The sequence below is a fragment of the Paenibacillus sp. FSL R7-0128 genome, from assembly GCF_038002245.1.
Lineage (GTDB): Bacteria > Bacillota > Bacilli > Paenibacillales > Paenibacillaceae > Paenibacillus_AQ > Paenibacillus_AQ silagei.
On the sequence record NZ_JBBOCD010000001.1, the window covers coordinates 1,153,429 to 2,076,174 of the forward strand.

Below are 922,746 nucleotides of genomic sequence, written 5' to 3' on the forward strand. Positions count from 1 at the left end.
ACAAGAACCCGGCAACAAACCAGAATGTGAATGTCACGGTAATCACGGATAAAGATGCTAAACTCGTGGGCGGAAACGATCCTTGGGAACAAGAGAAGTCAATGAACTATAGAGAAAATGGACTTTACAATTTTAACCTTGAAGGAAGAACAGGGACCTATACCTCGTATGGTGTCGACATTGGTCTAATCGATAAAACATCCCCAGAGCTAAAACTTAAAAATGGGGAAGAGCTAATCTTCATCGAAGGCATGACGCCTAAAAAAGATGCCTCCATTGCCTATGACAAGTCCAAGCTTCTAGACTTCGAAGCATGGGATATGGTTGCGGGTAAAAAGGTCGACCTGACGAACCGGGTCACCATAAGCTATGGATCAGGCGGACGGGTGTTTAACCCTGACAACATCTCGGCAAACGAATTTGTCCGCTCGAACCCGTACTATATCGACTATACGGTAAGAGATGATGCAGGGAATCAAACCACCATTCGCCGGACCGTTCGCCTTGTGGGTCTGTATGACACCATAGCTCTTGTGAACGGCGTTATGCCAGACAGCTCAAATGCTGCGTCCGTTCTTGGAAACAAGGTTGAAATTTCATTGAAGAACTTTTCCGGGATCTCGTATGCACGTTATGAAAAAGGTGTCTTAACACAAGGTCAGATGAAAACAAAAGGTACTGTCCTGCAGGAGAAAAGCGGAGTGTATACCCTCGATAATGTTACGAGCGGCTGGTACACCGTATATATCCAAACGGATAAACGCGACTATTTCAACATTCATGTATATGTCTCAAATCAAGGAGGGAAATAGGCAATGACGTTCTATAGAACAATGAAACGCAGCATCGCTGCAGCTATTATTCTATCCATGCTTTTCACTTTTGCCAGTTTCCCTGTTCATGCTGACGCTAGCAATGCGGATTATTCCATTGCGAACGAATTTATGAAATATTCAATCAATTCAAAAACGGGTGGTTTCTCCATTGAAACCATTGACGGTCATCCGCAAAAAGCGTTTGACAACAACCTTCCGCTTCTTTATAAGGAAGATGCGTCAAGGAGCAATGGAACATCCTTCACAACCGTTCGTATCGACGGAAAGGATTTTATTTTCGGTCAGGAGTATGGCTGGTTTGGCATCGATACCAAGCTTCATGAACCTGTCGTTTCAGAGCAAAACAGGCTTTTAACCATTGCCTGGGACATTAAGGGCTATACCATCACACAAAAGGTGTCCATTTCGATTGACCCTAACAACTCCAGAGCTGGAAACATTGGTATTTCATATGATGTGAAAAATAACAATGCCACAGCCGGAACGGTGGGGATCCGGCTTCTTCTAGACAACGCGCTTGGTTCAGAAATTGATGCACCTTATGTGTTGGTTGACCCGTCGCAGCCGACAATCGTTGAAACCGAATATAGCGGTGACAACCTTCCGCAGCAAATCAGATATGTTGATTCGCTTTCAGCTTCGAACAAGACGGCTTATGCCCTCTTGTCCGGCTGGAGCGGCAACAAGGATGTGAACGTTGATAAAGTGATTGTGGGACACTGGATTAATCTTGCAAACACAAGATACGATTATACACCAAACCCTAGTGTCGACTTTACGAATTACTCCAACAAATATTTAGTTCCTGACACTGCAACGGCTTATTATTGGAATGAAAAAACCATTGAGCCGGGTCAAGTCAGAATTTCTGAAATGCTCTATGGTATCGGCAACTTTGCTGATCAAACCAAAAAAGAGCATGTTTCAATAGGTATCCACACCGGAAATGTATACTTGGCTAACGACAAAAAAGGATATGAAAACAACGGTGTTTTTAAAGCGAAGGTAACCATTGACAACAGTGTCTCAGGAGCAAAAGAACTTATAGAACCCATTGTGAAGCTTAGCCTCGAAGAGGGACTTGTGTTTGCAGCCACGAATACACGGGAATACACGGTGAAGATTTCGGGCGGTCTTAACATTGGAACGGTGTTTGATATTCCGGATGTTGACATTATTGCAGAGACACAGTCTATGATCACATCAAAACGTCTGGTCGTTTCATTAAACGCAACAGAAATTATTGATGCTAGCACCAATAAAGTGGTTGACTATAGTGCAAACACGAACATTTTGATTCCAGCAGTGGAAGGAAAGCTCCCGGAAGTTTCAATGAAGCATGTTTTCCCGGCGGCAGTTTATTATGAAGGCGACAAAAATATCACCGTTTCCGGCGATATGAAGGTTCTGATGGAGGCCCTTTCGGGAAGTGACGGATGGAGTCTGTACCTTGTTCCAGCATCCGGCGCTGAGGCTGTTCTGATTGACAAAAGAAAAATAAGTTTTATTGATGAAGGTCAAACGCTTGCCTTCTCAACGAATCAGACGTTGGCGGTTGGAAAGTATGACATTGAATTTAGATTTACGAATCAACAGCTGATCGATGCCTTCGGTACCAAAATTAAAGCAACAACTACAGTGGATGTCACCAATAATTTAGCGGATAAAAGTGCAAGCTACGGTATTGTTTCGCTAGTCCGGTTCACAGACGCTGCAAACAACAGACAGTTATATGATTATATTAGCTTTACAAACGAAGATGTAATGAAGAAATTTATATCCGGCGGCGTGAAAAAAGATGGCATTCTTCACAAAGAAATAGCATTTGAAGAAAATAAAACAGAAATTCTGTTGACCCTTCGCGGAAAAATCAGGCTTATGGATACGGGTAAAGAAAAATATTACTCTGCCAGCAGAGCCGATGGCGATATTACCATCAACAGCATCCTGACCTATGACAGCAACGAAGCTCTTAAGATGACCGTTGATAACAATGGTGCAAAGCTGGAAGGCGATGGTACCGTCAAAGTGATCAACTCGATTAATATTTGGCATAATAAGTGGCATTTTGAAGCCAATAATGGAACCAAATATACTCTGAATCGGGAGGCTGTTGCCGAGAAGACTGCTCAAGCATTTGAACTTCAGCTCGGAGATGCCGGTTCTATGATGCAAAATATTGCAGGTTTTTTGATCAATATTAAATATGGTGTGATGACCCGGGACGATGATGATTTCGGAATCAGCTTTGGCGGTAGAATTTCAATGCCTTTAAAAGCTGCTGATCCATCGAAGGGTGAGGAGCATTATGATTATAAAGGCTCGCTAACAGCGAACGTTCAAGATGTTCTCTATGGAAGTAAAGACAGCAAAATTGGTTTTGTTGGCATTAACACAACACTGTCTGTAGCCCTGCCCAAAGATATATTAGGCCCGTTAGTAGGAAACGAAGCCGGTGTTAAAGCGGATATAACCATTAATACCATTGATGATATTTATAGCATTGATGCCGGTGTTTCCGTTACCATGCTGGAAGTAGAAGGGTCACTGGCACTGAAGAAGGTTCCTATTAACGAAGTTCCCAAGATGATGCTGGACAAGCTCACCTTCTTTTTAGCGCCAACTACAATGAAGGTTCCTGTGGTTGCACCTTATGTATTTATCACAGGCCTTGGCGGAGGAATTTCGAACCTTGCAGACACCGTTGCCGGAGACCCGGCAGGCGAGCTTCCACCCCTCACCATCCATCTTCAAACAAGGCTTTTAATTAATGCCATTATTGTAGGTGACTTTAAGCTGGATGCGAAACTATCCGGTCTTGCCATAGAAGGCAGCGGCCACTTGGAGAAGGACGAAGAGGCAAGGCTGCTTAATATTCAAGCGGGAATGAATGTTCAATGGATCTCGCCGTTTCAGCTTAATGCCTTCGGCAGCATCAGTATTCATGCCGGAGCCATTCGTGGCGGTATAACGATTAAAATTACGGAAGATTATTTTTATGGTTATGTTTATGCAGGGCTGTTCATTCCAGACTCCATCCCGCTGCTTGGGGGCAAGGAGATCGCAGGAGTTGAGGCAGCCGTCTCATCTGACTTTGTGGGTGCAAACTTTAAGGTCATTGGGGTGAAGCTTGGCTTTATCTATTATTGGAACGGTGACCTAAGCTTTGGCGGGTCCATCGACCTCTCTTCAAGAGGAGATGCCGTTCACTATGTCCACTCGGAAGCGCTGGACGAGAGCGGCAACCTTGTGCCAACCACCATGATCTATGGAACGAATATGAGAAGACTGAGTACGGAGGCCATCGCTAAGACAAGGGCCGGGAATGGTGTTACAAAAGAGATTAACCCGACAACAAAGGATGCACTTCTCTTTGAAATTCCACTTCGTGGTTTAATCAAGCCTTCTGCATCAGAAATTAATATTACCAATCCAAATGGAAAAAGATTGACCATGGTTGAAGACGATAATAAGGGCAACGGAAACTATCTTGTTCAATCTTTAGATGGCACTAATTATTTGTACATTTCAGTCACTGATCCCTTTCTGATTGTTGGGGGGAACTGGTCCATTTCAGTTTCAACACCTGACGTTTATATAGACAACTTTGCAGTAAACAGTGTTGACTATATGCCAGAGCTTACAGGAGTTAGTGCTTCTACTAGCACAAATACAAGCCGTGAACTTAACGTTTCTTGGACAACGGACAAGCAAGGCCAATATTCGGGTGCACTTAATGTCTATGTCACGAAAGACCCGTCAATCATGAAAACCATCGAATCCTCTAACATTCAAGATACTTCATCCTTAATTAGTATCGGCAACCTGGAGTTAGATGAAATTGAATCAGGTTCTCACGTATTCACGCTTCCTGAGTCCTTCCCTGAAGGGAAATATCATGTGGTTGCAATGCTTGTTAACCATCAAGGCGGAATGAGCAAGAAAATCACTTCTTCAACATTCACTTTCACCAATCCATTGCTCCCTCGAAACCCGAAATCCGTTTCTGCGGTCTACAGCGGTGACGGCTATGTGAAGGTTGGCATAACGGGAAGCGACGACACTGCAACCCATTATCTTGTGGCGATCCAAGACGAAGATGGGGATGAGGTCGAGAATTCCTTTGGTCAATTTAAAGTGGGCAGTGACATCATTCTGAAACCATTAGAAAGCCAAACCAACCGGCCTCTATTAGAGGAAGGCAAGACTTATTTTGTTAAAGTGCAGGCGGTTAGAATTGTGGAGTCTGCCCTGAAACAGGCGGAATATTATCGTTCAACCGAAGTTGCATCATCGCCAGGCTTTGTTATGCCTTCAACGGATAAACCTCAGCTTGTAAGCGTTGAGACAAACATTGACAGATCCAAAGACCGGTATTACTTAAACACTGACCAAGTAAAGGCAACGTACACCTTCGACAGACCTGTTAAAATGACCTTCAACCTTAATACCGAAGATAAAAACACGCCTCAAGAGTATAAGAAGGTCTGGTCATTTGAAGAAAGTGTTGAAGACGGCCAGCAGTTGATTGACTTTGTAGCGGTGGCTGAAAACCGTGACACCATCCAAGGCAGCAGGTCATCAGGGGCTATTGGATTTACTGTTGATACTCAAGCACCTGCGTTACTCCTTGATGAAGATGTTCAAACCAGCCTTGACGGGGAAAACGTTGATAACACCGTCAGCAATCAAGTTGTTTTTGTTGGCGCAGACTCAAGCTACAGCTTCCGTGGTCTAACAGATCCATCCGCAACATTAACGTTAGACGGCACTTCAGACGGAATTGTTATCAGTCCGGACGGAACCTTCGTTGTCAATCGTAAGGCCTCGAGTGAGGACCCGAACCAAACCCTGATGCTTAAAGCGGTTGATGATGCCGGTAACGAAACGGCTGTTCCAGTGTATCTTGTGAATCGTGTTTTGTCAGAGTATGAAAGCATTAAACTAATCTCTGACCTGGAAGGCTCCGAGGATCAGCCTGATTCGATCGAGCTTGGCATAGGCGGGACAACGGCGCTGTCTGTGAAAGCTCTCCGCACAGTTAACGGCACCGTTCTAAAAGCAGAAGACGTTGTGTGGGACGTTCTGTATAATCAGAACATCATCAGACTTTCGCAAGATGGGACCATTGAAGCATTAGCTCCAGGCGAAACGGCCATCAAGGTTAGTTATAGACTGTCTGCCTTTGAAGGCCAGGACGGGAAGACGGTCTATAAAGAACTGTCAGACGTTATCAAAATCAAAGTAAAAGATTATGGTTACCGTTATGAAGTTCGTCAGACACAAGGGTTCTCGTTGTACACCATATACACTGAAATGAACATGGGCAAGGCAACGGTTGTGATTGGAGGCAACAAACAAACTCTGTTATATGACAATCTTAAGAAAGCATATATTGGTGCTTCAAAGGAGCTTGTCACAGGCGAGCAATTAACAGCCAAGCTTGGTTTTGAACCAACGGTGAAATCTCCTGTTCTTCTGCGTGGAGACACCGATGGCAGTGGTGCTATTGATAAAGTCGACGTTTTGGCAACATTGAATGCTATTTTAGACAATGTTTACAACGGTTTTAGTTCTGTAGAAAATTGGATGAGAGCTGATACAAACGGTGACAGCATTGTTGATATTGTAGATGCGCAGCTCACACTAATGGAGGCACTTAAAAGATGATCAAATACTTAAAAATCATTTTGTGCATCATGCTTCTAGGGGCTGCCCTACCATCATATGCCTATGGCGCAAATGATGCTGCAGACCTTAGTTATCGTGTGGACATCACAGTAACGGACAGCTCAGGTTCCTTGAAATCATCTTTTGAAGTTGGAGAAAAAATATTTGTTAAACTAAGTCTTTCCTATACGGGTGCCGGAAGGGCGCCTGTATATGGCTTTCAAGGAAAGCTGCAGTTTGATTCTTATGTACTGGAAAATACCGGTGTGAATGTGGAAAAGGACATTTCAATGAAATATTCCGATGGTGCCATCAACTATGTCTATCTGGATATGACCGCCAAGGGAAGAGAGGATTCCATACTGAAAAATATTGGAACGGCTGTATTTCAAGCTAAGAACAGCGGCACGTTCAGCATCTCTTCAAGCGGCTTCATTCTAACGAACAAAGATGCGACACACCGGTACATTGAACCGGTTGAAGATGTGCAAATTATTGTGGGCGATGGAGTAAAGGACCCCTCAAAATCTCTATTATATGAAAACATTGTTGCTGCAAAAGCTTTACTTGCTTCAGTTACTATTGCGGATAATCCCAAAAACATCTACTATCCGGATCATTGGTATCCGACAAAATCCGCTCAAAAACTGAGAGAGGTGATTGCCGGGGCTGAGGCTGTTTTTAATAACAAGGATGCGCTGGCGTCGGAAATCACTGAAGCTATTGAAAAGCTTAGCATTGGTGTTTCCGATTTCGAGAACTCCAAAAATGTCGGCCCGAAACGTTGGGCTGCTCCGGCCGACAATACCACAGTCAATAACACCGCAGTTGATCTGTACTATTCCGTTAAAGCTTCTGTTAAAGGCGGAAATGGCAAAATTGCCGAGGGCTTTGAAGCTCAGACCATTCGTGCAACAACCTCTGCCACCATCAGAATGATTCCGGATGAAGGGTTTGAGACCGAATATATCTTTGTCAACGGTGACAAATTTATAGGCCATGACATTTACACCATTCCAGAGGTTAGCCGTGACACCATTGTGGTTGTAACCTTTGCTAAGAAGACTCCTTTTACAGATATAGCACATGACGATTGGTTCTATCCTTCTGTAAGGTATGTGTCCAACAAGGGACTATTCACGGGAACCTCTGAGACGGAATTCTCACCCTCCGGGAAAATGAGCCGTGCCATGCTGGCCACTGTAATCTATCGTATGGAAAATAAACCGAATGTTACATTTGCCAATGTATTCTCTGATGTTCAAAGTGGCCGTTGGTATTCAGATCCGGTGATTTGGGCAAATCAAAGCAAAATCGTTAATGGGTATGATAAGGGTAAATTCGCTCCCAATGCTGCCATCACCCGTGAGCAAATTGCTGTTATGCTGCATAGATACGCAAAGGTTAAAGGTTATGACCTTCAAGCTAAAACTTCCAGCCTGAGCTTCAAAGATGCAAATCAAATTTCAGGCTATGCCAAAGAGTCCATTACTTGGGCTGTGTCTAAGGGCATTATGAAGGGCAACACGGATTTGACTATAAATCCTTCGGGTCTTGCAACCAGAGCAGAGGTTGCCACTATGCTCGAAAGGTTTAGTGAGCTGAACTGAATTTAAAATAAATACAAACCGCCCCGAAATATTTATCTCATTAAATAAAAAACCGGGAAATAAAAAACCGGGAAATAAAAAACCGCGAAGCCTTGCTGCTTCGCGGTTTTTCTGTGTTTGCTCTCCAAAGCTTTCATTATTCTTTTATTCCCTTCCTGTAGACTCAAATATACAAGATATGATTCTGTCTATGAGAAAAATCTCATAGATTGTCGAAAAACAAGGGTGCTGTGATGAAGGGGGAATTGGCGTGAAGAACCACCGGGCAAAACAGAGAATAAGGCTCTTGCTCCATTGGCTGTTGATTGTCAGTCTAATTGCGGGGCTGTGGAGTCCCGGACTTTGGCAGACAGGCCAGGCAGAGGCTGCGGCTGTGAACGGGACAGCCTCTGCTGCGAGCGATATTAACGGTCATTGGGCGGAGCCGCAACTAAGCGATTGGATAGGAGGCGGGTATATCAAAGGCTTCCAGGATGGAAGCTTCCGGCCTGATCAGACTATCTCACGTATAGAGTTTGTGGCGTTAGTGAACCGCTTGTTTGCTTACCAGGGAACGGGAAAGATCAGTTTCAAGGATGTTCCCTCTGCGGCCTGGTTCGTCTCACAGGTGCAGGCAGCGGTCCAGGCCGGATATGTGAAGGGATTTCCTGACGGGACCTTCCAGCCGGACAAGCCGTTGTCACGGGTGGAGGCGGCCGTAATGCTCGCCAAGCTTACGCCTGTGCTGATGAAGGACGGCGAAGATCCGCTGAAGGTATTCAAGGATGCCGGCAGTATTCCGGGCTATGGCCGTGATGCGCTGGGTGCTGTGCTAAGTGCCGGTTACATGAAGGGTTTCCCGGATGGAACGATTGCAGCTTCACGGCAGCTTACACGGGCCGAAGCCGTTGTGCTGCTGGATCGTCTGAAGCAGCAGTCCGGCAGCCATGCAGAGGGAGGGATCATTCCTCCAGCGAAGACTCTGGAGACGGGCGGCACTTATGGTCCTGTTACAGGCTCGTTCACCGTTGCCGGTGATCTTACCCTGAATGCGCCGGGCATAACGCTGCGCAACGTTCAGGTTCAAGGAAATCTGCTCATCGGCTCCAAGGTTGGAGACGGAGAGATCTACCTTGAACAGGTGACGGTACAGGGCAGCACAGATATTCAAGGCGGCGGTGCCCATAGTGTACATATCAATCATTCGCAGCTCGGTGTTGTAACCGTGGATCGGGCGGACGGTCTGGTACGGGTTGTGGTCGGCGGGACATCGATCATCAGGCAGTTGAATGTCCAGTCCGATGCCAAGCTTGAGTCAGAGCAGAGCGGGACAGCTTCCGGCGGTATTGAGGGAGTTGTCATTTCAGGGTCGGGTGAAGTCACCCTGAGCGGGGAGTTCAGCTCGGTGGAGATTAAGAGCAACGTCAAGGTTGTGGTCACCTCGGGGACCATAGGCCGCTTAAGCGTTGCAGGGGGAGTCAGCGCTTCGTCCATTACGCTGAACGAAGGCGTGAAGGTAAGTGATCTGGAGCTGCATGGCACAGCAAGTGTATCAGGCGCGGGAGAAATCGTGAAGGCACTGGTAGATGCTCCAAAAGTAGTGTTTGAACGTTCCCCCGGCAGCGTGGAAACTACGACACGCGGAGAGTATACGGTTACTGCTCCGGCTGCAAGCACGGCTCCTGCCGGAGCAGGTGGAGCGGGTGGAACTGGCGGAGGAAGTGGTGGTGGCGGTGGTGGCGGTGGCGGAAGCAACCCGACGACCCCGCCATCTCCAACATCTACTCCATCCCCAACACCTCAGCCAACCCTGCCGCCTGCAGAGCAGCCGCTTGAGGTGGCAGTTACTGCTGCGCTCGGTACTCTGAGCGGCTTCATGCTCAGCTTCAGCAAGCCTGTTGCGAATCTGACAGCAGCAGAGCTCTCGCTGAAGGATACAGCTGGGCAGGCTGTGGGGATATCCTTCATCGGCTCTCTGAACGGGGGAAGCTCTTACCGGGTTGCCGCAGTCTTAAAAGAGGGGGAGACCTACTCCATTACACTCTCTAAGGCAGGGTATGCCTTCGGCGCCCCGGTAACCTTAGTTATTCCGGTGACTACACCGGAGGATATTCGGGTGGTCACGGCGGTGCAGAATATCAGCGTAGCGGGCTTGGAGGTCCAGTTCGATCAGCCGGTAGCGGATTTGCCGCTGTCTGGCTTCACCCTGAAGCGCAGCGGGACGGGCGAAGCTGTCGCTATTCAAGAGGCTGCTGCCCATAACGGCGGAAGCTCTTACCAGCTGACAGCTGCCTTGCAGGAAGGGGCTACCTACTTGTTAAGCGTGACGAAGGCGGGCTACCACTTCGGCGGGGTTGTGTCCGTATTCGTTCCGGTCACGGACCCGGTAGTGATCTCGGTATCTGCTGAGGTCTACGGCATCACGGAGACGGGCTTCCAGGTATCCTTGAATCCACCGGTTGCGGGATTAACCCCAGCTCATTTCGCTTTGACAGCGGGGGATGGCAGTAGCATTCCGGTGGACGGAGCGGCCTCCGCAGAGGATGGCGGTGTATACACGATTACTGCAGGACTTGTCCCGGGCAGCACCTACACGCTTAGTATGGAACGGAGCGGCTATAGCTTCGGGACAGCGCTTGAAGTGACTGTACCAGCCGTAGGCAAGGTGAAGGTTGAACCTTCGATTGGCACCGTGCGTACTTACGGCTTTATCCTGTCTATGGATAAGACAGTGCCGGAGATAGATTCTCTGAGCCTGGTGCTGGAGAACGCGGCGGGCGGGCAGGTCAGTATCGATATGCTCAGCACAGTGGTTCCCGGCCGGCAATATGAAGTGTGGGCCAGCCTGGCCCCGAAGGATTCGTATACCCTTTCGCTTGATATGGACGGGTATGAGTTCACGGAACCGGCGGCTCTGGCGGTCCGGGCAGAGGAAGTTCCCTCTTCGGCAGGCTGGGTGACGCATAGCGGATTTGAGCTGCAGTTTGCGCAAGGTACGCCAGACTTCTCGGCAGGCGATATGACTCTGCAGGCTCCTGGCGGCGGGGCCGTAGCCGTGGATGAAGTCCAGCTTGGTCTGGACAGGAAATCTGCAGTGATAGCTGCGGATTTGCCCGCAGCAGGAAGTTATGCTTACCATGTCAATCTCTATGACGGACGGTTCATACAAGGGACCGTTGTTGTTCCTGAGACCGTGGAAATCAGTAAGTATACGACCTTCGACGGGTATCCCGGTGCTTATAGCGGCCTTACGGTTCACTTTGGGCGGGCGGTACCGGGGTTGACAGTCTCAGCCTTTGAGCTTAAGAATAGCAGCGGCGGGGCGGTTGTATTGGACTCGGCGGGCTCCATTGACGGAGGCCGTACCTACAAGCTGCTCACCACGCAGATTAATGCCGGAGGCCCATTTGTACTTGGCATTACGGCTCCGGGCTACAGCTTCGGGAAGCCGGCCACACTGGTGAACGCGACTCTGAATGTGTGGGGCGCGGGGCGGAAGCCGACACAATTCATGGCCGGACTGAATCCGCGCGTGCCGGATTTGACCGCTGAACATTTCAGGGCCACGGATCTGGCAGGCCATGAGGTTGCGATTACAGGTGTGACATGGGATAACCAGCAGCGGATCTATGTAGTGGCTTTTGACGGAGAGGGCGGTCAGAGTTATTACGTATCGGTTCAGGCGGACGGGTATGACTTCGGCGCGCCGAAGAAGATATATGTGTATGCCCAGAACACGGTGGTAGATCCGACTTACAGCGGCTTCACGCTGGTGATGTCACCTGCGATGAAGATTAATACGCAATACGGCTTTAAGCTAACCAAGGCTTTTGGAGGCCCGGAGGTTCCCATCAAGAAGGTCGTCATGAATGACCCGGAAGGCGGAAGCTATCAGTTCTCAGCCGCCTTGACCCCGGGCTACTATAGTCTCGCGCTGGATGCAGATGTGGACCCGAATGTGGTCTCCTTTGCGGTTCCCCTAATTGCTACAGTCTCTGTCGATGAGATTGAGAACAGTGGGCTGCTTGCGAAGCTCGATTATGCCGTGGATGGGCTGGATGCAGGGAATTTCGTATTGTTGAACAACGATACAGGGGATCCCGTAGTGATATCCTCAGCAACAACGGCGGACCAGGGCGCAAGCTACCGGCTGTCGGCCCACCTGGCGGGAGGCAGCTATACTCTGAAGCTGACCGGGTATCTACCGGAAGCAGGGGTGAATTTCAAGGTTGCAGCGACCACAGACGCAGGGACAACCAGTGTATCGAAGATCACGAGTGCGGGCTTCGAGCTTTCTTTTGCCAACCCGGTGCCGGGCCTGCTGCCTGGTGACCTTACGATCACGGATGCGCAGAATAACAAGCTGAACGGAGTTACGTTAACCACGAGTGATAATGGCGGGACCTATCAAGTGCGGGTAACGCTTGCGGAGAATGCGGACTACACGATTGTGCTGAAGAAAGGGTATATCCTCTTCGGCTCGCCGGTCACGTTCCATGTGAATAAGTGGATTGCCGCCAGCATAGCGGATGTAACGAAGGACGGGCAGTTCACCTTGAAGTTCGCTCCCGCGTTCCCGGAGATTGAGAATTATCTGGGGCTGTCGTTAACGGATGAAGCCGGCACGCTCTATTATCCGAATCTGTTCGAGTCGGCAGACGGCGGGGCGAGCTACCAGCTTCGAGTGCCGGGCAATCAGTTGAAGCCGGGTATGGCCTACATGGTCAAGCTGGACAAGGATGAATTCTCAATGAATCCAGTCTCCTTCCGGCTGCCGCCAACGCTGACAGTTATGGAGGCGACAACAGCAGGTGTGAAGGTGCAGCTGGATGCGCCGGTTCCGGGGCTGGCCCAGCGGCATTTTGTAATCCGAAATGCCGCTGGTGACAGCATTGCACTGACTTCAGCGGCAACAGCGGATGCAGGCGCTCACTACACCCTTGCCGGTACCTTTGCCGGAGGGCAAACGTATACGGTACAGTACAAGCCGGATGTAACTTATCAGGTGAATGAACCCGTAGCTTTTCCAATATCGAAAATCATTACGGCTGCACTCAGCAATATAACGGTACTGGGGTTCAAGCTTCAATTCAGCTCCAAGGTTGCCGAATTGACCCCGCAGCAAGTGATCCTCCGTGATCCGAGCGGGAATCCAATCCCTGTGAATGAGTATTCACTCAAGACAACGGATCAGGGCCTAAGCTACCAGGTGACGATGAATGCGGTGGCAGCGGGCAAGGGGTACACCCTGGATCTGGCGCGAGAGGACTTCCGGCTGGCTTCTCCGGTCTCCTTCGATATCTCGGCGTCGGCTGCCCTCCGGCTGGTGGGCACGGTGCTGAACAAGATTGTGGTGTCTGTCTCTCCGAATCTGCCGGATATGACCGAAGAGCATTTCGCGTTGTATGACAGCAAAGGCCGCAAGATCGCGATTACGGTGACTTCTCAGGGTCCGGCAAGCGCAATGTACAATATTGAAGGGAAATTCGACGCCTTCGAGACGTATACCCTGCAAGCCAAGTATCCCGGCTATCTGTTCGGGGCTCCGCTTACGGTGGGCTTCCAAGTAGGGGTGTATGCAATCATTCACAGCCAGTCGCGGAGCGGCTTCAAGCTCGTATTGAGCACGGAGGTGCCCGGTCTAAGTGCTGCGGATATTACCGTCACTGATAAAGAGGGAAATATCTCTGCAGTACAATCCCTCCAGGCTTCCTCTGCTCCAGGCAGCTATAACGTGCTTGTTCCGCTGGCCGGAGGCAAGACGTACACGGTGAAGATTGCTGCGAAGACGCCGTATGTTTTTGACAGCATTGACCCGTTCACCCTGAATGCGGCTTCGGCCACGGTGGATCAGTTGTCTGTGACCGGCTTCAAGCTGAGCCTGTCCTCACCGCTCAGTCTGGACCCCGGAAATGTCAGCCTGACGGATGACCAAGGCCAAACCGTCAACTTAAGATCGGTCATTACCCGGGATGCGGGCCGGTCTTATGAGATTAGTGTCTATCTGAAGGCGGGTGTGCAGTATCAGTTGGGCCTGCATGTGGCGGGATACGACCTGGGTACGGAGCTGCCATTGTCCATCCAGGCTGTAGCGGCTGCGTTCGAGGGGATGGAGACCGGGAACAATCAGGCGTTCACTGTACGCTTCGATCAGGCGATGCCAAGCCTGCTGCCGGGTGATTTCAACATCAAGCAAGGAGACAACGCTACAGTCTACCATCCTATGAAAATATCGACAGCGGATGGGGGATTCACTTATAAGGTAGAAGCGAGCTTCTGGGGAACAGAGCGTTACTCGCTGCGTATTGTCAAGCACGGGTATGACTTCGGCACCCCGATCTTCATTGACGTTCCGGCTAGGATAAGCGCGGCAGTGTTGAGAATAGGAGCGGACTACGTGGAGGTTGGACTGAATCCCGGTGTCTTTGGAATGAGTGCCGCTGATTTCACGGTGAAGGATAGCACAGGGCAAGTGTTGCCTGTGTCCTCTGCGGTGACGGACGACCATGGCTTGACTTACCGCCTGAAGGCAGCATTTGCCGGAGGCCAGACCTATACGATTGCGCTGCAACAGACGGGTCATGACTTCGGGGAGGTCTTGTCTGCTACGCTGCCGAGTGTGATTGCAGGTGAGGTTGGTCCTGTTAACGGGCAAGGCGTGAGTGTTCTCCTGAACCCGGCTGTTGGCGGGCTTAAGGCTGGCAGCTTCAAGCTGGTGGATGCTGCCGGGCAGGCGATTCCGGTTACAGCTGTCAAGGAGCTGAATACGGGAGCCGCTTATTCGTTATCCGCTAATCTTGCAGCTGGAGCGGTCTATACGCTGACTGTGACCGCAGCAGGCTACGACTTCGGAGCCGCGCTTGCGGTGAAGGTGCCGGTTCCAATCGCACTGAGCTATGACTCCATACAGAAGGACGGGCTGACGGTGAAGCTGGACCCGGCTATTCCGGGACTTAGCGCAGCCAGCTTCATCTTGAAGGATGCGGAGGGCAATCAGAGCGTTGTATCTGCGGTAAACACCTCAGATGGAGGTGCGACCTATGCCGTACAAGCGGCACTGCAATATGGAGACGCCTATAGTCTGAATGTAGCGGCAGCCGGTTATGAATTCGGCACGGTGCTGCCGTTCACGGTGCTGCAGCCTGTCGCCAAGTCTATCGAGGCGCTATCCAAGAACGGGTTCACCCTGCGGCTGCAAGCCGCAGTCCCGGATTTGAAGGTCAGCCACATTCTGCTGAAGGACAGCAGCGGCGAGGCTGTTGCGCTAGATTCCCTGGTGACGGCGGACGGCGGGCTGACGTATCAAGCGGCGGCGAAGCTGACGGAAGGGGCGGCGTACCGGCTGGCGCTGACAGCTCAGGGGTATGATTTTGGCCCGTCGGTTCATGTGGATGTTCTTCCAATGCTGCAATTGACAGCGAGCAGCATTAATACCTCCGGCTTCAGTCTGCATCTGAGCACGGCCGTGCCTAACCTGAATCTGTCCTCCGTGCACCTCAGTGGACCCGGCGGGCAGAGTGTAACCCTCACCGCAAGCTCATTCTATGATGCTAATCCGGGTACAGCCGAAGCGGGCAAAATCTATCTGGTGCGTGTGCCTATAGCCGCCGGTCAAACGTATACGCTGATGGTGCAAGATCCATCCCACCCGGTAGAAGGGCCGCTCGAAGTGGTGCTGCCAGTTGAGGTTACGAGCCAGGTCACCCGTGCGGATGCCGGCGGAATAAGTGTGCTGCTGGGCCGCAAGGGAATTGATGTGCAGCCTGAGGATGTGGAGCTTCTTACGGCGGCAGGCGATAGGATCAAGGTGACGGGGATCGCTGCGGGAACAGACGCAGGTACCTACATCATTCAAACCCAGCTTGCCGAAGGCAGTACGTATTCGCTGACTCTGAAGAAGGCGGGGTATGACTTTGGGGCAGCGGTTAAGGTGTATGTGGCTTACCGTGTCACTTCAAGTATCACAGGTGTGAATGAGAATGGCTTCACTGTAAGCTTCAGTACACCGGTTCAAGGTGTACAGTTCAGCTTGCAGGATGCCGGCAACAACCCGGCAACACTGGGTCCGGTATCCACTGCAGACTTCGGACAGACGTACAAGGTGGCAGCGAACCTGGCTTACAATAAGGAATTCAAGCTGCGGCTGGATGCAGCGGGGTATGATCTCGGTGCGGAGCTGACGGTGAATAATGTAAGCACGCCGCCGCTCCTGATGGATGCGACCTCTTCGGAGAATGGGACCCAGGTTATCCTTACGTTTGACAAACCGCTGGCCAGCGTGATTTCAAGCGGGTCCTTCTCCGTCAAGATCGATGGTCAATGGCAAAGCTCCGTGACTGCGGCACTCGGGGCAGATCCGGCGCAGATCTTCTTGAGCTGGAACAGCAGCGGCCGGGTAATTGGTTCAGCCTCCACGGTATCGGTAGTTTACACCGGTGTGAACCGGGTGAAAGCGGTCAATCAGACGTTCCTGGCTGTCTTTGACGAATTGCCGGTGGCTAATGTGGCGACCCTGCTCGGGTTCGTCTCCAGCTATGCCTATAAGAACGATGCAGCCTACCCGGCTCAAATACTTCACAAGCAATACGGCAAGACGGCGCTGGAGACGGCGGAGCTTCTGCGGGACGGCGGCTTCAAGGCAGCGAATCTGTACCGTGCGGTTCTGATCGAGTATGGGATGATCCGCTCAGAACTGACGCCGATCCTGTATGCAATGAACGCGGATGCGTCTTCGGTCTATGATGCCTACAATTCCCTTAAGCCGGCTACGGCTGCGTATGATGGATTGATTACAGGAGAGCTTCTCTCGGCAGGGTATTCGGCCAGTGAGATCGGTCCGGTCCTTCAGAGATTCGGTCTGTCCAGCAAAGGCATCCTGGGATATCTGAAGCGCTACAATGTATCCGTTACAGAAGCGGCGAAGGTCCTAAAGGGTAACTGGAATGAAACAAGCGGCAATACCGTACAGTTACTCCGGTTGACAGGTTATGACAGCCTCGGGATTGCCGGAGCTGTCCAGAGTGCATACGGTCTGAGCCATGCACAGGCCGTGTCCGCCATGGCCGAAGGCAAGCAACCGGCAACGGAATCGGCAGCGGTCATCAAGGAGCTGTACTCGGGCGATGCCGTTACCAGTGCGACTTGGCTGTCCCAAGCGGGATATTCGGCGGCGGATGTGAGCAAGGCGATTGCAGAGCAATACAGCTTTGCTGGCGCGGCAGAAATGCTGCGGGCCTTCATGGGCGCTGGCTTCCCGGCGGCGTATACGTATTCTCTGCTGCGCCGGGAATATTCGCAGCAGGATGCGGCGACAGAGCTGCTGAACGCGAAGGTGTCTGCACGGGAAGTGGCCGAAGCGGTTAAATCGGCCGGAGATGGTGCCTCCGTGATCATTAGCGCCTTAATGGCCAAGCACTATGAGGTGCAGGAAATTGCCATCATCGTGAATGATTTATGGGTGTCGGCAGGTGTCACGTTAAGCGAGGTACTCGCTCAATTCGCCGCCAGCGGGTATCAGGCTTCAGCACAGGCCGCGCTGTTACGTGAACAGTTCGGTGCAGAACTCCCGGCAGCGATTGCGGCTCTCTCTCCAGGGCTTACCCAAACCCAGCGGGAGCATGTACTGAAATACCTTTTGGATGGGGGATATGATCCGGTTCAGCTGGCGGACTATTATCTGAAGCAGGGCAGCAATTCCTATGAACTGTTCAGACAGTTCAGGCTGGCAGGCAAAACGCCGGTACAATCGCTGCAGACAATGTATGATGCTTACAGACAAGCAGGAACAGCACTCACGCTGAGCGGTGCAATGGATCTGTTCTACCATGATTACAATAACCGTTACGAAGCAGACCAGGTCCTGACGGCGCTGCGTACCGTGTTCGCCCAGGATGCAGATGAGAAGGCGGATGCTACCGCGATAGCGGCTGTTATGAGTAACTCCAGGCTGTGGGATAAGCTTGAGATTGCCAAGCCGCTTATCCGGCAGATGGGCCTCACGATGCAGGATTGGGTGGAGCTGGAGCGCACCGAGGCCTTTTCCCGATTTGGCTGCGCCTGTGATGTGCGGACGGTGGTGAAGGATACCCAGTATTTATTCGCTGGTGCGACGCTGCCGGATATCACTGTTGCCATGAGCTTATCCAGCCGGTATACCTTGAATAGGATCGTGGAAGGGACGATTAATCTCTACCCTACAGGGGGTGTCAGAGCGAAAGGAATGCCTTACCTGATCTCTGCGCTGAAAAATGCGGGGTATTCCTTCGAAGAGGTCGCTGCTGAATTCGACAGTCAGGGGTGGAGTGAATGGGTGGCCGCTTTCAGCACATACGGAATTGCAGCAAATGATGTGACTGCTTATCTGGTTACAAAAGGTCTTACCATGAGCCAGGTCATTGACCGGCTGGCTCCGTATCCGCTGAAGGACCGGGCGCTGGTCCTGCGTGAAGCCTACGGGCTGGATAGCGCTGCTGCGATGGCACTGCTGCTCCAGCAGACTGACGAGGATCAGGAGGATATCGGCCGGGCGGCGGCCTGGGCCTACGGCAGCGATCCAATCTCGCTGTGGATTCAGACGCTGCGGGCACAAGGGGCTACGGCTGCCTCCGTGATTAACACGCTTGCTGCGCGTTACCCTGCCTACTGGCAATCGGACAAGGTGGGTCCGGCCCTGATTCAGGGCGGATTCAGCCAGGACGAGGTCATGCGGGGGCTGCTGATCCATGCCGGAGTGCGGGGCAACCTGCAGGCAACGCTTGCGCTGCTGCAGTCGCTCTATAGCCAGCAGCAAATTACCATTGCCCAGCTCCTGAGCGCTGCCAAGCTCGTATCGCCGGAGGACGGGCTGGAATTTCTGCAGAAGGGCGGCTACAAGCTGCCGGATATGGCCCGCGCACTCAAGGATTATTACGGGCTTACGGCCGGAGAAGCTGCCAAGCTGCTTACCGCCGCATATCCGAATGATCAGAGTCTTATTCTATCCGGGCTTGCTTCCGTATACGGACAGACGCTCGGAAGTACGATAGCAGAAGCACTGCAGGAGAAGGGAATTACTGAAGTAAGCGCAGCTGTTGAATATCTGTGGAATGCGGGATTTGCGCCTAGAGATATTGCCAGCTCAGCCAAAGACGCCTTCCACCAGGACGCAGGTCAGACGGCGCTGCTCTTCGTGCAGAAGAATATTCTGGCTGACAGGAATGTGCTGGTAACGACCCTTGCCGCAGTCTATGGACAATCTGTTGAACAAGTGATTCATGCACTGCTTGTCCGGCAGGGAGCTCCCTCCTTCGAGGAAGCCATTGCCTTTGTGTTCCAGGCCCGGTTCAGTCTGGCGAACAGCATCAGGCTGGCCAAGACAGAATACGGATTATCTGCGGGAACAGCCTTGCAGCTGCTCACAGATTCCCGGCTATACCGCCAGGAGGATATCCTTGCGGGTGTGACGGATATCTACCGGACCTCGCAGCGTGAGAGTATCGTGGATTCACTGGCAGCCAGCGGGCTGGTCACCCTGGAATCTGCTGTATCCTTCCTGCGCAACATGAAGTTCGATCTGAACGGGATCGTCAGGGTGGGCAAGGAGCATTACCGGTTAAAGGCCGGAGAGACTGCCGCCGCTCTGACAGTCGAGGGATCTTATGGTGATGAGGACATACAGAATTCGGTGTCCTATGTATACGGGCAGAATCTGACGCAGACCCGGCTGGATACGCTGAATGCGCTGGGGATCACCGTGTTCGCCGATGCTGTGCCGGAGCTGAGAAGCGCCGGATTTGCAATCACCGACCTGGTGCTTGCAGGCAAGACGCACTACAATCTTAGCGCCGGAGAGACGACTTACAGCCTGCTGCAATCCGGGCGCTATCCGGTGGCTGACATTCTGGCTGCTGTGGCGGAATACTACGGCAAACCGGTGAATGAGAGCGTGGAGGAGCTGCTGAACCGCAGCGGCATTGCCTCCATCCAGGATGCAGCGCCATATCTTCGTTCGCTGGGCTACACGCTGCAGGATGTGACCGAAGTATCCAAGAGCTATTATGGAAATTCGCTACAGGCTACTCGGGATGCTTTGCTGTCGCTCCAATTGGAAGACGCCAGCATTATAGAATGGACGGTGCGGCAGGTCTACGGCACAGCTGTGGAGGAAGGCAATACGGCTGCAACGCCTCAATCTATCCTGCAGGAAGCCGGAATTATAGGAGAGCAAGCGGCCATTGCCTATCTATGGACTGCGGGCTACCCGCTCCAGGATATTGTCAAAATGCTCAAAGAGTATAACGGCCAATCAGCGGCGGCTGCCGCAGCACTGCTGATTGCAGACGGATCGTTCAGTGCTTCAGCAGTTCTGAGCAGCATCAGCGCCATTTATGGGACCACGTATGATGCCGCCACAATGGAGTTCTTCAGAGCGCAGGGTATTTTCACAGATGCCCCGCAAGCGGCGCAGGTCTTGAGCACAAGCGGCTACCGGATGGCGTATATCGCAGAACTATTGAAGAAGAGCTACGGCAAGACGGAGGCGGAGGCGAAGGAGATCCTGAACGGACTGGGTATTTACACAGCGGATGCGGTACAGAAGACAGTGGCTGAGGTGTATTTTGCAGTGGGCACATCCTCTGGAACTCTTCAGCAATTGCTTGATCTGTATGGAATCACGGGTGCAGAAGCTGCTGTAAGCCTGCTCTATAAGCAAGGTACAGCGATACAGGACATCCTCCAGTATTTGAAGGATGCTTATAACTTGGGTGCCGATGAAGCAACCGCCCTGCTGGCAGTGCATGTCAAAGGTCCGGAGCTTGGTCTGGCCGTCACTACGGTGTATTACAGCAGCACGAATATCGGCTACCTCGCGAAGTTGATTCCGGCAACCTCTATGGGCAGCCCGGGAACGGTTGCGAGTTATATGAAGGCGAAATTCAGGGATACCGATATCGTGCTTGCGCTGAGGGTGATTTTCAATCTGGATGCGTTGGGTGTGCAGGATGCGATCTCCACTACGATCATGTCTGCGGAGCGTGTACGTGCAGCGGTGACTGAAGTGTTCGGCGCTGATCCGCTCTACGCCTATCTGAAGCGTATGAAGGACCGGGGAGCGAATGCCAATGATGTGGCTGCCGAGCTGGAGCTCCGGGGGCTGCTGGAGCTGGCACCGTCCAGCTACCTGGTGGATACGCTGCGGAGCCTGGGTTATGACAATACCAGCATTCTGAAGATGCGCTACAATTACTTCAACGAAACGCGCCAGAATGCAGGTACGGAAGAGGAGCAGGGAACACAGCTGGTACAATTGGGTGTTAATACGCCAGCCGCTATCGTTCAATATTTGCGGAAGTGGAATCTGCTCCCGTACAAGGTCATTAAGATTGTCAAGGCAGGACTGCCGAATGCTCCAATAGCAGAGATTGCTCTTGCCATGCGTGAATACGGATATACGGGTACGGCGATTATGGGAGGGCTTGATGCAGTAGGCGAAGGCGGGGATGCTATTGCCGCGATTCTCAAAAAGCTTGGACTCTCAGTACCGCAGGCGCTGGTCTTCCTGAGAGACTGGCCCGTGGACGAGCAGCTGCAATGGCTGATCCGCAATGACTACACACCAAGCGAATACATTGCTTATCGGAATGTGCAGACCGACAACACTATTGCAGTTCTGAGGCAGCAGCTCGGCCTGTCCGCAATTGATGTTGCTAAGCTGCTGAACAAGTATAAGGGCAGTATGAGCCACTACTCCTTAGCCAAAGCGCTGTATGACGGAGGATTTACACAGGTCAGTGAGGTTGCGGGTGCTCTGATCTCGATCAATTATCAGCCGGTCTGGCTGCTGGGATTGCTGGTGGGAATTGGCGGCTGGACAATGGATGACATCGCCCAGGGAATGCTGGATTCCGGTCTGATCTCACTCGTGGATCTGGGCACTGCAATTCAGATGGCCACGGGCGGCGTGCTCAAGGAGACCTACCGTATTCTCAAAAAGGTATCCACCGCCAAACAGCGGGAATTCTATGACAGTCTCGATTCCCTGGAACGCAAATTGCTGGACAACAATGAAATCGCCATGATTGTTGTCGTATCCGCCATGCGCAACGGAAGGATTAGTATCTCCGATGCCACCAATCAGCTGAAGGTGACGGAAGGGATTGAACCGGAGGATGCACTGAAGGTGCTGATTGTATCCGGAGCCAACGTGCTGGATTCGGCAGGAGCCGTATGGGATGTCTACCGCGATTATATCGGGGCGAAGATTGTCCTGAAGATGTTCGAAAAGGCGGCAGGTCAGTATATTAGTGACTTCAAAAATTACTACAAGCTGGTCATGACATTATCCAAGATTATTTATAAATTATCCAAATAAGAAATGAGGCTGCAGCAAAGGCCGGTCCGCATAAGGACCGGCCTTTGCCGGTAACCTGTAATGGAAAATCAAGGCGTGGACACCCCGACCCGGAAGGTGCTATCCTAACTTAATAGAATTTGTTATTAAGGGAGACGCAGCCGTGGAAAGTAGGCACTGGATGTCGATTATGCTTTTTATTGCAGCAGCACTGATGCTGTTTGTGTCGTTCCTGTCGTACCAGAAAAGACATCTTCCTGTTGCCAGAACGATGATTCTGATTATGCTGACAGCAGCCTTCTACGCTTTCGGCTATGGTCTTGAGCTGCTCAGCGGGAACTTAAGCCAGGTGAAGCTGGCGCTGCACATTCAATATCTGGGTATTCCTTTTGTCTCCACCTTATGGCTGGTACAAGCGATTCAATTCACCGGAGCCGCTGCGCGCTTCCGCAAGCGACTGATCGCCCTGCTGTTCCTGATCCCCGCCGTCATCTTCATCCTGCAGCTCACCAATGACTGGCATCATCTAATCTACCGGGATTTTCTGCTGAATACGGACCCTTCGGTCTCCTTGTATTACACCGTCAAGGGGCTGTGGTATAACATCCATGCTGCGTATAATTATCTGGTGCTGCTTGGCGGGATTGCGCTGTTCATATCCATGTTTGTGCGGGCGCTGCCGATTGTACGCAAACAGATTGCTGTTCTGCTTCTGGGTGCGGTTGCGCCTATGCTGCTCAATCTGTTCCTGTGGACCGGAACCCGAATTGATCTCACACCGTTCGGATTTGCAGTGTCGGGCATCGCCTACGCCTGGGGTATCCTCAGATTCAACCTGCTCCGCCTGACTCCGCTGGCGATGGCGCAGGTGTTCGAGACGATCCGGGACGGTGTCCTTCTGTTCGATTATGAGAACCAGATCGTCAGCTACAACCGTGCCGCAGAGAAGATGTTTCCCGAACTTGGGAGCAGGAGGCGCTACCCGGCGGATATGACGGAGGTGCTTGCCGGCAGCGGGGAGCTGCTTGAACGTCTCAGGGGCTTAAGCGATGAGGACGAGCGGTTTGCCTACGAGCGGCTTCAGGCCGGAAGACGCCTGTACTATAATTGCAGTCTGTCCTTCATTCATGATACAGGCAGCACCCCTATTGGCAAAATCCTCTTATTCAGCGACATTACGGAGCTGAAGGAGAGCGAGGTCCGGCTGCGCGAGAATGCCCGGCAGCTATCCGAGCTGAATGCCTTCAAGGACAAGCTGTTCACCATTGTGGCCCATGATATCCGCGATCCGGTAGCACTGCTGGTCAGCCTGACAGAGCTGCTGGGCGACGGGCTGACGGCTGCGGATGCTGAGCACGCGGAGGTGGTGCGGGAGATCAAAGGGCAGGTCCGTAATACATTCCAGCTCGTTGATAATCTGCTGGACTGGTACCGCAGCCAGAAGGGAAAGGTCTCCTTCCATCCGCAGGCCTGGAGTGTACAGCAGGTGGTCCGGCAGGCCCTGATGCTGGCGGGTACCAAGGCCGGGATGAAGCAGATCCGCCTGACGGAGCGCATCGGCAGCGAATTAACCGTCCGGGCGGATAAAGAAATGCTGGACCTGATCCTGCGTAATCTGCTCTCTAACGCAATCAAATTCACGGGAATAGGCGGCTCTATTGAGGTTGAAGCCGTGCTTGAAGACGACCGGGTTATCTTGTCTGTACGCGATGACGGGATTGGTATTGATGAAGCGACCGCAGACATGCTGCGCCTGGAGGAGCCGATTCTGAAGGCGCCACTGGGGGAGGAGGCAGGAGATGCCCGCTTCGGCCTGGCGCTCGCGCGTGAATTCGTGCGCATCCATGGCGGGAGCCTGTGGTTTGAGAGCAAGCCGGGAAGTGGAACGATCTTCTACTTCACGTTGCCGGGATCGGCAGGAGGAGAACGGATGGAGTAACGGGCAGCGGGAGGGAGGATATATAAATGAAGGTTATACTGGTCGATGATGAACGGATGATGCATCTGATTCTTAGCACCATGCTGCTTAAGCTGCCTGAAGTCGAGCTTGCGGGTTCGTTCACAGATACGAAGCCGGCTGCTGCCTTTCTGGAGGAGCACCCGGATGTGGAGCTTGCCTTCGTGGACCTCTCTATGCCGGGAGAGGGCGGCATGGCCTTTGCAGCCAGGCTGGCGGCTGCCGGTTCTCCAGTGCAAATTGTGTTCGTGACCTCACATAAGGAATTTGCCCTGGAGGCTTACGACTTGTCCGTGCTGGACTATCTGGTCAAGCCGGTCTCCCAGGAGCGGCTTGCGCGTACGGTGAACCGGGTGCTTACCCAGCGGCGGGCTGCTCCGGCACGGCTCTCCCCTCTGCCGGAGGTGCAGGCTCCGGCCGGTTCCGGCCGGGTAAGGCTCACGATGCTCGGGGATGTTGCCGTGAGCAGCGGGGCAGGCCGGGTCAAATGGACCTCCCGTAAATGTGCTGAGCTGTTTGCCTATCTGCTGTTGCTCCGGGGAAAGCGCGTCCCCCGTTCCAGGCTGGTTGCGGATATCTTCGGCGGCATGCATAAGGCCAATGCGGAGAGCTATCTTAACACTACCGTCTATCAACTGCGCAAATCTTTGGAGCCGCTGGGCCTGCGTGAAGCGATCCGCTCGGAGAACGACGGGTATGCGCTTGAGCTTCAGGCGCCGGTTATCGACTATCTGGAATTTGAACAGGAGGCAGCCGCCTTGCACACCATAGAACCCCCGGATATAGAGCGGGCTATGCGTATCGAGCAGCTCTATACAGGAGAGCTGTTCGGCGACAAGGCTTATGTGTGGGCCATCCATGAGACGGAGCGTTATGCGGAATTGTATGCCTCCTTCGTCAAACGGCTGGCCGCAGCGTTCATTGCCAGCCGGGATTCCACTGCGGCCTCCAAGCTGCTGCTGAAGCTGAACAAGCGAAATCCGCTCGATGAATCGGTGATCCGCCAGCTGATGGCCGTGCACGAGCTGGCCGGAGACAAAAAAGGTCTCAATGCCGTCTACACAGACTACGTGCGGCTGTTAAGCCGCGAACTTGGCATCAAGCCCTCCGGCGATCTGATCTATCTGTATGATTCCCTGGTCCGGCGGATCTCGGAACTCAAATAATCTTTGTTTCAGCCTTCTCCGGAGGGCCCGGATTACGGGTCCTCCGGTTTTTTTGCTGATCAACCCAATCAGAATGGCTATTGCTAGAGTAGATTACCTTGAGGGTGATTCTGTTAGAGTGGCGGCAAGGAATTTCGCCAAAAATGTGGACAGGGGTAAAGGCGCGAATCCGTTCCGATTACATTAGGAAATGGGGGGATACAGATGGATTTCAGTGCATTGACTGGCCTTTTCGTAGATAACAACGGTTCAGTCGTGCTGAATGTTCTGTTATCTACTGCCTTGATCTGGAGTGTTAAGCAAATTGCGAATAAAGAGAAAGTGATTCAGAATTATCAGAAACGCGATGAGGAGAATGAGAAGCAGCTTAGCGAATATAACCGTACGCTCGTGAAGCTGCTGATTGAGAGAGGAACCGCAGAGAGAAAACCTAATGATGAGGAGGTCGTCAACAAGTGAAGCTCCTCGATATCTTTCGCAAGCACGAGCTGAAGCCCAGCCGGGTCAAACGGGAAATTGAGACCCTAGGCCAAATTCAGGAGGCGTATGAATCCAATGATCTAGAGAGGCTTATTGATCTGCACCGCACTGGCTTAGGTAGAAGGGGAGATGATCTGCATGGACATTATTGACTTGGTACTGATTACACTGGAACTGATCGCCTTGATCGCTTTTACCGCATATGTTATCCGTTACAGCAAATATTTCATCGGACGGGGGCCTATGCGCACCTATAATTTGTACCTCCGCAGTGTATGGGTAACTTATGGGGCAGTAGCGCTTCTGTGTCTCAATCTGCTGTGGGGAAGGCTGAACATTATTCTCGGGCTGAACCTGTCCGGCAGCTTATCCGATATCCTGCGGGAGTATGTGCTGGTGCTGACCCTTGTCATGCTTGTATTCGCAGGCTTGATGCACAAGGAGTTATGGGACAGCAACCATAGGCACAAGACCCGCCGTGAGCGCAAGAAACTGAAATAGCAGGCCCCATTCCCCATCATTCCCCCTCGGACACCCGTCCTCCGCCACGTTCATCTCTCTCAATATGAAAAAGCACCAGCTCCAGCTGAAACAGCTGGCCGCTGTAAGCAAGCTGAAACAGCCCGCCAGCCCGCTCCATCGTCTGGCGGATATTCCGCAGTCCGATCCCGTGGGAGCGCTTATCGCTTTTGGTGGTCAGCAGCTCGCCGCCTAGGCCTTGGAGGACAGAACCGGAGTAGGGATTCTGAATCCGTATAAATAAGCTGGCATTCAGGTAATGCATATGTACCGCGATGTATCGTTCTGTTCCCTGTTCCTTGGGGATCAGGCTGACTGCTTCCAGGGCGTTATCAAGGGCATTGCCCAGAATAACGCTGATGACAGCGGTATCCAGCATCATCCGGGGTGGAAGGCTCAGCTCCAGACGGAGATCAATCTCTGCTGCGGATGCCTCCTGCCGTTTGTAATCCAGGATGGAGTCAATAACCGGGTTACCGGTGTTGCAGTATGTTTGGGCTTGTCCAGTCGAGCCAAGCAGAGCGTCCAGCTCGGCTGTAGAGGCGGCTTCTTCTCCGCTGAGAATTCTGGAGCGCAGGCCCAGCAGAATATGGTTGAAGTCATGACGGAACCGGAGGGCTTCCTCCTGAAATTCCCGGTTCCGGTGGTACTGGTTCACATAATAGCTGTTTTGCTGCTCCAGCAGCAGGCGCTGGCTGCGTTCAGACTGTGCGCTCAGCACACGGTCAATCAGCAGGAATACCAGAAGATTAATAGCGAGCAGCAAGGCGGGAACGACAGGGAATAACTGCGGATATAGCTGGAAGAAGGGACTGCCGGATAACTGCAGTAATACCGCAATGCTAAGACAAGGAAAGAGCAAGACAAAAGACCCTAACCACCTGGTTGGCTGGCCCCGGCCCTCGTCTTTCACCAGCCTGCGCAGCAGCAGAACGAGCAATAGCATCAGCAGCTTCGAGAGCAGCAGGCCGAGCCTGTAACCGAAGTCAGTATGTGGCAGTGGAACCGCCGCATCGCTGAGGATAATCACAGCAGAGATAAACACCGCAGCGTATAACCGCCAAGCAAGACTGCCCCGGTAGAGCAGGGACACACCCAGGATCAGTCCGATATTACCAGCCATCAGCGGGAGAGCGGACAGTGAGCTGTGATGGAGCAGAGCATGAACACCTATGTACAGAATGTAAAATGCGGTCAGCCGCAGCCGTGATTCCACACGACAGGGGAAGAAGCGGCTGAAGAAGAGATGCAGTATGACTGACAGGAGCGGTAGTACAGCGAGATAAATGATTTCATCGAGGAGTACGGAATTCATACCAGCTCCCCCCTGAAATGAAGATAGGCCCTGCGCACAGCGGGGCTATATTTGCTGCTGACCGGCAGTTCACAGCCGGTGGTAAGAATGATTTTTTTGGCGCTAATGGCCTGGATTGAATAGAAGTTCACAATATAGGACTGGTGAATCCGTACGAAATGGCTGGCCGTCAGCTTCTGCTCCTCCTCTACCAGCTTCCCGTAGTATTGTAGTGTCCTATCCTGAGTAACCAGTGTAATCTGCCTGATGCTGCTCTCCAGATAATGAATGTCCCTGTGAGGAATCCTTAGTTCCTGGTTCTTCAGCTGTACCGCAAGGAAGTTGATCCGGCCCTGCTGCCGGAGACGGAGGGTCTTATGTATGGCCCGGGCCAGCTTCTTCCTGAAGCCCTCCGGCTCAATCGGCTTCTTCAGGAATCCTGAAGGACGCAGGTCAAACAGCTGCATATGGTATTCTTCATGACTGGAAATATAGATAAGCTGCACCGGATCATTGCCGTCATCCTCCCTCAGGAGCTGTCCCGCCGCAATGCCGTCAAGACCGCCCAGCTCAATGTCCATCAAGATAATATCAAACTGGCTTCCGTCCCGGAGGGCCCGGGCGAAGCTTTCACCGGAATAATATAGGGAAATCTCAATAGGTTCGTTCAAGTCTTCTCCGGTTTCCAGAATCAGGCGCTCGGCCTCTCCGGCTGCGCGGGGCTCATCGTCACACACAGCAATATGAATCATCGGCTTCTCCACCTTTGCATTAATCCCTACATTATACATTTTCATCCTCAAAAACGACATGATCTCGCGTGAATATGACACCTGCGTTAGCGGAGGGGACAACGGATGGTATCGTTATGCCATCAACAGATTTGAGAGGAAAAGGGAGTGTTTGCTTTGACGGCAACAGTATTTGAGGCTGAGGGCTTATCCAAGGAGTACCCTTCAGGGATTGCGCTGGATCAGCTCTGCATGAGCATTGAGGCTGGGGATGTGTACGGATTCGTAGGGGAGAACGGGGCGGGCAAAACAACGCTGATGAGAATCATCGGCGGTCTGGTGCATCCGACAGCCGGAAGGATGGCCTTATTCGGAGAGCAGAGCAAGGAGAGACAGATTGCGGCCAGACGCCGTGTCGGCTTCCTGATTGAACGGCCTTCGCTCTATCCGCATATGAATGCGATGGAGAATCTGTGCTTTTACTGCCGGATCTTCGGAATCAGGGATAAGGGCAGGGGCGCTGAAGTGCTGAAGCTTGTAGGTCTGGATGAGGCGGGACCGAAGAAGGCGGGCGAGTATTCGCTTGGCATGCGCCAGCGGCTGGGAATTGCCGTCGCCCTGCTGAACCGGCCGGAGTTCCTGGTGCTGGATGAGCCGGTGAATGGACTGGACCCTGCGGGAATTGTGGAGATCAGGCATATCCTGGAGCAACTATCCCGGGAACAAGGCGTGACTCTTCTGATCTCCAGCCATATTCTGAGTGAACTGCAGCTGCTGGCTGGTAAATACGGCTTCATTCATCAAGGCCGGTTGATTCAGGAGATTTCGGCTGCTGAATTGCAGCAGACTGCACAGGTGATGATCTGTATTACCACATCTTCTCCGGCAGCAGCCGTAGCTGAGTTGCTGAGGCAGGAGCTTAGGCAAGGGGATATCCGGGTCAAGCAGACCGGAGAGATCGAGCTTCCCCGAAGCGGGGTGGATCTGGAGCGCCTGATGTCTCTTCTCGTGCAGCGCGGGGTTCCAGTTGACGGCTTTAATCTGACAGCGCCCAATCTGGAGCAGTATTATATGGACTTGATCGGGGGCAGCGGAAGATGAGAAACTTCTGGCAGGCTGAAATCTATTATTTGCGTAAGGATCCGGCCTTCAAAAGCATCACCGCAATCTTCGCCCTCGCCAGCCTCGCACTTGTTCTAATTCTGGGCAGCAAAGGCGGTTATTCTTTAAGCAGTTATGCAGAGCCGCTCCAGACGGCTGCTTCGTTCTCCATTCTGTTCTATCTGGTTATTCCGCTGCATGCCTGCTTTTTCGCAACGGAGGGCTTCGAGCATGGCTCGGTGCAGAATATTATTGCTGCCGGGCATAGCAAGGCGAAATACTTCACCGGTAAGTATGTGCTGGAGCTGCTTGCCGTTCTGGGATGGCTGCTGGAGTTCTACGGTTTATTCTATCTGTTCTCTCTTGCGGCAGCGCTGATCACAGGAGCGCCGGTAGGACATGCCGGATATACAGAGGATCTGGCGGCTGGTCTGACAGCCTTGGGACTGAATCTGCTCTATCTGGCAGCTTATTGTGCAGCAATCATGATGCTGGGGATGCTGATCCGCAAACCGGCTTCGGCGGTGGTGGCCGCATTCTTCTTCATCTTCGGTAACCTGCTGCTCAGCGGGTATCTCAAGGACGCCTCCTCTGCGGTTCTTCGCGCAATTTCTGAGCATTCCCTGATGACGCAGATTTTCAAATTCTCGGGGATATACGTGGAGAACTCACAGCTGATTCTGCTCTCGGGGACGGGGGATTATATACGCGCGTTGTGGATTCCTGCAGCTTGGATCTTGCTGTCTCTAACCATCACCCTGACCGTTTTGGAGAAGCGGGATATTCAGATATAATAGGGGAAAAGCATGCAGGGAGGCGGTCTGTTTGACTTCGAATGATACGCTGCAGCTGGCGACCTTCGCCGGCGGCTGCTTCTGGTGTATGGTCAAGCCGTTCGACGAGCTGCCGGGCATCGTCTCGGTGGTGTCGGGTTATACAGGCGGGCATACGGAGAATCCGACCTATGAAGAGGTAGGATCGGAAACTACCGGACACCGGGAGGCGGTGCAGATTGTCTATGATCCGGAGCTGTTCCCGTATGAACGGCTGCTGGACATCTATTGGCAGCTGATCGATCCGACGGATGACGGCGGGCAGTTCATGGACCGGGGGCATTCTTACTCTCCGGCAATCTTCATTCATAATGAGGAGCAGCGGAAGCAGGCGGAGCTGTCGAAGGAGAGGCTGAAGGCCAGCAAGCGCTTCAAGGCGCCGATTGTGACGCCCATCCTGCCGGCTGCGCCGTTCTATCCGGCGGAAGCGGAGCATCAGCACTATTACCGGACCCATCCGCTGGATTATAAGCTATATCAGAAGGGCTCGGGCCGTGACGACTTCACAGCGCTGCACTGGAACAGCCGCGAGGACAAGAAGCGGCTGCGGGGGCAGCTCACGGAGCTGCAATATGAGGTCACCCAGAACAAAGGCGCGGAGCCTGCCTACCAGAATGCGTATTGGGACCACTTCGAGGAGGGCCTCTACACGGATGTGATCAGCGGTGATCCGCTGTTCAGCTCGGCAGCCAAATTCGATTCCGGCACAGGCTGGCCCAGCTTCACGGGTCCGGTGGAAGAGGGGATAATCCGGCGGGAAGCCGATTATAGCGGCGGACAGGTGCGGACTGTGCTGCGCAGCAGGTTAAGCGGAGCTTATCTGGGGTATCTAACCTTTGACGGACCGGAGCCGGCGAAGCAGCATTATCATATCTATTCTGCCGCCCTTCTGTTCGTCCCGAAGGCAGAGCTTGAAGGCCGGGGGCTGGGACGGTATGTGAGACTTTGAAGCTTGGGTCTATTTATAGCTGCCTTGAGCATATGCTTGATCTATAGTCCTGTCCACAAAAGGGGTTGAAGATTTGGCGGGTGCACTTTTAGGCAGCTTTTTGTCTGCAATGGCAACGGTGCTGGGCGTTATTCCTATTCTGTTCGTAAGGCGGCTGTCCGAGCTGTGGAAGGATGTGCTGGTGGCCTTCACCGCCGGGATTATGGTCTCTGCAAGCACCTTCGGGCTGATGCCGCAAGCCATTAAGGAATCGGGTATTACCGCGCTGACTCTGGGGCTGATTACCGGCGTATTGCTGCTCGATCTGATCGAGAGTCATATTCCGCATATCGATGTGGAGAATAAGCCCGGCCTCAGCAATCTGGATTCCAAAGCGCTGCTCGTCATGATTGCGCTGTTCATTCATAATATCCCCGAAGGGCTCAGCACAGGCTTCAGCTATGCCAGCGAGCAGACAAGCCTCGGCCCAATGGTGGCGATTGCGATCGGCGCTCAGAATATGCCGGAAGGGCTGATTCTGGCGATTTTCCTCATGAATGCCCGCGCCAGCCGGCGCAAGGCCCTAATCATAGCCGCGTTGACCGGACTGATGGAGATGGTGTCGGCTGTGATCGGGTATTTTACAGCCAGCTATGTACAGAATGTGGTTGGATACGGGCTGGCATTTGCTGCCGGGGCAATGCTTTTCATCGTGTATAAGGAGCTGATCCCGGAGAGCCACGGCCACGGATTTGAACGGCCCTCGACGTATTCGTTTATCTTCGGGCTGCTGGCGATGGTCTATATTACGCAGTTTTTTGGCTAGGGTGCTTCAGCGGCAGTGTCATTTGCATCTGCCTGCCGCAGCCGCTATACTATAACGCAATCCCCGGTTCCTATGGAGAAGGAGTGATGACAGGATGGTTAGACTGGAATGGGAAGCTGTATTATCCTTCGTATTATTGATTGCTTCATACCTGTGCTTATACGCGGCTATTCAGAAGCGGACGAATTTCGCCCGCTACAGCATGACGGTTCTCCTGATAGCCAGCGGAGCGCCTCTGGCCGTGATGCTGATTCTTGAGAGCAGAAGGGAAGCGCTGGATGCCAATATCGGGCTGGGCATGGCGTTTCTGCTGACCTGGCTTATTACTGCAGTGGTATTTGTGGCTGCATTAATTACGTGGATAGTTAAGGCAAGGAATCGCGTGCGTAGGTAGAAAATAAGAAGCTAAGCAAAAAATAAGAAGCTGTCCAGAGACTGTAATGCCTACAGTTTCCGGACAGCTTCTTCTGTTAAAATATAAGAATTTATATATTTTACGCTATAAATTATCCTTCTATTTCTCGCTGAAACGGTACCGTCCTTTAAAAGGACGGCGAAGCCGTTTCCACTTGGCCGTAAGCACGCTCTAGACGTGCAGGGTATACCGTCCTGTCTTGCTGAAATCCCGTACAGCTTCAAGCTCCAGTGCAGAGAGCGGCTGCGAGCGGGCAGCCGCAATATTCTGCCGCAGCTGCTCCAGGCTGCTGGCCCCCGGGATCACGGCGGCAACCGCCGGATCGGCCAGCGGATATTGCAGCGCGGTCTGCGTCAGCGTCCGGGTAAGGGTAGTCTGGCTCATCAGTTGATCATGCAGCTCCGTAAGCTCTGCCTCCGTATAGTCGAGATACGCCCGCTGTGCCTTGCTGCGGCCATGATCGGTCAGAATGCCGCTAGCCAGCGGCCCCCGTGCAATCAGGCTGATGCCCGCGCGGCCCAGCAGCGGAAGAATGCTCTCCTCCGGGCGTCTGTCGAGAATGCTATACTGGCTCATCACGCTGACGATACCGGAGCGCTGCACATATTCCCGGATCACATTCGGCCGGATGGAGGAGATGCCGTAATGCCGTATTACCCCTTCCCGCTTCAGCTCCTCGAAGGCTTCAATCGTGTCATCGATATCATCTTCCAGCGTTCCTCCGTGCAGCTGATACAGGTCAATATAATCGGTCTGCAGCCTGCGCAGGCTCTCCTTCACAGCGGAGCGGATATAGGTCTTGGAGGCATCCCAGCTCCAGCCTTCCTTGCCGGGAATTCTGCGGTTGCCCACCTTGGTCGCCAGGATCACATCGGCGCGGCGGTGCCGGATGGCCTGACCGACAATCTCCTCATTGCGGCCCTCATCGTAGAGGTCGGCGGTATCCAGGAAGTTAATTCCGCGTTCAAGCGCTTCGTGGATAATGGCGGTGGCCTGCGCTTCCTCTGTCCCCAGCGACATGCAGCCAAGCCCCATGGCACTTACATGTAAATCGGATTGCCCCAATAGGTTAGTCTTCATCGGATATCCTTTCGTTACGCAGTGATGGTTATGAATGAGTTCATTATAGCATTCACGCACACCGTAAGCACTCGGGAGGGACTGCTTCAAGGTTCAATGGGTTAGGGAGATCTGCACAAAAAAAGAATCCTGCACCACCGCGAGCGGTGGGCAGGATTGCCGTCATAATCTATGATCTATGATCTGTAGGTTCGGCAGGTGTAGTATCCGCCCCGGCTTATCCGCGCAGAATCGTCTCAATCTGCTCCAGCTCTTCCGCGCTTAGCTCAGGCGCATTAAGTGAAGCTACGGCATCCTCGATCTGGCTGATCTTGCTTGCCCCGATCAGTGCAGAGGTCACCTTGCCGCCGCGCAGTACCCACGATAAGGCGAGCTGGGACATCTTCTGTCCGCGTGCAGCCGCAATCTCGTTCAGCTTGCCAACCTTGGCCAGCACCTCAGGCGTGAGCTCCTTCTCGGAGAGGAAGACACTCGGTCCGGCTGCGCGGGAATCGGCTGCGATGCCGTTCAGGTAGCGGTCCGTCAGAATCCCTTTTTGCAGCGGGGAGAAGGCGATGGTGCCGATGCCCTCTTCCTCCAGCACATCCTGCAGGCCGTCCTCGATCCAGCGCGACATCATCGAATAGTTCGGCTGATGGATCAGGCAAGGCGTGCCCAGGCGGCGGAGAATCTGCGCGGCTTCACGCGCTTCCTCCGGTCTATAGTTCGAGAGGCCCACATACAGCGCCTTGCCCTGGCGTACCAGCAGGTCGAGGGCGGACATGGTTTCTTCCAGCGGCGTATTCGGGTCTGGACGGTGGTGGTAGTAGATGTCTACATAATCCAGCCCCATCCGCTTCAGGCTCTGATCCAGACTGGAGACGAGATACTTCTTGGAGCCCCATTCACCGTAAGGGCCGGGCCACATATAGTATCCTGCTTTGCTGGAGATGATCAGCTCATCGCGGTAAGGGGCAAGATCCTTCTTCAGCATCTGCCCGAAGCTCTCTTCGGCAGAGCCGGCGGGCGGACCGTAGTTATTAGCGAGGTCGAAGTGGGTGATTCCTAAGTCAAATGCCCGGCGGACCATAGCGCGGCCGTTCTCAAAGACATCATTGCCGCCGAAATTATGCCACAGCCCGAGGGAGATGGCCGGGAGCAGCAGGCCGCTGCGTCCGGTGCGGTTATATTTCATCGTGTCATAACGTTCAGGATTGGCGATATACATATTGGATTCCTCCTAAATTTAAGTTGTGCGGGACTTCATACCTCCCTAATTGTAGCGGATAAACGCTTTCAATCGTATGTCAGCAAGGATGATTTTTATAGCACAATGTCCGTATCTGCATGGCGGAGCCGGTATTCTTTGGGCGAGCAGCCCTTCACCTTCTTGAACATCCGGGAAAAGAGCAAAGCATCCTGATACCCCACGGATTGCGAGATCTCCCCGATGGTGCAGCCTGTCTCTGTCAGCAGCTCGCAGGCTCTGGACATACGGAATTGGAGCAGATATTGCTGCGGCGGCAAGCCGACCGTCCGCTTGAACAGCGCCGACATATATTTGCGGTCCAGCTTCAGGGAAGCGGACAGACTCTCCATCGTCACATTCTCGGCGTAGTGGGCTTGGAGGTAATGCAGGCACTGCTCCACATAGACACTTCTGCTGCGCGGAGCCGGGCTGTCGGCAGCCGGGACCGTGCGCAGCAGCAGGGCGAAGAACTCATAGAGCATCACCTTCAGCGGCAGGTCCAGCAGCTCCCCGCTGCTTCCCGTCTCCGATAACCTGGCAGACAGCGAGGGCATCAGCACCTGGTCCATCGGGAACACCGGCTGCTCCGGGGTAAGGGAAGTCCGTCCCAGCAGATAACTTGCCTCCTCCCCGGTAAAAGCAATCCAGGAATACAGCCAAGGATCATCCTGATCTGCGGCATAATGCGTGACCACATGCGGATAAGTGAGGAAGGCCTGCCCTGCGTTCAATGTATGGGTGGCTTCACCGACGGTTACCTTGCCGGTTCCGGCGTGAATGAAGTGGACTTTGTACAGGTTGCGTACTCCGGGTCCGAATGAATGACCGGGTGCGCACTGCTCCTGGCCCCAGTAATGCAGATATAAGTCAGGATTGGCCCGGTGAGGGCGATGGGCGTTATATTTGAATACAGTCATGCGTGCAGCCTCATTTCCTAAAAGGATGATGACACTCCTAATGAACATATACCTCTAGTATACCTCAGAAGGAGGAGGACCGGACAACCGCAAATAGTCCCAGCCCCGGGAGGGGAGGGACTAGGAGTATGAGGCTGAAGGCAGGCTGGCTGGGGCTGCTGGGAATCAGGCTTCCATTTTGAGCATAACCAGCTCTTCTACCGGCTGTCCGTTCACCAGATGCTCCTCCACGATACGGGCCACATCCTCCGTTGTTACATTGTAATACCAGACCCCGTCAGGATACACGATGACAAAAGGGCCGTTGCCGCATAGGCCGAGACAGCTGGTTTTGTTGATTTTGACCGTCTTGTTGATCCCTTGCTCCACTAGTTGCTCTTTGAATTCCTGCATGACATCCAGGACATCTTGGTTATTGCAGTGCTCACTGCAGCAGAAGAGCAGATGTTTCTTGAGTACCTTCAGACGCATATTCATCGCGGTTTCCCCCTGGATTCTATAAGAGTAGCTTACCTGTTATACGAGGAGTATAGTCTCTTTTGGCCGCGCTGTAAGGAGATTGGAGCATTGTTCCCAAAGGCTTAATAACTGTCATCAATTGGAGAATTCAGTGTGATCTAAGCTGACTTCAAATCACTGAATTTGTGGAAAATGTGTCCGGCGGGCAATTTCCTGTTTCATAAATTTTTTTGCGGAACCCGGCTCAAGATCGAAAGTTACCAGTTTCGCGGAGAAGGGTTTGGTTAAGTAAGGGATGTGAAAGTAAAGCGAGAGTCAAACCATTAACAATCTAAATCAGCTACCAGGAGGGAATCGTTATGAATAAGAAAATTGTAGGTGTGTTCCATACAGAGCATGAAGCTTCACGGGCTATTGAAGACTTGAAGGCGCACGGCTTTCTGACAGAGGATATCTCAGTGATAGCGAGAAATAAACGCGATGTGGAAGCGATCAATGATGAGACCGGGACGAAGGTGCCGGAGGGTATGGCATCCGGGGCGGCGACCGGCGGTATCCTTGGTGGTGTGACCGGACTGCTGGCAGGCATCGGCGCTCTGGCGATTCCGGGAATCGGGCCGATTATCGCAGCGGGGCCGATTGCAGCCACCTTAACAGGCGTTGCGGTAGGGGCTGGAACGGGTGGTCTGGTCGGCGGGCTGATCGGACTGGGCATTCCGGAGGATGAAGCTGCGAGCTATGACAACGATGTGGACGAAGGCCGCATTTTGGTCATGGTGGATGCAGATATCTCCCGCGAAAAGGACGTATACACTGTATTCCGCAACCATAATTCGGCGAATGCTGACCGCTATATGAGGGATGCGGGGACTGCCGGAACAGCTGCAGAAATGAATGCTCCTCGGGACTCCGTAACAGATGCGGTGGATGCGGCGTTCAATGGCTCAGGTCTGGAAGGCAGACATGATACCGGGCTGGACACGATGAATTCAGCCACGGAGCATGATCTCCCGGAGCGAAGCGCAGTGGAGGATATGAAACGGCCGGGAATGACAGGAGATCTGTATTCCGGCACGCGTAACGGCATCGATAAGATCCCGGATCATACCGCGGAACGCAGGCTCGCCGATCGGGAGGAACAGCAGGCCCGGGAAGCCGCCAGACAGGAAGAAGCCCGGCCCGGCAGCTTTGTTGATGAGAAGGCGAAGGATAACAGCGAGCTGCTCAGAAACCACGGGCGCACCCGTTAAGCGGCGAATGAACAGCGGGTGACGCATGGGCATAGAATGATGAAAGACAAGGGTTTCCCGAAGTCCTGCCGGACTTTAGGGAAGCCCTTGTTTTGTGATGTGGATCGTAACTGAACCGGGGAATTCGCTATTGTCTGATATAACATGAAATGATGTTTTTGCCCATGATTAGACACCAAAGTATTGAATAACAAAATTTGGTGTGTTAAGCTTGTTGAAAGGAAAAAATGGAATGATATAACATATCATTTCTTTTATTTATAATTTAGTTTTATTGATAATGAAAGGAGGTGAGAAGAACCATGGAAAATATTAGACCGCCGAATATGGAAAAAAGGCTCCTATATACCCCCATATCTTGACCCTGAGAAAGTTTTGGATTGGGTGGGTATCTAAGAACCTATGTAGCATTTTACATTTTAACTTTATCTGTGTAAACTCAAAAATTTATAAGGAGAGGTTCATAAATGATCAAAAAACATACATTAAGTTCAATAGTAATAGCAGGAGTACTTACCTTATCATCACTAACACCAGCCATGGCTGCCAGTGCAAATGGAGCAACAAGCGGTTCTGTAAAATTAACCAATGCAATGATTACTCCGTTTGCAAGTACAAGTGTGGGTGGCGGAACCTGGAACTACGGAACTGAAAAAGTTGGAAATCAAAAGCATGTATGGTCACAATATGACCATTCTGAGTTGTCGCATAAAGCTTCGACCAAATTAGGAAGTGAATCTCATACAAGTGGTTGGAAATATGCAAAAACCACAGCTAAATCCGAGATCTATGGTAACAAAAGCAGCACAGGATATGCATACTGGGATGTTTATAAAAAATAATTGGGATTTAGATAAAAGTCATCATTAAAATGATGTGATATTCCACTTTTGAAGTGGAGTATCACACTTTTTTCTTATAAGGAGATTGTTGAACTTGAAAAAAATATCCTTACTATTTCTAGTAGCGGCATTTTTGTTTTCTTATTATACTGCATATCTTCGAACGGATTATGAAGAATTTGAGAAGGTTAAGAATATAGAACAAACCGTGGGCAAGGAATTTGTAATTCCGAATTTACCCGGACTTGCAAGCCCTGAGGAGGTTTACCCGATATTAGCTTCAGCAGCAGAAGCTTCCAAAGTGAATATTTTACGGGCCGGTATTAATTATAAAGAGAACGATGAAGTAGAGATTTTTAAATATATATTGCTGACAGCCAGCACAGATCTTTTTAATCATTTTAAGCTTACCCAGGGAAGATATCTAACACAAGCAGACACCAAACAAACTAATTTCTATTTATCCACAGTTCATTTAGAAGGTAGTCATCAGATTGGTGAAATTAGAGATTTCGGAGATAACAACAGAATCAGCATAAAGCCGTTAAAATCATCTTATGAGATTTTTCCTGTTCAAGGAACATACTATGCAGAAGCAGCTGACGACAAAGCTTTTAATGATTTTATAAACCTATTTGTGGATAAGGCGAATAAGTATTATAACAAAAATGATAGTATTTTTACTGCTGAGGATTTTGTAAAAGATTCAAATGGTGATGAAATGCACATGGTTACCTTTCCCTGGATCACCATTTTAACCTATTTAAGCTATGCCATTTATGGATGTGCAGTAGTTTTACTTATCTATTACTTATTCAATGAGTCCAGAAGAATAGGAATATTGAAAATGCATGGCGTATCAAATATTCGTGTATGGTTTGTGCTGGTAGGAAAACTTATAACCTCTGTGTTTATATTTTCTGTAACCGTTTCATTTCTTCTTGCCCTTTTAGTAAAAAATACATCTTACATATTTATATACACAGTGATTTCAAACCAGCTTAAAGTTTTTCTTCTGCTGATCATCCTTTCCCTAGTTTCACATTTGTATATTATGAGGATTAAGATCATTAGTATTATCAAACATTACAAATACACCAATCCTATCTTTGTGTTAAATATGCTTATCAAGATTGGTTGTTCCATCCTTTTGGTCTTAGTAGGACTTTCAACATGGTCGGAATATACATCTATTAATGATAAGCAGCATGAGTTGAAAAATTGGGAGCATAGTAAGGACTACGGAGTACTTTATCCGGTAAACAATGGCTACGACGGAGATAGAATATTTGGAAGGGATTCCTTATTTGAATTAACTTCGCATGATGAGCTTTATTTCTTGCTGAATAAGATGGGGGCTATATTAATAGAAACCCAAAGTTATGAGGAGGATCAGCTTCTTTTAGACAGGAATTGGAAAGGAATACGTTCTATAAAGGCAAACAATAACTACCTGCAAGAGTTTCCGGTTTTTGATATCAATAATGAGGCTGTGCAAATCTCTGAGGATATTAGCGACTGGGTGTTGTTGGTGCCTGAAAAATATCGGGACAAGGAAGAAGAGATTGTAAGTTTCTTTCTACAAATGAGAAAAAATAATATGGGAAATGATCAGGAGTTTTACAAAAAGGTGATTCCTGATCGGATCCAAAATCAAAAAATTTACATCAAGTGGATTAGTAATAATCAAAGGATATTTAGTTTTAATCCGAAAGTATTTCCTTCTGAGAACAATGTGATAGTTGATCCCATTATTGAGGTTGTAACCGAGTCCAACAGTGTGCTCACAGACAGAGATTCCATATTAGGGCGGGGACCGGGAGATCCGTTAAAAATAAAGCTGATGAACAGAGATCCGCTGTTAACGTATAAAACGCTGGAGCCAAAGTTTAAAGAATTGAAAGTGGATGATAATTTAAAACACTTGGTTACGATTGATCAATATATTTTAGAGGAAATTTATCAAAAGCAAAATGCGATGAAGGAAAGCCTCCTTACTATGTTGGGACTAGCGTCAGGCTTCATATTGCTTACAACTCAGAATATTATCATCTATTTTAACAAAAACCAGCATAAGCTTATCGTTCGAAGATTATTTGGTACAGGTTTTTTCAGAACTTATAAGGAATACGCAATTTTATTTTCACTCGTATGGTTAGTTCAAATAGTGATCTGTGGTGTTATGAACAGAGAAATTGAACCTAGATTAATTATAGTAGCAGCCATTTTACTATTGATCGATTTTGCAGCTTCTTCTATAGCTATTTCGCTCATAGAAAAGAAAAACAAAGTGAAGATTTTAAAGGGGGGGGGATAAATATATGAACACCATATGTGAACTTGTTGATATATGTAAAACGTATAACAATCATACAGTCATAGATAATATAAATATGACCGTCTCAAAGGGAGAGATGGTTGCTATTACGGGGAGAAGCGGTTCGGGTAAAACGACCCTATTGAATATCCTCGGATTACTTGAAAAGCCTGATAGCGGTAGGGTTAAATTGTTTGACGAGAAAGATCAGAGAATCGGTCCCCTCCGTAGAAACAGGCTTCTCCGGACAAAGATTTCGTATCTGTTTCAAAATTATGCATTAATTGATAATGAAACCGTTGAGTATAATTTGGAAATACCACTTATGTATTCTAAAGTAGGCAAGAAGGAAAAGCGGAAAATGAAAATGGCTGTCCTTAAGCGGATGGGTCTAGAGATTGCACTTAAACAAAAGATACATGAACTTTCGGGTGGAGAGCAGCAAAGGGTTGCTATCGCAAGAATTCTATTAAAACCTTCCGAGATAATATTAGCTGATGAACCTACAGGTTCGTTGGATGCGGAGAATAGAAATGAAATCATGAGGATTCTAAAGGAGCTCAATGACGAAGGGAAAACGATTATAATCGTTACTCATGATCAATATGTTACTGAAAAATGCAGTAGAGTTATAAAGCTTGAGTGATGAGGTGAAGCCCGTGAAAATAACAGAACAGCCTGCATCCCTTTAAGTCAGGGTGCAGGCTGTTTGTGTTCGGGGAGAAGCGCAGCAGTTACTCCTGAACCAGGGGTTCAACGCTTGCTTTTGGCAGAACGGGTATTACCGGTTTAGGCTTGGAGAACAGCTGCTTCAGTGCGCCGGCATTCACAAGGATGGTTCCCAATATAATCGTGAACACGCCAAGCAGCGTTACCCAGGTCACGGTCTCGTTATAGAACAGGAAGCCTACCCCGACGGCAATCGGCGGAGAGATATACAGCCAGGTGGATGGAAAAACCGGATTCGTCTTGGAGACAAGCCAGTAGAACAGGGTATGTCCGACCATGGAGCCGACAACGGTCAGGTAGAGCAGGGAACCTGCGGTCTTGAATGACAACAGGAAGGACGGGTGCAGCGGCTCTGTGAACAGGGAGATGATGAACAGCAGCGCCCCGCCGTACATCATCTGGGCTGCGTTCAGAGCCACGGGGGACTCGGCGGAGAAGGTGGTGATTACTTTTTTGGAATAGATCGCCCCCGCGGCGTAGCAGAGTTCCCCAATCAGCACCACCACACAGCCGATCAGCCAGAGCGGAGTAACGTCAGCCGCCAGGCTGGGCAGCACCAGCAGCAGGACTCCGGTGAACCCGATGATACAGCCGATGAGCGAATAGGCAGGCGCTTTTTGCCGCAGAACAGCCGTCTGCATCAGCAGAATCATCATCGGTCCGGTGGCTGACAATACGGCAGCAAGCCCGGAAGATACATATTGTTCCGCCCAGTAGAGCGCGGCGAAGGTGCCGAAGGTCAGGGCTGCTCCTGTGAGCAGCATTTCCTTGCGCAGCAGCAGGGAGAAGCGGGCTTTGCCCCGCAGAACCATGAACAGGAACAGCACCGCACCCGCCACGAAAAAACGCAGACCCGCAGAGAAGAATGGCGGCGCTCCGGCATCTACGCCGATTTTGATGGCCAGGAAGGTAGTGCCGAAGATCAGACAGACAAGTGAATAAGCTAACAGAATCATGGTTCAGTTCCCCTTTGCGGTGGTAATATGCCACCCTCTTACAAGATTTCAGTTAATCATAGCCTCATAGCCACAGAACAGATTGGAGATAGTAGAACAGTTGCGGGAGGGAATGCTGTACAATAGGGCAAAGAGAAGTTAGCTGCTGGGTGTGCGCGGATGTGTAGAAGTCAGCAAGCGTCAGAGGGAGCTGTGTCGAGTGAAGATTGAGCGATGGAGCGGGGGCGACCCCGGTATATGTTGCAGAAAGGCGGCAGGTTGATGAAAAAAATAGCGGGTGCCGAGCAGAATAATCCCTTATTCCGCCAAGTCTATGAGTTCATGCTGAACCGGATGGAGCGCGGGGAGTGGAAGGCCGGTGATAAGCTGCCGTCGATCCGGCTGCTGGCGGAGGAGCTGGGAGTTCACCGGCTGACAGTGTTCAAGGCCTACCGTGCGCTGACCGAGAGCGGCAAGCTGTATGTCAAAGACAAATCCGGTTATTATGTGGCCCTGGGCAGCAGGCTGGACCCTACGGTGGACGAAGGGGCGGCAGTACCGGGGTATATGGTCAGGAGCCCGATGTCGGACATTCAGCGGATGCCGGTCACGTACCAGTTCTCTCAGGCCTTGATTGATCCGGGGCTGCTGCCGAACCTGTTCCTGTCCGATTATGTCAAAAAAGTATTCGATCTCTACCCGAAGGTCATGGGCACCTACTCCTCCGTGGAAGGGGATGAAGAGCTGCGTGTTACGCTGAGCAGCCATTTTGAGGAGCGGTATAAGCTCCAGTTGTCGGCCCGTGAGCTGCTGATTACTTCAGGGGCACAACAGGCCATCAATCTGATTGCCGGGATCATGCTCGGTCCGATGGATGCGGTGCTGGTGGAGCGGCCTACGTATAGTGTGGCGCTGGATATTTTTCGGCGGGCAGGGGCGCGGCTGGTAGCTGTGGATATCTCGCCGCAGGGCTATGATCTGGCGGCGGTGGAGGAGCTGATGCGTAAGAATAAGCCGCGGATGTTCTACATCAATCCAACCCATCATAACCCGACGGGGTATACGATTCCGGCGAAGCAGCGCAAGCTGCTGGTGGAGCTTGCAGAGCGCTACCGCTGTCTGCTCGTGGAGGATGATCCGTTCCGTGACATGTACTTCCTAGAGGAGCCGCCCCCGCCGTTCTTCGCTTATGATACAGAGGGATGGGTCATGTATATCAGCAGCTTCAGCAAGTATGTGGCCCCCGGCCTACGGATCTGTGCGGTGGCCTGCCGTTATCCGTTCATGGAGCGGCTGATCGCCGCCAAGTCCTTGGCGGATAACGGGACGCCCCTGCTGAATCAGAAGATTTTCCTGCATTATTACACCTCGCCGCGCTTACAGCAGCATCTCGGCAAGCTGCGGATTGCCCTTCAGGTGCACAAGGAGATTATGGAGGAGGAGCTTGCGGCCACCGGCTGGGAATGGACCACCCCGCAGGGCGGGCTTAATCTGTGGGTCAAGCTACCGGACAGTATTCCGGTAGCTAAGCTGCTGGCCCGTTGCCTGGAGCAATCCATCTCCTTCGTTCCCGGTGAGCTCTGCGATCCGCTGGGGGAGATGAAGTCCTGGCTGCGTCTCAGCTACTCGTTCGCCAGTGAAGCCTTGCTGCGCGAGGGAATGCAGCGGCTCACCGCCATTGCGCGGGAGATTGAGGCGGGGGAATAGATGGCGGGCGTGTGTAACCTTTCTCTGGAAATTTCCGTCTGAGGGTTATGAGGAGCGTGATATTGATGGTAACGAGAAGGAAAATACGGAGCGCCTGTCTGATGACTCTCTGTACGCTGATTGTCTTCATGACACTGCTGACTGTACGCCCGCAGGTAACCTATGCCTGTTCTTGCGTAGTGTCTCCTTCACCGCTGGAAGCAATGGAGAAGAGTGCAGCTGTTTTTGAGGGAACAGTAGTTTCGATAAAAGAGGAAGTTAAGCCGATGCAGTCCAGTATGGACCCGGTGTCAGTAACCTTTCAAGTAGGTTCCCGCTGGAAGGGTGAAGTGGGGGAGAAGGTTACTGTCACTACGGCATTGTCGGGGGCGAGCTGCGGCTTCGAGTTCACCAAGGGCGAGCGCTACATCGTATATGCAGGCGGAGAGGAAGGAGAAGGTAAGGGAGGGACAACTAAACTTACAGTCAGCTTGTGCAGCCGGACCGCATTATTCTCTGGTGCCCAAGAGGATCTGAATGAGCTTGGCGCAGGGATGTCAGGGGGATCGCCCACGGAGCCGCCCGGGATCGCTGATGATCCAGGGGCGGTCTCTGGTAACAACCCAACCTCAGCAAACCCTCCAGTTTCTGAAAATAATCCAACGGCCGTGCCTGAAACAAACTCTGCAGCTTGGCTGATTTACGCTGGAGCAGGTGCCGGAATCGTAGTCCTTGGAGCCGCCGCAGTGATTCTCCTGCGCCGCCAATCTAACTCGCGCAAATAATCTGGAGTGGATTTATAAGACGGAACTACCTACACTATTGTATTGGGTTTTTCACATACAATTTGTCCCAATGTGCCCCTGAATGCAGCGGATGCTGGCTAAACGAGCGAATGAGGTGCATTAGTGCCCCTGAATGCAGCGGATGCTGGCTAAACGAGCGAATGAGGTGCATTAGTGCCCCTGAATGCAGCAGATGCGCGCTAAATGAGTGAATGAGGTGCACAAGTGCCCCTGAATTCACCCGGATGCGGACTAAATGAGCGAATGAGGTGCACTAGTGCACTTGAATTCCCCGGATACACGCTAAATAAACAAAGGAGGGGCATTAATGCCCCTCCTTATTCCGCATGCTCTATTCCATCACAGCCGATAAAGCCGATGCTGTGTGAGCCAGCTGATCAGCTCTTCCATGCACTGTTCCGGTGTACGCTCCGCTGTGTACAGCGTCAGCTCCGGGTCAGCCGGAGCTTCATAAGGATCGGAGATCCCGGTGAAGGCCGGAAGCTCACCGGAGCGGGCCTTGGCGTACAGCCCTTTGACATCCCTTGCTTCACAGACGGGAAGCGGGCAGTCCACATAGACCTCGACGAAGCCCGGCAATTCCTGCCGGGCATAGCTGCGCATCTCAGCATAAGGACTGATTACCGAGACCACGGTAATCACGCCATGCCGGTTCAGCATCCCGGCGAGGTAGACGGCCCGGCGGATGTTCTCGAACCGGTCCTCGCGGCTGAAGCCGAGTCCACGGCCCAAGCTGCGCCGCAGTTCATCGCCGTCCAGCCATTCCACCGCCTGCCCCTGCTCCCGGAGCCGGTCTGTCAGCAGCGCGGCAAGCGTAGACTTGCCCGCTCCCGACAGACCGGTAAGCCAAATTGTTAACCCGGCAGAGGTCTTGTGTGCTTGTAGCTTACCAGTAGTCATTACTCTGTCCTCCCTGCGCCGTAAGGAATCCGCTCCAGCAGGCTGGAGCCGTAGATCTGCTCCAGGCCAAGCTCCGGCATATGAATATAGCCGATATAGCAGTCACAGACCTTCATGCGGCAGCTACGCTGGGCCGCCAGCCCTTCCAGTCCGTCACGGTAGAGGTTGCCGATGACCGCGCGGTCCTTATAGCAGCGCTTCACCAGGCCGGGTCCTTGCACGTAGAATACGCTGCTGCCGGCATTACAGCTGGCGCCGAGGCTGTCGTAGTCCATGGCATTAATCTGGAAATGCGGGTCTATCCCGCTCAGGAAGCTTATATCCTCCGCCGTATAATAATCCCGCTTGTCCTTGTAGGCGTTAACCCACAGATACACGTCCTCCGGCAAGGCCGCACGCAGCGAGGAGATAGCCGGGAAGGCGCTATGCACCCCCACACTGCCTACGCTAAAAGGAATCCCCCGGCGGTATACGCTCATACACTGCGCCAGGAACCGCTCCTCACTGACCTGACCCGGATGATAGGTTGCCCAGAAGGCGGCCTTGGCCGGGTTCAGTTCAGCGGTGAAATCAAGCCGGGCAGACAGATTGGTCTGGATGGCGACCTTGTCCACATGCTCCATATGGGACAGCGTGATCAGCGCATCCCGGTACCAGCGGTGCGTCAAGCCCTCGCCATACGGATTGAAAAAAATAGACAGGCGGTGGCCTGCAGCCCCCTGCTCCGCCACCCAGCGGACGAAGGTCTCAAGACCTGCGCGGTCTTTGGCGAGGGTGGCGGCGCTGTCTTTGGTTTTGCCGAAGGGGCAGTATGGGCAGTCATAATTACAGGAGGAGAGGGAACCCCTGTAGTAGAGGACTGCCTTCATGGCAGGACGAACTCCTTCATCTGCTCGCGGATCTCACCGGAGATGAACCAGTCACCGATGGAATCGGAGTAGCCCAGCCCATCAGGAGTCAGCCGCAGAATGCCCTCATCATCCGTGGCGAACCCGCTCTGTACCAAGAGGCCAAGCTCGGGGTGATCCTCCCATAGGGTAGTCCCGAACCGCTGGTTATAGTCCGCAATTGTCAGTCCTTCGCTGTGCAGGATTGCTTTTAGAATGAACCGCCGTTTCTGCTCGTCCAGGCTCAGCACGATGCCATAATCGGCTGTATCATAACGCTCGGCTGCAACATAATCCGCGATAATGCTCTCCGTGGCCTTGCGGCTGACGCCGTAGCGGGAGGCATAATGAACATTCCGGGTATAGGAACGCGCGCCGCAGCCGAGGCCGACCATCCCTTCCTCCTGGCAGCTGTAGTCGAGAATATTCTTGCCGGTCCCGGCATCCTCCTTGGCGAACCGGCGCATCGAGTATTGGCGGTAGCCACGCTCTGCCAGCACTGCACGTGCCGCTTCATAGCATTCGTGACGGATATCCAGCTGGTTCACCAGGTCGCCCGGCTTCACAATCGTATGTTCACGGGTGTAGAGCGGATAGAGGAAGATTTCCTCCGGTTCATGCAATAGCGCCTGGTTCAGCGAATAGAGCCAGGAGTCCACCGTCTGCCCCGGGAGTCCGTAGATCAGATCCAGATTGAGAATGGGAAAATCAAACTGCCCCAGCAGCTCCAGCGCACGGTAGACCACCTCGGGGTCCTGCGGGCGGTAGATCGCAGCCGACTCGGCGGCTACGAAGCTCTGGATGCCCATACTGACGCGGTCCACGGTATGATCCTTCAGAATCGTTAGCTTCTCCTCCGTCAGCGTTTCGGGTGAGGTCTCCACGGAGATAGAGGTGGTTCTAAGATCAACTCCCATGATATCCGTTGCAATCCTGAACAGCCGGTTCAGCTGTGCGGGAGCGAGAAGGCTGGGCGTCCCGCCGCCGATGGCGAAGCGCGCGTAAGGCTTATGTCCCGTGAAGACCGCCCACTCCCTCGCCTGCCGCTCCAGTGCGTCCACGTATTCGGCGTGTACATTCGCTCTTTTATCAGGCAGCGTGAACAGATTGCAGAAGCCGCAGCGCGCGCCGCAGAACGGAATATGCATATATAAGAACAAACTCTCCGCAGGCTCGTCCCGCCACAGCTGCTCTAAAGGAAGGGGGGACGCGAACTCGCGGTAAGCGGTTTTGTGCGGATAGGAATAGAGATAATTGCGGTAAGGATGGGCCGTGATCTGCTCCGTCCATTGCTGAAGCTCCCCAGCGGAGAAGGGAGGGTGTCCGTCTTGGTTCATGTGATGCAGAGATTGCCGGATGGACGTCATACGTTCTCCTTCCTTGTGCGGGATCGAATTTCAGTTCCATGCTTATAAAATAAATTCCCGGTACGGAACATTCCATACCGTGTCATGCGCCAGCCGGTGGCCCTGATAGCCGTCTTCGCCATAAGCTGTGCCGTGATCGGAAAAAGCCAGACAGAACACCGGATTACCCCGCTTCCGGAACGCATCGAACAGACGCCCAAGCTCTCCGTCGGCATAACGCAGCGCAGCCCGCTGGCTGTCCACCGAATCCTTGCGGGCACCCGGCAGGAACATATGGTTCGGGCCATGGATCGCCGAGACATTCATGAACAGGAACAGCCGCTGGTCCAGCGGGGTGTTGCCGAGCAGCTTGAGCGCGTGATTCACCTGATGCTCCGTTGAGCGCGGGTTCGTGACCCCGAAGGTCATCCGCCAATAGCTCTGCTGGAAATAACCGGGGAGGACGCGGGCGAGGGGCACTTTTTTACTGAAAAAGATTACGCCTCCTATACACACCGTCTGATAACCTGCCGCTGCCAGCCCCGACACCATATCCGGTGTATCGAACAGCCAGGTATGGGGATGGGTCTTCAGCCCGGTGTTCCTGGAGTGGAACAGCCGCACATGCTCAGCCTTATTCGTGTTAGCCGGAGTGGGCAGGAAGCCGCCGAAGAAGGCATGATGGGCCGCATAGGTGAAGCTGCCGGGGGTATGCCGCTGCTCCCAGGAGCCGCTGCCGCACAGGTTGGGGCAATTCGCCTCCTCCAGCACAGCCGCATCGTAGCGCAAAGTATCGAGCGTAATCATTAAGATATCGTGGGTGCCGACAATGGCGTTCATATCGGTCATGGGGCCGGATTCCTCCTAAGACAGCTGCTTCATTTCCCATTCGTAGGTGCTGCAGCCTTGGTATTCAACATCGTACAACAAGTCTCCAAAAGGATTCACATCCGCCGTATACATCCGCCCGGAGCTTCCCGCCAGCACATCGATGCCCGCAACCGAGCAATTTGGAAAAGCGGCCAGCGAAGCCTCCGCTGTCCGGCGTACTTCCGCCTGCTGCACCTCGCTCAGCCCGGCCTCCGCCGGAGTCATCCGCTGGCTGCGCAGATGCAGATTCGTAATCGGGGTGGTGCTGACCCTGGCGACTGCATGGCAGGCTTCACCAGCGACAACCAGCTGACGGACGTCGAAGGAATGCCCGTCCCTGCCGGGCTTCGGAATCCACTGCTCGGCATAGGCGGCGTGGCGGTAGAGCCAGTTAATGATGCCGGCAAGGTGGGCAGAATCGGTATAACGCTGCAGCTTGCCGGAATTATAATACACCGGGGGCCGGGTGATATAGCTCTCGACCCCGATGGTGGTAACTGCTGACTCGGCTCCCGTGGCCGGATTCAGCTGATAAGCGATCACGCCGGAGGCGGCGGAGCCGCTGGCCAGCTTGATGAACACGCGGTGCATCCGCTGCGACAGCATCAGCTCGCGCAGGGAGGCGTAGTCCACGGGGGCTTGTCCGCCGCTGCCGCGAAGCGGCCGGGGAACAGACACGCCGGACTCGGCGAGAATCTGCTGGGTCCGGCGCTTGTCCGTCATGGCTGCGATCTCCGCCGGATCGTTGGTCCAGCGGGAGGCGGGCAGGAGCTGCCCGGCCTCACGCCGGAGCCGCGCCAGCAGGCGGCAGTAGCCGCGGAACCACTGGGACGGGTGATGCAGCACGCCAGGCAGGTCCTTCAGGGCTGAGGCCGCTTTGAAGCTGAGCGGCCTCAGGTCCGGCTGCTGCCCGAACGGGTGCAGCGAGTCGTCCGGGTCCGGCGCATCCGGTGCGCCCAGCGCGATAAGCGCCCGCTCCAGCGCGAAGCTGCCGCCGGGGGACTCCAGCCGCAGCAGTGGCGGGCACGCTGCAGATTCCGGCGCAGCGTGCCTGCTGAAGCTGCCGCCAGCGGACTCTTGCGTGGGATGCCCGCTGGAGCTGCCGCCAGCGGACTCTTGTGTGGGTTGTGTGGGATGCCCGCTGGAGCTGCCGCTAGCGGACTCCCGCTCGGAGGGCCCGCTGCTGTAGTCGCGCAAGGATTCCCACTGTTCAAGCAGCGGTTGCCCCGGGCCTCCGTCCCGAATCTGCCGCTGCACAGCCAGCGTAAGCAGATCAGCCAGCGGCTGGCCCTCCAGCAGCCCGGCGTAGGGAATCAGCAGCGCCGGTGGCATCCCGAGACGCGAGCGCGCCTGCTGGATACCGGCTGAGCGCCGGTCGCCGGGCTGGCAGAAGACAATCAGCGGTGCAGCGGGCTGCATTATTCTGTGATCGACGGATAGCGCCAGTCATCATCGTCATCGGCCTGCTGCTGGTCGCTGACATCCACCGGCAATCCGCTGTTCTTCAGGCGCAGCATCATCTCGTCAGACATGTAGTGATGGCTCAGGTTGAGCAGCTTCAGTCCCTTCACCCGCTCGCTGGCGAGCAGCGCCTCTGCGCCAGTATCGCTAAGCGTTCCCAGTGACATGTCCAGGGTATGGAGCTGGTCCAGAATCGGCGCATCCGCCAGGGCTGCGGCAATTTCGTCCTGGATCTCACTGTTTTTGAGTCCAAGATAAGTTAGATTAGGGTATTTCCCGGGCTCGATCAGCGGCAGAAGGTCCTCCAGCCCGCCGTCGAAGCCGTAATTGTCCACCCCAAGGTATAATTCCAGCTTGCGCAGATTCGGCAGGCGAGAAGCGGCAATGTCCGCCAGCACGGCCTTACTGAGTCCGCCGGTAATAATAATGAGTTCTTCGAGCTTGTCATGCTGCAGTTGGCTCAGACGCAGATCGGTACCGCCTTGTGCAGTCAGGGATTGCAGCTCAGGATAAGCGGGCAGCAGCGGCGAGAGATCGGTCTGGTTAATCCACGAGATTTCACATTCCTCATAGCTCATGTCCCCGATGAACAGCTTGCGCAGCGCCGGGAAGCTGGCGCTGTGCTTCACCAGGGCCTGGACGGCTTCCTCCGAGGTGTTCTCGTAAGCTTGTCCCCAGTCGCCAATCGTAAGGCTGGTCAGCCCGGCGGCTTCAGGACTTTCGCTTAAGCGTTCAATCTCCGTCTCCATCCGTTTGCCTTCCTCAAATCCATCGTAATCAATACTGAGCTTCACTGCTGTCATGAACAATCCCTCCCGGAAAATAATAGCTTCCAAATCACCCTAACATGTAGGGAGAGGGAGAGTCAAATAGCAGAGGAGCAGGTGTCCCTATTTGCCCGTTAACTCCTGTAACCACGGGGGTGTGCGGACCAAATATAGTCGAAAAACCGATCACATTGGGCATGGCAGAGGCATGTGAGCGGAATGTAATCGAAAAACCGATCACATTGGGCATGGCAGAGGCACGTGGGCGGAATGTAATCGAAAAACCGATCACATTGGGCGTAGCGGAGGCGCGTGGGCGGAATGTAATCGAAAAACCGATCACATTGGGCGTGGCGGAGGCGAATGAGCGGAATATAATCGAAAAACCGATCACAATCGGGGGCTGCAGAGAATGTGGCAGGCGTGCCAGGGCTTACCGCGAAGAATGCGCCCCAGGCCCGCGCTCACACCCCAGCCGATATGAACCGCCGCGCGCACAAAAGCGCAAAAGAGCACTATCCGCCCGGACGGGAGAATAGTGCTCTGATTGAAGGAGCCGGTACTTGACGTAAGCTTCTGCCCTACCGCCGCCCGCAGCAGCTCTCCTGCGCTCAAACCCAGCCGAACAGCCGGGCTGCCGAAGCCACCGCGAAGGTTACGCCGATAGCGATAGCGAGCGGGATTACAGCGGAGAGCACGGCCCACTTCAGGCTTTTGGTCTCCTTGTAGATGTTCACGAGTGTGGTGCCGCAAGGATAGTGGAGCAGGGAGAAGAGCATCATATTCAGCGCCGTCAGCCAGGTCCAGCCGTGGCTCAGGAAGATGTCCTTAATGCTGCCGAGACCTTCGATATCGACCATGGCCCCCGAGGACATGTAGCCCATCAGCAGGATAGGCAGCACAATTTCATTGGCGGGCAGGCCGAGGATGAAGGCCATAATAATGAAGCCGTCCATGCCGAGCAGCTGCGCGAACGGATCGAACCAGGCCGCCATATGATTCAGCACACTCTCACCGCCGACAAACACATTGCCGAGAATCCAGGTGATGATCCCTGCCGGAGCGGCCACGATGATGGCGCGGGTCAGCACATTGAGCGACTTTTCCTTGGAGGAGCGGACAATGGTCTTCCAGATCTGCGGGCGGCGGTAAGGCGGCAGCTCCAATGTATAGTGGGTAGGCACACCGCGCAGCGCGGTTTTGGACATGATCCACGATACGCTCAGGGTGACGATAATTCCTACCAGTACGATGCCCATTAACACCAGCGCAGTCGCGAAGGTGCGCAGTGCCCCGGTGGTTGCCGCCCCGACCATGAACATGGAGGAGAGCAGAATAAGCGTAGGCCAGCGGCCGTTGCAAGGGACGAAGTTGTTGGTCAGAATGGCCAGCATCCGTTCACGGGGCGATTCAATAATGCGGGTGGACAGAATAGCGGCAGCATTGCAGCCGAAGCCCATCGACATCGTCAAGGCCTGCTTGCCATGCCCCCCGGATTTCTTGAACAAGCGGTCCATATTAAAAGCCACCCGGGGCAGATAGCCGAAATTCTCCAGCAGCGCGAACACCGGGAAGAAAATCATCATAGGCGGCAGCATAACGCTGATGACCCATGAGGTTCCGCGGTACAGTCCCAGCACAAGGACGCCGTGCAGCCAGACCGGGGCATGAACAGCCTCGAAGCCGGCGGTCAGATAGCCTTCGATCCAGCTGAAGAGGGAGGCAATCCAGCCGGAAGGATAGTTGGCTCCGGCAATGGTAATCCAGAATACCAGACCAAGACCGGCGAGCATAATAGGGAAGCCCCAGATCTTCGAGGTGACGATATTATCCAGCTTGTAGGTGCTGCCCAGCTTCTTCTTGTCGTGATAAGTAACGGCGTCGCTGCAGATTCCGGCCGATACGCCGTAGATTCCGCTGACGATCTCGTCGCGGACCGCCCCTTTGTCTGCCAGCTTCTTCGCAGTAGCGAGCAGGGAATCAAGCGGGTCTTGGCCGTTAATGGCATGCGGTGACTCCATGGCGGGCCACCTCCTTCGCTACAGATATACCCTTGCGTCCCATATGGGCTTTGAGGGAAGCCAGCAGACTGTGGTCACCGTCCAGCAGGCGCAGGGCAATCCAGCGTGCCGGATATCTGGCACCGACTGTCTGCTCTACCATCGGGATCAGCTCGGCAATGCCTTGCTCAATCTCCTCGTTGTAGGTGATCTTCAGCGGCTCTGCCTTGAATTCACCGGTCGCTACGCGTGCGATCTGATCCAGCAGCGCTTCAATACCGATCCCGTTGCGGGCCGAAATGGCCGTGACAGGCACCCCGAGCCGCTCCGCAATCCGCTTCAGATTAATATCAATGCCCAGCCGCTTGGCTTCATCGATCAGATTGATGCAGACTACGGCGCGTCCCGTTATCTCCAGCACCTGCAGGGCCAGATTGAGGTTGCGCTCAAGCGACGTTGCATCCAGAACCACCAGCGTGACATCCGGCTCCTCGAAAATAATATAGTCTCGGGCCGCCTCTTCATCGGCGGAATTGGAGTAGAGCGAATAGGTGCCGGGAAGGTCAACGGCCCGGTAAGTATGCTCCTTGTGGGTGAACCGCCCTTCGGCGGTGACTACAGTTTTACCGGCCCAGTTGCCGGTATGCTGGCGCATCCCGGTCAGCAGGTTGAACAGCGTGCTCTTGCCTGTATTGGGGTTGCCGGCAAAAGCTACGGTATACTCACTCATCCTTCTCCGCCTCCAATCAGTTCGCCATAAATGAGGGAACTCTCTTCCCGCCGCAGGGCAATGGTCGTATTGCTGATCCGGTAAGCCGTAGGGTCTCCAAGCGGGCTGCGCCGCAGCACTTCTACGCGGTTCCCGGCGACAAATCCGAGATCAAGCAGTCTTCTCCGCAGCACACCCTGGACCTCGATGCCGCTGATCCGCAGCGTGCTGCCGTTCGTAGCTTCAGACAATGGAATTACGGCTCCGGCCATAAGCTCTCCCACTTTCGTATGAATAATGAATGAATAGTTATAGTTATCCTTAAGTATGAAATATGCACTTGTATAGTATATTGTGCACGGCACAGAATATTGCATCCTGCCACAAGATTAGTATACGTAAATAAATTTGTCCTTGCAACAATAATGTTTCCCTAGGGAAAGATAAATACAGCAAGATTTATCAAAAGTATTTCCGGTGTCTGCTATATACTTTGAGTTGTGGAGGGGGTGAGAGTCATGCACTATCAGTTGATTCACAAGAGCATCGAATTTATTGAGCAGCATTTGGAAGAGGATTTGGATTTGGAGAAGGTGGCTAAGGCAGCGGGGTTATCCAAATATCATTTTCACCGGATTTTTCGTAAATATGTGAATAAAAATGTCCATGAATATATCCGGGCCCGCCGTCTCAGCCAAGCAGCCAATCTCCTGCTGTACTCCGAGACACGTATTCTTGAGATTGCGCTGCAGTGCGGCTTTGAGAGCCAGGAGGCTTTTACAAGAGCTTTCAAGGAAATTTATGATTTGCCGCCTGCTCAGTACAGATCGCAGGTGAGACTATTGATTCAAGAAAGAGAGGTATTTACAATGTCAGAGATTACAGGCTGGTATATTACAGGTACCCACCAGGAGAAATATAAGGTCGAGATTGATCCCCGCGTCTGCTATAAGACAAGTCCCTCGATGCATCTTCACTCCAAAGAAGAGGCTGCGCAGGACGACAATGGTTTTGGAACCTTGATGCAGCAGTTTCAGGCAAGAGAGTATCGGGGGAGACGGATGCGCTTCTCCGGGTTCGTTAGAACGGAGGATGTCACCGGCTGGAGCGGTCTGTGGATGAGGGTGGATGATCATCAGCAGAATATGCTGGCATTTGACAACATGCAGAACCGGAGCATACAAGGAACAACGGAATGGAACCACTATGCTTGCGTCATGGATATTCCGTCCGAAGCCGATGTGATCAATATCGGAATTCTGCTGAGCGGAAGCGGACAGGTATGGCTGGGGGAATGTGAATTCGAGGAAGTAGGCAAGGATGTTCCCGTAACGGATGGCTCTACAGGTGCGGAGAACCTTCCGTCCGGGCCGCAGAATCTGAAGTTCGACCAGCAGCCGGAGCACTCTGCTTCAAGCTGAACGCTATAACCGGCCCCGCACCCAGATCGACAGAGCCAGCAGCAGCGGAATGGCGACCTGGAAGAGCGGGTCAAGCTTCAGGCTCGGCCCCAGGCCGACGGCGATATGCTGGGTGTAATCCCGTTCCAGGAATGAGGAGCCGTAGATAACTGCCCCCACAGGGAAGACCCACCATTTGGCCGGTTTGCCGGTCAGCTCTGCAAGAGCTTTTACGGAACAGAAGTAGAAGAGCATCATCTTGATCAGCAGCCCCAGGAAGAGCTGGATCGTGACCAGAATATCAAGCCGCTCGACAAATTTGAGATTGGACAGCACCCGGACGGTTTTGAGAAAAGGCAGCTGGCTCACTCCCGCTATCGCCGGGCCGAGGACGGCCACATTCAGCGCGTTCATGAAGATCAGGAATGCGCTGATGAGCAGATAGGCGTTCACTGTGTATTTTACAGGCACACCGGGCTTCTCCCATAGCGTCCACAGCATCAGAAAAACAATCATCTGCCCGAAGGGAAATGAGACGATCTCCGGCAGTGCCGCTTGCAGGACCGGCATCAGCCCGCCCTCCATAACCGGCGCCAGACGGCCCCAATCAATCGCCCCCATGATGCTCAGCATCACAACAAGCAGGAAATAGAAGAACAGCATGACCGGCAGCAGCACCTCAGGCAGCCTGAAGACAACCTCCGCCCCCTTCCAGATCGCATATAGGGCCAGCAGCACGAACACCAGCATCGTAATGGCCATTGGGGTTCTCGGCAGCATGGTCATCGCCGTCAGCTCGCCGAGGTCGCGGACATTGCGCATGGACTGATAGGCGAAATACAGGCTGTAGACCGCGCCGATGAACGCCCCTGGAGCTGTGCCAAAATGAGCTTTAAGCATTCCGATCAGGTCCGTGCCCGGAGACCGGTGCTGAATCCACATCAGCACAAGGAGAAGGGCGAAGCCCGCCGCTGAACCTGCACACATCGCCAGCCAGGAATCCTGCTTAGCGGTGCCCCCAAGCAGGAACAGCGGCGTGCTGCCGATTTCAAACAGCATAATCATGAACGCAATCTGCAGGGAAGAGACCTGTTCTTTGTTCACCATGATTGCATCTTTAGCCTCCTAACCAATAGATAATGGCTCTGCCGACAGGCTGGAAGAACGCCGTATACAGGCTGCCCAGCGATACATGAGGGGTATTGGTAATTCCGCATAGATTAAGATACGCCCCGTACCCCATAATGCAGCCAAGTAAGAGCCGTCGCCGGCGGCGCTCTTCTCCGCGTAGCTTCGTCCACCCCCAACCATAGGCAAGCGCATAGAGTATAAGAGTAATAGCTATTTTCATAGATATGCCCCTTTACTTCTGCTGGACAGACTTGAACGATTTATTGCTGAGTCCGGTCCGTTCCATCTCGATGGAGACCTGCGGGCGGAGCTCGATCTCCTGAAAGACGCTATCCCAGCTCTTCGCCTTCTCAATCTGCTTCCAGCGCTTCGGATCGCTCCGGTGTACTCTCACAGCAAATCCGGTGACGTCTGCCCCCAGCCGTTTGACCTCCGCCCAGGCGTTATTCATTAGCTCCAGCACCCGCTGCTCCAGCGAGGCCTCCATTTCACTGATCGCCTTGCGGTCGTTCAGATCCATGACACTGCCAAGCTCCGTCAGCACACCGCTGCCCTTGACGTTAACCTCCATCACATAATGATCCTTGTCCCAGACAGGGTGGACGGTGGTGGCCGAATTCTGCAGGATGAATGAAGCATCCAGCTTGTCGCTTGTTGCCGGCCGGGAGGGGAAGGCGATGGTGGCAGAATCAATGTTATCGGTCAGAAAAGAAAGCCCGAACGCCTGCTTCTGGCTGAGCCAGCCCGCGAACGTGTCCCCCTTAATGACGCCCAGCCTTCCCAGTGCCAACCGCGAGGGCAGATCGGTAACCGCTGTCTCACTGGTCTCATCCATCGTCAGGGGGCCGGTCAGCAGAATCTCCGGCAATACCGCGCATTTGGACTCGGAGGACAGCGCCATTGCCAGCTCATACAGGCGGATTCCCGGATAGTAGGACAAGAGCCGTGATTCTTGTTCAATCATAAGCTGGATGCCGGCCCCTTGATTCTTAGTCATTTGCATCAGCTGATCCAGAATGACACCGGCCTCCCCCTCAGATATGAATACATACACTGTTTCTCTGGCATCCTGCTTGCGCAGGAAGATATCAATTAGCTGATTGATTCCGTGCCTGGCCAGGCTCTCGCCGATTACGGCAATCCGGGAGTGGGAGAAGAACATCTCCCGCGTACTGGTCAGATTGGTTCGTTCAATGGCCTCCATAATCGTCCGGCCCTTGACGGTGAACGTGAGGAAGGGCGGCGAGCTGGTGCTGCCTCCTCCGCTGCTGCCCATCCCGCTGGCGCCTGAGGAGGGGTTAATGACCTGATAGGTCGCCTTCCATTGATTATCCTCCCAGTCGTAGGCGGAGCCGGAGGTAATGCCCAGCTCGTTAAGCTCCCGGTCATCCCAGCAGCCGGAGAGCAGGAGGGTGAGAAGCGGGAAGGTGAGCAGGAGGCGCAACAGATTGCCCGGTTTGTTCATCATGTCTCCAGCCCCTTCCGCTTAGATCGGGCCTTGTGTACCCTGCTCAGCAAGACGGCGCCCAGCGGCACCAGCACGTTGAACAGGAAGAAGACCACGAACCGCCCTTCCTCGTTATAGACATTCAGCTTGGCAGAGCTTTGCCAGGAGAATAGGCACTCCAGGGCAATGATCAGACCCAGAGCGCCAATGAAGGGCCTGCTGCTGCTGACCCGGAAGGTCTGCTTGAAGCACTCCACCGTGACGAACAGGAAGATCGCAAATTTAAGGTAGATCGACAGCACCCAATAAGAGATGAAGAGAATGTCCAGCTTCTCTATGAACCGGCCGATCCGGAGGATACTGACGGTAGCGAAGCCAGGGTAGCTGCTGAGCTTAATGAATTCCGGGCCGAAGACCATCAGGGCTGTGATCAGGGAGAACATCATCAGTGCAGCAACGAACAGTAGGCCTGTCCAGCCGATAATCTTGGCCCGCTGCGGATATTGCAGGTAAGGGGCCAGGAACAGCAGCACCGCCACCTCAGACATCCATGCTGTCGGTGTCAGGCTCGCCAGGGTGATTTCAGCCAGATTATGATCGAACATGGGCAGCAGATGATGCACATTCAGATCATTGTAGAGCCCGAACAGGTACAGCGGTACGAAGAACAGATAGAGCAGAATCACCAGACTGTTCACTCTGGCGATCGCTTCAATGCCCTGCCTAACCATATAGATAGTGATGAAGAGAATGAGTATGACCAGCACCGTGATGGGGGTGTTGATCAGAACGTTTTCTTTCAGGAAATTGACGAATTCCCGCAGGATGGTTGCAGTGGTGTCCAGGTAGAACTGGAGCATCAGCAGACCGAGGATCACGGACACTACCGGAGAGCTTTTCTCCCCGACCCAGTCCAGAAAAGGAGCGCCGTTGCTGCTCTGAATCACCGCCCCGACGATCCACGCAATAAGCAGCCCCGCCACAGTAGACATGATGATCGCCAGCGGAGCGTCTTGTTCTGCATAGGTGCTGATAATGATAGGCAGTACGACAGTGGCCGTCGGCAGGATGGTATTGACGACAAGCATGGCGGCTTGGGTGGTGCCGATTTTTCCATTCATGCTGGACCCTCTCCCTGTGGCTTAGGCTGTGGCGGTGATGGATTAGCTGCGTTGTCAACGGGCTGCGGCTTCTGGTGCGGTGATTGTCTGCGGGTCTCCTTGCCCAGATTGGTCTTGGGACGCATATTCATGCCCCATAGCGGAACGCGGATGAAGATATCCTTCAGATAACGCGGAATCATCGGCGCCACCGGAGACAGATAAGGCACACCAAAGGAGCGCAGGCCCGCCATGTGAATCAGCAGCACCATCAGGAAGGACATAATGCCGAACAGGCCGAGCGAGGCAGCGATGAACATCATCACGAAGCGGATCAGCCGGATGGAGTTGGCGATGGCCAGTGACGGAATCACGAAGTTCGAGATGGCGGTAAAAGAAACCACAATGACCATCGCCGCCGAGACCAGCCCGGCCTGAACAGCAGCCTGCCCCAGCACCAGCGCACCGACGATAGAGATAGCCGGTCCGATGGTCCGCGGCATACGTACCCCCGCTTCACGCAGGACGTCGAAGGTCAGCTCCATCAGCAGTGCCTCTGCGAAGGCGGGGAGCGGAACGCCTTCCCGCTGGGCAGCCAGACTGATCAGCAGCGTGGTCGGCAGCATCTCCTGGTGAAAGGTAGTAACGGCAATATAGAGTGCAGGCAGCAGCATAGAGACGAAGAACGCACCGTAGCGGATCAGCCGCAGAAAGGAGGAAATATCATACCGCTGGTAGTAATCCTCGCTGGATTGAAAAAAGTTGAAGAAGGTGGACGGGGCCAGCAGGGCAAAGGGGGTGCCGTCAATGACAATCCCCACCTGGCCTTCCAGAATGCCCCCGGCCATGGCGTCGGGACGTTCGGTATTCTGAATGGTGGGAAAAGGCGTCAGTCCGCCGTCCTGTATGAATTCTTCAATATAATTGCTCTCCAGAATGGCGTCGGTATTGATGGCGTTCAGCCGGCGGCGGATTTCGGTCAGCACCTGTTCACTGGCGAGGCCCTTCAGATAGACGAGGGCAATTCCGGTTCCGGTACGCTGTCCGATGGTATATTCCTCAATCCGCAGATCAGCAGTTTTCAGGCGGCGGCGCAGCATGGCGGTCCCGGTGCGCAGGCTCTCGGTGAAGCCTTCCTTGGGCCCGCGGATAACCCCCTGGGAGGTCGGCTCATTAATGCTTCTTTTCTCCCAGCCGGAGGTGTCGGCGGCCAGTGCGACCTGAAGCCCCTCGAACAGAATCAGGGTATAGCCGTCAAAAAGCAGGGGCAGCAGCACCTCCAGGGTCCGGGCCTCCTTCACTCCCCCAACCGGCAGAATGTGCTCCTTGATTAGGTTGAAGGCAGCTTCTGTGGTAATGCTATCTCCGTTCAGCGTGCTGTTCTCCATCAAAGACTGGAGCACCGCCTGGTTGACCGTATCTGCGTTGACCAGACCGTCAATATAAATGAAGGCAAGGGTAAGTGGAGGCTTGGCTTCACTCTTATAATGGCGGATAACAATATCCGAGCTGCTGCCGATCCGGCGGCTGAACTCCTGTAAATTATCCTCAAGGGAGAGCTTCAGCGGAAGCGGTGCAGGCACGGAGGTTTCTACAGGATCTTTGGTAGTCTGGCGGCTCTTCTTCGGCTCTTGAGGCATCTCGGGGGCTCCCTTCTGCTGAAATCTGGATGTGTTGGTGTATTATCCCCCATAGGCGTATTCCTTATTCTGCCTGATTACAGACTGAACTGAGCCCGCTTGAGGAGCCGCTGGAATCAAAAAAAGAAACTGCCCATAGGAATGGCCGCTTCGCAGCATTCCATAAAGGCAGTTTCATCAACACACTTAAGATTTACATTCTAAGCTTGGTGCATTATTTAGTCTGGACAACCAGCGCGTTGCTGATCAGGCGTCCCGGAGTCGTTAGATACTTGCCATTGTAGTACAGGCCGCTGGAGGCGCCGCCATCCAGGTTCATCGCCTGGTAGGCTCCGGCCTGCTTCATAATTTCCGCCAGCTGGGGAATAGTTGCCCCTCCGGAGGTGAGCAGAATCAGCTTATGATCGCGGGTGATGCCCAATGCGCTGCGGGCGCCACCGCCAGTCAGGATTTTGGGGTCCCGGAAGCCTTCGGCCGCCACATTCAGCGCGACTTTCCCGTTGACCAACAGCCGTGGTCCCGCCTGGAGTGCGCCGAGAACGGAACCGGAATCGAAGCGTGCCTTGAATTCACTGCCCGGAATCAGCTCAGCCAGCATATTACTGTCGTAAGCGAAGACAGCCCGTTTATCTCCGGAGCTGTTCTTCAGCATCTTCCCGCCGCTGATGATGTAGCCGTAAGGAACCTTGAAGGCGCCGTCAGTATAGGCGGCGAAGAATGTGCCGTTGATCGCGGCGGCGGCATTGCTGCGCTTGGCGATGCTGGCAAGAGCTTCTGTCTTGCCGACGGTATTCCCGGCCAGAACGGCATCCAGCTTCACCGAAGGATGCAGCAGGGAGACCGTGACCGTCTGGACGCTGAAGGAGCGGCCGCCGACCTTGTAGGTATGATGTCCGCTGACTACAGCGGGCGATCCGCTTTTGATCAGGCTGCCGTTCTGTACAGGCAGGGTGGCTGTCTCAGCGGTGCCTGTTTCAGCCCCGCTTGTCAGCGTAAGTGAACCGGCCTCCTTGTTCCACTGGAGCTGTATGCCAAGTGTCTGGCTTACAAGAGATAAGGGAACGTAGGTAGTCCCGTTCTCACTGAAGGGCCGTACACTTGCGGTAACGGGCTTGCCGTTGACGGAAGCCCCGGGCTTGCCTGGAGTGAAGCTAATGGAATTCTCGCCGCGTGATATCTCAATCTGGCCGCCGGAAGCGGTAAGCACAGACTGGATACCGGCGAAGCCGTTCAGGAAGCGGGCCGGGATGAAGGAGTGATTCTCCTTGTCCACATATACGGCAAGCTTGGCCTGCGGCGCCGCAGCGGCACCGGATTGCAGTGCTGGAAGAAGGACAGCCAGCAGACAGAAGGCGGTAAAGAGGGTGAGCAGTTTTTTCATGATACACAAAATCTCCTTTGCTTATAGCAGGTTGATCTGCAGGTTAGGATGATTCTGGAACAGGCCCCAGAATGCAGCACTTGAGCTACCATCATATAATCGTCTTCCGTTACCGTCAATGGAGCATGCATCCAGCAGCGGGTTAGTTTATAATGGGAACACATTAGAATATCTGCATATAAGGGTGGTAGCGATCATGACAAGAATAGGCTTAATCCGGCACGGCAGCACTCGCTGGAATCAGGAGGGCCGGGTCCAGGGCCACACGGATAATCCTCTGGACGAGGAAGGCTTCCGGCAGGCCGGCGTGCTTGCGGAGCGGCTTAGCGGCGAAGCGTGGGATTATATCTATTCAAGCGACCTGCTGCGGGCCAGACAGACGGCGGAGACTATCGCCGGGAGGCTGGGCATCCCGCTGGCCGGTCTCCTTCCGGACATCCGGGAGATGAACGGCGGATTGATTGAAGGAACCACAGAGAGCGAGCGGATCGAGCGCTTCGGCAGCCAGTGGAAGACGATGGATCTGAAGCTGGAGAGCCAGGAACTGGCCCGCGAACGGGGAGTCCGGGCGATTGAAGAGCTTGCTGCCCGCCATCCCGGCAGCAATGTGCTGGTAGTCAGCCACGGGGCTATTCTGCGGAGTACGCTGGCCGGACTTGTGCCTTCCCTGGATGTGAGCGTGCTGCTGAAGAACACCTCTATCACCTGCCTGGTCAATGAGAATGACAGCTGGAGCTGTGAATTGTACAACAGCGCGGAGCATATGGACCGATAGGACGGGATATTTCCGAGCATTTCATTACAATAAAGCGCCGGTCCTGCCGATAATATGCTTAGTGCTGATCCGGTGGGGGTATTAATGTCCAGCATCCCCTGCCGGAGTTGTTCAGAATATGTTCAGTCGGATCCTGTACAGTAGCGCTTGAAAGCGATAAAACCATAAATTCATTGATAGGCTGAAGGAGGGCGTAAGACTAGTGGAAGAGGCCCGCAATTATATGCTGACGATTCTATCCATACTTATAGGGGTCCTGACCGTATATAGCACGCTCAGATTGACAAAGGATTTCTCCAGACAAACGCAAAGAACCCGGGCGGTCCGCTCGAGTCTTGTGGTGCTGGTAATCAGTGCCGGACTTGGCGGCATGCATCTGCTGGGCAGAAGAGCCATAACCGGCTTCACTACAGAAGGCAGAAGCCTGCTGATCTCTTTGTTCCTGTACATGCTGACACTTGCCGGTATTCTGTATCTGTTCCTGCGGATCCGCATGATCCTTGGAGAGCGTGACCAGCTCAAGGAGTTGGCATACCGGGATACGCTTACCGGCCTGCTGAACAAGAACGGAATGGATCATTTCTGGGATCACTGCAAATTGAGCGAGCAGCTGTCGGTATTATATCTGGACCTGAACCGGTTCAAATCGATTAACGATACCCTCGGCCATCATACAGGGGATCTTTTACTGGAGGCCGTAGGAACCAGCCTGCAGCAATTTACCTGCAAAGGCAAGCGGCATATTTTCCGGGTGGGCGGAGATGAATTCGTCATTATCGCCAAACGCTGCAGCCGTAAGGAGTCAGAGCAGCTTGCCCTTAAGGTTCTGGAGCGCATCACCCGGACCTATAAGCTGGAGAGCCATGAATTATTCGTGTCCGCCAGTGTAGGCGTGACGATTAGCCAGGGCCGGATTGACCCGAAGCAGCTGCTTCAGGAGGCGGATTCGGCTATGTACAGTGCCAAGCAGCTGGGAAGCGGGCGTTATGCCGTATACAAGCAGGAGAGCCGTATTCCTTCCGTGAAGCTGGTCAGCAGCTCAAGGGCACAATAAATATTTCGTCTAAAGCCCCACTTGGTGGGGCTTTTTTGACAATAGCGGCTGCGCCATCCTATGGACAGCGCAGCCGTGTTACATATGTCAGACGCTTCTGGCAGCCAGCAGCCCGGCCAGAACATCCGGATGATCGGTAATGATTCCCGCCACCTCAGCATCGATTAGAGCCTGCATCCGCTCGGGATCATTAACCGTCCACGGATGATAGACAATGCCTTTCTCCGCAGCAGCATTCACGAACTCCGGCAGAACCGAGGAATGATGGGCGTGCAGCGCATCTGCCTGCAATGTAGCTGCGTAATTCCAAGGACGGTACAGCCCCTCGCCGTAGAGAATACCCGTACGGATCTCCGGTGCCAGTGACTTGCAGTAGGCCAGGGAATAATGATTGAAGCTGGAGATTACCACCCGCTCACTCATACCCTGCTCCCGGACAGCGGCGATGACCTTCTCTTCCATGCCGGGATAGAGGAAGGTCCCGTTCTTCAGCTCTATATTCAGAATCGTCTCCCGGCCCTGCAGCAGATCCAGCAGCTCGTCCAGTGTCGGAATCCGTTCTCCTGCGAACTCAGGGCTGAACCAGGAGCCTGCGTCCACCTCCAGCACCTCACGAAGCGTCTTATCCTTCACATAACCGCTGCCTGAAGTGGTGCGGTTAAGACTCTCATCATGGATCACTACTACTGCTCCGTCACTGGTCATTTGTACGTCGGTCTCAATGCCGGTTGCACCAAGCTCCAGACCCTTGCGGAAGGCCGCCATTGTGTTCTCCGGGGCGGCTGCGGATGCGCCGCGATGCGCGAAATTAATGATGTTCATGTCGAGTAGTTCCCTCCATCTCTAAGATGTAATGCAGCCCGTAGTGTCCGGGCCCCTTATAGTATATTCCACATCACGTCAAGAAACCCTGTCCCCTGTTCTATAAAGGACGGGTTTCTTGAATTTTACCGTGGTACGTTCGGAAGCAATCGCTTAGAATAGACAACAACTATACTACCTACAGAAAGAAGCGATAAAGCTTGAAGTTTTGTCTGGAATGCGGAAGCCGCTTGGTAATGAAGGAATGCAATGGAGAAGGTGAGGTACCCTACTGTGATTCATGCGCCGTCTTCAGATTCCCTGTGTTCAGCACAGCGATGAGTACAGCCGTACTGAACCGGGGACTCGATAGAATCCTGCTTATCCAGCAGTATAAGCGCAAGGATTACATTCTGCTCGCCGGGTACGTGAATAAGGGAGAGAACGCCGAAGCGGCCCTGACCCGTGAAGTGAAGGAAGAAGCGGGGCTTGAGGTGATTGCTTATGAATATATGCGCAGCCAGTATTTCGCCCCGTCTAATACATTAATGCTCAATTACATTAGTGTGGCTGACACGGAGGACCTGAGTGCCATGAGCGACGAGCTGGACCACGCAGCCTGGTTCACACTGGATGAAGCTGCGGACGCCATATTACCAGGCAGCCTCGCGGAGAGCTTCCTGCTTACAATTATTGATAAGCTGAGACAGGGGAGGGCTCTGGAGGATTTTACAGCGGTTGTCCGGTAATTGTGAATTCTGAAGGCTAAGGCTTCCCTTATGCAGAGACGATGTCGCGAATTCTCTCATGTACCTGCTGCGCCTCCAGGAAGGCTGCGGAATATTGAAGATCTGTTTTGCGGGCCGGCAGGCGCGCCGGGAGAAAAGGAATGGATACCACAGGCGTATCTGTGCTGCTAAAATAGATTCTGAGCGTCAGCTCGCGGATCTCTTCGGCAGGACTGCCGCCCTGGACAGGCTCTGTGAATTCATAGCTTGCGGCGGCACCTGCTCGTATTCTCGGTGCACTGGTGGTTATCCGGCTGGTCTTGCTTACCTTGCTGAGAGTCAGAGCATTCTCGACAATCTCTGCTCCAAGGATGGCATCGAACGTATACAGGGTGGCTGTCGCCGGCTCCGGCTTTCCCGGATGCAGCAGCCCGATGGCGAGCGCCTGGCCTTCTTCGTCCAGGGCAATCAGATGGGATTCGTCTGGAGTTATGAACCGCTGGGGGAATTTCAGGCTGAAGGCGGACAGGGCATGGGTAGCCCCGCTATGGCCCGCAGCCCTGGGACGGGAGAGTCTGTACTGAAGAACCGCAGCCAACAGCAGGAGAGACACGCCAAGCACAGCAAACAGATACACCAGGATCATGAGCACTGAACCGCCTCCTCACAAGGTTGTGCGGGCTGCCCTTCTTGCAATCATTTCGGGCACAACCCGCTTCGTAAGCTTTGGCAAGTGAACTATTAATAGATATGCGGGAAGAGATCAGGTATGTATGACTTCAAGCGGGGTACTGGCGGAATTCACAGGTGTTCCTGAAACTGCGTTGATCCAGGCCGCGTACAGACGTCCAAGACCCACAAGCAGCAGCGGCAGAATCAGCAGCAGTACAAATCCGGTTCCGCATAGAATCCACGAGCGTTCATCTGAGGTTGTGCCGGACAGGAAGAAGAAGAACTCCGGGTCCAGCATATTCAAATCATAGGAGAATACCGATGAACTGATTCGCTGGGCCACAGGTGACACAAGAGCACTGAAGGCCACCGCAGGCAGGACCAGTGCCAGTGTGAACCCCAGAATACCTGCGGGCAGCTGGAGGAGACTGTACAGGATTCCCCGGTACGACTCTCTTTCGCGGAGCTGGTGTCCTAATGTCCGCAGCCCCTCCCAGCGGAAGGCGGGGGCATGATCTGCGGCAGCAGGCAGCCCTGTTCCACGTCGGCTGTTGCCGCTGGACCAGGCTTCAACTGTTTTGTGTTCACTGGACATCATGCTGCGGCACCAGGCCAAGGTCAGGGCCAGCAGCGGCAGCCCCACCCATACAATAATCAAGGGCAGGCTTGCACATAGACCTGTAACAGCAATTACGAAGGCGATGATTCCTTTGGGCAGAGAGAGGATCAGCATTTTCCACGCGTGTATACTTTGTCTTATCATTCAGGGCGCTCCATTCCGGATTTCCAAATTTCAACTTCTTCAGTATAGAGGCTTCATCCAGAGAACACACTCTCCAAAAGGCGGGAAAAATCCTGGTCGCAGGTCTAGTACTGACTTAGTCAGGAATCTTCCTGCTATTTACAATGTTTATCTTTATACTAAGGGTAGAGCGGTTTATAAGGATTACGACTAAGAAGGGGAGTGTAGCAATTTATGCTGTTAGAGGTTATAGCAACTACAGTAAATGATGCGGTCATAGCGGAGCGTTATGGTGCTGACCGGATTGAACTGGTCACGGGTATCCGGGAGGGCGGATTAACGCCTAGTCTGGGACTGATCGAAGCGGTCCGGGAAAAGGTCAGTATTCCTGTGAGAGTGATGGTCAGACCGCACGCCCGCTCCTTCGTGTATGACGCATCCGATGTGGAGACTATGCTGCGCGATATCCGGCATGTAGCCGGGGTAGGCGGGCTGTCTTTGGTTATGGGCATGCTCCGCCAGGACCGGACAATAGATGAAGAACTGCTGAATCGGCTGCTGGAGCGGGCAGGGGGGATGGAGGTTACCTTCCACCGTGCGTTCGACGAGGTGCAGGACCAGCTTGAAGCCCTTGAGGTCTTGAAGCGGTATCCGCAGATTACCGATATCCTGACCTCCGGCGGGACTGCTGCGGCCAATACACCCGGCGGTATGGTAAGGCTCGCCGTATTGGAACGGCTGTCTGCCGGTTCTTCGCTCTCCATCCTGGCAGGCAGCGGTCTGAATGCCGCAGATCTGAAGGATTTCGTTACAAGGACCGGAGTCCGCCGGGTACACTTCGGATCGGCGGTCCGGGAGGAGGGCGATCCGCTGAAGCCTATTGACCCGGAGCGGCTTGAAGCCATCCGTGCGCTTCTCAAGCCCTGTTAGAGGCCCAGCAGTCTGGGCAGCAGCGTCAGCAGCCGCTCCCGGGTCAGCGCATCGCCGGAATTCCATTTGGCTCCATCCAGCATATAGGCATGGCCCTGCTCCACGGCAGGCAGACTGCTCCAGAGCTCCGTCTGGAGCAGCTGCTCCATGGCCTCCCGGGAGTCCTCCCGTTCTGGAATCAGCATGAAGACACGGTCCCCTGCGTAGCTGTGCAGCATCGCCGGGTCCACTTCGCGGAACCCCAGATCCTTGTCCAGAATGTCCTTGATCTCCGCTGTCGGCTGCAGGCCGCCAGGGGCATACAAGGCCGTGGACAAGCCGGTCATTCCCATGGCGTATAGATGGTTGCCATGGTCATAGAACAGCGCCGAAGCTGTTTCACCCTTCAAGAGTCCCCCGGCGTACAGATGCTGCCACATGGCTGCGTTCTTGGCATGATAGGCTTGCAGCCAGACCTCAGCTTCGCGCTGCTTCCCGAGCCACTCTCCAAGAATCCGCAGCCGCTGCTCCAGCGGTGCGAAGGAGTCGAAGGTGAGTGTTGGGGCAATGCCGGATACACCCCGGTAGATCTGTTCATCCGGGCTTGCGAGGATAATCAGGTCAGGCCGGATGGACCGGGTCAGCTGCGGGTCCAGCGGAAATCCGACATTGGCTAAGCGCTTGACCCGGTGGCTATAGACACTGCCCCGGGCGAACGCTTCGTCACCGCCGACAGGCTTCACCCCCAGCGCCAGCACATCGCCTAGTGTCTCCCCGTGGTAGACAACACGCTTCGGACGCTCAGGGATGTCCACCGAATGTCCGGTCCAGTCCGTGACCGTAATCCGGCGTTGCTGCGACCGGGCATATTGCCCGGGAGTCATTCCCGTCTTCTGCCGGAAGCGGCGGCTGAAGTAGTATTCGTCGGAGAAGCCTACCCGCAGGGCAATCTCGCGCAGCGGCTCGGCGGCTTCAAGCAGATAAGTCTTCGAGTGCCCAATGCGCACATCGGTCAGATAATCGAGCGGGCGCTGGCCGGTCAGTTTCTGGAAGATCGGAGTGTATTGCCAGGGGGAGACACCGGCCAGCTCCGCGAGCTGCTTCACCGTGATACTCTCCCTATAATGCTGCTGCATGAAGTGTATCGTACTCTCCACCGATTGCGCCGGACTTGGCAGCTGGCGGGTGGAGTAGTTCTGTTCAAGCAGCAGGAGCAGCAGCTCTTGGAATTGGAGCTGTTGTCTGACATGCTGGAGCTCATCCCTGCCATTATGATGCGCAAGCAGCTCTTCCGCCAGCCGGATCACTCTGGTGAAGGGGTGGACAATCAGCTCTTTTTGCCCCGGGAGCAGTTCATCTACGTAGAACGCAGGGGAATCCCCTGTAGTCAAAGCGGCAAAAGTCAACACATAAAAATAAAGCGTCAGCTCCCGGTTATCCAGACTGTATGAGGTTCCGGGAGGCAGCAGACAGCACTTGTCCGCATGTACAGAGAGTGAGGTCTGCTCAGTGATTCCGAGTTCACCGCGCCCGCCCGTAAACAGCAGGAGCGTATGCTGCTCCGCTGTCTGCACAGCCGATATAGTGTCAGCGCTCTGCATCACCAGTTCAATGCTTCTGAATTGAAACAGCAGGGAACGGAGAGGGGCGGACGGGAGTGCAGACAGGTGGTCGTGGTCAGGCTCGCGCAAGGCAGGCACTCCTTTCAGCAGCTTAGAATTGAATTATATTGAGAACGATTATCAATAAACAATATTGTATATAAAATAAAGCAGCTTATCAACAGGCGTTGATAAGCTGCTTTTCAGTCTGTCTGCCCCGGAATTATTGCTTGCCCAGCATGGTAGGCATCTCGCCGAGCAGCCACTCTCTGGTGGTAGCATCACTGGAGGTCTTCGTGATGTCCTGTGTGTAGACGTAGCCGTTCTTAACGGCAGGCAGGCTGTTCCACACCGCGCTCTTCAGCAGATTGCCGGTCGATTGCTTGGCTTCGTCTGCTACCGGAGTCAGCAGGAAGATACGATCTCCGGCGTATTCCCGGAGCACTTCCAGTGAGATTTCCTGGAAGCCCATATCGGCATCCAGCACCTTTTGAATAGCTGGGGTAGGCTTGAAGCCTTGCTCTCCGTACAGTACCTGCGAGAGGCCCGTCGTTGCCATTACGAACAGCCGGTCCCCCGGATAATAAGTGAAGACCGAAGCGGTCTCACCGTCCTTCATGCCCGCAGCCTTAAGCTGGGCCCACATCGCATCCTCCTTCGCCTGATACTGGGCCAGCCAAGCCTCCGCTTCCTGCTTCTTGCCTAAAATATCTCCAATATCCAGCATCCGCTCCTTCAGGGGGGCGAAGGTATCGAAGATAATCGTTGGAGCGATTTTGGAGAGAGCGTCGTAATCAGCTTCATCAATACCGGCGTAGATAATCAGATCGGGCTGAAGCTCCAGCGTCTTCTCCAGATTGATCGGGAACCCGACATCTGCAATTCCGGTCAGCTTGTCCTCGAAGACCTGGCCCTCCCCCATGGAGAGCGGATAGCCGATGGCTTGTACACCAAGTGCCAGCAGATCGCCATACGTTTCTCCGGAATAGATAATCCGCTGCGGATTCACTGGAATCTCTGCCGTATGGCCTTTGTAATCCGTGTGTGAACGGGTAGTAGCTGCAGCTTCAGCAGTGGCTTGCGCGTCAGGTGCGGTGGTTGCTGCACTACTCCCCTGGTTATTCTTATTGCTGCTGCAGGCGAGCAGTAAAGTGCCCATCAGGAAGAGCATGCCCAGGATAGCGAAGGGTTGTCGAGTCTTGTTCATTGTATGTATGCCTCCCAAAGGTATTGTGATTACCAATAATGATAATCATTATCGTTTAGATCATCATAAATTATAGCCAGTTGTTACTCAATGGACAAAACACGAGGCAGCATTTGAATTTGTACAATATTTTCTTGCTCGTTTTGTTAATAACATATTGATAATATCAAAAAGGTCTGCTATGATGTTGTTAATAACAATTTAATAATAACAATTAATTAATAACTGAGTTTACCTTTGCTCAACAGATGACTCAGAATACACCCCCTAGGAGGTAATGATCATGTTTGGATTCCGGTTCGTGAAATTTCAGCCCAGTGATTATGTGCTCAAGGTGAAGAATGGCAAGGTAGTGCGTGAAGGGGTCGGGCTTTCTTTTCATTATTATGCGCCGACAACTTCGGTGGTTGTCGTGCCTGTCTCTTCGATCGATGTTCCATTCATGTTCGAGGAAATTACGGCGGACTATCAGACGGTAACCGTCCAGGGGCAGCTGACCTACCGGATTGTCGATTACCGCAAGACCACCCAGATCCTCAACTACACCTATAATCTCAAAAAGAACACCTATCTCTCCGACGATCCGCACAAGCTGGCCCAGCGGGTGATTAATATCGCCAAGGTCCTGACCAAGAAGCAGCTCGGGCAGCTCCCGCTGAAGGAGGCTATCCAGTCGAGTGAACGTCTTGCCAAGATGATTACCCATGAAATCGGCCAGAGTGCGGAGATAGAGAAGCTGGGCATTGAGCTGATGGGCCTGTCCATTCTGGCGATTGTACCGAATAAGGAGACGCTGCGGGCCTTGGAAGCGCAGGCCAGAGAGGAGATGCTCCGCAGCGCGGATAACGCGCTATATGAGCGGCGCAATGCTTCGATTGAGCAGGAGCGGCGGGTGAAGGAGAATGAGCTGAATACGGAGATCGCCGTTCAGACGAAGAAGAGACAGATGCGTGAGGCGCTGCTTGATTCTGACCGGTCAGCGAAGCAGAAGCAGAATGAGATGAAGGAAGAGCAGCTGATTTTTGATACGGAGCTGGAGGAGAAGAAGCAGGCGCTGATTGAGCTGGCCATAGCGAATAAGAGAGCCGAAGCGGATGCCAAGGCTTACGAGCTGACGGCGGTAATGAATTCGCTGCAAAATGTATCGCCTAACGTCCTGCAGGCGCTGACAAATGTCGGCATGAACCCGGATAAGCTGATCGCCATCGCCTTCCAGGAGCTAGCGGTGAATGCCGGGAAGATCGGCCAGCTTAACATTACACCGGATCTGCTGCAAGGAATCATGGCCGGCTCGGCAGGAGGTGGAGCCGGAGCAGAAAGAGGAGGTAACGGACGATGAGCAGCCGGGGTTCGGAGAACAAAATCATACTGATCAAGCGCAAGACACGCCTGGAGGAGCTGGTGGTCCGCTACAACACAATCCAGCAGGCCCAGTTCTATATTGAACGGCTGGGAGCCGATTTCAGCGACTACTTAAGTGAGGATTTCCAATACCGCAAGGCGGTGGAGACCGCAGTGACCGAGCTCAGCGCCATCGGCCGGCTCCAGGTGCTGGAGCGGCAGCATGTGCCGAATTTCATCTTCGGGGCCGAGGATACCGTAGTGGTCCTGGGGCAGGACGGTCTGGTCGCCAATACACTGAAATACCTTCAAGAGCAGCCGCTGATCGGAGTGAATCCTGACCCGCTGCGCTGGGATGGCGTGCTGCTGCCCTTCAGAGTCAAGGAGGTGCGGCAAGTGGTGAGTGAGGTGCTGCGTGCCCAGCGCCAGGTCCGCGAGGTTACCCTTGCCAAGGTGGAGCTGAATGACGGGCAGAGCCTGTACGGGGTGAACGATCTGTTCATCGGCCGCCGGACCCATGTCTCGGCCCGGTATCAGCTGGAGCTGAACGGGCAGCTGGAGCAGCAGTCCTCCAGCGGCATCATTGTCTCGACCGGCCTGGGCTCCACGGGCTGGCTCAAGAGTGTGCTCGCCGGAGCTGCGGGTATCGTCAGCCGTGCCGCACAAATGCAGGATGCAGCTGCTGAACAGACAGCCCAGGTGTCTGCGGAGATTGCCGCAGTCAGCGCGGGCAGCGGTCTGGCCTGGAATCATCCCGAGCTGTATTTCACCGTGCGGGAGCCTTTTCCAAGCCGGACGACTTCAGCGGAGCTGGTATTCGGGAGAATCAGCAGCAGTCTGCCGCTGCGCATTACGTCGCAGATGCCCGAGGACGGCGTGATCTTCAGCGATGGAGTAGAGAGCGATTATCTGGAGTTCAACTCCGGGGTGGAAGCGACGGTTGGGCTCGCGGAGAAGACCGGCAGGCTGGTAGTCTAGACGAGGCGCGGACCGTTCATGGCGTGGCGGGTACGCCAAAAGGGTTCTCTCAGCTTCCGCTGCTGCGGTCTGAGAGAACCCTTTTTCGAAATATAAGAATGATATGCTCCCCGCTCTTCCTACTGGAAGCTTCGTCCCTGGTTCATTGGAGCGTTATAGGAGGAGCCTGCGGACATCGGTGTCTGCATTGGCGTATGCATCGGCTGGTGGTTAATCCCCGCGTTGATCGGGCTATGCAGTGAGTTCACCGGCTGGCTGTTTGAAGTGAAGGACGGGCTGAAGGAGGAGTTATACCCTCCCATTCCTGTATTGTGGCTCTGGCCCATTGGCTGGTTCTGTCCCATAGAATGCATTAGTCCCATCTGGTTCCCGGAATTGAAGCTTGGAATGCTTGTATGGGTATTGAAGCCGGAAGTCTGCGTGAACTGCTCCATCGATCTGACCGACTGCGAGATCTGCTGCAGCTGCTGCATCGCGGTCTGATGGCCCTGCAGCGCCTGCTGGATCATCTGAATGGCCTTGCTGTTATGCTGGCTAAGCTCCTGGAGCTTGGCGGCATCCTGCTGCTCCTGCTGAAGAAGCTGCTGGTAATTCTGCGTTCCCTGCTGGGTCTGTGCTATCAGCTGCTGAACGATTTGCTCGCATTCCCGGATCTGTGCAGATGAGTTGGTATTCAAAATAGTTGGCCTCCTTGAGATGGGTGTTTTGGTCATGCGGGCTTATTATCTCTGATGGCGCTGGCGAATATTCATGCTTCGGCGTGCAAGGGAGGCGGTTCCGCCCAGAACGGTTACAATATTGCAAACGTTGCGTCACTCCGGGCGGGACGAGTTGATAAGAATAGGTACAGGCTGCTCTGCAACTATTGCGGCAAATGAACGTCTATGTAGAAAAGACAATCCAGAATCATCCATAACCTGGAGGTGGGGCAACTATGAGTCAGCGTGAACAGGTAAGCCGGATTCAAACGTATTTTCCCAAAAGCATCGCACTAATACTGGTATTTGTAATGCTTTTGACCGCATGCTTCACAGGATCGGCTGCGGCGGCATCGTCTTCCTCAGATCTGATCATTGTGAACAAAAAAACGAACAAACTGGCGTATTACAGCGATGGCAAGCTGGTGAAGATTTTTCCGGTCGCTACCGGCAAAACGAAAAGCCTGACGCCTGAAGGCAGCTTCAAGATGGTGGTCAAAATCAAAAACAGACCCTACTACAAGGAGAAGATTCCCGGAGGCGATCCGGCCAATCCGCTGGGGGACCGCTGGCTGGGGCTGGAGGTCAATGACACTTACGGCACCACCTACGCCATTCACGGTAACAACAATGAATCTTCTATCGGTAAATATGTCAGCGCCGGATGCATCCGCATGCACAATGACGATATTCACTGGCTGTATCCGAAGATTGCGAAGAACACCCGGGTCATCATTACAACCTCCGGGCTAGAGATGGCGGCCATTGCCGAGAAGAACGGCTACCGTCTGGGATCTACGATGATTGCGGGAGCTTTTGTCAAGGGCGGGGAGAAGCTGCCGGTGAAGAATTCCTTCCTGCTGGAGGATTCGCGGGTATACATTCCACTGAGTGAATCCGTGAAGCTGCTGGGCGGAAGCCTGATGCAGGAGGCGGGAACCGGAGCGCTTATCATCACAATCGGCAAGAAGACAGCAGTTCACAAGCCGCTTAGCACGAAGGCCAAAGTGAACGGCAAAACAGTAGAGATGCTAGCCTCCAAAAGTGTAGACGGCCGCCTGTACATTCCGCTGGGCAGCTTAACGCCGTTGTTCGGCCTGCCGTTCACCTGGAATGCTAAAGAGGGAGCAGTGAAGCTGTAAAGTAGTAGTGGCTGCACAAGGCCAGATTATCCAACCAAGATGCCGCCGTATACTGCGGCTCCAGAAGCCAGCCGATCGATTATTGATGGGCTGGCTTCAGTGTTTAACCGGGTGGAGTAGAGTGACAGGATACATAGAGAATAGTAATATGAGAGAGATTTGTTATATTCTTGATCTTCCAGGGGAGGGACTGAAGATTAGAGTACGTATTATAGGCGGCTGCGGGAGCGGGAAGACGTATATCGCCCGGAAATTAGCTCAAAGTTACGGAATTCCGTGCTATGAAACGGATAATTTTGTCTGGGATCGCAGGGACAACACCAAGAACTCCCCGGAGGTACGGGATGGCAAGCTCGCGGAAGCTATGGATGCGGAGTCATGGATCATAGAGGGCGTACATTACCAGTGGGGAACCGAAAGCTTCCGGCAAGCGGATCTGATTTTTCTGATTCGGCCTAAGCCTTATGTACAGGATGCCCGGGTCATCAGCAGGTTCATGAAGACCAGGCTGGGGCTGGAGCAAGGGAATTATAAGCAGTCGTTCAAGTATCTCCGGGTGATGCTGCTGGAATGGAACCGCAGCTTCAGGAGAGAGGGGATTCCTGCGATCATGGCATTAACCGAACAGTATCAGGCTAAGCGGATCATCGTGCAGCAGAATCATGAGATTTTGCAGCATGTGGGCAGGTATGTGCAGGGGAAGAGTGTGCGGGAAACGAGTGATTAACATGAATGATGAGACTACTTTTGCGTAAGGGGTGAAAGTATGGAGCCGTGGATTGAGGAAGAACTTAATTTATACGAATTTGTAGGCTTTTGGAAAAGAGTGCTGATTAATATCATTGACTCACTTATTCTTATTCTTCCTACCTATTTACTGACCAGGATTTCAGTGCCGGCGGCAGAGTCGGCAGGGTCAGCGTTCCCGCTTTTTATACAGTTTGCACTGCTTATGGTGTTCAATATATTTATGGTTGTCCGATACGGCGGGACGCCGGGCAGGCTGCTTCTGGGGGCAAGAATCGTTGATGAGAATGGAAGATACCCGGTGCTCCGGCAGGCTTTGATCAGGGATAGTTTTATTATTGTTAACAGCTTCCTGGCAGTGGTTGTGAGTCTGAATACGGAGGCGTTATCTGCCATACCAAGCAGTCTCGTGAACTGGAGTCCGCTTGCGGCCGATATAAATGTGTTTTTTGGCTGGGTAGTGATTGTGGATTGCCTGTTCGTCGCATTCACCCAGCGCAAGCGGGCGCTGCATGATCTGATGGCCCGAACTTATGTGGTGAACAAAACGGCGCTGGACCGTTATCAGACAGGGAAATTCATAGCATAAGGCAATGCGTATAATACCTGAAACAGGAGGTCTGCACCTGCAACCTTTGTTACAGCCCCTGCGTCATAGGGTACAGTTTAGACAAAAGAGGATGGTTCCCATAACGAAGGAGATGGCAGCATGACTACATTAATTAGAACAATCACAGGTATTCTTATCGTTGGGGCGATGCTCAGCCTTACAGCCTGTAATTCCGGCAAAACGGAACCATCGCTTAACAATACGGCTGCGGCTACAGCAACTGTACAGCCAGGGGATAGCGCTTCATCGGCAGCAGAAGGTGCGCAGGTAAGCGAATCCGGTACAGATGACGGCGCTGCTGCGGGCGCAGAGCCTGTAACTGCTGACTCTGAAGCCGCAGCGGGAGCCTCAACAGAGTCTACGGTTACTGAGGTTGCAGGGGCTGAAGCAGATACCGTAGCTCGAGCCACCCCGCAGGAACGGAGCAAGCAGCTGAAGGAGCTGCTGGAGCTTGCTAAGCAGGGCAAGGTGCCCGGCGTCGAATATGCTGCACACACCGGACTTATTGATGAGGTGGAAGCCGCGTGGGGAGAGCCGGACCTCAAGGAATCGGCAGGCAAGGGAGTCTATTCCACCTACTCCAAGAAGAGTGTGGTGTTTGGTTTTAACAAGGGTATGAAGATTTTTGATGTGCGCTCCAGCGCCCCGGACCTGCGTAACCTGACACTGAAGCAGATTGAAGAAGTCCTCGGCAAGCCGGATGCTACTACCGTGAATGGCGAGCATAATATCTATATTTATCAGGCCAACAAGCAGTATCAGCTCAAATTCATCATCCCGGAATCAACTGGAACGGTAGATCATATCTCGGTGTTCTCGGAGCAGGACTCCATTAATAATATGGCAGGCTAGCCTCGCGTCAACAGGTGGGCCGATTAGAGCGACTGTAGTCACATCAATATTGTAATGAGAAATCCCCTTACAGCGGCAACTGTAGGGGGATTTTTTGGTTCAAGCTGATATAATCGACTTGTGGATTCATTAGCAGAAGAAGAAAAGAGGCACCGCCATGCATCTGGAGTTGAACGGAAGTGAATATAAGGTATCCGCCGGAGGATTAACGGTAGAGCTGCTGCCCAAGGAGTTCGCGCTGCTGCAGTTTCTGTACCGCAACCGCGGGCGGACCTTCAGCCGGGAGCAGCTGCTGGATAAAGTGTGGCCGATGGAATATCCGGTGGAACGGACCGTTGACGATCATATCTACCGGCTGCGCAAAAAGCTGCGGTTACTGGGCGGGATTGACATTAAGACTATTCGCGGGTTCGGGTACAGTCTGGCAATTCCGGGCGGCCTTGCGGGCGTAGCGGTAAATCCGGCAACGAATGACCCGGAGCTGCGGGACACGATGCGTGAGGTGTTCATGAAGTTCCATGTCTACGGTCAGGGGAACTCCATGCTCACTCTTGCCCGCCAGCAGGACATCCTCGGCTACGAGCTGGACCCGCATTATTCTATGGTTGTTCATTTTGTGCAAGGAGATTTGGATTGGTTGGTCCACACGGACGAGATTCCGCTGAAGGACCGGCTCTTTTACCTCAATCTGTTCTACTTCTTCATTGGTGATCCCAGGGAGAAGGTGGCGTACGCCGAGCGACTGATTGCGCGGAATCTGCTGAACCCGCCAGAACAAACCGAGCTTGAGATTCTGACGATGCTGGACATGTACACCCTTGCAGGTCAGCCGGAAAAAGCACTGGAACGTCTGAAGCGTTCCTACCAGGTGATCGCCGGACCCGGCTTCGAGAATTTCATCCCGGTCACGGTAATTACAGAGCTGTTCATCCATCTCTCAGCGGGAGCTTGCGATGAAGAGCTGGAACGGATGGATGAAGCAGTCAGCCGGATTTTGCAGGACAAGCCCTTTTTGCGGGAGATTGGCAACTACAAGGTAGTGAAGGGACTCTGGAAGCTGCGCCGTGAACAGTGGGCAGAGGGGGAGCGGCTCATCAATGAGGGATTGCAGGTGCTGGATATGTCGGGATTCGTGCCGCTGCGCTTCTATGCACTGTACAAGATTCATCATTTTTGCCGGATGTTCCTGACCGGAAGTGCCTTGGACCGAAAGTATAATAGCCTGTTTGCGGCCGAGCTTGAAGCTTGTGGCCTGGACAGACTGGAACACACTCTGGAGCGCATTCTGCTGCCGCTGCTGGAGACCCCATGATAATTCTCTGACAATTCTCCGTTACTTTAGAATCATAGATGGAGCTTCATCTACGATCTTATGTAACCTGGAGGAGTGTCAGATGGAACGATCAACCAAGCAGGGAAACAGTCTGCTTCATAACAAAACGTATATGCGGGTGTACAGCGCTTTTGCCACAGCGAGCTTCGGCGACTGGTTCGATGCACTGGCGATTCAGGTGCTGGTCGGTTACCGCTGGCAGGCCGGGCCGCTGATGCTGGCCCTCATTCCGGTAGCGCTGGCGCTGCCGAGTATTCTGCTCGGCTCGATTGCCGGGGTAGCCGCCGACCGGCTGAACAAGCTGAAGCTGATGCGCATCTGCGATCTGCTGACAGCGCTGCTGACCCTGCTGGTGCTGTTCGCCCCGAGTATGGTCTGGCTGCTGCCGCTGCTGGCGCTGCGCTCAGCGCTGTCTACACTGAATATGCCGGCCCAGCAGTCCTTGACCCGCAGTCTTGTGAGAGAGGACCAGCTGCTGCAAGCCTCATCACTCAACGGACTGGTCAACCAAGGCTCCAAAATCGCCGGGCCGCTGCTCGGAGGTCTGGCGCTCGCCTTCCTTACGCCGCAGTGGTGCATCCTGCTCAATGCCTTGCTGCGCGGCTGTTCTTATCTGCTGCTGCTATCCGTAAAAAACATCCATACGGAGGAAGAAGACAGCAAGCAGCCGGAAGCGCCGGACAACAAGATACCACTCCGCACCATGTGGCGGGAAGGCTGGAGCTTCATGCTCCGCAGCCGGCTGCTGCTGAATACGATGCTGTTCGGACTTGCCGGGTCGTTAGTGATTCAGGTCGTCGACTTTCAATTCACCAGCCTGTTCCGGGTATTCGCACCAGACCGGGAATCCCTGCTCGGCTGGATGGTAGCTGCTACCGGAGCTGGAGCTGTGCTCATCATCCTAATCCTGAACAAGCTGAAATTGGAAGAAGGTTATGGCTGGAAGCTGGGATCTGGGTATGTCCTGATCGGCGGATCAATTGCGGCGCTGGGTCTGCTTCAGCCGGGGGCATCTATGATTTGGGTGCTGCTGATCGGGTTTGTGCTGGGGATCGGCAACGGGGTATTCATGATTACTTTCAATTACTGTCTGCAAAAAGAAACCCCGCCGCACATGACCGGCCGCATCTTCGGCATTCAGAACACCGTCCTCAGCACGGTACTCATTGTGGCACCTTTGCTGGGCGGCGTGCTTGTGCAATATGCAGGTCCGGCCCGCATTTTTGTTAACATTGGCTTACTGCAGCTGCTCTTGGGTCTGATGGGTGTGGCGTTCAGACGGCAGCTCTGGCCGGTGGCGAGGTCTACAGCGGAAGCCGCTCAGCCAGCGGTAGAGAGTAGCTAAGAAGGTTAACGGATCACTAATTTCTGTATGTACGATTAGGAGGAGCTTATGACAACTTATATCTACATGGTAAGGCACGGAGACTCGCTCCGTACCGGGGTGGATGAATGGACACGCGGCCTTTCGCCCAAGGGGGAGGAGGATGCCCTGCAGGTCACGGAATGCCTGAAGGATGAAGGGATAGATGTATTGTACAGCAGCCCGTATATCCGGGCTGTCAATACGATAGCCGATCTGGCTGATAAGCTGGGGCAGGAAATCATTCTGATCGATGATCTTAGAGAAAAGGTCTGGATGGAGGGCAACCAGCAGCTATCCGACGAAGGCTTATACGATGAACTCCAGAAGATGTACACCGATCCCGATTATGCCCTGCCGGGCGGGGAATCGAACCGGGAGTGCCAGGCACGGGCAGTGAAGGCGCTGCAGAATATTCTGCGGACCCATGAAGGGAAAAGAGTGGCCATCGGAACCCATGGTATGGTGATGTCCTTGATGATGGGCCATTATTCCCCGGGATACGGTCTGGACTTCTTACTACAGACGACCAAGCCGGATATTTATGTCATGGAGTTCGGAGAAGATGAAGTGTCGGTCCGGCGGATGTCGCTTTAAGCTGAGTAGAGTCCGAGGTGATTCCACAATGTTATAAAGGGTTTGAAACAGCCGAAGCTGAATGATACTCAATAATAATCTCAAGAAGGCAGCCGACCAATGTGGTGGCTGCCTCTTTAGCTTTTCGTGATCAACTGGCCGCAAACGGATAATCAATAACGATGATTCCATCAACAAATGGGCCTATGGATTGCAATAAATTTTGATGTAGCGGGTGTTGAATATATTCACGGCAAGCTTGCTGATTCTCAAAAGTAACTCTGATCCCCAGCGTGAACCCCTGGGTGTGCTCGATTTCCTCAGTCACGTTAATCCCCGCGCTAAGATCTACGATACCTGGAATTTCCCCCTTAAAGTTCTGCGCGCGCCTAACAGCGTCCTTTTGCTCTGCAATAGAAACATCAGGCTTGAATTTCAATAGCACCATATGCTCAAACATCTTAATCCCCCCAAAACTAATATCAACTTGTCCTAACCATTCTTGCTCTTCTCCTATGGAGGACATAGACTAGTGTACATGAGCCTAACGAGGTTAGGGAGATATCTGGTTATCGTAGGATTGGAAATCCTACGTTCAAGAATAGATAGGAGGCATGAGGAGATTATGGCGGACAGACTGGACCGTTACGGGGAATTGTCTCGTTTTTTGCGCTTACGCCGTGAACGAATGACTCCTAAGCAAGCGGGTTTGCCGGAAACCGGACGCAGACGTACACCTGGACTTCGCCGAAGCGAGGTAGCCCAGCTGGCAGATGTAGGATTGGACTGGTACACCTATTTGGAACAAGGGCGTCCTATTAACGTATCCGCTGAGGTACTTGACCAAATATCAGAAGTGCTTCGGTTCGATGAAGCAGAACGCAGGCATCTGTACCATCTGGCTCGAAAGCAATTTCCCTTGATCAATACTCATCAACCCTCCAAGGTAACAGCGGAACTTCAACGTTTTTTGGATAGCCAAACCCTGTCACCTTCGAATGTCATGGATGCGCATATGAATATCATTGCCTGGAATGAAGCCTACTGTGCAATGAATGGGGATCTCGCGGCTATGTCGGAGAGTGAACGGAATTTTGTCTGGATGACGTTTACTTCTGCCCGTTTCCGCTACGTTAAGGGAGAGCAATGGGAAATGCATGCCAGGCGAATCGTTGCTACTTTCCATGCCGGGTACGCCCGTCACGGCGAAGACCCTTGGTGGTCTGAGCAGTTCGAGGCACTGTCCAAGGTTAGCAGTGAGTTTCGTGAATTTTGGGACTCTCATGAGATTCTCGATGCCATAGATGCTCCGAAGACGCTGCATTGTCCGAATCTCGGGAAATTGAATTTCGATCTTGTATCGTTTCAGTATTTGAACGACTCAAATTTGACCGTATCCATCCATGTTCCTCATCAAGACGGCACGGTGGAAAAAATGCAGCAGCTGTTAATTGATTATCGGGACCAGCGTTACGGGCCCTAAGGGCAATTGGATTAGTTTGGTCGAAGCTAACATTCAGGGCTAGTTGTATTATGTGCATTTAAAAACAGTCAAAAGGAAGGAGTAGCTCTTCTAACTGTAGTTTGTACAACTAAATTTGCCTGAGTGGGCGAGATCCCCGATAATGAGCTATTTTAAATGTATGAAATACAACTAAACGTATATTTGGCAGTGAATCAAACGTTTTAATTGTACGGAATGCACTTAAGTATATAGCTTAGTTTGTACCTTAACAGATTTAAGTCTGGTGCTGTATTTAAGTGGAACTGCTAACCCTATAGCCCATAGAATCGTTTTGTGTTGGCCGTCAGCAGGGCCTGGGCCTCTGGAACGGAATATCCATGCAGCGCCCCCCAGGCGGCAGCAACGTCATGGACCATAGCCGGATGGGTGGTGCGCCCGGCGTACGGTCCTTCAAACGGCCACGGGCCGTCCGTCTCTGCCATGACCAGCTCCGGCGGATAGCGGCGTGCCAGCTCCTGAATCTCCGGTTCGTAGAGGATGTCGGGAGTGAAGGAAATGTAGTAACCGCGGCTAATCATCCGGTCAACGGTAGCAGCGGGGCCCTTGAACCAGTGGAAATGGGCCTGCGTAAGGCCATGCTGCTCCAGCAGATCGCATACGGTCCACGCATCCTCATAGACGGCATGTAGTACTACAGGCTTGCCCAAACGTGCAGCCAGTCCAAGAAGTCTGTCCAGAAGCTGAATATAGGGTGCCATATCCCAAGCTTCGCCACGCTCCACAGCCTCGGTCCGGGAGTAGTAGGGAAGGCCGATTTCACCAATAGCGGCCATACTTCCAGCATGGTCTGTAATCCATTTCAGTAGCACGTTCAGTTCTTTCTCCGCAGGCAGCGCCTGCTCTGGATGGAAGCCATACGCAGGCTTCACGAGGCCCGGATAGCTGGCTGCTAACTCCAGAGTTCGCTTGCTCGAAGCGAGATTCATCGAGACGGCTATCAGCGACTCTATGCCCTGCTCTGGCAGTCCCTCCAGCAGCGAGGACACTACGTGATCCTCATATTGGTCTAGATGAATATGGGCATCAATCATGGCTAAGCTCCTTCCCCGGCAACCTTCTTATTTCTCCAAAATGGCTTCACCGCGTTCATCCGGCTCAAAAGCAATAGACCCCAGCTCCATCCCCGTCTTGCCTGCCTTATATTCCAGCTTCAGGGTACCGACACTCTCGGTCATGCCGACCATTAAGCTGGTGTCCGCAAGCAGTTTGTTATTCTCTACTGAATAGTAGGTTACTGCGCCAATGGCCGCTTTGCTGCCGAAATACTTCAGGCCGTCCTCAGCACGGTCCTGTAGTCTGAGCGTCATCTTGGACGGCTTGAGTCCTGTAAGCTCAAGCTTCAGCAGGACGTCCTTTTGATCCAGCACAATACTGGATGAGACTGCTGCGCGGGCGGCCTCGTCCGCAGCAGGCACGGAGAGCTCCTTCCCCTGCTCCGGCTTCACGACATGAACCTCCTGTGCAACCAGCGAGGTTCCGGTTCCCAGGGTGAACACAACCGTAGCCTCCGGTTTGCCGTCAGAATCTACATCAGCATAGAAGAGCTGAGGCGGATGCGAGTAGTCTCTGGATACCGTCCAGTTGAAGTGTTGCTTTTTCCCGTTCACTTCAAGGATGAATCCTTTGTAGGTATCGCCGTCCTTAAGCGCGGCGTACAGCTTCACCTTGGAATTATTCTCTGCAACGGCAAGGGGGGCAGCGGGTACTCTGACGGTTGTGCTAAGACTGCCTGGGGTAATATTAACCCGGCTTCCTCCCGGATTCAGCTCTGTAACAGCTCCCGTAAGGGAATCCAGAGCAGCTGCCGCGATGTATACACGGCCTGCCTTCAGCAGCACAGGGGCGTCCAGATCCTCTTGGTATCCTCCGTCCGTTTGCGTATAAGTCACTTGCATGGAAGCGCTGCCGGGCGTAAGAATAGTCTTGTCCCAGCTTGTGGACAGGGTTAGTTGCTTGAGGGTGTTATTCCATTGCAGCTCTATCGGGAAGTATTCCAGCAGCGCGCGGGCAGGTACGTATAATGTGCCGCCGGAGTGGAAGGGGGGAGCCCCGGGGAGAACGGCTTGTCCGTCCACAACAAGGGATAGAGGAGCAGCAGCAGAATGGGCAATATCTATGGATGAACCCGCCGCATGGCCTGCGAGGAGCAGGGCAATAGCGGCAGCGGTAATTAATTTTTTCATAAGATAACCTCCGGAGTCTGGAAATTCCAATCTCTTGTATTATAAATGAAAAACTCCGCCTGCGGGTCACGTTCTGTTAACAAAGATAAGACAAGCCTGTTACAGCCCTAGCATATACTGCCCATACTGCATTGTGCCTGGACAAATGCAATTTGCCATATCCTAATAGAAGACTTGCAGAAACCTCAAGCTTCAAGCGCCTGAAGGGCAAGTAACACAAGGGCTCTGACAGAGTCTTCGCTCAGCTCTCCCCCGGTCAGCAGCAGACGGTAGAAGATGGGGCCATAGACGAGATCAATACAACTCCCGATATCGAGTCCCTGCTTCAGTTCGCCCTGGGCAATCCCCCGTTCAAACAGCTTCCGGGCTTCCTCGCGGCGCGGGCCGAAATATCTGCTCCGGTACGCCTCCGCCAGTCCGGCATCGGATTGCCCTTCACCGATCAGCTCCGTAATGACTTTACCTTCCCGGCTGGTGAGGAACTGCGCGAGCGTCCCCGCATGAATTAGAATGTCCTCCTTGGCGGAACCTGTATCCGGGATTGGCAGTCTGGCGTTAGCAGCGTACAGATATCCGTCCATCACCACCGCCGCTTTATTCGGCCACCATTTATAGATCGTTGCCTTACTGACCTGGGCCTGCTCCGCGATCTTCTCTACGGTAACTGCGCCGAAGCCCGTCTCCAGCAATAATTGATATGAAGCGTTCAGAATAGCGTTCTTGGCCTCGGTATTGCGCGGGCGGCCTCTTTTTTTCTCCATGGTGATTCCTCCTGACAGTGCTAGTTCAACTATAATTGGAGTATACCATAAAACTGCCTATTTACAATACTGAACGTTTAGTATATTATTTGGTCATGGTTAATTAATGTACTTGACGTTCACTATTTAAAAATTGGAAGGTGGCGCTTCAAATGAAAGATGGAATTCCTGCGCAACAACAAACAGTATCCCTTGTTACTCAAAAGGCTGTCCCCGGCTGGATCACTTTTCTGCTCGCTGTATCCTGCGGATTAATCGTGGCGAATCTCTATTATACCCAGACACTGGTTGGGCCCATCGGGCAGGCCATTCATCTGTCCGCCGGAGCGACAGGGCTAATCGTTACCCTGACGCAGATCGGTTACGTAGCCGGACTGCTGTTCATTGTCCCGCTCAGTGATATTATCGAGAACCGCCGGCTGACTGTAATGTCACTGATTCTGGTGGTGGCCGCCCTGGTGCTGTCCGTTCTGGCACCAAATGCACCGCTGTTCCTGGCCGCCTCCTTGCTGATCGGGCTGGGCTCGGTAGCCGCACAGGTCCTGGTGCCGTATGCCTCCTATCTGGCCACAGAGGAAGATCGCGGCCGCGTCGTTGGCAATGTGATGAGCGGCCTCTTGCTGGGCATTATGTTCGCCCGCCCGGTGGCCAGCTTCATGGCCGGACTCTGGGGCTGGCAGTCCATCTTCATCGTCTCGGCTGTCGTAACTGCGCTGCTGACACTGCTACTAGCCCGTGTCCTGCCCGCCCGGAAGCCCGCTCCCGGCTTGAGATACGGACAATTGCTCCGCTCTCTGGGCACATTGCTCATGCATACGCCGGTGCTGCGGCGCCGCGCCTTATACCAGGCCAGCCTGTTCGGTGCCTTCAGTCTGTTCTGGACGACTGTTCCGCTACATTTGTCCAGTGAGTATCACCTGTCCCAGCAAGGAATCGCCCTGTTTGCCCTGGCTGGTGTGGGCGGAGCCGTAGCAGCGCCGATTGCGGGCAGATTGGCTGACAAGGGCTGGACCCGGTTATTGACTGGTCTTGGCATTTCACTGGCCGTTCTCTCCTTTATCCTGGCTTACCTGCTGCGGGATACCTCCAATCTTACTCTAGGCCTGCTGGTGCTGACGGCCATTCTGCTCGATATGAGCGTGTCCGGTAATCTGGTGCTGGGGCAGCGGGCGATCTATTCACTGGGCAATGAGACCCGGGGGCGGCTGAACGGCTTGTTCATGGCGATTTTCTTCATTGGAGGAGCCGTGGGATCATCACTCGGGGGCTGGGCGTATGCTTACGGCGGCTGGAGTCTGACTACTCTAATCGGGCTGGCACTGCCAGTGCTGGCGCTGATCTACTTTTTGACCGAGAAGAAGGAGCACGCTTGAGAAAAGGAGCCTTGGCGTTCAGCAATAATCCGCATAGCCAGTCATTCCTAAAAAAACTACAGTAGGCAGAGGAGCTTCGATCCTCTGTCTTTTTTCGTCTGCATATGTAATGGATTCGATAGATAGAGCGTATTAGCTCATGTAAATTACTTGGCCAAGTAAATTCAGCCTGGAAGGGAGGGCTTAAGGAATGCAAGAGCGCGCATTGCTGCCTTTGATACATGACAGGGTTTCATCCCATATAGAGACAGAGCTGGAGTTTTCAGCCGTTTTCGAAGTCTATTATAAACGGATATTCAACTATATCGCCTACCGGGTGAGCTGCCGTTACACCGCCGAGGATCTGGCCAGCCAGGTGTTCGAGAAGACGCTATCCAAGCTGCCCGCCTACTCCCCGGAGAAAGCGCCGCTGGAAGTGTGGCTGTTCGCCATTGCCCGCAACGTAGTGAATGATTATTACCGGAGCCGCGCGCGGCAGCGCTTCTTCTCACTGGACAGTGTCAGGGAGCTGGTGTCGGGCAAAAAAGAGCCGGAGACGCTCATCCTCGGCAGAGAGCGCAGCGATAGGCTACAGGATGCGCTGGACACGCTCAGCCCGAAGGAACGTAACCTCATCGCTCTGAAATTCGGGGCGGATCTGAAGAATACGGAGATTGCCCGGATTACCGGAATCTCGGAGAGCAATGTCGGAGTCATTCTCTATCGCAGCATGCGAAAACTGAAATCTGAAATAGGGAGTGTGGAAGAGCTATGAATAACAAGAAGAGCGCCGTACAGGCAGATGAGCTTGAGCTTCAGGAGCTGGGGGACTATCTGGCCCGCCAGGACTTCTCACGGGAATCCGATCCGGCGGAGGTTCTCCGCCAGGTGAGGAACCGCTCCATTCAGAAACAACAGGAGGATGATAGAATGAAGAACAAACAACGAATCAGACGTCCGGTGATGATTGCAGCTTCTCTGCTGATGGCAGCCGTGGTGAGCGTGTCTTTCGTCAGACCCTCGTTCGCACAGGAAATGCTGGAGCGTGTGCTGAATTCAGTCCATCTGGGACATATTGAGGTCGCTCAGATGGACGGGAGTCACCCTAAGGAGTTCCCGGATGCCTGGAAGGGCAAGATATTTGACCAGGAGGGGAATCCCGTCACTTCGTTTAACCCCATGCCGGAAGCCATCTTCAATGCTGCCGGGGAGGCCATCGTCAATTTCGACGGGGATAAGCTGATTACCCTAAGCGAGCAGGAGCAGCTTGACAAGGAAGCTTCAGAGCAGAAGTTTACCGTCAAGGAGGCAGTTAAGCTGGATCAATACGCTCTCTTCAAGGTGAAGCTGCCGGAATACCTGCCAGAGGGCTTTGCCTTTGACCACGGGGAGTTCTATAAGGACGAGGCGGGTGTAAGCGGGCAGATTGTTGAACTGTTCTTCGCTAGCAAAGATAAGGATAAGCGAATCTGGATGCAGCTGCGCTTGGCCAATGAGGAGAATGCCTTTTCAATGGCAACGGATGATAAGGTGGAGCAGGTGAAGATTAAGGGGACGGATGCGGCTCTGGTCAGTGACAGAAGCCTGGACTGGGAAGCAAATGGCGTGTTGTACGTTCTCAGCACCCGCGGCCTTGACCGTGCAGAGGTCCTGAAGATTGCAGAATCCATTAACTGGTAAGCTGCTGAGCAGCGGATAAGGGAACAGGTACGAGGCATAGGAAGAATCAGAGCACCAGACTGCAACCCCGGAGCGTGGCGGGGATCGCGGGCTGGTGCTTTTTGCAATAGTGTTTCTACTATATAGAAGGAAATAAGAGGAACCATACATAGATTGTTAGATGCCCGGGTGGCGGGAGCGGATTCGCGGCTGGAATAACACTTCTCTTCATGCTTGTCATGCCCGTCTGCATATTGAGGCCAAGTCCTTCATAGACATGTACTAATCAATGCATTCAAAACAGGTTAAGGGGATGATGTCATGCGCCGGATAACATGGGTACTCGCGATCATTATGAGCGTGGCCTTAGTATTGGCGGGGTGCGGGAAGAAGGATGCCGCCTCTGTGGTCAAGGATCTGAATCAAGTGTCTGACAAGCTGGAGAGTAAGCAGGGAGCTTATCAGGGCTCAGGCACGATGACCTTGTACACTGGGGAGCAGCCGCAGGATTACAAGGTGGAGGTATGGTATAAGAATCCTTCGTATTACCGGATCAGCCTGTCGAACGTCCAGAAGGATGTGAAGCAGATTGTGCTGCGCAATGATGAGGGCGTATTCGTCCTGACCCCAAGCCTTGGCAAAAGCTTCCGCTTCCAGAGCGACTGGCCGGACAGCCAGGGTCAGGTGTATCTGTACCAGACGCTGCTGAAGGGAATTGTCTCCGACAACAACCGGCAGTTCGTGGAGGACGGGGATAATTATGTGTTCGAGGTCGCTGCGAACTATCAGAGCAGTGCGCTGGTCCGCCAGAAGATCTGGCTGAATAAAAAGACCTATGAGCCGAAGCAGGTGCAGGTATCGGATTCCGAAGCCAAGGTTGTGGTGAATGTGACCTTCGACAGCTTTAAGTTCGATCCGGAATTCACAGCAGATTCCTTCGATATGCAGAAGAATATGGCGGCCGGCAGCCCTTCCGAGAACACGATGGCGGAAGTGGACCAAGAAGGTAATCCGGTGGTCTCTGAAGATGGTGAACAGGCCGGTGAGCCGGTTACGGCCGAGCTGGGCGACTTCGGGATCATTGAGCCGGCTTACATTCCGGCCGGTGTGAAGCTGAAGGACACGAACAAAATTGAAGGCAGCAAGGACCATGCGGTGCTGATCCGCTATGACGGCGTCTACCAGTATACTATTATGGAAGCCCGTCCGCTGGACCGTGCGGTGTCGCTGGCTCCCGGAACATTGGTCGATCTGGGCTTCACGGCAGGCCTGCTTAGCGGGGATGAGCAGCAGACGCTGACCTGGATGAGCGAGGGTGTAGAGTACCGGATAACAAGCGCAAATCTGCCAGTTACGGAAATGATGCAAATAGCCGCTTCTATGGAGGAACAATCGGGTAAATAAAAAACAGTGGGCGGATACTGCGCAAGGTGGGAATCATTCCTCTACCCGCGGTATCCGTTTTTTGTCTACATCTGCTCACATTGACAGCGGCCTTCACGAGCATTACCATTGGCAGTAAGACTTCTGATCTGTGCGAATAAGGCAGAGATGTTTTACTACAATGTAAGAAGGTGACCTGAAGTGAAGGCAAGCTATCGGCCGACAGCAGCCGAGATTAACCTGGATGATTTGCGTGCCAACTACGAAGCTTTTCGCGGCGTATTGCCGCAGGAGACCAAGTTCATGGGATGCGTCAAAGGAAATGCGTATGGACATGGAGCAGTGGAAGTGACGCGGGAGCTGGAGCGGCTTGGAGCGGACTACGTCAGTGTTGCTTTTCTCGATGAGGCATTGGAGCTGCGTCAGGCGGGAATACTACTTCCTATCCTGGTGCTGGGCTATACTTCACCGGAAGGCATTGCCGTAGCCTGGGAGAACAATATTACCGTTACACTGTTCACACCGGAGGTACTGGAAGCGGTTAGCGCCCTTCCTGTAGAGAAGGAGCACCGGCTGAAGGTACACATCAAGATTGACAGCGGAATGGGCAGACTGGGATTATTGCCGGAGGATGCACCTGCATTCATCGCTGAGGTCCATGCGATTGCACAGGTGGAGCTTGAAGGCATGTTCACCCATTTTGCCAGAGCAGACGAACACAATAAAAGCTATACACTAATGCAGCACCGACGTTTCATGAGCGTGGCGGAAGCGCTTCGGGACATGAACATTACCATCCCGATCATACATACGGGCAATAGCGCTACGGCCATTGATACACCTCTACTATCCATTAACATGGTGCGTGTAGGCATAAGCTTGTACGGATTCTACCCCTCGGCTGAGGTGAACCGTGAGCTGGTGGCCTTGCACCCGGTAATGACGCTGAAGACGCAGGCTGTATTTGTCAAAAACCTGCCGCCTGACTCAGGCATCAGCTACGGCACCCGGTACTTCACGGCAGGCGATGAGGTTATCGCTACGCTCCCCGTGGGGTACGCTGACGGATATTCCCGCATGCTAACAGGCAAAGCGGAGGTGCTAATACGCGGACGCCGCGTTCCTGTCGTCGGAACGATCTGCATGGACCAGTGTATGGTATCACTGAAATCTTTCGCTCTAGAAGCGGAACAAATCAAAGCAGGCGAAGAGGTTGTACTCATCGGCCGCCAGGGCACCGAGTCGATCACGGCAGATGAACTGGCGCTCCATTTAGGGACGATCCACTACGAAGTAATCTGTATGCTGGCTCACCGGGTACCGCGCGTGTATGTACGCCAAGGTATGCTACCCAACCTCGTCAATCCCTTGCTGCAAGCCTAATACCCTGACCAGATACCTAGTACAGGAACTGAATATAAGGAACGTACCGTATAGAGCTTGTGACTTATAGTCTATACGAACCGCCATTTCTAGTTTATAATGGGATGCAGCATACTTGATATACTGGCGGCATATATTCCTTGTATAAAATTCCTTGTATATTGTAACACTGGAACACAAGGGCAGAAGGTTTGTGGGGGTGGAAGAGAAGGTGGCCAATTTGCAGAACACCAAAAGAATCATGATCAGCTTGCCCGATCATCTCTTGCAGGAAGTAGATGGGATCGTTCAACTGGAGAACTCTAACCGTAGTGAATTGATCAGGCAGGCCATGAAGCTGTACTTGAGCGATCGGAGGAAACGCACCATCCGCGAGTCCATGCAGCGGGGCTATATGGAAATGGCTAAGATTAATTTGACCATGGCATGCGAGGCCTTTCTCGCTGAGGAAGATGCAGACAGTACTCTTGGCCGCTTAGTAAGCGGGGTGTAACTATTGATTGTTAAACGCGGCGACGTTTTTTTTGCCGACCTTTCACCGGTTGTGGGTTCTGAGCAAGGTGGAGTAAGGCCGGTACTGATTATTCAGAACGATATTGGCAATCGTTTCAGCCCGACTGTGATTGTGGCAGCTATCACTGCCCAGATCCAGAAGGCCAAGCTGCCGACTCATGTGGAGATTGATGCGGCTGCACATGGCTTTGACCGGGATTCCGTGATTCTGCTGGAGCAGGTTCGTACCATTGACAAGCAACGCTTAACGGATAAAATCACCCACCTGGACGATGAGACCATGAAGCTGGTGGATGATTCGCTGCAAATCAGCCTGGGGCTGATTGATTTCTGAACCCTACGGGGATATAACATCAATCATCGTAACAAAAGGCAGGCCGGATCAACTCCGGTGCTGCCTTTTTTGATATACCCGAGGATAGATGAGTGTTGATGATGGGGGTTGTGCGAGGGCATAACTGCGTGCTATAATTGGACCGATCGGTCGGTCTAGAGGAGGGTTAACCATTAAGGGACGTTCAGATGGAGAAGAAACGAAGAGCCGGATTCTGGAGCATGCCACCAGTTTATTTGCGCAAAAGGGCTACGGCGCTGTAAGCATGAACGAGGTCTGCACAGCCGCGAAGGTCAGCAAGGGCAGTCTGTATCACCATTTTCCGGGCAAGGATGAATTGTTCCTGTACGTGGTGGAGGTGGATACCCAGAATTGGCTGAATGAGTGGGAGGAGCTGCGGAGCGGGATTAGCGGAACGGAGGCCCGTCTATACGCGCTGGGGGATCACTATGCAAAGGATATCCAGAATCCGCTGATTCATGCCCTGGAGGAATACGGCAGATCCCATACACTGTCGAAGGAGATCAGCGAGCGCCTTTCACATATTTTCGAATCGGTAACAGAGGCCTGCCGTGTGCTGCTGCAGGAGGGGATGGATTCCGGTTACTTGATCCGTGGTGACCTGGATAACTATGTGATCACGCTTAGCGCTATGCTGGAGGGAATCAGCCGGGTCCATGAGATCACAGGTAAGACCGATACCCCGGAGACGATCAGGGCATACTACCGTGCGGGAATTCAGATCCTGCTTCAGGGGATTGGGTCCGGGAAGATTGAGCAATGAATAGAGATAACTGATGAATTGCAACTAGAGCATATAGCAAGGCTCTGGGATATACGGAGGGAAACACCATGTCATTACTGTTAAAAAACCGGGGAGCGATGCTGCTCCTGATGTTAAATATCTTTTTGGCGTTCACGGGGATTGGTCTGGTTGTCCCTATTATGCCTACCTATATGAACGAGCTGGGCATTGGCGGGAGTGTGGTCGGACTGCTGGTGGCAGCCTTCTCGCTGACGCAGCTGCTGGTCTCGCCCTTCGCCGGAAGACTGTCGGATAAGATGGGCCGCAAAAAAATCATTGTCGGCGGGCTGGCCGTATTCGCCTTCTCGGAGCTTCTGTTCGGTCTGGCCAATGCCTCCTGGGTGCTGTTCGTATCCAGAATGCTTGGCGGTATCGGTGCCGCGATGATTATGCCTGCGGTTATGGCTTATGTGGCAGATACCACCTCCTCAGAGGAGCGGGCCCAAGGCATGGGCTTCATCAACGCAGCCATTACCACCGGCTTCATCATCGGTCCGGGAATCGGCGGCTATCTTGCGGAGCTTGGCATCCGCGTCCCCTTCTTCGTCGCTGCGGGTGCAGCCGCCATTGTTGCGGTTATCACCCTGTTAGTCCTGCCGGAATCGCGTTCAGCGGAGCTGCGCGAAGAATCAAGAACGATGGAAGGCAATAAGGATAGTCTAATCATGCAGCTCATGCGCTCGTATCGTGAGCCTTATTTTTTCGGATTAATTATTGTATTCGTGCTGTCCTTCGGACTGGCCAATTATGAGACGGTATTCGGACTGTTCGTAGATCATAAATTCGCGTTCACCCCTAAGGATATTGCGTTTGTTCTGACCTTCGGCTCCATTGCCGGGGCGGTGGTGCAGATTACCGCTTTCAGCTGGATTCTGAACAAATTCGGCGAGAGCCGGGTCATTTCCGCCTGTCTGCTGATCGCGGGCCTGTCGATTCTCCTGACCCTGTTCGTGCATGGCTTCGTGGCGATTGTTTCTGTGACCTTTGTTGTTTTTCTGGCTATGGATATTCTTCGCCCGGCGGTCGGCACCCAGCTCTCCAAGATGGCAGATGATTCGCAGCAAGGCCTGGTGATGGGAATGAATTCCGCGTATACGAGCCTTGGCAACATTGCCGGCCCGATTGTGGCGGGGGTTCTGTTCGATCTGGATATCAATTTCCCTTATGCGGTGGCTGCGCTGGTCTTGTTCATCAGCTTCATGTTGTCGGTTGGCTATGCCCGGCGGAGAAGAAGCAAGCAGGTTACTGCGGTGCGCTAGTATCCGGAGCGTGAATAGAATAACGGACTTATGATTATGATTGCGGCTGCGCTATCCCGGTGGGGACGGTGCAGCCGCTTCTTCTTGTGTACGGGACAAACTTTGGTCCTGCGGCAAACTGTGATAGTATTTCAGTAGAGAGTTATGAACTCAGACTGTGTATAGAAAGAGGGATCTACTTGAGCGTTGATACGAATCAGGCGGCGAAGGCGGCGGAAGATGCCGCTGCCCGTCAGGAGCAGGAACTGATACTTGCAGCTATTGCGAAGGAGCTGGGCATCAGTCTGAAGCAGGTAAGAACTACGGTGGGGCTGCTCGATGAGGGCAACACCATTCCGTTCATCGCCAGATACCGCAAGGAAATGACCGGGGAGCTGGACGAGAATGTCCTCCGCGATGTCGAAGAACGGCTCGGATATCTGCGTAACCTCGGTGACCGCAAGAAGGATGTGATCCGCAGCATCGAGGAGCAGGGCAAGCTTACTCCTGAGCTGCAGGCGAGTATCATGAAGGCGGTTAAGCTGCAGGAAGTGGAGGATCTGTACCGTCCGTTCAAGCAGAAGCGCAAGACACGGGCCAGTGTCGCCAAGGAACGGGGACTTGAACCGCTGGCGGATTGGGTGATGGAGCAGAGACGCCAAGGGGTTCCGCTGGAAGAGGCTGCGAAGTATGTCGATGCGGACCGGGGTGTGGAGAGTGCCGAGCTGGCGCTGCAAGGGGCGATGGACATCATTGCCGAGAATATTGCCGATGACCCGGCCATCCGTTCCTGGGTACGCCAGTATACAGCGAGTCAGGGGATTCTGGTCTCCGAAGCCAAGGATGCCCAGCAGGAAAGTGTGTACGAGAATTATTATGCGTACCGGGAGCCTGTGCACCGGATCCCGCCGCACCGTATTCTCGCGATCAACCGCGGGGAGCGGGAGAATATCCTCAAGGTCGGCATCGAGGTGGTGCCGGACAAGATTCATGCTTTCATCATCCGCAAGCTGGTGAAGGGTCCTTCCCCGGTCAAGGAGCTGCTGGAAGCGGTGACCGAGGATGCCTACAAGCGGCTGATTGCCCCTTCCGTTGAGCGCGAGGTGCGCGGGGAGATGACAGAGAAGGGGGAGACGCAGGCGATCTCCATCTTCTCGGGTAATCTGCGCAGCCTGCTGCTGCAGCCGCCGGTGAAGGGACGCCATGTTCTGGGCGTTGACCCGGCCTACCGCACCGGCTGCAAGCTGGCCGTAGTGGACGATACCGGCAAGCTGCTGGAGGTAGCGGTCACGTATCCGACGCCGCCGAACAACAAAAAGCGTGAGGCGGCGGCCAAGTTCAAGGAGCTGATCGCCAAATATGGCATCCAGCTCATCGTGATCGGCAATGGCACCGGCTCGCGGGAGACGGAGCAGTTCACGGCCGAGGTGATTGCCGAGGTCGGTGACCCTGACCTGGCCTACCTGATCGTTAACGAGGCAGGGGCCAGTGTGTATTCGGCCTCCAAGCTGGCGCAGGAGGAGTTCCCCGATCTGGATGTGGCGGAGCGCAGCGCCGCCTCCATCGCCCGCCGCGTGCAGGACCCGCTCGCGGAGCTGGTCAAGATCGACCCGAAGGCCATCGGTGTCGGGCAGTACCAGCACGATGTGTCGCAGAAGCATCTGGAAGAGAGCCTAAGGGGCGTCGTGGAGTCGGCGGTTAACCATGTCGGCGTCGATGTGAATACCGCTTCGGCCTCGCTGCTCTCCTATGTGGCAGGAGTGAATACGACGATTGCCAAGAATATTGTGAAGTTCCGCGAGGAGAACGGCAAGTTCACTACGCGCAAGGCACTGCAGAAGGTACCGCGCCTGGGCGCGAAATCCTACGAGCAGTGCATCGGGTTCCTGCGTATCCCCGGAGGCGACAATACGCTGGACCGCACGCCGATCCACCCGGAATCCTACGCGGTGGTCGACAAGTTGTTCCGCGAGCTGGGGCTGGATGTGAAGCAGCTCGGCAGCAAGGAGGTTGCAGAGCAGCTAAGCGCTCAGGATGCGGAGGAGCTGGCGGTGAAGCTTGCGGTGGGCGTGCCTACGCTGCGCGACATCTTGGAGAGTCTTCAGCGTCCGGGCCGCGACCCGCGCGAGGAGCTGCCGCTGCCCATCTTCCGCAAGGATGTGCTGAAGATGGAAGACCTGCTGCCCGGCATGGAGATGCAGGGCACGGTGCGCAACGTAATCGACTTCGGTGCCTTCGTCGACATCGGGATCAAGAACGACGGGCTGGTCCATATCTCCCAGCTTAGCGGCAGCTATGTGAAGCATCCGATGGACGTGGTCTCCGTCGGCGACAATGTCACCGTATGGGTACTCGGCGTGGATGTGAAGAAAGGCCGCGTCAGCCTGACGATGCGCCAGCCGCGCGAGGCGGCGGGCAGCGGGGAGTAGAAGTAGAGGACGTTACGGACTCAGAGCACCTTATTTCGCTGAAATCGGCGTTGTGCTGATCGTTTGCGGACTCAGGAGCCGTTAAGTCAGGCTTCGGAGCCTGTAAATAGGCCTGACAGCCTCCTTAGCGTCTTTTGAGTCCGTTTAGGCTGACAAAAGAGGCATTTCAAAGTGAATAACGGCATCCTGGTCCGCAAAGGACCGGAGAATCAAAAATGAGCTGTGCTTTCCTTCATCAGGATTGCACAGTTTTTTTGAAATATAGAATTCATATGTTTCACACGATAACTTATCCTTCTATTTCTCGCTGAAACGGTACCGTCCTTTAAAAGGACGGCAAAGCCGTTTCCACTTGTAGGCTGGGCTTATGAATTTGAGTTGGAGATTCATGTGGAGAATATCATTTGTTTTAAGCATGACATATGCTTTGATAAAACTATGGCACAAGGAGGCATTCAAAACGAAAGAGGTTAATTTATGAGTGATCCACAGACGGCTTCACCCTTGCGAACGGATCAGGACGAGCAGGCAGTGCCGGTGCGCAAGCTGCTGGAGCTGCCACTGGCGTATATCCGGTTTCTGGCAGGGATGTTTATTTCCAGGTTGGGGGATTCTTTGTTCACCTTTGCGATTCCATGGATCTCCTACGAATTAACGAAATCGAGTATTGTAATGGGCTCTATGTATGCGGTAAGTGTCTTGCCCATCGTTCTGTTTGGTCCGGTTGTAGGGAGTCTGGTTGACCGATGGGACCGAAAAAGGCTGATGATTGTAACGGATATTTTAAGGGCGCTACTGGTCGCATTGATTCCCTTGCTGCATTTTTCCGGCCTGCTTCAGCTTTGGCACCTGTATGCAATCTCTTTCGTGCTTACTATACTGTCTTTGATGTTCGATGTGTCGATAGTCGCGATCATCCCGCAACTTGTGCCTGCACAATTGACAAGAGCCAATGCTTCGTACCAATTGACCAACCAAATTGCTGAGATGGCTGGACCTTTACTTGCCGGAGTGATTATTGCTGGGATCGGCGGCTTCAATACGCTTTGGCTAGATGCGTTGTCCTTTGGAGGTACGCTTATTGTTCTTATGTTAATGGCAGACTTGGGGCACTCTCGCTCAGCGGCGAGTATAGGGAGGATTTTTAGCGATATCGGAGAAGGGTTCAAGTGGCTGGTACGCTCGAAGATCAATTTGTCTTTTTCGTTTCAGGCTATGATCGGTAACTTCGGGTATAGTGCTGTTTTTGGTGTCTTAATGTTCTATTTGTTAAACACCTTGCATTTGAATACCCAGCAGAGCAGCATTAATTATACCTTGTTAGGCTTTGGCGGAATGATCGGCAGTCTGCTTGCTGTTCCGCTGGAGAGACGTTTCCGCCGGGGACTGTTAATTCCTGTATTACTCGGAGTGGGGACTCTGGGATTCAGTTTTGCTGCAATCAGCGACTTTTGGCTGGCTCCCGGCATTGCCTTTCTAGGGGTTACTACTTGTAATGTGGCTTGGAATACCATTGTAACCTCAGTCCGGCAAGAGACGATTCCACAGGATATGATTGGACGTGTTCTGGGCTTCTCTAGAGTGCTTACCCGGCTGGCAATGCCTCTGGGAGCAATGACGGGAGCGGCCTTGTCAGAATGGACGGATCCCCGTGCAGTGTTCGCTGTGGCCGCAGCTGCCAAACTGCTTGAGGTAATTATTGCCTTGGTGACACCGATCCGCAAACTTTAAGCTGTCTAACGATATTTCACTAAAAGGGAGTAGATATTCATGAATCTGAATCTTAAAGGTAAAAACGTACTAGTGGCTGCCTCCAGCAAAGGCATCGGGAGAGCGGTGGCCGAGGAATTTGCCAGGGAGGGCGCGAATGTGGCCCTCTGCTCCCGGAATGAGGAGCAGCTCCGCAAGACGGCGGAGGAGATCAGGGAGCGTTACGGGGTGAAGGTGTACAGCCGCCAGGCCGATCTAACGGTTAAGGCGGACATTGAAGCGTTCGTACAGGGAAGCGTTGAATCCTTTGGCGGGCTTGATGTGCTGGTAACCAATGCAGGAGGCCCGCCCGGAGGAACCTTCGAGGAAATGGAGGATGAGCAGTGGGAGCTGGCGTTCCAGCATAACCTGATGAGCGTGATCCGGCTGATCCGCTGCGCCTTGCCGTATTTGAAGAAATCCGGTGCCGGCAGAATCGCCAATGTCGCTTCCATCTCCGTGAAGCAGCCCATCGATGGACTGATTCTGTCCAATACGTTCCGCACCGGGATCGCCGGTCTGGCCAAGACGCTGGCTGGTGAGTTCGCTCCATACGGTATTCTGATTAACACGGTGGGACCGGGACGCATTGCCACGGACCGGACGCTGTATCTGGATGGTCTCAAGGCAGAGGCCCGGAAGGTCAGTATAGAAGAGGTCCAAGCGGAGTCCGAGCGGAGCGTTCCCCTTGGGCGTTACGGCCAGCCTGAGGAGATTGCGCGAATGATCGTCTTCCTCTGCTCCGAAGCCAATTCCTACAGTACAGGCCAGACCGTATTGGTGGATGGCGGCTTGGTCAAAGGGCTTTAGAATTCTCAATTCCAACTCTAATCAGTAAAAGTTGAGAGAATAAAAGAATGGGTCAGCCAGTTATTCGGTTGGCCTATTTTGGCGTTTTGATTAGAGATGATTGAAGGGACTTTAACTATTTAAGTTTGCCCGCGTTGAAATCTGGTAATTATTAAACTTTTTAATACAAAATCAAATGAGCTTAAAAAAATTACGTATTTACCAGGAAGTATTTTCTTATTTAATACATATTGTATAATTTACTTAAAATGGAGGGGATGCAAATGGATGATATTGACCTGCAAATCCTGGGGTTACTGAAGAGGAATAGCCGGATGACCAGCTCCGATATCTCGAAAATGATTCATCTGTCGGTTCCATCCATTGCGGAGCGAATCCGGAAGCTGGAACGAAACGGGGTCATAGCGCAGTTCACCGTCAAGCTGGACCGTAAGGCTATGGGCAAGAACTGTGTAGTCTATATTTTCCTCCAGCTCAGCAGCTCGGTGGATACTCAAGGCTTCCGTGAGAGTATCATCCAATCCCAGGAAGTACTGGAGTGCCATCATATTTCCGGTGAATATGATTATCTTCTGAAAGTGGCATTAGCAGATCTATCCGGTGTTGAGACCTTCATTACACAAACGCTTAAAGCCCGTTACAGCATTGTCCGATCGAACACCATTTTCAGTCTATCTGCCCTGAAAGAGGAATAGAAGCGAAGGAGCGGTTATCTATGTCATGGGAATGGATATCGAAAGGTATATTGCTGGGCCTGTCCATCGCGGCTCCCGTTGGGCCTATCAGTATTTTGTGCATCAGAACGACAATTACCAGAGGATTCAGAACAGGGCTGTACAGCGGGCTGGGTGCGGCAACCGCAGATGCTGTGTTCGGCATACTGGCAGGATTAGGATTGACAGCTTTGACTGCTGCTCTAGTGAATTACAACATTATACTGCAGGTGGTTGGCGGATTGTTTATTTGCTGCTTAGGGATAAGATCGTTACTACGGGTTCCGGCCATAGAAGCAGCTCATTCTACTGCCAGCCCAGGTGTGCTGGGTTCTTATGCTATGACGTTTCTGCTCACGCTGTCTAACCCGATGACGATTATATTTTTTCTGGGCGTATTCGGAGCTACTGGTGTTCTACTGTCGCATAAGCTCACAGATATGGTGTTTCTGGTTACAGGCGTGTTCCTGGGCTCAGCACTATGGTGGGTCCTCCTCTCAGGAGCGGCTGCGCTGCTTCGGAATAAGGTACTGGAGGGACCCTTCAAGCTCTCCCTATTTAACAAAATGTCCGGGGGAGTACTGTTTGTATTCGGTGTAGTTACCCTTGTGAAATCCGCAGCTGTGTTTTTGTAACGAGGACGCAAGCGCCACCACCCCAGCAGTATAAAACAACTATAGTTATTCAAGAACGGAAGCCCTTTGCCAGGTGGTGTTATGATGGACAGAAACAGAAGGTGGCGGTTGGGAATTGAGCAAAAGAGTGATCCGGCAGTTTGAAGAGAGGGATATGGCGGCGCTTGGCGCGATGTACGAGCAGGTGTCGGCGCAGGAGGATGTGCTGTTCTGGTGGGTCGGGGATGCGGACAACTGGGAGAATGTCTTCTGCGCTTTTGAAGGGGAGCAGATGGTGGCCAAGGGCCAGCTGCAGCTCTTTAATGTGGTGCCTCCGGGACGCGCGGCGGAGAGTAAACACAAGATTTTCGTGAATCTGAAGACGTTGCCCGGACGGGAAAAGGATCTGGAGCTGCGTGACAGCGTCTACGCGCTTCTGCTGGAACGGGCACAGGTGCTGAAGCGTACGCTGCCCCCGGAATATGGGACCCTCCTGTGCACAGGCAATTATGCGCCGGAGGAGAGCTGCCATGCTTATTTCGCAAAGCATCTTGGTTACCTGCCGGATAGCTGCTTGTATACGCTCCAGCGCGACCTTCGTGAACCCGTCCATGCGGTGGAGCTGGAGGAAGGCCTTGAATTGACCAATGCGCCTATGGATTCGCCGGAGCAGCGGGCGGCTTATCTGGAACTGGAGGCGGAGATCTGGCCGGAGACCCCGCTCGGAATGGAGCGTCTGCTGGAATATCAGGAGCATCCGCTCTGGACATGGATGGTTGTGCGGGATGCAGGCCGGGTGGCGGGCAGTCTGATGGTCTGGCAGGAAGAGGAGCTTGGCATCATTGAAGATGTATTTGTCTGCAAGCCCTGGAGAAGAAGGGGCATTGCCAAGGCGCTGCTGAATCATGCGTTAATGTATCTTCAGGAGAAAGGGCTGGAGCAGGCGCAGCTGGTCGCACTGACCACGAATGATTCCGCGCTGTCTCTGTACCGGTCAGCCGGGTTCCAGACCGGGCGTCAGGAGATCCGGTACTATAAGGAGTTGGACTAAGCGCTAACCAGCCAGCCGCAGGCCGCGCTAACCAGCCGATCCAGAGTGTGAGATCTTCAGTCCGCAACGGGTGGACTTACTGGTTCATGGATATTGTAAAATCAAGCATCACAAAGAGCGCACCGGCCGGGTATCCGGCGGTGCGCTCTTTGTGATGCATCTAGTAGATCGTCAGATTTAAAAAGGTGGAACAGATGCAATTCCCCTTCAAAATATCATCTTTTCCAAGCGGGGGTTGTTCTTCAGGGACGTTTGGCTTAGCGTAACGGACTGAGGCGCTCTTATTAAGTAAGAAAGTCGTCACTTGGGCGGGTAACGGACCCCATGGAGCTTATCCCCTGCAATTCAGCTCCGAAACGTCTCGTAGAGAGGCGATAAGGTCGCCTGAGTCCGTTACGCTGCAAAAGGTGGCGTTCTCGTGGGGATAAGGCCTCTCCGGTCCGTTAGATTTTGGGATGGAGTTTCGCAAGCTTATCCACCCTATTAAATCTGATGCTGCGATTGTGTTCCGTTTTTCGTATACATTTGGGCGGATTACCTTGGCACCAGCACAATGTGTTCTCTTTTTCGCATACATCTGGTCCAATGACTTCGCTCTTTAAGTTCTTCATACCTTATCGCTCCTACTCACCCTTTTAAATCTGACACTGTACTAGTTAGGTGGAGGCTGTTACTTTGTCACTCTGGAAGCAGCCGAGGTTGCCGAGCCTGGTGTAGCTTGGGCTACTGCGGTATAGCCTTCCGGCAGATAGGTGACGGCGGTGCCTGCCGAGATGACCTGCGGGTTCATGGAACCGGGCTTCGGTGAGGTTACCTTGAAGTAGATCACTGCAGTTTTGTCAGCGCCGAACTCAATCCGTTCAATGACCAGGCCATATCCCGGGTTCGGCAGATTGGATACGGTCACCGTAGCTTTGTTCACACCAGCGGCGGCTTTGTCCAGCGTAACGGCGGCATCGTATGTGGTGGACGGGGCCGAAATGTTCTCATCCATCATAATCACTTCCTTCACGAATTTGGCGGCATCGTAGACCAGGACGGCAGCTTCTGCACGGGTAACCGCTTCATTCGGACGGAAGGTGTTATTCTTCTCCAGCGTGACCAGTCCGGTGTTAATCAGAATCTGCAGGCTATTCATCTCAGCGGCAGACAGCTTGCCGCCATCCGTAATGTTGGCATACATCTCCGTATACGCGAATTCCCCTTTGTTCTGTAGCGCCTGAAGCAGCAATTGTGCGAACTGGACACGTGTCATCACAGCATTAGGGTCAATAGACCGCTCCAGCATTAAGCCGCTTTCTTTGGCCTTCAGGAATGCGGAGGCATACCAGGCGGTATTTTTTACGTTGTCAAAATAATCGCTGGCCTTCTTGCCAGAGGATTGCTGCGGAGCAAGCTTCAGGCCGCTCACCATGAACTGCACGCCTTGCGCATACGTAAGGCTGGACTTCGGCGCGAACTTGTCGCTGGTCACTCCGTTAAGGATGCCCTCCTGATGAAGGGCATTGATTTTGGCTTCGGCCGCATGGCCCTTCAGATCTGAGAAAGCGGAAGCCGGTGCCCCGATAGCTAAGGTTGCCGCCAGAATGCTACAGGCCAGCGAGATTTTGGCCGTGCGCATCCGGGTTAATGTATTCTTCATTGTACATCACCTCGTATCCTCTTAGATGGGATTTAGGAGCAAAAGGTTGCAGCCCGTCACTCCATAGATGGAATTATTATTCTCTAACCCCGCAGCACTGATTCTCCACGCTCGAAAAAAGTTCATCATGTGTCAATTTTCACCTACCGAAAGTCGAATCTTCGCCTGAATTCAGCTACTTTTGCAGCCAAAAAGGTCAATATACGATGATTAAAAGGTAATATACGGTGAGACAGGGTGCGGAAGAAAAATTATAATTATGATAACGCTTTCGTGAATAATGCGAAGCAGGAATAGCTTGTATTACCTGAGTGTTTTGTGACCTAATAGTTCCGAGTCTCCCGGCTAACAGAGCTTCGCTCTTAAGCATAGATCATTTATGAATTCCTACTAAGGGGGTAAGTCAAATGAGAAAAAAGAGTATTCTTGCCTTGATGCTGGCAGGCGCTTTGGCAGGACTATCACTCACAGGCTGCAGCAGTAAGGGGAACAGCCCGGATGCGGGGAACGACGGCAGCAACACGCCAGAGGGGAAGACGAAGCTGAAGGCGATTATCGTGAAGCATTCACTAACCAAAGATGTCACGCAAATGAAATGGCTCGCTGAAATAGAAGAGAAGGCGAATGTCGAAATTGAATGGCAGCAAATCTCTGCGGACTGGGATCAGAAGAAAAGTGCCCTGTTTGCCAGCGGTGAAATTCCGGATTTGCTGTTCAATGCGACCTCTAACTCCGATTTTGTACAATTCAACGGGTTGTTCGAGGATCTGGGCCCGCTGATTGAGAAGGACGCTCCTAATATTCAAAAGATGTTCAGCGAGCACCCGGAATTGAAAACGCTTGCTACTCAAATTGACGGGAAGCTCTACGGCACTCCGCGTTATAAGGGGATCTGGCCCGGCTCCACCGCCTCAATGTTCATTAACAAAACCTGGCTCGACAATCTCGGCCTTCAGGTGCCTACGACTTGGGATGAGCTAGAGACTGTGCTGCTTGCCTTCCGCGAGGGAGACCCGAATCAGAACGGGGATAAGACGGATGAGATTCCGATGGACTTCAACCCGATCGGCTGGGATTTCACACCGAAGCTGCTGCTGGGCAGCCTTGGGCTGCCTCTGTCCAACGGGGCGAGCGACGGCTATTTTACAGAAGGGGCGCAGGTTAAGAATTTCTATGTAGATGAGCGGTTCAAGACACTCATGCAATTCCTGCAGAAGCTGTACAGCCAGAACCTGATCAGCAAGGAAGTGGTCACGCAGGATTACTCCAAATACCAGTCCGTTGCCCGCGGGAATGGAACTACAGCCAAGGTCGGATTCACCTGGGGCTGGGAGACGGGAGACCGCTTCGGCAATGAGCTGAAAGACCAATATGTTACCCTGCCGCAGCTGAAGCAGCATGCAGACTCTACGAATGAGCTGTATTGGAGCAATGACTACTACTACCAGAATTACGGCTCCAATGCGGTGTCGGTCAGTGCCCGCTCCAAGAACAAGGAAGCCGCGATGCGGTTCATTGATGCTTTTTATGAGCCGGAGGTTAGTCTGCAGGTCCTGTTCGGCGGAATGAATGACACAGATAAGGGAATCAAGGATAACGGGGACGGCACGTATGCGATTCTTCCTCCGGCGGATGCATCCCTCGACCCGGGCTCGTGGAAATGGACGAATTCGTTCGCGGATAATGGTCCGATGTACATTGCCGATGCGCTGAAGGACAAGGTGACGCTTGGCTCGGATATGCAGAATGTGCTGAAGGAGAAAGCTGTCTATGATGAGCTGCTGAATAAGGCGGACGAGAAGAGCAATGTCTACCCGCAGAACTTCATGAAGTACAGCACGGAGGACACCAACACCCTGGCAATGAATCAGGCGAACGTCAATAATATCACGGATCAAAAGTGGGCCAACTGGCTGACCACCAAGGTTGACATTGAGAAGGAGTGGGCTGCGTATGTCGCCTCCGTCAATAGCTCCGGCCTGGAGCAGAATCTGCAAATCCGCCAAAAGGCTTATGACGAATACCTCTCGACCTTGAAATAGTGGACTTGAATGGAAGGGGCGCTCCCAAATGAAACCAGCACAGACCACGGTGCCGCATCAGACGCTGCGCGGGAACGGATGGCTTCGTAAGCAGGCCGGGCATTACCAGCTATGGCTGATGGTGCTTCCTGCGGTCATTTACATCGCCATTTTCTGTTATGGTCCGATGTATGGCATCCAGCTTGCTTTTCGTGAATTTGATTTCAGCAAAGGACTGACGGGCGGGGAATGGGCCGGGTTCAAATATTTCGAGCAGTATTTCAACAGCCCGATGTTCTGGCCTACGCTGCGAAATACGTTTATCATTGCCTTTTTCTCCATCCTGCTGGGCTTCCCGATGCCGATTCTGCTGGCGCTGGTGGTTAACTCGATCCGCAGCAACAGACGCAAGCGTATCCTGCAGACTACGGTGTATATGCCTTACTTCATTTCCACTGTTGTACTGGTCGCACTGCTGCAAATTATGCTATCGCCTACCACTGGACTGATCGACGGCTTCCTGAAGGCCCTGCACCTGATCCCTGCGGATACGAATCTCATTGGTGATCCCGGCGCCTTCGTTCCGGTGTATGTCATCTCTGCCATCTGGCAAGCCTGCGGCTGGAACAGCATTATCTTCATCGCCGCCCTGTCCTCGGTGGATGCGCAGCAGTATGACGCCGCCCGGATTGACGGGGCTAACCGCTGGCAGACCGTCTGGCACGTGGAGCTTCCGGCCATCCTGCCGACAATTATTATTTTATTGATTATGAATATGGGCAGCATACTCAGTGTAGGCTTCGAGAAGACTTTTCTTATGCAAAATAGTCTTAACAAGCCCGTATCGGAAGTCATCTCCACGTATGTCTTCAATGTGGGCGTGAAATCCAACCAGTTCAGCTTCGGTTCAGCGGTCGGACTATTTAATACCCTGATCAACTTCACGTTCCTGATGCTGGCGAATGCCCTGGCCAAAAAAACTTCAAAAATCAGTCTGATGTAGGGAGGAAATGGGATGTCAAACAGTCAAGCCGCTCATTCGCAAAAGATACAGCATTCGGGCGGTATCGCAGACAGGCTGTATACGCTGGTGGTTGCGGTTATAAGCATCGCAGCGTTCATCATGGTCGCGTACCCGCTGTATTTCATCATCATAGCTTCCGTCAGCAACTCCACCATGGTGAACCAGGGACAGGTTATTCTATGGCCTAAGGACATTAACCTGTACGGCTATGAGCAGATATTCAAGGACACCCGGATCTGGCAGGGATATAAAAATACGATTATCTACACGGTGCTGGGCACGCTGCTCAATCTGCTGGTCACGCTACCTGCGGCGTATGCCTTGTCCCAGCGGAAATTCCGGGCACGCAGGTTCATTATGCCGCTGTTTGTGATCACGATGTATTTTGGCGGGGGCATGATTCCTACCTATCTGCTTATCCGTGACCTGAATCTGCTGAATACACCTTGGGTAATGATTGTGAACGGCGCCATTAGTGTATACAATCTGATTATTACAAGAACCTTCTTCGAGACTTCTATACCGGAGGAGCTGCACGAAGCGGCTACCCTGGATGGCTGCTCGCACTTCCGCTACTTCATCTCGGTGGTGGTTCCGCTGTCCAAGGCGGTGATCTCCGTCATCACGCTCTATTATATGGTGGGTCACTGGAACGACTTCTTCAACGCTTTGCTCTACATCAATACGGATAGCTTACAGCCGCTGCAGATCGTCCTGCGCAATATTCTATTATCCAATCAGGCGTTCGCGGGCGGAGCCGGATCAGGTGCCGGGGCCGGTGCGGGCAGCTATGCCCAGCAGTTCGCGGATCAGATCAAATATGCGGTCATTATCGTATCGACGGTGCCGGTGCTGATTATCTATCCATTTATCCAGAAGTACTTCGAGAAGGGCGTAATGATCGGTGCGGTGAAGGGCTGAGCGTATAGCTGACGCTGCGTGCAGCATCCAGTGGGCCGGGAGGAGGGAACCTCAGTGAAAAAAAGTCTTGAACTGCTCGATTCCATCGGCGAACCCGTATCTCAGGATATGAAGGAAAAGCTTATGCATGGCAGCAGACAATTCCGCATGAGTGTGCATGTAACCAAGCTATCCTCGCTCAATAATCTGGTGCTGTATTCCCACTGGCATGAAGAGCTGGAGCTGCTGTTCATGATCAAGGGCACGGCCAAGTTCCATGTGGGACAGGAGAAATTGGTCGTCCAGAGCGGAGAGGCGGTTTTCATTCAGCCCAATATGCTGCATTCGGCGATCCGGGTGGATCAGGAGGAGATTATTTTCTGCGCGGTGCTGGTGCATTTCAATTTCCTCTCCAGCCTGGAGAGAGACCAGATTCAGCAGCAGTTTGTTTCCCCGCTTTTCCTCGACAACCGGCGTTATCCGCTGCTGATCGGGCGGGAGCTGGAGGAGAAGCTGCGGCTGATTCCACTGCTGGAGGAGGTGCGGGATCTCTACCAGCAGGAGGCGCACGGCTATGAGATGCTGATTAAGGCCAGGCTGTTCGAGGTGCTGTACCGGCTGGAAAAGTGTGCGGCTGAGCATCCGCGGGCAGGACTGCCCGGGCAGTCCCGGGGCGGCAACAGCTCCATGCTGGCCAAAAAAACGCTGGCCTACGTCCAGCAGAACTACAGTAAGCGGATCACGCTCTCCGATATGGCGCAGCAGGTCAACATGAGCCCGTCTTACTTTTGCCGGTTCATGAAGAAGCAGTTCGACCTGTCCCCGATGGACTTCCTGAACGAATACCGGATCTCGGAGGCGGTCAGCCTGCTGGAGACCACGGATAAGAAGATCATGGAGATCTCCGGCATGACCGGCTTCAGCAATGTGAACCGGTTCACGGAGATGTTCAAGAAGACCTACGGCTGCCGCCCGATGGATTACCGGAACCGGCTGCGGTTGAGTAAGTAGGCGTAAAACAAGAAAAAGCAGTTCCCTATACGGGAACTGCTTTTATCTATCTATAGATAGAGAAGCTTACTTCGCTGGAGCCGATGGATCAAGCCAGCGCGAACCCATTACAGGCTCAGCCGTTGCAGTGTAGCCTGCGGGCAGGTATGTGGATACCGAGCCTTTGGTGATCACTTGCGGATACATTTTATCCGGGTCAGGGAGGGTTACCTTGAAGTAGATTACGGCTTTGGTGGCGCTGGTGAACTCTATGCGCTCTACCGCCAGACCGTAGCCGGGGTTTGGCAGGTTATCCACGGTGATGGTGGCTTTGTTAACGCCTTCAGCGACTTTGTCCAGGACTACATCAGAGACGTAATTGTTAGCCGGAACCGGCTCCGGCTCAGAAGGCTCATTGCCCGGATTGTTCGGCGTAATCACCCGGTCGGCGAATTCAGCGGCATCATGGATCATAACAGCGGCTTCAGCGCGGGTAATCGCATCGGACGGGCGGAATTTCCCGTTATCCAGTGTGAGCACCTTCGTGTTCAGCAGCACCTGCAGGCTGTAATTAACCTCTGGAGTAAGTTTATCGCCATCCTCAATCATGAAGAACATCTTGGTTACCGGGAAATTGCCCTTGCTCTGCAAGGCTTGGGTCAATAGATGGGCGAATTCCGCGCGGGTCATCGGTGCATTCGGGTTGATATCCTTTGCCAGTGTCAGGCCGCTCTGCTTCGCAAGGGCGAAGGAGGAGGCGTACCAGGCATTATCTTTTACATTGTCAAAGAGCTGGCTGGCCTTAGTATTGCTGTCGGAACCGGCTTTCGGTGCAAGCGCCAATCCTTTTACAAGAAACTGTACGGCTTGCGCATTCGTCACTTTGGCATTGGGAGCAAACAGGTCGTTCGTAATTCCGTTAATTACACCGGCGCTATGCAGTGTATTGATCTTGGTTTCGGCTGAATTTCCCTTGAGGTCCGAAAAGGCAAATGCGGACGCTCCGAAGGATAAGCTGGCAGCCAGGATTCCGCACGCGATGCTCATTTTTTTTGCGTGCTTCGTTAGATTAGTTGGTTTCATTGTGCATCACCTCTATATACTCAGATGGTTCTTTACGGCGAAAGGTTGCAGTTGTCCGGAAAATAATACGAAAAAACTTAGGACAACGGGGTAAACCGGGTGGTCCACAGGTAAAATTTATTTTGCGGATCGGTAAATCCTCTTTTATTCTGATCCAGGGCTGCGATTCTCTTCATCTCTTCGTCCGACAAGGAGAAATCAAACAGCTCCAGATTCTGTTTCAGCCTTGCAGGAGTAACGGACTTCGGAATCACAGCGATATCCCGCTCAAGGTTCCATCTCAGGATGACTTGCGCCGCTGTTTTATCATACCTCTCTGCCATTTCGGTGAGTACAGGGTGCGCAAGCATCTCCAGGTTACCGTGTCCAAAAGGGCTCCACGCAACATGCTGGATACCGTGCCCCCTCATATAATCATGAAGCGACCCTTGCTGGAGCAGCGGGTTCGTCTGAATTTGATTCACTGCGGGGACAATCGTCCCCTGCTTCATGACCTTGTCCAGATGCTCCGGCTCAAAATTGGACACCCCGATCGCCCGGATATTCCCCTCCTTGTATAAAGACTCCAGGACATGCCAGCTTTCCAGATAGTGCTTGGCGGGCCAGTGGATCAGGTAGAGATCGACATAATCCGTTTGGAGTTTTTGAAGACTGGCTTCAAAGGCTTTACGGGTCTTTCGCCCCAGGTCCGTGCTCCATACTTTGGTCGTAATAAAGAGCTCGCTTCGAGGTACACCCGATTTCTGAATAGCCCTGGCTATCAGCTCCTCGTTGCGGTAAGCTGCTGCCGTATCCAGATGCCGGTACCCGTTCTGAAGCGCCCATACTAGAGCGTCTTCATTATTGTCTTTGATGTTATACACACCCAGACCCACCTTCGGCATCTGGACTCCGTTATTCAAAACGAAATGTTCCATTTCGCATCTTCCTTTCCGTTTGAGTTCGTATAACCAGCCCTCTTGGTCAACGATTATAGCATAAGAAGGCAACGAATCATCATTGGGAAAGAAAATCGAGACGGATGCACTTCGTAGGATTTTTATGAGAAAAGCAAAAAAATAATCCGGAGATAGCATGGATTATGCTCTTTTCTCCGCTGTCGCACTCCGTATAATAATCAGGCTTGCATTCCCAAATATGAACCCATATAATTAAACCGAACAGTCGGTTTTTTAGGAGGAATGAAATGAGTACACCAAAAGGTTCGGTAAAGCGGAGTATGATCCTAGACCAGGCGTTGGAGCTTTTTGTGCAGAAGGGATATGCCGCCACCTCGATGGAGGATATCGTCAAGCACACCGGGGTCAGCAAGGGCAGCATTTATTACCACTTTTCCAGCAAAGATGATTTGTTTGTGAGTATGGTCGAAAAAATCAACCGCGAATGGGTGGAGGAGTGGTCGGAGATTCGCCGCCAATTTCCGGAGGTCGGAAGCAGACTGATGGGAGCAAGCTTGCATTTTGTGAACAGCTTCCAGAGTCCTCTGACGAAGGTGGCTGAAGAGTTCTCCATGAATATGCAGGATGGTTACCAGGAGATACATCAGCGGCTGATTGAGATCTCAATGGTGCAGATTGAAGTATTTACCGAGATCTTCCGGGAGGGAATGGAGCAGCAGGTTTTTACTAAGGCGGACTCGAGCCGACTGGCTGTGTTATTCACCAGTATGTTAAGCGGCTTGACGCTGTACCCCCAAGTGTTCCCCAAAGACGGGATGCACCAGCATACGCAAGAAGCGGTGGCTGTGTTATTGGAGGGAATTAAGAAGAAATGAATGAAGCGCAGCCTGTTCGAGTCGTTGAACCGCACTACTCGGGCAGGCACGCTTTATTTGAGAATTATTAAACCGAACGGTCAGTTTTATTGAAAAAGGAGGTAATACGATGAAAGAATTGTTGCGAAATCGGGTATTTCTGCTGGTGATGGCCTCGGATGTGCTGCAGCAGGTGGGGATTTGGGTGCGAAATATGGCTTTGCTCTATTATGTGGTGCAGCAGACGCAGGGTGACCCGGTGGCTGTGTCCTTGCTTACGGTGGTGGAATACGCGCCGATTTTCTTATTTTCCCTGGTGGGCGGTGTGCTGGCTGACCGTTGGCGCCCCAAACGCACCATGATCTGGGGCGATGTTCTAAGCTTTCTCTCCATTGTGCCAATTTTATTTGTGGTGGCATGGGGATACTGGCAGGCGGTTTTTATTGTGACGATGATCTCCGCGATTGTGTCGCAGTTCTCCCAGCCATCCTCGGCCAAATTGCTTAAAACCCATGTTCCTGAACAAGAGTTGACGGCTGCCATGGCGATGACCCAGATGGTCGGCTCGCTGTTTATCATTCTGGGCCCCATCCTCGGCACCTTTGTTTACTACACCTTCGGAGTTATGGTTTCCTTGAGCAGCCTGCTGGTAATCTTTGCGCTTTCCGCTTGTTTTTTGCTCTTCCTGCCGGATTCGCCGCGCTCCATGGAAAGGTTGTCAGTGCAGGCTGTGGTCAGGGATTTACGCGGCGGACTGCTCTACCTGCGGGAACATGCCAACTTGAAAGTGTTGATGGTGATGTTTGGCGTCCTTGCTCTGGGAGCTGGTCTGACCGCTCCGCTTGACATCTTTCTGGTTACGGAGCGGCTGGGATTGGCAGAAGCAGACTTGCAGTGGTTTACCGCCTTGTCCGGCTTGGGCCTCCTGATCGGGGCAATAATCGCCGCCAGCCTGTCCGGTCGCCTGAAGGGCAAAGGGGTGGTTTTCGCCGGTTTGATTTTGCTCGGGGCGGGGACGATGATTGAAGTATGGTCGGTCTGGCCCATTCTAACAGGCGGGATGCGGCTGATTACCGGTCTGTTCCTGGCTTTAACGCAGACTGTAATTGGCACGTATATGCTGACTTTGGTTCGAGCTGAATATATCGGACGGATTAATGGCCTCATCACTCCAATTTTTATCGGGTGTACGCTGATCGGGACAGGACTTTCTGGTATGCTGGTGGCGCAAAGCTCGCTTATCTTTGTCTATATGCTATCCGGTTTGATTTTGATGCTGGCGGCCTTGGTAGCGCTTCGTCTACGCTTCGACTACCCTGTAGCTAAGCAGGCAGAGGGGGGAGAAACAGCGGGTAAGTAATGCAGATAGAGGGTTGTCCGTAAAACAGAGGACCGTAGCGAAAATGCGCGGCCCTTTTTTGTTCATTTTTCAAGTAAGAAGCTATGATATTTTTCCTTTTATATCCCAAAAAATACTATATTATAGAAAATGTAATCTTTGTGAAACCGGTAGTATTTGAGAAGAATGGGATTGGAGAGAAGTTCATGCGTGTTGCGCTGGTGTGTTGTGCAGATTCCACAGAGCCTTGTGAGGATTGCAGGTTTAAGAATGTTCATTCTTTTTTTTCACAGGTGTACGGTTGTAAGGTATTGCATTTCAAGGAGCTTGAGGCGCTCGTCGATATTGTGAAGGAAGGCCTACAGCTGGATGGTGTAGTGATCAGCACCCCTGATTTCAACCCGGGCTTCATTCACACGATGCAGTATCTGCAACAGATGCTTACGCTGAGAATATTCTTCATTGTAGAAGAGATCAGCGCGCAGGGTACCCCTGTCCCTTTTCCTTCCAATCATATGTACATCAGCAGCTTCGAGCGCAACGGCTTCCAGGAGGAATTGTTCAGCCGGTTGCGCTGCTGGTTCGACGAAGGACTGGCCCCTCACACACACCACACCAGACAAATCAAGGATATCGCCCTTCATCTGCACTCCAAATCCCTGAAGGTCGGAGAATTCGTCATTGAGCTTACCTGTAAAGAGTTCGAACTCCTGGAGCTGCTGCTGGAATGCCAGGGCCAGTACATCCCCACCGAGCAGATTCTGCACCAGCTATGGGACAGGTATACATCCCCTGAGATTGTGAGGCAGTACGTATACAAGCTGAGGCACAAAATCGAGATCATCTCCGGACGAAGCGACATCATCCTGTTTCGCCGGGGGATCGGATATTCGGTGAACCCATTGATCTGACAGAGTTCTGTCAGGTCTTTTTTTGTGCCCGGGAAACACATAGATTGTAATCTTCCGTCTCCTCCCATAAATCAACAATAACTGTAAATTAACGCAAGCTTAACAGCCGGGTTATGTCCCCTTCCGGGCTTAGGCGTTACGATGTCATTAATACGAATGGGGAGGCATATGGAGTGGCAACGATTCAGAACAGTATCTGGATTCACGCAGACCGGATCACCGTATTTGAGCGTACGAATGATATTGCGCACTGGACAGATTTATTCACGGAATATAAGGAAACGCGGGTGCTGGAGCAAGGGGAGGCCTACATCCGGTTTGAGCTGACGACACATCCCGAGGGGAATCGGCCTTCACGCACATGGGAATCGGAACGCTGGCTGGACCGGCCGAACTTCCGGATTACGGCCAGACGCCTGGCGCCGCTGCTGCCGTTCAAGCATATGAATCTCGAATGGCTCTATGAGGAGCAGGACGAAGGGACGTATATGACCTGGATTCAGGAATTCGAGGTAGATCCGGCAAGCGGGCTGACCGGAGAGCAGGTGGAAGCGCATCTGAACCGCACGACCAAGGAGCAGATGACGGCGATCAAGCACAATATCGAGAAGCAAACGGTTCGGAGCTGAGGGCTTATATGGAGAATGTGACAAGAAAAAGAGTCGTGATCACCGGCATGGGGCTGCTTACCCCGCTGGGGAATACGCTGGAGCAGTTCTGGAGGAACAGCCTGCAGGGCAAGGTGGGATATGACCGCTTGCAGGGCTATGAGCATATGGCGTTGAAAAGCCGCGTTACCGGCACAATACCGCAGTTCGAGCATTTGGGCCGGACGGCTGATGAAGCGCAGCGGGCAGGCATGGGGCGGCCGGGTATTCTGGCGGTCAACGCCGCGATAAGGGCGGTTGCCGATGCGGGGCTTGCGTTCACGAAGGAGCTGCGGGAGCGTTCCGGGGTTTGCATCGCCAATGCGATTGCCGACACCCCGTTCTCGGAGCAGACCTTCCTGCGGATGACGGAGGGCGGGCAGGGGCCGATTGATCATGGACTCTGTCAGGAGGATTTGTACCGCAAAGGCATGTTCTCTTATATTGCCTTCGAAGTGGCGCATGAGTTCGGGCTTCAGGGAGAGGCACTGGTCATGTCCACAGGCTGCACGGGCGGCATTGATGCTGTCGGATATGGCTATGAGTCGATTACAGCCGGGGAACATGACGTCATGATCTGCGGCGCAGCGGAAGCACCGGTCAGCTCTATGACCATATCCTCCTTCGATGCCATCGGTGCGTTGACCTCCAGGTTCAACGATGACCCGCAGCGGGCTTCGAGACCTTTTGAGAAGAACCGCAGCGGCTTCGTTCTCAGCGAAGGCTGTGCTGTAGTGGTGCTGGAGGAGCTGGAGCATGCGCTCCGGCGGCTGGCGCCGATCTATGGCGAGGTGACCGGATTCGCCAGTACGAATAACGCTTTTCATATGACCGATCTGCCACAGGACGGGGATGCGCTCAGTCTGACGATGAACGAGGCGCTGGGCAACGCGGGCCTGACAGCGGAGGACATTCAATATATCAACGCACATGGAAGCTCGACTCCGCAGAATGATGCTTTTGAGACCGCGGCTTATAAAAGAACGTTCGGAGAGCTCGCCTACTCCATCCCGATCAGCTCCACGAAATCGATGGTAGGTCATCCGCTCTCGGCAGCGAGTGCCATTGAAATTGTGCATTGCCTGCTGGCCTTGAACGAGGGCTATATCCCGCCAACCGCCAATCTGGACGAGCCGGACCCGGCCTGTGATCTGAATTATGTGCCGAAGCAAGCGATCCAGCGCGACCTGTACCATATTTTGACCAATGCCAGCGGATTCTCCGGGATTCACTCCGCGATGATTCTGGCAGCGAACGAATACAGCAATCGGGCAGGCAAGCTTCAGACTGAACAATGGATGTGCAGCCTATGAAGAATACAGTATTCGTAACCGGAGTAGGGATGGTGGGGCCGTGCGGGAATAGTGCCGGGGCCTTCTGGGAGGGACTCCTGAGTGGCCGGAACTATATGACTCCGCTTCAGCTTGAGGGTACAGCCGGAGCCGCGCCTCCCTTCGCCGGACAAGTCAGCGGGATGGAGCCGGAGCGGGTCATCTCGAAGCGTCTGCTCAAGAAATGCTCCCGCTTCTCTGTCATGTCGATCCTGGCTGCGAAGGATGCCATGGATGATGCGCACTGGGAGCTTGACCAGATGAGCCGCGAGCGGATCGGCATCTTCGTCGGCAACAACTCGGGGGGCTGGGAGAGTGCGCGGAATGGCCTGCGTGTCCTGCACACCGAAGGGGCACCCTTCATTGACCCAAATCTGGCGAGCAACTGGTTCCCTGCGGCGGCACAAGGGCATATGTCCCTGGCCTTCGACATCAAGGGCTACAGCAAGACGGTGATCGCCGACCGGAGCAGCGGGCTGCTCGCCATTGCGTATGCGGCCAGAGCCATCCGCAGCGGGATCATCGATGCGGCGATCGTTGGCGGAGCCGAGACGCCGCTCGATCCGTGGGCGCTCTCCTTCTATAACACGGAGGGACTGCTGAATCTGAGTGCGGACCGCCCGCAGACGGCATACCGGCCGTTCGTGGAGGGGCGCAGCGGGCTGGCTCTGGCTGAAGGAGCCGCGTTCCTCTGCCTGGAATCAGAGCGCAGCCTCCAGAAGCGCGAGGCGTCCCGCCGGGTGCGGGCGAGCATCCAGGGCTTCGGCTTCACGAATGACGGCCAAGCCGCCGCCCCGCCTGAGGAGAGTATAGCGCAGTGTGCCAGGGCGATCCAGCTGGCAATCGGGCATTCGGAGACGCAGCCGGAGCGGATCGGCTATCTGTCACTGGATGGGGCCGCCTCCGCCCGCGAAGACGGAATTGAATGCTCGGCCATTCAGGAGGTGTTCGGCAGTAGTACAGAAGCCAAGTGGGCGGGCTGCCCCAAGACCGTCTTCGGCAACACGATTGGAGCGGCAGGGGCGTTCGATGTGGCACTGAGCGTGCTGGCTATGAATCACGGGGAGCTGCCCGGCCTTCCGTATCTGGCAGAATCTGTTCAGGACAATGGCTTGAACTTCGTGCCGGGGATCAGCCGCCGGACCGCTGTGGAGTCTTCGCTGATTCTGTCCAGAGGGAGGGGGGGTGTCTCTTCGGCACTGGTTGTGAACGCTGAAGGCTTGTGAAGGATGAACATTAAGGCACATTAACTTAACCGGGAGGGTGTATCTAATGGTATTCGAGAAGGTAAAAGCAATCATTGAGGATATTGGCATTGAGGATGAGATTATCGAATCATCGCGGCTCTATGACGATTTGGCCCTGGATTCAACAGAGCTGGCGCTGGTCTCTACAGCACTTGCGAAGGCGTTTGGCATCTTCATTGAGAGTAGGGTGCTTAAGACGTATTCTGTAGCCCAAGTGATCGAAGCCGTTGCCTTGAAGGCATGATTAGAGGGATCGGCATGGATCTGGTCAGTATCAGCTTTGTCGAGCAGATGCTGGAGAAATGCGGTGAACTGTTCGTACAGCAGTATTATTCCATGGAAGAGAGGGAGCTGTTCGCCTGTAAAAAAAGACATGCCGAACACTTCCTGGCCGGCAGATTCGCCGCCAAAGAAGCGCTGCTGAAGGCCATCGGCACCGGAATGAACTGTGAGCTGGACTGGAATGAGCTGGAGTTCCTTAACCATCCCGGCGGCCAGCCCTATCTGGTCCGCAGCCCCAGCCTGGAGCCTTATGTACAGCAGCAGGATTCCATCCATGTAAGCATCAGTCATCACGGTGATTATGCTGCTGCATTCATCATTATTGAGAGCAGTCAATGACTGTGAGGAGGACGAGTCACATGAGCAACAACAAAATATTCACACTTTTGGCCATCAACATTCTACTCGTATTTTCAATTATGGTCAGCATCTTCCCCATCGCACCCCTGATCAGCAGTGATCTCGGCATGACCTCCGGTGAGATTGGAACGATAGCGGGGATTGCCTCGCTGGTGATGACCTTTCTGTCGATTCCCTCCGGCGTGTTCGCAGACCGGTATGGGCGGAAGAAGATTATTATCGCCTCCATGGCATTATCGGCAGTGGCTGTATTTATGGTGGCTGCATCCCACGGAGTCCTGCTGTTCACGGCGGGGTGGCTGCTGTTCGGCTTCGCCAGAGGCTTCGTGTCCACACCGATCTTCGCGGTGGTGATGGATGTGTGCAAGCCCGAGGAACGGGGCAGAGCAATGGGTATTGTGTCCGGGGCGATTGGCGCCGGGTCGGTGCTGGGGTATGTGGTGAGCGGGCTGCTGAGCAATTATTTCGGCTGGCATACCTCCTTCGCGGTGCTGGCTTCACTGCTGCTGCTGTCCACGCTGGTTACCACGGTGCTGCTGAGGGAGACCGGGGTCAAGAATACAAGCAGAAGCATCGGGCAAGCCTTCAAAAGCTCCTTCAAATGGCTGGGCGTCCGCGAAATTCTGCTGGCGGGTATTGTCGGAACCCTGTGCTTCATGGTGGGGGTCTTCACCACCTTCCTGGTGCCGTTCGCGGCTAAGGAACAGGATATCTCCCTGGTGCTGCTCAGTCTGCTCTTCATTCCGTATGAAGCAGTAGCCTCGTTCGGAGCAGTCTTCGTTGGCTGGATCTCAGACAAGGTAGGCAGACATGCACCGCTGATCTGGGCCCAGTCGATCTGTGTAGGAGCGCTTGTGCTGCTGTATGCACTTGACTTCAATCCTTGGCTGCTAACCTTCGGATATGCCCTGATCGGACTTACGGAAGGGCCAATTATTACCCTGGTCAATACGATTATTACGGATAAGGTCATTAAGATTAATCCGATGGAGATGGGCGCGGCCTTGGGAACCTTCCGGACCCTACAGGGGGTCGGGATTGCGCTGGGGTCCACGCTTGGCGGATTCTTCTACAGCAGAATCGGAACGCATCCCAGCTATCTGGTGGCCGCCGGGCTGATGGTGCTGACGCTGCTGATCTCACTGAGCCTTGGTAAGAAGGAAAAAGCTGGCGTCACCGAATATAAATCTGCGGGATAAGGGGTGCAGTATGAACCAGGTCTACACGAAAACAGTGGTCCATATGGATGAAGTGCCGGTGGTTCATTCCAGAGGAGGACAGATGCGCGTACTGGCGAGTCCGGCGACAGTCGGGTCCACCCAGCTGATCATGGGCCATGTCCTGCTCCAGCCGGGAGAAGAGATCAAGGAGCATCTTCATGATTACGGCGAAGAGAATGTCTACGTCGTCCGGGGCCGGGGAACGGCGTTCATTGAGGATATTCCGCATGCCATCCGGGAGAATAGCCTGTTCATTGCGCGGAGAGGTGAGCGGCACCGGGTAGTCAATGAGGGTCCGGGCGAGCTGGAGCTGGTCTTCGCTACAGCGCCGCTGGCCCCCAGGCCGGAGATCGGGCACAGAGAGGTCTGACCTCCCTTCTAGGCAATACCAATTCTAAGCAAAGTGGTGAGAAGACAAACGTGAAGAGTGATCTTGTGATTGTAGATACCCATGCCCATTTCGCCGTCAAGGAGAATAAGAGCCTGGAGCTTAGCCTGGCCGCGGCCGGGACCGTCCCGGATTACAAGAAGCAGAAGGGCTTCGATGACCTGCAATATCTGAAAAAGATGGTGGGCGCTGGCGGAGACGGCTTCGTGGATGAGAACAATATGCTGGAGGATTACCTTGCTTGTATGGACGAGAATCAGATCGCCATGAGCTGGGTTCATCAGCTGAGCTTCGAGGATGTCTACGGCTATGAGGTGCTGTCCAATGAGAAAATCGCCGAGGCGGTCCGCGCCCACCCCGACAAGCTGCGCGGCTTCGCCAGCGTCAATCCCTATAAGGGGAAGGAGGCGCTGGCGGAGCTGGATTATGCCATTAAGACGCTGGGCATGCAGGGCTTCAAGCTGAACCCCAATGATTACGGGGGCTTCGTCCTGAATGACCGGGATTTGCTGTATCCGCTGTATGAGCGGTGCAGCGAGCTGGGCGTTCCGGTCAGCGTGCATACCGGGATTACGCCGGGCAGTATTTTTCGGATGAAGCATAACTACCCGATACTGCTTGATGATGTTGCTGTGGATTTTCCCGACCTGACCCTGATTGTGGAGCATATGGGCCATCCCTGGAATGACCTGTGCTATTACATGGTCGGCAGACACGACAATATGTATGTGACGATCACGGCGGTTGCCAATATCCTGATTCACAATAATCCGAAGGTATTCCGGATGGAGCTGGCCAAGATGATCTCGGTCTGCGGCAGCCACAAGATCCTCTGGGGCTCGGACTGGACGGTTACCCCGAACATCGCCGAGGTGCTGAATTACATGCAAAAGGTAGTGATCCCGCTGCCCATGAAGCTGATGATGGGGGTGAAGGAGATCAAACGGGAGGATGTTCAGAACATCCTGGGACGCAACGCACTCAGAATTATGAAGTAGGTGAGGACATGGCAGTTCAGTTCATAGATTTAAGTGTGCCTATGGAGCAGAATCCGGGCGAGCTGGCCCCATACGGGTTCGAGCAGACCGGCCATCAGGAGGGGGCGGACCGCTTCGCCCGCCAATTCGACGGGAGCCGGAAGGACTTCCCGGGCGAAGAGTTCCTGAATATGGAGATGATCACCGCGTCCACTCATACCGGAACCCACTTCGATGCCCCCCTGCACTTCGGCTCCAGGAGTGAGGGAGCGCTGGCAGCCTCCATTGACGAGGTGCCGCTGGAGTGGTGCTTCGGCGACGGAGTGGTGCTGGATTTCACCCATATCCAGGCGGGCGGGGCGATTGAGAAGCAGGATGTGGAGCAGGCGCTTGAGCGGATCGGTTACCAGCTGAAGCCGCTGGATATTGTGCTGATCCGTACAGGTGCGGACCGGCACTGGGGGACCTCCAAGTATCTCACGGATTATCCGGGGATGAGCAGGGAGGCTACGGCATTCCTGACCGGCCAAGGCATCAGGCTGATGGGCATCGACAGCTACGGGTTCGACCGTCCGTTTAAGCATATGATCAGCGATTATAAGCGGACCGGGGATAACGCCTATCTGTTCCCTGCTCACTTCTGGGGCAGAGAACAGACGTATTGCCACATGGAGCGCCTGGCGAATCTGGAGCAGATTCCGGTACCGTACGGGTTCAAGGTGGCTTGCTTTCCGATCAAGATCAGGCAGGCCGGTGCGGCCTGGGTACGGGCAGTAGCGATTATCGAGTAGCGCATTTCATTGCAAGTGAAACGAATCACATATTATATGAGGAGGAATTAGGGATGAATTATGAATTTGAGCTTAAGGTTACGGGTGTTAAGGGGCATTGCCGAGCAGGACATAAGGAAGGGGATATCATGAAGGTCTCCCCGCTGAACGCAGGCAATCTCTGCGGAACGGCCTTTCATGCGGTCTTCCCGATGCTGCTGGCGCTGAACATGGATGCGAAGCTGCCGTGGGACCCGGAGGGCAATATTGTACACTCGGCTTGCCCGGATATGCGCAACCAGATGACTATGGAAATCCGCCGCATCCCGGTGGAGCCGTCCGAAGATTCTCCATATGCAGGCCGGATGCTGCAATCCAAATGAAGGGAGACCGCTCCATATGAATAATGCGAAGCCATACGTTGAAATGTTCAAGGAGAGAGATTCGATCTGCGTCTCGCATTATCCGGTGCCTGTCTCACAGCACACAGAGCCTGAGGTCCGGTCGCTGATGGAGCTGGATCAGGTGAATACCAAGGATACGCCGGTGGCGCTGTATCTGCATATTCCCTTTTGCGATGCGACCTGCTCGTTCTGCCCGTTCAACCGTTATCTGAAGCGGCAGGATCAGGTGGACCGCTACCTGGCCGCTGTCCGGCAGGAGATGGACAGCTATGCAGCTACGCCGTTCGGCAGCAGCATTACCGTCTCGTCTATTAATCTCGGCGGCGGGACACCCTCCTGCCTGTCCTCGGAAGAGCTGACCGGACTCCTGCAATATATGAAGCAGTCCTTCCGTGTGGACGACGATGCCATGATCTTCATCGAAGGCAACCCCCGGAATTTCACGGCGGACAAGCTGGAGACCTTGGCTTTGCAGGGATTGAACCGGATCAGCGTGGGCGTGCAGACCTTCCAGGAGGAGCTGGCCGAGGTGCTGGGACTGTACCACAGTGTGGAGGACTCGTTCGCGTTAGTGAAGAATGCGCGTAACAGCGGTATTGAGAATGTTGGGATTGATCTGATGTACAATCTGCCGGGTCAGACGCTGGATCAATGGCGGGCGGATATTCTCACCTCCATCGAGCAGGAGATTGACCATATCTGTGTGATTTCCTTCTGTGTGGTGCCGCATACGCAGATTGCTTCGCGTATAGCGGAAGGGAAGATTCCGGGCATCGGGGATGTCTACCGGGAGATCGAGCTGTACACCATCGCCAAGGAGATGCTGCTGGAAGCCGGGTATGAGCAGTACAGCGTCATTGATTTCGCCAAGCCGGGCAAGACGGACCGGCACGCCACCCTATACTTCTCGGAGCAGGCGCATATGATCGGGATCGGCGCGGCTGCTTTTGGCATTATCAACGGCTATATGTATATCAACAGCGGCAATCTGAATGAATATATGACCCGCGTGCAGGACGGGCTGCTGCCGGTCAATTGCGGAGAGAAGGCGGATGAGCGGGAGCTGGCGCATGGGGCCATGGCCAAGGGTCTGCGGATGCTGTCCGTTAACCGTGCGGAGTTCGTGAAGATGTTCGGGCAGGAGCCGGAGCAGCTGTTCCCGGAGACGATAGAGCGTCTGGTGCAGGACGGGCTGCTGATTCAGGATGCCGAAGGGATTCGCCTGACCGAGGATGGCATTATATGGGGCAACAATGTGAGCAAGCAATTTTTCTCCGCGAAATATGCGGATTACGGGCTGCAGCACCGGATGAAGCTGGCTAAGGGACGCCCGGTACAATCGGTTCAATCATAAGGAGGGTATAGCTGATGAGCGATATGTTGATGAGAGTTAATCCGCAGGTAGGGGCCGCTTTTGATAGCATGTGCAAGTCGATTGAGGATACGGGGACGCTTGAGCCTAAGGTGCGGGAATTGATCCGGCTGGCTTGCGTAGTTACAGACCGTTCTACCTACGGCATCCGGCTGCATGCGCTGAAGGCTTATGAGCTGGGTGCGAGCGCGGAGGAAGTGACAGAGACCGTGATGAATTGTCTGCCGGTGGCAGGGATTGAGGCGGTCTCCTCGGGCCTTGCTGCGGCATTGTCGGCTGTGGAAGCCAAGCGGGGTGTTCATCATGGCCGTTAAGACCACAACCCGTGAATCCTTCTACAATGTCTATCCCCATAGAGATCCTATCTGTGTGTCCCACTATCCCAATCCTGTGACCGAGGTTACCCCGGCTGATATTTACGGAACAATGGGCCTTGGTGACCAGCCGCCGGCGCATAATGTTGGCGCAGTCTATGTCCATGTTCCCTTCTGCGCCTCGGTCTGCATCTTCTGCCCCTTCAACAAGATGGCCTATCAGGAAAAGCAGGTGGAGCAGTACATGGAGGCCGTCAAGGCCGAAATCGGCATCTATGCCTCTTCCCCGTATGGTTCGCAGTCCACGATCAGTGCAGTGACGTTCGGGGGCGGAACGCCTTCGGCTCTGTCGGCTGAACGGATGGTGGAGATGCTAAAGAGTGTCCAGGCGAATTACCGGGTGACGCCGGATGCGCAGATCTCTTTCGAGGGCAGTCCGGCAACCTTGACGCTGGAGAAAATGCAGGCCATCCGCGCCCAGGGGGCGAACCGGATCAGCATCGGCATCCAGACCTTCAATGACAAGATGGGGCATCATCTGCGGATGAGCCATGATTCCCGGCGGGCTTTCGAGGTGCTGGAGGAAGCGAAGGAGGCGGGCTTCGAGAACATCGGGATTGATCTGATGTACAACCTGCCTGAGCAGACCATGGAGGAATGGCTAGAGGATGTCCGTACGGCGGTACGTCTGGGCATTGACCATATCACGGTATTCTCTCTGTGTGTAGTACCCTTTACTGCCCTGTTCAAAATGATCAAGGAAGGCAAGATTCCCCCTACCGGCAGTGTCGAGCTGGAAGTGGATATGTACCTGGAAGCCAAGCGGCTGCTGCAGGAAGAGGGTTATGTCCAGTACAGCGTGTGGGATTTCGCCAAGCCGGGCTTCGAGGACCGGCATGTCCTCTTGTACTATACCCAGCAGAAGGATCTGTTCGCGCACGGCCCGGCCGCCTTCGGTTATGTCAATAAGCTGATGTATATCAACCAGGGAGATATCCAGGAGTACAGTGACCGGCTCCAGCAGCAGCTCCTGTCCGTCTTCATCGCCAGCCAGGCGGATGATCTGGAAGCGATGCACGGGATGATGGCCAAGGGCCTGCGGATGCTGTCCGTGAAGCGGAAGGATTTCACCGGCATGTTCGGATTCCAGCCGGAGGAGGTCTTCGGTACGACGATCGATGAGCTGGTAGCCAAAGGCCTGCTGGAAACGGATGAGCATGAGATCCGCCTGTCCGCGAGAGGTATTGTCTGGGGCAACAACGTCTGCAAGGAATTCTTCTCGGAAGCGAACCAGCAGACCTTCGAGAGCCGTGTGAAGCTGGCACGCGGACAAAAGCCGGCTGAGGCTGCCGGAGAGGAGCTGAAGGGATGAAGCTGTCTGTCGGCACGAACTTTGATGACCGGTTGCCTATCCTGCTGAAGGATTCGCATGTGGATGTTTTCTATGGCAAGCTGTCCTCAGATCTGGTGGGCGGCGGAAGACCAACCTTTGCACTGCCAACCATAGACCGGGCGAGGGTGGAGGAGCATGTGAAGCTGCTGCATGCCTACGGGTTCAAGTTCAATTATCTGCTGAACGCTACCTGTCTGGATAACCTGGAGACCACGAAGGATTTCCATTACCGCCTGCGCGAGCTGCTGGAATGGATCGGCACGCTGCAGCCGGAATATGTGACGGTATCGCTCCCGATGCTGATTGATATGGTGCGCACCGCGCTGCCGGATGTGAAGATCAGCCTGTCTACCTTTGCTAATGTGAATACGCTGAGACAAGCCCGGTATTTCGAGGAAAAGGGTGTCAGCGAGATTACCCTGCCCGAGAGCCGGAACCGTGACTTCGCCTTCCTGGAGAGCCTGAGCAAGAATACCCGCCTCGACTATCAGCTCATTGCGACCAATGACTGTATGCTGGATTGCCCGATGCGCCAGAATCATGCGAACTTTCAGAGCCATGCCTCGCAGTGTAACCATGTGACGGACGGCTTCGCGCTGGATTACTATATGCTGCGCTGTACGGAGCGTAAGCTCCAGCACCCGGAGGAGCTGCTGAAGTCGCAGTGGATTCGCCCGGAGGACATGTATATCTATGAAGAGCTGGGCTACCACAAGTTCAAGCTGACCGAGCGGATGAAGACCACGGAGAAGATTGCCGCGACTGCGCAGTCCTACTCCGAGCGGAAGTATGAGGGGAACCTGCTTAGCCTGCTTAATTCGCGGATGGCCGAGGCTGACTTCGAAATGCCGAACTTCTCGAAGAACATCAAGGAGGATTTCGCACCGTCTGACAAAATGAGACAGGTCTACCGCCTGTTGTTCAGCTTCCAGGCCAGCATCGACAACAAGAGTATGGAAGGCTTCCTGGAGGGCTTCCGCTCGAAGCGCTGCGACCGGATGGACTGTGACAAGTGCGGCTACTGTGCTGAATGGGCCAGCCGGACCGTGTCCATGGCGAAGCCTGGAGATGAAGCGCTGAAGGAATTCGAGCAGCTGTTCGCGGCGCTCGCTTCGGGAAGCTTCTTCGGGTCAGCGGCCGGGGCGAAGGCAGTCTGGAGCGCGGAGGGCGAGAGTCTTCTGGGCGCGGTCATTGGGCGCAAGCCTGAGTTCATCCGCGATATGGCCGGGCCTGAGATCCGGAAGAAGGCCGAGGAGCTGGCGGCTGCCCGGGGAAGTGCCCAGGTCTTACGGCAGGATGTCGCCAAGGCCAATGTACTGTGCACCCCGGCAGACTTCCGGATGTTCGCGCTTAGCGATCTGCGGGCACTGGGCTTCGATACGGCTGAGCTGGACTTAGAGGAGGCAGCCGGATGAAGAAGATCATCGGGCTTGCCGGGTCCATGAAGAAGCATCACAGCTCCAGCGAATATCTGCTCTCCGTTGCGCTTGAAGCCGCAGCGGAGCAGGGGGTGCAGACGGAGCTGCTGCGGCTGAATGATTACAACATTCTGCCCTGTGACGGCTGCGGCAACTGCATGAACGGCAAGCACTGCCACCTGCTGAAGGACCCGGAGGACCAGTTGACGGAGCTGTACGACAAGCTGAAGGAGGCGGACGGGTTCGTCTTCGCCTCCCCGGTCTATGCGCTCTCGCTTCCGGCCGTCTGGAAGAACTGGATCGACCGCTGCGAGCCGTGCAGCGACGAGGATCTGGACTTCGAGTACTACAATTACGACCGGGTGGCCGGAGTGAAGGGCAAAGCGTTCAAGGGCAAGGTCGCCGGACAGATTGTTGTCGCAGCGGGACCGGGGCATGAATGGGCGCTGGCCTCGCTGATGCCCTGCTTCACGGCGATCAAGCTGTCGATGATTGCCAGCGCGGGCATCAGCCTGATTGAATATGACGGCCAGCCGGGTATCCGCAAGCGCTCCTGGAGCAAGCCGATTGAAGAAGCGGAAGAGGCGAAGATGATGGCCCGGGCGGTTGGGATGCGGGTAGCCTCCTCCTTGGGCTTCTCATACTTCGACCTTCCCGGGCAGTCGGGGGCAGGGCGAGAGCAGGGAAGCGGGGGGCAGGATGCTATGGAGCCGAGCCAGGACCCTATGGAGCCGAGCCAGGAACGCGGGGTGCAGGCTGAAGTCTGGTCTGCCTTCACTGTGCAGGACGTCCGGGATGAGGAGGTTACGCTCGGTGATCTGGCTTCGATTCACCCGCGCATCTTCGTTATCGGCGATCAGCAGGCCAGCCTCCGCTGCGGGCCGCTGCTGGAACAGCTGGAGCAGCAGTTCGGCGGGAGCGCAGACTGTGCGCTGATTGCAAGAGTCGGGCAGCTGCCCCACTTCATCACGCATGAATTCGTGAAGGAGAAGACGAGCCAGACCGTTCCCGGCTTCATGCTCTACTATGACTGGGAGGATAAGCTGGCCTCACGCTGCACCCTGGCGCCTGGACAGCCGGCTATTCTGGTAGGCAGAAGCCCCGGGGAGTGGAGGTTGTTTGCAGTCGATGAAGCAGACGGCCGGGATATAGACCGGGTCGTGGACTATCTGGAGGAAGCTGTCGTATGAGCGGCCCGGCCGGGAAGTTCAAGGGAGGATACACACTACATGCTGAAGACTAAGGGGATACCTTTATTTTATAGCCGGCAGGGCGCCGGGGAGGCCGTGCTGTGTCTGCACGGCAACCGGGACTCTTCGCTCGTCTTCGGGGACCTGGCCCGGGCACTGGAGCCTCATTACCAGGTGATCCGCGCGGACCTGCGCGGACACGGCCAATCGGAATACGCCGGTCCGGCCTTCACCCTGGAGGACATGGTTGATGATATTCTCAGGCTGCTGGATGAGCAGGGGCTGAAGCAGGTCTCGATCATCGGGCATTCCCTGGGCAGCACGCTTGCGCTCCTGCTATCCGCCCGTGAGCCGGACCGGGTGAAGAAGCTGGTGCTGATGGGGGCCGCCGCCACCTTCGCGGTTCCGTTCAAGCGGCCGGAGCACGGGGAAGAGATCACGCCGGATGCTGTGCGGCAGACGAATGCGGCGGCGGTTCCGTATTTTTTCACCGAGGGCCATGAGGAGGTTCAGCATCAGATTCTGGAGGGCTGGTCCCGGCTGCCTGCCGCGACCCACCGTCTGATGATTCAGATCAAGCATCCCGATCTCCGGCCGATTCTTCAGGGCATCCGGCAGAGATCGCTGATTATTACCGGGGAGGCGGACCGGATTACGCCGCTGCACAAGGCCCTGGAGCTGAACCGGTATTTGCCGGACTCCCGGATGCATTCGGTTCCAGGAGCTGGACACTTTATGTTTCTTGAGGCGGGCGAAGACGTAGCTGCTGCCGCGCTCACTTTTCTTAAGGGGGAGTGAGCATGGGCAGAGTGCTGCTGATCTCGGCGAATACGGAGAAGCGGCCCCCTGTATTCCCGCTGGGTCTTAGCTATATTCACGCCAGTCTTGTCGCTTCCGGCTGGGAGGCAGGCATGCTGGACATGACTCAGCTGGAGTACACCCGGGAGGCCGTTACGAATTACCTTAACGCCTATGCGCCCGATTACATCGGCTTGTCGATCCGTAACCTGGATAATTGCTGCATGCAGTATCCCCGGAGCTTCGTGGATCAGGTCTGCTTGATGGTGGATTGGGTGCGGGAATGGAATAGCAGGACCGGAATCATTCTGGGCGGGGCGGGCTTCTCGCTCCTGCCCCGGCAGTGGCTGCAGGAGACGGGAGCCGATTACGGCATTGTCGGTGACGGCTGTGACAGTATCGTGGAGCTGCTTAGCCAGCTGGAAGCGGGGCAGGTGCCATCCGCAGTAAGCGGGCTCATGTTCAGGACAAGGGCCGGGGAATGGAATTACTGGTCGCCGTATGCGCCTGAACAGCTGGATCAGGAGTATTTTCCCAGCCGCAGCGGGTTTCTGCACAGCTATGATGTGGACCGTAGGGTCCGTCATAATGTATTGACCAAAAGGGGCTGTGCGCTAAGCTGTACCTATTGTGCTTACCCGTCACTGGAGGGCCGGGCCGTCCGCCTGCGGTCGCCTAAGGGGGTGGCTGATGAGATTGAGCAGATGGTGGTGCAGTATGACATCGGCTCATTTGATTTCGTGGACAGTGTGTTCAACTATCCCCTGGAGCATGCCGAAGAAATCTGCCGGGAGCTGATCGGGCGGACACTTCCGTTATCCTGGGGCTGCTTCCTGAATCCGCGGTTCTTCACGGCAGAATTCGCCGGGCTGCTTAAGCAGGCCGGGTGTACGGAGGTGGAGTTCGGCATCGATTCAGGCAGCGATATCTGTCTCAGGTCGTTCAAGAAGAACTTCCGGCAGGCCGAGATCCGGTCGGTGGTCCAGCTCTGCCGCGATCAGGCGCTGGACTTCAGCTTCTGCCTGCTGATCGGGGGGCCGGAGGAGACGCCGGAGACCCTGCACGAGACGCTGGAGCTGATGGAGGAGCTTGCGGTGCAGCGCATCTTCGGCCTGTTCGGCATCCGTATTCTGCCGTCCACCGATATGTACAGCTATGCAGGTTCGCCGGAGCCGGATGATCTGCTCCATCCGAAGTTCTTCATGTCTCCGCAGCTGAGTCTGGAGCAGGCGAACAGCATCTGTGCGCCGTACCGGGAGCGTAACCCGGACTGGATGTTCATATGAAAGAGGAAGAGCGGGTGGAGTGAAGCATGAGAATACTGGTGGTGTCTACGAATACACTGCTGAAGCCGCTGCCAGTCCTTCCCGTCGGGGCGGGGATGGTCTACTCGGCTCTGACCGCTGCCGGATTCAGGACACGCTTTCTGGATCTGGCCTTTATGGCTGAGCCACTGGAGGCGCTGCGCGAGGAGCTGCGGGTTAACGGAGCAGATCTGATCTGCCTCTCGGTGCGCAACATCGATAATCAGGTGATCCAGCAGCCGGAGAGCTATCACGCTTTTATACAGCAAGTCATGCAGGTATGCCGTACTTGCAGTTCAGCCAAGGTACTGCTTGGCGGGGCTGCAATGCTGGTGATGCCGGGCGAGCTGGTGAAGGAGCTGGGGGCAGATTACGGCATCAAGGGGAGCGGGGGCGAAGCGGAAGCGGTACGGCTGGCCCGAGAGATCGAGCGGGGTCAGGCCCCGGAGACAGGCACGGTACGTAATGCAGATCCCGCCTATCATCCGGTGTACAGCCGTATTCCGCCGAAGCCGCTGTTCGCTCCGCAGTATTTTATCCCGAACCCCCGCATCAAAAAAGCCTCGATGGGCTACCAGGCCTCCAGAGGCTGCAGCCGGCACTGCATCTATTGCTCGGAGGGCTACATGAATGCCGGTGCCTGCCGGATTCCTGCGGAGCAGTTCAGTGAAGATATGAAGATCCTGGAGAATGACTATCAGGTGCATAACATCACTTTTGTAGACGGGGTATTCAATCATGAGGTGGAGGAGACGGTGGAGTTCTGTAAGCTGATCGGCTGCACAAGCCCCTCGCTGGAATGGAGCTGCGCCTTGACCCCGGCTCAAGTTACGGAGGAATTGATCCGCTCGCTGAAGGAGAACGGCTGCCGCTTCGTGGACATCGGGGCCGACTCGGGTTCACGGCAGATGCTCCGGCGGATGGGCAAGCAATTCACCCCGGAGCAGCTGGTTGAGCTGGGACACCTGCTGGAACACTATCAGCTTCCCTATTCGGTATCGCTGCTGTTCGGCGGGCCGGGAGAGGATGCGGAGACGGTGCAAGAGACGGTCCAGGTGGTCAATCAGATGAACCCTGTGTATATTCTGGCCAGCCAAGGCATTCGTGTCTACCCTCACACCGCACTCTACCATATCGCTCTACAGGAGCAGGTGATCCGGGCTGAGGATAACTTGCTTTTTCCAGCCTACTATCAGTCCAAGGACTACAGCGCTGACCTGCTCACCGATGCTCTGTCCGCATCACGCCACATCTATAAAGATATGCTTATGAATTCAATTGGAGGAAGGACTTGATAGAATGAACAAGCCTGTGTACCCGTTCCGGGAGATCGGGATAGGGCACTATCCCATGGGGAACACACCGGTGTCGCCAGAGGACAGCAAACGGCTGCCGTCACTCATGAACTTGAATCAAGCTGCGGCAAGCTCCAAGCTGGTCTATGTACATATTCCCTTCTGTGACTCGATCTGCCCGTTCTGCCCGTACCCCAAGGCGTTCAACGAGCAGGGAGCCCGCAAGGATTATCTGGCTGCACTGTTCCGCGAGCTGGAGATGTACGGGATGACGCCGCAGATCCGCAATTGCTCAGTGGAGGCGCTATATATCGGCGGCGGGACGCCAAGCGTGCTGGACGAGGAAGAGATTACCGCATTATTCGAGCAGCTACAGGCTACACTTCCTATGCATAATATCGAAGAGATCACATTCGAGGGCAATCCCGCCTCGTTCACCGCTGCTAAGCTGAAGCTGCTTCAGGCGCTTGGGGTGAACCGGATCAGTCTCGGGGTGCAGACGTTCAACGATGAGCTGGGCAGACGTCTCGGGCTGCTTCAGACCGGGGAGGATTCCCTGCGGGCGATTCAGGATTCCAGAGAGGCGGGCATCGCGAACGTCAGCCTGGATCTGATGTACAATCTGCCGGGCCAGACGATGCAGGAATGGCTTGAGGATCTGGCGAAGGTAGTGGAGCTGGATATCGGTCATGTCACGCTGTTTCCGCTGAAGATTATTCCCGGCTTCGGTCTGGCGAAGCGCATTGCCAGCGGCGAGCTTCCGGCCTGCGGCGGACTTGAGCTGGAGCAGCAGATGTATATAGAGGCTTGCCGTTATCTGGAGTCGCAGGGATATTCGGTGGAATCGACTTATGATTTCGTCCGGCCGGGAGGCCATCATGTGTATAGCCGCAAGCATTTTGACGATTACCTGGACCTGCTCTCTGTGGGACTGGGGGCGTTCGGTGATGTGGGCGGGTATGCCTACCAGAATGTGAAATTACTCCCTGAATATGTGAAAAAGATTACATCCGGCGACCTGCCCATTGCTTTAGGCTACGAAGTGAAGGCAGAGGATCTGCCCAATCAGTTCCTGGCGATGGGCTTGCGCCGTACAGCGATTGACCGCCAGCAGTTCCGCCGCAAATTCGGCGTTTTCCCGGAGGAGCATTTCCCCGAGCTGTTTGACAAGTTCGTGAAGGAAGGGCTGATCGAGATCCGCGAGGACACCATCGCGCTAACGCGTTTCCACGGGTTGTTCTGGGGCAACAATGTATGTAAGGAGTTCTGCGAGGAGCAGATCAAGATGGCTTTTCCAAAATGATGGAGGGGTACTGAGATGAATAGTAAAGTAACCAAAAACGTCTTCTATGAGGATCTTCAGGAGGCCGGGAGGTTCGGGGAACTGGAGCAGCGTCTCATGGGCGAGTCGAACCTGCCGGGACCCCGGGCGAATCTGGGCGCGGCTTCCACCTTCGCGGATGCTTTCGCATCGGACTGGGTGGCCAGCGAAGCCTGGGAGCTGCTTGTGGAGTGGACCGGCAAGACGGAGGCGGAGGCGCCGACGGATGATCCCCGCGAGTTCCTGCCGTTCTGCGCGCTCCAGGCGATGGGCAGCTATTACCGTTATGCGGAGCCTGCCCGCCAGGAGACCATTCTGGAGCGCTGCCGGGCGGCGATGAATGATGCCCGCTGGCGGATGCGCGAGGCGGCAGCGATGGCGCTGCAGCGCATCGGGGAGCAGGACTTTGGCGCGCTCCGCGCCTTGTTCGATGGCATGAAAGGCACGGCTAACGCGCTGGAGCAGCGGGCCTTCGTTGCCGCCCTGGCCCATCCGCCGATGCTGAAGGAGCAGGCCAATGTCCTGTATGCGCTGGAGCTGTCTGAGGAGATCCTGGACCAGATTGCCGCCGGACAGACCCGCTACGGCGCGGAAGAATTCCGCGTTCTCTCCAAGGGTCTGGAATATGCGCTCAGCGTCTTTGTGGAACGCGCCCCCGAGCAAGGCTTCCGCATGCTCGCCAAGTTCGCAGTAACGGATGACAAGCGGATGCAGAAGATCGTGAAGTCCAACCTCGGCAAAGCCCGCCTGGCGAAGAAATTCAGCCAGGATGTGGAGCGCATTCAGGTGTTGATGAATGCTTGATGGGGGCGAGTGATGCGACCTCGTCGTGGATTGTAGGTGCAGCGTATTGCTCCTGAGAAATACGCTTGTTGAGGGAGCGAACCCGTCTGGTTACCCAACTCTGCTGCTCCATGCTCCTTCGCGGACCTGAGGGCCGTTATTTTTAAACAAACCTTGTTTTTTGCGGCTAGGCGGACTGTAGTGCGCTTATTGTCTCTCAGCGAGGCGTTTTTAGGTGGCATATCCATCAATAAGCGCCCTGTAGTCCGCGAATGCTGGAAAAGTTGGATTTTTCGCGAAATAAGGGCCTCTGAGTCCACTTGGGAGAGCGAGAGAGAGCACCATGCTGTGAGGGTCTAGTCAAGTAAAGCGAACAGAGATAGCCGGCCTGCATACTGAAGTATGCGGTCCGGCTTATTTTGTAGTGTGTTGTGTTTATGTATTTGTTAATTTGGATGCAGTCGCACTCTACGTGTGTAGAGTGCGTGGATTGAACTCAGAATTACTCTGTTTCGAAAAATAGCTTAAACCCTTCCTATCCGGATACTTCTGCTATGTTTTGCCTAGCATTTTCCAAAGCCGCAGCAAGCCGAGGCAAAGCTATACCTAACTTTTTCGCTTCCCGCACAACTTCATGTATCGCAAAGCCTGCTTTGCTATTGTTGTATTCCATGAAAAGCCGTGCTAAGCTGCCCTTCGCAAAAATCACCTTGTTAAACAGCGTGCCGAGCAGTGCCGGCGGGATCTTAGTCAGCAGCAGAGAAGTCGCATCAGCTTTTCCGCCTCTGGCTTTTATTACCGGAATCATCTCCCTCATACTCCTGCCAACATTTGCGAAGGAGTCGCTATGATCCAAGACTGCCGCAAAACTTCCCAGTCTCAACACCTCGGCTTCCATTGCCGCATTCATGGCGAAGTGATTCCAGAGCCAGTTTTGCATATCCTTGATCCAACGAATTTTAAAATGGGCACTTTCCAATAGCACTTTGACCTTGTTGTTAATAGCTTCAGTGCCTGCCCGTGGCTGCTCCAGAAACAGCATTTTTAAAAAGCCGCCTCTAAGCCTGTTGTCCTCAATGCCACCGCCGCCTCCCGGGAATCCAAAGACCACATTGTTCATAGACAGGGGCGAGATCGATGATTTCAAATCCTGCCAAAGGTTATTGAAGATGAGGATAGGCGTGCTCCCGGCAACTGCCGATAATAATTGTGCTGCTGCCGGAAGCTGTTCCGTGTTGACACTCACAATAATGAGGTCATAACCGGGACTGATTTTCTCATGCAATGTAACGTTCCAGCTTTCTTTTATGAGCTGCTTCCCCTTTCGTGCGTCCCACATTTCAAGCTTAATGCTGCTTCCAAAAGTTTCTTTCCTCCCTTCTCTAACGTAAAATTCCACGGTATGCCCTGCCTGTTCCATCGCCCAAGCATACTGGACCGATATGACACCTCTGCCGAAAAATAAAATTCTCATATTAGCCTCCTGAGCCTATATATTAATCCTTGTTGATTATCCAACAACGTGTTGTATAATTTATTGTATAGAAGCGCTATAGGACCATCAACCATCAGATTTTTAAAATCTGTTGTGTAATCCGTGTACAGAAACTGGAGGCCAATAATGAATAAGCAACCTGAAATTACGGATAAAACAAGACAAACCTTCATCAATGTATTCTGCGATTTATATAGCCAGAAACCCATTGAAAAAATAACCATCCAAGAGATCGCAAAGCGATCAGGATATAACCGCAGCACCTTTTATCAATACTTTACGGATATCTATGAGTTGTTGGATTACGTGGAAGAGCGTGTTTTTAGATCCATTAAAGAGGAAATGGCAAGCAGAGAGTTCTCCACACATACCTTCCAAGATGCTCTTCAATGCCTGGAGAATGCAGAGGAAATTTCAATCCTGAAAGCCCTCTTGGGCGACTATGGTTCTGTTCGTTTTATTGAACGTCTGAAAAGAGAAATTCCTTTTGAACGATTAATTGTCGACCTTCCGGCAAATGAAGCTTTAGCACCCTATATCATTGAGTTTTACATATCCACACTAATGTCGATGTTTCGCCTGTGGATACGGAATGACAAAGATCTGTCGTCGGAAGAATTGGTCAAGCTGATAGATACCCTATTTACTAATGGGATTGGGACGACGGTGATTCCTTAATATGTTAAAATACAACAATGATATGATGAGGGGGATTGTCCTACGGTAAAAACTCAGATCAGACAGCTAACCGTCCAAGACCGGCCTTTTGTATACTGGCATGTGGGTGGTTCCCGCCTCACGTTAAATATTTCGCCCAAGGAAGATAAAACCACCAAAATCACGCTCATTTTCGCAGCCGCTCCACCCGAAGAGGATCGTCACACCTCATGGGAGTTTTATGATATTTCAGCATACAAAAACAACTCCCATACCACCATTCATCTAGGCAAACCGGGGCATATTTCCGAGATAATACATTACATAGAACGGGAACAGCCTGAATTGTGGCGCAAAGGAAAGCAGCATACGATAGAGAACGCTTGGCAGCTGCTGCAAGCCTTGGGTTACTCTAACCTGGAGCCAATTTGGGTTAAGCGGTGGTAGATCCTCATTCCCGGTGCTCTCTGTGATATGGCACTTATCCGATTCTCACAACTAGACTAAGAGTACTAATTTTATTATCTGGAGAAGATTACATTGTCATTACGCAGATCAAAAAGGATCAAAATAATCGGCTTTTCTACCATTCTGGGATTCGCTCTCATCTTACTGCTCTTATATTTAATGTATGATAAGCAAACCCATGCGGTATTAGTCAAGTTCTCCAATATGAAGCAAATTGCTCATAACGTATATGTTGAACCTGATATCAATGAGAGTGAGCAAGCAGAAGTAATTCATTTTGTTAAGACCTCTGCTGAGAAAATCAAATCACTTTTTGGCCAGAAAGAGTCGATTCCTGTTCTAATCTATGCAAAATCCAATGAGACTCTGGAAAATTACGCAGACTCAGATATTGGGCAAACTTATTATTATCCATGGAATAGCTATATTGTGATCGGCCCCCGTGGTTATAGCGTAAACGTCATTGCTCATGAATTTACCCATGCAGAATTAAGGAAAAGACTTAAAAACAGCAGCAAGGTGCCAGTATGGTTCGACGAGGGTTTAGCCGCTATGGTGGATGGCCGGTTTACCGATATGGAAAAGACTTGGAGCACTCAGACGAATGATGGCAAAGAACCCGTCGATTTTATTCTTTTGGACTCCCATTCTGCATTTCAGGCTAATACTACAAGTACTATGAATTATGAACTGGCATGTTATGAGGTTTCGAGGTGGTATGGGATTGTTGGTACACCTGGTTTATTGCAGCTTATTGATTCTCTAAATGAAGGTGAAGATTTCAGTGCTCTTTATAAAGGGATTGAAAGTAATGGGGCTGAAAACACTAAATGATTTGGGTGAGGACTTGACATTAATGGATAATAATATCCTTAAATTGGTGCAGAGAACTGTAAGCGAATTTATAGACCCTAAGGCAGAAGTTCTAAGTATTGAGAGCAAGCCTATGGGCTTGGGTTCTCAAGCTGTGGAGTTAAATCGCCATTCGGTTATAATCCAGGCGGATGACAAAACATCGAGGGTGTCCCTAGTTTCAAAGCAGGCAACCAGGCTGGAGCGGCAAGTATTGCGCACGCTTTATGCCCAAAGAGCCAATGTACCGTTTTCTTGTTCAGATGGTGCTGAGTCAGAGGAGAGATTCCTGGTTTGTTTACAGGACGTTGACGCTCAGACAGACTATGGGAGTCTGGATATTCATTCACTTCAGCTCAGTGAGACGAGGGCGTTATCACATATCCACCTCTCTAACTTTGGCCAAAAGAAAGAACTTTCATGGTTACCTGAAGCAGACAGCTTACATATCGAAAAGATGATCTATGAACGTTGGAAGCCCCAATGGCAGACGGCCAAGGAAAACGAGCAGTTTATAGATGTCTTCGGGGATTACATTCTCTCTGTTGAAGCAGCAGCTAATACGTTTCTGGAGGATATTCAACAGGTGATTCATGATGAAACCAGCCAGACGTTAATCCACAACGACCTTAACCCGGGAAATGTGCTGGTGCATAACAATACGGATGTATCCTTTATTGATTGGGAAGAGGCACGGTACGGATCTATATTTTTAGATATCCCATTACGGTTACGTACTGCAGAACAACTAGAGGAATATAAGCGGCTACTGGCTGCCTCAAACATCGAATTTTCTATCAGTCAGTTCAATCAACTGTATGCAATCGCCTCACGATATTTAGGACTTAGATATATCAGCTGGAATTTAGGAGCTTGGACCAGTGATTCGCGAGCTAAAGAAGACTTAAGGAAATACTTAGACATGGTGACGGGAGCTTGAAGCTTCGAGCAAGCGTTTGGACCAGCCTTATGTATATTGGCATGTGGACGGCTCCCGCCTAACGTTTTGCTATAATTCTTCCAAATCTAATGAGTGAGGAGATTGAAAAATGACTGATCAAACAGTGGCTAGTAGATTAGCAACATTAGGAATCGTTCTCCCCCATGCAAGCGAACCGGCAGCTAAGTATGCAAACTTCGTAAAAGTAAACGGGTTATTGTTCGTTTCAGGCAAAGGTCCTGCTGGTACACCCAAAGGTAAGTTAGGTCAGGACTATACCACCGCAGAAGGTTATCAGTTTGCACGACAAACGGGGATTGAAATTTTGGCCGTATTACAAACAGCTTTAGATACACTGGATAAAGTGAAACGGGTCGTTAAAATTCAGGGCTTTGTTAATGCGGTCGCCAGTTTTGAAGAGCATCATAAAGTGCTGAATGGCTGTTCTGATCTGATGCTGGATGTTTTCGGAGAAAAAGGTATCCATGCCCGTTCAGTCTTTGGAGCTGTTTCGGTTAGAGATAATCTTCCTATCATTATTGATTCTATATTTGAGGTTGAGGAGTAAAGTTCATTGTAGATATTGCTCTGGTGTGGATAACTTCACTGAGCTTACGGGCAGGTTTGCGTAGTAGGTATTGAAAAACGCGGGAACACTTATGATGCCTGGTACCAGCAGCATACAAAAGCAGGTATAACTACATTAAATGAGAGTAGATTTCAAGAACACATAGATACTGACCATAGAGAAACTGAAGAAATCATATACAGGAAGCCCGCTCCCTGCAACCGTCATACCTAAGGTGAGCATCAATGTTACAACAATACCTAGAAGCCATTTCGTGACATAAATTCACAACTCTTGTCTTAATGGGGGGCCGCATTATGAATTTTTGGCCGATGAAATTCATTTCAGTTGTAATTTGTTTGGCATTGGCGGTATGCGGATGTGCTGGCTTGAACAGCAAGAGCAAGGAGCATGTTACGGCAAGTGACTTTATTATTCCCCTGAACGTTAGCGAAGTGCTGAAGCGTCCAGAGACTGGGGTTATTATATATTTTCAGAACCGTCGTGAGGACTTTGATATTCTAGGCCGTTATCTGTTAGAAAATGAAAAAGTGTTCCAGACTCGGCCTGTCATACTTCAACAAGATTATTCCATCGAGAACATCCAGGACCCTGAAATTCAACAAATCGCTCAAAATTTGTTTCGAGAAGGTATTGTAAAGAGGATATCCTCCTTAAATGATGCCCCTAGTAAAAGTATTGACTTTTTGTTTGATGCCGAAGACAACTTGTATCAACAAGGCATAACCTACCTCAGCCTACCAGAGATGGCCAAAGGCGATCCTTCGAAATTCAACTATGTGAATGACTATAAGAATCTGGGCGGCGGCTGGTACTATTATGTCTTCCACTATGACAAACTTAAAAATGAAGATGAATTTCGGAATCTAGCTTGGGCCCAAATCTCAGAAAAGGAAAGAAGCACTTTAACCACGCAGAAAGAGAAAGCCATAGTGATCCTAGAGTCTGGAAAAAACGTTGGCTATTGGATTGATGACAGAAAGTTAGATGTTGTTGTATCCGTTCAATTTGATACGGAAATGAACGGCCAACTGGGACCGATTACAATGTTTTTTGATCCAATGACCAAAGATTTGATCGGGGGCAATCTGCGTTTCTAATAGGCTGGAGTAAAATGCGAACTCCGTTTTTATTTAAATCCCTTCCCCAACTCGGTGAACCCGCAGAAGGTTAGTGGTTCCGGCGCAGCCTACAGGGACTCCGGCGGTGATGAGCACCAAGTCGCCATTTTGCACGTATCCGGCAGACCTCGCCAGTTCAACAGCGGCTTCTACGGCTGCATCTGTGCTAGAAGTAGACTCGTCGCGGAGCAGCGGAATTACACCCCAAGTCAAGGAGAGGGCATGCAACACGCTCTCCTTAGTGGATACGGCGATTACCGGTGCAGCGGGCTTGTGCTTGGCGATCATCCGGGCGGTAAAGCCGCTTTCGGTCAGGGCGAGAATAGCCTTGGCGGATAGCGCGAGGGCAGTGCGGACAACGGATTCGCCAATGGCGCGGGTCACGTTGGTGCCAGTCTCGTTACTCTTGCAGTTGGAGCGGCCGTAGCTCCCCAGGACGGACTCAGCGCTTGCGGCGATGCGGGCCATAGTCTCGACGGACTCCAGCGGGTACTTACCTGCGGCAGATTCACCAGACAGCATGACGGAATCGGTGCCATCGAAGATAGCGTTGGCGACGTCACTTGCTTCTGCACGGGTCGGACGCGGGTACATCTGCATGGACTCCAGCAAGTGAGTGGCGGTGATAACCGGTTTTCCGGCCAGATTACACTTCTTGATCATGTCTTTTTGAACCAGCGGCACATCTTCCACCGGCAAGTCCACGCCCAGATCGCCGCGGGCAACCATTAGTCCGTCGGCTACGTTCAGGATGGCGTCCAGGTTCTCCAAGCCCTCGTCATTTTCAATTTTGGCGATAATTTGGATATGGTCGGCCTTGTGTTTACTCAGAATATGTTTAATCTCGAGAATATCTGCAGCTTTGCGGACGAAGGATTGAGCGATGATGTCGATGTTCTGCTCAACGCCGAACTTGATGTGCAGGATGTCCTTCTCAGTTACGCCTGGAAGACTGGTTTTGATGCCGGGAACGTTGACGCCCTTGCGCGGCTTCAGCTTGCCGCCGTTCTTAACGAGGCAGGTGATCTCGGTACCTTCGGACTTTACGACCTCCAAACGGACTAGACCGTCATCGATCAGGATACTGCTACCGGGCTGCACATCTTGGGGCAACTGCTTATAGGTGACTTGGATGCGGTCCTTCGTGCCGAGCACTTCCTCTGTGGTCAGAATCACAGTTTCACTTGGTACCAATTCCACGAAGTCCGAGGCCATTTTGCCGATACGAATTTCCGGACCTTTGATGTCGAGCAGGACGGCCACATATTGGTTTAGTTCCTTGGCTGCTTCCCGGATGTGGCGGATGCGTTCTGTGTGCTCCTCCAGATCACCGTGAGCTAAGTTCAGGCGGGCGACATTCATACCGGCTTGGATCAGCTTACGGAGCATTTCGGGGCTTTCGCTGGAGGGGCCGATGGTACAGACGATTTTTGTTTTGCTCATGAAATTCTCTCCTTCATCGATAAATTATTTAATCTTGTGAAAATTTTCCCTTATCCTTACAATAAAGCATAATGATTCATCAGAAAAATATATATAATTTCGTTCTTCATCAATTTTGATGTAGGAGGCAGGTCATCTTATGAATCTTCATGCCCTTAAAATATTTCATACCATCTCTGAAAAAGGCGGAGTCACCCGTGCTGCGGAGGAACTACGGATCAGCCAGCCTGCAGTTACAGCCCAGGTACGCAATCTGGAGAAGGAATTAGGCATACAGCTGTTAGCCCCTAAGGGGCGTGGCATTCTAGTGACCGATGCGGGACAGATGCTGGCCAGTCATGCCAAACGGTTGTTTGCATTGGAGCGTGAGCTGGATGAGGCAGTCCGTGAATACAAGGCCGGGTTCAGCGGAATCCTGCGGATTGTCGCCACCTATCTGCCCGCCAATCTGCTGCTGCCGGAATGGCTGGCACTCTACAAGCAGGAGCATCCTTCCGTGGAGGTGGTCTTGAATACTGCGAATTCTCGGGAAGCGGTGGAGGGTCTGCTACAGTACGATGCCGAGGTAGCCGTATACGGAGGCGGCTGGGAGGAGCAACCGGGTATTGAATGGGAGCAGCTTCTGGAGGATGAGCTCTGGTTCATCGTCCCGAGAAACCATCCATACGGCGGAAAGGAAATTACTTTAGCGGAAATGATGAAGGTTCCCTTCATTCTGCGTGAAGAGGGAAGTTCTACCCGGGAGCGTCTCTTCTCTTTATGTAGGGCTTTGAACGTGAGTCCTCCCAAGGTAGGTCTACAATTTAATGGGGTGAACGAGATGGTTCGGGCCGTCATCGCGGGCTACGGAGCCATCTTCATCTCCTCCCTGGCGGTTAGGGATAATGTGGAACGCGGGGAAGTGGAGCGTGTGATGGTTAACGGCACTTCGCTGCTGAATCCGATTGCCGTCTGTACCCGGAAGCAGGAGGCATTGTCGCCAGCGGCGGCAGCATTTCTCTCACTGGTCCGGGAGCAGTCGAAAGGATGGGCAAGAAATTAACTGTTCTGCTTGCAAAAGAAGAATGGCACTATTAGGACGTTATAGAGAGAAGATTGCGGTTACGCACATCAGTTTTTCGAAGATAAAGAGAGGACGATCAGAACATGAATGTGCCTCATTCAAGAGCTTCCAGCTGCGGATCGGGATCATAATGTGTCAGGTTCGGGTTGGCGGTGCAGTGGCTGGCATTGAACGAAGACATGTCATGATATAAGCGGAATCAAAAAGCCTGTTTGCAGCTACCCGGTCGTATAATTTTTCCATTTCAGGGCAAGATAAAACCGCAGGATTTTGATTTCTTAAATGAAGGAGAAGACTATGGTTGAAACATGGCTTGATGAATTAAAACAGAAATTAAACCATATGGATGATGCCGAAATTGTTGAGCTCACAATGGGTTCCAGTGCCTCAGTCCATCTTTTATACATAAAAACGTTAATCGATCCAGAGCGTTTAAACGAGACGATTATTCAGCCACTTCATCGTTCTGCTTGCAATTCGCTTTCTTCATGCATAACCAATGCCAAAGTTTCGGAAGTTCTATCAATCGAAGATGCTGAGCAAAAAATAATGCAAGGATTTATTCTTCTAAACGATTCAGTCAACGATCAGTGGTTAGGCGTCCAACTGGAAAGCCCTCTTGGCCGGGCAGTTGAACCTTCCCAAACGGAAACGGTTATATATGGAGCGAAAGACAGCTTCAGTGAACAAATCGATAAAAACATTACAATGTTGCGCAGACGTTTGCCTATAACGACATTAAAAACGGAAAGCTTTACTATCGGTTCACTGAGTAAAACGAAAGTTGTGTTACTGTACATAGACGGATTAACTAATCCAGAATTTGTTTCCCTTGCAAGAAAGAAAATTGAAAGTGTGGATTTCGATCAATTTTTAGACTCCTCTCAGCTTGCAGCTTTTATTGAAGATCATAATCATACGGTCTTTCCGCAGTTTCTACAAACGGATCGGCCGGATGCCTGCGCCTACGCCTTAGGTGAGGGAAAGCTGACGCTATTGGTTTCCAATTCACCGTTTGCTTTAATTGCTCCCATTACTTTTTTTCATCTACTCCAATCTCCGGAAGACTACTTCCTTCGTTGGCCGGTCGCCAGTTTTTTACGTTTAATCCGGTACGGAAGTTTTATTGTTTCTTTGACGATGATTCCTTTTTATGTTGCGTTAACGACATTTCATTACCAAATGGTTCCGCTGCCGCTTCTTTACGTATTATTGGAATCGAGAGGCAAATTGCCCTTTACTCCGTTTGCGGAAGGATTTTTCATGATCGTAACGCTGGAAATCATCAAAGAAGCAAGTTTGCGAATGCCGACCAAAACCAGTCAAACTTTAGGGGTTATCGGTGGTATCGTCATTGGACAAGCTGCTGTAGAAGCAGGCTTTGCAAGTAAAGTATTGATAGTGCTGATGGGTATATCCGCCATTGCTTTCTTTTTAGTTCCCAATTATCAAGTGACAAAATCCATGGTGCTGATACAAATTCTTCTTCTTGTCCTTGCATCGTTTCTTGGGTTGCCGGGAATCGTGATCGGGCTGATCGGGATTCTTGCACATCTCCATGCATTAACGTCATTAGGTCAACCTTATTTAGCACCGATTGCTCCTTTTTATGGAAAGGATTGGAATGACCTCTTTATCCGCGGCCCTTTAATTTGGATGAAAACACGTCCGAAATATCTAAAACCACTACGGAAATGGCGACAGGAGATGAAGAAGTGAAGAGTTTATCCTTATATAATCGAACTTCCACCCTTGGCGGTATCTATTTCCTTCTCTTAGTGAATCGCATGCAAATGCATTATTTTATTTTGATCATGCCGGTTTATTTGGTTCATCCGTATATGGTTTGGGGAATTGTCGCGATGGGGCTACTGTCCCAACTTAATTTGATGATGATGTCCAAATGGTTTACTTCCAGTTATGCAGCGAAAGGCTATCAAGGATTTTTACAGCTTTTCGGGAAACGGACGGTTCAAGTTTTCGCAATACTTGGATTTTTGATAATATTGTTAAAAATTTCAATCATCACACTGGGATACATTGAAATGCTTCATAATTTTATTTTTCCATCTATGGATACAAGGTGGCTGATCCTATTTATTCTTTTGATCAGCTTATATGTGGCTTCACATGGAATGGAGAATACATTGCGTTTTGTCGTCATCGCCTTTCTTTGCGGGGCTTGGATCTCAGTCCTGTTTATTCCTTTTTTCTTCCAACCGGATGCCAATTACCGCGATTTGTATCCTCTCATACCCACCGAATGGTCAGGACAATCATGGCAAGGTTTGTTGTTTATTTGGTCGGCATTTTCCGGTCCGGTATATTTGGTTTTTATGGTTCCATGGTTAAGCTCCAATAAAAAAATATCGAAATACCTGGTTATTGGAAATATGATGTCGATCATGGAATATGTATTATTGTTCGTTGCTTCGGTATTGTTTTACGGATCACACTACTTACGCAAGATCGATTTTCCGATAGGATATATGGGAAGCTACATTCAAACGAGCGGTTTAGAACGAATCGATTACATCCTTATCTCTTTCCATATGTTTAATTATGTGTTTGACATTTCAATTCTTCTGTTGTGTTTTTATGGAGCCGGAAGAATCTTTATGAGAAAAATGAAAGAACGCACAACTCGGATTGGTTTATTGTCGAGCTGGTTCGTCATTTTGATAAGCATCATCTTAATGGATCAATGGTTATGGCAAACGGTTCCGGGTCAAAAGATGTTACTGAACCTTCAAATCTGGACCGGCTCATGCATTTATTTACTTATTCCTGCGATCCTTTTCATTGCAGTTAAACGAAAGGAGAGTATGTAGGGATGGTACCATACAAGCACTATGGTTTATTGGCGGTTGTAAGCCTTATGTGGATGGCCGGCTGTTCTTCCCCATATGTCGAGAACAATAAGATCGAAGAGATTGCTCCGGTAGTTTTCTGGTCGGTTGACAAGGGGACGGAAGGAAAGTTGAGAATCAGCACTTTAGTCCCCCCGCTCATCCAAGAAAAAAAACGTCTTCTCTCCAAGGAAGTCGATCTGTTAAAGCAGGGAGACCAGAAGTTTAATTTAATTTATTATCGGGAATTAAAGCAGGGGCAGCTGCGAATGTTATTAATGAATGAGGAGCTGGCAAAAAAAGGAGGCATTGAAAAGCTGATCAATACCATACTGGTTGATCCTGATATTTCAATGCGTGTCTATTTGTTGATTGTCAGAGGCGATTTTGATGAATACATAAAAAATCAATTGACGGTGCAAGACAACCAGGATTATTTCCTTTATCGGATGTTAAAGCATTACGAGGAGCATAATCAAGGTGAAATGAGCATCGTCAATATTCATAAATTCATGAAGAAGGTATATTCTCCTTTTAAAGATCCGGTCCTGCCGGTTTTTCATTCGGATAAGGACAATTTCAATTACGTAGGAACAGGCATCTTCCAAAACGATAAAGAAGTAATGGTCATTCAAGACGTGGACGATAATATTTTTCAACTTCTGGATAACAATCATTTCCTAAAAGTCTTGGCCATTCCAAAGCTATCTATCAGTTTAGGACGTATTCGATCCAATGTTCGCATGAAACTATCGGGCGACTATTCATCCTTGTCCTTACATGTGGGATTGAAAGGAAGAATTGAGGAATACCAGGGAGAATTGAATATTCAAAGTGAGGAACAATTGGAACATTTAGTTCATGAAATTGAGGTCTACCTTGAGGAACAAACTTCAGATTTATTAAAACGAATGCAACGTTGGAAAGTCGATCCCTTAGAGATCGGCACCCATTCACTTAAGCCATTTTCCAAGGAAATAACGGATGAACAATGGTTAAAACATTGGGAAAACATGAGAATTAATGTTGACTACGACATCAAAGTGCATCCTTTGATTAATGGAGCAGTTGATGTGTTTCAAAACAAGTAAATCGTTCCGAGCCGCTTAAGAGCGTATGATACCTTTGCTTTGCACAAATTCAGCGGGTTAATTGAACAGATTGTTATGCTATCGGGGCGAATCCGCTTTTCGCCTTAACATTGCCGGTTCCTGCTCAGCCAGTTCACCTACTCGTTCCATCGTATTTCTCTGTTTTTTATTTATGAAAAAGTCGGATGAGTGCGGATATTTCTTCTAGGGTTTCTTGTTGACCATTCTTTATCCGCATCATCCAAATTTCAAAAACACCGGCACTTATAAAATGAATCCAATAATTTCGTTTCGCACCTGTCCAGTCTGGAAAGGGAGTAAGCTCATCATAAAATTGGGTAATATGAGTTTTGAAGATTTGATAATGTAGCCCTGTGTAATCACTCTCAATGGCCAATCGAAAATCATCAGAGAATGTTAGAAAAAAGTTGGTCAAATCTGTTATTTTTTGCTCGTGATTCTTTCGCCAAGATATGTCAACGAGTAACCAAAAAGCCAAACGTTTACTGGGATGGGCACCACGCCCAGCGGAAGAAGCAATTGTAGCCACAGGCAAAAGTATGATGAAGGTTATCAAGGGACAGATGAAGGTATAAGTTATTGCAGGGACAATTTGCGTTTAACAACTGTCCCCTTCTATGTTAGATCCCCTGCACAGCTCCGACGTTTTGGCAATCCTGCATTCCTCTCACAAATGTCATTCTGGACATCACTCCGTAGGTCTGACAAGATAATGAATAGGGTGTTTCCCAAAGACGTAATATGAAAAAAATTCTACCCAGAGGAGGAGACGTTACTTAGCGTCACACACCAATCATGCGAGTCAATCGATTACTCTCCATGCTGCTGATCATCTCCGGTCAAGGTACGGTAACGGGCAAGGCGCTTGCCGAGCATTTCGAGGTATCCTTGCGGACGATCTACCGGGATATTGAGAAAATAAGCGAAGCCGGCATACCAGTTGCATCAACCAGCGGTAAGGGCGGAGGATACTATATTATGGACAGCTATAATGTAAGCAACCTCTTTCTTAATGGGGACGAAGCTCATACGTTGGTAGCTGTAATGAAGAATTTACACGGATTGTTTGGCCGGAACGAAGCTTTCAATGACATCCTGCTCAAGGTTGAACATACCTATAAGCGGGAGCCGGGTAAGGATAAACTGACTCTGGAGTTGTCCCATTTCAGTATGAAACAGGAGATTAAAGAGTACCTTGGGATCATCAGCAAGGCCATCACGGATAACAGGGTGCTGGTGTTCGATTATATCAACAGGGATATGGAATACCTGGAGCGAACGGTCGAGCCGGGCTGGATTGACTTTCGTCACGGCCATTGGTATGTGATCGGCTTCTGCCGGGTCAGAAACGACTACCGCAGATTCAAGCTTGTGCGGATCAGGCAATTGGAGCTGGGGCTGTCTTTTGCAAAAAGAGATGTGCCGGATGCGCGGATTGCCGAGGTCATTGATCACAATTATTCGCAGGCGGGCATACAGGTTGTGCTCAGATTCACTTCGCGAATTGGCGCACAGCTTACCGAGTATTTTGAGAAAGAGAAGATTAGCCGGGGTGAAGATGGCTTCTATCTCGTTACGGATATTTTTCCTCATGAGGAGGGCCTGCTGAAATTCATTCTAAGCTTCGGCAAGGAGTGCGAGCTGCTGGAGCCTCGTGAATTACGGGCGGAGCTGCAGCAATATATGCAAAATATGCTTCTATCCTACAATGACTGACGCCCTGGTGTCAGTCATTGTGTTTTATAGTAGGGATATCGGCGGGAGAAATACATAATGCCGTTATAACTGGGTTAGGAGTGAACCGACTAGATGAAAGCCTGCATTTTGGACGAAGATGTCAATGAACGGGGTACGAAGGACACGCGGACAGAACTGATACACAAGCTGCACAGATTGGAGGAAGAACAGTATATCCTGCGAGAGGGAGAAAGCATCCAAGACTTTACCGATCTGATGCTGCGGCATATTGGTGACCCGGAGCCTGAGCTTCGTGAGCATATTTATTCTACCTTTTACATATGGCTGAAGCGCGATAATAAGTTCACAGATGAGGAAATGCGGCATCTATTGACTGTCCTGATGGACGACCGGTATTTGTTCTACCGTATTGGAAGCGTGGATGACCACAGCGTACTCACCAGGGCATTCGCGGTTCTGCCGATCGCTCTTATTATGCAACGGGACAGGATTCAACCATTCTTGACGCCAAAAGACTTCCAGCATCTAAAGCGCTCGCTGCTTCGCTACTATCAGGAGGAGAAGGACCTGCGCGGTTATCTGGCAGCCGAAGGCTGGGCTCATGCCGCAGCTCACGGGGCAGATGCCCTGGAGGAGCTGATCCGCTATAAGGAAAGTGACATTGAGGTGCAGCACGAGGTGCTTATGGCGATTACAGGAATGCTGCATAACAGTGTCCGGATTTTTGACGAGGAGGAAGACGAACGTATGGCTAACGTTGTGGACACGATGATCAGTGAATCGCTGTTACCACAGCAGGAGATTGCCGGCTGGATTCATAGCTTGGCGCAGTGTACGGAATGGCCGGATACACGCGCACAGAGAGTTGCCAGAGTGAACGGGAAAAATATGGTGCGCAGCCTGTATTTCAGAACACTTGCCCGGCATGACGGGAATCATCGGAGACTTACCAGCGCCATGCTGGCGGCTGAAGCTAAATTAAACCGCTTTAACGGGGCAAACCCTGCATATGGAGGTGATGAAGCTTGAGTACTCACTATTATTTCAGTTGGTTTAATGATTTTTTACCAGAGGGGCTGGTTGAGTGGTTGCAGGAGGATCTACAAGACAGACAATCGCTTGTTATGATTAGCGCTCAACCCTCTGATTATGAAGACGGGCAGATTCACTTTGAGGATATAACGGAATGGACATGGCTCCATCAGGCTAATCTTATGTTTAAGGAGAACCATTTCATCGATTACCGCATGCCGAAGGATGAGGCCCGGCAATGGATTCAGAACGCGTCGGTCATTTTTCTATGCGGCGGAGATCCTGTTCAACAGAACAACTTTTTGGCGGAATATGAATTAACCGATGTGATTAAGAACAGCAATGCCGTTATCTTGGGGGCCAGCGCCGGTTCGTTGAACATGGCTGCCAAATGGGTAACCTCGCAGAGCGCCGATCATACCGTTGAAATAGATACGATTCATGATGGGTTGGACTTTAATCCTTTTGCCTATGAATCTCATTCGAAACGCGATTACGCCTCTTTCGTTCAAGGCTACCTGTTCCCCTTATCGGAGGAGATCGATGTATATGCGGCAGAGCAGGAGAGTGCGATTCGTGTAAAAGACGGCGCAATCGAAATAATGGGCCCGGTATATTTAATATCCCGCTCGAAGATTCAGAAAATAAGTGTATGATTACGAAACAACCACAGAACCATTTGAAATACAGTCAGCGATTGGATCAATGCTAAAGGTATCCATGCATGTTCAGTCTTTGGAGCTGTTTCGGTTAGAGACAATCTTCCAATCATCATCGATTCAATATTTGAGGTTGAAAAATAAAGGAGAACCCAGGAGGATACCTTGGAAAGCCGCTCATCCAGGCACATACTACGTTTGGTGGGAGTGTTAATCTAGGAACTGTGCATTAAACCTTTCTTCAAATAATCACATACTGGGCTTATGTGCATATAATTGATGATATGATTATTTGCATTTCTGGAGGTTTAGCTCATGCATAGGATTTATCCGTATTGGTTTAGATCACAATTCGTCCCCGTTTGGGCCACTACAACACAAGAATCACTTGAATTAATGAGGAATGCCGTACAAGGTGAACGAAATGATGAACTTTTTTATGATCAACTCATCAGACTTGCCCCGAACCAAGAACAAGTTGAAGTGATTACCTCTATTCGGAATGATGAAAGAGGACATAATCAAATGTTCCGACAAATGTATAAGGAATTAACAGGGCATGAAGTAACAGGAGTTGGCAACGAACCTCCGGATAATGTTAATTCTTATATTGCCGGGTTGCAACAAGCCTTCCAAGGTGAATTATCTGCTGTTGAGAAATATCGAAAGATATGGTTCGGTCTTCCGTACGGCATTTACAAGGATACTCTGTATGGCATTATTCTGGATGAGCAAAAACATGCGGCTAAATATAACAATCTCCTGCTACAAAACTTAGCTGCAAATCAGTTCTGATCCTACGCACGAAGAGGCCTCTTTACTCACAGGGAGTGGAGGGGCCTCTTTACTGATTAATACGCGTCTAGTGTTCACTGGCCGTATCTGGTGTAGAGTACAAAGTCCTGAAGGGATATCTTATACAAACATTGGAGATTGTTCCTAAGTATATAGCGGAGGATCCAATGGTAGATGTGTGGAGTAGAATCAGCTCACCTTAATATTCAATTCTAGATTTTAGCTTTGCTCAGGAATAATAACATCTTCAGTGGGTACCATATGGAAAAACCAAGTTTATGCTATCCTCGAGTGTCCTTTCATATCTAATTAAGAAATTCAAACCTGAACAGTAACATCATTAGAAAAACACGAGGAAGTGGCATACACGCCTCGTGTTTTTTCTGTGTCACCCTAAATCACGAATGTTTATTGCAAAAATGGTCGATATAATCAGAACATTGTCCAGGTTCATCTTCCATTACGAAATGACCAGCTTTTGGAATGACACGTAGACAGGCATGGGGGATATCCTGGACAAGCCTCTTTGCATAAGCGAGGGGCTGCCATTCATCTTCCTCCCCCCATAGAATTTGAACGGGGACCTTCAGTTTGGGTAAATCTGTTTTATAGGATTCAGTATATTTTGCATTATAGTGAGCTACCTGATGGGAGAAAAAAGATGCTTTACCTAATAGACCGGCATGGGGTGCAAGATATGCGTCTAGTGTATCCCCTGTCATGAGGTCTTTATTATAAACTGCCATGGGTAACTGTTTTTTTAGCATGGTATCAAAATCAGTACGGGACATTTGTTCAACCCGTTCGAACTGTTCTTCAATAATTTTCTTCCAGGTTGGTGAGGGCCACGAATCATAGCTGGGGATGTTGAGTAACGTGAGCGATTGTACACGCTCAGGTTGTTCCTGAGCCAATTGGAGGCCAACAATTCCACCTAGATCGTGGGCTGCGACATGTAAACGATCCATTCCGAGTTCGTCTAAAAGCTGACTGAACAGAGTATATTGTGCTGCCACAGAAGTATCTGTTTCGAGTGGTCTTTCGGATGCTCCATATCCAAGAAGGTCATGAACGTAGATTTTATACCCTTTTTGAACCAGAGAGGGTATTACTTTTCTCCATTCATAGCTATAAGACGGTGTTCCATGAAGGAGCCATATGGGAGAGCCTTCTCCGTATTGCTCATAAGCAATTCGATATCCATTGATCAACATGGATGACGTTGCTGCTGTTTGCATGGTGATTACTCCCTTCTATAAACGATTGAGATTAATTTAGCTCTTATTGAGTTACATTGAATATAAACGATTGCATTCTATTAGTAAAATTGATAGTTTATATGTAAACAATCAGTTTTGATGATGGTAAAAAGAAGGGAGCCAATGATGGAAATACGTCATTTGGTAACATTTATTGCGATTGTAGAACACGAGGGATTTACCAAAGCTGCTGAGCATCTTGGATACGCGCAATCTACAATCACATTGCATATCAAGGCATTGGAAGAGGAGATTAACTACCCTTTATTTGATCGAATCGGTAAGCGGGTTATTTTAACGGAGACTGGGAGAAAATTGTTGCCACATGCCAAAAAAATGCTTGACCTGTATCATATGATTAAGGAAGTGACTGCTGCGCAAGGGGAATTAACGGGTAATATCGTTATCAGTATTGGGGAAACTTTGTTGATCTATCGTTTTCCGCCTATTATTGAAGAGTTCAAAAAATTACATCCCCATGTCAATATAGAATGGCACCAATTAGATTCCGTACATTATAAAGAGAATTTGATGCAAGGTAAAAGTGATATTTCCTTTATGCTGGGGACAGAGGTACATGACCCCAATTTGTACAGTGAGAAATTGGCTGAGGAGCCCATGATGTTGTTGTATCCAAATTCATTTGAGCTACAACTGGACATTGTGCAAAGCAATTTACTTTTTACCGAAAGAGGTTGCGATTATCGCACATTGTTTGAACAATGCATTGAGGAGTATCAGTTAGGGATTACTTCCAATATTGAATTCTGGAGTATTGAAGCCGTGAAACAATCTATATTGAGTGGTATGGGCATATCCTTGTTACCTCGAATTACGGTAGAGAGGGAGCTGAAGGAAGAAAAACTTTCAGGTCAGCAGTACAAACAGAATCTAGCTACGCAGTTGTTATATCCCAAAAACAAGTGGATCTCTCCTCAAGTAGAAGCTTTTATTGAGATCGTTAGAAAGCATGCCTCCCTCTGGTAAGAAATGAGAAGAGTGTTGATAATTATTCGGATTCAATTCAAGTATTGAACTAACGAAGAACGTTAGTCCAACAACACAGCTGCAGTCTATGACTTTATTTTCTCGTTCAGATCTGCCGCCATTTAAAAAGCTGACTCTCCCATCTACTGCGCAGTATACGTCTACTATTCACTGGTCCGTATCTAGAATTTAAGAACACAGGAGGAAACCTTGGAATGGACTTTAGGTTAAGACTGGATGGTGCTTTAGATGAAATCTATGAACCTCTATGGAAGCTCAGGATTCAGCTCACTGATGAAGAAAAAGCACTGCTCCGAAGCAAAAAGGTGCGGCGGCTTCATTACATTCGGCATGGAGGAGCTTCTTTTATCAATACCCACCATACCTACAGCCGCTTACAGCATACGTTAGGTGTATTTGCGCTTACAGCGCATTTTGAGCCGGATAATCGTACGTTGCGGGCAGCTGCATTGCTGCATGATATCGGACATGCGCCTTTCAGTCATACACTAGAATCCCTTCCAGGCGTGGATCATCATGAATGGACGCGGGAGGCCGTGTTTTCACAGGAGATCGTTGACATCCTAGCCCGTGCGAATATTCGTACAACTGATGTTATGGACTATATTGATGGTTCGAAGCGTAGCCTATTGAGGAACAAGGACGGAATTCTTCATGCAGATCATCTGGACTCCTGGGTCAGAAGTGCATTTGTCGGCGGTTATCTGACTATTACAACTGGGGAACTTTTAGAAGCGATGAGCTATAGAAATGGAAGTCTCCAGTTCACACTGGAGGCTGGCAAGCAGGTCACCGAGCTCATATGGGAAGAAGCCCGTATGCAAGCTTCCCCGGCTAACATCGGCGTAAACGCGATCATGAGGAAACTGGCTGGCCGCGTAATACATAAGGATGAAATTGAAGCAGCAAAGTTGCCGGCCATGACGGATACACATATTGAGCAGTTGCTTTGTAGTGATCCAGACACACGGGAAGAGTATGAGCAGTTGCTCATGGAATCATGGCGAATTCGCGTGTCGCGGGAAAAGCCATCTTTTCCAGTGGAAACAGCAGTTTTGAGTAAGCTCTATCTTGCAATGCCGCTCATCCAGGGTGTTGTGATCACTGAATATTCAGATGAATATTCGCAAGATTGTCTCGCTACGATTAACCAGCTTACAGAGCTGCTAGGCACATACTACGTTTGGTGGGAGTGTTAAGATATGACGAATCCAGAGAATTTAACTTGCAAAGCATGTGGAAGTAATACCTTTGTAAAAGGTGAAGTGAATGCAGTGGATGCTAGAGTGATGCCGATCGGTAAAACTTTTTCTTTTGGCTCCCCGGTTATCTATACATTTTGTAAAAAGTGCGGAGAAGCAGCCTCCATTAGAATTAAAAATCCGGATAAATTTTGAATATAACATTTCGTAATCAAATTTAATGAGGAGTGAATTTATATTGATATTCTTTAAATTAAAGACCCTATTTAAATTAACTGCTCTGGTTCTTACTGTCTTTGGCTGCTACACGCTTATTATGAGATTATTTTTCTAATGATGGCCTTATCTTCAAAAAAGTCCAAAAAATTGTGGCCGAGTGCCTTATCGATAACATTCCATCTATCAGAGTTTTGGAGAAATTGAATTTTACACGAACCGAGTAAAGAACGGAATGATTATGTGGGAATTACTAAATATACACTAATTTATCGTCATGCAGAATGACTTACGATAGATTAAAATAGAAAAGAGATCCGGTGCGAATGCCAAGCTCCCATGAAATTCCCGGGAGTTTCGCACCTCAGAATTTGTCGAAAGTCTATAAATATGAGGGTAGTCTTGATAAGTCAAGGGTGGTCTTATATCTTTTCAAGAATAGACTTAGGAGCCAGATAGTGAATTAATACGGGAAAAGCATGGTTTATGCTTTTTTTCGCTGTCGCACTCTACGTGAGTGCGTGGATTGAAATCTTTCTCCACGTGGTAAATGACATCTCCTGGACTACGTCGCACTCTACGTGAGTGCGTGGATTGAAATACGCTTACCGCCGCGGCGTTCAGCCTGTTTGTTTTGTCGCACTCTACGTGAGTGCGTGGATTGAAATTATTGGTAGGCGGGGTTTTATTTGTCGGAGCCAGTCGCACTCTACGTGAGTGCGTGGATTGAAATATTACAGCATTAACTTCACGGTGGATCTTGGTCTGTCGCACTCTACGTGAGTGCGTGGATTGAAATTTTAGAGGGGAGGGTGATTTTAACGGTACGTGCTGTCGCACTCTACGTGAGTGCGTGGATTGAAATAAAATCGAAAGGTCCGGGAATGCTTGCTGGGATGCGTCGCACTCTACGTGAGTGCGTGGATTGAAATTTTAAACATGCGCAAATTGAAGCAGTCGGCAACTGTCGCACTCTACGTGAGTGCGTGGATTGAAATCATGTACTGCTTGCATGATCAAAAATCTTGTCTGTCGCACTCTACGTGAGTGCGTGGATTGAAATTTTAGCTGGTGATATTGTTTTTAAATTAATTGAGTCGCACTCTACGTGAGTGCGTGGATTGAAATGGTATAAAGGGAGTACATAGGCACTATGGGCCACAGGTCGCACTCTACGTGAGTGCGTGGATTGAAATTTTCAAACTCTTGCCAAGCATTGGTGTAGTGTCACGTCGCACTCTACGTGAGTGCGTGGATTGAAATAGCGCGGCATATACCGCGTCCCCGCCGGTTACGTTGTCGCACTCTACGTGAGTGCGTGGATTGAAATTCCAGGATCGCAATTGATCTCCCAAACGTCCGAAGCGTCGCACTCTACGTGAGTGCGTGGATTGAAATCTTTACGCCAGAACCGCTATCCGTTCCCGCAGCAATTGTCGCACTCTACGTGAGTGCGTGGATTGAAATAAGTTTGAAAATCAATTCATATACAGATATTACTTGGTCACACTCTACGTGAGTGCGTGGATTGAAATCTACCCGAGCAGATTATAAAGCTCAGGCGCTACGTGTCATACTCTACGTGAGTGCGTGGATTGAAATCACTTAAAGCGGAACAAACACATTATTAAATAAGTCGCACTCTACGTGAGTGCGCGAATTGAAGTATCTAACGAGGTGATGTCCATGAGAGGTTTTGTAATAGTTGTTTTGATTTTAGTTGTGGCTTTGGATTCTTCAGGAAGAAGAGGTGAATCCGCTTGACCCTTCAAGCTGTATTTGTGGATCGCGATGGGACCTTGGGCGGGAACGGTCATTTCATCCACCCCCGGGATTTTGAATTATTTCCATACTCACTAGAAGCATTGCAATTATTCAAAAAACATGAAATCCCAATCATCGCCCTAACGAACCAACACAATATATCTAAAGGACTTGCTACAGAATTAGACTTTAGGAATGAATTTGACAGTTACGGATTTGACGCCGCATACATATGTCCCCATGAGCCTGAAGACGGCTGTGTATGCCACAAACCGCAACCTGGGATGCTTCTGCAAGCGGCAACCGATCATGGATTAGATTTAACCCGGTGTGCTGTGATTGGCGATGTGGGTTCGACTGATATGCTTGCAGCGGCAGCAGTGGGAGCCAGAAGAATTCTGGTAGAGACAGGCTGGGGGATGCAGTCTTTGGATAAATACCGTCACCTGTGGTATGAACAGGCAGAACCAGATTACATCGCGAAGGACCTTCTGGATGCGGCAAAATGGTTGGTTAGCACAATAAAGCGGACCACGCCTGAGTAAAGCTGCGTTGTCCGCTTTGTTTTGCTAGGGTCCCTCGGTTATTGCACGTTTTCCGGGTTAAACTCCGTTAGGCGGATCAAAGGCTTTTTCTTCCGAGTTCCTTTTTTCGTTGTGGTATTTCCTTGTTCGTCCGTTCTCTGCTCTATAAATTGTCCGGTCAAAAAATTGATATCATCCTCGTCCGCTTGATCCATAGTGGTTGCTCCAGTGAAGTAGCTTCCGCTTGTCGCTCCGATTAAAAACCAATCCTGATTCTGGTACCTGAATCTATACTTGTTGTACCATCTCCAGTTGCTCCCTCCGTAATCGCTAACCAGGACAGACCCCCGATTAATGGTAAGGCTATCAAAAGGATCGCCCCAGATGCCGCCCTCATCCGATCGCAAAATGACATTTTTGGCAATGATGGATAGGGTATACGTATTGTTTTTGCTGCCAAAAGCGATTAAGAGTGACCGTGGAGACGCCTCGTCCATAACCATATCCTTCTCAATGACCGCTGCGAGATCTGAGATCCCGTCTTTATTCAAATCACCTTTGGCGATGGCCTTCTCTCCCAGGACAGGCTCTAAAATGTGCCACCCGGCCGGAATTAGTGCGTTGATGTTATCTGCTTTGGCTACTGGCTTTGGGGTCTGGGTTGAAGCTGCTTTTGCCTCAGCAGTTTGAATATGAGAAGGATCAGTACACCCCACTATGTAGCTTAAAAGGGCAACAATACCTACGGACCTTACTATTAGTTTTTTCATCGAGTCTACTTCCTTCCCATGTTCTACGAGGATTCTTCCCTCATGATGCTTACATTCCTACCCAGTATATCGAATAGTCTCTTAATTTAAAACGCAGTGGATAAGACAAAAAAACTACAAAATTGAAAGAAGTTATAGTTATACAGAACCTATCAAATGGGTTAAAATAGAAGGAGAGGGCTCGGTGCGAATGCCAAGCTCCCATGAAATCTCCGGGGGTTTCGCACCTCAGAATTTGTCGAAAGTTTATAAATAAGAGGATAGTCTTTAAAAGCCAAGGGTGGTTGTATATCTTTTCAAGATTAGAATAAGGGGACAGATGGTGAATTAATGCGGGAAAAGCATGGGTTACACTTTTTTCGCTGTCGCACTCTACACGAGTGCGTGGATTGAAATATGCCAGTAGATAAAGTATTGATACAACCTCGGCGTCGCACTCTACACGAGTGCGTGGATTGAAATAAGGATTACCTGATAACATTCACTACTATCACCTGTCGTACTCTACTTGATTGCGTGGATTGAAATGATTGAATTCGTGGTCTATGGAAAATGCGCATTGTCGCACTCTGTATGATTGCGTGGATTGAAATATCTTTGGGATATCCTCTATAGGAGGGATCTCCTCTTATACAACATCACAAACACACTTCATTTATCATTTTTATGTGCGAATACCAACCTGGGACTTTAAAAAATACGAAAGGAGACTCAATTTCCTAATTGGATTTTTTGTAAATCAGTGTCCACTAGCAAAGAGGGGTGCCGAAGCAGATTTTAACTTCTCCAGATAGCCATGATATTGCAAAAGTGACTGAAGATTATTCTGCGCATGAACTAACAGTTACTCAAGGGGAAATATTGTGGGGGTTAAAGCACTTAAACGAATGGACTTACTGTAAGGCGGATAATAACGTATACGGTTGGGTCCCAACTTTTTGTTTAGCTGATTTACAAGAATCTGGTTAGCCCCTACTCATAAGTAAAAGCACTGAATATCTGCGCAGCCGCAGGACTCAGTGCTTTTTTAATCCTATTCTATTTCTTCAGGCGTATCTCAAATAAATCGTTAGGACTAACTTCAAAATAGAGACACAACTTCATGATCAACTCTGCGGATATTTTCTTTTTATCCATGTTGGTGTTGTGCACCAATTCCATAATGGTAGTTCTTCGATGCCCTATCTCATTAGACAGTTTAAGTACTGAGATATTGTGAACTTTTAAAATTTGGTCGAGTTTAAAGTGCAATGTATATTTATCAAATTCCACAGGGGTCCTCCTACATGAAAAAATACACTTCTAAAGTGCACATTAGAATAATGTTGATACCCATTCCCTTAATGTAAATGGTACAAAGAATAGATATCTAAAATGTTATCCAAGCCATCCAACAGCTCCCTAACCACTGGGTTTTTCGCCGAATCACCAATACTGGAGTAAGCATAGGTTGGTTGAACTGAAGGGAGAGAAGTGATGAAATAGTCTTCGGGTAACTCATAGGTATGGTTAATATTTGTGAGTTGTAAGTTGTACTGCTTGGGGCTTGGAGTTTCGCCGCTGATGATTTGGTCGATGGTAAGGCGGGGTATCCCTGTCTGTTTTGATAAAGACAGTTTAGAAATCCCTCTCAACCGCAAGAAGATCACCATGTTATTAGAAATTATCTCCCTGTGCTCAAAAAAATTGATACTCACTTTTTACACCCCATTGTACTTAATATACTTTATATTATAAAGGAACATTGAGAATATACGGGAGTACATACACAAAAAAGAAGTTAGTTTCAGACTATTTTGAATCCACGCATCCATTGGAGCGGCTAAGCGCTATTTATAAATTATCCCATATTTCCTGAGCTGAAAATAGAAGTGTGGGAATCACTCCCCCCACCCCCGTACATATCCCACAAGTGAGTATCCGACCCGGACCCTGGCATGTTAAAATAGGAGAAATGTGTACATCTAATGTGTGAATTTAATCGGGGGGCAACAGGTGAGAGCGTTGAGATTGAGAGATTACATGGGCCCTTCGGAGACTTCTGCGCACCGGCAGGCGAAGTGGGTCAAGCGGTTTCTGTATACGTATTGGCTGGTGATTGCTCTGCATTTCCTGGCCCAGCTGGGGTCTTTTGTATGTTTGCCGTATCCCATGGGAGCGCATGAATTCTACTATGATGTGCTGCTTTATCCGACGCTGCTGATGAGTGCGGTGGTCGGGTTGACGCAGCTGGTGGATGTTGCGGCACCGAGGTATTCCTTCGTGCTGCTGTTTGTGGCGGGGACGATTATTGCCATGATGATTATCCATCTGAATATGGATATCCGGATTATCGGGGCGTTGATGCTGCTGCCGATTATTGCGTCGGCGATTTTTTTTCGGCTGGATCTGACCTTGTTCACGTCTGCCCTCCAAGCGGCTGCGTTCTTCATTCTGTACCGCTGGGATTACTGGTTCAAGTATTACCTTACAGACTTCGACCTGGTTGCCATTCCGCTCTTCCTGCTAGTCGGGACCCTGGTGGCGGGGATTGTCATTATTAACGGGCGTGAATTGGCGAGCGATCTGGAAGCTACCTTAACGGCCAAGCAGGATCTGATGATCGAGAACGCGGTGATCCGCAAGCTGTCTACCACCGATGCACTGACAGGACTGTATAACCATATTTCTTTTCACGAATTCTATGAAAAAGCGCTGGAATACGGAAGCCAGGGTGCCCCGTTCCATCTTGCGCTGGTGGATATCGATAATTTCAAGCAAATTAACGATAAATATGGACACCGTACGGGGGATCTGGTGCTGGCCCGGGTCGCACAGATCATCAAGGACCATCTCTCTGCGGCAGACATTGCTGCCCGCTACGGCGGCGAGGAGTTTGCGGTGTTGCTGTTCGAGAAGAGCTTCGAGGAGGCCTATACGCTCATGGATTGGATACGCCACCAGCTCTCGGAGACGCTACATGAAGAGATGGAGAACGGGGCGGTGACCGTCAGCATTGGCCTCAAGAGCTATGCCGAAGGCACCACCAAAGAAACGCTCTTCGAAGAAGTCGATAATCTCCTCTATACGGCCAAGCACTCCGGCAAAAATACTACGCTGACCCCGCTGACTCAGCGGATTGTGGTATAGATTACTCTGCCGGAGCTTCACCCTCCGCTGCTTTTTTGCGTGCCCGGAACCGCCGCACCTTCATCAGATTCCCGCACAGCTTGTCATCGCAGTACCGCTTCGAGCGGTTGCGGGTATCGTCGTAATAGACCCAGAGACAGTCAGGATTCCCGCAAATACGGAAGCGAGAGGGCTCCTTCTCCAGCAGCGCAGCCGCAAAAGAGGCGGCAATCTCCGCCATAATCTGCCCCCAGTCCGCACGCTGCGGTTGGAGGGAGATCTCAGCGTCACCTGCGGGCGTCCAGACCACACGGCGAACAACCGGCCCGTTGCCCATGTAAGTATTTAACTGCGCAAGCAGTTCTGTAGACGGAGACTCTCCCGCGACCAGCCGCTGCAGCTCGTCCCACAACAAGCCGCGTAGTTCTTTCAGTTGCTCCAGCTCCTCCGGGAGGAGAGGGCCTGCCGCCGGCAGTTTCTGCTCCACCAGCCATTGCTCCAGCCACTCCGGTTCTTCGAGCCGGTCCTCGTCCTTGCTCCGGTCACTAGTCCGCCAATTCCGCCAATAGCTGTTCATGAAATCTACCCACAGCAAGCTTCATCTGTCCCTTCGCATGATCTTTCCCTTGATTGTAACAGTTAAAAATGAGTTATGCTAGTTACTTGATACACTCCGGCAAATATGTTAAAGTGCTCGTGTAACTGTTATTATGGTTGTTTAGTCGTTACCAAATCATTAACACCCACAAATTACAGGAGGAATTCAAATGGAAAACAAAATCAGCGATGTTCTATTGGAGAATTGGGATTATGTAATGGATGTAGAGGATTGGCAACCGCCGCTGAGTGCTGCGCTTGAAGGTGTGAACAGTGAGCAGGCCCTCTGGAAGCCGGAGGGAGCGGCGGGCAATTCGATCTGGGAGAACGTTAACCATCTGACGTATTATAAGGAGCGTCTGCTGCGTAAGCTTAAGGGGATGGAGAAATTGCCTGATCTGGAGAGCAATGACGCCACGTTCACTGTAACAGGAAGCGGGGAAGAGGACTGGAAGCAGGCGGTAGACAAGCTGAAGTCCATTCATGCCTCACTACGCGAGATTATTGTAGCTCTGGAGGAAGGCGCTTATGAATGGGGCGGCTCCGGGCATGCACCGGGCGAAGAGGTAATGAGCCTGATTCTGCATGATGCCTATCATACGGGACAGATTGTACTGGTCCGCAAGCTGCAGGGCTCCTGGCCAAGCACCCGCCGTTTCGATTAAGACGACAGTCATATTTTACAAGCAGTCTGCGTCTCTATACTACTGTTTCAGCTCCAAATCCCCGGGTTAATGGTTGACATGCAGCTAACCCCCGAGAGGAGAGATTGAAGATGGAGCCGAATTACAAGGACAGAAGTGTTGAGGTTGAACGGACAGAGGTGCACCGCAAATCGGATTCCAGTCTGGTCGCATCCACGTTCATTAAATATGCAGCCTACATTATAATCACCTTCGGAGTTCTGTTTTTCCTGGTGAAATACGTATTCCCGATGTTTAAATAAGCCGGCTGCCAAGCGCAGACTTGGCCGGATTCACGCCAAAAAGCCACGATGCCCCTCAGGGGATCGCGGCTTTTTGTTACATAACCGTTATACGTTCTTCTGGATCATCTCGTGGGAATCGGCGGTATTCCGGTAAAAGAACCAGCATTCATTCAGCAGTCTAATCTGACGGCAGTCCTTCTTGAAATAGGCCTTCATGAGCTGTTGGCGAAGCCATTGTGGCAAGGGTACCCCTCCTCTGCATGCTTCCTGTGTATAGATAGCATATGGGGGAATACGCCCAAAGGTGCACGGTTAGTTTCAGGTAGCCAAGCCGAATTTCACAAGGCCGCCCGGAACCAGCGTTACAGCACCCGTTCTTCTTCCTCTTCATACCATTGTTCGAGCTGGGCCTGGAGCGCCCGGATTTCGGTCAATAGTGAGATCAGCGGGTAATGCTCCTCCTTAATGGAGGCAAAAGCCTGCTCCAGCCGGTTAATATACGCCAGCCCCGACTCCAAGTGATGCTCTTCGCGCAGCAGCTCCAGCGCCTCGCATTCGGCCACCGCCCGCGGCAGTCCGGGTACATTCTCGGCTGTCAGCTTGTCGATTTCTTTGTTCAGGCGAAGATTGAGGGCGCTTAGCTGGTAAGCATATTCCTCCGGCATCTCCACGAATAGCAATTCCTGATCCTGCTGCATAATTACGTAACGCATTCTAGGCATCTTTCATTCTCCCTCCGGACTTGTCTTCCTTCTTGACAGTGTAGCGTATGGGCAAGTTACAATTCAAGTAGTGATCTAATTTCAGGTGGAGAGGACCGTGAAGGAGCGCTATGACCAGTATGAGCAACGAAGAGCTGCAGCAATGGATTGAGCAGGTGTCACTGAAGAGCTTTGGCGTGCCTTTCCGGCATACGGCGAGCTTTAACAGCAGACTTACGACAACCGGCGGACGATATTTTACCAAGAGCCATAATATAGAGATCAACCCCCAGCAGCTGGCGATGTACGGACGGGAGGAGACGGAGAAGATCATCAAGCATGAACTCTGCCACTACCACCTGCATCTTGCGAAGCGGGGATATATGCACCGGGATGCTGATTTCAAAACACTGCTGGCCCGCGTAGGCGGCAGCCGGTATTGTCAGACCCTGCCGGGCGCCAAGGCCCGTAAGCCGCAGCCTTACCGGTATAAGCTGGTATGCATCGTCTGTGCCACTGAATATCTGCGTAAGCGCCGGGCCGATCCCGGGCGGTACCGCTGCGGTAAATGCTCCGGCAAGCTGAAGCTGATTGCGTTAGAGGCGGGCGCGGGTCCGGCTACTTAATTTTTGATAACCAGACCTAGTAGTCCGGCAAAAGAAGCCGCCTGCTCCGCAGAGATGATGCAGCCCTCCAGATCCTGGAGATCCACCAGCAGGCCGGTGAACTCGCAGTCGCTCAGGTCAACGCCCTTCAGCTTGCATCCTGCCAGCGTGGCCTGCTCCAGATTACATTCCGAGAAATACAGGTCTTTCAGGGTGGATTGGTAATAATCCGCGCTGACCAGCGAGCTGCGCTCGAAGGAAGCCCCTTTGAAGTTGGCAAAACGGAAGACCGCGAATTCCCCAATACATGCTGTAATGGATACATTTTGAAACCGTGCTCTGGTGAAGTCTGTGCCGATCAAGCGGCAATCCCTGAACTCGGTCCGGTGTATGAAGGCATCACTGAAATCCACATTGGACAGGTCGCAATGATCGAAGACCACATCGGTAAGCTCAATGCGCTGCAGCGAGGATTCCGTGATGGTGACGTTTTTGAAAATGGTCTTGTCGAAAGCTACCCGGGTAGCCTCCTGATATTCAATGAGCGCTCCTTCGATGAGGCAGCGGCTGAATTCGTCTTTGGAAGCAAGGGTGTGAATATCCTGCGGCATAAGTAGCCCGAGATCTGTGATTCTGGGTGGTTCTATTTTGTTACTCATGTCGGCCTCCTTGGCAGTTCCTATCCTTATTTGTCCTTATTTGATCTGGCCCATGTCCAGGTTGACCCGGTAATTGCCATACTTCAGCAGTTCATCCAACAAAGCGGTCAGCGCCTCCTGATCCACCGTACGCACCCGCATCCAGTAACAGCCCTCCCCGCTGATGCGGTACAGCTCGGTGACACTCTCATGGGTCTTCGCAAAAGCCTGAAAAGGCGGATGATCCTTGTTGCTGCTGAGAAAAACCGTTATAAAGGCGTGAATATTCTGACCGATCCGCAGCGGGTTCCACCGGATGGTGTAGCCTTCAATGATGCCAAGCTCCCGCAATCTGCGGACACGTGCGCCTACAGCCTGGCCGGTCAGATGGACCATCGCCCCGATATCCTTATGGCTTAAGGTGGAATCATCGATAAGGAGCTGGAGGATGCGGTAATCGGTATTGTCGATGAGGTAAGAGGTCATTTCCTTGAATTCCTTTCCGGCTGAAAGCAGAACGTAAGAATCTCTTTCGCGGCGCAATGTCTTCTATTCTTGCCCTGATTTATACTTATTGTATCAGAAATTGATCTTAAGTAAGACATCCGGGAAGAGGTGCATATGATGAAAATTAAGCTGATCCGCCACGCCACTCTATGGCTGGAATACGGCGGTGCGACGTTTCTGATCGATCCCATGCTGAGTGCGCAGGGTGTGAATCCGCCGATTATGAATTCAGGCGATGACCGCCGGAATCCACTGGTGCCTCTGCCGGGGCCTGTCCAGCAGTGGCTGGAGCCGGATGCTGTACTGGTCACGCATCTGCATCAGGATCACTGGGATGCTGCAGCAGTAGAGCAGTTGTCCAAGGAGTTGCCGGTGTATTGCCAGGAAGGTGATGGGGAGCGAATTGCTGCCCAGGGCTTTGGGCGTGTTACAGAAATTATGGATACCGGCTCTGTGTCCGTCGGCGGTGTGACCCTGACACGTACAGGCGGGCATCACGGGACAGGGGAGATCGGGGAATTAATGGGCAAGGTCTCCGGCTTCGTCTTCCGGGCGGAGGGCGAACCTGTGCTGTACCTGGCGGGAGATACCATCTGGTGCGAAGAGGTTCAGCAGGTGATAGCGGCGCAGACACCGGAGGTCATTATAGTCAATGCCGGAGGTGCCAGCTTCCTGAGCGGAGGCCCCATTACCATGAACGAACAGGATGTGGTGGAGGTATGCCATGCCGCTCCGGCTGCTTCGGTAATTGCTGTGCATATGGATACGATTAACCACTGCCATGTGACGAGGGAACTATTGAAGCAACGCCTTGAACAGGAGGGCTTACTGAGCCGCGTGGCTGTTCCGCTGGATGGAGAGTGGGTCTGACATAAGCGACACCTATAGGGATACCCTACAGATAGGTAGAGTTTGTAAACGATCTCATAATCTCTCGCTACGCGCTTGACTAACCTGTAGAATCATGATAAATTAAACCTTGTTCATGTTAATGTTCCCTGATAGCTCAGTTGGTAGAGCACTCGACTGTTAATCGAGTTGTCACAGGTTCGAGTCCTGTTCGGGGAGCCATTACTTGGAGAGATACCCAAGTGGCTATAAGGGGACCCTCTGCTAAGGGGTTAGACTGCGTAAGCGGTGCGAGGGTTCGAATCCCTCTCTCTCCGTTCTGATTAAACTTCCCTGCCAGCCAGGGATGAGAACCCTCAGTGGTTCGTTGGAGGAGCTCATAACGAGCTCCTTTTTTGCGTCCACCCAGCGGGAGTGGCTGAATCTCTGGATGATACGATCTCCCTGTCTGATGTCGTAATTCCATATAGTCGATGTCGCATTTATCTACTAAAAATCCTGCTTATTATATGATACTTTATAGGTGATGTCAGAATAATGTATATGGAGGTGCAGGCGGGTGAGCATTAGGATTGGCAAGATCAGCTTTTGGCATGTACATGCCTGGGATTATACGAAGCAGGCTCAGGAGCATGGCGATACGGAAATTGCTGCGGTATGGGATGAGGATGCGGAGCGGGGCAGGAAGGCGGCAGAGAGCTTGAATGTTCCGTTTTATGATTCTTTGGAGGACATGCTTGCGCGGAAGGATATCGATGCCGTGATTGTCGACGCGCCAACCCATATGCACCGGGAGGTCATGATTGCGGCGGCCAGAGCAGGCAAGCACATCTTCACCGAAAAGGTTGTAGCTGCAACGCTGAGTGAGGTGAATGAAATCCTCTCCGAGGTCGTGGATCATGGAGTGAAGCTAACCGTGTCTCTGCCGCGGCTAAATGACGGTTACACGTTATCGGTTACAGACATTCTAAGCCAGGGACTGCTTGGGGAGATCACTTATGTCAGAGTCCGTTTATCCCATAACGGCGCAACGGCCAATTGGCTTCCCGAGCATTTCTATAGCCTGGAGCAATGCCAGGGCGGGGCTTTGATTGATCTGGGATGTCATCCCATGTACCTGACCAGGCTGTTTCTGGGTCAAGAGGTGACCGGGGTCAGCGCGAGCTTCGGATATGTGACGGGCAAGGAAGTGGAAGACAACGCAGTTGCGACGCTCTATACGGATTCGGGAGCAATCGGTGTGGTGGAAGCCGGCTTCGTGAACAGCTATTCCCCTTTTACCATAGAAGTGCATGGAACGGAAGGAACTCTGCTCTATGGAACGCCTGAAGCGAAGCTGCTGGTTAGAAGTAATAAAGCAGCAGATCAAGGGGCTGCCTGGAACGATACGCCTGTGCGGGCCAACCGTGACAGCGCTTTTGAGCAGTGGGTGGCCCACATCCAGAACAACACGCTTGCTTCTGACAATATTCAAGCGGCAACGGAGCTTACCCGGTTAATGGAGGCGGCGAATCTCTCGGCGAAGGCAGGACGGGTGGTCCGGTTAGCCGAACTGAAATCTTAATCACTTATCCGGGTACAGAGCGTAGCTCAAGCAGGAGGTTAACATGAGCCCTTTTCCCTTCGAGATTATGTTTGAGAAGATGGATCTGCTGGAAAGACTGGATATTTCCATCCTGTGGGGACATTATGAAATTTCTGTTCTCCGGTTTCATTTGACCTCTTTTCCGCCGGGGAAGGTCATTGATTTCCATAACCATGCTGAATTTGAATTTCATTTCATCCCGCGGGGCAAGGGAACGGTCATTCTTGGGGATCAGCAGTATCCTTTATCGGAGGGAATGCTCTATTTGACCGGACCGGGAGTGATGCATCGTCAGGAAGCAGATGTGGAAGAGTCGATGGAGGAGTTATGTCTGCATGTCAACATTACGGAGAAGCAGAGAGACGATGCAGACCCATGGGAGGTTGCGGAAGCGGAAGAATGCGTGGAGAAGCTGAGGAGGCTGCCGCTGATCCCTGCGCAGGATTATCACAGGGCGATGAAGTGTTTTCTGGAAGCCTATGAGGCCTGTGACGGCAAGCTTGCGGGATATTACACCTCCATCAAGCATCTCGTGATCAGTATCCTGCTTAAGGTGACCAGAGCGTATGATACAGGCGGGATGGGAGTTGCGGCACCCGTACGGGATATGGTGACCTACCGCTATCAATATGCTGTTCAGTACATGGAAGCGAATTATTCAGCAGCCGTGACGCTGGAGAATGTTGCGGAGAAGCTGAATATTAGTCCGAGGCAGCTACAGCGGATATTTAAGCAGGTTGATTCGGATCACACCTTCAGCCGGATTCTTGAAGATATCCGGTTGCAGGCGGTGTGCAGCAAGCTTGAAGCCAGCAACCTGTCGATCGAACACATCGCGGAGTCCGAGGGGTTCACCAATGCAACCTATCTGCATTCGGTATTCCGCAAGCGGCTGGGCATGACCCCGGCTGCTTACCGCAAGTCCCGTAAAATACATGAACAGTGAGGATGAGATGACGATGAGCAAAGTGTATCGTGTTGGCGTGATCGGCTGTGGAGGAATTGCGAACGGGAAGCATCTGCCTGCCTTAAGCAGACAGGATAAGGTTGAAGTGGTGGCCTTTTGCGATATTATCAAGGAACGGGCTGAAGCGGCTGCTGAACAATACGGCAATGCGGATGCGGCTGTCTATACGGATTACCAGGAATTATTGAAGGATGCTTCCATTGATATTGTTCATGTGCTTACTCCCAATGATGCGCATGCGGAAATATCCATTGCGGGCTTGGAAGCGGGCAAGCATGTGATGTGTGAGAAGCCCATGGCCAAGACAGCGGCAGATGCCAAACGTATGGCTGAAGCAGCGAAACGTACAGGGAAGAAGCTGACTATAGGGTATGACAACCGGTTCCGGCAAGACAGCTTGTATCTGAAAAAAGTCTGTGAAGCAGGCGAGCTCGGTCATATCTATTATGCGAAAGCACATGCTATCCGGCGCAGAGCAGTCCCTACCTGGGGGGTGTTCCTGGATGAGGAGAAGCAGGGGGGCGGCCCGCTGATTGATATTGGAACCCATGCGCTGGATCTGACGCTCTGGATGATGGACAACTACAAACCGAAGGTTGTGCTGGGGACCAAATACCACGAGCTCTCTCAAAAAGAAGACGCTGCCAACGCCTGGGGGCCCTGGGACCCGAAGAAATTCACCGTGGAAGACTCTGCGTTCGGGATGATTGTAATGGAGAACGGCGCAACGATTACGCTGGAAGCAAGCTGGGCGCTGAATTCGCTTGACGTGGATGAAGCCAAGTGCAGCTTGAGCGGAACCGAGGCGGGTGCGGACATGAAAGATGGTCTCCGGATTAACGGGGAGAAGCACAGCAAGCTATACACGAATAAAATTGAGCTAGGTGCCGGGGGAGTAGCCTTCTATGACGGCAAAGAGGAGAAATCTACGGATATCGAATTAAGAAAGTGGATCGAAGCGATCGAACAGGATAAAGATCCGGTCGTGACTCCTGAACAGGCTTATGTGGTCTCCCGGATTCTGGAGGCCATCTATGAATCGGCCCAGACGGGTAAGGCGGTATATTTAGACTAGGCGATCATTGTTAGGTCAGATCTCAAATTTCGTAAAAGCTTCAAATGTTAAAAAAGCAGCGATTCTCTTATAGGAGAATTGCTGCTTTCTGTTTTTGGTCCCTTGATGTTTGGAGGGTTTCTTTTTTGTGTTAAAAAATCTGTTTTCGCATCCCGCTTAAACAGCGGAGCGTCCACCCAAGTGCTAACGTTGATCCTGCTCAAAAAAGCCAGCTGTATCGTATTTGCCGAATTTCCATTTACAATCTGACATCTAGCGTAGATCTTCTGTAGAAGAACCACGCTGCAATCACAAGCGTAACAGCCACCAGTATCCCAGACTCACCCGTCCAGAGATAGGCATTCTTCCCGCTGGTGAACCGGTCGAAAGCGTCCTGAATGATAGCATTCCATGAGGCGTGGAGCAGAACTGCCGGCCATAGGCTCCCCGTGCTTAAGCGCAATAGACTAATAATGATGTTGAATGAGCTGATGGTTATCATGAACAATACGACCGATAAGGCCAGAGAAGGGCCAGAATAGTAGCTGCCGATTAGAATCGCCGGGATATGCCAGATGCCCCAGATCAGTCCGCTCATGAGAATAGGCTTCGGGACGCGGGCCTCTATGAGCCGGGTCAGCATGTAGCCTCTCCACCCTAATTCCTCGCCTGCACTGCTGATGATTCCCATCGCGGTCCCGATGGACATTTGAATAAGGATTGCCCCGGCCAGCGAACCTGCAACATTGCCATTGTGTCCGGTATACTCTGCCAGTCCTGTGATCCAGGCGGTCCCGTAGGCCACCAGGCCAACTGCAACCGGCAACAACAAGATGAACGGAATCGCCCTGAGCGTGCGCCGTCCCCCGAATCTCAGGGAGATATCCGCGAAGCCCTCACGCAGCAGGATACGGGTGAGTATAGAGGAGATCCCGGGCGCCCACATCAGCAGCAAGCCATACACAGGCGTTACAGTAAGAGCCAGTATGTAACTAATAGCCGTAAGAGGAATGAGTAACAGGAAGAATACTAACAAGCCTCTCCTGGCAGATTGGACGGTCTCCTTTTTTTCAATGGTGCTCATTTCAATTTCACTCCTTTGAATGTGTGTAATGCTTGGTAGAGTATAGCAACGAACGGGAATGCGAGGAACAACCTGGAGCCTGGCAGCCCCTTGGGACCTTGGCCCAGTCATCAATGAGACTGTAGATGTAGGGAGACTATTCTACCCTTCAGCCTGACCTCCACCTCCATACACTGCTGGTTCAACCCGTTACCCCTTTAATTAATTGAAGGAATGATGCTGTAAAGAGACAAATGTTATATTAATTCCGCAGAAAAAAAGTATTGTATAAGAAAAGGAAACAACTTCTAAAACGTTCCTGCTTGAAAATCCTCTGTTTTTCTCCTGTTTTCTGCGCATTTTTCGCAAACCTACAATAACCTACTGAATCCTACATATATCATGTTATGTAATATAACACCAACTATTGAATTTTGTATTAATTCCCACAATTATTAGTGACGATTCTCTGACCATGTGTTAATATAAATGACATCATAATCCAAGAAAAGAGAAGCAGCACAGAGAAAGGGGTATACAAGATGAACATGGGGAGAAGTGGATGGCGATGGAGTACTTCATTCAGCAACTAATAAACGGAATATCCGTAGGCAGCATTTACGCTCTGATCGCCCTTGGTTACACAATGGTGTACGGTATCATCAAGCTGATTAATTTTGCGCATGGCGATGTATTCATGGTAGGGTCGTTCATCGGTCTGTACAGTGCCAAATACCTGGCGAATGCCGGATTGCCGCCTATCGTTGTACTGCTCTTGTCGCTGATGATCTCGATGACGATCAGTGCGCTGCTAGGTATCAGCATTGAACGTCTGGCGTATAAGCCGCTTCGTAAATCCACACGGATCGCAGCGCTGATCACAGCCATTGGTGTATCCTTCCTGCTTGAATATACGGGGGTGCTGATCCTTGGGCCGCAGGCCAAGGGCTTCCCGGATATTATGGATAAGAAGCAGTATCACCTGTTTGGTTCCTCCATTCAGGTCGAGTCCAATCAGATCATGATTCTGCTAACAACGATAATTCTTATGCTGGTGCTGCAATATATCGTCAGGTACACCCGAACGGGCAAAGCCATGCGGGCCGTATCCTTCGATGTTGAAGCGGCGCGGCTGATGGGCATCAACGTAGACCGCACCATTTCCGCCACCTTCGCCATCGGTTCGGCGCTTGCCGCTGCAGCGGGCGTGATTTTCGGCATGACGTACAATTCGGTTGATCCTCTCATGGGCGTAATGCCCGGGCTGAAGGCTTTTGTCGCGGCAGTGCTTGGAGGGATTGGCAGTATACCGGGTGCGCTTGTTGGCGGATTGCTGCTGGGAACCGTGGAGACAGAGATTTCTTCCCTCGGGTTCTCGTCCTGGCGTGACGGCGTAGCCTTTGCGGTACTGATTCTAATCCTTATCTTCAAACCATCCGGGCTGTTCGGCAAGAATGTCCGGGAGAAAGTGTAGGGGGAAGCTGCCGTGAAAAAAATAAATAAAAAATTCTGGCTGGGCATTCTTATTGCCCTTGCGTTCTATGGAATCGTAAAAGTTCTTCTAACAACAGAAATCCTTAGTGATGTGAATCAGTCTATGCTGCTGCTCATCGGGGTTAATATCATGCTGGCCGTGTCGCTGAACCTGATTACCGGGATTACCGGGCAGTTCTCGATTGGTCATGCCGGATTCATGTCGGTGGGCGCGTATACCTCGGCGATTCTTACCCTTGACTACAATGTGCCGTTCATTCCGGCGATTCTTGCGGGCGGACTGCTGGCAGCGGTATTCGGTGTATTAATCGGGATGCCTACGCTCCGGCTTAACGGGGACTATCTGGCTATTGCGACGCTGGGCTTCGGTGAGATCATCCGCATCATTATGCTGAATACGGAATATGTCGGCGGAGCTTCAGGGCTCAGCGGCATTCCGGCCAAGACCACCTGGACCATGCTCTTCTTCTTCACTCTGCTCTCAGTCGTCCTGATTAATAACTTCATTAGATCTACTCACGGCCGGGCCTGTATTGCGATCCGCGAGAATGAGATTGCCGCTGAGGCGATGGGGATTAATACAACACGCTACAAAATCATCGCCTTCACCATCGGTGCGCTGTTTGCCGGTATGGCGGGCGGCCTGTCGGCCCATACGTTCTATGTTATTACGCCGGGGAGCTTCAACTTCCTGAAGTCTTTTGAAATCATCGTTATGGTGGTGCTCGGGGGGCTGGGCAGTACGGCAGGCTCTATCGTGGGTGCGGTGTTCGTTACCCTGCTGTACACCTACTTACGTGAATTCCCGGAATGGCGCATGATTATCTACTCCATCGTGCTCATTCTGATGATGATCTTCCGTCCGAGCGGCCTGCTTGGCGTAAGCAAATTCTCATTCTTCAAGTTCAGCAAAAAGGAGGCAAAGGCAAATGACGCAATCGAGAGCAGCGGTACTCCTTGATGTGAAAGCGGCCAGCCGGGCCTTCGGCGGACTGAAGGCGGTCAGCGAGGTCTCCCTTCATATTGATAAAGGCGAGCTGATCGGCCTGATCGGACCCAACGGTGCCGGTAAAACGACACTGTTCAACCTGTTGACCGGAGTGTACCCGCCATCGTCGGGCAGCATTCTTTTGAATAATGAGTCTATCGGCGGGATGAAGCCCTACAAGATCAATCATAAAGGCGCTGCGCGTACGTTCCAGAACATCCGCCTGTTTACGGCTATGACCGTGCTGGAGAACGTTAAGATTGCCTTCCATCAGCATGCGAAGCACTCGTTGTTCTCTTCGATGCTACGTCTGCCGAAGCATTTCCAGGGCGAAGAGGAGATTACCCGGAAGGCGATGGATATTCTCAAAATCTTCAATTTGGCTGACCAGAGTGACGAGGTGGCGAGCAACCTGAGCTATGGGAATCAGCGGCGTCTGGAGATTGCCCGGGCGCTTGCGGCCGGACCCAAGCTGCTGCTGCTTGATGAGCCGGCCGCCGGGATGAACCCGAATGAGACGCGTGATCTGATGAATCTGATTGCCTGGATCCGGGAGGAATTCGACCTGACGATTCTGCTGATCGAGCATGATATGTCACTGGTAATGGGGGTCTGCAGCCGTATCTATGTGCTGGACCGCGGAATCCTTATTGCTGACGGAACACCGGCGGAGATCCGCAACAATCCGAAGGTCATCGAAGCGTATTTGGGACAGGAGGCGTAACGCTATGCTTACAGTACAAGGGATTAATGTCTATTACGGAGCGATTCATGCCTTGAAGGAGCTAAGCATCACCGTGAAGCAGGGAGAGATCGTGACCTTGATCGGTGCCAATGGCGCCGGCAAGTCTACGCTGCTTAAGACGCTCTCGGGGCTGCTGAAGCCCAAGACAGGAAGTATCGAATTCCTGAATAAATCCATAGCGAATCAAAGTGTTCAGGCGATTGTCAAAGAAGGGCTGATCCATTGTCCCGAAGGACGGCGCGTATTCGCCAATATGTCTGTCGAGGAGAATCTCGAATTAGGCGCTTACCTGCAGGATGGAAGCAGCCTGGCTGCTGACTTCGAGAAGGTGTACAACACCTTCCCGCGATTGCTTGAACGCAAGAAGCAGCAGGCCGGGACCTTATCCGGCGGGGAGCAGCAGATGCTGGCAATGGGCCGGGCTATTATGGGCCACCCGAAGCTGCTGCTGCTGGATGAACCGTCGATGGGGCTGGCGCCGCTGCTGGTCCAGGATATTTTCCGGATTATCAAGGAAGTCAACGATGCCGGAACCACTGTCCTGCTGGTTGAGCAGAATGCCCACCAGGCGCTCAAAATCGCCGACCGTGCCTATGTCCTGGAGACAGGCCGGGTAGTGCTTGAAGGGGATGCCAAGGAAATGGCCGATTCCGATGAGATCAAAATGGCTTATCTCGGGCACTAGCAGGCTATCCGTACTACAGCAGCATCACAGAAACAACATATATAAACTAAATAATCAGGAGGCTGGGAGAAACTATGAAGAAAATTGGGGCCATTATCTTGTCGACAGTATTGACTGCGGTATTAGCATCCGGCTGCGGCAACAACACAGAGAACAGCGGTAACTCTGCAAGCGGCGGGAACAGTGCCGGAGGCACGATCAAAATCGGGGCTGACCTGGAGCTTACCGGCGGCCAGGCTTCTTTCGGCGACTCGGCCTCCAAGGGCGCGAAGCTGGCGGTGGACCAGATCAACGCCGCAGGCGGTGTACTCGGCAAGCAGCTGGAGCTGGTAGTTGCAGACAATGCATCGAAGTCGGAGGAAGCTACACAAGCGGCGCAGAAGCTGATCACCAATGACAAGGTCGTGACCATTATCGGCGCATCCACATCGACCAACACACTGGGGATCGTTCCGGTAGCTACGGAGAAGAAGATCCCGCTGGTCTCGGTAGGCGCTACGAATCCGAAGGTAACCGTGGATGAGCGCAGCGGCAATGTGAATGAATATGTGTTCCGCGCCGCATTCATCGATCCGTTCCAGGGTGAGGTTATGGCTAACTTTGCGCTCGATTCCCTGAAGGCCAAGACAGCAGTTATCTATACTGATACGTCCTCCGACTATTCCAAGGGTCTGCAGAAGTTCTTCGAAGAGACCTTCAAGGCCAAAGGCGGCGAAGTGCTGAGCCAGGAGTCTTACCAGCAGAAGGATTCTGACTTCAAAGCAGTTCTGACCCGCATCAAAGCAGCGAACCCGGATGTCATCTACCTGCCTGGTTATTATGAAGAAGTAGGTAAAATTGTGAAGCAGGCCCGTGAGATGGGCATTATCGTTCCGTTCCTCGGCGGCGACGGCTGGGATTCCCCGCAGCTGGCGGAAATCGCCGGTGCCAAAGCGCTGGAGAACACGTTCATGTCCAATCACTACTCGCCTGAAGATACAGCTCCTGAAGTAACCAGCTTCGTAGACGCCTACAAAGCGGCTAACGGCGGAGCGGTTCCCGATGGTATGGCGGCCCTGGGCTATGATGCCCTGAAGCTGGTGGCTGATGCGATTACCCGTGCGGGTGAAGCTGATCCGGCCAAGATTACAGAAGCACTGGCAGCGACTAAGGATCTGCAGCTCGCTACAGGTAAAATCACCCTGAACGACAAGCATGACCCGGTCAAAGCCGCAGTTGTGCTGAAATTCGTGGACGGGAAGCAAACCTTTGAAACCAAGGTTAATCCTTAAGCTGCGAAATTGCATATACTAAGGTGAAGGAACGGGGAGCCGGTCCGCAGGAGGCCAGGGTGTCTCTTGCCTCACCTTAACCGTGAAGAGGAAGGCCCCGAATGGGAGCCTTTCTTTTCGCATCTCACAGGGATAGAATGTTGACTATACTTACACAACTAAGCAGATGCTTCCGAAGCGAGTTGTGGCGGTGAGATATCAAGGAAGACTATGCTAACACAACTTTGAGGGGGAATCGGCATGATTATTGGCGTACCCGCAGAAATCAAGAATAACGAGAACCGCGTCGCCATCACCCCGGCCGGGGTGGAAGCGCTCCGGAAGGCAGGGCATGAAGTGTATATTCAAGCTTCTGCCGGCATAGGCAGCGGTTTCAGCGACATGGAATATTCGGATAAAGGCGCTGTGATTCTGGATACGGCCGCCGAGGTCTGGAGCAAGGCGGAGATGATTATCAAAGTGAAGGAGCCACTACCGGAGGAGTACGGTTATTTCCGCAAAGGGCTGATCCTCTTCACCTATCTGCACTTGGCACCTGAAGCAGAGCTGACCAAAGCACTGGTGGATAGCGGTGTGACTGCTGTGGGCTATGAGACGATTCAGCTTGAAGACGGCTCGTTGCCGCTGCTGATTCCGATGAGTGAGGTCGCCGGGCGGATGGCGGTGCAAATCGGCGCCGGTCTGCTGGAGAAGCCGCATGGCGGCAAGGGCGTTCTGCTTGGCGGTGTGCCTGGCGTGCAGCCGGGAGAGGTCGTCATTGTCGGTGGAGGAATTGTCGGCACCAATGCGGCGAAGATCGCGCTGGGCATGGGGGCGCACGTCACGGTGCTGGATCTGAATGCGGGTCGTCTGCGCGCGCTGGATGATATTTTTGGCGGGCGGCTGGTGACCGTGATGTCGGATTCCTATCATCTGGAGCAGGCTGTGCGCCGGGCGGATCTGCTGATCGGAGCGGTGCTGATTCCCGGTGCCCGTGCCCCTAAGCTGGTTACAGAGGACATGGTGAAGCAGATGGAGGAAGGCTCTGTCATTGTAGATGTTGCGATTGACCAGGGCGGCTCGATCGAGACCATTGACCGGATCACCACCCATGAGAACCCGACCTATGTGAAGCACGGCGTGGTCCATTACGCCGTAGCCAATATGCCTGGAGCGGTCGCCCGGACCTCGACCCTGGCGCTAACCAACGTGACGATTCCTTACGCGCTGCAGATTGCCAATCTGGGCATCCACGCGGCTGTGGTGAAGAATGCGGCGCTTGCGCGCGGCCTGAATGTGGTAGCTGGACAGGTGACCAATGCTGCGGTGGCCGGGAGTCTGGGGTATGAATATACGGATGGAATCCAGGTGCTGGCTGCGGGCGGGGATAGCTGATCTTAAGAGGGGAGAAGCAGAGGCTGCACACTGCGGTTCTCCCCGTATTTTCCGGGAAATGCGACCTTCAAAAAAAGGCTTGTCAAATCCGCCGACGTTTGATATACTCATTTTTGTTGTCACAAAGAAAAACTTTAAATTTGGCTCGTTGGTCAAGGGGTTAAGACACCTCCCTTTCACGGAGGTAACATGGGTTCGAATCCCATACGAGTCACCAATATGCGGTAGTGGTGGAATGGCAGACACGCTATCTTGAGGGGGTAGTGGGTGTATACCCGTGGAGGTTCGAGTCCTCTCTACCGCATACTAGGAATGAGCAGAGACCTTTGGTTATCCAAGGGTCTTTGCTTTTTTGTGTTAGCTGCTGCGCCGGGGGAAGGGGGCATGCCCCACAGCCAGTAACATTGATTGAGGAATGATGCAAGAAATGCAACAATACTGCTCCATAGAGGGCGGTCTATGCTGAAATCCTGCACAAAATACAACAAATCCAGCGCTAACTTGATCTAACCACCGAAATTTGTGCAAATCATGCAACATTGTACTTCATTGAGTAATCGGTATAGATGAATCTTGCAAGAAGTGCAACAATTCTCTATACAAGCGGCCGGTGAGGGAAGGCATCAGCATCATTCACCCGTTAGGGTTAATTTGTATTTAGTTTTTTTGAAACTAAACAGTAGCGATACGCACATGACAATGTGTTTTGTATCCCTACTGTTTTTCTTTTATGATCACAAAACTAGTCGAGGTGGAGATCTTTATGATAAGCAAATTAGGCTTTTCTTCAGATGACCGTTTATTAATTATTAATGCTGATGATTTCGGAATAACTAAGGGAACTAATGAAGCGATTGTTAGTCTATTTGAACAACAAGCTATAACCTCAACATCTATAATGTTTCCCTGTCCAGCAGCGCGGGAAGCCCTTAAGTTTAGTAATCAAAACATTCTAGAAAATATCGGGATTCATCTTACCTTAACAAGCGGTGAGCATCATTCATATAGTCCAGTATTTCAAGAAAGGCCATTGAAAAGTCTAATCAATAAGAATGGTAAATTCCATAATGACATTTCGTATATAGAGGAAAATGCTGATGATGAAGAAGTTAGAATTGAATTAGAGGCTCAAATACAAAGTGCAACTATGTTAGGAATTGACCCAACTCATCTTGACAGTCATGGTGGTAGCATTATGGGTTTATATGCGGGCAATGATTTTTTAGAAATAACCTTTGATCTTTGCGAGAAATATCGTCTCCCCTTTAACTTACCAACAAGAATAATTGAACAACCATTTTTTAATAACAAGCAAAAAGAAACTTTTCGCATTAGAATTAATTCAGGAAGAAAACGTGGGATTTTGTTTATTGATGATATAATTTCTTTGCCGTACTGCTGTAAGCCCGTGGAATATGAGGAAATGAAGAGACAGTTGCTCACGCTATTAAAAAATATTAAGCCCGGTATAACACAATTAACTATACATCCATCGAAAATAACTGAAGAATTGAAGTCTGTAACGAATTGTTATTTTGAGCGTGGGATTGAGTATCTATTACTAATAGACCCAGATATTAAGAAAGTGCTTAATAAAGAGAATATTAATTTAATCTCATGGAAAGAAATACGTGATTTCCAAAGAATTCTAACTTGATCACGCTCTAGCTGGTGACAATTACCTGAAACCTTTAGAATGGAGAAACGAAGATGAATGAAAGGGAGATCCTATGTTACTGGAAACGGAAAGGCTAATTGTTCGTGGATTTTCAGAAAACGACTGGAGCGATTTACACGAGTATTTGTCATTGGAGCAGGTGCTGAAATACGAGCCGGGCGGTGTAAGCGGTGAAGAGGAATGCAAGAATATGGCCAGGGAACGTGCGGAAGGAGATTGTTTCTGGGCAGTTAGCTTGAAGGAGACCAATAAAATGATCGGTCATGTTTATTTTGGGCAACAAGAGCCTGCTGAATTTAAAACATGGATGATAGGTTACATCTTCAACCCTGATTTTTATGGAAAAGGCTATGCCACTGAGGCTTGCCAAAGAGTTTTAGAATACGGGTTTGAAGAATTAGGAATTCATCGGGTGGTGGCTATGTGTAATCCTGAGAACGCGTCTTCCTGGAGATTGCTGGAGCGATTGAATATGCGCCGTGAAGGGCATTTCAAGAAAAAAGCCTTTTTCAAAAGAACAGATGACGGGCAGCCTGTATGGCATGATGCGTACCAGTATGCAATTCTAAATGAAGAGTGGAGTTCTATCGTATAATCCTATCAATCTTGGAGACAATACTAGTAAACGCCTTATTGGGAGGTAGTCTACGGTAATGAATTACTCTGAGATCTATGATCTTCACCTTCAATTGTTAAAAGCTTATTCTGCTCATAACAACGGAGAGTACTCGGCCTATCAAAGGGAAATCGATTACTACACGAATCAACTGCGTTTTGCTGAGGATATGGTGCAGAGGATCTTCGTTCTGAATCAATTGGTCAAGCTGCATGAGAAAGAGCGGGAGGACTTGATCCGGTGGTGTTCAGAAGCATATTTTCATAAAAATTACGATGTTAACGACTCACCGGACGGCAGTCTTGGATAATGCCGGCCGGTGAGTTTTTTGTGTGGAAGACTAGGGCTATCTGCAATTTATTTAGGAATCCATTTCCATTGACAGCCCTTCCATGTTCCGTTATACCTGCATATATATCAGGATTCGACAGGGACGGGAGGATTTCTACAGTGAATTCATTAATTTCAGTCATGCTCGTAGATGATGAGCCGCTTGCACTAGATCATGTGTACCACTCGGTTCCGTGGGAGGAGAATGGCTTCCAGGTGGTCGCCCAGGCGACCAGCGGGCGCATGGCGCTGCGGATGTTCGAGGAATTACAGCCGCAGATTGTCATCACCGACATCTCCATGTCGCCGATGGACGGCTTGGAGCTGGGGCGGCATGTCGTCCAGCTTGCCCCAAGAACGCGGCTGATCTTTCTGACTGCTTACCGGGATTTCGACTATGCCCGCCAGGCGCTGGAGCTGCGCGCGGCCCATTATCTGCTTAAGCATGAGATTAGTCGTAACCGCCTGCTGGAACAGCTGAAGCTGCTGAAGGAAGGTCTGGCAGTGGAGGCCGCCGAGGAAGAAGGGCACGGACATGCGCTCCATATCCTGCTTAAGGATATGCTGGCAGGCAAGTATCAGGCTCCTGCAGGAAATCAGGAATCCCGTCTGCACCGCCTCGTCGCAGATTATCAGCAGGGTCAGCCCGGACTGCTGTATTTCGAGCTGGAGGCTGCAATGAAGCTGGACGGCAGCCGGAGTAATACGCGCAGTGGCACGGCCCTCGTATGGAAGAATATCGAAGAAGAGATCCGCCGTCAGACAACGGACTTGGAGGAGCTTCAACTTCTAGAGATGGATGAAGGCGGATACATCGTGCTGCTGAAGATAACCTCTTCCAGCAGTCTGCTGCTCCAGCACTATAGCTTGCGGCAACTCGCTGCCCAAGTTCTGCTCTGTCTGGAGTCTTACTATCGGGGGAACCTTCCCAGAGTGATCCTCTCCGCAGGCAATGGCGCAGAATTGCCGGACCGCCGATATGCGGCGATGAGGCAGGCTTATGATTATTCTGTGTTTTTGCCGCCAGGTGCTGTATTTCTGCTGGAGCAAGCTGCTTCTACTCGGGAAGCTACCTGTATTGCTCAAGAGGTCAGACAATACCTGTTATCTCCCGAACGCAGCCTGCTGGAACGGCTGAAGACCGGTCTGGACCACATCGCTACCCAGGCCTACTTGGTAGATTTGCGCGCCGTCATGGGTGAGATCAGAGGCGCATGCCGCAAGGACGGAAGCTTCGCCATAGACCAGGAGCTGGGCACAGACGCGCGGCAAGTAGTTAACAGCTTGTACCGGATTCTCGAAGACTGCTTGCAGCAGCCGCAGAGTCCGAAGCAGTATTCCCGCTGGGTGAACAAAGCGATGGAGTATGTTGCCGGGAATTACGCCGATCCCGATCTGTCCCTGGAGACGGTCGCAGGCCATCTGCAGATCAGCAGCATCCATCTGCGGACAACCTTCAAGCGGGAGACGGGCCAGTCCCTGCTCGACTATACGACGGAATATCGGATCGGGCTGGCGAAGCAGCTCCTGCAGACTGGTGAGTACAAGATCTACGAGGTATCGGAGAAGGTAGGGTACAAAACCAGCCAATACTTCAGCCAGGTTTTCAAAAAAACAACGGGCATACAACCCAAGGACTTCCTGCAGCAGAGGGGCAGCGAATAGCTATGCGAAAAATTAAGAATAAAATTCTCGGCAGCGTGATTCTGATCGTTACGCTGTCGGTAACGGCCATCAGTGCCCTGGCGTATGAGCAGTTCTCTTCGATTCTCGAAGCGCAGGCCCTGCGTGAGGATACCATCCATCTGGAGCAGACCACGAATCAGATGAACCATATGATTGACGATGTGCAGAAATATGCCGCCAATATGGTCAACGATGAGCTGCTTCAGCAGTTCGCTGCAAGGTTGAAGTATTCCTCTACGTATGACGAGCTTAGTGCATACCGCGATGTGGTCACTCAGCTGACCAAATTTAATGTGCTGCGGGACTACCTTGAGAGCTCGGCCATCGTCCGCTCTGATGGGAAGATTTTCTGGTCCTCGCTGTATATTGATCCGTATTTTGAACGGCTGCTGCAAGAGGACTGGTATCAGGATGCCTTGAAGAACAATGCCAAAAGCGGGTTCACAGCCCCCCATCTGATCCAGGACCCCGAGAGCAAAAAAATTGTCAGCTTCTTTATCCGTTTTGATCCCCAGTATGGCGGAGTGCTGCTTTTGAATATTGATTACGCAGCTTTTGAGAGTCTGTTCCAGTACTTGGGCCAGTCCTTCGACCAGGTAGCCTGGATCGGCCCGGGTCAATCATTGCTCTATCAGCAAGGCACCGCCACTGAGATGCCTGCCCACACGCTGAGCGCAGACAGCCCGGACATTCAAGTCGTTAAGCATGACAAGGGTTATTATCTGGCCAGCGCTTTTGAAAAATCGGACTGGTCCGTCTCCACGTTTACCTCCAATGAACGTTTCTATGAATGGGTGGGTTATATTGTCCGCTACTGGGCCGTCTTCCTCGCCTTGTGTCTGGTGCTGTGCTTTCTGCTGTTTCTTCCGATTATCTCCAATATTATCCGTCCGATTCTGCAGATGACCAAAGCGATGAAGCAGGTGTCTATGGGCAACTATAATGTTCAGCTCTCGTTCCGCAGCAATGATGAGCTGTCTGTGCTGAAGAATGGTTTTGAGACGATGCTTGGCGATATTGAGCGGCAGATGAGTGAGAAGGTGGAGCAGGAGCGCTGGAAGCGTAAAATGACGGCCGAGCTGCTGTTCGCCCAGATCAACCCCCACTTCATCTACAATACCCTGAACACCGTGGTATATCTGGCCCGCAAAAAGAATTACGCCGCGATTGAAGAGATGGTTGAATCCTTCATTGGCATTCTGCATGATGCTGTCAATATCGGCGATGCCGGTCTGTATATCACGGTGGAGCAGGAGATGAACATTATCAATCACTTCGTTACCATTCAGAAGTACCGGTATGCCGACCGGTTCGAGGTAGTCTGGAGCGTGGAAGAACAGGCGAAAGGGGACTATATTCCAAAGAGCCTGATCCAGCCGCTGGTGGAAAATGCTATTTTCCATGGATTTGCGGAGAAGGAGTCTGTAGGCCGTATTGAGATCATTATCCGTAAGCGCAGCGGAAGGCTGCTGATCTCGGTCAGAGATGACGGCTGCGGGATGAGCCAGGAGAAGGCGCAGGCCATTACGAATGGAACCCTGCCGCCGGCGCGACTTCGTTCAGGGGCGATGAAACAGATTGGACTGTGGAATATCCGGGAACGAATCGAGTATTTGTACGGGCAGGAAGGCCGCCTGGTCATCCGTTCAAGTGAGCAGGGAGGCACCAGGGTATCGGTTCTTCTGCCCTCACGGCCGCCATCGGCGGAGTGAGAATACTATCATTATTTATACAAAATCATCGGATCGTCTAATTGTTGGGCGATGCCTTCAAGCTTATAGTACTACTATACAGACGGACGGAAGACATTACAGGAACCGCCCGCTGTCACAACAGATGCAAGGGGGATCTTAATTTGCACAATCTATTCAGTAAAAAAGCATCGGTTATAGCGCTTGTCTTAACGTTATGCTTCACCTTGGTGCTGGCCGGCTGCGGCAATGGAAACAACAACGCTTCCGGGGACTCCAGCGGCGCAAGCCCTGCGAACACCTCAAGCGATCCTGCAAACGCTTCCGGTAAATTAACCGTGTGGGGCTGGGACAAAGCCTGGTTCGAGGGCACCGGAGCCAAGTTCAACGAGAAGTTCCCGAATGTCAAGCTGGAGTTCGTTGAAGTCTCGGCGGGGGATTATCTGAAAAAAATTCAGACCTCTATCGCTGCAGGCTCCGGTCTGCCGGATATTATCTGGGGAGAAGCGGCCTTCCGCGGCGCTCTCTATGAGCTTAACGTACTGCAAAGCTTGTCCGAAGAGCCCTACAATTTCGATACCTCCAATCTGCTCGACTTCGAGCTTCCGCTGCTGACGAACAGCAAGGGAGAGCTTGTTGGTCTGGAGCAATCCGGCTCGCCTGGAGCACTGGCTTACAAGCGTGATCTGGCTAAAGAATACTTCGGGACAGATGATCCTGATGCATTGACTGCCATGTTCCCTGATTGGGATACCTTCATTGCCAAGGGCAAAGAAGTCTATGAGAAGAGCGGCGGTAAGACATTCATGCTGGGAAGCCTGATGGATGCGTATACCATCCTCTCCAACCAGGGGACAACCGCAGTTGTAGACGGAACCAAGGTGAATACTCAAGAGCTGCTTAGGATCTTCACTCAGCTGCAGTCCATCCGCGACAATAACGCAGAGGGCAAGCTGGCAATGTGGTCACCCACCTGGAATGCTTCGTATTCGCAGGACAACGTAATCTTTTATCCGTCGGCGAACTGGTCGCCAGAATTCGTAATCAAGCCTAACGACAAGGCCAGTAATGGCCGCTGGGGTCTGATGGTGCCTCCGGAAGGCGGATATCCATACGGCGGTACTACTATCGGTATTTGGAAGGACAGCAAAAATAAAGATGCGGCCTGGGCGTATCTCAACTGGCTGTTAGGCACGGACGAAGGCGCTGAAGCCAACTTCGCCGTCTCCGATTATATTTTGCCGCTGAAATCCTTCTTCAAGGATACCTCCAAGCTATCTTCCGGGGCGGATGAATATTTCGGCGGACAGGATCTTGGAAAGTTCTGGGTAGAGAAGGTGTTCCCGAACATGAAGTCCAAAGCAGTGACCAAATACGATCAGGATATCTACAGCTCCTCTGAGCTGGTGCTTCAGGTCATGGCGCAGGATAACAGCTTCGATGCGAAGCAGGCCCTGGACAAGTGGGAAGAACAGCTGAAGAAAAATCATCCTGAGCTGACTTTTGAATAACGATGCAGAAATCTAAAGGAATCAGCAGCAAAAATAAATGGCCGTACCTGTTCATCACGCCTTATTTCTTATCCTACGCCGTACTGAGCTTGTTCCCAATTCTCTTCACTCTATATATCAGTCTTACCGACTGGGATTTGTACGGCAACCGGAATTTCATCGGATTCTGCAATTACACGCAGTTATTTTTCCATGATTCCTTCTTCTGGAAATCCCTGCTCAATGTCATTATCTTCATGGCGGTATACCTTCCGGCCCTTGTCCTTATGGGAATGCTGGTAGCCAGCCTTATCGAAAGCAAGCTGATCCGCCGCAAAACCTTTTTCCGCCTCAGCGTATTCAGTGCCTATATGACAACTCCGGTCGCAGTCGGAATTATCTTCTCCCTGTTGTTCGACTGGCAGGGCGGGTTCTTCAATAATATGCTGATGGAGCTGGGCATTATTCAGGAGAAGATTAATTGGCTGGGCTCCGCCAGTTCCTCCCGCTGGGTAGTCATCCTGATGGTCTTCTGGAAAAATCTTGGGTATTTCGTCATGTTCTACACGGCGGGGATGGCCAGTATTGATACTTCTATCTACGAGGCAGCAGTCATTGATGGAGCCTCCTCCAAAGATGTGTTCACGCGCATTACGATTCCGCTGCTGAAGCCGATCAACCTGTTCCTGATTATTACCTCTATTATCAGCGGCCTCCAGCTGGTGGAAGAACCGATGCTGCTGTTCAGCGGCTGGGCTTCCGGCTCCAGCATGGTAGGGGGGCCAGACGGGTCCACCTTCACACCGATCTGGTACATGTTCGATGCTTCCTTCAACGGCAGTGCATTCAAGTACGGCAAAGGGGCAGCGATCGCTTACGGCACCTTCCTGTTCATCGCCTTGTTCTCAGTAGTTGGCATGAAATGGATCAACAGGGGCGGTGACGACAAATGAGAGCGAAGAAATTCTTTACCGTATTGCTGCTTAGCCTGATCGCTATCGCGTTCCTGTTCCCGTTCTATATGATGATTGTGATGGGAACCTACTATTCCGAGGACCTGTTTAAGCAGCTTCCGATTCTGCCCAGCGGCTATCTGCTGGAGAATCTGCAGACGATCATGTCCGCCAGCTTCCTGCGGAATTATTGGAACAGCTTCTATGTTGCCGTGTTGTTCACCCTGGTGACGGTTGGGGTGGCCTCGATTACCGGGTTTGCTTTTGCCAAATATGAATTCAAGGGTAAAAATGCGCTGTACGGCTTCATTCTGCTGACGATGATGATTCCCGGACACCTTGGTCTGATTGCATATGTGATGGAAATGAAGTGGTTCCACCTGAACAACACTCATGCGCCGCTGATTCTGGCCGGACTGAATAATGCCTTCGGCGTATTCTTCATGACCCAGTTCATCCGCTCCTCCGTCCCGACAGAGGTTATTGAGAGCGCGCGGATCGACGGCTGCTCGGAACCGGCTATTCTCACAAGAATTGTTGTTCCGTTCCTCATGCCGGCCATCAGCACCCTGGGGCTGATCTCCTTCCTCGGGTCCTGGAACGGCTATCTGCTGCCGCTGGTCACGATCAACAAGCCGGAGTTGTACACGCTGCCGCTGGGCATTGCCAATCTGTCCACCGTCTTCCGCACGGATTATTCAGCTAGTATCTTGGGTCTGACCCTCGGTACGCTGCCGCTGATTATTCTCTTCCTGTTCGGCTCCAAGACCCTGGTCAGAGGACTTACCGGCGGAGCGGTCAAAGGTTGAACATAATGAATAGGTAATCAACCGGAAATAACAGGAAAGAAACCTCTATTGTGGTGAAATGGAGTACGCTCAGCCATTTCACCGGAGAGGTTTTTTTGTGTATTAACAGAGTGCGCGGGAAAAGAAGGATTTTGCCAGGATAAGGTAGAATAACAGTAGCTACAAGAAGAATAATGCCGGTCGGCCCACACATGGAGAACTGCTGCTCCAACTGGAACTAAGATGGCGGCAGATTCAATAATTCAGCTACTTGACGGCGGTATCTGTCTGCCTTGCGCGTACCGTGAATCAGGTTGGACAGCCGATAGGGTGGGATGTCATGTAATTCACAGAATTTCTTCTGATCCAAGTGCAGTTCTGCCAGACGTTGCTTAATGGCCCAGCCGTAGGCAGTAATAGGGCGTTTGCTGTTCAGATTGCTCACCTCGTATCGACTATCCAGCCGGTATGATATAAAATAGGTAAAGATATAATAATAGTTAATTATATACTTTTTTACGTCATTTTTCAATAAAAAATAACGTTTTTACGTATTATATTTTTTGGGGGAGGCAGTTGACTGATGCAATCCATCTATGAACGTATTGAATTATTGATTAAACGGCAAGGAATTACGAAGAAATCCTTCTGTGCGCAGCTCGGAATCAGCACCGGCAATATGGGAGACTGGAAGCGTGGCAAATCTACGCCTGGCACACATAAGCTGATTGAGATTGCTGCATTTTTTCATGTAAGCTTAGATTGGCTGATCCTGGGCAAACAGCCCCAGACGATTCAGGAAAGCGGCGAGGATTATTTTTTTGGCCAAATGCGGCAATTGAATTGCCAAACGGAGGAGCTGCTGCCGGAGGAAAAGAACTTTATTAAGGAATATCTGGCCTTTACCAAGTATCGTAAGGATAAGGACAAGGATCAGGATACGAAAGGCGAAAATTCTTAAGCTGGTACCTTTACTTTTGAGCGCAACCGATTTATAATATTGAATGTTGGCCTCAAACAATGCTTCAACGTTAGACACACCGCGCGGTAGTGGTGGAATGGCAGACACGCTATCTTGAGGGGGTAGTGGGTGTATACCCGTGGAGGTTCGAGTCCTCTCTACCGCATTCAATGTACAGCAGAAACCTGGAATTCCTTGATTTAAGGGACTTCAGGTTTTTTGCTGTTTGTTTTTTGAGCTGTAAGTAAGTGCAGAAGTACACGTAAAGGGGTTGAGGATGTGTGTGTAGAACAGAATGGAGAATTTAGGGGGAATGGCCTCTGAACGAGCGCTGCCTGATTATTACTGCGGATGATTTCGGTATGTGTCATTCTATGAATGCGGCGATTATGGAGTTATGGAGGGATCAGGTGATTACTTCATCCATGATTATGATTCCAGGTCCCTGGTTGAAGCAAGCCGCTGATTATGCGGTACATAATCATGAAGCCAATATCGGTGTGCATCTTACGCTTACTTCCAGTTTCCTGCAGTATAAATGGAAGCCGGTAACGGGAGGGACGGGTGTTGAGTCACTGATTACGGCGGAAGGATATTTCTGGGGAACACCGGCAGAAGTGGAATTGTATGCTTCTGAAGAAGCGGTCAGGACAGAATGTCGTAGTCAGATTGAAGCTGCTATAAGGTTAGGAATTGATCCGACCCATCTGGATAGTCATGAGGGCAGTCTATTGGGACTTGCGGGCGGAAGGGACTTTTTGGAGCTGGCCTTTGATCTCTGTGAGGAATACCAGCTCCCGTTCAAATTACCCCGGAAGATTGTGGACCAGCCTTTTTTATCCCCGTATATGCGTGAGTTGTTCCGGTCGAGGATTGCCTCGGCGGACCGGCGGGGAATTCCTTTAATAGATGATTTATTAATTCTGCCTTATGAACAAAACGATGGTGAAGAGTACGCAGATGTAAAGCGTGAAATAGTAAAGGCCATTCAAGAAATGAGTGGTGGAATAACGGAGCTGGTCATCCACCCTTCCCGGGACAGTGCCGAAATGCGCTGCCTAACGCCTTCCTCTGCCAAAAGAGAAATGGAATATCACATGTGTATGGACCCGGAATTCTGGAAACTGCTGGAGGATGAAGATATCCGGCTGATTTCGTGGAAGACTATACGTGACGGGATGCGCTTGGCAAAATAAATATATGGCCCATTGGCAATAGACGGCTCACCGTTATGCGGGCAACAGGAAAAACACCCGTACCCGATCAATGCGGTTAAGGGCGTCTTTGTTTTGCAGCTTTTTGTATGGCACAGCTTCTCGATACTTAGTCCGCTCTAGCGCAACAGCTTCTCGATATCCTCTTCGATCTGATCCGGTGTTGTCTGCGGGGCGAACCGCTTCAGCACACGGCCTTCCTGGTCCACCAGGAACTTGGTGAAGTTCCATTTGATGCTCTTCGAGCCGAGTACTCCCGGTGCCTCTTTGGACAGATACTTGAACAGGGGATGGGCGTCGGCGCCTTTGACATTGATTTTCTCGTACATAGGGAAGGATACACCGTAATTGATCTCGCAGAACTCGGCAATATCCTCGCTCTCACCCGGCTCCTGTCCGGCAAACTGGTTGCTGGGGAAGCCCAAAATCTCAAAACCGCGGTCTTTGAATTTATCGTACACTTCCTGGAGACCCTTATATTGCGGGGTGAGTCCGCACTTGCTGGCTGTATTCACGACGAGCAGAACCTTGCCTTTGTACTTGGAGAGTGATTCTTCCTGGCCCCGCAGGGTGTTGGCTTCAAAATCATGGACATTCATGAATGATTCCTCCCGAACATTGATTTATCACAATTTAATTGTACACTATTCACCGCCGGAAGCAAGTTTTAAAAGGTAACAATCTGCCGGGTCGTTTCAAAAATGTGAGGTTGTTTAAGTTAAGTGTAAGTGTTCTTACAAAATTTGTGTTAAAAAGGAGAGATTTTAAAGATGAGTACATTGAAACTAAAACCCCTATATACTGCTACAGCCAAGGTTCGCGGAGGCCGTGAAGGTTCGGTGGAATCGTCCGACGGAGCGCTGAAGCATGATCTCAAAATTCCGAAGGAGCTTGGAGGTCCTGGTGGTGCAGGGACAAATCCGGAGCAGCTGTTCGCGGCAGGTTATGGTGCGTGCTATGAGAGTGCCCTTGCTAATATTGCCCGTAAAGAAGGCGTAAAGCTGCAGGATGTCGAGATTACCTCGAATGTGCTGATCGGCAAGGACGAGAGCGACGGAGGCTTCAAGCTGGCCGTGAAACTGGATGTGAAGCTGCCGGGCATTGAACGCACTGTGGCAGAGGATCTGGCTAAGAAAGCCCATGATTTCTGCCCGTACTCCAAGGCGACCCGCGGAAATATCGAGGTTGAACTGAACGTTCTGTAGAGATAGATAGCAATGTTCAATTGAATAGCATGCTTATTCGTAAGACCAGACAGTTAATGTCTGGTCTTACGTTATGTAGAGCCGCAGAACCACGGGTAGGAATGGACAAAGCTGGGAATAATGGCTAAATAGAGTCTGAGAAGGCCGGAAGTGTGGTAAATAGCGTGCAGGAGCCTGTACTTTGGTTGACATCACCCCGGAAATTCTTTAATATGTCTAAGTATCTGTTAATGTCGCGCGTGCTATTAACTACCAAAAATTTAAATAATGGGTGATGAAGATGTCTTACAAACCGAGTATTACGAATGTGACCAAAGCCAGCAGCAATGATAAGGAAGGATTGTACGAGTTCATTATCAAGCTTGCTGACGGAACGGAGTGCCGCGCGTTCTACAACCGGTTTCCGGAATGGAAAATGACGAACATCAGCCGCCTGCTCAAGACTCCTTGTCCGGTATGCCGCAAAGATTTCATCTGCAAATGCATGGAATCCTTCACTGCTGATTTCGAAGAGCAAATGACCGGGGACGAATGGATTAACAAGGCTATTGCAGAATAATTAGACGAACGGACATTGTAGGCGCGGGAGCTATCCCGCGTTTTTTGCTTTTTTTTCAAAAGGAGATAGGAATGTTACACTATGCTTAAGAGGAAGGGGCGGCGATGTGACTGAAGAGCGGAAGGAAGTGCAGGGCGAATCTATTGTGCTGATCGATGGGGTCTGTCATCTGTGCCAGGGAATTGTCCGGTTCATTATTCCGCGTGATCCCAAGGCGCACTTCAAATTCGCTTCCTTGCAGAGTGATGCTGCCCGGGAACTGCTTAAGGCAGGCAGTCTGCCCGAGCAGCAATTAGACACTGTGGTGCTGATAGAGAACGGCAAGTATTATACGAAATCGGCAGCAGTGCTGCGGATTGCCCGCAGACTCCGGTTCCCGTGGCCTGCCGCATATGTGTTCATCCTAATTCCGGGACCGCTGCGTAACGCTATGTACAGGATTGTGGCCAGGAACCGCTACCGCTGGTTCGGCAGGGATGAGCAGTGTCTGCTGCCGACACCGGATATGAAGCGCAGATTTCTGTAGCCGGTAAGGGGGATTCTGAGGGATTCTCTCAAATAGTGGTGAAAAAGTTATTGCTGACTTCTTATATCTATGCTACTATAGCAGTAAATTACAGGAACAGTAACGGAAGCACCGTTCAATGACCGTATTCACGGTTATTGGCGGTGCTTTTTTGCTGTTCTTTTTCTTATGTATTCAAGAGAGGAGGAGGAGTTCATGACGGCAAGAATCGTGCTTGCAGTCCGGGAGAGCCAATATATTGAACCGCTACTGCATTATCTGCACCATAGCGAATACGCGGAGATGCTGCGGATTACGGCTTTCAGCAGACTGGACGCTTTTATGGAATTTATGACAGGCGATGAGCTGCCGGATGCGGTAGCCGGGGACCCGTCCTTCATTGAAGCCTGGCTGGTGGAAGGGAGAAGTACAGTTCCATGGGCAGTCTTAAGCGAAGGCGGAGAATTGCCGAATGGCCGGGATCTGGCGGGGGGAAGGCACATTGCCAAGTATCAGGCACTGCCGTCGCTGCTGGAAGCGATTCTCCAGTTGAGTGATCTGAAGCGGGTCCGAACGGCTGCTCTGCCTAAGGAAGCAACGCTGCTGCTCGGGATCGTCTCGGCCAGCGGCGGCAGCGGAAAAACTACGGTAGCGTTGAACATGGCGAAGCAGCTTGGAGCGGTTGGACTGTCCGTATTCTATCTGAATCTGGAGAGTGTGGACAGCAGTGGATTCATTCTGCGGATGCCGGGCAGCCATGTTCCCGGTCTGGAGCGGCTCTTATATGAGCTAAAGGCCGGAGGACCAGAGAATAAGGGAGGAAGAGGGGAGCCGAAATGGACCGATTATGCGTTCAGACATGACAGTCTGCGGTGTGATGCCTTCAGGCCTGTAGAGAATTTCAAGGAGATGCTCCAAATGTCCCGGCAGGACACGCTGGATCTACTGGAGGGGCTGGCCGGAGTCGGAAGCTATGATGTGGTTGTTGTAGACACCGGCGCTATCGAAGAGGAACGGGCCCAAGCTGTTCTGATCCGGTGCGGCATTCTGCTGTGGGTGCTGAAGAATGACCAGGCCAGTATCCGCAAGACGGAACGCTGGCTCGATTATATTGCCAGTCCTCATTCCAACATGCAGCCGGAGCTGGTGAACAGGAGCCGATTCGTCATGAACGGCTGCACCGGAGTGGAGAATGAAGGGCCGCTATCCGCTGCACTCCGGCTGGATGCTGTACTTCCGTATATTCCATCCTGGGGGTTACAGCATTATGGAGAACTCTGCCTAAGCTCTCCCCTATTCATTGACGGCATTCAGCAGCTCTCCAGAGCTATAGTAGAGCCTGAATTGCCTGGGGTGTTCACAGGGATTTCTGTATGAATGAAGAGATGTTCCGCGCCCTGCGCAGCGACATCCGTGCAGGGCTGGATGTGACCTCGGTCATCGGGAATGATGAGCTGGCTGCTTATATTGAACGGATCATTCTGGAGAGGGAACAACTACGCCTCCTGACTGCCCAGGAGAAGCACGAGCTGGTGAAGAAGCTGTTCGATTCCTTCCGGGGGCTGGATATTCTTCAGCCGCTGGTGGATAATCCGGCGATCACTGAGATTATGATCAACAGCCACGAGGAGATCTTTATCGAGGAAGAGGGGATGATCCGCAGGCTGCCGCTGGCTTTTGAATCGGGGAGCAGGCTGGAGGATATCATTCAGATTATCGTCTCCGGCGTCAACCGTGTGGTCAATGAATCCTCGCCGATTGTGGATGCGCGGCTGCAGGACGGCTCGCGTGTCAATATCGTTCTGCCGCCTGCCGCGCTGAAGGGTCCGGCTATGACCATCCGCAAATTTCCGGAGACACCGATGACGATGAAGGAGCTGGTGAGGCGTGAAGCGCTCTCGGAGGAAGCGGCTGAGCTGCTGCGGATTCTGGTTGCTGCCAAATACAATATTTTCATCAGCGGAGGTACTGGCTCGGGCAAAACAACCTTTCTAAATGCCCTGTCGCAGTTCATCCCGCCGCAGGAGCGTGTCATTACGGTGGAGGATTCGGCAGAGCTGCAGATCGTTACGGTTCCGAATCTGGTCTCCCTGGAGACCCGGAATGCTAACACAGAGGGGCGGGGCGAGATCACGATCCGTGATCTGATCCGCACTTCGCTGCGGATGCGGCCTAACCGTATTGTCGTCGGCGAGGTGCGGGGGGCTGAATGTCTGGATATGCTGCAGGCGATGAACACCGGCCATGACGGTTCGTTGTCAACGGGGCATTCGAACAGTGCACTGGACATGCTCAGCCGCCTGGAGACCATGGTGCTCAGCGCTGCTGATCTGCCGGTAACCGTCGTACGTCAGCAGATCAGCTCAGCGATCGATATATTCGTGCATCTGTCGCGGCTGCGTGACCGCTCACGCCGGGTGATGGAGATCAGTGAGGTTGCGGGTATCCGCAGCGGCGAAGTCATACTGAATCCACTATATGAATTTCGGGAGTCGGGCGAACAAGATGGCCGGGTGCAGGGGAGGCTTGAGGTCTGCGGCAACCCGCTTCTGCATGCGGACAAGCTGCGGATGGCCGGAATCCATGATTATCCGCTCAAGCAGTATGAGAGCAGAAGCTCTGCGAAGGAGGCGAGTATACCTTGAACGTCATGAAGAAGAGCGACCGGCATCTCCCTGTAAGGCGAAGCAAAGGGTTCATGAAGGGGACACCGCCCGTACTGCCGGTTGGCGCATCTCAAGGGGGAGAGCAGATGCTGTTGCCGGATTATACCGTATATGAGCTGACCTCCCTGCAAAGATTGCTGGTCATTCTGGGTGCCGGAGCCCTGTTGTTCGGTATTGGTTACTTGTTCTATCACCGGCTGCTCCTGGCTGTACTGCTTGTCCCCGGAAGCGCCTACGGGCCGCGGCTGCTGCGCGAATATCTGCTGCAGCGCCGCCGGGCTGCGCTGAATCTGCAATTCAAGCAGATGCTGTTCTCGCTCTCTTCGTCGCTCTCGGCCGGACGTTCGGTGGAGAATGCCTTCCGCGAGGCGGTGCAGGATCTGCGGATGCTTGACCCGGAAGGCGCAAGCGACATGATCTCCGAGCTGAATATTATCTGTGCCCGGATGGAGAACGGGGAGCCGATTGAAGATGCGCTGTATGAATTCAGCAAAAGAGCAGGAATGGAGGATGTGGAGCGCTTCGCAGATGTGTTCATGGTCTGCAAGCGTACGGGCGGGGATCTGGTTGAGATTGTACGCCGCACATCCTCCATCATCGGCGAAAAGCTGGATATCCAGCAGGACATCGCAGTAAGTATAGCCCAGAAGAAATTCGAGGCGAAGGCGCTGCTGGTCTCTCCGCTGATGATGGTGATGTTCATGAGTCTGAGCGCCGGAGATTATATGCAGCCTATGTATACTGGTGCAGGAATAGCAGTGTCTACACTGGCGCTGATTGCATTGTTCCTCTGTTACCTCTGGACCCATAAGATCATGGATATTCCGCTGTGAAGGAGGGTGAGTGAAGGGATGTCATTGATCTGTGGTGTGATTCTGCTTCTGCTCGCAGCAGGCTGGCTCATTCTGAGGATGAGATGCGGCAGCCGTTATGCTGCTCTGCGGGAGCTGCCTATGGAAGGCCTGCGGCTGCGGCGGCTGGGTGAGCCTCTATTGTTACTAGTAGAACAGGGCAGAATCGCCAGTTATCTCCCCTCTGTGATGTTTCGGATACAACGTTCGCTACAGCGGATCTATGGTATGCGTTACAGTGCAGAACGGACCTTACTGTTTATGGGGGAGATGCTTAGCTACAGCTGGCTGCTTGCCGCAGGAGGAAGTGCGCTGACAAGCTTTACGGGAGAGCAGGCGGGAATAATCCTCGGTGGGCTCTTGGCAGTTGCACTCCCGGTGGCGATGGTTAGCGATCTGCACAAAAAGGTACGTGTACGGGAGCAGAATATTATGCTGGAGCTTCCTGAGCTGCTGAACAGTATTGTTCTGCTGGTCGGCGCAGGTGAGACGGTTCAGCGGGCGATTGTCCGCTGTGTGAACAGCCGTCATGGGGATAGCGCCCATCCGCTCTACGCTGAATTAATGAAGATGACAGCTGAATGGGACGGCGGTTACTCCTTCCAGCAGGCGTTCGAGAACTTCAGTAAGCGCTGTGCTGTACAGGAGGTCTCCATCTTCACCACTACAGTGCTGCTTAATTACCGCAGAGGCGGGGCCGACTTTGTTCTATCGCTGCGGGATCTGTCACGGATGCTCTGGGAGAAGCGGAAGGCGATCAGCCGCACACGCGGTGAACAGGCATCGTCGAAGCTGGTTTTTCCGATGGTGGTTATCTTCTTGATTGTGATTGTGCTGGTGGGAACACCGGCGATTATGATGTTAAAAATGTAGGAGGTAGAGGCGTATGTTAACGCAGATGGCAGAAGGAGTAAGAAGTTTTTGGAGAGATGAAGAGGGGCTGGGAACACTGGAGATGATTCTGATCATTGCTGTCCTGATTGCAGTCGTTCTGGTATTCCGTGAGGAGATTGTGAAGGTGGTTAAGGATCTGATCGGCACGGCCGGAGATAAGAGTCAGGAAGTCTTTGAGTGATTCCGCTGCGGGAAGATGAGGGGAGCTTCACTATCGAGGCTTCACTTCTGCTGCCGATGCTTATGGGGATTACGATGGTGCTGCTGTTCTTCTCCTTATACAGCTATCAGAAGTCGATGCTGCTGCAGATTGCCTCAGCTACTGCGGAGCGGGCTGCTTATAACTGGGAGAATAGTAACCGGGCGGTAAGCGGAAAATTCCAGACCGGAAATGTTGATCCGCTGTACTGGAGAATCGGTGAGGATGGACTATTGGCTTCGCTATTCGGTTCAGGAGCAGAGAATGGCAGTACGGCCATTACACTGCCTGGTAATGCTGAAGAAGGAGGGCCTCTGCCGGTAGTGAAGCTGCGCCGGGCATCACAGATGGTGCCTGCCGGATTACAGGGAGAAATGAGCTATGTCTACGGATTGACTGGCCGCAGAATCAGTACGGAGCTGAAGAAAGTGCTACATCTGCCTGTTCTGGACAATCTGCTAGCCGATAGAGCCGCACCTGAGGTGTATGCCCGCTCCTACGTTACGGAGCCTGTTGAATTCATAAGAACAGTGGATCTCATGCGTTACTACGGGTCGAAGTTCAAACAGGATTCCTCCGCCGGTAAGGAGGGCACCGGCACGGAGAAAAAGCATGCAGCCCAGATGCTTGATAAGCTGCATTAAGGATGACTGGTGATGGAGCAGCTTGGACCGGGGTGTTCAAGAATAAGGTTAAGGGGAAGTTCGGATGCGTATTTTCAGTCACAGCAGGTGCTTAAGCAAATCGCCTGGCCGGAGCCGCTGCTTGAATTACGGCGGTGATCCTATTAGCAGTAGTACATCCCAAGGCACAGGCAAATGGTCACCAGGATATATTGTCAGATGTCTTCGCTCAGCGGAAGGTTCGGTATCTATCTTTCTTATTATGGTGCTTGCCTTTGTATTTCTTTTTAATGCTGTGCTGATCGATTACGCACGGATTGCGGCGGTGAATGTGCAGGAGGAACGTCTGGCGAGAGCTGCTATACGCTCTGTAATGTCCGCTTATGACATTGAGCTGCGCGAGAACTATGGCTTATTCGCCTTCGGCGGCGGGGACGGCAATCAACTGCTATCGAAGGTGCTTAATGACAATCTGTACGAGAGCGGACGGGGGGATGCGTTTAACCTGCTGCCCGTGATGGTCGATTCCTCTTCACTGGACTGGAGCCGTCCGCTGGGTACCTATGAGGTCTTCCGGCGGCAGATTATAGAAGAGATGAAGTACAAAGCGCCGGTTGATTTCGCCCTGGAGCTGGCAGGCAAGCTTAAGCCGTTATCGGCGGCGATGACGGAGGCTTCACGGACAACAGAGATACTGGGTGACTTGCAGCCCTTATATGATCAGCGTGAGGAAGCGCTGGATCTTATGCTGAAGAAGCGCAAGGAAGCTGCTGACAGTGCGCAGAACCTGCAGAAGCTGCTGATGAATCCTCCGGGTGACAGTATTCCGGCGCGTTCGCTTGCATCCTTGGCCGCAAGCTCCGATATCCCGGCGATGTACGGGGATTATGTTAACAAATATTATGACGATTATTACCGTCCCCCCAAGACATGGCCGAAGTACACGGCAGTGCTATCGCAGTATCAGGTTCAGATTGGTGAAGTAACAGGCAAGATACCGGCAGTGCTGGCGGACTTCCAGGAGAAAAATAGCCGTCTGCTGGATGAAGCAGAGGCTGCACTTGAGCAGGTGAACGCGCTGAACCTTCAGATGCAGAGTGTAATTGATCAGGCGGATGCGGATGCCAGTACTGCGGGGGATGATCCTGCCCATAACTGGGACATTCCGGACACGGCCGGAGAGCTTAGCTCAGAGCCTCTTAAGAAGCTGAGAGCACAGGTGGAGGGACTTATCCTTCCCCCGGCTGAGCTTAGCGAGCTGGGGAATAACATTGGGGTACAGCGAAGTGCCGCGCTTCCCTTGGAGCCGCTGGTCTCCGGCTTGCCGTCTATATTAAGTACAGCATCCGGGCTGTATGCCGACTATTCTCTTATGAGTGCAGGGGTTCTTAATGCTTCCCGGGCAGTTCACGGCTATTTAAGCAGCTACGGGCAACACGGTACTGTTATAACACAGGAAGCGGAACAGATTGAGAGCCGCCGCACTGCTGACAGCCAGCGCAAGCAGATAGAAGGTCAGGCGAAGAAGAAGCTTGGCGATGCGATGAAGCTGCTGGATCAGATCCGCGCGCTGGGAAGCAGCGCACAGGAAGCGATGGAGCAGTATGGTAGTCTGCGTCAATACTACCAGCAGAATGTCGCCTTTAACGAAGGGCTGGAGCAGGAGCCTGGGGCTGCTGTGAATACTGGCGATCAATATGCTGCGGGCAAGTCATCCATGAAAGATATGGATGGGATATATGCTGCTATGGGCAGTGTGTTGGCAGGAGCCAGAGACCGGCTGTACCAGACGGAGTACTCTGCGATGTATTTTCGGCATTTCGATCTGTCTGCGCTAACCTCACTGGCCTCCGGGTCTGCTGAAGGATTCGGTGAGCAGCTGGGAGAACAGCTGAAGCCGCAGGCGCAAGAGCTGGAATATATTTTGTACGGATTCTATAATCCTGCAGGCAATGTGGCAGCCGCTTATGGCGAGATCTTTGCTCTGCGGCTGGCTGTGCGGACGATGGAAGGCCTGATTGAGAAATCTGGTATGGGAAATCCGCTTGTCGTCCTGGCTGCTGCACTGCTCTACGGTATTGAGCAGGCTATCCAGGATATGATACAGCTCTGCACCAAGGGGGAGATTCCCTTATCCAAATATATGACTGCACAGCTCAGCTATCGTGACTATCTTCGGCTGTTTCTCCTATTGCATGGGGGAGGGGAAGAACAGTTGTCCCGGATGCTTGCGCTTATCCGCCTGAATACCGGTATCAATCCGGTAGAGAAATATACATATGCCTCCGCCGGAATCACGATGGGGATGCAGCTTTGGTTTCTGCCGGGTGTAGTGAAGCTGGTGAATTACAGTGCCGGACTGCCAGGTGATGTACGGGGGAAAGTTTATTACAGACAAGCAGCGGCTGACTTTTCTTACTAAGGGGGAGGGTAGAATGAAGCGGTGGCTGAGGAAATCGCCGGACCCTAAGGATGAAGGCAGCATGGTTGTGGAGGCGGCACTGATTCTGCCTGTGTTCCTGCTATTTGTCCTGTTCCTCATCTTCATTATCCAAATGACCTTGTATTCAACAGCGCTGCAGAGTACGGCTTCTGACACTGTCAAAATAATCTCAACCCATATGTACCCCGCAGCTCTGGCAATGCAGCAGCAGGAGGGGGAAGGTGGTGGCGGGGGAGATGAAGCCGGAGAAGCAGGTGAGGGTGAGCACTCAGATGATCCGGACTCCTCCACCATCTGGAGCATACCGCGCCTGTCGATAACGGAATGGAGTGAGGATTACGTGGAGAAGCTTCCGCAGCCGATGGAATCCTGGGTCAAGGCTGTGGTCCGGGAGGGAGAAGGGCCGCTGCAGAAGGTGCAGGCGGGAGCATCCGAGGCTGCACTGGATTTGGTGCTTAAGCCGATGCTCCGGCCATATCTATCATCGGACTGGCTTGAATATAGCAGAATTCATGTATCCAATGTCACTGTACCCGATCTGAGGCAAGGGACGCATCCATATTTCGGCATGGTAGTCAGCTATGAGCTGCCAATGCGAGTCCCGTTCCTGAATGAAAAAATCGTGCTGGAGGCCAGCGCAGTTGAACGCTTATGGGTCGGCAACACCGATTCAACCGGGGAAGGAAATCCGGCTGAACCTGCTGAGGAGACCGGAACCATTATGATCCTGGAGAAGCCGAATCCGGGAGTGGCGAATCACCAGGGCATTATCAAGGTGAAGGTGCCTCCCGGGGCATCGGCCAATCTGTCGATCTTCTATAAGAGCGGCCAGAGTACTGCCAAGTATCTGGGCTGGAAGCAGGCAGATGAACACGGGTACATCGAATGGGAATGGAAGATCGGCGTGAATACTACGCCGGGCACCTGGCCCTTCGTGGTTAGTCTGGCTGATGGAGCTACGCTTCAGGCGACTTTTACAGTGGTCAAAAAATAAAAGAGTAGAGAAAAGAGGAGCACGGATGACGGAATGGGCGTTATGGGGCTGCCTGCCGTTCCTGACAGCAGCATTATTCACAGATATACGCTGGATGAGAATTCCTAACTGGATTACACTGCCTGCGCTGATTGGCGGACTGCTACTGCAGTTGATTATCAATGGCTGGCAGGGGCTGCTGTTTTCACTTTGCGGCAGCGTAGCAGGCTTCCTGCTCCTGCTGATTATGTATTTTACCGGGGCGGTGGGGGCTGGCGATGTGAAGCTCTTTGCGGCTATCGGCGCTTGGACAGGAGTGCTTTTCTCGCTTCAGGTTATTGTCTATTCGGTGCTCTTGGGGGCAGTCGTAGGCTGGATCATCATTCTCTACAGGAGGGAGACAGGACGCAGGCTGCGCAGCATGATAAGCAGAACAGCGGGTTTCCTGCTGCTTCGTAATATGAGTCTCGTCAAGGGCCGGGAGGGAGAGTTGCTTCGGTTTCCTTTTATGCTGGCCGTGTTCCCTGGCTTTATCTGTGCTTATATTTATTTTTGACTTGGAGCTTATTGTTGACAGCTTAGGAGGTGAAGAGACTTGTTTGGACTAGAACGTGATTTCATCCAGCAGGATGGAATAACGATGCTGTTGGGCAGATCCGGGGGTCTGAGCGCAGGAGAGCTGAATATGGTGCAGGCCCGGATGCTGATGACCAGCGGGATACCGCATCATTTACGCTTGCTGCTTAGAGAAATAGATCTGCAGGTTACCCTGGAATACACGGTTGCAAGACGTAAAATGCTGGGTGCGCTGCTTAAGAGCGGGAAGCTGAGTATGACGGAATTCTTCGGGCTGATGCTGCAGATCGCTGCCGGGATGGAGGAGGGTCAGCTCTATATGCTGCGTACAGAGCAGTATGCGCTTCATGAGGATTTTATCTTTATCGAAGGTCCGCTCAGCAGTGGTAAGGTCTTCCTTACATATATTCCGCTTGAACTCACTGAGCCCGCATTGAAGCCGGGCGAAGCCTTGAAATCGCTGATCATGGTCTTCATGGGAGCCATTCAGGAGTTATCGGGTGACGGAATTCAGCGGCTGCTGCAATACTGCGGGGAAGAAGCCTTTAGTCCAGCGGGGCTGAAGGAACTGCTCGCAGAAATGCTGACGGAGGTTACACCCCATAAGGACCATGTTGAACGAAATGAGCCTGCACATCTAAGTCCTATGGCTGGCGCAGGCACCTCTGCCGCCGTACCAGGAACGAGGGTAGACTGGGCGCAGCCTCAGGCTCGCAGACTGGAAGAACCGGGAAGGGAGAGGTCCGCGGCCGCAGCGTTCTCCCGAATACATGGAGATAAGGAAGCGCAGCCTTCCGGTTCGATGCTTAATCCCACGCCTTGGATGGGTGCTTCACCACCGTTGAAGCGAAAGGATGGATTATCAGGGGTTCAGACAACAATGGATGCAACACTTGGACCTGTTCAGGCTGAGGACAAGCAGAGTCCTCACAGGACGTATATATTGCTGGGGGCATTATTAGTTGATGCGTTACTATGGAAGTTTCTGTATCTGAATGACCCCCGCACATTGTGGCTGGCAGTTTGTGCTGCGGTGACTCTGATACTTGCGGCTGTATGCTGGCTGGTATGGAGTGGAAGGCTGGCTTGGGGCGAAGCAGAGGAAGAGTTGGATGATCTGGGGGAGGGGCCAGAGGATTATAACAGTACAGCCCGGAACCGTAAGCTGAGGAGCGACATGGAATGGGATTTCAGCAGGAATCCGGTAAATCAGCATCGTTCTCCTGCACCGGTCTACACTCCTCAGCAACAAGAAGCAACTGTGAGGGGGCACGGATTCACAGCTACACCGGCTGGCAGACAACAGGCTCCGCCGGGGATGGCCGCCAGTAGTCCGCAGAAGAAGGAAGCGGCGATGGCTACAGCGCTGCTGACCCGGGAACCCGTTCAGGCTACAGGCAGCAGTCTTCCCCAGGCCGGAAGGACAGTGCCTTATCTGGAAAGAAGTGACCCGGATGACGGGGGAGCTCCCGAACGAATTGAGCTGAACCGGCCAAGCTTCATTATTGGACGCTCCTCTGAAGTGGCTCAGTACATTGAGAAATCGGAGGGGGCTTCACGGGTCCATGCTGAAATCTTCAGAGTCTCAGGAGGATACATTCTGAAGGATCTGGATTCCAGGAACGGGACGCTGCTTGCAGGTGAAGCTATGGTTCCCTACAAAGAATACCCGCTGACCGAAGGCAGCGTGTTCACCATTGTTAAGGGTACCTATACCTTTCGCACAGCTTAGCAGAGGTAGATGTGATGAATGGAATGGTGCGTTTGCAGCAGCCTACTGATTTTTCAGTTGCTCCAGTGCAGGCTGTAGCGTGGGATAGTTGAAGGTGAAGCCGTGGTTAATTGCTTTGGAAGGAAGCACACGCTGGCCTTCCAGCAGAATCTCGGACAGCTCGCCTACAGCAGTTTTTAGCAGAAACGCCGGAAGGGGGAACCAATGCGGGCGATGGTAGACCTTGCCGATCATCCGTCCGAACTGTTCATTAGTGACCGGCTGTGGAGCTGTGGCATTAACGGGACCCTCGATCTCAGGCTGAAGAATGCAGAATTCGATCAGGCGCACAATGTCTGTAAGGTGAATCCAGGACATCCACTGCTTGCCGGTGCCGATTTTGCCGCCGAAGCCAAGCGAGTAAGGCAGCTTCATTTTGGGAAAAGCACCGCTCTCATTGCCAAGCACAACCCCGGTGCGCAGCTTGACCAGACGGATACCGGCATAGGCTTCATCCGCAGCCTCCTCCCAGGTCTTGACCACCTCGGAAGGGAAATCGACAACCCGGGTCTCGGAAGCTTCGGTATAGGTATCCTGCACCGACGTACCATAAATGGCGACTGCTGAGGACTGGACGATCACGCTTGGCTTATGCTGGAGTGAATTCAGCAGCTTACCGGCAGCGGCAACGGTTTCAAGACGCGATTCCATAATCGCCTGCTTCCCCTTAGGGGTCCATCGCTGGCTAAGCGAAGCTCCGGCAAGATTAATCAGCGCATCTGCGCCTTCTGCCGTTTCAGGATTGGCGGCCAGGCTGTCCCAGGTGAGATAGCTAAGCCCCGGATGATCCAGCTTGTTCTCGGGGTTCTTGCGCCCGACACTGATGATCTGATGTCCGCTCTGCAGCCAATATCCGGTAAGCTCGCTGCCGATGAATCCGCTGCCTCCGCAAATGATATATTTCATAGGGGTTGCTCCTTAGTATGCTTTATTTGACCAGATGCTTGTAAGGTGCGTAGTCAATGCCGTTCTTCTCCAGGAAGGTGATCAGGAACCTGTTGTCACGCCGGGGCGTAGCAATAATGTACCCTTGGATACAGTGCTCACGGGTAACCTCAGTTGCATGGCTCTCTACAGCCAGCTTGCCAATCTCAGCGGCGATAGAGTGCTTGGCAATATCGCGGAACGGGCTAGGCACCGGCTGTACAAGCTGGTCCAGAAAAGCCTTCATCTCGTCGCTCCACAGCGGACGGCTGCGTTCCACCCAGTAGTTCTGCCAGTCCAGCTTGGATTTGCCGTCAGCCTTGGGCAGCACCTTCAGAAATTTGCGGAACATAAAATAGCCGCCGATGCACATGCTGCCCAGCAGTAAAAAGGTCCAAAATGCGATGGAGTTCATAAACCAGTTGCTTGGAGATGTGGATAATAAGCTTGAGGGTAAATGGAAATGCATGAATACACCGCCTTTGACAATGATGATTGTCACTTTCCTTTTGCTCCTCTTGAGTATAGCGTATTTCCTTAGGTTTGCGAAGCGGAAGCGGCCTTTCGGGGCTTGCCTAGATTTATTCTCCCGATCACGGTAGAATAAGGGTTAATTCGTGAAGGAAAGAGGGAAATTAAGCATGCTGAAAATAGGTTCACATGTGTCCTGCGCGGACAAGGGTCTCCTGAGCGCGGCCAATGAAGCAAATGAGTACGGATCTACCTCGTTTATGATATATACGGGAGCGCCGCAAAATACGCGCCGGAAGCCGATTGAATCGATGTTCCCCGAGGAAGGCAAACAGAAGATGCGGGAGAATGGCGTCGGCGAGATTGTGGTTCACGCCCCTTACATTATTAACCTGGGCTCCTACAAGGAAAATACCTATCAGCTGGCAGTAGATTTCCTGCAGGAGGAGATCCGCCGGACCCATGCGCTTGAGGTCAAGCATATTGTCCTGCATCCGGGTGCATTCACTGATAAGGATGCTGATTACGGCATCCAGCGCATTGCAGACGGCCTGAATGAGGTGCTGGGCGGTACGAATGAGACCGATGTGCATATCGCACTGGAGACGATGGCTGGTAAAGGCACAGAGATTGGCCGCACCTTCGAGGAGCTTGCCTCCATTATAGATAAGGTTGAATTTAATCAGCGGCTATCGATCTGTCTGGATACCTGCCACATTCATGATGCCGGATACGATATCGTGAACGATCTGGACGGGGTGCTGAAGAAGTTCGATGATACGATCGGCCTGGAGCGGCTCGGCGTGATCCATCTTAATGACAGCAAGAACCCGCGCGGAGCGGGCAAAGACCGTCATACACCGATTGGCTCTGGCTACCTAGGATTCGAGACGATCAACAATGTAGTCCAGCATGAAGCCCTCGCAGGTCTGCCGTTTATTCTGGAGACGCCTTGGATTGGCAAGGACGCCAAGAAGCTCCGTCCCATGTATGAAGTAGAAATCGCCCTGCTGCGCGGCAATGTCGCTGAACGCTTCGGTGCGGAATTCCTGCAGGAGCTGGAAGAGCTGCATGCCTTTTTTGCCAAGGAGGAGCTGGATTCACGCCGTTATGTGCTGGATGTGTGGGAGCTGCTGAAGAATGACGCCAAGGCTAAGAAGGCGGATCCCCGGGAACCGCTGGAACGTCTCTATGATCAAGTCATAGCTGCCGGATTATTCCCTCAGCTTAGTGAGGAAGCCGTTAATCACCGGCTGATCGCCTGGCTTGCAGGCAAACAGCTGCTCGTGAAGGCATAGACCCGCATAGATAACGCAAGCAGATGAGAGGATGAACGGAGAACTATGGAATTACATGTGAAGAGAGAGCATTCAACAGGCAGACCTTATCCGGACCGGGCGCGTATGCTCATATCTTGTCCTGACGGACCGGGGATTGTAGCAGCGGTATCGCATTTTTTGTATCAGCATGGCGCGAACATCGTGCAGTCGGACCAATATACGATGGACCCGGACGGCGGAATGTTCTTCATGAGAGTAGAGTTTGACCTGCCTAAGCTGGATGAGCGGCTGGAAGAGGTACGTAACATCTTCGGCGGTGTTGCCGAACGCTTCAAGATGAACTGGCAGATCTTCAAGGTAAGCCATAAGAAGCGGCTGGCGATCTTCGTCTCCAAGGAGGACCATTGTCTGGTGGAGCTGCTCTGGCAGTGGCAGGCGGGCGACCTGGATGCAGATATCGCGCTTGTGGTCAGTAACCACACCGATATGCAGGCTTATGTGGAATCCTTTGGTATTCCGTTCCATCATATTCCGGTCACCGCAGAGACGAAGGCTGAAGCTGAAGCGCGTCAACTGGAGGTTATCGGTGAAGATATCGATGTGATCATACTGGCCCGCTACATGCAGATTATCTCCCCTTCATTCATCGAGCATTACCGGCACCGGATCATCAATATCCATCATTCGTTCCTGCCAGCCTTCGTCGGTGGTAAGCCGTATGCCCAGGCCTATCAGCGCGGAGTCAAGATCATCGGGGCGACTGCCCATTACGTGACCGAGGAGCTTGATGGCGGACCGATTATCGAGCAGGATGTTCAGCGGGTCAGCCACAGCGATGATGTTAATGAGCTGAAGCGCATTGGACGTACGATTGAGCGGGTGGTTCTGGCCCGTGCCGTCAAATGGCATATTGAGGACAGAATCCTCGTGCATCACAACAAAACAGTAGTATTTAATTAATAAGCTAATCTTGCCGTAACCATTACAACCACTCCGGTAAAAGTCAGCAACCCTGCGTAACGCAGGGGATATAGAACATCGTTCTGGCCTGGCTTTTACCGGCATTTATCTTCAGCGGGAGCTTCCCGCAGCCTCAGGCTTCACACCCTCACAAGGATAATCTAATACACTTCTCAACTACTAAGGTAAAAAAGCATTTTACCGGCATTTTGGACATAAGCGCCAAGATGTATTTTGCTATGTGCAGAAATCACATTCAAAGGGGGTAAAGGGCTTGTCAACAAAGCACGGACGTCTATTAAAACGCAATTATTTCTTCGCCGGACTCATCCTGCTTATCGGCTTCGGCGGACTGCTCGGCTATGATCTGTATTTCAAGCCTTATGTACTGTCACAGACCGTTGTCAAAATCAAGGTGGACGGCGGGGGCTTCCTGCCGAAAAATCATGAGCTGACAGCGGAGAATCTCTATCTGGATTCCGTACAGACCAAAGACATCCCGGCAGGAGTCGTCCGTAGTCTGGAGCAGGTGGAACAGAAGATTACGAATGTTAATCTAACGGATGGCAGCATTCTGACCGAGTCGCTGGTGGATGTAAGCGAGCTGGAGCCACAGCAGGATGAAGGTATTTTTCCGATTCCCAAAGACGCCATCTATGCCATCAACGGTTCTCTCCGCAGTAGGGATAAGGTGGATATCTATCTGGTCGAAGGAGACTCACCCGCAAAAGAACGCCGAGGATACAGTCCGGCTGCTGCTGCATCTGTAACTACTCCCGGAGGGGAAAAGGCCTCAGACGCTTCCTCCCTGTTGGAAGCAGAGGTTCCGCCTGAGGTACCTGCGCGCAAAGTATTCTTAAGCGGAGTGACTGTAAACTACGTGCGTACGGAAGATAACAACGACGTACTCGACTCGGAGAAAGGCAACAACAATAACCGTTTTACTTCGACCGGGAAGGTGGCAGCCCCGGAGCTGAAGCTGAAGAAGAGCGACGGTGAGCTCCTGGGAGCTTATCTCGAGCAGGGCAAGAAGCTATGGATTGTCCGGGTAGAGTAGGCGTGGACAGAAGGGAAGGGGGAATGAGACTTGAGAATATTCAGTCTGGGCATAGATCAGCTGACGATCAACGAGATTAAGCTGGCAGGCTTCACCGTTATTGCGCAAAGTGTGCTGCCGGAGCCTGAGCATGCCGGAGGGCATCTGTTAATGGTGACGAGCGAGCAGGTGCCAGTAGCGGAATTAAGAGAGCTAAGAGGGAGGTATCCGGACTCTTCAATTTTGTACATCTATCTGCAAAAAGGGGTTCGGGGTTACCAGGCCATACATATGCAGTGTGAGAGTCTGGGCATATTTTTCATGCCTCCGCGCTGCACCTCAGCGGCTATCATCGATAAGCTGCGCTATATGCTCGAAGATGAGCATAAGGAGAGCGGTAATGTGGTAGGCTTTTTCGGCTCGGGGCCAGGTATTGGCTGCACGAGTATTGCCAAGCTGTTCGCCAGGAGGATTGCCGCTTCAGGGCTGCGGGTGATTATGCTGGGTCTCGACCTGTACGATCCGGGCTATGACCGGAAGACGGCGGTTAGTCTGGACAGGCTGCGGCCGCGGATTACCGGTAAAATGCTGCATGATGAGGATTTCAGCGCGCTGGTGAAGCAGGAAGGCTATGCCTATCTGCCCGGGAACTTCGATTATCTAAGCGCCCAGGATTATCAGGAGGAGGAGATCGAATATCTGCTGGCCAGAGCAAGTGAAAGTGCTGATGTGGTGATTGCGGATTTCGGGTCGATTCCTGAGAGCGCCGCGTGGTATGTGGGGATGCAGAAGTCGGTGCTGCGCATGATCGTTACACACCCGCGGCATGAACACAGGCTGCATCCCCTGATGGAGCTAGCCGGACATATGGACCTGCATCCGCAGGACTTCCAGTGGATAATTAACCGCAGCAATGTGGAGGAGCTAACATCACCGAAGAGCCTGGCCCTGCGTTTTGGCAGCGAGCTTCTGCTGGAGCTTCCGTATTATCCATCTTTTCCAGAGAGCCTGCCGCTGGGCAAAAAAGAGCTTCAGCAAGTGGACGATAAGGTCCACGCATTGCTTGTATCACTGGGCCTCGCCCAGGAAACCCGCAAGAAGGGGATATTTCAATGATGAACAACAAGGATGACAGCTTGACGTTGCAGCAGAAGCGGGTGCTGTCCGGATGGGCTCCGCTGGACCCTGAGCAGGGCAGGCGGCAGGGACAACGGGACGAGAGCTTACAGGCGGTGCCTGGACGCGTGGACGGAACGCAGAGCAGACGGCTATTCTCACTGAAGCAGAGCGTACTGCGTACCAGTAAGCCCGGCAAAGAGGACTTCTACAGCTTCCTGCACACCATGAAAAGTGAAATGAACGCCGGGCTGGAGCGTGAGGATGACGGGTATTTCGAACTGAATGCGAAGGCGCTGGTTGGTGATCCGCAGGCGGTCAGCTTTTTCATGAACGAGATTGAGAAATATCTGCGCCGGACGCCGTTTACCGGAAAAGTGCCGGAGGCTTACCGCACAGCCGCTGAAGCGCTGTTTCATGAATGGAAGGGCTTCGGCCCCGCCTACCGCTGGTTCACAGACCGGGCCTATAGCGAATCCACCGGACTGCAGATGATCGGGCGGCAAATTTTTTATAACCATCAAGGGAGGTTTGTGGCGTATCCCTATGAGATGCCTTCGCTGGACCGGGTGGAGCAGCTTAAGCGTTCTCTCCTCAAGAGTGATCCCGGCAAGAAGCTGAACAAGGATAATCCTTCCGTTGAATTCAAAATGGATGATCCTCTCTGGCCCGGCCGATTCATTCGTCTAGCTATCTGGGTCTCCCCGCGGGTCTGGGAGGGCTTCACTACCATCTCGCTGCGGCGGCAGGTCGTTGAATTTCTGGATCTGGATGATCAGGCCGGCACGGAATGTATTCCTGCGGAAGCGATTGATCTGATTCGTGCGCTTACCGGGACGTTTCGCAACACGATTATCGCGGGCGCGGTAGGGTCGGGTAAAACCACTTTTGCCAACACAATTGTCGGCGAGCAGCTGCTCGGCTCCTCTTCCTGCATGGGCGTCGTGATGATCGAGAAGCATCCGGAGTCGATTTTACCGTATCAGATCAAAGGCCACCGGATCATTCCCATTCAGGCTTCCAATGAGGAATTGATGGAGGTCGGTGTGGAATCGCTGCGGCATGACCCGAACATTTTGTACATGACAGAAATGAGATATAACGAGTGGGAATTCTATCTGTGGAGCGGCGAGAAGGGCTATGACGGCATTACGGGCACCTTCCATACCGTAGATTCGGAGGACATTCCTTATCAGGGGGCGTTTGCTGTATCTACACGGATTGGCGGCAGCCTGAAGGGACATTTAATCTCGGCACTTAAATCCTGTGAGCTGGTGTTCATACTGGAGAGTGTCCCGGATGGGAAGAAACGGCTGGCACGGATCTCCGAGGTCTTTTATGAAGAGGCTAGTAATTCAGTCTTCGCCAATGATCTGATGCGCTGGGAACCGGAGCAGACGGGCTGGACCTATAATGACAAGCTAACCCAAGCGCTGATCTTAAAGATGAAGAAGAAGAATGCCAGAGCGGCACGGATGCTGCTGCAGGAGCTTGGACATCTCGCTGCGCAGAAGCCGATGACTGACCCGCTGAAGGAAAGTCTGAAGTCCAAAATCGTTTTGAATGAATGAGAGGAGAGAGTGCTTGTGGAGCTGCTGTTCTATATCATTCAGTTTGTGCTTCACCTGCTCGTTGCAGCCGGACTCTGGCTGCTGGTCAAGCCGCTGATTGAGCGGCATCTATGGCAGTGGGGGCAAAAGCTGGATCTGCGGATGAGCTTGTTCGGCCACAAGGTCAGCAGCGCGAAGAGGGAAATGTGGCTGTACCGCCATCTGGATGATCTGCTGTATTTTGCCCATAAGCGATACGAGCCGGGCATCAGTGTGCTGCGCTTCGTCACCCGTTCGGGGATGCTGTTCCTCGGTGTATTCCTATCGAGTCTGCTGACTCTTAAAGAGCTGCCGGGGCAGATGAGCTTCAGCAATCCTTTTCTGGAAGGCATGGTGTTGAATGACGGCGCACCTGTGGCGAATGCCTGGCGGCTTCCGCTGTTTCTGGCGGTGCTCTCGGCCTGTATTCCTTATCTGCGGATGAGATATACCTATGCCCAGCGCAAGGTGCGGGGGAGCTACGATCTGCTCGATGTGATCAAAATTGCCACCAAATTTACGCATTTGTCTGCGGATTCCATTTTGTCCAAGACCAGTGACTTGCTGCCGGTGGAGAATGTGTTGAAGACGCCCTTGAGACTGCTGGGGGCAGCGTTCGCTGGCTATAGCAATGAACGGGAGCTGAACGAGGAAGCCGGGCGTTTTGCCGGAGCGATTGGCACGACGTTTGCCGTAGAATTCTTATCGGATCTGCTCTATTGCGAGAAGGAAGGCACCCGTTATCTCAAAAGCTCGCTCATGACGCTTAACCGCTCCATGGAGCTGCAACGGGAGACTATTCTGACGGTGAAGGCCAGCAGCAGAGATGCAATCAGCCTGGGACTGTACGGTAATCTGATAGTGCTGGTATCTTCTGTTGGAACGTTCATGTACATGCTGAAGCCGGATGTGTATTTCAAATTGCAGTTCGAGACAACGATTGGACTTACATTTATGATGGTGATCCTGACGGGCCTATTCATCTCGTTCATGATCAGTACCATCCTCGCCAGACCCAAACTGGACTACCATTAAGGTGATGAATGATGGATAGATTACTACTTTTGATAGCTGTAACAGGTATTGTGTATCTTGCCTTACTGGTCTTTGTCAGCAGCAGCAGCCGTCAGCAGCGGTATGTGCTCCGTCTGGGCCAGCAGTGGAAGGCTTTCGGGGAACGTGTGCACAATGAGCGGCTGCAGCAATTGCTCAATCAGAGCGGACTCTCTATATCAGCAGCCAAAATCACCCTGTTCCGATATGCGGCGGCTTTCCTCTATTTGCTGGCCCAGGTAACGGGAGACTTCGTACGATTAGAGCCACTGTCCATATACGATCCTCTGATTGCTCTGCTGATTCTCGTAATTACCAGCCCGCAGCGGGTGCTGCCGTTCGGTTGGGTGCTGAGCTGGCTGCATCAGAAGACACTGATTCAAAAAGACGGGGAGCTGATCTCCTTCATCCGTCTCTATGAGAACAACCGTCTGCGCAAACGGGGATATGTGGAATTTGGCGCCTTCTGCGCCGGGACGGCCAACCATTTCAGTTACATCCGCCAGGATCTGTATGAGCTGTCGGAGCGGGCGGTGGATGAGGGGACGGAGCGGGCCATTGAATGGTTTTGCAGCAAATTCCCGGAGAACCACATGTTTATCAACGATATCCGTTCGATTCTGCTTGCGACAGAAGGGATGGATGATGACCATGAAGCAGCGAAGTATCTGCAGGAGCAGGGCAAAATTATTACCAAAATCTCAAGTGACCAATATTTGAAGAAGTGGTCCTTTATCGGGGACATGTCCACGATCATCAATGTCATTCCGTCGATCGCCACCTTTCTGATGATTGTGTCGCTGGCGATGCAGTACATTATGCTGATCAAAGGGAATTTTAACGGCGTAGGGATGTTCCAATGACGAGTTCAGGCAGGCTGACAGCAAGAAAAAGAACCAAATGAAATTTTTGTTATATTCAAGAATCATTTTAAAATATACAATCAAAAGGGAGATATTAACAATGAAAAAAGATGCTATTTCTACTGGTTTATTTATCGCAATCGGGTTCCTGTGTGTGGCTATCGTAATTGCTGTATTGATTCCTGTAGTACGGGACGTAATCGATAAAGCGGATGACAACAGACCTGAAATCCCGAAGGTTAGTCTGGTTCAGCCCGCAGATTCCGTGGAAGCAGCAGTAACGTACACAATCGCTGGCCCTTTGGTTTAACGGAGATGAAGAAGGACTCAATTTCCGTCGCGCTGTTTCTGGCTATTGGCTTTGTGATTGCCGGAATTTTTATCGCTGGGGCTACAAGCATTATCGGCGGCAGCCAGGATGATATTATCACCCATGTCAAAGCTGTTGAGAAGTATTAAAAGGAGGCGCTGTGCTTGAAGGCAACCGTCCTCCGGGCCTTGTTCATGTGGCTGGTGCTGTTCATTATCCTGCAGCCGATTTTTACGTACATCGATTATCTGCTCGATCTGCAGGTCAAAGCCAACACCTCGTATATCACGCAAAAGGCGGCGACAGAAGGGATGGTCACTCCCTCCATGAAGGCTGAGGTCATCTCTAACCTGAAGGCTGTAGGATTTCCCGAAGGCTCGATTAAGATCACGAGCGGAACAGAAGTGATCCTTGAACGCAAACAGCGGATTGATGTGTACGTGACCGCGCCGCGGGTGAACCTGTTCCCTTACAATTTCTCCGCTGTATCCCAGCCGGCACAGTACTATGGACATGGCTCGATCATGAGTGAATATCTCGATTAATTAAGGGATGAAGCTAACCTATGGATTATATTATTAAGCTGGCCTTTGTCCTGTTGATCTTTATTTATTCCTGGTTTTTTCAGATTCAGAATCAGGAATGGGACCAGGTGCGCAGCATGCTTAAGGATGCCAATAATATGGCCGTCCATGACGCATCACAGGAGTTGAACGAAGCAGCGAGGGCCCAAGGCCGTCTGGTCATTGACCCCGCTGAGGCTTATGTCACCTTCCGCCACACCCTGCAGAGTAATCTGGGACTGGATGACGGCTTATCCCCCTTGGCGGGGAGCCGGCTTCAGGCTCAAGTGAAGATCGTCAAGTTCGACATCCTGGATGAATCTACGGGCGATACTTTTCCGCTGCTCTATGAGGACAGTACTTACGGTATCACCAAATACATACAAGGTCCTTCGGTCATCGCCGTTATTCAAACGCAGCATCCGGTGCTGATCTCCAGAAGCAAGGTTCAGGAGGCCATCACAGTGCCGGCGGTTCAGGAGTATAAGCTGAATCGATGAACTATCCGGCAGGGTAATCCTGCACCGAGGCGAGCCTTAGCAGGTCGTACAAACTACTAAAGGAGAGATTCAGATGAAAAAGATAATGATGAAAGCAATGTTAGCAACTGCACTGTTAGCAGGTTCGATTTCAGGCCAAGTCGGATCTGCACATGCGACAGCTGCAAAACCGACGGCAGCACCTATTATGAGGGACAACCTGTCTAAGTATGGATTGGTGAAGGATGTGGAGCTGCCGGTGACAGTTACGTCTGGGGGGCTTAGTTATACGTTGGAGAAGATTATGATCTTTGATTCCAAGTCAAAGGATGCTCAGGCGCTGGCTAAACAATACGGCTATGACCTGGATGGTGCTCAGTATTTTGTATGGACTAAAATCACTGTAGAAAATAAAGGTGGGAATGTAGTACAAAGAAATATTAAAGATTTGAGTAACAAATGGCGTCTGAATTTTGGAGATCTAAACATGGGGGAAGCTTCCGCAGCAATGCCTGGTAAGTTAGATGACTCTGTAAATAATAAAAATGCGTTGTGGACATGGGTTTTGAACCCTGGAGAAAAACTCAGCACATACCAAGGGTTTCGTTACACCGGGAAATTTAATTATTTTGTAATCTGGCTAGATAACAAAAGCAACTCTACCACAAAATACATTGTGAATGAGAAGAGGTAGGGAGTGTAAGCAATGAAAAAACAGAAATTTTGGATTGCTGTGCTAATTGTAGCTTGCCTAATCATGAGGCCGAACTATATTTATTCGGCACAAGCAGAAAGTCCTAAGCAAGGCAGCGTCAGCGTGCCGGTGACTACCGGGTTAAGCGGATCAGGAAATAGTGCCAAGACGTTTTATCTGGATTTGCCTAGCGGGGCCACCGGCCCCGCGATTAAGGCAGGGACACTCAAGTATTCAGGAAAAAACACTGTTGTAGGAGGCCTCACTGTTGAGAATGGGAAAATCAAAGTAACGCTGAAGGGGAATGTGAAAGATGAGATCTTTCCTGTTGTAGGAATGGATGCAGAGTTTGGCAAACCATTTATAAGCGTACCCGGGAACTCGATTTGGCGGTATTCTGATGGACGGCGCTGGCAAATTAATAATTACAATGAATACAAGGGTTATAACGAAAGCTCAAACAAAAACGCAGAAGATTACGGAACGCCATCTGAAGTACCACCTACAACTACGGTTTCTACTAAGTCTGATCCCAAAAATCCTAATGTTGCAGCCTGGTTTAAGCTAGATAAAACTCCCGTTCCATATAGTAGCGTGGTTCAATCGAGCATTCGGCTTAACGCCCATAATTTACAAGATGCTAAAGGAACTGTTGGTGTAAAAAATGGGGGATTTATAATAACGTATTCTATGCCGTCGAAGCTTAGAGTGCCAGAAGAAGTATCGGAAGGTTTTGGAAGAGGTGGTCATGCAAAGGGGTGGCTTTATTACGTTACCCTTCCATATCACTACGATGCCGAAGCCAAAGTCACATCCTACAGCTACGCCGGTTCGGTCACCTTTGATTATTCCCCACCCGACCAAGTTACACTAAACGGAACGGCCACGCTAGAGAAGCCGAGTCCAAACCCAATCAAGCTGGAAGGCAGCAAGGTCGATGTGAAGATCAACGTTAAAGGCGAGCTGCTGGGTTACACAAATTCCTCTAACATCGAAGAATGGGTGTTCTATGCCAAGGAAAAAGACAGTTCAGCGAAGGCTGACATGAAGAAAGAATACGGAAAAATGCTCACCGCATCGAAAAGCTTTGACTTCCAGATCCCAGCCAGCCGGGTGACCAGTGACAGCTTCAAACAGGATTACGCGCTGACGGTAATCATTCGGTTCAAGAATCCGGTCATTACGAAGACCGGGACGATAACGTCCCTGGAGCAGAAAATGGAAGTCTCGGCCGGGGTGTACAAGAAGGACAATCCGGTCAGCTATCCATCCGTACCGAACAAGCCGACCAAGCCCGAGGGCAAGCCACCGATTGCCCGGATCAGCGCACCTAAGTATGTCAAAGCCGGGTCTGACATGATGGTATATGGAGGAAATTCCTCCGACCCGGACGGTTATATCACCGATTATGCCTGGGGAACTCCTGGAGCAGAAGGCGGGATTGAAAATACGGCCAGAGGTTATGTCTGGTACACACGGGATAAGGTAGGACAGACATTCCCCATCAGTCTTACCGTCGTTGATAATGACGGGCTGATCGGGAGCACCAGTACCGAGGTGACGGTCATTGAACCTATCCCATCCGCAACCTTGGAGATCACAGGATCGCTGAAGCAGAACCGGAAAACCACGCTCACCAACAGTAGTACAAGCCCAACACGGTTCCCGATCATTAAATCCAAAACTCAGGTCACGATCAGCGCAGTCAGCGGCGGGACCCATGCAGATATCAAGTATAGCGGCAGTCTGGCCGAGCTGGAGAGCAAGGACGTACTATTCCGGAAGCCAGGCAAATACAAAGCGAATATTCATGTTGAGAATACAGCCGGCTATGGTGCAGATGGGGAGATCACGTTCGATATTGCACCGGACGAAGTCCCAAGTGTTTATTTTGACGTTGCCCAAAAAATGTATCGGGACCCGGAGAAGGGGAATAGAGCGATCATCCAAATTACGGACAGGTCCTTTTCCACAGACAAGGACGTCCTGAACCGTCGAATCTGGGAGTATCGGTACGACTCCAATAATGACGGGCGGTTTACCGATGAGAATTGGGAGATTTTCAATAATGGAAATGAGATTAATCCTAAGCTGGAATTGACTCAGGTGGGGAGATATGAGATCCGGTTGACGGTCTTTGAAGAGTTTGGCCAGCCGACCATCGAGGATTACGTGACGGAGGCGGACCGGCGTTCTGCAGATTCGTATACCGACCCCATCAAACAAGCGCTAGTGGAGCGGACGGTAGAAATAGATAACCGCGCGCCAGAAGTCGATTGGGACTTGTAAGGGGGGAAGGCAGATCATGAAGAGATTCAAGAGAAGTATCATTTTGCTTATGGCCTATTTGCTGCTGATTCCCGTACTGCCGCAACCAGTTGTCGAAGTGACGAGACTGGCCAGTACAGTGCAGGCTGCAGAGGATAATTTCATTTATTATCGGGATATTATTTTTGAAGCTGGGCGAGGGGGACATGCCAATCAGGATGATAAGGTTGTCATTGATTTCCCTGCTCTGAAGGTAACCAATCTTAAATTTAATAAAACGACCAAAAGAATGACCTATGATATTATTCCAGGATCTAATTTGCATGTTACTTATACAACGGGAAGACCTGATTGGGGCGGATATACTGAGCCAATGAAAATCGAAATGTGTAGTACCGTGTATACCAAAGCTGCATATCAATATGAATTAAACAGAAATGCTTATGGTGATGATAATTTATGGACCTGTAACGATCCTAGAACACCTGATTATTATGGTCAATATTACAACTGGTCAGCAGATTGGGGGATGTTACACGCCAATGCAGTAGCATCACAAGGATATTATATGCCTGCTGTTCTTGATGTAGATATGTCCAAAATACGGGAGTTAATGGCGAACACCTATCCTAATGAATATGCACAAGGATATAACTATTATCAGCCAAGTGATTATACGCCAGGACTAGATAAAGATCCAGAAATGTTCCGCATTCGAGTGTTGGCTTGGACGAAAACCTATTGGTGGTCGCCGTACATGACTAGAGTAGCTCAATTGATACCCAATTATGCCCCTAGCCTGTCCGTAGGAACAGCGAATGGAATTACGCTGGTTAATGCTCCGGGCCTCAGCGGAATCAACATAGAGGGGTATGTCAGCGATCCAGATAACGAGGACGTTACCGTCACCGCCGAGATCCCTGGTGTCTTCTACAAGAAGACGGTGGTGCCTCAAGCCAAGCTGTCCAAACCATTCAATATCCCACTGGACGTGCTGCAAGACTCGATCCCGCCGGGAACCTACACCGTGAACATCACGGCATCCGACCCTTCGGGAATGACGGCGAAGGCGGCGCTTACGATTAATGTCAAACAGCAGATGAGGAACAAGTCGTTTGTCCTGGTCAATACACCAGTGGAAACAAGGACGAAATTCTTTGACTCGGAGTGGGACCCTAAGCGGGAAGAACGGTATCGGTTCGATCATGACCCGTACTTTTTTGATAATTCGATGGGGATCATTTGGGATTCTGGATTATGGCGAAGTTCACCCTATACGACCTTCCCGTATAGCGGTTCCTACGTGGCCACGTTCCAGGGTCGCGACAATCCCAAGGATGACGACCGGTTCGATGTGTACCGGAAATGGAGCCGGAATAACCTGTCTTCGATGACCTTCCATGTGCACCGCAAGCCAATTGCGCTATTCAGTGCCAGGCTGTCAGGCGGTTGGCTGCAGATCACGGACAGCTCCTACGATTTGGATCATGTCACCGCCTCCAATAAAGGGATCATGGACTGGCAATGGCAATACAAGAAGACAGAAGGGCAGGTCTGGACGGATGGATATCCGCCGGCACAGCTACCGACTAATGACCAGTATGATATCCGGCTAAGAGTGCGGGACATCGATGGCGAGAATGGGATTGGCGTCTGGAGTGACTGGTCGCAGCAAACGGTAGGGGCAGCCGGCAACCTGCCGCCGGTAGCGCTGTTCACCGTCGAGCCCAACATCGTATCGTACCGTAAGGCTACCACAATCACGGACAAGTCCTTCGACCCGGACAATGATCCACTGGATGTATACAGCTGGACAGTGATTAAGGATGGCTGGCAGCAGGTATGGAGCCATTGGGGCAATCCAACGGTGCCGCCGAATATCGCTGCCTACGGCGTGGGGACGTATCTGTTGACGCTTCAGGTCCATGATAACCGCGGCCTATGGTCACAGCCCTACAGCCAAACGGTACAAGTTATAAACCATCCCCCAGCAGCAGCCTTCAATATGCCGGTGGAAGTGTACCGGGACACTGTCATAACCATGGAGAATATGACACCGGATCCGGACGAGGACGGGGATTGGCTGAGCTATGCTTGGAACGCCAGAATAAATAACAGCCCATATTATTACGCCGGGGGTAACCGAAACCAGGTGATGACCATCCGGGACCTGATCGCACGTAGCGGCATATCACAGCAACAAGCCATTTCAGATGGCTGGGAAATGCGCCTGACCGCCTCTGACGGATCGCTTTCCTCGAATGCGACACGGATGTTCAAGGTCCTCAACCATGTGCCTACGGCCGCCATTAATGGTCCTGCAACGGCGTATCAGTTCGATACGAAGCTGTATACATCGTCAGATCATGATGATGATCCATCGGATATCGCCAGTCTTCAATATTTTTGGAAGGTGACAGATAGCGACAGCACCACCAAATTATATAAGACGCCGAGCATCGAAATCAGCTTCCCGGAACCGGGGATATACACCCTGGAACATTGGGCAGTGGACCAGATTGGGGCGAAGTCAAATATTGAGTCACTCAAAGTGAATGTAATCAAAAACGAAGCCCCGTCCATGACGATCACTTCTCCTCCGGGTACAACCGCGAGCCCAACGGTCCTGGATGCAGAGAAGCAGGGGGACCCGTTGATTCAGTGGACCTACTCCGATCCGGAGAATGATCCTCAGGAAAAGTACAGGCTTGAATTTTTCACCAAAGAAGGGCTATTGGAGAAAACGGTAGAGAATACAGATGGCAGCGGATCGATCCGTCAGTATCAAGTTCCAAACCCAACATTCAATCGCTTCGAGTACTTCACGGTATTGGGGCGGGCGTATTCCAAGGGCTCCTGGTCGGAGATTTCCAATGAAAAAATGTTCATCATCGACAACCCGCCGAAGCCAGGATTCACCTTAACCACGGATACAGGAAAAGATGCCACGAAGGTACCGATCTACCGGACGGATGTGCTTAATATCAAGAGCACGGCAACAGATGAGGATATTCCGAAAGGAGACACCATAAGTCATCAGTATTTCTTGAAACCGGCGGCTGGTGTAGAGGGGCTTGTGAGCACAGAAGGCGATTTTAACAAAAAGTTTACTTCAAACGGTGTTTTTACGTATCGGCAGCTCGTTACGGACTCCCTGGGACTGTTCAGAGAGCTGTCCCATAGCATTACCGTGTTGAACCGGTTACCTAAGGTCACGATTACCTATCCGACAAGTGATAGTCCCAACAAGCCAACGATTGCCAGCACGCTGACACCGATCATCAAGTGGGATTACCAGGATGAGGACGGCGATCTGCAGCAGCGCTTCAGAGTGAAAATTATTAATATGGCAACCGGTGCAATCAAAGTTCAATCCGGTGACCAGGTATCCAGTTCAAAACAATGGAAGGTACCGGATGGAGCCTTAGCAGAGTACGAAAAATATGCTGTAGAAGTTGAGGTCTTCGATGGATTTGAGTGGAGTGTTGTGTCCGCAAGAAAGTACTTTATGGTTAACCTGCTTAGCATCAAGGGGGCTGTCCGTCATACAGAGGAGTGGAATGGCAACCGTCAGGCGTACAATCTGAAACAGAGCGGCTCGCCTGAAAGCCCGCGGGGGTATAGTGTCTATTGGGCTGGCGAGAAATTTGTGCTGCAGGGGACAGCTACCGGACTACCGGATACCGTGCAAGTCACAATGACTGGAGGATACACGGCGGCGCTGAGTCCGACCGGGAGTGAAAAGACCTTATGGACGGGTGAGCTGGCCGACCCATCGTTCGAACAGCTGCCGGATGGTCCTGTTACTTTTACCTTTACCGCAACTAATGAGTACCAGACCAAGGTGGATACAGTGGCAGTAACGATTCTCGGAGATTGGACAGAATATTATCAGAGCCATCGTGTAAAATAACGCGGGACGCAATCCTTATGCCTTATGTACTACTGTGATTTTGTTTTACTTGGCATCAAGCGGGCGGAGGGTGATCGTTCAGACGATTCCCTCGGTCCGTTCTTCATGCAGCCGCAGCCTTGGGGCCGCAAAATCTGCCGGATTAGTAGTTTGGGGGTTATGTAGACTGGAACTTCTGAGGTCCGCAGAATGACTCCGGTCCATATAGTAAGAGAGTTTGCCGCTGAATATTTTGTGGGCGCACAGGGATGAAGCGAAATCCTCCGGAGTGACGAAGCAGGAGGGCTTGGCTACCGGATGAACAGTAGTTTCCTCCAATACAGAGGCGACGAACTGGGAGCAGAAAAAAGCATTCTCCCGGTCAATCCGGATGTTCAACAGTACGCCGACCAGACCGAGCAGATGATATTTATAACGCTCCTGATTCTGCATCATGCCCTGGACATGATTGTACATGGTATCATATTCGTCCTCACTGACTCTGAGCTGGTAGATGGCACAGTCTGCACTGTTGTAGAACGGATGGATAAAGTTCTCATGGATCAGTCCGGCGATAAAAGGGTTGTACACTTTTTTCCGGCCGAAGCTGTAGACCTCACGCAGCTCACTGTCAAAAGCAATCGAGGCATGATTCAGCTCCGCTTTGGTGAACCATTTAATAATTCCGCTGAAGGCTGTGCCTGTTCCGGTCAGCACAATATAAATATCTCTGTTTGCAGTCATCTTCTGAATTCCTTTCTGCTGGAAATTATGGATAATCCGGCTAAAATTCCGCTGAGGTACTTCCATCTTACTGTATAAATCCGCTTTGTAAAACAAACTTTAGTCTTAATTAGAAACTAGACTTAAGGCTAAGTTTCTGGATTCCTATCCGTATCTCCAAAAAAGAACCTCCTGTAGCACCGTTAATCTGGCACAGGCGTGCATAGACCCGGCAGAAGCCGCTAAATATAAGCTGCAGCAAAAACAATTGGAAATGCTTCCACTTCCGTGATACAATAATAGTCAAAATGACATTCTTGATTCGAGGAGGATTATTGTAATGACTGAACAAGCAAAAGATCAAGCCATTCATAAAGAAGAAAACTCAACGGTGGACAACCTGGCCATCACTACAATCCGTACACTTGCCATTGATGCCATTGAAAAGGCAAACTCCGGACATCCGGGTATGCCGATGGGCTCCGCACCTATGGGATACCAATTGTTCGCCAAGACGATGAATCATAACCCGGATCACCCGACTTGGGTCAACCGTGACCGCTTCGTGTTGTCTGCCGGACATGGCTCCATGCTCCTTTACAGCCTGCTGCACCTCAGCGGCTATGATCTGCCTATGGAAGAATTGAAGCAGTTCCGCCAATGGGGCAGCTTAACTCCGGGACATCCGGAAGTCGGCCACACTGCCGGTGTAGATGCGACAACCGGTCCGCTTGGACAAGGTATCGGTATGGCTGTAGGTATGGCAATGGCTGAAGCGCAGCTGGGTGCGACTTACAATAAAGATGAACATAACGTGATTGACCATTATACGTACGCCATCTGCGGCGACGGTGATTTGATGGAAGGGATCTCTTCCGAGTCTGCTTCACTTGCCGGACACCTGAAGCTGGGCAAGCTGATTGTAATGTACGATTCGAATGATATCTCCCTAGACGGCAAGCTCAACCTTGCATTCTCCGAGAATGTTGCTAAGCGTTTTGAAGCTTACGGCTGGCAGGTTCTGCGCGTAGAAGACGGTAACGATCTTCCTGCACTGGCTAAGGCTCTTGAAGAGGCTCAAGCAGACAGCAGCAAACCTACGCTGATCGAAGTGAAGACTGTCATCGGCTACGGCAGCCCGAACAAGCAAGGTAAAGGCGGCCACGGCGGTACCCACGGCTCCCCGCTGGGTGCTGATGAAACGAAGCTGACGAAGGAATACTACAAATGGGTATATGAAGAAGATTTCTATGTACCGGATGAAGTCCGTGCCAGCTTCGCTGAAGTGAAGGCCAAAGGAATCGCCGCTAACAAAGCATGGGATGAGAAATTTGCAGCCTACAAAAAAGCATACCCTGAGCTTGCTGCACAGCTCGAAACTGCACTAAGCGGTGAGCTTCCTGCGGGTTGGGATGCCAATCTGCCATTCTACAAAGCAGAAGACAAAGCTGTATCTACCCGTGTGGCTTCCGGTAATGCGCTTAACGGATTGACTGGCGGTATCCCGCAGCTGGTTGGGGGTTCTGCCGATCTGGAGAGCTCGACCATGACGCACTTGAACGGTCTGTCCCAGTTCACCTCAGAATCCTATGACGGCCGTAACATCTACTTCGGCGTACGTGAATTCGGAATGGCTGCAGCCATGAACGGGATTGCACTGCACACCGGTCTTAAGGTGTTCGGCGGTACGTTCTTCGTCTTCACAGATTACCTGCGTCCGGCTGTCCGTCTGGCTTCCATCATGAAGCTGCCGGTAACCTATGTGCTTACCCATGACAGTATCGCTGTCGGTGAAGACGGTCCTACCCATGAGCCGATTGAACAGCTTGCTTCCCTGCGTATCATTCCGGGTCTTACGGTCATTCGTCCGGCTGATGCCAACGAAACCTCTGCAGCTTGGGCATACGCTATGGAGAATACCGCCAATCCGGTAGCACTGGTCCTGACCCGTCAGAACCTGCCGATCCTGGCTGGAACCGTAGACGGTGTACGCGATAACATCAAACGCGGCGGGTATGTGGTCTCTGATTCTAAGAACGGCACTCCACAGGCACAGATCATTGCTACAGGCTCTGAAGTACAGCTGGCGGTTAAGGCTCAGGCTGCGCTTGCCGAAGAAGGCATTGATGTTCGTGTCATCAGCTTGCCGAGCTGGGATCTGTTCGAGAAGCAGGATAAAGCATACCGCGATTCCGTTATCCTGCCTGAAGTGAAAGCCCGTCTGGCTATCGAAATGGCGCAAACCTTCGGCTGGGAACGTTATACAGGCGACCAGGGCGACATTCTGGGAATCACTACCTTTGGCGCTTCCGCCCCTGGCGACACCGTAATCAGAGAATATGGCTTCACTGTAGAAAATGTAGTCAGCCGCGTAAAAGCGCTGCTATAATAGACGGATCTAACGACAAAGGGGAGAATAAGCACATGAGTCAGTTTACAGGCGCGACAATTCAAAAAGCAGCCAATATTTATTACGACGGAAAAGTGACCAGCCGTACAGTTACACTGGAAGACGGCACTAAGGTGACACTCGGCATTATGCTGCCTGGCGTATACGAATTCGGCACCGATGGCCCCGAGACGATGGAGATTCTCTCCGGCAAGCTTAAGGTGCTGCTTCCCGGTACTGAAGTGTGGAAGGACATTGACGGAGCGGAAACCTTCCATGTTCCCGGCAACTCCAAGTTTGCCCTGGAAGTATTCGCATTAACTGATTATTGCTGTTCTTACCCGATTGTGTAAAAGAAACTGGTAGAAAAAAGCACCCCTGGAAGATTCATGGTCCCGGGGTGCTTTTTTTTGTGTTGTCAGCTTCAGCGGAGCTCAGCTCCCCGTGCTTTTGTAATGCCTCACGCCTATGCGCCATACCAGCAGAGACACTCCGAGGAAGGCAGCTCCAGAGGGAAGCGAGAGGAAGCCCAGCCAGCGGGGATAATCCCAGCCGCAGACGGTGGCCGCCGGATAGAAGCTGATGAACAGCATTGGGAGCACAAAGCTGAACACGGATTTTAGCATTCGCGGCAAATAGGGCTCTGGGCAGCGGGTAATCTGGTAGCTGGCGTTGGTCAGCAGAAAGATCCAGTCCAGCCCTTTGATCGTGAAAAAAGCAAGACCTGAGGTTAGCACGAACACTCCGCAGTACATCAGACAGCCTCCGGCCAGCGCCATCGCCAGAATGCCGAGTCTGCCGGGCGTCAAGGGAACGCCGAGCTGTCCCAGCGCCCAGCCCGCAGCACAGATCCCTGTAAACGGCCGGACCAGCCGGTGCAGATGGAATCTGGAAGCGGCGACCTGCACGAACAGGGACCGCGGGCGGAGCAGCAGCCGGTCGAAATCGCCGGAGCGCAGCAGATGCCACGGGAAATAATCAAAGCCGCGGCATACGCTCTCGGCAAGTCCGAAGGAAGCCACCGCCAGCGAGTACACCAGAATGATATGGGCGACGGTCCATTCGCCGATATTACCAAAGCGGGAGAACAGCAGGACGGTAGCTATGGGATCGGAGATCACCACAGTAAGCACCTGAATCAGCATCAGCCACCAGCCCTTATATTCCATGCCGGACAGCAGATGCATCCGCAAGTATTTGCAATAAATTTTACCTTCAGCAAGCATACGTTACTCTCACCCTCCCTGGACGATAATGCTGTGTAATCTGCGTTTCATGATCATCCGGCCCGCCGCGATAAAGATAAGGCTCCAGAGGAGCTGTAAGCCGATGCCGGGCAATGCGGCGGCAGGAGCGACGCTGCCTATATATAGCTGCAGAGGGATGTCGGCGAATCCGCCAAACGGCTGCAGGTATAGGAAGGTCTGCATGAAATCAGGCCACAGCCGCAGGGGGAGGTAGGTGCCGGACAATATGCCGCTTAGCAGTAGAAGCATATAGGTCGGTCCGTCCCCCCAAGTGATATTCAGCCGGATCGCAGTCACAAGCATAGCGAAGGCTGAGCACAGCACAAACGCCATAACCGCCGACAGAAGGAAATAGAATAGTGCAGGCAATGAGGCAGGGCCCCCTAGGGCATACCCGGCAGGCATCAGGAGCCCGGCGAGTACGGTGGCCAGCCCCCTGATCCAACTGGTGCCGAGCTTGCCGGCCGAGCTTTTAACAAACCAGTGGGTGTACAGGTTCATGGGCCGGCACAGCTCGATACCGACGTCGCCGTTGTTGATTTTGCCCATAATTTCGCTGTCGATGTTCATACTCTGGAGTACAAACAGCCCCTGAGCCAGCCAAACATAGGATATGGCCTGAGGGAGGCTGAGTCCGTTATTGTTCCAGGAGCCATTCTCGCTGTATGTATAGAACACGGTAAACAGCACACATTCTATAAGCGCCCAGAACGCACCGACCATCGTGCCAGATATAGCGGACACCCGGTACTGGAGCCCTTCTGCCATGCGGATTCGGAAGAGGGAGCTGCAGGCCCGCCATGTATATCTAAAGTTCATTGTGCACCTCCTGATGGGTGGATGGGCTTAACCCAAAGCCAAGTCATTGTACATAGCAGCAATCATCGCATCCGTGTTCACTTTCATGACGACCTCCGGCGCATATTTCTGCTGCAGACCTGAGAGCTGCCCGTCATAGAGCAGTTGGCCGTGCCCGATCACCATGACCCGCTCGCATAATGCCTCAATATCGTCCATATCGTGTGTAGTCAGCAGCATCGTAATCCCGTACTTACGGTTCTCTTCCTTCAAAAAATTGCGCAGCGCGAGCTTGGATACCGCATCAAGTCCGATGGTTGGCTCATCCAGAAAGAGAAGCTTCGGCCGGTGCAGCAGTGCTGCCACCAGCTCACATCGCATCCGCTGCCCGAGCGAAAGCTGTCTCACCGGAGTCCTTAAGAGCGCTTCCACACCAAGTGTTGCCGATAACTCGGATAATCTTAAGCGGTAGTCGCCTGGAGGAATGGCATAAATATCCTTCAGCACGTCAAAAGAGTCTGCCACCGGAACATCCCACCATAACTGTGAGCGCTGGCCAAACACAACGCCGATCCGGGATACATGCTCTACGCGGTGCTTCCATGGAATCTTGCCCAAGATAGTGCATTCTCCGCTGTCGGGTGTCAGGATGCCGCTCATTACCTTGACGGAGGTGGATTTGCCGGCGCCGTTCGGGCCAATGTAACCTACCAGTTCACCCTCCTCAATATCAAAGCTGATGCCGCCGAGCGCGTCCACCTGGGTAACATTCCGCATAAACGCTCCTCTCAGCAGTCCCCATTTTCCTTCGGGCCGTTTGTACACCTTGAAGCTTTTACGGATATCTCTCAGTCTAATTTGCATATCAGTCGCCTCCTTCGTGCAGAAGATCATATCATCAGGGGAGGAGAGGGGGACAGCCGCGTCGGGCGCCTTCTGGATCCTTGCCGACAGGCTGACAGGGGGAGAATCATTTATTTTCTTCATTTTCCATAAAAATGCTTGTTATGTTGACATTTCTGTGCTATATTAATTTTATAGTTAACGCAAGGAAAACGTATGTTTTTTTGTACATATACTGTAAAATAAACTTCCCGTACCGGTGATTAAATCACCGGTACTTTTGCGTTCTCACTCCTGACAAGAAGGCCATGCTCGCATAGTAAAAGGGCGCAGCCGATACTGCCTGGCTGCGCCCTGATTACGAGTTACATATACAGAATGTATGCGGAAAACCGAACACGATTGGCTGCGCACCGGCACATGGTCCATTATCATGGTTCGCTCGGTAAAGTGATTCTGCTCTTAGCGGCCTGCCTCTGCCAGCGGACCTGTCCGCTCATATTCCCAGATGCTCTGGCTGCTCTCCGCATCATAGATCTCTCCGGTACGGATGAAGCCGTGCTTCTCATAGAAGTGATGGTTCCGGACGGCCCACGAGGGAGTATCCAGCGTCCAGCGCTTGGCAGCAGGATACTGTACAAATAAGAAATGCAAAGCTTCATGCCCGAACCCTTGGTTCTGATATAAGGGATCGATAAAAATCCGGCCCAGATGACATTCCTCTTCTGTGGGCGACGGGAAGATTATCATCCCGCCGACAATTCCACCGTCTTTCAGAAGCTTGTAGTAATGGCCCTGCTGCATTTGTTCCGCCTGCCAGGGCACTGAATTATAACCGGGAGGGCCATCCTCCTCTTTATCCTGATATTGGCGGGCATCATCATCGAAGGTTCTTTTTTGAACATCCGCCAACATGGCCGCATCTTGAGGCCGGGCGAGTTCAAAGGTCAGCATTGAAACTTCCTCCCCTGTTTACAATAGTGTGTGAAACACCATCATAAACAGATTCTGGAAAAGCCGCCGTTACATTAGTTACCTTCGCCGATCTTCCGGCCGATCCAGTCTTCGTAGGATTTGACCACAGCGGACAGGTCCTCGTCGCCGTAGCCGTGATTGAAGCCTGCCTGGAACATGCTCTTGGCTACGCCGAGCATAGGGGAAGGGACGCCGGTGGAATCGCTGAGCGAGGATGCCAGCTTGAGATCCTTGAGCATCAGGGCAAGGGAGAACTGGTTGCTGAAGTCGTTATCAATGATCTTCTGGCCCTTCAGCTCGGCCTGCTTGCTGCCTGCTGATCCGTTCTTCACCAGCTCCAGGAACTTATCTGCGGGTACCCCGGACTTCACCGCAATGGAGAAGCCCTCGGCGAGCGCGACATTGTGAATGCCGACCATGGCATTGTGAGCCAGCTTGGCTACAGCGCCGCTGCCGTTAGCGCCCATATGCAGCAGCAGACGGCCCATGGAGTCGAAGAGATCCCGGTGCTTCTCAATCACTTCGGCATGTCCGCCGACCATGAAGACCAGTGTGCCGTCGATAGCTGCCGGCTTGCTGCCGGTTACAGGGGCATCAAGGAAGCTGCCGCCCCGTGCTTCAACTTCAGCAGCGATCTCCTTTGCAAGGCCGGGGGAGATGGTGCTGGAATCGATTACGGTTGTTCCCGGCTGAAGGGTAGCGAGAATGCCATGGTCACCGTGGAAGACTTCACGGATCGAATCATCGTTGCTGATCATGGTAATAATAACATCCTTGCCTTCCGCTGCTGCCTGCGGTGTGGCGGCTGTCTTCGCACCTTCCTGTTCCAAAGGTTTGCATTTCTCTGCTGTACGGTTATACACTGTAACCTCAAAGCCGCTTCGCAGCAGGTTCGACGCCATAGGTGCTCCCATTGTTCCGAGTCCGATAAAGCCGATGTGCTTCATTTCAATTCCACCTTTGCTTTCCTGAGATCATATTATAGAAACTAAGTTTGCCTTCATTCTATCAGAAGGTTACGGCCTGTTCCACAGAACAGGTCTGCTTATCTGCTTAGTAACCGCTTTCAGCTATTTTTTCATAAACAGGGTTCGGAAAGCCGGGGATATGCCTTAAGACCTTGCCAGTCAAGGCAAATTAAAGTATTCTAGATTATAATGTTGCAACACACGGTGTCAAATCTAAAGAGATAAACAGGAGGCTACCATTACCGATGTCCAAGAAGATTAATTTTGACTACACCAAAGCCCTTTCCTTCTTCAGCCAGACCGAGATCGACTACTTCGCCGCTCCGGTGAAGCTGGCCCACGAACAATTGCATAACAAGAGCGGAGCAGGCTCCGATTACCTGGGCTGGATTGATCTTCCTACAGCTTATGACAAGGAAGAGTTCGCCCGTATTCAGCAGGCCGCCAAGAAGATTCAGAGTGATTCCGAAGTGCTGATCGTGATTGGTATCGGCGGCTCTTATCTGGGGGCACGCGCAGCTATCGAGGCGCTTTCGCATTCCTTCTACAATAACCTGTCCAAGGACAAGCGCAAGACACCGGAGGTTTATTTTGCCGGTAATAACATCAGCTCTACCTACATCACGCATCTGCTTGACCTGGTAGAAGGCAAAGACTTCTCCGTGAACGTAATCTCCAAATCCGGTACAACTACCGAGCCTGCTATTGCTTTCCGTATCTTCCGTGCAGCACTGGAGAAGAAATACGGTAAGGAAGAAGCACGCAAACGGATCTACGCTACAACAGACAAGGAGAAGGGCGCACTTAAGAAGCTGGCTAACGAAGAAGGCTATGAGTCGTTCATCATCCCTGATGATGTAGGCGGACGTTATTCCGTACTGACACCGGTAGGCCTTCTGCCTATCGCCGTAGCGGGAATTAACATTGAAGAAATGATGCAAGGGGCCGCAGCCGCAGCCGATGAGTTCAACAATCCCGATGTGGCTACGAACCAGAGCTATCAATATGCTGCAGTACGTAACGCGCTCTACCGCAAAGGCAAGACGACAGAAATCCTCGTGAACTACGAGCCGTCCCTGCACTTTGTCTCTGAATGGTGGAAGCAGCTGTACGGCGAAAGCGAAGGCAAGGACTTCAAGGGAATCTATCCGTCCTCGGTGGACTTCTCGACAGATCTGCACTCCATGGGCCAATTCATTCAGGAGGGTAACCGCAACATTTTCGAGACGGTTATTCAAGTGGAGAAGGTACAGCACCATGTAACGATCGAGAATGATCCGGATGATCTGGACGGCCTCAACTTCCTGACCGGCCAGACGATGGACTTCGTTAATAAGAAGGCATTCCAGGGAACTATGCTGGCGCATACCGATGGACAGGTGCCGAACCTGATCGTTACCATTCCTGACCAAACGCCGTATACTTTCGGCTATCTGGTGTACTTCTTCGAGAAGGCTTGCGGGATCAGCGGATACCTGCTGGGTGTGAATCCGTTCGACCAGCCGGGTGTTGAAGCCTATAAGAAGAACATGTTCGCACTGCTGGGCAAACCAGGCTACGAGAAAGAAAAGGCAGAACTGGAAGCAAGACTTACCGAATAGTCCCACTCTAACCGCAGATCATTCATAGTAAAGTAAGTCATCAGGGAGCAGTCCATAGGTAACCACTACCAGGGCTGCTCCTAATATATATCAAGTCATCACATGCAAAGTAAGGAATGGACAACAATGCTGGAACAATACAGGACGGTACGTACCCCCGGCTCGCGGGAGGTCGTAATCCGTAAATCACGCTTCATCGGGCATGTTATGCCGGTGGAGAACGAGGAAGAAGCTGTGCAATTTATCGATTCGATCAAGAAGCAGCACTGGAATGCTACGCATAACTGCTCTGCTTATATGATCGGGGAGAGGGATGAGATCCAGAGACAGTCGGATGACGGGGAACCGAGTGGAACGGCCGGGAAACCGATTTTGGAAGTAATCCGCAGCCAACAGGTGAAGAATGTCGCTATTGTAGTTACCCGTTATTTCGGAGGCATTATGCTGGGTGCAGGCGGGCTGATTCGGGCCTATACCGATGGCGCTGTACTGGCGCTGGAAGCCGGAGAGGTCATTACACGTGTGCTGAGACGGGAGGTATTCGTGGAAATCGAGTACACCTGGCTGGGCAAGGTGGAGAATGCACTGCGGGGCCGGAATATCCAGACCGGAGAGACTTTGTTTACGGATAAAGTTACACTGCTGTGTCTTCCGCGCAATGATGAAGGTGACGCATTTATCGCATGGATAACCGATCTTACGGAGGGGCAATCCCTCGTTACGGAAGGGCGGCGGCTTTACTACAGCGAAGGGGAATAGATTATGGCAAGAAGAGCAGTGGAACAGGAGTTGTCGAGAGAAAGAATTCTGGAGGCGGCGAGGCATCTTTTCATCACCAAAGGGTACCGTGCCATTTCGATGCGCAGCATTGGTCAGCACCTGGGTTATAGCCACGGCTCCCTATATTACCATTTCAAAGAGAAGGCCGAACTTTTCTACGCCATTGTAGTTGAGGATTTCAATCATGTGGCTTCGCTGCTGAATCAAGCAATGACCTCTCCGCCTGAAGAGGGAATGACCCGGGTGGAGCAGCTGATTATGGAATTCATCCGGTTCGGGCTGGACCATCCGTATCAGTATGAGATCATGTTCATGATCCGCGACGAAGAGCTGCTGGCGTATTGCCGGGCAGAACAGGGCCGATGTTTCGAGTTATTTGCAAGCATTGTCCGCCGTCATATGAAGGAAGAGGGATATGTATCGGAGGACTGGCAGAACGTGCCGTTGACCTTATTCTTATCGGCTCACGGATTCATATCGTATTATATTCAGGACAAAGTGTTGTTTGAAGATGTGAAGCAAGCCGCCCTGACACATGTCAAGGTATTAAGCCGCAGTTTATAAAAAGCTGTTTTTTTTAACAGCTCGTACTTTAGAGCGTTGCATTGGTATAACTTTGCATGGTGAAAGTGTTACAGGAACTATAAATTGTATAGAGAGCAGCTTCGCGGTTCATGCGTAGCTGCTCTTCTACAAGGGCAGGCAGTGTTAGCCTTCCATAATTCTGAGGTGGCACTGGCGTTGCCTTGGACCATCGAACTCGCAAAAATAGATGCCCTGCCAGCGGCCCAGCAGCACAGCCCCTTCATGAATAATCAGGGTCTGCGAAGGACCGGCCGTAATGGATTTCAAGTGGGAAGCCGTATTGCCCTCGGCATGGCGGTATTTGGGATGCTCCCAGGGATAGACCTCATCCAGACGCATCAACACATCGCGCTTCACATCAGGATCGGCGTTCTCGTTAATCGCAATCCCTGCGGTGGTGTGCGGACAATAGACAATCAGCAGTCCGTTAAGAACTCCGCTATTCTTCACATAAGCCTGAACCTCGCGGGTAATATCCCGCATTTCATCCCGTTTGCTGGTGGTGATCTCCATAGTATGAAGCATCATGAACAGCCCCTCTCTGGTTTGGATATAACAAGTGCTACGTATACTTTTACCCAAAAACTAACAAAGTAATTGACGGCAGCAAGCGGTATTTGGTAAAGTAGGAATAACTTTAAACCAAGTATATTAATAGGAATAATCAAACCTTAAAGTCGAGTATACCGACCGGTTATCCGGAGGTGGGAGGTTGACCATTGAATTCGCTGATCAGGCACAAGGGCTGGACCTGGGGATTTAGATCAACGGTTGTACTGTATTTCGTCATTCTGATTGTGCTGCCGATCCTTGGGGTCTATTACAATTCATTCTCATCCGGGCTCGGAAGCTTCACTGAAAGTGTGAGCGATCCGATTGCCTGGAAGTCGGTCCTGTTAACACTCAAGCTGGCGGTCATTGCGGCTCTTACGAATGTGCTGCTGGGTACGATGATCGCCTGGGTCCTTATCCGTTATAAGTTCCGGGGCAGGGCGCTGCTGAACAGCCTTGTTGATCTCCCGTTTGCCCTGCCAACTGCGGTTGGCGGACTGATGATTCTCCTGCTGCTGGGCCCTGGAAGCCTGATTGGGGGCCTTGCGGAATCGCTGGGCTTCACGATTGTTTTTCACCAGCCTGCCATCGTGATTGCCATGGTCTTCGTCACATTCCCCTTCGTCATCCGGGCGGTGCAGCCGCTGCTGGAAGAGCTGGACGCTTCGGAAGAAGAGGCAGCCTACACGATGGGAGCGAAGCCAAGCAGGGTCTTCCTACAGGTGATCTTGCCGTCTATGGCACCTGGCATGATCGGCGGCGGGATGCTGGCCTTCTCGCGGGCGCTCGCTGAATTCGGTGCGGTAGTTCTCGTGGCAGGCAATATTCCGGGGCGAACGCTGGTATCTTCTGTTTATATTTTCGGAGAGGTCGAAAGTGATAATCCGGCGGGAGCTGCCGCGGTGTCGATCATTCTGTTGACCTTATCCTTCCTGATTCTCTGGCTGATCAGCCTCATGCAGATGCGGGGGAGAAGATCATGAGAAGATTGTGGATTGGACTGACCTACCTCGTGTTCTTCGTCCTGATTGCAGCTCCGCTTGGCAGGATGACAATGGGGGCCTTCAGCGAAGGCTGGAGCGGCTTCTGGAACGCCCTGACCCGGCCCGAGGCGCTGCATGCGCTGCTGATGACCGGATATGTTGTAGTGGTTGTGACGCTGCTGAATACGCTGTTTGGGATCATGACGGCCCTGTATCTGGTACGGGCGAACTGGCTGGGCCGGCGCCTCAAAAGCCTGCTGAACAGCATCGTGGATCTGCCTTATGCGGTATCGCCGGTTATCGGCGGGCTGATGATCGTTCTGCTGCTCGGGCCGGACAGTGCGCTGGGTGCGTTGTTTGAGCAAATTGGAGTGAAGATTGTGTATGCTTTTCCGGGAATGGTGATTGCTACGCTGTTCGTCACGTTCCCGCTAATGGTGCGTGAGGTGATGCCGGTACTGCAAGAGATCGGGTCCCAGCAGGAAGAGGCCGCGTCCACACTTGGCGCATATGGCTGGACGACCTTCTGGAAGGTGACCTGGCCTTCAATCCGCTGGGCGGTCATCTATGGAGTGATTCTGACGGTGGCCCGCTCACTGGGTGAGTTCGGTGCAGTGCTCGTCGTCTCAGGCAATATTATGAACCGGACCCAGACGGCTACCACACTGGTCTATCAGGATGTCGAGAATTTCAATGTTACGGCTGCGGGCGGGATAGCACTGGTGCTGGCCGCATTCTCCGCAGGACTGCTGCTGCTTATGGAATGGAGCAAGAGAAGAAAGGGAGGGCACTAATTATGCATGTAGAGGTCCGGGGACTCGATAAGCATTTTGGCGATTTTCATGCGGTGAAGGATGTCCATTTCGGCATTACCAAAGGCCATCTGATTGGGCTGCTTGGCCCAAGCGGCGGCGGCAAAACCTCCATCCTGCGGATGCTGGCGGGCCTTGAGACGCCGGACAGCGGCGAGATTATTTTCCACGGCCGGGCGGTGAACCATCTTCCGCCGCAGGAGCGTGAGATCGGCTTTGTCTTCCAGAACTATGCGCTGTTCAAGCATATGACGGTGTTCGAGAATATCGCCTTCGGCCTGAAAGTCAAGAAAGCCAGTAAGTCAGTCATCCGTGACCGCGTCACCGAGCTGGTGGAGCTGACCGGACTGAAGGGCTTCGAGAGCCGGTATCCGCATCAGCTGTCCGGGGGGCAGCGCCAGCGGGTGGCTTTTGCCCGGGCGCTGGCCCCTGAGCCGCAGCTGCTGCTGCTGGATGAGCCGTTCGCGGCGATTGATGCGAAGATCCGCCAGGAGCTGCGTTCCTGGCTGCGGGAGCTGATCGAACGTGTCGGGATCACCTCTATCTTCGTCACCCACGACCAGGATGAGGCGATTGAAGTAGCGGATGAGATTATGATCATTAACCAGGGGCGGCTGGAGCAGAAGGGTACGCCTTGGGATATCTATAAAGAGCCGAAGACACCATTCGTGGCAACCTTCATTGGGGAATCGACGCTGATCGGGAGTGCTTCCGAGCTGAAGGGCTTCGAAGGCGCAGGCGGCGGTAAGCCGACCAAGGCGCTGATCCGTCCGGAATATATTGAGGTGGGCCATCTGCATGAATTCAAAATAGCTTCGGCCACGGAGCAAGGCGTTGTGAAGCATCTGCATTTCCGCGGCAGTGAATGGCTGGTGGAAGTTGAGATCAATGGACATAAGCTGGTCACCTACCGCTCTCTGGAGAAAGAAACGCTGACTCCGGGCCAGGAAATATCTGTGCTGGTACACCGCGCCTACCTGTTCAATGAGGAGCGGAGCTGGATTCAGGAGAATGGCCTTAAGAAAGATCCGATGCCTGTATTTATCTAAAAAATAAATGATGTGGGATGTGTCGCCGGTATGAGGCTTATCAGAAGGAGCAGACAACTGCACGGATGGCTGACGGTCTTACTGCTGGCGGTGTTCACCCTGACCGCTGCCGGCTGCGGGAATGAGCAGCAGGCTGCAGGAGAGGCAGGTGCACCGCCGCAGGGAGATCTAACGCTTGTGGTGGGTACCTACAGCGTGGTGAAGGATGCCATGGGCGAGATTCTCCCCGGGTTCGCGGAGAAGTGGAAGGCGGATACCGGTCAGACTATCGTATTCCAGCAGTCCTATGAGGCTTCCGGAACCCAGGCGAGGGCGATTGCCGGCGGCTTCGAGGCGGATGTTACGCTGCTTGCCATGGAAGGCGATGTCGGGAAGCTGGTCAAGGCCGGTCTGGTGGAGAAGGACTGGAAGCAGCGAGGCGGCGAGGCGGGCATGGTGACGCGGTCGGTTGTGGCCCTGGGAACGCGGGAGGGCAATCCGAAGGGAATTCATGATTTTGCCGATCTGGCGAAGCCGGGGGTGAAGGTGCTCTACCCTAATCCGAAGACCTCCGGCGGTGCCCAGTGGGACATCAACGCGATCTACGGGGCGGGTCTGAAGCGTTCTGAGGAGCAGGAGGGGGCGAAGGACCCTGCGGCTGCCAAGGCCTTCCTGGAGAGCATACACAGGAACGTCGAATCTCTGGATAAAAGCGGGCGGGCCTCCATGGCTGCCTTCGAGTACGGGGTGGGCGATGTGATCGTCACTTATGAGAATGAGCTGCTGGCGCGGATTGCAGAGGGTGTGAAGTATGAGGTGATCATCCCCCGCAATACGATTCTGATTGAGAATCCTGCGGCCGTGGTGGATAAATACGCGGATAAGCACGGTACCCGTGCGGCCGCAGAAGCGCTGGTCGATTATCTGACGACGCCTGAGGCGCAGGAGATATTCGCCAAGTTCGGCTTCCGTCCCGTGAACCAGCAGGTCTATGCGGCACATGAGAGCCAGTATCCGGTTCCTGCCGGGCTGTTCGATATCAGCTATCTTGGCGGCTGGGAGGAAGTCCGCACCACGCTGTACTCCAAGCGGGGCATATGGTATCAGGTGCTGGCCGGGATCTAGGCGGGTAGTTGAGACGGAAGAGGATTAGGAGACACCTGCTTATTGTGGAGTGCGAAGGATTAAGGGAGCTGTTCTCCGGCCGGATCAGGCTGAAGGACGGCTCTTTACTGTCTTACAGGCCGGGGTGCAAAGGACCGGCTGCTGTTCTATAATGAACTGACGGATATTCGAGAAAAAAGACGATGAGGTGGGCAGGCATATGGATACATTAGTGTTCCTTGGAACAGGGGATGCCATGGGTGTACCCCGGGTCTACTGTGATTGTGAGACCTGTACGGAAGCAAGAACTACTGGGCGCAATAACCGCCTGCGTTCTTCTGTGCTTATAGATAACGGCAGCGGCTTCCTGGCGATTGACTGCGGACCGGACTGGCGGAGACAGATGGAACTGCAGGGGAACCGCACCATGAAGCGTCTGCTCGTGACACATGCGCATTTCGATCATATCGGCGGGCTGCCGGAATGGGCGGACAGCTGCCGCTGGATGGGCTTCCGGGGAGAGCTGTACGCTCCGGCGGAGGTCATTCCCGTCATCCAGCGCCAATACCCGTGGCTCAGCGGGCATATCGACATGATCCCTTGCGATGACGGCATTACGCTGGATGGCTGGCAGATTAGCACATGGCGGGTGAACCATGGCAAGAATGGTTACTCCTATGCCTACAGGCTGGAGAAGGAGGGATATATCTGGGTGTACTGCCCGGACTCGATCTCTCTGACCACGGAGGAAACCAGGCGTATGCATGGAGCGGACCTGCTGGTGCTGGGAACCAGCTTTTATTACGAGGCAGCTGAATTATCTACCCGCTCTGTATATGATATGACCGAAGCCGCTGACCTGCTGGAGACGGTTCAGCCGCGCCGTGCGGTCTACACGCATATGTCGCATGATATTAATCTGGAGAAGGATTATATTCTGCCGGAGAAGGTTACGCTGGCCGTTACGGGGATGAGGCTTCCGCTGTGCCGGGAGCAGATCTGAGTATTGAAGGGAAGCAACAGGTTCACGGATAACCCAAAAAGGAGCTTTCCAGAAAGTTAGTTTGTACTGACTTTTTGGAAGGCCCTTGCTCGTTGTTTAAGAATTATAATTTTCTTTTGTTGGGATGGGCTCCATGCTCCATAGCCAGTAACTTTGTTCTTTGTACGATTATTTATGGGGTTTGCTTAACGCAGCGACTGGCCTGTAAAATAATCACCCTGTGCGATTTCGGCCAGCAGGCCGCGCTCCTGCGGGTTCCAGCCGAAACGCTCGCGGGTCAATGCTGAAGACACGGGATTATCCGTTGCCGCAAACGGCCCCAGCCAGCCGAAATAGGAGCCGGCTTCTTCCTGATGAATCTGCTTGGACGGCAAGTTCGCCTGCCGGGCAATCGCCTCGGCAATCTGCCTGAAGGGCAAGCCTTCTTCCCCGGCAGCATGGAGCCGCGTGCCCGCCGGAGCCTGCTCTACGGCCAGCCTAAATAGACGCGCCGCATCAAGCCGGTGTACGGCGGGCCAATGATTGGTTCCTTGCCCGATATAGGCGGCAGCGCCCTTGGATCTTGCGGCCCGGATCAGGGAGGGCAGCAGGCCGCCTTGGTCGCCGTTGCCGTATACGATCGGCGGCAGACGTACCAGCGATGCCCTGACGCCGGATCCGGCAAGTGCGAGCACAGCCTTCTCCGACGCCACCCGTCCTCCTCCGATAGATGAGGCATCTCCTGCATCCTCCTCGGTCGCCAGCCTTCCGGGAGTGAGCGTCATAGTGGGGATCGCAATTACAAGCGCTCCAGACCGCCCGGACTGCCCGGCTCCCAATGCCTGAATGGCGCGGCAATCCGTGCCGACTGCTGCTGCCATGAAACGGGCCGCCGCCCGCCCCGGACTTCCGCCCAGCATAATCCGCAGTTTTGCCGGCAGGCCGGCATGGGAGAACTTATGATAGAATGCCGTATGCACAACAGCATCGGCCTGAGCTGCTTCCCGGCGCAAAAGCTCCGTATTCTCAATAGAGCCGCGAACAGCTCTTGTTCCAGCCGCCTCCAGCCGCTCGGCCGCTTCCTTGGAGCGTACCAGCCCGGCCACTTCATGTCCGCCCTCAAGCAGTTCCCGGACCACTGCCGACCCGATAAAGCCGCTTGCTCCCGTTACAAAAATCCGCATTCCGGTATCCTCCTTATAGAATCAAGCCTCTAAATCCCTGTACAAAGCAGCTTGTTCCAACGATGATTTCCGCCTCGCCGCTTGGCTTATCCGGATAAGATCAGTATAGACGGCCCGATACCCTTTCATTTGACTGTTCTGCTTGATTTCTTGCCCGATTCAACGGAAAAGCCCCCCGTTGACAAGATCGGAGGGCTTGCTGGGTAGCATTCAGGAGATGAGGCCCGATTTCCACTTGGCGATATCCCGGCTCGGCGGATTGCCGAAGAAGCGGCTGTAATCCCGGCTGAACTGGGAATCGCTGATATACCCGACCAGCCGGCAAGCTGTTGTGATATCCCGCCCGCCGGAAAGCATCAGCCGCCGCGCCTCCTGAAGCCGGAGCGCCTTCTGATACTGCAGCGGACTCATTGAGGTCACCGACTTGAAATATTCGCGGAACGAGGATTCGCTGAGATGAACCATGGCGGCCAGCTCGGCAATAGTCAGTGATTCCGCGAAGTGGCTCCGCAGCCAATCGATCGCTTTGGCGACGCGCTGGACATTCGATCCGGCCAGCACAGTCTCGGCCACATACACGCCGATTGGACTACGCAGCAGCCGGACGAAAATCTCATCCGCTGCAAGCGAGGCCAGCAGGCCGTTATCGCCGGGCTCGTCCAGACACGCGACCAGCCGGGCTACCGCGCCGATCAAGGCCGGTTCACCTTCCAGCACATAGCTTGCGCTGCGCTTGCCGGTTTTTGGCAGACCGTTCGGGTAGATCTTCGGTATGAGCGCAGCGATTTTGTGCGGATCGAGATAGACGCCTACTCCAAGGAAAGGCTCCGAAGAGCTTGCCTGAATCGTTTGCATGCTGATGGGCACCGCTACGGGCGCAACAAGGATACGTGAGCCGCTGTATTCGGAGGTCTGTTTGCCGATCTTGATGATTTTGGTCCCCTGCGCTGCAATCCCCACGGTTGGCCACTGCATCGTGTACATGTAATCGGACGGCTCTGTTCTGGAGTAGCGGTTGAAGTACAATCCTTGTATCGCTGTCTCGGCAGTCCCGTCACGTGTAACATGAGCCTCGATCAGCCGGGCCAGCCGGAGCGTTTCCTGCCGTGTTTGCTCTTCTGCTACTACCTCCATATGTGTTTTGGCCATGACCATTCATTCATCCTCTCTCCATCAACCATCCATGCTTGGTGCAAGTATACAATATTCAGATTGACGAAGCATAAGAATTCATGTATTGTAACACTACCGACTATTTAGTCGGTAGTGTTACAATACATTTTCCAGGAGGGTCACCATGAAGCAATCTGTACGCAAGCTAAAATTCATCCGCAAGCCCATCGAGATTATTAAGGAGAACAAGAAGGCCTTCATTCTGATGAATGCTATATTCTACGGGCTGCTGCTGCTCACCATGATTGTTACGGCTATATTCCCCGACTTGCAGGCGAAGACGATTGATAATGCCAATCAGCAGCTCTCGGCCCCTTGGCTGGAATCGACGGTGGTGGCTGCCTATACGAACGGAAATGTAGGACTGGCGGGCATATATACGTTCCTGGTGAATCTGATTCTCGGCACGTTCCTGAGCATGACCTTGCCTTCGCTGGTGATCCCTTTTGCGGGGCTTATCATGGGGGGATACCGCGCTATTTTCTGGGGGATGACCTTTGCTCCGCTTAATGGTGTTACAGGACTGCTCCCGCATTATCTGACACTGCTGATAGAAGAGCAGGCCTACGTTATTGCTATGTTCGCCATCGTTATCCAGGGAAGATCTTTTCTGTTTCCGCGCCGTATCGGACTCGCTTCCCGCTGGAACGGATACAAACAAGGCCTGATCCAGAGCGCCTGGCTCTATCTGCCGGTTATTCTCCTTTTGGTCGTCGGGGGCGTGTATGAAGCCATTGAATTGATTGTGCTTGCGCCGCCGGGGAATTAGTTTGAGTTCAGGGGGAATTCAGATATGATAGGGTACAACGAAACTTAAGAACAACCCCAGGAGGCTATGATGGCTAGACAAAGATTACAGGCTGATGAATCGAAATCATTCATTCTATCCCAGGCCCGCACACTATTCATTAAGAACGGCTACAAAGGAACGACCATGGACGGTCTGTGTGAAATTACGAACCTCAGCAAAGGCAACCTCTATCATCACTTTAAAAATAAGGAGGACATCTTCCTTCAGTTGCTCGAAGATTATGTGGAGCAGTTGTCACTCAAGTGGGATAGTGCTGAGTATCAGTCTCTCTCGCCTGCCCATCAGCTGTTAACGCTGGCGGATCTGTTTGGCAGAGAATGTGAGAATCCCTTGCTGACCGTAGCTGAAGAGTACTTCAAGACACTCCCGGAGGACTCGCCCAAGACATTGAAAGTAGCAGAAAGTCTGGAGCTGATCCCTAACTCTATCAATGAAGCTGTACAAAAAGGCGTGGATCAGCAACTCTTCACAGGAACGGATGCGGAGTCCTTGAGCTTCGCCATATTGTCCATGCTTGTAGGTGCAACCCAGCTATGTTTAGCCATGCCCAACTTAAGCAGCGATCAATATGCGTCTATGCATGTCAATGCGATTGAACTTCTGTTATCCGGCATAGCCGCAGGCAAATAGGGGAGAGGTTCTCCCCTGTATTTCTTCAAGTGATTATCTTCCAATGTATTTCAGCCCTAAGACCGATACGGGAATCCGCCCCCCGCCGCTGGGGCCCTTGCCAGGGGTCTAGTACACTAGTGGCATCGGAGCCGCAGAGAGTGAGCCCACGACGGGGTCGACTTCCAGTTTTATGAATATGATGCGTATATTTCTTTATTTTCAAAAAGAGAAGGAGGTACTATACTAAAACGATGTGTCAGTGGGGATGGCATTCTCCGCAAAAGCACCCGTGAGCCGGACGGGGAACTCCATGACAGCAAGGTATATGCCAAGGTGCGGGGTGCAGAATTCTAAAGAGGAGCTGATGTTGTGAAGAAGAAAGGTGCTTTTGCCAGATTAAGTACATACATGCTTAGACATAAGCTGATTTATGCCGTGTTGCTGTTGGTGACGTTATTCAGTATTGTGCTCGATCTTACGATGGCCTGGTTCCTGGCCCGGATTACGGATGCTGCGGTCCGGCTGGATGTGGAGGCGTTCAAGGGGCTTACCTGGTTCGGGATTCTATTCTTGCTGGTTACGGGATTGAATACCTTCGTCAGTGCGTATCTCAAGACCAATGTATCGGCCAAAATCAGAAATGAGCTGCGTCAGGACATGATGGGGCATACGCTGGCCTTGCCGCAGTCTTATTTCGACCGCAATCATTCCGGTGATTTGTTGTCCCGGTTCACGAATGACAATCAGTCGGTGGGGGAAGCCTGCGGGCAGGTGATGCTGGATCTGCTGCGCAACCCGCTGCTGGCGGTAGCCTCCTTCGGCTATCTGCTCTATATTAACTGGCTGCTGGCGCTGATCTGCCTGTCCATTGGACCGCTGCTGTTCCTGACCGGTAAAATCTTCGGCAATGCGATGCGTATCAACAGTGTGCGGGTGCAGGAAAGTATGAGCCGGACTACGGCTTTTCTGAATGATATTCTGGGCAGCAGCATGGTGTTCAAGGCATTCTCCATGGAGCGTAGGCTGCAGAAGCAATATGTTGGCTACAGTGAGGATATTGCCTCAGGAGAGAAAAAGAAAGCGAGAATCGAAGGAGCCACCGGAGCGATCTCCTCCTTGCTGGGGAATCTGACCTTCCTGCTGGCGCTGGTGATTGCCGGGTGGTTCGTGGCGAATGGAAGACTTGAGGTCGGGGCGATGATTGCCTTCATTCAGCTGATGAATTATCTGGTTGGGCCGTTCTCGTCCCTGCCGGGCCTGGTTGCTTCCATGCAGCAGTCGCTGGGTGCGGCGGAGCGGATCTTCGAGGTGATGGATGCGCCTGCTGAGGTTGAGGTGCTGCCTGAGGTCCAGGCGGAGCTGCCGGGGTTCGGGGAGCTTCAGCTCGCAGAGGTGTCATTTAGCTATCCGGGCAGTGAGAAGCAGAGCCTTAACAAGGTTAGTCTGGAGCTGGCACGCGGCCAGCAAATGGCCGTAGTAGGTCCGAGCGGCGGCGGGAAATCCACCCTGTTCAAGCTGCTGCTGGGCTTCTACCAGACGGATGCAGGTGAGGTTGCGATCAACGGCCGTCCGATCAGCGGAATACCGCTGGCAGAGCTGCGCAGCTACTTCGCCTATGTGCCTCAGGAGTCGGGCCTGTATTCCGGGAGCATCCGGGACAATATCGAGAGCGGCAAGCCCGGTGCGTCAGACGAAGAGATTATCGAGGCGCTGCGGCAGGCGAATGCGTATGAGTTCGTGACGGAGCTGCCGGAAGGCATACACACGGATATTGGCGAGCATGGCTCCCGGTTGTCCGGCGGTCAGAGGCAGCGGCTGTCCATTGCCAGAGCGATGCTCAAAAATGCGCCGATTCTGCTGCTGGATGAAGCTACGGCTGCCCTCGACAATGAGTCGGAGCGAATGGTCCAGCAGGCGATCCGTAAGCTGATGAAGGATAAGACAACGCTTGTGATCGCCCACCGGCTCTCAACGATCCAGAATGCCGATGTCATCCTGGTGATGGAGAACGGGGAGATTGTGGAGCGGGGCGGACATGAGGAGCTGCTTGCGGCGGAGGGACGGTACTCGGATCTGTATCATTCCCAGCTTGAGCAGGAGGCGGCGGAGGAACTCTTAGCCCCTATAGCCTAGCTTCTTAGAGAGTACCCATGGCCTGGATGACCTGTCCGAGCGCCTTCAATCTTCTGTCCAAAAGCGTCCGCTGCGGGCTCCCGGCCTTAGACTTAGCATAACTGGATTCTACGGATGGGGTTAACCCGAGAAGAACATGACGGGCTTCTGCCAGCTCGGCAGGGGGATAAGAGAGCGGCTTCTGATTCCAGACATGGTCCAGAACAGCTAACCCGATGTGCATAGCATTTAGGCGTTTCTGAACCAGAGTTGTGCTGGTGCCCCTGTGTGTCATCTGGGTTAAGGCGCTCTCAAGCTTACGGATTGTCGATTGTATAGAGGCTATGGATTGCAGTTGTTCCTCATTCGAAATCTCTTCCATGAAGGCACTTCCTTTCTACTTAGTATAAAAGGGTGGCGCACCGCAGTTCGTACCATGAACCTGCGGGGGGCCACCCTTTTTGGAAAGATAATTTAGATGTTCTGGGGTCCCCGCAAAGTACCTGAATATACATCGAAGCTAAAGCCCCACTTTGTGGGGGTATTTAGCATAAGATGTTCTGCTGTTGTTGCAGGAGCTTATGCTTCTTGACCTGCGTTAAGAATGAACTTATCAATGGCGTATTTCACGCCGTCCTCATTGTTGCTGAGGGTAACGAAATCGGCAATTTCCTTCAAGGCTGGAATGGCGTTCGCCATTGCGACACCGAGGCCGGCAGCTTCAAGCATCTCATGATCGTTCCAGGAATCGCCTACAGCGATGGTCTCGGACAGGTCGCAGCCGAAATGCTTAGCCAGGAATTCAAGCGCCAGGCCCTTGGTGCCTTCATGGTGCATGATCTCCAGGAAATGCGGCTTGGACTTCGTAATATGAACCGAATCGCCGAGCAGGCTGCGCAAAATCGGGGACAGCTCATCCAGGAAATCCGGATCGTCGATGATGAGCATTTTTGGTGTCTTTTGCGGAACGAGCTTCGCTTCCCAATCCGGTTCAATGTAGTACTGTGTCCCGTTCAGGGTGGAATAATCGATCAGCTTCTGGTTCTCTTCGCGGGCATACAGCTTGTCGTCGATATAAGTCTGCAGGTGCAGATCATGCTCCACACAATACTGGAACAGCTTGCGCACCGCATCCTGCGGCACATAACGCTCATAGAGCACTGCTTCATCGAGCAGATTCTTCACCAGCGCCCCCTGATAGGTGATGATGGGCACGTTCAGACCGGTCTGGCGGGCAATCGCCTGGGCGGAAGCATAAGCGCGTCCGGTAGCCAGAGTAACTACTACGCCAGCGGCTACAGCCTGCTCCAGCGCGGTTTGGGTGGCCGGGGTCACTTCCTTGTCGTCATTAATCAGGGTATCGTCAATATCAATGGCAATCAATTTGTACATTTGGGTTCTCTCCTAAGTATGGTTTGTAGTCCGGCTATCCGCTATAACTTCTATAGGAAGGGGGACGGAAGCACGGCTCTTTTGTCTGTAGCAATGGAACTTATTAATGTTAATCTGGTAAAAGGGTTCGCGGATTCGGGCTCAGCCCTCCGCCTGCGTTCCTGACGGAGCGGGGCTGAGCTCCGCCAGCAGCATTGCGGCCAGAATGCAGCCGCAGCCGAGCAGCGCGGATACGCCCAGCGTCTCTCCGCCGAAGAGCAGGCCGGTGACGGCAGCGAACACCGGCTCCATGGCATAGATGATCGCCACCCGGGACGGGGTGGTGTACTTCTGGCAGGCCGTCTGAATCCAGAAGGCGAAGGCGCTGGTCGGGCCGATGGAGATCAGCATAGCAGAGAGCACCTCCGGCTGGCGGAGCAGCTCTCCGCTATGCAGCAGCGGGCCGCTTCCATCCACGAGCAGGGAGGCGGCGATGCTGAGCAGGCCTACGAAGCCAAGCTGAAGCGCCGCCAGCGGGAGGGCCGGATAACGCGGTGCGTATCTGCCGGTATACGCGATCTGCAGCGCAAAAGCCACGGCGCAGAGCAGAATCAGGCCATCGCCCTTATTCAGGGAGAAGGCAGAGCCGGTAAAGGTCAGCAGATATAAGCCCCCCGCTGCAAGCCCGGCGCTCAGCCAGGTATATCTGGAGATGGCCGTCTTCAGCAGTGCCAGAGACAGGAACGGCACCAGCACCACCGACAGCCCGGTGATAAATCCCGTGTTGGAGGTGGTGGTGTACAGCAGCCCGACGGTCTGGAAGCCGTAGCCGAGGAACAGGAAGAGGCCCAGCAGCAGGGCATGCATCACCATGCGTAAGCTCAGCTTACGCCATTCCTGGCGGTAGAAGACAGCGGTAATCAAGGCCAGCAGCACGGCGGCACCTGTAAACCGGATGCTGTTAAAAGCAAGTGGTGGAAGCACCCGCACGGCAGACTGCACGATCAGAAACGTGCATCCCCACATCATCGCCACCAGTAGCAGACTTAGATCGGCGATTCGGGAGCGATTCACAGGGTTCATCCTTTCAGGGCCAGTTGAGTTGTCCAAATTGTATCCTAAAACAGGGGGCAGGACAAGCCGAAACTGTGCGGCATCCTTGGCCCTGCGGGCGTGAAGAGCCTGGAAACTACATATAAGCTGGACAAAAAAGGAAAGCCTTGGTATACTTCGGTAACCGCACACCTGTTCTTATTTCAAGACATCCAGAAGCATTTATACTTTCATCTAAGGAGCGGATTCACCATGATGGGCAAATCCCATTTAGTTATCAGCACCGGGGTTACCCTGTCCGCCATGAGCCTGCTAGGGCATGCTATTACCCTTCCTGCTGTTGCTGTCGCCGTCGTCAGCTCGCTGCTGCCCGATATCGACGAGCCGAATTCCATGCTGGTACGCAAGGCCGTGCCGGAGTTTTTGCTGCGTATTCTGCAGGTGTCGCTGATCGGAGCGGGCATTTATCTTTATTTTGCCGGGATAGCGGAGCCGCCCTGGAATATCGCACTGGCGCTGCTGGTGGGCAGCGTATCCTTCCTGCCCAGCCGCAGGCTGCGGCATCTGGTGATGCTGCTGATTGCGCTGGCTTTGTTTGCTTTTGCCGATGCCTATGATCCATGGAACTATATCGCCGCCTGTGTGCTGGTCGTAGCTTCCATAGTTCCTCACCGGGGAATCACGCATACGCTGTATGCCGTTGCCGGATGGGGCGCGCTGCTGTACTTCGTCTCCCTTGACATGAATGACGGCGGCAGCCTGTGGATTGCCGGGAGCCTGTCCTACGGACTGCATCTCCTCGCCGACTCCCTGACCCAGCGCGGGATCACCCCGCTGCCTCCGATTCCATTTAAGCTGCGGCTGAAGCTGATGAGCACTGGCACGAAGAAGGGCAACGCGGTGGAGAAAGTATGCGTGATGCTTACGCTGGCGCTGGTGTTGTATGTGTTCGTGCTTGTATAGCAGCGAACCCGGCAAGCATACGAAGGCAAAGAACCCCACTAGCTCTGCGCAGGATGCGGCAGGTTAGCGGGGTTCTTTTAAAAGCTATTCCTCAAGAAACACAAGTCCGATGAAGTCCTCCGGCTCAATACGGCCGAAGTAATGCTTCAGATCGAGATCAGCCAACGCCTGGCGGACCTCTGCTTCCTCATAACGCTTGCCGCGCAGCGCGTTCTCCACATCTGCCACATCGCCGACGCCGAAGAAGTCGCCGTAGATTTTAATCTCCCGGATGACCGAATCTTCAATATCCATGCGGATATCCACGAGCCCTGCCGGGAATTTGCGGGTGTGCTTCACGTTGCTTTTCGGCGAAAGACCGTAGTTCCAGTCCCAATTCTGGTAATGCTCCTTGGAGATTTCATTGATCCGCACCCAGTCGTCCATCGTCAGCTTGTACTGCGGCACATCAGCGGCCTCCATGCCAAAGATCGAGCGCAGCAGCCCCTCGCGGAATTGTTCAATCGTCATGTCAGGATTGCCCAGCAGCTCCTTGATATTGGCGACCCGGCTGCGCACGGACTTGGTGCTCTTCGACTTGAACTTCTCGGGATTCACGTTCAGGGAAGCCTGCACATCGTCCAGATTCAGGTCAAACATCAGGGTGCCGTGGCTGAACATGCGTCCGCGTGTGGAGAACTGGGCGTTGCCGGAGATTTTCTGCTCCCCGACCTGAAGATCATTGCGTCCGCTTAGCTCGGCATTCACGCCCATAGACTTCAGATAGTCGATGACCGGCTGGGTGAATTTCAGGAAGTTGTGGAAGGACTGGCCGTCATCCTTGGTAATGAAGCTGAAGTTGAGGTTGCCGAGATCATGATACACCGCGCCGCCGCCGGACAACCGCCGTACGACCTGAATGTTGTTGTCCTTTACATACTCCTGGTTGATCTCCTCGATCGTATTCTGATGCTTGCCGATGATGATCGACGGGCTGTTAATATAGAAGAGCAGGTAGCTCTCGTCCATCGGCAGGTTTTTGAGCGCAAACTCCTCAATGGCCAGATTGATCGATGCGTCTGTAATTCCAGTATTATCGATAAAAAGCATTCGTGATTCCTCCGCGTGACCATAGTAAACTGCTGTACTTATTCTAAACTAAAAGAGAGATTTCTTCAAAAAGGAACGGGAATGGCGGGTGGAGGGGCGGGGGCTATTGGCGGGTAGGATAGGGGAATAAGATGAATTGGCGTGGGTGGCGGATTGAAACGGTTGACGGATGAGTGTCTGAGCAGCATGAACAGGTGCGGCATGTATATAGCAGTTAAATGTATTTCGTGCAACTAAAGGATGGGAAATCAGCGGGTTTATCCGTTTAAATGCACTTTGTACAATTAAAAATAGGAGATGCGGCTATTATTTGAGATAGGGTTAGTTTTAGATGTACAAACTGCAATTAAAACGCACTCCGCGTGAATATCGGTCCCTTTAGTTGTAGAAAGTGCAGTTAGAGTATTCGCAGTTCGCAGCGGCCGTCACAAATAGCATCAGCCTTGAGATCAAGTCGGGGTTACGGGGCTATGCAGAAAGTTTACGGGTTCAAGGCAGGGTGCATAGGCGATATAGCATTGACGAATTTCCGGGAATTGGCCAATAATTGGGAGAACGGCGTTGGAGCTATGGATTAGTATAGCGGGCCTTACATAGAATTGAATGAACTGATAGAGCTTGAATGGACTATGAATAGTGTGGACAGGGAGGATGTATGATGGGAAAATATGGACACGGAAGATATATAGGACTGGAAAGATGGACGCGGCGGATATATACAATGGGGAAATATGGACATGGAGGCTATACATATGCTTGAAAAATACGGCCACGGCGGTGATCTGCTGACCGCAGCCGAGTTATACGGGGACAGCGGCAGCGGCTTCCTGGATTTCAGCGCCAATATTAACCCGCTGGGTCCGCCGCCGGGTGTGCTGGAACTGCTGCGGGATGCGGGCTCAGCGGTCACCGCGTACCCCGATCCGGGCCACCGCAGGCTGAAGGCGCTGCTGGCGGAGGACCTGGGTCTTGGCACGGATTGGATTACCGTGGCGAACGGGGCGGCAGAGTCGATGGCGCTGCTGCTGCTGGCGGTGGCTCCGCGCCGGGTGGGCATCGTGGAGCCGTGCTTCTCCGAGTACCGCCAGCTCGCGGAGCAGTTCGGTGCGGAGGTCTTGTCCGTTCAGGGGACCAGCCGGACGGATTACCGGGCTGCCGTGGACAGCATCTCCGGCCTGCTGGAGCAGGTCGATCTGCTGTTCCTCGGCCAGCCGAATAATCCGAACGGCGTCCAGTATCCGCTGGACGCGCTGCGGCAGCTCGCGCAGCAGGCGGAGACCTGCGGGACGGTGCTGGCGGTGGATGAAGCGTTCATCGACTTCATCCCGGAGGCGGACCGGCAATCTCTGCTGCCGGAGCTGGGGGCTTACCGTCATACGGTGCTGGTGCGCTCGATGACGAAGTTTTTTGCTATTCCGGGGCTGCGGCTGGGCTTCACTGCCGCGCATCCGGCTCTTGCCGCGGCCATGAGCGGCAAGCAGGTGACCTGGAGCGTGAACGGCCTGGCGCTGCTGGCCGGGGAAGCTTGCCTCCGCTGCGGCGACGGCTACGGGCAGGAGACGCGCGCGCTGATCGCAGCCGAGCGGCAGCGGTTGCGGGAGGGCTTGCTTGAGCTCGGCTGCGGCGTGCCGCCGGGCGAAGCGAACTTCCTGCTGCTGCGGCTGCCCGCTCCGTGGAGCGCGCAGGAGATGCAGCAGCGCCTGGGTGCGCGCGGCATCCTCGTCCGCAGCTGCGCGATGTACCCCGGCCTTGAAGCCGGGCATATCCGCGTCGCGGTCAAGGGCCGCGTAGACAACGACCGCCTGCTGCGGCAGATGGGGGAGCTGCTGCGGGCGGGATTGTGAGCAAGAACGGCGGCAGTGCAGGCTGCGAGCGCGCGAAGAGGGCTAATCGGAGCGAACGGAGAGGAGCGAAGGATATGAAGGAAGTAAAGGAAGTGCAGGAAGCGAAGGTAAAGCTGCCCTTTAAGGCCGAAGACGGGGAGCAGACGTACCGTAGTAAGGTGTGGCCCGGGCTGACGCTGGAATGGCGGGAGGGCCATCTGCTGATGGAGTTTCCGGCTGAAGCGGATAGTATATCGAGTGCAGTATATGGCGGAGGCGCGGGGCGTCTGAAACGTGCGGTGAACCAATACGTCAGCCGGGACTACGAATGCAGCAATCCGGTGCAGGATCTGGAAAACAAGCTTCAGGAATGGGGCTACCCGCTGGAAGGCTGCGCGGGTCTGATGACAGCAGTTCCGCTGGAGCACGCCGCTGTTGCCGAGGAGGATACGGGATCAGCGGGGATTTTCTGCTGCGTAACAGCGGCTGCGGGCAATGCTGCCCGGGCCGGGTCGCAGCGCAGCGTGCTGGCAGCCTACCGCGCGGGCACAATCAATATTATGCTCGGCATCGACGGCTGGCTGTCCCAGTCGGCCATGGTCAATGCTATCATGACGGCCACGGAAGCGAAGGCTGCGGCGCTGACAGACCTCGGAATCACGGATTCCGAGAATGGGCTTGGCGCAACGGGAACCACTACGGATGCCATTGTGATCGCAGTGAGCGGAAGCCGCCGCTATGCTGCGGAGCATGTGTATGCCGGAACGGCGACTGACCTCGGCGGAGCCATTGGCAGACTGGTGTACAGCGCGGTGACGGAGAGCCTGCGTTCGGTGAAGGCAGCGCAATCCGAGAGCAGGGCAGAGGCGGAAGCATTGCAGGCTGTACACGGAGTAAACTCGGAAGCATCGCAGGCAAAGCAAGGAGTACACGCGGGAGCGTTACAGGCTGCACATGGGGGGCACGCTGAGGTATCGCAGGTTGGGCACGGAGTACAAGCGGATGTGTTACAGAAAGCATACGGAGTACACGCGGAAGCTTCACAGGATGCACGGTCTGCTCAGCCTCATGCCGCTCAGAGCGGCGGCCGGGAATGACGAACACGGACTGCTATACAGAGCGGCGGGGTGAGCCAAGGTGAAGCTTGCTATCATCCTGCTCTCTGCTTATATTGTGGACCGGGTGGTTGGTGATCCGCGCAGCCTGCCCCATCCGGTTATTTACATAGGGAAGGTCATTAGTGCTCTGGAGCGGGGGATTCGCCGCTTCGCCGCAGCTCCAAGTGCTCTGAAGCGTGCCGGTATTCTTCTTCCGCTGCTGGTGGCGGGCGGCGCTTGGGCGCTGACCGCGCTGCTTGTTATGCTGCTCGCCCGCCTGTCTCCCTGGCTTGCCGGGCTTGCCGAAGTCTGGCTGATCTCGACCACCATCGCCTCCAAGGGATTGAAGGATGCAGGCATGGCAGTATACACCGAGCTGCGTTCAGGAGATATTCACACCGCGCGCCGGGCGCTGGGGATGATCGTGGGCCGGGATACGGCTCATCTGGACAGCCCGGAGATTGTGCGCGGTACGGTGGAGACGGTCGCAGAGAATATCGTCGATGCAATCATCTCGCCGTTGTTCTTCGCCCTGCTGGGCGGGGCGCCGCTGGCTATGGCTTACCGTGCGGTGAACACGCTGGATTCCATGGTCGGCTACAAGAACGATAAATACCGCGACCTCGGCTGGGCATCGGCCCGCTTGGACGATGTCGCCAACTACATACCGGCGCGGTTGACCGCACTGCTCTTAACCTTATGTGCTGCGCTCCTGCGGCTGGACTGGCGGAGATGCTGGCGCACCGTGCGCCGGGATGCCCGCCTTCATCCCAGTCCGAACAGCGGCTATCCGGAATCGGCAGTTGCCGGGGCCCTCGGCATCCGGCTGGGCGGCGAGAATGTATACCATGGCATCGTCTCCTTCCGCGCTTACATGGGTGATCCGCTGCGGACGATGGAGCCGGAGGATATTATTGTGACTTCGCGGATGATGATGTGGTCATCCGCAATATTTGTCTGCATCTGTGCAGCCGTTGCTCTGCTATGGCACGGGATCGGGGGCTGAGCGGGGTGAAAGCTGACCATTGCCAAGCAGAATGGAGTGGAGGTTCTCCTCGGGGAAATTCCAGCGCGCCAAGAAACCTGTTACAGCCAGTGCAAATGGAACTGGTGCTGCTGCGTCACGGCTATACGCAGTGGAACAAGGAGCGGCGCTATTTAGGCAGGACAGATCTCCCACTGCTACCGGGGGAAGCGCATCGGCTTGCTGATCTTCGGTTGCAGTCTGCACTTAGCGGGGAATTTCAGCAAGTCTATTGCAGCGACCTGCGCCGGTGCCGAGAGACTCTAACAATCCTGACTCCGCACCTGGAGCAGAAGGCGGTCTATGATTCCCGGATGCGGGAGATGGATTTCGGTGCCTGGGAAGGCTGCACCTATGAGCAGCTACAGGATAATGGACATTACCGCAACTGGATCGATCATCCCGAATCGGTAACGCCGCCGGAAGGGGAGTCATGGGAGGACTTCACGGGCCGGGTGGAGGCTGTCTGGGGTCAACTCCAGCGGGAAGCAGAGCTAGGAATTGAAGCAAGAGCAGAGACAGACGCAACAGGGTCTGTTGCTGCGCTGCCAGGTGCGGATTCGGCAAGTCGAGAAGAGTGCGTCCAAGGAAGAGATATGCCAAAGACCACAGCACGGGAGCTAGAGTCAAAGCAGGCACCCGTGGTTTATCGTGTGCTATTGGTGACCCACGGCGGTGTCATCCGGCAGCTGCTGGCGCGGATCATCGAAGGCGTGACATTCTATACCGCAGCAGCACCGGCTCCAGGTGAGGTTACGGTCCTGCATCTGCGGAAGGTTGGAGGAAGCTGGCGGATGGCAGCGGAGAATGCTAACGGGTGAATGAGGCGTAACTACTAACGCTGACGATTCCGCTATCGCAGATACTGAAGATTCCGCTAACGAATACGCTATCGCTAACGAGATACTGACGATTTCCCTGACGATAACGCAACCGCTGATGATTCCGTGCAACTGCTAACGGGTGATTGCACTATGTACATCAGATTGGTCTAATAACCGTGCCAAAACACGTTCTACTGTATTTCCTGCAACAGAATATCAGCAATTGCATCCATAACGGGCAAAATCCAAATTTCTAATGTACATAATGCAGCAGAACACGAAAAAGTGTCAATATACGCTAATCTGACTGTACGAAATACAATAGAACCCTCAAGAGAGCGCCCGAATGGTGTCTAGAGCCAACTGGTATAATCACATCATGTCCGTGTCCCGCCGCACCCGTCGTTTAGGTCCCATGTGGGTACTCGTAGCAGCACATCAGCATTCGGGTCCCATGCGGGCACTCGCAGTATTATATCTGGAACGTCTGGTCCGGGAGCATTGGCAGCCTCTCATCAGACATTCCGTTCTCAACAGGCGGGGACGCCTACCAGCACCGCAGGCGGCACATTCCCGCCCCTCATCTCCCACAGAACCACGCCCGGAAGAAAATCCCGGGGCGGTGGTTCTTTTTTTACGGCAAAGTCTGTGCCATGATAGCTATGGAGGCGATCACAGGATGTTTAAGGATTTCAAGCTCATTGCCGGGCGTCCGGTATCGATCCAGGTGAAGGATTACATGAAGCATCTCATCATCAAAAGTGCGCTCCAAGGCGGGCAGAAGCTGCCCTCCACACGTGAGCTGAGCACCTTGCTGAAGGTCAGCCGGAACTCGGTGATCTCGGCTTACGAGGGGCTGGAAGACGATGGCTTCGCCTACACCGTGCAGGGCCAGGGCAGTTATGTCGCACAAGGCGCGGCAGCGCAGAACGGTGCGGAAGCTTCCCCATGGACGCTGGACTGGACAGAGCGGCTCAGCAGCCAGGCGCTGCTCGCGGAGGAGCTGGACATTATGAAGCGGGGGATACGCGCGGAGAAGGGCACGATTTCTTTTACCAGCATCGCCCCGGATGAGCGTCTCTTCGATCTGGACCATGTGCGCAGAGCGTTTCTGGAGCGTATGTCCGTAGAGGGCAACGTTCTGCTGAATTATGGATATGCCAAAGGCTATAAGCCATTAATAGACTATCTCAAACAATATATGGAGCATAAAGGCGTGGATCTGCGCGGGAAGGATCTGCTGATTACGAACGGGTTCACGGAGGGCTTCGACCTGGTGCTGTCGGCTCTCGGCAAGCGTCATGGCACAGTGGTCTGCGAGAATCCGACGCATCATACGGCGATCAAGAATCTGAAGCTGCACGGCTTCGGAATTCACGGAGTCACGATGGAGCGGGACGGCATCCACCTCGGGGAGCTGAAGCAGGCGCTGGAGGCGCGGCCATACGACTGTGCTTATCTGGTTCCCTCCTACCATAATCCCACCGGCATCGTCATGTCTCCCGAGAAAAGACAAAGGCTAATGAAGCTGATGCAGGACTATAACGTGCCGGTGATTGAGGACGGGTTCAACGAGGAGCTGCGTTATTCCGGCGCCCATGTGGCTCCTTTAATTGCGGCGGCGGGCGGCGGGAACGGCGTGGTGTATCTGGGGAGTTTTTCCAAAGTCCTGTTCCCCGGGCTGCGGGTGGGCTGGGTGCTGGCGGATGAGGAGCTGATCTATTATCTGGAGAGCGTCAAGCGGGCGCGGACCATTCATACCTCGACGCTGGACCAGTCCATACTGTATCAATATCTGCTGGGCGGCAATCTGGAGAAGTATCTCAAAAAAGCCCGGCTGGAGTATAAACGCAAATACGAGCTGACCCTGGCCTGCTGTAAGGAGCATATTCCATATGCCTCCTTGTCGGGTGATGGGGGGCTGCATCTGTTCGTAACGTTCGCGGAAGGCTTCAACACAAGGGAATTGCTGGCGGCTTGCCATGCGCAGGGGGTTATTTTTACGGCGGGAGACATCTTCTTCACCGACGGTGCAGGTCAGAACACGCTGCGGCTGGGCTTCTCCAGGGTGGCGGATGAGGATATCGTGAGGGGCATTGCAATCATCGGGAAGACAGCACGGCAAATCATGGGAGAATGAGGTGCGGATATGCTAAGAGTAGGTGTGATTATGGGCGGGGTGTCGTCCGAATATGAGGTGTCGCTGAAGACCGGCAGGGAGATGCTGAAGGCGCTTGATCCGGCAAAATACACAGCGGTTCCGGTACACATTACCTCGCGCAAAGAGCTGTTGGAAGGGGCAGCGGGACTGGACTTCGCTCTGCTCGCCCTGCATGGGGCCTACGGGGAAGATGGTACGGTGCAGGGAGCCCTGGAGACGCTCGGAATCCCGTATTCCGGTAGCGGGGTGCTCGCAAGCAGCTTATGTATGGATAAAGGGCTGGCCAAGACGGTCATCCGCAGCAAAAGCATCCCCACACCCGATTGGCTGTGCTGGGACAGCATGGACGAATATGCCCCGGAAACCGTGCAGCGGCTCGGTTATCCGGTGATGGTGAAGCCGAATTCCGGCGGGTCCAGCATCGGCATGACCAAGGTGAATCATCCACAGGAGCTGGCGGGCGCGGTAGAGAAGGCTTTTGCTTGCGCGGCAGAAGGCGCGGTGCTGATTGAACACTACATCCCGGGACAGGAGATTACCTGCTCCATTCTGGGGGGAGAAATGCTGCCGGTCATCGGGATTCAATCGCTGGGTGCGGACTGGTTCGATTATGAGGCCAAATACGAGCAAGGCGGAGCGGAGGAACGGATTTTTCGTCTGCCGGATGCGTTGCAGGAACAGGTGCGGACGGCGGCGTTAACCTGCTATCAGGCGCTCAAATGTGCAGTGTATGCACGGGTGGATATGCTGCTGCAGGATGGCATCCCTTATGTGCTGGAGGTAAATACATTGCCAGGAATGACGGCAACCAGCCTGTTGCCCCAGAGTGCAGAGGCAGCCGGGATGGACTTCAGCAGCCTGCTGGATGAGATTATTACCGGATCACTGCGGGAGCGCGGGGGGCTGCAAGGTGCATCTGGAGAGGGAGCGCGGACTGTAGAATATGGAGGTGTCAGGCTATGAACACGATGAGAAGGGACAATGCCTTCATCATTAATCCGCGGTTACAAGAGATTCCGCCTTCGGGCATCCGGGCTTTTTTTGATCTGGCTGCGGGTAACAACGATATTATTTCACTCGGTGTAGGTGAGCCGGACTTCGCTACACCCGAGCAGGTAAGAGCAGCCTGTATCCGTGCGCTGGATCGGGGGGAGACGGGGTACACCTCTAACAGCGGACTGCCGGAGCTGCGGGAGGAGATTGCGGGTTATATGCAGACCAGCTTCGGATTGCGTTACGATCCTGCGGATGAAATCTTGGTTACGGTGGGCAGCAGTGAAGCGGTGGATCTGGCGCTGCGGGCCTTCATGGCTCCCGGGGATGAGATTCTGATTCCTTCTCCGGGATATGTTGCTTACGCGCCTATCGCCTACCTGAACGGCGGGACGCTGGCACCGGTGGAGACGAAGGTGGAGGAAGGCTTCAAGCTTACGGCAGAAGCCTTGCGCAGAGCGATTACCCCACTCTCCAAGCTGCTGATTGTGAATTTTCCGAGTAATCCTACGGGGGCGGTTATGACTTACGAGGACTGGCTGCCGGTGGCTGAAGTGGTGAGAGAGCATGACCTGATCGTCATTTCCGATGAGATCTATGCCGAGCTGACCTACGACAGCAAGCATGTAAGCATCGCTTCCCTGCCCGGGATGCAGGAGCGGACGGTGGTGATCAGCGGGTTTTCGAAGGCTTTTGCCATGACGGGCTGGCGGGTGGGTTATGCCTGCGGGAACCGTGAGCTGCTCTCGGCCATGCTGAAGATTCATCAATACACCGCCATGTGCGCCCCTGTACCGGGACAGATTGCTGCTGCTGAAGCCCTGCGCAGTGCGTTGCCGGATATGGAACGGATGAAGGCGTGTTTCAAAGAACGACGCTCGCTGCTGGTGGAGGGCCTGCGGTCTGCCGGATTGTCCTGCCATATGCCGCAGGGGGCCTTCTATGCCTTCGCTTCGATCGGCCGCACCGGGCTCGGGTCAGAAGAGTTCGCCTTGCGCCTGCTGCAGGAGGCAGGAGTTGCCGTGGTGCCGGGCCATGTGTTCGGAACTGGAGGGGAAGGCTATATCCGCTGCTCCTACGCCGCTTCTACGGCGAAGCTGACCGAAGCGCTGGAGCGGCTGGACGACTTCATGAAGATGTCAATGCTGCATAGTGTTGCAGGTAAAAATGTAATTGTAAGATGATTTCATATCACCTATAATCCTTAAAGGAAGAAATAGGGATATTGTAACAGCATTCCGGCTCTGTGCTGGATCAGGAGGCCCCCTTCTTCATTTGGAGGGGGGCTTTTGGGCTTGTCTTTGGGGGAAGGCTGGGGAGCCAGTGGGAGCTTGATGGTGCTGAAAGTTGGCGGGCGGGTAGGCGGTTGGCAGGTAACTAGGTAATTGTGGCGGGATGTAGGCTGGCGTAAGAGAGCAAAGTAGGCGGGGGAGGAAAGAGAGGGAGAAATCCTTTTGATCCTATTGTGCTGAGGTGCACAAGTGCACCTGATTTCGGCGAAATGGGGCCAGGCGGTCGAATAAGGGGTATTAGTGCACCTGATTTCAGCGAAATGGGGCCAGGCGATCGAATGAGGGGTATTAGTGCACCTGATTTCAGCGAAATGGAGCCAGGCGGTCAAATGAGGGGTATTAGTGCACCTGATTTCAGCGAAATGGGGCCAGGCGATCGAATGAGGGGTATAAGTGCACCTGATTTCGGCGAAATGGGGCCAGTCGATCGAATGAGGGGTATAAGTGCACCTGATTTCGACGAAATGGGGCCAGGCGGTCGAATGAGGGGTATAAGTGCACCTGATTTCAGCGAAATGGGGCTAGGCGATCGAATGAGGGGTATTAGTGCACCTGATTTCAGCTAACTTGACCTACCACACGCTACACCATTCCGCCACCCCCGCACACCTGCACCCGCATCCTGCAACTTTTACACTGTATGCTCATACAGTTGCATCACCTCCAAAGAAGCATTTTGACTAAATTTCTCCTTCTCATACAGGCTTAGCCCCTTCTGTTCGCTAATGAGCGGCATGGCCTGCAATACTTGCGAATTTAAACTTCAATGACTGTTACACAACTTCAACGTAACCTGATCAGCAGACACAGATGTATTCTTGCAGCGGGAGCCCGCTTCCGCACTATCTAATAGGAGGCATTATTAATGATCTCAGCCATTCAAGAAGTAACCGGACGGATCGCCCCGCCTGACGAAAAAGCTACCCTGCGCGCGGTGCTCCGCCTGAACAGTCTGACCAAGCCGCCCGGAAGCCTCGGGCGGCTGGAGGCGCTGGCTGTCCGGTTGGCCGGAATCTCCAAAGTAGAGCAGCCCTGCTACAGCAAACGAACGGTAGTGGTTATGGCCGCAGACCATGGGGTCTGCTGTGAAGGCGTCAGTGCTTTTCCGCAGGAGGTCACCATGCAGATGGCCTATAACTTCCTCAGCGGCGGGGCGGCTGTGAATGTGCTGGCCCGTCAGGGCGGTGCTGAGGTACAGTTCGTGGACATCGGGATCAACGGCGATATCGAGCACCCGCAGCTGATTAACCGTAAGGTCCGCCGGGGCACAGACAATATGGCAGCAGGCCCGGCGATGAGCCGGGAGGATGCACTGCGCGCGATTCTGGCCGGAGTTCATGTGGCGCAGGAGGCGGTGAAGAACGGAACGGAGATTTTCATTACCGGGGAGATGGGCATCGGGAATACGACAGCCAGTGCGGCGGTCTTGTGCGCACTCGAAGGCATTCCGGCAGAGACGGCGGCTGGGCGGGGGACAGGCATTAACGATGAGCGGCTCCAGCACAAAATCTCGGTAATCGAACGTGCCCTCCAGGTAAATAACCCCGATCCCGCTGATCCGGTTGATGTGCTCGCCAAGGTCGGGGGGCTTGAGATTGCCGGTCTGGCCGGGCTGATTCTCGGAGCGGCGGCCCTGCGGATTCCGATCATTCTGGACGGCTTCATCTCCGGGGCGGCAGCCCTGATCGCCCGGGCACTGGCACCGGAATCTACAGCGTATATGATCGCTTCCCATGTATCTGGTGAACAGGGGCATAAGCTGATGCTGGACCGCCTCGGTCTGGAAGCGCTGATCGATATGGGCCTGCGGCTGGGAGAAGGCACTGGGGGCGCGCTGTGTTTGCATTTCATCGAAGCGGTCTGCCGGATTATGCGTGAGATGGCAACCTTCGAGAGTGCGGGCGTCTCCGGATCGGAGAGCGTATGAGCATTCTGGTCACAGGCGGGGCACGCAGCGGCAAAAGCGGCTTCGCCGAGCGTCTGACCCGCAAGCTGGCTGACTCGCGGCAGGCGGTCTATGTGGCAACCGGACAGGCTTTTGATGCGGAGATGGAAGCGCGGATTGCGTTGCACCGGCAGCAGCGGCAGGCGGACGCGGACGGCTTCCAGTGGGAGACACTGGAGGAGCCGCTTAAGCTCGCAGCACTGCTGGAGCAGCTCTCCGGCAGCGGCCAGACTGTGCTGGTGGACTGCCTGACGCTCTGGCTGTCGAATCAGCTGCTGGCTGTGGAGGAGAGGAGCGACAGGCAAAAATTCGTGGAGGATGAAATTGCCGGTCTGGAGCAGGCGGTCTCCGGCTTCGAGGGAACGGTGATCCTCGTTACCAATGAGGTTGGTGGCGGCATTGTGCCGGAGTATCCGCTGGGCCGGCTGTACCGTGATTTGGCCGGAAGGATGAACGCCCGGCTTGCTGCCCGGTGCGGGCAGGTATTTCTTGTTACCGCCGGAATCCCGGTTGAGCTGAGAAGCCGGGAGTATCTTCTGTGAGTGCGCGGGGGAGCGCCGCAGCCGCGTTTCAGTTCCTGACGCGGTTTCCGGTCAGAAGCAGCGGGGAGTTCTCGCCGGAGCTGCTGCGCGCGAGTGTGGTCTATTATCCGCTCGTGGGGGCAGCCATCGGCCTTAGCACGGCGCTCGGTGCCGCAGCGGCAGGCTGGCTGCTGCCGGCTTGGCCTGCCGCTGTCGTCACCCTCATCCTGTGGGTGGGGCTGACCGGCGGGCTGCATTTGGACGGCTGGATGGACACTGCCGATGCCCTGCTCAGCTACCGCTCCAGGGAGCGGATGCTGGAGATCATGAAGGACAGCCGTGTCGGCGCTATGGGCGTGCTGGCCTGCGTGCTGCTCCTGCTGCTGAAGGCCTCGCTGCTGGCGGCATGGCTCGAAGGCGGCAGCTTCAGCCTGCTGCCGCTGCTCCTGCTGCCGCCGGTCTGGGGCCGCTGGTACATGGTGCGGGCGATGGCCCGCTATCCCCTGGCCCGCGGCAATGAAGGGCTGGCCGCCACCTTCGGCGGGCTGCCTGCCCGGCAGGAGCGGCGCGCGGGCCTGAGCGCCGCACTGCTGACGCTGGCCGCTGCCGCTGCGCCTCTGGCGCTGGGCGCGGGCGGCGGGGCCTGGCCGCTGCTGGCGGCTGTGGCCATCCTGGCGCCGCTGGCTGCGGCGGCCTGCGGCCGGCTCGCTGCGCGGCGGATTGGCAGCCGGCTCGGCGGGCTCACCGGCGACGTCTACGGCGCGCTGGGCGAGCTGCTGGAGACGGTGGTCCTGCTTGTGCTGGTACTGGCCCAGCACAACCTGCCTTAGCGGGCTGCGCGGCAACCGCCCGCGTCCGTCTGAATTATGCGCCGTGCCTACGCAGCATTTAAGCGCCGCTTCGCGCCGCGCACGTAGCGAACAATTAGTGATACATGTATTCTGTGCAACTAAAAACAGTGAAACGGCAGGCTTTCTTCTTGTAACTGTAGTCTGTACAACTAAATTTACCTGAATGGGCGAAAATCCAGATATAGAGGCGGTATAAATGTACGAAATACAGCTAAAAGGAAATTCGGCGTCAGACCAAGCGATTTAGTTGTACAAACTGCAATTAGGCCACCCCTTGCACCCTAACCGGGGCACGGCGAACCCTGAAGGACTGAAAAAGTAAATTCGATGGGCCAAATGTATGCGGAAAACCGAACACAATCGGTAGCGCGAAGGTAATCCGGCCAAATGTATGCGGAAAACCGAACACAATCGGTAGCGCGAAGGTATTCCGGCCAAATGTATGCGGAAAACCGAACACAATCGGTAGCGCGGAGGTATTCCAGCCAAATGTATGCGGAAAACCGAACACAATCGGTAGTGCGGAGGTAATCCGGCCAAATGTATGCGAAAAACCGAACACAATCGGTAGCGCGAAGGTAATCCGGCCAAAGTATGCGGAAAACCGAAGACATACTATGTGATTTCGTGTAACTAATCGCTGCTTCGCCCTGTCCTTGTGCGCCGCGCCGGCCCTACACCTATACGCCGCATCGCCGGCGACCAACACCTGCGCAGCCGCTAAGCGCCGGCAGCAGCAAGAAAGCGAGGAAGATGAACATGGAAGATACAGCCTCATATATAGGCGCAATAGGCGCAATAGGCGCACTAGGCGCAGCCCGGTCAGCGGAATCCGGGTCTCGGCGGCCCGGCGCGGTGCTGATGATCCAGGGGACGGCCTCCGATGTCGGCAAAAGCCTGGTCACCGCCGCCATCGGGCGGATTATGACCCGGGACGGCTACCGGACCGCCCCGTTCAAGTCGCAGAATATGGCGCTGAATTCCTATGTCACAGCGGACGGCAAGGAAATCGGCCGCGCCCAGGGGATGCAGGCGGAAGCCTTCGGTATTACGGCTACCAGCGATATGAATCCGATTCTGCTGAAGCCCTCTGGGGAGATGAGTGCGCAGATTGTCGTGCATGGGGTGCCGCATGCCGCCCTCAGCGCGAGGGAATACCGCGAGAAGTTCCTTCCCGAAGCTAAGGACACCGTAATGGATGCGCTCGGGAGGCTGCGGGAGGCTTATGATATTGTGCTGATGGAAGGTGCGGGCAGTCCGGCGGAGATCAATCTTAAGAGCCGGGATATCGTCAATATGAATCTGGCCGGCTGGGCAGATGCGCCGGTGCTGCTGGTCGCCGACATTGACCGGGGCGGCGTCTTCGCCTTCATCGTCGGCACCCTGGAACTTCTGGAACCGCATGAACGCGCCCGGGTCAAGGGCTTCATCATCAATAAATTCCGCGGGGATGTCTCCCTGTTACAGCCCGGACTGGACTGGCTGGAGGAACGGACAGGCATTCCGGTGCTGGGAGTGCTGCCGTTCCTGCCGCAGCTGCGGATTGAGGCAGAGGATTCCGTAGTACTGGAAGGAACGTCCCGCCGCCAGCGGGAGGAGTCCGCGAAGGAGCTTGATATCGCGGTCATCCGTTATCCGCGGATCTCCAACTTCACCGACTTCGATCCGCTGGAGGAGGAGCCGGATACCGTCTTACGCTACGTGCAGTCGGCAGATGAGCTGGGAACGCCCGATGTAATTATCCTGCCGGGCACGAAGAATACCGCTGCTGACCTGCACTATCTGCGCGAGCAGGGTTTCCCTGCTGCAATCGAGCGTGCGCTGGAGCGGGGAACGCAACAGCTTGCCGGAATCTGCGGCGGATATCAGATGCTGGGCTTGAAGCTGCTAGATCCCCATGCCGTAGAGAGTGCGGAGCCGGGAGAGAGCGAGGGGCTGGGCTATCTGCCGCTCTCGACAGCTTTTCTCCAGTACAAGACCACGGTGCGGGTGAGCGGCGGGCTGGCTGCGGATCATCCCCTGCGGTTAAGCACCACAGCCAATGGTGTAACACCGGAAGTTTTGTCTATCGCTGGTTATGAGATACATATGGGAACAACCACGAACCACGATCCGTCTTCTGTACTCAGTCTCTTTACGCTGGCCGGACCGGAAGGACAGGCTGTGCCGGAGGGTTGGGGAACCCGGGACGGTAGAGTCTGGGGCAGCTATCTGCACGGGCTGTTCCATAACGATGCCCTGCGCCGGAGCTGGCTGAACGGACTGCGCAGCTCCAAGGGGCTGACACCGCTAACGGCGACCTTCTCGGCTGCCGAACTCCGTGAACAGGAATTTGACCGGCTGGCAGATGCTGTGGAGTCCCATTTGAATATGGCTGCGGTATATGCAATCATGGGCCTGCCGGGAGGGGGAGAATAGCGATGCTGCTTGCCGTGCTGCTGTTTGTCGTAGCTGGTCTCGCCGAGATCGGCGGCGGATACCTCGTCTGGCTCTGGCTGCGGGAATCGCGTCCGCTATGGTACGGGTTGGCAGGTTCTGTTATCCTGATCGCCTATGGCATCATCCCGACCCTGCAGAAGTTCCCTTCGTTTGGCCGGGTATACGCCGCTTATGGCGGAGTATTCATCGTGCTGGCTGTACTGTGGGGCTGGCTGGTGGACCGCAAGACGCCGGATCTCTACGACTGGATCGGAGCGGGCATCTGTGTCATCGGGGTATCCGTCATTTTATGGGCGCCAAGGCACTGAGCAACAACCTTCACTTTTCCAAAAAAAAGCAGTTCCAAAGGCCACATCGCCTCGGGAACTGCTTTTCTATTGTATTAGCTGGTCCGGCGGATTTCAAGCTCTGTATCAGCATCAGTATCAGCGTCAAAAATAGTTGGATTTTCGGCACTTGTTCATGCACCACTGGCACCTTACCAAGCAATAGTTGGAAAAAAGGCACTTAAAAAAGCTGGAATTACCGAAAAAAGAGAATTCATCCGAATATAAGTTACACTTTTCCAACTAAAACCCTCTAACGTTCCAAAATTGCCGAATTAAGATACATTTATCCAACTAAATCCTGCATCACGCTAACGGCAACAGCATTCACAGAGGTCCCAGCACTCCCTTCCACTAAACAAGATACCGTTTGAAAATCAATTCACACTATAAGCGCTCCCGCTATCTCCACATAACCGCTCTTAGCACCCTCAAATCTTAAACTGCTGAGCGGCCTTCTGCAGCTTCACGGCCTGCTGGTAGAGGTGCTCGACAGTTAGGGCGTGGCCCTCCAGCTCTTCATGCTGGCGTGCCGAGTTGTCGGCAAGCGTGTCTGCGTTCTGCTGAGACTTGGCGGTAATCTGCGCCGTTTCTTCTACAGAGGCACTGACTTCCTCGGTACCTGCTGAGATCTGCTGGGTTGCGGCAGAGACGGACTGGATGCTGTGATTGATGCTCTGAATGAGGATCAGCAGGTGGTTGAAGGCGTTGCCGGCTTCGACCACCTTATTCACTCCGGAAGCCACTTCAGCGTTGACATGGTTCATTTCGGATACGGACTGGTTCATATCCTCCTGCAGACTCAGCAGGAATTCACGGATCTGCTCATTGGATTCCTTGGACTGCTCGGACAGCTTACGCACTTCCCCGGCCACCACAGCGAATCCGCGGCCATGCTCCCCGGCACGGGCAGCCTCAATGGAAGCATTCAGCGACAGCATCTGAATCTGCTTGGTAATCTCGGTAATCCCCTGCACGACTTCACCGATCATCAGCGAGCGTTCGTTCATCAAGCGGAACTGCTCCAGCGACTGTTCGGAGGCCTGCTCTACCTGGCGCATCTGCTCCACTGCACTCTGGGCAATATCATTGCCGCTCTGGGCTTCGGTGGACGCCTCGCTGATCTGCTCGGTGACCTCACCGGCGGCGGAGGCAATATGCTGGATGCCCATATTGATCTCATCCATCGCGCGGGAGTTATCCATGGCACTGCTGGCGATCATGGTGCTGCCCTTGCCGATCTCCTCCACAGAGGCCGCTGAATGTTCAGCCATCTCATTAAGGATCTGGACACGCGTCTTCAGATCATTGGAATCGGCCACTACGGTCCCGGAGGTATCCAGCACATGTCCGATCATCTCCTTCAGGCGCTCACTCATGATGCGGAAGCTCTCGGAGAGCTGTCCAACTTCATCTGTGCCCTTGAGGGTGAGCGCTTCGGTGAAGTCGCCGCTTGCCAGCTTGTTGCTGTAGGCCGCAAGCTTAGTGATCGGGCGGGTAATTCTGCGGCTCATGAAGCCAGCGGCAGTGACGCCTACCACCAGCGCCAGCAGGGTAATTCCTGCGCTTGTCCACAGGATGCTGCTCATTTTGTCTTGGACGAAGTCCATATCTGCGCTTGCGGCTACAATCATGGTCGTTCCGGGAACGCCGACATAGGCACTTTTATGTATACCGTGGCTATCACTATAGATTTCACTAAGCCCTGTCTTTCCTTTGGAGGCTTGCTCCATGGCAGGTGATACTTCTATCGCTTCATCCGGTTTGAGCTTGGCGCCGTGATCTGCAGTCAGGACAGTGGCCTGGCCATCCTTCAGATTGATGAGGAAAAGGGTATCCACATCCAGCTTTTTACGCTTGTCCTCCAGATAGAATTCGACATTGGTCCTGGCCTGCTCGTTCTTGTTCAGGGTCTGCTGCGCACTGGTAGCATTCAGGTTCTTATAGGTATCCTGGGCGGCGGCAGTCAGAGACTTGTTGATCTGCGGAATGACATAGCTGTTAATGGTGCCGATAGATATAATGTAGAAGCTGATACTCAACGTAAGAGAAGTGAGTAGCAGAACGACGAACAGCAACAGCGTAAACTTGCGACTAATTGATTTTTTGAAGCCAAACATGGCATTCGCTCCTTTTTACGTGAAATGCATCTTAATCTCATTATTCTATAGAATTAACCTCCGGTTGAATAGTGAAAATTTGCAATAAACTGCATTATTTTCAGAAATAACTGAATATTTAATGACTCTATCACCAATTCGCCAAAAAGATGCAACGAAATGCCGTTTTTCTGAAAATTTAAAATTTCATAGCATGTTAGCTTTGTATGTGATAGAGTAGTAATGTTTTGTTTTCATGACTACTGCGATCCGCGGTTCGTAACCATCCCGCGTAACCAAAACTAGGAGGAATACCAGGCATTATGTTTAATTTGTTGTGGGGCGTTTGTTTTGTTGTCGTTAATTTTGGTTTTTTTCTGCTGTGCTACCGCTTATTCGGTAAAAAGGGGCTCTACGCCTGGGTCGGCATGGCGACCGTAGTCGCTAATATCCAGGTTGCCAAGACCATTGCGATGCCGTTCGATATTGTGATGACGCTGGGCAATACGATGTATGTCACGCTCTATATGACCAGTGACCTGCTCAATGAGCGGTACGGCCGGGCTGAAGCGCGGAGCGCTGTGTGGTTCGGCTTCTTCACGCTGCTGATGACGACCGTCATTATGCAGATGGTGCTGGTGTTCAAGCCGCAGGAGACGGACATTGCCCAATCTGCGCTGCAGACGATATTCGGCCTGATGCCGAGACTGGCGCTGGGCAGTCTGACCGCTTATTTTATCAGCCAGTTCCTGGATGTACGGCTCTACGCCTGGATACGAAAATATTACGGCAGCTCTAAGCAGCTATGGATCCGCTCGAACGGCAGCACGATGATCAGCTCCTTTGTCGATACGCTGATCTTCTGCACGATTGCTTTTGCCGGAACCTATGACATGAAGGTATGGACCGAGATTCTGCTGACCACCTACCTGTCCAAGTTCATCCTCACGGCCGCCGGTACGCCGGTGCTGTATCTGGGCCGTTCCTTCAAGTTTGCGGAAGAAGAGCAGAAGCCTGTTAGCCGGGACTAAGCCTCCCGATGATTAAAGCCCCAGCCCCCGAAGATCCGGAGCTGGGGCTTTTGTGTGCCGTGATGTATAGTGGGCTCGCGCGCTAAGTTTGAGGCTTCCTGAACGCTCAGCAGAATTACAGGTTAAGTACTGTCCATTCTTTGGGGAAGCGGGTCAGCGTCTGCGGACCTTCGGCGGTGACCAGCACATCGTCCTCAATGCGGACACCGCCGAGACCCGGCACATAAATTCCCGGCTCTACGGTGAAGACGTTGCCGTTCTGGATGATATCCGTATTCAGCCCGTGCAGCGAAGGATATTCATGGGTGTCCATGCCCAGCCCGTGTCCGACACGGTGCATGAAGTACTCCCCGTAACCTGCGGCTTCAATCACATCACGTGCCGCCTTGTCGACAGAACCGAAGGACGCTCCGGCCACGGAGGCGGCAATGCCCGCTTCATTGGCAGCCAGCACAGCATTGTATATATCACGCAGTCTGCTGTCCACTTCGCCTACCGCGAAGGTGCGGGTAATATCGGAAGCGTAGCCTCCGGCATACACACCGAGGTCGAACATAAGCAGATCGCCCGGCTGAATAAGGCGTTCGCCCGGTACGCCGTGTGGGAGGGCCGTTTTCGGACCGGACAGCACCATCGTGTCGAAGGAGGGGCCGGAGGCACCGGTTTTTTTCATCAGATACTCCAGCTCCGCTACCAGTTCAATCTCGCTGACTCCGGCTTTGACATGCGCCAGACCCTGACGGAGAACTTCCTCCACCAGCTCGGCGGCATGCTGCATGATGCGCACTTCCTCCGGGGTCTTGACCGCGCGCATCGCCCGTAGCAGATGGCCGATATCCTGGTAGGAACCGGCGGCGACCGCTTCTGCGAGAAGTTCATACCGGCTGACGGAGAAGTGTTCCTTCTCGATGCCGATGCTGCCCGGACTAACACTGCCGAAGCGTGACTTCAGCAGAGCGTACGGGTTGTCCGTGTCGCTGTGTGTCAGAATCGTCTTCACCGAGGAGGCGGCATGCGCGGCTTCGGCGTCCAGCGCCGGCACGATCAGCACCGGGTTCTCGCCCCGGATCAGCAGCAGGCCCAGAAAACGTTCATGCGGGTTGCTGGCAAAGCCCGTCAAATAGTACACATGCTTGGGATCGGTTACGAGCAGGGCATCCAGCTTACCGGCTGCCATGTCCTGCTCCAGTTGTTGCAGAGCTGCATTCATTTCATTAGTTCCCCTTTCGTCTACACGCTTGAACAGCAATGTTCCCATTATAATTCATACAAATGGATGCTGCACCTCCTGTTATCGCTGCAGCCTCAGTCGTTTGAGGAAGAGAAGCACAGGGTAATAGTTGCCACAATCAGGATCTGATAATACCTGAAGGAGGTTAAGGAATATGACTAGAGCCAAAATAAGGCTGCTCTCCCGTACCTGTCTGCTGCGTGTAACACTGGTCTTGCTGATGACGTTGCTGTCAGCCTGCACTTCCGCTGCAAAGGAGGATAAGCTAGAGGAGAATGGAGCAGAAGGCAGTCCGCAGGTTAATGCGCAGCCTGACGAAGCTCCGGGTGCATCCCCGGACTTTCCCTATACTGCCCAGACGCTGGCCAGCGGGCTGGAGGTTCCCTGGGAGATGGCATTTGCACCGGACGGACGGATTTTTATTACGGAGCGTACCGGCAGCCTGCGTGTCATGGAGAACGGCAAGCTGCGCGATGCTCCGCTGCTGAAGCTCTCTGATTCTTTTGTCGGCAAGGGAGAAGGCGGGCTCTTGGGCCTCGCGCTTGATGCTGATTTTGAGCAGAACGGACGGGCTTATGTCTATCACACATACCGTACAGAAGAGGGCGGGACGGCGAACCGGGTGCTGCAGCTTCAGATTGGAAGCAGCTCAGCAGAGATCAGCCGGGTTCTGCTGGATCACATCCCGGGCGACACCAACCACAACGGCGGGCGGATCAAGATTGGCCCGGACGGGTACTTGTACATCACCACAGGTGACCGCTATGATCCGGAGCTGGCGCAGGACAAGAATAGTCTGGGCGGCAAAATCCTGCGGATTATGCCTAGCGGCTCTATCCCCGAAGACAACCCGTGGCCCGGATCGCCGGTCTACAGCATGGGCCACCGCAATGCCCAGGGGCTGGCCTGGCAGCCGGAGAGCGGGGCACTCTACAGCTCCGAGCATGGCCAGTCCAGTCACGATGAGCTGAACCTCATCAAGGCCGGAGCCAATTATGGCTGGCCGCTGATCGAAGGCGATGAGACCGAAGACGGCCAGCCCAAGCTTGTGACTCCGCTGGTTCACAGCGGGAAGGAGACCTGGGCTCCGTCAGGAATGACCTTCATTACGCAAGGACCCTGGGCCGGTGAGCTGCTGGTTGCCAATCTGGCGGGACAGCAGCTCCTAAGGATATCGCTGCCGCCTGCGGGCGGAACGCCTTCAATGACCAGCCTGTTCAAGGACAAGTACGGGCGAATCCGTAATGTGGCGGAAGGGCCGGATGGTACCCTGTACCTTATGACCAACAACCGCGACGGCAGAGGAGATCCGCAGGCGCAGGATGACCGGCTGATTGCGCTGCGTCCGGACTGGAAGTGAAGAATGGCCGTTTTTTGACTATGTTAACCCTCTGAAATGATGTAACATAACCTTAACTAGCATATACTTACTCGGATTAGGCCAGGCCGCTACAATTGCCTATAGGACCTATATGCAGGAGAGGGGAAGATGTCCATGCAAGGAAAAACGGTGCTGGTCACTGGTGCAAACTCCGGGATGGGGCTGGCTACAACCGTGGAAATGGCCCGCAGGGGAGCAACTGTCATTATGGCCTGCCGCAGCCTTAAGCGGGGGGAAGAGGCTCTTGCCGAAGCGGTGCGGCAGAGCGGCTCCAGCCAGATCCGGCTGATGCTGTGCGATCTCGCTTCCTTCGATAGCATTCGCGCTTTTGCCGGGGAGTTCACTGCCGAATATCCTGTGCTGGATGTTCTGATCAATAATGCAGGGGTAGTCGCGCTGAAGCGTGAGCTGACAGCAGACGGCTACGAGCTGGATCTGGGCGTGAATCATCTGGGGCACTTTCTGCTGACCCACCTGCTGCTGGATAACCTCAAGGCTGCTGAACAGGGGCGGATTGTTGTCGTGGCATCGGGAGCGTATAAGATCGGCAAGCTCTATCTGGAGGATCATACGCTGTCGCGCGGCTTCAATCCGGCCAAAGCGTACGGCCGCTCCAAGCTGGCGAATATTCTGTTCACCCGTGAGCTGGCTTCGCGCCTGAAGGACACCCGGGTTACTGTGAATTGTCTGCATCCGGGCGCGGTGGGAACGAGTATCGGGGTGAACCGGGAGACCGGCTTCGGGCGCGGAGTGCTGAAGCTGCTGTCCCGCTTCTTCCTGACGCCTGAGCAGGGGGCGGATACGGCCATCCTGCTGGCGACTGCGCCGGAGCTGGACGGGGTAAGCGGGCAATATTATTACCGCCGCAAGATCAAGGAACTGACGCCACGGGCGGAGGATGCTGAAGCGGCCGCACGATTATGGAAATGGAGTCTGGAGCAGACCGGGCTTGAATAATGCTGTTTCAGTGAGGTTGCTTCAGCTTTACTGAAACTGTAGAACTGCTGCGTAATAAGACCGGCTTGGAGTATAATCACTGTAACGGATGTTTAAACCACAACTAGGGGGATACTTTGGATGGATTGGCAGGCTTACAGTATAGAGGATGCAGTAATTGAGGATTTGGAAGCGATTGTGGAGATTTATAATTCGACGGTTGCTGGAAGAGTGGTGACTGCGGATCTTGAACCGGTAAGCGTAGAGGAGCGGGTAGGGTGGTTCCATGAGCATAACAGCCATCACCGGCCGCTGTGGGTACTGAGACAGGGGGGCGAGATCGCCGCCTGGTTCAGCTTCCAGTCGTTCTACGGACGCCCGGCTTACAATGGAACAGCAGAGATTAGTGTCTATGTAAATGAGAAATTCCGTGGCAGCGGTGCGGGAAGCATTATGCTGGCCAAGGCGGTGGAGGAATGTCCGCGCCTTGGGCTGCAGAATCTGGTCGGGTTCGTCTTCGGCCATAATGAGCCCAGCCTCGCCCTGCTGCGGAAGTTCGAATTCAAAGAATGGGGTCTTTTGCCGGGAGTCGCGGTGCTTGACGGCATCCCGCGCGATCTGGTCATCATCGGCCGCAAGCTGTAAATATATAAATCGACAGGCGTTATTGAGGTTGCGGAGGAGCGCTGAAGGCGGAACGGCATTCCTCTTCCGTAATCCATGATTCCGACCAGACCTGGAGATCGCGGATGACGGATTCCAGCGCCCGGCCTTTGCCTGTAAGCGAATACTGGATGCGGACGGGGGTCTCAGGGAATACCTCGCGCAGCACGATGCCTTCCTGCTCCAGCTCCTTCAGCCGTTCCGACAGCAGCCGGCCGCTGACAGGCAGCGAGGACTCGATTTCCCCGAAGCGCTGGGGGCCCTGCAAAAGCTGATAGATGATTAAGCCCGTCCAGCGTCTGCCGATAATATCCATGCTTTTTTGTAATCTTGGACATAACTCTGTGGATTTCATTAGGCTCACCTCTTATTGTACATTATAAACGAAAAGCCCTGTGCCTAAAACAAATTTGAACGAAAAGCACGGCTTGAAAGGATGATTTCTCTTGGCTAAAAAGAAGAAAAATACCCCGGCTCCGCGTCCTGCGCAGGCGGATGCTCCGGCAACCCTGAAGGATATGCTGAGCGGCGAGGTTCTGGAGAAGCTAAAGGCGCAGTCCGATGCGCTCAAGGCAGAAGAACGTGACAAGAAGGAGGCTGTCCTAAAGGCAGCCGAGGATAAGCGCAAGGCGGAGCAGAAGCGGCTGGAGAATGATTTCGGCCATCTGCTGGAGAACAGCAATCAGGACTGGTCCAAATTTAAGTAAAATAGTTTTTTACCAGAATAAGGGTTGACAATCTGCTGCAAGGCCATATATTATTGGGTTTATCATTTAGAGAAGGGAGGCTGACGGATCATGATTGGAACAAATGAACGGAACAGACAGCAGGATCACCTGACAACCGCATATGTACGATCTGATCTCATCGCCTTCGTCCGGAAGACATAATGCGCAGGGTATTGCTGCTGCTGATGTCTGAACTGAATACGGGTGTGCTTTGAACGGGTGCAAGCTTCAACGGGAAGCTGCACTTAGCACGCCGGGAGCCGCATGATCAGAACTGGTCTGCGGCTCTTTTTTGTGTACCTGGAAACCCAACCTGAGAGGAAATGAAAATAGATATGAATAGCATGAAGCAACAAGCGGAGGAGATGTCCCGCTATAAACATGAGGTGGCCCTTCCGGGCGGCGACCTCAAAATCTACGCCAGTGAGCAATTATTCGGCACGCTGGATTACAAGGTCTTGGAGATGGCTAATAACAATCTTCAGATACCGAATATCGAATATATGAGCTATACCCCGGATGTACATGTAGGTGTCGGAACCTGTATCGGCACTACGGCTGTCTGGGATGCCGAATCAGGCTATGTGTCGCCGTCCATTGTAGGCAGCGACATCGGCTGCGGGATGCGCGTGCATCTGACCAACCTGCACGTGGATGATCTGCGAGAAGTGAAGCTGCGCCGCAAGCTGGTCCGCGCCATTGAGCGGTATCTGCCGATGGAAGCCCAGCAGCGCGGCCACTACAGCGATATCCGGCTGGAGAATATCGTACGCAAGGGACTGCACGGCCTGCCTAACAAGTATATCCCGGACAGCTACACGCCGAAGAAATCAAGTGCGCTATCCCATGTGGAGATCAGCAAGCTGGGCTTCGACGAAGAGATTCTGAATGAGCTGCCGGACATGGCCTGGCACCGGGGCCACCGCCAGCTCGGAACTCTTGGCGGCGGCAACCATTTCGTCGAGATTCAGGCGATTGAGATCGCAGAGGAGCAACGGGAGGTGGCGGAAGCCTGGGGGCTTCAGGACGGGCAGATTGTCGTCATGATCCACTCCGGCTCACGGGCCTGGGGCGGCATGGTCAATCAATTCTGTACCCCGGCCTTCGCCAAGGTCATGGGCCAGCTGGGGCTGGGCAGCGCCGACCCGCGCTTGATCTATGCGCCTCTGGCGCATCCGCAGGCGCAGCGCTATGTTAATCTGATGTACTCGGCACTGAACTATGCGGTAGTGAACCGTCACCTGATTGCTTATGGAGTCCGTGAAGGCTTCCGAGACGTCTTCGGCCCGAAGTGCGAGCTGCGAACCCTTTACGATCTGATGCACAATTATGCCTGGGAAGAGAAGACTTCCGCAGGCAGCAAGTTCGTCCACCGCAAAGGGGCCACCCGCGCTCTGCCTGCGGAGCATGCGGATAATCCGCGCCCTTATGCGGGGACCGGACATCCGGCGCTGATTCCCGGCTCGATGGGTACGGCCTCTTATATCATGGTCGGCCAGCCCGGAGGGGAAGAGAATTATTATTCCATCTGCCATGGTGCAGGACGTATCCGCTCCCGCTCGGCCACGAAGCGGCTGGTGAGTGTCCAGGAATTCTCCCGGTCGATGAAGGTGGGAACGGAAGACGAGATTGTCGTGAACCAGCATTCCCTGGAATCTATCATTGACGAATCCCCCCAAGCCTATAAGAATGTAGATGAGATCATAGAAAGCGTTACGGGGGCCGGCCTGGCTGCCGTTGTGGCCAAATGCAAGCCGCTCGCAGCGATAAAGGGGACGAAATAAGGATGGAGCAGGAGAACAAGAAACCGGCTGTAATCTATGAATATGATGAAGAGAGAGCCGGCATTATCAAAGGCTACGATGTGTATGCCCGCCTGGTGGACGGTATCCTTGAAGCTCTCTACACCCGGTACGGTGTCCGTTACGAGCTGTATGCCAGCGATGATCCCAACAGCGAATACTGGAAGCTGCTGGAGAACGATGTGCAGAGCGGGAATGCCGGGGTGGAGCATGTGGCGCGGATTTTTGACCGTCTGGAGGACCGGACCTTCGTGTTCGATGATGAGAAGGAGCAGCCGGAGTACCATATCCATCTGTCGGTCCGCAATAATGTGCTCGCTTATCCGGCGATGGGCATTGCGCTGGCGCGGGTTCCGGTGTTTCAGGAGAACGGCATTAACTTTCAGGATTATGTATTTGCCGCATCGGATCAGCAGCTGCAGTTCTTCCTTGGTAATGTGCGCAAGCGTCAGCGGGAGCAGAATATCAACAAGGTGACGGTGTTCACCGACCGGCGGAACGGGATTTCCCGTGAGGATGAGCCGATTACGCGTGCGGTTAGGCGTGAAGAGGTGATTTTGGACGCCGGTATCAAAAAAGAGATCTACCGCTCGCTCGATCAGTTCTTCGACAGCGACCGCAGCTTCTATGTGACCTATGATATCCCATACAAGCGGGGGATTCTGCTCTACGGGCATCCGGGCAACGGCAAGACCACCCTGGTCAAATCCATTGCCGGAAGCGTGCCGGGACCGGTGCTCTATTGGCAGATTACGGAGTATACGAGCAGCGAATCGGTGAATGAGGTGTTCGAGGCTGCGGCCCGGCTGGCGCCGATGGTGCTCGTGATTGAGGACATCGACTCCATGCCGCAGGAGGTGCGCTCCTTCTTCCTCAACACGCTGGACGGGGCCACCTCCAAGGAGGGGATCTTCCTGATCGGCACGACCAATTACCCTGACAAAATCGACCCGGGTCTCATGAACCGCGCCGGGCGCTTCGACCGGGCCTATGAGATCAAGATGCCAAGCGAGGCGTTGCGCCTTGAATATCTGCAGCTGCGCGGCTTCTCCGCCTTCGCAGGTGAGGAAGGCACGGCCACTGCTGCGCGTCTGACCGGGGATTTCTCCCTGACCCAGCTCGGCGAGCTGTATGTCAGTGCCGCACTGGAATGGCATGAGAACGGCACGGCAGATGTGGAGCTTCTTGTGCGCGGCATGCGCGGCGAGCTGGACAAGGGCCGCAAACGGGAATGGATGAAGGATGCATCGTCCAGCATCGGCTTTTATTGAGTAAAATACGTGGAGAGCAGGCTGCCAGCGCGAATGAGGCTGGGGAATGAATCGCCAGAGTTAGCATACAGGGGGCCGGGAGGCTCCCTTTGTGCTGAATTTGAGCTCCTCCGCCGTTGCTGGCTGCTAGCCTTCGGTGTTTACAAATTAGAGTTTTTGGGGTCATCTGGGGAGTTATGCGGACACAGAGGACGTTATTTGGCGAAAAAGACGGCTTTTCTGCTCGTATCGGACTCAGGAGCCCCTATATTGTATTGTGGAGCGTAAACGGAGGCCGGAGAGGGGGCTTAACGGCATCTGAGTCCGCCAGGCATGCGAAATGCTGTGTTCCGGCCAAATAAGGGATCTCCAGTCCGCAACGGGAGTGGCGGGGTTCGCACCCCCGCACATGGCCCCCTGCACATCGCGCCCCCTGCACGTCGCCCCCTGCACCATCGCATCTCGGCCCATTGCACCCTAGCGGATCCCGCACCACCGCCTCCGGGGAAGATGGACTTTGCTTGCGAACAAAATGGATGATTTCAGGAAATTTCGTACAGAGGTGTAACTTTTCGCATTCTCATACGTGGATGGAGTAAGGGGGGAGGAGATGGAGCCAAATTCGCTGGATGAACTATATGAACAATATGTTGACGACATCTACCGCTATCTGCGCTCCCTCTGCCAGGACCATCATGCGGCTGAAGATTTGATGCAGGATACCTTTTACCGGGCGTATCTGTATCTGGAGGATTGCCGGGAGGAACGGGTTAAGCCGTGGCTGTTCCGGGTCGCATATAATGCATTCGTGGATTATAAGCGCAAAGAGAAGCGGAGCGTGGCGAAGGAAGGCGCATATTTCAGCAGCCTGCCCCACCCGGAGACTACGGAGGGCACCTTGCTCAGGCAGGAACGGTGGGAGGAAGCGGCGCGGGCGCTTAGCCTGTTGCCGGAGGGGCAGCGCCATGCCCTGCTGCTGCACGATGTGCACGGGCTGAGCTATAAGGAAGCTGCTGGCATTATGGAGGTGGGCTTGTCCCAATACAAGATACTCATATTCCGCGCCAGGCAGAAGCTGCGTGAGGCGGATCGGAGGAGGAACGAGCATGAGTGAGGAATTCAAAGAGAAGTTGCGCCAATACAGCGAGGGTACCCTCCCGGAGGAAGAGCGTGAGGAGCTGGAGAGTGAGCTGGCGAAGCTTGAAGCGTATCAGTTGTATCTGGAGGAGCAGATGGAACGGGAGGAGCAGGACGGGCAGGTCACCGGGAGTTGGACCAAGACGGACCCGCAAGGAAGCGCAGCACCAGGGTTCAAGAAGGCGAAAAAGAAGCGAAGAGAGAAGTCCATTATTCGCCGGGGCAAATGGAAGGCGCGGATTAACAATACACTTACTGTATTTTCGGCGTTCCTGATCTTTACGGTCATTAGCAGTATTATCACAGTAGTCTTCTACAACACCGGAGACCGGGGTGACACTTACCGTGATGTGGTAGAATCAGCGATTGCCGTTACCCGCCCCAACACCACGGTGCGGCTGTCATCGGATGCACATTATTTTTTCCGGATGGAGTTATCCGGGAATATGCTGAAGCAGGTGGGCAGCGAGAGCATTCAGGTCGGTAATTATTCACAGAATTTCCTTCTGGGACTGGCCAATAATGGTATATATAATTGGATGGATGAGCGGAACGGGTCTGGAAAAGTGTTCTATTATCCGTCTGCGAAGGGCGGCGCCGTTGGAGGGGATGATAATGACCAGTGGAAGAGGCTTGCGAAGCTTCCTGAAGGTACGGTTGCTGAGGCGTATCTGTCACTCGGCCATTTATATACCACAGATGAACTCCTGAAGCAGCTGGAGCCGCTGAACCTTCAGCCTGTCTGGTTCGGTGCCGATACCGGACCTTCAACGAGGAATGACGATGTGGTTGTATATCCGCTTGGCTTCCCCTATTATCCTATCTGGCATAAGGATGATATGAAGAGATCAGAGGTCACCAAGGAAAAAACAGGCTGGTTCAGCTCCGTATCCTCCTACAGCAGTGTGTCGCCTTCCGTTGAGGCATACGGGAGCGGAGAACTACGAGATGCCAATTTCATCAAGACCCTTAAGCTGCTGCAGCAGCATCAGACACTCGCGGGCAAAGCGGTGTATATCGAACAGTTAGACACCTCCGTGGCCTATCTGGAGCAGAACGGGGTCAAGCTCTACGGAGCCGTTGTCACTGGACCGGTCAAGGAGTTGCTGAAGCTGCGCGAGGCTTCGTGGGTAAGCCACCTCCAGGTAGGGGAAGTACGGCTCTGGAACTGGACGGAGTGAGGATCGCTATATATGAAAATGGCTAAAGGATCAGATCGCGGTGCCCTGAAGCTTCAATTTGCATTCCCTCTTCAGGGCATCGTACAATGATAGAACGTAAACTTGGATTTGAACATAAAAATGGCTGGGGATCGCATTTTACCGCGCTTCTTAGCCATTTTGAATAAGGAGGAGAATGCAGATGAAGATTGGAGTGGTATCGGATACACATCTCTCAAGCCGGGCCAAGGGGCTGCCGTCCGTGCTTATGAAGGAATTTCGCCAGGTGGATATCATTCTGCATTTGGGCGACTGGGTGTCGCCGGAGATTTACGATATGCTCGCCGAGCTTGCTCCGGTAGAGGGGATTGCCGGGAACAACGATGGCTATGAGATTATTGAGCGCTTCGGCGAGAGCAAGATCCTTACGCTTGAAGGCATGCGCATCGGAATGATTCACGGACACGCTCCGTATTCCCGCAAAGGGACGGACGGTAATGCGCTGCTCGCTTTTGAAGGCCAGGACGTAGATTGCATTCTCTTCGGGCATTCCCATCAGCCGCTGATGCGCCGGGAGAACGGGATTCTGCTGTTTAACCCCGGATCGCCCACGGACAAACGCAGGGAGAAGCAATATTCCTTCGGCCTGATGGACATTGAGGATGGTAAGATTACCGCCCGTCATGTCTTTTATGATTCCAGGGAATAAGGGGGATTACCTTTGTTGAATTATCGTTTTGAACGGGCAGGTCTTGAGGATGTGGAGGAGCTTGTACCGCTGTTCGATGAATACCGCAGCTTCTACGGCCAGCAGCCGGACAGGGAAGCCGCCAGGGAATTCCTGCAGGCAAGACTGGAGAACGGAGAGTCTGTTGTTTTCATGGCTGTTGCCGGTGAGGGTGAAGACAGGAGGATGTATGGTCTGGCACAGCTCTATCCCTCGTTCTCTTCCATCACGGTCCAGCCGGTATGGATTCTGAACGATTTGTTCGTAACGAAGGAGCAGCGGGGCCAGGGACTGGGCTCACTGCTGCTTGAAGGCGTGAAGGGCTTCGCCCAGGGGACAGGAGCCAAAGGTCTGACACTGTCCACCATGATGGACAACACCGGTGCCCAGCGTTTGTATGAAGCCCATGGATATGAGCGGGACGAGAGCTTTTTCACTTATCATTTATATTTCTGAAGATATAGTTAGGAGAGTTATAGTGGTGGAGACAAGCAGTAAGCTGGCTGTATTTTTTGATCTGGATGATACACTATATGACCACCTGATCCCTTTCAGGGAAGCCGTACGTGAGGTGCTGGCTCCTGAGGAGGACAAGCTGGATTATGCGGAGCTGTTCTACACGGTAAGGCATCACAGCGACTTGCTGTGGCCGAAGTATCTGCGCGGGGAGATGGAGCTGGAGGAGACGCGGGTGCTGCGGCTGGAGCTGGCTTTTGCCGAATATGGGTTGCCGCTCAACCAGGAGCAGGCGGTGCAGATACAGGCCTCCTATATTGCCCGCCAGTACACGATTGAGATGATTGACGGCGTAGCAGAGCAGCTTCAGCGGTTCATTAGCCTGGGCCATCCGGTAGGCATTATCACCAACGGCCCGCAGGAGCACCAGATGGGCAAGCTGCGCGGGCTGGGCATCGACCGGATCATTCCCCCGGAGATGATCTTCATCTCGGATGCTGTCGGTCTGGCGAAGCCGGACCCGGCCATCTTCGCTCATGTCAACAGGGTGACGGGAACTACACCGGAGAACAGCCTTTATGTGGGCGATACCTGGGCCAACGATGTAGTAGGCGCGCTGGCGGCAGGCTGGAAGGTATGCTGGTACAATCCGCGCGAGCGGCAGCCGGGCACGGACCATACGCCGAGCTATATTTTCAAGAATTATAAGGAGTTCGGTGCGTTACCGCTGGTGTGAAGCCTTGCTTCCGGCCGGTGCTTCAGCGGCCCATTCTCTTTGGAGCGCTGAAAGGGAAAAATCCCATTAAATCGCACTGAAGTAGGTGAAACGGACAATTTAAAGGGAAAAATCCCATTAAATCGCACAAAAGTAGGTGAAACGGACAATTTAAAGGGAAAAATCCCATTGAATCGCCCGGAAGTTGGCGAAACGGATAATTGAAAGTAAAATCTGCTTGAATCACACCGACCGGGCCAAATGTATGCGATAACCCGAACGCAATGGAATGAGGGGCCGCTGGTGAATGCGGCCTTCAGTAGATGGTAGTCAGTAACACAAACAAAGGTGCCCTCCGCCAAAGGAAGGCACCTTTTACTGTTGTTGTTCATCGGATCAGCTATAATAGTTAAGCTACCAGATCCGTGGCTAAGTTGAGCCGGGTTATCTTCAGCTCCTCATCCGCTACGTTTCCGCATCTCCCGCACCACAGACTATTAATTAGCGAAGCTATAAGTCGAATCGGTCAGATTCAGCCGTTTCTTCAGCTCAGAGGTGGCATAGATCTTGTTGTCATCTGTAATGAAGAAGGCCTCCACCTTCTCCGGCAGCGCTTCGAGATATTTCATGCCTTCTTCCAGGCCCATGAGGAACACACCGGTGGAAAGAGCGTCCGCGTCTGTCGCGTTGGGGCTCATGATGGTGATACTCTTCAGCCCGTTCTGGGAAGGGAAGCCTGTACGCGGATCGAGGATATGGTGGTAACGCACTCCGTCCTGCATGAAGAAGCGCTCATATACCCCGGACGCGTCAACCACCTCATCGGCAACCTTAATGGTTCCGAGCTGGCTGCCGCGGCTCTGATCGGGGTCCTGCAGGCCGATATTCCACGGAGAACCATTCGGCTTGTTGCCAAGGGCGATAATGCTGCTGCCGCCGAGATTGATCATCGCGCTGTTCAGGCCCTGAGCCTTGAGATAGTCGGCGATCCGGTCAGCCGCATAGCCTTTGCCGATTCCGCCCATGTCCAGTACCATGCCTTCTTTGGCCAGCTTGACCGTCTTCGCAGCCTCATCGACAATCACATCCTTGTAATTGACCAGACTCCGGGCCTTGTCGATCGCCGCCTGCTCAGGCACATGCTCCCCGCCTTCGCCGATCGCCCATAGATCCACAAGCGGGCCAACCGTCGGATCATACAGCCCGTCCATTTCCTCAGCATATTTGAGGGAGAGCTTCACGATATCCAGCGTTTCATCAGACACAGCAACGGCTTCTTTGCCGGCGGCTTGATTCACCGCGTACAATTCCCCGTTCGTCTTGGTGCGGCTGAACTCGATATCCATCCGTTCCAGCATAGCCTGAATGTCGTCCATATTCTTCTGTTCCACCGTATCGCCGAACACCTTGATATTCACAACCGTATCATAAATATAAAACGTCTGCTCCAGGGACTTCGTATCGCCGTCTTTGGAGGCAGTAGCGCCAGGGGTTCCGGTAGCAGCAGGGCTGTCTTCACTCTTGTTGCCCATTGTAAGCCAGATTACCACAGCCGCAGCGATAATAACGACTAGAGCGGCCAGAATTACAACGGTTTTTTTGTTCTTAGATGTTTTTTTGATTTCAGACATATTCCACCATCCATACAATTAGTTTCGTGGTTGCATCTTTACTATCATACCCCAGAAAGAACGGCAATGGATACTCATTTGGTGACATTTTGTGCAGAAGAGCGGCTTGCGGAGTGCCGAATCCGGTGATATTTTGATGAAAATATTGTCTTCTTCCCGGTGGCGTGGTAAATTGGGTGGTAATTAATGACCGGAAATAAATTCTAGTCAATTTGTATTCTAGAGAATGGAGTGTTACCCATGTCCATTGACCGTAAAGCATTAATCCTGCAGGCAGCAACCCTGTCCTTTGTTCAATTTGGTTATAAAGCTACTACTATGGATCAGGTATCCAGAATTGCCAATGTGGGCAAAGGCACGATCTATACCTTTTTCAAAACCAAGGAAGAACTGTTCGAGGAAATTCTGGACAAGGCCACCTCTGAATTAACATCGGTGATGAGCCGTGTGGCTGCGCAGCAAACTTCCTTCGTACATAAGCTGCTTAATCTGCTGGATTCCATTCTGGAATTCCGCCTGGACCATGAGCTGTTCGTGAAGCTGGCCCAGGAGGTCCGGGACATCGGTACGGCCCAGGCGCTCGAAGGCGTGAAGCGGATGGAGGGCTATGCGCTGGACTTCCTGCAGCAGCAGATTGAGGAGGCCATCGGGAGCGGAGAAGTGAAGCCTTGCGATGCCAGTGTGGCGGCGTTTATGATTCTGCGGATGTATCTGGCTCTAACCACGGAATGGAACAAATCCCATGAGCCGCTGGATCAGGACAAAATCAAAGAGCATATGATTCTGTTTATCTCCACCGGAATACTGCAATAGAGGCAAACTAGCTAATTGTTGTAATAACTAAACAGAGCTTCTGATTGTACGTTGAGCTGTTCCGGCACCCCGGGCTATAATGAAAGCGTTAATGAAGACGATTATGGCGCAGCTGAAGTCTAGAGCTGGCATGGCGGCGGGGTACTGCTGTCCTGTTCCAGATGGATGAGAGCGCCTTCAGACAAAGTGAGGCTGATGGTTATGGAAGAGTATAACAGCGGTATCGGGCTTGGCGGGCAGGAGGGTCCGGCGGCACCCCAAGATCCAGTGGAGCGCCGTAACGGCTTCTTCGTCATGTTCGAGACGGCGATTGAGGCAACCGCCCGGGCGGAGGGCAAGCCCTCACAGGAGGTCTATCTGGAAGGCAATTATCTGATTGATAAGGCCAAATACATAGGCGGGGTTACGGATGAGCAGATGCTGGCGATGCTTAGAGACTGGACTGGCTTCCGCAAGCTGGTGCACAGCATTGGAGTGTCTGTGAAGACGGCGGAGGAAGGGGCTGCGGTCACTTTTCTTATGCAGAATTGGGGCAGAACCAGCAAGTATGAGACCGGCACGCAGCTGCGGGCCCCCTGCCCGGGCGATGGAACGGAAATCCTAGTGAAGCTGGAAGAGCACGAGTGGTCTGAGGAGGATGTGGCTCCCGGCAAATACGCCTTTGAATTCAGTAAGGAGGGGGAACTGGCGACAGCGAGCATCGTTCTCTACCTGAATGACGGGTACACGGCGCCTGAGCTGACAGCGGAACCTTCCGTAGACTTCGAGTCGTCTGCTTACCGCGCGATGATTGCGAAGTCTCTGCTGTATGCGGGCAATAACCGGCGGCTGAAGCGGGCTATGGACAAGGCTGCAAGCGGAGAGGATGTGACGATTGCTTATATTGGCGGGTCCATCACACAGGGGGCCGGAGCTAAGCCCATTCATACAGAATGCTATGCCTATCAGTCGTACTTAAGATTTAAGGAGCTATTCGGCAAGGAGGGTGGAGAGAATATTCATTTCATCAAGGCTGGGGTTGGCGGGACGCCCTCTGAGCTTGGGATGATCCGCTATGAGCGGGATGTGCTGAGAGATGGTGCAGCCGCTCCCGACATCGTAGTGGTGGAGTTTGCCGTGAATGATGAAGGGGACGAGACGAAGGGCAACTGCTTCGAGAGTCTTTGTCTCAAAATCCTGTCTGCGCCGAACCAGCCTGCCGTCATTCTGCTGTTCAGTGTCTTCGTGAATGACTGGAACCTGCAGGACCGCCTCTCCCCGGTAGGCAGACGCTATAATCTTCCTATGGTTAGTGTCAAGGATGCAGTAACAGAGCAGTTCCGGCTGAGCAAGTCCGAAGGGAATATCATCTCCAAACGGCAATTCTTCTACGATATCTATCACCCCACGAATGACGGGCACCGCGTAATGGCGGACTCCCTGGGCTACCTTTTCGCCGAGACCGCCCGGATGGGATTGGATGAAAAGGAGCAGGATATGCTGGCGGGACCGCCTGAGCTCGGCAATGATTTTGCCCATGTCCGGCTGCTGGACCGTATAAGTGATCTGGGCAGCGCAGGTACTGCGATTGCTATTGAAGCAGGCGGCTTCCAGGGTACGGATGAGGAGCTGCAGCAGGTGGAGATGGATGCCAATCCGTTCGGCACTCCGCAATTTCCGCATAACTGGATGCACACGGCTGCGTCCGGTGAGGATCGCTTCGGGCTGACAATCACCAGCAAGAATCTGATCCTGGTCTTCAAGGATTCGGGCAACCCGGATGTAGGCAAGGCGGAGGTCTATGTGGACGGCAAGCTGGTTCTGACGGCAGATCCGCATGTGAATAGCTGGACGCACTGCAACGCTGTGATTCTATACAACAATGAGCAGAGCGGGGAGCATGTGGTGGAGATCCGGATGGCGCCGGAGGATCAGGACAAGAGCTTCACGATCCTGGGCTTTGGCTACACGGCTTAAGAATAATATAAGGGTGCCACTGAGGCCGCATTGAAGCAGCTGCCTGTGGCACCTTTTTTAATGTACTGACCAGAGGGTGTATGAACCGGATGTATGGGGCACAGGGCCCCCAGCATCCTTAAACTGTTTGGTTCTGTGCACACTAGCGGTTCTTCGCGGAATGCTGTACCTAATCCAGCATGAATTCCCTGTACTTGTTCTTGCGGGGGTTGAGGACGAAGAGGATGCCACTGGCGTAGCCGGAGACGGCATTGAAGTTCCGCTTGAGCGTAGACTTGACGGCGAGGTAAGACAAGGTCCAGAGCAGAGCTGCATAATTCTTCACGGGTGCTTTGCGCAGATTCAGCAGATAATAATGGTTGACTGCGGTCGCCCGGGCGACCCGGCCTGCCTTGTCGCGAGAGCTGGGCGATTCATGATGCATGATTTTCAGCTCCGGGTTAATCACCAGCTTGCCGTATCTGCTCGCCAGATGGCACATATAGATATCGTCCGCTACTGCATAGCTGGTCATCCAGGGGTACGGCTTCATATCCCGCAGCGCCGAGCTGCGGAAGGACATATTGCAGCCGTGGAAGAAATCCGTCTCAAAAATATTCTCGGTCTCCCCCCATAAGAGAAGAGACCCGGCCAGTGTACTGGCTGACAGTCTGCCTGGCGAAGCCGACATTTGACAGGTGAGCCTGCCGAGCAGCTTGCCCGATTTGCTGCTGGAGAGACCCTTGGCGATTCCGCCGACTCCGGCAATGGACGGATCTGAGGCGTAGGTGTCGAGCAACCGGCGGATATAGAGCGGATCGTCCAGCTCCGCATCGTCATCGAAGCTGAGCAGAATCTCCCCGTCGATGAGCCCGAGGGCCTCATAGCGGGAGAGCCAGACGCCGGGCTTGGTTTTGCGGTAATAACGCAGGCTGGCATCCGGAAGACGCCCGAGCACCTCACGGAAATATTCCAGCACCTGCTCTTCGATCTCACCGTCGTCCACGATCAGCAGTTCGATGGAGACATTCTCCAGCCCGCTTTGCGCGCCGATGGACTCAATGCAGAGGGTCAGATCGCTGATCCGGTTACGCGTGGGAATGACTATAGACAGGTCATGCATGCCGCTGACTCCTTTCGGGACGCCATAGACCGTCCGCTTTGAATTAGAGATGTTGCTTTAATTTTACCTGCCCGGCCGGGCGTACGTATATACCTCTTTCGTTTACTTTTCTCCCGGAAGCCAGCAGGGAAGAGAATGTATGGGACATTCAATGGGAAGGGGCCGTTCAGAAAGTTTGTTTGTAATTTTCGGTTTTTAACTATATAATAGTAAGTGAATTGCAATATCAATATCAATACCATTCAGGAGGAATTCCCATGAGAATAGATATATGGTCTGATTATGCCTGCCCGTTCTGCTATATCGGCAAAAGACGGCTGGAGCACGCGCTGAGCCAATTCCCGGGCCGTGACCAGGTGGAGGTCGTGTTCCGCAGCTTCCAGCTGGACCCGAATGCACGCACCGATGAGACGAGAGATATCCATGAGCTGCTGGCCGGTAAATACGGCATGACCCGTGACAAGGCCAAGGAGATGAACGCACAGCTGGCCGAGCAGGCGCAGGGTGTGGGTCTGGAGTTCAATTTCGATACGATTCAGTCCACGAATACCTTTGACGCTCACCGCTTGAGCCACTATGCCGCTACTCAGGGCAAGGCTCCGCAGATGACCGAACGGCTGCTGCGTGCTTATTTCACCGATACACTGAATGTAGGTGACCGTAAAGTGCTGGCTGAGCTGGCTGCGGAGGCCGGACTGGATCAGGCTGAAGTGGCTGCGGTGCTCGACAGTGAGGCTTACGGCGACCGCGTTGAGGCTGACATTGAAGCTGCCCGGCAGCTGAACATCACTGGCGTTCCCTTCTTCGTCTTCAATAATAAGTACGCCGTATCTGGCGCACAGCCGGGTCCGGTCTTTACTGAAGTGCTGGACACGGTATGGGCGGAGGAACAGAAGGGTCCAGAGCTTCAGGTGGTCGGCCAGCCGAAGTCCGGGGCTGCACCGTCTGCTGACGGCTGCGATGACGGTTCCTGCAGCATCTGATTAGGATCAGTGGCAGGTATGAGATAAGCGTTGCAGCAAGCTGTGCCTGGACGGGACGTACGATTCATTCTGGTTATGGACTATAGTTCCGCTTTTTGCGCCAAAAGGCCATTTGGAGCGGCGTGCCGGACTGGCAAGTTTGCATCAATGGACGCACCAAACCCCCGCTGCATGAATTTCATGCAGCGGGGGTTTTTTGTTCAAATATAAGAATTTATATGTTGCACACGATAAATTATCCTTCTATTTCTCGCTGAAACGGTACCGTCCTTTAAAAGGACGGCAAAGCCGTTTCCACTTGCTTACAGAGACCACTGGCCTGGAGCGGGAAACCGAATCATTCCGTTACCGGAACGAGGTCACCAGACTGGAGAACAGTGTGCGGACATCGTTCTGGTACGCATTGATCGGCTCTACCGGACGGTTCAGGCCGAACAGGGTGTAGACGGCGATGCGGGCGGCACGGACTGAATATTCTTCCGTGAAAACGATATCGTCCGGGATCTCGCAGTATTGCCCGATAAAGGCCAGGTTGGTTGAGCCTTCAGGCACCACCTGCGGCCGGTCGCTGTTCAGGCGCGGCATGAACTGGGAGGTGATATACGGCATCATGCAAGGAATACAGTTGGCGGTAGCCATGATCTCTTCCTTATGCGCCTCGAAGTGCAGATGTCCGATCAGCTCCTCCATAATCTCCTCGCCGGTACAGTCGCACATTTTTTTATGCACATAATCGCCGACCTTGTCCGGGTACAGGCCATATCCCCAGAAGACCCTGACATGCTCCGGCTGGTTGCGGAAATGCGGCTGGAACGCCAGCACGACCGACATGAACCAACTGGAATCCTTGAACGTTACAAGTGCGCCGGTTCCGGCCCGGTTGCGGGTGAACTTCTCCATAAGGTCGAAGAACTTCGAGTCCTGGAAGGTCACCGTGAAGGATTCCCATTTGGATTCGTCCACATGATCATCGAAGGAGGAGGGATTGCCGAGACCCGGCTTCTTCGCGGCGATCGTCTCCCACAGCTTCCATGAGCTGCCCTTACCGTTCAGCCCGGGAGCGGAGGTCATTGATCCAAGGCTTGCGCCTTCGGTCATCGAGCCGTTCGTCACAATGACGCGGTCGCCTTCATGAACCTGGATCGTGTCCTCCACGCCATCGCGGACGACCTTCATCGCTGTCACAGTGATGCCGTCGCCTTCTTTGAATTCCAAATCAGTTACCGTACATTTCAAGTTGAAATCTACGCCCAGCGGCTCCAGATATTGATGCAGCGGCAGAATAATGGAATCATATTGGTTATATGGGGTCCGGGTTACGCCTTCAAGGGTTTGAATTCTAGGGAACTCGTGCATGAAGCGGAGCATATACCGCTTGAACTCAACTGCACTATGCCAAGGCTGGAAGGCAAAAGTGGTCGCCCACATGTACCAGAAGTTCGTTGTGAAGAAATGTGGTCCGAACCAGTCGTTAATCCGCAAGGTGCCCATGGCTGGCTCCGGCGTCATGATCAGCTTGCCCATGGCCAGGCGGTCTGCCATATCGAAGCCCATGGAGGTGACGTCCAGAACCTCACCCTTGCTGTTGATCAGCCGTGCCTGGCCGCGGGTTGGATTGGACTCATCGAATTGAATGATTTCTTGCCGTAGCGTCAGCCCTGGTTGATCAATGGACGGAATGGTACTTAATAGCTCCCACAGGTTCTCATAGGTCTCATCGTTCAGCATCCGGCCGCCGCGAATGACATATCCATGCTCTGCATCGCCGGCACCGTCATTGCTGCCGCCAAGGATCTTCATTTCTTCAATAATGTGAATGTTCTGTCCGGGAAAACCGCAGTCTCTGACCAGATAGGCCGCACCCGCAAGGGATGCAATGCCACCGCCTACGAAATATACCTGCTCGTTACCGTACTCTTTTTTCACTGATTACCGCCTCCATAGATTTGCTTGAATACTAGACCTGAACCGAGTGTAATCCAGTCCCGCCCTGGAGGGTATCATCAAAGCGCTTGATCTGTATAAAATTTGGACATATGGAACAAAGTGTAACGTTTTTGAGCGGAAAAAAAGCCGCAGCCTCTAAGGTTACGACACAATGTTCTCATATTTATGCAGCGCCTTCAGAAAGTTCCCTTCTATCAGGACGCTCAGCTTCCCGATCATCTGCTCCGGCGGCTCCTTCATCCCGTCCTGCATCCACTGAATGACCAGTCCGGTGAAGGCCAGCGTGTAAAAGTTGGCGATGAACTGCTTATCCGGCGTCCCGACATCCAGCCCCGCGGCCAGTTCGTTGATGACGCCCATAACGAGATCATTCGTCACCTCATACAGATACGCGTCCAGATGCCTCCGTCCGAGGGAGTCCAAGGTATTGCTGCAGAACGCCTTATTGTTCCCGATATAGCAGAATATCCGGTAGAAACCGTCTGTCCAGGTGCTGTAGCTGCGGTACTGGGCAATGCTCTCGACAGCCTCCGTCCTGTAGATCCAGCCCAGCAGATCATAGATATCCTGAAAATGATAATAAAAGGTCTGCCGGTTCACGCCGCAATCCTCGACCAGATGACGGACGGAGATTTTGTTCAGCGGAAGCTCCTCCATCAGGTCTTTGAGCGAGCGGGCGAGCGCATTTTTGGTCAGCAGGGAATTGGACATAAGGGTCATCAGCTCCTAACAGGAATCAGCGTGTGCGCCAATAGTGTATCAGCAGCCGGCCGCCCTCGGCGATCAGACCCAGAGCGAAGCCGCCTGCTGTAAACAGGCCGAAGGAAAGAAAGCCCGCAAGATCCTCGAAGCCCGACATCTCACGGTAAGTGTACAGGTACATCAGGAAGAGCCCCGCCACAGTTCCAGCGGTTGAGAAAATCCACACAAGCTGTGCACCCAACCAGCCGAACCCGTTGACTATACCGGAGATGACAAGGGCAAGGATGGCCCAGCGTAGGGCAAGAATAAGGTTGAAAGGCTCACCTAACCACATATACCGGTGCAGAATCAGCGATAGCCACAGCAGCAGCGCGTAACCGGCAGACCATGCCAGCCAGCGGCCCGTCCGGGCAGGAGGCAGGAAATTCATTATCAGCTCACCCCATGTATAGCGTTATACCTCTTCCAGTTCCTCTGCGCTCTGCAGCATGAACTTCAGGAGGTTCGGAAGGTCTTCCATTTGCTCTTCGGTAATTTGCCGTTTGAATTGCAGTTCAACACAGTTATTGTACGTATCGTCTGTCTGTCCATAGCGGAAGCTGAGCGATTGCACAGGCTGGAATTCGGGTCCCCAGATTCGGGTCAGAATCTCTTCAATGGCCGGGCACTGCACATTCACATCTTCTATCTCCATATAAAAGCGTAAGAAAAGACTGCATCCCGGATCGCTGCCCGGCGTCTCCAGAATCTCATCGCTGAGGTCCTTCACTGTGGACTGGAGCAGAATCTCGGACGTCACATTCAGGCCTCCGGTCAGCTTGAACGCGAGGCTGAATTCACGCGACATCAGCGCGAGATTGAGCAGATCGGACCGGTCAGTTACAACTAGAACCCCATCCAGATTATCGTAGTCGTAGATCTGGTTCTCCAGGGCGATTTTGATATTGTCAAAAACAGTAGGGTGGAACAAGAGCGGCACCTTCTATCGTTTCTCTATAATATATTATGATTTGCTGTTGGCACTCACAGCTTAGGAATTAGTTCGTAGGTGCCGGTGCCGTGTATTTCAGAAAACTCTTCGGAATCGCGCTCTCAAACGTTAGAATTTCACCTGTGGTCGGATGGACGAACGAGAGCACGCGGGCATGCAGGCCGAGGCGGCCGACCGCCTTGGTCTCAGCGCCGTACTTCTTGTCCCCGGCAATCGGATGTCCGATGTCGGACATGTGGACACGGATCTGATTCTTCCGTCCGGTCTCTAAGTGCACCTCCAGCAGGGAGAAGTGGCGGTTCGCCTGGATCAGCTTATAGCGGGTTACGGCGTGCAGCCCGTCTCCCTCATGCGGACTGGAGTACATCTTCAGTGTGGAGGTCTCCTTCAGCCAGGAGCTGATCGTGCCTTCGGATCTCTTAACGGCGCCTTCCACCAGAGCCACGTAGGAGCGTTCCTTGACGGTCTCCTTCCAGCTGTTCTGGAGCTGCTGCTGAATCGCCTCGCTGCGGGCAAACATCATGACACCCGAGGTATCACGGTCCAGCCGGTGCACCACATAGACGCGGTTCTTCGGGTTGCTCAGGCGGACATGCTCCATCAGCTGGCGGTAAGCCGTCAATTCATTATCTTCACCGGTAGCGATGGACAAGAGCCCCGCATCCTTCTGGATCACGATAATATCGTCATCCTCATGGACAATGGTCAGTCCGAGCATCTCCTTGGTTTCGGCAGGCTTCTCATGGTCAATCGTCACGGTCTGGCCGGGATGGAGCGGATGGTTATGCTTCGTCACCGGCTTGCCGTTCACCGCAACCTGTCCGCGGGAGAGCATGGATTTGATCGAGTTGCGCCCCTTGTTCGTAATCGTCTTCAGCAGAAAAGCAAGCAGCTCCGCAGGCTCGGCTACCGTATAGGATTTGGGTGCAGCTGCCGGCTTGGCCGGGGCTCCGGATCTAGCGCCCTGTTTATGGTTAGAGGTTCTGTTCCCCTGATTTCTGGTTCTTCTTGTATTCATGACCGCATTCTCCGTCCTTTAATAGGTTACTCCTCAATATACCATGGGCCGTGAAGAAATACTACGAAGGGACGTGGGGCACTAGATATAGAGGAGCAGGCCGATACAGATTATCAGGGAGAGCAGGATATAGCTCCAGGCTATGATCTTTGCGTACTTTTTCTCCCGGAGCCAGCCCCGGTTACTGTAAATTCGGATATCTACAACCAGCAGAAGCATGGCCGAGAAGAACAGCATCCCGGCAAGGCTTCCCAGCAATCGGATCATACGCTTCCTCCTCCATAGGCGGTTACCTGCACGGGCTGGCGCTTAATCATGCTTGAGGCCCACTCTGCGGATATGCAGGGTCAGTCTGATATCTACACCAACACTGCTGTACAGGCTCTCCCAGTCGTTTTTGCCGTGGATATGCTTCCTCCAGTAGGCGGGATGATGGCTTCGGATCTGTTCGCCCATGCCAAAAATATCGGAGTGGTCCTGCTGGGTCTGCTTCACCAGTCCGGTCAGCACCGTCTGGATCTGCTGCTCGAAATCCCGCTCGATCTCATGCAGCTTCTGTGGGGAATTGACAGGAATGTCACTGCTGTAATGCTCGTCCAAATCCCCCTCCAGGAAGATCTCATAGGACAAATAGGGCTTGCCGTCCTTGATATAGCTCCGGGTGCGGGTGAAGCGTTCATTGATCTTGGTCATGACAATCCCTAGCTCCTGCGTACGGAGCAGAGTGGAATAGCCGCCGGGGTCCATCCCCTGCATCGCCATGAACCCGCCGATCTCTATAGGGGCAGTCTTGCTGACCATCTTGCCGCGGCTGAAATAAGCCAGCCCTTTGATCAGAATATTATCCTTGTTGCGAAGTGCCACATAAGGCAGATAAGCGCTTTGTCCCCACCTGGAGTCGGCTGACCAGAAGGTGCCGATATAATCCCGGGGGAATTTGCCGGAGGAGACGGACTTCTCCATCATGGACAAAATATAAAGAGTAGGCACACGCTGCAGCGGCGGGTTCACATCCATGAAGGCGGACGCGCGGCCCTCGGAGACGAGCAGCCAGGTTCTGCGCCGGATTTCTGGGTTGCGCCGCAGATAATCATTCAGCTCGGCGAGACTGCCCCGGGCAATCTCCTCGCTGATGATGATGATCCGCAGGTGAACCAGATAACGCGGGTCGGCTATCTGCTGCTGCAGATTATTCATGGCATCGTCGAGGGAGATGCCGCGCACGCTGACTACCCAGACGGGACTGGTCTTGCCTTCCCCTGCGCTGCCGCCGGTGCCGGGGCCCAGCGGGACTCTGCCCGGGACGGCAATCTGAGCGGTGACACTGATCATCTCCGTAGGCAGAGAGTTATCATGGATGTGAGTGACCCGGTCTTCTTTTTGCGTATCGTCTGCAGGGATCTTGTCAATGGATAGGCCGAGAACCAGCGCGCGGTCCTCAATCTCCACCTGATCCCAGCATCCGCTGAGCAGCGGGGCGGCTATAGTGAGCAGGAGGAGCAGGGCGAGCGTGCGCGGAAGCTGTATTTTCATGAGGTCACCTTCTCCTTGTGGCGTCTGAGCAGATAGACTGTCCATAACAGCAGCGGATAGCCGAACATCAGCATCATGCCGGCATTGCCCAGATGAAGGGCCCACTGGTAAGATTCGAACACATTTGAGGGCAGCATGGCCAGGATGAACATCACCGGCAGCAGGACCGTGGAGGCCATCCGCTGGTCGCGGAATCGCAGCAGCTTGTGCAGCAGATAGGCAGATATGTAATAAGTAGTGTAGATCGTCGTGTAGACAGAGATGACCCAGATAATAATGAAGATAGCATCCAGCCGCTCCAGGAATCCCTCGCCAAAAGCCGCCGAACGGGCCATCTCCAGAGTAGGGTAGATCAGCAGCTTGGTCTCCTCGGCACCGAATATCCCTACAGAAGCAATGACGATCAGCACGTAGATTGCACCCGACAGGAAGATGGCCCAGGCCCCCGCGCGGACGGCATGCCCAGGCTTCTCCATGAATGGAATCAGCAGCACGATGACGAAGGAGCTTTGGAACAGATAGGTGGCCTCCCGCGCCCCTTTCCAGAACTGGAGGCCGGGAGCCATCAGGACAGGCTGCAGATTGAGCATATCCACATTTTTGAGCGAGAGCAGAATGGTGGCCAGAATAGAGCCGACAATCAGCGGCAGATAGAAGAAGTGGATATAGGAGAACTTCACAACGTTGCGCCTGGAGGACAGCAGACTGATAAGCAGCATCAGGAAGATGGTTGCTTCGATCGGTGTTTTTTTGTACAGCACGGTTGTGGCAACATCCCCGAACTGGCGTACAGTGAGGCCGGTGAGTACAATGAACAGCAGCATAATCACCACAGTGAAAATAGCAGCAAGCGGGCGTCCGATCAGGCGGCGGCTGAACACGAACAGGGTCTCCTGCGGAAACCGCTGGCAGAGAGAGGCCAGCAGCCAGTAGCTGATGAAGGAGAAAAGTACGCCGCAGAATGCAACAAGGGGAGCGCTGCTGTTACCTGCTTCGGTCATATAGCGCGGGAAGCTGAGGATGCCCACTCCGATAATGGTGCTGCTGATCACGGCTGCTGCGCGCAGACTCGTAATCTGGCGCGGATTATTCATCGGTCTCATCTCCCTGCCTGAGAATCTGGTCAATCTCTGCGGTGGGTACACTGCGGGGCAGTCTGTCGGTATCCCGGACATGCAGGAAGCTGGGGCGGCGGCGCATCCACCAGAGCGGCACCCGCACCAGCGTATCCTTCAGATCACGCCACTTACCGGGAATGTAGGGGGACATATAGGGAACTCCGAAGGACTCCAGGTAGAGCAGATGATTCAGAATCAGAATCGTACCAATCATAACCCCGTAGAGGCCGAACATACCGGCCAGAAGGATCAGCGGAAACCGCAGCATACGCAGGGCGATCGCTGCATTGTAGGCGGGGGTGGCGAACGAGCCGATGGTCGTCAGAGCCACAATGACAACCGTGATCGGGCTGGCGAGTCCTGCGCCCACTGCAGCCTGTCCGATGACGAGGACGCCTACAATAGATAATGCCCCGCCGATCATCTGCGGCAGCCGGATCGTCGCTTCCCGCAGCACCTCCATGGATACCTCCATAATCAGCACCTCCAGCACAGCCGGAAACGGCACGCCCGCCCGGCCGCCCGAGATCGCCACAGCGAAATCTGTAGGCAGCAGTTCGGGGTTGTACGAGATGACAGACACATACAACGCCGGGAAAAACAGCGAGCAGGCCAAAGCAATCAGCCGGATGATCCGGATCAGGCTGCCCATAATGAAGCGTTCCGTATAGTCATCCACCGTCTGGAAGAACTGGTTGAAGAGGGCGGGAACAATCAGGGCAAACGGGGAGCCATCCACAAGAATGGCGACCCGTCCTTCCAGAAGGGCGGCCACAGTTTTGTCCGGCCGCTCGGTGCTCTGAACCTGAGGGAAGGGGGACAGCGGCTGGTCTTCGATGAACTGCTCGATGTATCCGGCATCGAGGATGCCGTCCGTATGAATCAGCGAGACTCGGCGCATGACTTCAGCGACCAGACTGCTGTCAGTGACACTGTCAATGTAACATAGAGCCACCCTTGACTGGGTGCGCTCTCCGAGCGGGCTGATCTCAATGCGGAAGTCCGTGCTCTGCAGCCGGTAACGCAGCAGGGAGAGGTTGTTCTCCAGCTTCTCCACATAGCCTTCACGCGGCCCGCGGATGACCTGCTCCGTCTGCGGCTGCTCGACCCCGCGCATCTCAATCTGGCGCATTTCCATGCGAAGCGCCTCTGGAATCCCGTCGATCAGCAGAATCAGGTCGCCCTTCACGGCGGCTTGGGGGAGTGCGGACAGATCGGCAGTCGTGGTGCCTTGAGTGACCTGGACAGCTGTACTCCAGATATAATGAATCATTCCGCCCGTATCCTCCGGGACCTCAGACTGCCCTGGAGGCGGTGCCATTAACGGTTTCAGCACATGCTCGCGCACCTGCTCCATATTCACGAGTGAGGAGAAGAAGAGCATTGCAGCAGGATAAGCCCCGAAGAGCAGGAAGTCGCGTACGACCAGGTCGCCGTTCTCTCCGAGCCTCGCCTGAAGCTCCGGCAGATCGGTCTTCAGCTCTCCTGTCAGCCTGCTGCCGCTCAGCCTGCTGCCGCTCAGCCTGCTGCCGCTAGCAGGCTTCTGCTCTGAAGAAGAAGACTGTTGCTTATCTATGTAGGAGGCATATTTATCTTTCCAGTCTTGCAAACGGGCGACCTCCTTCATAGGGCAGATGGATGAATCTATATAAAGTGTTGCTTGATCGTACGGTTTTTATGTAATTTCTATGTGTAAGGCCCGGAAGGAGTGCTATGATATCTGCTTCAGGCGGTTGCTTGGCAGCCGGTTGCCCGGTAAACTAAAAGGTAGAAAGCCTTAAGGAGTTTGAAGAGATATGGAGATGCAAGGATCATTAATGGAGCAGGCCCAGGCCGAGCTGCAAAAATATTACGGTTATCCCGATTTCCGGGACGGCCAGAAAAAAATTGTGAACAATCTGCTGGAAGGCCGCGATACGCTGGGCATTCTGCCTACCGGAGGCGGTAAGTCCATCTGCTATCAGGTTCCGGCGCTGCTGCAGCCGGGGCTTACCCTGGTCGTCTCACCGCTGATCTCCCTGATGAAGGATCAGGTGGATGCTCTTACGACGGCAGGGATTCCGGCTGCTTATATCAACAGCACCCTGAGCGGCAAGGAAGTGAATGAGCGCATCCGTGCGGCCCGCCGCGGCGACTTGAAGCTGCTCTATGTAGCTCCCGAGCGTCTGGAGCTGGACTGGTTCCGCCTGGAGATGGCGGGACTGAACATCTCCTGCGTAGCTGTGGATGAGGCGCACTGCGTCTCGCAGTGGGGCCATGACTTCCGCACCAGTTATCTGGCAGTGTCCCCGTTCGTGGAGCAGCTGCCGCAGCGTCCGATTCTGGCGGCCTTCACCGCTACAGCTACCCCGGAGGTCATGGAGGATATGGTCCGGCTGCTGCGCCTGCGCGAGCCGGGCGTCTTCATGACCGGACTTGGCCGCGACAATCTGGCGATGTCCGTGCTGCGCGGAGAGAACAAGCGCGAGTTCGTGCTGGATTACGCGGCTCAGCATGCCCATCAGCCGGGCATCGTGTATGCCGCCACCCGCAAGGAGGTGGATGATCTCTATCAGCGCCTCCAGGCCGCAGGAATCACCGCCGGGCGCTATCATGCCGGAATGAACGACCAGGAGCGGGCGGACAGCCAGGAAGGCTTCCTCTATGACGATATCCGCGTCATGGTCGCCACGAATGCCTTCGGGATGGGGATCGACAAGTCTAACGTGCGTTATGTCATCCATTACAATATGCCGAAGAACATGGAAGCTTATGTTCAAGAGGCGGGACGTGCCGGGCGTGACGGGGAGCCGAGCGATTGTATCCTCCTGTTCAGTGCGCAGGATATCATGACCCAGAAATTCCTGATTGAGCAGAACCCGCAGGACCCGGAACGTAAAGCCAACGAATACCGCAAGCTCCAGCAGATGATTGAATACTGCTATACCACCCGCTGCCTGCGCAGTGCGCAGCTCGACTATTTCGGCGAGAGTCATGACGATGATCACTGCGGGATTTGCAGCTCCTGTACCGACGAGCGTGAGCTGGTCGATATCACCGTTGAAGCGCAGAAGATCTTCTCCTGCATCCACCGGATGCGGGAGCGTTACGGCGTGGCGCTGGTCTCATCCGTGCTGAAGGGCTCACGTAACCAGAAGGTGCTGCAATACGGCTTCGAGAAGCTGCCGACTCACGGCGCTATGTCCAGCCGCAGCGAGAAGGAGATTACCGAGATCATCAATATGCTGATCTCGGAAGGATATCTGGCCTTGTCCGAAGGCCAGTATCCGGTGGTCCGGCTGCAGCCGCTGGCAGCCGAGGTGCTGCGCGGCCAGCGCCAGGTGCATCAGCGCGTGGCCCGCACACTGGTCACCTCCGGCACGCGGGACCGCAGCCGCTCGCGCGATACTTCACCGTCTGCGGTCAACGAGACGGTGTTCGAGCAGCTGCGTCTGATCCGCCGCGAGCTGGCGGGGCGCGAGCATGTGCCGTCGTACATCATTTTCAATGATGCGACGCTGCGTGAGATGAGCGTGGTTTGTCCGCAGACAGAAGCGGAGATGCTGAGGGTGAAGGGTGTCGGTGAAGTGAAGTACCGGAAGTACGGCAAGGCCTTCCTGGAGTTTTTTCAAAATGACATGTAAAGAAGGTTATAAGGCATGAGAATCATCCTGGCCACATTAAATGCCAAATATATTCATACCTCGCTTGCGATCCGGCTGCTGAAGGCGTATAGCGAGCATGAGTTCGAGGATATCCTTTTGGCGGAATATACCATCAAAGATCCCGCGATGAACATCGTGTCTGACCTTTTTCAGAAGCAGCCGGATGTGATTGGCTTCTCCTGTTACATTTGGAACATCGAGGAGACCATCAAGCTGGTCGGTATTCTCAAGCAGGTCATGCCGGAGGTCAAGATTGTGCTGGGCGGGCCGGAGGTATCCTATGAGCCGCTCTACTGGATGAAGCGGGAGGCCGGAGTGGACTTTGTCGTGAACGGTGACGGGGAAGAGACCTTCCACCATCTGCTGCAGGAGATCCGGGATGAGCACAAGTACCATTTCGTATACGGTGCGGCTTACCGCAAGGGGGAAGAGCTTATCGTTAATCCTCCCCGTCCCAAAAGTGATCTTAACACCCTGCCGACCCCGCACCGCTTCGCGGAGGATCTGCCGGAGCTTAGCAAGCGTATCGTGTATTTTGAGACGAGCCGGGGCTGTCCCTTCAACTGCCAATTCTGCCTGTCCAGCATTGAGGTGGGCGTGCGTTATTATGATATCGAACGGGTGAAGTCCGATCTGCTCTATCTGATTGAGGGCGGGGCCAAGGTGATCAAGTTCCTGGACCGCACGTTCAATATCAACCGCAATTATGCGATGGAGATGTTCCAGTTCCTGATCGATAATCATCAGGGCTGCGTGTTCCAGTTCGAGATTACCGCTGATATTATGCGTCCCGAGGTGCTGGATTTCCTGGCGCAGAACGCCCCTCCGGGCGTTTTCCGCTTCGAGATCGGCGTCCAGTCGACGAATGACGAGACCAATGAGCTGGTCAAGCGCCGCCAGAACTTCACCAAGCTGTCGCGCACTGTGATGAAGATCAAGGCCAGCGGCAACATCGACCAGCATCTCGATCTGATCGCCGGATTGCCAATGGAGGATTACGACACCTTCCGCAAGACGTTTAATGACGTCTTCGCCATGGAGCCGGAGGAGCTGCAATTAGGGTTCCTCAAAATGCTGCGCGGCACCGGGCTGCGCGCCCAGGCCGCCAAATATGACTATACGTATATGGAGCATGCGCCATACGAAATTCTCAGCAGCCATGTGATGCCGTTCGCCGATATTATCCGGCTCAAGCGGCTGGAGGATGTGCTGGAGAAGTACTGGAACAGCCAGCGGCTGGCTCATTCGGTCAAGTACCTGATCCGCCATGTCTTCCCGTCTCCGTTCGACTTCTTCCAGGAGTTCGGTGACTACTGGGAAGAGCGGGGCTGGCAGAAGATCGGGCATCAGCTGGAGGATCTGTTCACCCGGCTGCATGACTTCCTGACGGACCGGGGCACGGCCTCTATGGACATAGTCACCGGCCTGATGAAGCTGGACTACTTCCTCGCCCACAAGTACAAGCCCCGCAAGATCTGGTGGGACGATGTGCTTGATAAAGCGGAGTGGGCGAAGCACCTGAAGCAGATCGCCAGTCAGCCGGAGCTAATCTCGGCCAAGCTGGCGGAGGCCGGACTTAGCGAGCGGGAGCTCCAGAAGTTCATCGTGCTCGACGAGCTGCCGTTCCGGCTCGATCCGGTGCTGGAATCGATCAGCGGGCTGCGCTATGACGGGGAGCTTGGCGCTGAGGCGGAGGTTGGAGCTTCTGGCGAAGGTGAAGCAGTTGCCGCAATCAAGGCAGAAGTATCGCCTCCGGCGGTTGCCGGGGGAGGCGGGAGTGAAGGCCGGGCGGCTGCAACGGCGGTCGCCGCCGGGAGCGGGACGGCCCTGCCGGGTCCGCACCCCGGGGCAAGCGATGGCCGCACGCTGCTGGTCGTCCTGTATCAGCAGGACGAGAGCCAGCGGGCGCAGTATTATACGCTGCCTTTGTAGGGGAATGCCCCTGACTACACTGGACACCTGCCTGCCGATGCGGATGTATGCGAAAAACCGGACACATCCGGCGTTCCGTGGGCGCGTGAACCAAGTGTAATCGAAAAACCGACCACATTCGGCGTTGCGTGCCCACGTGGTCCAAGTGTAATCGAAAAACCGACCATATTTGGCGCTGAGTGCCCACGTGGGCCAAATGTAATCGAAAAACCGACCACATTCGGCGTTGCGTGTGCGAGTGAGCCAAATGTAATCGAAAAACCGACCACATTCGGCGTTGCGTGCCCACGTGGGCCAAATGTAATCGAAAAACCGACCATATTTGGCGCTGAGTGGGCCCGTGGTCGAAATGTAATCGAAAAACCGACCACATTCGGCGAAGCGGCCGCAAGGGAGCATGAGCGGGAGTCGGTTACCTATGGGGGGCATACAGTTGAGTCAGGAGCAGCACATATCATTGTTTAGATACGGTGACGAGCACGGGGAGCAATTCAAGGACCAGTTACTTGGCTTTAAGCTTCCGGCGGAGCAGTTGCAGTTCACCGGACTGCCGGAGGAGACGCTTCAGGATATCAAGGAGGATGCCGGTAAGGAGGGAGTGGTCATTACCTGTGGAGAACGGGCGGTGGGCTTCTTCATCCTTCATACTGGTGAAGGTATCTCGAATTTCTACCAGGACTACGAAGGAGCAGTTCTTCTCCGGGCCTTCCTGATGGACTGCGCCAGCCAGGGCCGCGGGTTCGCCAAAGCAGCGATGGCACTGCTGCCGGATTTTGTGCGCTGTCACTACCCTGAAGCCCGGCAGATTGTGCTGGCTGTGAATGAACGCAATACCGCCGCCAGTCAGCTATATCTCCGTGCCGGATTTCAGGATCACGGCCTGCGGCGCAGTGGTAGCAAGGGAACACAGCTGATTTTGCAATATGCGCTGTCTGGCGGGAGTGTGGGGGATTTGGGCGATGGATAGTTGCGATGAAATGTATAACCGTCTTACGGAGCTATTCACCCGCAATACACTGCTAATGGATATTTTTAAGCGTGCCCAAGGCTTGGCCCCGTTCCCTTACTACATAGGTGCAGGATGCTTGGTGCAAACGGTGTGGAATGAGCTTACCGGGCGTGCGCCGGGGTACGGAATTAGTGACATCGATATTATTTACTATGATGCAGCTGATCTGAGTTATGCTGCTGAGGATAAGGTGGTTGCGAAGGGCAAGAAGCTTTTTGCGGGAATTGCTATCCCGGTCGATCTCAAGAATCAGGCCCGAGTTCATCTGTGGTACCCCCAGAAGTTCGGTGTGGAGATCCAGCCCTACACATCGCTGGAAGCTGCAATTAATAGCTGGCCAACCACGGTGACTTCTCTGGGAGCACGGCTTGAGCTGAACGGTGACTGGAAGGTTTATGCCCCATTTGGTCTGGAGGATTTATTTCAATTAATTCTACGCCCCAACAAAGCACTGATCAGCGAGAAGATCTACGAAGCGAAGACGCAGAAATGGAAGTCGAAGTGGCCGGAGCTTACGGCGGTTCCTTGGTAGAATATATGTAAAGTTGGGGGAATATCAGTGACGCAATTCTATCTTATCCGCCATGGTGAACCGCAGTGGGATGTTAACGAGCAGTACAAGTTGAAGGGGCATGGCCGGGACCTGGTTCCGCTTACCGATGCAGGAGCTGAACAGGTGTCTCTGGCAGCACGGGATGAGCGTCTACGGGATGCTGAACTGATCGTCTCTTCTCCGTACACACGTGCTCTTCAGACCGCTGCAATTTTATCCAAGGAATTGGGTTTGGACATAAGGATTGAATTCGGTCTCAGAGAATGGCAGCCCGACTTAACTTTTGAATATGATTCATTGGAGCGGCTGGCAGAACTGGGGAGTGATTACGATGCTCATCATGGAGTGTACCCTCCCGGGGCAACTAAGCTGTGGGAATCCAAGGAACTGATGAGGAAGCGTGTGGAGAAGGTGATTAACCAATATTTGGGCTTCCAAAAGGTGATATTGCCGGACACGGTATGGCTTTTCGTACCTTGTTAGGAGAATTAGCTGAAATTCCACATGCCTCAATCAGCGAGTATACTAAAGTGAACACCTAGTTGTATTGGCTCTTTCCCTGCCTATCCTTCTAAATCGTGAATGGGGGAACGATGCATGCAACCGAAATTAATCTTAATCGAGGGTCTACCCGGCTTCGGGAAGTCCACAGCGGCACAGCTGGTTTACGAAATTCTTACGGAGGCGGGCAATAATGCTCAGCTATTCCTTGAGGGGAATTTGGATCATCCGGCGGATTATGACGGCGCCGCTTGTCTTACAAAGGCAGAGTACGATGAGCTGCTGGGGATGTGGGCCGATTCAAGGCATATATTAAGTCCGCGGACAACTTTTCATGACGGCTATTACCTTGTCGAATACCGGAAAATAGTAAATGAACACGAGCCTCTCCTTCCAAAGGAATGGATGGACACATTAGCCCGGAAGGATATCTATGAATTGCCGCTGGCTCAGCACAGAGAACTGATCACAGCAAAATGGCGGCAGTTTACAGAGAAGGCGCTACAGGGAACGGACACGTATGTGTTTGATTGCTGTTTTATCCAGAATCCTGTGACCATGGGGATGATCAAGCACGATGTTGCCGAGGAGTACATGATAGGCTACATTCAGGAGCTGGAGGCCATCATTAAGCCATTGAATCCGCTGCTGATTGTTATTGAACAGGACGATCTGGAGCATTCTTTCCGCAAAGCTGTCCGCGAGAGACCCCAAGAGTGGTCGGAAGGGTTCATCAAATATTACATCACCCAGGGGTATGGCTTAGGACAGGGCCACCAGGGCTTAGAAGGAACGCTTCAGGTTCTTGAGGCAAGACGGGAACTGGAAGAGAAGATATATGACGGCCTAACTATCGCCAAGAAAAAAGCAAATAACTCTTCGTATGATTTAAATGCCTACAAACAGGCTTTAGCGGAGGTTTTAGCAGAATATTTTTAGCGCGGCAACCGGCCGCAGTTAGGCCAACAAGATGCTGAAATCCTGGTTCAGGCTCTGGACGGAATGAAGCTCTTCGGATATGTCGGGCCGCTGGCAAATCTCGGGTATAGTACAGCCGCTATGGCAGTTTGGAGCTGCCCGTGAAAGCTATGAACAGCGGTTTACTCCTGAAGCCAGCGATGCGCTAGCGGTGCTGCTGCTGGAACTGCCACCAGCCTTGCGCTGGCACCGGAAGCAGGAGGTCCACCGTCATCTCGCCGGTCATCAGGGCGAGATTCGGGCAGCCGATATTCATACAGCATGGCTGCAACTTGCAAATAGGGAGTGAGAAAATTTGAAGCTGCAGGAATGTTACGGCTTATGGATGTCCGGCCAGTGGCACAAGGCCGGGAAATACAAGGACTTATATAATCCATACAGCGGGGAAGTATTGGCACGGATTGCCCAGGCAGATGCCTCTGAGGGAGTGCGGGCAATCGAGGCGGCTCACGAAGCCTTTGCTGTCTTCGGGCGGATGACGGCCTATCAGCGCAGCGAGATTCTATACCGGGTGGCCGGGCTGATTGACGAGCGCAGGGAAGAACTGGCCCGGGTGATAGCAATGGAAGCGGCCAAGCCCCTCAAGGCAGCCAGAGGCGAAATTGCCCGGACCGTGGAGACCTACCGTTTTGCAGCCGAAGCTGCAAAACAGGTGACCGGTGAGCAGGTTGCGATGGATGCGGCTGAAGGCGGACACCAGCATTTCGGCTTTACAATCCGGGTCCCCATCGGGGTTGTAACAGCTATTACTCCGTTTAATTTTCCGTTTAATCTGGTAGCCCATAAGGTGGGACCGGCCCTTGCGGCCGGCAACACCATTGTGTTGAAACCGGCGGAGCAGACACCGCTAAGCGGGTTGCTGCTTGCCGGGCTGTTTCAAGAGGCGGGGCTGCCGGCCGGAGTGCTGAATATTGTGACCGGTGAGGGAGCGGAGCTGGGGGAAGTACTGACGACCCATCCGCTGGTCCGCAAGATCAGCTTTACCGGGAGCTATGCCGTGGGCCAGCTGATTCAGCGGCAGGCGGGTTTGCGCCGCACCACTCTGGAGCTTGGGTCCAACGCTGCTTTGATTATTGATGAGAACACAGACATTGCGGCGGTTGCCGCCCGGTGTGTCAGTGGTGCTTTTGCCTATAACGGGCAAGTCTGTATTTCCTTGCAGCGGATTCTAGTCCATCAATCGCTCTATGAAGAATTCAAACAACATTTTGTCACAGCAGCAGCAAAGCTTATAACCGGGTCCCCGCTGGAAGAAGCTACGGATGTGACCTCACTGATTTCGGAGAAGGCGGCAGACCGTATTATGAATTGGATCGGGGAAGCCGTGGCAGGCGGCGCTGTGATCGAAACAGGCGGCCTGCGCTCAGCCAGAAATATTATTGCCCCTACCCTGTTGACTCAGGTGCCCCGCAGCGCCAAGGTATGGACAGAGGAGATATTCGGACCCGTTGCGGTGCTTCTGCCCTTTGACCACTGGGAGGAGGCAATCCGCGAGGTGAATTCTTCACGCTACGGTTTGATGGCGGGGGTGTATACCTCTGACATCAAGCGCGCTTTTCAGGCTGCCCGTGAACTTGAGGCCGGCGGTGTAGTCGTTAATGATATTCCGACGTTCAGAGTGGATCATATGCCGTATGGCGGTGTGAAAGACAGCGGTAAGGGAACCGAAGGCGTTGCTTACGCCGTACAGGAGATGACACAGCTGAAGCTGATATCTTTTAATGTGTAGAGACCGGTTACGCAATTCCAATAAACACAAGGCAGCGATCCTCCCAATAAGAGGGGAATCGCTGCCTTGTTGTTTTTGTTAATAACTAATCATGGACCCGGCAGGGAGATGGCGGGCGAGCCAGTCCAGCACATCGGCCGTGACCTCGTCCCGGTTGACCTCATTCAGCATCTCATGCCTTCCTCCCGGATACAGCTTGCATTCTACATCCTGAAGCCCCTGCTTCCGGTATAGCTCAGCCAGACGCATCACCCCTTGACCGTTCATCCCCACAGGGTCCTTCTCGCCCGCAAACAGGTAGACCGGCTTGTCGCTGCATAGGTGCTGAAGAGTGGACCTGGTATGAAGCTCACGCAGCAAATGGAAGAAGTCCCGGAAGAAGCGGGTGGTGCAGATCGCCCCGCAGTACGGGTCTGCAATGAACTTATCTACCTCCTCCGGATCACTGCTGAGCCAGTCAAAAGCTGTGCGGACCGGAGAGAAGGACCGGTTATAAGCGCCGAAAACAATGCCATTCAGCAGTACACTGCGGTGATGGTCGCCCTGCAGCCTTAACTGCATAGCCGACAAGGATTCTGCCAGCCGCAGCATGCTCCGGGGACCATTGGTGCCGCTGAGGATGAAGCCGCTGTAAATCTCATGCCCCTCTTCGCACATGAGCTTCTGAGCCAGAAACGAACCCATGCTGTGCGCGAACAGGTAGATCGGGGCATGCTCATGCCGGGAGCAGGCAACTCCCGCAAGCTGCAGCAGGTTGCGCCGCATCCAGTAGAAGCCGTTCTCCCCGCTGTCACCGAGCAGGTTGACTCTGCCGGCGGTAAGTCCATGCCCCCGGTGGTCATTGGCATACACGGCATAACCGGCTGCGGTAAGCGCCGAAGCGAACCGGGCATACCGCGCAGCCGTCTCACACATCCCGTGTGCAATCTGCACAATCCCCCGGATCTCCGTTCCCGTGTCCGGCAGCCATTCATAGACATGGATTTTGACATCTAAGGGATCAGTCATGGTAAAAGTGTTCTCAGTCATCGCCTGTCCTCCTGAAAGTGAAATTCAGCATTCCTAGCGTAAAGAGTACCTGGTGCTACACTGATCCAAGTGAAATGCAGTCTGGCTTCTTACGGCAGATAGGAGCGCAGCACCGTAGATTGTCCTTCAATGCTGTAAGCGCCAAGGCTGGACGGAAGCAGATAGCATTCGCCCGCTGCGTATGGCTGGGAGCCGCCGTCCCAGATCAGGTGGCCGCTGCCTTCGCAGATCACCAGGATGGTGAAGCTGTCATCGGTGGTGGCGAGCTGCCATTCGCCGGACACCAGACCTTTTTCCACGATAAAATAAGGGGAGGAGGCAATCTGCAGCCATTCACCGGCCACTGCACCATCGGTCTTCATCGAAGTCGCTCCTGCGCCTTCATAAGCGGTAACATTCAGGGAATCCTCGATATGCAGCTCACGCGGCTTCCCGTCCAGACCCGGACGGTCATAATCGTAAATCCGGTATGTAGTGTCAGAGTTCTGCTGGATCTCCGCTACAACGACACCAGCGCACAAGGCATGTACTGTCCCTGCGGGGATATAGAAAGAGTCACCGGCAGCTACAGTCACTTCCTGCAGGCTGTCCATAACCGTTCCGTTCTCCAGCGCGTCCTTCAGCATCTCGCGGGTGACGCCTTCCTTCAGGCCGTAGATGATTTTGGCGCCTGGCTTGGCGTCCAGCACGTACCACATTTCGGTTTTGCCCAGCTCGCCCTTGGGGAGTCCGGCATAATCATCCGTAGGATGCACCTGCACGGAGAGGTTGTCATTGCAATCCAGCAGCTTGATCAGCAGCGGGAATCTTCCGCCTTCTTCCGTGATGCCCTTGCTGCCGAACCACTCGTGCCCGAACTGCTCACGGATGGCATCCAGGCCTTGTCCGGCCAGCTCGCCGTTGACTACTGAGGAGGTGCCGTTCGGATGATCGGCAATCATCCAGCCTTCGCCGATATGGCCTTCCGGCAGATCCAGGCCGAATTTCTCCAGCGCTCGGCCTCCCCAGACACGTTCTTTGAATTCCGGCTGAAATTTCAGAGGATATGGTTTCGTCATTACAACATCTTCCTTCCTGATAATAGAATTGGCGATTTGTCTTGTCCCGGTCTGTCAACCCGATGATGGTGTCCCGGGAAAATACAATCGCTGCGAAAACTGGGCGATTGCAATCTCTGATCAGCTTCTTTTCTTCTCTACAGCTACTACGTACGGTGCAGACTCGCGCTGAAGCTGGCGGTACACGATGGTCTGCGCGTCCTGTTGGGCCAGTCCGGCGGCCCAGGCTTCGACAGCGGCGGCTTCGCGGCCGCCGCCTTCGTGGCCGGGATACAGCACGGCCGTGATGATCCCGCCCGGGCGGAGCAGCGCAAGCGACGCCTCCAGCGCGGCCAGCGTGCTTCCCGGCTCGGTGATGATAGTCTTATCGGCATCGCCTGCAGGCAGATAGCCGAGGTTGAACATCACCGCCGAGACCGTTCCGCGCCAAGCGGGCGGAACGGCTGCAGCCATGGCTGCATGGCTCTGCAGCAGCAGCGTCACGGGAGCCAGCGCAGCAGGCGCTTCCTCCCGGGCCAGCCGCAGGCGCTCGCCGGCAAGAGCCAGCGCCTGCGGCTGGATGTCGAACCCGTACACCCCGCCGCGCGGCCCGGCCGCTTTGGCGAGGAACAGGGTGTCGGCGCCGGTTCCCACGGTGGCGTCGATAGCCCGTCCGCCGGGCGGGAGCCGCTCAGCGGTCAGCTTATGGGCGAAGCTAAGGACAGACAGGAAGCCCATCAGCCCTTCCTCCAGTACTTACCCTGCCAGGTGTCCCTGGCAACCAGCTCCTGGTCAATGGCATTCAGCACTTCCCACTTCTTGAGGCTCCACATCGGGCCGATCAGAGCATCGCGCGGGGCATCGCCGGTCAAGCGGTGGACGATCATGTCCGGCGACAGAATTTCCAGCGAGTCGGCAATGAGCTTCACATATTCATCCTGCTCCAGGAACCGCAGCAGTCCGGCTTCATACTGCTTCACCATCGGCGTTTTGCGCATGAGGTGAAGCAGGTGGATTTTGATCCCCTGAACCCCCATATTCGCTACAGCAGCTACAGTCTCCAGCATCATCTCATGCGTTTCCTGCGGAAGACCGTGAATGATATGGGTACACACCCGGATGCCGTGACGGCGGAGCTTCGCAACAGCTTCAGTATAGCAGGCGGTATCATGCGCGCGGTTAATCAGATCCGAAGTGGACTGATGAATGGTCTGAAGCCCCATTTCCACCCATAGATAGGTGCGCTGGTTCAGCTCCGCGAGATACTCCACTACATCATCCGGCAGGCAGTCGGGGCGGGTGGCAATGGCGAGGCCGACAACCCCGGGCTGCTGCAAAATGACTTCATAATATTCCCTTAGCTCCTCGACGGGAGCATACGTATTGGTATAGGCCTGGAAATAGCCGATATATTTGGCATTCGGCCATTTCTGATGCTGGCGGTCGCGGATATGGTTGAACTGGGTGACCAGATCATCCCGGCGGCTTCCGGCGAAATCGCCTGACCCTCTGGCACTGCAGAATGTACAGCCTCCTTTGGCGATGGAACCGTCACGGTTCGGACAGGTGAAGCCCGCATCGAGCATGACCTTGAACACCTTGGTATCCATCTGCCCGCGCATTTCGTAGTTCCAGGTATGGAACCGTTTATCCCCCCACAGAAGCGGAGAGGAGGCCTGTAAAAGATTAGACATGTGCAGCTCCTTTCATTAACCTTCCCATTGTATCAAAAATCCGTGATGAACGTAACAATCCCTCCCGGAATTCCGCCGAAAAAAAACTAAAAATAGGCTGTGAATTACCGCTATTCGGCTTGAAAATGCTTACACATTATGTTATATTTAAAGTGTTAAAAAGCCGCTGCAGCAACCACAATCTTATGCTTGAATTCATAATTTCGTGTCGTCCGGTCCATACTAAACCTTAGAGGTGATAACGATGAATTCTCCAACGGTATTTGCTGATAACAAAGGTTCGATTGATGTGCAGCTGACTCCCGATGAAGCTCTCGCCCTGACAGGCGTAGAATTCAACGGCAACCACAAGATCAAGACAGAAGCGCAGCGGAAGATCCGCAATGCGTTCGAGAAGACCTTCGAGTTCGATAAATAAATGGCAGTCCGCTGAACGGCGGGCCGGTATTACAGATACAACACGCACGGAACTTTCGACCAGTCCAACAGGGGCGGGATGGAGGTTCCTTTTCTTTTGCTGAAATCCCTTTACTTTTGCCGGTAAGTTCGGCACAATATTGCAAGTGGCATTTATCCTATTCACAGATAAGGCAATAAAGAGATAAGCGGAGGAGTACCTATGCGTTTACGCGGAAGAAAAGGAATACGTGAAAGTCTTGAGGAGCAGACCGATCTGGTCATCCTGGAACCACGCAGCCTGAAGGGGCGCTGGTCCGAATTGTTCGGCAATGATCATCCGATTCATGTGGAGTTCGGAATGGGCAAGGGACAGTTTATCAGTCAAATGAGCTTCAAATACCCGGAGATTAATTTCATCGGCGTGGATATGTATGACGAGCTGGTGCGGCGCGCAGCCGAGAAGGCCCGGAATGTATGGGAGCCGGCAGGAGAAGAGACACCGCCCAACGTGAGAGTGGCCTTGGCCAATATCGATTACGCGGAGGAAGTGTTCGCTCCAGGGGAGCTGGAACGGATCTATCTCAACTTCAGTGATCCCTGGCCGAAAAGCAAGCATGCCCGCCGCCGTCTGACGCATCCGCGTTTTCTGGATAAATACCGCGGACTGCTCAGTCCGCTCGGCGAGATCCATTTGAAGACGGATTCCCGCAGCCTGTTTGAATTCTCGCTTAATGCCTTTGCGGACTATGGCCTGCAGATGAAGAATATTTCGCTTGACCTGCATGAGGGCGGCGTGATCAACGAAGAGCATGTAATGACCGAATACGAGACCAAGTTCTATGGACGGGGCGTGAACATTCACCGCTGCGAGGCAATTGTCGGAGACGAGGCGCTGAAGCAATATCAGGCCACCCGTCTGGACAAGTACCGCCTCTAGGCTGCATTACCTGCAATTACAGCAAAAGGCAGTCCGGTTCATTCATACCGGACTGCCTTTTGCGTTCTTACCTGCTTCTCTACTCCCCATGTTCTGCGCGCGGTTTATCCAGCATATCAATAATGCTTTGGGCGCTTTGCAGCGGGTTGTACCTGGAGATGGCCTCCAGATGGGCCTTGCGCGCCGCACGGACATTCCCGTAATCATTCAGCAGCCGCTCCATCCACCGGTCAACTACATCGAGGGAGCTGATCGGCTCTCCCAGTCCGGCGGCAGTGAAGTACCGGCAGTTCTCTTCTTCCTGGCCCGGCAGCGGAGAGTGGAAGAGCATCGGAATGCCCTTGGCCAAGCCTTCGCTGCAGGTCATGCCGCCCGGCTTGGTGACCAGCAGGTCGGACACCTCCATCAGCTTGTCAATCTCCCGGGTGAAGCCCAGCAGCCGGATGTTGGGATGCCTGAACCGCGGGTCTTGCATCATCTCCTGCAGCAGCTTGTCATTCTGGCCGAGGCAGAACACAATCTGCACCTTGTCCCGCCATCCGGCCAGAGCCGCATTGACTACTTCGTCATTCATCATGCCCCATCCACCGCCCATGACCATGACCGTCGGAACACCAAGCAGCTTGAACTGCTCTTGAATGTCTTCCCGGCCGTGCTGCTCCCAGAAGCTCGGGTGGACAGGAATGCCGGTTACCCGGATCTTGAAGGCGGCAACGCCTCGGCGGCGCAGCTTCGCCTTGACCTCAGGGGTGGATACCAGATAGCGGTCCACCTGCGGGCTGATCCAGCTGGCATGGGCGTCATAATCTGTAATGACTGTAATCAGCGGAGCCTTCAGCGACGGGTGAAGCCGCTTCAGGCGTGAGATAACAGCACCGGGAATGAAGTGGGTACAGACGATAATGTTCGGATTCAGCTGCTTCACAATATTTTGGGCATGCGTATAAAACAAGCGGTGCAGGGCAAGTGTGGTAAGACGATTGAATGATTTCTGGTGACGGTACACATAGCCCATCAGCCGGGGCTGGGAGGTAACCGTCTTGCGGTATGCCGAGACAATGAGCGGGGCCACCTTGGGATTCAGGAAGCTCCCCAGCTCCAGCACCTTGGTCTGCACCTCTGGAGACAGCTTCCGCAGGCTGCTCGACAGCGCATATGCAGCCTGGGTATGCCCGGCACCGAAGCCCTCTGACAGCAATAATATTCTTTTTTTGCGCAATGTATAGTTCACCTGTTCCCTAGAGGTATTGACCGGCCGGCGCCCCTTAGGCATCATATCCAGAGGGCAAGCGTACCGGCTGCGACTCCAGACCCAATGACCGCTCCTGCGAGGACATCAGATGGATAATGCAGCCCGAGGTAGATCCGGGAGAAGCCGACTGTGCAGGCCAGAGGAAGCAGGACCGCAGTCAGGACAGGAAAGGCTATCATATAAGGAACCGTTGAGGCGAAGATAGCGGTCGTATGGCCTGAAGGAAAAGAATGATCCTTAAGCGGATTGCGGAACGTATTGGTGTCCGGCAGGGCCAGATAGGGCCGCAGGCGCGGGTAGAGCTTTTTGGCGATAGCGACGGGCACATGGCTTATCGCCAGCGCGGCCAGTGCCTGAAGTCCTGTAGTTCTCCATGGCTGCGGGCACACTGCCCAGACCAGGAGATTGATGCCGATCGCGCTTGTTGCACCTCCGAGATGAGTGAGGTAGAAGAGCCAGAAGTTCAGAAACGGATTGTGCATCCGTCCGTTAATCCATTGAAACACCCGCTGCTCCAGGAGATGCAGTTTCTTGAATAAAGGTCTCATATCATGTCCCTCCGATAGTCCGGCTAAAAGAGTTCTGGCGCAGCTTAAGCAGCAGATTTCACGGCCTGAAGCTGTCTTTATCATACTTTTTTAAGGTAGCCCGTTCAAGAAAAAGCTCGGGTCCGCTCGAAAAATGTCTCTTTTGACTTGTGAGCCCCAAAGCGACTACAATGATTCAAGCAGGAAGATCGCGTTTATAAGGTAACAGAGAAATAAGGAGCCAGCCAGTACACTGGAATCCATATTCATATCTTGTGAAACGGGACATAACACAATTCGGAATCCTGCCCGGAACTAAGGGGAAATTCTTGTCTACAGTAAGGGATGCAACAAAAGGGTCAGATAGAACGTTAGCAAGTTAGAGAGAGAAAAAGAGAAAAAACATCAAGATTTGGAAAAAGGGGGCATCTAAAGATCATGACAGACGCATTGTTTGTTACGCTCCAAGTGATCTTGGCGGCAATCGCAGTTTATCAGTTTGCATTTTCGCTGTTTGGACTGCGCAAGAAGAAGAACAAGGTTAGGCATGCGCCGCAAAAGTCATTTGCCGTACTGGTCGCCGCACACAACGAGGAAGAAGTGGTTGGCGCTCTGATGGAGAACCTGAAGCAGCTTAATTATCCCCAGGAACTTTACGATGTATTTGTCATCTGTGACAACTGTACGGATAATACCGCTGCGATCGTGCGGGAGCACGGCATGAATGCCTGTGTACGTACCAACAGCAACCTGCGCGGTAAAGGCTATGCCATCGAGTGGATGCTGAAGGAGCTGTGGGCGCTGCCCCGCCAGTACGACGCTGTAGTCATGTTCGATGCCGACAACCTCGCACATACAGAGTTCCTGACAGAGATGAACAACGATCTGTGTTCAGGCGGACGGGTCATTCAAGGCTACATTGATACGAAGAACCCGGAGGATTCCTGGATCACGGCTGCTTACGGCGTATCCTACTGGTACATCAACCGGCTGTGGCAGCTGTCGCGCCATAATCTGAAGATGGCCAACTTCCTCGGCGGTACAGGCATGTGCTTCGAGACGAATCTGCTGAAGGAAATGGGCTGGGGGGCAACCAGTCTGGTTGAGGATTTGGAATTCACCATGCGCAGCGCCTCCAAGGGCGTATATCCAAAGTTTAATTATGATGCCAAAGTATTCGATGAGAAGCCGCTTACTTTCAAGGCTTCCTCCAGACAGCGTCTGCGCTGGATGCAGGGTCATTTCACCGTAGCCCGCCGTTACTTCTTCCCGCTGCTGTGGCAGGGGATCAAGGAACGCAGCCTGACGAAGTTCGACCTGGCACTGTATGGAGCTAACGTATACATTGTGTTGCTTACGTTCCTGATGACTGCCGTAATGTTTGTGGATAATGCTGTGTTTGGCGGTCCGCATATTGCGAATATTTACGGACATCTGCCGCTGTGGCTCGGGTACTTTGCCGTAGGGGCGAACATTCTGACCTTCCTGCTGGCCATGGCGCTGGAGCGGGTGAAGTTCAAGAAGGTCTATCTGTACCTGCTGGTGTTCCCGGTCTATCTGCTCTCGTGGTATCCCATCACGTTCTATGCGTTCTTCACGCAGAACAACAAGCAGTGGAGTCATACCAAGCATACGCGCGTAGTCCGGCTGGAGGAAGTGCAGAGCAAGCAGGTTTCATAATTCGCACTGTAAATTAATAATTTCTGAGGATGTTGACATCTTCAGTCTGATGATGTATAGTATTCAAGTGTGCAAAACATAGGGATTGCAAGCAGAAGCACCGGCTTCTCACCTGACAGGCTAACAGCCTGCTGGTTTTGATCTCAATGCTTTATGAATGGTTACAATTCATGAACGTTGATCAAACGGGGTGTCGGGGAATTACCGGCATCCCTTTTTTATGGAGAACCGTAATATATTATCTGAAAATTATTCGGAGGTGGAGGATTATCAGTAAGGAACATATGATCAATGATGAAATTCGTGCCAAAGAGGTTCGGCTGGTCGGAGCAGAGGGTGAACAAATCGGGATCAAGCCGATCCGCGAGGCGTTACAAATGGCGATCGATCTTAATCTGGATTTAGTCAACGTAGCACCGCAGGCGAAGCCGCCGGTATGCCGCATCATGGATTACGGCAAGTTCCGTTATGAAACGCAGAAGAAAGAGAAGGAAGCCCGCAAGAACCAGAAGATCGTGGATCTCAAGGAAGTCTGGTTCCGTGCAAACATTGAGGAACATGATTATCAGACCAAGTTCCGCAATGTAATCAAGTTCCTGGGCGAAGGCGATAAAGTGAAGTGCTCCGTCCGTTTCCGCGGCCGTGAGATTACCCACGCTAGTATCGGCCAGAAGATCCTGGAGCGCGTGAAGAGCGAAGTAGAAGAAATTGCTGTTGTAGAGCGCCAGCCTAAGCTGGAAGGCCGCAGCATGATTATGATTCTGGCTCCGAAGCCCCAATAATCCTGGAGTCACTTGCATAGCAATTTGGCGCCGCATAATATTCAAGGAGGAAACACCATGCCTAAAATGAAAACACATAGCAGCCTGAAAGGCCGCTTCAAGATCACTGGAACTGGTAAAGTATTGCGTTACAAAGCTCACAAGAACCACTTGCTGTCCCACAAATCGAAACGTGCAAAACGCGTATTGAACGGCAATCCGGTAATGGCCCCTGGGGATGTAAGACGTTTGAAACAAGGACTCGCTAACTTGAAATAGTTAATCACACATTTTTGGGAGGTTTATTAATATGGCAAGAGTTAAAGGCGGATTTGTAGTTCGTCGTAGACATAAAAAAGTATTGAAGCTGGCAAAGGGTTACTTCGGTTCCAAGCACCGCATTTTCAAAACAGCTAAAGAGCAAGTAATGAAATCGATGGTTTACGCATACCGTGACCGTCGTCAGACGAAACGTAACTTCCGCAGACTGTGGATCGTTCGTATCAATGCTGCAGCCCGTTTGAACGGTCTGTCTTACAGCAAGCTTGTATACGGCCTGAAATTGGCTGGTGTAGAAGTGAACCGTAAGATGCTGGCTGATCTGGCAGTGAATGATCTGAACGCCTTCAACTCCCTGGCTGTTGTTGCCAAAGAGAAGATCAACGCGTAAGACGCTATAAACCGAAAAGCACCGCCTGCGGGTTCTCCCGTGTGACGGTGCTTTTTTTGCGCGGTGGGAACCGCCGGATGGACGGCTATTCCCAGTATTTCGTTGTGCTAAGCAGCGAAGCAAGTTTCTTGCTGCTGGAGCGTCTCAGCTTGCGCAGCGCAGACCGCTCGTCAGCAGACTGGCAGATCAGCTTCTCTTCGTCGGTCTGGGCCACGATGGCCGGAACAGGGGCTGTAGTGCCGTCTTCATTCATAGCTACGAAGGTCAGGAAGGAAGTTGCAGCAACAGCGCGTTCGCCAGTGTAGAGATTCTCGGAGATAATCTTGACGAATACCTCAATGCTGGTGCGGCCCGTCCAGGAGACAAAGGATTCGAAGCAGACGGAATCCGTCGGCCGGATCGGCAGGAGGAAGTCGACAGAGTCAGCGGATGCCGTTACTACGTTGACCCGGCAGTGGCGCATGGCCGAGATGGAGGCTACTTCATCGATGGTGCTCATGAGCTTGCCACCGAACAGTGTCTTGTGATTGTTCACATCATTCGGGAAGACGCGGCCGGTTTTGAATACGCGGGATTCATGACAGTATTTGAAGTCGGGTGCAGCTTGTGGTGTGTGTTCTTGTTCCATTTTCAGTAACTCCCTTTGCGTACAAGATGTAATCATACATGATAATAGAAAAGCCTTCCCTGTGCAATAATAATGTTAATGCACTTGGAACCATAAGCTACATTTTGAGGTTTTCTAACATATAACGGACACAGAAATAACAGCCCGTGTCAAGGTAAGCGATTTCTTGTTGAAAAATGCAAATTATTATTGACCTGAGGTCATTAATAGACTGGATTTTAGCTTTTTTTGCAGGTATAATTTGTACTAATGGTATGTCCAAAGCAGAACACAGAAGACATCCAATTTACTAAGGGGGATCACTTTCGATGAAGAAGTTTTACCAACTATCTTTGGTTATGGTTATGGCCTTCACTGTCATTCTGGCAGGTTGCGGTAACAATAACAGCGCTAATTCCGGCTCCAATGCTGGAACAGCAACTACTGCACCAACAGACGCAGCTGCAACAGAAGCACCAGCAGCAACTGACGCTCCTAAGGCTGTCAAACTGGGTCTAGTAACTGACGTAGGCGGAGTAAACGATAAGTCCTTTAACCAGTCTTCCTGGGAAGCACTGGAGGCTATGGAGAAGGAATTCGGCGCTGAGATCAAATACCTGCAGAGTAAATCCAATGCAGACTATGAGCCTAACCTTAACCAGTTCGTTAAAGGCGGCTATGACCTCACTTGGGGAATCGGCTTCGACCTTGGCGATGCTGTACTGAAGGTTGCCAAAGAGAACCCGAATGCTAACCTTGCGATCATCGACAGTGTAGTGGACGCTCCTAACGTTGAATCTGTAACCTTTGCCGAGAATGAAGGCTCCTTCCTGGTGGGTGTTGTTGCTGGTCTGACAACCAAAACCAACAAAGTAGGTTTCATCGGCGGTATGGAAAGCCCGGTTATCAAACGTTTCGAAGTGGGCTTCAAAGCCGGCGTAGAAGCGGTTAACCCTAATGCTACAGTAAAAATCACTTATGCAGGTGCTTATGATAAGCCGGATACCGGTAAATCTTTGGCGGCAACATTGTATAATGATGGCAACGACATTATTTTCCCTGCTGCAGGCGCAACAGGCAACGGCGTATTCAACGAAGCGAAATCCCGCAACAAAGCCGGCGGCAGCAAAGTATGGGTTATCGGCGTTGACAAAGACCAGTCCCTGGAATTTGGCGATGATGTAACGCTGACTTCCATGATCAAACGTGTTGACGAAGCGGTTAAGAAGGTTTCCCAGCAGGTTGTTGACGGTACCTTCAAAGGCGGAACTACAACTGTTCTTAGTCTGAAAGACAACGGTGTAGGCCTTCCTGAAACATCCAAAGCTAACGTTACTGCAGATATTCTGGCTAAGGTTGACGAATATAGCAAACAAATCATTGATGGAACAATCGTTGTTCCTTCCGAGTAATTCATTGCTTCAGCTTAACCCGATTTAACATAACGTCGAAGAGCAGGGCCGGTTCAAACACTGGCCTTGTTCTCTGTCAGCATCTGTTATAGACAATCACAACTGTACCGTCCTTGTGTGGGGCGGTACAGCCGTGTCTAAAAGGCAATATTATATATATTCTGTGATGAGGGTGATTCCATGAGTGCTGCGGCTCCTGTCGTAGAGTTGAAGCAAATCACAAAACGCTTTCCCGGTATCGTTGCGAACGACTCCATTAGTCTGACGCTGGAAAAAGGGGAGATCCATGCGCTGCTTGGTGAGAACGGGGCAGGCAAATCAACCTTGATGAATATCGTATTCGGACTGTACCAGCCCGATGAAGGCAGCATCGAAATCGACGGGAAACCGGTTATTATTGATAACCCCAATAAAGCTATTGAGCTTGGCATTGGTATGGTTCACCAGCATTTCAAGCTTGTTGATCCTTTTACGGTCACCGAGAACATTGTTCTGGGCATGGAGCCGAAGAAAGGTCTTAAAATTGACTATAAATCCGCTGCGGAGCAGGTTCGTAAGCTATCTGAGCAGTACGGGCTCCAAGTCAATCCAAATGCCAAAATTCATGACATTTCGGTAGGCATGCAGCAACGGGTAGAAATTATGAAAACCCTGTACCGCGGAGCGGATATACTTATATTCGATGAGCCTACCGCTGTACTAACGCCGCAGGAAATTACGGAACTGATGGCGATTATGAAGCGGCTCGTTGCAGAAGGTAAATCCATTATTCTGATCACACATAAGCTGAAAGAAATCATGCAGATTTCCGACCGTGTCACCATTATCCGGCGCGGTAAGGTGATTGATACGGTGAAGACCACCGAGACCAATCCTAACGAGCTTGCTGAGAAGATGGTCGGACGCGGAGTAACCTTCAAAGTGGACAAGCAGCCGCCGCATATTGGCGAGAGCATCCTGAAGCTGTCTAATGTCAGCAGCAAAAGCAAGGATGGCGTGCCTGTGCTGAATGGCCTGAGCTTTGAAGTTAAGGCGGGGGAGATTCTCGGAATCGCCGGAGTGGACGGTAACGGCCAGAGTGAGCTGATTCAGGCCATTACCGGGCTGCGCAAGATTGACTCAGGTTCGATCCAGGTCTCCGGTAAGGAGATTGGCAATCTGTCACCGCGCAAGGTATCTGAAATGAATGTCTCCCATATTCCGGAGGACCGTCACAAGCATGGTCTGGTGCTGGACTTCACCGTGAGCGAGAACATGGTTCTGGAGACGTATTATAAGAGTCCATATAACCAGAAAGGGTTCTTGAACACAGATGTGATTAACAAGCATGCCGAAGATCTGGTAAGACAATTCGATGTGCGCACACCTTCTATAGAGAATAAAGCCCGCTCCTTATCCGGCGGTAATCAACAAAAAGCGATTATTGCGCGGGAAATAGACAAGAATCCGACTCTTCTGATTGCCGCTCAGCCAACGCGCGGTTTGGATGTCGGAGCCATTGAATTTGTGCAGAAGCAGCTGATTGCGCAGCGTGACCAAGGCAAGGCTGTACTGCTGATTTCATTTGAGCTGGATGAAATTATGAATGTGTCCGACCGGATTGCCGTTATTTATGAAGGGCAGATTGTCGGAGAGGTATTCCCGCAGGATACGAATGACCAGGAGCTGGGTCTGATGATGGCGGGCAGTTTGAAGCGGGGAGGTCATGCGGATGTCTAGACTCCGGAAAATATTCGCAACAGACAGCTACATAATTCCTCTTGTAGCAATTCTGATGGGTTTCCTTGTAGGTGCTATCGTCATGCTGATTGGCGGTTATGATCCTATTGCGGCTTATTCTGCGCTGTTCAAGCGCGTGTTCGGCAGCCCGTATGATTTCGGTGAGGCGATCCGCGAGATGACTCCGCTTATGCTGACGGGTCTGGCTGTAGCCTTTGCCTTCCGCTCAGGGATGTTCAACATTGGTGCGGACGGGCAGGTCATGATCGGGATGACGGCTGCATCTGTTGTCGGCATTAAGCTTGGCGGGGTATTGCCGGCTTTCCTGTTAGTTCCGCTTGCGGTCATTGCAGCTGCTGTATGCGGCGGACTATGGGCCGGTATTGCCGGATATCTGAAGGCCAAGCGCGGAATTAATGAAGTTATCACAACGATCATGTTGAACTGGATTGCGCTCTTCCTGTCGAATTATATTGTCCGGACGTTCCTGCTTCTGCAAGGGCAGAACCGGTCGGAGGATAATCCGGCTTCTCTATCCATGACCTTCCTCTTCTCCACCTTTGATAATGCCCGCTTGCACTGGGGAACCGTGATTGCCCTGGCGGCAGCAACTTTCTTCTATGTCTATCTCTGGAAGACCAAGCAGGGCTACGAAATGCGTGCAGTAGGCTTGAACCCGCATGCTGCCGAATATGCAGGAATGAATGTCGGACGCAATGTGGTGAAGGCAATGTTCATCAGCGGCGTGTTCGCAGGTCTCGCAGGCGCTGGTGAAGTACTGGGTGTATTCCATTATCAATCCGTATTTGCAGCTTCACCTGGTTATGGATTTGACGGTATCGCTGTTGCCCTGCTTGGACTGACCCATCCGCTGGGTGTCATTCTCGCTGCTATTCTATATGGCACGCTGACGTACGGTTCGGCAGGCATGAGCTTCGGTGCGGATGTGCCTCCGGAGCTGATCCGTATTGTAATCGGTTCGATCATATTCTTCATTGCTGCGCAAGGCATTGTACGCTGGGTGCTCAAACCGTTTTACTTCAAGCGCAAGAAAGAGAAGGTGTTATAGATGGACTTCGTAGTCTTAGGCCAACTGCTCAATACGACGCTTGTTTTTTCCACAGCGCTAATATTTGCCTCCCTCGGCGGCATCTTCTCTGAACGATCCGGTGTCGTGAACATCGGACTTGAAGGCTTAATGATGTTTGGCGCCTTTGCAGCTGCAGTAGGTGGCTACTATGCTCAAGATGCAGGTATGGGCGAATGGGCCCCTTGGGTCGGGGTGCTTTGTGCCATGGCTGTAGGAGTAATCGGTTCACTGATCCATGCTGTGGCTGCGATTACCTTCAAGGCTGACCAGACGATAAGCGGTACGGTTATTAACTTCCTGGCCGCGGGCAGCACATTGTACATGGTTAAGCTGTTCTTCGAAGGATCAGGCGAAACTCCGCTGATCGACGGATTCAGCAAAGTGGCGATTCCCGGGCTCTCCAAGATTCCGGTTATCGGCGAGGGGATATTTAACTCCTATCCAACCACTTATCTGGCGATTATCTTAGTCATTGTCATTTATTTCATCCTGTTCAAAACTCCGTTTGGACTCCGTCTGCGCGCAGTCGGTGAACATCCGAGTGCGGCTGATACCCTGGGTGTCAATGTCAACAAGATGAGATACATCGGCGTCATGCTGAGCGGACTGCTGGCGGGTATCGGCGGAGCCACCATTACATTGACTACTACAGGTACGTTTGCGCACAATACGATCTCGGGACAAGGCTTTATTGCCATTGCTGCGATGATCTTCGGGAAGTGGAATCCGCTTGGTGCCTTCGGTGCTGCGGTATTCTTCGGCTTCTCCCAGGCGATCCGCAACTATGTCCAGCTGTTTGAATGGTCCAAGAGCATTCCGCAGGAATTCATCTTCATGATTCCTTATGTGTTAACCATTATCGTTCTGGTGAGTGCTGTGGGCCGTTCCTCGGCACCTAAGGCGCTTGGTGAACCTTACGATCCGAGCAAACGCTAAGGCTATCGGTATACCAATTCCAGAGCTTAACAGAACAGAGCGCATTTCCGGATTTCCGGGGATGCGCTTTTTTAATAGATAAGAATTTATATGTTTTGGGGTCCCCGCAAAGTACCTGAGTCATCGTCGAAGCTAAAGTCCCACTTTGTGGGGGGATTTTGTAATCATTGCAGGTAGCAGCTGCGAATACTTTCAGCCCGGAGGCGGGCAGATGTACAGGCAAATACCGGGTGAGGCGAATAGAGTGTTAAGAAACAACTACAGGAGGGATATTATGGCACACCCGGTTACGAAGCAACAAGTGATCAAGCTGATAGGCAAACATATCGTGGCGGTAAAAAAAGACGGGTCCAAAGTGACGGGCAAACTGATCCGCATCTCAGGCAACCGGTTGATTCTGCAGCGTATCAGTGGTAAAAAAGTACAAACCAAGGCACTGATTCCGCTCGTATTGTTTGATTTGCTGGCCATTGGTACGGCTCCTTACGGTTATGGCGGAGGCTACGGGTATGGCGGTGCTCCTTACGGGGGCGGTTATGGTTATGGCCATGGTCCAGTTCCCGGCCCTTATGGCGGCTACGGCCCAGGTCCTGGTTATGGAATTCCGCCGATCGGATTCTTTTAAGCCATATAACTTGCTGCTTTATCAGCGGAACTGTTTCTCAAGCTCATAGCAGTAGTTTTGCGGTTGATAACGGGCTACGCTGTAGCCCAGTTTTTCATAAAAGTTCAGACCGGCGGTATTTCCGGTATCTACAGAGACCTTTGCTCTGTGGCATGCACGGGATAGTGCAAACCGCTCCGCCCTGTCCATAAGCATATTTCCGTATCGCTTACGCCTTGCATCCGGGGCAATGGCGAGCATATCAATGTATAATAAATCGCCATGCAGCAGAAAATGCACGAACCCCAGCGGATCACTGTCGTAGTCGGGACAAGCAACAAGTGTGACTCCCTGTCCCAGGCGGCGGGGCAGATCCTTCCTGACCTGATTAATGATTGTCTGCGGAAGATGGGATAACGGGACAAGCTGCTTTTCAATTAAGTCATAAATAATCGTGTCATCCTGCCTGGGTCTGCGGTAACGAATCATAAATATTGCCCCCTTTCCACGCATTGTCGTACATCATATGCCCCGGGCGGTGTGGGCGTTCCGGCAAGAATAGAACAAGATTTTATGAACAATTTAATGTATAACCCGCAGATGGGTATTGACTAACCGTGTGAGGAATCATATAATGTGTCTAAACATTTAACGAGCATACATGTATCGGCAATGATGAGGACGAAGTTTTAAGGGCTCTTTTGTTCAGAGAGTGAGAGGAATTGCTGCAACCTCCACCAGAATCCCTTATATACGAGCTCACCTCGGAGCTGTTTCCCTGAAAGGCCCACCAGCAGGAGCGGTGGAATTATTAGGGGGAATCGTTTGGTCCGCGTTAGGGACTTCAGGTTACGAAGATTTGGGCCCTGCCTACATCGATGGATTTTTGTATACCTGATAAGGCATATCATCGTGAGATGTTATGCAAACATGGGTGGTACCACGGAAGCTAAACCTTTCGTCCCTCACGCGCTTCTTCTGCGCGTGGGAGGCGAAAGGTTTTTTTGTTGAAACAGGAAAGATTTAAGCCTGTTCGCTAATATTAAAGGTTGGATACTGACGTCCTGTCATTTGAATAATGCATGTGAACGATCGAAGGGAGGAATACTGATGAGCGCGCAATTACCGGAAGAAGTGCGGTCGATAGAGCAGTTACGTGAGAAATGGAAAAATCCAGAGGTGGTTTCGGGTTCCGAAGTCCTCCTGCGCAGTCTTGTACTGGAAGGTGTAGATACTGTATTTGGATATCCCGGCGGGGCTGTACTCTATATCTATGATGCTCTTTATGGATTCGACGATTTCAATCATATTCTGACACGCCATGAGCAGGGAGCGATCCATGCGGCTGACGGGTACGCAAGAGCGAGCGGTAAAGTTGGCGTATGTATTGCTACTTCAGGCCCCGGGGCAACCAATCTGGTAACCGGAATCGCTACAGCTTTTATGGATTCGGTTCCGCTGGTAGTCATTACCGGTAACGTATTCTCCAGCCTGATTGGCACAGATGCTTTTCAGGAAGCGGATATTACCGGGATAACGATGCCGATTACGAAGCACAGCTATCTGGTGCGGGATGTTGAGGATCTGCCGCGCATTATTCATGAAGCCTTCCATATTGCGAATACGGGACGTAAAGGTCCGGTACTGATCGATATTCCGAAGGATGTATCGGCGGCGATGACATTGTTCACTCCGGCAGAACACCAGGGAGTTAACCTTCGCGGCTACAATCCGCGCACGGTTCCCAATAAGCTGCAGCTCGATAAGCTGGTGAAGGCTATTGAGGCGGCGGAGCGTCCGATTATTATTGCAGGCGGCGGAGTCATCTACTCTGGAGCGCATGAGTCCATGTATGAATTCGTGAAGCGCACGGAGATTCCAATCACTACTACATTGCTGGGACTGGGGTGTTACCCGAGCGGCGAAGAGTTGTGGATGGGAATGCCGGGAATGCATGGCACATACACGGCCAATAACGCCATTCAGCAATGCGATCTGCTGATTAACATCGGTGCCCGGTTCGATGACCGCGTAACCGGCAAGCTGGACGGCTTCGCTCCTAAAGCGAAGATCGTGCATATCGATATTGATCCGGCCGAGATCGGCAAGAATGTAGCAACTGATATTCCTATTGTGGGCGATGTTAAGACGGTTCTGGAAATGCTGATCCCGGATGTGAAGCGTGCCTCGAAGGCTGATGCCTGGAGAACACAGATTGCCCAGTGGAAGCTGGACCAGCCGTACCGGTACAAGGATTCGGAGACGGAGCTGAAGCCGCAGTGGGTCATCCAGATGATCAATGACACCACCAAAGGTGAAGCTATTGTGACGACTGACGTAGGCCAGCATCAGATGTGGGCTGCTCAATATTACAAGTTTAACCATCCGCGTTCATGGATTACTTCGGGGGGCCTTGGAACAATGGGCTTCGGATTCCCGTCAGCGATCGGGGCGCAAATGGCCCATCCGCAGCGGCTCGTAGTCTCCATTAATGGTGATGGCGGCATGCAGATGTGTTCCCAGGAGCTTGCGATCTGTGCGATCAATAAGATTCCGGTCAAGATCGTTGTGATTAACAATCAGGTACTCGGAATGGTCCGTCAGTGGCAGAACCTGATCTATGAGAAGCGTTACAGCTATACCGATCTGGCCGGCAGCCCGGACTTTGTGAAGCTGGCTGAGGCTTACGGTGTGAAGGGCCTGCGGGCAACGAACAAGGAAGAAGCCAGCGCCGCCTGGAAAGAAGCCATGGAAACACCTGGACCTGTCCTGGTAGAATTCGTTGTCCCCAAAGACGAGAATGTCTACCCGATGGTAACCCAAGGGTCTACCATTGATCAAATGCTGATGGGGGATGAATAACAGTGATGAGACATACGATTGCTGTGCTTGTGAATGACCAGCCTGGCGTGCTGCAGCGGGTATCCGGATTATTCGGCCGCCGGGGGTTCAATATTGAGAGTATTACTGTTGGGCAATCCGAAGAGGTCGGATTGTCCCGGATGGTCATTGTAACGTTAGGTGATCAGCATACTCTGGAGCAGATTGAGAAGCAGCTCTACAAGCTGATTGATGTAATTAAGGTAGTTGATCTGGGTTCAAAGCCTATGGTTGCCCGTGAGCTGGCGCTCATTAAGGTCAAGGCTGAGCCCTCTGAGCGGCCTGAGATTATGGGCGTAGTCGAGACCTTCCGTGCCTCGGTAGTAGATATCGGTACGGCAAGCCTGCTGGTGCAGGTAGTCGGAGAAACCACCAAAATTGATGCAATGATTGAGCTGCTTAAGCCTTATGGTATTAAGGAGCTGTCCCGGACAGGAGTAACGGCGATGATCCGCGGGAATGCCTAATCGTCACATTTTACAGCTTTAACGAATTGCTGCTTGCGTGCATTAATTTAATTAAGACATTCATTTAATTAAGATTAGGACAGACTTTGCCCGCTAAAGAGCGGGGGCTTGAGGAGCACGCTATAATAGAGTAAGCCTAACAGGAGTGTGCTCTTGAAGCACCCGCTCTTTACGATGGGTCCCAAATTAAAGGAGGATTTTGACAATGGCAGTTACAACGTACTATGAACAGGATGCAGAGCTTAGCGTATTGAAGGGAAAGACAATTGCAGTAATCGGGTACGGTAGCCAAGGACATGCCCAGGCACAGAACCTGCGTGACAGTGGTCTTCAGGTGGTTATCGGTCTGCGTGAAGGTAAATCTTTTGAAACTGCCAAGAATGACGGCTTTGAAGTATTGTCTGTAGCAGAAGCAGTATCCCGTGCAGATGTGGTGCAAATCCTCATGCCGGACGAAACTCAGGCATCTGTATATAAGAATGATATCGAACCGAACCTCAAGAATGGCGCGGCTCTGATGTTCTCCCACGGTTTCAACGTGCATTTTGGACAAATCGTAGCTCCTAAGGATGCGGATGTGCTGTTGGTAGCTCCTAAATCTCCTGGACACATGGTTCGCCGCACTTATGTTGAAGGCTTCGGCGTTCCCGGCCTGATCGCTATTGAACAGGATGCAACCGGCAATGCCAAGGCTATTGGTCTGGCGTATGCCAAAGGCATCGGCTGTACCCGTGCCGGAGTCATCGAAACCTCCTTCCGTGAAGAGACAGAAACGGATCTGTTCGGTGAACAGGCTGTTCTCTGCGGCGGTGTGTCCGAACTGATAAAGGCTGGTTTCGAGACATTGACTGAAGCCGGATATGCGCCTGAGATGGCTTACTTCGAGTGCTTGCATGAGCTGAAGCTGATTGTTGACATGGTATATGAAGGCGGATTGTCCAGCATGCGCGATTCCATCAGTAACACAGCGGAATACGGTGACTATGTAACTGGACCACGCATCATCACTGCTGAGACTAAGAAAGCTATGAAAGAAGTACTGTCTGATATTCAACAGGGTAAATTCGCCCGCGACTTTATCCTTGAGAACCAATCCGGCCGTGCCTTCCTGACCGCTACCCGCCGCAATGAAGCCGCTCATCCGGTAGAAGTGGTTGGCAGCCAGCTGCGTGAAATGATGCACTGGATTAAGAAATAAAATCATATAATTCAGAATACAAGTAACCATAGTGTGATTCTCAGATGCGGCCGTAATTTTGCGGGCCGCATTTGAGGGTTTATGGACAATCTTCAGGAGGTGCTCAGCATGCGGAAAATTCATGTGTTCGACACGACGCTGCGTGACGGGGAGCAGTCGCCGGGTGTGAACCTCAATACACGTGAGAAGGTAGAAATCGCTTACCAGCTGGAGAAGCTGGGAATTGACCGGATGGAGGCAGGCTTTCCAGCCGCTTCGCCAGGAGATCTGGCTGCGGTGAATGCAGTGGCCAGAGCGGTCAAGAACGTCACCGTAATCGGTCTGTCCCGTTCCAGAGAGAGCGATATTGATGCGGTCAAGGAAGCGCTGCAGGGGGCACAGGACCCATGCATTCATATTTTCCTGGCTACATCGCCGATACACCGGCAGCATAAGCTGCGCATGGAGAAGTCACAAGTGCTGGAAACGGCACAATCGGCGATCCGCTATGCCAAGAAGTATTTTCCCAAGCTGGAATTCTCCCTGGAGGACGCCGGCCGTACCGAGCGTGATTTCATGGCTGAAATGGTATCCATGGCGATCCGCGAGGGTGCGAATGTGGTGAATATTCCGGATACGGTCGGTTACCTGAATCCGGCGGAATACGGTGCCATCTTCAAATTCCTGAAGGATACGGTGCCGGATATCGAGCGGGTACAGCTTAGCGCCCATTGTCATAATGATCTGGGGATGGCTACTGCCAATACGCTGGCTGCCATTCAGAATGGCGCAGACCAGATTGAGGGTACGATCAACGGGATCGGGGAACGTGCCGGCAATACAGCGATTGAAGAGGTGGCTCTGGCGCTTGAGACCCGCAGTGAGTATTTCGGCGCGAAGACCTCTCTGGTCCTATCCGAAATCTCCCGTACCAGCCGCCTCGTCAGTAAGCTGACAGGGATGGTTGTGCCGGGGAACAAGGCGATTGTCGGCGCGAATGCCTTCGCCCATGAATCCGGGATTCATCAGGATGGCATGCTGAAGGAGAAGACGACCTACGAGATTATGACACCGGAAACCATCGGCCTCAAAGAAAGCAAGCTGGTGCTGGGCAAGCATTCGGGCCGTCACGCTTTCCGCGATAAGCTGAGTGATCTGGGTTATGACATCTCTGAGGAAGAGGTCAATGCCGCTTTTGCCAAGTTCAAGGATCTCGCAGATAAGAAAAAAGAAGTCTCAGACGAGGATATCCTTGCGCTTCTGGAAGAGAAGCTGATCGATACACCGGAGACCTTCAGCCTGCAGACGATCTATGTTACGTATGGCAATGAGGCTACTCCAACCGCCAAGGTGATTATTCACGGCCAGGACCCGCAGCCGATTGTGGCGGTTGCCGAAGGCAACGGATCGGTAGATGCGATCTACAATGCCATTGACCAGGCTACAGGGGAAGAAGTCACACTGGGTGATTATTCGATCAAAGCCGTCAGCAGAGGGAAGGATGCTCAGGGTGAGGTGCATGTCGTGCTCTCGCAAGGCGAGGTGGCTGCGCAGGGCCGCGGACTTAGCACCGATATTCTGGAAGCGAGTGCCAGAGCCTACCTGGATGCATTGAACAAGTTGATTGAGAAGCGCAAGACCTACACCAAGCGGGAGCATGCCAATCTATAATTCAACTATTTAAAAGAAGCTTCACCGGACCAGTTCATTTTGTCCGGGGAGGCTTCTTTTTTTTGTTCAATAATCTGCTGAAATTTTTTTGACGCTGAGCATTCCGGGGTAGAATCCAGCTGAAGGGGATTTGAAACAAGTTTTAAATGAAAAGAATGAACAAGATGAGTCGGAAAAATGAAAAATAGTTCATAATCCAGAGTGGATTCCACATTATCAGCGTTTGAAACCACTTTTTTGTCGATAAAAATATTTTATTTTTAAGTTATCTATGATTTATCTCATAATCTGTTCAGAAATTGTTCAGAGGCGGCAAGTAAAGTTACGAAAGTACAGTAAAAGCGAAATCGAAGGCCCACATACATATTAGTGACAGGGGGACGATCGGGAAGAAGCAGGCCGGAACGGGGAATTGCGACGCTGGAACAATCATTTTGCAGAAAGAGAGAGAGGTTATAATTACATGAAGAAAAAGACGATAGGCGCCTGGTTGGTTGTTGTAATGCTGATTACACAGTTTGCCAACGGTTTCGGGTTCATGACGAAGGTTAAGGCGGATGGGACGGAGATAACAGATCCACTAATTACGAGTGTGACTATGTCGGTCTACGATAATGGTGTTCCTGTAACGGATGTTGTCTACAAGCAGGGAGCTGAAGTCAAGCTAACTTATAATTGGGAGCTTCCAGATAACCATAATTATAAAGGGGGAGATACTTACTCCTTTGATTTGCCTGACAAATTTGTGCTCGCTTCAGATATTAAAAATGTGGCACTTGTGGCGGATGGAATGAATTTGGGGTACTTTGATGTACTTAAAGGCAGCCCGAATAAGGTTGTAATGACCTTAGGCAATGATGTTGATAAATTCTTCGGAGTGCATGGTTCCTTTACAATTAAAACCTCCTTCGATATGAGCAAATTCACAGAAACAACAGTGCAGACGATTGTCTTCCCTATAGACGGCGGCAATCAGACAGTTACAATTACTTTCGAGCCTAAGGTAGACTCGACAATCTCCAAAAGCGGTGTTCCTAAAGGAACTAACTCAGGTAACGTAAATGCTAAACAAATTGTTTGGAGTGTCGATGTTAATAAAGTATTGGACAGTGTCTATGGAGCTAATGTCCTTGATACGATTCCTGCAGGTCTGACTTTGACCAATCCGCTGGATGTTAAGGTATATGATCTGAATGTGAAGTTAAATGGATCAGTTACACAAGGGTCTGAAATTTCAAACTCCAGATATTCGGTTACAACTCCTTCGGGTAATCTGAATGTCGCATTTAATGAATCGCCAATTACTGGCGCTTACCGTGTTCAATTCACTACCGATATCACGGATGCAACCAAAACAAGCTTCACGAATAATGCTTCATTCAGTGGAACAAACTTACAGGCTGTTCCTGCATCAGCAACAGTGAATGTTTCTAGAGGAGCTTATCTGAGCAAAAAATCATCTTCTTATAATTCCGCAACTCAGGTAACTTACTGGGAGATCAATTATAACTATAACGAGTCATCGGTTCTTAAAGATGATGCCGTGTTAAAGGATTATTTTAATGACTCGCAGGAACTGGTAGTGGGTTCTGTAAAAGTATTCCCTGTGAATTTCCTGACGAATGCAGCTGGAACTGTTGGAAGCACTGAGGTTAGTAATTATACGGTTACTCCTGCAACCCAGCCTGGGAAGAACGGATTTGAACTGAAATTCAATGAAAACATCAACAGTGCATACCAAATCCGATATCAAACGAAGGCGATTAATCGAGTAGAGGGACCTGAGACTATTAACAACACAGTTACATCCGGATCTACAACTGTACCTGGAGTAAGAACTATTGATCAGGTGATCATTAATAAGTCTGCAAGTGTAAACTACAACAGTAAAAAGGTTACTTGGACAGTGGCTATTAATGGTGATAGTTATCCTATGGAGAATGTAGTAGTTAAGGATATTTTCACCAATAAAGGTCTGGAGATTATTCCCGGAACTATTGTTGTCAAGCAAGGCACATCTACGATTACTACAGGCTATACTATCAAGAATTTAAATAATACTACAGGTTTTGATATTGTGTTCACTTCACCAATCAGTGGACCCTATACGATAACTTACGATACTTATTTTGATAATAAGTGGCTGAATTATGATTGGCTTACAAAGGATGCTTATTTTGTAAATCAAGCGACGGTGGAGTGGAATGATCCCGGCTCCACAGTTATTAAAACAAAAACTGTAACGGCAAACTTTGATCCTGTCTCTGCAGAGAAAGCTAATGGTTATAAGAGTGGAGACTACAATGCACAAGAAAAGGAAATTACTTGGACGGTTGGGGTGAACTATAACCGGCATTCACTTGCAAATGCTAAAGTAACAGATACATTGCAGGATAATCAAAAATTCGTTCCTTCTTCTGTAGAAATTTACTCTATGAATGTCAATGGAGATGGTGGTTACTCCAAAGGATCAATTAAGCTTGTTCTGGGTACAGATTATAATGTTACCTATAACGAAACGAGCAAAGAGCTACAAATAGATTTTACAAAAACGATCACAACGGGTTATGTTATTACTTTTAAAACAAGCCTTAAAGGCCAATTGACTAACACATCAACGTTGAACAACACTGCTAACCTGTATAGTGGTACAAAACCGGAGTCCAAAGACCTCAAGGCTTCAGTGACGATTCCCAAAGCTGGCGAATATGTTACAAAGTCGGGTACACAGAACAATTTGAACATTAAATGGACTGTGAATATTAACTACAATCAGTCTTACATTGAGTCAGCCAAAATAGTTGATGATCCAAGTGATAATCAAATCCTTATTCCGGATTCGATCAAACTGTATGGTACTACAGTTAATTCAGGAGGTTCTGTTACTAAGGTCTCTACACCGCTAATTAAGGGAACAGATTATGATCTGGTCATCACTACGGACCCTGATCTTGGTAAACAACAGTTTGTACTCACTTTCAAGGCTCCTATAGAGAAACCTTATATTTTGGAATATGAGTCTCTGATTGTAGCCAATAATGGGCAAAAAGTGTCCAATCATGTCTCAATCAGTGGTGAAAACTCCACTACTATTACCAAACAAACCAGCAAGGAAGTTACGGTTGCACTGTCAGACGCAGACGGTGTAGGAACAGGCACTAGAAAAAATCTAAAGGTTGTTAAAGAGGATTCGGCTAATCCTTCACTTAAGCTAAGCGGTGCTACATTTGCACTTTATCGTAAGGCTGGAGGAACAGAGACTGTCTTTAACACTCTTACCACAGATTCTAAGGGTGAAATTAACTTTAACAATCTATGGCCGGGGACCTATACATTGCAGGAAATTACTGCACCAACTGGTTATGTTCTTAATCCTACTCGTTACCCGGTAACGTTTGATTCTACACTGGAAATGGTTATGACTGTGAAAAACCAGAAGGTAGCAACGCCAACACCATCGCCGACAGCAACACCGTCGCCGACAGCAACACCAACAACAGCACCGACAGCAACACCAACAACAGCACCGACAGCAACACCAACAACAGCACCGACAGCAACACCAACAACAGCACCGACAGCAACACCAACAACAGCACCGACAGCAACACCAACAACAGCACCGACAGCAACACCAACTACGGCGCCAACAGCAACACCAACTACGGCGCCAACAACAGCACCAACTACAGCGCCAACGACAGCACCGACTACGGCACCAACAACAGCACCAACTACGGCGCCAACAACAGCACCAACTACAGCACCAACTACGGCGCCAACAACAGAACCAACTACAACACCAACAACAGAACCAACTACGGCACCAACAACAGAACCAACTACGGCGCCAACAACAGAACCAACACCAGCACCAACATCACCGCCGGTGTACTATACACCGACACCTGAACCATCAAGCATTCCTGGAGTTATCGGTACACCAACACCGACACCATCGGTAACGCCAGCACCAACGGGGACTCCGGCTGCTTCCAGTACGCCAGGAGTAACGGCAACACCACAGGTGACGCCAGCAGCAACACCGGCCCAGCCTGGAACGGTCAGCACTCCAACGCCGCAAGCCACACAGGTCACTACGATTGAGGAAGTGCCTATCGACGGCGAGATCCCGCTGGGAGGTATTCCTAGCATCGGCGAAGAGCCGGCGCATGGTACGGTAACTATTACACCGGATGGCAAATGGACGTATACTCCTGATCCAGGCTACACCGGCAAGGATAAATTCACGATTGTCGTAACAGATGAAGACGGCAATGAGGAAGAGATTACAATTGAAGTTGGAGTCGATGAAGTGCCTAAGGGCACGGTTACAGAACCAACTGACAAAGGCAACAACAGCGGACTTCCCGGCAAGCTTCCGCAGACCGGAGAAGAAAGTCCTCTCCCGCTGTATCTGACTGGCGGCGGATTGATTATTCTGGGAGCTGTACTGGCCAGAAGATTTAATGCCCGCAAGAAAATGTAGGAGAATGCACCTTAGCAGGTATTAACCAGCTAATATGGCAGCATACACAAAGACACCCGCAGCAGGCTGCGGGTGTCTTTGCTCTTATAAATATAAAGTCGCTGAAATCATACCGTCCCCAGAAAGGTCAGTATTGCCGTTTCTATTTACGGAGAATCACATGCTTCTGAGGTTAAGATGCTTCCATTCCTCATACCAGCGCTTAATACTCGCGGGCGGCTTCACGCCGAGCTCCCGCTTCAGTAAATCCGTCAGAATATGATATTGTTCCTCTACCGCTGAACGCTCTCCAATGCTGTCGTAGACCTTCATCAGCCCGAGATGCCCCTGTTCAAAATAAGGCTGGAGCTGCACCACTCTCTGGTACACGGTCACCGCTTCCGGTATCCGGCCGCTGCCGACATAGAATTCGGCGATATTCATTGCGTGATGCAGCCAGATGGTCCGCAGACGCTGCCGTTCCCCTTCCGCCCAGAGGTAATCGTAATCGTTCAGATAATCGCCGGAATAGAATTCGAACAACCGCTGATGTTCCTCATAGTTGTCTTTATTGATGGCATCCAGGGTAAGAATGCCCTTCTCCCATTCGTAGCTGTCTATCAGCAGGCTGCCGGTCTCCAGGGTGTAGCCTTCTCCTCCGCTGGCATTGCTGATCTGCAGATCGATCTCCGCCTGCTTCAGGCATTGCCGAACCTGATAAATCGTTGTATAAAGATGAGTGGAGGCCTTCTTGAGATTGAAATCGGGCCACAGCAGATCGGTTAGGGTATCTTTGCTTACGAACCGGTTGCGGTTATGAAATAAATAAGCGAATAATTCCTGTGCCTTGGAGGTGCGCCAGCGGATATTGGGCAGCGGCTGGCCGCCCCGTTCGAATCTTAAGGACTGGAAGCTGCGGATCATTACCGTCTGTGCAGGCTTGCTCGAATCCTCCTGTGCCTGGCTGAGACGCTCCTCCAGCCGCTCGATGGTCTTCAGCAGACGGCCCCGCTGTACAGGCTTAAGAACATAATCAAGCGCATAAAGCTCGAACGCCTCGATGGCGTAGCTGTTATGTGCAGTTACAAATACGATGCTTGCCTGCGGGCACAGCCTTTGCATGGCTTCCGCAGCCTGGACGCCATTCATCTCAGGCATATCAATGTCGAGGAAAATCACATCAGGGCGTAGCAGCGGCACTGCTTTGACCGCCTCGGAAGGATCAGTATAAGCAGCGATTATATTTATAGTTGTCAGTTCCTCCAGCATCATTTTCAGCTTCATAAGAGCAAGCCGTTCATCATCTACCAGCAAGGCCTGAATCATGTCTATCCCACCACTTCATTAAGGAATGTTGTCTTGTCATAGGCTGTTTAAGGATAATTCGACAAGGATGCGGGTTATCCTCCCTCTGAGCTTGCACTTGAGGCTGATTTTGAATAGAAATGCTGCTATTCTAAAATAATCAAGTGGAAACGGCTTTGCCGTCCTTTGAGGGGACGGTACCGTTTCAGCGAGAAAGATAAGGATAATTATAGCGCGAAGCATATAAATTCTTATCTTTTTAAAAAACTATGCAGGGGAACCTTAAAGTCAGACGTCTAACGTTATGTAGCTGAAGGAGGGAAGAAAGACTTGGAAGAGACGGAGTGGATCAGTGCTGTGCTAAGCGGAGAGCATCAGGCCTTCGGGAATCTGGTGACCCGTTATCAAGGCATGGTATATAGCGTATGCATCAAAATTACAGGAGAAGCCGAGTCTGCCAAGGATATGGCTCAGGAAGTCTTCATCAAAGCCTATAAAGCCCTTCCCACCTTCAGAGGACAATCTTCCTTCTCCACCTGGCTGTACCGGATTGCTTACCGCACCTGTCTGGACTGGAAACGGGCCAATGACCGGGAATGGCGGCACCGGAGTGCAGCAGATTACACTGAGAATGACTGGGTGACTTCACAGACACCTGAACAGGCAGTGCTTCGCAAGGAGGCTTCCCGGGAGTTGGGTGAGAACCTGAATAGTCTGGCGGAACCGTACCGGTCGGTTGTGCAGCTGTACTATTTTCAGCGCCACTCCTATCAGGAGATCGCGGAGCAAAAAGGAATTTCGGTTAAAACGGTTGAATCGCAGCTCTATCGGGCCAGACAGATGATGCGCAAAAGCGGGGAGGAATGGCGATGAATTGTTCAACAGTAAAAGAGTGGATGCCGCATTATATAGATGGACAGTTGTCACCTGAGGCCCAGCAGGCGATCTATCTGCATACCCAGACCTGTCCCGGCTGCGCGGAATGGCTGGAGGAGGCGCGGGAGCTTGCGGCGATGTGGAGTGAGATGGAAGCCGGGCTGGATCTTAGCGGGCAGGAGCCCGTGTTGACGCATGACTTCCCTGATTTGACCGGGGATGTTATGGCAAGGATCGGCCAGCTGGAGAACGGACGCAGAGAACGGATCGTGAAATCCACCATGACCAGACGGCGTACGACCCGGGGAACCTCCTGGATGCATTACGGCGTGGCGGTCGGTCTGACGTTTCTCCTGCTGCAGCTTGGCGTATTTGAGAATTTGGCCTATGGCATCACTGAAATCAATGGGCATATGTCCACATCGGTCAGCTCCTGGTTCGGCCCGCAAGGTAACAATAAATAAATCCATAGCGGCTTCGCCGGTTATCTATTTTATTTCAACAAAACTTTTGGGAGGGTAACATATGATTAAAAAAAGACGCTGGCTCACGTTTCTCCTGGCTATGGTTCCAGGACTGGGCCACATGTATCTGGGCTTTAAAAAAATGGGTCTGGAGTATATGATTGGAGCATCGCTCTGTATTATATTCATTCCGTCTATGCCCGCCGTGTTTCCGTTCGCACTTGCTGCGCTCTGGTTCTATCAATTATTCGATGCGCTGCAAAAGGCGGCTTGGATGAAGGTGTCGGCTGCCGAGCATGAGCGGATGATGTTCCATCCGGATAGCTTTGGAGCACCCTGGTCGATGGGAATGTCTGCGCCCCCGATGTACCCGCATGATGACGTGAATCCAGTGTGGGTCGGTATAGGGTGTGTTATCGCGGGCATCCTGCTGCTGCTCATCACTGCATTTCCCGCTCTGTGGGAAATACTGAGCGATATGAATATCGGAGCGATTCTGTTGTCGCTTGCCTTGATCGGGTATGGATTCAGAATGCTGAAGAATAATTCAAAAGTATAGTGAAATGGGGAATTAAACGATGGGGAGATGGAAAATCGGCAGCTTTACCGCCGCAATAGGGTGCATAATAGTAGGCGTTATTGTAGTCATGGCTCAATATGGTGTAATCACGTACGATGTGCTGGGTTATATCTGGCCGGCCCTGCTTATCCTGTTCGGCCTGGAGATGCTGCTTAGGCTCTTCATTAAATCAGATGTCAAAAGCCGCGTAAGCGGCTGGGCCATTCTGCTGATCATTGTGCTTATCGCGGCAAGCGGGGCACAGACGGTGCTGGCCGGAGGCTCGCTGAGTAGTATCTTCGGCAATACCAAGCTGGTGCCGGTGAACGGGAAGGTAGAAGTGCAACAGGATATTAAGAATGTGCGGATTGATCTGCCTCAAGGCAAGGTTAAGCTCCAGGGTGTGGATGGGAGCACGCTGACGTATGAAGGAAAGCTGGAGCTGCCGGGCAATACAGACAATGAAGCAGCAAGTGCTCTGGAGCGTAAATGGAAAGTGACGACCGAGGGCGACACGCTTGTGATGGAGCTGGAAGGAGATTCAGGCTGGCTCTCCAATATCCAGATCGGCTTTAATAACAATGCGCCATATCTGAATGTCGGCATTCCGCAGAATCTGGCCGCTCAGGTAGAGACCAGTGACGGTTCCATCGAAGCCGGGGGGCTGGCCGCAGGCATTAATGTGGATACGAGCAACGGAACGATGGATATCCATGATGTCTCCGGAGGGGTGAAGGCTCATAGCAGCAACGGCACGCTGACGGTAAAGAATGTACAGGGCGGAGCAGACCTGGTTAGCTCGAACGGTGCGATTACGCTGGGGAATATTGACGGCGCTGTGTCGGCCAGAAGCAGCAACGGCAAGATTACGGTCAATTCGGCAATCACAGGTGCATGGGAACTGAAATCCAGCAACGGCAAGATTGTCTTGGGTCTTCCGGCGGTAACGGATGCCAAGATTACGGCAGATACCAGTAACGGATCACTTAAAGGCAACGTGGACTGGGGCGGCGACGATGAGGACCATGGAACGGCTGTACTTGGAAAAGGCACCCATGAGGTCACCTTGTCCACCAGCAATGGTTCTATAACAGTGGATACGGCGCAATAAAAGACATAGAAGCATAAAGAGCTGTTCACCGGATACGTTATGCCGGTGAACAGCTCTTTATTGTAAGAGAAGAAATGATATCGGGAGGTTATGCGGGCTGCAGCCAGTTAGTCCTGATTACCATGCATAAGCCTTCGGAGCCGCACCGCCGGGTCCGGGGAAAATCTCGTCCAGACGCTTCAGCACGGACTCGTCCAGAACGACCTCCAGGCTGCGCAGCGCGCTCTCGAACTGCTCCAGCGTACGCGGTCCGATGATTGGCGCTGTTACGGCAGGGTTGGCCAGCAGCCAGGCCAGAGCGATATTATCCTGCGGCTCGCCCAGCTCCAGACTCAGCTCCGCAAAGGCCTCAAGCTGCTTCTTGTGCTGCTCCACACGCTCCGCGTTGCCGCCGCTGCGGCTGCCCTCGATCTTCTTCAGCGCATTGCGTCCCAGCAGTCCTCCGTCAAGCGGACTCCACGGAATAATGCCGAGGCCCAGATGCTGCGCCGCAGGCAGAACCTCAAGCTCCGGCAGACGGCAGGTCAGGCTGTATTTATGCTGCTCGGATACCAGTCCAAGGAACCCGCGGGCCTTCGCTTCCTGCTGGGCAACGGCAATATCCCAGCCGGCGAAGTTGCTGGAGCCGGTGTAGCCGATCTTGCCTTGGCTGACCGCAAGCTCAAAGGCGCCCCACAGCTCGTCCCAGGACACGTTACGGTCGATATGGTGCATCTGGTAGAGTTCGATGTGATCGGTCTGCAGACGCTGCAGGGAGCCCTCCAGATGGCGGCGGATAATGTAGGAGGAGAGGCCGCCTTCATCATTGGGTCCATCCAACTTGTCACTCATCGCCCCGTAGACCTTGGTCGCCAGGACAACCTTCTCACGGCGTCCGCCGCCCTGCTTGAACCAGCGGCCGATAATAGTCTCGGTCAGACCCGAGTTCTCACCCCATCCATACACATTGGCGGTATCAAAAAACTGGACTCCCGCGTCCAGCGCCGCATCCATAATCCGGAAGGCTTCCTTCTCGTCGGTGATGGGACCGAAGTTCATCGTTCCCAGACAGAGGCGGCTTACCTTCATACCAGACTTGCCAAGCTTCGCGTATTGCATCTTGAATCACTCCTCTTCCATATGATTAGAGATCCGATAATTTCACCTACCCATTAATTGTAATCAATTGGCGGGACAAGGGCAAATTAGGGATTTGTCTCACTTATAGGCTATATCTATGAACGTGATAGAATCTATATCTTTGTCCTTTGTCCTTCGTTATGATACAACAATATACAGAAGAACTATGTCTGCGACCAGCAGGACTACCTAAGGAGTGACAGGAATGAGCGAGGTCAAAAAAATCGCCGTAATTGCCGGGGACGGTATCGGACCTGAAGTTGTGGCGGAAGCGGAAAAGGTATTAAAAAGAACGGAAGAGCTGTTTGGGTATACATTTGAAACAGAGCACGCCCTGTTCGGCGGAATCGCCATTGATGAACGCGGAACTCCGCTGCCTGAGGATACGCTTGCGATCTGCCGCAGCGCCGATGCTGTATTGCTTGGAGCCGTAGGCGGACCGAAATGGGATAACAATCCTAAGGAGCTGCGTCCGGAGACCGGACTGCTCGGTATCCGCAAGGCGCTTGGCCTATTCTCCAATCTGCGTCCGGCGGTGGTCTTCGATTGTCTGAAGGATGCTTCGACGCTGAAGCCGGAGGTCCTGGAAGGCACAGACCTGATGGTCGTGCGTGAATTGACAGGCGGGATCTACTTCGGGGACAAGCTGCGCCGTCAAGGTGAGCATGGGGAAGAAGCGGTAGATACTTGTGTCTACAACGTCACTGAAGTGGAACGGATCGTACGCCAGGCGTTCGAGATTGCCGGGAAGCGCCGGGGCAAGCTGGCGAGTGTCGACAAAGCCAACGTTCTGGAGACCTCCCGTCTGTGGCGTGAAGTGGTGAACAGACTGGCGCCGGAATATCCGCAGGTTGAAGTTGAGCATGTGCTGGTGGATAACTGTGCGATGCAGCTGCTGCGCCGTCCTTCGAGCTTCGATGTCATCGTGACCGAGAATATGTTCGGTGATATCCTGAGCGATGAAGCAGCGATGCTGACAGGCTCCATTGGTATGCTGGCCTCCGCTTCACTGGGAGAAGGCAGCTACGGACTCTATGAGCCGGTTCACGGCTCCGCGCCTGACATTGCCGGACAGGGGCTGGCGAACCCGATCGCTACGATCCTGTCGCTTGCACTGATGTTCCGTATGACCTTCGGCTACGAGAATGCAGCCGCAGCCATTGAAGCCGCAGTTGCGGAGGTACTGGATGCCGGTCACCGGACGAGCGATATCGCAGTTGATAAGAGCAAGGCGATCAGCACCACAGAGATGGGCGACCTGATTGTAGCCGCTATCCGCAAAGCCTAGTTCTACCACATGTATCCCTTTTGACGCAGAATGAAGAAAAACTTCACAAAATGTTGCTTATTTATAATTATTATAAAAAAGTAATCAATGTAATATTGACTTTGATTTTGTACGATGATAACATTTGGTCTGTACCCGTAAGAATGTAACCATCCAATAAAATCAAGAAAAGCATATTGCATCCGGCAACGGTCCGGTAGCTGTTTTTCTTACATAATCAAAAGGAGGATTTAAGCAATGGCAGAACGTTTGGTAGGTAAACCCGCTCCTGACTTCTTCATGGAGACAGTAACAGGCGACGGTAAGGATTTCGGTAAGGTAAGCTTGTCTGACTATCGCGGCAAATGGCTTGTATTCTTCTTCTATCCGCTTGATTTCACCTTCGTATGTCCAACTGAAATCACAGCCCTGAGTGATGCTGCTGCTGATTTCGCAGAGCTTGATACAGAAATTCTAGGTGTGAGCATCGACTCCATCCATAGCCACAAGGCTTGGTTGTCTACACCTAAGGATATGAACGGTCTTGGCCAGATCAACTTCCCGCTGGCTTCTGATATCACGAAGAAGGTTGCCAGCGATTATGGCGTCCTGATTGAAGAAGAAGGCATTGCGCTGCGCGGACTGTTCATCATCGATCCTGAAGGTGAACTGAAGTATCAGGTTGTTAACCATAACGATGTGGGCCGCAGCGTTGAAGAGACATTGCGTGTGCTGCAGGCTCTCCAATCCGGCGGGCTGTGCGCTATGAACTGGAAGCCAGGCGACAAGAACCTGTAAGCTTCCGGGCCTCATGAACCGCGATCTTTGATATACTAAGAGGACCTCCTTGCGGGAAGCATTATTCCCTTCAAGGAGGTTTTTTGCAAAGATATGGACAGACGTTTGAAAATAGGCATAAAGGTTAATATATAGCTTGTAAGGAGAGGAATCTCTCCCGCTGTTTTGTAATATACTAATAGGAAATCAAATCAACGACAACACTCAAGGAGGGTGAACAAAAATGAGCTTTTGCTGTGGAGCGAGTATGGTTGGAACGAAGGGGACCCTAAAGCATTATCGCACGCAAGTCCATAATGTTCCCCTGCTTTTTTGTCCGGTATGCCACCGGGTAGAGGTACATTACAAAGTCGAGAATGAATATGAAATTCTGGCGGAATATGCCCATGGCGACGGCGTCACGGATGTGGATTTCCAGGATTATGTGATGGAGGAAGAGGAAGCGATCTTCGAGAACGTCATCAATATGGAGAGCGAGGACCCGCTCGCGATCATACGCAGCCAGATCGATATGTCGCTGGACCTGCTGGCGGTTGCCAAACAGATCGGCGACTCCAAATGGGAACGTGAGCTGAAGAAGCGTCTGGCTGTCATGAGCCAGCGGCGTCACCGGCTCCAGCAGAAGGCTTGAATGTCTGTCTTGATCCTGCCACCATCATGTTATAAATCAGTGAGCTCCCGCCGCCTGGCGGGGGCTCTTTTCAATGTATTTGCAGGAAACAAATCATTCCCCTCCCACTTAAATGTGTCTTAAGAATCATTTTAGGAATATTTTTGCCATTCGACAGATTCTCTGATTGCGTTGTCTTCTTCTCTTGGATATGATTGGAATATAGTTGAAACGGTTGGATAATACAATACGATTTTCGAATGTTCTGGCGGCTTCGTCATATACTCAGATACATAGTAATTTGATGTCGCTTAAGCGTCTTCGTCAATTGCAGTAAAAGGGGGAACTTCGTATCGTGATAAGCCAATATCAGGAAAGCTTGCTATTATCGGCAAGAACGTTTCAATCTGGTCCGATGGATACCACATTTGAGGATGTGCTGGAGCACATCGACAGCGGGATTCTGCTTTTTGATGATGAGGGTGTGCTGACTTTCGTCAACAAGCAGATGTACGGCATTCTGGAGCTTAACCGTCACTCTCTTCTGGGCTGCACCTTGCATCATCTGTTATCCCATATTCAGCTCAGCCGCTTCAAGAAGAAACAGGTGCTCAGGAGTTATCGTGAAATGGTGCTCAAAGGTAAGCCAAGCTATGAATTTGTGGATGAATATGGACGGTACTGGCGCGCAACCCTGTCCAGCGGAGAGGAAATGAAGGGCAGCTACCTGTTCACATTCAAAGAGATCTCCGACTACAAGCTGATTGAACAGACGGCCTACCAGAACGACAGCCTGGCCATGCTGGGCCGGTTATCGGCCTCCATCGCCCACGAGATCCGCAATCCTCTGACGGCTATCCGGGGGTTCATACAATTGCTTCATCCCCATCTGCATCTGCTCGGCAAAGAAGAATATGCGAAGATTATATTAGCGGAGATTGACCGTGCCAATGACATTATTCATGAATTTCTGACTTCCTCCAAGCCTTCTGTGCCGCAGATCAGCATGATTCCTGTCTCTGCCCTGCTGAAGGAAGTGGTCCTGCTGACAGAGAGCGAGGCGCTGATGAAGGGCTGCCAGATCAACTTGCAGGTGCTCCAGGAGGACCTGGTCATCTCAGGGGATATTAAGCAAATGAAGCAGGTTGTGCTGAATATGATCAGAAATGCGATGGAAGCGATCTCGGAGCGGGTGGATGATTCTGTAGGCCGGATTGAGGTAGGTGCACGTAAAGAAGGAACAGAGGTGCGCATCTTCATCTCTGACAACGGTAAGGGAATGGATATCTGCACGCTTGACAGATTGTTCAATCCGTTCTTCACCACGAAGGAGAATGGGACGGGACTCGGGCTCTCCGTCAGTGACCGGATCATCAAGAATCATGGCGGCTGCATCTCGGTCAGCAGCCGGCTGAATGAAGGAACCCGGTTCGTCATTTCGCTTCCGCTTACTCACTAATGCTATCTTAAGCCCTTTGTTCTCGGTGGAGTGCATACGGGTTATAATTAATATGTAAGGGCTGATTCCTGCGATGCACGAACAAGTGCGGGAGATCAGCCTTATCTGCGTTAGTCGGAGGGATGAAGTTTGATCTTTGAATGGAGCAGTGATGCCGGTAAAGCTTCGCCGCAAGGAGATGCTGTATGTCTAATCATCTCAGAGGCACAGGCACAGGGAGAAGGACTTCCGGCAGATTGGGCCGCGAGAGTCCGCCTATTGTCCGCTGCGGGCCTGTTCAGTGGCAAACAAGGGCAAGTGTATATACTGCCCGTAATGGAGCAGCCTGAGCAGCCTGTGGTCATTCTGGCCGGAAGCGGAAAGGGCCAGATGGGTATGCACGAGCTGCGGCAGCTGATGGCGCAGACCGCCAGGGCAGCTTATAGGCTGAAGGCCGCTACGCTGGTTGTGCAGATATTGGCGGTACCGGGCGGGCTGACTGGGGCGCTGAAGGCGGAGCAGGCCGGCCAGGCCATCGCGGAAGGGCTGGTCCTGGGGTCTTACCGCAGAAGACACTATAAGCTGGACCAGGCAGCCTATACGGGTATAGATACGGTACATCTGCGTACGGAAGGCAAGAGCGAAGCAGCAGACGAGGAAGCCTGGAGACAAGGCATGAAGCGGGGGAAGGCTTTCGGGGAGGCTGCTAACCTTGCCCGTGATCTGACCAACCGTCCGGGGAATCTGCTGACTCCTTCGGGTCTTGCAGTGGCTGCCATCGAAATTGCACAGCGGCACGGGCTTCCGGCTGAAGTACTGGATGAACGGGAGCTTGCGCTTAAGGGAATGGGCGGCTTGCTTGCGGTCGGCAGCGGCAGTGTGAATCCTCCCCGCATGATTGTTATCCGCTATCAGGGGACGAATCAATGGGAGAACGCAGTGGGCTTGGTCGGCAAAGGAATCACTTTCGATACCGGGGGCATCTCCCTGAAGCGGGCACCGGGCATGGAGAGCATGTTCAGTGACATGGCCGGGGCCGCAGCCGTTCTTGCGGTTATGGATGCGTTGGGGCATTTGCGTCCCAAGGTCAATGTGGTCATGCTGATTCCGGCGGCAGAGAATATGCCGGCAGCGAATGCTTATAAACCGGGCGATATCATTACTACCCTCAGTGGAAGAACGGTCGAAATCATCAATACTGATGCGGAGGGACGGATCATTCTGGGAGATGCGCTCACCTATGCCCGGGAATGGGGAGCACAGCGGATCATTGACGTAGCCACGCTGACAGGAGCTGTGGTGTCGATTCTGGGAGATGTGGCTACAGGGGCAGTAACGAATGATCAAGCATTCCTGGAAGAGCTTCTGGCAGCCTCAAGGCTGTCAGGGGAGCACATCTGGCCGTTGCCTGCCTATCCTGAATTCCGGGAGATGCTGACAAGCGAGGTTGCGGATCTCCGCAATGCTGCCGGACGATATGGAGCTGTCAGCACGGCGGGGCTGTTCATCGGAGAATTCGCCGAGGGATTGCCGTGGGTGCATCTGGATATTGCAGGGACTGCCTTTCTGTCTGCGGAACGGGGTGTGAATCCTAAGGGTGCCACAGGTATCATGGTCCGCACCTTGCTGGAATATCTGCTGAGCGCTGCGGCTGAACCAGATCACCGCTCCCCTGAGGCCTAGACCGAATCGTCCAAACAGACACAAAGAGCCGCAGATTCTCAGTTTCCTGAGACCTGCGGCTCTTTGTTCATTTGGAATCCTGCTTCTCATAACTGCGGGAATAGCAGCCTATTTACGGGCCTTCATCTGGGCAGTCAGGGATTGGACGCCATTCATAATCTTATCCCGTGTATTCTTATTCTTCAGCAAGTAGGCGGCTCCCAAGGCTACCGTTGTAAACAAAGTCTTCTTGGTGTTCATGGTTATTCCTCCTTGGCAATAGTCTGGTTGTTAAAAGCTTATAACTAACATACCCGCATGCCAAGGTTTCTAAACGAAAGAATACTAAGTCTGTATCCGCTAGAACTGCATCCTAGCGCTTGTTGCCCAGTGAAGCACTGCCGCAGGACAGAGGTGAATCCATCGCTGCTGCGGGACAGGTCTTGCCCTTGTCACAGCCCGCACAGGCCCCCTGCTTGCCTTTCTGCACATGGCGGTAGATTATCCAGCCGGAATACCCGAATATTAGCGCCACAATCACAATATTAACGATCATTGCCGTCATCGCTTCCTCTCTTAATAACTTGGACTTGCTGCGGGGCTACGACCATCCGAGCAAACGTCCTCCTTGATAGATCACCAGTGACACCGCATAGGCCAATACCAGAGAGTAACCCATGGAGAAGAATGTCCATTTCCAGGACGCAGTCTCTTTCTTGATAACGCCGACAGTGGCCAGGCAAGGAATGTAGAGCAGGATAAAGGCCATGAAGCTGATCGAGCTAAGCGGTGTAAAGACTGAAGCAATCTGGCCTTCCAGTCCCGCTGTATCCGGAGCATGGTAGATGATGTTCATGGTAGAGACCACAACCTCTTTCGCGAGGAAGCCGGGCACCAGAGTTGATCCCGCCTGCCATGTTCCGAAGCCGAGCGGCTGCAGCAGCGGGGCAATGAAGCCGCCGAATTTGGCCAGGAAGGAGTGATCCATGTCCACATTGAGGCCGCCAGGACCAGCATAGGACATCAGCCAGATCAGGACCGAGCCGGCCAGGATAATGGTCCCTGCTTTGCGCAGGAAGCCCTTGCCCTTCTCCCAGGTGCTGCGGCTCAGTGTCTTGAGCTGCGGCATCCGGTAAGGAGGCAGCTCGATAATGAAGATAGACGCCTCATTCTTGAACAGGTACTTGGAGAAGAACTTACACAGAACCAGGGCAAATACAACACCCATGACATACATAGAGAGTACAGCTGTAGCTTGCTGGGCAGGAAAGAAGACCGCTGCGAACAGCAGATAGACCGGAAGCCGGGCAGAACAGGACATCAGCGGCATAAGCAGTGTCGTCAGCATCCGGTCCTTGGGCTGTTCAATACTTCGGGCCGCCATAATCGCCGGTACGTTGCAGCCGAAGCCGATAATGAACGGAATGAAGGCCTTGCCATTCAGTCCCATCCGTTCCATCGTGCTGTCCATCAGCAGGCAGACACGGGCCATATACCCGGAATCCTCCAGGAAGGAGATCATCAGGAACAGGATGAATATCTGTGGAACAAATACGAGTACGCCGCCCACACCGCCGATGAGACCATCAACGATCAGTGCGTGCGTGAATTCCGAAGCTCCGATGGCCCCCAGCAGCGAATTCGTCCAATCGCTGAGCTGACCGCCGATGAAGCCATCCAAGAGATCTGACAACGGCCCGCCAATCCAGTCAAAGGTAGTTTTGAACATGGCATACATAAACAGGATGAACAGGGGCAGTCCGAGAAAACGGTGGGTAAGGATGGAATCCAGACGTTCGGTCAAATTATGCGGTTTTTGCAGGGTGGAGTCTATCGCTTCAGCGCACACCTTGCGGATGTAGTCCATGCGGACCGAGCGAATCAACTGGGGAAGAGTGAGTGCAAGCTTATCCCGCTGCAGCCGGGTCTGAGCGGTATCTGCAATCAGCAGCAAGCCGGAAATATCCGTCCGCTTCTTAAGCAGCTCCAGGATTACCGGGTTCTGCTCCAGCAGCTGGAGAGCAACCCAGCGGAGATTAGGCAGACCAGAGATCTTTTGCAAATGTGTAACAATGGAGGCTATGGCTTCTTCAGCGAGTTCCCCATAATTCAACTGGAAGGTAACAGGCGGGATATGGGAAGGCTGCTCCAGCACGCTAAGCACCTGACTGGTTCCTTTGCCTGTCCGGGCAATCAGCGGCAGCACGGGAATACCAAGCTGTTCCGAAAGAATGTCGGGGTTCACCTGAATGCCGCGCGCCTTGGCGACATCGGTCATATTCAGTCCGAGGATCGTCGGCTTGCCATACTCCAGCAGTTGCAGGGTAAGCAGCAGGTTCCGTTCCAACTGCGAGGCATCGACAATATTGATAAGTGCTTCAGGGGTTTCTTCGATTAAGTATTGTGCGGCTACGCCCTCATCACGGGAGAGGGGGTGAAGGGAGTAGATTCCAGGCAGATCGATGAGCTTCCCGGCTCCGTTCTTTAGACTGCCGATTTTTTTCTCAACCGTAACGCCTGCCCAGTTCCCTACGTATTCGTAGGAGGAAGTCAGGGTATTGAACAGCGAGGTTTTCCCGGTGTTGGGGTTCCCCACAAGTGCGATGGAGCTCATGATACTTTCACCTCTATCATAGATGCTTCCTTCCGCCGGATAGCAAATAGCTGACCGTTACATTCAAGCGTAATCGGACCCATGAACGGCCCTTTGCCCTTGAGACGGATCATTACACCCTCAGATACTCCCAGATCGGCCAGACGGCGGCGCAAAATTGGATTCATGCCTTCAATTCTTTGAATGGAGCCGGTAGTGCCTGGTTGCAAACGCAGCAAGGAGCAGGATGTTAGAGCCATTGTTATCCCTCCGAAAGAGACTGATAATCAATCTCAATGATTTCTTGTAATGTAGCATTTTACTGCCATTTATTCTGTGATTAATGTCATTGTTTCTGTTAGCGAAAATCGATATGAAAATTACTGAAATTTTCTTTACAATATCTTCTTCGTTAAAGTATGATTGAACGATAATATAAGCATAGTACTAAAGAGATACCCCGAAGGGAGAACAGATTGTGAAGACTAATCATAGTAAAATTGTCGATTGTACCATCCGTGATGGGGGATTGGTAAATAACTGGGATTTCAGTATTGAATTTGTTCAGAAATTATATGCCGGACTGAATGAAGCCGGTGTTGATTATATGGAAATCGGATATAAGAACTCGCCGAAGCTGCTCAAAGGGGCAGAGGGTGCAGGCCCTTGGCGCTTTTTAAATGATGACTTCCTGCGCAAGGTCATTCCGCAAAAGGGGCATACGAAGCTGTCGGCTCTGGTCGATATCGGCCGGGTGGACGAGAATGATATTCTGCCACGCAGCGAGAGCATGCTCGATCTGATCCGTGTGGCTTGTTACAGCAAGGATGTGGACAAGGCCCTTCAGCTGGTGCAGACCTTCCATGACCTGGGCTATGAGACGACCATTAATATTATGGCCCTGTCCAATGTGATGGAGAATGAGCTGTTGGAAGCCTTCGAGCAGATCCGTGAGAGCGTAGTTGATGTAGTCTATATCGTGGATTCTTACGGCAGCCTGGATCATAATGACTTTCATTACCTGGTAGAGAAGTTCAAGACACATCTTCCGGAGAAGCGGCTCGGTGTGCATACCCACAACAATCTTCAGCTGGCCTTCTCCAATACGCTGATTGCAGCCGAGAAGGGGGTAGAGCTGCTGGATGCTTCCTGTTATGGAATGGGCCGCGCCGCAGGTAACTGTCCTACAGAGCTGCTGGTTACCCATCTGAAGAATACGAATTATACGCTCCGGCCTGTTCTGGATATCATTGAGAACCTGATGATCCCTCTGCGGGAGAAGGAAGAGTGGGGCTATATCATTCCGTATATGATTACAGGAACGCTGGACGAGCATCCCCGCTCGGCAATGGCGCTGCGATCTTCGGCCGATAAAGATAAGGCGGTTGACTTCTATGACACACTGACAACACCCGAGGTCAATTTCGGGGACAAATAACCGTCTGGAAGGAGAAAGCACTGGCCTCTGTTTGTAGGCAGGTGCTTTTTTTCTGCCGAATCTGCTTCCTTACAATATTAGTAGGTGATCAATGTAACTTTACAGAGCTATCTAGCCGATATTTATACATAGGACATCATACACATCCATCTGACTTTATAGATATTATTTTTAGACGCGAGGGACTTATGAGACAAGAAGAGAGAAAGACGATTCATGCGGCTATTCTGGGGGCTGTGCTATTCCTTCTGATCCAGATTTTTCGTACACCGCTGGGCCGAATCGAGGACAAGGATTTACTGATAGCCTTTTACCTTATTTTGGGCTGCTGTACTGTCGCGTTCGGTTTTGCGATTTTTGCCCAGGGCTGGCTGCTGTTCGCCAATAGTCTATCTAAGGCTAGGCTGTACACCTCTGCATTGTTCCTGGGGGTGAGCATTTTTGATTTCCTGCATGTACTCGGGTTTGTAGGTATTCCTGGAATCACCTCGTATATCAGCCCGGAGCAGTCCTTATGGCTCCTGACGTTCTCCCGGCTGGCTAGTGCACTGGGGATTATGCTTATTTTCAGCAGAGAAGACCAGCTTGTAGGAAACGGCGTCAAGGGGAAGGTGTTTCGGAATGCTTTTGTGGTGATTCTGCTGTCTTTGGCTGTGTTTGGTCTCGGCAACCTGATTGTCTCCGGGCTGGCGGACGAACCATGGGCAGAAACGGCAAGAGACCTGATGAACATGGCGATACTGTTCGTCTATTTACTTGGTGCTGCGATTATTATCTATCCTGGCAAAAGCGAAAAGTCAGCCTCTCTGCTGATTATTATCCGTTCCCTTGTATTCTTCTCACTGGCTCAGGTCTTCTTCATGAATCTGTTCAGTGTCGGAGAATTGGATTATCTCTTCGGGATGCTCAGCAGCGCAGCGGCCTATTATCTTCTGCTGACCGGGGTCTACAGATTGACGATTGAGGAGCCATTTCAGGAGAATCAGCAGGCGGAAGCGCGGATTAATTATCTGGCGTATCACGATGAGCTGACAGGTCTTCCGAACAGACGCCGCCTGATGCAGCGCATGGAAGAGGTGGTGCTCCAGAGTGAGCAGGACAAAAGCCGCGGCTTCGCCGGGCTGGTCATTATGAACATCAACCATTTCAAGAATATCAATGACTCTCTTGGCCATTATGCAGGAGATCTGCTGTTGCAGCTGGTCGCCCGGCGGATCGGGGATGAGGTTAGAGTCAATGAAGAGCTCTTTAGTATGGGAGCGGACGAGTTTGCTTTTCTGATGACGGAGCGGACGGGTCTGGAGAATTGTCTGGTCCGGGCGGGTGAGCTGCTGCGCCTGTTCGAGACACCGGTAGGCCTGGAGTCGGGCGAATACCATATCTCGCTGAGTCTGGGGGTAAGCATCTACCCCGGGGATGGAGATACGGCAGAGCAGTTGATACAGAATGCAGACACAGCGGTGCACAATGCCAAGGATCAGGGGGTGGAGATCCGCCGCTATATTCCGGCTATGCAGATGAAGGCGAAGGAACGGCTCAAGCTGGAGAACGATCTGCGCCGGGCGCTGGAACGGGGGGAGTTCTATCTGGTCTATCAGCCCCAGGTACTGCTTGAGACAGAAGAGATTGTCGGCATGGAGGCGCTGCTGCGCTGGAACCATCCCAAACGCGGCTTGGTCTCTCCGGTGGATTTCATTCCTATCGCTGAAGAGAGCGGGCTAATTGTTCCCATTGGGGAATGGGTGCTTAAGACAGCCTGTCTGCAGAATAAAATGTGGCAGGATGCCGGCTATCATCCGATTTGCGTGTCCATTAACCTCTCGATGCGCCAGTTCCTGCAGCCCAATCTGGCCGGCAAAATTGATGCCATCCTGAAGGATATCGGTCTAGATCCCTGCTACGTGGATTTGGAGATTACCGAGAGTATGACCCTGGACAAGGAGACCGCCTTCGACCAATTGAACCGCCTCAAAAGACTTGGCGTATGCATCAGCATCGATGATTTCGGCACAGGCTACAGCTCTCTGCATTATCTGAAAAATATGCCGATTGACCGCTTGAAGATCGACCGTTCCTTCGTATCCGATGTCATGGAGGATAGCAACAATGCCGCGATTGTCTCTACAATTACCTCGATGGCCCACCATTTGAAGCTTAAGGTCACCGCCGAAGGTGTGGAGAACAAGGAGCAGCTCCACTTTCTGCGTCAGCAGCATTGCCATGAAGCCCAGGGGTTTCTGTTCAGCAAGCCGGTGAAGGCGGCCGAATTCGAGCAGTCCTTCCTCAGGCCTCTGCTGGAAATGCCGTCGTAACCTCTGGACCTCCGTTATCTGAATTTAATAGGGTTGCAATTTATTCGTAGTGGTGCTACAATGTTTCTTGTACTCAATTCGAGTTGCGGGTGTAGTTCAATGGTAGAACTTCAGCCTTCCAAGCTGATAGCGTGGGTTCGATTCCCATCACCCGCTCCATATTTAACTTCCGAAATCCTTGTCCGCAAGGGTTTTTTTGTTGTGAAAATGAGGGCGATTGGACCAAATGTAGGCGAAAATAAAACAAAAAGAAGCCAGGCCTCCGATCCTTCGGGGGCCTGGCTTACTTATATGATGTGACAGGTAAGCCGTCTGCCTTGGACGTTAGACGGTCTTCAGGAACTCAACAAGGGTCAGCAGTCCTTTGTCGAAGTTCTCCAGATTGAAATGCTCGTCCGGCGCATGCAGGTTCTCGTCATCGAGTCCGAAGCCCATCAGGACGACCGGCGCCTTCAGGATGCGGGCGAAGCTCTCCATGATTGGGATGGAGCCGCCGTCTTTGGTGAAGAGGGCACGTGTGCCGTAGACCTTGCCATAAGCATCGGCAGCGGTCTGGAGGATCGGGTGTGACGGATCGATGTTGAAGGCGCGTGCCTTCTCCATCTGCTTCACCTGAACCTTGGCGCCGCTCTGGATATTAGCCTTCAGATGGGCTTCAACGGCATCCAGGATGTGCTGCGGGTCCTGGTCGCCGACCAGGCGGCAGGTAATCTTGGCATGGGCTTCCTTCGGGATTACTGTCTTGCTGCCTTCGCCTTGGAAGCCTCCGTATACGCCGTTCAGCTCCAGCGTTGGACGCGCGCCGACCCGTTCCACGAAGGTGTAGCCTTCTTCGCCGTACAATTGCTCCAGGCCGAGGGCGGTCCGGATTTTGTCTTCATCCACACCTTGCTTGGCGAATTCTTCGCGCAGCAGCGGGGACAGGGCAGGCACACCTTCGTAGAAGCCTTCTACAGATACGCGGCCCTTGTCATCGTGAAGGGTGCTGAGCAGCGAGACCAGCGCATGCAGCGCATTGGGAACGCCGCCGCCGTAGGAGCCGGAGTGCAAATCAGTCAAGGCGGTGTTCACTGTGACCTCCATGGAGCAGAGACCACGGAGCCCGGTGCAGATGGCGGGGCGTCCGCGTTCCAGCAGGGAGGTATCCGAGACGAGAACGGCATCTGCCGCAAGCTTGTCCTGGTTAGCTTCCAGGAATGGCGGCAGGTTGATGCTGCCAATCTCTTCTTCCCCTTCGATGCAGAGCTTGATGTTGACTGGCAGCGTGCCCTCTTGCTTCAGGATAGCCTCGATGGCTTTGATATGCATGAATACCTGGCCCTTGTCGTCTGTAGCGCCGCGCGCATACAGCTTGCCGTCACGGATCTCCGGTTCAAACGGAGGGGTAGTCCACAGGTTCAGCGGATCCACCGGCTGTACATCATAATGCCCGTATACCAGAATAGTCGGCTTGCCGGGCGCATGAAGATAGTCTGCATAGATCACCGGATGGCCGGCAGTGGGATGCAGCTCAATATTCTCAAGTCCTGCGCGCTTTAGTGTCTCAGTCAGCCATGCGGCAGCAGCATTGATATCTTCCTTGTGGGTGGAGAGGGCTGAGATGCTGGGAATCGCCAGCCATTGCTTAAGCTCGGTCAGCTGGGCTTCACGCTCAGCCTGAAAGTAAGTTTCGTAAGACATAGTGGGTATGTACCTCCTTGGAATTCGCTGCTTAATACCACAGCTACCCGTATTATGCGGCAACATGCATAACGGAGGGTCTCTGCGGCTCAGGTTCGGCAGTGTAATGCATTCATTATACTGGAGATATCCCGATGGATCAAAAAAGGATTGTCCGGCCCTTCAACATAGGGTGACTGGAGCTGCGTAGCTTAGGTAACACTTCCTTGCAGGCTGTTGATTACTGGCAGTAACCGTGATAGACTTACTTAGTTTAAGCAAAGGAACCGCCGAGCGCGGCGGAAGCGACAGGAGCGAAATTGTAGTGTCAACGAACATACCTGCAAGTGTTGAACCGATATATATTTATACGTATGCCCATTCGCCGGATGAGACCTCATTGTGCGGGATGGAGCTGCGCTGCCTGTTCGGCCGGGAGATCCCTCCGGCTATATTTGCAAGCGGGGTAGAGGCGGATGTCAGCCGCAGTCCTTTTATCAAAGAGCGGATAGATGTGATGTACGAAGGGGACACGCTCCCGGAGATCTACAAGCAGACAGAGCAGGTAGAGCTGGGGGGGCGGAGCTTCAAGGTTATTTTTGTGAAGACTAATGATCTGGCTCCTGAACACAAAATCGAATACGGTGAGCGCAGAGTGATTGAGCGGGAAATTGGCCTGCGGATTGAGGGAGAGGCGGATGTGAACCATCCGGAGCTGGTGTACGGGATTGTAACGCTCGGCGGACGCTGGTACTTCGGCTCTTATCATAAGAACAATGCAACCTGGTTCCGGCAGATGCACAAGCCCCGCAGCTACTCCATAGCGCTCAGCACACGGGTAGCCCGGGCGGCGGTCAATATGGCGGTTCCGCGCATACCCGGTGTGAAGCTGATCGATCCCTGCTGCGGAATTGGCACAGTAATGGTGGAAGCTTTGTCGATGGGAATCGATGTCGTCGGCCGTGATATTAACCCGCTCATTGCAGCCGGTGCGCGGACGAACATTGCTCATTTCGGCTTCGAGAGTGTTGTTACGCTCGGAGATATCGCAGACATAGAGGAGCATTACGATGCGGCCATCGTGGATATGCCTTATAATCTGTATTCACGGATTACCCCCGAAGAGCAGTTTGCGATTCTGAGCCATACGCGGCGGATTGCGGACAGAGTGGTCATTGTAGCGATTGAGGCTGTGGATGAGATGATTGCTGCCGCCGGTTTTACAATTATAGACCGTTGTGTGGCGCGAAAAGGTGCGTTCTCCCGTCATCTGATGCTGTGCGAGTAGAGCGTCTGGAAGAAGTAGTGTAACTAAATCCGAATAAAGGCGGTGTGCTTATGGAACCGAAATGGTTAACCTGGGCCAAAGAAATTCAAGCGATTGCCCAGACCGGACTGACGTATGCCAAGGATGTATATGATATTGAGCGTTATCAGGCACTGCGCGAGCTGAGCGTGGATATTCTGGCGAACTATACGTATGAGAGCAAGGAGCGTATACGGCTCTCTTTCGCGGGTGAAGGCGGGTATAGCACACCTAAGGTGGATATCCGGGGAGTGATTTTTCAGGAGGATAAAATTCTGCTCGTACACGAGAAGCTCGACGGAAAATGGGCGCTGCCCGGAGGGTGGGCGGATATCGGCCTGTCACCGAGTGAGGTGGCTGTCAAGGAGATTGCCGAGGAATCCGGTTACCAGGCGGAAGCGGTTCGTCTGCTTGCTGTACTGGATAAGAAGTTCCATCAGCATCCGCCGGAGCCATACCATACCTATAAAATGTTCATCCTGTGCAGAATTACCGGCGGGGAGGCGGCGGGTGGTGTGGAAACGAGCGGTGTTGGATTTTTTGCCGAGGATGCATTGCCCGAATTGTCTGAAGAACGCAACACGGCAGAGCAGCTACACACTATGTTCCAATATTTACATCATCCCGAAAAAGAAGTAATATTGGACTAAAGCACTGCATATAATAGATAACCAAGAGTGTATATAAGTTTTATGAATACATTTTTTGGTTAATATTATTTATGTAAGCCTTTACAGTGATGATCCGCTGAGCCTTTATATCTAAAAATTTATCGAAAACATCTCTTTTTGGGCCTGGCGGTCTACATTTTTTCCTCTGCTTTGACGATAAGAATTTTAGGAGGGGATCGCATGGAACAAGAAGAGCTAAGACTTCCGCTTGCGCAGGAGGGGATGACCCGGCCTACAGAGGGCAATATCGCCACGGGCCTGGTATGGGGTGTCCTGATCAGTATTCCCTTATGGATCTCGTTGATCGGCTGGATGATGGGCATCTGGAAATTCTAAGACCCGTCCGCAGAAGCTATATTCCACTACTAACTTACACATATACAATGAAGGCTGCCTCTTCGAAGTGAAGAAGCAGCCTTTTTATGCTGAAATTACAAGTCGTTGTTGATATGCGCCAGCTGGAAGGTCTCGCAGACCACCCGCATATCCGGGTCGAAGGGCTTACCCTCACGCTCCAGCTCCCTGGTGAAGAACACCTCATGCTCGTAGCGCCAGGATTCAAGGCTGCGGTCATCCTCCCCTTCGGAGTAGGCGAATTCAGCGGTTACCTCAGCGAATGGAACGACCTCCACCTTCGTTGTTTCGATGATCGCGCGCGGCTGCCCTGTGCTGTCCAGCAGGATGGATAAACCGCCTGTAAAAGGCATGGTCAGCCCTTGCGCTTCAATCAACTCATAATTTTGCGCGGTCCCGGTCTTGATTCCTCTAAGAACCAGATCCAGCAGCTCATCTGCCAGCCGGGGATTGTCGCCGAACGCCCAGGCGCTGTCGAATTTGTCTGCCGCTTCCGGATGCTTCACCAGATAACTCTCCCAATATTTCGCAATTTCCGGAGTTAATGTCATTACGGTCACCTCTACCTTAGATTTAGTATTTAGTCTGTCTACAATTCACATCTCCGCTTCGCTCAACCAGCCGCTATACAGTTCATCGAGCTTCTGCTGTGCAGCATCTCTCATTCCTTGCAGCTCGGCCAGCTTCTCTGCATTGCTCGACAGCTGCGGGTCCAGCATCTCGGCATCGATAAGAGCAAGCTGCGCTTCCGCTGCGGCAATGTCCTGCTCCCACGAAGCTGCCGGACGCGGCTTGCGGTTCGGACTGGCAGGGCTGGAGGGTGATCCCCCTGTATTCTTGCGGCGGGAGGAAGCGGATTCCGTACCCGAACCTGCTGAGGCAGAGGCGGAGGCAGAAGGGGAGCGGTCTACCTGCCCGCTTAAGGAGCGGGGCTTGCCGGTGCCGCCCCCGGAAGATTCCGGCTGCGTGGCCTCTTGCCGCTGGGCGGCTGCGGCATGTTCAGCCTGCTTATCCTTATAATACTCGTAGTTACCCGAGAAGGAGGAGAAGCGTCCGCCGTCAATATGCCAGAGCTTGCCGAAGCAGCGGTTGATGAAGTAACGGTCATGGGATACCGCCAGCACGGTGCCGGGGAACTCCTCCAGCGCTTCCTCCAGCGCTTCGCGGGAATCGATATCCAGATGGTTGGTCGGCTCATCCAGAATCAGCAGATTCGGCCTCTTGTGCATCAGGATCGCGAAGCGCAGCCGGGTCCATTCTCCTCCTGACAGGTTGGTGATGCTCTTGAAGACATCGCTGCCGTAGAAAAGGAAGCGGGCCAGCTGGCCGCGTGCTTCGCCTTCTTCAAGTCCGGCCTCCTCGCGGAAATACCGCAGCACGGAGTGGTCGCCCTCCTCCGGCACAGCTTCCTGGGCAAGATAACCGACGACAGCTCGGGAAGCAAGCGTACAGCTCCCGCTGTCCGGTGACTCCTGGCCAAGGATGATCTTCAGCAGGGTACTTTTGCCTGCTCCGTTGCCGCCGATCAGTGCGGTGGTCTCGCCATATCTCAGAATATCGCTGGCGGCCGAGAAAAGCCTGCGCTCCCCGTAAGACTTGCTGATCCGGTCCAGGATGACGACCTGGTTGCCGGTCCGGTCCTCCTGCTGAAGCTGCAGATCCATGGACTTGCGCTCCAGGATCGGGCGTTTGACCTTGACCATCCGGTCCAGCGCCTTTTGCATGGACGCCGCACGGCGGTGGAAGGAAGGGTTCGGCGGATTGGAGCGGTTGCCCCATTCGATCAGCCTTTTGATACTCTCCTGCATCTGCTTGATCTTCTTCTGCTGCTCCTGGTAGTCAGCGAATTGCTGAAGGAGCCGGGCTTCCTTCTCCACCTGATAACCGCTGTAGTTCGTATGGAAGGTGAAAGCCTCCCCGTCTTCAATCTCGATGACCTTCTTCACCACGGCATCCAGGAAGTAACGGTCATGGGAGATCGCCAGCACCGTGCCGTCATAGCTCTGGAGGAACTGCTCCAGCCACTCGATAGCCTCCATGTCCAGATGGTTGGTCGGCTCATCGAGCAGCAGGATGTCGGGACGGCGCAGCAGCAGCTCGGCCAGCCCTACCTTGGTCTTCTCTCCGCCGGAGAGGGAGGAGAAGCGGCGGTCGTACTGTCCCGTTCCAATTCCCAGCCCTGAGGCTACACGCTGGATCGAGGCTTCCAGCTCATAGCCGCCTGCGGCCTCGAACTTCTCCTGCAGGGTGCCGTATTCCTTAAGCAGCCGGTTCCAGGCCTGCCCGTCTTCGCCCGCGCCGGAGGAAGACATCTCCTGCTCCAGCTCCCGCAGGCGGCGCTGCCAGCCGAGCTGCTCGGCGAAGCTGCGCTGGAGGACGGCATAGACCGTGTCGCTCTCGTTCACCTCCTGAATCTGGGCAAGCAGGCCGATGACGCTGCCCCGGCGGATGGAGAGCTGCCCTTGGTCCGGGCGTTCTTCTCCGCTCAGCAGGTGGAAGAGGGTGGTTTTGCCGCAGCCGTTGCGGCCGATCAGACCGATTTTTTCGCCTTGGCGGATATCGAAGGTGATATCGCTCAGAACGAGCTGGGCACCGTGGTATTTTTGGATATTTTGACATGAGATAATCATCGTTATTCTTCTCCTTTAATTAGGAATGCACTCTCCTTCGCCGTCCTTTGGCTTCTGCGGATTCCGGTCAAAACAGCATAAAAAGGCCGCAGGGAAATTTCCCTGCGGCCTGAGTATTCTTCGGGTTAGGATATCCGTTGAAGTGTAGGCGAGAAAGGCATTTCACAATGTTGTAGTGTTATTAAATTCATGTAAATGGACAGACTTCTCCCGTTGTCCAGATTTGCATGAATAACGCCAGCCATAATATTAATCAGCCGGCTGCTAACACTGTTGGTCCGATTGTGATCCATTCTCCTACACCTCCTTTTTGATAAATTTAAAGCTAGTGTAACCAAAAATCCCGAAATAAGCAAGGGAGAATTGTTCCCGCAGAGACATAAATGCATGGCACTGCAAGTAGTATGGAGTGTGGCGAGGGGGCGTTGCCCTTATAACAGCTGCGGGAAAAGAGGAGAGTTATGGCGATTTTTAACGGATTGCTCGGCAATGCAACTCAGGTGGAGCTGGGGGAGGTGCAGCGGGAATATGGACGGATTCTGGCTCCGAATGAAAAGATTGAGCGCGCCTATAAGCTGGTCCGGGACATGTTTATTTTTACAGACAAGCGGCTGATTCTTGTAGACAAGCAGGGGATGACCGGCAAGAAAACCGAATACCACTCTGTTCCTTACAAAAGCATCACTCATTACTCTGTGGAGACGGCGGGGCATTTCGATCTGGATGCGGAGCTGTGTCTGTATATCTCGGGCGCGGGGCTGCCGCTGAAGAAAACCTTCAACAAATCGGTCGATATCTACGAAGTGCAGGCTGTGCTGTCGCAATATATCCTGAAGTAAGGGGGCGCACAGAGGGCGTACTAAGGCTGTAGCCTGCTGCAGCTCCATATAACAGACGGGTAGAACGAATGCCCGCCTGGGTCTGCTTCCGTCCTGAAATTTGTGCATGGCTCACAAAATAAGCGGCAGCAAATGTAGAGTCCTGCGGAAGCCGTTGACAGGGGTTCAGGTCCTGCTGTTAAATGACACTAACTTAAGCGGCAGGGAAGGGAGGCGGAGGCGGAACATGAGGAGAGGACCGGTGACCGGAACGAAAACAATGGTGGTCAGCCCGCATTATCTGGCCTCGGCGGCGGGCGCGCAAGTTTTGGCCAAAGGCGGCAACGCCTATGATGCGGCCGTTGCAGTCAGCGCGGCGCTGGCTGTGGTCTACCCGCATATGACCGGGCTCGGCGGCGACGCCTTTTGGCTGGGGTACAGCGCCAGCGAAGGGCGCGTGCGGGCCTACAACGGCAGCGGACGCTCGGGCTACGCCGTCCGCCGGGACTGCTATGCCGGGGAAGAGGCCATTCCCCGGCGGGGTGTGCGCAGCGCCATTACGGTGCCCGGAATGGCGGATAGCTGGGAGGCCGTCCAGCGGGAGTATGGACGGCTGACCCTGGCCGAGGTGCTGGAGCCGGCTATCGGCTACAGCGCCGGGGGCTTTCCGCTGTCGCCGGACCAGCATGGCGGCAGTGTTCTGGCCGGAGCCGCGCTGTCGCCTGAAGCGGCGGCGGTGTATCTTCCCGGCGGCCGGATACCGGCGGCGGGAGAGCGGTTTGTGCAGCGGCAGCTGGCCGGGACGCTGCGGGCGCTTGCGGCGGGAGGCCGGGATGCTTTTTATAAAGGGAGCATTGCGGAAGAGATCAGTAATTATATGCAGGCTTCCGGCGGGTATCTGACCCGCGATGATTTCGCGGACCACCAGGGGAGCTGGGAAGAGCCGCTTCAGACCGGATACCATGGGCATACCGTCTATCAGGTTCCGCCGAATTCGCAGGGCTTCACGGCGCTCATGGCGCTTAATATCCTGGAGCATTCTAACTTCGCGGAGATCAGGCATGGCTCCTATGAATATTATCATCTGCTGGTGGAGGCGCTGAAGCTGAGCTTCCGTGACCGTGATCAGGTGCTCACTGACCCGTCCTTCAGCAGCATTCCGCTGGAACGTCTGCTGAGTAAGCCTTATGCGGCTCAACTCGCGGCGGCAATTTCTCCCCGTAAGGCGCTTGCTCTCAGCAGCGAACCGGTTGGAAGGGATACAGCTTATGCGGCGGTAGTAGATGAAGAGGGTAACGCGGTGTCGTTCATCCAGAGTCTGTATTTCGAATTCGGGTCGGGGGTTGTGGCCGGGAATACGGGAATTCTGCTCCAGAACCGCGGGTCCTTCTTCTCGCTTGATCCCGCCCATATCAATACGCTGGAGCCGCACAAGCACACCTTCCACACGCTGATGCCTGCGATGGCCTGCCGGGACGGGAAGCCTGCTTATCTCTATGGCACACAGGGCGGCGAAGGACAGCCGCAGACGCAGACCCTGCTGCTCACGCGCATGCTTCACTATGGGATGGACCCGCAGACTGCGGTGAGTGAACCGCGCTTTGTCTGGGGCAGAACCTGGGGAGAGCCGACCCAGGAGCTACGGATCGAGAACCGGGTGGCGGAAGCCGTGCGGGCTGAGCTGGCGGAGGCGGGGCATCTGGTCCGTGAGGCAGAGAGCTATGACGGGGTGATGGGTCACGCCCACGCCATCTCGATTGACGGTAACGGCTACCGCAGCGGGGGGACGGACCCCCGCTCTGATGGAGCGGCTATCGGGTGGTAAGCGATTTGGATTCTTGGCGTGAAGGTCAAGGAGATAAGGAGATAGTGAGATAAGGGGAATGGGAGAGTGGGAGATAGGAAGGTAAGGGGATAAGGGGATAAGGGGATAAGGGGATAGGAAGACAAGGAGGTAAGAGGATAAGGAGATAGGAGGACAAGGAGATAAGGAGATAAGGAGATAGGGAGATAGGGAGATAAGGAGATAAGGAGATAGGGAGACAAGGAGATAAGGGGAATGGGAGAGTGGGAGATAGGGAGGTAAGGAGGTAGGGAGATAGGGAGCTAAGGAGGTAAGCAGCAGGGTGAGAGAAACCCGGTTTGTCCGGGAGGGAGAGGGTGGAGCAGCATGGTTCTTGATAATCGGCACGGCGCATTCCGGGTCCCGGAGCTGGAGATTTCCGGCAGCGGGCACGGGGCATTGCACGGCCTGATCTTCACGGTAAAAGATGTCTTCGCAGTGGCCGGGCACCGCTCATCCGCCGGTAACCCGGACTGGCTGCGCAGCCATGAACCGGCAGTCTCCCATGCAACTGCTGTACGCAGGCTGCTGGAAGCCGGAGCTACGCTGCGGGGGGCGGCCCATACGGATGAGCTGATGTACAGCCTTGGCGGAGAGAACTATCATTACGGTACGCCGGTGAATCCGCACGGGGAGAATCGGATTCCCGGCGGCTCGTCCAGCGGTTCGGCGGTGGCGGTGGCCTCGGGGAGCGTGGATTTTGCCCTCGGAACGGATACAGGCGGCTCTGTCCGGGTTCCATCCGCTTATTGCGGTGTATTCGGTTATCGTCCGACTCACGGTGCGGTATCCCTGGAGGGGGTTATTCCGCTGGCCCCGGCTTTTGATACGGTGGGCTGGATCGCTGGAAGCACGGAGCTGCTGCTGAAGACGGGGCGCGTTCTGCTTGGGGCTGTGGACAGCGGCGGAGATGCCCGGTGCGAGGAAAATAGGAAGAAGGCGGGCGATCTGTCCGGGTCTGTGGACAGCGGCGTAGGTGCCCAGAGCATGGAGAATAGTATGGAGCAGAGAGGTGGTGAGGCGGTTGACGAGTCTGCTGGTGATCTTCGAATGTCCCGGATGTTCATTCTCCCGGAAGGCTGGGCGCTTGTGGAGCAGGACTGTGCAGACTACCTGAGGCGGGGGCTGGACAAGCTTCAGGCAGGCGCTTCGCTACAGGCTGCTGAAGCCGTGGTTGCCCCTGAAGGCTTGAAGACTTGGATGGACGCCTTCCGCGAGCTGCAGGGTGCCGAGATCTGGGCAACCCATGGGGAGTGGATCGGGCGGGAGCAGCCGGTCTTCGGGCCGGATATTGCCGCCCGGTTCGCTTGGGCGGCGGGGCTGGCCGGGGCGGATCACAGCCCGGCCGCTATGCTGCGCAGCCGGATCACTCAGCGGCTGCGGGCGCTGCTCGGGAAGGACGGCTGTCTCGTCCTTCCGACCGTGCCGGGTCCGGCCCCGCTGCGCGGCGCCGGACCCGGGCAGCTGGAGCGGAGCCGCAGCAGCGCCATGATGCTCAGCTGCCTGGCCGGACTGGCCGGGCTGCCGCAGGTTACGCTGCCGGTGCCCGTCCCCGGCGGACTGCCGCTGGGATTGTCCGTCATCGGCGGACACGGACAAGATCTGAGACTCCTGTCCTGGATACAGGAGGTATGGAAGTAGGAAGTCATAGCCCTGGTTCTCTGAACGTAGAGAACCAGGGCTTTTTGCTGATCGCTAGGAGATCCGCTAGTTGCGCGAGGTGCGTGGGCCAAATGTATGCGGAAAACCGAATACAATACCCAGCAGCGAGGTGAGCGGGCCAAATGTATGTGAAAAACAGCATACATCCGGCCGGTGCGGGGGTGAGTGGTCCGGATGTATGTGAAAAACAGCATACATTTGGCCAGTGCGAGGGTGAGTGGGTCCGGATGCTCCACAGCCCCCTAAAGAAGTTGGAGTCCTCCCCCACAAAAATGTAGACTAGATATAGGAGGAGGATGAACGGGATGGGACACTTATCAGGGACAAGAGAGAAGGCAGCGCAAGAGGTGTTGTCTGGCATTAAGGCAGCGGTGGTTGCCCGGAAATATGGGGTGACCCCATCGACAGTGAATCAGTGGGTGAGGGACTACCGAGAGGCCCATGGGGAACAAGATCATCCGTATCCTCAGGAGCAAGTGGAAGAACTGAAGCGCCTCCTGGACGTGGAGCAGAAATACGAGAAGGCCGTCAAGATCCTCGGCGAAAAGGAGTTAGAGATCGAGATTCTGCGTGAACTGCTAAAAAAGCCAACCCCTGCTTATCCGAAAAAATCGAGGTAGCCGACATGTTCATTAAGCAGGGGAATACCGCAGCGTTGGTACTACGTCTCGTGGGGCTCGCAGAGTCTACGTATTACGACCGTAAGAAACGCAAGAAGCAGGAGGCACAGGCCGTACCCCAGGGGCGCGGAAGACCCGTACCCGGCTATTCCCTGACCGAGTCTGGAGAGAAGATTAGCGACGAGGAAATCCAGGAATGGCTGCTGGAATTAATCGCTGGAGAGGAGCACGTGTACGGGTACAAACTGCTGGCCAAGTGCTTGTGGAACCAGCACGGGCTGAGGCTGAATCACAAGAAAAGCTACCGGCTGTGTCAGGCGCTGGAGATCCTGCAGCCGCAGCGTCACAAGCGTTTAAGCACCCTCGGAAGCTGCCGGAGAACCGGGTCATTACAGGGGCGGGCCAGCTCTGGCAGATGGACATTAAGTACGGTTACGTGGCGGGCCGCGATAGGCATTTCTTTGTCCTGAGCATTATCGATGTGTTTACCCGTGTCATCGTCGGCTACCACCGCGGATCGTCGTGTGAGGCCAAGCACGCCTGCCAGACGCTGGGACGCGCCATGGAGCAACACTGCGCCCCTGACAGCGCACGCCCGGTGATCCGCACCGACAACGGCCCACAGTTCGTCAGCCATCTGTTTGGCGACATGTGTGAAAGCTGGGAAATGACTCATGAACGCATTCCGCCTCGAACGCCGGATTTAAATGCTTTTATTGAATCGTTCCACAGTAATATCGATCGGGATTTATTCCGCAAAGAGGCCTTCGACACGTTCGAAGAGGCCTATGAAGCGGTGGACCGGTACATGGACTTCTACAACAATCGCAGAATGCATACAAGCCTTCGGAACATGCCGCCAGCTACCTTTGCGGAGTGGGTCCAGACTCTAGAAGACCGCTCCCGCTTCTTCTGGCCGAGAGAAAAAGCGAAATAAAGAGCATATCTACGACAAGTACCGATTTTATACGGAGGACTCCGGGATAAGGGGGTCGCACCGGATGTATGTGAAAAATAGCATACATTTGGCCAGTGCGAGGGTGAGTGGTCCGGATGTATGTGGAAAACAGCATACAATGGGCCGATGCGAGGTGAGCAGGCCAAATGTATGTGAAAAACAGCATACATTTGGCAGCTGCGGGGGTGAGTGGTCCGGATGTATGCGAAAAACAGCATACATCCGGCCGGTGCAAAGATACGTGGCAATTATGCAGCTTCTAGGGACCAAATGAGAGTCACTGCCGCCCGATGTGTAATATTACCTAACATTGTTGAGCCTAATTCTAACTTTTCTCTTTCCAACAGCGGTCATTTTATCTATAATGTTACATAAAGTAACATATGACTCGAATAAACCTATTATGAAGGTAGAGAAGGAGGGGTGGCTATGCATCTTACGGTGGAAGAAGCGTTGTCCATTTATCCTTTATCCGAAGCGAAGCTGATTGCCGGGTCCAAGGGGAAGCACAGGATCGTGAAATCGATTAATGTCATGGATGCTCCCGATATCTCGGATTGGATCAAGGAAGGAGAAATGCTGCTGACCACAGCCTATCTGATCAAGGACAGCCCGGAGGATGCCTCGGCACTGCTGCAGATGCTGAACCGGCGCGGGTCAGCGGGGCTGGGCATTAAGCTGGGCCGGTTCTGGGAGGCTGTGCCGCCGCCCTTGATTGCGGAAGCGGAGCAGCTGAATTTCCCGCTGATCGAGCTGCCGTTCCAGTTCACCTTCTCCGACCAGATGAACGGCTTGTTCCGCGCGGAGCTGTCGCGCAGCGTGGGCACCCTGCAGAGCATGATGGAGAAGCAGCGGCTGCTGATGCGTCTTGCCTTGCGTTCCGGTCGCAGCCGTCCGCTGCTGGACACCGTCTCTGACATCATCGGTTATCCGCTGGCTGTAATCAGCAACCGGGGGGCGGTAGTATTCAACAACTCGGGATATACGGAGAGTGAGCAGCTGGAAGGGTGGCCCTGGCCGCCCCGCAATCAGCGCTTTCGGCTTGGAGGGAGCACTGGCTACCGGCTTCCGCTGCTACAGGCTGGGAAATGCCTCGGTTACCTTCATTATTGCGATATTGATCCCTTGCTGCTGCCCGTGGAGGAAAGTCTGTTCGTCCAGGGGGCAGAGCTGATTTCTTATCATATGCATACCGGGCTGGAGGATTATTTCGAGCAGGCCGGACACCGGGAATTCAGCGGGCTGCTGCGGCGGTTCCTGAAGGACGGGCTGAAATACGCTGAGCTGGCGCAGGCGGCGCTCCGGCTGGAGATTATGCTGCTCCAGTCCCCGTATCAACTGCTGCTTACCGATGTGGCTGCTGAGGGAGAAGCCCGTCAGGCAGAGCTGCTGCGGCTGAAGGAGGAGTATTCGGAGCATCCGGTGCTGCATGGCCTGCAGGCGGTTCACTTCCTGGTGGAGGAGGGACTGGTGTCGCTGTATCCGGCCGGGCCGCATCAGCCGGAGGAGTTCCGGGCAATGATTCAGGAATGCTTCGACAGCCTGAAGTTCGATAAAGGGTATTATCCGCAGGCGGCTGTCAGCAGCGTGAAGCTGAAGCCGGAGGGGCTGAAGGAAGCTTTTGCCGAGATTAAGGAATGTATGGGCATGGCCCGGCAATGGGGCGCACACGGAAATGTGGTGCATTACCGCCAGCTGGAGCTTGATCTGCTGCTGAGCAAGATTCCGGCGGAGACCATGGAGCGTTACTACAACGGTAGCCTGCGGGGGCTGCTTAGCCGGGAACCGGAATATGTTAAGGAGATGCTCCACACGCTGGAGGTCTACCTGGAGAATGACGGCCATGTGAACGAGACGGCCAAGAAGCTGTTCATTCACCGTAATACGGCCACTTACCGGATTGAGAAGCTCAGTGAGCTGCTGGATGTCGATTTCAAAAAAATCAATGATCTCATGAAGCTGAAGCTGGTATTCCTGTTCCGCAGAATGCTGGAGCGTGAATAACAGCCGTCCATCAGCAGATTGCCCAAAAAAAGGAGTGGAGAACAATGAAGGTGGCCGGAATCTTTTTGGCGGCAGGCCGCAGTAATGGAGCAGGGGCCTCTGAAGGTTCTCAGAACAGGGCGGGCGCGGGTTCAGCCGGTGCGGCGATGCTCAGTGAGCTGGAGACCTGCGGGCTCGCGCCGCTGGTTGTAGTGGTGCGTGCGGATGATCCTTTAGGCTGGCTGCCGCCGGCCGGGAAGGCGGAGAATATGCGGCGGATTGAGACTTGCCTGACGGCCCATTTAGGCCTGTCCTTCTCCCTGCGCTGCGGCTTGAATGCTGTAGCTTCGCTTCAGCCGGATGCGGTGGTCATTGCGGCGGCAGATCAGCCGTTTGTGACAGCGGCTCAGATCCGCCGGTTCATCCAGGCGTATGAGCAGCACCCGGAGCTTGATTATGTCACGAGTGCACAGGAAGGGCTGCTGATGCCGCCTACCCTTTTCTCAAGCACGCTGTTCGGCGGACTTCAGGAGTTGGACGATGAAGAGGGGATAGCTGCCATTATGCGGACCAAGGAGTATAAGGGGCTCATCCTGCCGCAAGAGTCTGTTCAGGCCTTCGCAGAGACCGGGCTGCCGGAGAGCTTCGGAGAGTACAGCAGAGAATGGAGCGTGCGGAGCGGGAATAGACAGTGAATTCGCTATTTTTTAAAGCTATGTAAGGTAATATCACAGTATTTAAGTTTAATTTGAGATGACTTCGTGCATGAAGCACAAAATCGGCCCCCTCTTCTTATCCAACCACACAAAGCTATGTTATATAAATTTACGTAAGTGCTGCGCCTCAGTATAGTAGAGATACATTAATGGCTGTAGCCATTAGGAGAGATATCCTGGAGGAGGAGAATTATGAAACAAAGGGGTCAGGCATTCAAATTCAGCATCATCACGATGTTCCTGCTGGCGGTGGTTCTGACGGGATGCGCGAAGAATAATACGGCGTCTAATACGGGGGCGGCAGCAACGGCAGAGCCTTCGGCAGCCAGTACACCGGCAGGCAGCGAGGCGGCGGCAACGACAGAGCCGGCAGCAAAGAAGCCGACGGTTGCTTTTGTCTATATCGGGCCTCCGGGTGACGGCGGGTATACGTATCAGCATGACCAGGGCCGTCTGTATATGGAGAAGGAGCTCGGGATTAAGGCGGATTTCGTAGAAAATGTACCGGAAAGCGCCGATGCCGAGCGGATCATCACAGAGCTTGCACAGAACCATGACATCGTGTTCACCACAAGCTTCGGCTATATGGATTTCACCTTGAATGTGGCCGGCAAATTTCCTAACGTGAAGTTCCTGCATGCCTCCGGCTACAAGACCGCTGAGAACATGGGAACCTACTTCGGCAAAAACTATCAGGCAAGCTATCTGTCGGGGATCGCGGCAGGAAAAATGACAAAGAAAAACCATCTCGGCTATGTGGGAGCCTTCCCGATCAGCGAGGTGATCTATAATCTGAACGCCTTCACGCTGGGCGCGCAGAGCGTCAACCCGTCGGTTAAAGTGGATGTAGTGTGGACGAATACCTGGTATGACCCTGCCACTGAACGTCAGGCGGCCATCAGCCTGCTCGACAAAGGGGCGGATGTCCTGCTGGCGTATCAGGATTCACCGGCTACCCTTCAGGCTGCGGCGGAACGGGGAGCTTTTGCCGGGGGGAATGACTCGGATATGAGCAAGTATGCACCGGACAACTACTTAACCAACCCTGTATGGAACTGGGGTCCTTATTATGTAAAAGCTGTACAGTCTGTGATGGACGGAACCTGGAAAAGTGAGCAGTATTCCGGCGATATGGCGGACGGCATGGTGGAGCTGGCGCCATTCGGCAACAAGGTTCCCGAGGATGTGAAGAAGCTGGTGGAGGACGCCAAGGCCAAAATCATCAGCGGCGAGCTGGAGGTCTTCACCGGACCAATCTCGGACAACAAGGGCAATGTAACCGTTAAGGACGGCCAGAAGCTGACCCTTGAAGAGGTGCTTGGCATGAACTGGCTGGTCAAGGGTGTCGAGGGCACGATTCCGCAATAACAGCTGCTACACATCTTCATACAGCACAGCCTTACGGGTGGGGCGGGTTCCGGATACCGGAGCCTTCCCCACCTGTACTATAACTACCCGGAAAGGAGCGTAGTATTATGCAGGACCCTTCGGTTGAAATGCGCGGGATAGTGAAGACATTCGGTGCTGTAACGGCCAGCGATCAAGTTGATTTTTCGGCAAATGCGGGAGAGATTCACGCGCTGCTCGGGGAGAACGGGGCGGGGAAAAGCACAGTCATGAGCATGCTGTCAGGAGTGTACCGGGCGGACGCCGGGGAGATTCTCATTCATGGAAAACCGGCCAGAATCCGTTCCCCGAAGGATGCGGCACTGCTCGGTGTAGGCATGGTTTTTCAGAACTTCAGACTGGTGCAGAGCCTTACAGCGGCGGAGAATATCGTGCTTGGCGAAAAGTCGTCTTTCTGGCGCGGCAGCAGATGGATTAAGCATAAGCATGAAGAGATAGAGGCGCTTGGTGAACGCTTTGGCTTGAAATTTCCCGTCGACCGGCCAATCTGGCAGCTGTCTGTTGGAGAGCAGCAGCGCGTTGAGATTGTCAAGACGCTGTACCGGGGGGCAGATATCATCATTCTGGATGAGCCGACCTCGGTGCTGACGCCGGGGGAGGCGGAGCAGCTGTTCGAGACGCTTCAGGTGATGAAGCAGGCGGGTAAGACGGTGATTATGACTACGCATAAAATGAAGGAGGTCATGGCCTCCTCGGACCGGATCTCCGTGATGCGCAAGGGGAAAATGATTGCTTCGCTGATGACGGGCGAGACGGATGAGCTGGAGCTGGCCCGGCTGATGGTGGGCCGGGAGGTTACGATCAGCCGTCAGGAGCGAGCGGCGACGGCTGGAGAGCCGCTGCTGATCGTCCGCGATCTGGAGGTGGCTGCGGATCATGGCCGCAAGGCGCTGGATGCCCTGTCGCTTACGGTTCATGAAGGCGAAATTGTGGGCGTGGCCGGTGTCGCAGGCAACGGGCAGAAGGAGCTGGCGGAGGTATTGACAGGGCTAAGAGCATGGAGGACGGGCGAGATCCGGTTTGACGGCAGTCCTGTAAAAACAGCTTCGGTAAGAGGAGCGATCGATTCGGGCATATCGCATGTGCCGGAGAACCGGATGAAGAGCGGTCTGGCCGGACGGCTGGGGTCAGTTGACAACCTGCTGTTCAAGTCTTACCGCAGCGGGGAGCATTCCCGGTTCGGCTTCCTGAAGGCGGCCAGGAACCGCTCCTGGTCGCAGGAGCTGGTCCGCCGCTTCAATGTGAAGACGCCTGAGCTGGATACTCCCGTGCAGCAATTGTCCGGCGGGAACCAGCAGAAGCTGCTGTTCGCCCGCGAGGTCAGCCACCGTCCGAAGCTGATGGTGGCCGTGCATCCAACGCAAGGGCTGGATGTCGGCGCAGCGGCAGGGGTGCATGAGCTGCTGATGGAGCTGCGCAGCTCCGGCAGCGGGGTGCTGCTGATCTCCGAGGATCTGGATGAGCTGCTGCAGTTATCCGACCGTATTCTGGTGATTTATGGCGGGTCAATTATAGGTGAGAGCGATCATGAGCAAGCGGACCGTGAACAAATCGGCCTGATGATGGCCGGCATCCGGAGCAGGGAGGGAAGTGCTGTATGAGTCCGAAGCCTGGAAATGAGTCTGCAACGCTTACGCCGCTGGCGGGGCGCACCGGGAGGTGGTACTCCCTCAGGCTGGAATATGATTCAAGCCGTACCCGTTCACCGTGGTGGACGCCCATCCTGTCCGTTGTTCTGGCGCTCTTGCTCTGTGCGGTGTTCATCGCCGCTAATGGAATGAGCCCGCTGGTCGTCTACGAGAAAATGTTCCGGGGAGCCTTCGGCACCTCCTACGGCTTCACTGAAACCATGGTCAAGGCTATTCCGCTGCTGCTCTGCGGGCTAGGCATTGCTGTAGCTTACCGGATCTCTGTGTGGAATATCGGGGCAGAGGGTCAGTTGACAGTAGGCGCTATGGCGGCTACTGCGGTAACGATCTATTTCCCGGACCTGTCTTCCTTCTGGTCCATCATGCTGATGCTGGTTTTCGGTACAGCAGCCGGAGCTTTGTGGGGTCTGATGACGGCAGTGCCGCGAACCCATTTCGGTGTCAATGAGCTGATTACCTCATTGATGCTGAACTACGTGGCCCTGCTGGCTCTGGATTATGTGGTGTTCGGCCCCTGGAAAGACCCGAAGGGCTTCAACTTCCCGGGTTCGCCGATGTTCACGGCCGCCCAGTCCCTGCCGGTGCTTGGCAGCACCCGGCTGCACATCGGGCTGGTCTTCGGCCTCGTGGCTGTGCTGATCTATTATCTGATGATCCGGTTCACCCGCTGGGGCTATGAGCTGCGTCTGATCGGCGCCAATCCCACAGCAGCCCGTTATGCAGGCATCCATATCAAGAAGCATATTATCATCGTCATGCTGATCAGCGGCGGTCTTGCCGGGATTGCCGGCATGGCTGAAGTGTCGGGGGTTACGCATAAGCTGATGCAGGGGATCTCTCCGGGCTATGGCTATACGGCGATCATCGTAGCCTGGCTTGCCAAGCTGAACCCGCTGGGCCTGATTGTGACTTCGATTCTGTTCGGCGGCCTGATTGTGGGCGGCTATAGTGTTCAGACTATCGGACTGCCTTCGTCCATATCGGAAATGCTGCAGGGCGCGATCCTGTTCTTCCTGATTGCCGGCGACATGATTCACCGGTTCCGCATCCGCCGGAGCGCATAACAGCATTCTCTTACAGGAGGGAGTTCACTCATGGATTTCACTACACAGTTATTAATCGCCGCTATCTCCGCCGGAACACCGCTGCTGCTGGCTACGCTGGGAGGCATTCTGACCGAACGGGCCGGGATTATCCAGCTCGGCGCGGAGGGGCTGATGCTGATGGGGGCAGTGACGACTTGCATTGTCTACATCCGCAGCGGGAATCTGATCCTTGCGCTGCTCTCGGCGGTAGCCATTACCGCTCTTCTGGGCATGGTCCATTCGTTCTTGTGTGTCACGCTGAGGGCGAATCAGACGATGTCGGGTCTGGCTATGACGCTGTTCGGCAGCGGCCTTAGCGCTTATGTGGGCAAGTCGATCAGCGGCATTCCGCTTCCCGGCAGTCTGCCCAAGCTGGATCTGGAGATACTGAAGCCGGTGCCGGTGCTCGGGGAGCTTTTTGGAAGGCTGGATATGCTGACCTGGTTCAGTCTTCTGCTCGTCCTTATGCTGCATCTGCTGATTCACCATACCTCGTGGGGGCTGCATCTGCGGGCGGTCGGCGACAATCCGGCTACTGCGGACGTCATGGGGATTCGTGTGCAGCTGATCTGTTACTGCTATGTTACTGCAGGAGCGGCGCTGATTGGTCTGGCCGGTGCGGATATGGTGCTGGCGTATGCGCCGACCTGGAATGAAGGGCTGACCGCCGGACGGGGCTGGATCGCCGTGGGTCTGGTGATTTTCGCCAGATGGAATCCGCTGCGCGCATTGTTCTGTGCCTACTTCTTCGGAGCACTCGATTCGCTGGGCTTCCGTATTCAGCTGCTGGGGAGTGCGGTTCCGTCCTATTTTCTGAAAATGATTCCTTACGTCGTAACGATTCTCGTATTGATGTATCTGGGATACCGCAACCGCAACAAGCCCTCCGGTACGCCGGAATCGCTGGGAACACCTTATATTCGCGAACAGCGGTTCTAGGCTGGAAGGGCGCGGGCGGCAATATGCAAATTAGAGGGATGGAGGCTGACCTATGACTATACCGGCGGACCGGTTGACTCTGGAGCAGATGAACTCGATGGAAAAAAATGACTTCGTGGAGCAGCTCGGCGGCATCTTCGAGCATTCCCCTTGGGTAGCTGAGGGGGTGTGCAGCAGGCGTCCGTTCGATTCGGTGCAGGTGCTGCATGCTGCCATGATGGAGATAGCACGGCAGGCGGAGCCGGACCAGGTGCTGGCGCTGCTGAGAGCTCACCCGGATCTGGCGACAAGGCTTGCGGTCAGTCCGCTCTCGGCGGCAGAGCAGCAGGGGGCCGGACTGGACCGGCTGACACCGGAGGAATTCGCGGAGCTCACCGGGCTGAACGCCGCCTATACAGCGAAATTCCGCTTTCCGTTCATCTTCGCCGTACGGGGCAAAACTAAAGAAGAGATCCTTAGCGCCATCGGTGAGCGTGTGGATCGTTCGCTTGAAGAGGAGCAGGAACAGGCGCTGCTGGAGATTAGTGGGATTACTCGTTTTCGGCTGGAGGATCTGCTGGGGGCGGAATAGAGCAGGGCACTGCATATTATAGGAGGAGGGTGACGCAAATGTCTGGAAGGAACGGACGGCTGACAACTCATGTGCTGGATCTGTCACAGGGCAAGCCTGCTGCGGGCCTGTCGCTTCAGCTCTGGCGGCTGAGTACCGGAGGGCCTGTGCTGCTGCGTAAGGCGGTGACGAATGAGGATGGCAGGCTGGACGCTCCGCTGCTGGCGGGAGAAGAAATGCAGGCCGGAAGCTATGAGCTGCTGTTCATGGCAGGGGATTATTTCCGGGGCGCTCAGGCTGGTGCCGGAGAACCGGAGGCTGAGGAGGAGGGAGCAGGCGCTGTAGTCCCGTTCCTGGACCAGATTCCGATCCGCTTCAATATGCCGGACCCATCCGCCCATTACCATGTACCGCTGCTGGTTGCACCTGGAGGATACAGCACTTATCGCGGGAGTTAACGCGGCAATTCAGTGTACCGCTGCATCTAATCTTAAGCCAATAGACCGGAGGTGGGCCTATCATGAAGGAAGAAGATTATGAGCTTATCATCAGGAACGGACAGGTGGTCCTGCCCGAAGAAGTCCGCAGGCTTGAGATCGGGGTGAAGGATGGCAAAATCGCTGCACTGGGCGAAGCCTTACAGGCATCGCCCGGGACCAGAATTCTGGATGCGGAAGGACAATATGTGCTGCCCGGCATGATCGACATGCATGTTCACTTCAATGAGCCTGCGTTCGGTCACTGGGAGGGCTTCCGCAGCGGGTCGGCTGCTCTTGCGGCCGGCGGCTGCACCTGTTATGCGGATATGCCGCTGAACGGGAATCCGCCGACAGTGAATCTGGAGGCGCTCCGGCTGAAGGCGGAGGCCGCAGCCGGGAACTCGGCGGTGGATTATGTGCTGTGGGGCGGCCTTATGCCCGGGAATCTGGAGGAGCTGGAGGGACTGGCTGCAGCGGGTGTTACCGGGTTCAAGGCGTTCATCTCGAATCCCGGCGGTGAAGGCGAGGGCCGGTTCCGTGAGGTGGACGATGATACCCTGTATCAGGGGATGCTTCGGATCGCCGCAACCGGTGGGATACTCGCCCTGCATGCGGAGAGCGAAGCGATAACCTCGGTGCTGGGGGCGGCGGCACTCCGTGCCGGGCGCAGCAGTGCGCGGGATTTTGCGGCTTCACGCCCTCCGCAAGCGGAGCTGGAGGCTGTAGCCAGGGCGCTGCTGTACAGTGAGCGGACCGGCTGTAAGCTGCATTTCGTCCATATCAGCACAGCGGCAGCCCTGGAGCTGATTCATGAGGCCAAGCTGCGCGGTCTGGATGTGACCGCAGAGACCTGTCCTCATTATCTCATCCTGGATGAAGACAGCATGGAGACTCTCGGGGCGCTGGCGAAATGCGCTCCGCCCCTGCGCAGCAGCAGTGAACGGGACCGGCTGTGGGCGGCGCTGGCTGCGGGCCGGGTGGATCTGGTCGCCTCCGATCACTCCCCCTGTCCGCCTGAATTGAAGCTGGCGCCCGGGCTGTCGTTCATGGAAGCCTGGGGCGGGATATCGGGAGCCCAGAGCAGTCTGGAGTTGATGTTCCATGAAGGCGTTCATGTGCGCGGCCTGCCGGTTACGCAGATCTCAGCGCTGATCTCCGGCCTTCCTGCCCGGCGGTTTGGGCTGGAGGGGCGCAAGGGCTCCATCACACCGGGGCTGGATGCCGATCTGGTGCTGCTTGATCCAGATGCGGCCTATACCCTGCGTGCAGAGGATCTGCTGTACCGCCACCGGCATAGCCCTTATGTCGGGATGACCTTATCCTGCAAGGTAACGGCAACGATCTGCCGGGGCAAAATTGTCTATACTGCCGCGGAAGGCGTAGTTGCCGGCGGCGGAGGAGAATGGCTGCGTATCCGGCACAGCCAGCCGGGGATATGAAACCGCCGGTCCCGCATGTCCCCGCCGGGGAGATGCTGAAGCTGCTGGATGAACTCGCAGCCTACAGCGCTCCGGGTCCTGGAGTTACCCGGCTGCTGTATACGCCAGAGTGGCAAGGGGTTCAGCATTTTTTGCAGGAGAGAATGGCCGGGCTCGGGCTTGAGGTCAGGATGGATCAGGTAGGGAATGTCTATGGCACACTGGCCGGTTCTCAGGTAAGCGACAAGGTTATTCTGACCGGCTCGCATATTGACACGGTGGTGAACGGCGGGCGGTATGACGGTGCTTATGGTGTAGCGGCAGCTATAACTGCGCTGCACTATCTTCTGGAGACCTTCGGTCCGCCGCTGCGGACGCTTGCGGTGGTATCCTTCTGCGAGGAAGAGGGCAGCCGCTTTCCGCTGACGTTCTGGGGCTCGGGGAATGTGACCGGGCTGTATAGCGGGAAGGAATGTATAGACTGCACAGATGCGGATGGGATCACGCTGGGGGCAGCGATGGCGGCCTGTGGCCTGGCAGGGGATGAAGGGTTGGCTGCTGAAGCTGCGGCGGGTCTGGAGCAGAGTGGCGGAAGTAGGAGTGCCGGATGTGGGAGTGAGGGGTCAGAAGTTGAATCTATGGCAGGTCTGGAGGGAAGCTTCTGGCGTAATAATAGTCCTGTGCGCAGTGATATTGCCGCATATGTCGAGCTGCATATTGAACAGGGGATTATTCTGGAACGGACGTCCCGGAGAATCGGGGTCGTGCAGGTTATCGCCGGACAGCGGCGGTATCTTGTCAAGGTCGGCGGGACGGCCAATCATGCAGGGACTACGCCGATGGGTTTAAGACAGGATGCGCTCGCCGGTAGTGCTGAGATGCTGCTGGCGCTGGAGCGCTCCGCTCTGGCGGAGGGTGATCCGCTGGTAGCCACAACGGGGCGGCTAGAGGTCTATCCGGGTACATCCAATGTGATTCCCGGCGAAGTGCAGTTCACGCTGGATATCCGGCATAGCGAAGCCGGGGTGCTGGAGCGCTTCTGCGCAGCGGTCCTGGCGGAGTTCGCAGAGCTTGGCCGCAGGCGCGGCCTTACGCTTGAGGTACAGATGCTGCTGGAGACAGCCCCTGCTCCTATGGACCAGGAGCTGCGCGCGGCTCTTGAAGAGATCTGTCTCCAGCAGGAGAAGCCTTATCTGAGCATGGTCAGCGGTGCGGGGCATGACGCCCAGCTGTTCGCCCCGCGCTGCCCGGCTGCGATGATCTTCGTGCCGAGCCGGGGCGGGATCAGCCATTCCCCCGGGGAGTATACCTCCCCGGAGGAACTCGCTGCTGGACTGGAAGTGCTGACAGCCATATTATATAGATTAGCTTACGAATAAGAGACACTGTTCACCGCAGCGACGACCAAGCTTCGAGTTGTAATTTTAATTTCGCTATAAATCGCGAGATCTGATCACCTGAAAGTCTGGAGGGGAGAGAATCATGAAGCGGTACGAAGATTTGTCGCCGTCCTTGCGGTGCATTATGACCCCCGGCCCCGTGGAGGTTGATCCGCGTGTGCTGCGGGCGATGTCTTATCCGGTGCTGGGACAATTCGATCCCGAATTCACAGAGATCATGAACGAGACGATGGAGATGCTGCGTGAGCTGTTCGCCACCAGGAATCAGTGGGCGTATCCGGTAGACGGGACTTCGCGTTCCGGTATTGAAGCGGTGATGGTGAGCCTGATTGTGCCGGGGGACCGGGTGCTGGTTCCGGTCTTTGGCCGTTTCGGCCATTTGCTCCATGAGATTGCTGAACGCTGCGGTGCTGAGGTCCTCACGATAGAACAGACCTGGGGCCGCGTCTTTCCGCCGGAGGAGGTAATTGAGGCTATACGACGCTTCAAGCCGGATGTGGTGGCGATGGTTCACGGTGAGACCTCTACAGGCCGTGTGCAGCCGCTGGACGGGATCGGGCAGGCCTGCCGGGAGCAGGATGCGCTGCTGATTGTGGACGCGGTGGCGACGATCGGCGGGGTGCCGGTAGAGACAGATGCCTGGATGCTGGATGCCGTGGTCGGCGGAACGCAGAAATGCCTGTCCATCCCTTCGGGCATGGCCCCGGTGACGTATAATGACCGGGCCGAGGCCAAGCTGCTCAGGCGCAAACAGGTTGAGCGTGGACTTAGAACTGACACTGCTGCTGTCAGCGAGCTGCCCGTAGTGCGCAGTAATTACCTCGACCTGAGTATGCTGCAGGATTACTGGAGTCCCCGGCGGCTCAATCACCATACGGAGATGACCTCTATGCTCTATGCTCTGCGTGAAGGCCTGCGGCTGGTCCTGGAGGAAGGGCTGGAAGCGCGGCATGCCCGGCACAGATTCAATGAGCAAGCCCTTACTGCCGGACTGTCAGCTATGGGGCTAGAGCTGTATGGGGAGGCGAAGAGCAAGCTGACGGTAGTCACCTGTGTGCTCATTCCGGCGGGGATAGACGGGGAAGCCGTCCGTTCCATGCTGCTGCAGCGTTTCGGTATTGAGATCGCCAGCTCCTTCGGGCCGTTACAAGGCCAGATCTGGCGGATCGGTACCATGGGCTTCAGCTGCCGGGAGAATAATGTGCTGCGTCTGCTTGGTGCGCTGGAGGCGGTGCTTATCCGCCACGGGTACGCGGTACCTGCCGGACAGGGCGTTCAGGCGGCACTTGACGTATATGATTCAAAAGTAAGATAATCATACAATGCGATTTGTTTAAGTGACGGCTTGCGCCCCTTGAGGGGCGTCAGGGCCGTTTTTTCTAAAAGAAAAGAAAAAATATAGATTGAACTTGAAAAAAACAGACAGGGAAAAGTGGCGGAAGAGAATTTTGGAACTGTAGGAGCGATAGCGTCCGCCTTTGTCCCCGGATTTCTACCGCGATTAGCGGTTTGAATTAAAGAAATCTGGGGACAACAGCGGCCGGAGGGCCAAACATTCTCTGGAGTCACGGCCATCCCAGAACGGAAAACAATCAAGTACAATTTATATAATAACCGGAAGGGAGTACACATGATGACTTATACACGACAACCATTGGCCGACTGCGTGCCTGAGCTGGTAGCTACAGCCCGGGGAGATCAGAAGGCTACACTGGTAATTACAGGCGGCAAGCTGGTCAATGTCTGCTCCGGGGAGATTCTGGACGGCATGTCCGTCGCTGTACAGGGCGGGCGCATTGCTTATGTCGGCAAGGATGTCTCTCATACGATCGGGGAGGGAACGCAGGTTATTGATGCGGCCGGCAGATACATTGCTCCCGGCCTGATTGACGGACACTGCCATATCGAGAGCACTCAATTGACGGTGACTGAATTCGCCCGCGCTGTATTGCCGCTGGGGACGACCGGAGGCTTCTTCGACGCCCATGAGATAGCCAATGTATTCGGGCTAAAGGGAATTAAGCTGATGCTGGACGAGATGCGGGGAACACCGCTGGCTGCCTATATGCAGGTGGCTTCCTGTGTCCCTTCTGCGGGCGCAGAATTTGAGACAACCGGTGCGTCCATCGGACCGGAGGAAGTAGCGGAAGCCTACACCTGGGGCGAGGATGTGATCGCGCTCGGCGAAGTCATGAACTTCCCGGGTGTGGTTTACGGCGATGAGAAGATGATCGGAGAGATCCAGGCCACGCTGCGTGCGGGACGGTATGTTGACGGGCATTTCACCTGGCCGGCGAGTGACTGGAGACTTCCGGTCTATGCCGCAGCAGGGGTGACTGGGGATCATGAGTGTGTGACAGCGGAGGATGTGATCGAACGTGTACGTCTGGGGATGTATGCCAAAATGCGCCGCGGCTCTGCCTGGCATGATGTCGCCAAAACCATCACGGCGCATACCGAGCACGGGCTGGACCCGCGCCGGATGATGCTGGTGACAGATGACCGCAGCTCCGAATCGCTGCGCGATGAGGGGCATATGGATTTTGTCGTGCGCCATGCGATCTCCCAGGGGGTGAAGCCGGTCACGGCTTTTCAGATGGCAACGATCAACACAGCCGAGCGCTTCGGCGTAGCCCGCGATATCGGCTCCATCACTCCGGGCTCCTGCGCAGATATCATTCTGCTGGACGGTAATCTGGCCGATGTTCATGTGGTCATGACAATTGCGGCTGGCGTTGTTGTGGCTGAGAACGGCAGCATGACGGCTGAGCTGAGTCCTTACACCTACCCGGATGAAGTACTGGCCTCTGTGCATCTGCAGCAGCCTCCGGTTCCCGCAGACTTCGTGATCCACGCGCCCATTGAGGAAGGTGTTCTGGCTACGCGGGTCATCCAGGTCATTGAGAACCATGTGGAGACCGGCGAGCTGATCATGAGCCTGCCAGTGTCTGGATCGGAGCTGGTTGTGCAGGGCGGCCTGTGCAAAATCGCTGTTCTGGAGCGGCACAAGGGAACCGGCAACAAATCCGTAGGGGTTGTGCAGGGCATTGGCTTCCGCGAGCCTGCGGCTATAGCGATGACTGTAGCTCATGACAGCCATAATGTGCTGGTCATCGGCAATGATGATGGCTTGATGGCGCAGGCGGCGGCTGCCGTGGCGGAAGCGCAGGGTGGTGTTGCGGTGATTACCGCTGCCGGGACCACCTTGTTCCCGCTGGCGATTGCCGGACTGATGTCCGCAGAGCCATTTGAGATTGCCGCCGCGCAATCCGCTGCCATCAGCAAAGCGTTATATGATGCGGGATGTACGCTGAACTATGCTTTTATGACCCTGTCTCTGCTGGCCCTGGCGGTTATCCCCGCACTGCGGATTTCCGATAAAGGCCTGGTGCGGATCTCCCCCGAAGAGGGAATTCAGCTGGTACCGTTGTTCGTCAGCTAAGGCAGAGGGAGAACCTGCCGGGGAAGATATACTAGTATTCTAATCTTGAGCCATTCAGTCTTTCACAGACTGGGTGGCTTTTTGTTGTTTAGGAAATTATGCGAAAAACCGAATACAATCGGTGCTGCTGCGATGGCGTATGGCTCCATGCTCCACAGCCAATAACATTTATAAAGAAATCCTGCAAAAAATGCAACAATGCTATCCATACAATCGGTCGGTGAGAGAAAACACTTAGAATTGGCAAGAGATAGGCGGAGCACCGCCAGGAAAGGAAGAGACAACATTGGATCCACGTATAGTTCACCTAAACTCGCCGGAGGTGGGCGAACGTAAGTAAAGAGCAGAAGTGCACTTGTATTAGGGTTTGATACTCCCACTCTTAAACAGCGGAGCGGGCGGAATGATTGTGGAAAAGTGGAGCGGTCGCCTTTGTATCCGGATTTTCACCGATTAGGGGAATGAGAAAAATCTGGATACAAGAGCGATTGGAACAACATTCCGTTTGCGGAGCGTGCTCCTAAGCGCCGCCGTAATTCATACTCCATATCCTGCACTGCTTTGTCCTTACTCTGTGGGCATAAAAAAGATAATAATTAACCGATTTTTTGCAGTGTGAAACAGAAAATTTTAAGTTTTTAATGAAAAAGCATTAACAATAGGGGCGGAAAAGACGATAATACTTTTAAATTAGTTAAAATTATTGTCGAATCATGAAAATTCAGCATATACAGATCGTCCAAACCTGAGGAACGGGGTGCATGAGAATGTTGAGATTAGAAACACAGGACATCTTGAATATCACCAGGAAGCAAATTGCCGGTATTTTTAAAATGGAGCCGGTTGAACTGAAATTTGTCAATGATTATCAGGGTGAGCAGTATCTGCTGACCAACGATAAGCTGCATCTCAGCAACCAGCATTATTGGGCTAAGGTTATGGATTGTGTGTTCGAGAACCATGTCAGACCTGTTCTGATGTGTGAGGTGCTCTACTTCCTGCGCAATGAGTTTCTGGAAAGTGACATCAAGCTGATGTTCTCTTATGATTTTGCGGAGGGCTCGGAGGGGGAGGCGGCGGCTTCGGCCGAGATCAGCTTCAAGGATTCGCCGGATCTGCAGCCTGACGAAATTGCCGAATTGATTGATTTTGCCCTGACTTTGCAGGATAAGCAGTGGTTCGAGGAACTGACTGCCAAATATAAACAGGTCACGGTTCAGTAATCGTACTATTTAAAATAAAACGCCCGGCTCACAGGATGATGGCATCCGTGAGACCGGGCGTTCTTGTTATCTTCATTCGGCGGAAGACAGCCAGCCCTGGGCCGAGCAGTCTACCCGTTCCGCAAGGAAGCTGATCCATTCTTCCGTATCGTTCAGGCAAGGGGCCACCTCCAGCATCTCAGCATTCCCGCCGCCCATGGCGAAAAGCTCCCGGCCTTCTACGGCCAGTTCATGCAGTGTTTCGAGGCAGTCTGTGACAAGTCCGGGTGAGAAAATCAGCGGCCGCCGGATTCCGCGTCCGTGAAGCTCCTTCAGCGTGTCCGCAGTCGACGGCCCTACCCAGGTCTCCGGCCCGAAACGGGACTGGAAGGAGAGCTGCCACCGTTCCGGGGTCCAGCCCATCGCTTCTGCGAGCAGACGGCCTGTCTCCTGGCACTGCTGCGGGTAGGGGTCTCCGGTCTCGGCATAACGGCGGGGAATGCCATGGAAGGACAGGACATAATAATCCGGCTCTTCACTCATCGCGCGGATCTGCCGCTGCAATAAGGATTGCATTGCTGCTATGTAGCCGGGGGCATCATGGTAGGCTTCTACGAACCGCAGCGCCGGTACGAAACGCTTGGACACCTGCCCGTAGCGGCTATGCCGTCCCAGAGCGGCGAAGCTTGCAGCTTCATAGACGGAAGCTGTTGTTGTTGAGGAATACTGGGGAAATAACGGAAGAACTATGATACGGGTCACTCCCGAAGCTTCCAGCTTGCGGAAGGCTTCGGCCATGCCGGGTGTGCTGTAAGCAAGCCCCAGCTCGACTTGATAACTGCTGCCCAGCAGTGCCTGGAGCGCTGCCTGCTGAGCTCTGGAATGGACGAGCAGCGGTGATCCCTCTTCCATCCAGATCTCCTGATAGAGCTTCGCGGACCGGCGCGGACGGGTACGCAGAATAATGCCGCGCAGCAGCGGCTGCCAGAGCAGCGGATGATAATCAATGATTCTGCGGTCAGACAGAAACCGCTTCAGATAAGGACGGACCGCCTTGGCGCTCGGGGCGTCAGGGGTTCCGATCTGAGCAAGAATAACGCCTATACACGACTGATTCATCAGCAGCTGTTACTCCCTTCCATGAACATGACATCGTTTTAAAATATCATATTCAAGCCCAATCACACAATATAATATATCTCACGATTATCATATGAAGGAGGATATGGGAGATTATGAGAGGTCGGAGGAGTATATATTTTGTGCTATTGCAAAAAAGTGATGTTTCTTATAGGGTATGTGATTTTCTACACAGAGAAAAGAGTTTCAATTTTGTTACCATCAAGCCAGAAATATTCACCAGCAGCTTGAAGTCCACTTATGTGAATTAATTCACTCCATTATGTGAATTGTTTCACCTTTTGAAAGATTGTATATATAGATGAATCTTTTCTTACACGGGCTGGGCCGAGCAGGAATGAAGGAAGGAGTGGATGACGTTCAGGAAGAGTTGGCTGCTCTTCGTAATCAGAAGGAAATGATACGGAACAAGACGGTTTGAAAACGCTACATACTACTGGGGAATAATAAAGGAGAATACGCATTTGAAAAAATTAATTTCTTTGACTGTAAGCGCAGCCTTGCTGCTCGCGCCATTAGCCTACACGATTAACGCACCGGCCTTGAACCTGAAGGTGGATGCGGTTTCAGCAGCCTCGGAAGAAGCGCCGGCAGCGACTGCTAAACCAGCTCCGAAGGCAACAGCCAAACCGGCAGCCACTCCGAAGGCAACAGCCAAACCGGCAGCCACCCCGAAGGCAACAGCCAAACCGGCGGCAACTCCGAAGGCAACAGCCAAACCGGCGGCAACCCCGAAGGCAACAGCCAAACCGGCAGCCACTCCTAAGGCGACAGCTGCACCGGCAGCAACGGCTAAAGCAACCGCTAAGCCGGCAGCAACCACTGCACCGGAAGCATCTGCCAAGGCTTCAGCGAAGCCAGCGGCAACTGCTAAGCCGGCAGCAACAGCAGCACCAGTTACTGTGCACAAGGCTGTATATCAGGACGGAGTATATGTTGCCTATGGAGATGCGTATTCCAAAGGCACAGAGGGTGCAAAGGTAACGATCAAAGACGGCAAGATCGCCGATATCGAGCTGCTCAGAACCAGCCCGAAGATCATCGACCGCAATGCCCGTGAGAATTACAGCGGCGTGTGGGCAGCCTATGGCCTGATGAAAGACAGACTGATGGGTAAAACCAGAGACGGCGCGGCTGCAGTTGACGCTGTATCCGGTGCAACCCGTACCAGTAACGGCTGGAAGCTGTCTGTAGACAGAGCTTTTGAGCGATCCCTTGCGCACCAAGCGGCTGATGCCACTTATTTTAACGGAGTCCATATGGGCGTAGACCCTGAGGCCAAATATGCAGTGTTTGCTACCTATGAAGCAAACAAGCTGACTGCGGTGAAAATGTATCCGCTGAGCGCTACCGGAGATTTCGTGGATGAGAAGACATATACGGCTGAACAGACCGCAGCGATTGCAGCAATCACTCCTGCACTGCTTGCCAAAGGTGCTAGTGCGCAGCCGGTAGCCGGCTTCGAGGCAGAGACCAAAGCCGCAGTGAACGCCTTCTGGGATGCCGAACAGAATGCCACCATCAACAACAAGGCTGCTTATGTTGACGGATTCTACTCTTCCTACGGTACAGCAAGAAGTGTGGGCGTGGAGAGAGCGGATGTTGTGATCCGTAACGGCAAGCTGGTAGATGTGAAGTTGTTCAGACTGGGCAGCAACCTGATCGACAGAGGGGCAACCGCTTATGCGGAAGTTGTGAAGGCGAATGCTCCGATGACCGCCAAACTGCTGGCTAACGGATTCTTTATCGCTAACTATAATGAGAAGGTAGATGGAATCTCCGGCGCTACGGAGAGCAGCCATGGCTGGAACCAGGCCGTAGAGCGCGCTTTTGAGAAAGCCTTGAAGACTCCGGGTGAAGGTCAAACCTTCGATGGTAAATTTGCCGGTGTGGATAATCAGTCCAAGGTTATGCTGCTGGTTGATATCGATGCGGATCAGGTAACGGGCATCAAGCTGAGCCTGTTCGGCGCAGACGGTAAGCTGATTGCAGATGACAAGCGGACCGAAGAACAGAAATCACTGGTCGACAAGCTGACTGCAGGACTGCTCGCAAGCGGCGTGCAGGCTCCAGATATCGCCGGACAGGAAGCCCTGTCGGCTGCAGCGAAGGCAGCACTGACGGATGCTTTGACCAATGCGTCCAAGGTACAAGGCACTTATAAAGACGGCACTTTCACCGCTTATGGTGATGCTTATGACAAAGGCACGAACAAAGCAGATGTTACACTGCGTAACGGCAAGATCGTAAATGTGGCCCTTTCCCGTGTAGGCATGAACATGGTGGATCTGGGTAAATCCGCTTATGCTGAGGTGCAAAAAGCTATTCCGGTGCTGACCGCCAGCTTCCTGGCCGCAGGCACAAGAGAAGGCGCTCAGGATGTGGATGCCGTATCCGGCGCTACCAGCAGCAGCAATGCGCTGAAGGCAGCCGTTGACAGAGCTTATGGTAAAGCGGAAATTACGGAAACGGATAAGGCCGCGTACTTTGATGGCATTTTCATCGGTGCCAGTGTGGATAAGACTGTAAATGTCATGGTTACTACTAAGTATAATGTGCCTGTAACTATGGCTGTGTACTACCTGGATGATAAAGGTAAGGTAAGATATAATCTGACGGATGATGAGCTGCTGGTGAAATACGAGATCGAGAATACCTCGAACGGCAAAGGACTGCATAAGTACGGGTACCGTGCAGCAGCCTTCGGAGCGAATGATGCCCAGAAAGCCATCTCTGCCAAAGCGGTAGAAGCGATCAAAGCAGCGCTCGAATCTGCCGGCAAATAACAGAATCCATTCACTAAGGGTTGTCCTGGGTCATGCAAATGGCCGGGACAGCCCTTTTTGCAGGTGTGGACATAAATAGGAATGCCAATCGTATAGTAATTTAAAGGGATTTGGGAAGGGAGTGTCAAACCTCTAATATACACACTAATATACCCAGCAGGCTCAGGCCTGTAAGTCATAGGAGGCTTCACAATGACATTAATCAAACAGCTAGCCCCGCAGGATGAATTCACCGGCTTCTATCTGCTTAGAGAACTGGTGCTGAAACAGACGAACGGAACTCCTCCCAAGGATTACTTCGATATTGTACTAGGTGATGCCAGCGGCCAGATTTCGGCGAAATACTGGGACGTCAGCGTGACGGATAAGGAGACTTTTTTCCCGATGGCGCTGGTGAAGGTCCGGGGGATGGCTCATACGTATCGCGAGAAGCTTCAGGTCAAAATCACCAAGCTAAGACTGGTCAATGAATCCGACGGCGTATCGCTGACCGACTTCATCCGCTCGGCCCCGGTGCGTCCTGTGGACCTGGTCCATACGATTAAGAACGAGATGGAGAGTATTGCCGATCCGGAGATTGCAGCGATTGTGAACTTCTGTGTAGGGAAGGTTGAGGAGAAGCTCATGCATTATCCGGCAGCCAAGACCCACCATCATGCCTATTTCGCCGGGCTTGCTTATCACATGGTCCGCATGCTGGAGATTGGGGATTTCCTGTGCAAGCAGCGTCCGTTCCTGAATCCTGATCTGATGAGAGCGGGCATTATCCTCCATGATATCGCCAAGCCGGAAGAGATGATCTCGCAGTACGGCATTGTGTCGGATTACAGTGTGCACGGAAAGCTGATTGGACATATCTCGATGGCTTCAAGCTGGATTACAGAAGCGGCCATCCGCACCGGCATTGATCTGGAATCCGAGAAGGTCATGGCACTTCAGCATCTGGTATTATCTCATCATAATCTGGGCGAGTGGGGAAGCCCGGTCCAGCCCCAGACGGCTGAAGCAGTTGCCCTGCATCATATCGATGCGATGGATGCGAAGCTGCAAATGGTGGAGGACGCCCTTGATACCACTCCGGAGACGGAGGAATGGACGCCGTTCATCCGTGGACTGGAGAATAAGGCCGTCTACCGGCTGAAGATATAACGATTGAGACACTGGTATCGCTGAAAATAAAGCAATCCCCCCATCCCGTAGTTGCGGTTTGGGGGGATTGCTTTACTTAGGATCTTCAGCCTCCGCCGCTGCGGCGGACTCCGCCTGTGCCTTCGTGACGCTGTCAGCTTCCAGGCCGTAGTGGCTGCACAGGGCCGGAAGGCCGCCCGGCAGCAACTCTCCGATAGCAGCGAATCTCCATTTATCCTTATAACGGTAGAACTCGCCGATAACAACGGACATACCTGGCATAACACTCCGGCTTAAGGGGAATACGGCCAGTCTGACTCCCGTCCGGGAATCAATCAGTGATACGGAAGCGTTCCAGACCGGGTCCGGATTCCGGTCACCGCTGAACTCCGCAACCGTGAAGGCCAGCGCAATCCGCGTGATGGCTGCAGGCAGGCTGGACAGCTGAAGATACAGATGTCCCATGTGCGCAGCGGGCTTAGAGCAGAAGACGGAGCCGCTAGGGTCTTCCATATTCCCCGAGAAGATAAGCTCCCGCTCTTGCTCACAGCGTCCGCTCTCCCGGAGCAGGAAGGCAGCGGTCTCCGGCTGCTGGCTGACTTCCAGGTGCGAAGCCGGAGCGTCCCACTCCACAGCGGCAAGGAGTCTGGAGGCGCTAAGCTTGTCGCCGATATCGACTCGCTGGCCGCGAACCAGCTCAGGGACCAGCAGAGCTGCAGGAGTAGGCTCCTTGACTGTAGCCGGGTGAGTCACAGAAGCTGTGACATCCTGAGCAGCTACAACGGGAGCCTCGCTATCCAGCAGGCCGGATGCTGCGGGCATCGGTGTTGTGCTGGCCTCCTTGCTGGTTGTCTTGGCAGCAGCCTTCTTCCCGGAGGCCGGCTTCTTCGCGGCCTTCTTGGGCGCTGCCTTGAACGGCGTATACCCGCCGTCATACATCGTCCCGGCCTTGTAGCCCTGGCTGCCGGCTAACAGCAGCGGATCGAACTGCTGCCACTGCTCCATCAATTTCAGGAGAATCAGTGCAGAAGCTCTGGCATCCTCCAGGGCATCATGGTGCTTCAGCCGGATGCCGAAATGCGCCGAGATGACATTGAGCTTATGGGAGGGGAGGTCCTGGAGCATTTTTTTGCCGAGCAGGTAGGTACATAAATATTGAAAGCCGGGATAGCCAAGAGAGTAGTCGTCCAGGCAGTACCGCAGCACACTCATATCGAAGGCGGCATTATGCGCGATCACAATCTCCCCCTGCAGCAGCGGTTCCACCGTGGGCCACAGCTCAGCGAAAGTAGGCTGGCCTCTAACCATAGAGGGTGTAATTCCATGAATGGCAATATTCATCCCGTCGAACGGTTGCTGCGGGTCAATCAGCCAGTTGTGCTCTGCTGTAACGATACCATCACGGACCTGAACAAGCCCCAGGGCACAGGCGCTGGAGCGGCCGGAATTGGCAGTCTCAAAATCTATCGCAGTGAAATTCATCAGGTAAAGCCCCTATCTATCATCTATTACCTTTCATATTAAAGGAGCAAAGCTGGAAATACAATCTGTTCAGGTTGTGCAAGGCTGCCTCAATGGGGTATACCTTATCTATGAACTTCTGGAATAGACTGCTATGAAGAGGAGATGAAAGACTTGCAGCTGTCAAAAGGTCAAAAGGTCGATATCACCAAAGGAAGAGAAGCTCAAGAGATATCCATCCAGCTCCGCTGGAACACGCAGCATAGCGGAGTGGGCGTCGATGCGGCAGCCTTTCTATTATCAGATCAGAACCGGTGTGAACGGGATGAGGATTTTATATTTTACGGAAATCCGGTGTCGAGGGAGGGGGGAGTAGCTCATTCTGCGGAGGGGGAGAACGGGGCAGACCTGTCCATTTCGTTATCGAGAATACCTCAGCATTATGCCCGCATTGCGGTAACCTTGACGATCTATGAGGGAGAGCAGCGTAACCAGCGGATGAAGGATCTGTCCGGCTTACAGCTAACGCTGGCAGACCACAGGACTGGGCAAGAGCTGTACCGCTTCGAGTATGGGGTGGATCTGTCAGAGGAGACAGCTGTCGTAGCCGGGGAGCTGTACCGCCATCAGGGAGAGTGGAAGTTCAGTGCAATTGGCAGCGGGTATAATGGAGGACTTGCAGCCTTGTGCCGAAGCTACGGGCTTGAGGTGGAACAGGAGTCCGGGAACGAAGCCGCAGCGGCGGCTGAGGTATTGGAGCGAACACCTGAAGTGGTGGAGCAAACATCTGAGCTAGTGGAGCAGACACCTGAGGTGGTGAATAAGACCCCGAAGGTAATCCGTCAGCCCGAGGCGGAGCCTCCGGTGAATGTGTTGTCTTCGATTAATCTGCGCAAAAAGATCGTGGAGCTCACCCTGGTCAAAAAACAGCTCACCGGTGTAACCGCAAGAGTGGGTATCGTGCTGGACATCACCGGCTCCATGCGCAGCCTCTATGCCAGAGGGGTGGTGCAGGAGGTGGTAGAACGTATCCTTGCGGTTGCCAGCAAGTTCGATGATAACGGCTCCCTGGATGTGTGGGTCTATGATACGGAATTCAGCAGACTTCCGCCGGTTACCGAGCAGGAGCTTGGCAGCTATGTCTTTACTCATATTATGAACAACGATTCAATTCATAAGTTCGGGCGCAATAACGAACCGCCGGTAATGCAGGATGTCATCGGAAAATACATCAAGGAGGAGCCGGACACGACACCAGTGTTCATTATCTTCATCAATGACGGCGGCGTAGTGAAGCCGACCCGCAAGGTGATTATGGCCGCATCCGCCCTTCCGATCTTCTGGCAGTTTGTCGGCATCGGCGACTCTGACTTCGAGGTGCTGAAGCAGCTCGACACGATGAGCGGCAGACTGGTGGATAACGCCAGCTTCATCCATCTGGACCGGATTGAAGACGTATCCGATGAGGAGCTGTATGACCAGCTGTTGAATGAATTCCCGCAGTGGCTGAAGGCCGCGAAGGCGAAGAGTATTCTGTAAAGGCGCGAAGGAAATGGAAGGTCGTAAAATAGTATTAACAGCTAAAATTATGTAATTCTTCATAGGAGTGAAATTCAGTACTGATAATGCTTTCGTAGCTTATGTTTCCTGCGGAATTCAGGAAGATGTTACCGCAGCTACAATTCAAAACTTCGCCTTCCATCGCTTTTCTCTTTCGGTATATTCTCAAGTTCAATTTGCACGAAATGCAGGAATTATACCGCCAAACCGTCCGGAGGTGGAGAAATTCTGCCTTTTATGCAGGCGAGTTAATTACTTAGATTATAGGATGGAAAAAATACCAGGCTGACCTTTACGCTTGAGCAGACTAAACTGAACGCCAATACTGCATAAATTCCAAAAGCTCAGTTGAGCAAAGACAGGCACCTTTAGATAAATTTCATCAAAAATGGTTTTCATTACATAGACGGCAAAGGCCACAAACTATTGGCTATATACCGCATTTTTGGTGGTTCCAAATAAACAATCTACATTTAGATGCTGTTTAATCAAGTGGAAGAAGACTTCAATTTCCCAGCGCGCCTTGTCCAAATCACAAAAGACTGGACCTGCCGCACCTATTGATCCAATCGACCGATTTTTCCATACGCCCGATCCTGCACTAAAAGGTAGTCTTTATCAGCCAAGACTTCTCCAAATGGAGCGTCATTGCGCCGGGCAATCGATTCCACCACCTTCATGGGTGAAGACTGTCCCTGCGAAAAAGCGACATGCAGCTTAATGCCGCCACTAAACTTTTTATACGGAGCCCAAGACATGCGGGAGTTTGTCGCCGTAACCGTTGAAGAGTCAATAAGCAAAAGATCTTTAGGCAGATTCAGGTGCCGCCGGGTTTGCCGGTTACATTTCTGGACGAGCAGTTGAAACAAAGCTTGAAGATATCGTAAGGCACTTCACCGGCTTTGCCCGAAAGGGTGGAGTAATAAACCTTGGGCAAATCGTAGTTCGAGCCCACCCGAGCATTTTGAAGAAAGCCATCCCATTTGTGGTAAAGGCTTGGACAAAGTAGTCGAACAACACACCGACAGTCATTTTGGTTCCCGTATCCTCGTAGTCCTTGGTTTGCCCGGTTACCCTTTGAACTTCTTCCGAGGTTAATACTTGTTTGAACACGGCCAAGAATGGGGTATATTTATACATGAGGTCGCCTCATTTCGGTTTGGTTTGGTCGTACTTACCATTACCCGAAATGGCGGCCTTTTTTGTCCCTTTTTTTGGAATCAACACGCTTAATCTAGGGATGACTATTGCTTTATCAATATGGATGACACCGCTACTATGGTTTAGTGGATCTCAACAACCTCACTTTACCAAATGAAGCAAGATCGTTACTTAACTACGCTCTACCTTAACGCCAGTTTTAGGGCAAATTGTTTTTTACTCGTTATTCAATAATTTACATTATAGTTTCATTTAATCTTTAATATAAAATATAGTCCTAATACTTTACATTTAATATAAACGATGTTATTTTTAAATAGATAAATGGAAAAAAGATGAATTAATAAGCAACAAGTGAGACACGGTTTTTTATTTTTGAGTAATGGAGTAGGTAATATATATGAAAAAAAGGTTCGTATTAATTGTCTCATTTTTAATTATTTGTTCAACCTTTATATTAATTTTTTTGATATTTGGGAGTGTGGAATCTGTAAATATACCCCAGTCTCAGTACATTTACGAAAATAAGAATAGCATTAATAATTTAGTTGAAAATAGTGAAATAAAAGATTTAATGAAACACTTCAAAGGTGAAGGGATGAATATAGCAATTATTGATTCTGGAATATACGAACATAGAGACTTTGATTCTCGAATTATAAAGTTCGTGGATTTTATTAATGGGAATTTAACACCATATGATGATTTTGGACATGGAACTGAAGTTGCTGGGATTATTGCAGGTGATGGAAGTTTGTCTAATGGAGTGAACGTAGGAATAGCACCACAATCAAACTTAGTTGTACTAAAAGTGTTTGATTCTAAAGGGAAAACGGATTTGAATAGACTTAAAAAGGCAATAAATTGGGTATCAGAAAATAGAAAATTATACAATATTAAAGTATTGACTTTATCATTGGGATATGGATTTTATGAAGATTATCAAACAGATCCTCTCTATGGGACAATTATTAATTTAATAAACCAAGGAGTGTTAGTAGTTACTTCGGCTGGGAATACTAATTTTGGAGACTTTCGTGTAAGCGCTCCCGGTAATATTCCGGAAGTTTTATCAGTTGGGAGTACTAGTATGATTAAAATCAATTTAATAGAGGATTCTACTAAAGAGACAGTCTCTAAAAAACCGAATCTATATGCTCCCGGTAGAAATATAATTACAACCAATACTCCTTTAGGTGCTTTAAGAAAATCAGATGAAAATTATGTTAGTGTATCAGGGACTTCTTACTCTGCTGCTATTGTCTCTGGTATAGCACTATTATTATTTGAAAAGTATGAAAATATTACAATAAGCAAAATATTTGAAATTATAAAAAATATATCTTTTGAATAATTATTCAAATTATGTGTCTGGAGGAGAAGGGATGATTAAAGGGCGAGTGACAATTTGGATGTTAATAATTTCTATTCTTCTAACTTCATGTTCTTTAAATAGAAATGTGGCAATTGAGCAAAAGAAGTATAACAATTCTGAAGTGCTTGAAATGATATCAAAGTCTTATATAAAAGATGGTTATCGATTTTTGAATGATGAACTTTCTAATAATCTTGATTTATATACGACATATTATGCTCAAGAAATTAATGGGATTTTTGAAATAAATGATTTAGAACATAAGAAAGAAATATTATCCTTACCAGAGGAGAAAATTAGATCTTTACTATTCGATTTTGACAACAGAAGTTTGATGAACATCTATTATTTGTGTGAATTATTTGATGACAAAAAAAATATTAGTAATGAATTGGCCAAATCAATAGAAACATACATTTTGCAATTACAAACTAGTCGAGGTTCTTTTGCACTTTCACAATCCGTGAAAGGTGAAAATAACGACCCCATAGAAAATGAACTTTTATCTACATATTATGCATTGGAAATTTTGAGATTTTTAAATGTTGAATTAGATTACAATTCGAACGAAAAATTGAAGAGTTGGTTTATTGCAGTGTCAAATTCAAAGAAAATTAAAGAACCTGCAGAAATTTCTGATAGCGGATACATGCTCACTTTTTTACGAATATCTTTATTAGTTGGTGAGAAATCAATTAGTTTAACTGAGGAATATCACAAACAACTAAATTTTTATAATAGAAAAGTAAATGAGTTATACAAAAGTGGTTCACAAATAGATCTTATTAATTTAAAAGATATATTTGATCTAAATGTACTTTTAGATAACGACATAGATAAAGTTATTAACAAAGAAGTATTTCAGATAATTATAAAATTGTATGATAATAACTATAGTTTTAAATTGACTCAGAATTCACCGCCCGACATTTTGTCAACATATTTAGCCTTATCCATTTTACGTGAAAATAATTATGATATTTCTAGATTTAAGCCTGTAATAAGTAATATTGATAAGTTTAGATTATCAAATGGATATTATATTCCGTTCGGAGAAATAGAAAGTGATTATAGTAATACCTTTTATGTTAGCAGTATTTTAAATGTTTTAAATTTAAATGAAGAAAAACAACAATTAATAGAAGACTTCACAAATGAAAATAGAATAGAAACTATTGATAATTTAAAGAATCTATTTTTTTACTTCAAAATTATAAAAAATCTAAGAATAAATATTATCTCTGAGGAAAAAAAAGAAAATTTATTAAACCAATTTATGAACGACTTTAACACGATTAATGACTCATGGGAAATAGAAAGTATATATGAGAATTATTATTATTTAATAGAGATAATTTATGAATTAGGTGGGGAATTAAACTCCCAGCAAAAAGAAAGTGTTGCTAAACATATAGAATCAATGAATGAAAAACATGTTTTATTGATCAATTACAACTTTCAGCTAATTAATTTATTGAAATTGGAAATGAAGAAAGAATATTTGATTGAAAACAAAAAATATTTGCTTAACGAATTAGATTCAATACTTCTTAATGAAGACGAAACCAAGAATTCAAAATTAATATTACTCTACTACATTATTAGTGCCTTAGATTCTGTTGGTTTTTCTCCTAATGAGACAATGAAAACAAAAATATATCATTTAAAAGAAAAATCTTATCTTTCTAATGGTCTTTTTAAAAGTGGACCCAATAATGATGACTTAGCAAGTTTTCAATCAACTTTTTTTGCTCTATGGTTAAATGAGTATCTTTCATCAGTTTGATAACTAAGGGGCCGATGTTTTAAAAAATAGATTTTAATGGAGGAATTTAATTTGAAAAGGAAATTTACTGTAGTTCTATTAACACTTTGTTTGTCATTGTCAATAAGTTCTCAAATATTCGCGGAATCAGCTAATGAACCGGTATTAGTGGAAACTACTAAAGTTGATTTAAACAATGGGGCAAAAAGTGTCAATCCTAAGTTATATACATTGAACGAATATCTTGATGATGGTCATACAGTATATGCATTTCAAGATATCCCGGTTGAAAGTAGGGTTCAGGCATTTGATTATTTGAAAAATAAAATAGCTAATGCACAACCTGAAACTGTTGTTGATACAGGTGGAGCTACTGGACAATTTTCTGGTAACGATTATAATACTGATTCAAGGACCACAGACGCTGCTGTATATACACATTCAACAATAAATGTAAGTTTAGCTTTTTTTAACACAACAATTACAAGTACCGGAGGCATGTCGGGGGGATGGTTTGGTTCTGGCTCTCCATCCAAAATAGTTTTAAATCAGAGTGCAACTTATAACGGAGTTAGCGTTACCGTTAGTTGGCCTGCATCAATGACAGGAACACCAACTTCTAAAACTTGGGTATCTCAACCCATAACAAATTCAAATCCAGCAGGAGCATCACACTCTTCCCTAACAGCCACTGCCCTTGGTTTTACATCGGTAACTTTCTCTGATGTTGCTGATATTTATCTGGGATCACAGATATATAGACCTACTTCATACTTGAAATTTGATTAACAATCATTGATAATGCATTGGCCCCAATATGCTATCCTAATGACCTCAATACATTTGGATAGCATATTTTTGATGGAACACTTTTAAAGCTAAAGAAATGCTTAGCTGTATAAATGGTTCATGGTTTCTGACAAGCTATTCCACCCTTTTTATTACGTTATTTACTTGAAAAACATATGAGTATTACCAAATTAATTATTCTAAGTTAGAATATTCTCAAAAAGATATATATGAAACTTTAACAGGAGGGTAATTATGGAGAGAGGGATTTATCATTTAATTTTTTTAGGGATTTTAATGGTTCTTATCTTAATTATTATTTTTAGTTTTTTGGTATATTATATTGTTCGATTTGCAAGTCGAAAAATCCATAAAGAGTTAATTACTTTAAAATCAGAACAAGCTAAATTAAGGGATTCAATTGAAAGAATGAATAGAATTTCGCAAAACCAAAAGGAATAATTCCCATAACTGATTATTGTTAATACAATAGGTGTGTTGATTACCCATATTATGGGATGGGTAAAATACCAGGCTGACCTTTACGCCTGAGCAGATCTAACCAAACCTGCCACTCCAGCGGGAGATAAAATATACGCCAATACTGCATAAATTCCAAAGGGTCAGTTGAGCAAAGACAGGCACCTTTGAATGAATTTCATCAAAAATGGTTTTCATCAGCACATAGACTGCAAGGGCCACAAACAATTGGCAATATACCGCATTTTCGGTGGTTCCAAATAAACAAGGTACATTTAGATGTTGTTTAATCCAGTGGAAGAAGACTTCAATTTCCCAGCGTGCCTTGTCCGAATCATAAAAGACTGAACCTGCCGCACATTTTGATCCAATCTACCGTTTTCCGTATGCCCGATCTTGAACTAAGAGGTAGTCCTTATCTGCTAAGACTTTTCCAAACGGAACGTCATAGCGCTTGGTAATCGATTCCACCACATTCACGGGCGAATGCTGCCCCTGTGAAAGGACGACATACAGCTTAATGCCCCTTTGAATTTTTTATATGGAGCCCAGGTCATGCGGGAGTTTACCTCCATAATCGTCGCCCTAGTCAATGTGCAGAAGATCTTTAGGCAGATCCAGATACCGCCGAGTTTGTCAGTTACATTTCTGGATGAGCATTTCAAAAAGACGATTGAAGATATTATAAGGGACTTCACTGGCTTTGTTCGAAAAGGTGGAGTAATGAACTTTGGGCAAATCGTAGTTCGAGCCCCAGTGGGCACGTTGACGGAAGCCACCCCATTTGTGGTAGCAGGCTTGGACAAAGTAGTCGAACAACAAACCAACGGTCATTTTGGTTCCAGTATCCTCGTAATCCTCGGTTTGTCCGGTCACCCTTTGGACTTCTTCCGAAGTTAATACTTGTTTGAAGACGGTCAAGAACAGGGTATATTTATTCATGAGGTCCGCCTCATTTCGGTTTGGTTTGGTCGTACTTACCATTATTCGAAATGGCGGCCCTTTTTGTCCCTTTTTTGATAAATAAACCATTTATGCAACAATGTTGGACTTTGGCCGGAATGAGGAGGGGAGTGTTGTACTTTGGGCAGGATTGTGCAAAATTTCCCGGCCAGGCGGAGCTTTAGGGCGTCACGCCGGAACGGTCCCCACCGCCCCGTCGGAACAGTCCCTAACCTCCAGCCGGAACAGTCCCCATCGCCCGCAGTAACGGACCTCATAGCCCCGCCGCCCAACCGCCCCGCCGTAACGGACCTCACGGCCCACGGAAGGTGTTCAACGCCCACCGTAACGGCCCCCAGGCAACCAACCTCCCCGCTCAGGCTGTGGAGGTTTTTTTGCTCTGCAGGCCGGGCGGGGCTTGCAGCTCCAGGCGGTAGCCTTTGACCAGAGTATCCCCGTTCTTCAGATCTGTCTCATAAGCCCGCTTGAAGCCCAGTCTCTCATAGAGCCTGATCGCAGAGGCCATCATATCCGAAGTATGCAGATTCAGACTGGCTGCCCCCAGTGCAATGGACCTTCCTGCAGCTTCCCGAATCAAAAGTCTGGCCACCCCGCGTCCCCGGACTGCCGGAGATACAGCCAGCAGACGGATGATCGGTGTATGGATACCCAGCTCCGGCCTGCCATAAGCAGCCTCTGAGGAGGTGAACAGCAGCACGCTCCCTACAATTTGTCCGTCCAGCTCCGCTACAATCCGGGAGATGGGTGCATCGCCATGAACCGAGCCGAGAATGGAATCCCGGTACTCCGCCCAGAACGGCCCGGGCAGCACGGCTGCATATTCGCTGTAAGCTTCGAGCAAGACCCTGGCAATGGCTTCACGATCGGAAGCTGCAGCTTCACGGATTACAATTTCTGCTGAGTGATTCATCTGGTGCCTCCTGTCCGGTAATGGTTTTTTGTTATTATAATCTATAAATCCGATGAGTATAAGAGGGATTTAATGATTTTGATTAATGGATAGAAAAGTTCTATCTGTAATTGTGATCAATGTAATGGTTAAGGCCGTATGCTACACAATAAGTCTGTTGACAAAAAAAGGGCCGGTGACTAAGATATAAACAAATTCTATAGGAAAGTGCGGATCTAATTCATTGTTAAACGATAGGAATAGTGAAAATTATAAAATGCGGAGGGGGACTAGGCTTGAACATCGAGAATATTGAAGCTTTTGTCTACATCAACCACTACGGCAGCTTCAACAAAGCGGCAGATGTGCTCTATATCTCGCAGCCGACAGTGACTGCCCGTATCCAGTCGCTGGAACGGGAGCTGGACTGCAAGGTATTCGACCGGCTGGGCAAGCAAATTAACCTGACGGATAAAGGCCGCCAGTTCCTCCCCTATGCGCAGCAAATTCTGCAGGTCTATCAGAACGGGAGGCATCAGATTCAATCCAAAGGCCAAATCCCCGGCGAGCTGAGAATCGGCAGCACAGTATCGGTCTCCAATTATCTGATGCCCCGTCTGCTGCTGCATTTGAAGCAGCGGTATCCCCACATCCTTATGAAGCTGACGACTGCTCCTACGGAAGTATTGATTGAGAAGCTGAAGGCGAAGGAGATCGATCTCGCTTTTATCCGCAAGGTAGTGAATCCGGCCATCCAGTCGTTCCCCTTCTGTGAAGACCCGATCTCGCTGTATGTGTATGCCGGTCATCCGCTGGCCCGCAAGGGCCGCGCTTCGATCCGGGAGATCTCTGAGCAGACCCTCGTATTCTTCGAATGCGGCTCGCTGGACTGGATGCGTCTGCACCGGGTATTCGAGAGCATGGAGCGTCCGCCGGGCATTGTCTATCAGGTGGATAACCTGGAGACCGCCAAGAAGCTGGTGCTGAAGCAAGCGGGAATCTGCTTCCTTCCAGCCCTGAGTGTGCAGGAGGAGGTAGAGGCGGGAACGCTGGTAAGGGTGGATATCACGGAGACCGAAGGCATCTCCCTGCGGACCCACCTGATCTCGCTGAACGGGGAGAACGCGGAGTTCCTGGACACCCTGCTGGAGCTGGGGACGGGGACGTTGAGCAAGCTGAATTGACTTCTTGAATAACCATATTAAGAAACTCTATTAGCGCATGGCAGCATGCAGTGATAAAGTTAATTGCATATAATCACCACTAAACAGATAGGGATTATCTAAATTGAAAAGGGGTTTGAGAGATGAACAAGACCATTTCGTTCGCATCCACACTTGTACTAACACTGCTGATCGCTGGCTGCGGCAATAATAACAGCGCTAATAGCGGCAAGGTAGCGGAGGCAGCATCTCCGAATAGTTCGGAGTCCACGGCTGCTGCCGCCGATCCGGCTAAGGTGACCAAGATCGTAGTCGGCACCGGGACAGCTTTTCCCAATGTCTGCTTCATCGATGAGAACGGCAAGCTTACCGGGTTCGATGTTGAACTGCTGAAGGAGATTGACAAGCGCCTGCCGGAGTATGAGTTTGAATTCCAGACAATGGATTTCAGCAATCTGCTGCTTAGCCTTGAGACGAAGAAGATTGACCTGGTAGCCCATGTTATGGAGAAGAACCCGGAACGGGAGCAAAAGTACGCTTTTAACAAGGAAGCTTATGCCCACTGGAGAAACCGCATCGTTGTAGCGAAAGGCAATACCTCGATCCAGACACTGGACGATCTGCAAGGGAAGAAGGTACTGACCGGCGCCACCAGCGCGCAAGCGCAAATTCTTGAGAACTATAACAAGGAGCACGGTGCGGATTCGATCAAAATTGTCTATCAGAACGGTGCCGCCAACGATACGGTCAACCAGATTGATTCGGGCCGGGTGGATGCTACCCTTGCTGCGGATTTCGTATTGCCGATCATTGACCCGCAGAGCAAGCTGCAGGCGGTGGGTCCCGAGCTGTCCTCTGCTGATATTCTATATGTGCTGCGCAAGGATGATGCCCCTTCGCAGAAGCTGTCGGAGGCCATTGACGGAGTGGTCAAGGAGCTGAAGACAGACGGCACACTTGGCAAAATAAGCACACAGTGGCTGGGGGCGGACGTTACCACCTCATCGGTTCAATAATGCGCAGGCCCGTACAGCGGAAAGGAGGTGCAGGATGGGTGCACCGTTTGATCTAGGTTTTGTCTTCTCGTTCCTGCCCAAGCTGCTGACTACGCTGAGTACCACGCTGCTGATCGTAGCCTGCTCGCTGCTGGCAGGAATGATTGTCGGATTTATCATTGCGCTTCCCCGCCTGTATAAGGTGCCGGTCCTGAAGACCTGCGCTGAGGTGTACATTTCTTTTTTTCGGGGGACGCCGATTCTCATTCAGTTATTCCTGTTCTATTACGGTCTGCCTGAGGTGCTGAAGCTGGTGAATCTGGATATGACGCGGACGCCGGTGCTGGTGTTCGTGATTCTGACCTACGGTCTGCACACAGGGGCTTTCATGTCGGAGATGATCCGCGCATCAGTGACAGCAGTCGATAAGGGCCAAGTGGAAGCGGCTTATGCTACGGGGATGACCTCGTACCAGGCTTTTACCCGTATTGTGCTGCCGCAGGCGCTGGGAATTGCGATTCCTGTCTTTTCGAACCTGCTCATAGCGCTGCTGAAGGATACTTCGCTGGCGTTCACGCTGGGAGTGATGGAGATGACGGGCAAGGCCCAGACCCTGGGCAGTGCGACCCAGCATTTCATTGAGACGTATATTGCACTTGCTCTTATCTATCTTGTGATCAGTTTTACGATTGAAAAGCTGCTGTTGGTTGCGGAGAAACGTCTGCTCAGGCATGAAGCCCAGGACAGTCCGGCCAAGAAGCGGTTCACTCTTCAGCGAAAAGCGTCCTACCGCACAATTGTCGCGGATGTGGGAGCGGGTAAAGGAGGCGGTGCGTAATGAAGCTGGACCCATCTTTTATCTGGACGGCGTTTCTGCAAATTCTGGGAGCCATTCCTACGACGCTGTATATCACGGTTGTGTCGGTGTTGGCAGGCTTCGTGATCGGTACGGTCGTGGCCCTGATCCGGATTTATAGAGTCCCCGGGCTGTATCCGCTGGCCGTAGGGTATGTCACGTTCATACGCGGCACCCCGATGCTGACGCATCTGCTGCTGATCTATTTCGGACTGCCGATGATTATCGACGGGCTTGCTGCACAGTTCGGCTGGAGCTTCCGCTCGGTATCGATACCGATGATCGGCTTCGCCTATATTTCTTTCTCCATTACGGCGGGTGCCTATATGTCCGAGGTGGTGCGCTCCGGTCTGCTCGCGGTGGATCGAGGTCAGCTCGAAGCGGCCCATTCCATCGGAATGAGCACGCCTCAGGCGCTGCGGCGGATTGTGTTCCCCCAGGCGCTGGCGGCGAGCCTGCCGAATCTGTCGAATTCTGTGATCGGGATGCTGCACGGGTCTACGCTGGCTTTTACCGTATCGGTGGTGGATATCAATGCCCAGGCGCAGATTGTCGCTTCGACCAACTGGAAGTTCTTCGAGGCTTACCTGGCGGCGGCGCTGATCTTCTGGGGACTGACGTTCCTCATTGAGCGGGCAACTGCCGTCATTGAAAGACGGATCAATCTGTATAACCGGGGGGGAGTCGCATGATTAAGCTGACACAGCTATCGAAGTCGTTCGGGCGCCATCAGGTGCTGAACCATATTGATCTGGAGGTGTTGAGGGGCGAGGTGGTGGTCATTCTCGGTCCCAGCGGATCCGGCAAAACCACGCTGCTGCGCTGTGTGAATGTGCTGGAGAAGCCCAGCGGAGGCGAAATTTCCATCGGGGACTTCAAGCTGGACTTCCGGCACGCCCGCAAGAAGGATATCCACCAGCTCCGGCAAAAGACGGCGATGGTCTTCCAGCAGTACAATCTGTTCCGGCACAAAACCGCGCTGGAGAATGTGATGGAAGGCCTCCTAATCGTCAAGAAGCTGCCAAAGGAGGCGGCGAGAGAGAAGAGCATCGCACTGCTGGAAAAGGTCGGGCTTGGCAGCAAGCTGAATGCCTATCCGAGCCAGCTCTCCGGCGGGCAGCAGCAGCGCGTCGGCATTGCCCGGGCGCTGGCGCTGGAGCCGGAAGTGATTCTGTTCGATGAACCGACCTCGGCACTGGACCCGGAGCTGGTGGGCGAAGTGCTTGCGGTGATCCGCAAGATCGCCAAGGAAGGCATCACGATGATTGTGGTGACGCATGAAATGGGGTTTGCCCGCGATGTGGCAAATCATGTGGTTTTCATGGACGGCGGTGTGATTGTCGAGGAGGGCACGCCCACGGAAGTATTCAACCACCCGCGTGAAGAACGAACGAAGCAGTTCCTGAAGCGGATTACGCCGGAGCTGAACTATTCCATCTAGGAGGCATATCTATGGCAATTACAATCAGCGTACTCGACCAAAGCCCGATCTATCCGGGGGAGACACCGGAAGAGGCTTTTGCACATACGATCAGGCTGGCGCAGCTATCGGAACGCCTCGGCTTCCGCCGCTTCTGGGTATCCGAGCATCATGATTCTGAGCAGGTAGCCGGATCTTCTCCTGAAGTGCTCATCTCGCACCTGCTGGCTAGGACGGAGCGTATTCGCATCGGCTCTGGCGGAATTATGCTTCAGCACTACAGCCCCTACAAGGTGGCTGAGAATTTCAACGTGCTGGCTTCGCTGGCTCCGGGACGGGTGGACTTGGGGGTAGGACGCGCTCCCGGCGGCCTGCCGCGCAGCACACAGGCCTTGCAGCAGGGAGGCGGGGAAGCCGCTTCATTAACGGACAAAATCACGGAGCTGGAGAAATATGTGCATAACCGGCTGGAGGCGGAGCATCCGCTGCACGGGCTGAAGGCAGGACCGCTCCCCGCAACCCCGCCGGAGCTGTATGTGCTTGGCGCCAGTGTCGCCAGCGCCGAGATCGCGGCCAGCCTAGGCTTGCCATACGTGTTCTCCCTGTTCATCGGCGGCGATCAGGCCGTTGCCTTAGAGGCGGTGCGGGCTTACCGCAACGGCTTCAATCGAAGCGGCGGGCAGGAGCCGCAGGTGATTATTGCGCTGGCTGTTATCGTGGCTGATACGGAAGAGGAGGCCAAGGAATTGGCTGGAGCGCATAAGCTGATCCGCATCCGCTTCGCCAGCGGCAAGACCCTGACTCTGGCCAGCCGGGAGCAGGCCGAGGAGTTCACCCGCCAGAGTGAGGAAGCGTACACGCTGGAGGAGCGGGAGCCTGAGATTACCAAGGGGACGAAGGAGACGGTCCGTGAGCAGCTTCTGGCTTTAGCTGAAGCTTCCGGCGTAGAGGAGTTCATCGTCACTACTAACGTGCAGCCCTTCGAGAAGCGGCAGCGTTCCTTCGAGCTGCTGAGTGAGGCGCTCTCCGGGGCTATTGCAGGGGCTTCACTATGACCAGTACAGCGGCAGAATCCGCTGCCCGTGAAGTGCATTCACTGGCGTTCAAGGAGCGGCTGGTTGAAATCAGGCGTCATCTGCACCGGCACCCGGAGCTGTCAGGGGAAGAGGTTGAGACTACCGCGTACATCACATCGCTACTGAAGCAGGCGGGGGTGAAGATCGTAGATTACGGTCTGAAGACCGGAGTCATTGCCGAAGTAGGCGGCCAGCAGGGCGGACCGGTGGTTGCGCTGCGGGCAGATATTGATGCCCTGCCGATCCAGGAGGAGACCGGGCTGCCCTATGCCTCGCTGTATCCGGGCAGAATGCATGCCTGCGGACATGACTTCCATACGGCGGCGCTGCTTGGAGCTGTGTATCAGCTCAAGGAGCAGGAGAGCGCCTTGAGCGGAACGGTTCGCTTCCTGTTCCAGCCTGCCGAGGAGAAAGCGAAGGGGGCACAGCAGATCATCGCTGCCGGCGGGCTGGAGCAGGTGCGCGCAGTGATCGGTATGCACAATAAGCCGGATCTGCCGGTAGGGACCCTTGGCATCAAGGCCGGTCCGCTGATGGCGGCCGCAGACGGCTTCGCAGTCAGTATCCGGGGCTTTGGTACCCATGCAGCCGTGCCGGAGGCCGGGATTGATCCTATTGTCGCCGCCTCGCATATTGTAACGGCGCTGCAATCCATCATCAGCCGGAATGTGGGCAGTCTGGATAGCGCCGTAATCAGCGTCACGCAGATCCACAGCGGAAATTCGTGGAACATCATCCCGGACACGGCGGTGCTGGAGGGGACGATCCGTTCCTTCGATGAAGCGGTGCGCGGCAGGGTGCTGAAACGGTTCGAAGATATAGTGAAAGGTGTGGCTGCCGCTCTCGGCGCTGAAGCCAGCGTGCGCTGGATCGGCGGTCCGCCGCCGGTCATCAACGATGCGCTGCTGGCCCGGCTTGGAGAAGAGACGGCGGCGAAGCTGGGCTATACCTCTGTGCAGCCGGTGCCGTCACCGGCCGGGGAGGATTTCGCCTTCTATCAGCGGGCGGTTCCCGGTTTATTTGTCTTCACCGGCACCGCCGGAAGCCGGGAATGGCATCATCCCGCCTTCGATCTGGACGAAGCAGCGCTGCCTGTAGGTGCAGAATTCTTCAGCGATCTGGCGGTACGTGTACTTGAGCATCTCTCGGCTAAAGGGGGTGCAGATCATCGCTGACCCTCCCGTATATGATGTGATTATTGTTGGTGCAGGCTCCATGGGCATGAGCGCAGGCTATCATCTGGCCCGGCGCGGGGTGAAGATCCTGCTGATCGATGCCTTCGATCCACCGCATACGGAAGGAAGCCATCACGGGGAGACCCGGCTGATCCGGCACGCTTACAGCGGCGATCCGGCCTATATTGACCTGGCGCTCCGTGCCCAGGTGCTATGGGAAGAGGCGGAGGCAGAGAGCGGCCTCAAGCTGCTGGCTCCGTCCGGCGTGCTCAATCTGGCAGACAGCAAGGTGTATTCCTTCGCCGGACGTCTGGAAGAGGCGCGGAAGCGGAAGGTCCGGGCTGAGCAGCTGGATGCCGAGGAAATCTGCCGCCGCTGGCCAGCCCTGAACCTCCCCGAATCCTTCGAGGCGATGTATGAGCCGGATGCCGGTTATCTCTACAGTGAGCGGTGCATTACCGCTTACCGGCAGCTTGCGCTGGATCACGGTGCGGAGCTGCTGACGAATACTCCTGTGCTGAAGGTGACGGCCCGCGAAGGAAGTGTCACAGTCCAGACGAAGCAGGGGGATTACCACGGAGCCGCTGCTATACTTAGCGCCGGGGCCTGGTTCAGTTCATTGTCGCCCTTCGTCAACTTGCCGATTAAGGCGGTACGAAAGGTAGTAGGCTGGTTTGGGAGTACGCCGGACTTCGAGACCGGGAGGTTCCCCGGCTTCACGCTGGGTGCAGAGGAAGGCGGGTTCTACGGTTTTCCCAGTATCAGCGGGGCGGGACTGAAGATCGGCCGCCATGATACAGGCGAAGAATGGAAGCCCGGCGAACCGCTGCAGCCGTTCGGCAGCCTGGAGAGTGATGAAGGCGACCTCCGCCGGGTTCTCGAAGCGTATATGCCTGGAGCAGCCGGGCGTCTGCTTAAGGGCTCCGTCTGTAAATATGAGCATACGCCGGATGAGGATTTCATCATCGACCGCCATCCTTCTCACAGCCATGTGCTGCTGGCCGGAGGCTTCTCTGGACATGGCTTCAAATTCTCCAGCGCGGTCGGAGAGATTCTCGCGGACATGGCTGTTCAGGGACATACCAGGCAGAATATAGCTCCATTCTCGTTGTCACGCTTCAATAGCAGCAGATCTGATTTGAAATCGTAGAGGGCGAGCGATGATACCTGGAGGACCGAGGAAGTGGAGCGATTCCCCTTCGGAGAGCCCTTCCCAGGCCGGAGTTGTTGTTCTTATGCGTTTCATGGGCGTTTGGCTAGGCGTAACACACCTCCATTCAGGGATAGTTGTAGAAGGTACACTTAAAAACAGCGAAAAGACTTACGTGCATCGTATAAGTGTAGCCTGTACAACTAAATCTGCCCGAATCGGTGAATATCTGAAGCAAATGGATTTTTAATTGTACGAACTACAATTAAACAGATAATGGGTTGGAAATCAGACGTTTTAGATGTACAAAGTGCAATTAAGCATATCCCATCAGCGGGTAACAACGATAATTCAAACCTATATTGGAGGGAATCGCAATGAGTAGTGTGAGTGTGGAGCTAGCCAGCTACTTGAACACGCACGAGCAATTAGTGCAGGCAACCAGAGGCTTATCGGATGAGCAGCTGAGGTGGAAGGCGGAGCCGTCAAGCTGGAGCGTGACCGAGGTGCTGGCCCATTTAGCGGATCACAGCATTGTAGTCTCCTTCCGCATCCGCGATATTCTGGCGGATACGAAGGTTCAGCTCCCGGCATTCCAGCAGGACGCATGGGTCAGTGGTCAGCATAGTAATCAGGGGCAAGCCGCTGACAGCCTGGAGCTGTTCCGCAGCCTGCTGCATTACAACAGTCTGCTGCTGGGAAGGCTGAGTCCCGCAGAATGGGAGAAAAGCGGAATTAACTTTAAGGGCGAAACGGTGCGTATCACCGATATTGTCCGCGGATTCACTGCACATGTAGAGCGGCATTTGGCCCAGATTGAACGAGTGAAGCGGGGAGCGCAGGCAAGTCAAGCTGCACCAGCTGCATCAGCCGCTCAAGCTTCGCAGCAAGCGGCCCTGTAAGAATATTTTCATGAGGAACCAAGCGGACTGAATACCAATTCGAGGAGGAATGAATATGACGAAACCAAGACAATTGAAGCTGGGGGCCCTGCTGCACGGCGTTGGAGGCAGTACCTCCATGTGGCGTCATCCCGATGCGCAGCCTGATGCCAGTGTGAACTTCGAGCTATACAAGGAATGGGTACGCAAAGCGGAGGAAGGCAAGCTGGACCTGATTTTCATTGCAGACGGTCTGTTCATCAATGAGAAGTCGATCCCTCATTTCCTGAACCGCTTCGAGCCGCTGACGATTCTCAGTGCGCTGGCGGCAGTCAGCAGCCGCATCGGTCTGGTAGGTACCTTATCTACCTCCTACAGTGAACCGTTCACGGTAGCCCGGCAATTCGGCTCACTGGATGTCATCAGCGGCGGACGGGCCGGATGGAATGTGGTGACCTCGCCGCTCGAAGGCTCTGCGCTCAATTACAGCAAGCAGGAGCATCCGGACCATGGCAAACGCTACCGTATTGCCGCCGAATATTTGGAGGTGGCACGCGGGCTGTGGGATTCCTGGGAGGACGACGCGTTTGTCCGCAATAAGGACACGGGCGTCTTCTTTGATCCGCAGAAAATGCATACGCTCGATCACCAGGGTGAATTCTTCTCAGTGAAGGGACCGCTCAATATCGCCCGCTCGAAGCAGGGGCAGCCGGTTATTTTCCAGGCAGGTTCCTCTGAAGTCGGCAAAGATTATGCCTCCAGCGTGGCGGATGCCATCTTCACGGGTCATGACTCGCTGGAGTCCGCGCAGGAATTCTATAAGGATGTGAAAAGCCGTGTTGCCTCCTTCGGGCGCAATCCCGATGAAGTGCTGATCTTCCCGGGAATAGCACCTATTCTTGGGGCTACCCCGGAGGAAGCGGAGCGCAAATACCAGGAGGTTGCCGGGCTGGTGACGATTGAGAATGCGCTGAACTATCTGGGCCGCTTCTTCGAGCATCATGATTTCTCGCAGTATCCGCTGGATGAGCCATTCCCGGATGTCGGTGATCTGGGCCGAAACAGCTTCCAGAGCGGCACGGACAAAATCAAAAAGGATGCCAGAGAGCAGGGCTTAACCCTGCGCCAGGTTGCCCTGCAATCGGCAACGCCGCGCAGCAGCTTCATAGGTACACCAGAGCAGGTGGCCGATCAGCTTCAGGCCTGGTTCGAGGGCGGAGCCGCCGACGGCTTCATGCTGGCGGCCGCCGTACCGAACGGGCTGGAGGAATTTGTTGATCAGGTCGTTCCAATTCTCCAGGAGCGCGGGCTTTTCCGCACCGAATACGAAAGTGATACGCTGCGGGGCAATCTCGGACTTCCGGTTCCGGAGAACCGTTATACAAAGGCTTCTGAACCGGCTGGGCAGCCGCTGTGAATCAGAACTTTCCCTCTCGCAAAGAATAAGGTGCAGCAACAATTGTACCCGGTCATAATTCGGATGGAGGGGGATGGATGGTTATGAAGGCAGACGCTGTATTTGAGGGCGGCGGTGTCAAAGGTATTGCTTTTGTCGGTGCGATTGAGGTAATGGAGCGTAAGGGGTACAGCTGGAACAAGCTGGCGGGGACTTCGGCGGGAGCGATTGTGGCGGCGCTGCTGGCGGCAGGCTACAATAGTGCAGAGATCAGGGAGCTGATGCATTCGCTCGATTATGTGAAGCTCTTGGGCAAGACAGGGTTGAACAATGTACCGCTGCTGAACAAAGCCCTTCCGCTGCTCCTGAATTCGGGGATCTACAGCAACCATGTTCTTGAGGGGGTGATGAGTGATTGGCTGAAGCGCAGGGGTGTAGAGACATTCGGCGATCTGCCGGAAGGCAAGCTGTCCATTATAGCATCGAACATCAGTAACGGAAAAATGGTTATTTTCCCCAGAGATCTCCCGCATTACGGGCTGTCATCAACCACCTTCCCGATTGCTGCGGCTGTAAGAATGAGTACAACCTTGCCGCTCTTCTTCAAACCCTATCAGTGGCATACACCGCTTATCCCGAAGCCGTATTACATGCTGGATGGAGGAATGCTGAGCAACTATCCCATCTGGCTGTTTGATGTAGAGGGGGTTCCGCGGTGGCCAACCTTTGGCTTCCGCCTGTCGGAGAAACGCACGTATGCCCAGACCCTGGATATCAACGGTCCTGTCTCTTTATTAAAAGGCATGTTCAAAACGATGCTCCAAGCACACGATCAGCGTCATGTAGATGAGCATGCGGAAGAACGGACCGTCTTCATCCCAACCCGGGAGGTGACGACGACCAAATTTGATTTGACGGATGCGGATAAGCAGTTCTTACTGACCTCGGGCCACACAGCAGCAGAGAAGTTTCTGAGCACATGGGATTTTGAAGCTTATAAACATAAATTTCGGGACAAGAACGCCACCTCACCGGTTCCAGCCTATTACAGCGATGAACCGCAGTCCGCGCAGGAGGATTCAGTACTCTACCATTGATGGAAAAGGGAGCAAGCTCTTGGCACCTATTCGGCTTAGAGCGTGCTCCCTCTTATTAGTGAATTTATTTGAACTCGCCCGTAACCGGCATCGCAGGATCGTAAGGGATAATAATGGAGCCCTTAAGAATTCGTTCATCCCCAGGCCGTGTTGGACATGTTGTATTGAGCGGAGTAAGTTCATAGACGAAATTGCCTACCGGGAACTGTTGGTACAGGCATAGCTTGACTAAGGGTTTACCGGATGGTAATGCTCCTGAAGATGCGCTGTCAGGGGAAAGCCCCATGGAGTCAGAGGCCGGCGAATGGCATACATACATCGTAATATAAGCCAAGTCCACGGTGACTTGTTGATAATAGTGCCTGCCGCTCCAATCCTGGAACAAGGCGCAGCCGGTTAAGGTGTTTCGTTTGCCTTGAATGACCCGCTGAACATAAACCCAGAGATTTCCCACATTGGTATTCGTCCAGATATACACCCAGGTGTTTGTACACAAGGTTTCGGGGGTTGGGGGAATTGGGATGAACGGCGGGCTGGGATTAGACTGCGGCGGCAGGCCAACAGTCTCTGAATTGCAGGTTTGCGGGGACAACATTTGATTTTCCAACAGAATCGCTCCTTGGCATTGAAATAGTTATAGAATATATCTATGCGAATGCCTAGGATAAGTTACAAATAATGGTAAAAACGTATCTTTTCTAGGTCGATGCAATTTAGGACATCCTTGAAAGGGATACAATTTAAAATAGCAATAGCACAGAAAAAGGTTGTTCCTTCTGCCATTATGGCGTTAGGAGCAACCTTTTTGGATTCAGGAAGAACAGTTATGCGTCCCTGTTCAGGTAATTGCCCGAACGGTTTGTCTTTCCACAATGGAGTGGGCACAGATTAGACTCTCCGCAGGCTCCCCCGTTTCAATCATGCCGATCAGCTTCTCGGAAGCGAGCATTCCAATGTCATACAGCGGCTGGCGCACCGTAGTCAATGGCGGATTGACCATCCGGGCTAACCGGAGATCATCGTATCCCATGATGGAGATATCTTCAGGCACGTTCATTCCATGCTTCGTAACGACCGAAAGGGCACCAATCGCCATTTCGTCACTGGCCGCGAAGACAGCAGTAACCTCAGGTGTTCTCCGTAACAGGGATTCCATGGCTCTGCAGCCGCTTTCGTAGGAAAAGTCCCCATACACGAGGTAACGGCTATCAAAGGCGATGCCTTGTGCTTCCAGCGCTTTGCGGTATCCTTCGACCCGTGGAGTTCCGGCGATGGGATCGCCCTTGGTGCCGCTGATCATGCCGATGCTGCGGTGGCCTTTGGTGATCAGATAATGGACAGCGTCATAGGCCGCCTGATAATCATCAACCTTCACATAAGGTACATTGGCATAATCCGTTTGGGAAGAGACCAGCACCACTGGAACGTTCATGCTCTCCAGCATGTCATAGTACTCTTGCTTGAGCACTTCACTGGAAAAAATAACCCCGTCAACCTGCTTCTCGCGCAGAAGCTGCAAATACTTCAGCGTACGTTTGCCGTCCTGATCGGTATTACAGACTATCACACTGTAATTGCGGTCATGGACGAATTCGCCGATTCCGTGGAGCAGATCGGAGGAGAAGGTGCTCGACACATCAGGAAATAATACGCCGATGGTTTGGGTGCGCTTGTTAATCAGTCCGCGGGCGATAGCGTTCGGCTGATATTTAAGCTCTTTGATGGTCTGGTCTACCTTTTGCTTCGTTTTATCTGAATATCCGCCTAAGTTATGCAGAACCCGTGAGACGGTGGCAATGGATACGTTCGCCTTTTGGGCAACATCTTTAATTGTGGGATTCATGGACTCTCCTACCTGTCGTTTAGCAGTAAACGCTTACTGAAAATATAAGTCCTTGCTTTTTCTTTGTCAACTGAAATTAAACATTCTGTAAAATAAGCATTGACAAGGAAAAATAAACGAGATAACTTTTATGGTAAGCGTTTACGTCATGGGAATTTAGGATTGTAGGTACAAAAATACATAACTTACATTCAAGTAAACGTATAAATTTACACCAAGAATTTTTTGGAGGAGGAGGGAAAGACCTTAATAAGGGGATGTTCTTTGCCTATTTGAGTAAACGTTTACGTGAAAAATAATAGGATTCCTTGAAATCTATTATTCCTTCGATACCTTCGCAAAACCTAACATCCTTATTCAGTCTTTCAGCAACATGTATTCTCAACAATATGGATATAAAGGAGATGCTGTATGTTTAAGAAACAAGCTGTTATCTGTCTCTGTTTATTACTGCTGATTCAAATTTGTACAACAGGCTATGGCGGCAGAGGAACGGCCCAGGCAGAGCCAACGGGGACGGGGAATCCCAAAATACTAAAAATGGTACCCTCAAAGGCACGATTCGCTCCGGGGGAAGCCGCAGAGCTGATTATGACCCTGGATCAATCTGCGGATTGGAACGGGCAGCTGCATCTGCAAATTTATCAGTTGAATACCCTTGTTGCTGAAGGCGACAAAGCGCTGACGGTATTTCAGGAAGGGAGCAACAAGCTAACCGTGGGGTGGACGCCTCCGGCTGAGGACTTCCGCGGCTACACGGCGAAAGCGTGGATAGAGGGAGATGCGCCATCAGAGTATGTGACCGCAGCGATCGATGTCTCCAGCGATTGGACGAAATTCCCACGATACGGATATGTCGCTGATTTTCCGCAGGAGACGGCGGAGGAGAGTGACTCCAAGCTCCGGGAATTGTCCCGGGACTACTACATTAATGCCTACCAGTTCTATGATTGGATGTGGCGGCATGATGTTTCGGTGTATTCCAAGACCGACAGCAATGGACAGCCGGTCACAGATGCAGACGGCAATTTCATTGATGAAGACATTAATGCGGATACACACTATTCGGATCTATTGGGACGTTCACTGTATCCGCTCAGCGTTAAGCAGCAGGTGGAGGCTGCACAGAAATACGGCTCCGCAGCTATGGCCTATCAGATGAATTATGCAGCGCGTGAGAACTATGAGGACTTCGGCGTCAGTCCGGAGTGGGGACTCTATAACAGTGCTCAGCTCGATCAGAACAATCCGCACAAAGACCAGAACGGGTATACCTTCGATGTGAACGGGAAGACGACCTCCCTGTTCCTGCAGGACCCGGGAAGCAGGTTCTGGCAGGACTATATCACTAAACAGTTTGACCGTTCCATTAATACATTCGGGTTTGACGGCATCCACCTGGATCAGTGGGGAGCCAATGATAACAATTTCCTGTATGACTATAACGGCAATAAACGTTATTATTCCCTGGATTATGCCCGGTTCATTCATTCCGTCAAGGACTCGTTGCTCGCAAATAACCCCTTAAAGAGCAAGGTTACGTTCAATATGGTGGGAGGCAATGCCGAATACAGCGCTGTACCCGATCCGGGTACAAAAACCGATTTCGACTACAGTGAGATTTGGCAGGACCGCAACAATTACCGGGATATTCAGAAGGTCGTGGAAGATACCCGGGAGAAGGATGGCGGTAAGGCGATGGTGATCGCCGGTTATATAAACTACAAAGAGGCTACAGGTCTGCCGACACGAGGCACGGAAGCCCAGGATGTTCCGGTAACCGTGGATTACCAATCAAGGATTGCCAAAGCTTACGGCTGGGTCGGCAACTTTGGACGCAAAGATACGGATTCGGTGACGTTTACCGTAAATGCTCCAGCAGACGGAATGTATACGCTTGTCCTGAATTATGGACAGGGCAATGGCGCCGGTTCTCCGGAAGGCAAGCTGATGGTTAATGATGAGATTGCCGCAGCGGCAATTCCCTTTGAGGCCAATACGGGGTGGGGGAACCCGACAGCACAAGCCGCAGTAACGGCAATGTTAAAGGAAGGTGAAAATTCCGTTAAGCTTACCCTGAATACAAATAGCCTTTGGCTCAATCTGGCGGGCCTGGAGGTCCAAGGGCAGGGGATCAATGAGCGCTATGAGGCGGCAGATGCCAAGCTGGATACGGTAATTGTGGATCAGTACAGCAATGTGTATTATTTTGATACCGCAGGCGATTATGTGAAATTCCATGTAAATGTTCCTGCTGAAGGAGAATATCCGCTCGGATTCAGCTACGCTTCGGATTGGCAGGAGGTGAAACGTGAGCTGCTTGTGAATGATGTGCCTCAGGGAGAGGTCTCGTTTGCCGGCACGGGTACATGGGATAAATTCTCGGAGCTTGGCAATCTGCACAAGGTTCATCTGAACGCAGGCGATAATATCATAACGCTGAGAGCGTCTGCAAATGACCTGGGTATTAAGCTCCGGTATATGACGGTCGGCACACAGAGAAACTATGCACTGTATGCGGATGTTCCGCAGACCAGCAGCCTGAGTTACAGCCAGAGCAAGACAGACAATTTCGGGCAGGCAGGACAGACTGTCACCTACGATGTATATGCAGAACATCCGCTGGACACGATTACGGTCCTGTATCATGGCGATAATGATCCTGTAATGTCGGTTCTGGTGGATAGCGAACCAGCTCCACAGGCCCAGAATATCACATTTGCTAAAACAGCCGGCGGCTGGGAGGGCTCTATGCAGCCCCGTGAATTATCTGTCCCTGTCCAGGAGGGACACCATAAGGTTACGCTGCGAATGGAATCAAGCGGACAATATATCAATGTGGGCGGGATCATTGCCGGAGGGTATGAATACAGTACAGGCGGCGCTGAAACAACAGGCGGGGTTGTCCCTATCATCGGATATGCCTCCGAGTTCAATAATGTCAATGACCGGTTGACTTTTACAGTGAATACAGCGCAATCAGGCATCTACGATCTCGGCTGGATCTATCAAAATAATGCCCAGGGGGCAGCGACCGTCAGCCGCAGTGTGTATATTAACAATGGCGCGGGCACTCCTGTAAGCTTTGCACCAACCGCTGGCTCCAAATGGGGAGAAGCGGCAATGAGCGGCATTCCAATGGAGGAAGGCATAAATCGCATAATCATCAAAATGCCGGAGGGGCAGGACAGCGGAATCAGGCTGGATAAGCTGAACGTTGCATTATCCGGTGATCCGGACCCGGTAACCCGCAGCTATGAAGCCGAAAGTACGGATACGGAGTCACCGTTCTCTCTCTACAAGGATACCGTGCTGAACTTTGGTGCAATCGGAGAGCAGGTGACCTATCCGGTGAACATCCCTCAATCAGGGGAACAGAGTCTGATCTTCACCTATTCCAATGCAGGCGGCATGACCACACGTTCGGTCTATATTGACGGCGTGCGCGCCAAGGATGAACATGGCAACGATCTGAAGATTGGATTGGATGGAACTGAGAGCAGTGAGAAGTACAGCGGGGACGGATACGTGATTATTCCACACATGGAGGCGGGGACCCATACCGTTACATTGAAGATGGAAGCGGATGATATTGCCGGAAGCGTCCGGCTGCGCGGGGTAACGGCTGGCTATTTCAACGAGCCGTCCGTGCGGCTGATGGATGCCGGGCTGGCATCGATGGGTGCAACCCATATTGAGCTGGGAACCGCCGAGAAGCAATCGGAAGGCCCGAACATGCTAGCCCATGAATATTATCCGAACCGCAGCAAAAAAATGCTGGAATCCACCAAGGAATCCATGCAGGAGTATTATAAATTCAATGCTGCATATGAAAACCTGCTGTTCGGCAGCAAAGCCGATTCATCCGCTGTTGTGTCCGTGGAAGCGGACGGCGGCAATCTGGCAACAAGCAAAGACGGAACGGAGAATACACTCTGGACAACAGTCAGAAAAAATGATACTAATACAGGCTTTGAGCGGTATGATGTACTGCATCTGATCAATCTGCTTCATAATGATGACAACTGGAGAAATGCAGCCAATGAGCCAGCGGTCCTCAACCATTTAAAAGTGTCTTACGATATCGGCATCACCGAGACGGAAGCACCGGATCTGAAGGTCTATGCCGCCAGTCCTGACGCCGGGCATGGTCTGTCACAAGAGCTGAATTATACTTGGAATGGTGAACAATTGCAGATTGAACTGCCATCGATGCAGTATTGGACGATGATTTATATCGACAAGGCGCCGAGGACAGCATGGGTTCAGCCGATCTTCAGTGATGATGAACCGGGCCTTCCAAGCCCGTCACCGACTGCAGAGGCAACTCCTGCACCTGCTCCCGGAGGGGCAGATATAGGTACAGTGACGGTATCGGCCACACCTGCGCCTACGCCTACTCCAGCAGCAGCGGAAAGGGATGTTCTTGTTTTGCAGGCGAAGGATTTGAATCCGGCGATTGATGGGACAATCACAATTGCGGTCAATGAGGATGAGTACAACCGGATTCAGATTCCTGTCTCTGTTGCGGAAGGGCTGCAGGGGAAGAAGCTGCAGCTTCAAGGAAGTCATTTCAGCCTGAACTTCACCCATGATCATATTCTTCAGCTTCTGGAAGAGAATAAAGGGAAAATAACAGCCGATTCACAAATTCAAATTACCTTCAACAGAATCGAGCCGCAGGCAGCTTTCCTTCCGGCTGTGAAGCCTTGGGTTCCCGCTGGATCGACCTATGAATTTGAATTCGGAGTAACGACGGCTGACGGAGGATTATCCAGGCTCGCTTCCTTTAGAAGCCCGGTGCAGCTTACCTTAAAGGTTGATGATCTGGAGCAAGAAGATCTGAATGAATTGCTGGGCATCTACACTTTCAGTGAGCCGCTGAAGAAATGGGAATATACCGGCGGCAGAGCCAACACGGCCGAACATGAGATTACAGCTGAGCTTAGTCACTTTAGCCGTTATACCGTGTTTGCATATGACAAAACGTATGCTGACTTACCTGCGGAGCATTGGGCATATAAGGCTGTCCGCCGCTTGACCGCGAAGCATGTCATCAACGGAATGACGGAGAATACGTTCGTTCCAGCGGCGAAGATTACCCGGGCACAGTTCGCTGCATTGATGGTCAAGGCACTTCGGTTAAAAGCCGAAGGACCAGCTCCATTTATGGATGTAACTGCGGATAGCTGGTATGCCGGTGATGTTGCCGCTGCTTATCAGGCAGGTCTGGTGAACGGAAGGAACGGGAAGCGATTTGCACCTGATGAAGCGATAACCCGTCAGGAGATGGCGGTGATGCTTGCCAAAGCATCAGCCATCCATGGAAGTATCAAGCAGACCGAAGAGGTGAACCTAACCTTTAGGGACAGCGAAGAGATCTCTGCCTGGGCACAGTCAGCAGTTCAGAAGGTGAAGTCAGCGGGTCTGATGAATGGATACGCGAATGGAAACTTTGCACCTGAATCCAGCGCAACCCGGGCAGAAGCCGCTCAGGTCATAGAGCATTTAATTGATTAATCCGCAAATAAGGTCATAGGATAAGGGTCACTGAGGTGACTCTTTCTTATGTTCTGTTGCAGAAAGGAGGCATTATGAAAAACAGAAAAAACTCGCTGGGTGTAAGACTGATTCAACTGTCTGCTGCGATAACGATACCGCTGCTCGCCGTTCTTTTTGCCGGGGGATATTATGCCAAGGGAATTGTACTCGAACAGGTATCCAGATCCTATCAGAATCTGGTCAACTCCAATCTTAAGATGATGGAGAGCAGCCTGAATGACATTACGATTAATCTGGTCGATATTGTCGATCATGATGTGAATTTTCTTCAATTGAATCAGCCGGGGCTGACAGAGTCCGACTATTATTTTGCCCGTATGGGGATTATGCAGAGAAATCAGGCTTATCAGGCCTATTACCATAGCGTGGATATGTTTTATCTATACTCCGGCGTTAATGATACTTTGACACTATCCAATGTACTAGGAACGACAGAGGAATATATGGACCAGATAAGGGATTGGATTACGACAAAGGTTCAAAATGAAGATAATCTGGAAACACTTCAGTACAAATGGACAATCGTTAAAATTGCCGGAGATTACTATTTAAACCGGACCGTCAGCAATAATCTGGACAATACCGCTTGTATTGGCGCTCTGATCCGAATCGACTCCATGCGTTCACCGCTGGGCAATCTGAACCTGCAATCGGGCGGTGATGTGCTGATTGTGGATAATGAAGGGAATATCTTAACCCGTCCTTCGGCATCCATGGGCTACGACTTCAAGCTGCCGGGTGAGAAGATGAATCTGAATTCTTCCTTTTCGTTTACGCATGATGGGCTGAAGTGGTTTGTGGTGTCCAGCCAGTCCTCTGCACTGGGAATCAATCTGTCCGTGGTCATCCCTGCTTCCGAGCTGCTCCAGGGACTCAATACCTTCCAAACGATTATTAATGTGCTGCCCTTTATTATTTTGCTCATTTTACTGGTTTACTTATATTATTTCCGCCGTATGGTCATCCGCCCGATTCTGGATTTGCTCAGCGGCATCCACCGGATCCGCAACGGCGCCATGGAAACCAAGCTTCCCGATTCGAACCTGGTGGAGTTTCAGGCGCTGAATCAGGCATTTAATAGCATGGTTGTGGAAATCCAGGATCTGAAAATTGATGTGTACGAGGAACGGATTAATGCGCAAAAGGCAGAAATGAAGCATTTGCAGATGCAAATTAATCCGCACTTCTTTTTGAATACGCTCAATATTATTTTTCAGCTTGCCGATTTGAAGCGTTTCGAATTGGTCAAAAAAACAGTACGGCATCTGGTGCAGTATTTCCGCTTTATGCTTCAGGTCAAGGATAACCGCATTACTTTGGGCCAAGAGCTGGAACATCTCCGCAATTACCTGGAAATTCAAAAGATGCGCTACCAGCAGTCGTTTGAGTTCCAGATCACCGTAGCCGAAGCGATTAGCCGCGCCTCCATACCGTCCTTGCTGGTACAGCCCTTTGTAGAAAATGCCATGCTTCATGGCATGAGCCTGAAGGCAGAGATCTTCCAGCTGGAGATTTCGGCAGGTCTCTCAGAAGAAGCGGCAGGTACCATGATCATTGAAATCTCTGATAACGGAAAGGGCAGCAGTGCAGAGAAGCTGCAGGAGCTGAATGCACCGGATTATACCCCGGACACAGATGAGGGACAAATCGGGATCTGGAATGTGAAGCAACGGCTGGCTATGATCTATCAGGGGAGAGCCGAAATTCACTTCAGCGGCAATCAGCCGTCCGGATTCCGGGTGCGGCTTAGCCTGCCTATTGAATATACAGAAGGAGAACGATGAGCCATGCGATTATTGATTGTAGATGATGAACAATTCGCTGTGGAGGGGCTGCTCTACTGCTGTGACTGGAAGGCGTATGGGATTGAAGAGGTTTTAACGGCGAACAGGGCCGACAAGGCCAGGGAGCTGCTGAATGATCACAGAATAGAATTGCTGATTTGCGATATTGAGATGCCGGATGAAGACGGACTTTCACTGGTTGGCTGGGTGAGGGAGCACTCTCCCTGGACTGAATCGATATTTCTGACCTGTCATTCCGAATTCTCCTATGCCAAGAAAGCCGTGAACCTCGGGAGCTTTGATTACTTGCTGAAGCCTGTTGACACAGAGGAGCTGTTGTCAGCTGTATCGGGGATGATGGCGGCCATCCGTGAGAAGGAAGAGTATGAGTCCTACAACCAGATGTATCATAAGTATCTGAATCTGTGGCAACAGGAAAAGCCGAAGCGTGTAGAACGCTTCTGGCAGGATCTGCTGTCCCGCAGCATCCTGTCGTTTGGGGATTTCTTTGACCGGGAGCTGGCGGGTGCAGGGGTAGGGTTAAATCCTGACGATCAGGTGCTCCCGATTCTGATCAGTATTGAGGAGTGGTCCAAACCGCTCAGCCCGCGTGATCAGGAAATCATGGAGTATGCGGTGAAGAAAGCGGCGGAGGAATGTTTTACAGAAGAGCATCCGGGGGAGGCCATCACCGATAAGAGCGGGGTTTTGTTCATTCTGCTGTATGCCGGAGGTGTGGAGGGAGGACCTGCGGCTAAGAAGGTTAGCCTTCAGCAGCTCACGGCCACAGGTAAACGTTTTATCCAAGCTTGCCAGGAGTTGTTCTACAGCATCGTAACCTGCTATGTCGGTTCGTTCAAACCCATCCAGGAGCTGCCGGGAATGTGTGAAAGTCTAAAGACCATGGAGCGTGATAATATCTCCCGGACCCAATCCGTGCTCTTATACTTACCACAGGATCAGATGCTGTCCGCCAATTCTAATTCGGAGGATATCCTGCTGGGTGATCTGATCTCTTATATGCTGAACGGCAAGCGTGAGTCCGCTGTGCAGTTCATTCATCATCTGACAGCGAAGTTGGAAGCCAATCCTTCTTTTCAGGGAAGACATCTGGACGCCCTGCATCAGGATACCCTGCAGATTATATATCACTTCCTGCAGGTCAGAGGAATCAATGCGGGAAGCATAGCTCTGTTTCCAGACTGGACAACCGCCCGGATACGGGGACTGCTTCAATACAGGCATTGGGCGGAAGGAATTGTATCGGCGGTCATGGAAGCGGAATTTGAGCGGCAGGAGAAGGGCGGTGTGATTGAGCGGTCCATCCGCTACATCCAGCAGCATGTGGAGGAAGAGATCTCCAGGGCCAGTGTCGCTGATTATGTGGGCTTGAACCCGGCTTACCTCTCCAGGCTGTTCAAGAAAGAGACCGGCCAGAACCTTATTGATTTCCTGATTTCGGTAAAGATGGACCGCACACGCGAGCTTCTGGACACCACGGATATGCCGGTCAGCGCGATCGCGCAGCAGGTAGGATACAGCAATTTTTCCCATTTCACCAAAATGTTCCGCAAGCAATTCGACGTCAATCCCCAGGAATACCGCAATGTCACAAAACGAATAGATTAAGGTTATAAAAACGGCAGAGCAGATGCAGGCAACTCCTTATAATGAAGCCATAACCCAATAAGAAGGTGTGGAACTATGGCTTCGGAAAAAGCACTAACGGCACAATCAGGCAGCTCGCGGCCTGGATCAAAATGGAAAAGCATATGGAAGTACAGGGCCTTGGTCGTGCTGGCATTGCCCGGTGTGCTGCTGATGCTGATCAATAACTACCTCCCTATGTTCGGTATTTTCCTCGCCTTCAAGGACCTGAATTATACGGCAGGAATCTGGGGCAGCAAATGGATCGGACTGGACAACTTCAAGTTTCTGTTTGCTTCGAACGACGCTTGGCTGATCATCAGGAATACCTTGCTGTACAACCTTAGCTTCCTGATCATCAATACGATACTCGCAGTGATGCTGGCACTTCTCCTTAACGAGGTCAAAAATAAGTTTGCCTCCAAGTTCTTTCAGAGCACAGTGATCCTGCCCAATTTCATTTCCATGGTCATTGTCGGCTATATCGTGTATGGATTTCTCAATCCGGAGCTGGGCTTCATCAACAAATTCATTCTGGAGCCCTTCGGGATAGATCCTAGAAACTGGTATGCGGAAGCAGAGCATTGGCCTTATATCCTGACCCTTGTTAACACCTGGAAGGGTGTGGGTTACTCGGCCGTCGTCTATCTGGCAGCCATTGTCGGGATAGACTCTGAATATTATGAAGCGGCCGTCATTGATGGGGCCAGCCGCTGGAAGCAAATGACGAAAATTACGATTCCGCTGATCGCTCCGATCATCATCATCATGACACTGCTGGCGATCGGCCGGATTTTCAACGCTGACTTCGGTCTGTTCTATCAGGCAACCATGGCCTCCGGTATGATCAAGGAGACAACGGATGTTATCGATACCTATGTATACAGGGCGTTAATGGTTACCGGGGATACGGGACTCGCCTCCTCGGCAGGGCTGCTGCAATCTGTGGTTGGCTTTACACTTGTCATTACCGTCAACCTGGCTGTCCGTAAATTCAGCAAAGAAAATGCTTTGTTCTAGAAGGAGAACACCATGGAGAAAAAACGAACCAATCCCTTTATCCTTATTGTCCTGTCATTGTTCAGTCTTGCCTGCCTGATCCCGTTCTGGCTTGTATTTATGATCTCGGTTGCTGATGAAGACTGGGTAACTGCGAATGGATACAGCTTCTGGCCCGGCAAATTCAGCCTTGTCGCTTATCAGTATTTATTGGAAGATGCCGAAAAAATATTGCGGGCTTATGGTGTTTCTGCTTCGGTAACACTGATTGGAGTTGTAGTCAGTCTGTTTGTGACTTCGGCCATGGCCTATGCATTATCGCGGAAAGAGTTTCCTCTCAGAGGTGCTCTGAGCTTCTACATCCTGATCACGATGCTGTTCTCGGGCGGCTTGCTGCCCTGGTATCTGGTCTACACCCGGTTCCTGCATGTTCAGGATACGCTGATGGCGCTTATCATTCCGGGTCTAATCGGCGGTTTCAACGTGATCATCATGCGGACCTTCTTCACGAACAGCATCCCGCCTTCCCTGATTGATTCCTCTCAGATCGATGGTGCAGGTGAATTCCGGACCTACTTCAGCATTATTCTGCCGCTGTCCTTGCCTGTAATGGCCACCATCGGGTTATTCACCACCGTATCCTATTGGAACGACTGGTTTACAAGCCTGGTCTTCATCCAGAATGAGAAGCTGTTCTCTCTGCAATATCTTTTGACCAAAACCCTAATGAACGCTTCGTTCCTGCAGACGATTGCCAATAAGGCTTACAGTTCAACCGCACAGGTCACAACGCCGCTTGAATCCATCCGGATGGCGATGGCGATGATTGCAATCGGACCGCTGGTGCTGGTATTCCCTTTCTTGCAGAAGTATTTCGTCAAAGGCCTTACCGTAGGCGCTGTGAAAGGCTGATCCCGGTATATGACCGGATTAGTATAAGCAAGTTCAGAATTAGAGAACAAAGGCAAGAATACAGAATCATTCAGGGAGGTCTATTATCTATGAAGTGGTTGAAAAAGAGTTCTGTTGTATTGACATCGCTTGTGCTGACTTCAGCCCTAGTAACCGGCTGCGGTGGGAATAATGCTGCGAATTCACCGGGGGGCACAGTCCAGCCGGGAAGCGAGGGCAGCTCCGAATTGAAGCCTTACGAAGTTGTAATGGTATTCCCCGATGCGCCGCAAAACGATAATCAGCGGGTACAGGATGCGATGAATGATTATCTGGCAAAGACCTATCCGGAAATGAACATGACGGTCAAGCTGAATCCCATCGACTGGGGCGCCTGGAGTGATAAAACGAATCTGATGATGGCCTCCGGCGACAAAATGGACCTGCTGTTTACAGCGGATTGGCTCGGGTTCCAGCAGCAGGTGACCAAAGGGGGCTTGCTGCCGCTGGATGATTTGCTCGCTAAATACGGCCCGGACATCGAAGCTGTGGAGAAGGACTATCACGGGCCGGCTAAACGCGGCGGCAAGCTATACGGTATTCATACCCACCAGGAGCTGGGCGGTGCACAAGGGGTCTACTTGAACAAAGAGCTTGTGGACAAGTACAAATTTGATCTGACTGCACTGAAGTCTGGTAAAGTCGAGGATCTGGAGCCCATGCTTCAAACCATCAAGGAGAACGAACCGGGGGTTACGCCTCTGGTGGCACCGAGCTTTCCTCTCGAAGCGTACTATTCATCGACGAATCTGGATTCTATCGTCAGTATTGCAGCGATTAACACCGTGGGAACAGCGGCAGATGATTATACCGTCATCAATTCCTACACGACTCCGCGGTATATGGAGCTTGCCAAGCTTACCAACAAGTGGTACAAGGCAGGATACATTAACAAGGATGCACTGACACCTGGTCTGGACGCCTGGAAGAAGATTCAAGCGGGTAAAGGCTTCGCCTTTGTCTCTGATATGGATATTATCGCGGATATGGAGATCGGCACAGCAGCCGTATCACCGAATGGTTCGATTAAAGCGGGCCGTGAGATGCTGCAAATTCCGCTTAATATTGACCGCTTGCAGACAGGGAAAATGACAGCAACCATGTATGCGATTTCAAAAAGCTCCCAAGATCCGGAACGTGCCATGATGCTGCTCAACCTGTTCTATAAGGACAAGGAATTGCTGACCCTCTTCAACTTCGGGATTGAAGGAACCCATTATGTACTCAAAGACGGACAAGTTGCGCTGCCGGAAGGCAAAACTACAGATAATGTCGGCTACTATCACGATATTATGTGGCAGCTTGGCAATCAAATGCTCAACTATACCCGTGTAGGCGAAGATCCGAATAAATACCAGAACTACGAGAAGTTCAACGAACAGGTGTCTTCTAATCCTTCACGGATCTTTGGATTTGTCTTCGATGCGGAGCCGGTAAAAAATGAATTGATCTCGATTGACAACGCCAACAAAGCCTTTGTTGACGGTCTGAAGTCCGGTCAGCTCGATCCGGAAGAGTCTCTTCCTAAAATGCTGGAAAAACAAAAAGCGGCTGGAGCAGACAAAGTCATCGCGGAGGCGCAAAAGCAGCTGGATGCCTGGCTGGCGGAAAATGGAAAGAAATAAGTGGAAGTGACCAAGCTCGATCTACAAGGATTGGAGAATTCATATGGACCATAGAGTATTGACACATATAGATATATATCCCGATCAGGCCCAGTACAAAACCGGCCAATCCGGCAGTATTATTATTGAAGTAGAGACCGGGGAGAAAGCGTTTCTGCAGCTGGTGGTCAGCTTCTACAAGCTGGAGCAGCAGGTTGCTGAAGCAAGACTTAGCATCCGTACGGAACCAGGCTTGAGACAAAGAGTGCCCGTTCCCTTGTTCACTGAAGCTACAGAGTGGGCGGGTTACGGGGTCAAGGCTACAGTTCTGTGCAATGAAGCTGTAGTGTCAACCGCCTATACCTCCTACGATATTGCCGATCATTGGGGCCGGGCGCCACGGTATGGATTTCTAAGCGATTTCCGGAGTGAAGAATCCGGAGACACCCGTGACGTTGACAGCATGAACAAATTCCACTTGAATGTCATACAGTTCTATGACTGGATGTACAGGCATGATGATCTGGTTCCGAAAGAGGATGAATTTATTGATCCGATGGGCCGGACGATGTCCTATAAGGTGGTTCGTGAAAAGATCGCAGCCGTACACGATAAAGGGATGGCTGCCATGGCCTATGGAGCGGTATATGCAAGTCTTAAGGACTTCTTGCAGGCACGCCCGGAATGGGGACTGTATAATCGCCAGGGAGATCCGTTTCAATTAATAGATCTATTCTATATTATGGATATTACGCCGGATTCTCCTTGGACCGATCATATTGTTGAACAGTTCCGTCAGGCCGTACATGCCGGATTCGACGGAATTCATATGGATCAATACGGCTTTCCGAAGAAAGCCGTGCGCCGGATCGCAGGAAAAGAAGAGCTGGTCGATTTGGCGGAATGTTATCCGGCTCTGATTAACCGGACCCAGGCGGCCGTGAAGGAAATCAAGGCAGAGGCCGGGGTTATTTTCAATAATGTGGGTAATTATCCTATACACAAGACGGCCCCGGCGGATCAGGAGGCGCTATATATTGAAGTGTGGCCGCCGGTAGTCCGGTTGTGTGAGCTTAAAGGACTGATTGATCATGCGCGTTCACTCGACCCTCACAAGCCGGTGATCCTCTCCGCCTATCTGCCCTCCTTCTACCCGGAAGCTGGACATGACAAGGAATGGGCTGAGAACGGGGCGCTGCTGACGATGGCCTCCATATTCGCTAGCGGGGGATATCACCTTTTGCTGGGTGAGGATCATGGAATGCTGACTATGCCCTACTATCCCGATTATGCAGTGATGCGGCCTGAATTTGCCGTCGAGGTCAGACGCTACTATGATTTCATCGTGCGTTTTGGTGTGCTGATCCAGGATGCAGAGCTGGAAGATGTGTCTTATACCTATACCGCCGGGGTGAACACCGAGATTACCTTCGAAGGCAAGGTGCCATTTGCCCCGAACGGAGATATTGACTCTGTCTGGACGATCATTAAGCGCAAGCCGGGCTATCAGATCCTGCAGCTGATTAATCTTGCCGGGCTTGAAGATGATTATTGGGAGCATGGCAAGCAACAGCGGCCTGAAGCTCAAAATGATGTGGTGTGCACACTGCTGATCGAACAGCCGATTGAATGCATTTACACGGCCAGCCCGGATGATGAGGCCCAGGAAGTGATTGTCCTGGATTATGAGGTAGTTCCTCACGGGCAAGGACTTGCGGCCAGATTCACTTTGCCGTCCCTGCGCATCTGGTCCATGGTTGTAGTTAAATTTAGCTTACAGGAGTGAATGGGTTGAACAATACAAAATGGTGGCAGACAGCTGTAATATATCAGATCTATCCCCGAAGCTTTCAAGACAGCGACGGGGATGGAATCGGCGACCTCCGGGGGATTATCAGCAGGCTGGACTATCTGGAGCAGCTTGGCATTACCGCAATCTGGCTTAGTCCGGTATACAAATCACCCAATGACGATAACGGCTATGATATCAGCGATTACCGGGATATTATGACCGAATTCGGAACCATGGATGACATGGATGAATTAATTGAACAGGCCAGGCAGCGCAATATCCGGATTATTATGGATCTGGTCGTCAACCATACCTCGGACGAGCACCCATGGTTCATTGAGGCCCGCAAAGGAAGGGATAATCCGTACCGTGACTATTATATCTGGCGTGATCCGGTCAACGGCCGGGTTCCCAACTCCCTGCGTTCAACCTTCAGCGGATCGGCCTGGGAGCTTGACGAAGCGAGCGGCCAGTACTTTCTGCACTTGTTCAGCCGCAGGCAGCCGGATCTGAACTGGGAGAACCCCAAGGTCCGTCAAGAGGTATGGGACATGATGAATTTCTGGCTGGATAAGGGTGTCGGCGGATTCCGCATGGATGTCATTGATCTGGTCGGCAAAATTCCCGATCAGGAGATCACAGGGAATGGTCCGAAGCTGCATGAATATCTGCAGGAGATGAACCGGGAGACCTTCGGAGCGCATGATGTTCTGACGGTGGGAGAGACCTGGGGGGCGACTCCGGAAGTAGCCAAGCTTTATTCCAACCCGGACCGTAAGGAGCTGTCGATGGTGTTCCAGTTCGAGCACATCGGTCTGGATCAGCAGGGCGGGGGAGAGAAGTGGGATCTGAAGCCTCTGGATGTAAGCGAATTGAAGCAGGTGCTGGCGAAATGGCAGACCGAGCTGGGGAACGAGGGCTGGAACAGCCTGTTCTGGAACAATCATGATTTGCCGAGAATTGTATCGCGCTGGGGCAACGATAAGCAGTACCGTGTGCAGAGCGCCAAAATGTTCGCCATACTCCTTCACCTGATGAAGGGTACGCCTTACATTTATCAGGGCGAGGAGCTCGGAATGACCAATTATCCGATTCAGGATATCAGCGAAGCGCAGGATATTGAGGCGATCAATATGTATCATGAACGGATCGGGCAAGGATACGCCAAGGAAGCTATCATTCATTCCATTAATGCAAAGGGGAGAGATAACGCCCGGACTCCGATGCAGTGGGATGCTACCCGTAACGGAGGATTTACAACCGGAGAGCCATGGCTGCCTGTACATCCGAATTATAAGGAAATTAATATGGAGGCGAATCTGAAGGACCCGGATTCGGTGTTCCATTGCTACCGTAAGCTGATTGAACTGCGGAAGAACAACCCGATTGTGGTATGGGGCGATTTCGAACTGGTGACCGGCGTGCCGGATCAAGTGTTCATGTACTTCCGCCGCTATGAAGGACAGACCTGGCTGGTAACGGCCAACTTCAGCGGGGAGCCCATCACACTGGAATTGCCGGAGCTGGGTCACGCCGGATTCATTATCGGCAACTACTCCAGAGATGATGTGGACTTCAAGCAGCTGCAATTACGGCCTTATGAAGCTTTTGCTGTTGTACTTGCATAGACTAACCTGTTCAGTCCTAATTGGAACAAAGTTCATTGCACCAAAAGGCTGCCTCCCTGATAAAAAGGGAGGCAGCCTTATTGCTTACTATACACCGTCAGCTTATTTACGGTTGCGGAGGCGCTCCAGCTCGGCTTCAACCGCGCTGTTCAGCGGGGATTCAGGAACGGCTGCGGCTGCAGCCAGACCGGATTGCTCGGCCAGTGCTTCCTGCATGGCGATTTTGTCTTCCATCCGTTCGAAGCCGCGGGCTGCGGCACCGGCGTTCAGCACCTGACCGCCGTATCCGGCCGGGGAGCATGATGCGCTGGCCTGTGCACACTGCTTGATCTCCGCAGCTTTGCGGGCACGTTCAGCCAGCTCGGCTCTTTTGGCTTTGAGGCGCGTATGTTCTTCCTTAACACCGGCAAGCTGTACCTCCAGCGAGGAAAGTGCTGCCTGTGTCTCTTGAAGTCCGGCGGTGCATTCCTGTCCGCTCTCTGTGTAGCGGAGCTTAGCCATTACCGCCAGGCGGGCAGCAGGTTCATTGCCCTCGCTCATGAACTGGACTGCTTCCGCTTCACTGCGCTCTGCAAGCACCTTGTATTCGTAAATCCGGCGCTCAAGCACACTGGCTGCTGCCTTGAGTTCACGCTGTTTGCCTTCGGCATTAGCGATCTTGTCCTCCAGATCCCGCAGGTATTGACCGGTTAGCAGGATCGGATCTTCCAGCTTGTTCAGCCCTTCGTGAATGGCAGCCTTCGTTAACGTGGTGATTCTTTGGAATATACTCATAATAATGATCTCCTTTTTATGTGGGTTGGTTAAGGTATGACGCAAGTATTTAATAGAAGGAATTAGTAGTTGAAGCCGTCATCGAATCCGCCGTAGGATTCCTGAGGGATAATAAGACTGCCGATGATATAGAGAAAAACAACAGTACCGAAGCTGAAAAACGTAGCGACAACAACAAGCAATCTTACGAGGGTCGCATCAACATTGAAATAGCGTGCCAGTCCTCCGCATAAACCTGTGAGCTTCTTGTCTGTTAAGGAACGGGTTAATTTTTTTGTCATAGTGATATCTTCCTCTCTTATATGGTGATCGCCGGTTCGCGGCGTGTTCACTGCGTTGTCTATGTATGTATTGTACGAATTTATCCTCTCTGGCAAAACGGCCTGCAGACTGTTCTTTGTTCCCGACCTTAGTCGGGGATGGGGACCGCAATAGGACGGGGAGAGGCCGGGAAAAACCTTAGATACGCGCAGCCGTGCGAATTTTACACAATGGGGTGCTGAGGTTCATCCGGGGTTAACACTGGAGGATTAGACTGAACTCTAGCGTAGCCTAACTAACATACGGGAGGACTAGCCATGGGAATTCACAAGTATTTTCGCTCACTGAATGAGCTGGAGCGCATTATCCGCTGTCCGGGCAAATTCAAATTCGAGGAGCATAGCGTTGCGGCCCATTCCTGGAAGGTCGTGCAATACGCGAAGACGCTGGCGGATATTGAAGAGAAGCACGGCGCGGTGATCGACTGGAAGAAGCTGTACGAGATCACGAGCAGCCATGATTACGGAGAGATTTTTATCGGGGATATCAAAACGCCGGTGAAGCACTCCTCGCTCCAGCTCAGATCACTGATCCAGCAGGTGGAGGAGGGCATGATCGACAACTTCATCAAGGAGCATATTCCGGACGAATTCAAAAGCATCTTCTACCAGCAGCTGCGTGAGGGCAAGGACGATTCGCTAGAAGGCTTGATTCTGGAGGTTGCCGATAAGATGGATCAGGTGTACGAAGCTTTTGCCGAGCTGCAAAGAGGGAACACGGAGAAGGAATTCGTGGTGATGTACCGCAATGCGCTGATCAAGATCAAGCATATTGACCTCAAATGCGTGGAGTACTTCCTGGCAGAGATTCTGCCGGACATGGTGAACGAGGAGACGCTGTCTCCGATTGATATCAGGCAGATTACGGAAGAGGCGCTGGCCCTGTAGAGGAGCTGTGGCTCTTTTTTCATATATACATATAGAAATACCTCAGGCCTGAAGGTGCTTGCTTACGGAAGCCCGGGCATACCACACGGCCGATCCGTTAAAAGCAATATGCAGCGGAATCGTCAGCAAGAGCGACTCCGTAACCTGCGCGAACAGCCCGAAGAAGATCCCTCCACTAAAAGCAAACAGCATGAATCTGACGCTCTCGCGGTTCAGCTTGTAATACTGCAAATGGGACACCGCAAACAGCAGTGAGGTAAGGAGGATCGCCCCGCTGACATCAATGATCGAAGTAGAATGCAGCTGACCGAGTACCGGATGGCGCGCAAGGATGGGCAGTATAAGTCCTCTGAAGGCAATCTCTTCAAAGATCGGGAAGCACAACACGAAATTGACTGTATTATATGTGCCCACTGGATTATAGCCGGAGGATCTGGAGATGATCAGGTTCACAAGCAGAATAATAAGGAACAGCGGAAGCACTCTCATCACATGCTGTGTAGCGCTGAACGTATAACTGTTGCTCCAGAGAACACTTCCTCCAATCATGGCAGCTCCCCAATAATAAATCGTATACCGTTCTTGCGGTTTAGAGATAACCCCGAGTATCCTCTCGAAGATCCGGTATGAAAAAGAAAGCAGTACAGCAATAACGCATGATCCCAGCAACAGCATAAGTGGTGCCCCCTCAGAGATAGTCGGAGTGTAAGTATGGATGGTAAGTCTGTATCAGAACGTAAGTGTATCTATTCTTGCAGCATTGCAGTTAGAAAGCAATTACAAATCTTATAACAATGTAGGAGATGAATGTTACGGCAGGAAGATCGGTGGAAATGATACGATAAAGGAAAAATAAGGATGGTGTATCACTTTTGCAGTATTTCAATCTTATTCCGTTCTCTACTACGCTGTTATGGTTCAGTGTTCTGCTCCTGATCGTATGGGCTGTAGACTTCCTGCAGGGCGACTCCGCTGTTCAGCTTCCGGCGGGCAGCCGCAGGGAACGGACCAAATCCATACTTGCGGATATTCTAATTTTTGCCGGGATTAACAGCTTGCTATTGTATGTACTTCATCCTCTGAGCAATCCGCTGCTGATTTCGCTGGTTGCTGCGGGATTGCTCGTTACGTATTTTATGACCTCCGGTATGCGCAAGCGCCTCTCCCCATACCAGCCTTGGATCTTGCTGATCCATGTTGTGCTTGGCATAAGCTTCTACCTGCTGTTTGGTATGCTGCTGATGAGCAGGCTGATTGTCACGTATAATCTTAACATGACGAATCAGTTCGATATACTCTATTTCGTCTATGGACAGGACCGGGCGGTGGTGTATGTGGTGCTGCTGATTATGACTGCGCTCTATTTCGTGATCGGCAAGCTGCTGATGCGGCCGCTGTATTGCTGGTACAGAGCGAATGTTTACCAGGCCTCCAGGATGAACATCAAGCTGGTTGGGGGAGAGCTTCTGAGCGGAGTGTATATTCTGCGGGACACGGATAGAGGATTCCTGTCTGCAAGCGACAGCCTGAATCCGGGGCCGGATGCCAGGCTCTACAGAATCAGCCGGGAGAAGATAGAGTATATGGAGAGAGCCGGCAGTGTAAGCTGATCTAAATAGGTAAGACAATTAATAGCCCTCAGACCGTATGGACGGTCCGGGGGCTATTTGCTGTGATCCTATTTGCTTGCAGCTAATGACGGCTGCTTGGGTGCAGGCTTAACGCAGGAAGCGTATAAGTATATAATACTAGAAATACAAAACCGTGTACTTACGGACAGGAGGAGCAGGATGGAACAGGAGATTCATAAATTTAGCTGGGTGGGCAGTGATGAGATGTATTTGGATCAACCCACTATATGTGCATATAAGAGTATGGTTATCGGCCGTTACGGCGGAAACACTGCGGCTGGTGCCGACAAAAATGAAGATGGCGCTTACGTATTAAGCGGGCCGGGCGGCGGATGGGAGTGGGTAATGCTCCTGGATGCGCATCATACGGCAGAAAGCGCGGAGCTGTTGATCCACACAATCGACAATGAAGCTGATGAGATCATCAGGCTGCTGTCGCTCCCGGTTCAGCGGGCGTTCCGGGCGCTGGAGGAATTTCTGTTGTCTATTTTCACATCTGAGACGTTCATCAGCGAGTGCAAGCAGGTTACAGGGGAAACGGCTTGCCTGATCTGCGTGCGGATGGAGAATTATCTCTGGTGGTTCTCGGTAGGGGATAACTCGCTCTATGTACTCCACCCTGAGCTGGCTGCCCGCGGGCAATATCTGCTGAACCAGCGCAATTACTACGAATGGATTGGCTTCGTCAACACCTTCGCCCAGCCCGTCGCCTGTTACTCTTCAGGCATCCGTGAGCTGCGGCAGGGCCGTAACGTGATCGTGTTAACGACGGACGGTCTTTTGGAGGTTGGGGCAAGGGTAATGGAGGACCCGCGCAGGCTTTATCTTGCTTTTACAGGTGAAGAGGATCTGGAGGGATGTGTGCACAAGGTATTAGAGGATGTACATGAGCAGTTAGGCCGGGACAGTGCTACGGTTGTTGCCTGGAGTTATGATAATAGTAGAGAAGCGGCGATGCCGAGTGATTAGCTATAAATGATGAAGATGAATTTTATATTGAGAAGGTGCTTAATATGAAGATTACAATGAGAACAATTAGAGATTTTTGCGGAACTGACTTTTATAACCGGGGGAAGTCTTATTATGAACAGGGGCGTGTCCGCAGCCTTACCTTCTATCCGGATGATAGCAGCTATGGTGCACAGGTGAAGGGAAGAAAGGTATATGAGGTAAATATTGATATTTATGACCGTACCGATACCTTCAAAGCAGACTGCTCTTGTCCTGCCTATGAGAACTATGGCTGCTGTAAACATGTGGCGGCAACACTTATTGCTATACACATGCAGCAGATTAAGGAGCCTACCGATGCACAAGCTGCTCCATCCAGACGCGTAAATAAGTCTAAATACAACCAGATGGAGCAGCTTATTTCTTCTTTTCAGAAATCAGTTCTTACCCGTGAGAGTGAGCCTGTGCTATTCGGTCATGCAGAGTCGCTGCAGTTCGAGTTCACGCTTAACGTTCATGGTGGTTACAATAGCAATCCGCATTTCTCCGTTGAAATGCGTGTGGGAATCAAACGTCTGTATGTAGTGTCCAAAATAAACGAATTTCTAGAGTATTTCGAGCAGCGTAAGCCATTATACTTTAAGAGTATATTTACCTTTGATTCTGAAAACCAGCACATTAATCCTGAGGATATGAAATTCCTTGAACTGTTGCTTCTAATGAAAAACACTGAGAAGATTTATAGAAATGATCTCCCCAGCTATCATAATAACTCCTTAAAGGACGGGAAAACAATTGTCGTCACCCCGCTGGCCTGGGACAAGCTTAAACTGCTTTTTCCGGAGGTGAATGTCATTATGGGGCGATCGGGGAACCCGGGAATTCGGGCTGAGCTTGCAGGAGAGGCGCCTCCGCTTGAATTTACGATTGGACCAGGGCAGAAGAAGGACTACGTTCTGTCAGCTTCAGCGCTGGATAAGCTGATGTTGTTTCCAGACTACTCCACTATGATCATGAACGGGAAGATATATTCCATAAACAGTGATGTTATAAGCATGATTTCACTATTAAGGCAGCAGTTCACGGCATCGCAGAACATTGAGATCGCTCCCGGACAAATCGAATCGGTCGTACAGCAGGTGCTGCCAGCCTTAAGAAAGCTGGGGAAAGTAAGTGTGGAACAGGCAGTAAGCGAGCGAATTGTGGAGCCTGAACTGCAGGCTAAGCTGTATCTGGATTATGCGGATGGCACCTTAACTTTCCGGCTGGAATTTCATTATGAGGAGATTGTGATTCATCCGCTGGAAGAGAATAGCGTGGATGAAGCGCGCAAGCAGAAGATCCTGATCCGAAATATGCAGCGGGAAAATAAGATCGTTGATATTCTGGACAACTCTCCGCTCAGACGGGAACGGCAGCACTGGGTTTCCGTAAGTGAGCCGGTCATCTACGAGGCGTTATATGAGCTTGTGCCGGTTTTGGAAGAGGTTGCCGAGCTGTTTGTCACACCTGCTGTTCAGAGACTTGTGCTGGAGCGTAAAGCTTATCCCAAAGTGAAAGCGGAGCTGAGCGAAGGTCTGGATTGGCTGGATATCTCTTTTGAGCTGGAAGGCTTGAATGAGGAGGAGACTGTTCGGGTCATGCAGGCGATTGTGGAGAAAAGGAAGTATGTTCGCCTGCGCAGCGGGGCGTTTCTGCCCATTGAAGTGGACAGTTTCAGCGAATTCGGCACCGTTGCCGAACGGCTGAATCTCAGGCAAAGGGATCTTAAACACTCGGTAATTCGCCTGCCCTCCGTACAAGCTCTTCAGCTTCCAGAGCGGGGACATGGCTTCAAGCATACGAAGTGGGGCAAGTCCCTCCGGGAATTCCTGGACCAGCTGCGGGAACCGGACAGTCTGGAATTCGAGCTGCCCGCTGAGCTGAAGCCGGTTCTCCGCGATTATCAGGCCAGAGGCTTCCAGTGGATGAAGACGTTGTCGAAGTTCAGGTTCGGCGGAATTCTGGCAGATGATATGGGCCTCGGCAAGACAATTCAGAGCATTGCTTATATCTGCTCCGAGCTGGCTGAGATGCCGCTTAAGGTACAAGGGAAAGCTCCGGTGCTGATTCTGTGTCCGGCTTCTTTAACCTATAACTGGAGCCATGAGTTTGCCCGGTTTGCACCAGCAGTTAACGTATTAGTGGCGGCAGGGCAGAAGGAGGAGCGCAGTGGACTGCTGGAGGGAAAGGCCGTAGAAGAAGCGGATGTGATTATTACCTCGTACCCTCTTCTCCGCAGGGATATTGATCTGTATTCCGGTATAACCTTTCATGCGTTAATTCTGGATGAAGCCCAGGCGATCAAAAACTCGGCCTCCCAAACGGCCCAGGCAGTTAAATCAATTATGTCCGCGCGTAAATTCGCTCTGACGGGAACACCGATTGAGAATTCGGTGGATGAGCTGGAGGCGATTTTCAGCACAGTCTTCCCGGCGCTGTTCACCGGACGATTGACCTTCAAGGAGCTGCCTGCCGGACGTATCGCCAGCATCGTATCCCCTTTTATTCTGCGGCGGCTCAAAAAAGAGGTTCTGGAGGAGCTGCCAGACCGCATTGATACTGAACAGCGCACGGAGCTGCTGGACGAGCAGAAACAGGTGTATCTCGCTTACTTAGCGAGGCTCCGTGACGATACCGAACAGGATCTGCTTGCGGACGGATTCCACAAGAGCCGGATGAAGATTCTGGCGGGTATCACCCGCTTACGGCAGATCTGCTGCCATCCTTCGCTGTTCATCGAGAATTATACGGGCGGCTCCGGCAAGCTTGAGCAATTGCTGGAGATTGTGCAGGAATACCGTGATTCCGGCCGCAGAATGCTGGTGTTCTCACAATTCTCCAGTATGTTAGAGCTGATCCGGCAACGCCTGGACGAAGCGGGAGTTCAGCCCTTGTATCTGGACGGCTCCACTCCGAGCAAGGAGCGGGTGGAGTTGTGCAAGCTTTTCAATGAAGGTGAAGGTGAAGTGTTCCTGATCTCGCTTAAGGCGGGTGGAACAGGTCTGAATCTGACTGGAGCGGACACGGTGATTCTATACGATCTGTGGTGGAATCCGGCAGTCGAGGAGCAAGCCATCGGCCGGGCACACCGGATGGGGCAACGGAATGTGGTCCAGGTGATCCGGCTGATTACCGAAGGCTCTATTGAGGAGAAGATACTGGAGCTCCAGCAGCGCAAAAAGGACCTTATCGAAGAAGTCATCGAAGCTGGCGAGAACAAGACCACCCGGCTGTCGGAGGAGGATATCCGCGAGCTGCTTCGGGTATAGGAGGCCCGTACCTATTTTCCCCGTACATGCACTTCTAGGCACCTACCCACATAGAATAAAAGGACCATGAACCCGTAGTTCTCCTTGCTGACCGGTTTCATTGTACATGTGCGGGAGGTGTCGCCAAGTTGCCTGGAATCATAAGCACGATTGCGCTGCTGATCAAAGAACTGACGCTGCTGGTATCTTACGTAAGGAACAACGCTTTTCCCCAGCCTCTATCGGAGCAGGATGAGAGCAAATACTTAGGCATGATGGCCGAGGGAGATGCCAAGGCACGGAACCTGCTGATTGAGCACAACCTGCGGCTGGTTGCCCATATAGTGAAGAAATTCGACAACACCGGCGAAGACATGGAGGACCTCATCTCCATCGGCACCATCGGACTGATCAAGGCCATCGAGAGTTACCGCCCGAACAAGGGCACGAAGCTGGCTACTTTTGCGGCTAGATGTATAGAGAATGAAATCTTGATGCACTTACGCTCGCTGAAAAAAACCCGCAAAGACGTATCCCTCCACGATCCGATCGGAACGGATAAGGAAGGCAACGAGATCACCCTGATCGATATCCTCGGTTCTGAGGCGGATGATGTAATTAAGGAAGTAGATCTGAAGATTGAGAAAAGCAAGATTTATCGGAATCTGGATATCCTGGATGACCGGGAGAAGGAAGTTGTGGTCGGGCGGTTTGGGCTTGATACAGGTGGGGAAGAGCGGACGCAGCGGGAGATAGCGAAGGAGCTGGGGATCTCGCGGAGTTATGTGTCGCGGATTGAGAAAAGAGCGCTGATGAAGCTGTATCATGAGTTTTATAAGGTAAAGCGGTGAGCAACATGTGAATAACTAAAATTAATATTCTTTGAAATAAATTGTATAGTGAGCGACTTGTCTACGGATGAGTTGCTTTTTTATTCTTGCTATAGGAAATGGAATTTAGAAAATACTATTTCATTAGTAGAGAAGAGCAATTGAATGACATACAAAGATATATATGGTCTCCATATTCAGTTACTACAATCATATGAGAAATATAACAAAGATATACGAGAAGGGCGGAAAACATTAAATGTGTAGTATTCTTAAACATCTATATAAGTTGAATCAAAGTTCTTAGCAAACCTTGACAAGGAAAAACGAACCATTTGTCGAATAAGAAACAAATCTAAAAAACGGACAAGTGGGGAACGTCATGGACAAGCATACCGAACTGGAAAAAGTAACTAACAGTCACTATGGAAGGGCAAGGCACAACATTCCCCACGGTCGGCACATATGATTACGATGATGGAGCATGGATATCTGTATCGACTCAGGACACAGTGCCAGGCTTTTAATTTGAAAAATGTGAAGATGGACAGTGACAAGGTAGCGATTGCATATTTCAAGCAAATGGCACCGCAGCCTGTGGAATACACATTGACCGTCGATCAAGTTGGTACGGGAACAGTAGCCCCTTATGCTGCTGTGACTTTGACAAAATTCCTGAGTTTGAAACGTTAAACCTGACTGCTAGTCCCTCGCTAGGATACAAATTCGAGAAATGGATGATCAACGGTATTGAGATGGGAAGCCCGACTATTAGCGTATTTATGGATCGGGACATGGACGCTATTGCATACTTCTCTCCTATCTCTGTTATGCCGAAGCAATTTGAACTGGTCGTAGAGGTCGTAGGTCAAGGCAAAATCGATGTTACAAACGATCAAACAACTGTCGTATATCAAGATGTGCAGGGAACAGTCGGACAATTTAATGAGGGCAGCAAGGTAGATGCAGTAATGAGTCCAGGTCAGGGGTATGCCTTCTCAAAATGGGTGCTAAATGATCTAGAAGTATCCGACCAGTCGCTTCAATTCATCATGGATGAGGATAAGCTCGTACAAGCTTATTTCGAACCTGTCATTGTTCATCCCGATCCGAAAGGCTCGATAACGGTCGAGTTTGTTGATCAAGATACGAACAGTAAAGTTAAAGCGGATGTCACACTAACTGACTTGCCATTAGGAAACCAATCGTATACAGCGGACTCGATAATCGGGATATACAAGTTAATCGGTGATGCGGTCAAACAAGTGGTGCTGTCAGCCACAGAGCCGTTCAAAAGGTTGCCCTTTTTTTATAAACAGGAAGCCGTTATTCCGACACCGACACCATCGCCAAATCCAGAGCCAGAAGTACCAGAAGTTCCACGGAGTCCAGAGCCTACACCAACGCCCGAGCCAAGTCCTGAACCAAGTCCCAAGCCAACACCAAGCCAGAAATACTAGTCAAACCAGAAACACCACAGAGTTCAGAGCCAACGACGAAGCCTGAACCAACACCAGAGCCAGTACCGACTCCCGAAAATAAACCTACTCATTCTTTGACTCGTTCGGTGATAAGATTGATGCCGGAATTGGAGTAGACATTGACTCGAATACCGATTTTGGTCGAAGAGCATCTTTTGACGAGCCAGAGATACCCAATGACCATTTCAGTCCTGCAGATGCTGAGCCTGAACAGCCAGTAGCTGCCATCGCAGTCGATTCATCAACCAGCGAAGACCTCCCCGCGGCAGAGTCAGACCATAAGGAACCTGTTGGAGTAAGCATCTACACAGATGAAGAGCCAGAAGAAAAAAAAGATTTCGAAGCCAAGGAGACCGTAGCCGAGAGCAGCGCAAAGCTATTTGCCGAGACGAGAGTGGTAATGGAAGCAATTGAATATACAGCACCTCTTCCGGACAATATCGCAGAATCGCCATTAGAGCAACCCGATATGTTGGATGAAGTTGAAGCTTCTCCGTTGTTGCCTGTTATCGAGCAATTAGAAGCCGAATATATCGATCAGACCGCAGCGATCAAAGAGAAAGTTGTTGAGGTAGACAAAGTAACGACCGCTGACCGAGCTGGTAAAGCGGTGAACTGGACAATTCAGACCTTTGTTGTAGCACCAGTAAAGGGGTTATTCAAAGCCCTGCATAATGGGGTCATCAGTCTCTTTGGATTCTTCGGCAGTATCCTGAAATTCCTCGTGATCAGCGCGGTTGCAACGGTAGGACTCTACATCGTAATGGCACATTACTCGGATACTGGTCTTTCGGCGTATGAAATGGCGATGCAGCATTATGAAGCGGTAAAGGGAGTTGTAGTGAAACTCTATAAGGACATATCCTCTGAGGTCAGAGGTGAGGGAGTGGAAGTAACATCCATATCAAATAAATAGCTTGACATTGTACTCAAAGGGGTTACTCTTTTAGTATAAAATTGTAAGGAGTTGGATTTGAATGAGTAGAACCACGATAATCCCATTAATCCCAGGGCAGATTGATATTGTCACTTCGAAAGGGGAATACAACTTTCAAGAGGTATTGGACGATTTCCCCAATGCAGAGAGAATATTCGTAACAACATACAACATTTCAGCACGTCGTAAGGAACTGCTTCGTGCACTTGAAGATGCGACTTCCCATGCCGAGGTTCGTATCATTACGAATATCCCTGACCGATATGAGAGGTACTATGGAGACGCACCACGTGAACGTGCATCAGAAAGTATTGATCGCTATACACAACGCCTTGATCCATCGAACATTGATAACTTAGCTACATCCTTCAATTTCAGTAATCATTCCAAAGTGATTATGACGGATAATATCGCTTATATTGGTTCGGCCAACTATTCCGAAGAGAGCAAACAAAGCAGGGAAACGGGGTTCTTTGTCCGAGGACAGGATTTGGTAAGTATTATCAGAGAGAGTATTGTCCCTATCTTAATCAATGAAGGTATTCCTTACTTCGGAAGCATGTTGGATGATAAGAAAATCCTCCTTTCTTCCTGTTGTCAAGGTTAGAGGGGGCAGCTGCTGTTATTCGTGACGGACTTTTTACGTTTGTAGGTTATCCATATGAGGATCAGGAAATCTACAACATTCACGATCCTTATTTGAAGGTAAGCGATTTAGCGAGTTTACTAGATGTGCTTGATGAAATCGAAGGTGAACTCGATAATGAGTTCCGAGAGGTCGCAGGTTTGGAAAACGTAGCGAATCTTGTTGACATGGATTCTATTACTTCAATCCGTGATCTTTGTGATTATGGTAAACCAATCTATGAACTTGCTGAATTTGATACAGTTGAGTATGCGTCCGATTTACTATCTGAGCAGATGGTTCATAACGAAGACATGAATGATGTTTCACAAGATGCAGTAGATAAGGCTGCTGAACGTCGATATGACTTAGCTGAAGTAGCAGAAGATCCAGTAAACGAGCTATATAACTATTTGGAACAAGTGAAAAATTCATTCCATGCAGCTGTAAACGAAATAAATCGGCTTGAGGATCAGCAGGCAAAAATCGATAATACCAGCCATTATTATAAGCTTAAGACTTAGCTCAAGGGGGCTAATCGGAATGAAAGCATCACCAAAACTCTATCAAGCAATTCTTTGTTGTACTAGAAATGTAAACTACATTATTAGCATGGAGGTATGTTGAATGCCACTAGTTGCAACTTCTAAACTTGCACCACCACAAGATTGGAAAGAATTTGAGTCACTGACTCGTGATGCGTTAAGTGAAAAGTGGAGTTCTCCTGACTTAGAAATGAACGGGAGGCAAGGACAAGACCAAGCTGGCGTTGATATATTCGGAGAAAACCATAAAGGTGAGTTTGTTGGAGTTCAATGTAAGAATACAGAAAACTTGAACCTTCAAACAATAATTGATGAAGCACAAAAGGCAGAATCCTTTAAACCTGCTATTAATGCTTATTACGTTGCCACTACAGGTAAAAGGGATAGTGTATTACAAGAGTCAGTACGATTAGAGAATATAAAAAGAAAAGCGTCTGGAACGTTTAGTATTCAAATATTATTTTGGGATGACATTCAATCAGAGTTAGCTAAAAACACTATGCTCTTTCAAAAATACTACAGTCAATTTATGACACAGCTACCTCAAGAATCGATTGTAAAAGGAAATCGGATGGTAAGTGCGCTTGATCTTGGGTTCTATGGATTGAATGTTAGGGGTATAATGGGGATTTCATTTGGATTGTTTGGTTGTACCGATAAAGATATTAGGGAGTTTTACTCGATGCTTGAATTAATAGAGGAAGCTCTTTCAGTGATTGCAAATACGGAACAGCTACCGAAAAGAATTGAGGCTCTTAATAATTTCAAGAAAGAAATTAATGCCATAGTTGATGGGAAGATTAAAAAGTGGAAAGAAGCTAACGAGTTGGCTGAGGTCTTAGAAGATTCAATTAGAAATTTGACAAGATGGTTAGAGCCGAATGAGGTTAAAATTTTCGGAATAGGTGCTCAGATGGGGACTTGGGATTATTACACTTATTATCATTATGAATCTTATAGTAGGGAAGGTCTTGATAAACTTTCTAAGCGAATCAACGATTTACTACAGCTAGAAAAATTACCGGATGAAATCGAAAATTATATTCATGACTATCTTGATCCAGATAGTGAAATAGGCAAGGTGAGTAATGCACCAACAAGAACGTTTAATTGGGTAAGACAACATTACATGACTACTTGATCTGTATTATATTGTTATTTACTCTATGGGGGTTACTTTGAATATTATTTTAATGAAGCTTTTCGATGGCTACGTTCGCAACTATCATACATACTTTATTTATAGTGGGTGTAAATTGAGACACGATCCTTAATGGGATAAGATAAGAGAAATGTAGGTTCCTTACTGAAAGAGGTGTGCGGCAAAATGGATGATTTAGAATTCTATGAGCAGTGTATTCAGCGATATGCAGAAAGCCAAAGATTGGACTTAGCCGGAGCAGCGGCTTTTTTACAAGACAAGTTGCAGAACGAAACCGATAGTATAACACGGTTGATTTCGGTAAGAAAGCAGATGCTTACGCCGGAAGACCATAATTTGGTTCATCTAGTTGGTAATAATTTTCCTACTCTAATTGGTGATGATAATTCTGCACTTACCAGTATATTAGGAGAGATTTTTAAGGCTAGTCGCATTTATCATCAAGTTAAATCTTTTGAGGAGTATAATCCCTCACAGCCAATTTTTCAGGCGCACCCAGAGCTTTATGATAAGCTCAGAAAGAAGTCGAACGGAAATCCTGATCTAGAGTTAATTCGATTAGATGCAGTTGGATATAAACCGATTCCCGATTTACCAAAACACAGAACTTGTAAGTACAAAGACTCTTTTCTTCTTATTGATAGATACCTCAACTCAATGGTTCCTTCTTATTTAATACATAAATATGGCACCAAAAAATTATACATTCGAGTCGATCCACACATTGTATCTAAAAAGGCACCGCCACTATCATTAGAAGAAGAGTTTATTCAACCCCCTAACCCGTATTGGATCGAACGATTAATAATTCATCCTGATCAACATGAAGGTAGCGAGTTGTTTTTACCAGAATATACTGCTGAAGATATACAAGGAGATGAATGGAAACGAAAGCAGTGGTGGGAATACCAAATTGATGGCATTCGTAAATTACAAATTGTAGCCACGATGAAGAATGAAGGCAACCAGAAACATTTCAGCATGTCACTAGAGGAACTTTCCGAAGAATCAATTGGTGACGGGATGCTGATTGGAAGAATGATTCACTTGGATGCAATGGATTCGTATGACACACCATTCGATCAGGTGAGACTTAATCATTTGGATCTTGCGATTAACATTTATACAGGGGACAGTATCGAAGAGCGAATGAATTCTACCTTGACCAAAGGCAAGCGAATTACAGACGCGAATTATCGCACTCATCTGATTCGAGCTGACGACATTATGTTCTCCGACCTGCTCGTGATAACCCAAATCTTTTTTCAATCAAAGACAATGGTTAAGGAATGGATTGATAGTCAGTTTCAGTTCCGTTCCGAGTAATGCTTACAAGGTGCAGGGAAAATCTGCACCTCTTTTCTTGTTTGCGTGCCCAGAGGCACGCATTACCTAGTTGGTGAAAGTCCAACCAAAGGAGGGACCAAGCCACCTTTGTAGCTAGGATGCTTGCGCATGGCGAAATCTGTGTGTAAAAGCGCATCGACAAAAGTACCAGTCAGAGACTGGGCGAGCAACAATCCAGGCCGCAACATGAAGTGAATCTTGCCGCGTCGTCAAAAAGGCCCTGCGAAGGGGAAGAGAGGATGCCGAGTCTCGAAACAATAGACGAAGGCCAAGGAAACTGTTCAGAACTTGGAACAGCAGTGAAGAATCCTCCGGCGTATAGGGAACGGCATGGATTGAAAGATAATGCAGTGAACTGGGGAGACCCTCCCCACACGGGAGAAAAAAATTTTTTTTAAGGAACCCGTAGAGAGACGCTCTATAAGTCCAGAAGACGAAGTGAACCGTCTGTGGGAAGGGAGTCCGAGGGGCTTATAGTACCGAAGAACCTAAGGACAACATAACCTTAGGGAGGGAAGGAGCCCTGCTTTGTTTACGCTTTTGGAGGAGGTACGAGTGAGTGAATGCCAAACGGCTAACGACACCCAAGGAAAAAGTTCAAGAACTCCAAGAAAAGCTAGGTCATGCGGCCAAGGAGAACAACAAGCGTAAATTCCACGCCTTGTATGACAAAGTCTACCGGTGGGATGTGCTGTGCGAAGCCTGGAGACGGGTGAAAGCGAATAAGGGAGCTGCGGGAGTAGATGCCGTAACGCTCGCTGAAATCGAGAAACAGGGAGTGACGAGATTTCTCAAAAGATGTGAGCGAGAACTGAAAGCAGGCAGCTACCATCCGCAGCCGGTACGGCGGCACTATATCCCGAAGAAAGACGGGAAGCCAAGACCGCTAGGCATCCCCACCGTGCGTGACCGAGTAGTGCAGATGGCAACCAAGCTGGTGATTGAACCCATCTTTGAAGCCGATTTTAAAGAAGTCTCCTACGGATTTCGTCCGAAGCGAAGTGCGAAAGGAGCGCTGGAACGAATCCGGAAAGCCTGCAACCGCAAAGAAAATTGGGTAGTCGACGTCGATATCCAAGGCTACTTCGACAACATTAATCAGGAGAAGCTCATGAAATGGGTACAAATGCGTATCAATGACAGGCGAATCCTGAAATTAATACGGAAGTGGCTTCATGCGGGAGTGATGGAAGAAGGAAACCTACGGCGCTCCGATCTAGGTACACCCCAAGGTGGCGTCATCTCGCCACTGTTGGCGAATAGATATTTGAACTACTTTGACCGGTTATGGGAGAAACACGGAAGTAGGTTGGGAGAACTGACGAGGTATGCAGACGACTTTGTCGTGGTCTGTAAAACCAAAAAGGATGCAGAACATGCATATGAACTCATCCGCAACATTATGGAATGTCTAGAACTCACGCTACATCCGACCAAAACCCGCATTGTAGGTCTGTGGACAGGAGACGAAGGCTTCGACTTCTTAGGAATGCACCACCGAAAAACGAAAGCAGAAACTTCTCAAGGGAAGTTGTACTATACCACCCAGCAGTGGCTAACGAAGAAGGCAGAGGAACGCATCCGAGGCGTGGTCAAAGACCGATTAGCACCGCCTGGCATGCGCTGGAAATCGTTTGAGGAACACGTGGAATGGCTCAATCCAAAGATACAGGGATGGAGAAATTATTACTACACGAACTACAGCCAAAAGAGGTTAGCGAAGCTGGATTGGTATATTTTGCAGCGATTCACCCGGTGGTATGCAAAGAAGAGAAATCGGAGGAGATGGATGAGTTCATTCCCGGAGGTCAAGTATATGGCCAATAAGTGTGGACTAAAAACGCTATTGTAATCTGCATGCCCATGAATGACAAACATCGGAAAGCCGTATGAGGGAAAACCTCACGTACGGTTTGATGAGGAGGGGCTGGGTCATACCAGCCCTTTACTCTAGATGACTTGTGTACTGTGTTTAATCCTAATCCTAGACTCACATAGTTCAATCACAACTGTGAATCACATATCTCCAATTACTTATGCAAATGCTTCCAGTTCAGTATAATGAGCTTATGCCAATATTCTAAGGTGGTTATCCGAATGAAAGCATCGCAGGAATTTATCAAGCAATTGGAGCTATTATATGAGCAGTATGAGCAAGAAGTAACGGAGAAGCTGAAGGCGGGTCAACTTGAACCTAGCGCGGCTAAGACGTACCTACGTCATTCATCTACATTTGTCAGATGGTGTCGGAATGACTTTGAGACAGGGGTAAGAAAAGCAGGCAGGGGTTAAACTCAAAAGAACAGGGGCGGTGTTATAAGAGTCACCATCCCTGTTCTTTTAATTTATAAAGTTGATTACAGCTTTTCGTACATTTGCTGATTCTGCGGCGTTTTCCCTAATATCTTAAGGGAATTGCTTGCATGCTTCTCAGCGTAGTTTAGGAACATGGAGCCAAGCTTAGTACGATTACCCTTTGCGATCCGGTTCCACTCAAAGCCCCGAAACAGATCTTTGACAAGGAAGACCTCACCTTGAACCAGACTTGGAACAGTTGCTTTGGCAATGTTCATCAAGTCTTCCAAAGAAGTGTTCTTATCGATTAGCATTTTACATCCTCCGTTCTGTTCGAGATTTTCTCGTAGTAGCTAATAGCATATAGCTAGTAGCTATATGCTACACCTGTCATACATATCCGTCAATCCGTTTATCAGGGCATGCTCGATAATTTACTTGCATTAAACCTCCGTCCAAGTTAGAACGGTTACAACCTCAATGGAAGGGGTTATCCCCAAGCTCGTTGAGAACATCGATTCTAATTGGAGGTTAATATGGACCGAAAAGAAGTCGTTAAGGCGCTGAGCGACCATCTAGGAATAGAGCCTAAGTACATGGGAGTTCCGAGCTTCGCTTACCAGATTGAGACTGATACGGAGATTTACTGGATTGACAGAGCGGGTAAAATCACCACATCGAATGGCACGGAGGTTGCTCTTGACAGCTTACTGACCAGTCAGGTTATTGAGAAACAAGAGAAACCTTTAAAATCAGAAGAACCAGTCAGACTAGTCGGACATGTTGATTCAGGTACTCCAGACAAGCCCGCGGCAAACACGAATGTTTCACTGGAAGTAGTTGTCCCGCTGGAAGGTCACACAGGGATAACACTTAGAAATTTGATTAATTTGCTTTACGGCAAACAAGTACTTGTAAAGAGATCGCTTGGTATTGAAGCGAATTTTATCGAAGATAGTTTTGCTAAAGCCATCAATGATGCTAATGTCGATACAATGGAAAAATTCAAGACAGCGATATTTGAAATTGGCAAACAATATTACCCAGGCATCACCTTCAGTTTTGACAGCAGCACGATCAGTTTTGAATTTTTCCCAACTGAACGCACACCCGAGGAGATGCATGTCTATACGCAGCTTGTTGGATTGCTGAACCAGACCGCGATGAATAATGTCTGCAATCGCATCATATGAGTTGCAACTGATAAGAAAAAGGACGATCCGAGGCAGATTGGAAAAAGTTAGAAATGATAAGAAGATTATGCCCATGCGTGTAGCCCCATTTGGTTTTGATAAGTATGAGGAAGGTCAACTAGTAGTAAATGAAACTGAACGTCAGTATGTTCAAATGATTTATGAATGGTATGTACTTGAGAAACTTACTTTGCGTCAAATCGGAGACCGTCTTTACGGTAAAGTTAAACCTAAACGAGCCGAAAGTTCAAACTGGGGAGCATCCAGTATCAGTAAGATCTTGACTTCAGAAATTTATATTGGAAAGTACTATTACAATCGCTGAGAAACTAAGAAGGTTAAAGGCGAACTCACTGATGGAGGTAATCCCAAAAAATCATACACCTTTCGAGACCGTAAGGATTGGTTGACCGTCGATGTTCCCCCGCTTATAGATAGCGAGATGTGGAAACTGGCACAGATGCAACGAGTTCAAAATGATACAAATAAATACGTAGGCAATAAGAAGTATCAGTACTTATTAAAGTCTTTATTGAAATGTGGACATTGCGGAAGAACATATGATGCGACCACTACTAAAGGTGCTAAAGATAAGGAAACCGGTGAGATTGGTAAAAGTCGAAGATATCGTTGCCCTAATACGGTTCCCAAGAAATATGGACCCGAGATTGAAAAATGTATAGCACCTTCTTTTAATGCTGAGCAAATTGAGGACTACATTTGGGGGCAGGTAATCTGAATAATAACTGATCCTGTGAAGTTTGTTAATCAGATCAAGGGTTCCCCCTCCCCCAGAAACACTACACCCCCAACCCGTAACCCCGGGGAGGTACTTCTACTTCTCTTACACAAACTTCTTGACGCTACCCTTGCGGCTTTAAGATATCGGTTAAGTTATATAAAAAACTTATCGAGTATCTATCATGACTGTCCAATAATATCTCAGCAACTATCCGATCAGAGATATCGCTTGTTTTTTACTTGCAAAAAACAGTATGAAGAGCAGAGACAGCCGAATGTACGGTGGTGTGAGAGGAGGGAGGCTCACCGCCTCCTCCTACTCGATTTATAGCATATTCTTGGCGACAAAGCCTATGGCTCCGAAGCGATTCGGAATTGGATCACAGCTAAACAGGCATCCTACACCATCCCGCTTAAAGCGAATAGTCAAAACCCATGGAACGTCGATTGGTATCGGTATAAAGAACGCCACTTAGTGGAGTGCTTTTTCAATAAAATCAAGCACTTTCGCCGTGTGGCTACTCGCTACGATAGACAAGCCAAGTCATTCTTGGCATTTGTATACGTGGCTTCCATTTTTAAATTGACTCAATGAAGAGTTTTCAGACACGACCTAAATGTGAATAGTATAAAAAATTCTTTCTCACAGAAGTAAAAAAGGCTTAAGCTTCCGTTTATCTTAATTAGGAGAGAAAAACTGTGGACATTATTTGTATAAGATTTACATTACTTGAACAAATAACTTCAATAAGTGAATATATGGTTTACTTAAAGTTTTTACCTGAAGAAAAGTGTGAACGTTTAAGTCGATACATTCGTAAAGGGGACTTTCTCCGGTCGCTGGCCGCAGACCTTCTTATCCGTGTACTTCTCGGTAAGCAATTAGGTTTGAAAAATTCAGATATTCAAATTGAATCAAATGCTTATGGTAAGCCATATTTAGCGACATATCCGGTAGAATTCAATGTGTCTCATTCTGGAGAATGGGTTGTAGCTGTAGTTGGTCAAAGTCCTGTCGGTATAGACGTGGAGAAGATTCAACCAATAGAGATGGATATTGCTAAAAGGTTCTTCGCGGAGAAATAATATAAAGAATTAATTTTAAAGGATGAAAAGGAGAAAATTCAGTATTTTTATGATTTATGGACATTAAAGGAAAGCTATATTAAAGCTTATGGTCAAGGCTTGACCATCCCATTAAATTTAGTATCATTTTCGGTTAACGGTAATGATATTTTATTTGAGAATAGGCACAGCCCTGAGCGTTATTATTTTCGTCAATATCAGGTACATCCTCAGTACAAGTTAGCTGTGTGCAGCTTAAGTGAGGATTTTCCGCCAAAATTCATAATATGGGGTCTTGATCAATTATTAGACGCTGTAAGGCAGTTGGAAGATAGTTCTGGAGAGCATGTTTGAGTAAGGGATGAACAAATATTGATCCAATTTGTCTTATACCTGATGCCCTCACGCCCTGATATGAACAAGGTGGGGGCATCAGGTATTTGTATTATCAATAAAATAACAGGGTTTGGGAAATATGATATTTAGTACATTAAACTTTAAAAAAACAAAGTAATATGAATAATAAGGAAATATTTTGATTAATATGGGGGGGATATTATTAGGGAGGCAAGAGTTTGGAAATTAAATTGTATATGAAGTATCCAATTATTGATTGCTATCCAAATCATGCAAACTTACTATCGATAATCTCACAAAATAAGAATTATTTAGACTGGGTTTTTAATATTTATCTGCAATTATTCGCCGACAAAAATGACTATATAAAAGATATTCTGAGATTAGACTTTTATACAAATGATCATTTCCATTTTTGCTCATGGATTAATCTGCAAAAAGTGTCAAGAAAAATGGTGGATAGGCTTTACAGGTCTTTCACTGATTTTCTTAAAGATATTCTAAAAAGTCTTATGTTTATCTGCTGGTTGATACTTTTTATATTTCGAAATACACCGACACTTTCCAACAAACACATCAGGAACATGATATTTTATCTTTGGAGTAGATACTGACAGAATGGTATTTTATACTGCAGATAACTATGCTAATGGAAGACATAGCTATACAGAAGTTTTGTTTAGCGAATTGAATGCAGCCTACGAAAGTTTTAATATTTTGGATCTTGAAGATTGGTTGGAAGGAATTAAACTTGTCAATTACGAGGTGGAAAACTACTTTGGGATTTAAAGAATGGGAACCGTAGAGAGATATTGTAATCCTAATGATCAATGGATGAGTCATGTAAGTGATATGGGGTTTATATGGGAAAATATCACATTATGGTTAACTTTTTAATGTGTGCCAAAGAGGTTTGGAATAAATGTCCTTTATATGTATTGTGGCAGCACAAAAAAGTTATGTTAATGAGATTAGAATATTTGGAACCAAAAAGAATAGTTACGAATTCCTATATTAGCGATTACTTGGAGATTGAACGTGATTCTCACTTGGTCAGCAAATTATATATTAAGTATATATTTACAAAGAATGAATCGTTAAAGATAAAATAATCAATAACCTACAAAAAATTCAGTCGCACGAAAGGGAAGTACTAGCTAAAGTATTGAATGAATTGATGTGTGAACGCGATATATCTGACATTGCTGCAATACAATAATCATACTGAAGAATTTAATATTGTAAACGCAAACATTGGACTAATAAAGTTGGAACAATTCCCTGCCAGTAAAGCCAATACTCTTAAATTAGTGAAGGTGATCTTCTGTGGGTTGGTACGCATTGTATGTTGAAAGCGGTAAGGAAGAAATAGTAACCGACTATTTAATGAAGCAGCATCCGAGTTACAAGTTTGTCCTGCCTAGACGTTATTTGACGGAAAGGAGAGGCGGAGAAACGGTTGCAACGTTAAAATTATTATTTCCAGGCTATATTTTTGCGAATATCGATTCAGGACTAAACTTCCAGAAGTATTACGACTTAAAAAAAACACCTCATTTATACCGTTTAATTAATTACGATACAGAATATTTAAAGCTAGAGTTAAAAAACGTGAAGAAAGTTAACAAAGAGTACTGTGAAACTTTAAAAAGTGAAGCATTTCAAAATAGTTATTTTAAAGAGGTGGATGAAAAGGATTTATTATTTATAACTAACTTGCTCGATGATGGCCATATTATTCAGCCCTCTAATTTTAGAATTAAAGACGGTATAATAGAAGTGGTTTCCGGGCCTCTGGTAGGAAAAGAATATTTGATAAAAAAGATTGATAAGCGCAAGCACAAGGTGAAAATACATGTCTCATTACTTTACGAAGAAAAGGATTTTTACATAGAAGGTAATTATATAGACAACTAATAAGTGTAGTAGAGTTTTTTGAAGTTTCCCGCAGAATTAACACATTTTAAAAATGTTCCATTTTTGTCGAATTTATCTATTGATATATATATAATTCAAGCTGATAATTTAATAGAAGTCTCTATAAGTTATACGTTGTTTCGGCACGATAACCGCTAATGGAGATCATATATTTATAGTTCCCGTAGTGCAGGTGGATACTTGGATGACATGGTGAAACTATGTCTTTATAAGGCAATCAATTAATAAATGCATCTCTGAAACGAAAAAGGTGAGACACCCAGTGTCTTGTCTTTTTTTTATATTATTATATGTACGGAGGTAGTTAGTTATGGAGGAAAGGGACGTACAATATTATCCTTTAACCCATCCTCAACGCAGGGTTTGGGTTATTGAGGAAATTTATTCAGGAACATCCGTCCATAATATTGGCGGCCCGGTAAACATTGGAGGGATGGTTAACTTCAAATTAATGGAGCAAGCTATAAAATCCGTCATCAGAAGCAACGAAGGAATCCGGGTACAGCTAAAAAAAGTAAACGGCGTTGTCATGCAGTTTATAGCGGAATATAGAAGTGAGGATATTGACATCCCTATTATTGATTTCCGCAGTCATAAAGTACCGGAACAAGCATTCGATGACTGGGTGAAGGAAGAAGCGCAACTGCCATTCTTCAAAGAAAACAGTAATCTTTTCCGTTTTGTGATGTACATATTAAATGATAGACAATGCGGTTATTTTGTTAAATTACATCATATTATAGCGGATGGCTGGTCCATCCATTTGTTAACAAATCAGATTGCAGATCACTATAAGCAATTTACAGGAATTCAGGAATATGCGGGTGCAGACGCACTGCCGTTCAGTGAGTATATTGCAATTGAAAACAATTATTTATCTTCAAAGCGGCGTTTAAAGGATAAAGCGTTCTGGTGTGACAAGTTTAACATCATACCAGAAGATTGTAGCTCAGTCCATTTAGAGGTAAAGAAAGGGTGTAGAGAATCATTTATTCTAGACCCGCATACAGCTGCTCAATGGAAACAATATGTTAGAGATAATGAAATTACAATTAACACATTCTTTATAAGTATGTTCGTTGCGTATTTTTATTTGTATTTAAACAAGTCTGAACTGGTAATCGGAACTCCGGTATTGAACCGTTCAGGGAAAAAGGAAAAAGGAATCTTCGGTATGTTCACAAGTACGATGCCGTTCAGGTTCAGGGTGGAGCCTAGTACATCTGTATTGGAGACATTTAAATCCATCCAAAGGGAACTCAAGGAATGCTACTTCCACCAGAAGTATCCCTATGACATGATGATTCACGACCTCAAAGAACGACACCCACATATAAACGGACTGATGAAAATAAGCATCAATTATTACAATACGGCGTTGCCTAATGCTATCAATGATCTGAAAGTTGAAAATAAGGAATTCTACAATGGATGTCAGCTGTACGACCTGCATGTCATCATCAGAGATTGGGACGCAGACGGCGCTCTTACAATTGATATTGACTACAAAACAGATTTGTATTGCAGGGATCAGATCAATCATATGTATGGGACAATTACAGATATCGCGGAACAAATGATAAAGCATCCTCTTAATAGCATACTTGGCCTTCATGTCCCGACTGAGAGTGATAATATCCGGGAAGAGTATAACCGTACAGAATCCGCATATCCCCGGAATAAGCTTGTCTATCAATTATTTGAAGAGTATGTGGATGAATGTCCGGATGCACGGGCTGTAAGCTTCGGCTCAGAGGTTATGACGTATGACCAACTGAACCGGAAGGCCAACCAGCTTGGAAGATTTCTGAGGTCAAGGAATGTGGGTGTGGAATCGGTAGTAGGCATCCTTACCCGACATTCCATTGAGACGGTTATCAGTATACTTGCAGTCTTGAAGACGGGAGGCGCATATCTTCCTTTGGACCCGTCTTATCCGCCGGATCGAATAAAGTATATGCTGCAGGATGCGAATGTACAGATACTTCTTGTTAATAATACATCGTTTCCCGACAATGATTTCTGGGGGGAAGTCGTCCATGTTCAAGACTCATCCCTGTACAATGGGGAAGACAGGAATTTGAACGTTGTGAATTCCCCAGAAGATCTTGCGTATGTGATCTATACTTCGGGATCAACCGGGAGACCCAAAGGTGTCATGATTGAGCATCGCAATTTGGTGAACTATATCTGGTGGGCAAAGCAAGTTTATGTTAAAGCACCCCGCGAGGTGTTTGCATTCTATTCTTCACTCGCCTTTGATCTAACAGTAACCTCCGTCTTTACGCCATTGTTGAGCGGCGGCGAGATCGCAGTGTATGAGGATAATGCGTATGAATATGTTTTTTATCGGATATTTAAAGACAAACATGCGACGGTTGTGAAGGCCACACCCTCACATTTGAACTTAATAAAGGACAAAATATATAAGGAGTCCTGTGTCCATACATTAATCGTCGGCGGTGAGGATTTGAAGCAGGCGTTGGCACAGGCCGTCTATGACAATTTTGACGGGAACATCCGCATTTACAACGAATATGGTCCGACAGAAACGACGGTAGGTTGTATGATCCACCGCTTTGAGCCGCAACTGGAAAGGGCTGCGTCGGTCTCTATCGGGAAACCCAGCCATAATAACCGAATCTATATACTCGATGAAAAACAAAGGCCAGTTCCTACAGGGGTATCCGGGGAGATTTATATCTCAGGGGATAGTGTCGGGAGAGGCTATATGAATCAACCAGAGACAACTAAAGATAAATTTATGGAAGATCCGTTTAATAAAGGGAACCGGATGTACCGCACAGGAGACTTGGGAAAATTATTAGCCTCAGCCAGTTGCTTGGAGTATCTCGGGCGGATGGACCAGCAAGTGAAGATTAGAGGCTTCAGGGTGGAATTACCGGAAATTGAGAACCTTTTGCTGAAGCACAGGAATATTGAGCATGTGACGATTGTTGACCATAATATCAACGGGGCTGTTGCTTTAGTCGCTTATTATGTTGCCAAGAAGGATATTAACGATAAGGACCTTCGACGTTTTGTATCCGGGCAGCTGCCGGATTATATGTGTCCGCTTTACTTTATCAGGATGGATACAATGCCCCTTACCCCCAACGGGAAAATTGACCGTTCGGCACTTCCGGTTCCTGAGCAGGGTGCTTCTGATTCAACGGAGCGCCTAGTGACAGAGAGGGGAGCAGCGGAACATGACATCAGCGGGTTATTTCTTTCTGTCGTCCAAAATATTCTCAATGTCTCCCAATTATCCCTAAAGGATAACTTTTACCATGTGGGGGGCGATTCCATAAAAGCTATTCAAATTGCTTCCGCATTATTAGACCAGTTCGGCTTAAAAATAAGTGTACGGGATATCTTGTCGTTTCCTGTTATTGAACAGATGATAGATTGTTTAGAATTGAATACTGGTAGCGTACAGGAAGTGCTTCAAGGAAATATTGAGGATACACCGATTGTGCGCTGGTTTAAGTCGCAGCAGTTAGCCAGCCCGGGGCACTATATGCAATCGGTGGTACTTAACATGAAGCGGAACACCGATAAGAATATGCTGCAACGGGCGGTTCAAGAGCTCATCCGTGTACATGATGGCTTAAGAATTAACCTGGACAAAGAATCGGGTAGCATGTTCTATAATAACCGGCATTTAAACGTTCCGTTAGTAGTTGGCTCTTATGACCTCAGCGGGCTGTCCGCAGGGGAGCAAGCTGAGCAAATGGACCACATCAGTTTCCAGTTAAACAGGGCTTTTGACCTGAATAATGACCTCTTATTGAGAGTATGCTTGGCGGATTTAGGCGCACAGAGACAAGTATGTATGATCGTGGCCCATCATCTTATCATAGACGGAGTATCCTGGCGGATCCTCTTGCGCGACCTGGACGGACTGATCGGGAAAGGGGGAGCTTTTTCTGCCAATTCCTTGGTGAGAACCCATTCGCTTAAAGAATGGTCCGATGCGATGATTTGCAGGCTGGACGATCTGGAGCAGGAAGAGCAAGAATATTGGAGCGTGGTTGCCGCTAAGTCGGCTTCTTTTCAAGGGGATGATCAGGAAGTAGCCCGGGAAGATGATATCATCGCAAATTGTATTGTGCATGAATGGGGATTCAGTGAGGAAACCACGCTTCATTTGACCACTGCAGCCAACGTGAGGCTTCATTCTTCTATGAATGAATTGCTATTGTTGTCCTTTATAAGGACCATGAACGATTTAACAGGGGAACTCGATATAGTCTTTGAATTAGAAGGGCATGGACGAGATGGCCTGGATACGGATATTGATTTGAGCAGGACGGTGGGATGGTTCACTTCCATTTATCCGGTGAGAATAACGTTAGGGTCAGGCAGCCTGCAGAACCAACTGGGCGAGTTGAGAGACCAACTCCAGGCAATTCCGAATAAGGGTAACGGATTTGGTCTTTTACAATATCATAAGGGTTTGTTTACAGGGACATGCCAGAAATATATCCGGTTCAATTATCTGGGAGATCTGGCGCTTGACATGGACAGTTTTGATCTCGACCTAACCAAGCGGAAATATGAGAATCACCCGGGCAATCAATGTACATCCCTGATGGACATCAATATTTATATAATCAACCGCCGGCTTTTTACAGAAATATGCTATAACCATAAGCGCTATACAATGAAGTCTATTCACCGGTTAGCGGCAATCTTCAAGGAGAATATTGAGAGGATCGCCCAATGGGGGGCAGATTCAGGGGCAGCAGGCAGACGTTCCAATTTAGATTTTCATTCCGTCGATTTAACGCAGGATGAGGTGAATTACATTCTAGATTCATTATAAGTGAGGAAGGAACGTCATAATGAAGAGGATTGTTTTTAGCAATGGGGTTATAGTTGCGGCTGTTTGCATTATCCTTTTGATGTCTGTATGTACAGGGTATGCATTTGCTTCCGGAGGCAATAGTGGCGATCCTTCCAGTCAACTCGAAGAGATTGAAGGGTATATCAATAAACAAATGCGCGAGGGGAGAATACCCGGTATTTCCGTTGTCGTAGTGAAGGATAACAAAACTATATTAAAAAAGGGTTACGGATATGCGGATAAGCAGAACAAAGTCAAGGTGTCTCCTGATACTCTCTTTGAATTGGGCTCGACAAGCAAAGCTTTTACAGCGATAGGAGTTCTTCAATTAGTAGAAAACGGATTAATCCGCTTAGAGGATCCTGTGACCAAATATCTGCCGTGGTTTGAGGCAAGCTATTCCGGTGAATATAAAGGGCACCAAATATCGGAGAAGGTCCCAATTACCCTTGAACAGCTGCTTCATCACACAAGTGGCATTCCTTTTAAAACGATTGGGGATATCCCTATTGACAGCACATCCATGGCGCTGGAGAACACTGTTAAAAATGTGAGTGGCGTTCATCTTGATTTTTATCCGGGTGAGCGTTTTTTGTATGCGACTATTAATTATGACATTCTTGGGCTCATCATAGAGAAATGTACCGGCCAGTCCTTCGAGGACTATCTGCAGAATGAAGTCATGCTGAAACTGGGAATGAATCAAACCTACCTAGGCCGAAATAAATCGGACAGTGGACGGATTGCAGAGGGCTATAAGCTGAAATTTTTAAGAGCTGCAGCCTATCAGGCGCCGGAATACCGCGGAAATACACCTGCAGGCTATATTATTTCTAACGCAAGTGACACTGAGCGTTGGCTGCAGATCCAGCTTGGAAAAGCCGAACTGCCATCTTCATTGGCAAAACTGATTAGTGCATCTCATGAGCCGGACAGATCGGTTATGCCTGGGCCGAACGGTTCTTCCTATGCCGCAGGGTGGAACGTTTTTCAGAAGGGCGGAGGGGAGCTTTCACATGCTGGCTCGAACCCCAATTATTCTTCATTCTTTTCAATTCGTCCCTCGGATGGCGTGGGAGTAGCTGTCTTGGCAAATCTGAACAGCTCATATACAGAGCTGATCGGGCAAGGAATTACAGAAATTCTACAGGGCTATGAACCTTCGAATGCTATAACCGGAGATACTTACAAGTCGGCTGACACAATATCCTTTGTAATCTTTTGTGTAGCGGTACCGGCATCTTTAGCTATTATGTTCTTTTTGATCATGTCTCTGATTCAAATTCACAGGCAAGGCTGGAGAGCAAAGGGGAATTTCATTCAATCCTTTTTAAAAGTATTATTTGCCCTTATTGTTCTTCTCTCCGTCGGTTTTTCCTTATACAAAATGCCGGCCCTCTTGTTTTGGGGATTGCCTTGGAGTTTTGTTAACGTATGGGCACCAAACAGCGTAATTTACGCTGTTGCTCTGCTATACGTTACGGTGGGTTTGTTTGTTGTCTATAGTCTGATTTCTTCAATCTTTGAAGCGAAAGAAAAAAGACAAGGATTGATATTCTCTCTGATCTCCTTAAGTTTACTAAGCGGGTTTGGCAACGCCCTAATCATCTTTGTCATCAACGAAGCGCTGAATCGTAATGGTGATACAGATACAGCTTTGGTTATGTATTTTGTTCTGGGGATCTTGATTTATGTATTCGGTCAGAGGATTGTAAGATCTAAATTTATTCATATAACAAATAACCTGGTGTACGAAAAAAGATCCGAGCTGATTACCAAAATTCTAGGTTCGGATTATGAGCAGTTCGAGAAGATCGATAACGGCAAGCTGTATGCCGGGCTTAATAACGATACAGAGAACATCAGCAATTTTGTGAATATTTTCGTTTCGTTGATTACAAATATTGTAACGTTGCTTTGTTGCTTTATCTATCTCGGTGTTATCAACTTTTATGGTCTTTTATCCTCAATCATTTTTATTGCTATTGCTGCGGGTTTGTATTTTGCCACCGGTAAATCAGCGAATAAATTATGGGAGGAAACCCGAGATTCGCAGAACCTTTTCTTCGGTTTCATTCGTGACATGGTCGACGGATTTAAAGAACTCAACTTGAATAGGAGAAAACGCTCCGAATTTCATGAGGATATGATGGAATGTTGCGATAATTACAAAAGAAAGCAAATTGCCGGGAATTTGAAATTCACGAACGTTTTTGTTATTGGGGAGCTATTGTTTACTTTTGTAATTGGTGTCGTAGTATTTTTGTTTCCGGTCATATTTGATAATGTGCAAAATAACTCTTTGCGCAGCTATGTATTGGTCTTTCTTTACATGACAGGTCCTGTTAACGGAGTTCTGAATGCGATCCCTAACCTGTTTCAGATCAGAATTAGCTGGAACAGATTAAATCAATTGATTGATCTGCTGGGGAACGGGACGGTGGATTCAATAGAACCCGCTCCGGCAACCCCTGACAGAGAGCGAAAGAGAATAGACCTCCAGTTAAAGGAAGTTGCATTCAGATATAATACCGAAAGTGGGCATGAGTTTCTGCTCGGTCCCCTCTCTTGTTCGTTTAAGTCTGGAGAGGTAACTTTCATAACAGGAGGAAACGGGAGCGGCAAATCCACTCTGGCCAAAATAATCACAGGGTTGTATTCCCAACATTCCGGCAGCATCTCGCTTAACGGGGAGGAGTCAGGGTCAGAGCAATTGAAGGGTTTATACACAACCGTCTTCAACGACTATTATCTGTTCAAAAAGCTGTATGGAATGAACGAAGATAACCGGTTGAAGGATGCCTTAGTAGATGATCTGCTTGCTGAATTGCAGGTTGCGGACAAAGTAAGAATTGAAAACGGAGAGTTTAGCACCGTAGATCTCTCTACCGGACAACGAAAAAGATTGGCGCTGTTTGTAAGTTATATAGAGGATAAACCGATTTTTCTTTTTGACGAATGGGCGTCTGATCAAGACCCCGAATTCCGCAGCTACTTCTACAGTCATTTGTTGTTTCAGTTGAAGGAAAAATCGAAATGTGTAATTGTCATTACTCATGATGATCAATACTTCCATCTGGCAGATCAAATTATAAAGATGGATTTGGGGAAAATTGTGCCCCAATCGCAATACATAGCATCAGCTCTTATCTTTGCCGCAAAGGATGAATTAGTTCAATGAATGAAAAAATGCGCATCTATTGTCTTCCTCATGCCGGGGGTTCAGCGATGATGTACCACAAGTGGAAAAAATATTTCAATCCGGAGATAGGGATCATGCCTATCGAATTGGCCGGAAGGGGCAAACGGTTTACAAATGCTTTGTATGATCGGTTTGATGAGGCGGTCGAAGATGTATTCCAACAAATAACGTCAACCTTGGACTCCGCCCCTTTCTTTCTATTTGGACATAGTATGGGTAGCTGGCTGGCACTCGAGGTAACCTATCAGCTGATTGAGCACGGTTATCCTGAACCCAAAGGATTATTTCTGTCAGGCAGAAGGCCTCCTCACGTAGCGGGCGATAAAACAGTGTATCACACTCTTTCCAACGATAAATTTATCGAAGCGGTGTTGAAACTGGGAGGCGCGAACCCGGAGGTATTTGAGAATGAGGATTTAGCCAAAATCTTTATCCCCATTTTACGGTCCGACTTTAAGATGCTTGAGAATTACACATATAACAAGAAGAATAAGCTTACCTGTGATCTGTATGCTTTGATGGGTGAAGAGGATGCACTGGTTTCTTATCCGATCATGGAGCAATGGAAGGAATATTCAGATGGACCTACGGAGATTCGGTTATTCAACGGCGGACATTTCTACCTAAATGATAGAGAAGAGGAACTGATCCGATACCTGAACAGCCGAATCCTTGTGTCACAATAAGAGGGTGGGGATGAAATTGGCGCCTAGCCGCGAAATCGAGGACATATTGGCATTAACGCCCTTACAGAAGGGGATACTCTTCAATTGCATCAGCAACCCTGATAGCCAATTGTATTACCAGCAGTTATCATTGCAGCTGATAGGCACTCTTGATGTGAATATGTTTACGGCAGCTTGGAATATGGTTGTACAGCGGAATGAAATGTTGCGGACGATATTCCGCTGGGAAAATATTAAAGAGCCGGTACAAATCATTTTGAAACATATGCAGGTCCCTGTGAAGGTCTATGAATATTCAGCTGTTGAGGCTGAGACAAGGAATTCCTTGGTCAATGATTTGAAGACGAAAGACCGGAGGGAATTGATTGATCTCCAAAAAGAACCATTGCGGCTGAAGCTGATAAGACTGGCAAAGGATACTTATGAAGTATTGCTTACCTATCACCATATCTTGTTTGATGGTTGGAGTAATGTGATTTTAATAGATGATCTATTTACTGCTTATGAAAGTTTAGCGGGCTATTCCGAGTATTCCAATAACAAGAGCAGCTTTAAGGATTATGTTAAAGCCAGTAAACAGAGCAATACAGCAGAACAGCGGGAATATTGGCGTGCTCATTTAATTGATTTACAAGAACAGGTACTCCTGTTTCCCGATAAGGACTCCAGGAGACAAGAACATAACCTTAATCTCAAGCATACACATGTCGTTTCTACGGAAATTAAAGAAAAGATGGAGAGCGTATGCAGAAATCTTGAACTGACTGCAGCTTCTTTTCTATATTCCGCTTGGGCTATTGTCATAAGTAAGTATAAAAATACCGATTCCGTGATATTCGGAACAACTATAAGCGACAGACCCGTCAGCATCCCGAGAGTAGAGCAAATGATTGGACTGTTCATCAATACGGTACCTATGCAAATCAATCTCATTGAAGAGCTAACGGTGCAAGAGCTATTGCTGAAAGTGAAAGGAGAATTAATCGAACGGAGGCAATATCATAACACACCGCTGATTGACATCAAACAATTCTGCAATGCCACTGTTCCCGGGGAACTGTTTGATACCAATATCATCATTGAGAACTACCCCATTGATTATATAAACAAAAAAACATACAATCTGCCGTTTCGGTTGGGAAATTACTCGATGTTTGAAGGCAGTGATTTCGATATTACCTTGCAAGTGGTCCTGACCGATGTCATAGAATTGCATTTCCTAGGGGGACCCAAAACACAAGTTACGGCAGAGGCCTTATCCGGCCTTGCAATGCAATTTGAAAATACACTGAGACAAATGGCCGCTGATCCAAATGAATGGGTGGAGTCCATTGACATACTAACAACAGCCGAACGGCATAAGCTAATTCATGATTTCAACCAAACGGATAACGGGGACGGGGAAAATACTTCATTTCTTAGTCTTCTTCAGGATTCAGTCAAACAATATCCGAATTCCATCGCAGTGGAGCAAGGGGAGAACCGATATACATACGAGTATATTGATAAAAAATCAAACCAGGCTGCCCGATTGCTGCGTCGCCATGGAATAGGGGCCAATCAGGTTGTCGGTTTATTGGTTGGCAGGAAGCCGGAACTGCTCATTGCCCTTTTGGGCATTCTCAAAGCCGGCGGATCGTACTTGCCGCTTGATCCTCAATATCCTAAGGAAAGAATTACAAGTATTCTTGAGGATAGCGGGACAAAGCTTATCATTACCGACAAGAGCGGATATGAAGATGTATGTTCAAAGTTTGATACAATTTCTATGGAAGAACTCGTTCAATCTTCCGAGGATGACTCCGTGCTTACCCATGGGCATCCTCTTCCTTCGGATATGATGTATTTGATATACACTTCCGGTTCAACCGGGACTCCCAAGGGGGTAATGATTCAACATAAGGCATTTTATAATTTCATAGAGGGCATGCTACAACGCATTCCAATGGATGAGACTAGTGTAGTTGCCGCAGTCACTACGATTTCATTCGATATTTTTGCCCTGGAGGGTTTGCTGCCGCTGGCAGTCGGAGCAAAAATCGTTCTTGCCAGTGAAGTTGAGCAGACGGATATGGAACGGTTGGGCCAAATGATTACGGAAAAGAAGATTGATTTTCTTCAGAGCACCCCGTCCCGCTTAAGGCTGTTGCTGAACAAAAATGCAGGTAAAGAATCACTAAACGCGATCAAGCATTTGTTGATCGGCGGGGAGCCCCTTCATGAACCGCTCCTGGAAGAGTTAAAAAATAGCATGAAGGGCGAAATATATAATATGTACGGTCCGACGGAAACAACTATATGGTCCACAGTCAAGCGGCTGACTGACAGCGCGGAACTCAGCATAGGAACCCCGATCCGTAATACACAGATCTATATTCTGAATCATAAGTTTCAACCGCAACCAATTGGAGTGGCCGGTGAATTGTATATCTCCGGTGAGGGACTGTCACAAGGCTACTTTAACCGCCCGGATTTAACAAAAGAAAGGTTTATAGAGCATCCCTTTAAAGAAAACTGCAGAATGTATAAAACCGGAGATGCCGCAAGGTGGCTTCCGAATGGGAGTGTCGAGATTCTTGGAAGGCTCGATAACCAGATTAAAATCAGAGGTTTCCGGGTTGAGCTTGAGGAAATTGAAAGGTTTATAGCAAGGTTCGGGGGCGTAAAAGAGGCGGTTGTGATTGCGAAGAAGAACAAGCATGGAGAGGACAATCTTCATGCATTTTTTACATCCGATCAACCGCTGGATACAACCGGCCTGCGTAATTATTTGGTTAGCTTCCTGCCCGTTTATATGATTCCTTCGACTCTGGTACAGCTTAATGATATCCCTAAAACTCCAAACGGTAAAATAAACCGTCAAGGACTGTTTCAGATAACCCGTCCAGAGGAGAAGAGGATTGAGCGGTCTGCTCCCAAGAGCAGTTACGAACAAAAGGTAATGGAATTATGGCGGGAAGAGCTGGAATGCAGTGAGATCAATACGCAGCATAATTTTTTTGATCTTGGCGGCAATTCCTTCTCCGTAATGAGGATCATGAACCGGATCAATCAGGAATACCAGTTGAATCTGCCGGTAACAACGTTGTTCCAGTATCCTACGATAGAGGCATTATCGTCACATTTGAGTGGCTTGACCATGGCTGAGTCTGACGTTCGGCTTCCAGTTCATAAGATGGGCCCTCATCATGAAACAGACATAGCCATTATCGGTATATCAGGCATATTTCCTGGAGCGGGAGACCTTGATACATTCTGGAGCAATCTGGTGAACGGCGTTGACAGTATTAGCGTTTTCCCGAAAGAGCCGGGGAGCGCAGCGAGAACATATTCTTCGGGAGTCATTTCTGACATCGATATGTTTGACGCCGGTTTTTTTGGCTATACGCCGATGGAAGCGCAGTTAATGGACCCGCAGCATCGTATTTTTTTGGAATGTGCCTACCATGCCCTTGAGAATGCGGGTTATCATTCAGAGATGTATTCCGGTGAGATAGGTGTATTTGCCACCACAGGAATGAATACATATCTGTTAAACTCCAGCCAAGCTTGGGGCATCGCAAAAAAACATGGGGTTCTGCAGACCATGCTTATGAACGACAAGGATTTCCTCTCCACCAAATTGTCTTATAAGTTGAATCTTAGCGGGCCAAGCATTAATATTCAAACAGCTTGCTCATCATCATTGGTGTGTGTCCATGAGGCCTGCCTAAGTCTTATTAACGATGAGTGCAGCATGGCTCTGGCCGGCGGTGTGGCTGTGAAAATTCCGCAGGATGAAATTGTGTATCATGACGAAGGCGGAGTTATTTCTAAAGACGGGCAGTGCAGGGCTTTCGATGAACGCGCGAATGGAACTGTCAGCGGGAACGGTGCAGGTGTTGTTGTACTGAAACGGTTGGAGGATGCTCTCCACGATCATGATCACATATATGCTGTGATCAAGGGTTCAGCCATTAATAATGATGGAGCCGAGAAAATCGGATACACTGCTCCTAGTGTCAACAGGCAATCCAAGGTAATTGACAAGGCAATTGCACGTGCAGGTGTGGACCCCCAATCCATCCAATATGTCGAAGCGCATGGAACCGGAACGATATTGGGTGATCCGATAGAGGTTGCGGCATTAACCCAGACTTACCGGAACTATACAAATGAAATCCAATACTGTGCAATCGGATCGGTAAAAACCAATATCGGCCATCTTGATGCAGCGGCGGGTATTGCCGGGTTAATAAAAACAACCCTTATGCTTAAAAACGCAATGCTTGTCCCAAGTTTGCACTATCAGTCTGCGAATCCGAACATTGATTTTCAAACAAGCCCCTTCTACGTTATCGACCAAGCGAAGCCGTGGAATGTTCATGAGGGCCCGCGGAGGGCGGCTGTCAGTTCGTTTGGTATTGGCGGAACGAATGCGCATCTTATTCTGGAGGAAGCACCAGCTGTACATTCGTCAAAAGAATCCAGGAGGTATCTGCCAGTTATTCTGTCCGCCCAAAAGTGGGAGAGCTTAACCGATACAGTGGAGGGGGTTATCGGTCATCTTCGAAACCATGCGGAGTTATCGCTTGCGGATGTCGCCTACACTTTGGCTGTGGGGAGAAAGAGATTCAAAGAATCCTATATGCTTGTTTGCAGTGATGTAAATGAGCTGATCGAAGTACTCGAAACCAAAGACCCGCTGGAACTTCATTATCTGAAGCGTGCAGATACGCAGCATGGCGTCGCATTTATGTTCCCGGGCTTAGGTGAGCATTATACCGGTATGGGACAGGATTTGTACGAGAACGAGCTTGTTTTCCGTGAAGCAGTTGACCGCTGCGCTAAGATTATTATGCAGCATGCTCGGTTTGATATCAGAGACATAATGTTTAGACGGCAAGCGGATGAATGGAGTACATGTCAAATACACCTTTCTCTATTTGTATTGGAATACGCAATTAGTGTTCTCTACATTCACTGGGGCGTTGTACCGAAAGCAATGATTGGGTACAGCATTGGCGAATACGTAGCGGCATGTTTGTCAGAGGTCATTACGCTTCAAGATGCCTTATTTCTCATTATGAAGCGCGGACAGATAATAGACAGGGTCACGGAAAAGGGAGGGATGCTTGCTGTTTGCATGGGTGTTGAGGAGACACTTCCGATCTTAACCTTGACACCGGGACTGTCCGTTGCAGCAGTAAATAGCCCTAGTATAACAGTTGTGGCAGGTTCATTAGACGAACTTGATATTCTTAAGGTGTCACTTCAGCAACAGGGAGTGGCCTATCAGGCCATTAAAGGTTCCAAGGCTTTTCATTCACACATGATGAAATCTGCCCGGGAACAGTTTTTGGAGCTCCTTCAAAGCATTCCGTTAAAAAAACCCACGATACCTTATATTTCAAATGTAACGGGTCATTGGATGAAGGATGAAGATGCGGCAGACCCAGAGTATTGGATCAGGCATATGTGTGAGACTGTGAACTTTTCAAAGGGGATTCAGTCGCTTTTGAGAGAAGGCTTAGGTGTTGCGCTAGAAGTAGGTCCAGGACGTTTTTTATCAAGCCTGATTCAACAAAATGTCGAGGAGCCATCGGCTGATGTCCCATGTATTGCCTCCATGGGACATGTCGTCCGGGGATACAGTGAGCATTATAGTCTCATAAAATCGGCAGGGATGCTAGCGGGAATGCATGTTCCGTTTAATTGGGAACGTTTTTATCAGAATGAAGAGCGCAGGAGGGTGCCTTTGGTACCATACCCCTTCTTCAAACAAAGATATTGGCTTCCTCAAGACACGCTTAGCCGCCGTGAGGGAGATGAATCACAATCGCTGTATTCACTTACCTGGAAGAGAGCTTCGTTGGGGGGCTTGCGGGTTAAGCAAAATACCAGACGGGTATGTATCTTCGGGTACCCTTCAGAGCTTATTGACTCCATTCAAAGGCAATTGGTTGACGAAGGAAATGAGGTATACTGCATTTTCCCTGCAGAGGACTTCTCTGAGGCGGACGGGATATATTACATCAACTCCACAAGAATGAATGATTATATCAGCATCATGGATCGAATTGGCTCCCTGCCGGATGAAATATTGTATATGTGGGGTCTCAATGAGGAGGAGGCAGTTGTAGAACAGTCGCTGTCCATTCTGGAACGGCTCTTCCGGGAGGTGCTGGTTAATGAGATTCTCCGGATCTATCTCATCGGGTCAAGATTGTTCCATGTGATAGGAAATGAACCGACAAGAACGGATGCGTCCATCTACAACAAGTGCTGCTTAACACTCAATAACATATCAAAGAATCTACGCTGCAAGCTGATTGATATGGAGATCGAACAGCAATACCAGCAGTGTGCGGCGCAGCTTCTTATGGAGCTTGAGCAGGGACAGGATTCGACCATCGCGGTATACCGCAACGGCTATCGATGGGTTATAGAATGGACCGAAGAGAACAGCGTCTGTTCAAGCTCTGCCGGAGATGAAGCTATGTCCTTGTTTATTATGGGGGATATCAAGCAACGGGAAGCGGAAATGATCGCCTTACTCACAGAGATGGGCTGCAGAATTGCTGCGGTGGCTGACAGTTCGAGCGGAGAGTATAGAAGCTTAGATGGAGTCAGATGGGAACAGATTCAGAGAAATGATGAGGAGCATACGCTTAGAATTTACCGCGATGCTTGTGAATCCGAATTCGGTGTTAATGGCATCATTTGTTTCTCCGATTCATCAGAGGGTTCTGCACCAAACCTGCGTTGGACTGACAAGGACTACGGGATGAAGCCTATGCTGCATTTACACCTCCACTTATTTGACAAGGATATCAGCAGCGGCTTACCGGCTTGGTTGTTGTTGAACAACTGCTCTTATGCAAGTCGTCCATATCAGACGGCCGCGTGGGAGTGGGGTTCGGATAAGCGACAAACTCTAAATATTCTGCGGAGTATACTTAGCATGAGCGATGGAGCTTATCTTATTACTGCTCAGGACAAGGTCTCCTGGATGAATGTGCATTTGAACACCAGCGGCACGGATGTACCGAACATCACTACGTTGTATCAAAGACCGGAGTTAAGTGTAAGATATGCCCCGCCCAGTAATAACCTTGAGAAGGCTATTAGTGAGTTGTGGCAGGATATATTCGGGGTTGAGAACATTGGAATGTATGATGATTTCTTTGATTTGGGCGGTAATTCATTGGTTGGCATAAGCTTGATTAATGCCATCAATAACAAGTTTCATCTGGAACTGAAAGTACAGGATGTGTTTCTTTACCCTACGATTCATCACATTTCGGGCAAAATTATTGAATTTTTCGGCGATCTGGATACCATGGATGAATTTTTAGAGGAGCTCTCAAAGTGGGAAGAACAGTATCAGGGCATGTTGTGATTATGATAATTACAAGCGAAGCCTACTATGGGCAGGAGGAATAAAATGAGATTTAACACCGAACAAATGTCTCCTACGCTGGTTGTTGGTTTTAGAAATGGAGAAGATATTCGAGTCAGAAGTATTACACATGATGAGGTTATTATTGAAAGCCCTTCCATAATAGAAAAGGAAGCTTTTGGGTTGGATATACAAATGTTTGATTATGCCGATTTCCAGTATAAAAAATTCCGCCTTTGTTGTAAGACATCACATATAGAAGATATGCGGTTCTATAAGATAATTATCGCTTCCTTTCAGATTGAGGGTCAGGATGGAGCGGAATTTCATGAGTTTTTATCCAGAATCAACCGGATAATGAACGTTGCCAAACAAGCTAGTGCGGATGGATTGAATGACTTAGACTTTTTGGATGCCAAGCAACCGAAGTATCCCTTTGAAGAGGATGCCGTTTTTTCAGAGCAATACCAAGAGCATCTGCAAGGCCTGTTCTCCTTTACCTTATCGGAAGAAGAGAAGCAACAATTTCGTTCCCTATCGGAAAAAACAGATTTAGCTATTTCAATATCAGGATTTTTCCAATATATTGATTTTTTTCAAATGGATTTCTCTGCGTTTAAGTACAAGATGCTTACTAAGTTAAATCTTCAAGAGCATGAATTGTTCACTCAAGCGGTCCGTACAATCTATATTGGAAACGAATTCTGTCACAATCTATTTCCGGCAAAGCCATTGCTGGAAAAAATTCTTGCTAAAGCCCATGGCTTGGGACTGAAAATTGTGATTTCATATCCCTATTTGCTTGAGAATTCTGTGGAAAGCGTTGAGCGAATCATCCAATTTATCGACAATTGGTGCATCGAGCAGGACACAGAGGTGGAATTCAGCGTCAATGACTGGGGAATGTTGGGGATAATCAACGAACAAACGACACGTCTCAAGCCCATTCTTGGCCGGCTGCTGAATAAGCGAAAGAAAGATTCCAGAGTAGGCTTTATGTGGGGCTTCAAAGAAAGGTCCATTGCTTTTGAAGAGAATAATCTAAACACAGAGCATTTAAGACAATTTCTGCTGAAACACCGGATCGAGAGATACGAATTCGAGTCGCATAAGCTGAAAAATCGTATTCCGGAGGGGAATCATAGCTTACATTTTCCCTTTTACCAGATCAATACTTCGGTTTATTGTCCCTTGTATGCTGAGTGTACCAGTACAAACCGCAGCGACCAGAGACTTGCCGTAAAATGCCAGCAGTATTGCAATGAGTTTTATTTCAGCTATCCGAAGCATTTGGATATATTCGGATTCGGCAACAGTATTATCGGGGTTGAAACGTCATTGCTGCAGGATTCATCCTGCTTGGATGATTATATCGCCAGCGGGATTGATAGGATTGTTTTGTCAGTGTATTAACTATCATTGGAGGATACTGGTATGCAAATTTTATCTCCTTTATCAGAGATCAGGAACTTTGAACCGTTGGCCGAAGCTGGAGCGGATGAATTTTTTTGCGGATTTATTCCTTTTGAGTGGCTCAATAAATTTTCTTCCGTTATTCCGTTGAACCGGAGAGAAAATCTGGCGAAGGCAACCAATATGACCAGCTATAGCAGCATGAAGATCCTGAAGCGAATGGCGGATTCCTATGGAATTCCCGTTAAAATAACTTTTAATGCACATTATTACCAAAATGAGTTATATCCCTATATTACCAAAATTGTAAACAGTTTAATGGACATCGGATTTGAAACGTTCATTATTGCCGATTTGGCTTTGGTCATTTATCTGCGGGAAGCTGGAATTAAATGCACGGTTCATTTCAGCGGCGAGATTGAAGCCATTAATCACCGGACGATTCAGCTGTTAAACCAATTTGAGGTCTCAAGGTATGTGTTCCCGAGAAAAATACCCATTGCGAATATGGAACAACTGATTAATGGTTCGGGCGTGAAAGGCCAGATCGAGTTCGAAGCGTTTATACTCAACGCACTTTGTTCGTTTTCCGGAGGTTTTTGTAATTCGCTGCATTGTGACGAGCTTTTACCGGCATGTTATATCCCGCAAAAAACCTCTAAGTTGGACGATGAATCGAATATTTTTCCAAAGGTTGGAGATAAGCTGAAAAGTATGGAGATGTTCAGAGACCGTCTAAAACTCGCGGACCCGGAAAAGAAAAGAGGTTATGATTATCCGAGGTTTGGAAACGAGGGCTGCGGTGTATGCAAGATCAGAAAGCTTATGGATATAGGGGTTACCCATTTGAAGGTTGTAGGACGAGGCTATGTACTGGAGTACATGATTGAAGATATCAAGATTATGAAGAGCCTGATTCGTCTGGCAAACGAAATAACCGACCCGCACGAATACGAGGTCAGAGTCAAAGCGGAAATATTCAATAACCGCTGCCCGGCATTTTGTTATTATCCTGATTAATGAAATCAAACCTTAGGCTGGAGGTATTGGCAATGAAAGATGGATATTACTTATCGGCTTATATAGATATCAATACACAGGCACATATTCTGGATTTGGAAATCAGGCATGATCAAAATGTATCGTTATGGAAAAAAGAGGGGGATCATGTCCAGCTTATTCATTATTGGGAATTGGAACGATTGACGGGCTATAAACAACATTCCACTTCATTTCTGGACATTGATCAGGCGAGAAGAGTGATTAATTCCCTGTTGGATACGTACCAGTTATCGCTGAATGATATGAATGAGGTTTGGGGTTCACCCGGGCTGGACACAGTAGATGATTACCATTCTGTCGAAGATTTTCCCGAATATGCATATCACAGCGTAGCACATTTATTTTCCGCTATTTATTCCGAAACTCGGCTTCTTCAACATGACAACATTATCGGTCTTGCGGTTGACCACGGTCCCGATAATGTTAATGATCCAAATGTTTATCGAGATAATAAATATTGCTATATTGGTTGCATAGTGAAGAATGGACAAATCGAGTTTTATCCGCTTTACTCGCCGGCATTGCTGTGGGCCTATTGCAGACTTCGGTACAATCTGCGGGAGGGAACGCTAATGGCGCTTGCTTCGGCAAGTACCAGTGAGCTTCTTGATGTGGAAGAAGAAACTTTCTTATTCCAAACGACCGGAGTTCTCAATAATTCTTATCAAGTCATTTCCGATTATATTGACGGTTTAGAGAAAAACATTGATCAGGCAACGGAACAAGATATCGGCATTGTATTCAATGGTTTCGACAAAGCCTTTGACTACCAGGACAATAAAATCAGTATGGTAATGAAAGAAATTCAGAAGATGTCAATTCGGATCATGGACCTAAATGTCAAGAATTTATTAGAGCGGTCCGGCATAGAGGGAAAAGATACCTATCTTTCCATTACTGGTGGTTTTGCGCTGAATTGCCCGACAAATACTTATTTAATGCAAAAATATAATTTTAAAGGGTTTATTAGTACACCTTGTGTCAGTGATACCGGTATGTCCATGGGGATTGCACTATATGCTTTCTACAAAAAAATACATACCTTTCATTTTTCATTGGGAAACAGCTATTACGGTAATCAGCACAACGGATTATTAACTGTTATAGAATCAGAGCCATATCAGAAGCACATTCTTTCCATAAGTGAGTTCAATCCGGAAGAGGCTGTCCGGGACCTGATCAATGGGCCTTTTATATGGTTTTATGGAAGGTCCGAAATAGGCCCAAGGGCACTAGGAAATCGAAGCATTATTGCCGACCCGAGGTACAATGATGCCAAAACGCTGTTGAATCAGGTTAAAGACAGACAATGGTGGAGGCCCGTTGCTCCGATTATTTTAGAAGAGCATTTAAAGGAATGGTTTGATGGTTCAGAAAAATCACCTTACATGCTTCATACTTACCACATCAGAGAGGATAAAAAGAATCAGGTACCTGCCATCCTGCATTTGGATAACAGTGCGAGAATACAAACGATAAAAAAAGATGAGAAGGATCTCTTGTATGGACTGATAGAGAAATTTAACGAAGAGACCGGTGTGCCGATTGTATGCAATACCTCTTTAAATGATAAAGCTGAACCCATCATCGACCGGATTGAGGAAGCGATTAACTTTGCACTCCGGAAAAATTTCAAGATTATTTATGTTAATGGTATGAGGGTTGAACTTCACCGTCACGGCGAATACGAAGAGAATAGACCTTTACCAAGGCCTTTAAGAACGTTTCATTCTGTCGGAAGAATGAAGGAAATTTACACCAAGCTGTACAATCCCTTCAACGTCTCGAAACGCGCTTTAATTTTTTATTACATGCTGCCAGATCTTATGAACCGGTATGACATAATGAGAAAGGAAGATGTTCAAGAATTGGAAAATTATGCAGATGACTGCATCAACAAACTGAGGATAGCAGCTTTTTTCGATAAAATCGCTGGCAAATAAAAGTAAACAAATTGGGGTGAAGATGTGGAGCTTACTGATCCATTGGAACGCTATGCTTTTGAGAAGGCTAAATTCGTGAAGAAATTTATGGAGAAAAAAGGTTTGAAGTCAAAGGATATTCATCCTATATCCATAAGAGATCGCAACATAAATCCAAGTGTGTCTTTTTCACAGCAGAGACTGTGGATCATGGATCAGCTTCAGCCGGGTAACCCGGCTTATATCATCCCAATGGCTCTTTTATTGCGCGGACCGGTTGTTGTGTCCCATATCGAAGAGTGCTTCAAGGAGATTATCCGCAGGCATGAAACCTTAAGAACATCCTTTGTAGCAGATGGAGAAAAGGTGCTTCAGCAAATAGAGGAAGTAGTTCCGTTTCAGATGCAGCTGGTCAGTCTTGAAAATGTGCCCAAAGAAGCAAGGCAGGCAGCTGCAGATGAATGGATCATGCGTGAAACTCGGGCTCCGTTCGACTTGTCACAGGCTCCGCTAATTCGTGTACTTCTGATAAAGTGCAGTGATGATGAGCATATATTGGTAGCAAGCGTACACCATATTGTTTCAGACGGGTGGTCAGTAGGCATTCTTCAACGGGAGTTGACCCAGTTATACCGGTATTATCAGGAGAGAGGAAATAAATTACCTGAGTTGCTTATTCAATACACCGACTATTCTGAATGGCAGCGGAAAAAGTATACAACGAATGAGCTGAGTGCTGAAATGGACTATTGGAAGAGTAAACTCCAAGAGGCTCCGGGCTTTTTGGATTTGCCTACCGATTTGTTGCGCCCTGCAATTCAATCCTTTCAGGGGGACACCCTCTATTTTGATATAGAGCAGGATACCGCCAACACACTGCAGCAACTTGCCAGAGAAGAGAATACCACGCTTTTTGTGGTGTTGCTGTCCTTATTCAGTATCTTATTGTATAAGTATTCGGGTAATCCTGATCTTATTATTGGAACTCCGGTAGCCGGCAGGGATGCAAAAGAAGTGGAAAACCTGGTCGGCTTGTTCATTAATACTTTGCCGCTACGGATCGGGTTGTCGGGAAATCCCGCCATCCGTGACGTCATAAGGCAAGTAATTAGAACTACCGCGGAAGCGATGTCAAATGCGACACTCCCGTTTGACCGGATAATCGGCGGACTTCGGCTGGAACGTGAATTGTCCCATTCCGCCTTGTATCAAGTGATGCTGATCATGCAAGATTCACCGATTCAGCCAATGAAGCTTGGTCAAGCTACGGTGGAGATCCTTGAGATCGACAATAATACGTCCAAATGTGACTTGACACTTTATATGAGAAGAACAAACGAGGGACTTAAGGGTTCCTTCGAATATTGCAGCGAATTGTTCCATCGTTCCAGCATTGAACGAATGACAGAGCACTTCAAACATTTGATCGGTACAGTTATTACCCATCAGCATCTTGGCATTGATGAAATCAGCATGTTGACCCATAAAGAATATAATGAGTTGGCATCATGGAACCTTACCGGATCAGAATATGACACAGATACAACTGTGTATGATCTCTTTGAGAGACAAGTAGAAGATACTCCTGATAGCATCGCGGTTATCTGCGGAGAAGCTGCGATAACCTACCATGATTTATATGAGAAGACAGAGCGGCTTGCACGATACCTCATTAAGCAAGATATACAACCGGGTATGCTTATCGGAATATGCATGGAGCGCAGCATTGATATGATTGTGTCAATATTGGCAGTAATCAGAACGGGGGCTGCTTACGTTCCTCTGGATATCGGGTACCCGGCAGACAGACTCAACCATATGATTGAAGATTCGGGCATGCTGTTTATCCTCACCCGGAATGATTTGACAGCTGATTGTGGGCACCAGGTACGGAACATCTTTTTGGAGCAGTACCCTGAGCATATGATGGATTACGAACCGGCGGAGTTCCCCGCGCCTGTACCTGAGGATCTCATGTACGTGATTTATACCTCCGGGTCAACGGGGAAACCAAAAGGGGTAAAGATTACCCACCGATCTGTGATGAACTTCATTCATGGGCTTACCAAAGAAATCGGCTTCTCAAGTAAGAAGAGTATACTTGCCGTTACGAGTATGTCTTTTGACATATTTCTTGTTGAATCGCTTTTGCCGCTTACCCGTGGAATGAAGATCATCTTGGCTACTGATGACGAGCAGAGGAATCCTGAGCGGTTGAAATCTGCTATTAAGAAATATCAGATCAAGATGCTTCAGATGACGCCTTCCCGCTTGAACTTGCTGATTCAGGGCACAGAGGATACAGGTTTCCTGCAAGGCGTTCAAGAGATTCTGCTGGGAGGAGAGACTTTTCCATTACAATTGCTGATTTATTTGAATCAACATACCAATGCCCGGATATATAACCTCTTCGGTCCAACTGAAACTACAGTCTGGTCAACCATTAAGGAATTAACCGGGGATACGAAGATTTCTGTAGGAAGACCCATCGCCAATACGCAGATCGTTATTGTGGATGAATTCGGAAATCTCGTGCCTCCGGGCATTAAAGGAGAAATTTGCATTGGCGGGGATGGTTTATCTCCAGGATATTATAACCAACCGGAGCTGTCAGATAGCAGGTTTGTATCACTACGAGCAGATGGAACAAAGGTATATAAGACAGGGGATCTGGGGAAATGGCTCCCCGGCGGAGACATACAACACTTAGGGCGTCTTGACAGTCAGGTCAAGCTTCGAGGTTACCGTATTGAGTTGACAGAGGTTGAAATGCATATCGGCTCCCATCCCCATATTAAGGAATGCGCTGTCATTATGGGCAAGGATCCATTTAACGAGGATTGCCTGCTTGGCTATTATGTAACCGACAACGACAATCCCTTACGGTCCGCTGAAATCGTCTCGTATTTATCGGAACAACTGCCGGAGTATATGATTCCCCAATATTGGATGCAGCTTCAGCAGCTTCCGCTTACACCCAACGGAAAGGTTGACAAGAGATCTCTCCCGCAGATTGAACCAGTATCAGTCTATAAGGATAGTGAGGGTATTCAACCAGAGAACGAAATTCAGCTGTTTCTGCGGGATGGATGGGAGCAAGCGCTTGGGGCAGGCGGCTTTGGAATGGAGGATAACTTCTTCCAGATCGGCGGCAATTCGGTCATGCTGGTAAGATTATTTAACTATATTGAGAAAACATATCCGGGAACGGTTAAAATAACGGATTTGTTCACTTCTCCCACAATTAAGGCCCAATCTCTGCTGATCACAAGTCAAAACAACAAACGAGCCGATCTGTCTTTCAAGGAAACGGCCATTTCCGAAGGCGTTGAAATCCTCAGGGAAGACCATCCTGTTTCGGACAAGGGACATTTAAGTATAAGGTATATGCAGATACCGGAAAGCTTGACCCGGAGGTTAGAGCAAGGAGCTGCGGAAAATATAATCGAGCCGACGGAAATCATAATGTCGGCCTACATTTATGTTCTCTATCAGATAGCAGCCTCTGAGCAGATTTATCTCTATACGATGGTTCATTCCTTAGACAGTATCACACCGGTTGCAGTGGACTTCGGCAATATAGACCATATCCAACAGCTGGTCAACGAATTACGGAGGCAAACAATGGGGAATGGAAGAATAATTCCGCTCTCACATGTCATAAAGAGCAAGGTGAAAAATACGCTGCTTCCCATGGTGTATCTCAAAGAATGCTGTAGGTCGGAATCGGAGCTGAATTCGTTATTCGATTTTCTATTGATGGTTGATAAGCCGGTTAAGGGAACCATTAAGCTGAAATGGACTTTTCATTCGTTACTAGATAATGCTGAAGAAATATCCTCGTTGCTTGAAATGTATTTGACAACGATTGATCAAATCTTATGCGAATATAGTATTTGAAGGAATGTAAAATCTTACTACTAGGATGAAATAATATGAAAAAGAATCTGTTCACGAAAGAGCCTGTAACAAAAAACTGGGAAGCGGAATGGGACGGGCGGTCGATTAACGGGAAAGACATCGCCATTATCGGTATTTCCGGCAGACTTCCTCAAGCGAACTCGATTCATGACTTTTGGAACAATCTAAAGGGAGGAATCGACTCCATCAGTCATATTCCGGATATCCGAAGAAAAGACCTTGAATCGTCCTTCACCGGCGGTCAGCGGTTTAAATATGCCCGTATGGGATACTTGGACCGTATTGATACTTTTGACTTTCTTTATTTTAATTTATCGCCCAAAGAAGCTGAATTAATGGATCCGAATCAGCGGGTCTTTCTGGAGACCGCCTACGCAGCCTTAGAGGATGCGGGTTATGGAGGGAGAACGTTAGCCGGCAGCATGACCGGGGTGTATGTTGGTTACGGTGCCGATAATGATTACATCCATATGATTTCAGAGTTGGGCAAAGATTCGCTAACTTACGCTGTACCCGGTAACTTATCGGCGATCATTGCAAGCAGGGTATCTTATCAATTGGACTTGCGGGGGCCAAGTGTTGTATTTAACACAACTTGTTCATCCTCATTGGTAGCCGCTCACTATGCTTGCCAGGGGCTGCGCAACGGGGAGTGTGATACAGCTATTGTCGGCAGTATCAAATTGCATGTTCTGCCCGTGGAAAGCACGGAGAAGTACGGTATAGAAGCAAAAGACGGCCGCTGTAAAGCATTTGACGATCAATCCGATGGAATTGGTGTGGGAGAGGGGTCCATAGCTGTTGTCCTCAAAACTTTAAGCAAAGCGGTGGATGATGGCGATCATATATATGCAGTCATAAAAGGCAGTGCAATAAATCAGGATGGGAATACCATTGGGATAACAGCTCCTAACCCCGCTGCCCAGGAAGACGTCATTTGCAGAGCATGGAAGGATGCCGGTATAGATCCTGCGACGGTGACATATGTGGAAGCACATGGAACCGGAACGAAATTGGGTGATCCGATAGAAATTGAAGGACTCAAAAATGCCTTCTCTAAATTTACCGATAAAAAACAATTCTGTGCACTCGGCTCCGTCAAAAGTAATATCGGACATTTGGATAACTGCGCAGGTATGGCCGGATTAGTCAAAGCCGTTCTATCGCTGATGCACAGACAAATTCCGCCAACATTGCATGTGCGTTATCCCAATCAGAATATTCCTTTCGTACATACGCCCATCTATCTTAACGATGGGCTGAATGACTGGGATACTGACCAATTGCCAAGAAGATGCGGGATCAGTTCATTTGGGGTGAGCGGTACAAACAGTCACATTGTTCTTGAGGAATATAATGACCATTACCAAATGCAGTCCAATCCGAATAATAGTGCTCCGATATTCACATTGTCCGCGAAATCCCATACTGCTTTTCAGCGGTTGGTGAAGAACTATATGGTCTATTTAACCGAGAATCCTGATATTTGTTACCACGATCTCTGTTACACAACAAATGTCGGGCGGGGGCATTACGAGATCCGTATGGCGGTTGCTGTCTCAAGTACTGAAGAACTGTTAGCAGCCCTGCAAAGCGTAATTGCCGATGGTGAATACCTGCAGTCAGGCAGAGGGATTTATTATGGTGTGCATAAAATTGTTTTTGAGAAGGATGAACGGAATCCGCATCATCTCTCTGAGCTCCAGATCAAAGAAATGACGCTTGAAGCAAACCGGCTGCTGGCCGAAATGGCCCGGGCAAGGGAGTGCTCGGAAGATGCTGTGAATCAGATATGCAGCTTGTATGTACAAGGAGCGAGACCGGATTGGCAGACGATGTATTCGGGTACATTTCGCCGCAGACTGAGTCTTCCGACATATTCCTTCGATGATCTAAGGTGCTGGTTAGAAGGCAATGTTGCGGTACGTAGCAATGAGCAGCCTTTGCAGAGTTTTTACGAGGCACAATGGATAGAAAAACAAAGCCCGCATAAGCAAGCCCGGGAGACCGGAAGTATTGTGCTATTAAAAAATAAATCTCCTCTATGTGGGCAAGTTACGAAGAGATTAACGGACAATGGATTCAATGTCACAGAGATTGACTTGGAAAGTCCTGATTGGGAGCGGACTTTGCATGAAATTCCGTTTGGTGCTGTAGACCGAGTCATTCATATGGCAACCCTACACAAAAGAACACCTGAAACTTTGGAGGAATTAGACAACAGCCAGCGAAATGGTGTGCTCGGATTGTTGCCGTTGGTCCAGAGACTTGCCCAGACCCATAGAAAGCATGAAATTATTATTATTTCGGATCATGTGCATGAAGTAGACGGCCGGGAAAAAGCGATCAAGCCTGAGAATGCTTCTCTCTTCGGGCTTGCCAAAGTAATCGAGATGGAGCATTACCTGTGCCGATGCAGATGTGTGGATATCGATGCTTCAACAACAGCTGAAATAGTTGCGAGAGAGATTGCTTCTGCTGCCTCCGATTTTAAAGTTGCTTATCGTGACGGTATCCGCTATACAGAAATTTTAGCGGAAGCCGATAACCAGGTTGGATCTGCGGCACCTATTGAAATCAGGGGAAATGGCGTTTATTTGATAACCGGCGGACTTGGCAGAATCGGCTTGCGGGTCGCGCAATTTCTTTCCGCACAGCAAAATGTTACTTTATGTTTAGTCAACCGGTCCGTATTTCCGGACAGAGCCGAATGGCATACAGTGCGAAACGAGCGGCACCGGGAAATAGTGAAGCAAATCGAAGAAATCGAGGCCAATGGCTCCGTGGTTGAGATCTACCGGGGGAATATAGCTGATGAGTTGCAATTGGAGGAGGCCATCTCTGCAATAAGAGAAAAGCATGGTATCATTCACGGGATTATGCATTGTGCGGGAGTCGGGTTCGACAGGGAAGGGATTCCAGTGACGGAACAGACCGTGGATGAATTCCGGGCGACATTGCTTCCCAAAGTTCATGGGACATGGCTGTTACATAAAAAAACATTAGATATGAGGCTGGACTTTTTCATTCCCTTCTCCTCTGTCATTACGATACTGGCTCAGGCTGGCTCAGGGGATTACACGGCGGCGAATGCCTATCTGGACTCCTTCAGCACATACGGGCGAAGAGCAGGGACCCCAGCGGTAACCATCGGATGGCCGATTTGGAACGAGACTGTAAGCAATCCGCACATGGTGTATGAGAACCGCTTATTGTTTAATATGATCTCCACTGATTCGGCATTAAGCGGATTGGCAGATATTCTTCGGTCTCCGTGCACGACAGTATATCTTGGCGAACTGAACTATAACAGTGAAATATTCATATTGGACAATCTGCCGTTCTCTCTATCAAACAGTTTGAGTAAGAGGGTTAGACAATATCGTCAATTATATGGAAGGGATTCTCAGGATGGGACCATCCATGCCTTTGAATTCACCGGAAGAGAGGATAACACTTACACTCCAGAGGAGCATGCCGTGGCCGGTATATGGGGTAAAATACTGGGCCTCAAAAAGATAGATCTCTATGATCACTTTTTTGAAATCGGCGGAGACTCCATCAGTGCCATGAAAATCATCAATCAGTGCAATAAGAGCTTCACTATCGACATAATGATCTCGGATCTTTTTCAGCATGGAACTTTGGAGCAATTCTCTAAATTCGTTGCGGAAGTTTCTTCAAAAAAGAGAAGGGCGAATACTCCCCCTCTCAAAAAAATAGCAGATCGTGAGTACTATCCTTCCTCTTCCGCCCAAAAACGGTTGTATATATTAAATCAGGTCAATGAACAGGACTTGAGCTATAATATGACAATTGTCAGAAGGCTTGAAGGTGAAATTAATTATGCCAGACTTGAAAGCGCGTACAAAAAAATGGTTCAACGGCATGCTATTCTGCGGACTTCCTTCCACTTTAGAGATGGAGAAGTGGTTCAGAAGGTCAATCCGGATGCAGACATCAAACTGGAGTTTGCGCAAGTCAATTATGCTTCTGTTGCAGAGGAAATCAGTCAACTCGTAAGACAGTTTCAATTAGGGCAGGTGCCGTTGTTCCGAATCAAATTACTAAAGCTTCGTGATGTATGCAATACGCATATGTTGATTTTGGATATGCATCATATAATTTCGGATGCCATCTCCATGAACATTTTCACCCGGGAATTAATCGATATTTATTTGGGCAAGGCCTTACAGGATCCCGGCTATCAGTACAAGGATTTCGCCAATTGGCAGCGTTCGCTGCTGCAGAATGATGCGTTAAAGAAGCAAGCCGACTTTTGGCAGTTGCAGTTGGAAGGTGATATTCCACTGCTGGAGTTGCCGTTCGCACATGCACGCACTAACGAGCGGAGCTTCACAGGGAACACGATCATCTATGATATTGATAGTGAGCTGTACCAAAGAATCAACACTTATTTACAGACCTCTAAAACCACTTTATTTATGGTTTTACTTGCCGGATTATACACGCTGCTTATGCGATATACCTCTCAGGAGGATATTGTGGTTGGAACTCCTGTATCAGGTCGTTCTATATCGGACCTTGAAGATATTATCGGGATGTTTGTCAATACGCTGCCGATGCGTGCCAAGGTAAACGGTGAGCTTTCATTTAATGAGTTTCTGGAGTACGTGAAGAGGATGTCCTTATCAGCGTATGATAACCAAGATTATCAATTCGAGGATATGGTGACAAATTTCTATAAGTACAGGGATGTAAGCCGCAATCCGATTTTCGATGTGATGTTTGTGCTGCAGAATGCCTTCGGAGAACAGGAGACGGTAGAGGGGCTGCATATTAGCGATTATCCCTACAAAAAGCAGACTTCCCGGTTGGATCTAACGCTCGAAATCGTCCAGAAGAACGACTCGTTAACCCTATATTTGGAGTATTGCACGGATCTTTATGAAGAAGCTGATATGTCAAGATTTGTTGATCATTATGTACGTCTTCTCCATGAAATTATTCATAAACCGGCTAAAAAGCTGCTGGAATTTGAATTTATGTCCCAAGCTGAAACAAGTTTGCTTCTTGATGAGTGGAACTCGACTCACTGTACCTATAAGGAGAATGAGACGATTGTAGACCTTTTTGAGCAGCAGGCAACAGCCAACCCGTCATCTATTGCTGTAAAGACCAATGCTGCACAGATGACATACGGGGAGTTAGACATTATTTCCGGGCGTATAGCAAGTATGCTGCATAAGCAGGAGGTTGGGGCTAATGATGTGATCGGCATCATGACAGATCACTCGGTTGAGACAGTTGCAGGTATATTGGGAATTCTTAAAGCGGGATGCGCCTATATGCCAATTGACCCCGAATATCCGGCCGAACGAAAGAATTTTATGCTGGAAGATAGCCGAAGCCAGATCCTGTTGTCACCAAAACAGGACTATTTGAAGGGAATTGAATTTACAGGCCGCGTGCTGGCTATTGACACTCACAGGTTGACCAATGGATACAGCACACCATTTAAGACTGGGGTTAGACCGAGCGACACTGCTTATGTCATTTACACTTCGGGGACAACCGGTTATCCCAAGGGAGTTTTGATCTCTCATCAGGGGATACATAACTCAATTTCATGGTTTAGAGCGGAATATCAGTTGAAGCAGGAAGACAGCTTCATTCAATTGTTCTCTCCGGCCTTCGACGGTTATGTAGCCAGTTTATTCACGCCGTTGACAAGTGGTGTTAAGTCGGTTTTTGTGAATGATCCACGAAATGTATTTGAAGTAAGAGACCTAATCAAAAGCGAGCAAGTTACCCACTTCATCACGGTTCCGGCAATGATGAGGCTGCTTCTGGATTGTTCTGAACCGGAGCACCTCCAATCGTTGAAAGTCATTACGTTGGCCGGTGACCAGGTAAATGAAAAGCTCGTGAAAAAATGTGTAGAGCTGATGCCCCATATAGAAATTGTAAACGCGTACGGACCAACAGAAAACAGCGTAGTAGCGACATACCAACGCCGGTTGGAGTGCGAGACAACAATAACTATCGGGATCCCAGTTGCCAACACAAAGGTCTATATTCTTAATGAAATGCTGGTTCCGCAACCTGTGGGAATACCTGGAGAGCTCTATTTAACCGGAACGGGCATAGCTAAGGGGTATCAGAACAGAGATGAGCTTCAAATGGAGAAGTTTATTCCAAGTCCATTCATAAAGGGCGAAGTTCTGTACAGAACTGGCGATGCTGCAAGATGGCTGTCAAATGGGCGTATCGATTTCATCGGAAGAACTGATAATCAAGTCAAAGTCAGGGGTTACCGGATTGACCTTAAGGAGATTGAACGCGTAATTGGAAATGTCAGCGGTGTAGAATCCGTCATAGTTACAGTGGAGACGATGGATGGCGAAGACAATATCGTTGCTTATACAGTCGCAGAAGAACGCCCTAAAATGATCAGGGAGAGTATCCGCTCACGGCTGCCGCATTATATGATTCCCAATTTTATTACCTTAATCAGCAAGATTCCTTTAACGGCCAACGGCAAAGTCGATTATAAGCAATTGCGGGAAGTCCAAAAGTTGGCAGAAGAGACGGCAGGCCAATTCTCGCCTCCGGAGACAGCAACGGAAACCTTCATCGTTGACTTATGGAAGAGGATATTGGGAAGAGACAAGATAAGCGTATACGATCATTTCTTTGAGCTTGGAGGTAATTCGATCCAGGTAATCCATATGTACGACGAAATTAACAGAATGTACCCCGGCAAGATTGTTGTTGCCGATTTATTTACTTACCCGACCATTAAAAGCTTGGTAAATATATTGGATACTACATCGGGAGGTCTTGATCCAAGCAAAGCCTCTTTGAAGCAGCTGGCCGTCCCGGATAACTTCCTGGCAGGTAAAACTGATTATGTGGATACAGTGTCGATATCCACTGAATTGGACAGCGATTCTGTTACATCGTTAAAGCTGATTGCGCAGCAGATAGATGTTGGCTTATTCGATATACTCGTATCTATGTTCGCTTATGGTCTGCTGGATCAGACCGGCTACGGGCAAGTGATGGTCTATGGCAGCTATGATCATAATTCATCCATTGTTCCATTGCCTTTTGAAAAGGCTGATTTTGCCGACATTCTGCAGACAGTCCGATCTGCCTATAAAGAGCGGAAGTGTGAAACAGACAATCATTACGACAGAGATACGTTTATGAATCATTTAAAGCAGCCGGTTGATAAGGATCGGATGATTCCTGTCTTTACCCGTCACAATCAAGCAATGCGGACGGATCTAGTGGTTACAGTGATAGAGCAAAGAAACGGTGTAGTCAAGATCGTCTGCCATTTCAACAACGCGAAGCTTAAGAAGCAACGAATGATGGAACTTATCCGCTTCTATGCAAAATCGTTAGTTATACTGTCACGAAAAGGACGGAGTGAGTCGAACTGATGATATGTCTGCTGTTTCCAGGTCAAGGCTCTCCATACAAGGGTATGGGAAGCAAGCTGATGTCGCGTTTTCCTTCCACTAAGCGGGTGTTTGAAGAAGCAAGCGATATTCTTCATCGGAATGTAGCGCAAATATGTTTAGATGAAGAGATGGATTTGTCCCAAGGCACACATTTGAATCAAATTGCAATTTATATCATGGGTGTTGCATCCTTCCATGCGTACATGACAGAAACGAATGCGGCTCCTTCATTCATGGCAGGGCATAGCTTAGGCGAATATACAGCGATTACATGCTCCGGCGGTATCTCGTATGCGGATGGCTTACGCCTAATAGATGCAAGGGGCCGATATATGGAGGAAGTTGCTGCTTCACGGACCGGTTCCATGGCAGCAGTTATGGGAGTACCGCTGTCTACTGTTAATAACTTGTGCCATGAACACTCCGAACAAGGAGTGTTCGTTTCTGTTGCAAATTACAATTCTAAGGAACAATACGTCATCGCAGGTCATACTGAAGCTCTGTCCACAGCGGCGAGAGCCTTAGAGAGAGAAGGGGCATCGGTTGTTCCCTTAAAAGTGCCTGCACCTTTTCATACTGTTTTAATGGCAACTGCCGCTGAACGCTTCGCCACTGATTTGCTGGAAATAAAGTGGAGGCCTACGAAGTGGCCGGTTATATCCAATGTTACAGCCAAACCGTATCAGGAACCGGAAGATATCAGATTTTCGCTGCTCCGGCAAATGACCCGGCCAGTGCAATGGGAACAAATAATGGCTTATCTTGTTCAAGCCGGGGCGGATCTATTTGTTGAAATGGGACCCAAAGATGTACTGACAAAATTAATCCGCAAATCATCATGGAACGCGGACGCCTTCTCCTTTGACAATGATCAAGACCTTGCAGAGCTAAAGGACAAGCTGGCAAGCAGGCTGTGCAAGTCTGTACCCTCTACCCGGTCTGCAGGGTTTGTGGAGAGGTGCATGGCCGTTGCTGTCTCAACTATCAATGATAATTGGGACACTCAGGCATATTCCGAAGGTGTCATTGAATCTTATAAGAAGCTGGTCGAAATTCAAGGAGCCATTGAGAGGGAGAACAGAACGGTCACCCATGATGAGACGGATACCTGCTTGATGCTGCTTGAAAGAATACTGGTAACCAAAGGAGTATCTGCAGAGGAACAAATAGAACTGAAATCGCAGATAGAGTGTAATGTTTAAGGAGGGTGAACATGATAAACTTTTCGGATTTGGATTTGGAGGGCCTGGAGAAGGAGGTGGTCGTAGAGAGTGAAACGATAAAGGACATGGCTATAATTGGTGTGTCTTGTCAGATCGGCGACATGGAATCGGCCGAACAGCTGTGGGAGGCATTGGTTGAAGGCCGAGACTGCATTGGGAAATTCCCTGAAGACCGCTGCGACGATATGGAAGCTTATTTTAGAGCAAGTGGAAACCAAGTCACTGATAACCAGTATATGGAAGGTTCCTATTTTAATAGAATAGACGGTTTCGACTACCGTTTTTTCAACCTATCCTACCAGGAGTCACGGTTGATGGATCCGCAACAGAGGATCTTTCTGCAGACCGTGTGGAGTGCAATTGAGGATGCGGGATACGGGGGGGACCGGATCAGGGGGACAAAAACAGGGGTTTATGTAGGCCATAACAGCGATTCGCCTTTGGAATACAAGCGAGTTGTTTATGATATGGAACAAGAATTATCCCATTTGGCAACGGCGGGAAATATAAAATCGGTTATCGCCGGCAGGATCAGCTATCTTTTGAATCTTAGAGGCCCCAGCCTTCTTGTTGATACGGCGTGTTCATCGTCCCTGGTAGCTCTTCATACCGCTTGTAAGGCGATAAGAAACGGCGATTGTGAGATGGCCATCGTCGGGGGGGTCAAAATTACGCTTGCGCCTATTGCAGATTTGCAGGACAGCATCGGCATTTTGTCATCCGACGGCAGATCCAGGTCATTCAGCGATGACTGTGAGGGGATTGGCCTGGGTGAGGGAAGCATTGCTCTGATCGTTAAATCCTATGATCGGGCAGTTGAAGATAAAGACCCTATCTATGCTATTATCAAGGGCTCAAGCGTTAACCAAGATGGCGCTTCAGCCGGTTTAACTGCTCCGAACCCCCTAGCCCAGGAAGAGCTTCATCTTCGCGTATGGAGAGATGCAGGGATTAAACCGGAATCTTTATCCTACATTGAAGCCCATGGAACAGCTACTAAGCTAGGTGACCCTATTGAAATAGACGGAATCAAAAGGGCCTTTGATCACTATACGGAAAAGCAGCAGTTCTGCGCGATCGGTTCCGTAAAAAGCAACCTGGGGCACTTGGACAGCTTATCCGGTTTGGCTGGTGTTGTGAAAGCTGTTATGTCTTTGCAAAAGAAGAAAATACCGCCTTCCATACACTTCAAACGTCCGAACCGAAAAATACCGTTCCACAAATCGCCAGTTTATATTAATGACATATTAATGGATTGGGAAGAGGGTGCTCTCCCCAGAAGATGCGGCGTAAGTTCATTTGGAATCAGCGGGACCAACTGTCATGTCATACTCGAGGAGTATGTTGAGCATCAGGAGGTTAACCAAACGGATCAGCACTGCCAGCTTTTCGTGTTATCTGCGAAAACTGAAAATAGTCTTACTGCTCTAATCAACGAATATGCAAACGCGCTACATCGTGACAGGCGGTTAAGGCTGCTGGATATTTGCTATACTGCATCGACTGGAAGGGATCATCATCCGTGCAGATTGTCGATTGTCTGTGACAGTCTCGATGATTTACTCCACAAGCTAAACCATGTTCACAAACATGGGCTTGATGCTGCTGCAGATCAGTCCATACACTGGGGGTTTTACACAGTTGCTCCGGCGGAGAAGCCTGAACTTGACCCATGGGAAATGACTTTGCCAAAGAAACAGAAAATAGACATGGAGCTTGCATCAGAGGTCCAATTGTTTCTGCAGGGAGAAGGAGATCTCAATAGGATAGGGCTGCTCTATTCGCTGGGGGCGGACACGAATTGGAATATGTTATATGAGGGGGACGTTCAGCGGGTCCATTTGCCTTCCTATGTGTTTGAAATGGATCGGTGCTGGGTCCGGTATCCGGATGAACCGGGCTTTATGTATCGCACTTCATGGAGTGTGAATGAGTCGGAAGATCCCAGGGCCCCTTTTGAAGCCTCTATAGTCCTTATATTTAAGGACCGTTCAGGGTATGCCGGTGAACTGGCATCGGGATTAAGGAATTACGGGTGTGAACGGGTTGTAGAGGTTGAGTACGGCCATGGATTTCAGCGGGCCGGTGATAACCGCTACATTATCGGATATTCGGAGAATGACATCTTCCGGTTATTAGATGAAATCCAGCCGGCGTCTTCGTTGCGGATTGTTCATATGGCCACGATTGGCAATTCAATTGCAGGGGAAAGAGATGAACAACCGGAGCTTGGAGTGTACAGCCTGTTCCATATATCAAAGGCGATAGAAGCACTGAGCCATATCAATAAAGCGGAGTTGTATCTTATTACCCAGAATGCAAATGAAATCACATCCTTTAAAGAGAACATGAATCCTGGGAATGCAGCTTTTCTGGGACTTGGCAAAGCAGTAAATCTCGAAAATCATCGTTTACAGGTAAGTGCGATTGATTTTGACCAGCATGTATTTATTAATAAAATTATTGATGAAATGGGAGCACGGCATACGGCGCTGGATGTTGCTTACAGAGAAGGAAAGCGGTATACAGGTTCGCTGGAGAGCGTAAGCATAAATATGGTGGATGACCATCATCCAGTCGTGTATAAGGAGAATGGAGTATACGTTATTACTGGGGGGACAGGCTCACTTGGACTTCTATTCGCGAAACATTTAGCTTCGCAGGCCAAAGTTAATCTTGCGTTGATCAATCGATCGGAACTGCCGCCAAAAGATGCTTGGACTGCCTTAGTGCGTGATGAAGCCCAAAGCAAAGCCTTGAGGAATAAAATTGAAGACTTGCTGCAAATTGAATCAACCGGTGCGTCCGTAACTGTCTATGCGGGTGATGTAACCATTGAATCCGATATGAGCGCGATTCTGAATGATCTCCGGAGAAAGTTCGGGACAATTAACGGTATTATACATGGTGCGGGGGTCGCGGGCCGTGAGCTTGTTCTACTAAAAGATGAGAGCAGGGATTCACTTGAAAGGGTGATGGAGCCGAAGGTAAAAGGTGCAGTGATTCTCGATAGATTGACCGAAAAGGATCAACTGGACTTTTTTGTACTCTTCTCATCTGTTGTAGCACTTACCGGAGGCATTGGTGTTGGAGGCTACACTGCAGCTAATGCTTATCTCGATGGATTCGCTTCCTGGCGGAGCCGGAGAGGGAAAAGAACACTATCTATTAATTGGCCGACTTGGAGGCACTCGGTTGAACACACGCTTACTACTTTTGACGAATCGAAGCATTTATTTAAGCTTCTGAAAGTGGATGATGCTTTACGTGGATTTCAGGCTGCGGTTTCCAAGAGTGTCAGCCGGTTGATTATAGGTGAGCTTAATTATTCCGGGAATCTGATGTACCTTGAACGCTTTTTGCCGATAGAATTCTCGCCTGAGATCAAAAGGAAGCTTGCCAGGCTTGAAAAGCGTCAAACTAAGCATAGAACCCCTGCTGTTGACAAACAGGCGGCCCAATCAGGGGGCGGTAATAAATGCTCAACGACCGAGCAGAGGTTGTCGGAAATATGGTCGAGAGTGCTGGGCGTTGAGGAGATCAGCATATATGACCATTTCGATGATCTGGGCGGAGATTCTATCATGGTTGCCCAATTGTTTAAAGAGCTGGAACTTGAATACCCGGGGAGACTCGAGATAGTAGATGTCTTCTCCTATTCATCGATTTCTAGCATGGCTCAATTCTTAGACCGGAATTCGGGACAAGCAGAGCAGGAAGAAAAAAATGAAGCGATGGACCTGGATGAGCTGTTTAGGCAAATTACCGAAGGTGAAGTATCGGAGGAGCAATTTGGCGAGTATTTAAAGATGGTTGGTGAAGATAGTTGGAACACCTAAAAAAATATATTTATTCGCAAATTACATCGGGTGCTTTGTCCAAAGAAGAGTCAAAGAAAATATTAGCTGAAATGATGCAGATGCAGGATCAACGGAAAGAAGCCATGGATGTGGCAATCGTTGGTATGGCCTGCAGACTGCCTTTATCGGAATCGGTTAATGAATATTGGAAGCAGCTCTCAGAAGGCCGGAGCTGTCTGGCTCCGTTTCCCCAAGCAAGATGGGCGGATACGAAGGAGCTATTAGCTAAAGACGCTAAGCGTGAGGATTGTGTAGGCGGATACTTAAGAGAGATCGATAAGTTCGACGCCGGTTTTTTTAAGATATCGCCTAGAGAAGCACAGGTAATGGATCCTTGCCAGAGGCTGTTTCTTGAAGTCGCCTGGGAGGCAGTAGAAGATGCAGGGCTTACCCAGCAATTAACAGGAACCAGAACCGGTGTTTTTGTCGGACAGGATACAAGTGCTTTGCGTTACGTTAATGTAATTGATACATCTGATCCCCTGCTGGCAACAGGAGCGAACACCAGCATTGCTGCCAGCAGAATTGCCTACTTGCTGAACCTGACCGGTCCAAGCCTTGTCTTGGACAGCGCATGCTCCTCAAGTCTGGTTGCGCTTCATACCGCATATCGAAGCCTGGTGGACCAGCAATGTGAGAGTGCGATTGTAGGCGGTATTTCAGTTACACTGACCCCGGAGCAAAATGAAATGCTGAATTCGCCGGAGGGTAAGGTGCGTTTTTTTGATAGAAGAGCGGATGGTACAGTGTGGGGTGAAGGTATATGTGCCATTGTAATTAAGCCCCTGGATAAAGCGTTAAAGGACAGAGATCAAATATATGCGGTGATTAAGGGCAGTGCGATAAATAATGACGGATCCTCAAACGGATTAACAGCACCTAACCCCGTTGCTCAGACAGAGGTAATCGAGAAGGCATGGAAAGCGTCGCGGATAAATCCCGAAACCATCAGCTATATTGAGGCTCATGGGACCGGGACAAAGCTGGGTGATCCGGTAGAGCTGAAGGGCCTGAATGTGGCCTTCAGAAGATTCACCGACAAACGTAATTTTTGCGGGATAGGTTCTGTAAAGACTAATATCGGTCATACCAAAGGGGTATCAGGCCTGGCATCAGTGGTCAAGGTGGCGTTAGCACTTAAGCATCAGATGCTTCCGCCTACCCTTCATTTTCAAGAAGCCAGCCCGATGGTGAAGCTTATCCAATCGCCCATGTATATCGTTGACCGGTTGACTCCTTGGGAGCCGGCCCACTTCCCTAGAAGATGTGGCGTTAGTTCCTTCGGTTTTAGCGGAACTAATTGTCATATGGTCTTTGAGGAAGCACCTTCACTTGAAAAACGTGTGATTCCGGAGAGCGAATCGGGCAGCTCTGTGTTTGTATTGTCTGCTTACAGCGAAAAAGGATTAATGCAGTATATTAAGAAATATTTACTTTTTCTGGAGAAAAACGAATCGAGTCTGGGGGACATTTGTTTTACAGCTAACACCGGCAGACAACACTACAATCATCGTATGGCTTTGCTTGCGAAGGATTTGGATGAATTGAAGTCGCTGCTGATTTTGATTAATGGAATAGGATTGGAAGCGGCAAGCAGAACAAATCAACAAATTCATTATGGCCATTTTAATTTAGTTTTTAATAAGAAGGCTTTATCCGTGAACGATCTGACCGAGGATATGAAAAAAAGCCTTAGCGGAACGGTCGATCATTGGTTAGAGATGATGGAATCTCAAGAGACTCAGGAGTCCATGCTTACAGAGCTTTGCCGATTGTATATTAGTGGTGCTGATGTTCGCTGGGAAGTACTGTACCTTAAACAGGGGTACCGGAAGACATCCCTGCCAACCTATCCGTTTGAATCCAAACGGCACTGGCTGCAGCTCCGGCGGTATGGGGAAAAGGAATCTGCCGGCACCGACAAATCGCAGGACTCCTTCTATAGAATAAATTGGATGGAAGCGCCGGTGGAAGCAAGCGGGAATCTAACTCCCGAGGAATCCGTATTGCTGATTCATGACGGAAACCCGACAGCAGCTTCTTTGCTGCAGAGCATCCCCGGGGTGCTCGATATAACGTTAGGCAAGCAATTTCAACGGCTGGAAGCCGAGCGTTATATGGTAGACCTATCGGAGGACAGCTTCAAGAGGCTCATCTCTTCCGTTAAGGGTTCAGGACCTTATAAGATCATCCTGTCAGTCTTCATGGAAACGACGGTTGCTTCATTGAATGACATCCACTGCTTCGAGGATAAAAGCATCCAAAGCCTGTTGAATTTAATCAAATCGCTGGTTCACAATAATGTCAGTTCAAATATTGATCTGGTTCTGTTAACGAAGTCGTCGCATGAAGTGACAGGGACGGAGCCGTATATTATTCCCGAATATGCTCTACTGGTTGGCCTGGGCCGGGTAATCCATCAGGAATTGCCTCATATCTCCTGCAGATGTGTTGATTATGATGAGTTAACCTCCCTGCAACAACTTACCAGTGAAATTATGCATCATTCAGAGTCGTACCTGACCGCTTATAGGGAAGGGCGCAGATATGTTGAAATCATTGAAGCTGAAAAGTCTAATCCCGTTCAAGCTCGCGGGCACTGGATTCATGAATTTGGCGTATATTTAATTACCGGAGGATTTGGCGGAATAGGCTTCAGCTTGGCGCAGGCTATAGCCGCCTTGCGCCCGGTTCACCTTATCTTGCTTGGCAGACAGCAATTTCCTGCTCAATCAGAGGACGCTGAATGGCTGGATAAGCATAATGCTATTCTTGAAATGAAACGAAATGGATCAACTGTAGATTATTTCTCTGCCGACGTGTCGGATGAAGAACAAGTTGCGGCTGTTCTGCAGGAGGCCAGAAGCAGATACGGAAGGATCTCGGGAGTCTTCCATGCCGCGGGTATTTCCGGGACGAATATGATCTATCATAAGAGCTATGCCGATATATCCGGCGTACTTCAGGCAAAAGTAGATGGGACATGGATTCTGGACAAGTTAACGGCAAAGGATGAACTGGACTTTATGGTCTTATTCTCCTCCATTGCATCGTTTGCCGGAGGGCTGGGGATGGCCGATTATGCAGCAGCCAATGCCTACATGGATGCTTATGCTATGAAGCGGAGTAAGACAGGGCGCAAAACTGTTTCGGTGAATTTGGCTACATGGAAACATGTAGGGATGTCTGTCCGGCACGGGGTTAACAAAGATACATTGTTCCATGCATTAGAAAAGGAAGGGGGTATCTCCTTAATACTGCAGTCACTCAACCACACAGGCGCACGGATTATTGCGGCACGGGTGAATTATAACGATGCCTTGTTCCTGCATGCCGATGACCCGGCTAAGTTGGGTATCAGGTTATCCGAGGACATTGTATCGGCGATCGAGCGGGTTCGCATGAATCAGGATGGAGTGCCTTCTGCTCCCGTGCCCATCGAATCAGTAACATTGATGGGAAGAAACGAAATTCATTATTCTGAGACGGAAATCACTGTCTCCTCTTTATGGGGAAAGGTGCTGGATATCTATGAGATTGATGTCGATATGAATTTTTACGAGCTTGGAGGGGACTCCAGGCTGGCTATCGACTTGCTCAAAGAATTGGAGCTTAGATTTCCTGGCGTAATCAATATTTCGGATATATTCACCTATCCGACGGTGTCGCTGCTCTCCGAATATATTGAACAACAGCTAGAGGCTGCTTCAAATAAAAGGCCGGAACCGAATAAAGCAGAACAGCGGGGACTAACTGCCGCTCTGGATAATGAGGGCTTAAGAGCTCTGATCGGTAGTGTGAAAGCAGGAGCGGTATCCGTTGAAAATGGGTTGCAGATTCTGAAGCAGCACAGAAAGGAGAACTAAGCTGTGGAAATCGAAATGCTGAATAAATATATTCTGGACCAGTTGCAAAAAGGCGGGTTAAATGAAGACACCGCTTTGACGCTTCTTACAACAATCAATGAACAGGATGAAGCCCAGCATGAACACCAAGACGAAGACATTGCCATTATCGGATTGAGCTGTAGATTCCCTGAGGCGGATAATGAACAGGAATACTGGTCGAATCTCAAAAATGGCAAATCGATGATACGGGACTTTCCCTTTACGCGCAAAAAGGATACAGATTGCTTTATCCCCGAGGGGGATTCTCCAGAGGATTTTTACGGCAGAGGGGGATATTTGGAGCATATTGATCAGTTTGATCCAGCATTCTTCCGGATCTCACCGAGAGAAGCATTATTAATGGATCCCCACCAGCGGGTTTTCCTAGAAGTGGCATGGGAAACACTTGAGAACGCAGGCTCCGCCGGAAAGCAGATTCATGGGAAAAAGGTTGGTGTCTTTGCTGGACGGGATCATTCGAGCGATACGATATACAAGCGGTTGGTGCATGATTCGGATTTTTTAGCGATAACCGGATCGACTGCCGGCATTATGGCAAGCCGGATTTCATATTACTTGAATTTAAAGGGTCCAAGCATCGTCGTCGATACAGCATGCTCTTCTGGTCTGGTGGCGCTTCACATGGCCTGTCAGGCACTGAAGAATAAGGACTGTGAGATGGCTTTGGCCGGAGGAATAAATCTTTCTCTGTTTCCTGTAAGTGGAGACAGTATGATAGAATCGGCGGAAAGCTTGGTGCGCACCTTCGATAAAAATGCGAACGGCACCGTGTGGGGAGAAGGGATAGGCATTGTCATGCTGAAACCTTTGAAACAGGCGCTAAAGGACAGGGATCATATAAGGGCTGTAATTAAAAGCAGCGCCATCAACAATGATGGCACCTCCAATGGGATTTCGGCCCCAAATGCCGAGGCGCAGGAAGATGTCATTGTTACTGCATGGCAGAGGGCGGGTATCAATCCGGAGGATATTACCTATATTGAGACCCACGGAACCGGAACGAAATTAGGCGATCCTATTGAAGTGAGGGCGCTTTCCAATGCGTTCAGAAGGTACACCTCCAAAAGCCAATTTTGCGGCATCGGGTCTGTAAAGCCGAATATTGGCCATTTGGTGGGAGCTTCCGGAATGTCTTCATTAATTAAATTGATCTTATCTTTGGAAAATAAGCAGATACCGCCTACTGTTAATTTTGAGTCGCCCAATCCTTTCATTGATTTCTGCCAATCGCCTCTATATGTGAACAGTCGGCTTAAAGAATGGAAACAGCCGGACAAGCCTCTTTTGGCGGGTGTCAGCTCTTTTGGTTTCAGTGGAACGAATTGCCACGTTGTTCTGCAGGAAGCCCCCCGGGAGGCTGCTGCAGAGAACGACGTCAAAGCGAGGGTTCTGACCCTGTCAGCAAGGGACAATAATTCCTTGGTTCAGTATGTCGAGCGGTTCGTTAAATTCATCATTGGCACAGATTCCTTGCCTTTGGACAATATTTCGTATAGTGCTTCAGTAGGAAGGCCGCATTTTTCAAACAGGCTGGCAATTCTCTACACCGATTGGATTGATTTGCGGAAAAAACTGATACATGTATATATTCACGGGCTAACGAAAGAGGGCCGGGGGATTTTTACCGGGACACATCATGTGACAAAGAACAATCGACACTTAGCGGAGGAGGGGGGCATTACCGTCCGGGAACTGGACAGACTAAATCGGTTATCGTCCGAGATACTGGACCGGGCCGCGTTAGCAGGTGGTGTGGACTCTTCTCTGTTGACCTCTCTTTGCCAATTATACATACAGGGGGCGGACGTGAATTGGGACAGGCTCTACTCGCAGCAATGTACTAAGTTTCCCTTACCGGCGTATCCTTTAAAAAAAGAGCGCTATTGGGTCGCCCCGGAAGGTATCGGGCAGAGAGCTGAGCAGAGGTTCAATAAGGCGCCGTTCATTAAAGAGAGAATAAAGAGTAGTGAATCTGAAACAATCTTTCGTCTGGACATGGAGACCAAGGCAAGTTGGGTATTGAATGAGCATAAATGGCATGAGCGAAGTATGCTGCCGGGCACTGGTTATTTGGAAATGGCGCTGGAGGCTGTGAACGAGAGGTGGAAGGGGGAATCCTTTGAGCTGAGGGATGTTACCTTTTTGAGCCCGTATTTTGTTGACGCTCCAGGCAAGAAAAAGCTAGTGGCCGCTATTCATTCTGGTCCGCAGGATGCTCTGACGTTCGCAATTGAGTCTGTTGATGACGGTGGTGTGCGGACAGTTCATGCTAAGGGCGCTTTCCGGCGGGGAGCGGAAATTCCCCCGGACAAGAAAGCGGTAGGGATATTAAAGCAAGCCTTCAGAGAAGAGCAGCAGCCGATTAATATAAGCTCTATGGGGGGACCTTTCGTATTCGGCAAGCATTGGCATGGCAATGAACTGATGCTACAGCAGACGAAGGATAGCCTGCTGCTGGAGGTGCAAGCTGCCGGGGATGTTCTTCGGGAATTGGGGCAGTTTCATCTGCATCCTTCCTTGATGGATATTGGTATAAACTTTGCAGGGAAATTAATCGACGAGGGCCTGTATGTTCCTTATAGCTATAAAAAATTGGTTGCATATGCACCGATCCCTTCCCGTTTTTTGAGCTATATCAGACGAAAGGAGGGTTCTCCTTCCCGCATGGCCTTGTTTGACATTACCTTTCTTGATACGGATGGGAATGTCATATTAGAAGTAACGGATTATGGAATGCGCCGGCTACAAAATCATGAAAGCGGGTTCATTCAAGAACGGGAACAACAAAAGTTACACCGGATCAGCTGGAAGAAGAAGGAGGAGGCTCCCAGGGAATCAGCGCCCAGGTTAGGTGTAACGGTAATTATGAAAGACAGGCAGGGCATATCGGAAGAATTGATTACACAGTTTACAGGCCATGGCTTCCCGGTGATTCATGTGGAAAGGGGCCCGGTCTATCAGAAGACGGATGAGGAGCATTATACGATTAGTTCAAGCGAGGACGACTTTCAGCGGCTGTTCCAAGACCTGAAGCGAAACCAGATAAACAGTATCTTGTATCTGTTCTCTCTGAATACCGGACAGGAGCCGGACACCTTGGATGAGCTGGAGGACGCCCAAGCAGACGGGATTGACAGTCTCTTCTTCTGTGCTAAAGCCATTGCTCAGCATCTACATGCTCAGCCAATTCATGTGACCGTTATTACGAAATATGCATTTTCCGTAACCGGAAATGAGCGGACGGTAATTCCCATAAATGCAACAATGGCAGGATTCGGAAAAGTGATTCAGAAAGAGTACGCCAATCTGACAGTCAAGTGCATCGATCTGGATGATGAGACATCAGTTCCTTCATTAGTTACAGAAATCGGACGCACACCGTCATCCTACCTTACCGCTATGAGGAATGACTTAGCGTATGAGGAGGAAATAGCGGAAATCGAAGTCATGGAGCACTCTTCTTCGATAAAAGTGAAAAAAGACGGAGTCTACCTGATTACAGGCGGAACCGGTGGGATTGGCTTAGAGGTTGCTTTGGAAATGGCGAGAAGCGGCCCGGTCTCGCTGGCTTTTGTGAGCCGTACTGCCATTCCATCCAAGGAGGAGTGGGCTGGGATTCTCGCCGCAGGCATCGATAGCAAACTGATGAGCATAATCAGGAAGCTGCGGGAAATCGAGAGTCTAGGCGCACGAATCGTTTTCTATGCCGGGGATGTTTCCCATTATGAATCGATGCGTGAAATCGTTGGAAGGGTCCGCCAAGAGTTCCACCGCATTAACGCCGTCATACATGCTGCCGGAGTTCCGGGAGAGGGTGTAATAGGCCGAAAGGATAGGAATAAGCTGCGGGCGGTTCTACAACCCAAGGTTAACGGGACATGGATCCTTCATCAGTTGACGAAGGACGATGAGCTTGATTATTTTATGATGTTCTCCTCTGTCGCGAGTCTGGCCGGCGGAGCAGGCCAGAGCGATTATACAGCGGCGAATACTTATTTAGATTCATTTGCCGACTATCTTAGGAACTGTAAGAAAGTTCCTGCAATAAGTGTAAAATGGACTACATGGAAATTTGTTGGCATGGCTGCCGGAAGCGCCTTGGAACACGATCAGGCAATCATTCATCCGATCGATCCACAGGAAGGAGTAGCGGCGTATAAAGATATTTTAAGCTTGAATGAGCATCAAGTCATGGTCGGTAAACTTAATTATCCACTATTAGGAAGCTTGGACAGAATCCCATATCGGTTTTGCGAAAATATTGAAAGCCGGCTTGTTAACTACAGAAGTCTGCAGGCCGATTTCCAAGAGCAGGCGCGACCACTGGAGAAACTGGAACTGAAAGGAAGAGCCAATGGGGTCTATAGCCCGCTTGAAACGAGGATTGGCCAAATATGGGGAGAAGTATTGGGTTTGAAGACCATTAATGTATTTGATGATTTTTATGAGCTTGGTGGGGACTCCATTCAAGCCATAAAAATTTCAAATGTTTTAAACAAGGAATACGGCATTGATATAGACATGGGGGATTTGTTCATTTACACAACCATAGGGGAACTGGAGGGTCATGTCAAAGACAAACTGAACCAGGCTTCTCTTGCCGGCGAACCGGAAACCGCCCTAGTCAATATTGATTATGAGCTGTCCCATGCACAAGAGCGGATGTGGTTCCTGCAGAAGCTTCATCCGGGCTTGACTGCCTACAATCTTCCGTCATCATTCCGGCTTGAAATGGAGGTGAATACGGAGCTTGTCTGCAATGCGGTTGACAGGCTCTTGGCCCGCCATGAAACCTTGAGAACCATATTCGTAGAGGATGCTGATGGTTCTCCGCGCCAGCAAATAGTCGATCACTGCCATGCTGACATCAAGGTTATCGACCTGGCAGATGACGCAGATAAGGAAGAAACTTTGCTTGCAATGATCAATGCCGATAAAAGAATGCCGTTTGACTTGCGCAAGCCCTTGCACAGGTTCATTTTGTTCCGGCTGAACCGCCAGGATTGGTGCTTTTATGTTAATTTGCATCATTTAATTACAGACGGCTGGAGTTCAAAAATATTCTTTGAAGAATTAATGACCATGTATAAGGCGCTGGCACAAGATACAGTACCTGATTTGAGCATGCCGGCCATGCGGTATGTAGACTGGATGATGAGGCAGAAAAGCTGGTTTGAAAGCGAGCAGGCCCGTTCGATGGAATCCTACTGGTTAGGTGAATTAGTTAAGCCGCTGCCAGCATTAAATTTACCTGCCGACTACAGCCGTCCCAGCATACAGACCTTTAATGGAGGCTCCCATACGTTCCGCCTTGATGAAAAGCTGACCCAGTCGGTTAAAAGTAAACTCAGGGAATGGGGGACATCTCAGCATGTCTTCTTCCTGAGTGTGTACTTCCTTCTTCTGCATTCGGTAACGGGCGATGAGGATATCATCGTAGGTTTCCCAATCGCAGGCAGGGATTCTGAAGAGGTGGAGAATCTGATAGGTCTGTTTATCAACACGTTATGCATTCGGGCCCAATTCCGTAATCTTGAGACCTTCCAGGATGTGCTGAATGTTGTCAGAGAAAAATCAGTGCTGGCATTCAAAAACGGCAGATATCCCTTTGATTTGATGGTGAAAAAGGTTAACCCTGAAAGGGATTTGACAACATCCCCAATTTACTCGACGATGTTTCAATTTTACGAGCATGCCCAGGTTAGTGATGATACAAGTCTGATTGATTTATACCTGAGCTGCCGGGAAGTGGAGGGGATGACGGAAATCAGGTTTGAGTACAACAGTGATCTATATAGTCCGTCAACGATTGAACGATTATCCCGCTTCTACGAGAAAATGATAGACACAGTCGTGGTTAGATCCGTAAAGCTAGAAGAGATGGAGCTTCTCACTTTGGATGACAGGGAGATCTACATGAACAGATTCAATGCTACCGGCGCTCCTTATCCCAGTCACTCCAACATTGTGGAATTGTTTGAGCAGCAAGCGGAGAGAGAACCTTTCAAAGCAGCCGTTTCGGAGGATAAGCTTACGGTTACCTATTCGGAATTGCAACGGCGTGTGACTCATTTGGCTTCCCGGCTGGTGACAGAGGGAGTTAAGCGGGGAGCGATTGTCGGCATGATGACAGAGCATTCGGCGGAAACCATTATCGGGCTGCTTGCCGTTATGAAGGCGGGAGGGGCTTTCTTGCCAATTGATCCCGAATACCCTGCGGAGCGAGTGGACTACATGCTGGCTGATTCGCAAGTATGCCTGCTCCTGACCAATACGGACATGAAGGAAGACACAGCATTTGAAGGCAAGATCATAGACCTGCGATTGATAGGGGAACCGGAGACGGAGGCTACACCGGTGTTTGCCCGAATTGCTGCGGATCAGCTTGCTTATGTTATTTATACCTCGGGTTCAACAGGAAGGCCGAAGGGGGTCATGGTGGAGCATCAGGGACTGCTAAATTATATTTGGTGGGCCCAAAAAATGTATGCCAATGAGGGGGATGCGGTGTTCCCTTTGTATTCATCCCTAGCCTTTGACTTGACACTTACGTCGATCTTTACTCCGCTTATTTGCGGCGGCACAATTGAGGTATACAGAAATGATGGAAATGAATTTCTTTTGTACAAAGTAATGAAGGATAATAGGGCAACGGTTGTGAAATTGACTCCGTCTCACCTGATGCTGTTAACGGATGTTGATATCGGCAATACATCTGTTAGACGGTTTATAGTTGGAGGGGAGGATTTGAAGACTTCTCTGGCCCGCAGTATTGTTAATAAATTTCAGCACCGGATCGAGATTTACAATGAATATGGTCCAACGGAAACCGTAGTCGGATGCATGATCCACCGGTATGACGAAACGGAGGATACAGGGCGCTCTGTGCCGATCGGGAAACCTGCGGATAATGTACGGATCTACATTTTGAACCAGCACCGGGTTCCCTGTGGCGTGGGGGTCATGGGTGAGATTTATATTGCCGGTGACGGGGTTGCAAAAGGATATATAAATGACCGGGAGAAATCGGATGAATACTTCGTACCCGACCCGTTCATTCCAAACGGAAGGATGTACAAATCCGGGGATTTGGGCCGGTTCAATGCAAGAGGCCAAATCGAGTATGGCGGGAGAAAAGACAAGCAGGTTAAAGTCCGCGGCTACCGGATCGAATTAGGTGAAGTAGAGGCAAAACTCGGCGGGATTGAAGGAATTCATGAGGCGGTTGTGCTGGTGCAGCAAGGCAAGGATGAGGTCCATCAATTAAGGGCTTATTTGATTGGTGATAACCGGATGAGCCGTGAAGAGCTCCAGACCGCTTTGGCCGGCGTACTGCCTCAGTATATGATTCCGGCAAGCTTCACCTATGTGGATGAGTTACCGTTGAATGCTAACGGCAAAATTGCTGCGGATGTACTATTTGCACTGGAAGAGCCCCTGAGGCTTGAGAATCAGAGCGGGCCTGCCGACGACGGGCTGACAGCGGAGATTACACTGATCTGGCAAGAGATTCTTCAGCTTGACCGGATTGATCCCCGGGAAAGCTTCTTCAATGTGGGAGGCGACTCTATTTCACTTGTCAGATTGCATAACCGTCTGGAGAAGGTGTTTCCGCAACAGGTTAAGCTGGTTGACTTATTCAACTACACCACCATTTCTGCATTGGCCGATTATATCGGCAAGAAGGGGGAGGGCGGCACGTTAAAGACAGTCCTGAACCAAACGGTTATACAGAATGAGATTGACCAGATGCTGGACAGTATTGACAGTGACGATTTTGATGTGGAGCAAATGCTCCAGGATTTAAAGGGTATTGGGGGAGATTAATTGGAGTCCGTCTACCGGTTCATTCTTGAGGAGACAAAAAGAGGCACTATCAACCGTACAGTTGCTTCACAGCTGTTATCCATGATGAAAGAACAGCAAATCAGAAACTTCCAGGATATTGCCGTGATCGGCTTGGCGCTCAGGGTTCCCGATGCCGACAATCAGACTGAATTCTGGAATAATCTTGTCAGTGGGAAAAATTGTGTGAAGTCACTTCCGTTAAGCCGCAGACAAGATCTCGACGACATTCTGGGCTCTATGTCTGGACAGCCCGCTGCGATCCAATATTCCCGTGGGTCGTATTTGGAGCGCATTGACCGCTTCGACTATAATTTTTTCAATCTCTCTCCCAGAGAAGCGAGTCTGATGGACCCCAATCAAAGACTTTTTTTACAGACTGTCTGGGAAGCGATCGAGGACGCAGGATATGGAGGGCACAGCTTAAAGGGGACAAGAACCGGTATATACGCCGGCTTCGGCAGCGACAGTGAATACAGCCGGCTTATTGCCGAGCTGTGTCCTGAATATACTGCGATGTCCATACCGGGTAATCTGAAGTCATTGCTGGCAGGCAGAATAGCCTACTTGCTTGACTTACATGGACCCTCTATATTGGTGGATACCGCATGCTCCTCTTCTCTTGTTGCGATTCATATGGCGTGCATGGCTCTGATGCAAGGAGAATGCAGTATGGCGATCGCAGGAGGCATCAAACTGAATATGCTCCCCGTTGAGCCGCCAGAGAAGCTGGGAATTGAATCCGCGGATCAGCTTACGAAGACCTTTGACCAGTCATCCGATGGAACAGCAGGTGGCGAAGGGGTTGGTGCGGTGCTGCTTAAGCCCCTAGTCCAGGCGGAGAAGGACGGCGACCATATCTATGCTGTCATTAAGGGCAGTGCGGTTAATAATGACGGCGATTCCATGGGGGTTACGGCACCGAATCCGCTTGCCCAGGAAGAAGTAATCGTTCGTGCATGGAAGGCCGCCGGAATTAACCCTGAAAGCTTGTCCTTTATAGAGGCTCACGGCACAGGGACTAAGCTGGGGGATCCGATTGAAGTGGAGGGAATCACGAAGGCCTTCCGCCAATTCACGGAGAAGCAGCAATTCTGTTCGATTGGATCGGTCAAATCCAATTACGGCCACTTGGACAATGCGGCGGGAATGATCGGGTTCATGAAAGCTGTTTTTTCTCTGAAAAATCGTCAATTGCCTTCATCCCTGCATTTTCGTTATCCCAACCGGAATATCGGGTTTCACAAATCTCCGGTTTATGTGAATGATGTGCTGCGGGACCTGGAGGAGAGCGAGGAACCGGTTCGGTGCGGTGTAAGTTCTTTCAGTCTCGGCGGAACCAACTGTCACATGGTCTTGGAGGAGTACACAAGGAAGTGGCCTGGTGCAGCAGCAACCGGGGATTCTCTTTTTACACTGTCGGCCAAAACAGAACGCTCATTATATCAGCTTGTGCAAAGCTACATTAAATACTTCAATGATCCTTGTAGTCTGGCAGAGGTTTGCTACACTTCAAATATTGGAAGGGGGCATTATCAATACCGGCTGGCGATCATTACGAACGACCAATTGGATCTTCAGAATAAATTAATGCTGTTCCAATCCGGGAAGAAAAACTGCCCGGAGCTGCAAATTTATTATGGCTCAGTCAATAAAGCGGCTGCCGATGCTGCAGGAGCTCTCTTGGAAGCTTATGAAGATGTATTGGCGGAAGGCCATGATCCGAAGCGGCTGGGCCGGCTTGCAATATCGTATGTTCAAGGACATGAAGTGAACTGGAGCGCGATGTACAAGAATACGGTATTTCGCAGAGTCCCATTACCTCCTTACGTCTTTGATGAAAAGAGGTGCTGGGTTGCCAAGGAGACGGAAGACAGAGGGGAAGAACAGTATTATCAACTCAATTGGGTGGAGGCAGAGAAGGCTGTTCCACCCGGGCGAACATGGGAAGGTGCTGTTCTGGTCATTGTGGGGGATGGTTGTCTCTCCGATGCGATAATGAAGGAGCTCCGTGGACAAAGATATGTTGTAACGGCACAACTCGGCCGTGAATATTCCAAGATCAGTGCGATGGAGTATCTAATTCGGAATACGGCAGCGGACTTCTCGGCTCTGCTTGCGCAAATGAAGGACATGAATTTGACCGCGATTGTGCACTTAGCCAGCCTTTCCGAGCAGGGGGGGATGGACAGCGAAAATGATTTGACTGCAGGTCTTCAGCGGGGAGTGTACAGTTTTAGAAACCTCCATCTGGCTCTGGCAGAAGAAACCTTTGCAGACTTGGACCTTTATTTGATAGCGGAGCGCGTCAACGCTATACACCGCAGTGATCCCGTAATCAACCCGGTCTTCGCGCCGATGTTCGCGCTGGCGAAAGTAATGAAGTACGAAAATTTCAATACCCAATGCAAATGCATCGATATAGATTCCGAGACGGAAGCCGAAGTCATCGCCAATGAGATTGCGTCAGCGGCAATGGATTCGAACGTGGCTTACCGGAAAGGGATCAGATATGTGGAACGGCTGGAGACCTTCCAGCCTCTGGATATGGAGCTGAAACCGACCGGTATCCGGCCCAAAGGTGTTTATGTCATTACAGGGGGAACGGGAGGGCTAGGGCTTCAGGTTGCCCATTATTTGTCGGTTCAAAATCAGGTAACCTTGATTCTGATTAACCGCTCCTGCTTCCCGGATAAGAAAGAGTGGGCAGCAATAGCGGCCGATCCTGCCAATGCCTTAAGCGATAAAGTGAAGTCGCTTCAACAAGTTGAGGGACGAGGATCTCAGGTCCGGTGTTACCAGGCGGATGTTTCCTGCCCGGAGGACATGATTTCTGTTCTGGATGAGGTTCGTGAGACTTACGGCAGCATTCACGGAGTTATCCATAGTGCAGGAATAGGAACGGGTGCCAGAGGGGTGAGTATTCAAGAGCAGGAAGAAGAAGACTTCCTTCGCACATTAGCCCCAAAGGTTCAGGGAACATGGCTCTTGGATCGCTTAACACAGCAGGATAAGCTGGATTTTATGGTGCTGTTCACCTCACCGGTCACCCTGATCGGCGGTGTGGGACTTTCAGGTTATACTTGTTCCAATTCCTTCTTGGATTCCTTCGTTCATTACCGAAATACTGGTGGTAAGCGAACGATTGCCATGAGCTGGGCACCGTGGGAGTTCACAGTGCAGTTGATGGGGGAGCGGTTTAATCCGCAGAAGCAGTTGTTCCAGGTCATTTCTTCAGAGAGGGTACGTGAAGCGTTTCACGACATTTTAAACCATGACGTGCAGGAGTCCATTATTGGAGGATTAAACTACCAGGGCGAGCTTCTTCCTTACTATAAGGAGTTTTCCTTCCGTCTGTCCGATTCCATTATTGAAAGAATCAAAGGCGGGCTTGAACAGGCTTCTTCGTATCAACGTGTGGTCGAGGTAAGGTACAAGGGGGAAAAGGTACCACCGCATGGACATTCGGAAAGCCTTGGACAAATCATCGGCGGCGTCCTTGGCATGGAGAAGCTTGATCTGGAGAGCAACTTCTTTGAGCTTGGCGGGGACTCCATCATTGCCATGAAAGTAATAGTGCAAATTAATCAAGTCTTCCAGACGGCACTTAAGGTAACGGATCTGCTGCGGTTCCCAGACCTTCATGCTTTCACCGGGTTTATTGCGGAGCAGACCATGGTTGAAGATTCTTCACAGAACACGGCGAGGGATATTAGCCGAGACATTCTCCTGGCACCTGAGCAGAATTATTATCCCGTTACTCCAATTCAACGGGGGATTTTCATTATCGAAGAGCTGGGAAACGCCGGTTGTTCTTACAATATGACTAATGTAGTCAGAATTACCGGTAACTTTGATTTGAACAGACTGGAAAAGGCCTTTGGAGCTCTGATTCGGAGACATGAAGCGTTGCGGACTGCCTTCCGGATTGCCGACGGCGAGGTTGTTCAAACCGTCCAATCGGATGTACCGGGAATCGTAACTGTCAAACAAGTGGAGACGGAGGAGGAGATCAGACATTATTTAAAGGCTTTTATCCGCCCATTCCATCTTCTAAGCGCTCCGCTGGCACGATTAGAGGTATTGGCAGCAGGTACAGAGCAATTTATCTTATGTTTTGATATCCATCATATTGTATCTGACGCAGTGTCGCTTAGCATTCTCACTAAGGAGCTCTCAAGTTTGTACAACGGAGAGAGGCTCGAACCGGTGAGAATTCATTTTAAGGACTATGCTTATGTGCGCGGCAAGCAATGTGAGCACAATGAGATGGCGGCTGATCTGGAATACTGGGATGCGAAATTGAACCGGCCGGCAATTTCTTTTGAGCTTCAGACCGATTTCCCGCGGGGACCAATCAGAGAATTTGCTGGAGACACAGTCACTTTGGACGTCAGCGGGGACGTAAATCGTGGTTTATTCCGGTTAGCACATCAATCAGGAGGCACCTTGTTCATGAGTTTGTTTGCGGCTTTTCACATTCTTCTCATGCGGGTCTCCGGTTATGAGGATGTCATCGTCGGTACACCCATAGCTTTAAGGGATCAGCCAGCCCTGGAAGGCTTGGTCGGAAACCTGGTCAATGTTGTGCCGGTAAGGACCCGTCCGGTCCCTGAGGATACCTTTAACGGCTTTTTTGCCAGATTTAGGAGTGAAGTGCTGCAATCCTTTGAGCATAAGGAGTTGTACTATGATGAGATGGTATCCTTATGGAATGCACCGCGTCACGTCAGCCGCAATCCTATATTCGATGTTGTGTTTGCCATGCAAAATATTCCGATACCCCAAGCTTCCTTCGGGCGTCTGCAGGCCAATCCGTACAGGTATGAGAATTCGAATTCCAAATATGACCTTACGTTAAATATTCAGGACTACGATGGGGTATTGAGCTGCAATATGGATTACAACACCAAATTGTATCAAAAGGAAACGGCAGAGGAGCTGTTGCGCCAGTATACAACAATATTGGAAGCAGTTGCAGGCAACGGGGATATTCAGCTGGCCCGGATCAATCTGGATGATCCTTCGAAGATATCGCGCAAGGTTGATTTGGAAAGCGTTGAATTTGATTGGTAAGGGGGGAATGAGATGGAATTAGAAGATGCATATCCAGGGGATGGCAAATACTACTGGAAGGACAAACAAACGCTGGTGGAGAAAGTAAGCGGTTTTCCACGAGATTGTGTACACGTTGGCAGTTCCGATTATCCTTCATCAGTTGAAACGTTCCTGTTTCCGGATGCAATAAATAACGAAATTAAACGGATCACCAAGAAATCTCCCTACGCAGAGTTTATGATGCTGAATGCGGGAGTCATTTTTTTGCTGTCCAAATATGGAAGGGTTTCCGAGGTTATTGCTGTAACTCCGCTAATGAATCAGTGGGATAAACCGGACGTTGATGTTGTCAAAAAGTTGCTTATCCCTGTATGTTTTCATTTAAAGCGGGAGATGACCTTTAAATCCTATATGGACGGTGTGAGAAAAACGCTGCAGCAGGCCCTGAATAGCCCGGATTCGGGTTTTCACCCTCTACCGGAGATGTCTCTGCCCGCCTTAGTCGTTCACCGGGATATCCATTATCTTGAAAAGTGGAAGGCGGACCTTTGCTTTTCCTTTTATTCGGATGATTGCGGCCGTATTGCATTGGATATCGAATTTCATCCCGGATATTACGATGCCGGTACTATTCGCCGTATCTTCGGTCAGTTAAATGTTTTTTTTGAGCAGGTCCTGAGCAATACCAATACGTTATTGAAGGATGTTCAACTGTTAACGAACCAAGAGCAGCAGCGGATAATAACCGAATATAATGAGACGGCGTCAGAATACCCGGAGGCCCATACCATCGACCAACTCTTTGAACGGGTTGCCGAGTGTTACCAAGACCGGGTTGCCATAACCTGCGACAGCAGCTCATTGACTTACAAAGAACTCGATCAGCTGGCAAATGTATACGCGCGGCAGCTTCGCAAGCTCAACCTTCCGCAGGAAACTATAGTTGGAGTGAAGCTGGATAAAAGCATTGATTTGGTGGCAGCTGCGTTAGGAATATTGAAATCGGGTGCAGCTTATCTGCCGATTGATCCGGAAATGCCGGCGGCGAGAATGAAGGAAATCATTGAAGACAGCCGGTCCCCTGTCATTATCACAAGCAGACGGTTCGCAGATACAGGGGGAGAATCAGGACAAGCAGCCGTCATCTATACCGAGGACTTGGCCCGCTTGAATGAAGAACCGGAGACCGCTTCTAAGCCAGCTGATCGGAATCCAGGGCAGTTGGCATATGTGATCTACACTTCAGGATCGACTGGCAGACCGAAGGGGGTCATGATTGAACATCGAAATGTGGCGGGGCTGCTGAGCAATAACAAAAGCCTGTTTGATTTCAATAATGATGATATATGGACCATGTTTCATTCCTTCAGCTTTGACTTCTCTGTATGGGAGATGTACGGCCCGCTTCTGAACGGAGGGCATCTGATCATTGTCCCCAAGGAGGTTGCCCGGGATACTCCCCGCTTTCGTAAGCTGCTTATAGAGAAGCGGGTAACCGTTCTGAATCAGACTCCGGGGGCTTTTCATACCTTGATTCGGGAAGATGAGAGCTATCATGATGCAGGTCTATCGCAATTGCGCTATGTCATATTCGGCGGGGAAGCGCTGAATCCCTCAATTCTCCGGGACTGGCATAACAAATATAAGGCAACCAAACTGATCAATATGTATGGCATAACGGAAACAACTGTTCATGTGACCTATAAAGAGATTACGGAAACGGAGATCTCGAAGGGACATTCCAATATAGGGAGGCCGCTTCCCACTTTATCTGCCTATGTTGTTGATGAAGACCTGCAGCTGGTGCCGGAAGGAATTCCGGGAGAGCTGCTGGTTGCCGGACTAGGAGTTGCCCGGGGATATTTAAACCGTGAAGAACTGACAGAGGACAAGTTCATTCCGGATCTCTTTCAACACGGATCGAGGGTGTACCGTTCAGGGGATTTGGTAAAATGGTCAAAAAGCAGCGAACTGCTCTATTTGGGCCGGATAGATCAGCAAGTGAAGATCAGAGGACACCGGATTGAGTTGGGAGAGATCGAGAACCAGTTGTTGAAGCTGGGCGGGGTGCGGAATGCAGTTGTCCTTGATATGAAGGACGGGGAAGACAGCAGGTACTTGCATGCTTTTTTTACCGGCAGTGATCAATTAACCCTTACGGATATCAGATCGCACTTAGGGCAGCAGCTCCCGGACTATATGCTTCCGGCTTTCTTCTCACGCATCAGGGAGATTCCTCTGACGAGTAACGGGAAGGTCAACAGAAAACAATTAATGGAGAATTCCCCAGTCTTAATGAGGGAACAGGGTGTGATCCAGCCCAGAACCGAAGCGGAGCGGATTATGGCCGGGGTGTGGCAGGATGTCCTTAAGGTGGCTGAGGTCGGTATAGACAACCACTTTTTCACGTTGGGCGGAGACTCGATCAAGGCTATACAAATTCTTTCTAAGTTAAGGCAAAAAAACTGGAAGGTGGAGTTAAAGCACTTCTTTCATTCTCCCACCATCCGGGAGATCAGTAACCACATGGAGCCGGCGGAGAAGCTGGACAACTATGACAGCGTTTCCGGCGAGGCTGCATTGTCACCTGTTCAGCAATGGTTTCTGGAGGAATGCTCCTTGGAGATCGCCAATCACTATAACCAAGGCATACTCTTAACCTCAGTCGAGCGGATGAGGGCAGTTTGTATAGAACAGGCTTTTTACAAACTGATGGAACATCACGATGCGTTGCGTAGTGTTCTTCGCGTCTATGAGCAAGGTACCGTTCAGCAAATCAGAGAACCCGGTGCTCGCCCTTTATTTGCCTTTGAAACGGTGGACCTGTCGCAGCTTGAACATGCAGAAGAGCGGATTACGGGACATTTGAATGGGAAACAAAGAGCCATGCGTCTGGTTGATGGCCCGTTGCTGCAGGTAGTGCATTTTCGCTGCAAAGACAAAGATTATGTAGCTGCTTTGATCCATCACTTTGTGGTTGATGGGGTTTCTTGGAGAATTATTCTGGAGGATTTCACTACCCTTTATAATCAGGCAATTGCAGGTGAGGGGCTGATTTTGTCTGGAAAAACTGATTCCTATGTGCAGTGGATTCAGCGGCTGAACAGGTATTTTGAATTGCCCGGAGCTGACAGGGAGAAGGATTACTGGACTGCAGTGGAGGAGCAGATCGAACCGTTCCTGCCAAGTAATCATGAAGGAAAGGGCTATTGCTTTCAGGATGTTGCCAGGGTTGAATTTGAGTTGTCTGCCGCCGAAACGGAAGCAATGATGAAGCTTGTCCATCACGCTTACAACACCGAAATCAACGACATCTTGCTGGCCGCGACCGCATTAACCCTGAAACAGTGCTTTAATGTAGACAAGGCTGCAGTGGATATGGAATCGCACGGCAGGAATCAGGAGCTGTTTGAAGAAGCGGATATCTCCAGAACAGTCGGCTGGTTTACAAGTATTTATCCGGTTGTATTAAGGGTCAAAGAACTCTCGGACGACTATTCCGAATATATCAAACTGGCGAAAGAAACCTTAAGAGCCGTTCCGAACAAAGGAATCGGAAGTATGCTGCTTGACTACGGGACCGGCAAAAGAGAACACAGAGCGCGAAAACCTCAAGTCAGCTTTAATTACTTGGGGAATTTTGACGTGTCTGATTATCAGGGGTTTCATTTCTCCGGCATCTCTATGGGGGAAATGGTCTCGCCTCGCTGGAAGCGAAAGCATGATCTCGACATTTCAGGTATCCATATCGGCGGAAAGCTCTCCATATCTATGACCTATAACAAGCATCAGCTTGGACAGGCAACCATGGAGCGGTTCGCCGATGTGATGAAGAACAATCTTTCGGGTATGATCGTCCATTGCATGGAAAGAAAGCAGCAAACCTTAACCCCAAGCGATCTTACCCTTCAAGGGTTGAATGAGCACAAGCTGGAACGGCTCTGCCGTTTTGCCGGGGGAATAAATGCTCAATTGGAAGATGTGTACCCGCTTACGCCGACGCAGAAAATGATCTTGTTTCATTCCATGCTCTATAAAGAGAAGAATTCGTATTTTAATCAGATGTCTTTTGATTTTGAAGGGTCCATACAGAATGACCTGGTTCAGGAAAGTCTGCTTGTTCTAATCAAGAGGTATCCGACCTTGAGATCAGTATTTACATTCCGTACTATCGAGGTTCCCGTTCAAATAGTGCTGAAAGAGACAGAGGTTCCTTTGGAAATAATTGAACTCTCAGGCATGGACGAGGAGAAACAGTCTGAATCCATTCAAGAGATTATCTGTAGCTCCAGAAATGCCAGATTTCACTTAAGCAGCTCCCCTCCTCTTCGGATTGTATTAGTGAAGCGAAGCAATACGAAGCATTTATTAATATGGAACTTTCATCATATTCTCCTGGACGGGTGGAGCTTAAGTATCATCATGAGGGAGTTTTTTGAAACCTATCAAGCCTTGTCGGTCCAAGATCCACCTCGGCTGAGGGAGCCCCGGCTGTTCCGCGACTACCTCCAATGGTTCCAGAAGTATAACAAGCGGGAGGAAGCGATTGCGTACTGGAGACATACGCTGGATGGTGCCACGGCTGGGACGCAGCTGTCGAAATTCAAAAAGGGAGGTGGGACCCGGCAGTATGTTCAAGAAGAGATTCAAACCTCTCTGGGGGAGGCCAGAACACAAGGTCTAAAACAGCTGGCCGAGCATTTAGGGGTAACGCAGAGTGCATTGTTTTTAACAGTATGGGGATTACTCCTCCAAGACATATGCGGGACGAATGAGGCATTATTTGGCCTGGTAATATCGGGAAGACCCACAGAGATCAGCGAAATTGACCAAATGGTGGGGATGTTCATTAATGCTGTGCCGGTACGAGTCAAAAATGTCTTAACATCCGGAGTGCCGGAAACAGCCGCTTCCGTTCAGGAGATTATCTTGTCATCCGAACAATTCGGTTGTCTTCCTCTCAGTGAGGTTCTTAGCAACGCAGGTATTGACAACATAATCATAGATCACATGATTATATATGAGAATTATCCGCGTTTGGAAGAGGTAGTTACCAAGGTGAAAAGCACCTTCCGCTTGGTAGGAATACACAGTTATGAGGAGACAAGCCACAACCTGAATATTGTTATTCTTCCGCAAGATGAATATCAGGTGAATTTTGTATACAACTCACTGGTTTATGCAAAGGAAACCATGGAAGGCCTGAAACAGCGACTGATTGAGAAGGTAGACATGGTCTTGGAGTCTTCGAAGACAATACAAGGAGGTTAAAGTCATGGGGGACGAACAGATGCTGCTGGAATTGAAAGCGATTCTGGAAGACTTGAACATTGAAGGCGTTGACAGTATCCAAGTGAACGACAGCTTGGCCGATTACGGATTAAACTCAGCCGGGCTGCTGAGATTGATCTTAGCTGTTGAAGAACAATTCGGATTTCAATTCAAAGATGAAGATTTCGATTCCGAGAACTTTGAAACGTTGGAAAGCTTGATTACCTATATTGCGCGTCGTAAGGAAGATTCCCATGAGTGAAATAAGTGTACGGAAAATCGGTGTGATTGGCGCAGGAGTTATGGGAAGAGGCGTTGCACAAACTTTTGCACAGAATGGTTATGGAGTTATTCTGATTGATATCTCTGAAGAAATACTGGCCAAAGCGAAGGAAGAAATCAGCAACAGCCTCCGCCTGTATACTATGTTCCATCCTGACAAGCTCACAGTAAAGCCTGAAGAGGCATTGAGCCAAATCGAATTTACAACATCCTATAATCACTTGGCAGACGTTACATTTGTTATAGAGAATGTGTCGGAGAAATGGGAGGTAAAGGAGCAGGTATATGCTACTTTATCGCGGACAGTCAGACAGGATTGCATTCTTGCTGTAAATACATCCTGTATTTCAATAACCCGGATCGGAGCATTGACCAAGCAGCCAGAGCGTGTCATCGGCACGCATTTTATGAATCCAGTTCCCCTCATCCAAACGATAGAGGTAATAAGAGGATTCTACACCTCCGATGAGACCATAGAGAAGACGAAGGACGTTCTCTCCTCTATTGATAAGGACTGTGTGATTGTTCAGGATTCACCGGGTTTTGTGTCGAACCGTATCTCTCATCTGCTGATGAATGAAGCGGCATTTGTTGTCCAGGATCAGGTTGCGTCTGCGCATGATGTGGATGAAATATTCAAGAGATGTTATGGACATAAGATGGGGCCGTTGGAGACTGCCGACCTGATCGGCCTCGATACGGTAGTGGATTCGCTGGAAGTGCTCTATCAGGATTTTCAGGATCCGAAGTATCGCTGCTGTCCGCTGCTAAAGAGAATGGTCAGTGCAGGGCTGACCGGGAAGAAATCGGGCCAGGGTTTCTTTATATACTAAAAAAAGCGAGGTTATAACACATGGAACAGATCAAGGAAAAAACAAAAGGTTTTTTAAGCAAGTTTTATAGAAAAAGAGAAATATCTGATAGCGAAGATATTTTTGCGCTGGGCTTTGTAAACTCACTCTTTGCAATGCAGCTGGTTATGTTCATGGAGAAAGAGTTTTCCATCCGGGTTGAAAACAATGACCTGGACATGAATAAATTCAGATCCATTGAGAGCATTGCGCAGTTCGTAGAACAGAAAAAGGCTGTTTGATCAATTTTAAATATACAGGGAGGCCTTGAAATGGAATTTACACCTTCTCAATTGAAATGGCAGGAATCCTTCAGTCTGTTTGTCGATCGTGAGCTGATTCCGGTTGCGGAACAGAATGACCGAGAGGAAAAGATCTCAGCGGAGCTGCTGCAAAAGGTTGCAGATGCGGGATATCTGGGGTCTATGCTGCCTCAAGATTACGGCGGCCTGGGGCTGGATATGGTTACAGTTGGCTTATTAAATGAGGAGATCGGCAGAGGCTGTTCGAGTGTAAGAAGCCTGTTGACGGTTCAAGGGATGGTTGCACTCGCTATTTTAAAATGGGGTACGCCGGAACAAAGGGACAAGTGGCTTCGAAAATTAGCCCGGGGAGAGGTTATTGGAGCCTTTTCCCTTACTGAGCCTACTGTTGGAAGCGATGCAAAAAATATTACCATGTCTGCAACGCTGGAGCAGGATGAATACGTTTTAAACGGAACGAAGAAATGGACGACCATGGGGCAAATCGCCGACCTTTTTTTGGTTTTTGCCCAGGTCGAGGGATTACCCACTGCCTTCCTCGTTGAAAGAGATAACATTGGCCTGGAGATAAAGCCGATTGAGGGTTTGTTGGGAGCAAGAGCTTCAATGATAGCCGAAATAGACTTTAAGAACTGCAGAATCCCGAAGGGAAATCTTGTAGGCAGCTTGGGCACGGGGTTATCCCACGTAGCTCTTGCTTCGCTGGACTATGGGCGGTTTACAATAGCATGGGGATGCGTCGGACTTGGCCAAGCCTGTCTGAATGCAAGCTTAAAATACGCCAGAAAACGGAAGCAGTTCGGTGCATCGCTCAGACAACATCAGTTGATTCAAAAAATGATTACCGGCATGGTAACGAACATCAAAGCGGCGAGAGCTTTATGCCATCATGCCGCTAGCTTAAAAGAAGCGGGAGAGCCAGATTCAATCATGGAAACATGGGTGGCAAAATATTTTGCTTCAACCATGGTATCCAAAGTCGCCAGCGATGCTATTCAAATCCACGGAGCCAACGGCTTCAGCAGAGAGTATCATGTGGAGCGTTTTTACAGGGACTCTAAGGTCAATGAGATTATCGAAGGCACAAACGAAATGCATGAGATTTTGATTGCAACATATGCCTTTCGGAATATCTGAAGAATAGATTAGAAACGGGGCGACGAGCGAAATGAGTATTGCAGGTGCAGCACACAAAACGCTGAAAATGAAATGTGTCGTTTGGGATTTGGATCATACCCTGTGGGATGGCGTACTGCTGGAAGGTTTCGGAGTTACGGTCAAGGACAATGTCAGCGAGATCATACGTACATTGGATGAACGGGGAATACTGCAGTCGGTCGCCAGTAAAAACAATCATGCGGATGCGGAACAAAAGCTAAGAGATTTGGGCCTTTACGAGTATTTCTTGTACCCGCAGATCAATTGGAATAATAAATCGGATTCCATCGGCACAATTGCAAAATCCTTAAATATCAGTCTGGACAGTATAGCCTTTATAGATGACCAGCCTTTTGAATTGGATGAAGTACAGTTTGTTCATCCTGATGTTTTCTGCATTCTAGCGGAAGGGCTGGACGGTCTGCTTGATCTACCAGAGCTGCACCCTGTCTTTATTACGGAAGATTCCAAGATTAGACGGAAAATGTATCAGGATGATATTGAACGTAAGCTGGTGGAAGAACGCTTTGAGGGAGCCCAGGAGGATTTTTTGGCTTCCTTGGATATGGAGTTCACAATATCTTCCGCAACCGAAACAGATTTACAGCGAGTCGAGGAGCTGACTGTCCGCACACACCAGCTTAATACTACCGGGTATACCTATTCATATGAGGAGCTAAGAGAGTTTATCAAATCGGACAGCCACAGGCTGATTATATCCGGTCTCAGCGACAAATACGGCACATATGGAAAAATCGGTATTGTCCTGCTGGAATGTCAGGACAAGGTGTGGAATATTAAGCTGCTGCTGATGTCTTGCCGTGTCATGTCGCGCGGTGTCGGCAGCATAATGTTAACCTATCTGATGCAGGAAGCTGCCAACGCCGGAGTGAAGCTGCGGGCAGAGTTTATTTCCAATGACCGGAACAGGCCTATGCTGATTACCTATAAATTTGCCGGGTTCCAAGAAGTTGAACAACAAGGGAATTGTACAATTATGGAGCGGAATACGGATCAAATTCCTCAGCTGCCCGATTATGTAAGCATTATCATCAATGATTAACCAATGACGAAGGAGCTGCAATAAATGAATAACAAGCTGGCGTTTGTTTTTCCGGGACAAGGATCGCAATTTGTCGGTATGACCAAAACACTCTGTGATGACTATTCAGTAGCGAGGGAAGTATTCGAGGAAGCGAATGATATCCTGGGGTTTAATATTAAAAAACTTTGCTTTGAAGGGCCTGTCTTGGAGCTGAATGCCATTGAGAACATGTTGCCTGCTTTATTGACGGCAAGCTATGCCATCTTCAGGGCCTTTATGGATAAGGTCGGACTTGAACCAAGGTATTTGGCCGGTCACAGTTTGGGAGAATACTCAGCTTTGGTTGCTTCGGGAGGGCTTCGGTTTGCCGATGCCCTCCGGCTTGTCCGGTTAAGGGGTTCACTGGCGATGAATGTCAAGGATACACATCCAAGCTGGATGACGGTGGTGAACGGACTAGATTCAGCCCGGGTGGAAGCAGTATGCAATTGCCTGTCCCGGTTGGGACATACCGTCTCTATTGCTTGTTTCAATCTCAAAGACCAGCAGGTGATTGCCGGCAGTGAACAGGCTATCACGGATGCGGAGAATGAACTGCTTGAACTTGCCGACGACGTGCAGATTACACCGTTGTTTTCGAGTCCTCCCTTTCACAGCGGGTTGTTGAAGGATGTCTCGGATCAATTGAGAGCAGAAATATCAAAAATTACACTGAACGACGTAAAGTGGCCTGTCATTTCAAATGTTACCGGAATGCCATATACAACCTCAGAGCAAATCATCACCAATCTGACCGAGCAGCTGTACAAGCCGGTTCAATGGGACAAGACGATGGAATACTTGTCTGGACAAGGCACAGATTTGTATATTGAGATGGGACCGCAATCCATCATGACCAATGTCATTAGGGCAACCTGCAGCAACGTACAGGCTTACTCCTTTGGTCAGATTGACGACCGCAACTCCGTAATGGATAAATTTCAGACTCATCATGTCAACACTCCAGAGGACAATCAGTTTACGGTGATTACCCGTTGCCTAGCAATCGCGGTTTGTACAAAAAATAATAATGACAACAACGAAGAATACGAAACCGGCGTAATTATGCCTTACGAGAAAATACAAGCCCTTCAGGATCAACTGGAGAAAGAGCAGAGTATGCCGACGAAGGAACACATGGAAGAAGCGCTTGCGATGCTGATGAGTGTATTTGAAACTAAACGTACTCCCGCGGAGCTTAGAGTAAAGCGGTTTGATCAAATTTTTGAAGAGACCGGTACAAAAGCCTTGTTCGCCGATTTTATTTACCATTAAGTCTGGTTTAGTGCAGGAGGGAAGCATCTTTGGATGAATAAATCTGACAAATACAATCAAGAGAGCATAGCGATTATCGGAATCGCTATGCAAGTGCCTGGAGCCGGCAGTCTGGAAGAATTGTGGGGAGTTATTACAGAGGGGAAGGAGTGCATCTCTGACCTGCCTTTGGCCCGGAAGCGTGATATTGAAGCTTACCGGGATTATTCCGCGGGATATGATCATGAGCTTAGGTACAATAAGGGCGGTTTTTTGCAAAATATAGACCAGTTTGACAACAGTCATTTTCGGATCTCACCCAAAGAATCCTCGGTGATGGACCCCACCCACCGGATGTTCTTGGAGTCTTGCTGGGAAGCAATTGAGGACGCAGGTTATGCCGTACAACGATTGGCAGGAACCGATACGGGGGTTTATGCGGGAGTCCGTTTGAATCATTCCGCCTATGCAACGATTGCAAAAGAAGTTGATCCGGAGGGGTATGGAAATTTCTTGACGGGGAACGCAACGGCTATAGTAGCTAATAGAGTGAGTTATCTGCTCAATCTCACAGGGCCTTCCATGACCCTAGACACCGCTTGCTCTTCCTCTTTGGTCGGCCTCCATCTGGCATGCCAAGCTATCCGTTCAGGCGACTGCAGCATGGCTCTCGTCGGTGGAGCTTATATCATGCCTGATCCGATACAGAGTGATGTAAAGATTGGAATTGAGTCGGAATTCAACAAGACGAAGACATTCGATGCCTCAGCGGACGGTACCGTTGAGAGCGAAGGTGTAATTACGCTTCTATTGAAGAGCTACAATCAGGCGAAGGAAGACAGGGACCATATCTATGCCCTGATCAGGGGCAGTGCGGTTAACCAGGACGGTAAAACCATCGGCCTGACATCTCCCAGTGCGGAGGCACAGGGCAATGTCATCAGAAAGGCGTGGAAGAATGCGGATATTGATCCAGAGACCATTACCTATATCGAAGCGCATGGTACTGGGACCAAAATCGGGGATCCGATTGAAGTTTTAGGAATCAGAAAAGCATTTGAAGCGTATACCTCGAAAAAACAGTTCTGTGCCATCGGCTCAGTCAAAACGAATCTGGGCCATTTAAATTGTGTCTCCGGTTTGGCGGGACTGATCAAGGTTATATTGGCTATGCAGTATAAAGTGATACCCAAGCAAATAAATTTTCTGCAACCGAATAAGAGAATCCGGTTTATTGATTCTCCTCTCTATGTCAGCGACAGGAACGAGCCCTGGAATGCTGTGCCTAGAAGAAGTGGGATCAGTTCTTTTGGAATTGGCGGAACCAACTGTCATATTGTTGTGGAGGAGGAGCCCTCCGTTCCACCTCGCGAGGAGGAACTGCCCGATGTTCTCTGTCTTTCCGCAAAAAGTAGGAAATCTTTGATTGAGCTAATGAAGCAATATGAACAACACCTTCGAACCCATTTAGACTTATTGAATATCCAAGATCTCTGTTTTACAGCTAACAACGGCAGAACGCATTACAAACACAGACTATCCATGCTTATTAAGAGCAAAGAAGATCTGCTGTCAAAGCTGGAACAATTGAACTGCATGGATGATTCTTTGTGGATTCAGGAACCGGATATATATATTGGCGGTGAGGAAGCCTTCACACAGCAGGCGTTGTCTTGCAGCGAAGAGGCCCCCCTGCCGCTTCAGACTATTGCGCAGCGCTATGCTGCTGGTATGACGATTGATTTCTCCGCCCTATATAGAGGCCAGAGCAGGCATAGGGTCAGAATTCCGGTTACCCCCTTTGAACGGAAGCGGTGCTGGATCCAAATACCGGAACATAGCCGGGTTGGGAAGTGTTTTGAAATGCAGGATGGCTATGAGGTGGTCTGGAAGGAGGATCTGAGCCCGAACCGGCCGGCTGCTGCCCGTAATGATGTAGTCACCATAGTGTTGGGCGGAGGCGGAGAGCGGGAGAGGGCGATTCTAGCATCATTGCAGGCAGATACCGAGAATGTAATTCCTGTGACGATAACGGATTATTGCGCCAAGGAGGGGGAAAGGTTCTTCATCACAGGTGATAGAACGGGGTATCAATGGCTGTTCAGACAAATCGGCATAAGCGGGAAAGTACAATTGGTTCATATGACTTCCGTGGGCTCAGTCAACGCTGCGGATGATTATATGGAACTGGGAACATCCATGATAGACCCGGTTATCAATCTGCTTACACTGATTAGAACGTTTCAGATGAATCAAATCCAAGAGGCCGAATTGGTCATTGTTACCCGGTATGCCTATCTGGTGAATCAAACAGACCTGGTACAACCTGTGAATGCGGCCTTGCACGGGTTTGCCAAGTCATTTCATTGGGAATTTCCCCAGGTGGGCTGCAAATGCATTGATATAGACGATGCCACTGAGCTTTCCGTTATCACGCGTGAAGTGCTCTGCCAGTCACCTTATTTCATAACGGCTCTCCGTGCTGGAAGAAGATATTATGAAGAGCTGAACCCAATGTCCGAGACTACCGTCCATGCTGAATTACGCAATGTGGGGATAAAGGAAAACGGGCTGTATCTGATAACCGGGGGATTTGGCGGGATCGGGCTGGAACTGGCCAAGTATCTGAGCGGTAAAAAGAAAGTCCGGCTTATTCTTCTCGGCCGTTCCAGACTTCCCGATACGGATGCCCGAAAGATGGACATGATTAAGCAGATGGAGAACTCCGGCAGTACAATTATCCATTATGCTGCGGATATTGCGGATTTTGACCGGATGAAGCAAATAATGGAGGAGATCAGGGTGATACATGGCCCGTTGAATGGCATTGTTCATTGTGCCGGAAACGGGATGGTCAAAGAAATCCATGAGTTGTCGGAAGACAGCCTTAGGGGAATCCTGCGTCCTAAGGTGCAGGGCACTTGGATATTGGACCGGCTGACATGTAACGAACCGCCTGACTTTATCTGTCTATTCTCTTCGGCCATGACCCTGATCGGAGGATACGGGGCTGCCGGTTACACAGCAGCTAACAGTTACATGAACAGTTACGCGAGTATGCGCTGCAGCGCATCGACTCCGTTTATTAACATCAGGTGGCCTGAATGGACGGATACCGGGCTGGCAGAATGCAAGCAAACCAATCTGCGCAAAGAATTATTTGAGCCACTGTTACTGGAGAGGGCCATACGTTATTTTGACTGGGTGCTGCACCATAATGTCCACGATTTGATCCCGGGCAGGATAAATTGGGGATGTGAGTTGTATGAAATCTCTGAACAATTGCCGATCCGTTTTTCGGAATCCGTCAACGAGGAGTTTCATAAACGGCAACAGCTCAGGCCGGATGCAGACAGTCGTATTCAGGTGAACAATAAGACCGCAACACGGACAATTGAACAGAAGATCGGAAGTCTGATTGGAGAGCTCTTATCTTATGAGCATGTGGATTATAACCAGAACTTCTTTGAGTTGGGTGTTGATTCTATCATTGCGGCCAAAATTATCAACCGAATCCAGAATCAGCTGAACTGTAGCTTGGAGGTAGCGGATATCTTCAGATATCCAACCGTCCATCAGTTATCCGGACATTTGGAGACATTGTGGCAACAATTATCCATGTTAAAGGCGATTGTTCCAGCCAAGGAACAGAAATATTATCCGGTGTCGGCTGCACAAAAAAGAATATTTCTTTTGCAAAGCATCAGCAGAAATAACACGGCTTACAATATGCTGGATGCCTTCAGGATAGATGGCGATCTGGACCGCCAAAGATTGGAGAAGGCCTTTCTTTCTTTGATTCATAGGCATGAGACCCTTCGAACGTATTTCTTAGTTGAGGGAGCAGAGGTAGTACAGAAAGTATCCAGCGAGTGCAGCTTTAGGCTTGAATGGGCGGATCTCTCCCAGGATACCAGCATGGAGGTTGAGGCTTGTATTCGCCCCTTCATCAGCTGTTTTAATTTAGGCACTTCTCCGCTGATACGGGCGAAGCTTATCAAGTTGCAGCAGAACGAGCATTTGCTGCTTATTGATATCCATCATATTGTTACCGACGGAACCTCCCGGGGAATTATTCTGGGTGAATTGGGAGACGGCTACGAAGGAAGAACGCTGCCTCCATTGGAGCTGCAATACAAAGACTATTCCACCTGGCAGAGCGAGATGCAAAAGGAAGGGTACTTCAAGAGGCAAACCGAGTACTGGCTCCGCCGGTATCAAACACTGGCTCCGCCTTTGGAACTTCCGACGGACTATGTAAGAACATCATATGTAGGTTTCGAAGGACGTATGTTTTCTATCGAGGTAGACCGGAAGACGACGGATCGGCTGAGAAGCTTCGCTGCGGAGAAAGAATGTACTCTCTATATGGTGTTACTGTCTGTCTACTATGTGCTGCTAAACAAATTCTCCGGACAAGAGGATATTGTGGTGGGATTTCCTATTGAAGGAAGAACGCAAATGGGGACGGAAAAGATCATTGGTTTATTTGTCAACACCCTGGCGCTAAGAAACTATCCTGTTCCCTGCAAGAGCTTTCTGGATTTTCTGTTTGAGGTAAAAACGAGTCTTTTGGAAGCTTATGATAATCAGGAGCTTCCATTCGATGAGTTGGTTAACGCCTTGGGAATACAGCGGGATACCAATCGCAACCCGTTATACGACACCTTGTTCGTACTGCAAAATTCTACTAAGATCCAGGGGCAGTTCCAGGATGTGAGGCTGGTCCCTTATTCCATTGACCAGACTGCTTCCAAAATGGACTTGGAGGTTGAAGTTACGGAAACTTCCGCGCAGCTGCGGATTAATTTTACTTACAAAACGGCTCTTTATAAAGAGGAGACGATCCGCAGCATAGCCGATGAGTACAACAAGCTGATTGAATTAACCCTGAACGACCCTTCCATGGATATCGGGAGCCTAACCTCCCGTGCTGTAGAGCAAAAGCCGCTGGCAGACAGCTGGGATTTCAATTTTGAACTTGAACTGGACTAAAATGGAGGTTATGCTAAAATGAGGTTTTTCAGTATTCCGGCGGATTTCAAAGAGACTACAATCAACGGGTATGTTGAGCTTGCCAAGCAATATCCCGGTAGTCAGGTACTCGAGACTTACGGGCAAATATCCATTAATAACTCTTTTGAATCGGGACGGATCAACGAATATTTACCCCAGATTGACATGTATGATTTGACAGAATACATCCGGTATTGTGAAGCGAAGGGCATTGGTTTTAACTATGTTTTCAATGCACCTTACATGCATAACCGTGAGTTTACTGCAGAAGGCGTGAAGGAGACGAAGCAGTTTATATCCGCATTATATAAAGCAGGGGTCAGATCGTTGACCGTAACACTCCCATCGCTGATGGATCTTGTGAACTCCATGGAGTTGGACATAAAGATTAAAGCGTCTGTCATCTGCCAGATCAATTCCGTAAACAAAGCTCTGCACTACAAGAAGAATGGTGTAGACCGTATCGTGCTGGACGAATCAATCAACCGGGATTTTGACATGCTCCGGAGAATCGCGAGCGCTTTCGGCGACAAATCGGAAATCATTATTAACTCCCTGTGCCATCAGGAGTGTACGTACCGGATGTTCCATTACAACCAGACAAGCGGTGTTGTACGGGATCCTATGGATACAGGAACAAACTACTATACAACCAGGTGTGCGCTGAAAATTTTTCAGGATGTAAACCAACTTATGAAGTTGTCTTGGATCCGTCCTGAGGACCTGCATTACTATGAAAGCATCGGAATCCGCTATTACAAATTACAAGGCAGAGAATACGTGAACCGCGGGAATCCGCTTAAGGCAGTGGAAGCATATTTCAGAGGGTCATTTGACGGGAATCTGATGGAATTGCTGGATATGTTCTCATCGAATTATGCTTATAAGTTTTCAGTTGACAATAAGCTGCTCGATGGTTTCCTCAAACCTTTCTACGACATTCAGGGATATTGCAAAAAAGACTGTACAAGATGCAGTTACTGCGACAGGTATGCCAGCAAAAGTGTTGTGAGTGACGGAGTCAATGAAATAAGCGCACTCGCCAAGGATTTTCATACCAAATACGATGATTACAAGAAATTTGTGCGAGCTGTTGATCATGACAAGAAAGAAGAAGCTTCGAGCACTGTAGGCGGTATCGAAATCGAGTTTGATTTCTAAGCTTGTATATACCGGGGAGGAGTTACGATGTCATCGCTCAAAATCCACAGAGCGCGCCTGCATAACTTAAAGGAAATCTATGTTGAAATACCGAAGCACCGGTTAACGGTCATTACCGGACCGAGCGGCTCAGGTAAATCAAGCCTTGCCTTTGATTTGATTCATTACGAAGGCACCAAACGTTACCTTAGCGCACTTGGAGAATGGGATCTGAATTATGAATATGAGACTACTTCCTTCGACAAGATGGAGGGACTTAACCCGACGGTTGCGGTGGAACAGAAGCTTGTCCGGCAGAGCAATCCCCGCAGCACGGTCGGGACGAAGCTGGGAATGAACCGGTTGCTGGAGTTGTTCTTTTCACTTTACGGAACGTTGGAATGTACGGTATGCGGTAACACCGTAGCCGTCAATACAAGTTGTAAGGTTTGTGGGAGCCGCCACGGGGAATACGTCCCTTCAGCATTCTCGCCTAACTCCAGCATCGGCATGTGTTTTCAATGCTACGGACGGGGCGTTATCTCCCATGTGGATGAAAAAAGTATATTTGAAAAGCTAATGTTATCCAAAGCAAGCCTGTACAACGATACGAACCGGAATTTGAAACAGGAGCTTCTGCGTTATGCGAAGCTGGCAGGGTTTGATGCCAATCTGCCGTATTCCAAGCAGTCTCCCGCAATACAGCGTGACTACTTGTATGGGAGCAATGAATTTTATTTTATTGGCTATATTCCCTACATTAATCAAATCTACGCTCAAAAAGATATTGAAGACTGGGCAGAAACCACGGTTTGTCCTGGGTGTGAGGGCAGCGGACTGGCTCCGGAGGTTCTGAAGGTAAAGGTATTGAACCACCATATCTCATACCTGAAATCCATTTCGGTTAAGGAGCTTTACGGGATTCTGACTGAGGCAGCCGAGCACGGGCACGATGAGCGGTCCGTGCAGCTTGCCGAGCTTATGTGCAGAAAACTGCTGCATTTATTGGATGTCGGATTGTCCTATCTCTCTTTGCAACGCAGAATTCCAACGTTAAGCGGAGGAGAACTGCAAAGACTATATCTGGCTTCATTCTTTGATATTGAATTAAATGAGATCATGTATGTTTTTGACGAGCCTACAGTCGGGCTGCACGAAATTGAGAAAGATAAGGTTATTAATAAGCTTCTTAAGTTAAAGGAAGCCGGTAATACCGTTATAGTCGTTGAACATGACCATATGATGCTAAGGGCAGCGGAGCACATTATTGAATTCGGACCCGGCGGTGGACAAGAAGGCGGACAGATTCTGTTCCAGGGAAACTATGAACAGTTCATCAGCTGTAAGGAGAGTGTGATCAGCCAATATATTGCAAAGGAACAAGTGCAGCGTTTGCTGAGAAGAAGAGATCTGATTATAACTGCAGATACACCGCGTCTTAGCCTGTATGGGGTTAACACAAACAATCTGAAGGATATCCATGTTGCCATTCCACTGGGCACAATGGTTGGAGTTGCTGGCGTATCCGGAAGCGGCAAAAGCTCCTTGATCACGGACACGCTTGTTCCGGCACTGCAAGAGCACTTGTCCAAGGGAAGAAAGAGTGTTGCCGGTTCCACACATTTAGATGGAGCGGAGCATATTAGGAAGTGCCATTTAGTTGAACAAAAGCCTATAGGCAGGGCCAAAACGTCCATTCCTGCCAGTTACATCGGAGTTTGGGACCTTATCAGGCAGGCGTTTTCCAAGCAAGCCATTGATCAGGGAGAGCATTATACCGAAGGAGATTTCTCCTTCAACTCCAGGGGAGCTTGCCAGCAATGCCGTGGTGACGGTATCGTTGAGATCGCCCGGTTCAGCCATGTTTGTCCCAGCTGCGAAGGGAAGCGCTTTAAGCCTGAAATTCTTCAAATCCGGTATCAAGGCTATACCATCAGTGACGTTTTGCGGATGACCGTACAAGAAGCCTCTGGAGTATTTGTTCATGATCCAAAAATCGCAAGGATTCTGTTAACCATGGTCAATGTAGGATTAGGTTATATTGCATTGGGGCAACCGATTACAACGATTAGCGGCGGAGAGGCCCAGCGGATAAAATTGACTAAGGAATTAGCCGATCACAAGCATACAGGACAGCTGTTTGTTCTTGATGAGCCTACTTCGGGCCTTAGCTATCATGATATAGGCAAGCTGCTGACCTTATTAAATGAATTGGTTGGAAGAGGGAATAGCGTGATCGTGATTGAGCATGACGCCTTGTTTCTTTCATGTTGTGACTGGATTTTGGAATTGGGTCCGGGAAGCGGGGAACAGGGCGGCTCTATCATTGCGGAGGGGACGCCTGAGATGCTAGTCCATAATCCGCATTCGGTTATAGGAAGCTTCTTATATCTAAACTAAAACTACGGAGGCTAGCAATACCATGGTGGTTCACGGATCAAAGATATGGCCGGCGGAGGAATGGGAATACGGCACTCCAAGCTCAGCAGGAATCGATCCGGAGCTGTTATGGAATGCCAGTAAGCATCTTCAGAGAGATTTCCCCCATGTATACAGTTTTTTAGTAGTACAACATGGAAGAATCGCCTTTGAACAGTATTACAGAGGAACAAGAGAGACTGATAAACGGGATATTCTGTCTGTGAATAAAAGTATACTGTCAGCTTTGGCCGGTATAGCCTTAGCTAAAGGATACCTGTCGAATACGGATCAGCAAATCATAGAACTGTTTCCCGAGTTTCTCAGCAAGGATTGTGATCCAAGGATACTCTGTCTCAACATCAAGCATCTATTAACGATGACATCGGGTTTCTACTATCCCAGACTTGCAGCCGACAGTCAGCCAATGGTTGACAGGATGCGCAGGTCTGATAACTGGTTAAGGTATATTCTTGAGCTTCCTGTCAAGAACAGGGCGATGAACCGGTTTCAATATAATAATTTCGATGCTTGGCTTCTTTCGGCTGTGTTACAGAGAGTAAGCCAAATGTCAATTTACGAATTGGCCAACAAGTGGCTGTTTGGTCCAATCGGTATACACGCCGATGCTTGGGAATGCGAGGATCCGCAGCAGCATTTGGCCGGAAGCTTGCATTTAACTGCAAAAGATATGGCCCGGTTCGGTTATTTGTACTTAAATGAGGGGGATTGGAACGGTGTACAAGTTATCCCCTCCACTTGGGTAACTGAATCCACCGCCGGAAGCGGTCCCTATTCATATTTGTGGTGGCTGCATCCGCATGGCTATTATGCCTCAGGGGCCGGGGGAACAAGCATAATCATTCTGCCTCAAGCGGATATGGTTATTGTTTTTCAAGCTAAACATCTGAAGCGGTTCCGCCATCCTATGGAGGCGATGCATACACATTTATTCCCATACATCGGCTTAAGTTAAAAACATCTCTTTGGAGGCGCAAAAATGAATGAATCTCTTCTTTCATCAGGTTTACAAAGTGAAACGATGAATTACTGGATCGAAAAGTTCAGGAAGGAATACCAGGAATTGAGACTTCCAAAAGATTATTCTGCTCAGGGAAATGAAAAGGGTGAGTATCTTTTTAACCTACCAGCCGAATTATCGGCGCAAATCTTGCGGCTCGGGAAAAATCAGAATTTAGCGGTGTTTACCGTGATCTTATGCGCATTGCATGTTTTCCTAAACAAATGGTGCGATCAGGATGACATGACGGTTGTTATTCCTGCGTTAGCAGAAGAATCGCTGAATCCGTATTTGTTTCTCCGAACAGAAATCGACCCTGAACAAACATTTAAGAGTCTGCTGTTTCAGGAGAAGCAAAGCTTGATGGATGCCTACAAGCATCATTATTTCTCTATCCGCAGATTAAGTGAGCTTCTTGGAGAAGAAGCTGCGCAATCTGTATTCCGGGTGGCATTGCATATGCAGGGGTTACACCGGGAAGAATTCATCACCAGCCTTAGCTCCAACCCAAATAATGAGTTAGTGTTCTCCTTTGCTCAGACTGACGGGCTGATTAAAGGGAAGGTACTGTACCGCTTGGGCAGTTTTGACGAAGCTACCATTTGCCGGATTACAGAATGGTTCATTCAACTGTTCATGCAGGTGATGAGCAGTATGGAGCGCCCGATACAAGAGTATGAGTATATTACATCTGAAGAAAAAAATACAATCATATATGAGTTCAATAACACAAAAGCCTACTATCCGAAGGATAAACTCCTCTATGAGCTCTTTGAAGAGCAGGCGGCCAAAACGCCGGATCAAGTGGCCATTATCTGCAAGAATGAAAGAATGACGTATAAAGAAATGAATCGGAGAAGCAATCAACTGGCCAGGAAATTGCGTTCACTGGGAGTAGGATGCAATGAATCCGTTGCGATGTATTGCCAGCGTTCTCCTGAGATGCTGGTCGGTATCATGGCTATTCTTAAGGCGGGCGGATGCTACCTGCCGATTGATCCCAAATGTCCCATTGAAAGACGGGATTATATGCTGGACTTCAGCCGTGTGAGGGTGGTCTTGACAGACCACAGCTGTCCCGGGCTTGAGAAGCAAGGCCTGGAGATCATTGCCCTTGATGAAGCGGCGAATTATTCCGGGGAAGCTACCAATATGGCTCCTGTCAATTCCCCGGCAGACCTTGCATATGTCATTTATACATCGGGTTCGACAGGAGTGCCAAAAGGGGTTATGGTTGAGCACCATTCCGTTGTGAACCGGTTGCATTGGATGCAAAAAAAATTTCCGTTACAGCGCAATGACGTCATATTGCAGAAGACCCCCTATACCTTCGATGTTTCGGTTTGGGAGATTTTTTGGTGGTCTTTCCAAGGTGCGAAGGTATGCATACTAGAGCCGGAAGGCGAAAAAAACCCCATTGCAATACTGGAAGCTATTCATCAGGGCGGGGTGACGGTGATGCACTTTGTTCCGTCGATGCTTGATATCTTTGTCGATTATGTTCAACAAACCGGGAACGCACATCTTATGGATACAGTAAAAGTAGTGTTTGCCAGCGGAGAAGCCTTGCACGGAAAGCATGTACAAAATTTCCACTCCGTCTTCCGGAATAAGCAATTGGTGAACTTGTACGGGCCGACTGAAGGAACCGTTGATGTTTCGTATCATGTGTGCAGTGAATCGCATCAGGCTGATGCAGTCCCAATAGGCAAGCCGATTGATAACATCGGATTGTTTGTAGTTAACCGCAGTAATCAGTTGCAGCCTGTCGGGGTACCGGGAGAATTGGTCATCACAGGTGTAGGGGTTGCCAGAGGTTATTTGAATCAGCAGGACCTCACTGATGCCAGATTTAAAGATAACTGCATTACCCATGAGGGACAGATGTATAGAACCGGCGATTGGGCAAAATGGACAGCCGGCGGTGAGCTGGAATACATTGGCCGGATCGACTATCAAGTGAAAATTCGAGGAAATCGGATCGAAATTCCTGAAATTGAACTGCAGCTTTTGAAGGTTGAAATGGTGAAGTCTGCAGTGGTGCTGGTTCAGGAGGACCGTTCCAGCAATAAGGAATTGACCGCGTATTATGCTGCAGGTAAGGCCGCGCCGGCGGGGGAGCTCGCTGCATTCTTAAGTGCTTATTTACCGGGTTATATGATTCCTGCCCGCTTTATCCATTTGGATGAGATGCCGTTGAATGCCAATGGGAAAATTGACCGGCATGCACTGAAGATGTTAACAGAGCAAGTAGATCACGGCCAGGAGCAGCCTGCAAATGAAATGGAACGTAGAATCCATAAAGCCTGGGCGGGGATTTTAGGTTTGAGTGAGTTTGGAATTGACGATAACTTTTTTAACTTGGGGGGAGATTCCCTTAAGGCTATTCAGATTGTGGCAGCTTTGCAGAAATCACACATTGAATTGGATATCAGCTATATATATGAACATCCGACGATTCGCCGATTAGCCGTGCATGCGAAACAAAATGAATCACCTGCGAACGATTTATCCGGTGCTATCGAGCGTGTCGAAAAGCTCAGGGACACCATCTTAAACGATCCGCTGCAGGCAGCTTTTCTTCCTGAGCAATATGAAGATTTTTACCCGATCAGCGATATTCAGTTGGGCATGATCTTTTACTCATTGAAAAACTCCGGGGATGCTGTTTATCATGAACAATTTGTTTATGAAATTGAGGATGACTGCTTTGTATTGGAAGCGCTTAATAAATCCATGGGATTAATGCTGAAGAAGCATCCTATTCTCAGAACCACATTTGATATTCAACATTTTCACGAGCCGGTTCAGATCGTTCACAATAATATGGATTATATTATTGATTACATAGACATAACCGGGTACTCCAAAGACGATCAGCAAAGAATCATCGCTTCATACCAGGAAGAGGATAAGCGTAAGCCTTTTATTTACCCGTTGCAGGAAGGGTTCTCGCTGTTGTGGAGAATGAAGGCATTCCAAATTAATACTCAATCCGTTTGCATCTGCTGGAGCTTCCATCATGCTTTGCTGGACGGTTGGAGCAACGCAACCTTCAGTACGGAAATCATTAATACGTATTTCCAAATGAAATCAGATGGCTTCGCCGTGTTTGAGAAATTAAGCAGTACGTATTATGACTACGTTCTCTATCAATTATCGCTGAAGGAAAAGAACGACATTTATCACTTCTGGGAGGAAGAGCTAAACGAGTATAAGCGCTCTCAATTCCCTAAACGCAGTAAGGAGGCGGGAGAAGGGGCGGAGAGTAAGGCATCCATATTTAAGATTGATGAGATTACAACACAATCGCTGAAGCAATTTGCTGCCCAGAATCAAGTTTCTTTGAAAACCGTCTTATTCAGCGCTTATCTGTATATGTTGAACCTGTATTCCCACGATAATGATATTGTAGCAGGTATTGTAGATCAGAACAGGCTTATGTCTGAGGATAGTCATAAGATACTGGGTTGCTTCCTGAATACGATTCCTGTTCGCTTTCAGTTGGGGGACAGCCGGTTGACTTGGAGGGATCTCATCCATCGCGTTGAAGAGAAGTTAACAAAGCTAAAGTATTTTGGAAGAATGCCGTTATATGAGATTTCCAAACATCTGGGTGAAATGGGCAACTCCAATCCGTTTTTCGATACCCTGTTTAATTATGTAGACTTCTATGTCTATAACGAAGTGAAGCAGGACCTGTCAGCGAAGAGTGAATTGTCGATCAGTAACTATGAACGGACCAATACTTTATTTGATTTTACGATCAGCAATTTTGACTCAGAACTGGAAATCAGAATGATTTATAAAGAAGCCTATTTGCCGGTTGCCGAAGTCGAAATATATGCCGATTACTATCTTGCTATTTTGGAGCAATTCATTAAGAATCCCGATATCCAGACTAATAAAGAACAGATTCTGAATGACCGGGAATTGGAGCGGATGAACGCTCTTAATGAGACGCAGAAAGAGTATCCATCGAATACAACCATCCATCAGCTTTTTGAGGAGCAAGCGGAGTTGTTCCCGGAGAATATTGCACTTCTCTTGGAAGATGCAACGATCACGTATGGCGAATTAAACCGGAAGGTCAATCGATTAGCGCACTGTTTAACACGGGAGTTCGGAATACAACCGGGTGATCGGATAGCTATTTGTATGCATCGCGGGTTCGATATGATCGTAACCTTACTTGCGGTCATGAAATCGGGGGCGGCATACGTTCCAATCGAACCTGATTATCCGCAGGAAAGAAAAGAAGCGATTATGAAGGATGCGGAAGTCCGCTTAATGGTGTCAGGTGACGCGGAGGAAGGGATATATCATCCCCGTCTCTTACGGTATAACGACAAACACTTCAGGTCATTTCCATCGCATAACAACGATGTAAGAGTAAGCGGAGTGGATGTAGCTTATATAATTTACACATCAGGTTCGACAGGAACCCCCAAAGGGGTAACCATCGCACATCATTCCGTGGTGAACTTGATTTGTTGGGTGAATCAGCGCTTTGACATCGGACGGGATGATCGGCTTTTATTTGTGACTTCAATTAGCTTTGATTTATCAGTTTATGATTTATTCGGGATTTTATCGGCAGGTGGACAAGTTGTCATAGCAGATAAAGAAAGCGTTATGGATCCACGTAAGCTGCATAATCTTTTGTACGAGCAGAGAATCACCTTTTGGGATTCTGTTCCCTCAACGTTATCGCATTTGGTCGGATACATGGAAGACAGCGAGTTGACGACCAAGCAGACGTATCTGCGGCTGGTGTTTATGAGCGGAGATTGGATCGGTGTCGGATTGCCGGCCCGCATACAGGGCTTCTTTCCAAATGCCCAATGTATCAGCCTCGGCGGTGCTACAGAAGCGTCAATATGGTCGATATATTATCCGATAGAGGAATCATGTGCGTATGAGGTAAGCATTCCTTACGGAAAGCCGATTGACAATAATCAGTTTTACATTTTGGACAACAGCCTGCAGCGTATGCCCTATGGAGCTGTCGGAGAACTATTTATCGGCGGTGCGGGGCTCTCCCTGGGATATCACAAGAATGAGGGCATGACGAAGGAAGCCTTTCTTAGTGATCCCTACACTGGCAAGCAGTTGTACAAAACCGGTGATATGGGCAGATTTCTTGCGGACGGCAATATTGAGTTTATGGGAAGGTTAGAGCAGAACCAGGTCAAGATCAGAGGATTCCGGGTTGAACTCGGAGAGATCGAATACCAGTTAAGGCAGCATGAGGCAATTAAAGAGGCTATTGTATCGGATTTCTTGAATGAAGACCGTCATCGTTCCTTAGTCGCGTATTATCTCCCAGTAATCAAGGGCATATCCTTGAATTTACGGGAGTACCTGATGGAGAAGCTGGCCGATTACATGATTCCTTCTTACTTTATTGAAGTGGATCAATTTCCTCTTAACGGAAATGGCAAGGTGGATAAAAAGCAGCTCCCAGCCGTAAAGAAGAATCACCATCAGCCGGACACAACTCCTTATGCAGCGCCTGTAACAGAGCACGAGAAGATATTAACGGAGATTTGGCAGGCAGTGCTCGGTTACGAGCGAATCGGAGTGGAGGAGAACTTTTTCCAGTTGGGCGGAGACTCCATCAAATCTATTCAAATCTTGTCGCAGCTGCATAAGCATCAGATGTACTTCGATATGAAGGATTTGTTTGAATTTCAGACGATCAGCAAACTAAGTGAATGTCTTAAGGATACCAACAGCAGCATTGACCAGAGCCTCATCGTAGGAGAGATTCCTCTGATGCCGATTCACCATTGGTTTTTTGAAGTTGCGAACGGCCAGGTCAACCACTTCAATCAAGCCATGATGATTCATCGGGAGGGCGGGTTTGACGAGGCCTTGGTACACAGTACCTTCGACTCTATCCTGATGCATCACGACGTCTTAAGAAGCATATTTGCCAGGAAGGGTACAAGAACCGTTCAGATCAACAGGGGATGGGATAGCGGTCTTTTCTCATTAGAGAGCTTTGACCTTTGCGGACTGGACGAGGAGCATTCTAAGCGTATCCTCCGGGAGAGTGCGGATGCTATTCACAGCAGCTTGAATCTGTTAGAAGGACCGCTTGTACGCTTGGCCCTGTATGAGTGTGGCACAGATAGCCGGTTGCTTGTCGTTATTCATCATCTTCTTGCTGACAGTATCTCTTTGAATATTATTTATGAGGATTTTGTTTCAGGGTATGAAGCGCTTCTCCAGGGCAAGAGCATTACATTCCCGGACAAAACGCATTCATATAAGGATTGGGCAATACAAACCATTGAATATGCCAGTTCTAATTTGGACAACGAACTGCCGTATTGGAGAAATTTAAAGAAACTAGCGGCTGGAATTGAATTGAAGAATGAACTGGGCGGAACAGCAGGCACAGTTGGAGAAAGTGAAGTCATTGAGGTTGCAATACCGAGCTTGGATATCGATGCTCTGCTTACGAAAGCCAATCTTGCATTTCATACCGAGATCAGCGATCTTCTGATTACCTCTCTGATGCTGGCTTTTCATAAGTGGTCCGGAATGGAACGATTGCTTCTACAGATGGAGTTGAGCGGAAGAAGCAATGTCCATAACGGGGGGAGCACGGAGAGGACGGTTGGCTGCTTTGATACAAGGGTTCCGGTTTTAATAGAGATGAAACAAGCCGGCGACTTATCCTACAACATCAGAAATATCAAGGAGACGATCAGAAGAATTCCTAATCAAGGAGCGGGTTTTGGAATGCTTGCCTATTTAACTCCAAACCGCGAACAAATTGAAATCACGCCTGCAATCAGTTTTTCGTATAGTGGGCAATCCGAGAAGGGAACGGCTGAGAAGATACCGGGTTTCCTTGTATCCAGTCAATGCGGTCAGACGATAAGCCCGTTGTTTCCGCAGACGGTTGCTTTGGAGTTTAAAGCCTGGATCAATAACGATGAGCTGGTGACATCCGTCCGTTTCAGCAACAATCAATACCGGTATGAATCAATGCAGAGCTTGATGAATTTATACTTTGAACAATTGAAGGGGATTCTGGATTATTGCATGCTGCGCGATACGCAAATGAAGACTCCTTCAGATTTGGGGTATCGGAAGAATCTGCGAATTGAAGATCTGGACAAGCTCACTCAACGAATCAAAAATCTCAAATAGCGGAGGATTGGAGCCTTGGAAACGACGATAAATGAAATTGAAAGTATTTTACCGTTGACACCTACACAGGAAGGAATATTATATCATTCTCTGCGGAGCGGCAACCCGGAAACGTACTTCGAACAATGCAGCGTTATGGTAAAAGGAGAAGTAAACTTAAAGATATTCGAGGAAAGTCTAAATTATTTAATCCATCGGCACCAGGTGCTTCGCAACATATTTGTTTATGAGAACGTAGAGGATTTCCTGCAGATTACACTGGAGCAAAGAATAGCCCGCGTCGCCTGTCATGACTTCTCGCACTTGGAATTGGAGGAACAGAGCGCATACATTGAGCGCTTAAAGGCAGCAGATCGGACACGGGGGTTCAAATTACAGGAAGACCTGTTAATCAGGGCAACACTGGTGAAACTTGGGCAGAACCGCTATATGATGATCTGGTCTTACCACCACATTATTTTGGACGGCTGGTCAATGGGGATTCTGTTCAATGAGTTTCTTGTTGTTTATCAATCCTTGTCCCAATGTAAGCAGCCAAGCTTGGACGAAGCTGTACCGTTCGGAACATTCGTGAAGTGGGTGGAGGAACAAAAAGACTATAAAACGAGTTCATTGTTCTGGAAAGGATATCTTGACGGCTTAAAAGTGACGACAGGCTTACCCGCGCTGCTAAAGCAAAAAAAATCCGGGTTTCTTCAGAAGCAATTTGAATTCAGTTTGGGTGAAGAATGGACGAATTGGTTGATTGTATTTGCCAAAGACAACAAAATATCCATAAGCAACTTGATTCAAGCCCTGTGGGGAATACTTTTGTCCCGCTACAACAGTACAAACGATGTATTGTTCGGCTTGGTTGTTTCCGGTAGAAATCCCGCCGTGGAGGGAATCGAAAAAATGCCGGGACTGTTTGTAAACACGGTTCCGTTGCGAATGAATATTCCGAAAGGAATTCCCTTCAGCAATCTGCTTAAACAAATACAAAAAGAGTCGATTGAAACAACTGCTTATAGTCATTACCCATTGAATTCTATACAGGCTATGAGCCCGCTTCAGAAGGAACTGTTCGATAATATCTTGGTCATTCAGAATTATCCCATCAACGAGAATATAAGAGCTGGCAGTGAAGAGAGCGGGCTTCCTTTTGAAATTGAAGAGACTCATATGACCGGCCAGACTAATTACAACTGCACTGTAACGGTTCCGATTATGAAGGATGGAATAACCTTTCATTTCAGATACAATGCAAATGTTTATCAGCCGGAATTTATCGAATCGATCTCTTGTCATCTACGAAGTCTGATCCAGCAAGTATTGGACAAACCGGAAATGCCGGTGGAACATATGGAGATATCGTCTCTGCAGCAGCATCTCATCCCGTATAGCTTCAATAATGTCAGCAATCATTACTATACACAGAACATCCATCAAATATTTGAGCAACAGGCAGAACTATCAGCAAGTACCGCTGCGGTCGTCTTTGATAATAAGACATTTAATTATAACGAGATTAACCGTCACGCGAATAGGCTTGCCCGGTATTTAAGAGACAGGGGGGTTGGACCGGAACGTGTTGTTGCATTACTACTGGAGCCTTCTGTTGATATGATTGTGGGCGTTTTAGGCGTTTTAAAAGCAGGGGGGGCCTATCTTCCTATTGACCCTGAATTGCCGGAAGCAAGAATTAAGTATTTTTTGCAGGATAGCCAGACTGCCTTGGTATTGACGAACATGGATGAAGTCCCGCCCGGAATTGATCAAGATGTGATCAACCTTGCCGACATTAAATACGAAGATTATGACGATGTTAATTTGCTCCCGCTGGCAGAACGAAACCACATGGCTTATCTCATCTATACCTCGGGTTCAACCGGAACTCCAAAAGGAGTTGTAATTGAACATCAAGCGGTTGTCAATTTTATTGAGGGGATGAATGAGAAGATTGATTTTGTTTCCCAGCAGACCATATTATGTTCTTCTAATTTTTCTTTTGATATTTTTGTAATGGAGACACTTCTGCCTTTATGTATAGGCATGACGGTTGTCATCGCCTCGAAGGAGGAGCAAAAAAATCCAAGGCTGCTGGCTCAATTAATTGGAAATGAACGAATTAAAATACTGCAATTCACCCCGTCTAAGCTGAAGCTTATACTAAGCGACAATATATCAGCCCCTGTCTTACAAAAGGTGAATATTGTGATAACCGGCGGAGAGCCGCTGTCACCTCCGCTGCTGCAGCAGCTTAGGGAGAATACCAGAGCAAGAGTATACAACGTTTACGGCCCTACCGAATGCACTGTATATGCAACAGTGGAAGATATGACAGATAAGGACGATGTCACAATTGGCGGCCCGATCACAAATATGCAGATTTATATTATGGACCACAATATGTGTCTGCAGCCGCCGATGGTGTACGGAGAGTTATATATCTCGGGTACCGGACTGGCCAGAGGATATACGCAACCCGGCTTAACCACTGATCGGTTCGTATACAGCAGACATTCCCAAGATATCAGAATCTATAAAACCGGGGATATCGCAAGATGGGGGATGAATGGTGAGCTGGAAATAGCGGGGCGAATGGATGACCAGATCAAGATACGCGGTTACAGAATAGAACTCGGAGAAATTGAAAATGTCATGTTGGGCCTGCCTGGAATTACAAATGCTGTTGCAGTTGTGACCGATGACGATAATGAACATTCTCAAATCGTAGCGTTCTATATTTCGGGTACTTCCGTGACCCCTTCAGAACTAAGGGAGCGGCTGGAGCAGCTGCTTCCGCAATATATGATTCCTGGGCAGTTTTTTAAGGTAGACCAGCTTCCTCTAACTGCTAATGAAAAGATTCATAAAAATGTCCTTGCCCAAATGGCCCGGGAGCTTGCAACCAGCGTGATTGCCATGGAACAGGAGGACATGTCCTATTTGGAGGATGAGGACTTTATGAACATTCGGCAGATATTAGTGGATATTCTGAGCGTTGAGCCAGAGCTGGTGAAGCCGAAGGTACTCCTGAATGATCTGGGCATGTATTCACTGGAATACATCAAGCTGATCGTGATTATCGAACAAATTACGGATATTGCCTTTGACGACGGAGAGCTAGCGGGTGACCATTTAAGTACGGTTGAAGATCTGGTTACGTTTATGAAATCCAAGAAACAACTCCAATCCATTAGTGAAAGAGATGATGACCTATGAATAAAACGGTATGGTTTGACGGAAGAGAAATTGAAGCTGCAAGCAATCTTTGGCCGTTGCTGTTCAGCCAGCGGTTTGAATATGCAATCGTTCAGCGGAGCGCCTTGGGAATATTGAAAGCTCCCAGCAAATTAAAATTTATTGTGGAGTGCCGGAATGAAGAGGACTGCGAGGACCTTAGCATGGAGGTCATTATCATGTCCAGAAACAGGGTACTGTTGGAATCCAAAAAAGCAGAGGGCTATGTCACTGCATTTATTCAACAAATTGGAAATCAAGAGGAAATGGACAGCGCCTGGCAAGCCGGAATGAAGCATGACTTTTTGATCGCAGAATTTAAGGATGTTACCAACATCCCCTTGGAGCTGTTAATCGCCCGTCTTCAACAGACCGACACGAAAATTCTTAAGGCGGTGGATAGCGCACAGGATGCGGAAATTGCATTCGGTGTAATGGAAGTGGGATGTCATGGTGTAGTTCTAGAAACGAAAGAGGCTGCCGAATTGGTGAAAATGAATGAATTACTCGGTAAACAGGAACAAGGCAAGTTGAATCTAGTCAAAGGTGTCGTTAGAAGTATAGAACACATTGGTATGGGGTACAGAGCTTGTGTAGATACCACCAGTCTGATGACGCAAATTGAGGGCATGATCATCGGCTCTACTTCAAGAGGAGGGCTATTGGTCAGTTCGGAGACCCATTATCTTCCCTATATGGAGCTAAGGCCGTTCCGTGTCAATGCGGGAGCCATTCATTCATATATTTGGACTCCGCAGGGGATGACCGAATATTTGGCTAACCTGAAGGCTGGCAGTAGAGTGCTATGTGTGGATGTAGAAGGGAATACGAGGGAAGTATCTGTTGGCAGAGTGAAAACGGAAATGAGACCTTTAATAAAAATTGAGGTTGATGCCGGGAATGAGGTTATCAATACAATTGTACAGGATGATTGGCATATCCGCATTTTAGGATTTAATGGAGAACCCTATAACGCTTCGACATTGAAGCCAGGGGATGAATTGGCGGCTTATATTTGTTCGGGAGGCCGGCATGTCGGGATTAAAATTGATGAGCACTTTGAAGAGAAATAATCCAATACTGCTGTATCTTCAGAGAGAGGTGGTTGGAAAATGAACGGAAAGCAAATTAGATTGCAAAGATTAATTCCATCAGATGGTAAACTATGTATAGTTCCTTTGGATCATGGTGTAACCAATGGGCCATTGCAAGGCCTGGAGAATATCGCACATATGCTTACACAAGTGGATGAGGGAGGGGCTGATGCAGTCGTGATGCACAAAGGCCTCCTCCGGCAAGTATTGACATTGCCAAAACCGTTGCGCTGCAGATTGTTGATTCATTTATCTGCCTCAACCGTACTGAATCCGGCACAAGGAGCCAAGGTGCTTGTTGCGACAGTAGAAGAGGCGGTAAAGCTGGGGGCAGATGGGATATCCATGCATGTGAATCTTGGAGTGGAATATGAGCCCCGGATGTTGGAGGATTTAGGCAGGGTGGCATATTCCTGTGAGGAATGGGGGATGCCGCTTTTAGTCATGATATATGCGAAAAATGGCGGTGCAGATACCCCTGCACATGCGGCCAGAGTTGCACAAGAGCTGGGGGCAGATATTGTCAAGATTGAATATCCGGGTTCAAGGGAAGCGGTTATGAAAATTACGAATAGTGTTCACATTCCAGTCATAGTAGCTGGAGGAATAAAGCAACCCGTAATTGAATTATTACAAATGGTGGAAAATTCCTTGGCTGGGGGAGCTTCGGGAATTGCAATGGGACGGAACATCTTCCAGCATCCGAATCCCAAATCGGTAACGCAAACGTTAAGCAGGCTTATTCACCGGGAATACGAATATAAGGACTGTTTATTTCGCATTGAGACGGAGGAACTCGATGAATCGCCAAGATATTTTAGATAAGCTGAGAGATTTGCCGGGTCTGGAGTTGGACGCCGAAGATACATTGTATTGCGATAAGAAAATTGTCATGGACTCTCTTGCATTTCTTAAACTCATGACACTTATTGAACAAACCTTTCACATCAGTATCGATGATGAAGACTGGGCAAGGGGCGGTTTTGCATCCGTCAGCAGCTTGCTTGACAGCATCCAAAAAAAACAGTCGGGGGAGGAGCCTGAATGACGTTCAGTTTTCTTCACAGTCATGCTTGCAACAGGCCGGACCATACCGCCATCAAATATCAAGGAAAGGAATGGACATACCGGTCCTTAATCCAGGAGATTACCCGAGTAATGAATGATATGGCGGATAAGGGCATCGGCAGAACGGATAAAATTCTGTTATATCTCCCCAATAGCATTGATTTTGTTGTCCACTACTTTGCAAGCACCGGTATCGGAGCGATACCGGTGCTTGCAGATATTAAATATCAGCAAGAAATGAAACATATTTTTGCTGAGAACCAATTGAAGTGCATTATCGGAAATGGACAGAGTCTGGAGCATTTACGGCAATATGTAGATCTAAGCGATGAGATTATCATTGATGTCAATTCACGGCTCCAGCCTGACGCTACCGGATTTAGCCCTGATTCACCGGAAGCCAACGCCTTGGAGGTGCCCAGTCAGGACGATATCGCGCTGATTCTGTATACTTCAGGGTCAACAGGATATCCCAAAGGAATCGTCAATACCTACCGTACGCTGAACGAAGCATTGTCCAACTATTTGGGAACGCTTCCGTTTACGTCTGATGATATATTTGTAGGAGTTACCCCTTTTTTCCATTCCTATGCGTTTGGCTCTTGTTTCCTGTCGTGTTTGGCTATTGGGGGGACTTTATTGTTGTATGACACCTTTATTCCTAGACCAATCCTTAAGGCTATAGAGGAGGAGAAAGCGACGGTTTTTCAAGGGGTTCCATTCATGTATCATCTGTTAATCCAACAGCTGGAATCCCGTACATATGATTTGTCATCATTAAGGTTATGCATTTCAGCAGGTGCTCCAATCAAGGAGATGGAGGCGGCCGAATTCTACAAGCAGACAGGTCATGTTATCCATCAGGAATATGGAAGCACTGAAACAGGTACTATGGCCGTGAATTTAAGTCCCGATATGAAGCTTAATATTGAATCTGTCGGAAAGCCGCTGTTTAATGTTGAGATACGGATTACGGATGAAGGAAGCGGAGAGGGACAGCTATTCGTCCGTAAAAAAGGGCATGCTTACGGGTACTTAAACGATGCTCCTTTCGAAGACGATTGGTGGCCTACAGGTGATTTTGGAAAAATGGATCGTGAGGGCAATATCTTCATTCTGGGAAGGCTCAAGAAGATGATTAATGTCGCCGGGCTTAAAGTCAATCCGCAAGAGGTGGAAGCGGTGCTAGCGGCACATCCCGGGGTGGCTGATGTGATGGTAGGCGGCCTCCTGCATCCCGAATTTGGAGAAATTGTAGCGGCATATCTAATCCCCCATCCGGCTGCCAATGTTACACAAGAAGAGATTATGCAGTATTGTTACGAGAAACTGGCCTTATACAAAGCACCAAGGGTAGTCTATTTCGTTAATGAGATTACAAAGACCAGTCTTGGCAAGAGCGTACAGCTCAACAATGAGCGACTTATCTCAAGTAGCATTAAGGAGTCCGAACTGAAATGACCGATAATTTCCAGCAAGATACCCGCAATTTTTGTTTTCTTGCCAACGTAAGGAATTATCTCCAGTTCCACGGCTTAAATGTGTCAGAGGATTGGCTGGGGGGCATTCTGGGGCTGGTTGGCTTCCGCATTAATCAAGATGTCCGGGGAGCAGACTATTTATTTGGATTTAATGGTGATTTTCAGGAGCTGTTTATAAGATTCGAAGCTTTATTCACGCATAAGCTTACCCGCATAGATGTCCCGGTGATCCAGGACCTGGAACAGATGAGAAGGACTCCATACCTCATATGGGTCAATGACTTCTATCTGGAGTATTCTCCAAACTACGGTGTGAAGGATTGCGGCAGGATCGTAGTTTTCCTTCATCTTTCGGAGGAACGGTTTACTTATTACGACAACGGCATCAGAGAGCTGGATACGGATATTTTTGCAAAAGCGGCGGGATTCGGAGATGGACTGGTTACCTTATACACTTTTGACGGCTTACCGGTGTGGAAGGAAGACCGGTACCTTATGGAGAGGAGGGGACTGCTCGGTGCGGTAAAGCATATGAATATGACATCACACGGGGACATGCTGTTGGGTTATGACGGGTTGAATAAGCTTTGTGAGACGATACGGACACATACGGGGGAAGAGCAGATCTACCCAATCTATTTTCAACTTCAAAGACCCGGAGGACTGGCGCAAAGCAGGCTGCTCATGAGCAGATTTATAGCCGAGATAAAAAGAGAACGGGATATTTACGGCGATAGTGAAGACGAAGAGTTTCATGATTTATCGGAACAGTGGAGAATGATCGCTAATTTGCTGTTTAAACTAAGCCATACCATGGAAGAGGATTTAAGAGCCAGAATCATAGAGCGGGTTATGCATGCCGTTCAGTCGGAGAGAAAAGCCTTTGCCGGGTTAGAGCAGCTTGCCACTCGGCTATGATAAAAACGCATTAAAAAAGTCATTTATACGAGGTGAAGCATGGATCAGAAATCTTTGATGCGGTACGTGGACTCTCTGATGCAAGATACGATCGACCAACACTCGCCTGGAGCTGCGGTTGTAGTGTATGTGGACCGCGAACCCGTTCTTATCCAAGGGTACGGGGCAGCCAATCTGGAGTATGAGATGCCTATTCAAGGCCGTACGGTTTTTGACTCCGGTTCTTTGGCAAAGCAATTTACCGCATATGCGGTTTCATTATTAATTGAACGAAATATGCTGTCCCTCGGCGAGGACATTCGCACCTATCTGCCGGAATTTCCGGAATCAAGCGGTAAAATTACCGTCGGTCATTTGTTGTACCACACCAGCGGGTTGCAGGAATGGGGCGATATCCTGCAGATTGCCGGTTGGCGCTTTGGGGACGAAATTACAATGGATGATGTGAGAGCGCTGATTCCCCGCATGAACTCTCGCAATTTTGCGCCAGGAGAGCAATTCGAATATGTCAACACTGGATACACGCTGTTGGCGGAGATCATATCCAGAATTGCGGGTGAGCCTTTTCATCAATGGATGGACAGGAATGTGTTTGGCAGTATCGGAATGAAGCATTCTTTCTTCAATGATGATTTGTATAAGGTTGTTCCGGGTATGGCGTATTCTTATCGGCTGGCAGACCGCGGAACGTATGCGAAGTGCAGGGACTATTTGCGCGTGGCTGGTTCAAGCAGCCTATACACCACCATTGAGGATTTGGGGCAATGGCTCGGCCATCTCCTTGACGGAGGAAGCGTTGTGGAGCGAATGGCCGTACCGGGCCAACTGGCAGATGGGTCTGTAACCAATTATGCCTTCGGTCTGTTTCTCGGCCAGCATAACAAGGTACAGGTGCTGGAACACGGCGGGAAGTACGCAGGCTACAGAAGCGCACTTAGCTTTATTCCAGAGAAACGCATTGGCGTCGCGCTGCTTAGCAATCTCGATTCGTTGAAGGAATGGGATATTGTAAGAGGGATTATAGAGTTTCTCTTAAATGACAGTGAGGAAGAGCAGGTGGCGGCTCAATCCGGCCAGCCCTTGCGGTCTGTCCAGCATGTACCGGATCAAGAGATTTCGGGCCATTACCTCATCTGCGAAGGACATGTTGCGGTTATTGGCATTGAGGACGGACAAGTTTTCTGGAAAATAACAGGCGGGCCCAAGTTCGAACTGGTTCCGCATTTGCAGGACAATTTCATAGATCAAGACGGTGATCCTGTTGTATTTTATCGGAACGGGGATAACCGGATAGACAGTATGACACTTATTTGGTGCGGCGAAGAGAAGCGGGTGCAGAAGATTGTGCCTGTATCCGATGGGGTTGAGGCCTATGCAGGTGTGTATTATAACAGCGGGCTGAACGTTGCTTACCGAATGATCGTACGGGAGAAAGAGCTTTACGCGGAGCATATGAAGCATGGAAGTATGGAATTGTTTCATTATCAGAGGGATCACTTTTCCGGGGAACACTACTGGTTCAGGTCTGTCCAATTTGTTAGGGAGAATGACCAAGTGATCGGGTGCATTGTATCCTCTGCCATCCAAGCTAAAAATATATACTTTACTAGAATAGACAGGTCCATATTGTTGTGAGCGTAAACGGCAGGCTCTTTCTCTGAAGAGGGAAATCCTTCTTCGGAAGAGAAGGAGCTGATTGCTTTACGGGAAGAGAACTAGCAAAAGGAAGATGGGATAAGCGATGCATTGTGCACATCTTTCAATCGAAATATGAAAAAGGGATTCCTTTCTAAATCTGCATCATGCCTACAACACCATATTTGGGAGATGATTTAACAGTGAAGAGCGTTATTCTGCCGATGTATGAACCCAAACTAAATACCTTCAACGTATATGCTGCATTATTTTCAATTATTGCGAAAGATGAAAGCTATCTTCCCTGGTATTATAGTAATTTTATATCATTAGGAATTAATACTTGTGATGATACTTTGTATTTTACTGATCATTTCACTTTTTTTGAGTATGGGGATGGATTAAGCTCATGTCCGTGGCTAGAGGTTTATAAGCCGCCACATAAAACAATTTACTATGAGTACATATTTCGGATTAAGGATACTTTAATTGGTTATTTAAACCAAAATAAGTATGTGTGGCTCTATTTGGATCAGTTTTATATTCCCCAAAGCAACTCTTATCAGAAAATTCATAAAGAACATTCTATACTTGTCTATGGGTATGATGATGAAGCAAATATATTTTATATAGCTGATAATTTAGACAACGGTAAGTTTATAAAAACAATGATTTCATATCAACAACTGATAGAAGCCTGGGAAAGCGATATTTGCGAACACTTTCGAAGATTGTTTCGAGTAATTAATTTTAAAGAAGGCGAATATAAACTTAACACCACACATCTCAAAAATCAAATAGAAGGTTATTTATCATCGAACATTATCAATAATGGAGTCTACTGGGACCAAAATCCCATTGATGGGCCTCATGCTTATGCGCAGAATATAAAATATTGGATATTTGGCCATGAAGTTTATAGCTATATGCGGCAACTCATCAAGCAAGTAAAAGAGACAAAAGATACTAAAAATTTGGATATACGAATTCCCCACCTTCTATGGGAACATAAGAAGTGTATGGTTGAACGAATCAATTATCTAAACTTAAGAGTGTACGATTTTTATAGTGATTATGAGAAAATTGTAAATAGTTCATTAAATATCCGGAACCTGACTATAAAATATAATATGACTAAAAATGATAGTATCCTAGACAAAATAGACACTATTATTAGTGAAGTTGTAAATACCGAAGAAATTGCATTAAGAAAACTGGTGAAATTACTATAGCGGACTGTTAGCTATCCTCACGAATTGTGCGATATGCTTGTGTTTATTTGATCATACGAAGGTTGTCTATTTGATAGAGATAAAAAAATATAAGGGTGGTGCTTAGCAGTATGATTAAAAAGTTGCCGTTGGGTGAGTCACCAATTATAGGTTATCAACATCACGCATACCCGTTATCAATAAGTTCACTGCATCCGTCATTTTACGATTGGTTTTATTGCAACTATATTCAACTCTACTGTAATAACGATACTCCTCAATTTAATTTAAACTTTTATGAATTTTCGAGACTGAATCCTAAGTCGCCTCTATTGGAAGAAATGTATTTACCGAAAACTTTTATATTCAAATACGCTGACCCAATGAGGTTTCTCATCGATTCCATAAGTAACGATCATTATATTGTTACGTTTGTTGATGAGTTTTATATCCCGAATCGGTCGGCATATCGGAAATTTCATAATGTGCATGATATTCTCCTATATGGTTTCGACGAGACGAAAGGAGTTCTAGATGTCGCTGGTTTTAATGCAAAAATGCAGTACGGATATTCGCAAGTCAATTTACGTGACTTCGAGCAAGCTTTTATTGATATAAAAACTTCGGATGGTTATTTAGTCCGATGGGCCAATGGAATGCACTTGTTTCAAGTGAAATTCGAAAAGTCCTTTCATTTTAATTTGAAGATTACTATTGAACTCATGCAGGATTATTTATTATCGCGGAATACTTCGATCAGATTTCGGATGTACGATGATCCATCGGAAAACATATATGGGGTCGATGTATATGATTCCGTTGTACAGTATCTCAGAAAATCAACAGACGAACTGGATATTCGTCCTCTTCATATTATTTACGAACACAAAAAATGCATGGTATCCAGGTTGAAATATTTGCTGGATACATCAACGTTAGACATACCGGAATACTTAATAAATGAATACTGCAAAATCGAACAAGACGCATTGAAAGCCCGTAATATTGGTTTGAAGTATCAGATGAATAAAAATCCAGTAGTGCTGGAGCATATTGTAAACGTTATAGAGGAGGTTCGAGAAAGGGAAATCCGTACTTTATCCGAGGTTATTCAGCTATTGACCGAGATAGTTCCACAATGAGCGGAATTTTTGACGGCAAATTATTTCAGGGCTACGTATGCTAATCCTAGGTGGAATTTCATTCCTAATCTAAATGATTTCGAGGAGATTAATTGTGAAAAAAAACTTTGTATTGGAAAGCCTCCCATCATCTCGTATCCGGTTCATCCCTCTCATTTATCCATTGTGACCGCATGCGAAAATCACGAAGCGTGGCTATATTCGAACTATATTCAAATTGCTTGCCCTCCCGAATTTCCTCAAGAAACAAACAAAGTTATAGATTTTTTTAACTATGACACCAATGCGCCATTTCACAATTACTCTCCTTATGCTATCGAAATGAAAGAAAATGGTTTCTTAATTGAGAAAGATATTGTTGTTGCCATTATTCAGTTTATTGAAAACGGCTATTACATCAAAATATATCTCGATGATTATTTTATACCTTTTCGCAAACGTGTATTTCATCAAAATCATACTCCGCATGAATTGTTTTTATATGGTTATGATTCGGATTTAATGATTTTTCATGTGCTTGGATATGACGAAAAGAGTGGTTTTATTGAAGCCCAAATTACTTTTAATGAATTCAAAGAAGCATTTATGAGTGCAAATCGGCTTATTAGAGTTGATCGGGAAGAATATCATTGGATGCAGTATATTTATCTTTACGCTCCCCAAAATGCCGATCTTGCGTTCGATCTGAAGCAAGTTGTTTCTTTACTAGACGCCTATCTGAATTCCACTTCATTTCAAGAAATGCGGAATGTGTATGAAGCACTTAAAGAATTCTATGACTATCAACTACAATTTCACGATTTTGATATACGCCCTTTTTACTTATTGTGGGAACATAAAAAAGTAATGCTGGACAGAATTGAATATATTTCAAAAAATATATTCAAAAGAGAAGTTGAATACATAGTGGATGCAAAGGATTTACAACGCGATTTTTTGAAACTGCGTAATGTTGTATTGAAAGGAAACTTATTAAAAAAACACATGAAAAACAAATTGTTTTGCAGTATGCTTGATTCTTACGTGAGAAAAGAGATTGTAATTCTCAACAGGCTTTTACATGATCTCTATGTATTCTTATAAGAACAATATCGGAGTAGCGTGATGCCTATATGGCTCTTCAAAACAACGCGACCGGGACCTTGCAAAGCTTTTCATCAGAAGGTTTGAATTAGATTAGTAGATAGATATGGTAAATCTAACTCAGGATAATAGATTAATCACTAAAAGAGGTGGTAACCAGGGCCGAACGGAAGCGATACAACAAACAGGTTAAAGAAGAAGCGGTAAAGAACATTCAAGAACAACGGAAGTCTATGGATGAGATTGCTCTGGAACTAAACATTCCAAAATGGCCACTCGAGAACTGGATTTGCGGTGCGTGAAAAAACCAGGTCGGCCATACGGGCACACCTTCTGCGGCCACAGGCGATGGGGAAATTTAAAGTCCAGACGACCGATTTGAATTACGACTTTCCCATTATTCCAAATTGGCTAAACCAATACTTCGATAAGGCTAAGGCTGAGATTCTTCTTTGAATAAACTTTTACCTGTTAAAATGAGAGTGGTCTAGAGATGAACTAAAATAAGTCACAAGTAAAAAAAGGGACAAATCATAATGACTCGTCCCTTTAAACGTCCTACTGTATGACAAAATAAATTACTTTTACTCTTCTTCGCCCTCATCAGTCTCATTAGCCTCTCCATTTACAGGAATTTTGAACAAGGCAACCTTGATACCTAAACGTTTAATTAGGTTAACATGATGCAAAAGGTTTACTTTACTGAAGTATGGGAGTATTGCCTTGATGTCATTCGGGTTCGTGGAGGAAATAACATAAACTAATGTGCAATCATTATATGGGAGGTTTTCCTGATTAAAGTTCTCGTTTGGGAACTTCACATTCGCTTGCTCTACTACAAAATTTAAATAATCAGATGAATCTTTTAATAAGACCATTGAAACAGAATCATGAGCAAAGAGGTGACTTAGGGTCGCTGAACGTGTTCTTTTCTTTACTCAAACAAAATGTTTATCTTTAGATAGTTGGTCGCAAACTTCAATTTTGCTTCTTGAATTCGCCACCTGAAAGTTCTGTTTATCTAAACATAATTAATAATTCGAATTTTGTCTCTCATTATACTGTCCTTCTTTTTCTTTAGCTTGAATCTCGGTGAGAAAATCCTGATCCAACGAGTATAGATCATCTAATATTATTTCATTTTATAAGAATTATATCATTTATCATACTTTACTTGGCATGTATTGGTATAAAATTGAAAACAAACTAGAGAAACATAGTGTGGGGATAATTATTGGAAAGTTCTATGAATTTGAATATTTGGAGAGGATAGCGATGAGTCGAAATGTTTTGCCCATTAGTAAGCCATTAGTAAAATGCTATCTATACGATGCCTGTCCGCTATCTATCTTGGCTAATACAGAAGATTATCTGGATTGGTTCTATAGTAACTATATTCAGTTATTCTGTAGTAAAAATATATTGGAGGATGGGTATTTATTTCTAGAGTTTTACGGGAAAAATCAGGCTTTCACCTCCCCTTGGCTTAAAAATCAGCATTTGTCAGGATGTACATTGGCTAAAACACAGCAGGACATCATCAAGTTTATTATCGGCCATATCGATCTTGGCTACTATTTTTATGGTCATTTAGATGATTTTTATGTTCCATTTAGAATGGATCATCGAAAACATCATTTTTTACATGATCTGATGATTTATGGTTATGATGAGGAAAAAAGTATCTTTATGGTCATAGCGTATGACAAAAATGCGCTCTTTGATCACTTCGAGATTAGTTTCGATACATTTAAACAGGGTTTTTTGCAAGGCTATTCTATTAATAAAAATATTCCTTATTGGCACGATTGGGTCTATCTTTTCAAATTCAATAATCATGGGCAGTACAATTTTGATTTGAAGCTGGTAGAAGAACTGCTCCATGATTATTTATTTGGCATAAATACCTCCGAAAAACATCGGGCATCAAGTAATCCATGGTCAAATGAGAACAAAGCTTTTGGAATGGAGGTGTATCCTTATTTGAAAAAATATTATATGCATTTGATAAATCGTAAAATAAAATATGATACAAGAATTACTAGTATTTTAGTTGAGCATAAAAGATGTATGTTGAAAAGGATAAAGCACATGCACGACAAAGGATATCTCATGGGTATAGAACCTTTATATGAACATTATGTCGAAATAGAAAAGAGGTTCGTTATTTTCCATGGGCTTATGATTAAATATATGTTAACAGGGAATAAATCATGCATCGATACTATTGTGAATTCACTAGACGATATTGCTCATAAAGAACAAATGATTTTGTCGGAGCTTCTGGAGAAGATCAGACAGACAAATGCATTCAGGAACGGGAAGGAGGTTGTTCAATGAGATTTAGCTTTATTATACCTGCTTACCAGAATAAGGATCTTCTTCTTAATTGTCTGAAAGCGCTTAATTATCAAGAAGGTTACGTGAGAGACGAATATGAGGTTATAGTGATAGATGATGGCTCGAACTATCCGTTATATCCCTTTATTGAAAATATAAATCAAAATTATGATTTGGATTATTTATATCTTGATAGAGATGAATTATCCAGCAGATCTAGAGCCAGGAACCACGGCTTGAAGGTAGCCAGAGGAGAATATATTATATTTATTGATGCAGATATTATTGTAAAACCTGATTACCTGGCCGAACTGGATCGTGTCTATCGGATGGAAGCGGAAGCGATGGTAGTGGGTACACGGCTAATGCTTAGAGATAATGTTACATACCAGGACATATGTAATAAAAGTGTTTTTAATAAATTTTCTTTAACAGCAGATAAGCCGGAAATGTTTGACTTTCGCCTTCCCATCTTTGATGAACTTTCTTATAACAGCTCTGCGATGAAATTCCCTTATATCTATGGTTTAACGTGCAATCTGGCCGTACCTAAAAGCAAAATAGAACTGGCTGGCGGATTTGACGAAGAGTTAATATTCTGGGGGATTGAAGATATTGAATTATCCTACAGACTGTATAAAGCAGGTGTGAAAGTAATAATAAATAGTAAGCTGGAGGTTTTGCATCAACTGCATGGAAATCATGGGAATTTCGTTGAAGAAGATAAAATAGAGGGACTGTATAAAAATATTGATGTATTCCTGCGCAAGCATCGCGGTGTGTTGCCGCTGTCGGATGAGGAAGTGTATGCATTCTTTAGCAGTATAGCCACGAGGTATAATATGTTGGAGGCCCGCAAAAATAATCCATTAAAATTGAAGTTCGAGTTCAGTGAAAAACAGGATCTGGAAATGCTCAAAGAAACAATTGAAAAGATCTCTGATTGGGAGGGACACGAATTAGAGATCTATGACTTCATTGAGGATACAGATTTAGATATTTGGATCCAGTTGCTGGGGAAAAGAAAAAGCTCTATAAGATACTATCCAATGACAATGAAATTTATCTTTGAGAAAAGAGAGGCTGTGTATGAGAAAATATAGCATTGTCATCGTTACATATCAAATGAGAGAAACCTTGAGAAATACATTAGAAGCGTTAAACTATATGGAAGGATTCGGAAGGGATGAGTTTGAGGTTATTGTTTCAGATGACGGATCTATGGACGGAACGCAAGAATATGTACAGGGGATTAACAGAAATTATGAAATGAAGTATATCTTTACGGAAAGAAGCCAGTTATCCTGCCGAAATAGGGCGAGAAATTTGGGAATCAAGGAAGCCGGCGGTGAGATTATTATTTGTATGGACGGAGACGTTTTAGCCAATAAAAATCTATTGAGTGAATTTGATAGATGTTATTCGATGGACAGTAATATTGTAGTTGCTGGAGCACGGATTATGCTGGAGCGGAATGTGGAGTATGAAGCGGTGCATGATCAAAGTATATTCATGAAGCACAGATTTGACGGCAGTAATAATGAATCTCTGGATGACCGCTACAGAAAATATAATGTGCTTTCTTACAACTCCAATGCTATGAGGCACCCCTGGCTTATGGCGCATACAAATATTGTTTCCATTCCCAAGGCCTATATTAATAAGGTAGGGCTCTTTAGTGAAGAAATAAAAGGCTGGGGCTTTGATGAGTCAGAACTAATGTACAGACTTTTTAAAGCGGGCGTTAAGTTTATTATAAATCATAAAATCGAAGTCTTGCATCAGCCTCACAACGAGATGAGAGATACACCTGAGAACGTGAAAGTAATTGAATTCACAAACAATATCAGCCTCTTTTTTAAGAAATACCCGGATGCGCTGAATCAGTTGCCTGAAAATTTAACTGACTATTTTATGAATGATCAAATGCTGGAGTTGCTTACTCCTGCTCATGCTATTCTCAGAAGAATTGAACTTAATCTCAAGCAAACTGAAGAATTACTAGAAATCAAGCAGGTTATTATAAAATGTCTTAATGAAGAAGGCCTGGAACTGGTTGTGTACGATTACATTGAATCTACAGACCTGGATATATATATTCAGCTGCTGGGCGAGACCAGGAGTGTTATTAAATATTTCCCAATGTCCAAAAAACTTACTTATAGTACTGTTCTGGACGGAGGCGAGAAATGAACTATATTGCCTATTTGGCTTACGGAAAACGTGAATTTGCTCTGGAAGCAGTCTATTCAATTCTGTCACTTTATTATTCCGCTGGCTTTGAAGACCATAAAGACATTAGCATTATAATTTATACGGATCAAAGCGATTTTTTCACACGTGTGTTTGGAAAGAACGACAGAATTATCTATCAGGAGTTGACAGAAACACTGAGAGAATCTTGGATGAAAGGAGGTTATGTTTATAGAGCGAAAATTAAATTACTCCAAGATTGTATGGGCAAATATCCGGGCAATCTATTATTAGTAGATACAGATACCATCTTTATAAAAGATAATCTGGAGGAGTTATTCTGCGGAATTAGCCAAAATCAATTTCATATGTATGCTCAGGAAAATACGCTTGAGCAAAGAATGCGGATTCATCAGGAAGTGGTCATCGACCCCAAAGAGCAGAACTCTGAACTCAGTCTGTTGAATTTTATTAAAGATAACAGTTTTATGACCACAAGTGCTAAAGAAATTAAAGTACCTCTTACTATGGAAATGTGGAATTCAGGTGTAGTTGGACTTAATAAATCCCATCTTTCTTCACTGGATGAGGTCCTGGAAATGATAGATACGATTTATGAGAAGTTTCATTACCGCATTTTAGAGCAATTTGCTCTGTCATTTGTTTATGGTAAACAGTATAAGATCTGCAACACTGATTGTACTATTCATCATTACTGGTATTCCAAAATTACCAGATACATCATATTAATCTTTTTTAAGAGAATCCATGAAAAGGGACTATTTAAAAATAGCCCTTTATGCACAGATTTTAATATAGTTGAATTATTTGAATTTGAGCAAAAGTACTTTTCTCAAGATATCGAGAATTATAAAATGGAAGAGTTGTATCAAATTGAGTTTATGGAACTGGAATATGAGCAACTTATTCCGTATGGGGCAACAATATTGAAATATTTTTGGGATATAGAGTTTCTTAAAGAGTTAATCCCTAAAAACAGTTTTTTTGGTGAGATACTAACAAAATATGCCGCTAGTGGACTTTGATATCATATCGTGTCCACAACCTCAAGAAATTCGACAACACCGGCGAAGACATGGAGGACCTGATCTCCATCGGCACCATTGGTCTGATCAAGGCTATCGAGAGCTACCGCCCGAACAAGGGCACGAAGCTGGCTACTTTTGCAGCTCGCTGTATAGAGAATGAGATCCTGATGCATCTTCGGTCGCTGAAAAAGACTCGCAAGGACGTATCCCTGCACGATCCGATCGGGACAGATAAAGAAGGTAATGAAATCACGCTGATTGATATCCTCGGCTCGGAAGCGGACGATGTGATTAAGGAAGTGGATTTGAAGATAGAGAAGAGCAAGATCTACCGTAACCTCGATATCTTGGACGAGAGGGAGAAAGAGGTTGTCGTCGGCCGCTTCGGCCTGGACACTGGAGGCGAGGAGCGGACGCAGTGGGAGATCGCGAAGGACCTGGGGATCTCGCGGAGTTATGTGTCGCGGATAGAGAAGAGGGCACTCATGAAGCTGTATCATGAGTTTTATAAGGTGAAGCGGTAAGAGTATAGGGTCTGTCTTTTGACAGGCTCTTTTTGTTGTCGAAATATGGATAAGTAGTTCAAAAGAATTATGTGAAAAGTCGGATTTCCATGTAAAACATTTGAAATCTGATGTTATAATTTGGATATATGTGATTCAATACAAGGTAATTTAGAGGGGGTGAGGTGGCTAGGAGTTTTGGAATTACAGTTATTAAATTGATTAAAGAAACTGCGAAAGCGCAACGTGCAGCTGTAAAATCCAGGAATATTGCTATTCGTGAACAGATAATGATCTGATGGCGTATCACGCTCAATTAACGGTTAAGGGGTGAAAAGTAATGATTCAAGAGATTTCCATTAAGAAGATAGCCACTTATAACGATATAGGTGTTGTCTTTAGCGGATTAAATAAAATTAATTTTTTTTACGGTTCTAATGGAAGTGGGAAAACATCATTATCAAATGTTATGAAGAATATTGATAACTTTTCAGATTGTAATATTAATTGGGTATCTCAACCATTAAAAACATTGGTATATAACCAGAAATTCGTTGAGGAAAATTTCCATCAGGAATCGAACATAAAAGGTATATTCACATTAGGTAAGGAGTCAACTGAAATAAAAAACGAAATTACTGAAAAAAAGAGGCTGGTTGATAAATTAGATGAAGAGATTCGGAAAATGCGCACTAACTTATCCAATAAAGAAGAAGAATATACCTCGAATGAAAATGAGTTTATAGATGATTGTTGGGAAATGAAAAGAAAATATGATAACGAGTTTTTGCAAGCTTTTTCAGGTGTTCGAAATAATAAAATTAACTTTATGAATAAATGTAAACAGTCGCATTCACTTGAAGGTATGTTATGTGATGTTGAAAATTTACGCGCTCGTTCAAATAAATTATTCAATGGAAGTTTAGTGATAATTCAAGCTATACAATCAATAAAAAATGACGAACTAGACGCTGCTTGTTCAAGTCAGATATACCAAAATCAAATTGTTGGTAACAAGAGGTTGATATCGCCGCTCTCATTTCTAAACTGGCAATAAGCGATTGGGTAAAAAGAGGATATGATCATGTACATAATTCAGAAGGTAAATGCCCTTTTTGTCAACAGTCATTGCCGGTTGGTTTTCTACATCAATTAGAAGAGTATTTTAATGAAACTTATGAAAATGAGATGAAGGAATTAAAAAAGTGTGTTGATCAGTACATGGAATCTTATAGTATTCTTAAAACTTCAATCCAGGACCTATTGGAAAAGGAATTGCCATATATCGATAAAGAGAAAATTTATCAACAGTTTGAACTAATCAGATCGAAGAATGAAATCAATCTCGAATTGATTGAACAAAAACAAAAAGAACCGAGTAAAGGAATGACACTAGTTCCTGTTGATGAATTTGTAAAAAATATCAATCTGGAAATTGAGAGAGTAAATCAGGAGATTCATGGACATAATAGGTTGATTGGTAATCGGACTCTGGAAGAACAACTACTAAAGAATCAGATATTGAGATTCATAGCAAATGAGAATCTGCATAATCACGAAAAATATGTACGAAAAGAATTTAACATTAAGAATGCGATAACGGGGATAAAGGATAGGATTACGTCAAAAACATCTGAGAAAAACAGATTAATTTCAGAAGTTGAGGGGTTGGAGGCTCAAATCACTAGTGTAATTCCATCCGTTAATGAGATGAACCGTCTGTTAAAAGCATATAATTTTACAAATTTTAAATTTGCGCATACACAAAACCAGGGTAATTATCGATTGGTACGATCCACTGGAGAAGATGTAAATCAGACGTTAAGTGAAGGAGAAAAAACATTCGTAACCTTTTTATATTTTATGCATTTATTGAATGGAAGTAATAACAGAGATCTTATTTCAGAGAATAAAGTCGTTGTGATAGATGACCCAATTTCTAGCTTGGATAGCAACGTATTATTTATCGTTAGCAATCTCATTTTGAAACTTATAGAGGATAGCAGGAACAATAAAAACAATGTTGTTCAATTATTTGTTTTAACCCATAATGTCTACTTTCACAAGGAAGTAACGTTTAATAAAAAGCGTTCAAAGGGCGTTAAATTACATGATGAAACTTTTTGGATTATTCGAAAAGTTAATAATGATGTTACAGCGGCTCAATCTTACGATACAAATCCAATTAAAACTTCGTACGAGTTAATGTGGCAAGAACTTAGATCAGCAACACAGATTAGTTCTTCAACTACGGTTCAAAACTTGATTCGTAGAATTATAGAAAACTATTTCAAAGTATTTGGAAATTTTAGTGAAGATGATATACTGAATAAATTCGATGAAGAAGAAAAGGTAGTATGTAAATCGCTTTTGTCCTGGGCGAATGATGGGTCTCATTTTGCAAGTGATGATTTGTATATTGAGCATCCATTAGATACAAATGCTAGGTACCTGAATATTTTCGAGAAAATATTCAAGGTTACAAATCATCATGCACATTACAATATGATGATGGGCATTGAGGAAGAAAATAAGATTCCTCAAGCACAGGTATCATGATTGAGTCCTTCTTATCCTTCTTATTAAGAAAGAATATAACTATATGGTAAACAGATAGTTTATTTAGACAGTGGACGGTATGTAACCCCTACACCAGAACGGGAATTCCTTTATTTTGGAGAATATAGAGTTCATGCAGATTATGCCTTGAAATATTTTATTAAGAATAGTCCCGCTTATAAGCTTAATGAGTTTTTGTATGATGAAGAAGAACCTGAAGCAAGCTTTGCTCGAGGAAGGTTCTTCGAGGTCATCTTGTTGTTTGAAGATACAATGGAGAATGCATTTCTTGAATATACACCGTTACAAAGATGACTTCCTAGAAGGCTTAACTGCTCTTGATGGTGAATGGCCATGGATTGAGGCTAATACCAAACGTCAAGAAGAGCAGGTCGTGGTTCGGTTGAAAACGGGAAAAGTCCTGAATCAAATGCTTAGAGATTATCGTCAACGTGTCTTACTAGGAAAATTATAATATAGATGCCCGGGTAGAGGCTCCGGAGGGAATGGAAGGGAGGCCCTGATGAGAAAAAATGATATCGGTGATTATATTCATAAAGAGGAAATGGTATTGCAAGATTCATTAAAAAAGAGTCAAGATCTTATTTCTAATATTAATGAGCTACTTGTTCTTTTATCGGATATTGTTATATTTGAAGATAAGAAGGCAGGAAGTTTTTTTCTTCTAAGTAACCAGGTTAAAAATGATTTGTATCTTTGTTTACTATCTGCTCTAAGAGGACATGAGACACAATCAAAATTAATGAAACGTCAAGCTATTGAAAAAGCATGTTTGGCGGCTTATTCTCTTGTCGAACCAAACATTGAGAAATTCCTTGGTCAGGATGAAGATGGGGCAAAGCCAATAAAGGCGGCCCTAGTTAATTCTTTTAAATATGTGGAAAAAGAATTTCCAAGTCATTCTCAAAAGCTAAAGCAAATTAAAGATATGATAAATAATTTTTATGCACATGGGAATATGTTTAATTCGCTTAGTAAAGAGGATCATTTTGGTTTTATCGATAGTCGTGATGTAGTGATGCAAAAAGCTTTCCTTTGGGAGATCGGGTATCTTACTATCGTTATTTTTGACTTGTGGTATTTAGCACTTGAAAAATGTTCTTTCGCAAAAAGAAACCAACAAATCCATATGAGATTTGTCCAAGCAGTTAAAATAAACCAAAAGTATCGAGAAGGATTTATGAACCATGAACGCTTTGCTAAGTATAAATCACGCTACAACAACGAGGTCTAAAGTAGAAAACTTGAATTTTTATGGGAATTATTAAAAAGTGCTATAGTTAGATTTTGTTCAGAAATGCATGTTTTCATTAAGTTAAAATTGATTAATGAAATGACATCGCATCGTGTCCATAACCTCAAGAAATTCGACAACACCGGCGAAGACATGGAGGACCTGATCTCCATCGGCACCATCGGCCTAATCAAGGCCATCGAGAGCTAGCGCCCGAACAAGGGCACGAAGCTGGCTACTTTTGCTGCCCGTTGTATCGAGAATGAGATCCTGATGCACTTACGCTCGCTGAAAAAAAACCGCAAAGACGTATCCCTCCACGATCCGATCGGAACGGATAAGGAAGGCAACGAGATCACCCTGATCGATATCCTAGGCTCGGAAGCGGATGATGTAATTAAGGAAGTAGATCTGAAGATTGAGAAGAGCAAGATCTATCGTAATCTGGATATCCTGGATGACCGGGAGAAGGAAGTTGTGGTCGGGCGGTTTGGGCTTGATACAGGTGGAGAAGAGAGGACGCAGCGGGAGATTGCGAAGGAGCTGGGGATCTCGCGGAGCTATGTGTCGCGGATAGAGAAGAGGGCGCTGATGAAGCTGTATCATGAGTTTTATAAGGTGAAGCGGTGAGGTAAGAAAATTGCCTGTAGGAATGAGACATTAGATATCTCGGTCCTGCAGGTTGTTTGTGTTTTTTAATAAGATATTCAAAAATCACTGTGTTATCTGTAAGGATTGAAGCGGATATAAAATGCGCTGTACTGTGGTATACTCGAACTATAAGTGCGAAATGAGGTGTTTGTGGAATGATGAATCTTACGAAGGACCTTGCTAAATTGATTCGGTTAACAGGTGACCGGGCGAAGTTGGATGCTAAAGCAAATGGAACATATATAGTATATAAGACAAATGAGGGGCAAATTGTTAGAGAATATAGTACGGGTGAAATTGAGAAAATGAATGAACAGGATTTCATCCATGAATGAGACAAAGGTAACGATGTTTGTGTTTGCCGGTAATAATGGAAGTGGCAAGAGCACAATCCGCAACTTGATTGTTGACAGGCTTGGGGTAAGTGTAAATATTGACCCCGATGCACTGGCCCGTAAAATTAATAATGGGCATCCTGAAAAGAGTAAAGTATCCGCTGGAAAGGAAGCCATAAGAATAGCCAGGGAATGCATCCGTAATCCGATAACAATAGAGCATTTATAAAGCAACTTGTCTGCGGATGAGTTGCTTTTTGTTTTTCAAACTTAATTTTGAACAGGTTTTGTTTTACGGATATATCGTCCTGGAGATACCCCTTCTGACTTCGTAAATTGTTTGGTGAATGAATATATATCCCCGTAACCAAGGCTAACGGCTACGTGTTTGATGGGAAGTCCGGATAGCAGCATCATTTTTGCCTGTCTCATTAAATGTTCAGTGTGGTACCGCTTAGGGGAAATCCCGGTAGTCTCTTTAAAAAATTTCCGGAAGTTCTCGTAGCCCATATTCACGGCAGATGCCACCTCCTGAATATCAAAGTGAATATCATTGGAGACACTAATCAGCTCGCAGGCTTTTGTTATTTTACTTTCAATTTCATTGCTATGAGCATTATGAATGCTACTGTGCAATCTGATAATCAAATCCTGAGACTTCATTAGCAGGGAGGGAAGACTTTCATCTGTTGCACTTTTCAAGGCTTTCAGCAAGGAAACAAAATCAAAGAAAAAATCATTCGTATGCTGTGCCGATTGGACTTCCTTATCGGAATTAATAATTCCAAGTGTCTTTAAGTATGAATAGACAGGATACCCGACACTGATATAAAACTCGATCCAATTCCCATCTGATTCAATTGCAGTAGAGTGCAAACGTTCAGGTAGACGTTGAACAAGATCGCCTGCTTGCATAGGAGTAACGGTACCGTCCGCAGAAATAAATGTTCCACTGCCTTGCAATACCACAAAACAGCTGTAATATCCTATCTTAAAATCATATTGAGAACGCTCTGCTGATCTTTTCCGCATAAAGCCGCAAGATAAAATACCCTGATTAAAGTCTTTGCCGATACATCGGTAGATTACATCATTTTCATTAATGTCTGCAAAATTCATGTATTCACACTCCTACCAAAATGGATAAATGAAATACCATACTCAACATTTAATATTAGGAATTTTCCTTATATTATAGGGGTATCTACATTGAAAGATCAACCAATTAGAACAATGGATGGGAGTGTTATTTAAGCCGATGAAGCTAAGCAGAGATTGGGAAAATCAATATGTTACTCAAAAAAACCGTTATCCCATGCATGAGCCCTACGGAGTATACGAAACCGTTGAACAGGCTTTAAGCGGAGACCGGAGAAAGTCTAAATACGTAAAAAGCCTGAATGGAATGTGGAAGTTTAAAATGTTCGGATCTCCCGATGAAGTAACGGATGAATTCTATAGTCCTGAATATGATGTTTCCCATTGGGATCATATTCCGGTTCCTTCCAATTGGGAGCTTTCGGGGTATGGAAAACCTGTATACACCAATATGTTGTATCCTTTTGTTCAAAAAGGGGAGGGTTCAAGTCACGAAATTCAACTCAGGAATAATGAATACATTTTGAATCCGCCTCATGTTCCAGAGAGTAACCTTACCGGTTGTTACGTTAGAACGTTTGAAGTTGACGAACATTTTAACGAAAGGGATATATTTATCGATTTTGGAGGTGTAGAATCGTGTTTTTATCTGTGGTTAAACGGCAAACTGGTTGGTTATTCTCAGGATAGTAAGCTTAACGCTTCTTTTGATATCACGGATTACATTCAAAAGGGACAAAACCTTATAGCTGTTCAGGTGATGCGGTTTGGAGCCGGGACTTATCTGGAGGATCAGGATTACTGGCATCTCTCGGGGATCTACCGGGATGTTCTCATTTATGCAAAACCACGTATGCGCATTCATGATTATAAGATCGAAACCCTCTTTTCAGGGAATTACAACAATGCCGAATTAAAAGTGACGGTTGCACCTAATAATCAAGTGAATGGTTATGGTGAGGCTCATGTGCGGTTGTCCCTGTATGATAGCGAACAGAAATTGGTTACTGAGTTTGAAACGCCAAAGTTTGCGGATTGTGATTCCTACCTGCGAGAAAAATATGTAGCAAAGGTTACGAAAACCATTTCAAATCCTCACTTGTGGAGCGACGAGAGCCCTTATCTCTATAAATTGGTGTTAGAAATGATTGATTTGTCTGGAAATGTAGTTGATATTGAGAGCGCGAATGTCGGCTTCCGTGAAGTGAATATCGATCGAAAAGGGGTCCTGAGAATTAATGGGAAGCGTCTCATTATACGGGGAACCAATCTTCACGCCTTTTGTCCTGAAACCGGACGAGTCGTAACAACAGAATATATGCGCGAGCAAATCAAGGTCATGAAATCGCTGAATATCAATGCGGTAAGAACAAGTCACTATCCGCACGCAATCGAATGGTATGACTTGTGTGATGAACTGGGCATTTACTTGGTGGATGAAGCCAATATTGAAACACACGGTCTTGGCGGCCAGTTAAGCGCATCCCCCGAATGGACAAATGCGTATATGGAACGGGCTACACGGATGGTTCTGAGAGATAAAAATCATCCATCCATTATTCTCTGGTCTCTGGGTAATGAATCCGGTTATGGAGCGAATCATGCTGCGATGTACGGCTGGATTAAGGAGTATGACAAAACAAGGTACGTTCAGTATGAGTCTCTGAATCCTCCGGCAAACATCTCCGATATTATGGCGCCTATGTATCCTCAGAAAGATTGGATTCTGGATGTCATGGCTGAAAGCGAGGATTTGCGTCCTTTTATTATGTGTGAATATGCGTATGCGAAAAGTAACAGTAACGGAAACTTTAAGGAATTTTGGGATCTCATTCATAAATTCCCGCGGTTTCAAGGAGGATTTATTTGGGATTTTCAGGATAAAGCGCTGGTTAAGCAGGATAAAGACGGAAATAAAAAGTATGTCTATGGCGGGGCATTCCAGGAAGAGGTTACTGATCCTGCACCTGATATGTGCCTGAATGGTATAGTTTTCCCAGATCTCACTCTCAAGCCGGCTGCGAATGAAATCAAAAATGTACAAGCTCCTATCCAAATGGATTACATGCCTGGGAATGATGGCTATCGAATTTATAATCATTACACGCATCGGGATTTAAGCCATTTGAATATGGCTTGGGAACTGGTTTGCGATGGCAATGTGATAGAAAGCGGTAGTTTGCCTAGATATCACACAGCACCCGGATCCGTTGATAAGCTGCAAGCGCCATACGATTCGTCTAAAGTCTCCGGGGAAGCTTTTCTTAATTTCTATGCTTATTTAGACGAGGACACCTTTTATTCGAAGAAGGGAGCCTGTATTTATGCCTGCCAGATAGAGATTAAGGATTCTGTGAATAAAGTGCATACCGGAGATATTGAAAAGGATAGCTTGAAGTATGATGAAACGACAAATGAAATTCGTATATATAATGAAAATACAACGGTTCTTTTCTCGAAAGAAACGGCAGAGTTCATTGCTGTAAAATATAATCACAAGAATTATTTCACGGGAGGAACCAATAACTTCTATCGCCCTCCAACAGGAATTGATGCAGGTATTCATCTCGAAACGTCCAATTATGCAGATGAATGGCAAGCTCTCGGGCTCCATTCCAATGAGAAAGAAATCAAGAATATTCGGGTATTTGCAGCACCGGCTGCTGTTATCATTCAAGTTCATTGTATATATCATGGATGCATTGAAACCAAAACCAATTATACCGTCGGCGGCAAAGGTATAGAAATCACCAATACAGTTGTGAACAATGCCAAGGTCGACACCCTCCCGAGAATTGGACTAAGCTTTAAGTTCTCTGATGCCTGGAAGAAGATGAAATGGTATGGCCGCGGGCCATGGGAGAACTACGCGGATCGTAAATCTGCCGCATTCGTTGGAGTATATGAGAGTACTGTAGAACAGCAGCACGTACCCTATATCTTACCGGTAGAATGCGGTGGTAAGGAGGATGTCCGGTATTTATATTTGTCATCCGAAGAACAAGCAGTAAAAGTCTCGGCAGCGGGACATTTCCATTTCGATATTCATGGACACAGTATTGAGCAATATGACAACGCCGCCTATGAAGACGAGCTGGGAGATTCAGATTCTGTTTATCTTCATATTGATCACAAACATGCAGGTCTTGGCGGAGATACCGGCTGGACCAAAAATATTCACGATCCCTATCAAATTAAGAAAGGTATCTATGTTTATACGGTAACTATAGAAATCATTTCTTAAGAAAAACTAATTTTTGACTGGCTGAGTAAGGGAAGGATTGTGAAAGAGGTCCGGTTCAAGCAAGCTGGGAAATCCGTAGACCGGATATATTACCGTATTGGGGTATTATAAGGCGAAGCGGTGAGAGACAAAGCAGACCTGCCATAGGCGGGTCTTTTTTGTTGGTCTATAAACAATGTCACATTTAAATAACGAGTAATAAACCCAGAAGAGGTTCCGGTTTATTGATATTTACAGCATCTTCAATTAAGCTCCCGGAAGCGCTGGGGTGTAACGGCCTCGAATTTGCGGAAGGTGGAGATGAAATGGCTCGCGTCCAAAAAACCGACAAGTGTGGCAATGGCTTTGATGGTCAGGTGTTTGTCCAGGATCAGGTGCTCCTTGGCCTTTTGAATGCGTAAATGAATCAAATATTGATAAGGGCTCATCCCGGTGGTTATGCGGAATAAATAATTTAGCCGCTGCGAACTGAGGCCGGTGAACTCGGAAAGATTGGCTAGACCGATGCCGGGATCATGAAAATTATTCTCCAAAAACTGAATCATGGGTAGCAGACGTTTCGAATGCTGGGAATAGGAGCGCTGGTTATCCACTTGTCCAAAGCGCTTTAGATCGATCAGGAAGCGATAGACGAAAGCCGAGCTGTCCATTCCGCTGAATTCGGATGGCCGTTGCTCCAGATGGCGCGTTCTGTAATGAATCTTGGACAGCCTGGAGCCGGGCTCCCAGCTAATGACCGTAGATGTAGCCAATCCCAATGAGGAGATAATGGTCGGAGCTAAATTACCATTGAAGGTAACGTACCAGGTGGACCACGGGTGTGATAAGGTGACATAACGATGCGGGACATGCGGAGGAAGCAGGATTCCCTGGTTCGGTCCAAGCGTAACCGTGGTTCCCGAACATTCGAATTGGCCTTCCCCGCTTACCGTATGCAGCCAGTGATAGCAGTGATAGCCCTCTGGCCGGTCAAATTCCTCTTGCCATTCATTATAGCCCGTCAGTTCTATATAAATCGGCAGTGTCCGATCCAAAGTGGTGACGAGAAATTGCTTCATGTAATGCTTCATATAACGCTCCATGGACCATCAACAACTTTCATTTTTTTATATGATACTTTAATTTTACCTGATTTTACTCTGAACTGCCATCCCTTATAATCAAGACAAAGTTTGAACGAAATGCAGCACCTAACCTTCTGATTATTGGATTGGAACAATGGATAGAGGTCTGTTTATCCGTTATCAACAGTTTTGAAAGGGTATTCATTTTCATTCCGCTACAGTTATTGTTTGTCTGAAGCAGCAGTGATAATCTTATATAATTTTAAGAATGGATTATTCAGTTTAAGGGGGTGATTCACAGTATCGTTGTACAGCATGAATAAAATAGAGGGGGCTTCAAGGATGAACGGGAAACGCAAAACCGTAATTTTAATGTTAACGATCATGGTCATTATACTGTTAGCCGGATGTTCGCAAAGTAATAACGGTAAAAAAGAAAGCGTTACCACTCCGGCTGGTGTATCGGGTACAAACGCAACGGATCCGACGGACTCATCCGGACAAGGCAAGCCTGTCACTGTCAATCTGTTCGCCGGCACATCGAGCACCAACGGGAATATGGATACCAACTGGTTCACAACGTATGCCGAAGAGAAATTTAATATAGATATCAAGTGGTCAACTGTACCTAATACGGATGTTACGACCAAGCAGCCGCTGCTGCTGGCCAGCGGAGATTATCCTTCGATCTTCTGGGCGGGGCAGTTCACCAATGAGGACCTGCTGAAATACGGCAAGCAAGGCGTATTTGTGCCCTTAAACGATCTCCTGAAAGAGTATGCGCCTAATGTCTGGAAGGAAATCGAGAACACGCCGGCGCTCAAGCAAGGGGTATACGCTCCGGACGGCAACATTTACGGCCTGCCGTTCTATAACTACTGCCTGCACTGCTACTACTCCAGCAAGCTGTGGGTATATGAGCCGCTCCTGGAAAAGTACGGTCTTAGTATTCCGACGACTACGGATGAATTTGAGCATATGCTGGAGGTTTTTAAGTCGAACGGCATCCTGCCGCTTACAGGGTCCACGGACGGCTGGAACTCCGATCCGACGACGTTCCTGATGAATGCCTTCGTGTATAACGACGGCGGGAACCGCCTGGAGATGAATAACGGAAAGCTTGAATTTGCCGCAATCAAGGATGAATGGAAAGACGGGCTCTCCTATATCAACCGCTTGTACAGCAAAGGTCTGATCAGCAGTGCGGCATTTACCCAGACCAATGACGTACTCAGCAAGCAAGCGGTCAATCATGAAGTTGGCGTAGTGCCTTGGGGCTGCATCAACTGCGTCGTCGGAGCCGAGAACATGAGTGAAATCATTGACTGGGTCACCATCCCGCCGCTCAAAGGTCCGGGGGGCGCCCAATACGCGGCATTCAGCGGCAATGGTGTCAGTGGAGCCGTCTTCACCATTACGAATAAAGCATCAGAAGAAGAGAAAATTGCCATCATGAAGCTGCTGAATTTCATCTGGACGCCGGAAGGCGCGACCATGGCGAACATGGGGCCGGAAGGCGAATACTGGACTAGAGCTAAGGAAGGTGAAACCGGACTGGTCGGGACACCGGCGCTGTTCGATATTGATTTTCAGCCGCCGACACCGTTCACCCGGGGCTGGAATCAGCTGGGGCCGATCTACCAGTCGGAGGAATGGCGCAACAGCATCGTCGCCAAATCCCCGTTCACGCCGGATGGCTCCGGCTCGGAAGCGCTGCTGCACTACTATACGGAGAAGGATTACAAAGGCAAGCAGCCGGCGCAAGTTGTGCCAGCCTCAATCTGGATCGATCCCGCCAAGTCGCAGCAATATTCCCAGCTGAAGACGAACATTACTTCATACGTCAACCAATGGACCGCCGAGTTCATCGTCGGCAATAAATCGATCGACAAGGACTGGGATGCATATGTGGAGGGTGTGAAGAAGCTGGGTCTGGCAGACTTCCTGAGCATCACCGAAGAAGCGATCGTGAGCCCGTTTGATACGAGCAGCTACCAGCGCGATGATGCAGTGGTGAAGAATCTCGAATCGCTGCAATAAAGCGGCATGGGCATCATCCGCTCCGCGGTACTCCGGAGCGGATGATGCAACTTTTTTAAGCGAGGAATGATCGACGATGAAACCGAATTCTGAATTACGGCAACGCATAGTCCGGCACTGGCCGCTGTACGCCATCATCGCGCTCCCGACAGCTTTTCTGCTCGTGTTCAGCTATTGGCCGATGGTTGGCGTTCAGATTGCCTTCCGCAACTTTAATCCGGTTCAGGGTATCTGGGGGAGTCCCTGGGTCGGCCTTCAGCAGTTCGAGCTGTTTCTCTCGTCACCGTATTTCTGGCCGCTGGTCAAGAATACGCTGGTCCTGAGCCTGTACTATCTGATCGTGTCGATCCCGTGCTCGCTCATTCTGGCGCTGGCGCTGAACGAAGTGAAGCATGTCCGCTTCAAAAAAACCGTGCAAATGTTTACTTACGCGCCGTATTTTATCTCGACGGTTATCCTGGTCGGTATGATCCAGATCATGCTGTCTCCGACGAGCGGCCCTCTGGCGCTGTTCTCCAGTCTGCTCGGCAACAACAATCCTCCGAATGTCTTGGCAAGCGCCGACAGCTTCTCGTCGGTCTATGTCTGGTCGGGCATCTGGCAAGAAACCGGGTATGCGGCAATTATCTATCTTGCGGCTTTGGCCAGCGTCAATCCTGAATTGTACGAGGCGGCAAGAATTGACGGAGCCAGCCGGCTGCAAAAGATCCGCTATATTGATCTGCCAGGCATCAGCTCCACCATTATTATCCTGATGATTCTCAGCGTGGGTGGGCTGCTCAGTATCGGCTTCGAGAAAGTATTCCTGCTCCAGAACAACCTTAATCTAAGCAGTTCGGAAGTTATATCCACGTATGTGTACAAGATCGGACTGGTTAACGCCGACTTCAGCTTTGCGACAGCGATCAGCTTATTCAACTCTGTCATCGGCCTGATCCTGATTACCGCGGTCAACTATAGCGCCCGTAAAGTTTCAGACAGCAGTCTGTTCTAGGTTAGGAGGAAATTTCATGCGTCGCACATCCGCGATTCGAGAGTCCGGCTCAGACCGCATCTTTTTATTTTGCGTGTACACCGGATTAACAATAGTTCTGCTTTTGGTGTTGTACCCGCTGATCTTTATCGTCAGCTCCTCTTTCAGCTCGGCAGCGGCGGTACAGGGAGGCAAGGTCTGGCTGCTGCCGGTGGATTTCACGCTGGACGGCTATATTGGTGTTTTTCAATACAATGCGGTGTGGACGGGATTCGTCAACTCGCTGCTCTACACGGTGGGCGGCACCCTGCTGAGCGTATCGCTTACTGTCATGATGGCCTATCCATTGTCAAGAAAAGAGATGGTTGGACGCAACATCTGGATCTGGGCGATTCTGTTCGCGATGCTGTTTAACGGAGGACTTATTCCTTTCTATCTTGTAGTCAAGGATCTGGGGATGCTCAATACGCCATGGGCGATTATCGTGCCGTCGGCACTCAATATTTACTCGATTATCATTGCGAAGACGTTCTTCCAGAATTCGCTGCCGAAGGAAATGTACGAGGCTGCCCAACTGGATGGCTGCGGGGACTTCAAGTTCCTGACCCGTATCGTCTTGCCGTTATCGAAGCCGATTCTTGCTGTCCTGATGTTATGGTCGGCGGTGGGGTTATGGAACTCGTATTTTAATGCACTGATCTTTCTGAATTCACAGTCTCTGTATCCGCTGCAATTGGTGCTTCGCCAGATTCTGGTCGAGAACAAAATCGACTACACCAGCATGTCCGCGTCGCTCGACCCTCAGCGGTTGACCATGATGAAGAACATGGAGACGCTTTTGAAATATTCACTGATCGTCATTACAACTGTTCCCATTCTGATCATTTATCCTTTTGTGCAGAAGTATTTTGTACAGGGGGTCATGATCGGCTCGGTGAAAGAATAGGTACAGGCATATTACCCGTCTCTAAAACACAAAGCGAATTGGAGGAACGTTCAATGAAGACATCTGCTAGGGTCAAAGGACCGTTTGAGCCGAAGCTTGCTTCTCTGCAAACCTTCGAATGTCCAGCCTGGTTCCGGGATGCGAAGCTGGGAATATGGTCGCACTGGGGAGCGCAGTCCGTGCCGATGTTCGGTGACTGGTACGCCCGTAACATGTACTTTGAAGGTTCGGACCAATACCGCTATCATATCCGTCATTACGGCCATCCGTCGGTCTTTGGCTACAAGGACATTGTCCAGCTCTGGAAGGCAGAGAAGTTCGATCCCGAAGAGCTGATGGATCTGTATCAGGCTGCGGGTGCCAAATATTTCGTGGCGCAGGCGATGCACCATGACAACTTCTTCAATTACGATTCCAGGCTGCACCGCTGGAATTCCGTTCAGATGGGACCCAAGAAGGATATCGTGGCCTTGTGGAAAGCAGCAGCAGACAAGCGGGGCTTGCCATTCGGCCTGACCGAGCATCTTGGAGCAACTTTCAGCTGGTTCCAGAGCAATAAGGGACAGGATAAGGAAGGCCTGTACAAGGGTGTCCCATACGATGGCAATGATCCGCAATACGAAGACCTGTACCTGCCCAACCAGATGTATTATCACGCAGATAAAAAGATGTACGATCTGGATCCGTGGTATGCCACCGAGCCGGAGTGGCATCAGCGCTGGCTGGATGTGATGATGGAGCTCATCGATCTGTACCAGCCGGATCTGCTGTATTCCGACGGAGCACTTCCGTTCACTGACATCTTTCAGGATGCGGCCACTGCGCCGGACGAGGCGGTTATGGCGGCAGGGCTTCATGCGGTTGCCCATCTCTATAACAGCAGCGCCGCCCGTAACGGAGGCGTGAATAAGGCGGTCTATAATCAGAAAGACCGCAGGAAAGCAGTGTACTCGGTCGGCGTCCTGGATATCGAACGCAGCCAGGAGCCGGGTATCAAGGAAGAGCCCTGGCAGACGGACACCTGTGTCGGTGACTGGTTCTATAATGCCAAAGCCGTATACAAGAGACCGGATCACGTGATTGAAATCCTGATCGATATCATCTCCAAGAACGGCAATCTGTTGCTAAATATACCCCAGAGACCGGATGGAACAATTGATGACGAATGCCGATATATTCTTCAGGAGATGGCTCAGTGGATGGCTGTATCTTCGGAAGGCGTCTACGGGACGAGGCCGTTCCACGTGTCTGGCGAAGGGAATTCGCGCGTGGTTATCGAGCAATACAAAGAGGGCAGGGTGGAGTGGGATGCGACGGATTTCCGGTTCACGCAGAAAGGGAATACGGTCTACGCCTTCCAGATGAAGGCACCCGGTGACCGGATGGCTGTCATACGGTCATTCGGGCCGGAAGAACGGGTTAGACACGTGCGTCTGCTCGGTGCAGGACCGGTAGAATTCAGCCAGGCATTAGGCCCGCTGGTTGTATCTTTGCCGGAAGATCTGCCGACGCCGTACGTGCATTGTCTTGCGGTCGAACTGGAAGGATAGAGAAAGCGGGTATCATCCTCATTCAAGGATGATACCCGCTTTTGCTTCACTGTCCCAAACAAAGTGTACGAAAAGTGTTCTAGGCCAATACTTCCATAGGGTGCTAACGGATAGTCGATCGTAATACGCCGCACTCAACTCATGACGTCCGAGCTGCTAACTGTGACTTTACTTATTCTTGGAAGAGCGCAGGCAAGATGAGTTCACTTACGGCGCCGTTTTGATTATAAAAGCGCCATTTTGCTTTTCCCTCAAATAACAAGGAGAGACGCTGCAGGGTATTACTGACTCCAATATGCTCAGCCTTGCTATCAACTATAGCTTTCCCTTGATTCAATTGCTCTAGTTGAGCTGCAGGATATCCGTTTCCTGTGTCGGAAATCATTATTTTAGCAAATGGGTAGAAATCGAGTTCGATCGCGACAATTTTAACTGAAATATGTGTTGATTTATCGGGTTGTATAGCATATTTAATGGAGTTCTCTACAAAATTTTGAATAAGCATAGGTGGAACAAGCATATCCTCGATCATCTTATCGGTTTCAATGGAATAGGTAAACCTGTCTTTATAGCGGATTGACTGAATCTGAAGATAAGTGTTAACATGTTTGATTTCTTCATAAAGTGGGAGCAAATCGACCTCTATTTTGATCATGTACCGATAGAAGTCGACAGAATGAACAATCAATTTCTGAGCGGTCTGCGAATCTCCATTCTCCAGGAGATTATAAACCATATTTAACGAATTAATAATGAAATGAGGTTGGATTTGAAGTTGAAGATTCCGGAGTTGTGACTTTTGAGCCTTGATTTCTTCTTCGTAGACACTTATTTTCAAATGCTGAACCTCATCGATCATCTGGTTAAATGTCTTATTGACAATGGCAATTTCATTGGACGCGCGGTAATGGGGAATCCGGTATTGCAAATCGCCTCGTTGAATATGTTTCATGGCTTTATTCAATTTTTGTAGCGGTTGAACAACCGTAATTCTCAAAATATAAAAAACAAAGGGAAGCATCAAGGCGACGATTACAGATATTGCCACTACATACTTCTGCATGAATGGAAGGGTCCTCAATAACTCATTGAATGGTATGATTTCAATGAAGGTGATGGGTGCAGCAGAGGAAGAAGCTGTAACAACCAAAGCATTATCATGCTGTGAAAGTTTGGGGTTTACAACATCCCCCTCCGCTACCAGTCTTAGGGATTTGCTTTCCTGATTAGGTACAAAGTGACTTAAAAGCCTGTCCAGATTAACATAAGCCCCGGTTAAAACGCCATTGCCATTTTTAATGATTTTTAGCATACTGAAGTGATTGTTGATATTCATAAGTTGCCAATTTGATTTCAGATTATCTGTATCTTCAGCATGGGCGGTATTTAAAACATAGTTTTGGATTTCACTTCGTTCTTTCAATTCTAAGGTGGCCTGGCTTCCCGATATAAAACTATCATCAGTATAGACAAATAACATATCGATGCTGCTGCCTATATTTATAATTTTCTCAGAGAGAGTCAGGCTAATTCTTTGCTTAGCTAACATTGAGTCTGTTTCATTATTGCTCATTGCCAACTGGGGATCATTATCAAACAACGCTGTAGTAGTTATAAAGGTGGTTGCATTATTAAGCTGATTGTCAACCTGAAACCAATAGGACTCTAACATATTTTCATGAGTGCTGTGCACTTGCCCCAGCAGTGTAGACCGGGATTCATAATTGTTGTAAATAAACATCCCGATTACCGGTATAAGGAGCGTGAAGATGGATATGAGTTTAAAAAAAATAGAGTTATAGAACTCCTTATGGTAAAATCGCTTCATCGCTCGGCCCCTTATTGTTTGTGATTAAACTACCGTGCTACAGTACATCATATTGTAAGATTAAATCAAGAAAAAATGCAACAGGAGGTTCAAAATCATGAATGTGCTGATAGTTGATGACGAGCTGAGTGCCATAGAAGCTGTGCGTAACGGTATACAGTGGGGAATGATCGGAATTGAAAATGTATTTACCGCAATGAATGTGCAGGAGGCTACCCGCCAATTCGATAATGTTCCAATAGACATTTTGCTTAGCGATATCGAAATGCCGATGGGTACAGGCCTGGAATTGTTGAGATGGGTAAATACGCATCATCCCCATGTGAAATGCATCTTTATGACTTGTCACGCAGATTTCCGCTTCTTACAAGAAGCTATGCAATTGGGGAGTGTTAACTATATCCTGAAACCTTTGAATTTTGATAAAATGGAGCTCGTTCTAAAGGAGACGAAGGACAATATCCTGGCGGACCGGATTCTGAATGAAAATAGTAACTCTTGGATCCAGAATAAAAAATCTGTAGTAAAACAATTTTGGAAAGACTTTTTCCTTGGTGAGATATCGCCGAATAAAGATAGCCTGACGAACTACTTTCGACAGAAACGATTGGAGATTAATCTGGAGAACGCCTATCTTCCTATTCTGATTGTGACGAAGAAATTCACGGAGTCTGTAACCAAAGAAGACCAAAAACTGCTGCATTATGCTTTGAGGAATATAACGGAGGAGATTTTTGTAATTCCTGGAGTTGCTGAAGAGGTGATCCCTTTTTCGGAAACGACCATATTAGTTATGCTAGAGATGGATGCAAGCCAAGATGAACATCGTCTATATAATCAAATTAATGATTGTTGCCGCCAATTAAGTGATACAGCTGCGAAGTACATTAAGGAGATTATCTGCTGTTATATTGGCGATAAAGATACTATTTATGAAATGCCCTCCGTTATTGAAGCGCTGCAAGAGAGGGATTTTAATAACGTAATTCATGAATCCGAAGTATTCTATCTGAAACAAGAACGCCGTACGCATAGTTCAGTACAATCAGAATTCCCTATTGCCCAGTGGAGAGAATGGTTAAGGCAAGGAAGATATAACCAAGTAGAGGATGATATTACGACCAGGTTAACCTCTAAAGAACAAAGGCTCAAGATTAACCGGGAATTTTTGAATAAATTCATTAGAGATTTCTATTATTTGATCTTTGGATTTACCCATGATCGAAGTATCTTTATTAATGAGCTGTTGGGCGACGAGGAATCTAATCAATTATTTGAGAACGCTTCGGAATCATTAGAAGGTATGCTGAAATGGGTGAATCATGCCATAATTCTCATGCGGAATTTTGATAAGGAAAATGCAAATAGAGATTTACCGGTTGAACAGACAAAAAAGTATATCCATATTCATCTTTCTGAGGAATTATCGATGGAATTAATTGCACAGAATGTGCATCTAAATGCCGATTACCTGACGAGGATTTTTAAAAAAGAGGTAGGAATATCGATTAGTAAATACATTATCAACAAAAAAATGGAAGTTGCAAAAGAACTTCTAATCCATACTGACAGGAGTATTGGGGAGATTGCTTCACTTGTCGGATACTACAATTACTCGAGCTTTAATCGCATCTTTACCAAAGAGACGGGAATGTCTCCTCAAGAATTCAAAATCAGGAACAGAAATTAAACGATATATTAAAAGTCGGTTTTTGTAATCTATATAGTCGGAACAAGTATAACGTAGGCGTTCCCCCGCTTATTATAATGAAGACAAGACAGAAAAAATAAATCCATTTACTATGAGGGGGAAATAACATTGAAAAAAATAACACCTGTATTACTGGCAGCCAGTCTAACGCTAGCCTTAGCAGGATGTGGAAACGGTAACAATTCGAATTCATCAGCTACAAACAACGGGAATGGTTCACTAAGTGAAGGTGTGGAGCCTGGGGGAATTGATTTCAAGGAAGAACCGTACACGATAAAAGTCAACTATGCGGTACTGGGGCAAGAACAAGTGGATCTGCCTAAAATCGAGGAAAAGGTAAATGAAATCACTCTAAAAGAAATTAATGCAAAAGTCGATCTTGAAGGTGTTAGTCTATATAATATGGCCAATGCATATGCGCTAAAAGCTTCCAGCGGCGAGAAAACAGACCTAATGCTCCTTATGCCCGGAAGTGCTTATCTCGCTCCGTTTGCGAACAACAAAATGATTCGTCCCATTGACGATGAACTTGCGAAGTGGGGACCCGCGCTTAAAGAAACGTTGGGGGATATAATCAAAACTGGCCAATTCAACGGGAAGCAATTCGGGATTCCGCAAAAGATGGATCAAAAACTTACATTTGGCTTTAATATGAGCAAAGCAGTCTTGGATAAGTACAATATTGATCTTACTTCTATTCAATCGATCGCTGACATGGACTCCGTGTTGGCCAAGGTTCACGAGGGGGAACCCAAAATGATCACGTTTGCTCCTGAAGTAAGTTCGTCCAATATTACAAACTCCCTGGTATATGGAGATGGGCTCGGGAATTCATATGGTGTGCTCATGGATGGCAGCGGTACGAAGCTGGTGAACATGTATGAATCCGAGCAGTGGATGAACACAGCGAAAAAAGTTCGGGAATGGTACAAAAAAGGGTATATCTCCAAAGATGTAAGCACTTCGCAAGATGATGGCGCTGCGCTACTTGAGAGTGGAAAAGTTTTTGCAACAGCAGCTAATTCTGTCGGATTTGCTGGCGGATTCTCACAGCCCATTGAGCAGAAAACAGTGGCATTGCATCCGCCTGTTCTCTCAACTGTAGATTCGCAGTTATTCGTTTGGGCGGTAGCCTCTTCTAGTAAACGTCCCGACAAGGCAGTTCAATTCTTGAACCTGATGAACTCCAATGTTGAGTTGTCGACCTTGCTTCGTTTTGGTATTAAAGGCGAACATTACGAGATAAACGAAGACGGGACCATTGATGAGTCCAAAAATACAAATTACAATCAAAACAGCTGGCTGATGTTCGGGGATTATGATCAATTACCGTTAGCTGCTAAATTTGTTGAACCAACCGGTCTTTCCGTCGAGGAATATAAAACGAAACTGAAAGAGTGGAATGACAAAACGGCGAAATCTCCTGGGTATGGATTTATATTCGATCCGACACCCGTAAAAACGGAAATCTCGGCATTGGACGCTGCTAGTGAACAATATGTGAAGGTGATAGGCAACGGTGCTGTGGATACGGATGAAATGGCTAAGACATTTAATGAAAGTTTATATGCAGCAGGCCTGCAAAAGGTAATAGATGAAAAACAGCGTCAATTAGATGCTTGGCTGGCACAAAACGGGAAATAAGTCAAACGATAATGATCATAATTGGAGCTGTTTTCCTGTAGCGTTTTTTGCAGGTGAAGCGGCTCTTTTTTTATCTCCGAATGAGATGAAACAGCAAGTAACAAGTCGGAAAAGGATATATTATACGTCGTTCAAAGTATAACGTTAGCCTTTATTCTTTGTGTAAGATAAATGAAGAGAGTAACTTGAATGGGGAGGCGGAAGCGGTGAAAGCAATATCAGATTTAAGATTACAGAACAGAGGTGGAAAAAAGATTAAGTGGAAGTCCTATATTCCTTTATATCTTATGGCTCTGCCCGCATTAATTTATCTGTTTATTAACAATTACATGCCATTGTACGGAATGCAGATTGCTTTTCGGGAGCTTGATTTCTCGGGAAGTATTTTCAGCGGAAAGTTCGTATGGTTCAAGAACTTCAAGTTTTTATTTGCAACTGATGATGCCTGGATCATGACACGAAATACAGTTTTATACAATCTTCTGTTTATCGTTGTAGGAACCCTATTTTCTATCGTTGTAACGATTCTTTTTAATGAAATCATTAGTAAGAAGATATCCAAGGCTTATCAATCTGCTGTATTGATTCCTTATTTTATCTCAATGGTTATTGTAGGGTATTTAGTCTTCGCATTCCTTAGCAGTGATAATGGCTTCATTAATCATTCCATCTTGAAGCCATTAGGGATCGAGCCTATATCCTGGTACTCCGAATCAAAGTACTGGCCATTCATTCTGTTATTTATAAACATATGGAAAAGTTTGGGATACAATCTAATGTTTTATACAGCGAGAATTATTACGATCAGTACTGATTATTATGAAGCTGCAAAAATAGACGGTGCAACAAAGTTTCAGCAAATCATGAACATTACGCTGCCGCTTCTCAAACCAGTAATTATATTGACGACAATTTTATCTATTGGAAGAATGTTTTATTCGGATTTCGGATTGTTTTATCAGGTGCCAATGAACTCAGGTGCACTGTATGACGTTACGACGACAATCGATACGTATTCGTTCCGGGCGCTCATGAAGCTTGGTGACATTACAATGTCAACTGCAACAGGTGTATACCAGTCAGCAGTCGGGTTCATATTGATTTTAATTGCAAATGCAGTGATTAAAAAGGCTAGCAAAGAAGATTCCTTATTCTGAACACGGAGCGATTAACGATGATAGAAAACAAAGATAAAAGATGGTCCATTGCTGGACATGTTCTCATGATAATTTTAAGCGTTCTCGCGGTTGCACCTTTTATTTTGCTGTTTATGTCTTCTATAACGGACGAAGCAACGGCATTACAGGACGGCTACAGCTTCTTTCCGCAAAAATTTTCTCTGGATGCATATTCTTATATTCTGGGGCAATGGGAGCTTATTGGGAGAGGGTACTTGGTATCCATTTTCATTACCGTAGTTGGAACAATCCTTGGCGTAAGTATATCGGCTATGCTTGCATATACGCTTAGTAAACATGATCTGCCTGGACGCCGGCTACTAATGTTTCTGCTAACCTTTACGATGCTTTTTAATGGTGGATTGACTTCAACTTATATTGTGTATACACAGATCTTGCATGTCAAAGACACAATTTTTGGTTTGATGATGCCAAATTTGTTGATGAATGCCTATTTCGTTATCATGTTCAAAAATTATTTTGAGCACACTCTTCCGGGAGCGCTTGTAGAATCTGCAAGAATAGATGGGGCAACAGAGTTTAAGGTCTTTTACAAAATTGCAATACCGCTGTCTATGCCAATGATCGTGACGGTCGGGATGACTTCAGCATTGACCTATTGGAACGACTGGACGAACGGGATGTATTTCCTCTCGACGAACAGTAAACTTCAAAGTATTCAAACCATTCTTAATAATATTAATGAGAATATCAAATTCCTACAGCAAAATAATGTAGGGACAGCGGTAACAACAGCAGATTTACCTTCAGTTACCATACGTATGGCTATTGCTGTTGTCGGTGTCTTGCCGATGCTGGCGTTGTTCCCAATCTTCCAGAAATGGTTCGTTAAAGGGGCAACTGATGGGGCAGTTAAAGGGTAGAAATATTTGAAACGAGAATATAACAATTAAAGGGAGTGGATATAAGATGTACGTTTGCAATCCTATTAACATGGAATACAAATATCAGTTTATCGAAGGAGCAGGGAAAATGCTTACTTTTAGGGAAGCTGCTGATCCTTCTATGATTGTATTTCATGGAAAATACTATATGTTTCCCTCAATGACAGCGGGATTTCTAGTAAGCGATAATCTGCATGACTGGGAATTTTATCCTTTGAAGGGTTTGCCTATTCATGATTATGCTCCGGATGTGCGGGTTATCGGGGAGTATATGTATTTTTCTGCATCCAGCCGATCGAAGAATTGCTCTTTCTACAGAACAAAAGACCCGATTCGCGGTGAGTTTGAGGAAATAGAAGGGACATTTCCATTCTGGGATCCCAATCTATTTGTAGATGATGATGGTAAGGTTTATTTTTACTGGGGATGTTCCAGTCAAACGCCTATCTATGGGGTCGAGCTGGATCCAAGGGATATGAAACCCAAAGGGGAGCCGCTAGAACTGATCTATAGCAATACTACGGTTATTGGTTATGAGAGAAATGGCGAAAATCATATCCCAAAAACGCTCGAGCAAATTGAGGAGATAGTGCAAGGCTATGCAAATGCAAATCCGGGTATTACTGATGAGCATCTGAATATAATTAGGCAGGCGGTAGGGGGTGATCCATACATTGAAGGCGCATGGATGGATAAGCATAACGGAAAATACTATCTTCAATATTCTAGCCCCGGGACGGAGTGTAACATTTATTCGGATGGGGTCTACGTATCCGATAAACCATTAGGACCGTTTACGCTGGCGAATAATAATCCTTTCTCCTACAAGCCGGGGGGGTTCATCCCAGGTGCTGGGCACGGATCGACAATGGAAGATAAATACGGGAATCTTTGGCATTCTTCAACCATGAGAATCAGCATCAATTATATTTTTGAAAGAAGATTGGGATTATGGCCTGCAGGCTTCGATAAGGACGGGGAATTATTCTGCAATCAGCGATTTGGGGACTGGCCCTTCAGGATCGAACAGGCACAGATGAATCCATGGGACAAGCCGGAATGGATGCTGTTGTCTTACAATAAACCCGCTAAGGCATCTTCCTGTACAGAAGGAAAAGAAGCTTCGAAAGCGACGGATGAGAATGTTCAAACATGGTGGCAAGCAGGCTCTAATGGTTCCGGAGAATGGATCGAAGTAGATTTGAAGCATTCATGCGACGTACATGCCATCCAAATCAATTTTGCCGACGATCAGTTGAATCTTTCGCTTCCAGAGGGAGCGGCTATGACAGAGGGACGATTCATCGACGAACGTCAGCATTATACCAGATGGATTCTCGAAGGATCAGTGGATGGAAAAGAATATTTTGTAATTGAGGATAAGTCGGATGCAACTACGGATTTGTCACATGATCTCATAGTGAAAGAAGACGGAATAAAGGCAAGGTATCTCCGGTGCATTGTAAAGGAGCTTCCGTTTAACCAACAGGCATGTATTTCGGGTCTTCGCGTGTTCGGGATTGGCGTTGGAACACTCCCTGATAAAACGAGCGAAATTCAACTCGAACTTTTAAATGATCTTGATCTTTCGGTTTCATGGAACAGTGTTGAAGCGGTTGGTTACAATGTGCTCTGGGGATTTGCTCCAGATAAACTGTACCATAGTCACATGATATTCGGAAAAAATCAGATGGTAATTAAGGCATTAATCAAAGATCAGCCTTTATATGTCCGGGTAGATAGTTTCAATGAGATCGGGATAACTGAAGGCGAAGTTTACAAGGCGATCTAATACGTCTAGCGCGACAGGAGATGCTTGAAATGAATAGAGATCTTAAAGAAATCATCTCACGGATGACCTTGGAAGAGAAAGTGAAATTATGCTCAGGAGTAGGCGCTTGGAATACAGCTGCTCTTCCTGAACACGAAATACCATCGCTAATGCTCACAGACGGGCCGCATGGTCTAAGAAAACAATCAGGAGCCCAAGATCATATGGGGCTCAACAACAGTGTGCCGGCAACTTGTTTTCCTACAGCAGCAGGACTAGCCAGTTCGTGGAATAAGACTTTACTAGAACAAGTTGGAGCTGCACTTGGCGAAGAATGTCAGGCAGAAGATGTTCATATTCTCCTTGGACCCGGGGCAAATATCAAACGATCGCCGCTGTGCGGAAGAAACTTTGAGTACTTCTCTGAGGACCCCTACTTATCATCTGAATTAACGACCAGTTATGTTCAAGGCGTTCAAAGTCAAGGGGTAGGAACGTCACTCAAACATTTTGCAGTCAATAACCAGGAAACGAAACGGTTTAATATCAATGTCATTCTTGATGAGCGAACGTTACGTGAGATTTATCTTGCGGGCTTCGAAAATGTAATAAAACAAGCACAGCCGTGGAGTGTAATGGCTGCTTATAACAAGATTAATGGTGAATATTGCTCACAAAACGAGAAATTATTAAATGATATTTTAAGAGGGGAATGGGAGTTCGAAGGAATAGTTGTCTCTGACTGGGGGGCTGTTAGTGAGAGGGATGTTGCACTCTCAGCAGGTATGGATCTGGAAATGCCCGACAGTAATGGTGTAGGCAGCGAGAAGATTATTAACGCCGTGCGCAGTGGTACTATGTCTGAAGAAATCTTGGATGTTGCTGTTGAAAGAATTCTTTCAACTATATATAAAGCGATAGACAATAAAAAGAATCACGTAACCTATAATCAAAAAGCTCATCACCAATTCGCTAGATCCGTAGCAGCAGAGAGCATGGTGTTATTGAAAAATGACGATCAGCTTCTTCCGCTTCAAAAACAAGGAAAACTCGCAGTAATCGGCGCCTTTGCAAAGCATCCAAGATACCAAGGCGCAGGAAGTTCACGGGTAAATCCTACACAGTTAGAAGTCCCAATGGACGAAATAGCTAAAACAGCGTCGCAAGCACGAGTACAATATGCTGAAGGTTATTCATTGGACTCAGGCGAGATTAATGCTCAATTGATTCAGGAAGCTAAAAAGGTTGCCGGGGAATCGGAAGTAGCGATTTTGTTCGTTGGACTGCCAGAGAAATATGATGCTGAAGGTGTGGACAGAGAGCACTTAAAGCTTCCAGATAATCAGAATGCTTTGATAGAAGCAGTTACCGAGATTCAGAGCAACACTGTCATTGTTCTATTCAATGGTTCTGCTGTTGAAATGCCATGGATTCACAAGGTGAAGGGGGTGCTTGAAGCATATTTGGGTGGACAAGGGATGGCCGGTGCTGTAGCTGATATTCTTTTCGGTGATAAGAATCCATCCGGAAAACTCGCGGAAACCTTCCCGGTTCAACTGAGCCAAACCCCATCTTACATTAACTTCCCGGGTGAAGGTGACAAGGTAGAGTATAGAGAGGGCCTATTCGTAGGTTATCGTTATTACGATAAAGTTGAGATTGAACCTTTATTCCCGTTCGGGCACGGTCTCTCCTATACCACGTTTGAATATTCCGAGCTTCAATTGAATAAGAAAGAAATTACAGATTCCGAAGAAGTCATAGTCTCGGTAAAGGTGAAGAATACAGGAGGCAGAGCAGGGAAAGAAATTGTACAACTCTACGTGCAGGATATTGTGTCTAGTGTTATCAGACCTGTTAAAGAATTAAAGGCCTTTGAAAAAATTGAGTTAGCTCCAGGAGAGGAAAAGCGGGTTATTTTTAAACTGGGGAAACGTGCGTTTGCTTATTATAACGTTGAATTAAAGGATTGGCATGTGGAAAGCGGTGACTTTGAACTTCTTATTGGTAAATCCTCTAAAGAGATCGTTCTGCAAGATACAATCAAGGTCAATTCATCCGTTAGATTACGCAAGAAATATACCTTAGATTCTACCTTAGGCGATATTAAGTCTGAACCAGCTGCTGCTTCATTTATTTCATCGTTATTGACAGGGATGGGCTTCGGAAGCTCAGGATCTGAGGGGCCATTTGGAATGGACATGGAATCTTTACTGAACAGTATTAAGCTCAGAATTATTGAGAACCAAAGAGCAATGCCGCAGGAACAGCTGGAGCAATTTCTTGCATATTTAAATGAGGGCTAGAAGGCTAGACAAATCAGATAAGCCCAGGGAGGGTTATTATGATAATTGGAATTTGGAACAGTAAAATTGAAACAGAACTTGCTAGTATTAAATTTATCTTTCAAATTGAGGAACTGAACGGATTGCAGCTCCGCGTCTGGTCTGAGCCCGTCCCTATGGTTGAGATAGATGAGACGGTTATAGAGGGAAATCATCTTTTTGCTAAGGGACATAATAAATATGCGCCTGGTATCCTTACGTTCGATTTATATTTTGAAGAAAACTCTTTTACAGGAAAATTAGATATGATGGGTCAAGAGCTTGAGCTGATTGGTGAAAAAGGTAGAGGAACCGCTCTGTCCGAAGAGTTCGCAGCTCTAGCGGAAAAGGTCCGTAAAACGGATCTAAGTCCCCGAACAGATGCGGAGATAAAAGAAGAAGTTGATAAGCTGCTAAGCAAGATGTCTCTAGAAGATAAAATTGGGCAAATGAGCCAGTGTTTATCGTCCAATCACTCTTTTGGCGGTGAAGTGGAATCTGCACCACCTGAAGTATTAGTTGCGGAAGGAAAAGCAGGCTCTATTCTTGGAGCATTTGATCTAAAGCGTATATATGAGCTGCAGAAGATTGCGGTAGAACAGTCTCCTCATAAAATTCCGTTATTCTTCAACGCGGATATTATCCATGGATTTCAGACTATTTTTCCTGTTCCGCTGGCATGGTCATGCAGTTGGGACATGGAATTAATTAAAGATGCTTGTTCCATTGCAGCAAAGGAAGCGACAGCTTCCGGCAATACCTATAATCACGGACCTATGGTTGATTTGACCAGGGATCCACGTTGGGGACGTGTCGTAGAAGGAGCGGGAGAAGATCCTTACCTTGGAGCTCAAATCGCTAAGGCTCAAGTAGAGGGATTTCAAGGAGATAGTTTGTTTAGCGACGAAACCTTGATTGCTTGCCTGAAGCATTTTATTGGCTACGGAGGGACTGAAGGAGGACGCGACTACAATACTGTGGATATCTCCGAGGGAACACTCCGGAATTTCCATTTGCCGGCATTCCGAGCGGGTATAGAGGCAGGGGCGGGTTCAGTGATGAATGCCTTCAATATTTATCAAGGTGTGCCTGTAGCCGGGAATTCATTCTTGCTTCGTGAGTTGCTGCGTGAAGAGCTTGGATTTGAGGGAATGTTAATCTCGGATTATGGTTCTGTGGAAGAGATACAGATTCATGGAGCAGCCCGGGATAAAAGAGAAGCGGCGGCTATGGCCATCAATGCTACGATGGATATTGAGATGGTCACAAGAGCGTATGCTGATGAGCTCCCTCGCCTGGTAGAAGCAGGTACTATTAAAGAGGAACAACTTAATGACGCTGTTCGCCGGATTCTAACTTACAAATATAAAATAGGAATTATGGATGATCCCTATCGTTATATCCAGCCAGAGAAAGAAGCTCAACTCCATCTTCATCCAGATCATTTGGAGAAGAGTAGAGAATTAGCTCGTAAATCGGTTGTAATGCTCAAAAATAACGGAGTACTCCCTCTGGAAAGAGAACAAAAGGTTGCAGTAATTGGGCCTTTTGGTGCGAGCAGAGATTTGCTTGGACCTTGGCAATTCTCCCAATATGCTTACGAGACCATATCCTTATTACAAGGGATATCGGCTAAAGGGTTGGACAAGAGCCAGCTGAAATACGTGCAGGGATGCGGTGTAGAGACAGATATTGAGAACGGTATCGAGGAAGCCATTATGGCTGCCAAGGAGTCAGATGTCATTGTTCTCGCATTAGGTGAACACAGCGATATGAGTGGAGAAGCAGCTTCGCGGACAGATATTACACTCCCAGCGGTTCAGATGAAATTGGCTGAAGCGGTTGTAGCAACAGGAAAGCCAGTTGTTCTGGTATTAACTAACGGCAGGCCTCTTGCGCTTAATTGGTTTGAACAGCATACGGATGCGATTGTTGAAACTTGGTTTTTGGGTTCCCAGGCAGGTCATGCCATAGCCGACGTTTTATTTGGTGACTACAATCCATCTGGTAAACTCACAATGAGCTTTCCACAGAACGTAGGACAAGTGCCGGTGTATTACAATCATTTTAAAACTGGACGTCCAGTGACGAATGCAACTCGGGATCAGAAATATATCTCAAAATATATTGATTGTCCTAATGATCCGTTATACCCGTTCGGATACGGACTTAGTTATTCCAAATTTGAATACTCGAATCTCCATTTAGACTCACCAAAGATGACCCGGAAAGAAGTACTTCATGCGAGCGTGACAGTAACCAATACGGGACATTATGCCGGTGAAGAAATTGTACAGCTTTATATTCAAGATCTATACGGCAGCACTGTTCGTCCGGTCAAAGAACTTAAAAACTTCCGCTCTATATGGCTGGAGCCGGGTCAAAGTCAAATGGTAGAATTCCAAATTTCGGAGCAAGATTTGATCTACTACACAGGCAATCATAGATACGAAGCAGAGCTCGGAGAGTTCAAACTATATATTGGCTCAAATTCAGTTGATGTAATGGAAGTTGCTTTCGAACTGGTGTAGGTATCGGGAAACAATACGGAAAATGATCAACAAGAGTAAAAGTATAAATCAGGAGGTAGAAGAATGAATATCGAAACACTGGTCGGTACATTGACGCTTGAAGAAAAAGCGGGACTGTGTTCCGGAAAAGACGATTGGTTGACAAAAGCGGTAGAGCGGTTAAACATCCCTTCCATCCGTACAAGTGACGGACCTCATGGTCTACGGACGTTTGATGATCAGCCTGGTGCAAATAATAGTAAGCCAGCAGTCTGCTTCCCGGCAGGGTGTGCCACGGCAGCCAGCTTTGACCGAGCGTTGCTGAGTAGCATGGGGGAGGCTTTAGGGAGAGAGGCTCAGGCGATGGATGTGCAGGTGCTGCTTGGACCTGGTATCAATATTAAACGCAGTCCGCTTTGTGGCCGTAACTTCGAGTACTTCAGCGAAGACCCTATGCTGTCCGGAGAACTTGGTGCTGCATTTGTAAATGGTGTTCAAAGCCAGGGTGTAGGCACAAGCCTTAAGCATTTCTTCGCCAACAATCAGGAGTACCGCCGCATGGACGCTTCTTCTGAAATGGATGAGCGTACCATGCGTGAGATCTATTTGCCGGCATTTGAACGGGTAGTCAAGCAATCCCAGCCGTGGACCATTATGGCTTCTTATAATAAAATTGGCGGCACGTACTCTACAGAAAACAAACAATACCTCACCGATTTGTTACGTGAGGAATGGGGGTTTGAGGGTCTTGTTATCAGTGATTGGGGAGCGACGCACAACCGGGTCAAAGCTGTGGCCGCAGGAACCGATCTTACAATGCCTTCAGCTACCAAAACAGATCAGGAGATTGTAAAGGCTGTGCAGGAAGGTGAGCTATCCGAAAGTGAACTGGACAGAGCCTGCATTCATTTATTGAAGCTTGTCTTTAAATCAATGGATAACCGTAAAGAAGATGTTACCTTTGATTACGACAGCGACCATGCATTGGCGCGTAAGATCTCAGCTGAATCAATGGTGCTTTTGAAAAACGACAATAATGTATTACCGCTAAAGAAGAATGCAAAAATTGCATTTATAGGTGCGTTTGCCAAGGCGCCCCGCTATCAAGGCGGTGGTTCCAGTCATATTAACAGTTATAAAGTTACAAATGCTTTCGATGCTGCTGCTCAACTCATGTCTGGTAACTTAACCTATGCTCAAGGTTATCACTTGGACAGTTTGGAGCCGGATGCGGATTTAGTCCAGGAAGCAGTTGCTGCAGCCAAGGATGCAGACGTTGCTGTAATCTTTGCCGGATTGCCGGATTCGATGGAATCGGAAGGTTTCGACCGTGGTGACATGCGGATGCCACACAATCATAATGAACTGATTGCTGCTGTAAGCGCTGCCCAGCCCAATACTGTTGTTGTGCTGCATAACGGCTCGCCTGTGGAAATGCCATGGGTTAAAGCACCGAAAGCCATTCTCGAAGTATACCTCGGGGGGCAAGCGGTCGGCGAAGCAACAGTCCAGGTGTTGTTTGGTGAGGAGAATCCCTCTGGACGGCTACCGGAATCGTTCCCGGTTCGTCTGGAGGACAACCCTTCCTATCTATTTTTTCCCGGGGAAAATGGGGTAGTGGATTACAGTGAACGGATGTTTGTTGGATACCGTTATTATGAGAGCAAAAAGATGGACGTGCTGTTTCCATTCGGTCATGGGTTGTCCTATACGACTTTTTCGTACAGTAACCTAAGGGTTAGCGCAACAAACATGACGGAAGATGATACGGTAACTGTCTCGGTTGACGTAACTAACACTGGAAGTATGACAGGGAAAGAAGTAGTACAGTTATATATCGCACCTCATAAAGGGGAGATCATCCGCCCGGTACGTGAATTAAAGGGCTTTGAGAAAATTGAACTGAACCCACGGGAAATGAAAACGGTGACCTTTACACTGGGTAAGCGGGATTTTGCTTATTGGAACATGGCTGCGCAAGACTGGGCAGTAGAAACAGGTGAATACACTGTGCAAATTGGGTATTCCTCTTATTCGATTGCACAAGAAACCACATTGCATATCGAAGGGAAAGAGAACCCCGAAGGAATGGAATACACAATGTTCACACCTATAAAGGACTTTATACGTCATCCGATTGGTAAAACCTTTTGGGAAGCGAACTTTGGCAAGATGGCAGAAGGAATGGTGCGAACCGGCTTAGTCCAGGAAGAGGCGCTTGCAGCGGGTATGCAGCTTGGAAATAACGACTCAGCATTAATGATCCAGCCTATATCGATCATGACGGCCTTTGTTCCAGAGCTTGATGGCCAACCTATCAACGAAATATTAGAGCAAATGAACATCAAATACTCAGCTCAGAAGGAGAAGTGATTCGTATGTATAACGCAATGGTACAACTTCTCGGAATTCGCAATGAACGAATAGGATTGATATTATAACGTCCCCGCAGGGAGAATGTGCTATAGCAGCTCATTTCTCCTGATGGGCTTATTTTTTGTGCTGCTTTCTAAATAATCACGAAAGGTGTTGTGAAATATGATTCGAGTTTCTTTCAATGAGGGCTGGACCGTCGGTCCAAATAGTGGATTCTTTAACATGGCTCCAGATCAAATGCCGCAGCAGGTTACTTTGCCCCATGATGCTATGATCTCTAAGTTAAGAAGTGAGAATGCCGTGAGTGGAGGCAAAAAGGGATATTTTCCTGATGGAACTTACGATTATGTAAAGCAATTTCATGTACCCGAGACCTATAAGGAGAAGAGAATCACTTTTGAATTCGAAGGTGTATATATGAACGCCATGGTATACATCAACGGGGACTTCGCAGGACAGCATCCTTACGGGTATTCCAATTTCTATATCAAAGCAGATCGATTCCTGAAATATGGGGAAGACAATGAGATTAAAGTGGTTACCAAGAGCAGTGACGATTCACGATGGTATACAGGAACAGGGATTTACCGTGATACAAAAATGATGGTAGCGAATCTGGTGCATTTCCAAGTGGATGGCCTTCAAATTACAACACCTGAAATTTCTAACGGGTATGCTATTGTGAACGTGGCAACGTTTGTAGAGAATGAGGGCGTGAATCCGCAAACGACCCGGATATCCACGGAAATCCTGGATGCTGAGGGCAACGTAGTAGCTTTTGACCATTCCCCATTAACTGTTTTTGCGGGAGAAGTTACAACAATGCGCCAGCGCCTGGTTGTAAAGCTGCCAAAGCTGTGGAGTGTAGAGACGTCGTATCTATACACCTGCAACAGCAGAGTAATGGATGGGGACAACATTCTGGATGAGGAGATGAGTACATTTGGAATCCGTTCTCTCTCTTTAAATGCTGAACAAGGTCTATCTATCAATGGAGAAATTGTAAAGCTCCGAGGAGCTTGTATCCATCATGACAATGGTGTGATTGGAGCAGCCACGATCGGCCGTGCTGAGGAACGCCGCATTGAGATTTTGAAAGAAGCCGGATTCAATGCCATTCGTAGCTCGCATCAGCCTTTGAGTAAGGCCATGCTGAATGCATGTGACCGTCTGGGTATGCTGGTCATGGATGAAAGCTTCGATATATGGACGAACACAAAATCAGATTTCGATTATGCCTTGAATTTCCCTGTATGGTGGGAACGGGATATCGAAGCTATGGTGAATAAGGATTTTAACCATCCGAGTGTGATCATGTATTCCATTGGAAATGAGATCAAAGAGACAGGGAGTGCCAATGGTGCGGCATGGGGCAGAAAGCTTGCAGAGAAGATTCGCCGTATGGATAGCACAAGATATGTAATTAACTCGATTAACGGCTTTGTTTCTATCATGGATAAATTGAAGGATGTCATGAGCAGCCAACTCTCAGGTGATGTCAATACGGCCATGGCCTCTGCCGGCGATATGATTAAATACGTGCAAGGTTTGGAATTTGTTAAGAATGCAACAGCTGAATCCTTTGCGGCGGTGGATATCGCGGGATATAACTATGCGGACAATTGCTATGTACCTGATAAAGAATTTTTTCCGAACCGGGTGATCTGCGGAAGTGAAACCTTCCCTAAAGATATCGCCAATAATTGGAAGTTGGTACTAGAAAATGGACACGTCATTGGTGATTTCACTTGGACAGGATGGGATTATCTAGGGGAATCAGGTCTTGGCAGGGTTGAATATGGAGAAGTCAGCCGAGGGCTTGGGGCGTCCGGAGCATTTCCATGGCTGACAGCACATTGTGGCGATATCGACATTACGGGTCATCGTCTTCCTGTTTCTTATTATCGTGAAATTGTCTTCGGATTGCGCAAAGAGCCGTATATTGCCGTTCAGCGTCCTGCACATTACGGTGAGCAGCCTACAATGATGCCTTGGAGCTGGAGTGACGCCGTTTCCAGTTGGAGCTGGGAGGGCTTTGAGGGTAAGCCTGTTAAGGTAGAGGTATACTCTGACGCGACGGAAGTTGAATTGTTGATCAATGGAAAATCAGTTGGCAAGGCAGAGGCCGGTGAAGCGCATGACTTTAAAGCATTGTTTGATACCGTATACCAACACGGTGAAGTGGTGGCGATCGCCTATTCGGATGGAAAGGAAACCGGACGTATGACCCTGGTTTCGGCTGAGAGCGAAGTGAACGTCCAGCTTGAGATTGACCGCATGCAAATTAAGGCAGATGATACTGACCTGGCCTTTGTTACGATTTCGCTCGTGGATGATAAAGGAGTGGTGAAACCCCTTGCCGACCGGAAAGTATCCGTCACCGTAAAGGGTGCGGGAATCCTTCAGGGTCTGGGAAGCGCGAATCCCAAAAATGAAGAAAGCTATGTAAATTCTACGCACTTTACCTACGATGGAAGAGTCTTGGCTGTCATTCGTCCTACTGAGGCCGGAAGTATTGAGATGAGGGTTGAGGCTGAGGGTTGTGCGACAAAAACTGCGAAAATTGAAGTTTGTAAATAGGGAGGGTTTGATATGAGACATTACCCCCTAAGGACGATCATAGCAATGGGCGGGAGCCGCCTGTCGCGGGAAGAGTCATCTCAAATAGATTCACGAGGAGATATATTATGAACGATAATAGTAAAAAGTTAACCATGCAATATCAATTCCCAGACAAATTTTTATGGGGGGCTTCAACAGCCGCCCACCAAGTAGAAGGCAATAACACAAATAGCGATAGCTGGGTGATGGAAAACCTGAAAGGCACGAGCTACAAGGAGCCATCAGGAATTGCAGTAAATCATTATCGACTCTACAGAGAGGATATTGAACGTTTAGCCGCACTTGGCCTCAATTCTTATCGCTTTTCCATCGAGTGGGCCCGGATTGAACCGGAGGAAGGGCAATTCGATGAAGCAGCCATGGAACATTACCGGGATGTATTAAGAACTTGCAGCAACTTGAATGTAACCCCGGTCGTAACGCTTCATCATTTCACCTCCCCGCAATGGCTTATTAGCGCCGGAGGCTGGGAAGCTGAAGGTACGCCAGCAAGGTTTGCACGTTATTGTGCTCATGTCATGAGCCAATTAGGAGATCAAATTCCTTATGTATGTACAATCAATGAGGCAAATATTTCTATTGGAATTGCAAAAGTTATGAAGCAGTATCAGCAGGGGGGATCTGCAGCAGGACAACTTGGCATGAACATGGATTTTCAGGAACAAATGCGGGACTACTATGCTGAATTGTCCAAAGCATTTGGTATACCACCCATGGAGGTGCATACCTTCCTGTCACCACGTTCCGAAAAAGGCCTGCACATCATCTTCCAATCGCATGTGGAGGCAAGGGCGGCTATCCGGCAGGTTAGTCCGAACACTAAAATCGGATTAAGCATGTCGCTCTTTGATTTTCAGTCCGTCCCTGGTGGAGAAGAACAGGCTGCTCATGAATTACATGAGGAATTTCTACAATTCCTTCCTTATATGGAGGACGATGATTTCCTGGCCTTACAGAACTATTCACGTGAGATCTACGGACCGGATGGTCTCATCCCTGTACCGGCTGATAGTGAGCGTACCCAGATGGGTTACGAATTCTATCCCGAAGCTCTAGAGAATGTTATTCGTTGTGCTTCGAAGCATCTGAACAAGCCGATTATCGTAACGGAGAATGGTGTTGCTACAGATGATGATACACGCCGTGTTGCTTTTATTGATCGGGCTTTAAAGGGTGTAGCTGCATGTATTGCTGACGGGATTCCAGTTAAGGGATACTTGCATTGGTCACTACTTGATAATTTTGAATGGCAGCTTGGATTCTCCAAGCGTTTCGGGTTAGTTGAAGTAAACCGCCAGACACAGGAGCGCACTCCTAAACCTAGCGCTTATCATCTTGGAAAGATTGCCCGAGCTAATATTATTTATTAGTGTGGATTTTCTATAACCTTACTAGCGGACGACATAGAAGCATCCGCTGAGGATAATAGCCTGTAGAGATGAGAGAATAACGTCTCATTACTACAGGCTATTTATGTTTCTATATCATGAACAAATTTTGGGTATCATCGTAGAGCATTCTACTTTCCGCTATACTTATCTAAGCAGCTTGAATATGTAATTAAAGAGCTTAGGGTAGGAGGCAAAAGTGAATACTTCAGATGATATCCTTTCGTTTATAAGCCGAAATTATTTAAAAAAAGATGAGCAACTGGAGATGCCAACATTAATAAGTGATGATTCTCTTATTGATATAGATATTGTAAAAAGGACTGCCCGTACGCTACGAAGAGTAGGGATCATTACCGTTGCATGGCAGGATGGCTTAAGTGCTGAGGAGCCTCCGGAGCAGCAGCTGTTACGCTGGACAGTGGGGAAGCGCGCCTTATTAGATGACAATCAACAAACTTTTGACTGGCTGAGTAAGGGATGGATTGTGAAGGAGGTCAGGTTCAAGCAAGACGGGAAATCGGTAGACCGGATATATTACCGTATGGGGTATTTATTATATGTTCAACTGATAAATAAGCAAAAAGACACAGAAAGGGATATAATAGATCAATTTACGTTTTATCAGTCAGAAGCTGCCCGGAGAATGGAAGAAATAATGTGTGTACCGGGCGAACGGATGCTTCAGTTAAAGGGTTTGACAGTATTCTTAACGGATAGTTTAGCGTGGAGTATTGGTACGTTGAAGGATCAGGCTGTTTTCCCTGCGAATTGGAGTGTATCAAAACGAATCCATTCATTACACTTTTTACTGGCTTTTGGCATGGTTTCTTGTACCAAAGAAATATTTGACTGGAAAGAAATTGGCGCGCAGTATTACCCGGGTATTGGAGGCTCTAAGGCATTTGATCTGTCTAAAATAGAGTTTCTTAACATGCTAGAGACGCTAAGCGGTCAGCCAGCTGAAGCATTAGGAATGATAAGCGGAGGGCAGATTACGCCGATCTATTTTGCCGGTACCCTTGAAGGGAAATGGTCCAATTTCCAGGCAGGACCTGTTCATGCCTTAACCAATATTTCAGTATCCCAAGACCAGTATTCAACCGCAGCAACTACGCTATGGTTAGTCGAGAATCGGGCTGTTTTGACGCGGATGTCAGCAGAACCCCATTTCTTGCAGGAGACTAATTCTGTGATTATATGTGTGGACGGCCATATCCGGAGTGTGCACCGGTATTTTATCAGGCAATTAATGAATAGTAGCTCAATCGGTCAAGTGATCTTGTGGAGTGATTATGATGAGGCGGGGCTGCAAATTGCACGAGAAATGTACCAGTCGCTTAGTGGACATGATGTGCGGCATAAATGGATCTGCCCTGATCACTCCATACTAACCAGTTGGCCGGAGTATCAAAAGCGCATGGAGGATTTGCTACAGTATATGAAGTTGGAACAAGAGATTGTGTTAGGGGAGGCAGAGGATTGGAGAAGCTGGATCAACCATTAATTTCAATTTTTCAGACTGACGAATCCGGGCCGGAAATGCACCAGGCCTTAAGGGATATTGCTCTGTTGTCAGGGGTATTGAATGATCTGGGCTCCCAGAACTTTCTGCAGACGCCTATCGAAATTTTACGGTTCTTACGTATTATTCAACTGCTCAATGAGGAGGCCCTGGGACTGGATGAACCGATTGAGAACGTAGATACCCTGTATTTTCGTTACCGGAACCGCTATGAGGACCTTGACCCGCCAAGCAAGAAAAAGGTTGAACAGATTGTAAATGTCCTGGTGAAGTATAACTGGATATCCAAACAAACCAGGCAGCTAAAAATGCGTGATGTAGGGAAGCGGATGATGGATACGCTCATACGGCTTGCTAATGATTCTTTAGCCTATTACATGCATGATGATATTGGTCGATCGTTATTCCAGGCCAGACGGGATGCCGAGCTTAGCGAAGCCTATGATGATCATGGCATTTCCGGCGGTAACAAAATTGCCAGTATGATTCGCAACGTGGAAAATGCTATACAATTGATGAAGGAACGTGAATTAGAAATGCTGGCGGACCGCAATGCACTGCCTCAGTTAGAGATTATCCATCAGTTGATGCAGGAGCTGGAGATGAAGCTGACGGAGCGTTTCCGTCAATTTCATACATTAGAGGACAGTCTGGTACTCAGTGATTTAATGCAGGCAGGAACATCTGCGCTTGCCGATGGCACGAATCTGAGCATGGGGATGATTAATAAATATCTCAAATTTACGATGATGAAGCAAACGATGCTCTTGTCCTCGATTAATCCCGAAAAAGTTCGGATGTTCATTACTCAAATGTATGACCCGCCTCCAGAATCGGACATTCCTAATGCTCATCAGATTATGAGCTTTATGGAGCAGAATGAATACGAGGGGGAGTCCATGGATGGTCTGTGGATGCCTGTTAAATTCGCCGCGCCGCTGTCCGGTGCAGCTATTAGTGAAGCTATTCATTATCTGGAGGACTATGAGCCGCTAGTGGACCGGATGCAGGAAGATATCCAGGACACCCAATATATCCATGAGGAGATTGATATTACACAATTAGAGGATATGATGGGAGATTCAGCGTGGTTGCTGACGAAATCTATGATTGAGACGGACGCCATTGAAGGATTCATGCAGGAAGTGGAGCAAGCTCCGCTAGAGACGGTAATCATTGAAGCAACATCTGCGGAGTGGGGCGATGCGATTAACGCACTTACGGCGTTATCTGCGTTAGTAGGCAGCAAGAAGCTGACAATGGAGGAAGCGGCGGCGGAATCAGAATCCCAAGCCCCCCGATATGACAAGGAATGGGACTGGATGAATCCGAAGGATATTAATCAAGTCGTTAAGCATAACAAAGCTTCAATGAACAGGCAGAAGAGGAGTGACGATGAGCTTGACGGATGAATTTAATGTAAATCCGCTTAATGTCATGCAGGCAATCAAAGGCATGCTAACCGAGGCGGAAGAGATCGTGTTCATGAATCTTTTATTCTCATCCTCTGCAACAATACGTGTGGGCAATTTCGGCTTATCCCGGCGCGAGGTAGAGAAGCAGTTAAAGATATCTAATGATGATGAGCAGTTCAATTCATTTTTAATGCGGGTTAATCAGGCGGTAAGCCGGTATTTCAAAGTAATCTATGATGTGAAAAGAGATCAGGTGATCGTGATGATGCGGGTTCCTGCCCGATCGGCACGCAGTACATTGTCCAAAGAAAGTCTGGCCATTCTCTTGTTTATCTTTTATCAGCAAGAAGTGTTGCAGCATGAGTTCACGCTATTCGATCAATTGTTAAATGCTCTTGGACATGAGACGACAAAGGCAAATCAGCGTTTGATTCTAAATATTGACCAATTGAAAAAAATCGGGGCACTCGAAGAATATGATACCAATTCAAATGAGAAGGCGTATACCATCACTGGAATTGGGGCTAATATGTTCTCGGATTCCTTTCTGCGGCGTACGGTTGAATTCAGTCAATCCAATCAATTAAACAAAGAGGAAGTTCTGAAGTTTTTCAAACGATATAATCTGTATCAGGAAGGAACTGACGAAGCATAATGATACCTTGGAAAATGTGGTTTACTGGCATTCGGGATTATCAGCCAACGATGATGGACTTGTCAGGACAAGAATCACATATCTTGATCACCGGCCCGAATGGAGCAGGGAAATCTACCATAACGTACTGCATGGGGGTTGTTTTGTATTCTTCCAAGGTAGATTTAGAGGGTCTGAAATCCCGCAATCTCCTTCCGGATGATACGTGGAAAGCTCACATTCGGCTATTGTTTAAGAATGAGGGAAGCGTGCGCATGGATGCCCCTGCCTTTATCGAATTCTCGATTTATATTGTGCAGGAACCGGGACAGCCGGCCAAGAAGGAATTTATCATTCAATCGGGGGATGATCCGGAGCAATGGGATGAGACTATTAAGTATACTTCAGGTGACCGGCAATACAATTTCACTACGTACAAGAAGGACCTCCAGTACAAATACAAAATTGATCCCGACCTGTTCTACCTGATTTGGTATCAGCAGGAGGTTAATCAATTCGCGGTCATGGACCCGCAGGAGCGGTTTCGTATTTTTGCTGAAATGCATGGCATTAATCAGGTACAGCACAACTGGGAAGAAAGTATGGAGAAGTTGAAGGAAGTGCAGGAGAGTCTAAGAACAGCTGACATTAACGTTTCCAATAAAAAGCAATGGCTGGGAATTGCTAAGGCAGCGCTGGAACGGTATGAGGATAATCGCAAGCGCCTTGTAGAAGGAGGCCGGATGTACGCTGGGGCACTGCTGAAATTAGAAACCTTTTATAAGCAGGAACAACAGCATTTATTAGCCAAGCAAGAACAATTGCTCGTGGACCAGGAAGCAACGAAGGACAACCTTGACCTATTGCAAGAGCAAGCCGAGCGGATTACTTATGAGCTAACGCAGGTCCAAGCGGAAAAAGAGCAGATTAACGAGGAAATCACTTTATTACAGGAGAAGCTATCTCTTGTTAATAATGAAATAAATGAAACCACGAACGTTATTAATGAATTGAACCACCAGCTGAAGGAGCTGAATCAAGAAAAGTCTGGAATTACACGCACTGAAGAAGAGGTACAGGCGCAGCTCGAGGCAATCACTTTACAGCTTCAAGAACGGAATCGTGACTTGGCGAAGGCTGAAGCAGACATCCAGGAATCCGAGGGTATGATAGCGCAATCAATGAATTCAAGCTATATTCTGCATGCGCAGATTCAGCAGGATAAGGCACTGGAGTACGAACACCAGGGACGGTTATGGCAATATCACAGCAGTTATGATGTGAGTAAGAATATTGCAGCATTAGAGCAAAGAATTCGAGACTTTAAGCATGAACGAGATAAGAAGGCGAAGCTGCTTCAGGCATTAACGGAAGAGGGATTTCAGCTTGAGTATAATCAATTATGGTCGGACCGCCAGAAGGAGTCACTTGCGCTATTTAAAGCGAATGGGGTGCGTGCTTATACCTTAAATGAGCTGGTTGAATTAGACGAGTCCGCCCGGCCCGCAGCAGAGGAGCAATTCGAAGCTATTAAATATACAGTATTTTTTGATGGTATGCATGTACAGGCTCCGAATGATTTGTATCATGTTCCTCTGCGGAGTATTGTGCCGGATCGATCGGTTACTGACATTCAGGAGCTTCAGATTCATGTGAAAAAAGGCATCAGTGATGATGTATTCCCGCATGCAGTTAAAGCTCTATGGTGGGTAGAGCAATTCTATCAGGCAGGAGAAATACGTGTAGAGAAGGGTCTGCTGATTGATCCGAGGGGGATTCGCGGACCACAGGAGAAGAAGAACTATATCCTAAGCCAGAAGGCTCTGCAGAAACGCAAAGAGGAAATTCAGAAGAACACTAGCCAATTAAATACAGTGCTTGCGGATATCGAAGACTCCATTAAGAATGATACACAGACTATGCAGGAACTGCATGCGATTATTCAAGCTGTTCGTGAATCCGAAGCTTTCCTCACCAAGAAGCATGAACGTGAAGGACGGGCTGCGAAATATGCACTTGAAGTGCTGCGTCTTGACGAGCAGAAGCAGCAGCTTCAGGAAATAAAGGTTGTGCACAAAAAAATCCTCGAGAAACAGGTCAAGCTGGAGCATACACAGGGAATTTTGCAGCAGGAAGCGGATTTTTATGTACGCTTGGGACAGCAGAAGGAAAAGTATGAAACGTTGCAGCAGAAGACAAAGCACCGCCAGAGCTTAGCCGCGCAACAGGATATGATAAAGCAGCAATCTGACACTCTTGAAGAACAGCTTGATCGTATAGAGGGTAATGAACGCCGACAAAACCGGAATTTTGCCAAGAATCAAGACGATGTTGAACAGGTAACGCGTACGTTGCAGCAAATGAATATCCAACTAAAAGAAACCCATGAGGCGCTTGAGACATCACAAATAAATCTGCTTACGGCCATCGAAGAAATTGAGAATTTCAAAGGAACAGCACGATTTATTTATGATGAGCTGGTTAACGAGCCTGGACCAGAACTTAGTAATGTGAAAAAAACGCAGTCGGTTACCAAGCTCCGTCAAGAATATGAGTCTGGGAAGGTTACATTTGATAATGCCAGGTATGAATCGGGTCTAGACCCTGCTGCACCTGAGAATTACAAAGTCATTGAAGAAGAGGTTCACCGGCTGCAGGATGAGTATAAGCGGACAAGCTTATTGTATGAAGAGAATCAAGAACGGGCTGAGACGCTCAGGGATCAATTGGAGACAACCATTAATATGAGAGTGCTTGAAATTCAGCAGCGATTCAAGAACTACATGAGCGGTTTTCAGTTCGAGGGGCAGATTGATTGGAAGCAGCAAGAGGACCGCAAGGGACGGGTGCTGTTCCATTTATTCATAAGAGCCCGTAAGGAAGGGCACCGGGGAACGTTAGAGGATGTCAGTGTGAAGGCACGGGGAGGAAGAGTTGGTAAGGGTGTCTCTGGCGGGGAGGAGTCGCTGAGTTCACTTCTGTTTGCACTCGCTTTGTTACAGAATCTGCAAACGGCACCGGGGTTTATTGTGATGGATGAATTCGATAGTGCGTTAGATGAGCAGCGGAAGTTAAAAGTATTTGATCTCTATGCGAGCGAGCTAAAGCGCAAATTAATTATCCTATCTCCGAAGTCACATGAGAACTCCTACCTGGACCGCTTCTCCAAAGCCTATATTGTGCAACATGACCCTACCGTACCTTGGAGTAAGGTGACGGGGTTGATTCTAAAGCGTGAATGAGAGTGGGTGAATAGAATTGGCCCGTTAGAGTGAGCTTAACATTATTGGGTCTAGCGGGTTGGTTTGTTCTGTGATGCAAACAATAACTCTACTGTATCCTTTAGTTATTTGTCAGGAGCTGTTGTACTTATAGGAGGCGCTGCTGGGTATGCTATCGGTGAAGTAACAGATTGGATTAATTATTAGAGGTGTTAAAGTGTTAACTTTTTTTAATTCATTTTCTTACAATGGTGTACTAATATTCACTTTTGGATGTGGTACATGCTTGCTAGCCATATCGTATTATGCAAGCAGACTAAATAAAATGATGGGTTTTGCATTAATTTTATTTGGGATAGCAATGATGGGAATAGGCACTGTTACTATTTTGAAAAAGTACAATTATGTTGATCCATCAAGCATGATTACTATAATACCAGCGTTTATAGCACTACTGAGTATCCCATTACTATCCCTATCCTCCTTAAAGTTGATAGAAAGAAAACCGGAATTGATGAGGATTTATAATCATGTAAAAATTAGCTTGATAATATTCACAATTTTTTTTGTTATGTTTATAATTCTCGTTATTTTTGCATTCACTAAATGAAACTTTAACCACAAGCAGCAGTACAAATCAAGAATTTGTTACAGCAAGTTAAAGGCCATCCCTTTCGGGATGGCCTTTCCTGTGAATTCTATACTTTTAATAATAACTCCTCTTACTTCCCGCTCTCCAACAGCCTCGCCACCATAGTAGCGAACTCTGCCCGGGTAATGTCTTTTGCAGGCTTAAATGTACTGTCTTCGTATCCGGTAATAATTTTATTCGATGCCAGTGCATCAATGGAGTTATAATACCAGGCCTCTTTATTAACATCCTTGAATGAGGTGGTTCCGGTACCAGTCAGCTTAAAGGCTCTGGTGATTAGTGTGGCTAATTCACTGCGGCTAATCTTCACGTTTGGACGGAAGGTGCCGTCGCTATAACCGTTCATCAGGCCGGCACTGGCGGCTGCGCCGATGAACTTGTTTGCCCAATGTGCTCCAGATACATCGGTGAAGCTGCTTGCTTGTCCGTCAAGCCCCATGTGCGTTGTAATGACCTTAATGGCTTCGGCACGGGTCAAGCCTGCATTCGGACGGAAGGTTCCATCTTCATAACCCGTCAGCAATCCTTTGGAGATCAGCAGGTCAATGCTTGCTTTTGCCCAATGATTCAGTGTATCTGTAAAACTTACCACTTCCGGCGCAGGTGTCGGTGCTGTTGTTTCTGCTGGTGCTGGTGTAGCTGTAGGAGCCGGTGTAGCTGTAGGTGTTGGCGTTGGTGTTGCTGTTACCGGTGGAGTTCCGGTACCTCCTCCAGGACTTGGATTGCTTGGTTCATTATCTACTGGATCAGGATCAGTAGGGGTTGGAACATATGGGAGTGCTGGAGCAAAAGCGGTAAGCAGTCTGGCTTGACTTTGCTGCTCAAGCGCATAGCCCATACCTAGAACTTTGGCATCGTCCCATGCTCTGCCCACAAGCTGCATCGAGATCGAATAACCGCTGTCGTTCGTTCCTACAGGAACCACTACGGTAGGGAGGCCGACATTAGACGTTAATACTCCCGTGTTGCGGTCAGAGCTTAACTGAGAGGCTGATGCGTCATTGTTATACACGTCACTGATGAAGCCTGCATAGACAATGGCATCCACGCCATTCTCGTCCATCCAGCCTTTGATCACTTCTTTATAGTCCGTTCTATACTTGATGTAATCCTGTACAGCCTGTTCCGTCATCCGCGTAGGGGCGGTATATCCTCTCTGATTATAGATAAGCACCTTATCTGAGGCGAGTACACTTGCTCCATCCGCGTAAGGGAAGGCTTTATGAAGCTCGATATAGCGCGCCCAGCCTTCGGTAGAACCGTTAATGCCTTGAGGACGGGTAGGGGCTGCTGGCATTTTTGACATTTCAACCATTTCCGCTCCCGCAGCTTGCAGCTCAGAGAACTTATTCTTTACTGCCACTCCGGTATCATCATCTGCGTAGCTGGAGACAAAGGATTCGGGGATGTATCCGATTTTCTTTCCTTTCAATGCGCCGGCATCCAGCGACTCCTTCCAGTTCTCCGGACGTTTATGATCTGCATCTGCTGTTACGGTGAAAATATCCTGCGGGTCCGTACCTGTTGTAGCATTCAGCATAATGGCCAGGTCTGTTACGGTTTTGGCGATAGGCCCCGCATAATCCTGTCCCCAAGTGAGCGGCAGCACACCTGTCGTACTTGCCATGCCGTCTGTACCACGGAAGCTCTTTAAGCTGGCGCCTGTTGTCGGAGCATAGAGAGATACCCCGGTCTGCGATCCCATAGCTGCCGCTGCGAAATCAGCTGCAACCGATACTGCCGATCCTCCGCTGGAGCCAAAAGAGGTTTTGGATGGATAGAGTGCGTTCCATGTCTGCATCCAGCCGCTTTCACTAAAGCTTCCGCTGTTCGCGAACTCCGAAGTATTCACTTTACCAATAATGACCGCGCCGGCTTCGCGCAGCTTATTCACCTGGAAGGCATCCGATTCAGGGCGCCACCCTTCAAGTGCTTTACTGCCGCCTGTTGTAGGCATGTCCTTGGTGTCATAGATGTCTTTGATCGCAATCGGAATTCCCAGCAGATCGCCCTTGGCGCCTTGTGCACGGGCTTCGTCAGCCGCTTTGGCCTGAGCCAGCGCAGTTTCGGATACATGCAGGAAGGCATGGAAGCCGAGTTGCCCCATATCGTATGCCTTGATTCGATCCAGATACGCTTGAGTAATTTGTACAGAAGTCGTTGTACCGCTAATCAGATCCTGCTGCATCTGTGCAATGGATTTATTCACAACATCGTAAGGGGAGGAAGTGATGAAGCTTTGCACTGCAGGAGCCTCTGGAATGAACAGGTTATCTCCAGTATTAAGTCCCTCTATGCCTGAGATATCCCAGTTGCTGATGGAGCGGATCTGTGCAGGTGTTAAGCCGGATACATCCAGCTGCTGATTAAGTCCATTAAGCGTGGCAACCAGATTGTTCAGCCCGGCTTCACCAGCTTCTCCAACTTGTACAAAATTCACCAGGGATTTCGACTGGCCCGGTTCAAGGTTCAAGGTATTAATGAAGCCATAGAAATTCGCCTCATTACCGGACTTGGCTAGAGGTGTGGTGAATGGATTCTGCTGTTGATTCCCTAGAGCGGTTAATCCATTATTAAATGGATGTGGAGACCCGACCGCAACACCTAGAGGTTTATTGTTTCTGGCGCTGCTATCGACCACAATCCATGAATCGTCTGTAGTCACCTCCAGATCATTGGAGTAGGTTGCCTTGACCACTGAAGCATTGGCCGCTGTGCCATAGCCTAAGGAGCCGCCGAAGGATACATCTACTTTTACAGCCATATCATTCTTATTGGTAAAAGTATCAAAGAATCTGGTCCGATTATTGATAGTGTCCACATACACATCACGGGTGACGGTGACATTTCCCAGATTGACAGATTGAGACGAAGTGAATCTATTAACGCCATCGTATTTGAGGTCGAACCCGCGCATCATTTGTCCATTCATCAGGGAAGCTGAAGGTGAGGATACTTTAACAAAGATATTACCGAATCCCTGCACTTGTGTAGTACCGACGGTACGCAAGCTCCCTGTGTCCAAGCTGGGTGCAAAAGCATCGTGAATCTCCCATACGGTGCCACTAGATGAAGTAACCCTCGTTAAAGCATCGGCCGTTTGAAACGGAATGACTCCTGAAGCAATAACAGATAACGCAATGGAAGTAGCTATAACTTGCCTCTTTGTTCTACGCAGACGTTTTAACTTACTCATGTAGGCAATCTCCCTTTCCTCTATGTATATTATTAATTGTGTTAAGAAATATAACATTGTATATTAATTCAGTCAATGAATAATATGAAATTGAACTATTTTTAGAGATTTTAACAAAGGGAGAGTACTTTATTTATTGAAAAGTGCATGAAAAATAATATAAAGGTGTTTTATATAACGTTTTATGTTATGTATGTGGTAGTTATTTTGATTAGTTTTTTTCATAGGCCTACTTTTATGCTGATAGATTATGGAATGTGCTACAATATTTTAAATGGAATTTTTGCTTGTATAGGATGACACTCAAAGGAGATTTAGAATGAAACGCTATCGATGGAGCATTACGGTTTATTTCATGCTGTTCGTGTTTGTCTTATTCACATTATTCAATGACTATTCACCAATCCTGATCGTAGTGGGCGCTGTGGTGGCTACTCTCATTGTTTTTACAATCCAATTCTATTATCCGGCAGTTTTGGACAAGCGTGTGGACCGCGTGGAGTCTTTTTTGCGCAGCCAAAAAAGTAATCCAGCCCTTTATATTCAGTATGTTCTTGCGAACAGGCTTGAGGATGAAGCGGGAACGGTTATGGAGCAGCTGATGAGCAAGCATAAAAGGGTAGCGGTACAGGCAACGTATAAGGCGGCTTACGGATGGTACCGCAAAGATATGGCTGCTATTCAGGAAGCCGTGCCGTATATCCGCTATCCCGATTACCGGGCGTACTATGAAGCGGCTCTTTTGCTGGAGGAAGGGAAAAGTACACAGGCGCGGGAACACTTGAAGTCAATCCGAAAGCCATGGATGAGATCAGCGGTGCTTGCAGGAATTGAACGCAAAGCGGGCAACAGTGAGCTCGCGGTCAGGTATGCGCGGGAAGCGGTGGAGGCTTCAAGAGGGGTCCAGCGTTATGTGTTATACAAGGAGTATGAAAGAACGTTACCGCAAGCGGTTGAAGCATAGTTTGAAAAAACGGGTATCATCCTCATTGATGGATGATACCCGCTTCTGTTAGTTAAGATGTCAGTTTTACTGTCCCAAACAAAGCCTGATCAAATCATCGACATGAGCGGTGGCCAGGCATTCTACGGTGTCGGCGGCGCCGTAATAGATTTTTACTTCGCCATCGTCCTCCAGGATCATGCCGCCGGGGAAGATGACATCATTACGGAAGCCTCCGTCGATTTCGTAGGGGGCTTCAGGGGCGAGCAGCGGCGAGGCGCTCATTCCGAGGATTTTCTTCGGATTGTCCAGGTCCAGCAGCATAATGCCTGCCGTATACCGCTTCTTCCAGGACGGCTCCCAGCCGTTCTTCCCTCTGGCGGGATCAACATCCACCGCATGGAAGGTGGTCAGCCAGCCCTTATCTGTCTTCACGGGCGGTGCTGCTGGACCGATCTTGTCATTGGCGAACGGGACCTGCTCCACCGCCAGCAACAGATCGGACCGGCCCCAATAGATGAGATCCGGCGACTCCGCGATCCAGGTGTCGAACCGGTCCTTGCCTCCGCGGCTGTAGACGGTGAACGGCCGTTCCAGCCGCACATAATTGCCGTTGATCTTCTCCGGGAACAGCACCATATTCCGCAGGTCCGGCGTAGACAAGCTCAAGATTTCAAAGGATTCGAAGTCATCCGTGACTGCGATCCCGCCCCGGATCCCATGCCGCGTATCTACAGCGAAGCACATGTAGCAACGGCCGCCGATCACCGTCAGCCGCGGATCGTATCCGCGCACAAACTCTTCGTCGTTCAGCTTGAACACCGGCTTCGGCCCGGCCGTCCAGTGGATTCCGTCTTCACTGAAGGCGATCCCAAGATCCGTTGTGTGAGACGGCTCAAGGGTCTGCTTCTCAAGGGAGCCATAGTCATTGCGGAATACCATCACATACCGGCCGCCGAACTTCACCACTCCCGCGTTGAACACAAGTGCGGTAGGGTAAGGGACCCGCGCCGCATCCAGCACAGGGTTGGCCGGATGGCGGCGGATGAGCGGACTGGAGGCCAATGCTCCTATGATGGGTGTATTGTTAAAATTCATCGTTGAATATCCTCCTTGAATGTGGAACTGCTTTTGCTTTAACTTGAATTTTTAGTTCAATCTATTTAGACAATGCTTCCATAGGATGCAAACGGATAGTCAATCGTAATCCGCCCGGCCTGGCAGTCGCCAACACCGCTGTACAGATCGGTCTTGCCGTCCCCCCGCATCACGATCCCCGAGGAGAAGACGCAGTCCGTCAAATAGGGTAACTTGGCAGGTCCGGGCGGGTAGCAAGAACGGCTTCCGATCAGATGCAGGTCATGGGATTCCCGGGTCACAGGATCGAAGATGAAGGACATGTTCAGATAGACCTTGATTTCCTGCCCGTTCTCATCCTTATGCGAATAACAAATATGGCCGATAATCCCGATCTTTCCGCTGCTCAGCAGGTAAGCCTGATTGACGCCTCCCCATTCACCAGCTCCGAAGATACCATGGATGTAAGGTGCATTCTCAATGACTTCAGCAGTCAAATCCTCCAGCTTGTCAATCACCGTGAAGCCGATCATGGACTCGCTGCCGTATTGGCCTTTCATTTCATGATTGCGCGGACGCGAGAAGACGCCAATTCTGCCGTCTGCCAGCGCAACAAGGCGGATATCCTTCATTTTGTTAGGACCGGTAGTGAAGTAGTACAAGTCGTGGAGATCCGTCCCCCGGTAAAAATAACCGAAAAACGTGCTGTATTTGCCGCTCTGATATTGCACATGGGTTCCGCCCAGTACAAGCTCATCACCTATTTCGCTGATAAACGGGTCCTCCAGCGTATAGATCATGCTGTTCTCCACAAGAGTCCATTCATCCTGGCCTGTTTGCTCGAACAGACGGACCCAGGAGCGGGCCCATTCCTCCCGGCGTTCTACCCGGCCGAACAAGTAACGCTTGCCATCCCGTTCAAAAGGAATCGAAATATTATAGACATCGAATCCGTCCACGTTTTTAAATACCAGGGTTGCACTCTCATAGATGGTTTTTGTTGCTTCAAATTGTTGTTTTTGCTGATGCAGGCTCACGATTTCTCCGCTCCTTTGGTGTTGCAGCTCGTTTTATTGCTGAGAGGCTTGATATTCCTTGAACTGCTTTTGGTATTCGGCAACGACCTTGTCCAGACCTGCTTTTTTCATTTTATCCAGAGCTTCCGGGAAGGCCTTGCCATAGTCCAGCACCCCCATATAGATTGGAGTGATGCTGGCTGAAGCTTCCGAGAGAATATTGGTATATTCGGTTCTGACATTCGTCGGGTCAAAAATAAAGTTGGCTGCAATACTGTTGACCGCACTCGGATTAGGCTCGAATAAGACCTTGTTATTCTCAGGAATACTGCTCTCCTTGTCAAAGCGCATAAAGTTCACATTGCCGTTCTGCGAATCGGAGCCTCTGTACCGCGGATTATTGTTGTTGTTGGGGTCTCTGATCGGCTTCAGGCCTTTGTCGCCATCCTTGGTGTAATGCTCACCCTCTATGCCGTATTGAACCAGGTCGTAGTTATCCTGGCTGGCCAGCATCCAATCCATAAATTTCACCGCAGCCTCCGGGTGCTTGCTGTTCGCCGGTACGGCATTGCCGTTCTTGAAGGAGAGGGGGCGCAGATACTCTTTCTCCGGGTTAAACCACACTACGCCGATATCGTCCACTGTAGCATCCGGGTTGTACTTCTGGAGTCCGTTCAAGCTTCCGCCCGTTCCCAGGCGTACGAACCATTCCCCGCTGTCGAGCTGGGCATCTACCTGCTCCTGCTTCATAACCAGAATGTCAGGATTCGTAATTCCCTTGGTGTACAGCTCGTGCATGAAGGCGGCATCCTGCTTGAATTCGTCGGTTTCAATCCAGGATTTGACCTCTCCGTTCTGGTTGACATAGAAGAACTTATCCTTAACCGTGAACGGGAAGGTGTCATAGGTCCGGTGCAGGATGGAGGTATGCAGATTGATCGGGTCAAAATCGGCCCGGGTGCCTAAGTAAGGCTTGTTCTTTCCCTTCCAGTTCTTCATCACTGTCTCCCAGGCGCTGATCAGCTCAGCCGGAGTTTTGGGCTCCTGCAAATGGTTCTCGCGGAGAATGTCGCGGCGGATATTGAACTGGCCTTCACTGGCCATTTCAACCCAGTAGGAGGGGACGATATAATATTTCCCGCCGATGGTAGCGCCGCTAAAGATGTCCTCCGGGATATTCTTTTTCAGGTTAGCTCCATACTTCTCAATTTCCTCTGAGATATCTGCCAGTGCTCCCCGGGTATAGTAGTTGGAGAACGGAGTACGGTCCTGCATGACATGGAACAGATCGAAATCTTCGCCGGTGGACAGCATCAGGTTCAGCTTCTGGTCCCACGCATCCCAGGGGATATAGATTTTCTCCACCTCAACCCCGACACCGTCAGCAGCCAGCTTCTCATTGACCTTCTGGAACACCTTCTGGTAGTCTTTGGGCTCGGTGCCGGGAACCACGTATTTGATCTTGACGACCTCAGAGGAATTAGTCTTCTCTGCATTCGGGGATGAAGCATTGCTTTCTCCATTTGCGGCAGGGCTGGCATTATCGGACTTGCCGCATCCAACGAGGGTGGACAGGGCAAGCACCACGGCTAACAGGGTTGCATAGGATTTTCTCATGAATAATACGGACCTCCTCTTATGTTGTCTTCTATATGTTAACCCCTAAGGGATGACATCAGCCTTTCACCGAACCGATCACGAGCCCTTTCACGAAGTACTTCTGTAAGTAAGGATAGAGGAAGACAATCGGCCCGATGGTTACGATGGCTGTCGCCATCTTGACCGACTCCGAAGGAAGCGTAACGTCGCTTGTTCCGGCCAGCATGGCCATATCGTTCAGCATACTGATCTCCGATTGCATCTGCAGAAGCATGAATTGCAGCGGATACAGGTCTTTCGTGTCAATCAGCATGATCGCATTCCACCAGTTGTTCCAATAATCCAGTCCATAGAAGAGGGCAATCGTCGCCAGTACCGGTTTGCATAACGGAAGATAAATCTTGAAGGCAATGACAATATCACTGGCTCCGTCGATGGTGGCTGATTCCCGCAGCGAGTCAGGAATGCCGTTCATGAAATTGCGCACCAGGAAGAGATTGAACGGGCTGAACAGCAGGGACGGAATAATCAGAGCGAGAATATTATCGGTTAATCCGAGCGCCCGGTTCATCAGATACCAGGGCACAATGCCAGCTGAGAAAATCATGGTGATAAAAAAGTAAAGGGCGAGCAGATTGCGGTGCCTCACATTTTTGTTCGCCAGGGTATAGCCTGCCATAGAAGTGATCAGCAGGGCCAGCGTGGTGCCGGCGAGAGTGACAAAGATCGAAATGCCGTAGCTCTGAATGACCTGGGAGCCGCTTGTGAAGATCAGCTTATAGGCATACAGAGAGAATTTCTCCGGAAACAGGCTGTAGCCGTTCTTAAGTATGGCATCCTCATCCGTGATGGAGATCATCAGCACCAGCAGCATCGGAAGCAGGCATAGTGCCGAATAGACCGCAGTCAGCGTGTACATGACCGTCCTGCTGATTGAAATTCTTTTCATTGATACGTCTCCTCCTTCCTGGATTTAATATAAAGCGCCATCTTTGAAGTACTTGCGGGTAATGGCATTGGTACCAAAGACAAGGATGAATCCGATAACCGACTGGAACAGTCCCACGGCCATAGCTTCGGAAGGGTCACCGATCTGGCGCAAGGAGCGGAACACATACGTATCAATAATATCCGTAGTCGAATACAGGGTGCCGTTGTCCCCAATGAGCGCGTAGATCATCCCGAAATCGCCGTACATAATTTTGCCGACCGAGAGCATCGTTAGAATAATAACTGTTGGCATCATTAGCGGAAGCGTAATCCGAAAACACATCTGCAGGCGATTAGCCCCGTCAATCTCGGCTGCTTCATACAACGTCTCGTCGATGCCGGTGATCGTTGCCAGGTAGATGATCGCGCTCATACCGGCGCCCTTCCACACATGCATGATGGTCAGAATCGCCGGCCAGGACTGGGCTTCGGTATACCAGTTCACGGAGGCTATGCCAAATTGGTTCAGAATTCTGTTAATTACGCCCATATCCATGGAGAAAAGCGCGTACAGCACATAACTGATGACGATCCATGAGATGAAATTCGGGAATAACATCAGCGACTGGCTGATCTTCACAAACAGCTTCTTGCGCAGCTCGTTCAGCACCAGTGCAATGGCCAGCGCCATCAGCGTACCGAAAACAATAAACAGTAAATTAAGGTAAATGGTATTAAAGGTAACTGTAAGCGCTTTATTGGAACGGAAGAAAAACTCAAAGTTTTTGAAGCCGACCCATTCGCTATGGAAAATTCCTTTTGTATAATTGAAGCGCTGGAAAGCAATAACCATATAAGGATAGGTCATATAGCCGAAAATAAACGTGTAAGCCATGGCCGGCAAAACCAACAAATAGGATGTGCCATTCCTGCGGATGTCTGACAGTATGCTGAGTCCTGGACGCCGTTTTTTCTTCAATTCCTGTTCCCCCCTATTTGTTTGTTGTAGATGACTGTTGCCTTGATTTCAGCTTAGCTATAGCCGCAGTAAGAGTCTATTTTAAAACCCGGCAAACGCTTTCAAATTCGCTCACGAGGCTTTCAAAAAAACGGAATGGCTTTCATTTTCGCCTGATTCAGTACCGTTTCAGCCGGAAATGTACTATATTTAGAAATGATACCGAGCAGCAGGGGAGGAATACAGCATGCGGGCAACCATCAAGCGGCTTGTTCGATACAAGGCCTTTCAAAAACTCACCATCTCATATTTCCTGCTCGTTCTGCTAACTGTTAGTCTGCTGTCCAGTGTACTCTTCTCCCTGTTCTCCCGAAGCGCCATTAAGGAGATCGAACGCAATTCCCGGGCCATGTTATCCCAGATCACTTATGCCTCGGATGTCGTCTATAACCAAGTCATGACGATCGGAAATACACTGCTTATTCAACCGGAGATCCTGTCCTTTCTGGATGAGACGGTGGAGAATAAGGTGAGCAATTACCATATTCATCAGCAAATCGAACAGATTGCCAATCTGAACCCGTATATTCACAGCATCGGAATCCACCGGCCTTCTACAGGCACGACCATCGATACCGCCGGACTTCCGTTCGACGCATCGCTCACCGCACTCAGTGCGAAACAGTATATGGAGTTCAATCCGCGCAGCCTGAAGGTTGCGGGCCGGAATAACGGCAGGCCGTTACAGTTCCTGACCTTCTTGCTGTATCCGAATTTCGCATACCAGACCGGAGGCAGTCCGCTGATCTATATCAATGTGGAGGAACAGTCGATTCTGACGACGATCCGCAAGATCGGCAAAGCGGACGCGGCCAATAATGTCTTCGTGATCAATAATGAAGGTAAAGTGCTGTCTCATACCGATTCCAATCTGTTCCTGGATGACTTATCCGGGGAGGAGTATGTACGGACCATATTAATAGAGAACCAACCGGAGAACAGCTTCACCACAACGATCGCAAACGAAAAGAATCTGGTCACTTATGTGAAATCAGAGGAACTGGACTGGTATTTTGTAAGCGTTTCACCGTATTCTGAGCTCATCACTGACATTGACCAGCTCCGGGGGATTACGCTGCTGGTCACAGCCGGTATTGTACTTGCAGGTCTGTTGATCTCTATCCTGTTGACCTCGAGCATGAATAAGCCCTTATCGGCGCTGCTGGAGAAGGTCATGCCGAGCCCAGTCAAACCCGCATCCGGCCTGGCACTGATTGATGAATACAAGATGGTGACCGAGGTGTTCCAATCCTATCATGAACGTGAGAAATCGATGCAGTTCGTTATCAGCCATTCTTCCCGGACGGTCCGTGAGCATTATCTTCATGCCTTGCTGCGCGGTCAATCCCTGGAGGACTCGGTCTCAAGCGACATGATTAAGGAGATTGGCGAGGAGGTTGCGGGACCGTTCTTCGGCGTGCTGGTATTCAAGATTAATGAGCTTGAGCCTGCAGGGGAGAGGGCAGAGGGGAAACAGCAGTCTTTGCTGCGCTTCGCACTTGGGAATATCGCCAAAGAGCTGCTGGAGCATATCGGCCCCTGCGATGTTCTTATTATGGGAGGAAACGAGGCTGCCGCCATCCTTCAATATACGAAAAATCAGCTCCCGGAGGAGCTTAAGCCTGCCTTGCGCAATATTCAAAGCTTCCTGAACCGTTACTTCAAGGTGACTGTATCGATAGGTGTAGGAGATATCTCCTTTGGCAAGGGGAATATTCCGTCCTCGTATACATCAGCCCAGCAGTATGTGAAATACCGCTTAATCTATGGGAAGGAAGCGATTCTGGACGCAGCAGCGACACGGCACCATGTGTTAACGGCCTTAAGCTATCCAAGTAGCTGCGAGAAGAAGCTGATTGAAGCCGTGCAGCAGGGCAAGCCGGAGCTTATTGCTAGCGCCATCGAAGAATTTATCGATACTATATCCGGCGGATCTGTGCATCAGATCATCACCTTCAGCACGCAGCTCATGTTGTCTTTGCTTAAAGCTTTTGACTATTTACAGCATGTGCCGGATTCCAATTTCAATGATTATCTGCAGACGGTAACCGATATCGAAGGTGCTGAGGACTTGACGGAGATCCGTAACATATTCAACCGCTATTGCTCCACCATCTGCACGTTAATTGAAGACAAGAATCACTGGCTGAATGCCAAGAAGCATAATAGTCTCATTGAAAAGGTGCAGAATTATGTCCATGAGCATTATGCCGAGCCTAACATCTCACTCGATCTGGTGTCCAAAATCGCCGGCCTGTCTCCCAGCTATCTGGGCAAGCTGTTCAAAGGAGCGACCGGGCAATCCTTCAGTGAATACCTGAACAACACCCGGCTGGACAAAGCGAAGGAGCTGCTTGCTGGAACTTCGGACACGGCGGCTAAGATCAGTGAAGCGGTCGGGATCTACAACATCACTTACTTCTCCACCTTGTTCAAGAAAAAGTACGGGCTGACCCCTTCGGCCTTCCGTGAGCAGGAGGCGGTGAAAAGCATTGTAGGTGATGAAGAGTGATCATTTCCCGCTTAAACAGCGGAGCGGACGGAACGATTGTGAAAAAGCGGCAGCGGTCGCCTTTGTGTCCGGATTTTCACCGCTAAGGGGAATGAAAAAAATCTGGACACAACAGCGATTGTAACAACGGTCCGTTTGCGTAGCGTCCATCTAAGTGCTTACGTTGATCCTGCTCCGCAATAAAAAAGCTGTCCCAAGCAGCCATTTCATGGCTTTGGGAACAGCTCTTTTCTTCGTATGATTTGAGACGATCCGGTCCGCTTATGGCTGCTCAGCATATCTCCACCAGGCGAAGGTTCCGGCGATTCCGACAATCCCGGTATAGGCAATGATGATGATACTGCTCAGCTGCAGCGAACCGGTGCTTTGGAATACCGACGGGATCGTCCATGGGAAATAAGGCGCGAATCCGAAGGAGCTGAGCACGTTGGACAGAATGACGATGATCAGGATGAGCCCCAGGGGGGCGAGATAGCCTTTGGTCACATTAGCCAACAGAATGCTTGGTGCGGTTACAAAAATGTACAACAGTGAGGTGATCAGGAACTTAAGGAACGAGCTCCAGATGAAGGCAGCGGACCCGCCTGTAACACCCAGGATAGCTCCTACAGCAAGACCAATAGCGAACATATAGATGGAAAGTAACAGGCACCATGCCAAAATGACCAGGAACTTGGCCAATACAATTTTCGCTCGGGAAATGGGCTTGGCCAGTAAATCTTTGATGGTCCGGTCTGAGAATTCCCGTCCGAAGACCCATGCCGCCACAAAGGTGTATCCGATCAGTCCCAGCGGGGCAAGCGTCTCCAGCAATCCGTTTAAATACGCTTCCCAGGTAACACCGCCGGCTTCACTGGATAATACATTTCCGACGCCCATCATGATGGGCCCGAAGCCTAGAACGAGGAACATAATCCAGAACACATTCGAGCGGATAATCTTGCGAAGCTCACAATGTAGCACCGATAGAATATTCATTATTTAATCCCCCTGTTAACCCCGATGGTGCGGAGAAAATAGCCTTCCAGATCCTCCGTAACTACCCGGAGCGACGTTGGCGGCTGATTGCTTTGCACGAGCAGTTCGGCCAGCCGTTCGGGATGATCTGCCGCATGTTCATTGGTTAGTTTAATAGAGCCGTCCGCCGTATCCACGAAGTCATAGCCATGCTCCTCCAGCACCTTCTTTAAGGCTGGCTTGTTCCGGCCGTTTACCACCAGGCTTTTCTCCAACGACTGCTCCAGCTTGTCCATTGCGACTTCTTGCACCAGCTGGCCGCCGTGAATAATGCCAATCCGTGTGGACACCTTCGAGAGCTCCTCTAACAGATGGCTGGATATAAACACCGTGATGCCGAAATTGTGCGCCAGATTATATAACATATTCCGTATCTCTGCTACGCCTGCGGGATCAAGACCGTTGATCGGCTCGTCCAGGATCAGAATCTCCGGGTTGTGAATCATCGCTTTGGCCAGTCCCAGGCGCTGCTTGTTCCCGAGGGAGAGATGCTTTGCTTTTTTCTTTTTGTGCGGCTCAAGCCCTAGCTTATAGATTACCTGCGGTACGGCATCCTTGTCAGGCACCCCTTGCATACGTCTGGCGATCTCCAGATTCTCCGTTACAGTCAGATCCGGATAAAAGGTCGCCTCCTCCAAATACCCGACTTTGCTCCATAGTTTAGAGTTTCCGGCGTCGACCTTCTCACCTAACATATAGAGCGAGCCTGAGTTAGGCTTGATCATCGCCAGCAGCATCTTGATCGTCGTTGTCTTCCCGGCGCCGTTCAGTCCCAGGAATCCGAAGATCTCACCCCGGGTGACCTCCAGCGAAAGATTGTTTAATACGGTATAGTCGCCAAACCTTTTGTGCACTCCGTCAATTTGTATCGCGGGCGTGCTGCCGATTCTTTTCTTGGATAGAATACTCATTCTTCCTCCGACCTCCTGCTTGGTTCCAGTGATTGTTGTATCCTGCTACAACGTATTGTCACATCCAAACATGAAGCTTCATTAAAGGAAAAATAAACAAATCTGAAGAGAATATAAAAAACTATAAAGGCAGGCTGAATCTGATCCCGAGACCGCCATATTCCGAGGAGAAGGCCGTAATCTCGCCTCCATGGTGCTCAATAATCGATTTACAGCTGGCCAGCCCCAGCCCGAGTCCGCCCTTCCGGATCTGCCGCGACGGGTCCACCGTGAAGAATTTGAGGAACAGTGAAGACATGTCCTGATCCGGTACGCCAATTCCATTATCTTCTATTTGAAAATAGGCATGATGCTCCCGCAGATATCCGGTCATATACACCTTCAGATCCGGCTTCCCGCCATATCTGACGGCATTGCTGAACAGGTTGCCGAACACCCGGCGGAGCATCGGTTCATTAACCGTCAGCCATATGCTGTCCGTGAAGGAATGGCGGCAAACCAGTTCAATATCAAGTCCCGCCAGCTCATACTCATATTCAAAAGCAATGTCTGCGAATAATTCTGTCGCCTTTACAGGCTTGGCGGTCATGGATTCAAGCTCCGATTTTTCTTTGGTGAAGCTGGAGAAATCATTGAGGAGCTCCACCATATAGGCGGACTTCCGCTGAATTAATTCATAATACTCCTGCTTCTCAGCTTCGGGTAAGTTCTGGTGTGTAGCCAGCAGTTCAGTGAAGCCGTTAATCGAGGTCAGGGGTGTCTTCAAATCGTGGGCGATGGCGGCAAGCATATCGGTCTGTTCTCTGTGGGCGAGCTGAAGCCGATGCTCCATCTTATTGAAGTGATTATATAGCTCTCCGATCTCGTCCTTACGCTTCAAAGCCAGCGGAGGCAGGGGACGGACCACATTGACTTCCTCCAGCCGGGCATTCAGACGCCGGATGGGCTGCTCGATGCGGAAGTGAATATAGATGATCAGAATGGAAAATATGCAGCCGGCGATGACGAAGATGGGCAGCAGTAATACTACATATGGTGAGTCCAGCAAAGTGGTACGTATGGGGGAATATACAGCAAAGATAAACTTTAAATACAAACCAATCGAGAACATCAGAATCAGCAGCATCAGCAGGAATAACAGGGGAAGCTTGATTTTCAGTTTCATCCTATTGCTCTCTTTCCGTGTATTTATAGCCTATGCCCCAAATGGTTTTGATGAAGTGTTGCTCAGGACCCAGCTTCTTGCGGATATTCTTGATATGAACGGTTACGGTATTGATCTCGCCGTATTCGTCTCCCCAGACGTTCTCATAGATCTGCTCCCGGCTCAGTACCTGGTTGGGGTGACGCATCAGGACAGACAGAATTTGAAATTCCTTCGCGGATAAGTCGAGCTTCCGGCTGTAGAGGAAGGCTTCATACGTTTTGTCATTCAAAATGAGTGGAGCATCCGCCTTGTCTTTGGCAGGACTAAGCTCGCCCCACTCTTTGTGCAGCCTGTCCACTTTGCGGAAATGCGCCTTGATCCTGGAGGCCAGCTCCTGAATACTGAACGGTTTGGTCATGTAATCATCTGCGCCGATTTCCAGACCGACAATTTTATCAATGTCCTGATCCCGTGCGCTTAACAACATAATCGGAACATTATAAGACGACCGGATCGTTCTGCAGACATCCAGTCCGCTCATATCTGGCATGACGACATCGAGAACAATGAAATCAATAGGGTGATCCTCCACCGCAGATAGGGCTTCTCTCCCGGAGCATGCCGTAATTACAGCGAATTGCTCGTACCTTAGCGTCTTGGTGATGAGCTTCACAATTTCTGCATCATCGTCTACAACTAGTATTGTTTTGGACATTGGACTACCTCCCGGGGCACTAACAATTATGTGGTTAATCATAATTGCTTACCCTTGTTGTTGCAATCCTTGCCAAAATGGTACCATTAGCTGACGGGCGTATTGCTTTGTCTGCTAAGTATACTGACAGAAAGGGCTGCGAATCATGAATAGGAACATCTTTATTATTGAGGATGACGCTCTGCTTCTGGAAGCGCTTCGAGAAAGCTTAAGCCAGTGGTCCTATGAAGTAAGCAGCCCCAGTGATTTTGCTGGGGTGATGGAAGCCTTTGCTGAGCATCGGCCGCATCTGGTGATTATAGATATCCAGCTTCCCAAATTCGATGGCTTTCATTGGTGCAGGGAGATCCGGGCCGTCTCCAAGGTTCCGATTATTTTTCTGTCCTCCAGAGATCATCCAACGGATATGATCATGGCGATGAACCTAGGGGCGGACGATTACGTCCAGAAGCCTTTTCATATGGATGTCCTGCTTGCCAAGGTTCAGGCGGTACTGCGCCGCACGTATACGTATGAAGAGGTATCCCCGGATATGATGGAGTGGAATCAGGCACTGATTGATGTACACAGCGGCGAAATTTATAAGGATGGGAAGACCATTAGCCTGACGAGAAATGAATTGCTGATTCTGGCGGCGTTAGTCCGGTCTAATCATAAGATCGTCTCCCGTCATGAACTGATGAAGAAGCTGTGGGACGATGATCAATATGTGAATGACAATACGCTCACTGCCAACATCACCAGGTTACGGCAACAGCTTGCTGCTCTCCAATTAGCTGAAGGGATTGTCACCAAAAAAGGTCTTGGCTATATGGCCGTCACGCTGTAGGAGGGAGGAATCCGTTGTTCATCGCTTATCTTATTTATAAAAAAAGCTGGATTGGCTTAATGGGTCTGCTGCTGCTGCTTACCAACGCTCTGATCCAATTCGACGATGGTATCGGTGTGGAGCCTCAATCTCTGCTCTATTTGAATGTTCTGTTCCTGACGGTCTGTGCTGGTTTCCTGATCTGGAGGTACAAGAAGGAAACTGCTTATTATAAGTCTCTGCTTAGCTTGTCTAACGGGGTGGAAGAGGACTGGTTTGTGAATATCCCGGAACCGCGCAGCCGTTATCCAGAGGGGATGATCTATACTCTTCTGCAGAACATTCATAAGCATGATGAGCACAGGCACCGTGAGTATCAATCTGCCAAGCGGATGGAGCATGATGATCTGTCCTCCTGGGTGCATGAAGTGAAAACGCCGCTTACAGCGATGAAGATTATCATGGATGCCCATCGATCGAATGAGTTAGCTCAGAAACTTGACGCGCCCTGGCTCCGGATGCACCTGTTAATTGACCGGCAGCTGTATATTTCGCGGTTGGCTAACATAGACTCCGACTTACTCCCGGAGAAGCAGCGGGTGCAGGACCTGATCAGGGAAGAGGTTCGCGAGCTGGCCACCTGGTGTATGGAAAAGAATATATCCATCGATCTGACGGGGGACACAGAGTGTACCGTGTACACGGACAAAAAGTGGTGCGGGTTCGTGATAAGACAGCTGCTAACGAATGCGATTAAATACAGCCGGGCGGATGGAAAGGTAACTATTCATATCGCCCCCGATGAGCATGAATTCGTCACCGTAACGATTACAGATGAAGGGCCCGGCATTCAGGCGCATGACCTGCCGCGAATATTTGATAGAGGTTTTACCGGAGAGAACGGGAGAGTCCAGCACTCCGCCACGGGCATGGGACTGTACCTGGCCAAAGAAATAAGCAGGAAGCTGCACATCCGGCTGGAAGTTGACTCGGCTATTGGCGAAGGTACATCGGTTCGGATGATATTCTCCAGTGATAATCCATTTGAACGCATTAGACGCTCCTTAGTGTAAAATGGGCATAAATGAAGTAGTCAGGATTTTTACAGCCTGGCTGCTTTTTAATTTACGTGAAGGTGACAAAAATATCACATTAGGCCTCTTTTTATCACCTAAAGCTTGCGACCCGGGGCCGTAGAACCCTTTACACTGTGTATAGAACAACCGGATGGGAGGGGCTCAGATGAAACATCAGAGCGCAACGAAGACTGTTTTATTGGCTGAAGGCTTGCATAAATCTTATGGTGCCAAAGGAAATGCCCAGCAGGTGTTACAGGGGATCGACCTGCGGGTGTTGGAGGGGGAGTTTGTGGGAATCATGGGGCCTTCAGGCTCCGGCAAGACCACTCTGCTTAATACCTTAGCTACGATTGACCGTGCCACAGCGGGGCAGATTTTTATACAAGAATACGAGATTTCCAAAATGAAGGATAGCCAGCTTTCCGACATCCGCCGTAAGCACCTGGGTTTTATCTTTCAGGATTACAATCTGCTCGATACCTTAACGGTCAAAGAGAATATCCTGCTGCCGGTGTCGTTAACCCGTATAAGCAATAGTCAGGCCGAGGCGGAGTTTAATGCCATTGCCGGGATTCTGGATATTATGGATTTGGCGGGCAAGTACCCTGCTGAAATCTCAGGCGGCCAAAAACAGCGTACCTCTGCGGCACGGGCGTTAATTCACTCGCCTTCGCTTGTTTTTGCGGATGAGCCTACCGGAGCTCTTGATTCCAAAGCTGCTTCTAACCTGCTGGGGAATCTGCATGAGATTAACCAGACCCGGCAGGTCACCATTGTGATGGTTACGCATGACCCGCTCGCCTCCAGCTATTGCAGCCGTGTCATTTTCCTCAAGGATGGTAAAGTGTTCGCGGAATTGTACAAGGGTGACAAGACGAGGGAAGCCTTCTTCAAGGACATTCTCGATATGCAGGCCGTACTCGGAGGAGGCAGCCAGCAATGACTCTACGAAAATTAGTCATTCGCAGTATGCGCAAGAACCTCAAGATGTACTACCTCTACTTTTTTGCGATGATTTTCAGCATCAGCTTGTATTTTATCTTTTCGACTCTGCAGAATGATCAGACGATTGTAACGATGGTGAAATCCAGTATGGACTTCTCCACAACCTTACAAGTTGCCGGAATATTGCTCGTTGTAATCACCATTGTGTTTACCATGTACGCTACGGGCATCTTCATCCGAAGACGCAGTCAAGAGATCGGATTGTATCAGTTAATCGGCTTATCCAAAGCCTGGGTTGCCCGGGTGTTGATCCTGGAGCACGCTATGCTGGGTCTGGGTGCACTGCTGATTGGCATGGGGGTCGGGGCGCTGCTCTCACGGCTCTTCCAGCTGCTGTTCATGAACCTGTTAGGGCTTGAAGCGGTGATTGGCTTAACGTTCTCCGGCACGGCTGCCCTCCAGACCCTTGCTGTGTTTACCTGCTTAATTGTGGTCACCTCGGTACAGATCATATGGACGGTATACCGCAGTACGCTACTGCAATTGTTCCAGGCTAATCATAGGCAGGATTCCCCGGTCAAACGTCCAAGCATCATCTCAGGCATGTTGGGAATAGCCGGATTAGGGTTGATCGGGTGTGGCTATTATCTGTCTACATTAATTGTTACCAACACCGATATACTGATGTTCCTGATGTTGCTCGTGCTCGCAAGTACGATACTGGGAACCTATCTGATTTTCCATACGACCATAAGCTGGATTCTCAATGTATACCGGAACAGGAGGAACGGAAATCTGGGCTTGTATAACAGCCTGTCGGTCGCCCCGTTAATGCACAGAATCAAGGGTCACGCCAATTCCCTAACCTTAATTACCGTGTTGTCTGCGATGACAATTACGATGGTGTCCCTGTCCTATTCCTTATATTATTCCACGCGGAGCGATGTGAGATTGTCGATGCCCTTTGACTTTGCCGTGGAGAATATGCCTGAGGAAGCCGCTAAGATATCCAGCCGGTTAGAAGAGGAGCAGATTGCATTCGACCGCCATCAAGTCGAGGCCATCCGGTTTCATGGCGTATGGGTGGATCAGGGTTCAACAGCAGATGAGATGGACAGCACGTTTTTGCTATTCTCCGCAGAGCAGATGGCGCAGGCTGGGTTAGATCTGGAGCATCCCCAGGATGGTGAAGGCATCTATTATAGTTCACGGGCGGTGATAGAAGGAAGGGAGATTGTCTCTCCCCAAGAGGTGCTGTATGAATCAAGCGATCAAGCAGACCGCCTGTCCGTCTCCAGGTATAAGCTTGCGAACGTGATGAATTACATTTTCTATGGGGATCAATTGCTGGTCTCGGGTGATACGTTCGAGCGAATGAGAGATAGTATTCAGAAGGAGGAGTACAAAGAATTCCTGACCTATGAGGTCTTTAATGTGCTGGACCCTGAGCAAGCAGGGGCTGCTTCTGACATCTTCCTGTCGAATGTGGACAGTGACCGGTATCTCACGGACTTCCAATCCGCCTATGAGGGATCGCGCCAGACCTTCGGGCTGCTCATTTTTATTGCCGGATTCCTGGGATTTGTGTTTATATTGTCCACGGGAAGTATCCTATACTTCAAGCAAATGACCGAGGCTGAACAAGAGAAAGCCCATTACCGCACCCTGCGGCAGCTTGGATTTCAAGTCGGCGACATCATGAAAGGCATCATCCGCAAACAGCTTTTTGTCTATTTAATTCCTCTGGGGATCGGGTTAATTCATGCTGCGTTTGCGCTTAACGTCGGCTCGGTCCTCATCGCCGCAAGTATGCTCACCCCCATCCTCATCAGCATGGCTGCATATATCGTCATCTATCTGATGTTTACCGTGGTGACCATCCGGTATTACAGAAGTATTGTTACTGATGCTATATAGAAAGGAAGAACAGTATCTATTCTACTCAAGCAGCAGCCGAACGGTCACCATTCCCACTGGCGTCGGCGGCGGATAATTCCGCGCGTAACCGCCTTTTCAAGCTCAATAATTACGAACAGCGCGGCTCCCATGATGAGCGGGAAGGACCAGTAGGACAGGCCGATCGGCACTGTGCCGAACACCCGGTTCATGAACGGCAGGTAGGTGATGGACAGCTGGAGTACGACCAGCAGGCCGGATACGACGAAGACCGCTTTATTGTCGAAAAATCCCTTGCGGATTGCCGGTCCCAGCTCGGTGCGGCAGTTGAAGAGATGGAACATTTGCGCCAGGACGATGGTCTGCATGGTCACTGTATTGACGACAGCCTGTTCATATCCATTGCTGAGCATGGACATGTTCATGGCCAGGGTTCCCCCGCCGAGCAATACGGATACGAACAGAATGCGGAAGATATAATAGCCGCTGAGCAGGGGGGCCGCCGGATTGCGCGGGGGCCGCTTCATCGCTCCGGGCTCAATCCGCTCAAACGCCAGTGCCAGGGAGACCGTGACCGAGCTGACCATATTGACCCACAGAATCTGGATCGGTGTCAGTGGAATCATCGTGCCCAGCAGGATGCTCGCCATGATCAGGAAGCTTTCTGCACCGTTGGTCGGCAAAATGAACAGGATGGTTTTCTTCAAATTGTCGTACACACGCCGGCCTTCCTTGACGGCCTTGACGATGGTGCTGAAATTATCGTCGGCCAGAACCATTTCCGAGGCGTCCTTGGATACTTCGGTGCCTTTGATGCCCATGGCTACGCCTACATCTGCCCGCTTGAGTGCCGGGGCATCATTGACCCCGTCACCGGTCATGGCACAAATGCTGCCGCTGCTCTGAAGCGCTTCGACCAGCTGGAGCTTGTTCTGCGGACTGGTGCGGGCGAAGATGGAATACTTCTGTGCAGCTTCCTTCAACTCTTCCGCAGACAGGTTGTCCAGCTCCCGGCCTTCAATCGAATGCTTCCCATCGCCGATGCCCAGCTGTTCACCGATGGCCATCGCTGTCTCTTTATGGTCGCCTGTAATCATCTTGACCTCGATCCCGACGTTCTGGCACTCGCGGATCGCATCCACCACTTCATCACGCGGCGGATCGACGATCCCTGCCAGCCCCAGCAGCACCAGTCCTTCCTTCAGATCATCATGGTCTATCTGCTCAGGGGAGGAGTCCTCCGGCAGCTCCTTCATCGCCAGTCCGATGACCCTTTGTCCCTTGCGGGCATGGGCCTGCATCTGGCCGTACCAGAAATCAGCATCGAACGGAGTCTCGGCTTCGTCGTCCGCCTGCCGGTCCGCCATTTCAAACAGACGGTCCGGCGCACCTTTGACATAAATGACTGAACGTCCCTCGTATTCGCTCAGGACCGCCATGTATTTGTATTCGGAGTCGAACGGGAGCTTGGAGCGCGTCTTCAGTTCAGTAACTTCAGATTGGGCCTAGCCCGCAAGCGTCAGCAGGCAGCCTTCTGTAGGATCGCCTTGAAGCTTCCACTCCCCTTGTTCTTCCGTCAGCACAGAATCGTTGCAGGTCACCCCGCATATCAGCAGATGCTTCAGCGTCCGGTCCTGCTCTGGATCGGCCTCCTTGTCTTCATCCCGTATAATTTCACCTTCAGGCGCGTATCCGGTTCCCGTAATCCCGTATTCATGCATGGACGTTACTACAGAGGTGACGGTCATTTCGTTTTTGGTCAGCGTTCCCGTTTTATCCGAGCAGATGACGGAGACCGCGCCCAGCGTCTCTACAGAAGGCAGATTGCGGACGATGGCCTTTCTCCGTGCCATATTCTGCACACCGATCGCTAATATAATGGACAGAATGGCCGGTAAGCCTTCGGGGATGGCCGCTACAGCCAGTCCGATGACCGACAGCAGCAGCTCTCCGGTCTCATAGTCGCGCAGCCCGTAGCCGAAGCCGAACATCAAGGCGGCCACAGCTACGATAACAACCGACACCATTTTGCCGAAACGGGCGGTCTGTTGCAAAAGCGGGGTGCGGATCTCCTCCACGGAGGCGATGGACTGGTTAATTTTCCCGAGCTCCGTCTTGCCGCCGGTTGCCACCGCTACTCCAATTCCTGTCCCGGAAGCAACGGTTGTGCCCGAGAAAACCATGTTGGTCCGGTCACCAAGCGGACAGTCCTCCTCCAGCGCTTCCGTCTGCTTCTCCACCGAGGTAGATTCGCCGGTCAGCGCCGATTCCTCGACCTTCAGATTGCTGCTGCTGAGCAGCCTGAGATCTGCCGGGATTCGGTCGCCTGGATTCAGCAGCACGATATCGCCCGGCACCAGCTCTGCCGCTTCGATGGCCGCCGGGCTGCTGTCCCGCAGTACCTGAGCTTCCGGGGACAGCATATTCTTGATGCCCTCCAGCGCTTGCTCGGCCCGGTGTTCCTGCACGAAACCGATGGCCGCGTTGACGATGACTACGATAATGATGACGATGGTATCGGTCCAATGGCCGAGCAGGGCCATAATGACGGCAGCAACCAGCAAAATGTAGATCAGCACATCATTGAAATGCTTTACAAATTTAAGGGCCGCCGGCGATTTTTTACCTTCCGGCAGCTCATTCCTTCCATAGCGGTTCAGCCGCGCGGTTGCCTCGCTGCCGCTCAATCCCTGTTCCCTGCTTGTCTCCAATGCTTCCAGCGTACGCTGGCTGTCCATGGCATGCCACAGCTTGTCCTGCTTCTTCGCCAAGTCAGTCGCCTCCTCTGGTTCAAATCTTCCCATTCATTAAACGGGAACCCGTCCGGGCAAACGCTTTAGAGGGAAGTCGTTGCGAAATGTTCACTAATAGAAAATACAAGGTGATGGATTTTTATAGAAGTTTTGAATCAAAGTGATAAAAATTTTTAATATATTTACATTTATTAGGATAGAAGTGTATGATGCAAATGTATTTATTTTACTTTTTATAGAAAAATCTATGAGAATATGCCTTGGGAGGTGATAGGTTTGATCTACGACAATGTGCTGCAATTAATTGGGAACACGCCTATTGTTAAACTGAATTATCTTCCGGACCCGTATGGGGCGCAGGTATTCATCAAGCTGGAGGGGCTTAATCCCGGCGGCAGCATGAAGGACCGCACGGCGCTCTACATTATCAGCCAAGCGGAGGCAGCGGGACAACTGAAGCCCGGCGGCACGATTGTTGAATCCTCCTCCGGGAATCTGGCCATCGGACTGGCGCTTGTGGCACGGCAAAAGGGGTACAAGCTGATCTGTGTGGTCGATCCCAAGATCAGTCTGGTCAATCTCAGTATTATCCAGGCCTATGGTGCGGAGACGGTAATGGTTGATCAGGCTGATGAGTATGGCAACTATCTTAGAGCCCGCCTGGACAAGGTACAGGAGCTCGTCAAGCAACTGGGAGCATTTTGGCCTAATCAGTATAATAACCCGAGTAATCCTGAGGCACACAGACAAACGACCGCGCTTGAAATCTATGAGGCGTTCGGTAATGAGCTTCAGTGGGCAGTGATACCGTCAGGCACCTGCGGTCTCATTACCGGGTGCAGCCTGGGGCTGAAAGAACATATCCCGCACATAAAAATTATGGCTGTTGATGCTGCCGGCTCGGTTACCTTCGGGAAGCCGCCGGGTGTCAGACATCAGATTGGCATTGGTTCAGCTATAGTACCGGGCAATGTGCGAAGAGAGCTGTATGACGAGATTACGCATGTCTCGGATGCAGAGGCCTTCTCCACCACCCGCAGGCTGGTTAAGGAAGAAGGGCTGCTGGTCGGCGGCTCCGCAGGTGCAGCGGTGTTCGCGGCCCTGAAGCTTGCCCGCCGCCTGACTGGCGGGGACAAAGTGCTTGCGATTCTTCCAGATCGCGGAGACCGGTACTACAATACTATTTTTTCGGATGAATGGCTGGAGCAGATTGGAATTGAACTGGGTAAAAGCGCTGTGAAAATATGATCGGGGGTGCTGGAGATTACCGTTTCCTTACGTAATGAGGTGATTGACCGTGCCGTCAGACAGACCCGCAGGCAGCTTGACAAGCTTGCTTCTATGCCATCCTCCGGTGAGATTAGGCTTCCTTATGTTACGAACAACGGAAGATATATGCTGGAGGATAAGTGGTCCTCCGGATTCTTCATTGGACTCCTCTACCAGCTCTATCAGTTGACCGGCGATACTCTTTATATTGAGGAAGCTGACCGCTGGATAGGCGGGATTGAGACTTATAAGAATCAGGGGGATTATCAGGATATTGGCTTCCTGTTCTATTATTCTTATGCGTTCGGGTACGATCTGACCGGTAAGGAAGCATACAGAACGATTGCGCTTGAAGCTGCTGACAGCCTCTTTGATTCGCGTCTCCCGGGCGGTTATCTGGAATGCAATTGGCTGCCCGAGGGGAAGCGCTATGCAGGCGTCGACAGTATGATGAACATCCGGTTGTGGCTATGGGCCTATCGGATAACCGGTGAGGAGCGCTATCGCGCCGCTGCCATCGAATCAGCACAGATTACAAGTGCTGCGCTGATGAGGGAAGACGGCTTCACTTACGAATATATGAGAATGGACTCACTTACGGGAGCCCCGGAGCAGCCCTACAACAAGAACGCCAAATTCAGCTCAGCATCGGTGTGGGCCAGAGGCCACACATGGGCACTCTATGGAGCAGTTCAAATGTATGTGCTGGGTCATGAAGAGGAGTGGAGGACAAAGGTTGAGCAGCTCTCTGCCTTCTACTTAGCCCATGTCTGTTCGGATGGTGTTCCGGCCTGGGATCTGATGCTGTCCCATCAGGAGACGGCTATGAGGGATGCTTCGGCTGCTGCGATCGCTTGCTCTGCATTCTACCAGTTTGCCGCAGCCTTAAGCCCTGATGATCCCTTACGCCAGCAGTTCCGGCAAGAAGCAGAGAGGGTGCTCGATGTTCTGATTTCTGCGGAGTATGCGCCCCCGGGTCCGGAGCATGAGGGACTGCTGGTGCATGCCAGCACGCCGCTGCATGTCGTTCAAGCCGCAGGAGAGTCCCAGATCTGGGGCGATTATTTTCTGCTGGAGGCTCTATATTACTCATTGGAGGTCGGTTCTTAATGAATGTCAGTGCCGGATCGATAGAATCTAGCGATATTAAAATTGTCATCGAAGAAGGCCACGCTGCAATGCAATGCATGAATATGGTGCCGGAGCTTACGGACCGCCAAGTCTATGAATATGTTGTTCCCATTCTGAAGCAGTATGGCTTGGCGGATCTGTCCCCCCAGATCTGGTTCAATGGAGCCAATGAGTGGGTCATCCGCAGCCGCTGCGAAGCCTTGGCCTACTCTCTGAACACGGTTAATCAGCGGGAAGGTGTAACAGGATGAGTGTAGCTGCCGAACCCTTAGTCTATTTCTATGTTCCGGGATACAAACCGAATTACATAGAGTACGCTATGACCTTCTATCCTATGAATATTATTCTCTGTCTGGAAGACGGTACGCCGGAGGAGAAGAAGCTTGAAGCAAGATACGTGGTCAAGAATGCCCTTCAGGAATTCAGCAGCGACTCGGAGCATACGCTCATTGTCCGCGTGAATAGTGTTCATACCCCTCACTGGGAGCAGGATTTGGAAGAGCTTGTGCCAGAGCGCCCTGCCCGAATCCGGCTGCCCATGGTCCGGACGGCTGAGGATTTACGGCAAGTGGAACGCAAGGTGCAGGATGTTATACACCAGCGTAGCTTGAACTATTCACCCAGCTATGAAGTCATGATTGAATGCTGTGAGGCTATTGCCAATCTCGGAGAGATTCATCAGGCCAGCCGGAATATTTATGCTTTTACCTTTGGAGGAACAGATTATTTCAATGACTGTGTGGCTAAGGGGCTTGGGGACCCGGCCCTGGAGGTCCGGAAGGCCAAGCAGAAGCTGGGGGAATACTGCCGCAGTGTGGGCCTTCAATGCTTTGACACCACTTACATGGCTTATCGTGATCTGGAGGGGTTCCGCGAGGATTGTCTGCTCTCCAGGGAATACGGCTTCACGGGGCGTTCCGTAATCCATCCGGACCAGGTTGCCGTCGTCCAAGACATATACGGAATTTCAATAGCGTAGGAGGCTGTTATGTTCACAACATACCGATTGGAATTGCCTGAGCCTGTGACTCTAAATAAGCTGCAAATCCCTGTGTTCACCCATATGTTCCTGCAAAATGTATCTGCCCATAAGGTGCAGGTCGACCCGATTCAAGGGAAGCGGATCAGCGTCACCTATCTATCGTCTTATCCCAGGGAGCAGATTGAGCGGGAGGTTGCTATTTTCCTGGAGCGTTTCACCCCGGAGCATGATGAGGCATCCGCATCATCCGCTGAAATACTGGAGCCTGAGCTGAATATGGTGGAGCTGCATGAGCCGCCGCTGGAGAAGCTGTGCTCCTGCTGCACGCCGGGCAATCAGCGGAATATCTCGGATGACCTGCTGGAGCAGAGATGGCTGACTTTATTGAAGAATCAGGAGCTGGCGTACCATCGTCCGATCATCACTCTGCTGGAGTATTTTGACCAGAGTTATGTGGATTATGTCGGCCGGAGAATTGGGGATTGTCAGCAGCGGCAGTATTCGGTCTTGTTGCCTGCTTCGTTCGCCGAGAAGATGAATTACTTCCATAGCGCACCAATGCATTTGCTGCTGGCCACCCATTTAAGCCATGATCATGAGACAATGAAATCCTTCGCTGCAGATGTATCCGCGAATAACGGGAAGCTGCCGCAGGACTGCGGCCCTTATCTGGAGACGCCTCCCTATATTCTGCAATCTGCCCCCTGCTATAAAGTCTATATGGAAATGGAGGATCAGGTGTTTGAGGACAATACCGCTTTTGTACTCAAAGGCCAGTCTTTCCGCAATGAGGGCAAACGTGTATATCTGCTGGAACGGTTGTTGAATTTCACCATGCGGGAATTCGTATTTCTGGGTACTCCCGAATACGTCACCCGGATGCGTGACTTGACATTAGAGTGGACCGTGGAGTGGATGGAAGCGGTAGGGCTGAAAGGCGGGTGTGTCTTAGCCAATGATCCATTCTTCCTGCCGGGTAAGGTGAAGCAGAATTTCAAAGTGCCCAAACATGTCAAATACGAGGTTCGTGCGGATATCCCGTATAAAAACGACACGATTTCGATTGCTTCCTATGACACGCACGGCGATTTTTTTGCAAAGACCTTTAACTTTAGACTGAGGGACAACGCTGAGACATGGTCGGGCTGCATCGGACTTGGCCTGGAACGGGTAGTATGGAGCTTCCTTCAGCAGTACGGTCTACAGAGTGAACACTGGCCTGCGGCTATCCCGGAGAGCGTAAAGTGACTGCTTCCGGCCAAGCAGCATCGGTCTGGATTGCCGAAACGCTTGTCTATAGTGTTCTGGCCGAGGCTGTGAGCTGGCCTTCCCCCGGATTGGTATCGGCGGTCAGCAACGGATGTCACGGGGATATGGATATTTACACTTTTCTGAGAAGCGCACTCCGCATTCAGCCGTATTACCAGGAAGCTGCGCGCCTGGGCATAGAACAATCCGGGGGCCGAACCGGCAGGGAGGATTTGTTCAGGATGCTCCAGAAGACCGGGCGGCGGGCCGAGGCTGACATGCTAAGGGCTACCGGGGGAGTGAATACCCATAAAGGAACGATCTTCCTGGGACTGATTCTATGCGCGGCTGCCGGAATGACGAGTCAAAGTCCATCCAGTGCAGTAGAACCGCAGGAGATATGCCGCTTGGCTGGAAGGCTGGCTGAGTATCCGCTGCGGGCACAATTGGCGGACATTCTGGAGGAGACGCACAGTGCAAGCACGGGCGGACGCGCCTACAGGGAGTGGGGGATTAGAGGCATACGGGGCGAGGTTATAGACGGATTTCCGTCCATTCTTCAGCAGGGCTTGCCTGCCTTGCGGGAGGCGCTTCAACAAGGAGCAGATTTGCGGACGGCGCTGATCCACTGCTTGCTATCATTGATGGCTGTGGTACAGGATACCACGCTGCTGAACCGCAAGTTCGACAGGACAAGGATTGACTATACTCAGGCGAGTGCATTAGCGGCGTTGGACCGGGGGAGTCTGTTCACCTCTGAAGGCAGAGCCTATATCCGCACCATGGAGGAGGATTTTCGTCTCCGTTCCTTATCTCCCGGCGGATCAGCCGATCTGCTGGCGATGACGCTTGCTTTGCATTTGTGGACTGAGAATCAGGGGGAGGAAAGAGTGTGGCGAACGATTCCGCTGTATCAGCCATCCTTCGCGACCGGGAGCGCCTCCATGAGCTAAGAGAGGCCAGGTATCCGGCAGCAGGCTCGCTGATCCAGATTATGATGAATATTCCGGGGCCGGATAAGAGGCTGGCTGTTGCCTATGAACTATTCGAGCTCTGTATGGAGGCTTTACAGGAAGCTCTGGCGGTTGCAGCTTATAAGATTCTTGCGCTGGAGCGGATCGGGCTGGCGCTTGGTCCGGTTGCTTATCTTCAGGTATCTGCGGATGCGGCGGCATTGAAGCTATTCTGTCTGTCCTTTGAAGGGGAGCATCCGCTTAGCGCTTATTGGGATATGGATATTTATGATTCATCGGGAAAAGCAATGGGCAGGCATGAGCTGGGGGCTCCTTCACGCCGCTGTTATCTGTGCGGGCAGCCTGCTAAAGTGTGCGGATTCCTGCAGCATCATTCGCCAGAGGAATTAATCGGACGTATGGCTGCTGATCTGGCGGCAAGGAAGGCAGTCACATGAATCTTTTCCGAAACTTAAAGGTGCCCCGGCCGGTGTTTGCCATTTGTCTGAACACACTGGTTACCCATCTTGGCTTCTACGCTATGACGGCGATATTAACGGTCTATCTGTCTCAGGTCAAAGGACTGCCGCTGTCGGTTACCGCTGTAGTTACCATGATCTTCACGGTGTCTTACCGCAGTGCGAGATTCCTTACCGGACCCCTGCTGGACAACATGGACCCGTTCAAATGCATGTGGTTCGGCTGCCTGCTAACAGGGGTCTCCATCGCTATGGTAGATTTCTGGCAGTCTCCGGTGTTGATTACTATACAGCTTATCATTGCCGGGATCGGCTACTCTGTCCGAGGCTTATCCTCGAAGGCTTCTTTATCCTTCGTGGGGAGTAAGGATGGCAATGCCCTGTTTTATTTTGCGAATTCCAATATGTATACGAACGGTGCAGCCATTGCCGGGCCCTTAATCGGCTCCTTTCTGCTGACTAGCTCCTTGAAAAGCTTCACGTTGACCTTCGTTGGAGGGTTTTATGTGTTAGGTGCCATCCTGCTCAATATCTTCCCGCCCGGGTGTAGTCTGATGGGCCGGGAGCGGAAGCCGGTAAGCTTCTGGAAAGGATATCAGACCGTTCTGCTCGATAAAAGCTTCCGTAAAGTGCTGCTGTTCAATATGATCGGCTGCTTCTTCTTCACCCAATTGTTCAATTCCTTTCCTTATTTAATCGGCACTTATTATAACGCTCCGGAAAGGCTGGGAAGTCTGCTGATGCTGAACGGAATCCTCGTGGTGGCGCTGCAGATTCCGGTCGGGCGCTGGATGAATACCGCGTTGTCAGGCCAGCGTGAGGGATACCGGCTGATGCTGGCGTTTCTGCTATTTAGTGTTTCTTTCTCAATGAATGCGATCATCGGTTCGATCTGGGGCTACTACGTATTCGTCGCGTTGTTCACCCTTGCAGAAATATTATTCATCCCTACGATAGATGCGTATGTCTCTAACGCTGCCCACCCGGATCTGCGTATCACATATTTCAGTGTCATCGGATTGTCCACAGCCCTTGGAGAAGGAATCGGTGTATATACCGGGCTGCAATTCATACATATGTGGAGCATCTACGGAAAGCTGTCCTATTTCTGGTTGTCCCTGGCTCTTCTGTCTGGACTGTCTCTTGTACTTTACGTAATGCTAAACCGGTCACCTGTTCATCACAAGGAGGAGGAGAAACTATGGCGGTATTAATTCTGAATCAGAGGAGGCGGGCCTTCGCTCCTTATCTGACCTGGCTGGAGGATCTGGATGAAGAAGTATACCTGTATACTTCGCCGGCATATGGTGAGATAACGGAACCCTTTGCCCTTGTGCAAGTGTTCGACAACTGGGTGAGCAATGACCGGGTAGAGATCGATGCGTTACGATTGTATGAGGAACATCCTTACCGTCTGATCATCGCTCTCGATGAGAGTGATCTGATTCGTGCGGCCCGGCTGCGTGAACGGCTGCACCTGCCTGGTCAACAGCTGGAGAGTGCAGTGGCTTACAGGGATAAGGCGGTGATGAAAAGCTTAGTCAGCCCGCAGGTATCCTGCCCGGCATTCCGCAGACTGGCTTCACCGCTTCACTTGTATGATTTTGTGCTGGAGCACGGCTTGCCGGTTGTGGTTAAACCGGTGGACGGCATGGGCTCCATGAATACGGACATTATACGGACCCGGGAGCAATTGAACGATGTATGGGAACGCGGCCTCGGCAGCGGCTTAATGGTTGAAGCCTACGTAGAGGGAGAAATGTATGAGATCGATGGGCTGATGATGGGCCAGGAGATCCGTTTCGCTTCTGTCGGCAAATATTCCTGCAAGCCGCTGGAGATACTCCAGCAGGATTGCTTCGTGGAATTGCTCAGCCCCGGCTGCGCGGTGTATGAGCGGCTGGTTCATGAAGTTCAGCAGGTCATTGAAGCCTTGCCCTCACCGGGAGTCTCAACCTTTCATTGTGAAATGTTCCATACCCCGGAGGATGAATGGGTATTCTGTGAAATTGCCAGCCGGACCGCAGGCGGGCGGATCAGTGAGTCAATCAGCGCCATGTATGACGTTGATCTGAACCGGGAGTGGGTCCGGGGGCAATGCGGACTGCCGCTGAAGCTGCCGGTGCCAAGGCCGTCACAGGTAGCGGGGGTATATCTAATGCCGAAACGCCCGGGAACGGTAGAGACCATTCCGCAGACGCTGCCCTTTGAATGGGTGGCGGAATATGTTCCCCGTGTCAGAGCAGGCGAACAGCTGGACGCGGCTCATTCCAGCGTGGATGCCGTGATGACCGTAATCATCGTAGGCGAGAATTCGGCATCGCTGCAAGCCAGGCTGTCACAGCTGCTGCGGTATCTGGAGCAAGAAGTGCAAATTCTGCCCGCCTATAAGGAGGATACAACCAATGAAGCACCTGTTACTAGTTGAGAGCAATGAGTCTATCGCAGGTATCCAGGCCTGCCAGGAGATGGGGTACACCGTAACGTTGCTGACCCAGAATATTCAGCATTACCTGAAGGGCCAGCCGCTGGAGTCCCACCCGCTCCGGTTGGTAGATTACATTCATGAAGTGGACACCTTTAATGAAGAAGCTGTGGTTGACTTTGTCAAAGCGTACCATCAAGCGAACCCTTTGACCGGAGTGATGTCTTTTGCGGAATTCTACGTGGTTCAGGCAACGGCTGCTGCGCATGCGATTGGTGTGCCGACCATGCAGCCGCTGGCGGCCAAGAATGCCCGGAATAAATATAAATCCAGAGAAATCTGCGTTCAGAGCGGCGTTCCGGTTCCCCGTTCACTGCTCGCAGGCAGTATAGAGGAAGCTTGCCGGCACGCCCATTCCATGGGTTATCCCTGTATCGTTAAGCCGTGTGACGGGGCTATGAGTATCGGGGTGGTCTTTGTCAACAATGAGCGAGAGCTGCGGCAGGCTTACGACAGCTATGTGAACAACCGGAATTTTGGGCGTAATCTCTATGGAAGTACGGATGTGCTCATTGAGGAATATGCAGCCGGACCTCTGGTCAGTGTGGAGATGGTCACTTATCAAGGGCAGGATCACCTGATCGGGATTACGGACCGCCGTCTGGTTGGATTTCCCTATTTTGTAGAGACTGGCGCCAGCTTTCCGGTTCGGTTAAGCCATGAGGCGGAGATCGTGGAGGTGGTCCGCCGGGGACTGCATGCGCTTGGGGTTGACTTTGGCCCCACACATACAGAGGTTGCTCTCACTCCTGAAGGTCCCAAGATTATTGAATTTAATCCGCGGATGGTAGGCGGGCCTGTTCCGGAGATGATTAAATACGCAACCGGCATTGACCTGCCGCGTGAAGTGCTTCGTATGCATATGGGGGAGGCCCCGGAGTTGACGCCGAGCGTCACGCGTGGTGCTGCTTCACGGGAATTCTGTTCGCCGGTTGACGGCAGGCTGATCGAGGTTACGGGGCTTAAGGAATTAGAGGGGCGTGCGGACATTCTGCGATCGCATTTCATTGCTGCCGGGCGCGAGGTGTCCTTTCCGAGATCTAATTTTGACTGGATTGGCCGAGTGATGGTTGGAGGGGACGATGCAGAGCAGGCTGAGCAGAAGTGCAGTGAAATCCAGAATACGATCGGCTTGCACATTGCAGCCAGACCTATAAGCTGAGGAGGCCTTGAGCATGTTATATCTGAATACCACAAACCTGGAGCAGATGAATCTTCCCTGGGCACTATGCATGGATACGATACGGAGTGCTGTCCAAGTGATGGCAGCGCATGAATTCTCCCAGCCGATTAAACCCTATCTGCTCTTTGATAAAGATCCAAGCAGCCGGATTATTGCCATGCCCGCTTATGTGGGCGGAGAGATCGGGATGGCAGGCATCAAGTGGATCGCCAGTTTTCCCGGTAACCATGGCAGGCAGCTTCCCCGTGCCCACTCGGTGACGATACTGAATGATTCCGGCAGCGGGAAGCCTGTGGCTATCATCAACAGTCCGCTTATCTCCGGGATTCGCACGGCTTCGGTCAGCGGGCTGATGATTCAGGAATATGAGAAGGTACACCCTTTTGCCGGTAAAATGATTGCCGGTATTGTCGGGTTCGGACCGATCGGTCAGCTCCATCTGTCGATGCTGAATCAGCTGCTCGGGGACCGGCTGGAGGAGGTTCGGATCTTTGATCAGAATCCGGGTGCTCTGGATCATATCCCGGAAGAGCTTGGGACAAGGGTACGGCCTGTGGATTCCTGGAAGGAAGCCTACGAAGGGGCTGATCTGTTCATCACTTGTACAATTTCCAGCTCCGGTTATATTGACCGCAAGCCCAAAGAACAGAGTCTGCTGCTGAACGTGTCTCTGCGCGATTTCACCCCGGCGATCTTAAGCTACACCTCGGCCATTATTGTCGATGACTGGGATGAAGTGTGCCGTGCGAATACGGATATTGAACATATGCATCATCAAAGAGGGCTGCGGAAGGAAGACACGGCGTCCATCGTCGAGGTGGTCTGCGGCAACGCGCTGGCGAAATTCCCGAAGGAGGAAGCGGTCATGTTCAATCCGATGGGAATGGCTGCCTTTGATATTGCCATTGGATCACTATATTATCGTGAAGCGCTGAATCGCGGGTGTGGTAAGGAGTTGGAGGAGTAGGAGCAGGGGGCAAAATCAGCATACAAAATAAACGGGCCGGATAAGAGATATCCTCTTGTCCGGCCCGGCTGTGTACTGCCTCATCACAAGGCTATGGATTCTTGCGGTGCTTCTTCTCTTCCGGATCTGGTGCAAGGCCAGGAGCTGACACCTCGGGGTCATTCCCCAGCACGGCGCCTACGACCTCATCCAGCTTATCTGTTTCCGATTGACCGTCCGCCGGACTGGGTTCGCCCTCCGGAATCGGGTGGACGCCTGCGGTGCGTCCGTCGAGCGGTGCTTTTTTATCATCCTTCATCTGTCAGTCTCCCTTCTAAGTGCAGGTTCTGTCTTAGGATGTGTCTGCGGTAACCGTTCTATGTATCGATAACCGCAGCGGAGGCTGATGAACCATACGGCTGGTTAGGATTGGTGGACCACTTCCATACTCTTTTCCAGGGCAGTCTTATAATAGTGGCATTTATGGTCTATGACTTCCATCGTTTTTCTTAATTCCTCCATCTGCGCTTCTACGGAAGCCTTCCGCTCCAAGAACATGTCGTATCGGCGCTGCAGGGTGGAATCTCCTTCGGAGCACCATTCAATGAAATGCTTAATCTCTTTGATGGGCATCCCGGAGGCCTTCAGGCATTCAATAATCCGCAGGGCCTCCATATCGGAGGGCTTGAATACGCGTTTGCCGCTGGGAGTTCTCTCTATAGAAGGGAGCAGGCCCTCTTTGTCATAATAACGCAGGGTATACGGGGTCATGTTGAAATGCGCTGCCGCTTCGCTTATGGAATAGGTCTTCATCATCGTTCTCCTGTCCTGGATATTTCGGGCTTGACTTAGAGTTAACTTTAAGGAATATCATAGGCTTTGTAAAGCTTAAAGAATGATGTCTACTATTCTATTGAAAAGAGGTTCACTATGATACAAGTTAACGCACGTGCTGCATTCAGCCAGGAAGGCCCGTTCAAGCTGACTACGATCGAACGCCGGGAGCTGCTGCCGCAGGATGTTCTGATCGAGATTAAATACGCCGGTATTTGCCATTCCGATATTCATACCGTCCGCGGGGAGTGGGGACCGGTGAAATATCCGCTGGTTCCGGGGCATGAAATTGCAGGTATTGTCAGCCAGATCGGTTCTGGAGTGACGAAATATGCAGTTGGCGACCGTGTCGGGGTAGGCTGTATGGTCGATTCCTGCGGAGAGTGCAGCAGCTGCCGGCAAGGCGAGGAGCAATATTGCCTGGAGGGAAACACGGGAACCTATGGAGCGACTGACCGCCACGGGCACTATACGCAAGGCGGATATTCCACGCATATCGTTGTCACTGAAGACTTCGTGGTGCGGATTCCTGACAGCCTTCCGCTTGACGCTGCTGCACCGCTGTTGTGTGCCGGAATCACTACTTACTCACCACTGCGCCACTGGGGAGCTGCTCCCGGCAAAAAGGTGGCTGTAGTGGGTCTCGGCGGGCTGGGGCATATGGCAGTAAAAATTGCTCATGCCATGGGGGCTGAGGTTACGGTGTTATCCCAATCCCTGAAGAAGAAGGAAGACGGCCTGCAATTGGGCGCAAATCATTATTATGCCACCACTGATCCGGAGACATTTAAGCAGCTGGCCGGTTCCTTCGACCTGATCATTAATACGGTCAGTGCGCAGGTGAATATCAATGCTTTCATGTCACTCCTGGCGCTGGACGGGACGTTGGTGAATGTCGGTGCGCCTGCTGATCCTTTGGCTGTTAATGCCTTCTCGCTGATCGGACACCGCCGTTCCTTTGCCGGTTCGATGATCGGGGGAATCCGCGAGACACAGGAGATGCTTGATTTCTGCGCTGAACATCAGATTGCTTCCGAGATCGAAGTGATTTCGGCTGACCAGATTGACGAAGCCTGGGAACGTGTGCTGGCCTCGGATGTGCGTTACCGGTTTGTGATTGATATCAGCACGATGGGGAAGGCTTAAGTCTTTAGAGGAGCAAGAAAGATTCTTAATCTATATTGTTTGAAAAACAGCCTGCAGGAATGGAACTACTCCATTCCCGCAGGCTGTTGATATTTCTGCCTAGCTTCTCCTACGAGAAGCTATATAATCGCACCCCGTGCGGAGGCACGGTGGTCTGCAGCACGCCGCCGCTAAGCTCAGCAGGCGTCTGGCTCCACAGCTCCGTACCTGCGGCCACGCCGTCGAGGCCAATCTCTTCGAGGTTCAGGTCAACCGGCAGCGGGCTGTTACTGGTGTTGAAGACGGCAGCATACCGGGTGCCGTCGTCATGAGCAGCGGTCCAGACGATCAGCTCATCGTGGTGAAGGGCTTCCCTGGCGCCATGGCTCTCGCGCTGCATGCGCAGCACCTCGCGGTTGGTGAGCAGCGACAGGGTCCAGTCGTCATTGTCCCGCAGCTCGCCGCCGAAGATCAGCGGCGAACGGAAAATACTCCACAGCGACATCATCGTCAGCTGCTCATCCCGGGTGAAGCGCGTCCAGCGGTCATCCCCGCCGCCGTCAACGGAGCGGACGCCGATGTGGCCGAGCGGCAGCATGTCGCAATCCGGCCAGGAGCCGGCCTGCGGGACGCCCTGCCAGCTGCGGCAGCGGCTGAACATGTCCAGCAGCAGCTCCCAGCGGTCCCAGAAGTCATCCGTGATGCGCCACATGTTGGCATGCTCGATGAAATGTTGTGCATATTCTACCGGAGCAGGGCCGGGGGAGAGACTCAGGACCATGGGGCGGCCGCAGTTCTCGATTGCCCGGGAGATCAGGGTAATCTCCGGCTGATGGGTATCGTATAGTCTGGAAGCGGCGATGTCATCCACCTTGACCAGATCGACGCCCCACTGCGCGTACAGTTCAAAGAGTGAATTATAGTAGGCCTGAGCGCCTTCCTTGGAAGCATCGACACCGTACATATCTGTATTCCATGGACAGATGGAGTTCGTGTGCGCGATCTCGCGGGCAGTTGCCTCCGTCCCCAGAATCGCGGTGCCTGCATGGGCGGCCTGACGCGGAATGCCGCGCATAATATGAATACCGAACTTCAGTCCTAGGCCGTGGACATAGTCAGCCAGCGGCTTGAAGCCCTGCCCGCCCGCTGCCGAAGGGAAGCGGTTCTCGGCTGGCATCAGCCGGGAGTATTCATCCATGATTAGAGGGACGAAGGGGCGGTACAGGGAGGACACGGCACCAGGCTCATACCACTGGATATCAACGGTGATATAGCTCCAGCCGTAGTCTTTGAGATGCTCGGCCATATACTCCGCATTGCCGCGGATTTCCGCTTCGGTTACGGCTGCGCCGTAGCAGTCCCAGCTATTCCAGCCCAGCGGGGGGATAGGTGCTGCAAGCTTATGATTCATTGTGTAATCTCCTTATCAGATGGATTATTGCTCCTCATAAGTCCATCATAATCAAGGAGAAACCCAATATCTATAGTAATGTTGCAAGTGGAATAGCACTATATTGCGCTTAATCGAAAAAGAGCTGGCGGTAGATCAGGCTCTCGCCCCCGCTGCGGAAATCGCCTGGTGTCAGTCCGGTCAGGCTGCGGAAGGCCTTGATAAAGTAGCTTCCGCTGGAATAGCCGATCTGCTGTGCAATAGCTTCAATGCTTAAGCTTGTCCCCCGCAGCAGTTCCATCGCCTTCTCCGTTCGGACCCGGGTCAGATAAGCGCCGGGTGTCAGGCCGGTGCTGGCCGAGAAACGGCGGATGAGATGATATTTGGACAGGGAGACATGCTCCGACAATTGGTCGATGCTGATCATCTGCGGGTAATGCTGCTCGATGAATGCAGCGGCGCGCTTAATATTCTCTGACCATTTGTCCCTGTCGCGTAGCGTAGCTGTCTGCATTCGGGTCAATTCGGTCATGAATTGATAGACGCTGGATGAGGCGATCAGCGGATCGGAGATTCTGCCCGCTCCGGCATCCATTACAATCATCCGCGCCAGCCGGACAGGGGCACAATCTGCGGGCAGCCGGGGCACCTCGCCCGCTTCGCGCAGGAATCTGCGCCAGTGGGGCAGGATCAGGCTTGGGCGCAGCAGGAGGAACAGGAACTCCCAGGGCTCTGCCGCATCCGGCGGATAGTAATACCGGTGAGGTCCCGGGATTTCCGCCAGCAGAGCCTGTCCGGCCCGGACCCGGTAGGTCCGGTTCTCTGACTCGAACACGCCCTCACCGGAGAGCGTGTACTGGAACAGCAGCAGCGGGCCGTCGCTGCGCTCCATCCCGTCCCAGCGGTATGTGGGATCGGAGACGGAATCATAACCGGCTGCGAACAATACGCACAGCTGCAGCTCCTTATCTTCGGCAAAGCGAAAGCCATAGGTCCCTCTGGGGATGTCCATGGATAGCCTCCTTTTCTCAACAAGTACTTAATATCTTAACATATCATTGAAAATATAAAGCGCCTTTGCTACTGTTACGAATAGAAACGAGAGAAGGAAGGTTATGGAATGTCCCAGATGCAGACGTACCAACCGGCAGCTAATCATGTCAGACTCATCGGACGGACCCACTGGATGGGAGAGGTGCTGTGGCTGGCTCTTTCCGGGAGCGGGGTGGAATTCTCATTCTACGGCCGGGCGGCCCGGATCACTCTGCAAGGCGATGATATCGCTGCAACCGGCAACAATCTGGCCCGGATTGGAATCAGTGTTAACGGCCAGCAGGTGATAGACGATCAGGTGGATCAGCTACGCAAAACGTATACAGTGTTTGAAAGCGACACCGGGCAAGAGGTTACTGTAAGAATAACGAAGCTGTCTGAAGCAGCCATGTCAACGGTTGGCATTGCGGAGATCGCGGTGCAGGCTGAGGAAGGGATTAAGCCGACTCCATCTCCGCAGCATACGATCGAATTCATCGGCGATTCCATTACCTGCGGGTATGGTGTGGATGATGAAGAAGCGCTGCATACCTTTTCTACGGCTACAGAAAATGTAACGAAGGCTTATGCCTACCTGAGCGCAGAGCAGCTTGGTGCGGATTACAGTATGGTGTGTTACAGCGGATACGGCATTATTACCGGCTATACAGAAAATGATCAGAAGCTCACCACGCATCTTCTGCCCGATTACTACGAGAAGGTAGGCAAGTCTGAAGGGAGGTTCGGCGGCAGTCTGCTGCCTCAGGAGATAGCTTGGGATTTCAGCAGATTCACGCCGGAGCTGATCGTTATTAATCTGGGGACCAACGACGATTCGTACACGAAGGATGACCCTGCCAAGCAGGCGGATTATGCAGAGAACTATGTCGCTTTTCTACAAATGGTCAGACGGAATAATCCCGATTCGACCATTCTGTGTACGCTCGGGATCATGGGGGACAGGCTGTATCCTATCCTGGAGCAGGCGGTGGACCGCTATGTCCGGGAAACCGGTGACAGTAGAATCTCGGTGATGAAATTCGAGGTGCAGCGCGAAGAGGACGGCTACGCCGTCGACTTCCACCCTTCCCGGGTGACCCACCGCAAAGCGGCGGATAGACTGGCGTCAGAGATCAGGAAGCTGATGAAGTGGTGATCTGGCTGGTGAAGAAATGGAGCGGGTAGTCCAGTAGTCCAATGGTGATTGCACTATGTGCAATAGAAATTCATAAAACACCTCTAAAAATAGTCCCTATTGTATTTAGTACAGTAGAATACTGGAGAGAGGCCCAATATGGGCAAAATCTCTAAATTCTGCTGTACATAATACAGTAGAAAGGCTAGAAGGGTAGTTTTATAGCTCGATCTAATGTACAAAGTGCAATAGGCACATACGTCTCAGCACTCCAACCTGCCATTCCGTCCCTCATCACCGATGAATTCCCTTCTCACGCACAAACCTCTCCAGCACCCCGAACTCCTCCGTCACCTTGGTGAACGGCAGGGCGGCAAGGACCTGCTCCCGGTACGGGTTACGGGCTCCGGCCGCCAGGCGGGAATCCAGGATGCTGAGTACACCGAGGTCTGTCTCGCTGCGGATCAGGCGCCCGGTACCTTGTCTTAAGCGCAGCAGCATGTCCGGCACGTAGACCTCCATGAGCGGATTCTTCGCCTGCGCAGCCTTGTATTCGTAGACAGGATCAGCCGGAACCGGGAACGGCAGCCGGAAGACGATCAGATGCGACAGATCTGCACCCTCGATATTCACCCCTTCCCAGAATACACCGGTACTCAGCAGCACGCCCTTACTCGCCCGGAACTCAGCGATCACACCGTCCTGCGACGAGCCTTCCCGCTGCATATGCAGCGCCCAGTTCAGCTTCTCCGCACTCAGCTTCTTGTGAATGTACTTCATATCCTCTTTGGCCGAAAAAAGCACCAGCGTCCGCCCGTCCGTTACATTGCACAGCCGCAGCAGCTCCTTATACGCCGCTTCCAGATAAGCTTCCCGGTTGTTGTGGTTATAGTAAGGAACGTCTTTGGCAATATACATCATCGTATGGTTGTCGTAATCGAACGGTGAAGCCTGACGCTCCATATACTCCCCTCTGTAGCCCAGCGAACGCGAGAGATAAGCGTATTGTTCCTCCAGCGTACCGCCGGACTGGCTGAGGGTTGCGGAGGTCAGGATGACAGAGGTCTTGCCGCTAAACAGACTGTATTTCAGGAATTGGCTGATCCCCTTGGGGCAGATGCTGACGGTAGCTTCTCCCCGGGGCTCACTGGCCCAGAGCAGATAGTTGTCCTCCGTCCCGGCCAGCACCTGGAAGAGGTCAATCATTCCGTTAACCGCTTCGAAGGTATTATCAATCTCCCGCTCATGCCGGGAGGTCAGGACCGAGAGACTGAGGCGGAACTCCTGCAGAATCTGCACGGCCTGCTGCAGCGGGACTCCGGTAATCGCCGATACTTTAATCCGGTCAGTGTCCTGCTTGGCCGTGTGCAGCAGGTCTGCTTCTATCTGTCTGAATAACTCTTTGGCACAGCGACGGACGAATTGGCAGGACTTCATCAGGCTGCGGTCCGCCGACTGCTTGAACAGAAGCTGCATGGCATCCTCCAGCACCCGGGCGATCTGCCGGAAGGTGAATTCGAGCGTCTGGGCATCCCTGACCTTGGCCTCAAGATTATGTGCTTCATCTATAACGATCAGAGCAGGCCGCTCGGTGATCAGGCCTTTGGTCCCTTCCTTTTTCTTGATCAGGTCTCGGATCAGCAGGTCCTGGTTCACGATGATGATATCCATCTCGCCCGGGCCGGCGTTGATCTTGGCCCGCATGTCGTAGAAGGCGCAGGTATGCTTGTAGTGGCAGTGCTCGAACTTACAATCTGTCACACACACGTTAGACCATAAGGCATCACTGACTCCGCCCTTCAGATCTGCCCGCTCGCTGATTTCTGCATTCAGGATACGTTCTGCCATTACAGTGAGCGGTGAGCCGGACTCCCCGGACGGGAACAGGTCCGCTGCCCGGTACCGGCAGGCATATTGCCCCATGCCCTTGCCGACTACAGAGCGGACCATGGAGAAGCCGAGCCGGCTGCCGATGAACCGCAGATCCTTATGGATCTGTTCGGAGAGCTGGATGGACGAGGTGGCGATAATGACCGGCTGCCGGGAGAGCTGGTTGATGAGCAGGCCGGGAATCAGGTAGGCGAAGGATTTGCCGATACCGACTCCGGCTTCAATCATGGCATTTCGGCCATGGACATAAGCGTCGGCAATATCCAGCGACATATCCTGCTGGCCGAGCCGTTCGGTGAGACCGAGCCGTTTGAACCGGTCATACATGCGGAAGATGGCATTGACCAGAGCAGGCTCGGCGTCTTTGGCCGGCTCCTGCTTCTGTAATTTGTAGAGATCATTTAACCAGTTGATAACGACCGCCCCTTTTCCTGTCAATGTTAGTCTTGTCCTGCATGATATACGGCAGAGGTTGTTATTATCTTAGATGGCGGGCGAACAGTCAAGGGCCAGGGCGGAATCCGTCTGCTGGCATCCCGGAAGTCCTCTATCTTATAATGTTAATAAAATCATAGTCTGCGTACTGATCACGAAGGGAGAGAGAACATATGAGCGAACGTCTGCCTTGTCAGACCCCGGGCTGCACGGGAAGCATTCTTCCTGCAACCGCACTGAAGACCGGGGGTATCTGTATGCCCTGCCAGCAGCGGAAGCTTGCAGAGGAGAGACAAGCTTATATTGAGCAGAACCGTAAAGAGGTGAACAGGTACGCCGGTATCCATGATCCGGTTGAAATTCTCACCATGATGCACAGCCCGCGGAAGCCTGATCCGCTGATCAAGGAAGTCCCCTACCCCCGGACCGCACAGGAGCTGTATCACGGACTGACGGAGGAAGAGAGAGGGCGGATGGAGAGCTACGCCGTTCATTTATTAGAAGAAGAGGATATAGACCAGGCGGAGACGGTGCTGGTGTCACTCCTCTGCTTCACGGATACACGGCTTGGGCCGGGTCTGGAAATGCTCCTCCACACAGGGAATTATGCGCCCGCGATCCTCTTCAAGGATGCTGACGCGCAGGTCAGGGACCGGCTCATTGCTCAGGTGGAGTCCGATCCGGCTAACCGTAATCTGCTGCTGCTGGCGCTGGCCTGGATTGGCGATGAAGAGGTGGTCAGGCTGTTATCGGCATGGCGGCAGTCCCCGCCGGAGTGGGCGTCAGCGTTATATATAGCTCCCGAGATGTATGCCCGTGAAGCGGGCTGGGAGCTGGATGCCGGAGGGGACAAAAGGCAGCTGTATCATCCTGAATGTTACCCCTTCCTGGTAAGCAGGGAAGACACTCTGGAAGCGCCCGGTGCTCCGGCGGCTGTTCAAATGCTCCAGACAGGAACGCACGCCTGTCCTTGGTGCGGAGGTGCGCTAACTGTTTTATTTGATTATGATTTGCAGCATCCGCAGGTTAGGTTCATGGAGCTTCCCGGCAAGCGACTAAGAATTGCAGCCTGTATGCACTGCAACTGTTATGGCACTGTATATATGAAGGCTGATCTGGAGGGCGGGTATGCATGGAGTGAATATAATGTTGTTCCTGGATATCTGCCTGACAATACTGGAGGAGCATTGGCGTTCAACACGTGGCATGTAATGCAGCTGTCGGAACAGCCGGCAGGTACTTATGAGAGTGCATACTGGGTTCTGGAGGCACCGGCCTCGCAGATCGGAGGTCATCCGGCCTGGATTCAGGATGCGGACTATCCGGCCTGTCCCTGCTGCGCACAGACGATGACTTTTGCGGCGCAGGCGGATATGGGCCAGGTGGCGGAGGACGAGGGAATTTATTATGCTTTTCTGTGCCGGGAGTGCCTGATTACAGCGGTGAATTACCAGCAGACCTGAGCCTGCTTTTGTCACAGATAAGTTACAGGTAAAGTGCTACCATGGAATGAAAAATAAACTGGCTGCGGGAGCTGATATATGAGTCGTTTCTCAGTTCATCAGATGATGCATTATTCACTGTATTCTTTTGCCGAGCACAGCCCGGACCCGATTTACATTCTGGGTATGGACAAAAAAGTGAGCTACGCCAATTCCAAATTCGTGGAGCTGTACGGCTGGTCAACAGAGGAATTGAACCTCCATGATTTCCCTCATGTTCCCCCAGAGCTCAGGGACGAGCTTAACCAGATGTATAATTTCATCGATCGGGGGATGCCTCTGTTTGCCCTCGATACCTTCCGGATTAAGCGGAACGGAGAGCTGATCAGTGTCAAGATAACCATATCCCCTGTCAAAGATCCGGAAGGACGCATTACAGCATATGTATGTGTACTACGGGATGTAACGGAGATCAAGTTCTCAGAGCTGAAATATTACAAGCTGTTTAATGAAGCGAACGATCCCATTTTCATTTATGAGCAGGATGAGGAGGGCAAGCCTTCGAAGTTCCTGGATGTGAACGAAGCGGGCTGCCGGATGCTGGGCTACACACGCCATGAGCTGCTGGACAAGACCCCGCGCTCTATTGCCGCAGAAGCTCTGGTGCCGGAGGTGAATAAGATGTTCGGGTCCATTCTTAGCGGAGAAGGAATGTTCGTCGAATGGGTTGAGGTTACGAAGGATGGAAGGGAAATTCCGGTGGAGATCAGTGCGAAGCCATTCAGGTTGAATGGCCGCCAGCTGGTAATCTCGATTACCCGCGATATGACCGAACGAAAAAAAACGGAAGAGTTCCTGAGGTATAGCGAGAGCCTGTCCATGATCGGTGAGCTGTCCGCAGGCATTGCCCATGAAATCCGCAATCCATTGACCAGCATCCGCGGGTTCGTCCAGCTGCTGTATTCCCGCTCCAAGATGAACAGGGAGTTGCACGAGATCATCCTGTCAGAGGTGGATCGGATCAATTCAATCATCAGCGAGCTGCTGCTGCTGGGCAAGGAAATGCCGTCCGAGCTGGCAGACTGTAACCTGGTCCGGCTGCTCGGACAGGTGATTGTCCTGCTGAATGCGCAGGCGCATATGACAGATAACGAAATTGTCATGCACACGGATCTCGACAGCCTGCCTGTCCGGTGCGCGGTTAACAAGCTGAAGCAGGTGTTCATCAATGTGCTGAAAAATGCGATAGAAGCAAGCCCGCACGGAGCAGAAATTACGCTGGAGCTGAAACATGAGGAGCATACAGCCATTATTCGCATCATCGACACCGGGCCGGGCATACCGGTAGAGCTTCTGCAGCAGATCGGTGCTCCGTTCTTCACGACCAAATCCGGAGGGAATGGATTAGGTGTTATGATCAGTAAGAAAATTATCCATAATCATAAGGGGACTCTACAGTTCAAAACCAACCAGCCGACGGGAACAATAGTTGAGATTACGCTGCCTTTGCTTCATGAATTACAACATACATAAGCGGTATCCAAACGGAGCAGTGAGGTCAGACCAGACCCCGCTGCTCTTTTGATTATCTGCGCTCAGGGAAAGTTCACACTAAGAATAATGGGGTTTCGTTATTTGAAATTTTGGGTATATAAGCTATATTTTCGAAATATAAACGCAAGGCATGCTACAAGCTGGAAAGTGAGGGTTCTCATGGATTTTCCGGTCAACATCCTGCTCGTAGACGATCATCCCGAGAATCTGCTTGCCCTTGAGGCCGTTCTCCGCGGAGAGCCTTACCGGTTGTTTCGGGCCTATTCCGGGATTGAAGCTTTACGCTGTCTGCTGGAGGAGGAATTCGCCGTCATTGTGATGGATGTGCAAATGCCGGATATGGACGGGCTGGAGACGGCGCGCCTAATCCGTACCCGGGAGAAGAATCATGTGGTGCCGATTATTTTCATGTCCGCTAACAGTACGACGATGGAGGATATCTTCTCAGGTTACTCTGTGGGTGCGATGGATTACATGACGAAGCCCTTCGTCCCGCAGTTGTTCAAGTCCAAGATTGAGGGCTATGTCAGCATGTATGAAGCGAATAAGACGCTGCAGCTCCAGAGCGAAATGCTGAAGCAGCAGGCGCGGCAGCTGGAGAAGACGAATCAGGAGCTTCGGGAAGCGAAGGAAGCGGCAGAAGTTGCCTCCAAGGTGAAATCGGAATTCCTGGCGATGATGAGCCATGAAATCCGCACGCCGCTGAACGGGATCATCGGGATGTCTGATCTGCTGCTGGCCTCTGATCTGCCGGAGGAATATAGTGAGATGGCGGGGATTATCCACACGAGCAGCAATGCCCTTCTGTCGGTGATCAATCCCATTCTCGATTATTCCAAGCTGGAAGCCGGGAAGCTGGTGGTGGAAGATGCGCCGTTCTCTCTGCAGGACTGCCTGAGTGAGACTATTGCTCTGTTCACTGCTAAGATCCGTGAGCGGAAGCTTGACATGGTAGTGGAGATTGATCCTGCTGTGCCGCCTGATCTGGTGGGAGATGTGAACCGCCTCCGCCAGGTGCTGAATAATCTCGTAGGCAATGCCGTGAAGTTCACCCATGCAGGCAGTGTATACATAATGGTTAACAAGCAGGAGGGACCGGCGGAGAAGCTTACGCTTGAATTCACGATCAGAGACACAGGAATCGGGATTCCCCCGGATAAAATCGGCGAGCTGTTCCAGCCCTTCTCCCAGCTCGATGCCTCTACCACACGCAGGTTCGAAGGCACGGGGCTTGGCTTATCGATCAGCAAAGCACTGGTTGAGCTGATGGGCGGAAGCATCCGGGTCGAGCCATCGGAGGAGCCCGGGGCTACGTTTGTTTTTACAATTGTCGTTCGTGAGCATCTTGGATTGGAGCAAAAATACGTGCTGAATAAGGGGCAGGGTTGATATTATGAGCGATGACAACCAAATCAAAGAAAACCAGGGCGATGGAATAGACGCAGGTGAACTGCTGAGCGCCTTAATGGCGATGAAGAAGGGCAATTTCTCCCACCGGATGCCTTATGACCGGACAGGGCTCGCCGGTAAGGTAGCCGATACGTTCAACGAGATTATGGAGATTCAGGAGAGCCTGGTGAACGAGGTTCAGACGGTGGCCAGAGTGGTCGGCAAGGAAGGGAATCTGTCCAGACGGTTCGTGCAGAAGAACCTGGGCGGGTCCTGGGAGACGGTTACTGATTCCTTGAACGGGCTGGTCATTGACCTGATTCAGCCGACCAGCGAGATGGTCCGGGTGATTAACGCCGTAGCCAAGGGCGATCTGTCCCAGCAGGTGGAGCTGGCGATTGAAGGACGGCCGCTTACGGGCGAGTTCCAGCGAACGGCAAGCAATATCAATAGGATGGTCAATCAGCTCAGCACGTTCGCTTCCGAGGTTACACGTGTAGCGCGTGAGGTGGGTACCGAAGGTATTTTGGGCGGACAGGCTGATGTAAAGGGGGTCTCCGGCACCTGGAAGGACCTGACGGACAGCGTGAATTATATGGCGACGAATCTTACGGATCAGGTGCGCAATATCGCGGCGGTGACCACAGCCGTAGCGAACGGCGATCTGTCGAAGCAGATTACGGTCAATGCACGCGGCGAAATCATGGAGCTGAAGAATACGATCAACACAATGGTGGACCAGCTCTCCATGTTCGCCTCTGAGGTGACCCGGGTGGCGCGCGAGGTCGGGACCGAAGGCAAGCTCGGCGGACAGGCCGATGTGAAGGATGTCTCCGGCACCTGGCGGGATTTGACCGAGAGCGTCAACTACATGGCGTCCAACCTGACGAACCAGGTGCGGAACATCGCGGTGGTGACCACGGCGGTGGCCAACGGCGATCTGTCGAAGAAGATTACCGCCGATGTGCAGGGTGAAATTTTGGAGCTGAAGAACACGATCAACATCATGGTGGACCAGTTATCGACCTTTGCTTCCGAGGTGACCCGGATGGCGCGTGAGGTGGGTACGGAAGGGATTCTCGGCGGGCAGGCTGATGTGAAGGGCGTGTCCGGCACCTGGCGGGATTTGACCGAAAGTGTCAACTATATGGCGTCCAACTTAACGAATCAGGTGCGCAATATCGCGGAAGTGACCACGGCGGTAGCCAAGGGCGACTTGTCGAAGACGATTACCGTCGATGCGAAGGGCGAGATTCTGGAGCTGAAAAGCACCATTAACATCATGGTGGACCAGCTCAGCAATTTCGCCTCCGAGGTTACGCGTGTGGCGCGCGAGGTATCTACAGAAGGAATTCTCGGCGGACAGGCCGATGTGAAGGGAGTCTCCGGCACCTGGAAGGATCTGACCGACAGCGTGAACTTCATGGCTGGTACGCTGACGGATCAGGTGCGCAATATCGCCGAAGTGACGACTGCAGTGGCGAAGGGGGATCTGTCCAAGCAGATTACGGTGAATGCGACCGGCGAGATTCTGGAGCTGAAGAACACCATTAACACCATGGTGGAGCAGCTGTCGATCTTCGCCTCCGAGGTGACGCGCGTGGCGCGTGAGGTCGGCACTGAAGGGATGCTGGGCGGACAGGCGCAGGTGAAGGGCGTAGCCGGGACCTGGCGCGATTTGACCGAGAGCGTGAACTATATGGCGTCCAACCTGACGAATCAGGTGCGCAACATCGCGGTCGTAACGACAGCGGTGGCGAACGGGGACCTGTCCAAGAAAATCACTGCGGATGTGCAAGGCGAAATTCTGGAGCTGAAGAATACGATTAATACGATGGTGGACCAGCTCTCCATGTTCTCCTCCGAGGTGACGCGTGTAGCGCGCGAGGTCGGTACAGACGGCAAGCTCGGCGGCCAGGCGCAGGTGAAGGGAGTCGGCGGCACCTGGAAGGACTTGACCGAAGGCGTAAATAACATGGCCCGCAATCTGACGGACCAGGTGCGTAATATTGCAGATGTGACCACGGCGGTAGCCAAGGGTGACCTGTCCAAGAAGATCACCGTAGACGTCAAGGGCGAGATTCTGGAGCTGAAAAATACGATCAACACGATGGTGGATCAGCTCTCCATCTTCGCCTCCGAGGTGACGCGTGTAGCGCGCGAGGTGGGTACGGACGGCAAGCTGGGAGCGCAGGCCGAGGTGAAGGATGTGTCCGGCACCTGGAAGGATCTGACCGATACCGTCAACTTCATGGCGAGCAACCTGACGATTCAGATGCGCAATATTGCCGGTGTAACCACAGCGGTAGCGAACGGGGATCTATCCAAGAAGATTACGGTGGATGTCAAAGGCGAATTGCTTGAGCTGAAGAACACGATCAATACGATGGTGGATCAGCTGAATTCGTTCGCCTCTGAGGTAACGCGTGTAGCGAGCGAGGTCGGCACGGACGGGAAGCTGGGCGGACAAGCCCAGGTGCGCGGTGTCGGGGGCATCTGGAAGGATCTGACCGACAACGTGAATATTATGGCTACCAATCTGACCGATCAGGTGCGGGGAATCGCCAAGGTCGTGACAGCAGTGGCGAACGGTAACCTGAAGCAGAAGCTGACGGTGGAGGCCAAGGGCGAGATTGCCGAGCTGACGGATACGATTAATAACATGATCGAGACGCTGGCCACCTTCGCCGATCAGGTGACTACCGTGGCCCGCGAGGTTGGAGCCGAAGGGAAGCTGGGCGGTCAGGCCAGTGTGCCGGGGGCCGCAGGTACCTGGCGTGATCTGACGGACAACGTCAATTACATGGCGAGTACACTGACCACACAGGTGCGGGCCATCACCAATGTGGCTACCGCAGTGACTAACGGCGATCTGTCACGGGCGATTGATGTGTCCGCCTCCGGGGAGGTTGCCACGCTCAAGGATAACATCAACGAGATGATCCGTAATCTGAAGGAGACGACCCGCATCAACACCGAGCAGGACTGGCTGAAGACCAATCTGGCCAAGTTCTCGCGGATGCTCCAGGGGCAGCGTGATCTGTATGCAGTCAGCCGGATGATCCTGTCCGAGCTGGCTCCGCTGGTATCGATGCAGCATGGCGTCTTCTACATTAATGAACCCTCCGGCGGGGAAGCGGTCTTGAAGCTGTTCGCCAGCTATGCCTATCAGAACCGCAAGCATCTGGCGAATGAATTCCGGGCGGGGCAGGGGCTGGTCGGCCAGTGCCTGATTGAGAAGCAGCGGATTTTGCTGACCAATGTTCCGGGCGACTATGTGATGATCTCGTCCGCACTGGGCGAAGCAACGCCGCTTAATATCATTCTGCTGCCGATCATCTTCGAGGATCAGGTGCTGGCGATTCTGGAGCTGGCGACCTTCCGGCCTTATAGCGATATCGACATCGCCTTCCTGGATCAGCTTACGGAATCCATCGGCAGTGTGATCAACACGATGCAGGCGAACCAGCGTACGGAGGAGCTGCTGATCCAGTCCCAGTCGCTCACCGAGGAGCTGCAGAAGCAGCAGCTGGAGCTGCGGAGCACGAATGACGAGCTGGAGGATAAGGCGAAGCTGCTCGTACTCCAGAAGGCGGAGGTGGAGAGCAAGAACCATGAGGTGGAGGTGGCCAAGCGTTACCTGGAGGAGAAGGCGGAGCAGCTTGCCCTTACCTCCAAGTACAAATCCGAATTCCTGGCTAACATGTCCCATGAGCTGCGCACGCCGCTCAATTCCTTGCTGCTTCTGGCAGAACAGCTGGCCGAGAATCCGGATGAGAATCTGCATGAGCTGCAGGTGAAGTTCGCCAAGACGATACAGGATTCCGGGCTGGAACTGCTGAACCTGATTAATGATATCCTCGATCTGTCCAAAATCGAATCCGGCACGATCACGCCGGATTTCAGCGAAGTCTCGCTGGCGGAGCTGACGGACGGGCTGGACCGTTCTTTCCGCCATATGGTGGATGCCAAGAAGCTCGACTACCGGATCAAGATTGATCCCGGTGTACCGGCCAGCATCGCCACGGATTCCAAGCGTCTGCTGCAAATCCTGAAGAACCTGCTGTCGAACGCCTTCAAATTCACCGAGCAGGGGCAGATTATGCTGCAGATCCGCAAAGCGGCTGACGGGTGGCACCCGGATAAGGAGTCGCTTGAGCGGGCCACCACCGTAATCTGCTTCTCGGTAAGTGATACGGGAATCGGCATTCCGGCGGAGAAGCAGCAGATTATCTTCGAAGCGTTCCAGCAGGCGGACGGCAGTACGAACCGGGAATACGGCGGAACGGGTCTCGGGCTTGCCATCTCCCGCGAGATCGCCGAGATGCTCGGCGGAGAGATTAGCCTGTACAGCGAAGTGGGCAAGGGAAGCGTATTTAACCTGTACCTGCCGACAGATGCGGAATTCACTGAACCGGAGCCTCCGAAGGTTCATGTTCCGGAGGTCATTGACATTACCCCGGCCAAACGCAGAAGCAGCCTTGTCAAGCCGGAAGAGGAGCCCTTCGCGGATGACCGCGATGGGATTGAACCGGGAGACCGGGTGTTCCTGATCGTTGAGGATGACCAGAAGTTCAACGAGATCATTCTGGGGATGCTCCACAAAAAAGGAATCAAAGCGGTTATCGCCACCAGCGGCTGGGATGTCCTGGAGCTGGTTCAGAAATACCAGCCGTCGGCCATCACGCTGGATCTGCATCTTGGCGGAGATACGGACGGCTGGCTGGTGCTTCAGCAGCTCAAAAACGATATCGGGGTGCGGCATATTCCGGTCTGCGTAATGACCGTGGATGAAGACGAGGTGCAGCTGCTGCAGAAGGGGGCTTACGACTACTTCCGCAAGCCCGTGACCAATGAGGAGCTGGAGAATGCGCTGGACCGGCTGAACCGGTTCGCGGATCACACCACGGCTAATCTGCTGGTCGCCGTCCAGGATGAACAGGAGCGCAAGCATATAGCCGAGCTGCTGGACAATCCTGATCTTACACTCACCGCCGTAGAGACCGGGCGCAAAGCCTTGAACCAGTTGAACAGCAAGACGTTCGATGCGATCGTGCTGGACAGCAGCCTGGCAGACATGAATCTGATCCGCTTCCTCCGGGAGATGTACAAGAACGCCAGGAACAAAAGAATCCCTGTGCTGGTGCAGATGAACCGGAAGCTGACGCCGGAGGAAGAAACCGAATGGGATGAGCTGGCCAAGATGGCGGTGCTCAAAGAGGTGAAATCGGATGCCCAGCTGATTGATGAATCCACCCTCGCCCTGCACCGCAAGGCAGAGGATCTGCCGCCGCTCTCCAGAGACAAGCTGGTGAAGCTGTATCAATCGGATGAGATGATCGAGTATAAAAAGGTGCTTGTCGTGGATGATGATATCCGCAACATCTTTGCGCTTACCTCTATTCTAGAGCGTCATCAGATGAAGGTGATCCCTGCGGAGAACGGGCAGGATGCGATCACGCTGCTGGAGCAGACGCCGGATATCGGAATTGTCCTGATGGACATCATGATGCCGGGAATGGACGGCTACGAGACAACCCGGGCGATCCGGGAGAAGCCGGAGTGGAGGGACCTCCCGATTCTTGCGCTTACTGCCAAGGCGATGAAAGGGGACCGGGAGCTGTGCCTGGAAGCAGGCTGCTCGGATTATATTACCAAGCCGGTAAACAGCGGACAGCTGTTATCGATGATGCGTAGCTGGCTGGACGAATAGAGCAGGACGATTAGTACGGACCCTAAAACAGGTCCATGGAACAGGAACAGGAGCCAACCCCTTAGCCGCGATGATGCGGTTAGGGCTGACTCCTGTTTTTTTGCAAATAGGCTGTGAGTGTAGCTTATTAATCCGTAGAGGGTTCGAGCCGCCGGCAGGAAGCTCTCTCGATCAAGAGGGTGTCGACTTTGACCTTGGTGCTGACTGCGGACTGCCGGTGAAGAGAAGCGGTGAACAGATCCACTGCCCATGCGGCCATCCGTTCTTTCTCTACATGAACCGTGGTCAGCTCCGGGGCTACAATCTGTGATTCATTGATATTATCGAAGCCGATGACGGATACATCCTCCGGGACGGAGAAGCCCAACTCGCTGAGCGCCTTGATCGCGCTGATGGCGATGTAGTCACATTCACAGAAGAAGGCGGTGGGAAAAGGCTGTCCGCTGTCCTTCAGCTGCTGCAGCTTGTCCCGTAACGGTCCCTGAGAGGAAAATAAAGTCGGCGGCACCGCCAGCAGGCTGCTCCGGGGAATCTCCACCTGCGACTCCGCCATGGCGTCCATGAACCCGCGCTCCCGTTCCCCGAAGTTATGAATCCGCTCCTCGGATGCGATATAACCGATTCTCCGGTGCCCGTGGCCGGTCAGATAGGTGCCTGCCTGATAAGCACCCATATAATTGTTGATCTCGACAAAATGGACAGGCAGCGCATCGAAGCAGGTGTCCAGCACGATCAAGCCGGGCAGCTTGTCCGAGATATCGGCTATTCTGGCCGCATCCAGGCTGGTCCCGAGCAGAATCACGCCGCTGGTAGGCTCCTCCATCACTGATTGAATGCCCTGCTCATAGTTCTTCTCTTCAAGCGCGGAGAACATCAGACTGTAGCCCCCCATCCGGCAGCGTTCCTCGATATGATGAATCAGCTCCCGGAAGAAGGGCTGCTGATAATACTCCTCATGAACCAGTCCGGCATTGGTGAACACTAGGAACCGCAGGGTGGTGGCGTTCGCTTCGGCGGCCGCTGCTCTTCCCCTGCCGGTGTATCCGTAGGTCTCCGCCAGGCGCAGGATTCGCCCGCGTGTCTCCGGCCCGACCCCCGGCTTTCCGTTTAGCGCCAGCGAGACGGCCCCTTTGGAGACCCCGGCCAGCCGGGCAAGCTCCTCCATATTCAATGACAAGACCTCCATTCAGCATCGTAGCTTAAGTATGTTTAGTGTAAGGGAAGGCGCTAATTTTAGCAATGAAGCGTAATTTGTATTTTTGTTTAGTTATGTTTAGTGAATTTGGCATATCATCGAGGTTAATATAATAGTTGAATAAGCTGGTTTTTAGCTTGAATAAGAACGTTGACGATGGCATGAAGGTGTTGTAGGATTGCTTTATAATAAATTTATAGTTAGTGATATTAGTTTTTTTTAGTTGTTGTTTAGTTTGATGTTGCTATTTGTATATCTTAGGATTTATACAGAAGGGAGCAGGACTTATGGCTAATCCGAAGGAAGCAGGGCAGGCTGAAGCATTCCAGGGGAGGGTCTCCGTATCGGTGCCTGACCAGACTTCACAGTGGGGCGTATGTGAAATTGTACTGCAAGGAGGCCCTGCCGGGGGCAATCCGTTTACGGAGGTAGCGCTGCAGGCGGAATTTTCGATGGGAGAACGTTCGGTTCTTGTTCTGGGCTTCTATGATGGAGACGGGGTATATCGCATCCGCTTCATGCCAGAGCATCAGGGGAAGTGGACGTTCCGGACCAGCAGCAATGAGCCTGCGCTGCATGAGCTTGAAGGGGGACTGGAATGCACGGCTGCGGCAGGCGGGAATCACGGTCCGGTCCGGGTGCGGAATACTTTTCATTTTGCCTATGCGGACGGAACGCCCTATCTTCCTGTCGGCACGACCTGCTACGCCTGGACCCATCAGGGGGATGAGATGGAGCGCCAGACGCTGGACACGCTGAAAGCGTCTTCTTTTAACAAAATAAGAATGTGCGTGTTCCCGAAGTCATACTCCTATAACGAGAATGAACCGGAGTACTATCCCTATGAAGGCACGGTCGAGGCAGGCTGGGATTACAGTCGGTTCAACCCGGCGTTCTTCCGGCATCTGGAGGAGCGGATTGCAGATCTTGGGGAGCTGGGCATCGAGGCCGACCTGATCCTGTTCCATCCGTATGACCGCTGGGGCTTCGCGGATATGGGCAAGGAGGCGGATGACCGCTATCTCCGGTACCTTGTAGCCAGGCTCTCGGCGTACCGTCATGTCTGGTGGTCGCTGGCCAATGAATATGACTTCATGAGCAACAAGGTGCTGGCTGATTGGGAGCGGTATGCCCACATTGTAACGTCGTATGATCCTTACGGGCACCTGATCTCTAATCACAATGGCATTGCCTTCTATGATTTCAACCAGCCCTGGGTTACGCATTGTAGCATTCAGCGTGTGGATGCTTACAAGACCTCTGAGCATACGGATGAATGGAGACGGCGCTGGAATAAGCCTGTCGTGATCGATGAATGTGCCTACGAGGGCAATGTCGAGCATGGCTGGGGGAATATTACCGGGGAAGAGATGGTCCGCCGTTTCTGGGAAGGCGCGGTCCGTGGAGGGTATGTCGGACATGGGGAAACCTATCTGCACCCGGAGGATAAGCTCTGGTGGGCCAAGGGTGGCCGGCTGTATGGTACGAGCCCTGAGCGGATTGCTTTTCTGCGCCGCGTGCTGGAAGAAGGGCCTTCTGAGGGTCTGAACCCGCTGCCTTCGGAGTGGGATCTGCCCAGAGCCGGGGTGGAGGATGAATATGTTCTCTATTATTTCGGATTCAACCGGCCGAAGTTCCGCCAGTTCACGATGAACCCGGAGTTCCGCTATAAGGTGGAGCTGCTGGATACCTGGAACATGACGGTGGATGAGCTTGCGGGTAGCTATCAGGGAACCTTCAGGGTCGATCTGCCGGGACGGACATATATGGCGGTGAGAATGACGCGTCTGCGCGATGAGCATGACCTGGAGGCGAAATAAGATGTGGAAGGTTGGTGTTGTGGGCGCAGGGTATTGGTCGGACAAGCATTTGCAGGCATGGCAGCGTATCCCCGGCGTTCAGATTCAAGGCCTGTGTGACCTGGATTCGGTTAAGCTGCACAGTAAGGGTGAGGCATACGGGATTCCCCGGGACATGCTGTACTCTACGCTGGAAGACATGCTGTCTTCTGCGGAACTGGATATAGTAGATATTATTACTGCGCCGGATACTCATCCTGAGCTGGTCGGACTGGCCGCACGGGCCGGGAAGCATATCCTGTGCCAAAAGCCTTTTGCCCGCTCCATGGAGGAAGCCTGTGAGATGGTGGAAACGGCCCGTGCTGCGGGCGTCCGGCTGATGGTTACAGAGAACTGGCGCTGGCTGCAGCCGATTCAGGCCATCCGCAAGCTGCTGGATGAGGGAGCGGCAGGACGGCTCCAGACGATCCGCTATATCCACACGGATTATTATTCACCGCGGTTTGCCCCGGAGAATGAGCTTCCGCAGCCGTTCTTCCGGGAGATGCCGAAGCTGCTATTCTATGAGATGGGGGTTCACTGGTATGATACGTGGCGTTTCCTGTTCGGGGAGCCTAAGCGGCTATATGCGGAGACCCGGAAGGTCAGCTCTTATATTGCCGGAGAGGATGCCGGGCTGATTACACTTGGCTACGACGATTATATGGGACTGATGGATATGAGCTGGGCCACCCGGCAGAATCTGCCCGGCCCGCTAACTCTTCCGGTGCTGCCGGACCATAAGGAGCAGCTGATTATTGAAGGCGATCAGGCTACAATTAAGCTGTACAGCAGCGGCACACTCAGCCTGATTGATAACAGCGGAGCCGAGACGGTGGTTTCGGAGGACAACGGGCTTGATTTTGAAGAGAGTCATTACCGCCTGCAGTCGCATTTCATTGAATGCCTGAATAAGGGTGAGGAATTCCAGACGAGCGGCGAAGATAATCTGAAGACGCTGGAGCTTGTATTCGGAACCTACCGAAGTGCGGAGGAGCATGAGGTCATTCATTTAGCTTAACTCCAAGGTGGCGGCGTGGATAATGGGCGAGTGTACAGGTACGTTCATATATACGAAGAGCCGGAGAGCTGTTGTCCGGTTCTTCGCCATGCTTACCGGCAAGATTGGCTGATCTCCGGGGAATAGCGTACACTGGGTGGGTAGAGTCATTACTGAACTTAAGCTGCGGGGTGAGAAGGATGGACAAGCTGCTGGAGCAGATCACGGGCGAGCTGCTGGGACAGGTTAGTATTGAGAGCGTGAATCCGCTGGAGCCGGTGAAGGTCAGCGGTGTACCAAAGCCCTGGAGTGTGCTCGGAACCGGAAATTATGCGGCTGTCTTCTGCCGGCAGGGAGCCGAGGAATTCGCAGTGAAGATCTACGCGCCGGGCAGGCCGGGCATTGAGGAAGAAGCAGAAGTGTACTGCCGCCTTGGACAGCATCCGGCCTTCTCGGAGTGCTATTATGCCGGAGCGGATTTCCTGGTCCTCAAAAGGCTGGGAGGAGTCACCTTCTACGATTCCATGCAACGCGGCATTCTCATTACCGGACAGGCTATTGAAGACATCGACAACGCGCTTCAGTATGCGAGATCCCGGGGACTGCGCCCGCATGATATCCATGCCAAGAATGTGATGCTCCGGGACGGGCGGGGACTGATTGTAGATGTCTCGGATTTCCTGAAGGATGACGACTGCAGCATGTGGGAGGATTATAAGCGGCTGTATTACCGGTTGTACCAGCCGGTGGCTTCCCGCCGGGTATTTCCGGTTCCGCGCCTGATTCTGGAGACGGTCCGCAGAGGGTACCGGTTCTGGCGGCGGCGGAAGCAGAGGCGGAGCGGCTTCAATCATTTGAAAAGGTAACTATATAACATCTGCACGGAACTAAGCGCGGCCATGTCTGGATTTTGCTATTCCCGTGACTTGAAAGTGAAGGTTTGGCAGAGCGATTCCAGATATAATCGATATAGAACCTAGAATTCAATTGAAAATGGACAGGAGCGCGGCTTCATGCACTATACCAATCCCATCATATCCGGTTTCCATCCCGATCCCAGCATCTGCAGGGTAGGGGATGATTATTATCTGGTAACCAGCACATTCGAATATTATCCGGGAGTACCAGTCTTTCACAGCAGGGATCTTGTCCACTGGCGTCAGATCGGCCATTGCCTTACAACGGTAGAACAGCTGCCGCTGGAGAATTCGTGGAGCTCAGGCGGAATATTCGCGCCGACCCTCCGTTACCATAACGGCTGGTTCTATATGGTGACCACGAATGTAAGCGGGATGGGCAATTTCTTCGTCAAAACACAGCATCCGGAAGGCCCCTGGTCGGAGCCCTATCTGGTTGCGCAGAGCGGAATTGATCCTTCCCTGTACTTCGATGAGGACGGGCGCGTATATTTCCAGTCCGCCATGGACGGCGGACAGGGGAAAGGAATCTACCAGTGCGAGATTGATATCGGGACCGGGGAAATGCTGACCGGGAGTGTGCTGATCTGGACAGGAACGGGCGGCGCTCATCCCGAGGCTCCGCATCTGTACCGGAAGAACGGCTGGTATTATCTGATGATCGCCGAAGGCGGAACGGAGTATGGACATATGGAGACCATCGCCAGAAGCCGCCAGCCGTATGGCCCGTATGCTGCTTGTCCCCATAATCCGATTCTGTCCAACCGCAGTACGGCAATCAGCATACAAGCCACAGGCCATGCCGATCTGGTTGAGGCGCAGGACGGGAGCTGGTGGGCGGTGTGCTTAGGCATTCGTCCGGTCTCCTATCCGATGGGCCATCATCTGGGCAGAGAGAGCTTCCTGGCTCCCGTAACCTGGACATCCGAGGGTTGGCCGGTTATCGGGAACGGCGGCCACATCGAGCCGGTTATGGACTCGCCGCTGCTGCCGGAAGTCCGCTGGCCGGCGAAGCCCGTAAGAGACCATTTCGATGATACCCGGCTGGGGCTGGACTGGACTTTTCTGCGTAATCCGGCAGAAGGAAGCTGGTCGCTTGAAGAACGGCCGGGCCATCTCGTTCTGCATGGCCACGAGGCTACGCTGAATGAAGCCGCCGCACCTGCCTTTGCGGGCCGCCGCCTCAGCCACTTCACGGCCAATATAGCAGCAGAGCTGGATTATGAGCCGCAGCATGAAGGGGAAGAAGCCGGAATTACAGTATACAAGAACGAGAAGCATCATTATGAGCTGGTGATCCGCTCTGTCAGCGGGCGGAGAGCCGCCGTGTTCCGGCGGACGGTCGGTTCACTCCGGGTGGAGCATGTGGAGGAGTGTCCTGACGGGCCGGTCATCCTGAGAATCAAGGCGCTGCCCGGCAGCATAGAAGCCTCGGTTGAGGCACCGGATTCCGGGGTGATCAAGCTGGGGGCTGGAGAGACACATTATCTCAGCACCGAAATCTCAGGAGGGTTCACCGGGGTATTCGTCGCCATGTATGCAACGTCCGTGACGGGACAGGGCGCTCCGGCAGCGTATGACTGGTTCGATTATGAGCCGCTGGATCAGCCGGCGGTATAAGTTGTGAGCAGCAGTTCCTTGGGACATGCTGCTTTTTTTTGCGTTAAACACGTATGGACCTGGCTGCTGCACAACTACTGCTGATTGCGGTAGGCCTTCGGGGACTTGCCGTACGTTTTTTTGAAGAGACGGGCGAAGTAGTTACTGTCATTAAATCCGCACCTATAGGAGATGTCTGTAATAGGGTGTCTGGTTTGCTTGAGCAGTGAGCATGCATGTTCCAGCCGGAGACGCTGAATATAAGCAATCGGTGTAGTCAGATAATACGCCTGGAATATCCTGTTCAAATGACGGACGGAAATATCCGATTTGGCGGCAATGGCATCAAGAGTAACCGGTTCATGATAGTGATCCTCAATATAGGAGATCGCACTGGCGAGGTGCATCAGGCTGTTGTCCACGCCCTTCTCCTGAATGTCATAATGTCTGGACAGATACACGACCAGCTCCATGAATTTGGAGGCGAGCATGGTCTGATAGCCGTGCTGCTTCTGTTCATATTCGGTAATCATGCCGGCCACAAGCGATGAGACAGCCTCCAGGCTGACGATGGGGAGGTTCATTTTGCTTTTATAGGCGTTAATGCTGCGGTAAAAGGGTTCTAAGACAAACAGCGCCTGATAGCCGTTCAGCGTCCTTAAGTCCGGTCCGGCCAGCTTAAGCATGCCTGATTTGTACATAATGTTGCAAATTATGAAATCATAAGGGTCCTTATAGGCATGGGGAGTGCCGCCGTTAATCACGAATACATTGCCTTTCTTGATAAAAGCCTCTTCGTCGTTGACGATATGCGCAGCATGTCCGTTCAGCACAATGACAAGCTCGGAGAAGTCTGCATGCTGATGGAGGGAGGTGTCTTCTTCGTGCCCGCCATATTGGATAAAGAAAGGAAAATGCTCGTCAGTCGTGAACCAGTTCAAATAAACATTGCTCACAAAGCTCCCACCTCAGAAATACGTATTTGTCTATATAATGCTAGTCTGCGACTTGAAAATCAAGGTTATCCGCCAAAGGTGACGCTAAAATATAACTGTAAACGCATTCAACCAAAGGGGATGAGACGGATGAAAAAACAAATGCCAAGAAGATTAGGGATGGGTCTGCTGGCAAGTATGCTGCTCATTTCGGCAGGCTGCAGCAACAGCAGCAGTGCCGGAAATAACACAAAGAATATAACGAACGGAAATAACAGCGCAAATGATACAGCTCCCGTAACGTTTACCTTCTTTGGCGCCGATGCCAGTCCGAATTGGAACAGGATGGAGGATGATATCGGCAAGGAGATTGTTGCCAAAACAGGTGTTACCCTGAACGCGGAATATGATGTGGGCAGCGGAGGGGGACAGGACAAAATCTCAATGATGGCAGCCAGCGGAGAGTATCCTGATATGATCTATGCCAAGGGAGAGCTGGGCAAGCTGGTGGATGCCGAAGCCATTATCGACCTGACCGAGCTGATTGATAAATATGCTCCGAATATAAAGAAAGTCATGGATGGGAACATGAACCGGATGAAATACAGCAAGGATAATCAGGCGATCTATTCGATCCCGACGAATGTCGGCATTGATCAACAGAGCTTCGATGCGACGAACGGATTTCAGATTCAGCACCGCGTATTGAAAGAGCTTGGATATCCCGAAGTCCGGACGGTGAAGGATTTCGAGAATGTCCTCAAGGCGTATGTGGCTAAGCATCCAACGACGGACGGGCAGCCGACCATACCGCTGACCGTCAATGCTGACGGCTGGAAGATCATGATTACGGTGACCAACCAGGGCGATATCACCACCGGAGGAACCAATGACGGCGAATATTATGTGAACCCTGAGACGTACGAGACGATGCTGCATTATAAGAAGCCTGAAGAGAAGGAGTACTTCCGCTGGCTGAACCATATGTACAATGAAGGGCTGCTCGACAAGGAATCCTTTGTTCAAAAGGATGACCAGTACAAATCCAAAATCTCCAGCGGCCGGGTGCTGGGGCTCACCTCAGTGGAATGGGAGTATCAGGATGCGGAGAACGCCCTGAAGGCTGCGGGCAAAGACGAATATACGTACGCCCACTTCCCGGTTACGCTGAGTGAGGAGTACAAGGATCACGCCATGCAGTCTGTCGGAGTGGACGGCTACGGGATCAGTATCACCACGGCTTGTAAAGATCCGGTCCGCGCGATTAAATTCCTGGACTGGCTCTCCTCGGAAGAAGGCCAGGTGCTGAGAAACTGGGGGATCGAAGGCAAGCATTATAATGTGGAGAACGGGAAGCGCGTCATCCCTGCCGACATTCTCGATCAGAAGGTCAACGATGCAGCAAGTTTCACCAAGGCGACAGGGGTGGGATTGTATTCCACGCTGGGAGTCCGTTATGGGGACGGTGTGAAGGATTCTACAGGCAATTACTATACTACGAACTTCCCGGAACAGATTCTGGCCGAATATTCGGATGCGGAGAAGGCGAGTCTGGCTGCGTATAACGCAACAACCTGGAAAGACCTGTTCCCGGCGGAGGATGAATTCCCGGTCAAGGAATGGGGCGCGCTGTACAATATGCCGGTGCCGACAGATGGGGATTATCAGGTAATCTATCAAAAGACGCAGGATATCGTCCATAAAAGGATTCCCGAAGCCATCCTCTCCCGCACAGCCGATTTCGATAAAATCTACGATGATTTCATTGCGGAGCTGAACAAAGCGGGTGCAGAGAAAATGGAGAAGGAATATACGGAGCTGGTTAAAGCGAGAGTCTCGCTGTTTACCGGGAAGGAGATTGAATAGCAGAGCTGCTTAGCTTACGCGGCAGATATTCAGAGATATTCAAAAAGGGCATTTCTGCGGCTAAGAAATTAGCCTGGAAGGCCCTTTTCGTTCGAGTACAGATTCAGCCCTTCGGGATCTTCCGGTAGCTTGAAGGAGAGAACCCCGAAATCTTCTTGAACAGCCTGGAGAAGTAATAAGGGTCGTTGATCCCTATAGCGGAGCCGATCTCCTTAATGCTGAGCTCGGTAAGATCGAGCAGATGGCCTGCCCGCTGGATTTTGAGCCGCAGGAAATACCCGATCGGGGAGACCCCGGTCTCAGCGTTGAAGATATAGATCAGATGCTGCTTTGACACGCCGACCTGCTTAGCGAGCTCAGGCAGGGTGAGGTTGCTGCCCAGCCGTCCGTTCATATACTGGATCGCCTGTTCCAGATACGTCCCGCGTTTCTTCTCCTGCGCGGACGGGCCTGCCGTAATGCCGATGCCGGAGAGCAGCTGTCTGGCCGTCTGGGCGATGTGCACATGGGTAGCCAGGGCGTAGGTCCGCTCAGCCAGCAGCTCATAGGCAGGAACGAACCATTCGATGAGCCGGGCCTTGCCGCTCGGGGCCAGGGCGAGGGGAGCGCCCGACAATCCGAACAGCTTCACCAGCCGGTCCGCATGATTTCCTTTGAAATGGAACCAGTAAATGCTCCATGGCTCTTCCTGCATGGCCCCGTACCGGTGCGGGGTGTGTGGAGGAATAATGACCATGTCCCCCGGCTGCATGGTCATCTGCTCCCCATGATTCAGCTCCACCCAGCCCTCCCCCGCTTCACACAAGATCAAGATATGCGACGGGCTGCCTTCCAGGCGTTCCCTGAAATGATAACGGGCATTCGGGAAATAACCAATGTCCGTAATGAACAAGGAGGCGGTCAGCTCCTCCTGTTCCAATTCCTTCATCCAGTACTCCGGCAGCACATACAGCTTCTCCTCCACAAACCCTTCCGGCTTGCGGATATGACCGTGATTCATGCCGCTTCCCCCTAACAGATAGTAGGTTAACAAGCTTACACAGAATAAGAATATAATCCATCACTTCCCGCATTTCGTCAATTGGAAACTCCCCGGCCAGCGGCTAGAGTAGAACTATCAAGTCAAGGGAGGCAGTGAAGGGCATGCAGTATGCAGGTGGCGGTAAGAAGCCGGAGGCAGCCGGGGACAACGCTGACTACGGTGGCAATGGGGATAATGCGGATAATACGGACAATGTGGACAATACGTACAATGCGGGCAACGCAGACAACAGGGACAATACGGACAGCGCGGACCGGGTACAGGTACGGGAGACCAGTGTGATGATACCAACCTATGAGGCAGGCGCCGCTGATCCGAACCCCATGTTTCTGGAGAAAAGAGTCTATCAGGGAAGCTCAGGGCGTGTATATCCGCATCCCGTGATTGAGAGCATCTCGGATGTGAAGAAGGATAGGACGTACAAGCTGATTATTCTGGAGAATGAATATCTGCGGATAGAGATCATGCCGGAGCTTGGGGGGCGGATCTACCGGGCGCTCGACAAGACGAACAATTATGATTTTGTCTATTATAACCGTGTAATCAAGCCAGCGCTGGTCGGCCTTGCAGGTCCCTGGATCTCCGGGGGCATTGAGTTCAACTGGCCGCAGCATCACCGCCCGAATACGTTCGGCCCGGTTGAATATAAACTTGAGGCTGCTGAGGATGGAAGCGCTACCGTATGGGTGAGCGAGATTGACCGGATGTACGGAACGAAGGTTACGGCTGCGTTCAGACTCTATCCCGGGAGAGCCTATCTGGATGTCCATGCGCAGTGTTATAACCGGACGCCGCTGCCGCAGACCTTCCTGTGGTGGGCCAACCCGGCGGTTGCGGTCAATGATCAGACGCAGTCTGTTTTTCCGCCTGATGTCACAGCCGTCTTCGATCATGGCAAAAGGGATGTATCGCGGTTCCCTATTGCGACCGGTACCTACTACAAACAGGATTATTCGGAAGGCGTGGACATCTCCCGCTATAAGAATATTCCGGTTCCGACCTCCTATATGGCCTACAAGTCGGATTATAATTTCGTCGGTGGATATGATCACGGCGTCCAGGCGGGGCTGCTGCATGTGGCTGATCATCACATCTCACCGGGGAAGAAGCAATGGACCTGGGGGAACGGGGAGTTCGGCCAGGCCTGGGACCGCCAGCTGACCGATGAAGACGGACCTTATATTGAACTCATGACGGGCGTGTACACGGATAACCAGCCTGACTTCACCTGGCTGCAGCCGTATGAGGAGAAGAGCTTCAACCAGTATTTCATGCCGTATAAAGGCATCGGTCTGGTGAAAAATGCCTCGGTAGACGCTGCGGTCAATCTGGAGGTGGATGCGGCATTAGCTCAGGCGGTGGTGAAGGTATACGTGACTTCACGGTTTGAACAGGCCATTATCCGGTTAAGTGGAGCCGCAGGCGAATATCTGCGGGAGACTGCCGATCTGTCTCTGGCAGAGGCTATAGAGCTTACGGTTATGCTGGACCATGGAGAGCAGGAGCATGACCTCAAGCTGACAGTCCATAGCGGGGAGGGCAGGCTGCTGGTCGCCTATCAGCCGAAGCGTCCGGAGATTGGGCGTATCCCTGAGGCGGCGAAGCCGCTGGCCCCGCCGGAAGAGCTGCGCTCAGCAGAGGAGCTGTATCTGGCCGGCCTGCATCTGGAGCAGTACCGGCATGCCACCTTTGAGCCGGAGGCCTATTATCTGGAGGGGCTTAAACGGGACAGCGGGGATATCCGGCTGAATGTAGCGTATGGAACGCTGCTGCTCCGCCGCGGGCAATATGCTCAGAGTGAGCCTTTGCTCCGCCGCGCCATTGAGCGTCTGACCTCGCGTAATCCTAACCCGTATGACAGCGAAGCCTATTATCAGCTGGGGGTTGCCCTGCGCGGCCAGAACCGCTTGGATGAGGCTTTTGCTGCTTATTACAAAGCGGTATGGTCGGCAACCTGGCAGGATGCAGGGTATTACTCACTAGCTCAGATTGCCTGCCGGCAGGGCCGGTATGCCGAGGCGCTGGAGCTGGCGGAGCGTTCGCTGATCCGCAATGCGCGTAACTATAAGGCGAGGAACCTCAAGTCTGCTCTCCTGCGGAGGCTTGGCCGGCCGCAGCAGGCGAGGCGATTCGCAAGTGAGACTGTGCAGCTTGATCCTGCTGATTTTGGCGCATATAACGAACTGGCCCTGGTCCTTGCAGCACTGGGTGACCCTGCTGCGGCAGAAGAGGCGCTGACAGAATTGGAACGGCTTATGCGTGGTGACGCACACAACTACCTTAATCTTATGGCAGATTATATGGGCTGCGGACTGTATGCGGAAGCTCTTGCTATAGGAGAGAGAGCGGTCGAACGGGGCAGCTCCAAACCTCAATCTGAACCCGGACTGGAACTAGAATCCGAATCGGTCTATCCGATGCTGCATTATGCCCTTGGCGAATGTTATGAGTGTACGGGACAAAATGAGCAGGCACGGGAGGCCCGCCGCCAGGGGCAAGCAGCCTCCCCGCTGCACTGCTTCCCGAACTCCCTGTCCGAGCTTGAATGGCTGTTAAGCGCCGTCCGGGCGAATCCCCTGGATGATAAGGCCTATTACTATCTCGGCAATCTCTATTATGACAAGAAGCGGCCGGAGGAAGCGGCGGCAAGCTGGGAACGTTCACGTGAACTGAGAGGGGATTTCGCCATCGTTCACCGCAATCTGGCTCTGGCCTATTACAACAAGCAGAACAATCCTGAGGCGGCGCTCGCTTCACTGGAGCAGGCCTTCGCCTGTGCGCCGCAGGATGCGCGGATTCTGTATGAGCTGGACCAGCTGCGCAAGAAGCTCGTGTGGTCTGCCGGGGAACGGCTGGGTCATCTTGAAGCACAACGCAGTCTGGTGGAGCAGCGGGATGATCTGTATATCGAATATGTAACGATGCTTAACCAGCTTGAGCGCTATGACGAAGCGGTTAGGGCATTAAGCTCGCGTACCTTCCATCCCTGGGAGGGCGGAGAGGGGAAGGTGACCGGGCAATACCAATTCGCCCATAGCGGGCTTGGCAGACTGGCACTGGAGAACGGGCAGTATGACGCTGCGCTTAAGCATTTCCGGCTGGCGCTGGCCTATCCGCATAATCTGGGCGAAGGGAAGCTGGAAGGGGCGCAGGAGAATAATATTCAATATGCTCTTGGCCGGGTATACGAAGGGCTTCAGCAGGAAGAAGAGGCTGAGCGCTGCTACAGGGCGGCTTCACAAGGTCTGGCGGAGCCGGCAAGTGCGGTGTTCTACAATGACCAGCCGCCGGAGATGATTTTCTACCAGGGGCTGGCCTGGCTGAGGCTCCAGCAGCCGAAGGAGGCCAAGCGCCGCTTCAATATATTGATTGATTATGCCGAGCGTCATCTTTTCGATGATATCAAGCTGGACTATTTCGCCGTATCGCTGCCGGATTTCCTGGTGTTTGAGGATGACCTCAACCGGCGCAATGTCATACATTGCCGCTACATGCGGGGGCTCGGGCTTCTCGGGCTGGGCCGGTATGAAGCTGCGGCAGCGGAGCTTGATTCAGCTCTTGCCCTGGACCCTAATCATCAAGGAGCCGGGGTTCACAGACGGATGGCCGATAGTGCCCTGAACCGGGGACAACTCTAAGCAGAAGGAGGACAACAGATTATGCATACAACAGGACGGCATAGGATTAGCATGGACAGTATGGATGCAGTGCTGAACAGATTGCCCCGCAAGCTTACTCTTACCATGTGGGATTTCTCCTGGTACACCATGACCTTGCCGGGCGAGCCTTATCATGATCTGGCGGCAAGATGCAAGGAGGCAGCCGACAGAGGATATAACACCATCCGGATCTGCGCCATGCCGTTCCTGTTATTCACAGCGGAAGGCAAACGCCCCGGACCGCTGCACTTCGGCAGTCTGGGGGAAGTGGGCCAGCGTACCCGCTGGTACAACTGTCGCGGCGGTGCCGAGCTGGACGGGCATGCGCATCTGCTGGAGCTGTTCAGGCAGGCCAAGGCGCACGGACTCTATATTATGCTGTCTTCCTGGGAATATCAGCAGAGCCCCAGCTTCCTGGCCTATCCCGCACTGCGTGATGAGCTGGCAGCAATTGCTCCCGCAGAGCGGTTCATGGCCCTGGCCCGGTCGATGGACCAGCTCATCCGGTATGTCAAGGGGGAAGGCTTCGCTGATCGAATTGTTTATGCCGAGCTGCATAATGAAGTGGAATTCGGGCAGCTTACCGCCGTGGGTACCGTGCAGGGAATCGGCGCAGCGGATACGCCCAGGCTGGTGGAGGCCATGCAGCCTTATATCGAGGAAGCGGTAGGGTATCTCCGCGAACAGCATCCTGATGTTCTGATCACAGCCAGCTATACACTGAACGAAGCTTATCCGAAGGCATATGTAGCCCGTAATTTACAGGTGGCTCACTATCATCTCTATATCAAAGGCGTGCTGAATGAGCTTATGGACGCAGCGGGGTTGAATGATGAGGGGGTGCCTTTTCCGAATACCTTTGTCCGGTCTATGCTGAGGGAAGATGCCCCACCCTTCGGAGAATGGACCCTGCCCGCAGGGCAGGAGTGGCGGATGGAGGGCAATCCGGTCGGGATGAAGCTGATCTATCTGCATGATTGGGCCGACCCTGATCTATGGGATCTCTATCTATATGACCGCTACGGAGCCCATAAGCTGGCGATGCTGCAAAAAGCGGACATGCGCCTGGAAGAAGCGCAGGAATGGGCGGTACATTCGGGCCTGCCGGTAGTGATCGGCGAAGGCTATGTCGGCTATACCCCGCTGCTTGCAGGCTTCGAGGAAGGCCCGGTCGGGAAGTTCATTGCCGAGTATGCGCTGCGTAAGGGGATGGCGCTGGGCTTCTGGGGCATGACGCTGTGCTCCAACTGTGCGCCGCATCATCCGTTCTGGCAGGATGTGGCCTGGCAGCAGCGGTGGAACCGGTACATTCTTGAAGCGGAGTAGCGGAGTAGTGAAGCGGCGTAGTCAGCGCGGCAGACCGGCAGCTTGTCATGCCGCGTCCCTCCGGGGCGGACAGCCGTTCCGAAGTAACACGAGAGAGCGCATTGTCTTGGCTGTATGTTTTATAGAGCTTTGGGGACAGAATAGCAGTATATGAGGCCCAAATGGGCTGGCTTTGTCTACAACGAGTAGTTCTGCCATGATATAATCGCAGAAAAACAGTCTATTCTGGACATCAAGGCCAAGACGGCTGAGGGCAAACGGATCAACATCGAAATGCAGCTGTTCAATCCATACAATATGGAGAAGCGGACGCTTTTCTACTGGAGTGAGATGTATTACCACCAAATTCAAAAAGGCGACGATGATCAATATACTGAACTACTCCTGTCTGCCGAATGACCGTCATCATAATGTGTTTCATCTTCGGGAAGATCACACTGGAATTTCTCTTAATAACGATCTTGAGATTCATGTGATGGAATTAACGAAGCTCGAGGAGCAGGCCGTTCCATTAACTGGTGGTCTGATCAACTGGCTATTATTCCTCAAGGGTGTTGAACAACCAAACTGGGAGGTGCTGACCATGAATGAACCGATGTTGAAAAAAGCAATGGATACGCTCGAGTTCCTGAGTCAGGATGCCGCTACACGTATGGAATATGATGCCCGGATGAAGTATTTACGTGATGAGGCGTCACGAATGAATGGTGCTAAGGCTGAGGGATTGCTGAGAGGATCAACAGGCTGCTCCAACTTGGGGCAGTTTTTTTGAAAATATAAGAATTTATATGTTTCACTCAATAACTTATCCTTCTACTGGATAAATCAGCAGATGACAGATAAACAACGGAGTAGTGTTATAATCGGAAGAGCTGGCTGCTGCATCTATCGAAGGGAAGTGAGCGAATGGGCCATTCGTTATTTGAAATTACAGAGTCCGCAATTATACCCGCTGAGGTATCCGATAAAGTTCTGCGCAGAGAAGCCGGGGCGATTACCTTATTCATTGGGACGGTGCGTGAGTTCACACAGGGGAAGAAAACCTTGTATCTTGAATATGAAGCATACCCGTCCATGGCTGTAACGCAGCTGAAGCGCATCGGGCAGGAAGTGCTGGAGCGCTGGCCGGATACGAAGGTTGCAGTCACCCACCGGATAGGTAAGCTTGAGATTACCGACATTGCAGTGGTCATCGCAGTCTCCTCGCCCCACCGTAAGGCTGCCTATGAAGCGAATGAATACGTGATTGAGCGGATCAAGCAAATCGTCCCCATCTGGAAAAAAGAAACCGGTGAGGACGGCAAAGCGTGGATTGGCGACCAGCTGAATCAAAATGCCTACCCTGAGGGCCGTCCGCTGCTGCCAGATATTCCGGCGGAAGACGAGAGGTAGCTAAAAGGAGGAACGTTCAATGAATGCAGAACAAGTGATGCAGGAGCTTGAAGCGCTTGGCAAGGAACGGACCAAGAAGATGTATACCGCAAACGGCGCACGGGAGCCGCTCTTTGGTGTGGCTACCGGTGCAATGAAGCCGATCTTCAAGCAAACCAAGATCGATCAGGCGCTGGCTGAGGAGCTGTATGCTACAGGTAATTATGATGCGATGTATTTTGCCGGGATCATTGCCGACCCGAACGGGATGACAGAAGCGGACTATAACCGCTGGATGGACGGGGCTTATTTCTATATGCTGTCTGATTTCGTGGTGGCTGTAACCTTGGCTGAAGCAGATATTGCCCAGCAGGTGGCGGATGAGTGGATCAGGAGCGGAGAGGACCTTAGAATGTCTGCAGGCTGGAGCTGTTACTGCTGGCTGCTGGGAAGCCGCCCCGATCAGGAGTTCCAGCGCGACAAGCTGGCCGGGATGCTGGAGCTTGTAGGTAGGACCATTCATGACTCCCCGGAGCGTACCCGGTACTCTATGAACAATTTTATGTATACCGTAGCCGTGTCCTATTTACCGCTGCATGATCTGGCATGTGAGACGGCGGAGCGGGTGGGTCCGGTCGAGGTGGACAAGGACAAGCCGAAGAGCAAGCTCATCAGCGCTTACGATAATATTATGAAGGCTGTCGGCAAAGGACGGACCGGCTTCAAACGCAAACATGTACGCTGCTGATTTCCCGGTTTTCACCGGCATCCGGTAATGCTTCGCCGTTTCTGGTTAATAAATGCTATGCATTTGGATAACCTATTCCCTATCCCGGAAGAAAAGAGGCGGTTAAGATGTCAACTACACACCATAGTCACGAGGAAGCCGTTGAGACGGTCCGCAAGCTGATCAAGGGTATTGATATGGCTATGCTTACCACGATTTCGGAGGAAGGGCTGGTCTCCCGGCCTATGAAGACACAGGAGGTTGAATTCGACGGAGACTTGTGGTTCCTGACCAAGAAGGATACGAGCAAGTTCGGGGAGATACTGTATGACCCGCGCGTCAATGTCGTGTATGCCGACAAGTCCTATGTCTCCATCCGTGGAACGGCCGAGATTGTAACCGATGTAAGTAAGAAAAAAGAGTTTTGGAGTGCAGGGTACGAGGCGTTCCTGAAGACAAGCTATGATGACCCGAATGTCATTCTGATTAAAGTCCATGCCGAAGCGGCTGAATACTGGAAGAGCGGCAACCTGGCCGAGAAGGCAGTATACATGTTCAAACGGATGACCGGCCAGGACACTGACAAGCTGAATCTGAATCAGACGGTCGAGCTGGAGTAGAGTAGAGTAGAGTAGAGTAGAGTAGACAGACAGACGGTTTTAGGAAGCCTTAGGTTCATAGGTTCTGCAACGGAGAGATCAACAGAATTCATCTGTGGGTCTCTTTTTTTGCTGTGGAGCCGGGAAAAGATAATTGTCACATTACATACGGCTCATGTGTTATATCTATATGATTTGCAGAAAGGAGATTATCGTGGACCCTATTGAAGAGAAAATTAGAAGGATACAAGACGGGGAAGGAGGCCTGTACTCGGATGTGATCAGGCTGTACCAGCAACGGATTTACCTCTATTGTTACCGCTTGCTGAATAACAAGGAAGATGCGGAAGATGCGGTACAGGACATCCTGATCAAGGCCTACCAGAATATCGGGCAGTACAAGCCTCAGGCAGATTTCACCTCATGGCTCTACAAAATTGCTTATCATCACTGCCTGAACCTGCTGCGGCGGCAGAAATTCCAGCAGCAGGTGCGGAAACTGCTCCGGCAGGAGGTTACGGAGAAAAGTGCAGAGCAAATAGCCCAGAACCGCCTGTTCAGCGAGCCGGTCTCGGCTGCTCTGGGGAAGCTGGATGTGGAGGACCGGAATTTATTGATCCTGCGGATTTATGAAGATAAATCATTTGCGGAAATCAGTGAAATTCTGGGTGTGAGTACGGCTACCGTACGCAAAAGATATGAACGGACCAGGGAAAAACTTAAAAAAGCGATTGAGAGAAAGGAGAAACAATTATGGGCAAGCGTGAATTAACTCCAGAGGAGCAGTTTCTGAAGGAGGGAGACCGTTCAGCACATTGGAACACCGTTGATGTTCATGAACCAGTAATGAAGGCGCTCGGGCTTGAGGGGGCATTGACTGCTGAAGAAGACGAGACCCTGCTTCAGACCCTTCCGCCAAGCGGAGAGGCACCAAAAGTAATGCGCAGAATGGAAACAAGAACCGGGCGGAGACAGAAGCGGATTCCGGTGAAGGGCTGGGCGGCGGCGGTCCTGGCACTGGTCTTGCTGGGCGGCGGCTATACCCAGTTCTCCGGCAAACTCCAGCAAGGAGCTGAAGCCCAGAGTTCGGGTGAAGTCCGGCAAGGGGCCGGAGCCCAATATAAGGTGCTTCCTTATCAGCCGCTTCCGGCGACGGCTTCCGGCGGAACGCTGATTGAGAAGGCGAAAGAACCCTTGAAGCCTTATATCCCGGAAGCACAGCCGGGTATTGAGCATGAAGCCAACCAGAAGCTGAGTATTCTCTATAACCAGAAATATTCAAAGGGGGCAGCACTCATGAAGGAGCTGCTGCTTCCCGGAGAGTATGCCACCTATTTAATTACACGTGAAGGTGACGAGGGAGAGGGGAGTATGAATATGTATCGCCCGCCCCTCACGTTCAAGGACTATACCGCCTATAAGACCAGTGTAGAGGAGCACAACGCTCCGATCCTGGAGCAGCCGGCGTATCTGCCGGAAGGATATGCCCTGCATGAGGCAATCATCAAGCCTTTTTTCTTAAAAGTTCCGGATGTGCAGGAGCTTAAAGGCGGAAACGAGAGAGACCTGGGAGACAACTTCCAGTTGGCCTGGAGAGTGGAGAAGGCGGAGAACATTGACTACCCGTATTCCTCACTGGTATACAAGAAAGGGGAGGTTCAGGTGAGAATCGGTGTCTCACGTGTGGATGACTACCAAAACCCGGCTGATAAGCTCTCGTGGAGTGAACATACAAAGATGGAGAATATAGAGATCAAAGGCAGACAAGCTATTTTTTCGGATGACTCCGGCAACAAGGAGCTTGACTTGGGATTTAAGTACGAGTTAGTTTGGTCTGATCCGGGTGCAAAGGTTATCTATTCTGTGATCGCCGGCCAGGAGAATACGGAGCTAACGAAAGACGAGCTTATCGGCATTGCCGCCAGTATGATGAAATAAGTAACGCAGAGTTGACACTCAGGGCTGTTTCCCTATCTTAGGATAGCGGAGCAGCCCTTGAACGTTTTTGGACTGTCTGCAGGAAGGCATATTCGTAAGATTTTATAAGAATTCGTGCATTGCTCTCCTATGAACTTCAATTCCATATTGTTACTATAGCAATGTAGCAAGAGAATACAGATGTATACAGGAGGGTTAAAGATGTTGAAATGGAAGCGTTCTCTTTCGGTCCTGGCGATGACAGCGATATTAGGTACACTGGCTGCCTGCGGCGGCGGAGGGAATAAAGTAAACAATGCAGGAGGGGCTACAGAAGCACCTGCCAGCACCAATGCTGCTGCGACGGCTGCTGCAACTGATGCACCAAGCACCAATGAGCCGGTCAAGCTGCGGATTATGTGGTGGGGCTCCCAGCCGCGTCACGAAGCCACTTTGGCGGCCCTGGAATTGTACACGAAGAACAATCCGAACGTAACCTTCGAGCCGGAGTATTCCGGTATGGACGGTTATCTGGACAAATTATCCACGCAGGCTGCGGCCAACAATGCACCTGATGTGGTTCAGCTTGACCCGGGCTGGATGCCGGACTGGATGGCCCGCCAGCAATTGGCAGACCTCGCTCCTGAGGTGGATGTAAGCAAATTCGATACGAAGCTGCTGTCCGGCGGACAGCTTGACGGCAAGCAGTACGCTGTTCCGCTCGGTTCGGTAGCCTTCGGTATGGTATATGATAAAGCGGCTATGGATAAGTTGGGCATCGCGAACCCGGCCAACGGCTGGACCTGGGATGAGTTCTTCGCCTTAGCGAAGGAATCCAAGTCCAAGCTGCCGAAGGGACAGTATTTCACCCTCGACTATGCAGGTAACTATTTCATGTACTCGGCGTATCAGTATGCCAAAGGCAAAGGGCAGGTTATCACGAATGAGGGTCATTTCAACGTGGATGAAGCCACGTATCTGGACTGGACCCGTAAATTCGAAGAGCTGCGTAAGGAAGGACTGGTTCCTCCGGCGGATGTGAATGCCTCCGATAAGGAAAATGATCCGCAAATGGATCTGCTCGCAGCAGGCAAGGTGCTGTTCCGTTACAGCTTCTCCAACAATCTGGGAACCTGGGACAGCATTAAGCCGGGAGCCTACGCACTTGTAACCATGCCGCGTGCCGAAGAGGCCGGAGGCTGGCTGAAGCCGTCGATGTACATGGCGGTCTCCAAGAACTCCAAGCATGCTGAAGAAGCCAAGAAATTCATCAACTGGTTCGTGAATGATGCTGAAGCGGCCAATATTACCCAAACCTTCCGCGGTCTGCCGGCCAACAAGGATAATGCGGCCCTGCTGGAAGCGAACATGAGCGATCTGGATAAGGTAGGCTTGGCTCTGCTCCGTGCTACGGAGCCGGATGGCCAGACCTGGTCGGCCGGAGCCGGCGGCTGGACGAACTTCATCGACAAGGACTGGGTACTTGTCCGCGACCAGCTCAGTTTCGGCAAGTCTACACCAGAAGAGGCGTTCAAGCAGCTGAAGGAAGCCTCGCTATCCTACGAGAAATAATTTATGTACAGAAGCCCGGGACAGCGATGTTCCGGGCTTTATCTTTTGAAATATCGTTTCCACTTGGAACGCGGTTATACTCGTGTTTTCGAATTAATCGTTATATTTTGAAAGAATTCGAGCATTGCCCTCCTTTAGCCAAAGTGTGGGCCAATACTATACTTAAGCTATACAAATTGACCACAAGAGGTGACCACAGATGAACCGCTCCACAACCACTTTAGCCCAAGCCTCGCCAGCGCCGAAAAAAAGCTCCTATTTCAAAAGCCGGTGGAACGCTCCGCTTGCAGGCTATTTGTTTATTTCGCCCTGGCTGATCGGGTTCCTGGTACTGACGGCGTATCCGTTGTTCTTATCCCTGTACTATTCGTTTACCGACTACACCCTGATGCAGCCGATGAAATGGATCGGGTCCCGCAATTACGAACGGATTTTCACCGCAGACCCCAAATTCATTCAATCCGCCAAAGTCACAGTCATGTATGTGCTGGCCTCTGTGCCCCTTAAGCTGATTGCGGCCCTGCTCGTGGCCATGGTACTCAGCAGAGCGGTCAGAGGGATTAGCGTCTACCGCACAGCGATCTATTTCCCTTCTCTAATCGGAGGCAGTATCGGGGTATCGCTGCTCTGGCGTAACATCTTCGGGGTAGACGGGATCTTTAACAAGCTGATTGCCGTCTTTGGCATCGAAGGGAAAAGCTGGATTACCAACCCGGACACCGCGCTTAGCACACTGATTCTGCTCACGGTCTGGCAATTCGGCTCCACCATGGTTATCTTCCTGGCAGGGCTGAAGCAGATTCCCAATGACTTGTATGAAGCTTCCTCGGTAGACGGGGCGAACAGGTTCATTCAATTCTTCCGCATTACACTGCCTATGCTGTCGCCGATTCTCTACTTCAACCTGATTATGGCCGTGATCAACGCCTTCCAGATGTTCACCTCGGCCTTCGTGATTACGAATGGCGGACCGATGAACGCTACATATGTATATGCCATGTATTTGTACGAACGGGCCTTCAGCCGGTACGAGCTGGGCTACGCTTCTGCATTGGCCTGGATTATGCTGGTCGCCATTGTGGCCGCAACACTTCTGATCTCTTACACCTCGAAGTACTGGGTATTCTATGAGACTGACACTGGAGGGAAAAAACGCAAATGACAACTCTGAATTGGAAGCCTGCATTCCGGCATGTGTTCATGATTCTCTTCAGCTTCCTCATGGTCTATCCTATTGTCTGGTGGATCGGAGCCTCGCTGAAGGACAGCACCGAGCTGAGTTCACCGGGAATCTTCCCGTCCGTCCCGCAGTGGGAGAACTTCACCAAAGGCTGGAACTCAGTTCCCGGACATACGTTCACTGATTTCTACCTCAACACCTTCTGGCTGGAAATTATGGTGCTGATCGCAACGCTGTTATCCTGTACGCTGGTTGCCTTCGGGTTCGCCAGACTGGATTTTCCGCTGAAGAAATTCTGGTTCTCGATTTTGATGCTGACGCTGATGATGCCTGGTCAGGTGCTGATCATTCCCCAGTACGCCTTGTTCCATCAGCTGGGCTGGGTGAACACGTATTTGCCGTTTGTCGTTCCCCATTTGCTGGCGGGCGGGGCCGGCGGAAGCTTCTTCGTCTTCCTGCTGATCCAGTTCATCCGCGGCGTGCCCAAGGAGCTGGACGAATCGGCCAAAATCGACGGCTGCTCCTGGTTCGGGATTTTCTGGAGAGTGGTCATGCCGCTCGCCTTCCCGGCGGTCGTTACGGTGACGATCTTCTGCTTCCTGTGGAACTGGGATGACTTCCTGGGACACCTCCTGTACATCAACACGGTAGACAAATACACGGTGGGACTTGCGCTGCGCATGATTAATGACTCCCAGTCTGCAGCCGAGTGGGGCCAGCTTCTGGCCATGTCGCTTGTCTCTATTGTTCCGGCAACGCTTGTGTTCACCTTCCTGCAAAAGTATTTCGTGGACGGGATTGCGACAACAGGCATAAAGGGATAAGATGTAAAAAACATCCGTCCGATAACGGTAAAGCGCCTGGGCCTTATTCGACGCTTTACCGTTTATTTCGTATGAAGCGGAGGCGAAGGAAGGGGATCACTTGACCAATCCTTTTAAAAAGTACAGGATCGACCGTCTGTTTTTTCACAGCTTTGCCATTATAATTATTCTGGTGATAGCGGTAACGGCTTGGACCAGCTACAGCAACTCCTCCAAGGCCCTTGTACAGACCACCTCCCATTATCAGCAGCGGCTGCTGGATGAGTTGAACAATGAGATTACCACCCGGCTCGATATGATTGAGCAGATCTCACTGTCCACCTCCCGGGACAACGAGCTGACGACCTTTCTCTTGAACAGGCAGGATGATTTCGAGCGGTACCGCAAGCGTGTAAGCGTTGAGAGTGCGCTTGGCAATTTGACCTATGCCATTCCGTTGATTCAGGGGATTGACCTGTATATGGATGAGCCGATGCCGAGCGACGGCCAGAGCTATATCCAATTCCGGAATATTCGCGATCTGGATAAGCAGTCCTGGGCCAGGAATCTGGTGAAAAGCGATTTCGCCTGGTCGGGAGAACATTCCATTCCCAGTGTGCAGGGAGACATTCCGGTGCTTAGCTTCGCCCGGAAAATCATGAACGAGAACGACTATCTCGGTGTGCTTGTCGTTCATATTAAAGCCAGGGAAATCCGTGCGCTGCTGACCGGCAACTCCTCCGGGTCGAACCGGATCATGGCGGACAGCGCCGGCAAGCAGATTCTGAGCATCGGGGAGACGCTGGAGCAGAGCGAGTGGTCGAAATGGATCGACCTCAAGAGCAACAAATCCGGCTATGTCCACATTCCCGGCGATAAGGATACCGGCAATACGCTGCTGGTCTACTCCAGAATGGATAATTCCATCTGGACGCTGATTGAGTTCACCTCCTGGAAGCAGATTACGGCAAGCAGTCTGGAGCTGGCGGAATGGATCGGGCTGATCGGAATTGGAGCGATTCTGCTGGTCCTGCTATTGACGCACTATCTGAGCAGGCAATTCTCCAAGCCCATTAAGCAGCTTGTAAGCGCTATGAGAATATATTCAGTCGGCGGGCACAAGGAGGAGCTGCCAAGCGACTACGAGAATGAATTCGGTTATTTATTCTCCGGCTACCGCAAGCAGACCGAGCGTATCGAGGAGCTGTACCTGTCGCTGGAGCGGCGGTACGAGCAGCAGCGCAAAGCGGAGATTGAGGCCTTGCAGGCCAATATCAATCCCCATTTTCTCTACAATATGCTGGACCAGCTCAACTGGATGGCGATTGAGGCCGGACAGGATGAGCTGAGCCGGATTCTGGAGCTGATGGGCCAGATGTTCAGGATCGGCTTATCCAACGGGGCAAGCTTCATTATGGTATCGGAGGAATTGCAGCATATCCAGTGTTATCTCGAAATCCAGCAGCTCCGCTGGGGCGACGGTCTGGAGTACACCATCGAGGTGGAACCGGGGCTTCAGGAGGCTTATCTTCCCAAGCTCACCCTGCAGCCGTTCGTGGAGAATTCCATTGTACACGGCTTCAATAAGCAGCGCAGCGGCCATGTCTCGATCTCCTTAACTAAGGTAGAGGAGACGCTGCAGATTATAATTGATGATAACGGGGCAGGCCTGAAGCAGCCGGAGGCGCGGACGCACAGGCGGCATACCGGCGGCTATGGCATACGGAATGTGAGAGAGCGGATTGCCGGATATTTCGGAAATGACTACGGGGTTACACTGAGTGAACGTGAAGAGGGAGGGACCCGGGTAGAGATTGTTCTGCCGCTGCTCACAGAGGCTCCGGCACAGATACTGACTGCTTCTCTCGCTGCGAAGGAAGGCTGAGGACGGCTGCTGCGGGCCAGAGAAGCTTAAGGAGGCAGACATGATGTGGAAGATCGCTATTATTGACGATGAGCGCCAAGTACTTCAGGGGATGAAACGGGCGATTCCATGGGAGGAGCTGGGTGCGGAATGGGCCGGTGAGGCGCTGAACGGGGAGGACGGTCTGGCGATGATCCGGGCAACCAGCCCGGACATTGTAATCACAGATATCTATATGCCGGTGATGAGCGGCCTGGAGATGATGGAGCAATTAAGGAACGAGGGCTTCAAGGGCAAAATCATTATTCTAAGCGGTTATTCAGACTTCGAGCATGCCAGACAAGCCCTCCGGCTTCAGGTCAGTGACTATGTCTCCAAGCCGATCAGTCTGCCTACGCTTAGAACGATCCTGCACAAGGTTATTGCAGAGCTGCTCAGAGAGCAGGAGAAGGTGATCAGACAAGGCGAGCTGGAGCTGAAAATGATGCTGTATGAGCCTTTTGTCGAGAAGGAATGGGTCCGGTCCGCTGCGGTCGGCACCCTGGAGCCTTCGTACCGGAACAATTCCCATCTTCCGCCTTCGTATCATTACTGGCTGGAAGGCAGGCATGCAAGCATAGGGATCGAGCTGATCCGTGATGACCGGGCCAGCTCCTTCTCGGTCTCGGACTGGAATCTGCTGCGCTTCGCAGTCAGTAACATTGCCTGTGAGGTTACGCGCAAGCATTACGCTAATATGGAATACACCGAGCTGAACAGCTACCGGGCCTTGCTGATTATTCACCCCGAGGCAGAATGCACACAGCAGCTGGAGGAGCTGGGGACCCGGCTAGTCGACAGCATCCACTCGTATCTCAGGCTGGTAGTCCGCATAGGGATTGGAGGACTGAAGGATACATGGACGAAGATTCCAGAATCGACGGAGGAGGCGTTCCGCGCCATGGATCACGGAGCCTTACGGATCAGTCCGGCCTATGAGGTGTACTGCTACCGGGAGAGCCACAGCAGCGGGCAGGACCGTGGGGTGCTCTTCCCGGTGAAGTTCTCTTACAAGCTGGCCGCCGCGATGAAGGCTTCACAGGAGGCGGAGGCGCAGCAGCTTGTATACGGATACATTACCGAGCTGCAAGCGCAGCAAGGGGTCTCCGCCAGCTATGTGCAGATGCTCGGCAGCGAGCTATGGGGCATTATCACCTACTCCCTGTATGAGTCCGGATTCGTGCTCGATGATCTGTTCACCAATGACCAGATTGCCCAGGAGATCGGCAACCTGGCCATACCCGACCAGCTGGCAAGCTGGTTGTCCGCCAAAATCACAGCCATCTGTGCCAGCCGTCAATGGAAGGGCAGCAGTAAGCACCGGCAGGTCGTTGATTTCATGACGAACTACATTCATGAGCATTATGCCGAGGAGCTTACGCTGGCTGATCTGTCGGATAAGGTGTTCATCTCCCGGAATCATTTGTCGATTATTTTCAAGAATATTACCGGGGAGACCTTCAACAATTACCTGACCCGGGTACGGATTGAGAAGGCCAGGGAGCTGCTCATGGAACGCAATATGCTGGTCTATGAAGTGGCGGAGCGGGTTGGCTACAAGAACATTCCTTATTTCAGTACTCTATTCAAGAAGATCACCGGCATGAATCCCACGGAGCTGATCAAATGATGACACATATAATCCGCTAGAGACAAGTATGATGATAGAAGCCGCGATGACAGAGCAGGGATTTGCGGCTGAGCTGCATCAACATCAATGTGTCATCAAGGAGGACAGGGGTATGCCCGTTAACTTCAGCATTATCGGCGGAGGAGGATTCCGCGCACAGTATTATTTACGAATTGCCCGGGTCTTGCCGGACCTGTTTCGGATCGGCGGCCTTGTAGTCAGGGACCGGGCCCAGGGACAGGAGATAGAAGCTGCGTGGGGTGTTCAGACATACCGTTCCCTTGACGAGCTGCTGCGGAATGAGGACCCGGATTTCGCAGTAGTCTCCGTCAGCTGCGGGGCGGCAATGAACTATTTGTACCGGCTGGCCGAGATTGGCCTTCCGGCACTGACAGAGACGCCGCCTGCCTCCAGTCTGGAAGAGCTGGAGCAGCTGCATAAGGAGCTGACTGTGCACGGGGCCTGGATACAAGTCGCAGAGCAGTACCCGTACCATCCGATCCAGGAGGCGCGGCTGTCATTGATCCGCTCCGGCAGGCTGGGCAGAATCACCGAGACGACGGTCTCGGTATCTCATCTGTATCATGGGGCAGCCCTGATGCGCAGGATGCTCGGCATCGGGTTCGAGGAGGCGGTCATCCGGGGGATGCGGTTCGACTCCAGCTGGGTTGGCGGACCAACCCGCAGCGGCCCTCCGGTTGAAGACAAGCTGATTCCGCTGCAGAGGGATCTGGCCTGGCTGGATTTCGGAGACCGGCTGGGCATTTACGATTTCACCAAGGACCAGCACCGCTCCTGGACGCGCTCGAATCATCTTAGCGTGCGCGGAGAGCGCGGGGAGATCTTCGACAACCGGGTGCTGATCCAGCAGGAGAATCTGGTGCCTCTGCAAATGGAGCTGAAGCGCATCAACCGTGGAGAACAGGAGAATGCCGAAGGCTATTACCTCCAAGGGATAATTTGTGGAGAGCAATGGCTGTATAACAACCCATTCGCCCCGGCTCGGCTGTACGATGACGAGCTCGCCATTGCGTCCTGTCTGGATAAGATGGCCCTCTATGCGGCTGGCGGCCCCGCCTTCTACGGACTGGAGGAAGCCTCGCAGGATGTATACCTCGGCAAGCTGATTGAGAAGGCCATTGAGTCCGGCGAAGCCGTAAGAGCAGAGCGGATGTGCTGGGCGGAGGGGAAGTAGGGTAGTGGCGGGAGTGTAGCTGCTGGTTATGCTGCTCGCATTCTGGCCCGGCTTGAGCTATTGCTGTGGCTGAATGTGTGGAGTATGTTATTGACGGGGGGAGCAAGCCGGTACTATAATCTGAAAAACGGATGAAGCACATCCCGCACCCTGATTGATTGGGTGCGGGATTTTTTGTGCGTGAATATGCCTGTAACTTTAGGTTCTGACGCCCCCGGAAGTGAGTGGAGACAGGTGGGATGATCAAGCTCAGTTTGCGGGGGGAGAGTTGATTTTATAGAGGAGGAAGAGAGAAATGGGATTTGCTGAAGAGCATCAGAGATGGCTGGAATATCATAAGAAATGCAGGACGGGGGAACGTCTGGACCGGCTGGACCGGGGCCACCGGCATGGGGAGCAAATGTTTGTGGAGCGGGTATGGTGGCCGATTTTCGGGAAGTTGGATGATCTTCATCCGGAGTACGAGGTTGCCGATTGGCGGGGCAGGCCGTATTTTGTGGATTTTGTGTGGAAGCCTGGACAGGTTAAGTTCGCTATTGAGATCAAGGGATATGGGCCGCATGTTCAGAACACGGACCGGACCAGATACCGTCAAGAGCTGAACCGGGAGACGTATCTGCAGATTGCCGGATACCGCGTCATCGCCATCCCGTACGATGATCTGGAGTCTGCACCGGAGCAGACCATCTCCCTGCTGAAAGCTTTGCTAACCCCAAGTTTGTTGAAAACCAGTTCGGAGGGGAGCAGTCAATTTACGAGGATAGAGCGCGACATCTTGCGGATGGCGAGCCGGATGAATGGGATGATTCGGCCGGTGGATGTGGTGGAGGGGCTTGGAGTAAATCGGCGGATTGCGAGGAAATATATCAATATTCTATGTGAGAAAGGCAAATTTAAACCCGTTTTGGCGCAGGATAGTAGTCGAGTCTGCCGGTACGAGCTGATTCATAGTTTCATTGATTCAGAGATATGGTAGGCGGAGATGAGGGGCATTAATGCCCCTGAATCCGGCAAAGTTGGCGGCGAGGCGGAGATGAGGGGCACAAGTGCCCCTGAATGCGGAGAAAGTCGGTGGCGAGCGAAAATGAGGGGCACAAGTGCCCCTGAATGCGGAGAAAGTCGGTGGCGAGGTGGAGATGAGGGGCACAAGTGCCCCTGAATCCGGCAAAGTCGGCGGCGAGGCGGAGATGAGGGGCATTAGTGCCCCTGAATTCGCAGAAAGTGGGGTAGGCGGAAATGAGGAGCATTAGTGCACCAGATTCCGCCTGATCCCGTCATAAGCGGCCGCAAGGGAGCGCACCCCTCAACTAACCCTCACCCCCCGCCCACCGGCAGCTTGATCGTGAACGCCGAGCCTTGGCCCGGCTCGCTGCGCACCTCAATGGTGCCTTTACTCAGGCTGAGGATGCGCGCGGCGAGCGGCAGGCCGAGGCCGTTGCCCCCGGCGGCGCGGGCGGGGTCGCCCTGGTAGAACTTCTCGAAGATGTGCTTGCGCACCTTCGGGGTCATGCCGATGCCGGTGTCCGCGATGACCACCGAGATCCAGGCCCCGTCCGAGTGGAGCGCGACCGAGATCGTTCCGCCCTCCGGCGTGAACTTGATCGCATTGCCGAGCACATTAAGCCACACCTGCATCATCAGCTCCTCGTTGCCATAATACCGCTGCTCATCCAGCTCAATATCCAGATTCAGCTGCTTGGCGGACCAGAGGGATTCCAGCAGCAGCAGGGCCTGGCGGAGCTGCTCGTCCAGGGGATATTCGGCCAGCTCTGAGAGCATCTCCTGGTTCTCCAGCTTGGATATCTTGAGGATGTTACCGGACAGGTTGGAGAGCTGCCGTGAGCTTTCAATGATCATTCCGGTGTATTCGTTATGCTCTTCCTTGCTCAGATTCTCTTCCTGCAGCAGCATGGCGTACCCTTCGATTGCTGCAATGGGCGTCTTGAATTCGTGAGACACATTCACGACGAAGTCATTGCGGAGGGTCTCGATGCTGCGAAGCTCCTGAACCATAAGGTTGAAATGATGTGCCACCTCACTGATCTCATTGATCCGGTGGGACTCATTCAGATAGATATTGAAGTTGCCGTCTGCAATCTCTTTGGCTGCCCTGCTGAAGTCTGTAATCGGGGCCAGGATCTTCTTGCCCACCATAATAGTGATCGTGGTCCCGACGACCAGGCTGAACAGTATCATCGTCAGAACGGGCGGAAACGGATTGCCGTGCTCCCTGGTATGATTGCCCAGCCGGTAATACAGGAGGGCTATGACTCCCAGGATGAAGACAAAGAACAGAATGATCACGAACACCATTGAGACGAAATACCACCATAGCCCCCTGTCTCTTCCCCGAATCATCCCTGCTTCACCACCTTATAGCCAAGCCCTCTGACCGTGACGATTTCAAAATCCGGATTGTCCCTGAAACGCTCCCGCAGCCGGTTAATGTGAACCACCACCGTATGCTCATCCGACTCGGAGTCCATCCCCCAGATTTCATCCATGAGCTGCTGCTTGGTGAAAATTTTATTCGGATAAGAGATCATTTTATAGAGGAGATAGAATTCTTTTTGCGGCAGCACGATGCGCTCAGGCCCCTGAATCACGGTTAACGCATCATAGTCCAGCACCGTTTCTCCCCATTCGATTTTGCGTTCGCTGATGATTTTGGCCCGGCGCAGCAGCGCCCCGACACGCAGGAGCATCTCATTCACATTGACCGGCTTGACCATATAATCATCAATGCCAACGAGGAAGCCCTGCTGCTTATCGGCAAAATTCTCCCGCGCCGTCACCATCAGGACCGGAAGCTGACTGTTGTTGTCCCGGATCATCCGTGTCAGCTCGAAGCCGTCCATCATGGGCATCATAATATCGCAGATCATCAGATCGATATATTCCTTATCCAGCATCGCCAGCGCATCCTCGCCATTCACAGCCGGAACCGTGCGGTAGCCGTGTCTGGTCAGTACAGTACAGAAGAGCTGCCGCAGCTTGGCGTCATCCTCAACTACAAGAATAGTAAACATAGATTCTCCTCCTGGAACGGTTCCATGTTATAGAACGTATAGCCTGTATATATGTTCTGTGGTTTTTTTTAAGTATACCTCATCAAGATCAACTTAATCTCAACCGGGAGTTTAGGTTTAGTTTATATTGGACGATTATACTGGGGAACAGCAGGACAGGAAGTGCGTCGCACCTACAGAGAATAAGAGTATAGGAATGGAAAGGGAGACTGGACAATGCTGCAATTAAAAAACATTACCAAGAGCTATAAGACCGGCGAATTCACTCAAGTTGCACTGGATAAAGTAAATCTCAATTTCAGAGAAAGTGAGTTCGTTGCGATTCTGGGCCAAAGCGGCTCGGGCAAGACCACGCTGCTTAATATCGTCGGCGGACTGGATCAGTATGACAGCGGAGAGCTGATCATTAACGGCCAATCGACGGAGCGCTTCAAGGACAGCGAATGGGATGCGTACCGCAATAACAGTGTCGGCTTTATTTTTCAGAGTTATAATCTGATCTCGCACTTAAGCATCACAGACAACGTGGAGATGGGGATGACACTCAGCGGGGTATCTTCAGCCGAGAAGCACCGTAAGGCGCTGGAGGTACTGGAGAAGGTCGGACTTAAGGATCATGTGCACAAAAAGCCGAACCAGCTCTCAGGCGGACAGATGCAGCGTGTGGCGATTGCCCGTGCACTCGCGAACAATCCGGATATTATCCTGGCCGATGAGCCTACCGGAGCCTTGGATTCGGAGACCAGTGAGCAGATCATGGAGCTGATCAAGTCGATTGCCGAGGATAAGCTCGTCATCATGGTTACCCATAATCCTGAGCTGGCAGAGAACTATGCAGACCGCGTAATCCGCTTCTCGGATGGTCATGCGATCTCGGACAGCAATCCGCTGCCTACACAGAAGACCTCAAGTGCGTATAAGCTGAAGCAGACAAGCATGAGCTTTTTCACAGCCCTCAAATTATCCGGCAAAAACATTGCCACCAAGAAATGGCGCACGGGGTTGACCGCTTTTGCCTCCAGTATCGGAATCATTGGTATTGCCCTGATCCTGTCCCTGTCCAATGGCTTCGACAAACAGATCAGCTCCTATGAAACCGGGGCCTTATCCAACTTCCCGATCTCCATCAACCAGACGGCAATGAATTTGCAGAATGCAGGCCCTCCAGGCCAGGAAACAACGGAGCTCCCCTCCTATCCGGCTGAGAAAAAGCTGTATCCATACGACCCTACGGTGAATTCAGCCATCCACACGAACGTGCTGACCAAGGAGTATATCGAGTACCTTGACGGAATCGATCCCAAGCTGATTGACGGCGTCTCTTACACCCGTACCGTGAATATGAACTGGCTGGTGAAGAATGGGGACAAGGCGTCGGTTCTGGATAAAAGCAAGATCACAGTAGCACCGTATCCAAGCAAACAGGGCAGTGCCTCGGGCAGCTATCTGGAGCAATACTATGATCTGCTGGAGGGGAAATTCCCGACAGAGAAGACGGATCTTGTGCTGATCGTGGATCAGTACAACCGTCTGACCGATGGAGCAGTGAATGCGCTTGGACTGGATTATAAAGCAAAGAGTATCAATCTGAGTGATCTGGTCGGAACTCCGCTCAAGCTGGTCATGAACAATGATTATTATAAGCAAAATGGTGAACAGTTTGTAGTCAATGCAACCGGAGGGAATCTGAATGACCTCTACAACAGCCCTAAGGCAGTAACACTTAATATTGTCGGTGTGCTGCGCGCACAGGAGGGGTCGACAATCTCAACGCTGTCGCCCGGCCTGGTCTACTCCGATGAGCTGGCGGCTTCCTTCATTGCAGATGCACAGAAATCGAAAATTGTACTCGCACAAGAGAAATCCGATATCAATGTATTGACGGGGCAAGCCCTGTCGGAGGGGGTCGCAGGCGGAGGCTCCGGTACCGGAATGGGCGAGATGCCGCTAGTGAACGCCGGGATGGCAGCGGCAGCCAGCATGTCGTCCATGACGAAGGAGAATGCCCTTGCAGCGCTGGGGGCCACGGATATTCCAAGCGCAGTCTCGCTGTATCCGATTGATTTCAGCGCCAAGGAATCTGTAACGGCTTATCTCGATAAGTGGAATGAAGGGAAGGCTGCCGAAGCTCAGGTACAGTACACCGACCTCGCAGCTATAGTCACCAACATTTCCGGCGGAATTATGGACGGGATTACGATGGTGCTGATTGCTTTTGCGGCGATTTCCCTGGTGGTCTCCCTGATCATGATTGCGATCATTACGTATATCTCCGTGATGGAACGTACGAAGGAGATCGGCGTACTGCGTGCACTGGGTGCCCGTAAGAAGGATATCACGCGGGTGTTCAATGCCGAGACTTTCATTATCGGAGCATGCTCGGGGATTCTGGGCATCGGCATCACTTATCTGCTGACCATCCCTGTCAATGCAGTCCTCTACAACCTGACGGAGCTGAAAAATGTTGCCCAGCTGAATCCGCTCCACGCGCTCGTTCTTGGTGTCATCAGCGTCCTGCTCACTATGCTGGGCGGAGCTATTCCGGCCAAGATGGCGGCGAAGAAGGACCCGGTGACTGCCCTGCGCAGTGAATAACCAGCCGTAGTCCAGATCAGCCAGACTGAAATAACGAAATAACAAAGAACCAAGGGAATCCGTTCCTTTGGTTCTTTCTGCATTTAATTTCCGCATGATAAATTGTCATAGATCACAGACAGACAGGGATATTGTGGGATAAAATAACAGGAAATAGAGATTTAATCATGTATCCAGGAGGGATTAAATGAAGACCAGAGGCAGGTTGCAGGTCATTGCAGGTTTTCTTATGCTGGCGGCTATTATTACCTTGCACGATGTGCTGGAGAATCAGACTCTGAGAATCGTATTATCGATCACTGTAGCGGTAGCCGCTGCTTATTTTCTTTCCAAAATCAGTCTTCCGCAGCAGGTATCCGGCAAAACGATGACGGTAGCGTTAGTATCACTGCTGATATTCACTTGCGCATACCATATCCTTTTGTCCGTAGTTCTGGAGCAGAGCGTATTCGCTAATGATTTTTGGATTTTCATGTGCGTAATTTACCTGTTAATCTGGATGCGTGCCCGGCTAAGCCCCTCAAGATAAAAGCAGCCGCTTGCATTGGATGTAGCCGGAGCAGCAGTCTGGGATTACTCCGCAGAAGGCAGCTGGGCGCGCAGCGTTTTCTTTTTGTTAATCTCCTTGGACAGCTCTAACTGCTGCTGGGAGATTTTTTTGAGCTCAGCCTGCAGCTTGGTGATACGGCTCATTTTACTGCTGAGGGAGCTTGGGGATGGGCTTAGCTTACAGTCTTTTTCCAGCTGGTTGATCTTGAGCTTGGTCTTGCGGGTCTTCTTCTGCAGCTCTGTAATACCGGCTTCCATCTCTGCGATCTCCTGGTTTAAACGATCCAGCACCGGTTTTGTGAAATTAATAGCCATACGGGCACCTCTTACTTTTATTAATATAATAAGCAGTCAGGATATCATTGTACTATAAGCGCTACGTATATGCGAGGGTGTAGAAGAAGACCCGTGGAGTGCGCTCCGCGGGTCTTCTTCTGTCAGCAGCCTATGGAATAGCACAGCAGGCAGGTGCTCTCCTCAGACCTCCTCGGCGACAACGGTCTGCTGCTTCAGGGCCGGTTCCTTGGCTTGACCCACCTGCTTAATGAAGAAGGAGAGTAAGAGCCCGATAATGCCGATGCCCACAATAACCAGATAGGAATCGTTGATGCCCTGGATGGAAGCCTCCATTACCATATGCTTCTGACTCTCGCCGGCAGTTCCGCCGCTGGCTGCGAGTTCCTGGAAGTGAGTGGCGGTACGGCTGGTCATCACGGTGACCAGCAGAGAAGTGCCTACTGCGCCGGCAACCTGCCTTACGGTATTGGAGATCGCTGTACCATGTGAATTCAGCCTGGAGGGCAGCTGATTCAGCCCGAGGGTCTGAATCGGCATCAGCAGCAAGGCCATGCCAATCCGGCGGCCGGTGGACATCAGCATCAAATACCCGTAGCTTGTCGAGTCTGTAAGATTCACGAAGCTGAGTGTAGTCAGAATCGTGATCGTCAGGCCGATAATGGCGAGCCATTTCGCTCCGAAGCGGTCGAACAGCTTGCCGGTGACCGGCATCAGCGCCCCCATAATCACCGCGCCGGGCAGCAGCAGCAGGCCGGATTCCATAGCGGTGAAGCCGCGGGCATTCTGCAGATAGAGCGGCAGCAGCATCATATCCGCATACATCACAATCGTAACCGCCACACTGATGACGGTGGTCAAGGAGAACATATTGTATTGGAAGGCCCGCAGATCCAGCAGCGGGCTCACGGAGGTGAGCTGCTTCCATATGAATAATCCTAGGGACACGGCGCCGGCGGCCAGCGACAATAGCACCTCTGCGCTGGACCAGCCAGCACTGGCTGCCCGGCTGAAGCCATAGAGCAGGGTGCCGAATCCGATGGTGGACAGGATCACGCTGGTAATATCGATTTTGGGAAAAGATCGCTCGGCCACATTTCTCAGATAAATAAAACCGCATACGATGACCATAACCGTGAGTGGAAGCATGCCGTAGAACATCATCTCCCAAGAATAACGTTCCATAATATATCCGGCCAGCGTAGGGCCGATAGCCGGGGCAAAGATAATGGCTAGCCCGACCATCCCCATGGCGGCTCCTCTTTTCTCACGCGGGAAGAGGGTCAAAATAACCTGGGTGAGCAGCGGCATGATAATGCCGGCACCGGCAGCCTGAATCATCCGTCCGGTAAGCAGCACCGGGAAGCTTCCCGCGAGCGCTGATACAAGGGTACCCGCAAAGAAAATAAACATCGAGGCCTGGAAAAGCTCCCGTGTAGTGAATCGCTGCATCAGATAGGCCGTAATGGGAATCAGCACACCGTTAACCAGCATATAGCCGGTAGTGAGCCACTGGGCCGTGGCCGCCGTAATATTGAAGTCATGCATCAGCTCCGGTGTAGCAACACTCATGATGGTCTGATTTAGTGTAGCCAGAAAGGCACCCAGAATCATTACGAAAAGAATAGGTCCCTTGGAAATGGATTGGGCTTCTTTGCTTGCTGTCTTGTTACTCACTATTCTTCATCCTTTCAAACCGCCAACTCATGGACTAAATTTACAATGTGTCGTATAGTTTACAATGTATAAAGTAGATTATAAATGAAAATATCATGTAATCAAGCAACGATTTTCGTGAAAATGTAAATTAGTTTACACTTTGAGGATATGTGTAGTGTATATAGTTGAAAAACGACACTTTTGACTGAAAATGTAGCCTGCTCTTGGGCAGCACAGATTGGAGAGAACAGAAATGACGAATCCCGCCGAGCGGACAGATCCGCGTGTCCTTCGTACACGCCAATTTCTTAAAGAGGCTCTAATAGAGCTGATGGAAGAGATGAGTATAGAGAAAATTACCGTCAACCGCCTTGCGCAGCGGGCCCAAATTAACCGTGTGACCTTCTATCTGCATTACCGGGATATCCCGGATATGCTGGAGAAAATGGCGGATGATATGGCTGAGGAGGTTCTGGAAGTAGTGAGAGAGGATACAGACTTTATGGAAGCCGCACAACAAGAGAAGTGGCCGATGCTGGAGCACCTGCTTGTGCATATTGCAGAGAACGCCAAATTCTACAAAATCGTACTTACGTCGCGGAAGAGCACGATATTTACCGACCGGCTTTTTAAACTGATGGCAGACATTATTTCTGCACGGGTGGAGAGCAGGGTTACCGCACATGACGTTTCCGAAGTAACGGTACAGAAGGACATCGCTGTGTGGTACGGCTCGGCGGCCCTCATTGGTACCATCATCGCCTGGCTCCGGGAGGATATGCCGTATACACCGCAGTATCTGGCCAAGCAGATCACTTCGCTACGGGCGAATTGATTGCGAGGGGCAGATCAGGATGGCTCCACAGGTCCAAGAGCAGCCAATTCCTCCCGCATATAAATAGTAGAGACTACTATGTATTCTGAAGCTATTTTTGATGAGGTGGGGTGGTGCGAGATGAAGAGACAGGCAAGACCGGCACGGAAGCGGGTGCTTCGCGCCAAGCGGCAGGCTGTACCCGGAGTGAAGCGCAGAATCAAGGCACAGACAGTTGAGTTTGCGGTGTTTGGTGACAGCCATGTGGGATATGGTAACAGCTTGAGCATCTTTAAGAGTCTTTTGCCTAAGGCAGTGAGCAGCGGGAACAAACGGTTTATCATCTTCGGGGGAGATAACACCCAGGCGGGGGCGGATCACGGGAATAACGCCGGGACGTACTATAAGGAATTCAAGGACACCGTTACCAGTACGCTGGGAAGCATCCCTTACAAGGCTTCTATTGGAAATTGGGAGGCCAGCACACGGTCGTTGTTCACTCAATACTTGGGGGCGGTGTCCGGACAGATGAATTTTCCGGGAACGCAGGGGAAGGTGAGATATGTATGGCTGGATTGCGCACTGGGCCAGTTCACGCCGGCCAGCCTCAATCTGCTGCGTAATCTGGATGACAGGTATTTCTATATTATTGATTTCCACTGGCCGCTCCGGGTACAGGGCATTACGGTGGATTCCAGCCATGTGCTCAGTGCGGCCGAGACCTCCAAGTTCTTCACAGCCATTCCGGCAAAAGCCAGAGAGAAGGTGCTGGCGATCTTCACACATCATGGTCACAAATTCTACCGGAAGCTGAATAACATCTATCCGGGGTACACGAAGACCAAATTCTTCGTCACCGGCTGCTCCGGGGACTACAAATGCAAGCTCGGCGGGAATATGGGCTATTATAACGCCACATTAACCAGCAGCGGATCAGGCTATAAAGTCGAGGCTTTTATTGCCCACTAAGCTTATTAGACGGAGCATAACTGAGGAGAATGTCTTCAAGGCATTCTCTTTTGTCTTTTGCTGCCTTATGAGAACTTGACAGCCCTTTCACAGGTTGGGTATGGTTGTCTGGTCAGCAGATAAAGGAGGCAGAACAGAATGTCAGGATTACTTGGAAATCACTTCATGACACAGATTGGGATTCTGGTTCACGATATCGAGAAGGTGAGTCAGGCGTATGCAGACTTTTTCGGACTGGACAAGCCTCAGATCAGCATCACGGACACGGCAGACATTGCCCGGACGGAGTATAACGGCGGAGGGACAGGGTCGAGGGCGAAGCTGGCTTTTTTCGACATGGGCTCCTTGCAGTTAGAACTGATTGAACCGGATCATGAACCGAGCACCTGGCGCGATTACCTGAATGAGCACGGGGAAGGGGTTCACCATATTGCGTTCGTGGTCGAAGGCATGAAGGACAAGATCATGCTGCTCGAAGGCAAGGGATTCCCGCTCCAGCAGAAGGGCGAGTATACCGGCGGACGGTATGCCTACTTGGATACGTTCAAGGAATTGAAGGTAGTGCTGGAACTGCTGGAGAATGACAACGATAACAGTAATAATAAGGATCAGTAATACAAATAGAATTCAGACGGGAGGAATTATACAATGAATATTCTGATTACAGGGGCGGGACGCGGACTGGGCCTTGAGCTGGCGGCGGCTGCGCTGGAGCGTGGACATGCTGTTATTGCCGGGGGACGGGATCTGATGCGCGGGCAGGCAGCCTTAGCTGATCTGGCGGCAGTACACGGGGATAAGCTGACTCTAGTAACGCTTGATGTGACGGACGAGGCCGGAATAGCAGCACTTGCCGCCAGCCTGACAGAGCAGGCCCGGACACTCGGCGTCATCATCAATAATGCCGCAGTGCTGAATGCCACGGACACCCCGCTTGAAGAGCTGGATATGGAAGAGATGCAGCATGCCATGGACATCAATCTGTACGGGCCGATGCGGGTGGTCAAGCACCTTCTACCTCTGCTGACAGGGCCGGATGCTTCAATCATTAATATCTCATCAGAGGCAGGCAGTATCACCAATGCTTACCCGGGCAGCTATCCGTATACGATCTCTAAGACCGCGCTCAATATGTTCACGCAGAAGCTCCATGTCACGCTGAAGGACCGCGGCATCCATGTGCTCAGCGTCCATCCCGGCTGGATGCCTACGGATATGGGCGGAGCTAAGGCACCGCTTCACCCGCGCACCAGTGCCGAAGGGATTCTGGACCTGATCGGGCAGAGAGCCGAGCCGTCCGGCCATTTCAGATTCGTGGATTACACAGGTAAGGATATGGATATCTAGCCGCCATGCCCGGCACTTCACCTGTCAAGAGGCGAGTGGAGTTGTAATGTTCTCGTCCGGAGAGCGGCGGGGCCAGAGCAGCAATCCCAGTGAGCAGACTACCAGCACTACGCAGAGCAGGTAGGAATGGCGGTATCCTAACCACTGGGCTGCGGCTCCTCCCGCCAGGCTTCCGGCCAGTCTGCCGATGGTTGTAGCATTGGTGTACAGCGTGGAGGCATAGCCGGGAAGGTCCGGCAGCAGATCCTGAATATAGCTGATGCCAATTGCAGAGATCACAGCGACAAAAAAAGCCAGCAGTACCTGTCCGGCGATGAGCTGCCACAGCTCACCTACTCCGATCACCAGCGCATAATAGATTCCCCCCATTGCCATTCCCCAGCCCAGCAGCGCCTTGCTTGTGTATTTGGCTGACAGCAGCCCCAGCACCAGCATGAACGGAATTTCCATTAACGCACAGATACTGGCCACCGAAGCTACATTCTGTGTAGTGCCTCCCAGCGTATTGACAATGAACAAGGAGATATTCAGATTATTGGCCCAGTGTCCGGTATAGAGCAGGGTCAGGATGAGAAAAGGAACCAGTACCCTGGCATTCCTTTGCACCCCGGCGGGCTGCCGGACACGCTGTTGAAGCTGCTGCTTAGCGGCTGAAGGCCGTACGAAGCTGAACACCAGAAGAGCATTGAGCAGGAAGATCAGAGTGGTCGAAGAGAAGATCCCCTGAAATCCGAAGCGGCTCAGGAGGGCGGCTCCTACCAGCGGACCGCTGATGAAGCCAAGGGAGAACATCGAGCGCAGGGCCGAGTTAGCCAAGGCATGATCAGGAGAGCTGCTGGCGCTCACAGCTTCTCTGGCACTGGCGAATAATTGCGGCATCGCCGGGGCGCCGGCTGCGGTGAATATGGTCATATAGGCCAGCAGCGGGTAGAAGTCATGGATGAATATGTATCCGGCAAAAGCCACCGCGTTGAACATCATACAGATCACCATCAGCCTGCGGCGGTTCAGCCCGGCGTCGGAGCGTTTGGCAATGAACATGCTTAAGGCTACTCCGCTAAGCAGCGTCACCGCTGTAAATATTCCGAAGGTTCCGGCGGATACGCCGAGTTCTTCTGTGAAGTAGACCGCCAGGAATGGAGCGCTGATCGAGATGGCCATTCCCTGGAACAGCATGCAGAGCAGGAATATAGGATAGGTTGGAATGAGGAGCAGAGCATAGGTTCTTTTGAGCATAGAGTGTGTGAACTTCCTTTCAGCATTGTTTAGTCTTAACTTCGATTTATCTATAGTATAACGTCAATAGTATGTGATGTATCTGATTAACGTCTTTACAGTACGGAATCCCTAATAATGAACTGATTTTTGGGCCAATTGTTCAGGTGTTATTGTCAGGAAGGATCTTTTAAGATGGAGGAGGATAGGACAGCCGGGCTGTGCGGAGGAAAGAGGACGCTGGTTTGGCTGGAGATGAAACCGTTATCATGAAGAATGAAGGAGAGATTACATTTGGACGCTGCTGCATATCCCTTTAGACAAACGGAATTGCCATTAGATGAACGTGTTCAGGATCTGCTCTCCCGGCTGACGCTTGCGGAGAAGGTCAGTCTGATGCCGCAATATCAGGCTGCCATTGAACGGCTGGGTGTAGGCGGTTACAAGCATGGAACGGAGGGAGCGCACGGGATTTCATGGCTGGGCAAAGCCACCTCTTACCCGCAGCCAAGCGGCCTCGCCTGTACCTGGAACCCGGCGCTGCTGCAGAGAATCGGCTCGGCGATCGGGGATGAGGCCAGAGCCTTTTACCGCAAGAATCCCACTATTAACGGCTTGACTCTGTGGGCACCGACTGTGGATATGGAACGGGACCCGCGCTGGGGGAGAACAGAGGAAGCCTACGGGGAAGACCCTGAGCTGACAGGCCGGCTGAGTACAGCGCTCGTCCAGGGAATTCAGGGGGATCATCCGGTGTATCTGAAAGCGGTAGCGACCCTGAAGCATTTCCTCGGGAACAATAATGAGATCGACCGTGGCGTGGCTTCGTCCAGCATTGACCCGCGCAATATGCGCGAATATTATCTGGAAGCGTTCAAGCCTGCCTTCAAGGAAGGCGGCGCACAATCCATGATGACCGCCTACAATTCGGTGAACGGCGTGCCGGTTATCCTCCATCCGGCGGTGATGGAGATTGTGAAGGGCGAATGGGAGATGGACGGCTTCATTGTCAGCGATGCCGGAGACCTGTTCGGGATTGTGAAGGACCATAAGTACTATGATTCCTTCGCCCAGTCCATGGCGGAATCCATTAAGAATGGTATTGACAGTGTGACCGAAGAGACGGAGGAGACCATTAAGGTCATTCACGAGGCGCTTCGTGAAGGGCTGCTGACCGAGGAGGATCTGGACCGCGCGCTGGCGAACACCTTCCGCGTCCGCTTCCGGCTCGGTGAGTTCGATCCGGAGGAAGGTAATCCGTATACGAAGATAGACGACTCAGCCATTCTCAGCAAAGCGCATGGCGAGCTGTCACTCGAAGCCGCGAAGGAATCCATAGTGCTGTTGAAGAACGACAACGCTGCCCTTCCGCTGAATGCAGCCTCGTTGTCCAAGGTCGCTGTGATCGGCACGCTGGGGGACGAAGCGTTCAGAGACTGGTATTCCGGTACGCTGCCATATGCGGTGACCCCTTTGCAGGGAATCATCAAGAAGCTGGCAGGTAAGCAGGTCACCTTCGAGAGCGGGGATGACCGGATCATTCTGACCTCCGCTGCCAGCGGACAAGCAGTGGGCATCACGGGCGAGGACGGACGGCTCGCAGTGCTGCATGATCAGCCGGAGCGGGGAGAGATGTTCCGCCATACGGCGTGGGGCTGGACCGCTCATACCCTTGAATCTGCCAGCAGGGGACAATATGTTACCCTGACAGATGCCGGCACACTGACCGCTTCCGCTGATGAAATCTATGGCTGGTATGTGAAGGAATCGCTGAATCTGGTCCCGGAGGGGGAAGGCACCGTCAGCTTGCGTACCTGGAACAATCAGCCGCTCGTTATCAGTGCTGAGGACGGAACCATTCGCGCTGCTGAAGAAGAAACGTCTGCCGAAGCAGCCCAATTCCATAAGAAAGTTGTCGTGAACGGCGTAGAAGCAGCGGCGGAAGCGGCCCGGGCCGCTGAGGTTGCCGTTGTATTCGTCGGTAACCATCCGCTCTTGAACGGCAAGGAGGAGATTGACCGGCCGGATATCGTACTGCCCGCAGAGCAGGAGAATCTGGTCAAGGCTGTCTATGCCGCCAACCCGAACACCGTCGTGGTGATCGTCGGCAGCTATCCGATTTCCTCCACCTGGATCGACGAGCATATTCCGGCTGTGCTGTACACCTCGCACAGCGGACAGGAGTTGGGCCATGCAGTCGCAGATGTCCTGTTCGGCGATTACAGCCCGTCCGGCAAGCTGAATATGACCTGGTACCGCAGCGTCAGCCAGCTGCCTGAATTCATGGACTACGATATTATCAAAGGCAAGAGAACCTATATGTACTTTGACGGTGAGCCGCTCTACCCATTCGGTCACGGTCTGAGCTATGCGCAGGTGAATTATAACAAGCTATCACTGGCAGCGGAGGAAGTACAGCAGGATGGTATTATCAGTCTGAACGTAGAGCTTGAGAACAGCGGGAGTGTAGACGGTGACGAGGTAGTTCAGCTGTATGTCCAGTGCTTGTCTACCCGGATCAGGCGTCCGCTTAAGCAATTGAAGAGGTTTGACAAAATCCGGCTGGCTGCCGGACAGAAGCAGACGGTCACCTTCACCTTACCGGCCGCTGAACTTTCCTTCTGGGACGTCAGCCGCGAACAGTACTGTGTGGAGGATGGGGAATACATGCTGATGGCAGGCCGTTCCTCGGGAGATATCCGGCTGTCAGCCACAATCAGGTTGCATGGCGAGACCGTTCCGCCGCGTGATCTGTATACGCCGGTTAAGGCTGAGAATTACGATGATTACGATAGCGTCTTCCTTGATGAATGCAAGGCTGGCGGCGCTGCGGTGCATCCGGTGAAGGAAGGGGCATGGATCGCCTTCCATAATGTCCGGTTTGCAGAGGGTGCAGCGGGCGTCGAGATGCTTGTATCCTCCGTTCAGGGAGGCGTGGTTGAAGTCCGGACCGGCAGTCCGTCCGGCAAGCTGGCAGCAACGCTCGCGGTTCCGGCAGGCGGTGAGCAGCAGTGGCATGGCCAGTCCGCTATAGCGGGTGTGGACGCCGGAATCACGGATATATATCTTGTCTTGCGGGGTGAGATTCTGCTCAGCCGCGTTCAGTTTACGGTGTAGGTATTCTTGCATTGCGGGACCTTTGTATAGATGTGAAAAAAGCTTCTGGATGGCCCTTTGGGCGGTCCAGAAGCTTTTTTGTTGAACTGGCTGTGAATCAGTCCCTAAAAATACCATTACTTGTATACGGAATAATCAGGGAGTGACCTTCTATGCCAAGCAAGATTGCAGTGCATAAACCGGCAGAGCCGCAGAACGTGACCCACAGAAGACCAGTGCAAGTCCCGCTCGCAGACAAGGCGGCATTGAAGCCGCCGCTGCGAACCCCGCTTGAGCTCAACCAGCTGGCCCACCGCCTTCGAACAGCCCCGGAGACTGTAAGCTCCAGAGAGTTCAATCTGCTCAGCGGTGTAATTGGCCTGCGGAGCGCGCTTATGCTGCTGGACCAAGGCAAGCGAACCAAGTCTGAACAGGCTGAACAGACCCGCGCGAAAGCAGACAAACCTAGCTTACCTGAATTAGGCTCCAAAAAAACGGCTGAAATCAAGTCTCCACCAATCATCGAAAAACCGGATACGGCCCGGGCCATCCATGCCTTCAGGAAAACCTCACAGTCGGAAGCCAAGCGGGGAGGGAAGTCAGAGGTCAAGCCTGCCGTAGTCCAAGCACAGGCAGAGAAGACTGGAAAAGCGGAGGCGGCCATCCATGCCCGGTCACAAGGTGGACTCAAGCCTCCGGTGAAAGTGAGCTCCAGTGCGAAGCCGGAACGCAAACCGGAAGCTAAGATGGGCGCTGAGGCAGAGGAGAAGACCTCTGCTAGAATAGCTGCGCCAAGGCAGAGGCCGGCAGACAAGCTAGCTGGGCCGGAGCAAAAGTCTGCAGACAAGCCAGCTACGCCAGGACAGAAGTCTACAGCAGCAGGTCCACAGTCTTCTGCCTCGCTTCTGAAAGCCAGGAGAACAGGTGTTAAAGCTCCGGTTATTCATATTAAAGGCAGCAATCCGGGCGGCATAATCGGGCAGCTAAGCAGCGTTGCTCCGGCTGAAATCACTCAGGCGTACAACCAGGCGGTAGGTGTCTCCGGTGAGGCGCTGGGGCAGCAAAGACAGCAGGCAGAGAAGGCGCTGCCTGTCATTGCGGCACCCACTGGCATTGCACCCGGCCCGGCTGCTGATCCTATGAAGCGCACAGCGGCAGCTCCGCTGCCCGCCGCCAAGCTGCCTGCTTTTCAGAGCGGTAAGCAAGGCGGGGATACGTCAGCTGGAGTGAACAGCTTTCCTCAAGTCACCGAGGAGACAGATCCGGATCAGATGATGGAGGAAGCAAGCAGGTATGCGGCGAATCCGCCGGAGGTTGCTCTCACTGGTGAAGCTGATCCATCCCAGGTGGAGAGCTTTCAGGCAGAAGCCAAGCAGCATGTGCAGACTGTACAGGCTTCCGAGCTGGAGCAGACCCGGCAGGATTTCGGAGAAAACCGGATTCAGCCCAAGCCTGATAAGAGCATTCTGCGTTCTGCGCATACGATCCGCGCGGTGGCGCCGCCAGCTTTTCAACTGAAACCCGCGGGTTCAATTCCGCCCGATGTAGCTGGCTACCTCAACCCGCAGCTGGCGGCTCAGCTTCAGGTCTATATGGAGAATAGTCAAGCGAAGTACCAGAAAGGAAAGGCGCCGTTTGATGCGGGAGTCACAGCTGCAGAGGGCGATACCAAGGCAGAGATCGAACGGCTGAAGACTGAAGCATCCGGGAAGCAGCAAACTGAACAGGCTGCGGCTAAAGCGGAGGTCTTAGGATATAGGACGCAGTGGCAGGAAGAGATCAAGGCTACCAGCGGGGAGTACGACCGCGAAGCAGGGGCAGCCACAGCTGAGAAGAATCGGGAAATCAAGGGAATCAAGGATGAGAAGGAAGACGAGGTTAAGCGCAAGCTGTCTGCTGCAGAAGCTGATTCCCGCAAGGAATACAAGAACACGAAGAGCCAGGCAGAGGAGAAGCAAAAGGAAGGGGAGGCTGAAGGAGAACAAAAGAAAAAGGCCAACAATCCCTGGGAGTGGCTCAAGCAAAAAGGCAAGCAGATTGGCGAGGCCATCCAAAAGGGGATGAATTTCCTTTTCACACAGCTGCGCAAGGCCGTCAAAGCCATTTTCGATAAAGCTAAACAAGCGGTTGTTGGGCTGATTGAAGCCGGCCGGAAGCTGATTGTCAGTGCGATCAAAGGCTTCGGGAACGTGCTGAAGGGAATTGCGAATACCCTATTTGCCCGCTTCCCGGGCATTGCCAAGAAGATTAACGGCTGGATCGACCGTGCGGTCAACAAGGCAGTTCAAGCTGTGAATACGGCTGCTGCTCTCCTGAAGAAGGGGGTCAGTGCCGTGCTGGATGTCATGGGGATAACGGTGGATAAGCTGTTCGCTGGCGTACAGTCGCTGTATAACGGCATATTATCGGGAATTGGGAAGTTCTTGAGTGGTGAATTCAAAATTAATTTCGGCAAGGCGCTGGAGGTTGCGCAGATTGCTGCGGAGGTTGCGGCTGCTTTTGCTACGGGCGGGGGAAGTGTCCTGGTGCAGATCGCCACTTGGCTGACCTCGACCCTCCCTAAGCTGCTGCGTCAGGCGAACACGGTCATGACTGTGGTTAACACCCTGCGGAATTTCAAGGTGCAGAATCTGAAGCAGTTTTTGAATCCGGCGGGCTTGGGCGGCTTTCTGGTCAAGGGGCTGTTCGGTGAGCTGAAGCCACTACAGACGGGCCAGGGAGATGACAAGGATGGGGGCAAGGCTCCGAAGGGCGGAAGCCAGGAAAAAGGACTGATGAAGGTGCTGCAGCTTCTTCAGGGCGTGTTCGAAATTCTTCAAAAGACAGTCGGCAAGGTGGCAGGCGCGATTAATAAGGCTCTGCCGGTGATCAACATCTCGGGCAAGTCGTGGTTCAATCCGTTCAGCATGGTGTATGCCGGTATGGTTCAGGGTCTGGAGGTATTGAAGAACCCTACCGAGGCTCTGAGTGAGGGGGCAGGCAAGCTGAAGGAAGCGGCTGGAGGCTTGTTCAAGGGAATTCGTGAGAAGGTAACCGAAGCCGCCAGCGGCATTAAAGCAAAGGTTCAGCTGCTCGGAAAACCGGCCCAGCTTATGTCCGTCTTGGCTAACAAAGGCGTCGATATGGTACTGAATTTTATCATCACTAATCCGCCGTCAGCACTGATTAAGGCCGTATTCAAAGGGATTGAAGCCGTGGCGGGCCAATCACTGGTTGACCTGATCCGCCAGCATATTCCGTTCGCAGACAAGCTGATTAACAAAATTGCAGCGTCCAGCCCGGTCCAGGGCCTGCTTCAGCCGCTTCAGGGGCCAGTGGATAAGGTAGGCGGATTGATCGACGAAGCCACAGAAGGAGCAACGGGACTTGTGGATGAAGCCCAGTCGCAGACCAATCAGGTCTTCGGCAACGGCACGAAGCTGCTGGCTAATTTGTCCGGGATCACCGGCGGTGCGGGCAAAGACAGTCCAGGGAAAAACAGCTCAGGCAAAAAAGAAGAACCCAAGGCCAGCGGAAAAGCGGGCGCTGCCAAAAATGAAACCACCGGTGACTTCCTCGGCACTGTCAAGGGAGGCGTGCATACCCGCCTGTTAGCCTTCGGCAAGAAGCTTTTGAAATCAGGGGTTAATCTCGTAGTCGCGGGTGCAGGGAAACTGAAGAACGCCATTACCGGTCTGCTGGTCAACTTCAAAATCGGCAAGGAAAGCCACCAGCTCTGGGTCGAGAAACGCGGCAGCAGGCATGTGGTGATGATGGCTAGTGAGTATCCACAACCTTTAACTGTCATAATAAAGGGATTTGAGACACGCATAGAGAAATTAAATCAGGATAAAAATGGGAAAAAAGAAACTGAGAAAGATGCTTCTGAAGTTAACGTAGCAGATCTGATCAATCAATTGAAAGGATATGCTGCAAAGATCGGGGCAACGCCGGTAGATGATTTAGCGAGTTCAGATCTAGAAACTGTAGTGCCTGTGATTAGAGCGGTTGAACAGTATCTGGAGAAAAAAGAGGGTGGGGCTGAGGGGAAGAGTAAAACCACATATCAAACATACACAAAAACAAATCTTACTATAAATGAGGTGTATACGGGTCGTACGAGTGGTAAAGGGACTCCGTTGGAAAATATTGCGAAAAGGGATGCCAATCATCATATGAGTAAGAAAGGATTTGGACGTGCAACTCTTGATAAAACGTCAAGTAACTATTTTGCAATCCGTGGTAGGGAGCAAATGATGATAGAGAAGCACGGCCGTGCAAAATCTCAAAAAGGGACTTCGGGGAACAGTATAAATGGGATTTCAGAAAAGAACGACAAAATTAATGCTTATATTAATGCTGCAATAAAGGAGTTTGGTAAACCATGAAAAGTACGAAACGTAAGCGAACAAAACTTGGAGATATTTATGCGATACCTTTACCTAATAATAGATTTGCATTCGGAAGAAGGTTAAAGGATGCAAGTATTGCACTCTATCGTTACATAGGTGAATCGGTTGAAGATTTGCCTCAAGACGAGGATTATCAGTTTATAGTCGGAGTTTATGATGATGTACTTAAATCGGGTCAGTGGCCAGTTGTTGCTAACCGGCCGTTTAAGGATGAGGAGGAAGCATGGCCTCCCCCTGCGTGTGTTATTGATAAGTTATCCGATCAATACTCAATTTATTATAAAGGAGAACTAAAAGCAGCTAGTAAGCAAGAATGTGATGGCCTGGAAGTTGCTGCAGTGTGGGAGGCAGAACATATAATTGATAGAATTATGGGCGACGATAAATGGCATAGAGACCCGCTAAAGTAGTTAATGAATCGACCTTGAACGACTATATGTTGTTCAGATTCTATATTAATTACTCAATACGACAGCGTAGACGAAGCCCCGCCAGACGCCCCCTGCGCCTTGCGGAACGCGGAAGGGGACATGCCGCTCTGCTTATTGAAGATGCGGTTGAACTGGGAGAAGCTGTTGAAGCCGCATTGTCCGGCGATGTCGGAGATCTTGTGCCGGGTATGGAGCAGGAGCTGCTGGGCTTTGCGGACGCGGGTCATTTGGATGTATTCGGTCAAGGTGAAGCCGGTGACGGTTCTGAACTGGTGCGATAAATAATAAGGGCTGATATAGAATTCCTTGGAGATTGAGTCCAGGGACAGCTCGCTGCCGTAATGGCTGTGAATGTGGGCGGTGATTGAATAGATTTTTTGCATCATGGCATTGCCGATCTCCTCCAGCACGTAAGCATTCTTGTCATTCTGCTGGGACAGACTGCAGAGGAACTGCTGGAACAGACTATGAATCAGCACCGGATTCAGCGGTGAAGTGCTGCGGGAGCAGTTGAAAATAGCATTGAGCGGCTCGAACACGGCACTGCGCGGCCCTCCGGTGAACCGGTAGATCGGAACCTCCTCGGCGAACGGCTGGAGCATTGCATTGTAAGCGGTCTCAAGTCCGGGTGTATTCCTGGGCAGGTTGAAGTTGATAATCAGCCGCTTATGCGGCGGGCCTGCGGGATACTGGGTCATATGCAGCCGGTACGGAGCAAGCAGAACAATGTCATATTGCTGGAGGGCATGTACATTACCTTCAATAATATGAGTAGCGCTGGAATCCAGCAGAATATGAATCTCATAAAAGTCATGATCGTGCTGGAACTCCATATTGATGTCGTGAGAGCGCTGATCGTAGTCAAAATAGTAAAAGAGCGGATCAGCCGGAGTATTGATGCGTATGCTGTATCCTTGCTCGTATAACAGGTCGCTGTCAAGCATATCCTCTCTCCTCACTATTGCCGTTATCCTGTATATTATAGGCTCAAAAAAGCAAAATATGCAATGAATAGGGCGGAATACAGCAAGAGTAGGGTAGTTTTTGGATTGGAAGGTTTGCTATAGTGACCATATGAAAGCGGATACAGGGAGTGATAGAGATGTTATTCACAGAAGAAAAGCTGATCAAACGCCAGGCTGAAGTAGAAAAGTATAGATATCTTAAGGTCCAGGAGCTTACAGAGTTCGCGTTCGCTGAGGATGAGGAAGGGGCTAACGGTGTATACCCGGAGTCGGTGTCCTTTGATGGCATCATCAGGCTTCAGGAGCATTGGCGCGGGCGGGACCGTTACATCTGGCTGCGCACGGAGATCGTGCTGCCGCCTAGTCAGGCAGGCTTCAAAATTGCCGGCAGATTTGATTTTGGCAAAACAGGGGACTTCAATAACTCCGGCTTCGAATCGCTGTTGTTCGTGAACGGGTCGCCTTATCAAGGCGTAGATAACAACCATAGAGAGGTAATCTTCGGCGATGAATGGGGCGGACAGACGGTAGAGCTGGCCTTCCGGCTGTGGTCGGGGCTTGAGGGCGGCGGGCTGCCCAGAATTCAGGAGCACCGGCTCAGCGAAGCGTTCATCGGCTATCTGGACGAGGGCATTGATGATCTGTTCTACATGTCGAAGGCGGCGCTCGACACCTTCCGTTACCTTGGCAGAGACCAGCCGGAGAAGCAGTGGCTGCTTAGAGCGCTGAATGAGGCCTTCCGTCTGATCGACTGGTCGGAGCCGGGTTCACCGGAGCATACTGCTTCGCTGTATCAGGCAGGCGCCAGTCTGAATCAGGCGATAGAGGCGATGCCGCAGACTTTTGACGTAACGCTTACGGCTGTGGGCCATACCCATATTGATGTTGCCTGGCTGTGGAGGCTGAAGCATACCCGTGAAAAGACAGCCCGTTCCTTCTCCACCGTATTGCGGCTGATGGAGGAGTTCCCGGAGTACCAGTTCCTGCAGACGCAGCCTCAATTGTACGCTTATCTGGAGCAGGATTATCCGGAGCTATTCGGGCGGATCACCGAGAAGGTGAAGGAAGGCCGCTGGGAAGCGGAAGGGGCGATGTGGCTGGAGTCGGATTGTAATATCCCGTCCGGCGAGTCGCTGGTCCGCCAGATTATGCTGGGCAAACGCTATCTCCGTGAACAATTCGGCGTAGAGAGCAAGTACCTGTGGCTGCCGGATGTCTTCGGATACAGCTGGGCGTTGCCGCAGATTTTGCGCAAATCGGGCATCGATACGTTCATGACGACCAAAATCAGCTGGAATCAGTTCAACCGGATGCCGCATGACACCTTCTGGTGGCGGGGGATGGACGGCTCGGATGTGCTGACCCATTTCATCACGACCTCTGAGAAGGATGGGGCGGAGTACACGTATAACGGACGGATGACGGCGGGGCTGCTGCGCGGGATCTGGAATTCCTATCAGGATAAGGAGATCAACGATCATCTGATGTTTGCATACGGCTGGGGTGACGGAGGCGGCGGGCCGACGCGGGAGATGCTGGAGCTTCGCCGGCGCTTCGATAAGCTTCCGGGCATTCCGAAGATTGAGATGGGCAGTGCCGGGGAGTATTTTACCGGGCTGCATGAACGGATCGGGAATGCGGAGGCGTTCGTACACACCTGGAACGGTGAGCTGTATTTCGAATGCCACCGGGGCACGTATACCTCTCAAGCCCGCAACAAGAAATATAACCGACGCCTGGAGCTGCTGCTGCGGGATGCGGAGTGGCTGTATACACTGATGGGTGTTAGACAGGGGAAACTTGAAACCGCTTATCCTGCGGCTGAACTGACCGGGATCTGGGAGATCCTGCTGCGCAACCAGTTCCATGACATCATCCCCGGTTCGTCGATCGCTGAGGTCTACGAGGACAGTGATGCTGAATATGCGGAAGGCGAGGCGCGCTCACTAGCTCTGATTAACGGTGTAGCCCAAGAAAAGACGGACAGCAGCTTCACTCTGCTGAACAGCTCGAACTGGAACCGCCCGCGTTATGCGCTGCTTCCTATGGGTGCCGCAGATTCCGCAAGTGTTCATGACGCTGACGGGAACCGGCTGTGGCAGCAGCGGACGGCAGACGGGGAAGTGTTGGTCTATGTTCCGTCTGTGCCTGCACTGGGCACGGCAGTGCTGAAGGTAGTTCACGGGCAAGCAACCGAGGCCTCCCTGGAGGCGCGGATTCAGCCGCTTGCAGCCGTATCCGGCAACACGCTGAGCACACCGCTTGTGGAAGTGGTATGGAATGAACAGGGCCACTTCACTTCAATGATCGACCGGCAGAGCGGCCGCGAGCTGCTGGCGCCAGGGCAGCGCGGGAATGTGCTACAGGTGTTCGAGGATAAGCCGCTGGATTTTGAAGCATGGGATATCGATATTTTCTACCAGGAAAAGATGACCGAGATCTCACAGCTGACCGGATGTGAGCTGACCGAGAACGGACCGCTGCGGGCGGTGCTGCGCATGACCTGGACCTATCACCGCACAGCGGTAACTCAGGACATCATCTTCTACCGCGATACCGCGCGGATTGATTTCCGCACTGAGCTGGACTGGCATGGGTATAACCAGCTGCTGAAGGTGGCTTTCCCGGTGGATATTCATGCGCTGGAGGCTACGTATGACATTCAGTTCGGTAACGTAAAGCGTCCTACACACTGGAATACGAGCTGGGATTACGCCCGCTTCGAAACGGTGGGCCATCAGTGGGCGGATATCAGCGAGAAGGGCTATGGGATAGCGCTGCTCAACGACTGCAAATACGGCTATGACATCAAGGACAGCGTGCTCCGGCTGACGCTGCTGAAATCGGCGGTTCATCCCGATCCGCAGCAGGATCAGGGGCATCATGAATTTACGTATGCCCTGTACCCGCATACCGGTGATTTCGTCGAAGGCAGGGTGGTCCAGGAGGCGTGGGAGCTGAATAATCCGCTTCGCAGTGTGGCAGGTGAGCTGGAAGGGCCCCCGCTGCTCTATATTGATGGTGAGCATGTGACAGTGGATGCTATCAAACGTTCGGAGGACGGCAAGTATGTGGTGCTGCGGCTGCATGAGTACGCCGGTTCCCGGACACAGATTACTGTAGATAGCGCCTATTCTATGGCTTCCTGGCAGGAATGCAACCTGATGGAGGAGCCGCTGGGAGACTGGCAGGAAGCAGAGGAGCTGAGCTTCCAGGTGAAGCCGTATGAGATCAGGACGTTCAGAATCAAGCTGCGCGGGGCGCAGAGCTGAGAGGAGAGAGGCTAGGATGGGAGCAGGAGAGAAGCAAGTGGTGCCGGTTAGCTGTGTGAGCAAGGAAGAGGTTATGCAGAAGCTGGACCTGGTCACGAATAAGCTGCTGAAGCTGGGCCGGCCGGATAATGAAGCGGAATTGCAGAACCTGGGGGAGGATGCGGGACGCCGGGGGTATTTTGCCAGGGACTTCGGGATGGAAGAGTGGGATTGGCCGCAGGGAGTGGGGCTGTATGGCCTGCAAAAGCTTGACCGGCATTTCGGGGACGGCCGTTATGCGGCATACACCAAGCCATGGATGGCCCGGCAGCTTACGAAGGGACTACCCAGCCGGAATATTAATACGACTGCCCCGCTGCTCTCGCTGATGGAGCTGGAAGAGGCCGGAGAGCTGAGTCTCGAATGGATAGAATGGCTAATGCACGGCCTGCCCCGGACGCTGGAGCAAGGCTATCAGCATGTGACTACGGGGACTCAGAAGCATGAGGTCTCGCTCCATGAGAACGAGATATGGATTGATACGCTGTTCATGGCGATTCTGTTCACTGCCAAAATGGGTGTGAAGTACGACAACCCGCAGTGGCGCGAGACCTCGCTGCATCAGCTGCTGCTGCATATTAAATATCTGTATGACAAAAAAACCGGCTTCTTCTTCCATGGCTGGCATTTTGCAGAGCGCCATAACTTCAGTGAAGCCTTCTGGTGCCGCGGCAACGGCTGGTTCGCTCTCGGCCTGCCGGAATATCTGGAGCTGATGCGGCCCTATCTGGCAGACGGAGTCTTCAGCTATCTCCAGCAGACGCTACAGGCCCAGGCCGAAGCCCTGCTCGCTTGTCAGAGCGGGGACGGACTATGGCATACCCTGCTGGATGACCCCGGCAGCTATACCGAGACTTCGGGTTCGGCTGCGATTGCCGCTGGTATTCTGAACAGTGTGCGCCGGGGGCTGCTCCCGGAGGCCTATAGCGAACCGGCTCTGCGGGCAATCCGTGCTATCCTGGACAGAATTGACGGCGAAGGCACAGTGCTCGGCGTGTCCGGCGGTACTCCCATCGGCGCAGCCAAGGAGGACTACAAAGGGATCATCATTGCCCCTATGGCCTACGGCCAGGCGATGGCGCTGGTCGCGCTGGGCGAAGCGCTGCATTACTGCTGAGGGGGAAACTCTGCTTAGGCGAGAAGAGTCGGAACAGGAAGTGGGCAGGTGACAGAAGCCAGCGGATCAGACAAGCGGCGGCGAAGGACGAATCGTCCTCGGTTGCCGCTTTTTTTTGCATAGGAAGCTATCGTTTCCTCCTGCAGTGGATAAGGTGTGTGTAAATTTGTGGATAAGATTTCTTAGAGTGATTCGTAGAGTAACTGTGTTGCTGAAGGTATGCGAAAAACCGAATGCAATCGGCTGGTACAGCAGCGCCGCATAGCCCGAATGTATGTGGAAAACAGCATACGTTGTGCTCACATACCGGCGCATGGCCCGAATGTATGTGGAAAACAGCATACATTGTGCTCACATGCAGGCGTATGTCCTGAATGTATGCGAAAAACAGCATACATTGTGTTCGCAAGCAGGCATATGGCCCGAATGTATGCGAAAAACAGCATACATTGTGCAGGCACGGAGAATAGGTATGATTGCGTCAAGTATCCAAACCGTGGTCCTCATCAATGCACCAGCCGAATTCGTCGGCAATGGCCATCGCCAGACCGGTTATGGCATGTTCGAGCTGCTCATCCATCATCGCCGGCAGGATGACCTCGACCAGATTCACCTCTTCAATCCCTTCCAGGGTGTAGTAAGCATAACTGCCATCCGAATTTGCGGAGATTCCCTTCAGTCCAACATGCGTGCCGTGAAGCCTTTTGGAGAATTGAAGCGGTCCAGTCTGCTCAAATCCCAAGGTTTGCACGATAAACCGCACCAGTACCTCCGTCCTTACAGTCTTGGCGTAGCCCGCAGAATGAATACTGATATAGTCATACACCTCACTCACCTCACGTATGCATATACTCAATCTTGCTTCTGTACAGATTTAGAATGCGCACCTGCTCCTCGCTGAGCTCCTCGAAGTTCCAATACATATGCATCAGGTTGTACTCAAACAGCTCTTTCAGTCTCATAAACAGCGGCAGCTGTCTGGACATCTCGGCGGAGAGGGAATGCTCTTCCTTATATCCGTCCGTGATTGCCTTAGTTATCGCACGCTTATAGTCTATGAGGTTCTGTCCGCCCGCAAACGAGAACTCCAGGGCAGAGTAGATAGGCACCGCCAGATCATAGACGTAATAATGCCGCTCGCAATCCTGCCAGTCAATCATCGTCAGCGCAGAGTCACTGTCCACAAGCGTATTGTTCAGCCACAAGTCGCCGTGGATGATGCCGTAGTTCGCCTCATCTTTGGGCAGTCTTCGGACCTGCTTGAGCACATCCTTCACAATATCCCGTATGGCCCTCTCTTCTGCAGGAATAGACTTGAGAAAATCATATTCATCGTTATCATACCAATGCGGAATCGGCTGGGCCGCTTCAGAGTGCTGGTATTCTTTGCTCACCTGATGCATTCTGCCTATCTGCTGTCCAAGGGTTCTGAATATGGTTTTGTCCCATTTGGCCCGGGGCAGATGAATTCCGGCTGCCGCCTGGAACAAGACTACGCACTTCTCTTCTTCATTCATCAGCAGGGTGCTGACAAGCGAATCCTGTATTGTAGGTATAACCTCAGGCACCCGTACGCCCCGATTAAACAGATAAGTAGTCCAGTTCACTTCAGCTAATTGTTCTTCATAGGTCTTATAATTCGTGATTCGGGCGAAGAATGTCCCCTTCTCCGAGTGGCAACGGTACATTTCATTGGTGACGGCCTCCATACTGGAGAGTTGAACCGGATAGGTATTATTGAGGAATTGCAATATTTGTGCTTGCATAAGATGCGTTACCTCCCGCGGTAATTTCTGCACTGCATTAACATTGGTGAAGCTGTTCCGTATCCGAGAATGACTTACAGATCTTGAGACAGTCGGATCATATCCACCACCTGCATCCCGTTCTCATAGATTTCTTCACTATAATGTCTGATGAAAAAGTCCCTGTCTATCCCGGTGATCCGGAAGCCGCATTTCTGATACAACGCAAGCTGGCCGATACTAGAGTTGCCTGTGCCGATCTCCAGCGTTTTGAATCTGAGCCGCTTAGCCTCCTGAATCGCGTGATTCACCAGTTGCTTCCCGATTCCCTGCCCCTGGAACTCCTCATTCACTGCAATATTGACCAGCTCGGCAGTCTCCGGTCTTGTAGGCAGTAACACATAGACTCCGACCACTTGTTGATCCGCCTCAGCAACGAAGCATTGCCCTCTTGCCACATAGTCTTCAACCAGCTTCGGGGAAGGGTCCGCCAATAAGAGTAATCCGGTTGGTGGTTGTTCACCCGTATGTAATGCTCTGATCTCCATTTCTTGCATCGCTCCTTGTTCATTAATAGTTGCGAGGTTAAAGCCTTGAGAATGCGATGTAGTCAACAGGGGCAGGCTCTGCCGATTCCATCCGAAGGGCCCGGTTGATCTGTCCCCGGTGATATTGCCCATGTAACAGCACCTGCAGCAGGATGTCCCGGATGGAGGTCTGGAACGAACGTCCATTCTGGCTGCTGTAGCTGATCATCTGATCCAGCGCAGATTCTTCCAGCTTGCCGGTAGCTGCGGTATTCCTTAGCGTTAGCTTCGAACATTCGCCGAATCTCCGGCAGGTTTTCTGCTTCCTCCCATAACCAATATTGTACGTTGCCCTTTCCCTGCAATCGCGACAGCCAGACTTGCTCCGCCACCGCCACATGCCGCACCAGCTTCAGAAGCTCCGCGTCCTTCGTGTGACTCGCTTCGAGCGCATCCAAGATCCGCCCGTCCGCCCAGTACAGGTGGTCCATCATGCGCAGGATTGTCTTCATTGGAGTTCCTCCTTAGAGTTTTTTAGCTTATTTCCACTCATTCAGCCTATACAGAAAAGCTATTTAGGTAAGCTCCATGAATGAATTAGGGTCCCGTTCTTTTCCAATTGGCTGTAACGTATGGCATTCCTGTTCTTGAGTTCATGAAACAACTGATAATAGTCCCGTTCCAAGGCTTCCCAATCGCTATAATGTCCATTCCCCGCCGATTCTCCGCTTGGACAGCTGACATTGGTCTCATTGTACAGGATGCCATGGGAAGTTTGCCATTCAGGCAGGATGTCCTTCCATTCTCCATATACATGCCCCCGCCACTGCTCCCCTAAAGCCGACCGTAACAGATTCTTATTCACAGGATCAACTCCCCTGAACATCTCCAGTCCGGCAGGACCAAGATCCATGAAGAGGTTCCCGCAATTGGAGCACTGGTAAGCGGATTTGAACAGTCTAGTGATTAAGGATCTAATCCTCATAGCAGCTTCTTCCTTATCCCGCGGCGTCGGACCCGATTTCTCAATAGCATCGTCAATCTCATCCATAAGATCATCCTGATCCTGGTCCGCAAGGAAGTATCCTTTATAGGGCAAATAATCCGTATTGTCGTGGATTCGGTGTCCGCATTCACATCTGAAATTCATCGGCTCACCTCGCATCAGAACGCAGGCTTGTGTACCAGGAAAGCGCCTGTTGTTCCATTGAGCTCACAAATGCTTTTTTGGCCGGGCCGTACTGGCTGGTATCCTCGAAGCGATCCGCTAATTCTTGTTTGAACTGACTGTATCTTGCCGCTTCCGACGGATGGGCTCTTAAATAATCTCTGAACACGAGATGCCGTTCAATCTGAGGGTTGTCTGCCTGATAACAATGAATATGATGCGTCCTTGCCTCTCCGCCTTTGCGGAATAGCCTTCTGCCGGGAATTCCCCATTCTCCACCTGCATCATATCCGAGCAGTGTCATCTTATCGTTGTACGAGTCGATTTTGCCTATGTCTTTTACAATACACATCATATCAATGACGGGTTTAGCTTTTAAACCGGGCACTGAGGTGCTGCCAAAATGCTCAAAACGTACGATTTCATCCGCAAATATTGTAGTTAAAAACGAAGCTTCCTCTTGGTAACGGTTAACCCAGTCCGGATTATAATCGCTTAGTCTAACTTTCATGAAAAACCCTCCTACGATACAGTTACTACAGGATCACCCTCTGAATTGATTGGAACAACGGTTTCGCTAGGCTGTAATGCTACATTTCGAGACACAGCACCCTTATGAAAATACTCCCGCGTTATCCTACTCATCGAGTATAGTGGCTAGAGTGACCGCCAGGATTATTGGAATTAACATTGCAATTGTGCTGATTATTATAGCGATTAAGGATTTCTTTCTATCAGCCTTCATTTGTTGCAAACTCAAAGCTATACTAATGATTCCAAAGACAACACCAATCAGCGACGAGATGAACATGCCTCCAGTTAAGGCAATGAAACTAAGAATAAGTGCTATATTCCTATTAGCTTTCATAAGTAATCTATCCTTCTCTTAGATGCTTCCGGCAACACCTTTAATTTCCAATCTGCTTTTCCCAATTGAATAGACGTTTGCTTTCCTGGGGGGGCGGTAGTCTAAACGCTGGCTAACTAGTCCGCCGTATACATTTCCATCGCTATCCTTCATAAGAAGGTTGACGGCTTGATATCTGCCCTTCAATTCGTCAGGGAAATGCTTGAGATTGAATTCAATCATTTTGTTTGTAACATAAGATGTATCGTTTGTGCCGGGCACTTTCACTATTTGTAATTGCATTTGGAGCACTCCTTCAAGCAAGAGTTAAGATAGCCTAAGTGTATCATTGAGTACCCGTATTTAGCTGTAAAGAACATTTAAAATTAAGCAATACTGCCCCTGTAACTAATCTAAGAGGGTCCGTCATGTGCAGGGTGTCTTCGTGCTAAGTTCCTACAGGTTCACCCTCTGCGTTGATGGGAACAACGGTTTCTCCAGGCTGTAAAGCGAAATTTCGGCCCGCCTCACCCTTACAAAAGACCGCCTCCATGAATGCGGTTGCAGCTTCTGCGGTAACGGCGTGAACGGGAACTGCGTGTTGATCACCGTAATGAAGCGGAATATCCGAAAACGACATGTGCTGAGCCCCTTTTACCCGATAGAAATGGACATTATTCAGAGAGTTGAAGGCATAGCGCTGCCCATCGATGTAATCGGATGCAATGGTCTCATTCATAGATGCTGCCATCTCCCGGTACGCCGAAGCTTCTTGCCGCAGCAGCAGAACTGGAACAGAAGAGGGGACGTCTTCGCGGCGTATGAGGTGAAAACTGGGATCGAGCAGGACAGCCGCCTTGATCCGGTGATCCTGCTTGGCGGCCTCCAGGGAGGCGGCACCTCCGAGCGAATGTCCCAGGACAGCAATCTTATCCAGGTCGAACAGCCCGGCGAGCTCAGCATCATCGGAGCAGTTAAGCGTCTCAAGAACGTCCATAACTGCGTGTATATATTGAACCCGGTTGTTTAACAGACGGGACCAACTGGTGTAGTCACTGCTTGCCAGCTCCGCCATTTCCGGTGCCTGCTTGAGATAGCTGCCATCTGGAAATACGGTGAACACGGACTCATGCGGAGCGCTAATTGTAACTACCACGTAGTTTTTGGAGACTAGTTTGGAGATCAATCCAAGATACATATCGCGTTCTACACCGAAACCAGGGGAGAAGAGGACGACGGGATACCCTCCCTGTTTTGGAGCTATGGCCCCGTTGGTTGTTACACTGGTAATATTCAAGTTGTCCAGATCCACGCCCATCTCTGTCAAAAGCTTGGCGGCCTTCGCCTGACAAGGGGCATACAGGTCTATACCCTTCACCGGTTCTCCCCCGATGGCTGGATGAAAAATACTAATAACGAGTCTGGAACTTCCTTCCACAACCCTTATGAATCTCCCAATCATGTTAGCTCACCTTTCATAATGGATATATATTCCTACTAAATAGACGCCTGCTTGTCTGTTTGGTTGCGATGATTTTCTCTTAATAAACTCAGTACCGAATCTACGACAGCTTGCGGCTGATAGAGTTGAATGGAATGCCAGCTATCCGTGGCGATGATCTGCCGGGTTTTTGCGGTTAACTGGAGGAGCTTCTTCTGTGATTGTTGCCAATCCTCATTCTGCCTTCCGGCAGATAATACGATGATTGGTAATTCCGGAACTAAAGGCTCTGACTCTATTAATTGGAGGGCACTTTCTATAGTGCAGAGAGATTCCAGATATGCCGCTTTATACGCATTATTTCGATATCCGAGTGTATTCACTGTATGTTGAACTGGTGGAGGCAGCCGTTTGGCACCAATAGGTTGTTTTAATAGACGGGGCAACCCAATAGGGGATAAAAGATAACCCATTCTTAGCCGTCTCAGGTGCCGCAGCCGTTCTTCATATCTGATTTGATTAAAAGTGGATTCTATGAATCTTTGCTCATGTGTGGAGTCCACAAGAATAATCCCGGAGACCTCTTCAGGATACTTAGAAGCAAACAGCCGCATGATCATTCCGCCATAGGAGTGCCCTACAAGAATGTATGGGGGTTCTAATTCAAGCTGCGTCAATAATTCCCGCAAATCACGAACATAGCCTTCGCAAGTTGGCTCACTGATAGGTGTAGTGCTCCAACCGAAACCGGCCCGGTCATAGGAGAGGACCTTGGTATGCTTAGCTAATGCGGGTTGAACCAATGACCAATCCAGAGCACAACCACCCATTCCTGCTTCTAATAGAATCGTCGGAAGATTACTTGTGTTGCTGCCGGTAACCATCGCATGGAGATGATGTGAGCCAACTGAAATCTTTTCTCCTGGAGCTTTATATTTATACAGAAGGTATCTGGAAAGAGCCGCTTGAATCCCTGTGAATGGAAGTCCGATCAGAGAAATAATGACACGAAGAAGGCTTTCGGTAAAATTAATTTTGCTCATAAGTCACCTCATTTGCTGTTCTAGTTTAGATAATATAGGAATTCATGGGGTGTTAAAGAGAAATCTTACTGTATCTATTTCCTATTTTATTTCGGCCTACGCTTATCTGATCTTTTTGAGAAAAGATTTGCTTGAAGCTTTCCCGGGCATGAAGTATACTGTTCTCGGGAAGGTTAAGCGCTTACCCTTTGAGGAGGATAAGCGAACATGGTTAAACCGATTGTAGTTGGCATTATCGGAGCGGGAAGAATCGGCCGCCTCCACGCAGACAATCTGCGTGCGATGCCGTCGTTCAAACTGAAGTCCATAGCTGAAGCTATGATGAGTGAGGAATTGCTGGCCTGGGCAGAGAGCAGGGGGCTTGGCTCTGTTTTTGCTGCGGGTGAAGATATACTGAATGATCCTGAGATTGAAGCGGTGTTCATCTGCACGCCGACTGATTCGCATGCGTCCTGGATTGAGCGGGCTGCGCACGCGGGCAAACATATCTTCTGTGAGAAGCCGATTAGCCTCTCCTCGGAAGAGACCCAGCGGGCTTTGCAGGCGGCAGAGGACGCTGGCGTGCTGCTGCAAGTCGGCTTCAACCGCCGGATGGACCCCAGCTTCCGCAAGCTGAAGCGGCTGGTTCAGTCCGGAGAGCTGGGAAATCCTCATATTGTGAAGATTACCTCGCGTGACCCGCAGCCTCCCGGTGAAGCTTATGTACGTTCTTCCGGTGGGATGTTCATGGATATGACGATTCATGATTTCGATATGGCCCGTTATCTCGTAGGCAGTGAAGTGGCTGAGGTCTATACCCGGGGGGCGAACCTGATTGATCCGATGTTCGGCCGTTGCGGGGATGTGGACACCGCCGTCATTACATTGACGTTCGTGAATGGGGCGATCTGCGTGATCGACAACAGCCGGCAGGCCGTATACGGCTATGATCAACGGGTCGAGGTCTTCGGAACGCTGGGTTCGGCGACCGCCGACAACTGCCGCCCGACAACAGTTGAGGTATCCACCGCGACTTCGGTTACCCGCGATCAGCCGGAGCATTTCTTCCTGGAGCGCTATAACCAGGCATTCACGGAGGAGATTGCTGCGTTCGCCCGTTCCGTGCGGCTACAGGAGCCGGTGATCTGCAGCGGCCGTGACGGCGAAGCCGCACAGCTCATTGCTGAAGCAGCCAGAGAATCGTATCTGAGCGGACTTCCCGTCAAGCTGTCTGTAACTGCTGCGGAAGCAGGATTTTCTGAACTGCAGGCCTTGTAAGCGGATACAGATTCTGAAGACAGAGGAGGATGAACGAGGATGTCTGATCTACTGATTAAGGCCGGAGCGCCGGATAAGGATGGCTGTATCGCTGCGGTCAGCCCCGAGAGTGCCGGATGGAAGTATGTCGGGTTCAAGGTGTACCAATTGCAGGCCGGGGCTACCCTGGAGCGTGATAGCGGGGGGGACGAGATCTGCCTGGTGCTGCTGGCGGGCAAAGCAGACATAGAGGTGGATGGCGAGCGGTTCGCCGATATCGGCGGACGCATGTCGGTCTTTGAAGATATGGCTCCTTATGCTGTGTATGTTCCGGCGGGAGCGCATTATGAGGTTACTGCACTGACAGAGCTGGAGCTTGGAGTCTGTCTTGCTCCGGGAAGCGGCAAATATCCGGCACGGCTGATTACCCCGTCAGATGCGGCAATCGAGGATCGCGGCTATGGCAGTATGTCACGCAAGGTTGTTAATATCCTGCCAGAACACAGCGTAGCCGAGAGCCTGCTGGTGGTCGAGGTGCGCACGGGCGGCGGCAATTGGTCCAGCTATCCGCCGCACAAGCATGACCAGGATAACCTGCCGGCCGAATCCTATTTGGAGGAGACATACTATCACCGGGTTAATCCCGCCCACGGCTTCGTGGTGCAGCGGGTCTATAATGATGACCGCAGTCTCGACGAGACTATTGCTGTTCCGGATAAGAGCATTGTGCTTGTGCCGGAGGGCTATCATCCTGTCTCAGCACCGCCGGGATATGATTCGTATTATCTTAACGTGATGGCCGGACCGGTGCGCACATGGGTGTTCCACAATGATCCCGATCATGAGTGGCTGTTCAAGCCGGGACAGAGCGGCTCTGCGGCAGCGGCAGAGTAAATAGAGCTGAAGAGTGTAGAAAGTTATGCAGCTTGGCAGATAAGCGAATGGATTATTATGGGGCTTCCGCGCAGCGGGAGCCTTTTTGAACTAGCTGGTCTGTAGAAGACACACATACCCGATAGATGGACAGCGTGGGAGGACTTCCTTATAATCGAAGGATAAGAAGGCATGAACGCAAAGGCGGGCTTAATAACAATGAAACCTACGATCTATGATGTGGCACGGGAAGCAGGCGTCTCTATCGCTACGGTGTCCAAGGTATTGAATAAAAGCGGCCGGATCAGCGACAAGACGCGGGAAAAGGTAGGGCGGGTCATGGAGGAGCTGAACTACCAGCCCAGTCTGGTAGCTTCTGCGTTGACCAGCCGCCGGACGGGTACCATCGGGCTGATGATCCCCGATATTGCCAATCCTTTTTTTGCGGAGACGGCCCGCGGCATCGAGGATTACGCCCAGGAGCAGGGCAGCGACTTAATCGTGTGCAGTACGGACCGCAGCGATGAGAAGGCGGCCCGGTACATCTCGCTGCTGCTGCGCAAACGGGTGGATGGCCTGATTATTGCCTCTCATACGGGGAATCCTGAGCTGATTCGCGGAATGGTGGCTGATCATGTGCCGCTCGTACTGTTCTCAGCCGATATCCGTATGCTGGAGGGCAACAGTGTCACCGTCGATGATTACAAGGGCGGCTATCAGGCTACGGAATATTTGCTGTCCCTCGGTCACCGCAGGCTGGGAGTGATCTCTGACAATCTGCCGGGGAGCAGGCTGCGGGTGGAGGGGTTCCTGGATGCGCTGAAGGCGGCCGGGATTTCTTTTGACAATCCGGCGAATATGATCCACACCTCGGCAACGCTGGAGAACGGGCGTACGGCAGCAGCAGAAATGTTGAACCAGGCACAGAACATACGCCCGACAGCCATCTTTGGCTGCAATGATCTGCTGGCGATCGGGGTGCTCAAGGAGGCGCGCAGTGCCGGCCTGTCCATTCCCCGCGACCTGTCCGTAGTAGGCTTCGACAATACGATGCTGGCCGAAATCTGCCATCCCTCGCTGACCAGTATCGCCCAGCCTCTGCGCGAGATGACCGAGCAGGCGATGCTTCTGCTGAATGAATCAATCAGTAACCCCACCAGCCCCAAGCGCAAAATCATGCTGATGCCCGAACTTGTCATCCGCCATTCGACGGGTCCGGTTCCGCACTAAGCACACATTATCTATTCAAGGCCTGTTCCGGCTGCGGCTGGGAGCGGGTCTTTTTTGCGTGCTGTAGTTGGGGAAGAGCGAGATGTGTGGGGGGAGTGTGCTGGAGGGATGCGAAAAACCGAACACAATGGGCCGAGCGAGTGTGTGTGGGCGAGATGTAAGCGAAAAACCGAACATAATGGGTATTGCGGAGGCGCATGGACCAAATGTAGGCGAAAAACCGAACACAATGGGCAGTGCGGAGGCTCGTGGGCCAAATGTAGGCGAAAAACAGGCATGACAAGACAGAGGCCTTGTCACCCCCAGGAATGAAAATAAGTCGGGTACATCAGTCGCATCCCGACTTTTATTTTCGTATTAAACCGAACACAATGGGCAGTGCGGAGGCGCGTGAAGCAAATGTAGACGAAAAACCGAACACATTGGGCAGGCGCGAGGCGCGTGGGCCAAATGTAGGCGAAAAACCGAACACAATGGGCTAGCCGACTCTCCCCGCTAGGCAGCAGCATGTGCTAAGTCGGAGAACAAGTGGATTTACTACAGCTGCTGGCGAACAATTGCCCGCCGGAGGAGCAGTAGTTGGAAAAATGGCACTTGAATAATCCCGACATCCACCTTGGCTGCAAAATCAATCACAGTAGTTGCTTTTTTCCACTTGCTTGCTCCTAAGTATCAAAAAATGAGAAATTAAGCTGCGTTTTTCCACCTGTTTTTCCGGGGGGTGAGGTTCCCCTTCAATTCCTTCACCCTGCTTGTTGAGATCGCTTTCAAATTGAGGATTGCCAAAAGCTCGCTTCTAAACTATACTAAAGTAGAAAATTAGGTTAAGCGCTTACCCTCCCCCAAAAAGAAATGAAACATTCTGTGCCGAAGGAAACGATTAAATGTTGAAATATTCAATCCGCACGCCAAGCGACTCTTACAGCTGCGTATCAAATTAAACTTACGATTATGCGATTTATAGCTGCACTGTACGATCTACAACTTCACTGTGTGATTTTCAACTTCATTGTCCCATTCACAGCGTTTTACAGCCATTCGTATTACCGAATGAACCACCTTTTCCCTAGCTTGATCAAGGAGGCATCACTATGAACGGTTTACAGTTCGACTCTGACCGGCGGCTGGATGTAGTTGCTGTTGGCCGGTTGTGTATTGATTTGAACGCCAATGAGACCGGGCGGCCGATGGAAGAGACGATGACTTTCACCAAATATGTCGGCGGCTCTCCGGCGAATATTATCATTGGTGCAGCGCGGCTCGGCATGCGTACCGGTTTTATCGGCAAGCTGGCCGACGACCAGATGGGCAGGTTCATCCGCAGCTATCTGCGCAAGGATGGCATTGACGACAGCCAGGTGTGCGTGGACCGGACGGGTGCGGTGACGGGGCTGGCTTTTACAGAAATTAAGAGCCCGCAGGAGTGCAGCATTCTAATGTACCGCGACCATGTGGCTGATCTGCTGCTGAACACGGAGGAGATCTCGGAGGAGTACATCGCCAGCTCCAAGGCGCTGCTCATCTCCGGTACGGCGCTGGCGCAGAGCCCTTCCCGCGAAGCGGTGTTCCTGGCACTGGAATTTGCCCGCAAGCATAACGTGACCGTGTTCTTCGATCTCGATTACCGCCCTTATACCTGGACATCAGCCGCTGAAACGGCGGTCTACTATAACCTCGCAGCCGAGAAAAGCCACTGCATCATCGGCACGCGCGAAGAATTCGATATGATGGAGAATCTGTATAATCTGGCTGGCGCCGATGATCAGGCCACCGCAGCCCGCTGGTTCTCGCATCAGGCAGAGCTGGTGGTCATCAAGCACGGCGGCAGCGGCTCGATCGGCTATACAGCGGATGGGCAGAGCCACCGGAGCGGGATTTTCCCGGCAAAAGTGCTCAAGACGTTCGGCGCAGGCGATTCCTATGCGTCAGCCTTCATCCACAGTCTGATGAGCGGGCACAGTGTAAGCGAGGCGATGCGGCGCGGCAGTGCCTCGGCCTCGATTGTCATCTCCCGCCACAGCTGCTCCGATGCTATGCCAACCCTGGAGGAGCTGGAGGAATTCCTGCGAACTAACGAGGAGGTTACAGCAGGAGCGCAATAAGTAAGGTTAGTCAGCAGACTTTATATAGAACAGAAGGAGTGGACAGAATGACAGAGCAAACGGCACAAGTACTCAAAAATTATATCAACGGGCAATGGGTAACAGCCGATACGGAGCAGACGGAGCCGGTAGTTAATCCGGCCACAGGTGAGCTGCTGGGCAGAACGCCTTTATCCGGCAGAGCCGATGTAGACCGGGCGGTGGCGGCGGCTAAGGCAGCTTTTGCAGGCTGGTCTGCAACACCGGTGCCGCGCAGAGCACGGATTCTGTTCAAATATCAGCAGCTGCTAGTAGAGAATTGGGAGCCGCTGGCGAAGATCATCACCCTGGAGAACGGCAAAAGCTTCAAAGAAGCCTACGGCGAGGTCCAACGCGGCATTGAATGCGTAGAATTCGCAGCAGGTGCTCCGACACTGATGATGGGCCGGCAGCTGCCGGATATTGCGACTGGCATCGAGTCAGGCATGTACCGCTATCCGATTGGAGTGGTTGGCGGGATTACCCCGTTCAATTTCCCGATGATGGTGCCTTGCTGGATGTTCCCGCTGGCGATTGCCTGCGGCAACACCTTTGTGCTGAAGCCATCGGAGCGTACACCGCTGCTGGCGGCCCGCCTTGCGGAGCTGCTGGAGGAAGCCGGACTGCCTAACGGTGTGCTAAATGTGGTGAACGGCGCGCATGAGGTGGTGAACGGGCTGCTGGAGCACCCGGATGTCAAGGCGATTTCTTTTGTCGGATCGCAGCCGGTGGCGGAATATGTATACAAAAAAGGAACAGACCATCTCAAGCGCGTTCAGGCGCTAGCCGGAGCGAAGAACCACTCCATCGTGCTGGCGGACGCGAACCTGGAGGCTTCGGCCTCCCAGATTGTGAATGCGGCCTTCGGCTCTGCCGGGGAACGCTGCATGGCCTGCTCGGTGGTAACGGTGCAGGAGGAAGTCGCCGATGAGCTGATCTCGATCCTGCTGCGGGAGTGCAACAGCATGACCATCGGGAATGGACTGGAGGAGGATACGTTCCTGGGGCCGGTGATCCGTCAAGGCCATAAAGAGCGGACAGTTAGCTACATTGAACAGGGGATCGCCGAAGGCGCGAAGCTGCTCAGGGATGGCCGTGAGGATGCGGCGGTACAGCGAGACGGTTATTTCATCGGACCTACGCTGTTCGACGGGGTGACAGAGGAGATGAAGATCTGGCAGGAGGAGATTTTTGCGCCGGTGCTGTCGGTGATCCGGGTGAAGGATGTGGCCCAGGCGGTGGAGATTGCGAATCGCTCGCGGTTTGCGAACGGAGCTTGTATCTTCACGAATGATGGCGGGAAGGTCCGTTACTTCCGCGAACATATCGAGTCCGGCATGCTGGGAGTCAATGTTGGAGTGCCTGCACCGATGGCCTTCTTCCCGTTCTCGGGCTGGAAGGATTCGTTCTACGGCGATCTTCATGCGAACGGAAGCGACGGGGTAGAATTCTATACGCGCAAAAAAGTCGTCACTGCCCGCTGGCAGTAGACAAGGCGAAGGGAGGACATGAAGTGGAACGTATCCGATTAACGACAGCGCAGGCGCTGGTTAAATTTCTGAATCAGCAGTATGTGGATTACGGCGGCGGGCCGGAACGCTTCGTGCACGGGGTATTCACCGTGTTCGGGCATGGTAATGTACTTGGATTGGGGCAGGCCTTGCAGGAAGCGCCGGGTGAACTGACCGTCTACCAGGGACGCAATGAGCAAGGGATGGTTCACGCGGCGACCGCGTTCGCCAAGCAGAGCCGCAGACGGAAGATTATGGCCTGTACGGCTTCAGTGGGGCCGGGGGCTGCCAATATGCTGACGGCTGCTGCAACAGCAACGGCGAATCAGATTCCTGTGCTGCTGCTGCCGGGAGATACCTTCGCTACCCGCCAGCCTGACCCGGTGCTCCAGCAGATGGAGCATACGTATAACTTGTCGATCACGGTCAATGATGCCTTCAAGGCGGTCAGCAAATACTGGGACCGTGTCACCCGGCCGGAGCAGCTGATGTCGGCAATGCTGAACGCGATGCGGGTGCTGACGGATCCGGGAGATACCGGGGCGGTTACGATTGCGCTGCCGCAGGATGTGCAGGGCGAAGCCTGGGAGTACCCGGCTGATTTCTTCCGCAAGCGGATTCACCGGGTCATCGCCCGGCTGCCTCATCCGCAGGAGATTGCGGCTGCGGCTGAGCTGATCGCCAGCAAGCAGCGGCCGCTGCTGGTCTGCGGCGGGGGTGTCCGGTATGGGGATGCCGGAGCGGCGCTGCGCGCTTTTGCCGAGAAATTCGCCATTCCGTTCGGAGAGACCCAGGCCGGTAAAAGCGCCGTAGCCAGCAGCTTCGAGTACAACCTCGGCGGCATTGGCGTCACCGGCAACGGCTGCGCGAATGAGCTGGCCCCTGAGGCCGATCTGGTGATCGGCGTAGGCACCCGGTTTACGGACTTCACCACCGCCTCGAAGAGTCTGTTCAGTCATCCTGAGGTGGAATTCCTGACGCTGAACGCCTCGCCATATCATGCGGCCAAACTGGATGCGCTTGCGGTGGTCTGCGATGCTGCTGAAGGCTTGAACGCCTTAGCCGCAGCGCTGGAAGAGCGGGGATACCGCTCTGCGTATACGGATGAGATCACCCAGGCGAAGAAATCGTGGGCTGCGGAGAGAGAACGCCTGGCTGGTGTGGAGTATCCGGTGAACACCGGCAACACAGGTGCGTTCACCCCGGAGGTAGCCGGTCATCTCGATGAGAAGCTCCCGGAATATGCAGAGGTGCTAGGCACTTCGCTGACCCAGACGCAGGTGCTGGGGATCATTAATGAAGCGATTCCGCAGGATGCGATTGTCATTGGAGCGGCGGGCAGTCTGCCTGGAGATATGCAGCGGATGTGGAACTCGGAGGTGCCGGATACCTATCATATGGAATACGGATTCTCGTGTATGGGCTATGAGATTGCCGGGGCGCTGGGCATCAAGCTGGCTGAGCCGGGGCGTGAAGTCTACGCGCTGGTCGGGGACGGCAGCTACCAGATGCTGCATTCTGAGCTGGTAACCAGCCTGCAGGAGAACCGGAAGATCAACGTCCTTCTGCTGGATAATGCAGGCTTCGGCTGTATTAATAATCTGCAGATGGAGCAGGGAATGGACAGCATGGCCACAGAATTCCGCCACCGGGGTACGGACGGCCAGCTCAGTGGTGAGCTGATGCGGATCGACTATGCGGCAAGTGCGGCCGGTTATGGGGTGCAGACCTTCCGCGCGTCTACAGCCCAGGAGCTTCACACGGCCCTGGCGGCGGCCCGCCAATCGGAACGCTCCACGCTGATCGACATCAAAGTGCTGCCGAAGACGATGACCCATGGCTATGGGGCCTGGTGGAATGTCGGGGTTGCGGAAGTGTCTGGCAAGGAAGCGGTACAGGAGGCTTATGACCGGAAGCACAGCGGACTCAAGAAAGCCCGGAGCTACTAAGCGGGCGCTGCATGTGCGCGAACCAAGGCAGACGGCGCACAGTGGATCAAGGATTCTGCCATACTTGGGATTGTGGAAGGGGTAGAACATGAGCATGTTCAGAGACAATGCCGTCCGGCTGGCGATCGCTCCGATTGCCTGGACGAATGATGATATGCCTGAGCTGGGTGGCGGCAATACGTTCGAGCAATGCATCAGCGAGATGGCGCTTGCCGGATATGAGGGCAGCGAGGTGGGCAACAAGTATCCGCGTTCCCCGGAGCTTTTGCACAAGGCACTGGAACTGCGCGGTCTGAGTATCGCCAGTGCCTGGTTCAGCGCCTTCCTGACGGTGCGTCCGTATGAGGAGACAGCGGAAGCCTTCCGTGCGCACCGGGATTTCCTGCATGAGATGGGTGCCAAGGTCATTGTAGTATCCGAGCAGGGCCGGAGTATTCAGGGGCAGATGGATACGCCGCTGTTCGCTGACAAGCCGGTATTTACCGAAGCGGATTGGGCTGCGCTTGCGGCAGGTCTTAGCGGGCTGGGACGGCTGGCGGCTGAGAAGGGCATGACGCTGGTCTATCACCATCACATGGGCACCGGGGTGCAGACTGCAGCGGAGATTGCCCGGCTGATGGAGCTTACAGATCCTAATGAAGTATCGCTGCTATACGATACGGGACATCTGGCCTTCTCCGGCGAGAATCCTCTGGAGGTGCTGCGTGAGCATCTGCCGCGGATTAAGCATGTGCATCTGAAGGACATCCGTCCGGAGGTAGTCAAGCGGGTGAAGGCAGAGAACCTAAGCTTCCTTCAGGCGGTAAAAGCGGGAGCCTTCACCGTACCGGGCGATGGCTGCATCGTGTTCGGGGAGATTTTTGCCGAACTGGCGGCCTCCCCGTATACGGGCTGGTTCGTCGTCGAAGCGGAGCAGGACCCGGCGCTGGCCGATCCGCTGGAATATGCGATCAAGGCGCGGCGGTATATCCGGGAGCATAGCGGTTTGTAGGACATCCGGGTGGCAGCCTGTATGTCTGAAGGGCAGGAATATGCGGGGGTGCACAGCTGCGGCTGTGCGCGCTCCGTTTTTTCATGAAATCCATAGATCAGGTGGAAGCTACGGGCGGAGTTAGTTGGAATTACTCCACTTGCTGCCGGAAGAATGAATCCTGGTACAACAGCAGTTGGAAAAACAGCACTTAATTTAATCACATTTCATTCAAAGTGCCATTATCGATACTATTAAATGCTGTTTTTCCACTTGCTTGGGCATAAATGTAATAAATTGAATAAATAAGATGCATTTATCCACCTGTTGTGGCCGGAGTCGGTTGCAGGGGTGGTGGACGAGTGGGTTGAAGACAGTGCCGGAGTTGGTTACCGAGGTATGCCAAGGTGGTTGTGAAGCAGTTACAGCAGCGTTGGCCGCTGTGATTGTTAAGGTAGTGCGTGCGCAGTTACAGTGGCACCCGCCGAAGCGGTTGAAGCGCTAATTACTGACTGTTTGTGGAGGCAGTTACAACCTGCACCAGCACAGGAGAATGGCGGGAAAAGGCCCGAGGGGAGTTGACTTTATCTGGTTAGCTGGAGGGGAAGCGCATGTGCTATAATGGCAGGAATTCGAACGGCGGTCAGTATGGCCGGTTGCCGCAGATGAAATAGATCTGAAGTCCATAGCCGCCCCAGAGCAGCCTTGGACGATATGTATATGAAGCGGCCGGATGCGGCCGGGTATTCTGATGGTTGTGGAGGAGGTTGTCGAATGTCCCGTTCCTGGTATCGCCGGTTGCTGCTGTCTTATTTCCCTATATTTTTGCTGACGGTGACGATTCTGATCTTTGCCTCATTTGTGTTTATTAATGATATCTCCCGGACGGAGACGAAGAAGGCAGACCGCATCTCCGCCAGCTATCTCAGGGATAGTGTGGACCGGACGATCAAGGAAGCCGAGCTGTCGGTGCTGGATGCGGTAGAGCGGAGCGAGGTCTACAAACGTTATTTCAATACGCAGAGCCAGCCGGACCAGGCGACGGTCTATGCGGTTGCCCAGAGTCTGCGCAATCTGATACAGGAATCCTCATATATCCAGTCGGTGTATTTGTATGACCGGGTGCGTGGAAGCGTTCTTACCGATACGGGGCTGAAGGAGCTGGAGGGATTCGCCGATGAGGACTGGATCAGGGCCATGACTTCGACTCCGGCAGTACCGGAAGGCTGGCAACCGGTCAGGGATTATCATTCGGGTCTGTCCCAGCGTACAGAAATTCGTGTGCTGACAACCAATAAAGCAATGCCGCTTCCCTTCGGCTCCGGGGGAATACTGGTCATTAACATTAAAGTGAGTGCCCTGGAGCAGCTCATCGACAGCATGGTTAACCAGCAGCTCTCGTTCATGACTATTGTGGACGGCAATGGCAACACCGTGTACCAGGCCCATTCCGATACGGAAGGTGCGGCTGACGGCAAGCTGCTGAACACACTTAAGCTGGAGAGAACCGGCTGGACGTTCGAGAGCGGAATCAAGGCGGGGAATCTGTTCAGTTGGGTCTCTGTGATCTCTTATCTCTGGGTAGCGATTGCGGTGGGGACCGTGCTCTGTGCGGTATTGTATCTAATCTATGTAACCCGGCGCAATTATAAGCCGATCCAGGTGATTATGAACCGGATTGAAGGCCATCAGATCCGCACGATGGATCAGTCTACCGACAGGCCGGACGAGATGATGCTGATTGACGGCGTGCTGGAGAATCTGATTAACCACATGACCGATTATGATACCAAAACCAGGGAGAACCTGCTGCTGCAGCGCAGCAAGCTGTTCACCGATCTGCTGCATAGCGAGCGGCTGGAGCAGGTGACCCGGCGGCTGGAGGAGCTGTCTCCGCTTACTGGTGCGAATGCTTCCTCGCGCTTCATCGTTGTGCTTGGGGAGATCAACCGCTATGAGCAGGTATTCGAGGACAGGTATACCCGGGGGGATCAGAATACGCTGAAGTTTGCTCTGATGAATGTATTTCAGGAATTGGCACGGAATGCGGAGCTGCAGGGATGGGCAGAATGGGTGGGCACCGAACGCGCAGCGATTCTGTTCCTGGCGACTGGCAGCGATCAGGAGATGGAGGCCAAGCTCCGGGTCTTCGCGGAGGATTGCCGCTCCTGGGTCGAGCAGAATCTGCGGATCTCGCTCAGCTTCGGTATCGGCTCCGCTGCCGCCGGGCCGGGGATGATCCGGGAGTCTTATGCGGCAGCCGAATATGTGATGCAGCACAAGCTGCTGATTCATGAGGATATCGTCTTGGCAGGCAGCGGCGAAGCGCGCCAGCCGCTGCTTGAGACGTATAAATATCTGCAGATGATTGCTGAATTCGTGAAGTATTTCCGCATGTCGAGCGGCCAGTGGCGGGAGCAGCTGGAACGGATCTTCGGGTCGTTTGAACAGGATTTCCTGAAGGACGAGGATATCCGTTCCCTGATCCAGGCTATGCTGCAGATGCTGAGCCGGGAAGTGGCGGTGATGTCTGAACAGCTGCAGGACGAGCTGTCGGCAGAGAATGCTGAGGTCCGGCTGAAGCAGCTGGAGGAGGCCGAGGCGCTCCATGAAGTGAAGACGGTTCTATTCGAATATGTCACCGACTTATTCCGCACCTATGTCTCTGCCAGCGAAACGAAGAGCTACCGGGCCATGGTCAATGAGATGAAGGATTATATCGAAGAGAATTTCACGAATCCCGATCTCTCGCTGAAGCATCTGAGTGACCGGTTCCAGGTCTCCGGCAAATATGCCAGCTATTTGTTCAAGACCGAATTCAAAATGAAGTTCGTGGATTTCCTCACCGAGCTGCGGATGAAGGAAGCGGAGCAGCTGCTGATAGATACGGATTGTTCCCTCCAGGATATCGCACTTCAAGTAGGGTATGGGAATGCCATTTCATTCGGAAGAGTCTTCAAGCGGATTGCCGGCATCACGCCGGGCGATTACCGCTCCTCCAGACGCCGCGAAGCAGCCTCCAGATTGGAGCCGCAGGACTAGCGTAAGCTGGGGAAATGAAGGAATTCCGTTTGATGGTGAAGCATGGGATTCATCTGCCGCATTCGTGTAAGGTCCAGGCCGCATTTCTCTTACGCCAACCGCTGAACAAGGGGGGCGAATAGCGATGCGGCCTGTGTTTTTGCTGATATGAAAGCGGTTTATTGTACGAAAATCGTTGGTCTGATAAACCGGATGTCCGAATTCAGGCGCTTTATCGCATCCGAAACAGGTTTATTGTCAGACCTCCGAATGTTATGGAATACTGTGGTCATCCCGCAGCAGCAAGCAGCCTTGAAACACTGAGGCCGGCCTACATGAACGGGATGAACGAATAAGACATACGGGCATCATCAAGCTCGGGGGTATCATGAAGTCACCATTATAGCCTGCTAAGGCGAGGGAGATGGAACAATGACAGTGAACGTAAACCAAAGAGTTCTGAAGAAGGCAATCGGCATCGGCTTGACCGCAGTAATGGGAGCTACTCTGCTTGCAGGCTGTTCCTCAGACGGTAAATCGAATTCGGCAGCCGGAGGTACAGACGCACCGGGGAAGAGCGCGGAACGCGTAACCTTGAAGGTGGAGATCTTCGACCGCGGTAAAACGCCGAAGCAATACACCATTACCAACAACTTCGTGTCCCAGATGATTCAGAAAAATTTCGGTGATCCTAATAATATCAATGTAGAATTTGTCCCGGTACAGCGTTCGGAAGAAGTGACCAAGTTGAACGTATTGATGGCCAGTAATACGGATGTGCCGGATATTGTCTTCACTTATGATTCCAGTGTCTTCTACCGTTACGCCCAGCAGGGCGGGTTGACCGACGTAGGTTCCTTATTAGAGGAGCACGGCCAGACGCTGAAGAAATTCATTGGTGACGAGACGATGGCCTTCGGCCAGCTCGACGGCAAGCAGTTCGCCATCCCTGGTAAACGGGCGATTACAGGCCGTTACGCTTCATACATCCGCCAGGACTGGCTGGATAAGCTGGGGCTGCCGGTACCGAAGAACACCGATGAGCTATACACTACTTTGAAAGCGTTTAAAGAGAAGGACCCGGGCGGTCTTGGCAGCAAAACCATTCCGATGGGCATGTCCCTCGGCTCGGCTCAGCTGGAGACCCTGATCTACTCCTTCATCAAGCCGATCAGCGGCGACCTTACTTACAGCCAGCGCTACGAGCTGCCGCTGCATGAGGGCTTCAAGGATGCGGCACAGTTCCTCAACAAGCTCTACAATGAAGGGCTGGTCAGCAAGGACTTCAGTCTGGATGAAGACAAAGCCCAGGTATCCAAGGATATTCAGAACGGCAACGTCGGCTTCTGGTCGGAGGATGTGGATAGTATGTTTTATGCCGATGGCACTCTTGATAATCTCTACAAGAATGTGCCGGGCAGCAAGGTGCTGCCGGCGGATATCCTCACCAATGCCAAGGTGGACAATAAATATATCAAATCCCGCTATGCCTCGAACGGTATGTACATCATGATCCCTAAGAGCAGCAAGCGTGCGGTGGAAGCGGTGAAATATCTCGATTGGATGGCGACTGGCAACAACCTGATTGACATTTACAACGGTGTTGAAGGCGAGAACTATGATATGGTGGACGGCATCCCGGTCGTTAAGGCTGATGTTTCCCAGGAATTCCAAGACCGTCTGTTCACTTCCGGGGACACCGCAATTATCTCCAACGGTAAGAACCTCGGCGATCAGGCTACCAATGAGAAAGCCTGGATTCTGGGCTTCCCTGCCAACAACCAGGAGGCGCTGAAGCAGTCTATTGATATTGCCAACACAGATACTGTGGGTCCTATCGTCTTCGGTAAGCCGATTGAATCGGAATCGAAATACGGCACTACGCTCAGCGATAAGCTTAACGTGATCATCGTGAAGACTGCGATGGCGAAGCCGGATCAATTCGATACTATTTTCGAACAGGAAATGAAGGACTACATGTCTCTGGGCGGAGACAAGCTGAAAGCGGAGCTGGAGCAGGCGCTTACAGAGATTTCAGCCAAATAAACTAAAAAAAGTGAAAACCGGGGGGAGCTGGCATGCTGCTCTGCCCGGTTTTTTCTCCATAGGAGGAGAGGAACTTGAGCAAAGCGTCTTACATCAGAAGGTACTGGCAACTATACGCGCTGCTTTCACTGCCCATTATGTATTTCCTGATTTTCCGCTACGGCCCGATGTACGGGGTACAGATTGCCTTTAAGGATTTCAACCTGTTCCAAGGCATCAACGGCAGTGAGTGGATCGGCTTCGATGCGTTCCGCGAAGTGTTTGGCATGAAGGAGTTTTACAGCAGTCTGCGCAATACGTTTATGCTGAATTTTCTCGATTTGATAGTGTCTTTCCCGGCCCCGATTATTCTGGCTATTATGCTGTATGAAGTGAAGTCGGTATGGTTCAAAAAAATATCACAGACCCTCCTCTACATTCCCCATTTCATTTCCTGGGTGATTATCGGGGGTATCGTCTATCAATTGTTCGGCAACCAATCCGGTATGGTGAACGGTGTACTGGAGAGCATGGGGCTGAATCCTATTCCTTTTTTGACCGAAAAAAATCCATGGCTGATTACCTACCTGTTCACGGGTGTCTGGCAAAGTGCCGGCTGGGGGACCATCCTGTATCTGGCGGCGCTTACCGGTGTCAACCGCGAGCTGTTCGAGGCTGCTGAAGTGGATGGGGCTACCCGGATGAAGAAGATCTTCTACATTACGTTGCCCAGTATCAAACCAACCATTATTACCCTGCTCATTCTCAACCTGGGGAAAATGGTCAGCATCGGCTTCGATCGTCCTTACATCATCGGGAATACGGCAGTGCGCGAATACTCCGATGTGCTTAGTACCTTCGTCTACCGGATTGGTCTGGAATCGGGCCAGTATACGCTGGCAACTGTAGTTGGATTGTTCCAGGCGGTGGTTGGACTGGTGTTCATCCTTGGTTCCAATTATATATCGAAAAAAGTGACCGGCGACGGCATTCTATGATTATACAGAAAGGAGGCGGAGTACAATGAGTGAACGTACCTCTAACCGGATATTCGATATCGTTAACGTTACCTTTATTGCGCTGTTCGTGCTGTTCTGCCTGGCTCCGTTTATACACGTTATTGCGGTGTCCCTCAGCTCCACGCGGGCTATTACTTCCGGGGAAGTTACGATTTTCCCGATTGAGCTGAACTGGAAGGCGTATGTGCAGGTCTTCACCGACAATGCGATGATCCGCTCGCTGATCTTCACCATTATTTTGACGGTTGCGACTACGGTATTATGTATGCTTTTCACCGTTGCAGCTGCTTACCCGCTGACCAAAAGCAAGCTGAAGGGCCGTACGATGTTCATGTACCTGATCATCATCACCATGTTCTTCAGCGGCGGTATTATTCCTGAGTACCTGCTGATCCGTGATCTGCATATGATCGATTCTGTCTGGTCGCTGATTCTGCCCGGTCTGGTCAGCCCGTTCAACCTGATTATCCTGATCTCCTTCTTCCGCAGCATTCCGCCGAGTCTGGAAGAATCGGCCGAGATTGACGGCAGCTCGCATATCCGCACCCTGCTCAAAATCGTTCTGCCGTTATCTATGCCGGTTATGGCTACACTTGCGCTCTTCTATGCGGTAGGACGCTGGAACGGATTCCAGGATTCCCTGATGTATATCAATAATCCCGATCTGTATCCGCTTCAGCTGAAGCTCTTCCAGATGGTTCAGAACAATATGATCACTGAGCTGACGAACCTGGAGGGGGCGGCCCGCACCAAGCTGCCGCCGGAGAGCCTCAAGGCCGCCACTGTCGTCTTCGCCACGGTGCCGATTCTGGTCGTCTATCCTTGGCTGCAGAAATATTTCGTCAGTGGTGTTATGCTGGGAGCTGTGAAGGGCTGATTGATATTACTTAGGCGTTGCGAGAGGAGAGACGGTCGTGGAGGATAAGGGAGAATTCTCCTTCTCCACCTGCTGGAATATGAGACGTCATTCTACAGGTGATGGATTACTTAATGAGATCCGGGAGCTGGGGTTCCGCAGGGTGGAGCTGAATTATAATGTGACGGAGGAAATGCTGGTTACCATCGAGCCGATGATTGAACGCGGGGAGATCGGTATATCGAGCGTTCATAATACGTTCCCCCATGTCCCGGACCCTGACTACGGCACGGATTCGGTCCTGCTGGGCTTCGAGGACAAGGAGAAACGGAAGCGGGCGATAGACCTGCTGGTTCGCTCGGCAGAATACGCTCAGCGTTACGGCGGCGAAGCAGTGGTAGTGCATCCGGGCGAGGTACCGTTCCCGTATGATATCTCCGGGGAGCTGGAGCAGATCTACGAGGGGCAGGGCAGGGATTCGGCAGCTTACCGCAGCAAATGGGCGGAGCTGATGGAGCGGCGTGAAGCGTATAGTACAGGCTATGTGCAGACCATTATCGAGAGTCTGGACGAGGTGTGTAACCGCGCGGTGTCCAAGGGGCTGAATATCCGCTTCGGCATCGAGACCCGCTCCAAGCCGCAGCAGATTCCGACACTGGCGGAAGCGAAGACGATCATCCATGCCTTAAAGGGAGCGCCTGTCGGCATCTGGTACGACACGGGTCACGCTATTCTGATGGACCGTCTGGGCCTGTATGACAGTATAGGGGAAATGGAAGGGCTGATGGATGATATCGTCGGTGTCCATATTCATGAGACGATCGGCCTTGCCGACCACTGGTGCCCTTATGTGAACAGCGGAGATCCGGATTTCTACGATGCCTATCTGCCGATGATTGAACGGGCGCAGGTCAAGGTGTATGAGCTGAAGGCGGCCTGCCGCCCGGAAGAGATACATGAGAGCCACCGTCTGCTTACAGCTAAGCTGGCGCGCAGGGGATAGGCAGAAGGCGGATGGGAATCAGAGAAATCAGAGAAATTAGCCAGAGAGCTTCCCGCAAGGAGGAACCCTAATGTATAAGCAATTGGTAGAGAGTAATGACAGAGCAGTAGAACAGGGAATCCCCCGGCAGGTGCTGGATCAGAGCAACCTGTATTATGGAGGAACTCTTGATCCCCATACGGGGATTGCCTGGGTGAATCACACCACTGGTACCCCGACGGATATGTGTTACTGGGGTGCGGCGCTGGTGAACCCGGATTCGAAGTATTACCGGGATGAGGAGCTGCTGGAACGGCTGAAGCTGGCGACGGAGTTCGTGCTGCGCTTCCAGCATCAGGACGGCTCCATCTCCCCGGGCTGGACGAATTATCATTCGCCGCCGGATACGGCCTTCGTTGTGGTCGGCTACGCGCAGTTATATCAGCTGCTGGCGAAGCAGGAGTGGCCGCCGCTTCAGCCGGTGCTGGACAACATGCTCCTGTTCCTGGAGCAGTCCCTCCCCGTAATGCTTACGGGCGGGGTCCATACTCCGAATCACCGCTGGGTGATGTGCGCGGCGCTAGGGTTTCTCTATGAGCTGTTCGGCAGAGAAGAGGCCCGGCAGCGGGCGGATGAATGGCTGGCAGAAGGAATGGACATCACGCCGGACGGGGAATGGACCGAGCGGAGCAACGGCATCTACAGCGCCGTAAGTGATATTATGCTGATTCATGCCGCCCGGCTGCTGGATAAGCCGGAGCTGCTGGAACCGGTGCGCCGGAACCTGCACATGATGGTCTACCTTGTTCACCCGTCCGGCGAAGTCGTGACCGATTATTCCGGGCGGCAGGATCTGGGGGTGCTCCATGATCTGTCTCCTTATTATCTGCCGTATGCGATCCTTGCCCGTTCGGACAAGGATGCCGTGCTGGCCGGTATGGCGGAATGGGCCGGACGCTCCTTGTCCAATCCGGGCGTCTGCTCGGTGAACGCCCTGGTACGTATGCTGCTGGAGCCGGAGCTGCAGCAGCCGCCGGAGGCTACAGCAGAGCTGCCTGTACAGTATGAGCAAATCCTGAACGGTGATTTCCTGCGGGAGCGCTATCTGCAAAGAATGGAGTCGGCGGGTCACCAGGGACGGATCTACCACAGCCGGCTGCATACCGACTTCGGGGCGCCTGTGGCCCGGCTCAGAGACGGGGCGACCAGCGTGACGCTGATCACGGAGACGCCTTCGTTCTTCGCGATGCGTCACGGTGCTGTAAGGCTGCTGGCCGTGCAGCTGAATACCAGCTTCTACCCCGGATTCGTGCCGATGCAGGAGATGACCCGGCTGCCGGAGGGCTACCTGCTGAAGGGCGTGCAGAAGAAGGGCTACTACGGTCCGGTGGAGGGTGCGCTTCTCCCGCCGGAAGCGGGTACGGCTGTCAGTCCGTGGTATCTTTTGCCGCATCAGAGCCGTCCGCTGACCCATGAACAGACGTTGTCTGTGGAGACTGAGGTACACCGTACGGAGACGGGCTGGACTATCCGGTTGCGCTGCGCGGAGCCTGCCCAGGTCCTGGCTCAATTGTCCTTCAAATTCGGCTGGGAAGGTAACTTCGCTTCAGGTGAGCTAGAGCCAGCGGATCAGAACAACTTCACCCTGGGAGAACTGCAGTCAGTGGACGAGGATAACTTCCTGTGGAGCGGCGGGCAGATTCGGTATACTTCTGGCGGAGAGTGGATCGACCTGACGGGCGGCGAAATGGCCCATCTCGGCAGAACATCCCCGGAACCCGGCCCGCCGAAGAGCTACAAAACCGTGCAGGTTAACCTGGTGACCCCGTTTGACAAGACATTTACGCTAACTCTCTCTCCTGCGCAGTAGAGTTGGCAGAAGTAGTAGCGTGTGGGCGATGGCATGTTCGCTTGGACATGCGCAAAGACACCAGCATCTTCGGAGGCTGGTGTCTTTGGCGTGAGGATACGGTTGGCACAATGAGGTGCATTAGTGCACCTGATTTCGGAGAAAGTTGGCGGCAGGTGCGGACTGGAGTGGTAAACCGCTTCTATCTACTTATTGCAAGAGTAATTGGAAATTTCTATTTCTCTGTTTTTTTATCATTTAATAGATTATTTCCTATTTTATGACTTTTATCATAGTTGTCCATCAGGAAAAGTTTTACATTATTTACAAGTTAGTAAATGCAACTCTATCAGTCCTGAGGAGGATGAGGGCGTATGAGATTGTCTAAGTATAACTACAAACACAGATTAAGCGATGATGTTCTGCTGATCATGAATACATTAACCGGCGCTGTAGACTTGGTTGAGCCTAAGGTAGCCCGTGTTCTTTTTAATAGAAGCTCTGATACATCTGCATTAAACGATCTGGATCCGGAAACTCGTACCCTGCTTAAGAGCAGAGGGTATCTCACGGATATGAGTGAAGAACAATATGTCCGCGAATCACTTGAAACCTACTACCGCTCTCATCCGGCCTTACAATTCACAATCTGCCCCACCTACAAATGCAACCTCGCCTGCCCTTATTGCTTCCAATCGGACATTCACCAGGACTCGCCGACGCTTGACCTTGCACAGATTAATGAGATATTTCAGGCGATGGATCAGATGGTGCATCTGAAGCCTGAGGCGGCCGTCCAGTTCGAGCTTTTCGGGGGTGAGCCCTTCCTGGCCCGTAATCAATCTCAGGTGGAGTATATTTTACAGCAGGCTATTGAGCGGAGTTGGCCTATTCTCTCCATTACGAACGGTACCGAACTCGGTGCGTATTTCCCTTTTCTGCAGAAGCACTCGGCGCATTTCCGCCATATGCAAATCACACTGGACGGCCCGAAGGAGATCCACGACCAGCTGCGTAAATACAGGAACAACAGCGGCAGCTATGATCTTATCTGCTCAAACATTACTTTTCTCCTGGAGCACCATATACCCGTAACCGTCCGAATCAACACAGGCCGGGAGAATGTCCGGCATTTGCCGGAGATGTTCGCCGGGTTCGAGCGGCTTCAGTGGACAAGCTCACCTGATTTCTCCTGCCAGATTGCCCCGATCAATGATAATTTCAATACGGGGAAGGTTGCCGGCTTCCAGCCTGAATCTGATCTTCTGAAGCAGCTTCATTTACTCTTCCCGGATTGGGAAGCCACCCGGCGCAGGTATAAGGTCAGCCTGGGGTATTTCATGGAGAAGAAGCTGCGGATACTCCGCAAAGCTATGTTTGACACAGACGATGACCACTATTACTTCGATCTGTCCGGCTGCAGTGCTTCAAAGCGTCATAATCTCGTATTTGGTGCAGACGGGCGGCTGTATCCTTGTGTTGAAACCGTCGGATTCCCGGATTATTCGATTGGAAGCTACCTTCAAGGGCTGCATTTGGATGAAGAGAAGTGGCAGAGATGGCACCGGGATATCGTGGTGAATGACAAATGCAGACACTGTAATCTTGCGCCTCTCTGTGGGGGCGGCTGCGTACTGAAAGGAAGCAGAGACGGGGAATTAAGGGATTTCGAATCGAACTGCAGCGATACAAGGCAATATCTGAAGACCTATCTCGATCTTCACCGGGACCGTCTGCTCGAAAGCTATTGCCGGTGAACACCATTACCCTGATGTCAAGGTATTTACCTTGCCATAAATATTCTTAGAGGAGAGGAGGTAATGTACATGAAATCACTGACGAAGAACAAGGATCTCTGGACGAATCTCTCAGCCAAAGACCTTGAAGAAATTACGGTTCCAATGGCATGTTGCCAGAAAGCATCCATTCAAATCAACAATCCTACCAAAAAAGCCATCTAACAGCATCCTTATATTTGGGAAATAGCGGGAAGCGCATCCTTATGCCTTCCCGCTGTTCATACCAGGGGGGATAGACATTGTATATTTCAGAATATATTCTTACGTATCGCTTAAGAAACGGCCGTCATCTTATCTTCAATTCCCTGTCAGGCGCAATGGATATTGTGGAAGAGCATATCAGCCGGTTCCTCCAGAAACATCAGCCTGTTGCCTATACTCTCACCGCTGATGAAGAACAGTTTCTGGCCGGCAGAGGTTATTTGTACAGGGAGCGTGAAGAGGAGCAAGCCCTGATCCGCCGGTACAAAGAATACCTGGATCAGCATGGATCGGGTGACATTTCCTTTGTGTTCTGTCCTTCCATGACCTGTAATTTGAAATGTGTCTACTGCTTTGAGCCCCAAGAGATCCGCTCCAGCCATGAACAGATGACTGAAGATCAGGTGCAGGCTGCCTTCCTGGCCATGGATCAAATCATGGAGCAGCAACAGTCTACCCGGCATCATTTTGTTATTTTTGGCGGGGAACCACTCCTGCCCCTGAACCATTCTATCGTCGGACTTATTCTTGAGCAGGCCAAAGCTAGGGGAATTACAGGAACGGTCATATCCAATGGGGTGTTCCTGTCACACTATCAGGAATTGCTAGAGCCTTACAAGGACATGCTCAGAATCCAGTTAACCATAGACGGCCCCCAGGCGGTTCATGACCGGCGGCGGATCACCCGGGCCAATGAGGGAACCTTTATGAAAATAACCGCTCAGATTGACTCCTTCCTGGAGCATGATTTCGACATCGCTATTCGTGTCAATCTGGATGGTGAGAATATAGAGCATCTGAATGAACTCCTGGATTTCTTCCAGGAACGGCAATGGAATGCTTACCCTAACTTCTCGGTTTCACTGTCTCCCGTTGAGAATTATGCAGGGAATTCCGCCCCGGGCCTGCTGCCCAGCTATCAGCTCACGGAATTCATCAAAGTGCATGTGCCAAACGATAAATTAAAAAGGCTGAATGTCGTATTAAACAGTGATCTAACCAGACTCTCCTTGCCGTTCGAGCACGTGCTGGGAACAGGCCTCGCTAAAGATAACTATTTCCCTAACTATTATTTTTGTGAGGCGGCCGGAGGAAAAACATTCACCTTCTCGCCGGACCACCAGGTCTACCCTTGCACCAGTATTATAGGTAATCCCAAATGGAGTCTTGGAACGTATTACCCTCAGCTTAAGCTGGATGACCAGAAGCTGGCGCTCTGGAAGGAACGTCATGTCTTGAATCAGCCGGAGTGTAAAGGATGCAATATCGCTTTTCTATGCTCCGGGAATTGTCCGGTTCAAGCCGACCGGACCACCGGTTCGATCTTAGGCGCCTACTGCGGAAATGTGAAGCGTGACCTTGACAGCCATCTGGAGCTGCTGAATGCTTCGTTCACCGCCTTAAGTTAAATCTTCTCTTACGTGAGGTGACTGGGAAATGATTCAATTGATATGTCCGCCCTATAATGCAGCTGTGGATACCGTTGATCCTCCGCTCAACCTGCTTGTGCTAGGCGCTGCACTTCTTGAAGCGGGGTACGGGGTATGTCTCACTGATCTGGCATTACTCTATTCAGGCACCAGCCATTTCGATACAGCAGCCCTTGCCGGTATTGCCCAATTAATCATCGGCAAGCCATCCAGAGTTCTCGGATTCACGGCGATGTGCGGCAATTATTCGATCGCACTGAGAATTGCGGAGGAATGCAAACGGCTGGACCCGGACAGAATCATTATTCTTGGCGGACCCCATGCGAGCTTCGTAGCGGCTGAAACCTTAACCCATTTCCCAGCGATAGACTATATCGTTGCCGGAGAAGGCGAGCTGACGCTGCCGGAGCTGATTGCGGTCCTGGAGTCGGGCCATCCGCTCTCAGAGGTAGAAGGAATCTGCTTCCGTGAAGAGGGGACAATCCGCACCAATCCGCCGCGGCCGATTCTGAGGAATCTCGATGATACGCCCTTCCCTGCCTTTCATCTAATCGAGGATATTGAAGCTTATTTTACCACTCCGGAGAGCCGGTTTTTTCCGGTTGAGGCGGGACGCGGCTGTCCCTTTAATTGCAGCTTTTGCAGCACCTCGACCTTCTTTTCACGAAAATACAGAACTAAAAGTCCTGCACGGATCATCGCCGAGATGAGATACGTCAGGGATCGTTGGGGAATCACCCATTTCAGCTTAACGCATGATAATTTCACGGTTAATCAGAAGTTTGTCAGACAATTCTGCCGGGAGCTGCTGGATTGCAGCGAGCCCTTCACCTGGAGCTGCTCCTCCCGGACGGACCACGTCAATATAGAACTGTTTGAGGTGATGATGCAGGCTGGATGTAATGGTGTCTTCTTCGGGATTGAGAGCGGCAGCCAGCCCATCCAGCAGGTCATTGGCAAAAAGCTCGATCTGAACCAGGCTTATGAGCTGCTCCGCGAGCTTCATCGGCTGGGTCTGTCATGTACGGCTTCATTTATTACCGGATTTCCCGAAGAGACAACCGAAGACCTTAATCAGACGCTGGATATGATTGTCCGGCTGCTCTCCATAGGAATAGCGGATGTGCAGCTGCATCAACTGTCCCTTTTTCCCGGAACCCAATTGTTTGACGCAGCGAAGGGCAGCCTGGTGCTGGACGAGCAGTTCTGGAGCACGAACGATATGAACAGTGATTTCCAGCTATCCGGCATTGAAAAGAACTGGATTGCCAGCTACCCGCAAATTTTCAGCAACTATTACTCCTTGCGGTCTGTGGATACACACACTCTGCACAGGATCAGAAAGCTCTACTACCCGCTGGCCCGTTCGTTCTTCCGTACCTTGTATTATCTCAATCATCTGGCGGCTGTTCCATACACCCGTACAATCGATTATGTCTCTGCCAGGCTGGATATGCATGAGGCAATGCCGCCGGAAGCGGAGCTGGCCCTCATTCTTGATGAGCTGGTGCAGGGTCTTGTGCCGGAAACCGGACGGGTCCTTAAGGACTTCCTGTCTTATGAGCGTGCGGTGATGGAACTGATGCAGCAGGATACAGCACCGCAGGACACAACTGCTATGAAGCCTGTCAAAGTGATGCAGCCGCACTATTCCATCCCTGCGCTGAAGCTGCACAGTCCCCTTCCTGCAGAGCTTGAGCTTGCGGAAGGGCATGAAGATTGGATTCTGCTGGTGCTGGAGAGCGCACCGGCTCTTGAAGGACGCAGGCGCTACGTCCGGGTGATGAGCATGGACCCTTTAAGCATTGCTATTATTCAACAGATGGAGGACGGGAGCGACTTCCGTACGGTTGTACACAACCTGGCGTTAGAGAATCCTTTTGCTGCCAGCGAACAGGATCGGCAGGAATGGATCAGCCGGGTGTACGATCATTTCCATACGCATGAATTGCTGACTTCCTAGGGTGACAATACCGAAAGAGAGGGGGGCCTTTCCTTGTGGAGTATGCTGAAGAACGGAGTGTTCCGCCGATTATGGTGCACGCAGACCTTATCCTCTGTAGGAGATGAGATCAGGAACTGGGCCATCCTGTTCTGGGTATTTGCGGAAGCGGATCAAGCTGTCTTTTACCGGACGGCTCTTTTGTTTGCCCAGATGCTCCCGGTCTTTATCATGGCTCCTCTTGCCGGAACATGGGTTGACCGCAGGAAACCAAAGAAGGTGCTGCAGGCGACGCTGGTGATCCGGGCTGCGATGTCTTTTGTACTGGCCGGATTGATCTGGATGGAGCAGGTTCCGCTTTTGCTGGTCATGCTGGCCTTCACGTGTACGGTTCAGCAATTTTTTCAGCCTGCCATCAGTAAATTAACGGTCACAGCCGTGGACAACGAGGATTACGGTACCGCCAGTTCCTCTGTAAAGACGGTAGATACGCTGATCAGTCTTGCCGGGCCTGCAATCGGAGCCTTTGTCTACCAATGGTGGGGGGCGTCAACTTCTTTAATTGTGGACGGCTTTTGTTTCATCGCAGGCAGCCTGTTCATTCTGAGTCTTAAGGTGAGCCCGGCCCCCCTGGCAGCACCCTCCGATTCCGGTCCGGCAACCTCCTTTTGGGTGGATGTCCTGGAAGGCTTCCGGTATATCTTCGCTTCTGCGCTCACCAAACGCTTATTTATCATGTTGGCGGTAATGGGGGCGTGCACAGGAGCGATTAATCTGTTAAATATATATTTCGTAGTGAAAGAGCTGCATTTAGACCAGAATTACTTAGCCTGGGCAAGCACCGCCGGGGGCATCGGTATGTTCGCGGGGGCGCTCGGTCTGAACCTGCTTGGGGCAAAATTCAAAAATTATGTGCGAATCAACATTTGGGGAGCAGCGGTCATGACTCTGGGGTTGTTGCTGCTCACGCTCTCCTTCGGCTCTTGGTCCATGCTGCTCAGCCGTGTCATTATCGGGATTGGCATATCCCTGCTGAGCATTACGCTGTCGACTCTGTTAATGACCTATGTTCCTGAGAACCTGCTCGGACGCGTCGGTTCCGTGTTTGAAGGCGGTCCGCTGGCGACCAATATGCTGTCTTATTTATTCTTCGGATGGTTGTATGTGTACACTGGCGCCAGATTGATCTTCGGCATCTCCACTATGCTGTTCTTCATGGCGTTTCTGCTGGCCCTTAGCCTTCAGTCTGTACTCTCCCCGGCCCGGAGAGTCCGTGCCGAACAGCAGGAGTTCATCAGCCCGTCCCAGTAACAGCCTAACCCGGGATGTACCGGCGGGATGAGCGTTAAAGAGTAGCCCATTCAGACGCAGCAAGCGTTCACCGTAATCATAATCAGCACAAGAGCCTCCCAAGCTGCCGCTTCCCGGCAGTCTGAGAGGCTCCATAATTCTATCCGTCAGTCTCCGCCACCGCCACCAGAATCACCGCCACCAGAATCGCCACCGCCTCCGAAATCGCCTCCTCCATGGCTGCTGTGACCTCCGCTATCCCAGCCTCCGTGGCTGCCGTGATGATGATCATGGGTATGATTCCCGTGGTGATGACCATGATGATGGCTGGGGCCGCTGTGCCCGTCCGTGCCCGGATGGATTTTGTGTGGGCTGTTTTCGTTGTAGCTGCCCGCATCGGCTCCGGTACCTGTGATAAAATAATGATCTCCAGAGTGAGAGCGGGTTCTATTGCCGTAATTTTTGTACCGCGCATTACGATTACTGCGATTAATCAACTTCACCGCAACGAAGATAACTGCTCCTGCGAATATTAAGCTTCCCATCATGCAGAACCTCTCCTTTAACTAAATGTAGGATTGCCCTCATAGCTGAATCATACCATAATTCTGGAAACTACTTGAAATGCTGCTTGAATTGTCCCGGGGTGAGGCCGGTATACTTCTTGAATACCTTGGTAAAATAGCTCTGGTCGTTAAAATGCAGACGGGTAGCGATATCCGACAGCGTGATCCCGGGCAGCTGGATCAGACGCTTGGCTTCTTCGACCCGCTGCTGCTGGATGTAGTCGCTGATGGCGGTTCCAGTTTCTTTTTTGAACAGCTGGGACAGGTAACTGGCACTCATTCCGGCGTATTCAGCCAGCCTGCCGAGTGGAAGCTCCTCATACAGATGATTGTAAATATAATTCCGGCACCGGTCGGAGATGCGGGAATGTCTTGCGCTGCGGCTGCCCTCCACCTGATCGGCAAAGTCACAGAGTGCGGCTAGCATAGCACGATCCACCGCCGGAATATCACGGAGCTCCTCAATATACTGGATATGGAAGTCACTCAGGGTATAGGCAGCCTCCCAGAACAGTCCGCCTTCAATCGCCGCGCGGGTGGCCAGCGTGATGGAGGAGACAGCCAGATTTTTTTTGCTGCGCAGCTGGCTTTTGCGGGACAACCTTCCGAAGCTCTCCTCGGCAAAAGAAGCATGGGTCCGCAGCAGCCCCGCCTTGTCCCCATTGGTAATATAGCGGAACATTTCGCGTTCCTGCATCGGGTCATGGTGCAGCCATGTATGCTCGCGGCGGTAGGACAAGTCCAGATCCGGGCTGTCGTCCGCCGGATGCAGCGGTTCCGCCAGCGGACCCGCCGCCAGCAGCAGCTCCGTTACGGACAATGCCTGCCCGGTGACAAGCGTGTAGAGCAGCAGCGCCGCATGATACCAGCGCTTCCGGCTAATTATAGGCAGGTTGCCGTAATACTCTAGCCAGCTTGCCTGCTGCCCGGGCGGGATGTTGTGGTCGCGCAGCAGGCTGGCTGCATTATCACCGGTAACAGGTGCGTTCAGCGCCGGGCCGGTGACGATGGCACCGTCAGCGCCGGGAAGCTGGAGAATAATGAAGTTCTCCAGGAAGCCAGTTGCGTACAGACGCGGTAACGCGGGTGCGGCCGCCTCCGCGCTGGGGTCCGCACGCACTAGCTCCATCACCTCAACCGGCAGGCCGCCTGTTCCCTGAACGGAGGGGCGGTTTAGTGCAGCCGGTCCCAGGGCTAGACGGGGCGCAGCCGCTTCATCCAGCCACAAGACCGGGACCCGGTAAGCTTCGTAGATCAGTTTGCAGATGTATTGTATACCTTCGTCATTCCCGATTTCCTTCGCCATAGGCCACCCCCTCTTTTGTCTACTTAGAATACCAAAAATCGAATTAGAGTACCATAATTGGCCGGGACAGTCGTATAGAATGAAGTCAAGAAACCGTATTCATAGGAGGCTATATAATGGCAAAGGACGTAACAGAGCTTCAAAAGCTCATTTCGCAAATGACACTAGAAGAGAAGGCCGGACTCTGCTCCGGGCTGGATTTCTGGAACACCAAAGGCATTGAACGTCTGGGTATCCCCTCAGTGATGGTAACAGACGGTCCCCACGGTCTCCGCAAGCAGCAGGGTGACGCAGACCATCTTGGATTGAATAACAGTGTACCGGCAACCTGTTTTCCGTCAGCAGCCGGACTGGCCTCCTCGTGGGACCGTGATCTGATCTTCCGGGTGGGCGAGGCGCTGGGAACGGAATGCCAGGTGGAGAATGTCGCCGTTCTGCTCGGACCAGGCAATAATATCAAGCGTTCTCCGCTGAATGGGCGGAACTTTGAATATTTCTCGGAGGACCCGTTCCTGGCCTCAGAGATGGCTGCAAATCATGTGAAGGGTGTGCAGAGCCAGGGAGTGGGGACGTCGCTGAAGCATTATGCTGCCAATAACCAGGAACACCGCCGCATGTCAGTGGATGCAGTTATTGATGAGCGGACGCTCCGCGAGATTTATCTAGCCAGCTTCGAAGGCACCGTGAAGCAGAGCCAGCCGTGGAGTGTGATGTGCTCGTATAATCAGGTGAACGGAGAGTATGCTTCCGAGAGCTATGAGCTGCTGACCAAGGTGCTGCGTGAGGAATGGGGCTTCGAAGGCTTCGTCGTGTCCGACTGGGGAGCTGTTAATGAGCGGGTAAAGGCACTGGCAGCAGGGCTTGAGCTGGAAATGCCGTCAAGTGCTGGAATCGGAGACGCCAAGATTGTAGCGGCTGTGAAGAGCGGTGATTTGGCTATGGAGACGCTGGATCTCGCTGTAGAGCGGATGCTGGCCTTTACCTTCAAAAGTGTCGAAAACCGCAACCCGCACGCTGTCTTCGATGCAGATAAGCATCATCAGCTTGCACGCGAAGTGGCCCGGGAGAGTATGGTACTGCTGAAGAATGAAGGCGGGATTCTGCCCCTCGTGAAGAGCGGCCGGATCGCCGTGATCGGTGAATTCGCCAAGCAGCCGCGCTATCAGGGCGGGGGCAGCTCGCATGTGAATCCATCCCGGATGGATGATGCCTTCGTTGAATTGCAGGCCGTTGCCGGGGATGCGGCCAGCTTCCTGTACGCACAGGGCTATGAGCTGGAGAGCGATGACATCAATGATGATCTGCTGCGCGAAGCCTGTGATACAGCAGCTAAGGCGGATGCAGCTGTGCTGTTCCTTGGTCTGCCTGACCGCTACGAATCGGAGGGCTATGACCGTAGCCATCTGCTGCTTCCTGCGAGCCATAAGGCGCTGATTGAAGCGGTGGCCGAGGTTCAGAGCGAAATTATTGTAGTGCTGAGCAACGGCGCGCCGGTCGAGATGCCTTGGCTGCATAGGGCGAAGGCGGTGCTTGAAGGCTACCTGGGCGGTCAGGCTTTTGGCGGTGCGGTTGCGGATCTGTTGTTCGGCGAAGTGAGCCCGAGTGGTAAGCTGGCGGAGACCTTCCCTATGAAGCTGAGCGACAATCCGTCATTCCTGAACTTCCCCGGTGAAGGCGATACGGTGGAGTACAAGGAAGGCTTGTTCGTAGGCTACCGTTATTATGACAAAAAAGAAATCGAGCCGCTGTTCCCCTTCGGCTACGGCCTCAGCTACACGGAATTCGAGTACAGCCGCCTGCTGCTGGATCAGACCCGCATTCAGGACACAGATACCGTTCAGGTATCGGTCACTGTCAAGAATACCGGCAGCAGAGCGGGCAAAGAAGTCGTGCAGCTCTATGTCAGTGATGTGGAGAGCCGTGTGATCCGTCCGCTGCAGGAGCTGAAGGGCTTCGGCAAGATTGAGCTGCAGCCTGGGGAAGAACGCAGCTTAACCATCACCTTGGATAAGCGTTCCTTCGCTTATTATAATGTGCAGTTAGGCGACTGGCATGTGGAGAGCGGGAGGTTCAAGATCTCTGTTGGATCTTCCTCACGCGATATCCGACTGAGCACGGAGCTTGAGGTGGAATCCACCGTGAAGCTGACCACCCGGTTCCACCGCAACACCACCGTCGGTGACCTGCTTGCCAATCCGCTGACGGAGGAGAAGGCGAAGAGCTTCAGCAGCGTGTTCGGGCTGGAGGATGTGCTTGGCGACAATCCGGAGATGCTGCTGGCCATGATGAAATACATGCCGCTGCGCGCCATGATCGGCTTCGGTCAGGGCAAGTATACCGAGGCGGATCTGGAAGCGGATCTGCAGGAGCTGAACAGGCTGGCCGGACAGGAGTAAGAGATACAGAGTTGCTTTTGGCAACGTAATTTGCTAACATACGTTGTAAGTTCATAAGCAGTTAATAGTTCTCTAGGGTTCCGCAGCAGGTACACACCGCTGGCCTGGTCCGAGGGAGAACACACGGATGAAGCTAATCCGTGTATACACGGAGGGACAAAAGCCCGGGAGGTATCGTCAGGTAATGACGATAACCTTCCGGGCTTATTTTATGAAACAGGAGGCAGGAGAAATGAAAAAGAGCACTAAGAGCTGGATCATGATTGCAGGCGCTGCTTGCTTTGAAGTGGTATGGGTCATCGGGCTGAAGCACGCCTCCGCTCCATGGGAATGGGCGGTTACTGTAGCGGCTATCGTGATCAGCTTCTACGCCCTCATCTGGGCCAGCGGCAGGCTGCCGGTCGGGACGGTCTATGCTGTATTTGTCGGACTTGGAACCGCGGGTACCGTTCTGGCGGGAGGAGTTCTATTCGGTGAACCGCTGCGGCCGTTGAAGCTGTTGTTGATTGGCCTGCTGCTGGCCGGGGTCGTCGGACTGAAGCTGGTTACCCCGGCTCAGGCTGAATCTGAACAGACAAAGGAGCTGAACTGATATGGCATGGGTGATGCTGATTGCCGCTGGTATATGTGAAATGTTCGGGGTCGCCATGATTGGCAAGCTGCACAAGGACCGCAACTGGCAGTCTGTCTGCCTGCTGGTTCTAGGCTTCGGGGCAAGCTTCCTGCTGCTGTCTCTGGCGATGGAGAGTCTGCCGATGGGGATTGCATATGCGATCTGGACAGGGATTGGAGCGTCAGGGGCAGCGATTATGGGCATGTTGTTCTACGGTGAAGCGAGGGATGTGAAGCGGATTGCCTGTATTGTAGTGATTCTGGGAGCCGTAGCAGGCCTGAAGCTGATCGGCTGAGAATTCCGCTGAAACGTTACTGAGTTGGACACTTAACGGATGTTTCGTTGCCCTGGATATGGTAAGTATAGTAAGTAAGAACATTATTCTTATAAGGAGACTTATCACATATGAGCAGACCTGTATCTGAAAGTATCCGTCTGAAGGACGGAGTCGTGCTGCCCAGACTGGGGCAAGGGACGTGGCGGATTGGTGACCAGCCGGCGAAGCGGGCAGAAGAGATTGCTGCGCTTCGCCATGGCGTGGAACTGGGTATGAATCTGATTGATACGGCTGAGATGTACGGGGACGGCCGCTCCGAGGAGCTGGTTGGTGAAGCGCTGCGGGGAATCCGCGACAGCGTATTTCTGGTCTCCAAGGTCTATCCGCATAATGCGGGCGGGACTAAGCTTATTAACAGCTGCGAAGCCAGCCTGAAGCGGCTCGGCACAGACCATCTGGACCTGTACCTGCTGCATTGGCGCGGCAACATTCCTCTGGAAGAGACCGTGGAGGGGATGGAGGCACTGGTTGCTTCCGGCAAAATCGCCCGCTGGGGCGTATCCAATCTGGATACGGCAGATATGCAGGAGCTGCTGAGTATTCCCGGCGGCAATCACTGCGCAGTCAATCAAGTGCTCTACCATCTGGGCTCAAGAGGGATCGAGCATGATCTGCTGCCCTGGCTGAGAGGACATAAGATTCCTGTCATGGCCTATTCTCCGCTGGCCCAGGCAGGCACGCTGAGAAAAGGGCTGACTGAGAATGAAGCTGTGCAGCAGATTGCCCGGAATCATGAGGTCACTCCGCTGCAGGTTCTGCTGGCCTGGACCATCCGGGACGGGGAGGTCATCGCTATTCCCAAGGCTGCCACCCATGAGCATGTGAATGAGAATGCGGCTGCCGCTAGGCTTGTGCTCACAGACGACGAGCTGTGGCAGCTCGACGATGCTTTTCCCCAGCCGTCGTGGAAGGTTCCGCTGGACATGATTTAATCATAGCTTAACCGCTGTTGCATGGCATAGCTGTCTCCGCTGAGGGGGCGGCTTTTTTGTTGTCTGGGAAACATAGCCGTATGAGCTACAGCCCTAAGTTCTTACATTATCCATCCGCAGGTTGATTCTGTTCTTTACACTACCTAAGCCTTAAATGATATTATACGTGAAATTGTGCATCCTATGAGGAAGCTTGTAGGCCGATGGGAGCAGGGCGGATACCGGACTTAAGCCCCTTGGCAGGAACTCTTAAATGTTGTCAACAATGTTCATGCCGAAACCGTGTTTTCAATTTGGTGACAAAGAAAGCGCTTTGATTTACGATGTGTTCAAAGGGAAAACACCTTTCAGTATGCGGTGCGGAAGGTTCCCGATCATTACAATAAGGGGGCATCTTAAATGGCCACAACGGCAACGAAACAAGCTTCATCCGGCGGTGCAAGGGTGAAGGTTCAACAATTCGGACGTATGCTCAGCGGTATGGTTATGCCGAATATCGGCGCTTTTATCGCATGGGGATTGATTACAGCATTATTCATTCCAACGGGCTGGTATCCCAATGAGAGCCTTGCAGCTCTAGTAGGCCCAATCATTAACTACCTGCTTCCTCTCTTGATCGGGTACACCGGCGGACAGATGGTTCACGGCAAACGCGGTGCTGTCATCGGCGCGCTGGTGACCATGGGGGTTATCGTCGGCTCGACGATTCCAATGTTCCTGGGTGCGATGATTGTCGGTCCGCTGGCTGCCTGGGTGCTGAAGCAGTTCGACAGAGCTGTGGACGGCAAAATCAGAGCCGGGTTCGAAATGCTGGTCAACAACTTCTCGCTGGGTATCATCGGCGGCGCTTTGACGCTTGGAGCCTTAAAGGGCGTTGGACCGCTGGTTCAAGGATTGACCAATATCCTCTCGAATGGCGTGGAGTTCCTGGTTAACCACAATCTGCTGCCGCTCATCAACATCATCATTGAGCCGGCCAAGGTATTGTTCCTGAACAATGCGATTAACCACGGGGTACTGGGACCGATTGCGCTTGAAGAGTCCCAGAGAATCGGCAAATCCATCCTGTTCATGCTTGAATCGAATCCGGGTCCTGGTCTGGGTATCCTGCTTGCATACTGGCTGGCGGGCAAAGGTTCTGCCAAATCCTCTGCACCGGGCGCTATTATCATTCACTTCCTGGGCGGGATTCATGAGATCTACTTCCCTTACATCCTGATGAACCCTCGTCTGATTCTGGCGGTCATCGGTGGCGGAATGTCCGGTACATTCACCTTCCAGATGCTGGGCGCCGGTCTGGTAGCTTCTCCTTCACCAGGCAGTATCTTTGCCTATTTCGCAATGACGCCTAAGGGCGGATATCTTCCGATGATTGCCGGGGTTGTCGTGGCTACCATCGTATCGTTCCTGATTGCAGCTGTGCTTCTGAGATCTTCCAAGAGTAATGATGAAGAGGAGATGGATCTGGAAGCGGCAGAAGCCAGAATGAGAGACATGAAGTCGGCCGGTACAGCAGCACAGACCGCCGCAACTACAGCTGTAGCTTCCAATGTCCGCAGCAAAGCCAATGTGAACAAAATCGTCTTCGCTTGTGATGCAGGGATGGGTTCCAGTGCCATGGGGGCCTCGGTGCTGAGAAAGAAACTGCAGAACGCAGGGGTCAACATTACGGTGACGAACTCTGCTGTTAGTGAAATTCCTGCTGACGCGGATATCGTAGTTACCCAGAAGACGCTTACCGACCGGGCGATTGCCAGCAATCCGAAGGCAGAGCATATCTCGATCGATAACTTCCTGAAGAGTCCGAAATATGATGAGCTCGTAGAACGTTTGAAGTAAGCGGCACAAGTGTAAAATCTAAGTATATAGTTCTCGCTGAAACGGATGCCGTCCCTTATAGGACGGCATATCCGTTTGTATTTGATGCAAGGCGGAGGGTTAGCGGAAATGACGAAAATTACCGCCAGACAGCGCCAGATCCTGTGGCTTCTGCTTGAAGCAAGCGGAGAGATTACCGCTGTAAAAATTGCCGAGGCTACCGGGGTAAGCGTAAGAACCGTACACCGGGAGATGGAGGATATAGAGTCCGCGCTTGAGGACTTTGGTCTTGATCTGATCAAAAAATCAGGCAAAGGTATCCAGTTGAGCGGCCCGGAGGCCGGTCTTGCGGAGCTGCGCCTATTCCTGCGGGAAGAGAAGCCGGCGGATTATTCCGGCGAAGACCGAAAGGTATTCGAGCTCTGCGTGCTGCTGGAGGCAGAGGAGCCGGTGAAGCTGTTCACACTTGCGCATTCCCTCAAGGTTACAGTTGCTTCTGTTAGCTACGATCTGGATGAACTGGAGCAATGGGTTCGTAAGTTCGGCCTGGAGCTGGTTCGTAGACGAGGCTACGGCGTAGAAATCACCGGCAGCGAGATCGACAAGCGCCGGGCGATTGGCCGGTTAGCCGCAGAGCATCTGGATTTGTCTGATCTGGTCGGCCATGGTTCTGTGGCTGAGAGCAATCCGGCTTTTCGTGTTCTATTAACTACAGTTGGACAATCCAACCTTATGGAAGTAGAGAATACACTGTGGGATATGGAATGGAAATGGACGGCGGAGCTGCCCGAAATTGTCTATATGGAGATGCTCCTGGCCCTTGCTGTCACTACCCGGCGGATTGAGCTTAGCCGAAGCATCGACAGCGGGGCGGAAGCGGGCTATTCCAGGGTGTCCGATCACCGGAACATTGCCGGAGCCGAGCGATTTGTGGGGCAGCTCGCTGAGGTGCTTAAGCTGAAAATCCCGCGGGTAGAGATTATGTATATCGCCGGGCTGTTCGACCGGGTCCAGGATTCCTTCTCCTCGTCGGGCTACGCCTATGGCGATATTGAATTAATGGAGATTGTCTATAAGCTGACGGAGAGTGTGGTCAAGCGGACAGGGCTGCCCTTCCAGAGTGACCGTACTCTGCGCGAGGGGCTGCTGGAGCATATTGATCCGGCGCTGAAGCGGATCCGGGAAGGCACACGCATCCGCAACCCGCTGCTCGGCCCGATCCGCAGGGATTACGAATATCTGTTCAACATCATCCGCGCAGCCGTGGAGGATATGCAGCTGGAACTGGAGATTCCGGATGAAGAGATCGGATTTCTGGTCATGCATTTCGGAGCTTCCGCAGAGCGGCTGAACCAGCTAAGGCGCAACGTAAGAGCCATTCTGGTCTGTGCCAGCGGCCTTAGCTCCTCCCGGCTGCTAGCCACCCGGCTGACCAAGGAAATGCCGCAGATTGAGATTCTCGGCAACATCTCCTGGTATGAAGCGGCACGCCTGCCGGATGAAAGTTACGATCTGATTATATCTACCATTGATCTGCCGATTGATAAGGAGCGTTACATCAAGATCAGCCCCCTGCTCACAGCGGAGGAGATTGAGAAGCTGCTGAATTACATCCAGAATACTACGCTGCGGGAACGAGGGAAGGGGATGTCCGGTGAACCGGAACATGCGGCGCGGGAGGAAGCCTCGCTTGAACGGCTCAGGAGCTACAAGGGTATTCTGGATGAGATCGTCAGCTTGCTGGAGCGGTTCCGCTTCCATCCGATTGATAATAAGGGGATGGATCTGTCAGCGACGATAGTGGAGATGCTGGAGACACTGAATGGAAACGGCGTGGTCGGGGATGCCGGTATTGTGCTGGAGCGTCTGCTCGAACGGGAGCGGATGACCAGCCAAGTGATCCCCGATACCGCATTGGCGTTGTTCCATACCAGAAGCAGCCATATTCACCTGTCATCGCTGACCCTGTACCGGCTTGATCAGCCCGTAATTCTGGAGGGGGATACAGAGGTCAGAGTCATTTTGCTCATGCTGGCTCCGCGCAGACTCTCCAAGGAGAGCCTGGAGGTGCTCAGCGAGATCAGCGCACTGCTGCTGAATTCCGAGCTGGTTCAATTGCTAGAAGAACGTTCAGAGTCTGAGATCCGGGGGTATTTGTCCTCGGAGCTGCTTCATTTTTTCCAAAATAAAAGTTGAAAGTGGGAAAAACCATATGAGTATACTGTCAGAAAATAAAGTGATTATGCACGGTGCGGCAAACGATAAATACGAAGCCATCAAGATGGCGGGCAAGCTGCTGGTCGATGCAGGGCATGTAACGGAGGAATATGTTCCCAAGATGCTGGAGCGCGAGGAAGTGGTGTCCACTTATATGGGCGGCGGATTGGCTATTCCGCATGGTACCAAAGAAGCGCGGCCTTTTATTAAGTCAACTGGGTTGTCTATCATCCGCTTTCCGGACGGGGTGGATTTCGGCGGCGATGAGCCGGCGTTTGTAGTCATCGGCATTGCAGCCGCAGGTGACGGGCATATGGAGGTTCTGACGAACGTGGCGATGATTTTCACCGAGGATGATGCCATTGACCGCGTCATGAACGCCCCTACGGCTGCTGATGTTATTGCAATCTTCGAAGGGGGACTGGAGTAATGAAGGCGGTCCATTTCGGCGCGGGCAATATCGGCAGGGGCTTCATCGGGCTACTGCTGTCGCAGGCGGGCTATGAAGTTACTTTTGTGGATGTGAATGAGGCCTTTGTTACCCAGCTCAAGGAACGCGGCGAGTATCCGGTCACGCTGGCCAGCGACGGTCAGGAAACGGTCATCGTGAAGAATGTAACGGCTCTTAGCAGTGTCACGCATGCGGATGAAGTGGCGGCGACTATTGCTGAAGCGGATCTGGTTACTACGGCGGTCGGCGTGTCGATTCTGAAGCATATCGCGGGTGTACTGGCTGATGGCATCAGCAGAAGAGTAGCTGTCTCCTCCGCGCCGCTGCATGTGATCGCCTGCGAGAATGCGATTGGCGGCAGTGCACAGCTCAAGGAGCTGGTGTACGCGAAGCTCGATGAAGCTGCCCGTGCGAAGGCTGAATCTTCGGTTGCTTTTCCTAACGCGGCAGTGGACCGGATCGTTCCGCTCCAGCAGCATGAGGATATTCTGAAGGTGGTCGTTGAGCCGTTCTATGAATGGGTGGTGGACGCCTCGCAGATGATCCCGGGCTATACGCCGGTTGAAGGTGTGCATTATGTAGAGAATCTGGAGCCGTATATTGAACGCAAGCTCTTCACTGTGAACACGGGGCACTGCTCTGCGGCGTACCTGGGCTATCTGCAGGGCTACGAGACCATACAGCAGGCTATGGCGGATGAGGCGTTAACGGCGAAGGTTCGTGAGGTACTTGAGGAGACCGGCGCAGTGCTGGTCCAGAAGCATGGCTTCGATGAAGCGGAGCACAGTAAGTATATCGATAAAATCCTGGAGCGCTTCCGCAATCCGGCGCTGACCGATGAGGTGTCCCGTGTAGGCCGTTCGCCGCTGCGCAAGCTGTCGCCAAATGACCGTCTGGTATCCCCTGCAACGCAGGCGTATGACAGAGGGCTGAGCTACACCGCGTTGACACGTTCCATGGCCGGTGCGCTGCTGTTCAAGGAGGGGGATGACCCGGAAGCGGTGGAGCTGCAAGCCGCAATCGCGGAGCTTGGAGCAGAAGCAGCGCTGACGAAGTACACGGGTCTTGCTGCGGATCACCCTATTCATCAGTCGGCGATGGAGCAATACGCGAAGCTGAGCTAAGAACATATGAGCTAACAACATAAAAATACAGCCGCAGGGAAAGCCTATAAGCTTATCCCTGCGGCTGTTTGCGTTAGTCTGTGACTCTTAAAAGAGTGGCAATACCGTTTTTCGCTTGAAAGAAAAGACTTTATATATTTTGGGGTCCCCGCAAAGTACCTGAATAGGCTTCGGAGCTAAAGCCCCAATTTATCGGGAGATTCTCTAGCTGTTCTCCAGAATCGTCTGCAGTGTCGTGCGGTCCAGTCCTTGTACCAGCTTAATCAGCAGCTCTTTGGCTGCCGCATAATCATCACTGTGGATGATCGAGGTTGCCGTGTGGATGTAACGGGAGCAGATCCCGATCACCGCTGAAGGAATACCGATTCCGCTGAGATGCACCTGGCCCGCATCCGTTCCCCCCTGGGAGACGAAATACTGGTATTTGATCTTATGGGTGTCAGCTGTATCCTGCACATATTCAATCAGTCCCCGGTGGGTAATCATCGTCGGGTCAAAAATACGCAGCAGCGCGCCTTGGCCCAGATGGCCGAAGGCCTGGCGGTCGCCGGTCATATCGGCAGCGGCGCTGGCGTCCAGCCCGAAGAAAATATCCGGCTGCAGCAGATTGGCAGCCGTCCGGGCACCGCGCAGTCCCACCTCTTCCTGAACGGTAGCCCCGCAGTAAAGCGTATTCGGCAAGGCTTGTCCGTGCAGTTCCTTCATTAATTCAATAGCCAGGCCGACACCGTAGCGGTTGTCCCAGGCCTTGGCCATAATCTTCTTCGGATTGGCGAGTGGTGTGAACGGGCAGACCGGCACGACCTGCTGTCCCGGAGCTACACCGAAGCTCTGCGCCTCTTCCCGGCTGTCTGCGCCGATATCGATGTACATCTTGCTGATCTCCCCGGCCTTGCCGCGTTCATCCGCGCTCAGCAGATGGATAGGTGTACTGCCGACCACGCCGTTCAGCGTACCCTTCGGCGTAATAATCTGCAGGCGCTGTGAGGCCACTGCCGAAGCCAGCCATCCGCCCAGCGGTGTGAAGCGGATCATCCCGTTGTCTGTAATGCCAGTAACCATGAAGCCTACCTCATCGAAATGGCCGGCCACCATAATCTTTGGACCGTTAGCTTCACCGCGCATCACGCCGAACAGGCTGCCCAGTCGGTCCTGTACAAATTCGTCCGTATAAGGCGTCATTGCCTCTTTGACATAAGCGCGCAGTTCGCGCTCGAAGCCGGAGGCTGAGGGGAATTCAGTCAATGTCTTAAATAATTCAAGTGTGTCTGTATTCATACATATATCGCTCCTTTATGTCATCTAGTATGAACATTGTTGCGCCGCTTGTCCATGCTGGAAGGGCAAATGAACACAGAGGCTCATTGTGCGAATACTATACGGTAAGGGCTCTGCAGGCAGGGGCCGGAGAAAGGAAGCGAGGAGAATGTGGCTCTCGGGTAGCGTAGCCCAGGCAGGCAGCCGGAGCGGTTTCCGGAAAGTGCCGGTCCGCAGGCAGGGCTTGCCCAGGCGGTACCGCCGCCGGTACGGGCGGGAGAATGAGGCAGTGCTGATTCTGGTGCTGTTTCTGCTGCTGATTGTTGTGCTGTTTTATTTTTCCTGAGCAGGAGGGACATAACGGGGCCGCCTGAAGTGAACAATAAGGAAAACTTAATTCCGCATAGCACGAAGGAACGGGACTACAGCTTACCCGCTGCCCGTTCCCTTTCGTATCCAACAGTTCAGGGGGTGTCTGCATTGCCGGCAAAAACAAAAAAGTCAGGCGTCAAGCTGAACCTTGACGGTCTGACCCCGAAGGCTTATCAGGAATTGGCCAAGCCTTACGTGCCTTCTCGTCCTGTATTCAAAAATTGTATACGCGCCTTCCTCTCCGGGGGACTCATCTGTGTGCTGGGACAAGGCATCCAGGAAGCATTCATGGCGATATTCGATATGACCTCAAGAGAGGCGGCAAGTCCGACCGTGGCCATTCTGATTCTACTCTCCGTCATACTGACCAGCTTCGGGGTATATGACAAGCTCGCCCAGTGGTGCGGTGCAGGTACAGCGGTGCCTGTCACAGGATTCGCCAACAGCATGTGCTCTGCCGCACTGGAGCACAGGGCTGAAGGGCTGGTGCTGGGCGTGGGCGGGAACATGTTCAAGCTGGCCGGGTCGGTTATTGTGTTCGGTGTCGTTGCCGCTTTTATCGTGGGTGTAGTGTATGCCGTTATGGGCTGGGGAGGTGCGCATTAAACGATGAAGCAGCTCGGTAGTCAGACCTGGGAATTTACGAACCGTCCGGTGATCCTTGGGACATCCGCTGTGGTGGGGCCTGAAGAGGGAGAAGGGCCGCTGGCCTCAAGCTTCGACTTCGTCTATGATTCGCTGGAGATGGGCGAGAAGACATGGGAGAAGGCAGAACGCGCCCTGTTCGAAAAAGCCGCCAAGCTCGCCCTGATGAATGCGAATCTGGAGCAGGAGAAGCTGGAGTTCTTCGTCGGCGGGGATCTGATGAATCAGATCATCAGCAGCTCCTTCGCCGCGCGGAAGCTCGGCGTGCCTTACTTGGGAGTGTTCGGCGCCTGCTCTACCTCGATGGAGAGCCTGGCGATCGCCTCAATGATTATAGATTCCGGCGGTGGAAAGTATGCGCTGGCCGGAACATCCAGTCACAACTGTACGGTTGAGAAGCAGTTCCGCTACCCGACAGAGTATGGCTCGCAGAAGCCTCCCACCGCCCAGTACACCGTTACAGGCTCCGGCTGCGCAGTGGTAGGAGTGAACGATGGGACGGTTCAAGGCCCGCATGTGGTGTACGCAACTCTTGGGCGCATCATGGACCTGGGGCTGAAAGATCCGTTCAATATGGGAACGGCCATGGCCCCGGCAGCCGCCGATACCATCACGGCACATTTCCGCGATACGGGGCTGTCGCCTGGTCACTATGATCTGATTGTTACGGGCGATTTGGCTTCTGTCGGCTTGCCGATTGCCAAGGATCTGCTGGCCAAGGAAGGCATCCCCATGGAGGAGACGGTCTTTAATGACTGTGGCCTGATGATCTATGACCTGGACAAGCAAAAGTATGTTATTGCCGGGGGAAGCGGCTGCGGCTGCTCAGCCACAGTAACCTATGGTCATATTATGGGCCGGCTGAAGAAAGGGGAATTGAAGCGGGTACTGATCGTAGCGACCGGAGCGCTTCTGTCACCGTTGTCTTATCAGCAAGGGGAGAGTATTCCGTGTGTAGCCCATGCGGTAGCCCTAGAGAGTGGAGGTGAGGGAGCATGATTTATTTATGGGCTTTTCTGGTCGGGGGAGCAATATGTGTAATCGGCCAGCTGATGTTCGATGTGTTTGCGCTGACTCCGGCCCATACCATGAGCACGCTGGTTGTGTTGGGCGCGGTTGCCGACGCTTTTGGAATCTACGATCCGCTGGTAAAATTCGCGGGAGCAGGGGCGAGCGTGCCCATTACCAGCTTCGGGAATTCCCTGGTGCACGGCGCGCTGACTGAGCTGGAGCGCGATGGCTGGGTCGGTGTCGTCACCGGGATCTTCGATGTGACCAGCGCCGGGATTTCCTCGGCGATTGTCTTCTCTTTCCTGGCTGCGCTGGTGGTCCGGCCAAAGGGGTAACTGACGATAGATGGAGTGTATATAGATAAGTTGATTCCGGGATCGCCTAAGGCGGTCCCTTTTTATATGGAGGTGGGTTACGCCGCCTGATGCGGGTTTCTTTTGGACGAATATAGCATGCGACTCTATAAATTCACTTGGCCTAACATGTACTTTCGGTACTCCTATCATGTAAAATGTATATATTACTGCTTATTCTGATATAGGAGGGTTTAATATACATGCCCGTACGTCAAGAATCCACGCAAATTATGAACGCTGTCCGCACTAATCTGGAATCCTGTATTCTTGGTAAAAGCTTTGAAATAGAACTGCTGCTGACTGCACTGTTAGCAGGCGGACATGTCCTGATTGAGGATGTTCCGGGGACTGGCAAAACCCAGCTTATCCGCGCGCTCTCCCGGTCGATGTCCGGCGAATACCGGCGCATCCAGTGTAACCCGGATATTCTTCCGAGTGATATTACCGGCGTATCCGTCTATCATCCGCGTGATGAGATGTTCCACTTCCGTCCGGGTCCGGTGATGACCAATATCCTGCTGGCCGATGAGATCAACCGGGCGACCACCAAGACCCAGTCCGCACTGCTTGAGGTAATGGAAGAACGCAATGTTACGGTCGATGGAGAGACCTATCCCCTTCCACATCCGTTCATGCTCTGTGCGACCCAGAATCCGATAGATTTCGAGGGAACCTATACCCTTCCCGAAGCTCAGCTGGACCGCTTCATGCTGCGGATCAGCCTGGGCTACCCCGATGCCGATACCGAGAAAAACCTGCTGCTAACCCATCAGCAGGGCCAACCGGTGGACAGGCTGGCTCCCGTAACCAGCATGGAGACGATTGCTGCCATTCAGGAGGAGATCCGCGATGTGTTCATCAGCGAGCCGGTGCTGAACTACCTGCTGGATGTGGTCCGCCAGACGCGGGTGCATCCGCTGGTGCTGCTCGGCGCAAGCCCCCGGGCATCCTTATCATTCATGATGGCCTGCAAGGCCTACGCTTTTCTCCAGGGACGGGATTATGTGCTGCCTGATGATGTGAAGACCCTGACCCCGTATACACTGGGACACCGGATCCTGCTGCGGCCGGAATCACGCCTGGACAACGTCAGCATGGACTCCCTGCTGCAGAAGCTGCTTCAGAGCATTAACGTGCCTGTAACCATGAGGCAATAAGATGAGGGCCTTACTTACGCGGGCTGCCGCTGCGGTTCAGCTGAGGAAGTTCACGGGCGTTCTGGCGATTTGGGTCATTACACTCTTCTACGTGCTGTTTCAGGGCGGCAAAACCTCGTTCATGCTGTTCATCATGGTCTCTGTTCTTTTTCTGTATCTGTTCATTGGCGGTCTTGAAGGGGTCCGGCGGGCCAGAGGCGCACGCAGCTTCTATTCCGAACAGGATAAGCCGGATCTGCTCTATGCCGGGGGTTTTTTAAAGGTGAAGCTGGAAGTGACCATTCCGGGATTTCTGCCTTTGCCCTACGTGGTTGTAAGAGAAATTTTGAAGCGCCATAACGGAGAGTCCTGGGTGTTCGAGGAGAGCCTGATTCCGAACATGGGCGGACGGGGCGAGCTGCTGTTCCAGACGCCGCTGCTGGAGCGGGGCCGTTATTCTTTTGAGAATACGGATATTCTCAGCGAGGATATCTTCGGTCTGATGGAGCATAAGGGGACCTTCAAGGCAGAAGGCCAATTCCGGGTGATGCCCCGGGCCGTCGTAGTGCCGCGCTGGCAGCTGTATGAGCGCAAGGCGCGGCTGTCGGGGCCGCAGGTATCGCTGCTTCAGTCCAGGCGCGAGACCACGCAGATCAACGGTGTCCGTGATTATGTCTACGGGGACCGGCTGACGCGCATTCACTGGAATGCAACGGCGAAGACCGGCGAGTGGAAGTCGAAGGAATTCGAGCATGAATCCGTTCCTAGAACCATTCTGGTGCTGGACGGAACCTCCAGCGGCTATTACAACTCCGCACAATTCGAGCTGGCAGTCTCGGTCACGGCTTCTCTCCTCGGCTTCGGCATCCGGGAGCGGATAGGCATCGGCCTGTGCTGTCTGGATAAGCATAATAAGGTGTTCAGTCCGGCGGAAGGCAATGCCGAGCGGCAAAAGATGATTCAATATTTAATAGACATCAACGCGGAAGGCAAGGGGCCGCTGATTGACAGGCTGGAGAGTGTCCAGCGGTTGTTCCCCAAGGGATCGTATTTCGTACTGATCAGTCCGCAGAGCGGCAGAGCGGTACTGGATACGCTGCGCTGGGCGGAGAACCGGGGGATGACCCCTTCCCATATTCATGTTCTGCATCCTTCCGGGAAATACCGGGCCGGAGAGTGGCAGAATATTCTGCACTCGCATGGCGTTACCGGACATAGCATCAGTACACTTCAGGAGCTTCCTGCGGTACTTGGAGGTGATTCTGTCCGATGAAGCACTGGTTCCAGGCGATACGTTCCTCATGGCATCACGGGCTGACGCTGCTATGGCTGAGCATTATCGCTATGCAGTGGGTGTCCTATACGGTGCCCTTCTGGCTGCAGGAGACCACCGTTTCTGTGGCGCTAACCCTGCTGGCTGTTACAGCTATTGAAATCATTTTTCCGTTCAAAAGAGTGTACCGCATGCTGCTGGAAGGCGCGGCAGTGGTATTTATTGTATACAACGTGATTATCAGCTACGGGATTTACATTCCCGATCCTCTGCTGCCGGCATTTCTTGACCGGCTGCCCGGGATAGCGGTATCGATGATTCCTTACATCTGGTTTGCGCTGGGGGCTTGGGCGCTGCTGCTTATGTCCGCTTGGTGGGTGAACGGCAAGGCGCGGATTCTGATGTTCATCGCGGCGAATATCACGGCCTTCGCCGCGCTGGATTCATTCACGACAGCGGTCATGTGGCAGGAGGTAGCCTGGACGGTCTTTGCCGGTATGGGCTGGCTGGTCACCCGGCATCTGAGGAATTTCCAGCTGCATTATCCGCGCGGCTGGACCTATATGCTGAGGTATCCGATGAAGGTTGCCTTGAATATAGCGATTATTTTCTCACTGGTTATCCTTGCCGGGGTGAATATGCCGGGCGTGCGTCCCACCTTGACCGACCCTTATACCGCCTGGCAAAAGTGGAACGGGAACTCCGTCTCGTCCAGACCCTCCTCCGGGAGCGGGGACGCTGCAAGCGGCGGGTCAGCGGCGAACGGGACGACCTCGGGCTACAGCCTGAATGATGACAATCTGGGCGGGGGCTTCAACTTCGATTATTCGCCGGTCATGCAAGTGACCTCCGATCTGCGCACCTATATGCGCGGCGAGATCCGCAGCGTGTATTCGGGCAAAGGCTGGACAGACGATGATACCTCCGGCCGGGGAACGCATAACGAGGTGCAGGTGGGCGAGCCGCTGGAACGTGCTGCCGCCTCCAAGACGGAGACCCGTACGCTCAAGCAGACTGTCAAGCTGCTCGGAGGGAACAGCTATCCGGTTTTGTTCGGCGGCTATTCGATCTCGGGGGTAGACTCGGTGGACGGGCAGGAACAGAGCAGCGGCTTGTCCTGGCGTAGTGAAGACAGTGAACTGCTGTGGAATCCCGGAGGCAAAACAAGGGCTTACCCGCAGACCTATGTGGTAACCTCGGAGGTGCCGGTGGTTCCCCTTAAGGAACTGAGCATGCAGACCTTCGAGCAGCTCTACAGCAACAAGAATATCGACCCGCAGTATCTTCAGCTCCCGGATAACTATCCTGAGCGGGTGAGCGCGCTGGCCAAGGAGATTACGGCGAGAGCGCAGACGCCTTACGAGAAGACGATTCTGCTGCAGCAATATCTGCAAGCTTCCTTCCCTTATACGAATCAGCCGGATACCTCACGGGCCAGAAGCAAGGACATGGTCGAGAGCTTCCTGTTTGAGATTAAGGAGGGATACTGCGATTACTATTCCACGGCGCTTGTCACCATGGCGAGGTCACTGGATATACCGGCCCGCTGGGTGAAGGGATATGCTCCCGGGGAGCAGGCCGAGATTCCGGATAGCGTAATGCTTCAGCAGGGCGCTGCCGGTTATGTGAATAACAACTACACGATTACCAATGCGGACGCCCACTCCTGGGCTGAGATCTATTTCGGCGATTACGGTTGGGTTCCTGTAGAGGCAACGCCGGGCTTCGATGTTCCGGTGCTGACGCAGAGTGAGCAGGATAATCCGGATCAGCCTGAAGTAGAGGTTGAGGAGCCCGAGGAGCTTGAACCGGCGGCAGCGGGCCAGACGGACAAGTCCTCCGGATTCCATCCCGGCACCTGGGCCGTGGCTGGAGCAGCTGCTGTACTCCTGCTCTGGACCCTATTCCTGATCTGGCAGCGCCGGCTGAGCCTGCGCTTCCTGATTACCCGTATGCGTCTCGGCGGTCAGCCGAGTCCGGCGCAAAAAGTTATCGCAGAAACGGAGCGCTGGGTAAGGTATATGCGCAGGAAGGGTATGCTGAAGAAAGAGCATGAAACCCTGCGCGAATCCGTGGCACGGTGGAGCGTGGAACGCCCGCAAGCTGCAGGCAGTCTTGCTGCGCTGCTGAAGATGTTCGAGCGGGCGAATTACAGCCCTGAGGTTATTGAAGACAAAGACTGGCACAGCGTGTATACTGAAGCTTTGCGGCTGCGAAAAAGCATGAAGTCCGGCAAGTAATGCCCACTGGTGATGAAATGCTGCCGGACCCTGGGGTTTTTGCAGTCCTATAGAGCCGGGTTACAAGTTTCCTGTATGAAAATGAGGTGAATGTATTGTTTGAAAGATTAGTCCCCAAGCTCCGGGTAAACACGGTGTTTGATATCGCTCTGGAGGAGCTGTACCGCCAAGGCTACCGGGGAATTATTACGGATCTGGATAATACGCTGGTCGGCGCCAAGGCGCCGCTGGCTACTCCTGAGCTGCTGCTCTGGTTCGCCAAGGTGAAGGAGCTGGGCTTCAAGCTTGTGATCGTATCCAACAACAATATGGACCGGGTGTCGCGTTTTGCCACCCCGCTGAATATTGAATTTGTACATCAGGCCAAGAAGCCCAGCAATTCCCCGTTCCTGCGGGCCATGAAGCTGATGGAGCTGGGACCGGAGCAGACGATTGTAGTCGGCGACCAGATGCTGACCGATGTATACGGCGGCAACCGGCTGGGTCTGTTCACGGTACTCGTGCTGCCGATCTCCGTCAAGGATGAGGGAATAGGAACAAGAATTAACCGCAGAGTGGAGCAGATTGCCTTGACCCGTCTGCGGAAGCAAGGATTGTGGCAAGAGGAGGATAAATCTTAATGAATGCAATGAATGATGGAACAGCGCGGCCTGAGAAATGCAGCGGCTGCGGCATTAAGCTACAGAGCGTGGACAAGGAGCTCCCCGGCTATATCCCGGAGGTCGCCTTCGAACGGGAGCCGGTAATTTGCCAGCGCTGCTTCCGGATCAAGAATTACAATGAAGCCTCTTCCGTATCGGTGAATCAGGATGAATTCCTGAAGCTGTTAAGCGGAGTAGGCGAGAAGAATGCACTGGTGATCCATATTGTGGATCTGTTCGATTTCGAAGGCAGTCTGATTTCCGGGCTGCAGCGGTTTGTCGGCAATAATCAGGTCATTCTGGCGGTGAACAAGATCGATCTGCTGCCGAAGGTGACCAACTGGAACCGATTGCGCAACTGGATGCAGCAGCGCTGTAAGGAAGAGGGATTGCGCACGGCGGAGATTGTCCTGGTCAGCGCGAAGCGCAATCAGGGCTTCGACCGTCTGCTGGAGGCCGTTACCGAGCTGCGCGGGCAGCGTGATGTATACGTTGTCGGGGCTACCAATGTAGGCAAGTCCACCTTGATTAACCGGCTGATCTCCGATTACAGTGACCTGGAAGAGGAGCTGACGACCTCCCGTTATCCGGGCACGACCCTTGATATGGTCAAAATCCCGCTGGATGACGGCCATTCCATCATTGATACGCCGGGAATCGTCTACCCGTGGCGCTACAGCGAGCTGGTTGAGCGCAAGGATCTGGGCGCAGTGATGCCCGAGAATCCGCTCAAGCCTGCGGTCTATCAGCTGAATGAAGGCCAGTCGCTGTTCTTCGGCGGACTGGGACGCTTCGACTTCATCCAGGGGGAACGCCAGTCCTTCACCTGCTTCATCAGCGGCACCCTCAAGATTCACCGCACGAAGCTGGAGCGTGCAGATTCCCTGTATCAAGACCACCGGGGTGAGCTGCTGTCTCCGCCGGGGACTGCCGACATAGACAAGCTGCCGCAGTGGCAGCGCCATGAATTCCGTATCGCCAGGAATAGTGAGACCGACCTGTTCATCTCCGGTCTGGGCTGGATCAAGGTGAACGGTACAGCCGGAGCAGTAGTAGCTGTCCATGTGCCGCGCGGCGTCAAGGTGCTTACCCGTCCTTCGCTGATCTAATTGTACAGGAGGAAGGCGACATGACTGAGACAAACAGGAACACGCAGAGTCACGGGGAGCTCCTGCTGGGCGTGATGGGTGACCCGATTGCCCAGTCCAAATCCCCGCTGATGCACGGGGCGGCGCTCCAGGCGCTCGGTCTCTCCGGCGCTTATGTGCCGCTGCACATTACGCCGGACAAGCTGGGCGATGCGGTGCAGGCGATACGGACGCTTGGCTTCCGGGGCGTGAATGTAACGATCCCCCACAAGGTTGCCGTGATGGAGTATCTGGACCGGCTGGATTCAAGTGCGGTGGATGTCGGCGCAGTCAATACCATCGTCAACGACAATGGTATACTGACCGGCTTCAATACGGATGGCATCGGATATGTCCGCTCACTGAAGACAGAGGCTGCGCCGGATCTTACCGGCACCCGCATCCTCGTGATTGGAGCCGGCGGTGCGGCCAGAGGGATTGTCTCGGCGCTGCTGAAGGAGCAGCCGGCAATGGTCCTGATTGTGAACCGAAATGAGGAACGGGCCCGTCAGCTGGCAAATAGCTTCAGCAGCCGGGGCAGCTTAACCGGAGCAGGGATGGATGCCGTTCCCGGCGTGCTTGGCAGCATGGATATTGTAATTAATACAACATCCGTAGGCATGTATCCGCATATGGAGGACATGCCGATCGATCCGGCCGGGCTGCATGAAGGGATGATCGTCAGCGATCTGATCTATAATCCGCTGCATACCCGGCTGCTTACAGAGAGTCTGAAGCGCGGCTGCACCGTTCACGGCGGGCTGGGCATGTTCGTCTACCAGGGAGCCTACGCCCTGGAGTATTGGACGGGGCTTGTGGCTCCCGCAGCGATTATGCGGCAGACTATTGCGGATTGCCTTGGCCAGGTGCCGGGCAAATGATTTTCACTAAACAGGGTAATAATATATGTTAATTAAGGAGTTTTCACATTTATGTTAACAGGCAAACAAAAACGTTATCTGCGCTCTTTGGCTCATCATCTGGATGCTGTATTTCAGGTTGGCAAAGGCGGCGTAAACGATCATCTGATCCGTCACATTGAAGAAGCTATTGAGAAACGCGAGCTGATGAAGATCAGTGTACTGAATAACAACGCTGATGATCCCAAGGAAATTGGTACCGCGCTTGCCGAGCAGTCCGGTTCGGAGCTTGTTCAGGTTATCGGCAAGACTATCGTTCTGTACAAGGAATCACGCGACAACAAAACGATCGAGCTTCCAAGATAGGAGGTTGACCTCTTGAGAGTAGGCATAATGGGAGGGACCTTCGATCCTCTGCATATCGGCCATATGATGGCTGCTGAGACGGCGCGCGAGAGCTACAGTCTGCAGGAGGTCTGGTTCATGCCTTCGCATATTCCGCCTCATAAGCATGAGGCCGGGGCAACCGGTGAAGAACGGCTGGCTATGGTGGAGGGAGCGGTGAAGAATCACCCTTCCTTTGGCATTCTTGACTGGGAAATCGTGCGGGGCGGAGTATCCTATACGCTGGAGACGGTGATTAGTCTGCAGGAGGAGTATCCGCAGCATGAATTCTTTTTCATCGTGGGTGCGGATATGGTTCAGTATCTTCCCAAGTGGCAGGGGATCGAAGAGCTGGTGCAGCGGTTGACCTTCATCGGTGTGGGACGTCCGGGCACTCCGCTGGATCTGGGACTGCTGCCGGAGTTCATTGCCGGTAAAGTGCTGCTGGCGGATATGCCGCTGGTCGATCTCTCCTCCACCATGCTCAGAGCCCGGGCCGCCGAAGGAAAGTCGATCCGCTATATGGTTCCGGATGCTGTATATGAATATGTTCAAAGGAGTGGATTGTATGGAGTACAGCCGTGAAGCGCTGATTGAGGCGGTCTCCGGCCAGATGCCGGACAAACGCTGGAAGCATACACTCGGTGTGATGGAGTCTGCTGTGAAGCTGGCGCAGCGGTATGGCGCTGACCCGCAGCGGGCCGAGACCGCCGCCATCCTGCATGATGTGGCCAAATATTGGCCGGTGGAACGGATGCGGGAGATCATTGAACAGAACGGATTATCCGCTGAGCTTTTGAAATATGACAAGCAGCTATGGCATGCTGAGGTTGGTGCTTATACCGCCGAGCATGATTATGGCATTACGGATTCGGAGGTACTGGATGCGATCCGTTACCATACCTCGGGCCGGGAGAACATGGGCCTGCTGGAGCGGATCGTCTGTCTGGCTGATTATATTGAGCCTGGACGGGACTTCCCCGGTGTGGAGGAGATCCGCAGGCTATCGAAGGTAAGCCTGGAGGAAGGGCTGATTGCCGGACTGGACTCCACTATACGCGTACTGCTGGAGAAGCGCCGGGTCGTATTTCCGCTTACGGTGCTGGCGCGCAACGATTTAGTTAGAACATTGGAGGATAAACTATGAGTGTACAATCAAACAAGCTGTTTGAACTGGCGTTACACGCCGTTCAGGATAAAAAAGCAATGAATGTGGTGGCCCTCGATCTGCGCAGTGTGTCGCCGATCAGCGATTATTTCATCATCTGCCACGGTAATTCCGATACCCAGGTTCAGGCAATTGCCACTGAGGTGCGCAAGGTTGTTCATGAAGCTGGCGGAATGATCAAAGGCATTGAGGGGATGGATGCCGCACGCTGGGTACTGATGGACCTTGGCGATGTGATCGTCCATGTCTTCCACCGCGATGAACGTGAATATTACAATATTGAGCGTCTGTGGTCGGATGCCAAGGTCGTGGAGACGGTATGAGTCTGATTGCAGGAACTACGGTTACGCTTGAAGTGATGCGGGAGGTATCCCCTTACGGATACTTCCTGAGCGCAGGTGACCAGGATATCATGCTTCATTACACCGAGCTTGTGGGCAGCAAGCCGAAGATCGGCGACAAGGTGGAGGTCTTCCTCTTCTTCGATACCGAGGACCGTCCTGCGGCAACGATGAAGAAGCCTTATCTGACGCTTGGCGAGATGGCGCTGCTTGAAGTGGCGGATATCCATCCCCGGCTGGGCTGCTTTCTGGAGATGGGGCTTGGACGGCAGCTGCTGCTGCCGCTCAGCGAGCTTCCTGAGCTGGTGGAGCTGCGTCCGCAGATTGGCGACAAGGTCTTCGCAATTATGGAGCATGACAAGCAGGGACGTCTCCGTGCCAAGCTGGCCGGAGAGCAGGAGCTTGCGCCGCTGGCCTTGCCTGCACCGGAATCGTGGCAGGGGCAGACGGTCACTGCCCGGGTATACAAGCCGCTGCAGATGGGCACCTTCGTGCTTGTAGATGCCGGTGTGCTCGGCTTCGGCATCATCGGTATGGTCCACTCCTCTGAACGCGTTCGCTTGCTGCGTCTGGGTGAAGTGATTGAAGCGCGCGTGGCCCATATCCGTGAGGATGGCCGCGTCAACCTTAGCATGGGCCACCGCAAGGAAGTGGGCCGTGATGTGGATTCGGCGGCTCTGCTGGATTTTCTGGCTTCCCGTCCAGGCGGCGGAATGCCATATTCGGATGCTACACCTCCCGATATTATCAAGCAGCGCTTCGGCATCAGTAAATCAGCGTTCAAGCGCGCGCTTGGCAAGCTGATGAAGGAAGGGATGGTTGTCCAGAAGGAGAACTGGACCTATCTGGCTGCCCGCGAAGAGGAGCAGGCCGGACCGGACAGCGATTCTGACAATCAATAGTATAGAGAAAGCGGTGTACGCAGTGTCTTCCTATGGCAAATTTGCTTATGTATACGATGCGCTTATGGCGGATATGCCGTATCCGGATTGGCTGGCCTTTGCCGAGACGGCATGGGGCAAATACGGCAAGCCGCGCACGGTAGCCGAACTCGGCTGTGGTACCGGCAGCCTGACGATTCCGCTGGCGGGGGCAGGTTACCACATGACGGGGATTGATCTTTCTTCGGACATGCTGTCCGTTGCCCAGCGTAAGCTGGAGCAGCAGCCGCAGGGACGGCGCTTTTTGCGGGAGGGCAGTGTGCAGTGGGTTCAGCAGAACATGAAGGAATGGGAGCTGCCGGAGCCGGTAGACGCCGTCATCTCCTTCTGCGACTGCCTGAACTATGTGCTGGAGGAGCAGGACATCCGGTCTGTGTTCTCCAGTACATATGACGGACTGAAGCCAGGCGGGACCTTCTTGTTCGATGTGCATCATCCGAACACGCTGATCCGCTATGAGGAAGAGCAGCCTTTTGTACTGGATGAGCCGGAGGTATCCTACATCTGGACCTGTGAGCTGGATGTGCCGCGCCGGGAGATTGAGCATCACCTGTCCATCTTCGCCCGCGAGGAGGGCCGTTCAGACACGTACCGGCGCTTCGAAGAGACTCATACCCAGCGTGCCTATGACCCGGAGTGGATGAAGCAGGAGCTGCTTGCCGCCGGATTCAGCGAGGTGTCGGTGTATGCGGACTTCGAGTGGGTGGCGGCGGATGATTCGGCGCAGCGGCTGTTCTATGTGGCTGTGAAATGAAGCTGCTAAAGAAAACTTGAAGCGTAATCGTCACTGCGGAGAACATTTGGACTTTTAGCCGCTGGTCAACAGAGTTCTTTATTGTATAGAGCACAGATGAGAACTTGAAGCGTAATCGTCACTGCGGTGAACATTTGGACTTACGGCCGCTGTTGTCTGCAGATTTCATGATTTAATACTGCTGTTCGCGGTAGAAATCCGCAGACAAAGGCGGACGCTACCGCTCCTACAGTTCCAAATTTCCCCTCCGTTCCTTTTTGCTTCTTGTTGAATTCTTTAGAGCTTCATATATGGTTGAGGTTGTATTGGAGGTCCTTACCTGAATTAGGTAAGGGCCTTCTTTGATCTTGATATGGATCAAATGTGTGTGGAAAACAGCATACAATCGGCACAACTGAGGTGCATGGACCAAATGTATGTGAAAAACACCATACAATCGGCGCTGCTGAGGTACATGGACCAAATGTATGTGGAAAACAGCATACAATCGGCGCTGCTGCTGAGGTACATGGACAAAATGTATGTGGAAAACAGCATACAATCGGCGCTGCTGGGTCATATGGACAAAATATATGTGGAAAACAGCATACAATCGGCGCTGCTGAGGTACATGGACAAAATGTATGTGGAAAACAGCATACAATGGGCGCTGCTGAGGTACATGGACAAAATGTATGTGGAAAACAGCATACAATCGGCGCGATGTGCTGATGCGAGGGCGAGTGAGGCAGATGTACAAGTACCATATGTACAAGGGACGCATCAGCCGTTCTAATCTGCAAGACATAGCAAACCGGACCCTATCCGAAGGATACGGTCCGGTCATCTTTCAAGCAGGCTTACCGGTGTTCGAACAAATCGATGGTGCCGAGTACAATATGCGCCAGACCAAATCCAAGAATGCCGGTTGCCGCGATCTTATATCTGCTTCCCAGAAAAGCTGCACTCGAAGCAGTAACTACGGTCCCCAGTACGGCGGGTATCATCCCTTCACGCATTCGAAACACTCCCTCACGGTAGTTTGAAAGACATTCGTTAGTGTGGGTTACGGAGGGAACAATTATACTTAGAGTTTATGCCAGCGGCGGCAGGGAGGCGGCTATCTGTCATAAACAGTCAATCAGCCACTCCCGCTGTGGTCGCCGGCCGGCCGGCAGGATCTTCGACCTCATGCACATTATAGAGCACACGCGCCAGCAGATCCTGGCTGTAATTGCCGAAGTGCTTGCCGTAAATGGTCAAGCCGCGTTTGTTAACCGGCTTGTCGGTGACGGCAATGCGGAAGGTCAGTTCGCTCTTGTAATCCAGCTTAATGTCATCCAAGGTGATGTCTGAGATGCGGCAGCCGTCAATGAAGCTGCCCTCCTGGTTAATGCGGATCAGCTTCAGCATGCCATACTGGTTAAGGTGGGGTGGCCACCAGTCCGGGTTGAAGGTGCCGCGTGCATCGCCGAAGTCCCCGGGGCTGGTCCAGAAGCCGATCTCAATTCCGTTCACATAGAAGTACAGATCCGAGGGGTAATTGTCGCTGAACCCGGGAGCCTCGGAGCCGATCTCCATGGAGAACTGGATTTCCCGGAAGGTCTGGTTGGCTTTGAGATAGTTAGGGATGCGGTACTCCAGGAAGCCTTCGGCCATCCAGATAATCTCGGAATCGATCCGCTGGGGATCGGCGAAGTAACGCGGCTCGTCGAAGTCCCCGATGATGCTGTCCTTGGTGGCCAGACCGCAGGTCGGAACAGCCTGATAATTACTGTAATGGCCCACCTGAATCTCGACCTCGTACAGATTATCGACATCCTTGCTGCGCAGATCCACCATCAGCTTATCTTTATTCAGGTAGCAGACCTTTTGAATTCCGTGTTTGCCTACGGCCGTATTGATCTCAATTAAGCCGCTCTCCTCCAGCTTCTTGATATGCATTGTAATGGCCCCGTTGCTGAGATTCAGCTTCTTGGCAATTTCGTTGAGATTCAGGGCCTGATTGGTCGCCAGCAGCTCAAGAATCTGAATGCGGATTTCCGAGCTGAGCGCCTTGAAGATATCAATCCCGCTCATCAGATCTTTAATATAAATCATATTTAGAATACCTTCTTCCACTGAGGTCATGAGAATCGAAACTATTTTATAAAATTATAAACTAACCCACCCTAAAAGGAAAGTATTCTGCCTTTTTTTGTAGAAAACGATTAAATTTAAGTTAAAAGCAAAAGTTTAAGGCTGTTTGTTTTACATAAATATGAATACTTAATGCGCGGTTAAGTCAATATTAAATGATTTTTTTCAGTAAAAAGACAATTTACAACGTTTAGTTTGAATATCTTTAAAAAGATTTAACTTTTATATTTACACTCCACTTTATATATGCTATTTTATACCTGTAAGCGAATACATTCAATTGTTTCTCAATTATTTGATTAAAGTGTGAAATATAGTACATCATGCGGTAGCTTGAACTAACAGAGCCGGTGAGGTTCCCTAGTTCTTCTATATAGATTGTATCAATTGAATTGCTCAGCAAATCCTAGGAGGGGTTACAGTGTTAAAGAAAAAGGGCTGGTTCACACTGCTGTCGTTGGTTCTGATGGTATCGGTTGTACTTACAGGCTGCGGCGGGAAGAACAATGCATCGTCCGGGGGCAATAGCGGAAGCGAAGCTACGGCGAATGCCGGGAGCAAGGATTCCAAGGAAACCAAGAATCTTACCTTTATGTTCCGCGGGGGAACCGATGAGCAGAAGGCCTATGAGGGTGTAGTGAAAAAATATGAAGCCGATCATCCAAACGTCAAGGTTAAGATCGTTGTGACTGCGGCGGATCAATATGCGACTAAGCTGAAAGCCTCTATTACGGGAAACAGCGTTCCGGACGTATTCTATTTTGAATCCGGTGATCTGAAGGCTTATGTGAACAGCGGTGTGCTGCTGGACCTGACCAGCTATGTGGAGAAGAACCCTAACATTGATTTGAATAATATCTGGAAATATGGCGTGGATCTGTACCGTTACGACGGCACCATGGCAGGGCAAGGCAATCTGTACGGGATGCCCAAGGACGTAGGCCCTTTTGCACTCGGCTATAATAAGACCATGTTCGAAGCTGCGGGTATCCCGCTGCCGGACAAAGACAAACCGTACACCTGGGATGAATTCATCAAAGTCGCCCAGCAGCTGACGATTGACAAGGACGGGGACGGCAAGCTGGATCAATTCGGCGCAGGCTTCAACGTGCAGTGGGCCTTGCCTTCCTTCGTCTGGAGCAACGGGGCGGACTGGCTGGATGCGACTAAGACCAAGGTTACGATTGATGATCCGAAGTTTATCGAAGCCCTGCAATTTTTCACTGACATGCAGCTTAAATACGGAATTACGCCATCAACGGAACAAGCTCAGACTCTGGATACCTACCAGCGCTGGATGAAAGGTGAAATGGCCTTCTTCCCTGTAGGTCCTTGGGATATGAGCACTTACGAGAAGCTTCCCTTCGATTATGACCTGATTCCATATCCTGCCGGCTCTACAGGCAAATCCGCCACATGGACCGGCTCACTCGGTATCGGTGCTTCCGCCAAAACCAAGCATCCCGATGAAGCCGTGGATCTGATCAACTATCTGACGGCCTCCAAGGAGGGAATGGAAGCGTTGGTGAAGGCTAAGGTGCAAATTCCGAACCTGATGGATATGGCTAAGGAATGGGCTGCTGATACTACGACCAAACCGGCGAACAAGGAAGAATTCCTCCAGGTCGTGAATGAATATGGACGGGTGCTGCCTGGCCACTACACGTACAATGCTGAATGGTATAACCTGTTCTACACGGACATCCAGCCAGTGCTTGACGGCAAGGTTACCCCTGAGGAGTATGTGAAGACGGAACAGCCGAAGATGCAGAAGCTGCTGGATAAAGCGGTTGAGCAAGAGGCGAAATCCAAGAAATAAGCGGTACGCATCGTTCTTATCCAGCATACAAAGTGATGCTCGGTCTCCTGTAACAGCGGGCCGGCATCACTTTATTCTGAGATGAACTTGTATATATTTTGGGGACCCCGCAAAGTATCTGAATACTCATCGGAGCTGATGCATCACTTTGTGGGGAAAGTTATAGACTATCCGAATTTGAGGTGATTCTAATGAACACTAAGCTGGGTCTGTACCGCAAGGAGAAAATCTACGGATTTCTGTTTATCCTGCCTCCGCTGCTGGGACTGCTGATTTTTACACTGTATCCGATGATCTATTCGATCTATGGCTCATTCACGGATTGGGATGGGCTCGGCCAGATGAACTTCATCGGCCTCGGCAACTTCAAGGATCTGTGGTCGGATGAGCTGTTCCATAAGGCCTTATTCAATACTTTGTTTATGATGCTTGGCATTCCGATTGGCATTACGCTGGCGCTGCTGCTGGCGCTTGGGCTTAACCGGGGGGTGCCCGGGACTACAGCGTTCCGGGTCATCTATTATGTTCCGGTCATTTCTTCTCTGGCCGCAGTATCGATCATGTGGAACTGGGCCTATAACGGTGATTATGGTCTCGTCAACCAGTTCCTTGATCTCTTCGGAATCAGCGGGCCGAACTGGATGGCGAATAAATATACGGTCAAGCCGGCGCTGATCATTATGGCGGTATGGAAGGGCCTCGGTTATACGATGCTGCTCTATCTGGCGGCGCTGCAGAGTGTCTCCAGATCTTATTATGAAGCGGCGGAGCTGGACGGAGCCAGCGGCTTCAAGTCCTTCTGGCATATCACCTGGCCGATGGTGCGCCCGGTAACCTTTTTCATCATCGTGACCAACATTATTGGAGGATCGCAAATTTTTACCGAGATGAACATTATGACCCCTACAGGCGGGCCTGAATATGCTTCAGCCTCCGTGGTGTTCTACATTTGGCAAAAAGCCTTCGGCAACTTCCAGATGGGCTATGCCTCTGCTATGGCGGTATTCCTCGGCGTGTTCATATTTGTTGTGACTCTTATCCAATTCCGAATGAACGAGAAGCAATCGTTCGATGTCGATTAACTGAAGAGGGAGGAGACCATAAATATGACGAGCAGAAGAAGAGTTACGCATAGCATTATCTTTGTTCTACTTTTAATCGGCGCGGTGTTCATGATCGGCCCGTTGCTCTGGATGCTGTCCACCTCATTCAAGGATAAGCAGGATGTGTTCGCCCTGCCTCCGGTGTGGATTCCGCGGCCGTTCCATTTCGATAAATATAGTGAGATCTGGGAAGCGGGTCCGCTGCTGAGCGGGATCAAGAACAGCTTGATTATCGCCGTCACAGTAACGATCGTGGGTACGTTCACCTCCAGTCTTGCGGCGTTTTCGTTTGCTAAATTGCGGTTTCCGGGTAAAAATAAAATATTCCTGCTGATGCTGTCATCCCTGATGATTCCGTATCCGGCAGTTATGATTCCGCAGTTCTTCATGTTCTCGAAGCTGGGCTGGATTGATACGCTGCTGCCGCTGATCGTGCCGGGCTTGTTCGGCAATATCGTCATGATCTTCTTCCTGCGGCAGTATCTGAGCAGTGTGCCGAATGCCATTATCGAAGCGGCCAAAATCGACGGAAGCTCGTACTTCCGCCTGTACAGCTCGATTACCTTCCCGCTTATCAAGCCGGCGGTTGCAGCGCAGCTGATCCTGTGGTTCATGGGCATCTGGAACGACTACCTGTCTCCGATTATCTATCTGAATTCACCGGAGAAGCAGACCCTCCAGCTGGTTATCGCCAACTTCAATGCGACCTATGCGATCCAGACGGACTATCCGCTGATTATGGCGGCTTCGATTATTGCCCTGCTGCCGATGCTGATTATCTTCCTTGTTTTCCAAAAGCAAATTATTGAATCAGTTGCCATCTCCGGAGTGAAGGGCTGACCCTTCCTTCGGAATACCGAAATACCGGCTGAGACCACCAGCCACCAGTTCAAGACCAAAGGAGAAACCATAATGAATACAAATAGAGAGTACACTAACCCGCTTGTCGAACAGCGTGCAGATCCCTGGATATACAAGCATACCGACGGCTATTACTATTTCACCGCTTCCGTGCCGGAGTACGACCGGATTGAGGTACGCAGAGCGTTAACGATTGAGGGACTTCGGGAAGCACAGCCGGTAGTTGCCTGGCGCAAATATGAGAGCGGCCCGCTCAGCGCCAATATCTGGGCACCCGAAATCCATTATATTGACGGCAAATGGTATATTTACTTCGCGGCGGCCCGGACCACGGAGACGAAGGAAGGGCTGTTCGACCACCGGATGTACGCCCTGGAGAATACTTCGGCGGACCCGCTGCAAGGGGAGTGGGTGGAGAAGGGCCAGATAAAAACGGCCTGGGAATCCTTTGCCTTGGACGGTACCTCATTTGGGCATAAGGGAGTACAGTACTATGTATGGGCGCAAAAGGACCCTGAGATTGGCGGCAACTCCAATCTGTATATCTCAGCCATGGAGAACGGCTGGACGCTCAAGGGTCCGCAGACGATGATCTCTTCGCCGGAGTATCCGTGGGAGGTCATCGGCTTCAAGGTGAATGAAGGCGCTGCGGTGCTGAAGCGGGGCGGCCGGATCTTCGTGAGCTTCTCGGCCAGCGCCACCGATCATAACTATTGCCTGGGACTGCTTACCGCAGACGAGGACAGCGATCTGCTGGACGCCGCATCCTGGACCAAGCATCCCGAGCCGGTGTTCCAGACCAGTGAGGAGAACGGGCAGTACGGTCCGGGTCATAACAGCTTCACAGTGGACGAGAACGGCGAGGATGTGCTGATCTACCATGCCCGAAGTTATAAGGAGATCACCGGAGACCCGCTCTACGACCCCAACCGCCACACCCGTGCCAAGCGCCTGCGGTGGAACGCGGACGGCACGCCGGATTTCGGGGTGCCGGTGAAGGATAGCCTGAGCAAGTTCTGATAATAAACGGAGATCCGGCAGCTCCGAAGCATTCAATGCATCAGGAACGCGGCTATTGCGGCGCTGCTTAAGCGGTTGACTCCCTAGAAATACACTATAATAGAGGTAGCCAAGGACATTATGATGATGTCCTTGGCTACCTCTATTTTTACATAGGTTCAGCCTGGAGAAGTTGACCTTGCGCGGATTCAACTTTATTAGCCGGGATGTCACATCAGGGCAGGGCTCATCCGTAGTACAGAATATAAAGAGTTCACAGGGACTTTAGGAAAGAGGTGGGAAAATGGATGAAACTGATCTGCAGCAGATCATCCCGGATATCCTCAACGGGGATACTGCTCAGTTTGAACAGATCATGCACCGGTATCAGAGACGGATTTTTTCGTATTGTTACCATATGTTAGGTCATTATACAGAAGCGGAGGATTGTACGCAGGAGGTATTTATTAAGACATTCCGGAAGTTAAGCCAATACAACCTGGAGAAGCCTTTTGAAGCCTGGTTGTATGCGATAGCCTCTAACTGCTGTATCGACACCATTCGTAAGCGAAGGTTAAGTAAATATCTTCCATTCCTGTATCGCAGCGATGAACAGAATCAGCATGTAGATCAAGCCATTGAGGATAACTATTACAATGAGCATGTTCTGCGGGCAATGTCCAAATTGACACCTGAGGAACGAAGCCTGCTGATTCTGCGATGTGTGGAAGATAAGGGCTATAAGGAAATCGGAGAAATTATGCAGCAAAACAGCAGCAGTCTCCGTAAGAAATTTGAACGCACGGCAGCTAAATTCAGAAAGTATCATGCTCATCTTACAGGAGGGATATCGGATGGATCACGACAGCAGTCAAGACCTCAGAACCATATTTCATAACGTCAAAGTTCCTGAGGCAGATGTAACGAAAGCTGTGATGAATATATTGGAGGATGAGAAAATGAATAAACGGGTTACCTTCTATTCTAAATATAAGCTGAGTACTCTTATCGTACTGGCATCACTGTTGTTAGCTTCATCAGCCTTTGCGGCTACACAGCTGATTACACTCACGAACAACAAAGGGGATGTAATCTATGAGGAAAAGAAATTCGAGGATTCAAATTTTCCGGATTATACGAAGGAAGAGCAGCTACGCAGCTTAAAAGCACACGGTCTAGGAAACGACTTGCTGCAGCCGGGCCAGGCAGCAGCAATCTATATGGCAGGAGAGAATACTGAGGGAGAGCTTTACATCAGGAGAGGAGCAGCATCCGGGTTCTCGGATGCAGCTACACTTCGCGATGAGCTGAAGCAGTCCGGCGCACTTATTTATGATAGGCTGCAGGATAAATATGATTTTGTTACAGGTGCTTTGACCTATAATCCTGATCCGCTCACCGACCAGAAAGAAGCTGAATTGACAGAACAATTAGCGCAAGAAGCCCGGGATTCCAAAGATGGATATGCTATGAGAATGCTTGATGTGTCTAAAGAGGGCTGGAGTATGATCGTTACGTATAAAGGGGAGGGACAAATGATTCTCGTTCAGCCGATGAAAATGAATGAGAAGTTAACGATACACCATTCTGAGGAGCCGTCAGCAGAGACTATAACAGTCGATGGTGTTGAAATGCTATATTCCTTATATACAAGCGGCAGCCAAGGGATTCGTTTCATTCACAATCTTCCCAGCAGTGATTTCCACATCGTTTATTATATTGAGGCTACCAAGGGGGTTACCAAGGAGGAATTGCTTGAGATCGCCAAAGCTTATTTGCAGTAATCATCTGATCAGCAGATATAAAGCCTATAAAAACTTGAAGCCTTTAGCCCCACTTGCAGCGTGGGGCTAAAGGCTTTTATTGGATTCTGATCAGCCGCTGCCTTCATCGGCTAACTACGTTCCTGCACGAACTGTTTTATTTGTCCCCTAGAGGAACCGGAATAGTGTGTCTATAGAACTTAATATAGTGGAAGCCGTCCATCTCCAGGAATTCCGGCTTCTCTGTGGTCTGGAAGGAGTATGTGCGTTCCCACAGGATATTACCGTTCTTGAGGTCCCACGGGCGGGAATCGGATATCGAACTGACGGGAACGGCGGCTCCTCCGGCTTGAACAGCCAAAGTATCCTTATCCAGCATAGTGAACTGCTTCCCGGCGACCACAATATCATAGCCGTCAGCAGTCCGGGAGACGCTGCGAATCCAGAGTTTCTCCTCGCCGACTGTAACGGAGTGGTCTGAGGGTGAGGCCAGCGGGATCGGCTGCCCGACCTTCTGATATCCGCTGAAATTATCCAGTACAAGTTCAACACTTTGCAGCTTGTCTGTGGGCAGCACATCGTATTCAATTATAAATTCCGGGGTTCCCTTTTTGCTGGAATTCGTCCCCCGCATCGACCGGGAATTCATTTCCGTCCCATTCACATACAGTTTGGTTACAGCAGAGAATCTTGGATTTTCTCCATTATCCATCTTATAATGTCCCTTTACGATGGTTGACGTAGGAGAAGCCGTAATCGTGTCATAGTAGACGGTTCCCTGATCCACCGCTACAGCCTGGTCAATATCCGCAACGAGCAGGCTTTTCATGGCAAGGTTCGGGTCATATTTGAAAGAAATAGGGAATTGAACCAGTTCTCCGCTTGTCAGCTTTGCATTGAAATTCACGGTTAAATTTCTGGAAAAAGGGCTGACCGGCTCAAATTTGTAAACACCCTCGTACCGGGTCTTGTCCGGGCTGTAATCTCCGCCGCCTCCGATAGGATCAGAGTCAGTAAACAAGCCTTTAATATTATTGAAGGAGTAATTCGAGAAGGCCGTCTCATCAAACACCCGGCCGGCCGGAAGCTGTATACTGTAAAGCATCAGCAGATTATTATCGTCTGCAATCACACCTTTGATGGTGAAGACGGTCCCGTCCTTAAGTGTTTTGCTTTGGTTGACCGTTTGTCCGTAACCCTGCTTAACCACTTGAGCGAAGTTCACTGTATTCAGCTCAGTCTGACTGAACAGCTTCCCGCCGTAATAGGCCAACGCCGGATACTGATAGACGCCCACTGTCAGTAACATGGCTGCGGCGGCTGTGGCGGCCCAGGTCCGTGTCCGTCCAGCCCGTGATTTCCGTCTAACCGGAGCCTGCTCCAGCGCCTTCCGCAATCTGCCTTCAAGTTCTGACGGCGTCATGGTCTGCTGATGCTCCTGTAATCTCTCCTCGATCGTTCTCATAACGGTCACCTCCAATCATAGCTTTTAATTTCTGTATTCCCTGCGATATTCTGGACTTGATCGTGCCGACCGGCGCTTCGGTGATATCGGCAATGGTCTGATACGGCAGATCGTGGACATAACGCAGTTCAATCGCCTCCCGCTGTCGGGGATTCAAATGTGCGAGCAGGACGGACAGATCCATTTCAGATTCGGTATCGCGGTACGGGTTAGTGGCAGTCCATGCCTCCATTGCAGGCTCCGGCGCCTCGTCCTCCTCCAGGGGAACGAACCGGTTCTGGTTGCGGAGGACCGTTTTGCAGCGGTTGACCAGAATGGTTTTACTCCAGCTATAGAAGGCCTCACTCTTCTTCAATTGCGCCAGCTTCTCATAGAGCGTGACGATCATATCCTCCATTACATCCATCGCGTCATGCTCATTCCTCATGTAGCTATAGGCAAGACGATAATAAGCGTCCTGTTCGGCTAGGATCAGTTCTAATAATGCTTCTTTGTTACCGCGCTGTGCGGCTCTGACAAGACGTCTTATATTCATATGCTCACCCCTTTCACAGATAAGAGTGCGTAGCCGCCCGGAAAGTTCATTATGCTCTCAAAAAAATATCCACAGCCTATTCCAGAGAAATTCCTAGTCTCTGGAAGGGCTGTGGAGGGAGCGAAGAAGAGGCAGGAGCTGGCGAATGCTCTCACGCTCATTCATAGAACAGCAGGCGCTTGGCATAAGCGTTGCGGAACTCGGTGGGAGTAAGGCCGACAATTTTTTTGAACGATTTCATGAAATTATGGCAATCCTTATAGCCTAGCTGCAATGACACTTCGCTGACGTTCTGGTTGGTGTCGGTCAGCAGGAATTTCGCCAGCTCCATCTTCTGCTGCAGAATATATTGCTTCAGGGAGATCCCGGAGATGACGGTGAACAGATGGGAGAGATACTTCTCGTTATAGCCGAAATAGGCGGCGATCTGTGATACCTTAATATGCTCGCTGCGGCTCCATTTGATGTAATCTACAATATCGTTGTAGAGCTGCTCCTGCTTGGTTCTTTTGAACGGATCGGCATCGGTTGGCAGGGTCTGGCTGTACAGCTCGCACAGAATAACGGTAGACATATAGTTGCCCAGCACCGTCTGATTGTAGCTCCGCACCGAGTCCTGGAGCTGCTTCATCATGACGATGATTTTCTCGACATTCCGCAGGGTTCCGTATTGAGGTAGGTGAATTACATATTCTTCCTTGTCGCCGTTTGACGGAGGGGGGCCCGCAGTCTGACTACCGTTCGCAGCATGAAAATGCAGCCAATAAAAGCTACAGTCTGAAGACTTGTACCCGTATTGTCTGGTAAGCGGAGGCAGGAGCAGGAACTCGCCTTTGGAGACGGTGAACTGCTGGTTGTCACCCGCCAGGTAGAGCACGCCTTCGGTCATAACTATCAGCTCATAATCCTGCAAAATCCGGCTTAAGTGAATCCACTCCGCCGAGGGGGCCACGAATTTGCCGGTCATCTCCAGATGTACCGGCTTATCTACCAGCAGTGTGAATGCAGTCATGTCATAATCCCCCTCGGTGTGGAAATAGTCTTATCCTATTACCATATCAAATAAGGGCTATCTTGAATACAGCAGAAGCTGCATCCGAGATAACCCTTGTGTGGAACAGTGTATTGCATTATGCCAACTGTTATTCTTTCACAATCTGAAGCTTATATTCCTGCACGGTGACATGATCCTCCGCCTTGACCGTGAGCTTCACCTCAGTGCGGCTGTGCGGCAGCTTGATCTCGCGCGGGAGTGAATCCTCAATCAGAATCCCGTCTGCATAGACCAGGGCATTGTGATGGTGAGGTGTAACGTTCAGTTGTACCAGGCGTGCCGCTAGCGGAACACTCAGGCTATACGTGGTTATGCCGCTGCTGAAGGAGGTAGACAACGTTCCTTCACTGAAGGCAAGCTGGCGCAGTCCGGCATTGTGATCATAACCGGTCATCATGCGCAGCAGGTCGAAGATGCCATTCTCCTTACCCGGAACCACGAATTTGACTTCCACCTCAGTCTTGCCGCCAACCGCTTCAGCAGGAATCAGATAACTCCGCTCGTAGAAGCTGCGGGCTTCATCCGTATGCAGGACCTCGCTCGCAATTAGCTCCGCATCTACATAAATCGCTATTTTCTTACCATTATTTCCTGAGAAATAAGTGACTGAGAGGTAGTTGTCCGTGCGCGGTGCCACCTTCATCCGGTAGCTGAACCAGCCGCCGTTCTCCGCTTTGCGGATGTTATATCCGTCCCAGGTGGCTACAGAGGTGTTCTCTCCCTCAATGCCATGCTCCAGCTCATACTGATCATTGCCGACAGGCAGGCTGTCCAGTGTAGCGTCCTGCACACGCTGCCGGATTTTCCCTTGTAAAATATGCTTCTGCAGCTCAGCCGAATCCGCCTCTACCAGACGCCAGTAGATGCCGTAACGCTCACTATGCTGCTTATAATGCGGGGTGAAGACCAGCCGCTGATCCTCATCCGTTCCCCGCAGTGCAAAGGCCAGTTCTTCCTGCTCCAGCCGGACTACGCGGTCCGCAAGCTGCTCCAGCCACTCCTGCGGGCTCTCGTTCACCGTTGTGATGAAGTCCTTCACCAGCATGTTGCGGGTCGGGACACTTACAGCCACTCCTGTAGCAGACACGGACAGGTCACTCTGGCCCAGAGCGGCGCTCAGCACCACCGGCCCATACTTGAACGCGACCACCTGACGGGCATCCGGCAGGCTGAAATGTGTCAGCTTCATCGGCAGCTTGAGCTGAAGCGTGTCGCCGTCTTCCCATACTCTGTCCGTCAAGAGGTAACCTCCGCTGACCGCTGAGTTCACAGGCTGCCCATTCAATAGAAGCTCAGGTTCTGCGGCCAGCCAATCCGGCAGACGAAGCTTCAGCGTGGTGGACTGAGTCTGAGGCTGCATCACTGAGATCTTGAACTCTACAATATCGCTATAAGGCAGATTGGCCGACTGGATCAGCATCAGGCCGTGCGCAGCAGAATCCAGGGTAGAGCTAAGGTACTGGTTGACCACTATGCTGTCCGCATCATGGAAATACAGGCTGTCATTCAGCTTGGTGAAGCTCTCCATGCCGGTTCCCGTACAGCACCAGAAATGCTCGAACGGCGAGCTGTAGACCTTGAAATACCCGGTCGCCATCGGCTGGAAATACATCGTCATCCCGGTATGTGGGTGTTGTGAGGACACAATGGCATTCAGGTAGGTGTTCTCGTAGAAGTCGGCGTAACGAGTATCTCCCGTGAGTTTGAACAGCTCGCGGGTCAGCTTGAGCATATTGTAGGTGTTGCAGGTCTCCGCTGTGAAGTTGGAGCGTTCCCGGTCCAGCATATCCGGGTCACCGAAGTGCTCCCATTCGCTGTTCCCTCCGGTGATGTAGCTGTGATGATGAACAACCATCTCCCAGAACTGCACCGCCGCTTCCAGATAAAAGGCTTCGCTCTCCCCGAGCGTCCGGTAACGGTTCAGCGCACCGAGGAATTTCGGAATCGTGGTATTGGCGTGCTTGCCCTTGAGAATATCCTTGCCCTCATGAACAGGAGTGAACAGCGTCAGCTCGTCAAAGCTATGTGCGGCGCTTAAATGGCCTGCTTTTCCGGTGATTCTGTACAGGTCGTACAGGCAGTCATTCATCCCGCCGTATTCCACCGATAATACACGCTGATGAACCTCTTCAGACCAGGAGGCTGTGCGGCGGTACACCCAGTCACCGAGCGTATCCGCGAGGTCATAGGCCGTTTGGCTGCCGGTGGCAGAGTAGGACGCGGTGAGTCCGGCGATGATTTTGTGCATCGTATACCAGGGGACCCAGGCCGGCTGCTTGTTCTCTACATGATCGAAAAGGCGTTCCTCGAACGCGGACAGGTAACCGCTCTCATGCTGGCACAGGGCCAGCTCTCCCAGAAGATAGTTCAGCCTGAACGCCAGCGCGTCATCCCGCGTACAGGCATAGGCCTGGGACAGCGCCGACAGATAGTGGCCCAGCGTGTGTCCGCGGATCTCTGTGTTCTCCCAGCCGGGATATTTGTCGGCACGCTTCGGCAGTCCCCGGTTCTCGCGGAAGCCCGCCAGCAGACGGTCTGGATCATAGCTGGTCAGATATTCGATCTCCTTGGCAAAGGCGTTCGCGATATACGGATCGGACACACGGACCTGGTCCATGCGGTATTCCTCGTACAAGGGCTTACCCTGAATCGGGGCCGCCAGAGGCTGATGGGGTGTAATTGTCATTTTGTATCCTCATTCCTATGGGTTCTGTAGGGTTACTGCTGGATGAATATCCTATATTTAAGCTTATAGATAAAGGGCTTTCGGGTAAATAGTGATAGGATTGAATATGTGTGAAAAGGTTAGATTGGGGAGAGAGATTAGACGCAAAAAAGCCACAACCGCTGCTGGGCAACAGGCTATGGCTTGAGGTTATTTTATGGAAGGGATTAAGATAGCAGCTCCTTATGGAGTGTACTGCTGCACGATCGATACAATCTGGCCATCCTTGATCGTGAGGTGATAAGGCGAACCGCTTAGATCGAATACATCCGTCTTGGCGAATTCATGAATGAACTTCTCCAAAGTGAGCGACTCGTTCCAGTTCGTATCCAGGTCTTCGAGCTTGCCGGTGCGGTCATAGATCTGCATGGTGACCTTGGCATCCGGGGCTACCGTATAAGTAGTCAGCGTGTCGCTGTCGTTCACGATATAGTAACCGTCCGGGGCACCGCCGATTTCGGCTGCGGATTCCGGCTCCCGCTGGGCGAAGACTGCGTCGGCGGCTGCGCCTTCATACCATTCGATCTCATCCCCGGTAAGGGTCGTCTGACCGTTATGATTCTCTAAGGAATGTATATACACCGTCAGATGCTGGGCCACCCCCTCGCTCTTAGCATCAGCGGTTTTTATGGTTGTGCTTGCCGTAGTCACGAGGGAAAGGAACAACAGGACCAGAACAGGAAGCAGGTAGACGTTTTTGTTTTTTAACATTATGAATTTCCCCCTTGGCGTAATCTTACACGGCGTGAGTCTACACTCTTTATTTACCCTGCCGGAATATTCTCAAACTTGTTTATACCCTAATAAACGTTGGATCAGCAGAAATGTTGCAAAAGATTTTTTAACTGGGTATATATAACAAATATTCCGTCTTTGTCAACCTCTTTTGAACCGTTCAAACCAGATTGACCTGCCTAATTAAGGGATTTATGATATAGGAATATCTGGATTTTTACTAGAATATCTGGTTCTTGAGGGGCGGTATTGGTTTGCAACAGCACACTACAATTCAAACAGAACTGGCTGCTTTTCTGAGAAAAGAAGGCCAGACAATCAATCAGTTCGCAGGAATCTCCGGTGTCAATTCGGGAACGCTCAGCAGCATTATTAATGGTAACCGTCCTATTGCCATGCAGCAGCTGGACCGGATTACCGCCGGAATGGGGCTTCCTGAAGGAACATTTTATGAGTTATATATAGATGAATGTGTCGTACATTCCGCACCCGACTGGCGGCGGCTGGGACCCTTCCTGCACCGCTGTGCGGAGCTGGACAAGCTGGAGTGTATCCGGCAGGTGGTTCAAATCATCATGGACAATATTACATATGCCCCGCTCCTGTTCGATACGGCGGAGGAATTCTACGGGCAAGGCAAGCTTCAGGCAGCGGCACTGCTGTATGAAGGGGTAGCCGACACTGAGAAATATCAGCATTCGGAGCGGCTGGCCCTGTGTCAGTACCGGCTGTTCATGATCCGGATCGGACAGAGCCCGGAGGCGGATTTCCGTGCGGCGACCCGGTTTGAATATTTTGTAGAGCGCCTGGAGGAAATAGACCAGTTGGAAGCGCTTCGGCAGCTGGCGGATATCTATATTGCTCTACAGCACTGGGAGAAGGCCAGACTACTGGCAGAGGAGCTCCGTCATAAGACATCTATCCAGTACGAAATCAGATTCTACAAAACGAAAAAGAAGAAGGAGCTGAGGCAGGCGCCCAGACCTCTTTGCTTCTATATACTGTATGCTTACTGGCTGCAATCCAAGGTATGCGAGGAATCCGGTGAATATGAGCGGGCGCTGGAATATGTGGGCCTTTACACTGAAATGAGCTGGATTGTCGAGGAATCGGAAGAGGTTCAGCAGATCCGGGCGCAGTTCAGCAGGCTGGGAACAGTCTACAAGTCTCTATACCGCCTGATGTGCGGTGAGCTGGAGGCTCTTCCCGAGGTGATGGAATCTATCGGCACCCCCGGGCTTGGACTGCTGGACGGGCTGCTTAAGGCAGTTCAAGCGGCTAACCGGTATGGCTGGAAGGTAGATGAGCTTATCAGCCGCTTCCAGCCGCTGCTTACGCCGGAGGGAACGGCGCTCGGGCAAGCCGAAGGAACTCCGGGCAGGGAGACGCCGGAGCAATATCCGGTACTGCTCTATGAGCTGGCGCTGTACTCTCTCAAAGCAGAGAAGATAGAGCAGGGGATACGTTATATCTTCGGGAGCCTGGAGGCTTCCGCCGCACTTGGCAGCATAGCCTGTGTGATCCGCTGTGTAAGATTATTCGAGCAATTCCGGCCGCACGCTTCAGCGGAAGAGCAGGATCGGTATAAGCGTCTGATCAATAAAGTCCAGCTGGCCCACACCGGAGGGAAGAGGACCACAGAATCCCTGCGGGAGTAACGAAGTATCTTTTTCATCCCATCCAATTCCTTCCTCAGCCTATTTTTGTGGATTTTGCAGGTTGTTGCTGTGTTTTTTCTGTTATGATAAGGACCAGTCAAGTTTATGGTAACATATTTAGGTTTTGGAAATGGGGTTCTGGAACGACGATGGAGATGAACGATACCGGCAGTTCGGCGATTCGCAATATAGAGGATGCCGCAGACCGGATGATAGAGCTGTTAAGCCAACTTTTCAAGTCAAACACGATTCTGATTTCGGTGCATGGTGTAAGCTCAGATCCCCTGCTGCGGGTGTTCAACCGGGAAGAGCTGTTGGGGCCGGATACACATGGATCTGTGTTGTTTGATGCTATTGGCAGTCTGATCCTTCTCAATGACAATGGACCGTTACTGGTCTCTGATACGCATAAACAGCCCGCGTCCCCTGCACTTGAATTCATACACACACAGGGAGTACATTCATTCATTGGCGTTCCTCTGCTCACTGAGGATGGCGAATCTCTGGGAACGATCTGCCTGCTGGACCCTGCTGCCGGGCGGCATACGAAGGAAGACCTGGACCTCTTAAGCGCTATGGCTTATTTTTTCACCTATATTATGAACTTGGAACGGAAGCTTGAAGATTTGGAACAGCGGCGACAAACGAAAATGGATCTGTTCGCCATGCTCAGCCATGAAATCCGCACCCCGATGAACGGCATTATCGGCATGACCGATCTGATGATGACGACTGAGATGAACGAGCAGCAGCAGTATTACATGGAGATCATTGAATCGAGCAATGCCAAGCTGCTGCAATTCCTGAACGATGTTCTGGATTTCAGCAAGATGGAAGCGGGCAAGCTGCTCATTGAAAAGGAACCGTTCGATATTATCACCGCACTGGAAGAGAGCGTCTATCTGTTCTCCACCAAGGCTTTTGAGAAAAACCTGGAGGTTATTCTGAATGTGGATTCGGAGATTCCCCTGTATGTTCTGGGGGATTCCCCCAAGATACGCCAGATCATCATGAATATCGTAAGCAACGCCCTGAAGTTCACCCACGCCGGGGAAATTCTGATTGAGCTGAAATCCTTGCCTGTTCACCGTGAAGAAATAGGGATTAGGATCACGGTTACGGATTCTGGTATAGGTATAGCGCAGGACAAGCTGAAGCTGCTGTTCAACAAATATACCCAGGTTCACCAGAGCAGCGAGCTGCATCATTACGGAGGTACCGGACTGGGGCTGGCCATCTGTAAACAGCTGGTGGAGCTGATGGGGGGAGAGATCTCTGCGGAAAGCCAGGAAGGGACAGGGACGAAGCTGGAGGTCACGCTGTATCTTGAGAAATATACAAGCCTGCCCTCGATTCCCTTTGAGAAGGATGTGCTTGACGCAATTAAGATTCTGGTTGTGGATGATAATCAGACCAGTCTGGATGTCATCTCTTCGGTACTTGAGGACTGGAGCGTGGCAGTGTCTTCTGCCCGGACTGCCGGAGAGGCCCTGGAGCTTCTGGCGGCCAATAACGATTATGATCTAATCCTTATGGATAAGGATATTGCGGGGACAGAAGCCACAGAGCTTGCCAAGCACATGCGTCAGCTTGTTCCGGGCAGGAAGCTGCCCGTTATTCTGCTTGCTCCCCTGGGGACGAATCTGGACGAGGAGACCAAAGCGCAGTTTTCCTCCATCATTATCAAGCCCATCCGTAAGGTGCATCTGCTCAATAACATATTGGCTTTGCTGAAGCACAGTAAGCCGGAGTCCTGATGGCGCATACTCCTCCTGGTGTTCTGCAACCAGTGAGATATTCATAGCCATACTTAATATAGCCTGTTTGAAGCCGGTGCCTGCCGGAATTCAAACAGGCTATTTGGTGCAGGCGGAGAGGGAGGCGGAGGGTTGCCCTGTACATACGGTAGATTCATGCTCCGCATACGGTGAATTCACTATTTCATCCGCTGCGTATTGTCGGACCGAACGTTCAGGTGACATAATCGAAGAGCAGGGCATCTGCACACAGGAAGGCGTGAACGACTTGAACTATTTCCGGAAGCAATCATTCCGCAGTAAATTAAAAACTGCATTCTTAGCCGTGATCCTCCTCTCCGTACTGATGACCGGGGGATTGTCGTATTCCATCTCGGCGGCGACTCTGGAGAAGAATGCGCTGAAGCTTACCCAGGATAACGTTGTTAAATCAGCGCAGATCATCGATGAGAAGCTGAACAAGCTGATGCTGATTATGATGACCTTCATGATCAGCCAGCCTTTTCACGATATGATGCGGGATGTTGTCACCGGGGATACAGGCCGGTATTATACTCATCTGAATGATCTTGATAACGTTTTCTCACAAGCGCGGATTGCGGAGCCGCTGATCCATTCGATCTATGTGTCCACGCCGATCGGGGAGTTTTACCCTTCCTCGATGAACCGGAACCGTCTGACGGAGTTCAAGGATACCTTACTATATGAGCGGATCGAACAGGAGAAGAAGAATACATGGGTTGAAGGCCATGAGGACATGCTCTTCTCCGGGAAGGAACGGGTTATTTCACTGATTCTGGAGCCTATATTTGATACAGCGGTCCGCGGGGTCTATATTATCGTCAACATCCGTGAAGACGGCTTCCGCAAGCTGGTGAGCGGGGATACCGGCGGAGGGGCGCGCAGCTTCCTGCTGAACGCGGCAGGCAGCCCCGTCTATTCTGTGAAGGACCCGCTCGTTCTGCAGGCGGTGGAGGGCAGTGATCTGACCGGCATGATCAGCAGCAGCCGGAATCTCAGCAATACCTTCAAGCTGGGAGGCGAATCGTATCTGCTGAACTATGCGCATCTGGGTATTGCTGATTGGACGATGACCACGATCCAGTCCAAGTCCGGTGTGCTGAAGGATATGATCTATGTGAAATGGCTGCTCGTGGTGGTAGCCCTCTTCGCTTTTACTGTTACCATGATGGTATCAGGAGCTTTTACCCGTTATCTGCTGCGTCCGCTGCAAGGTCTGATGAAGGTGATGAAGCGGGTGGAGAGCAATGATCTGACGGCAAGATTCGAGAGCGGGGGCGGAGACGAGCTGGCCCAGGTCGGGATGCGGTTCAACCAGATGCTGGAGCAGATCGTAGTGCTGATCGGAGAGGTCACACAGGCACAGACCAATAAGCGCTCGGCAGAGATCAAGGCCTTGTCGGCGCAGATGGACCCTCATTTCCTGTACAATACGCTGAATACGATCTACTGGAAGCTGAATCTGAAGCAAGTGAAGCAGTCGCAGAGCATGGTCATGTCGCTGTCCCGTCTGTTCCAGCTCGGGCTGAACAAGGGGCAGGAGATCACTACGCTGTCTAAGGAACTGGAGCATGTCCGCATGTATCTGGAACTGCAATGCAGCTGCTATGAAGGGCTGTTCCGTTATGAGATTTATGTCGAGGATGAAGCGCTGGTTACCCTCCCGATTCCGCGCATTCTGCTGCAGCCGCTGGTGGAGAATAGTATTCTGCATGGCTTCCGCAACCGGGAGAGCGGGGGGATAATTGATCTCGAAGTCTTCGATGAGGGAGCACGCTGGTGTATCAAGGTCAGCGACAATGGAACTGGTATGGACGAGGAGGCGGTCCGTGCATTGTTCCGGCGGGAATCGGAGAAGGGCTATGCCGTATCCAATCTGATCCGCAGGCTGCAGCTCTACTATGGGGACAGTGCAGCATTACGGGTGGACAGCGGGCCGGGCCGGGGGACGGCGGTTATTATATCTTTACCCAAACGGGAGGAGCATCAGGATGGACGATCATAGCGTAACCCTCTGTATCATTGATGATATTAAAAGCGTGGTGGAAGGCCTGACCTGCATGAACTGGGCGGAGCACGGCATCCGGGTGGCAGGAACAGCGGCCAACGGTGAGGATGGGCTGGACCTGATCGCGGAGCTGCGCCCGGATCTGGTCATTACGGATATCCGTATGCCAAGGATGGACGGGCTGGCCATGCTGCGTGCCGTACTGGAACACCACCGGGACTGCAAAATTATTCTGGTCAGCGGGTATGCCGACTTCGAATATGCGCAGCAGGCGGTACAACTCGGCGCATTCGACTTCGTGGTCAAGCCGTTCACGGAAGAGGAGATCATGAAGGCGGTGCTGCGGGCGAAGTCGGAGATTATGGAGGCGCGTTCCAGACAGGATACCCTCCGGGAGATGGAGAACAAGCTGCGGGAGAGTCTGCCGGTGCTGCGGCAGGAATATTTCGCCCTGCTGGTCAGCCACCGAACGTCGTGGGAGCAGGCGAAGGCGCGCTGGGAATTCTTAGGCATCGATCTGAACCCCAAGGGGTTCGTGGTGATGCTGCTGGAGATCGATCACTTTCAGGAGCGGGCGGCAGAGCTGTCGATCCGCGAGGTGGAGCTGATCCGCTTCTCCCTGCTGAATATCACCCAGGAGACCATTGCCGGGCATACGCGCTGCGTGGTGTTCCGGGCCAAGCATAACCGCTATCTTGCGGTGATGAATGACTGTGGTCCGGCCAGTGCAGTGGAGATTGCCGAACGCTGCTGCAAGAACATTGAACGGTATACCAAGTTCACGGTATCTGCCGGTGTAGGAGGCCGGGTGGAGGAGACCAGCGAGCTGCCGGATTCCTACCGCCAGGCGCACCGGGCGCTGGCCCACCATCTGTTCACCGGAGGCAACGCGGCCATTATGTATGATGATGTTCACCAGAACGGAAGCCAGGAGCCGCTGGCGCTGGAGTACAAGGACGAGCTGCTGCTGGCACTGCGCTCCGGCAATGTCAGCCGGACAGGCGCAATTCTGTCAGCCATTTCAGAAACGCTGCAGAGTCTGAGCTCCGGGCATAATCCCGATTATCTGCTCGTTCTGTATGAGGAGTTGGCCGCATCAGCGATCCGCACCTTCTATGAGCTGGTTCCGTACGGGGAGATTCAGCCGCTGATCCAGCGGTTCCGGGCGGTGCAGGGAACAGCGGGGCTGCCGCTTGCGACTCTCCAGCGGCTGCTGCTGGAACTGTGTACAGAGGGGGCCGCCCTGGTGCGCAGGAGCAGCCTGTCCGAAGGGCAGAAGGTGATCTATGAAGCGGTAGAGTATATTAAGGGCCGCTTGTCCGAGGATATCAGTGTCGGTGAATGCGCGGCGCATGTTCATCTCAGCACCAGCTACTTCTCCAGCCTGTTCAAGAAGGTGAACGGAGTGACCGTTACCCAGTATATCACCGCAGAGCGTATTCACCGGGCCAAGCTGCTGCTGGTGGAAGGGGCACAGGTACAGGAGGTGGCCTTCGCTGTGGGGTATGAGGAGCGCAGATACTTCAGCGAGATGTTCAAGAAGATCACCGGGCAGACACCGTCGGAGTTCAGGGCGGGGTACCACCCGGACCGCCAGGAGGAGCCCTACCATTGACAGCGTCCGATCCGCACCGGTGCAGCATCCTGTATGCTAACTATTTCACACATACCCAGCCTCACTCCGTTCAGTATCAGGACGGCTTATCCTTCTATCTCTTCAGACTTCAGATGGAAGGGACCTGCCGTGCTCTGGTAGACGGAAAATACGAGACGATCATCCCCGGGGATCTGCTGATCTATGCTCCGGATCAGCCGTATGAGCTGATTGTACAGCCCCGCAGCGCTCCAGGCTCTGGGGGAGTTCAGCCCGCCTCGGATTATTTCCTGATCGGCAAAGGGGAGTGGCTGGATTCCTGGTGGCAGGACCGCAGGCTGCCGGCCCGGACGAATATCGGCTTCGACGATACGGTCATTACCTTATGGAAGCATATTGCCGGCGAGAAGAGGAAAGTAATGCAGCATCAGGAGGAGTTGCTGGATTATCTGCTTAGAACGTTCTGTCTGACGCTGGAGCAGATCGTTCAGGCACGGCGGCGCACCAAAGGGGCGGAGACCGCCTACAGGCTGAAGCAGTTCATTGACAATCATGCCCATGAACCGCTCAGCCTGGAGCAGATCTCCGCCTCCGCCGGGTTAAGTATCTCCCGCGCTTCCTCCCTGTTCAAAGCCGCTTTTGGCCAATCGCCGTTCGCCTACTGCATTGATGTCAGGCTGAAGTCTGCCGAGCAGCAGGTGCTCTACAGCACACTGTCACTGGAGCAGGTTGCCGACAATGCGGGCTTCCAGAGCTACGCCCATTTCTGCCGGATGTTCCGGGAACGGTATGGCGCTCCCCCGGGAGAGTACCGGCGCAGCTTCGGCTTCCGGTTCAACCCTGGCTGAGTCCGGTGGTGTACAGCACCTGATTGAACTCAAGCAGTACCGCTTGCAGCTGTCCATACTCCACATCCTGAACCATGCCGTTCCCCTCAAGCGCCAGTACAGCAGCGGCTGCCGCCGATTGCCCCAGAATCATGAAGACCGGCTCCATCCGGATGGAGCCGTAGGCCGCATGAGTGGCCGACAGACATACCGGTACGATCAGGTTGGTGCATTCGCTCCGCTTCGGCACCATTGCCCGGTAGCTGATCGGATAAGGCTCGGCCAATCGGATATAGAATCCGCCCTCCGTGCTGACATGCCCGTCTTCGTTCACATAGTATTGCGTATGATGCGAATCCATGGCGAAGGAGCCCATTCCGGCCGAATCCGGCACCGGGTGCTCCCGCCTTACATCATGCTCTGTCACCACATAATCTCCGGTCATTCTGCGGGACTCCCTGATGTAGAGCTGGGAAGGCCAGTGGCCGCTGTCCCCGAATTCGTCAAGCGGCAGGCCCCACGGCTTGTAGGCCTCCCGGATCTCCTCCGGCACCCGCGGATGGTTCTGGATCGTCCAGACAACCCCCTGCTGGTAGATGCGGTGGGCCTCCCATATCTTGTCCCGCGCCGCATAATCCGCCTCCGGATAACTGTGGTTCATGCCGTTATAATCCGTAGAAATGCCGCTATTGTTATTGGAATCGGTCTTGTCCGCAGTGACCCGGTTCAGCTTGAAGAAGCGTGAGCGCTGCCCCTGCTCAATGGCCCGGAACAGAATCTCATAATCGGCTTCGTTATAGTCCTCAGGCTTGCTGATCATCAGGCGATTGCCCGGATTGTCTGTCAGACACATGCGGAAGTTATAGGCTTGCAGCTTACGGTCTCCCTCGCCGGCATCGCCGCCACGGTCCGCATTTACACGCGGGAGTAGTCCGCTTGAAGGCATTCCTTTAATGACATAGGGGTCAATTCCCGGAGGGAGCTCGTTCAGTTCAGGGCCGGGCTGAATGCCGTTTAATGTCTCTCCATACTGTGCGTTCGGCTCCCGGCCGACCACATAAGACACACCGGAATGGCCCATCAGGTCTCCCTCGTAAGAGGCGTCAATGAACATTTTGCCGTGATAGACCTTCCCGGATTCCATAGTAATGGACGTGATTCTTGAGCCTTGCCGGGTCACCCCATTCTTAAGCTCCAGCCTTTCCCCGCAGACGACTTCAAGGTTATGCTCCGCCACCCAGTCCTGCAGCACCTCAAGCGCAACCTTAGGCTCGAACAGCCAGCAAGCCCCGTCCTGCGCATATTTCTGCGCGATCCGCTGGTAGAATTCCAGAGATAAGCCGCCGACTGCCTCTTTCATTCCTACATCCGTATCACCCAGCCCTCCGGTGGTCATGCCCCCAATTCTCCGGCTCGGCTCGATGACTACCGCACTTTTGCCCATAATAGATGCCTGGACAGCCGCTGTAATGCCTGCAGCCGTTCCGCCGTATATGACAAGATCATATTGTTTCATCCGGCGTACCCTCCTCCTTGGTAACGATTTTGCCTGCAAAAATGATTATAAGCCGCTGCCCGGACCCGCGTGAATGATGGATCTTCCTGTTTCATTTGACGGATCTTACTGTTTTGCCCGGAAGGCGGGTTTCAGGAGAAAAGTCTTTTGAATTCGCGGATAGCCTATGATAAGTTGTTTGCTGAAAAACGGAATATGCCCCTGCTTCAGGAGGTAAACCAGGAGGAACTATGAAACCACAATTTCGCTATTTGGACAAACCGGCGCTTGAACCTGTACCAGGCTGTGACTGGGCCGACAAAATGGTTCTAAATCCGGCGATCATCCAGGACCCTGACTCGAATGACATTCATATGCTGTTTCGGGCAACGGGCCCGTGGCCGCAGAAGAGAAGAGAGGGCTGCCATGATCCCTATCCGATTTTTTTGGGCTATGCGCGGAGCAGGGATGGGGGAGAGACCTGGGAGGCGGACTTTTCAAGACCTGCTCTGGCTCCGGCCCTCGGGTATGAAGAGCATGAATTGTACATTACGGACATTTACGGAAAAAGAGTGCGGAATTATGCCAACGGCTGTGTGGAGGACCCCCGTATCTTCTATGTCGGGAACGAGCTGTATGTCACGGTGGCCTGCCGGGCGTTTCCCCCTGGCCCTTACTGGCTTAGCAGCCAGCAGCCTCCGGTCCAGACGCGCTTTGAATACGTGCCGGATTGGATTTTTGCCGGAGAGGGTTCGGACCCGTTCATTCAATCAGCCCGGGCGAATGATACGGTCAGCGTTCTGTACAAGCTGAATTTAGCCAAGCTGAAGGAAGGGGAATATGAAGACGCTTTCGGGTACGTAGGTCCGCTTACCGAGGGGCATATCAGCGATAACCGTGATGTGTTCCTGTTTCCTGAGCAGATGAGGATTGTAGGTAAATGGCAATATGTGATGCTGCACCGGCCAATGAATGTCCTTCCCTTTGCCGGAGGGGAGCAGGCGGGCAAGCCTTCCATTTATCTGGCAGCGGCGGAATCATTCGCGGATTTCGCTTCACCTGCGGCAGTCCACCGGCTGCTGGCCAGTCCGCTGTTCGATTGGGAGGAGAACCGAGTGGGGGCAAGCTGGCCGCCGGTCGCCCTGGGCAATCAGGAGTGGCTGGTAGCTTATCACGGGAAGAAGAATGTGCAGTTTGGATATACGCAGTCCTTCATGATCCTCAGGGAGCAGGAGAATGATTTCCCGGTCATCATCCACCGCTGCTCCGAACGTCTGATGTATGCCGAGCGGGATTGGGAGATGCCGGAGGATTACCCTACGCCTTGTCTGTTTACCACAGGAGGCATTGTCATGGGGGAGGATCTAATCATGTCTTATGGCGCTGCGGATCAGAAGGCGGGTATCGCTTGGGTTCATTTTGCGGAGTTATTGGAGTACATCCGGACATTTGATGAGAACGGCATCCTGCTGTAACGGGAGAGCCCGGCCGCTGCCGCCTGCCGCAAAGAATAGAATTCTGTCCCTCAAGAGTGAGTCTGCCGCACTCCTTTTGCGGGAGGGGTAGCCTATAATAGAGAACGAGCTCACAATACAAATGTTAATCAAAGGGGTAGAACGTATGCAGAAAAAATGGTTGGGTCTCAGCCTGAGCCTCATGCTGGCCGCCGGAATCGCCGGCTGCGGCGGGAACGTTAACAATAATAAGAGCGGCGGTGCGGCAGAGGGGACACCCGGAGCGGCAACAGCGAGTCCCACAGCTTCGGCCGCAGCAGAAACAGGTGAGCCGGTACAGCTTAAGTACTGGACGGATGACCGTCATGACCAGGAATATATCAAGGAATTGGTCAACAAGTTCAATGAGACGAACGGCGAGAATATCCAGGTGGAACTGACAGTCATGTCTGAGAATTACGCGCAGAGCGTTGACATTGCCTTCACCAGCAACCAGGCACCGGATATCCTCCGTCTGAAGAGCGGCAATACCCCCGAATTTGTCAAAAAAGGCTATCTGGCTCCGATTGACGGTTACCTGACCGATGAGATCAAAACGAAATTCGGCAGTCTGCTGATCGATGGTGTCAACCGTTTTGACGGCAAGGTATATTCTTTGGCCAATACCGGTCTCACCCTGCGCCTGATCTACAACAAGGATCTCTTTGACAAAGCAGGCATCGCTAATCCTCCAGCATCGCTACAGGAAATGGTCGATGACGCCAAAAAAATCACTGAAACCGGCAAATCGGAGGGCGTATACGGCTTTGCGTTGAACTTCAAAAGTCCGAAGGCAGCCTTTGACCGTTCGATTCGCGAGATTCTCTCCTTAAGCGGCTACCAGGGTCTTGGCTTTGACCTGAAGACAGGACAATTTGACTTCGCACCTTATTCTCAGGTTATTGAATATTTCAAGCAGATGTACGAGGACGGAAGCATCCTGCCGGGTGCGGAGACGCTGGATATCGACCCGCTGCGCGCCCAATTTGCCGCAGGCAAAATCGGCATGTACCTCAGCTTCTCGACGGAGCCGGGCGTATACCAGGACCAGTTCCCGACAGAGATCAACTGGGCAGGTACGCTGGCCCCTACGCTGGACGGGCAGATTAAGGGAACCTCGGAGATCGTATCCGCCGGTACCTGGCTCGGGATCAGCGCGAAATCGGCACATCAGGAGGCCGCCTGGAAATTCATGCAGTACATGTATGGCGACGATATTCTGAAGACGTATCACGAGAAGGGCTTCGGGATTGCGGTGGTGCCGAGCATTGTGGAGCAGGCCAAGAAGCCGGAAATTGGCGGTATGGAAGGCTTCCTGGTCGGTGAGCATGACTCGCTCTGGCCTGCTGTGCCGAACGTCACGCCGGAAGGCGCTACCTATGCGGATGCTTTCTTCAAATATATGCTCTCGGGCGGAGATGCCAAGGCCATTGCGGCTGACCTGAATACAAGATACAATGACGCATTGTCCAAAGCAGTGGAGAAGGGCGAGGTTACCGTTACGCCGGACCCGGCGTTTGATCCAATGAAGCCGCAGGGAGAATAACGGGTTACAGAGGGGCTTGTACGGGATTCCCGGATCAGCCCCTTTGCTATCCTTGAAGGAGACCAATCATGATCTATAAATGGAAAAGACTTGGGGAGAATTCCCTGTTCCTTGCACCGAGCATCATTCTGACGCTCACTCTCGGCATCTATCCTCTATTCTGGATGCTGCGCTATATGTTCTACGATTATGCCGGATATGGCGAGGCGCTGTTCATCGGGCTGGACAATTTCAGCCGGCTGCTGCGGGATAGCCTGTTCTGGGAGTCGGTCGGCAACACCTTCATTTATGCCGGAGGGAAGCTACTGCTGACCCTGCCGCTGTCGCTGCTGCTGGCTGTTATTCTCAACGGCCGATTGCGCGGGTCGAATTTGCTCCGGGGAATTTACTTTATGCCGACAGTCATTAGTACTGCGGTCATCTCCGTTGTTTTTTATAACATCTTCAATTCCTATAACGGTATGGTTAACACAGTTCTGATGAAGCTGCATCTCGTCTCCCAGCCGGTCGACTGGCTTGGTCCGAAGCACGCCATGCTGACGGTTATTCTTGTGGCGGTGTGGGGTGCCGTCGGGAACTATATGCTGCTATTTCTCGCCGGGCTGCAGAGCATTCCGCAGGACCTGTACGAGAGCGCGTCCATCGACGGAGCGAACGCCGGAAGACGCTTCTGGAATATTACGCTTCCGATGCTGGCTCCGGTAGCCCAGATGGTCATTATGCTGGCGATTATCGCTTCCCTGAAGGGCTATGAGAGCATCATGGTCATCACCGAAGGCGGACCGATCGGCAAAACGGAAGTCATGTATCTCTATCTCTACAAGCTGCTATTCCCTGTATCCACCGGTTCACCGGTAACGCAGCAGCTCGGTTACGGCAGCGCCGTGGGCTTCGCCACCGCTGTGATTGTCGGAGCGGTAACCGGCCTGTATTTCTTCTTCAGCCGCAAAATGAACAAGGTGTATTAGGAGGCTTATCCATATGAACGAATCTGTGATATCCAAGCAGCCCGGAAGGCGGCCGCAGACGGTGGACCGGACGCCCGGTACTGCCGGGAGAATCGTAACCCGGACAGTGATGTGGCTTTTCCTGCTGGCAACGGCGGTCCTGACCTTGTTTCCGCTGCTGATGACTCTGACCGGTTCCTTGAAGACCGGGGCTGAGATGATGACGGGCGGAACTCTTTTTCCCGCCAAGCTACAATTCAATAACTATGCTGAAGCCTGGAAGCAGGCCAATTTCGCCCGCTATACCTGGAACAGTGCATTTATGAGCGTAATGGTGACGGTGGGGACGCTGCTGGTGGCCTCGATGGCTGCTTATTTAGTGGACCGGCGTGATTTTCCGGGGAAAAGAATATATGTAACGGTGCAGGCGTCCATGATGTTCATTTCAGTCGGGGCCATTGTCCTGCGCCCGCAGTTCGATCTGATGGTTGCGCTGAATCTGAATACTACGCTGTGGGGGGTTATTCTGATTCTGGTCAGCGCCCATTCCAGCACCTTCTTCATGCTGCAGGGCTTCTTCAAAGCGATTCCCCGGGAGCTGGATGAGGCCGCAATGGTGGACGGCTCGGGTTTCATCCGCACCTTTTTCCGCATCATTCTGCCGCTCTTGACCCCTGGGCTTGGGGTGGCCGGATTGTTCGCCTTCCGCCATGCCTGGAACGAATACATTCTGCCGCTGGTGTTCACGATGACCAATCCGAAGCTGCAGACACTGACGGTCGGGCTGGCGAATCTCCGCTATGGCTCTTCGGCTGCGATGCAGATTCACCTGATGATGGCCGGGGCCTGTCTGTCCATCCTGCCAATGCTGCTGGCGTATATTCTGGCGAATAAAACCTTCATTCAGGTGACGGCGGGTTCGGTGAAGGGGTAATAAACTTTAAGATAAGCTTATGCTTCCGAAGCGAGTTTTGCGAGGTGGATTCAGGTGAAGCTACGCTATCAAAACTTTTAGGAGGATAACAATGAATTACGGACATATTACAGTACCGCAGGCAGAGGTGCCGGTCTCCCGCGAGGTGGATGTGTTGGTCATCGGCGGCGGGGCGGCAGGGATTGCCGCTGCCATCTCGGCGGCCGAAGGCGGGGCGAGCACCATGATCGTGGAGCAGCGCGGGTATCTGGGCGGAATGGGAACCGTGGCGCTGGTGCCTGCCTTCTGCCCCTATACGGACAAGGTCAAGCCGATTATCCGCGGCCTGGGCCTGAAGCTGATGGAGCGGATGAAGCAGGCCTGTGATCCGGGCTATCAGGAGGAATACCGCGAACAGCTGGACTGGGTGCCGATTGATCCTGAAGTGTTGAAGCGCGTCTATGACAATGCGGTACTGGAGAGCGGTGTGACGCCGCTGTTCCACACCTTTGTCTACGATGTAGTGCGGTCGCCGGACGGCCAGACCATAGAGGGCGTAATGATTGTCAACAAATCCGGAAGATCCTTCATCCGCTGCCGTTATATCATCGACTGCACCGGGGACGGCGACATTGCTGCCCTGTCGGGTGTGCCGTTCCAGAAGGGGGGCGGAGACGGGGAGCTTCAGCCTGGCAGCATGTGTTATCTGCTGGCGAATGTAGACCGTCCAAGATTCAGCCGCTTCCTGGCGGAGACCGGAGATACAGGTCAATTGCACCGGACGGTGGAGCAGGCCATCCTGGAAGGAGCGCTGCCGGAAGGCCGCAAATCGATCTCCGGCCTGGCCTGGGTGAGCGATCAGCTGGTCGGCGTTAACTTCGGCCATGTGTTCGGGGTGGACGGAACGAAGGCTGAGGACCTGACACGCGGAGCCATTGAAGGCCGCCGGACGGTGCTGCGGCAGCTTGAATTCTTCCGCAAGTATGTGCCGGGCTTCGAACAGGCGCATCTGGTGGCAAGCGGAGAGCAGCTTGGCATCCGGGAGACGCGGCGTATCCAGGGCGATTATACGCTGACTGTGGACGACTTCGTGGCCGCGCGTTCTTTTCCTGACGATATAGCGCGCAATGCCTACTATATTGACATTCATCTGGCGACAAGCAAAAGTGATATGACCTTCAATCATCTGCCGCCGGGAGTCTCCCACGGGGTGCCTTACCGGGTGATGCTGCCGGTGGGCATCCGCAATCTGTGGGTGGCGGGACGTTCGGTGTCCTCGGACCGGGCGGTGCAAGGCTCCCTGCGCGTCATGCCGAACTGCTTCTCGATGGGCCAAGCCTGCGGCACAGCAGCAACGCTTGCACTCCGGGACGGCACGGACTCCCGCAGTATCTCGATTCCTGAGCTTCAGCAGCGTCTGCTGGAGCAGGATGTGTGGCTCGGGGAGAATTTCGTTCCGGGGGCGGCGGAGCAGGATGCGGAAGCGGGGCAGGCGCAGTGAGCGGCGCGGAGAATGTGAAGAGCGAGAAGGGCGAGAAGAGTGTGAAGAGCGTGAAGAACGTGGAGAGCGTGAAGAACGTGGAGAGCGTGAAGAGCGCGGAGAGTGTGAAGAGCGTGAAGAGCGTGAAGAACTTGGAGAACGTGAAGAGCGCGGAGCGAACGGAGAGTGTGAAGAGCGGGAAGAGCCTGGAGAGCGGGAAGAGTGTGGGGAACGGGAAGAACTTGAAGAACGTAAGGAGCCTCCCTTTGCTGGAGGATTGGTTTCATGGGGCGGTCTCACTGGAGCACCGGCAGGAGGGGATCAAGCCCTGGCGGATTCCGTTCCGGGACTATGATCTATATCCGCCGGATGGGATCGGCGGCAAGGCGGAGATCTGCTCCGGTATCCGGCTGCGGCTGACCACCGATTCCGGGGTCCTTCTCCTCTGGTTTGAACCGCTGGCGGAGGAGGCTTCGCTGGATTGCGTTGCTGACGGCCGTCTGGTCCAGACGCTCAGGCTTGCTGCGGGGGCTGGAGAGGCCCGCTTCACCGGACTTCCCCCTGGTGTGAAGGAGCTGGAAATCTATCTGCCGCAGAACACCGGCATGACGATCAGCGGTCTCGCGATTGATGATAATGCTGTTGCCGAACCGCTGGCAGATCGGCGGCCCCGCTGGGTGACGTATGGAAGCTCAATTACCCAGTGCGTAGCGGCTTCTAGCCCGTCGCGCACCTGGCCGGTGATCGCCGCCGGGGAGATCGGCTATCACTTGACCAATCTAGGCTTCTCCGGCAACTGCCTGATGGAGCCGATGGCGGGCCGGCTGATCCGGGATCTGCCGGCTGACCTGATTACCTTGTGCGTCGGTGTGAACATCTACGGCGCAGTGTCCTCCAGCCCGCGGATGTTCAAGCCGCTGCTGATCGGTCTGCTGGAGACCATCCGGGAGAAGCATACAGAGACACCTATGGTTGTCATCTCGCCTATTTACGGAACGGAGCGTGAGACAGAGGAGAATCCGCTCGGCTTCACCCTGCCGCTGATGCGCCGGGAGATCGCGGATACAGTGACGCTGCTGCAGGCGCGGGGAGACCACCATCTGCATTACCTCGATGGGCTGGAGTGGTTCGGCCCATCGGACGGAGAGCTGCTGACCGATGGTCTGCACCCCGGTCCCGAAGGCTATGAGTTGCTGGGTAGCCGCTTCAGCGGCAGACTGGCGGCTGCGCTTCAGGGCGGAATGCTGCACCAGTAGAGCATCAACTTTAAAATTGTAAGTTGAACCTCAGGGGTGTTAAAGGCTGAGCATGAACATCAAGCTAGATGTTGGGCTGATCCTGCACCCGTTACCGCTTTCTGCTCTTACATTCAAGTAGGTGATTGTATTTCCTGCAATAGAAAATGGATTACTGGCCGTAAAATGAGATTCTATTGTATTTCATACAGTAGAATGTTGTGTTTTGGGTGAAAACTGGCCTTTGTTCCACATTCAATTGTACGGAATACAATAGATTCACTTTCGAAGTCTTTTTTACAGTATTCTAATGTACAAAATGCAGTTACTATCGTTCGAGCGCCTAAGCATCCGAATGACTGCTGCGCGAATGAGACGCTGGCTCGTTAAGGTCCGGTAATGGTCCCATATTCACAATATTAAATCTGATGCTGCACCAGTAGAGCATCCAATCTCACTCTGAGGGTTTGCTATGACCCGATTAAGTACCAGCAATAGGCTTAAGTGTATTTTGTACAACTAAATCTTCTGATGTACCGCTGAATATGCATTTAGTTGTATTTCATACATTTAAACTGGCATCCCTACCTGGGTTATCGCCCATTCCGGCAGATTTAGTTGTACAAAGTACAGCTAGAAGAGGCGAACCTTTCTTTTCACGGTTTTTAGATGTACAGAATACAACTATCGCCGAATACTCGGTTCAAATGCAACTTTAACGTTACCATAATTATTAACTAAATTCAGTCCTTGTGCTCTATGCTCTACTAGCTGAAAATGGAAGATTTCATGTGAACATTTTATAGATTAACTATGCAAGATGATGCATAATAGGGGATGCAAAGACACTGATTACGCTTTCATCTATTAACTTACAGAGGGGAATCTGCACAATGAACGATCTGACAACAGGAACGCTGACTTCAAGTCCGGTGATGGTCCGGCATCCGCTTAACCCGATTCTGAAGCCTTCTGATGTACCCTATGGACCGGCGATGGTATTCAACGCCGGGGTGACGAAATTCAAGGGCAGATATGTCATGGTGTTCCGCAATGATTACGGGGATGAGAGCAAGGGAATCGTGGCTCCCCATCATACTACCAATCTGGGGCTTGCCTTCAGCGATGACGGCGTCCATTGGGAGGTACAGCCGGAGCCTTGCTGGTCCTGGCATGATGAAGAGGTGGTCCGGGTGTATGACCCGCGCCTGAGTGTCGTCGGAGACCGCTGTTATATGTGTTTCGCGGTTGATACGCGCCACGGGCTGCGCGGAGGGATCTCTGTTACTGACGATTTCCGTTCGTTTGAAGTGTTAAGCCTGTCGCTGCCGGATAACCGCAACATGGTGCTCTTCCCGGAAACCATCGGAGGCAAGTATGTAAGGCTGGAGCGCCCGCTTCCGGTCTACAGCCGGGGCGGCCGGGACCGCTTCGATATGTGGATGAGCGATTCCCCCGATCTGAAGTACTGGGGGAACCATAAGCTGCTGCTGGCCGTGGAGCAAGTGGCTTATGCTAACGATAAGGTAGGTCCAGGTGCGCCTCCGGTGAAGACGGACAAGGGCTGGCTGACCACCTTCCATGCGGTGGACCTCGACCCTGCCCGGGGCAAGAACGGCTGGGAGGACACCTGGAAGAAGCGCTACACTGCCGGAATTATGCTGCTGGACCTCGAAGATCCGAGCAAGATTATCGGCCGGGCGGAAGCCCCGCTGCTGGTGCCGGAGGCGGCGTATGAAACTTCAGGTGGCTTCCGTAACGATGTCATTTTCCCCGGCGGGATGATCCTGGAGGACTCGGGCGAGGTCAAAATCTATTACGGTGCAGCCGATACGGTGGAATGCCTGGCCACGGCCCATGTAGACGATCTGCTCAGGCTTTGCCTGGAGGAAAAAAAGTGATAATTATATAGATTGAACTAAAAAATTCAAGTTAAGGGAAAAGTGGCGGAGGGGAATTTTGGAACTGGAGGAGCGGTAGCGTCCGCCTGAAAGCTTTCCGCAGGAAAGCTCGCATCGTAAGCATCAGCAGTCTGCGGATTACAACCGTTAAAAACGGGATAAATCAAGAAATCTGCAGAAGGGCAGTGGCCGGAAGTCCAAAACTTCTCTGGAGTCACGGTTAATCCTAAAACCCAAAAATCATTAGTTCAATTTATATAGACCGGTTATATAGGCAGGGGGCCTTCCGTTATACGGGGGGCCTCTTGCCTATGTACATATGCAGCGGAATCCGCTGAAATCTCACGCCCTATCTTGACGCCGGGCCGGAGCAGCCGTATCGTACAAGTGACAAGAACCGATAACCAAAGGGAGGTACAAGGTACATGCTTCAGAAGGAAAAGCTATGAATACATTCACAGCCTATGGCCGCAAGCTCGGGCGGCAGATCGCCGGCAGGTATTACCGGATATCCATCAAACAGAGGATTTTGTTCTCGTTCATCGTACTGATCACGCTGTCCATCGGTGCAATGGGCACCTTCTCATATTGGATTGCCGCGCAGGAGATCGAGGATAATGCTTACGCCGGCAGCCGGGAGACCGTAAGCAAAACGGCCCAACTGCTGGATTCCCGCCTAAATGATGTAGCGCTGTCTGTACAGTCCCTGATGCTGAGCGATGCGTACCGCAAGATGATGCTCGATGTGTTCAGCCATGATGTGTCGAATTACTATGTACACCTGTCCGATCTGCAATATGTCCTCTCTCAGGCAATGTTCAATCAGCCGATCATTGAGAGTGTGCTGATCGTAACCCCGATTGGCGATTTCTATCCCACTACGCAGATCCGGGCCCAGGACAACTCGTTCTACGGCTCGGAATTATATGATCTGAGCAAGGAGCAGCCGGGCGGCTACTGGGCCAAAGGACATTATGACCGGTTGTTTACAGGCAGCCAGAGGGTGGTCTCCTTCGTAGTCCGGGGAATTTATGAATACCCTTACACGCCGATCAGCAATGTATTTATTGTGGTCAATATCAGGGAGAACCGGATCGATGAGCTGCTGAATACAGGCGGAGAACAAGCAGGGAGAAATTATTATCTGGTGAGCGGGGAAGGAGAAGCTGTCGTGGAGTCCCGCTGGCCGTTCCGGGGCAGGTTCCCCTGGAAGCCGGTGCTTGCAGAAGCCGGGAAAGCGGCCGATCCGCAGGATCACTACTACAGCTATGGCGGCAAGGAATATCTGGTGAATTATACAAGCTCAGCCGTATCACACGACTGGATCATCTCCGGCATGCAGTCGCGGGACCAGCTGCTGGGCAAGCTGCAGCGGGTGCAGCGGATCACCCTCTATGTCATCGTTGTTTTCCTGCTGGCGACCTGGCTCATTTCGAATAAGCTAACATCTGTACTGCTGAAGCCCCTGTTCAAGCTGCGGCGGCTGATGCGCAGAGTCGAAGAGAACCAGCTCAGTGTGGTGTATGAGAGCCGTTATGAGGATGAGGTTGCCCAGGTCGGCTTTCAGTTCAACCGGATGATGTCGGAGATTAAGACGCTGATCGCGGATGTGAAGACCAAGGAGGAGGGCAAACGGCATGCAGAGATCCGTGCCCTTACGGCGCAGATGGAGCCGCACTTTCTGTACAATACGCTCAATACCATCTATTGCAAATCGGTCATGGGCGAGAATGACGATGTAAATGAGATGATCCTGTCGTTGTCGCAGATGTTCCAGATCGGACTCAGCGGCGGCAAGGATCTGATTACCCTTGCGGATGAGCTGTCCCATATGCGGCAGTATTTCGCCATTCAGCAGAAATGCTATGAAGGTCTGTTCGAATACACGGTGACGGTAGAGGACGAGGCCCTGCTGTCCTGCCTGCTGCCGAAGATTATCCTGCAGCCGGTGGTGGAGAACAGCATTCAGCATGGCTTCAGCGACCGGACCATAGGAGGCAGGATAGACATCACGGTCAGCCGGGAGCAGGGGATGCTGCATATTTGCATTACCGACAACGGACGGGGACTTGATGCTGCACAGGTCAAGCAGGGGATGGCCACGGCTCCGCAGTCGAGGAAAGGTTATGCCCTGTTCAATATCAGGCACCGGCTGGCGCTGTATTACGGGGATGAAGCCCGTATGGATGTGGGCGGAGAGCCAGGTAAGGGATCACGGACGGATCTGTGGATTCCGCCTAGGGAGGAGAGTTGAAGGATGGAACGGAAGCTGGAGCCGGAAAGGTTCAAATTATGTGTAATCGACGATATCAAAAGTGTGGTGGAGATGGTCTCGCGCAAGCCGCCGTGGCAGGAGTACGGTATTGAGGTCGCCGGTACGGCGCTTGACGGCGAAGCGGGGCTGCAGATCATCCGCGAGACCCGGCCGGACATTGTGCTGACGGATATCCGGATGCCAAGAATGGACGGCCTGCAGATGACCCGGGCGATTCTGGAGGTGCTGCCGGACTGCAAGATTATTATTCTCAGCGCCTACTCGGAGTTCTCTTATGCCCAGGAAGCGATCCGGCTGGGGGCACTTGATTTCGTGAAGAAGCCCTTTTCCCTGGAGGAGATTGTGAATGCAGTGCTGAAGGCCAGGGAGCTGTGCCGGGAGGAGCGTCAGGAGACGGCCAGACTTGCTGTGATGGAGGCGAGAATCAGGGAAAGTCTGCCTATTCTCCGCCAGGAATATCTCACCTTCCTGCTGCACCACCAGACGACAGAGACAGATGCCCGTTCCCGCTGGGCCTATCTTGATATCCCGCTGGACCAGCATGATTTCTTCGTGTTTGTCGCCGAGATCGATCATTTCGCGGAGAAGCTGAGCGGCCAGCCTGTGCAGGAGGTCGAGCTGCTGAGGTTCAGCCTGCACAATATTCTCGAAGAGACGATTTCCGCCTGGACCCGCGGCATTATTATCCGGGAGGCGACAGACCGGTACGTCTGCATCATGAACGGCTCGGACCCGGAGACCGCCGCGTTGATTACGGAGGCCTGCTGCACGAATGTAAGCCGCTTCTCGCGTCATACCATTTCTATTGGCGTGGGGCTGGGCACGGCGGCGATTCAGGGGCTGGGTACGGCGTACAGGCAGGCGCTGAGCGCCCTGGGGTATCATTTCTATACCGGGGGCAACGGGGTATATCATTACAGCAATATCGAGAATAAACCACTCTCGCTTCACAGCTATTCCGCCGCCGCCGAGCAGGAGCTGCTGTTCGCCCTGCGTTCCGGCAATTCCGCCAAAAGCCTGCAGGTGCTGGACCAGCTGTTCGCGGAGCTGCTGGACAGCGGGCTGTGGCCTGAGCCGCGTTATGTGGAAAGTGTCGGCTATGAGCTGAGCTCCAGGATCTGCCGGGTCCTGCTGGAGCAGTTCCCTTACGGGCAGGTGGAGCCGCTGGAGCTCCGAATTTCCGCCCTGAAGAACCAGATGCATCCTTCCCTGCAAGATATCCGGGACCTGCTGTCCTGGCTGTGCCGGGAGGCCTGTGCGCTGGTTACGGAGGCCCGTTCTCTGGAGTCCACACGGATTATCCGCCAAGCCGTCGAATACATCCATGGTCATCTGGACACGGGGCTGTCACTGGAGCAGATGGCGAAGCAGATTAACCTTAGCCAGGGGTATTTCTCCAATCTGTTCAAGAAGGTGCAGGGAATTTCGTTCCAGCAGTATGTGATGCATGAGAAGATGGAGAAGGCGAAGGCGATGCTGATCAGCGGCCGGCAGGTTCAGGAGATCGCCCAGGATCTCGGGTATGAGCACAGGCGCTATTTCAGTGAGGTATTCAAGAAATATACGAGCATGACTCCGTCGGAGTTCAAATTGCATTATATTGGAAAAGAATAGCAATCAGCAGGGGAGGAATTTCCGCAGGGCGGAGATTGCCTCCCCTGTTTGTATACAACTCCTACAGAAATCTGCCCTTAATGTGGGCTTACCCGCCTTATCTGAATCCGCCTATAGAACTATAATCAAGTTGTAAGCGAATACAGCAGGGTATATAAGGGGGCACTACCAATGATGAAGCGTACGCTAATGACATCTCTGAGCCTGGTCCTGGCACTCGGCTTGGCAGCCTGCGGCAATGGTAACAGCGGCGGCGGCAATGCAGCTGAAGGCAAGGGAGAAGGGGCGAAGGCCGGTTCGGGGGAAAAAACTAAAATCAGCTATTGGACAGGCGACCGCCACGATGCGGATTTTATAAAGGAGAAGGTAGCCGAGTTCAACGCATCCAATCCTGACGGGATTGAAGTGGAGCTGGTCGTCAAGGGCGATGACTTCGATACCGCACTCGATCTGTCCTTCCAGACCTCGGATGCGCCGGATGTGATCCGGGCGAAGGAGAATACCATCCAGACCTTCTACAAAAAAGGCTTTCTCGCTCCGATTGACGAGTTCCTGAGCGATGAGATGAAGACGAAATTCCCGGCCATGCCGGATCTGAATGAATTTGACGGCAAGCGTTACAGTCTGCCGAACTACGGAACGACCATGCGTCTGGTGTACAACAAGGATCTGTTCGCCAAAGCGGGCATTGAGCATCCGCCGACTACCTTACAGGAGCTGGTGGATACAGCCAAGAAACTGACCGAAGCCGGCAAAGCGGACGGCGCCTACGGCTTCGCCCTTAACTTCAAGAATCCCGGCAGTGCGTTCGCACGTTCAGCGCGGGTGGTTGCGGAGATGAGCGGCTATGGCGGCTTCGGGTATGATTTCAAGACGGCCCGCTATGACTTCAGCGGCTTCGAGCCGATCATCAATGCTTTTAAGCAGATCAAGGACGACGGCAGTATGCTGCCGGGTGTAGAATCGCTGGATATTGATCCGCTGCGGGCGCAGTTTGCGGAAGGCAAGATCGGAATGTACATGTCCTACTCCTCGGAGCCGGGCGTCTACAAGAATCAGTTCCCGGCCAAGATTGACTGGGCGGCCGCTCCGGTTCCGACCATCGACGGCAATGTGAAGGGGGCTTCCGGCTTCCTCGGGGGCCAATGGCTGGCGCTCAGCTCGAAATCAGAGCACAAAGAAGCAGCCTGGAAGTTCATGGAGTTCATGTACGGCGATCAGGTGCTGACGGATTATCAGGAAAAAGGCTTCGGCATCTCCATGGTTCCGTCCATCAGCGCAGCAGCCAAGACACCGGATGTGAACGGCATCGAAGGCTTCCTGCCGAACAAGTACGATGGAGTGTGGCCGGTCTATCCGTCTGTAGCACCGGAAGGGATGAAATCGGATGACGCCTTCTTCAAATATATGCTGAATGGCGGCGACCTGAAGGCGATTATCGCTGATCTGAACAAACGCTATAATGCTGCACTGGACAGTGTAATTGCGAATGACGGCGTGAAGGCCGAGCCGGATGCAAGCTTCGATCCCGCCGCTCTGGGCGGCAAGTTCGCCAAATAGACAAAAGGTTAGGGATAGAGATATATAGGCCGGGATAGCGGGGGATGAGGGAGCAGCTTCCTCATCCCTCTGCTCTGGCCGTAAAGGAAAGGAGCCGGAAGAAACCAGATGAACAAAACAAAACATGCCTTATTTTCATACAGCTTTATCTTTCCAAGTGCCTTGCTCACATTGGTCCTCGGGATTTACCCGATTGCCTGGGCGTTCCGCTATATGTTCTATGATTACAAAGGGTTCGGAACGGCGCGGTTTACCGGTCTGGCCAATTTCAGCCGCATTCTGAAGGACACCCAGTTCTGGGATTCGGTGGTGAATACATTTGTTTATGCAGGCGGCAAGCTGCTGATCACCATTCCGCTGGCCCTGCTGCTGGCCGCCATATTGAACCGGGGGCTGCGGGGCAGACAGCTGCTGCGGGGGATTTTCTTCATGCCGACCGTCATCAGTACTGCCGTAATGGCTGTAGTCTTCTTCACGATTTTCAACTCGTATAACGGAATTCTCAACCAGTTCCTGATCCGCTCAGGCATCTCTGATTCCGGTGTCGATTGGCTGGGGCCGAAATATGCCATGCTCACTGTCATCCTGGTTGCGGCCTGGGGGGCGGTCGGCAATTACATGCTGCTCTTCCTCGCCGGTCTGCAGAATATTCCCGAGGATGTGTATGAGGCCTCTTCTCTGGACGGGGCAGGGAAAATTCAGCAGTTCCGCTATGTCACCCTGCCGATGCTCGGGCCTGTCATGCAGATGGTTATTATGCTGGCGATCATCACAGCCCTGAAGGGCTACGAGAGCATCATGGTACTGACTGAAGGCGGTCCTGTAGGCAAGACGGAGGTCATGTTCCTGTATTTGTACAAATTATTTTTCCCTGTCGGCGGGGGCAGCGCGGCGGTTCAGGTCCAGGAGTTCGGATACGGCAGTGCGGTCGCCTTTGTGTCTGCGGTCATTGTAGGGATGATATCACTCATTTATTTCTACGCATCCAGACGCATGAATCAGACCGATTGAGGAGAGAGGCTATTATGAGACTAAGAACCATACTGGGCAAAATCATCCTGTGGATTTTTTTGCTGACCGTTGCATTTGTCACCCTGATTCCGGTCGTGATCACCATCCTGGGCTCCTTCAAGACCAATGCTGAGCTTACTGCGGGAGCGACTTTCCTGCCGGAGAGCTGGCACTTCTCGAACTATGCCGAAGCCTGGTCGCAGGCGAATTTCTCCAGATATACGCTGAACAGCCTGATGGTTTCTCTGGCGGCAGTGGTCGGCACGCTTCTGGTATCATCCATGGCGGCTTATGTAGTGGACCGGATGGATTTTGCCGGCAAAAAATTGTATATCGGACTGCAATCGTTCACCATGTTCGTGGCTGTAGGGGCGGTTGTGCTGCGTCCGCAGTTCGATCTGATGGTTAAGCTTCATCTGCACAACAGCCTGTGGGGCGTTATATTGATTCTGATCTCCGCCCATGCTTCGATCTTCTTCATTCTGTTCAGCTTCATGAAGGGGATTCCCCGCGAGCTGGACGAGGCGGCGCTGATCGACGGCTGCTCTCCGGGCCGGACCTTCTGGCGGATCATTCTGCCGCTGCTCGGACCCGGACTTGGCGTTGGTGCCCTGTTCACCTTCCGCGGCGCGTGGAATGAATATCTGCTGCCGCTCGTGTTCACGATGACGAAGCCGGAGCTGCAGACGCTGACCGTCGGGCTGGCGAACCTGAAATACGGGATTTCGGCCGCTTCCCAGACCCACTACATGATGGCGGGCGCCTGCTTGTCCATTCTGCCGATTCTCGTCGCCTATCTGTTCGCCAACAAATCCTTCATGCAGATGACCGCCGGTTCCCTGAAGGGGTAGCTGTACGGCTCTGCACAGACTATAGACAACATGAAACAATCAACATTCAACATTTAAGGAGGTACACCCCATGACACTACACATTCCGGCGATTCTGCAATCCGCCCCGTTCATCCGGCGGTATCCGGGGAATCCGGTGCTGGATGCAGCGAAGGTTCCTTACCCCACCGCACTGGTATTCAATGCCGGTGTAACGAAATTCAACGGCAAATATGTGATGATCTTCCGCAATGATTACGGCTCACTGGCCGATCAGACGCTTGAGCCGCACCACACCACGGATCTCGGCATTGCCTACAGCGACGACGGGCTGAGCTGGACCGCCAGCCCGAAGCCGGTGTTCAAAATGCACGATGAGGAAATTATCCGTGCTTACGACCCGCGCCTGACAGTGCTCGGCGGCCGTTGTTATATGTGCTTTGCCGTGGATACACGCCATGGCATCCGCGGCGGAATTGCCGTCACCGATGATCTGGAACACTTCGAGGTACTCAGCCTGTCCACACCGGACCTGCGCAATATGGTGCTGTTTCCCGAGCTGATTGGCGGCAAATACGTCCGGCTGGAGCGTCCCTTCACGGTGTACAGCCGCGGCGGCCGGGATCGTTTCGACGCCTGGATCTCCGAGTCGCCGGACCTTGTGCATTGGGGCAACTCCAGCCTGCTGCTCGCCGTCGAGCAGGTGCCGTTTGCCAATGACAAGGTCGGTCCGGCCGCGCCTCCCGTCCGGACGGACAAGGGCTGGCTGACCACCTTCCATGCGGTGGATGTAGACCCGGCCCGGGGCAAGCACGGCTGGGAAGACACCTGGAAGAAGCGCTACACCGCCGGAATTATGCTGCTGGATCTGGAGGACCCCCGCAAGGTAATTGGCATGAGCAAGCAGCCGCTGCTGGCACCGGAGACGGATTATGAGATTGGCGGGGGCTTCCGTAATCATGTGATTTTCCCCGGAGGAATGATTCTGGAGGATGACGGTGAGGTCAAGATCTATTACGGCTCTGCGGATACGGTAGAATGCCTGGCGACTGCGCATGTAGATGATCTGCTCCGGCTCTGTCTGGAGCCGGGGGAATAGATGGAGCTGGAAGCTGGCTGAAGGAGGGAATGAGGAGCGGTAGTGGTGGGATGGTGCATAAAGTGCAACAATGGTAGCTTAATAGGAGCGACTTGAGCGGAGAGTGTGCATAAAGTGCAACAATTCTAGTACGATAGTAGCAACCGTGGGCAGAATGTGCAAAAAGTGCAACATTGCAGCTCAATGGGAGCGACTTGAGCGGGGAGTGTGCTTAAAATGCAACATTTCTAGCTCAATTGCAGCGACCGTAGGCAGATTGTGCATAAAGTGCAACAATGCAGCCCCATAGGAGCAGCCAGCGCAGGAATCCTGCACAAATTGCAACAACACAGATCCAATTAGCACCGGTTCGCCGAAATTCCTGCAAAATCTGCAACAATAGCTCCACAGCCAGTAACCAATGTAGAGAAATCCTGCAAAAGGTGCAACCTTGCCGGAACCCAGCCAAACCCGCTAACTGAAAGCGGGCGTTGGGGCGGGAATAAGATGTAAAAGTGCACCTGAATTGGCCGAAAGTTGGCGATGGGTGAGAATGAGGTGTAAAAGTGCACTTGAGTTCAAGTTGGCGTTGGGCAGAGTAAGGTGCAGAAGTGCACCTTATCCCGGCCTAAAGCAGGCGCAGGGCGGGAATGCGGTACGCCCTCTCAGCTCGTCAACTGGTGCAGCACCAGAGCACATGCGCCTGTTGCGACAGCACGCTCGCCCAGGCTGCTCCGGGTGAAGCGGACGTTATATTGTCCGCGGTAATAGGTCCGCTCCAGCGCGATCCGGGTGGCAGTCTCGTAGAAATCTGCGGCCAGGAACAGCGGGCCGCCGAGGATGACTTCCTCCGGGTGGAGGATGTTAATCAGGTTCGCCAGTCCGATGCCGCAGGGTACGGCCATCTCTTCAAATAACCGGACCATCACAGGATCGCGCTCCCGGAGCGCTTCCAGCAGATGGACGAATTCCAAAGCCTCCGCATGCTCTGCCAGAGCACGGAGGCTTGTGCTGCTGTCCAGCCGCCAGGCCTCGCGGGCCTGTCCCTCCAGCGTCCGGACCGACACATAGCTCTCCCAGGCCCCGGCGTTGCCGCCGGGAAGCTGCGGCGGTACTCCCGCGCGGTCAATGATCATCTGCCCGACCGCTCCCTCGGTATCGATTATGCCGTAGAGCAGCCGCCCATCGTTCATAATAGCGGAGCGCAGGCCGATTCCGGCATGGAGATAGAGAAGGTGCTGCTGCATCCGGTTGCTGCCGGCCCAGTATTCGCCGAGCAGTGCCGTATTGGCTCCATTATCCAGATAGACAGGCACCCCCAGGCGCTGCTCCAGCTGTTCCTTGATATGTACTTGTGACCAGCCCTCTGCAGGAAAACGGGCCGGATTCAGGATAACTCCGGCTGTGCGGTCCAGCGGACCAACCGCGCCGATGCCCAGACCGGCGACCCGGCTAAGCTGGACAGAGGCTGCGTCAAGCATCTGTAAGCCTTGTCTGTGGAGCGACTCCATTAGAAGCTCGGGGGTAAGCCCTGCATCCATGCTCCAGGTATGCTCGCCCAGCAAGCGCAGATGAAAGTCTGTCAGCACAAGCTTGGCATGGGTACGGGAGATCTCCAGCCCCAGCAGATAAGCGTAAGATGGATTCGTCTCATAGAGGGTAGGGCGGCGTCCTCCGGTGGATTCGCCGAAGCCGACCTCAACCAGAAGCTCCTGGGACAACAGTTCATCCAGGATGCGTGTTAACGTGCTTATGGTCAGTCCGCTTTCGTCCAGCAGGGTCTGCTTGGAGACGGTACCGTGTTTTCTGACCGTGAAATAGATCTCTCTGGCTTTGGGATTGGCGATGATTTCATGAATAGGCAGCACAGATGGTTCTCTCCTTATGAAAAGACTATACCTGACGAATGGACTACATCTGCTTCAACAATGACATAAAAAGCAGGGTGCCGCAACTATCACAAGGAGAGTGTAAGCGCCATTTCGAATATGTAGCCGCTGCCGGGGAGAGACACAGGACGGTCAGGCAGCATATGAGGATAAGCAGGCGTTAGTGGCGAGGATTGTTAATCCTAGAGCAGCGCCTTGAAGGAATGGCGGATCACATCGCCGCGGCTGATGATGCCGACCAGCACATGGTTCCGTTCAACGGGAACCTTTTTGATTTGCTTTTTGCCGAGGATGGTGGCGATGGCTTCAATATCTTCTTCGGCATGTACAGTGATGACCTTCTTCTTGGCGATAGCCATTACGTTCAGACCCAGCAGCTTCTGCGCCCGTTCCTCGAACAGATCATTATCCCCGACGAACACATTAATCTGGAAAAAAGAATCCACAATCAGATCCTCATGCCTGCCGATATAGCGCATAATATCCCCGTCGCTGAGGTAGGCGACAATCTCATTCCGGTCATTCACGACAGGCATACCGCTGATCCGGTGGGCAATACATTTCTCAATAAAAGTCCGTACGGTGTCTTCCTGCTTAACCTTGTACACCTGACGGACCATGAATTCATGGGCTTTCATACCGGTTCCCCCTGAAAATTAGCTTTTGCAGAAATAAGTTGTATCATGAAAGTATATACTTGTATTATACAAGTGGAAAGAGTAAAGTCAATGAATAAAAGAGAAGAGGGGCAACCGGCATGGACAAACATTCAATTGAGACAATAGAGCTGGAAATGGCGGTTCTGTTCCGCCGTCTCACTTCAATTACCACGTTCAAAAAAATAGGTAATCTGGATCGTGCGGCCTACCTGCTGCTGCATCACATTGCCTCTCGTGAAGGAACTGCCGGGATAAAGGCAATCTCCGATGAGTTTCAGTTGGATATTTCTACGGTCAGCCGACAGGCTGCCTCACTGGAGAGTAAGGGGTACATCACCCGGGTACCGGACCCTGTGGACGGGCGGGCTTATTCGCTGCAGATTACAGAGACGGGCAAAGCGAGTCTGGAGGAGAACCGGCAGGTCCGGCAGGAGATGATCGAACAACTGCTAAAGGGCTGGTCGGAGGAGGAGGGGCATTCTTTCGGGGAGCTGCTGCGGAAGTTCAATGCGGCTTTTCTGGAGGAGGGCTGATGGTTCGCGGAAGTCTCTGGAAGCTCCCGGAGAGATCACAGCAAAAGGGCCGTCCGCAACGTTATTTCACGCTGCGGACGGCCCTTTTCATAGTATTCAGGCAACGGAACAGGCATCAAGCAAAGCCTGCATTCCCGCTCATCCCCACCCACAGCGGGGATTGCTCCAGACAAGCGGCGAGCTGGAGCAGCAGGTCCTCGCGCCCTTTGGAGGCCATGACCTGGACGCCTATCGGCATTCCTTCGGCCGTAAGATGCACCGGAACGCTCATGGCGGGCTGGCCGGTCAGGTTGGCGAGCTGGGTGAAGGGCGTGTACGTTAGGCTCGGCTCGAACATCTCGTAGATCATCCGCCTCTGCGCGTCCTTCGGCAGCCCGCTGACCTGCATCAGCTTCTCTGTCTCCGCCGTGGTCTGGGTCAGTTCTCCGATCTTCGGGGCAGAGTCTGCATTAGCCGGAGTAATATACAGATCGAAGCGGTCCATCAGCGCGGCCATCTGCGCAGCAGCTACATCCCATTCGTGCAGACTGTGTACGAACTCTGCCGCCGAGACCTGCTTCCCGGCTTCGGCCAGCACCCAGGTGACAATATCCACTTCCTCTGCCTTAATTGCACGGCCCATGGCGCTCTCAAGCGACAGGAACATGGCGGATACTTCTCCGGCGTTCATCGTATAGTAGTTGTCCATCAGCCGGACCCCGTTGACCGGGCTCAGCTTCTCTTCCACCTCATAGCCCTCGGACTCCAGCCACTTGACCGTCTTCCGCACGGCCTCTACCGCCTCAGCGGATACCGGTGTTCCCACCGGCGAAGCGGTGGTGAAGGCGATCCGCAGCTTCCGCTGTGCGGGCTTCAGCAAATCGTCCAGGTAGACGCCCGGATACAGCGGCGTCTGAAAAGCCGCTTCCGGCTGCACCACCTGCAGCAGATCCAGCATCGCGGCGCTATCCCGCACAGAGCGGGTCAGCGCAAAATCAATCGACGCGCCCTGCCACTGGCGGCCGATCCCCGGGCCGACCGGCGTACGCCCGCGCGTCGGCTTCAGCCCGAACAGGCCGGTGAACGAGGCCGGTATGCGGATGGAGCCGCCGCCGTCACTGGCTCCGGCGGCCGGCACGATCCCGGCGGCAACCGCCGCCGCCGCACCGCCGCTGGAGCCGCCGGGTGAACAGGCGGGGTTCCAGGGATTGCGGGCCGGGCCGTGAAGGAGGGGCTCGGTGATGTTTTTCAGCCCGAATTCCGGCGTATTCGTATGGCCCAGCGGAATGAAGCCGCCGCGCCGGATACGGGCCACATAGTTAGAGTCCCGCTTCGCGACATTGTCCTTCATCAGCAGAGCGCCCGAGGTCAGCGGTTCGCCGCCAATCGCCTGGGAGATATCCTTCAGCAGGAAGGGGACGCCGGCGAACGGACGGGGGGTATCCCCGGAATCAAGGGGCATCTCCGCAGCCTCCTTCAGCGCGGCCTCCCGGCGGGTGCGCACCACCGCATTCAGCAGCGGATTCACCTCATCCATCCGGGCATAGGCGGCTTCCACAAGCTCACGCGCCGAGACCTCCCGTGCCTTTACTAGAGCGGCAAGCCCCAGCGCATCATAACCGGAATAAGCAGACAACGACATAGGTATAACCTCTTTCTGGCAGGATCAGGCAGGCTACATAGTGGTCAGGCTATAGCTGCAGTCTCGCGCATAGTATATTGCGTTATAAGGAGGGCAGAGACTTTTCAAGTACGCTTTTCTGTAAGATATTGCTTCACTGGAGGCGGCGTATACTCTGCGAACTGCTGCAGAATGCCCTCCGGCGTGGTAGCGTTCAGCATGATGGAATGATGCTTCTCCTGCATGAATTGTTCCCGGGCCATGTTGCTGAACAGGGCAATCAGCGGATCATAATAATGATTCACATTAAGCAGTCCGCAGGGCTTCTGATGCAGGCCGAGCTGAGCCCAGGTGAAAATCTCGAAATACTCCTCCATCGTGCCCGGGCCGCCGGGCATAGCAATGAATCCGTCCGCCAGCTCAGACATCTTAAGCTTCCGTTCGTGCATAGAGTCTACCATAATCAGCTCTGTCAGACGGGTGTGCTCGATTTCTCTTTGCTTCAGAAAATGCGGCAGCACCCCAATCACGCGGCCTCCCGCCTGCATCACGCTATCTGCAATAGCGCCCATCAAGCCTACAGTAGCTCCGCCATAGATCAGCGTAATGTTACGTGCGGCAAGCTCCTTGCCGAGTAGAATAGCGGATTCCTTGTATACGGGCGAAGCCCCTTCACTGGAACCGCAGAACACTGCGATACTCTTCATAAGCTGCTGACTCTCCTTTGTCTTAAGATAATTTGTAATGTGCTTTGAAGAACGGTTGTTTCCTCTACCTAATGTATCACGGATTCAGGTGCATGTAACATTTTTCTCGTTGCCGGAGCAGGCGGTTTAATTGCGGTGGTGCTCTGCATTGACAACCTTTTGCGGAGCGGCTATACTTTCTGTAATCTTATAGTTGGTATACGTTGAACGAGCCAGTAGCAGCCTTGTCCCTGTTCCCAGAGAGCCGGGGGTCGATGGAACCCGGTACATACAAGCGGACTGCGAATTACGCCTCGGGAGTATCTTGGGTAATGCCAAGCGGAGCTAAGCGAACGATAACTCGCCTGAGAGTGGTATGGACCTGCGTGCAGCATCAGGTCTGTGCAATTTGGGTGGTAACACGGTTAATGATAATCGTCCCTGTGTCTGAATAGACAAGGGGCGATTTTTTTGTTGTCTGTGCGGTTTGCTGGCTGGGTGCGTGGCGGGCTTAAGCTTCTGAGGCTGCTGCGGTAGGGCTGCTGTTTTTTTGACGGATACCAAGGGATATAGAACAATCACTTACACAAAAGGGGCTGTACATGTTGAACATTATCGACGAGCTATTGTGGCGCGATGCCATTAACCAGCAGACAGATGCGGACGGACTGCGTGAATTGACGGAGAGTAAGGCGGTGTCACTGTATTGCGGCGTGGACCCGACGGGCAACAGTATGCATATCGGCCACCTGATTCCGTTCATGGTGCTGCGGCGCTTCCAGCTGGCGGGTCACCGTCCGGTGATTCTGATCGGGGGAGCTACGGGAACAATCGGCGATCCGAGCGGACGCCAGAGTGAGCGCTCTTTGCAGACGCTGGAGCAGGTGCAGGAGAATGTGGATGCGCTGACGGCCCAGATGAAGAAGTTGTTCCTGACTGACAACGACAACCAGGTCCGGCTGGTCAACAACTATGATTGGACCAAGGATATGAACGTCATTGATTTCCTGCGTGATTTCGGCAAAAACTTCAGCATCAACACGATGCTCGCCAAGGATGTAGTCGCCAGCCGTCTGGACAGCGGCATCTCGTTCACGGAGTTTGCTTACCAGATTCTGCAGTCCATTGACTACCTGCACCTGTTCCAGAACGAGGATGTGCAGCTTCAGGTCGGCGGCTCGGACCAATGGGGCAATATTACGAGCGGCCTCGATCTGATCCGTAAAAAAGAAGGCAACGAAGCCAAAGCCTTCGGCCTGACCATTCCGCTCATGCTGAAGGCTGACGGTACGAAGTTCGGTAAAACCGCCGGCGGCGCCATCTGGCTTGATCCGAAGCAGACTACCCCTTACGAGTTCTACCAGTTCTGGGCGAACACCGATGACCGTGATGTGGTTAAATACTTGAAGTACTTCACCTTCCTGAGCAAGGAAGAGATTGAGTCGCTTGAGGAGAAGGTAGCCACTGAGCCGCATAAACGCGAAGCGCAAAAAGCGCTGGCCGAGGAAATGACCCGCTTTGTGCACAGCGAGGAGCTGCTGGAGCAGGCCAAACGTATCAGCGCGGCACTGTTCAGCGGCGATATCCGCTCCCTGACTGCGGACGAAATCGAGGAAGGCTTCAAGGAAATGCCGACCTTCACAGCGGGCACTGAGACCAAGAACATTGTAGACTGGCTGGTGGACCTGGGAGTGGAGCCATCCAAACGCCAGGCGCGTGAGGATATTACTAAAGGCGCAATCTCGATTAACGGGGAGCGTGTGAATGAGCTGGAGACGGAGATTACAGCTGCAGATGCCATCGGCGGCAAGTTCATCATCGTCCGCAAGGGCAAGAAGAATTACAGCCTGGTGAAGCTGGTCTAAGCGCAAGCTGCCGGGCGATGGTTTGCGGAAGGCGAGTAGAGCGGGCCGGATGTTGAGCCAGATCTGGAGCGTTGTTAGGCTGGAGCGAGGCTGAGGGTGAACTGGAACGAGGTTGATGGTGGCTAGGGTGAGGTAGATTAGCTAGGGTGAGACAGAGATGAGTGAGGTTTGGCTAGATGAGCTAGAGTGAGACAGAAGAGTTAGATTTGGCTAGGTGAGCTAGAGTGAGACAGAAGAGTTAGATTTGGCTAGATTAGGTAGAGTGAGATAGATGAGTTAGGTTGAGCTAGATGAGCTAAAGTAAGATAGATGACTTAGGTTGAGCTAGAGTAAGAATGGTGTGAAGTAACTGAGTGATTGGGCTATCCCACTGTCAGCAGTGACAGGGATAGCCTTTTTTGGTGGTCGCGGAAGGTGAGACGGTCTCCCGCCTTCCTCCCCTGATCACCGTAGGCCGGAAGCGTGGCTGCGTCGTGAAATCACAGGGATAAATCCCTCTGATTTTGCTGGGTGTAAGCTAAATGAGGAAATCAAGTGTATAAATCCCTCTAATCTTGCTGGAAGTAGGCTGAGTGAGGAAATCAAGTGTATAAATCCCTCTAATCTTGCTGGAAGTGGGCTGAATGAGAGAATCAAGTGTATAAATCCCTCTAATCTTGCTGGAAGTGGGCTGAATGAGGAAATCAAGTGTATAAATCCCTCTAATCTTGCTGGAAGTGGGCTGAGTGAGGAAATCAAGTGTATAAATCCCTCTAATAGCTGCCGGGTGGGAAGAGGTAGGCCGATGAGGAGCATTAGTGCACCCGAATTTGGCGCAAGCGGCCGAAATGAGCAAATCAGGTGCATTAGTGCACCCGAATTCGGCACAAACGGCTGAAACGAGCAAATGAGGAGCATAAGTGCCCTTGATTTCGCCGAATGCGGGCTAGACACGGGAATCAGGGGCACAAATGCCCCTGAATTCAGCGCACGCACCTCACTCGCCATAAACCACCTAGTCCAGCGCGCCATCTGACGAGAGAGCCAGGCTTCAAAACAAATAGAAAATAATGCCTTTACCAGCAGCGACAGTCTGGCTGTAGAACCGCTGGATCTCGGTGAAGAACTGGAGCAGATAGGCAAAGAAAGCATCCGCATCATCGTCAGACACCGTATCAGGGTCCAGCGGGTAGACCTCCTCCTCGGCCATGGTCCGGAAATCATAACGCAAGCGCAGCTGAGCTTCATCCAGCCGGGAAATAGCGTCAAGCGCTTCGGCCACTTGTCCGGCACGCAGGCAGAATGCCCCGTATGCCCCGAACTCAATACCCTGGTCTGAATGCAGCGGAACCACATATCCAAGCGGCGCAGGCCCATCCGATATATCACCGCAGAGCAGGTAGTGAATCGCCTCCCAGGTACGGTCGATATCCAGTCCCGGGTACTTGTCTATGTTCAAGCTCGCCAGCGGGGTGCTGCCTGCGGCAATTTGCTGCACCAGTTCATCTTCCATTGCAAAGTAATATCCGCGTATAGCCATTGTATCAGCCTTCCTTCCGTGGTGGGGATAGAGTAGTTGTACTTAATCCTCAAGCAGCGCAAGCTTGTCTTCGAGTTCAGCAATCTTAAGCCGGATAGCTTCTGCCCGGGGCTCGTCCTGCGCTTTCACCGCGACTGCTAATTCATCGGCAGCTATGCTGATCTGATATTCCAGATACGTGTAGTCGGATGCGGCGGCAGGGTGGGTGGAGCGTTGGGAATAGGTCATATGCCGAGGCCTCTTTTCTGTGATCTGTGATATATTCATGATACAGGGTTTGCAGGAACGGCTCAACCTTGTTACATGGGAACCCGGCACAGGCTGCGACATTGTTCACAGACAATGAACCCGGTTCTGGCTTTACCATGAGTAGTATTGAAAATTATAACTTAATTTTTCAGTAACAGTATGCGGGAGAAAATTCCGCAAAGGAAGGTTTGGTATACATAATGATTGCTGTATCTTTTAACACCTTGGACGAGGCCAGGCACCATCTGGAGGGAGGCGGTTCATCCGGATGGCTCTGTCACATTTTACAGTCAGATTATGTCTAGTACTTATGTGGAGCTGCTGAGTTCAGCCGATCCGCTGGCAGTGCTGGAGGAGACGCTGGGCGGCAGTCCGTTCAAGCCTTCGTTTGTCCTCAATATTAACTGTACGCTGCGGGACCAGCTGTTTACACGGGACGGTCTTTGGGGAGCTTTTGACGAGAAGATGCTTGGGTTCTGCGGTAACACTACAGGCTTCATCAGCTATGGAGAGCAATATTATACTAAGCATGCCAATCAGACTATGATTCTGCTGCTGGTTGAATAAGGGAGAGTTGAAATCGGATGGAGTGGTTAAGCAAACTGCGCACAGCTTGGGGGAGAACCCCCTCTGCTGAAGGCGTTCAAAGTCAGAGTAATACAAGCGGGTTAGCGGAGAGAGCCATAGCAGAGCGTGTGATCGCAGCTAAGGATACGGTTGCATTAACAGAAACGGTTATAGCAGAGGGAAAAGCCGCAGTAGAGGAAGCAGGCACTAACGCACATGTACCTCACAGCGGTAACGATAGCGTAGAACCGTCTGTACATGCTTCAGGCACGGTGTCTTATGGGGAACATGCATATGCCCTGGCGGAGCAGATCCGCCTTGAGACTGGAGCTATCCTGAAGGAAGAGGCCCAACTGGTGGAGGACTTCGAGGCCTTGCGGGCAGGCGGCGGGGAGATGATCGGCCAAATCGCCGGGACTCAGCAGCTCCTGGAACATTTGAAGACCAACAACGGACAGACTGAAGATCTGATTAATGAAATGTATGGCAGCTTGTCCTACTCATCCAACAAAATCGAATTTGCCAAGGAAGCCAATATCCAGATCTCTGCGGAAATGCAGAAGGCCTCGGAGGTATTTACTGAGTTCGTTGCTTTGAATGAGGATCTGCGGGAGCATTTCCACAGCATTGAGCAGCTGGCCAAGATCATTACGGATATTGCCGAGCAGACGAATCTGCTCTCGCTGAATGCGGCGATTGAGGCGGCGCGGGCTGGTGAGCATGGACGCGGCTTCGCCGTTGTCTCCACGGAGATCCGCAAGCTTGCTGACAGCACCCGCAGCCATGTGAAGGAGATTATGGGTTCACTCTCAGGAATGACCCGCGTCATGGAGCAGATCCACAGCAAGTCCGGGGATGGAATGCTCGCGATGAACGAGACCACGGCGAAGATCGGTGAGTCCACCGTATATATGAATGAAATCGTAGTCGCGGAGGAGCAGGTCTTCGAACATCTGGAGGCAATCCAGGAGTCCCAGGAGAGCAGCATGGAGGATGTGGAGCAGATCAATAGCGACCTGCTGCGTATTCTGGAGAAATCGGGCCAGGACACAGACCAGTTCCGTAAGCTGGTTCTTACCGTCCAGAAGAAGGCCGACCATTACCAGCAGCTGTTGAATCATCTGCATCAGATCGGGCTGCTCCAGCAGGCGGAAGAAGCAGAGAAGACTAACGTATAAGCAGATATGGTAAAAGGAAAAACACCCGGCGGCGGGAGAAGCTGCCGGGTGTTTTTGTGTTGTGTCCGGCATGGGCACAGGTAACACTCCTCTTGCTGGTGAAACACCGCTAAGGGGGAGGGGCCCAGCCAGCGTAAGCTTCACGCTCCGTATGACTAGACACCTCGCGTATGATGCGGGAGGGAAAGAGTTGGATAAACTCCACCTGCTGACCGGCAACGGTCCTATGCCAGGACAGCAATTGGATAAACAGCACTTAAATGAACCCGTTTCCCCCAAACTGGCCTAAACGACCATAATTAGTTGTTGTTTATCCACTTGCTTCCGGAAATTCCTTGGAAACCAGCATAGCAAGCTGCGTTTTTCCACTTGTTTGCTGGGAGGCAGCGTTCTCCGCCATCGGCAGGAGGATATTCCACTACTACAGCGAGATCAGCCTGTATTCATAAGCGCCAATGGGCAGCGGACCGGCGGGCACAGGAGTGCCGGTCAACACATCCTGCCCGCTGCGCGGCAGGGTGACGCTGCCGCCAAGGCCGTCCATGTTGACGAGCGTCCACAGCTCCCCGGCAGCGCCGCTTCTCGGGCAGAGAATGGTGCCCGGCGTGACATCACTGCGCCGGGTGACTCCGGCCCGGGCGGCATAATGCTCAATCAGTGCGCACAGCTGCTTGTCGCCCTCGCTGCCCGAGGGCAGGGAGCCGAGCATGACGATGGCTCCCCGGCCATAGGGCTGCTCGGTCAGGTAGGCCAGGCCCGGCGTCCGGCCTTCCGTGATCATGCCGATCACGGTGGCTCCGCCCGGCAGCGGCTCGAAGACGGCGCTCCATAGCGACAGCGGCGCGGAGCAGCCGAAGGCCTCCCCGCTGCTGCCCGTCCCCTCCATCGGGTAGACGAAGGTAGTGTTCACACCTGCGAAGCATTCCAGCTCCCCCAGCGCAGCATCTGTATGCAGGGTATGCTCGGCAGTGCGGTCTCCGCTAAGCGGGCCGACGATCCAGATGCCGCCTGCTTCCGTGAAGGTGAGCGCCTTCTCCATGTATTCCGGCGACAGATAATGGATGTAAGGCGTGAACAGCAGCTTATAGCCGCTTAAATCGCCGCCTTCCGGCAGCAGGTCACGGTGAATCCCCAGATCGAGAATCCGTCTGTAAAAGTCCCCCAGCAGGGAACGGTAGTTCAGCTGCCGGTGCGGCTCCGTGGCCAGGAACGCCTTGGCCCGGTCCGAATAAGTAATCGCCACCTCGGCCTGCACCGGCCGGGTATTCAGCATGTGCGGTTCGATCTGCAGCCTGGCGGAGGAAGCCGAGCGCACATTGTCATACCCGAGCGCAGGCTGGCCCCAGGCGCTGATAATCGAGCTGTGCGTCTGCTCGCTGCCCGTGCGCTGCTGCCGCCACAGCCAGTAGCAGAAGGCGCCTGCCCCTAGCGCGTAGGCGGCCACGGCTTCAGCGGTGAGATAGCCGTCCGGGTGCGGCTCGCCGTAGCTTGTAAGCGAAGCGGCATAGGCCGGGCCAGTCTCCATCAGCCAGAAATCCCGCCCGGGCTTGAACCCGCGCCACAGATCACAGTTCAGCAGATAAGCGTGCCTGTTGGCCTGAGAGGCGTAGGTGTCGAACGAAGCGAAATCAAGCTCCCGGAACAGCTGCTCATTGTCCAGATGAAAAGGGACATTGCTGTTGTGCGTGATCGGAGCCGCCGAATAGCGGCGGATGATCGCCGCCTGTTCCCCTGAGAACTCCGCAACCTTCTCCATCTGGAACAGCCGGTACTGGGTGACGAGCGATGAATTATGCAGAAAAGGCGTAGCCACCGGCTGCGGCACCTGATCGAACCGCTGGTAGGTGTGGCTCCACACGCCGGTTCCCCACGCTACATTCAGCTCGCCGATGCTACCGTAACGGTGCTCCAGCCACTCATGCCACAGGGAGCGGCAGGACGCGCACATGCATTCCGCCACATGCGCCTTCAGCTCATTGTCGAGCTGCCAGGCGACTAGGCCAGGGAGCTGCCCCAGCACACGGGCCAGCTCTTCCGTAATTACCGCAGCCCGCTGGCGGAAATAAGGGTTATTCGTGCAGACATGCTGCCTGGACCCGTGACTCATTAGCGCCCCGTCTGCCCGGACGAACAGGCGCTCCGGGTGCCCGTGAGTGAGCCAGATTGGCGGGGTCGCGGTGGGCGTACACATAACCGTGTCGATGCCATGGGCATGGAGCTGCCGGATATGCTCAGCGAACGGCCGGACATCGATGGAGTCTTCCTCCGGCTCCAGCAGCGACCAGATGAACTCGCCCATGCGTACCAGATTAATCCCGGTCTCCTGCATGAGCTGAAGATCCTGCTGCCGTTCAGCCTCCCCCCACAGCTCGGGGTACCACGCGGCACCGTAATATAACTTTTGCTGCATTCTTTTGACCTCCCGTAAGCCCATACGGGCTCTGTATGATTTTATCTTTTTACCCCCAGTCCCCAAGCTATATAGTTTGAATTTGAAAACATAAATTTGAGGAGGAGTGACGGAGGGGAATTTTGGAGCTGCATTAGCGGTAGCGACCGCCTGAAAGCTTTCCGCAGGAAAGCTCGCATCGTAAGCATCAGCTGGCTGCGGATTTCAACCGTTAAAAACGGTATATATCAAGAAATCTGCAGACAACAGCGGCCGGAAGCCCAAAACTTCTCTGGAGTCACGACTCTCCCAAAAATGTAATTATCATTTCAATCTATATAGTGTCCGCCCCCCACATGCAATAGTAAAGTTTTGCCGGTTTTGGACTTTATTGCGGAAGCGGCGCAGAGGGCGTTCAAAGCGCTGTCCAAAAAGTCCGATTGCCGGAAAAACACCCGCCAACCATAATAGAAAGCGCAGCCACGGCAATGTAGTGAAGTGTAGTAGCAGGGGCTGCTTATCCATACGGAGGTGAATGTCAATGAAGCAAGGAGCGGCAATGGGGGCAGCAGAGATCAGCACGGGCACAAGCTTCCGCCGCAGCAGGCGCGAGCAGCGCTTCAGACGTCTGAAGCGGGACAAATGGCTTTACATTCTGCTCAGCCCCGGACTCCTGTATTTCCTGCTGTTCAAATATGTGCCGATGTGGGGAGTGCTGCTCGCCTTTAAGGATTATCAGCCTTTTCTGGGCTTTTGGAAGAGCGGCTGGGTCGGCCTGGAGCATTTCCGCACGTTTTTTCAGAACCCTGATTTCTTCATGCTGCTGCGCAATACGCTGGTGCTGTCGCTGTATAATCTGGTGTTCTTTTTCCCGGCACCGATTATTCTGGCGCTGCTGCTCAATGAGATCCGGCTCTCCTTCTATAAAAGGACGATTCAGACGCTGATCTACGTGCCCCATTTCATCTCGATGGTCATCGTCGCCAGTATCTCCTACGTGTTCCTTACGACACAGGGTGGTGCGGTCAATGAATTCCTGTTCACGGTTACCGGGCGCAAAATTGATTTCCTCGCTAATCCCGATTGGTTCCGCCCGATGATTATTCTGCAGACCATCTGGAAGGAATGCGGCTGGGGGACGATTATTTTCCTCGCTGCTCTGGCCGGTGTCGATGTGGAGCAATATGAAGCAGCCGTGGTGGACGGGGCCAGCCGCTGGCGCCAGACCTGGCATATTACACTGCCCGCGATCCGCAGCACGATTGTTATTCTGCTGATTCTGCGGATGGGTACGATTCTGGATAACGGCTTCGAGCAGATCTATCTGATGATGAATGCGCTGAACCGTGAGGTGGCCGAGGTCTTCGATACCTATGTGTATGCGCTGGGGATTACCCAGGGAGCGTTCAGCTACAGCACCGCCATCGGCTTGTTCAAATCGGTCATCGGGGTCGTGCTGGTGCTCGGCACCAACTGGCTCGCCAAGAAGTCGGGCGAATCCGGATTATATTGAAAAGGAGGCATTATGTGTGGCTAAACGTTACCGCAGCGCCGGAGAGATCACCTTTGACGTCTTTAATTACGTGGTGCTGGGCATCATCGGGATCGCAGCCATCCTGCCGTTCCTGTTTGTAGTCGCTGGTTCCTTCGCCACCGAGGCGGAAATTACGAAGCGCGCTGTCTTTTTGATTCCGACGACGATCTCGCTGGACGCCTACCGGTTTATTTTCTCCACAGATACCATTGTCCGGAGCATCGGGGTGTCGCTGTACGTGACAGTGATCGGGACGGCAGTCAATTTGTTCTTCACGGTTACCATGGCGTATCCGATGGCGAAGCGGTACCTGATGGGCCGCAATCTGATCCTCAATCTGGTCATCTTCACCATGCTGTTCGGGGGCGGGATGATTCCCACCTATCTGGTGATCCGCGAGCTGCATCTGCTCGATACGCTGAATGCCTTGATTCTTCCGGGGGCGATCAGCGCCTTCAATCTGATTATTGTGAAGAACTTCTTCCAGGAGCTTCCGGCCGAGATGGAGGAGGCGGCACGCATCGACGGCTGTACGGAGCTGGGGCTGCTGTGGAGGATTGTGCTCCCGCTGTCGAAGCCGGTGCTGGCGACGTTCACCCTCTTTTATGCGGTCGGACACTGGAATAACTTCTTCTCGGCGCTGCTCTATATTAATGATCCATCCAAGTGGCCGCTCCAGGTGATGCTGCGTCAGATCGTCATGCTGTCCCAGTCGGCAGCGGGGGATCTCAGCTCCATGGACCCGAATTTCGTGCAGCCGCCGGAGCAGTCGATCAAAATGGCCGTCATCGTGGTCGGCACCTTGCCGATTATGTGCGTGTATCCGTTTCTGCAGAAGCATTTTGCCAAAGGGGTGATGCTGGGTTCAGTCAAAGGGTAACCGGTTAGTCAACATATAAAGGGAGGCCAAGTGATGAAGAAGATGAAGCGGAGCCAAGGTTCACGGTCTGTGAAAAAAGGGTTGTTCATGCTGCTGGCTATGATTATGATTCTAAGTGTATTGTCCGGCTGCGGCGGGAATGGGGAGAATACGGGAGCGGGACAGAAGGAGCCTGCCGGGGATAGCGGGAAGGCGGACGGCACCGCCAAGGCTGAGGAGCCGCTTGCGCTGACATTGATGCTGCCGATTTTCAAAACCAATTATCCGAAGGACGGCAGTCCGGTCGCCGCCAAGCTGGAGGAGCTGACGAACACCAAAATCCATTTCGAATGGGTGCCGAATGCATCCTATGCCGACAAATTTAACATTACGCTCGCTTCCGGCAAGCTGCCTGATATTATGTATGTAGGTGACGTGAAGGCGTCCAGCTTCGTCAATGCGGCCAGATCCGGCGCTTTCTGGGAGGTGGGTCCGTATCTCAAGGATTATCCGAATCTCAGCGGGGCGAAGGAGGTTATTCTGAATAACTCGGCCATCGACGGCAAGAATTACGGAATCTACAGAGGGCGGGCGCTGGGACGCAACGGTGTGGTGTTCCGCAAGGACTGGATGGAGAAGCTGGGGCTGGAGACCCCGAAGACCGTGGACGATTTCTATAATATGCTGCGAGCGTTCAAGGAGCAGGACCCGGACGGCAACGGCCAGGCGGATACGTATGGCATGGTGCTGGTCAAGTGGACCGGCCAGTGGGCCAGCGGCTTCGATACGATGAAGCTGTGGTTCGGAGCACCGAACAAGTGGGGTGTGCAGGAAGGGAAGCTTGTGCCTGAGCATGAATACCCCGGTTATTTGGAAGCGCTTAAATTCATGAAAAAGCTTTACGACGAGCAGTTGATCAACGCCGACTTCGCGGTGATGGACAGCTCTAAATGGAATGATCCGGTCGTCAACAACAAGGCCGGCGTCATTGTCGATGTGGTCGATAACGCAGCCCGGCTGGATGACAAGATTCATGCGGCCCTTCTAAAAGAAGGCAAGGACGAGCCGGAACGCCATTATATGGATGTTATCGGCGGTGTGAATGGAGCGGACGGCGCGCTGCATACGCTTCCGACCTCAGGCTTCTCCGGCATGCTGGCGATTCCGAAGTCCTCGGTCAAAACCGAGGAGGAGCTGAAGCAGGTGCTGGCCTTCCTGGACCGGCTGAATGATGAGGATCTGCAGACGATGCTGAATTACGGTCTTGAAGGGGTGCATTACAAGCTGGTGGACGGATATATCGAACGCTCCAGTGATACCGTTCTGCTGGAATCGGAAGTGGAAGGCCTGAACCAGATGCTGCCGTTTATCCCTGAGGACAAGGCGAAGCAGGTGAAGCAGACGCCGCTGCGGCTGAAGCAGACCGAGGTGCAGAAGACGAATGAAGCGACGATTGTGACCAATCCGGCGGAGGCGTTGATCTCGGCAGTCTATACGCAAAAAGGCTCGCAGCTGGATAACGTAATCAACGATGCGCGTATCAAATTCATTGTCGGCCAGATGGATGAGGCCGGGTTGAAGTCCGCTTTTGAGGTATGGCGGAAGACTGGCGGGGATGAGCTTGTGAAGGAAATGAATGAATTGTACGCCTCAGGCGGCAAGTAAAGTCCGGTCCTGCTTCAGTCTCCGGCCGGTCTGTCCCCGCTGCGGCTGCATGGCTGCAACTCTAAACTAAGGATTCGGCTGGTGAAACGAATGGAGAATGAAGAGGCAGGAGCACGGAACAGGTATACCGGAGGCCGGGCGGGACGCAAAGGCCGTTATTACCGCCATAATCTCATTATTGTGCTGATCGTCTCGTCCATTCCCGGGCTGATCATCGGGCTGCTGGTCTATTTTATGGCCGGGGGGAGTCTTGAGAAGGAGCTGCTGCGGATGCATAACCGGCAGATTGAGCAGCGGGCGGACAACATTAATGATCAATTGTCCAATCTGGAGCTGATGCTGGCCCATTGGGCGTTCGATCCGAAGTTCGATTACGGACTGAGCAACATGGATTTCACCCGGAATCATGAACGGGCCTGGGATATTACGAAGACGCTGGTAGTCATGCAGGGTTCCAATTCCATGGTGCGGCAGGTTGAACTGTATTTGGCCGGTAATCAGCCGGTACGCTTCGGAACGGAGTACGGGACGTTGTCTGCGGAGGAGGAAGTGCTGTACGGGAAGCTGCTGAAGCAGGAGCGGAGCACGTACTGGACGGAATGGGCTTTTGATCCGGTGAACCCGGAGCAGAAGGAGCTGACGCTGGTGCACCATATCCCCGGCGGCAGCCGGGAGCCCTTCGGGGCGCTGCTGCTGCGGATGGATACAGAGAAGGTATCCGCGATGCTGCGGACCATGACCCCGTACAACACGGGGGAGGTGTTCATGGAGCAGAAATCCGGCGGACTGTTCATCTCGGGGGGCGGGATGGATGCGCCCACGCCGCTGGTTACGGCGCTGCGGACGGCGATTACAGCCAAAGGCAGCCAGGATAGCGGATCCTTTTTGTATGACTGGAATGGGGTTACTTATGCGGTGACCTATGGTGATTTCTCGCGGATTGCCAGTGAATGGCGGTATGTGTCGGCTTCTCCGATCTCCAGCGTAACCTCTCCAGTGGTCTGGCTGTCCCGGATGATTATCCTGGTCAGCTTGTGCGCCTTGCTGCTGGCGGCGGTCCTGTCCTGGATTGCTTCCCGCAGAATCTATTCGCCGGTCCGCCGCCTGCTTCAGACGCTGCTCCCTGAGCATGCGGCCTCCGGGGACCGGGTGGATGAGCTGACGCTGATCGAGCGGCACTGGCAGAACCTGCACGGACAGCAGCATGCTCTCCAGTACACGCTCTCGGAGCAGCTTCCGCATGTGCAGCAGAGCTTCCTGCACCAGCTGTTCCAGGGGTATCTGTATGCCTATTCCGAACAGGATCTCCTGAGCCGGATGAAGCAGTATAAGTGGGAAGTGGAGAACTGTACGTTCGTGGTGCTGTATATCCAATTGACCGGAATCTCCAGCCTGGAGGCCAAGTTCCGCAGCGGCGACGAGAGTCTGGTATCGTTCGCGGCCGTCAATATTACCTTGGAGCTTGCCCGTGAGCATTTCGGCCGGGCGGAGACGGTCAATCTGCATGACCTCACCTCCGGTATGCTGCTGATGGAACCGGGAAGCGGCCCTGATCCGGCCCGCGTGGGCGCCTTCGGTGAAGAGCTGGCGGCTACCTTGAGCCGGATGCTTAAGCTTCAGGCCACGGTGGCGTACAGTGCAAGGATCGGGAGCATCTCCGCGATTCCGCGGGCGTTCGAGGCGGCGAAGCAGGCGGCCAGCCACAGCAGGTACGGAGGCGGGAACCAGATCATCAGCCTGGAGCAGCTGGAGCGGGAGGGGCAGGGCGCCCCATTGCCGCAGTATTCCTTCGCGCTGGAGCGCGGGCTGATTCAGGCGCTGCGGACCGGTGAAGCAGAGGAGGCGGACCGGCTGCTGGAGGAATTCCTGGAGACGCTCTCCGCAGGCGGCGCGAAGGTGATCGACGTACAGCAGGGCATGCTGCATCTGCTCGGCGCGATCCTTCATGCGGTGCTGGAGGCCGGGATGGCCCAGAGCCAGTTATTCGGCGGCAGGAATCTGTATGCCAGTCTCTCGCAGATTCATGAGCCAGGGCTGATTCTCTCCTGGTTCCGCACGCAGGTGACTGCCCCCTTCCTGAAGGAGCTGTGTGAACGGTCGGACGCCGGGATCAGACGGACGATCGACCAGGCGATGCTGTACATTCAGCAGCATTATATGGACAATATCTCGCTGGACAGCTGTGCGGATTATACAGGCACCAGCCCTTTTCTGCTCAGCAAGTCGTTCAAGCGGGTCACCGGGCAGAACTTCATCGATTATGTAACGGAACTGCGGCTCACCAAGGCGAAGGAGCTGCTGCGGGACACCGATCTGAAGATGAACGATGTCGCCTTGCAGGTCGGCTATCAGCAGAGCTATTTCAACCGGATTTTCAAAAAACAGGAGGACATCACGCCGACACGTTACCGTGAGCTGAGCCGGCAGGAGGGGGAGAAGGAGAACGGGACCCGGTAATCAGGGACCGGCTCCAGAATGACTGCGGCTCACTTCCTGTGATCCCGGCGTCCACAAGCCTCCTGCTCCGGGAACGGTTCATTCGTCCGGGTGATGTCCCATCTAGGAGATGACAGAAGATGACCTCTTTATCCTCAGCCCTGCCAGTCCAGTTACGGTGGCTGAATCCGCCTGCTGCGGCTGCGGGGGTGACCTGGGGTGTTCCCTGGTCTAAGGGAGATCTGAAGCGCGGAGAATTGGCCGCGCTATGTCTTAGCGGAGCAGACGATGGCTCCTGTCTGCCGCTGCAGAGCCGCCCGGCCGCGTATTGGCCGGACGGCAGCATCAAATGGTCTTTGCATTCTGCCGTATGCCCTGAAGGGAGTACGGCAGGATATAGGCTGGAACGCTCTGCCGGGCAGAATGCTGTGCCCGCAGTCTTCGGGGTGTCCGTGGCAGAGACGGAGGAGGCTTATATCGTCGATACCGGCAGCATTCGTTGCACCGTGGTCAAGCATGGCCCGGGTGTGATCTCGCGGATCATGCGCCGGGACACGGCAGAATCCGGTGGACCGGATAGCGATTGTGGATATTCTGGAGCTTCGGAGGCGGGGTTGGGATTAGGCTCGGGTAAGATGGTGTGCAGCGGAAGCGAGCTGGTCTGTCTCCGCGAGCAGCGGGACATCCTCAGCGGGGAGCTGACGCTGCGGCAGGAGCGGTTCACCGGAGTGACGCTGAAGGCCAGTCTGGAGGAGCGGGGACCGGTGCGTGCCGTGATCCGGCTGGACGGGCGGCATAGAAGCACAAAGGGAGCCAGGGAATGGCTTCCTTATACTTTGCGGCTCTATTTCTATGCCGGGCTTGCGTCCATCCGGCTGGTGCATACCTTCCATTATGACGGCAACCCGCAGCAGGATTTCATCAAGGGGCTGGGCCTGCTGTTCAAGGTGCCGCTCAGCGGTCCGCTGTACAACCGTCATGTCCGGCTGGCGGGCAGCGGGGGAATCTTCAGCGAATCCCCCAAGACGCTCCAGACCCGCAGAACCCGGGGCAAATATGCCGGGATGTTCGCCGGGCAGCTCGAAGGGCAGAGCCAGCACTTCGATCCCGTGGAGGATGCCTATTTCACCAGCCTGCTTCAGGATTCTGCGGTATGGAATGACTTCCGGCTGGTGCAGTCTTCCTCCGAGCATTATGCCGTTCACAAGCGTACAGGGCCGGATTGCACCTGGATTAAGGGCGCTGAAGGCCGGAGGGCCGGAGGGCTGGGTTATATCGGCTGTGACAGCGGAGGCTTGGCTGCCGGAGTGAAGGATTTCTGGCAGAAGTACCCGTCCGGGCTGGAGATCAGCGGTACCTCCGGCGCGGAAGCGGCGTTAACCGTCTGGTTCTGGACGCCGGAAGCTCCGGCAATGGACCTGCGGCACTATGATACGAAGACGCATGTCGAGTCCTCCTATGAAGGCGCGGAGGAGCTGCGGGCCACCCCTTACGGCATCGCCAATACGAATGAACTGACCTTGTGGTGTACCACGCGGACACCGGATTCTGCGCGGCTTCAGCAGATGCAGCAGCAGGCGGATGAAACGCCGCTGCTGGTTTGTGAGCCCGAGTATTACCACCGCAGCCGGGCGTTTGGACTGTGGAGCCTGCCGGACCGGAGCACGCCGGCCAAGGCATACCTGGAGGACCGGCTGGACGGGATCACCCGTTTTTACCAGAAGGAGATTGAGCAGCGGAAGTGGTACGGCCTGTGGGATTACGGCGACTTCATGCACAGCTATGATCCGGTCCGCCATGTCTGGAATTATGATCTGGGCGGCTGTGCCTGGCAGAATGCCGAGTTGGTGCCGAATATGTGGCTGTGGGTGAGCTTCCTGCGGACCGGACGCGCGGATATTTACCGGATGGCCGAAGCAATGACCCGGCATACCAGCGAGGTGGATATGTATCATTTCGGAGAATATGCGGGCCTTGGCTCCCGGCATAATGTCGTGCATTGGGGCTGCGGCTGTAAGGAAGCGCGGATTGCTATGGCGGGTCTGCACCGCTACTACTATTATCTAACCGGTGATGAGCGGACCGGCGACATCATGGACAGTGTGAAGGATGCGGATTATTCCACGGTGAATCTGGACCCGATGCGGGCATATTTTCCGAAGGACGAATTCAAGACCCATGTGCGGGTGGGACCGGACTGGGCGGCGTTCAGCTCCAATTGGATGACCCGCTGGGAACGTTATGAGGATACGGCCTACCGCGACAAAATCCTCACAGGCATCGACCGCATCAAAGCGGCCAATCTGCGGCTGATCTCCGGCCCAACCTATGGATACGACCCCGCAACGGGAATTCTCAGCCCAATGGGCGATGACAACTGGGGGCGGCATCTGGCGATCTGCATGGGTGGTCCGCAGGTGTGGTTCGAGCTGGCGATGATGCTGGAGGACCCGGAGTGGGAGGACATGCTGGCGGAGTTCGGTGTCTTCTATAACTTGCCTGAGGAAGAACAGTTGCGTAGATCCGGGGGCGCGATTACAGGCAAGCAGCGGTTTGAGCATCCGGTGCTTAGCGTGGCTATTGCCGCCTATGGCGCATGGGTCAAGGATGACCGGGCTACGGCGGAACGTTGCTGGAGCATATTGTTTGAGAATCCGTTCGGGAAGCTCCGGCTGGAGGAGGAACTGAAGCGGGTTACGTATACGGAAGCGCTGGATGAAGTGGACTGGATGAATACGAATGAGGCCTCACAGTGGTCGCTGAATACGATTATTGCGCTGGAGCTGATCGCTGAAGCTCTGCCTGCACGGGAAGGAGTGTCGGGAGCGGGTGATGCAGCTAGTGCCTTAGCTAATGTGGAAGATGGCGGAAGTGCTGGGGATGGTGCGTGAGCTGGTGAGGAGGCTGGTTCAGGAACTGGTTCAGAATCTGGGATTAGTGCGAGGGCTGGTGCCAGAGTTGACAAGCGTGCGGGTGCCGGGAAAGGAGATGTGGTTCAATGACTACGCAGCAGGCTGATGCAGGCATTCCTGAGGGCTGGCGGGAGATCTACCGTAATAAGCTGGAGGGTCCCGCCCAGTTGGAAGGCTTCCGGATGGAAGGCGATGGTGCAGTTACTTTTCCGCAGGGGCGGCTGCGGCTGGAGAGCACCCGGGGGGCTGAGGAAGGACAGAAGGCGAATGTGGTTTTCTGGTGCCCTGAGGTGTTTCCGGCGGAGCTTGCCGTCTCCTGGAGATTCCGTCCGCTGCGGGAGCCGGGGCTGGCCATTCTGTTCTTCGCGGCTGCCGGTGCCGGGGGCAAGGATCTGTTCGACCCGTCCCTGCCGGTCCGCACGGGCGAATATGACCAGTACCATCATGGGGAGATGGATGCCTATCATATCTCGTATTTTCGCCGGATGTGGGAGGAGGAGCGGGCTTTTCATACCTGTAATCTGCGCAAAAGCTACGGCTTCCACCTTGTCGCCCAAGGAGCCGATCCGCTCCCGGATACCTCCGATATGACTGAGGCCTACCGGATGCTGATGGTGAAGCGGGGGACTGCTGTAACTTTCACAATTAATGAATTGCCGGTGCTGCACTGGGTGGATGACGGCTCGTCCTTCGGTCCGCTGCTCGGCGCAGGCCGACTAGGCTTCCGCCAGATGGCCCCGCTGATTGCGGAATATAGCGATCTGATTGTCTATGCTCCGTGAGGATCGCTGGCTGGGCGGATGAACATATGCGTCCCTCTTAGGGACGGACGATTTTATTCGAAGGAGGCTTAACTGCAATGCCGGGAGTGTATTACTGCTATCCGCAAGGCCGTCATAAGGCGCTGACCATGAGCTATGATGACGGACGGCGGGCGGATGAACGGCTGGTCGGCCTGTTCAATCAGTATGGAATCAAGGGCAGCTTCCATCTGAATTCGGGGCTGCTTGGCGAAGGAGACCGCATCAGGGCGGACGAGGTTGCGGCTCTCTACCACGGACATGAGGTCAGCGTGCATACGCGGAGCCATCCGACGCTGGCGCGCTGCCCGCAGGAGCTGGTCGTGGAGGAGATTATGGAGGACCGCAGGGTGCTGGAAGGGCTGGTCCGCCAGCCTGTGCGCGGTATGTCTTACCCGAACGGCTCCTATACGCAGGAGATCAAGGCGCTGCTGCCGCACCTGGGCATTGAGTATGCCCGCACAGTGCAGTCTACCGGCGGGTTCGCCCTCCCGGAGGACTGGCTGGAGTGGCAGGCGACCTGTCATCATAACCGGGAGCTGCTGGCTCACGCGGAGACTTTTGTGGGGCTGCATAAGCGGCAGTATCTGTACCTGATGTATGTGTGGGGACATAGCTACGAGTTCGACAATGACAACAACTGGGAGCTGATGGAGCGCTTCTGCGCCATGGCGGGCGGACGCGGCGACATCTGGTATGCAACGAATCTGGAGCTGGTGCATTACATGAAGGCTTGCCGGGGGCTGCTGTTCTCGGCGGCAAGGGACTGGGTCTATAATCCGGGAGCGGCTGCTGTCTGGCTGGAGATTGACGGTACGATAGTCGAGGTGCCCGGGGGACAGACTGTGGATCTAGGCTGATACAGAACAGGGATAGAGTGAAGGAGGATGTATTGTGAATCATAAGGATCATAGTCAAAAGCTGCACCGGCTGGCCGGGCTGGATATCTCTGCCGCCGGTCCAAGATGTAAAATGCTGCTCGGCGATCTGGACGGGGACGGCCGGGCTGAACTGCTGCTGGTGCAGCCGGATAACCGCCAGGATGTACGTTATATTCCGCATCAGGTGCAGTGCCTGACGGCTTATAATCTCGATGGCCGTCTGCTGTGGCAGACGGGAAAGCCGGATTCGAACGCAGGCAGCCAAGGCTCCGATTATCCGGCCCAGATTGCCGATATCGATGGTGACGGGGCGCTGGAGGTGCTGTGTGTGATGAAGGATCAGCTGCATATTCTGGAGGGGGCGACGGGCAAAGTCAAAGCGGTTCATCCGCTGCCGGCGAAGGAGGCTCATGACTGCATCATTATTGCCAACCTGTCAGGCGGCAGCTATCCTTCCGACATTATTCTCAAAGACCGCTACCATCAGCTGTGGGCGCTGGATCGGGACTTCCGGCTGCTCTGGACCCATCAGGGCAATGTAGGGCATTATCCGTGGGTGTACGATCTGGACGGTGACGGGCGCGATGAGGTGATGGCCGGATATGATCTGCTGAGTGCGGAGGGCAAGCGGCTATGGAGCTGCAAGGATCTGGACGATCATGCCGACTGTCTGTGGGTGGGCGATGTGAATGGAGACGGGGTACCGGAGCTGGTCATCGGCGGTAGTGTGACGGTGATGTACGACCGTAACGGGCATGAGCTATGGCGGTATGAAGGCTCAGTCGAGTCGCAGCATCTGGCGCTTGGGCGGTTCCGCCCGGACCTGCCCGGCCTGCAGATTGCGGGCCTTGACCGTCTGGTCCGCGAGGACGACGGCAAGGGTCTTCGGGGCAAGGACGCTATGTTCCTGCTGGACCAATCCGGCCGGGAGCTGTGGAAGGAAGAGCGTACCACTGACGGCTGGCTGACCATTGTCGAAGCCGTCAGCCGGTTCTGGCCGGATGCACCCGACTATATTCTGGCGTACCGCCGTGGGGAAGCCGTGCTTCCCGCACTGTATGACGGCTATATGAATATCGTTGTCGAGTTCACCGAGCAGGGCTACGCCGTACACGGGGATCTGCTGGGCAGCGGAACCGAGCAGGTCATTATTTATACGGATGAGCTGGCCGCTGTCTATGCCGGTGAAGCTCTTCCGCTGCAAGCGGTCTATCCCGGGCAGCAACTGCCCCAGCCCAAACGGCTGTACAGCTCCACCCTGTACCCCGGCGGTGAGGTGGCGTTGTGATGGGGGGCAGGGACGAGAATGCAGCGGTGAGTGCAGAGGAAGGGCATGACGTGAAGGGTGATGCCGAGCAGGCCAATGTTCCCGCCTACTTTCATCCGCGTCATTCCATCGTCCGCACAGCCGGAGAGCATACGGAAGCGATGCTTGCCATCATAGCGAATCGCTATATTGGTGCAAATCCGCCGCAGCCTCCGGTCTACCGCGTTCATCTGGAGAACAGCTTCCCGCGCCTGCCGGATTGCCGGTATGAGATGAATCTGAAAGAACGGCTGCCTGAGCTGCGGGACGGGGAATTTGTCTATGCCTGGGGGAAGCTGTGGAGCGATGCAGACTGCGAAATCCCGCTCGCGCTCAGCTGCTTCGGTCCGGTGACAGTCTATGTCAACGGCATTGCCGTGTTCGCGTCCAATCTGAACGATGATGTGTTCCCGGACCGCAAGGCATTCTTTCGTACCGGGCTGAAGGCAGGCTGGAATCAGTTCCTGCTGGAGTGTACCGCCGTCGGCACCGGCTGCGGCGGGATTTTTGGCACCGGGAGCGTGAAGGGGGCTCCGCTGCATTTTCTGGCCCCGACTGCGGAGCGCAGCGGCTGCGAGGGCTGGATCTACAGCGCGCCGCAGCAGAGCAGATGGACGCTGCAGCCGGAGGGCGGCGGCGCTTCTGAGGGAGAGGCTGCGGCGCACCGCGCGGAGCCTTCGCAGCGCGGAAGTGTGCGCTGCGGCGAAGCCGCGGAGGCCGCCGAAGCTGCGCTGGCGGCCCGCTGTGCCTGGTATCCGGCGGCCGGATGGCCGGATACCAAGGCACAGGGCGGGAACCTCGCGCGCGTGCTCGGCGCGGTGCCCGGCGCGAAGGCGCTGGCCTGGAGCCGGCTGGCGGTGAGTGCGCCGGGCGGAATGAACGTCCGGCTGGTCCTCCGCAGCCGGGATGTAGCGGCACTCAAGGTCTGCGTGGATGGCAGGCTTGCCGCCATCCAGCCCGAAGCGAGTGCCGGCCTTGAGTGTGTGCTGCCGCTGAGCTTCGGCAGCCATGACCTGCTGGTCGAGGCCGTGTGCGGCGGCCCCGGGTGGGGCTTCCGCCTGGAAGCGGCGGAGGCTGGGAACACAGCAGAGGTGCAGGTGGAAGCGGAGTGTAGCGCGGCTCTTGCGGAAGCTTCACCCTGCTGCTCTCCGCAGGGAACCTTGAACAAGGGAGCTGGCGCCAGTGGAGTCCACGGCACAGTGAAGCTGGTGAGTCCTTTCCCGGTGGAAGGGCAGACCGGGCCATGGCTGTACCTGGGTCCGTTTCTGCAATCGGCGGCACCGCAGCCTGCGGAAGCGGCTTCTATGGATGCTCCCTTCGGTGAAGGGGCGGAGGAATGCTTTTGGCGGGTGGACCGTCCTGGTGGCGCAGTCAGGCCCTATCTGGAGAGTGCGCTGTACGGACGCTGGAATTATCCGCTGGGGGTGACCCTCTATGGTCTGCTGCGTACCGGTCAGGCTCTGGGCGATCCTCATTATTCCGCATATACCAGAGGACATATTGAGCAGTGTACCCGGCTCCATGCTTATTCGCTATGGGACCGCAGCCGCTATGGTGCTCCGGGTATTAACCAGCAATTGGCGCTCATGGACTCACTGGATGACTGCGGCTCCTTCGGTGCGGTGATGCTCGCCGCTCATGCCGAACAGCCGCTGCATGGAGCGTCCGAAACAGCGGCGTATATCGCCCGGTATATTCAAAATACGCAGTCCCGCGATGAGGAGGGGGCGCTCTACCGTACACGGGGCACCACCGACTTCATGCAGGGAACGATGTGGTGCGATGATCTATATATGAGCACTCCGTTCCTGAGCCGGTATTATCTGTTGACGGGCGATCCCGCTTATCTGGATGATGCAGTGTCACAGTTTCTCCATTACCGTAATCGGCTGTTCCAGCCGGAGCTTGGCATTATGTATCATGTGTATGATTACAAATTCAGCAAGCCGAACGGGGTAGCCTGGGGAAGAGGCAATGGCTGGGTACTGTTCTCGCTGACTGAGCTGCTGGAGGTACTGCCGGAGCAGCATCCGCAGCGGGAAGAACTGCTGGATTATTACCGGCTGTTGTGCGAAGGTTATTTACGGCTGCAGGATGCGGAAGGATTATGGCATCAGGTTCTGACCGATCCCGAAGCTTATGCGGAGGCATCGTGTTCTTCGATGTTCGTATATGCTTTTGCGCGCGGTGTGCGCAGAGGTTGGCTGCCAGAGCCGTATCCATATGCCGATGCAGCGCTGCGCGGCTGGACGGCACTGGCCGAATACTGCATCGACCATCAGGGGAACGTCTATGGCGTCTGCCGGGGATCGGGGTATTCCTTCAACAAACTGTATTACAAGGAACAGCTCACCTGGCAGCTCAACGATACTCACGGAATCGGCATTGTGCTGCTGGCCGGTATTGAAGCGCTTGAGCTTAGGCGGGAACTGGAGGCGCAGCACATGTAAGAGTTGTAGTGTAATAGTGCTGCTGAAAAAAGTAATTTATCAATCAGAGGCTGTTACTACTCATGCAGAGTTATCTTCAATCTGCTTGAGTACGACAGCCTCTTCTTCATGTAGCCGTATAGCCGCAGAACCCGGGAATCGCGCGTATACAGAATACAGCGAAATGAAAGGGATAAATCCCATTGATTCCGCTGAAAATGGACGGTGAGCGAAAATGAGAGGAATAAATCCCTCTGAGCCGTCAGAATGAAGAGCACAAATGCCCCTGAATCCCCCATATCCACGCAAAAAACCGCAGGCGGAAATTCGCTTCCTGCGGTTTTTTTTGCGCGGAGTGCCTTACGGGTATGTAGCACAGGCAGGCTGTGCGGTTAATCCTTATCGATCAGCTCCAGCTTTTCAAGGATCTTAAGGGTGGTAACGGCGGACAGTTGCACAGCTAGTTGAATGCTGGCTTGGCTGTTTCCGCTCTGCTCCAAGGCAGCTTGATTCTCGGATAACACTTCTTCCGTCACCTGCTGGATCAGACTTTTAACGATCTCATTGTTCATAATAGGCTCCTCCTTCCGAATGTAAATACTCTCATTCTATATTTCGGCCGGACCCAGGATTTTACTTAGGGAGCAGGGAATGTTATCCGGTAATCTGAACGAATTCCACTCTTATCACAGACTTGAAGCGGAATCTGTAGTAAACTGGAAGGAATGTATAGTACGCCTGCAATTATTCTACAGAAAAGAATGTGATCAATGTATGCAGCTTCAAGCTCCTCAACCGGCCAAGAAATGGCTGGAAAAATATCTGTCCGGAGACAGCATGGATTACCGGCAAATTATCGCCTTGTTTCTGCCTATTCTCATTGACCAGGCCTTCATTATCGGGCTGAATCTGGTCAACACTGCGATGATCAGCTCGTCGGGTATGGCGGCAGTCAGTGCGGTGAATATGGTGGATTCCCTGAATATTTTTCTGATCAATGTATTTGTGGCGATTGCGACCGGGGGGACGGTGGTGGTTGCGCAGTATAAAGGAAGCGGGAATGACAGCATGGTCTCCCAGGCCACGGCCGGATCGGTTACCTCGGTCTCGCTGCTTGCGGTGGGAATCGGTCTGCTGCTGATGTCCTTCCATACGCCAATTCTGAATTTGCTGTTCGGGACGGCCTCCGCCGATGTGCTGGACAATGCCCGGGTCTATATGATCGGCAGCAGCATTTCGTATCTGGGGATTGCCGTGGTTCAGGCTGTATGCGGTGCGCTGCGGGGCGTGGGCCGGACGCGGGCTTCGCTGATGCTGTCGCTGATTATGAACGTGTTGTATGTTATCCTCAACGTTGTCTTCATTAACCTGCTGGACATGGGTGTGCTGGGCATGACACTTGCGGTCAATATTGCTCGTTATGTGGGGATGGCCTGTGCCTTGATCTATCTGTTCAAGTTCGATTCGGTGCTGCGTGTGCAGTTCCGCGACCTGTTCCATGTTCCGCTTATGATGCTGCGCAAAATCATGTTCATCGGCGTACCGTTCGCCGCAGAGCAGATGTTCTTCAACGGCGGCAAGCTGCTGACGCAGATCTTCATTGTCAGTCTGGGTACGTATGCCATCGCCACCAATGCGATTGCCGGATCGCTGGCGATGGTCTTTCAGATTCCGGCCAGTGCACTGTCGCTGACGATTGTAACCGTGGTCGGCCAGTGTATCGGACGGGGGGATGTAGCGGATGCCCGGAAGTTCATCAAGTCCTTCCTGTGGATCGGTTCCGCCTCTTACGCCCTGGTGGCCTTGATCCTGATGCCGCTGTTCCACCCGCTTGTCTCTATTTTCTCCCCGCCTGCGGAGATTATCGATGATCTGTTCGTGGTGCTGCTGGTCAATGCGATTGCCCAGATTCCGCTCTGGGCCTTCAGCTTCATTCTGCCGTCCGCGCTGCGGGCAGCGGGAGACTCCCGCTTCACCTCGATCGCTTCGATGCTGACGATGTGGCTGTTCCGGGTGGTCTTCGGCTATATTCTCGGGATCGTGCTGGGCTATGGAGTGCTGGGTGTATGGCTGGCGATGAACTGCGAATGGGCAGTGCGCGGAGCGGTATTCCTCTGGCGCTTCCGGGGCAAGAAGTGGTATGCGCACAAGCTGATATAGATACTGCCGGTTAGAAGACTCCTTATTCAGGGGTCTTCTTTGCTATGCAGTCACTCGGAATCATCAATAAAAAGCACGGTACAACCTTTAGTTTCAGGTAAGACGCACTTTGGTCCGTATGCTACGATTTGGGTGGTGAAGGGGGAGGCTTCCACATTAGCTGTAAGCGCTTAACTCATTGAAACCCAAATTCATACAGAGGAGTGCAACGCATGAAGAGAATAATCAAGCAAGTCTCTCTGGTGCTGCTGGCAGCCCTTCTGCTTCTTCCGGCAGGCGGATATCTTCCGGCTGCTCAGGCAGCCGAGGCACAGACCACGGTATATCACGAAACGTTTGCGAATGGCGCAGGTAAGGCAGTTCAGTCGGGAGGCGCCAAGCTGGAGGCGGTTAAGGGCGTTGTTTTTGACGGAAATAGCGATGGGGCAGCGCTGCACGTAAGCAACCGGAAGGATAGCTGGGATGCGGCTGATTTCAACCTCTCGGATATGGGCATGAAGAAGGGCAGCACCTATACCGTAACAGCGGTGGTCTATGTGGATGGCAGCGTAACTGTGCCGAAGGACGCACAGGCAGTGATGCTGACACTGGACGGTTATGGCAATTACGCCGGTGGCGAATATCATGCGGGTCAAGCCGTGACCTTGACCAAGACCTTTACGGTGGACGCGGAGCAGAAGCTGCGCATCCAGTCAGACGATAAGGGAGCCACAGTACCCTTCTACCTTGGCGATCTTCTGATAACGACAGAGTCTACTCCGGGCGGCGGGGAAGAGCCTGTGCGTGAACCGGCTTTGCCGTTCAGCAAGGTTACTTTTGAAGATCAGGAATTGGGCGGCTTCACCGGCAGAGCCGGAACCGAGACGCTGACCGTAACGAATGAAGCGAATCATACTGAGGGCGGTTCATATTCCCTGAAGGTCGAGGGCAGAAACAATACCTGGCACGGCCCATCCCTGCGTGTGGAGAAGTACGTGGACAAGGGCAGTGAATATACCCTGTCTGCCTGGGTGAAGCTGATCGAACCGGCTAGCGCACAGCTCCAGCTGTCTACACAAGTAGGCACAGACAGCAGTGCAAGTTATGTGACCCTGTCCCCTAAGACGATCAGTACGGCTGACGGCTGGGTGAAATATGAGGGCAGCTACCGCTATAACAGCGTGGGCGGCGAATATCTGACCCTGTACATTGAGAGTTCCAATAATGCAACCGCTTCCTTTTATATCGATGATATTAATTTCGAGCATACTGGTACCGCTCCGGTGGATATTCAGAGAGATCTGACTCCGCTAAAAACAGCCTATCAAAATGACTTCCTGATCGGCAACGCGCTATCCGCCGAGGATCTGGAAGGCGTACGGCTGGACCTGCTGAAGATGCATCACAATGTTGCTACCGCAGGCAATGCCATGAAGCCGGATGCGCTTCAGCCAACCAAGGGCAATTTCACTTTTACAGCGGCAGATGCGATGGTAAATAAGGTGCTTGCCGAAGGCATGAAGATGCACGGGCATGTGCTGGTATGGTATCAGCAGTCGCCTGACTGGATGAACTTGACCACGGATGCAGCAGGCCTTAGCGTTCCGCTGGGGCGTGACGAAGCACTCGCTAACCTGAGAGCGCACATCAAGGGAGTTATGGAGCATTTCGGAGACCGGGTCATCTCCTGGGATGTAGTCAACGAGGCAATGAACGATAACCCGTCCAATCCGAATAACTGGCAAGCGGCGCTGCGTAAGGCTCCGTGGTATGAAGCCATCGGTCCGGATTATCTGGAGCAGGCATTCCTGGCGGCCAGAGAGGTGCTGGACCAGCATCCGGAATGGGATATCAAGCTGTATTACAATGATTACAATGACGATAACCAGAACAAGGCCCAGGCCATCTACAGTATGGTCAAGGAACTGAATGACAAGTACGCGCTGACCCATCCCGGCAAGCTGTTGATTGATGGTGTGGGGATGCAGGCGCACTACAATATCAATACGAATCCAGATAACGTCAAGCTATCGCTGGAGAGGTTCATCTCCCTTGGCGTAGAGGTCAGTATTACCGAACTGGATATTCAGGCCGGCAGCCAGAATACGCAGACAGAGAAGGAACGGATTGCTCAAGGCTATCTGTATGCGAGGCTGATGGATCTCTACAAGGCCCATGCCGACCATATTGCGCGGGTAACCTTCTGGGGCATGGATGACCGCACAAGCTGGAGAGCGGAGTCAAGCCCGCTGCTGTTCGACAGGGATCTGCAGGCGAAGCCGGCTTACTACGCGGTCATTGATCCGGCCAAATTCATGGCTGAGCATGAGCCGAATACGGCAGAAGCCAACGTGTCAGAGGCAGTCTACGGCACGCCGGTTATTGACGGAACAGCGGATGGAATCTGGGCCTCTGCGCCTGAGATGGCTGTGAACCGTTATCAGATGGCTTGGCAGGGCGCAAGCGGAACCGCACGTACCCTATGGGATGACCAGAATCTGTATGTGCTGGTCCAGGTAAGTGATGCTGGGCTGGATAAGAGTAATGTGAATGCATGGGAGCAGGACTCTGTAGAGATTTTCCTGGATGAAAATTTCGGCCGCACGACCTTCTATGAGAGCGATGACGGACAATACCGGGTCAATTACGACAATGAAGCCTCCTTCAGTCCGGCAGCCATTGGTGCAGGCTTCGAGTCGGTAACCAAGGTAACCGGAACTAACTATACGCTTGAAATGAAGATTCCGTTCAAAACAATCATGCCAGCCGGCGGCACCAAGGTCGGCTTCGACACTCAGATCAACGATGCCAAGAACGGCGTCCGGCAAAGTGTGGCCGCCTGGAATGATACCACCGGCAACGGCTATCAGGACACTTCCGTCTTCGGCGTGCTGACGCTTAAGGCCAAAGACGGCGCTGAGCCCCCGACGAAGCCGACGCCAACGCCAACGCCAGAACCGGAAGCAACACCGGCACCAACAGCCACACCTGCACCAGTCTCTGGCGGCACCAGCTATAGCAGCAGCACGCCTGCGCCTAAGCCTGCGCAGATTGACAGCAAGGATGGTGTGGTGACGCTCAGACCTGTCGTGAAGACCGAAGGCACAGAGGCGAAGGCCGTAGTTACGGCTGAGCTATGGCAGCAAGCCCTGAAGCAGGCGGCCCCGGCAGCAGACGGACGGAAGCAGATTATCATCGACCTGGCGAACCTGACCGGCGTGGTCTCCTATGAAGCCCAGTTGCCTCTTCAAGGCCTGAAGACGCAGGAGAAGTACGTGCTTGTCCTTCAGAACGGCCTTGCTACGCTGTCTATTCCAAGTGAGCAGCTCGCAGGGATTACAGCAACCACTGAATATGTTAGCATCCGGGTCAAGCAATCCACAGCTGAAGGCGTGAATGGCGCTGCTCTCCAGCAGACCGGAAGCCGTCCGGTGGTGGAGCTGAGTCTGCTTGCAGGCGGGCAGAAGGTAGCCTTGTCTGGCAGCAGCGCGATGACCGTCTCTATTCCTTACAAACCGTCAGTAGCAGAGCTTGACAGCCTGGAGTCTCTTCTGGTCCGTTCACTCACCGGCAACGGCGCGTGGTCTGCTGTGGTGAACAGCCGTTATGATGCAGTGAAGGAAGCGCTGGTGTTCCGTACTACAGAGTTCGGCATATTTGCCGCAGCCTTCGCTCCGCCGGCCTTTACAGATCTCGGCAGCCTGTCATGGGCGAAGCAGGCAGCTGCTGCCATGGCTGCGCGCGATATCCTTCCGGGTGGTAACAGCTTCATGCCGGCGGCACCTATGAACAGAGCAGACTTCACAGCCTCGCTGGTGAAGGTGCTGGAGCTTAAGGCTGCTGCTGAAGCAGTTGCAGGCTTCAGCGATGTCCAGAGTAATGCGGCATATAGCAAGGAGCTTGCGGCCGCGAAGCAGCTCGGTATCGTCACAGGCTATGCGGGCAATACCTTCAAGCCAGCGGGCGTCATCACCCGCCAGGAGATGATGGTGATTGCAGCGCGTGCCCTGAAGGCGGCCGGAATCATGGCTGAAGGCAGCGGATCGATAGCATCTTACACCGATGCCGGTCAAATCTCCGCCTATGCCAAGGACAGCGTGTCAGCCTTGCTGAAATACGGCGTAGTGAACGGTAAGAACAATAAGCTTGCTCCGGGGGACACCCTCTCCCGTTCGGAAGCAGCGGTAATTCTGTACCGGATCTGGAAGCTGTAAAGTTACTTCTAATAAGACAGAGAAACAGCCAGCCGCCGGGCAGATTGCCGGTGACTGGCTGTTTGTGGTTGCAGCCGGATTATCGTGCTGCTCCTCCAACTCCAACTTATAATTCCGATTCAAAAATCCTGCTTAAACTACAACATTCACTCACATTACATCAACTATTACTCGTATTGTTGTACAAAAAGCAGGAATATCCTGTCTTGAAGCGGCTTAGCGAAGATATTCCTGCAATTCCTGCAACAATCTCCCGGGGAATCCCCATATCCTAGATGCCGAGTTGCAATACATGCAACATTAGCCCCACAGCAAAGAAATTAAGGGCGAATGACAGCCGTAAAGCTGATGGACGGGAATGAAGAATTACCGTTTCAACACCAGCGGAAGGTACACCTCGTCCACAATATTGGCGATCGTCTCCTCCGACATAGGTGCGTTATACAGCATCAGCTCATGGCGGGCCAGATCGGACGGCAGAGTGAGCATTCGGGGAGTCACGGCTTCGGCAGATACTTCTCCCCGCTCAACAGCCCGCTCCAGCAAAATCGACATGGTCCTGTTTTGACGCCCATGGGGGAAAATATAGGAGGCAAGCGGCATATCGCCCATTTCTGCTACAAGTCCGTAGAAAGCATTCAACATGACTTGAATATTATTCTGGTTCATGGCCCGCAGCACCCCGCATACATCATCCCTCAAGTTCCCGTTATCCGGCACTTCCTCCAGCGGCAGGGGCACACGCTCCCGGATAGCAGCAAGCACAAGCTCAGCACGGTTGGCCCACCGGCGGTAGAGTACGGCTTTGCTTGTTCCCGCCCGCTCGGCCACACTATCCATCGTAAGATTGGAATACCCCTGCTCTGTCAACTCTTCCCGTACGGCCTGGAGTATAGCGGCTTCGAGCTCCTTGCCTCTGCGTCTGTTCTTCAATTTATCCTGTTCTTGAGAAGTGGACATACCGGTCTCAACCACCTTTGGAGAATTTCGTTGCGTTTCTTATGAGGATAGTATATCATAGGCTCAATTAAGAAACTTTAAGTTTCTTATTAGCGACCAAAGGGAGATGATCAACTTGCAAAATCAAGCTAAACCAGCACTTGAACCAGCTGAACAGCAGGCAGCAGCCAAGAATTTGATGTGGATTCTTATGCTTGGTATTCTGGCTCCGATCTTCGATACGACGATAACCAATGTGGCGATTGATACGCTGGTCCGGGAATTTAACACCTCGGTATCCATTGTTCAGTGGGTGATGACCGGATATCTGCTGTCGTTTGCGATGGTTATTCCTATAACAGGCTGGGCTGTGGAACGGTTTGGGGGAAGGAAGATGTGGCTATTTTCGCTGAGTCTGTTTTTGCTCGGCTCTGTGCTGTGCAGCATGGCGTGGAACGTGGAGAGCCTGATTATTTTCCGTACCCTTCAGGGGATCGGCGGGGGCTTGCTGATGCCGATTATGCAGACCTTGGCCGTACGTGCCTATGGAGGTCAGGATATGGGCAAAAGAATGGCGACCATAGCTATGCCAGCGCTGCTTGGGCCCATTCTGGGACCGGTGCTGGGAGGACTGATCGTCAATCATCTGAGCTGGCGATGGATCTTTTTTGTCAATATTCCCCTCTGCCTGGCTGCCATAATTGTTGCGTGGAAGGGGCTCCCCCAAGAAGAGCATAATGCCCGGACGCTGCGGCTGGATGTGCCTGGACTTTTATTGCTGTCTCCGGCTATCGTGCTTATACTCTATGGCCTTGGAGAAGTCAGCTCCCACCACGGCTTCGGTCATGCAGCAGTCCTTGCTCCCGTTATAGCAGGTGTGGCGCTTTTGGCAGTATTCGTGATCCATGCCTTCCGCAAGGGAGACGAAGCGTTGATTGATGTCACGCTGTTCCGGGTACGCTCTTTAATCGTGTCCTCATCGCTGCTGTTTCTATCCGGCTTGACCACCTATGGGGCAATGCTGCTGCTGCCGCTCTATCTCCAGCAAGTCCGCGGTGAATCTGTGCTTATGTCCGGCCTGCTGCTCGTTCCCCAAGGTATCGGGATGCTGCTGACCAGATCACTGGCCGGCAAACTGACAGATCAGATCGGATCGAGACCCGTGGTTCTTGTAGGAACGGTCCTTACCATCCTTGGCACTTGGCCGCTGACGCAGCTTGGCGCAGATACGAGTTACTATTTTCTGAGTGCGGTTCTTATCGTGAGGGGGGCTGGATTAGGAGCTGTTTTTCTGCCGGTTATGGCTTCTGCCTATATCGGTCTGTCCTCGAAGCAAATCCCGCACGCCAGCAGCACCACCCGTATTATGCAGCAGATTGGCGGTGCCTTCGGCGTATCAGTTATCGCAATTATTTTACAAAATAAGCTGAATTCCGTCCTGACTCCTGACCCGGCCGCAATGGCCGTTGCCTTCGATCATACGTTTATGTGGACGATTGCCTTCTCGGCTGTGGCGTTAATTCCGGCTGCCTTCCTGCCAAGAATAAGGAAATAGTGCGGCTGGTGCGCAAGTGCAATTATACTTCATTTCCCTGAGATCCATTGTTGCGAATGGTAGAGTGGTGTATCCGTTTATCTGAATTCAAGGTATAATATCGGACAAAGCGCGTAAGGATGACTCTGGAATTTATAGAAAGCGCTATCTTTGCAGGCAGATTGGAGGAATGTGTATATGATCAAGCGGTTTCAAAGAGTTAGCCTGGTGAAACAGATTATCTATCTGAATGTGCTGATGCTAAGCTTTCTGCTAGTATCCTTTCTCATTTCTAATTATATCGCGCAGCGTATTGTCGAGGACAAGGTTACGGAATCCGTTAACAAGCTGATGCTTCAGCTGGAAGCAACCATGAAGAATTTCTATAAAGATATGGATGGTATTTCATACTCCTTGTTGTACAGTCCGACGCTTCAGCAATATCTGAGCACAAATGATGCACTGACACATATTCTTATGGACGATGATATTGTCTCCCAATTTTCTAGTACACTTTCTTTGAAAGAAGACATTAAAGGGATACTGCTCTATAACAACACGGGCAAGCTGATTGCCAATTTAGGGGAAAAGGCGAATATTACACCTAAAAATCAGGCATCTGTCATTGAATATACTACTTCCATATTACCCAACAGCTCCTACTACACAATATCTGTTCCTGTCTATAATCTGCAGAATAATATCAAGTTAAAGGATTACCGGGGAATGTGCGTATTTCTAATGGATGGAGCCCGCTTTAATGAGCTGTTACAGACATCGAAGCAATCCCCCCATTCCAAATTCCTGCTGCTGGACGAGAAGGATGTCATCATTGCGGGAACCGCTCCGCAAAATTACGGCGAAGTTTTTCATTCTGAGAATTACTCTAATCGTCATAAATATCTGGTTCAGGAAGCGGTTCTTAAAAATACCGGCTGGAAGATTATTAGCGTCCTGCCCAAGGCCGAAGTGCTCCAGGATGTGAGTACCATCAAGAACCTTAATATTGCTACCTATATTGTAATCTTTTCCATGCTGCTGCTCTTCCTGGTTGTGTTCTATAATCAGGTATTTAAGCCTGTCAAAGCGCTCCTTGATTTTGTGAAATCCTACACGAAAAAAGGGAAGGACAGAAGGTTCTCAGTGACGTTCAACAACGAAATCGGAGTCCTGGGCAGCCGCTTGAACCAGATGCTCGATGACATCGATCATCTAAGCCGGGATATCCAGGTCGTTCAGCAAAAAGCCTTTGATATAGAGCTGATGAAAAAGAAAATGGAGATATCGGCCTACAGGAATCAGATTAATCCTCACTTTTTGTACAATACCTTAGAATGCATACGTGCGATTGCCCTTTTTCATAAAGCTGAGGATATCGCGGAAATCACCTCTTCTCTATCCAAGATGTTTCGTTATTCCATTAAAGGGGCCGGATTTGTCAGTATAGGTGAAGAGCTGCTCTACCTTCGGGAATATTCGAGAATTATTGATTACCGCTTTAGAGGGAAAATACAAATTCGAGTGGAAGCGGAAGAGCGCCTGCAATCGCTCTACACTCTGAAATTATTACTGCAGCCGATCGTAGAAAATGCAGTTTTTCACGGACTGGAGACAAAGGTCAGCTCTGGATTGGTTACTGTGCAGGTAAACCTGCTGACAGATGAGCTTGTTTGCTTCACAGTCAAAGATGATGGCGTAGGAATGAGCGGGCAACGGCTGGAAGAGGTGAGGGCACAATTAAACCGGTTTGAAGGTCCTGTTGTGATGAATGACGGAGGCGTGGGCATCGGCTTGGCCAATATCTATCGTAGAATAAAGCTGTTCTATGGAGAAAATGCCCAAATGACGATCGAGAGCAAAGTAGACGAAGGGACCACGGTGATCTTGACGGTACCGATCATGGAGGAGCCCGGAGAAACGGAGGGAGAACTATGCTTCAAGTCCTGATTGTTGATGATGAACCTTGGGTAGCGTACGGAATTGCCCACATGATTGACTGGAACAGTCTGGGTTATGAGATTATCGGTGAGGTGTATGACGGTCAGCACGCCTTGGAGATGATTACCGAGCTATTGCCGGATCTGGTCATTTCCGATATTCGTATGCCTGGATTAAGCGGAATTGAATTACTGGAGAGAATAAGAGGGCTGCAGTTAGAGACGAAGGTTATTCTTGTAAGCGGATATACCGATTTTGAATATGCTCAGAAAGCGATCCGTTATGGGGCATTCGACTATCTGGTCAAACAGATTGATGCCATCAAACTGGAAGAGGCTATCCATAGACTTACCGTAGAGATGAATAGAAAACGGGAGGCTTACGAGGAATATAATTTGTTGCTGGGAGATTTATTTGAGTGGCTGAATCCGGCGAACAAATTCACAATCGAGGATTTTCAGGTCAACCAAGAAGTCACCGCAGTGCTTCCGGATTATCGCTTCATATGCTGCCTGTATCCCGCAGACTCCAGTCCTGGAATAGCGGAAGGGAGGCATCAATATCCCCATTTGAGTGTCACCTCCTTACGAACGGGTTATGATAAAATTTCGCTGCTGCTCAATTATGACGAGCATATGGAGCCTTTGGAGCTACTCGATTTTATTACCAATGAATTGTCCGATGCCAGGTATATCGGGATAAGCGGTATAGGGGGAGCTACCACGCCAATCTCCAGGCTGTATCAAGAATCGGAGATTGTGATGTTCAGCGCATGCTTTCATCAAACCGAACAACTCGCGCATTACAAACCGCCTGTTATCTCCACGCTGATTAGAAAATGTCTATTAAAGCTGGAGCAATCCATTAAGGAAAAGGATAACATTCAAGTGGAGGTTCTGCTGGAGCAGATCAGCGAGGAATGCCGCCATTCCCTTATATACATTGATCAGATTGCAATCATCTATAATCAGGTGATCTCCATTATTCATAAGTATCATCATCAATTAAGCCCGGACAATGAGCTGGAATTCTTATCGTATGAACAGATTATTCGAATGTATCATACGCCGGAACAGCTGTTTACCAGAATGAAGTCGTTGCTGGAGCAGTTGAGTGAGCAAGATATCCACGTTTCCAATGAGGCCGTCGAGAAGATTATCGCCTATATCAACAGCAGGTATATGCATGATCTGTCGCTCAGTGAAATCGCCAAAATGTTTCATCTCAGCCTGGGCTACTTAAGCACGTTGATCAAGAAGGAGACGGGAGTCACCTATTCGGAATACATCATGCATAAGCGCTTGAGTATGGCTAAGGAACTACTTGGAGATTCCTCCCTGTCTGTGGCAGAGGTGGTCGAGCAAATTGGCTATAAGGATTATTACCATTTCAATAAGCTGTTTAAGAAGAACTTTGGAATCACGCCTAGCCAATACCGGAAAATATAACGTTGAAAGAAGAACAAAACACCAAAATAGAAAAATTCAGACATCTTCATCCTCATGAATCTGAGCTACGATAGAGATGTTCCAAACACACAGATTAAGGGAGGTCACAAAAGGCTATGAAACTAAAGTATATGATGGCTCCGGTTCTGACACTGGCTTTGGCACTAACGGGGTGTGGTTCAACGAGCAAAAATGAAACCGCTAACAAACCGGAAGGGACACAAAATTCGGCACCAGCTGTAAGCAAAGCAGTGTGGTTCTCGACAGTGGATTTCTGGAATCCTCCATCCACATGGAGCACCGATCCCGGCACTGTTCAAGGTATAATCACCGAGAAGACCGGTTTAACCTTTGATTTCAACATACCGGCACAAGACGGAGAGACGAAGTTGAATTTGATGCTGGTTTCCTCAGGTGAAAACTTCCCGGATTTGCTGACCATAACAAGTGATGTACTGGGGAAAAAGCTGATTGAGGCTGATAAAGTGTGGAAACTGGATGAATTTTTGCAAAAATACGATCCGGATTCTCATCTGCTGAAGGATTTTCCGGCGGATGTGAAGCAGACGATCATTGACCGGGATGGCGGCTTCTATGCTTTCCCAAGCCATATCAACTCAGAGGATGCCAGAAAGCAATATCCTCCTTCCGGACAATTCTATATCGATACTATTGATTACGCGGATAACAATGGGATTGTGGTGAATGGCAATATTCTCAAAGAGGCAGGTTTGACCCTTGATGACATCAAGACGGAATCCGGTCTGCTTGCCGCCTATCAAAAGATTAAAGATATGAATTTGAAGGTATCCGGGGCTGCGGTGATTCCGCTTCTGGTCGATGGCAAAAGCTATCAGGAGCCTACATTCGACTTCCTGAAGAGCACCTTCGGGGCCATGCCGGTAGATCAGAATGGTAACTACAGAGACCCGCTATTGGCACCGGAAACGAAGGAGGCCTTGAGCTTCTTGTACAAGGCGATGCAGGGAGGCTATTTTGAACCTGGACAGATGACGGTGGATAATGCTGCAGTGAAGGCCGATATGGCATCGGGCAGAGTCTTTACTTTTATCGGTAATATGGCCAATACTTCCTTCCAGCTCAATAATTACTGGACATCCTCCGGTCCTATTCTTTCGGATAAGGGAGCGAAGCCTGTACTTGCGAAGAACCAGCGGGCAGGCGGTGGCTGGATGCATACCTTTGTCTCGAAATCTGCCAAAGAACCGGAGAAGCTGGCTAAATTCATAAGCTTCATGAGCAGTAAAGAAGGTATGCTTTTGCACAACTACGGGATTGAAGGTGTTCATTATAATCTGGACGATCAGGGACATGTAGTGAAGACAGAGCAGGGGCTCAAGGATGCGACCCAGTATATGACTACGGGCGTGAGTGCATTCTGGCCATTTAATAATACCTCCTTCTCCTATAGTCTAGAGTCTGCTCCGACCGAAGAAACAGACATGGCGGCTGTAACTGCCAACCGGGTTGCTTCGGCTTATGGCAAATCTGAAGAAATTCAGATCTATAATAATGCGGCACTCAGTCTGCCGCAGGATCTATTCCCTGCCGACAGTCAATTTGCCAATGATGAATTGCAGATTAAGAACTACAAAACTGCCCAGATCGCTAAAATAATCATGTCGGAAAATGATGCGAAGTTTGAGCAGCAATATAATGAAATGATCGCACAATTAAAGAAGCTTGGCATCGAGGCTTTGGATAATGAGCGGGATAAATATTTTAAAGAAAAGAGTAAGCAGTATGGAGTAGAGGTTAAAGGGATCAACTCCTGATTACCAGAGGATGAATGGTGCCAAAGCACGTGGAACAACATGATGCTTTGGCACTCTTAATGTAAAGATAGGAGGGTAAGTATGCCATCCAAGCGTAGAAAAGGATACAGGCTGGGATATGATTTCAAAACGCAGTTTGAACTCAAATTAATGCTGTTTCCAGCAGTGGTATTGATCTTTGTGTTTAACTTTACTCCGTTATTTGGTCTTCTGATGGCTTTTAAGAGCTACGAACCCGCTATGGGCATCAAGGGAATCTTTACAAGTGACTGGAATCATTTTCAGCATTTCACCAGGGTGTTTCATAATTTTCAATTCTGGCCGATGGTACGGAACACTTTAGGGATCAACCTGCTAAGCGGTTTAATAGGAATACCGGTAACGCTCTTTTTTGCCCTGATTCTCAATGAAATACAGTCTCCCAAGTTCAAATCCTTGGTTCAGACCATAACCTACTTACCCCATTTTCTCTCCTGGGTTATTTTTGGCGGACTTTTTATTACACTGCTGAATACTGACGGTATAGTTAACTACTTGCTGCTGGAGTTCCATCTTATTGACAAACCGCTGCAGTTTTTGGCGGAACCGAAGTACTTCTGGGGTATAGCCATTGGAACTGGACTGCTGAAGGATCTCGGCTGGGGTGCCATTCTGTATCTTGCGGCCATTGCCGGTGTCGACCAGAGTCTATATGAATCGGCTGCCATCGACGGAGCGGGCCGTTTGAAAAGAATGCTTCATATTACGATTCCCGGAATCATGCCTACGTTGATGGTTTTGGTCATATTTGCCGTAAGCGGCATGCTAAACAATAATTTCACCCAGATTTATGTTTTACAGAATACATTGAATCTACCGGCAAGCCAGGTTATAGATACTTATGTTTATCAAACGGGAATGCTGCAATTCCAATTTGCCTCGGCGACGGCAATAGGGTTGATGAAGACTGTGTTTGCCCTGTTGCTTCTGGTTGGTGCAAATACTGTCTCCAATAAATTGACTAAGACAGGTTTGTTTTAAGGAGGACGTTGTATGGTTGGAGGGAAAAGTTTAGGAGAACGTACGTTTAATTTGTCTACAATCATCATTATGGTGATTCTTATGGCTGTAACTATCTACCCGTTCTGGTTCTCCCTCATCAGTTCCCTGAACAGTGGAGAGGATCTGCTTCGCGGTCCAATCTTCTTATGGCCGAGAGAATGGACATGGGCCAGCTGGGAAAAGGTGTTGATTGATCCGGGAATCCTTCAGGCAGCTTGGATTACGGCGTCGCGGACGATTATTGTTACGGTTGTATCCATGCTCTATACATCGATGTTCGCGTATGCATTCTCCAGGTCTTATCTAAAAGGGAAACAGTTCTACGTGGTGATTGGCTTTGCCAGCATGTATTTCAGTGGCGGGTTGATTCCATCCTTTATGCTGATGAACTGGCTGGGCTTATACGATCATTACCTCGTCTACATTTTGCCGAGTATTTTTGGAGGCTTCTATAATGTCATCATCTTTAATGCGAATTACAAGGGCATCCCGGACTCTTTATTTGAGTCGGCGAAGATGGATGGAGCCAGTGAGTTCAGAATCTTTTTCCGGATTGTCTTACCGCTATCGAAACCGGTCATGGCAGCACTATCCGTATTTACAGCAGTGAATATATGGAATGATTACGGTACAACACTTTATTTCACACAATCCAACCATTTGCAGACTTTACAGTATGTCATCCTCAGATTAATTCAGTCGAATCGCGCGGTTGAGAACATGATGAATACGGTGGACGGCTCCAACCTTGCGGTAGCACAATTACTGAATAATACCGGAGGACAAGGCTTGGTCACGGCTCATACCATTGAGCTTGCCGCTATGGTCATTGCGTCCATTCCGATGATCATCTTATATCCGTTCGCGCAGCGCTTTTTCATTAAAGGAGTGTTGTTGGGATCAGTTAAAGGATGAATGGATATTGACTGGATCAGACAACAAGTAGGGTGCAGGAGCGCTCTTCTTGTTCTTGGGGGAGGTTCTTATGGATACACTAGCTTTTTTGCCAGGCAAGCAAGCTTTACATGCTTATCTGTTTGCCCATTTCATTGGAGAACAAGAGGACGGTGAGCAGATCTACTTTGCGGTTAGCCAGGACGGTCTGCATTGGCAGGATTTAAACCACAAACAACCCGTACTGTACTCTACCGTTGGAGAACGGGGGGTACGGGACCCATTTTTACTTCGGAGTGGGGACGGCAGCTGCTTTTATTTGTTAGCAACCGATCTTAGCATTTATCACCGGGGAGGGTGGACAGATTCGAATGCAACGGTTACTGGAAGCCGCTCTATTATAGTCTGGGAATCTCCGGATTTAGTGAAATGGTCGGAGCCCCGGAGGGTGGAGGTTGCTCCCAAGGAAGCCGGCTGCGCCTGGGCTCCAGAAGCGATCTATGATGAGGAAGCAGAGGATTATCTGGTGTTTTGGGCTTCCAGCAGAGAGGCTGCTGACGGTATGGGCAGGGGGCTGCATATTTACGCCAGCAAAACACAAGATTTCCGCACGTTCACGGAGGCAGAGCTGTTTATCACCCGGGGGGAACATCAGACTGTTATCGATACGACAATCATCAGAGCCGAGGGCAGATATTACCGTGCTTCTGGCGATGGTCATATCACGATTGAGTCGAGCGATCATCTTTTGGGAGAATGGAAGATCATCTCAACTTTGGAGTCACTAGGGCTTGGTTTGACCGGCAAAGATGTGGAAGGACCGGAGTTCTTCAAGTTCAACCACGATGAGCAATGGGGGCTGCTTGTAGATCAATACGCCACTGAACAGGGCTATCTGCCGATTCTTACATCGAATATCGGTGACACTACCGGAGACTGCTGGCGCATACCCGCACCGGGAGAGTATGCCTTCGGCCATCTGAAGAAACGGCATGGCACAATTCTGCCGATTACCCAATCGGAGTACGAGACAATATTGGACAGGTGGGGGAAAGAGTTCCCTCCTGTTCGTTCTGTGAAATCCTGAATCCATCTTAGTGAAAGGCGGCTATCTGCCATGAATCATCCTCACATTCGAAATTGGAGTTTCAGCGACACTCCCTTATTGCTGCCCTACTATCTGCCTCCCGGCACGGTGCTTCCCTCCACCATTAGCGGACAAGCTGTGGAATGGAAGTCTTCGCAGCCGGATGTATGGGCCGGGCCGGGGAGACTCGTCTCACCTGTAGATGAGCTGGGTCCGGAAATACAGCTGACCGCAGTTACATTGAAGGAGTCTTACACATATACCGTGCGCATGCTGGGAGAACGCAGTTGCTGGCTGGCCGGTTACACACGTGAGCCGGATGAGAATGCCAATGTCTACAGCCTTTTTGTTGCGAGTAGCCTTCATCTGGCGCTTGACATGACAGGGGAAGGCTATGAAGCTCTTAACGATAACTATGGCGTACTATTCGCCAAAGCCGATTATTATCATTCAGTACAGGGGGAAACCAGGCTGCTAGGTATGCCGCGGTGCTTCCGGCTTACCGATGGGGGCTTTGGAATTTTAGCGACTCCGCTTAATTATGAAGGAAAGGGAGATCGGCCAGGTGAGCTGCTCTACTTTGAAACCAAAGACTTCGTTCATTATGAAGAGAAGGACCGCGTAGTATTAAGCTCCAAGGTTATCCTGGATTATTCTTGTGAACTGGATGCTGCTACTAGGTTATACCGGATTGGATGGAAAGATGAAGGCGGCGAATCTTATTTTGGAATGACGAAGGATTTTATCACCTTAATTGATTGTCAGCCGGGAGAGGGGTTTCCGGTTCAACTCCAAGAACTGAGTATGAAGGGTGCGCTAACAGGACAACGGATTGCACTGACTCGATCAGAAGCGACCTATCTAAAAAACAAGCTGGGACGGGTATGCAATGTATCGGTGAGTGTGCCGGTTATTGAATTGCAGGCGGGAGATCCGCTGCCGGACCATTGGCGTGTGACAACCGTATATTCCGATGGCAGTGTCAATGAGAAGCGGCTCATCATTGATCCTGCTGCACTTGCCACCGTAAATTTGTCACAGCCCGGTACTTACAAGCTGGATGGAGAAGTGCTTCGTCACCGCTTCCCGTACCCCATGATGATGACACGGCCAGATCCGCAGATCATCAGGCTGAATAACCGGTATTACTTCATTTCTACGGATGATGACGGACAGCGAAGAATCTATATCCGCTCCGCAGACACCCTTGAAGGGCTTCAGGATGGACAGGCTGCAGAAACTCTATTATGGGATGGAACCCTTCCAGACGGCGAGCGGAGAGGGGAACACTGGGCGCCAGAATTGCATCTTATTCATGGAAGATTGTATTGTTTTTTGGCGATAAGTGTCAATAACAGCTGGACAGGTGTTCAGGCGCATGTAGCGGTGCTTACCGGGAATGATCCGCTAAACAGAGACCATTGGGAGACACCGTTACGAGTGCTGGACCGACATGGAAAGGTATTAGGTGATTTGGCGGAACGGGAACGCAACATTAATCTGGACATGACTTATTTTGAATATGGCGGACAATCTTATGTATGCTGGTCGCAGCCGAAGTGGCACAAGGAAGTTCAAGAGCTGGCCTCTCTGTATATCGCCACAGTGGACCCGGACATGCCATGGCGGTTGACCAGTGATCCCGTGAAAATATGTCAAAATGAATATGGCTGGGATCGTAACGGTAAGGTAGCCTCTGGTGTAGCGGAAGGGCCCTATGTGCTGAAACACGAGGATGCCGTATATATGGTATATTCCGGATCAAGTGTAGGGCCTACCTATACGGTCGGCATGCTGGAACTAATAAAGGCTGGCGATCCGCTGAATCCGGCAGCCTGGCGCAAATCCAATTATCCATGGATGCATTCGCTGAGCCACCCGGGCCAGTATGGCCCCGGGCATAATTCGTTCGTGCAGGACGAGGATGGTAATTGGTTCAACGTGTACCATGCTTGTGAGGTTAACGGCGGGTTCCGGCATGCAAGCATACGTCCTGTACATTTCCGCTCTGACGGTTCACCGGTGCTTGATATGACAGAAGAAGAGGAATTGCTTCCGGAGTATGAACGGTTAACCATAATTGTTGTTGTACAGTAACACGGGATGATGACAGACCCACAAGGAGAGTGAAAATAAAGCTTATATTGGTACTTCGCTCTTAAACGCCAAAAAATCGCGGCCCCAAAGCCGCGAATCTTAATTAGTTATGGTCGAGACGACAGGATTCGAACCTGCGGCCTCTTACTCCCGAAGCAAGCGCTCTACCAAGCTGAGCTACGTCTCGACGCTATGAATAATTAAATTATACGCCTGTGTGTAAGCGCTGTAAATAACCTTTTTCATAGCGATTATGGGCTTCTGTTGCGGCAAATTACGGCCTGTGATTGACAGATATCCACCCGCTGGCTATACTTGAAATGTTAAAAAGCAAATCGGACAAAGCGTTGATGAAAACAAGTACGCCGGAGAATGCTTCATCAGAGAACAGGTTCCTTTGCGGATGGTCCGCATCGGGTGTGAGAACCTGGGAGACAGACCGGCCGAAAGCTGATTTCGGAGTGCGGGGACAATCCCGCCGGGGGCACCCGTTAACAGCCGCACAAGGCGATCGTCTGCAGTTGTCCGTGTACACGGATTAAGGCGATAACCAGGGTGGTACCGCGATAATCATCGTCCCTGAATTTCATTCAGGGGCGTTTTTTGTTTTTGATTTTTCGTGTAACGGTTACGGCAAGAATGTGTTTTCCGGCCAGCGTGCCGCATTTTAATGAAGAGACGGGAGCTGTACATGATGAAAGCAAGTGAAATCCGTTCCAAATGGCTGCAGTTTTTTGAGAGCAAGAACCACCGTATTGAGCCGAGCGCCTCGCTCGTGCCCCACAATGACCCTTCGCTGCTGTGGATTAACGCAGGTATGGCGCCGCTGAAGGCGTACTTCGACGGCCGGGAGATTCCGGAGAATCCCCGCCTGACGAACTCGCAGAAATGTATCCGCACCAATGATATTGAGAATGTGGGCAAGACGCGCCGCCACCATACCTTCTTTGAGATGCTGGGCAACTTCTCCATCGGCGATTATTTCAAGGAAGAGGCCATCACCTGGGCTTGGGAATTCCTGACCGGCAAGGAGTGGATCGGCTTCGACGGCGACCGGATCTCCGTTACCGTGTATGCTGAGGACGAAGAAGCGTTCAAGCTGTGGAATGAGAAGGTCGGCCTGCCCGCAGAACGCATCATCAAGCTGGGCGACGAGAACTTCTGGGATATCGGCGAAGGCCCGTGCGGCCCGTGCTCGGAGATTTTCTATGACCGTGGTGAAGCATACGGCAGTGATATGAGTGATCCGGAGATGTATCCGGGCGGTGAGAATGAACGCTGGCTGGAGGTCTGGAACCTCGTATTCTCGCAGTTCAACCATAATAAGGACGGCAGCTATACGCCGCTTCCCAACAAGAATATTGATACCGGCGCAGGCCTGGAGCGCTTCGCTTCCATTCTGCAGGATGTGGACTCCAACTTCGATACCGATCTGTTCCAGCCGATTATCCAGAAGACCGCCGGGCTTGCCGGTGTAACCTACAAGGATAATGTTGAACAGGATATCGCGCTAAAAGTCATTGCTGACCATGTACGTACCGTTACATTTGCTGTGGGGGACGGCGTGCTTCCTTCCAATGAAGGACGCGGCTATATTATCCGCCGTCTGCTCCGCCGCGCCGTACGCTACGGCAAGACGCTGGGACTGGACCGTCCGTTCCTGCATGAGCTGACTGAGACCGTTGGAGAGATTATGGGAGTCTATTATCCTTCCGTGGTCGAGAACCGCGATTATATCGCCAAAATCATCCGTCTGGAAGAGGAGCGCTTCCACGAGACGCTGTCCGATGGTCTGGCGATCCTCGGGGAGATCAGCGCCAAAGCCAAAGCGGACGGCCTGAGCACCATTGCCGGTGCCGATGCATTCAAGCTCTATGACACGTATGGCTTCCCGTTTGACCTGACTGAGGACTTTGCATCCGAGCAGGGGCTTGCCGTTGACCGCGCCGGCTTCGATGCCGCGATGCAGGAGCAGCGTGACCGGGCGAGAGCTGCCCGTCAGGACAGCGCCAGCATGAAGATTCAGGGCGGTGCCCTGGCCGAGCTGACGGTTAAAAGTGAATTTGTTGGATATAATGACACGGTAACAGAGTCCAAGGTGCTGGCAATTGTGGTAGACGGTGCGCTTCAGGATACAGTAAGCGAAGGCGCTGAGTGCCAGGTCATCCTGGAGTCAACACCGTTCTATGCAGAGAGCGGCGGCCAAGTCAGCGACACCGGCGTTCTGACCGGCGGATCGGTGACAGCTAAGGTAACTGGGCTATTCAAAGCACCGCACGGACAGCATGTTCATCTGGTTACGGTGGAAGCAGGCGATCTGAAGGTAGGCGATACCGTCCGTGCCGAAGTGAACCGGGCGGAGCGCGAGGATATCGTGAAGAACCACACGGCCACTCACTTGCTGCACAAGGCGCTTAAGGAAGTGCTCGGCAGCCATGTCAATCAGGCAGGCTCTTTAGTAGAAGGCTCACGCCTGCGGTTCGACTTCTCGCATTTTGGAGCCATCACTCCAGAGGAACTCAGCGATATCGAGCAGCGCGTGAACGCCCAGATCTGGCGCAGCCTTCCTGTAGTCATTGAGAATAAGCCGATAGATGAAGCCAAAGCCATGGGAGCGATGGCCCTCTTCGGAGAGAAATACGGCAATGTTGTCCGTGTCGTTCAAGTCGGCGACTACAGCCTGGAGCTGTGCGGCGGATGCCATGTGTCTAATACAGCGCAGATCGGAATCTTCAAGCTGCTCAGCGAGAGCGGCATCGGTTCCGGGGTGCGCCGGATTGAAGCTGTGACTGGCCGTTATGCCTATCAGTTCACGGAGAGTCAGCTGGACCTGCTGAAGCAATCGGCAGCCCTGCTGAAATCGTCGCTGACCGATGTGCCGAAGCGGATCGAGGCGCTGCATGCCCAGGTACGCGAGCTGGGCCGTGAGAATGAATCGCTTCAGTCCAAGCTGAGCGCAACCTTCGCAGCAGAGCTGACCAGCAGTGTAGTCACAGTAGGCGGAGGAACGCAGCTTCTTGCGGTCTCTGTGCAAGCCGGCAATATCGATGCTTTGCGCTCGACAGCGGACGAACTGAAGTCCAAGCTCCCGGAGGCCATATTGGTGCTCGGTGCTGCAATGGAGGACAAGGTGAACTTCGTGGTCGCCGTGCCTCAGGAGCTGGTGAAGAAGGGCTTCCACGCCGGCAAGCTGGTGAAAGAGATCGCTGCCGTCTGCGGCGGCGGCGGCGGCGGACGTCCGGATATGGCGCAGGCCGGAGGCAAGGACGCTTCCAAGCTGGGCGAAGCCCTGAAGAAGGCAGAGGAACTGGTAGCCGCACAGGCTTAAGCAGTATGCAGTGATTCTTGTCTGTAAGAAACTGTGGATTTCTATCAAGGGTTGGGAAGCAGCGGTACTGAGGGCATTTCCTCGGTGCCGCTGCTTTATTCACACAATGTATATTTTTTGGGGTTATTCATTATTGACCCAGGGCTTGCAATAGCTTAAAACCCAAAAAAACATCTGGTTTTGTAGACAAAATGCCAAAAAAAGCGCTTTAACCATGGCAGGATTTCCTCGTTGGGGCATGAATATGTTATGATGAGGGCAGCAAGTGAGCTGTACAGCAGCAACTTTGCGAAGCCGCCCGAATCAGGGTGATTTTGCAGAAGGAAGGTGTCACCACATGGACTCCATGGACAAAACGGTCAAATTCAATGTGAAGGGCGACGAAAAGGAAGCCTCTCCCCAGGAAATACTGCTCGCCGTGTACGACGCGCTGGTGGAGAAAGAATATCATCCGATCAATCAGATCGTAGGATATCTTCTTTCAGGAGATCCGGCTTACATTCCACGCCACAACAATGCGAGAAGTTTGGTCCGGAGGAAAGAGCGTGATGAGCTGATCGAAGAACTGGTCCGTTTCTATCTGGCCAATCATCGGGTGGACCAGCCCAAATGATGAAGAAGCTGGGACTGGATTACGGCGACCGCAGAATCGGTGTCGCCACAAGCGATATTTTCGGATGGACAGCACAATCTCTGGAGACTATTGAGCGGCGCGGAAACGGCAATGAATTCGAACGTATCCGTGAACTGGTCAAGGAGTACGAAATCGGCGAGATTGTTGTCGGGCTGCCGAAGAACATGAACGGCTCCGTAGGACCCCGTGGTGAAATTTGCATCGAATTCGCAGATAAGCTTCGGGAGCAACTCGATTTACCCGTACACCTTTGGGATGAGCGTCTGACGACGGTATCTGCTGAGCGGGTGCTGATAGACGGGGACGTCAGCCGGAAGAAACGCAAGGGGCTGGTGGACAAAATGGCCGCAGCGCTGATTTTGCAAAATTTTTTGGATGCTAACAGTAAAAGGTGAGGGGTGTGCGGATATGACAAACGAACAGATCGGCCAAGAAGAGGAACCGGAAATTATCTATATTCCCGATGAGGAAGGTAATGAAGAGGAATTTGAGGTCATCATGAAGTTTGAAGTGGACGGATCGGATGCCAAGTATATGATGGTGGTTCCGCTTGATTCCGAGGATGAGGAGACAGATGAGGTCTACGCGTTCCGTTACGAGGAAGACGGCGACGATCTGCAGCTCTTCATGATTGAGAACGACGAGGAGTGGGCCATCGTAGAGGAGACCTTCAATACCTTGGTTGACGAGCTTGATGGAGGAGCAGAGAATGACTGAGTTTTCCGCTGATCAGGCGGTATGGACTTCTAAGCTCAAGGAAGTATATGGAGAAACAGTAGAACTGGAGGATGAGCAGGGCAAGTCTTCCGTTTACGATATTATTGCAGAATTTGCTGTGGGTGACCGTGCTTATGCCGTTCTGGCCGGATCGGGAAGAGCTGCGGAGCAGGAAATTCTGCGCATCGTAGTTTCTCCGGACGGACTTCCGGAACTGGAGAGCATTATGGACGATGAAGAGTGGGAGGATATTTCCGAGCTGTACGATGAGCTCACCTTCCCTGCGGATAGCGAGTAGGCGTCTGTAGCAACTTCATGTATGGCAGATACGGAAGAGGGCGGAAATTTTCCGCGCTCTTTTTGCTTATGAGGAGCGAAAGGATCTTTCCGTTTGCCTGAAAAAAGCTTATGCTATAAAAATAGGTTGAATTTTGGACAATACAATTTTATACTTTATAGTCGGAAAGTGAGGCGTAACATTTGAAAGCCGTGATCCGCACTGTGCTTATCTTAATTCTGGTCCTGGCAGCAGCTGCAGGAGGAGGAGCATGGTACATCTGGAATGGAATGCAGCCGGTCAAGCCCGCAGGGCCGGCCGTAACGGTTACGATAGAGAAGGGTATGGGAAGCTCGCAAATCGCCGACCTGCTTGAGCAAGAGGGCATTATCAAGCACAGCCTGTTCTTCAAAGGCTATCTGAAATGGGTCCAGGAAGGCTCCAGCTTCAAGGCCGGCACGTATCAGGTAAGCCCCGGCGACTCCTACGATACGCTGATCAGCCGGTTGAATGCCGGAGATGTTGTGAAGGAAGCTACCGTTACTTTTACAATTCCTGAAGGGTATACTGCGGTCCAGGTGGCAGAGAAGCTGGCCGCTGCATGGAATCAGAAGCCGGAGGTCTTCCTTGCGCTGATTGATTCCGGTAAGGGCATGGAAGCCGTAAGCAAGCTTGAGATTCCGGACAATCCGCTGCTGCGCCACCGGCTGGAGGGGTACCTTTTCCCGGAGACCTATGAACTGGCTAAGGACAGCACCCCGCAGGAAGTCATCGGGGCGATGCTGGAGCAGCTGGTGAAGAAGCTGGATACGATTCCAGAGTGGAAGGCCAAGCTGGCGAACCGCGGGCTCTCCCTGCATGAGCTGCTGACCGTAGCTTCACTGGTGGAGCGTGAGGTGGTAGTAGACAAGGAACGTCCGCTGGTGGCCGGTATTATCTATAATAGACTGGATAAAGGGCAGAAGCTGGAGATCGACGCTACCGTCCAGTACTTACTGGACAAGCAGAAAGAGCGGTTGTATGAGAAGGATTTGAAGGTAGATAGTCCTTATAATACGTATAAGCAGGCAGGCTTGCCGCCTGGACCGATCAGCAGCCCCGGGCTGGCGTCGATTGAAGCAGCTATGACGCCGGAGGTCTCGGATTATTTCTTCTATGTCACTAAGAAGGACGGCTCACAGGGGCATTTATTTGCCAGAACCTACAAGGAACATTTAGCCAATATTCAAAAAAGTAAACAAAATCCGTAAGAACCCGCTACAATAGTAAGGATGAGCAACGCACAGGAGGTAACACAATGAATAACACACCGGAGCTGCTGGCGACAGCGGCTTCTCTGGAAGAAGCTGCAGCGCTGCTGGATGCAGGAGCGAGTGCGCTGCTGGTCGGCGATGACCGCTTTGGTATGCGTCTTGCCGGACATTTTACACTTGAAGATACGGCCGCAGTAGTTAAACTGGCACATGCCCGGGGCGGTAAGGTATATGTAAGCATCAATGGATTGATTCCAAATACCATGCTGGAGGAGCTTCCGGCTTATGTGAAGGCGATCGGCGAGCTGGGTGTGGATGGGGTAGAGTTCGGTGATCCCGCCGTACTGGCGGCCGTCAAAGCCGAAGCGCCGGGAATGAAGCTGCACTGGAATGCGGAAATGACCTCGACCAACTATGCTACAGCCAATTACTGGGGCCGCAAGGGAGCCACGCGGGTCGTTCTGGCACGCGAGCTGAATATGGATGAGATGACCGAGATGGTCCCTCATCTGGAAGTGGAAGCCCAGGTTCAGGTACATGGCATGACGAATATCTATCATTCCAAGCGCAAGCTGGTTGCAAGCTATATGTCCCACCAGGGCCGTCCAAGCGATGGCGGAAGCCTGGGCAAGGAGCGCGGGCTGTTCCTGATTGAAGCGGAGCGTCCGAATGAGAAGTTCCCGATCTATGAAGACGAGAACGGTACGCATATTATGAGCTCGGATGATATTTGCATTCTGGAGGATCTTCATTTCTTGTTAAAAGCTGGCGTACACAGCCTGAAGATCGAGGGTCTGCTGAAGCCGGTGGCTTATAATGTGGCTGTCGTCAAGGCTTACCGTCACGCCATGGACGTCTACGCCGCTGATCCGGCTGAATATGCATTCGAGGAGTCTTGGCTGGACGAGGTCCGTGCCTTGCAGGACCCTGAGCGTGAACTGTCGTTCGGCTTCTTCTATAAAGAGCAGGTATATTAATATATAAATAAAAGGTATTGTCTCAGCTCTTGTAAGGTTTATCCCATCATCATTGGGTTCAGCGGCGGAGGGGAATTTGGAACTGCAGGAGCGGGTAGCGTCCGCCTTTAGGTTTGGATTTCAACTGCGGACCGCAGCTTAAATGAAGAAATCCAAACCTAACAGCGGCCGAAAGTCCAAATTCACCGCAGCAGCGTGTACCACCCGATGTATGCTTTTAAATCTTGCAGAAGATGAGACAACGAAAGGAGAACAGGAATGGGAACCATGACCAAGCCCCAGTTCAAGGGCAAGCGTTACCGTCTGGACAGACCGGAGCTCCTGGCTCCGGCAGGAAACTTAGAGAAATTGAAATTCGCCGTGCATTATGGCGCGGATGCAGTCTATATCGGAGGACAAAAGTACGGCCTGCGCTCAGGCGCAGATAATTTTACCTTCGAGGAAATGCGCGAGGGCGTTGAATTTGCCAAGAAATATGGTGCCAAAGTATTCGTAGCCACCAATATCTATGCTCACAATGAAGATGTCGCGGGGATTGAAGAATACCTGCGTAATTTATATGAGGCCGGAATTGCAGCGATTATCGTAGCCGATCCGGTGATTGTCGATACTGCCCTGCGCCTGGTGCCGGGTCTTGAGGTGCACCTAAGCACCCAGCAGTCCACGCTCAACTGGCAGGCAGTGTCCTATTGGAAGGAGGAAGGTCTGCCGCGCGTAGTATTAGGCCGGGAGACCAGCCTGGAGGAGATCGCCGAGATCAAGCAGCATGTGGATATTGAGATCGAGAGCTTCATCCATGGTGCGATGTGCTCCTCGTACTCCGGACGCTGTGTGTTATCCAACCACTTCACCGACCGTGACTCCAACCGCGGGGGCTGCTGCCAATCCTGCCGCTGGAAGTATGATCTGTTCGAAGATGCCCGTCCCGAAGGGAACTGGGTATCCGAAGAGGAGCAAGCTGAGGCACCTCAGGCCTTGCAGCCCGGAATTACCCAGCTGCCGCTGCATCAGCCCGAGGACAACCCGTTCACTATGGGATCGAAAGACCTGTGTATGCTGGAGAGTATTCCCGACCTGATTGAAGCCGGGATCGACAGCTTCAAGATTGAGGGCCGGATGAAATCGATTCACTATGTGGCGACCGTAGTGAATGCCTACCGCAAAGCCATAGATGCTTACATGGCCGACCCGGAAGGGTATGTACTGAAGCCCGAATGGCTGGAGGAGCTGCAGAAGGCGGCTAACCGTCCGCTGAATACCGGCTTCTTCTACGACACACCGGACCATGAGGACCATATCTATGAACCGGAAGAGAAGGCGGCTCCGTATGATTTCGCGGGACTGGTGCTGGAGTATGACGCAGAGAGCGGGATGGCGCTCGTTCAGCAGCGCAATAACTTCAAGCCGGGACAGGAAGTTGAATTCTTCGGCCCGGATGACACCTTCTTCAAGCAGACCGTTGGAGAGCTGTGGGATGAGGCTGGCAATCCGCTGGATGTGGCCCGTCACCCGCTTCAGCGTGTACGGATGAAGGTAGAACAGCCTGTTGCTTATTTCGATATGATGCGCAAGCGAAAATAATAGCTTTACAAACTAAGGGATGCCCGTTTACACAAGGGCATCCCTTTTTTTTTGCATGCTAAAAAAGGAGGTGTTTTAGGGCCCCCGCCAAGTACCTGAGTAAACATCGATGCTATAGCTCCACTTTGTGGGGTTATTATATGCCAAATTGCTTATGCAATTCGACAAAAATATATGAGTATTGAAGCAATTTGCAAATAATGCTAAGAAAAATGAGACTTTGTGCCGATATATAGGGCAGGTAACGCTTACATATATCTTCCAATCTAAGCGATAGGCAGGTGATGGTTATGGGAGCTCCCAATCCGGACAACAAGACAGATAAAACGAAGGAGAGTAGGGTAAAAGTGGCGAAAAACAGTAAAAAGCCAAAGAGCACACAAAAGGCTAAGGCCCAGAAGACAGAAGCATCACAGATAACAAGCAACACGGCAGAGAAGAGAAATTACAAGACAGTATTGAACGGCTCGCTACGCCAGGTGAAAAGGGTGAACCCGACCAAATCCGTAGGGGTGAAGCTGTTCCTGATCTTCTTATCTTCTATCGTGGTGGTGGTCCTGTTCTTAGGACTTCTGTCTTACAACAAAGCGAAGAATACAATTAAAGATAATGTGTCTGAAGCGAACCGGCAGACGATTATTCAGACCTCAGAGAAGCTGGACATTACCTTGAAGCAGTATGAGAGTCTCGCACTTCAGTTATATTTTGATACACAGATGCAGGCGAATCTGACAGAGCTGTCTTCGGCGAAGAGCAGCTATGATAAGTTCGTGGCTACGGATGCGATCAGCAAGAAGCTGTCCAGCCAGACTACAACAGATGCCAATATCGTCGCCATATCACTTATTCCGGAGGACCCTGAGATGGGGATCGTCTCCAGCGGAAGCACCGGTCTCGCAGGTGATGATGTGAGAGCACAGGAATGGTACAAGACCGTGGTCAAGAATTCAAGCTCTTATGAGCCTTATTATACGGCAGAAGCCAAATCCGCCCAGAACTACTGGTTCCCTACAGCCGTTGAAGGCAGCGGCGGCAAGAATCTGGCCATGGTCAGAACGCTTAAGAATCTGGGCTCCAATGCCTCATATGTAGTCATGCTGGAGCTGAAGAGCACCCTCCTGGAAGAAGCCTTCAAGAGCGTAGAGCTTGGCGATGGCTCGCGGATTCAACTCGTTGCCCCGGATGGAACGGTAGTAGCTTCCTCGCAGCCTGAAGAGGACGGCAAAGCCACCGTACTGAATTTCATCAAGGACAGCAAGGTGAACAATGAAAGCACGGAAGCGAAGGATGAGAACGGCCAGGATATCCTTGCTGTATACAACCCGATGCAGAAGGCAGACTGGAAGCTTGCCGGTGTAGTTCCTACCGGAGAACTGGTTCAAGCTGCCACGCCGATTCTGTTTACCACCTTCCTTGCTGCCGGAGCGGCAGCTCTGCTTGCTATGGTTGTCGGCTTCTGGATGGTCCAGATGATCGCCAAGCCGCTGGCACGCTTGAAGGACCTGATGCTGGAGGGAGCCGAAGGCAACCTGAGTGTCCGCACGCAGTATGTCTCGAAGGATGAGATCGGCCAGCTGTCGGCCTCCTTCAATATGATGATGGGTAAGATTACGGAGCTGGTAGCCCAGACTACAGATACAGCCCGCGAAGTCCTTGAGACTGCGGGTGAGCTGGGGGATGCCTCGCGCAAGACGGCGATCTCCGCCAAGGAGATTGCTGCGGCCACGGAAGAGATTGCCGGTGGTGCCGGAAGTCTGGCCCAGGAAGCCGAGCGCGGCAATGAGCTGACTGACCTGATTGCTACGCAGATGCAGAGTGTTATTGCAGCCAACTCTGAGATGGATCAGGCAGCCCGTGGAGTTGGGGAAGCCAGCGGACAGGGTGCTGTACAGCTGGAAGAGCTGCTTGATCAGACCGGACGCACAGGTGAAATGACCTCTGCTCTGGTGGATAGAGTCAATAACCTCAAGGAAACGGTATATTCCGTAATCAAGGTGCTGGATGTGATGAAGAATATTACCCAGCAGACGAACATTCTGTCTCTGAATGCAACGATTGAAGCAGCGAGAGCAGGCGAAGCCGGCCGTGGCTTCATGGTAGTCGCAGGGGAGGTCCGGCAGCTTGCCGACCAATCCAAGCAATCCATTGCTCTGGTCGCCGGAATTACAGATAAGATCGTAGCTGAGATGGATGAGACGGTTGCTGTCCTGTCTGAAGTGGCTCCGCTGTTCAAGCAGCAGATGGTGTCCGTGAAGAGTACCAGTGAGATCTTCGTGTCCGTGAAGGGTCAGATGGAAGACTTCATTATGAGTCTGGAGTCTGTAACAGGGGCCATCGACAGTCTGAACCATTCACAGGGTGTGCTGTCCGATGCTATGGGGAATGTGAGTGCGGTAGCGCAGCAATCCTCGGCAACCTCTGAAGAGGTTGCATCCCTCAGCAGTGAGCAGCAGAATGTCAGTGACCATCTGGTAGCCTTGTCGAACAAGCTGCAAGGGGCTTCCACCCAGCTGGAGAGCAAGCTGTCGCTGTTTACGATCAAATAAACATCAGAACCGTTCCGGATCTGAAGCAGGGGCGTCACGCAAGCCGATATTTGGCTGCGTGACGCCCTTTTCAACAGATAAGAATTTATATGTTTTGGGGTTTTGGCATAGTTGGCCTTGCAGGGTTATAGGTCCTTGTACATCCTTAAGCGAATGCGTATAATGGTTTTGTTAGGGTTTTGTTATTGTTGTTTGCTGGATTAGTTATGTAATTTGAACCTGGGAGAAGGCCGAATGAGAGCAGCACGCAATCACAACTGGTGGTCTTATATCGAGGACATGTCCATGGAGCGCAAGCTGTTCCTGGTATTTCTGGTCATTATTACGCTCCCGCTGTCCTTCATCAGTGTGATCAGCTTCAAGAGCTATTCCGAATCCATACAGGCGAATACGATCGCCTATTCCGAGAAGCTGATTGATCAAATGATGGATTCCATCGATGATTACATAGAAGATATGAAACGGATTTCTTCCATGCCCGCTTACGTCAATGAGATTAAGCAGAACCTGATCCGCTCGAACCGCTATTATGAGCAAAAGCAGATGATGGAAGGCAAGCAGGACACGGCTCAGGTGGCTCCCGGTGATTTGGATCTCCTGCTGTCCATTCAGCGCGGCATCGAAGAGAATATATCATTTATTAACAATATTAAGCGGGGAACCAATTCGGTCTATATTTTTGATGCCTACGGGAATGGTTATTATTCTGCCAAGGATGGAGGAGTCCGGCTGGATCTTCAGCAGAGCTACAGGTTCTGGAGCGAGCAGGTAAAGGGCTCCGGCGGAGAAGCGACCCTGTTGGGAACACAGGCATATACAAGCAATTTGCAGAGTACCCGATATGCCTTTACGGTGGTGCGTCCCATTCTGGACGGGCTATGGAAGCCAGCCGGCCTTATCGCAGTGGAGGCTAACTTCAGTAATCTGGAGAATCAGGTGGCAGAGCTGGACAAGGTGACCCGGGGGAAATCTATCCTTGTGGATCAAGCGGGCAAAGTCATCTATGACAGTGAGCAGAAGCTGCTGACTGCGGATATTTCCCGGTCCTCCTTATTCCGTGCTGCGGAAGGGAGCTCCGGGAGCTTTTATGACACCGTATCCGGCAAAGACCGGCTTAATATTTATTCAAGCTCAACCAAGACGAATTGGAAGGTGATTATTTCCATACCGGTGGACGAATTGACCCGTGGAGTGAAGCTGACCCGCAATGCAACTATAGGCGCTACTCTAATCATCATTGTGCTGGCCCTGATCATCTCGCTCATTCTGTCGTTTGCCCTGACCAAGCCGCTAACCCAGATGATCCAGCTTATGAAAAAGGTACAGAACGGCGACCTTGATGTGACCTTCCGCATTAAACGCCGTGACGAGATTGGTCTCCTGGGGCATCAATTCAACCGGATGCTGGCCCGTATTCGTCAATTGATTCAGGATATTTACCAGATTGAGGAACAGAAGAAGGAGGCGGAGCTCCAGGCGCTTCAGAGCCAGATCAATCCGCATTTTATCTATAACACGCTTGAAACCATCCGGATGACCGCAGAGATTAATGATGATGTGGAAGCCGCTGACATGATCTCCATTCTGGGGAAGCTGCTCCGCTACAGCACCAGTGACTTGACCGGTTGGGCAACGATGAAGCAGGAGCTGCTGTATGTGCGTAACTACGTGGAGCTGCTGGGCAGCCGGTATCCTGGCAGATTTGAGCTGACGATTGATGTTCCAGAGGCGCTTGACAGCTATTCCATGATTAAGCTGGTGTTTCAGCCGATTATTGAGAATGCTGCTTATCACGGGCTGGATGATACCAAGTCCCGGATGCAGCTGAGCATCAAGTGTGAGTATACAGAGCAGAAGCTTCTGTTCCATATCCGTGATAACGGCTGCGGAATGGATCAGGTTACACTAGATAAGCTAAGGGAGCGGCTCCGGCACGAGCTCCCCCCGAAGAAGAGCATTAATGGAGGGATTGGCATGGCCAATGTACACCAGCGCCTTCAGCTTCATTACGGTCCGGCCTATGGGATTGAGGTGTTCAGCAAGCCGGGCGAGGGGACGGATGTAATCTTGTCATTACCGCTGCCGGGGCTTGCCGCCGGGAATGGAAGGGAAGATCCTTTTAAGGGGGAATGAGCTTGAGATGGAGGATTGTACGCTTTCCGGTGTATGCTGTACTGCTGCTAATGCTGCTTCTGCTGGCAAGCGGCTGTAGCAGCTGGAGCAGTAGAGGGCCGGCATCGGTCCCGGCGGCTTCTGCCGGAGAGGAAGCGGCTTCCGGGCTGTCCGGGACCATTGTGATGCTGACGAACCGGATTGACCTGATTGAGAATGGGACCTTCAGGGACTACGCGGATGATTTCAGGAAGCGGTATCCTGAGGCGCATGTGGAATTCGAGGGGCTGTCTAACTATGCCACGGATATCCTGGTCCGCTTGTCCACCAAGGATACAGGGGATGTGCTGTTGCTGCCGGTCAATCTGCCTGCGAAGGAGCTGGAGCTTTTCTTCGAGCCTTTGAGCGGGGAGCTGGCGGCGCAGGAGCGATTCACGACCTTTGCAACCTTTGGCGGCAAGCGATACGGTCTGTCTACAGGTACGACTACGAGCGGAATCGTCTACAACAAAAAGGCTTTTGAGCAGGCGGGAATTGAGCAGGTACCGCAGACGCTGGATGAGTTCTACGCGGCCTGTGCCAAGCTGAAGCAGGCGGGCATTATCCCGCTGTATATGAATTACGGGGCAGTCTGGCCGCTGCGGGAGTGGGGCAATAACCTGGTTAATTATATGACGGGTAACCCTGATTATTTGAATGATATGGTCCATGAGGACAGCCCTTGGCAGATCGGTAACGAATGGGGGCAGGCTCTGGGAATTGCCAGGACGATGCTGGCCAAGGGCTATGTCGAGGAACAGCTATTCTCCAACAGCTGGGAGATCTCCAAAGCCAGGCTGGCCAAAGGAGAAGCGGGCATGTATCTCCAGGGGAACTGGACCATCCGGCAGATTATGGATGCAGGTGCTTCACTGGAGGATATCGGCTTCTTTCCTTTTCCCTATGATAATCACCAGGTCCACTATGCTGCGCTGAATCCCGACTGGTTCATGGGGGTTAGCAGGTACAGCCGCAATAAAGAGCTTGCGATGGCTTGGCTGGAGTATTTCATTACAGAAACGTCGTATGCGAAAGATTGGGGATTTCTTCCGGCGAAGGGTTCGGACGAACCCGCTTTACAGCAATACAGCGAGTTCCTCTCCTATCACCCAAAGCTGGTTGAGGCTACGGTGCAGACGGATGCTTTCATTGATCTGGCGAACCGGACGAAGCTGAGCTTCTGGTCGGGCGATTATATTCAGGATGTGCTCGCGGCACCGGATCTGCAGAAGTCCTTTGACCAGTTGAATGCGAAATGGAAGGAAGCGCGCATGAGTCAGCAGTCTGTCCCGTAACCGCTGGGGTCTGCGCAGTAAGCAAGATCAAATTCTGGAGGTAGTGTTGTGGCCAAAAAAGTAACGATGCAAAAAATAGCCGATCATCTTGGGGTCTCCAAGTTCGTCGTATCCAAATCGCTCTCCGGCAAGGAGGGGGTCAATGAGACCACCCGTGAGCGGGTGATTCAAGCCGCCTCTCAGCTTGGATATTTCACCCAAAAAAACGCCTATGTGCAAAGTCCCAAGCGTCGTTCTCTGTCTGGAGAGCAAGACCGCAATAAGCAGTCCGTGCTGGTGCTGATGCCCAATATCCGCTCTCAGACCCAGGATTCACTATATTGGGGCAAAATCGTAGATGGCATTGCGCTGGCGCTGGATCAGGAGGGGCTGGGCATGGTGATCATCTCAGAGCACCGGGCCGATAATTTCGTAAATGTCCTTAATCCGGACGGCCTGCTCGGTCTGATCGGAGTTGGGCAGATCTCCACCTCACTGCTGCTAGAAGTGCATCGGATCGGGCTTCCGCTGGTCATGATCGACCATGAGGATGCTTTAATTCCGTGTGATACGGTATTTGCGAATAACATCGATTCGATGACCCGGCTCGTCAATCATCTGATTGGCACCGGACATACGTTATTTCACTTTGTCGGCAGTATCCGTTACTCCCGCAGCTTCCGTGACCGCTGGATCGGGTTCCGCAGCGCGCTGGAGGAGAGTCAGCTGAAGCCCCCGGCTATCGATGATGAGCTGCTGCTGGAAGGGATGTATGACGAAGCGCTCCGTGAAGAATTCAGACGCTGGGTCGCCGCACGACAAGAGTCGGATACCTTGCCTACTGCGCTCGTATGCGCGAACGACTTCACCGCTCTTGCTGTTAGCGAAGTGTTGCGGGAAGCCGGGCTTGCTATTCCCGCTGATATTTCGGTTACAGGCTTTGACAATATCGAGGATTCCCTGCGGGGGGTTACTCCGCTTACAACCGTGCATGTTCCTAAGGAGGCTATGGGCCGGGCAGCTGTAGAGAAGCTGCTGAACCGTATCCAGAATCCCGCTGTGCCGCTGGAGAAAATTCTGATCTCCGCAGATATCGTCCACCGGGACTCTGTGGGAAATCCCCGGGCTAGAAGCAGCAAAATAACCCCACAAAGTGGAGCTTTAGCTTAAATATAAGAATTTATATGTTGCACACGATAACTTATCCTTCTATTTCTCGCTAAAACGGTACCGTCCTCTAAAAGGACGGTACCGTTTCCGCTTGTTTGCGTTATTTCAATTGCAGGTTCCGTTCGATCAAAGCGATACGCTGCTGTACGCAAGCGTAGGAACGAAGCGGATCTTCAGGAGTATTCACGACATAATCCAGCAGTTGATCTATGGTAGTGGTGGCTACATGGATGCGGGTATCGGAGGAAGCGTAATAGATGAAGACCTCGCCGTTATCACGGGCGATTATACCGTTGCAGAAGACAACGTTAGATACGTCACCGACGCGTTCTTCGCCGTCCGGAGCAATGAAATGCCCGCCTGGGGCATGAGTTACGCGGTTAGGCTCTGCAAGATCAGACAAGAAGGCATACAGCACATAGCGCAGTCCGGCAGCGGTGCCCCGGACACCATGGGCGATGTGCAGCCAGCCGAGTGGAGTTCTGACCGGGGCCGGGCCTTGACCGTTCTTCACTTCTTTGATGGTATGGTAGTAGCGCTGGTCTATAATCGTCTCACGGGTGATAACGGCGTTCTCAATCTCCTCCGCTAAGCCCCAGCCGATGCCGCCGCCGGAACCGGCGTCGATGAACCCGTCCTGCGGGCGCGTGTAGAAGGCATACTTGCCGTCAACGAACTCTGGATGCAGGACCACGTTGCGCTGCTGGGCGGAGCCGGTCTTGAGATCGGCGAGACGCTCCCAGGTCTTGAGATCCTTGGTGCGGGCAATGCCGCATTGGGCAACCGCGCTGGACAAATCGCCAGGAGGAGCGTCCGGGTCCTTGCGTTCCGTACAGAACAGGCCGTAAATCCATCCGTCTTCATGCTTCACCAGGCGCATATCGTAGACGTTAATATCCGGGTCTGCGGTCTCGGGAAGCACTACCGGGTGATCCCAGAAGCGGAAGCCGTCCACCCCGCTGCTGCTCTCGGCAACAGCGAAGAAGGATTTGCGGTCATGGCCTTCCACACGGGCAATGATGTAGAATTTGCCGTTCAGCTCAATGGCGCCGGGATTGAATACGCCGTTCACTCCGATTCTCTCTGCGAAATAAGGGTTGCTCTCTTCATTGAAGTCGTAACGCCAGATCAGGGGGGCGTGCTCCGCAGTGAGCAGGGGATACTTGTAGCGGTCATAAATACCGTTGCCGTAAGGCAGCTTCTCATTGGTGCGGCCGATGAGAGCTTCATAGCGCTGCGTCAACGCCTGCTTCCGTTGTTCAAAGATTGTGCTCATTAAATAATCTCCTCTACATGTAATGGTTCGCCAAGCCGTCTAATCATCTCGAAGCAGGCCCGGCTGTTATGATAGGGACATTTCCAGGCGCTCACCTTGGGAGTATGAGCCAGCGGCTGCAGGGATTCATCTACACCCCAGTGCCATTCGCCCAGCTTATGATCAATAATATATTTCTCTGTGAAGCTCCATGAGTTCTCAGCGGCTTCCAGGAACCGCGAATCTCCGGTTAACTGATACGCATTGTAGAATCCGACCATGGCTTCAGCCTGCGGCCACCAGTCCCTGGACTCATGGGCTTTATCGATGAAGCCGCTACGATCGGCCTCATTCCAGATTCCGCCATCCACTTCAATCCCCTCTGCCAGCGCAGCTTCGGCCATCGACAGGGATGCCTTGCGCACACGCCCAAGCAGCTCCTCGTCCCCGAGAGTCTCCGCAGCTTCATAGAGCAGCCAGCTTCCTTCTATGTCGTGGCCGAAGGAGATAAGCTCTGACTTCACCCGCCACTCTTCATCCATGAACAGATGGAAGTGCTTGCCGTCCGAATCCAGAATATGCTCCAGCATGGTTTCGATCAGCTCAGCTAGCTTGTTACGAAGAAGGTCTGACTTCCACACCCGGTACAAGCCGGTGTACCCTTCCAGTACATGCAGATGCGTATTCATGGATTTCTTCTCATTCATATCCTTCGAACTGAGGCTTAGGGAGTCGGTCATCTCCCACTCCCGTGACAAGGCTTCGATATACCCTGTGTGAAGAGGGTCATAACCGTACTTCTCAATCAAATGGAACAATTGGGTTGCTTGGCGCAGGACGTCTTTCCGGCCGGTGGCATGATGGTACTCAGCCAAGGCATAGATGACAAAAGCGAGTCCGTAGATTTGCTTCTTAGGCTGGGAAGCAGCGCCGTGCTCATCCACCATCCAGAAGAATCCGCCAAATTCGGGATCTGTGAAATACTGAATGAGATAATCATAGGCGCGTTCCGCCATAGTCAAATATTCTGCCGTTCCATAGATTCTGTAAGCACTTGCAAATGTCCAGAGAATCCGTGCATTCAGTACAAGGCTTTTGTCTGCACCGGGTATCACCTGCAGCTGGTTGTTCATCTCACCGATAAAGCCGCCATGAGTTTCGTCGATGGTCTGCTTCATCCAGAAGCCGAGAATGTTGTCTAACAGCTCAGCTTCCAGCCGGGTGCGCCACACTTCGGTTGCATTGTTCATCCTGTTCTGTTCACTCCTTAATATTGCTTGCTGGTATGGGAGTTGTCTTTTTTATAATTGTTATTATTATGTTAGTGTATAATAATAACTATATATAACCATGTTATAACCCTTTTCGGGCTGGAATTCAAGCGGGAAATGGATGAAGTAAATTGAAGACTATAAAAGTGGATATGGACACATTTTCTATTGGATCTGTAAAGTTTATAATTATTGATAACGCTATCATAGCGGATCAAATGACGGGGGCGATAAGGTGGTAATCCGGATCATGATTGCGGATGATGAGGAAGTGATCCGCCGCGGGCTTGAGAAGATTGCTTCCAGAATGGATGTGGAAGTCAGGGTAATCGGCTCATACGGCAACGGGCTTGAGGCCTGGAACCATCTGCAGGAGCTAAGCCTGGAAGAGATCGATCTTCTTATTACAGATATCAAGATGCCAAGAATGGATGGATTCAAGCTGATTGAAGAGGCGAGAGCGCATCTCAAGCAGTTGCCAATAGCTGTACTGAGCGGCTTCAGTGAATTCGACTACGCCCGTAAGGCGATGCGCTTCGGTGTGCTTGATTATCTGCTGAAGCCCATTGATAAGGCCCAATTATATGATCTGCTCAAAAGCGTAGAAGCGACTAAGCAGACGCCTGCGGCTGCTCTCCCGGATGAAGTGCTGCATCAGCCTTCTGAAGGCGGGGAGCATTATGTGGTAGAGCAGATGAAGAGTATTCTTCAACTGGAATACGGGCTTAATTTCGAGCTTGAGCGGCTGGCTGAGGCCGTGGGAATGAATGCGAGTTATATCAGCAGGCTGTTCAGGCATAAGACAGGGCAGACCATTACGGACTACCTGATCGGCATCCGCACTGTGGAGGCCAAGAAGATGCTGCTCCATCATCCGGACCTGAAGAATTATGAGATTGCTGACAAAGTCGGCTACAGTGATCCGGTCTATTTCAATAAGCTGTTCAAAAAGATGTGCGGCATGACGCCCAAGGAGTATAAAGGCCGGTACAGATCATGATATGCGTCTCTTAGAATGATACGAACACATTTGCACTGCCCTTCACCTCCCCAGAGGTGATTGAGCAGTGTTTTTCTTTATTGTATTTTTTATATAACAAAAATAACAAATTTAAGACTAGAAAAAGCAATTGAAACCATCGTTTTGAGGGGTTATACGGTCTATAATTGCGATGTAAGCGATAACAACAGCGAATCCAAGGTGAAGACAAGATGATTTAAGTTCTGTTTATTGGAATAACGGATCGTATTGTTATTTTTTTGTTATTAATCTATTTCGTTCTAAATGAAGAGAGGGGTCAGAAATATGATGAAAAAAACCAAAGCAGTTACCGGGTTGGCAGCGCTGACACTGATGGCCGGGCTGTTCTCCGGCTGTGCATCTGACAACAATAACGCCACTAATGCGGCAGCAACCAATGCAGGCAGCAACACAGGTACCACTGCGGAGGCAACAGCCGCTCCAGAGGGAGGTGCCGCCAAGGATCTCAAGGGTGATATTACGGTGATTACGCAGCGGACGGATATCGTGGATACCGTGTTCAAAGACTACGCCGCCAAGTTCAACGAGAAATATCCGAATATCAAAGTGAATTTCGAAGCCTTATCCAACTATGAGGATCAGATCAAAATCCGCATGAGCACCAGTGATTACGGGGATGTTCTGCTGCTGCCAACCAGCGTAGCGATTAAGGATCTGCCGGACTTCTTCGAGCCGCTGGGTAAAAAGTCTGACCTGGAGCAGCAATATACAGGCCTGGAAGAGCGGACAGTAGACGGGATTTCCTACGGCATTCCGATTACGGTTAATTTCTCCGGCGTGATCTACAACAAGCAGGTCTTCAAGGATGCCGGAGTGACCGAGGTTCCAAGAACCTTTGACCAGTTCTCCGCCGCACTGAAGAGCATCAAGGAGAAGACGGATGCCGTCCCTCTCTACACGAACTATGCTGCGGGCTGGACGCTGACCCAGTGGGAAGCGGATCTGGCTACCGTTGCCGGAGACCGTGAATATGTCAACATCGGCCAGGTGGCCTCCGACGATAACTTCGTTCCAGGCCAGCCGCACTACGAGCTGTACAAGGTAATGTACGATGCGGCCAAAGACGGTCTGATTGAAGAGGACCCTACTACAACAGACTGGGAATCCTCCAAGGCAGATCTGGCGAACGGTAAAATCGGTACCATGATGCTTGGCTCCTGGGCGATCGGTCAGATCAAAGGGCTCGCTGCCAGCCCGGATGATATAGGCTTCATGCCATTCCCTACCAACGCCGACAAGATCCTGGTGCCTCTGTCTGACGACTATAATCTGGGGGTTAGCATTCACAGTAAAAACAAAGAGGCCGCCAGAGCCTGGGTAGACTGGTTCATCAATGAATCCGGTTATCCGACAGTGGAAGGCGGGGGCATGAGTCCGGTAGAAGGAGCCGAATTGCCTGAAATTCTCAAGCAATTTGCAGAAACTGACATTACCTTTGACACGCTTGCTCCAGCCAAAGCCGGTGAAGAGGGCTGGGTGGATGCCATTGATAAAGAAGCTGAAATCGGTCTCTGGCAGCCTGACTTCAAGAAAGTAATCATCGAGGCGGCGATTGGCAACCGCAAGCAATCCTATGATGACATTATGAAAGAACTGAATGATAAATGGAAAGCAGCCAGAGCCAAAATTGTGACTGCCAAGTAAATTAAAGAACAAAAGAAAGGGGAGATGCCGTAACGGCATAGTCCCCTTCACTTTTGCAGGGATGGAAGCGGACTTAAGAGCAGTAAGTTTTCTGGAGGTGTGGAGAGTGCCCAAATTGTCTAACATGAGCTATAAAAATCAACGGATTTTGATCATCTTTTTATTTTCGCTAGTACCCGTAGTTCTGCTGCTGACGTTCTCCTATTTACCTGTGTTTAAAATGTTTCAGTACAGCTTTACCAGCTGGAACGGGCTAAGCAAAAATATGGAGTATATCGGCTTTGACAACTACAAGACGATCTTTACCAAGCCGGAGTACTTCGCCGTATTCAAGGTCAGCTTGTATTACTTTTTTGCCACCTTTGTCCAGATGGGGCTGGCGCTTTATTTTGCCACGATTCTGAGCTTCAATGTCCGGATGAAGAACTGGTTCAAGGGGATTCTGTTCTTTCCGACCTTGCTGAACGGTGTGGCGATCGGGTTCATCTTCCTGTTCTTCTTCAAGCCGGCAGGCACTCTTAATACCATTCTTGATCTGCTTGGACTCGGGGCGCTGCAACAGAAATGGCTGCTGAATCCGCAGCTCATTAACATCTCTCTCGCTTTTGCCTCGGTATGGAGGTATATGGGGATGAACTTTATTATCTTCCTTGGCGCAATTTCCTCGATCGGCAGCGATATCTATGAAGCCTCGGAGATAGACGGCGCTAACCGCTGGCATCAGTTCCGGCATATTATCATCCCAAGCATCAAGCGTATCCTCCAGCTCAATCTGATCCTCGCGGTCAGCGGGGCGATCGGTGTGTTTGAGATTCCGTACGTGATGACCGGCGGCTCCAACGGCAGCGGCACTTTTGTCATCCAGACCGTCGATGTGGCCTTCAAATACAGCAAGCTGGGGCTGGCTTCTGCAATGGCTGTGGTACTGCTTGGTATTGTGGTGCTTGTCACGATCTTGCAGCGCATTCTGATCAAGGAGGAGAAATAGAGCGATGCACACCTTCAAATATAACGTGGCGGCCTTCTTCAAATATCTCTCCCTGGTGCTGGGTGCGCTGATGGCGCTGATCCCGATTGTCGTTGTTTTCTTCGCCTCCTTAAAGACCAATGCCGAATACGCTTCAACCGGTCCGCTGACCCTGCCCGAGAACTGGCTGAATTTCACCAATTACACCAAAGCCTTCGTAGACGGGAACATGCTGCTCGGCTTCATGAACACGATCATTATCGTCCTTATTTCCATTGCGGGCGCTACGCTTACCGGCTCGATGATGGCTTATATTCTGGCCCGCTTCAAATTCAGAGGCAGTAAGGCGCTGATGGGGGCTTTTCTGCTGGCTACGCTGATTCCCGGAGTAACTACACAAGTAGCAACTTTTCAGATTATCAATGCTCTGGATTTGTTCAATACCCGCTGGGCGCCGATTCTGATGTATCTGGGGACCGATATTATCGCTGTCTATATCTTCATGCAGTTCCTGGACTCGATCTCTGAATCGCTGGATGAATCCGCAATGCTGGATGGTGCCTCCTACTGGACGATCTACTGGAGAATCATTCTTCCGCTGCTGAGTCCGGCCATTGTGACGGTGATCATCGTGAAGGGTGTTAATATCTACAATGACTTCTATACCCCGTTCCTGTATATGCCAAAAAGCAGCCTGCAGGTCGTTTCTACCGCACTGTTCAAATTCAAAGGACCCTACGGCTCCCAGTGGGAGGTTATCTGCGCCGCGATTATGATCGCCATCATTCCGACGCTGATCGCGTTCGTAGCGCTGCAAAGATACATTTATAACGGCTTCGCCCAAGGGTCGGTCAAATAAAGCGGCAAGCCGGGGAGCAACACACCACCGCAGCGGCTGCTGCAACTATCATTGGAGGGATTCTATTATGAGAGAAGTTAAACTGACGGCCAGCCAAAGTCTGCCGAATATGCCTTGGCAGGACAGACCTGCCGGGAATGACAATCCGGTCTGGAGACATAGCGATAATCCGGTGATCAAGCGCAATCCGGCGAAGGGGGTCGCCCGTATTTTCAACAGCGCGGTGATCGCTTACGAGGGCAGCTTCCTGGGAGTCTTCCGTGTGGAGGATCACACGACCCGCCCCCATCTGCGGATGGGCCGCAGCGCGGACGGCTTGGACTGGATTATTGATGAGCAGCCGATCCAATTCAAGGACGAGGCAGGCCATCCGTATATGCCGCGTTACGCATATGATCCCCGTCTGGTGAAGGTGGAGGATACGTATTACATCATCTGGTGCACGGATTTCTACGGGGCAGCGATCGGCGTTGCCAAGACACAGGACTTCAAGCACTTCGTCAGTCTGGAGAATCCGTTCCTGCCGTTCAACCGTAACGGTGTACTGTTCCCGAAGAAAATAGGCGGCAATTTCGTCATGCTCTCCCGTCCAAGCGACAGCGGACATACGCCGTTCGGCGATGTCTTCCTCAGTGAGAGCCCGGACTTCGTGTATTGGGGCAAGCACCGGCATGTTATGACCAAGGGCGGACAAGGCTGGTGGCAGAGCACCAAGATCGGCGGCGGACCTGCGCCCATTGAGACCTCGGAAGGCTGGCTGATGTTCTATCACGGGGTTACCGGGACCTGCAACGGTCTCGTCTACAGCATGGGCGCTGTGATTCTGGATGCAGATGAGCCTTCGAGAGTGAAATACCGCTCCCGGAACTTCGTGCTGACCCCGGAAGAATGGTATGAGGAACGAGGCTTCGTCAACAATGTACTCTTCCCTTGTGCTGCGCTCAGCGATGCGGATACCGGCCGGATTGCCATCTATTACGGGGCTGCGGACACCTATGTCGGCGTTGCCTACACCACTGTCCAGGAAATCGTCAATTACGTTATCGAGACTCATGAAGAGGTTGGCGATGATGCCGGTCCTGGCAGAATGTAAGCCGGAATCCTCTGCCCGCCATTGACGTAATTTGCTGCATACAACAAAATCACAGCCACCAAGGAGCTGATGGTATATCATGAATAGGGTCATGAATACCAAGAATACATAGAATCTGGCGGTGGTTTTTTGAGCAGGTCAACAGTTCGGAGTACCTCTATTCTTTCTCGGCTGCATCCCTCCAAGTCGCTGGGGATGCGGCTCTTTCTGGTTTTTTTCATCGCGACCATGGGAATTGTGCTGTCTCTGGGTTATATTTCTTACGCTGTGGCCAGACATACGATTGAGAACAATGCATTGTCTGCTAATCAGCAGACTGTGGAGCAGACGGCTGAGAAGCTGGATGTCGTCCTGCTGCGCTATGAAGATAATCTGGGTCAGCTGTTCTACAATGAGGATATTCAGCAGGCGGTCGCACTGGCAGGCCCTGCTGCCGCAGATTCTGCGAAGCGTACAGAGCTGTCCACGACGATTAACGGGGAGCTCGATCAATGGCTCTCGGCTGTACCCGGCGTGCAGGCAGTGTATCTGGTTCCGCTGGATGAAGCGTTGCCCGCAGCCGGAGCTGGTGAAGTGGATAATGATTTCCTAGCGGCTATCCGTGATGCAGCATGGTACAAGCAGCTGCAGGAGAAGCCGCAGAGCCGGTGGATTACCGAAGCGTTGAAGCAGGGAGAGGCTGAAGGAGTGGTGCGTTTCGCTAAGTCTGTGGCGGCGGAAGCGGGTCACACCGGTTATCTGGCGGTCTGCGATATTAAGAGTACAGAGCTTGACAGCCAGCTGAAAATGGTTGATCTGGGTCAGGGTTCCTATATCCAGTTGCTGACTGCCACAGATGAGCTTATTGCCTCTTCCCAGCAAGAGGAGACGGACACCTATCTGCGCCTGGGGGGAACCCTGTTCAAGGGATTAAGCGACACCTCCGGCTCCCTGCCGACCAAGGATGAGAAGGGCAAATCCATTCTTGCGGTCTACGGTACGCTGCATACCTCCGGCTGGAGACTGCTCGGTGTGGTGCCTTCCGGCAATCTGACCAAGGATGCGGGACGGATCCTTAACACAACCTACATAGCGGTGGCCGCCGCTGCTGCCGTTGCCGTACTGATAGGACTCTGGATGGTACGGATGGTCTCACGTCCGCTCTCACGTCTGCGGGATCTGATGGTCAAGGGGGCAGATGGGGATCTGCGCGTACGCACCGATGTCGTCACCCGTGATGAGATAGGCCAGCTGTCCGGCTCCTTCAACCTGATGATGGAGCAGATTACAGAGCTGGTCGTCCACACCAATGAGACCGCGCGTGAGGTTACGGAAGCAGCGGAAGCCCTTGGCAATGCCTCGCGGGACACAGCGGTGGCAGCGAAGGATATTGCCGCAGCCACGGAAGAGATTGCCGGCGGTGCCGGCAGCCTCTCACTGGAGGCGGACCGGGGTAATGAGATGACGGCTCAGATCTCGGAGAAGATGGAAGCTGTCATTGCAGTAGCCCATGAGATTGGCGGAACTGCGCATAGCGTGGAGCAAGCCAGTGCGGAAGGGGTAGTCAAGCTGCAGGAGCTGCTGGGCAGAACGCAAGAGACTGGCGACAGGACAGGCAAGCTGGTCCTTAAGGTGAATGAGCTTAAGGATACCGCCTCATCGGTCATTCAGGTGCTGGAGGTCATGCAGAGCATCACCCAACAGACCAATATCCTGTCGCTGAACGCCACTATTGAAGCGGCGCGGGCAGGCGAAGCGGGCAAAGGCTTCACGGTTGTCGCCGATGAAATCCGCCAGCTGGCGGAGCAGTCCAAGCGTTCGATTGCCGTGGTGGGCGAGATCACGGACCGGATCATGCGGGATATGCATGAGACGGTAGACGCCTTGTCCGAGGTTGCGCCGCTGTTCGGGGAGCAGATGGACTATGTTCAGAACACCAGTGAGATCTTCATTAGTGTACAGGGGCAGATGCATCAGCTGATTACCAGGCTGGATTCGGTATCTACTTCGATTGACGGCCTGAACCACTCGCAGCAGGTCCTGTCAGAGACGATAGGTAATGTCAGCTCATTCGCCGAAGAATCCTCGGCCGCCTCTGAAGAGGTAGCCTCCCTTACCGGAGAACAGGAGAATGTAAGCGAATATCTGGTTACCCTCTCCAGTAAGCTGGAGAATGCCTCCTCCAGACTGCGGGAGCGATTATCCAAGTTCAATGTATGAGCCTAACTTCTTCAGACCGCTTTCCTTTATGGGAAGCGGTTATTTTGCTTTTAGAGCTGGGTATACTAGTACAGCATCAGATTTAAAATGGAGGACTCGGTGTAACGAACGAGGGAGCTCATATTCTGGAAGGAAGCCACCTTTAGCAAGTAAAGAACCCCATGGATTAAACTAAATATTCAGTTTGTAACGAACCATGAGAGATAAGTGTATTCGGTGCAACTAAAAACAGTTAAAAGGAAGGCCTGCCTCTCCTAACTGTATTCCATACAACTAAATTTGCCCGAATGGGCGAAAATCCAGGTATAGAGGCATTTTAATTGCACGAAATACAACTAAACAGAGATTCGGCGGCATATCCGGCGATTTAGTTGTACAGATTGCAATTAAGCCTCCCCCTTGGAACCTAATCGGGGCGCTGCTAACCCTCAGCAAGCAATTAGTTAAAGTGATTCTCACACTTTTAAATCTGATGAGCTGCTAGTAGCCAAGGTTTTTCAGTCCACTGGATGGAGGAATAGCAATTTGCACAAGCTGATTCATACACGCATATTTTGGGGATGCCTGATCCTGTGTATGCTGCTGGCGGGCCTGATGATCAGGCTGGCCTGGGTACAGCTGCTGCTGAAGGATAGTGTAGTAAGCGGTACCCGTTACACAGTAGCTCAGATGGCAGAGCTGCAAAGTGAACGGGAGACGGTGCTGGACAGCGGAAGAGGACGGCTGTATGACAAACACGGAAGGGCGCTGGCTGGAGAGACGGTCTGGACCGCTGCACTGTTCCCGCCGGAGGAAGAGCTTCAACGGCATCATGGTGCAGGTGAATATAACGATGACCAGCAGCTTCACCGTCTGGCGGAGATTCTTGGCGTCAGCTACAGCCAGCTGCAGGCAAGACGGCTGGGGCTGAAGGAGCCGTTGCTCTGGCCTTCCGGCCAAGGCACGGGGCCGCTGGCCCTGACCCTGCCGCAGGCCAGAGAAGTGGAGGCGCTTGCGATTGAAGGTGTCCGGGCGCTGCCTTTTGCCCGCAGATATAACGGTTCTGCATCCGGCCGACAGTGGCTCGGCTATCTGTCTGAAGCTTCAGGCGAAGCTGTCACTCAATCCCCTACAGGACTGAGAATTCCAAGAACCGGCACAGACGGGCTGGAGAAGACGCTGGAGCCGCTGCTGCAGGGCGTGGGGCACACGGAGGCCGTTGCCCAGGTTGATGCGCGCGGCAAACGGGTTCCGGGAAGCCCGATCACAGTCAAGGCGCCGGGCAACCCCTATTATCCGCTGTCACTATATACCACAATTGATCTGAAGCTTCAGGAGAGCATTGAGCAGCTGGCGGCGGAAGCCGGGGTGAAGGAAGGGGCGATTGTGGTAATGGACAGCCGGAGCGGTGATATCGCAGCGATGGTCTCCTTGCCGTTCTACAATCCGCAGCAGGTCTCACCGCAAGGGGGAGAATGGAACAACCGTGCTCTTCAAGCGGCCGCTCCGGGCTCCATCTTCAAAATTGTTACGGCCGCTGCCGCACTTGAAGCCGGGCTCACCACACCGGAGGAGCCTTTCTTCTGTGCAGGAGCATATGGGAAATACGGATTGTCATGTCCCCACGGCAAAGGACACGGCGCCCTTACGCTTAAGCAAGGGTTCGCCGTGTCCTGTAATACTGTATTTGCTACGCTGGCCGAGCGGCTGAGCGGTCTGAAGCTTCAAGCTACCGCCCTTGCCCTTGGACTGGGCCGGAGCATCGGGTGGCAGGCGGAGAATACGCTCGGTCTGCCGCTGCTCCGGCCGCTGGCCGGAGAGCAGCCGGGAACCATCTTCACCACGCTCCTGCCGGATGACGGCGGGGCGAGAGTCCAGACGGCGATCGGCCAGCGCGATGTGCGAATCACTCCGCTGCAGGCGGCGAATCTGGTCGTCACACTGCTGCATGGCGGTGAGGTGAGAGCGCCGCGGATTCTACAGCGGGTTGCTTTTGCCAATGGACAGACGCTTAAGGAGCTTCCGGGACATCTGGCGCCAGCGCCGGAGGGGCGGATCGCTCCGGCCACTGCCCGTGTGCTGCTGGGCATGATGCGCAGTGTAGTCACAGAGGGCACAGGCCGGATGCTGAAGCCTGCAGCTTGGCCGCTCGCCGGCAAATCAGGCACGGCCCAGACGCTGGTGCATGGCACGCCGCGCAACAATCAATGGTTCATCGGCTATGGTCCGGTTGACCATCCGAAATATGCGGTGTCTGTGGCGATAGAGAATGTGGCTCCAGACAGTCCGCAGGCCGCCACCCGCCTGTTCGGTCAGGTGTTCGAGCTGTTGTCGGGGCTGGAAGGCGGATCAACCGGGGTCTGAGGGCCTGGACCGGCAGGCTGCTCATTAGACTCGGCATTCCCGGCAGGACTGCTGCTTACGGGAGCGCCTGCCGTAGAGGTTCCCGAGGCCGCGAAGGGCGAGACGACGAACTCCTCCTGCGGCAGATAGATCCACTGCTGGAGATATCCCTGCTGGAGCAGCTCCTTGAGGAGAATCAGCAGAATCGGCGACAGAATGAGTCCTGCTATCCCGAACAGGGAGGAGGACAGAATCACGAAGGAGAGCATCAGGAAGGCAGAGGAGACACCGATCGAATTCCCTGTGATTTTGGGCTCCAACAGCTGTCTAACCACCATTACTACAGCCAGCAGAACGATGAGCCCGATAGCAAGCGAAGTATTTCCAACAATGAACAGATAGATGATCCAAGGGATCAGCACCGCAGGTACCCCGAGCAGCGGCAGCAGATCGACCACGGCGCAGACCAGCGCGATGGTGAGTACATTGCCCGTCCGAAGAATCAGCAGGCCAGCAAGAATAATGACGAAGGTGATGCTGATCAGGATCATCTGTGCTTTGATATAAGAACCGATAGCCTTGAATACATTTCCCTGCAGGAAGGCGTAGGCCGTCTTGAACGTTTTCGGCAGCTTCTCGTGGGCAATTCGGCGCCAGTCCTTAATCTCCATGCTGAGGAAAAAGGCGAGAATGATCGCAATCCCGAAATTAGCCATAAAGGAAGAGAAAGAGCCAAGCACTCCGACCATATATTTGAAGAAGGCGACCATCCACTTCGAGAGAATATTGGTGGCATCTGTGAAATAACCGTTCAGCTTATCTGTCACATCGGATGGAAGTGAATCGATTTTGTGCTGAAGATAGGTCGTAGTCTCTGCGAAATGCTGCTGGACCACATATGTATATTTGGGCAGATTATTCTGGAGGTGAATCGCCTGGGTCGTAATCAGCAGTCCGGCACCGAACAGGACGCCCAGCAGGATGACCAGGAAGAGTACCACGGAGATCGCGGAGGCGAAGGGCTTGGCCATTCCCTTGCGGTTCAGGAAGCGGGCCAGCGGCTCAATCAGCAGAAATACAAAAAAGGACAGGAACACCGGCGCAGCCAGCTGGTACAATTTACTGAAGCCGAGCATCACTAAATATACGGTTAGAACAAGCAGCCCAATGTCGAAAAAGGTGCGCCAATATTTTCTGTACAGCGGCAGCATAGATTTAAACGACCCCTTTGTGAAGATGAATTTGTAACCTGCACTTCAACTCATTGTACACGATTTTAATAAAAAACGTCTATTTCTTTGGCAGCTGTGTTAAACTAGGAGGTGATGTTTTTTAAAGCTGTCGCTTCTACTCACTCTACTTGGCCGTATCACATCTATCTCCTAACAGACGTAAGGCGAGCCAAAGTCAACTCTGGAAAAGCGGTGATTGTACATGCAGACTTTGCTGCTCTGGCTATTTTATATCTCAACCTTTTATGCTTTTATTCCCGGTATGATCAGCCGTTTATTTGGTTATCGTGTCTTCCGTAAAGGAATTGGGCGTACAGATTACGGCCTGACCTTTGATGACGGGCCAGACCCGCATTATACACCGTTGCTGCTCGATCTGCTTAAACGCTACGATGCGAAGGCGACCTTTTTTGTCGTTGGCTCGCACGCGGAGCAGCACCCCGAGATCATCAAGCGAATGCATGACGAAGGGCATTTGATCGGAATTCATAATTATGTGCACAAAACGAACTGGCTGATGCGTCCCGCCACGGTGAGGAAGCAGATTGACCGGACGGACGAGATCATCTTCTCCATTACCGGCGAGCGCAGCACGTATTACCGTCCTCCTTGGGGAATCGTGAACCTGTTCGACTTCTCCAAACGCCGTCAGGTGCAGATTGTGCTGTGGTCGGCGATGTTCGGCGACTGGAAGGAGAAGCTTGGAGCGGAGAAGCTGACCGAGAAGCTTATTGCGAAGCTCGGCCCGGGGGAGGTGCTGCTGCTGCATGACTGCGGTACGACGATCGGCGCTGATCCGAATGCACCGGAGCATATGCTGATTGCGCTGGAGCGGATGTTGGCCGAGGCCGAGCGGCGCGGACTGCACAGCGTCCGAATTGACGAGATGATCAAGGCGGTGCAGCGCTCCCCGATCACGCATTTGTCCTTCGGCAAGCGGCTGCTTGTCGGTTTATGGCTGGGCTGGGAGAAGCTCTTTCAACTGCTGTTCCAGATCAAGACAATCTCGCAGGAAGACCCGTTCCTGCATTACCGGCTGCGCAAGTACCAGGGCAGAACGGTCCACATGGATAATGGCGAGACCTTAAGCAAGGGCGACAAGGTGATCGAGCTGCATTTCGATAACAGGCAGCTATTCGAGCTGGGAGTTCATTCCCGTTCCACTGCCCAGCTTGCGATCCGCCTGATCCGCCGGATGGAGAAGGATCTGCCGGTGCTGGCCGAGCGGATTTGCGGTGATGTGGAGCTAGCTGAAGCCAAAGCGCTCTACGGAGTCAGCATGATCAACCGCGGGCCGGAGAAGTTCGGCTTCATCGTACTGGATCTGCCCAGCGGACTGTTCGCCAGCAGCACCAAGTTCTACCTTAGTATTCTCATGAGTGTGATTCATCCGTCAGGCGGCGCAAGACTTAAGGAACGCAGTGACCAACTGGTACCCAAGATGATACTGATGCCGGTATCGCAGCTTCTGGACCAGATGAACCGTCAGCTTCCGCACAAGCATGTGGAGCGGGTACACGAAGAGGAACGAACGCTTGAAGCTGAGCTTCCCGGAGCAACGGTAGTTCATTGACGACGAAGCATACGCAGTTTAACGCACTTATATTGATTACAATCTCCGCTGGCCTATTTTGGGCTGGCGGTTTTTTAGTTCCTGCACATGATGCAACATTCTTCTCCTCAAAGCTTCAATTCCTGCAGCAAAAAGAGCAGCACCAACCGAATTTGCGGTTGGTGCTGCTCATATCATCATAACATTTGCTTAAGGCTGCGGCTCTAACGATTAGATCTTCAGCACGCCGCCCTTGCTTGCATTGGTAACCAGCTTGGAGTAACGGGCCAGATAACCGGTCTTCACCTTCGGCTCGAATTCTTTCCAGCCCTGGCGGCGGACCGCCAGCACTTCCTCGTCAACCAGCAGCTCGATCTTGCGGTTGTTGAGGTCCAGCTCAATGATATCGCCATCCTCTACAAAAGCGATCGGTCCGCCCTCAGCCGCTTCCGGCGAGATATGGCCGATGCTGATCCCGCGGGAGGCACCGGAGAACCGTCCGTCCGTGATCAGGCCGACCTTGGCGCCCAGGCCCATACCGACGATCTGCGAAGTCGGCGCCAGCATTTCCGGCATGCCCGGTCCGCCCTTCGGACCTTCATAACGGATAACGACTACATGGCCTTCTTTGACCTTGCCGTTCGCGATACCTTCCAGTGCTTCTTCCTGAGAGTCGAAGCAGATGGCAGGTCCTTTGTGATAGCCGCCAACAGAAGCATCCACGGCACCCACCTTGATGATGGAGCCTTCAGGAGCCAGGTTGCCGTAGAGTACAGCCAGTCCGCCAACTTGGGAATAGGGGTTGTCGATGGTATGAATAACAGATGTATCCTGGATCTCATGGCCAGTTACATTCTCGGCCAGTGTCTTGCCGGTAACCGTCATGCAATCGCCGAAGATTGCGCCCGGCTTCTTCAGTAATTCGTTCAGCACGGCGCTTACGCCGCCCGCCCGGTCCACATCTTCGATGAAGATATCGGAGGCCGGAGCCAGCTTGGCCAGGTAAGGAACCCGGTTGGCTACTTCGTTGATGCGTTCCAGCGGATAATCGATTTCGGCTTCCTGAGCAAGTGCCAGGGTATGCAATACGGTGTTGGTCGAGCCGCCCATTGCCATATCCAGCGCGAAGGCATTGTCCAGCGATTCCTGGGTTACGATATCACGCGGCTTCAGGTCCAGCTTGATCAGCTCCATGAGCTGGGTTGCTGACTTGCGGACGAAGTCTCTGCGTTCTTCGGCTACGGCCAGGATGGTGCCGTTGCCCGGAAGCGCAAGGCCCATAGCTTCAGCCAGACAGTTCATGGAGTTGGCAGTGAACATGCCGGAGCATGATCCGCAGGTAGGACAGCCGTATTGTTCGAGTTCGAGCAGCTCAGCATCGTTGATCTTGCCGACCTGATGCGCGCCAACGCCTTCAAATACAGAAGTGAGGGAGAGCTTCTTGCCTTTGCTGTCTACGCCGGCCTTCATCGGCCCGCCGCTGACGAAGATTGTCGGGATGTTGACGCGCAGTGCGCCCATCATCATGCCCGGGGTGATTTTATCACAGTTGGGAATGCACACCATACCGTCGAACCAGTGCGCGGATACTACCGTTTCCAGAGAGTCGGCAATGATCTCGCGGCTTGGCAGCGAATAACGCATACCGATATGACCCATGGCAATCCCGTCGTCAACGCCGATCGTGTTGAATTCGAATGGAACCCCGCCGGCTTCACGGATGGCTTCCTTCACGATTTTGCCGAATTCCTGCAGATGCACATGACCCGGAACAATATCGATATAGGAATTGCAGACCGCGATGAACGGTTTGCCGAAATCCTCTTCTTTAACGCCTGCTGCCCGCAAAAGGCTGCGGTGAGGAGCGCGGTCGAAGCCTTTTTTGATCATATCTGATCGCATTTTCTTGTTTGCCATGATGACTTTTCCCCCTAACAATATTGGTAAAGCGAATATAGTGCCGCATTAACGCATTGCAATCCCGAAATATACGTACCCTGCGGTGATTGGTTACGAACGTTAATAGAGAGTCTATCACAAAAATCCTGTTTTTTCTACCGGGCAGTGTGAAGTTTGTCGGGGGGTCACGCATGTAAAGTCTGGGCTAATATACAGAAAGAAGCCTATTCCGTATAGGATAGACTTCGGCAAATTGATATAGAATGCCAGCTTCATTCTATAGAGAGCGCCGGATGGCGGCACGCTGCAGGGAGAGCATCCACTCTACGGACGGCTCCACGAGCGGGTTCAGCAGACGTCTGACCGCAGGCTGGGCGAGCAGCACTGTACATCCTACTGCACCGGCGAGCAGCAGCGCTGCTCCGGCCGGGTTGCCGATATAGGTATACAATCCGGAAATCACCGCCGTGCGAACCACAAAGCCATGCAGCAGAAAAACATAGAGGGTCCGGCGTCCCAGGCCGGTCATGCGGCTTAACCCGTAAGGCACCAGGCCCAGAAATGCCAGAGAAGCGATGAATTGCAGGCCATAGACCGCGAGCCGGAACAGACCCGCGTACCATTCATGGGCGCCAAGCTGCATATAAGTCATACTGCCGTATAGCCAGCCTATGGGGAGATTACTGCCAAGCAGGCCGATAGCAAGGAGCAGCAGGAGCGAAGCGGCGGCGGCGAAGCTTTTGACATACCGCTGATACAGCTTCACGAAAGCCCCGAAGGAGAAATGGTACCCGATCACAAAAAAAGGTAGATAGACAAAGGTGCGGCTGATGCTGAACCAGATCCCGTCCAGTTGCAGATAACCTACGGCCACCCCTGCGGTAACAGCGAAGGCCAGCTGGGCGCTGCGGGTCCAGCGGCTCATGCCCAGCATCAGCAGGCGCCAGCAGATGTGGCTGGCCAGGAACCAGAGCAGCAGATAAGGAGCGAAGAAGGAATGCTGTATATTATTTACATGAAACAGGGAGGCGTCAAGTAGGGAGTAAAGGCTCTGAAAAATAACATATTGCAAGGCAATCTGCAGCAGGACTTTGCGTCCTGGCGCTCCGTGTAAGCTTGAACGGGCGAAGTATCCGGTTACCAGCACAAACAGCGGCATATGAAAACTGAAGATCCATTGGTAAAGCGTGTGAAGTCCGCTCATTTCTTGAATCAGGGGTTCGATCGCATTGGCCACAAAGACAGTTACAATAAGCATGAAGCGCAGATTAAGAAAAAAGGTCTCTCCGCGCGTGTTAAGCGGGCTTTCCCCGGTCATGACGTAACCTCCAATGAAATTAGGGTTTGCGTAGGGTTCGATACTTTAATTTTAAAATACATGATTTCCGGACAATAAATTGTGAAATACATCACAATAGTAAGCGCTATCATTGGAAATGGATAGGGCCAGATGTGGCGAAGTCTTGAAGGTTGTTTGAATTCACCGATTCCCTTATAATTTTCAGTATGCAGGAATCGGGAGTGAACACTAATGAAAAAGAATATAATCAGACGCCGTGTGCTTATTGGAGTGGTGTTGGTTCTACTGGTGGCGGGGGTGTTTATATGGAGATATCTGACCCCGTATAAGCCGGAGGCACGGGCTGAAACCGCTCTGATCTCTGCCGGGGGAGTCACTGTAGAGCAGAATGACAACTGGATCTCGTTCGAGCCCTCAGTGGTGCTCGGCACCGCCGTAATCTTTTATCCGGGAGCACTGGTCAAGGCAGAAGCATACGCGCCGCTGGCCCGTAAAGTTGCCGCTGCCGGTCACCCGTTCTACATTGCCAGAATGCCGCTTAATCTGGCTGTAATCAAAGGGGATGCCGCCGAAGAGATTATCCGCGTGCATCCGAAGCAGTCCTTCGTCCTGGGCGGACATTCGCTCGGCGGCGTAATGGCTTCACGCTTCGCTGCCGATCATGCCGGCCAGCTGGAAGGCGTTTTTTTTCTGGCCTCGTATCCCGATGAGAAAGGCAGCCTGAAGGACACCACGCTATCCGTCTTGTCTGTGATTGGCACGCAGGATGAAGTCGTAGATCAGAAGAGCTATAACAAAGGGCGTTCCTATCTGCCGGGCAATACCGTATATGTGTCGGTTGACGGCGGTAACCATGCCCAATTCGGCAGCTATGGCGCGCAAAAGGGTGACGGGACCGCTACGATTACCGAAGATGAACAGCAGACGCGGACCGTCCGGGCGATGCTGGACTGGCTGGGGAATCTGCGCCAGAGCAAATGAACAACGAATACCTGAAGTAATATAACTTATGCGGAAGGAGCGCTGGAATGCCTGTATTGCACATCAATGAACTCTCCGTTCCCGTAAGCGGCATCCTGTTCGATAAGGACGGCACGCTGCTTGATCTCCTGGCCACCTGGGGTAGCTGGGCCGAACTGGTGCTTGAGGGGCTGGGCAGCCAGCTGACTTTAATGGGCAGCAGACCCGTTACGGGAGCCGATCTGGCCCCGGTGCTGGGGACGACGCATGATGCTTCCGGACGAATTACCGGTTATGATCCCGCCGGTCCGCTCTCGATGGCAACGGCTGAGGAATCCACCGGAATTCTGGCCTGGCAGCTCTATACAGCAGGTCTTCCATGGAATGAGGCGGTGACGCGCGTGAATGCCATCTCCAAGGAGGCCATGAATGAGCTTCGCCGCCGCCGTACGGCTGTACCCATGCCGGGAGTATTGCCATTCCTGGAGCAGTGTGCCGCCGCTTCCCTGAAGCTTGGCGTTGTGACCTCTGACAATCTGTCCACTACCCGTGAGCATCTGGAATGGCTTGGCATCTCCGGGTACTTCGGGGCGGTGGTTACCCGCGACAGGGTAAAGTACGGCAAGCCTGCACCGGAGATGGCCGAGAAGGCCTGCCGGGAGCTGGAGCTGCGTCCCGAAGACACAGTGATTATCGGTGACAGTAATGCGGATATGCAGCTGGGCCGTGGGGCGGGACTGCGCCTTGCAGTCGGGATCTCACCGGACGGAAGGACAGACCATCTGCTGGATGCGGATATTGTGGTATCCGGCTATCCGGCGCTCCGCTTAACAATCTGAATGCATTACGAATGAGGTACAGAGAGGACAGGTGTAGATTATGGAACAATTACAGCTACTGGCTTCCTGGATTCAAAAAAGCAATAATATCGTCTTTTTCGGCGGTGCCGGAACATCGACGGAGAGCGGCATCCCGGACTTCCGTTCGGCAGCCGGTCTGTACCAGACACAGCACAACTCCCCCTATCCGCCTGAGGTGATGCTCAGCCGCAGCTTTTTTATGTCCTCGCCGGACATTTTTTTTGATTTCTACCGCAGCAAGATGATTCATCCCGGAGCGAAGCCGAACGGGGCCCACCGGCTGCTTGCGGATCTGGAGGAGAGCGGGAGGCTGAAGGCGGTCATTACGCAAAATATCGACGGCCTCCATCAGATTGCCGGCAGCCGCCGGGTTCTGGAGCTGCACGGCTCTATCCACCGCAATCACTGCATGGGGTGCCAGCGCTATTACGGCCTGGAGGAATGGCTGGAGCAGGAAGGCTCTGTGCCGCGCTGTGAGGACTGCGGGGGCATCATCAAGCCGGATGTGGTGCTCTATGAGGAAGCGCTCGATCATGAAGTGCTGGTTGAAGCCGTGGATGCCATTGCAGCGGCGGATCTGCTGATCATCGGCGGTACCTCGCTTACGGTTCAGCCTGCTGCAAGCCTGGTCACTTACTTCAGGGGACAGCATACAGTACTGCTTAACGGCGAGCCTACCCCGTATGACGATCAGGCAGATCTGATTATAACAGAGCGGATCGGAGAGGTGCTGGGTAGAGTGCAGGGACTGCTGGGCTAACGCCCAGTCAGTCTTTTTTTATAGAACAAGATTACTTATGAGGCCGTGTGTTTAAAGAAGGGTATTCACAAAAGAGATACGAGAGGCAGGGATATAACATGGTATATGTGGCTAGTGATGAACGGTATGAAGGAATGCGTTACAACCGCACGGGCAGGTCAGGTCTCAAGCTTCCAGCCATCTCACTGGGCCTGTGGCATAATTTCGGCGGCATTGATGCCTTTGAGAATGGCCGCGGGATGATTACCCGTGCCTTTGATCTTGGAATCACCCACTTCGACCTGGCGAATAACTACGGGCCTCCGGCCGGATCGGCGGAAGAGCTGTTCGGCAAAGTGCTGGCCCGGGATCTCGCGCCGTACCGTGACGAGCTGGTGATCTCGACCAAGGCGGGATATACGATGTGGCCCGGCCCTTACGGGGACTGGGGTTCACGTAAATATATCCTGTCCAGTCTGGACCAGAGCCTGAAGCGGCTGGGACTGGACTATGTGGATATCTTCTATTCCCACCGTCCGGACCCGGACACCCCCATGGAAGAAACGATGGGAGCGCTGGATCATGCTGTACGCTCAGGCAAGGCATTATACATCGGCTTGTCCAACTATACGGCGGAGCAGACGCAGCAGGCTATTGCGATCCTGAAGGAGCTGGGCACCCCGCTGCTGATTCATCAGCCGAGGTATTCCATGCTGGACCGCTGGATTGAAGGCGGGCTTCAGGATGTGCTGGAGGAGCATGGGGTGGGCAGTATTGCCTTCACTCCGCTGGCGCAAGGTCTGCTGACGAATAAATATCTGAACGGCATTCCCGGAGATTCCCGGGCAGCCGGACCTTCGGCAGCGCTGAATGAGAGCCGGATTACGCCGGAGGTGCTGCGCAGAATCCACGCGCTGAACCAGATGGCCGTAACGCGCGGCCAGAGTCTGGCCCAGTTCGCCCTGCTCTGGACGCTGCGCGGTGGCCGGATCACCTCGGCGCTGATCGGCGCCAGCCGGGTCAGCCAGATCGAAGAGAATATCGCCGCGCTGTCCCACAGTGACTTCACTCAGGAGGAGCTGGACCGGATCGAAACGATTCTTAAGACAGAGGAGTGAAGCTTAAGGCGCAGCCTAAGAGCTGCCATAAGGTCCGGCTTCCATAGATAACAATGCAAGCAGCCCGCTTCCTGTTCAGGAGACGGGCTGTTGCTCTAGGCGATATAGCTATTTCTCTCCAGGGTTCACTGTGGCCTGGCGGTAAGCGGTGGGGGACTGGCGGTAGAAACGCTTGAATTGCCGGGAGAAATACAGGGCATCAGTCAGTCCGACCGATGCCGCTACCTGCTCCACGGACAGCTCGGGACGTTCACGCAGCAGCTGGCGGGATTTCTCCACCCGCAGCTTCAGCAGGTAAGTGACCGGAGAGAGCCCCGTCTCCTGCTTGAAGATGCGGGAGAGGTAAGCACGGTTATACCCCAGAGAGCCGCACATCTGTTCAATCGAGACCGGATGGGCATACTGAGAAGCCATGTAGTGAATCATCTGCTTCACCGTCCGCTTGATCTGTGATTCCGCACCCGGCAGCCGGGTGGAGGAGACCAGCAGCTCCGCCGCTTCGCCGGCGATAAGGTACAGATACCCCAGAGAGGTCAGGGCGGCACTCTCCTTATTGGCATAGAAGGCGGACATCATCCCGGCAAGCGCTCCGGGTATTACACTGCCGCCTGCGGTAGACAGCACCGGGGCGAGCGGCGCGAAGCCCGCCTGCTCCGCAAGCTGTCCGGCATCGGCGCCGGTGAAGGCGGCCCAGCGGTAACGCCAGGGCGCCTGCTGATCCGAGATGTAGCTGACCAGCTGGCCCGGGTGGATCAGGAAGCAGTCTCCGGCTCCCAGCTCGTACGTATGCTCCTCTGTCCGGAAGACCCCGGAGCCTGATTCAATATAATGGAGCAGATAGTAATCGTAGATCTTGGGACCTGCCTGATGCAGCGGGAGGGTCTGGCTCTCTCCCGCAAAGAGTACATGCAGCAGCTGCTTATCGTAATAGACAGGATTTGATCCTACTGAATAGGTATGTTGCACTGCAAGCCGCCTTTCCTGAGCAGAACGCTTCCACAGCTAAGTGTATAGGGAGCGCCCGTTCACTTTTCCTCATACCGAGTATAGTCTTTTCAGATACGAAAGTCACATTTGTCCATATATTGCACACATGATTGCATTATCAGGGCAAGTCTGATTTTATTATAATGTAAGCATGAAGGACGTAAGTTGAATTCCAAAGCGCAAGCAGCGAAAGGGTGGAGTGGCAATGTTGAGCACACAGGAACTGAACAGCAAATTTATTGAGAAATATGGGGAAAGCAAGGAAGAAGCAAGGGTATTCTACGCTCCGGGCCGCGTGAATCTGATCGGAGAGCATCTGGACTACAACGGAGGTTACGTCTTCCCGGCGGCGCTGGACTTCGGCACCACGCTGATCGTGCGCCCGCGTGCAGACGGCAAGGTTCAATTCGCATCGACGAATTTACCTTACGAAGCTTCTATTGACTATAGCGAGATCGGCAAAGCCAAGACCGGCGAATGGATTGACTATCCGGTGGGTGTGCTGGTAGAACTGGCCAAGAAGGATCTTCTGCTATCCGGCGGCTATGACCTCCTGTTCCACGGTGAAATTCCTAACGGCTCGGGTCTGTCCTCTTCCGCTTCGATCGAGGTAGTCACAGGCTTCGCCTTCCTGACGCTGCTTGGCGGAGAGATAGATACGGTGGAGCTGGCCCTGCTGTCCCAGCGTGTGGAGAACCAGTATGTCGGCGTGAACTCCGGGATTATGGACCAGTTCGCTGTAGCCAACGGCAAGCGCGACCATGCCATCCTGCTGATGTGCGATACGCTGGAATACAGCCTGGTCCCATTCGTGACAGGCAGCTATAAGCTGGTCATCGGCAACACGAACAAGAAGCGCGGTCTGGTGGACTCCAAGTACAATGAGCGCCGGAGCCAGTGTGACGAGGCTCTGGCTATTCTTAAGCAAGAGGTGCCGGGCCTGTCTTATCTGGCTGAGCTGAAACCTGAACAATTCGAGCTTCATCAGGATAAAATTACGGACGAAACCGTCAGACGCCGGGCCCGCCATGTAGTGGAGGAGAATCAGCGTGTGCTTGACTCGGTGGAGGTGCTGAAGAACAATGATCTGAAGCAATTCGGCCTGTACATGAATGACTCTCATGTCTCCCTCCGCGACCTGTATGAAGTCAGCTGCGAGGAGCTGGATGTAATGGTGGAAGAAGCGCAGCGCATTCCTGGCACACTGGGATCACGGATGACAGGGGCCGGATTCGGGGGATGCACGGTATCGCTGGTACACGAGGATGATGTGCAGCGGTTCATAACGGAAGTTGGAGAAGCCTACAAGAACAGAACCGGCCTGACCGGCGAATTCTATGTATGCGGCATCGGCAACGGCGTGGAAGAATTGAAAGGAGTGAAATAAGATGGCGATTCTGGTAACGGGCGGCGCAGGATACATCGGTTCACACACAGTAGCAGAGCTGCTGGACCGCGGGGAAGAGGTTGTGGTGATCGACAATCTGCTGACAGGGCACCGCGAGGCGCTGCTGGGCGGCAAGCTGTACGAGGGCGACCTGCGCGACAAGGCGCTGCTGGCGAAGCTGTTCTCCGAGAATGAGATCGAAGCGGTGATTCACTTCGCAGCCAGCTCCCTGGTGGGCGAGAGCATGAAGGACCCGGTTAAATACTACGACAACAATGTGTATGGAACGCAGTGTCTTCTAGAAGCCATGCAGCATGCTGGTGTGGATAAAATCGTCTTCTCCTCCACTGCCGCCACCTACGGCGAACCGGAAAAGGTGCCTATCGAAGAGACTGACCGCACCGAGCCTGCGAATGTCTACGGCGAGACCAAGCTGACCATGGAACGCATGATGGCCTGGTTCGACAAAGTGCTCGGCATCAAATATGTGGCGCTGCGCTACTTCAATGCCGCAGGCGCACACGCCAGCGGCAAGATCGGCGAAGACCACCGTCCGGAGAGCCATCTGATTCCGCTGGTGCTCCAGGCTGCGCTGAAGCAGCGCGAGAATATTGCAGTGTTCGGGGAAGACTATCCGACAGAGGACGGAACCTGCGTACGCGACTACATCCATGTCAGCGATCTGGCGGATGCGCATGTCCGTGCAGTCACTTATCTGCGCAGCGGCAGTGCAAGCAATATCTTCAACCTGGGCAACGGCCTGGGCTTCTCTGTGAAGCAGGTCATTGAGACTGCGAAGAAGGTTACCGGCCTGGACATTCCGGTTGTGGTTCAGGACCGCCGCGCCGGAGATCCGGCAGTACTCGTCGCTTCCTCTGACAAAGCCCGCAAGGTTCTGGGCTGGGACCCGCAGCATGCCGATCTGGAAGGCATTATTCAGAGCGCCTGGAGCTGGCACTCTGCCAATCCGCAAGGATACGGGGAGTAAGAAGCAATTCTGCTTGTTGCCCGAAGGTGAAATAGACAGAATGCAAAGCGCCGCATAAGGCACCATAGAAGGAGAAATGAAATGCAGAACGATAATAGTACGGCTGCTGCCGCTGAGAAGGCGCTGTATGCGATTGAACAGCTGGTTCTGTTTGCCGGACATACGGGACTTATTCAGCCAGCAGATGTGGATTACAGCCGCAATGAACTCCTGGACCAGTTCGGCTTCAGCGAGCCGTATCCCGGCGAGTTCACTGAAGGTCCGCTGGACAGCCCGCAGGCCCCGCTGGACCAGCTGATTGATTACGGGTTCAGTCTCGGGCTGATCCCGGAGAATACGGATACTTACCGCGACCTGCTGGATGCGAAGATTATGGGCCTTCTGATGGCCCGCCCGTCTGAGGTGAATGCGGAGTTCGCCGCGATCCAGGCGGCACAGGGCATTCAGGCGGCAACGGACCGCTTTTATAAGCTGAGCATTGATTCCAACTATATCCGTATGGATCGTGTTGCGAAGAATGTGTATTGGCTTCAGGAGTCGCCGTACGGGGATATTGAGATGACGATCAACCTCTCCAAGCCGGAGAAAAGTCCGAAGGAAATCGCCATGGCCCGGCTGCTTCCGCCTCCGGTCTATCCGAAGTGCCAGCTCTGCCGCGAGAATGTCGGCTATGCCGGCCGGGTCAATCACCCGCCGCGTCAGAACCTGCGCGTGATCCCGCTCTCGATGAACAGCGAGAAGTGGTTCTTCCAGTACTCGCCTTATGTCTACTATAACGAGCATTGCATTGTGTTCCACCATGATCATGTGCCGATGAAGCTGACGAAGGATACGCTGAAGCGTCTGCTTAGCTTCGTGGAAGCCTTCCCGCATTATTTCATCGGCTCGAATGCCGATCTGCCGATTGTCGGCGGCTCCATTCTGACGCATGACCACTTCCAGGGCGGACGGCATACGTTCCCGATCCAGAAGGCGCCCAAAGAGGACACCTTCACTCATGCCTCGTATCCCGGCGTCAGTTTAAGCACAGTAAAGTGGCCGATGTCCGTGCTGCGGATGCATGCCGAAGATCCGGCGGTGCTGCTGGAGGCAGGCAACCATATCTACGAATCCTGGAAGACTTACAGCGATCCGGCCGCCGAAGTGCTGGCGTTCAGTGAAGAGGACGGTGAGAGTGTTCCGCATAATACCGTTACCCCTATCGTGCGCCGGGCAGAGGACGGCGGCTACGAGATGGATCTGGTGCTGCGCAACAACCGGACCAGCGAAGAATATCCCGAAGGGATTTTCCACCCGCACCGGGAGATGCACCATATCAAGAAGGAAAACATCGGCCTGATTGAGGTAATGGGTCTGGCGATTCTACCGGGGCGGCTCAAGGAAGAGCTTGACGCCATCGCTGGCATATTGGCGGGCGACACTGCGCTTCTCGGAGATGTCCAGAGCCAAGGCCAGGAGCATCCGATGGCGCTACACACTTCATGGATTACCGAACTGGTAAGCCGCTTCGGCACCTCCTTGAACCGAGAAGAAGCGGTGAAGACCATCCAGAATGAGGTGGGTACGAAGTTCACTCACATTCTGGAGCATGCCGGAGTCTACAAACGCACGCCGGAAGGGCAGGCGGCCTTCCGCCGGTTCCTGAACAGCAGCGGTTTTAACTAAGTCTGGATAGGTTTGAGCCCGTTTCATAAGATATCGCCCTGCCGGAGTACCGGCGGGGCATTTCTGCGTGTCCTGCTGAGGAGAACTCAGCGATTTGAATGCGCCAAGCTGGAGGACTATAATAGACAGTGCTTCACATTCACATACTCATGGAGGTTTACCCATATGCGCAAGTTTGAATTTTATAACCCGACCAAGCTTATTTTCGGACAGGGAACATTGCAGGCACTCCGTACCGAGGTGCCGAAATACGGTAAGAACGTACTGCTGATGTACGGCGGCGGCAGCATCAAGCGCAGCGGCTTGTACGATAACGTCATTGCCGAGCTGGCTGCGGTTGGTGCCGTAGTTACCGAGCTTGCCGGAGTGGAGCCGAATCCTCGTCTCTCAACGGTACATAAAGGTGTAGCGTTGTGCCGTGAGAATCAGATTGACCTGATTCTTGCCGTCGGCGGCGGCAGTGTGCTCGATTGTGCCAAGGCGGTGGGCGTCGGAGCGAAATATGAAGGGGATATGTGGGACTTCGTAGAACGCAAGGCCGCACCTCAAGGTGCGCTTCCGCTGGGAACCGTGCTGACAATGGCAGCCACCGGCTCCGAAATGAACAACGGCTCGGTCATCACCAACGAAGTGACCCAGGAGAAAATGGGCTGGGGCAGCATCCATGCCTATCCGGCCTTCTCGATCCTTGACCCGGAGAACACCTTCTCCCTGCCGCGCGACCAGACGGTGTACGGTATGGTGGACATCATGTCCCATACGCTGGAGCATTATTTCCATACAGACAGCAATACGCCTTTACAGGACGGCTTCTTGGAAACTCTGCTTCGTACCGTGATTGAGACGGCTCCTAAGCTGATTGAAGATCTGAACAACTACGAGCTTCGCGAGACTATTATGTACTGCGGGACGATGGCGCTGAACGGAATGGTCAGCATGGGCTTTGCCGGTGACTGGGCTACGCACAACATTGAGCATGCTGTATCCGCTGTGTATGATATTCCTCACGGCGGCGGCCTGGCAATTCTCTTCCCGCAGTGGATGAGATATAACCTCAGCACGAATCCTGCCCGCTTCCGCCAGCTGGCTGTGAACGTGTTCGGCATTGACCCTTCCGGCAAAACCGATGAACAGACCGGCCTCGAAGGCATTGAAGCGCTCCGCCGCTTCTGGGATTCCATTGGCGCTCCGAAGACGCTCGGCGATTACGACATCGACGACAGTGAAATCGGCAGCATGGCCGACAAGGCGGTCCGCTTCGGTCCGTTCGGCCACTTCCGCAAGCTGGAGCGTCAGGACGTAGTTGAAATTTATAAGCTGGCTTTGTAAGTCAGCCATCGACAGTACAGCCGCTTCCCATCTACGGGGGCGGCTTCTTTGGTCTGTTAATTTTCCCGCTTCCGGCATACATTAATGAGAGCAATACCCAACTTTGTGAAACCAAGGGCATGACAGTTGCGTTTATACTAGTATGACAGTCCGGAAGTATCGACGGGAGGAGACTATAATGCAAACGCTGTATTTGGGCTGTTTGGCGCTGGGTATTTTATTTGCCTTAGTGAGTGTAGTGTTGGGCGACCTGATCGGGAGCGCTCTGGACGGGATTTTTGACATCGTATCCTTTGATTTCCTGAATCCTACCCTATTGGCAGGAGGGATCACTGTATTCGGTGGAGCAGGCATGCTGCTGGGCCGCTACAGCGGACTGGAAGATGGCGTGATTCTTGCCTTGTCCCTGCTGGTTGCGGCATTCATGGGCGTATTGATGCATTTGGTGGTAGTGAAGCCAATGAGGAACAGTGAGATGTCGAACGGCTTCTCCATGAATGAACTGCCGGGTAAGATCGGTGAGGTTACCGTCCCGGTCCCCGGCACAGGCTACGGTGAGATTATGGTGAAGTTCGGTGCAGGTAACAGCCTGCATACGGCGGCCAGCTTCGAGCAGCATGCACTGCCGGCCGGAATCAAGGTTGTAGTAGTTGAGGTACGTGAGGGTGTAGCACTTGTGTCTGAATTCGAAGAGAGAAAAGGAGTGGACTTATGATGCTAGAAAATATTCCAGAATCCCTGTTTATACCTGCGATAGTAATCGCTGTACTGCTTGTCCTCGGACTCGCCTTCTGGGCGCGTTACAAGACGGTTGGCCCGGATGAAGGCATGATCGTCACCGGTTCCTTCCTGGGCAACAATCATATATCAGATGACGGCTCCGGCCGCAAAATCAAAATCGTCCGCGGCGGCGGTGCGTTCATTCTGCCTGTCTTCCAGAAAGCGGAGTTCATGTCTTTGCTCTCCCATAAGCTCGATGTGACGACCCCGGAGGTCTATACGGAGCAAGGCGTGCCGGTCATTGCCGACGGGGTCGCCATCATCAAGGTAGGCAGCTCCACGGAAGATGTGGCAACAGCAGCCGAGCAGTTCATGGGCAAGCCGATTGAATCCCTGAAGAGTGAAGCGCAGGAAGTGCTGGAAGGACATCTGCGGGCGATTCTTGGTACGATGACCGTAGAAGAGGTCTACCGCAACCGGGACCGCTTCGCCCAGGAGGTTCAGGGGGTTGCCGCCCGTGACCTCAAGAAGATGGGACTCCAGATTGTCTCATTTACCATCAAGGACGTACGTGATAAGCACGGATACCTGGAAGCGCTGGGTAAACCGCGGATTGCCGCAGTGAAGCGGGATGCGGAGATTGCGGAAGCGGAAGCTGTCCGTGATGCGCGGATTCAGAAGGCCAATGCCGAGGAGCAGGGGCAGAAGGCGGAGCTGCTGCGGGATACCAACATCGCCGAAGCATCGAAGGAGAACCAGCTCAAGGTCGCAGCGTTCAAACGCGATCAGGATACTGCCAAAGCGGAAGCCGACCAGGCGTACCACATTCAGGAGGCGCGTGCCAAGCAGACCGTGGTGGAAGAGCAGATGAAGGTTGAGCTGGTCCGCAAGGAACGCGAAATCGATATTCAGGCGAAGGAAATCCAGGTGCGTGAGAAGCAGTATGATGCAGAAGTGAAGAAGAAAGCGGAAGCAGACCGTTATGCGGTCGAGCAGGCGGCGGAAGCCGACAAGGCCAAGCGCATGCGTGAAGCCGATGCTGTGCAGTACAGCATTGAGACTCAGGCTAAGGCAACCTCCGAGCAGAAGCGGCTGGAAGGTCAGGCGATTGCGGATGCAGAGCTGGCCAAAGGTAAAGCAGAGTCTGAAGTTATCCGTCTGCGCGGTCTGGCGGAAGCGGAAGCCAAGGAGAAGCTGGCAGAAGCCTTCCAGAAATTCGGCGAAGCGGCGGTTCTCGATATTATCGTCAAAATGCTGCCTGAGCTGGCCGGGAAGATTGCCGAGCCGCTGGCGTCTATCGACAAGCTGACTGTGGTGGATACCGGCAATGGTGAAGGAGCTGCGCGTGTCAGTAATTATGTGACCCAACTGATGTCCACAGCCCCTGAAATGCTCAAAAGCGTGTCCGGCATTGATGTCGAGGCGCTGATCAAAGGGCTGACCAAGGGCAAGGCGGAGCCTAAGGACGTGGTGAGACATACAGCGGCGCCCATAACCTCTGTCGTCACCAGACCGGCCCCGGCTGCTCCGGCGGTTACTCCGGCACAACCGGTGGAACCTTCAGAACACCCTGAAGGATAAGAGCAGAGCAAGCCACCAAGGTATGGCAGGCAGCAGTAACGCCAGCCATACCTTTTTTACAAGAATTTAACTATATAAAAGGCACTATAGAAATAAACAAAAAGCAAAAGAAGCGGAGGGGAAATTTGGAACTGTAGGAGCGGTAGCGACCGCCTTTGTCACCGGATTTCACCCGCGAAGGCGGAATAAATCAAGAAATCTGGTGACAACAGCGGCCGGAAGTCCAAATGTTCACCGCAGTGACGATGAAGCTTCAAGTTCAAAACTTAAGTGCGTCTTATATAAGCAGAGATTCTTTATCATTCGCGCTGAAACGGAGGCAGGCATGGAGCTTATACTGGATAATATACGCAAGAGCTTTGACGGCAGAGAGGTGCTGAAGGGGATTGACTTTACCTTTGAGCAAGGCAAGATATACGGCTTGCTCGGCCGTAACGGCGCGGGGAAGACCTCGTTATTCAACTGCCTGAGCGGGGAGATCCAAATGGATAGCGGCGGGGCTTTTCTGCGGAGAGATGAGGTGAGTCTTCCGCTGCTTGAGGAGGAGATCGGCTACGTCTTCTCCTTGCCGATTCTGCCTGACTTTCTGACCGGTTATGAGTTTGTGAAGTTCTACATGGACATCAATAAGGGGAAGATACAAGCGGACCGGACCATCGAGGAATATTTCGATATCATCCGTTTCGAGGAGGCGGACAGGCACCGTCTGATCAAAGGCTATTCCCACGGGATGAAGAACAAAATTCAGATGCTGTGCTTTATCATCTCCCGTCCGCCGCTGATCCTGCTGGATGAGCCGTTAACCTCGTTCGATGTGGTAGTGGCACTGGAGATCAAGAAGCTGTTGCGGGAGATGAAGCAGGATCATATCATTATTTTCTCCACTCATATTCTGCAGTTGGCCGCCGATCTCTGCGATGAGCTGGTTATTCTGAATAACGGTACACTGCGGGAGATTCCGGCGGAGACCCTGCACAGTCCGGAATTTGAAGAGCAGATTATTGCCCTGCTGAAGGATGAGGATCATGATTAGGACGTTGAAGGCGATTCTGGAAGTGCGGGGGATGTCCGGCGCTAACCGGCTGATGTTCTATATCCGTAAGCTCCCGGTGCTGGGTAAGCTGATCCCGGCCTCGGTCTACTCGGAAACCACGCTGAAGCGGACCTTATCTGTTATCGTGCATATCCTCAAGGTACTTATGGCCTTTGTGACGAAGTTCGCTTATCTTGGGATCATGATCTATCTGCCGGTGAAGTTCATCGGTAATGATATCAGCTTATCCCTTTCTGTTCAGTACCAGCTCTATTTGCAGATGCTGCTGTGTATAAGCTTCCTTACGGCCGGGGTTTCCAGCGCGGTTATTCTGGAGCCGAAGCGGGATAAATACATATTCGTAAAGCTGATGAGGCTGCCGGCAGAGCGGTATATGCGGACCACACTGACCTTGCGCGGGATCAGCTTCCTGGTTACTTTTATTCCGGCGATGCTGGTCTTCGGGAATCTTCTGGGTGCTCCGCTGTGGCATGGGGCAGTTCTTACGCTGCTGCTGACGTTCTGGCGTACGGCTTGCGAGGCGCTGCATCTGTGGGTGTTTGACCGCTACGGCATGGTTATTGTCAAAAAAACAAGCTGGATCTGGACCGCCATCGGCGCTGGCTATCTGCTGGCCTATCTTCCGCTGCTCCCCGGATATGCGGTAGTAGAGAGCGGAATGCTGTTCAATCTGCCTGTGGTGCTTGGCGTGCTGGTGCTGGGAACCTTAAGTGCGGTCTATATCGCCCGTTATAAGGACTATACGAATGCCGTCGATGCCGTCACCAAAATCGATGATCCCCTGCTCGACATGGGACGGATGATGAAAGAAGCACGGGTGAAAGATGTGGCCACCCAAGATCAGCACTACTCGGCGGAACAACAGAATCAAGAGAAGTTCGAGGGGAAAAGCGGGTACGCTTACCTGAATGCAATCTTTTTCTCACGTCACCGGCGGCTGATCACCAGTCCGATTCAACGGCGGCTGGTTATTATTGGATCGCTCTTTGCCGCTGCTTTGCTGACGATGCTGTTGTCGCAATCCGCTTTTACCAAACTGACTCATTATCTGATTACCGCGTTGCCGACCTTCCTGATCATTATGAACTACACGTCCATTGGCGAACGCCTCTGCAAGGCGATGTTCTATAACTGTGATCTCAGCCTGCTGCGCTACGGATTCTACCGTGAACAATCGGCGATTCTAAGCAACTTCCGTATCCGGCTGCTGCGTATCAGCGTGCTTAATCTGATCCCGGCTGCCGCGATCTGCCTGGCGGTGAACCTGCTATTGGTGCTGTCAGCGGAGAGTTGGGGCGCGGGGGATGCCGTACTCTTTTGCGTGACGATTGTGGCGCTGTCCCTGTTCTTCTCGGTGCATCATCTGTTCATGTACTATATCTTCCAGCCCTACAGCACGGAGCTGAATGTGAAGAATCCGTTCTTTACGATTGTGAACAGTGTGGTGCTGGGGGTCGGATTCATCGCGATGCAGTTCAAGAGTGAGCCTGGAATGTTTGCCGTGATCGTAGTGCTTTCTGCTGTGGTGTATATGCTGGCTGCGCTTATCATGGTATACAGGTTCTCAGGCCGGACGTTTCGGGTGAAATGAACGGAGCCCGCGGGCGGTTTGCGGCACCCTTCTAATTTGGGATTCTTGATGTTATGATAGGAGCTTAAGGTAACGAATCACACGTTGAAACATGTATCGTGCTGCTGGAATAGATCAGGATTCAGAAGTAAAAGAGGTGTCGCAAGTGAGCAGCATTACCGTGGGCAAGGTGCTTAATAATAACGTTATCATTGCCGAGCATCCCCAATATGCCGAGGTTGTGGTGATCGGCAAGGGGATCGGCTTCAACCGTAAAACGCGGGACCGGATCAATCTGTCCTCCGTAGAGAAGATGTTCATTCTGCGCAGCCAGGAGGAGCAGGAGCAATACAAGCAGCTGGTGCCGCAGGTAGATGAGAAGCTGATTGAGGTGGTCCAGGAGATTGTGCTGCATATTATGCAGAGCAGCCGCCAGACGCTGAATGAGCATATCCATATTGCCCTTACCGACCATATTTCCTTTGCGATCCGCAGAAGCGAGCAGCATATGGCTATTCATAATCCGTTTCTGTACGAGACCCGGGAGATTTATCCTGAGGAATACAGTCTGGCGGAATATGCGGTGGAGCGGATCAATGAGGCGATGAAGGTGACGCTGCCGCCGGATGAGATCGGCTTCGTGGCCTTGCATATTGTCAGTGCGCTTAGCAACCGCCATATCTCTGAGGTGAAGCAGCATTCCGAGCTCATCGGGGACATGGTGGGACTGGTCGAGGATAGCCTGGAATACCGCATTCCGCGGGATTCTCTGGACTATTCAAGGCTGGTGACCCATTTACGGTTCGTTCTGGAGCGTCTGCGCCGGGGAGAGACTGTGCGCGAGACCTCGTCCCTGGATGGACTAATGAAGCGGGAGTATCCCGAGATGTACATGCTTGCCTGGAAGCTGACGAAGGTGATTGAGCAGCGGGTGCGCATTCCGGTATATCCGGCCGAGGTCAGCTATCTGACGATTCATCTGCAGCGTATTGCCCAGAAGAAGGAAGATGAGCCGGAGCTGGAGGAGTAGACCGGCTTTAGGCGATTTTGGGGCTTGCAACTTCAAATCAATGGTGCTACAATGATCCCTGTTATGAAACAGAAGCAGAATACCAACGTGTAACTGATACGATCAGGCATGAGTGATTTACAGTATTATGGTTGTCCTGCCCCAACTTGGGGTACGCTAACGTTAGCGTTAGTGTGGCAATCCATGTGCTGTATTGCTCATGCCTTTTTTGGCTTCTGTTGACAGAAATTAAGGATTAGGAAGTGACCTTGAATGTTTAAAAAATTATTTGGCGTTCTGCAGAGAGTCGGTAAAGCGCTAATGCTTCCTGTTGCCATTCTGCCTGCAGCGGGCCTGCTGCTTGGAATCGGGAACATGCTGGTGAATCCGGACTTCCTGCAATACGTGCCTGCACTGGAGAATAATATCGTACAGGCCATTGCCACGGTACTAATGAACTCCGGGCAAATCGTATTCGATAACCTGTCCCTGCTCTTTGCAGTCGGCGTAGCTATCGGGCTGGCCGGAGGTGAAGGCGTGGCCGGGCTGGCAGCGATTATCGGCTTCCTGGTGATGAACGTAACCATGGGTACGGTAGTCGGTGTCAATGCTTACGTGCTGACCTGGAAGGATTTCTCGTATTCCAGTGTGCTGGGGATTCCCACCTTGCAAACCGGGGTCTTCGGTGGTATCCTGGTCGGGATATTGGCCGCATCCATGTACAAAAGGTTCTTCCGTATAGAATTGCCGTCGTATCTGGGCTTCTTCGCGGGTAAACGTTTCGTACCGATTATGACGGCAGTGACCTCCCTGATGCTTGGTCTTGCGCTCACGATTGTGTGGCCGCCGATCCAGCACGGTCTGAACTATGTGTCACAGAGTATGATTAATACCAACCTGACGCTGTCGGCCTTTATCTTCGGGGTCATCGAGCGCTCCCTGATTCCGTTCGGCCTGCACCATATCTTCTATTCACCGTTCTGGTATGAATTCGGAAGCTATATTGACAAGGCAGGCGATCTGGTCCGAGGTGACCAGCGGATCTTCATGCAGCAGCTTCGTGACGGTGTGGAGTTCACAGCGGGTACATTTACAACCGGTAAATATCCGTTCATGATGTTCGGTCTTCCGGCAGCGGCTCTTGCGATCTACCATGAGTCGAAGCCTGAGAACAGACGGATTGTCGGAAGCTTGATGGTTTCCGCTGCGTTAACCTCGTTCCTGACGGGGATCACCGAGCCGCTGGAATTCTCCTTCCTGTTCGTGGCTCCGCTGCTGTTCGCCGTCCATGCTGTATTCGCAGGCTTGTCCTTCATGACCATGCACCTCTTGAATGTCAAAATCGGCATGACCTTCTCCGGCGGGTTCATCGACTATGTGCTGTTCGGCGTCATTCCGAACCGTACCGCCTGGTGGCTGGTTATCCCGGTAGGTCTGGTACTGGCCGTGATCTATTACTTCGGGTTCCGCTTCGTCATCCGTAAGTTCAACCTGAAGACTCCCGGCCGTGAGGATGCCTCCGAGGAGGAGGAGGAGGTAAGCTTGGAGAGTGTGTCCAAGACAGGCGACGATCTGCCGCGCAACATTCTGTCCGCCCTGGGCGGCAAAGAGAACATCACCCATCTGGATGCCTGCATTACGCGCCTGCGGGTCGAAGTGAAGGACAAAGCGGGCGTAGACAAGAACCGGCTGAAGAAGCTGGGTGCGTCTGGTGTTCTTGAAGTGGGTAACAACGTACAAGCGATCTTCGGCACACGTTCGGACACGATCAAGTCACAGATTCAGGATGTGATGAACGGCAGAACACCGGCTGCAGCCCCTGCTGCTCCGAAGCCGGAGCTTGAACAACAGGCCGGCGAGCAGGGCGATGCTATTATCCCTGAGGATATCGTATCTCCGGTAAACGGCCAGCTGATGGATATTACAGAGGTTCCTGATGCGGTCTTCTCGCAGAAAATGACCGGTGACGGCTTCGCCTTCCTGTCCGAAGACGGCAAGATTGCTTCGCCGGTATACGGCAAGGTATTCAACGTGTTCCCTAGTAAGCACGCCATTGGCATCATGTCAGACGGCGGCAAGGAAGTCCTTGTGCATATCGGGGTCAACACCGTTAAGCTTAAGGGCCAGGGCTTCACGGTTCTGGTGGAGGAAGGCGATCTGGTAGCTGCCGGACAGCCGATTATGGAAGTGGACATGGAGTATGTGAAGGCGAATGCACCTTCTGTCATCTCTCCGGTCATCTTCTCCAACCTGCCGGAAGGCTCCTCCGTTACCTTGAATAAGCCGGGCAGAGTCGTCATCGGCGACAAGGATATCATCACCATTCAGTAAAATGTGCAATGGCGAAGCGCTTCCATTATAATGAAGGGGAGCGCAAGCCTTCACTATAATTCACCATCCCAAATTAACAGAAAGCGAGTTGGATTATATTATGCAAACAACTTTCAGAATTATTGACGAAGACGGAATTCACGCACGCCCGGCAACAGCGCTGGTAAATACAGCTACAAAATTCAAAGGCACTGAAGCTTTTGCAGAAGCTAAAGGCAAAAAAGTTACCCTTAAATCCATCCTGGGCGTTCTCTCCCTGGGCCTTGAAGCAGGAGATACCCTGACTCTTATTACTGAAGGCAGTGAAGAAGCAGAAGCACTGAACGCGTTGCAGGAGGTTATGGTTAAAGAAGGGCTGGGAGAAGTTCATGAATAAAATTTCAGGAATCGCGGCTTCCGCAGGTATTGCAGTAGCCCGTGCCTTTATCCTGGAACACCCGGACTATACCATTACCAAAACAGCGGTCACGGATGTGGACGCTGAGCTTGCGAAGCTGAATGACGCCCTGGACAAATCCAGAGGCGAACTTCAGACCATCAAAGAGCGTACCCTGGCTGAGCTTGGCGAGAAGAAGGCGGAGATTTTCGAATCACATCTGCTGATCCTTGATGATCCTGAGCTCATTACCCCTGTAATGGACAAAATCCGTGAGGAATCGGTAAATGCGGACTACGCACTGAATGAAGTAGCTAATCAATTCGTGGAAATGTTCCAGAACATGAAGAGCGCTTACCTGCAGGAACGTGCAGCAGATATGCGTGACGTAACCAAACGTGTGCTGAACCACCTGCTTGGCATTCACTATGTGAGCCCGGCTGAGATCAGTGAAGAGGTTATCGTTATTGCCCTGGATCTGACCCCATCGGATACAGCACAGCTTAACCGCAATTTCGTCAAAGGCTTCACCACCAATATCGGCGGACGGACTTCCCATTCGGCCATTATGGCCCGTTCCTTGGAGATTCCGGCGGTTGTGGGCACGAAGAACGTGATGTCCCTGGTCAAAGCAGGCGATCTGGTTATCGTGGATGGTCTGAGCGGCGATGTGCTGATTAACCCTTCCGAAGCTGAGGTAGCCGAGTATACAGCGAAGCAGGAAGCTTACAATCTTCAGATTGCTGAATGGAAAAAGCTCCGCGACGAGCCAACGGTATCTGCCGACGGCAAGCATGTAGAGCTGGCAGCCAACATCGGGACTCCGAATGATGTGACTGGCGTTATTGAGAACGGCGGCGAAGGTGTAGGTCTGTACCGCACCGAGTTCCTCTATATGGGCCGCGACAAGCTGCCTTCCGAAGAGATCCAGTATAATGCCTACAAGACCGTGCTTGAGAATATGCAAGGCAAGCCGGTTGTAGTGCGTACGCTGGATATCGGCGGAGACAAGGAGCTGCCTTATCTGGAGCTGCCGAAGGAAATGAACCCGTTCCTCGGCTACCGTGCGATCCGTCTCTGTCTGGACCGTCAGGATATCTTCCGCACCCAGCTGCGTGCCTTGCTCAGAGCAAGTGCCCACGGCGACCTGCGCATTATGTTCCCGATGATCGCTACCCTTGGTGAATTCCGTGCAGCCCGTGATCTGCTGCTGGAAGAGAAGGCCAAGCTGCGTGAAGAAGGCAAAGAAGTGTCCGACAGCATCCAGCTGGGCATCATGGTAGAGATTCCTTCGACGGCTGTACTGGCGGATCAGTTCGCCAAGGAAGTGGATTTCTTCAGTATCGGAACCAACGATCTTATCCAATATACAATGGCTGCGGACCGTATGAATGAACAGGTAGCCTACCTGTATCAGCCGTACAACCCGGCAATTCTGCGACTGGTCAAAATCGTCATTGATGCTGCACACGCCGAAGGCAAGTGGACCGGGATGTGCGGAGAAATGGCGGGGGATGCCACAGCTATTCCTCTGCTGCTCGGTCTTGGCCTCGATGAATTCAGCATGAGCGCTACCTCCATCCTGCCAGCACGCAGCCAGATCTCGAAGCTGTCTGCGGCCGACATGAAGGAAATGGCTGCCCAGGCCCTGCAGCTCGGCACGGCCGAGGAAGTAGCCGCACTGGTGCAGTCCCGCGTGAATTAATTCTTTACTCAAGCATTGGTTTATAACTCCAACTACTTTCCGGCCCCCTTTACAGGGGGCTTTTTTTTGCGGTTATTTGAATTTCAGCAAATCTGGAACCGCCCGCCCGGGCGTTATTTTATATAATGTGTCCATTACTTTCGGAGGGTGGAACCATTGTGCAGAGATTCAGTGCTTCACAGATTTATTTGTTCCATGTGTTTATGTTGTCGCTTGCCGCCAGTACGATATTCACAACCTACAGTATTTATTATGTAGTTGACCTTAAACTGAATCCGCTTCAGCTTGTGCTGATTGGAACGGTGCTGGAGATAACGGTGCTTGTGTTCGAGGGAATCACCGGAGTGGTCGCTGATACCTATAGCCGCAGACTGTCCGTCATTATTGCCGTGTTCGTTCTGGGGAGTGCCTTTGTCCTCGAAGGGAGTATTGTCTGGATCATGCATCCGGCTTCCCTGTTGCCTGCCTTCGGCTGGCTGCTGATCTCCCAGATGCTGTACGGGATCGGCTGGACCTTCCTGAGCGGAGCGGATACCGCATGGATCATGGATGAACTTGAGGAAGAGCAGGCTGGAAGAATCTTTATGCGCTCCAAAATCTTCTCTTTAAGCGCCTCTCTGCTAGGCATTGCGGTCAGCGTAGGATTATCCCAGGTTGCGTCTAATCTCCCTTTTCTGGCGGGTGGAGTCATCTATTTCGTCCTGGGGTTCATATTGATCCGGCACATGAAGGAGACGGGGTTCATACGCCGGGAGCGTGCGCCGCATTCCTCCGCTATCCGTGAGCTGGGCAAGACCTGGGTCAGCGGCATCTCTATCCTGAGGCATCATCCGCTGCTCCTGCTGCTGACGGTTGTAACTTTATTCAGCGGTGCTGCGTCTGAAGGATATGATCGCCTATGGCCAGTCTTTCTTATGAACGAAGTCGGGTTCCCGGAGATTGGAGTCTCGATGGCGGCCGGCTTCGGGCTGATCAGTGCGGCGACGACTCTGCTGGGTGTGCTGGCTGTCTATATGGCCGGGACAATCATTGATTTGCAAAAGGAACGTCAAGTAGCGGCCGCCTTGTTCCTCCTGACCTCCGTACGTGCCTGCTGCATTATATTGGTGGCACTTGCGCCTAATTTCTACTGGGCTATCGGGGCGGTACTGCTCCTGGGGGTGGTCGCTTCGGTCAGCGACCCGATCTATACCACCTGGCTGAACACAAAGCTGCCATCCCGGAACCGGGCTACACTCTTGTCGATGATCAGCCAGTCCGATGCCCTGGGTCAGAGTGCAGGCGGTCCGGTTGTAGGATATATCGGCAGCCGGATCTCTATCAGAGCTTCGCTGCTGTCGGCGGGCTTCCTGCTGCTACCTGTGATTGCGTTATATGGCAGGGTGCTGCGGAAGCGGTCATGATGTTTTGGAACTTCATTAGCTTAATTCCCCGGCGATCCATGCCGATATAGGATATATCCGGTGACACAATTCAACCCTTAACCCAGACCTGTGAACATAGTGTTACATATTATATAATGAACCCTATGTAGCAATTCCGGCGTCATCCGCTTGCAGAGCTGTGCAAGTACAAAGTATTAGTTAAGGAGAATGTGGACATAGCTTGATAGTAATAGAATGATAGTTCTCCGGGAGTATTACGGATGAGCGTAGGGATGGTGAATAGCAATGAGCAGCAATTATATACAAGCAGAACAAGAAATCGATACCTATCAAGGCAATGACCTCGGCTTGACCTACACAGCGGAATACTGTGTATTCAAAGTCTGGGCGCCAACAGCCTTCACAGTGTCGCTCGTATTATATGCAACAGGCGGAAACGGGCTGACCCCGCAGACCGCGGATTACAAGGACAGCGGCAAAATTCTTAGTATGGAGCGCGCTGAGGGCGGAGTATGGACGATCCAGGTTTCCGGTAACCTCAAGGGGAAATATTATATGTACCGCGCCGTATTTGCGGACGGGTCGATTAATGAAGCGGCCGATCCTTACGCTACGGCTGTATCGGCCAATGGAACACGCACAGCCATTGTGGATTTGTCCGAGACAGATCCGGACGGCTGGCAGAGCGATGCCTCTCCGGTGCTGCCGCATCCGGCAGATGCAGTAATCTATGAGCTGCATGTCCGCGATTTCTCGTCAGACCCTAGCTCCGGTCTGACGTATAAGGGGAAATTCAAGGCCTTCACCGAGACCGGCCTGCGGGATGAGGCGGGTCATCTGCTGGGCATTGATCATCTGGCTGAGCTGGGCATCACGCATGTTCATCTGCTGCCGGTGTTCGATTATCAGACGGTGGATGAGCTGTGCGAGCCAGGGGAAGAACCGGCATCCTCCATCTTCACAGACTATAACTGGGGCTACGACCCCCAGCACTATAATGTGCCGGAAGGCTCCTACAGCACAGACCCTGCTAACCCGCTAGCCCGTATCCGGGAATTCAAGGAGCTGGTCCAGGCGCTGCACAGCCGCGGCATCTCGATGATTATGGATGTGGTCTACAATCATACCTATAGCTTCCAGAAGGGCCCCTTCCAGCCGCTGGTGCCGGACTATTACTACCGTCATGATCAGAGCGGCCGGCTCTCTAACGGCTCGGGCGTCGGCAATGAGCTGGCTACAGAACGGCCGATGGTCCGAAAGTATATCAAGGATTCCCTATCCTACTGGGCTAAGGAGTACCATATTGACGGGTTCCGCTTCGATCTGATGGGGCTGATGGACAGCGTGACCATGCGAGAGATTACCGAGGAGCTGCGGCTGGAGATTAATCCGGGGCTGCTGATCTATGGTGAACCGTGGATTGGCGGCGACTCGCCGCTTGCCTCCAAGACGCTGAAGGGCGTGCAGCGCGGCAAAGGCTACGCTGTCTTTAACGACAACTTCCGCGCAGCCATCAAGGGAGACAGCGACGGCTGGGGCAAAGGCTTCGTGACCGGGGAATACGGCAAGGAAGGTGCGATCGCGTCCGGAGTGAGCGGGGCGATTCATGAATTCACCGATGCGCCTACAGAGACTGTGAACTATGTAACCGCACATGATAATCTCAACCTGTGGGACAAAATTCTGGCGACCCGGGGACTTCGCGGGGAAGCCGGACTGCCGGAGCTTGAGGGCGGCAAGCTGCGGGGCGGCGGGGATCTCAAGGCCGCACTAGAGCAGGCGAATCCGTATGTGGGAGTAGATCCCGAGAATGTGCTGGATAATGAGACAGTACGCCGTTCGTTGCTGGCTAATGGAATCATTCTGACCTCGCAGGGAATTCCGTTCCTTCATGCCGGGGATGAGCTGCTGCGCAGCAAATACGGAGATCATAACAGCTACCGCAGCCCAGACTGTATCAATGCGATCCGCTGGGAGAACAAAAGCAAATTCATTGCAGTATTTCAATATTACAAAGGTCTGATTGAGCTGCGCCGGACACATCCGGCCTTCCGCCTGCATGGACGCCAGGAGATTGAACGCAGTCTGGAGTTCCTGCGCTGTGACAGCGGAATCGTTGCCTACAGACTGAAGGATAACGCCGGCGGAGATCCATGGAATAATATCGTGGTGATCTATAATGCCAATATGGAGCCGGTCACCCAGTGCCTCCCGGAGACCTCCGGCTGCTGGAACATCGTAGTCGATCATACCCATGCCGGACCGGAGGCCTTCCGGCAAACGGAGAACGGCAGTGTTGAGGTGTTCGGACTGTCGATGATGGTACTCTATGATAAATACGGAGAGCCTGAGCCGAGATCGAAGATTGTGGAAGTTCATTATGACCGCCCGGACGGCGATTACCGGGGCTGGAATCTCTGGGTGTGGGGTACAGGCATTCAGGATGGGCAACGGGACTTCCAGCACATGGAGGAAGGTCATGCCGTAGCACGGATTGAAGTGCTGCCGGGGACCTCCACGATAGGCTACATCCTCCGGCTGAACGATTGGGAGGAGAAAGACGGCACCGCTGACCGCTTCATCGACTGCTCGGGTAGCGGGGAGCAGGTTATCAAGGTGACGGTTCGGGAGCGTAGTCCGGAGCATAGGACAGAGCTGGCTGATCCGCTGCCGCAGACCAGCTAGAACATAAGAAGAGCTGATTAGTTCCTCCCCCAGGGATGGAACCAATCAGCTCTTTTTGGCTAAGAGTTATTAAAGAAGCCTTAGTATAGGAGTGAGCTTCCGCTGGTGCTAGTTCCGCTGATCGCTGTACTTCTTATCCACATGCTCGCTGTACAGATTAGCCTCATTGCCGCCATGGTTCTTGGAGCGGTACATCGCCAGATCGGCGGCACGGAGCAGCTCGTTGATGCTGCTGCCGTGCTGCGGGTACAGGGCCACGCCAATGCTGGCAGAGGTGTGGAAGCTGGAGCCCTGGTTGATAGACCAGGATTTGTTGAACAGCTGGAGCAGACGGTTCAGCAGCTCGTCCAGCATTTGCGGGCTGGTGAACCGGTGCAGCACCACCGCGAATTCATCTCCGCCGATCCGGAAGGCCTGGCCGGAGCCCTTCACGGTCTGCTGCAGCTCCCGGGAGAGCAGCTGCAGGAATTCATCTCCGGCCAGATGGCCGAGCGTATCGTTCAGCTGCTTGAAGCGGTCGCAGTCCAGCAGCGCCACGGCGATCTCCTGCCGGCGCTCCTCGGGCTGGTTGATCAGGTTCTCCATGTACATTTTGAAATGGGCACGGTTGGGAATCGCGGTCAGATGATCATAGAAGGCCAGCTTGTGCAGGCGCTCCTCATATTGCTTGCGCTGGGTAATCTCACGCGAGACCAGCATGAACTGTGCCGGGAAATTGCGGCTGCCCGCAATAGGGGTAACCTTGGTCTCCAGCCACACCCAGTGCCCTTCGGCCGAACGCATGCGCAGCTCGGATATTCTCGGTGAAGACTGCACCACGCTCTTGAGCTTGGCCCAGGAGATTTCGGCTTCACGGATATAGTTGGAGAGCGGTGCCCCTTTGCTAGGCACATAGCCCAGTGCAGTTGCATGGGAAGGCGAGGCATACAGGATCAGACCGTTCGGATCTGTCAGCACAATGAAGTCGGACATTGTCTCACCGATCAGCTGGTAGAGCGATTGCTCGTCCTGCATTTCGTTCTGCAGGGAGATCAGTCTGCGGCTGAGATAGATGATGACCATAACAAGCAGGAACAGAAATACAGAGTAGACGGCGAACAGGGAGCTTTTGAGATTATTGAACTCTGTCATCACTTGGCTTGCATAGGTGTCAATCTTGTCCTCTGCCTGATTCAAGCTTTCCCGTACCTCATTCAGCTCCGTATGTATGGTGAGGGCAGAATAAGAGTCGGGATTCCAGCTCTTCTGAACCCGCTGCGAGATCAGCTCCCGGCCGTTATCCCTCCACACGGTAAGCGTGGTTCCGAAGTGATCCAGCTCGTTCCTCAGCTCGTCCAGCAGCAGCTCGCTCTGCTTCATTCCATTGAACGGGCTCTTCACAGCATCCAGATTGTAGCGGGCGGTATTGACCCGCTGCAGCGCCTGGGCATTATTGTCCTCGAATTCCTGCGACAGCGTACTGCGCTGCGCGCTGGTCAGCGCCCCGCCGACTGTGGTCTGAAGCGCAAGGGCTGCCTGATAGAGATCGCGGTCGGCGTTCAGAATGAGCTCGGAATTCTGGTAGACGTCACTATACAGGGAATCGGATAATTTGTTCATCGTATGATTCAGAAACAGCAGGGAGGCCACACTGATCCCAACCAGAAGAACGGTGATGGATGTGAATAATATAATCAGTCTGCGTGTACTTTTGTTTTCCGAAAAAACTGCCACTGTCATCCTCTCCCCGCACAGAACTTTTGCAAATCTCATGGGTGTAGCTTTGGTGCATGCGAAACTTATCCTTATGCGGAATATGGCTTCTTGCAGGCATGTAAGAGAGTATACGTTAGCGAGTCCTAGAAAGCAGGGGAAGAAGGAGGCAATGGAAAGAATAACTTCCGGTTAGATCGCGGTTTCTTTTCACCAGTATATAGGACATCCCTTAAGCAGAGCAATTGCTGAAAAAATAATAAGCCCCGTCAGCTTCCGCTGCGGATGACAGGCCGTGAAGCACACCCTGGAGCCGGAGGGGGAAACAGTGGAGACATATCTGTTACAGCCGATACAAAGAACTATTATGTATACCCTACTACTATGTACAAGGTATTCTGACCTTTGAGTCCTATTACCCACTTTTGCTGCAAACGATACCCCTTTGGTATCAATTGTGCATTAAAAATAAAACAGGAAAATCCGCCAGCCCAGGGATCTGAGACTGGCGGATTGAAAAGCTGATGATAACGCAGCGTCTAGGATGGCGCTACTCGTTGCGCAGCGCATAGATCGGGCGCATTCTTGCAGCCTTGCTTGCAGGAATCATTCCGAATACGACACCGATGATCAAGGAGAATGAAAAGGAGATCAGGACCATATTCCAGGAGGGCACCACATTCAAGGCGGTATAATGACCGACAGCCCAGCTGGCGCCAAGTCCCAGTGCGACTCCGATCAGGCCCCCGGTGCCGCTTAAGACCACGGACTCGATCATGAACTGCATCATAATGTTCTTTTTCTTGGCCCCGATGGCCTTGCGGATGCCAATCTCTCTGGTACGCTCATTGACCGAGACAATCATAATGTTCATAATCCCTATCCCGCCTACAAATAAGGAGATACCGGCGATACCGCCAAGGGCCAAGGACAGGGTGGCGCTGGTTTCATTAACCGTTTCCAGCATCTCCCGGGAATCAAAAACAGAGTAGGCATTCTCGGCTGCACTGAATTTGGCAGTAAGGCTGGCTTCCAGCTTGGTTTTGACATCATCCACATTGTCATTGGAAGTGGTTGTGAGGGTAATGGAGCGGACTCCCTTGCTCTGCAGGAACCGTTCGGCTGTAGAGATGGGGATCAGCAGCTTCTCGTCGCTTGAGCCGACGCTGGTGGAGCCTTTACTCTCCAGCAGTCCGACGATCTTGAAGCTGCTTCCGTTGATCTGTACCTTTTGGCCTACAGGATTATCTGTACCGAACAGATCTTCCGCCGTATCTGATCCGATTAACGCAACCTTCTGCCGGTATTCTGTATCCATCTCAAGCAGGAATCTTCCGGATTGCACGTGGAAATCCTGAACCTCTTCGTAGGCAGGTGTAATGCCTTCTACGGATACGGAAACGTTCTCGGTACCGTGCTTGGCGGTAACGTTCCCGGAGATTACCGGGGATACATTGTCCACCCCTTCAATCTCATTCAGGGCCAGGGCCTCCTCGTAGGTCAGCGAAGTGGTGGCTCCGCGGCCCATAATGTTGACGGTCAGCTGGTTGGTGCCCAGGGAGCTTAGGGACTCTGTAATCTGCGAGGTGGTGCCCTGGCCCACAGCGACAAGTGCAATGACGGAGGAGACCCCGATAATAATGCCCAGCATGGTAAGAAAGGCTCTTATTTTACTGCTGAGGATACTTTTGAAGGCCATTTTCATACTCTGGTACAGCATCATGAGGGCACCACCTTCCGATCCTCTACAAGATCCCCATCCTGAATCCGGATCACCCGTTTGGCCTGCTCGGCAATCTCCAGGTCATGCGTGATCAGAATAATGGTATGCCCCTGTACGTTAAGCTCCTTAATCATCTCCAGAACTTCCTTGCCTGTCTTGGAGTCCAGCGCTCCGGTTGGCTCATCGGCAAGCAGAATCGGTGGGGTTCCGGCAAAGGCGCGGGCAATAGCCACACGCTGCTGCTGGCCCCCTGACAGCTCGGAAGGACGGTGATTCATTCTGCTCGCAAGGCCTACCCGGACCAGGGCATTACGGGCAATTTCTCTGCGCTCCCTATGGGACATTCCACGATAGATCAAGGGCAGCTCCACATTCTCTACCGCTGATAACTTCGGCAATAGATTAAAGTTTTGAAATATAAAGCCAATCTTTTCGTTGCGGATCTGGGCCAGCCTGTTGTCAGACAGCCTGCGGATCTCCTGGCCGTCCAGGAAATAATCGCCTTCATTGGCGACATCGAGGCAGCCCAGCATGTTCATCAGGGTGGACTTGCCTGACCCTGACGGGCCGATGATCGCAACGAATTCACCGTGATTAATGCTGAAGCTCAAGCTCTTCAGAACCGTCATCGATTCTCCGGCCATCGTGTAGCTGTGCTGCATCTTCTCAACCCGGATCAGCGGCTCTGGTGCGGTCATCGTCCGCCACCGCCTCCGCCGAAGCCTCCGCCGCTGCCACCGCCGCCGAAGCCGCCGCCCCCGCCGGGAAAGCCACCGCTCCCGCCGGTCATTCCTCCGCCGCTGAAGCCGCCCATACCACCCATACCGCCTTGCTGCGGGGAGGTGGCATTGCCTGAGGAGATCACGGTCGGGAGGATTACTTCATCCCCTTCACTTAAGCCGCTGACGATTTCGATGCTGCTCTCATTGTGGATACCAACCTCTACAGCTATCCGTTTCATGCCTGAGGCGAAACCGGCTGCCCCTTTGCTTCCGGCTGCTCTGCCGGGGAACTCCGCACCAGCAGGGAACTCTCCAGACGGAAGTTCACCGCCCTGGAATTCTCTGCCGCCGCGGGCGCCTGTGCCTCGGGTCCCCGCTTCACTACCGGAGGGTTCACCGTCCGCTGCAGCGCCAGCAGGGGGTTTGGAGTCAGCAGCATCTCTGTCTGTTGTGTTAGCTTGCTCATCCCCGGTTCCCGGCACATTGACGAAGGATTTCCCGTTTATCTTCGTTACAGCTTCGATGGGAACGGTCAGAATATCCTTTTTCTCTTCGATCGTAACCGCCACCTCCGCAGACATGCCGATAAGCACACCCTCCGAGTTATTTAATCCTACAGTGACGTTGAACAGGGAGACGCCATTAGAGGAGGTCCCTTCTTTGGCGATATCTATAACTTTACCGGTAAAAGATTTGTCCTCAAGGGCATCCAGTGTAATGGTAGAGGCTTGATTCAGCTTGATTTTGGGGATGTCCAGCTCGTCTACCTGCACGGTTACGCTTAGATTCACGTAGTCGGTCATGGTGAACAGCTCTGTACCATTCTGGGCCTGCTCACCGTCCGTAATATTCACGGCAGTGATCGTTCCATCGATCGGAGCGGTCAGCGGATCAGGCGGAGCCATATCTTCATGGATGGCAGCGATGGATTCCTGCCCGTCCACGATATCGCTATTGGCTTTATCAATGGCTTTTTTTGCCGATTCCAGCTCTTCCTCTGTCGCGTTATTCATAGCCAGCGTCTTGTAGCTCTCCTGTTTATTCTCCAGCTCCGTCTTGAGATTCTCCAGTGACTTGGTGGCTTCCTTCAGCTTATCGTCCAGATCGCCCGCAACAAATGTGATCAGCACAGCACCTTTTTTAACAACATCGCCTTTCTTAACCATGACCGTATCGACCTTCCCGGCTTCTTTGGTACGGATGCTCTCACTGTTGATCGCCGATACTGCACCTGAACCCGAGACACCCACCAGGATATCCCCCTTACTGGCAACTGCCGTATTCAGCGGAGCGGCATTGATCTGCCGGTTCTGATCCGGCCAGAGCTTATAGCCCGCAATCCCTGCAATAGCAACGAGGACTATCGCTGAAGCGATAATAATGATCTTCTTCTTCTTATTCATTGTGCAGCTCCTTCGGGGGAAGAGGTGGTTGCTTTGGCGGTAACCTCAAGGGAATAGGCCTGGCTGGCGAGCTCTGTCCGTACTCCCTGGAATTCATCGTAGAATTTAAGGGCATAGGTGCCGGAGCTGAGGTTTTTGAACAGGACGCTGGATAGAGTCGTTGAATAAGAGTTGTTGGTTCCCAGTGTCAAGTCGGTTCCCAGCGTCAGTGCTTTCTCGTGAGACTGTCCATAAGGATCGATAACCTGAAGGATGAGCTTATGCTGGTAAGCGCCTGTCTGGTAGGTATTATCCTGATTGAGATTGTAATTGAACGTCACAGCAATGCTGCTTGCGCCCTTGGTGAGTTCCCCTGTAGAGCTGGTAACTGCCAGTGTATAAGGGAAAAGTGGAACAGAAGCCAGATTGGTCAGAGGCGTAACCTCTGCCGGTGTCAGTGTCAGCGCTGCCGTATTGACGTATCCCGTCGCAGCCGTTCCTGCGGCAGTCAGCTTGCCATCCGCAATCGACTGGCTGATATACAGCTCAAGACCTGTGGTGTCCAGGGTGGCCGGGACTTTCGCCCAGAAGGTAACCAGTGTTTTGCCCCCAGGGCTGGTCGACAGCTCGGACTGGTTGGCAGTTGCTTCAAAATATTGCCCGTCAGCAGTCCTGAACTGTGCATATAGACGGGCCAGATCTGCCTGCCGGACTTCATCGCTGTTCATTTCTACTTCGCTGTACACCAGGTTCGAGCCGGTTCCTGTATACAGGAGGGTGGAGCGCTCCTTCACGGTGGCTTTTTTGCCGGTGGCGGTGATCTTGAAGGCTTCCCCTGCAGCCACCGGAGCTACACTCTTAACGGTGCTGTCGCTTGTGCTGAGAGTGAGGAACTGCGACACCTCTGTACCCTTGGTCTCCTGGAGGATGAGCTTGATTTGTCTGACATCCAGGGTGTATGGAATATGGCCTTGAACCGTGATCTGGGTGCTGGCACCCGGGGCAAGCACCGAAGAGCTGTTGTCCGTATAAGTCTGCGAAGAGGAACTGAGATCCTTCTGATCCGCCAGGAGTACGCCGGTAAGAGCAGGTAAGGCAATGGATTTGGACGTTGCATTGCGTATCGTTAGTACAGCCTGTACCAGATCCTCGCTGCCCCAAGGCAGACGCAGCAGCGAGTCCAGAGAGACAGCGAAGGTGCCATAGATATTGGTTACGCTGGTCTCAGAGGCGAGATGAATCTGTCTCTCAGGCGTATAAGGGATGCGGAAATAGGCCACAGGCAGCGTTACTTTATCCGCGCTGGCTGCGGGAGCGATCATTCGCAGCTCCAGCGAATTCTGAGCCAGCTCCAGCGGAACACTGGCGCTCAGCTCAATCAGCTTTTCTTCCAGCGGCTTCAGGGTCAGGCTGCTCAAGGCAGTGGCCGTCACCGGGAAGCTATAGCCTTCCGCCGACTTGACGTTAAGCTCATAAGCAGGCAAAGTAACGGCTGTGCTGCCGGTATTCTTCACCCGGAGCTGATAGCTCCAGACACCATTCCCGTTATCCGCATGCACACTTGCCTTCAGCAGCTGCAAGTCTACCAGATTGCTGTCGATGGAGACCTTTTTGGTATAGCCCGCTGCTACAGTGAAATCTGCAGTTACCGCAGCCGGAAGTGCGTAGGAAGAGACAGGCAGGTACAGCTTGAGTCCTTCATCCAGCTTGGCGATCTGCAGCGTCATCTTGCTGAGATTCATGTAGGAGGGGATCTCGGTCATATAATAGAGCGTCTTCTTCTCCTGAGGCTGAAGCTTGAATTCGGAGCTGCTGTCATCCAGCGTAAGCGTGAAGACAGAGCCGCCCGAGGATTTCAGGTACAACGTATAGCCCGGATCTGTAAGCACTTTGGTACCCAGATTGGTTAGGCTGAGCCCGACCTTGGCATAGACTTTGCTGTTATATTTGTAGATTTGCACGGATTCGGCTTTGGTGCCGGCAGTAATGCCGCCGAGTTCAACCTTTCGGGTCTCCCCTGTAAGCGAGGACAGAGAATAATTGGAAGGAATCGTGAACGTGCCTATACGCTGTTCATAATTAGCGGCGCTGAAATTCCAGCCGTAGATGTTGATTTTGAGTCCTTTGACTGAGGCGGTGGTTCCAATATTCGCATAGTATGTAAGACTGGTGCTTTGTTTAGCAGGGATTTTCTTGACTGCACTGTCTGCGCTGACCGGAATTCCCTTAATGATGCTGCCGCCCGCAGTTACAATTTTGGAGAAATAGTCCGCCAGATTGACGCTGCTGCCGGCAGTGTTGGTATAGGTAAGCGTGTAGGTGAGAATATTACCGCCGGTTTGGCTCTGAATCCCTACATGGCTCAGCTTCACCTGAAGCGTGGTACCGAGCTTGAGCGCACTTAGACCGTTAAGTGTGGAGACTTCCGTGACCGCGCTTGCTGCTGTGGCAGCCGTTGAAGCGGATGAAGCGGCATAGGCCGCGGTTCCCGGGCTTCCAGTGGTTTGACTTGCGGCAAATGTGCTGAGCAGCAGCAGAACAAATGCTTTTTTTCGTGTAAGCATGTAATTTCCTCCTTGTGTGATCTCTTAAGGGAAAATATCAACATTGACTGAATGTCCGCTGAAAAAAAAGCCGTCAAACCGCGCTGAAGCTTAAAGGGAGCTTAAAAAAAGATAAAAAATAAGCGGAATTTGTGCGGCTTGTCAAACTGGCTGTTTTTGCATATAATAGATGGGCATATCTTCCCAAGTGGAGGATCGAAGTGCAGAGGTTATAATCCGCATACATGCAATGATGGAGAAGAGTACGCAGTGCCTGGCTTACAGGGAGGAAGCGCCGCAGATTGAGAGCGTTTCTAAGAGAGCAGAGCTGCCGAAGTTCACTCCGGAGCAGTTCCCTGAATGTGCTTGAAGCACTAGTAGGGGGGACCGGCCGCAGACCGTTATTTCTGTATAAAGTGAGACAGGTCTTTGCCGCACCGAAAGAGGGAATAGTGCTCTTAAGGGAAGCGTACGGCCGTCTAACAAGGGTGGTACCACGGTCTTTTCGTCCCTTTACCGGGAGGAAAGGCCTTTTTTTGTTGAACAATACGAGATTTGAGGGGGCAGTACAAGCCATGAAAGACAAATTGGAAGCACTGAAGGCTGAGGCGCTGACGAAGCTGCAGGCGGTAAACGATCCGCAGATTCTGAATGACCTGCGCGTCAAATACCTTGGCAAAAAAGGCGAGCTGACAGAGGTTCTGCGCGGTATGGGCGGACTAAGCGCGGAGGAGCGTCCGGTGATCGGCCAGGTGGCCAATCTGGTGCGCAGCGCCATTGAAGAGGTGATCAGCGCCAAGCAGGAGCTGTTCCAGCAGCAGGAGACAGAGAGCCGCCTGAATGCGGAGAAGGTCGATGTAACCCTGCCGGGCCGCGGCCTGCCGCAGGGCGGGATTCATCCACTCAGCCGGGTGATCCAGGAGATCGAGGATATTTTCATCGGGATGGGCTTCCAGATTGAAGAAGGACCGGAAGTAGAGACAGACTACTACAACTTCGAAGCCCTTAACCTGCCGAAGAACCATCCGGCCCGCGATATGCAGGATTCCTTCTATATTACGGAAGACATTCTGATGCGCACACACGTGTCACCGGTTCAGGTCCGTACCATGCTGGCCAAGAACGGGGAGACTCCGGTCAAAATCATCTGTCCGGGCAAGGTGTTCCGCCGTGACGACGACGACGGGACCCACTCCTTCCAGTTCCATCAGATTGAAGGTCTGGTCATCGGCCGTAATATCCGCATGAGCGACCTGAAGGGTACTCTGCAGCAGTTCACCAAGGAGATGTTCGGACCTAGCGCGGGTATCCGCCTGCGCCCAAGCTTCTTCCCGTTCACCGAGCCTAGCGTTGAGGTGGATGTGAGCTGCTTCAAATGCGGCGGCGAAGGCTGCCGTCTCTGCAAGCAGAGCGGCTGGCTGGAGATTCTCGGCGCCGGTATGGTGCACCCGAATGTGCTGCGGATGGGCGGATACGATCCGGAAGTTTACAGCGGCTTCGCGTTCGGCATGGGTGCGGAACGGATAGCGATGCTGAAATACGGCATCGATGACATCCGCTACTTCTACACGAATGATATGGGCTTTGTGAAGCAGTTCAAGGGTATTTAGGGATTTGGCGGGGGTGCGCGGGGGCGTTGGACGGATATTGTTAAGCCGGAGGGATGACGGCAGTGCTAATTAAATGACTGCGATTGAAGGACCGGAGGGGAATTTTGGAACTGTAGGAGCGGTAGCGTCCGCCTTTGTGTTTGGATTTCTACCGCGAGAAGCGGTTCTAATCAGGAAATCCAAACACAACAGCGGCCGGAAGTCCAAATATTCTCTGTAGGAACACTGCAATGCAGAATTTTCTTGCGCGAAGTTGACGTGGGCTTGTTTATATCCGCTTCCGCTCCCCAGCACAACCGGCATGGAGATCAATACATCTGAAACAAAAAGGAAGTGTGCGATTATGAAAGTATCAACCGCCTGGCTGGCCGATTATATATCGCTGGAAGGAGTGACCGCTGATCAACTGGCGGACAAAATCACCACCGCCGGCATCGAGATTGACGGAGTAGAACGCCGCAACAAAGGGATCTCCGGGATTGTGACCGGCTACGTGAAATCCAAGGAGAAGCACCCGGACGCCGATAAGCTGAATATCTGTATCGTCGATGCCGGGCAGGGCGAGGATCTGCAGATCGTCTGCGGAGCGAAGAATGTCGCAGCGGGCCAGAAGGTTCCGGTCGCGCTGGTAGGTGCCAAGCTGCCGGGCCTGGAGATCAAAAAAGCCAAGCTGCGCGGCGTGCTGTCGCAGGGGATGATCTGCTCGGCCAAAGAGCTGGGCCTGAACGACAAGCTGCTGCCCAAAGAGCTGCAGGAGGGCATTCTCGTGCTGCCGGAGCAGACCGAGGTGGGCCAGGATATTCTCAAGGTGCTTGGACTGAATGACGAAATTCTTGATTTCGATCTAACGCCGAACCGTTCCGACTGCCTGAGCATGATCGGTGCCGCTTATGAGGTAAGTGCGGTACTGGGCCGTGAGCTGAAGCTGGCTGATCCGGTGGCAGAGCTTGTAGAAACGGGCGGGAAGGCTGCGGACTCCATCAGGGTTACGATTGAGGATGAGGCATTCTGCAGCCATTATGCCGTGCGTTATATTGCCGGAGTGAAGACCGCGCCGTCCCCGCTGTGGATTCAGAACCGCCTGATGGCGGCCGGGGTACGTCCGATTAACAATATCGTAGACATCACCAACTACGTGATGCTGGAATACGGGCAGCCGCTGCATGCATTTGACGGCGGGCAGCTCCAGGGAGGAACCATCGGTGTACGGTTTGCCCGTGAAGGGGAAGGACTGGTTACCCTTGACGGACAAGAGCGCAAGCTTGCGCCGCAGATGCTGGTCATTGCCGACGGCTCAGGCGCAATTGGCCTGGCCGGAGTGATGGGCGGACTGTCTACAGAGGTTACCGCAGACACCGTTAATATCGTACTGGAATCAGCCAAATTCGATGGTGGAACGGTACGCAAGACCTCGCGTCAGCTCGGTCTGCGCTCGGAAGCGTCCCAGCGGTTCGAGAAGGAAGTTGACCCGAATGCGGTCATCCCTGCGCTTAACCGTGCGGCTGCACTGATTGCCCGGTATGCCGGAGGAACGGTGCATGAAGGGATTGTCCAGGCCGGCAGCGCCGCTGCTCAGGAGAAGGTGCTGAACTTATCGCTGGAGAAGCTGAACCGCTATCTCGGGACAGATCTGTCATTGCTGGAAGTGAAAACCCTGTTCGGACGCCTGCACTTCAAGTGCGGTGATGCGGCTCAGGGAATCGTCGAGGTCGAGGTGCCGACACGGCGCGGAGACATTACGCAGGATGTGGATCTGATTGAAGAGATCGCCCGCTTGTACGGCTACGACAACATCCCGACCACCCTGATCGAAGGCACAACAACACCGGGCGCGCTTACCAGACAGCAATCTCTGCGCCGCGAGCTGCGCCGCATGCTCTCGCTGGGCGGATATCAGGAGGTTATGGGCTATTCCTTCATCCAGCCGGAGCAGAGCACGCTCTTCCCTATGCTGGCGGAAGGCAAACAGTCAGTGAAGCTGGCGATGCCGATGAGCGAGGAGCGCAGCGTGCTGCGTACCAGCCTGCTGCCGCAGCTGCTGGACATTGCCCTCTACAATACGAACCGCCGCCAAGGCGATCTGGCGTTATTCGAAATCGGCAACGTCTTCTTCACGGAGGAGGAAGTCCTTACCCGCCAGCCGAGCGAGCTGCCGGTGCTGGGGCTGCTGCTGAGCGGTACGCGTGCAGCCAAGCAGTGGAACGTGGCTGCTGAGCCGGTGGATTTCTTCGACCTTAAGGGTGCGCTGGAGACTGTATTTGCACATCTGGGCCTTACGGATCGCGTAATCTATGAAGGGGACGCGCCTGAAGGCTATCATCCGGGACGCTCCGCTTCCATCTATCTGCTTCAGGCAGAGGGCCGTGTGAAGATCGGTTCGATGGGGCAGATTCATCCCGAGCTGCAACGCCGGATGGATCTGGAGGATACCTATGTATCCGAAGTCCTGCTGCAGCCGCTCTATGATGCGGCACGCGCCGGGCTGCAGTACAGCGAGCTTCACCGCTTCCCGGGCATGGAGCGGGACATTGCGGTGGTAGTCGATGACGCGGTTCCGGCAGGTGACCTGATCGCGGCGATCCGTGAGCACGGTGGCACTCTGCTGCAAAATGTGCAGGTATTCGATATCTACACAGGAGGCAAGATGGAGGCAGGCAAGAAGAGTGTTGCCCTGTCGCTCCTGTACCGCCATACCGAGCATACGCTGACTGACGAAGAGGTTGTGGAAGTGCATGACAAAGTGGTCTCTGCCCTTGAACAAACTTTTGGTGCAGAATTAAGAAAATAGCAGGAATTGTGCAAAGCCGCAGCGAATCCATTTAGAAACAGAGATTCCCTGCGGCTTTTCTGTACCCTTGTGAAGTGCGGAGGAACATGCGAATAAATGCAATGGACGCGTGCTTTTGCCAAAGGTCAGGAAATCACGCTACAATAGGAGCAAGAGCAAAGAAACCAACTTAGAATCCGCACACATACAAAGGAGGGCACAACTGTGGCTATGGACCGGACCCGTGTCGCCGTGGAGATATACGGAACTTCCTACAAGCTTGTAGGAAGCAGCACAGAATATATGAAACAGGTCGCCCGTCATGTCGATGAGCATATGCGTGCAATATCGAAATCACATTCCAGACTGGATACGCCGCGGATTGCGGTGCTTACAGCTGTACATATGGCAGAGCAGGCAATCCAGGTTCAGGATTTCAAGAATGAGCTGAATATGCTGACCGGTGAACGTACCGAGCTTCGCGTGGAGGTGTCACGCCTTCAGGAAGCGCAGCGTGAACAGCAGGAAGAATATGAGAAGCTGGAAGCGGCTGCGAAGGAAGAGGCGGCGCGGCTGATTGCCGCTGCCGAAGAAGAACGCTCAAGACATCTGGAGCAGCAGGAGCAGGAGCGGCAGCTGCAAGCCCAGCTGCTGGAGGAAGAGAAGCAGGCTGCGGCCGCCGGCCGCGAGCAACTGGTGCAGGAGCTGAAGGCACGCGAGGAAGAGCTGAAGGCGCTGCGCGAGGGCCATGAAGCAGAGCAGGCTGCAGGCCGCGAGGCAGCGCGTCAGGAGCTGGAAGCCGCAGAAGCCATGCGGCTGCAGCAGCTGGAAGAGATGAAGGCTGCCCATCAGCAGGAACTGGAGCAGCTGCGCGAGACACTGATCCGCGAGAAGACAGAGACGTTGTCTGCCCTGGAGCAGGAGCTGCATGAGACCCGGGAGTCGATGGGCAGCGAGATCGTGGAGATCCGCTCCACGTTAAGCAAGGAGCTGGCTGATACCAAGGCTGCGCTCACAAGTGAGCTTACCGGGGAGCGGGAAGCGCTTGAGAAGGAGCTGGCCAAGAACAAGGAGCTGCGGCAGTCCCAGGGGACGCAGGAGCACCGGCACAAGCAGCAGCTTCAGGAGCTGGAGAAGCAGCTTGGCGAGCTGCGCGGCGGAACCGGGCAGCTCCAGTCCCGGCTGCGTGCGGCGGAAGCCGGGCTTAAGGGTGAACGCGATGCGCGGCTGACGCTACTGGCGCAGTACGAAGCTGTCCTGAAGCGGGAGGAGCAGCTTGGCGAAGAGCTGAAGCTTGCCGCTGAGCAAGGAGAGCAGCAGAGTGCGGCGCTGGAGGAAGTGCGCAAGCAGGCTGCGGCTTCGCAGAGCGAGGCGGAAGCGCTCCGGAGCGGGCTGCGGGAAGCAGAGGACAAGCTAAGCGCTGCGCTGGAAGAGCTGAGCACGGCGAACGAGATGGGCACCCTGCTGAACGAAGAGCTGGAAGGACTGCGCCAGCAGGTTGCAGCTGCGCAAAGCGAGGCCGAAACGCTCCGCAGCGAACTGCGGGAAGCAGAGGGCAAGCTAAGCGCTGCGTTGGAGGAACTGCACACGGCGAGCGAGCTCGGCACCCTGTTGAACGAAGAACTGGATGAGCTGCGTAATCAGGTTGCGGCTACACAGAGCGAGGCGGTGGATATCCGCAGCGAACTTCGGGATGCAGAGGGCAAGCTAAGTGAAGCGCAGGAGGAGCTGCATACTGCTAAGGAGCTTGGCAATCTGCTGAACGATGAACTGGAAGGGCTGCGCCAGCGTTATGAGCTGACGCAGGAAGAAGCGGCAGCACTGCGCGCATCGCTGCGGGAGACCGCAGATCAGCTCAGCCGGACACAGGTCGAATTCGACCGTACGGCAGAGGAAGCGGCATCCTGGCAGGAGCGTGCGAACAAGCATATGGAGGATATCAGCGAGCTGGAGATGAATCTTCTGGAAGAAGGGGAGAAGTCGGCAGCCTTGCAGCGCGAAGTGGAGACTCTTCGCGGACAGGCAGACGGAATGGTTCAGCAGCTTGATCAGGAGGCGCGTCTGCGTGCCGAAGCGGAGCAGGAGCTTGCTGTTCAGCAGGAGGCGGCAGAAGCAGCCCGCAAGGAACTGGCTGCGCTGCGCGGCCATTACGAGGAACTTATCGCCCAGTACGATGAGATTCTTCAGGACGGGGAGCAGCTGAAGGAACGCTACGAACTGCTGGAAGCCGAAGGCGAGGAAGCTGCGCGGCGTCTGGAAGAGCTGTATGAGGCGGGCCGTGAAGCTGCCGCTGCGGCGGCGGAGCAGCAGGAAGCACTCCGTGAGACCCGGGAGTACGAAGCTACCTGGAAGCAGAAAGTTGAGGAGCTTCAGCAGCGCGAGCAGCAGTGGAACGAGCAGGAAGCACAGCTGCGCGAGGAGATTGAGATCTGGCAGCAGGAGGCCGGTGAAGCCGAGGCTCAGGCGGAAGCAGTCAGCCGCTCACGTACTGAGGCGGCGCAGCAGCTGGATGAGATCGGCGAGAGCTATGAGATGGTCCAAGGCCAGCTGCGGCTGGTTCAGGCCCAGTTCGAGCTGCAGCAGGGAGAGCTCGAGAAGCTGTCCCAGGAGCATCGCAGCTTGCAGGCGGAATATTCCAAGCTACAGAGTGAATATAATGAATGGATTCAACTGATCGAACAGGACAGTTGAATGGCGGATGCATCACAGGAAGAGCTGTTGTAAGCAGGAATGCTTAGAACGGCTTTTTCTGCTGTGCAGGGACGGGGAACGGATTCCTCCTTAGGGGGACTGCAAGGGGGGAGTGAAGAAGACATCTAGGCTGCTATCTTGGACAAATCCTGCAATAAATACAACATTCGTACTTCTGAGGCAGCAAATTGCGGGAAATCCTGCCCAGAATGCAACATATCTCAGCCAACGACCGCTCCACTGGTAACATTCCTGCAAAATGTGCAACATTTGGCGTTCTCAAGCTACAATCCGATATGAATCCTGCAAAATGTGCAACACTTGGCGATAACAGCTCATGATGAGGAGCACAAGTGCCCCTAAATCACCAGATGTGAGCTAAATTAGTTCGAACATATCTACGAAGAATACATTAGCCTAACTGCCCCCTGCATGGAGTGCTTTTGACATAATAAGTATTGCAACCGGTTACAACCCGGGGTAGGATGTTGGTTGAGGTGAACGGGATGGATAAGAAATGGGTCAGCGGCGTTGGGGTTGTTGTGCTTTTTATACTGTTGTCATATTTGTTTATAGGCTTCGCGCGCCATTCTGCCCGGATGGGCAATATTGTCAAGGAATTAAGCGGCCAGCCCAGTCAGGACAAGCCCGGATATCATATTGTGCTGATCGAGCAGGAGCGGTACCACCCTTACTGGGAGATGGTCGAGAAGGGGGCCGCAGAGGCCGCAGCGAAATACGGGATAGAGATCGAATTCACGGGACCGGTGCGCAATAACATGGAGGAGCAGATCAGCCTGCTGGAAAAAGCGATTGCCGCTAAAGCGGATGCCATCATCGTCCAGGGGCTCAACGACGAGAAGTTCACGCCGGTGATTGATAAGGCGGTGAACCGGGGGATTCCGGTGATCACGATTGACACGGATGCTCCGGCCAGCCGGAGACTGGCCTATGTGGGCACTGACAATGTAGCTGCCGGTGAGGCGCTGGGGCGCATGGTAGTGAAAACGACCGGCGGAAAAGGCAAAATAGGCGTAATCATCGGCAGCGAGCTGGCCAAGAACCAGCTTCAGCGTCTGGACGGGCTGAAGAACATCGTAAAGGACTACGGCGGCATGGAGATTGTCGATGTCCGCAGCTCCAACATCTCGCATATGGAGGCGATCCAGCAGGCGGCAGATATGCTGCGCTATCATCCGGAGATCGATGTCATGGTCGGCACCAGTTCAACGGATGCGTTGGGCGTCTTGCAGGCATCGAGGAGCCTGAAGCGCGGTCCGCTGACCATTATCGGCTTCGATAATCAGGCGGAGACACTGGATGCCATCAGCCGGGGAGCGATCACAGCGACTGTCGCACAGCAGCCTTACCTTATGGGGAATATGGCGGTCCGGCTGCTCCATGATTATTTTAATGGTGCCCATTTACAAACCCGGTATTATACCGGAGTGAAGGTACTGGATAAGACCAATGTGCAGGAGGGAGAGAGCCTATGAGTATCCGCCTGAAGCTGCTGATCTGTATTCCGCTGCTGGTGCTGCTGATGAGCTCGGTCTCCTTCGTACTGTTCCAGAGCGGGAAGAATGTGCAGGAGAGCTACCACCTGATGATGAACCGGATCATGCTGTATAAGGAGGTATCCTATGAGGTCGGCGAGAATATGCGCTCCTTGAACCGCTTCATTATGCAGGTGGATACCGACAGCTTCCCGGAGGTGGAGAAGCATCTGGGCGCGGTACTGGAGCTGCGCAGCAGGCTGGACGGGATGAATACCATCGGGGGCAGCGGCCTTCCGCTGATGAACTACAGCCACCTTATTGATACTTTTGTCGAGCAGGCGGGCCAGATGATCACGGAGATTGACGGACAGGATGCGAATTCGCTGGCAGGTGCCTATATCGAGGCGGAGCAGACGCAGCGGTTCATCCGTGAGGAGGCCCAGGAGCTGGTCGATTTGGAGCTGGACCAATATAAGCCGATCTACGCCGAGATTATGTCTACGACAGCGAAGCTGAACCGGATGGGCAGTCTGCTGGTGATCACCGCGGCGCTGCTTAGCATCTGTATGGCCGTCTGGCTGTCCAGCAGCATTACCGGACCGATCCGCCGCCTGGTGGCAACGGCCAAGCAAATCTCGAAGGGACGGATGGATACCAAGGCGCCGGAGAGTGTTAATAACGATGAGATCAGCATACTGTGCCGCGCTTTTAACGGGATGATCGATAATATCCAGGAGCTGATGAAGGAGAACATCAAGAGTGCGGAGAAGGACCGGCTGGTCAAGGAGCTGGAGCTGAAAATGCTGCAGAGCCAGATCAATCCGCATTTCCTGTTCAACACACTGAATTCCATCGCCAAGCTTGCGTATCTGGAAGGGGCGGCGAGAACCAGCGATCTGACCGTGTCGGTCTCGCGTCTGCTCCGCTATAATCTGCAAAAGCTGGACCAGGCTGTTCCGCTGCGCGAGGAGGTCGAGCATGTGAACGAGTATATCAACATCCAGCGGGCCCGCTTTCGGGACCGGATTGCTTTTGAAATGGAGATTGATGAGCAGGCGATGGACGGGATGGTGCCGTGTCTGACGCTGCAGCCGATCTTCGAGAATGCCTTCGTTCACGGTCTGGAGCAGATGGAGGAGGGGGCTATACTTACGCTATCGATCCGTTACCGCAGCGGGCAGGTGGAGATTGTAATCAGCGATAACGGAGCGGGCATGAACCGCGAGACGGTAGCCCGGCTGATGGGATCGATTCAGCAGGAGGCGCCGCATTCCAGCAGCAAGGGCCAGTCTACCGGGCTTGGGACACATAATGTTTTCAAAAGACTGCATTTATTCTTCGACGGCCAGCAGCTCATCGAGATCAACAGCAGTGAAGGGCAGGGGACGGCGGTGCTGTTCCGGCTGCCCTTCCGGACCTCGGCCTAGAGGCATTCATATGAAGTGAAGGGGGAAGCGATAACGATGTACAAGCTGCTGATCGCAGATGATGAAGCACTGGAGCGGGAGGGGCTGGAGCTGATGATCCGGCATCTGATCCCGGACAAATTCGAATTCCTGCATGCGGGGAACGGGCGGAAGGCGATTCAGCTGGCGGAGGAGCACCGGCCGGATATGATTTTCATGGATATTAAGATGCCCGGGATTCATGGGCTGGAGGCGGTGCGGCAGATTCGGGAGAAGCTTCCGGCGGCGCAGATTGTGATGATTACGGCCCATGATTACTTCGCGTATGCCAAGGAGGGGCTGCTGCTGGGTGTCCGCGACTATCTGCTGAAGCCGGCCCGGCGGGAAGAGGTGGCGGAGGTGCTGAGGAAGCTGATGGCGGTCATCGGGGAGGAGCGGCGGCGCAGGAATGAACAGCTGGAGCTGCAGGAAAAGCTGGCCCATCTGCTGCCGCTGGCCGAGAATGAGCTGACCCTGATGCTCATGCTGGAGCATGTGCAGGATCTGGAGCCGGAGCAGCTGGCCGGGCTGCTGGAGCTGCATTTCAGCAAGGGCTACGCGATGGTCCTGTCATTCCCCCGGCACGGGGAGAGCGGCTGGGAGACGTTCCGGCAGTCCAAGCGGGAGATCTATGAGGCGGTCAAGCAGTTTGCCAAAACAGGACTGGGCTGCCTCGCCGGACCGCTGGCCGGGCATCAGCTGGCGCTGTTCATTCCCTTGCCGCCGGGGAGGACCGGATATTCCCAGCGCGTCAGCTCGCTGGACTGGGGAGAGCGGCTCCGCACCTATACCCGGGAGCGCTTCGGCCTGCCCCTTGGCGTCGGGATCGGCTCGATCCGTGAAGGCTGGGACGGGCTTAGCCGTTCCTACCGCGAAGCCGTCCGCGTATGTGCGGACCACCAGCATTCATTCGGTGTGCACCATTACGATGATATGATCCAGAGCTCGGGGCAGACGGCGGTCTCTCTGGATGAAGAGAAGAAGCTGCTTACCGCCCTGCTCCAGCGCAGCAAGCAGGAGGCCTCCCAGCGCTTCAGCCTGCTGTATGACTCCTTCGAGCAAGGAGGGGACCAGCCGCTGTCCGCCGTGCGTGGGGAGGTAACAGGCCTGCTGCTGTTCCTGGCCAGAGGCGCTCACTCCACGGCCGGTGCAGAGCTGCTGGCTTCGCTGAACGCAGCGGAAGATCCGCGTGCTCTGCGGTTAAGCGCGGAGTCCTGGCTGGAGCGGCTGATCGATGGCCTGGAGGAGGAGCAGGAGCATCACCGGTCCCATGTGCATCAGCGGGCGCTGCTCTATATCAGCCAGAAATATAAAGAGGATATCTCCATGGAGCAGACGGCTGAATATGTGAATCTGAGCCCGCATTATTTCAGCAAATTATTCCGGCAGCATGAAGGAGAGACCTTCATCGACTATGTCACACGGCTGCGGATGAATGAAGCGAAACGCCTGATCTCTGAGGATCAGCTGAACCTGAAGGAAATCTGCTATGAAGTAGGCTATAAGGACCCGAATTATTTCAGCCGGGTCTTCAAGAAGGCTGCGGGGATGACGCCAAGCGAATTCCGCCAGCAGCAGGAGAAGCCGGGTCCTTGCTGAGTGAGCAAGGACTTTTTTGTGCTGTTGCCCCGGATTATCCTATGAAAGCCGGGGCGGAGAATTACATTACAGCAGACAAGACCAAGAATGCGGGTGGAGGGCAAATAAGTGCAGGGAATCGCTGCTCCCGGGGCGGTTTTTCCATGCTACACTTTTTTTGTAAGCGCAATCAAATATAGGACTGACGAAAAGGGGCGTAGTAATCGTGAGAAAATACGGAAGAGCAATTTCCCTCGGGCTGGCGGCGATGGTGCTGGCTGCATCGATGGCGGGCTGCGGTGTGGTCTCAAGCGGTGACAACGAGAAGAAGGAGTCTGCTGGAGCGGCCAAGGACGGGGACAAAATTGTCATCGGCATGTCCATGGATACCTTGAAGGAGGAGCGCTGGCAGAAGGACCGGGATATTTTCACAGCAAAAGTACAGGAGCTTGGCGGTGAAGTGAAGGTGCTGGCCGCGAACGGGGATGATGCTACCCAGCTAAGCCAGGCGGAGCAACTGATCTCCCAGGGTGTGGATGTGCTCGTGGTCATTGCCCATAATGCGGAGGCTACGGCTCCCATCGTGGATAAGGCGCATAAGGAAGGCATCAAGGTTATTGCTTATGACCGGCTGATCAACAATTCCGAGGTGGATTATTACATCTCCTTCGATAATGTGCGTGTCGGTGAATTCCAGGCTCAGGCGGTTATCGACAAGGCTCCTAAGGGCAATATCGTCTACATCGGCGGCGCAGATACCGATAACAATGCCCACATGTTCAAGGAAGGCGCGATGAATATTCTGAAGCCGCTGGAAGAGAAGGGCGATATCAAAATCGTCTACGACCAGTTCTCCAAGGACTGGAAGCCGGAAGAAGCGCTGAAAAATATGGAGAATGCGCTGACCGCGAACAATAACGATGTACAGGGCGTTGTAGCAGCGAATGACGGGACAGCAGGCGGCTCCATCCAGGCGCTTACGGCGCAGGGCATGGCGGGCAAAATTCCGGTATCCGGTCAGGATGCTGACCTCGCTGCTGTACAGCGTATCGCGGAAGGCACACAGCTGATGACGGTCTACAAGCCGATCAACGCGATTGCCACGAAGGCGGCGGAAATGGCGGTGGCAGCTGCCAAGGGCGAGGCTATTTCGACAGATAAGACTGTTAACAACGGTAAAATTGATGTTCCATCCGTGCTGCTTGATCCGCTTGCCGTCAACAAGGATAACCTGGATGTGCTGATCAAGGACGGCTTCCACAAGCTGGAGGATGTGTATAAGAACGTTCCGAAGGACCAGTGGCCGAAACAATAAGGGCAGCCTGTACGGCAAGCAGATGCGGCGCCAGTGGCGAACCCGCATCTGCTTGCTGCTTGAGGGCGGGAAGGAGGAACGGCAGGCATGGATGTACTTGAAATGGTAGAGATCAGCAAGAGCTTCCCCGGCGTGAAGGCGCTGGACCATGTGAACTTCAAGGTGAGGCAAGGAGAGATTCACGCCTTGTGCGGGGAGAACGGCGCAGGCAAATCCACGCTGATGAAGGTGCTGAGCGGACTGTATCCTGCGGGGACATATGAAGGCGAAATCCGCATCGGCGGGGAGAAGAAGGCATTCCACCAAATTACCGATGCCGAGCAGGCCGGCATTGCGATTATCCATCAGGAGCTGGCGCTCGTGAAGGAGATGACGGTCGGCGAGAATATTTTCCTGGGGGCAGAGCCGGTGAAGCGCGGGGCGATCCAGTGGAATGAGCTGTACCATCAGGCTTCGCTGTGGCTGAAGAAGGTAGGGCTGAACCTGTCGCCGGATACGAAGATCGGCAATCTGGGCATCGGCCAGCAGCAGCTCGTAGAGATCGCCAAGGCGCTCTCCAAGCATACCCGGATTCTCATATTGGATGAACCGACAGCGGCGCTGACCGAGAGTGAGGTGTCCATCCTGATGGGCATTCTGAACCAGCTGCGGCGCGAAGGGGTTACCTGTGTCTATATCTCCCACAAAATGCCCGAGGTGTTCGCACTGGCCGATTCGATTACCGTGCTGCGCGACGGGCGGACGGTGGCAACCCTGGAGCGCCAGGCGACGAACGACGATCAGGTGGTATCGCTGATGGTCGGCCGTGAGTTGACCGAGCGCTATCCGCGCGTCCCGCATTCACCCGGAGACAAGGTGCTTGAGGTCGCAGATTATAATGTCTGGCACCCGGAGAAGCGTCAGCAGAAGGTGCTTAGAGATATTGGATTTACGCTCCGTCAAGGCGAAATTCTGGGCATTGCCGGGCTGATGGGGGCCGGACGGACAGAGCTGGTCAGCAGCCTGTTCGGTGCGTATGGCGGAAGAAGTGAAGGTACGGTTCTGATCGAAGGCAAGGCGGTCAAGATCCGTTCGGTTGCCGAAGCGATCAAGGCCGGGATTGCCCTGGTCACGGAAGACCGCAAGCGCCAGGGGCTGGTCATGGGGATGGATGTCAAGCGCAATACGACGCTGGCCACACTCGGCAAGGTCTCAAGGCTGGGAGTGATCAATGAGAATGAGGAGATCAAGTGGTCTGAGCAGTACGTGAAGGATCTGAAGACGAAGACAGCTTCGCTGGAGACGCTTGTCGGCACACTCTCCGGGGGGAACCAGCAGAAGGTGGTTATCGGCAAATGGCTGATGAGTGACCCCAAGATTCTGATTATGGACGAACCCACCCGGGGCATCGATGTCGGAGCGAAGTACGAAATCTATAACCTGATGAACAAGCTGGTGGAGCAGGGAGTAGCTATTATAATGATCTCCTCCGAGCTTCCCGAGGTGCTGGGGATGAGCGACCGGATTCTGGTGATGTGCGAAGGACAACTGGTACGGGAATATGACTGGCGCGAGGCAACCCAGGAGAATATTATGCTGGCCGCCACAGGAGGCAGATAGAGATGCAGCTGCAAAAAGAGCTTAAGGAACCTGAAGCGGTTCCGTCCGCCGGAGGATCGCGCTTGCGTACCCTGTTCGGCAAAATGGATATGCGCGCCTATACGATGATTGGCGCATTGATTCTGATCTGGGTTCTGTTCGGTGTGCTGAATCCGACCTTCCTGACCTCACGGAACCTGTCCAATCTGTTCACGCAGATGTCGGTGACCTCTATACTGGCCATTGGCATGGTGCTGGTTATCGTGGCGGGCCATATCGATCTGTCCGTCGGCTCCATCGTCGGCTTGACCGGCGGGATGGCGGCGATTCTCAGCAATTGGCTGGAGCTGCCCGCTATCGTGGTCATCCTGGGCACGGTTGCCGCAGGTGCGGTGCTGGGTCTGGTGCAGGGCTGGCTGGTCGCCTATAAAATGATCCCCGCCTTCATTGTCACCCTCGGCGGGATGATGGTGTTCCGCGGGGTGCTGATGGGCGTGACTGAATCCATGACCATTCCGGTATCTGATCCGGTGCTGGCGCTGCTCGGCAATGCCTATTTTGCCTCAGGCTTCGGAATCATTCTGGGCGTGCTCGCGGTGGCTCTGCTGCTGTATAGCGCCTTCACGAAGCGGCGCTCCCGCAAGAAATACGGGTTCACCGTCGCCCCGCTCGGCATGGATATCGCGAAGGTAACAGGACTGTCCCTGCTCGTGGTAGTCTTTGTGGCCTTGATGAACAATTACAAAGGGATTCCGTTCCCGATCATCTTCGTCATTGTGCTGGCGGCCATCTTCTACTTCCTGTCCACCAAGACGACCTTCGGCCGCCATATCTACGCCATCGGCGGCAATATTGAGGCTGCGCGGCTCTCCGGCATTAACATCAGACGCAAGACGATGCTGGTCTTCATCCTCAGCGGCCTGCTCGGCTCCATCGCCGCCATCGTGTTGACCTCCCGCCTGGCCTCTGCGACCATTACCGCAGGCAATATGGCCGAGATGGACGCGATTGCCGCCTGCGTCATAGGCGGAACCTCCCTGATGGGCGGAGCCGGAACGGTCATCGGCGCTCTCATCGGGGCGCTGGTGATGACCTCGCTCGATAACGGCATGTCGCTGATGGGACTGGAGTCGTTCTGGCAGTATGTGGTCAAAGGCTCGATCCTGGTCATCGCCGTCTGGCTGGATATTTCTGGCCGCAGCAAGGGTGTGAAGTAAGAGAAGTGGCTGTAGCAGCCGCTCGTGTATGTAGAGTAAATAAGCCGGCAGGGAGAATATCCCGGCCGGCTTATTTGTTGTAAAGTTGGGCACGGTAGGGGGGCGCGACCAAATGTAATCGAAAAACCGATTACAATGTGTCGGGTGAGGGGCTGTGGAGAATGTAGGCGAAAAAACGAACACAATGGGCCGGCGCGAAGGTGAAGGGGGAGGGTGCAGGCCAAACGAGCCAATAAGGTGTAAAAGTGCACCTGAATTCCTCGGATGAGGGCCAATCGAGCCCAATGAGGTGCACTAATACCCCTGAATTCGCGGACGTCGCTTACTCCACAATAATCTTAGCAGTCATTCCGCTGTGGCCGGAGCCGCACATGATGGCACAGGTCATCTCGAAGGTTCCGGCTTCCTCGGGCAGGACAACCTGCGAGGCGTTCTTGGCATCCAACCGCAGCTTCATTTCCGGGATTAGTATGCCGTGATTGCCGCTCTCATTTTCGAAGATGATTTTGACAGGGACGCCCTTCTTCAAATGGTATTCCGGCTGGTCAAAGCTATAATTGGTGGCTGTAATTACGAGTTCTTCCTCCGCCGTCAGATTGCTCCCGGCAGCTGCGTTGTTTGCGCTATCAGAATTGCTCGTGTTCCCTCCGCAGGCCGTTAGCAGAAGCACAAATATAATAGAACATAGAATAGCCGACTTTCTGATCATATGCATCCTCCTCATCTACTTGGGCAGTTGTCCTTAGCATAGCCTAAATCGGTCAAGTTGTCTTGATCAATCTATGAAAAAGACTCCGACCGCCGCCGTCATCACCGCTGCAAACTTTGTCGAATTTTGCAAAAATATGATGCAAAAGAGTTTAAAATTAATTATAATTAAGCCTAATATAATTAAAGCTTCATATTATTCGGCTAGAAGCAGGGGAGTCAGATCATTATAGATTACGCGTTGCAAAGTGCAGAGAGATGGCACCGGAGAATATTGTATGGCTACTGGATCATCGTACTCTGTCTGCTGCTCGCCCAGTTCCTGTATATGCTGTACTCCCGTTCGGCTGAGATGGAGACGATCTTCAGTCCCGGCAAGGGGCATATGTTCATAGTCTGCAACCTGATGATTGTCCTGAGTATGGCTTCTGCCGAGGTCTGGCTGCGGCGCTCGCTCCGTTATCATAAGCAGGCGGTTGTGGTCTGCAGCTTTGTGGTTTCCTATTTGATGTATTTTGTGCTGGAGCCTTATGTAGACGGTGCCCAGATGATGCTGCTGATGCCCCTTATGCTGGCCCTCATCTATTTCGACCAGCGGCTGCTGTACTCGCTTGGAGCATTTAGCATTGTATTCTACGCGGGGGTATACTTTGGGCTTGAACGGCCGCTGCTTGGCAAGCCGCTGCTGGAGTTCGTGCTGGTGGAGTGTGTGTATGTTGTTTTTGCCCTGACGGCGCAGGCGGTGATCCTCCGTGGCCGCGAGACGCGCGAATATCTGGAGCAGCTCACCAAGTCGGAGCAGGAGCTAATGGTAGAGCGGGCGATTTCGGACAAGCTGCTGAAGATGGATGCGTTAACCGGCCTGTATAATCACAAGACGTTCCATGAGTATCTGGATTCGCTGCTGGAGCAGTGTGAGAACAACGGATTGAGGCTGCAGCTGGCGTTAATGGACATCGATAATTTCAAGCAGGTCAATGACAGATACGGACACTGGGTGGGCGATCTTGTGCTGAAAGAGGTGGCGGCCAAGATGGGCAGCCTGATCGGGTTGAATGACTTCGCGGCAAGGTATGGCGGGGAAGAATTCGCAGTGATTTTTACGGATAAAAGCTTCCAGGAAGCCTACGCTGCTGTCGAGCAAATGCGTATCAGCATTGCTGCCATGTGCCATCCGTATGCCGGGAACAAGCCCATTACGGTCAGCATCGGACTGTGTCACTACCAGCTTGGAGACGGCAAGGAGCTGCTGTTCCGCAAGACGGACGATTCGCTGTATTCGGCCAAGCGCGGAGGGAAAAATGCTGTGGTGACCTCTGCGGTCACTTCCGTTAAAGGGCATAAACTTACAGAAAACCCCCAAATTCCGATATAGACCGGGAGCTGGGGGTTTCATTGTCTGCATGTGCCTTGCGCCGTTATTTGCCTGCTTCAAACGGAGTGGATACCGGCAGGAACAGATCGATGATCCCGATGACCAGTGCGGCAAGCAGGGCACCAAGCACCGAGACACTGACACCGCTGACGACAAACTGGGCAATCCAGATGACCAGGGCGCTGACCAGGAAGCCGACGATACCACGGCCGAAGGGCGTGGTTTTTTTGCCGAAAATGCCTTCAACGACCCAGCCGAGCAGAGCGATTACCAGAGCAAGCATGAATGCGCTCCAGAATCCCCCGACCGTGAACTGCGGAACAATCCAGCCGACCACCATCAGCACGATTGCAGCGACCACGAACCGTACTACATGAGCTAAGAATCTCAATGAACTAACCTCCTTTGGCGTTCGCTTAAGGATATGTGCGTTGTTATTGTGGCCCGAAGCCGGTTTTCTATGCCCAGAAATCATACCCAAATAGCGAAAATGGGCTAAATTAGGTATAATGGTTCCATCTATGAAGGGAGCTGTGACAGTAATTGGACGACAAAATTTTGCATACGCTTGAATATCGCAAGATTTTAAATAAATTGATGCAGTATACGCAGACGCCGATGGGACGGCTGACCGCCGAGCTCCTGAAGCCTTCCGGTGATTTCGAAGGGGTGAAGAAGCTCCTGCAGGCAACGGATGAGGCGGTAAATGTTGACCGGTTGAAGGGAATTCCTTCATTCGGCGGCGTAACCGATATCCGTCCTGCGCTGAAGCGTGCATCAATTGGCGGAATGCTGGGCACAGCAGAGCTGCTTGCGGTAGGCAACACGATTGGCGGGGCACGCCGGGTGAAGCGGTTCATCCATGCCATGCATGACGATGAGAGCGTTCCTACCCTCTTCGCACAGAGTGATCTGCTGTCGGAGCAGAAGCCTGTTGAGGATGCTATCCGCATGTGTATTGACGAGAATGCCGATGTAATGGATTCGGCGAGCACGGAGCTTGCCTCCCTCCGCCGCGAGCTGCGCGGGGGAGAGACGCGCATCCGTGAGAAGCTGGATTCGATGATCCGCTCGTCTTCGGTCTCGAAGATGCTCCAGGATCAGCTCGTGACGATCCGTGGTGACCGGTTCGTCATTCCGGTCAAGGCAGAGTACCGCGCCCACTTCGGCGGTATTGTGCACGATCAGTCGGGCTCCGGGGCAACGCTGTTCATCGAGCCGGAATCCATTGTAGCGATGAACAACAAGCTGAGGGAGACGCGGCTGCGCGAAGAACGTGAGATTGAGATCATTCTGCACCGTCTGACTGCGCTGGTCGGCGATATTGCCGAGGAGATGGCTTATGATATCGACATTCTCGGCGAGCTGGACTTCATCTTCGCCAAGGCACGTCTGGCACGCGACCTGAAGGCTACCCAGCCGCGGATGAATGACCGCGGATACCTGCGCCTGCGCAAGGGCCGCCATCCGCTAATTCCGGCCGAGCAGGTTGTGCCGCTGGATGTGGAGCTGGGCAATGATTACCGCTCCATCATCGTGACCGGCCCTAATACGGGCGGGAAGACGGTGACCTTGAAGACGATCGGCCTGCTCAGCCTGATGGCCATGTCGGGTCTCTTCATTCCGGCCGAGGAAGGCAGCCAGTTGTGTGTCTTCGATGCGATCTACGCCGACATCGGCGATGAGCAGAGCATTGAGCAGAGCCTCAGTACCTTCTCCAGCCATATGACAAATATTATATCCATTCTGAAGCGGATGACACCGAAGAGTCTGATTCTGCTCGATGAGGTCGGTGCAGGAACCGATCCGGCCGAAGGCTCCGCACTGGCGATAGCGATTCTGGAGAATATTCACCGGACGGAATCCCGGATGGTTGCCACTACACATTACAGTGAATTGAAGGCATACGCTTATGAACGGGCAGGCGTTATTAATGCCAGCATGGAATTCGATGTGCAGAGCCTGAGTCCTACTTACCGGCTGCTGGTCGGTGTACCTGGACGAAGCAATGCGTTCGCTATTGCTGAACGCCTCGGGATGCCAAATGCAATCCTTGAGCATGCGCGCGGTGAAGTGAAGGAAGAAGATATGCGTGTTGAGCATATGATTGCATCCCTTGAGGAGAACCGCCTTACC

Annotated in this window: 728 protein-coding genes, 7 tRNA genes, 4 pseudogenes, 1 CRISPR repeat array, 1 riboswitch and 1 other annotated feature (2 of these 742 cut by a window edge); of the genes and pseudogenes, 556 read left to right on the forward strand and 183 right to left on the reverse strand. The window is 51.5% G+C overall.

What is annotated here, in order from left to right:
* From NST26_RS04740 to NST26_RS04780, 9 genes are all read left to right on the forward strand, one after another.
* Positions 1–812, forward strand: the end of a protein-coding gene (locus NST26_RS04740; protein WP_340978691.1) for a hypothetical protein. The gene continues 6,007 nt to the left of window position 1, outside the view; only the last 812 of its 6,819 coding nucleotides appear in the window; its start codon lies beyond the left edge, outside the window; it ends in the stop codon at positions 810–812.
* Between the two features lie 3 nt (positions 813–815).
* Positions 816–6,506, forward strand: coding sequence for a hypothetical protein (locus tag NST26_RS04745; protein ID WP_340978692.1), 5,691 nt, complete (start codon positions 816–818; stop codon positions 6,504–6,506).
* The gene (locus tag NST26_RS04750; RefSeq protein ID WP_340955701.1) at positions 6,503–8,116 is read left to right on the forward strand and encodes an S-layer homology domain-containing protein; all 1,614 of its coding nucleotides are present in this window, start codon (positions 6,503–6,505) and stop codon (positions 8,114–8,116) included. Before NST26_RS04745 ends, NST26_RS04750 begins: the two co-directional genes overlap by 4 nt.
* A gap of 250 nt (positions 8,117–8,366) precedes the next feature.
* Positions 8,367–22,445: an S-layer homology domain-containing protein gene (locus NST26_RS04755; protein ID WP_340978694.1), complete on the forward strand. Its 14,079-nt coding sequence runs from the start codon at positions 8,367–8,369 to the stop codon at positions 22,443–22,445.
* Positions 22,446–22,587: 142 nt separating this feature from the next.
* Positions 22,588–24,363, forward strand: a complete 1,776-nt coding sequence (locus NST26_RS04760) for a sensor histidine kinase (protein WP_340978695.1) — start codon at positions 22,588–22,590, stop codon at positions 24,361–24,363.
* Between the two features lie 26 nt (positions 24,364–24,389).
* Positions 24,390–25,547: a response regulator gene (locus tag NST26_RS04765; RefSeq protein WP_340978697.1), complete on the forward strand. Its 1,158-nt coding sequence runs from the start codon at positions 24,390–24,392 to the stop codon at positions 25,545–25,547.
* A 204-nt stretch (positions 25,548–25,751) separates the two neighbouring features.
* Positions 25,752–26,006: a hypothetical protein gene (locus NST26_RS04770; RefSeq protein WP_036723207.1), complete on the forward strand. Its 255-nt coding sequence runs from the start codon at positions 25,752–25,754 to the stop codon at positions 26,004–26,006.
* Complete coding sequence (locus tag NST26_RS04775) at positions 26,003–26,179, forward strand: hypothetical protein (RefSeq protein WP_155991288.1); 177 nt, start codon at positions 26,003–26,005, stop codon at positions 26,177–26,179. The genes NST26_RS04770 and NST26_RS04775 overlap by 4 nt, the downstream gene beginning before the upstream one ends.
* Complete coding sequence (locus NST26_RS04780; RefSeq protein ID WP_339312976.1) at positions 26,166–26,528, forward strand: hypothetical protein; 363 nt, start codon at positions 26,166–26,168, stop codon at positions 26,526–26,528. Before NST26_RS04775 ends, NST26_RS04780 begins: the two co-directional genes overlap by 14 nt.
* Before the next feature lie 16 nt (positions 26,529–26,544).
* On the opposite strand, the gene NST26_RS04785 is transcribed toward NST26_RS04780, so the two are convergent.
* Together NST26_RS04785 and NST26_RS04790 are read right to left on the reverse strand one after the other, a co-directional pair.
* Positions 26,545–27,861, reverse strand: coding sequence for an ATP-binding protein (locus NST26_RS04785; protein WP_340978699.1), 1,317 nt, complete (start codon positions 27,859–27,861; stop codon positions 26,545–26,547).
* A complete protein-coding gene (locus NST26_RS04790) occupies positions 27,858–28,592 on the reverse strand; it encodes a LytR/AlgR family response regulator transcription factor (protein WP_340978701.1) in 735 nt (244 codons plus the stop codon). The genes NST26_RS04785 and NST26_RS04790 overlap by 4 nt, the downstream gene beginning before the upstream one ends.
* Before the next feature lie 156 nt (positions 28,593–28,748).
* Here NST26_RS04790 and NST26_RS04795 point away from each other — a divergent pair, with 156 nt between their 5' ends.
* The 5 genes from NST26_RS04795 to NST26_RS04815 all read left to right on the forward strand — a co-directional run bounded on the left by NST26_RS04795 (position 28,749) and on the right by NST26_RS04815 (position 32,653).
* Positions 28,749–29,672 (forward strand): ABC transporter ATP-binding protein, encoded by a 924-nt coding sequence (locus NST26_RS04795; RefSeq protein ID WP_340978702.1) that lies wholly within the window; start codon positions 28,749–28,751, stop codon positions 29,670–29,672.
* Positions 29,669–30,466, forward strand: coding sequence for a hypothetical protein (locus NST26_RS04800; protein ID WP_340978703.1), 798 nt, complete (start codon positions 29,669–29,671; stop codon positions 30,464–30,466). The genes NST26_RS04795 and NST26_RS04800 overlap by 4 nt, the downstream gene beginning before the upstream one ends.
* 31 nt (positions 30,467–30,497) lie before the next feature.
* Positions 30,498–31,454 carry a peptide-methionine (S)-S-oxide reductase MsrA gene (gene msrA / locus NST26_RS04805; RefSeq protein WP_340978704.1) on the forward strand — a complete coding sequence of 319 codons (957 nt, stop codon included), beginning with the start codon at positions 30,498–30,500 and terminating at the stop codon, positions 31,452–31,454.
* Positions 31,455–31,527: 73 nt separating this feature from the next.
* Positions 31,528–32,259: a ZIP family metal transporter gene (locus tag NST26_RS04810; RefSeq protein WP_036723217.1), complete on the forward strand. Its 732-nt coding sequence runs from the start codon at positions 31,528–31,530 to the stop codon at positions 32,257–32,259.
* Between the two features lie 94 nt (positions 32,260–32,353).
* Positions 32,354–32,653, forward strand: coding sequence for a hypothetical protein (locus NST26_RS04815; protein ID WP_340978705.1), 300 nt, complete (start codon positions 32,354–32,356; stop codon positions 32,651–32,653).
* Between the two features lie 192 nt (positions 32,654–32,845).
* Here the strand turns inward: NST26_RS04815 and NST26_RS04820 are convergent, their stop codons facing one another.
* From NST26_RS04820 to NST26_RS04835, 4 genes are all read right to left on the reverse strand, one after another.
* Positions 32,846–33,754 carry an aldo/keto reductase gene (locus tag NST26_RS04820; RefSeq protein ID WP_340978706.1) on the reverse strand — a complete coding sequence of 303 codons (909 nt, stop codon included), beginning with the start codon at positions 33,752–33,754 and terminating at the stop codon, positions 32,846–32,848.
* A gap of 217 nt (positions 33,755–33,971) precedes the next feature.
* Positions 33,972–34,961 carry an aldo/keto reductase gene (locus tag NST26_RS04825; protein ID WP_036723221.1) on the reverse strand — a complete coding sequence of 330 codons (990 nt, stop codon included), beginning with the start codon at positions 34,959–34,961 and terminating at the stop codon, positions 33,972–33,974.
* A 95-nt stretch (positions 34,962–35,056) separates the two neighbouring features.
* A complete protein-coding gene (locus tag NST26_RS04830) occupies positions 35,057–35,899 on the reverse strand; it encodes an AraC family transcriptional regulator (protein ID WP_340978707.1) in 843 nt (280 codons plus the stop codon).
* A gap of 165 nt (positions 35,900–36,064) precedes the next feature.
* The gene (locus NST26_RS04835; RefSeq protein ID WP_339253992.1) at positions 36,065–36,376 is read right to left on the reverse strand and encodes a (2Fe-2S) ferredoxin domain-containing protein; all 312 of its coding nucleotides are present in this window, start codon (positions 36,374–36,376) and stop codon (positions 36,065–36,067) included.
* Positions 36,377–36,717: 341 nt separating this feature from the next.
* Between NST26_RS04835 and NST26_RS33965 the strand changes: the two genes are divergently transcribed.
* The 4 genes from NST26_RS33965 to NST26_RS04855 all read left to right on the forward strand — a co-directional run bounded on the left by NST26_RS33965 (position 36,718) and on the right by NST26_RS04855 (position 41,413).
* Entirely contained in the window at positions 36,718–37,608 is an 891-nt protein-coding gene (locus NST26_RS33965) for a general stress protein (protein WP_445165062.1), read from the forward strand.
* 467 nt (positions 37,609–38,075) lie between these two features.
* Positions 38,076–38,450 carry a lactococcin 972 family bacteriocin gene (locus NST26_RS04845; RefSeq protein WP_339312982.1) on the forward strand — a complete coding sequence of 125 codons (375 nt, stop codon included), beginning with the start codon at positions 38,076–38,078 and terminating at the stop codon, positions 38,448–38,450.
* A 94-nt stretch (positions 38,451–38,544) separates the two neighbouring features.
* Entirely contained in the window at positions 38,545–40,767 is a 2,223-nt protein-coding gene (locus tag NST26_RS04850) for a DUF1430 domain-containing protein (RefSeq protein ID WP_340978708.1), read from the forward strand.
* Positions 40,768–40,771: 4 nt separating this feature from the next.
* Positions 40,772–41,413 carry an ABC transporter ATP-binding protein gene (locus NST26_RS04855; protein ID WP_340955676.1) on the forward strand — a complete coding sequence of 214 codons (642 nt, stop codon included), beginning with the start codon at positions 40,772–40,774 and terminating at the stop codon, positions 41,411–41,413.
* An 88-nt stretch (positions 41,414–41,501) separates the two neighbouring features.
* On the opposite strand, the gene NST26_RS04860 is transcribed toward NST26_RS04855, so the two are convergent.
* Complete coding sequence (locus NST26_RS04860) at positions 41,502–42,452, reverse strand: DMT family transporter (RefSeq protein ID WP_340978709.1); 951 nt, start codon at positions 42,450–42,452, stop codon at positions 41,502–41,504.
* Positions 42,453–42,713: 261 nt separating this feature from the next.
* On the opposite strand from NST26_RS04860, the gene NST26_RS04865 reads away from it, so the two are divergent.
* A complete protein-coding gene (locus NST26_RS04865) occupies positions 42,714–44,138 on the forward strand; it encodes an aminotransferase-like domain-containing protein (RefSeq protein ID WP_340978710.1) in 1,425 nt (474 codons plus the stop codon).
* A 65-nt stretch (positions 44,139–44,203) separates the two neighbouring features.
* Positions 44,204–44,902, forward strand: a complete 699-nt coding sequence (locus NST26_RS04870) for a hypothetical protein (RefSeq protein ID WP_340978711.1) — start codon at positions 44,204–44,206, stop codon at positions 44,900–44,902.
* Between the two features lie 360 nt (positions 44,903–45,262).
* On the opposite strand, the gene cysC is transcribed toward NST26_RS04870, so the two are convergent.
* The 9 genes from cysC to NST26_RS04915 all read right to left on the reverse strand — a co-directional run bounded on the left by cysC (position 45,263) and on the right by NST26_RS04915 (position 54,135).
* The gene (gene cysC, locus NST26_RS04875) at positions 45,263–45,823 is read right to left on the reverse strand and encodes an adenylyl-sulfate kinase (RefSeq protein ID WP_340978712.1); all 561 of its coding nucleotides are present in this window, start codon (positions 45,821–45,823) and stop codon (positions 45,263–45,265) included.
* The gene (locus NST26_RS04880) at positions 45,823–46,692 is read right to left on the reverse strand and encodes an STM4011 family radical SAM protein (RefSeq protein WP_340978713.1); all 870 of its coding nucleotides are present in this window, start codon (positions 46,690–46,692) and stop codon (positions 45,823–45,825) included. Before NST26_RS04880 ends, cysC begins: the two co-directional genes overlap by 1 nt.
* Positions 46,689–48,047, reverse strand: a complete 1,359-nt coding sequence (locus NST26_RS04885) for an STM4012 family radical SAM protein (RefSeq protein ID WP_340980800.1) — start codon at positions 48,045–48,047, stop codon at positions 46,689–46,691. The genes NST26_RS04880 and NST26_RS04885 overlap by 4 nt, the downstream gene beginning before the upstream one ends.
* 72 nt (positions 48,048–48,119) lie before the next feature.
* Positions 48,120–48,905 (reverse strand): STM4013/SEN3800 family hydrolase, encoded by a 786-nt coding sequence (locus tag NST26_RS04890; RefSeq protein WP_340978714.1) that lies wholly within the window; start codon positions 48,903–48,905, stop codon positions 48,120–48,122.
* Between the two features lie 15 nt (positions 48,906–48,920).
* Positions 48,921–50,345 carry an STM4014 family protein gene (locus NST26_RS04895; RefSeq protein WP_340978715.1) on the reverse strand — a complete coding sequence of 475 codons (1,425 nt, stop codon included), beginning with the start codon at positions 50,343–50,345 and terminating at the stop codon, positions 48,921–48,923.
* Positions 50,345–51,190 (reverse strand): STM4015 family protein, encoded by an 846-nt coding sequence (locus NST26_RS04900; RefSeq protein WP_340978716.1) that lies wholly within the window; start codon positions 51,188–51,190, stop codon positions 50,345–50,347. The genes NST26_RS04895 and NST26_RS04900 overlap by 1 nt, the downstream gene beginning before the upstream one ends.
* A 575-nt stretch (positions 51,191–51,765) precedes the next feature.
* Positions 51,766–53,175, reverse strand: a complete 1,410-nt coding sequence (locus NST26_RS04905; protein ID WP_340978717.1) for a nucleoside recognition domain-containing protein — start codon at positions 53,173–53,175, stop codon at positions 51,766–51,768.
* Complete coding sequence (locus tag NST26_RS04910; protein WP_340978718.1) at positions 53,153–53,884, reverse strand: FeoB small GTPase domain-containing protein; 732 nt, start codon at positions 53,882–53,884, stop codon at positions 53,153–53,155. The genes NST26_RS04905 and NST26_RS04910 overlap by 23 nt, the downstream gene beginning before the upstream one ends.
* Complete coding sequence (locus NST26_RS04915) at positions 53,881–54,135, reverse strand: FeoA family protein (protein ID WP_036723378.1); 255 nt, start codon at positions 54,133–54,135, stop codon at positions 53,881–53,883. Before NST26_RS04915 ends, NST26_RS04910 begins: the two co-directional genes overlap by 4 nt.
* A gap of 246 nt (positions 54,136–54,381) precedes the next feature.
* On the opposite strand from NST26_RS04915, the gene NST26_RS04920 reads away from it, so the two are divergent.
* Positions 54,382–55,284 carry an AraC family transcriptional regulator gene (locus tag NST26_RS04920; RefSeq protein ID WP_339254022.1) on the forward strand — a complete coding sequence of 301 codons (903 nt, stop codon included), beginning with the start codon at positions 54,382–54,384 and terminating at the stop codon, positions 55,282–55,284.
* Positions 55,285–55,287: 3 nt separating this feature from the next.
* Here the strand turns inward: NST26_RS04920 and NST26_RS04925 are convergent, their stop codons facing one another.
* The 6 genes from NST26_RS04925 to NST26_RS04950 all read right to left on the reverse strand — a co-directional run bounded on the left by NST26_RS04925 (position 55,288) and on the right by NST26_RS04950 (position 61,962).
* Positions 55,288–56,370, reverse strand: a complete 1,083-nt coding sequence (locus tag NST26_RS04925; RefSeq protein ID WP_340978719.1) for a GerAB/ArcD/ProY family transporter — start codon at positions 56,368–56,370, stop codon at positions 55,288–55,290.
* A 10-nt stretch (positions 56,371–56,380) separates the two neighbouring features.
* The gene (locus NST26_RS04930) at positions 56,381–56,614 is read right to left on the reverse strand and encodes a hypothetical protein (protein ID WP_155991300.1); all 234 of its coding nucleotides are present in this window, start codon (positions 56,612–56,614) and stop codon (positions 56,381–56,383) included.
* A gap of 12 nt (positions 56,615–56,626) precedes the next feature.
* On the reverse strand, positions 56,627–57,862 hold the full coding sequence (locus NST26_RS04935; RefSeq protein WP_340978720.1) for a Ger(x)C family spore germination protein: 1,236 nt from the start codon (positions 57,860–57,862) through the stop codon (positions 56,627–56,629).
* A complete protein-coding gene (locus NST26_RS04940; protein ID WP_340978721.1) occupies positions 57,859–58,962 on the reverse strand; it encodes a GerAB/ArcD/ProY family transporter in 1,104 nt (367 codons plus the stop codon). Before NST26_RS04940 ends, NST26_RS04935 begins: the two co-directional genes overlap by 4 nt.
* The gene (locus NST26_RS04945) at positions 58,959–60,581 is read right to left on the reverse strand and encodes a spore germination protein (protein WP_051477841.1); all 1,623 of its coding nucleotides are present in this window, start codon (positions 60,579–60,581) and stop codon (positions 58,959–58,961) included. Before NST26_RS04945 ends, NST26_RS04940 begins: the two co-directional genes overlap by 4 nt.
* 214 nt (positions 60,582–60,795) lie before the next feature.
* Positions 60,796–61,962, reverse strand: a complete 1,167-nt coding sequence (locus NST26_RS04950) for a phosphodiester glycosidase family protein (RefSeq protein WP_036723241.1) — start codon at positions 61,960–61,962, stop codon at positions 60,796–60,798.
* Positions 61,963–62,158: 196 nt separating this feature from the next.
* Here NST26_RS04950 and NST26_RS04955 point away from each other — a divergent pair, with 196 nt between their 5' ends.
* Complete coding sequence (locus NST26_RS04955; RefSeq protein ID WP_036723243.1) at positions 62,159–62,737, forward strand: histidine phosphatase family protein; 579 nt, start codon at positions 62,159–62,161, stop codon at positions 62,735–62,737.
* 202 nt (positions 62,738–62,939) lie between these two features.
* On the forward strand, positions 62,940–63,791 hold the full coding sequence (locus NST26_RS04960) for a GGDEF domain-containing protein (RefSeq protein WP_051477842.1): 852 nt from the start codon (positions 62,940–62,942) through the stop codon (positions 63,789–63,791).
* Between the two features lie 87 nt (positions 63,792–63,878).
* On the opposite strand, the gene NST26_RS04965 is transcribed toward NST26_RS04960, so the two are convergent.
* The gene (locus tag NST26_RS04965) at positions 63,879–64,613 is read right to left on the reverse strand and encodes a glycerophosphodiester phosphodiesterase (protein ID WP_036723244.1); all 735 of its coding nucleotides are present in this window, start codon (positions 64,611–64,613) and stop codon (positions 63,879–63,881) included.
* A 236-nt stretch (positions 64,614–64,849) separates the two neighbouring features.
* Here NST26_RS04965 and NST26_RS04970 point away from each other — a divergent pair, with 236 nt between their 5' ends.
* The gene (locus NST26_RS04970; protein WP_340978723.1) at positions 64,850–65,341 is read left to right on the forward strand and encodes an NAD(+) diphosphatase; all 492 of its coding nucleotides are present in this window, start codon (positions 64,850–64,852) and stop codon (positions 65,339–65,341) included.
* A 28-nt stretch (positions 65,342–65,369) separates the two neighbouring features.
* Here the strand turns inward: NST26_RS04970 and NST26_RS04975 are convergent, their stop codons facing one another.
* The gene (locus NST26_RS04975; protein ID WP_340978724.1) at positions 65,370–65,972 is read right to left on the reverse strand and encodes a hypothetical protein; all 603 of its coding nucleotides are present in this window, start codon (positions 65,970–65,972) and stop codon (positions 65,370–65,372) included.
* Positions 65,973–66,083: 111 nt separating this feature from the next.
* Positions 66,084–66,755, reverse strand: a complete 672-nt coding sequence (locus NST26_RS04980) for a sensor domain-containing protein (protein ID WP_340978725.1) — start codon at positions 66,753–66,755, stop codon at positions 66,084–66,086.
* A gap of 213 nt (positions 66,756–66,968) precedes the next feature.
* Here NST26_RS04980 and NST26_RS04985 point away from each other — a divergent pair, with 213 nt between their 5' ends.
* Entirely contained in the window at positions 66,969–67,664 is a 696-nt protein-coding gene (locus tag NST26_RS04985) for a copper homeostasis protein CutC (protein WP_339312998.1), read from the forward strand.
* Here the strand turns inward: NST26_RS04985 and NST26_RS04990 are convergent.
* Both NST26_RS04990 and NST26_RS04995 read right to left on the reverse strand, forming a co-directional pair.
* Positions 67,661–69,334 (reverse strand): helix-turn-helix domain-containing protein, encoded by a 1,674-nt coding sequence (locus tag NST26_RS04990; protein ID WP_340978726.1) that lies wholly within the window; start codon positions 69,332–69,334, stop codon positions 67,661–67,663. The genes NST26_RS04985 and NST26_RS04990 overlap by 4 nt on opposite strands.
* Before the next feature lie 133 nt (positions 69,335–69,467).
* Positions 69,468–70,451 carry an ABC transporter substrate-binding protein gene (locus NST26_RS04995; protein WP_339313000.1) on the reverse strand — a complete coding sequence of 328 codons (984 nt, stop codon included), beginning with the start codon at positions 70,449–70,451 and terminating at the stop codon, positions 69,468–69,470.
* Between the two features lie 283 nt (positions 70,452–70,734).
* On the opposite strand from NST26_RS04995, the gene NST26_RS05000 reads away from it, so the two are divergent.
* Both NST26_RS05000 and NST26_RS05005 read left to right on the forward strand, forming a co-directional pair.
* Positions 70,735–71,790, forward strand: a complete 1,056-nt coding sequence (locus NST26_RS05000; protein WP_209878793.1) for an SPFH domain-containing protein — start codon at positions 70,735–70,737, stop codon at positions 71,788–71,790.
* Entirely contained in the window at positions 71,787–72,770 is a 984-nt protein-coding gene (locus NST26_RS05005; RefSeq protein WP_340978727.1) for a sugar kinase, read from the forward strand. The genes NST26_RS05000 and NST26_RS05005 overlap by 4 nt, the downstream gene beginning before the upstream one ends.
* Positions 72,771–72,889: 119 nt before the next feature.
* Here NST26_RS05005 and NST26_RS05010 read toward each other — a convergent pair whose 3' ends face one another.
* Positions 72,890–73,447 (reverse strand): hypothetical protein, encoded by a 558-nt coding sequence (locus NST26_RS05010; RefSeq protein WP_339254048.1) that lies wholly within the window; start codon positions 73,445–73,447, stop codon positions 72,890–72,892.
* A 257-nt stretch (positions 73,448–73,704) separates the two neighbouring features.
* On the opposite strand from NST26_RS05010, the gene NST26_RS05015 reads away from it, so the two are divergent.
* The 7 genes from NST26_RS05015 to NST26_RS05045 all read left to right on the forward strand — a co-directional run bounded on the left by NST26_RS05015 (position 73,705) and on the right by NST26_RS05045 (position 80,112).
* Positions 73,705–74,610 (forward strand): L,D-transpeptidase family protein, encoded by a 906-nt coding sequence (locus tag NST26_RS05015; RefSeq protein WP_051477844.1) that lies wholly within the window; start codon positions 73,705–73,707, stop codon positions 74,608–74,610.
* A gap of 148 nt (positions 74,611–74,758) precedes the next feature.
* Entirely contained in the window at positions 74,759–75,337 is a 579-nt protein-coding gene (locus NST26_RS05020) for a hypothetical protein (RefSeq protein ID WP_340978728.1), read from the forward strand.
* A 39-nt stretch (positions 75,338–75,376) separates the two neighbouring features.
* Positions 75,377–75,946, forward strand: coding sequence for an RDD family protein (locus NST26_RS05025; RefSeq protein WP_036723253.1), 570 nt, complete (start codon positions 75,377–75,379; stop codon positions 75,944–75,946).
* A gap of 120 nt (positions 75,947–76,066) precedes the next feature.
* Positions 76,067–76,819 carry a DUF4309 domain-containing protein gene (locus tag NST26_RS05030; protein ID WP_036723254.1) on the forward strand — a complete coding sequence of 251 codons (753 nt, stop codon included), beginning with the start codon at positions 76,067–76,069 and terminating at the stop codon, positions 76,817–76,819.
* A gap of 157 nt (positions 76,820–76,976) precedes the next feature.
* Positions 76,977–78,131: a winged helix-turn-helix domain-containing protein gene (locus tag NST26_RS05035; RefSeq protein WP_340978729.1), complete on the forward strand. Its 1,155-nt coding sequence runs from the start codon at positions 76,977–76,979 to the stop codon at positions 78,129–78,131.
* A gap of 82 nt (positions 78,132–78,213) precedes the next feature.
* Positions 78,214–79,497 carry an MFS transporter gene (locus NST26_RS05040; protein WP_340955633.1) on the forward strand — a complete coding sequence of 428 codons (1,284 nt, stop codon included), beginning with the start codon at positions 78,214–78,216 and terminating at the stop codon, positions 79,495–79,497.
* Positions 79,498–79,545: 48 nt separating this feature from the next.
* Positions 79,546–80,112, forward strand: a complete 567-nt coding sequence (locus NST26_RS05045; protein ID WP_340955631.1) for a histidine phosphatase family protein — start codon at positions 79,546–79,548, stop codon at positions 80,110–80,112.
* A 130-nt stretch (positions 80,113–80,242) separates the two neighbouring features.
* On the opposite strand, the gene NST26_RS05050 is transcribed toward NST26_RS05045, so the two are convergent.
* Positions 80,243–80,551 (reverse strand): Dabb family protein, encoded by a 309-nt coding sequence (locus NST26_RS05050; RefSeq protein WP_340955629.1) that lies wholly within the window; start codon positions 80,549–80,551, stop codon positions 80,243–80,245.
* Between the two features lie 165 nt (positions 80,552–80,716).
* On the opposite strand from NST26_RS05050, the gene NST26_RS05055 reads away from it, so the two are divergent.
* Positions 80,717–81,574 (forward strand): helix-turn-helix transcriptional regulator, encoded by an 858-nt coding sequence (locus NST26_RS05055; protein ID WP_340955626.1) that lies wholly within the window; start codon positions 80,717–80,719, stop codon positions 81,572–81,574.
* A gap of 293 nt (positions 81,575–81,867) precedes the next feature.
* Here the strand turns inward: NST26_RS05055 and NST26_RS05060 are convergent, their stop codons facing one another.
* The 3 genes from NST26_RS05060 to NST26_RS05070 form a co-directional block, all read right to left on the reverse strand.
* The gene (locus tag NST26_RS05060) at positions 81,868–82,647 is read right to left on the reverse strand and encodes a TatD family hydrolase (RefSeq protein ID WP_340955623.1); all 780 of its coding nucleotides are present in this window, start codon (positions 82,645–82,647) and stop codon (positions 81,868–81,870) included.
* Between the two features lie 27 nt (positions 82,648–82,674).
* Positions 82,675–83,799: a stalk domain-containing protein gene (locus NST26_RS05065; protein ID WP_340955622.1), complete on the reverse strand. Its 1,125-nt coding sequence runs from the start codon at positions 83,797–83,799 to the stop codon at positions 82,675–82,677.
* Positions 83,800–83,984: 185 nt separating this feature from the next.
* Complete coding sequence (locus NST26_RS05070; protein WP_340955620.1) at positions 83,985–84,560, reverse strand: TetR/AcrR family transcriptional regulator; 576 nt, start codon at positions 84,558–84,560, stop codon at positions 83,985–83,987.
* A 152-nt stretch (positions 84,561–84,712) separates the two neighbouring features.
* On the opposite strand from NST26_RS05070, the gene NST26_RS05075 reads away from it, so the two are divergent.
* The 15 genes from NST26_RS05075 to NST26_RS05145 all read left to right on the forward strand — a co-directional run bounded on the left by NST26_RS05075 (position 84,713) and on the right by NST26_RS05145 (position 100,593).
* Positions 84,713–85,933: an MFS transporter gene (locus tag NST26_RS05075; RefSeq protein WP_339313007.1), complete on the forward strand. Its 1,221-nt coding sequence runs from the start codon at positions 84,713–84,715 to the stop codon at positions 85,931–85,933.
* A gap of 190 nt (positions 85,934–86,123) precedes the next feature.
* Positions 86,124–86,687, forward strand: a complete 564-nt coding sequence (locus NST26_RS05080) for a sigma-70 family RNA polymerase sigma factor (RefSeq protein WP_340978731.1) — start codon at positions 86,124–86,126, stop codon at positions 86,685–86,687.
* Positions 86,684–87,592 carry a DUF4367 domain-containing protein gene (locus NST26_RS05085; protein ID WP_340978732.1) on the forward strand — a complete coding sequence of 303 codons (909 nt, stop codon included), beginning with the start codon at positions 86,684–86,686 and terminating at the stop codon, positions 87,590–87,592. Before NST26_RS05080 ends, NST26_RS05085 begins: the two co-directional genes overlap by 4 nt.
* A 300-nt stretch (positions 87,593–87,892) precedes the next feature.
* A complete protein-coding gene (locus tag NST26_RS05090) occupies positions 87,893–88,975 on the forward strand; it encodes a LolA family protein (RefSeq protein WP_076079571.1) in 1,083 nt (360 codons plus the stop codon).
* Between the two features lie 180 nt (positions 88,976–89,155).
* A complete protein-coding gene (gene alr, locus NST26_RS05095) occupies positions 89,156–90,337 on the forward strand; it encodes an alanine racemase (protein WP_340978733.1) in 1,182 nt (393 codons plus the stop codon).
* 211 nt (positions 90,338–90,548) lie between these two features.
* The gene (locus NST26_RS05100) at positions 90,549–90,830 is read left to right on the forward strand and encodes a CopG family ribbon-helix-helix protein (RefSeq protein ID WP_036697455.1); all 282 of its coding nucleotides are present in this window, start codon (positions 90,549–90,551) and stop codon (positions 90,828–90,830) included.
* A gap of 3 nt (positions 90,831–90,833) precedes the next feature.
* A complete protein-coding gene (locus tag NST26_RS05105; RefSeq protein WP_036697332.1) occupies positions 90,834–91,184 on the forward strand; it encodes a type II toxin-antitoxin system PemK/MazF family toxin in 351 nt (116 codons plus the stop codon).
* Between the two features lie 214 nt (positions 91,185–91,398).
* On the forward strand, positions 91,399–91,968 hold the full coding sequence (locus NST26_RS05110) for a TetR/AcrR family transcriptional regulator (protein WP_268748437.1): 570 nt from the start codon (positions 91,399–91,401) through the stop codon (positions 91,966–91,968).
* A 68-nt stretch (positions 91,969–92,036) separates the two neighbouring features.
* Complete coding sequence (locus NST26_RS05115; RefSeq protein WP_340978734.1) at positions 92,037–93,248, forward strand: MFS transporter; 1,212 nt, start codon at positions 92,037–92,039, stop codon at positions 93,246–93,248.
* 245 nt (positions 93,249–93,493) lie between these two features.
* Entirely contained in the window at positions 93,494–95,656 is a 2,163-nt protein-coding gene (locus NST26_RS05120; protein ID WP_445323363.1) for a Tex family protein, read from the forward strand.
* A gap of 477 nt (positions 95,657–96,133) precedes the next feature.
* The gene (locus NST26_RS05125) at positions 96,134–97,387 is read left to right on the forward strand and encodes an MFS transporter (protein ID WP_340955617.1); all 1,254 of its coding nucleotides are present in this window, start codon (positions 96,134–96,136) and stop codon (positions 97,385–97,387) included.
* 39 nt (positions 97,388–97,426) lie between these two features.
* Complete coding sequence (locus NST26_RS05130) at positions 97,427–98,215, forward strand: SDR family oxidoreductase (protein WP_340955615.1); 789 nt, start codon at positions 97,427–97,429, stop codon at positions 98,213–98,215.
* A 263-nt stretch (positions 98,216–98,478) separates the two neighbouring features.
* On the forward strand, positions 98,479–98,910 hold the full coding sequence (locus tag NST26_RS05135) for an Lrp/AsnC family transcriptional regulator (protein ID WP_209991716.1): 432 nt from the start codon (positions 98,479–98,481) through the stop codon (positions 98,908–98,910).
* A gap of 20 nt (positions 98,911–98,930) precedes the next feature.
* A complete protein-coding gene (locus tag NST26_RS05140; protein WP_340955612.1) occupies positions 98,931–99,563 on the forward strand; it encodes a LysE family translocator in 633 nt (210 codons plus the stop codon).
* 115 nt (positions 99,564–99,678) lie between these two features.
* A complete protein-coding gene (locus tag NST26_RS05145; RefSeq protein ID WP_340955608.1) occupies positions 99,679–100,593 on the forward strand; it encodes a GNAT family N-acetyltransferase in 915 nt (304 codons plus the stop codon).
* Positions 100,594–101,263: 670 nt separating this feature from the next.
* Here the strand turns inward: NST26_RS05145 and NST26_RS05150 are convergent.
* Positions 101,264–102,235: an S-layer homology domain-containing protein gene (locus NST26_RS05150; protein WP_340978736.1), complete on the reverse strand. Its 972-nt coding sequence runs from the start codon at positions 102,233–102,235 to the stop codon at positions 101,264–101,266.
* Positions 102,236–102,642: 407 nt separating this feature from the next.
* Between NST26_RS05150 and NST26_RS05155 the strand changes: the two genes are divergently transcribed.
* The 4 genes from NST26_RS05155 to NST26_RS05170 are packed head-to-tail and all read left to right on the forward strand — an operon-like array spanning position 102,643 to position 107,191.
* Entirely contained in the window at positions 102,643–104,277 is a 1,635-nt protein-coding gene (locus tag NST26_RS05155) for an extracellular solute-binding protein (protein ID WP_209878751.1), read from the forward strand.
* Positions 104,278–104,305: 28 nt separating this feature from the next.
* The gene (locus NST26_RS05160; protein WP_339254090.1) at positions 104,306–105,259 is read left to right on the forward strand and encodes an ABC transporter permease; all 954 of its coding nucleotides are present in this window, start codon (positions 104,306–104,308) and stop codon (positions 105,257–105,259) included.
* Between the two features lie 12 nt (positions 105,260–105,271).
* A complete protein-coding gene (locus NST26_RS05165) occupies positions 105,272–106,201 on the forward strand; it encodes a carbohydrate ABC transporter permease (RefSeq protein ID WP_051477850.1) in 930 nt (309 codons plus the stop codon).
* Between the two features lie 54 nt (positions 106,202–106,255).
* Positions 106,256–107,191 (forward strand): AraC family transcriptional regulator, encoded by a 936-nt coding sequence (locus tag NST26_RS05170; RefSeq protein ID WP_340978738.1) that lies wholly within the window; start codon positions 106,256–106,258, stop codon positions 107,189–107,191.
* Between the two features lie 66 nt (positions 107,192–107,257).
* Here NST26_RS05170 and NST26_RS05175 read toward each other — a convergent pair whose 3' ends face one another.
* Together NST26_RS05175 and NST26_RS05180 are read right to left on the reverse strand one after the other, a co-directional pair.
* The gene (locus tag NST26_RS05175) at positions 107,258–108,253 is read right to left on the reverse strand and encodes an S-layer homology domain-containing protein (protein ID WP_340955603.1); all 996 of its coding nucleotides are present in this window, start codon (positions 108,251–108,253) and stop codon (positions 107,258–107,260) included.
* Between the two features lie 77 nt (positions 108,254–108,330).
* Positions 108,331–109,170, reverse strand: coding sequence for an aldo/keto reductase (locus NST26_RS05180; RefSeq protein ID WP_340955601.1), 840 nt, complete (start codon positions 109,168–109,170; stop codon positions 108,331–108,333).
* A 269-nt stretch (positions 109,171–109,439) separates the two neighbouring features.
* Here NST26_RS05180 and NST26_RS05185 point away from each other — a divergent pair, with 269 nt between their 5' ends.
* The 23 genes from NST26_RS05185 (at position 109,440) to NST26_RS05295 (ending at position 131,091) form a co-directional block, all read left to right on the forward strand.
* On the forward strand, positions 109,440–110,027 hold the full coding sequence (locus tag NST26_RS05185; protein WP_036723275.1) for a TetR/AcrR family transcriptional regulator: 588 nt from the start codon (positions 109,440–109,442) through the stop codon (positions 110,025–110,027).
* Positions 110,028–110,136: 109 nt separating this feature from the next.
* The gene (locus tag NST26_RS05190; RefSeq protein ID WP_036723276.1) at positions 110,137–111,366 is read left to right on the forward strand and encodes an MFS transporter; all 1,230 of its coding nucleotides are present in this window, start codon (positions 110,137–110,139) and stop codon (positions 111,364–111,366) included.
* Between the two features lie 290 nt (positions 111,367–111,656).
* Complete coding sequence (locus tag NST26_RS05195) at positions 111,657–112,256, forward strand: winged helix-turn-helix domain-containing protein (RefSeq protein ID WP_162174671.1); 600 nt, start codon at positions 111,657–111,659, stop codon at positions 112,254–112,256.
* Positions 112,257–112,429: 173 nt separating this feature from the next.
* The gene (locus NST26_RS05200) at positions 112,430–112,885 is read left to right on the forward strand and encodes an SRPBCC family protein (protein ID WP_339313015.1); all 456 of its coding nucleotides are present in this window, start codon (positions 112,430–112,432) and stop codon (positions 112,883–112,885) included.
* A gap of 8 nt (positions 112,886–112,893) precedes the next feature.
* Complete coding sequence (locus NST26_RS05205) at positions 112,894–114,216, forward strand: beta-ketoacyl-[acyl-carrier-protein] synthase family protein (protein ID WP_340955596.1); 1,323 nt, start codon at positions 112,894–112,896, stop codon at positions 114,214–114,216.
* Entirely contained in the window at positions 114,213–115,460 is a 1,248-nt protein-coding gene (locus NST26_RS05210) for a beta-ketoacyl-[acyl-carrier-protein] synthase family protein (RefSeq protein WP_340955594.1), read from the forward strand. Before NST26_RS05205 ends, NST26_RS05210 begins: the two co-directional genes overlap by 4 nt.
* 46 nt (positions 115,461–115,506) lie before the next feature.
* Positions 115,507–115,725: a phosphopantetheine-binding protein gene (locus NST26_RS05215; protein ID WP_036723283.1), complete on the forward strand. Its 219-nt coding sequence runs from the start codon at positions 115,507–115,509 to the stop codon at positions 115,723–115,725.
* Between the two features lie 14 nt (positions 115,726–115,739).
* The gene (gene acpS / locus NST26_RS05220; protein ID WP_445323312.1) at positions 115,740–116,102 is read left to right on the forward strand and encodes a holo-ACP synthase; all 363 of its coding nucleotides are present in this window, start codon (positions 115,740–115,742) and stop codon (positions 116,100–116,102) included.
* A 20-nt stretch (positions 116,103–116,122) separates the two neighbouring features.
* On the forward strand, positions 116,123–117,322 hold the full coding sequence (locus tag NST26_RS05225; protein WP_340955590.1) for an MFS transporter: 1,200 nt from the start codon (positions 116,123–116,125) through the stop codon (positions 117,320–117,322).
* 10 nt (positions 117,323–117,332) lie between these two features.
* Positions 117,333–117,713, forward strand: a complete 381-nt coding sequence (locus tag NST26_RS05230) for a cupin domain-containing protein (protein WP_036723287.1) — start codon at positions 117,333–117,335, stop codon at positions 117,711–117,713.
* A 50-nt stretch (positions 117,714–117,763) separates the two neighbouring features.
* A complete protein-coding gene (locus NST26_RS05235; protein WP_076079592.1) occupies positions 117,764–118,729 on the forward strand; it encodes an amidohydrolase family protein in 966 nt (321 codons plus the stop codon).
* A gap of 8 nt (positions 118,730–118,737) precedes the next feature.
* A complete protein-coding gene (locus tag NST26_RS05240) occupies positions 118,738–119,499 on the forward strand; it encodes a cyclase family protein (RefSeq protein ID WP_340955588.1) in 762 nt (253 codons plus the stop codon).
* 53 nt (positions 119,500–119,552) lie between these two features.
* Entirely contained in the window at positions 119,553–119,861 is a 309-nt protein-coding gene (locus NST26_RS05245) for a TIGR04076 family protein (RefSeq protein ID WP_036723289.1), read from the forward strand.
* A gap of 16 nt (positions 119,862–119,877) precedes the next feature.
* Complete coding sequence (gene hemW / locus NST26_RS05250; protein ID WP_340955585.1) at positions 119,878–121,236, forward strand: radical SAM family heme chaperone HemW; 1,359 nt, start codon at positions 119,878–119,880, stop codon at positions 121,234–121,236.
* Between the two features lie 14 nt (positions 121,237–121,250).
* Entirely contained in the window at positions 121,251–121,568 is a 318-nt protein-coding gene (locus NST26_RS05255; RefSeq protein WP_076079596.1) for a carboxymuconolactone decarboxylase family protein, read from the forward strand.
* Positions 121,558–122,940 carry a radical SAM family heme chaperone HemW gene (hemW, locus tag NST26_RS05260; RefSeq protein WP_340955583.1) on the forward strand — a complete coding sequence of 461 codons (1,383 nt, stop codon included), beginning with the start codon at positions 121,558–121,560 and terminating at the stop codon, positions 122,938–122,940. The genes NST26_RS05255 and hemW (NST26_RS05260) overlap by 11 nt, the downstream gene beginning before the upstream one ends.
* Positions 122,937–124,376 carry a U32 family peptidase gene (locus NST26_RS05265; RefSeq protein WP_340955581.1) on the forward strand — a complete coding sequence of 480 codons (1,440 nt, stop codon included), beginning with the start codon at positions 122,937–122,939 and terminating at the stop codon, positions 124,374–124,376. Before hemW (NST26_RS05260) ends, NST26_RS05265 begins: the two co-directional genes overlap by 4 nt.
* Positions 124,373–125,569, forward strand: a complete 1,197-nt coding sequence (locus NST26_RS05270) for a flavodoxin family protein (RefSeq protein ID WP_340955579.1) — start codon at positions 124,373–124,375, stop codon at positions 125,567–125,569. The genes NST26_RS05265 and NST26_RS05270 overlap by 4 nt, the downstream gene beginning before the upstream one ends.
* A gap of 39 nt (positions 125,570–125,608) precedes the next feature.
* Positions 125,609–126,367, forward strand: a complete 759-nt coding sequence (locus NST26_RS05275) for an alpha/beta fold hydrolase (protein WP_036723297.1) — start codon at positions 125,609–125,611, stop codon at positions 126,365–126,367.
* Between the two features lie 2 nt (positions 126,368–126,369).
* Positions 126,370–127,653 carry a B12-binding domain-containing radical SAM protein gene (locus tag NST26_RS05280; protein WP_340955577.1) on the forward strand — a complete coding sequence of 428 codons (1,284 nt, stop codon included), beginning with the start codon at positions 126,370–126,372 and terminating at the stop codon, positions 127,651–127,653.
* A 26-nt stretch (positions 127,654–127,679) separates the two neighbouring features.
* Complete coding sequence (locus tag NST26_RS05285) at positions 127,680–128,966, forward strand: B12-binding domain-containing radical SAM protein (RefSeq protein ID WP_340955572.1); 1,287 nt, start codon at positions 127,680–127,682, stop codon at positions 128,964–128,966.
* Between the two features lie 4 nt (positions 128,967–128,970).
* A complete protein-coding gene (gene hemW, locus NST26_RS05290; protein WP_340955570.1) occupies positions 128,971–130,269 on the forward strand; it encodes a radical SAM family heme chaperone HemW in 1,299 nt (432 codons plus the stop codon).
* A gap of 15 nt (positions 130,270–130,284) precedes the next feature.
* Positions 130,285–131,091, forward strand: a complete 807-nt coding sequence (locus NST26_RS05295) for a hypothetical protein (RefSeq protein WP_340955568.1) — start codon at positions 130,285–130,287, stop codon at positions 131,089–131,091.
* A 514-nt stretch (positions 131,092–131,605) separates the two neighbouring features.
* On the opposite strand, the gene NST26_RS05300 is transcribed toward NST26_RS05295, so the two are convergent.
* Positions 131,606–132,544, reverse strand: coding sequence for a ketopantoate reductase family protein (locus NST26_RS05300; RefSeq protein WP_340978739.1), 939 nt, complete (start codon positions 132,542–132,544; stop codon positions 131,606–131,608).
* Positions 132,545–132,691: 147 nt separating this feature from the next.
* On the opposite strand from NST26_RS05300, the gene NST26_RS05305 reads away from it, so the two are divergent.
* The 5 genes from NST26_RS05305 to NST26_RS05325 all read left to right on the forward strand — a co-directional run bounded on the left by NST26_RS05305 (position 132,692) and on the right by NST26_RS05325 (position 137,171).
* Positions 132,692–133,243, forward strand: coding sequence for a TetR/AcrR family transcriptional regulator (locus NST26_RS05305; protein ID WP_339313030.1), 552 nt, complete (start codon positions 132,692–132,694; stop codon positions 133,241–133,243).
* A 519-nt stretch (positions 133,244–133,762) separates the two neighbouring features.
* On the forward strand, positions 133,763–134,524 hold the full coding sequence (locus NST26_RS05310) for a hypothetical protein (RefSeq protein WP_340955563.1): 762 nt from the start codon (positions 133,763–133,765) through the stop codon (positions 134,522–134,524).
* Entirely contained in the window at positions 134,502–135,482 is a 981-nt protein-coding gene (locus NST26_RS05315; protein ID WP_340955560.1) for an aminoglycoside phosphotransferase family protein, read from the forward strand. The genes NST26_RS05310 and NST26_RS05315 overlap by 23 nt, the downstream gene beginning before the upstream one ends.
* Before the next feature lie 109 nt (positions 135,483–135,591).
* Positions 135,592–136,050, forward strand: a complete 459-nt coding sequence (locus tag NST26_RS05320; RefSeq protein ID WP_340955558.1) for a RidA family protein — start codon at positions 135,592–135,594, stop codon at positions 136,048–136,050.
* Positions 136,051–136,367: 317 nt separating this feature from the next.
* The gene (locus tag NST26_RS05325) at positions 136,368–137,171 is read left to right on the forward strand and encodes a hypothetical protein (protein ID WP_340955557.1); all 804 of its coding nucleotides are present in this window, start codon (positions 136,368–136,370) and stop codon (positions 137,169–137,171) included.
* Positions 137,172–137,204: 33 nt separating this feature from the next.
* On the opposite strand, the gene pyk is transcribed toward NST26_RS05325, so the two are convergent.
* Complete coding sequence (gene pyk / locus NST26_RS05330) at positions 137,205–138,635, reverse strand: pyruvate kinase (protein WP_340955555.1); 1,431 nt, start codon at positions 138,633–138,635, stop codon at positions 137,205–137,207.
* A 139-nt stretch (positions 138,636–138,774) separates the two neighbouring features.
* Here pyk and NST26_RS05335 point away from each other — a divergent pair, with 139 nt between their 5' ends.
* The 4 genes from NST26_RS05335 (at position 138,775) to NST26_RS05350 (ending at position 143,638) form a co-directional block, all read left to right on the forward strand.
* Entirely contained in the window at positions 138,775–139,677 is a 903-nt protein-coding gene (locus NST26_RS05335) for a LysR family transcriptional regulator (RefSeq protein WP_340955553.1), read from the forward strand.
* A 318-nt stretch (positions 139,678–139,995) separates the two neighbouring features.
* Positions 139,996–141,417: a spore germination protein gene (locus tag NST26_RS05340; RefSeq protein WP_340955550.1), complete on the forward strand. Its 1,422-nt coding sequence runs from the start codon at positions 139,996–139,998 to the stop codon at positions 141,415–141,417.
* Complete coding sequence (locus NST26_RS05345; protein WP_340955547.1) at positions 141,414–142,529, forward strand: GerAB/ArcD/ProY family transporter; 1,116 nt, start codon at positions 141,414–141,416, stop codon at positions 142,527–142,529. The genes NST26_RS05340 and NST26_RS05345 overlap by 4 nt, the downstream gene beginning before the upstream one ends.
* 2 nt (positions 142,530–142,531) lie before the next feature.
* Positions 142,532–143,638 (forward strand): Ger(x)C family spore germination protein, encoded by a 1,107-nt coding sequence (locus tag NST26_RS05350; protein WP_340955544.1) that lies wholly within the window; start codon positions 142,532–142,534, stop codon positions 143,636–143,638.
* A 166-nt stretch (positions 143,639–143,804) separates the two neighbouring features.
* On the opposite strand, the gene NST26_RS05355 is transcribed toward NST26_RS05350, so the two are convergent.
* On the reverse strand, positions 143,805–144,188 hold the full coding sequence (locus NST26_RS05355; protein ID WP_340955541.1) for a hypothetical protein: 384 nt from the start codon (positions 144,186–144,188) through the stop codon (positions 143,805–143,807).
* Between the two features lie 266 nt (positions 144,189–144,454).
* Between NST26_RS05355 and NST26_RS05360 the strand changes: the two genes are divergently transcribed.
* From NST26_RS05360 to NST26_RS05375, 4 genes are all read left to right on the forward strand, one after another.
* A complete protein-coding gene (locus tag NST26_RS05360; protein ID WP_340955539.1) occupies positions 144,455–145,375 on the forward strand; it encodes a helix-turn-helix transcriptional regulator in 921 nt (306 codons plus the stop codon).
* Between the two features lie 93 nt (positions 145,376–145,468).
* Positions 145,469–146,386, forward strand: a complete 918-nt coding sequence (locus tag NST26_RS05365) for a DUF2785 domain-containing protein (protein ID WP_340955538.1) — start codon at positions 145,469–145,471, stop codon at positions 146,384–146,386.
* A complete protein-coding gene (locus NST26_RS05370; RefSeq protein WP_340955537.1) occupies positions 146,383–147,045 on the forward strand; it encodes a Type 1 glutamine amidotransferase-like domain-containing protein in 663 nt (220 codons plus the stop codon). The genes NST26_RS05365 and NST26_RS05370 overlap by 4 nt, the downstream gene beginning before the upstream one ends.
* Before the next feature lie 318 nt (positions 147,046–147,363).
* On the forward strand, positions 147,364–147,843 hold the full coding sequence (locus NST26_RS05375) for a ferritin-like domain-containing protein (RefSeq protein ID WP_340955535.1): 480 nt from the start codon (positions 147,364–147,366) through the stop codon (positions 147,841–147,843).
* 398 nt (positions 147,844–148,241) lie between these two features.
* Here the strand turns inward: NST26_RS05375 and NST26_RS05380 are convergent, their stop codons facing one another.
* A complete protein-coding gene (locus tag NST26_RS05380; RefSeq protein WP_340955533.1) occupies positions 148,242–149,081 on the reverse strand; it encodes an alpha/beta fold hydrolase in 840 nt (279 codons plus the stop codon).
* A gap of 144 nt (positions 149,082–149,225) precedes the next feature.
* On the opposite strand from NST26_RS05380, the gene NST26_RS05385 reads away from it, so the two are divergent.
* From NST26_RS05385 to NST26_RS05400, 4 genes are all read left to right on the forward strand, one after another.
* On the forward strand, positions 149,226–150,089 hold the full coding sequence (locus NST26_RS05385) for a LysR family transcriptional regulator (RefSeq protein ID WP_339254158.1): 864 nt from the start codon (positions 149,226–149,228) through the stop codon (positions 150,087–150,089).
* Between the two features lie 215 nt (positions 150,090–150,304).
* Entirely contained in the window at positions 150,305–151,309 is a 1,005-nt protein-coding gene (locus tag NST26_RS05390) for an HD domain-containing protein (RefSeq protein ID WP_340955529.1), read from the forward strand.
* Positions 151,310–151,312: 3 nt separating this feature from the next.
* Positions 151,313–151,507 carry a hypothetical protein gene (locus tag NST26_RS05395; RefSeq protein ID WP_340955528.1) on the forward strand — a complete coding sequence of 65 codons (195 nt, stop codon included), beginning with the start codon at positions 151,313–151,315 and terminating at the stop codon, positions 151,505–151,507.
* A gap of 522 nt (positions 151,508–152,029) precedes the next feature.
* Positions 152,030–153,195: a CRISPR direct-repeat array (repeat unit 32 nt; unit sequence GTCGCACTCTACGTGAGTGCGTGGATTGAAAT).
* 93 nt (positions 153,196–153,288) lie between these two features.
* Complete coding sequence (locus NST26_RS05400; protein ID WP_340955527.1) at positions 153,289–153,837, forward strand: HAD-IIIA family hydrolase; 549 nt, start codon at positions 153,289–153,291, stop codon at positions 153,835–153,837.
* Between the two features lie 38 nt (positions 153,838–153,875).
* Here the strand turns inward: NST26_RS05400 and NST26_RS05405 are convergent, their stop codons facing one another.
* From NST26_RS05405 to NST26_RS05415, 3 genes are all read right to left on the reverse strand, one after another.
* A complete protein-coding gene (locus NST26_RS05405) occupies positions 153,876–154,586 on the reverse strand; it encodes a hypothetical protein (RefSeq protein WP_340955525.1) in 711 nt (236 codons plus the stop codon).
* Between the two features lie 1,038 nt (positions 154,587–155,624).
* Complete coding sequence (locus NST26_RS05410) at positions 155,625–155,858, reverse strand: helix-turn-helix domain-containing protein (RefSeq protein WP_209876390.1); 234 nt, start codon at positions 155,856–155,858, stop codon at positions 155,625–155,627.
* A 68-nt stretch (positions 155,859–155,926) separates the two neighbouring features.
* Complete coding sequence (locus NST26_RS05415) at positions 155,927–156,283, reverse strand: hypothetical protein (protein ID WP_340955523.1); 357 nt, start codon at positions 156,281–156,283, stop codon at positions 155,927–155,929.
* Positions 156,284–156,581: 298 nt separating this feature from the next.
* On the opposite strand from NST26_RS05415, the gene NST26_RS05420 reads away from it, so the two are divergent.
* Complete coding sequence (locus NST26_RS05420) at positions 156,582–157,715, forward strand: GGDEF domain-containing protein (RefSeq protein WP_340955522.1); 1,134 nt, start codon at positions 156,582–156,584, stop codon at positions 157,713–157,715.
* Between the two features lies 1 nt (position 157,716).
* Here the strand turns inward: NST26_RS05420 and NST26_RS05425 are convergent, their stop codons facing one another.
* Entirely contained in the window at positions 157,717–158,289 is a 573-nt protein-coding gene (locus tag NST26_RS05425) for a CGNR zinc finger domain-containing protein (protein WP_340955519.1), read from the reverse strand.
* Positions 158,290–158,461: 172 nt separating this feature from the next.
* Here NST26_RS05425 and NST26_RS05430 point away from each other — a divergent pair, with 172 nt between their 5' ends.
* Positions 158,462–158,956 (forward strand): DinB family protein, encoded by a 495-nt coding sequence (locus NST26_RS05430; RefSeq protein WP_339254173.1) that lies wholly within the window; start codon positions 158,462–158,464, stop codon positions 158,954–158,956.
* Positions 158,957–159,066: 110 nt separating this feature from the next.
* Positions 159,067–159,237 (forward strand): hypothetical protein, encoded by a 171-nt coding sequence (locus tag NST26_RS05435; RefSeq protein WP_200869223.1) that lies wholly within the window; start codon positions 159,067–159,069, stop codon positions 159,235–159,237.
* Positions 159,238–159,324: 87 nt separating this feature from the next.
* Here NST26_RS05435 and cmpA read toward each other — a convergent pair whose 3' ends face one another.
* Positions 159,325–159,462, reverse strand: a complete 138-nt coding sequence (cmpA, locus tag NST26_RS05440) for a cortex morphogenetic protein CmpA (RefSeq protein WP_143803736.1) — start codon at positions 159,460–159,462, stop codon at positions 159,325–159,327.
* A 119-nt stretch (positions 159,463–159,581) separates the two neighbouring features.
* Positions 159,582–159,941, reverse strand: a complete 360-nt coding sequence (locus NST26_RS05445; protein ID WP_340955518.1) for a hydrolase/acyltransferase — start codon at positions 159,939–159,941, stop codon at positions 159,582–159,584.
* A 119-nt stretch (positions 159,942–160,060) separates the two neighbouring features.
* Between NST26_RS05445 and NST26_RS05450 the strand changes: the two genes are divergently transcribed.
* On the forward strand, positions 160,061–160,546 hold the full coding sequence (locus NST26_RS05450; protein WP_339314774.1) for a SprT family protein: 486 nt from the start codon (positions 160,061–160,063) through the stop codon (positions 160,544–160,546).
* Here the strand turns inward: NST26_RS05450 and NST26_RS05455 are convergent.
* Both NST26_RS05455 and NST26_RS05460 read right to left on the reverse strand, forming a co-directional pair.
* Positions 160,543–161,184: a pentapeptide repeat-containing protein gene (locus tag NST26_RS05455; protein ID WP_339254179.1), complete on the reverse strand. Its 642-nt coding sequence runs from the start codon at positions 161,182–161,184 to the stop codon at positions 160,543–160,545. The genes NST26_RS05450 and NST26_RS05455 overlap by 4 nt on opposite strands.
* 36 nt (positions 161,185–161,220) lie before the next feature.
* Positions 161,221–161,649 (reverse strand): Lrp/AsnC family transcriptional regulator, encoded by a 429-nt coding sequence (locus NST26_RS05460; RefSeq protein ID WP_339254181.1) that lies wholly within the window; start codon positions 161,647–161,649, stop codon positions 161,221–161,223.
* 138 nt (positions 161,650–161,787) lie between these two features.
* On the opposite strand from NST26_RS05460, the gene NST26_RS05465 reads away from it, so the two are divergent.
* From NST26_RS05465 to NST26_RS05490, 6 genes are all read left to right on the forward strand, one after another.
* A complete protein-coding gene (locus NST26_RS05465) occupies positions 161,788–162,540 on the forward strand; it encodes an MBL fold metallo-hydrolase (protein WP_340958143.1) in 753 nt (250 codons plus the stop codon).
* Positions 162,541–162,665: 125 nt separating this feature from the next.
* Positions 162,666–162,741 (forward strand) — tRNA-Asn (locus NST26_RS05470).
* Positions 162,742–162,747: 6 nt separating this feature from the next.
* Positions 162,748–162,836, forward strand: a tRNA-Ser gene (locus tag NST26_RS05475).
* A gap of 242 nt (positions 162,837–163,078) precedes the next feature.
* Positions 163,079–164,083: a Gfo/Idh/MocA family protein gene (locus NST26_RS05480; protein ID WP_340978741.1), complete on the forward strand. Its 1,005-nt coding sequence runs from the start codon at positions 163,079–163,081 to the stop codon at positions 164,081–164,083.
* 43 nt (positions 164,084–164,126) lie between these two features.
* Positions 164,127–165,050, forward strand: coding sequence for an AraC family transcriptional regulator (locus tag NST26_RS05485; protein ID WP_339254185.1), 924 nt, complete (start codon positions 164,127–164,129; stop codon positions 165,048–165,050).
* Between the two features lie 13 nt (positions 165,051–165,063).
* On the forward strand, positions 165,064–166,146 hold the full coding sequence (locus NST26_RS05490) for a Gfo/Idh/MocA family protein (RefSeq protein WP_339254187.1): 1,083 nt from the start codon (positions 165,064–165,066) through the stop codon (positions 166,144–166,146).
* A gap of 238 nt (positions 166,147–166,384) precedes the next feature.
* Here the strand turns inward: NST26_RS05490 and NST26_RS05495 are convergent, their stop codons facing one another.
* Positions 166,385–167,209 (reverse strand): type II CAAX endopeptidase family protein, encoded by an 825-nt coding sequence (locus NST26_RS05495; RefSeq protein WP_339254189.1) that lies wholly within the window; start codon positions 167,207–167,209, stop codon positions 166,385–166,387.
* Between the two features lie 547 nt (positions 167,210–167,756).
* Between NST26_RS05495 and NST26_RS05500 the strand changes: the two genes are divergently transcribed.
* The 16 genes from NST26_RS05500 to NST26_RS05575 all read left to right on the forward strand — a co-directional run bounded on the left by NST26_RS05500 (position 167,757) and on the right by NST26_RS05575 (position 182,998).
* Positions 167,757–168,662 (forward strand): branched-chain amino acid ABC transporter permease, encoded by a 906-nt coding sequence (locus tag NST26_RS05500; protein ID WP_036723345.1) that lies wholly within the window; start codon positions 167,757–167,759, stop codon positions 168,660–168,662.
* A 12-nt stretch (positions 168,663–168,674) separates the two neighbouring features.
* Positions 168,675–169,643, forward strand: a complete 969-nt coding sequence (locus tag NST26_RS05505; protein WP_339254191.1) for a branched-chain amino acid ABC transporter permease — start codon at positions 168,675–168,677, stop codon at positions 169,641–169,643.
* Positions 169,612–170,394 (forward strand): ABC transporter ATP-binding protein, encoded by a 783-nt coding sequence (locus NST26_RS05510; RefSeq protein WP_339222793.1) that lies wholly within the window; start codon positions 169,612–169,614, stop codon positions 170,392–170,394. Before NST26_RS05505 ends, NST26_RS05510 begins: the two co-directional genes overlap by 32 nt.
* A 4-nt stretch (positions 170,395–170,398) precedes the next feature.
* Complete coding sequence (locus tag NST26_RS05515; RefSeq protein WP_036723349.1) at positions 170,399–171,100, forward strand: ABC transporter ATP-binding protein; 702 nt, start codon at positions 170,399–170,401, stop codon at positions 171,098–171,100.
* Positions 171,101–171,174: 74 nt separating this feature from the next.
* Entirely contained in the window at positions 171,175–172,371 is a 1,197-nt protein-coding gene (locus tag NST26_RS05520) for an ABC transporter substrate-binding protein (protein ID WP_340978742.1), read from the forward strand.
* 240 nt (positions 172,372–172,611) lie between these two features.
* Entirely contained in the window at positions 172,612–173,745 is a 1,134-nt protein-coding gene (gene ald / locus NST26_RS05525; RefSeq protein WP_340978743.1) for an alanine dehydrogenase, read from the forward strand.
* A gap of 142 nt (positions 173,746–173,887) precedes the next feature.
* Positions 173,888–173,962, forward strand: a tRNA-Glu gene (locus NST26_RS05530).
* Between the two features lie 4 nt (positions 173,963–173,966).
* Positions 173,967–174,049, forward strand: a tRNA-Leu gene (locus NST26_RS05535).
* Between the two features lie 459 nt (positions 174,050–174,508).
* Positions 174,509–175,402, forward strand: coding sequence for a polysaccharide deacetylase family protein (locus NST26_RS05540; protein WP_339313055.1), 894 nt, complete (start codon positions 174,509–174,511; stop codon positions 175,400–175,402).
* A gap of 73 nt (positions 175,403–175,475) precedes the next feature.
* Complete coding sequence (locus NST26_RS05545; RefSeq protein WP_340955509.1) at positions 175,476–176,018, forward strand: GNAT family N-acetyltransferase; 543 nt, start codon at positions 175,476–175,478, stop codon at positions 176,016–176,018.
* Between the two features lie 58 nt (positions 176,019–176,076).
* The gene (locus NST26_RS05550; RefSeq protein WP_339313057.1) at positions 176,077–176,349 is read left to right on the forward strand and encodes a hypothetical protein; all 273 of its coding nucleotides are present in this window, start codon (positions 176,077–176,079) and stop codon (positions 176,347–176,349) included.
* Between the two features lie 140 nt (positions 176,350–176,489).
* Positions 176,490–178,034 (forward strand): response regulator, encoded by a 1,545-nt coding sequence (locus NST26_RS05555; protein ID WP_339254207.1) that lies wholly within the window; start codon positions 176,490–176,492, stop codon positions 178,032–178,034.
* A gap of 2 nt (positions 178,035–178,036) precedes the next feature.
* Positions 178,037–179,767 (forward strand): cache domain-containing sensor histidine kinase, encoded by a 1,731-nt coding sequence (locus tag NST26_RS05560; RefSeq protein WP_339313058.1) that lies wholly within the window; start codon positions 178,037–178,039, stop codon positions 179,765–179,767.
* 143 nt (positions 179,768–179,910) lie between these two features.
* Positions 179,911–181,257 (forward strand): ABC transporter substrate-binding protein, encoded by a 1,347-nt coding sequence (locus NST26_RS05565; RefSeq protein WP_339313059.1) that lies wholly within the window; start codon positions 179,911–179,913, stop codon positions 181,255–181,257.
* 2 nt (positions 181,258–181,259) lie between these two features.
* Entirely contained in the window at positions 181,260–182,189 is a 930-nt protein-coding gene (locus NST26_RS05570; protein WP_340978744.1) for a carbohydrate ABC transporter permease, read from the forward strand.
* On the forward strand, positions 182,186–182,998 hold the full coding sequence (locus NST26_RS05575) for a carbohydrate ABC transporter permease (RefSeq protein ID WP_076082389.1): 813 nt from the start codon (positions 182,186–182,188) through the stop codon (positions 182,996–182,998). The genes NST26_RS05570 and NST26_RS05575 overlap by 4 nt, the downstream gene beginning before the upstream one ends.
* 217 nt (positions 182,999–183,215) lie before the next feature.
* On the opposite strand, the gene NST26_RS05580 is transcribed toward NST26_RS05575, so the two are convergent.
* Positions 183,216–183,413 (reverse strand): hypothetical protein, encoded by a 198-nt coding sequence (locus NST26_RS05580; RefSeq protein ID WP_036697411.1) that lies wholly within the window; start codon positions 183,411–183,413, stop codon positions 183,216–183,218.
* A 147-nt stretch (positions 183,414–183,560) separates the two neighbouring features.
* Between NST26_RS05580 and NST26_RS05585 the strand changes: the two genes are divergently transcribed.
* The 3 genes from NST26_RS05585 to NST26_RS05595 all read left to right on the forward strand — a co-directional run bounded on the left by NST26_RS05585 (position 183,561) and on the right by NST26_RS05595 (position 185,134).
* Entirely contained in the window at positions 183,561–183,938 is a 378-nt protein-coding gene (locus tag NST26_RS05585; RefSeq protein WP_036727506.1) for a helix-turn-helix domain-containing protein, read from the forward strand.
* A gap of 83 nt (positions 183,939–184,021) precedes the next feature.
* Positions 184,022–184,104: transfer RNA gene (locus NST26_RS05590), tRNA-Leu, on the forward strand.
* Between the two features lie 175 nt (positions 184,105–184,279).
* Positions 184,280–185,134: a polysaccharide deacetylase family protein gene (locus NST26_RS05595; protein WP_340980802.1), complete on the forward strand. Its 855-nt coding sequence runs from the start codon at positions 184,280–184,282 to the stop codon at positions 185,132–185,134.
* A 137-nt stretch (positions 185,135–185,271) separates the two neighbouring features.
* Here NST26_RS05595 and NST26_RS05600 read toward each other — a convergent pair whose 3' ends face one another.
* Positions 185,272–185,751, reverse strand: a complete 480-nt coding sequence (locus NST26_RS05600) for a glutathione peroxidase (protein ID WP_036727508.1) — start codon at positions 185,749–185,751, stop codon at positions 185,272–185,274.
* A 171-nt stretch (positions 185,752–185,922) separates the two neighbouring features.
* Here NST26_RS05600 and NST26_RS05605 point away from each other — a divergent pair, with 171 nt between their 5' ends.
* The 13 genes from NST26_RS05605 (at position 185,923) to NST26_RS05665 (ending at position 198,378) form a co-directional block, all read left to right on the forward strand.
* Positions 185,923–186,357, forward strand: coding sequence for an organic hydroperoxide resistance protein (locus NST26_RS05605; protein WP_340978745.1), 435 nt, complete (start codon positions 185,923–185,925; stop codon positions 186,355–186,357).
* 280 nt (positions 186,358–186,637) lie between these two features.
* On the forward strand, positions 186,638–186,916 hold the full coding sequence (locus NST26_RS05610; protein WP_036727511.1) for a hypothetical protein: 279 nt from the start codon (positions 186,638–186,640) through the stop codon (positions 186,914–186,916).
* A 106-nt stretch (positions 186,917–187,022) separates the two neighbouring features.
* Positions 187,023–187,442, forward strand: a complete 420-nt coding sequence (locus NST26_RS05615) for a thiol-disulfide oxidoreductase DCC family protein (protein ID WP_340978746.1) — start codon at positions 187,023–187,025, stop codon at positions 187,440–187,442.
* A 195-nt stretch (positions 187,443–187,637) separates the two neighbouring features.
* The gene (locus NST26_RS05620) at positions 187,638–188,798 is read left to right on the forward strand and encodes a hypothetical protein (RefSeq protein WP_340978747.1); all 1,161 of its coding nucleotides are present in this window, start codon (positions 187,638–187,640) and stop codon (positions 188,796–188,798) included.
* On the forward strand, positions 188,795–190,066 hold the full coding sequence (locus tag NST26_RS05625) for a CpaF family protein (protein WP_340978749.1): 1,272 nt from the start codon (positions 188,795–188,797) through the stop codon (positions 190,064–190,066). Before NST26_RS05620 ends, NST26_RS05625 begins: the two co-directional genes overlap by 4 nt.
* 53 nt (positions 190,067–190,119) lie before the next feature.
* Positions 190,120–190,920, forward strand: a complete 801-nt coding sequence (locus tag NST26_RS05630) for a type II secretion system F family protein (protein ID WP_340980803.1) — start codon at positions 190,120–190,122, stop codon at positions 190,918–190,920.
* An 18-nt stretch (positions 190,921–190,938) separates the two neighbouring features.
* Entirely contained in the window at positions 190,939–191,811 is an 873-nt protein-coding gene (locus NST26_RS05635) for a type II secretion system F family protein (protein ID WP_340978751.1), read from the forward strand.
* A gap of 13 nt (positions 191,812–191,824) precedes the next feature.
* A complete protein-coding gene (locus tag NST26_RS05640) occupies positions 191,825–192,013 on the forward strand; it encodes a Flp1 family type IVb pilin (RefSeq protein ID WP_036727518.1) in 189 nt (62 codons plus the stop codon).
* Complete coding sequence (locus tag NST26_RS05645; RefSeq protein ID WP_339254226.1) at positions 192,010–192,675, forward strand: TadE/TadG family type IV pilus assembly protein; 666 nt, start codon at positions 192,010–192,012, stop codon at positions 192,673–192,675. Before NST26_RS05640 ends, NST26_RS05645 begins: the two co-directional genes overlap by 4 nt.
* A 64-nt stretch (positions 192,676–192,739) precedes the next feature.
* Positions 192,740–195,076: a hypothetical protein gene (locus NST26_RS05650; RefSeq protein WP_340978754.1), complete on the forward strand. Its 2,337-nt coding sequence runs from the start codon at positions 192,740–192,742 to the stop codon at positions 195,074–195,076.
* A gap of 13 nt (positions 195,077–195,089) precedes the next feature.
* The gene (locus NST26_RS05655; RefSeq protein ID WP_340978755.1) at positions 195,090–196,091 is read left to right on the forward strand and encodes a TadE/TadG family type IV pilus assembly protein; all 1,002 of its coding nucleotides are present in this window, start codon (positions 195,090–195,092) and stop codon (positions 196,089–196,091) included.
* A gap of 25 nt (positions 196,092–196,116) precedes the next feature.
* A complete protein-coding gene (locus tag NST26_RS05660) occupies positions 196,117–196,626 on the forward strand; it encodes an A24 family peptidase (RefSeq protein WP_340978756.1) in 510 nt (169 codons plus the stop codon).
* A 39-nt stretch (positions 196,627–196,665) separates the two neighbouring features.
* Complete coding sequence (locus tag NST26_RS05665) at positions 196,666–198,378, forward strand: DUF6382 domain-containing protein (RefSeq protein WP_340978758.1); 1,713 nt, start codon at positions 196,666–196,668, stop codon at positions 198,376–198,378.
* A gap of 42 nt (positions 198,379–198,420) precedes the next feature.
* Here the strand turns inward: NST26_RS05665 and NST26_RS05670 are convergent, their stop codons facing one another.
* A complete protein-coding gene (locus tag NST26_RS05670) occupies positions 198,421–199,323 on the reverse strand; it encodes a TIGR01777 family oxidoreductase (RefSeq protein ID WP_340978759.1) in 903 nt (300 codons plus the stop codon).
* Between the two features lie 22 nt (positions 199,324–199,345).
* Positions 199,346–199,810, reverse strand: coding sequence for a DUF2621 family protein (locus tag NST26_RS05675; RefSeq protein WP_209876640.1), 465 nt, complete (start codon positions 199,808–199,810; stop codon positions 199,346–199,348).
* A 172-nt stretch (positions 199,811–199,982) separates the two neighbouring features.
* Between NST26_RS05675 and NST26_RS05680 the strand changes: the two genes are divergently transcribed.
* The 14 genes from NST26_RS05680 (at position 199,983) to NST26_RS05745 (ending at position 215,936) form a co-directional block, all read left to right on the forward strand.
* Positions 199,983–201,110 carry a deoxyribonuclease IV gene (locus NST26_RS05680; RefSeq protein ID WP_340978760.1) on the forward strand — a complete coding sequence of 376 codons (1,128 nt, stop codon included), beginning with the start codon at positions 199,983–199,985 and terminating at the stop codon, positions 201,108–201,110.
* Positions 201,111–201,155: 45 nt separating this feature from the next.
* A complete protein-coding gene (purU, locus tag NST26_RS05685) occupies positions 201,156–202,052 on the forward strand; it encodes a formyltetrahydrofolate deformylase (RefSeq protein WP_076082422.1) in 897 nt (298 codons plus the stop codon).
* A 274-nt stretch (positions 202,053–202,326) separates the two neighbouring features.
* Entirely contained in the window at positions 202,327–203,109 is a 783-nt protein-coding gene (locus NST26_RS05690; RefSeq protein ID WP_340978762.1) for an SAF domain-containing protein, read from the forward strand.
* Between the two features lie 30 nt (positions 203,110–203,139).
* Positions 203,140–204,204 (forward strand): hypothetical protein, encoded by a 1,065-nt coding sequence (locus tag NST26_RS05695; protein ID WP_340978763.1) that lies wholly within the window; start codon positions 203,140–203,142, stop codon positions 204,202–204,204.
* Positions 204,201–205,775, forward strand: coding sequence for an ATPase, T2SS/T4P/T4SS family (locus NST26_RS05700; RefSeq protein ID WP_340978764.1), 1,575 nt, complete (start codon positions 204,201–204,203; stop codon positions 205,773–205,775). The genes NST26_RS05695 and NST26_RS05700 overlap by 4 nt, the downstream gene beginning before the upstream one ends.
* Positions 205,776–205,790: 15 nt before the next feature.
* Positions 205,791–206,828, forward strand: coding sequence for a hypothetical protein (locus tag NST26_RS05705; RefSeq protein WP_340978766.1), 1,038 nt, complete (start codon positions 205,791–205,793; stop codon positions 206,826–206,828).
* A gap of 11 nt (positions 206,829–206,839) precedes the next feature.
* On the forward strand, positions 206,840–207,709 hold the full coding sequence (locus tag NST26_RS05710; RefSeq protein ID WP_340978768.1) for a hypothetical protein: 870 nt from the start codon (positions 206,840–206,842) through the stop codon (positions 207,707–207,709).
* A gap of 100 nt (positions 207,710–207,809) precedes the next feature.
* Positions 207,810–208,019, forward strand: coding sequence for a hypothetical protein (locus tag NST26_RS05715; RefSeq protein ID WP_036727541.1), 210 nt, complete (start codon positions 207,810–207,812; stop codon positions 208,017–208,019).
* Between the two features lie 5 nt (positions 208,020–208,024).
* Positions 208,025–208,168: a hypothetical protein gene (locus NST26_RS05720; protein ID WP_155991580.1), complete on the forward strand. Its 144-nt coding sequence runs from the start codon at positions 208,025–208,027 to the stop codon at positions 208,166–208,168.
* A gap of 15 nt (positions 208,169–208,183) precedes the next feature.
* A complete protein-coding gene (locus NST26_RS05725) occupies positions 208,184–208,564 on the forward strand; it encodes a hypothetical protein (RefSeq protein WP_340978770.1) in 381 nt (126 codons plus the stop codon).
* Positions 208,565–208,584: 20 nt separating this feature from the next.
* The gene (locus NST26_RS05730) at positions 208,585–209,082 is read left to right on the forward strand and encodes a hypothetical protein (protein WP_340978772.1); all 498 of its coding nucleotides are present in this window, start codon (positions 208,585–208,587) and stop codon (positions 209,080–209,082) included.
* A 73-nt stretch (positions 209,083–209,155) separates the two neighbouring features.
* The gene (locus tag NST26_RS05735; RefSeq protein ID WP_340978775.1) at positions 209,156–209,755 is read left to right on the forward strand and encodes a hypothetical protein; all 600 of its coding nucleotides are present in this window, start codon (positions 209,156–209,158) and stop codon (positions 209,753–209,755) included.
* Between the two features lie 708 nt (positions 209,756–210,463).
* Positions 210,464–212,044 (forward strand): hypothetical protein, encoded by a 1,581-nt coding sequence (locus NST26_RS05740; RefSeq protein ID WP_340978778.1) that lies wholly within the window; start codon positions 210,464–210,466, stop codon positions 212,042–212,044.
* Between the two features lie 16 nt (positions 212,045–212,060).
* Positions 212,061–215,936, forward strand: coding sequence for a hypothetical protein (locus NST26_RS05745; protein ID WP_340978780.1), 3,876 nt, complete (start codon positions 212,061–212,063; stop codon positions 215,934–215,936).
* Between the two features lie 78 nt (positions 215,937–216,014).
* Here the strand turns inward: NST26_RS05745 and NST26_RS05750 are convergent, their stop codons facing one another.
* On the reverse strand, positions 216,015–216,659 hold the full coding sequence (locus NST26_RS05750) for a hypothetical protein (RefSeq protein WP_340978781.1): 645 nt from the start codon (positions 216,657–216,659) through the stop codon (positions 216,015–216,017).
* Positions 216,660–216,978: 319 nt separating this feature from the next.
* Here NST26_RS05750 and tkt point away from each other — a divergent pair, with 319 nt between their 5' ends.
* Entirely contained in the window at positions 216,979–219,027 is a 2,049-nt protein-coding gene (tkt, locus tag NST26_RS05755; RefSeq protein WP_036727551.1) for a transketolase, read from the forward strand.
* 35 nt (positions 219,028–219,062) lie between these two features.
* Positions 219,063–219,380, forward strand: a complete 318-nt coding sequence (gene ppnP / locus NST26_RS05760; protein WP_339254261.1) for a pyrimidine/purine nucleoside phosphorylase — start codon at positions 219,063–219,065, stop codon at positions 219,378–219,380.
* An 81-nt stretch (positions 219,381–219,461) separates the two neighbouring features.
* Here the strand turns inward: ppnP and NST26_RS05765 are convergent, their stop codons facing one another.
* The 5 genes from NST26_RS05765 to NST26_RS05785 form a co-directional block, all read right to left on the reverse strand.
* A complete protein-coding gene (locus NST26_RS05765; protein WP_036727554.1) occupies positions 219,462–220,253 on the reverse strand; it encodes an ABC transporter permease in 792 nt (263 codons plus the stop codon).
* Positions 220,254–220,262: 9 nt separating this feature from the next.
* Entirely contained in the window at positions 220,263–221,093 is an 831-nt protein-coding gene (locus NST26_RS05770) for an ABC transporter permease (protein WP_340978784.1), read from the reverse strand.
* A 27-nt stretch (positions 221,094–221,120) separates the two neighbouring features.
* On the reverse strand, positions 221,121–221,936 hold the full coding sequence (locus NST26_RS05775; protein WP_235191955.1) for an ABC transporter ATP-binding protein: 816 nt from the start codon (positions 221,934–221,936) through the stop codon (positions 221,121–221,123).
* Positions 221,937–222,377: 441 nt separating this feature from the next.
* Positions 222,378–222,869, reverse strand: coding sequence for a GNAT family N-acetyltransferase (locus tag NST26_RS05780; RefSeq protein ID WP_340978785.1), 492 nt, complete (start codon positions 222,867–222,869; stop codon positions 222,378–222,380).
* 74 nt (positions 222,870–222,943) lie between these two features.
* Entirely contained in the window at positions 222,944–223,843 is a 900-nt protein-coding gene (locus NST26_RS05785) for an NAD(P)-dependent oxidoreductase (RefSeq protein ID WP_327196471.1), read from the reverse strand.
* Positions 223,844–224,103: 260 nt separating this feature from the next.
* On the opposite strand from NST26_RS05785, the gene NST26_RS05790 reads away from it, so the two are divergent.
* From NST26_RS05790 to NST26_RS05800, 3 genes are all read left to right on the forward strand, one after another.
* Positions 224,104–225,459, forward strand: a complete 1,356-nt coding sequence (locus NST26_RS05790; RefSeq protein WP_036700477.1) for a glucose-6-phosphate isomerase — start codon at positions 224,104–224,106, stop codon at positions 225,457–225,459.
* A 126-nt stretch (positions 225,460–225,585) separates the two neighbouring features.
* Entirely contained in the window at positions 225,586–226,218 is a 633-nt protein-coding gene (locus NST26_RS05795) for a YigZ family protein (protein ID WP_209876642.1), read from the forward strand.
* 3 nt (positions 226,219–226,221) lie between these two features.
* Positions 226,222–226,803, forward strand: a complete 582-nt coding sequence (locus tag NST26_RS05800) for a TetR/AcrR family transcriptional regulator (protein WP_340978786.1) — start codon at positions 226,222–226,224, stop codon at positions 226,801–226,803.
* A 144-nt stretch (positions 226,804–226,947) separates the two neighbouring features.
* Here NST26_RS05800 and NST26_RS05805 read toward each other — a convergent pair whose 3' ends face one another.
* Positions 226,948–227,349, reverse strand: a complete 402-nt coding sequence (locus NST26_RS05805) for a secondary thiamine-phosphate synthase enzyme YjbQ (RefSeq protein WP_340980804.1) — start codon at positions 227,347–227,349, stop codon at positions 226,948–226,950.
* Between the two features lie 194 nt (positions 227,350–227,543).
* Between NST26_RS05805 and cysT the strand changes: the two genes are divergently transcribed.
* From cysT to NST26_RS05830, 5 genes are all read left to right on the forward strand, one after another.
* Positions 227,544–228,359 carry a sulfate ABC transporter permease subunit CysT gene (cysT, locus tag NST26_RS05810; protein WP_036727564.1) on the forward strand — a complete coding sequence of 272 codons (816 nt, stop codon included), beginning with the start codon at positions 227,544–227,546 and terminating at the stop codon, positions 228,357–228,359.
* Entirely contained in the window at positions 228,356–229,153 is a 798-nt protein-coding gene (locus NST26_RS05815; RefSeq protein WP_076082476.1) for a sulfate ABC transporter permease subunit, read from the forward strand. The genes cysT and NST26_RS05815 overlap by 4 nt, the downstream gene beginning before the upstream one ends.
* 2 nt (positions 229,154–229,155) lie before the next feature.
* A complete protein-coding gene (locus NST26_RS05820) occupies positions 229,156–230,220 on the forward strand; it encodes a sulfate/molybdate ABC transporter ATP-binding protein (RefSeq protein ID WP_036727567.1) in 1,065 nt (354 codons plus the stop codon).
* Positions 230,221–230,250: 30 nt separating this feature from the next.
* The gene (locus tag NST26_RS05825) at positions 230,251–231,324 is read left to right on the forward strand and encodes a sulfate ABC transporter substrate-binding protein (protein WP_340978789.1); all 1,074 of its coding nucleotides are present in this window, start codon (positions 230,251–230,253) and stop codon (positions 231,322–231,324) included.
* Positions 231,325–231,523: 199 nt separating this feature from the next.
* Positions 231,524–232,306: an MBL fold metallo-hydrolase gene (locus NST26_RS05830; protein ID WP_340978791.1), complete on the forward strand. Its 783-nt coding sequence runs from the start codon at positions 231,524–231,526 to the stop codon at positions 232,304–232,306.
* 185 nt (positions 232,307–232,491) lie between these two features.
* Here NST26_RS05830 and NST26_RS05835 read toward each other — a convergent pair whose 3' ends face one another.
* Positions 232,492–233,469 (reverse strand): SDR family oxidoreductase, encoded by a 978-nt coding sequence (locus tag NST26_RS05835; RefSeq protein ID WP_340978792.1) that lies wholly within the window; start codon positions 233,467–233,469, stop codon positions 232,492–232,494.
* 210 nt (positions 233,470–233,679) lie between these two features.
* Positions 233,680–234,618, reverse strand: a complete 939-nt coding sequence (locus tag NST26_RS05840) for an AraC family transcriptional regulator (RefSeq protein ID WP_340978793.1) — start codon at positions 234,616–234,618, stop codon at positions 233,680–233,682.
* 148 nt (positions 234,619–234,766) lie between these two features.
* Between NST26_RS05840 and NST26_RS05845 the strand changes: the two genes are divergently transcribed.
* From NST26_RS05845 to NST26_RS05855, 3 genes are all read left to right on the forward strand, one after another.
* Positions 234,767–235,411 (forward strand): hypothetical protein, encoded by a 645-nt coding sequence (locus NST26_RS05845; RefSeq protein WP_340978794.1) that lies wholly within the window; start codon positions 234,767–234,769, stop codon positions 235,409–235,411.
* 69 nt (positions 235,412–235,480) lie between these two features.
* A complete protein-coding gene (locus NST26_RS05850; RefSeq protein WP_340978795.1) occupies positions 235,481–236,083 on the forward strand; it encodes a TetR/AcrR family transcriptional regulator in 603 nt (200 codons plus the stop codon).
* A 351-nt stretch (positions 236,084–236,434) separates the two neighbouring features.
* Complete coding sequence (locus NST26_RS05855) at positions 236,435–238,198, forward strand: ABC transporter ATP-binding protein (protein WP_340978796.1); 1,764 nt, start codon at positions 236,435–236,437, stop codon at positions 238,196–238,198.
* A gap of 4 nt (positions 238,199–238,202) precedes the next feature.
* Here the strand turns inward: NST26_RS05855 and NST26_RS05860 are convergent, their stop codons facing one another.
* The 3 genes from NST26_RS05860 to NST26_RS05870 all read right to left on the reverse strand — a co-directional run bounded on the left by NST26_RS05860 (position 238,203) and on the right by NST26_RS05870 (position 240,622).
* Positions 238,203–238,559 (reverse strand): hypothetical protein, encoded by a 357-nt coding sequence (locus NST26_RS05860; protein WP_340978797.1) that lies wholly within the window; start codon positions 238,557–238,559, stop codon positions 238,203–238,205.
* A 197-nt stretch (positions 238,560–238,756) separates the two neighbouring features.
* A complete protein-coding gene (locus NST26_RS05865) occupies positions 238,757–239,569 on the reverse strand; it encodes a Cof-type HAD-IIB family hydrolase (protein WP_209876570.1) in 813 nt (270 codons plus the stop codon).
* A gap of 141 nt (positions 239,570–239,710) precedes the next feature.
* Positions 239,711–240,622, reverse strand: a complete 912-nt coding sequence (locus tag NST26_RS05870; RefSeq protein WP_340955454.1) for a DMT family transporter — start codon at positions 240,620–240,622, stop codon at positions 239,711–239,713.
* Positions 240,623–240,853: 231 nt separating this feature from the next.
* Here NST26_RS05870 and NST26_RS05875 point away from each other — a divergent pair, with 231 nt between their 5' ends.
* Positions 240,854–241,564 carry a metal-dependent hydrolase gene (locus NST26_RS05875; RefSeq protein WP_036727589.1) on the forward strand — a complete coding sequence of 237 codons (711 nt, stop codon included), beginning with the start codon at positions 240,854–240,856 and terminating at the stop codon, positions 241,562–241,564.
* A gap of 84 nt (positions 241,565–241,648) precedes the next feature.
* Here NST26_RS05875 and NST26_RS05880 read toward each other — a convergent pair whose 3' ends face one another.
* Positions 241,649–242,653, reverse strand: coding sequence for a lipoate--protein ligase (locus tag NST26_RS05880; RefSeq protein WP_340978800.1), 1,005 nt, complete (start codon positions 242,651–242,653; stop codon positions 241,649–241,651).
* 752 nt (positions 242,654–243,405) lie between these two features.
* On the opposite strand from NST26_RS05880, the gene cobD reads away from it, so the two are divergent.
* The 12 genes from cobD to NST26_RS05940 all read left to right on the forward strand — a co-directional run bounded on the left by cobD (position 243,406) and on the right by NST26_RS05940 (position 257,931).
* Positions 243,406–244,497, forward strand: a complete 1,092-nt coding sequence (gene cobD / locus NST26_RS05885; protein WP_340978802.1) for a threonine-phosphate decarboxylase CobD — start codon at positions 243,406–243,408, stop codon at positions 244,495–244,497.
* A 74-nt stretch (positions 244,498–244,571) separates the two neighbouring features.
* Positions 244,572–245,573 (forward strand): adenosylcobinamide amidohydrolase, encoded by a 1,002-nt coding sequence (locus tag NST26_RS05890; RefSeq protein WP_340978804.1) that lies wholly within the window; start codon positions 244,572–244,574, stop codon positions 245,571–245,573.
* Between the two features lie 40 nt (positions 245,574–245,613).
* Positions 245,614–246,579, forward strand: coding sequence for an adenosylcobinamide-phosphate synthase CbiB (gene cbiB / locus NST26_RS05895; protein WP_340978806.1), 966 nt, complete (start codon positions 245,614–245,616; stop codon positions 246,577–246,579).
* 95 nt (positions 246,580–246,674) lie between these two features.
* Complete coding sequence (locus tag NST26_RS05900; protein WP_339254290.1) at positions 246,675–247,418, forward strand: histidine phosphatase family protein; 744 nt, start codon at positions 246,675–246,677, stop codon at positions 247,416–247,418.
* 682 nt (positions 247,419–248,100) lie between these two features.
* Complete coding sequence (locus NST26_RS05905; protein ID WP_340978808.1) at positions 248,101–249,561, forward strand: aminotransferase-like domain-containing protein; 1,461 nt, start codon at positions 248,101–248,103, stop codon at positions 249,559–249,561.
* Positions 249,562–249,570: 9 nt separating this feature from the next.
* Positions 249,571–250,545: a D-alanine--D-alanine ligase gene (locus NST26_RS05910; RefSeq protein ID WP_340978809.1), complete on the forward strand. Its 975-nt coding sequence runs from the start codon at positions 249,571–249,573 to the stop codon at positions 250,543–250,545.
* Positions 250,542–251,759, forward strand: a complete 1,218-nt coding sequence (locus NST26_RS05915) for a pyridoxal phosphate-dependent aminotransferase (RefSeq protein ID WP_340955448.1) — start codon at positions 250,542–250,544, stop codon at positions 251,757–251,759. Before NST26_RS05910 ends, NST26_RS05915 begins: the two co-directional genes overlap by 4 nt.
* 973 nt (positions 251,760–252,732) lie before the next feature.
* Positions 252,733–253,794: a nicotinate-nucleotide--dimethylbenzimidazole phosphoribosyltransferase gene (gene cobT / locus NST26_RS05920; protein WP_340955446.1), complete on the forward strand. Its 1,062-nt coding sequence runs from the start codon at positions 252,733–252,735 to the stop codon at positions 253,792–253,794.
* Entirely contained in the window at positions 253,791–254,354 is a 564-nt protein-coding gene (gene cobU, locus NST26_RS05925; RefSeq protein WP_340978810.1) for a bifunctional adenosylcobinamide kinase/adenosylcobinamide-phosphate guanylyltransferase, read from the forward strand. The genes cobT and cobU overlap by 4 nt, the downstream gene beginning before the upstream one ends.
* Positions 254,351–255,163 (forward strand): adenosylcobinamide-GDP ribazoletransferase, encoded by an 813-nt coding sequence (cobS, locus tag NST26_RS05930; protein WP_340955443.1) that lies wholly within the window; start codon positions 254,351–254,353, stop codon positions 255,161–255,163. Before cobU ends, cobS begins: the two co-directional genes overlap by 4 nt.
* An 882-nt stretch (positions 255,164–256,045) precedes the next feature.
* Positions 256,046–257,602, forward strand: coding sequence for a cobyric acid synthase (locus tag NST26_RS05935; RefSeq protein ID WP_340980806.1), 1,557 nt, complete (start codon positions 256,046–256,048; stop codon positions 257,600–257,602).
* 2 nt (positions 257,603–257,604) lie between these two features.
* Positions 257,605–257,931, forward strand: coding sequence for a YnfA family protein (locus NST26_RS05940; protein ID WP_036727604.1), 327 nt, complete (start codon positions 257,605–257,607; stop codon positions 257,929–257,931).
* 449 nt (positions 257,932–258,380) lie between these two features.
* Here the strand turns inward: NST26_RS05940 and NST26_RS05945 are convergent, their stop codons facing one another.
* On the reverse strand, positions 258,381–260,069 hold the full coding sequence (locus tag NST26_RS05945) for a methyl-accepting chemotaxis protein (protein WP_340978812.1): 1,689 nt from the start codon (positions 260,067–260,069) through the stop codon (positions 258,381–258,383).
* A gap of 302 nt (positions 260,070–260,371) precedes the next feature.
* Between NST26_RS05945 and NST26_RS05950 the strand changes: the two genes are divergently transcribed.
* The gene (locus NST26_RS05950) at positions 260,372–261,079 is read left to right on the forward strand and encodes a queuosine precursor transporter (RefSeq protein WP_076081866.1); all 708 of its coding nucleotides are present in this window, start codon (positions 260,372–260,374) and stop codon (positions 261,077–261,079) included.
* A gap of 115 nt (positions 261,080–261,194) precedes the next feature.
* Here the strand turns inward: NST26_RS05950 and NST26_RS05955 are convergent, their stop codons facing one another.
* The gene (locus NST26_RS05955) at positions 261,195–262,289 is read right to left on the reverse strand and encodes a M24 family metallopeptidase (RefSeq protein WP_340978814.1); all 1,095 of its coding nucleotides are present in this window, start codon (positions 262,287–262,289) and stop codon (positions 261,195–261,197) included.
* Positions 262,290–262,464: 175 nt separating this feature from the next.
* Here NST26_RS05955 and NST26_RS05960 point away from each other — a divergent pair, with 175 nt between their 5' ends.
* From NST26_RS05960 to NST26_RS05970, 3 genes are all read left to right on the forward strand, one after another.
* The gene (locus tag NST26_RS05960) at positions 262,465–263,670 is read left to right on the forward strand and encodes a PQQ-dependent sugar dehydrogenase (protein ID WP_340978815.1); all 1,206 of its coding nucleotides are present in this window, start codon (positions 262,465–262,467) and stop codon (positions 263,668–263,670) included.
* A 135-nt stretch (positions 263,671–263,805) separates the two neighbouring features.
* Complete coding sequence (locus NST26_RS05965; RefSeq protein WP_340980807.1) at positions 263,806–264,648, forward strand: SDR family oxidoreductase; 843 nt, start codon at positions 263,806–263,808, stop codon at positions 264,646–264,648.
* Positions 264,649–264,768: 120 nt separating this feature from the next.
* Positions 264,769–265,272 carry a GNAT family N-acetyltransferase gene (locus NST26_RS05970; RefSeq protein ID WP_340978817.1) on the forward strand — a complete coding sequence of 168 codons (504 nt, stop codon included), beginning with the start codon at positions 264,769–264,771 and terminating at the stop codon, positions 265,270–265,272.
* Between the two features lie 19 nt (positions 265,273–265,291).
* Here the strand turns inward: NST26_RS05970 and NST26_RS05975 are convergent, their stop codons facing one another.
* Positions 265,292–265,645, reverse strand: coding sequence for a winged helix-turn-helix transcriptional regulator (locus NST26_RS05975; protein ID WP_036727611.1), 354 nt, complete (start codon positions 265,643–265,645; stop codon positions 265,292–265,294).
* Positions 265,646–265,736: 91 nt separating this feature from the next.
* On the opposite strand from NST26_RS05975, the gene NST26_RS05980 reads away from it, so the two are divergent.
* The 8 genes from NST26_RS05980 (at position 265,737) to NST26_RS06015 (ending at position 273,286) form a co-directional block, all read left to right on the forward strand.
* Complete coding sequence (locus tag NST26_RS05980; protein ID WP_340756100.1) at positions 265,737–265,997, forward strand: YqkE family protein; 261 nt, start codon at positions 265,737–265,739, stop codon at positions 265,995–265,997.
* Between the two features lie 356 nt (positions 265,998–266,353).
* Positions 266,354–267,802 carry an RtcB family protein gene (locus tag NST26_RS05985; RefSeq protein WP_340978820.1) on the forward strand — a complete coding sequence of 483 codons (1,449 nt, stop codon included), beginning with the start codon at positions 266,354–266,356 and terminating at the stop codon, positions 267,800–267,802.
* Between the two features lie 2 nt (positions 267,803–267,804).
* Positions 267,805–269,091 (forward strand): ATP-binding protein, encoded by a 1,287-nt coding sequence (locus tag NST26_RS05990; RefSeq protein ID WP_036727614.1) that lies wholly within the window; start codon positions 267,805–267,807, stop codon positions 269,089–269,091.
* A gap of 589 nt (positions 269,092–269,680) precedes the next feature.
* Entirely contained in the window at positions 269,681–270,184 is a 504-nt protein-coding gene (locus tag NST26_RS05995; RefSeq protein ID WP_339254311.1) for a sigma-70 family RNA polymerase sigma factor, read from the forward strand.
* Positions 270,177–271,388, forward strand: a complete 1,212-nt coding sequence (locus tag NST26_RS06000; protein ID WP_339313092.1) for an anti-sigma factor — start codon at positions 270,177–270,179, stop codon at positions 271,386–271,388. The genes NST26_RS05995 and NST26_RS06000 overlap by 8 nt, the downstream gene beginning before the upstream one ends.
* A 181-nt stretch (positions 271,389–271,569) precedes the next feature.
* A complete protein-coding gene (locus NST26_RS06005) occupies positions 271,570–272,076 on the forward strand; it encodes a metallophosphoesterase family protein (RefSeq protein WP_036727618.1) in 507 nt (168 codons plus the stop codon).
* Positions 272,077–272,088: 12 nt separating this feature from the next.
* The gene (locus NST26_RS06010) at positions 272,089–272,550 is read left to right on the forward strand and encodes a GNAT family N-acetyltransferase (protein ID WP_339313093.1); all 462 of its coding nucleotides are present in this window, start codon (positions 272,089–272,091) and stop codon (positions 272,548–272,550) included.
* A 25-nt stretch (positions 272,551–272,575) separates the two neighbouring features.
* Complete coding sequence (locus NST26_RS06015; RefSeq protein WP_339254317.1) at positions 272,576–273,286, forward strand: HAD family hydrolase; 711 nt, start codon at positions 272,576–272,578, stop codon at positions 273,284–273,286.
* A 476-nt stretch (positions 273,287–273,762) separates the two neighbouring features.
* Here NST26_RS06015 and NST26_RS06020 read toward each other — a convergent pair whose 3' ends face one another.
* Positions 273,763–274,896 carry an FAD:protein FMN transferase gene (locus NST26_RS06020; RefSeq protein ID WP_340978821.1) on the reverse strand — a complete coding sequence of 378 codons (1,134 nt, stop codon included), beginning with the start codon at positions 274,894–274,896 and terminating at the stop codon, positions 273,763–273,765.
* 240 nt (positions 274,897–275,136) lie between these two features.
* On the opposite strand from NST26_RS06020, the gene NST26_RS06025 reads away from it, so the two are divergent.
* Both NST26_RS06025 and NST26_RS06030 read left to right on the forward strand, forming a co-directional pair.
* Entirely contained in the window at positions 275,137–275,709 is a 573-nt protein-coding gene (locus NST26_RS06025) for a TetR/AcrR family transcriptional regulator (RefSeq protein ID WP_076081854.1), read from the forward strand.
* 201 nt (positions 275,710–275,910) lie between these two features.
* Positions 275,911–277,665: an SGNH/GDSL hydrolase family protein gene (locus NST26_RS06030; protein ID WP_340978823.1), complete on the forward strand. Its 1,755-nt coding sequence runs from the start codon at positions 275,911–275,913 to the stop codon at positions 277,663–277,665.
* Positions 277,666–277,834: 169 nt separating this feature from the next.
* On the opposite strand, the gene NST26_RS06035 is transcribed toward NST26_RS06030, so the two are convergent.
* On the reverse strand, positions 277,835–278,767 hold the full coding sequence (locus NST26_RS06035; protein ID WP_339313094.1) for a glycosyltransferase family 2 protein: 933 nt from the start codon (positions 278,765–278,767) through the stop codon (positions 277,835–277,837).
* A gap of 257 nt (positions 278,768–279,024) precedes the next feature.
* On the opposite strand from NST26_RS06035, the gene NST26_RS06040 reads away from it, so the two are divergent.
* On the forward strand, positions 279,025–279,750 hold the full coding sequence (locus tag NST26_RS06040) for a DsbA family oxidoreductase (RefSeq protein WP_339313095.1): 726 nt from the start codon (positions 279,025–279,027) through the stop codon (positions 279,748–279,750).
* A 345-nt stretch (positions 279,751–280,095) separates the two neighbouring features.
* On the opposite strand, the gene NST26_RS06045 is transcribed toward NST26_RS06040, so the two are convergent.
* The 9 genes from NST26_RS06045 to NST26_RS06085 all read right to left on the reverse strand — a co-directional run bounded on the left by NST26_RS06045 (position 280,096) and on the right by NST26_RS06085 (position 288,668).
* A complete protein-coding gene (locus NST26_RS06045; RefSeq protein ID WP_339313096.1) occupies positions 280,096–281,676 on the reverse strand; it encodes an oleate hydratase in 1,581 nt (526 codons plus the stop codon).
* 162 nt (positions 281,677–281,838) lie between these two features.
* Complete coding sequence (locus NST26_RS06050) at positions 281,839–282,408, reverse strand: TetR-like C-terminal domain-containing protein (RefSeq protein ID WP_209879708.1); 570 nt, start codon at positions 282,406–282,408, stop codon at positions 281,839–281,841.
* A 25-nt stretch (positions 282,409–282,433) separates the two neighbouring features.
* Positions 282,434–282,829: a hypothetical protein gene (locus NST26_RS06055; protein ID WP_209879711.1), complete on the reverse strand. Its 396-nt coding sequence runs from the start codon at positions 282,827–282,829 to the stop codon at positions 282,434–282,436.
* A 24-nt stretch (positions 282,830–282,853) separates the two neighbouring features.
* Complete coding sequence (locus tag NST26_RS06060) at positions 282,854–283,369, reverse strand: hypothetical protein (protein ID WP_076081848.1); 516 nt, start codon at positions 283,367–283,369, stop codon at positions 282,854–282,856.
* A 67-nt stretch (positions 283,370–283,436) separates the two neighbouring features.
* Positions 283,437–284,408, reverse strand: coding sequence for an RluA family pseudouridine synthase (locus tag NST26_RS06065; protein WP_339254330.1), 972 nt, complete (start codon positions 284,406–284,408; stop codon positions 283,437–283,439).
* Between the two features lie 81 nt (positions 284,409–284,489).
* Positions 284,490–284,675, reverse strand: a complete 186-nt coding sequence (locus NST26_RS06070) for a CLC_0170 family protein (protein WP_339254332.1) — start codon at positions 284,673–284,675, stop codon at positions 284,490–284,492.
* Positions 284,676–284,717: 42 nt separating this feature from the next.
* Complete coding sequence (locus NST26_RS06075; RefSeq protein WP_339313097.1) at positions 284,718–285,941, reverse strand: Ger(x)C family spore germination protein; 1,224 nt, start codon at positions 285,939–285,941, stop codon at positions 284,718–284,720.
* Positions 285,938–287,035, reverse strand: a complete 1,098-nt coding sequence (locus NST26_RS06080; RefSeq protein ID WP_339313098.1) for a GerAB/ArcD/ProY family transporter — start codon at positions 287,033–287,035, stop codon at positions 285,938–285,940. The genes NST26_RS06075 and NST26_RS06080 overlap by 4 nt, the downstream gene beginning before the upstream one ends.
* The gene (locus NST26_RS06085) at positions 287,028–288,668 is read right to left on the reverse strand and encodes a spore germination protein (RefSeq protein WP_340978829.1); all 1,641 of its coding nucleotides are present in this window, start codon (positions 288,666–288,668) and stop codon (positions 287,028–287,030) included. Before NST26_RS06085 ends, NST26_RS06080 begins: the two co-directional genes overlap by 8 nt.
* Positions 288,669–288,855: 187 nt before the next feature.
* On the opposite strand from NST26_RS06085, the gene recQ reads away from it, so the two are divergent.
* From recQ to NST26_RS06125, 8 genes are all read left to right on the forward strand, one after another.
* A complete protein-coding gene (gene recQ, locus NST26_RS06090) occupies positions 288,856–290,682 on the forward strand; it encodes a DNA helicase RecQ (protein WP_036727639.1) in 1,827 nt (608 codons plus the stop codon).
* A 15-nt stretch (positions 290,683–290,697) separates the two neighbouring features.
* On the forward strand, positions 290,698–292,635 hold the full coding sequence (locus NST26_RS06095) for a B12-binding domain-containing radical SAM protein (protein ID WP_340978831.1): 1,938 nt from the start codon (positions 290,698–290,700) through the stop codon (positions 292,633–292,635).
* Positions 292,636–293,092: 457 nt separating this feature from the next.
* Complete coding sequence (locus NST26_RS06100) at positions 293,093–293,602, forward strand: GNAT family N-acetyltransferase (RefSeq protein WP_339313101.1); 510 nt, start codon at positions 293,093–293,095, stop codon at positions 293,600–293,602.
* Positions 293,595–294,176 (forward strand): nucleotidyltransferase family protein, encoded by a 582-nt coding sequence (locus NST26_RS06105; RefSeq protein ID WP_340978833.1) that lies wholly within the window; start codon positions 293,595–293,597, stop codon positions 294,174–294,176. The genes NST26_RS06100 and NST26_RS06105 overlap by 8 nt, the downstream gene beginning before the upstream one ends.
* Before the next feature lie 27 nt (positions 294,177–294,203).
* On the forward strand, positions 294,204–294,680 hold the full coding sequence (locus NST26_RS06110) for a histidine phosphatase family protein (RefSeq protein WP_340955407.1): 477 nt from the start codon (positions 294,204–294,206) through the stop codon (positions 294,678–294,680).
* A gap of 114 nt (positions 294,681–294,794) precedes the next feature.
* The gene (locus NST26_RS06115) at positions 294,795–295,637 is read left to right on the forward strand and encodes a hypothetical protein (RefSeq protein ID WP_340955405.1); all 843 of its coding nucleotides are present in this window, start codon (positions 294,795–294,797) and stop codon (positions 295,635–295,637) included.
* Between the two features lie 79 nt (positions 295,638–295,716).
* Entirely contained in the window at positions 295,717–295,965 is a 249-nt protein-coding gene (locus NST26_RS06120; RefSeq protein WP_340978835.1) for a hypothetical protein, read from the forward strand.
* A gap of 36 nt (positions 295,966–296,001) precedes the next feature.
* The gene (locus tag NST26_RS06125; protein WP_340757849.1) at positions 296,002–297,405 is read left to right on the forward strand and encodes an aldehyde dehydrogenase family protein; all 1,404 of its coding nucleotides are present in this window, start codon (positions 296,002–296,004) and stop codon (positions 297,403–297,405) included.
* A 78-nt stretch (positions 297,406–297,483) separates the two neighbouring features.
* Here NST26_RS06125 and NST26_RS06130 read toward each other — a convergent pair whose 3' ends face one another.
* The 4 genes from NST26_RS06130 to NST26_RS06145 form a co-directional block, all read right to left on the reverse strand.
* Positions 297,484–298,434 carry an alpha/beta hydrolase gene (locus NST26_RS06130; protein ID WP_340955402.1) on the reverse strand — a complete coding sequence of 317 codons (951 nt, stop codon included), beginning with the start codon at positions 298,432–298,434 and terminating at the stop codon, positions 297,484–297,486.
* Positions 298,435–298,523: 89 nt separating this feature from the next.
* A complete protein-coding gene (locus tag NST26_RS06135; RefSeq protein ID WP_036727649.1) occupies positions 298,524–299,492 on the reverse strand; it encodes a type I phosphomannose isomerase catalytic subunit in 969 nt (322 codons plus the stop codon).
* A gap of 120 nt (positions 299,493–299,612) precedes the next feature.
* Positions 299,613–300,209: a tRNA (mnm(5)s(2)U34)-methyltransferase gene (locus tag NST26_RS06140; protein WP_036727651.1), complete on the reverse strand. Its 597-nt coding sequence runs from the start codon at positions 300,207–300,209 to the stop codon at positions 299,613–299,615.
* Positions 300,209–301,165, reverse strand: a complete 957-nt coding sequence (locus NST26_RS06145; RefSeq protein WP_036727652.1) for a TIGR01212 family radical SAM protein — start codon at positions 301,163–301,165, stop codon at positions 300,209–300,211. Before NST26_RS06145 ends, NST26_RS06140 begins: the two co-directional genes overlap by 1 nt.
* 244 nt (positions 301,166–301,409) lie before the next feature.
* Here NST26_RS06145 and NST26_RS06150 point away from each other — a divergent pair, with 244 nt between their 5' ends.
* The gene (locus NST26_RS06150) at positions 301,410–301,583 is read left to right on the forward strand and encodes a hypothetical protein (protein WP_179090500.1); all 174 of its coding nucleotides are present in this window, start codon (positions 301,410–301,412) and stop codon (positions 301,581–301,583) included.
* Between the two features lie 201 nt (positions 301,584–301,784).
* Complete coding sequence (gene trmB / locus NST26_RS06155) at positions 301,785–302,501, forward strand: tRNA (guanosine(46)-N7)-methyltransferase TrmB (RefSeq protein ID WP_076160578.1); 717 nt, start codon at positions 301,785–301,787, stop codon at positions 302,499–302,501.
* A gap of 79 nt (positions 302,502–302,580) precedes the next feature.
* Here trmB and NST26_RS06160 read toward each other — a convergent pair whose 3' ends face one another.
* Positions 302,581–303,720 carry an MGDG synthase family glycosyltransferase gene (locus NST26_RS06160; protein ID WP_340955400.1) on the reverse strand — a complete coding sequence of 380 codons (1,140 nt, stop codon included), beginning with the start codon at positions 303,718–303,720 and terminating at the stop codon, positions 302,581–302,583.
* A gap of 53 nt (positions 303,721–303,773) precedes the next feature.
* Positions 303,774–304,301, reverse strand: coding sequence for a phosphatase PAP2 family protein (locus tag NST26_RS06165; protein WP_036727657.1), 528 nt, complete (start codon positions 304,299–304,301; stop codon positions 303,774–303,776).
* Positions 304,302–304,718: 417 nt separating this feature from the next.
* Between NST26_RS06165 and NST26_RS06170 the strand changes: the two genes are divergently transcribed.
* The 4 genes from NST26_RS06170 to rplT all read left to right on the forward strand — a co-directional run bounded on the left by NST26_RS06170 (position 304,719) and on the right by rplT (position 307,391).
* Positions 304,719–305,960 carry a glycosyltransferase family 2 protein gene (locus NST26_RS06170; protein WP_340955398.1) on the forward strand — a complete coding sequence of 414 codons (1,242 nt, stop codon included), beginning with the start codon at positions 304,719–304,721 and terminating at the stop codon, positions 305,958–305,960.
* A 284-nt stretch (positions 305,961–306,244) separates the two neighbouring features.
* Entirely contained in the window at positions 306,245–306,742 is a 498-nt protein-coding gene (gene infC, locus NST26_RS06175; protein ID WP_036696103.1) for a translation initiation factor IF-3, read from the forward strand.
* A 57-nt stretch (positions 306,743–306,799) separates the two neighbouring features.
* Complete coding sequence (gene rpmI / locus NST26_RS06180; RefSeq protein ID WP_036696104.1) at positions 306,800–307,000, forward strand: 50S ribosomal protein L35; 201 nt, start codon at positions 306,800–306,802, stop codon at positions 306,998–307,000.
* A 31-nt stretch (positions 307,001–307,031) separates the two neighbouring features.
* The gene (rplT, locus tag NST26_RS06185; protein WP_036649386.1) at positions 307,032–307,391 is read left to right on the forward strand and encodes a 50S ribosomal protein L20; all 360 of its coding nucleotides are present in this window, start codon (positions 307,032–307,034) and stop codon (positions 307,389–307,391) included.
* Positions 307,392–307,476: 85 nt separating this feature from the next.
* Here the strand turns inward: rplT and NST26_RS06190 are convergent, their stop codons facing one another.
* The gene (locus NST26_RS06190; protein WP_036696107.1) at positions 307,477–308,019 is read right to left on the reverse strand and encodes an acyl-CoA thioesterase; all 543 of its coding nucleotides are present in this window, start codon (positions 308,017–308,019) and stop codon (positions 307,477–307,479) included.
* A 308-nt stretch (positions 308,020–308,327) separates the two neighbouring features.
* On the opposite strand from NST26_RS06190, the gene NST26_RS06195 reads away from it, so the two are divergent.
* The 5 genes from NST26_RS06195 (at position 308,328) to NST26_RS06215 (ending at position 313,780) form a co-directional block, all read left to right on the forward strand.
* Positions 308,328–309,410 (forward strand): BMP family lipoprotein, encoded by a 1,083-nt coding sequence (locus NST26_RS06195; protein WP_340978840.1) that lies wholly within the window; start codon positions 308,328–308,330, stop codon positions 309,408–309,410.
* Positions 309,411–309,590: 180 nt separating this feature from the next.
* Complete coding sequence (locus NST26_RS06200) at positions 309,591–311,129, forward strand: ABC transporter ATP-binding protein (RefSeq protein ID WP_339313107.1); 1,539 nt, start codon at positions 309,591–309,593, stop codon at positions 311,127–311,129.
* Entirely contained in the window at positions 311,122–312,198 is a 1,077-nt protein-coding gene (locus tag NST26_RS06205; RefSeq protein ID WP_036727664.1) for an ABC transporter permease, read from the forward strand. The genes NST26_RS06200 and NST26_RS06205 overlap by 8 nt, the downstream gene beginning before the upstream one ends.
* The gene (locus NST26_RS06210; RefSeq protein WP_036727665.1) at positions 312,199–313,155 is read left to right on the forward strand and encodes an ABC transporter permease; all 957 of its coding nucleotides are present in this window, start codon (positions 312,199–312,201) and stop codon (positions 313,153–313,155) included. It begins immediately after the preceding gene.
* Positions 313,156–313,429: 274 nt separating this feature from the next.
* Complete coding sequence (locus NST26_RS06215; protein ID WP_036727667.1) at positions 313,430–313,780, forward strand: hypothetical protein; 351 nt, start codon at positions 313,430–313,432, stop codon at positions 313,778–313,780.
* A 21-nt stretch (positions 313,781–313,801) separates the two neighbouring features.
* Here NST26_RS06215 and NST26_RS06220 read toward each other — a convergent pair whose 3' ends face one another.
* Positions 313,802–314,248 carry a GNAT family N-acetyltransferase gene (locus NST26_RS06220; RefSeq protein ID WP_036727669.1) on the reverse strand — a complete coding sequence of 149 codons (447 nt, stop codon included), beginning with the start codon at positions 314,246–314,248 and terminating at the stop codon, positions 313,802–313,804.
* Positions 314,249–314,869: 621 nt separating this feature from the next.
* Here NST26_RS06220 and ilvB point away from each other — a divergent pair.
* The 5 genes from ilvB to NST26_RS06245 all read left to right on the forward strand — a co-directional run bounded on the left by ilvB (position 314,870) and on the right by NST26_RS06245 (position 324,443).
* Positions 314,870–316,621, forward strand: coding sequence for a biosynthetic-type acetolactate synthase large subunit (gene ilvB, locus NST26_RS06225; protein ID WP_036727670.1), 1,752 nt, complete (start codon positions 314,870–314,872; stop codon positions 316,619–316,621).
* 5 nt (positions 316,622–316,626) lie between these two features.
* On the forward strand, positions 316,627–317,106 hold the full coding sequence (ilvN, locus tag NST26_RS06230) for an acetolactate synthase small subunit (RefSeq protein ID WP_036727931.1): 480 nt from the start codon (positions 316,627–316,629) through the stop codon (positions 317,104–317,106).
* A gap of 205 nt (positions 317,107–317,311) precedes the next feature.
* Positions 317,312–318,304: a ketol-acid reductoisomerase gene (gene ilvC / locus NST26_RS06235; protein ID WP_036727672.1), complete on the forward strand. Its 993-nt coding sequence runs from the start codon at positions 317,312–317,314 to the stop codon at positions 318,302–318,304.
* Between the two features lie 108 nt (positions 318,305–318,412).
* Positions 318,413–319,954 (forward strand): 2-isopropylmalate synthase, encoded by a 1,542-nt coding sequence (locus NST26_RS06240; protein ID WP_036727673.1) that lies wholly within the window; start codon positions 318,413–318,415, stop codon positions 319,952–319,954.
* 463 nt (positions 319,955–320,417) lie between these two features.
* Positions 320,418–324,443 carry a collagen binding domain-containing protein gene (locus NST26_RS06245; protein WP_340978845.1) on the forward strand — a complete coding sequence of 1,342 codons (4,026 nt, stop codon included), beginning with the start codon at positions 320,418–320,420 and terminating at the stop codon, positions 324,441–324,443.
* A gap of 156 nt (positions 324,444–324,599) precedes the next feature.
* Here NST26_RS06245 and NST26_RS06250 read toward each other — a convergent pair whose 3' ends face one another.
* Positions 324,600–325,748, reverse strand: coding sequence for a response regulator (locus NST26_RS06250; RefSeq protein ID WP_339254373.1), 1,149 nt, complete (start codon positions 325,746–325,748; stop codon positions 324,600–324,602).
* 309 nt (positions 325,749–326,057) lie between these two features.
* Here NST26_RS06250 and NST26_RS06255 point away from each other — a divergent pair, with 309 nt between their 5' ends.
* From NST26_RS06255 to NST26_RS06270, 4 genes are all read left to right on the forward strand, one after another.
* Positions 326,058–326,600 carry an RNA polymerase sigma factor gene (locus tag NST26_RS06255; RefSeq protein ID WP_036727677.1) on the forward strand — a complete coding sequence of 181 codons (543 nt, stop codon included), beginning with the start codon at positions 326,058–326,060 and terminating at the stop codon, positions 326,598–326,600.
* Positions 326,597–327,067, forward strand: coding sequence for a zf-HC2 domain-containing protein (locus NST26_RS06260; protein ID WP_036727679.1), 471 nt, complete (start codon positions 326,597–326,599; stop codon positions 327,065–327,067). Before NST26_RS06255 ends, NST26_RS06260 begins: the two co-directional genes overlap by 4 nt.
* A gap of 61 nt (positions 327,068–327,128) precedes the next feature.
* A complete protein-coding gene (locus NST26_RS06265; protein WP_076076916.1) occupies positions 327,129–327,626 on the forward strand; it encodes a hypothetical protein in 498 nt (165 codons plus the stop codon).
* Between the two features lie 19 nt (positions 327,627–327,645).
* The gene (locus NST26_RS06270) at positions 327,646–328,737 is read left to right on the forward strand and encodes a LiaF transmembrane domain-containing protein (protein WP_340955389.1); all 1,092 of its coding nucleotides are present in this window, start codon (positions 327,646–327,648) and stop codon (positions 328,735–328,737) included.
* A gap of 117 nt (positions 328,738–328,854) precedes the next feature.
* Here the strand turns inward: NST26_RS06270 and NST26_RS06275 are convergent, their stop codons facing one another.
* On the reverse strand, positions 328,855–329,835 hold the full coding sequence (locus tag NST26_RS06275; RefSeq protein WP_036696143.1) for an aldo/keto reductase: 981 nt from the start codon (positions 329,833–329,835) through the stop codon (positions 328,855–328,857).
* Between the two features lie 226 nt (positions 329,836–330,061).
* Between NST26_RS06275 and leuB the strand changes: the two genes are divergently transcribed.
* The 5 genes from leuB to NST26_RS06300 all read left to right on the forward strand — a co-directional run bounded on the left by leuB (position 330,062) and on the right by NST26_RS06300 (position 335,652).
* The gene (gene leuB, locus NST26_RS06280; protein WP_036727684.1) at positions 330,062–331,144 is read left to right on the forward strand and encodes a 3-isopropylmalate dehydrogenase; all 1,083 of its coding nucleotides are present in this window, start codon (positions 330,062–330,064) and stop codon (positions 331,142–331,144) included.
* 237 nt (positions 331,145–331,381) lie between these two features.
* Positions 331,382–331,921, forward strand: coding sequence for a peroxiredoxin (locus NST26_RS06285; RefSeq protein WP_036727686.1), 540 nt, complete (start codon positions 331,382–331,384; stop codon positions 331,919–331,921).
* Positions 331,922–332,144: 223 nt separating this feature from the next.
* On the forward strand, positions 332,145–332,552 hold the full coding sequence (locus NST26_RS06290) for a hypothetical protein (RefSeq protein ID WP_036727687.1): 408 nt from the start codon (positions 332,145–332,147) through the stop codon (positions 332,550–332,552).
* A gap of 334 nt (positions 332,553–332,886) precedes the next feature.
* The gene (locus NST26_RS06295; protein WP_036727689.1) at positions 332,887–333,990 is read left to right on the forward strand and encodes an ATP-binding protein; all 1,104 of its coding nucleotides are present in this window, start codon (positions 332,887–332,889) and stop codon (positions 333,988–333,990) included.
* Positions 333,991–334,119: 129 nt separating this feature from the next.
* Positions 334,120–335,652 (forward strand): leucyl aminopeptidase, encoded by a 1,533-nt coding sequence (locus NST26_RS06300; protein ID WP_340955387.1) that lies wholly within the window; start codon positions 334,120–334,122, stop codon positions 335,650–335,652.
* 108 nt (positions 335,653–335,760) lie between these two features.
* On the opposite strand, the gene NST26_RS06305 is transcribed toward NST26_RS06300, so the two are convergent.
* The 4 genes from NST26_RS06305 to NST26_RS06320 form a co-directional block, all read right to left on the reverse strand.
* A complete protein-coding gene (locus NST26_RS06305) occupies positions 335,761–335,892 on the reverse strand; it encodes a hypothetical protein (RefSeq protein WP_256707444.1) in 132 nt (43 codons plus the stop codon).
* 112 nt (positions 335,893–336,004) lie between these two features.
* Positions 336,005–336,196, reverse strand: a complete 192-nt coding sequence (locus tag NST26_RS06310; RefSeq protein ID WP_327196469.1) for a FeoB-associated Cys-rich membrane protein — start codon at positions 336,194–336,196, stop codon at positions 336,005–336,007.
* A 36-nt stretch (positions 336,197–336,232) separates the two neighbouring features.
* Positions 336,233–338,245: a ferrous iron transport protein B gene (gene feoB / locus NST26_RS06315; protein WP_036727693.1), complete on the reverse strand. Its 2,013-nt coding sequence runs from the start codon at positions 338,243–338,245 to the stop codon at positions 336,233–336,235.
* On the reverse strand, positions 338,242–338,484 hold the full coding sequence (locus tag NST26_RS06320) for a FeoA family protein (protein WP_036696155.1): 243 nt from the start codon (positions 338,482–338,484) through the stop codon (positions 338,242–338,244). The genes feoB and NST26_RS06320 overlap by 4 nt, the downstream gene beginning before the upstream one ends.
* Positions 338,485–338,702: 218 nt before the next feature.
* Between NST26_RS06320 and NST26_RS06325 the strand changes: the two genes are divergently transcribed.
* The 3 genes from NST26_RS06325 (at position 338,703) to NST26_RS06335 (ending at position 342,133) form a co-directional block, all read left to right on the forward strand.
* Positions 338,703–339,662, forward strand: a complete 960-nt coding sequence (locus tag NST26_RS06325; protein WP_200869575.1) for an aldolase catalytic domain-containing protein — start codon at positions 338,703–338,705, stop codon at positions 339,660–339,662.
* 188 nt (positions 339,663–339,850) lie between these two features.
* Positions 339,851–341,974 carry a putative bifunctional diguanylate cyclase/phosphodiesterase gene (locus tag NST26_RS06330; RefSeq protein ID WP_036727697.1) on the forward strand — a complete coding sequence of 708 codons (2,124 nt, stop codon included), beginning with the start codon at positions 339,851–339,853 and terminating at the stop codon, positions 341,972–341,974.
* 85 nt (positions 341,975–342,059) lie between these two features.
* Positions 342,060–342,133 (forward strand) — tRNA-Gly (locus NST26_RS06335).
* Positions 342,134–342,298: 165 nt separating this feature from the next.
* Here NST26_RS06335 and NST26_RS06340 read toward each other — a convergent pair.
* Positions 342,299–343,654 carry a dipeptidase gene (locus NST26_RS06340; protein WP_036727698.1) on the reverse strand — a complete coding sequence of 452 codons (1,356 nt, stop codon included), beginning with the start codon at positions 343,652–343,654 and terminating at the stop codon, positions 342,299–342,301.
* Between the two features lie 304 nt (positions 343,655–343,958).
* On the opposite strand from NST26_RS06340, the gene NST26_RS06345 reads away from it, so the two are divergent.
* The 3 genes from NST26_RS06345 (at position 343,959) to NST26_RS06355 (ending at position 345,946) form a co-directional block, all read left to right on the forward strand.
* Positions 343,959–344,921 carry a TRM11 family SAM-dependent methyltransferase gene (locus NST26_RS06345; protein ID WP_442792658.1) on the forward strand — a complete coding sequence of 321 codons (963 nt, stop codon included), beginning with the start codon at positions 343,959–343,961 and terminating at the stop codon, positions 344,919–344,921.
* A gap of 50 nt (positions 344,922–344,971) precedes the next feature.
* Positions 344,972–345,589 carry an NUDIX hydrolase gene (locus NST26_RS06350; protein ID WP_209874774.1) on the forward strand — a complete coding sequence of 206 codons (618 nt, stop codon included), beginning with the start codon at positions 344,972–344,974 and terminating at the stop codon, positions 345,587–345,589.
* Positions 345,590–345,790: 201 nt separating this feature from the next.
* The gene (locus NST26_RS06355) at positions 345,791–345,946 is read left to right on the forward strand and encodes a hypothetical protein (protein ID WP_156949647.1); all 156 of its coding nucleotides are present in this window, start codon (positions 345,791–345,793) and stop codon (positions 345,944–345,946) included.
* Positions 345,947–346,041: 95 nt separating this feature from the next.
* Here NST26_RS06355 and NST26_RS06360 read toward each other — a convergent pair whose 3' ends face one another.
* The gene (locus NST26_RS06360) at positions 346,042–346,515 is read right to left on the reverse strand and encodes an ASCH domain-containing protein (RefSeq protein ID WP_339254399.1); all 474 of its coding nucleotides are present in this window, start codon (positions 346,513–346,515) and stop codon (positions 346,042–346,044) included.
* Between the two features lie 45 nt (positions 346,516–346,560).
* Positions 346,561–348,594: a ribosomal protection-like ABC-F family protein gene (abc-f, locus tag NST26_RS06365; RefSeq protein ID WP_339254401.1), complete on the reverse strand. Its 2,034-nt coding sequence runs from the start codon at positions 348,592–348,594 to the stop codon at positions 346,561–346,563.
* Positions 348,595–349,055: 461 nt separating this feature from the next.
* Here abc-f and NST26_RS06370 point away from each other — a divergent pair, with 461 nt between their 5' ends.
* From NST26_RS06370 to NST26_RS06460, 19 genes are all read left to right on the forward strand, one after another.
* Positions 349,056–349,433 (forward strand): PH domain-containing protein, encoded by a 378-nt coding sequence (locus tag NST26_RS06370; RefSeq protein ID WP_036696174.1) that lies wholly within the window; start codon positions 349,056–349,058, stop codon positions 349,431–349,433.
* A 226-nt stretch (positions 349,434–349,659) separates the two neighbouring features.
* Complete coding sequence (gene ggt / locus NST26_RS06375) at positions 349,660–351,237, forward strand: gamma-glutamyltransferase (protein ID WP_340955382.1); 1,578 nt, start codon at positions 349,660–349,662, stop codon at positions 351,235–351,237.
* Positions 351,238–351,582: 345 nt separating this feature from the next.
* Positions 351,583–352,896 carry an amidase family protein gene (locus NST26_RS06380; protein WP_340955380.1) on the forward strand — a complete coding sequence of 438 codons (1,314 nt, stop codon included), beginning with the start codon at positions 351,583–351,585 and terminating at the stop codon, positions 352,894–352,896.
* Between the two features lie 326 nt (positions 352,897–353,222).
* Entirely contained in the window at positions 353,223–353,537 is a 315-nt protein-coding gene (locus NST26_RS06385) for a helix-turn-helix domain-containing protein (RefSeq protein ID WP_340955378.1), read from the forward strand.
* 5 nt (positions 353,538–353,542) lie between these two features.
* Positions 353,543–354,007: an IS3 family transposase gene (locus tag NST26_RS06390; protein ID WP_340955376.1), complete on the forward strand. Its 465-nt coding sequence runs from the start codon at positions 353,543–353,545 to the stop codon at positions 354,005–354,007.
* Positions 353,953–354,474 (forward strand): integrase core domain-containing protein, encoded by a 522-nt coding sequence (locus NST26_RS06395; protein ID WP_340955374.1) that lies wholly within the window; start codon positions 353,953–353,955, stop codon positions 354,472–354,474. Before NST26_RS06390 ends, NST26_RS06395 begins: the two co-directional genes overlap by 55 nt.
* Positions 354,475–354,924: 450 nt before the next feature.
* Complete coding sequence (locus NST26_RS06400; RefSeq protein ID WP_340955373.1) at positions 354,925–356,499, forward strand: PucR family transcriptional regulator; 1,575 nt, start codon at positions 354,925–354,927, stop codon at positions 356,497–356,499.
* A gap of 44 nt (positions 356,500–356,543) precedes the next feature.
* A complete protein-coding gene (locus NST26_RS06405; RefSeq protein ID WP_340955371.1) occupies positions 356,544–357,173 on the forward strand; it encodes an NTP transferase domain-containing protein in 630 nt (209 codons plus the stop codon).
* Between the two features lie 213 nt (positions 357,174–357,386).
* Entirely contained in the window at positions 357,387–358,562 is a 1,176-nt protein-coding gene (locus NST26_RS06410; RefSeq protein WP_340955369.1) for a BMP family ABC transporter substrate-binding protein, read from the forward strand.
* 107 nt (positions 358,563–358,669) lie between these two features.
* A complete protein-coding gene (locus tag NST26_RS06415; RefSeq protein ID WP_340955367.1) occupies positions 358,670–360,202 on the forward strand; it encodes an ABC transporter ATP-binding protein in 1,533 nt (510 codons plus the stop codon).
* Entirely contained in the window at positions 360,199–361,314 is a 1,116-nt protein-coding gene (locus NST26_RS06420) for an ABC transporter permease (protein ID WP_340955365.1), read from the forward strand. Before NST26_RS06415 ends, NST26_RS06420 begins: the two co-directional genes overlap by 4 nt.
* Positions 361,315–361,344: 30 nt before the next feature.
* The gene (locus tag NST26_RS06425) at positions 361,345–362,274 is read left to right on the forward strand and encodes an ABC transporter permease (RefSeq protein ID WP_340955363.1); all 930 of its coding nucleotides are present in this window, start codon (positions 361,345–361,347) and stop codon (positions 362,272–362,274) included.
* 52 nt (positions 362,275–362,326) lie between these two features.
* Positions 362,327–362,845 (forward strand): 2-oxo-4-hydroxy-4-carboxy-5-ureidoimidazoline decarboxylase, encoded by a 519-nt coding sequence (gene uraD / locus NST26_RS06430; RefSeq protein WP_340955361.1) that lies wholly within the window; start codon positions 362,327–362,329, stop codon positions 362,843–362,845.
* Between the two features lie 38 nt (positions 362,846–362,883).
* Positions 362,884–363,282, forward strand: a complete 399-nt coding sequence (uraH, locus tag NST26_RS06435; RefSeq protein WP_340955359.1) for a hydroxyisourate hydrolase — start codon at positions 362,884–362,886, stop codon at positions 363,280–363,282.
* 62 nt (positions 363,283–363,344) lie between these two features.
* The gene (allB, locus tag NST26_RS06440; protein WP_340955357.1) at positions 363,345–364,742 is read left to right on the forward strand and encodes an allantoinase AllB; all 1,398 of its coding nucleotides are present in this window, start codon (positions 363,345–363,347) and stop codon (positions 364,740–364,742) included.
* Positions 364,706–366,100, forward strand: a complete 1,395-nt coding sequence (locus NST26_RS06445) for a Zn-dependent hydrolase (RefSeq protein WP_340955355.1) — start codon at positions 364,706–364,708, stop codon at positions 366,098–366,100. The genes allB and NST26_RS06445 overlap by 37 nt, the downstream gene beginning before the upstream one ends.
* A 103-nt stretch (positions 366,101–366,203) precedes the next feature.
* Positions 366,204–367,436 (forward strand): pyridoxal-phosphate-dependent aminotransferase family protein, encoded by a 1,233-nt coding sequence (locus NST26_RS06450; protein WP_340955353.1) that lies wholly within the window; start codon positions 366,204–366,206, stop codon positions 367,434–367,436.
* A gap of 318 nt (positions 367,437–367,754) precedes the next feature.
* Entirely contained in the window at positions 367,755–369,563 is a 1,809-nt protein-coding gene (locus tag NST26_RS06455; RefSeq protein WP_340958139.1) for an adenine deaminase, read from the forward strand.
* Between the two features lie 767 nt (positions 369,564–370,330).
* On the forward strand, positions 370,331–370,786 hold the full coding sequence (locus NST26_RS06460) for an IDEAL domain-containing protein (RefSeq protein WP_340978858.1): 456 nt from the start codon (positions 370,331–370,333) through the stop codon (positions 370,784–370,786).
* A gap of 72 nt (positions 370,787–370,858) precedes the next feature.
* On the opposite strand, the gene hemH is transcribed toward NST26_RS06460, so the two are convergent.
* Positions 370,859–371,884: a ferrochelatase gene (gene hemH / locus NST26_RS06465; RefSeq protein ID WP_036727724.1), complete on the reverse strand. Its 1,026-nt coding sequence runs from the start codon at positions 371,882–371,884 to the stop codon at positions 370,859–370,861.
* Positions 371,885–372,369: 485 nt separating this feature from the next.
* On the opposite strand from hemH, the gene NST26_RS06470 reads away from it, so the two are divergent.
* A complete protein-coding gene (locus NST26_RS06470) occupies positions 372,370–374,691 on the forward strand; it encodes an FMN-binding protein (RefSeq protein WP_340978860.1) in 2,322 nt (773 codons plus the stop codon).
* 192 nt (positions 374,692–374,883) lie between these two features.
* Positions 374,884–375,840, forward strand: coding sequence for a 3'-5' exoribonuclease YhaM family protein (locus NST26_RS06475; RefSeq protein ID WP_036727727.1), 957 nt, complete (start codon positions 374,884–374,886; stop codon positions 375,838–375,840).
* A gap of 72 nt (positions 375,841–375,912) precedes the next feature.
* Here NST26_RS06475 and NST26_RS06480 read toward each other — a convergent pair whose 3' ends face one another.
* Positions 375,913–377,301: a TerD family protein gene (locus NST26_RS06480; protein WP_340978862.1), complete on the reverse strand. Its 1,389-nt coding sequence runs from the start codon at positions 377,299–377,301 to the stop codon at positions 375,913–375,915.
* 144 nt (positions 377,302–377,445) lie between these two features.
* Here NST26_RS06480 and NST26_RS06485 point away from each other — a divergent pair.
* Positions 377,446–377,919, forward strand: a pseudogene (locus tag NST26_RS06485) (TerD family protein); the annotation flags it as partial.
* A gap of 234 nt (positions 377,920–378,153) precedes the next feature.
* The gene (locus NST26_RS06490) at positions 378,154–378,819 is read left to right on the forward strand and encodes a vWA domain-containing protein (RefSeq protein WP_340980808.1); all 666 of its coding nucleotides are present in this window, start codon (positions 378,154–378,156) and stop codon (positions 378,817–378,819) included.
* Positions 378,820–379,397: 578 nt separating this feature from the next.
* On the opposite strand, the gene NST26_RS33970 is transcribed toward NST26_RS06490, so the two are convergent.
* Positions 379,398–379,709: a transposase gene (locus tag NST26_RS33970; protein ID WP_445323313.1), complete on the reverse strand. Its 312-nt coding sequence runs from the start codon at positions 379,707–379,709 to the stop codon at positions 379,398–379,400.
* The gene (locus NST26_RS06495; protein WP_340978864.1) at positions 379,681–379,980 is read right to left on the reverse strand and encodes a hypothetical protein; all 300 of its coding nucleotides are present in this window, start codon (positions 379,978–379,980) and stop codon (positions 379,681–379,683) included. The genes NST26_RS33970 and NST26_RS06495 overlap by 29 nt, the downstream gene beginning before the upstream one ends.
* A 421-nt stretch (positions 379,981–380,401) precedes the next feature.
* On the opposite strand from NST26_RS06495, the gene NST26_RS06500 reads away from it, so the two are divergent.
* The 4 genes from NST26_RS06500 (at position 380,402) to NST26_RS06515 (ending at position 384,392) form a co-directional block, all read left to right on the forward strand.
* Entirely contained in the window at positions 380,402–381,355 is a 954-nt protein-coding gene (locus NST26_RS06500) for a S8 family serine peptidase (RefSeq protein WP_340978866.1), read from the forward strand.
* A 31-nt stretch (positions 381,356–381,386) separates the two neighbouring features.
* The gene (locus tag NST26_RS06505; protein ID WP_340978868.1) at positions 381,387–383,162 is read left to right on the forward strand and encodes a prenyltransferase/squalene oxidase repeat-containing protein; all 1,776 of its coding nucleotides are present in this window, start codon (positions 381,387–381,389) and stop codon (positions 383,160–383,162) included.
* A 51-nt stretch (positions 383,163–383,213) separates the two neighbouring features.
* Positions 383,214–383,930, forward strand: coding sequence for a hypothetical protein (locus tag NST26_RS06510; RefSeq protein WP_340978870.1), 717 nt, complete (start codon positions 383,214–383,216; stop codon positions 383,928–383,930).
* 255 nt (positions 383,931–384,185) lie between these two features.
* Positions 384,186–384,392: a hypothetical protein gene (locus NST26_RS06515; protein ID WP_340978873.1), complete on the forward strand. Its 207-nt coding sequence runs from the start codon at positions 384,186–384,188 to the stop codon at positions 384,390–384,392.
* Between the two features lie 96 nt (positions 384,393–384,488).
* On the opposite strand, the gene NST26_RS33975 is transcribed toward NST26_RS06515, so the two are convergent.
* The 4 genes from NST26_RS33975 to NST26_RS06530 all read right to left on the reverse strand — a co-directional run bounded on the left by NST26_RS33975 (position 384,489) and on the right by NST26_RS06530 (position 386,283).
* Positions 384,489–384,782, reverse strand: coding sequence for a transposase (locus NST26_RS33975; protein WP_445323364.1), 294 nt, complete (start codon positions 384,780–384,782; stop codon positions 384,489–384,491).
* Between the two features lie 264 nt (positions 384,783–385,046).
* Positions 385,047–385,352, reverse strand: a complete 306-nt coding sequence (locus NST26_RS06520) for a hypothetical protein (RefSeq protein ID WP_340978875.1) — start codon at positions 385,350–385,352, stop codon at positions 385,047–385,049.
* A 189-nt stretch (positions 385,353–385,541) separates the two neighbouring features.
* The gene (locus tag NST26_RS06525; protein ID WP_340978877.1) at positions 385,542–385,676 is read right to left on the reverse strand and encodes a hypothetical protein; all 135 of its coding nucleotides are present in this window, start codon (positions 385,674–385,676) and stop codon (positions 385,542–385,544) included.
* Positions 385,677–385,728: 52 nt separating this feature from the next.
* Positions 385,729–386,283 carry a GNAT family N-acetyltransferase gene (locus tag NST26_RS06530; RefSeq protein ID WP_340978879.1) on the reverse strand — a complete coding sequence of 185 codons (555 nt, stop codon included), beginning with the start codon at positions 386,281–386,283 and terminating at the stop codon, positions 385,729–385,731.
* 275 nt (positions 386,284–386,558) lie between these two features.
* Between NST26_RS06530 and NST26_RS06535 the strand changes: the two genes are divergently transcribed.
* From NST26_RS06535 to NST26_RS06585, 11 genes are all read left to right on the forward strand, one after another.
* Entirely contained in the window at positions 386,559–387,446 is an 888-nt protein-coding gene (locus NST26_RS06535; protein ID WP_340978880.1) for a LysR family transcriptional regulator, read from the forward strand.
* A 122-nt stretch (positions 387,447–387,568) separates the two neighbouring features.
* Positions 387,569–388,441 carry a transporter substrate-binding domain-containing protein gene (locus NST26_RS06540; protein WP_340978882.1) on the forward strand — a complete coding sequence of 291 codons (873 nt, stop codon included), beginning with the start codon at positions 387,569–387,571 and terminating at the stop codon, positions 388,439–388,441.
* A gap of 34 nt (positions 388,442–388,475) precedes the next feature.
* Complete coding sequence (locus NST26_RS06545) at positions 388,476–389,258, forward strand: amino acid ABC transporter permease (protein ID WP_340978884.1); 783 nt, start codon at positions 388,476–388,478, stop codon at positions 389,256–389,258.
* Entirely contained in the window at positions 389,258–389,968 is a 711-nt protein-coding gene (locus tag NST26_RS06550; RefSeq protein WP_209874845.1) for an amino acid ABC transporter permease, read from the forward strand. Before NST26_RS06545 ends, NST26_RS06550 begins: the two co-directional genes overlap by 1 nt.
* On the forward strand, positions 389,965–390,717 hold the full coding sequence (locus tag NST26_RS06555) for an amino acid ABC transporter ATP-binding protein (protein WP_340978887.1): 753 nt from the start codon (positions 389,965–389,967) through the stop codon (positions 390,715–390,717). The genes NST26_RS06550 and NST26_RS06555 overlap by 4 nt, the downstream gene beginning before the upstream one ends.
* A gap of 11 nt (positions 390,718–390,728) precedes the next feature.
* Complete coding sequence (locus NST26_RS06560) at positions 390,729–391,751, forward strand: LLM class flavin-dependent oxidoreductase (RefSeq protein WP_340978889.1); 1,023 nt, start codon at positions 390,729–390,731, stop codon at positions 391,749–391,751.
* On the forward strand, positions 391,748–392,947 hold the full coding sequence (locus NST26_RS06565; RefSeq protein ID WP_340978891.1) for an amidohydrolase: 1,200 nt from the start codon (positions 391,748–391,750) through the stop codon (positions 392,945–392,947). Before NST26_RS06560 ends, NST26_RS06565 begins: the two co-directional genes overlap by 4 nt.
* Positions 392,913–394,097, forward strand: coding sequence for an N-methyl-L-tryptophan oxidase (gene solA / locus NST26_RS06570; RefSeq protein ID WP_445323365.1), 1,185 nt, complete (start codon positions 392,913–392,915; stop codon positions 394,095–394,097). The genes NST26_RS06565 and solA overlap by 35 nt, the downstream gene beginning before the upstream one ends.
* Positions 394,098–394,474: 377 nt before the next feature.
* Positions 394,475–394,999, forward strand: coding sequence for a DinB family protein (locus NST26_RS06575; protein ID WP_051478195.1), 525 nt, complete (start codon positions 394,475–394,477; stop codon positions 394,997–394,999).
* A gap of 55 nt (positions 395,000–395,054) precedes the next feature.
* Positions 395,055–396,395 (forward strand): LLM class flavin-dependent oxidoreductase, encoded by a 1,341-nt coding sequence (locus tag NST26_RS06580; protein WP_036727742.1) that lies wholly within the window; start codon positions 395,055–395,057, stop codon positions 396,393–396,395.
* Between the two features lie 83 nt (positions 396,396–396,478).
* A complete protein-coding gene (locus tag NST26_RS06585) occupies positions 396,479–397,471 on the forward strand; it encodes a patatin-like phospholipase family protein (protein ID WP_051478238.1) in 993 nt (330 codons plus the stop codon).
* 64 nt (positions 397,472–397,535) lie between these two features.
* On the opposite strand, the gene NST26_RS06590 is transcribed toward NST26_RS06585, so the two are convergent.
* Both NST26_RS06590 and NST26_RS06595 read right to left on the reverse strand, forming a co-directional pair.
* On the reverse strand, positions 397,536–398,078 hold the full coding sequence (locus NST26_RS06590) for a hypothetical protein (protein WP_155991588.1): 543 nt from the start codon (positions 398,076–398,078) through the stop codon (positions 397,536–397,538).
* Positions 398,079–398,309: 231 nt separating this feature from the next.
* A complete protein-coding gene (locus tag NST26_RS06595) occupies positions 398,310–399,314 on the reverse strand; it encodes a LacI family DNA-binding transcriptional regulator (RefSeq protein WP_036727744.1) in 1,005 nt (334 codons plus the stop codon).
* A 411-nt stretch (positions 399,315–399,725) separates the two neighbouring features.
* Between NST26_RS06595 and NST26_RS06600 the strand changes: the two genes are divergently transcribed.
* The 8 genes from NST26_RS06600 (at position 399,726) to NST26_RS06635 (ending at position 415,281) form a co-directional block, all read left to right on the forward strand.
* A complete protein-coding gene (locus NST26_RS06600; RefSeq protein ID WP_340978897.1) occupies positions 399,726–404,834 on the forward strand; it encodes a glycoside hydrolase family 66 protein in 5,109 nt (1,702 codons plus the stop codon).
* Between the two features lie 74 nt (positions 404,835–404,908).
* On the forward strand, positions 404,909–406,660 hold the full coding sequence (locus NST26_RS06605; protein WP_340978899.1) for a sensor histidine kinase: 1,752 nt from the start codon (positions 404,909–404,911) through the stop codon (positions 406,658–406,660).
* Between the two features lie 3 nt (positions 406,661–406,663).
* A complete protein-coding gene (locus NST26_RS06610; RefSeq protein ID WP_340978901.1) occupies positions 406,664–408,289 on the forward strand; it encodes a helix-turn-helix domain-containing protein in 1,626 nt (541 codons plus the stop codon).
* A gap of 75 nt (positions 408,290–408,364) precedes the next feature.
* Positions 408,365–409,327, forward strand: a complete 963-nt coding sequence (locus NST26_RS06615; RefSeq protein ID WP_340978903.1) for an ABC transporter permease — start codon at positions 408,365–408,367, stop codon at positions 409,325–409,327.
* Positions 409,328–409,339: 12 nt separating this feature from the next.
* Complete coding sequence (locus tag NST26_RS06620; protein WP_340978905.1) at positions 409,340–410,218, forward strand: carbohydrate ABC transporter permease; 879 nt, start codon at positions 409,340–409,342, stop codon at positions 410,216–410,218.
* Between the two features lie 89 nt (positions 410,219–410,307).
* Positions 410,308–411,882, forward strand: coding sequence for an ABC transporter substrate-binding protein (locus tag NST26_RS06625; RefSeq protein WP_340978907.1), 1,575 nt, complete (start codon positions 410,308–410,310; stop codon positions 411,880–411,882).
* A gap of 43 nt (positions 411,883–411,925) precedes the next feature.
* Positions 411,926–413,647 (forward strand): glycoside hydrolase family 66 protein, encoded by a 1,722-nt coding sequence (locus NST26_RS06630; protein ID WP_340978908.1) that lies wholly within the window; start codon positions 411,926–411,928, stop codon positions 413,645–413,647.
* A gap of 5 nt (positions 413,648–413,652) precedes the next feature.
* Complete coding sequence (locus tag NST26_RS06635; RefSeq protein WP_340978911.1) at positions 413,653–415,281, forward strand: glycoside hydrolase family 13 protein; 1,629 nt, start codon at positions 413,653–413,655, stop codon at positions 415,279–415,281.
* 102 nt (positions 415,282–415,383) lie between these two features.
* Here the strand turns inward: NST26_RS06635 and NST26_RS06640 are convergent, their stop codons facing one another.
* Both NST26_RS06640 and NST26_RS06645 read right to left on the reverse strand, forming a co-directional pair.
* Entirely contained in the window at positions 415,384–416,055 is a 672-nt protein-coding gene (locus NST26_RS06640) for a PspA/IM30 family protein (protein ID WP_340978913.1), read from the reverse strand.
* Between the two features lie 62 nt (positions 416,056–416,117).
* Positions 416,118–416,336: a PspC domain-containing protein gene (locus tag NST26_RS06645; RefSeq protein WP_340978915.1), complete on the reverse strand. Its 219-nt coding sequence runs from the start codon at positions 416,334–416,336 to the stop codon at positions 416,118–416,120.
* A gap of 297 nt (positions 416,337–416,633) precedes the next feature.
* Here NST26_RS06645 and NST26_RS06650 point away from each other — a divergent pair, with 297 nt between their 5' ends.
* The gene (locus NST26_RS06650) at positions 416,634–417,263 is read left to right on the forward strand and encodes a YfbR-like 5'-deoxynucleotidase (RefSeq protein ID WP_340978918.1); all 630 of its coding nucleotides are present in this window, start codon (positions 416,634–416,636) and stop codon (positions 417,261–417,263) included.
* Between the two features lie 42 nt (positions 417,264–417,305).
* Here the strand turns inward: NST26_RS06650 and NST26_RS06655 are convergent, their stop codons facing one another.
* Complete coding sequence (locus NST26_RS06655; RefSeq protein ID WP_340978920.1) at positions 417,306–417,938, reverse strand: CPBP family intramembrane glutamic endopeptidase; 633 nt, start codon at positions 417,936–417,938, stop codon at positions 417,306–417,308.
* A gap of 197 nt (positions 417,939–418,135) precedes the next feature.
* On the opposite strand from NST26_RS06655, the gene NST26_RS06660 reads away from it, so the two are divergent.
* From NST26_RS06660 to ltrA, 11 genes are all read left to right on the forward strand, one after another.
* Positions 418,136–418,873 carry a hypothetical protein gene (locus tag NST26_RS06660; protein ID WP_340955314.1) on the forward strand — a complete coding sequence of 246 codons (738 nt, stop codon included), beginning with the start codon at positions 418,136–418,138 and terminating at the stop codon, positions 418,871–418,873.
* 180 nt (positions 418,874–419,053) lie between these two features.
* Complete coding sequence (locus tag NST26_RS06665; protein WP_340955313.1) at positions 419,054–419,863, forward strand: protein phosphatase 2C domain-containing protein; 810 nt, start codon at positions 419,054–419,056, stop codon at positions 419,861–419,863.
* A gap of 44 nt (positions 419,864–419,907) precedes the next feature.
* Positions 419,908–423,156, forward strand: coding sequence for a DEAD/DEAH box helicase (locus NST26_RS06670; RefSeq protein WP_340955311.1), 3,249 nt, complete (start codon positions 419,908–419,910; stop codon positions 423,154–423,156).
* 128 nt (positions 423,157–423,284) lie between these two features.
* Positions 423,285–423,986 (forward strand): RNA polymerase sporulation sigma factor SigK, encoded by a 702-nt coding sequence (gene sigK, locus NST26_RS06675; protein WP_036691086.1) that lies wholly within the window; start codon positions 423,285–423,287, stop codon positions 423,984–423,986.
* A 674-nt stretch (positions 423,987–424,660) separates the two neighbouring features.
* Positions 424,661–425,425 carry an InlB B-repeat-containing protein gene (locus tag NST26_RS06680; RefSeq protein WP_340980809.1) on the forward strand — a complete coding sequence of 255 codons (765 nt, stop codon included), beginning with the start codon at positions 424,661–424,663 and terminating at the stop codon, positions 425,423–425,425.
* 421 nt (positions 425,426–425,846) lie between these two features.
* Positions 425,847–426,362, forward strand: coding sequence for a hypothetical protein (locus tag NST26_RS06685; RefSeq protein WP_036727767.1), 516 nt, complete (start codon positions 425,847–425,849; stop codon positions 426,360–426,362).
* A 61-nt stretch (positions 426,363–426,423) separates the two neighbouring features.
* Positions 426,424–426,990 carry a phospholipase D-like domain-containing protein gene (locus tag NST26_RS06690; protein WP_051478203.1) on the forward strand — a complete coding sequence of 189 codons (567 nt, stop codon included), beginning with the start codon at positions 426,424–426,426 and terminating at the stop codon, positions 426,988–426,990.
* Positions 426,978–427,532 (forward strand): hypothetical protein, encoded by a 555-nt coding sequence (locus tag NST26_RS06695; RefSeq protein WP_036727769.1) that lies wholly within the window; start codon positions 426,978–426,980, stop codon positions 427,530–427,532. The genes NST26_RS06690 and NST26_RS06695 overlap by 13 nt, the downstream gene beginning before the upstream one ends.
* Positions 427,533–427,635: 103 nt before the next feature.
* On the forward strand, positions 427,636–428,694 hold the full coding sequence (locus NST26_RS06700; protein WP_051478204.1) for a hypothetical protein: 1,059 nt from the start codon (positions 427,636–427,638) through the stop codon (positions 428,692–428,694).
* A 186-nt stretch (positions 428,695–428,880) separates the two neighbouring features.
* Entirely contained in the window at positions 428,881–430,041 is a 1,161-nt protein-coding gene (locus NST26_RS06705; protein WP_036727771.1) for a hypothetical protein, read from the forward strand.
* Positions 430,042–430,621: 580 nt separating this feature from the next.
* Entirely contained in the window at positions 430,622–431,914 is a 1,293-nt protein-coding gene (gene ltrA, locus NST26_RS06710; protein ID WP_036727773.1) for a group II intron reverse transcriptase/maturase, read from the forward strand.
* A gap of 505 nt (positions 431,915–432,419) precedes the next feature.
* Here ltrA and NST26_RS06715 read toward each other — a convergent pair.
* A complete protein-coding gene (locus tag NST26_RS06715) occupies positions 432,420–432,671 on the reverse strand; it encodes a single-stranded DNA-binding protein (RefSeq protein WP_235191965.1) in 252 nt (83 codons plus the stop codon).
* 222 nt (positions 432,672–432,893) lie between these two features.
* Between NST26_RS06715 and NST26_RS06720 the strand changes: the two genes are divergently transcribed.
* From NST26_RS06720 to NST26_RS33990, 43 genes are all read left to right on the forward strand, one after another.
* Positions 432,894–433,550, forward strand: a complete 657-nt coding sequence (locus NST26_RS06720; RefSeq protein WP_051478205.1) for a hypothetical protein — start codon at positions 432,894–432,896, stop codon at positions 433,548–433,550.
* Positions 433,551–433,587: 37 nt separating this feature from the next.
* Complete coding sequence (locus NST26_RS06725) at positions 433,588–433,875, forward strand: recombinase family protein (protein ID WP_162174707.1); 288 nt, start codon at positions 433,588–433,590, stop codon at positions 433,873–433,875.
* Positions 433,876–434,010: 135 nt separating this feature from the next.
* Complete coding sequence (locus NST26_RS33980) at positions 434,011–434,289, forward strand: zinc ribbon domain-containing protein (protein ID WP_162174708.1); 279 nt, start codon at positions 434,011–434,013, stop codon at positions 434,287–434,289.
* A gap of 701 nt (positions 434,290–434,990) precedes the next feature.
* Positions 434,991–435,377, forward strand: a complete 387-nt coding sequence (locus NST26_RS06735; RefSeq protein WP_051478208.1) for a 4'-phosphopantetheinyl transferase family protein — start codon at positions 434,991–434,993, stop codon at positions 435,375–435,377.
* Positions 435,378–435,389: 12 nt separating this feature from the next.
* Positions 435,390–435,710: a 4'-phosphopantetheinyl transferase family protein gene (locus tag NST26_RS33985; protein WP_081751260.1), complete on the forward strand. Its 321-nt coding sequence runs from the start codon at positions 435,390–435,392 to the stop codon at positions 435,708–435,710.
* A 1,329-nt stretch (positions 435,711–437,039) separates the two neighbouring features.
* Entirely contained in the window at positions 437,040–437,630 is a 591-nt protein-coding gene (gene loaP, locus NST26_RS06740) for an antiterminator LoaP (protein ID WP_036727781.1), read from the forward strand.
* A 331-nt stretch (positions 437,631–437,961) separates the two neighbouring features.
* Positions 437,962–442,479: an amino acid adenylation domain-containing protein gene (locus tag NST26_RS06745; RefSeq protein ID WP_340955298.1), complete on the forward strand. Its 4,518-nt coding sequence runs from the start codon at positions 437,962–437,964 to the stop codon at positions 442,477–442,479.
* Positions 442,480–442,498: 19 nt separating this feature from the next.
* Positions 442,499–445,681, forward strand: a complete 3,183-nt coding sequence (locus NST26_RS06750; protein WP_340955297.1) for a cyclic peptide export ABC transporter — start codon at positions 442,499–442,501, stop codon at positions 445,679–445,681.
* Entirely contained in the window at positions 445,678–446,388 is a 711-nt protein-coding gene (locus NST26_RS06755; protein ID WP_036727785.1) for a thioesterase II family protein, read from the forward strand. Before NST26_RS06750 ends, NST26_RS06755 begins: the two co-directional genes overlap by 4 nt.
* A 10-nt stretch (positions 446,389–446,398) precedes the next feature.
* A complete protein-coding gene (locus tag NST26_RS06760; RefSeq protein ID WP_340955295.1) occupies positions 446,399–453,769 on the forward strand; it encodes a non-ribosomal peptide synthetase/type I polyketide synthase in 7,371 nt (2,456 codons plus the stop codon).
* Positions 453,770–453,814: 45 nt separating this feature from the next.
* Positions 453,815–455,182 carry a hypothetical protein gene (locus NST26_RS06765; protein ID WP_051478210.1) on the forward strand — a complete coding sequence of 456 codons (1,368 nt, stop codon included), beginning with the start codon at positions 453,815–453,817 and terminating at the stop codon, positions 455,180–455,182.
* A 21-nt stretch (positions 455,183–455,203) separates the two neighbouring features.
* The gene (locus NST26_RS06770) at positions 455,204–456,202 is read left to right on the forward strand and encodes a U32 family peptidase (protein WP_036727789.1); all 999 of its coding nucleotides are present in this window, start codon (positions 455,204–455,206) and stop codon (positions 456,200–456,202) included.
* A 32-nt stretch (positions 456,203–456,234) separates the two neighbouring features.
* A complete protein-coding gene (locus tag NST26_RS06775) occupies positions 456,235–458,187 on the forward strand; it encodes a carbamoyltransferase C-terminal domain-containing protein (protein ID WP_340955293.1) in 1,953 nt (650 codons plus the stop codon).
* Between the two features lie 24 nt (positions 458,188–458,211).
* Entirely contained in the window at positions 458,212–462,066 is a 3,855-nt protein-coding gene (locus tag NST26_RS06780; RefSeq protein ID WP_340978927.1) for a non-ribosomal peptide synthetase, read from the forward strand.
* A gap of 35 nt (positions 462,067–462,101) precedes the next feature.
* A complete protein-coding gene (locus tag NST26_RS06785) occupies positions 462,102–469,499 on the forward strand; it encodes an amino acid adenylation domain-containing protein (protein ID WP_340955289.1) in 7,398 nt (2,465 codons plus the stop codon).
* Positions 469,499–470,722, forward strand: coding sequence for an ACP S-malonyltransferase (gene fabD / locus NST26_RS06790; RefSeq protein WP_036727795.1), 1,224 nt, complete (start codon positions 469,499–469,501; stop codon positions 470,720–470,722). The genes NST26_RS06785 and fabD (NST26_RS06790) overlap by 1 nt, the downstream gene beginning before the upstream one ends.
* Before the next feature lie 11 nt (positions 470,723–470,733).
* Positions 470,734–474,582, forward strand: a complete 3,849-nt coding sequence (locus NST26_RS06795) for an SDR family NAD(P)-dependent oxidoreductase (protein ID WP_340955287.1) — start codon at positions 470,734–470,736, stop codon at positions 474,580–474,582.
* Entirely contained in the window at positions 474,570–478,469 is a 3,900-nt protein-coding gene (locus NST26_RS06800) for an SDR family NAD(P)-dependent oxidoreductase (protein WP_340955285.1), read from the forward strand. Before NST26_RS06795 ends, NST26_RS06800 begins: the two co-directional genes overlap by 13 nt.
* Positions 478,470–478,472: 3 nt before the next feature.
* Positions 478,473–486,338, forward strand: a complete 7,866-nt coding sequence (locus tag NST26_RS06805) for an amino acid adenylation domain-containing protein (RefSeq protein WP_340978930.1) — start codon at positions 478,473–478,475, stop codon at positions 486,336–486,338.
* Positions 486,339–491,432, forward strand: coding sequence for an SDR family NAD(P)-dependent oxidoreductase (locus NST26_RS06810; RefSeq protein WP_340955281.1), 5,094 nt, complete (start codon positions 486,339–486,341; stop codon positions 491,430–491,432). It begins immediately after the preceding gene.
* 12 nt (positions 491,433–491,444) lie between these two features.
* Positions 491,445–496,685 (forward strand): amino acid adenylation domain-containing protein, encoded by a 5,241-nt coding sequence (locus NST26_RS06815; protein WP_340955280.1) that lies wholly within the window; start codon positions 491,445–491,447, stop codon positions 496,683–496,685.
* 4 nt (positions 496,686–496,689) lie between these two features.
* Complete coding sequence (locus NST26_RS06820; RefSeq protein ID WP_051478215.1) at positions 496,690–496,947, forward strand: acyl carrier protein; 258 nt, start codon at positions 496,690–496,692, stop codon at positions 496,945–496,947.
* Positions 496,940–497,800 carry a 3-hydroxyacyl-CoA dehydrogenase family protein gene (locus tag NST26_RS06825; protein ID WP_036727801.1) on the forward strand — a complete coding sequence of 287 codons (861 nt, stop codon included), beginning with the start codon at positions 496,940–496,942 and terminating at the stop codon, positions 497,798–497,800. The genes NST26_RS06820 and NST26_RS06825 overlap by 8 nt, the downstream gene beginning before the upstream one ends.
* Before the next feature lie 20 nt (positions 497,801–497,820).
* Positions 497,821–498,060: an acyl carrier protein gene (locus tag NST26_RS06830; protein ID WP_340955277.1), complete on the forward strand. Its 240-nt coding sequence runs from the start codon at positions 497,821–497,823 to the stop codon at positions 498,058–498,060.
* Between the two features lie 30 nt (positions 498,061–498,090).
* Positions 498,091–499,218: an acyl-CoA dehydrogenase family protein gene (locus NST26_RS06835; protein ID WP_036727805.1), complete on the forward strand. Its 1,128-nt coding sequence runs from the start codon at positions 498,091–498,093 to the stop codon at positions 499,216–499,218.
* Between the two features lie 31 nt (positions 499,219–499,249).
* Positions 499,250–500,302, forward strand: a complete 1,053-nt coding sequence (locus NST26_RS06840) for an HAD-IIIC family phosphatase (RefSeq protein WP_036727807.1) — start codon at positions 499,250–499,252, stop codon at positions 500,300–500,302.
* A gap of 24 nt (positions 500,303–500,326) precedes the next feature.
* Positions 500,327–501,598, forward strand: coding sequence for an ACP S-malonyltransferase (fabD, locus tag NST26_RS06845; protein ID WP_340955274.1), 1,272 nt, complete (start codon positions 500,327–500,329; stop codon positions 501,596–501,598).
* A 33-nt stretch (positions 501,599–501,631) separates the two neighbouring features.
* Positions 501,632–506,572: an SDR family NAD(P)-dependent oxidoreductase gene (locus NST26_RS06850; RefSeq protein WP_051478217.1), complete on the forward strand. Its 4,941-nt coding sequence runs from the start codon at positions 501,632–501,634 to the stop codon at positions 506,570–506,572.
* Between the two features lie 18 nt (positions 506,573–506,590).
* Positions 506,591–507,754: a U32 family peptidase gene (locus NST26_RS06855; protein ID WP_340955272.1), complete on the forward strand. Its 1,164-nt coding sequence runs from the start codon at positions 506,591–506,593 to the stop codon at positions 507,752–507,754.
* A gap of 528 nt (positions 507,755–508,282) precedes the next feature.
* Entirely contained in the window at positions 508,283–510,133 is a 1,851-nt protein-coding gene (locus tag NST26_RS06860) for a hypothetical protein (protein ID WP_155991592.1), read from the forward strand.
* A 22-nt stretch (positions 510,134–510,155) separates the two neighbouring features.
* Positions 510,156–511,127 (forward strand): serine hydrolase domain-containing protein, encoded by a 972-nt coding sequence (locus NST26_RS06865; RefSeq protein ID WP_036727815.1) that lies wholly within the window; start codon positions 510,156–510,158, stop codon positions 511,125–511,127.
* Between the two features lie 24 nt (positions 511,128–511,151).
* The gene (locus tag NST26_RS06870; RefSeq protein WP_340955270.1) at positions 511,152–518,339 is read left to right on the forward strand and encodes an amino acid adenylation domain-containing protein; all 7,188 of its coding nucleotides are present in this window, start codon (positions 511,152–511,154) and stop codon (positions 518,337–518,339) included.
* A 15-nt stretch (positions 518,340–518,354) separates the two neighbouring features.
* Entirely contained in the window at positions 518,355–521,543 is a 3,189-nt protein-coding gene (locus tag NST26_RS06875) for an amino acid adenylation domain-containing protein (RefSeq protein ID WP_340955268.1), read from the forward strand.
* Complete coding sequence (locus tag NST26_RS06880) at positions 521,540–522,634, forward strand: 3-dehydroquinate synthase II (RefSeq protein ID WP_036727821.1); 1,095 nt, start codon at positions 521,540–521,542, stop codon at positions 522,632–522,634. Before NST26_RS06875 ends, NST26_RS06880 begins: the two co-directional genes overlap by 4 nt.
* A gap of 39 nt (positions 522,635–522,673) precedes the next feature.
* On the forward strand, positions 522,674–523,480 hold the full coding sequence (locus NST26_RS06885) for a 2-amino-3,7-dideoxy-D-threo-hept-6-ulosonate synthase (RefSeq protein ID WP_340955267.1): 807 nt from the start codon (positions 522,674–522,676) through the stop codon (positions 523,478–523,480).
* Entirely contained in the window at positions 523,455–523,703 is a 249-nt protein-coding gene (locus tag NST26_RS06890; protein WP_036727825.1) for an acyl carrier protein, read from the forward strand. The genes NST26_RS06885 and NST26_RS06890 overlap by 26 nt, the downstream gene beginning before the upstream one ends.
* Complete coding sequence (locus tag NST26_RS06895) at positions 523,700–525,184, forward strand: class I adenylate-forming enzyme family protein (protein ID WP_036727827.1); 1,485 nt, start codon at positions 523,700–523,702, stop codon at positions 525,182–525,184. Before NST26_RS06890 ends, NST26_RS06895 begins: the two co-directional genes overlap by 4 nt.
* On the forward strand, positions 525,181–526,122 hold the full coding sequence (locus tag NST26_RS06900) for a hypothetical protein (protein ID WP_340955260.1): 942 nt from the start codon (positions 525,181–525,183) through the stop codon (positions 526,120–526,122). Before NST26_RS06895 ends, NST26_RS06900 begins: the two co-directional genes overlap by 4 nt.
* 39 nt (positions 526,123–526,161) lie before the next feature.
* Positions 526,162–527,757 carry a serine hydrolase domain-containing protein gene (locus tag NST26_RS06905; protein ID WP_340955258.1) on the forward strand — a complete coding sequence of 532 codons (1,596 nt, stop codon included), beginning with the start codon at positions 526,162–526,164 and terminating at the stop codon, positions 527,755–527,757.
* 203 nt (positions 527,758–527,960) lie between these two features.
* Positions 527,961–528,989, forward strand: coding sequence for a BtrH N-terminal domain-containing protein (locus NST26_RS06910; RefSeq protein ID WP_036727833.1), 1,029 nt, complete (start codon positions 527,961–527,963; stop codon positions 528,987–528,989).
* Between the two features lie 110 nt (positions 528,990–529,099).
* Positions 529,100–530,110, forward strand: a complete 1,011-nt coding sequence (locus NST26_RS06915) for a hypothetical protein (RefSeq protein ID WP_036727835.1) — start codon at positions 529,100–529,102, stop codon at positions 530,108–530,110.
* A 9-nt stretch (positions 530,111–530,119) separates the two neighbouring features.
* Positions 530,120–531,193: a hypothetical protein gene (locus NST26_RS06920; RefSeq protein WP_340955254.1), complete on the forward strand. Its 1,074-nt coding sequence runs from the start codon at positions 530,120–530,122 to the stop codon at positions 531,191–531,193.
* A 149-nt stretch (positions 531,194–531,342) separates the two neighbouring features.
* On the forward strand, positions 531,343–531,495 hold the full coding sequence (locus tag NST26_RS33990; RefSeq protein WP_155991593.1) for a transposase: 153 nt from the start codon (positions 531,343–531,345) through the stop codon (positions 531,493–531,495).
* 282 nt (positions 531,496–531,777) lie between these two features.
* Here the strand turns inward: NST26_RS33990 and NST26_RS06925 are convergent.
* A pseudogene (locus NST26_RS06925) lies at positions 531,778–532,119 on the reverse strand (TIGR04141 family sporadically distributed protein); the annotation flags it as partial.
* 349 nt (positions 532,120–532,468) lie between these two features.
* On the opposite strand from NST26_RS06925, the gene NST26_RS06930 reads away from it, so the two are divergent.
* The 12 genes and pseudogenes from NST26_RS06930 (at position 532,469) to NST26_RS06985 (ending at position 542,307) form a co-directional block, all read left to right on the forward strand.
* The gene (locus NST26_RS06930) at positions 532,469–533,533 is read left to right on the forward strand and encodes a hypothetical protein (RefSeq protein WP_155991594.1); all 1,065 of its coding nucleotides are present in this window, start codon (positions 532,469–532,471) and stop codon (positions 533,531–533,533) included.
* Positions 533,530–534,636 carry a glycosyltransferase family 2 protein gene (locus tag NST26_RS06935; RefSeq protein ID WP_340978938.1) on the forward strand — a complete coding sequence of 369 codons (1,107 nt, stop codon included), beginning with the start codon at positions 533,530–533,532 and terminating at the stop codon, positions 534,634–534,636. The genes NST26_RS06930 and NST26_RS06935 overlap by 4 nt, the downstream gene beginning before the upstream one ends.
* On the forward strand, positions 534,623–535,726 hold the full coding sequence (locus NST26_RS06940) for a glycosyltransferase family 2 protein (RefSeq protein ID WP_036727845.1): 1,104 nt from the start codon (positions 534,623–534,625) through the stop codon (positions 535,724–535,726). Before NST26_RS06935 ends, NST26_RS06940 begins: the two co-directional genes overlap by 14 nt.
* Positions 535,723–536,772: a hypothetical protein gene (locus NST26_RS06945; RefSeq protein WP_340955252.1), complete on the forward strand. Its 1,050-nt coding sequence runs from the start codon at positions 535,723–535,725 to the stop codon at positions 536,770–536,772. Before NST26_RS06940 ends, NST26_RS06945 begins: the two co-directional genes overlap by 4 nt.
* Positions 536,769–537,299: an RNA polymerase sporulation sigma factor SigK gene (gene sigK / locus NST26_RS06950; RefSeq protein ID WP_340955250.1), complete on the forward strand. Its 531-nt coding sequence runs from the start codon at positions 536,769–536,771 to the stop codon at positions 537,297–537,299. The genes NST26_RS06945 and sigK (NST26_RS06950) overlap by 4 nt, the downstream gene beginning before the upstream one ends.
* Before the next feature lie 319 nt (positions 537,300–537,618).
* Entirely contained in the window at positions 537,619–538,335 is a 717-nt protein-coding gene (locus NST26_RS06955; protein WP_340955249.1) for an AAA family ATPase, read from the forward strand.
* Positions 538,332–539,837, forward strand: coding sequence for an AAA family ATPase (locus NST26_RS06960; protein WP_340980811.1), 1,506 nt, complete (start codon positions 538,332–538,334; stop codon positions 539,835–539,837). Before NST26_RS06955 ends, NST26_RS06960 begins: the two co-directional genes overlap by 4 nt.
* A gap of 289 nt (positions 539,838–540,126) precedes the next feature.
* Positions 540,127–540,312 carry a hypothetical protein gene (locus NST26_RS06965; RefSeq protein ID WP_155991595.1) on the forward strand — a complete coding sequence of 62 codons (186 nt, stop codon included), beginning with the start codon at positions 540,127–540,129 and terminating at the stop codon, positions 540,310–540,312.
* Positions 540,313–540,360: 48 nt separating this feature from the next.
* A complete protein-coding gene (locus tag NST26_RS06970) occupies positions 540,361–541,092 on the forward strand; it encodes a hypothetical protein (RefSeq protein WP_340955246.1) in 732 nt (243 codons plus the stop codon).
* Between the two features lie 117 nt (positions 541,093–541,209).
* Positions 541,210–541,722: pseudogene (gene sigK, locus NST26_RS06975) on the forward strand (RNA polymerase sporulation sigma factor SigK); the annotation flags it as partial.
* Positions 541,723–541,898: 176 nt separating this feature from the next.
* The gene (locus NST26_RS06980; RefSeq protein ID WP_036727852.1) at positions 541,899–542,078 is read left to right on the forward strand and encodes a hypothetical protein; all 180 of its coding nucleotides are present in this window, start codon (positions 541,899–541,901) and stop codon (positions 542,076–542,078) included.
* On the forward strand, positions 542,071–542,307 hold the full coding sequence (locus tag NST26_RS06985) for a hypothetical protein (protein ID WP_445323314.1): 237 nt from the start codon (positions 542,071–542,073) through the stop codon (positions 542,305–542,307). Before NST26_RS06980 ends, NST26_RS06985 begins: the two co-directional genes overlap by 8 nt.
* A 41-nt stretch (positions 542,308–542,348) precedes the next feature.
* Here the strand turns inward: NST26_RS06985 and NST26_RS06990 are convergent, their stop codons facing one another.
* Positions 542,349–543,197 carry a helix-turn-helix domain-containing protein gene (locus NST26_RS06990; RefSeq protein ID WP_340955244.1) on the reverse strand — a complete coding sequence of 283 codons (849 nt, stop codon included), beginning with the start codon at positions 543,195–543,197 and terminating at the stop codon, positions 542,349–542,351.
* 139 nt (positions 543,198–543,336) lie between these two features.
* On the opposite strand from NST26_RS06990, the gene NST26_RS06995 reads away from it, so the two are divergent.
* Positions 543,337–546,420 carry a glycoside hydrolase family 2 TIM barrel-domain containing protein gene (locus NST26_RS06995; protein ID WP_340955242.1) on the forward strand — a complete coding sequence of 1,028 codons (3,084 nt, stop codon included), beginning with the start codon at positions 543,337–543,339 and terminating at the stop codon, positions 546,418–546,420.
* A 242-nt stretch (positions 546,421–546,662) separates the two neighbouring features.
* Here NST26_RS06995 and NST26_RS07000 read toward each other — a convergent pair whose 3' ends face one another.
* The gene (locus tag NST26_RS07000) at positions 546,663–547,490 is read right to left on the reverse strand and encodes an AraC family transcriptional regulator (RefSeq protein ID WP_340955241.1); all 828 of its coding nucleotides are present in this window, start codon (positions 547,488–547,490) and stop codon (positions 546,663–546,665) included.
* Between the two features lie 336 nt (positions 547,491–547,826).
* Here NST26_RS07000 and NST26_RS07005 point away from each other — a divergent pair, with 336 nt between their 5' ends.
* The 4 genes from NST26_RS07005 to NST26_RS07020 all read left to right on the forward strand — a co-directional run bounded on the left by NST26_RS07005 (position 547,827) and on the right by NST26_RS07020 (position 552,993).
* On the forward strand, positions 547,827–549,524 hold the full coding sequence (locus tag NST26_RS07005) for a hypothetical protein (protein ID WP_340955240.1): 1,698 nt from the start codon (positions 547,827–547,829) through the stop codon (positions 549,522–549,524).
* Between the two features lie 76 nt (positions 549,525–549,600).
* Entirely contained in the window at positions 549,601–550,518 is a 918-nt protein-coding gene (locus NST26_RS07010) for an ABC transporter permease (RefSeq protein WP_051478221.1), read from the forward strand.
* Positions 550,519–550,534: 16 nt separating this feature from the next.
* Complete coding sequence (locus NST26_RS07015; RefSeq protein WP_036727859.1) at positions 550,535–551,443, forward strand: carbohydrate ABC transporter permease; 909 nt, start codon at positions 550,535–550,537, stop codon at positions 551,441–551,443.
* A 53-nt stretch (positions 551,444–551,496) separates the two neighbouring features.
* Positions 551,497–552,993, forward strand: a complete 1,497-nt coding sequence (locus tag NST26_RS07020) for an alpha-L-fucosidase (RefSeq protein ID WP_340955239.1) — start codon at positions 551,497–551,499, stop codon at positions 552,991–552,993.
* Positions 552,994–553,165: 172 nt separating this feature from the next.
* Here the strand turns inward: NST26_RS07020 and NST26_RS07025 are convergent, their stop codons facing one another.
* Positions 553,166–554,821 (reverse strand): sensor histidine kinase, encoded by a 1,656-nt coding sequence (locus NST26_RS07025; RefSeq protein WP_340955237.1) that lies wholly within the window; start codon positions 554,819–554,821, stop codon positions 553,166–553,168.
* Positions 554,822–554,918: 97 nt separating this feature from the next.
* Here NST26_RS07025 and NST26_RS07030 point away from each other — a divergent pair, with 97 nt between their 5' ends.
* The 14 genes from NST26_RS07030 (at position 554,919) to NST26_RS07095 (ending at position 580,066) form a co-directional block, all read left to right on the forward strand.
* Positions 554,919–556,511, forward strand: a complete 1,593-nt coding sequence (locus NST26_RS07030; protein WP_340955235.1) for a response regulator transcription factor — start codon at positions 554,919–554,921, stop codon at positions 556,509–556,511.
* A gap of 129 nt (positions 556,512–556,640) precedes the next feature.
* A complete protein-coding gene (locus NST26_RS07035; RefSeq protein WP_076076706.1) occupies positions 556,641–558,176 on the forward strand; it encodes an ABC transporter substrate-binding protein in 1,536 nt (511 codons plus the stop codon).
* Between the two features lie 206 nt (positions 558,177–558,382).
* Complete coding sequence (locus NST26_RS07040; RefSeq protein WP_340826585.1) at positions 558,383–559,333, forward strand: ABC transporter permease; 951 nt, start codon at positions 558,383–558,385, stop codon at positions 559,331–559,333.
* Between the two features lie 17 nt (positions 559,334–559,350).
* The gene (locus NST26_RS07045) at positions 559,351–560,238 is read left to right on the forward strand and encodes a carbohydrate ABC transporter permease (protein ID WP_340955234.1); all 888 of its coding nucleotides are present in this window, start codon (positions 559,351–559,353) and stop codon (positions 560,236–560,238) included.
* A gap of 46 nt (positions 560,239–560,284) precedes the next feature.
* Positions 560,285–562,051 carry a family 43 glycosylhydrolase gene (locus NST26_RS07050; protein WP_340955232.1) on the forward strand — a complete coding sequence of 589 codons (1,767 nt, stop codon included), beginning with the start codon at positions 560,285–560,287 and terminating at the stop codon, positions 562,049–562,051.
* Positions 562,052–562,080: 29 nt separating this feature from the next.
* Positions 562,081–564,336 (forward strand): glycoside hydrolase family 3 C-terminal domain-containing protein, encoded by a 2,256-nt coding sequence (locus NST26_RS07055; RefSeq protein ID WP_340955230.1) that lies wholly within the window; start codon positions 562,081–562,083, stop codon positions 564,334–564,336.
* A gap of 38 nt (positions 564,337–564,374) precedes the next feature.
* The gene (bglX, locus tag NST26_RS07060; RefSeq protein ID WP_340955228.1) at positions 564,375–566,885 is read left to right on the forward strand and encodes a beta-glucosidase BglX; all 2,511 of its coding nucleotides are present in this window, start codon (positions 564,375–564,377) and stop codon (positions 566,883–566,885) included.
* A 63-nt stretch (positions 566,886–566,948) separates the two neighbouring features.
* A complete protein-coding gene (locus NST26_RS07065) occupies positions 566,949–569,237 on the forward strand; it encodes a glycoside hydrolase family 3 C-terminal domain-containing protein (RefSeq protein ID WP_340955226.1) in 2,289 nt (762 codons plus the stop codon).
* Positions 569,238–569,402: 165 nt separating this feature from the next.
* Entirely contained in the window at positions 569,403–571,820 is a 2,418-nt protein-coding gene (locus NST26_RS07070) for a glycoside hydrolase family 2 TIM barrel-domain containing protein (protein WP_340955224.1), read from the forward strand.
* A 107-nt stretch (positions 571,821–571,927) separates the two neighbouring features.
* A complete protein-coding gene (locus NST26_RS07075; protein WP_340955223.1) occupies positions 571,928–573,232 on the forward strand; it encodes a glycoside hydrolase family 1 protein in 1,305 nt (434 codons plus the stop codon).
* Between the two features lie 217 nt (positions 573,233–573,449).
* The gene (locus NST26_RS07080) at positions 573,450–574,757 is read left to right on the forward strand and encodes a DUF2399 domain-containing protein (protein ID WP_340978946.1); all 1,308 of its coding nucleotides are present in this window, start codon (positions 573,450–573,452) and stop codon (positions 574,755–574,757) included.
* Positions 574,733–576,187 carry a hypothetical protein gene (locus NST26_RS07085; protein ID WP_340978948.1) on the forward strand — a complete coding sequence of 485 codons (1,455 nt, stop codon included), beginning with the start codon at positions 574,733–574,735 and terminating at the stop codon, positions 576,185–576,187. Before NST26_RS07080 ends, NST26_RS07085 begins: the two co-directional genes overlap by 25 nt.
* Positions 576,171–576,845 (forward strand): hypothetical protein, encoded by a 675-nt coding sequence (locus tag NST26_RS07090; protein WP_340978949.1) that lies wholly within the window; start codon positions 576,171–576,173, stop codon positions 576,843–576,845. The genes NST26_RS07085 and NST26_RS07090 overlap by 17 nt, the downstream gene beginning before the upstream one ends.
* Before the next feature lie 503 nt (positions 576,846–577,348).
* Positions 577,349–580,066, forward strand: a complete 2,718-nt coding sequence (locus NST26_RS07095) for a chromosome segregation protein SMC (RefSeq protein ID WP_340978951.1) — start codon at positions 577,349–577,351, stop codon at positions 580,064–580,066.
* 701 nt (positions 580,067–580,767) lie between these two features.
* Here NST26_RS07095 and NST26_RS07100 read toward each other — a convergent pair.
* Positions 580,768–583,893, reverse strand: a complete 3,126-nt coding sequence (locus NST26_RS07100) for an amidase family protein (RefSeq protein ID WP_340978953.1) — start codon at positions 583,891–583,893, stop codon at positions 580,768–580,770.
* A gap of 319 nt (positions 583,894–584,212) precedes the next feature.
* On the opposite strand from NST26_RS07100, the gene NST26_RS07105 reads away from it, so the two are divergent.
* Positions 584,213–584,857, forward strand: coding sequence for a hypothetical protein (locus tag NST26_RS07105; RefSeq protein WP_340978955.1), 645 nt, complete (start codon positions 584,213–584,215; stop codon positions 584,855–584,857).
* Between the two features lie 66 nt (positions 584,858–584,923).
* Here NST26_RS07105 and NST26_RS07110 read toward each other — a convergent pair whose 3' ends face one another.
* The 5 genes from NST26_RS07110 to NST26_RS07130 all read right to left on the reverse strand — a co-directional run bounded on the left by NST26_RS07110 (position 584,924) and on the right by NST26_RS07130 (position 590,437).
* Positions 584,924–585,934 carry a glycoside hydrolase family 130 protein gene (locus NST26_RS07110; RefSeq protein ID WP_340978957.1) on the reverse strand — a complete coding sequence of 337 codons (1,011 nt, stop codon included), beginning with the start codon at positions 585,932–585,934 and terminating at the stop codon, positions 584,924–584,926.
* 65 nt (positions 585,935–585,999) lie between these two features.
* Positions 586,000–586,950, reverse strand: coding sequence for an MTP-1 family protein (locus NST26_RS07115; RefSeq protein WP_340978959.1), 951 nt, complete (start codon positions 586,948–586,950; stop codon positions 586,000–586,002).
* A 33-nt stretch (positions 586,951–586,983) separates the two neighbouring features.
* On the reverse strand, positions 586,984–588,546 hold the full coding sequence (locus NST26_RS07120) for an extracellular solute-binding protein (RefSeq protein ID WP_340978961.1): 1,563 nt from the start codon (positions 588,544–588,546) through the stop codon (positions 586,984–586,986).
* 58 nt (positions 588,547–588,604) lie between these two features.
* The gene (locus tag NST26_RS07125; RefSeq protein ID WP_340943101.1) at positions 588,605–589,477 is read right to left on the reverse strand and encodes a carbohydrate ABC transporter permease; all 873 of its coding nucleotides are present in this window, start codon (positions 589,475–589,477) and stop codon (positions 588,605–588,607) included.
* A 24-nt stretch (positions 589,478–589,501) separates the two neighbouring features.
* Positions 589,502–590,437, reverse strand: coding sequence for an ABC transporter permease (locus NST26_RS07130; RefSeq protein ID WP_340978963.1), 936 nt, complete (start codon positions 590,435–590,437; stop codon positions 589,502–589,504).
* 226 nt (positions 590,438–590,663) lie between these two features.
* Here NST26_RS07130 and NST26_RS07135 point away from each other — a divergent pair, with 226 nt between their 5' ends.
* The gene (locus tag NST26_RS07135; protein ID WP_340978966.1) at positions 590,664–592,988 is read left to right on the forward strand and encodes a helix-turn-helix domain-containing protein; all 2,325 of its coding nucleotides are present in this window, start codon (positions 590,664–590,666) and stop codon (positions 592,986–592,988) included.
* 261 nt (positions 592,989–593,249) lie between these two features.
* Here NST26_RS07135 and NST26_RS07140 read toward each other — a convergent pair whose 3' ends face one another.
* The 4 genes from NST26_RS07140 to NST26_RS07155 all read right to left on the reverse strand — a co-directional run bounded on the left by NST26_RS07140 (position 593,250) and on the right by NST26_RS07155 (position 596,778).
* The gene (locus NST26_RS07140) at positions 593,250–593,966 is read right to left on the reverse strand and encodes an ABC transporter permease (RefSeq protein WP_340978968.1); all 717 of its coding nucleotides are present in this window, start codon (positions 593,964–593,966) and stop codon (positions 593,250–593,252) included.
* Entirely contained in the window at positions 593,966–594,916 is a 951-nt protein-coding gene (locus NST26_RS07145) for an ABC transporter ATP-binding protein (protein ID WP_340978970.1), read from the reverse strand. Before NST26_RS07145 ends, NST26_RS07140 begins: the two co-directional genes overlap by 1 nt.
* Positions 594,917–595,037: 121 nt before the next feature.
* Positions 595,038–596,081 carry a HAMP domain-containing sensor histidine kinase gene (locus NST26_RS07150; RefSeq protein ID WP_209874978.1) on the reverse strand — a complete coding sequence of 348 codons (1,044 nt, stop codon included), beginning with the start codon at positions 596,079–596,081 and terminating at the stop codon, positions 595,038–595,040.
* Position 596,082: 1 nt separating this feature from the next.
* A complete protein-coding gene (locus tag NST26_RS07155; protein ID WP_340955200.1) occupies positions 596,083–596,778 on the reverse strand; it encodes a response regulator transcription factor in 696 nt (231 codons plus the stop codon).
* A 145-nt stretch (positions 596,779–596,923) separates the two neighbouring features.
* Between NST26_RS07155 and NST26_RS07160 the strand changes: the two genes are divergently transcribed.
* The 4 genes from NST26_RS07160 to NST26_RS07175 all read left to right on the forward strand — a co-directional run bounded on the left by NST26_RS07160 (position 596,924) and on the right by NST26_RS07175 (position 601,527).
* Positions 596,924–597,607 carry a response regulator transcription factor gene (locus NST26_RS07160; protein ID WP_036723891.1) on the forward strand — a complete coding sequence of 228 codons (684 nt, stop codon included), beginning with the start codon at positions 596,924–596,926 and terminating at the stop codon, positions 597,605–597,607.
* 14 nt (positions 597,608–597,621) lie between these two features.
* On the forward strand, positions 597,622–598,659 hold the full coding sequence (locus NST26_RS07165) for a sensor histidine kinase (RefSeq protein ID WP_340955198.1): 1,038 nt from the start codon (positions 597,622–597,624) through the stop codon (positions 598,657–598,659).
* Between the two features lie 169 nt (positions 598,660–598,828).
* Positions 598,829–599,608, forward strand: a complete 780-nt coding sequence (locus NST26_RS07170) for an ABC transporter ATP-binding protein (protein ID WP_340955196.1) — start codon at positions 598,829–598,831, stop codon at positions 599,606–599,608.
* Entirely contained in the window at positions 599,605–601,527 is a 1,923-nt protein-coding gene (locus tag NST26_RS07175; RefSeq protein ID WP_340955195.1) for an FtsX-like permease family protein, read from the forward strand. Before NST26_RS07170 ends, NST26_RS07175 begins: the two co-directional genes overlap by 4 nt.
* 44 nt (positions 601,528–601,571) lie before the next feature.
* Here the strand turns inward: NST26_RS07175 and NST26_RS07180 are convergent, their stop codons facing one another.
* Both NST26_RS07180 and NST26_RS07185 read right to left on the reverse strand, forming a co-directional pair.
* Complete coding sequence (locus NST26_RS07180; protein WP_340958135.1) at positions 601,572–602,990, reverse strand: HAD-IC family P-type ATPase; 1,419 nt, start codon at positions 602,988–602,990, stop codon at positions 601,572–601,574.
* A 21-nt stretch (positions 602,991–603,011) separates the two neighbouring features.
* Positions 603,012–604,277, reverse strand: coding sequence for a cation-translocating P-type ATPase (locus tag NST26_RS07185; protein WP_340978972.1), 1,266 nt, complete (start codon positions 604,275–604,277; stop codon positions 603,012–603,014).
* A gap of 258 nt (positions 604,278–604,535) precedes the next feature.
* Here NST26_RS07185 and sbnA point away from each other — a divergent pair, with 258 nt between their 5' ends.
* From sbnA to NST26_RS07240, 11 genes are read left to right on the forward strand one after another with little or no spacing between them, the layout of a single operon-like run.
* Positions 604,536–605,507 carry a 2,3-diaminopropionate biosynthesis protein SbnA gene (sbnA, locus tag NST26_RS07190; RefSeq protein ID WP_340955192.1) on the forward strand — a complete coding sequence of 324 codons (972 nt, stop codon included), beginning with the start codon at positions 604,536–604,538 and terminating at the stop codon, positions 605,505–605,507.
* A gap of 6 nt (positions 605,508–605,513) precedes the next feature.
* Positions 605,514–606,638, forward strand: coding sequence for a glycoside hydrolase family 88 protein (locus NST26_RS07195; RefSeq protein WP_340955190.1), 1,125 nt, complete (start codon positions 605,514–605,516; stop codon positions 606,636–606,638).
* Positions 606,638–606,910 carry a hypothetical protein gene (locus NST26_RS07200; RefSeq protein ID WP_340955188.1) on the forward strand — a complete coding sequence of 91 codons (273 nt, stop codon included), beginning with the start codon at positions 606,638–606,640 and terminating at the stop codon, positions 606,908–606,910. Before NST26_RS07195 ends, NST26_RS07200 begins: the two co-directional genes overlap by 1 nt.
* Positions 606,907–607,638, forward strand: a complete 732-nt coding sequence (locus tag NST26_RS07205; protein ID WP_340955185.1) for an HpcH/HpaI aldolase/citrate lyase family protein — start codon at positions 606,907–606,909, stop codon at positions 607,636–607,638. Before NST26_RS07200 ends, NST26_RS07205 begins: the two co-directional genes overlap by 4 nt.
* A 9-nt stretch (positions 607,639–607,647) precedes the next feature.
* Complete coding sequence (locus NST26_RS07210) at positions 607,648–608,889, forward strand: hypothetical protein (protein WP_339313165.1); 1,242 nt, start codon at positions 607,648–607,650, stop codon at positions 608,887–608,889.
* On the forward strand, positions 608,886–609,842 hold the full coding sequence (locus NST26_RS07215; RefSeq protein ID WP_340955183.1) for a triphosphoribosyl-dephospho-CoA synthase: 957 nt from the start codon (positions 608,886–608,888) through the stop codon (positions 609,840–609,842). The genes NST26_RS07210 and NST26_RS07215 overlap by 4 nt, the downstream gene beginning before the upstream one ends.
* Positions 609,782–610,300, forward strand: a complete 519-nt coding sequence (gene citX, locus NST26_RS07220) for a citrate lyase holo-[acyl-carrier protein] synthase (RefSeq protein WP_340955181.1) — start codon at positions 609,782–609,784, stop codon at positions 610,298–610,300. Before NST26_RS07215 ends, citX begins: the two co-directional genes overlap by 61 nt.
* Positions 610,297–611,535: an MFS transporter gene (locus tag NST26_RS07225; protein WP_340955179.1), complete on the forward strand. Its 1,239-nt coding sequence runs from the start codon at positions 610,297–610,299 to the stop codon at positions 611,533–611,535. Before citX ends, NST26_RS07225 begins: the two co-directional genes overlap by 4 nt.
* Positions 611,523–612,749, forward strand: coding sequence for an ATP-grasp domain-containing protein (locus tag NST26_RS07230; protein WP_340955178.1), 1,227 nt, complete (start codon positions 611,523–611,525; stop codon positions 612,747–612,749). The genes NST26_RS07225 and NST26_RS07230 overlap by 13 nt, the downstream gene beginning before the upstream one ends.
* Positions 612,727–613,968: an ATP-grasp domain-containing protein gene (locus NST26_RS07235; protein ID WP_340978975.1), complete on the forward strand. Its 1,242-nt coding sequence runs from the start codon at positions 612,727–612,729 to the stop codon at positions 613,966–613,968. Before NST26_RS07230 ends, NST26_RS07235 begins: the two co-directional genes overlap by 23 nt.
* Before the next feature lie 13 nt (positions 613,969–613,981).
* Positions 613,982–614,956, forward strand: a complete 975-nt coding sequence (locus NST26_RS07240; RefSeq protein ID WP_340955174.1) for a 2,3-diaminopropionate biosynthesis protein SbnB — start codon at positions 613,982–613,984, stop codon at positions 614,954–614,956.
* Between the two features lie 91 nt (positions 614,957–615,047).
* Here the strand turns inward: NST26_RS07240 and NST26_RS07245 are convergent, their stop codons facing one another.
* Both NST26_RS07245 and NST26_RS07250 read right to left on the reverse strand, forming a co-directional pair.
* A complete protein-coding gene (locus NST26_RS07245; protein ID WP_036723873.1) occupies positions 615,048–615,254 on the reverse strand; it encodes a hypothetical protein in 207 nt (68 codons plus the stop codon).
* A gap of 104 nt (positions 615,255–615,358) precedes the next feature.
* On the reverse strand, positions 615,359–615,748 hold the full coding sequence (locus tag NST26_RS07250) for a MerR family transcriptional regulator (RefSeq protein ID WP_340955171.1): 390 nt from the start codon (positions 615,746–615,748) through the stop codon (positions 615,359–615,361).
* Positions 615,749–615,865: 117 nt separating this feature from the next.
* Between NST26_RS07250 and NST26_RS07255 the strand changes: the two genes are divergently transcribed.
* On the forward strand, positions 615,866–616,915 hold the full coding sequence (locus NST26_RS07255) for an NAD(P)-dependent alcohol dehydrogenase (protein ID WP_340955169.1): 1,050 nt from the start codon (positions 615,866–615,868) through the stop codon (positions 616,913–616,915).
* Positions 616,916–617,024: 109 nt separating this feature from the next.
* Here the strand turns inward: NST26_RS07255 and NST26_RS07260 are convergent, their stop codons facing one another.
* A complete protein-coding gene (locus NST26_RS07260) occupies positions 617,025–618,305 on the reverse strand; it encodes a glycoside hydrolase family 27 protein (RefSeq protein WP_340955167.1) in 1,281 nt (426 codons plus the stop codon).
* 109 nt (positions 618,306–618,414) lie between these two features.
* Positions 618,415–619,296 (reverse strand): AraC family transcriptional regulator, encoded by an 882-nt coding sequence (locus NST26_RS07265; protein ID WP_340955165.1) that lies wholly within the window; start codon positions 619,294–619,296, stop codon positions 618,415–618,417.
* Between the two features lie 108 nt (positions 619,297–619,404).
* On the opposite strand from NST26_RS07265, the gene NST26_RS07270 reads away from it, so the two are divergent.
* Positions 619,405–620,472: an SGNH/GDSL hydrolase family protein gene (locus NST26_RS07270; RefSeq protein ID WP_340955163.1), complete on the forward strand. Its 1,068-nt coding sequence runs from the start codon at positions 619,405–619,407 to the stop codon at positions 620,470–620,472.
* Between the two features lie 273 nt (positions 620,473–620,745).
* Here the strand turns inward: NST26_RS07270 and NST26_RS07275 are convergent, their stop codons facing one another.
* Positions 620,746–622,779, reverse strand: a complete 2,034-nt coding sequence (locus NST26_RS07275; RefSeq protein WP_340955160.1) for an ATP-dependent DNA helicase — start codon at positions 622,777–622,779, stop codon at positions 620,746–620,748.
* Between the two features lie 170 nt (positions 622,780–622,949).
* Here NST26_RS07275 and NST26_RS07280 point away from each other — a divergent pair, with 170 nt between their 5' ends.
* The 4 genes from NST26_RS07280 (at position 622,950) to NST26_RS07295 (ending at position 632,874) form a co-directional block, all read left to right on the forward strand.
* Positions 622,950–624,239, forward strand: coding sequence for a DUF1963 domain-containing protein (locus tag NST26_RS07280; protein ID WP_340955158.1), 1,290 nt, complete (start codon positions 622,950–622,952; stop codon positions 624,237–624,239).
* A gap of 78 nt (positions 624,240–624,317) precedes the next feature.
* The gene (locus NST26_RS07285; RefSeq protein ID WP_340955156.1) at positions 624,318–625,751 is read left to right on the forward strand and encodes a PAS domain S-box protein; all 1,434 of its coding nucleotides are present in this window, start codon (positions 624,318–624,320) and stop codon (positions 625,749–625,751) included.
* 180 nt (positions 625,752–625,931) lie between these two features.
* Positions 625,932–627,161 (forward strand): ATP-binding protein, encoded by a 1,230-nt coding sequence (locus tag NST26_RS07290; RefSeq protein ID WP_340955155.1) that lies wholly within the window; start codon positions 625,932–625,934, stop codon positions 627,159–627,161.
* 4 nt (positions 627,162–627,165) lie between these two features.
* Complete coding sequence (locus NST26_RS07295) at positions 627,166–632,874, forward strand: HAMP domain-containing protein (RefSeq protein WP_340955152.1); 5,709 nt, start codon at positions 627,166–627,168, stop codon at positions 632,872–632,874.
* Between the two features lie 127 nt (positions 632,875–633,001).
* Here NST26_RS07295 and NST26_RS07300 read toward each other — a convergent pair whose 3' ends face one another.
* Entirely contained in the window at positions 633,002–634,039 is a 1,038-nt protein-coding gene (locus NST26_RS07300) for a LacI family DNA-binding transcriptional regulator (protein WP_340958133.1), read from the reverse strand.
* Between the two features lie 317 nt (positions 634,040–634,356).
* Here NST26_RS07300 and NST26_RS07305 point away from each other — a divergent pair, with 317 nt between their 5' ends.
* The 4 genes from NST26_RS07305 to NST26_RS07320 all read left to right on the forward strand — a co-directional run bounded on the left by NST26_RS07305 (position 634,357) and on the right by NST26_RS07320 (position 639,444).
* Complete coding sequence (locus tag NST26_RS07305) at positions 634,357–635,889, forward strand: DUF5605 domain-containing protein (RefSeq protein WP_340955151.1); 1,533 nt, start codon at positions 634,357–634,359, stop codon at positions 635,887–635,889.
* A 1-nt stretch (position 635,890) separates the two neighbouring features.
* Positions 635,891–636,928 carry a Gfo/Idh/MocA family protein gene (locus tag NST26_RS07310; protein ID WP_340955149.1) on the forward strand — a complete coding sequence of 346 codons (1,038 nt, stop codon included), beginning with the start codon at positions 635,891–635,893 and terminating at the stop codon, positions 636,926–636,928.
* A 179-nt stretch (positions 636,929–637,107) separates the two neighbouring features.
* Positions 637,108–637,773, forward strand: a complete 666-nt coding sequence (locus NST26_RS07315) for a serine/threonine protein kinase (protein ID WP_340955147.1) — start codon at positions 637,108–637,110, stop codon at positions 637,771–637,773.
* Between the two features lie 147 nt (positions 637,774–637,920).
* A complete protein-coding gene (locus tag NST26_RS07320) occupies positions 637,921–639,444 on the forward strand; it encodes a glycoside hydrolase family 43 protein (protein ID WP_340955145.1) in 1,524 nt (507 codons plus the stop codon).
* 74 nt (positions 639,445–639,518) lie between these two features.
* Here the strand turns inward: NST26_RS07320 and NST26_RS07325 are convergent, their stop codons facing one another.
* The gene (locus tag NST26_RS07325; protein ID WP_340955143.1) at positions 639,519–640,379 is read right to left on the reverse strand and encodes a helix-turn-helix domain-containing protein; all 861 of its coding nucleotides are present in this window, start codon (positions 640,377–640,379) and stop codon (positions 639,519–639,521) included.
* Between the two features lie 129 nt (positions 640,380–640,508).
* Here NST26_RS07325 and NST26_RS07330 point away from each other — a divergent pair, with 129 nt between their 5' ends.
* Positions 640,509–642,224 (forward strand): ABC transporter substrate-binding protein, encoded by a 1,716-nt coding sequence (locus tag NST26_RS07330; protein WP_340955141.1) that lies wholly within the window; start codon positions 640,509–640,511, stop codon positions 642,222–642,224.
* 103 nt (positions 642,225–642,327) lie between these two features.
* On the opposite strand, the gene NST26_RS07335 is transcribed toward NST26_RS07330, so the two are convergent.
* Positions 642,328–643,224, reverse strand: coding sequence for an AraC family transcriptional regulator (locus NST26_RS07335; protein WP_340955139.1), 897 nt, complete (start codon positions 643,222–643,224; stop codon positions 642,328–642,330).
* Between the two features lie 323 nt (positions 643,225–643,547).
* Between NST26_RS07335 and NST26_RS07340 the strand changes: the two genes are divergently transcribed.
* The 16 genes and pseudogenes from NST26_RS07340 to NST26_RS07415 all read left to right on the forward strand — a co-directional run bounded on the left by NST26_RS07340 (position 643,548) and on the right by NST26_RS07415 (position 662,398).
* Positions 643,548–646,904 carry a tetratricopeptide repeat protein gene (locus NST26_RS07340; RefSeq protein ID WP_340958132.1) on the forward strand — a complete coding sequence of 1,119 codons (3,357 nt, stop codon included), beginning with the start codon at positions 643,548–643,550 and terminating at the stop codon, positions 646,902–646,904.
* A 60-nt stretch (positions 646,905–646,964) separates the two neighbouring features.
* Positions 646,965–648,251 carry a cellulase-like family protein gene (locus NST26_RS07345; protein ID WP_340958131.1) on the forward strand — a complete coding sequence of 429 codons (1,287 nt, stop codon included), beginning with the start codon at positions 646,965–646,967 and terminating at the stop codon, positions 648,249–648,251.
* 198 nt (positions 648,252–648,449) lie between these two features.
* Positions 648,450–648,987, forward strand: a pseudogene (locus tag NST26_RS07350) (Rpn family recombination-promoting nuclease/putative transposase); the annotation flags it as partial.
* A 170-nt stretch (positions 648,988–649,157) separates the two neighbouring features.
* A complete protein-coding gene (locus NST26_RS07355; protein ID WP_036725835.1) occupies positions 649,158–649,643 on the forward strand; it encodes a molybdenum cofactor biosynthesis protein MoaE in 486 nt (161 codons plus the stop codon).
* A 19-nt stretch (positions 649,644–649,662) separates the two neighbouring features.
* A complete protein-coding gene (locus NST26_RS07360; protein ID WP_340978976.1) occupies positions 649,663–650,370 on the forward strand; it encodes a DNA alkylation repair protein in 708 nt (235 codons plus the stop codon).
* 107 nt (positions 650,371–650,477) lie between these two features.
* Entirely contained in the window at positions 650,478–650,969 is a 492-nt protein-coding gene (locus NST26_RS07365) for a pyridoxamine 5'-phosphate oxidase family protein (protein WP_036725832.1), read from the forward strand.
* Positions 650,970–651,162: 193 nt separating this feature from the next.
* Positions 651,163–651,720 carry an RNA polymerase sigma factor gene (locus NST26_RS07370; protein WP_235191889.1) on the forward strand — a complete coding sequence of 186 codons (558 nt, stop codon included), beginning with the start codon at positions 651,163–651,165 and terminating at the stop codon, positions 651,718–651,720.
* Positions 651,702–652,886: a hypothetical protein gene (locus NST26_RS07375; protein ID WP_340955137.1), complete on the forward strand. Its 1,185-nt coding sequence runs from the start codon at positions 651,702–651,704 to the stop codon at positions 652,884–652,886. Before NST26_RS07370 ends, NST26_RS07375 begins: the two co-directional genes overlap by 19 nt.
* 201 nt (positions 652,887–653,087) lie before the next feature.
* On the forward strand, positions 653,088–654,437 hold the full coding sequence (locus NST26_RS07380; RefSeq protein ID WP_076076497.1) for an ABC transporter substrate-binding protein: 1,350 nt from the start codon (positions 653,088–653,090) through the stop codon (positions 654,435–654,437).
* Positions 654,438–654,636: 199 nt separating this feature from the next.
* Positions 654,637–655,599, forward strand: a complete 963-nt coding sequence (locus NST26_RS07385; RefSeq protein ID WP_036725828.1) for a carbohydrate ABC transporter permease — start codon at positions 654,637–654,639, stop codon at positions 655,597–655,599.
* Positions 655,596–656,441, forward strand: a complete 846-nt coding sequence (locus NST26_RS07390) for a carbohydrate ABC transporter permease (protein ID WP_076076492.1) — start codon at positions 655,596–655,598, stop codon at positions 656,439–656,441. Before NST26_RS07385 ends, NST26_RS07390 begins: the two co-directional genes overlap by 4 nt.
* A 100-nt stretch (positions 656,442–656,541) precedes the next feature.
* Positions 656,542–658,305 (forward strand): sensor histidine kinase, encoded by a 1,764-nt coding sequence (locus NST26_RS07395; RefSeq protein ID WP_051478050.1) that lies wholly within the window; start codon positions 656,542–656,544, stop codon positions 658,303–658,305.
* A gap of 43 nt (positions 658,306–658,348) precedes the next feature.
* Positions 658,349–659,953 (forward strand): response regulator transcription factor, encoded by a 1,605-nt coding sequence (locus NST26_RS07400; protein ID WP_036725823.1) that lies wholly within the window; start codon positions 658,349–658,351, stop codon positions 659,951–659,953.
* Positions 659,954–660,065: 112 nt separating this feature from the next.
* On the forward strand, positions 660,066–661,148 hold the full coding sequence (locus NST26_RS07405) for a Gfo/Idh/MocA family protein (protein ID WP_340955133.1): 1,083 nt from the start codon (positions 660,066–660,068) through the stop codon (positions 661,146–661,148).
* A 295-nt stretch (positions 661,149–661,443) separates the two neighbouring features.
* Positions 661,444–662,124: a hypothetical protein gene (locus tag NST26_RS07410; RefSeq protein ID WP_340955132.1), complete on the forward strand. Its 681-nt coding sequence runs from the start codon at positions 661,444–661,446 to the stop codon at positions 662,122–662,124.
* Positions 662,125–662,245: 121 nt separating this feature from the next.
* Positions 662,246–662,398 (forward strand): hypothetical protein, encoded by a 153-nt coding sequence (locus tag NST26_RS07415; RefSeq protein ID WP_340955131.1) that lies wholly within the window; start codon positions 662,246–662,248, stop codon positions 662,396–662,398.
* A gap of 64 nt (positions 662,399–662,462) precedes the next feature.
* Here the strand turns inward: NST26_RS07415 and NST26_RS07420 are convergent, their stop codons facing one another.
* Positions 662,463–663,506, reverse strand: a complete 1,044-nt coding sequence (locus NST26_RS07420; protein WP_340955130.1) for a HAMP domain-containing sensor histidine kinase — start codon at positions 663,504–663,506, stop codon at positions 662,463–662,465.
* On the reverse strand, positions 663,503–664,177 hold the full coding sequence (locus NST26_RS07425; protein WP_340955128.1) for a response regulator transcription factor: 675 nt from the start codon (positions 664,175–664,177) through the stop codon (positions 663,503–663,505). The genes NST26_RS07420 and NST26_RS07425 overlap by 4 nt, the downstream gene beginning before the upstream one ends.
* A gap of 216 nt (positions 664,178–664,393) precedes the next feature.
* Between NST26_RS07425 and NST26_RS07430 the strand changes: the two genes are divergently transcribed.
* Both NST26_RS07430 and NST26_RS07435 read left to right on the forward strand, forming a co-directional pair.
* Positions 664,394–666,772 (forward strand): ABC transporter ATP-binding protein/permease, encoded by a 2,379-nt coding sequence (locus NST26_RS07430; protein ID WP_340955126.1) that lies wholly within the window; start codon positions 664,394–664,396, stop codon positions 666,770–666,772.
* A gap of 187 nt (positions 666,773–666,959) precedes the next feature.
* The gene (locus NST26_RS07435; protein ID WP_340955123.1) at positions 666,960–667,301 is read left to right on the forward strand and encodes a hypothetical protein; all 342 of its coding nucleotides are present in this window, start codon (positions 666,960–666,962) and stop codon (positions 667,299–667,301) included.
* Between the two features lie 44 nt (positions 667,302–667,345).
* On the opposite strand, the gene NST26_RS07440 is transcribed toward NST26_RS07435, so the two are convergent.
* Together NST26_RS07440 and NST26_RS07445 are read right to left on the reverse strand one after the other, a co-directional pair.
* Complete coding sequence (locus NST26_RS07440) at positions 667,346–667,636, reverse strand: hypothetical protein (protein WP_340955121.1); 291 nt, start codon at positions 667,634–667,636, stop codon at positions 667,346–667,348.
* A 162-nt stretch (positions 667,637–667,798) separates the two neighbouring features.
* Entirely contained in the window at positions 667,799–669,229 is a 1,431-nt protein-coding gene (locus NST26_RS07445; protein WP_340958130.1) for a DHA2 family efflux MFS transporter permease subunit, read from the reverse strand.
* Between the two features lie 298 nt (positions 669,230–669,527).
* Here NST26_RS07445 and NST26_RS07450 point away from each other — a divergent pair, with 298 nt between their 5' ends.
* The 4 genes from NST26_RS07450 (at position 669,528) to NST26_RS07465 (ending at position 672,404) form a co-directional block, all read left to right on the forward strand.
* Positions 669,528–670,109, forward strand: coding sequence for a TetR/AcrR family transcriptional regulator (locus NST26_RS07450; RefSeq protein WP_340955120.1), 582 nt, complete (start codon positions 669,528–669,530; stop codon positions 670,107–670,109).
* 120 nt (positions 670,110–670,229) lie between these two features.
* Positions 670,230–671,057 carry a metallophosphoesterase family protein gene (locus NST26_RS07455; RefSeq protein ID WP_340955119.1) on the forward strand — a complete coding sequence of 276 codons (828 nt, stop codon included), beginning with the start codon at positions 670,230–670,232 and terminating at the stop codon, positions 671,055–671,057.
* 138 nt (positions 671,058–671,195) lie between these two features.
* Positions 671,196–671,672, forward strand: coding sequence for a VOC family protein (locus NST26_RS07460; RefSeq protein ID WP_339254656.1), 477 nt, complete (start codon positions 671,196–671,198; stop codon positions 671,670–671,672).
* 33 nt (positions 671,673–671,705) lie between these two features.
* Positions 671,706–672,404, forward strand: coding sequence for an SDR family NAD(P)-dependent oxidoreductase (locus NST26_RS07465; RefSeq protein WP_340955118.1), 699 nt, complete (start codon positions 671,706–671,708; stop codon positions 672,402–672,404).
* Between the two features lie 24 nt (positions 672,405–672,428).
* On the opposite strand, the gene NST26_RS07470 is transcribed toward NST26_RS07465, so the two are convergent.
* Positions 672,429–673,640: a sugar efflux transporter gene (locus tag NST26_RS07470; protein ID WP_340955116.1), complete on the reverse strand. Its 1,212-nt coding sequence runs from the start codon at positions 673,638–673,640 to the stop codon at positions 672,429–672,431.
* 255 nt (positions 673,641–673,895) lie between these two features.
* Here NST26_RS07470 and NST26_RS07475 point away from each other — a divergent pair, with 255 nt between their 5' ends.
* The 3 genes from NST26_RS07475 to NST26_RS07485 all read left to right on the forward strand — a co-directional run bounded on the left by NST26_RS07475 (position 673,896) and on the right by NST26_RS07485 (position 681,516).
* Complete coding sequence (locus tag NST26_RS07475) at positions 673,896–676,736, forward strand: glycoside hydrolase family 3 C-terminal domain-containing protein (RefSeq protein ID WP_340978977.1); 2,841 nt, start codon at positions 673,896–673,898, stop codon at positions 676,734–676,736.
* A gap of 152 nt (positions 676,737–676,888) precedes the next feature.
* Positions 676,889–681,082: a hypothetical protein gene (locus NST26_RS07480; protein WP_340955112.1), complete on the forward strand. Its 4,194-nt coding sequence runs from the start codon at positions 676,889–676,891 to the stop codon at positions 681,080–681,082.
* The gene (locus NST26_RS07485) at positions 681,079–681,516 is read left to right on the forward strand and encodes an Imm26 family immunity protein (RefSeq protein ID WP_340955111.1); all 438 of its coding nucleotides are present in this window, start codon (positions 681,079–681,081) and stop codon (positions 681,514–681,516) included. Before NST26_RS07480 ends, NST26_RS07485 begins: the two co-directional genes overlap by 4 nt.
* 53 nt (positions 681,517–681,569) lie before the next feature.
* On the opposite strand, the gene NST26_RS07490 is transcribed toward NST26_RS07485, so the two are convergent.
* Positions 681,570–682,481, reverse strand: a complete 912-nt coding sequence (locus NST26_RS07490; protein WP_340955109.1) for a helix-turn-helix transcriptional regulator — start codon at positions 682,479–682,481, stop codon at positions 681,570–681,572.
* A 158-nt stretch (positions 682,482–682,639) separates the two neighbouring features.
* On the opposite strand from NST26_RS07490, the gene NST26_RS07495 reads away from it, so the two are divergent.
* Both NST26_RS07495 and NST26_RS07500 read left to right on the forward strand, forming a co-directional pair.
* Complete coding sequence (locus NST26_RS07495) at positions 682,640–685,774, forward strand: alpha-mannosidase (protein WP_340955107.1); 3,135 nt, start codon at positions 682,640–682,642, stop codon at positions 685,772–685,774.
* 16 nt (positions 685,775–685,790) lie between these two features.
* Complete coding sequence (locus NST26_RS07500) at positions 685,791–686,930, forward strand: glycoside hydrolase family 88/105 protein (RefSeq protein ID WP_340955105.1); 1,140 nt, start codon at positions 685,791–685,793, stop codon at positions 686,928–686,930.
* A gap of 481 nt (positions 686,931–687,411) precedes the next feature.
* Here NST26_RS07500 and NST26_RS07505 read toward each other — a convergent pair whose 3' ends face one another.
* The 9 genes from NST26_RS07505 to NST26_RS07545 form a co-directional block, all read right to left on the reverse strand.
* The gene (locus NST26_RS07505; RefSeq protein ID WP_340955103.1) at positions 687,412–687,786 is read right to left on the reverse strand and encodes a hypothetical protein; all 375 of its coding nucleotides are present in this window, start codon (positions 687,784–687,786) and stop codon (positions 687,412–687,414) included.
* A complete protein-coding gene (locus NST26_RS07510) occupies positions 687,767–688,696 on the reverse strand; it encodes a phosphotransferase enzyme family protein (RefSeq protein ID WP_340955101.1) in 930 nt (309 codons plus the stop codon). The genes NST26_RS07505 and NST26_RS07510 overlap by 20 nt, the downstream gene beginning before the upstream one ends.
* Positions 688,697–688,770: 74 nt before the next feature.
* Complete coding sequence (locus tag NST26_RS07515) at positions 688,771–689,223, reverse strand: GNAT family N-acetyltransferase (protein ID WP_076076440.1); 453 nt, start codon at positions 689,221–689,223, stop codon at positions 688,771–688,773.
* 37 nt (positions 689,224–689,260) lie between these two features.
* Positions 689,261–689,602, reverse strand: a complete 342-nt coding sequence (locus NST26_RS07520) for a DinB family protein (RefSeq protein ID WP_340955099.1) — start codon at positions 689,600–689,602, stop codon at positions 689,261–689,263.
* A gap of 171 nt (positions 689,603–689,773) precedes the next feature.
* The gene (locus NST26_RS07525) at positions 689,774–690,352 is read right to left on the reverse strand and encodes a hypothetical protein (protein WP_340955097.1); all 579 of its coding nucleotides are present in this window, start codon (positions 690,350–690,352) and stop codon (positions 689,774–689,776) included.
* Positions 690,353–690,356: 4 nt separating this feature from the next.
* Complete coding sequence (locus tag NST26_RS07530) at positions 690,357–690,881, reverse strand: GrpB family protein (protein ID WP_036725784.1); 525 nt, start codon at positions 690,879–690,881, stop codon at positions 690,357–690,359.
* A 375-nt stretch (positions 690,882–691,256) separates the two neighbouring features.
* Positions 691,257–691,520: a hypothetical protein gene (locus NST26_RS07535; RefSeq protein ID WP_340955094.1), complete on the reverse strand. Its 264-nt coding sequence runs from the start codon at positions 691,518–691,520 to the stop codon at positions 691,257–691,259.
* Positions 691,521–691,665: 145 nt separating this feature from the next.
* On the reverse strand, positions 691,666–692,595 hold the full coding sequence (locus tag NST26_RS07540; RefSeq protein WP_340955093.1) for an alpha/beta hydrolase family protein: 930 nt from the start codon (positions 692,593–692,595) through the stop codon (positions 691,666–691,668).
* 119 nt (positions 692,596–692,714) lie between these two features.
* Positions 692,715–693,701, reverse strand: a complete 987-nt coding sequence (locus NST26_RS07545; protein WP_036725774.1) for an alpha/beta hydrolase — start codon at positions 693,699–693,701, stop codon at positions 692,715–692,717.
* A 207-nt stretch (positions 693,702–693,908) separates the two neighbouring features.
* On the opposite strand from NST26_RS07545, the gene iolG reads away from it, so the two are divergent.
* From iolG to NST26_RS07635, 18 genes are all read left to right on the forward strand, one after another.
* Positions 693,909–694,958 carry an inositol 2-dehydrogenase gene (gene iolG, locus NST26_RS07550; RefSeq protein WP_209875191.1) on the forward strand — a complete coding sequence of 350 codons (1,050 nt, stop codon included), beginning with the start codon at positions 693,909–693,911 and terminating at the stop codon, positions 694,956–694,958.
* A gap of 39 nt (positions 694,959–694,997) precedes the next feature.
* Positions 694,998–695,831 carry a 5-deoxy-glucuronate isomerase gene (iolB, locus tag NST26_RS07555; protein ID WP_340955089.1) on the forward strand — a complete coding sequence of 278 codons (834 nt, stop codon included), beginning with the start codon at positions 694,998–695,000 and terminating at the stop codon, positions 695,829–695,831.
* 198 nt (positions 695,832–696,029) lie between these two features.
* Entirely contained in the window at positions 696,030–697,040 is a 1,011-nt protein-coding gene (locus tag NST26_RS07560; RefSeq protein WP_076076418.1) for a LacI family DNA-binding transcriptional regulator, read from the forward strand.
* 1,091 nt (positions 697,041–698,131) lie between these two features.
* Positions 698,132–699,142 carry a 5-dehydro-2-deoxygluconokinase gene (gene iolC / locus NST26_RS07565; RefSeq protein ID WP_340955087.1) on the forward strand — a complete coding sequence of 337 codons (1,011 nt, stop codon included), beginning with the start codon at positions 698,132–698,134 and terminating at the stop codon, positions 699,140–699,142.
* Between the two features lie 47 nt (positions 699,143–699,189).
* Positions 699,190–700,650 carry a CoA-acylating methylmalonate-semialdehyde dehydrogenase gene (locus NST26_RS07570; protein ID WP_340955085.1) on the forward strand — a complete coding sequence of 487 codons (1,461 nt, stop codon included), beginning with the start codon at positions 699,190–699,192 and terminating at the stop codon, positions 700,648–700,650.
* A 23-nt stretch (positions 700,651–700,673) separates the two neighbouring features.
* Complete coding sequence (gene iolD / locus NST26_RS07575) at positions 700,674–702,620, forward strand: 3D-(3,5/4)-trihydroxycyclohexane-1,2-dione acylhydrolase (decyclizing) (RefSeq protein ID WP_340955083.1); 1,947 nt, start codon at positions 700,674–700,676, stop codon at positions 702,618–702,620.
* A 94-nt stretch (positions 702,621–702,714) separates the two neighbouring features.
* Complete coding sequence (iolE, locus tag NST26_RS07580) at positions 702,715–703,611, forward strand: myo-inosose-2 dehydratase (RefSeq protein WP_340980814.1); 897 nt, start codon at positions 702,715–702,717, stop codon at positions 703,609–703,611.
* A gap of 753 nt (positions 703,612–704,364) precedes the next feature.
* The gene (locus NST26_RS07585; protein ID WP_340955081.1) at positions 704,365–706,632 is read left to right on the forward strand and encodes a helix-turn-helix domain-containing protein; all 2,268 of its coding nucleotides are present in this window, start codon (positions 704,365–704,367) and stop codon (positions 706,630–706,632) included.
* A gap of 411 nt (positions 706,633–707,043) precedes the next feature.
* Positions 707,044–708,657 (forward strand): extracellular solute-binding protein, encoded by a 1,614-nt coding sequence (locus NST26_RS07590; RefSeq protein ID WP_036725756.1) that lies wholly within the window; start codon positions 707,044–707,046, stop codon positions 708,655–708,657.
* Between the two features lie 137 nt (positions 708,658–708,794).
* A complete protein-coding gene (locus NST26_RS07595) occupies positions 708,795–709,634 on the forward strand; it encodes an ABC transporter permease (protein WP_235191891.1) in 840 nt (279 codons plus the stop codon).
* 25 nt (positions 709,635–709,659) lie between these two features.
* On the forward strand, positions 709,660–710,532 hold the full coding sequence (locus NST26_RS07600) for a carbohydrate ABC transporter permease (RefSeq protein WP_036725750.1): 873 nt from the start codon (positions 709,660–709,662) through the stop codon (positions 710,530–710,532).
* A 79-nt stretch (positions 710,533–710,611) separates the two neighbouring features.
* Complete coding sequence (locus NST26_RS07605) at positions 710,612–711,514, forward strand: sugar phosphate isomerase/epimerase family protein (protein ID WP_076076924.1); 903 nt, start codon at positions 710,612–710,614, stop codon at positions 711,512–711,514.
* 70 nt (positions 711,515–711,584) lie between these two features.
* Complete coding sequence (locus tag NST26_RS07610; protein WP_340955077.1) at positions 711,585–713,363, forward strand: hypothetical protein; 1,779 nt, start codon at positions 711,585–711,587, stop codon at positions 713,361–713,363.
* A 353-nt stretch (positions 713,364–713,716) separates the two neighbouring features.
* On the forward strand, positions 713,717–715,099 hold the full coding sequence (locus tag NST26_RS07615; RefSeq protein ID WP_340955075.1) for a radical SAM/SPASM domain-containing protein: 1,383 nt from the start codon (positions 713,717–713,719) through the stop codon (positions 715,097–715,099).
* A 63-nt stretch (positions 715,100–715,162) separates the two neighbouring features.
* Positions 715,163–715,303 carry a hypothetical protein gene (locus NST26_RS07620; protein WP_339254708.1) on the forward strand — a complete coding sequence of 47 codons (141 nt, stop codon included), beginning with the start codon at positions 715,163–715,165 and terminating at the stop codon, positions 715,301–715,303.
* Positions 715,304–715,380: 77 nt separating this feature from the next.
* Positions 715,381–716,751 (forward strand): radical SAM/SPASM domain-containing protein, encoded by a 1,371-nt coding sequence (locus tag NST26_RS07625; RefSeq protein WP_340955069.1) that lies wholly within the window; start codon positions 715,381–715,383, stop codon positions 716,749–716,751.
* Positions 716,752–716,779: 28 nt separating this feature from the next.
* A complete protein-coding gene (locus NST26_RS07630; RefSeq protein WP_340955067.1) occupies positions 716,780–718,735 on the forward strand; it encodes a B12-binding domain-containing radical SAM protein in 1,956 nt (651 codons plus the stop codon).
* Positions 718,736–718,777: 42 nt separating this feature from the next.
* The gene (locus NST26_RS07635; protein ID WP_340958129.1) at positions 718,778–720,025 is read left to right on the forward strand and encodes an MFS transporter; all 1,248 of its coding nucleotides are present in this window, start codon (positions 718,778–718,780) and stop codon (positions 720,023–720,025) included.
* Positions 720,026–720,164: 139 nt separating this feature from the next.
* On the opposite strand, the gene NST26_RS07640 is transcribed toward NST26_RS07635, so the two are convergent.
* Together NST26_RS07640 and NST26_RS07645 are read right to left on the reverse strand one after the other, a co-directional pair.
* The gene (locus NST26_RS07640; RefSeq protein WP_340955065.1) at positions 720,165–720,479 is read right to left on the reverse strand and encodes a hypothetical protein; all 315 of its coding nucleotides are present in this window, start codon (positions 720,477–720,479) and stop codon (positions 720,165–720,167) included.
* A 140-nt stretch (positions 720,480–720,619) separates the two neighbouring features.
* Positions 720,620–721,876, reverse strand: a complete 1,257-nt coding sequence (locus tag NST26_RS07645; protein WP_340955064.1) for a helix-turn-helix domain-containing protein — start codon at positions 721,874–721,876, stop codon at positions 720,620–720,622.
* 116 nt (positions 721,877–721,992) lie between these two features.
* Between NST26_RS07645 and NST26_RS07650 the strand changes: the two genes are divergently transcribed.
* The 8 genes from NST26_RS07650 to NST26_RS07685 all read left to right on the forward strand — a co-directional run bounded on the left by NST26_RS07650 (position 721,993) and on the right by NST26_RS07685 (position 731,764).
* Complete coding sequence (locus NST26_RS07650) at positions 721,993–724,272, forward strand: glycoside hydrolase family 3 C-terminal domain-containing protein (RefSeq protein WP_340955062.1); 2,280 nt, start codon at positions 721,993–721,995, stop codon at positions 724,270–724,272.
* 61 nt (positions 724,273–724,333) lie between these two features.
* A riboswitch (guanidine-I (ykkC/yxkD leader) is annotated at positions 724,334–724,445 on the forward strand.
* A gap of 59 nt (positions 724,446–724,504) precedes the next feature.
* Positions 724,505–724,864, forward strand: coding sequence for a DMT family transporter (locus NST26_RS07655; protein WP_076079730.1), 360 nt, complete (start codon positions 724,505–724,507; stop codon positions 724,862–724,864).
* Position 724,865: 1 nt separating this feature from the next.
* Positions 724,866–725,180 (forward strand): DMT family transporter, encoded by a 315-nt coding sequence (locus NST26_RS07660; RefSeq protein ID WP_339254722.1) that lies wholly within the window; start codon positions 724,866–724,868, stop codon positions 725,178–725,180.
* 110 nt (positions 725,181–725,290) lie between these two features.
* Complete coding sequence (locus NST26_RS07665) at positions 725,291–726,154, forward strand: aldo/keto reductase (protein WP_340955060.1); 864 nt, start codon at positions 725,291–725,293, stop codon at positions 726,152–726,154.
* A gap of 399 nt (positions 726,155–726,553) precedes the next feature.
* On the forward strand, positions 726,554–727,993 hold the full coding sequence (locus tag NST26_RS07670; protein ID WP_340955058.1) for a PTS mannitol transporter subunit IICB: 1,440 nt from the start codon (positions 726,554–726,556) through the stop codon (positions 727,991–727,993).
* 108 nt (positions 727,994–728,101) lie between these two features.
* Complete coding sequence (locus NST26_RS07675) at positions 728,102–730,168, forward strand: BglG family transcription antiterminator (RefSeq protein WP_340955056.1); 2,067 nt, start codon at positions 728,102–728,104, stop codon at positions 730,166–730,168.
* Positions 730,169–730,184: 16 nt separating this feature from the next.
* Positions 730,185–730,619 carry a PTS sugar transporter subunit IIA gene (locus NST26_RS07680; RefSeq protein WP_076079725.1) on the forward strand — a complete coding sequence of 145 codons (435 nt, stop codon included), beginning with the start codon at positions 730,185–730,187 and terminating at the stop codon, positions 730,617–730,619.
* Positions 730,619–731,764, forward strand: a complete 1,146-nt coding sequence (locus tag NST26_RS07685; RefSeq protein WP_036725725.1) for a mannitol-1-phosphate 5-dehydrogenase — start codon at positions 730,619–730,621, stop codon at positions 731,762–731,764. Before NST26_RS07680 ends, NST26_RS07685 begins: the two co-directional genes overlap by 1 nt.
* A 204-nt stretch (positions 731,765–731,968) precedes the next feature.
* Here the strand turns inward: NST26_RS07685 and NST26_RS07690 are convergent, their stop codons facing one another.
* Positions 731,969–733,042, reverse strand: a complete 1,074-nt coding sequence (locus tag NST26_RS07690; protein WP_209878110.1) for a M42 family metallopeptidase — start codon at positions 733,040–733,042, stop codon at positions 731,969–731,971.
* A 148-nt stretch (positions 733,043–733,190) separates the two neighbouring features.
* Between NST26_RS07690 and NST26_RS07695 the strand changes: the two genes are divergently transcribed.
* From NST26_RS07695 to NST26_RS07775, 17 genes are all read left to right on the forward strand, one after another.
* Complete coding sequence (locus NST26_RS07695) at positions 733,191–733,367, forward strand: hypothetical protein (protein WP_209878112.1); 177 nt, start codon at positions 733,191–733,193, stop codon at positions 733,365–733,367.
* A 134-nt stretch (positions 733,368–733,501) separates the two neighbouring features.
* On the forward strand, positions 733,502–733,999 hold the full coding sequence (spoVAC, locus tag NST26_RS07700) for a stage V sporulation protein AC (RefSeq protein ID WP_076079722.1): 498 nt from the start codon (positions 733,502–733,504) through the stop codon (positions 733,997–733,999).
* A gap of 3 nt (positions 734,000–734,002) precedes the next feature.
* The gene (gene spoVAD, locus NST26_RS07705) at positions 734,003–735,037 is read left to right on the forward strand and encodes a stage V sporulation protein AD (RefSeq protein WP_340955052.1); all 1,035 of its coding nucleotides are present in this window, start codon (positions 734,003–734,005) and stop codon (positions 735,035–735,037) included.
* Positions 735,034–735,384, forward strand: coding sequence for a stage V sporulation protein AE (gene spoVAE / locus NST26_RS07710; RefSeq protein WP_340955050.1), 351 nt, complete (start codon positions 735,034–735,036; stop codon positions 735,382–735,384). Before spoVAD ends, spoVAE begins: the two co-directional genes overlap by 4 nt.
* Before the next feature lie 221 nt (positions 735,385–735,605).
* Positions 735,606–736,562, forward strand: coding sequence for an AAA family ATPase (locus NST26_RS07715; RefSeq protein WP_076079719.1), 957 nt, complete (start codon positions 735,606–735,608; stop codon positions 736,560–736,562).
* Position 736,563: 1 nt separating this feature from the next.
* Positions 736,564–737,814, forward strand: a complete 1,251-nt coding sequence (locus NST26_RS07720; protein WP_340955049.1) for a DUF58 domain-containing protein — start codon at positions 736,564–736,566, stop codon at positions 737,812–737,814.
* Positions 737,811–740,054, forward strand: a complete 2,244-nt coding sequence (locus NST26_RS07725; RefSeq protein WP_340955047.1) for a DUF4129 domain-containing transglutaminase family protein — start codon at positions 737,811–737,813, stop codon at positions 740,052–740,054. The genes NST26_RS07720 and NST26_RS07725 overlap by 4 nt, the downstream gene beginning before the upstream one ends.
* 95 nt (positions 740,055–740,149) lie before the next feature.
* A complete protein-coding gene (locus tag NST26_RS07730; protein WP_036697929.1) occupies positions 740,150–740,674 on the forward strand; it encodes a YqeG family HAD IIIA-type phosphatase in 525 nt (174 codons plus the stop codon).
* A gap of 8 nt (positions 740,675–740,682) precedes the next feature.
* Complete coding sequence (yqeH, locus tag NST26_RS07735; RefSeq protein WP_209878215.1) at positions 740,683–741,804, forward strand: ribosome biogenesis GTPase YqeH; 1,122 nt, start codon at positions 740,683–740,685, stop codon at positions 741,802–741,804.
* A 20-nt stretch (positions 741,805–741,824) separates the two neighbouring features.
* Positions 741,825–742,703, forward strand: a complete 879-nt coding sequence (gene aroE, locus NST26_RS07740) for a shikimate dehydrogenase (protein WP_340955045.1) — start codon at positions 741,825–741,827, stop codon at positions 742,701–742,703.
* Positions 742,704–742,754: 51 nt separating this feature from the next.
* Positions 742,755–743,048 carry a ribosome assembly RNA-binding protein YhbY gene (gene yhbY / locus NST26_RS07745; RefSeq protein ID WP_340955043.1) on the forward strand — a complete coding sequence of 98 codons (294 nt, stop codon included), beginning with the start codon at positions 742,755–742,757 and terminating at the stop codon, positions 743,046–743,048.
* Between the two features lie 12 nt (positions 743,049–743,060).
* Positions 743,061–743,651 (forward strand): nicotinate-nucleotide adenylyltransferase, encoded by a 591-nt coding sequence (locus NST26_RS07750; protein WP_340955042.1) that lies wholly within the window; start codon positions 743,061–743,063, stop codon positions 743,649–743,651.
* A complete protein-coding gene (gene yqeK, locus NST26_RS07755) occupies positions 743,635–744,213 on the forward strand; it encodes a bis(5'-nucleosyl)-tetraphosphatase (symmetrical) YqeK (protein WP_339257359.1) in 579 nt (192 codons plus the stop codon). Before NST26_RS07750 ends, yqeK begins: the two co-directional genes overlap by 17 nt.
* Positions 744,210–744,557: a ribosome silencing factor gene (gene rsfS, locus NST26_RS07760; protein ID WP_036725699.1), complete on the forward strand. Its 348-nt coding sequence runs from the start codon at positions 744,210–744,212 to the stop codon at positions 744,555–744,557. Before yqeK ends, rsfS begins: the two co-directional genes overlap by 4 nt.
* The gene (locus NST26_RS07765) at positions 744,554–745,477 is read left to right on the forward strand and encodes a CvfB family protein (protein ID WP_340955040.1); all 924 of its coding nucleotides are present in this window, start codon (positions 744,554–744,556) and stop codon (positions 745,475–745,477) included. Before rsfS ends, NST26_RS07765 begins: the two co-directional genes overlap by 4 nt.
* Positions 745,478–745,499: 22 nt before the next feature.
* The gene (locus NST26_RS07770; RefSeq protein WP_340958127.1) at positions 745,500–746,270 is read left to right on the forward strand and encodes a class I SAM-dependent DNA methyltransferase; all 771 of its coding nucleotides are present in this window, start codon (positions 745,500–745,502) and stop codon (positions 746,268–746,270) included.
* Between the two features lie 412 nt (positions 746,271–746,682).
* Positions 746,683–747,045, forward strand: coding sequence for a hypothetical protein (locus NST26_RS07775; RefSeq protein ID WP_340955039.1), 363 nt, complete (start codon positions 746,683–746,685; stop codon positions 747,043–747,045).
* Positions 747,046–747,109: 64 nt separating this feature from the next.
* On the opposite strand, the gene NST26_RS07780 is transcribed toward NST26_RS07775, so the two are convergent.
* The gene (locus tag NST26_RS07780; protein WP_036725695.1) at positions 747,110–747,268 is read right to left on the reverse strand and encodes a hypothetical protein; all 159 of its coding nucleotides are present in this window, start codon (positions 747,266–747,268) and stop codon (positions 747,110–747,112) included.
* A gap of 118 nt (positions 747,269–747,386) precedes the next feature.
* Positions 747,387–748,349: an ArsR/SmtB family transcription factor gene (locus NST26_RS07785; protein ID WP_209878121.1), complete on the reverse strand. Its 963-nt coding sequence runs from the start codon at positions 748,347–748,349 to the stop codon at positions 747,387–747,389.
* Positions 748,350–748,809: 460 nt separating this feature from the next.
* On the opposite strand from NST26_RS07785, the gene NST26_RS07790 reads away from it, so the two are divergent.
* The 6 genes from NST26_RS07790 to NST26_RS07815 all read left to right on the forward strand — a co-directional run bounded on the left by NST26_RS07790 (position 748,810) and on the right by NST26_RS07815 (position 754,954).
* Positions 748,810–750,207 carry an ABC transporter substrate-binding protein gene (locus tag NST26_RS07790; protein ID WP_036725692.1) on the forward strand — a complete coding sequence of 466 codons (1,398 nt, stop codon included), beginning with the start codon at positions 748,810–748,812 and terminating at the stop codon, positions 750,205–750,207.
* A gap of 191 nt (positions 750,208–750,398) precedes the next feature.
* Positions 750,399–751,289, forward strand: a complete 891-nt coding sequence (locus NST26_RS07795) for a carbohydrate ABC transporter permease (protein ID WP_036725691.1) — start codon at positions 750,399–750,401, stop codon at positions 751,287–751,289.
* A 24-nt stretch (positions 751,290–751,313) separates the two neighbouring features.
* Complete coding sequence (locus NST26_RS07800) at positions 751,314–752,150, forward strand: carbohydrate ABC transporter permease (RefSeq protein WP_076155496.1); 837 nt, start codon at positions 751,314–751,316, stop codon at positions 752,148–752,150.
* A gap of 72 nt (positions 752,151–752,222) precedes the next feature.
* Entirely contained in the window at positions 752,223–753,191 is a 969-nt protein-coding gene (locus NST26_RS07805) for a glycoside hydrolase family 43 protein (RefSeq protein WP_340955038.1), read from the forward strand.
* Between the two features lie 283 nt (positions 753,192–753,474).
* On the forward strand, positions 753,475–754,068 hold the full coding sequence (locus tag NST26_RS07810) for an RNA polymerase sigma factor (protein ID WP_036725686.1): 594 nt from the start codon (positions 753,475–753,477) through the stop codon (positions 754,066–754,068).
* A complete protein-coding gene (locus NST26_RS07815) occupies positions 754,025–754,954 on the forward strand; it encodes a hypothetical protein (protein ID WP_036725683.1) in 930 nt (309 codons plus the stop codon). Before NST26_RS07810 ends, NST26_RS07815 begins: the two co-directional genes overlap by 44 nt.
* 136 nt (positions 754,955–755,090) lie before the next feature.
* Here NST26_RS07815 and NST26_RS07820 read toward each other — a convergent pair whose 3' ends face one another.
* From NST26_RS07820 to NST26_RS07840, 5 genes are all read right to left on the reverse strand, one after another.
* Entirely contained in the window at positions 755,091–756,398 is a 1,308-nt protein-coding gene (locus tag NST26_RS07820) for a DUF4179 domain-containing protein (protein ID WP_340955035.1), read from the reverse strand.
* Positions 756,337–756,933, reverse strand: a complete 597-nt coding sequence (locus NST26_RS07825; RefSeq protein WP_340955032.1) for a sigma-70 family RNA polymerase sigma factor — start codon at positions 756,931–756,933, stop codon at positions 756,337–756,339. Before NST26_RS07825 ends, NST26_RS07820 begins: the two co-directional genes overlap by 62 nt.
* 157 nt (positions 756,934–757,090) lie before the next feature.
* On the reverse strand, positions 757,091–757,945 hold the full coding sequence (locus tag NST26_RS07830) for an AraC family transcriptional regulator (RefSeq protein WP_340955030.1): 855 nt from the start codon (positions 757,943–757,945) through the stop codon (positions 757,091–757,093).
* A 130-nt stretch (positions 757,946–758,075) separates the two neighbouring features.
* Entirely contained in the window at positions 758,076–760,673 is a 2,598-nt protein-coding gene (locus NST26_RS07835; protein WP_340955028.1) for a beta-L-arabinofuranosidase domain-containing protein, read from the reverse strand.
* A gap of 222 nt (positions 760,674–760,895) precedes the next feature.
* The gene (locus NST26_RS07840) at positions 760,896–761,423 is read right to left on the reverse strand and encodes a hypothetical protein (protein WP_340955027.1); all 528 of its coding nucleotides are present in this window, start codon (positions 761,421–761,423) and stop codon (positions 760,896–760,898) included.
* 278 nt (positions 761,424–761,701) lie between these two features.
* On the opposite strand from NST26_RS07840, the gene NST26_RS07845 reads away from it, so the two are divergent.
* The 5 genes from NST26_RS07845 to NST26_RS07865 all read left to right on the forward strand — a co-directional run bounded on the left by NST26_RS07845 (position 761,702) and on the right by NST26_RS07865 (position 769,333).
* Positions 761,702–763,105 carry a transcriptional regulator gene (locus tag NST26_RS07845; protein ID WP_340955025.1) on the forward strand — a complete coding sequence of 468 codons (1,404 nt, stop codon included), beginning with the start codon at positions 761,702–761,704 and terminating at the stop codon, positions 763,103–763,105.
* A 149-nt stretch (positions 763,106–763,254) separates the two neighbouring features.
* Positions 763,255–764,862 carry a GAF domain-containing hybrid sensor histidine kinase/response regulator gene (locus tag NST26_RS07850; protein ID WP_340955023.1) on the forward strand — a complete coding sequence of 536 codons (1,608 nt, stop codon included), beginning with the start codon at positions 763,255–763,257 and terminating at the stop codon, positions 764,860–764,862.
* Positions 764,863–765,121: 259 nt separating this feature from the next.
* Positions 765,122–766,888: a cache domain-containing sensor histidine kinase gene (locus NST26_RS07855; RefSeq protein WP_340978978.1), complete on the forward strand. Its 1,767-nt coding sequence runs from the start codon at positions 765,122–765,124 to the stop codon at positions 766,886–766,888.
* Positions 766,875–768,506, forward strand: coding sequence for a response regulator (locus NST26_RS07860; RefSeq protein WP_340955019.1), 1,632 nt, complete (start codon positions 766,875–766,877; stop codon positions 768,504–768,506). The genes NST26_RS07855 and NST26_RS07860 overlap by 14 nt, the downstream gene beginning before the upstream one ends.
* Positions 768,503–769,333 carry an AraC family transcriptional regulator gene (locus NST26_RS07865; protein WP_036725668.1) on the forward strand — a complete coding sequence of 277 codons (831 nt, stop codon included), beginning with the start codon at positions 768,503–768,505 and terminating at the stop codon, positions 769,331–769,333. The genes NST26_RS07860 and NST26_RS07865 overlap by 4 nt, the downstream gene beginning before the upstream one ends.
* On the opposite strand, the gene NST26_RS07870 is transcribed toward NST26_RS07865, so the two are convergent.
* Complete coding sequence (locus NST26_RS07870) at positions 769,320–770,828, reverse strand: FAD-dependent oxidoreductase (protein ID WP_036725667.1); 1,509 nt, start codon at positions 770,826–770,828, stop codon at positions 769,320–769,322. The two genes, NST26_RS07865 and NST26_RS07870, sit on opposite strands and share 14 nt — an antisense overlap.
* 230 nt (positions 770,829–771,058) lie before the next feature.
* Here NST26_RS07870 and NST26_RS07875 point away from each other — a divergent pair, with 230 nt between their 5' ends.
* The 13 genes from NST26_RS07875 (at position 771,059) to NST26_RS07935 (ending at position 788,711) form a co-directional block, all read left to right on the forward strand.
* Positions 771,059–772,282, forward strand: a complete 1,224-nt coding sequence (locus NST26_RS07875; protein ID WP_340955015.1) for a glycoside hydrolase family 130 protein — start codon at positions 771,059–771,061, stop codon at positions 772,280–772,282.
* A gap of 145 nt (positions 772,283–772,427) precedes the next feature.
* The gene (locus tag NST26_RS07880) at positions 772,428–773,846 is read left to right on the forward strand and encodes an ABC transporter substrate-binding protein (protein WP_340955013.1); all 1,419 of its coding nucleotides are present in this window, start codon (positions 772,428–772,430) and stop codon (positions 773,844–773,846) included.
* Positions 773,847–773,914: 68 nt separating this feature from the next.
* Complete coding sequence (locus tag NST26_RS07885; protein WP_340955011.1) at positions 773,915–774,814, forward strand: carbohydrate ABC transporter permease; 900 nt, start codon at positions 773,915–773,917, stop codon at positions 774,812–774,814.
* Between the two features lie 13 nt (positions 774,815–774,827).
* The gene (locus NST26_RS07890) at positions 774,828–775,727 is read left to right on the forward strand and encodes a carbohydrate ABC transporter permease (protein WP_340955009.1); all 900 of its coding nucleotides are present in this window, start codon (positions 774,828–774,830) and stop codon (positions 775,725–775,727) included.
* A gap of 91 nt (positions 775,728–775,818) precedes the next feature.
* On the forward strand, positions 775,819–777,207 hold the full coding sequence (locus NST26_RS07895; RefSeq protein ID WP_340955007.1) for an FAD-dependent oxidoreductase: 1,389 nt from the start codon (positions 775,819–775,821) through the stop codon (positions 777,205–777,207).
* Positions 777,141–778,442 carry an SGNH/GDSL hydrolase family protein gene (locus tag NST26_RS07900; protein ID WP_340978979.1) on the forward strand — a complete coding sequence of 434 codons (1,302 nt, stop codon included), beginning with the start codon at positions 777,141–777,143 and terminating at the stop codon, positions 778,440–778,442. The genes NST26_RS07895 and NST26_RS07900 overlap by 67 nt, the downstream gene beginning before the upstream one ends.
* 872 nt (positions 778,443–779,314) lie before the next feature.
* Positions 779,315–780,322: a glycoside hydrolase family 130 protein gene (locus NST26_RS07905; protein WP_340955004.1), complete on the forward strand. Its 1,008-nt coding sequence runs from the start codon at positions 779,315–779,317 to the stop codon at positions 780,320–780,322.
* Positions 780,323–780,767: 445 nt separating this feature from the next.
* The gene (locus tag NST26_RS07910) at positions 780,768–782,576 is read left to right on the forward strand and encodes a cache domain-containing sensor histidine kinase (protein WP_340955002.1); all 1,809 of its coding nucleotides are present in this window, start codon (positions 780,768–780,770) and stop codon (positions 782,574–782,576) included.
* Positions 782,577–782,579: 3 nt separating this feature from the next.
* Positions 782,580–784,211 (forward strand): response regulator, encoded by a 1,632-nt coding sequence (locus NST26_RS07915; RefSeq protein ID WP_340955000.1) that lies wholly within the window; start codon positions 782,580–782,582, stop codon positions 784,209–784,211.
* Between the two features lie 171 nt (positions 784,212–784,382).
* On the forward strand, positions 784,383–785,771 hold the full coding sequence (locus tag NST26_RS07920; protein ID WP_340954998.1) for an ABC transporter substrate-binding protein: 1,389 nt from the start codon (positions 784,383–784,385) through the stop codon (positions 785,769–785,771).
* 108 nt (positions 785,772–785,879) lie between these two features.
* Positions 785,880–786,782, forward strand: a complete 903-nt coding sequence (locus NST26_RS07925; RefSeq protein WP_076079689.1) for a carbohydrate ABC transporter permease — start codon at positions 785,880–785,882, stop codon at positions 786,780–786,782.
* Between the two features lie 14 nt (positions 786,783–786,796).
* Positions 786,797–787,633: a carbohydrate ABC transporter permease gene (locus tag NST26_RS07930; protein WP_036725647.1), complete on the forward strand. Its 837-nt coding sequence runs from the start codon at positions 786,797–786,799 to the stop codon at positions 787,631–787,633.
* A gap of 70 nt (positions 787,634–787,703) precedes the next feature.
* On the forward strand, positions 787,704–788,711 hold the full coding sequence (locus tag NST26_RS07935) for a glycoside hydrolase family 130 protein (protein ID WP_340954995.1): 1,008 nt from the start codon (positions 787,704–787,706) through the stop codon (positions 788,709–788,711).
* Positions 788,712–789,355: 644 nt separating this feature from the next.
* Here NST26_RS07935 and NST26_RS07940 read toward each other — a convergent pair.
* Together NST26_RS07940 and NST26_RS07945 are read right to left on the reverse strand one after the other, a co-directional pair.
* A complete protein-coding gene (locus NST26_RS07940) occupies positions 789,356–790,558 on the reverse strand; it encodes an ROK family protein (protein ID WP_036725643.1) in 1,203 nt (400 codons plus the stop codon).
* Positions 790,559–790,761: 203 nt separating this feature from the next.
* On the reverse strand, positions 790,762–791,217 hold the full coding sequence (locus NST26_RS07945) for a CBS domain-containing protein (protein ID WP_036696539.1): 456 nt from the start codon (positions 791,215–791,217) through the stop codon (positions 790,762–790,764).
* 119 nt (positions 791,218–791,336) lie between these two features.
* On the opposite strand from NST26_RS07945, the gene NST26_RS07950 reads away from it, so the two are divergent.
* On the forward strand, positions 791,337–791,771 hold the full coding sequence (locus NST26_RS07950; RefSeq protein ID WP_036725642.1) for a MarR family winged helix-turn-helix transcriptional regulator: 435 nt from the start codon (positions 791,337–791,339) through the stop codon (positions 791,769–791,771).
* A 115-nt stretch (positions 791,772–791,886) separates the two neighbouring features.
* Here NST26_RS07950 and NST26_RS07955 read toward each other — a convergent pair whose 3' ends face one another.
* Positions 791,887–793,392 (reverse strand): amidase, encoded by a 1,506-nt coding sequence (locus NST26_RS07955; RefSeq protein ID WP_340954992.1) that lies wholly within the window; start codon positions 793,390–793,392, stop codon positions 791,887–791,889.
* A gap of 104 nt (positions 793,393–793,496) precedes the next feature.
* Positions 793,497–794,078 (reverse strand): LOG family protein, encoded by a 582-nt coding sequence (locus NST26_RS07960; RefSeq protein WP_340954991.1) that lies wholly within the window; start codon positions 794,076–794,078, stop codon positions 793,497–793,499.
* A gap of 584 nt (positions 794,079–794,662) precedes the next feature.
* Here NST26_RS07960 and tyrS point away from each other — a divergent pair.
* Complete coding sequence (tyrS, locus tag NST26_RS07965; RefSeq protein WP_340958126.1) at positions 794,663–795,922, forward strand: tyrosine--tRNA ligase; 1,260 nt, start codon at positions 794,663–794,665, stop codon at positions 795,920–795,922.
* 1,030 nt (positions 795,923–796,952) lie between these two features.
* On the opposite strand, the gene NST26_RS07970 is transcribed toward tyrS, so the two are convergent.
* On the reverse strand, positions 796,953–797,441 hold the full coding sequence (locus NST26_RS07970; protein WP_339254809.1) for a YfbM family protein: 489 nt from the start codon (positions 797,439–797,441) through the stop codon (positions 796,953–796,955).
* Between the two features lie 42 nt (positions 797,442–797,483).
* Positions 797,484–797,669, reverse strand: coding sequence for a hypothetical protein (locus tag NST26_RS07975; RefSeq protein ID WP_036722636.1), 186 nt, complete (start codon positions 797,667–797,669; stop codon positions 797,484–797,486).
* 318 nt (positions 797,670–797,987) lie between these two features.
* On the opposite strand from NST26_RS07975, the gene NST26_RS07980 reads away from it, so the two are divergent.
* Both NST26_RS07980 and NST26_RS07985 read left to right on the forward strand, forming a co-directional pair.
* Positions 797,988–798,257: a hypothetical protein gene (locus NST26_RS07980; RefSeq protein WP_340954987.1), complete on the forward strand. Its 270-nt coding sequence runs from the start codon at positions 797,988–797,990 to the stop codon at positions 798,255–798,257.
* Positions 798,258–798,274: 17 nt separating this feature from the next.
* A complete protein-coding gene (locus NST26_RS07985) occupies positions 798,275–799,435 on the forward strand; it encodes a methyl-accepting chemotaxis protein (RefSeq protein ID WP_340954985.1) in 1,161 nt (386 codons plus the stop codon).
* Between the two features lie 421 nt (positions 799,436–799,856).
* On the opposite strand, the gene NST26_RS07990 is transcribed toward NST26_RS07985, so the two are convergent.
* Positions 799,857–801,845, reverse strand: a complete 1,989-nt coding sequence (locus NST26_RS07990; RefSeq protein WP_340978980.1) for a beta-galactosidase — start codon at positions 801,843–801,845, stop codon at positions 799,857–799,859.
* Positions 801,846–802,365: 520 nt separating this feature from the next.
* Between NST26_RS07990 and NST26_RS07995 the strand changes: the two genes are divergently transcribed.
* From NST26_RS07995 to NST26_RS08035, 9 genes are all read left to right on the forward strand, one after another.
* Positions 802,366–803,337, forward strand: a complete 972-nt coding sequence (locus NST26_RS07995) for an ABC transporter permease (protein ID WP_036722630.1) — start codon at positions 802,366–802,368, stop codon at positions 803,335–803,337.
* 16 nt (positions 803,338–803,353) lie between these two features.
* Positions 803,354–804,238 carry a carbohydrate ABC transporter permease gene (locus tag NST26_RS08000; protein WP_036722627.1) on the forward strand — a complete coding sequence of 295 codons (885 nt, stop codon included), beginning with the start codon at positions 803,354–803,356 and terminating at the stop codon, positions 804,236–804,238.
* Positions 804,239–804,271: 33 nt separating this feature from the next.
* Complete coding sequence (locus tag NST26_RS08005) at positions 804,272–805,882, forward strand: extracellular solute-binding protein (protein ID WP_445323315.1); 1,611 nt, start codon at positions 804,272–804,274, stop codon at positions 805,880–805,882.
* 90 nt (positions 805,883–805,972) lie between these two features.
* Positions 805,973–808,339, forward strand: a complete 2,367-nt coding sequence (locus NST26_RS08010) for an AraC family transcriptional regulator (RefSeq protein ID WP_036722624.1) — start codon at positions 805,973–805,975, stop codon at positions 808,337–808,339.
* Between the two features lie 119 nt (positions 808,340–808,458).
* Positions 808,459–811,209, forward strand: a complete 2,751-nt coding sequence (locus NST26_RS08015) for an exo-rhamnogalacturonan lyase family protein (RefSeq protein WP_340978981.1) — start codon at positions 808,459–808,461, stop codon at positions 811,207–811,209.
* A 107-nt stretch (positions 811,210–811,316) separates the two neighbouring features.
* Entirely contained in the window at positions 811,317–812,012 is a 696-nt protein-coding gene (locus tag NST26_RS08020) for a DUF1961 family protein (protein ID WP_340978982.1), read from the forward strand.
* 77 nt (positions 812,013–812,089) lie between these two features.
* Positions 812,090–812,890, forward strand: coding sequence for a polysaccharide deacetylase family protein (locus NST26_RS08025; protein WP_340978983.1), 801 nt, complete (start codon positions 812,090–812,092; stop codon positions 812,888–812,890).
* 112 nt (positions 812,891–813,002) lie between these two features.
* Positions 813,003–814,199 carry an FG-GAP-like repeat-containing protein gene (locus NST26_RS08030; protein ID WP_340980816.1) on the forward strand — a complete coding sequence of 399 codons (1,197 nt, stop codon included), beginning with the start codon at positions 813,003–813,005 and terminating at the stop codon, positions 814,197–814,199.
* Positions 814,199–816,667 carry a glycoside hydrolase family 88/105 protein gene (locus tag NST26_RS08035; RefSeq protein ID WP_340978984.1) on the forward strand — a complete coding sequence of 823 codons (2,469 nt, stop codon included), beginning with the start codon at positions 814,199–814,201 and terminating at the stop codon, positions 816,665–816,667. The genes NST26_RS08030 and NST26_RS08035 overlap by 1 nt, the downstream gene beginning before the upstream one ends.
* Before the next feature lie 371 nt (positions 816,668–817,038).
* On the opposite strand, the gene NST26_RS08040 is transcribed toward NST26_RS08035, so the two are convergent.
* Positions 817,039–817,218, reverse strand: coding sequence for a hypothetical protein (locus tag NST26_RS08040; RefSeq protein WP_036722620.1), 180 nt, complete (start codon positions 817,216–817,218; stop codon positions 817,039–817,041).
* Positions 817,219–817,420: 202 nt separating this feature from the next.
* Here NST26_RS08040 and NST26_RS08045 point away from each other — a divergent pair, with 202 nt between their 5' ends.
* Positions 817,421–818,806, forward strand: a complete 1,386-nt coding sequence (locus tag NST26_RS08045; RefSeq protein ID WP_340978985.1) for an MATE family efflux transporter — start codon at positions 817,421–817,423, stop codon at positions 818,804–818,806.
* 212 nt (positions 818,807–819,018) lie between these two features.
* Positions 819,019–822,999 carry an endo-1,4-beta-xylanase gene (locus NST26_RS08050; RefSeq protein WP_340978986.1) on the forward strand — a complete coding sequence of 1,327 codons (3,981 nt, stop codon included), beginning with the start codon at positions 819,019–819,021 and terminating at the stop codon, positions 822,997–822,999.
* A gap of 366 nt (positions 823,000–823,365) precedes the next feature.
* On the opposite strand, the gene NST26_RS08055 is transcribed toward NST26_RS08050, so the two are convergent.
* On the reverse strand, positions 823,366–823,959 hold the full coding sequence (locus tag NST26_RS08055; protein WP_340978987.1) for a TetR/AcrR family transcriptional regulator: 594 nt from the start codon (positions 823,957–823,959) through the stop codon (positions 823,366–823,368).
* Between the two features lie 115 nt (positions 823,960–824,074).
* On the opposite strand from NST26_RS08055, the gene NST26_RS08060 reads away from it, so the two are divergent.
* From NST26_RS08060 to NST26_RS08095, 8 genes are all read left to right on the forward strand, one after another.
* Positions 824,075–825,493 (forward strand): MDR family MFS transporter, encoded by a 1,419-nt coding sequence (locus tag NST26_RS08060; RefSeq protein WP_340978988.1) that lies wholly within the window; start codon positions 824,075–824,077, stop codon positions 825,491–825,493.
* A gap of 177 nt (positions 825,494–825,670) precedes the next feature.
* Entirely contained in the window at positions 825,671–827,419 is a 1,749-nt protein-coding gene (locus NST26_RS08065) for a sensor histidine kinase (protein WP_340954974.1), read from the forward strand.
* The gene (locus tag NST26_RS08070; RefSeq protein ID WP_340954973.1) at positions 827,404–828,858 is read left to right on the forward strand and encodes a response regulator transcription factor; all 1,455 of its coding nucleotides are present in this window, start codon (positions 827,404–827,406) and stop codon (positions 828,856–828,858) included. The genes NST26_RS08065 and NST26_RS08070 overlap by 16 nt, the downstream gene beginning before the upstream one ends.
* Before the next feature lie 116 nt (positions 828,859–828,974).
* Positions 828,975–830,654, forward strand: a complete 1,680-nt coding sequence (locus NST26_RS08075) for a hypothetical protein (RefSeq protein ID WP_340954972.1) — start codon at positions 828,975–828,977, stop codon at positions 830,652–830,654.
* An 81-nt stretch (positions 830,655–830,735) separates the two neighbouring features.
* Positions 830,736–831,674, forward strand: coding sequence for an ABC transporter permease (locus NST26_RS08080; protein ID WP_036722608.1), 939 nt, complete (start codon positions 830,736–830,738; stop codon positions 831,672–831,674).
* 12 nt (positions 831,675–831,686) lie between these two features.
* Positions 831,687–832,610, forward strand: coding sequence for a carbohydrate ABC transporter permease (locus NST26_RS08085; protein WP_036722606.1), 924 nt, complete (start codon positions 831,687–831,689; stop codon positions 832,608–832,610).
* A gap of 70 nt (positions 832,611–832,680) precedes the next feature.
* Positions 832,681–833,676 (forward strand): glycoside hydrolase family 43 protein, encoded by a 996-nt coding sequence (locus tag NST26_RS08090; RefSeq protein WP_340954971.1) that lies wholly within the window; start codon positions 832,681–832,683, stop codon positions 833,674–833,676.
* Between the two features lie 30 nt (positions 833,677–833,706).
* On the forward strand, positions 833,707–835,773 hold the full coding sequence (locus NST26_RS08095; protein ID WP_340954969.1) for a family 43 glycosylhydrolase: 2,067 nt from the start codon (positions 833,707–833,709) through the stop codon (positions 835,771–835,773).
* A gap of 110 nt (positions 835,774–835,883) precedes the next feature.
* Here NST26_RS08095 and NST26_RS08100 read toward each other — a convergent pair.
* A tRNA-Pro gene (locus tag NST26_RS08100) sits at positions 835,884–835,960 on the reverse strand.
* A 507-nt stretch (positions 835,961–836,467) separates the two neighbouring features.
* Between NST26_RS08100 and alaS the strand changes: the two genes are divergently transcribed.
* The 12 genes from alaS (at position 836,468) to NST26_RS08160 (ending at position 851,681) form a co-directional block, all read left to right on the forward strand.
* Positions 836,468–839,101: an alanine--tRNA ligase gene (gene alaS / locus NST26_RS08105; protein ID WP_340958121.1), complete on the forward strand. Its 2,634-nt coding sequence runs from the start codon at positions 836,468–836,470 to the stop codon at positions 839,099–839,101.
* Positions 839,102–839,438: 337 nt separating this feature from the next.
* The gene (locus NST26_RS08110; RefSeq protein ID WP_036696603.1) at positions 839,439–839,714 is read left to right on the forward strand and encodes an IreB family regulatory phosphoprotein; all 276 of its coding nucleotides are present in this window, start codon (positions 839,439–839,441) and stop codon (positions 839,712–839,714) included.
* Positions 839,714–840,130 carry a Holliday junction resolvase RuvX gene (ruvX, locus tag NST26_RS08115; RefSeq protein WP_200869510.1) on the forward strand — a complete coding sequence of 139 codons (417 nt, stop codon included), beginning with the start codon at positions 839,714–839,716 and terminating at the stop codon, positions 840,128–840,130. Before NST26_RS08110 ends, ruvX begins: the two co-directional genes overlap by 1 nt.
* A gap of 13 nt (positions 840,131–840,143) precedes the next feature.
* Positions 840,144–840,452 carry a DUF1292 domain-containing protein gene (locus NST26_RS08120; RefSeq protein WP_036696606.1) on the forward strand — a complete coding sequence of 103 codons (309 nt, stop codon included), beginning with the start codon at positions 840,144–840,146 and terminating at the stop codon, positions 840,450–840,452.
* Complete coding sequence (locus NST26_RS08125; protein ID WP_036722601.1) at positions 840,445–840,750, forward strand: DUF1292 domain-containing protein; 306 nt, start codon at positions 840,445–840,447, stop codon at positions 840,748–840,750. Before NST26_RS08120 ends, NST26_RS08125 begins: the two co-directional genes overlap by 8 nt.
* Before the next feature lie 182 nt (positions 840,751–840,932).
* On the forward strand, positions 840,933–841,979 hold the full coding sequence (mltG, locus tag NST26_RS08130) for an endolytic transglycosylase MltG (RefSeq protein ID WP_200869505.1): 1,047 nt from the start codon (positions 840,933–840,935) through the stop codon (positions 841,977–841,979).
* Between the two features lie 47 nt (positions 841,980–842,026).
* Positions 842,027–842,959, forward strand: coding sequence for a peptidase U32 family protein (locus NST26_RS08135; RefSeq protein ID WP_339254849.1), 933 nt, complete (start codon positions 842,027–842,029; stop codon positions 842,957–842,959).
* A gap of 258 nt (positions 842,960–843,217) precedes the next feature.
* Positions 843,218–844,540 carry a peptidase U32 family protein gene (locus tag NST26_RS08140; RefSeq protein ID WP_340978989.1) on the forward strand — a complete coding sequence of 441 codons (1,323 nt, stop codon included), beginning with the start codon at positions 843,218–843,220 and terminating at the stop codon, positions 844,538–844,540.
* A gap of 347 nt (positions 844,541–844,887) precedes the next feature.
* Positions 844,888–847,086 (forward strand): methyl-accepting chemotaxis protein, encoded by a 2,199-nt coding sequence (locus NST26_RS08145; RefSeq protein WP_340954966.1) that lies wholly within the window; start codon positions 844,888–844,890, stop codon positions 847,084–847,086.
* Between the two features lie 234 nt (positions 847,087–847,320).
* Positions 847,321–849,219 carry a cache domain-containing sensor histidine kinase gene (locus tag NST26_RS08150; RefSeq protein ID WP_340978990.1) on the forward strand — a complete coding sequence of 633 codons (1,899 nt, stop codon included), beginning with the start codon at positions 847,321–847,323 and terminating at the stop codon, positions 849,217–849,219.
* 2 nt (positions 849,220–849,221) lie between these two features.
* Positions 849,222–850,532 (forward strand): ABC transporter substrate-binding protein, encoded by a 1,311-nt coding sequence (locus NST26_RS08155; protein WP_340978991.1) that lies wholly within the window; start codon positions 849,222–849,224, stop codon positions 850,530–850,532.
* Between the two features lie 48 nt (positions 850,533–850,580).
* A complete protein-coding gene (locus tag NST26_RS08160; RefSeq protein WP_340978992.1) occupies positions 850,581–851,681 on the forward strand; it encodes a LacI family DNA-binding transcriptional regulator in 1,101 nt (366 codons plus the stop codon).
* Between the two features lie 100 nt (positions 851,682–851,781).
* Here the strand turns inward: NST26_RS08160 and NST26_RS08165 are convergent, their stop codons facing one another.
* Positions 851,782–852,957, reverse strand: coding sequence for a glycoside hydrolase family 130 protein (locus NST26_RS08165; RefSeq protein WP_340978993.1), 1,176 nt, complete (start codon positions 852,955–852,957; stop codon positions 851,782–851,784).
* Positions 852,957–854,186 carry an AGE family epimerase/isomerase gene (locus NST26_RS08170; protein ID WP_340978994.1) on the reverse strand — a complete coding sequence of 410 codons (1,230 nt, stop codon included), beginning with the start codon at positions 854,184–854,186 and terminating at the stop codon, positions 852,957–852,959. The genes NST26_RS08165 and NST26_RS08170 overlap by 1 nt, the downstream gene beginning before the upstream one ends.
* 256 nt (positions 854,187–854,442) lie before the next feature.
* Between NST26_RS08170 and NST26_RS08175 the strand changes: the two genes are divergently transcribed.
* The 7 genes from NST26_RS08175 (at position 854,443) to NST26_RS08205 (ending at position 864,354) form a co-directional block, all read left to right on the forward strand.
* A complete protein-coding gene (locus tag NST26_RS08175) occupies positions 854,443–855,207 on the forward strand; it encodes a response regulator (protein WP_340978995.1) in 765 nt (254 codons plus the stop codon).
* Between the two features lie 309 nt (positions 855,208–855,516).
* Entirely contained in the window at positions 855,517–856,893 is a 1,377-nt protein-coding gene (locus NST26_RS08180) for an ABC transporter substrate-binding protein (protein ID WP_340980817.1), read from the forward strand.
* 106 nt (positions 856,894–856,999) lie between these two features.
* Positions 857,000–857,881: a carbohydrate ABC transporter permease gene (locus tag NST26_RS08185; protein WP_340978996.1), complete on the forward strand. Its 882-nt coding sequence runs from the start codon at positions 857,000–857,002 to the stop codon at positions 857,879–857,881.
* A 4-nt stretch (positions 857,882–857,885) separates the two neighbouring features.
* A complete protein-coding gene (locus NST26_RS08190) occupies positions 857,886–858,719 on the forward strand; it encodes a carbohydrate ABC transporter permease (protein WP_340954953.1) in 834 nt (277 codons plus the stop codon).
* Between the two features lie 67 nt (positions 858,720–858,786).
* Positions 858,787–859,812: a glycoside hydrolase family 130 protein gene (locus NST26_RS08195; RefSeq protein WP_340954952.1), complete on the forward strand. Its 1,026-nt coding sequence runs from the start codon at positions 858,787–858,789 to the stop codon at positions 859,810–859,812.
* 129 nt (positions 859,813–859,941) lie between these two features.
* A complete protein-coding gene (locus NST26_RS08200) occupies positions 859,942–862,011 on the forward strand; it encodes a methyl-accepting chemotaxis protein (protein WP_340978997.1) in 2,070 nt (689 codons plus the stop codon).
* 525 nt (positions 862,012–862,536) lie between these two features.
* The gene (locus NST26_RS08205) at positions 862,537–864,354 is read left to right on the forward strand and encodes a peptidoglycan D,D-transpeptidase FtsI family protein (protein WP_340954949.1); all 1,818 of its coding nucleotides are present in this window, start codon (positions 862,537–862,539) and stop codon (positions 864,352–864,354) included.
* Here NST26_RS08205 and NST26_RS08210 read toward each other — a convergent pair.
* On the reverse strand, positions 864,303–865,544 hold the full coding sequence (locus NST26_RS08210) for an AI-2E family transporter (protein WP_340954947.1): 1,242 nt from the start codon (positions 865,542–865,544) through the stop codon (positions 864,303–864,305). The two genes, NST26_RS08205 and NST26_RS08210, sit on opposite strands and share 52 nt — an antisense overlap.
* 223 nt (positions 865,545–865,767) lie before the next feature.
* Here NST26_RS08210 and NST26_RS08215 point away from each other — a divergent pair, with 223 nt between their 5' ends.
* Positions 865,768–867,138, forward strand: a complete 1,371-nt coding sequence (locus tag NST26_RS08215) for a polysaccharide deacetylase family protein (RefSeq protein ID WP_036722582.1) — start codon at positions 865,768–865,770, stop codon at positions 867,136–867,138.
* A gap of 210 nt (positions 867,139–867,348) precedes the next feature.
* On the opposite strand, the gene ilvD is transcribed toward NST26_RS08215, so the two are convergent.
* Both ilvD and NST26_RS08225 read right to left on the reverse strand, forming a co-directional pair.
* Positions 867,349–869,034 (reverse strand): dihydroxy-acid dehydratase, encoded by a 1,686-nt coding sequence (gene ilvD / locus NST26_RS08220; RefSeq protein WP_036722581.1) that lies wholly within the window; start codon positions 869,032–869,034, stop codon positions 867,349–867,351.
* A gap of 259 nt (positions 869,035–869,293) precedes the next feature.
* Positions 869,294–870,334, reverse strand: a complete 1,041-nt coding sequence (locus tag NST26_RS08225; RefSeq protein ID WP_340954945.1) for an acyltransferase family protein — start codon at positions 870,332–870,334, stop codon at positions 869,294–869,296.
* A 213-nt stretch (positions 870,335–870,547) separates the two neighbouring features.
* Here NST26_RS08225 and NST26_RS08230 point away from each other — a divergent pair, with 213 nt between their 5' ends.
* The 4 genes from NST26_RS08230 to mgrA all read left to right on the forward strand — a co-directional run bounded on the left by NST26_RS08230 (position 870,548) and on the right by mgrA (position 873,993).
* Positions 870,548–871,297 (forward strand): alpha/beta hydrolase, encoded by a 750-nt coding sequence (locus NST26_RS08230; RefSeq protein WP_340954943.1) that lies wholly within the window; start codon positions 870,548–870,550, stop codon positions 871,295–871,297.
* 47 nt (positions 871,298–871,344) lie between these two features.
* The gene (locus NST26_RS08235) at positions 871,345–872,115 is read left to right on the forward strand and encodes an HAD family hydrolase (protein WP_340954941.1); all 771 of its coding nucleotides are present in this window, start codon (positions 871,345–871,347) and stop codon (positions 872,113–872,115) included.
* A 40-nt stretch (positions 872,116–872,155) separates the two neighbouring features.
* Complete coding sequence (locus NST26_RS08240; RefSeq protein WP_340978998.1) at positions 872,156–872,896, forward strand: NAD-dependent protein deacylase; 741 nt, start codon at positions 872,156–872,158, stop codon at positions 872,894–872,896.
* A gap of 98 nt (positions 872,897–872,994) precedes the next feature.
* Positions 872,995–873,993: an L-glyceraldehyde 3-phosphate reductase gene (gene mgrA, locus NST26_RS08245; RefSeq protein ID WP_209878428.1), complete on the forward strand. Its 999-nt coding sequence runs from the start codon at positions 872,995–872,997 to the stop codon at positions 873,991–873,993.
* Positions 873,994–874,101: 108 nt separating this feature from the next.
* Here mgrA and NST26_RS08250 read toward each other — a convergent pair whose 3' ends face one another.
* Complete coding sequence (locus NST26_RS08250) at positions 874,102–874,959, reverse strand: AraC family transcriptional regulator (RefSeq protein WP_339254884.1); 858 nt, start codon at positions 874,957–874,959, stop codon at positions 874,102–874,104.
* Between the two features lie 226 nt (positions 874,960–875,185).
* Between NST26_RS08250 and NST26_RS08255 the strand changes: the two genes are divergently transcribed.
* The 14 genes from NST26_RS08255 (at position 875,186) to pulA (ending at position 894,765) form a co-directional block, all read left to right on the forward strand.
* Positions 875,186–876,367, forward strand: coding sequence for a galactokinase (locus NST26_RS08255; protein WP_445323316.1), 1,182 nt, complete (start codon positions 875,186–875,188; stop codon positions 876,365–876,367).
* A 1-nt stretch (position 876,368) separates the two neighbouring features.
* A complete protein-coding gene (gene galE / locus NST26_RS08260; RefSeq protein ID WP_036696662.1) occupies positions 876,369–877,355 on the forward strand; it encodes a UDP-glucose 4-epimerase GalE in 987 nt (328 codons plus the stop codon).
* An 81-nt stretch (positions 877,356–877,436) separates the two neighbouring features.
* Entirely contained in the window at positions 877,437–879,020 is a 1,584-nt protein-coding gene (locus NST26_RS08265; RefSeq protein WP_340978999.1) for a UDP-glucose--hexose-1-phosphate uridylyltransferase, read from the forward strand.
* A gap of 165 nt (positions 879,021–879,185) precedes the next feature.
* Complete coding sequence (locus NST26_RS08270; protein WP_340979000.1) at positions 879,186–880,349, forward strand: iron-containing alcohol dehydrogenase; 1,164 nt, start codon at positions 879,186–879,188, stop codon at positions 880,347–880,349.
* 178 nt (positions 880,350–880,527) lie between these two features.
* Positions 880,528–881,064 carry a hypothetical protein gene (locus NST26_RS08275; protein WP_036722562.1) on the forward strand — a complete coding sequence of 179 codons (537 nt, stop codon included), beginning with the start codon at positions 880,528–880,530 and terminating at the stop codon, positions 881,062–881,064.
* Positions 881,064–882,650, forward strand: a complete 1,587-nt coding sequence (locus NST26_RS08280; protein WP_340980819.1) for a flotillin family protein — start codon at positions 881,064–881,066, stop codon at positions 882,648–882,650. Before NST26_RS08275 ends, NST26_RS08280 begins: the two co-directional genes overlap by 1 nt.
* Before the next feature lie 325 nt (positions 882,651–882,975).
* Positions 882,976–883,683, forward strand: a complete 708-nt coding sequence (locus NST26_RS08285) for an ABC transporter ATP-binding protein (protein WP_076082681.1) — start codon at positions 882,976–882,978, stop codon at positions 883,681–883,683.
* Positions 883,676–885,295 carry a hypothetical protein gene (locus NST26_RS08290; RefSeq protein WP_340954925.1) on the forward strand — a complete coding sequence of 540 codons (1,620 nt, stop codon included), beginning with the start codon at positions 883,676–883,678 and terminating at the stop codon, positions 885,293–885,295. Before NST26_RS08285 ends, NST26_RS08290 begins: the two co-directional genes overlap by 8 nt.
* 145 nt (positions 885,296–885,440) lie before the next feature.
* Positions 885,441–886,304 carry a glucose PTS transporter transcription antiterminator GlcT gene (glcT, locus tag NST26_RS08295; RefSeq protein ID WP_036722556.1) on the forward strand — a complete coding sequence of 288 codons (864 nt, stop codon included), beginning with the start codon at positions 885,441–885,443 and terminating at the stop codon, positions 886,302–886,304.
* A 252-nt stretch (positions 886,305–886,556) separates the two neighbouring features.
* On the forward strand, positions 886,557–888,614 hold the full coding sequence (gene ptsG / locus NST26_RS08300) for a glucose-specific PTS transporter subunit IIBC (protein WP_340979001.1): 2,058 nt from the start codon (positions 886,557–886,559) through the stop codon (positions 888,612–888,614).
* A 100-nt stretch (positions 888,615–888,714) separates the two neighbouring features.
* Positions 888,715–888,990, forward strand: a complete 276-nt coding sequence (locus tag NST26_RS08305; protein ID WP_036696683.1) for an HPr family phosphocarrier protein — start codon at positions 888,715–888,717, stop codon at positions 888,988–888,990.
* On the forward strand, positions 888,983–890,695 hold the full coding sequence (gene ptsP / locus NST26_RS08310) for a phosphoenolpyruvate--protein phosphotransferase (protein ID WP_339254899.1): 1,713 nt from the start codon (positions 888,983–888,985) through the stop codon (positions 890,693–890,695). The genes NST26_RS08305 and ptsP overlap by 8 nt, the downstream gene beginning before the upstream one ends.
* A 158-nt stretch (positions 890,696–890,853) precedes the next feature.
* Positions 890,854–892,098, forward strand: coding sequence for an MFS transporter (locus NST26_RS08315; protein ID WP_340979002.1), 1,245 nt, complete (start codon positions 890,854–890,856; stop codon positions 892,096–892,098).
* Positions 892,099–892,365: 267 nt separating this feature from the next.
* On the forward strand, positions 892,366–894,765 hold the full coding sequence (gene pulA, locus NST26_RS08320; RefSeq protein ID WP_340979003.1) for a type I pullulanase: 2,400 nt from the start codon (positions 892,366–892,368) through the stop codon (positions 894,763–894,765).
* 108 nt (positions 894,766–894,873) lie between these two features.
* Here the strand turns inward: pulA and NST26_RS08325 are convergent, their stop codons facing one another.
* From NST26_RS08325 to NST26_RS08345, 5 genes are all read right to left on the reverse strand, one after another.
* Positions 894,874–896,478 (reverse strand): sensor domain-containing diguanylate cyclase, encoded by a 1,605-nt coding sequence (locus NST26_RS08325; protein WP_340979004.1) that lies wholly within the window; start codon positions 896,476–896,478, stop codon positions 894,874–894,876.
* Between the two features lie 529 nt (positions 896,479–897,007).
* Entirely contained in the window at positions 897,008–898,180 is a 1,173-nt protein-coding gene (locus NST26_RS08330) for an ABC transporter permease (protein WP_036722549.1), read from the reverse strand.
* The gene (locus NST26_RS08335; protein ID WP_036722547.1) at positions 898,177–898,878 is read right to left on the reverse strand and encodes an ABC transporter ATP-binding protein; all 702 of its coding nucleotides are present in this window, start codon (positions 898,876–898,878) and stop codon (positions 898,177–898,179) included. The genes NST26_RS08330 and NST26_RS08335 overlap by 4 nt, the downstream gene beginning before the upstream one ends.
* Positions 898,875–900,305 (reverse strand): efflux RND transporter periplasmic adaptor subunit, encoded by a 1,431-nt coding sequence (locus tag NST26_RS08340; protein ID WP_051477793.1) that lies wholly within the window; start codon positions 900,303–900,305, stop codon positions 898,875–898,877. Before NST26_RS08340 ends, NST26_RS08335 begins: the two co-directional genes overlap by 4 nt.
* Complete coding sequence (locus tag NST26_RS08345) at positions 900,302–902,848, reverse strand: hypothetical protein (protein ID WP_340979005.1); 2,547 nt, start codon at positions 902,846–902,848, stop codon at positions 900,302–900,304. The genes NST26_RS08340 and NST26_RS08345 overlap by 4 nt, the downstream gene beginning before the upstream one ends.
* 220 nt (positions 902,849–903,068) lie before the next feature.
* Positions 903,069–903,343 (forward strand) — a binding site (T-box leader).
* 59 nt (positions 903,344–903,402) lie between these two features.
* On the opposite strand from NST26_RS08345, the gene pheS reads away from it, so the two are divergent.
* The 9 genes from pheS (at position 903,403) to NST26_RS08390 (ending at position 918,527) form a co-directional block, all read left to right on the forward strand.
* Positions 903,403–904,437, forward strand: coding sequence for a phenylalanine--tRNA ligase subunit alpha (pheS, locus tag NST26_RS08350; RefSeq protein WP_340979006.1), 1,035 nt, complete (start codon positions 903,403–903,405; stop codon positions 904,435–904,437).
* Between the two features lie 343 nt (positions 904,438–904,780).
* On the forward strand, positions 904,781–907,225 hold the full coding sequence (gene pheT / locus NST26_RS08355) for a phenylalanine--tRNA ligase subunit beta (protein WP_340979007.1): 2,445 nt from the start codon (positions 904,781–904,783) through the stop codon (positions 907,223–907,225).
* A gap of 204 nt (positions 907,226–907,429) precedes the next feature.
* Positions 907,430–909,895, forward strand: a complete 2,466-nt coding sequence (locus tag NST26_RS08360) for a hypothetical protein (RefSeq protein WP_340979008.1) — start codon at positions 907,430–907,432, stop codon at positions 909,893–909,895.
* Between the two features lie 506 nt (positions 909,896–910,401).
* Positions 910,402–911,391 carry a sugar-binding protein gene (locus NST26_RS08365; RefSeq protein ID WP_340979009.1) on the forward strand — a complete coding sequence of 330 codons (990 nt, stop codon included), beginning with the start codon at positions 910,402–910,404 and terminating at the stop codon, positions 911,389–911,391.
* Positions 911,388–912,821, forward strand: coding sequence for a sensor histidine kinase (locus NST26_RS08370; protein WP_036722538.1), 1,434 nt, complete (start codon positions 911,388–911,390; stop codon positions 912,819–912,821). Before NST26_RS08365 ends, NST26_RS08370 begins: the two co-directional genes overlap by 4 nt.
* Positions 912,822–912,857: 36 nt before the next feature.
* On the forward strand, positions 912,858–914,438 hold the full coding sequence (locus tag NST26_RS08375) for a helix-turn-helix domain-containing protein (RefSeq protein ID WP_340979010.1): 1,581 nt from the start codon (positions 912,858–912,860) through the stop codon (positions 914,436–914,438).
* A gap of 247 nt (positions 914,439–914,685) precedes the next feature.
* On the forward strand, positions 914,686–915,732 hold the full coding sequence (xylF, locus tag NST26_RS08380; protein WP_209878455.1) for a D-xylose ABC transporter substrate-binding protein: 1,047 nt from the start codon (positions 914,686–914,688) through the stop codon (positions 915,730–915,732).
* A gap of 87 nt (positions 915,733–915,819) precedes the next feature.
* On the forward strand, positions 915,820–917,331 hold the full coding sequence (locus tag NST26_RS08385) for a xylose ABC transporter ATP-binding protein (RefSeq protein ID WP_340979011.1): 1,512 nt from the start codon (positions 915,820–915,822) through the stop codon (positions 917,329–917,331).
* Positions 917,332–917,333: 2 nt separating this feature from the next.
* Entirely contained in the window at positions 917,334–918,527 is a 1,194-nt protein-coding gene (locus tag NST26_RS08390; protein WP_340979012.1) for a sugar ABC transporter permease, read from the forward strand.
* A gap of 322 nt (positions 918,528–918,849) precedes the next feature.
* Here the strand turns inward: NST26_RS08390 and NST26_RS08395 are convergent, their stop codons facing one another.
* On the reverse strand, positions 918,850–919,236 hold the full coding sequence (locus NST26_RS08395) for a cupredoxin domain-containing protein (protein WP_036722528.1): 387 nt from the start codon (positions 919,234–919,236) through the stop codon (positions 918,850–918,852).
* A gap of 273 nt (positions 919,237–919,509) precedes the next feature.
* Between NST26_RS08395 and NST26_RS08400 the strand changes: the two genes are divergently transcribed.
* Positions 919,510–920,610, forward strand: coding sequence for a GGDEF domain-containing protein (locus NST26_RS08400; protein WP_340979013.1), 1,101 nt, complete (start codon positions 919,510–919,512; stop codon positions 920,608–920,610).
* A 43-nt stretch (positions 920,611–920,653) separates the two neighbouring features.
* On the opposite strand, the gene NST26_RS08405 is transcribed toward NST26_RS08400, so the two are convergent.
* On the reverse strand, positions 920,654–921,001 hold the full coding sequence (locus tag NST26_RS08405) for a phage holin family protein (protein WP_036696706.1): 348 nt from the start codon (positions 920,999–921,001) through the stop codon (positions 920,654–920,656).
* Between the two features lie 152 nt (positions 921,002–921,153).
* Here NST26_RS08405 and NST26_RS08410 point away from each other — a divergent pair, with 152 nt between their 5' ends.
* Positions 921,154–922,746 carry the 5' portion of an endonuclease MutS2 gene (locus NST26_RS08410; protein ID WP_340979014.1) on the forward strand. It continues 774 nt past the right edge of the window, so the window shows 1,593 of its 2,367 coding nt (coding positions 1–1,593); its start codon is at positions 921,154–921,156; its stop codon lies off the right edge, out of view.

Bases quoted from the DNA above. Each gene is read 5' to 3' on its own strand.
- NST26_RS06360 (WP_339254399.1), bottom strand. From the start codon at position 346,515: ATGACATTAACTCCGGAAATTGCGAAATATTGGGAGAGTTATCTGGTG.
- NST26_RS06350 (WP_209874774.1), top strand. From the start codon at position 344,972: ATGGAACCGAAATGGTTAACCTGGGCCAAAGAAATTCAAGCGATTGCC.
- NST26_RS07435 (WP_340955123.1), top strand. From the start codon at position 666,960: ATGAAGACCAGAGGCAGGTTGCAGGTCATTGCAGGTTTTCTTATGCTG.
- NST26_RS05050 (WP_340955629.1), bottom strand. From the start codon at position 80,551: ATGTTTGAGCATATGGTGCTATTGAAATTCAAGCCTGATGTTTCTATT.
- NST26_RS07280 (WP_340955158.1), top strand. From the start codon at position 622,950: ATGAGCGAACGTCTGCCTTGTCAGACCCCGGGCTGCACGGGAAGCATT.
- NST26_RS05190 (WP_036723276.1), top strand. From the start codon at position 110,137: ATGAAAGAATTGTTGCGAAATCGGGTATTTCTGCTGGTGATGGCCTCG.
- NST26_RS05125 (WP_340955617.1), top strand. From the start codon at position 96,134: ATGAGTGATCCACAGACGGCTTCACCCTTGCGAACGGATCAGGACGAG.
- NST26_RS07095 (WP_340978951.1), top strand. From the start codon at position 577,349: ATGGACCCGCAGGAGCGGTTTCGTATTTTTGCTGAAATGCATGGCATT.
- NST26_RS04820 (WP_340978706.1), bottom strand. From the start codon at position 33,754: ATGAAGACTAACCTATTGGGGCAATCCGATTTACATGTAAGTGCCATG.
- NST26_RS07285 (WP_340955156.1), top strand. From the start codon at position 624,318: ATGAGTCGTTTCTCAGTTCATCAGATGATGCATTATTCACTGTATTCT.
- NST26_RS05960 (WP_340978815.1), top strand. From the start codon at position 262,465: ATGACTAGAGCCAAAATAAGGCTGCTCTCCCGTACCTGTCTGCTGCGT.
- feoB (WP_036727693.1), bottom strand. From the start codon at position 338,245: ATGAGCTCCATCGCACTTGTGGGGAACCCCAACACCGGGAAAACCTCG.
- NST26_RS05915 (WP_340955448.1), top strand. From the start codon at position 250,542: ATGAACACGATGAGAAGGGACAATGCCTTCATCATTAATCCGCGGTTA.
- NST26_RS06745 (WP_340955298.1), top strand. From the start codon at position 437,962: ATGGAGGAAAGGGACGTACAATATTATCCTTTAACCCATCCTCAACGC.
- NST26_RS06220 (WP_036727669.1), bottom strand. From the start codon at position 314,248: ATGATTCGTTACCGCAGACCCAGGCAGGATGACACGATTATTTATGAC.
- NST26_RS06150 (WP_179090500.1), top strand. From the start codon at position 301,410: ATGAATTCTCCAACGGTATTTGCTGATAACAAAGGTTCGATTGATGTG.
- NST26_RS05500 (WP_036723345.1), top strand. From the start codon at position 167,757: ATGGAGTACTTCATTCAGCAACTAATAAACGGAATATCCGTAGGCAGC.
- NST26_RS07685 (WP_036725725.1), top strand. From the start codon at position 730,619: ATGAAGGCGGTCCATTTCGGCGCGGGCAATATCGGCAGGGGCTTCATC.
- NST26_RS06690 (WP_051478203.1), top strand. From the start codon at position 426,424: ATGAGTAGAACCACGATAATCCCATTAATCCCAGGGCAGATTGATATT.
- NST26_RS07515 (WP_076076440.1), bottom strand. From the start codon at position 689,223: ATGGAGATCAGAGCATTACATACGGGTGAACAACCACCAACCGGATTA.
- NST26_RS08285 (WP_076082681.1), top strand. From the start codon at position 882,976: ATGGAGCTTATACTGGATAATATACGCAAGAGCTTTGACGGCAGAGAG.
- NST26_RS05270 (WP_340955579.1), top strand. From the start codon at position 124,373: ATGAAGAAGATCATCGGGCTTGCCGGGTCCATGAAGAAGCATCACAGC.
- NST26_RS07985 (WP_340954985.1), top strand. From the start codon at position 798,275: ATGGAGTGGTTAAGCAAACTGCGCACAGCTTGGGGGAGAACCCCCTCT.
- NST26_RS05640 (WP_036727518.1), top strand. From the start codon at position 191,825: ATGTTAACGCAGATGGCAGAAGGAGTAAGAAGTTTTTGGAGAGATGAA.
- NST26_RS05465 (WP_340958143.1), top strand. From the start codon at position 161,788: ATGAAAATTAAGCTGATCCGCCACGCCACTCTATGGCTGGAATACGGC.
- NST26_RS05560 (WP_339313058.1), top strand. From the start codon at position 178,037: ATGCGAAAAATTAAGAATAAAATTCTCGGCAGCGTGATTCTGATCGTT.
- NST26_RS08195 (WP_340954952.1), top strand. From the start codon at position 858,787: ATGAGAGAAGTTAAACTGACGGCCAGCCAAAGTCTGCCGAATATGCCT.
- NST26_RS07715 (WP_076079719.1), top strand. From the start codon at position 735,606: ATGCCCGTACGTCAAGAATCCACGCAAATTATGAACGCTGTCCGCACT.
- NST26_RS06795 (WP_340955287.1), top strand. From the start codon at position 470,734: ATGATAAACTTTTCGGATTTGGATTTGGAGGGCCTGGAGAAGGAGGTG.
- NST26_RS07155 (WP_340955200.1), bottom strand. From the start codon at position 596,778: ATGTCCAAAACAATACTAGTTGTAGACGATGATGCAGAAATTGTGAAG.
- NST26_RS06265 (WP_076076916.1), top strand. From the start codon at position 327,129: ATGATTAAAAAAAGACGCTGGCTCACGTTTCTCCTGGCTATGGTTCCA.
- ilvD (WP_036722581.1), bottom strand. From the start codon at position 869,034: ATGGCAAACAAGAAAATGCGATCAGATATGATCAAAAAAGGCTTCGAC.
- NST26_RS06630 (WP_340978908.1), top strand. From the start codon at position 411,926: ATGGACCATAGAGTATTGACACATATAGATATATATCCCGATCAGGCC.
- NST26_RS08165 (WP_340978993.1), bottom strand. From the start codon at position 852,957: ATGAGCACAATCTTTGAACAACGGAAGCAGGCGTTGACGCAGCGCTAT.
- NST26_RS07065 (WP_340955226.1), top strand. From the start codon at position 566,949: ATGAATATCGAAACACTGGTCGGTACATTGACGCTTGAAGAAAAAGCG.
- NST26_RS07960 (WP_340954991.1), bottom strand. From the start codon at position 794,078: ATGAAGAGTATCGCAGTGTTCTGCGGTTCCAGTGAAGGGGCTTCGCCC.
- NST26_RS05795 (WP_209876642.1), top strand. From the start codon at position 225,586: ATGCTGGAACAATACAGGACGGTACGTACCCCCGGCTCGCGGGAGGTC.
- NST26_RS05700 (WP_340978764.1), top strand. From the start codon at position 204,201: ATGATGAACAACAAGGATGACAGCTTGACGTTGCAGCAGAAGCGGGTG.
- yhbY (WP_340955043.1), top strand. From the start codon at position 742,755: ATGTTAACAGGCAAACAAAAACGTTATCTGCGCTCTTTGGCTCATCAT.
- NST26_RS08265 (WP_340978999.1), top strand. From the start codon at position 877,437: ATGCAGAACGATAATAGTACGGCTGCTGCCGCTGAGAAGGCGCTGTAT.
- NST26_RS06075 (WP_339313097.1), bottom strand. From the start codon at position 285,941: ATGAAAATACAGCTTCCGCGCACGCTCGCCCTGCTCCTCCTGCTCACT.
- NST26_RS05005 (WP_340978727.1), top strand. From the start codon at position 71,787: ATGAGCAGCCGGGGTTCGGAGAACAAAATCATACTGATCAAGCGCAAG.
- NST26_RS07245 (WP_036723873.1), bottom strand. From the start codon at position 615,254: ATGAAGGATGATAAAAAAGCACCGCTCGACGGACGCACCGCAGGCGTC.
- NST26_RS06815 (WP_340955280.1), top strand. From the start codon at position 491,445: ATGGAATTAGAAGATGCATATCCAGGGGATGGCAAATACTACTGGAAG.
- NST26_RS07295 (WP_340955152.1), top strand. From the start codon at position 627,166: ATGAGCGATGACAACCAAATCAAAGAAAACCAGGGCGATGGAATAGAC.
- NST26_RS06145 (WP_036727652.1), bottom strand. From the start codon at position 301,165: ATGTCTAATCTTTTACAGGCCTCCTCTCCGCTTCTGTGGGGGGATAAA.
- NST26_RS07765 (WP_340955040.1), top strand. From the start codon at position 744,554: ATGAGTCTGATTGCAGGAACTACGGTTACGCTTGAAGTGATGCGGGAG.
- NST26_RS05890 (WP_340978804.1), top strand. From the start codon at position 244,572: ATGAAGGAAGTAAAGGAAGTGCAGGAAGCGAAGGTAAAGCTGCCCTTT.
- NST26_RS05730 (WP_340978772.1), top strand. From the start codon at position 208,585: ATGGATTATATTATTAAGCTGGCCTTTGTCCTGTTGATCTTTATTTAT.
- NST26_RS07470 (WP_340955116.1), bottom strand. From the start codon at position 673,640: ATGCTCAAAAGAACCTATGCTCTGCTCCTCATTCCAACCTATCCTATA.
- NST26_RS07145 (WP_340978970.1), bottom strand. From the start codon at position 594,916: ATGAGTATTCTATCCAAGAAAAGAATCGGCAGCACGCCCGCGATACAA.
- ppnP (WP_339254261.1), top strand. From the start codon at position 219,063: ATGAGTCAGTTTACAGGCGCGACAATTCAAAAAGCAGCCAATATTTAT.
- NST26_RS07465 (WP_340955118.1), top strand. From the start codon at position 671,706: ATGAATATTCTGATTACAGGGGCGGGACGCGGACTGGGCCTTGAGCTG.
- NST26_RS07920 (WP_340954998.1), top strand. From the start codon at position 784,383: ATGATGAAGCGTACGCTAATGACATCTCTGAGCCTGGTCCTGGCACTC.
- NST26_RS07725 (WP_340955047.1), top strand. From the start codon at position 737,811: ATGAAGCACTGGTTCCAGGCGATACGTTCCTCATGGCATCACGGGCTG.
- alaS (WP_340958121.1), top strand. From the start codon at position 836,468: ATGAAAGCAAGTGAAATCCGTTCCAAATGGCTGCAGTTTTTTGAGAGC.
- NST26_RS06445 (WP_340955355.1), top strand. From the start codon at position 364,706: ATGGCTGCGTATCCGGCACAGCCAGCCGGGGATATGAAACCGCCGGTC.
- NST26_RS05150 (WP_340978736.1), bottom strand. From the start codon at position 102,235: ATGAAGAATACATTAACCCGGATGCGCACGGCCAAAATCTCGCTGGCC.
- NST26_RS07870 (WP_036725667.1), bottom strand. From the start codon at position 770,828: ATGAAACAATATGATCTTGTCATATACGGCGGAACGGCTGCAGGCATT.
- NST26_RS07120 (WP_340978961.1), bottom strand. From the start codon at position 588,546: ATGAGAAAATCCTATGCAACCCTGTTAGCCGTGGTGCTTGCCCTGTCC.
- NST26_RS08030 (WP_340980816.1), top strand. From the start codon at position 813,003: ATGCTGCTCGGCGATCTGGACGGGGACGGCCGGGCTGAACTGCTGCTG.
- NST26_RS05060 (WP_340955623.1), bottom strand. From the start codon at position 82,647: ATGATTGATGCCCATATTCATCTAGACCAATATGAGGATCACGTAGTG.
- pyk (WP_340955555.1), bottom strand. From the start codon at position 138,635: ATGAGCAAAACAAAAATCGTCTGTACCATCGGCCCCTCCAGCGAAAGC.
- NST26_RS07970 (WP_339254809.1), bottom strand. From the start codon at position 797,441: ATGGCTATACGCGGATATTACTTTGCAATGGAAGATGAACTGGTGCAG.
- NST26_RS07320 (WP_340955145.1), top strand. From the start codon at position 637,921: ATGCACTATACCAATCCCATCATATCCGGTTTCCATCCCGATCCCAGC.
- NST26_RS04815 (WP_340978705.1), top strand. From the start codon at position 32,354: ATGGTTAGACTGGAATGGGAAGCTGTATTATCCTTCGTATTATTGATT.
- NST26_RS05710 (WP_340978768.1), top strand. From the start codon at position 206,840: ATGGATAGATTACTACTTTTGATAGCTGTAACAGGTATTGTGTATCTT.
- NST26_RS07995 (WP_036722630.1), top strand. From the start codon at position 802,366: ATGAAGCAAGGAGCGGCAATGGGGGCAGCAGAGATCAGCACGGGCACA.
- NST26_RS04920 (WP_339254022.1), top strand. From the start codon at position 54,382: ATGCACTATCAGTTGATTCACAAGAGCATCGAATTTATTGAGCAGCAT.
- NST26_RS07015 (WP_036727859.1), top strand. From the start codon at position 550,535: ATGCGTCGCACATCCGCGATTCGAGAGTCCGGCTCAGACCGCATCTTT.
- NST26_RS06600 (WP_340978897.1), top strand. From the start codon at position 399,726: ATGTTTAAGAAACAAGCTGTTATCTGTCTCTGTTTATTACTGCTGATT.
- NST26_RS07645 (WP_340955064.1), bottom strand. From the start codon at position 721,876: ATGGCGAAGGAAATCGGGAATGACGAAGGTATACAATACATCTGCAAA.
- NST26_RS04765 (WP_340978697.1), top strand. From the start codon at position 24,390: ATGAAGGTTATACTGGTCGATGATGAACGGATGATGCATCTGATTCTT.
- NST26_RS04935 (WP_340978720.1), bottom strand. From the start codon at position 57,862: ATGATGAACAAACCGGGCAATCTGTTGCGCCTCCTGCTCACCTTCCCG.
- trmB (WP_076160578.1), top strand. From the start codon at position 301,785: ATGCGTTTACGCGGAAGAAAAGGAATACGTGAAAGTCTTGAGGAGCAG.
- ilvB (WP_036727670.1), top strand. From the start codon at position 314,870: ATGAGCGCGCAATTACCGGAAGAAGTGCGGTCGATAGAGCAGTTACGT.
- NST26_RS05790 (WP_036700477.1), top strand. From the start codon at position 224,104: ATGTCCAAGAAGATTAATTTTGACTACACCAAAGCCCTTTCCTTCTTC.
- NST26_RS06640 (WP_340978913.1), bottom strand. From the start codon at position 416,055: ATGAGTATATTCCAAAGAATCACCACGTTAACGAAGGCTGCCATTCAC.
- NST26_RS07980 (WP_340954987.1), top strand. From the start codon at position 797,988: ATGTCTAGTACTTATGTGGAGCTGCTGAGTTCAGCCGATCCGCTGGCA.
- ggt (WP_340955382.1), top strand. From the start codon at position 349,660: ATGAGGAGAGGACCGGTGACCGGAACGAAAACAATGGTGGTCAGCCCG.
- NST26_RS05155 (WP_209878751.1), top strand. From the start codon at position 102,643: ATGAGAAAAAAGAGTATTCTTGCCTTGATGCTGGCAGGCGCTTTGGCA.
- NST26_RS05265 (WP_340955581.1), top strand. From the start codon at position 122,937: ATGAAGCTGTCTGTCGGCACGAACTTTGATGACCGGTTGCCTATCCTG.
- NST26_RS05305 (WP_339313030.1), top strand. From the start codon at position 132,692: ATGAATAAGCAACCTGAAATTACGGATAAAACAAGACAAACCTTCATC.
- NST26_RS05835 (WP_340978792.1), bottom strand. From the start codon at position 233,469: ATGCGGATTTTTGTAACGGGAGCAAGCGGCTTTATCGGGTCGGCAGTG.
- NST26_RS05115 (WP_340978734.1), top strand. From the start codon at position 92,037: ATGTCATTACTGTTAAAAAACCGGGGAGCGATGCTGCTCCTGATGTTA.
- NST26_RS07070 (WP_340955224.1), top strand. From the start codon at position 569,403: ATGATTCGAGTTTCTTTCAATGAGGGCTGGACCGTCGGTCCAAATAGT.
- NST26_RS04750 (WP_340955701.1), top strand. From the start codon at position 6,503: ATGATCAAATACTTAAAAATCATTTTGTGCATCATGCTTCTAGGGGCT.
- NST26_RS04855 (WP_340955676.1), top strand. From the start codon at position 40,772: ATGAACACCATATGTGAACTTGTTGATATATGTAAAACGTATAACAAT.
- NST26_RS08045 (WP_340978985.1), top strand. From the start codon at position 817,421: ATGCAGCTTCAAGCTCCTCAACCGGCCAAGAAATGGCTGGAAAAATAT.
- NST26_RS05255 (WP_076079596.1), top strand. From the start codon at position 121,251: ATGAGCGATATGTTGATGAGAGTTAATCCGCAGGTAGGGGCCGCTTTT.
- NST26_RS06170 (WP_340955398.1), top strand. From the start codon at position 304,719: ATGACAGACGCATTGTTTGTTACGCTCCAAGTGATCTTGGCGGCAATC.
- galE (WP_036696662.1), top strand. From the start codon at position 876,369: ATGGCGATTCTGGTAACGGGCGGCGCAGGATACATCGGTTCACACACA.
- NST26_RS07880 (WP_340955013.1), top strand. From the start codon at position 772,428: ATGCAGAAAAAATGGTTGGGTCTCAGCCTGAGCCTCATGCTGGCCGCC.
- NST26_RS06120 (WP_340978835.1), top strand. From the start codon at position 295,717: ATGTCGGGCCGCTGGCAAATCTCGGGTATAGTACAGCCGCTATGGCAG.
- NST26_RS06970 (WP_340955246.1), top strand. From the start codon at position 540,361: ATGAGAAAAAATGATATCGGTGATTATATTCATAAAGAGGAAATGGTA.
- NST26_RS05385 (WP_339254158.1), top strand. From the start codon at position 149,226: ATGATGGAAATACGTCATTTGGTAACATTTATTGCGATTGTAGAACAC.
- NST26_RS08345 (WP_340979005.1), bottom strand. From the start codon at position 902,848: ATGCTTACACGAAAAAAAGCATTTGTTCTGCTGCTGCTCAGCACATTT.
- NST26_RS05750 (WP_340978781.1), bottom strand. From the start codon at position 216,659: ATGACTGCAAACAGAGATATTTATATTGTGCTGACCGGAACAGGCACA.
- NST26_RS05940 (WP_036727604.1), top strand. From the start codon at position 257,605: ATGCTGCTTGCCGTGCTGCTGTTTGTCGTAGCTGGTCTCGCCGAGATC.
- NST26_RS07670 (WP_340955058.1), top strand. From the start codon at position 726,554: ATGGCCACAACGGCAACGAAACAAGCTTCATCCGGCGGTGCAAGGGTG.
- NST26_RS05055 (WP_340955626.1), top strand. From the start codon at position 80,717: ATGGCGGACAGACTGGACCGTTACGGGGAATTGTCTCGTTTTTTGCGC.
- NST26_RS08080 (WP_036722608.1), top strand. From the start codon at position 830,736: ATGCCATCCAAGCGTAGAAAAGGATACAGGCTGGGATATGATTTCAAA.
- NST26_RS08240 (WP_340978998.1), top strand. From the start codon at position 872,156: ATGGAACAATTACAGCTACTGGCTTCCTGGATTCAAAAAAGCAATAAT.
- NST26_RS05815 (WP_076082476.1), top strand. From the start codon at position 228,356: ATGAGAAGATTGTGGATTGGACTGACCTACCTCGTGTTCTTCGTCCTG.
- NST26_RS06140 (WP_036727651.1), bottom strand. From the start codon at position 300,209: ATGGGCTTCCTGTCTGTCCTTAGCTTCGCCCATAAGCTGACCGCTGAG.
- NST26_RS07255 (WP_340955169.1), top strand. From the start codon at position 615,866: ATGATACAAGTTAACGCACGTGCTGCATTCAGCCAGGAAGGCCCGTTC.
- NST26_RS05360 (WP_340955539.1), top strand. From the start codon at position 144,455: ATGCGAGTCAATCGATTACTCTCCATGCTGCTGATCATCTCCGGTCAA.
- yqeK (WP_339257359.1), top strand. From the start codon at position 743,635: ATGGAGTACAGCCGTGAAGCGCTGATTGAGGCGGTCTCCGGCCAGATG.
- NST26_RS05490 (WP_339254187.1), top strand. From the start codon at position 165,064: ATGAGCAAAGTGTATCGTGTTGGCGTGATCGGCTGTGGAGGAATTGCG.
- NST26_RS07830 (WP_340955030.1), bottom strand. From the start codon at position 757,945: ATGACTGCATTCACACTGCTGGTAGATAAGCCGGTACATCTGGAGATG.
- ilvN (WP_036727931.1), top strand. From the start codon at position 316,627: ATGAGACATACGATTGCTGTGCTTGTGAATGACCAGCCTGGCGTGCTG.
- NST26_RS06755 (WP_036727785.1), top strand. From the start codon at position 445,678: ATGAATGAAAAAATGCGCATCTATTGTCTTCCTCATGCCGGGGGTTCA.
- NST26_RS07875 (WP_340955015.1), top strand. From the start codon at position 771,059: ATGAAACCACAATTTCGCTATTTGGACAAACCGGCGCTTGAACCTGTA.
- NST26_RS06915 (WP_036727835.1), top strand. From the start codon at position 529,100: ATGATTAAAAAGTTGCCGTTGGGTGAGTCACCAATTATAGGTTATCAA.
- NST26_RS05860 (WP_340978797.1), bottom strand. From the start codon at position 238,559: ATGGAAGAGATTTCGAATGAGGAACAACTGCAATCCATAGCCTCTATA.
- NST26_RS06455 (WP_340958139.1), top strand. From the start codon at position 367,755: ATGACTTATACACGACAACCATTGGCCGACTGCGTGCCTGAGCTGGTA.
- NST26_RS07810 (WP_036725686.1), top strand. From the start codon at position 753,475: ATGGATGAAACTGATCTGCAGCAGATCATCCCGGATATCCTCAACGGG.
- NST26_RS05160 (WP_339254090.1), top strand. From the start codon at position 104,306: ATGAAACCAGCACAGACCACGGTGCCGCATCAGACGCTGCGCGGGAAC.
- NST26_RS06410 (WP_340955369.1), top strand. From the start codon at position 357,387: ATGAAACAAAGGGGTCAGGCATTCAAATTCAGCATCATCACGATGTTC.
- NST26_RS08120 (WP_036696606.1), top strand. From the start codon at position 840,144: ATGACAAACGAACAGATCGGCCAAGAAGAGGAACCGGAAATTATCTAT.
- NST26_RS05865 (WP_209876570.1), bottom strand. From the start codon at position 239,569: ATGTACAAATTGATTGCCATTGATATTGACGATACCCTGATTAATGAC.
- uraH (WP_340955359.1), top strand. From the start codon at position 362,884: ATGTCTGGAAGGAACGGACGGCTGACAACTCATGTGCTGGATCTGTCA.
- NST26_RS07305 (WP_340955151.1), top strand. From the start codon at position 634,357: ATGGCTAATCCGAAGGAAGCAGGGCAGGCTGAAGCATTCCAGGGGAGG.
- NST26_RS05230 (WP_036723287.1), top strand. From the start codon at position 117,333: ATGAACCAGGTCTACACGAAAACAGTGGTCCATATGGATGAAGTGCCG.
- NST26_RS06115 (WP_340955405.1), top strand. From the start codon at position 294,795: ATGCAACCGAAATTAATCTTAATCGAGGGTCTACCCGGCTTCGGGAAG.
- NST26_RS05350 (WP_340955544.1), top strand. From the start codon at position 142,532: ATGGTACCATACAAGCACTATGGTTTATTGGCGGTTGTAAGCCTTATG.
- NST26_RS07140 (WP_340978968.1), bottom strand. From the start codon at position 593,966: ATGAATATTCTATCGGTGCTACATTGTGAGCTTCGCAAGATTATCCGC.
- NST26_RS05080 (WP_340978731.1), top strand. From the start codon at position 86,124: ATGCAAGAGCGCGCATTGCTGCCTTTGATACATGACAGGGTTTCATCC.
- NST26_RS08150 (WP_340978990.1), top strand. From the start codon at position 847,321: ATGAGAGCAGCACGCAATCACAACTGGTGGTCTTATATCGAGGACATG.
- NST26_RS08225 (WP_340954945.1), bottom strand. From the start codon at position 870,334: ATGACCGGGGAAAGCCCGCTTAACACGCGCGGAGAGACCTTTTTTCTT.
- iolE (WP_340980814.1), top strand. From the start codon at position 702,715: ATGTTCAGAGACAATGCCGTCCGGCTGGCGATCGCTCCGATTGCCTGG.
- NST26_RS04860 (WP_340978709.1), bottom strand. From the start codon at position 42,452: ATGATTCTGTTAGCTTATTCACTTGTCTGTCTGATCTTCGGCACTACC.
- NST26_RS06620 (WP_340978905.1), top strand. From the start codon at position 409,340: ATGGAGAAAAAACGAACCAATCCCTTTATCCTTATTGTCCTGTCATTG.
- NST26_RS05805 (WP_340980804.1), bottom strand. From the start codon at position 227,349: ATGCTTCATACTATGGAGATCACCACCAGCAAACGGGATGAAATGCGG.
- NST26_RS05090 (WP_076079571.1), top strand. From the start codon at position 87,893: ATGCGCCGGATAACATGGGTACTCGCGATCATTATGAGCGTGGCCTTA.
- NST26_RS04885 (WP_340980800.1), bottom strand. From the start codon at position 48,047: ATGAACCAAGACGGACACCCTCCCTTCTCCGCTGGGGAGCTTCAGCAA.
- NST26_RS08330 (WP_036722549.1), bottom strand. From the start codon at position 898,180: ATGATGCTGTACCAGAGTATGAAAATGGCCTTCAAAAGTATCCTCAGC.
- NST26_RS06400 (WP_340955373.1), top strand. From the start codon at position 354,925: ATGCATCTTACGGTGGAAGAAGCGTTGTCCATTTATCCTTTATCCGAA.
- NST26_RS05205 (WP_340955596.1), top strand. From the start codon at position 112,894: ATGGAGAATGTGACAAGAAAAAGAGTCGTGATCACCGGCATGGGGCTG.
- NST26_RS07720 (WP_340955049.1), top strand. From the start codon at position 736,564: ATGAGGGCCTTACTTACGCGGGCTGCCGCTGCGGTTCAGCTGAGGAAG.
- NST26_RS05765 (WP_036727554.1), bottom strand. From the start codon at position 220,253: ATGCTTGCTGAAGGTAAAATTTATTGCAAATACTTGCGGATGCATCTG.
- NST26_RS06520 (WP_340978875.1), bottom strand. From the start codon at position 385,352: ATGAATAAATATACCCTGTTCTTGACCGTCTTCAAACAAGTATTAACT.
- rsfS (WP_036725699.1), top strand. From the start codon at position 744,210: ATGAGTGTACAATCAAACAAGCTGTTTGAACTGGCGTTACACGCCGTT.
- NST26_RS06380 (WP_340955380.1), top strand. From the start codon at position 351,583: ATGGTTCTTGATAATCGGCACGGCGCATTCCGGGTCCCGGAGCTGGAG.
- NST26_RS05225 (WP_340955590.1), top strand. From the start codon at position 116,123: ATGAGCAACAACAAAATATTCACACTTTTGGCCATCAACATTCTACTC.
- NST26_RS07530 (WP_036725784.1), bottom strand. From the start codon at position 690,881: ATGAAAGTTAGACTAAGCGATTATAATCCGGACTGGGTTAACCGTTAC.
- NST26_RS07640 (WP_340955065.1), bottom strand. From the start codon at position 720,479: ATGCGCGGTACAAAAATTACGGCAATAGAACCCGCTCTCACTCTGGAG.
- NST26_RS06835 (WP_036727805.1), top strand. From the start codon at position 498,091: ATGGAATTTACACCTTCTCAATTGAAATGGCAGGAATCCTTCAGTCTG.
- NST26_RS06945 (WP_340955252.1), top strand. From the start codon at position 535,723: ATGAACTATATTGCCTATTTGGCTTACGGAAAACGTGAATTTGCTCTG.
- NST26_RS05780 (WP_340978785.1), bottom strand. From the start codon at position 222,869: ATGCTGACCTTTGAACTCGCCCGGCCTCAAGATGCGGCCATGTTGGCG.
- NST26_RS06530 (WP_340978879.1), bottom strand. From the start codon at position 386,283: ATGAATCACTCAGCAGAAATTGTAATCCGTGAAGCTGCAGCTTCCGAT.
- NST26_RS06475 (WP_036727727.1), top strand. From the start codon at position 374,884: ATGACATTAATCAAACAGCTAGCCCCGCAGGATGAATTCACCGGCTTC.
- NST26_RS05830 (WP_340978791.1), top strand. From the start codon at position 231,524: ATGGATACATTAGTGTTCCTTGGAACAGGGGATGCCATGGGTGTACCC.
- NST26_RS07535 (WP_340955094.1), bottom strand. From the start codon at position 691,520: ATGCAATTACAAATAGTGAAAGTGCCCGGCACAAACGATACATCTTAT.
- NST26_RS07375 (WP_340955137.1), top strand. From the start codon at position 651,702: ATGGGCAAGCGTGAATTAACTCCAGAGGAGCAGTTTCTGAAGGAGGGA.
- NST26_RS07105 (WP_340978955.1), top strand. From the start codon at position 584,213: ATGAAACGCTATCGATGGAGCATTACGGTTTATTTCATGCTGTTCGTG.
- NST26_RS05285 (WP_340955572.1), top strand. From the start codon at position 127,680: ATGAGAATACTGGTGGTGTCTACGAATACACTGCTGAAGCCGCTGCCA.
- NST26_RS06495 (WP_340978864.1), bottom strand. From the start codon at position 379,980: ATGTATAAATATACCCCATTCTTGGCCGTGTTCAAACAAGTATTAACC.
- NST26_RS05650 (WP_340978754.1), top strand. From the start codon at position 192,740: ATGCGTATTTTCAGTCACAGCAGGTGCTTAAGCAAATCGCCTGGCCGG.
- NST26_RS07290 (WP_340955155.1), top strand. From the start codon at position 625,932: ATGGATTTTCCGGTCAACATCCTGCTCGTAGACGATCATCCCGAGAAT.
- NST26_RS06480 (WP_340978862.1), bottom strand. From the start codon at position 377,301: ATGAATTTCACTGCGATAGATTTTGAGACTGCCAATTCCGGCCGCTCC.
- NST26_RS04925 (WP_340978719.1), bottom strand. From the start codon at position 56,370: ATGGTGAACAAAGAACAGGTCTCTTCCCTGCAGATTGCGTTCATGATT.
- NST26_RS08275 (WP_036722562.1), top strand. From the start codon at position 880,528: ATGCAAACGCTGTATTTGGGCTGTTTGGCGCTGGGTATTTTATTTGCC.
- NST26_RS08255 (WP_445323316.1), top strand. From the start codon at position 875,186: ATGTTGAGCACACAGGAACTGAACAGCAAATTTATTGAGAAATATGGG.
- NST26_RS04900 (WP_340978716.1), bottom strand. From the start codon at position 51,190: ATGACAGCAGTGAAGCTCAGTATTGATTACGATGGATTTGAGGAAGGC.
- NST26_RS07690 (WP_209878110.1), bottom strand. From the start codon at position 733,042: ATGAATACAGACACACTTGAATTATTTAAGACATTGACTGAATTCCCC.
- NST26_RS04835 (WP_339253992.1), bottom strand. From the start codon at position 36,376: ATGAATATGCGTCTGAAGGTACTCAAGAAACATCTGCTCTTCTGCTGC.
- NST26_RS07815 (WP_036725683.1), top strand. From the start codon at position 754,025: ATGGATCACGACAGCAGTCAAGACCTCAGAACCATATTTCATAACGTC.
- NST26_RS07010 (WP_051478221.1), top strand. From the start codon at position 549,601: ATGAAACCGAATTCTGAATTACGGCAACGCATAGTCCGGCACTGGCCG.
- NST26_RS06275 (WP_036696143.1), bottom strand. From the start codon at position 329,835: ATGCAATACGCGAAGCTTGGCAAGTCTGGTATGAAGGTAAGCCGCCTC.
- NST26_RS06405 (WP_340955371.1), top strand. From the start codon at position 356,544: ATGAAGGTGGCCGGAATCTTTTTGGCGGCAGGCCGCAGTAATGGAGCA.
- NST26_RS08235 (WP_340954941.1), top strand. From the start codon at position 871,345: ATGCCTGTATTGCACATCAATGAACTCTCCGTTCCCGTAAGCGGCATC.
- NST26_RS05130 (WP_340955615.1), top strand. From the start codon at position 97,427: ATGAATCTGAATCTTAAAGGTAAAAACGTACTAGTGGCTGCCTCCAGC.
- NST26_RS07260 (WP_340955167.1), bottom strand. From the start codon at position 618,305: ATGAATCATAAGCTTGCAGCACCTATCCCCCCGCTGGGCTGGAATAGC.
- NST26_RS07675 (WP_340955056.1), top strand. From the start codon at position 728,102: ATGACGAAAATTACCGCCAGACAGCGCCAGATCCTGTGGCTTCTGCTT.
- NST26_RS08125 (WP_036722601.1), top strand. From the start codon at position 840,445: ATGACTGAGTTTTCCGCTGATCAGGCGGTATGGACTTCTAAGCTCAAG.
- NST26_RS05405 (WP_340955525.1), bottom strand. From the start codon at position 154,586: ATGAAAAAACTAATAGTAAGGTCCGTAGGTATTGTTGCCCTTTTAAGC.
- NST26_RS06505 (WP_340978868.1), top strand. From the start codon at position 381,387: ATGATTAAAGGGCGAGTGACAATTTGGATGTTAATAATTTCTATTCTT.
- NST26_RS06460 (WP_340978858.1), top strand. From the start codon at position 370,331: ATGTTGAGATTAGAAACACAGGACATCTTGAATATCACCAGGAAGCAA.
- NST26_RS05510 (WP_339222793.1), top strand. From the start codon at position 169,612: ATGACGCAATCGAGAGCAGCGGTACTCCTTGATGTGAAAGCGGCCAGC.
- NST26_RS05670 (WP_340978759.1), bottom strand. From the start codon at position 199,323: ATGAAATATATCATTTGCGGAGGCAGCGGATTCATCGGCAGCGAGCTT.
- NST26_RS08110 (WP_036696603.1), top strand. From the start codon at position 839,439: ATGGACTCCATGGACAAAACGGTCAAATTCAATGTGAAGGGCGACGAA.
- NST26_RS06895 (WP_036727827.1), top strand. From the start codon at position 523,700: ATGACGTTCAGTTTTCTTCACAGTCATGCTTGCAACAGGCCGGACCAT.
- NST26_RS06515 (WP_340978873.1), top strand. From the start codon at position 384,186: ATGGAGAGAGGGATTTATCATTTAATTTTTTTAGGGATTTTAATGGTT.
- NST26_RS06165 (WP_036727657.1), bottom strand. From the start codon at position 304,301: ATGAGACCTTTATTCAAGAAACTGCATCTCCTGGAGCAGCGGGTGTTT.
- fabD (WP_036727795.1), top strand. From the start codon at position 469,499: ATGATATGTCTGCTGTTTCCAGGTCAAGGCTCTCCATACAAGGGTATG.
- NST26_RS05985 (WP_340978820.1), top strand. From the start codon at position 266,354: ATGAATAGCATGAAGCAACAAGCGGAGGAGATGTCCCGCTATAAACAT.
- NST26_RS07650 (WP_340955062.1), top strand. From the start codon at position 721,993: ATGGCAAAGGACGTAACAGAGCTTCAAAAGCTCATTTCGCAAATGACA.
- NST26_RS07955 (WP_340954992.1), bottom strand. From the start codon at position 793,392: ATGTCGTTGTCTGCTTATTCCGGTTATGATGCGCTGGGGCTTGCCGCT.
- NST26_RS06270 (WP_340955389.1), top strand. From the start codon at position 327,646: ATGGGGAGATGGAAAATCGGCAGCTTTACCGCCGCAATAGGGTGCATA.
- NST26_RS33965 (WP_445165062.1), top strand. From the start codon at position 36,718: ATGAATAAGAAAATTGTAGGTGTGTTCCATACAGAGCATGAAGCTTCA.
- NST26_RS05680 (WP_340978760.1), top strand. From the start codon at position 199,983: ATGCTGAAAATAGGTTCACATGTGTCCTGCGCGGACAAGGGTCTCCTG.
- NST26_RS06125 (WP_340757849.1), top strand. From the start codon at position 296,002: ATGTCCGGCCAGTGGCACAAGGCCGGGAAATACAAGGACTTATATAAT.
- NST26_RS06615 (WP_340978903.1), top strand. From the start codon at position 408,365: ATGGCTTCGGAAAAAGCACTAACGGCACAATCAGGCAGCTCGCGGCCT.
- NST26_RS05340 (WP_340955550.1), top strand. From the start codon at position 139,996: ATGGTTGAAACATGGCTTGATGAATTAAAACAGAAATTAAACCATATG.
- hemH (WP_036727724.1), bottom strand. From the start codon at position 371,884: ATGAATCAGTCGTGTATAGGCGTTATTCTTGCTCAGATCGGAACCCCT.
- NST26_RS04845 (WP_339312982.1), top strand. From the start codon at position 38,076: ATGATCAAAAAACATACATTAAGTTCAATAGTAATAGCAGGAGTACTT.
- NST26_RS06260 (WP_036727679.1), top strand. From the start codon at position 326,597: ATGAATTGTTCAACAGTAAAAGAGTGGATGCCGCATTATATAGATGGA.
- NST26_RS07365 (WP_036725832.1), top strand. From the start codon at position 650,478: ATGTCAACTACACACCATAGTCACGAGGAAGCCGTTGAGACGGTCCGC.
- NST26_RS07560 (WP_076076418.1), top strand. From the start codon at position 696,030: ATGAAACCTACGATCTATGATGTGGCACGGGAAGCAGGCGTCTCTATC.
- NST26_RS07775 (WP_340955039.1), top strand. From the start codon at position 746,683: ATGTATGTGAAAAACACCATACAATCGGCGCTGCTGAGGTACATGGAC.
- NST26_RS04825 (WP_036723221.1), bottom strand. From the start codon at position 34,961: ATGTATATCGCCAATCCTGAACGTTATGACACGATGAAATATAACCGC.
- NST26_RS05485 (WP_339254185.1), top strand. From the start codon at position 164,127: ATGAGCCCTTTTCCCTTCGAGATTATGTTTGAGAAGATGGATCTGCTG.
- NST26_RS05965 (WP_340980807.1), top strand. From the start codon at position 263,806: ATGCAAGGAAAAACGGTGCTGGTCACTGGTGCAAACTCCGGGATGGGG.
- NST26_RS06285 (WP_036727686.1), top strand. From the start codon at position 331,382: ATGGCAGAACGTTTGGTAGGTAAACCCGCTCCTGACTTCTTCATGGAG.
- hemW (WP_340955583.1), top strand. From the start codon at position 121,558: ATGGCCGTTAAGACCACAACCCGTGAATCCTTCTACAATGTCTATCCC.
- NST26_RS07480 (WP_340955112.1), top strand. From the start codon at position 676,889: ATGCCAAGCAAGATTGCAGTGCATAAACCGGCAGAGCCGCAGAACGTG.
- NST26_RS05570 (WP_340978744.1), top strand. From the start codon at position 181,260: ATGCAGAAATCTAAAGGAATCAGCAGCAAAAATAAATGGCCGTACCTG.
- NST26_RS08010 (WP_036722624.1), top strand. From the start codon at position 805,973: ATGGAGAATGAAGAGGCAGGAGCACGGAACAGGTATACCGGAGGCCGG.
- NST26_RS05435 (WP_200869223.1), top strand. From the start codon at position 159,067: ATGGAGCCGAATTACAAGGACAGAAGTGTTGAGGTTGAACGGACAGAG.
- NST26_RS05770 (WP_340978784.1), bottom strand. From the start codon at position 221,093: ATGAACTTTAGATATACATGGCGGGCCTGCAGCTCCCTCTTCCGAATC.
- NST26_RS07355 (WP_036725835.1), top strand. From the start codon at position 649,158: ATGGGCCATTCGTTATTTGAAATTACAGAGTCCGCAATTATACCCGCT.
- NST26_RS06205 (WP_036727664.1), top strand. From the start codon at position 311,122: ATGTCTAGACTCCGGAAAATATTCGCAACAGACAGCTACATAATTCCT.
- NST26_RS05280 (WP_340955577.1), top strand. From the start codon at position 126,370: ATGGGCAGAGTGCTGCTGATCTCGGCGAATACGGAGAAGCGGCCCCCT.
- NST26_RS07605 (WP_076076924.1), top strand. From the start codon at position 710,612: ATGAGACGTCATTCTACAGGTGATGGATTACTTAATGAGATCCGGGAG.
- NST26_RS05675 (WP_209876640.1), bottom strand. From the start codon at position 199,810: ATGCATTTCCATTTACCCTCAAGCTTATTATCCACATCTCCAAGCAAC.
- iolC (WP_340955087.1), top strand. From the start codon at position 698,132: ATGAACGGTTTACAGTTCGACTCTGACCGGCGGCTGGATGTAGTTGCT.
- NST26_RS06310 (WP_327196469.1), bottom strand. From the start codon at position 336,196: ATGACGGCAATGATCGTTAATATTGTGATTGTGGCGCTAATATTCGGG.
- NST26_RS07405 (WP_340955133.1), top strand. From the start codon at position 660,066: ATGCCCGTTAACTTCAGCATTATCGGCGGAGGAGGATTCCGCGCACAG.
- NST26_RS05800 (WP_340978786.1), top strand. From the start codon at position 226,222: ATGGCAAGAAGAGCAGTGGAACAGGAGTTGTCGAGAGAAAGAATTCTG.
- cobT (WP_340955446.1), top strand. From the start codon at position 252,733: ATGATCTCAGCCATTCAAGAAGTAACCGGACGGATCGCCCCGCCTGAC.
- NST26_RS06905 (WP_340955258.1), top strand. From the start codon at position 526,162: ATGGATCAGAAATCTTTGATGCGGTACGTGGACTCTCTGATGCAAGAT.
- NST26_RS06955 (WP_340955249.1), top strand. From the start codon at position 537,619: ATGATTCAAGAGATTTCCATTAAGAAGATAGCCACTTATAACGATATA.
- NST26_RS06250 (WP_339254373.1), bottom strand. From the start codon at position 325,748: ATGATTCAGGCCTTGCTGGTAGATGATGAACGGCTTGCTCTTATGAAG.
- NST26_RS06035 (WP_339313094.1), bottom strand. From the start codon at position 278,767: ATGCATGACCTGTCTATAGTCATTCCCACGCGTAACCGGATCAGCGAT.
- NST26_RS07210 (WP_339313165.1), top strand. From the start codon at position 607,648: ATGTTCACAACATACCGATTGGAATTGCCTGAGCCTGTGACTCTAAAT.
- NST26_RS06340 (WP_036727698.1), bottom strand. From the start codon at position 343,654: ATGTCTTACGAAACTTACTTTCAGGCTGAGCGTGAAGCCCAGCTGACC.
- NST26_RS06775 (WP_340955293.1), top strand. From the start codon at position 456,235: ATGAAAGATGGATATTACTTATCGGCTTATATAGATATCAATACACAG.
- NST26_RS06560 (WP_340978889.1), top strand. From the start codon at position 390,729: ATGGCAATTACAATCAGCGTACTCGACCAAAGCCCGATCTATCCGGGG.
- NST26_RS07265 (WP_340955165.1), bottom strand. From the start codon at position 619,296: ATGGACATCCCCAGAGGGACCTATGGCTTTCGCTTTGCCGAAGATAAG.
- NST26_RS07410 (WP_340955132.1), top strand. From the start codon at position 661,444: ATGGGATTTGCTGAAGAGCATCAGAGATGGCTGGAATATCATAAGAAA.
- NST26_RS07620 (WP_339254708.1), top strand. From the start codon at position 715,163: ATGTACATGAAATCACTGACGAAGAACAAGGATCTCTGGACGAATCTC.
- NST26_RS08280 (WP_340980819.1), top strand. From the start codon at position 881,064: ATGCTAGAAAATATTCCAGAATCCCTGTTTATACCTGCGATAGTAATC.
- NST26_RS05655 (WP_340978755.1), top strand. From the start codon at position 195,090: ATGAAGCGGTGGCTGAGGAAATCGCCGGACCCTAAGGATGAAGGCAGC.
- NST26_RS07170 (WP_340955196.1), top strand. From the start codon at position 598,829: ATGAAACATCAGAGCGCAACGAAGACTGTTTTATTGGCTGAAGGCTTG.
- NST26_RS07545 (WP_036725774.1), bottom strand. From the start codon at position 693,701: ATGAGCAAAATTAATTTTACCGAAAGCCTTCTTCGTGTCATTATTTCT.
- NST26_RS06370 (WP_036696174.1), top strand. From the start codon at position 349,056: ATGGCGATTTTTAACGGATTGCTCGGCAATGCAACTCAGGTGGAGCTG.
- NST26_RS04910 (WP_340978718.1), bottom strand. From the start codon at position 53,884: ATGAGTGAGTATACCGTAGCTTTTGCCGGCAACCCCAATACAGGCAAG.
- NST26_RS06940 (WP_036727845.1), top strand. From the start codon at position 534,623: ATGAGAAAATATAGCATTGTCATCGTTACATATCAAATGAGAGAAACC.
- NST26_RS06595 (WP_036727744.1), bottom strand. From the start codon at position 399,314: ATGAATCCCACAATTAAAGATGTTGCCCAAAAGGCGAACGTATCCATT.
- NST26_RS07660 (WP_339254722.1), top strand. From the start codon at position 724,866: ATGGCATGGGTGATGCTGATTGCCGCTGGTATATGTGAAATGTTCGGG.
- NST26_RS05175 (WP_340955603.1), bottom strand. From the start codon at position 108,253: ATGAAACCAACTAATCTAACGAAGCACGCAAAAAAAATGAGCATCGCG.
- NST26_RS05025 (WP_036723253.1), top strand. From the start codon at position 75,377: ATGGAGCCGTGGATTGAGGAAGAACTTAATTTATACGAATTTGTAGGC.
- NST26_RS04905 (WP_340978717.1), bottom strand. From the start codon at position 53,175: ATGGAGTCACCGCATGCCATTAACGGCCAAGACCCGCTTGATTCCCTG.
- NST26_RS05610 (WP_036727511.1), top strand. From the start codon at position 186,638: ATGTCTTACAAACCGAGTATTACGAATGTGACCAAAGCCAGCAGCAAT.
- NST26_RS05845 (WP_340978794.1), top strand. From the start codon at position 234,767: ATGAAGCAATCTGTACGCAAGCTAAAATTCATCCGCAAGCCCATCGAG.
- NST26_RS08075 (WP_340954972.1), top strand. From the start codon at position 828,975: ATGAAACTAAAGTATATGATGGCTCCGGTTCTGACACTGGCTTTGGCA.
- NST26_RS06820 (WP_051478215.1), top strand. From the start codon at position 496,690: ATGGGGGACGAACAGATGCTGCTGGAATTGAAAGCGATTCTGGAAGAC.
- NST26_RS07270 (WP_340955163.1), top strand. From the start codon at position 619,405: ATGTCCCAGATGCAGACGTACCAACCGGCAGCTAATCATGTCAGACTC.
- NST26_RS06130 (WP_340955402.1), bottom strand. From the start codon at position 298,434: ATGACTGAGAACACTTTTACCATGACTGATCCCTTAGATGTCAAAATC.
- NST26_RS05180 (WP_340955601.1), bottom strand. From the start codon at position 109,170: ATGGAACATTTCGTTTTGAATAACGGAGTCCAGATGCCGAAGGTGGGT.
- NST26_RS06555 (WP_340978887.1), top strand. From the start codon at position 389,965: ATGATTAAGCTGACACAGCTATCGAAGTCGTTCGGGCGCCATCAGGTG.
- NST26_RS06715 (WP_235191965.1), bottom strand. From the start codon at position 432,671: ATGCTAATCGATAAGAACACTTCTTTGGAAGACTTGATGAACATTGCC.
- aroE (WP_340955045.1), top strand. From the start codon at position 741,825: ATGACTGAGACAAACAGGAACACGCAGAGTCACGGGGAGCTCCTGCTG.
- NST26_RS05380 (WP_340955533.1), bottom strand. From the start codon at position 149,081: ATGCAAACAGCAGCAACGTCATCCATGTTGATCAATGGATATCGAATT.
- NST26_RS05135 (WP_209991716.1), top strand. From the start codon at position 98,479: ATGGATGATATTGACCTGCAAATCCTGGGGTTACTGAAGAGGAATAGC.
- NST26_RS06990 (WP_340955244.1), bottom strand. From the start codon at position 543,197: ATGAATTTTGCAGACATTAATGAAAATGATGTAATCTACCGATGTATC.
- NST26_RS06565 (WP_340978891.1), top strand. From the start codon at position 391,748: ATGACCAGTACAGCGGCAGAATCCGCTGCCCGTGAAGTGCATTCACTG.
- leuB (WP_036727684.1), top strand. From the start codon at position 330,062: ATGAGCGAGGTCAAAAAAATCGCCGTAATTGCCGGGGACGGTATCGGA.
- NST26_RS05070 (WP_340955620.1), bottom strand. From the start codon at position 84,560: ATGGAGAAAAAAAGAGGCCGCCCGCGCAATACCGAGGCCAAGAACGCT.
- NST26_RS06610 (WP_340978901.1), top strand. From the start codon at position 406,664: ATGCGATTATTGATTGTAGATGATGAACAATTCGCTGTGGAGGGGCTG.
- NST26_RS06395 (WP_340955374.1), top strand. From the start codon at position 353,953: ATGGACATTAAGTACGGTTACGTGGCGGGCCGCGATAGGCATTTCTTT.
- NST26_RS08385 (WP_340979011.1), top strand. From the start codon at position 915,820: ATGGATGTACTTGAAATGGTAGAGATCAGCAAGAGCTTCCCCGGCGTG.
- NST26_RS07695 (WP_209878112.1), top strand. From the start codon at position 733,191: ATGTGGCTCTCGGGTAGCGTAGCCCAGGCAGGCAGCCGGAGCGGTTTC.
- NST26_RS08135 (WP_339254849.1), top strand. From the start codon at position 842,027: ATGAATAACACACCGGAGCTGCTGGCGACAGCGGCTTCTCTGGAAGAA.
- NST26_RS06765 (WP_051478210.1), top strand. From the start codon at position 453,815: ATGAGATTTAACACCGAACAAATGTCTCCTACGCTGGTTGTTGGTTTT.
- NST26_RS05775 (WP_235191955.1), bottom strand. From the start codon at position 221,936: ATGCAAATTAGACTGAGAGATATCCGTAAAAGCTTCAAGGTGTACAAA.
- NST26_RS05065 (WP_340955622.1), bottom strand. From the start codon at position 83,799: ATGAAAAAATTAATTACCGCTGCCGCTATTGCCCTGCTCCTCGCAGGC.
- NST26_RS07445 (WP_340958130.1), bottom strand. From the start codon at position 669,229: ATGATTCTGGGTGCCTTTCTGGCTACACTAAATCAGACCATCATGAGT.
- NST26_RS06290 (WP_036727687.1), top strand. From the start codon at position 332,145: ATGAGCTTTTGCTGTGGAGCGAGTATGGTTGGAACGAAGGGGACCCTA.
- rplT (WP_036649386.1), top strand. From the start codon at position 307,032: ATGGCAAGAGTTAAAGGCGGATTTGTAGTTCGTCGTAGACATAAAAAA.
- NST26_RS05455 (WP_339254179.1), bottom strand. From the start codon at position 161,184: ATGAGTAACAAAATAGAACCACCCAGAATCACAGATCTCGGGCTACTT.
- NST26_RS07490 (WP_340955109.1), bottom strand. From the start codon at position 682,481: ATGCTTGACAGCGACCTGTTATACGAGCAAGGATACAGCATACGCATC.
- NST26_RS06645 (WP_340978915.1), bottom strand. From the start codon at position 416,336: ATGACAAAAAAATTAACCCGTTCCTTAACAGACAAGAAGCTCACAGGT.
- NST26_RS05215 (WP_036723283.1), top strand. From the start codon at position 115,507: ATGGTATTCGAGAAGGTAAAAGCAATCATTGAGGATATTGGCATTGAG.
- NST26_RS06135 (WP_036727649.1), bottom strand. From the start codon at position 299,492: ATGACGAAACCATATCCTCTGAAATTTCAGCCGGAATTCAAAGAACGT.
- NST26_RS07835 (WP_340955028.1), bottom strand. From the start codon at position 760,673: ATGACAATTACACCCCATCAGCCTCTGGCGGCCCCGATTCAGGGTAAG.
- NST26_RS05540 (WP_339313055.1), top strand. From the start codon at position 174,509: ATGATAAGCAAATTAGGCTTTTCTTCAGATGACCGTTTATTAATTATT.
- NST26_RS06190 (WP_036696107.1), bottom strand. From the start codon at position 308,019: ATGGAACAAGAACACACACCACAAGCTGCACCCGACTTCAAATACTGT.
- NST26_RS05185 (WP_036723275.1), top strand. From the start codon at position 109,440: ATGAGTACACCAAAAGGTTCGGTAAAGCGGAGTATGATCCTAGACCAG.
- NST26_RS06540 (WP_340978882.1), top strand. From the start codon at position 387,569: ATGAACAAGACCATTTCGTTCGCATCCACACTTGTACTAACACTGCTG.
- NST26_RS05045 (WP_340955631.1), top strand. From the start codon at position 79,546: ATGACAACTTATATCTACATGGTAAGGCACGGAGACTCGCTCCGTACC.
- iolG (WP_209875191.1), top strand. From the start codon at position 693,909: ATGGTTAAACCGATTGTAGTTGGCATTATCGGAGCGGGAAGAATCGGC.
- NST26_RS06005 (WP_036727618.1), top strand. From the start codon at position 271,570: ATGAAGATTGGAGTGGTATCGGATACACATCTCTCAAGCCGGGCCAAG.
- NST26_RS08140 (WP_340978989.1), top strand. From the start codon at position 843,218: ATGGGAACCATGACCAAGCCCCAGTTCAAGGGCAAGCGTTACCGTCTG.
- NST26_RS05715 (WP_036727541.1), top strand. From the start codon at position 207,810: ATGAAAAAAGATGCTATTTCTACTGGTTTATTTATCGCAATCGGGTTC.
- NST26_RS07025 (WP_340955237.1), bottom strand. From the start codon at position 554,821: ATGAAGCGATTTTACCATAAGGAGTTCTATAACTCTATTTTTTTTAAA.
- NST26_RS07235 (WP_340978975.1), top strand. From the start codon at position 612,727: ATGAAGCACCTGTTACTAGTTGAGAGCAATGAGTCTATCGCAGGTATC.
- NST26_RS07150 (WP_209874978.1), bottom strand. From the start codon at position 596,081: ATGAAACTGAAAATCAAGCTTCCCCTGTTATTCCTGCTGATGCTGCTG.
- NST26_RS08190 (WP_340954953.1), top strand. From the start codon at position 857,886: ATGCACACCTTCAAATATAACGTGGCGGCCTTCTTCAAATATCTCTCC.
- NST26_RS07050 (WP_340955232.1), top strand. From the start codon at position 560,285: ATGTACGTTTGCAATCCTATTAACATGGAATACAAATATCAGTTTATC.
- NST26_RS07420 (WP_340955130.1), bottom strand. From the start codon at position 663,506: ATGATTCGGGGAAGAGACAGGGGGCTATGGTGGTATTTCGTCTCAATG.
- NST26_RS05275 (WP_036723297.1), top strand. From the start codon at position 125,609: ATGCTGAAGACTAAGGGGATACCTTTATTTTATAGCCGGCAGGGCGCC.
- NST26_RS06840 (WP_036727807.1), top strand. From the start codon at position 499,250: ATGAGTATTGCAGGTGCAGCACACAAAACGCTGAAAATGAAATGTGTC.
- NST26_RS05825 (WP_340978789.1), top strand. From the start codon at position 230,251: ATGAGGCTTATCAGAAGGAGCAGACAACTGCACGGATGGCTGACGGTC.
- NST26_RS06870 (WP_340955270.1), top strand. From the start codon at position 511,152: ATGAATGAATCTCTTCTTTCATCAGGTTTACAAAGTGAAACGATGAAT.
- NST26_RS07570 (WP_340955085.1), top strand. From the start codon at position 699,190: ATGACAGAGCAAACGGCACAAGTACTCAAAAATTATATCAACGGGCAA.
- NST26_RS08015 (WP_340978981.1), top strand. From the start codon at position 808,459: ATGACCTCTTTATCCTCAGCCCTGCCAGTCCAGTTACGGTGGCTGAAT.
- NST26_RS06000 (WP_339313092.1), top strand. From the start codon at position 270,177: ATGAGTGAGGAATTCAAAGAGAAGTTGCGCCAATACAGCGAGGGTACC.
- NST26_RS04870 (WP_340978711.1), top strand. From the start codon at position 44,204: ATGGTAACGAGAAGGAAAATACGGAGCGCCTGTCTGATGACTCTCTGT.
- NST26_RS06900 (WP_340955260.1), top strand. From the start codon at position 525,181: ATGACCGATAATTTCCAGCAAGATACCCGCAATTTTTGTTTTCTTGCC.
- NST26_RS08305 (WP_036696683.1), top strand. From the start codon at position 888,715: ATGCAAACAACTTTCAGAATTATTGACGAAGACGGAATTCACGCACGC.
- NST26_RS07930 (WP_036725647.1), top strand. From the start codon at position 786,797: ATGAGACTAAGAACCATACTGGGCAAAATCATCCTGTGGATTTTTTTG.
- NST26_RS05210 (WP_340955594.1), top strand. From the start codon at position 114,213: ATGAAGAATACAGTATTCGTAACCGGAGTAGGGATGGTGGGGCCGTGC.
- NST26_RS07075 (WP_340955223.1), top strand. From the start codon at position 571,928: ATGAACGATAATAGTAAAAAGTTAACCATGCAATATCAATTCCCAGAC.
- NST26_RS07100 (WP_340978953.1), bottom strand. From the start codon at position 583,893: ATGAGTAAGTTAAAACGTCTGCGTAGAACAAAGAGGCAAGTTATAGCT.
- NST26_RS05320 (WP_340955558.1), top strand. From the start codon at position 135,592: ATGACTGATCAAACAGTGGCTAGTAGATTAGCAACATTAGGAATCGTT.
- NST26_RS07895 (WP_340955007.1), top strand. From the start codon at position 775,819: ATGAATTACGGACATATTACAGTACCGCAGGCAGAGGTGCCGGTCTCC.
- NST26_RS07860 (WP_340955019.1), top strand. From the start codon at position 766,875: ATGGACGATCATAGCGTAACCCTCTGTATCATTGATGATATTAAAAGC.
- NST26_RS07915 (WP_340955000.1), top strand. From the start codon at position 782,580: ATGGAACGGAAGCTGGAGCCGGAAAGGTTCAAATTATGTGTAATCGAC.
- NST26_RS05720 (WP_155991580.1), top strand. From the start codon at position 208,025: ATGAAGAAGGACTCAATTTCCGTCGCGCTGTTTCTGGCTATTGGCTTT.
- NST26_RS06550 (WP_209874845.1), top strand. From the start codon at position 389,258: ATGAAGCTGGACCCATCTTTTATCTGGACGGCGTTTCTGCAAATTCTG.
- NST26_RS06825 (WP_036727801.1), top strand. From the start codon at position 496,940: ATGAGTGAAATAAGTGTACGGAAAATCGGTGTGATTGGCGCAGGAGTT.
- xylF (WP_209878455.1), top strand. From the start codon at position 914,686: ATGGTGCTGGCTGCATCGATGGCGGGCTGCGGTGTGGTCTCAAGCGGT.
- NST26_RS07975 (WP_036722636.1), bottom strand. From the start codon at position 797,669: ATGACCTATTCCCAACGCTCCACCCACCCTGCCGCCGCATCCGACTAC.
- NST26_RS04865 (WP_340978710.1), top strand. From the start codon at position 42,714: ATGAAAAAAATAGCGGGTGCCGAGCAGAATAATCCCTTATTCCGCCAA.
- NST26_RS06305 (WP_256707444.1), bottom strand. From the start codon at position 335,892: ATGAACACCAAGAAGACTTTGTTTACAACGGTAGCCTTGGGAGCCGCC.
- NST26_RS05240 (WP_340955588.1), top strand. From the start codon at position 118,738: ATGGCAGTTCAGTTCATAGATTTAAGTGTGCCTATGGAGCAGAATCCG.
- NST26_RS07840 (WP_340955027.1), bottom strand. From the start codon at position 761,423: ATGTTAAAAAACAAAAACGTCTACCTGCTTCCTGTTCTGGTCCTGTTG.
- NST26_RS04895 (WP_340978715.1), bottom strand. From the start codon at position 50,345: ATGCAGCCCGCTGCACCGCTGATTGTCTTCTGCCAGCCCGGCGACCGG.
- spoVAD (WP_340955052.1), top strand. From the start codon at position 734,003: ATGAAGCAGCTCGGTAGTCAGACCTGGGAATTTACGAACCGTCCGGTG.
- NST26_RS08180 (WP_340980817.1), top strand. From the start codon at position 855,517: ATGAAAAAAACCAAAGCAGTTACCGGGTTGGCAGCGCTGACACTGATG.
- NST26_RS08055 (WP_340978987.1), bottom strand. From the start codon at position 823,959: ATGTCCACTTCTCAAGAACAGGATAAATTGAAGAACAGACGCAGAGGC.
- NST26_RS07125 (WP_340943101.1), bottom strand. From the start codon at position 589,477: ATGAAAAGAATTTCAATCAGCAGGACGGTCATGTACACGCTGACTGCG.
- hemW (WP_340955585.1), top strand. From the start codon at position 119,878: ATGAATAATGCGAAGCCATACGTTGAAATGTTCAAGGAGAGAGATTCG.
- NST26_RS06685 (WP_036727767.1), top strand. From the start codon at position 425,847: ATGGAAGCAATTGAATATACAGCACCTCTTCCGGACAATATCGCAGAA.
- NST26_RS05035 (WP_340978729.1), top strand. From the start codon at position 76,977: ATGCATCTGGAGTTGAACGGAAGTGAATATAAGGTATCCGCCGGAGGA.
- NST26_RS08375 (WP_340979010.1), top strand. From the start codon at position 912,858: ATGTACAAGCTGCTGATCGCAGATGATGAAGCACTGGAGCGGGAGGGG.
- NST26_RS05315 (WP_340955560.1), top strand. From the start codon at position 134,502: ATGGGGCTGAAAACACTAAATGATTTGGGTGAGGACTTGACATTAATG.
- pheT (WP_340979007.1), top strand. From the start codon at position 904,781: ATGAAAGTATCAACCGCCTGGCTGGCCGATTATATATCGCTGGAAGGA.
- NST26_RS08365 (WP_340979009.1), top strand. From the start codon at position 910,402: ATGGATAAGAAATGGGTCAGCGGCGTTGGGGTTGTTGTGCTTTTTATA.
- NST26_RS05295 (WP_340955568.1), top strand. From the start codon at position 130,285: ATGAATAGTAAAGTAACCAAAAACGTCTTCTATGAGGATCTTCAGGAG.
- NST26_RS05245 (WP_036723289.1), top strand. From the start codon at position 119,553: ATGAATTATGAATTTGAGCTTAAGGTTACGGGTGTTAAGGGGCATTGC.
- NST26_RS06080 (WP_339313098.1), bottom strand. From the start codon at position 287,035: ATGAATAATCCGCGCCAGATTACGAGTCTGCGCGCAGCAGCCGTGATC.
- NST26_RS05880 (WP_340978800.1), bottom strand. From the start codon at position 242,653: ATGCTTTTTATCGATAATACTGGAATTACAGACGCATCGATCAATCTG.
- pulA (WP_340979003.1), top strand. From the start codon at position 892,366: ATGAGCAGCAATTATATACAAGCAGAACAAGAAATCGATACCTATCAA.
- NST26_RS07495 (WP_340955107.1), top strand. From the start codon at position 682,640: ATGTTATTCACAGAAGAAAAGCTGATCAAACGCCAGGCTGAAGTAGAA.
- NST26_RS04915 (WP_036723378.1), bottom strand. From the start codon at position 54,135: ATGGCCGGAGCCGTAATTCCATTGTCTGAAGCTACGAACGGCAGCACG.
- NST26_RS07450 (WP_340955120.1), top strand. From the start codon at position 669,528: ATGACGAATCCCGCCGAGCGGACAGATCCGCGTGTCCTTCGTACACGC.
- NST26_RS07225 (WP_340955179.1), top strand. From the start codon at position 610,297: ATGAATCTTTTCCGAAACTTAAAGGTGCCCCGGCCGGTGTTTGCCATT.
- NST26_RS06980 (WP_036727852.1), top strand. From the start codon at position 541,899: ATGATGAATCTTACGAAGGACCTTGCTAAATTGATTCGGTTAACAGGT.
- NST26_RS05375 (WP_340955535.1), top strand. From the start codon at position 147,364: ATGCATAGGATTTATCCGTATTGGTTTAGATCACAATTCGTCCCCGTT.
- NST26_RS07110 (WP_340978957.1), bottom strand. From the start codon at position 585,934: ATGAATTTTAACAATACACCCATCATAGGAGCATTGGCCTCCAGTCCG.
- NST26_RS08025 (WP_340978983.1), top strand. From the start codon at position 812,090: ATGCCGGGAGTGTATTACTGCTATCCGCAAGGCCGTCATAAGGCGCTG.
- NST26_RS05840 (WP_340978793.1), bottom strand. From the start codon at position 234,618: ATGGCCAAAACACATATGGAGGTAGTAGCAGAAGAGCAAACACGGCAG.
- NST26_RS06890 (WP_036727825.1), top strand. From the start codon at position 523,455: ATGAATCGCCAAGATATTTTAGATAAGCTGAGAGATTTGCCGGGTCTG.
- NST26_RS08040 (WP_036722620.1), bottom strand. From the start codon at position 817,218: ATGAACAATGAGATCGTTAAAAGTCTGATCCAGCAGGTGACGGAAGAA.
- NST26_RS06415 (WP_340955367.1), top strand. From the start codon at position 358,670: ATGCAGGACCCTTCGGTTGAAATGCGCGGGATAGTGAAGACATTCGGT.
- NST26_RS07925 (WP_076079689.1), top strand. From the start codon at position 785,880: ATGAACAAAACAAAACATGCCTTATTTTCATACAGCTTTATCTTTCCA.
- cobD (WP_340978802.1), top strand. From the start codon at position 243,406: ATGCTTGAAAAATACGGCCACGGCGGTGATCTGCTGACCGCAGCCGAG.
- NST26_RS04955 (WP_036723243.1), top strand. From the start codon at position 62,159: ATGACAAGAATAGGCTTAATCCGGCACGGCAGCACTCGCTGGAATCAG.
- NST26_RS06055 (WP_209879711.1), bottom strand. From the start codon at position 282,829: ATGAATTTCCTGCCTCCTGCCCGGACGGGCCGCTGGCTGGCATGGTCT.
- NST26_RS05550 (WP_339313057.1), top strand. From the start codon at position 176,077: ATGAATTACTCTGAGATCTATGATCTTCACCTTCAATTGTTAAAAGCT.
- NST26_RS07400 (WP_036725823.1), top strand. From the start codon at position 658,349: ATGTGGAAGATCGCTATTATTGACGATGAGCGCCAAGTACTTCAGGGG.
- NST26_RS06830 (WP_340955277.1), top strand. From the start codon at position 497,821: ATGGAACAGATCAAGGAAAAAACAAAAGGTTTTTTAAGCAAGTTTTAT.
- NST26_RS06105 (WP_340978833.1), top strand. From the start codon at position 293,595: ATGGATAGTTGCGATGAAATGTATAACCGTCTTACGGAGCTATTCACC.
- NST26_RS04930 (WP_155991300.1), bottom strand. From the start codon at position 56,614: ATGAAAATAGCTATTACTCTTATACTCTATGCGCTTGCCTATGGTTGG.
- NST26_RS04830 (WP_340978707.1), bottom strand. From the start codon at position 35,899: ATGACTGTATTCAAATATAACGCCCATCGCCCTCACCGGGCCAATCCT.
- NST26_RS06030 (WP_340978823.1), top strand. From the start codon at position 275,911: ATGGAAGAGTATAACAGCGGTATCGGGCTTGGCGGGCAGGAGGGTCCG.
- NST26_RS04780 (WP_339312976.1), top strand. From the start codon at position 26,166: ATGGACATTATTGACTTGGTACTGATTACACTGGAACTGATCGCCTTG.
- NST26_RS07340 (WP_340958132.1), top strand. From the start codon at position 643,548: ATGATACCAACCTATGAGGCAGGCGCCGCTGATCCGAACCCCATGTTT.
- NST26_RS07205 (WP_340955185.1), top strand. From the start codon at position 606,907: ATGAGTGTAGCTGCCGAACCCTTAGTCTATTTCTATGTTCCGGGATAC.
- NST26_RS05085 (WP_340978732.1), top strand. From the start codon at position 86,684: ATGAATAACAAGAAGAGCGCCGTACAGGCAGATGAGCTTGAGCTTCAG.
- NST26_RS06425 (WP_340955363.1), top strand. From the start codon at position 361,345: ATGGATTTCACTACACAGTTATTAATCGCCGCTATCTCCGCCGGAACA.
- NST26_RS04880 (WP_340978713.1), bottom strand. From the start codon at position 46,692: ATGAAGGCAGTCCTCTACTACAGGGGTTCCCTCTCCTCCTGTAATTAT.
- NST26_RS04980 (WP_340978725.1), bottom strand. From the start codon at position 66,755: ATGATAAGACAAAGTATACACGCGTGGAAAATGCTGATCCTCTCTCTG.
- uraD (WP_340955361.1), top strand. From the start codon at position 362,327: ATGACTATACCGGCGGACCGGTTGACTCTGGAGCAGATGAACTCGATG.
- NST26_RS08335 (WP_036722547.1), bottom strand. From the start codon at position 898,878: ATGACCGCACCAGAGCCGCTGATCCGGGTTGAGAAGATGCAGCACAGC.
- NST26_RS05430 (WP_339254173.1), top strand. From the start codon at position 158,462: ATGGAAAACAAAATCAGCGATGTTCTATTGGAGAATTGGGATTATGTA.
- allB (WP_340955357.1), top strand. From the start codon at position 363,345: ATGAAGGAAGAAGATTATGAGCTTATCATCAGGAACGGACAGGTGGTC.
- NST26_RS04950 (WP_036723241.1), bottom strand. From the start codon at position 61,962: ATGAAAAAACTGCTCACCCTCTTTACCGCCTTCTGTCTGCTGGCTGTC.
- NST26_RS06095 (WP_340978831.1), top strand. From the start codon at position 290,698: ATGAGAATCATCCTGGCCACATTAAATGCCAAATATATTCATACCTCG.
- NST26_RS04985 (WP_339312998.1), top strand. From the start codon at position 66,969: ATGCTGTTAGAGGTTATAGCAACTACAGTAAATGATGCGGTCATAGCG.
- NST26_RS08035 (WP_340978984.1), top strand. From the start codon at position 814,199: ATGGGGGGCAGGGACGAGAATGCAGCGGTGAGTGCAGAGGAAGGGCAT.
- NST26_RS06040 (WP_339313095.1), top strand. From the start codon at position 279,025: ATGAGAATAGATATATGGTCTGATTATGCCTGCCCGTTCTGCTATATC.
- NST26_RS06050 (WP_209879708.1), bottom strand. From the start codon at position 282,408: ATGTCCAATTCCCTGCTGACCAAAAATGCGCTCGCCCGCTCGCTCAAA.
- NST26_RS08020 (WP_340978982.1), top strand. From the start codon at position 811,317: ATGACTACGCAGCAGGCTGATGCAGGCATTCCTGAGGGCTGGCGGGAG.
- NST26_RS06215 (WP_036727667.1), top strand. From the start codon at position 313,430: ATGGCACACCCGGTTACGAAGCAACAAGTGATCAAGCTGATAGGCAAA.
- NST26_RS05515 (WP_036723349.1), top strand. From the start codon at position 170,399: ATGCTTACAGTACAAGGGATTAATGTCTATTACGGAGCGATTCATGCC.
- NST26_RS04945 (WP_051477841.1), bottom strand. From the start codon at position 60,581: ATGCCTCAAGAGCCGAAGAAGAGCCGCCAGACTACCAAAGATCCTGTA.
- NST26_RS06935 (WP_340978938.1), top strand. From the start codon at position 533,530: ATGAGATTTAGCTTTATTATACCTGCTTACCAGAATAAGGATCTTCTT.
- NST26_RS07425 (WP_340955128.1), bottom strand. From the start codon at position 664,177: ATGTTTACTATTCTTGTAGTTGAGGATGACGCCAAGCTGCGGCAGCTC.
- NST26_RS07090 (WP_340978949.1), top strand. From the start codon at position 576,171: ATGAGCTTGACGGATGAATTTAATGTAAATCCGCTTAATGTCATGCAG.
- NST26_RS07780 (WP_036725695.1), bottom strand. From the start codon at position 747,268: ATGCGTGAAGGGATGATACCCGCCGTACTGGGGACCGTAGTTACTGCT.
- NST26_RS06885 (WP_340955267.1), top strand. From the start codon at position 522,674: ATGAACGGAAAGCAAATTAGATTGCAAAGATTAATTCCATCAGATGGT.
- NST26_RS05460 (WP_339254181.1), bottom strand. From the start codon at position 161,649: ATGACCTCTTACCTCATCGACAATACCGATTACCGCATCCTCCAGCTC.
- ptsG (WP_340979001.1), top strand. From the start codon at position 886,557: ATGTTTAAAAAATTATTTGGCGTTCTGCAGAGAGTCGGTAAAGCGCTA.
- NST26_RS07310 (WP_340955149.1), top strand. From the start codon at position 635,891: ATGTGGAAGGTTGGTGTTGTGGGCGCAGGGTATTGGTCGGACAAGCAT.
- NST26_RS07030 (WP_340955235.1), top strand. From the start codon at position 554,919: ATGAATGTGCTGATAGTTGATGACGAGCTGAGTGCCATAGAAGCTGTG.
- NST26_RS07800 (WP_076155496.1), top strand. From the start codon at position 751,314: ATGACGAGCAGAAGAAGAGTTACGCATAGCATTATCTTTGTTCTACTT.
- NST26_RS05075 (WP_339313007.1), top strand. From the start codon at position 84,713: ATGAAAGATGGAATTCCTGCGCAACAACAAACAGTATCCCTTGTTACT.
- NST26_RS07500 (WP_340955105.1), top strand. From the start codon at position 685,791: ATGGGAGCAGGAGAGAAGCAAGTGGTGCCGGTTAGCTGTGTGAGCAAG.
- NST26_RS06240 (WP_036727673.1), top strand. From the start codon at position 318,413: ATGCGGAAAATTCATGTGTTCGACACGACGCTGCGTGACGGGGAGCAG.
- NST26_RS06385 (WP_340955378.1), top strand. From the start codon at position 353,223: ATGGGACACTTATCAGGGACAAGAGAGAAGGCAGCGCAAGAGGTGTTG.
- NST26_RS08395 (WP_036722528.1), bottom strand. From the start codon at position 919,236: ATGATCAGAAAGTCGGCTATTCTATGTTCTATTATATTTGTGCTTCTG.
- NST26_RS07935 (WP_340954995.1), top strand. From the start codon at position 787,704: ATGACACTACACATTCCGGCGATTCTGCAATCCGCCCCGTTCATCCGG.
- NST26_RS06320 (WP_036696155.1), bottom strand. From the start codon at position 338,484: ATGGCTCTAACATCCTGCTCCTTGCTGCGTTTGCAACCAGGCACTACC.
- acpS (WP_445323312.1), top strand. From the start codon at position 115,740: ATGGATCTGGTCAGTATCAGCTTTGTCGAGCAGATGCTGGAGAAATGC.
- bglX (WP_340955228.1), top strand. From the start codon at position 564,375: ATGATAATTGGAATTTGGAACAGTAAAATTGAAACAGAACTTGCTAGT.
- NST26_RS07135 (WP_340978966.1), top strand. From the start codon at position 590,664: ATGCGGGCAACCATCAAGCGGCTTGTTCGATACAAGGCCTTTCAAAAA.
- NST26_RS08095 (WP_340954969.1), top strand. From the start codon at position 833,707: ATGAATCATCCTCACATTCGAAATTGGAGTTTCAGCGACACTCCCTTA.
- NST26_RS07630 (WP_340955067.1), top strand. From the start codon at position 716,780: ATGATTCAATTGATATGTCCGCCCTATAATGCAGCTGTGGATACCGTT.
- NST26_RS07330 (WP_340955141.1), top strand. From the start codon at position 640,509: ATGAAAAAACAAATGCCAAGAAGATTAGGGATGGGTCTGCTGGCAAGT.
- NST26_RS06880 (WP_036727821.1), top strand. From the start codon at position 521,540: ATGAATAAAACGGTATGGTTTGACGGAAGAGAAATTGAAGCTGCAAGC.
- NST26_RS07615 (WP_340955075.1), top strand. From the start codon at position 713,717: ATGAGATTGTCTAAGTATAACTACAAACACAGATTAAGCGATGATGTT.
- NST26_RS07890 (WP_340955009.1), top strand. From the start codon at position 774,828: ATGAACGAATCTGTGATATCCAAGCAGCCCGGAAGGCGGCCGCAGACG.
- NST26_RS05395 (WP_340955528.1), top strand. From the start codon at position 151,313: ATGACGAATCCAGAGAATTTAACTTGCAAAGCATGTGGAAGTAATACC.
- NST26_RS07825 (WP_340955032.1), bottom strand. From the start codon at position 756,933: ATGAATATAAGACGTCTTGTCAGAGCCGCACAGCGCGGTAACAAAGAA.
- NST26_RS06850 (WP_051478217.1), top strand. From the start codon at position 501,632: ATGAATAAATCTGACAAATACAATCAAGAGAGCATAGCGATTATCGGA.
- NST26_RS08290 (WP_340954925.1), top strand. From the start codon at position 883,676: ATGATTAGGACGTTGAAGGCGATTCTGGAAGTGCGGGGGATGTCCGGC.
- NST26_RS08065 (WP_340954974.1), top strand. From the start codon at position 825,671: ATGATCAAGCGGTTTCAAAGAGTTAGCCTGGTGAAACAGATTATCTAT.
- NST26_RS06200 (WP_339313107.1), top strand. From the start codon at position 309,591: ATGAGTGCTGCGGCTCCTGTCGTAGAGTTGAAGCAAATCACAAAACGC.
- NST26_RS06655 (WP_340978920.1), bottom strand. From the start codon at position 417,938: ATGCTGTTGCTGGGATCATGCGTTATTGCTGTACTGCTTTCTTTTTCA.
- NST26_RS07055 (WP_340955230.1), top strand. From the start codon at position 562,081: ATGAATAGAGATCTTAAAGAAATCATCTCACGGATGACCTTGGAAGAG.
- NST26_RS06930 (WP_155991594.1), top strand. From the start codon at position 532,469: ATGAGTCGAAATGTTTTGCCCATTAGTAAGCCATTAGTAAAATGCTAT.
- NST26_RS07945 (WP_036696539.1), bottom strand. From the start codon at position 791,217: ATGAAAGCCCATGAATTCATGGTCCGTCAGGTGTACAAGGTTAAGCAG.
- NST26_RS07610 (WP_340955077.1), top strand. From the start codon at position 711,585: ATGTATAAGCAATTGGTAGAGAGTAATGACAGAGCAGTAGAACAGGGA.
- NST26_RS06625 (WP_340978907.1), top strand. From the start codon at position 410,308: ATGAAGTGGTTGAAAAAGAGTTCTGTTGTATTGACATCGCTTGTGCTG.
- NST26_RS05575 (WP_076082389.1), top strand. From the start codon at position 182,186: ATGAGAGCGAAGAAATTCTTTACCGTATTGCTGCTTAGCCTGATCGCT.
- cobU (WP_340978810.1), top strand. From the start codon at position 253,791: ATGAGCATTCTGGTCACAGGCGGGGCACGCAGCGGCAAAAGCGGCTTC.
- NST26_RS05945 (WP_340978812.1), bottom strand. From the start codon at position 260,069: ATGTTTGGCTTCAAAAAATCAATTAGTCGCAAGTTTACGCTGTTGCTG.
- spoVAE (WP_340955050.1), top strand. From the start codon at position 735,034: ATGATTTATTTATGGGCTTTTCTGGTCGGGGGAGCAATATGTGTAATC.
- hemW (WP_340955570.1), top strand. From the start codon at position 128,971: ATGAACAAGCCTGTGTACCCGTTCCGGGAGATCGGGATAGGGCACTAT.
- abc-f (WP_339254401.1), bottom strand. From the start codon at position 348,594: ATGATTATCTCATGTCAAAATATCCAAAAATACCACGGTGCCCAGCTC.
- NST26_RS05620 (WP_340978747.1), top strand. From the start codon at position 187,638: ATGACGGCAAGAATCGTGCTTGCAGTCCGGGAGAGCCAATATATTGAA.
- NST26_RS04940 (WP_340978721.1), bottom strand. From the start codon at position 58,962: ATGAATGGAAAAATCGGCACCACCCAAGCCGCCATGCTTGTCGTCAAT.
- NST26_RS06720 (WP_051478205.1), top strand. From the start codon at position 432,894: ATGGACCGAAAAGAAGTCGTTAAGGCGCTGAGCGACCATCTAGGAATA.
- NST26_RS08090 (WP_340954971.1), top strand. From the start codon at position 832,681: ATGGATACACTAGCTTTTTTGCCAGGCAAGCAAGCTTTACATGCTTAT.
- NST26_RS06760 (WP_340955295.1), top strand. From the start codon at position 446,399: ATGAAATTGGCGCCTAGCCGCGAAATCGAGGACATATTGGCATTAACG.
- NST26_RS08085 (WP_036722606.1), top strand. From the start codon at position 831,687: ATGGTTGGAGGGAAAAGTTTAGGAGAACGTACGTTTAATTTGTCTACA.
- NST26_RS07910 (WP_340955002.1), top strand. From the start codon at position 780,768: ATGAATACATTCACAGCCTATGGCCGCAAGCTCGGGCGGCAGATCGCC.
- NST26_RS07665 (WP_340955060.1), top strand. From the start codon at position 725,291: ATGAGCAGACCTGTATCTGAAAGTATCCGTCTGAAGGACGGAGTCGTG.
- fabD (WP_340955274.1), top strand. From the start codon at position 500,327: ATGAATAACAAGCTGGCGTTTGTTTTTCCGGGACAAGGATCGCAATTT.
- NST26_RS06500 (WP_340978866.1), top strand. From the start codon at position 380,402: ATGAAAAAAAGGTTCGTATTAATTGTCTCATTTTTAATTATTTGTTCA.
- NST26_RS05140 (WP_340955612.1), top strand. From the start codon at position 98,931: ATGTCATGGGAATGGATATCGAAAGGTATATTGCTGGGCCTGTCCATC.
- NST26_RS07990 (WP_340978980.1), bottom strand. From the start codon at position 801,845: ATGCAGCAAAAGTTATATTACGGTGCCGCGTGGTACCCCGAGCTGTGG.
- NST26_RS07230 (WP_340955178.1), top strand. From the start codon at position 611,523: ATGGCGGTATTAATTCTGAATCAGAGGAGGCGGGCCTTCGCTCCTTAT.
- NST26_RS05300 (WP_340978739.1), bottom strand. From the start codon at position 132,544: ATGAGAATTTTATTTTTCGGCAGAGGTGTCATATCGGTCCAGTATGCT.
- NST26_RS33980 (WP_162174708.1), top strand. From the start codon at position 434,011: ATGCAACGAGTTCAAAATGATACAAATAAATACGTAGGCAATAAGAAG.
- NST26_RS08215 (WP_036722582.1), top strand. From the start codon at position 865,768: ATGCAGACTTTGCTGCTCTGGCTATTTTATATCTCAACCTTTTATGCT.
- NST26_RS08210 (WP_340954947.1), bottom strand. From the start codon at position 865,544: ATGCTGCCGCTGTACAGAAAATATTGGCGCACCTTTTTCGACATTGGG.
- NST26_RS05850 (WP_340978795.1), top strand. From the start codon at position 235,481: ATGGCTAGACAAAGATTACAGGCTGATGAATCGAAATCATTCATTCTA.
- NST26_RS07175 (WP_340955195.1), top strand. From the start codon at position 599,605: ATGACTCTACGAAAATTAGTCATTCGCAGTATGCGCAAGAACCTCAAG.
- purU (WP_076082422.1), top strand. From the start codon at position 201,156: ATGGAATTACATGTGAAGAGAGAGCATTCAACAGGCAGACCTTATCCG.
- NST26_RS06585 (WP_051478238.1), top strand. From the start codon at position 396,479: ATGAAGGCAGACGCTGTATTTGAGGGCGGCGGTGTCAAAGGTATTGCT.
- NST26_RS08230 (WP_340954943.1), top strand. From the start codon at position 870,548: ATGAAAAAGAATATAATCAGACGCCGTGTGCTTATTGGAGTGGTGTTG.
- NST26_RS06985 (WP_445323314.1), top strand. From the start codon at position 542,071: ATGAATGAGACAAAGGTAACGATGTTTGTGTTTGCCGGTAATAATGGA.
- NST26_RS07315 (WP_340955147.1), top strand. From the start codon at position 637,108: ATGGACAAGCTGCTGGAGCAGATCACGGGCGAGCTGCTGGGACAGGTT.
- iolB (WP_340955089.1), top strand. From the start codon at position 694,998: ATGTCTGATCTACTGATTAAGGCCGGAGCGCCGGATAAGGATGGCTGT.
- NST26_RS05450 (WP_339314774.1), top strand. From the start codon at position 160,061: ATGAGCAACGAAGAGCTGCAGCAATGGATTGAGCAGGTGTCACTGAAG.
- NST26_RS05970 (WP_340978817.1), top strand. From the start codon at position 264,769: ATGGATTGGCAGGCTTACAGTATAGAGGATGCAGTAATTGAGGATTTG.
- NST26_RS06545 (WP_340978884.1), top strand. From the start codon at position 388,476: ATGGGTGCACCGTTTGATCTAGGTTTTGTCTTCTCGTTCCTGCCCAAG.
- NST26_RS05625 (WP_340978749.1), top strand. From the start codon at position 188,795: ATGAATGAAGAGATGTTCCGCGCCCTGCGCAGCGACATCCGTGCAGGG.
- NST26_RS08005 (WP_445323315.1), top strand. From the start codon at position 804,272: ATGAAGAAGATGAAGCGGAGCCAAGGTTCACGGTCTGTGAAAAAAGGG.
- NST26_RS06420 (WP_340955365.1), top strand. From the start codon at position 360,199: ATGAGTCCGAAGCCTGGAAATGAGTCTGCAACGCTTACGCCGCTGGCG.
- NST26_RS05635 (WP_340978751.1), top strand. From the start codon at position 190,939: ATGTCATTGATCTGTGGTGTGATTCTGCTTCTGCTCGCAGCAGGCTGG.
- NST26_RS05660 (WP_340978756.1), top strand. From the start codon at position 196,117: ATGACGGAATGGGCGTTATGGGGCTGCCTGCCGTTCCTGACAGCAGCA.
- NST26_RS07430 (WP_340955126.1), top strand. From the start codon at position 664,394: ATGCTGCAATTAAAAAACATTACCAAGAGCTATAAGACCGGCGAATTC.
- NST26_RS06025 (WP_076081854.1), top strand. From the start codon at position 275,137: ATGTCCATTGACCGTAAAGCATTAATCCTGCAGGCAGCAACCCTGTCC.
- NST26_RS05820 (WP_036727567.1), top strand. From the start codon at position 229,156: ATGCATGTAGAGGTCCGGGGACTCGATAAGCATTTTGGCGATTTTCAT.
- NST26_RS05935 (WP_340980806.1), top strand. From the start codon at position 256,046: ATGATCCAGGGGACGGCCTCCGATGTCGGCAAAAGCCTGGTCACCGCC.
- NST26_RS07795 (WP_036725691.1), top strand. From the start codon at position 750,399: ATGAACACTAAGCTGGGTCTGTACCGCAAGGAGAAAATCTACGGATTT.
- recQ (WP_036727639.1), top strand. From the start codon at position 288,856: ATGGAGATGCAAGGATCATTAATGGAGCAGGCCCAGGCCGAGCTGCAA.
- NST26_RS06995 (WP_340955242.1), top strand. From the start codon at position 543,337: ATGAAGCTAAGCAGAGATTGGGAAAATCAATATGTTACTCAAAAAAAC.
- NST26_RS05910 (WP_340978809.1), top strand. From the start codon at position 249,571: ATGCTAAGAGTAGGTGTGATTATGGGCGGGGTGTCGTCCGAATATGAG.
- NST26_RS05745 (WP_340978780.1), top strand. From the start codon at position 212,061: ATGAAGAGATTCAAGAGAAGTATCATTTTGCTTATGGCCTATTTGCTG.
- NST26_RS08170 (WP_340978994.1), bottom strand. From the start codon at position 854,186: ATGAACAATGCAACCGAAGTGTGGCGCACCCGGCTGGAAGCTGAGCTG.
- NST26_RS05955 (WP_340978814.1), bottom strand. From the start codon at position 262,289: ATGAATGCAGCTCTGCAACAACTGGAGCAGGACATGGCAGCCGGTAAG.
- tkt (WP_036727551.1), top strand. From the start codon at position 216,979: ATGACTGAACAAGCAAAAGATCAAGCCATTCATAAAGAAGAAAACTCA.
- NST26_RS05605 (WP_340978745.1), top strand. From the start codon at position 185,923: ATGAGTACATTGAAACTAAAACCCCTATATACTGCTACAGCCAAGGTT.
- NST26_RS05365 (WP_340955538.1), top strand. From the start codon at position 145,469: ATGAAAGCCTGCATTTTGGACGAAGATGTCAATGAACGGGGTACGAAG.
- NST26_RS05585 (WP_036727506.1), top strand. From the start codon at position 183,561: ATGCAATCCATCTATGAACGTATTGAATTATTGATTAAACGGCAAGGA.
- NST26_RS07905 (WP_340955004.1), top strand. From the start codon at position 779,315: ATGAACGATCTGACAACAGGAACGCTGACTTCAAGTCCGGTGATGGTC.
- NST26_RS05000 (WP_209878793.1), top strand. From the start codon at position 70,735: ATGTTTGGATTCCGGTTCGTGAAATTTCAGCCCAGTGATTATGTGCTC.
- NST26_RS08050 (WP_340978986.1), top strand. From the start codon at position 819,019: ATGAAGAGAATAATCAAGCAAGTCTCTCTGGTGCTGCTGGCAGCCCTT.
- ptsP (WP_339254899.1), top strand. From the start codon at position 888,983: ATGAATAAAATTTCAGGAATCGCGGCTTCCGCAGGTATTGCAGTAGCC.
- NST26_RS06210 (WP_036727665.1), top strand. From the start codon at position 312,199: ATGGACTTCGTAGTCTTAGGCCAACTGCTCAATACGACGCTTGTTTTT.
- NST26_RS07805 (WP_340955038.1), top strand. From the start codon at position 752,223: ATGAATACAAATAGAGAGTACACTAACCCGCTTGTCGAACAGCGTGCA.
- NST26_RS06020 (WP_340978821.1), bottom strand. From the start codon at position 274,896: ATGTCTGAAATCAAAAAAACATCTAAGAACAAAAAAACCGTTGTAATT.
- NST26_RS04800 (WP_340978703.1), top strand. From the start codon at position 29,669: ATGAGAAACTTCTGGCAGGCTGAAATCTATTATTTGCGTAAGGATCCG.
- NST26_RS07160 (WP_036723891.1), top strand. From the start codon at position 596,924: ATGAATAGGAACATCTTTATTATTGAGGATGACGCTCTGCTTCTGGAA.
- NST26_RS05020 (WP_340978728.1), top strand. From the start codon at position 74,759: ATGAGAGAGATTTGTTATATTCTTGATCTTCCAGGGGAGGGACTGAAG.
- NST26_RS07885 (WP_340955011.1), top strand. From the start codon at position 773,915: ATGATCTATAAATGGAAAAGACTTGGGGAGAATTCCCTGTTCCTTGCA.
- NST26_RS07525 (WP_340955097.1), bottom strand. From the start codon at position 690,352: ATGAATTTCAGATGTGAATGCGGACACCGAATCCACGACAATACGGAT.
- NST26_RS05495 (WP_339254189.1), bottom strand. From the start codon at position 167,209: ATGAGCACCATTGAAAAAAAGGAGACCGTCCAATCTGCCAGGAGAGGC.
- NST26_RS05875 (WP_036727589.1), top strand. From the start codon at position 240,854: ATGATGGGCAAATCCCATTTAGTTATCAGCACCGGGGTTACCCTGTCC.
- NST26_RS05950 (WP_076081866.1), top strand. From the start codon at position 260,372: ATGTTTAATTTGTTGTGGGGCGTTTGTTTTGTTGTCGTTAATTTTGGT.
- NST26_RS07635 (WP_340958129.1), top strand. From the start codon at position 718,778: ATGCTGAAGAACGGAGTGTTCCGCCGATTATGGTGCACGCAGACCTTA.
- NST26_RS06670 (WP_340955311.1), top strand. From the start codon at position 419,908: ATGAAGATTACAATGAGAACAATTAGAGATTTTTGCGGAACTGACTTT.
- NST26_RS06855 (WP_340955272.1), top strand. From the start codon at position 506,591: ATGAGGTTTTTCAGTATTCCGGCGGATTTCAAAGAGACTACAATCAAC.
- infC (WP_036696103.1), top strand. From the start codon at position 306,245: ATGATCAATGATGAAATTCGTGCCAAAGAGGTTCGGCTGGTCGGAGCA.
- NST26_RS05165 (WP_051477850.1), top strand. From the start codon at position 105,272: ATGTCAAACAGTCAAGCCGCTCATTCGCAAAAGATACAGCATTCGGGC.
- NST26_RS05995 (WP_339254311.1), top strand. From the start codon at position 269,681: ATGGAGCCAAATTCGCTGGATGAACTATATGAACAATATGTTGACGAC.
- NST26_RS08070 (WP_340954973.1), top strand. From the start codon at position 827,404: ATGCTTCAAGTCCTGATTGTTGATGATGAACCTTGGGTAGCGTACGGA.
- NST26_RS04890 (WP_340978714.1), bottom strand. From the start codon at position 48,905: ATGACCGATATGAACGCCATTGTCGGCACCCACGATATCTTAATGATT.
- ald (WP_340978743.1), top strand. From the start codon at position 172,612: ATGATTATTGGCGTACCCGCAGAAATCAAGAATAACGAGAACCGCGTC.
- NST26_RS07485 (WP_340955111.1), top strand. From the start codon at position 681,079: ATGAAAAGTACGAAACGTAAGCGAACAAAACTTGGAGATATTTATGCG.
- NST26_RS07520 (WP_340955099.1), bottom strand. From the start codon at position 689,602: ATGTGGCGGTGGCGGAGCAAGTCTGGCTGTCGCGATTGCAGGGAAAGG.
- NST26_RS07785 (WP_209878121.1), bottom strand. From the start codon at position 748,349: ATGATTTATATTAAAGATCTGATGAGCGGGATTGATATCTTCAAGGCG.
- NST26_RS07600 (WP_036725750.1), top strand. From the start codon at position 709,660: ATGAGTGAACGTACCTCTAACCGGATATTCGATATCGTTAACGTTACC.
- NST26_RS07680 (WP_076079725.1), top strand. From the start codon at position 730,185: ATGAGTATACTGTCAGAAAATAAAGTGATTATGCACGGTGCGGCAAAC.
- NST26_RS07335 (WP_340955139.1), bottom strand. From the start codon at position 643,224: ATGAATCACGGTCATATCCGCAAGCCGGAAGGGTTTGTGGAGGAGAAG.
- NST26_RS07240 (WP_340955174.1), top strand. From the start codon at position 613,982: ATGTTATATCTGAATACCACAAACCTGGAGCAGATGAATCTTCCCTGG.
- NST26_RS05600 (WP_036727508.1), bottom strand. From the start codon at position 185,751: ATGAATGTCCATGATTTTGAAGCCAACACCCTGCGGGGCCAGGAAGAA.
- pheS (WP_340979006.1), top strand. From the start codon at position 903,403: ATGAAAGACAAATTGGAAGCACTGAAGGCTGAGGCGCTGACGAAGCTG.
- NST26_RS07655 (WP_076079730.1), top strand. From the start codon at position 724,505: ATGAAAAAGAGCACTAAGAGCTGGATCATGATTGCAGGCGCTGCTTGC.
- NST26_RS05545 (WP_340955509.1), top strand. From the start codon at position 175,476: ATGTTACTGGAAACGGAAAGGCTAATTGTTCGTGGATTTTCAGAAAAC.
- NST26_RS07380 (WP_076076497.1), top strand. From the start codon at position 653,088: ATGTTGAAATGGAAGCGTTCTCTTTCGGTCCTGGCGATGACAGCGATA.
- NST26_RS06665 (WP_340955313.1), top strand. From the start codon at position 419,054: ATGGAACAGGAGATTCATAAATTTAGCTGGGTGGGCAGTGATGAGATG.
- NST26_RS06070 (WP_339254332.1), bottom strand. From the start codon at position 284,675: ATGATCCGATTGCTGGGAAGCCTTGCCGGGATGCTGTTCTTCTCGGCC.
- NST26_RS07390 (WP_076076492.1), top strand. From the start codon at position 655,596: ATGACAACTCTGAATTGGAAGCCTGCATTCCGGCATGTGTTCATGATT.
- NST26_RS06750 (WP_340955297.1), top strand. From the start codon at position 442,499: ATGAAGAGGATTGTTTTTAGCAATGGGGTTATAGTTGCGGCTGTTTGC.
- NST26_RS04995 (WP_339313000.1), bottom strand. From the start codon at position 70,451: ATGAACAAGACTCGACAACCCTTCGCTATCCTGGGCATGCTCTTCCTG.
- NST26_RS04745 (WP_340978692.1), top strand. From the start codon at position 816: ATGACGTTCTATAGAACAATGAAACGCAGCATCGCTGCAGCTATTATT.
- NST26_RS06700 (WP_051478204.1), top strand. From the start codon at position 427,636: ATGCCACTAGTTGCAACTTCTAAACTTGCACCACCACAAGATTGGAAA.
- NST26_RS04770 (WP_036723207.1), top strand. From the start codon at position 25,752: ATGGATTTCAGTGCATTGACTGGCCTTTTCGTAGATAACAACGGTTCA.
- NST26_RS05040 (WP_340955633.1), top strand. From the start codon at position 78,214: ATGGAACGATCAACCAAGCAGGGAAACAGTCTGCTTCATAACAAAACG.
- cysC (WP_340978712.1), bottom strand. From the start codon at position 45,823: ATGACTACTGGTAAGCTACAAGCACACAAGACCTCTGCCGGGTTAACA.
- NST26_RS07595 (WP_235191891.1), top strand. From the start codon at position 708,795: ATGTATTTCCTGATTTTCCGCTACGGCCCGATGTACGGGGTACAGATT.
- NST26_RS06580 (WP_036727742.1), top strand. From the start codon at position 395,055: ATGACGAAACCAAGACAATTGAAGCTGGGGGCCCTGCTGCACGGCGTT.
- NST26_RS07590 (WP_036725756.1), top strand. From the start codon at position 707,044: ATGACAGTGAACGTAAACCAAAGAGTTCTGAAGAAGGCAATCGGCATC.
- NST26_RS05325 (WP_340955557.1), top strand. From the start codon at position 136,368: ATGAATTTTTGGCCGATGAAATTCATTTCAGTTGTAATTTGTTTGGCA.
- NST26_RS05015 (WP_051477844.1), top strand. From the start codon at position 73,705: ATGAGTCAGCGTGAACAGGTAAGCCGGATTCAAACGTATTTTCCCAAA.
- NST26_RS05335 (WP_340955553.1), top strand. From the start codon at position 138,775: ATGAATCTTCATGCCCTTAAAATATTTCATACCATCTCTGAAAAAGGC.
- NST26_RS06330 (WP_036727697.1), top strand. From the start codon at position 339,851: ATGAGACAAGAAGAGAGAAAGACGATTCATGCGGCTATTCTGGGGGCT.
- NST26_RS05630 (WP_340980803.1), top strand. From the start codon at position 190,120: ATGAAGGGGACACCGCCCGTACTGCCGGTTGGCGCATCTCAAGGGGGA.
- NST26_RS05990 (WP_036727614.1), top strand. From the start codon at position 267,805: ATGGAGCAGGAGAACAAGAAACCGGCTGTAATCTATGAATATGATGAA.
- NST26_RS07475 (WP_340978977.1), top strand. From the start codon at position 673,896: ATGAAGGAGAGATTACATTTGGACGCTGCTGCATATCCCTTTAGACAA.
- NST26_RS07820 (WP_340955035.1), bottom strand. From the start codon at position 756,398: ATGAGAACGATCGAGGAGAGATTACAGGAGCATCAGCAGACCATGACG.
- NST26_RS07250 (WP_340955171.1), bottom strand. From the start codon at position 615,748: ATGAAGACCTATTCCATAAGCGAAGCGGCAGCGCATTTCAACATGACC.
- NST26_RS06390 (WP_340955376.1), top strand. From the start codon at position 353,543: ATGTTCATTAAGCAGGGGAATACCGCAGCGTTGGTACTACGTCTCGTG.
- NST26_RS06865 (WP_036727815.1), top strand. From the start codon at position 510,156: ATGGTGGTTCACGGATCAAAGATATGGCCGGCGGAGGAATGGGAATAC.
- NST26_RS08390 (WP_340979012.1), top strand. From the start codon at position 917,334: ATGCAGCTGCAAAAAGAGCTTAAGGAACCTGAAGCGGTTCCGTCCGCC.
- NST26_RS04970 (WP_340978723.1), top strand. From the start codon at position 64,850: ATGAAGGAATGCAATGGAGAAGGTGAGGTACCCTACTGTGATTCATGC.
- NST26_RS05900 (WP_339254290.1), top strand. From the start codon at position 246,675: ATGGAACTGGTGCTGCTGCGTCACGGCTATACGCAGTGGAACAAGGAG.
- NST26_RS07360 (WP_340978976.1), top strand. From the start codon at position 649,663: ATGAATGCAGAACAAGTGATGCAGGAGCTTGAAGCGCTTGGCAAGGAA.
- NST26_RS04785 (WP_340978699.1), bottom strand. From the start codon at position 27,861: ATGAATTCCGTACTCCTCGATGAAATCATTTATCTCGCTGTACTACCG.
- mgrA (WP_209878428.1), top strand. From the start codon at position 872,995: ATGGTATATGTGGCTAGTGATGAACGGTATGAAGGAATGCGTTACAAC.
- NST26_RS07000 (WP_340955241.1), bottom strand. From the start codon at position 547,490: ATGAAGCATTACATGAAGCAATTTCTCGTCACCACTTTGGATCGGACA.
- NST26_RS07020 (WP_340955239.1), top strand. From the start codon at position 551,497: ATGAAGACATCTGCTAGGGTCAAAGGACCGTTTGAGCCGAAGCTTGCT.
- NST26_RS05735 (WP_340978775.1), top strand. From the start codon at position 209,156: ATGAAAAAGATAATGATGAAAGCAATGTTAGCAACTGCACTGTTAGCA.
- NST26_RS05905 (WP_340978808.1), top strand. From the start codon at position 248,101: ATGTTTAAGGATTTCAAGCTCATTGCCGGGCGTCCGGTATCGATCCAG.
- NST26_RS07850 (WP_340955023.1), top strand. From the start codon at position 763,255: ATGGAGATGAACGATACCGGCAGTTCGGCGATTCGCAATATAGAGGAT.
- rpmI (WP_036696104.1), top strand. From the start codon at position 306,800: ATGCCTAAAATGAAAACACATAGCAGCCTGAAAGGCCGCTTCAAGATC.
- NST26_RS06575 (WP_051478195.1), top strand. From the start codon at position 394,475: ATGAGTAGTGTGAGTGTGGAGCTAGCCAGCTACTTGAACACGCACGAG.
- NST26_RS06705 (WP_036727771.1), top strand. From the start codon at position 428,881: ATGGATGATTTAGAATTCTATGAGCAGTGTATTCAGCGATATGCAGAA.
- NST26_RS08270 (WP_340979000.1), top strand. From the start codon at position 879,186: ATGCGCAAGTTTGAATTTTATAACCCGACCAAGCTTATTTTCGGACAG.
- ilvC (WP_036727672.1), top strand. From the start codon at position 317,312: ATGGCAGTTACAACGTACTATGAACAGGATGCAGAGCTTAGCGTATTG.
- ruvX (WP_200869510.1), top strand. From the start codon at position 839,714: ATGAAGAAGCTGGGACTGGATTACGGCGACCGCAGAATCGGTGTCGCC.
- NST26_RS07045 (WP_340955234.1), top strand. From the start codon at position 559,351: ATGATAGAAAACAAAGATAAAAGATGGTCCATTGCTGGACATGTTCTC.
- NST26_RS04790 (WP_340978701.1), bottom strand. From the start codon at position 28,592: ATGATTCATATTGCTGTGTGTGACGATGAGCCCCGCGCAGCCGGAGAG.
- NST26_RS07585 (WP_340955081.1), top strand. From the start codon at position 704,365: ATGTCCCGTTCCTGGTATCGCCGGTTGCTGCTGTCTTATTTCCCTATA.
- NST26_RS05975 (WP_036727611.1), bottom strand. From the start codon at position 265,645: ATGAAATCCACAGAGTTATGTCCAAGATTACAAAAAAGCATGGATATT.
- NST26_RS05445 (WP_340955518.1), bottom strand. From the start codon at position 159,941: ATGCCTAGAATGCGTTACGTAATTATGCAGCAGGATCAGGAATTGCTA.
- NST26_RS07345 (WP_340958131.1), top strand. From the start codon at position 646,965: ATGGATGCAGTGCTGAACAGATTGCCCCGCAAGCTTACTCTTACCATG.
- NST26_RS04965 (WP_036723244.1), bottom strand. From the start codon at position 64,613: ATGAACATCATTAATTTCGCGCATCGCGGCGCATCCGCAGCCGCCCCG.
- NST26_RS06245 (WP_340978845.1), top strand. From the start codon at position 320,418: ATGAAGAAAAAGACGATAGGCGCCTGGTTGGTTGTTGTAATGCTGATT.
- NST26_RS06355 (WP_156949647.1), top strand. From the start codon at position 345,791: ATGGAACAAGAAGAGCTAAGACTTCCGCTTGCGCAGGAGGGGATGACC.
- NST26_RS05030 (WP_036723254.1), top strand. From the start codon at position 76,067: ATGACTACATTAATTAGAACAATCACAGGTATTCTTATCGTTGGGGCG.
- NST26_RS06065 (WP_339254330.1), bottom strand. From the start codon at position 284,408: ATGAATACAAGAAGAACCAGAAATCAGGGGAACAGAACCTCTAACCAT.
- NST26_RS05390 (WP_340955529.1), top strand. From the start codon at position 150,305: ATGGACTTTAGGTTAAGACTGGATGGTGCTTTAGATGAAATCTATGAA.
- NST26_RS07950 (WP_036725642.1), top strand. From the start codon at position 791,337: ATGGACAAACATTCAATTGAGACAATAGAGCTGGAAATGGCGGTTCTG.
- yqeH (WP_209878215.1), top strand. From the start codon at position 740,683: ATGAATGATGGAACAGCGCGGCCTGAGAAATGCAGCGGCTGCGGCATT.
- NST26_RS06195 (WP_340978840.1), top strand. From the start codon at position 308,328: ATGAAGAAGTTTTACCAACTATCTTTGGTTATGGTTATGGCCTTCACT.
- NST26_RS07440 (WP_340955121.1), bottom strand. From the start codon at position 667,636: ATGGCTATTAATTTCACAAAACCGGTGCTGGATCGTTTAAACCAGGAG.
- NST26_RS06785 (WP_340955289.1), top strand. From the start codon at position 462,102: ATGAAAAAGAATCTGTTCACGAAAGAGCCTGTAACAAAAAACTGGGAA.
- NST26_RS06450 (WP_340955353.1), top strand. From the start codon at position 366,204: ATGAAGCGGTACGAAGATTTGTCGCCGTCCTTGCGGTGCATTATGACC.
- NST26_RS08340 (WP_051477793.1), bottom strand. From the start codon at position 900,305: ATGAATAAGAAGAAGAAGATCATTATTATCGCTTCAGCGATAGTCCTC.
- NST26_RS07460 (WP_339254656.1), top strand. From the start codon at position 671,196: ATGTCAGGATTACTTGGAAATCACTTCATGACACAGATTGGGATTCTG.
- NST26_RS07510 (WP_340955101.1), bottom strand. From the start codon at position 688,696: ATGCAAGCACAAATATTGCAATTCCTCAATAATACCTATCCGGTTCAA.
- NST26_RS06605 (WP_340978899.1), top strand. From the start codon at position 404,909: ATGAAAAACAGAAAAAACTCGCTGGGTGTAAGACTGATTCAACTGTCT.
- NST26_RS07005 (WP_340955240.1), top strand. From the start codon at position 547,827: ATGAACGGGAAACGCAAAACCGTAATTTTAATGTTAACGATCATGGTC.
- NST26_RS06770 (WP_036727789.1), top strand. From the start codon at position 455,204: ATGCAAATTTTATCTCCTTTATCAGAGATCAGGAACTTTGAACCGTTG.
- NST26_RS07385 (WP_036725828.1), top strand. From the start codon at position 654,637: ATGAACCGCTCCACAACCACTTTAGCCCAAGCCTCGCCAGCGCCGAAA.
- NST26_RS07300 (WP_340958133.1), bottom strand. From the start codon at position 634,039: ATGGAGGAGCTTGCCCGGCTGGCCGGGGTCTCCAAAGGGGCCGTCTCG.
- NST26_RS08370 (WP_036722538.1), top strand. From the start codon at position 911,388: ATGAGTATCCGCCTGAAGCTGCTGATCTGTATTCCGCTGCTGGTGCTG.
- NST26_RS07200 (WP_340955188.1), top strand. From the start codon at position 606,638: ATGAATGTCAGTGCCGGATCGATAGAATCTAGCGATATTAAAATTGTC.
- NST26_RS07455 (WP_340955119.1), top strand. From the start codon at position 670,230: ATGAAGAGACAGGCAAGACCGGCACGGAAGCGGGTGCTTCGCGCCAAG.
- NST26_RS05520 (WP_340978742.1), top strand. From the start codon at position 171,175: ATGAAGAAAATTGGGGCCATTATCTTGTCGACAGTATTGACTGCGGTA.
- NST26_RS06650 (WP_340978918.1), top strand. From the start codon at position 416,634: ATGGGAATTCACAAGTATTTTCGCTCACTGAATGAGCTGGAGCGCATT.